Genomic DNA, 910524 nt, shown 5'->3' on the forward strand with positions numbered 1-910524 from the left:
ACTGGATCGCTCTCCGGGAATTCTCCCCGACCGACACAACGACTTTATGTCACTCAGAGACATTAAGTCGTAGGGTGTCGTCCTGGGCGAGCTCGGTTCCGCCCTTCGGACCCATGGACGGGAGATCCTCATGAGCGGTGGACCGGACGGACGCAGCGTCATCGTCACCGGAGCGGGCTCGGGCATCGGCCGCGCGGCCGCGCTGGCCTTCGCCGGGGAGGGTGCCCGGGTGGTGGCGGCGGACCTCAACGCCGAGGGCGTGCAGGAGGTCGTCCAGGAGATCGAGCAGTCCGGGGGCAGCGCGGTCGCGGTGGCCGGGGACCTGAGCGAGCAGGCCGTCGTCGACCGGGTCGTCGAGACGGCCCTCACACACTTCGGCGGTGTGGACGTGCTGGTCAACAACGCCGGGATCATGGACCGGATGTCGGCGCTGGCGGACGTCGACGACGCCGAGTGGGAGCGGGTCATCCGGGTCAACCTCACCGCGCCGTTCCTGCTCACCCGCGCGGTGCTGCCGCACATGCTCAGGGCGGGCGGAGGTGCCGTCGTGAACACGGCCTCCGAGGCAGGCCTGCGCGGCAGCGCGGCCGGCGCGGCGTACACCGCGTCGAAGCACGGTGTGGTGGGGCTGACCAAGTCCCTGGCGGTGATGTACCGCAAGCAGGGCATCCGCGCGAACGCGATAGCGCCCGGCGGCACTCGGACGGGCATCGTGGTGGATGCGGCGCAGGACGCGCACGGACCGGCGGCGCTCGGCCCGCACTTCGTGAACGTCGGCCGGCTGGCCCAGCCGGAGGAGCAGGCCGCCGCGATCGTGTTCCTCGCCTCGGACGCGGCGAGCAACATCAACGGCGCGATCCTGCCGGTCGACGACGGCTGGGCGGCGGTCTGACGCCACCTCACCGAGCGGGCGCGGTACGCCTCATCGAGCGGGCGTGAGCGGCCCGTCGAGCGGGCGTGAGCGGACCATCGAGCGGGCGTGAGCGGACCATCGGGCGGGCGTGAGCGGACCATCGGGCGGGGGTCGGTTTTACCGAGTTCGCACGAGCGGCCTCGTCGACCGTGCGCGAACCCCCGCCTCACTCACTTCGCGCCGACGAACTTCTTCGCCAGTTGCTGCCCGGTCGTGGCGGCGGCCGCGGCGTCCTCGATCGGTTTCACCCGCGAGTTCTTGAAGACGATGTAGGTGACGCCGGAGGCCGTGCCGCCGCGTCGGGGGTCGGGCGGGATGCCCAGGGCCTTGGCGGTGGCGTACGAGGCCTCGCCGATGATGTCGCGCGGGCCGACGTCGCCGACGACCGCGTACTGCACCCGGCCCCCGTACACGACGGCCGCGACCGAGCCGCCGCGGATGCCGTGGGCGCGGTAGTCCCAGATGCCGCTGGGCGTGGGCACGACGATGTACGGCAGGTGTTCGGCGCTCAGATAGCGGCCGTCGGACTGCTGGAAGGCCGTGGAGCCGGAGAAGTACGGGTCGGTGGCGCTGTTGCAGTGGCCGGTGGACTGCCCGTCGCAGTCGATGTCCATGTCGGCCTTCCAGAACACGGCGTCGCCCCGACCGCACACCGGGATGTTCGCGGCCGTACCGCTGTCGCTGCGATAACGCCCTTGGGAGACCGCGGTGCAGTTACGCACCTTCGCCAGCAGGTCAGCGGCGCTGACGGCGGCTTCGATCCGGGTCTCCGGCCCGCCCAGGGGGTCTGGAGGATCAGGCGGTGGTGTCGTGGGGGCAAGCAGTGCGGCACTCGCCGCGGCAAGCGTCAACGCCTGTATACGCACGATTCGGGACCCTCTCGCCGGGGACACTGACACGCGCCGGACTCCGCCGAACGCTCAGTCCAATGTGGTGGCGTTCGGATCATGCTGCCACCACAGGGGTCCGTACGGTGCACACCCCGACGACACGACGGCGAGTCCCCGGCGCTCCACCAGAGGCCGGGGGCCCGGGCCCGCGATGGACCCCGGCCCCCCGGCCACCCGCGTCCGGCACCGGATCAGCGACGACAGCGGCCCGCGCCGGGACGGCATGAACTCACCATCCCCCAGGGAGAGTTCAGCCGCGAGGAGCTTCAGCATACGTAATCCCTCGGGCGGGTCACCAACGGCCCGTGGGTCACCCGCGATCGACGCGGTCACCGGCTACGCCCTCTTGATGTGATCGCGTCAGCCGCGCCATATTGGTCCGGACCATTGCAGCGAGGCCGCCCCCGGGAGGCAGAGTCGTGCGACGCGTTCTTCTACTCGTATCCGCCGTCTGCGCCGCGCTCGCGCTGCTCTCCTCCTGCGCCTGGGGCGAGGCCGACGGGGAGGACGGCGGACGTCTGCCCGGGGCACCCACGGGTGTCACGGCCGCCGCGGGCAGCGCGACCAGCGTGCATGTCATGTGGAGCGCGGTCTCGACGGAACGCGGCATCAAGGTCTACGAGGTGTATCGGGGCACCACCAAGGTCAAAGAAGTGCCGGGTGCCGAGCACATGGTGGATGTCACCATGCTGAAGCCGTCCACCAGTTACGCGTTCACCGTGCGGGCCCGCGACAAGGACGGGCGTCTCGGGCCGCCGAGCAAGACGGTCCGGGCGACGACCCCCAAGGCCGTCGCCGCCGACCGGTCGGCCCCGACCCGCCCGGGGAAGGCCGACGGACGTGCGGTCGGCAGTCGGGCGGTCCAGCTGTCGTGGTCAGCGGCCACGGACGACCGGGACGTGGTGTCGTACGACATCTATCAGGGCGAGGCGAAGATCCACAGTGTGGGCGGGAACCAGACGGCGACCGTCGTCACCGGGCTGCGGCCGGGCACTCGCTACTCGTTCACCGTCCGCGCCCGGGACGCCGCCGACAACCTCTCGCCGGCGACGGCGGCCGTACGCCTCACCACGCCGGGCACCGACGACGGGCGCGGCACCGCGCCGACCGGGTTCGAGGCCAGGACGACCCATCGTTCGGACGGGGCCTACTACCTGGAACTGAACTGGGTGCCGCCGCGCACCGACGGCGTCGTCACCGAGTACCAGATCCAGCTAGACGGCCGTACGGCGACCTCGCTGGTGTACGGCGGGAGCGCGCCGCGCGAGCGGGCCACGTACAGCTTCTACCTGGGCCCGGAACGCGGTGTGAGCCACCGGGTGCGGCTCCGGGGCAGGCTGCCGGACGGCACCTGGGGCGGCTTCTCGACGGAGCTGAAGGTGACGACCGGGGCGCAGGGCGGCTGAGAGCGTCCGTCGGCACCCACGGCTGCGGGCACGGCCGTCCCGCAACCCAGGGCACGGCCCGCCCGCCCCGAAGTCCCCCGGATGCAGCAGCCCATCACCTGTCCGGGCGACGCCCGCATGCGGCGACGCCCCGGGGCGCGTTGGCTTCCCCTGAGGCAGCACGGGCGTACCCGACCCTCGGCGGCGCAACGGACGTACCGCCGACCGTGCCGCCGGAGGGCATTCACATGCGCAACTCATCGCTCTTCCTCCGCTCGGGCCTTACCGTGGCAGCCGCCTCCGCACTTTCCTTCCTCGTGGCCGCCGGCCCGGCCGAGGCCCAATCGGGCATCTCCGTGAGCACCACGGGAACCACGGTCTCGGTCACCACCCGCGCCTGCACGAACGTCAACGGCAGCTGGGGTACCGCCTCGCTGCTCAACAGCCGCCAGGCGAACTTCTCGCAGGGGCGTCAGGTGTCCCTGTCGGGGACGAGCGCGCTCCAGTCGGCGGCGTGGTCGAACGTGAGCGCCGGCACCTACACCGTGATCGTGATCTGTTCGGACGGCACGACGGCGGGCACCCAGTCCGTCATCGTCTCGCCCAGCGTCAGGCCCACGATCTCGGCGACGGCCACGGCCTCGCCGTCGCGCGGTGTGATGGGCGGCGTGGGCGGCGGCAGCCAGGACTACGGCACGCTCACGCTGGTGGGCGGCGGCGTCCTGGTGGGTACGGCCGTCGCGGGCACGGCCTGGTACCTGCGCCGCAGGACGTCGAAGCCGTACCGCCTCTGACCCGCGCGCGGGCGCCCGGCCGGGCGCCGGGCTCCGCGTGGCTCACGCCGTCTCGTGTCCCGGCAGTTCGGCGAACTCGTCCAGGGCGTGCGTGAGCCACTGGATCCAGAAGGTCTCCAGGTCGAGGCCCGCTCGCAGCACCAGGTGTCGCAGCCGGTCCTGCGAGCTGTCCTTGCCGGGCGGGAAGTCGCGCTTCTCGATCTCCTCGTACTCGGCCAACTGCCGCTGGTGCAGGGCGAGATGGCGTCGCAGGTCGGCTTCGACGCCCTCGGTCCCGACGACGGCCGCGGCGCGCATCCGCAGCAGCAGGGTGTCGCGGTGCGGCCGCGGGTCCTGGGAGGCGGCGGTCCAGCGGGCCAGTTCGGCGCGGCCCGCGGGCAGGACCTCGTAGCTCTTCTTCTGCCCACGGGCCGGCTGCTGCGCCGGCAGTGTCCGGATGAACCCCTCGGCCTCCAGTTTTCCCAGCTCGCGATAGATCTGCTGGTGCGTCGCCGACCAGAAGTACCCGATCGACTTGTCGAACCGGCGGGTCAGCTCCAGCCCCGACGAAGGCTTTTCGAGCAGGGCGATGAGGATCGCGTGCGGGAGGGACATGGAGTCATCCTAGGGACGTGCGGCGGCCGCCCCGCGACCGCGCTCGCTCGCCCTACAGGCCCGCCGCCAGCTCGGTGCCCTGCTTGATGGCCCGCTTGGCGTCCAGTTCCGCGGCCACGTCGGCACCGCCGATGAGATGCGCGTTGTGTCCGGCCGCGACCAGTTCCTCGTACAGATCGCGGCGCGGCTCCTGGCCGGTGCACAGCACGATCGTGTCCACGGGGAGGACCGAGCTCTCCTCGCCGGCGGTCACATGCAGTCCGGCGTCGTCGATGCGGTCGTAGCGCACGCCCGGGACCATGGTGACGCCGCGGTGCTTGAGCTCGGTGCGGTGGATCCAGCCGGTGGTCTTGCCGAGGCCGGCGCCGACCTTGGTGGTCTTGCGCTGGAGCAGGTAGACGGTGCGCGGCGGGGCGGGGCGCTCGGGGGCGGCGAGGCCGCCGGGTCCCGTGTAGTCCATGTCGACGCCCCAGTGCCGGAAGTACGTCTCGGGGTCCTCACTCGCCTTGTCGCCGCCGTCGGTGAGGAACTCGGCCACGTCGAAGCCGATGCCGCCCGCGCCGAGGACGGCGACGCGCCGGCCGACGGGAGCGTCGTCGCGCAGGACGTCGAGGTAGCCCACCACGCTGGGGTGGTCGATGCCGGGGATGTCCGGGGTGCGGGGGGTGACCCCGGTGGCGACGACCACCTCGTCGTAGGCGGCGAGGTCACCGGCGGACACCCAGGTGTTCAGCCGTACGTCGACACCCTGCCAGTCGAGTTGGTGGCGGAAGTAGCGCAGCGTCTCGTCGAACTCCTGCTTGCCGGGGACCTTGCGGGCGACGTTCAGCTGGCCACCGATCTCGCCCGCGGCGTCGAACAGCGTGACGTCGTGGCCGCGTTCGGCGGCGCTGACGGCACAGGCCATCCCGGCGGGTCCGGCGCCCACGACCGCGACGCGCTTGCGCAGCCGGGTCGCGGAGAGGGTCAGCTCGGTCTCGTGGCAGGCGCGCGGGTTGACCAGGCAGGAAGTGATCTTGCCGCTGAAGGTGTGGTCGAGGCAGGCCTGGTTGCAGCCGATGCAGGTGTTGATGGCCTCGGGCCGGCCGGCCGCGGCCTTGGCGACGAAGTCGGCGTCGGCGAGCATCGGACGGGCCATCGACACCATGTCCGCGCACCCGTCGGCCAGCAACTCCTCGGCCAGCTCGGGGGTGTTGATGCGGTTGGTGGTGACGAGCGGGACGGACACCTCGCCCATCAGGCGCTTGGTGACCCAGGTGTAGGCGCCGCGGGGCACGGAGGTGGCGATGGTCGGGATGCGGGCCTCGTGCCAGCCGATGCCGGTGTTGATGATCGTCGCGCCGGCGGCCTCGACGGCCTTCGCGAGCGTGATCACCTCGTCCAGGGTGGAGCCGCCGGGGACGAGGTCCAGCATGGACAGCCGGTAGACGATGATGAAGTCCTCGCCGACGGCCTCGCGCACCCGCCGCACGATCTCCACCGGGAAACGCATGCGGTTCTCGTACGAACCGCCCCAGCCGTCGGTGCGGTGGTTGGTCTGGGTGGCGATGAACTCGTTGATGAGGTAGCCCTCGGAGCCCATGATCTCGACGCCGTCGTAGCCGGCCTGCCGGGCGAGGCGGGCGGCGCGGGCGTAGTCGTCGATGGTCCGCTCGACGTCGGCGTCGGTGAGTTCGCGCGGCGGGAAGGGGCTGATCGGCGCCTGGAGCGGGCTCGGGGCGACGAGGTCCTGGTGGTAGGCGTAGCGGCCGAAGTGCAGGATCTGCATCGCGATCCGGCCGCCCTCGCGGTGCACGGCCTCGGTGATGACCTTGTGCTGCTCGGCCTCGGCGTCGGTGGTGAGCTTGGCGCCGCCCTCGTAGGGCCGGCCCTCGTCGTTGGGGGCGATGCCGCCGGTGACGATGAGGCCCACTCCCCCGCGCGCCCGCTCCGCGTAGAAGGCGGCCATGCGCTCGAAGCCGCGCTCGGCTTCCTCCAGGCCGACGTGCATGGAGCCCATGAGGACGCGGTTGGGCAGCGTGGTGAAGCCCAGGTCGAGCGGGCTCAGCAGGTGCGGGTAACGGCTCATCGGGGCCCCTCCGTGCGCGGTGTCGTGCCTGACGTAGTTGTAGAGGACCGGGAAGCCTTTATGCAACTAGTTGCACAACCGGGATGGGGTGACACCGACCACTCACGGGTGTGCCGAGTGGGCGGCTGCGGGTGCGTGAGGGCTGGTCGCGCAGTTCCCCGCGCCCCTGGAGGTAGGCCCGCCGCACGCCCTCAGGGGGCGCGGGGAACTGCGCGAGCAACCACCCGCGACCCGCAGCCGCCACACAACCCCCGCCCCCGGCTTCGGGCACAGTGACCCCATGACCCCGCACGCCGACACGATCGCCCTCGCCCAGCGCCTCGTCCGCTGCCCCAGCCGCGCCGGGATCGACGACTACGGCCCCGTCCTCGGCGTCCTGGAGGACGGGCTCGCCGGACGTGAGCTGCCGTACCGGCGCCTGCACGGCGAGGACGGCGCCGTCGTCGGCCTGCTGATCGAGGTCGCGGGCGCCCTGCCCGGCCCCTGGTGGGCACTGGACGCCTGCGTCGACACCGCGCCCTACGGCGACGAGAGCGCCTGGACGTTCCCGCCGGACAGCGGTGACGTCGTCGACGGCTGGCTGCGCGGCAGGGGCGCCGCCGACTCCAAACTCGCCGCGGCGATGTTCTGCGCCGTCGCGGCCGAACTGCACGACCGGGCCGCCGACCTGCGCGGCGGGCTCGCGGTACTGCTCGACGTGGACGAGCACACGGGCGGCTTCGGCGGTGCCCGCGCCTATCTGGCCCACCCGGAGACGGTCCGTCCGGCCGGCGTGATGATCGGCTACCCGGGGCTCGACGAGGTCGTGGTGGGCGGGCGCGGGCTGTGGCGCGCCACGATCGCGGTGCACGCAGCCTCGGGCCACTCGGGGTCCCGCAGTACCGCGTCCGGCGCCGTCTCCCGCGCGGCTCTTCTCGTACGGCTTCTGGAGGAGGCGGAGCTGCCCGGCGCCGAGGGCGACTTCCCGCTGCCGCCGAAGCTGACGGTGACGTTCTGCCACGGCGGCCAGGGCTTCTCGGTGGTGCCCGACCTGTGCGAGCTGGGCGTCGACATCCGCACGACGCCCCACTTCGACGCCGACGCCGCCGAACACCTGGTCCGCGAGGCGGTGGGCGAGCTGGATTCGCGGGTGCCGGCCCCGCGGCCGACCGTGATCATGCCGGTGGCGTCCTGGCCGCCGTACCGGCTGGCCGAGGAGGAGCAGCCCGCGGCGGCGCTCCTGGACGCCGCCGCGCGGGAAGGGCTGACGGTACGGGCCAGGACCGCCGGTCCTTCGAACATCGGCAACCTGCTCGCGGGCGAGGGCATCCCGGCCACGGCGGGCTTCGGGGTGCGGTACGCGGGGCTGCACGGCGTGGACGAGCGGGCCTGTCTTCAGGACCTGCCCGCCGTCCACGCCGCCTACCGGCACGCCGCGCTCGGCCTGCTGGGCCCGTCATGACCGAGCGCGCCCTTGCCGGACTCGGTCAGGACAGCCCGGTGCGGCTCTCCAGCACCACGTGCAGCTCCCGCTCCTGGTCACCCGAGGCGGAGGCCAGGTCGTGCACCGTGAACAGGGAGTCCAGCGTCGTACGGAGCCGTTCGATGGCCCAGTAGCCGCCCTGTGCGTCCGCCTCGACGGAGGACGAGAGGCGGGCCGGCGCCGGGCACTCCTGCGTATCGGTCACCTCGAACGTGCCGAGCCACACCATCGGGCGCGTCTCGTGGAGCTGCTGCGGCACGTCCTCGGGGCCCCGGTCGGACTCGAAGCACGTGCACAGCGCGTCGAACACGATCCGGGCGTCTTCCTTGCTGCATCCGCTGATCTCGACGGAGACGGGCTCCTCGTGCAGTCGTTCACGTTCCATCGTGATCGCTCCTCTCGTGGCCGCGTCGCGGTGCCACGGGTAGCCGCGGAACCGGACCCCAACCCAAGAAAAGCACCACCCACGCCGGAGCACTACCGGCGGAGCCCGCCGGTCCGGATCCGCCGGAACCGCCGGCACCCGTCACCGGCGGCGCCGTCGCCGCGTCGGTCTCAGCCGCGCGTGAACTTGTACGTCTTGCTGTCGGTCAGCACGCAGAAGCCCGGCGAGACGACGATCACGCGCAGCGTGCCGGTGCGGCGGTCGTAGTCGATGCCCTCCGTCTCGAAGTTGCCCGAGCAGGAGCTGCGCAGCGGGAGCTGGCGCAGGGCCGTGACATGGCCGGTCACGTCGGAGCCGCCCGGCTCGGCGGAGAGGTCGATCTGGAGCAGCGGCTTGGTCATGCCGAAGAGGGTGCCCGCCGGGTCGTCGGAGGAGCACAGCAGCGTCGTGGCGTCCAGGAAGTCGCAGCCCTGTACGTCGCGTACGGCGTGGTCGAGCCGGATGCTGGAGGTCCAGGGGAGGTTCGCCGAGGGCGAGGTGCTCGGGTTGACGCCGGGGGTGGGGTGGACCAGCAGGCGGGTCATGGTGCCCCACTCGCCCGAGACCATCCACTGGCCGGCGGGCGCGATGGCGACGAAGGAGTTGTTCAGCGCCTCCCCGGAGCCCAGCGTGTGCACGTATTCCGACCAGGCCCCGTTCGGCGCCTGCACCCGGAACATCTTCGCGGTGCCCGAGTCCGCCTGGTACGGCTCGACGTAGTAGCCGTTGTAGGAGGCGTCCGGGTCGCCCACGTGGTTCCAGCCGCGGCTGGAGACCGAGACGGGGATGGTGCCGATGCCGGTGTAGCGGTTGGCACTGTTCGCCGGGACCTCCACGGAGGCCAGACCCTGGCTCTCGGTCAGCGGGTCGGCACGGTCGGAGCCCACCTCCGTCCAGGTGTCGGCGGCCTGTGCGGGCGCCGCGGAGGACAGCACGGCTGCGGAGGCGAAGGCGACGAGGCCGGTGAGAACCGCATGACAACGTTGCCGGGCACGCAGGGCCATGGGAACGACTCCTCAGAGGGTGGGGGCGTGTCGGCGACAGTCTGGCGGGGTGATGTGGTCATGTACAGACCAAGCAGAAGAACGCCCGCTGTCTGATCGGCCACAGTCGCGTGCCCCGGCGCCGCCTTCGGGGGACGACCACCGCCGTGTTGAGGGATGGTGGAGGTGAGCGACCGAGGGGGCCCGGAGACGGTTGAACACGGTAGAACAAGGGGAGTCGGCACCGGAGAACGCCGTGCCGCGACGATGGGCGAAGGCGGTGCGTGGGATGTCTCCAGCCGAACCTCCCGGCGCCGAGGAGCCGGTGCGCGGCGCCGAGGACGAGGCGCCGGTGCGCGGCGCCGAGGGCGAGGAGCCGGTGCGCGGGCCGGTGGGTCCGAGCGGGCTGCTCGACGTGCTCGGCGTGGCCTCGGTCGTGCTGGACGTCGAGGGGCGCATCGTGCTGTGGAGCCCCCAGGCCGAGGAGTTGTTCGGTTACTCGGCCCAGGAGGCGCTGGGCGAGTACGCCGCCCGGATCATGGTCCACGAGCAGTACGTGGACCTCGTCGTCAAGCTGTTCGCCGACGTCATGGAGACCGGTGAGGGCTGGGCCGGGGCGTTCCCGATCAGGCGCAAGGACGGCGGCACCCGCCTGGTGGAGTTCCGCAACATGCGGCTGCTGGACGACCAGGGCGACATCTACGCGCTGGGCCTGTGCGCCGACCAGAGCACGGTCCGCCGGGTGGAGCGGGACGTCGCCCTGTCCACGCGCACCATCGCGCAGGCCCCGATCGGTCTGGCCGTCCTCGACACCGATCTGCGCTACGTCTCGGTCAACGCGGCGCTGGCCCGGCTCAACGGCATCCCCGCCGAGGACCACATCGGCCACACGCCGCGCGAACTGCTGCCCGGCGTCGACGCCGACGGCATCGAGGCGGCCCTGCGCATGGTCCTGGGCACCGGTGAGCCCCTCGTCAACCAGCGCATCGTGGGCCGTACGCCCGCCGATCCGGACCGGGAGCACTTCTGGTCCGTCTCGCTGTACCGCCTGGAGGACACGGCGGGCACGGTGCTCGGCGTGGCCGGGATGGCCGTCGACATCACCGAGCAGCATCAGGCGGCGCTGGAGGCCGCGACGGCACGGCGGCGCCTGGATCTCATCGCCGACGCCTCCGCGCGCATCGGCACCACCCTGGAGCTGGACCGCACGGCGCGGGAGCTGGCCGAGGTCGCCGTGCCGGAGCTCGCCGACATCGCGGCCGTCGACCTCCTGGAAGCGGTGGTGGACGGCAGGCGCAGGAGCCTCGGCCCTGCCGAGGCGGCGGTGATCCGCGCCCTGGCCGTCAAGGCCCACCGGCCCACGGAGGCTCTCGACGCCGCCGATCCGCCGGGAGAGGTCGCCCACTACGGCCCGGACCGACTCGTCACCGAGTGCGTGCGCACCGGCAGTCCGGTGCTGGTAGCCCGCGTCCGGGATGAGGACCTGCCGCGCATCGCCCGCTCCCCCGAGGCCGCCGTGCAGTTGGGCCGCGCGGGTGTGCACTCCTATCTGGCGGTGCCGCTGATCGCGCGGGGCGAGGTGCTGGGCGCCCTCGATCTCAAGCGCACCGGCAATCCGCTGCCGTTCAGCGACGACGATCTGCTGCTCGCCCGGGAGTTGGCGGCCCGTGCGGCGGTGCAGATCGACAACGCCCGCTGGTACCAGAACGCCCGCGACACCGCCCTGACCCTCCAGCGCAGCCTGCTGCCCAGCCACCCCGCGGTGACGGGCGGCCTGGAGGTTGCCTCCCGCTACCAGCCGGCGGGCGCCACCGCCGAGGTCGGCGGGGACTGGTTCGACGTGATACCGCTGGACGGCGGCAAGACGGCGCTCGTCGTCGGCGATGTGATGGGCAGCGGCATCGACGCCGCCACGACCATGGGCCGACTCCGCACCGCGACGAACACCCTGGCGTCCCTGGACCTCGAACCCACACGGCTCCTTGAGCACCTCGACAAGATCACGCAGGGCCTCGACCACTCCATAGCGACCTGTGTCTATGCCGTGCACGACCCGAAGCTGCGGCAGGTCCGGATCGCCAACGCGGGGCATCTGCCGCCCGCACGCGTCCGTCCAGGGCATGACCCGGAGTTCCTCGAACTGCCCACGGGGGCGCCGCTGGGCGTCGGTGGTGTCGCCTTCTCGACGACGGCCGTGGATCTCGAACCCGGCGACCAGCTGGTCTTCTACACGGACGGGCTCGTCGAGACCCGTCAACATCCGCTGGACGAGCGCCTCGACGCGCTGCTGGAGCTCCTCGACGACCCCTACCGCCCGCTGGAGGAGTGCTGCGACCTCCTCCTGCGCACCCTGCACCGGCCCGACAACTCCGACGACGTGGCACTGCTCATCGCACGTGTGCTGCCGACGAGTTGAGCGGCGCCCTCCCCTGACATCCGATCCGCCTGACGTACCGGTTTCGGGACCGTGCGGCCGTATCCGGTCGCACGGTCCCGAACCGAGGTCAGTTCCCGCCCGAGCCGTCAGGCGGACTCTTGCAGTCTGCGCAGTGAGGCGACGAGCTGATCCACCTCCCCGTAGGTGTTGTAGAGGGCTAGCGAGGCGCGTGCCGCCGAATCGAGTCCGTAGTGGGCGAGGGCCGGTTGGGCACAGTGGTGACCGGCGCGGACGGCGATCCCGTCCCGGTCGAGCCAGTCCGCGACGGCGGCCGGGTCCTGTCCGGCGAGCGTGAAGGTGAGCACCGCGATCCGGTCGGGCGCCGAGCCGATCAACTCCAGCCCGGGAACGGTGGCGAGGGCCTCGTGCGCATACGCCATGAGGTCCCCCTCGTAGACCGCGACAGCCGCACGGTCGAGGGATGTCAGCCAGTTCAGGGCGGCAAGCAGTCCGACGACTCCGCCGATGTGGCCGGTGCCGGCCTCCATCCGGTGCGGCACCGGCGCGAAGGTGGTCTCCCCGAACGCCACGGATTCGATCATGTTGCCGCCGCCCTGCCAGGGGGCCATCCCCGCGAGGAGTTCCGGCTTCGCGTACAGGGCGCCGATGCCGGTCGGCGCGAACAGCTTGTGGCCCGAGAACGCGTAGAAGTCCGCGTCCAACTCCCTGACGTCGACGGGGAAATGGGCCACCGCCTGGGCACCGTCCACCAGCACCTTGGCGTTGTAGCGGTGGGCGAGTGCCGTCATCTCCCCGACCGGTGGAACCGTGCCGAGGACGTTCGACGCATGGCTGATCGCGACGAGTTGCGTCCGCGAGGACAGCAGGTCGCGGTACGCGTCCTGGTCGATCTCCCCGTCCTTCGTGAGGGGAATCGGCACGAGCCGGGCGCCGGTCTGCTTGGCGACCATCTGCCAGGGGACGATGTCCGAGTGGTGCTCCAGGACCGGCACCAGGATGTCGTCCCCGGGCCCGAGGTTGGCGCGGCCCCAGCTCTGGGCGACGAGGTTGACGGCCTCCGTGGTGCCGCGCACGAAGACGATGTCCTCCGGTCCTGCGGCGCCGAGGAAGTCGGCGACGGCCGCCCTGCCCGCCTCGTACGCCTCGGTGGCCTCCCGCGCCATGGTGTGGGCGCCCCGGTGGATGTTGGAGTTGGCGGCGCCGTAGTAGGCGGCGAGCGCCTCGATGACCTGGCGCGGCTTCTGGGTCGTGGCCGCGTTGTCGAGCCAGACGAGAGGACGGCCGTTGACGGTGCGGTGCAGGATCGGGAATTCCTGCCGGACCAACTCGGCGCTGAAACCGCCGGGTTGACGCACCGGCGGCGACGGGGCGGCCGACTGCGCCGGCCATGCCGTGACGTCAGGAGTAGTCATGGTACTTGGACACCTCGACGTTCTGGAGCACGGCGATGGCGTCGTCCACCAGCACCGCGGTGTTGAAGTACGCCGTCATCAGGTACGACGTGATGCCCTTCTGGTCCATGCCCATGTTCCGCATGGACAGGCCGGGTTCGACCTCGTCCGGCACCCCCGCGGGGCGCAGTCCCACGACGCCCTGCTCCGCCTCGCCTGTTCGCATCAGCAGGATCTCGGTGGTCCCGGCGGCGTCGCCGGAGCCGTTCGGGCAGGGCACCTTGTCGGAGGGGAGCAGCGGCACACCCCGCCAGGTCAGCAGGGGGCTGCCGAACCGGCTGTCCGTCACCGGGGGCACGCCCCGCCGCGTACATTCACGTCCGAACGCGGCGATGGCCCGGGGGTGCGCCAGGAAGTAGGCGGGCTGCTTCCACACCTTGGCGAGCAGCTCGTCGAGGTCGTCGGGGGTGGGGGCACCCGTGCGCGCCTGCACGCGCTGGCCGGCCGGCACATTGTGGAGGAGCCCGAACTCGGGGTGGTTGAGCATCAGGTTCTCCTGCCGCTCGCGCAGGGCCTGGACGGTCAGGTTGGCCTGCGTGCGCGTCTGGTCCATCGGCCCGTTGTAGAGGTCGGCGACGCGGGAGTGCACCATCATCCGGGTCTGCGCGAGGGTCATGTGGTACTCGCGCGGCGCGTCCTCGTAGTCGACATACGTGCTCGGCAGGTCGACCTCGCCCATATGGCCGCCGCTCAGGTCGATCGGCGCCTCGGCACCGGGTGCGGGCATGTCGCCGGCCGTGTACGAGTCGACAGCGCCGCGCAGCGTGTCGTCGCGGTCCATGAGCCGGGCGAGCGCCGAACGCTCGGCACGCAGCGCGACGCCCGGGGTGACGGCCTTCACCGCGTACGGCATGGGCTCGCCCTTGGTCCATGACTCCAGGTCGAAGTACTGCCCGTCGCCGATGACCTGGATCAGGGCTTCGTCGCCGTAGCGGCCGGTGGTCCGCTTCTCGGCGCGGCCGCGGACGATCACCCACAGGTGCTCGGCGGTGTCGCCCTCCCGCACCAACACCTGACCGGGCTCGAAACTCATCTCCGTGAAGCCGTCGGCGAGTTGGCCGAGGGAGGCGTCGTCGGCCTCGCGGAGGTACGGGATCTCACGTAAGTCCCCCGGAATCACACGGGGACCTTCCTCGTCGGTGTGGGTGCTGATGCGGTCGTCGCCGAGGACGTAGGTGCGGCGCCGGTTGACGCGATAGACACCTGATTCCACATCGACCCAGGGAAGGGCGCGCAGCAGATAGCGCGGGGTCACTCCACGCATCTGCGGTGTGGTCTTCGTGGTGGTCGCGAGTTGCCGGGCGGCCTCGGGGCCGAGGCTGATGCGGTCGGTCGTCACAGGGGTCTCCTCTGGTCGATCGCTTCGGATGGTCGATCGCTCCGGACCGGGCTTTCGTTCGAGCGACGCCGATCGTGCAGGCAGCAACTGCCCCTCACAAGGTGCGCAGGACGCCGCTCAGGGTGGTCCGGGCCGAAAACCCGTGCCCCGGAGCGGAGCCGGCGCGCCTTGTCCGTCCGCCCGGACCCGTGACGCCACCAGTGACGGAACCGCGGACAATGTTCCAAGACCCGGGATGACCCGACAGCTCGATGCGCGGTCAATCTCCTTACAGAGGTCTTGATTTGGTCCCGTATGGCAGCTTTCGACTTCCCAAAGCAGCGCTTATACAGCCCCATTTCAGGGCGTGATTGGGTGAATCGGAAAGTACTCGTGAATCGCGGGGCGGGCGCCCCTTTTCACAGGAACTGATTACTGGTTCCTTATGGTGCGCATCCCACAATCACAGCAAGGCATGGCATGGGGATGCCGGGTGCCATGACCGAAGGGAGCGAGCCGTGACACACGATCCGGAACGGGAGCACCCGCGCGGGGCGGCGCCGGGCGGACTGTGGCGGCGGCGGTCCGGCCGCGCCAAGGCGGTCACCGCGGCGGCCACGGTCGCGGCCCTGACCCTCGGCGGTACGGTCGCCTACGCCGCGACCTCCTCGGGCTCCGGGGACGGCGCCTCCCCCTCGGCCTCCGGGCCCGCCTCGCCGTCGCCCGGCACGCCCGGCGAACGGCACGGGCCCGGCATGCGGTTCGGCCTCCGTGAAGGCGGCGTGCACGGCGAGTCGACCGTGAAGGACCCCGACAGCGGCAAGTGGGTCGTACGGATCTGGCAGCGCGGCACCGTCGAGAAGGTCGACGGCGACCGGGTCACGGTGAAGAGCGAGGACGGCGCCGAGTGGACGTGGACCGTCGGCTCGGACACCACCGTGCGCCATGACGGCGACAAGGGCTCCGGCGCCGGCGACCTCGAGAAGGGCGACGACATCTTCGTCGTCGGCACCCGGGCCGACGACCACACCAGGACGGCCGACCGTGTCCTCGCGGGGAACCGGGAGCAATGGAAGCAGGGGAAGGGCGAGGGCAAGGACCGGGACAGGGGGCCGGGTGACTGGCGCGGCAAGTTCCCCGGGCCCCGGCACTGGGACGGGCCCGGTTCCGGCCCCTCGGACAGCGATTCGGACGGCCCTTCGCACACCGACGCAACGACCTGAGCCGACCCGATGGCCCGGCGGCACGATGACCCGGCGGCACGGCGGCACGGCGGCCCCATGGCTCGGTGGCCCGGCGGCCCGGTGGCCCGGTGGCCCCTCACGACCTGAACCGGCCCACCGACCCGGCGCGACCCTCACGACCCGAGCCGGCCCACCGACCCGCCCCGCCTCGACCCGGCCCGACCATCACGACCCGAGCCGGCCCACGCCACGCCCCGACCCGGCCGACCGTCACGACCTGAACCCGCCCACCGACCCGCCGCCACCTGAGTCGGCCCCGGTCCGTCACGACCTGTGTCGGCGGGCCACCCCAGCTGCCCCTTCAGCGATCCCGGCCGCGGCCGATCACGACGTTCGCGTGCAGTTCCTCGGAGACGACCAGCCGCGCCGACAGCCCGCTGTCGGTGAAGGCCTCCAGGGCCGTCGGCGCCTGACGTTCGCTGGTCTCGATCAGCAGGCAGCCGCCGGGGGCCAGCCACTGGTGCGCCCCGGCCGCCACCCTGCGCAGCACGTCCAGACCGTCCGGGCCGCCGTCGAGGGCGACGCGGGGCTCGTGGTCGCGGGCCTCCGCGGGCAGGAGACCGACCTCGTCGGAGGGCACGTACGGCACGTTCGCGGCGAGGATGCCGACACGTCCGCGCAGGCTGTCGGGGAGCGCCTCGAACAGGTCGCCGGTGTGCACGCGCCCGTCGTAGGGGGCCACGTTGCGGCGGGCGCAGCGCACGGCCGCCGGGTCGATGTCGGCGGCGTGCAGCTCGACCGGGCCGGGTGAGCCGAGGGCGGCGGCCAGGGCCGCGCCGACCGCACCGGAGCCGCAGCACAGGTCCACGACCACGGACGCGTCGGGCGCGGCGGCGACAGCCTGCTCGACCAGGAACTCGGTACGGCGGCGGGGCACGAAGACCCCGGGTTCGACGGCTATGCGCAGCCCGCGGAACTCGGCCCAGCCGACGACGAGTTCGAGCGGCACGCCCGTGACGCGCCGGTCCACCATGGCGGTCAGTTCGTCCGGGGTGCGGGCGGCGGCCAGGATCAGCCGGGCCTCGTCCTCGGCGAAGACACAGCCGGCGGCCCGGAGCGCGGTCACGACGGCGTCGTACGGCAAAGGTGACGGGGAAGCGGGCGAGGGGGGAGACAGAGAGGGCATGGAAGCCGAGAGCCTTTCGGAAGCCGAAGGATGCTCTCGCGGCCGCCTACTGGCGGTGGTCCGCGCCGATACGAGGTGAGAGCACCCGACCTGACACAGCGGTAATGGGTCTCACCTCCTGGTTCTCCGCGGGACCGGGACTGCCCCGGCCGGACGGCCACATTACCCCAACGATCACGACCGTCGGGCCCTTCCCGGCCCTCCGTGGGACCACCCCGCCGGAACGCGTACGGTTGTACGAAGCACGTACCGATCACCGAAGCACGTACCGATCACGCCCGACCCGCGGGCCGTCGCCCACGCCGGCCTGGAGGCACCACCCGCATGAACGTCACCCGAGGCTTCACCGGACGCCCGCGCGTCCACAACGAAGCCCTGCCGCCCGGCCAGTACGACGCGGGCGACGACTGGCCCGTCCTGTCCGCCGAGGTCACACCCGACCTGACGCCGGCCGAGTGGTCGTTCCGCGTGGACGGGCTGGTGGAGGAGCCGCGCGGCTGGAGCTGGGACGAGGCGCACGCGCTGCCGGGGTCGGTGTACGAGGGCGACATCCACTGCGTGACGAGCTGGTCGAAGTTCGGTGTGCGGTTCGGCGGCGTGTCGCTGGACACCTTTCTCAGTGTGGTCCGGCCCCATGTGTCGGCCACACATGTCGTCGCCTATTCGCACACCGGCTACACCGCCAACCTTCCGCTGGCCGACGTGACCGGCGGGCGGGCCTGGATCGCCTGGGAGTACGACGGGCGCCCGCTCACCCCGGAGCACGGTGGTCCGGCGCGGCTGCTGGTGCCGCACCTGTACTTCTGGAAGAGCGCCAAGTGGATCGCGGGTCTGCGTGTCCTGGACCACGAGGAGCCGGGGTTCTGGGAGCGGAACGGCTACCACGCCCGGGGCAACCCCTGGGAGGAGCAGCGGTACTCCGGTGACTGAGACAGCCGACACGTACGCGCCGCGGACCCGATTCGCCGTGCCCGGCCGGATCGCCGTCAGCGAGCAGGCCGCCACGCTGTGGCAGACGGCGACGATCACCGGGATCCGCCGCGAGACCCCGCACGCCGCGACCTTCCGGCTCGCGGTGCCCGACTGGGCGGGCCATCTGCCCGGCCAGCACCTGATGCTGCGGCTGACCGCCGGGGACGGCTATGTGGCCCAGCGCCACTATTCGATCGCGTCCGCGCCCGACGACTCCGGTCACATCGAGCTCACCCTGGACCATGTGGACGGCGGTGAGGTCTCGGGCTGGTTCCACACCGTGGCCGAGCCGGGTGACACGGTCGAGGTGCGCGGTCCCCTCAGCGGCTTCTTCGCCTGGCCCGGGGACCGGCCGGCGCTCCTGCTCGGCGCCGGGTCCGGCGTCGTGCCGCTCATGTCGATGGTGCGGCACCACCGGGCGCGGGGGCTGGATGTGCCGCTGCGGCTGCTGGTGTCGGCGCGCAGCCCCGAGGAGCTCGTCTACGCACGGGAGTACGGCGCGGAGACGACGCCCGTGTTCACACGGAGCGCACCGGAGGGCGTGGTGGTGGGACGTATGGCCGCCGCACATGTGGCGCCGCTCCTGGCCGAGCAGCCTCCCGGTGGCTGGGAGGCCTATGTGTGCGGCTCCAACGGGTTCGCCGAACATGCCTCGCGGCTGCTCGTTGCGGCGGGACAGCCCGTGGACCGTATCCGTATCGAACGCTTCGGCTGATCAGCAGGCCCCGTGGGGCCATATGTGCGTCCGGATCCGTCAGGAACGTTGTCCGGTGTGCGGGGTACCTGGATGCCATGCGAAGCCAGGTGCATGGCTGGCGCCTTCGGTCGAGTCCGTTGCGGCGCCGGTCGGATGTCATGGAAGCGTGGACGCTGGTGGCCGTGGCGGTCCTGCTGCTGGTCGTCGCGCCCCTGACCGGGGTGGCGGCGGCCTGGTGGGCTCATGGCGACGCCCGGGCCATGGTCCGCGAGCAGCGGGAGGACCTGCGTCTCGTCCGGGCCGAGGTCGTCGAGCGGGCCTCGCGCACCGCTCCCCTCGCACAGAGCGCACGTCAGCCGACCGCCAAGGCCACGGTGCGCTGGACGGATCCGCAGCAGGGCCCTCGCACGGCCGTGGCACGGGTCCCGCCGGGGACGGGCACGGGTGAGAAGGTCGACGTCTGGCTCGACTCCCGCGGCCACAGCGTGACCCCTCCCCCGGGCACCGCGGCGGTCTGGCAGAACACCGTCACCATCGGCGTCTGCACGACGGGCGCCGCGGTCGCCGTGATCCTCTTCGGCCACACCGTCGTGCGGCATGCCTCCATGCGTCGCCGTCTCTCCGAGTGGGACCAGGCATGGGCCCGCACCGAACCGGCCTGGACGGGCCGCCGGGCATGAGGAGCCGCGCCATGTCAGGTTGACCGGCCCTGCATCGCCCGTGCCACCCGGCCGTGCGCCCGCAGCGCCTCCGCCAGTTCGGCCAGCCGGGGTTCACCGCGGTCGACCAGGATCCGGCCGCCGACCACGGTCGTCCAGGCCCGGGCGGGACCGCACCGAAGCCACGCCTCCACCGGATCGCTCAGCGCACCGGCCAGGGCGACCTCGTGCAGGTCCCAGACGACCAGGTCGGCGCAGGCGCCGGGCCGCAGATGACCCAGTTCGTCGTCCCGGCCCAGGCAGCGGGCCGAGCCGCGGGTGGCGATGTCGAGGGCGTCGCGGGCGGTCATCGCGCCGGGGCCGCCGCGGTAGCGGCCCAGCAGCAGCGCGGCCCGGGTCTCCATCCAGAGCGAGGCGTGGTCCGTCGAGGCGGAGCCGTCGCAGCCGATGCCGACCGGCAGGCCCAGTTCGCGCATCTCCCTGACGCGCGCGGTGCCGCCTCCGATGAGCATGTTGGAGCTGGGGCAGTGCGCGACGGCGACGCCGGCAGCCGCGAGGCGGCGCAGCTCGGCGTCGTCGGCATGGATGCAGTGGGCGACCCAGCTGCGGTCGCTCATCCACCCCGTCTCCTCGAAGTACTCGACGGGACGACAGCCGTAGGTCTCGAGGCAGTAGGTGTCCTCGTCGTGGTCCTCGGCGAGGTGGGTGTGGAGCCGTACGTCGTGCCGCTCGGCGAGTTCGGCGGTCGCGGTCATCAGCGACCTGGTGACCGAGAAAGGTGAGCAGGGCGCGAGCGCGACCCGTACCAGCGCGCCCGGCCCGGGGTCGTGGTACGCCCCGATCAGCCGCTCGCTGTCGGCGAGGACCTCGTCCTCCGTCTGTGTGACGCTCCTCGGCGGCAGTCCGCCGTCCTCGACGGAGCGGGTCATCGAGCCGCGGGTGGCGTGGAAGCGGAAGCCGATGTCGCGGGCGGCACGGATCTCGGCGTCGACGAGGCGGGGGCGGGGATGGACGTAGAGGTGGTCGGAGGACGTGGTGCAGCCGCCCATGAGGAGTTCGGCCATACCGACGTAGGCCGAAACGTACGCGCCCTCCTCGTCGAGACGGGCCCAGATCGGGTAGAGGGTGGTGAGCCAGTCGAACAGCGAGCCGTTCACGGCGGGCGCGTAGGAGCGGGTGAGGTTCTGGTAGATGTGATGGTGCGTGTTGATCAGGCCCGGGGTGACGAGCCGTCCGGACGCCCGGACGGTCGTGCGGGCCTCAGGTTCGCTTCCGGCGGGGCCGACACCGGTCACCCGACCATCGCTGACGGCCAGCCAGCCGCCGGGGATCTCCCAGCCGCTGTCCACGACGAGCAGTTCGGCATCTCTGACCAGCAGTTCCGCGACCTCGATCGGCGGATCGACGGCAGACGTCATGGCCCCATCGTAGGCGCACGGCGGGCCGTAGATCTGGCGAGTCCTCCGATCATCGACGTACGGTGTGATCATCCGCAGTCACTCTTCGCAAAGGCGGTCCGTCATGGCCCTGTTCGACCTTCCGCTCGACGAACTGCGCGAGTACCGCAGCGAGTCGGTCGAGCCCGAGGACTTCGACGCGTTCTGGTCCAAGACGCTCCAGGAGGCGCGTGAGCACGAGCTGGACGCGCGCTTCGAGCCGGTCGACACGGGGCTGAGCACCGTGCAGGTGTACGACGTGACGTTCTCCGGGTTCGGCGGTCACCCGGTGAAGGGCTGGCTGCGGCTGCCGGCCGGGGCGACCGGGCCGTTGCCGCTGGTCGTGGAGTTCATCGGCTACGGCGGCGGGCGCGGCCTGCCGCACGAGAACCTGCTGTGGGCCTCCACGGGCCGGGCGCACTTCTCGATGGACACGCGCGGTCAGGGCAGCGCGTGGGGCGGTGGCGGCGGGACGCCCGACCCGGTGGGGGCCGCGCCCGCGTATCCCGGGTTCATGACGCGGGGCATCGACGCGCCCGAGAACTACTACTACCGCCGGGTGCTGACGGACGCGGTGCGTGCCGTCGAGGCGGCCCGCTCCCACCCCCTCACCGACGCCGCCCGCACGGTCGCGCTCGGCGCGAGCCAGGGCGGCGGCATCACGATCGCGGTCGGCGGTCTGGTCCCGGACCTGGTGGCGGTCGCGCCGGACGTGCCGTTCCTGTGCGACTTCCCACGCGCGGCGACCCTCACGGACCGTCACCCGTACCGCGAGATCGGCCTCTACCTCAAGACGCACCGGGGCCGCACCGAGGACGCCCTGCGGACCCTGTCGTACTTCGACGGCGTCCATTTCGCGGCGCGCGGCCGGGCGCCCGCGTTCTTCTCGGCGGCGCTGGAGGACCAGACCTGCCCGCCCTCCACCGTCTTCGCGGCGTTCAACGCATGGGCCCACGACGAGAAGGCCATCGAGGTGTACGACTTCAACGACCACGAGGGCGGCGGCCCGTTCCACGAGGCGGCCAAGCTGGACTGGCTGCGCTCGCACGCCTGAGGGCGCCGTATGGAGACTCGTGAGGCGGCGGAGCGGTTCGTGCGCGTCTGGCGGCGGGCCTGGGCCGAGCACGACGTGGACGCGCTGCTGGAGCTCTACGCCGAGGTCTGCGTCCACCGCTCGATGCCGTTCCGCGCGCCGCATCGGGGGCGCGGCGAGCTGGGCGCGTATCTGCGCTGGTCGTTCGCGGCCGAGCGGGTGACCGACGTGCGCTTCTCCGCCCCGGTCGTCGGTGCGGACGGTGTGGCCGTGGCCGAGTTCCGGGTCCTCTCCGACGAGGACGGCAGGCCGGCCACGCTGGCCGGCTGCGTCTTCGCTCGTTTCGACGCCGCGGGACTGGCCGTCGAGACCCGCGACTACTGGCACACGGTCGAGGGGCACCGGGAACCGGAGGGCTCGCTCTTCTTCGCGTGACTTCGGCCGTGCGGGCACCTTCCGTCCAGTCCGACCAGTCGGTACGTTCAGGGAGCCCGGGTCGCGGCGTCGTGGCCCGAGGTTCCGGCGGACGACAAGGGGTGGGCCGATGGCGGAGCACGAGGCACAGGTGCAGGGGCAGTGCGATCCGCGGTTCGCGGCGGTGCGGGCGGCGTTCGAGGCGAACTTCCGGGACCGCGAGGAGCTGGGCGCCGCGGTCGCCGTCACCGTCGACGGCCGGACCGTGGTGGACCTGTGGGGCGGGTGGGCCGACGCGGAGCGCGGCCGCCCCTGGGAGCGCGACACACTGGTCAACGTGTGGTCGACGTCCAAGGGGCCGACCGCGCTGTGCGCCCACATCCTCGCCGACCGGGGCCTGCTCGACCTCGACGCACCGGTGGCCACGTACTGGCCCGAGTTCGCCGCCGCCGGCAAGGAGCAGATCCTCGTACGACATCTGCTCTCCCACCGCGCCGGCCTGTCAGGGCTCCGGGAGCCGCACTCCTTCGAGCAGCTCTGCGACTGGGAGCTGACGACGCAGCGGCTCGCGGCGATGGAGCCGTGGTGGGAACCGGGGACCCGGTCCGGGTATCACGCGTTCACGTACGGCTCCCTGGTCGGGGAGGTCGTGCGGCGGGTGTCGGGGCTGCTGCCGGGAGCCTTCCTGGAGCGGGAGGTGACCGGGCCGCTCGGGATCGACTTCACGATCGGGCTGCCCGAGAAGGAGTCCGGGCGGGTGGCCGAACTGGTGCAGCCGCCGGTCGCCAGGAGCAGTGAACAGGCGGCGATCTTCAGCCAGTTGGCGCCGGCGGCGCTCGCCGCGCTGACCAACCCGATCCTGGGCGCGGCCCAGGCCAACTCGCCCGAGTGGCGGGCCGCCGAGATCCCCGCCGCGAACGGGCACGGCACCGCGAGGGCGGTCGCCGCGCTGTACGGGATCTTCGCGGGGCGCGGTACTTTCGACGGCCATCGCGCCCTCTCCCCCGAGGCCGCCGAGCGAGTGCGTGAGGGACAGGGCGGCTGCCGCGATCTCGTGCTGGGCGCCGGGTTCGCGCACGAGACGGAGATCGGCCTCGGTCTGTGGCTGAGCGGGCCCAACGGCTCTTACGGACCCAACCCGAGGGCTTTCGGACACGACGGCTTCGGTGGCTCGTGCGGTCTCTCGGACCCGGAAGCAGGGGTGTCGCTGGGGTACACCATGAACCGGATGGGGCCTCATATCGCGGACGACCCACGGAAGATGGCGCTGATCGACGCCCTGTACGACGCCCTGTGACGGCCCTTCGGCGCGGGCCGTTTCAGCCGAAGTGAGTGACCGCCCTTCCGCCCTGGTTTAGACCACTGCTTAGATCTGGTGACGCAAGGAGCCCGCTCGGCTACAACACGTCACCAACAGGAGGCGCGGCATGGCCCGCACCACCCCGCACGACCGCCCGCTCACCGAAGCCCAGCCGCTGTACTGGCGGATCGCCACCGAGCTCCTCGGCGAGCTGCGCGACGGGACGATCCCGCCGGGCGAACGGCTGCCGGGGGAACGGCATCTGGCGGAGCATTTCGGGGTCAGCAGGGAGACCGTACGGCAGTCGCTGGAAGTGCTGCGCCGCAGCGGTCTGGTGGCCACCGACCGGCGCGGCAGCCACGCCACGCTGCCGGGCCTGCCGGTCGAGACGGCCGCCTCGCTCACCTTCCCGGTCGGCGCCCGGACCACCGGCCGGGGCGCCGTCGACCACGCCACCGTCGCCTGGGAGACGCCCTCCCCGGAGCACGCCGAGGCCCTGGGGCTCGCCCCGCACCGCGAGACCCTGGTACACCGTTACGAGTCCACGGGCGCCGACGGACGGGGGCAGCGCACGGCGGTGACATCGTTCTCCGCGGTGGCGCTGGCCGAGGTGGCGGAACTGGCCCGCTACCGCGACCGCACGGAGGCCTCCGGTTCGGCCCAACTGCGCCTCGCCTACGACTGGATGCGCAGGGCGGGCCTCTCGCTGCACCACCGGGACGCCATCACCCGGCTCCCGGGAGCGTCCACGGTTCGCGTCACCCGCTGCGTCCACGACCAGTACGCCCGCCCCCTGGAGATCACCGACCTCGTCGTGGACGCCCAACAGGACGCCCTGGTCTACGAGTTCACGCTGCCCGCAGCGGGCTGAGCACGCGCGACGCGTGGTCCACCATGACGTGGTCAGTCCGATTCGGGCCGGCGCGCGACGACCATCCGCACCCGCGGGCTCCCGTCCCGCTGCCGCCCGAACTCGGGCAGGGCCTCCAGCTCCACCTCGAACCCGGCACGGGCCAGCTCGGCGCGCACCTGCCCGAGCCGGAAGGCCCGGTAGTACATGACGAACGGCGGCCGCCACACGGCGTTGCGCACCCGCATCACCGCGTCGAAGCCCAGCAGCATCCAGTAGGCGACCGACACGGGCCGGGGCGGGGCCACGACGGGGAAGACGAAGCGGCCGCCGGGCCGCAGTACGGAGTGGACCTGGGCGAACAGGCCCGGCAGCTCACGGGGCAGGAAGTGCCCGAACGCCCCGAAGCTCACCGCCAGGTCGAAGGCGGGGGCGAAGGGCAGGGCACGGGCGTCCGCGCGGACCCAGCCGATACGCGGTTTCGCGTCCCGCGCCTGCCGCCGGGCCACGTCGAGCATGCCAGCGCTGAAGTCGACGCCGGTGACGCTGCGCCGGCACACCTCGGCCAGCACCTCGACGCCGGCGCCCGTCCCGCAGCACAGGTCGAGACCGTCGTCGTAGGGTCCGGTCCGCGCCAGCGCCGCCGCGACGGCGTCGAGCACCGAGTCGGGCGTACGGAACGGCGTGTGGTCGAACTTCGGGGCGAGCAGGTCGTATCCGCGCTCGACGGACGACAGGGCCTGGACGGTGAGTTCACGCAGGGAGGGGCCTTCGGGGCTGAACATCCGGCTCACCTCACCCCTGCGCCACGCGCTGCTTCAGGACGACGAGAACCCGCTCGCACCAGGTCAGGATCTGCTCCTCGAAGGAGATCCCGGCCAGCAGCGTCAGATACGGCCCGACCCGGTCGGACTCGCGCAGGTAGTCCTCCTCGGTCCGGCCGTCGAGCATGCGCGCGCGGACACGCTCGTAGCGGCCGAGTTTGCCACGCGCCCAGGTCATGCGCTCCTCGAGCATGGCGCGGGCGGTCTCGGGGTCGTCCATCGCCTGGAGCTTGATCAGGAGCTCGTCGCGGATCGCGGTGGGCCGTCGGGGCGGCTCGGCCGCGAAGCTCCGCAGGTCCTCCCGTCCGGCCTCCGTGAGCGTGAACATCCGCTTGTTGGGCCGTCGCTCCTGCTGCACGAAACGCGCCTCGACCAGGCCGTCCTGCGCCAGGCGCTCCAGCTCCCGGTAGAGCTGCTGCGGGGTCGCGGGCCAGAAGTTGGCGAACGAGATGTCGAAGACCTTGGACAGCTCGTAACCCGAGGCCTCGCCCTCCAGCAGGGCGGCCAGGACGGCGTACTTGAGGGACATGTGGACACCGTAACAGCAGGTGATTATTCTCATCCGCACCTACTCAACAAATTGACTATGAGGTGATCCGATGCGCGCGTTCCGCGAGGCCGTCGAGGCGGGCGACGCCGATGCCATGGAGACCCTGCTGGCGGAGGACGTCGTCTTCACCAGCCCGGTCGTGTTCAAGCCGTATGCCGGCAAGGCGATCACGGCGGCGATCCTGCGCGGTGTCGTGCGGGTCTTCGAGGACTTCCGCTACGTGCGGGAGATCAACGACCCGAACGGCCGAGATCACGCGCTGGTCTTCACCGCGCGGGTGGGCGACCGGGAGATCACCGGCTGCGACTTCCTCCGGGTGAACGAGGAGGGGCTGATCGACGACTTCATGGTCATGGTCCGTCCGCTGTCGGGCGCGCAGGCGCTGGCGGAGGCCATGGGCGCGCAGTTCGACCGGATCGAGAAGGAGGCGCGGCTCCGGTCCGCGTAGCGTTCGGCGGGTGGAGGGGCGCACCCGGATCGACACCCGGGTGCCCCGTGGCGCGATCTCCGCCTGCGGGCGGGCCGGTCGCGGTTGGATGTCCCCATGACCACCGACGAGCACGCGCGGATGATGTCGGCCAACCAGGCGAACTGGGACGCCCGCACACCCGTCCACGTCGCCAGCCGGTTCTACGGCCTCGACCAGGACCTCGATCCGGCCCGCTGGTTCGCCTCCTTCGAGTGGGACGACCTCGGTGAGCTGGCCGGGCGGGACGTGCTGCATCTCCAGTGCCATCTGGGCACCGAGACGCTCGCGTTCGCGCAGCGCGGGGCACGCGCCGTCGGCCTGGACTTCTCCGCGGCCTCGGTGGCCGCCGCGGACGGCATCGCCCGGAAGGCGGGGCTGGACGTCACATACGTGCGGGCGAACGTCTACGACGCCGTGGCGGCCCTGGAGGGGCGGCAGTTCGACGTCGTCTACACCGGCAAGGGCGCGCTGTGCTATCTGCCCGACCTGGAGCGCTGGGCGGGTGTGGTGGCCCGACTCCTGCGGCCCGGCGGGCGTCTGTACATCGTCGAGTTCCACCCGCTGCTCAACTCCCTCGGCCCCAAGCCCGGTCCGGGCGAGGGACCGGAGCTGTTGCTGCGCCACGACTACCTGAGCGGCGACGGGGCCGTGCACCGCGACGCCACGCACACCTACACGGACGGGCCCGCCGTGGCCGGCGCCACCGACAGCTTCGAGTGGATGCACGGAATAGGAGAGGTCCTCGGCGCGTTGACGCAGGCAGGACTGACCATCCGGCGCCTCACCGAGAGCGACGAGCTGCCATGGCAGCGCTGGCCGCGGATGGAGCGCACGCCCTCCGGCTGGTGGCGGCTTCCCGAGCCACGGATCCCCCTGCTCTACGGACTCCTCGCCACGCGCTGAACCACCGTGGTACCGTCCCGATAGCACCTGTGTACGCCCGGTCCAGGGCGCCGGTGCCAGTTCCACCTCAATCCGCCGGTCCGCGTACTGGCTTTCTCCGCACCATCTCGTGACCGGCTCAGCGCCATGTCCGAGGTGCTGTTTCCCGCCGCCCGAAGGCGCGTCGACCGCCTTCCCGAAGTCCGCGGCACCTCCCTTCCTTCCGCATGTCCCATGCCTTCCGTCCGTGAAAGGACCCACCACCATGACCACCACTCTCGAAAATCCACCCGTACGGCAGCAGCCCCCGGTCCGTGCCGTCACCGGCGTGCTCGACATCGACGCGAACGGCAAGGGACACCTGCGTGCCGAGAACCTGCTGCCCACCCCGGGCGACCTGCCGGTCTCCCCCGCGCTGATCCGCCGGTACGGCCTGCGCAAGGGCGACCTGGTCGACGGCGTGCGCGGCGAGGGACGCACCCTCACCGACGTCGCCCGCGTCAACGGCCGCACCCCCGACAAGAACCGCCGTCGCTTCGGCGAGCTGACGCCCCTTCACCCGCGCGAGCGGATCCGCCTGGAACACCGGGCATCGGGGCTGACCGGCCGGGTCACCGACCTGATCGCCCCCGTGGGCAAGGGCCAGCGCGGCCTGATCGTGGCCCCGCCCAAGACCGGCAAAACGGTCCTCCTCCAGCAGATCGCGGCCGCCGTCGCCGGCAACCACCCCGAATGCCGGCTGATGGTGGTGCTCCTCGACGAGCGCCCCGAGGAAGTCACCGACATGCGGCGCTCGGTGCGCGGCGAGGTGTACGCCTCGACCTTCGACCAGGCGCCGAAGCAGCACATCGCGCTGGCCGAGCTCGTCATCGAGCGGGCCAAGCGGCTCGTCGAGGCGGGCGAGGACGTCGTCATCCTGCTCGACTCCCTGACCCGGCTGTGCCGGGCGCACAACAACGCGGCCGCCTCCGGTGGACGCACCCTGAGCGGCGGCGTCGACGCCGCGGCACTGCACGGGCCGAAGCGGTTCTTCGGCGCCGCGCGGCTCGCCGAGGAGGGCGGCTCGCTCACCATCCTCGCCACGGCCCTGGTGGAGACCGGCTCCCGCGCCGACGACTTCTACTTCGAGGAGCTCAAGAGCACGGGCAACATGGAGCTGCGCCTGAACCGGGACCTGGCCCACCGGCGGGTCTTCCCCGCCGTCGACATCAACCCGTCGGGCACCCGCCGCGAGGAACTTCTGCTGCCCCCGGCCGAGTTGGGCGTCGTACGCGGCCTGCGCCGGGCGCTCCAGACGCGGGACGGGCAGACCAACCTGGAGACCCTCCTGGAACGCCTGCGCGAGACACCCGACAACGCCACGTTTCTTCGGCGGATCCAGCCGACGCTGCCCGGCGAGTGACGGCCGGGGCATCGCCCGTCCGGGTGCCCGCGCGCCCCGACCGGCCCGGGCAGCACGGTCCGGGGCGACTCCGTTCCTAGCTTGGCAGTATGAAGATCGGACTTTCTTCCCGGGCTCTTGTGTCCGCGAGCGTGCTCTGCGCGGTCGGACTGCTGGCGCTCGCGCCCGCCGCCGCGGTCGCCCACGAGGGGCTCGACCCCGACCCGCCCGGCGGCCCCCGGGCCGCGGCGATCCCACGCCCCGCGCTGCTGTACCGGTCCGGCACTCAGGTGCATCCGCTCTCCGGGGCGCCCCGGCTCCCACGCGTCTCGGCGCTGTCGTGGCTGGTGGCGGACGCCGACTCGGGCGAGGTGCTCGCCGCGTACGACGCGCATCGCAGGCTGCCGCCCGCGAGCACCCTGAAGACCCTGTTCGCCCTCACCCTGCTGCCGACCCTGCCCGTCGGCGTCCCGCACACCGTGCGCCACGAGGAGCTGGCCGGGATCGGGCCCGGCAGCAGTATGGTCGGGGTCGCCGAGGGGCGGACGTACCGGATCGCCGATCTGTGGCGCGGGGTGTTCCTCAGTTCCGGCAACGACGCCGTGCATGTGCTGGCCGCGCTCAACGGCGGCTGGCGCACCACGGCCGCCCGGATGCAGGCCAAGGCGCGTTCGCTCGGCGCCCTCGACACCCGGGTGGTGTCGCCCGACGGGTACGACACGCCCGGCCAGGTGTCCTCGGCGTACGACCTGGCGGTGTTCGGCCGTGCCGGGCTGCGCAACGCGGAGTTCGCGCGGTACTGCGGCACGGCCGTGGCGTCGTTCCCGGGCGGGGGCGGCTGGGCCTACCCGATCCGCAACACCAACCGGCTGCTGACCGGCGCGGACGGGGTGGACCCGTACCCGGGGCTGATCGGCATCAAGAACGGCTACACCAGCAAGGCGGGCAACACCCTCGTCGCCGCCGCCCGCCGCGGTGGTCGCACCCTCGTGGTGACGGTGCTCAACCCCCGGGCGGGCGGCGGTCACGCCGTCTACGAGGAGGCCGGCGAACTGCTCGACTGGGGATTCGGCGCGGCCGGCCGGGTCGAGCCGGTGGGGTCGCTCGACGGCTTGCGGGCCAGACCCGGGCCGGGGCCCGCCACGGTGCCCGTGGTGGCGGCGGTGACGCCCGAGGGCGCAGCGCCGGGCTGGGCGGAGGCCTGCGCGATCGCCGGTGCCGCGGGGATGGGCGCGGGTGCAGTGTCGCTGGTGACGCGCGGCCGGGTCGAGCGCTCGGAGGCGGACTGACCGACCGGCAGCCAGAACAGCAGGCCGAGGGTGATCCAGGCGTAGGTGTTGCTGCCGAGAAAGCCGTCGACGCCGGACGCGTCGTCGAACCACAGCCACACCACGCTGGTGCACAGCACGGCGTACAGGGCGGCGGCCACCCGTCGGTGGCCGGCGCGGACGAGGACGGCGAAGGACGGCAGCAGCCACACCAGGTGGTGGACCCAGGTGATCGGGCTGACCAGACAGGCGGTCAGCCCGGTGAGGGCGAACGCCGCCGTCCAGTCCCCCGCCACCACCGCCCGGCGGGTGCGCGCCACCCACACCCCGAGGACGACCAGGACGACGACCGCCCAGACCTCCCGGCCCGGCACGTCCAGCCGGGCCAGGATCCCTTGCAGGGACTGGTTCGAGACGTAGTCGAGGCGGCCGACCCGGGTGGTGTCCCACATCGCGTGCGTCCAGTAGAAGCGCGAGGGGCCCGGCGCCACCCACGCCGCCAGCGCCGTCGCGGCGGCGGCCACGGACGTCGCCACGGCCGCGGCCCGCCAGCGACGGGCCACCAGCAACAGCCCGATGAACGCCGCCGGCGTCAGCTTGATCGCCGCCGCCAGGCCGATGCCGACACCCGCCCACCGCTCCCGGCCCGTCGCCAGCAGCCGGCAGTCGAGAAGCACAAGGGCCAGCAGCAGGATGTTCACCTGCCCGAAGCTGAACGTGTCCCGCAGCGGCTCGAACAGGGCCAGCCCGCACAGGGCCAGCGCGACTCCGTACCAGCCGTAGCGCCGCCAGGCCCGCCCGGCCAGCACCCGCAGCACGAAGGCCAGCGCCACCAGGTTGAGCAGCAGCGCCACCGCGATGGCGACGTGCAGATCCAACAACGCCATGGGCAGCATCACGACCGCCGCGAACGGCGGGTAGGTGAAGCCGTACGTGGTGCCGGGCACCCGGTAGTCGTAGATACGGCCGTCGTGGTGCGCCCAGTTGTCGACGGTGCCGTAGTAGACGCGCAGGTCGAACCAGTCGCGCAGCAACGGCACGGTGGCGGTGAAGACGGCGACGGCGGCGACGAGGGCGAGCACGAGTGCCAGCCGGCCGCGGTCGGTGCGCGGAAGCCTCATGCCGTACGTCCCAACGCCGGGGCCTGTGCTGCCAGATGCGCCTGCCAGAGAACGACCACGGCGAGCGCGCCGCCGGAGATCGCCAGCACCAGCTGGCCGGCGTCGGCGGGGCCGCCGCTCGGCAGCACCGCGAGAGCGAGCACGCCCGTCAGGGCCGCGACCCGGTGCCGTACCGAGGTGCTGGGTGCGGCGGCCGCTATGAGGAACAGGCCCCACAGCGCGTACCAGGGGCGGATCGCCGGTCCGAAGGCGGCCACGGCCGCGAGGCTCAGGCCTAGCGCGTACACCGGGCGCGGACGCCAGCGCCACCATATGAGGAGCACCAGAACGCCGGTGAGGACGAGTCCGAAGGTGTGCCACACCGGGACGGCCAGGGGTGCCAGATCGCTGCCGGTCTTCTCCAGCAGCGAGGCGGTGGCCCGGCCGAGCAGGCTGGTCAGCGCCCAGTTCTGGGTGGAGACCGGGGTGTCCAGGGCCCCGATCCAGCCGTATCCCGTGCCCGCCACGGCCGTGGCGGCGACCGTGGTGGCGGCGGACGCGGCTCCCGTGGCGAGGACGGCCCTGGCCGGGTGGTGTCCGGAGCGCATCCGGAGCAGTACGACGGCGACGAGGCCGAGCGCGGCTGGTGCCTTGACCAGCGCCGCCAGTGTGACGAGGACGGCGCCCAGGATGGGCCAGCGGCCGAGAGCGGCGACCAGACCGGCGCCGAGCAGGCCCAGCATGATGGCGTCGTTGTGGGCGCCCGCCACCAGGTGCAGCAGCACCAGCGGGTTGAGGGCGCCCAGCCAGAGCGCGGCGGCCGGATCGGCTCCGCTGTGCCGGGCGAGGCGTGGCAGGGCGGCCGCCATCAACGCCACGCCGAGCAGCGCTATGAGCCGCATGCCGAACAGTCCGGCGGGCACTTCGCCGCGGGTCGCGCCGGACAGCACGGAGGCGACGCCCATGAACACGGGGCCGTAGGGGGCCGCCGTGTGCCGCCACAGCGGGGCGACCTCGTCGGCGAGGGGGCCGCCGAGGTGGGAGGGGCCGTATGCGTACACGTCGATGTGCGCGTCGACCATGGCTCCTTGGGCCAGGTAGCTGTACACGTCCCGGCTGAACAGCGGCGGCGCGATCAGCAGCGGGGTGGCCCAGGCGGCCAGCACGAGCAGCAGGGCGCGCGGGGTCGGCGGATCGGCGCTGCGCACGAGCCGGCCGAGCAGCAGCCATGCGGCTATCAGCAGGACGACGCCGAAGTACACGCCGACCAGGCCGAGGGCGGCGTGTGCCGAGCTGGGGGCCAGGAGTTCCCGGACCGGCAGCGCACCGGCCGTCTCACCGCCCAGGGCGAGTATGGCGGTGCCTGCCAGACCGAGTATCTGGCAGCGGCGGAGATCGATGGGGAAAGCCATGGCCAACACTCGGTCAGCGTGTCAACGACGAGTGGCCGTCAGTTGACGGCCGTCTCTCTGAGGGGGGTCCGTGATGTGTCCGGCGCGTGATCAACTGCGGGGGGGTCCGGGGAGCGTCTGCCTGGTGCGGTTGTGTGCAGGGTGCGGGGCGGTGGGGGCTCGTCGCGCAGTTCCCCGCGCCCCTTTTCGCCTCTCCGCAGCCCCCCTCTAGAACACCGACACGCCCGTCAATGTCGTAAATCTGTCCAGGGCCGCCACTCCCGCTACCGAATTGCCGCGCTCGTCCAAACCCGGACTCCATACGCACAACGTGCACCGGCCCGGCACGACGGCGATGATGCCGCCGCCCACCCCACTCTTGCCGGGGAGGCCCACCCGGTACGCGAAGTCGCCCGCCGCGTCGTAGGTGCCGCAGGTCAGCATGACCGCGTTGATCTGTTTGGCCTGGCTGCGGGTGAGCAGGCGGGTGCCGTCGGCCCGGACGCCGTGGCGGGCCAGGAACGACGTGGCCAGGGCGAGGTCGGCGCAGGACGCCTGCACGGAGCACTGGCGGAAGTACTGGTCGAGCAGGGCCGGCACGGGGTTGTCGATGTTGCCGTAGGACGCCATGAAGTGGGCGAGCGCGGCGTTCCGGTCGCCGTTCGCCGTCTCGGAGGCGGCGACGTCCTTGTCGAAGTCCAGGGCCGCGTTGCCGCTCTCGGCGCGCAGGAAGGAGAGGAGTTCGCCGGCCGCGTCCCCGGTACGGGTCTGGAGGCGGTCGGTGACGACGAGGGCGCCCGCGTTGATGAACGGGTTGCGCGGGATGCCGTTCTCGTACTCCAGCTGGATCAGGGAGTTGAAGGGGTTGCCGGAGGGCTCGCGGCCCACGTGTTCCCAGAGTTCGTCGCCCTCGCGGGCCAGGTCGAGCGCGAGGGTGAACACCTTGGTGATGGACTGCGTGGAGAACGGCTCGCGCCAGTCCCCCACGCCGTACACCGTGCCGTCGAGTTCGGCGACGGCCATGCCGAAGCGGCGGGGGTCGCAGGCCGCGAGCGCCGGGATGTAGTCGGCGGGCCGGCCACGGCCGGGGGTCCGCTCGATCTCCTCCGCGATGCGCTCCAGGATCGGCTGGAAGGTCAGTGACGACGTCGACGCTGCCATGATCACCATTGTGCCTCCCGGCCGGTCCCTTCGCGCATCCGAGGTGGGGTTGCCGCTGGTCAGGCCAGCGCCTGTCCGGTGCCCGCGACGACCTCCGGGCGCAGCAGGTCGGCCAGGGTCTCGGCCGGCAACAGGCCCTTCTCCAGGACGAGTTCGGCCACGCCCCGGCCGCTCGCGAGGGCTTCCTTGGCGATGTCGGTCGCGGCCGTGTACCCGATGTACGGGTTCAGGGCGGTGACCAGGCCGATGGAGTTCTCCACGGTCCGGCGCAGCGCTTCGGTGTTCGCGGTGATGCCGGCCACGCAGCGCTCGGCGAGGGTCACACAGGCGTTGCGCAGGTGCGTGATGCTCTCGGAGAGGGAGTGCAGGATGACCGGCTCGAAGGCGTTGAGCTGGAGCTGTCCGGCCTCGGCGGCCATGGTGATGGCGACGTCGTTGCCGATCACCTCGAAGGCGACCTGGTTGACGACCTCGGGGATCACCGGGTTGACCTTGCCGGGCATGATCGACGAACCGGCCTGCACCGGCGGCAGGTTGATCTCGCCGAGGCCGGCGCGCGGGCCGGAGGACAGCAGGCGCAGGTCGTTGCAGCTCTTGGAGAGCTTCACGGCGATGCGCTTGAGGACGCCGGACATCTGGACGAACGCGCCGCAGTCCTGCGTTGCTTCGACCAGGTTGGCGGCGGTGACCAGCGGCAGTCCGGTGATCTCGGACAGGTGGCGGCGGGCCGCCTCGGCGTATCCGGCGGGGGCGTTGAGGCCGGTGCCGATGGCGGTGGCGCCCAGGTTGATCTCGTGGATCAGCTCGACCGCCTCGGCGAGCCGGGAGCGGTCCTCGTCGAGCATGACGGCGTAGGCGGAGAACTCCTGCCCGAGCGTCATCGGCACCGCGTCCTGGAGCTGGGTGCGGCCCATCTTCAGCACGTCGCGGAACTCGACGGCCTTGCGGGCGAACGCGTCCTGGAGCACGGCCATCGCCTTGAGCAGCCCGCGCACCGCGAACACCGTCGCGATCTTGACGGCGGTCGGGTAGACGTCGTTGGTCGACTGACCGAGGTTGACGTCCTCGTTGGGGTGCAGGTACCGGTACTGGCCCTTGTCGTGGCCCAGCAGCTCCAACGCCCGGTTGGCGACGACCTCGTTGGCGTTCATGTTGGTCGAGGTGCCGGCGCCGCCCTGGATGACGTCGACGACGAACTGGTCGTGCAGTTCGCCGCTGCGGATCTCCCGGCAGGCGGCGACGATCGCGGCGGCCTTCTTCGGCTCCAGCAGACCGAGCTCCTCGTTGGCGAGGGCGGCGGCCTCCTTGACGGCCGCGAGCGCGTCGATCAGGTGCGGGTAGGCGGAGATGGGCGTGCCGGTGATGGCGAAGTTCTCGGTGGCACGCAGGGTGTGGACACCCCAGTAGGCGTCGGCGGGGACATCACGGTCGCCGAGCAGATCGTGCTCGCTGCGGGTGACGGCGTTCATGGGGAAACGGTTCTTCTTTCAGGGAAGGAGAGGGAGAGCGCCCCTGAAAGGGGCGCGGGGAACTGCGCGACCAGCCACAACGGACCCGCAGCCGCTGGTCGCGATGGCCGGCACATCCTTAGGCACAGGCCGAAACAACAACCGGCTCCAGCGAACGAACGGGCCGCACACACCCGACCTCTCGCCCGCCCCCCAGAAGCGCCTCACCCTGAAACTCGGTGAGCAGCTCAGGGTCGACCCCGGCCCACGCAAGAGCGGCGGCAGCCACCGGCACCCGCGCCCGATTCGCCCCGTCGGCGATCTTCACGGCGACGGCCCGGCCGTCCGGCAGCGCGGCGACCTGCACGCCCTCGAAGCCGTCCTTGGCCAGCAGCCCCGGCACGGCCCGCATCAGCGCCGCCACGTCCCGGCCGGAGCCGGAGGCCATCTCGGCATGCTCACGCATCGCGTCGGCGACCCGGGCCTCGGGCGTGCCCGGCGCCGCGGTGGTGATACGCGCGGCGGCGCGGGCTAGCCCGTGCAGCGAGACGGAGAACAGCGGCGCACCGCACCCGTCCACGGTCACCCGCGCGATCCGCTGACCGGTGAGGTCCTCGACGATCTCGGCGACGGCCTGCTGGAGCGGGTGGCCGGGGTCGAGGTAGTCGTCCAGGGACCAGCCGTTGAGCGCACAGGTGTACAGCATGGCCGCGTGCTTGCCGGAGCAGTTCTGGGCGAGCCGGGAGGGCGCGCGGCCCTCCCGGACCCAGGCGTCCCGGACGACGGGGTCGAACGGCATGTCCGGGACGTTGCGCAGATGGTCCTCGGTGAGCCCGGCGAGTTCGAGGATGCGCCGGGTTCCGGCGAGATGGCGTTCCTCGCCGGAGTGGCTCGCCGCGGCGAGCGAGAGCAGCTCGCCGTCGAGCGGGAGCCCGGCCCGGGCCATGGCGACGGCCTGGACCGGCTTCAGCGCCGAGCGGGGGTAGAAGGCGGCCTCGATGTCACCGAGCTGGAACCGGACGTCACCGTCGCCGCCGAGGACGACGACGGAGCCGTAGTGGATGCCTTCGATCATTCCGCCGCGTATGAGGTGGGCGACGGGGGCGTGGAGAGGTTCGCGGACAAGGGGTGCGTCCGCTATGGAGCTGCTGTACATCACTGTCTGGCTGCCTGGTTGTCGTGGGTCGATGAGGGGTCGTCGACCGACACGGTTGTCACGCGTCGGCCTTGGTGGCGGTGCGCCCGGCCCGGCTGCGGATGGCGTACCAGCCCGCGACCAGCGCTGCGACGATCAGCGGCAGGCACAGCACTGTGGTGCGTCCCGCGCCGCCGTCGGCATACATGAGGACCAGGACGGAGGCGAGGAACGCCAGCGTCACGAGTTCGGTCCAGGGGGAGCCCGGCAGTCGGTAGCCGGGGCGGGTCAGCTCGCCCTTCTGGGTCTTCTGCCAGAAGAGCAGGTGACAGAGCATGATCATGCCCCAGGTGGCGAGGATGCCGATGGCCGCGAAGTTCAGCACGATCTCGAACGCCTCGGCGGGGACGACGAAGTTGAGACCGACGCCGAGGACACAGATACCGCTGGTCAGCAGGATGCCGCCGTACGGGACCTGGCTACGGCTCATCACCGAGGTGAACTTCGGGGCGGAGCCGTTCACCGCCATGGAGCGCAGGATGCGGCCGGTGGAGTACAGGCCGGAGTTGAGCGAGGACATCGCCGCGGTGAGCACGACGAGGTTCATGATGCCGCCGGCCGCCGGGATGCCGATGTTCGAGAGCACGGTGACGAAGGGGCTCTCGCCCGCCTTGTACGAGGACCAGGGCAGCAGCATCGAGAGCAGGATGACGGAGCCGACGTAGAACAGTCCGACGCGCCACATGATCGAGTTGATCGCCTTCGGCATGATCTTCTCGGGGTTCTCGGTCTCACCGGCGGCGACGCCGACCAGCTCGACGGAGGCGTAGGCGAACACCACACCCTGGATGATCAGCAGCATCGGCAGCAGGCCGTTGGGAAAGACGCCGCCGTTGCCGGTGATCAGGGCCGGGCCGGGGTCGTGGCCGTCGATGGGGTGCTGGGTGGCCAACAGGAAGATGCCGATCAGCATGAACGCCACGAGCGCGCCCACCTTGATGATGGCGAACCAGAACTCCAGTTCGCCGAACATCTTCACCGATATGAGGTTGACGGTGAGGACGACCGCGAGCGCGATCAGGGCGATCACCCACTGCGGGATGTCCGAGAACATGCCCCAGTAGTGGGTGTAGACGGCCACCGCGGTGATGTCGGCGATGCCGGTGGTGGCCCAGTTCAGGAAGTACATCCAGCCGGCGACATAGGCGCCCTTCTCACCCATGAACTCGCGGGCGTACGACACGAAGGCGCCGGAGGAGGGCCGGTACAGGACGAGTTCGCCGAGGGCGCGGACGACGAGGAAGGCGAATACGCCGCAGACCGCGTAGGCGATGAACAGGGACGGGCCGGCGTCGGCGAGTCGCCCGCCGGCCCCGAGGAACAGGCCGGTGCCGATGGCACCGCCGATGGCGATCATGTTGACGTGCCGGGCCTTCAGCGACTTGCTGTAGCCGTGGTCTCCGACGTCTACGTGACCGGACGAGTGGCGCGTCTCTTCTTTGAGGTGCTGTTCGCTCACGCCTCGGGTCCGCCTTCCGTGGTGCTGTCCGTGCGCGCGGGGCGCACGATGTCGGTGAGGGTCGTCTCGACGCGATCCAGGTGGTGTGCCATGGCGTCGGTCGCGTCGAGTTCGGAACCGTCGATCAGCGCCTCGACGATCGCCCGGTGCTCCCGGTTGGACTGCTCGCGGCGACCGCCCAACTCGTTGAGGAAGGCCGACTGACGCGCCAGTGCGTCTCGGATCTCCTCGATGACCCGGCGGAAGACCGGGTTCTGGGCGGCCTCGGCCACGGCCAGGTGGAAGAGGGTGTCCATCGCGACCCACGCGGTGGTGTCCGTCTCCCGCTCCATGCGGTCCAGCAGGTGGGCGAGGTGGTCGAGGTTCTCCGGGGTGCGGCGCAGTGCCGCGTACCCGGCGACCGGGATCTCGACGTGGCGGCGCACCTCCAGCAGGTCGCTCGCCGAGTAGTCGCCGAAGGTGGGGTCCTCGACGGTGCTGGCGACGACGAAGGTGCCCTTGCCGGTCTTGGAGACGGTCAGGCCCATGGTCTGCAGGGCCCGCAGGGCCTCGCGCAGGACGGGCCTGCTGACCTCCAGGGTGCGGCAGAGCTCCGCCTCGGAGGGCAGCTTGTCGCCGACGGCGTACTCGCCGCGCTCGATGGCATCACGCAGATGCGCCAGCACCGCCTCCATGGCGCTCACACGACGGGGAGGCTGTCCGGCTGTCCGGCTGTCTGACAGGTTCACGGGAGAGATATTCCGGGTGAGCGGACGGTGATGTCAAGGGACCCCTAAGGAGAGATTCACCGGATGTGACGCCGGAGGTCCGTCGCCGGCGTCACATCCACAGCCGGTCAGCTGTTGACGACGCCCGCGCCGAGCAGCCCGAACAGCAGCAGCCCGACCACGATCCGGTAGATCACGAAGGCGTCGAAGGAGTGCTTGGCGACGTACTTCAGCAGCCAGGCGATGGAGGCGTAGGCGACGACGAAGGACACGAGGGTGCCGACGGCCAGCGGCAGCGCCGCCGTGCCCGTGCCGAGGGCGTCCTTCAGCTCGTAGATGCCCGCGCCGGTCAGCGCCGGAATGCCGAGGAAGAAGGACAGACGGGTGGCGGCGACCCGGTCGAGGTCGAGCATCAGGGCCGTCGACATCGTGGCGCCGGAGCGCGAGAAGCCCGGGAAGAGCAGGGCGAGGATCTGGGAGCTGCCGACGAGCATGGCGTCCTTGAAGGAGGTGTCGTCCTCCCCTCGCTTGTGCCGGCCCATCCGGTCGGCCGCCCACATCACACCGCTGCCCACGATCAGCGAGCCCGCGACCACCCACAGCGAGGCGAGCGACCCCTCGATCAGCGGCTTGGCGGCCAGGCCCACGACGACGATCGGGATCGTCGCGCAGATCACCCACCAGGCGAACTGGTAGTCGTGGTGGTACCGCTCCTCCTTGTCGCGCAGCCCGCGCAGCCACGCGGACACGATCCGCACGATGTCCTTGAAGAAGTACACGAGCACGGCGGCGATCGCTCCGACCTGGATGACGGCCGAGAACCCGACGACCGAGTCGTCGTCCACGGGGATGCCCATGAGCCCCTCGACGATCTTCAGATGGCCGGTCGAGGAGACGGGCAGGAACTCGGTCACCCCCTCGACGGCTCCGAGGACGATGGCCTGACCGACGCTGATGGCGCTCATGTGATCCAGTTCCGGGGGTCGGCGGGACAGCTGGTGCGCACTGTCCTACCAGGCGCGGGTATGGCTCCCGCGCCATCGACACCGCCGGTCGCGGCCTACGACCACACCGCCTCGGCCAGCGACACGCCGAGGAAGGCCGCGCCGAGGCCCACGGCCACGCTGCCCACGACGTTGCCGAGGGCGTAGAGCCCGGCGCCCGTCTCGGTCAGCCGCAGGGTCTCGTAGGAGAAGGTCGAGTAGGTGGTCAGGGCGCCGCACAGCCCGGTGCCGAGCAGCAGCTGGAGGTGGGAACTCGCGGCACCGGAGGCCGCCGCGCCGGTGAGCAGCCCGAGGATCAGACAGCCGCAGGCGTTGACGAGGAAGGTGCCCCAGGGGAACACGGAGTCGTGCCGGGACTGCACCGCGCGGTCGGTGAGATAGCGCAGGGGCGCGCCGACGACGGCACCCGCGACGACCAGGAGCCAGTTCACGGCTACTTCTTACCTTTCCTGTCCGATTCGCCCGGTTCGCTGTCGCGGCCGATGTACCGGATGACCTCGCAGTCGTCGATGGTGACGAGTCCTTCGGAGACGAGTTCGTCGAGCTGCGGCAGGAAGGCGCGCACCCGCTCCTCGGTGTCCACGATCACGATCGCGACCGGCAGGTCCTCGCTCAGCGACAGCAGTCGTGAGGTGTGGATCAGCGAGGAGGCGCCGTAGCCCTCGATGCCGTGGAAGACGCTGGCGCCCGCGAGGCCGGCCGCGTGGGCGCGGTGCACGATCTCGGAGTAGAGCGGCTTGTGGTGCCAGGTGTCGTGCTCCCCCACGAAGACGGTCAGGCGCAGGGCCCGGCCGGTCAGCCTGGTCATGACTGCCTCCACTTCAGGACGCGACGGGTGGCCGCCGAGGCGAGCCAGACCGCCGTGAGTGCGGCGACGAGGGTGGCGGCGAGGTAGGCCAGTCCGACGCGCGGACGGCCGTCGTCCACCAGCCTCTGGATGTCGACGGCGTACGTCGAGAAGGTGGTGAAGCCGCCGAGGACGCCGGTGCCGAAGAAGGGACGGACCAGGCGGTGGGCGGCCGACACCTCGGTGATGATGACCATGAACACGCCTATCACGGCGCAGCCGACGACATTCGTCCAGAACGTCGCCCAGGGGAAACCGCCCGGCTGGACCGGCCACCCCAGGGCGAGTGCGTAGCGGGCCGTGGCGCCGACGGCTCCGCCGGCCGCGACCACCGCGACAACGGGTGTCTGCGTCCGCCAGGCCGCGGGGCGTGCGGTGCCGGCGGGTGCGCGCAGGCTGTCGGTGTCGGGGGCTGTCATGGGCGTACGTCTCCTACTCGCCTGGGCGGCCCGGGGCATCCGGGCCTCGCGGTTGCAAGTAGGGACCGTTGGCGGCAGCGCTGCCGCGGTTCGGGTACGGCGGGCCCCACCGCCGCGCCGCGAGGGTGATCGCGGCCGGTCAACAGCGTAACTCCGGGCGCTGGGAGGGGTCACCTCGGGGAGTGGCGGCCGCGGCTCGGCATGCCCGTCAGGTGCGGCGCGGCTACTGTCGAAGAGCCCGCTGAGCGGCCGAGGTGAAGGAGCGTGGTCGGCGTGTCGCGCAATCGCCGTCTGATCCTGAGCTCGCCGTCGGAGGTCTGGAACCTGTTGTCCGACGGCCGCCGCTACGGGGAGTGGGTCACGGGCACCCAGGAGGTCCTCGCCGTGGACCCCGACTGGCCGGACGTGGGCGCCCGGCTGCGGGTCCGGGTCGGGATGGGCCGTCTGACCCTCGACGACACCGTCGTCGTCCGCATCAGCGAACCGTGGCGCCGGCTGGAACTGGAGGCGAGGGCGGAGCCCTTCGGCGCGGCCCGCATCGCCATGCAACTGATTCCCTGGGGCGAGCACACCCTCTTCGTCATCGACTGGCATCCGCTGAGGGGGCCCGGGACCCGGATGCACGGTCTGCCCGTCGACTACGTCGTCGCGATCCGCAACGGGATGATGCTGACGAAGCTGGCGCGGATCGCGGTGCGCGAGCATGACGCGTCGCTAGGAGTGCCGGGGTAGGCCGTCGTTCGGCTGCGGGCTGCGCGTGGCTGGTCGCGCCCGCGCGGCGGAGCCGCACAATGACACGGCCCCGCGCCCCTGGGGGGCGCCCGGGTGCGCGCCCTACCAGCCCTTCTCGAACATGCGGGCCACCTCTGCGATGCGTATCTCGTCCCGTCGGTAGTGCGTGTGCTGTTGGATCTTCTTGCTGCGCACCACGCCGATGTCGACGAGGAGGCCGAGGTGGGTCTCGGCGACGTGGGGCGGTACGCCGAGCTTCGCGGCCACCGCGTCCGCGGTGACGCCGTCCTCGGCGGGGTCGCCGTGGCATCCGTCCGGGAAGTGGGCGGCCGGGTCCTTGAGCCACTCCAGGATCTCCAGGCGCCGCCGGCCGGCGGGAGTCCTCAGCATCTCGTCTCCCTCCGTCGGGCCGCGTCGTGGCACGTGCTCCCACTGTCCCGCAGCTGCCGCCGCCGTGTCCGGGACTCCGCGAGCCTTGTCCGGTACCGAACGGCCGTACGGCGCGGGGCTGTTCGCGACGGACGTGCGGGGGCCCGGCCGCGGGAGCGCGACCGGGCCCTTCGGTCACTCGCTCAACGGTGGCTGAACCACGACGTCGAGGAGAGTGCGCGGTCGTCGTAGCCGAACAGGGCCTGGTTCTCCCAGCCGTTGCCGGAGGCGGCGTCGGTCGGGTCCCAGCCGTTGCCGGTGACGGCCGTCCAGGTCGCCTCCCAGTAGAAGACGCCGAGACCGCGGCCACCGGGGACGGCCTCCACGATGCTCGCCACGTCGTTCATCCACCTGGTCTGTCCGGCCACCGTGGCGGGGTAGCCGGCGACCAGTTCGGCGGCGGTGTCGATGATGTTCTCGTGCGAGTCCTCGCTGTCCAGGCGGAACGGGTAGGCCGTCTCGGCGACGAAGACCGGCTTGGCGTAGCGGGCGGCGGCGTCGTCGAGGGTGGTCTGGAAGTCGTACAGCGTGCCGTGCCAGTAGCCGTAGTACGACAGGCCGATGACGTCGAACTTCACGCCGTTCGCGACGGCGTTGTCGAACCACCAGCGGGTGCCGGACAGGTCACCGCCCTTGGCGAGGTGCAGCGCGACCGTGGTGGACGAGCTGACCGCCTTGACGGCGTTGTAGCCGGAGTTGAGCAGCCCTGCGAGCTGCGGCCAGTTGTCGGTGGAGCCCTCGGACCACAGCATGCCGCCGTTGATCTCGTTGCCGACCTGGACCATGTCGGCGGTGGTGCCCTGTGCCTTCAGCGCGTTGAGCACGTCGTACGTGTGGTTGTACACGTCGGTCTTCAACTGGCTGTAGGAATGCCCGGACCAGGCGGCCGGCTTGCTCTGGGCGCCCGGGTCGGCCCAGGTGTCCGAGTAGTGGAAGTCGACCAGCAGCTTCATGCCGGCGTCCTTGACGCGCTTGGCCGTGGCGAGGACGCGTGCCTTGTTGTTGTAACCGTCGGCCGGGTTGACCCAGACCTTCAGGCGCGCGTAGTTCATGCCGGCGTTCTTGAGGATGGCGACCGGGTCGCCGGTGCTGCCCGAACCGGTCCTGTAGGTTCCGCCCTTGGCCTCGCTCTTGGCGAGGGAGGAGATGTCGGCGCCGTGGATCGAGGTGCCACCCGTGCCGGAGGCGAAGGTCAGGTCGTCGACGTTGAGCCAATTGCCCGCGGTCGCATCGCTGTTGATGCTGATCGTGCACTGGTTGTTGGTCACGCTGACCGGCACGACGATCCGGATCCAGCCGCTCGTGGAGACCGGCAGGTCGGTGCGCTGCTCGGCGCCGCCGCAGTTCTTCAGGGCGAGGTACGCCGAGTTCTGGCCACCGCCGGAGCGGACCCAGGCGGTGAGCTTGTAGTTCCCGTTGGTCAGCCCCGACAGGTACTGGTAGGTCTCCACCTTGTACGCCGACGCCGACCAGTGCGTCAGGCGGTAACTGCCGCCGTGGCCACCGGCCTCGGTGAAGGAGGCGGAGTTCTGTCCGGCCGCCGAGTAGGTGGACCAGCCGGCCGGGGTCGCGGTTCCGGTGCCGTCCGACTCGAAGCCGCCGTTGGTGAGCGTGCTCGCCGCCGAGGCGGTCTGCGCGGGCAGGGCGGTCAGGGCGAGTCCGGCGGCCAGCGGTATCAGCAGGGCTCGGAGGGTGCGTCTGGGATGGAACATCTTCGTCCGTCGTCCCTTCGACGTATGGGTTGGGGGTTCCTCGCCGCCGCACCGGTGCGATGCGGCGGCGAGAAGCCCCTCCGCCCGCGGCTCGCGGCACGCGCGGGCGGAGGGGAGTCGGCTCAGCCGTCGAGTCGTACGACCCGGACGGCTCCCGCGGGCACCTCGAGGCGGCCCGCCGCGCGTTCGCCGGTCAGCAGCTCGGTGCCGGGTGCCTCGAGCGGCACCTTGGCGTCCGACGCGGTGTGGTTCACGGCGAACAGGTAGCTGCCCGACTCGCCGGAGCGGCGCACCACCTCGACGTCCCGGGGCAGTTCGGCACGCGGCGCGACCTGCGCGTCCTCGATCGACCGGCCGAGCAGCGCGTCGAGGCCGTCGGCGCCCAGGCGGGTGGAGACGTACCAGGCGGTGCCCTCGCCGAGGCGGTGCCGGGTGACGGCGGGGTGGCCGGCGGTCAGGCCGTCGGCGTAGGTCCACACGGTCTCGGCGCCACGCGGCACGACGAACTCCGTCCACACGTCGCCGCTGAGCTCGGAGCCGTCGGGGCCGGTGATGCGGACCAGCTGGTCCCTGAGCAGGGGCGAGAACTCCTCGACCGTGAGGCCGAGGACGTCCCGCAGCGGCCCGGGACAGGCGCCCTCGTGCACGGCGTCGTGCTCGTCGACGATGCCGGAGAAGTACGACACGACGAGGGTGCCGCCCGCCTCGACGTACTCCCTGAGGTTGTGCCCGGCCGCCTCCGTCATCAGGTACAGGGCGGGCACGACTACAAGGGGATATCTCGACAAGTCGGCTTCCGGGTGGGCGAAGTCGACGGTGAGGTGGCGGTCGTAGAGCGCCTCGTAGAAGGCGTCGGCGCGCTCGCGCGGGTCGTGGTCCTCGCTCGGGCGCCAGTCGAGGTTCTGCGCCCACCAGGAGTGCCAGTCCCACAGCATCGCCACGTCGGCCTGTGTCCGGGTGCCGCGCACGTTGCTCAACGAGTCGACAGCGGCGCCGAGTTCGACGACCTCACGCCATACGCGGGTGTCGGTGCCGCCGTGCGGGAGCATCGCGGAGTGGAACTTCTCCGCGCCGCGCCGGGACTGCCGCCACTGGAAGAACATGGCTCCCTCGGAGCCGCGCGCCACATGGGCGAGGGAGTTGCGGGCCATCTCGCCGGGGGCCTTGGCGGGGTTGCGGGGCTGCCAGTTGACGCCGGAGGTGGAGTGCTCAAGGAGGAGCCAGGGCGCTCCTCCAGCCACCGAACGGGTCAGGTCGGCGGCCATGGCGAGGTTGACGTGGGTGCGGCGGCCGTCGGTGATCAGGTAGTGGTCGTTGGTGACGATGTCGACCTCGCGGCCCCAGGCCCAGTAGTCGACGGAGTCGCACTGGCTGAGCGCCGTCATGAAGTTGGTGGTGACCGGGACGCCCGGCGAGAGCCGGTGCAGGATGTCCCGCTCCATGACGAAGTTCTCGCGCATGGTGACGTCGGCGAACCGCTTGTAGTCCAGCGCCTGGGCCGGGTTGACGGCCGTCGGCGTCGTGCGCGGCGGGTTGATCTGCTCGAAGTCGCCGTAGCGCTGGCCCCAGAAGGCGGTGCCCCAGGCCTCGTTGACCGCGTCGACCGTCTCGTACGTCGCCTCCAGCCAGCGGCGGAAGTGCGCGGCGCAGGAGTCGCAGTAGCAGGCCGAGACGGGGACGCCGTACTCGTTGTGCACGTGCCACATCGCCAGTGCCGGGTGGTCGCCGTAGCGTTCGGCGAGCTTGGTGGTGATGGTCGCGGCGGCCGTGCGGTAGTCGCCGTTGCTGTGGCAGACGGCGGCGCGCGAGCCGAACTCCAGGCGTACGCCGTCCGGTGTGACGGGCAGGGCCTCGGGGTGGGCGCGGTAGAACCAGACCGGCGGGCAGACGGTGGGGGTGCCCAGGTCGACGCGGATGCCGTGCTCGTGCAGCAGGTCGAACACGCGGTCCAGCCAGCCGAAGTCGTACACACCCGGTGAGGGCTCCAGCAGGGCCCAGGAGAAGATCCCGACGCTCACCATCGTGACGCCGGCCTCCCGCATCAGCCGTACGTCCTCCTGCCAGACGTCCTGCGGCCACTGCTCGGGGTTGTAGTCCCCACCGAAGGCGAGCCCGGTGAGGCCCCTGGGGTTGGTCTCCGGCATGGATCTCTCCCGATTAATCGATCATTTGGGAACGTGCACACACTCGATCGGCGATGCGAGCCCAACATAACCGCACAGCAACAACCATTGACAAGTGTCCGGGATGTTTCTCTACTGTGAACGCTCACAGAAGCATGGCAGGTCTTCGCAGCGGGCGGAGACCCCAGGTCAGGGGAGAGATCCATGCCCATCACGAAGCGCCGACGGCTCGTCCTGAGAAGTGCTGCCACCTGCGTCGCCGCCACCCTCGGCGCCACCGCCCTCACCGCTTGCGGCTCCGAGGACAGCGAGGCCGAGTCCGGCCCTGTCTCGCTGACGTACTGGACCTGGACGCCCGGCATGGACAAGGTCGTCGACCTGTGGAACAAGGGCCCGGGAAAGAAGGACCGGATCACGGTCACGGTGAAGAAGCAGGCGTCCGGCGACACGCTGATCACCAAGATCCTCACCGCGCACAAGGCCGGCAAGGCCCCCGACCTGGTCCAGGCCGAGTACCAGGCGCTGCCGACGCTGGTCAGCAATGACGCCGTCGCGGACATAGCGGGCGACGTCGGCGACGCCAAGGGCAGGTTCGCCGACGGTGTCTGGCAGCAGACGACCCTGGGCACGGACGCGGTGTACGCGGTCCCGCAGGACATCGGGCCGATGATGTTCTACTACCGCGAGGACCTCTTCAAGAAGTACGGCCTGACGGTCCCGACCACCTGGGAGGAGTTCGCCGAGACGGCCCGTGCGCTCAAGAAGAAGGCACCGGACACGGACCTGACCACCTTCTCCGCCAACGACTCCGGACTCTTCGCGGGCCTCGCCCAGCAGGCCGGCGCCAAGTGGTGGACGACCTCCGGCGACAAGTGGAACGTCGGCATCGACGACGCCGCCACCCAGAAGGTCGCGGGGTTCTGGGGCGACCTCGTCAAGGAGGGCGCCGTCGACAACCAGCCGATGTACACCCCGGCCTGGAACAAGGCCCTCAACACCGGCAAGCAGATCGCGTGGGTCTCAGCCGTGTGGGCGCCGGGCACGCTGACCACGGCCGCGCCCGACACCAAGGGCAAGTGGGCCATGGCCCCGCTCCCCCAGTGGTCCGGGTCCGACAACGTGACCGGCAGCTGGGGCGGTTCCTCCACCGCGGTCACCACCGACTCCGGGCACAAGTCGGCCGCCGCGAAGTTCGCCGCCTGGCTCAACACCGACGGCGACGCTCTCCAGGCACTGGCCAAGGAGAGCGGCATCTACCCGGCCGCCACGAACGCCCAGACCAGCGGCGCCTTCGCGACCCCGCCGGACTACTTCTCGAACCAGTCGGACTTCTACACCAAGGCCGCCGAGATCGCGAAGACCACCGCCCCGTCCGCGTGGGGCCCGAACGTGAACGTCGCCTACACGACCTTCAAGGACGCCTTCGGCAAGGCCGCCAAGGACAAGTCGGACTTCGGCGCCGCCCTGACGACCATGCAGGACGACACGGTCGCCGACCTCGAGAAGCAGGGCTTCGAGGTCTCCGAGTGACCAGCACGAGCCGGAAGGCGTACGGGGTGAAGGGGGCCCCGTATGCCTTCCTCTTTCCCGCCGCGATCCTGTTCCTCCTCTTCTTCGCCCTGCCCATCGGCTACGCGGTCTGGCTCAGCTTCCGCAAGGTGAAGGTCTCCGGACTGGGCCTCGGGTCGGGCGCCCGCAAGGAGGTCTGGGCCGGGCTGGAGAACTACACCGACGCCCTCACCGACAGCGAACTGGTCGCCGGCGCGCTGCGTGTGCTCGGCTACGGCTGCATCGTGGTGCCGGTGATGCTGGGCCTCGCCCTGCTGTTCGCGCTGATGCTGGACTCCGAGAAGGTGCGGCTCGCGCCCGTCACCCGGCTCGCGATCTTCCTGCCGTACGCCATCCCCGGCGTAGTGGCGGCGCTGCTGTGGGGCTTTCTGTACCTGCCGGACGTGAGCCCCTTCTACTTCGTGCTGGAGAAGCTGGGCCTGCCGCAGCCCGACCTGCTCGACGGCGGGCCGCTGTATCTCGCCCTGTCGAACATCGCGGTGTGGGGCGGCACCGGCTTCAACATGATCGTCATCTACACCTCGCTCCAGGCGATCCCGACCGAGGTGCACGAGGCGGCGCGGCTGGACGGTGCGACGCCGCTCCAGATCGCGCTGCGGATCAAGATCCCGATGGTGGCGCCCTCGCTGGTGCTGACCTTCTTCTTCTCGATCATCGCCACGCTCCAGGTGTTCAACGAGCCGACCACCCTGAAGCCGCTCACCAACTCCGTGTCCACGACCTGGAGTCCGCTGATGAAGGTGTACCAGGACGCCTTCGGCAAGGGCGACATCTACGCGGCGGCCGCGCAGGCCACGATCATCGCCCTGGCCACGCTGCTGCTGTCGTTCGGCTTCCTGCGGGCCGCGAACCGTCGTAACAAGCAGGAGGCATCCCGATGAGCTCCCTCGCCGTCGGCAAGGCCGACACGGCCGCGGACGCCGCGCCCGGCACCGACCGGAGCCGGCCGCCACTGCGCCGCCGGATCGCGCTGATCCCCACGGTCACGCTGCTGCTCGGCGCGCTGTACTGCCTGCTGCCCGTCGCCTGGGTGGTGATCGCGGCGACCAAGTCCGGCAGCGAACTGTTCTCCACGTTCACCTTCCTGCCGGGCACGGGCTTCGCGGACAACTTCGCGGACCTGAGCGCCTATCGGGACGGGGTGTACTGGCAGTGGATGGGCAACTCCGCCCTGTACGCCGGTCTCGGTGCCCTGCTGTCGACGGTCGTCTCGGCGTTCAGCGGGTACGCGCTGGCGATCTACCGCTTCCGGGGCCGCGAGGCGATGTTCAACGTGCTGCTGGCGGGCGTGCTGATGCCGCCGGTCATCCTCGCCGTCCCGCAGTACCTGCTGCTCGCCAAGGCCGACCTGACGGACTCCTACCTGTCGGTGCTGCTGCCGCAGATCCTGTCGCCGTACGGCGTCTACCTCTCACGGATCTACGCGGCGGCCGCCGTGCCGGCCGACGTGGTCGAGGCGGGCCGGATGGACGGGGCGAGCGAGTGGCGGATCTTCACGCGGGTCGCGCTGCCGATGATGGTGCCCGGCATGGTGACGGTGTTCCTGTTCCAGTTCGTGGCGATCTGGAACAACTTCCTGCTGCCGTACATCATGCTCAGCGACGACGAGCGGTTCCCGATCACGCTGGGTCTGTACACGCTGCTCGAACAGGGCGCCAACACCCCGGCGCTGTACACGCTGGTGATCACCGGGGCGTTCCTCGCGGTGCTGCCGCTGGTAGCGCTGTTCCTGGTCATCCAGCGGTTCTGGAGTCTGGATCTGCTCTCCGGGGCCGTAAAGTCATGACCATGAGCAACACGGGGGGCCGACGCAGACCGCCGACGATCCATGACGTGGCGCGCGAGGCCGGAGTGTCACGCGGCACCGTCTCGCGGGTGCTCAACGGCGGCCACTACGTCAGCCCCGCCGCCCAGGAGGCGGTCAACGCGGCGATCCACAGGACGGGTTACGTCGTCAACAGGCACGCCCGCTCGCTGATCACGGGTCGCTCGGACTCGGTCGGCTTCCTGCTGACCGAGCCGCAGGAGCGGTTCTTCGAGGACCCCAACTTCAACGTCCTGCTGAGCGGCTGCACCCAGGCGCTCGCCGCGCACGACATCCCGCTGCTGCTGATGCTGGCGGGCACCAAGGACGAACGCCGGCGCATCACGCGGTACATCACCGCCGGTCATGTCGACGGGGTGCTGCTGGTCTCCAGCCACTCCGGGGACCGGGTCGCCGAGGAGCTGCGCGAGGCGGGCGTCCCCCTCGTGCAGTGCGGCAAGCCGATGGGGCTCGGGTCCAAGGTGAGCTATGTGGCGGCCGACGACCGGGACGGCGCCCGTGACATGGTGCGGCATCTGCTGTCGCTGGGCCGCCGCCGGATCGGCGTGGTCAGCGGTCCGCTGGACACCCCGGGCGGTGTCGACCGTCTCGCCGGCTACCAGGAGGTGCTGACGGAGGCGGGCGTCGAGATCGACGAGCGGCTCATCACCTCCGGCGACTACAGCCGGGCCAGTGGCGAGGCGGGCGCCGATCAGCTGCTTGCGCGGGCCCCCGACCTCGATGCCCTGTTCGTGGCGTCCGACCTGATGGCACAGGGCGCTCTGGCGGCGCTGCGCCGGGCGGGCCGACGGGTGCCCGAGGACGTGTCGGTGGGCGGCTTCGACGACTCCGCGGCGGCGACGGAGGCCACCCCCGCCCTGACCACGATCCGCCAGCCCTACGACCGGATCAGCGCCGAGATGGTGCGGCTGCTGCTCGCGCAGATCGGCGGCGAGGACCCGGCGGCGGTGATACTGCCGACGGAGCTGGTGACGCGGCAGTCGACGTGATCGGCCGTAGCGGCGCGAACGGCGGACGGGGAACGGTCAGGATTCGAGAAGTCATGACCCGGTCCCCCGGCCTAGCGTGAGAGCACCGGCGAGACGCGCCGGCCCCGCTTCACCGAGGAGGACGTCATGACCGCCGGAATCAACACGATCATCTATCCCGTCAAGGACCTCGCCCGGGCAAAGGCCCTGTTCGGCGCCCTGCTGGGCACGGAGCCCTACGCGGACGAGCCGTACTACGTCGGCTACAAGGACGCCGGGCAGGACGTCGGTCTGGACCCCAACGGGCACGCCAAGGGCATGACCGGCCCGGTCCCCTACTGGCACGTGGCCGACATCAGGGCGTCGTACGCGGCCCTGCTGGAGGCCGGCGCCGAGTCGCTCCAGGACGTCCACGACGTCGGGGGCGGCAGGCTGATCGCGTCCGTGAAGGACGGGGACGGCAACCTCGTCGGGCTGCTCCAGGACCCGACCGGCTGACCCTGCGCCCCACCCGTCGGAGCCCCGCTTGCACACGCACTAGTTGCACGCTCAACAAATGGCCGGATCGGTGTTACGGTGCGGGTATGGCAGTGAAGACGGCCGAAGCGGGGCTCGAGGAGCGGTGGCGGGACATCCTGTCCGTGCACGCGCGCACGATGTGCGAGATCGACCGCGTGCTGCACCCGCACGGACTGGGCGCGAGCGACTTCGAGGTGCTCGACATCCTCGCGGCGGCGACGCCCGTGCAGGGCGAGCAGTGCCGGGTGCAGAACCTCGTCGGGCGGGTCCACCTCAGCCAGAGCGCCCTGTCCCGGCTCATCGGCCGGCTGGAGAAGGACGGGCTGCTGGAGCGTTCCGTCTGCGCGGAGGACCGGCGCGGTGTGTACGTCACCCTCACCCGAAAGGGCCGTGACCTGCACGCCGCGGTTCTGCCGTTGCAGCGGGGTGCGCTGGCGCGCACGCTGAGCCGCTGAATGTGGTGCCGCGACCGGTCGTCTTTCCGGTGCGGCGCCGTCGTGGCCTGTCGCGCAGTTCCCCGCGCCCCTGACGGCGATGCCGTGAGCGGTGTCTAGAGCGCGAACTCGGTCCCGTCCGGTAGGACTTCCACCCCCGTCTCCGAGATCTGGGCGCGGGCCGTCGACGCCGGGTCGAGCAGGGGGTTGGAGTCGGCCAGGTGGGTGTAGATCCGGCGGATCCCAGGGTGGCGGGCCAGGGCGGTGAGGCTGCCGGTCGGTCCTGAGACGGGCAGGTGGCGCCCGGTGTCGCCCGTCTCGTCGGCCGCGAAGTGCGTGCCGTCCAGGACGACGCCGTCCGCGTCCGCGACCAGGTCCTCCAGCAGCGCGGACCAGGCGCTCACGCGGGGTGCGTAGACGAGGACTCGCCCGGTGACCAGGTCCTCGATGCGGTACACCGTCACCCAGCGGCGGTCCGAGGAGCGGCCCGGCACGTACGCCGGTGGTTTCCCCGGGACCGGATGTGCCGTGACGACGAGCCCGCCGGCCAGCACGAATCCGCCCTCGGTGAGGCTGTCCGCCCACTCCCACGGGGCGTGACGGTCCAGGCCCGCCCGTGCCGGGGCGAGGGCGGCCAGTACGGGTGGGGCCGCGTAGGTCTTCAGCCGCGCGGCGTCGCGCAGTACGGCGAGACCCGCCACATGATCGGGCTCCCCATCGGTCAGCAGCACGCCACGCACGGGGGTGTGCCGGGGGCCGGGCCACAGGGCGGGCGCGGCGGTGAGCTGGGCGCGGATGTCCGGCGAGGCGTTCAGCAGCCACCAGTCGCGGGAGTTCCCGGTGACGGCGGCGCACTCCGGGCCGCGGGCGGGCAGTTTGCCGTCGCGGGCGGCGTCGCACCGCACGCAGGCGCAGTTCCAGCGCGGGAACCCGCCTGAGGCGGCGGTGCCGAGCAGGACGACCCTCAAGACGACCCCCACTCTTTCGCGTCGGCCCTCCCGGGGGATCTTCCCTCTCCGTACGGCCGAACCACCCTGCGGCGGGGAGCAGTTCCGGCCGACCTTTCCCATTGTCCGCGAGGCGGCCCGTGACCGCGGCGGCTCCCGGAGCCACGGCTGCCCGGGGGAAATCCGGCCATGAGGAACGGGGTGGGGAGCGCGCGAAGGGGATGGACGGCACCCTGTCGCCGCTCATCCCCTTCGCGGATGGCTCTGTCGCTCTACGGTCGCGCCAGCAGCGTCCGTACGCCCTCCGACGTCAGGGTCAGCGGGTGTGCGGAACCGGCGTCGATGGTCAGGGCCAGATCATCGGCCGGCCACTGCGAGGCCAGTGCGCCCAGCGGTACCAGGCGGTAGCGCGAGATGTAGGGCAGCAGCTCGGCCATCGCGGGCTCGGAGGTGAAGACGGGGACGACCGGCTCGCCGCCCGGCCGCTCGATCACCGGAAGTGCCACGGCCTCGGGGTCGATGGCGTCCTGCTCGCCCACGTCGTCGGGCACCGGGACGAGGACGTCGCTGCTCGCGAGCGTGTCCAGCGCCGCCTTGTCCTCGGTGTTGTCGGCCAGCGCGTCCAGCGCCCGCCGGGCCGGTGTGGCGTTGTAGTCGTTCGCGGGTGTGTCCATGGCAGATCCCCTGTCAGCGACGGCAGTGCGTTCCGCCCGGGGCATGGTCGCGGGATGCTCGGCCCCGGCGCGGCCCTGCTCGCGTACCCGATCCGGACTGGAGCATTCCTATAGTTGTCCAAAGGTCAGGGCATTCGATCTCCGCAGGTCAGGGGATCAACGGAATGTGGCCGGACGGCAGCCCGAGGCGATCACAGCCGACCCGGCGGACGAGCGGCGGCCGGGCGATGCCGATGGGCGCGACCGTGGACGCGGCCCGGAAGTCGCCGTCGGCTCCGAAGATCTCGTCCTGCGCCCGCTCCTCGAAGAGCGTCGCGACCTGGAGGACGTGGGCGGCGGTGAGCGAGAGGGCCCAGCCGGTGGAGGGGCAGCCGCGGGCGATCTCGGTGACCACCCGGTAGAAGACGGGCAGGGCGAACTCGCAGCACGGGCCGCAGGTGCACGGCACGTTCGACGATGTCGCGTTCGGTCGGTCCGGGCTCGGGAGCGGCGATCACGATGCCTCCTGACGCGTGGGGCCGTCCGTCTCGTGCCGTGTTGCGTGACGCGGTACGAGTGATTGAACACGGCAACCGCCTCGGGGTACCGGCCCGAAACCGCCAAGTGCCGAAGCCTCCCGCGAACAGTCGTAGCCTGAAGGGAAGGGACAGCTCCCGTCCTCGCGGGCACGGGAGGCACGTATGCGTTACGACGACCGCAGTGCGGCCGGACGGCTGCTGGCCGAGAAGCTCGATGAGCTGCGCGGCCGGGACGTGGTGGTGCTGGGTCTGCCGCGCGGTGGGGTGCCGGTGGCGGCGGAGGTGGCCCGGCGGCTCGACGCCCCGCTGGATGTCCTGGTGGTGCGGAAGCTGGGTGTGCCCGGACAGCCGGAGTGGGGGTTCGGGGCCGTCGGCGAGCACGGGGTGCGTGTCCTCAACCGCGATGTGATCAGCGAGGCCGGGCTGGCCTCCGCCGAGCTGGAGGCGGTGGAGGCGGCCGAGCGGGCGGAGCTGGAGCGGCGGGTGCGTGGCTATCGGCAGGGGCGGGAGCCTTTGCCGGTGACCGGGCGTACCGCGCTGGTGGTCGACGACGGGCTGGCGACCGGGGCGACGGCCGAGGCCGCCTGCCGGGTCGTACGAGGTCAGGGGGCGGCCCGGGTCGTGCTCGCGGTGCCGGTGGGGCCGACGCACAGTGTGGCCCGGCTGCGGCAGGTGGCGGACGAGGTGATCTGCCCCCAGACGCACCGGATCCTCGGCTCGGTGGGTGCCTGGTACCGGCACTTCGGCCAGGTCCCGGACGCCGAGGTCAGAGCGCTGCTCGCACGGGCCGCCGAGCCCGGCTTCCCCTCCCCCGCCGTGGTCTCGTCGCCGTCGGACCGCGAGGTGCTGATCCCGGCCGCCGGCGCCCGGGTGGGTGCCCGGCTGGTCGTGCCGGACGGGGCCGCCACGGCGGTCGCCTTCGCGCACGGCAGCGGCAGCAGCCGGCACAGCCCACGCAATCAGTACGTCGCCACGGCCCTCAACCGCGCGGGGCTGGCCACGCTGCTGCTGGACCTCCTGACCGACGGCGAGGCGCACGACCGGCACAACGTCTTCGACATCCTGCTGCTCGCCCGGCGACTGCATGCCGCGTCGGTGTGGCTGCGGGAGGAAACCGGCCTGCCCGTCGCCTACTTCGGGGCCAGCACCGGCGCCGCCGCGGCGCTGGAGGCGGCCGCGCTGTCCGGCTCCGACGTCCGCTCGGTCGTCTCACGTGGCGGCCGCCCAGATCTGGCCACGCCGGCGGCGCTGGCCCGGTTGCGGGCACCCACGCTGCTCATCGTCGGCAGCCGGGACACGCAGGTGCTGAGCCTCAACCGCCTGGCCGCCGACCGGATGCACTGCGAGCACCGGATCGCCGTCGTGCCGGGCGCCACGCATCTCTTCGAGGAACCCGGCACCCTCACGACCGTCGCCGAACTGGCCCGCGACTGGTTCACCACGCACCTCGGCCGACCGACCACGGGCACGCCACCGCGCCGCTCCGCCTGACCCTCGACCGGGGCCGCTGCGACTGCTTTCGGTCAGCCCGGAAGTGCTGGTTCCGTCAACCTCCGGGGTCATGGAGATTGAGTGTTGAACTTATGCCTAAACTCTGGATCCTGCACGGAGAGGGTCCCTTACGTGAGTGAACCGAACGATCCCGTCTGCCCGGAGTGCGGCACGCCCCGGGCGTCCGACGGAACCCCCGACTGCTCCTGCGCCCGCCGCGCCTCCGACGCCCGTCGGGACGCGCGCGCGGCGGAGCGGGCGGCCGCGGAGGACTTCGATCCGGTGCGGATACGACCGTTCGTGGAACTCGACAACGATGCCACGACGGACGGAGAAGGGGCCGAACCTCCGCAAGGGCCCGGAGACTTGACGGCGGCGCCCGCCGCAATCCTCCCGCTCTCGGTGCAGGAACCCGCCTCCGAGGCAGGGCTCCCCGACACCGGCACCCGCACAACCCCCCGCCGCAGAAACCGCGCCCTCCTCCTCACCGGAGCGGGCGCCACCCTGGCCGTCCTGCTGACGGGCGCCTTCCTCGGCGGACTGTTCACCTACGAAAGCCCCTCCCGCGACGGGGCCGTGTCCGACGACGTCCGCGCACCCGTCCCGGACGCGACCACCGAGGACGGCACGTCCCCGGAGGGCCAGTCCACGGCAGCCGTACCCTCCACATCACCGTCCACCAGCTCGAGTTCCTCCCCCAGCACACCCTCAGGCACCAACTCCCCAACCCCGACCGCGACCTCCTCCACCCCCGCCACTCCCCCATCCGGCACGGGCCCCACCCCCAGCACAGCCCCCGACCCCACCGACGCGGAGGGACAACCCCCGGTCCTCCACCGCGGCGACCAGGGACCGGAGGTCGTCGAACTCCAGCTTCGCCTGCGCCAGATCGGCCTCTACTCCGAAGAAGCGGACGGCGACTTCGACCGCCAACTCGAAAGCGCGGTCCGCACCTACCAACTCACCCGCGTCATCCTCAACGACGAATCGGGCGCCTACGGCAGCCCGACCCGCACGTCGCTGGAGTCGGAGACGTCGGAGCCGTAGTGGTCAGGGTCACCGACCGCCGGCGCACGTGCCCCGGCGCAACTCCCGGCACGGCAGGGTTCGTTCGTCTGCCTCGCCGGCTCCGTCGCTCACCACCCGGTACACATGCGCACCCGGCGCCCGGGACACGGTCGCCGTCAGCCGGCCGTTCGTGAAGAGGGCGCCGGTGCCGTCGTCGAGGGCCCATCCGGCGGGCAGGACGCCGGTCGCCACGGCCGACCGGTAGGAATCTCGCCGCCCGGGTTCGCTGTCGTAGTGCGGGCACACCGAACCCGGCAGCAGACCCAGGCCGTCCGGCAGGTGGGTGAGCGGGCCGAAGGAGTCCGTGTGCGAGCTCTGCGCCCAGCAGTTGGCGCCCGCGCTGATGCCGCACATCAGGGTTCCGCCGTCGTAGGCCTCGCGCAGCAGCCGGTCCACGCCGTGCACCCGCCAGACCGCGAGCAGGTTGGCGGTGTTGCCGCCGCCCACATAGACGACGTCCTGGGCGAGCACGAAGGTGCGCAGGGCGGCGTCGTCGAGCTTTCTGTCGAACAGGTGCAGGACGGAGGGCTCGCAGTCGGAGCGGTCGCGGAACGCGGTGAGGAACTTCTCGGCGTATCCGGGGGCGTCCCCGCTGGCGGTGGGCAGGAAGCACACCTTGGGACGGTGTGTACGCGCCTGTGCCAGCACCCAGTCGTCCAGGAGTCCGTCCTCGTCGGTGGAGAAGCCCCCGCCGAGGAGCGCCACTCGGGGTGGGTGGCTCATGCCGTCCTCACAGGGGTGCGCCTTCGTCCGTAGCCGGGCTCGGGGTCTGTTTCTCCTGTTCGTGGACTCGGTCTCGGTGCAGGGTCAGTGTGCCGAGGAAGGTGACGGCGAGGGCTGTCAGGACGCCGAGGTTGGCGTAGGCCCAGGGGCCGGACCTGCCTCCGAGGCCGAGGGGGTGGAGGAGGTAGCCCTGCCAGTCAAGCCAGGCTGCTGTGGAGTTGGTGACCAGGCCCCAGCCGAGGGCGGTGGCGGTGAGGGTCAGGAGGAGGGGGGTGAGCGGTACGTCGCCGTAGCGGCCGGTGGGGCGGTAGAGGTCGGGTTCGTCGTAGTCGCGGTGGCGCAGGGCCAGGTCGGCGAGCATGATGCCGCACCAGGCGGCGACGGGGACGCCGAGCGTGGTGAGGAAGCCCATGAACGGGCCGAGGAAGTCGTCGGCGACGAACACGATGTAGATCGAGCCGACGATCATCAGGACACCGTCGAACAGCGCGGCCACGTAGCGCGGTACGCGCAGGCCCGCCGACAGCAGGGCCAGGCCGGACGAGTAGATGTCGAGGACCGCGCCGCCCACGAGGCCGAGGACGGCGACGAGCGCGAAGGGGACGAGGAACCAGGTCGGCAGGATCGTCGTCAATGCGCCGATGGGGTCGGCCGCGACGGCCTCCGCGAGGTCGGCCGAGGAGCCCGCCAGCAGCAGGCCGAAGACCAGGAGGAGCAGCGGTGCCAAGGACGCGCCGAACGTGGTCCAGCCGATCACGCCTCGGCTCGACGCGGTGCGCGGCAGGTATCGGGAGTAGTCGGCGGCCGCGTTGACCCAGCCGAGTCCGAACCCGGTCATCATGAAGACGAGCGCGCCGATGAACTCCTGGGCGGAGCCCGCCGGTACGGCGCTGACGGCGGACCAGTGGATGCGGTCGGCGACCAGGGCGATGTAGATGACGGTCAGCACGCCCGTCACCACGGTGATCACGGTCTGGAGCCGCATGATCAGGTCGAAGCCCATCACGCCGACCACGACGGTCAGCGCTCCGACCAGGACGAGCGCGACGACCTTCGTCCCGGTGCCGCCGCCCCAGCCGAGCCGGCCGAACACGGTCGCGGTGGCCATGGTCGCGAGGGCGCACAGGACCGTTTCCCAGCCGACGGTGAGGATCCAGGAGATCACCGACGGCAGCCGGTTGCCGCGCACGCCGTACGCGGCACGGCCGAGCACCATCGTGGGCGCGGAGCCGCGCTTCCCGGCCACGGCCACGAACCCGCACAGCAGGAAGGAGAAGACGATTCCGACGACTCCCGCGGCCAGCGCCTGCCAGAAGGAGATGCCGAAGCCGAGCGCGAAGGCACCGTAACTGAGGCCCAGGATCGAGACGTTGGCGCCGAACCAGGGCCAGAAGAGGGTGCGTGGCGTGCCCTTGCGTTCGGTGTCGGCGATCACGTCGAGGCCGTGGGTCTCCACGCGGAGCTTTCGGTCCGGGGCTCTGCCGTCGGGTTGATCCGGTGGTGTGATCACCCCGGCATCGTCGCACCGCGCACCCCGCCGGGGAAGGCGGACTCGGCCCGGCCGGACTCGACGGACGCGGCCCGGCCGGACTCGACGGATGCCGCCCAGCCGGGCTCGGCGGACGCGTCGAGCAGGCCCGTCAGCAGCGCGTCCGTGGCGGGCCCGAGCAGCCGCTCGCCGTCGGGAGTGACCTCAAGGCCGGCGACCAGGGCGAGGCAGACGTCCGCGGCGTCCTCGGGCCCGGCCGCGGAGGTCGTCCCGGCCGCGGTGAACAGGGCGACCAGCAGCTGCCGCAGCCCGGCCGTGAAGGTGCCGCAGAGGTCGCCGCACAACCGGGCCTTGTCGTCGAGGAGTTCGGCGGTGTGCGGGGAGTCCCCGGTGAGCCGCCGGACCAGGTCGAGCTTGACGGCGAGGACGCCGTGCACGCGCGCGGCGTACGAGGCGTCCTCGGCCGTGGCCGCCTCCCGGGCCCGCCGCAGCGCCTGGCTGTGCAGGCGCGCGGAGAGCTGCCGGAAGGCGTCGTCCTTGCCGCGGACGTACTGGTAGACGGCCGACCGGGACACGCCCATCGTCGTGGCGATGTCGTCCATGGTGGTGCGCCGCGCGCCGTACCGCGTGAGGCAGTCGTACGCCGCGTCGAGGACCTCGTCGAGCCGGTCGGCGGCCATGGTTCAGCCCAGCTTCTTCAGCAGTTCGACGGCGAGCGGGGCGGAGGAGGCGGGGTTCTGGCCGGTGACGAGGTTGCGGTCGACGACCACGTTCGGCACCCACGGCTCGCCCACCTGGACCTGCACACCGGCCTCGGTGAGCCGGTCCTGGAGCAGCCACTCGGCCTTGTCGGCGAGGCCGCCCAGGGTCTCCTCGGTGTTGGTGAACGCGGCCACCCGGTACCCGGCGAACGTGTTGGCGCCGTCACCGCCGGTGGCGGCCAGCAGCGCGGCCGGGCCGTGGCAGACGACGCCGAGCGGCTTGCCGGAGTCCAGGGCGAGGGTCAGCAGTCGGCCGGATTCGGCGTCGACCGCGAGGTCCTCCATCGGGCCGTGACCGCCGGGGTAGAACACGGCGGCGTAGTCGTCGAGGTCCACGTCCGCCAGCCGCACCGGCTCCCGCAGCTCGGTCATCGACTCGAGCAGGGCGGCGATCCGGTCGGCGTTCTCCTGACCGCCGTTGACCTCGGCCGCGAGGCTGCCCTTGTCGACGGGCGGTACGACACCGCCGGGCGTGGCCACGACGACATCGTGACCGGCGGCCTTGAACGCCTCGTAGGGCGCGGCGGCCTCCTCGGCCCAGAAGCCGGTGGGGTGCTTGGTGCCGTCGGCCAGGGTCCACTGGTCGGCGCCGGTCATCACGAACAGGATCTTCGACATGAGGGGGCTCTTTCGCGAGGGGGTTCCTGGAGGTCCTGACGCCGTGCGTGCAGATCGTCAGGACGTCGATGTCCCCGACCGTACGCACCGGCACCCATTGGAATCCAATAGGCTCATCCATATGAGACATAGGGATTCCAATGAGGAGGAGGAAGTCCGGCAGTCTGCGGGCGCGGCGCCGGTGGACCTGAACCTGCTGCGCACGTTCCTCGCCGTCTACCGCACCGGTTCCTTCACCGCCGGCGCCCGGCTGCTGGGTCTGTCCCAGCCGACGGTCACCACGCAGATCCGCACGCTGGAGCGGCAGCTGGACCGGGAGCTGTTCCAGCGTCTGGCGCGCGGCGTGGCCCCCGGCCCGTACGCCGACGAGCTCGCCTCCCGGGTCGTGGATCCGCTGGACGCCCTCGCCGCGGTCACGGGGCCGGGCGGCCCGGCGGACGTGCACCCGGCGGAACCCGTGCACCTCGCCGGCCCGGCCGAGCTGCTGACCCACCGCGTCATGCCGGCGCTCGCGCCGCTGGTCGACCGGGGCGTACGGCTGCGCATCACGCCGGGCCTGACGGAACCCCTCCTGGAGGAGCTGCGGGCCGGCCGCTACGACCTGGTGCTGTCGACCTACCGGCCACGCGGTCGCGCCCTGGCGTCGGTGCCGCTGGCGGACGAGGAGTTCGTGCTGGTCACGGCACCGGCCTGGGCGGAGCGCATCGGCGGTGCGGCGCGGCTCGCGGCGGACGGTCCCGCCGCGCTGCACGGGGTGCCGCTGGTCGCCTACGCCGAGGACGTGCCGATCGTGCGCCGCTACTGGCGGCATGTCTTCGGCAGGCGTCTGGTGCGCCACCCGGCGGTCACGATGCCGGACCTGAACGCGGTCAAGGCGGCGGTGGCGGGCGGTACGGGGTTCAGCGTGCTGCCCCGCTATCTGTGCTCGGCCGAACTGGCCTCGGGCGCGCTCGTCCCGCTGCACGACCCGGACGATCCGCCCATCAACACCGCCTTCCTCGCCCAGCGCCCGGGCTCCTCCGGCAACCCTCATCTCGCCCTGGTCCGCGACCACTTGCTGGAGATCGCCCGCGACTGGTGACGTCCGGCGTCTCACCCGGTGCCGGCCCGCAGCGCGTGGGTGCGCAGTGCCAGCAGGGCCTCGAACCGGAAGCGGGGGTCGCCGAGCCGGTCGCCGAACACTTCCTCCAGCTGGCGCAGGCGTTTGCGGGCCGTCTGCGGATGGATGCCCAGGGCCTGGGCGACCTCGGGGGCCGTACGCCCCCAGGACATCAGCAGCGCGTCCAGGGTCTCGGCAAGCCGGGCGGCCCGCCCCCGGGGCAGGTCCGCGAAGACGCCCAGCACACGGCGGCCGAGCAACTGCCCGATGGGGGCGCCGCGCAGGAGGTAGAGCTCGGACAGCTCGTCGTCGACGCGCAGGAAGGCACCGTCGGTGGGCAGTTCGGCGCGCCGGTCGACGGCGAGGCGGGCGCACTGCAGGGACAGCCATGTCTCGTGCGGGGGCACCGCCGGGCCCACGACGGCGACACGGCCCCGGGCAGCCTCCCGCACCCGGTCGATCAGCCCGCTCGTCTCCGGCTCGGGCACGATCAGCACGAGGTCGCTGCCCCGGCCGACGGAGAGCAGTTCACCGTCCGCTCCGGGCACGGAGAAGCGCCCCGCCGACCGCACGATCACGGACGCGACGGCACCCGGCAGCGCCCACCGGGCCCGCTCGGCCAGCGGTCCCAGGGCTGCCCGCTCCTGCCCTCGCGGCGGCTCCAGCAGCCGCTCCACCAGCGCCCGGCGGGCCCGCTTCACCTCGCCCTCCGACCGCAACTGAGCAGCGAGGAAACCTTTCACCGACTCATTGGACAGCGCGTTGATGTGGACCAGCACTGCCTCGTGCAGGGTCAGGACGGTCGCGGGCGGCAGCGTGGCCTCCTGCACGAACTCGGCGTAGCGCCTGCTGCCGACCCGCGCCCCGACGCGGAACGCGGCCTGGAGGGCGTCCGTCGTCCGGCCGTTCAGGAACTCGACGCGCCCGAGGTGCCGGAAGTGGTCGAGATGGTGGTCCTGGGCGCTGTCGGGGTGCTCGATCAGCTCCACGAACTGCAGCACGGCCCGGCGGATCGACTCGGTCAGGTCGCGGCCGACGGCGGAGTCGAGCGGCCGACGGTAGGCGGGCACCTCGTCGCGGATCGCCCGGGTCATGTCGGCGACGATCTGCTCGGTCCTGGATCGGATCAGCGCGGCGAGCACCGGGGGCAGCTCGTGCCAGGGCTGACGCGTGAACGTCTCGGCCTGTGCCGTCATCGCGGTGGCTCCGTCCCGGGCGGCGGGTGAGGGGTGGCGGGCGCGCGGCGCGCTCGCCGGTGGTGACCGGCGGTGGCGCGCGCGGAAGCTGCGCCCCGTGAGGCACAGCTCGGGAAAGGTGTCACGCCCCTGACATCTTTCTCGTCTCCCTCCGCGGCTCTCCTGGTCGGCTCCCGCGGGCGACGCGAGTGTTGATCCGACGTTACGCGCCAGTAGCTTCCGTGTCTCGCTCTTGTGACAAGGCTTCACCCAGTCCTGACCGATCCCCTTGCGGCCAGGGCCCACGGATCCGCCGGCGCTCCCCCACGACCAGTCAGAGGAGCCCCACATGCGCACCCGCAGACTGCGACGCACCCCACGGCGACGCCTGCTGACCACGTCCCTGGCCGCGCTCACGGCGGCCGCCTGTATCGGCGTGGTCGGCGTCGACCGGTCCCACGCGGCGCCGGAGGCGAGCGACACCGCGCCGGTGGCGGCGTCCGATCCGGTCGGCCCGCCCAAGGACGACTTCGCGTCGGCGTTCGCGTACTCCCTCGCCCACCCGACGGCCGTGCCCTCCGGCGCCAACGACTTCGCCTGCCGGCCCAGCGCCGCGCACCCGCGTCCCGTCGTCCTCGTGCACGGCACCATGGAGAACCGCTACGACAACTGGGCGGCGCTCTCCCCACGGCTCAAGGAGGCCGGGTACTGCGTCTTCGCCCTCAACCACGGCGGCGGCTCCGGCCCGCTGCTCGGCACCGAGGACATGGCCGCCTCGGCCCGTGAGCTGGCGGACTTCGTCGACCGGGTCCGGGCCGCCACCGGCGCCGCGAAGGTCGACCTCGTCGGGCACTCGCAGGGCGGCATGATGCCGCGGTACTACATCAAGAACCTCGGGGGCGCGGCGAAGGTCGACAAGCTCGTCGCCCTGACCCCGTCCAACCACGGCACCACGTTCTCGGGCCTCGGCCTGCTCGCCCTGGTGATCCCCGGCGGCAACGCGGTCCTCGGAGCGGGCTGCAAGGCGTGCAGCCAGCAGCTCATCGGCTCTGACTTCCTCAAGGACCTGAACTCCGGCGGCGAGACCGACCCGGGCGTCACCTACACGGTGATCACCACCCGGTACGACGAGGTCGTCACCCCGTACACCTCGGCGTATCTGGACGCGGCGCCCAACGTCAGCAACGTCAAGCTCCAGGATGTGTGCCCCGCCGAGTTCACCGACCACATCGGCATCAGCTACAACGACCTGGCCACGCGGCTGGTGTTCAACGCCCTGGACCCGGCTCACGCGCAGCGGCCCACCTGCTGAACCCCCGTGCCCCCGCGCGGTGGCGGGGGCACGTTCAGTACTTCTTCGCGCCTGCCACGATCGCCTCCCGGATGCGGTGGTACGTCCCGCAGCGGCAGACGTTGCGGATCTCGTCGAGGTCGGCCTCGCTGATCTCGCGGCCCTCCTCGCGGGCCTGGCGGACCTTGGCGACGGCGGTCATGATCTGGCCGGGCTGGCAGTAGCCGCACTGGGCGACGTCGAACTCCAGCCAGGCCTCCTGCATCGGGTGCAGTTCGCTGCCGACCGTGGCGGGCAGGCCCTCGATGGTGGTGACCTCGTCGGTGGGGCGCAGGTCCTTCACCGGCACCGAACAGGGGTTGAACGCCTTGCCGTTGATGTGGCTCGTGCAGGCCTGGCAGACACCGAGGCCGCAGCCGTACTTCGGTCCCGTGACGCCGAGGACGTCCCGCAGCACCCACAGCAGCCGTACGTCGTCCTCGATGTCCACGGTCACGGACTCACCGTTGAGGATGAAGGTGTGTTCGGGCACGGGAACTCCTAGAAGGCGCGGCTCAGGCCGTCGGTCGGGGACGCGGGGATCGGCGGGGTGGTGGGCAGCGGTTCGAAGCCGAGCGGTTCCTGGTGGTTGAGGGGGAAGGTCGTCGGCATCGTGCCCGTCGCGCGTCCGTAGGCGCAGGCCACGGCCGCCATCGCGCCCGCGACGGCCAGCTCCCCCGCGCCGCCCGGGGTGTCGGTGGTCGGCGGCATCACTACGATCTCCAGCTCCGGCGGGGTGTTCCACTGCCGGGTGTAGAAGTAGTTGTCCCAACTGCCCTCCAGGAAACGCCCGTTGTCGAGGTGCAGTCCTGAGCTGAGCGTGATCGCGATGCCGTCCATGATGCCGCCCATCATCTGGGCCTGAAGGCCGCGCGGGTTCACCGCCAGGCCCACGTCGACGGCGCACACGACCTTCGTCACGCGCGGGCCGGTGTACGCGTCGGGGATCTCGCGTCCGGTGGTCTCCGGGCGGCAGTCGATCTCGGCGAGGACCGCGACGTACGCGTGGTACTCGGGGTGCAGCGCGATGCCCTGCGCCGTCCCGGCCGGCATGGCGCGGCCCCACTCCCCCGCCTCGGCGACCTTGTCGAGGACGGCACGGGCCCGTTCGTCCTTGAGGAAGGAGCGGCGGAACCGGTAGGGGTCCTTGCCCATGCGCCTGGCCAGCTCGTCCACCACCAGTTCCTGCGCGCAGCGCACGTTGGGCGAGTAGATGTTGCGCATGGAGCCGGTGTTGAAGCCCTTGTCGGTCTCGCTGAGCAGCTGGGTGACGACGCCGAAGTCGTAGGGGGTCTGCTGGGTGAGCGTGAAGATCGTCTCGGAGAAGGTGAGGTCGCCGACGGGCAGGCGGCTGGCCTCGGCGGTGATGATCTCGCCTACGCCGTGGCCGAAGTCGGTGGCCACGGAGGTGTGGCGCTGGTCGTAGGTGAGCACCTGCCCGAGCGCGTAGGTGGCGCGCACGCGTGAGGTGGACATGGGGTGCGTGCGGCCCTGCCGGAAGTCGTCGGTGCGGTGCCACATCAGCTTGACCGGCTTGCCCATGGCCCGCGAGACCTCGGCGGCCTCGCCGGCGGCGTCGTGGAACAGCTTGCGGCCGAAGGAGCCGCCGCCCTCCGTCACATGGACCTTGACCGCGTGCACGGGCAGTCCGAGCCTGAGCGCGATCTCCTCCTGGGCGACGATCGGCGCTTTGAGGCTGGCCCAGATCTCGGCGGAGTCCTCGCGCACGTCGGCGACGGCGCAGTTGGTCTCCAGGGCGCTGTTGCTGGCGAAGTGGAAGGTGAATCGGGCGTCGACCGACCTGGTCAGCAGGTCGATGCCGGGCAGCGGGAGTTCGGCCTTGCGCAGCTTCGCGCGGATGCTGTCGTCGGAGGCGTCCTCGGCGGTTCCGGGGCCCCAGTCCACCTGGAGGGCCCGTACCGCGTCGATGCACTGTCCGAACGTACGCCCGCGCACGGCGACGCCGGTCGACACGCGGACGACGTCGGTGATGCCGGGCATGGCCCGCACCGCGTCCAGGTTCCGCACCGAGCGGACGGTGCCGTTGATCGTCGGCGGTCGGCACACCATCGTCGGCAGCGCGTCCGGCACCTGCACGTCCATGGCGAACTTCTTGCGGCCGGTGACCGCGGCCGGCGCGTCGATGCGTCGCCGGGCGGTGCCGATCACCTTGAAGTCGGCGGGTTCCTTCAGGGTGACGGCGACCTGGCCGGTGGCTACCGAGGCGGCCTTCGCGGCGAGTTCGCCGTAGCCGAGGCTCCTGCCGGTGACGGTGGAGGTGATGACGCCCGCCTTCGCCCTCAGGGCGCCGACGGCCTCCCCCAGTTCGAGCGCGGCGGCTTCGAGCAGGCGGCCCCGGGCCACGGCCGCCGCGACGCGGATCGGGGTGTAGGTGGAGATGGTGGTGTTCGAGCCGCCGGTGAGCTGGTTGAACAGCAGCTCGGGCCGTGCGTCGGCGAGGGCGACGTGGATCTTCTCCAGCGGCAGGTCGAGTTCCTCGGCGACCAGCATCGCGCTGGAGGTGGTGATGCCCTGGCCGACCTCGGCCCGCGGCAGGGCGAAGGAGGCCGTGCCGTCGCTGTCGAGCCGGATGGTGATGAGGTTCGCCGTGGGCAGGGCGGCGTGGGTGAGCATGTCGTTGAGGTCGTAGAGCTCGGCGGGGCCGGGCAGCGAGGGGACCGCCGCGGCGGCCTCGTCGGGCGCCAGGGCCGCCTCGCCCAGGGGTGCGGCGACGGTGAGCGTCGAGGCGGCGATCACGTACCCGAGGAAGCGGCGTCGGCTGAAGCCGTCGGGGTCGGCGCCGGGCGCGGTGTCCGGCCGCTCGGAGCGGTGGTGGGTTCCCATCGGCTGACCTCCCGGCGACGTGGCGTGCGGCCGTGCTCGGCGGCTCCTGACTGTGCACGGCCCGCACGCGTTCCGGAAGATCCTGGCGGCGCTTCGACACGCAACGCCCACAACCGCCTCACCTGTGAAGCTCCGGGCGGGACGAGCCGGGCCCCGGCCCTTGCACGGAATGCCCCGGCTCCCGCGCGAAACGTCCCGGCCCACGCCCCTCCACGCGGGGCGCAGGCCGGGACCTCAGGCGGATGCCCGTCCGGGGATCAACGTCCGGAACCCCCGGACGCCCCGACCACGACCGGCGCCGCCGCACACGCACCGGCGGCGCACTCCGTCAGCCACCGGTCGAAGTCGGCGTCGTAGCGGGTGCCGATGTCGGTGGCGTAGACGGCGTGACCGCCCGCGTAGTCGCCGCCGCGGAAGCGGGCGAGCATCCGCTGGATGTCGTCCGGGTGCTTCTCGAACATGTAGCGGACCGCGAGGTAGCCCCACGGATACGTGCGGGTCACGTCGCTGTTGGTGTACGTGTTCTGGAACAGCGTGCTCAGCCGGTAGGTGTGCCTGCCGGCCTCCGTGACCGCCTGGTCGTAGGTGATGTCGCGGTAGCCGTAGGACACGTACTCGGCGACGCCCTCGATCCACCACACGTCCGGCACCGACGTCTGCTCGGCGAAGTCGCCCTTCATGTTGTGGCGGGCGTCGAGGTAGTGCGTGTACTCGTGGTTGAGGTTCCAGATCCGGGCGGCGTGCCCGGTGTCCTGGCTCTTCTGGTACATCACCGCGTACGGCTTGTTCGCGGGGTCGGCCGGGTCGCCGATCAGGGTCATGCCGCCGTTGTCCGTGCTGATGCCGAAGATCGCCCCGGCGTAGGTCCGGTAGTCCTCCCGGCTCGCGAAGACGAAGAGATCCAGGGTCGAGAGGTACTGGCCGGGTATCGGCCCGCCGTCCCGGACGAGGTCGTGGACGTAGGCGTCCTGGCTCAGCACGCTCGCGCATGCCGCGTCGAGGTCGGCGGAGGTGAGCGACTGGGCCCGGACGGTGCGGGTGGCGTCGCAGCCGTGGGTGGTCGGCAGGGCCGCGCGCATCAGCCGTCCGGGCAGGTCGCAGATGCCGTAGTAGGCGCAGTTGGCGCGGTCGTAGGAGTCGGCCTGGGTTGCCACGGCCACCCAGAGCCCGGCGGTGGGGCCGGTGATGCGGGTCGTGTCGAGAAGGTGCTTGGCCCGGGGCCGCACCGTGCTCCGCAGGGCCGGGTGCTCGACGTAACGGGCCACGTTCATACCGGCGTTGGAGGCGAGGTACGCGCGGTCGGTGCCCAGCAGGTCGAGATGGTCGAGGGCGAAGGTGTGCAGGGTGCGGACGACGGACGGGTCGGCGGTGACCGCCGTGACGTAGTCCGTGTTCCAGTTGCCGCGCCAGAGCGGGGTGTACACGGAGTTGACGGCCGCGAGCATGCTGTGGATGGCGTCGTAGGAGCGGTCGTAGCCCTTGAGTATCCGCTGGTAGACCCGGAGATAGCGGGCCTGCTGGTCGGCGCTGTCGGTGAGGATCACGATCTCGCCCAGTACGTCGCCGTTCGCGTCCGTGACGTCCGCGGAGTGCGGGCGGGCGAAGAACGCGTCCAGGCCGCGGGTGGTGTTGCGGCTCAGGGCGGCGCCGTACGGGCCGACGTCGTCCGGGTGGTTGAACTGCACGTAGTAGCCGGCCCGCAGGAACAGCACGAGTTGCCAGACGCCGGCGGAGTTGTCGCCGTTGTAGGTCCGTGCCGCGCGGGTGAACGCCTCGGCGACCGTGACCATCCGGGCCTCGCGGAAGACGGCGCGCGCGTCGGCACCGGTGACCGCGAAGAGGGTGTTGACGCAGTCCGTGGTCGACGCCTTCACGAACGCGACGAGTGCGGCTCCGGTCCTGCCGCCGAAGTCGCCGGGAGTGCACGATGCCGCCTTGAGGCCGGGCTCCGGGCTCGGCCGGGTCGGGACGTGCGACGGCGGCAGCGGCGGCAGCTGGGTGCGGTTCAGCGGCCGGTCCTGTACGGCGGGACGGGCGGCGGTGTCCACCGTCGGGCCGGTCGGCGGCGGCTGTGCCGTGTCCCGGGAGGTGACCGGGACGGCGTCGGCTCGGGGCGCGGGGTTCGCGAGTGCCGGCGTCGACAGTAAGCCGCAGACGGTGACGCAGGCGGCGAGTGCCGTGATCATGCGTCTGGGCAGCACGAAGCGGTAGCGCATCTGGATTCCTCCACGGACGGATGCGCCTCGGAGTGGGGTGCTGAGGCGCGTGAGGCACTGTCTCAACGCCGTGCGGCACCAACAATGGTGTGTGACATAGCACATGGCGCCGAGGGGCCATAACGCGCGGAGGTCAGCGGCGAGCGGCGGCTAGGCCCCGGGCACGCTCCACATACGTGCGGCCCAGGTCCTCAAGTGCGGTGACTGTGCGACGAGTTGGCGGTGCGCGTCGGCGGCGGACTGGAAGAGGGCGTCGACCAGTTCCTCGGCGACGGCCGCGCGCCGCCAGGCCAGCACGTACCGGCACCACAGCGGCGTTCCGGCGAGCGGCTTGACGACCACGTGCGGGAGGGGTCGCATCGTCGGCTGCACCACGGCCACGCCGAGCCCGTCGGCGATCATCCCCTGCAACTGCTGCTGGTCGCCGAGGAATTCATGGACGGTCGCGGGTGTGAACCCGGCCGCCGCGCAGGCCGTGTAGAAGACGCCCGGCCATCCGGCGCCGTCGTCGGGTGTCAGGAACCAGGCCTCGTCGGCGAGGTCGGCGAGCGCGATCTGGGTGCGCTGGGCGAGCGGATGCCGGGACGGCAGGGCCACGAACGTCGGCTCGGTGACGATGCCGCGATGGGCCACCGTGTCGGAGTGCTCCAGCTCCCGGCCGGGGTAGTCGGCGGCGATGGCCGCGTCCACCACCCCGTCCTCCAGCAGCTCGACGATCCGCGACGAGGCGTAGACACTGCTCACCGCGAGGGAGACGTCCGGCAGCCGGGAGCGCAGGCCCGACACCATGCCGGCCAGCATCGGCGAATTGGTCGCGGCCACCCGCAGGGGCCGGCGCTCGGACGCCGCGCCGGCGGCCGGACGGCGTCCGATCGCGTCCGCGCGGGCGAGGACGTCGCGCGCCTGGGCGACGACCTCGAAGCCGTACGGGGTCAACCGCACACCCGTCGAGCCGCGCTCGAAGATCGACTCGCCGAAGTACCGCTCGATGCGCCGGAGTTGGGTGCTCATCGCGGGCTGCGAATAGCCGAGCTCGGCCGCGGCCCGGCCGACGCTCCCCGCGTCGGCGATGGCACACAGCACACGCAGATGCCGTAGCTCCAGCTCCACCCGTTCACTCCTCCTCCGCGCCTACAGCGCACGAGCCGAACAAAAGGGATGAATACCAGCAATAGCACACACTCTCCTGGCACACAGACCCCCCTTTGAACGCTCATCGGAACCTGCGGTTAGCATATGAGCGCCTCCTAGCTCGAAAGATAGGCCCGTGACTGTCAACGACGACTCGTTCACCAACTGGAAGAACCGCGAGGAAATCGCGGAGTCGATGATCCCGATCATTGGGAAGCTGCACCGGGAGCGGGACGTGACCGTCCTCCTCCACAGCCGCTCCTTGGTGAACAAGTCGGTGGTCAGCATCCTGAAGACCCACCGGTTCGCCCGGCAGATCGCGGGTGAGGAGCTCTCGGTCACCGAGACGCTGCCGTTCCTGAAGGCCCTCACGGAGCTGGACCTCGGCCCGTCGCAGATCGACATCGGCATGCTGGCCGCCACCTACAAGGCCGACGACCGCGGTCTGACGGTGGAGGCGTTCACCGCCGAGGCCGTCGCGGGTGCCACCGGCGCCAACAAGATCGAGCGCGGCGAGGGCCGTGACGTCGTCCTGTACGGCTTCGGCCGCATCGGCCGCCTCGTGGCCCGGCTGCTGATCGAGAAGTCCGGCTCCGGCAACGGTCTGCGGCTGCGGGCCATCGTCGTGCGCGGCGGCGGCGATCAGGACATCGTCAAGCGTGCCTCGCTGCTGCGCCGTGACTCCATCCACGGCCAGTTCCAGGGCACGATCACGGTCGACGAGGCCAACAGCACGATCAACGCCAACGGCAACGCGATCAAGGTGATCTACGCCAACGACCCCAGCGAGGTCGACTACACGGCGTACGGCATCAAGAACGCCATCCTCATCGACAACACGGGCAAGTGGCGCGACCGCGAGGGCCTGTCGGGCCACCTGCGCCCCGGCATCGACAAGGTCGTCCTGACCGCGCCGGGCAAGGGCGACGTCCCGAACATCGTGCACGGCGTCAACCACGACACCCTGAAGCCGGACGAGCAGATCCTGTCCTGCGCCTCCTGCACCACGAACGCCATAGTCCCGCCGCTGAAGGCGATGGACGACGAGTTCGGTGTGGAGCGCGGTCACGTGGAGACCGTCCACTCCTTCACCAATGACCAGAACCTGCTGGACAACTACCACAAGTCCGAGCGCCGTGGCCGCAGCGCGCCGCTGAACATGGTCATCACCGAGACCGGCGCCGCCTCGGCCGTCGCCAAGGCGCTGCCCGACCTCAAGGCCCGGATCACCGGCAGCTCGATCCGTGTCCCGGTCCCGGACGTCTCCATCGCGATCCTCAACCTCCAGCTGAAGCGCGAGACGAACCGCGAGGAGGTCCTCGACTACCTGCGCGACGTGTCGCTGACCTCGCCGCTGCGCCGCCAGATCGACTTCATCACGGCGCCCGACGCGGTCTCCAGCGACTTCATCGGCTCCCGCCACGCCTCCATCGTGGACGCCGGCGCGCTGAAGGTGGAGGGCGACAACGCGATCCTCTACCTCTGGTACGACAACGAGTTCGGCTACTCCTGCCAGGTCATCCGGGTCGTCCAGCACGTCTCCGGGGTCGAGTACCCGACCTATCCGGCACCGGCGGTCTGATCCGGTCCGGCTGCCCGGCAGCGCGCGCGAGTGCCACCGGGCAGCCGGCTCGACAGCGCCCCGAAAGGGGCGCGGGGAACTGCGCGATCAGCCACGACGGCGCCGCAGACGGAGACCAACACCCCACTCGGCGCTCCCGGCGAGGCGCTCAATGGCCCCGGAACGCCTCCTCCAGCCACCACGCCCCCTGATCGGCCACCACCTTGGCGTCGATCAGCAGCGGAGCGCTCCGCGGCCCGGCGACCCAGTCCGCCACGGCCTTGAGATCGGCCCGCGTCCGCACGGTCACCGCCTCGAAGCCGTAGCCCCGCCCCACGGCCGCGATGTCCGTCGGCGGGAAGCGCACGGTGTCGAGCTGGTGCCCGTCGGGTCCGAAGTGGTGCACCTCGGCGCCGTAGGCCTCGTCGTCGTACACCACGACCACCATGGGCAGCCCGAGCCGGCGGACGGTGTCGAGTTCGACGGCGCTCATCAGGGCGCCGCCGTCCCCGAGCGCGGCCACCGGCAACCGGTCCGGCCGGGCCAGCGCGGCCCCGATCGTGGTCGCGAGACCCAGCCCGATCGACTGGAATGCCTGCGTGAAGCAGAAGCCCTTCTCGTCCGGCACCGACAGGTACATCGTCGGATAGCCCATGAAGTTGCCCGAGTCGACGCCGACCACCCGCTCGGCGGGCAGGATCTCGTCGAGTGCGATGCCCAGCGTCCTCGGGTCGATCCGCTCACGCGTGCCGGTGTCCTCGTACGGGACGTCGTGCCAGCGCAGCCGTGCCGCGAGGGCCGCCGCGGCCTGTGGGGTCCGGTAGCCCTCACGCGGTTCGCCGCCCGTCTCGTACACGCGGCGCGCGGTGAGGCGGACGTCGCCGGTGACGCCGAGGTGGACCGGCCGGTGCAAGCCGAGCGCCGACGGGTCGTCGTCGACCTGGACGACGGTGGCGTCGGCGCCGATGAGATGGCCGTGCCGCATGGTCCACATGTTCAGCGCGCAGCCCCAGCCGACGATGAGGTCGGCGCCCTGGATCAGCTCGACGGCGAGCGGCGAGGCGAAACCTCCGGAGACGTCCAGGGACCACGCGTCGCCGTGGAAGAGCCCGCGGGCCACGGCCGACGTCGCGAGCAGCGCGCCGTACCGCTCGGCGAGCGCCGCCAGGGCCTCCCCGCCGCCCGGCTCCCGCGCCCCGCGGCCCGCCACGAACACCGGGCGCCGGGACCGCCCCAGCAGCTCGGCGAGGGCCGCGACCTCCGCCGCGTCCGGCTCGACGGCGGCCTTCGGCGTGGGCGGCACCGCCTGCGCCAGGGCACCTTCGGGGATCTCCGACGCCTGTACCGGAAGAGGGAGGTTGAGCAGGACGGTGCGCCGCTCCCACACCGCCAGCCGGACCGCCGCGCACGTCTGCTCGACGGCCTCCTCGGCCGACGTCACCCGCACCGCGGCCGCCCCCACCGCACGGGCCAACGCCTCTTGGTCGACATGGAAGTTGGACCTGGGTTCGGTCACCTCGGCCGCCAGCACGATCAGCGGGGTACGGCTCTTCGCCGCCTCCGCGATGCCGGTCATCGCGTTCGTCAGGCCCGGCCCCTGATGGACGCTGACCACCGCGACCTCGCCGCTGGTCCGGGCGTACGCGTCAGCCATCGTGGCCGCGCCGCCCTCATGGCGTGCGGCGACGAACCGCGCGCCCGCCGCGATCATCGCGTTGGTGACATGGAAGTTGCCCGACCCGACGACCCCGAAGACCTGGTCGACGCCGGCCGCGCACAGCGCCCGGCCGACCGCTTCCGAGACCTTCATGCGCGCTCCACCAGGGCCAGCACGCGCGCGGGGGCACCGGAGCCGGTGACGATCGGCAGGGGCCCCGCGACGACGACTGCGCCGGTCGGCGGCAGCGCGGCCAGGTTCTGCAACTGCGTCAGGCCGTACTTGTCGCTGCCCATCAGATAGGAGTGGCAGGGAAAGGCGGGGTCGAAGGAGTGCGCGGCCCCCGCGTCCGTGCCCACCGTCTCGACACCCAGGCCCAGGACGGGCGACTCCTCGGCGACCCAGCGGGCGCATTCCGGCGACAGCCCCGGGGTGTGCGGGCCGTTCTCGTCGGCGTTGAGGAACGCCTCCTGGGAGTGCGAGCGGGCGTCCCAACCGGTGCGCAGCAGCAGCCAACCGCCGTCCGGCAAGGGGCCGTTCTCGGCCTCCCATGCCTTCACGTGGTCGATCTCGACCAGGAAGTCGGGGTTCTCGGCGGCCTCGGCGGTGAAGTCCAGCACGGCGGCGGGCGCGATCAGATCGCGCGCGGGCACCGAGGCGACGTCGGCGAGGTCCTTGCCGGTGACCCAGTGGTTCGGGGCGTCGAAGTGGGTGCCGGTGTGCTCGCCGCTGCGGAAGTTGTTCCAGTACCAGGCAGGGCCGCGGTCGTCGTACCGGCTGATCTCCTCCAGCTCGAAAACGGCGGTCTGGCCGAACTGGGGCGGCAGTTGGATCACCGGAGTCGACGATGACAAGGGCGACGTCAGATCGACGACTTCGATCGATCCACCACGCAGTCCGGACACCAGCGCGGCAAGGACGGACGACTCGGGCATGGCGCCTCCTCGAACGGACGGTGTTCGCACCGACAGCATCTCAGTACAGCCCCCTCCCGCCCCGTATCGCCGCCGAACCTCTTGACGCGTCAATGACAACGATGGCTTGATGGGTGATGGGAGCGCTCCCATGAACGTCTGGAAAGGGAACTTCAGCCACTCATCCCATGCCTTCCCCTGGAGCCGCCATGAGATCCCGCACCCCGGCCGTCCCACGGCTCGCCACCGTCGCCGCTCTTCTGGGGCTGCTGCTCCCGCTGCTCGCCCTCGGCTCCCCCGCCCATGCGGCGCCGCCGGGCTTCCGTGTCGTCAACGGGCGGTTGCTGGAGTCGAACGGGAACGACTTCGTCATGCGCGGCGTCAACCACGCCCACACCTGGTATCCGGACCGCGTCAGCTCCCTCGCACACATCAAGGCCAAGGGCGCCAACACGGTACGGGTGGTCCTCTCCAGCGGTGACCGCTGGACCCGCAACGACGCCGCTGACGTGTCGAACGTCGTCGCCCAGTGCAAACAGAACCGGCTCATCTGCGTCCTGGAGGTCCACGACACCACCGGCTACGGCGAACAGAGCGGTGCCGTGACGCTCTCGCGTGCCGCCGACTACTGGATCGGCGTGCAGAGCGCACTGACCGGCCAGGAGGACTACGTCATCGTCAACATCGGCAACGAGCCGTACGGGAACACTAACTACACGGCGTGGACGGCCGACACCAAGGCGGCCGTCCAGAAGCTGCGGTCGGCCGGTTTCCGGCACACCATCATGGTCGACGCGCCCAACTGGGGTCAGGACTGGGCGTTCACGATGCGCGACAACGCCGCCTCGGTGTTCGCGGCCGACCCGGACGCCAACACGGTCTTCTCCATCCACATGTACGGCGTGTTCGACACCGCCGCCGAGATCAGCGACTATCTGAACCGCTTCGTCACGGCGAAACTCCCCATCGTCGTGGGCGAGTTCGGACACAACCACTCGGACGGCGACCCCGACGAGGACACCATTCTGGCCGCCACCCGGCAGTTGGGGCTCGGCTACCTCGGCTGGTCGTGGAGCGGCAACGGCGGCGGGGTCGAGTACCTGGACATGGTCACGAACTTCGACCCGAACCAACTGACCTCGTGGGGGCAGCGGATCTTCAACGGTGCGAACGGCATCGCCGCCACCTCAGAGGAGGCCGCCGTCTACTCCTCCGCCGGCGGCGACACCACTCCCCCGACCGCACCCGGAACCCCGACCGCCTCCGCCGTGACGTCCTCGTCCGTCACCCTGAACTGGTCCGCCGCCACCGACGCGACCGGTGTCACCGGCTACGACGTCGTCCGTGTCAGCGGCACCTCGGAGACCGCCGCCACCACGACGGCCGGCACCTCCACCACGGTCACCGGGCTCGCCCCCGCCACCTCCTACACCTTCGCTGTCTACGCGCGCGACGCCGCCGGCAACCGGTCACCGCGCTCCGGCACGGTGGCGGTCACCACGGCCTCCGGCGGTTCGGCGGCCACGTGCGGTGTCTCCTACCGGGTCACCAACGAGTGGCCGGGCGGCTTCCAGGGCGAGATCGTCATCCGCAACACCGGCACCTCCGCGATCAGCGGCTGGACGCTGCGCTGGACCTTCCCGGACAGCCAGCGCGTCAGCAACCTGTGGGGCGGCACGCCGACACAGAGCGGCGCGGAGGTGAGTGTCGCCGCCGCGTCGTACACGGCGACGATCGCCCCGACGGGCTCGGTGACGCTGGGCTTCACCGCCACGAAGGGCGGGACGAACCCCGGCCCCACGGCCTTCACCCTGAACGACTCGGCCTGCTCGGTTGCCTGACCCACCCCCACGCGCGGTGCGTCCTCGGCGTCGGGCCCACCGGCCCGCCCCGAGGACGCGTACACCCGCATCACACGGCCGTGACAGGAACCACACAGACTCGCATGTAGGGCCCATCGAAGATCCGGATAAGGTGAGGCTGGCCTAACGGCCGACCCATGTGCACCAAAAGGGAGCCCTGTCATGCTTCACCGGCGTCGCGGCCCGGCCGCCATCGCTCTCGCCGTCGCCGCGGCGCTGTCCCTCGCGGCCTGCGGCGGTTCCGACGACGGCTCGGACAACGCGGGTTCCGCGGCCGCGGGCGACAAGAAGGACGTGGCCAAGGGCGGCAAGGACTTCGCGTCGGCCGCGCAGAAGACGGCCGAGATGGGCACCGACGCCAAGCCGGGCCAGTGGCCGCGCACCATCGAGCACGCCATGGGCGAGACGGTCATCGAGTCCCGGCCCGAGCGGGTCGTGGTCCTGGACGTCGGCGAGCTCGACAACGTCGTCTCGCTCGGGATCGAGCCGGTCGGCCTCGCGCCGACGGAGGGCTCCCCCGAGCTGCCGTCCTACCTGAAGAAGGACGCCGGGAACCCGGCGAACATCGGCACGATCAACAACCTCAACCTGGAGGCGATCGCCGCTCTCAAGCCGGACCTGATCCTCGGCAGCCGGCTGCGCGCCGCGGACAAGTACGACGAGCTGTCGAAGATCGCGCCCACCGTCTTCTCCATCCGCCCCGGCTTCACCTGGAAGGAGAACTACCTCCTGAACGCCGCGGCCCTGGACAGGACCGCCGAGGCGAAGGCGAAGCTGACCGCGTACGACACGAAGGTCAAGGAACTCGACACAAAGCTCGGCGCCGACAAGCCGACCGTGTCGATGGTGCGTTACCTGCCCGACGGGGTGATCCGGCTCTACGCCAACGCCTCGTTCATCGGCACCATCCTCAAGGACGCCGGTATCCCGCGGCCCAAGAACCAGGACATCGAGGACCTGGCCGCCGAGGTCAGCGCCGAGAACATCGACCAGGCCGACGCCGACTACATCTTCACCGGTGTGTACGGCGACGCGAAGGCCACCGACAAGTCCCGGGCGCAGGGCAACCCGCTGTGGAAGAACCTCAAGGCGGTCAAGGCCGGGCACGCCTACGACGTCCCGGACGAGACCTGGTACCTGGGCCTCGGCGTCACCGCGGCGGACCAGGTCCTCGCGGACCTGGAGAAGCACCTCACCAAGTAGCCGCACCGTTCGCCCGAGCGCACCGCCTTGCCGTACCTCCGACAACCGGCAGGCCGCGCCGCCCGAGAACCAGCAAGAGGAACCGCATGTCCCGTGCCACCCGGCGCCGTATCGCCTGGACGGTCGCGGGCATGCTCCTGCTGTTCCTCGCCGTCCTGCTCAGCCTCGCCCTGGGCAGCCGGCAGATCGCCCCGACCGAGGTGTACGACGCCCTGCTGCGCGGCGGCACCGGCGACGACGCGCAGGTCGTGCGCGCGCTGCGGGTCCCCCGCACGGTCATCGGCGTGATGGTCGGCCTGGCCCTCGCGGTGGCCGGCGTGGTCATGCAGGGCATCACCCGCAACCCGATCGCCGAGCCCGGCGTCCTCGGCGTCAGCCAGGGCGCCGCGCTGGGCGTCGTCTGCGCCATCGCGTTCCTCGGGGTGCACACGCCCGCCGGATACGTGTGGTTCGCGTTCGCCGGGGCGGGGCTCGCGGCGGTGGCCGCGTACGCGGTGGCGGGCAGCGGCCGCGGGGGCGCCTCGCCGGTCAAGCTTGCGCTGGCCGGGGCCGCGATGAACGCGTTCATCGCCTCCGTGGTCTCCGCGATCGTCACGACCGACGCCCGCGCCCTGGACGAGTTCCGCTTCTGGGACGTCGGTTCGATCGGCGGCCGGGACGGCGAAGTCGTCGCGCGGACCTGGCCGTTCCTACTGGTGGGCCTGCTTCTGGTGGCCGTCGTGGCCCGGGGTCTTGACGCCCTGGCGCTCGGCGACGACGTGGCCCGGGGGCTGGGTCACCGGGTCGCGCTGGTGCGGGCCGTCGGCGCGCTCGCGGCGACCGTGCTGACCGGCGTCGCGGTCGCCACGGCCGGTCCGATCGCGTTCGTCGGGCTGGCCGTGCCGCACATCGCGCGGGCGCTGGTGGGTTCCGACCACCGCTGGGTGCTGGCGCTGTCGGCGCTGCTCGGCCCCACGGTGATCCTGGTGTCGGACGTGCTCGGCCGGGTCGTCTTCGCGCCTTCGGAGGTGCCGGTGGCGGTGATGACCGCGCTGCTCGGCGTGCCGTTCCTGGTCGCGCTGGTACGGAGGAAGGCGACGGTGCCTGCATGACACAGCCCCTGGAGCGAACCCCACCCGCCGTCCGGCGGCCGCGCCCGGCCGGGTACACCGTCGTCCGCCTCGGCGACGGCAGCTTCCTGCTGCACCGCCGGGCCTGTGCCGTGGCGGCCCTGCTGGCCGCCGTCCTAGCGGTGACGGCCGTGGTGTCGCTGTGCGTCGGCGAGTCGTACGTCTCCCCGGCCGAGGTCGTCCATGTGCTGCTCGGGCAGCCGAGCCCCGACGAACTGGTCGTGGGCACGCTGCGGCTGCCCCGGCTGGTGACGGGGCTGCTGGTGGGTGCCGCGTTCGGTGTCTCGGGCGCGCTCGTGCAGACCGTCGCGCGCAACTCCCTCGCCAGTCCGGACGTCATCGGCGTCACGCACGGCGCGGGTGCGGCGACGGTGACCGCGATGACGTTCGGGCTCACCTCGTACACCGTCCTGCCGTACGTCTCGGTCGTGGGCGGGCTAGCCGCTGCCGCGCTCGTGTACGTCTTCGCCTGGCGGGGCGGCCTGCACGCGACGCGCTTCGTGCTCGTCGGTATCGGGGTGTCCATCGCGCTGGGTTCGCTGACCCGGCTGTTCCTCACCAAGGGCGACTACCTGGTCGCCCAGCAGGCCAAGGTGTGGCTGACGGGTTCGCTCAACGGCCGGGGCTACGACCAGGCCGCGCCGCTCGCGCTGGTGCTCGCGGTGCTGGTGCCGGTGCTGGTGTGGGCCGCGTACGCCCAGCGGATGGTCTCCCTGGACGACAGCACGGCGACCGCGCTGGGGGTGCGGCTCGGTCCCGTGCGGCTGGGGCTGATCGCGCTCGGCGTGGTGCCGGCGTCCGTGGCGACCGGTGCCGCGGGACCGGTCGACTTCGTGGCGCTGCTCGCCCCGCAGATCGCCCATCGGCTGACCCGTACCGCGCAGATCCCGCTGCTGTCTTCGGCCCTGACCGGCGCCACGATCGTGATCGTCGCGGATCTGCTGGCCCGTCGGCTGTTCGCGCCGGTCGAGCTGCCCGTGGGTGTGCTGACGGCCGCGGTCGGGGCGCCGTATCTGATGTGGCTGATCGCTCGCACTCGCCGGGGTCGAGAGGGAACCTGAAGGGGCGGAATCGCGTTCTTGTCTGGTAACGGGGTGGCAGGTCGGCCTGCCGACGGGAACGAAGGTGACACGATGAGTGACAAGGCCCGGAAGCTGTTCGAGGCGCTCGACCTCGACCACAACGGGACCCTGACGCGCGCTGAGGTGATCATCGCCCTGCGGACGAAGGGGCCGTCGCTGGCCGCGTCGGGAGATCTGCCGATCTGGGGCTTGGGGGACGAGGAAGCGTCCTCCGCGCTGTTCGACGCCGCCGACCAGAACGGGGACGAGATGCTGACCCTGGAGGAGTTCGCGGCGGTGGTGGACCGCCGGTTCGGCTGGAGCTGAGCCGCCGGCCCACCGGGGCCACGGTCACTCGCGCACCGGCCGCCCGGCCGCGCAGGCGGCGTCGACACGTTCGGCGACCCACGTCAGGAAGGTCCGGACGTCGGTGACGGGCAGTGCGGTCGCGTCGGTGCGGGGGCGTTCGTAGCTGCGCAGCGCGGCGGTGATGAGCGGGCGGAAGCGTTCCTCGGACGCGGCGACCGCCTGGGCCGCCCGGCGCTTGGCCTGCCAGCGGCCGGTGCGGCAGAAGTTCACCGAGCGGCAGCCGTTGAGGACCCGGTTGTCCGCGAGATGTCCCTCGGCGGCGCTGTGCTCGCGGACCGAGGCGCGCAGGGCGGTGAGCAGGTCGGCGCGTCCGGGCTCGGCGATGACCTCGCGCGGCGGGCGGCCGTACAGCGGCAGCCCCGACCGATAGGCGACGGAGCGGTCGATGACGTACCAGAACGCGGGCGACTCGGCCGGGTCGAAGCTGACGCGGCTCGGCAGCAGGGGCCCGGTGTTGAGGTCCATCAGATAGCCGCCCTCGCCGGACGGACGGGCCGCGAACTCCTCGTCGTAGACCACGAGTTCCAGTCCCGTCGCGGGGCAGGGCAGCGCGGGGTGCGTGAGTGCGGCGGCGAGGTCGGACAGCGTCGCCCCGGGGAGGGGCACGTCCACGACGACCGTGACGTCGGTGTCGCTGCGCCCGTGCCGGTAGTCGCCGAGCGCGACGGAGCCGACCGCGACGACGCTCACCAGACGAGGTCCGCACACGGCCCGCGCGCGGCGGACGACCTCCTGGAGGTAGGGGCGGAGTTCGGCGGGGACGGTGTGCGGTTCCGCGGGAGTCGGGGTCATACGGTCAGTGTCCGTGCCTGACGCCCGACCCGGTGAGCCCGGCCGCGCCCCGCGCAGACGCGTTCCCTGCGCGGGGCGTGGCCGGGTCTCGGCTCAGGCCAGTTCGACGAGCAGGTCGCCGCCCTCGACCTGCTGGATGCGGTTGATGGCGAGCCTGGCGACCGTGCCGGCCTTCGCGGCGGTGATCGAGGCCTCCATCTTCATCGCCTCGATGGTGGCCACCGTCTCACCGGCCGCCACCTCGTCGCCCTCGGCGACCGTCAGGGTCACCACGCCCGCGAACGGCGCCGCCACGTGCCCGGTGTTGCTCCGGTCCGCCTTCTCCGTCACGGGGACGTCCGAGGCGGCGGCCCGGTCACGGACCTGGATCGGCCGCAGCTGGCCGTTCAGGGTGGACATCACGGTGCGCATGCCGCGCTCGTCCGCGTCGCCGACGGCCTGCAGCTCGATCAGCAGCCGCACCCCGCGTTCGAGGTCGACGGCGTACTCCTTGCCCGGGCGCAGCCCGTAGAAGAAGTCCTTGCTGTCCAGCACGCTGGTGTCGCCGAAGCTGTCCCGGTGCGTCTCGAACTCACGCGTCGGGGCGGGGAACAGCAGCCGGTTGAGGGTGCCGCGCCGGTCCTTCGCCAGCCCTTCGCGGTCGTCGGTGCTCAGTTCCTGCACGGGCTTGGCCTCGGCCCGGCCCCGCAGCGCCTTGCTGCGGAACGGCTCGGGCCAGCCGCCGGGCGGGGTGCCGAGCTCGCCGCGCAGGAAGCCGATGACGGAGTCGGGGATGTCGAACCTGTCGGGGTCCTGCTCGAAGTCCGCCGGGGACACACCGGCGCCCACCAGGTGCAGGGCGAGGTCGCCCACGACCTTCGACGAGGGCGTGACCTTCACCAGCCGGCCCAGCATCCGGTCGGCGGCGGCGTACATCGCCTCGATCTCCTCGAACCGGTCGCCGAGGCCGAGCGCGACCGCCTGGGTGCGCAGGTTGGAGAGCTGACCGCCGGGGATCTCGTGGTGGTAGACACGGCCGGTCGGCGAGGCCAGGCCCGCCTCGAAGGGGGCGTAGACCTTGCGGACGCTCTCCCAGTACGGCTCCAGGTCGCCGACGGCCTGGAGGTCGAGGCCGGTGGGGCGCTCGGAGTGGTCGGTCGCGGCGACGATCGCCGACAGCGACGGCTGCGAGGTGGTGCCCGCCATGGACGCCACGGCCCCGTCCACCGCGTCGGCGCCGGCCTGGATCGCGGCCAGGTAGGTGGCGAGCTGACCGCCCGCGGTGTCGTGGGTGTGCACATGGACCGGCAGGTCGAACTCCCGGCGCAGCGCGGACACCAGCTTCGCCGCGGCCGGTGCCCGCAGCAGGCCCGCCATGTCCTTCACGGCGATGACATGGGCGCCGGCGTCGACGATCCGCTCGGCCAGGCGCAGGTAGTAGTCCAGGGTGTACAGGCGCTCCGCCGGGTCGGACAGGTCGGAGGTGTAGCACAGGGCGACCTCCGCGACGCCGGTGCCGGTCTCCCGTACCGCCTCGATCGCGGGCCGCATCTGGTCGACGTCGTTGAGGGCGTCGAAGATGCGGAAGATGTCGATGCCGGTGGCCGCCGCCTCCTGCACGAACGCGTCGGTCACCTCGGTGGGGTACGGCGTGTAGCCGACGGTGTTGCGGCCGCGCAGCAGCATCTGGAGGCAGATGTTCGGCGCGGCCTCCCGCAGGGCCGCGAGGCGCTCCCACGGGTCCTCGGCGAGGAAGCGCAGGGCGACGTCGTAGGTCGCGCCGCCCCAGCACTCCAGGGACAGCAGCTGGGGCAGGGTCCGCGCCACCACGGGGGCGACGGCGAGCATGTCCTTGGTGCGCACCCGGGTGGCGAGCAGCGACTGGTGGGCGTCGCGGAACGTGGTGTCGGTGACGCCGATGGTCGGCGAGGCGCGCAGCCAGCTCGCGAAGCCCTCCGGGCCGAGTTCGGCGAGCTTCTGCCGGGTCCCGGCGGGCGGCTCACCGGCGGGCAGCGCGGGCACCTTGGTCAACGGGTCGAGCAGTTCGGGCCGTTCGCCGTGCGGCTTGTTGACGGTGACGTCGGCCAGGTAGGTCAGCAGCTTGGTGCCGCGGTCGGCGGAGTGACGGGCCGTCAGCAGGTGCGGGCGCTGCTCGATGAACGACGTGGTGACCCGGCCGGCCTGGAAGTCGGGGTCGTCGAGGACCGCTTGCAGGAAGGGGATGTTGGTTGCCACACCGCGGATGCGGAACTCTGCGACGGCGCGCCGGGCGCGACCCACGGCGGCACCGAAGTCCCGGCCCCGGCAGGTGAGTTTGACCAGCATCGAGTCGAAGTGCGCGCTGATCTCCGTGCCGGCGTGGGTGGTTCCGCCGTCGAGCCGGATGCCCGAGCCGCCCGGTGAGCGGTAGGCGCTGATCCGGCCGGTGTCCGGGCGGAAGCCGTTGGCCGGGTCCTCGGTGGTGATACGGCACTGGAGGGCCGCGCCGCGCAGCCTGACGGTGTCCTGGGCGAGGCCGAGGTCGGCCAGGGTCTCGCCGGCGGCGATGCGCAGCTGCGACTGCACGAGGTCGACGTCGGTGACCTCCTCGGTCACTGTGTGCTCGACCTGGATGCGCGGGTTCATCTCGATGAAGACGTGGTTGCCTTCGCGGTCGAGCAGGAACTCCACGGTGCCGGCGTTGCGGTAGCCGATCTGCCGGGCGAAGCTCACTGCGTCGGCGCAGATCCGGTCGCGGAGCTCCGGGTCGAGGTTCGGCGCGGGCGCCAGCTCGATGACCTTCTGGTGGCGGCGCTGCACCGAGCAGTCCCGCTCGAAGAGGTGGATGACGTTGCCTTCGCCGTCGGCGAGGATCTGCACCTCGATGTGGCGGGGCTCGACGACTGCCTTCTCCAGGAACACCGTGGCGTCGCCGAACGCGGACGCCGCCTCGCGGGACGCCGCCTCGATGGACTCGCGCAGCTGCGCGGGTTCCTCGACGCGGCGCATGCCGCGACCGCCGCCGCCCGCGACGGCCTTGACGAACACGGGGAAGCCGATGGCGTCGGCGGCGGCGACGAGCTCGTCCACGTCGTTGGACGGCGCCGACGATCCGAGCACCGGGACACCCGCCTCGCGCGCGGCGGCCACGGCGCGGGCCTTGTTGCCGGTCAGCTCCAGGATGTCGGCGCTCGGTCCGACGAAGGTGATGCCCGCCTCTTCGCAGGCCCTCGCCAGATCGGGGTTCTCGGACAGGAATCCGTAGCCCGGATAGACGGCGTCCGCTCCGGCCCGGCGCGCCGCACGGACGATCTCCTCCACGGAGAGGTAGGCCCGCACCGGGTGTCCCGGTTGGCCGATCTCGTACGCCTCGTCGGCCTTCAGCCGGTGCAGGGAGTTGCGGTCCTCGTGCGGGAAGACGGCGACGGTGCGCGCACCCAGCTCGTAGCCTGCGCGGAAAGCGCGAATCGCGATCTCACCGCGGTTGGCGACCAGCACCTTGCGGAACATTCTTGATCCCTTCAGCCTGCCGGAGACGGACACCCATGGTGTCGGCGGCTCCCCCATAACGCCATGTGAGCCGGGCCACTCGCCGATCGGCGGACGCCCGGTCCGGTCACCACGGGTACCCAGGTGACCGGACGGGCCTACGCTGTCTGTGAGCCTTCTGTGTGATCGAGGGTGGTGTAAGCGAGGTGCCCTGATGGTCGGCGCGATACACCGCGATGCCAACACGCACGACGCGATCGACGAATGGCCGGCGCGGCTGACGGCCGCGGCGGGACACGCGGGCGTGTTCGAGGACCTGCTCCCGCTCGCCCTGTGGGTGGTCGACGGCGACGGGCGTCTGGTGCAGTGGTCGCTGGCCGCGCAGGACCTGCTCGGGCACACGCCGGAGCAGATGGTGGGGCAGGACGCCAAACGTGTGCTGGTGCCCGAGAAGAACCACGAGCTGGCGGACCGTCTTGCCCGGTCGGTGCGGACGGGCGCGGCGGTGGTCGCGCGGCTGCCGGTCCGGCATCGCGACGGGACCCTCGTCGACATGGAGTTGTGGCACTGCCCGTTCGCCGATTCCCGGGGGCGGCCGGGTCTGCTGGCCATCGCCGCGGAGACGTCGGCGGTGGAGCGGATGCGGGACGCGCTGGCGGCCCTGGAGGGACTGTTCGCCCAGTCCCCGATCGGCCTGGCCATGCTCGGCCCGGACCTGCGGTTCCTGCGGGTCAACGAGGCGCTGGCCCGGATGGACCGCGTCCCGGTGGCCGAGCACATCGGCAGACGCGTGACCGAGATCGCCGCCGGCACCGAGGCGCTGGAGTCGGTGATGCGGCGGGTCCTCGACCGGGGCGAGGCGGTGGTGGACTACCGGTACACCAGCGCCTCGGCGGACCCGAAACGGCAGCGGACGTGGTCCTGCTCCTACGCTCCCCTGCTCGGCGGTGCCGGGCAGCGGGTGGGCGTGATCGCCTCGCTGATCGACGTCACGCAGGAGCAGCGGGCCCATCTGGAGGCGGAGCGGGCGCGGCGGCGCCTGACGCTGCTGGCGGAGGCGGGCACGCAGATGGGCTCCACGCTGGATCTGACGCAGACGGCGCAGGAGGTGGTCCGGGTCCTGGTGCCCCGGCTCGCGGACTCCGCCGACGTCCAGCTGCTGGAGGAGGCGGTCGCCCCGGACGAGACCGCCGCGTCGGCGCACGGCGTGGTGCGGCGGGCCGCGGCGTCCTTCACGGATCCGGCCGCGCCGGCCGATCACCTCTCGGTCGGCAGGACACTCCAGGTCCCGCCCGGGTCGGTGTACGAGCAGGTGATCAGCGAGGGCCGGCCGATGAACCTGTACCTGTCCGACATCGGCCCGCTGATCCCCGGCCCCGACGCCGACACGCTGCGCGAGTACCTGCGCGCCCGGGTGAGAGCGGCCCGGCTGATCCCGATGGTGGCCCGGGGCACGGTGCTCGGCGCCGTGGTGGTGACCCGTACCCGGGGCCACGAGCCCTTCGACGACCAGGACACCCTGCTGATCGACGAGCTGGTGGCCCGGGCGGCGCTGAACATCGACAACGCGCGCATGTACAGCCGGGAGCGCGACGCGGCGCTCACCCTCCAGCGCAGCCTGATGAACCCGTCCCTGCCCGCCGTCGGCGGACTGGAGCTGACCGCCCGCTATCTGCCGGCCGGTGACCACGAGGTCGGCGGCGACTGGTTCGACGCGATCGCCCTGCCGGACGGCCGGACCGCGCTGGTGATCGGGGACGTGATGGGGCACGGCATCCACGCGGCGGCGGTCATGGGCCAGCTGCGCACCGCCGTACGGACCCTGGCGCGCCGGAACACGCCGCCCGACCAAGTGCTGAGGTCCCTGGACGCCACCGTGGCGGATCTGGGCGACAACGAGATGGCGACCTGCCTGTACGCCGTGCACGATCCCACCGACGGCAGCTGTGTGATCGCCAGGGCGGGACACCCGCCTCCCGTGGTCGCGGACGCGCTCGGGGCGGTCGCCTTCCTGGACGGGCCCGCGGGGCCGCCGCTGGGGGTGGGCGGGCAGGACGGCGAAGTGCAGGAGGTGGTCCTGGCGCCGCACAGCCTCCTGGTGATCTACACCGACGGTCTGATCGAGGCCCGCGGCACCGATCTCGACCAGGGCATGCTCCGCCTGGCGCGGGAGCTGCGGCATCCGGAGCATCCCCTGGACCGGGTCTGCGACGACCTGTTGGCCCATCTGATGCCCGAGGTGGCGGATGACGACGTGGCGGTGCTTCTCGCCCGGGCGCTGCCCCGATGAACCGGGTCACGGGCCGGTCGCGGGCGTCCTCCGAGTGGGCGCCCCGGCCGCGGCGACGAAGCGCGCTGTGCCCGTACGGCCGATACTGGGAGTGAGCCGCTACGAATCCGAGCATGCGCGACCGCAGGACCGGCCGGGGCGACGCACCGCGGGCCCCGGGAACGGCGCGAGATGGGTGGGCGATGCACGACACATCCCCGACGTCGCTCAGTGAGAGCCCGGAGGATCCTTTCTCGGTCCACCGATCCGCGTCGGCGGTGCTGGACGACCGCGGACACGTCGTCGCGTGGAGCGATCAGGCCACCGCGCTCCTCGGCTACGAGCCCGACGAGGTGCTGGGCCGGCCGGTGCGCGCGGTCCTGGTCGCCGACGGGGACGAGGCCGTGATCGCCCGGGCGACCGTCGCGTGCCGGCGCGGGGGCGGCTGGTTCGGGCTGCTGCCGGTGCGCAACCGTGCGGGGCACCGCGTGTTCGTGGGGTTCCGGGCCCGGCGGGTGCGTCGGCTGGACTCCAGCGACGAGTGGCTCCTCATCGGCTCGCTCGCCGAGGACATCGCCCAGTGGGAGATCGACCGGTCGGTGCTTGACGGCCTGTTCCGCCGGTCCCCGGTGGGGGTCGTGGTGCTCGGCCCGGACCTGCGCGTGCTGCGGGTGAACCGGGCGATCGCGCGGTTCGGCGGGCTGCCGCCGAAGGCGTACCGCGGGCGGCGGGCCGGCGAGTTCCTGTTCGGCCCCGACGCGGACCGGGCCGAGGCCAAGCTGCGGTCGGTCCTGGAGACGGGCCAGCCGGTGATCTTCGCCGAGCAGCACGCGCGGCTGCTGCACGACCCCCACCGGGAGCTGGTGATCTCCATCTCGGCGTTCCGGATGCAGGACCCCTCCGGGCGGGTGCTGGGCGTCACCGAGATCGTCGAGGACGTCACCGAACGCCATCGGGCCCGGCGGCGGCTCGCGCTGCTCAACGAGGCCGGCACCCGGATCGGCAGGACCCTGGACGTGGCCACGACCGCACGGGAGCTGGCCGAGGCCGCGGTTCCCGAGCTCGCCGACGCCGTCTCGGTGGATCTGCTGGAACCGGTGCCCCGGGGTGAGGAGCCGGCCCCGGACTCCTTGGGCCCGCTGCGCAGGATGGCGGCCCGCAGCATCCGGGCGGAGGCGACGGAGGTGATGTATCCGGAGGGCCATCTGTTCTTCTTCCCCGAGCGGACCGCTCCGACGAAGTGCCTGGCCGAGCGGCGTCCCGTCCTGCTGCCCGTGCTGGAGGACAACTCCGGATGGTTCGACGCCGAGCCGGAGCGGGCCGCGCGGGCGCTGGCGATGGGGGTCCACTCCCTGATGGTGGTGCCGCTGGCCGCGCGCGGTGTGGTCCTCGGGCTGGTCTGTCTGTGGCGCTCCAAGCAGCCGGAGCCGTTCGAGGAGGACGATCTGACCCTGGCGGTGGAGTTCGCCGCCAGGGCCGCGGTCTGCATCGACAACGCCCGCCGCTACACGCAGCAGCACAACGCCGCCGAGGCCCTCCAGCGCAGCCTGCTGCCGGGCGAGGTGCCCGCGCACCCGGCGCTGGAGACAGCCCACCGCTATCTGCCCGCGCAGGCCTCCACCGGGGTCGGCGGCGACTGGTTCGACGTCATCCCGCTGTCGGGGCTGCGGGTCGCGCTGGTGGTCGGCGACGTGGTGGGCCACGGCATGCACGCCTCGGCGACGATGGGCCGGCTGCGCGCCGCCGTGCGGACCCTCGCGCACCTCGACCTGGCCCCGGACGAGGTCCTGGCCCGGCTGGACGACCTGGTGGACCAGCTGGCCACCGAACAGCGGCAGGCCGAGGACACCACCCCGCAGATCATGGGCGCGACCTGCGTGTACGCGATCTACGACCCGGTCTCCCGGCACTGCGCCGTGGCCCGCGCGGGCCATCCGCCGCCGACGCTCCTGGGGCCCGACGGCCGGTTGTGTCCGCTCGACGTCCCCGCCGGACTGCCGCTCGGCCTGGGCGGGCTGCCGTACGAGACGGCCGAGCTCGAACTGGCGGAGGGCAGCCTGATCGCCCTGTACAGCGACGGCCTGCTGCTGGCCGGTGACCGCGACATCGACCAGGGGCTGACGCTGCTGCACGACACACTGACCGGTCCGGCGCGGTCGCTGGAGCACACGTGCAAGGCGGTGGAGGACGTGATGCTGCCGGACCGGCCGGCCGACGACGTCACGCTGCTGCTGGGCCGGACGCGGGTGCTGGCGGCCGAGGACGTGGCCACCTGGGAGCTGCCCGCCGAGCCCACGGCGGCCGGCCGGGCCCGGGCGCTGGTGACGGAGCGGCTGACGGAATGGGGGCTGGAGGAGCTGGCCTTCACCACCGAGCTGATCGTGAGCGAGCTGGTCACGAACGCCTACCGGTACGCCGGCGGGCCGGTGGTGCTGCGGCTGATCCGCAACGGCCATCTCATCTGCGAGGTCTCCGACTCCAGCAGCACCTCGCCGCATCTGCGCCAGGCACGCAGCACCGACGAGGGCGGCCGCGGCCTGTTCCTGGTGGCCCAGCTCTCCGAGCGCTGGGGCACCCGCTACGGCCGCAACAGCAAGACCATCTGGACCGAGCAGCCCCTGTCGCCGGAGCCGGCCGATCCCGGCGTCTGAGGCGTCACGCGCCGTTCGGGCGGGTGCGGTGGTGGTGCAGACGGCCCGAGAGCCGGTGGTACGCGGCGCCGAGCACCGCCGCCTGGAACAGGGCGCCGACGACGACACCGGCCCACGGCAGCCCGCCCGGCAGCATCAGGAACAGCCAGGACGTCGGCCCGGTGACGACGAAGGCCCATATCCCGGCGAGGCTCGCGTCCTGGTGCTCGACGAACAGGGCGTCCACGCCCGTCCGGACCAGGACGGCGACCACCAGCGCGAGATAGGCCAGGGCCGCCGGATTGACCAGGTGGTGGCGCGTCACCTGGACGAAGGAGCGCTGAGAACCGGCCATGTCGAACCCCCTGAGGTCGTGATCGGTTCCCCACGATGCCCCGGGCCGCGCCCGGTGGCCTGAGTAGCCGTACTCACCTGTGCCGGGCACGCGTACCCAGCTCGGCCGGGCGTCAGTCCTTGGGCACGGCGGCCGGCAGGCCCAGCGCGCCGGCCACGTGGCGCCAGATGGACGCGAGCGCCGAGTCGAGGGTGACCGTCGGGTCGCGCAGCATCAGCCGGATGCCGTAGCCGTCGCTGAGGGACAGCACGAGGGTGCTGAGGTCGTCGACGTCGGCCGGTGTGAACTCGCCGGAGGCGATGCCGCGGCGTATCGCGTCGGACACCCAGCCGTGCAGTTGGGCGTACAGGTCGACGGCGAAGACCCGGGTCGTCTCGTCCCGCAGGGCCCGCACCCACAGTTCCTGCCACAGCCGCCAGTCCTGGTGGAGTTCGGGGTCGGTGGGCAGCAGGTTGCGCACGATGCGGGCCAGGATGACCGCCGCCGGCGCCGTCCCCGCGTCGCGGTCGACGTCGAGGGCGGTGCTGGCGAAGGAGTGCGTCATCGCCTCGGTGAACAACTTCTCGCGGGTGTCGAAGTGGTAGTGCAGCAACGCCGTCGACACCCCGGCCCGCTCGGCGACCATGCGCATGCGGATCTTCTCGAAGCCGATGTCGGCGATGACCTCGCACGCCGCGGTCAGGATGCGCTCGCGTGTGTCTGCCGTGCGCACCTTGGTGGCCACCGTGCGGCTCCCCTCGTTCGGTCGTCGTTCGCCATGACCATCTTCTCTCACGGGCGCCCCGCGGGTACCGGTGCCTCACGACCCGGTTGTCCGTCGTACGCGTGGAAGCCGCGCCCGGACTTCCGTCCCAGCAGGCCGGCCTCCACCATCCGCGACAGCAGCGGGGGCGGCGAGTACTGGGGCTCACGGAACTCGGCGTACAGCGACTCGGCGATGGCCCGGGTGGTGTCGAGGCCGATGAGGTCGGTCAGCGCCAGCGGGCCGAGCGGGTGCGCGCAGCCCAGGACCATGCCGCGGTCGACGTCCTCGACGGTCGCGCTGCCCGACTCCACCATGCGGATGGCGGCCAGGAGATAGGGCACGAGCAGCGCGTTGACGACGAACCCGGCCTTGTCCCGGGTGCGGACGACCTCCTTGCCGAGCGTGCCGGTCACGAACTCCTCGGCCCGCTGAGCGGTGGCGGGCGAGGTGAGCAGCGACGGCACGAGTTCGACGAGCCGCAGGACCGGCACGGGGTTGAAGAAGTGCACGCCGACGACACGGTCCGGGCGGGTCGTGGCGGCGGCGAGCCTGATGACCGGGATGGACGAGGTGTTGGTCGCGAGGATGGTGCGGTCGTCGGTGACGACGGAGTCGAGGCGGGTGAACACGTCGACCTTGAGGCGTTCGTCCTCGGCGACCGCCTCGATCACGAGGTCGTGCTCGTGCAGGGCCTCGATGTCGTCGACGACGGTGATCAGGTCCGCGGCCCTGTCGCGTCGCGCGGCGTCGATCCTGCCGTTCGCGGCGGCCCGGTCGAGCGAGCGCAGGACGCGGAGGCGGCCCGCGCGGGCGGCCTCCGCGTCGCGCTCCACGACCGTGACCGGCACGTCGGCCCGTGCGCACACCTCGGCGATGCCCGCGCCCATCAGACCGCAGCCCACCACCCCGACGCGCCGGATCTCGGTCATGTCTCTCCCTCTCTCGTCCGTTTCGGCACGCGTCATGCGACCGGCAGGTCCAGGACCCCCGACCCACGCTTGATGAGCTCGCCCGCGATGATCAGCCGCTGGATCTCGGAGGTGCCCTCCCAGATCCGGTCCACGCGCAGCTCGCGGTAGAGCCGTTCGACGGCGTAGGCGCGGTCGTAGCCCCGGCCGCCGTGGATCTGGAGGCACCGGTCGACCACCCGGCCGGACGCCTCGCTCGCCGAGAGCTTGGCGATGGCGGCCTTGGCGTGCAGCGTCTTGCGGTCCTCGGCCGCGGAGTGGTCGATCTCCCAGGCGACCTGGTGGGTGTAGGCACGGTTGACGGCGATGTCCACGGCGCAGTCCGCGAGCATGCCCTGGATCAGCTGGTACGAGGAGATCGGCGCCCCGAACTGCTCCCGCTCCACGGCCCAGTCCCGGGAGAGTTCCAGCGCCCGCTCGGCGGCGCCGACGGTGCGGGCGGCGATCATCAGTCGCTCCTCGGTGAACCAGGAGCGGGTGATGTCGTAGCCCTCGCCGATGGCGCCGAGCACGGCGTCGTCGCCCACCTGCACATCGGTGAAGGTGAACTCGGGGTGCTCGTAGACGAAGGTGTGCATCCAGCGCGGGACGCGCGTCATCTCGATGCCGGGGGTGTCCTTGTCGACGAGGAAGAGGGTGGGCGCACGCTCCGGGCCGGCCGCGGCGAGCACGATCATGAAGTCGGCGTGGTCGCCGACGGTCACGAACCACTTCTCGCCGTTGAGCACCCAACCCGCGTCGTTCCTGGTGGCGGTGGTGGCGAGGTTCTGCGGGTCGGAGCCGGCGCCGGGCTCGGTGACGGCGTAGCAGTCGCGCCGCTCGCCCTTGATCACCGGGACGAGGAAGCGTTCGCGCTGCTCAGGGGTGCAGAACCGCAGTGCGTTCGCGGGGCGCCACACCATGTCCCACAGGGCGCCGGTGAGCCGCCCCAACTCCTCCTGCACGGTGACCTGTTCGGCGATGGTGAGGCCGGCGCCGCCCCATTCGGCGGGCATGTTGACGGCCTGGAGTCCGGCGTCCAGCACGGCGTCACGGACCTTGGCGTGCGCGTCGGCGGGCAGGCCGTTCTCCTCCTCGCACTGGTTCTCGTAGCCGGCGATGAAGTCGGTGAGGGCACGGGCCTCGGCCTTGAGCTGGGCCTGGCGCGGGGTGAGACGGAAGTCCATGGAAGTCCTCGCTGTCCGGTGTCGGGGAGACGGGTTCAGTGGGTGGGCAGGGCCAGGGCGCGGGTGCCGCGCTTGATGAGCTCGTTGGCGATGATCAGCCGCTGGATCTCGGAGGTGCCCTCCCAGATCCGGTCGACGCGCAGCTCGCGGTACATGCGCTCGACGGGGTAGGTGCGGTCGTAGCCGCGGCCGCCGAAGATCTGGAGGCACCGGTCGGCGACCCGCCCTGCGGCCTCGCTTGCGGCGAGCTTGGCGGTGGAGGCCTTGGCGTGCAGGGTCTTGCGGTCGGTGCCGGGCTGGTCGGCCTCCCAGGCGACCTGGTGGGTGTAGGCACGGTTGACGGCGATGTCCACGGCGCAGTCGGCGAGCATGCCCTGGATCAGCTGGTACGAGGCGATGGGCGCCCCGAACTGCTCGCGCTCGACGGCCCAGTCCCGGGCGAGCTGGAGGGCCCGCTCGGCGGCGCCGACGGTGCGGGCGGCGATCATCAGGCGTTCGTCGGTGAACCATTCCTTGGTCAGCTCGTAGCCGTTGCCGACGCCGCCGAGCACGTCCTCGTCGGCGACGAAGACGTCGGTGAAGGTGAACTCGGGGTGCCCGTTGACGGCGGAGTGCATGAAGTGCGGCACGCGGGTCATCTCGACGCCGGCCGCGGCCTTGTCGACGAAGAACAGCGTGGGCAGCTTCTCCGGCCCGGCGTCCGCCTGCACCAGCAGGAAGTCGGCGATGTCCCCGCAGGTGACGAACCACTTCTCGCCGTTGAGCAGCCAGCCGCCGTCGGTGCGGGTGGCCGTGGAGGTGCCGGAGGACGGGTCGGAGCCGGCGCCCGGCTCGGTGACGGCGAACGCGTCGAACCTCTCGGCGCGGATCACCGGCAGCAGGTACTTCTCGCGCTGCCGCTCGTCGCCGTAGGCGAGGACGTTGGCGGGCCGCCAGGGGATGTCCCACAGGCAGTTGGTGACCTTGCCGAACTCCTCCTCGACGATGACCTGGTCGAGCAGGCTCAGGCCCGCCCCGCCCCACTCGGCGGGCATGTTGATGGCGTAGACCCCGGCGTCCATCGCGGCGCGGGTCAGTTCGGTGACGAGCTCCTGCGGCAGGGGTCCGCCGGCCTGCTCGGACTGGTCCTCGTACCGCATCAGCAGCCGGGCGTACTCGGCGGCTCGACGCTTCAGGTCGGCCTGCTCGGGGGTGTAGCGCATGTCCATGGGGACCTCTTCCGGGGTCGGTCGGGCGGGTGCGGCTCGGTCAGGCGAGTACGGCGCGGGAGTCGAGGGCGAGGACTCCGTCGGGGCGTACGAGAAGGGGGTTGACCTCGATCTCGGCGATCTCGGGGTGGGCGGCGGCGAACGCGGTGATGGTCTCGACGGCCCGCGCCGCGGCCTCGACGTCGACGGCCGGCCGGCCGCGGACCCCGTCGAGCAGGGCGGCGGTGCGCAGCCCGCGCAGCAGATGCAGGGCGCGGTCGGCGGGGACCGGGGCGAGGGTGAAGGCGATGTCGTGCAGTGCCTCGGCGAGCACTCCGCCGAGGCCCACCATGGCGACCGGGCCGAAGCGCGGGTCGCGGTTGACACCGACGATCAGCTCGATGCCGTCGGTGAGGTCGGCCATGGCCTCCACGGAGTAGGAGGGGGCGCCGAGCCGGGCGTGCATCTCCCGGAAGGCGGCGAGCAGTTCGTCGGGCCCGGCGAGGCCCAGGGCCACTCCCCCGGCGTCGGACTTGTGCAGCAGATGCAGGGCCTTGAGGACGTACGGACCGCTGAACTCCCCTGCGGCGGCGAGCAGTTCGGCCTCGTCGTGGATCTCGCGGGCGGCGGGGAAGGCGAGTCCGGCTTCTTCGAGGGCTCTGCGGGTCTCCAGGTAACCGGTCTCCCGCAGTGGGGTCGCGGGGCTGGGCAGGGGTGTCACGCCGGTGTGCGGTGCGCGGGGTGCGGTGGCGGCGAGTGCGCGGGCGGCGTCCTCGGTGGCGCCGAAGACCGGCACACCGGCGGCGGCGAGCGTGCGGCAGCTGGGCGAGTCGGGGTACATCGACTGCGCGACCAGGGGTTTGGCGATGGCCCGGTGCCGGGCGGCGATGAGGCGGGCGGCGGCCTGTTCCCCCTCCGCGAGCGCCGTGCCGCCTCCGCCCAGTCCGCCCTCGGCGGCCGCGTAGCCGCCGAAGTAGCCGGTCATCAGTACGGCGTCGGCCTCCTCGGCGGCCAGCAGCGCGGCAATGGTCTCCGCGTAGGAGCCGGGGTCCTGCTCGCCCATTCCGGCGAGGTCCACCGGGTTGGCTACGGCCGACTGCTCCCACAGCGCTTCGCGCAGCAGCTCCCGTGTCGGCTCGCGCAGTTCGGGCACGGTCAGCCCGGCCGCCTCGACGGCGTCGGCGGCTATGACGCCGTGCCCTCCGCCGTCGGTGAGTACGGCGACCCGGCGGTCCGCGGCCCGGCGTCCGCCGTGCAGCGCGGCGAGGACGACGGTGAGTTCGCGCGGGGTGGCGACCAGTTCCACGCCGGCGTCCCGGCAGGCGGCGGCCACCACGTCGGCCGAGGTGGTCAGCGCCCCGGTGTGCGACTGGGCGCTGCGAGCGGAGGCGTCCCCGCGGCCGGCGGTGAGCAGCACCACGGGTTTCCCTGCGTCGGCGGCCGCCTCGGCGAAGGCGCGTCCGTCGCCGAAGTCCTCGGCGTACACGGCGATGGCCCGGGTGCCGTCGTGCCGGGCGCAGTCGGCGAGCAGGTCGACGAGGGTGACGTCGGCCTGGTTGCCGAGCGAGACGAACCGGGAGAAGCCGAGGCCGTGCGGGCGGAAGCGGAGCTGCAGTTCGAGGGCGAGGTTGCCGCTCTGGCTCAGCAGCGCGACGCCGCCGGGGGTGAAGGTGTCGGAGGCCAGGAACAGGTCGGTGGTGTTGTCGGCCAGGCCGAGGCAGTTGGGCCCGACCATCACCGCCCCGGCGGCGCGCACCCGTTCGGCGACGGCCTCCTGTCTGGCGCGTCCGGCGTCGCCGGTCTCGGCGAAGCCCGCGGTGATCGCGACGATCGCCCGGGCGCCGCACCGCAGGGCCTCGTCGACGGCGTCCTCGAAACCGGCGGCGGGCACGGAGACCACCGCCAGGTCGACGGGTTCGCCGACCGCGCTCAGGCTGGGCGCGGCGGTGCGGCCGAGGACGGTGCCGCCGCGCCGGTTGACCAGGTGGACGGGCCGGCGGCCGCCCGCGCGGACGGCCTGGGCCGCGATGGCGTGGCCGTACTTGGCCGGGTCGTCGCTGGCTCCGACGACGGCGACGGATACGGGGTCGAAGAGGGCCGAGAGGTCGCGTCCCATGTCACTTCACCAGCCGCAGCGCGGAGTTGGGGCAGGCGGCGACGGCGGCCTCGGCGGCTTCCCGCTCGCCGGGCGGCACTTCGGTCACGCGCAGCTGCGCGTAGCCCCATTCGTCGAGGTCGATCAGCTCGGGTGCGGGTTCCTGGCAGAGGCCGTAGCCCTGGCAGCGGGTGGAGTCCAGCAGCAGTTTCATGGTGCGGTCCTTTCGGCGCGGCTCGGCGCGGTGAGGTCTGGGGTGGGGAGGGGCCCGGAGAGACGCGGATGCGGCTCAGGGCACCGGCACGGTGAAGCGGCGCCCGTCCTCGGGTGCCGTGCTCGCGCAGACGGGGCAGGCGGAGCGGGCGTGGGCGTCGACCACGTCGGTGAAGTGGCCGAGGAGGGTGGCGACGACGCGGGCGGCGGCGTCCAGCAGTCCGCAGGCCCCGCGGCCGGGCAGTTGCTGCGACCAGCGGTGGAGCTTGGCGACCGTGTCGAAGTTCGCCTCTCCGCGGGCGACGGCCTGGAGGGCCTTGGCCATCGCGCCGGTGCCGGAGAGGCACACCCCGCACTGCCGGGTGCTCTGGGCCCCGAGGTAGGCGGCGGCCTCCACGGCCACGGCGACCGGGCAGTCCTCCGGGTGCAGGAAGTGCAGCGCGCCGCAGCCGAGGGCGCCTCCGGCCGCTTTGAGGCCGTCGTGGTCGAGCGGCAGGTCGGACCAGCCCTCGCCGTGCAGCCCGCCGAACATTCCGCCCAGCAGGACCGCCCCGGCCCTGCCGTGCCCGCACACGTCGGCGAGGACCTTGAGATGCGTACCGGCGGCCGTCTCCACGAGCGCGGCACCGTCGGCGCCGCCGGAGAGGGTCACGAGATGGCTCGCCGCGACGGCGTCCGCCTCGTCGGGGCGCGAGTACATCAGGGCGACGCGGGCCAGCGTCTCCACGTTGGCGACCAGGGTGGGAGCGCCGCCGACTCCGCTCTCGAACGGGCGCGGGGGCTTGGCCGTGGGCAGCGCCGGACCGCCGTCGATGCGCCGTACGACGGCGCTCTCCTCTCCGGCGACGTAGGTGTGCTCCGTCCGTACGACGTCGATGCGCAGCTCGGGGGAGCTTTCGGCGAGCGCCTCACGCACGGCCCGCTCGGCGGCGGCGTCCGAGAGGTACACGTAGCCGTGCTCGGCGCCGGTGACGGCCGCGGCCAGCCGCAGTCCGTCGAGGACGACGTGCGGACGGTGCCGCAGCAGCCAGCGGTCCTTCACTGATCCCGGCTCGCCCTCCTCGCCGTTGGCGACGACGACGCGTGGGCCCGGTGTGTCGCGGACGGTACGGAGTTTGACGGCGGCGGGGAAACCGGCCCCGCCCCGGCCGCGCAGCCCCGCGGCGGCGATCCGGTCGAGCAGCCGGTCGGGCGCGACCAGCGGTGCGTAGCCGCCGGCGGCGAGGTATCCGTCGATGCCCTCGCCGCCGGGGGCGGACGGCGCCAGGAGGAGGCCGGCCCGTCCTTCGGGGAGGAGGGAGAACACGCCGGTCATATGGCGCTCCAGGGCTCGGAGGGACCGACGAGTGCGGGTTCGGGGCGTTCCCGCAGCCGTGCCAGTGCCCGTTCCAGTTCGTGTCGCTGCAGGGCGGTGCTGTCGTAGCCGGCTCCGGGCAGGCCGATCAGCATGCGGTGGTGGTCGAGGACGACCTCGCCGGCGAGCAGGGCCGCCTTCGGGTCGGTGGTCCGCGATCCGGCCGCCCGGACGACCAGGTCGGTGACCTCGCGCAGATAGCGCAGCCAGCCGCGCTGTGTGCCGCGCAGGACCAGCCGCTCGACGCGGTGCCGCTCGGCGGCGACGAGGGCCGACGGCGGACGGCCGGCGGACGGGGACCGCAGGGCGGCCACCGCTGCGGGCAGCTCCTGTTCGGGCTCCGGCGTGAGGCCGAGCCAGACGAGACTGCGGCGAGCGCTCATGCGTGCCTCCGGGTTCGCTCCGTCTCCGGTGGTCCGGGGACGGGGGCGGCGCGGCCATGACGTGGGACGGGGATGCTCCGCTGCCGTGACGCGAGGCGGGGAGCTGTGGTGGGTGTCCGGATCCGGACCCCCGACGTGGCGCGGACCTGAGGCCCGCGGGCTTGCGGAGGGCGCCTGGGCAACCGTCTGCGGGCCAGGTCCATCCGTCTGCCACGAGACTAACTAACTAATTAGTCAGCCCACAAGTCTTGACTTGTTCCCACTCCGGTCCCACTCTGACTAACCAATCAGTCAGCCGGATCTCGGCAGGTCCTGAAGCCGTACCTGCCCCTGTCCCGGCCCATCCCTCACCGCCCATCGCCGCCGCAGCGGCGCGGAGGAGGACCCCATGAACCCCTCGACGACCCGGCCGGCGGAGCCCGTCTCCCCTGCCCCGCCGCAGCCGCCCCCGGAGCATCCCGGAGAGGCGCTGGCGGCCCGCTACTACACGGATCCGGCCATCGCCCAGGCCGAGACCGACCGTATCTTCGCCAAGTCCTGGCAGCTCGTCTGCCACGAGTCCGACCTCCCCGGACCGGGCGCGCGGCTGACCGCCACCGCCGCCGGCCGGGAGGTGCTGGTCGTCCGCACCGAGGACGGCGGCCTCGCCGCCCACCTCAATGTGTGCCGGCACCGCGGCACCCGGCTGGTCGCCGGCCCCGAGCCGTCCGGCAAGGCGATCCGCTGTCCGTACCACGGCTGGACCTACAAGCTGGACGGACGCCTGGTCGGCGCCCCCGAGGCCCGCCGCATCCCCTGCCTGGACAAGCCGAAGCTCGGGCTGCACCCGGTCAACGTGGAGTCCTTCCTCGGCTTCGTCTTCGTCAACCTGGACGTGGAGGCGACCCCGCTCGCCGAGAGCTGCGCCGGGCTCGCCGAGGCCGTCGGACGCTATGCCGGGCCCGGCCTGGTGCCGGTCGGCAGGCACCGGATCCACGACCTGAAGGGCGGCGAGGAGCAGAACGCCAACTGGAAGGTGATCGTCGACAACTATCTGGAGGGCTACCACGTCCCGGTCGCCCACCCCGCGCTCATGCGACTGCTCGACTACGCCGCGTACACGGTGGACGTGCAGGAGAACTACGTCCTGTTCGAGTCACCCCTGCGCGACAAGCCCTCCTCGAACTGGACCGAGCGGCTCTACCAGCGCCTCGCGACGCCGATGCCGGGGCTGGTCGAGGAGGACCGGCGGGTGTGGCGGTACGCCGTGATCTACCCGAACACTCTCATCGACTTCTACCCTGACCACGTGCTCGCGTGGACCGCCCTGCCCACCGCCCAGGACCGGGCGGCGATCCCCGGTGCCTTCTACACGAAGACCGGCGAGGGCATCCGCACCAGGCTGGCCCGGCGGCTCAACATCCACATCGGCTGGGAGACCAACGACGAGGACGCCGAGCTGGTGGAGCGCGTGCAGGCCGGGATGCGGACCCCCGGATTCGAGCCGGGGCCGCTGTCGCAGCGCGAGGCCGCCGTCGGCTGGTTCGCCCGCCGCGTCCGGCAGGACCTGGACGGGGACGCACGGTGACGCCCCCGCCCACCTCGCCCCGGCGCTCCGCCGTACGCCTACCGTCGGCCACGGCCTTATCCCGCGCCCTCTGAGCCGCGCACGCACCCCCTCAGACCGGTCTTCCCTTCGGAATCAGGGCCCGAAGCGAGCCGACCAGCCGGTCCCGCCCTGGAGTTGTGCCGTTCCTCGACGGAGAGGACGTTCATGTCCCCCGAGGTACCACCGCCGACCCGACGCGCCTTGCTGCGGGCGGGCGCCGGCGGCCTGCTGGCCGCAGCGGCCGGCGGCTGCGGGTTCATGCCCGCCAAGAAACCCGACGCCGACCGGCTCGCCCCGGTCGAGGCGCGCGTCGACGGCGATCTCGTCTACTTCAACTGGGCCGACTACGTCGACCCGGCCGTGTTCAAGGGCTTCGAGAAGGAGTACGGCGTCAAGGTCGTCCAGTCGAACTTCGACTCGATGGAAGGCATGGTCGCCAAGCTCAACGCGGGCAACCGCTACGACGTCATCTTTCCCTCGGCCAAATGGGCCCAGCGGCTGGTCCGGGGCGGCCGGCTGCGCCGTATCGACCACTCCCGGCTCGCCAACACCCAGGCCATATTCGGGACGTACGACTACTTCGCGGACCCTTGGTACGACCCCGGTTCCGCGCACACCGTCCCCTTCACCGCGTACAAGACCGGCATCGGCTGGCGGCGCGACAGGATCGGTGAGCTCACCGACTCCTGGCGGGACCTGTGGAGCGACCGGGCCAAGGGCAAGGTGTTCCTGCTGGACGACCGTGACGAGGTGCTCGGCATGGGCGCACTCGCGCTCGGCCTCGACGTCAGCACCGGAGACCCCGGCGACCTCGACCGCATCACCTCCCTGCTGGGCACCCTGCGGCCCCGGCTGCGCGGCTTCTCCAGCGACAGCTACAACAACCTCCTCAACGGCAACGCGCTGATCCAGCAGGCGTGGAGCGGCGACATGGCCGCCATGCTCAACCAGGCCGAGGATCCGTCCGTGTTCGGGTTCCAGGCCCCGAAGGAGGGCACGCCGATCAACTCCGACTGCTACGCCATCCCCTGGAACGCCCCGCACCCCGGCACGGCGATGCTGTTCATCGACTACATGCTCCGGCCGGAGAACGTGAAGAAGAACATCGAGTACATCGGCTACCCGATGCCGGTCGCGGGCACCGAGAAGACCTACGCCGACCTGGTCGAGCCCTTCCCCGAGTGCCTGGTCACCCAGGACGACCTGAAGGCCGACGTGTTCTTCCGCAACGGCGGCCGCGCGGCGGAGGACGCCCGCGACACCGCCTGGACCCATGTGAAGGCGGGCTGAGACATGGCACTGCTCCGCCCCTCGCGCGCCCGCCGCCGGGACACCTCCGGCAACCGGATGTGGCTCTGGTTCATGCTGCCGGGCACCCTGTGGATGACCGGCTTCCTGATCGCCTCGCTGATCCTCGTCGCCGTCCTCGCGGTCGGCACCACCGACGAGCTCGGCAACCCGCGCTTCGGCTTCGACCTGGCCGGCGTGCGCGCCCTCGCCGACCCCGCCTACACCGAGGTCCTGGCGCGCTCCCTCGGCTACGCCCTGCTGACCTGCGTGATCTGTCTGCTGATCGCCTACCCGGTGGCGTACACGATCGCCCTGTACGGCGGCCGGTACAAGCACGCGCTGATCGCCGCGATCGTGGTGCCGTTCTTCGCCAACTACCTGGTGCGGATGTACGGCTGGTCGGTGGTCCTCTCCGACGACGGGCCGGTGCTGCGGGCCCTGCGCGCGGTCGGTCTGGCCGACTCGGGCACGAAGATCCTCAACAGCGGTTTCGGCGTGGTCGCGGGACTGGTCTACGGCTTCGTCGTCTTCATGATCATCCCGCTGTACGCGGCCCTGGAACGCCTCGACGTCTCCCTCATCGAGGCCGGCCGCGATCTGTACGGCGGCCCGGTCCGCACCTTCTTCTTCGTGACCCTGCCCGCCACCCGGCAGGGCGCGGCGGCCGGGCTCGTCCTGGTCTTCCTGCCCGCGATGGGCGACTTCGTCAGCGCACAGCTCATGGGAGGCCCGGACCAGATCATGATCGGCAACCTCATCCAGGACAAGTTCTTCCAGGGCCAGAACTGGCCGCTCGGCTCGGCGCTGACCATGCTCCTCATGCTGGTCCTGCTGATCGGGATGCTCGGCTACCTCCGGCGCACCCGCAAGGACGAGGCGGAGGCACTGCGATGACCCTGGTCAGCACCCCCTCCACCGCCGCTCCGGCCGGCACGTCCGCCCCGGTGCGAAAGCGTCGGCGCTCCCACCGCAGGCCTCGTGTCCTGATCGCGGTCACCGGACTGTTCTTCGCGCTGCTCTACCTGCCCATCGCGGTCGTGGCGCTGTTCTCCTTCAACTCCCAGAAGTCCCTGACCGTGTTCGACGGGTTCAGCCTGCGCTGGTACCGCGCCTTCGTCCACGACGACGTGCTCATCGCCTCCCTCGGCACCAGCCTGCGCATCTCCCTGGTGGCGATGGCCGGCTCGGTGCTCCTCGGGGTCGCGCTCGCCGTCGGCCTGGTCCGCTGCCGCACCCGGCTCGGCTCCCTGGCCGGACTGGTCATGCTGGTGCCGCTGATCACGCCGGAGATCGTCACGGGCGTGGCGTCGATGCTGCTGTTCAAGGGCCTGGGCGTCCCCCTGTCCACCGGCACGGTGATGCTCGCCGAGATCACCTTCTCCATCTCCTACGTCACCGTCATCCTGCGCTCCCGGGTCGCCGCGCTGAACCCGGAGGTGGAGGAGGCCGCGATGGATCTCGGTGCCACCCGGTGGCAGGCGGTGCGGCTGGTGACCCTGCCTGCACTGCTGCCCGCCGTGCTGGCGAGCGCCGTACTGATCTTCGCGCTGGTCTTCGACGACTTCGTGCTGGCCTACTTCACCACCGGCGTCGACCCCCAGCCCCTGTCGGTGCGGATCTACTCGGCGATCCGCTTCGGGGTGCAGCCCACCATCAACGCGGTCGGCACGCTCATGCTCGCGGGATCCATCGCCCTGATCGCCCTGGCCCTGTTCATCCCGCGCCTCTTCGGCCGCCGCGGCGGCCTCGACATCCTCTCCGGAGAGTGATCCCCATGGACGCGACCCCCGCCGTCCGGCTCGACGGTGTCTCCAAGCAGTACGCCGATTCCTACGCCGTGCACCGCCTGGACCTCGACATCGAGGCCGGTCACTTCTTCTCCCTGCTGGGCCCCTCCGGCTGCGGCAAGACCACGACCCTGCGCATGATCGGCGGCTTCAGCGACCCCAGCGAGGGTGCGGTGCTGCTGGCCGGCGAGGACGTGACCGACCTGCCGCCGAACAAGCGCAACGTCAACACCGTCTTCCAGAGCTACGCCCTGTTCGACCATCTGAGCGTCGCCGACAACGTCGGCTTCGGCCTCAAGCGCAGCGGCGTCGCCAAGGCCGAGATACGGCAGCGGGTCGGCGAGATGCTGGAGCTTGTCCAGCTCGCCGGCCTCGCCGACCGCAAGCCCCGCACCCTGTCCGGGGGTCAGCGTCAGCGCGTCGCCCTCGCCCGCGCACTGGTCAACCGGCCCGCCGTACTGCTCCTCGACGAGCCGCTCGCCGCCCTCGATCTGAAGCTGCGCCGGCAGATGCAGGTGGAGCTGAAGCAGATCCAGCGCGAGGTCGGCATCACCTTCGTCTTCGTCACGCACGACCAGGACGAGGCGCTGACGATGTCCGACCGGATCGCGGTGATGAACAAGGGGCGCATCGAGCAGTGCGGCACCCCGGAGGACATCTACGAGCACCCCGGCACCAGCTTCGTGGCCTCGTTCATGGGCACCTCCAACCTGATGACCGGTACCTACCGGGACGGAGAGGTGGCTCTGGAGAAGGGTCCCGCCCTGCCCGTCGGCGCCCGTTCGGGCATCGCGGACGGCACCCCCGTGAGTGTGTCGGTGCGCCCCGAGAAGATCTGGCTGTCGGACTTCGAACCGGGCATGTCGAAGCTGAGCGGCGTGCTCCGCGAGACCGTCTACAGCGGCCCGACCACGACCTATCTCATCGAGCTCGCCCCGGGCGTGACGCTGTCGGTGCTGGAGCAGAACACGGCCCGGGCCCGCATGGAGGACCGCTGGAGCGGTGGCGAGACGGTGGAGTTCGGATGGCGGCCCGAGCACTGCCTGGTCCTGGCCTGAGCGCCCCTGACACGAGAAAGCGAAACCCATGCATCACGACGTGATCGTGCTCGGCGCCGGTCTCGCCGGGCTGGCCGCCGCCCGGGACCTGGCCTCCGCCGGCACCGACGTGCTCGTCCTGGAGGCCCGGGACCGCGTCGGCGGCCGGGTCGAGCAGACCCGCACACCCGACGGCCGCACCGTCCAGCTGGGCGGTGAGGTCGTCGGCCACGGGCACACCGCCTATCTCCGGCTCGCCAGGGAACTGGGCCTGGCGTTGGTTCCCAGCTATGTCCAGGAGCCGGGCCGTATGACCCGCGCGACCCCGGAGGGACTCTCGGCCGGTGAACCTCCGCACTGGTTCGGCCCCGGGGACGCGGCCCTGCACTCGCGCCTGAGCAAGGAGTTCTCCGCCCTCGCCGCCGGCGTCGACCCTGACGACCCCTGGTCGCATCCGGAGGCGGCCGCCCTGGACCGGCTCTCCGTGGCCGACTGGCTGCGCTCCCGGGAGGCCGGACCGGCCGTGGTCCGGCTGTGGGACATCGGTCAACTCGCCCTGGCGGGCGGCTCGTACGAACGGATCTCCCTGCTCGCCGCGCTGCGCAAGAGCGCGGCGGTCCCCGGCTCGGGCACGGGTGACTACGACTACGAGGACTGGGAGGGCCTGCGGCTCGCGGAGGGTTCGGCGACGCTCGCCGAGGTCCTGGGCCGTGTGCTGGGCCCCCGCATCCGGCTGGGTTCGCCCGTCGCCGCGCTGGACGTCCGCCCCGGGCGCTGCACCGTGCGCCTGGTCTCCGGCGAGGTCCTGACCGCCGGTGCCGTGGTGAGCGCCCTGCCTGTCGGCCCGCTGCGGGACGTCGCCGTCAGCGGGGTGAGCGAGGAGCGGCTCGCCTCCCTGCACCGGCAACGCCACGCCACGGCCGGGAAGTTCGCCGCCGTCTACGACCGGCCCTTCTGGCGGGAGTCCGGACTGAACGGCCTGTCCGAGGCGGAGGGAGTACTCGGCAGCACCTGGCCGCAGAACGAGGGCGTCCTGTCGGCGCTGATCCCGCCCGAGCGGTACGGCGTCCTGCTCGGCACCCCGCCCCAGCTGCGCACCCCCGAGCTGCTCGCCGAGATGGCCGGCATGTTCGGTGAGGAGGCGCTGCGGCCGACCGCCTGCCATCTGCGGCTGTGGGGCACCGACAGGTGGACGCAGGGCTATGTCACCCAGTGGCCGCCGGGCGAGGTCATGGCCGTCGGGCCGCTGCACGGCACCCATGAACCGCCGTTCTACGTCTGCGGCTCCGACCAGTGGGTCGCGGGATACATGGAGGGCGCCGTCCGCACCGGCCGCGGCGCCGCCGAGGAGGCGCTGCGCCGTGGCTGACACCGACCGTCCCAACCACATCGGCGGCAAGGAGGTGCCGGCCGCGTCCGGCGCCACCGCGGCGTTGATCGACCCGGCCACCGGGCTCTCCCACGGCACGGCCCCGCGGTCCGGCCCCGAGGACGTGGACGCGGCTTGCCGGGCCGCCGAAGAGGCCTTCGAGAGCTGGTCGGCGACGACTCCGGGGCAGCGGCAGACGGCACTTCTGCGGATCGCAGACGCCCTGGAGCGGGAGGCCACCGCGGTCGCGGACGCCGAGGTGGCCGACACGGGCAAGCCGCGTGCCTTGTTCCTGGGCGACGAACTCCCCGCGATCGTGGACGTGTTGCGCTACTTCGCGGGAGCCGCCCGGAACCTGCCGGGCTCGGCGGCCGCCGAGTACACGCCGGGCCGTACCTCCGTGCTGCGGCGCGAGCCGGTCGGCGTCTGCGCCCAGATCACGCCCTGGAACTACCCGCTGATGATGGCCGTTTGGAAGATCGCGCCCGCGCTCGCCGCCGGCAACACGGTCGTCCTGAAGCCGTCCGACACCACGCCTTCGTCGGCCGTGCTGCTGGCCCGGCTGGCCGCCGAGCATCTGCCGCCCGGTGTGCTGAACGTGGTGTGCGGCGACCGCGACACCGGGCGTGCTCTGGTCGGGCACCGGCATGTCCGGCTGGTGGCCGTCACCGGAAGCATCCGGGCGGGGCAGGAGATCGCCGCCGCGGCAGCCGCCGACCTGAAGCGGCTGCACCTCGAGCTCGGCGGCAACGCGCCGGTGTTGATCCACGCGGACGCCGATCTCGACGACGCGGTCGAGCAGTTGTCGTCGCTGTCCTTCTACAACGCGGGCCAGGACTGTACGGCCGCGACCAGGATCCTGGTCGACCGTCGCGTCCACGACACCTTCCTGGACCGCTTCGCCGGCCGGGCCGCCCGGCAACTGCCCGGCGGCCCGGACGACGAGCGGGCCGACTTCGGGCCGCTCGCGAACGCCGCCCAACTCGCTTCCGTACAGGGTCTGTTGGAACGGCTTCCGGAGCACGCCGAGGTCGTCACCGGCGGCTCGGGGCTGGACCGGCCCGGCTACTTCCACCGGGCCACGGTGGTCGCCGGGGTGCGGCAGGGGGACGAGATCGTGCAGGGCGAGGTGTTCGGGCCGGTCGTCACCGTCCAGCCGTTCGCCGACGAGGCGGAGGCCGTCCGGCTGGCCAACGACGTGCCCCAGGGGCTCGCCGCGAGCGTCTGGACCCGCGACCACGACCGTGCCATGCGTGCGACCCGTGCGCTGCGGACCGGCATCGTCTGGGTCAACACCCACGGCACGACGGTGTCGGAGATGCCGCACGGCGGCGTACGCCACTCCGGCTACGGCAGCGACCTCTCCCTGACCGGTCTGCTCGACTACACGCAGGTCAAGCACGTCATGCTGTGACGGGTGCCCGGCGCCGGGACGAGGGGCACCCGGCGGTTCCTACAGCTTGGCGCCGAAGTTCTGCGTCCACCAGGGGCCGCCGGGCCCGTTGTGGATGCCGACGCCGATGTCCTTGAACGAGCAGTTGAGGATGTTGGCCTTGTGGCCGGGGCTGTTCATCCAGGACTCCATCACGGCAGCCGGGGTCTGCTGGCCCATCGCGATGTTCTCGCCGTAGGTGGACCAGCGGTAACCGGCCGCCGTGATGCGCTGGCCGGGGTCGGCGCCGTCCGGGTTGGTGTGGTCGAAGAAGTCGCGGGCGGCCATGTCGTCGGAGTGGCCCTGCGCCGACTTGTTCAGCAGGGAGTCCTCCTCCAGCGGACCGCAGCCGGCGTTCGCCCGCTCCTTGTTCACCAGCGCGACGACCTGTCCGACGGTGTCCGTCGGGGCCGACTGCGGCTGGGGCGTGCTGGAAGCGGTCCGTGTCGGCTTCGGGGTCGGGCGGGGAGTCGGCGTCGCCTTCTTGGTCGGTTTGGGCGATTTGGAGGGGGTCGCCTTCTTCGAGGGCGAGGCGGACGGCGACGGCGACTTGGACGGCGGCTCCGAGGTCTCCACGGGACCGGACTCCGAGAGTTCCGCGACCGGGGCGCCGGCACTGGCGGCCGCCGTCGCCTCCTCCGTGCCGGTTCCGGGGTCCGAGTCGAAGTACCAGAACCCACCGCCCGCCACACAGGCCGCGACGACGGCACCTCCGACGGCCCGACGCCGGTTGCGCCGACGGCGGCGGGCCTCGCCGCGGGAGACAGCCCGGCCGCGCGCGGCCCGGTGCCCCGCTCCGGCGTGCCCCCCGGAGGCGTTTACCGCGGAGGCCGAGCCGACCGGGGCCATACCGCCCGCGGCGGACAGCACCCGATCCAGCAGCGCGGGCGCCGCGGCGACCAACGCGAGGCCGGCCAGAAGCCCTTCGGCGGGCATCAGCCCGCTCCACAGACCGGAACAACGCACACATCCCCGGGCATGCCGGGCTATTCGCTTGCGCCACAGCGCCGAGGGCCGGCCGTCCCAGGACGCGAGCAGACCGTGCAGTTCCTCGCAGCGCGGACGCGCGTCAAGCGCCCGCACGACCACCCGGGCCGCCTCCAGTTGCGCCTTCATCCGCTGCACCCGGACCGCCGTGTGCTGCGGCGGCAGTTCCAGGGCGGCGGCCACCTCGGCCCGGGTCAGCTGACCGGCGCACTCCAGCCACCACAGCGACAGCAGCCCGCGGTCGTCGGGCTCGAGCCAGCGGGTGGCGCGTGCCGTCTCCTGGCGCTGGCCGGACAACTGGAGCCGGACCATGGTCAGATCCACGAAGTCGGCGCCCGGATCCGCCAGCTCCTCGGCCTCCTCCACGCCGCCCGGGGCCGCCTGGCGGTCGTGCCAGTGGGCCCGGACCTGGTTCATCGCGATCGCCACGAGCCAGGAGCGGAAGCTCTCCGCGGTGCGCAGCCCGCCGAGCGCGTCGAGGGCGCGCAGCATCGTCTCCTGCACCACGTCGTCGACGTCGACCGAGCCGTTCAGAGCCCTCCCCACGACGTTGTAGACCAGCGGGAGGTATGCGCTGACCAGGGCGTCCTGAGCTTCCGGGTCGCCACTGCGGGCGGCCGTCACCAGTGCCGCGAGATCCCTCGTGGGCTCTGTACTCATCAAAAAACTTCCCTGTCCTCGACGCCGAACGATGCTGTCCGATACCTGGGAGATCGCTCGGTGAACCGCGGATAACAGTTCTTCGCACGGTTCTTCGGACGCTTGTTCCCCGAGAGCCTCACGAGGCCGGCGCGGCGGCGCAATGGAGAACGTCACATCCACAGGGACTTGGCACAGCGGAACGTAGGGATATGAACCGAATGCCCTTTCCGCTCCCCCGAATTACTCGGGCCAGTCGGAGTTCTTGATGACCTCCACGAAGTCTCCGGGCACGAAGTCGGGTACGAAATGGGCCAGTACGTCCGCCTTGACGTTGCCGAAGGTGGTTTCGGGGCGGTCCTGGATGCCCTCGGTGAACGCGGCGAGGATCCGGTTCTTGAAGTCGGGGCGGGGGTGGGCCGCGACCACGGCGGCGCGCTGCTCGTCGGAGACGGCGTGGTAGCCGACGCCGAGGACGTCCAGTTCCACGCCGCGGGTGACCAGCGCGACCTCGGGTGCCATGTGGAGGGGGATCTCCGGGGTGGTGTGCAGGGCTACGGCCGTCCAGACCCGGTCGGCCGGCTCGCCGGTGACGCCGTGGGCGTGCAGGAAGCGGCGGGCCTCGTCGGCACCGTCGATCTCGAACCGCTGGTCGGTGCGCCGGTAGCGCTCGGTCAGGCCGAGGTCGTGGAACATCGCGCCCACGTAGAGCAGTTCGGGGTCGAACACGAGCCCCGCCTCCAGCCCGCGCAGCGACCCGAACAGGAAGACCCGCCGGGAGTGGTCGAACAGCAGGGGCGCCGCGACGTCCCGTACGAGTTCGGTGGCCTCCCTTGCCAGTGCGCTGTCCGGGATCCGTACGCCCGCGATGGTCTCGCCCATGATGACGGCCTTCCTCTTCTCGCCCGACCGGTCCGCCCGGTCGGTGACCTCCTTCAATGTCGTCCGCCGGACTATGCTGGCGCCATGTCCTTCCTGACGTACGACCCACAGATCCGGACATGACCCATCGCGTGGCCCTCCTGGTGTTCGACGGGGTGACGCTGCTCGACGCCAGTGGTCCCCTGGAGGTGCTGCACCAGGCGGGGCGGCTCGGCCACCCCTACGCGCCGGTGCTCGTCTCCCCGTACGGCGGCGACGTCACGACCTCCTCGGGCGTGGCGCTGGCCAGGACCGTGGCCGCGACCGCCGTGGGGCCGGTCGACACGCTCGTCGTCGCCGGGGCCGACGCGCTCGCCGAACGGCCTCCCGGCGAGGACCTGCTGACGGCGGCCGCCGAGCTCGCCGGGCGGGCGGAGCGGGTCGCGTCCGTGTGCAGCGGCGCCTTCGTACTGGCCGAACTGGGGCTGCTCGACGGCCGCAGGGCGACCACGCACTGGCGGCACGCCAAGACGCTCGCCCGCCGGCATCCCCGGGTGCGTGTCGAGCCGGACGCGCTGCACGTGCGGGACGGCCGCTATCTCACCTCGGCCGGCATCAGCGCGGGCATCGATCTGACCCTCGCGCTGGTCGAGGACGACCACGGGGCGGACGTGGCCCGGGAGGCCGCCCGCGAACTGGTCGTCTTCATGCAACGTCCGGGCGGACAGTCGCAGTTCTCCACGGCCCTGTCGACCCCGCCGGCCCGCAGCGACCTGCTGGCCTCGCTCACCGCGTCCGTGCTCGCGGATCCGGGCGCCGACCACGGCCTGGCCGCGATGGCCGCGTCGGCGGCGGTCAGCACCCGGCACCTGGCCCGGCTGTTCCGCAGCGAGCTGAACACGACGCCCGCCCGCTGGGTGGAGCGCGTCCGGCTCGACCGCGCGCAGCAGCTCCTGCTCGACGGGCACAGCGTCACCTCGGCGGCCCGGCACAGCGGGCTCGGCAGCGACGAGACCCTGCGCCGCGCGTTCGCCCGCCACCTGGGCACCACCCCGACCGAGTACCGCAGGCGCTTCGCCACCACGCGTCCGCGGGATGCGGCGCCCTGAGTCCTACGGGGCGGGCCTGATCGTCAGCCCTACGGGGCGGGCTTGATGGTCTTCATCGTGAAGTGCGAGGTCACGTTCTTGATCCGGGGGATCGTCATGACCCGCCCGCTGAGGAACGCCTCGTACGCGGGCAGGTCGGCGACGGCCACCCGCACGAAGTAGTCGGGGCTGCCGAACATCCGACGCAGCTCGAGCACCTCCTCGGCCTCGGCCAGGGTCCGCTCGAAGTGCTCGACCGTCTCCGCGTCCTGCGATTCGAGGCCGAGGTCGATCAGGACCTCGAAGGAGCGGCCCACCGACGCCGGGTCGATCACGGCGCGGTAGCCGCGGATGACGCCGTCGGCCTCCAGCCGCTGGACCCGGCGCAGACACGGCCCCGTGGTCAGCCCGACCCGCTGGGCCAGCTCCACGTTGGTCAGCCGTCCGTCCCGCTCCAGCTCGGCAATGATTGCTTCGTCGATCGCGTCCACGTAAATATTATTGCTCTGCGAGCACCGATCCGGGCAATCTTCGCAACCACATGTCGCGGCTTCTGCGGGACGATGGAGCAGTGGAACGAACGGAACACATATCCCGGGGCATACGCGACTCCTTCTCGGCCGGCCTCGGCATCTTCCCCCTCGGTATCGCCCTCGGCCTGCTGATCGTCCAGGCCGGACTGCCCTGGTGGCTGGCGCCCGCGCTCTCCCTCGCCGCGTTCGCCGGCTCCCTGGAGCTGCTGCTCGTGGGCATGGTGGCCACCGTCACCCCGCTCGCGGCGGTCGCGCTGACGGTTCTGGTGGTCAACTTCCGGCACGTGTTCTACGCGTTCTCCTTCCCGCTGCACCTGGTCCGGCACCCGGTGGCGAAGGCGTACGCCGTCTACGCGATGATCGACGAGGTGTACGCGGTCAACGCGGCCCTGCCCGAGCACGAGCGCTCGGCACCCCGACTGCTGGCCATGCAGATCGCGTGCGAGGCGTACTGGGTGGGCGGCGGTCTGGTCGGCGTCGCGCTCGGCTCGGTCCTGCCCGCACCGGTCAAGGGCCTGGAGTTCGCGCTGTGCGCGCTGTTCACGGTGCTCACCCTGGACGCGTTCCGCTCGCGCAAGGAGCTGCCGTCCCTGCTGCTCGCGGGCGCGAGCGCCGCCGTCGCCCTCGTCGTCACGCCGGGCATGGCCATGTTCACGGCGCTGCTGCTGTTCGTCTGCCTGCTTCTGGTCCGTCACCTTCTCACCGCCCGCGACACCGCCCAGGAGGCCGCGCATGCCTAGCACCCCGTATCTCCTCGCTGTGCTGGCGATCGTCTTCGGCATCACGCTCGCCCTGCGCGCCGTGCCCTTCGCCGTGCTCGGGCGGCTGCGCGAGTCGGCCGTGGTGCGGCGGCTGGCGGTGTGGATGCCGGTGGGCATCCTCGCCGTCCTCGCGGTGACCGCGCTGCACGGCACGATCACGACAGACCCGCACGGAACGGGGTACGCGCTGCTCGCCGTCGCGGTGACCATCGGCGCCCATCTGGCCTTCGGCCGCCGCACCATCCTGAGCGTCGGGGCGGGCACGGCCGTCTATGTCGTCCTGCTCAACGCCCTCTGACCGAACCCGCGCACCGTCCGCCGAACACCCCTGGGAGAACCGTCCGTTGACCCCCGAAAGCTACTTCGAAGCCATGGACGACCGCCGCTTCAAGCCGACATCGCACGCGAGCGGCGCCTGGCACCGCGACGAGCAGCACTTCAGCCCGCTGGGTGGGCTGGTCGTGCACGCCCTCGACCGCCACCGCGCCGGCGCCCCGGACGACGGGCTCGTCCTCGCCCGGATCAGCTACGACATCCTCGGCCGGCTCGCGCTCGACGAGTGCGAGATCGAGGTGGAGACCGTCCGTCCCGGGCGGACCATCCAACTCCTCGAAGCGGTCGTGCGGATCGCGGACCGTCCGGTGGTGCGGGCGCGCGCCTGGTATCTGGCCCGGCTCGACACCGCCGAGGTCGCGGGCGGCCCCGCCGACCGCCTCACCCCGCCCGAGGCGCTCGACCCGTGGCCGATGACCGAGGTCTGGTCCGGCGGCTACATCGCCTCCCTCGACGTGCGCCCGGTGGCACCGCCCCGCCCCGGTCGCACCACCGCCTGGATCTCCACGCCCCTGGAGCTGGTGGCCGGCGTCCCCGTCAGCCCGCTCGCGTCATACCTCGCCCTCGTCGACACCGCCAACGGCATCGCCGTACGGCAGCCGCCCGGCGCGTGGATGTTCCCCAACGTCGACCTGACCGTCCACCTGCACCGCCAACCGCACGGCACCTGGACCGGACTGGACACGACCGTCACCTTCGGCCCGACCGGCCAGGGCCTGACCAGCACGGTCCTGCACGACGTCGACGGTCCGGTCGGTCAGGCGCAGCAGATCCTCACGGTCCGCCCGCAGCCCGGGACCTGACGCCTCCGACCCAGTCGATGTTGTGCACTTTATTGACGACAGTCACTACAGCGCCTACTTTCGCGGTGTCCTTCCCCCGGTCAAGGGAGACCGCGATGCCTTCGTCCCCCGTCGCATCACCGTCGCCGTCCACGCCCTCCGAGCGAACCCGGCAGCTGCGCAGAGTCGCGCTGTCCGGGCTGCTGGGCACGGCCGTCGAGTTCTACGACTTCCTCGTCTACGGCACCGTCGCCGCGCTGGTCTTCGGCGAGCTGTTCTTCCCGGGTGCCGATCCCGCCGTCGGCACCATCGCCGCGTTCGGCACCTTCGCCGCCGGCTATGTCGCCCGCCCGCTCGGCGGGATCGTCTTCGGGCACTTCGGCGACCGGCTCGGCCGCAAGTCGATGCTGCTGCTCACCATGGGCCTGATGGGCGGCGCCAGCTTCCTCATCGGCCTGCTGCCGACGTACGACACGGTCGGCGTCTGGGCGCCGGTCCTGCTGATCGCCCTGCGGGTCCTCCAGGGCATCGCCATCGGCGGCGAGTGGGGCGGCGCCACGCTGATGGTCGTGGAGCACGCCGGGGAGCGGCGCCGCGGGCTGTGGTCCAGCTTCACGCAGATGGGAGCACCGCTCGGCTCCCTGCTGTCCTCGCTCGTCGTCACCCTCGTGGTCGCCATGCCCAGGGACCAGTTCACGGCCTGGGGCTGGCGTGTGCCGTTCCTGCTGAGCGTGGTGCTGCTGGGCGTGGGCCTGTTCGTCCGGCTGAAGGTGGTCGAGAGCCCGCTGTTCGCCGAGGTGAAGAAGGACCGCGCCGAGTCCCGGCTGCCGATCCTCGACGTGCTGCGACGTCCCCGGCCGCTGCTGCTGGCCTGCTGCGTCGGCATCGGCGCGTTCACCGCCCAGTCGCTGCTGACCAGTTACCTCATCGCGTACGCCACCGGCATCGGCTACGCCCGCCCGCAGGTGCTCACCGCGCTGACCGTCTCCGCCGCCGTCGCCCTCGTGGTGCTGCCCTGCGCCTCCGCGCTCTCCGACCGGGTGGGCCGCCGCCCGGTCGTCCTCACCGGAGCCGTCCTGTCGGCGGCCACCGCCTTCCCCGTCCTCGCGCTGATCGACTCGAAGTCGCCGGGCGCGCTGATCCTCGCCGTCGTCATCGGCCACGGCATCGCCCAGTCCGCCATGTACGGCCCGCTGGGCGCCCTGCTCACCGAGATGTTCGGCACGCGGGTGCGCTACACCGGCGCCTCCCTCGGATACCAGGGCGCCACCCTCATCGGCGCCGGCTTCTCGCCCATGATCGCCGGCAGTCTGGTCGCCGGCAGCGGCAACGGCACGCCGGTGGCGCTGCTGCTGTGCGGCGGCTCCCTCATCACCGCGCTGACCGTGTGGTTCGTGCGCGAGACGAGCCGTACGTCCCTGTCCGGCGCCGCCCCCGAACGCCCCGCCACCGCCCGCCCGGAGGAGATCACCGCATGACGACCGCCAGCCGCACGGCCTTCGCGGCGGCCCTCCTGCTCGCCGCCGGCGCCCTGCCCACCTCGGCGGCCGCCGCCACCGGGGACACCACCCACGTGGACGGTCGACTCCCCTCCGGCGCCACGTACTTGATGGACGTGCCCGCCCGATGGAACGGCACTGTCCTGCTGTTCAGCCACGGCTATACGTCCGGCCCGGCCAACCCCGCCCAGGACGCCCCGGACGACGCCACGAAGGCCCTGCTCCTGAAGCGGGGTTACGCCCTCGCCGGCTCCTCGTACGCCACCACGGGCTGGGCGGTGACGGACGCGGTGCCCGACCAGCTCGCCACGCTCACCGCCTTCACCGACCGCTTCGGCACGGCCTCCCGCACCATCGCCTGGGGGCGGTCGTACGGCGGGCTGGTCACCACCGCCATCGCCGAGCGCCATCCGGAGCGGATCGACGGCTCGCTCTCCCTGTGCGGTCTGGTGCACGGCGGCGTCGCCAACTGGAACAACACCCTCGACCCCGTCTTCGCCCTCAAGACGCTCCTCGCGCCTGACTCCGGTGTGCCGCTGGTGAACATCGGCAGTCAGTCGGCCGCCGACGCCGCGGCCGGCGCACTGAGCGCCGTGGTCGACTCGGCGCAGACGACGGCGCAGGGGCGGGCCCGGATCGCGCTGGCCGCCGCCCTGCACAACATCCCCGTCTGGAACCAGCCGACGCAGCCCCGGCCGGCCCCTGCCGACCTGGACGCCCAGCAGGCCAACCAGTACGAGGCCGTCAAGGGCCTGCTGAAGGTCGCCGCCTTCAACCGGCGGCAGGAGTCCGAGGCCCGCGCGGGCGGCAACATGTCCTGGAACACCGGCGTCGACTACGCGAAGCTCCTCGGCGCGTCCTCCGTCCGCAAGGAGGTGACCGAGCTGTACGAGAAAGCGGGGCTGTCCCTCAGGGCCGACCTCGCCACGCTCGACCGCGCCCCCCGCATCGGCGCCGATCCGAAGGCGGTCGCCTGGATGGCCGCCACGAGCTCGTTCACGGGCGAGCTGACCAAGCCGCAGCTGTCCGTCCACACCGTCGGCGACGCCCTCGTCCCCGTCCAGACGGAGAGCGCCCTGAAGCGGGCCGTCACCGCCGCCGGGTCGGCCTCCCTGCTGCGGCAGGCGTACACCGACAACGCCGGCCACTGCACCTTCAGCCCCGCCGAGCAGCTCGCCGCCCTGCGCACCCTGGAGGACCGCCTCACCGAGGGCAGGTGGGAGAGGACCGACGCGGCCTCCCTCAACTCCCGTGCCGCGAAGGCCGATCCGACCACGCCGACCCGCTATGTGCCGTACCGCCCCACCCCCTACCTGCGCCCCTACGACCTCGCCCACCCGGCCGACGGCCGATGAAGCCGTACGGCCGCCCGTCGCGCCCTCGGCGGGCGGCCGTACCCTTGCCAGCGTGGAGGACGACGACATCCTGGACGCTCAGGACACCGCGGAGGGCCCGCAGCCGCGCCCGCAGTCGCTCATGCTCGCCTTCTTCGGCAACCACGTCCTGGAGGAGGGCGACGTGGGTGTCTACTCCGGCAGCATCATCGATGTGCTCGGCCGTGTCGGCGTCGGCGAGCAGGCCGTGCGCTCCACCCTGACCCGGATGGTCAACCGGGGTCTGCTGCGGCGCCGGCGCGAGGGCCGCAGGATGTTCTTCGGGCTGACCTCGCAGGCCACGCGCGTCCTTCAGGACGGCCGCACCCGCATCTGGCGGCAGGGCGCGGTCAACGACGACTGGGACGGCTCCTGGACCCTGCTCGGTTTCTCCCTGCCGGACTCCTGGAAGCGCCAGCGTCACGACCTGCGCTCCCGGCTCACCTGGTCCGGGTTCGGCGCGCTGTACAGCGGGCTGTGGATCGCGCCCGGGAACATCGACGTCTCCGGCGTCGTCGAGGAGCTCGGCCTCGCCGCCCACGTCAAGATCTTCCACGCGCAGGCGGACGTGGCCACCGACATCGCGCTGATGATCCGCGACACCTGGGACCTGGAGAGCATCGCCGCGCGCTACGTGCTCTTCGACAAGCGCTGGACCGCGCACCTCGACGCCGGGGCCGGCGACGACCCGATCGGAACCCGGCTGCGGCTGGTCAGCGAGTGGCTCTGGACGATCCGCGCGGACCCCCGGCTGCCGGCCCGGCACCTGCCCCCACAGTGGCCGGCCCGTCCCGCGCAGGAGACGTTCCGGCGCGTCGCCGACCACACCGCAGGGCCCGCGCGGGAGATGGCGCACGAGTTGCTGGAGACCACCCGGATGCGATGAGCGGTCGGCGACGCGCCGGTGCTCTCAGTCCCGGGAGTCCTGCCCCTTCCAGCGGTACGTGGCGAAGGAGCCGGCCGGCACGGTCACCACGAACTTCTGGCCGCCGACGACGACCCGGACCCGGCTGTCGGAGCCGGTGCTGTTGCCGAGGACGGCGACATAGCCGCCGTTGCGCGAGCGGTAGACCACATTGCCGACGCCGTTCTCCGTGGCGCTGGACTCCAGCCGCACGTCGCCGGGCGCGAGGTATCTCGCGAACTGCCCGAGCCCGTACAGCTCGTCGCGGACGGTGAAGTCCTTCGTGACGGTGTTCACCTTGACCAGCCGGTTCGGCCACTTGGTGGTGGCGCCGACCTGCTCCCAGTCGATGTCGTTGTCCCGGGCGGGCGTCCAGTGCAGGGTCCCGCCGTCCTGGTCCGTGGTCTGTGCCCACAGGACGTAGGAACTGGCGTCGAGGCGGAAGTCGTCGAGGACGGTCGAGGGCGCCAGGTCGCTGGTCTCCGTGACGTGGACCGGCTTCCCGGTCTCCTTGCGCGCGTCGCGCATCACGCCGGGGTCTCCCCAGTAGGGGTGGAAGGCGATGCCGTCCGCCGCCGCGCGGACCTGCGCGCCGGTCACCGAGCCGTCCGGGGCGTCCTCGAAGACGCGGTGGTAGTTCTTGGTTGCCGTGCTGTTGGGGTCGCGCCAGTCCCAGAAGTTGAAGTCGTGCAGGTACAGCTGGGTGTCGAGCCGGGCGGCACGCAGCTCCCGCTTGATCGCCAGGGCGAGCTTCTGCTGCTGGGCGACGCTGATGTCCATCGCCGGGTAGACGACGTCCATGCCCGGCTCGTTCAGCAGGGTCAGCGCGTCGACGCGGATGCCGTGACGGGCGTACGCCTGGACGAACTTGACGTAGTAGCGCGCGAAGACGTCGATGCAGTCGTCGCGCAGCTTGCCGACCTGGTAGTGCTCGGTGGTGCTGCCGGGCTTGAGCGCGACCTCGCCGGTGAAGCGGTTGTTGGTCTTCATCCAGGCGGGCGCGCTCCAGGCCGACGCGAAGAACGTGGCCCTGGGGTTGTAGCGCTGGATGAGCTTGATCGTGTCGATGATGTGCAGGTCGATGTCCCGCCGGACGGAGAAGTGCTTCAGCCCGAAGTCCTCGGTGACACCGGCGGGGAGGTCGTCCAGCGACCAGAACGGCAGGTGCTCGATGAGGTCGGGGCTGCCGATCGTCAGCCGGAACCGGTCCAGGCCCGCGCCGCGTTCGGGGTCGACCAGCAGCCTGACGGCCCGCTCCCGTTCGGCGGGCGTGAGCTTCCAGAGGTTGGACACGCTCGTCTCGTCCAGGGAGAAGCCGACGCCCGCGTACTTCTGCCGGGTGGCGGCGGGGTCGGCGACCACGGTGGCGTCGACGGGGCCACCGGAGTCGTCGCCGACGCGGACGGTCGGCAGGGGCTGCCATGCCTGTGTGCCGCCGGTCGAGTAGGTACCGGTCACGGCCCGGCCGTGCGCTGCCTGGCCGGTGCCGACCAGTGCGGACAAGGTGGTGACCGCGACGGCCGCGAAGGTGGTGAGGGGACGTCTCACAGCTGCTCCTGACGTGGGGGACCAACAGCGTGGGATGGAGCGGGAGTTGTGATCCAAGCAACGTCCGCACACTTACGTCAAGACGTGAAGAAAGCCGGTCTCGCAGTTCGCCGGTCGCCGGTCGCCGGTCGCCGGTCGCCGACGAGCGCACGTGCCCGGCCGGACGGATCCGGCCGGGCACTTCTACTGGGCCCGGGGCGTCAGCCTCCCGACGCCGCCCGGAACCGGCCCACCCAGTACGCGGTGCGATCCAGGTAGGCCGTCTGTGCCGCCTCCCCCGTCTGCCCGTACGCGCCGTCGTAGGTCCGGTAGCCGCGACCGGCGGGCGGTGTGGAGTCGGCGGGTTCGATGGAGCTTCCTTCGTGCCACTCGTTGAACGACGTGACCGACACCCAGGTCGGTGACCCGCCGATCGCCGGGTCCAGGGCGTTGGACCACTGCCGGTCGTAGGCCGCGCCGTTCGCCCGCTCCACGGTGGGCGTGGAGTTGCCCGGCACGGCCCGGTCGTCGATGTACCCCGGCGCGACGGACGGCGCCCAGATCAGGCCGTTGGCCCGCGCATGGTCGCCGGCCTGCTTCCAGCCCGGCGCCGTGGCGCCCGCGATGCCGTCGTAGGTGTACATGCCGGAGAAGTGCGCGATCTTCGTGGTGTCGGTGGTCTGCGCGAGCACGATGCTCGTGTCGGTGACCTGGTCGAGCGCCGTCCAGTCGGCGATGTCCAGGCTCTGGAACACGTAGAACGCGCTTCTGCCGCCGTGCTCCGCCGAGCGGTGGAAGGCGGGGTGGCTGCCGTAGGTGCTGTTGATGTACTCGATGTCGGCGACCGTCGAGGCGGCGGTGCGGCCCGCGTACGGCTCCAGGTGCCAGGCCACCTCGATGCCCCGCTCCTGCGCCGCGTCGAGCACGCGCCCGACCAGCCGGTCCTCGTAACTTCCCCGGCCCCACCAGCTGTAGACGATCACGCCGGCGCCGGACCGGGCGACCCACTCCATGTGCCGGGCGACGGCACCCGCCTCGCCCGAGTCGTACGGGCCGAGGGCCGGGTACAGGTCGGCGCCGATGTCGTCGGGCGGGGTGCGGCCGCCCTGCTGCCAGTGCCGCCAGCCGCCGTTGACCGCGGGACTGCCGTACCAGGAGTAGTAGAAGAGGTGCACGTCGTCGGAGAGGGCGCCGGCCGTGGGCGCGGCGCCGAGACTGAAGGTGTCGACGTCGAACAGGGCTCCCCCGCCGCCGGTGAATCTCAGGAACAGCGGCCCGGAGGCGGAGCCCGTCAGGGTCGTCGTGACGGTCGTGAACGTCTCCCAGCCTCCGGTCACCGGCACCGCCACGCTGCCGAGCAAGGTGCCGGTGGCCGAGCCCGAGCGGATCTCGATGGTGCCGCCCGCTCCAGCCGAGGACACCTTCGCCGTGAACGTCCTGGCTCCCGCGGTGGAGACGGAGGCGTAGCCCGCCCAGTCGCCGTTGTCGATGTAGCCCAGCGTCTGTCCGCCGCTGGCCGGGGCGTGCCCGGCGACCTGCACGCCGGAGGCGGAGGTGTACGCCTCGGCCTCGACCTGGCCGTTGCCGGCCGGGGCGGAGCAGTCGGCCGCCGCCTGCCCGGCCGCGTAGCGCACGCCGCCGAGCAGCAGGGAGCGGAACGCCGGGTCGGCGTACGACTCGACGGTGTGGCCGAGCCCGGTGTAGAAGGAGCGGCCCTGCCCCTGGCGGTGGCACCAGGTGATGGGGTGGTCGGCGCCCATCGAGCCGCCGCTGTAGGTGCTTTCGTCCAGGGTCTGCAGGACGTGGACGCGGGGGCGGGGGTTGGCGCGGTAGTTGTACCACTCGTCCGTGCGGGTCCAGGTCGCGCCGAGGTGCGAGGTGGCCGGGTGGGTGCGGTCCTCGGTGCGGATCGTGGCCTGCTGGATCGCGGGATGGCTCTGGAACCAGGCGCCGACCAGCTGTCCGTAGTACGGCCAGTCGTACTCGGTGTCGGCGGCCGCGTGCACGCCCAGGTAGCCGCCGCCGGAGTCGACGTAGGACTGGAGCGCGGTCTGCTGGGCGGCGTTCAGGACGTCGCCCGTGGTGTTGAGGAACACCACCGCCTCGTATCCGGCGAGGTTCGCGGACGTGAAGGCGCCGGCGTCCTCGGTGGCGGTGACGGAGAAGTCGTTCTGCCCGCCGAGGGTGCGCAGGGTGTCGATGCCGGCCGGGATCGCGTCGTGCCGGAACCCGGCCGTCCTGGAGAACACGAGGACCTCGAAGGAGGCCGCGTGCGCCGTCCCGGCCGGGGTGAGCAGGGCGCCCAGCACGGCCAGGGCCAGGGCCGTCGCGCCGCGGCGCAGTAGCCGCATCAGGGTGGTCATGGTCATCGCCCCTTTCGTGTCGAGGAGGCGAGCGTGAAGGTGTCGACGTCGAAGAGGCTGCCGGTGCCTCCGGTGAAGGTGAGGAACAGCGGGCCCGTTCCGGCGCCGTTGAGCGTGGTGGTGACGGTGGTGAAGGTGTCCCAGCCGCCGGTCACCGGCACGGTCACCGAACCGAGCAGTGGCCCGGTCTGCGAGCCGGAGCGGAACTGGAGCGTGCCGCCGGCGCCCGCGGAGGAGACCCGCGCGGAGGCGGAGGTCGCACCCGCGGTGGAGACGGAGGCGTAGCCCGCCCAGTCGCCGTTGTCGATGTAGCCCAGCGTCAGCCCGCCGCTCGCGGAGCCGTGCGCCGCGGACTGGACGCCCGCGGCGGAGCTGTACGACTCCGCCTCCCACGGCGTGGTCGTGGTGGAGCCGGAGCCGAGGGTGAAGGCGTCGACGTCGAAGAGGTTGCCCTGCCCGGTCGGGCCGCGGAACACCAGGAACAGCTCGGTGGTACCGGCGGGCGCGCCGGATAGGTTGGCGGTGACGTCGGTGAAGGTGTCCCAGCCGCCGGTCACCGGCACGGTCGCGGTGCCGAGCAGCGTGCCCGTCGCGGAACCTGCCCGCACCTGGAGGGTGCCGCCCGCTCCGCCTGAGGCCACCCGGGCGGTGAGCTTCGTGGCGCCCGCGAGGACGTACGGCTTGAACGAGATCCAGTCGCCGTCGTCGGTGAAGCCGACCGTCCTGCCGCCCTCGGCGGTGGCGTGGTCGGCGATCTGGATGCCGGACTGGGCGCCGAAGTGCTCGCCCTGCCGGTGGCGGGGTTGCAGGGTGCGCACGGAGTGCGTGGTCAGGCCGCCGGCGTCGGTGTACTCGGCGTCGAAGACTCCGTAGAGGTTGGCGGCGCTGTCGTGTTCGCCGTCGGCGGGCACGGTGAGGTTGCCCTCGCAGCCGTTGCCGGAGGTGATGGCGTGGGTGTGGCTGTCATGGCCGAGGAGATAGGTGACCTTGACCTTGGAGCAGTCGACGGTGCCGTCCTCGGGATCACTGACCTGCACCTTGAACGGCACGGTGTCGCCGAAGGCGAACGGCTGTCCGTCCTGCGGCTGTTGGAGGGTCACCGTCGGCGCGGTGTTGCCCGCGGTGACCACCAGGCTCGCGGTGCCGGTCAGCCCCTGCGGGTCGCGGACCGTGAGGGTGGGGCGATAGGTGCCGGCGGTGGTGTACGTGTGGCTGGGGTTGGCCTGGGTGGAGGTGGTGCCGTCGCCGAAGTTCCAGGAGTACGTCAGTGCCCCGCCCTCGGGATCGGAGCTGCCCTGGGAGGAGAACCGCACGGCGAGCGGCAGCGCTCCGGAGGTGCGGTCGGCGGACGCCTGGGCGACGGGGTTGCGGTTGCTGCCCGCGATGTACTCGATGCGGTACAGGGCCTGGTTGTTGCTGCCGGTGCCGTAGTCCAGGACGTACAGCGCCCCGTCGGGGCCGAAGTCGGTGTCCATCACCTGGGTGCCGCTCCAGGGGACGTCCTCGATCGTGCCGTACGAGCCGTCGCTCCTGACCTCGACGGCCTTGATCCAGCGGCGTCCGTACTCGGCGGCGAAGTAGCGGCCGTCGAGGGACTGCGGGAACTTCACCGTGGACGTCGAGTTCGCGTCGTACCGGTAGACCTCGCCGCCCATCGGCGACTCGGAGCCGCCGCCGAACTCGGGCGGCGAGCCGTCCAGGCCGTACTTGATCCAGCTCGGCTTCGCGGGTGGCAGCTTGGCCTGCCCGGTGTTTCGGAAGGAGTTGTTCGCGGGGCCGCCGGCGCAGTCGTACTTCGCTGCGGAGGGGCCGCTGGGGAAGGTGTACTCGTTGTACGTCTCGCCGGTGGTGTTGGTGCCGGTGCAGTACGGCCAGCCGTAGTTGCCGGGCGCGGTGATGCGGTCGAACTCGACCTGGCCGCCCGGTCCGCGGTTCGCGTCGGTGCCGCCCGCGTCGGGGCCGTAGTCGCCGAGGTAGACCGTGCCGGTGGGACGGTCGACGGACATCCGGAACGGGTTGCGGAAGCCCATCGCGTAGATCTCGGGCCGGGTGCCCGCGGTGCCCGGTGCGAAGAGGTTGCCCGAGGGGACGGTGTAGCCGCCGGCCGCGGTCGGCTTGATCCGCAGCACCTTGCCGCGCAGGTCGTTGGTGTTGCCGGAACTGCGCTGGGCGTCGAACTGCGGGTTGCGGTCGGTGCGTTCGTCGATCGGCGCGTAGCCGGAGGAGTCGAACGGGTTGGTGTCGTCGCCGGTGGTCAGATACAGGTTCCCGGCCGCGTCGAAGTCCATGTCGCCGCCGACGTGGCAGCACTGGCCGCGGTCGTTGGGCACCTCCAGGACGACCTTCTCGCTCGCCGGGTCCAGGGTGCCGTCGCCGCGCAGCGTGAACCTGGACAGGTTGAGGTGTCCCTTCCAGCGTTCGAAGTCGGCAGCGGTGCCGGTGACGGGTGCGTCGCCGGCCGGGGTGTTCAGCTTCGGCGAGTAGTAGACGTAGACGTACCGGTTGGCGGTGAAGGAGGGGTCGACGGCGATGCCCTGGAGGCCCTCCTCGTCATGGGTGTAGACGTCCAGCTTGGCGGCCTGTTTGGTGTTGCCGGCGGCGTCGGTGAGGCGGATCGTGCCGTCGCGGGCGGTGTGCAGGACCGAGCGGTCGGGCAGTACGGCCAGGGACATCGGTTCGCCCAACTCGGCCGCGCCGGTGGCGAGTTGGACCTGTTGGTAGTCGGCGGGCGGAAGGGCGGCCGGAGCCGCGGAGGCCGGGGCGGCCGAGGGGCCCGCCGTGACGGCGGCGGACAGGAGGAGCGCAAGCGCGGTGAGCGTTCTCAGCCCCGCGCGAGGGCGCCGAAGCATGGGGGGTTGTCCTTCCTGACGATGCGGGTGTCAGGCAAGGCGCGCGCCGGCCGCGCTTGCCGGGGTGTGTCCGTGCGGGGCACGGCGAAGGAGCCGCCGAACCCTGTGACATGCGATGCGCAGTGCGGATAAATTACGCCTTGAACAAAGGGAATTGCAGGCATCCGCAGATGTCTTGCATGCTGCGGGGTGCCGCCAAATTTGTCAAGGGCCTGTCAAAATTGCCCGATGGGGCTCCGTGTAAACCAGTGGACGCCGCCCCGCCCCTGCGTGCAGGCTTGAGCGAGCCCACTTCACTCGCTTTGCCCCGACTCCCCATGGAAAAGGTGTTTATGACCCGGCCCGCGCCGAGCGCGCCTCGCCGCACCGCGTAAGCCGTCCCTGACCGATTCAGGGCGTCCCGAGGCCGCTCGGCCTGCTCTTGCTGTCCTCGCACATCTCTCAGCAAGGAGCACCCGGGTGTCCAGCGACAACCTCGCTCACCAGCACAACCCCCTCAACAACGTCCTCGGCACCGGCACCTTCACCTGCGTGTGGTGCGGGCTGACCGTGTCGGCCCTGGCCCCTGACGGCAGCCGGCGCAACCACTGCCCGTCCTGCCTGCACTCGCGGCACGTCATCGACCAGGTCGACGGCGGCCGGTCCGAGTGCGACGCGCGGATGAACCCGATCGCCATCGCGGTGCTGCGCACCGGTGACTGGATGCTCGTCCACCGCTGCGTCCGCTGCGGCGAGCTCACCTCCAATCCGGTGTGCACGGACGACAACCAGCTCGTCCTGATGCGCATGGCTGTACGCCCGCTGGCGCAGCCTCCCTTTCCTCTCGAAGCGTTCGGATCCCTCTGAACGCCCGCCACGGAAAGGAGAACCAGCCATGCCACGCCGCACCCGGACGGGCGACCGCAAACCGCGGCACCGTCCACAGCGCGCCAAGGACGTCCTGCACGGCAACGGCGGCCACCGGGCCAATGACTTCCGGTGCGTGGGCTGCCGACTCGACGTGTCCCTCGTCGCGCCCGGCACCGCGCACCGCAACCATTGCCCGAACTGCCTGGTCAGCCTGCACGTCGACCGACGCGTCCCCGGCGATCGCGCCGCGGACTGCCATGGCCGTATGGAGGCACTGAGCCTCACCGTGCGGCCGGACGGCGAATGGATGCTCATCCACCAGTGCCGGACCTGCGCCGGACTCAGCGCCAACCGCATCGCCGGCGACGACAACGCGCTCGCCCTGATGCGTCTGGCCCTCAGACCGCTGCGGGACGGCAGGGCCGCCGGCCGGGCACTGCTCACGGTCCTGTGACGCCTCGCCGTTGAAATCCGTCACGAGGGGCCCGGTCGGCGTGAACCGTCGGCCGGGCCTCTCCCTCGGAGAGGCGGGGCAGGCTCAAGGTGTGACCAGGACGCTCATTCCCTCGCAGCGCAGGAGTGGCTCATGCCGGAGGTGGCTCACGGACCGCGGATCGTCATCGTCGGGGGCGGCATCGGCGGGCTGACCGCCGCCGCCTTCCTGCACCGCGCGGGACTGTCGGCGACCGTGTACGAGCAGGCACCCGCCCTCACCGAGGTCGGCGCCGGAATCCTCGTGGCCCCCAATGCCGTACGCCTGCTGCGTCGCCTCGGTGTCATGGAACGGCTTCTCCGGCGGGCCGTGCCGCTCAAGTGGGCCTGGGAGTTCCGCCGGTGGGCGGACGGGCGTGTGCTGTCGGTGGAGCGGCTGGACGGGGTGTGCGAGCGGCTCTACGGCGAGCGGACGTACACCGTCCACCGGGCGGACCTGCTCGACGCGGTCAGGTCGGCGGTGCCCGACGGGTGGGTCCGGCTGGGCCGGCGCTGTACCGCCGTCAAGGCCGGGCCCGGCGGTGCGGTGCTGCGGTTCGCCGACGGGAGCGTGGTCGCGGCCGAGGTCGTCATCGGCGCCGACGGTGTGCACTCCGTCGTTCGCGACGCGGTGGCCGAGGCGGCGCCGGCGCGGTACTCCGGCCTCTGCGCGTTCCGCACCGTCGTGCCCGCCCACGCGGCACCCGACTTCGCCCTGCGCCCCGCCCAGACCCTCTGGCTCGGGCCCGGCCGGCACTTCGTGCACTACCCGATCGCCGGCGGTGACGCGGTCAACGTCGTCGCGGTCGCCCCTGCCGGGGACTTCACCGACGAGTCGTGGAGCGCGACGGCCACCGTCGAGGAACTGCGTGCCGAGTTCGTCGGCTGGGACCCCCGGGTGACCGACCTCGTCACCGCGGGCGGCGCCCCCGGACGCTGGGCGCTGCTGGACCGGGAGCCGCTGCCGCGGTGGGGCCTGGGCGGGATCACCCTCCTCGGCGACGCCGCGCATCCGATGTTCCCCTTCTTCGCCCAGGGCGCGGCGCAGTCGATCGAGGACGCCGCCGTACTGGCCCACTGCCTGGCCACGTCCGCCGACGGCCCTGAACAGGCCCTTCGGCGCTACGAAGTCGCACGCGTCGAGCGCACCACCCGGCTCCAGCGGGTCAGTCACGCCCGCGGCGACATCAACCACCTGCCCGACGGGCCCGAGCAGCGCAGCCGTGACGCCGCCCTAGCCGACTCGGACCCGCTGTTGCGCAACGGCTGGATCTACGGCCACGACGCCGAGGACGCGATCAGCGGTGGCCCCGCCGCCCGCTGAGTACCGGCCCCGCGATCTCCCGTACATTCGCGTGCACCGTCGTACAAGGAGGTACGTCCATGACGATCCAGCACACGCCGCCCGCGGACCTGCGCCTGACCGCCGAGGTCTACGCGGCCGTCCAGGCCAGGGACCCCGCACAGTCCGAGTTCCACCAGGCCGCGCGCGAGGTGCTGGAATCGCTGGAGCCGGTGCTCGCCCGTCACCCCGGGTACGCCGGGCACCACATCCTGGAGCGGCTGTGCGAGCCGGAGCGGCAGCTGCTCTTCCGTGTGCCGTGGGTCGACGACGCCGGCAAGGTCAGGGTCAACCGGGGCTTTCGCGTGGAGTTCAACTCCGCGCTCGGGCCGTACAAGGGCGGGCTGCGCTTCCACCCGTCGGTGAACCTCGGCATCGTGAAGTTCCTCGGCTTCGAGCAGATCTTCAAGAACGCACTGACCGGGCTTCCCATCGGCGGCGGCAAGGGCGGCGCCGACTTCGACCCCAAGGGCCGCTCGGACGGCGAGATCATGCGGTTCTGCCAGTCCTTCATGACGGAGCTGCACCGCCACCTCGGCGAGCACACGGACGTCCCGGCCGGTGACATCGGGGTCGGCACCCGCGAGATCGGCTATCTCTTCGGCCAGTACAAGCGCATCACCAACCGCTACGAGTCCGGTGTCCTCACCGGCAAGGGCCTCGGCTGGGGCGGTTCCCACGTACGGACCGAGGCGACCGGATACGGCACCGTCTACTTCGTCTCCGAGATGCTCGCCGAACGCGGCCAGGACCTCGACGGCCGGCGGATCGTCATATCCGGCTCCGGCAACGTCGCCATGTACGCCGCCCAGAAGGCGCACCAGCTCGGCGCGAGGGTCGTCGCGATGTCGGACTCCGGCGGCTATGTGGTCGACGAGGCGGGCATCGACGTGGAGCTGGTCAAGGAGATCAAGGAGGTCCGGCGCGGCCGGATCAAGGAGTACACGCAGACGGTGAGCCGGGCCCGCTACGTCGAGGGCGGTTCCGTCTGGGACGTGCCGTGCTCGGTCGCGCTGCCCTGCGCCACCCAGAACGAACTGGACGAGAGCGCGGCGCGGTCCCTGCTGGCCGCTGGGGTGGTGGCCGTGGCCGAGGGCGCCAACATGCCCACCACACCGCAGGCCGTACGACTGTTCCAGGACGCGGGCATCGCCTTCGGCCCGGGCAAGGCGGCCAACGCCGGCGGTGTCGCCACCTCGGCGCTGGAGATGCGTCAGAACGCCGGCCGCGACTCGTGGACCTTCGAGGACACCGACCGGCGGCTCGCGGCCATCATGGCCGGCATCCACACCACCTGCCGCGCGACCGCCGAGGAGTACGGCGCCCCGGGCAACTACGTCGTCGGCGCCAACATCGCGGGCTTCGTCAGGGTGGCCGACACCATGCTCGACCTGGGGGTCATCTGAGATGACGCCGGGCGTGTCGCGGATCGTCCGTCGGCGACACGCCCGGGCCAGGGACGTCCGTCAGCGACCCAACAGGGCCGAAGGGATCGTCAGGCAGCGCCGCCGCGCCGCTTCCGCAGCCACCAGGCGCCGCCGCCGAGCAGCACCACGGCCGCCGCGATGCCGACAGGCACGGCGACGGACATGCCGTCGTCGTCCTTCGTGTCCTCCGCGACGGGCTTCCCGGAGGAGCCCTGGGCGGCGGGCTCCTCCGAGGCCGCGGTCGACGACGGGGCGGCGGTCGTCGGTTCCTCCGTGGGAGTCGGGCTCACCGACTCGGCGCCGGGCGCGGCCGCCTTCAGCGCCAGCCGGGGCGCGGGGTGACCGTGGCCGTGGCCGTCCCCCTCTGACTCCTCCTCCAGCTCGATCCAGCGGTCGACCTTGCCGTCGCTGTAGGTCTGGAGGGTCTTGAAGACCACCTCCTTGGCGTCCGGCAACTGCCGTACGGTCAGGACGTACTCGACGTCCTCGCCGACGGCCAGCTTCGGCCCGGACACCGTGTAGCCCCGGGCCGTGGGGGTGAACTTCCAGCCCTTGGGGCCCTCTTCGTAGGTGAGGTCCTGCGGGACGATCCCCTCGGGCAGGATCACCTCCAGCTTGCTGATCCCGGCCGTGCCCGACTCCGACTCGGCGGCGAAGGTCAGCTCGACGTTCTGGTCGAGGGCCCGCGCGCCCTCGGCCTCCACCTCCGCATGGGCCGCCGCCGGCCCCGCGGTGGCGACGGCCAGCGCGAGGGCGACCGAGGTGAGCACGCCGGTGCGGCGCAGACTGCGGATCAGAGTGGAGCGGGACACGTACGACTCCCTTGTGCCGACGACGTGATGACTGCGGACGAGCGCGGGCAGAGCCGCCTCTCCACAGAAGTCGGCCGAGGACCCCGGTGAGTTCCCGGACCCGCCCGGAAAATCTTGGGAAGTGCCCGGCACTTGGGGCGTGTGGGGCTGGTGCCAGTTGAAACTCATACGAAACAAGGGCTTGTAGCGAGATTTTACGAGGGTTATTTTAACCGTCACTCGAAGCCGGGCCCGGGCTGCCGAGAGCTGATCCCTGCGCGTTCGCGCACTTCAACGAGGGGTAGTGCCATGCCAGTTGACAGGCTTCAGGTGTCCCGCCGCGGCTTCCTCGGTCTCGGGGTCGCGGCCGGTGTCGTGACCCTCACCGCTTGCGGCTCCTCCAGCAGCGGTTCCGCCGCCGGTCCGCTCGTGATGACGGTGTGGGGCGGTGACACGGACCGCAAGGCGTACCAGGCCCGCATCGACCTGCTGGTGAAGAAGTACCCGGAGCTGAAGGTCAAGCTCCAGCTCATCCCGAGCGACTCGTACCCGCAGAAGGTCCAGACGATGATCGCCGGCGGCAACGGACCGGACATCATGCAGGTCGCCGAGAGCGTCAACACGTACGCCGGCAAGAACCAGTTGCTGCCCCTGGACGACCTGGCCGGGAAGGCGGGGCTCGACGCCGGGCAGCGCTTCGGTTCGGTCGGGTCCATCTACACGTACGAGGACGAGCTGTACGCGATCCCGGACCGCTCCGGCGCGATGATCGTCTACTACAACAAGGAGCTGTTCGAGAAGAAGGGCATCAAGGCGCCCAGCGCCGAGTGGACCTGGGACGACGCGCTCTCCGCCTTCAAGGAGCTGACCGTACCGGGCCGGCAGTGGGGCTACGGCGGTGCCGGCTGGTGGCCGCAGTGGTGGAGCTTCGTGTACCAGAACGGCGGCGCCATCATCGACGCCGACGGCAGGCCCGCGGTGGACAGCGACGAGGCGATCGAGGCCCTGCAATGGGCCGGCGACCTGGTCTTCAAGCACAAGGTCGTGCCCAGCGCGAAGGACTACGCCGACATGGGCGCCGACATCGGCGGCGACCAGGCGTTCGCCAACCAGAAGGTCGCCGTCAACGCCACCGGGTTCTGGGCGATCGCGGGTCTGACGGAGACGAAGTTCGCCTGGGACATCGCACCGCTGTGGCGCGGGAAGAAGCAGGCGGTGTCGGCGTTCGGCAGCGGTCTGGCCGTCTCGCGCAGCTCCAAGCAGGCCGACAACGCGTTCAAGGCGATCGACTTCCTCACCTCGCCCGAGGCGCAGCAGGTGATCATCTCCTCCGGCGAGGACGTACCGGCCAACCTGGAGGTGCAGAAGAGCGACGCGTTCCTCAAGCCCGCGTGGATGAAGACCCAGGTGGACATGGGGGTGTTCGCCAAGTCGAGCGAGTTCGTCTTCCGGGCGCCGTTCATACCCGAGTGGAACGAGATGCAGGCGGCTATCGAGAGCGGGCTCGCCGACTTCTGGCTCGGCAAGGAGCGCAGCGCCAAGAAGGCGCTCACCGCGCTCCAGAAGAACCTGGAGTCCCTCATCAAGTCCGCGGGATGACGGGCGATGGCGACCACGACGGCCCCGACCCCGCCGACCGCACCGGTGGTCGCGGACAAGGCCGCGTCTGAGAAGAAGCCGAAACTCTCCGGGAGGCGGCGCCGTGAGGCGCTGTCCTTCTATCTGTTCGTCTCGCCGTGGGTGATCGGCTTCCTGGTCTTCCTGCTCGGCCCGATGATCGCTTCGATCTACTACTCGCTCACCGACTGGGACTCCTTCACCCCGCCGGAGTGGGTCGGCCTCCAGAACTACGTCACGCTCCTGACCGACGATCCGGTGTTCTGGAAGGCGCTGTGGAACACCTTCTACTACGCCGCGGTCTCGGTCCCGCTCGGTCTGGTGCTCGGCCTGTGGCTGGCGAACCTGCTGAACAAGCAGGTGCGCGCCCGCAAGTTGTTCCGCACGCTGATCTATCTGCCGACGCTGGTTCCGCTGGTCGCCACGGCGATGATCTTCAAGATGGTGCTGGCGCCGTCCGGCCCGGTCAACGACTTCCTCGGACTCTTCGGCGTCTCGGGCCCGGCATGGCTGATCGACGGCCCCTGGGTGAAGCCGGCGCTGATCCTGATGTCGGCGTGGGGAGCGGGCAGTGCGACCGTGCTGCTGCTCGCGGCGATGAAGGGCATCCCGCGTGAGCTGTACGAGGCCGCGGAGGTCGACGGGGCGAACTCGGTGCGGCAGTTCTGGAGCATCACGCTGCCGCATCTGACGCCGATCATCTTCTTCAACCTGATCATGGGGCTGATCAACGCGTTCCAGGTGTTCGCGCAGGTGTACATCCTGACCCCGAAGAGCAACCGCGGAGCGTACGACTCGGCGCAGACGATGGTGCCGCTCCTGTTCGACCAGGCCTTCGGCTTCTACCACATGGGGTACGCGTCGGCGATCTCATGGCTGCTGTTCGCCGTGATCCTGGTGTTCACGGTGATCGCGTTCCGCACCACCCGGCGCTGGGTGTTCTACGAAACCGAGGTGAAGTGATGGCCACCGTGGCGACATCGGTGCGCGGGCGCCGAGAGCGGCGGGAGACCTCTGCCGTACGGGCGTTCCGCGCCACCCCGTTCACCTACGGAACGCTGATCGTCGTGGCGGCGATCCTGTCGACGCCCCTGGTGTTCGTCGGGTCGATCGCACTGTCCAGTGATGCGACGGTGAACGCCAACACGTTCACGATCGTCCCGCGCGAGTTCCACTGGGAGAACTTCTCCCGGGTGTTCGGCACCGAGCTGCCGATGGGCACCTTCCTGATCAACTCGGTGATCATCTCGCTGTTCTCGGTCGCCGGGCAGGTGCTCTCCAGCGGCCTCGTCGGCTACGCCTTCGCCCGGCTGCGGGCCCCGGGCAAGAGCACGATGTTTCTGGTCGTCCTCGCGACGATGATGATCCCGACGCAGATCACGATGATCCCCCAGTTCATCCTGTTCCGGGATCTGGGCTGGGTGAACACCTTCCTGCCGCTGATCGTGCCGAACTTCTCCTCCAACGCCTTCAACATCTTCCTGGTCCGCCAGTTCGTCTCCCGGCTGCCCAGCCAGCTCGACGAGGCCGCGATGGTGGACGGCCTGGGCTTCTTCGGCATCTACCGGCGGATCATGTTCCCGATGCTCAGGCCGGTGCTGATCGCCATCGGCATCTTCACGCTCACCCACACCTGGGGCGACTTCATGGGGCCCCTGATCTATCTGAACGACGAGTCGAAGATGCCGCTGGCCCTGGGCGTGCAGTACATCACCAGTACCTCGCAGGCGATGCAGGCGCCGCCCTGGAACCTGGTCATGGTCGGTTCGATCCTGCTCGCGGTGCCGATGATCGTCGTCTACTACCTCGGCCAGAAGTACCTCTACGAAATGGACATCAGCGGCGGAAGCGCGGGAGTGAAGTGAACCGTACGGAGACCATCGAAGCCGTCCGCGTCGACGGCCGGGGCGTGTGGATCGACGGCAGCCCGCGCACCCTGCTGTGCGCCTCGCTGTTCTACTTCCGGCTGCCCCGGGAGCAGTGGCGCGAGCGGCTGGAACAGGTGCGGGCCTCGGGGTACACCTGCGTCGACGTATATCTGCCGTGGAACTTCCACGAGTCGGCCCCCGGCCACTGGTCCTTCGAGGGCCGACGGGACGTGGCCGCGTTCCTGGACCTGGCGCACGAGACGGGTCTGTACGTCATCGCTCGGCCGGGCCCGTACATCTGCTCCGAGTGGGACGGCGGCGCCCTGCCCGCCTGGCTGGGCCTCGATCCGGAGTTGAGGGTCCGTCAGAACGAGCCCCGGTATCTGGAGCGGGTCACCGGGTGGTTCGACCAGGTGCTGCCGCTGCTGGCCGAGCGGCAGTACCCGGCGAACGGCCCCGTCGTCATGGTGCAGTTGGAGAACGAGCTGGACTTCTTCGACTGCGAGGACCGCGCGGGCTATGTGGGCGCCCTGCGGGACGCCGCACTCGGGCACGGCATCACGGTCCCGTTGATCGCCTGCTCCGGCCAGGGTGACCTCGCGGGCGCCACCGGGGACGTCGACGGTGTGGTGCCGGCCTGCAACTTCTACCCGGACGACGACTCCCCCGACATCGAGGCCGAGGTGCGCCGGTACGCCGGCCTGGTCGCGGAGCGCGGGGTGCCGCTGCTGATCACCGAGACCAACCGGCGCCACCGCACGCTGCGGCGGCTGCTGGCGAGCGGTGCCAAGCTGATCGCGCCGTATCTCCAGTCGTCCGGCTGGAACTTCGGGTACACGCCGTCGACCGGGAACTGGGGACGGCCCGGCAACTTCATGAGCCACGGCTACGACTTCGGCGGTTTCGTCACGTCGACCGGCGCACGGCGGCCGGAGTACGCCGAGGCGCAGGTGCTGGCACGGGTACTCGACACGTGGGGTGCCCAACTCGCCCTGGCCGAACCGGTGTTGCCGGACGATCGACCGGGGTGCGACTTCCCGACCAGCGCGGTGTCCGCCGCGCTCGCCTTCCCCGAGGGCGGCCGGCTGGTGGCCGTACCGCATCTCGGGGCGGACCCGGGCACGGCGATCGTCGGGGACGTGCCGGTCGCGGTGGCGCCGGGATCGTGTCCCTTGATGGCGTTGGACGTACCGCTCGGGGCCTGGGGCATCGACGCGACCCTGACCCTCGCGTCGGCGGATCTCGTCGCGGCGACGGACGGGGTGCTGGTGTTCTCGTCGGACGTCCCGGTCACCGTCGTACTGGACGGCACGCGGGCCGAGGTTCCGGTGTCCGAGCGGGTGACCGTGACAGGCGTGACGGTCGTCGTGCTGCCGTCCGCGGAGGCCGCGCGGCTCCGATCGGTGGATGCCGACGGCACGGTGCGGGTGAGCGACGCCCCGCGCCCGCCCGCCGAGTCCGCGCCGACGGCGGTGCGCGAGGTGCGGCGGCGGTTCGACGCGCCCCCCGAGGAACCGGCCGGTCGGCACACGCTGCCGCCGACCCTGGAGTCGCTCGGGGTGTACCGGGGCCGGGGCGCCTACCGCACCACCACGGACCTGACCGGCGTGGACGAGCTGCTGCTCACCGGAGCGGCGGACATCGTCGACCTGTCGGTCGGGGGCCGGACGCACCCGGCGATCGCGGGGTTCGGCGCGGCCCGGCGCATCGAAGTCGGTGATGTGACGGGCGGCGTCGCCATCGAGGCCGTGGTGGAGATCTGGGGCCACGCCAACTTCGACGACGCCCGGCTGCCAGCGCTGCGGATGGGTGCGCTGCGCGGCCTGGGCACTCTCTGGAAGGTGAGGGGGACGACGGATGTGTCGGCGCTGTGGACCGTGGACGGGCACTGGGCCGGGAACCCCGCGCCCACCCGGGTGCTCGGCGGCTGGAGCAGCACACGCGTCGCGGAGCCGGTCACCTACGGCCGAACGGTCCACTCCCCCACCCCGTCGGCGCTGCACCTGCACGGTGTGATCGAGCCGCTCCGGGTGAGCGTGGACGGCGGCGAACCGGAGGCCGTCCACACCGAGAATCCCTGGGTACTGCTGCCGGCCGGCACCCACCGGGTCGCGGTCACCCTGCCCCACCACCCGAGCGCCCCGGGCCTGCGCGCCGAACTGCTCACGCTGGAGGCCGTGAGGGACTGGTCGTGCGGGGCGCAGAACGACGAGCTGCTCGCAGGGTTCGCCGCGCGGTCCGGGCCCGCGGAGTCGGTACGGCTCCCACTGACGCTGAAGCCGGGCGAGGAGACGTGGCTCGACATCGACCTGCCACCCTCCCCCGAGGGTTACCTGGTCCGGCTGGACGCCACCCAGGTACGGGTCACGGGTTGGGCCGGCGGTGAGTGCGTCGGCCGCGTCTGGACCGGCGACCGGCCCGCCTTCTCCGGCGGGGATCCCGACACGCTCTGGATACCCCCGGGCTGGCCGGGCCTGACCCTGCTCGCACAGGGCGTCGAGGGGCGCGACGCTCCCGGGATCCGGACGTTGTGGCTGGAGGTACCGACCTGAGACAGCCCCTTCCCGATCCTGCGTGGGCTGGACGGATGAAAGCGGTCTGCTCCATATGAGGTGCCGCGAGCGGCTGGTGGGTGGGCATCGGATCCGCTCCTCGATCATCTTCGCGTCGGCGCTCGGCCGGCTACGAGACGAGGAGTGGCCCGATGTCGCATCGGATGGATTCCCGGAGCCGGTCGAACCGGCGGCGCGCCCGATGGGCCGCGGTCTGCGCGGGCCTCGCCCTGTCGCTGACCGTCGGTGCCCACGGCGAGGCGGCGACATCCGACACCCCGACGCCGCCCCGTCCGCTGGGGCAGGTCCTCGACGTCACCGCGGCGTTGGCCGGGGGCCTCCTCCACCCGGAAGCCCCTCCGGCCGGGTCCAACGACTGGAGTTGCCGTCCCTCGCGCAAGCACCCCCGCCCGGTGGTGCTGCTCCACGGGTCCGCGGCGAACGCCTTCAACAACTGGAGCATGCTGTCGCCCTGGCTGAAGCGACAGGGCTACTGCGTCTTCGCCCCCAACTACGGAGGACCTCCCGGCAGTCCGTTCCAGGCCACGGGCCCCATCCCGGCCGCCGCCCGGCAGGTCGCGCGCTACGTCGACCGCGTCCTGAAGGCCACCGGCGCCCGCCAGGTCGACATCGTCGGGCACTCCCAGGGCGGCGGTCCGACGCCCCGCTGGTATCTGCGGTTCGAAGGCGGCACGAACCCGGGACACCCGAAGCGGAACAAGGTGCGTCGACTTGTCGCCCTGGCTCCTCCCAACCACGGCGGGAACGTCTCCGGCATCGGCACGCTGACGACGCAGCTCGGTCTCGACCCGGCCGTGTCCGCCGTCGTCGGTCAGGCGTTCTCGGACCAGATGGTCGGCTCCGAGATGAACCGGAAGCTCGACAAGGACGGGGACACCCAGCCCGGCGTCCACTACACCGTGATCGTCACCCGGTACGACGAGTTCGCCACCCCGTACCGCAACACCTTCCTGACCGCCGGTCCTGGCGCGAAGGTGCGCAACATCCTGATCCAGCGGATCTGCAAGGAGGACTACTCCGAGCATCTGTCCCTCGCCTACGACACCAACGCCGCCCAACTCGTGAGCAACGCCCTCGATCCCAAGCACGCGAAGCCGGTCCGCTGCGGGCTCGTCCTGCCCGTGCTCGGGGGCTGAATCGCGGGATCGGCGCCGGCCGTTGAGCATCAGGGAGCGGCCGCCGCCGGTGCCGCGCGCGACCGCGACGATCGAGGGCCGGCCGGGCCGCCGTTCCAGGCGGTGGATCTCGAAGCCGCGCGCGGCCAGCCAGGTGCCGCAGAGCTCGGCGACGGCGGTCTCCCCCGTCCCGCCGGCCACGAGGTCGGGGTTGACGGAGTCGATGGCGATCAACCGGGCCAGGAGGCCGCCGGGGTCAGCGCCGGACGGATCGGGAACGGCCGCGATGGACGAGGGTTGTGGGGACATGAGCGCCTTCCGAAGGGGGCTTGGGGTGTGCCGTGTGCCGTGTGCCGTCAGTCCTGGTCGGCCAGGCGCAGCAGGGTCGTCGCCAGGACGTCCACGCCGCGGGCGCACGCCTCGGGCGTGGAGTACTCGCGGGGGTTGTGGCTGATGCCGTCGTACTCGCCGCGGACGAAGATCATGGCGGTGGGACAGAGCGCCGCGATCTCCTGGGCGTCGTGGCCTGCGCCGGAGAGCAGGGAGATGTGCGCCAGGCCGTGGTCGTCGGCGGCCCCGGCGATGACCTTCCGCACCGTCTCGTCGAAGGGCACGTACGCGGTCGCGGCCATCCGCCGCGTGGTCAGCGTGAGTCCCGGCCGGGCGTCCTCCAGTTCGCGGAGGAAAGCGGCCAGGTCCTCCTCGGCGCGGGCCATGGCGGCGTCGTCGGGGTTGCGCAGGTCGACGGTCAGCTCGGCGCGGGCCGGGACGATGTTGGTCAGGTCCGGGTGGACGGTCAAGTGCCCAACGGTTGCCCGTAGTTCGCCGTACTCGCCGGAGTCGGCCATGGCCCGCAGCCGGACGATGATCTCGGCGGCGGCGAGACCGGCGTCGGCCCGCAGATTCGTCGGGGTGGTGCCGGCGTGGGCGGCACGGCCATGGACGGTGATCTCCTGCCAGGAGATGCCCTGGACACCCGTGACGACACCGATCCCGACGCCGTTCTCCGCGAGGACGGGGCCCTGTTCGATGTGGCACTCGACGTAGGCGTACGGCGGGTCGAGGCGTACGTCGGCGGGTCCGTCGAAGCCGGTGCGGGCCAACTCGTCGCCGAGGATGCGGCCGTTACGGTCGGTCAGGCCGTGGGCGTACCCGAGTGTCAGGCGGCCGGCGGCGACCGCGCTCCCCAGCATGTCGGTGCCGAAGCGGACGCCCTCCTCCTCGGTGAAGACGCCGACCTCGATGGGGCGGCGGGTGACGATGCCGCGCTCGTCGAGCGTCCGCAGGACCTCGATGCCGCCGAGGACACCTAGGCAGCCGTCGAAGGCGCCGGCGGTGGCGACGCTGTCGATGTGCGAGCCGGTGAGGACGGGTGCGGCAGTCGGGTCGGTGCCTTCGCGACGACCGTAGATGTTGCCCATCCGGTCGACGCGGACGGCCAGTCCGGCCTCTTCCATCCAGGCGATGACCTGGCGCCGCCCGGCCGCGTCCGCGTCGGTGAGTGCCAGGCGGTTCACGCCGCGCAGTCCGGTGCGCTCGTCGTCGTAGGCGCCGATCTCGGCGAGGTCCATCAGCGACCGCCACAGGCGGTCGGCGTCGACGGTGATCGTGTCGGGGGCGGGGCTTGTCATGCGGTCTCCCGGTCTCGGAAAGAAGGGTGGTGGGGCTGGGCTCGGGCTCAGTGAGCCGCGGTGGCATGCGGGTTGGCGTCCGTGCCCTCGGTGCTGAGCAGGACGACCACGGAGTTCGCGTCCAGCCCCAGTGCCGTACGACGTTCTTCGCGCCCCGTTCCGGTCAGTGCCGCGCGTGTGCCGGCGAGCGTGGCGGCTCCGCAGGGGCCCGAGGAGACACCTAGGCCGGCGAGGCGGTCGGCGGCTCGGATGCTGTCGGCGTCGGTGACGGCGACCGCGGCGTCCAGCCCGCCGTGCAGATGGGGCCAGGCGAGGCCGGACGGAGTGCCGCAGTTCAGACCGGCCATGAGGGTGTGGCCGGTGGTGACGCTGACGGGTTCGCCGAGGGCGAGGCTGCGCAGGACGCAGGCCGCGTTCGCCGGCTCCACCGACAGCAGCGCGGGTGCCCGGCCGGAGGGGCGGCTGCGGTAGTGGGTGACGACTGCCTGGGCGAGCGAACCCACGCCGACGGGCACGGCGACGAGGTCGGGGCCCGAGGTGACCGCGTGGGCGGCGAGCTGTTCGTCGATCTCGGCGCAGAGAGTGGCGTAACCCTCGACGATCCAGCCCGGGATCCGCTCGTAGCCGGGCCAGCCGGTGTCCTGGACGAGGACGGTGTGCGGCGCGCCGGCCGCCTCGGTGGCATGGTGTACGGCCTCGTCGTAGGGGCCGGCGACCTCGGTGACCTGCGCCTGTTCGGCGGCGATGGCCGCCACCGCGCGCGGGTGCACGCCCCGCGGGACGAAGATGTGGGCGCGCTGCCCGAGCAGCCGTGCCATCTGGGCGACGGCCCGGCCGTGGTTGCCGTCGGTGGCGGCGATCAGGGTGAGGTGGCCGGGCGCTTCGACGCCCCCGGCGCTCTCAGGGTGCTCGGCGAGGACGCGGTGAATGGCCCAGGAGGCGCCCAGCACCTTAAACGCGGGCAGTCCCAGACGGCGCGACTCGTCCTTGACGAAGACGCGGCCGACTCCCAACTCATCCGCGATGGACGGTAGTTCGACGAGCCGGGTGGGTGAGTAGCCGGGCAGGGCGGCGTGGAAGGCGCGCACCTCGGTGGGTGCGGGTGCGCAGCGCCAGGTGCGGGCGGCGGGCCGCGCGAGCCAGGGCAGGGGGTGCGGGGAGGGTCGGTTGTCGGACACGGATTCAGGGTCCGACGGGTCCCTGCATTCGGTCCAGCGAATGTTTTCGACCTATAGCCGTCGGATGTGCCGATGGATGGCAGAGGCGTCCCGCCCCGGCGGTCACGGGAGCTCCTGTGGCCGCCGGGCGGTGGGTCAGCGGACCAGCTCGGCGGGCTTGGTGGCCTTGCCGAGCAGCCACTCCAGGGGGCCGCGGCGGAATTGCCGGGACCAGAGGGTGGCGAAGACGGTCACGGCCACGATGAATACGAGCAGTACGTGGAGGGCGGGTCCGGGCAGTTCCTCCGGGCCGAGGAGGCGGATGCCGGCTATGTGGAGGACGTAGGCGGTCAGGGACATCGACCCGACGGCGATCACCGGGCGGGCGAGTCGGCGGAAGCGGGGGAAGGCGTCCACGGCGGCGAGGCAGCCCGCCAGGACCGCCGTCGCCACCCCGGTGTTGGCGACGATCGACAGGGTCGTCTCGCTGTGCGGCGAGGCGACCAGCAGCCCGACCGGGGTGGTGCCGTCGGGGTAGCCCCAGATGTCGGACCACCACGCGGACGCGACCGCGTCGCCACCGCCCCAACTGGCCTCGCCGAGCCGGGACATGGCACCGGGGGTCAGGTGCAGGGCCAGCCAGGAGCCGGCGTGGCCGATCACGGCGAGCGTGACACCGGCGATCGCGAGACGCACGCGGACGGCGGTGGCGGCGAGGTCCAGACGGGCCACGGCCATGCCGGCGACGACGAAGGGGATCCAGGTCAGGACCGGGTAACTGCCCGTGAGCAACAGCGAGACGAGGCCGTCGGCGTCCGCCGGCCAGGCCCAGATGCCGTCGACGCCCTCGGCGGGCAGCGCGTGCTGGACGACGTACAGGACCTGTGGCAGCACCAGCGCGCCGGCGGCTGCGATGAGCGCCAGCGGGCGGGCGCCGAGCCGGTACAGCGGCAGGACCAGCAGGAAGTACAGGCCGTAGAAGGCGAGGATCACCTCGACCGGTGTGCCGGTCATGGTCAGCGCGGTGCCCAGCGCGAGCAGGACGAGGGCTCGGATCACGACCTTGGCGACCGCCTGCCGGCCCGCCCGGCCCGTCTTCGGGGTACGGCGGCCCGTCATCAGCATGATCGAGAAGCCGGCGAGGAAGGCGAACAGCGCGGAGGCCCGGCCGTGCGCCAGCTCCATGAGGTTCCCGGTGAAGCCGCCCTGGGACGGGTCCGGGCCGACGTGGGCCGCGAACATGCCGAACACCGCGAGCCCCCGGGCCAGGTCCACGCCGATCAGGCGGCCGGTGGAGGACGATGGGCGCCGCTCGGCCCAGGTGGGCGTGTCCAGGGACGGCGTCCCGGGACGGGTGGCGGCCGGCGCCGCGAGCGCCGAGTCGTCTGCGTTCTGGGTCATGCCTCCACGTTGGCGATCTGCCCGCGCGCGGAGTATCCGGCGACTGTCCGGTCCGCCCCCGCCGACCGGGGGTCTGGTGCCCGCCGGGCAGGGGCCGGGCGGTTCGACTGCCGGAACGGCCCCGTCGGCCTGTCGCGGCGACTCCCCCGTACGGCGGGAAGCCACCCCCCGGGTGGCGGGAGTGTCCCGGCGGGCCGTCTCACCTGGCGTTTCCCGCTCTACCTTCGAAGCGGTGACAATCAACATCGACGTGCGGCCTGAGACGTACGCACAACGACGACGAGGCGGAGCGCACGTGATCCGGGTCATGGTGGTGGACGACGAGGCGTTGGTGCGCTCCGGCTTCGAGCTGATCCTGAGCGCGGCCGACGACATCGAGGTCGTCGCGACCACGGCGGGCGCCGAGGCGGTCGACACCGTAAGGCGGGTGGCTCCCGATGTCGTGCTGCTGGACATCCGGATGCCGGACGTGGACGGGCTGACCGTGCTGGGGCGGCTGCGTGCGCTCACCGAGCCGCCGGTGGTGGCGATGCTGACGACTTTCGACGCCGACGAGTACATCCTCACCGCGTTGCGCTCCGGCGCGGCCGGCTTCCTCCTCAAGGACACCGAGCCCGACCAACTCGCCCAGCTCGTACGCACCTTGGCCGCCGGCGGGGTCGTGATGTCGCCGAAGGCGTCCCGAGCCGTCTGGCAGAGCCATCCGGGCGCCGCTGCCCTCGGCGACGAGGACGCCGCGCGCGTCGGCAGGCTCACCGACCGCGAGCGCGAGGTGCTCGTGCTGATCGCGGAGGGCCTGTCCAACGCCGACATCGGCACCCGTATCCATCTGAGCGCGGGCACCGTCAAGGACCACGTCAGCGCCATCCTCACCAAGTTGCGGGTCGGCGGCAGGGTGCAGGCGGCGCTGCTGGCCCAGCGGGCCGGACTGCTCGACGACGGGCAGCGGCCCTCGGGGTCCGGGCGATGACCGCGGCCAGGGCGTGGTGGGCGCGGATCCCCGACCCGCTCGTCGACCTCGTGGTCGTCGCGGTCGCCGTCGTGGACGTCCTGGTCAGCCTGGAGGACGCGGACCGGCTCGCACAGGCGATGGCCGCGCTGGCCTGCGCCGCCCTGCTGGCGCGGCGGCGCTTCCCGCTGCCGGTGTTCCTGCTGACCCTGCCCGCCAGCCTGATGCTGGACATCGTGTTCGCCCCGTTCGCCGCCCTGTTCACCCTGGCGGAACGGTCCCGCGACCGCAGGCTGCTCGTCGTCTGCGCCGTGCTGTTCGCGGTCGCCTCCGCCACCCCGTGGCCGTTGGACGACCTCAGCTCGCACGACCGCACCTGGACCCTGGTCTACTTCTTCTACACGCTCGCCACTGCCGCCGCGCCCGTCCTGCTCGGGCAACTCGTCCAGGCCCGCCGGGACTTGGCCCGGCGCCTGGAGGAGATCGAGGAGGCCCGCGAACACGAGCGGCTGCTGCACTCCCAGGCCGTCCTCGCCCGCGAGCGCGCCCAGCTCGCCCGCGAGATGCACGACGTCGTCTCGCACCAGGTCAGCCTGATCGCCGTACAGGCCGGCGCTCTCCAAGTCGCCGCGAAGGACCCGGACTTCAAGGAGGGCGCCCGCACGATCCGCTCCCTCAGCGTCGACACCCTCGACGAGCTGCGGCACATGGTCACGCTGCTGCGCGCCTCCGGCGGCCGGGCCACCGAGCTCACCCCGCAGCCCACCCTTGCCGACCTGCACAAACTCGTCACGACCAGCGGCATCGAGGCCGAGCTGACCGGCGAACTGCCTCCCGACGTCAGCACCACCGCGCAGCGCACGATCTACCGCACCGTGCAGGAGGCCCTCACCAACGTCCGCAAACACGCGCCCGGCGCCACCGCGGTCGTCCGGCTTCGGCACGCCGACGACGGCGACGCCTTCGGCGTGACCGTCACCAACGCCCCGCCCGCCCGGCCCTCACTGCCCCTGCCCGGATCCCGGCAGGGCCTGATCGGCCTCAGGGAACGTGCCGAGCTCCTCGGCGGCACCTTCGACTCCGGCCCCACGGCCGACGGCGGGTACGAGGTGAGCCTGCGCATCCCGACACGGTCCGGCTGAACGGCCACGTCCGGCACGCGGATTCGGGCGACCCGGGCGGCCGGGAGTACGACGTCTCCGGCGGTCACGCGCCGGCGATGTTCCCCATCACCCCGTAGACCTGCTGCGGAGTCAGCGGGGCGGTCGGCAGCGGGTGGGCGGCCCCGGTGCGCAGGCCGTCGAGGGTGAAGGCGACGCCCCGGCGCCAGCCGTCGGGGGCGTTGTCCCTGACGGCCCTGGACAGCACGGAGTTGGTGGCGAAGACGAAGACCAGGTCCTCGCCGGTGAAGTCGGGCCGCAGGGATCCGGCCTGCCGGGCCCGCTCGATGGTGCGCGTGGCCGCGTCGTGCGCTCGCTCGAAGGACAGGGCCAAGAGGCGAGAGGCAGGAGGTGGCCGCCGATCAGTCCCAGCGCATATCGATGCGCCCGGCGAAGTTGTCGTACCCGGCACGCTCGAATGCCCGGGCCATCGGCTGGTTTCCCAGATCGGTGTCCGCGGTGACGCGTTCGGCGCCCTGGGCAGCCAGCAGGTGGGTGCCTTCGGCGAGCAGGTCGTTGACGAAGCCCTGGCCGCGGTGGCCGTCGATCACGCCGAGGTAGGCGATCACGAAGCCGTTCGGGCTCCGCGCCGGAACGACCAGGCCGATCGGTTCGCCGTCCGGGCGGACGCCGATCCGCCACCATTCGCGCGGGCTGGGATAGCTCAGCAGTTCGTCGTGGTACTGCACGCGTGCGTGGTCGCCGGCCGAGGAACGGGCGACGTCGGCCCGGCTGTAGGCATCCAGCGTGCCCGGAAGGATGCGCGCAAGCAGGTCGATGGCTTCCTCGTCGCTGCTGACCGGGCGGAAGGTGAGGATGCCACGGCGGGAAGGCACGGGGGTGCCGGACGTCCACCGATACCGGTCCGGCCCGGCGGGCGGCCAGGGCAGGTGTGTTCGCAGGTAGCGGCCTGGATGGAGAGGATGGCCTCCCGGTCGCGGGCGGACTGCTCCGCGATCCGCCACAGCGCGTGCAACCCGCCGATGCGCACATCCAGCTTGTCACTGCCGAGTTGGTCGACGGCCCGGCTGAACCGGTCGGTGACATAGCCCTCCTGGGTGGCGCGCAACCCGTCCTGGCTCACCCTCAGTTGTCGCCAGGTGGCGTACGCACCGAAGAGCACGACCAGGCCGCCGACCACTTGCAGAAGCGTCGTGCGGACATCGTTCACCGCCTTCAGCCGATCCTGCGCGGCGACGCTCGCTCCGGCGAGATCGTGGTCGACCACCACCCCCGGCAGTACGACGAACACCGTGCCCAGGACGGCCAGCCCCGCCCCGACCAGCAGACCCGCGGCTGCACGACGCCTGACCGGTCCGTAGTGCCGCACCCGCCGCTCACGGTCCGGTTCCCCCATCTCCATGGGCCCGAAAGCCTAGGCGCCGCCCGGAAGACGATCAAGAGAGCCGTGAACCACCGGTTGTTCTGGCGGGACTGGACTCGGCATGCAAGGCCCCCTTCCGGATGTGACTACACCACGTGGGCAAGTCGCCCCTTGAGGGGTCGGCGGTCGTGCAGGGCCGCCGTGTACACCTCCGCCGTCGCCGCCGCTGCGGAGTTCCAGCCGAAGGAGCGGGCGTGGACGACTGCCGCCTCGGCCATTCGAGTCGCGCGGGTCGGGGTGTCCGCGAAGTCGGACAACGCCCCTGCGTAGTCCGATGGTCGATGGCCTGGGATCAGTACGCCGCTGACGCCGTCGCGTACCGCCACCGGCAGGCCGCCGACCTTGGCTGCGATCACCGGGGTGCCGCAGGCCTGTGCCTCGACGGCGACCAGGCCGAAGGACTCGCTGTAGGAGGGCATCACCAGGACGGAGGCCGCTCGGTACCAGTCGGTGAGGTGGTCCTGGGTGACCGGCGGGTGGAACTGTACGACGTCCGAGATGCCCAGGCAGGCCGCCAGCTTCTGGAGTGCTTCCGGCTCGGTCAGTCCGCTGCCGCTCGGTCCGCCCACGACCGGCACCACGATCCGCTCACGAAGCCCCGGCCGTTCCTCCAACAGCCGGGCCACGGCCCGCAGCAGGACATCGGGGGCCTTCAACGGCTGTATGCGGCCCACGAACAGCGGTATGAGGGCGTCCCCGGGTAGTCCGAGGCGGGCGCGTGCCGCCATCCGGCCTGCCTCGACGCCCGAATCGGCGGTGCAGGCGTCCGGGCGGAAGCGGTCCAGGTTGACGCCGGGGTGGACTACCGCGACCCGGTGAGGATCGGCGTCGTAGTGGTGGAGCAGTTCGGCCGCTTCCTTGGCGGTGTTCGCGATCAACCGGTCCGCGGACTCCACGACTTGGGTCTCGCCGGACACTCGTGACGCGGGCTCGGGGGTGTCGCCGTCGGCCAGGGACGCGTTCTTGACCTTGGCCATGGTGTGCATGGTGTGGACGAGGGGCACTCCCCAGCGGTGCGAGGCGAGGCGGCCGACGTGGCCGGAGAGCCAGTAGTGGGAGTGGACCAGGTCGTAGTGGTCGGGGCGGTGGTCGGCCCACATGCGCATGACGCCGTGCGTGAAGGCGCACAGTTGCGCGGGCAGGTTCTCCTTGGCCAGTCCCTCGTACGGTCCGGCGGCGACGTGCCGTACCAGGACCCCCGGCGCGAGTTCTACGCAGGGCGGGAGCGCGGCGGAGGTGGCCCGGGTGAAGATCTCCACCTCGATGTCGATGGCGGCGAGCCGCTTGGCGAGTTCGACGATGTAGACGTTCATGCCGCCGGCGTCTCCGGTGCCGGGCTGGTGCAACGGTGAGGTGTGCACGCTGAGCATCGCGACGCGGCGGGGGCGGGGAGGAGCGGGCGTCGGTGAGCGGGGCGGGCCGAGGAGGCTGGGGATCCTCCTGGTGGCGTCCCGGCCGGGGCGCCACCCCTTGAGTCGGGTCATGTGTCGCTCACCTCGCCGGAACCGCGGGCTCGGCGCCGGTTCGCAGGTCCTGGCGTCCTCGCAGGTCCAGGCGCTCCTCCCCCGCGTACACGTTCATGGAACCGCCGCGCAGGAAGCCGACGAGGGTGAGGCCGGTCTCCGCCGCCAGGTCAACGGCGAGGGAGGACGGCGCCGAGACCGCCGCCAGCAGGGGTATGCCCGCCATCACCGCCTTCTGCGCCAGCTCGAAGGACGCCCGTCCGGACACGAGCAGCATGCTGCGGGACAGCGGTAGCCGGCCGGACCGGAGCGCACGTCCGATCACCTTGTCGACGGCGTTGTGGCGGCCGACGTCCTCTCGTAGGTCCATGAGTTCGCCGTCCGGGGAGAACAGTCCGGCCGCGTGGAGACCCCCGGTTCGGTCGAACACCCGTTGCTCCGAGCGCAGTCGGTCGGGCAGGGCAGCCAGCAGTTCGGGCGTGACACGGAGTTGGGGCTTGTCGGCGATCGGGACGCGTGCCGCGGTGCGTACGGCGTCCAGACCGGCCTTGCCGCACAGGCCGCACGAGGACGTCGTGTACACATTGCGTTCGAGCGTGATGTCGGGCAGCGGCACACCGGGGGCGAGTCGCACGTCGACGACGTTGTACGTGTTCGCGCCGTCCGACGTGGCGCCCGCGCAGTACACGATGTTCGCCACCTCCTCGGCCCGTACGAGTACGCCCTCGCTCACCAGGAAGCCGGCGGCCAGCGCGAAGTCGTCGCCAGGGGTGCGCATGGTGATGGCGAGTGGCTTGCCGTTCAGGCGGATCTCCAACGGCTCCTCCGCGACCAGGGTGTCCGGGCGCGTACTCGTCGCGCCGTCGCGGATCCGCAGCACGCGCCGTCGCTCGGTGACCCGTCCCATGTCCTCGCTCCTGGTCCTGTTCGTGAACGGTCCTGCTCGTCGACGTCGTTCCGCTCGGCGCGCCCGCGCCTCAGCACTCGATGACGTTGACCGCCAGCCCTCCGCGCGCGGTCTCCTTGTACTTGACCTTCATGTCGGCGCCTGTCTCCTTCATGGTCTTGATGACCTTGTCGAGGGAGACGTGGTGCCGGCCGTCGCCGCGCATCGCCATGCGGGCGGCCGTTACCGCCTTCACCGCGGCCATGCCGTTGCGCTCGATGCAGGGGATCTGGACGAGGCCGCCGACGGGGTCGCAGGTGAGGCCGAGGTTGTGTTCCATGCCGATCTCGGCGGCGTTCTCGACCTGTTCGGGGCTGCAGCCGAGCACCTCGGCGAGCGCGCCGGCCGCCATGGAGCAGGCGGAGCCGACCTCGCCCTGGCAGCCGACCTCGGCGCCGGAGATGGAGGCGTTCTCCTTGAAGAGCATGCCGATCGCGCCCGCGGCGAGCAGGAAGCGGACCACGCCGTCCTCGTCGGCGCCCGGCACGAAGTCGAGGTAGTAGCGCAGTACGGCGGGGATGATGCCGGCCGCACCGTTCGTCGGGGCGGTGACCACCCGGCCGCCGGCGGCGTTCTCCTCGTTCACGGCCATCGCGTAGAGGGTCACCCACTCCATCGCGCGGCCTCTCGCATCACCCTCGCCACGCAGTGCCCGGGCCGCCGCGGCCGCGCGCCGACGGACCTTCAGGCCGCCGGGGAGAATGCCCTCGCGGCCCAGCCCCCTTGCGACACAGGCATCCATCACTCGCCAGATCTCCAGCAGGCCCTCACGGATCTCCGACTCGGTGCGCCAGGCCCGCTCGTTCTCCAGCATCAGCGACGAGATGGACAGACCCGTCTCACGGGCGAGCCGCAGCAGTTCGTCGCCGGTGCGGAACGGGTGGGGCAGCACCGTCTCGTCGAGCTTGATGCGGTCCGCGCCGACCGCGTCCTCGTCGACGACGAAGCCACCGCCCACCGAGTAGTACGTCCTCTCCGACAGGGGCAGGCCGTCGGTGTCGTACGCGAAGAGGGTCATGCCGTTGGCGTGGTACGGCAGCGAACGCCTGCGGTGCAGGACCAGTTGGGTAGGGACGTCGAAGTCGATCTCGTGGGCCGGGCCGATCTCGGCGCCGAGGAGGCGGATGCGTCCGGTGGTCCGGATCCGCTCGACGTCGAGGTCGGCCTCGGCGACGTCGACGGTGTGCGGCTCGTTGCCCTCCAGGCCGAGCAGGACCGCCTTGGGGGTGCCGTGGCCGGTGGCGCCGAGGGAGCCGAACAACTCGGCCCGTACGGCGGTGGTCTGGGCGAGCACGCCGTCCTGCTTGAGCCGGGTCACGAACATCCCGGCGGCACGCATCGGGCCGACGGTGTGCGAACTGGAGGGGCCGATGCCGATCGAGAACAGGTCGAAGACGCTGATTGCCACGCCGTACTCCGTGGGAGGGGCGGGGCGTGCCGGTCGGTGACGGGCACGCCCCTGTGGGAAGTGGTCCGTCAGAGGCCGGGGTAGAGCGGGTGCTTGTCGGCGAGTGCCTTGACCCGGGCCTTGAGCGCGTCGGCGTCGTAGGCGGGCTTGAGGGTCTCGGCGATCACGTCGGCGACCTCGGTGAAGTCCTCAGCCGTGAAGCCGCGGGTGGCCAGGGCCGGGGTGCCGATCCGCAGGCCGGAGGTGACCATCGGCGGGCGCGGGTCGTCGGGCACGGCGTTGCGGTTGACGGTGATACCGACCTCGTGGAGGCGGTCCTCGGCCTGCTGCCCGTCGAGGTCGGAGGCGCGCAGGTCGACCAGGATCAGGTGCACGTCGGTGCCGCCGGACAGCACGTTCACACCCGCCTCGCGGGCGTCCGGCGCGGTCAGCCGCTCCGCCAGGATGCGGGCACCCTCGATGGTGCGCTGCTGGCGCTCCTTGAACTCCTCGGACGCGGCCACCTTGAAGGACACCGCCTTCGCGGCGATCACGTGCTCCAGCGGGCCGCCCTGGAAACCGGGGAAGACCGCGGAGTTCAGCTTCTTGGCGAACTCCTTGCTGCGGGCCAGGATGATCCCGCCGCGCGGGCCGCCGAGGGTCTTGTGGGTGGTGGAGGTCACCACGTCGGCGTGCGGGACCGGGTTGGGATGCAGACCGGCCGCGACCAGGCCCGCGAAGTGCGCCATGTCGACCCACAGGTAGGCGCCGACCTCGTCCGCGATCCGGCGGAACGCGGCGAAGTCGAGCTGGCGCGGATACGCCGACCACCCGGCGATGATCACCTTCGGGCGGTGCTCCTTCGCCAGGCGCTCGACCTCGGCCATGTCGACCAGGCCGCTGTCGGTCTCGACGTGGTAGGCGACCACGTTGAACTGCTTGCCGGAGAAGTTCAGGCGCATGCCGTGGGTGAGGTGGCCGCCGTGCGCGAGGTCCAGGCCCAGGATCGTGTCGCCGGGCTGGGCGATCGCGAACAGCGCCGCCTGGTTCGCGGAGGCACCCGAGTGCGGCTGCACGTTGGCGTACTCGGCGCCGAACAGCTCCTTGACCCGGTCGATCGCGATCTGCTCGGCGACATCGACGTGCTCACAGCCGCCGTAGTAACGCCGGCCGGGGTAGCCCTCGGCGTACTTGTTCGTGGCGACCGAGCCCTGCGCCTCCATGACCGCGACCGGAGCGAAGTTCTCCGACGCGATCATCTCCAGCGTCGACTGCTGACGCTCCAGCTCGGCATCCAGAGCCGCCGCGATCGCCGGATCCAGCTCATGCAGGGGTTGGTTGAGAAGGGTCATCGGCGCTCTCCTTGGGTGTGGGCGCGGTGGGCGGCGCAGGCGTCGGCGGACGGCACGCCTACACGACGGCCGCGGCCGCGGGGACGAGGGTGCGGCGGAGGCGGTTGAAGAACTTCGGCTGGTTGAGCGAGAGCACGGCGACGGGGGTGCCCTCGCGCCGGTAGAGCGCGGTGAACGTACGGCTGTCGACATCGCCTTCGACGACCTCGGGCTCGGCGCCCGGGGCGACGTACCCTGCGACCTGGATGCGCACCCGGTACTGGTCGGACCAGAAGTAGGGCGCGGTCGACGGGGCGGGCGCCGGCACCCCGGTCAGGAGGGTGCGGGCGGCGGTCCGCGCCTGTTCGGTGGCGTTGCTCCAGTGCTCGATGCGGGCGTGCCGTCCGGTGAACGGGTTGGGGCAGCGCGCCACGTCACCGACGGCGACCACGCCGGGAACGTCGGTCGAGCAGCCGCTGTCGCACACCACGCCGTCGTCGACCCGGACACCGGAGCCGGCGAGCCAGTCGGTGTTGGGCCGCACGCCGACCCCGACCACGACGACGTCGGCGGGCAGCAGGCGTCCGTCCGCCAGGCGTACGCCCGTGACCCGGCCCGTGCCGACGAGTCCCGCCACGCCGGTACCGCACAGCAGGCGGACCCCGTGGTCGCCGTGGAGGGAGGAGCAGATCAGCCCCATCCCCCGGCCCAGTTGGCGTTCCAACGGAATGTCGAGCGCCTCGACGATCGTCACGTCGAGCCCTAGGAGGCGGGCGGTGGACGCCACTTCGGCGCCGATGAACCCGGCGCCGATGACGACGACCCTGGGCGAGCCGCCGAGCAGTTCGGCGCGCAGTGCCTCGGCGTCGTCCAGGGTGCGCAGGGTGTGGACCCCGGTCAGCCCGTCCGTGCCGGGGAGCGTGCGAGGGCTGGCGCCGGTCGCGACGACGACGCCGTCGGAGCGCAGTTGCCGTCCGCCGGCCAGGACGACGGACCGGGTCGCGGGGTCGAGTCGTACCGCGCGCTCCCCGAGCAGCCACTCCACATCGAGGTCGGCGTACTCGTCGGCGTCGCCGAGTGCGAGTGCTCCCGCGTCGATGGCGCCCTTGAGGAAGTCCTTGGACAGCGGCGGGCGGTCGTAGGGGGTGTGGCGCTCCTCCCCCACGACGACGATGCCGCCGTCGTAGCCCTCTGTGCGCAGCGCGCGGACCGTGCTCAGGCCGGCCAGCGACGCTCCGACGACGGTGATCATGTTGAACCTCCGGATCGAACACTGTCTCAGATGGCACAACTGGGCTCGTTATGCGCAACATGGTTTCGGCAGCGCCGAGGCGCTGTCAAGGGATGTGCCGCATCAGTGCGCAATAGCGCACAGGGTTGCGCGGTCCGCAACCACCTATGGACGGGATGACCGCAGGTCACGGCCTCGGCCGGGGGTCAGACGGCGGGTCGGCGTCGAGCCTTCCTTGCACCCAGGTGTGGAACTCGCCGATGTGGTGCTCGCTGGGGACGAGGACGCCGCCCTTGGCGTAGGCCCGGGAGCTCATCCCCGGCTGGGTGCGCTCACAGGCGTCGAAGTCCTGCTGGTTCACCCGGTGGAACAGCTCCACCGACCGCTCCACGTCCTTGCCGCTCTCCACCACGTGCGGGAGATAGAGCCAGTCGCACTCGACGACCGTACGGTCGTGGGCCATCGGGTACATCCGGTGGAAGATGACGTGGTCCGGGACGAGGTTGATGAACACCTGGGGCTTGACGGTGATCGCGTAGTAGCGGCGGTCCTGGTCGTCGGCGACGCCGGGTATGCGGTCCAGGCCCTCGGAGCCGTCGACGGTGAAGCCCTGCACGTCCTCGCCGAACTCGGCGCCGTGACCGACGTAGTACTGGGCGGCGTAGCCGTCCGCGAACTCCGGCAGCACCTCGGTCAGTTCGGGGTGGATCGTGGCGCAGTGGTAGCACTCCATGAAGTTCTCGATGATGAGCTTCCAGTTGGCCTTCACGTCGTAGGTGATACGGCGGCCCACCTGAAGGTGGTCGATGTCGTAGCGGTCGATCGACTCGACATCGCCGAGGCGGGAGACGACCTCGCCCATGACGTCCTCCTCGAAGGACGGCGGGTCCTCCGCGAGGCACACCCACACATATCCGAGCCACTCCCGGACGTGCACCTTGACCAGTCCGTACGCGGTCCGGTCGATGTCCGGCATCGACGTCAGGTTGGGCGCGGCGACCAGCTTGCCGTCGAGGCCGTAGGTCCAGGCGTGGTACGGGCATTGGAAGGCCCGCTTGACCTCGCCGGACTCCTCCGTGCACAGCTTGGCGCCGCGGTGCCGGCAGATGTTCAGGAAGGCCTTGACCGAGCCGTCCCTGGCGCGGCTGACCAGCACGCTCTCCCTGCCGACCTGGTAGGTGCGGAAGCTGCCCGGCCGGTCCAGCTCCCCGGCGCGGGCCACGCAGAACCACATCGTCTCGAAGATCCGCTCCTGTTCCAGGGCGAAGACCTCGGGGTCGGTGTAGTGCTCGCCCGGCAGCGTGGCGATCAGGCTCGGGGGCAGGCTGGTCGTGGTCAACGGAATCACCTCGGAAGGGTCGGCGGGGCCGGACGGATCAGACGCGCGCACGTCGGGGGTCGAACAGGGCGATGGGGTGCTCGGTGGTGCCCTCGGTGGCCAGGTCGGCGAGGATCTCGCCGACCACGGGCACGAACTTGAAGCCGTGGCCGGAGAATCCGCAGGCCACGGTGACCTGGGGATGCTCGGGATGCCGGGCCAGGACGAAGTGCTCGTCCGGGGTGTTGGCGTACATGCAGGCCGCGGCCTTGAGGAAGCGTCCGGGCAGGGTGGGGATGCGCGGACGCAGATGGTCGGCCATGGCGGCGATCTCGTCCCGGTGGATCCGCCGGTCGAGGGTGTCGGGGTCGCTGGGGACGCCCTTGCGGAAGAAGGCGACCTTGGCGCCGCCCTCGGGGCCGTCGAGGGAGGGGAAGCCGTAGATCTGGGTGCCGTCGGGGTCCTCCCAGATGTAGACGGGGTGCCGGTCCGGCCTGAACGGACGGGTGCCGCCGACGGGTTGGAACCAGTACATGACCTGGCGTTCCACGGACACGCTCACCCCGAGGCCGGACAGGAGCGTCGGCGCCCACGCCCCGGGGGCGATGACGAGCCGGTCGGCGGTGTAGGCGCCGCGGTCGGTGACCACCCTGGCCCTGCCGCCCGGCCCGTCGGCCTCCCAGCCGAGGACCGTCTCCGCGAAGTGCAGTTCGGCGCCGTGGGCCCTCGCCAGATCCAGGTGGGCGGTGACGGTCGCCTCCGGCAGGGCGATGCCGGCCCTGCGCTCGTAGAAGGCGACGTCCTCGGACGCCGGGTTGAAGGTGGGGAAGCGGCGCCTGATGTCGGCGGCGCCCAGAACCTCGTGGTCCAGGCCCCATTCATGGGCGCTGCGCAGGGTGCCGGCGAACGCGGCGCTGTTCTCGCGGCCGATCATCAGGCCGCCGGTCTCGGTGAAGACCTCACGCCCGGAGTCGGCGGCGAGTTTCTCCCAGAGTTCGTGGGCGCGCAGCAGCAGGGGTACGTATGCCGGGTCCTCGAAGTAGGCCTGGCGGTAGATGCGGGAGCCGCCGTGGCTGGAGCCGAGGTTGTGGGCCGGGCCGAAGCGTTCCAGGCCGAGCACTCGCCGGCCGCGGGCGGCGAGGTGGTAGGCGGCCGCGCTGCCCATCCCGCCCAGGCCGACGACGATGACGTCGTGGGACGTGCGCGAAGAGGCCATGGGTCCATCTCCTGGGAGTCACGCCGATGAGGGTGCGTTGCGTATTCTGCAACTATTTTCGCTATGAGCAACGACGGACCAAACTGTCTCCTCGCGGACACTCACTGTCAAGAGCCCGGCCGATCCGACTTGAGCCGCCACCGGGACCGGCCGATCGAGACCCCGGTTCGCGCGGCACACCCCCTTGACCGCCCAGTCGCCCCGGTGGAGCATGTTGCGCATCATTCACAGCGTTGCGCCATATGCATCACACGACGGAGGATGGAATGTCTCCTCGACCGCTGCCCGGCCGCGAGTTCGTCCTCACGCTCTCGTGTCCCGACCAGGCCGGCCTCGTCCACGCCGTGGCGACCTACCTCGTGCACCACTCCGGCAACATCCTGGAGAGCCGCCAGTTCGACGACCGGCTCCAGGACCGCTTCTTCATGCGGGTGCACTTCGACGTCTCGGACCCCGGCATCTCACTGGAGGACCTGCGCACCGGATTCGGCGCGGTAGCCCAGGCGTACAGGATCGACTGGCGGCTGCACGACGCCTCGACGCCGACCCGCACCCTGATCATGGTCTCCAGGTTCGGGCACTGCCTGAACGACCTGCTGTTCCGCAGGTCCACCGGGGCGCTCAACATCGAGATCCCGGCGATCGTCTCCAACCACCGGGACTTCGAACCGCTGGCGCGGAGTTACGGCATCCCGTTCCACCACGTCCCGGTCACCAAGGACACCAAGGCGGAGGCGGAGGCACGGCTGCTGGAGCTGGTGCGCGAACTGGACGTCGACCTGGTGGTACTTGCCCGCTACATGCAGATCCTCTCCGACGACCTGTGCAAGCAACTCGACGGCCGGGCCATCAACATCCACCACTCCTTCCTGCCCAGCTTCAAGGGCGCCCGCCCCTACGTCCAGGCGCATCGGCGCGGCGTCAAGCTCGTCGGCGCCACGGCGCACTACGTCACGTCCGACCTGGACGAAGGGCCGATCATCGAGCAGGACGTCGTCCGCGTGGACCACTCGCGCGACCCCGACGACCTGGTCACCATCGGCCGCGACGTCGAGGCGCAGGTGCTCGCCCGCGCCGTCGGATGGCACTGCGAGAGCCGGGTGCTGGTCAACGGGAGCTGCACGGTCGTCTTCCGCTGAGGTCATGGCCCGTGCGAGCATGCGGGCAGCCCGGTCCACGCACCGCCGGCGGCCCACACTCGCGTTCCGAAGTCGCCCCGGGATCCATGGACACAGCCGCGTATAGTTGCGCCATGAGCAACTACGCGGCAGAGGGCGCAACAGCGGGCTCCGCGGTGAGCGGCGTGCAGTCCGTCGACCGTGCCGTCAGCGTCCTGGAGATCCTCGCCCAGCGTGGCGAGGCGGGTGTCAGTGAGGTGGCCGCCGAGATCGACGTCCACAAGTCGACCGCGTTCCGGCTGCTCGGGGCACTGGAGGCCCGTGGCCTGGTCGAGCAGTCGGCCGAGCGGGGCAAGTACCGGCTGGGCTTCGGGATCGTACGTCTGGCGGGTGCGGTGACCGGCCGCCTCGACGTCACCCAGCAGGGCCGGCAGGTGTGCGAGCGGCTCAGCGAGGAGATCGGCGAGACCGTCAACATCGCCGTCCTCCAGGAGCACTACGCGGTCAACCTGTATCAGGTACGCGGCCCGGGCGCGGTCGGCACCCACAACTGGGTCGGCCAGCTCACGCCGGTGCACGCCACGTCCAGCGGCAAGATCCTGCTGGCCCACCTGACGGCGGAGGAACGCGCCGAGGTGCTCTCGGCGTCGGGGCTTCGGAAGCTGACCCCGCACACCCTGACCGCGAGGACGAAGCTGGAGCAGAACCTCGCGGAGGCGCGCGAGCGCGGGTACGCGGTGACCCTGGAGGAGTTGGAGATCGGGCTGCACGCCGTGGCTGCGCCCATCCGGGCACGCGACGGCGAGGTCATCGCCGCCCTGAGCGCCTCGGGCCCCGCGTACCGCTTCACCGAGGAGCGCATCCACGGGTTCGCGCCCGCGCTGGTCAAGGGCGCGGAGGAGATCAGCCACCGGATGGGCCACCTGGGCTGAGCACGCGCCGCCTGTGGGAGCCCCTCGGGTCGGGGCTCCCACAGGCGGCGGTGTGACGTCGCTCAGACGTATTCCGTGGCCGCGTCGAGCAGCCAGTCCGCCAGATAGCCGGCGAACGACGAGCGGACCAGGATCCAGAACCCGGCCCTGGGTTCGTCCCGGGCGACCAGGACGACCTGGGTGCGGCCCAGCGTCGTCTGGGCGCAGCGCCCGGAGCCGAAGGACCGCGGGTGCAGGTCCAGGGGACAGCCGTGGGCCAGCAGGTCACGGGCGCGGGGGCCGGTCACCAGCAGGGTGGTGCGCTGTGCGGAGACGTCGGTGACCGAGACCGGCTCGTCCCCGGCCGCCTCCCGGATCCGGCTCTCCAGCTCGCCTTCACCGCCCGGCGGTCCGATCAGCAGCCATTCGTCCGGGCCGAGCCACAGCGCGGTCAACTCGCCCGTGCGGACGACCGTGTTGGGCTGGAGCGGGAGCTGGAGGTCCAGTGCGAGGCCGACGGCCTCGAACGCCGCTCCCTTGGCGTCGAGCCGGACGTTGACCTGGGCGAGGAAGGGGAGTTCGGCCAGCCGGACAGCGCCCTCGGAGGTGCGGGTCGCGGCGGCCAGGCGGTCCGTGGCCTGCGACAGGGGGCTGCGGAGCGGGACGGTCAGGGCGTTGTCAGCCATCGCGGCGGGCTCCCTCGGGGTCGTAGAGGACGGGACTTGCGACGGTCACCGGGACCAGCCGGTCGCCGACGGGGGCGAAGAGCCGCTCGCCGATGCGGTCACGGCCGCCCTTGACCAGGGCGAGCGCGAAGGTCCGGCCGAGCGCCGCGCTGCGGTAGCTGGACGTGACATGGCCGAGCATGGGGACCGGCGGTGTCAGCAGCACACCGTCGGCGATCAGGTGGGTGCCCTCCGGGAGGAAGGTGCCCGGGTCCTCCGGGAGGAGGCCGACCAGGTGTTTGCGGTCGGGGCGGGCGGTGTCGGCCCGGGCGTATGACCGCTTGCCGATGAAGTCGGGCTTCTTCTTCGACACCACCCAGCTCATGCCGAGGTCCTGGGGGGTGACGGTGCCGTCGGTGTCCTGGCCGATGATCGGGTAGCCCTTCTCGGCCCGCAGGACGTGCATGGTCTCGGTGCCGTACGGGGTGATGCCGTACGGGGCGCCGGCCTCGTACACGGCCTCCCACAGGGCGAGGGCCTGCCACGGTGACACATTGATCTCGTAGGCGAGTTCGCCGGAGAAGCTGATCCGGCAGACCCGGGCCGCGATCCCGGCGACGGTCGCCTCGCGCCAGGCCATGAACGGGAAGTCGTCGTTGGCGACGGCCAGTTCGGGCGCCAGCGAGCCGAGCACCTCCCGGGACCTCGGGCCGACCAGGGCGACCGTGGCCCACTGCTCGGTCACGGACGTGCAGTGGACCCTCAGCTCGGGCCACTCGGTCTGGTGCCACTCCTCCATCCAGTCCAGTACGGCGGCCGCGTTGCCCGTCGTGGTGGTGACCAGGAAGCGGTCCTGGGCGACGCGGATGACGGTGCCGTCGTCGAAGACCATGCCGTCGGGGCGGCACATGACGCCGTAGCGGATCATGCCGACCTTCAGGGTGCTCATCATGTTGGTGTAGAGCCGGTCGAGGAGGACGGCCGCGTCCGGGCCCTGCACATCGATCTTGCCGAGCGTGGAGGCGTCCATGAAGCCCACGCTCTCGCGGGTCGCCCGGCACTCGCGCAGTACGGCGGCCTCCATGTCCTCGCCGGCCAGCGGGTAGTACCAGGGGCGCTTCCACTGGCCGACGTTCTCGAACAGGGCTCCGTGCGCGGCATGCCACTCGTGCAGGGCGGTCGTGCGGACCGGATCGCTGAGCGCGCCGCGGTCGCGGCCGGCGAGTGCGGCGAAGGAGACCGGGATGTACGGCGGGCGGAACGTGGTCGTGCCGAGTTCCGAGACGTCCACGCCGAGCAGTTCGGCGACAACGCCGCCGGCCAGCACGCCGGAGGTCCTGCCCTGGTCGTTGGCGGTGCCGGCCGTGGTGTAGCGCTTGGTGTGCTCGACCGAGCGCAGGCCGGCGCCGGTGGCGCGGGCCAGGTCGTCGACGGTGACGTCGCGCTGGAGGTCGACGAAGCGCGGGGCGCCCGCCGCGCCCGGCAGGGTGTACACGTGCATGGGCGGGGTCCGCCGGGGCTGTGCGGCCGGTGCCGGGAGACGGGGTGCCGCGGGTGCGTAGCCCTCGGCCTCGACGGCTCGGGCTCCCGCCGCCGCGCCCTGTGCCAGGACCGCGGCCAGGTCCGCCGCGCCGCTCGCGGCGCCGGCGACCTCGACCGCCTGCCGTGCGCTGTCGGGGACGAAGGAGCCCAGCGCCTCGTCGTGGCGGAGCCTGCCGCCGGACTGGCTGAACAGATGCACCACCGGGTTCCAGCCGCCGGAGACCAGCAGCAGGTCGGCGGCGAACTCCCGCTGTCCCGCGGACTCCCCGTAAGGGGCGACGGTCACTGCGCTGAGGCGTGCCTCGCCCGCGGTGCCGGTGACGGCGTGACCGGCCAGCACCTCGATGCCGGCGGCCCTCGCGCGCTCGGCCCACTCCCCCGGTTCGGGCCGGGTGTCGACGACGGCCGTGACGGAGAGGCCCGCCGCGGCGAGGTCCAGGGCCGCCGCGTAGGCGCTGTCGTTGGTGGTGAGGACGACCGCGTGGCGGCCGGGCAGGACTCCGTACCGGTTGAGGTACGTACGGGCCGAGGCGGCCAGCATCACTCCGGGGCGGTCGTTGTCCGCGAAGGCGAGCGAGCGTTCGTGGGCGCCGGTGGCCAGGACGACCCGGCGGGCCCGGATACGCCACACGCGTTCGCGGGCGACGTCCGAGGGGGCGTCGGCGCCCAGGTGGTTGGTGCGGCGTTCGACGGCGAGGAGGTGGTTGTCGTCGTAGTGGCCGAAGACGGTGGTGCGGGACAGGACGCGGACCTCGGGGGCCGCGGCGAGCCGGCCGGTGACCTCGTCCACCCAGTCGAGGTGTTCGCCGGTGCCCAGCATGCTGCCGCCGGGCTCCGGCTGGTCGTCGGCGAGTATGACGCGGGCGCCGCTGCGGGCTGCCGCGGCCGCCGCCGCGAGTCCGGCCGGGCCCGCGCCCACGATCAGCAGGTCGCAGTGGGCGTGCACGGCGTCGTAGCGGGCCGGGTCCGGTCCGGTGGCGAGGCGGCCCTGGCCGGTCAGGCTGCTCGCGACCAGGCCGTCGTACAGCTCGACGGTCGTCGCGGGGAGCATGGGCTCCGGGAAGGGTTCCTCGATCTGGACGACCGCGTTGGGTTCTTCGACGCCGGCGGAGAAGATGCCGCGGGGGCGGCCCAGCTTGATGCTGGTGCCTGCCTGGATGACGCCGCCCGCGAGAAGGGCGGAGGCGAGGGTGTCGCCTCGGAAGCCTTGGTATTCGGTGCCGTCGAAGGTGAAGGTGAGGGGCTCGTCGCGGCGGATTCGGCCGCGGGTGGGGTGGCGGAAGGGTGCGCCCCCGCCGCCTCTGCCCGTCCCGTCCTGAAGGGGCTCCGCCCCTTCCACCCCGCCGGGGGCTGCGCCCCCGGACCCCGCTTCGGCCTGAACGGCCTCGTCCTCAAACGCCGGACGGGCTGAGAAGACTGGCCTCGGCCCGGGTGTCGCCGGGCGTTCCTCTCCCGTCCTGTACACCGTCAGGATCTCGTTCGTCGACGTGTCCCGTACCGCGTTGAACCAGCGCCGGCAGCCCGACGCGTGGCTCCAGCGTTCGGCGAAGGGGCCCTTGGTGTTGTCGCGGAAGAAGAGGTACCGGGCCCACTCCTCGTCGGAGAGGGACGCGGGGTCCTGCGGGTACGGCACATGGGCCTGGCCGCCGTAGTGGAACTCGGCCTCGTCGCGGGGCCCGCACCACGGGCAGGGGATGAGCAGCATGGATCGGCTCCCAGAGCTTCCAGTGGTCCTAGTGGGCCACAGCGGCCGCGCCGTGCTCGTCGACGAGCGCGCCGGTGGTGAAACGGTCGAGCGAGAAGGGGGCGTTCAGGGCGTGCGGGGTGTCGTTGGCGATGGTGTGGGCGTAGACCCAGCCGACGCCCGGGGTGGCCTTGAAACCGCCGGTCCCCCAGCCGCAGTTGAGGTAGAGGTTGTCGACGGGGGTCAGGCCGATGATCGGTGAGGCGTCGGGGCTGACGTCGACGATGCCGCCCCAGGTGCGCAGGACGTGGGCGCGCGCGAAGACGGGGAAGAGCTCCAGGGCCGCCGACATCTGTTCCTCGATGATGTGGAAGGCGCCGCGCTGGGTGTACGAGTTGTACGCGTCGATGCCGGCGCCCATGACCAGCTCGCCCTTGTGGGCCTGGCTCACGTACACGTGGACCGCGTTGGACATCACGACCGTGGGGTGGACGGGCTCCAGGAGCTCCGAGACCAGGGCCTGCAACGGGTGGCTCTGGAGCGGGAGTTCGATGCCGGCCATCGCGGCGAGGACGGAGGTGTGGCCCGCCGAGCACAGCGCCACCTTGCCGGCCGCGATGGGGCCCAGGTTCGTCTGCACTCCGACGACCCTGCCGCCGACCACGTCCAGGCCCGTGACCTCGCAGTTCTGGATGATGTCGATACCGGCCGCGTCGGCCGAGCGGGCCAGGCCCCAGGCGACGTAGTCGTGCTTGGCGATGCCCGCGCGGGGCTGGTAGGTGGCGCCCAGGACCGGGTAGCGCACGTCCGGGGAGATGTTGACGATCGGGCAGACTTCCTTGACGCCGTCCGCGTCCAGCCACTCCGCGTCCACGCCGTTGAGGCGGTTCGCCTCGACGCGGCGGACGCTGTCGCGGACGTCCTGGAGGCTGTGCGCCAGGTTCAGCACGCCGCGCTGGGAGAAGAGGATCGGGTAGTCGAGCTCCTCCGCCAGTCCCTCCCACAGCTTGAGGGCGTGCTCGTAGATGCCGGCGCTCTCGTCCCACAGGTAGTTGGAGCGGATGATCGTGGTGTTGCGGGCCATGTTGCCGCCCGCGAGCCAGCCCTTCTCCAGCACGGCGACGTTGGTGATGCCGTGGTTCCTGGCGAGGTAGTGGGCGGTGGCCAGGCCGTGTCCGCCGCCGCCGACGACGATGACGTCGTACGACCGCCTGGGCTCGGGGTTGCGCCACAGGAAGTCGGGGTGGTCGGGGAGTTCGGCGCCGGGGGTGCGGGGGCTCATCGGAGGGCTCCGTCCGCTGGAAGGGACAGGTTCATACGGTGTTCGCGTTCCTCTCGGCAGCCTCGACGACGTTGGCGAGCAGCATGGCCCGGGTCATGGGTCCCACTCCGCCGGGCATCGGCGCGACCCGTCCGGCGACCTGGTTCGCGCCCGGATGGATGTCGCCGACCAGGCCGCTGTCGGTGCGGGTGATGCCGACGTCCAGGACGGCCGCACCGGGGCGGAGCATGTCGGCGGTGATCAGTCCGGGCGAGCCGGCGGCAGCGACGACGATGTCCGCCTCGCGTACATGCCAGGCGAGGCCCTTGGTGCCGGTGTGGCACAGGGTGACCGTGGCGTTCTCGGAGCGGCGGGTCAGCAGCAGTCCGAGGGGTCGGCCGACGGTGATGCCCCGGCCGATCACGCACACCCGCGCTCCGGCGATCGGCACGTCGTAGCGGCGCAGGAGTTCGACGATGCCGCGCGGGGTGCACGGCAGCGGCGCCTCCTCGCCCAGCACGAGACGGCCGAGGTTGACGGGGTGCAGGCCGTCGGCGTCCTTCGCCGGGTCCATGCGTTCCAGTACGGCGCCCGCGTCCAGGTGGGCGGGGAGCGGCAGTTGGACGATGTAGCCGGTGCAGTCCGGGTCGGCGTTGAGTTCGTCGATCGTGTCCTCGACCTGCTGCTGCGAGGCGTCGGCGGGCAGGTCCCGGCGGATGGACGCGATGCCGACCTGGGCGCAGTCGCGGTGCTTGCCGCCGACGTAGGCGTGACTGCCGGGGTCGTCACCGACGAGGACGGTGCCGAGTCCCGGCGGTCGTCCGCCGCTGGCGGTCAACTTGGCCACGCGCTCGGCGAGTTCACCACGGATGACGGCGGCGGTGGCCTTGCCGTCGAGGAGCTGTGCGGTCACCGGGGGCACTCCTTCGTATGGGGGAACTGCAGCTTCCTCAGGGGCGCGGGGAACTGCGCGACCAGCCACGACGCACCCGCAGCCGGTCGCCGCAACTCAGCCACGAAGGCGGGACATCGTCGGATCGAACAACGGCTCCTGAGCGACGACCGCCTCGACGCGCCGGTCGAAATAGCCGATGTGCACGGTCCGGCCGGGAACGGCGAGTTCCGCCGGCAGCCACGCGTAGGCGATCCCCTTGCCGATCGTGTAGCCGTACGAGGCGCTCGTGACGTACCCGACGGCCTGCTCGCCGTCGTACACCGGCTCCTTGCCCAGGACGACCGACCATGGGTCGTCGATGGTGAGGCAGGTCAGCCTGCGCCGCACGTCGGCCTTGCGGCGCTCCAGTGCCTCCTTGCCGATGAAGTCGTCCTTGTCGAGCTTGACGGCGAAGCCGACGCCGGCCTCGTAGGGGTCGTGCTCGTAGGTCATGTCGGTGCCGAAGGAGCGGTAGCCCTTCTCCAGGCGGAGGCTGTTGAAGGCGCCGCGGCCGGCGATGACACCGCCGAGGGGCTCCGCGGCCCGCCAGAGGGTGTCCCAGAGTTTCAGGCCCTGGTCGGCGGTGGTGTAGAGCTCCCAGCCGAGTTCGCCGACGTAGCTCAGCCGCATCGCCGTCACCGGGACGCTGCCGATGTAGGCCCGCTTGGCGCGGAAGTACTTCAGGCCGTCGTTGGTGAAGTCCTCGTCCGTCAGGGGCTGGAGGACCTTGCGGGCGAGCGGGCCCCACAGGCCGATGCAGCAGGTGCCCGGCGTGATGTCGCGGACCTGGACGGTGCCGTCGGCGGGGAGGTGCCGGGTGAACCAGTCGAGGTCGAGGTTGCCGTTGGCGCCGATTTGGAAGAGATCGCGGCCGAGGCGGGCGACGGTGATGTCGCTGCGGATGCCGCCGTCGTGGTCCAGGAGGAGCGTGTAGGTGACCGAGCCGACCGACTTGGCGACCTTGCCGGTGCACAGGCGCTCCAGGAGGTCTGCGGAGCCGGGGCCGCTCACCTCCAGGCGCTTGAGGGCCGTCATGTCGTACAGGGCGACGGTCTCGCGGGTGGCCTGTGCCTCGGCGCCGACGATGGGCGACCAGAACTGCGCGGCCCAGTCGTTGGGGGTCGGGATGTTGCGGCCCTCGACCAGAGTCGCGTTGGCCTCGTACCAGTGCGGTCGCTCCCAGCCGTTCGCCTCCAGGAAGAAGGCGCCGTGCTCCTGCTGGCGGGGGTGGAAGGGGCTGGTGCGGATCGGGCGCGGGGCGCCGGAGGGCTGGAGGGGGTGGAGGATGTCGTAGACCTCGACGAAGTTCTGGCAGTCGCGGGCCAGGACGTACTCCGGGGACAGCTGGTGCGGCTCGAAGCGGTTGACGTCGCACTCGTGCAGGTCGAACGACGAGCAGTGGCCGTCGACCAGCCACTCGGCCAGCGCCCGGCCCACGCCCGCGGAGTGGGTGACCCAGACGGCCTCGGCGACCCAGAAGCCCTTGACGTCCGGGGACTCCCCGACGAGGGGGAAGTTATCGGTGGTGAAGGAGAACAGGCCGTTGATGCCCTCCTCGACCTTCGCCTCGCGGGTCGCGGGGAGGAGGGACTGGGTCTCGGACCAGGCGGGCTCGAAGTCCTCCTCGGTGAACTTCAGGACGGACGGCATCTCGTCGGCCTCGTCCACGGAGAGGATCTCGTCGGCGGTGATGGGCATCGGGCGGTGGCCGTAGTAGCCGATGCCGATGCCGTCGAAGCGGTCGCGGTAGTAGAGGTCGGCGTCCTGGTGGCGCAGGATCGGGCGGACCGCCTCCTGCGTCTGCCCGGCGAGGGCCGGGACGGGGCCGGTCCAGGCGAGCTGGTGGGCGAGCGGTGTGAGCGGGAGGTTCATGCCGGCCATGCGGGCGATCTTCGGGCCCCAGATGCCGGCGCAGCACACGACGATGTCGGCGGGGATCTCGCCCTGGTCGGTCAGGACGCCGGTCACCTCGCCGTCGGCCTTCAGCACGTCGAGGACCTCGTGGCGGGCGAGGAAGCGCACTCCGCGCTCGGTGGCCCGGCGGATCTGGGCCTCGACGGCGAGGACCGCCTTGGCGAGGCCGTCCGTCGGGACGAGGAGGCCGCCGAGGACCTTGTCGCGGTCGACCAGGGGGTGTTGCTCGACGCACTCGTCGGGAGTGAGCAGCCGGGACTCGATGCCCCAGGCCGTGATCCAGCCGTGGCGGCGGTGCAGTTCCGTGAGGCGCTCGGGGCTGGTGGCCACTTCGAGGCCGCCGACCTGGAGGAAGCAGGGCTTGCCGTCGACGTCGAGGGAGCAGAACTTCTCGACGGTGTAGCGGGCCAGTTCGGTCATGGTCTTGGAGGAGTTCGTCTGGAAGACCAGGCCCGGGGCGTGCGAGCTGGAGCCCCCGGTGGCGGGGAGCGGACCCTGGTCGACCACGGTCACTTCGGTCCAGCCGCGCGCGGAGATCTCGTCCGCGAGCGCCGCACCGACGACTCCCGCTCCGATGATGACCACTCGGGGTCCCGCCATCGCCGCACCTCCGGTTGAGTTGCTTTCTGCGCAACATGACTCAGGTTGCGCAACTCAATGTGCCTGCCGTGCAGGTGGGTGTCAAGAGGTCCGCTGACGTCGGGGAACGGCCCGGAAAACAGCAATGCCCGGTGGGTGGTGCGCGTCCGCTCGCACCACCCACCGGGCATCCGTGAAGGGCCTACTTGATCCAGGCCTCCACCTTGTCGCGGTTGGCCTCGACCCACTTCTTGGCCGCCGCCTCGGGGGCCATCTTGTCGACGGCTATGTACTTCGCCACGACGTTCTGGTCGTCGTTCGTCCAGGTGAAGTTCTTCACCAGGTCATAGGCCGGGCTGCCGGACTTGGCGAACTTCGCGCTGACGATCTTGTCCAGTTCGTATACGGGGTAGTCGCAGTCGACCTTCTCCGCGTCGGCGTCGCAACCGTCCTTGTACTCGGGCAGCTTGACTTTGACGAGCGGCACCTCGGACATGAACCACTGCGGCTCGTAGAAGTAGCCGATCACCCATTCCTTGTTCTTCTCCGCCTTGCGGAAGGCCTGGATGAGGGCGGTCTCACTGCCCGCGTACACCACCTTGAAGTCCAGCTTCAGGTTCTTCACCAGCGCCTCGTCGTTGGTGACGAACGACGGGTCGCCGTCGAGCAGCTGGCCCTTCCCGCCCGACTCGGAGGTCTTGAACTCGGCCGCGTACTTGTCGAGGTTGTTCCAGTCGGTGATGTCGGGGTGCGCCTTGGCCAGCCACGGCGGTACGTACCAGCCGATGAGCCCCTTGTTGCCGGTCGGGCCGGCGTCCAGGGCCGTCTTCTGGTCGGTGATGTACTTCTTCTTCAGGTCGTCGTGGCCCCAGTTCTCGATGACGGCGTCGACCTCGCCCGTCCCGAAGCCCTGCCAGGCGATCTCCTCCTTGAGGTCCTTGGAGTTGACCTTGCAGCCGAGGTCGTGTTCCGCGACGTACGCGACGACGGCCGCGTTGGCCTCGTAGCCGACCCACGGGTTGACCGCGAGGTTGAAGGTGCCGCACTTGCCGGAGTCGCCCGAGCCGCCGGACCCCGCGGAGTCGTCGCCGACCTTCGCACCGCCGCAGGCGGTGAGGGTGAGGCCGAGGACGGCCAGTCCGGCCGCGCCGGCTCGCCAGTGTCTTGCCATGGTGTGGTGCTCCTTATGCGCTGGTGCGGCGAGCCGCTGCCTGAGTGATCCGGTCGAACATGACGCCGAGAAGGACGATGGCGAGCCCCGCGGCGAGCCCCTTCCCGTACAGCTGGCCCTGCGAGAAACCGGCCACGACGTCGTAGCCGAGGGCGCCCGCGCCCACCAGACCGCCGACCACGACCATCGAGAGGACGTAGATCAGGCCCTGGTTGGTCGCGAGCGTGAGGGCGCTGCGCGCCATCGGCAGCTGGACCTTGGTGATGATCTGCCAGGTGTTGCACCCGGCCGCGTTGGCCGCCTCCACGGTGGTGGCGGGCACGTTCCGGACCCCGTCCGCGATGATCTTCATGGCGACGGGGGCCGCGTAGACGACGGCGGCGACGATCGCCGTGAAGCGGGTCGCGCCGAACAGCGCGAGGAACGGTACGAGATACACGAACGGCGGCATGACCTGTGCCGCGTCCAGGCTGGGCCGCAGCAGCCGGTCGACCAGCGCGCTGCGTCCCATCCACACGCCGAAGGCGATGCCGAGCAGCATCACCAGGACCGTGGCGACGACGGTCGACGCCAGCGTCGTCATGCTGTCGGACCAGACGCCGGTGCCGACGAGCAGGCCCACGCAGACGGCCGTGGTGATGCCCGCGCGCCAGCCCCCGAGGACCACGGCGAGCGCGATCAGGGCCGCGCCGACGAGCCACCACGGGGAGTCGGTGAGGAGCGTCTGGAAGGGGTTGAGCAGACCGTTGGTGATGGCGTCGCGGAAGGCGTTGGTGAGCCCGGACAGGTTGTCCTGCGCCCAGGTCGTCACGCTGTCCGCGCCGCTGGAGATGGCGCTGCCCACGCCTCCCTCGCCGGGGAACTCCGCCGCCCACACATAGGTGTGCGAGAGGTAGACGAGGACCGCGGCGGCTGCCGCTCCCGCGCCGAGCAGGGGGCGACGCCACGTCAGGAAACGGTTCTTCGAGTTCCGGGCCGCCTCTTCGCGGCCGCTCGCGGCGGTGGTGACGCGGTCGAGCACGATGGCCATGACGACGATCGCGAGACCGGCGTTGAAGGCGGTGCCCACGTCGAGCGACTGGAGGGCCTGGACGACGGTCTTGCCGAGGCCGGGCGCGTCGATCAGGGCGGCGATGGTCACCATGGCCAGGGCGGCCATGATGGTCTGGTTGACGCCCATGACGACGGTCCGCTTGGACATCGGCAGCAGCACCTTCGTCAGCGCCTGCCGGCGGGTGGCGCCCAGCGAGTCGGCCGCCTCGACCGTGGTCGTCGGCACGGAGCGGATGGCGTGTGCGGTGATCCGGATCGCGGGCGGCGCCGCGTAGATGAGCGTGGCGATGGTGGCGGAGGCCGGGCCGATGAGGAAGAACAGGGTCAGCGGGGCCAGGTAGACGAAGGTCGGCATCGTCTGCATGAAGTCCAGGAAGGGCGTCATGATCCGGTTGAACCGGTCGGACAGCCCCGCCCAGACCCCGAGCGGGATCGCGAACAGCAGCGCCACGAAGACGGCGGACACGGTCAGCGCGAGCGTGTCCATGCTCTCCTGCCACAGGCCCTGGAGCCCGAGGAAGGTGAAGCCGGCCACCGCCAGCAGCGCGACCCGCCAGTTGCCCACGGCCCAGGAGACGTAGCCGACGATGCCGACGACACCGAGCCAGCCGATCTGCGGGACGGGACGGCCGACGCCCGGCTGCGAGATCAGCTCCTGCACGAAGGTCACCAGGGAGTCGATGACGAAGCGGATCTCGTTGAAGAAGTAGAGGAAGAGCGGGTTGGAGTTGCGGTCCGCGCCGATCGAGTCGTTGACGTCGTTGAACCAGCGGTGCAGATCGGTGAGGTCGGCCGCCGCGAGGGTCAGGGTGTGCTTTCCGCGCAGTACGGCGAACAGCACCAGCCAGAGCACGAGGATCGCGCCGACCGCCATGGACCGGCTGATCCTGCGTCCGGTCACGGCCGGAGCGGGCGGCTCCTCCACGGGTGCCGTCTTCTCCGGTTTCTCCATCGCGACGGTCATCACGCGCCGCCTTCCGTCCCGGCGACCACCGCGAGGATCTCCTCGTCGCCGACGATGCCGAGCAGCTTGCCGTCCTCGACGACCTTGACCGGTTTGTCGGCCGCCAGCGCGGCCCGGGTGGCTTCCCGTACGACGACGTCCGGGCCGAGTTCGGGGCCGTCGAGGGCGTCGCCGTCGGCCGGCGGGCGCATGATCCAGCGCAGGGTCAGCACGTCGCCGCGCGGGACGTCCTTGACGAACTCGCGGACGTAGTCGTCCGCGGGGGCGCCGACGAGTTCGTCGCCGGTGCCGCACTGGACCATCTTGCCGTCGCGCATGATGAGGATGCGGTCGCCCAGCTTGAGGGCCTCGGAGAGGTCGTGGGTGATGAACACCATGGTCTTGCCGACCTCGTGGTGCAGTCGGATGACCTCGTTCTGCATGTCGCGCCGGATCAGCGGGTCGAGCGCCGAGAACGGTTCGTCGAAGAAGAGCACGTCGGGGTCGCCGGCCAACGCCCGGGCCAGGCCCACGCGTTGCTGCATGCCGCCGGAGAGCTGGTCGGGGTAGGAGTTCTCGTAGCCCGCGAGGCCGACGAGTTCGACGACCTCCTGGGCGCGCTTGGTGCGCTCGGCCCTGCTCATGCCCCGGATCTCCAGACCGAACGCCACGTTCTCGACGACGCGGCGGTGGGGCAGCAGACCGAAGTGCTGGAAGACCATGGAGAACTTGCTTCGCCGCAGATCGCGCAGGCGTGCCGCGTCGGCCTGGCGGATGTCCTCGCCCTCGAAGACGATCTCGCCCGCGGTGGGTTCGATCAGCCGGGTGAGACATCGCACCAGGGTGGACTTGCCGGAGCCCGACAGGCCCATGACGACGAAGACCTCGCCGGGCGAGACGTCGAAGTGGACGTCACGTACGGCGGCGGTGCATCCCGTGCGGTCCATGAGCTCGCGGCGGGTGAGGCCGCACAACTCCTCGGAGTCCGGCACCTGGTCGGCCTTCGGCCCGAACACCTTCCACAGCCTGCGCACGGAGATGACCGGGGTGGAGCCCGAGTCCTGGGGCGTGCCGCGCCGCTGCGGCACCTCGGTCTGAGTGGTCACGTTCGACCTCATTTCGGCGTTCAGCCGCGGAACCAGTGCTGCGGCCGGGGTTGGATGTTCTGCCAGATGTGTTTGGGCTCTCGGTACTCGTTCAGGCCGGTCGGGCCCAGCTCCCGGCCCACGCCCGAGTGCCCGAAGCCACCCCATTCCGCTTGCGGCACGTAGGGGTGGTAGTCGTTGATCCACACCGTGCCGTGGCGCAGCCGCCGGGCGACCCGCTGGGCCCTGCCCGCGTCCTGGGTCCACACGGCTCCGGCGAGTCCGTACTCGGTGTCGTTGGCGATGCGTACGGCGTCGTCCTCGTCGGTGAAGCGCTCCACGGTGAGCACGGGCCCGAAGGACTCCTCGTGGACGACACTCATGTCCTGCCGGCACTCGTCGAGCACGGTGGGGAGGTAGTAGTGGCCGCGTCCCAGCGCGGGGTCGTCGGGCCGCGTGCCGCCGCAGCGCAGCACGGCGCCCTCGGCGAGCCCGGAGGCGACGTAGGCCTCGACCTTCGCCAGGTGCTGTGCGGAGATCAGCGCCCCGGTCTCGGCGTCGGGGTCGAAGGGGCCGCCGAGGCGGATCTGCCGGGCCCGGCGGACGACCTCGTCGACGAAGCGGTCGTGCAGGGAGTCCTCGACGATCAGCCGGGCGCCTGCCGAGCAGACCTGGCCCGAGTGCAGGAAGACCGCGGTGAGGGCGAAGTCGACGGCCGTCTCGAAGTCCGCGTCGGCGAAGACGACGTTGGGGTTCTTGCCGCCGAGTTCGAGGGCGACCTTCTTCACGGTCGACGCGGCGGTGGCCATGATGCGTCTGCCGGTGTCGAGGCCGCCGGTGAAAGAGACCATGTCGACACGGGGGTCCTCGGACAGCGGCGCGCCCGCTTCGGGTCCCGCGCCCAGGACGAGATTGGCGACGCCCGCCGGGACCCCGGCCTCCTCCAGCGCCCTCATCAGCAGGACGGAGGTGGAGGGGGTCAGCTCGCTCGGTTTGAGGACGATGGTGTTCCCGGCCAGGAGCGCCGGGGCGACCTTCCAACTGGCCTGCAACAGTGGGTAGTTCCACGGGGTGATCAGGCCGCACACCCCAACCGGCTCGTAAACGACGCGACTTACGGCGTCGTCACGGCCGGTGTCGATGACCCTGCCGGCCTCGGTTCCGCCGAGGCCGCCATAGTGGCGGAGGCAGGAGACGACGTCGGCGATGTCGTACTCACTCTCCACCACACGCTTGCCGGTGTCCAGGGACTCGGCACGGGCGAAGTCCTTCGCATCGCGTTCGAGGATGTCGGCGGTGCGCAGCAGCAGCGCGCCGCGCTCCCGTTCGGGGGTGTTCGGCCAGTGCCCCGCGTCGAAGGCACGGCGGGCGGCGGCGATCGCGGCCTCGGTGTCGGGGCGGGTCGCCTCGGAGACGGTCGCCGAGAGCGTGCCGTCAGCGGGACACCGGATCTCCCGGCTTCCGCCGGCCACCGGATCCCGCCATTCGCCATCCACATACAGGTCTGCCACGCGCCGAGCCTTTCGACAGAAATTCGTTGCGCATCATGCACCCGATTGCTTGTGGTGGAACACCCTGGCGAATGTCCAGACAGCCGTCAAGGGGTTCGCCGATGACGATTCAGTCATGCGATCACTTGCCCTCCCCACCCTTGACCGGGAGGGGTGGCGACCCGACCATGTTGCGTATCGCTCACCATGTTGTGCAATGCGCACCGACGGAGGCCGCACATGTCCCCTCGACCGCAACCCGGCCGTGAGTACGTCCTTACTCTCTCCTGCCCGGACAGCGCCGGACTGGTCCACGCAGTGAGCGGCTTTCTCGTCAGGAACTCCGGCAACATCCTGGAAAGCCAGCAGTTCGACGACCGGCTCCAGGACCGTTTCTTCATGAGGGTTCACTTCGACGTTTCGGATCCGAACGTCGATCTGGAAAACCTGCGTTACCGGTTCGGCCCCGTCGCCCAGGCCCACGGCATCACCTGGACCATGACCGACGCCGCCACCCCGACCCGGACCCTGATCATGGTGTCCAGGTTCGGGCACTGCCTGAACGACCTGCTGTTCCGCCGGCGCACCGGCGCGCTCAACATCGAGATCCCGGCGATCGTCTCCAACCACCGGGACTTCGAGGGACTCGCCGAGACGTACGGCATCCCCTTCCACCACGTCCCGGTCACCAAGGACACCAAGGCGGAGGCGGAGGCACGGCTGCTGGAGCTGGTGCGCGAACTGGACGTCGACCTGGTGGTACTTGCCCGCTACATGCAGATCCTCTCCGACGACCTGTGCAAGCAGTTGGAGGGCCGCGCGATCAACATCCACCATTCCTTCCTGCCCAGCTTCAAGGGCGCCCGCCCCTACGAGCAGGCGTACACCCGCGGCGTGAAGCTGGTCGGCGCCACAGCGCACTATGTGACGCCGGATCTGGACGAGGGGCAGATCATCGAGCAGGACGTGGTCCGCGTGGACCACTCGCTCGACCCGGGCGAGCTCGTCACCGTCGGGCGGGACGTCGAGGCGCAGGTGCTCGCGCACGCGGTGAAGTGGCACAGCGAGAGCCGCGTGATGGTGGACGGCAACCGCACGGTGGTCTTCCGCTGAGCGGACGCGGCGAGGGGCGGGACCGGGGTATCCGGTCCCGCCCTCGTCGTATACGGCCCCCGCGTCCCGTCCGCCCTGTCACCGGTGCCGCTGGAGGAAGCCGAGCAGGGCTGCCGTGAGCTGCGCGGGGGCGTCCTCCTGGACGAGGTGTCCCGCGCCGGCGATCGGTTCGAACCGCGCGCCCGGGACGAGAGCGGCGAGCTCGCGCCCCTTCGCGATCGGGATCCAGGTGTCGTCCTCGCCCCAGCAGATCAGCGTGGGGGTGCCGATCCCGCCGTAGCGGCCCTGGATCTCGTCGGTGCAGCGCTGGTCCGCCTGGGCGATCTGCCGGTAGAAGGCGGCCTGGCCGGTGTCGTCCAGCCAGGGCTCGACGAGCCGGTCGAGGACGTCGGGGCGCAGGCCCGGGCTGCTCGCGGAGGCGACGTACTCGCGCACCAGGGCGCCGTGCAGTGCGGGCGGCAACCGTTCGAAGACGTCGGCGTGGGCGCCGACGAGCCGGAAGAACGGGGAGCCCCAAGGGGCCAGGGCGACCGGGTCGACCAGGGCGAGGGCCCGGTAGCGGGCACCGTGCAGCAGATGGGCCCGCAGAGCCACGGCGCCACCGAAGTCATGGGCGACGACCAGCGGCTCCGTGAGCTCCCAGTGGGCCAGCAGTTCGCCGAGGACGCGGCCCTGGGCGGCCAGGGACACGTCCTGGCCCTCGGCCTTCTCGGAGCTGCCGTAGCCGGGCATGTCCCAGACGTGGACGTCGTACTCGCGGGCGAGCGAGCGGGCGACGGCACGCCAGACGTAGGAGGAGAAGGGCGTGCCGTGCAGCAGGACGACCGGTGGCCCGCCGGGCGGGCCCAGCCGGTCCCAGCGGACGGCACCGGACGTACTGCTGAAGGTTCGGGTCAGTTGCCAGTCGCTGTCGGCCGCCATGCCTCTCCCGGTTCAGTCGCCGAGGCGGTCCAGCAGGGCGCGGCGCCATCGCTCGGTCTCGGCGATCTGGTTGAAGGTGAACAGATGCAGGCCCGCCACTGTGGCCGAGGGGACGGTCAGTGCCCCCTCGGCGCGGGTCAGGAGCCTCTCGGGTGCATACCCACCGGGCGTCGCGAACCTCAGGAACCACGAGGGGTGCTTCGTCAGGAAGCGCGTCGACTCCCCCACCCCGATCTTCGTTGCCATGGCCAGCAGCTTCGCCCGCTGCACCGGCCCGGCCACCCCCACGTACAGCGGCAGGGCGATGTCCCGGTGGCGTATCCGGCCGATCCACTCCCCCAGCACCCGCGGGTCGAAGCAGAGGTTGCTCACGATGTACGTGGCGTGCTCGCGCTTGTCCCACATGGCCTGGACGGTGACGTCGTCGTGGATGAGGGGATGGCTCTCCGGGTAGCCGGTGACACCGACGCGGGCGAAGGGCCTGCCCAGCTCGGTCAGCCTGCGCAGCACCGGCAGGGCGCCCTCGTAGGCCCCGGCCGGCGGGTCGGCGTCGCCCGCCGGGACGAAGACGTCGTCGATGCCCACCTCGCCGAGCCGGCCCGCGACCTCCTTAAGGTGCAGGTCGTCGCGCAGCAGCCGGGCCGGCACGTGCGGGACGACCCGGTAGCCGTGCGTGGCGAGGCGTACGGCGAGGTCGAGGGTGGGTTCCAGGCCCTTGACCGGCGACGCCGTCACGGTGACGACGACGTCGCGCGGCACATGGGCGAGGACCTTGTCCTCGGTCGCCCTCGCGGGCAGCACCTCGTAGCGGACGCATTCCAGCAGCGCCCTCAGTCCCGCGGCGGCCAACTAGCGCTCCGCCTGCTTCTGCGCGTCCCGGTGGCGGTAGTACGCGGCCTTCGACGGGGCGAGCGGCTCCTTGCCGAGGATCAGGTCGGCCGCCTTCTCGGCGACCATCATCACCGGGGCGTAGATGTTGCCGTTGGTGACGTACGGCATCACCGACGCGTCGACGACCCTGAGGCCCTCCACGCCGTGCACCCGCATGCTGGTGGGGTCGACGACGGACATCTCGTCGGTGCCCATCTTGCAGGTGCAGGACGGGTGCAGAGCGGTCTCGCCGTCCTTGGCGACCCAGGCGAGGATCTCCTCGTCCGTCTCGACGGACGGTCCGGGCGAGACCTCCCCGTCGTTATAGGCGGCGAGCGCGGGCTGGTTGAGGAGCTTGCGGGCCACCCGGATCGCCTCGACCCACTCGCGGCGGTCCTGCTCGGTGGAGAGGTAGTTGAAGCGCAGGGCCGGGTGCTCGCGCGGGTCCTTGCTCTTGATCTTCACGGAGCCGATGGCGTCGGAGTACATGGGGCCCACGTGGACCTGGTAGCCGTGTCCGCCCGCGGGCACGGAGCCGTCGTAGCGGACCGCGATCGGCAGGAAGTGGAACATCAGGTTGGGGTAGTCGACGTCCTCGTTGCTGCGGGCGAAGCCGCCGGCCTCGAAGTGGTTCGTCGCGGCCGGGCCCTTCCGGAACAGCCACTGCAGGCCGATGAAGGGGGCGCGCCACTTCGCCAGGTACGGCTGCATGGAGACGGGCTGCTTGCAGGCGTACTGGATATAGACCTCGAGGTGGTCCTGCATGTTCTCGCCGACGCCCGGCAGGTCGTGCACGACGTCGATGCCGAGGGCACGCAGTTCCTCCGCGTTGCCGACGCCGGAAAGCTGCAGCAACTGCGGGGAGTTGATCGCGCCGCCGCAGAGGATGATCTCCTTGGCACGGACCTGCTGCGGGGCGCCCTTGCCGCGCTGGTATTCGACGCCGACGGCCTGCTTGCCCTCGAACAGGACTCGGGTGACCAGGGCACGCGTCTTGACCGTGAGGTTGGGGCGCTTGCGGACGGGCTTGAGGTACGCCTTCGAGGCCGACAGCCGGCGTCCGCGGTGGACGTTGCGGTCGAACTTTGCGAAGCCTTCCTGCCGGTAGCCGTTGACGTCGTCGGTGGGGGCGTATCCGGCTTCCTCGGTGGCCTTGAGGAAGGCGCCGAAGAGGGGGTTGGAGGCGGGGCCGCGTTCGAGCACGAGGGGGCCGTCGTGGCCGCGGAACTCGTCGTCGGGGTCGGCGGCGAGGCAGTTCTCCATCCGCCGGAAGTACGGCAGGCAGTGCGCGTAGTCCCAGGTCTCCATGCCGGGGTCGGCGGCCCAGCGCTCGTAGTCCATGGGGTTGCCGCGCTGGAAGATCATGCCGTTGATGCTGGAGGAGCCACCGAGCACCTTGCCGCGGGCGTGGTAGACGCGCCGGCCGCCCATGTGGGGCTCGGGCTCGGACTCGTACTTCCAGTCGTAGAACCGGCTGCCGATGGGGTAGGTCAGCGCCGCGGGCATGTGGATGAAGACGTCCCACGGATAGTCCGACCGGCCCGCCTCCAGCACGAGCACCCGGTTCGCGGGGTCCGCCGAGAGCCGGTTCGCCAGTGCGCTGCCGGCCGAGCCGCCACCGACGATGACGAAGTCGTATTGCAGGGAAGCCATGGTGCCTCGTCTCGCTTGCGCCGTCGATACGCGTGGCATGCTAGACCGGTCCCGCTATACGCACCAGGTTGCGAACAACGCAACTTCGAACGTCTTTGTTGCGACCCGGTTACTTGCGGCCATGTTGTTTACTACGCGTATAGTTTCACTGTGAGCAACTACAGCCATGACACAGAAACGTCGAATTCGCAGGCCGGCGGCGTCCAGTCGGTGGACCGGGCGATCAGCGTGCTGGAGATCCTCGCCCAGCGTGGCGAAGCGGGCGTGAGCGAGGTCGCGGCCGAGATCGACGTCCACAAGTCCACCGCGTTTCGTCTGCTCGGCGCCCTGGAGTCGCGTGGCCTCGTGGAACAGGCCGGCGAGCGGGGCAAGTACCGGCTCGGCTTCGGCATCGTCCGCCTGGCCGGCGCGGTCACCGGCCGTATCGACATCACCCAGCAGGGCCGCCCGATCTGCGAGCGCCTGGCCGAGGAGCTCGGCGAGACGGTCAACATCGCCGTGATGCAGGAGCAGTACGCGATCAACCTGTACCAGGTGCGCGGTCCCGGAGCCATCACCGCCCACAACTGGGTCGGCCAGCTGACCCCCCTGCACGCCACGTCGAGCGGCAAGATCCTGCTGGCGTACCTGCCGACCAAGGAGCGGACGGCGCTGCTGTCGGAGACCGGCCTGAAGAAGGTCACGGCGCGCACCATCACCGCGAAGACGAAGCTGGAGAAGAACCTCGCTGAGACGCGCGAGCGCAAGTACTCCATCACCCTGGAGGAGCTGGAGATCGGCCTGCACGCGATGGCCGCTCCGGTCCGCAACCGCGACGGCGACGTCATCGCCGCGCTGAGCGCCTCCGGCCCCGCCTACCGGCTCACCGAGGACCGTATGCACGAGCTCTCCCCGGTGCTGCTCAAGGGCGCCGAGGAGATCAGCCACCGGATGGGCTTCCTGGGCTGATCCGCCCGGCTACGACAGGGGAGCGCCGAGGCGCTCGTTCACCCAGTCGTGGAACGCACCGATGTGGTGCTCACTGGGCACCAGCACGCCACCTTTGGCGTACATGCGCGACCCCATGCCGGGCTGGGTCCTTTCGCATGCCTCGAAGTCCTGGCGGTTGACCCGGTCGAAGAGCTCCACGGACCGGCTGACGTCCTTGCCGCTCTCGACGACATGCGGCAGGTAGAGCCAGTCGCACTCCACGATCGTGCGGTCCACGGACACCGGGTACATCCGGTGGAAGATGACGTGGTCCGGGACGAGGTTGATGAACACCTGGGGCCTGACGGTGATCGCGTAGTAGCGGCGGTCCTGCTCCTCGCCGACCCCGGGGATGCGGTCCAGGCCCTCGGAGCCGTCGACGGTAAAGCCCTGCACGTCCTCGCCGAACTCGGCGCCATGCCCCACGTAGTACTGAGCGGCGTAGCCGTCCGCGAACTCCGGCAGCACCTCGGTCAGCTCGGGATGGATCGTGGCGCAGTGGTAGCACTCCATGAAGTTCTCGATGATGAGCTTCCAGTTGGCCTTCACGTCGTAGGTGATACGACGGCCCACCTGAAGGTGGTCGATGTCGTAGTGCTCGATGGACTCGACGTCGCCGAGGCGGGAGACGACCTCGCCCATGACGTCCTCCTCGAAGGACGGCGGGTTCTCCGCGAGGCACACCCACACATATCCGAGCCACTCCCGCACGGCCACGCTCACCAGCCCGTACTCGGTGCGCCCGACGTCGGGCATCTTGGTGAGGTTGGGGGCGGCCACGAGCTTGCCGTTCAGGTCGTACGTCCAGGCGTGGTACGGGCACTGGAAGGCCCGCTTGACCTCGCCGGCCTCCTCCGTGCAGATCCTGGCCCCGCGATGCCGGCACACGTTGAACCAGGCACGGATGCCGTTGTCCCTGGCCCGGGCGACGAGGATGCTCTCGCGGCCCACTTCGACGGTGCGGAAGGCCCCGGGCTTCGCCAGCTCCGAGGCGCGCGCGACGCAGAACCACATGGTCTCGAATATGTGCTCCTGCTCCTGGGCGAAGATCCCCGGATCCGTGTAGGAGGTGCCGGGGAGGGTGGCGATCAGGCTGTCCGGCAGGCCGGTCGAGGTCACGGTGCACTCCTCGGAGGACGTCGGGGAGCGCCCCTCAGGGGCGCGGGGAACTGCGCGAGCAGCCACAACGGCGCCGCGGAAAGACAACAACCCATCTGGGTGCTCACAGCGGAGCGGCCAGGTGCTTGCGCCAGCGCGTGAACAGCCTCGGCTGGTTCATTCCGAGCACGGCGACCGGGATGCCGGACCGCCGGTAGACGGCCAGGACATTGCGCTCGTCCGGGGTGCCGTCCTCGATGGTGACGCTGTCGGCGCCGGCCGCGTGACCGGCGAACTGGATCTTCACGCCGTACTGGTCGGACCAGAAGTACGGCGGCCGAGGCACACCCGGTTCCACGGCGCCGCCCGCCAGCAGTGCGGCGATCGCGGCGTCGGGACGCTCACGCGCGCCGGTCCAGTGCTCGACGCGGCGGTGCAGGCCGGCGCGCGGGTCGTACCAGTTGGCACAGTCGCCGACGGCGACCACGCCGGCCAGGCTGGTGCGGCCGTCCGCGCCGCACTTGACGCCGTTGTCGAGGACGACGCCGGAGCCTTCCAGCCACTCGACGTTCGGACGGGCGCCCACCCCGACGACGACGATGTCGGCGGGGACGGTGCGGCCGTCCTCCAGCAGGACGGCGTCCACCCGCCTCTCGCCGCTCAGCCCCTTGACGCCCACCCCGCACAACAGGGCCACGCCGTGGTCCGCGTGGAGGGCGGAGACGACGGCGCCCATCGCCTCGCCGAGGGGTCCGGCGAGCGGTGCGGGGGCCGCCTCCACGACGGTGACCGCCAGCCCGAGGGCGCGGGCGGTGGAGGCGACCTCGGCTCCGATGAAGCCGCCGCCGATCACCGCCAGCCTTCCGCCCAGGGCCAGTTCGTCGCGCAGGGCGCGGGCGTCGTCCAGGGTGCGCAGGGTGTGCACCCCGGCCAGGCCCGCGGAGCCGGGGAGGGTGCGGGCCGCGGCACCGGTCGCGATGACGAAGCCGTCGGCGCGGACCTGGCGTCCGTCGGCGAGCCGGAGGGTGCGCTCCGCATGGTCGAGCGCGACGGCCCGGGTGCCGAGCAGCCACTCGGCTCGCAGGTCCTCGTCGTCCGACTCCAGCGCGAGCTCCGGTTCGCCGAGGGTGCCGGCGAGGAACTCCTTGGACAGCGGGGGCCGGTCGTAGGGGCGGTGGAGCTCGTCCCCGATGACGACCAGCCGCCCGTCGTAGCCCTGCTTGCGCAGTGAGCGCGCCGCCGACAGGCCGGCGAGGGAGGCGCCGACCACGGCGACTGTCCTCACGCGGGACCTCCGGCGAGCCGCGCGGCGATGCAGGGCGGCAGGTTGGGGGCCTCGGTGGAGAGCCGGACGTGGATCATGCCGTCCTCGTCGACGACGACCTCGTGCGTCCGGACCGGAAGCTTCGCCGGCGGGGCGTCGACCGCGCCGGTCCTCAGGTCGAACTTCGAAGCATGCAGCGGGCATTCCACCTCGCAGCCCTCCAGCCAGCCGTCGGCGAGCGACGCGTCCTGGTGGGTGCAGGTGTCGTCGATGGCGAAGAGCTCTCCATCGTCGGTGTGGAACACCGAGACCGGCGGATCGATGTCGAGCCGGTGGGCCTCGCCTCGCGGGAGATCCGCGAGACGGCACGCGGGAATCATCATGACACCTCGGGTGCGTATAGCGAAACGGATTGCGGTAAGCGCAACGTCAGTCTGCGGGCCGCTCAGAAGCGTTGTCAAGGCGTCAAAACGGCTCGTTCGCACCGGCCCGCCGAACGGCCTCCGGGCAGCGCGAAACGCCCGGTCCACCTGCGCAAACAAGCGGAACGGACGCCTCACGAAGCCCTGTTCAGGCACTCAGAACCCGCGGTCGATCCACTCCTCGAGATGCGGGGCCTCGGCCGCGACGGTGGTCGTATCGCCGTGTCCGGTGTGCACGACGGTCTCCCCGGGCAGCGTCAGCAGCCGGTCCCGGATCGACTCGATGATGGTCGGGAAGTGGCTGTACGACCTCCCGGTCGCGCCCGGCCCACCGCAGAACAGCGTGTCGCCGCTGAACAGCGCCCCCAGGCGCGGCGCGTGCAGACAGACCGCGCCCGGAGCGTGGCCGGGCGTGTGCAGCACGGTCAGCTCGATGCCGGCCACGGCGATGACCCGGCCGTCGGTGAGCTCGGCGTCCGGCGCCCGGTCGGGATGGGTCTGCTTCCACAGCGGCAGGTCGTCCGGGTGGAGCAGGACCGGGGCGCCCGTGCGGGCGGCGAGTTCGGGCGCCGCGTCGATGTGGTCGTTGTGGGCGTGGGTGCACACGATGGCCGTCAGCCGCCGGCCGCCGACGGCCGTGGCGATGGCGTCGGCGTCGTGCGCCGCGTCGATGACGATCACCTCGTGGTCGTCGCCGACGATCCACACGTTGTTGTCGACGTCCCAGGTGCCGCCGTCCAGGGAGAACGTCCCCGAGGTGACGAGGTGCTCGACGCGGGCGCCGGCCATCAGAGGACCACCACCGAGCGCAGCACGTCACCGTGGTGCATCCGCTCGAAGGCCTTCTCCACGTCGTCCAGCGCGATGGTCTCCGTGACGAAGGCGTCGAGGTCCAGACGGCCCTGGAGGTAGAGGTCGATGAGCATGGGGAAGTCCCTGCTCGGCAGGCAGTCGCCGTACCAGGAGGACTTCAGCGCGCCACCGCGGCCGAAGACGTCGAGCAGCGGCAGTTCGAGCTTCATCTCCGGGGTCGGCACACCGACCAGGACGACGGTGCCGGCGAGGTCGCGGGCGTAGAAGGCCTGCTTGTACGTCTCGGGGCGGCCGACGGCCTCGATCACGACGTCGGCGCCGAAACCGCCGGTCAGCTCGCGGATCGCCTCGACGGCGTCGGTGTCCTTGGAATTGACGGTGTGGGTCGCGCCGAGCTTCCTGGCGGTGTCCAGCTTGCGGTCGTCGATGTCCACCGCGATGACCTTCGCCGCGCCGGCCAGGTTCGATCCGGCGATGGCGGCGGCGCCCACACCGCCGCATCCGATGACGGCGACCGAGTCGCCCCGGCCGACGTTGCCGGTGTTGATCGCGGCGCCGATGCCTGCCATCACGCCGCAGCCCAGCAGCCCGGCGGCCGCGGCCGACGCGGTCCGGTCGACCTTCGTGCACTGTCCGGCCGCGACCAGCGTCTTCTCCGCGAAAGCGCCGATGCCGAGCGCCGGCGCCAGCTCCGTGCCGTCGGTCAGCGTCATCTTCTGCTTGGCGTTGTGGGTGCTGAAGCAGTACCAGGGGCGTCCGCGCCGACATGCCCGGCAGTTCCCGCACACGGCACGCCAGTTGAGGATGACGAAGTCACCGGGGGCGACGTCGGTGACGCCCTCCCCCACCGACTCCACGACGCCCGCGGCCTCGTGGCCGAGCAGGAAGGGGAAGTCGTCGTTGATGCCGCCCTCGCGGTAGTGCAGATCGGTGTGGCAGACCCCGCAGGCCTCGATCTTGACCAGCGCCTCACCCGGTCCCGGGTCGGGCACGATGATCGTCTCCAGGCTGACGGGGGCGCCCTTGCCCCGCGCGACGACAGCACGGACCTGGTGCGTCATGGCCACTCCTCGGCTGATCGAGACTCAGAATCAGATGTTGCTCATTACGGCACTCATCTCATGTGCCGCAACACAGCATCCTGGAGGGCCGGGCGGCGGTCAAGGAGGGAGACAGGGGTTCACGCGGCTGGGCGATTTCGGCTCGGAGCATGCCGAAGGACCGGCGGGGCCGGGGAGCGGAGACGCCGGTGTGTGCCGCGTGCAGAGGTGTACGCGCGGCCGTCTTCCTGGCTTTCGCGGGCTACGCGCCCGTGGAGCTCGGCTCCAGCCTGACGACGACGGACTTCGAGGTGGGGGTGTTGCTGACGGCGGCCGTGGAGTCGAGCGGCACCAGGACGTTGGTCTCAGGGAAGTAGGCGGCGCAGCACCCTCGCGGGGTCGAGTAGGCCACGGTCCAGAAGGCGGGTGCCCTGCGTTCCACGCCGTCGCCGAACTCGCTGACGATGTCGACCATGTCCCCTTCGGCGAAGCCGCGTTCGCGAAGATCATCGGGGTGCAGGAAAAGCACGCGTCGACCCTGTTGGATGCCGCGATAGCGGTCGTCGAGCCCGTAGATCGTGGTGTTGTACTGGTCGTGCGAGCGCAGCGTCTGGAGCAGCAGCCGCCCCGGCGGGACCTCCGGGTACTCCAGCGCGTTGGCGGTGAAGTTGGCGAATCCGGTCGCGGTCGTGAACCGGCGCTCGTCGCGGGGCGGATGGGGCAGTGCGAAGCCGCCCGGCTCCCGGACCCGGGCGTTGAAGTCCTCGAAGCCGGGGATGACGCGTTCGATGCGGTCCCGGATGCGGTCGTAGTCCGACTCGAACTCCTCCCAAGGCACCAGCGGGCCGCTCTCCCCGAGGGTGGCGCGTGCCATACGGCTGATGATCGCGACCTCGCTGAGCAGTTCCTCGGACGCGGGCGCGAGCCGGCCCCGGGAGAGGTGCACCATGCCCATGGAGTCCTCGACCGTGACCAGTTGGGGCCCGCCGGGCCGCAGGTCGGCCTCGGTGCGGCCGAGGCAGGGCAGGATGAGGGCCTGTTCGCCCGCGATGACATGGGACCGGTTGAGCTTGGTCGAGATCTGGACGGTGAGGCGGCAGCGGCGCAGCGCCTGCTCGGTCAGGTCGGTGTCGGGTGCCGCGGCGACGAAGTTGCCGCCGAGCGCGACGAAGACCCGTACGTCGCCGTCGCGCATGGCGCGGATGCTGTCCACGGCGTCGTGTCCGTGGCGGCGCGGGGGCGTGAAGGCGAACTCGGTGCCGAGCGCGTCCAGGAAGGCGTCGTCGGGCTTCTCGTAGATGCCCATGGTGCGGTCGCCCTGCACGTTGGAATGGCCGCGCACCGGGCAGAGGCCGGCACCGGGGCGGCCGATGTTGCCGCGCAGGAGAAGGAAGTTGACGACCTCGCGGATGGTGGGCACGGAGTGCTTGTGCTGGGTGAGTCCCATCGCCCAGCAGACGACGATCTTCTCGGCGTCCAGCACGCGGCGGAACGCCTCCCGGATCTCCTCCTCGGGCAGGCCGGTGGCGGCCAGGATCTCGTCCCACGACGCCTTGCGGGCGTGTTCGGCGAACTCCTCGAAGCCGTGTGTGTGCCGCTCGATGAAGGCGGTGTCCAAGCAGGTGCCGGGGGCCTCGTCCTCCGCCTCCAGCAGCAGGCGGTTGAAGGCCTGGAACAGGGCCTGGTCGCCGCCCAGTCTGATCTGGAGGAACTGGTCGGCCAACCGGGTGCCGCCGCCGAGGACGCCGGAGGGCCGCTGGGGGTTCTTGAACCGCAGCAGCCCTGCCTCGGGCAGCGGGTTGACCGCGACGACACGGGCGCCCCGCCGCTTGGCCGTCTCCAGGGCGGAGAGCATGCGGGGGTGGTTGGTGCCGGGGTTCTGGCCGACCACGAGGACGAGGTCGGCCTCGTGGAGGTCCTCCAGGGTGACGCTGCCCTTGCCGATCCCGATGGTCTCCGTCAGGGCCGAACCGCTGGACTCGTGGCACATGTTGGAGCAGTCGGGCAGGTTGTTGGTGCCGAAGCCCCGCACGAACAGCTGGTAGAGGAACGCGGCCTCGTTGCTCGCCCGTCCGGAGGTGTAGAAGGCGGCTTGATCAGGGTGATCAAGAGCGCGTAGCTCACGGGCGACGACGTCGAACGCGTCGCCCCAGGAGATCGGCCGATAGCGGTCACTGCCGGCCGGGCGGTACATGGGACGCGTGAGCCGCCCCTGCTGCCCGAGCCAGTAGTCGCTGCGCGGGAGCAGATCCTCCAGCGTGTGCTCGGCGAAGAAGTCCGCGGTGACCCGGCGGACGGTGGCCTCCTCGGCCACGGCCTTGGCGCCGTTCTCGCAGAACTCCGCCCGATGCCGATGCTCGGGCTCCGGCCAGGCACACCCCGGGCAGTCGAAGCCCTCCTTCTGATTGACCCGGAGCAACGTGAGCAGACTGCGCCGCACGCCCATCTGCTCACCGGCATGCCGCAGCGAGGAGGTGACCGCGGGAAGCCCGGCGGCGTACCCCTTCGGAGAACCGACCCTCAGACGGGCGTCGCCGGGGTCCTCATCAGGTGCCTTACGAGTCATGTGAGGCGCTGCTCCGGGGTGTAGGGGTTGCGGGCCGGGCGGGTGCCACACCGCACGCGAGTTGCGAATTACACAACATCTGCGTAATGCGCAACGAACTCAAGGAAGCCCGAGCCCCGGACGCATGTCAAGGGCTTCGCTACAGATGATCAGGCGGAGGGGAAGAGATGCTCCCGCGCCCATTCCGGATCAGGGTTGGTGTGCGGCTGCCCCGCCACGACCACCGTCGGCACGGTCTCATTGCCGTCGTTGACGGCCCGTACCGCTGCCGCGCCGGCCGGGTCGCGCCAGATGTCGACCCAGTGCGCCCGACGGGCGTCGCGGCCCAGCCGGACGCGCAGGCGCATGCAGTACGGGCAGCCCGGGCGCCAGTAGACGATCGGCCGCCCGTCGGCAGCGCTGCGGCGCTGCGCCTCCAGGGCACCGATCGACCTCGGGAAGATCAACGGCGAATTGACTCCGGCGAGCAGCACGAACACCAGCAGGAGCGCGGCGGCCGCGCCGGGGCTGCCGTCGAGGAACAGCGCGGTCGCCACGGCCGAGCCGCCGACGACGAGCAGCAGGGGCAGGAACCAGGCGCGCGTCATGATGACGCAGGCTATCGGCGAGCCGGGCGGACACACACCCCGGTCGCGGGCCCGGCGCATCCCGACTTGATAGGCAAGCGACGGCTTGCCTATGCTGGAGTCGTGGCCGATGACCTCTTCAAAGCCCTGGCCGACGCCACCCGTCGCACCATCCTCGACGAGCTCACGGAGAAATCCGGACAGACACTGTTCGAGATCTGCTCGCGACTGGCCATGAAGCACCAGCTGGCCATTTCCCGCCAGGGAGTCTCCCAGCACCTCGCCGTGCTGGAGGCCGCAGGGCTCGTCGAGACCAGGCGGGAGGGCCGCTACAAGTTCCACGACCTGAATACGGCCCCGCTGCGGCGGATCACCGAACGGTGGCACGTCCCCGAGACATCCGGACCGGAGAAGAGCACCTCATGAAGATCCATCTGACCAGCGTCTTCGTCGACGACCAGGCCAAGGCCCTGCACTTCTACACGGAGATCCTCGGCTTCGTGAAGAAGCACGACGTTCCCGTGGGCGAGAAGGACCGGTGGCTCACCGTCGTCTCCCCCGAAGAGCCCGGCGGCACGGAACTCCTGCTGGAGCCCGTCGGTCACCCGATCGCCCGGACCTACCGCGACACCCTCGTCCAGGACGGCATCCCACTGGCCCAGTTCGCGGTCGAGGACGTCAACGCGGAGTACGAGCGGCTGCGCGCCCACGGCGTCCGCTTCACCCAGGAGCCCCTGGAGATGGGCCCCGTCACCACGGCCGTCTTCGACGACACCTGCGGAAACCTGATCCAGATCGCCACCCAGCCGGGGTAGGCGGTCGGGTACCGGGAGGGGGCCCGGGCAGGCGCCGCCCGCTCGCCGTCACCGAGCCAGCGGCCGCCACCGGGATTCCCGCCCGGGATCGATGCCGCTCAGCCACACCAGCGCCCCATCGACCAGGCCGGGCTTGTCCCGAGCGGCCAGGGACGGGGCTTCGAGCATGTCGGCGGCCTCTTCCAAGTACGTGACGAGTGTGTCGAGCTCCTCGACGACATCATCGTTGTAGCGGGACCAGCGGCCCAGGTAGCCGGTCTCGGCGTCCAGGTACAGGCCCGAGGTGGGGTCGGACGGGCCGCGGGTGACGACCGGGATCCAGGTCACCTTCCATACGGTGCCCGGCTCGCACTCGGGGCGGTCTGCGCGGGCGGCCTCGTGCCGGGCCTGGGAGTCCATCCGCTGCCGGTGGACCTCGACCACGGCGTCCAAGGTCATCAGGGCTCCATTGCCCGGAAGGCACCCCGAGCCTTCGACTCCGTCGTCACCCGCGGTCAACAACCACAGGGCGCTCAGCTCGACGGGTATCCGGATGCCGAGTTCGTCCTCCACGGTGGCGACGGCGGCAGGCCGCGCTCCGGGCCGGAGCGCGGCGTAGGAGTCGGGGGCGTGGTGCTGGAGCAGGCGGGTGACGCGGTGCCAGGCGTCGGCGACCTCCCGGACCGTGACCGCGGTGAGGGCGGGATCGGCGGCCGGCTCCGGCTCTCGCTCCGGTTCCCCGGCGTCCGCTTCCGGCTCGACGAAGGAGGCCGGGGCGACATGCCGGATCACGACCCTCTCGGGCTCGCGGATGTAGCCGACGGCCAGGTCGGGGCAGTCCTCGAAGACGTCGCCGTCGACCATCACCGTGAGGATGCCGGGCAGCCCCGACGGCCGTCCCATGTCCGGGTCGTCGGCCAGTCGACCGGCCAGCACCTTCAGGGCGTAGGGGACGCCGGCGCCGAGCCCGGTGGCCAAGTCGCTCACGTGCGAGGGTATTTCGACGTTCACGGCCGGACGCTCCTTGCTGATCGGGTCACGAGCGATCCCCCACAGTAGGACGCCCGCGTCCACACGGGCGGGTGCGCCTCGGACACGGACTCGCTGACGGAGCAGCTCACCGCATCCGAGACGACCGCGACCCAGGACCGTCAGGTGCCGGGCTTCGGGTACAGCTGGTTCAGTACGGCGAAGTCGTCCGACGACGGGTGCTGCGGGAACTCCGGTACGGAAAGGCAGCTGTTGGTGGATCCGTTGTGGTCGAGTCCGAGGGCGTGGCCCATCTCGTGGCAGGCGACGCTGCGCCGGGCCGCGTAGGTGTTCGGGGTGACCTGGTCGTTGAGCTTGACCGTGACGCTGCCGTCGACGAAGTAGCCGCCCGACGTGGACGCCTCGGTCAGGCCGTACCAGGCGGTGCCGTAGTTGCCGCTGTACACGTGCACGCAGTGCCGCCCGCCCCCTGGGCAACCGGCGGTGTGCCAGCGGTAGTAGGCGTCGATGCCGGGGGCCTGGTACCAGTCGACCCGGGCGTCGGTCACGGGCCACGAGTCGCCGCTGTGGTCGAGGAAGTACACCTGCGGGTCGTTGAAGGGGCCGTAGGCCCACTTGTGGCCGCACCAGGCGGAGGCGGTGCCGACGATGGGCGAGCAGCCGGCGATGCCGATGCCGAGCGCGCTGTTCTCGTCCTGTACGCCGCGGACGCCCTGCCTGCGCAGCGTGCTGCGCAGTTCGTCGGCCGTGACGCCCGGGGCGGGTTCGTAGATGGCGGTGTAGGTGGTGCCGTCGGAGCGCGGTTGGACCACGTAGACGGCGTTGTCCGCCCCGGCGCGGTCGGACGAGGGCCCCGTCGGGGCAGCCGTGTCCGCCTGCACCGCCGGGGCCGAGAGCGCGACCACCAGCGCGGTCACTGCCAGTCCGATCGCGGTTCTCGTTCTTCGCAGCATGTCGTTCCCCCTGTGGCCCGCGACCGCCTCCCGCCGACTCCTCGCGGCGGGATCCATGAGCGGCCGTGGACAGACGAGCGCAAGGGTGGCATGTCCTCGACAATCAGGGAACGACGTCAATCGGCCACATTGGACCCCTATGGCGGAACCCGGCCGGACGGATCAGAGGTGCGGGACGGTGGTCGGCGTCGGTGCGGGCGCCGCGGTGCCATGGGGTGGCCGTTCCTGGCAGCCGCGCCGGCTGATCACCCTGATCCTGATGTCGGCGTTCGCGGCCTCGCTCGCCGCCCGGACGTGCGCCACCCGGCATCGCCTCCGGGCCTCACCGAGTTCGTGGCGACCGAGCTCTCCGAGGAGACGTTCCGAGGCCCTGCCGGCCGGTTTCGACGCTCCGCCAAAAGGGCCGTACCGAACATCCTGTCGCCCGTCTCGTCGTTGAGCCCGGCATGAAGATCATCACTGCCGCGGCACTCGCCGGAGCGGCTCTCCTCATGGCCGCCGTCCCCGCCTCCGCCGACGACGGGCCCGTCGACTTCGGCATCTTCCAGGGAGTCAACGACACCAAGGGCTCGAACAGCACGGACTCGGGCACGACCTGGAGGCAGACCGACAACGGGAGCGGCGCAGCCGTCCCGAAGTCGCCCCTGACCATGCTGGTGGACAGCCTGGCGTGGTCCGGCCGGCAGTGACGTGACCGGATCCCCGAGCCGGTGAGGGCGGGGCTGTCCTCCCTCACCGTCCGGGTCGGGTCAACGCGACGGAATCGCCGCTTCTGCCGCCGCCCTGATCCGCGTGCCGAAGCCCGGAGCGTCCTTGCGGGCGGCGGAGAGCGCCAGGCCGACGAGAAGCTTGCCGATGCCGTGGCCTTCCAGAACGTTGTGGATACGGACCTGGGTCCTGCCCTCGCCGAGCGGTTCCAGGTCGTAACCGCCCTCACTGGCCGTGACGATGTTCTTCGACACCTCGGCCCAGCGAATCTTCGTGGGGGCCTGGAGTTCGGTGATGCGGAACTCCCTGGCCGTCTTCATCCCGGCGTCCTTGACCGAGCTGCGGAAGACCGTGCCCACGGCGGTCGGGGAGTCGGGGACCCGCTCGATCTTGAGCACGCGGGGGCTGAACTGCGGGTCGTTGCGTCCGTCGGCGAGGTAGTCGAACACCGCCTCGACAGGTCGATCGACCTCGAACGTCGCCTCAAACCGTCCTGCCATGAGCACTCCTCGATCGCTTGAGCCGCAGCGTGCCCGCGGCTCATCCGCAGGCCGTCCGCCGGGTCTGTGGGGAACCGCCCCTTGGGCATGCGAGGAGCCGCGCCGCCCGTCCTGTCGTGGCGGCACCGCGACTCTATGGGGCCGCTGGGCATCCCGCGAGGCGAACGACGCGAACCCGCGCCCGAGATGCCGGGGCGCGGGTTCCTGTGTGCGACGAGGTGTCAGCCCGCTTCCTGCTGTCGGCGCCGCCGGGCCGGCGGATTCAGGCTGAGGGTGAGCGGGGCCGCGGTGAAGACGGAGGAGTACGTGCCGACCGCCAGGCCGATGAGCAGGGCGAGGGCGAAGTCGGTGAGGGTGTCGTCGGCGAGGACGGCGAGGGCGGTGAGGATGATGGCGGCTCCCATGCCGGTGTTGACCGTGCGGGGCAGGGTCTGGAGGATCGCCTGGTTCGTCAGGCGGGACGACGGTGTCGTGCGGTCGCGGGCGAGGAGTTCGCGGATGCGGTCGAAGAGGACGACCGAGTCGTTGACCGAGTAGCCGATGACGGTCAGCAGGGCGGCCAGGAAGACCCCGTCGATCGGCTTGCCCAGCCAGGCGAAGACGCCGACGAGGATCACCACGTCGTGCACGAGCGCGCCGACGGCCGCGGTCGCGTACCTCCAGCGGAACCGGACCGCCAGGTAGAGCAGCTGGGCGCCCAGGGCGAGACCGAGGGCGATGACCGCGTTGCGGCGCAGTTCGTCGCCCAGGCTGGGGCCGATCAGCTCGTCACGGACCTTCTTCGTCTCACCGCCGAGTCCGCCGATGGTGTCGCTGACGGTGACCGCCTCGGTGTTGGTCAGGTTCGCGGTGCGCACGGTGAGGGCGGTGTCGCCGGACGACTGTACGACCGCGCGGGGGAACCCGGCCTCGGTGAGGGCTTCGCGTGCGCGGTCGGGGTCGACGGCCTTGGTCGTGGAGTACTCGATGAGCCGGCCGCCGGTGAAGTCGATGCCGAGGTCGAGGCCGCGCACCAGGACGCCCGAGACGGCCATGACGAGCAGCGCTCCCGACACGGCCAGCCAGCGGCGGGGACGACGCATCAGGAACGGGTTACGGCGCAGCAGTCCGTCCCGTACCCGTCCGGTGTCGGCGATGCCGGTGAGGCGCGGGCGTCGGCGGACCGCAGGCCGTCCGGCCGCGTACTCGGCCAGTACCCGCGTGATGACCAGGGCGCTGATCATGGAGGCGAGGACACCGATGCCGAGGGTGACGCCGAAGCCGCGGACCGGGCCGGAGGCGAGGGCGAACAGGAGGCCGGCGGCGACGAGTGTGGTGATGTTGGAGTCGGCGATCGCGCTGAGCGCGCCGCGGAATCCCGCCGTCAGGGCCGACCGCGGGCTGGGGCGGCTGCGGGCGGCGTACTCCTCACGGGCCCGTTCGAAGACCAGGACGTTGGCGTCCACGGCCATGCCGATGGCCAGGACGAACCCGGCGAGCCCGGGCAGGGTCAGGGTGGCGCCGAGCGCGGCCAGGGCGGCGTAGGAGATCAGGCCGTAGCAGAGCAGGGCGGCGGTCGCGAGCAGGCCCATGAGCCGGTAGACGGCGATGATGAACAGCGCGGTCAGGGTGGTGCCGATGACGGCGGCCCAGGCCGCGGCCTCGATGGCCGCCTCGCCGAGGGTGGCGCCGACGGTGCGCTGTTCGACGGTCTCGACCGGTACGGGCAGGGCGCCACCGGAGATGAGCAGCGCGAGTTCGCGGGCCTCGGCGTCGTCGAAGGAGCCGGTGATCTGGGTCGTGCCGCCAGGGATGCCCGTACCGCAGCCGACGGACGGGTCGACCTGCGGCGAAGAGATGATCTTGTTGTCGAGGACGATGGCGACCCGGCGCTGCGGGTCCCCCGCCGGGTGGCAGGCGGCCTGTGCGGTCACGTCCGCCCACGCGTCGCGGCCGTCGCCGGTGAAGTCGATGGAGACGTGCCAGCCGGCGCCGCTCTGTGGGTCGAAGCGGGCGTCGGCACCCTTGACGTCCTGTCCGGTGAGGGCGGCGGCCTTGAGCCGCAAGGGCTGCCCGGACTCGTCCGGCAGGGTCTGCTCCTTGGCCGGGTCGGCCGGCCCCGGACCGGTGGTGCCGTCGGGGATCTCGGCAGTGCCGAGGACCGGGTGGACCGTGAGCTGGGCGGTGCGGCCCAGGACGTCGGCGGCCTTCTTCGGGTCCTGTACGCCCGGCAGTTCGACGAGGATGCGGTGGTCGCCGGAGCGGACGAGGGTCGGTTCGGCTACGCCGAGCGCGTCGATGCGGCCCCGCAGCACTTCCATGGTGCGGTCGGTGGCCTCGCGGTCGGCTTCGGTGGTGGCGGTGGAGCGGGTTTCGAGGGTGATCTGGGTGCCGCCTCGCAGGTCGAGTCCTAGGCGGACGGGTGTCGTGAGGGCGATGGCCAGCGATGCGGCGATCACGGTGAGGGCGAGCAGCGCACGCGCGCGCAGGGAGTTCTTCCGGCGTTTCAACACAGGCCTCCGGCAGGCACGTCACGGCAGCGGCAGCGGCAGCGGCAGCGGCAGGCAGCGGCAGGCAACGGCGGACCGCGGGCTCGCGTTGCCGTGACGAGGTAAAGGGTGATGGGTTGCTTCAGTTGCCGGTGGGCGCCGGAGGGGCCCTGCCGCGGTCGTGTGCGGATCGGCCGGGGCAGGCGAGTGCGTGCGTGGGTACCGCGGGAGTGCGTGAGCCGACGGCAGGGCGGCCGGCAGCGGCTTCGCCCGGGTCGGTGGCGTGGTGATCCGGCAGGCCGGGGCGCTCGCCGAGCGGGTCGTGCCGGGTTCTGGGCTGTGTCGCGCAGCCGGCGGCGCACGGGCTGTCCGCGCGGGGTCCGTGGTCGGCGAGTTGGGCGCTCGTGGCCGTGGCGGCCCGGTCGTGCTTCGGCCCGTCGATGGGGTGCGCGGTGTGGGCGGGGACCAACGCGAGCAGGACGGCGAGGAGGACGCCGAGCGTTCCGGTGAGCCGATGCACCGCGGCCGAACTCCGCTGCCCGGAAATCGGGATGGCGCGGGATGCCGGGCGCATGCACCATCCCTCTCTGGACGTGTTCGGATCCTTGACGTCGGTCCCTGAAACGGTGTCAGGGTTCGATAAGACCGGAACGGATGGCGTACCGGGTCAGTTCCAGCCGGTCGCGCAGACCTAGTTTGTGCAGAAGATTGGCGCGATGGCGATGCACGGTCTTGACGCTGATGAACAGCATCTCGGCGATCTCCTTGGAGGAGTGGCCCTCTGCGACGAGCTTGAGGACCTCCTCCTCGCGGGGCGTGAGGAGACGTTCGGCGTCCTCCTCGCCGTGCCGGACGCGATCCAGGTAGTTGCGGATCAGGGCCGTGACCGCGCCGGGGTAGAGGAACGGCTCGTTGCGCATCGCGGCCCGGCAGGCGGCGACGAGGTCACGGTCGGCCACCGACTTCAGCACGTAGCCGCAGGCCCCGGCCTTGAGCGCCTGGAACAGGTACTGCTCGTTGTCGTGCATCGTCAGCATCAGGATGCGCAGGTCCGGCTTGAGCGCGCTCAACTCGCGGGTGGCCTGGAGGCCGGTCATGCGTGGCATGGCGATGTCGAGGATGGCCAGGTCGATGTCCTGCTTGCGCGCCTCCTCGACGGCCTCCGCTCCGTCCCCGGCCTCGGCGACGACCTGAAGGTCGGGTTCCCGGTCGAGGATGAGGCGTACACCGCGGCGCACGAGCGCGTGGTCGTCGGCGAGGAGGATGCGGATCGGCGCCGGGCCGGCGGGCGCCGGCGTCGAGGCCGAGGTGGGTTCGGGAGGCATCGGGTCGTGCATGGTCAGCGCTGCTTCCTGGGGACGGGTGCGGTGAGCCGGATCCGGGTGCCGGTGCCGGGTGTGGAGGTGATGTCCAGGGTCGCGCCGGCGAGCAGCGCCCGCTCCCGCATCCCGCGGATCCCGGCCCCCTCGCAGGCGGCCTCGATGCCGCGGCCGTCGTCGGCGATCTCCAGGACCACCGCCTGGTCGGCGCCGTGCAGGCTCACCTCGACCCGGCGGGCGTCCGCGTGCCGGGCGGCGTTGGTCAGACTCTCCTGAGCCACCCGGTACAGGACGAGCTCGCTCTCGTGGTCGAGGGCGGGCAGATCGCTGTCGAGGCGCCGTACGACTCGCAGTCCGGTGTGGGTGGCGAAGTCCTGCGAGAGCGAGGTCAGCGCGCTGACCAGGCCGAGGTCCTCCAGGACACCGGGGCGCAGACGCCTTACCAGACGCCGCACCTCGTCCAGGCTCTCCCGGGTGATCTCCTGGGCCTGCTGGAGGTCCTCGCGCAGCGGCTCGGGGGCGTCGTCCGCAGCGCGCTTGAGCACCAGCAGGATCGCGGTCATGCTCTGGCCGACCTCGTCGTGCAGTTCCTGGGCGATACGGCGGCGTTCCGCCTCCTGGGCCAGCAGCGCCCGGGCGCTGGACGTGGCGCGCTCGTGCTCCAGCCGGTCGAGCATGGCGTTGAAGGTGCGGATCAGTTCGGCCACCTCGCTGCCGGCGGCGCCGGGCACGGGGAGCCGCTGACCGGGGCGCAGCAGGTCGACGGTGGTCATGAGGCGGGTCAGCCGGTCCAGCGGGGCCAGGCCCCAGCGCAGCAGGGTGCCGTTGGCGACGAGCATGACGGCCAGGCCGCCGACCAGGATCATCGCCTCGGTCAGCAGCACCGGCACGGAGACGGTCACCGGCGCCCACAGCAGCAGCGCCGTGGCGATGCCCAGGACCACGGCGTTGAGCCCGAAGATCCGCCAGAACAACGACACGGGGTGTTTCCTCCTTCTACGACCCGACCCTAACCAGCTCGGCTCACAGTCATCGCACCCCCTGCGCGTGAACCGCGGTATCCGGGTCCGATCGGGGGCCTGACCGGATCCGATCGGATCTGACCGGGCCGGGACTCGAACAGGCCTCATCGACCCCGCACCAGCCTGCCCTGCCCCACGCGCGCGGTCGATGGGGCCCGGTCCCCATTTCCCCGGTCATGGGGTACCCATACGCCGTCCAGGCCGGGCGGCGTGTGGTCATCGCGGTCCCGGGCGAATGGGGCCTGCGCCCGATGGGATTCCGACGCCGTACGGAGCAGAGTCGAAGGTGCCAGGGCCGCCCGGTTCGGCGAGGACCCGCGGTCTCCACGGAAGCCCGCGGTCCGACGAACCGGGCGGCCGTTGCTGCGCCCGTCACCTGCTGAGAAAGGACTCGTCGTGCCCCTCGACACCTCCTCCCCGTCCGAGACCCCTCAGGCACCCGACGCTGCTCGGACGCCCCGGGCCGAGATCGTCGACCCCCGTCCCGGTCGGCTCACCGCTCATGAGGCCCGGCAGCGCCTGGAACACGCCCGCAACAGCCGGCTGGCGCAGTTGCAGGCCCTCAGCGAGACGGGCCAGAGCGCGGACGACCATCTGCTGTCGACGCAGGCCGAGGCGATCCAGCGGGTCCTCAAGGAGATCAACGAGGCGTTCGCCCGCATCGACGACGGCTCCTACGGCGCCTGCCTTGGCTGCTCCAAGCCCGTCCCCGCCGAGCGCCTGGAGATCCTCCCGTACACCCGGTACTGCGTCCCCTGCCAGCGCCGCGCCGCCACGTGACCGGCGACTCCCCCGTCTCCACCGACTCGTTCTGATCGACCCCGGTCGGCTCCGATCGGCTCTGATGCAACTCAGAGCCGCCCTGACCGACTTCCTCTCCTGCCCTGCTCAAAAGGGGTGAAGTGGTGAACCACCAGACCGTCGGCGACCGTGCCATGCACCTGTCGCCCGAGGACCTTGCCGCGCTCCGGGAAAACCTGCACGAACAGCGCCTGTTCCGTCAGGACCAGCTGCGCCAGATCGCCGCGGCGCCACGCGCCGAGGAGCTGCTCGGCCGCCGTTCCGCGGCGCAGGCCGAGGTGCACGTCAAGCTCGCCGCGTCCGCGCGCATGGTGCTCGCCGACGTGGAGGCGGCGCTGCAGCGCATGGCCGACGGCAGTTACGGCGCCTGCCATCTGTGCCGGCGGGCCATCGACCGCGAGCGCCTGACGATCGTGCCGCAGGCCCGCTACTGCGCCCGGTGCCAGCAGGTGCGCGAGGCCGGCCGATGACGCTGGTCCCGCGCCCTCGCACCGGCTCTTCCTCCAACCACCGGCACCGGCCCTGGCCGATGTGCCGGCAGTGCTGCGGCCTCGCCCTCGACATGGGCAGCGCGCGTACCCGCGCCTGGATCGCCGGCCGCGGCATGATCCTCGACGTACCCACGATCACGTTCCCGGGCGCCGGGGCGGTGTATCCGATACAGCGGGGCGCCATCGTCGACGTTCCGGGTACGTCCCGGATGCTCGACCGGCTGCTCGGTCACCGTCTGCCCCGCCTCACCCGGCCGCTGGTGGTGGTCACCACGCCGGTCCTGGACGGGCCCACCTACCGGGAACGGGCCCGTACGGCAGTGGAGGTGCTGCGTCCGCGCACGGTGCTGACGGTCCCCACCGCGCGTGCCATAGCGCTGGCCGCGGACGCGGACCTCTCCCGGCCGCTGCTCGTGGTGGACATCGGCGCCCACCTCACCGAGGTGGTCCTCCTCGCCGAGGGCATGGTCTTCGACGCCCGGCGCACGGCGGTGGGCACGACCGACATCTCCGCGCCCGGCACCTCGGCGGAGGTCGTCGAAGCCGTTACGACGATGATCACCTCGATGCTCCGGCAGGACCGCACGTCCGTGACCGCCGACGCCCTGTGCCGGGGTGCCCTCCTGGCGGGCGGCGGGGCGTTGCGTCCCGACCTCACGTACCGGCTCACCGGCAGCCTGCACGCGCCCCTGCGAGCCGTCCCGGCACCGCACACCGCCGCGATCCGCGGCGCCGCGAAGATCCTCCAGTCCGCCCACGCGCACCCTTCGACGAGGTCCGCACATCCGCCCGGACGGGGCACCGGCCCGCACTCCCATTAGCCCCGTCCCCGACTGCCACGGCCGGTGCCGCTCCACCGGCCGTGGCACCCATTCCGGCGTCGCGGCCCCGTCCCGTTCCCGTCCCGCGGAAGGAGAAATCCGTGTCCGGCACGATCCCGCCCGCGCAGCCACCCCCGCCTTCCGACCCCCGGCACCCGTGGGTGCACCCCCTGTCGCTCTGGCTGTGGCGGCACAACCCACTGCGCCGGAGGTCCGACCGCCTCCAGGGCTGGATCGCCCTCGCCCTGCTGCTCCTCGCACCGTTCCTCGGCCTGATCGCCATGTTCACCATCGGTGACACGGCCTACCGGCACTACGTCACGACAGCCGCCGACCAGCGCAAGACCCGGCACCTCACCACGGCCGTACTCACGCACGACGCTCCGCGCCATCCCGAACCCGGCTCGGAGGAGGCGAAGAAGACGCGCTACCCGGCCACGGTCCGCTTCACCGACCCACAGGGCACGATCCGTACCGCACCGACCGACGTGCTGCCCGGGCTCACGGAGGACAGCAGGGTCGAGGTATGGGTCGACATGGAGGGAGCGCTCACCGAACCGCCCATGACCGCGGAACAGATCCGCAGCCGCGCCATGGGCTGGGCCCTCCTCGCCTTCCTGACGGTCGCCCTCGCCGGTATCGCCGCCTACGGCGCCGCAGCCCACGTCCTGAACCGGCGCAACATGGCCGAGTGGGAATCCAAGTGGGCGGAAACCGCGCCGCGTTGGACCACATCCTCCTGAACGACCGGCCGGGCCGGACACCTGATGGCGGCCGACGCCAGGAGCCGCTGCCGCTCGCCCGCCGCCGCAACACCCACCGACAACTCCACTCACTGCGTGGCTGTTGTCAGCCGATGAGGGCTTGGGTGATCTGCCGAGTGGTCTGCGCGGCGACCCGGGGGTTGACCGCGGCGTAGGAGGTGTAGGCGTTCAGGCCGGTGGCCAGGGCCCAGCCGCGGCCCCGCATCCAGGTGTCGTCGTCCACGCCGAGCACATCGCGGAAGGCGGCTCGGCCGGCGGCCGACATCAGGGTGAAGGCGATCATCAGGTCGCAGGCCGGGTCGCCCTTGCCGAGCCCGCCGAAGTCGATGACGGCGCTGAGGCGGCCGTCGGAGGTCAGCAGGTTGCCGGTGTGGAAGTCGCCGTGGAACCACACCGGAGCTTGGTCCCAACCGGGCGCATCCAACGCCGCGTTCCACAGTTCGGCCATCGCTGTCGTGTCGAACACCCCGTCGACCTCGGCGATGGCCAGCCGCGTCGCGCGGTCCCGGTCGGACAACGGCCGGCCGGTGAGGTCGTCGCCGACGTCGACGGCGGGGATGTCCTCGGGCGCGAACCGCTGCAGGGCGGCGAGGAATTGGGCCAGTTCGACCGCGGCGCCGGAGGAGTCGCCCAGTGTGTCGACGGTGGCCACCTCGCCGTCCAGCCAGCGGGACACCGCCCACGGCCATGGATAGCCGAAGTCGGGGTCACCGGCCCCCACCGGTACCGGGACGGCCAGGGGAACGTGCGGGGCGAGGCGGGGCAGCCACCGGAATTCCTTCCTGGCCTGCCCTATGGCTCCGGCATGGCGGGGCAGCCGGACGGCCAGCTCCTCGCCCAACCGGTAGATCACATGGTCCGAGCCGGCCGGGTCGAGCAGCTTCAGGGGCAGCCCGGCCCACTGCGGGAACTGCGTATCGACCAGACGCCTGACCAGTGCCTCGTCGATCCGAGGGCGCAGGTCTGCGGCACTCCCGGCTACCAAGAGCAACTCCCTTTGTCGACCCGCTCCGTGCGACGGGTAGTCGCAACCATCACAGTGGTTCGCGGCTGCACCTGTCGACCGATTTCGCGACGCCCGGCAGCACCTCCTGTGCCGGCTGCTCTAAGTCGGCTTGAGGTCGGTGCGCACCAGGTGATGGTCCGAATTCTCGCTCGGATTCACATGCTGCTCGAGCGGCACGAAGCCCCGCAGGAAGACGTAGTCGAACTTGCTCTGCCAGTCGGTGGTCACCTCACAGACACCGGTGGCCGAGGGGCCGCACCCGGGATCGGCATCCGAGGCCAAGGCCCACATCTTCGTGAGTTCGGGGGATTCCGGCACGGCATTGAAATCGCCGAGAACGATCGCCCTGTCGTACTTGCGGACCTCGGCGGTGAGTACGCCGATCTGCTCGGCCCGGAACTCCTCCTGGCGGCGGTGGGCGAGATGCGTGTTGAAGACGCGAGTCGACTTTCCGCCGACAGTCGTGGTGACTGCCATGTATCCGCGGTCCTCGGATCCGCCGTCGGGGTATTCCACGTTGACGTGGTCCTTCATCGGCGCGATCGAGAGAATCGCCTGACCGAAACCCCCGGGGTTCCACGGCACTCCCCCGCAGCGGCCCCAACTCTGCAGAACCGTCCCGTACTCGACGTGGTAGACGAGCCCGTAGCGACGCTGCAGAGAGTTGCGGATCTTCTCGACATCACGCACGCACGTCTCTTGCATGCCGATGACCTGCGGCGCATACCTGGCGATGTCCGCCGCCCGGTCCTCGTTGCTCACGTCGCAGGGATTGCAGATGTTCCACGTCATGACCCGGTTCGGTACGGCATCCCGAACGGCGTCGGGCGGCGGTGACCCGCCGAAGAGACCATCGCTTGGCGTGCTTGGGCCGACAAGCACGATGAAAGCCACGACCACGGCCCCCGCGAGCAACCCAGTGCCCCTTCCGAACACCACCGCCTCCTCACGTGGACACCCACGGCATCACACATCTCAAGAAAGAGATTAAAAGACGAACCTGTGTGCCACACGCGCCGCTCCCGATCTCAGGAGCACTCGCGCATCTGCGAGAAGGAGCCCCGACCCGGCTCCTCACGCTCGTCACCGCCGACGGGCGGGAACTCGTATCCCCTTCGAGCTGCCGGTGTGGCAGTTCTTCTCCACCGGCGGCGTCCCGTACATGATCTATGAGGCCGGTGAGAGGCTCGCGGTGGCCCGGGGCTGACCCTGGACCGATCCGGAGGGATGACTCCCGGCAACCTTGCCACGGAGGTGTGGCGCGGATCACGTGCAGGGGAAAACCTGCGGCGCGGCCCGGGCGTCTAGCGGGTGTGAGATCAGTCAGAGCAACGCTGCACGAGCTGGACGAGGAGCGTCTCGTCCGGCTGGTGGCAAGAGGCGATCGTGCCGCGTTCGAGGAGTTGTACCGGCGCACGTCGCCGTGGATGGCGGTGCGGCTGCGCCGCCGGTGCGGGGACGAGCAGATCGTCGCCGAGGTCATGCAGGAGACCTACTTGGCGGTGTGGCGGGCGGCGGGCGCGTTCGCCGGGGCCGCGGTCGGCGGGACGGCCACCGGTTGGCTGTGGACGATCGCGGCGCGCCGTCTCGTCGACGCGTTCCGGCGCAGGGCCCACCACGCGGAGCCGCCGCCGGCCGCCGCTCCGCCCGGCGCGGCGCCCGCCGCCGAGGAGGAGGCGCTCGCCGCGACCGTCGGCGGTGATCTCGGGGACGCGCTGCGGTGCCTCGCACCGGAGTTGAGACAGGTACTGCAGGCCATGGTGCTCGACGGGCTGTCGGTCCGGGAGACCGCGGTCCTGCTCGGACTGCCCGAAGGCACGGTCAAGACCCGTGCCCGCCGGGCCCGGAGCGCGATGCGGAGGGCGCTGGCATGAGCGTGGAACATGCGTCGACGCGGATCATCGAGGGTTACGCGCGCGGCGACGCGAGTCTCCCGGCCGACGAGGTGTGGGCCGTGGAGGCCCATCTGGAGGCGTGCCGGGTGTGCCGCGACCGGCTGTCGGCGGTCGTCGGGGCCGAGGCCCCCGCGGTGGCATCGCTGGTCGACACCGTGTGGTCCGGCCTGGAACCCCAGTTGGCGGTGACCGCCACGATGCCGCGTCGGCGGCGCTGGTCGGCGCGGCTGGCGAGATGGATGACGCCCACGATGATGCCGTGGCTTGCGATGGTCGTGGGCGTGACGCTGCTGGCCCTGCTGCTCGACCTGGTCGGCACCGGCACCGACTCCGGCCAGGTGTCGCTGGTGCTGCTGTTCGCGCCGGTCCTGCCGGTGCTCGGTGTCGCGGCGTCCTGGTCGCGCGGCTTGGATCCGGCGTACGAACTGACGGCCTCGGTGCCCAGGGCCGGGCTCTATCTGGTGCTGCGGCGCACCGCGTCCGTACTCGGAGTGGTCGTCCCCGCGTTGCTGGTGGGCGGATGGGTGACCGGGGTGATGGTGGCGCAGTGGCTGTTGCCCTGTCTGGCCTTCACGGTGACGACGCTGGCGCTCGGCAGCGTCGTGGGCGTGACCCGTGCCGCCGTCGTACTGGCGGGTGTGTGGGCCGCCGTCGTCGTGGCGCCGACCCTGGCCACCAGCCGGACGACCTTCGCCCTGCAGACGAACGGCCTGCCCGCATGGGGGCTGATCCTCGCGCTCGGCATCGCTGTCGTGATCGCCCGCAGAGGCTCCTACTCCGTGCTGGGAGCCCATCGATGACCACTAGAAGGGAACACCACATGACGTCCGCGGTGAGCGCGGCCGATATCGCACCGACGGCCTACGCCTGGGAGATCCAGGCCACCGGGCTGAAGGTCAGGGTCGGCAGGAACCGGATGGCCGTCGACGGCCTCGACCTCGCGCTGGGGACCGGCGTCCATGGACTCCTCGGCCCCAACGGCGCCGGCAAGACCACCCTCATCCGGACGCTGGCCACCGTGCTGCGCCCCACCGAGGGCACCCTGGAGATGCTCGGCGAGTCCGTGAGCGGCAGGGGCGAGCACCGTGCGCTGCGCCGTCGAATCGGGTATCTGCCGCAGGAGTTCGGCTACTACAGGCGCTTCACGGTGCGCGAGTTCGTCGAGTACATGGCCTGGCTGAAGGAGGTTCCGAAGGCGGACATCCCGGCGGCGGTGCAGCGGGCCGTGGAGCGGGTGGGGATGGCGGACCGCGCCGACGAGAGGATGAAGGCCCTGTCGGGCGGCATGGTCCGGCGGGTCGGCATCGCCCAGGCGATCGTCAACGACCCGACGGTCCTGCTGCTGGACGAACCGACGGTGGGCCTCGACCCGGCCCAGCGGCTGCGCTTCCGCGAGCTGCTCCAGGAGTTGGGTACGGACACCTGCGTGGTCGTCTCGACCCACCTGGTGGAGGACGTGGCCGCCGCCTGCACCGACGTGGTGCTCTTCGCCGAGGGCCGGCTGGTCTTCCAGGGCCCGCCGGACGAACTGGCCTCGGTGGGCGGCCCGGAGCACGAGGGCGACACCCCGCTGGAGCGCGGCTACTCGGCCATGCTGCTCAACCCCCAGCAGGGAAGGGGCTCCTGGTGAACGCCCGCATCCTGCGCATCGAACTGAAGCGTTCAGTCGCTCCATGGGCCGGCGCGGTGGTCCTGACGACGGCTCTCGGGTTCCTGTACCTCCTGAACGCCGCGTGGTGGAGGGGCACCACGGCGTGGACGGCCCAGTGGACGCCGATGGCCATGTGGACCCGCGCCCTGCTGTTCTACCTGTGGCCCGTCGCCGTGGGGCTCGGGACGCTGCAGGGCCTGCGCGACCACCGCTCGAAGATGTCCGAGCTGCTCACGAGCACGCCGCGCCCCGCCCGGCACCGCGCGGCCGCGCTGGCGGGCACGACGGCGTTCACGCTGGCCTCGGCCTTTGGACTGCTGGTCCTCGTGGGTGCGGTCCAGGTGATCGCCAACACCGAGTACACACACCTCGGATGGCTGCCGATCTCACTGGTGGGTGCCCTTTTCCTGATCGCGGGAGCCGTGCTGGGCATGGGAGCGGGGCGAGCTCTGCCGTCCGTGCTCACCCCGCCCTCACTGGCCATGGCCGCCTTCGTGTTCACGATCCTCATGCACTCGTCACTGGGCCGGACACAGACGGACTCGGCGACAGGGTTCCCGAGCACGGAGCCGAACCGGATCTCGCTGCTCTCACCGACGGTGGAAGAGGTACGCAACGCACTCCTGACGCTCTCCACATCCGTCCACGTCGGGCAGACGATCTGGCTGCTCGGCATGGCCGCGACCGGCTTCGCGCTGCTGGTCGCCGCGACCGCCCGCACCCGCCTGATCGCCCTTACGCCCGTCATGGCGGGTGCGGTGATCGCCCTGCTCGTCCTCCCCTCCGACCCACGCCACATGTATGTCGTAGACACAGCCGCAGCGGAGTTGGTGTGCGACGGCCATGTGTGCGTGACGAAGACACAGCAGTCACGACTGGCCGACCTGGCGGGGCGGGGCAACGAGGCGCTACGTCTGCTGCACGGCGCCCTGGGCGACGATGCGCCGACCTCGGTCCGGGAGAACACGACGGTGCTGCCGCACGGAGCCACTCCCCGGTGGTCCCGCGAAACAGTGCTCCTCGACTTCGACGACGGCATCATCGACGCCGCGAAGGGCGAGGACCTGACCCGGGCCTTGATCGCCGAGGGCATGGTGCCGGGGTGCTCCTTCGTCGGCTGGAGCGGCACGCTCAATGACGCCGCCGCACAGAGCATCGCGGCGAGCTGGATCCTCGGCGACCTGCAGCCGCTCGTCGGCTCCCCTCACTCCGCGGCCGACCAGATCGCCCTGGCCCGCCCGGTGTGGAAGAAGCTCAAGGCACTCCCCCGGGCCGAACAGCGCGCACGCATCGACGCGATGCACGCCGCTGCGCTCTCCTGCGAGGGCGGCGATGCCTTCGATGTCCTGTCCGGTGGTGCTTCCAGGTGAGATGGCTGACGCTGTACGCGCGTTCTCGCCAGGCCCCCGCGTCGCTCGCCGCGGTGCTGATCAGTGCGGTGACGGTGTGGGCACTCGCCCCGGGCGGCAGCGAGGGGTCCGCCGATCCGCGGCTGCCCGTGCTGGTCCTCGCCACGGGGGCGATGGCTGCATCGATCGGGCTCAGCGGCCAGGACGCCGAGCTGGACCGGACGGCCGCGATCCGCTGGGTGCCTCGCAGGGCGGCCCACGTGCTGCTCGCCGGCGCGATCGTCGGTGTTGTGCTGCTGACCGTGCAGACAGTGGGCGCGGACATGGCCACCGCCGCGTTCATCGTCCGGGACAGCACGGGCCTGATGGGGCTTGCAGCCCTGGGCGCGGCTGTGGCGGGCGGCCAGTACGCATGGACCCTGCCGTTCACCTGGCTGGCGTTCTCGTTCTTCGCGCCGCCCGCGACGAGTGCGCCGATGCAGGTGGCGACTTGGATGATGCTGCCGCCCGGTACGGCGGTGGGAACCTGGACGGCGCTGGCCTTGGCAGCCGCCGGCACGGCTGCCTATGCCGTGGCGGGCCCGAGGCGCTAACCGGCTCGGGTGGCGGTCGGGAAGGGAGAACGCCCCTGCGAACACCGCGCGACGATCGCTGTCACTGCGTCCTGCCGCCCTCCAGCATTTGCTCGATGCGATCGAAACGCTCGTGCACGGCGTGGGTCATTTCCTCGTACGTCTGCTCCACCGCCTGCTCCGCCTGATGCAGGCGGTGGTGTCGGCGTTCCTGGTCCCGTCCCACGAACCAGGTGGCCAGGGCCGCGGTGACCATGCCATAGGCCGTGATCCCGACGACCATCACCACGACGGCGATCAGACGCCCCCACAACGTCACCGGATAGAAGTCGCCGTAGCCGACCGTCGTGGCGGTCTCCACCGACCACCACAACGCGAGCGGATACGAGGTCAGCTTCGCCCCGGGCGCTCCGCGCTCGGCCGCCACCACGAGGCCCGAACCCACCAGGATCACGAACAGGAGGACGACCGTCGCGGCTCCGGCCGCCTTGAAATGCAGCGAACGCCCCTGACGGCCCAACAGCAGTTCGACCGCCCGGGCAAGGAAACCGGGAACCATACCCGGCATCCTGCGCCACACCCGGGCCGGCCCCGCGTGTACGCGCCGCGCGGGTCAGAACCCCGACCCGAACAGCGGCGTCCCGTCAAATGGTGGAAGAAACTCCACTGTGGACAGCGGCGCACCCCTGCGAGACTCAAACCAGGCCCCGTCGCGGAATCCCCCGTCGCGACGGGGCCCTCGTCCCCGCCTTCCCGACAGCGAGGTCGACTGTGGTCGTCGGCCTCAGGCGATGCATACCGCTGATCACACGTCCCCGGTCGCAGGCGGGCGCAGCGCGTCGAGCACCACACGCACCGCCGCGCGAGGCGGCACACCCCTGCGGATCGCGGCCGTGATCGTACGGGTCACCGGGCTGGTCAGCTCCCGGGTGACGACGCGAAAGCGGCCGGCGTCGACGGCCAGGCCCGGAAGCAGTGCGACCGCATGGCCGGCCTCGACAAGCTCCAAGGTCAGCATGTAGTTGCTGAACCGGGCGACCACACGAGGCTCGAACCGCGCCTGTCGGCACAGCCGTAGCGCGAGATTCGCCATGTACGACTGGGGGATGTCGAAGGCCCAGGGTTCATCGGCGAACGCGGTCAGGTCCGCGGGCTCGCGCCCGGCGGCCGGGTGGTCCGGCGGCAGCACCAGCAGGATCGGATCCGTCGCCAGTGGCAGGAGGTCGAGGTCCGGGCCAAGGGGCAGTTCGGCGAAGTCCGTGGTCGTGATCACGAGGTCCGCGTCGCCGACCCGCAACGCCGGCACACTCTCGTGCGGCTCCAACTCCAGGAGCTGGACGTCGAGGTGGGGATACTCGCGGGACAGGCGTGTCACGGCCGGTACGGCCATCGTGTGCACCACGCTCTGGAACGCCCCGAGCCGCACCAGACCCGACGGCTCCTCGCCGAACCCGCGCAGCTCCGCCTCCACGGTGTCCATGTGATCGAGGATCGCCCGCGCGCGTCGCGCCAGGATCAGCCCGGCCGAGGTCAGCCGTACCCGGCGCCCCGTGCGTTCCAGCAGCTGAGTGCCCGTCTCGGTCTCGAGCACCGCGAGCTGCTGCGACACACTCGACGGGCTCAGATTGGCGGCCTGGGCCACCGCCCGGACCGTACCCAGCGTGTCCAGCTGAGTGAGCAGCCGCAGCCTCCAGGGATTCATCACCCGCCTCATTATTGTGCGGCTTTTCCGAACAGCACAGCCGGAATTGTGTGATGGACGTGGCGCTCGCCGCAGTCCTACCGTCGGAGTCATGGCTGCTGAGACCTCCACATCCGCTGTCCCTACGGCCCCTGAGTCCACGTTCTGGTCCGATGCGGACCGGCACCTCGTCCGCTACGGAGGCGGGTTCACCCGCGAGATCATCGAGCGCGCCGCCGGCAGCTTCGTGTACACCGAGGACGGCCGGAAGATCCTCGACTTCACGTCCGGCCAGATGAGCGCGATCCTCGGGCACTCGCACCCGGCGATCGTGGAGACCGTCCAGCGCCAGGTCGCCACCCTCGACCACCTCTACAGCGGCATGCTCAGCCGCCCCGTCGTCGACCTGGCCCGGCGCCTCGCCGGGACGCTGCCCGCGCCCTTGGACAAGGCGCTGCTCCTGACCACCGGTGCCGAGTCGAACGAGGCCGCGATCCGGATGGCCAAGCTCGTCACCGGCAAGCACGAGATCGTGTCGTTCGCCCGGTCCTGGCACGGCATGACCCAGGCCGCCGCGTCCGCCACGTACAGCACGGGCCGCAAGGGCTACGGTCCGTCCGCCCCCGGCAACTTCGCGATCCCCGTCCCCAACCCCTACCGCCCCGACTTCACCACGCCCGACGGTGAGCTCGACTGGCGCCGCCAGCTGGACTTCGCCTTCGACCTCATCGACGCCCAGTCCACCGGCAGCCTCGCCGCCTGCCTCGTCGAGCCGATCCTCAGCTCCGGCGGCATCATCGAACCGCCGCCCGGCTACTTCGCGGCCCTCCGGCGCAAGTGCCGCGAGCGCGGCATGCTCCTGATCCTCGACGAGGCCCAGACCGGCCTGTGCCGCACCGGCACCTGGTACGCCTTCGAACGTGACGGCATCGTCCCCGACATCCTCACCCTCTCCAAGACCCTCGGCGCGGGCCTGCCCCTGGCGGCCGTCCTCACCAGCGCCGAGATCGAGCAGGAGGCGTACGACCGCGGCTTCCTCTTCTTCACCACACATGTCTCCGACCCGCTGGTGGCCGCCGTGGGCAACACCGTTCTCGACGTACTGACCAGGGACCGCCTGGACGAACGCGCCCGGAGGCTCGGCACCTTCCTGCGCGCCGGCCTGGAGGACATGGCCACCCGCCACGAGGTCATCGGCGACATCCGCGGCCGCGGGCTGCTCGCCGGCCTGGAGCTCGTCGTCGACCGCGAGACCAAGCAGAGCTCCGACAAGCTGGGCGCCCAGGTCACCCGCCGTTGCCTCGAACTCGGCCTGCACATGAACATCGTCCAACTCCCCGGCATGGGCGGCGTCTTCCGCATCGCGCCTCCACTCACGGCGACCGAGGACGAACTGGCCCTCGGCCTGTCGATCCTGGACACGGCGATCGGCGAGGTGAGCGCGACGCTGTGACCGAAGCAGTTCTGGCGCGGCCCCACATCGGGTCGGACGGTTCAGGCGGGGGCGCGCAGGGCGAGCAGGGCCACGTCGTCGTCGTTGTCGGTGGGGCGGACGCGGTGCAGGACCTGGTCGGCGAAGGCCGTGAGGGGGCGGTGCACGAGGGCGGCCGCGTGCCGGCGCAGACGGTTCAGGCCCACGTCGATGATGCGGCCGGGGTCCTCGACGAGGCCGTCGGTGTACAGCACCAGGGTGGATCCGGGCCGCAGCACCACTTCGGCGTCCGGTCGCGACGTGCGCAGTCCCGTGCCCAGGGCGACGCCATGTCCGGCGTCGAGATAGCGGGCCACGCCGTCCCGGCTGATCAACAGCGGCGGAGGGTGGCCGGCGTTGGTCCAGGACAGCTGCCAGTGGCCGTCGTCCAGCACTTCGATCCGGGCGTAGATCATGGTGGCCATGTCGACGTCGGTGATGTGCTCCATCGCCTCGTCGAGCCGTTCCACGATCCGGCTGGGTGGTTCGTGCTGCGCCCAGGCGTAGGCGCGCAGCATGTTGCGCACCTGCGCCATGCCGGCCGCCGCCTCCAGGTCGTGGCCGACGACGTCTCCGATGGCCAGCGCGGTCGCTCCGTCGGACAGGGGGAAGGCGTCGTACCAGTCGCCGCCCACCTGCGAGGCGTCGGGGGCGGGCAGGTAGCGGGCCGTCATCTGCAGGCCCGGGACGCCCGGCATCTGCGGCAGCAGATGATTCTGCATGGTCTCGGCGACCTTGCGCTGACGCTGGTAGAGGCGAGCGTTGTCCAGGGCGAGGCCGGCGCGGCGCGCGATGTCCTCGACGAGCGAAAGGTCGGCGGTGGTGAAGGACACCGGATCCTCGGCGCGGCCCAGGGTCAGGGCACCCAGCATCTCGCGCGTGCCGCGGATGGGTGCGATGGCCGCCGAGTGCATTCGGGTCGTGTCGAACAGGCGGCGCTGCTCGACCGCGATGCCGGAGTCCGGCACGCGATGGTAGGTCTCGGGTCCGGTCACCGTGGAGGCAACTCCTCGCAGGGCCCGGGACAACGGCATCGGGGACTCCTCGAGCACCGGCGGCATCGGCCCCTGGAGGTCCTCGTGGTGCGTGAGCGCCTCGCCGTCCGCGTGGACGACGACGGCGCGCCAGACCTCGTCCCGCTCGGTGAGCAGGTCGACGATCACCCAGTCCGCGAGCCGGGGCACCACGAGGTTGGTCAGCCGTTGCATCGCGTCCTCGATGTCGAGCGTGGAGGTCAGCTGTGCGGTGGCCTCCGCCAGCAGGGCCAGCCGCTCCAGCTCGGACAGTGCGGACTCCGGCGGCGCCGGTCGCGAGCCCGTCTGCCGCCCGTCCTCGCGGGTGTGGAAGACGACCAGGGTGCAGGCTTCGTGGTCGCCGGTGTCGTACGGCGTGATCAGCCAGGAGATGGGCAGCACGGTGCCGTCGGCAAGCGCGAAGTAGTCCTCGTCGGCCTGGGCGGGGCGGCCGGCGTGGAACGCCTGCCGCATGGCGCACTGGCTCCGCGGCAGCGGCTGGCCCTGGGGGCCGCGGTGCAGCAGGTCGTGCGCGTCGTGGCCGAGGAGTTCCTCGGCGGACCTGGCGAGCACGTCCTCGGCGCGGGCGTTGACCGCGATGATGCAGCCCCGCTCGTCCACGACGTAGGCCCCGGCACCTATGGCTTCAAGCGCCTGGGACAACGCGGCGGACGCGGCCGGAGCAGTCTCTCTCCGGACGGCCCTCGCGTCCTTCGGCCCTTCCACCTCACGCCTCCAAGCTCGGTCGGACGCCCCCCGGCAACCCGGCACGCCCCTGCGCACCGCGTCCCGTCCCGTCCCGCCGTCCCCTCCCGTGTGCCCCCTATCGGCCGGAGTCCACACGGCATCGGTACCCACGGGGCCGAAGGCCGCGCTGGTCGCGAGCCTTGACGAGTTGATTTGACTGGCGACATCGCGTCGACGATCACTAGCCTCGCCGAGCATGAAGCAGCGGCGACAGAAGAAGCTCTCCCATGATCTCTTTGAGGCAACTCTGGCAGCCGACCTTGCACGCGTGAAGGCGCTTCTGAAGATCGGAGCAAGCCCCGAGCGAGGGAACAGCGACGGCACCACCCCGCTGTACCTGGCATCCGTACAGGGAGAAGCCGAGGTTGCACGCTTGCTCATGGAGGCGGGTGCCTCCCCCGACGCTGAAAGCAGGGGAGCCGGCTCGGAGGGGACACCGTTGTGCGCAGCCGCGTGCTGGGGACACACCGAGACAGTGCGTGAACTCTTGGCCCACGGAGCCGATCCGAACCTTCGTGAAGACCACGGATCGGGGTGGTCGCCCCTGGACTGGGCGAACAACGGCCCCCACCCCGAGACCGCCGAACTCCTCACCGCGGCAGGAGCAAACCCCTCGCAGGCACCGCTCGGCCGACCCGCCCAACCCGCCGAGATGCCACCCGCGTACGTTTCCCTTGCCTCGCCAAGGGCCGGCTTCATCACGGCGGAGATCCTCGATGCCACCGGGGGTACTCCCCTGCCCTGACGGTCGGCCCGTCCCACGCAGAAGCCTCAGGGAGCCGGCTCCAGCACCACACAACAGCGACTGGGAGCCGGCGCCAGGCATGCCTGGTAGGCGGTGTCGCCCGAGGTGGCGAGCGCTCCGCGCAGCAGGTGAAGGTTCATCCCGCACACCGTTTCGACGTGCTTGCGCGCCAGCAGGTGGAAGGGGCAGTTCCCGAGGACGACGGTGTCCCCCTCGCGGCGCGGCTCGAAGCCGTACCGCTCCAGTAGGTCGATGACGCCCGTCATGGCCTCGCCGCCCAGCCGCTCGCCCAGCTCGGCCGCCTTGCGGTACAGCACCGGGCGGACCGGTTCGCCGGTGTTGTCGGACTCCTCCACGGCCTCGGCCAGCAGTTGCCCGGCCATCTCGTACTGCCGCGCGGGCACGCTGACGCCGACTTCCCGCTCGGAGCGGCGGTACAGCTTGGCCGGCCGCCCGGCCCCCGGTCCGGTTCGCCCGCTGCGCCGCTCATAGACGACGTCCAGCAGCCCTTCGTCGGCCAGGCGGTCCAGGTGGAACGCCGCGGTCTGCCGGGCCAGTCCCAGCGCCGCGGCCGCGTCGTCCCGGCCCACGGCGCCGGAACTGCGCGCCACGTGCTCGTACAGCCGGCGGCGCGTCGGCTCGTCCAGCGCCGCTACGGCGGAGAGATCGTCGCGGGGTGCTTCCTTCGAGTGGTCCACGAACACCAGTGTAAAACCAACCCCCATTGACTAAAGAAACGGGATGAGCTTCTATCGACAAGAGACGTTGTTCATAGAAGGAGGGCGTCATGTCGTCCGCACCTGCACCCGCACCCTCAACCGCCACACCCGTCACCGCACGGCAGGCCATCACCACCGACCCCGGCTACCAGGCCTTCTGGATCCTCCGCGTCGGGTTCACCGTCGCGCCCGTGCTGTTCGGACTCGACAAATTCGCAAACCTGCTCACCGACTGGCCGGGCTACCTCGCCCCGTGGATCAACGACGTGGTCCCGGGCAGCGCGCAGGACGCCATGTACACCGTCGGCGTCATCGAGATCATCGCCGGACTGGTCGTCGCGGCGGCCCCCCGCTTCGGGGGCTGGCTGGTGGCCGGCTGGCTCGCAGGGATCATCGTCAACCTGCTGACGATCCCCGACTACTACGACATCGCACTGCGAGACTTCGGCCTGCTGCTCGGAGCGGTCGCACTCGCACGGCTGGCCCAGCGCTATCACGGCACCGCGCGGCACTGACAGGCCGCGTGGCGGCCACCGGGCACCGCGCACCAAGGCCCTGGTGACCGCCCCCGGCATCCCGAGGCAAACGAGGGGTCCTTCGACCCAGGCCAGTAGCCGGGGCCTCCCAACGGTGGAGCGGCGCACCCTCGGGAGCACCTGCCACACAGCCCCTCCCTGGGCGATCTGACGCCAAAGCCCCGGGGGGGTCTGACGTCAAGGATCGCCAGGAACCGCCCTAGCTCCAGGGGTCGGTGATCTCCCGAAGCAAAGTCAGGGCTTCCCTCAACTGCTTCATGCGGCGCTTGCCGAGGTGCGCCTCCCACTCCTGCTCGACCTCTGCGACCACGCCGTCAGCGATCTCCTTGGCCACCAGCGCCCGGCTCGCCAGGCACACCAGCCGGGCGCGCGCCTCCGCCACAGAGGTCGACGTCGACAGACGTTGTGTTGACTAGAAGGGCGGGTTGAAGCAAGCGATATAGGTACCGCCCTCGGTGTACAACGGCCACCGCATCTGTTCACGGGTCGCCGGCCCGTAGACGCCGTCGTCGCTCACCCCGAGGCGATTGGCTTGGAGCCACCGAACGGCATCCACCGTGCCGTCTCCGTAGCTCCCGTCCGCCCCTCCGGTGGCGCTGATCCGATTGGCGGCGTAGGTGCCGCTGTAGCAGTAAAGGATGGCTCTCTGCAGCGCCGTCACGGCGTTTGAACTGCCCGTCTGATACTGCATATAACAGCTCAGACCGTTATTGGTGCGCGCGGGAATTGTGTAGTGATTGCCAGGGACGCCGCCGCTGCCCAACCCATCGGTGCGCTTCACCGTCGTGTTGCACGGACCGTAGGCGGCATGGGCGGGCGCAGTCATCATCGGGCTGGCCGTAAGGCCTGCGGCGAAGAGGAAAGCCCAAGCCCCCAACACGCTGATCCGCATGCGGAGCCTCGTGGACACACGTTGCACGATGCAACCCTCCTGGTCGGTGATGTCGTCTCAATGACGGCCTCACCCAGGGACGTTAGAGTCATCAGGGGCCTCGGACTTTGTCATCCGTGCAGGGAACTGTGTCGGTAGTGCATCGCCCATAGCTGGCGCCGCATCAGGTGAGGGTCCTACGTGCGCCCGTCGAACATGTGCCCGTCGAAGCCGTTGCGCAGCGAGAGACGATCCCGCCAAAATGACGGCGCGAACCGTCCGTGTCGAGGGGTGGCTTGTGGGGGAACGGGCTGAGTTACTGCCTGGCCGGCTCTGTGACCGATGCCAACGAGGGTCTGCCTCGTGAGCCCGGTTCTGGACACCGCGTTCATACCGCCGCGCGATCGGGAGGAAGTGGTCCGGCACGCCGTGTGGGAATCCGTCGTGGCGGTCGACATCGATCACCGTCCTCCGGTTGAGGACCTCTCCGTTCGTATCGGGCTCGGCACCGTCGGACCCCTCAGGATCTGCTCGGCGCGGGCCACCGCGGTCACGATCCGTCGGACGGAACGGCTGGCCCGGGAGGACGAGGAGCGTGCCGTCTTCCTCGGCTTACAGATGACGGGCACCAGCCTGGTGGTGCAGAACGGCCGCGAGTGTGTGCTGGGACCGGGGGAATTTGCCGTCTACGAATCGATCGCTCCCTACACACTCCTCTTCGACGAGGGAGTCGACCACCACTTCCTGCGCTTCCCCCGCGCGGCGCTCGCGCTCCCCGACCGGCTGCTGCGAGACACCAGCTCAGTCACCCTGGGAACCGACAACCCCATTGCGCGTCTCGCCTTCACCTACTTCTCCCAACTGGCCGTCAGCGACGAGTTGCACCAGGGCGTGCACGCGGACGCCGTCGTGGAGCCCAGCGTCGAGCTCCTCCGCGCCGTCCTGACGTCCCAGTACGGCAACTCCGGCCTTGCCAAAGAGCCGTTGGAGGCAACACTCAGCCTGCGGATCACTCAGTACGTCCGGGCACACCTGGCTGACCCCGATCTGTCGGCGGCACGGATCGCCGCCGCACACGGGATCTCCGTACGTCATCTCTACGCTGTGCTGTCCAGGTCCGGTATCAGCCTGGGGGACTGGATCCGTACCCACCGCCTGGCGGAATGCAGGCGAGAGCTGGCGGGCCCGAACGCCCGGCTGCGGACCATCGCGGCGATTGGACGAAGGTGGGGCTTCGTGGACGCGACCCACTTCAGCAAGGTGTTCAAACAGGCATACGGACTCTCGCCCCGGGCCTGGCGCGACCAGAACCGCCCCCACTCCTCCGCGTAATGGTCTCCGCGCGGCCAAGCTTCGCGTGACCGACCTGTCCGCTCGGTCTGGGCGGGGTGGTCAGACCGAGCGGACCATCAAGAGGGACCGGCGTGGGACCGGGTTCGGGAAGGCCGGGGATCTGGCCGTCTAAACCCCGCCGTCCGGGGCGATCGTCTCGGCGAATCCAATGGCGAACGCTTTGAGCGCGCGGTTGAGCCGTGGGGCGAAGTCGAGGGCGACGTGACCCCATTGCGGCTCCTGTTCGTAGAGCGCCGCGAGCGTGGGGTGGGACACCTGCCAGAAGCCGGAGGCCAGCGTGATCGCCACGGCCAGCAGATTGCCGATCTGGTCGAGCGTCATGGTGCTCGCGCGATCCAGCACGGTGGCGATCTCGTCGTGCGCGGCGAAGGCGTTGGTCTTGTACCGGCGGGCCCGTTCGATGTCGACGTCGCCTTCGAGGTGCAACGCAACATGGGTCAACAGGTCACAGAAGACCGGCAGTGCGACCAAGGTCTCGCCGACAACCGCAGCGGTCTGTGCGGGCCCGAGCCCAGTACGACCGGCGACCTCGCCCTTGATCGCGTCCCGCCACTGTCCCCATCCCCGTTCGGCCAGTTCGAGGCGGTTCGGCGCACCGAGCGTGCTCACCGTCACCGACCTGCCGGATCCCACTCCTGGGCCCGGTCAGATCGCGATCGACGTCACCCATGCCGCCGTCGGACTCATCGACGTCTACATACGGCAGGGCCTGTTCAAGGACGCCCCCGGGCTGCCGCAGCCGCCGTACGTTCCCGGCCTTGAGGTCGCCGGCACCGTGCGCGCACTCGGTGAGGGCGTCACCGGCTTCACCGTCGGCGAGAAGGTGGTGTCGCTGTCCGCCCACGGGGCAGGCGGCTACGCGTCCGTGTACGTCAGCGACAAGGCGCGGGTCGTGTCGACGCAGGACTACGACATCGATCCCGCCCTCGCGGTCGCCGTCGTCCCCAACGCGCTCATGGCCCACATCGCGCTCACCCGCGCCATCAGCATGTCCGCAGGGGAAAGCGTCCTCATCCACGGCGCGCTGGGCGGGCTGGCCGCCGCCTTCCCCGGCATCGCCCGACAGCTCGGCGCGTACCGGGTGGTAGGCACGGTCCGTTTCGAACCACACAACCGAGGGCCGCATCGCCCTCACCCCATGAGCGGCCCGTGAGCGGCACTGCCACCGGCTACCGAGGTGCCGGTCACCTGGCCGGCAGCGAGCGGTGGCTGAAGGGCCCGGCCACCTCGGCCGCGACCGCCGAGCGGATCGCGCAGGCGCAACGGGTCGCCGCCGGACGGCCGTCGGGGCAGGTGGGAGGCCCGTGGGTAGAGTGGCGGCATGTACATGCGGGGGCGCAGGCTCAGATTCACAGCGGTGTCGGCGATGGTCGTGCTGGCCCTGATCGGGTTCTCGTCGGGTTGTGGTCACGGAAGCCGCGGCGATGCGAGTTCATCCAGGGGCGATGCGCAGGACCCCGGGACGGGTGCCAGTGGCGGCAGCGGCGATACGCACCGCTCGCAGCCCACCCACAGTCCCACGCCCACCGCGTCCCCCTCCAGCGAACCTGCCAAGCCCTTGAAGGACGGCACCGCGGTACTCATCAGCTGCGCGAGCTTGGACGACCCGTACGCGACGGTCGAAGTCAGGAATCCGAACGAACGCGACGCCGTCTTCACCATGAAGATGACCTTCAAGGACGCTCACGGCTCCACCATGATCACCCACACCGCTCAGGTGCCGGTGCCCGCGAAGGACACCGCAACCGACCGGGTCGCCGTTGCCGGTATCGGCACGGGGCACGTGGACCAGATCGCTCGCTGCGAGGTCAATCCACGGGCCACTGCCGACTGGTGACGGCCGGCGGAGCGGATCCGTCCCGCCGCCTCATCGAGAGTTGTTCGCCGAAGGCACCACAGCCACGCCTCCAGTACTCAGGACTGCCGCGTCGACCTGTGAGGCTCACCCTGACCAGATCCAGCCCCGCTTGTGCAGGGCGGAGAGCGTGGCGACCGGGCGATCAGTAGAAGCGGCGTAGGAACACGTCCGACTTGCCGTTGGTGTCGCCGGGCACGATGTCGTCGGCCGTGGAGTGGAAGACCACATCGCGTCCGCCGGCGCTGACCGCGTCGGTCCCGGCCGAGGCGGGCCGGTTCGAGACGATCTCGTCGCTGCCTGTCTCCAGGTCGCGCAGCGTGAGCGACGGTCCGCTCGTGTCGAGTGGGGTGTACAGCAGATAGCGTCCGGTGGGATCGATGGCCACGCCCCGCACGTTCGGCACCAGTTGGTCGGTGCCCGAGCTCACGTCGTGGACGTAGGTGTCGGAGCCCGAGAGGTAGACGACCTTACGGCCGTCCTTGCTGAGCTGGACGAGTGTCGCCGCCTTGGACGAGCCCTCGATCGGGCCCGCGGAGGCGCCGTCGGTCCGGTCCCACACGAAGACGTCCTCCGCCTGGCCGTCCTGGTAGGCGACGAAGCGGCCGTCGCCGCTGATGGACGGCCGCGCAGACACGGTGTGGCCGAACTCGGCGACGGTCTGCGCGGTGTCGGCGCGCCAGTCCCTTACCTCGACGCGCTGCCGGGACGGCGGTCGGTTGAAGGTGGCGGCCTGGGCGATGTAGCGGCCGTCCGCGCTCAGGGATGGCTGGCTGCAGCTGAGGCCCGGGCAGTTGATGCCGATCGTGCTCCCCGAGCTGACCTGGGACAGGAATGTCTTCGTGTCTCTGAACAACAGCCCCCACAGGGCGACGTATTGCCCGTCAGCGCTGATCACCGGGCGCTGACTCGGGGAGGTGAGGGTGCTCATCAGCGTGGTCTGACTCGTCCGCTGGTCGCGGACGAACACCCTCTCCCCTGTCGCCGGGGTGGCGGGTGTGAGGTTCTTCGCCGACGACGAGAAAGCGATACGCCGACCGTCGCTCGTGATCGTGGCGCCCGCGGAGTCGCCGTCGCCCTGGGTGCCGTCGGTCGCGACACTGATCCGTTCGACTCCGGCACCGCTGTCGCTCGCTGCGCCCGCCACGGTCGTGGGCTCGGCCGAAGCGGCTCCAGGTAGCACCGCCGTGACCGCACAGACCAAGACCGTGGCGCCCAAGACGGCCCGTACACGTCTGACGGCGCTCCAATTCACGTTCCCCCGCACTTTCCCCCCTAAAGCAACGACATAGCCCTGCTCCCCGGTTCCCCACCGAAGGGCCACAAGCATGCAACCGCGGTGGCACTGTGCGGTCAATGTGTCGCATGCCTATTGAGAGACACGGTTCCGGCCAAGTGAGAAGGGTCGGCTTCGCAGCAAGCAGCGTCCTCTGGGCCATGGCCGTCCGAACGCCACGCCCGTCAAACCATCTCGGCAAGTCTCTGGAACTGGTCGGCACTCATCTCCACCCCCAACGCCCCCATGTTCTCGGCGAGATGAGCTGCCGAGCCCGTTCCCGGGATCGGGACCAGATTGGGTGAACGCCGCAGGAGCCAGGCCAGTGCCGCTTGCGCCGGGGTGATGCCGAGCTCCGCGGCCACGGCGCCAACAGGGCTGTCGAGGCCGGCGTGGCCGCCCATGGCGACGGGGAAGAACGGCAGGAAGGCGATGCCGTGCGCCGCCGTGTGGTCGACGACGTCCTCGTGTTCGCGGGCCGCCAGGTTGTACAGATTCTGCACGGCGGCGATCGGGGCGGTGCGCCGCGCTTCCTCCAACTGCTCGACGGTCACCTCGGACAGGCCGATGTGCCGGACCTTCCCCTCCTGCTGCAGCTGTGCCAGCGCGCCCACCTGGTCGGCGACGGGGTAGGCGGGGTCAAGACGGTGCAGATGCAGCAGGTCGATCCGGTCCGTGCGCAGGCGGCGCAGGCTCAACTCGGCCTGCTGACGCAGGTAGGAGGGGTGTCCGAGCGGCACCCACTCGGTGGGTGAGGGCCGGGTGACGCCAACCTTCGTGGATACGGCGACCGCGTCCCCGTACGGATGCAGTGCTTCGGCGACCAGTTCCTCGCCCGCGCCGAGCGCGTAGGCGTCGGCGGTGTCGACGAGATTCACGCCGAGTTCGACAGCCTCGCGCAGCAGGGCGATCGCCGCGTCGCGATCGACAGGAGGGGTCCAGATCGGTGCGGAGACGCCGCCGGGTGCGTCCGGTCCGTCGGCCAGCCGCATGGTGCCGTAGCCGATCCGGCTGACGACGCGGCCGTGGCGCGTGTCGATCCGTTCCCTGCGAGGGCTCGGACGTCCATGGGAATGGGCGAGGGTCGGCAGGAGAGGTGTTGCCAGAACCCTCGCGATACCTTGCGGTTGAGGTGCGTGGCGATCGGCACTCACCCGCCTTTCGGCGTCATACCGAGCTCGCCGAGCTCCGCGCAGAACGCATCGATGGCCTCCAGCAGACCTGCTCGAAGGGCGGAACCGACATGGAAGAACCAACGGGCATGGCAGCGCTGCGGAAGCTGCTGTCTCCACCTCCCGGCGCGGGAGAGGACATCGACTGGGAGGCGGCCAAGGCGCGGTGGGGTACCGGGTTCCCCCGGGACTACATGGGCTTCATGGCCGCGTACGGCGTGGGCGGGATCAGCACGCAGGAGGAGGCCGGCGAGATCGGCATCCTCGGCCCGTTTCCCACCGGGGCCTACGAGCACTCCCCTGACGACTTCGAGGACGAGACGGGCAACGCCCGTCTGGCCTGGGAGGAAGAGGGCGCCGCCCAGCAGGGGCTCGACCTGGACCCGGAACACATCCTGGCCTGGGGATACACCTCCCACGCGGACATGCTGTGCTGGCAGACCAGCGATCCGGACCCCGACAAGTGGCCCGTCCTGCTCTTCGCCCGCCACGGCTCGCAGACCTGTGAGGTCGTCCCCTGCGGCATGGTCGAGTTCCTGCGCAGACTGCTCTCCGAGGAACTCCCCTCGTACAGCATGGAGTTCACGTCCGAGCCGCGCTTCGAGCACTGGCGCGACGGGCGATGAGGCCGCCTGCGCCGGGTTCGAGTACGGATGCGCATCGACGCCGTCACACGCACGGCCAGGCTCAGCGTGACCCGACGGCCATGGCCTCGTATCTGCTACCGCGCCTGCGCGTAGTCGAGAGGAGCGCGAGTGCGGTTCGGGCCCGGCCAAGCCATCTGGTGTCCGCCGCCCTACTCGTTGGCCGGCGTGCGGCAGGCGCAGCCCGGCGTGCAGCCGCCGGCGTCGCTCCGTGCCTTCTCTGCGGCGATCCTCCCGATCGGGACGGCACAGCAGCTGTCCCCGCGCCACGCCTCGCGCCCCTCCTTCACCGCGACGGCGGCGATGACCAGGGCGGCGATCGGGTCGGCCCAGCTCCAGCCGAGGAGGGAGTTGGCGAGCAGGCCGACCAGGAGGACGGCCGACAGGTAGGTGCACAGCAGGGTCTGTTTGGAGTCGGCCACCGCGGATGCGGAGCCGAGTTCACGGCCGGCGCGGCGCTGAGCCGCCGACAGGAACGGCATGACGGCCAGGGAGAGCGCGGCAAGGACGATGCCGGGTGTGGAGTGCTGGGCTTCGCCGGTGCCGGCCAGTGCGCGCACGGAGTCGACACCGACGTAGACGGCGAGGGCGAAGAACGACAGGGCGATGATGCGCAGTGCGGTCTTCTCGCGGGCTTCGCGCACCGCATGGTCGGTTGCGGAGAACTGCCAGGCAACGGCTGCCGCGGAGGACACCTCGATGACCGAGTCCAGGCCGAAGCCGACCAGGGCGGCGGAGGAGGCGAGGGTGCCGGCGGTGATGGCGACGACCGCTTCGACGACGTTGTAGGTGATGGTGGCTGCGACGAGCAGACGTATGCGCCGGGCCAGTTGGGTGCGGCGGTCGGGTGTGGGGCCGAGGGATATGGCCGTCATCAGCAGCACCCCTTCTCGTCGGCCTCCGCGCAGGTGCGGTCGGCTTCGACTGCGAGGACCGCGCCGCGCAGGTCGTCCAGGGCGTGCCCGAGGCGGGCGTCGGCCAGCTCGTAGCGTGTGCGGCGACCTTCGGGGACTGCGACGACGATGCCGCAGTCGCGCAGGCAGGCGAGGTGGTTGGAGAGCCGGGTGCGGGAGATGTCGAGTTGCTCGGCGAGATCGGCCGGATACGCGGGCGCCTTGCGCAGAACGAGCAGGACTCGACAGCGGATCGGGTCGGCGAGGGCGCGGCCGAAGCGCGCCAGGGCGTCGATCTCGGAGGCGATTGTCAGCACGAGAATAACGGTACAGGGATTCCTGGATTCAGGAAATCCTGTACTGACGGATGCTCAGTGGTCGTGTGGTTCGTCGCGGTGAACGGGACCGTGCGCTTCCTCGCAGTGGCCGTTCGCATCGGAAGTCAGCAGATCGCGGTTGCCGGGCAGGGCGAGCTGCAGCACTGGGAACGGCGTGTGGTCGACCTGGAGGGTGGTGTGAGTGATGCCGTAGGCATCACTCAGAAGTTCTTCGAGGTCGCGACGCACGGCGTGGCAGTCGCCGCCGGTCTCGACCAGGATGTGCGCGGAGAGGGCGGCCTGACCGGAGGTGATCTGCCAGACGTGCAGGTCGTGGACCTCGACGACGGCGGGCTGGGCAACGAGCTTGTCGCCGAGCACGTCGGGGTCGATGTCGGCCGGAGCGGCTTCCAGGAAGATCCGGCCGGAGTCACGCAGCAAGCCGTAGCCGGCCTTGAACATGAGAGCGACGACCACCAGAGTGGCGATGGCGTCCGCGCGGGCGAAGCCGGTGAGGACGACGATCAGGCCGGCGATCGCGGTGCCGATGAAGGCGAACAGGTCGTTCAGGACGTGCTGGTAGGCACCCTCGACGTTGAGGGAAGTGCGGTTGGCCTTGGAGATGCACCAGGTCGCGGCCACGTTCACGACGATGCCGGCGAGAGCGGTGGCGAGCATCAGGCCACCCTCGACCTCGGGCGGGTCGATCAGGCGGAGCACGGCTTCGTACGCCAGCCAGGCACCGAGCAGGAGCAGGCTCAGTCCGTTGGCCTGGGCGGAGAGAATCTCCGCGCGCTTGAGGCCGTAGGTGTAGCCGCCCTTGGCGGGGCGGGCGGCCAGCCGCATCGCGATGAGCGCCAGCACGATCGAGGCGGCGTCGGTGAGCATGTGTGCCGCATCCGAGATCAGGGCCAGCGACCGGGCGATGACGCCGATCACGACCTCGATCGCCATGAACGCGGTGATGAGCGTCAGGGCGATGGCCAGCCAGCGGCGGTCGGCGTCCGCCGAGACGCCATGGGAGTGTCCCGCGTGTCCTCCCGGACCGTGCTCATGGCCCGGGCCGTGCTCATGGCCGTGACGGCTCATGCTGACGTCTCCCCCTCGCATCAACGGATGTCCTGCTCGCAGTGAAACGCACACCGAAGCGATTCGCCAAAGGCTGCATCGGTGACCGTTGTCATGTTGAATAGCATGCCTCTGACCTGCGTAAATGCATCGCTTCCCGGAGGATGACCCAATGCCGCCGTCAGCGAGTGCCACCCTGTCGTGGGCCCTCGGGCGAGCGGGTCGGTACGCTTCCTGCGCGGGGCCGGCAGCCGGTCCGGTCCTCCTGTGTCAACTCCCCCGTCCGATCCCGGGCGGACTCTCGAAGGCCTGAACCCTGATGAGCACGCACCGTCCGCGGAGAGCCGCCCCTCCGGCGTCCGGCGTGCTGCGGGGGCTGCGGGCGAGCGTGTTGGCGGTGCTCTGCGTGCTGCTGCCACTGGCCGGTCACGTACTGGCGCAGTGCCACGCCCCCCGGTGGATCATCACGGGCGGCATGGCCGCGGTCGCGGTTCCGGGGGCGGTCGTGCTGACCCGGCGGCGGTTGACGGACAAGCAGGTGCTGGCCGTGCTGGCGGTCGCACAGCTGGCCTACCACGCCGCCTACTCGTTGCCCGGGGCGTGCGCGGCGGTGACGGAGCAGGGCGCTTCCGCATATGGGCTGTCCCGGCTGGTGGAGCACGACGTGGTCGCCGGACCCCCGGTGGGTGGACCGCTCGCCGGGCATCTGGTCATGCTGCTGCTGGCGGCGCGCCTGCTGGGCCTGACCGAGCGGCTGTTGTGGCACAGCAGGTCTCTGCTCACGGTCGTACGACGACTGCTGCTCTCGCTGTTGCCGCTGCTTCGCGGCGGGCACGCCACGGGGCCACGAACGGCGATGCCGCAGAGCACCGCACCGCTCATGTCTGCGCTGGTGGCGCGCCTGAACGAGGGCAGGGCACCCCCGCGGGCCGGGCAGAGCCCCGTTGCCCTTCTCCGGCCGACGCTGATCGGCGGTCTCTGCCTGCCCTGATCGGGGCGGCGCCAAGGTGACCGTCGCGCGGGCCGGTCCCCTTTCGTCCCGGCGCAGCACATCGCCGGGGAAGAGAGTCCCGCATCATGAATGCCTTTGCTCGGCGTGCTGCCTTCGTGGCGTCACGCCGCATCGCCGTACCCGTCGCAGCTGCTCTGACGATCCTGGCCGTCGCCACTCCGCAGGCCGCGGCACACACCGAACTCGACGCCGGCAGTCCCGCCGCCAAGGCGACGCTCGCCGGACTGCCCCCGCGGCTCACGCTGACCTTCAGCGACGAGATGACGCAGAAGTACGCCAAACTCGCCGTCTCCGGCCCTGACGGCAAGTCGGCCGCCACCGGTGTACCGGAGGTCCAGGGCAGGACGGTCACCCTGCCGCTCGAAACCCGATCACCGGCCGGGCGCTACACCGTGGGCTACCGGGTGGTCTCCGCCGATGGCCACCCGGTGTCCGGTTCATACACATTCACGGTCAAGGCGGCTGACAGTCCGAGCCCTTCGCCGCGAGCGGATCAACGCGCCGACGCACGGCCCTCGCCCGCTGCCGGTACGGCTCGGACAGCCGCCGCCCACGACGGGAAGTCGTCCGGCACGACCCCCCTCGCCCTCGTCGGCGGCGGTGCGCTGGCCATGACCGCGGCGGCCGTAGGCGCGTACGTGGCACGGCGGAGGCGAGCCGGTCATGGCGACTGAGATCACGGCCGAACGCCGGTGGCTTCCCCGGCTGCCCCTCGTACTGGCCGCCTCGTTCGGTGTCGCGGTCTCGGTGACGGCGGTCGCCGTGTGGGCCGGTGGCGGCGCGGCTGTTCGAGTGCCCGGCATCCCGGACGCCGGGGCGCTCACGACCTGGGGCCTGCCGCTGGCCCGGATGGCCGCGGACGTGTCCGCCGTAGCGACCATCGGCGCGCTGTTGCTCGTCGCCGTGCTGCTGCCGGGTGGCAGAAGGCTCAGCCCGACCCAGCTGCGGTATCTCACATGGGCCGCAGTCGGGGCAGCTCTGTGGGCCGCCACGTCGGTCGCGACGCTCCTCTTCACCCTGTCGGATCTGTTCGCCCAGCCGGTGGGCGAGGTGGCGTCCGCCGCCGTGGTGGCCGACTTCGTCGCCACCGATGCCCAGGGCCGTTCGTACGCCCTGATGGCAGCGGCCGCAGGAGTCGTGGCGACCCTTTGTGTGGGGATCGGCACCGCGTGGTGGGCGCGCCTGGCTCTGCTCATCGGGCTCGCGGGGATCCTGCCGCCCGCGTTCAGCGGGCACTCCTCGGCGGCAGGCAACCATGACGCGGCGGTCACCAGTCTCGCCCTGCATCTCGTGGGTGTGGCCGTCTGGGTGGGCGGGCTGATCTTCGTCCTCGTTGCCGCCTCGCGCCAGGAGTCGGATGCGGCGACCGCGGCCAGGCGTTTCAGCCCGCTCGCCGGCTGGGCACTGATCGCGGTCGCGGCCAGCGGGATCGTCAACGCCGCGGTCCGGCTGCCGTCGGTGAACGAGGTGTTCACCAGCCGGTACGGGCTGATGGTGCTCGCCAAGACGGCGGCGCTGACCGTACTCGGTGGCATCGGCTGGTGGCATCGGCGGCGCACCCTGCCCGCCCTCGACGACGGAAGTCGGCGCGCCTTCGTCCGCCTGGCGGCCGGTGAACTGCTGCTCATGGCTGCCGCCACGGGTCTTGCCGTCGGCCTCGCACGCACCCCGGCACCCGGCGCCGGTGACGCAGAGCTCTCTCCCGCCGAGGAACTGCTCGGCTTCGCCATGCCGCCCCCGCTCGGCGACTTCCCGTGGACGCCGCTGTTCACCCAGTGGCACTTCGACCCGCTGTTCGCCTTCGGTACGGCCGCCGCGGCGCTGCTGTACCTGGCGGGCGTACGAAAGTTGCGCGCACGGGGCGACAAATGGCCGGTCGGGCGTACGGTCTCGTGGCTCGCGGGGCTCGCGGTGACCGTCCTGGCCACCATGAGCGGACTCAACGTGTACGGCAAGGTGCTGTTCAGCGTGCACATGGGCCAGCACATGATCCTGGCGATGACGGTGCCGATCCTGCTGGTGCTCGGTGCCCCGGCCACTCTCGCACTGCGCGCTCTGCCCGCCGCGCCCAGGGGCGAGCCCGACGGGCCGCGCGAGTTGCTGATGAAGCTGCTGCACAGCCGCTACGTCAAGGTCGTCTCCCACCCTGTGGTGGCGAGCGTGCTGTTCATCGGCAGCGCCTTCGCCGTCTACTACACCTCGCTGTTCGAGACTTTGATGCGCAGCCACCTCGGGCACATGTTCATGCTTGTGCACTTCCTCGCGGTGGGGCTGCTGTTCTTCTGGGTGATCATCGGGATCGATCCCGGCCCGCGCCGGCCGCCGCACCTGGGCCGGCTCTTCGCGCTGATCCTCACGATGCCCTTCCACTCCTGGTTCAGCATTTCCCTGATGAGCTCCACCGCGCTGATCGGCGAGGGCTGGTGGTCGCTGCTGGACCGGCCGTGGGTGGAGCGGGCGATGGACGATCAGTACGACGCCGGCGCCATCGCCTGGGCCACCGGAGACATCCCCGTCCTCATCACCACGATCATCCTGGCCATCCAGTGGGTCCGCTCCGACCAGCGCGAGGCCCGCCGCATCGACCGGCAGATCGACCGCGGCGACCACAACGACCCGCTCGCCGCCTACAACGCCTATCTCGCCGGACTCCACGCCCGCGACCGGCGCCCCACCCGCACCCCCGAGGAATCATGAGCAAGCTGAAGAAGAACCTGATCGTCGCTGCCGTGCTCGTGGCCGGATTCGCCGCCGCCTTCGGCTCGTACCTGCTGTTCTCCCCCGAGGATCGGAACGGCGGCGGCCGCTCCGTCCAGCCGGCCGCCAAGGCCCTGCCCGTCCGCGAGTCCAGCCACCGACTGACCGAGCCGAAGCAGAGCGAACTCACGCTCGTCGAGTTCCTCGACTTCGAATGCGAGGCATGTGGCGCGTACTTCCCGGCCGTGGAGCAACTGCGCGAGAAGTACGGCGACCGTGTCACCTTCGTGGCCCGCTACTTCCCGATGCCAGGCCACCGCAACGGCGAGCTCGCCGCCCGCACCGCCGAAGCCGCGGCTCGCCAGGGCCGGTTCGAGGAGATGTACGCCAAGCTCTTCACGACCCAGAAGGACTGGGGCGAGGCCCAGGAGTCGAAGGAGTCCGTCTTCCGCGGCTACGCCGAAGAACTCGGCCTCGACATGGACCGTTTCGACGCCGACCTCACCGATCCGCAGGTCGCCCGGAGAGTCGAGGCCGACCAGCGCGACGGCCTCGGCCTCGGCGTCGAGGGCACCCCGACCTTCTTCCTCGACGGAGAACGAATCGACAACCCCGGCTCCTACGAGGAGTTCAAGGCAATCCTCGACGCCGAACTGGCCGATTGAAGCGAGCGGGGAGACCACGCCATGCAGTACCTGATCGACCAGGCACGTGTCTTCCGCGCCCGAGCGGCGGCACACACCCTGCACCTGGGCGGCCTCGCGCGATACCACCGGCCGCGGGCGATGTTCATCGCCGACGAGATCGACACCGGCGCGCCCCTGGCCCACCACCCCCGCGCCAGCACCTTCCTGCCCCTGTGAACAACGCCACCCAATCTGCCGTACACGACGAGGTGAAAGCCCGTGACATCCCCCAGTCGGCTCCGCTACGACGAGCGTCTGACCCCTCCTAAGACCTGGTGGGCCATCGCTGTTCTCTTCGGCCTGTCCCTGGCACTGGTCTTCTTTCCCTACGGGCCGATCGCCGCATTCATCGGCCTGACCATCGGCACCTGTCTGGCCGGGATGTACGTCAGCTCGCAAGGCTCGACGCGTATCCGGGTCACCCAGGGCACGCTGTTCGTGGCGGACGCCCGCATCCCGCTGACCGCACTGGGGCAGCCGGAGGTCCTCAGAGGCGAGGAGGCGCGGGCGTGGCGGACGTACAGGGCCGATCTGCGGGCATTCATGGTGATGCGCAGCTTCGTCCCGACCGCGGTGCGCGTCGAGGTCGTGGACCCCGACGACTCAACGCCCTATCTCTACCTCTGCACCCGAACGCCGGAGCTGCTGGCCGAGGCTCTCGGCGCATGCACCTGACCAGTTGGCGTCGTACGACCGTTTCCGGGACCGGTGCCAACCGGTAGGGAATGTCGGGGGACCGTGCCGTGTGATCACGTGACCGGACGCGAAGGACAGGCCGACAAAGCCCTGAGCCCCAGCCCGAGCGCCGGCCCGGCGGAACGCGATACGCCGAGTCCGGCCCCGACGGCCACCGAGTCGGACGTCGTGGCCGCGGGCTCCGGCACCGAAGCCAAGGCCGCCGAGTAAGACGACAGTGACTCCAGCGGCCTGATCATCGGCGGAGTGATCGTGGCGCTGTTCGTCGCGGGCCGCGGTGCCTGGTGGCTGGTGGCTGGTGAAGCGGCGCGCAGCCTCGTCGCCGAACTGACCCGCCGGGCGTGTCTGTGGGGCGGATTCCTTCTCGCCCCACAGACACGACGGGCGGGGGCAGAACATCGTAGGTGGCATACGCCATGTTGGCCGAAGTTCGTATTGCCCCTACCATCTGGGGCGACAAGGACGACAGCGCCACGGAAGCCGGTGCAAGCCCGGCACGGTCGCGCCACTGTGTGCCACCCAGCCAACCAGGCAAGGGGTGGTGAGTCAGACCCAACGCTGTCGTCGAGTGCTCCACACGATGCGGGACGCGATGTTCCCGAGGAGGTCTCGCCATGGCGCAGTCCACCGCTGCCCCCACCCCCACCACCCAGATCCTCACGCCGCTGCCGCTACGGGCAATCGTCCCGTGGGCCGTCTTCTTCGGCGTTCTGATGCTGGTCCTGCTGTACTTCGTCGGCGCCGAGCAGGGCGCCACGGCCGTGGTCTCCGGTGAGGGCGTGCACGAGTGGGTGCACGACGCCCGCCACCTCCTCGGCTTCCCCTGCCACTGACGGAGCGCCCTTCCATGAACTCCGTCACCGTACGCACCTTGCTGGTGCGCGGCATGCTCGCCGGCGTCGCCGCGGGCGTGCTCGCTTTCGTCTTCGCCTACCTGGTCGGGGAAGGCCCCGTGGACGCGGCCATCGCGTTCGAGAGTGCCAACTCCCATGAGCACGGCGGCGAGGAACTCGTCAGCCGTTCCGTGCAGTCAACGGCCGGACTCGCCACGGGAGTCCTTGTTTTCGGTGTTGCCATCGGCGGCATCGTTGCCCTTGCCTTCTGCTTCACGCTGGGTCGGATAGGCCGGTTCGGAGCTCGGGCCACCGCCGGGCTGACCGCCATCGCCGGGTTCCTCCTCGTCTACCTCGTGCCGATTCTGAAGTACCCGGCCAACCCGCCCGCGGTCGGCAACCCCGACACCCTCGACAAGCGCACCATCCTGTTCGTTCTGATGATCGCCCTCAGCGTGCTGCTGGGCATCGCCGCCGTCCTGCTGGGTCGAAGGCTCGCGCCGGCCTGGGGGAACTGGAACGCGTCCATCGCCGCCGGCCTCGCCTTCGTCGCGGTAGTGGCGGTCGCGATGGTCGTTCTGCCGTCGGGCGAGAACACTCCCAAGGGCTTCCCGGCCACCGACCTGTGGGAGTTCCGCATGGCATCCATCGGCGTTCAGGCTGTGCTGTGGTCGTCGTTCGGGCTGCTGTTCGGCTTCCTGGCCGAACGCGTCCTCGAACCGAAGCCTGCTGACAGCCAGGTCTCCACGCTGGCAGCCTGATCCACCAGGTACGGAAGTGGCGGGTTCCGCCGGGGGCGCGCCCGGTGGAACCCGCCCTTTGCGTGTGAACGTCAGGCCGGCGAGGGCCTGATGGTCACGTCCTTGGTGACGGTGACGGTGACGGTGGCCTCATCGACGTCATCAGCCGCACCGTGACACGCAGGGTCCACGTACCGCGTAGCGGGAGTCGCAGACGGTCAGCGGTCCAGTAGCCGCGCCGGTCGGCGAGTTTCGCACCCACCGGGCCCACCCCTCGGGCACGCCGCGTGAGGCTGAAACGGAGTTCGGGGGCTGCGAAGGGAAGCCATGGCACTCTCCACGGCGGCTCGGCTCGGCTCGGCTGGGTTCCGGTGAGCATCGTGGTGATCACCAGGACGACGGCACATAGCACTGCCTCGACGGCGACCGAACGGCGCAGGGCACGCCGGGGAGTGTCGAAAGCGGGCGTGTCGGGGGCCGCATTCACACGTGCGGTGACGATGGATGCCGCGGTCGAGTTCTGTAAGGCCGCGAAGGACGACATGCGGCAGAAGCCGCTGGTGATCGCGCACCACGCCTCCCGCTCGGCCACCGGCCTGGCGTCCAAGGTCAGGACACCCCGAGCGAGTTCCTCAACGGCAACACCGCCGCAACGGACATCCACGTCGGCTTCGAGGGTGCCCCCGGCCACCAGGCCGGCCCGCTCAACGGTGAGGCTCGGGGTGGCTACGGCGACCACCCGGAGGTCCAGCGCGTCGACCTGATCGTCGGCGAGGTCTCAGACCCCAACTCCAACCCGGATTCCGACACGAACCCGACCACGAAGGTCGTGGCACCGGTTCGACCCCCGCGACTGGCGAGAGCAGGGGCACGAGTATCTACTATGGCCTTGCGTATTCGTGGTGAGAGGGAGTCTGGGCCATGCGGCGGCTGGGGGATCTCGAAGCAGAGATCATGGATCGTCTCTGGACGTGGAATCGTCCGGCGACGGTGCGCGAGGTCGTCGACGACCTCAACGAGACGCGTCCCATCGCCTATACGACGGTGATGACCGTCACCAACATCCTCTACACCAAGGGCTGGCTGCTGCGGGGCAAGCAGCAGCGCGGGCGGGCATGGTTGTATACGCCGGTCCGCACCCGCGAGGCGTATGCCGCCGCATTGATGGAGGACGGCCTGGGAGAGAGCAAGGACCGCTCAGCCGCGCTCGTCCACTTCGTCGAGAACATGTCCGAGGACGAGGTGGCCGCTCTGCGGAGGGCCCTGCGGAACGTGGGACGACAGGCGAAGACGTGAACGCCGCCCCCTTCCTGGTCGGGTACACGGCCGCCGTGGGTGTCGTAGCACCGCGCCTGCTCCTGCGTGCGGCCTGGCCGCACCGGGCTCCCGCCCTGGCGGCTGCGGTGTGGCAAGCGCTGATGGTCGCGTTCGCGATCGGGGCCGCGCTCGCGGCGTACAACCTGGCCATGCCGACCGAGCATCTGCACGCGGGGCTGGTGGGCCTGCTCCACTCCTGTGGACTGCACGTGGGCCCCGGCGAACCCGACCGCGCGACGGCGGACCGGCTCGCCGTGGCTCTGCCGGCCACCATCGGGATCGCCCTCATCGCGAGCTTCGCTACCCATGTCGTCCGCGCGCGTCGCGCGCGGACACGGCACCGTGAGGCAGTGGACCTGGTTGGCCACCACTCAGCGAAGTTGCGCGCCACGGTCCTGCCGTACGACCTCCCCGCCGCGTACTGCCTGCCCGGCCGCCGGCCACGCGTGGTGATCAGTGACGCGGCCGTGCGTGAACTGACGCCGGAACAGCTCGCCGCCGTGCTGGAGCACGAGCGGGGCCACATCGTGGGGCGTCACCATCTCGCCCTGGCCGCCGCTCAGGCGTTCCACTCGGTGTTCCGCCTGCTGCCGCTGGCCCGTCACGGTCGGGACCAGACCGCGCTCCTGCTGGAGATGGTCGCCGATGACCGAGCCCTGCGCCGCCACTCCAGTGAGGCTCTGGCGACGGCGATGTACGAGATGGCGACGGCTCGCACGCCGAAGGGGGCGTTCGCGGCAGGCGGGCCCGCGGTGTTGATCCGCCTTCAGCGAGTGCTCGGTCCTCGTCAGGCCCCTCACCCCGCGTTCTGGGGGACGGTGGCCACCGTGGCCGCAGTGGTTCCGCTGCTACCGCTGCTCGTCGCGTGCCCTCCTCTCGTCGCCTGATCAGATCCTGTTCAAACCACCGTTACCAGGCGTCACTTGCGACCCTCGCTACTAAGGTACTAAGTTCTAACGCGCTTACCAGGCCGATGTCGAGGGCTCCGATCCGACGACCACAGGCCCTCCCCCGGTCCCCGGACGCCCAAGAGGAGTCACCCCTAGCATGGGAACCCACCGTCGACCGAAGCCGCCCAGCCGTGCCCGGATAGCCACCCTCGGCGGCATCGCGGGCGCAGTCAGCCTCCTGCCGACCCAGAGTCAGGCGGCTCCGAAGCCAACGGTGGACGAGGTCCGCAAGCAGGTGGAGCAGCTCTACGAGGAAGCCACGGGCCCCACCGAGGAGTACAACGGCGTCCTCGCCGAGCAGAAGAAGCTTCAGCGGGAGGTCGACGGCGCCCAGGACCGGCTGGCCCGCAAGCAGCAGGAATTCAACGAACTGCGCGACAGGTTGGGACCGTTGGCGGCGGAGCAGTACCGCAGCGGTGGAATCGATCCGAGCGTGCAGCTGTTCCTCGCAAGCGACCCCGACGACTACCTGGAGAAGGCCGAGGCAATCGGCCGCACGAGCGAACGGCAGGCCAACGCTCTGCGGGCCCTTCAGGGCAAGCAGCGGGAACTCGCCCAGGAACGTGCGGGCGCCGCTGAGCGGCTGGAGGCTCTCCAAGAGGCGCGCACCAGGGCCAAGGAGAAGAAGGACGAGGTCCAGGCCAAGCTCACCAAGGCGCGCAAGCTCCTCAACAGCCTCACTGCGGCCCAGCGCGCCAGTATGGCGGCCGCCCAGGAGCGGGACGACGCTGCCGCAGGCGTCAGCGACTCCGCCGCGACCTACAACGGCCCGGCCAGTGGACGCGCCAAGACCGCACTCGACTTCGCCTACGCTCAGCTCGGCAAGCCGTACGAGTGGGGCTCTACCGGCCCCAACTCCTACGACTGCTCGGGACTCGTCGGCGCCTCCTGGCGCACGGCCGGCGTCTCTCTGCCCCGTACCGTCAAGGAGATGTACGACGCGGGCCGGAAGGTGTCCAGGTCGGACATGCAGCCCGGCGACATCATCTACTGGTACAACGACACCCAGCACAACGGGATGTACGTCGGCGACGGCAAGGCCATCCACGCTCCCCGCACCGGCAAGAACATCGAGATCGTCCCGGTGGACTCCATGCCGTTCTTCGCCGCGTCCCGTCCTTGAGTGGTCCGGGAGGCCTCGGCGTGGAAGACAAGCCGGCGCCGAGGCCCTGGTTTTGGGTGTTCCGGAATTCAAAGCACGGGCTGGAAAGCAGCGACCCAGTAGCGCAGCAACCCGGTCAGGTAGGTCCACGCGCCACCGACCTGGAGAATTCCGACGACCACCAGCATCGCGCCGCCGAAGCGCATGACACCTCGGGCATTGCGGCGTGCGAACCCGAAGACCCGCAGTGCGCGGCGGAAGCCCAGGGCTGCGACGAGAAACGGCAGCCCGAGACCGATGCTGTAGACGAAGGCGAGCAGGGCGCCGCGGCCGGCACCGCCTGTGGTGAAGGAAAGGCTCATCACCGCAGCGAGGGTGGGGCCGATGCATGGGGTCCAACCCAGACCGAACATCACGCCCAGCAGCGGAGCCCCGGCCAGCCCGGCACGCGGGTGATAGCTGATACGGAAGGTGCGGCCGGCCAGAGGGATGCGCTCGAAGGCGCCGAGGAATACCAGGCCGAACAGGATCGTCAGCGCCCCGAGGACCCGTGTGATCAGGTCCTGGTGTTCCAACAGCCGGTTTCCCGCGTACCCCAGTGCCGCGCCATAGCCGGCAAAGAGGGCGGAGAAGCCGAGGATGAACAAGGCCGTCCCAGCGACCATCCGTCCCCGGCCTTCCCTGCCCGCCTGCGCGTCGGCCGCTGAAACGCCGGTGGCGTACGAGATGTAGCCGGGCACCAGCGGCAGGCTGCACGGCGAGAAGAACGACACCCCGCCCGCGAGCAGCGCGAGTGGCGCCACCAGCAGCAGCGGACCACTGGAGACGACGTCGGATATGCCTTGGCTCACGTATGTCCTCCGGAGCGGGCTGGAGCTGGGGACGAGACGCCACTTAGGGCCGTCCGGGCGAGCTTATTACTAAGGCACTTAGCAGACGCGGGCGGGTACGCCCGGTCGCTGTGCCCAGGAGGTCGCCATCCACGCGAAAGCACCGCAGGGCACTGCCCAGTTGTGCCCTCCAGCCACATCGCCCACAGGAACCGCTTAACATCTCCCGTGATGAGCCGGGCACAGTTGGCGCAGCCCACAACCCGCGGTTCGTGGAGGATCACGCCTGCCGCGGCCCTCAGCGCTGCCCTGGCCGTCCTGCTCACTGCGCTGGTCGTGTGCCTGGGGTCCGTGGCCCATGGCGGCGACGGCGAGCGCATCGCTGCCGTGACGAGCGTTTCCGGCACACAGGTACCGACGGGCGACCCGACCGACCATCATGCCGTGCCGGCCGCGCACCCGGGCGACTGTCCCGCCGGTGGCACGTGCTGCGCTCCAGCGGTACACCACGTGCGGATGATCCTCGCCGCGCCCACCCATGCACCGGTGGCACTTCTGCCCCGGATGCCGCACCTCCCGAGGCCGTCCTGCACATCGGCCCACCTCGCTCGCGCCTTGCCGGCGGGGGCGGCCCCCGATCTCCACGTCCTCCAGGTGCAGCGGACCTAGACGGATGCCTCGACGCCGTGCGCTCACGCGGGCGGACGCGCCGATGGACACGTCGACTCCCCGCATCCACCGCCGTACGGCGGGAGGAAGGACACCCACGTCATGAGCAGGACGAGCAAGAAGGCCGCAGCCCTGTCGCGCAAGGCCCGCATCGAGGAGATGCGCCGGGCCGAAAGAGCCCGCGAGCGCCGCAACCGCATAGTCACCATCACGCTCAGCACGATCATCGTGGCCGGCCTGGCCGGCTGGGGCGCCTATGCCCTCAACAGCGCCAACGAGAAGGACGAACAGAAGTCCGCTGCGGCGAAGAAGCCTGTCGCGGGCGAGAAGACCTGGGACAAGAAGAAGCTCACCCAGAACCACGTTCAGGGCGTGGTGAAGTACCCGATGAACCCGCCCGTCGGCGGCGATCACCACCAGGCATGGATGACCTGCGACGGGACCGTCTACACCAAGCCGATCGCGAACGAGAACGCCGTCCACTCGCTCGAACACGGGGCGGTCTGGATCACGTACAACGACAAGGCCACCGACGCCGACATAAAGAAGCTCGGCGACAAGGTCTCCAGCACCCCGTACACCCTGATGAGCCCCGCCAAGGACCAGTCCGAGACCATCACGCTCTCTGCCTGGGGCCGCCAGCTCACCGTGGACAACGCATCCGAACCGCGCATCGAGCAGTTCCTGACCAAGTACGTCCAGGGCGCCCAGACTCCTGAGCCAGGAGCCTCCTGCACGGGCGGCCTGACCGCGACATGAGCAACACGGAAACACTCATCGACGAGACCGAAGCGCTGGACAGCGCCACCGAACGAACCCGGTCGAAGACCCCGCCACTGCTCAGCGAGCGCGACTCCGCGCCCAGGTAGCCCTGCTCAAGCGATGGTCCACGGCGCCACGAGAGCCGGGGACCATCGCCGGCCCATGCACTCGTTCAGGGATCCCTGTACCACCAAATGGTGCTCGTCCCCGCCACCGAGGCCGAGACACTCGCGCGCTTCGGACGCACCCTGGCCGATCCGACTCGCTTCCGACTCCTGCTCATGCTGCATGAACGCCCTTATCATCTGGCCGAGTTGGTGGACCGGTTCGGTATCAGTCGCTCCCGGCTCTCCAGCCACCTCGCCTGCCTGAGAATCCGCAGCCTCGCAGTCGCCGCCCAAGGACCAGCGGTGGCCTCATCTCAAGTCGAGGTGGCAAGGGGAGGGAACGAGCTCAGGGGCACCCATGACCACGGACATAGCCGGGTGGCAGTACGCAGCCGTACTTGCGCCAAGGCCGAGTCGGGCTGTCGGCCGGGTCAGTCAGCGCGAGCCCGGCGGCGCGATTGTCCGCTGGGCCCGAGTGCAATTCTGTTGCTGGGCGAGGTGGCGTTGCAGGTCGATGTGCCGGAACTGATACACCGCCCCGACCTGACGCAGCACTCCGCGGCCTTCGTGCGCATCCTGCAGAAAGGCCATCAGGTTCCACGGGGTGTTGTGACGCATCGCCAGGTAGGCGCGGGCCAAGATGAAGTCCCCCCAGACCGTCTTGGACAGCCCGACCGCGAGCCCGGCGAGGGGTGCGCCCGGGAGACCTCCCACGATCCCGACCGCGAGACCGAATGCAAGCACGAGCATGAGGAAAGTGCGGCGGTCCAGAGCGATGAGCGTGTCCGGCCCGGCGCTCGCAGCCAGGTCGGGAGCATCGGCCTGAAGCCCGAGCACCAGCCCGACCGCGGCTACCGTGAGCCCGACCGCGAGTCCGCCCGTGAGCCCCACCACAAGTCCGACCGCGAGTCCGGCCACGAGCCCGGTCACGAGCCCGAGGGCGAGCTTGGACCACGACAGACGAAGCCTGATGGCTGGCGTAGCAGCATCCGATCTCCCGACCACGACCGCGAACACGATTCCGACCACGAACCCGACAACCAGCCCGAGCGAGAGTCCGACATCGATCCCGAACGCGAGCCCGACGTCGAGTCCGATCTCGATCCGGGCGTCGATCCCGGCCGCGACTCCGCCCGTGAGTCCGATCACCAGCCCGAACACGAGACGGCGGATGTGACCAGGGACCGCTCTGGGGAGCTCCCACCAGGCGAGGTCGGGGCTGCCGGCGCACTGGTTCTGCAGGAACCGGGCGAGAAAGACGAAGGTGGTGTGGGCTTGTTCGGCCGTCCAGCGTGGTGGTTGGGCCTGGTGGGGCGTGTAGGCGGCGGGGATGAACGCCTCGAAGAGATGGGTGCTGATGGTGGTGTGGTCGGGATAGACGGTCGTCTCACACAGTTCGTCAGGATGTGGTGCCGGCGGGGATCCGGCGGGTGTGCCGGGCCGGGGGTTGTGGATTCCACGGGCCAGGAACAGACCCAGCGGGGTTTCAAGGGCCTGGCCGACCGGGCTATTGGTGCCCAAGTGGGTGATCACGGAGCTCCACCGCTGGGCGGCAGGTGTGTGTGGGCCGCCAGCGTCCCGGCGCAGATAGTCGGCGGCGGCCTGGGCATCAAGCGGAAGGAGCTGGATGGCGGCGGCACCGTTGAGGCGGACGACTGTGCCCGACCGGGTCAGGGCGGTGAGGTATGGATCGGTGCGGCTGGTCAGGACCAGCGGCTGTCTGGCGGGCAGTGCCCGGTTGAGCATGTCGAGTGCGGTGGCGTGCACGGCGGGCGGCAATTCGTCGAAGCCGTCGAGCAGAGGCACGATGAGGCCCGCGCTGAGAAGGTAGACCGCCAGATCGGTGGGCTCACTTCTGGCGGTGTCCGTCACTGTGACCGAACACGGAGCAGCAGTGGCCAAGCCGGGGTGAGTACGCCGCAGTTGATCGGCCATCCATGCTTTCAAGGGCTGGTGGGGATCCCAGGACGCCAGGGAGAACAGCACCGGCACGGGCGCGTCGTCGGTGCGGCGGGCGATGAGGTCCTGCAACAACCTGATCAGCAGGACGCTCTTGCCGGAGCCGGGTTCGCCAAGGATCACCAGACGCCGGGTGGGAACCCGCTCGGAGAACACCTGACCGACCTCTGCATCCCGTCCCGCCAGCCCTGTTGCGTCAGGCGGCCAAAGGGCTGGATCGCCGGGTGGTCCACCGGGCCAGGAGCGGGCGAGGTCCGTCAGCAGTGCCCACGGCTCAGTGAGTCTGTTGTCGGCGGCCCGCCAGGAGACCGGCAGCGGGTAGGGGTCGTTGACCCGGCGCACGGCTGCCTCACTGTCCCACTGGTTCTTGACCGCGACCGCCAACTCGGCCACCACTCTGTCCAGATCGACAGGGTCAGCCTCGGCCCGGTCAGCGCGAAACGAGTGCCAGGCCAGGTATCCCGGCGCCAATCCCACCAGCACGGACACGAGTGTTGCGGCCACACCGAGGTCAAAACGCCGGGCCAGCCCGAGCGACGCGGCCGGCCCGAGCACCCACAGAAGCAGATACACACTGCCCACACGTTGCGGCCCCCGGCCACGCCCCCCGCGTCTCATAACTGGCCATCTTGGCCCACCCGCACACACGGGATGGGCCGTTCGACACAGTCCGCCCAGTCGACACCTTCGTCCCTGGCACCCCCTTTCGATGTGTCCTGGACTCCGGCAAGGCTGACTCCAAATCCTTCCAACTCACCAAGCCAGGCCTCCACGTTCGGCTTCGGTGAAGCGGGGCGAGGAGGGTCTCGTGGATCTCCACCAGGCGGCCACACTGGCCGAGTCTCGGTCGGAGCATCGAACAGGGGACGCGGGGTGTTCGTGGATGTACGAGGTGCCTACGACTCGCCGGTCGTGGTCGATGCCGGGCACGCTCGGGGTTCCGCAGCATCAGCGACAGCAAGTGACGATACGGCTGGGTGCTTGGGCAGCTGGGGTTCAGCACGTCTTCTCGGGCCGGCCGGCCCGATCGGTCATTCCGGTGCGTTCAGCGCGTGCCGTACGAGCCTGCCGCGCTGCTCAGCGAGGCTGCTCGGATCCCTGACCCATCGAGCGGGAGCGTGGAAGCGCCATTCGCGTCACCCTGTGAGGTCCGACCCGCCCGATGACCGAGTGCAACGCAGCGTAGCCGACACCAAACCAGCAGGGAGTCAGCCCGCACCACCGAACCAACCCGAACCGCGCAACACAGACATGGCGCCTTACGCCACCAGCCAAGCCCACAAGACGGACCTCCTAGACCTGGCATAGGCGCGACACGCACACACCGGCCCCAAACTATGTTGTCCCACCACATGTGCGCCTCACCTGCGTGTTTCTACGGTGTGCCGACACCTACCCGTCCCCACCGCACACGAGGAAGTGGCGTACATGGCCTCCGCAACCACCGCTCCCCCACCACCCGGCAACCTCAAGCGCATCGTCGCCGCCAGCCTCATCGGCACCACCATCGAGTGGTACGACTTCTTCCTCTACGGATCGGCCGCCGCACTCGTCTTCAACAAGCTGTTCTTTCCGGACTCCGATCCCCTGGTCGGCACCTTGCTGTCGTTCCTGACCTACGCCGTCGGGTTCGCCGCGCGGCCGATCGGTGCGCTCGTGTTCGGGCATTACGGGGACCGGCTCGGGCGTAAGAAGCTGTTGGTGTTGAGCCTGCTGCTGATGGGTGGGGCCACCTTCGCGATCGGACTGTTGCCGACGCACGCGACCATCGGCTCCGCGGCGCCGGTGTTGCTGACCGTGCTGCGGCTGGTGCAGGGCTTCGCTCTCGGTGGTGAGTGGGGTGGGGCCGTGCTGCTGGTGTCGGAGCACGGGGACGCTCGGCGGCGCGGGTTCTGGGCCTCGTGGCCGCAGACGGGTGCGCCGGCGGGTCAGTTGCTCGCGACCGGTGTGTTGTCGCTGCTCACGGCCGTGCTGTCGGATAGTGCGTTTGGTAGCTGGGGCTGGCGGATACCGTTCCTGCTCTCCGGTGTGCTGGTGATCGTCGGTTTGTGGATTCGTCTGTCTGTCGATGAATCGCCAGTCTTCAAGCAGGCGTTGGCGCATGCCGAGGCACGCAAGTCGGCGCGTGCGGCCGACGCCGACGCCGGGGCCGAGAAGTTGCCGCTCGTCTCCGTGATGCGGCACCACTGGCGTGATGTTCTGGTGGCGATGGGCGCGCGTATGGCGGAGAACATCAGCTACTACGTCATCACCGCGTTCATCCTCGTGTACGCCACCACGTCGGCCGGCGTCTCCAAGCAGACGGCGCTCAACGCGGTCCTCATCGCCTCGGCCGTCCACTTCGCGGTCATCCCGGGCTGGGGCGCCCTGTCGGACCGGATCGGTCGCCGTCCCGTCTATCTGCTGGGTGCTGCCGGAGTGGGGCTTTGGATGTTCCCGTTCTTCTCGCTCATCGACACGGGCGGCTTCGGCAACCTGCTCCTCGCCGTGACCGTGGGACTCGTACTGCACGGCGCCATGTACGCGCCCCAGGCCGCCTTCTTCTCCGAGATGTTCGCGACGCGGATGCGCTACTCCGGTGCTTCGATCGGCGCCCAGTTCGCCTCGGTCGCGGCGGGCGCCCCGGCCCCGCTCATCGCCACCGCGCTGCTGGACGCGTACGGCAATTCCACCCCGATCGCCCTCTACGTCATCAGCGCGGCCGTCCTGACGCTCATCGCGGTCGGTGTCGCCAAGGAGACCCGTCACCGGGACCTGGCCGACGTGGAGCGCTCGGCAGGTGCGGAGCCCAAGGCGGCCCGGGCTGCCGACGCTCACACCGTCTGACGGTTCGCCTGTGAAGCCGTGGGAATCGGCCCCCGTACGCCCCGTGCGTACGGGGGTCAGCGCTGTGTCGGTGCCGACAACCGGTGCAGACGCAGGGCCAGTTGGATCTCCAGGACCCTCGCCGGGCTCTGCCAGTCCGCCCCGAGGAGACGGCCGACCCGCTCCAGGCGCTGCGCGACCGTGTTCACGTGGACGTGCAGGTCGTCCTTGGTGCGGGCCGGGCTCATACCGCAGGCGAAGTACGCGTCGAGGGTTTGCAGGAGGTCGGTACCGCGTCGTTCGTCGTAGGCGACGACCTGGCCGATCGTACGGTCGACGAAGCCTGCGATGTCCCGGTCGCCGGCCAGCAGCAGCCCCAGGAACCCGAAGTCCTCGGCAGCGGCGCCGTCGCCGGAGCGGCCCAGCAGCCGTAGCGCGTCGAGGCAGCGCCGGCTCTCGTCGTAGGCGGCGGCCACGGCCTCGGGGTGGGCGGCAGGTGCCTCCACCGGAGCGGAGGCACCGACGGTGACCGACTCCTGGACAGCCGTTCCCAGGTGGCGCGCCGTTCGGCGGGCCACGGCGGTGGCGGTGTCCCCTCCTTCGAGGGGCAGGACCAGTACCGTGCCGCCGTCGCGGGCGGCGGCCAGGCCGTGCCGGGTCGCGGCGAGGTGGGACGCGGCGGACCACAGGCGTCTGCGGGCGGACGCCTCCTGGTCGGCGTCGGCCGACGTGACGTCGAGGCGGGCGGCGAGGACGACGTGGGTTGCGTCGAGGTCGGCGTACAGCCGCGCCGCACGCTCGCGCAGCAGCCGCGGGTCGCGGTCGCGGGCGTCGAGGAGGTCGTCCAGCAGTTCGCCCCGGACCCGCTGTTCGGCCTCGGCAGCGGAACGTCGGGCGAGCAGGAGGAGAGAGGTGACGGTCGCGGCTCGTTCCAGCGTGCTCTGGTCCACGGGGTCGAGGCCGGGGTGGCCGCGCAGGACCAGCGCGCCGAGGAGTTCACCCCCTGCGACCACGGCTGCGATCCAGTCGTCGCCGTGCCGTACCGCGTGGCCCTCCGCTCGGGCCGCCTCCAGAGCTCTGGCGGGTGTGGCGGCCGCCTCCGTGAACTCGACCGTGCCGTCGAGGACTTGGGAGACGGCTGCGGCCACGTCGTGCACCCCACCGCCATGCAGCACGAGCTGGGCGAGCCGGTCGTGCACGTCCGAGGCGCGTTCGATGACTCCGCTGCGGTCCCGGATGATCTCGTTGGCCCGTTCCAGGTCGGCGAGGGCCGAGCGGGTCTCGGTGAGCAGGTTCGCGGTGTCGAGGGCGGCCGCTGCGAGAGCGGCGAAGGAGCCGAGCAACGCGATCTGCTCGCGCTCGAAGACCCGGGCGCGCCGGTCCGCCGCGAAGAGGACCCCGATGACATGGTGGCCCAGCGTCAGCGGCACCCCGAGGATGGCGACCAGCCCCTCGTCACGCACACCGGCGTCGATGGTGAGGGTGTGCTGGAAGCGGTCGTCCTTGAAGTAGTCGTCGGTGACATAGGGGCGGGCCGTCTGCGCGACGAGTCCGCCCAGGCCCTCCCCCATGCCGAGCCGGAGCTGCTGGAAGCGGGCGGCGACCGAGCCCTCGGTCACCCGCATGTAGGTGTCGCCCCGCGCCGGGTCGTTCAGGCTGAGATACGCCACGTCCGTACCGAGCAGGGACCGGGCGCGCTGCACGATCGCCTGGAGCACGGCGTCCAGGTCCCGCAGGCCGGCCAGGTCGTGGGCCGTCTCGAAGAGGGCCGACAGCTCAGCCTCGCGTCTGCGGCGTCCCTCCAGCTCGGAGCGGACGCGCAGCGCGAGCAGCTTGGCCTGTTCGAGGGCGACGATCCATTCGGTGGATCTGCCCTCGGCACGGGCCAGCAGCACCGGCTGTTCATAGGCGTCGGCGGACGCGCCCCTGGCCAGCAGCTCAAGGAACGGTGTCTCGGCGCTGCTCAGGGGCGCTCCGGCGGCGGCCGGTGAACGCTGGTCGGGGTGCATGTGATCGCGGGGCATACCGACAGGATTGCTCATCGCACCGCCACCCCGTCAGCCCTGTGGATAACTCGGATTTCCGCCGGCCCCTGCCGGTCAGTGCGCGGTCCAGCCACCGTCGAGCACGAGCGAGGTACCGGACACGAAGGAAGCGTGCGGGCTGCACAGATACGCCACGGCTTCGGCGACCTCCTCCGGTTCGATGAGCCGCTTGACCGCGCTGTCCTGCAACATCACCTCGGACACCACTCGCTCCTCGGGGATGCCGTGCGCTGTGGCCTGGTCGGCGATCTGCTTCTCGACTAGTGGAGTGCGCACATAGGCGGGGTTCACACAGTTCGAGGTGACGCCATGTGGTGCGCCCTCCAGGGCCGCGGTCTTGGAGAGTCCCTCAAGGCCGTGTTTGGCGGCCACATAGGCCGCCTTGAATGCCGAGGCCCGCAGCCCATGTACGGAGGACACATTGACGATCCGGCCCCAGCCCTGCCCATACATATGGGGCAGGGCTCCACGGATGAGCCGGAACGGCGCCTCCAGCATCACGGTGAGAACCGTGTGGAAGACGTCGGGCGGGAACTCCTCGATGGGGCGCACCAACTGCAACCCGGCGTTGTTCACCAGGACGTCGGTGCCGGCGGCGGCGAGCTCCGCGGCGTCCAGGTCGGTCAGATCCAGGACATGGGGTTCGACGGCGCCGGCGAGCCCGCGGGCCTGCTCGGCGAGCTCCTCCAGACCGGCGGCATCCCGGTCGACCGCTCTGACCTTGGCCCCTGCGGCCGCGAGCCGTAGCGCACAGGCGCGGCCGATGCCACCGGCAGCTCCGGTGACAAGGGCGGTACGGCCGCCGAGGTCGAGCGGGGAGGGCAAGGGCGAGCCTTGAGCCGGGAGGGTGTTGGGCGGGGTCATGGTTCGACCCTAGGCAGCGCCCCTGCCAGGCCACATATGGTCGCAACCCATACTTCAGTCCGTACTCATAGGCTCGAACCACGTGGGTTCATCGGCCAGTGCCTGCTTGATCCGAAATAGCTGGCGCTCCTCCATCTCGGGCAGCGAGTCCACCTCGTACCAGCCGACCTCGACCGACTCGTCGTCGTTCACCCGTGCCTCGCCGCCGACGGCACGGCAGCGGAAGGTGATGTCCATGAACTGGCACATGTCGCCGTTGGGATAGGTGACCTCACCGCTGGACCGAACGAGCACGACCCGCTCGGGGACGCACCGGACGCCCGTCTCCTCGTACACCTCCCGCACCGCGCAGGCCGCGGGCTGCTCGCCGGGGTCGGGGATGCCGTTGATCACCGTCCACTTGTGGTTGTCCGCGCGCTGCCCCAGCAGGACCCGTCCCTCGTCGTCGAAGACGACGGCGCTGATCCCGGGAAGCCACAGCAGTTGGTGACCAGCGGCGGCACGGATCGTACGAATGAAGTCAGGAGTAGCCATGTCCCCGACCCTAACGGGCCGGTGACGGCGCCCCCGGTTGGTTTCGCGGGCTTGCTACCAGCACGACCGGCAGGCGGTCCACGCGACGGACGCGACCGCCGCCTTTCGGCTACGCGTCCTCTTGCGGCTACGCGTCCGCGGCCCGCCGTGCGCGCATCCCGGCACCGATCGCCCAGCCGAGGCCGCCCGCTGCGATCAGCACCAGGGCGATCTCCGGCAGGATGCCGAGCCGGGTGGCAGGGGTCTCGCTGGAGCGCAGCGGGACCTTCTGGACGAGGGAGTCGGCCACGAACATGCCGGTCCGCTGTGTGATCCTGCCGTCCGGCATGATGATCGCGCTGACGCCGCTGGTCACCGGGACGGTGACCGTCCGGCTGTGCTCGACGGCGCGGACGCGGGACATGGCGAGCTGCTGGTAGGTCATCTCGCTGCGGTCGAAGGTGGCGTTGTTGCTCGGCACGGAGATCATCTGCGCACCGTCCACGACCTCGGAGCGGACCGCCCAGTCGAAGGCGGCTTCATAGCAGGTGACGAGACCGACCTTGGCGCCGTCCATGGTGAACACGCCCGGCTCGCTGCCGCGGCTGAAGTCCTGGCGGACCATCGAGGTCCAGTTCTCGTTGATCGCCCCGACGAGCGACCGTAGCGGCAGGTACTCGCCGAACGGCTGGATCTGCCGCTTGTCATAGGTGTCGACGGGGCCCTTCTCGGGGTCCCACAGGATCTGCTCGTTGAGCAGCTTGCCGTCCCGCTCGACCACGCCGCCCACCGAGATCGGCGCGCCGATCGCCTTGGCGGCCTTGTTGATGACGGCGCGGGCGTCGGCGTTGGCGAAGGGGTCGATGTCGGAGGAGTTCTCGGGCCACAGCACGAAGTCGGGCTGTTCGACCTTGCCCGCCTTGACCTCGGCGGCCAGGCGCTCGGTCTCGCGCGCGTGGTAGTCGAGTACGGCCCGTCGCTGGGCGTTGAAGTCGAGTCCCGCGCGCGGCACGTTGCCCTGGATGACGGCGACGGTCGCGGTGCCGTCCTCGGCCTTGTCGCTGACCAGTGGCCGCGCGGCCACGGCACCCACTACGGGCACGGCGACGCTGAGCAGGGCCACGGCCGCGGCGGACCGCTGCACGGCCCGGGTGCGCCGCCGCTCCACGGCCAGGCGTACGACCTCGTAGAGACCGAAGCCGCACAGGACGACCGCGAAGCCCAGCACCGGTGTGCCGCCCAGGGCCGCGAGCGGCAGAAAGACACCGTCGGCCTGGCCGAATGCGATCTTGCCCCAGGGGAAGCCGTTGAACGGCGCACGCGCGCGTGCCGCCTCTCCGGCGATCCAGAGCGCCGCCGCCCACACCGGCCAGCCCGGCAGCTTCGACACCGCGGCGACTCCCGCGCCCACCAGCGCGACGAAGACCGCTTCGATCACGACGAGCGCCAGCCAGGGTCCCGGGCCGACCTCCACACCGGTCCACACCAGCAGTGGCAGCAGGAAGCCGAGGCCGAAGAGATAGCCGAGGCCGAGGCCCGCCTTCCAGCTACGCCCTCGCAGTACCCAGCCGAAGACGGCGAAGGCGGGCAGGGCCAGCCACCACAGGGTGCGCGGCGGGAAGCTGACGTAGAGCAGCACTCCGGAGAGCGCAGCGGCGAGGGCCGGAACCAGGCGCACGAGTCGTGCCGCGCGCGAGACGGGCGCGGTCTGCGGGTCGAGCTGGTCCGACTCGTCCACGGAGGTTGCGGTGACGGTCACTCCGGGAGTGTACGGCGGTTGACCTTGGCACGGACAGCGCGGTCCGTCTCACGGGCGGGGCCCACGACACACGGCCGAGGGCACTGATTGCGACCTCGAATCGCCGCACGGCGAGATCCCACGCCGCACCGTTCCTGCACGACACGTCCACAAACCGGCCATAAGCCGTTACGGTATGCCGGAGCCTCATTCGTACCGGCCGGTCAGGTCCGGCTGGCCGAGGCTCCGTCACAGGTCGGGGGACCGGTTTCGGGGGGCGGGGTGGGTGTCGCAAGAATGACGTCCTCGGCAGGTCCGCAAGAGGACGGCGACAGACGAAACGTTTCTGATGCGGCGGGCGTCGTGGTGCTGGGAGCCTGCGCCGCCTGGGCGCTGATCTCCGCTGCCATGCACGACGGCCGCCCCGAGGGTGTGCTGCTCGCGATCCTCGCCGTGGCGGCCGGCTATGCCGCGGGCCGGATCGGCGGGGCGCTGCTTCCGGTGGCCGTACCCTGCGCCGCGGCTCTGGCCGGAGTGGGCCTGACGCTGACCGTTCCCCATCTGTCGCCCGGCCCGCAACTCGTCACGCCGCTGGGCCACGCGGGAGCCACCGCCGCGGTGCTGACGCTCGCGACCGGCGCTGCCTGCTGCGCCGCTTGGTCCGCCTCGGCGCCACTGCTGCGCCTGGCCCTGCGTCTGCTCGCCGGTGGGATCACGGTGACCGCGGCAGTCCTGGGCTCGACCAGCGGCTTCGTCACCTGTTCCGCCGTCCTGGTGTGCTCGCTCGCGGCCGGCCACCTCCGCCACCGCGGCGTGGGCATCGCGGGGCTGGCCCTGGCGGCGGCCTCGGTCACCGGCCTGATCTGGGCGGTCGCCGGGAACGTGGTGCCCGGCGGTCTGCTGACCTGGCTTCAGGGTCAGCTGACCGGGCACCGGATCCAGCTGTGGCAGGACGCGCTGCACCTGGCGCGCGAGGACCTCGCCCTGGGTGTGGGTCCTGGCCGCTTCGGCGAGCTCAGTTCGACGGCGACCGGGACGCTGTTGTCCGACGGCAAGCCGCACTCGGCACCTTTGCAGCAGGCTGCGGAACAGGGAGTCGTCGGCGTACTGCTGCTGGCGGCGGCCTTCTGCTGGATGCTGTTCGCTCTGTGGCGCACCGCCCGCCCCACCCCCGTAGCCCTCACCGCGGGTGCGGCACTCACCGCGCTGGCAGGCATCGCCGCGGTCGGCAATGCGCTCAGCTTCACCACGGTGTCCGTGGGAGCGGGCCTGCTGGCGGGGCTGGCTACAGCACGCCCGATCGCCGTCGAGTCGACGCAGCGCGAGGACGACGTACGCACGCGTGGCGACCAACTGGCTCCATGACCTGGCGTACGGCGCCGTTGCCCATGGCCATGCCCCCGCGGACCGCTGTGTTGTCCGCACACATGGGCCCAGCAGCCACCCTCACCCGCGGCAAGCAGTGCCCGACGAGCAACCGCGGGGCACCGACCGGCGACCAGCAACCAGCAACCAGCAACCAGCCCAGTGAAACGCCAACGCCGATCCCCGCCCGGCAGCCAGCCCCAGCTCAGTGAACCGTGCCGACCTTCCGAGTCCGCAAGCGTTCCTCGATGACCCCCACCGCCGCCTCCGCGTCATCCACGGTGACGGTGAACGTGTGGCCGTCACCCAACCGCAGTACCAGGCCCTCACCCCGCCTTACGACAACGGCGGTGCCCTTCTCGGGACGCCACCGGTAACCCCAGCCACCCCAGTGGCGCGGAGTGACCAGTGGAACGAACTCGGCGCCGACGACCTCGGACAAGGGGATACGGCGGCGCGGCACACCGATGTGGCCGCAGCGCACCTCGAGGCACTCCTGGTCGACCTTCAGGGCCACGTGCACGAACGCCAGGGTGCCGAAGAGAACCAGCAGTCCGGCGGCGATACAGCCCACGACGGCCATGACGAGGGGGGCGACACCGCCGGTCCACGGCGAGTCGACGGCCAGCTCGACTCCGAGCGCCATACAGGCGGCGCCAACGAGCGCCAGCAACCACTGGACCCGGTTGGTCGCGCGCCCGGTCCACACATCAGGATGCGGCTTCCTGCCGTGGGGGTGGTCCCTCATGGCTATGAGGTTACTCAGGATTCGCTGCGTTGGTACCTCGTGGCCCAGGGTGACTCCGCCGACCGGAGCACAGCGGATCCGCGCCGTCCGTCACGTCCGCCGGCTCATGTCCGCGGGCGGTGATCGTCGGTCACTGCGCGGGGCTGACCGCGTGGAGAAGGCGACCCTCCGCGTAGGCCAGGGCGGGCTCGGGGAGCTTGCCCTCGCGGCCGCTCAGCAGCACGGTCAAGGTGCCCTTCGCCTCCGCCCCGGGGGCGGGCTGCTCGCCGAGCCGACGGAGGGCCTGCGCGGCGACCGCTCCTGCGGAGCCGTGCAGTACGAGCGGCGGGAAGTCGGGGCGCTGGACGGCGGCGCGGATGCGCTCGGCGACGAGTTCGTAGTGGGTGCAGCCCAGGACTACGGTCGTCACGTCCAGCGGGGTGAGGGCGGCGGCCGCGGTGACGGCGGCGTCGATCGCCGACTCGTCCGCGTGCTCGACCGCCTCGGCGAGTCCGAAGCAGGGCACTTCGGTGACGGTCACGCCGTCGGCGAAGTCGTTGATCAGCCCGCGCTGGTAGGGGCTGCCGGTGGTGGCGGGGGTGGCCCAGATCGCGACGGGGCCGCCGCCGGCCGCGGCCGGCTTGATGGCCGGGACGGTGCCGACGACCGGTATGGCGGGTTCGAGGCGCGCGCGGAGGGTGGGCAGCGCGTGCACGGTCGCGGTGTTGCAGCCGATGATCAGGGCGTCGGGCCGGTGCGCCGCGGCGGCGTCGGCGACGGCCACGGCGCGCCGGGTGAGGTCTTCGGGAGTCCTGGGACCCCAGGGCATGCCGTCAGGGTCGAGTGAGAGCACGAGATCTGCGTCGGGTCGCAGCCGCCGTACCGCGGCGGTGGCCGCGAGCAAGCCGATTCCGGAGTCCATCAGCGCGATCTTCACCCGGCCACGATAGACGATGGGCCCTTGCGGGCCGCTCCCGTGGGGCAGACTGCGCGGGTGAGCGCCTTCGCGTGGACCGCCGCCGGATCACTCGCCGCCTGGCTGTGGCTGCTGCTCTGTCAGGGCTTTTTCTGGCGTACGGATGTCAGGCTCCCGCAGCGGACCCGGCCGGACGAGTGGCCGTCTGTCTGCGTCGTCGTGCCGGCGCGCGACGAGGCCGCGGTGCTCGCGCTGAGCCTGCCGTCGCTGCTCGCCCAGGACTACCCGGGGCGGGCCGAGATCTTCCTGATCGACGACGGCAGTTCGGACGGCACCGGGGAGCTGGCGCGTGAGCTCGCGCGCCGCCATGGAGGGCTGCCGCTGACGGTGGACTCCCCCGGCGAGCCGCCCGCGGGCTGGACGGGCAAGCTGTGGGCGGTGCGGCACGGCATCGGCCTGGCACGCGCGCATGACCCCGAGTACCTCCTTCTTACGGACGCCGACATCGCGCACGCGCCCGACAGCCTGCGCGAGCTGGTCGCGGCAGCGCGCTCCGGTGGCTTCGACGCGGTCTCACAGATGGCGCGGCTGCGGGTGGAGAGCCTGTGGGAGCGGCTGGTCGTGCCTGCCTTCGTGTACTTCTTCGCGCAGCTCTATCCGTTCCGTCGGATCGGTAGGAAGGGGTCTCGGACTGCGGCCGCCGCGGGTGGCTGTGTCCTGCTGCGGGCCGAGGCTGCGGAACGGGCGCGGATCCCGGACGCCATCCGGCATGCCGTCATCGACGACGTGGCGCTCGCGCGGGCCGTCAAGGGCGGTGGCGGCCACATCTGGCTGGGGCTGGCCGAGCGGGTGGACAGCGTGCGGCCGTATCCGCGGCTCGGTGACCTGTGGCGGATGGTGTCGCGGAGCGCGTACGCGCAGCTCAGGCACAATCCGGTGGTGCTGGCCGGGACGGTCGCCGGGCTCGCGCTGGTGTATCTGGTGCCGCCCGCGGCGCTCGTCGTGGGTCTGGCGGGCGGGGACACGGCGACGGCGGTCTGCGGCGGTCTGGCGTGGGTTGTGATGACGGGGACGTACGTCCCGATGCTCCGTTACTACGGGCAGCCGCTGTGGCTCGCTCCCCTGCTGCCGTTCACCGCGTTCCTCTATCTCCTGATGACGGTCGATTCCGCGGTGCAGCACTACAGGGGGCGCGGTGCGGCCTGGAAGGGCCGCACCTACGCACGTCCGGACGCGCTGCCCGAGGAGGGGTGACTACTTGCGGCCGGGGGTCCAGTTCATGCCCCAGCCGTAGGCGTAGTCGACCGTGCGCTGCGGGCTGACGCCGCGCTCGGGGACCAGGTAGCGGGCCTCGCGCTGGACGATCAGGTCGTCGCCGGTGTTGGTGATCAGGGCGAGGGCGCACACCGTGGAGGGGACCGTGCACTCGTCGAGGGAGAAGTCGATCGGGGCGCCGTGCTGCGGTGTGAGGGTGACCGTGGCGTGCAGGTCGGCGAAGGAGCGCGCGCCCTGGTAGATGGTGACGAAGACCAGGATGCGGCGGAAGGCGCGCTGCTGGTCGAGGTTGACGGTGAGGTTCTCGCCGCCGGCCACGGCACCGGTGCGGTCGTCGCCGTCGAGGTGGATGTACGGGGGCTGGTGCAGGGCGCCGTAGGCGTTGCCGAGGGACTGGATCACGCCCTTGCTGCCGTCGGTCAGCTCGTACAGGGCGCACAGGTCGAGGTCGAGGTCATTGTGCATGGCGACGGGGCGGCCCAGCTTGCTCGCCCAGCCCGAGAACTGCTTGCGCACCTGCCAGTTGAGGTTCACGCGCATGGCGCCCGAGGTGCCGCCCTGCTTGGTCAGCGAGACCGCGGGGGCCGCCTTGGTGAGTGTGACCTTGCTCAGACTGACCGGCGCCGACTGGGGCGTGGGCGGGGGGACCGGCGGCATGGCGGGCGGAGGCGGGGCCATCGTGGGGGTCGGCGGTGCGGCCGGCGCTGCCGTGGGTGCCGCCTGCTGGGGTTCGTCGACCGTGATGCCGTAGTCGGTGGCCAGGCCCTCCAGGCCGCTGCTGTAGCCCTGGCCGACGGCGCGGAACTTCCAGGCGCCCTGACGGCGGTAGAACTCGCCGAGGACGAAAGCGGTTTCGACGTCGGCGCCGGTGCTGTCGAAGCGGGCGACGACGGTCCCCTGGGCCGCGTCCTTGACCTCGATGTAGAGGCCGGGCACCCGGCCGAACGAGCCGCCGTCCGCGGAGGCGGCGAGGATGACGGTCTCGATGGCGGGCTCCACGCGCGCGAGGTCGACGTGAATGCTGTCGGTCACCTGCCCGCCGGCGTCCCTCTTGCCCTCGTGCCGGACCGCGCCGGAGGAGTGCGCGGGCTGGTTGTAGAAGACGAAGTCGGCGTCGGAGCGGACCTTTCCGCCGACGAGCAACAGTGCGGAGGCGTCCGCGTCGGGTACTCCCGGTCCGGAGCGCCAGCCCAATTCGACCCGCAGTGCCGTCGTCGGCACCGGAACATTCGATCCCTTCGGCATTGACATGTCCGCCCCCATCACCGGCTCACGGCGCCAGGCATGTCCCGGCAGCTCATTGGGTTCTTGTACAGGGTCAACCTATTCCGCGCGACATCGAAGTCCCACGAGGGGCGTGGAAACACCCGTGGTCAACCCCCGGTAACCCGCCCGGACTCGGCATTTACACGATCCGAGCGCGGATTGGCGTCCCTTTTTGCCAAGTTCGCTCGCATTGGGGATCCGGCGTCACTGCGGACACATAAAACAACCCTCTTATCGGTCTCCCCAACCAGCACATCGTGGGCTTACCTTATGTGCCATGACCTCCCCCCGCTCCACCTATGGCGGCGGCTACTACTCCGCCTCCTTCCCGGACACCCCGATCTACGACAGGCTCGTCGCCGAGCGGGGCACCCCGCAGATCGCCCCGATCCGGGTCCCCGCCGCGTACGACATGCCGGGCAGCAACCTGCCTGCCCTGCCGTCGGCACTGCCCGCCCTCCCGGCGGCACCGTCCCAGCCCTCCTACGGTTATCCGCAGGCGCAGCAGCCGGCTCCGCTCCAGCAGGCGCCCGCGGCCTACATCCCGCAGCAGGCGGCCCCGCGCGGCTACCCGGGTCCGCAGCAGGCTCAGCAGCCACGGCCGGTGGCCCCCGGCGGCATGGGTTACGAGGCGATGCGCCCCGCGGCTCCGCGTCCCGCCCCGGCTCCCTATCAGGACCCGTACAACAACCAGCAGTACCGCGGCTACTGATCCGCTCCCCACGGGGCTGTCGGTGCCACCTGGCACGATGGCTCCATGGGGCACGCACAGCTGCAGTCGGTTCACGTTCATCCGGTCAAGGCGTTCCGGGGCACAGCGCTCCGGGAAGCCGTCGTGGAGCCCTGGGGGCCGGCCGGAGATCGACGCTGGATGCTGATCGACGTCGGGGGAAAGGTCGTTACGCAGCGCCAGCAACCGCGTCTGGCGCTGGCCGCCGCCGGGCTGCTGCCCGGCGGCGGCGTTCTGCTGAGCGCGCCCGGCATGGAGCCGCTGAGCGTGCCCGTGCCGAGCAGGGTCGGCACCGTTCCCGTGGAGATCTTCCGCGACAAGGTCGACGCGGTCCTCGCCGAGGACGACGCCGTGCATGCCTGGTGCAGCACCTATCTCGGCGCCGATGTGCGCCTCGTCCACATGCCCCATCCCGGCACGTGCCGGCCCGTCGACCCGGAGTACGCCCTGCCGGGTGAGACGGTCAGCTTCGCCGACGGCTATCCCCTGCTGCTCACCTCGACGGCCTCGCTCGACGCTCTCAATTCCCTGATCGCGCAGGGTGACCACGCGCACGAGGGCCCACTGCCCATGAACCGTTTCCGGCCGAACGTCGTCGTGTCGGGCACCGCAGCCTGGGCCGAGGACGACTGGTCGCGCCTCTCCATCGGCGAGGTCGCCTTCCGCGTGCCCAAGATGTGCGGGCGCTGCGTCGTGACGACCACCGACCAGGGCACCGCCGAGCGCGGCAGGGAGCCCCTGCTCACGCTCGGCAGACATCGCCGCATCGGCGGCAAGCTGGTGTTCGGCCAGAATCTGGTGCCCCTGAACCGCGGCACGATCCGGGTCGGCGATACCGTCACCATCCTCGATTGAGGAAGATCCCCGCGACGTCGACCGGGCGGGAACCACGGCCCGGGGTCCATGCGTTGGGCCTTTTGTGAGAACTTCCTGAGAGGGCCCGACTCAGGTGATTTCGCTCTCTCTTCGGCGGGGCCCCCGGGTGAACGGCTCCGCCACGGGTTATCACGGAGGCGGGAAGGGGGTGGCCGGCGATGCGGGCGATCAGCGGACTCTGGCGTTGGCGGCACAATCCGCTGCGTCGGGCGACCGATCTGGCCGAGGCCTGGGTCGCTCTCGCGGCCCTGCTGCTGATCCTGGTCGTGACGCCCTTGGTGGGCTCCTTCGTCGGCGGCCTGGCCCAGGGCGCCTTGCAGAGTTCCGTACGTGAACAGCGCGCGTCCCGGCACCTGGTGACGGCGACGGTGGTCCGCAGGGTGCCAGGCTCCTCGCTGGACGTGGACCCCGAGTCGGCCACCGGGCGGGACAAGCGCACCCGGGTCCTGGCCGACTGGACCGCACCGGACGGCACCCTGCACCAGGGCCGGGTGATGACGAGCCTCGACAGACCCGAGCCGGGCGACCGCTTCCGGATGTGGACGGACCGGCAGGGCCGAACCGTGGCCCGCCCGCTGGACGCCGCGACGGCGGCGACGCACGCCGTGATCGCCGGGGTCGGCGCGGCCCTGCTGGCGGCCGGGCTCATCGAGGGCGTCAGACGGCTGATCGTGTGGCGCATGGTCCGTCTCCGGTACGACCGTTGGGACCAGGCCTGGGACAAAGCAGGGCCGGACTGGGGGCGGACCGGCACCGGCAGTTGACGGCCTTCCGGCTCTGGTCAACCCACCGCCCGCGCGCACGCTACGGTGGACCGGCCGTACTCTTCGGCAGCAGAACCCGCGTACTACGAGGTGGGGGCACGTCAACGCCATGGCACAGGGCACGGTCCAGGTGACGCACACCGGCACATCGCGGTGGCGGCGCCGCACGGGTGAGTACGCGTCGCTCGCCGCCGCCCTGGAGGCCGCGGCCGACGGTGACGTCCTCACCGTCGCGCCCGGCACCTACCGGGAGAACCTCGTCGTCCAGCGGGCGGTGACCCTGCGCGGCCCCGAGGGCTCCCCCGGCTCGGTGCGCATCGCACCCGTGGACGGTGTGCCGCTGACGGTGCGTGCCTCGGCGGTGGTCCAGGACCTGCACGTGGAGGGCCAGGACGCGGCGGCGCCCGCGCTGCTCGTCGAGGAGGGCACGCCGGAGCTGACGGACGTTCGGATCGTCACGCGGTCCGCTGCGGGGATCGAGGTGCGCGGTGGTGCGCGGCCGACCGTGCGGCGCTGCACCGTCGACAACCCCGCGGGCATCGGCATCGCCGTACTCGACGGCGGGGGCGGTGTGTTCGAGGAGTGCGAGGTCGTCGCGGCCGGGCAGGCGGGCATCGCCGTGCGTGGCGGGGGCCACCCCCGCCTGGAGCGCTGCCGGGTGCACCACGCATCCGGCTCGGGGCTGACGGCGACCGGCGAGAACTCCGCCCTGGAAGCAGTCGGTTGCGAGGTCTACGAGGTCCGGGGCTCGGGTGTCCAGGTCACCGGACGGGCCACCGCCCATCTCACCGACTGCGATGTGCACCGGACCACGGCCGACGGTGTCACCCTCGACACCGACGCGGTGCTGACGCTGGCGGACTGCCGTATCCACGACATCCCGGAGAACGCGGTCGACCTGCGCTCCCGCTCCGTGCTGACGCTGACCCGCACGACGGTGCGTCAGTTCGGGCGCAACGGCCTGTCGGTGTGGGATCCGGGCACGCGCGTGGACGCGAACCAGTGCGAGATCTTCGACAGCACGGGCGACTACCCGGCGGTGTGGGTCAGCGACGGTGCGACCGCCGTCCTGGACTCGTGCCGGGTGCACGACGTGCCGGACGCGCTGTTCGTCCTCGACCGCGGCTCGCGCGCGGACGTCGTCGACAGTGACCTTTCGCAGGTGCGCAACACGGCCGTGTCGGTGAGCGACGGGGCGACCGCGCAGCTCGACGACTGCCGGATCCGGGACGCGGCGACCGGCGCCTGGTTCCGCGACCACGGCAGCGGCGGCACCCTCAACAACTGCACCGTGGACGGCACGCAGACCGGCGTGATCGTCACCAAGGGTGCCGACCCCACTATCGAGCGCTGCACGGTCGAGTCCCCCGCAGAAGCCGGGTTCTACGTCTCCGCGGGCGGCCGCGGCACGTTCCTGAACTGCCGGGTCAGGGGCAGCGCCGGCTACGGCTTCCATGTGATCGACGGCTGCCGTACGACGCTGCGGAAGTGCCGTACGGAGCGGTGTGCGCGCGGCGGTTACGAGTTCGCGGACGGCGGCCCGGACGCAGCGTCCGGGGCGGGCCCGGACGTGGAGGACTGCACCAGCGACGAGAGCGCGGGCCTCAGGCAGCCGGCTCCGGCGCCGGAGCCCGTCGTGCAGACGGCCAACCAGTCCACCGGCCTCCTCGGCGCCATCCCCGGCCAGCGCACCACCGAGCAGGAGCCGCTGATCGCCGCCGCCGAGGCCGAGCAGCCGACGCGGACCTCCAAGGCCGTCCTCGGTGAACTGGACGCCCTGGTGGGCCTGGACAGCGTCAAGCGCGAGGTGCGCGCCCTCACCGACATGATCGAGGTGGGCCGGCGTCGTCAGCAGGCCGGTCTCAAGGCGGCGTCCGTCAAGCGCCATCTGGTCTTCACCGGCTCCCCCGGTACCGGCAAGACGACGGTCGCCCGCCTCTACGGCGAGATCCTCGCCTCCCTCGGCGTCCTGGAGAAGGGCCACCTGATCGAGGTGTCCCGCGTCGACCTGGTCGGCGAGCACATCGGCTCCACCGCGATCCGCACGCAGGAGGCCTTCGACAAGGCGCGCGGCGGTGTGCTGTTCATCGACGAGGCGTACGCGCTGTCGCCGGAGGACTCGGGCCGGGACTTCGGCAAGGAGGCCATCGACACGCTGGTGAAGCTGATGGAGGACCACCGGGACGCGGTCGTGGTGATCGTGGCCGGCTACACCGCCGAGATGGAGCGCTTCCTGTCGGTCAATCCCGGTGTGGCGTCCCGCTTCTCACGGACCATCACCTTCAGCGACTACGGCCCCGAGGAGCTGCTGCGGATCGTGGAACAGCAGGCCGAGGAGCACGAGTACCGGCTCGGTCCGGGGCTCTCGGAGGCCCTGCAGAAGTACTTCACGGCGATCCCCAAGGGCCCCGCGTTCGGCAACGGCCGCACGGCGCGCCAGACCTTCGAGGCGATGGTGGAACGGCACGCGAGCCGGGTCGCCCAGCTGGAGGAGCCCAGCACGGACGACCTGACGCTGCTCTACTCCGACGATCTCCCCGAGCTGCCCTGACGACAACGCTCAGTCCTCGCCCTGCGGTCGCTGGGCCGGCAGCTCCGGCCTGAGCCGCGCCAGCAGCAGTTCCCGTTCCTCCGCGAACGCCGGGTCCGCCTGGTAGTCGCCGTGGCCGAGGATGGGCGCCGGCAGCGGATGTTCGGGGGTACGGCCGTACGCCAGCGGGTCCTTGAGGGCCTCGCGGTCCACGGCTGGGCCGCAGTCGCCGGGCAGTCGTACGGGGCCGCCGATGGGGTCGGTGGGCCGGTACAGGTTGCGCCAGCAGTCGACCTCGTCGTGCAGCTGGGTGAGCGCGTCCTGGCCGAAGTGGGCCGGGAACCAGCGGCCGTACAGACGCTCCAGCGGAGAGCCGTAGGTCAGGAGCGCGACCCGCTTGCGGTCGGCGGGTGTGAGCTGCCAGGCCGCGGCGGCCGCGAGCACGCTGCCCTGGGAGTGCCCGGAGATGACGAGGCGGCGGCCTTCCCCGGCGCGGGTCCAGGTCGCCATCCGCCAGGTCAGGTCGGGCACCGCCCGCTCGGCGTAACAGGGCGGCGCGAAGGGGTGTGCGGCGCGCGGCCAGAATGTGCCGACGTCCCAGAGGATGCCGATGGTGCGCCGCGCCGAGGCGTCCTTGTAGGCGCGCCTGCCCCAGGTGACGAACAGTATGAAGCCGAAGCCGATCAGCCAGGAGCCGAGCGCCTGCGCGGTCTCGGCGCCGCCGTGCACGAAGGCGTACGTGCCGCCCGCGGCCTCGCTCGGTGTCTTGTCCGTGGTCAGAGCGCCGACCAGGGCGCCGGCGCCGAGGAGCAGGGTCGCCGTGGACGTGACGGCGACGACGAGGGGGGCACGGTCGGTGAGCGTCGCCATCGCGCGCGTGGTCGCGATGCGGCGGGTGCGGGCCGTGTCGCGGGGTTCTCCGACGTAGTCGACCTCGACGTTGCCGAGCTCGGTGCGGCGCAGCCGCCAGGCCCGCCATCCGAGCCCGCCGCAGAGCAGCAGCAGGAGGACGAGCAGCGGCGGGATCACGGACGCCTGCCAGGTCAGCAGGACAGGCGGGCCGACTATGGACGCGCCGGTGCCGTCCAGCCAGTCCGCGACCCGCTGGGCGACCCCGCCGGACATGACTCCGCCGAGGGCGCAGGCCAGCATCGCCACGGCCGGTCCGCCGAGGCCGCGCATCGCGGCGCGCGGGTCGGGCCGTGTGCGGTGCAGGACGTGCGCGACCACGGCGAGGACGATGACCAGCAGCCCTTGGAAGAAGGCGATGGCGCCGAAGGTGGGGTCGCCCGGGAGGCGGCCGGTCGACGTCCAGCCCGGCCGGTCCCATCCGGCGTACACCAGGGCGAGCGCCAGCAGGACGAGGGCGGCAAGGGGCAGCCGTCGTACGAGGTGCTCGTCGAGTTCCCGGTCGAGGCGGTTCTCGCTGCGGCCGCGGCGGCAGACCACCCAGACCGCGGCGGCCGCGCAGGCGACGATCGCCGCGTCCAGGGCCCAGCCGAGTGTGTCGAGGAGCGCGGGGCCGCCGGAGCGGCGGTCGTGGCGGGCCGCCGCGGAAGCGACCGCCGCGGCGACGGTGAGCAGTCCCGCGGCGGTGTGCGCGGCGCGCAGCCGGGCGACCAGACGGCGGCCGTACCAGAAGCCGGGGCGGCCCAGCGAGGTGCCGCCGGACTCCTCGTCGGGCTCGGCCTCGCGGGTCATCGGCTGCTGGGACTCGTACGCGCTCCAGGTGCGGCGGGAGAGGTACCACAGCAGGCCGGTCAGCCCGGCGGGCACCACGGCCGCGAGGGCGAGCCTGCGGCCGGGGTCGCTCCACCAGCCGCCGTCCGAGACCGTGGGCGACAGGAAGCCCAGCCAGCTGTGCCGCTCGGCGCACGCGCGTGTGCCCGCGCACTGCCAGGCCACGAGGTCGAGGGCGACCTCGCACGCGGCCGCGACGAGCAGCACGGTCAGCGTCAGCCCGGCGAGGCGTACGAGCAGGCCGTACAGACGCACCGTCCGTGTGCGGTCACGGGTGGCGGGGCGCATCCAGTGGGCGAGGTTGACCACCATGAACGGCAGCAGTAACAGCCACAGGGCGCGGGCGCTGTTGCCGGAGGTGAGGTTGCACCAGACGTAGGCCTCGGGGACGGGCAGTTCCCGCTGGTCGTCCGGCCGGTCCTCGGCGTCGACGTCGTCGGCGCGGCGGAAGACGGCGGCCGTGTCGTCGCCGGTGATCCGCACGGTTCGCGGGTCGTCGAGCATCTCCTGCGGCGTGGTGCCACCGACGCCGTGGACCAGGAGTTCCAGCGCGGCTCCCCCGCTCGCGGCGCTCGTGCCCTGGTCCGCGGGCTCCTTCGTGGTCGCGTCCGCCCTGGTCATGGCGGCGCGTTCCGGCGCACGTTCCACTCTTCGCACTTCCCCCGTGACGAGCCGTCGGCTTCTGTCCGTGCGGGCACAAGGATCTCCATCTGAGCGGCCCCTCACACCTCTCGTCACGGAATCTCCCCGTTCCGTGTGAAGGACAGGGGAACGGGAGATGCCGAAGTGACATGCGCGCGTCGGGACGGCCAGTGGCGCGACCCTTGCCCTACCGTGCGAGGATGGGTCGTCCCGCGCCCCGGAAGGCGCGAGAATGTCCTTGTCGGAGGGGGTGCGCAGGGATGTCGGACGGCAGCGGCGAAAGGACCGGAGCGTACGTGAGCGAGAATCAGAACCTCCTCGCGGAGCAGCGGCGCGCCCTGATCCTGGACGAGGTCCGGCGGCGAGGCGGGGTCCGCGTCAACGAGCTGACCCGCAAGCTCGGCGTGTCGGACATGACGGTGCGCCGCGATCTCGACGCGCTCGCCCGGCAGGGCGTGCTGGAGAAGGTGCACGGCGGTGCGGTCCCGGTGGTCGAGGCCAGCACGCACGAGCCGGGCTTCGAGGCCAAGTCGGGTCTGGAGCTGACGGCCAAGGAGGACATCGCGCGGGCGGCGGCCGAGTTGGTCGCGCCGGGCAGCGCGATCGCGCTGTCGGGCGGTACGACGACTTTCGCACTGGCGCATCAGCTGGTCGACGTTCCCGACCTGACCGTGGTCACCAACTCGGTGCGGGTGGCCGATGTGTTCCACGCCGCGCAGCGCACGACGGGCCCCCGGCAGGGCGCGGCCACGGTCGTGCTGACCGGCGGGGTGCGTACCCCGTCCGACTCGCTGGTGGGCCCGGTGGCCGACCAGGCGATCGCGGCGCTCCACTTCGACGTGCTGTTCCTCGGTGTGCACGGCATATCGGTCGAGGCCGGCCTGTCCACGCCCAACCTCGCGGAGGCCGAGACCAACCGGCGCCTCGTGCAGTCGGCGCGGCGGGTCGTGGTCGTCGCCGACCACACCAAGTGGGGTGTGGTGGGGCTGAGTTCGTTCGCGGCGCTGGAGCAGGTCGACACGCTGGTGACGGACGCCGGGCTGGAGAGCGCGGCGCGCTCGGAGGTCTCGGAGCACCTGCGGCGGCTGGTGGTGGCCGGTGAGCCCGATGAGGGTGCAGACATCTGACGGGGTGCCAGCTAGGGTGGCGCTGCCCGGAGCACTGTCGGCACAGGGGGGTACATCCATGGCACACCTGCTGCGTGAGGTGGGGATCGACTTCGTGGGGCGCGCGCCGGTGCGGCATGTCTTCGCGCGGGAGATCTCGGCTTCGCCGGAGACGGTGTACCGGGCGCTCGCCGAGGATGTGCCGGGCTGGCCGGACTGGTTCTCGGCGGTGACGCTGGCCCGCCCGCTGGATGACGGGGCCCGGCGCGAGGTGCGGCTCAAGGGCGGCACGCGCTTCGAGGAGACGATACTCGCGGCGAAGAGCCCCGAGGTGTACGCCTATCGCGTCGACCTCACGAACGCGCCGGGAGCGCGGGCGATGGTGGAGGAATGGCGGCTCGCTCCGGCGGGGACGGGCACGCGTGTGCAGTGGACGTTCGCCGTGGACGGTACTGCGCCGTTCCGGTTCGCTTTCGGGCTTGCGAAGCCGGGGCTGGGGCGGACGTTCCGCAGCGCGGTGGGTGCGCTGGACCGGCGCCTGTCGCTCCGCTAGGGGAGCCGGGAGAGGTCGTCGGTCGTCTGCGGGGCCGTCGTGGCCGGTCGCGCAGTTCCCCGCGCCCCTGAGGGCGTTGCCGGGCCGTGGGCAGTTGCGCCGAGGGCGCTCAGGGCGTTGCCGAAGGCAGTTGGATCAGACCGCCCAAACTTCTGTCACTCGGGCCAGACGCCCGTCTGCAGCAGTTGTTCGATGGCCGTCGCGTACGGGGCGATGTCCAGGCCCTGTTCGGTCAGCCACGCGTCGGAGTAGTACTTGTCGAGGTAGCGGTCGCCCGGGTCGCAGAGCAGGGTCACCACGCTCCCCCGGCGTCCCTCGGCGACCATCTCGGCGACGATCTTCAGGGCGCTCCACAGGCCGGTGCCGGTGGAGCCGCCCGCCTTGCGGCCGATGGCCTGCTCCAGGGCGCGGACGGCGGCCACGCTCGCCGCGTCCGGGACCTTCATCATCCGGTCGATCGCGCCGGGCACGAAGCTGGGCTCCATGCGCGGGCGGCCGATGCCCTCGATGCGGGAGCCGCAGTCGCAGGTGACGTCCGGATCGCCGTTGGTCCAGCCCTCGAAAAAACAGGAGTTCTCCGGATCGGCGACACAGATCCGGGTGTCGTACTGCATGTAGTGGACGTACCGGGCGAGGGTCGCGGAGGTACCGCCGGTGCCGGCGGTGGCGACGATCCACGCGGGCTCCGGGAACCGTTCCAGCCGGAGCTGGCGGAAGATGGACTCGGCGATGTTGTTGTTGCCGCGCCAGTCCGTTGCCCGTTCGGCGTAGGTGAACTGGTCCATGTAGTGGCCGCCGGTCTCCACCGCGAGGCGGGCGGACTCCTCGTACATCTTCCGTGAGTCGTCCACGAAGTGGCACTGTCCGCCGTGGAACTCGATGAGGCGGCACTTCTCGGCGCTGGTCGTGCGGGGCATGACCGCGATGAAGGGCACGCCGATCAGCTTCGCGAAGTACGCCTCGGAGACGGCCGTCGAACCGCTGGACGCCTCGATCACCGGGCGGCCCGGCCGGATCCAGCCATTGCACAGCCCGTACAGGAACAGCGAGCGGGCTAGCCGGTGTTTGAGGCTTCCGGTCGGGTGCGTCGACTCGTCCTTGAGGTACAGGTCGATGCCCCACTGCTCCGGCAGCGGGAAGCGCAACAGGTGCGTGTCGGCCGAACGGTTGGCGTCGGCCTGGACCTTGCGCACGGCATCTTTCAGCCAGACACGGTAGGCGGCGTCGGTGTGGTCGACGTCGAGGGTCACGCCGGACGGGGTCTGCTGGACGGTGCTCACGGCGGTGCTCCTCAAGCTGTGCGGCAGCGCCGGCTCGCGCCGCCGTCGCTTCGAGCATAGACATCTTCCGCACGCTTCTCACCTGCATAAACACACCTTTGAGAGCCTCAAAGGCATCCCTGGACCGATGTCTCACCGGGCCTTCGGGGGCGCATTCGCGCGAGTGCTCCGAACGGCCCGGTCCAGGCATGACGTGCGTACTGGTGCTCGACGCGGTCCGCGGGCAGACTGCACCGGACGGGACAGCGTTCCCGGACGGGGGGCACACTGGATCACGACCGGAGCCGGCCACGGCCCACGCGGGACGGACCGGCACACCGACACGCGCTAAGGGGCGGGGCATGGCTGAGCCGGAGTTCAGGGCCACGGGCGTGCGGATCGGGAAGCGACTGCGCTCCCTGACCCGGGCCGGACAGGTGCGGATAAGCGACGGCAGGCTGCAACTGCTCACCAGCTACGGCAGCGAGATCGACAGCGCGCCGGTACAGGCGGTGCGGGCGTCCAAGCCCTGGTTCGCCGCGGACGACCGGGCGCTCGCCGACCTCAACGGCAACCGCTACTCACTGACGTTGGGCGATCACGACCCCGCGCCGGGCGAGCCCGGTCCGCCCGCGGCGCGCCGGTTCATCGAGGCCGTACGGAAGGCTGCGGGGCGTAAGGGCTGAGTCACGGCGAGTTGCGGTCTCGCAACTCCTGCGTCACTCTGGTCTCACGTCACTCTGGGTTTACCGGCGACAACGCTGCGAACCAGCCCGCCGGCCATGACAGCAGGCGGCCGTTTTCTTCAAGCACCCTGCTGGATCCGTACTCCGTGTTCTTCCGGACCTCTTCAGTCGGGGAGTCGCAGCCGTGATCAGCTACCCAAGCAGGCACTGCACGGTGGAGCTCCAAGCCCTGCCGTCGCGGATCGGCCAGGTCCGCAGAATCGTCTCTGCGCAGTTGCGCTACTGGCATCTGGACCCCTTGATAGACCGCGCCGCGCTCGGTGTGACCGAGCTGTTGACCAACGTCCACCAGCACGCGCAGCCCGACAAGACGTGCACCGTGGAGATCGAGCTCCTGCTCGACCGGCTCACGGTCTCGGTGCGCGACTGCGACCCCCGTCTGCCGGTCGTGGCGGAGGCCGCGGGCGCCGACGCGCTCGCCACCTGCGGTCGCGGCCTGGCGATGGTGGCCGCGGTCAGCGAGAGCTGGGGTGTGCGGCCCGACGAGTCGGGCAAGATCGTGTGGTTCTCGCTGCCGGCGCCCGTGGCGGCGGTACGGGCCACGCCCGCGCGCCCTCCACAGCGGACGACGACCGTGACCGTGGAGACGCCCGCGCGGCGGTTCGCGGAGGTCGGACAGCGCGTCGACCTGAGCCGGCCCGAACACGCTCCCGCCCGATCGGCCGTTGCCGGCTGATCGGGCGGTGAGGGGGCTTCGACGGGTGGGCCTTCGGGGCCGGCGGCCGTGAACAGGCCGCCGGCCCCGAAGGCCCTGCCACGCCCCTTTGTGCGTGGGGCACGCGCGTGTCACTCCGTGGCGATGGCCCGCAGTACGTCCAGTCGTGCCGCGCGGCGCGCCGGGCGCAGGCCCGCCAGCGCCCCTGCGGTGAGTCCGACCAGGGCCACCACCGTGAGTTGCAGGGGCGGCATCGCGAAGGCGAAGGCGCTGTCGGACGCGCCGTCCGACGCCTCGACCAGGACCCAGCCGAGGAAGGCTCCGAGGGCGAGGCCGCCGACCGTGCCGAAGGCCGCGACCAGGATCGACTCCCAGCGCACCATGGCACGCAGTTGCGAGCGGGTCTGGCCGACGGCCCGCAGCAGGCCCAGTTCGCGGGTGCGCTCGTGGATCGCGAGGGTGAGTGTGTTGGCGATGCCGAGGAGCGCGATGAGCACCGCGAGGGCGAGCAGCGCGTAGACGAGTGTCAGCATCATGTCGATGCCGCCTGCCGCGGACTGCGCGTACTCGTCGCGGGTCTGCACCTCCGGGTTGCCGTACTGTGCCGCGGCCTTCTGGACCGCAGCCTTGCCGTCGTCCGTGCCTACGCCGTCCTTGAAGGAGACGGCGACCAGCGTGTCGGCGTCCTGGGTGCGGTGCGGGGCCCAGGCGTCGCGGGTGATGACGTAGTCGCCGGCGAGTTCGGACCTGCCGTAGACCGCGCGGACCGTGAAGGTCTGCGTTCGGCCGTCGGTGAAGGTGAGCCGGGCCTTGTCGCCGGTCCTCAGGTGCTGCTTGTCGGCCTCGTTCTCGGTGATGGCGATGCCCTCGGTGCCGAGGCCGTTCATGGAGCCCCGGATCTCGCCGAGGTCGAAGGTGCGCTCCAGGGCGACCGGGTCGGTGACCGTCAGCGCCCGTCCCTTGCCGTCGACTTCGGCGACACCGCGGCCGAGTCCGACGGCCGTGTCCACCTCGGGCAGCCGCTGGACCGCGTCGGCGAGGCGCGGGCTCAGGCCGCTGCCGCCCGCGCCGAACGACGGGGTGCTGATGGCCACGTCACCCGCGAAGGAGCGGGCCACGGTCTGGTCCATGGTCGCCTTCAGGGAGGCACCGAACACGGTGAACAGCGACACCACGGCCACGCCGATCATCAGGGCGCTGGCGGTGGCGGCCGTGCGCTTGGGGCTGCGCAGGGCGTTGCGCCGGGCGAGTCCGCCGGTGACGCCGCGCAGTCGGTCCAGGGGGCCGCCGAGGACGCGTACGGCCGTGCTGGAGGCGACCGGGCCGAGCACCACGAAGGCGATCAGGGCGAGGACCGCGCCGGTGGCCGCGAGCCAGATGGACGGGGACGCCAGGACGCCGGTGAGTGTCACGCCGAGCGCGAGGGCGATCAGCGCCAGGCCGGTGACGGCACGGGTGCGGGAGGCGCCGGAGGTGTCGACGGCCGTCTCGCGCAGCGCGGCGAGCGGCGCGGTGCGGCCGGCGCGTAGCGCGGGCAGCAGGGCGGAACCGAGGCAGACCACGACGCCGACGGCCAGTGGCAGGGCCATGGAGAGGGCGCTGATCACCAAGTCGCCTTCGGGGAAGGGGAATCCGATCGCAGGGAACAGCGCCTGGAGTCCGGCCGCGATGCCGATGCCGCCCGCGAGACCGGCCGCCGACGCGACGATGGCCACGGCGCTCGCCTCGACGAGGGTGGAGACGGTGACCTGACGGCGTGAGGCGCCCAGGGCCCGCAACAGGGCGTTCTCGCGGGTGCGCTGGGCGACGACGATCGCGAAGGTGTTGTGGATGGAGAAGGTCGCGACGAGCAGCGCGACGCCGGAGAACACCAGCAGCAAGGTCGTGAAGACCGACAGGAACTGGCTGGAGATCATGTCGGTGTTCTCCTCGGCCGACTCCTGGCCGGTGATGGCCTCGACTCCCTTGGGGAGCACGGGAGTCAGCGCGTCGACGAGCTCCTGCTGGCCGACGCCGGGGCCGGCCCGCACCTGGATGGTCGCCGCCTCGCCGGGCGCGGCCGTGAGGTACTTCTCCGCGTCGGCCCGGGTCATGCCGGTGAAGGTCACCTGGGCCATGCCGTCCTCGCCGCCGAAGGTCGCGAGGCCGACGACGGTCACCTTGACGGGGTCGGGCGTGCGCAGGGTGGTCGTGTCGCCGATGTTCAGGTCGCCACGCTCGGCGGTGCCACGGTCGATGACGACCTCGCCGGGACCGCGCGGGGCGTGGCCCTCTGCGAGTCGGTAGGCGTTGAGCTCCGGGTCGGTGATCCAGTTGCCGGCGAGGGTGGGCGGGCCCTGGCCGCCGATGGGGTCGCCGTTCTTGCCGATGAGCTGGCCGGCGCCCTGGATGTTGGGCGCTGCGGCCGCGACGCCGGGGACCTTCTCGATCGTGCCGACGAGGTCGGTGGCGACCGGTTCGCGTACGCCCTCGCTCTCGCCGGGTGTGGTGATGGCGTCGGCGCTGCGCACGACGGCGTCGGTGCCGCTGGTGGCGTTGCCGAACATGGTGTCGAAGCTGGCGCGCAGCGTGTCGCCCATGACGAGGGTGCCGGCGAGGAACGCCACGCCGAGGAACACCGCGAGGAACGTCCCGGCGAAACGCCGCTTGTGGGCGCGCAGGGAGGACGCGCTGAGGCGGACGGAGGCGTTCATGACGGCACCTCGAAGGCTTTCATGCGGTCCAGGACCTTGTCGGCGGTCGGTGCTTCCATACGGTCCACCAGGCGTCCGTCGGCGAGGAAGACGACCTCGTCGGCGTGGGCGGCGGCCACCGGGTCGTGCGTGACCATGACGACCGTGCGGGCGGTCTGGCGCACCGCGCGGCCGAGCAGGCCGAGGACCTCGCCGCCGGAGCGGGAGTCGAGGTTGCCGGTCGGCTCGTCGGCGAAGACGACGTCGGGCCGTCCGGCGAAGGCCCGGGCGACGGCGACGCGTTGCTGCTGGCCGCCGGAGAGTTCGGAGGGGCGGTGGTGGAGCCGGTCGCGCAGGCCGACGACGTCGATGAGGGCGCTGATCCACTCGGGGTCGCCGTCGCCGCCCGCGAGGTCGAGCGGCAGCGTGATGTTCTCCGCGACGGTCAACGTCGGCACCAGGTTGAAGGACTGGAAGACGAAGCCGACACGGTCCCGGCGCAGGAGGGTGAGGCGCCGGTCGTCGAGGCTGCTCAGCTCGGTGTCGCCGATGTGGGCGGTGCCCGAGGTGAGCGTGTCGAGGCCGGCCGCGCAGTGCATCAGCGTGGACTTGCCGGAGCCCGAGGGCCCCATGATCGCGGTGAAGCGGCCGACCGGGAAGTCGACGCTCACCCCGTCCAGGGCCCGCACGCCGGTGTCGCCGCTGCCGTACACCTTCACGGCGTCGACCACGCGGGCGGCCGTCGGTGTGATCGTGGTGGCGGTCGTGGCGGTCATGCCGCACCGCCCTTGCCCCTGCGGCCGAACTGCTCGTCCAGGACGGACAGTCGGCGCCAGTACTCGTCCTCGTCGATCTCGCCGGAGGCGAAGCGGTGGCCGAGCACGGCGATGGGCGAGTTGTCGTCGACCTCCGGGGCGCGCCAGGGGCCGCGGCGTCCGCGCCACACCGTGCGGCGCAGCAGCGTGATGCCGCCGACCACGACGGCCGCCCAGATCAGCGGGAAGAGGAGAATCCACGGCCCGGGGCCGCCGTCCGCGAAGTGAGCCAGGGTCTGCATCTCGAGTCATCTCCCGAGTCGGTTCGGTGGGGTCGTTCGGTGATGTCTCGAGACTCCCGCCGGGAGGGGGCCTGGGTCGTCGTACGGCCAGCGGCACTGCGTGTACCTCGCGGGGAGTACTGGAGGCCGGTTCCACTGCTCCGGAGGCGCTCGTCCGGGGCGCTTCCGGCCTCGACTTCTGTAACTACTAGTATGTACAGTGCCGGTATGAGCACCTCGGACCGACTGATCGAGTCCACCCGCGAGCTGTTGTGGGAGCGCGGCTATGTGGGCACCAGCCCCAAGGCCATCCTGGAGCGCTCGGGTGCCGGGCAGGGCAGCATGTACCACCACTTCAAGGGCAAGCCCGATCTCGCGCTGGCCGCGATCCGGCGGACCGCCGAGGAGATGCGGGCTACCGCCGCGGGAGTACTCGACGGGCCGGGCACGCCGTACGAGCGCATCGAGGCGTATCTGCGGCGCGAGCGGGATGTGCTGCGCGGCTGTCCGGTCGGGCGGCTGACGATGGACCCGGACGTGATCGCCAGCGACGAACTGCGGGCGCCCGTCGACGAGACGCTGGACTGGCTGCGGGAGCGGCTGGCCGGGATCGTCGAGGAGGGCAAGGAGCAGGGGCAGTTCGCGACCGGCCTCGACGGCGAGTCGATCGCGGCGACCATCGTCGCGACCGTGCAGGGAGGTTATGTCCTGGCCCGCGCGTCCGGTTCATCCGCCGCCTTCGACGCGGGCGTCGGAGGGCTGCTGTCGCTGCTCGCCCCGCGCGAGACCACCCGCGCTTCGTGAGGAAGTCCGACTCCCCGTCCTGAGAAGGGACTTGGCATGCACGCCATGCAGTACGAGTTCACCCTGCCCGCCGACTACGACATGGACGTCATCCGCTCCCGTGTCGCCCGCGTCGGGCATCTGCTGGACGACTGGGACGGGCTCGGCGTCAAGGCGTATCTGCTGCGTGAGCGCGGGGTGCGCGGGTCGGCGGTGAACCAGTACGGGCCGTTCTATCTCTGGAACACCGTGGAGGGCATGAACACTTTCTTGTGGGGCGGCGCATTCCAGGGGCCCGTGAACGACTTCGGGCGGCCGCGGGTGCGGCAGTGGACGGGGCTCGCGTACGAGGAGGGCGGCGCGGCGCACTCCCCCGCGGCGTTCGCCGTGCGTCGGCGTCAACCGGTACCGGAGGGCGTGGAGTTGGCCGGAGTCGTCGCGGAGGCCGTGGACGAGACCGCGCGGCTGGCGGAACGGGACGGCGCCGTGCTGGCGGCGGCCGTCGTCGACACGCACGCCTGGGAGGTGGTCCACTTCTCGGTCTGGGAGCACGACACGCCCAAGGCCGAGGGCGAGGTGTACCAGGTGCTGCATCTGTCGTCGCCGGGACGCGGTGCGCTGCCTCGGGGCAGGCAGTGGTGAGCGCGGTCCGTACGGTCCTCGGCGACCTGCGGCCCGAGGAGCTCGGCGTGTGCGACGCGCACGACCACCTCTTCCTGAGCAGCCCGCAACTGCCCGGCCAGGAGCTCAACGACGCCTCCGCCGCACGTGCCGAGCTGGACGCGTTCCGCGCGGCCGGCGGTTCGGCGGTGGTGCAGTGGACGCCGTACGGCATGGGGCGCCGGGCCGCCGATCTGCCGCCGCTGTCGCGGGCCGCCGGCGTGCATCTGGTCTGTGCGACGGGGTTGCACCAAGCAGCGCACTACACCCCGGAGTTGCTCGACGAAGTGCGCGGGAAGCTTGCCGACGTCTTCGTGTCCGAGCTGACCGTGGGCATCGGGACCTCGGGAGTGCGCGCCGGGCTCGTCAAGGTCGCCGGCGGCTTCCACGCCCTCGACACGCACGCCCGCTGGACGATGACAGCCGCGGCCGAGGCCCACCACGCGACGGACGCGCCGATCGCCGTGCACCTGGAGGCCGGGACCGGCGCGCTCGACGTACTGGACCTGCTGTGCGGTGAGCTGGGGGTTCCGCCGCAGCGGGTGATCCTCGGCCATCTCAACCGCTCACCCGACCTCGTGGTGCACCGCGAGGCCGCCGCGTCGGGCTGCTGGCTCGCCTTCGACGGGCCCTCGCGCGCCCATCACGCCACCGACTGGCGGATGCCGGACGCGGTGCTGGCGCTGGCCGAGGCCGGGTTCGGGCACCGGCTGCTGCTGGGCGGGGACACCGTCGTCGCCGGGGCGCGGTCGGTCGACGGGGGTCCCGGGATGCCGTATCTGTTGCGCAGGCTACGGCCGCGGATCGCGTCGGCGCTGGGCGAGGAGCTGGTGGAGCGCGTGCTCGTCGACAACCCGGGTCGAGCTTTCACCGCTGATTGGCGGTGACGTCCGGCGGGGCGTTCGCCGCCGGCCGGCCCTGACCCGATCGCATCGGTCTCTGACCCTCCGCCCGCTTTCACCAGCGCACGGCGTGCGGAGGATGGGACATGACGGTCCTGCCCGGTGCCGTCACGGACGACGAAGGGCGAGGTCATGGCGCTGGAGATGCGCGAACGATGCGAGCGCTGCGAGATCGCGCAGCTGCCGCCGGACGCCCCCGCCCGCATCTGCTCCTACGAGTGCACCTTCTGCGTCCAGTGCGCCGAGGCGATGCGCAGCGTCTGCCCGAACTGCGGCGGTGAACTCGTGCCGAGGCCGCGGCGCTCCTGAGACCTCCCCCTGAATGTGGGCCTACCGCTTGCCGGGGGCTCCTTCGTGCCGGTCCAGTTCGGTCAGCAGGCGGCGCAGCGAGGCGCGGGTGGCGCGGATCTCCTCGTCGGGAATGGCCGCGAAGAGGGTGCGGTGCGTCTTCGTGGCTCTGTCGGTGAGGCGGGCGAGCGTGTCCTCGCCGGGCGGCGTCATCGTCAGGTGCGGCGAGCCGCGGTGATCCGGGTTGTCCCGGTAGGCGGCGAGCCCGAGCGAGACGAGATCGTTGGCGACCCGCTGGATGTTCTGGCGGCTCACGCCGAGGCGGCGTGCGGCCTGGGGGATGGTGAGCGGCTCCTCGGACACGACGCTCAGGACCTGCCATCGGGCCTGTGTGAGCCCCTCCGCACCGGCGGTTTCATCGCCCAGGCGGCGCAGGGCCCCGGCCGCCTCGAGCACATCCGCGATCAGCAGGGCAGTCTCGTCCGACATCGCCACTCCTCTCTCGACCATCTCTCGACCACTCTTGACAACACATTGTCAGTCTAGCAACGTGTTGTCGCGTTACTGGAACAGCCATCCCAAGGACAGGCCATGCCCAAGATCGACCTCTACCGGAATGTTCACATGGGGCAGCGCGCGCGACTGTTCGCACTCGCCACCGAGCTCGGCGCCGCGGACGTGTCCCACAGCGGTGCCGCCGCCGAGCAGGCGGCCCGGTGCCTCGCGATGACGCGGGAACTGCGTGAGCACGCCGACCACGAGGACACCTTCATCCACCAGTTGCTCCGGGAGCGGGCCCCTGAGGCGGCGGACGCGCTGGAGGCCGAGCATGTGCGCCTCGACGCGGCCTTCGTCGCGCTGGACGAGCGGGCGCGCACCCTCACCGGCACCCCGGCCGAGGACCTGCCGGAGGCCCAGCACGCGCTGTACCTGGCACTCAACGAGGTGATCAGCGCCTACCTCGCCCATCTGCACGCCGAGGAGACGGTCGCGATGCCGGCCCTGTGGCAGTACGCCGGCGCCGAGGAACTGGGCGCTGTGATGGCCGCCTTCCGTGCCTCGCGCACCCCCGAGCAGGCCCTCACGGACCTCCGCAGGATGCTGCCCGCCCTGCCGCCCGCGCCCAGGGTCGCGATCGTGCGCGATGTCATGGCGGCCGCCCCGCACGGGCAGGCGGACCGCGCGCTCGCCGCGGTGTGCGGCACGCTCGGCCCCGACCAGCGTCACCGGCTGTACGAGGACCTCGGGGTACCGGAGGTGCGGGCGGAGGGATGAGCGGTGCTTCAGGCCCGGCCGAGGTCCAGTCGCTCGCTGCGGCGCGCTACGCCCGGCCGAGGTCCAGTCGCTCGATGCGGGCGACGTTCTCCCGGTCGTCGGCGTCCGTGCCGGCCTCGGCGGCGAACCAGGCGTCGAGGATCTCCCTGAGCAGCGGCTCGGACGTCAGCCGCAGACCGAGGGCCAGCACGTTGGCGTCGTTCCAGCGGCGGGCGCCGTCCGCCGTGTAGGCGTCCGTGCACAGGGCGGCCCGTACACCCGGCACCTTGTTCGCGGCGATCGAGGCGCCCGTGCCGGTCCAGCAGCACACGACGGCCTGGTCCGCGGTACCGGCGGCCACCTCGCGGGCGGCCGCCTCGGAACAGGCGGCCCATTGCGGGTCGGAGCCCGGGCTCAGTGCGCCGTAGGTCACCACCTCATGACCACGCTCGCGCAGTTCGGCGACGAGCGAGCGCGCCACCGGCTTGTCCATGTCCGAGGAAACGGAGATCCGCATGTCCCGAGCCTACTCGGGACGGCACGCCGACCGAGGGCGGGGCGGTCGTCCGGGGCGCCGTTGAAGGCGGAGACGGCCGCCACGAACCCGGTCCGCCGAAGGCCGGCTAGGTCAGTGCCCCGAGCGGATCGTCCAGCACCGGCTGCCACGCCAACTCGGCCGCTCCGACCAGGCTGTTGTGGTCGAGGGTGCACGCGAGGATCGGGACGCTGCCGCTCTGGCCCCACAGGCTGCGGTCGGCGACGACGGCCCGCAGGCGTTCGGGGTCGGCGTCCAGGAGGGTGCGGTGCAGACCGCCGAGGATGATGCGGTCCGGGTTGAGGATGTTCACCAGACCGGCCAGGCCCAGGCCGAGGCGGTCGATGAGGGCCTCGGTGGCCGTGCGGATCGTGGGGTCGTCGTAGTGGTTGCCGATCAGGTCCTTGGACTGCTGGAGCAGCGAGACCTCGGGGCCCGGCTCCCGCCCCGCCGCCGTGAGGAAGGCCAGCGGATCGGCCTCGACGTCGAGGCAGCCGCGGCTGCCGCAGTGGCAGGGTCTGCCCTCGGGGTTCACGGTGAGGTGCCCGACCTCCAGGGCCAGGCCCGAACTGCCGGTGTGCAGACGGCCGTCCAGTACGAGCGCCCCGCCGACGCCCCGGTGCCCGGTGGCCACGCACAGCAGGTCGCGCGCACCGCGCCCCGCGCCGTGCCGGTGCTCGGCGAGCGCGGCGAGGTTGACGTCGTTGCCGGTGAACGCCGGACCGGTGATCCCGGCCGCGCGCACGCACTCCGCGAAGATCCGGCGCACCGGCGCGCCCACGGGCCAGGCCAGGTGCAGCGGGTTGAGCGCGAGACCGTCGGGTTCGGCGACGGCGGACGGTACGGCGAGTCCGGCGCCGACACAGCGCCGCCCGGTCGTGCGCAGCAGTTCGGAGCCCGCCTCGACGACCGAGCCGAGCACCTTGGCCGGATCGGCGTCCACGGCCTCGCAGCCGGGCGCGGTGGCGACGATACGTCCGCCGAGGCCGACCAGCGCCGCGCGGAACCCGTCGGCGTGGACCTGTGCGGCGAGGACGACGGGCCCGTCCTCGGCGACCGACAGCCGGTGCGAGGGCCGCCCCTGGGAACCGGCCGCCGCGGCGGGCCGGGCGTCGACCCGGATGAGCCCGAGCGCCTCCAGCTCGGCGGCGACCGCGCCGGCCGTGGCCCGGGTCACCCCGAGCTCGGCGGTGAGGACGGCACGCGTGGGCGCGCGCCCGGTGTGCACGAGCTCCAACGCGGGCCCGAGCGCACCGCGCCCCCGGTCCAACCGCGTCCTCGAGGTGGTCCCTTCCCCCGCCGGCCGGGGGTCCGCGTTGCCGCTCATGAGGGCGAGTCTCCCATGATCCGCGAGCGTGACGGCCTACAGCCCGCTCACCCTCAGCGTGATGTTCAGACGCCCGGTCAGCCCCAACTCCGGCGGTGCGGTGTCCGGGTACACCTTCGGTACGCCGTGGTGGGCGAGCCTGGCGGGGCCGCCGAACACGAACAGGTCGCCGCTGCGCAGCTCGACGTCCGTGTAGGGCCGGGTCCGGGTCTCGGTGTTGCCGAAGCGGAAGACGCAGGTGTCGCCGAGGCTCAGGGACACGACCGGCGCGTGCGACTTCTCGTCGCTGTCGCGGTGCATGCCCATGCGGGCGTCGGCGCCGTAGAAGTTGATCAGCGCGATGTCGTAGGCCGCCGAGTGCGGCTCGCCCAGGGTGTCCCGCACCGCGCGGCGGCCCAGCTCGCCGAGCCAGTCGGGGAACGGCTTCACGGGGCTGCCGTCGCCGTCGACGACCGTGCGGGCGTAGGCGTACGGGTACCAGTGCCAGCCCAGGCACACCTGCCGGGCGGTCATGGTGCCGCCGCCGGGGGTGCGGACCGTGCGCAGGCCGGCCGGTGGGCGGGACCAGTCACGGCAGGCTTTCAGCAGCTCGCGCTGGGCAGGCGGGTCCAGCCAGTCCGGCAGATGCACCGCGCCCGGCGCCACCTCCGTACGCTCCCGGGGGAACAGCTCGGCGTCCATGCCTTCCATCCTCCCCCACCGGCCCTGCCTCCCCACCGGCCGTGAGCTGCGGCTCGGCTAGCCTGGAGGCACGATGAACGACCGTATGACGACGCCCTGGGGCGACCTGGCGCTGACCCGTTTCCCCGAGGACCCGCGCGAGCGGCTGCGCGCCTGGGACGCCTCCGACGAGTACCTCCTCAGGCACCTGGCGGAGCAGGAGATCCCGCTGTCCGGCACGGTCGTGGTCGTGGGTGACCGCTGGGGCGCCCTGGTCACGGCGCTCGCCGCGCACCGGCCGACGCAGATCACGGACTCGTACCTGACGCAGGAGGCCACCCGCGCCAACCTCGCCCGACACGGCGTCGAACCCGGCACGGTCCGGCTGCTCACCACGCAGGACGCGCCGCCGGACCGCATCGACGTCCTGCTGGTGCGGGTGCCGAAGAGCCTGGCGTTGCTGGAGGACCAGCTGCTGAGGCTGGCGCCCGCGGTGCACGAGGGCACGGTGGTGGTCGGCACGGGCATGGTGAAGGAGATCCACACCTCTACGCTCCAGCTGTTCGAACGGGTCCTCGGCCCGACCCGCACCTCGCTCGCGGAGCGGAAGGCCCGGCTGATCTTCAGCACACCCGAGCCGGCCCAGGAGCGGGCCGCCAACCCGTGGCCGTACGCCTACACGCTCCCCGACGGCATCGGCGCCGTCTCGCAGGGCACGGTCGTCAATCACGCGGGCGTCTTCTGCGCCGACCGGCTCGACATCGGGACGCGGTTCTTCCTGGGGCATCTGCCGGACGGCAAGGGCGCGCAGCGGGTGGTGGACCTCGGGTGCGGCAACGGCATCGTCGGTACGGCGGTCGGGTTGGCCAACCCGGAGGCCGAGGTGCTGTTCGTGGACGAGTCGTTCCAGGCCGTGGCCTCGGCGGAGGCGACGTACCGGGCCAACGGGGTGCCCGGGCACGCCGAGTTCCGGGTGGGCGACGGGATGGCGGGGGTGCCGGCCGGCACTGTCGACCTCGTCCTGAACAATCCGCCGTTCCACTCGCACCAGGCGACGACGGACGCCACGGCCTGGCGCATGTTCACGGGCGCCAAGCGCGCGCTCCGGCCGGGCGGCGAGCTGTGGGTGATCGGCAACCGGCATCTCGGTTACCACGTGAAGCTGCGGCGGCTGTTCGGGAACAGTGAACTGGTCGCCGGGGACCCGAAGTTCGTGGTGCTGCGAGCCGTCAAGCGCTAGCCGCCGCTGCCCGGGTCAGTGTGCCTCCAGCACCCCGATGATGTCGGCCACCGCACGTACCATCGCCTCCCGGCCCACGCTCAGGTACTTGCGTGAGTCGACCGCCTCCGGGTGGGCGGCGAGGAAGTCGCGGATCGCGCTCGTCATGGCGATGTTGAGGGCCGTGCCGACGTTGACCTTGGCGATGCCGCCCGCCACGGCCGCGGCCAGTTCGCCGTCGGGGACGCCGGAGGAGCCGTGCAGGACGAGGGGGACGTCCAGGGCGGCGGCGAGGTGCTTGAGGAGTTCGTGGTCGAGGGTGGCGGTTCGGGTGGTCATGGCGTGCGAGCTGCCGACGGCGACGGCCAGGGCGTCGACGCCGGAGTCGGCGACGAAGGCGTGCGCCTCGACGGGGTCGGTGCGGGCTCCGGGGGCGTGGGCGTCCAGGGGCGGCTCGCCGTTCTTGCCGCCGAGGCGTCCCAGCTCGGCCTCGATCCACAGCCCTTGGGCGTGGGCCCAGTCGACGGCCGCCTTCGTGGCGGCGAGGTTGTCCAGGTACGGCAGGCGGGCCGCGTCGTACATCACCGAGCTGAACCCGGCGTCCGGGGCCTGGCGCAGCAGGTCGTCGCTCTGGACGTGGTCGAGGTGCAGCGCGACGGGGACGTCGGCGCGTTCGGCGGCGGCGACGGCCGCGCGGGCCAGCGGCAGCAGCCGTCCGTAGCGGAACTTGACGGCGTTCTCGCTGACCTGGAGGACGACGGGTGAACCGGCCGACTCCGCACCGGCGATGACGGCCTCGACGTGCTCCAGTGTGATGACGTTGAACGCGGCGACGGCTGAACGGGCTGCGGCGGCACGCGTGATGAGCTCGCCGGTGGTCGTGAGGGGCACGGCCTGTCCTTTCTCCTGCTTCCGTACCGGGGCGTGTCAGGGGGCGAGGATCACGGACCGGGTGAGGTGGCGCGGCCGGTCCGGGTCGAGGCCGCGGGCGGCGGCTACGGCGACGGCGAGCCGCTGGGCGCGGACCAGTTCGGCGAGCGGGTCGAGACGGCCCTCGATCCACAGTCCCCCGGTGGCGCGCACCTGTTCCGCGAGCCCTTCGGGTGCCTCGCCGAACATCCAGGTGGCGGTGCCGGTGGTGGTGATGCTGATCGGGCCGTGCCGGTACTCCATGGCCGGGTAGGCCTCGGTCCAGGACAGGGACGCCTCGCGCATCTTCAGCCCGGCCTCGTTCGCCAGCCCCACGGTCCAGCCACGGCCGAGGAAGGTGAACTGGCCGCATTCCACGAGCCCTTCGGGCAGGTCGGCGGCGAGTGCGGTGCGCGCGTCGGTCACCGCGGCGTCGGGGTGCAGGCCGAGGTGGGCGCGGAGCAGGGTGAGGGCGGTGGTGGCGAAGCGGGTCTGCACGACGGACCGTTCGTCGGCGTAGTCGAGCACGACGATCTCGTCGGCGGCCGCCATCACGGGTGTGTCCGGGTCGGCGGTGATCGCCGTGGTGGGCGTGTGCCCCTCCAACCCCGCCAGCAGGTGCAGGACTTCGGTGGTGGTGCCGGACCGGGTCAGGGCGAGGACTCGGTCGTACGTCCGCCCGGCCGGGAACTCCGACGCGGCGAAGGCGTCGGTCTCGCCCTGGCCCGTGCCTTCGCGCAGGGCCGCGAACGCCTGTGCCATGAAGTACGACGTCCCGCAGCCGACGATCGCGACCCGCTCCCCCGGCTCCGGCAGCGCCCCGCCGAGGCCGGCGGCCTCGCCCGCGGCGCGTGCCCAGCACTCGGGCTGACTGTTGAGCTCGTCCTCGACATGCGTCATGCCGCCGTCCTCCTGGCTTTCCGCGAACTGGCTTCGCGAGCTGGCTTCCATGAACCTTCATGCTTTTTCTTGCAAGATATAGCGAGCTTTCGAGCAGAATCAAGCACTGGATGGTTTCGGGGGTGGGATAGGGTCGCCGCCAGGTCGAGGAATGCCGAGAAATGGAGGCTCGATGTCGCGCGACGCCCGCTGGAAGGCGCTGCTGGAGCTGCTCGTCGAGCGGGGCCGGCTGGACGTCGAGGAGGCGGCCGCCGAGCTGGCGGTGTCGTCCGCCACCATCCGCCGCGACTTCGACCAGCTGGCCGAGCAGCAGATGCTCGTGCGCACCCGGGGCGGCGCGGTGGTGCACGGAGTGTCGTACGAGCTGCCGCTGCGCTACAAGACCGCCCGGCACGCCTCCGAGAAGCAGCGCGTCGCCAAGGCGGTGGCCGACCTGATCGCGCCCGGCGAGGCCGTCGGACTGACCGGCGGCACGACGACCACGGAGGTGGCCCGCGCCCTGGCCGTGCGCAGCGACCTGACGTCGGGCTCGCCCGCGCTGACCGTCGTCACGAACGCCCTCAACATCGCCAATGAGCTGGCCGTGCGCCCCCAGTTCAAGATCGTGGTCACCGGCGGGGTCGCGCGTCCGCAGTCGTACGAGCTCATCGGGCCGCTCGCGGACGGCATCCTGGGCCAGATCACGATCGACGTGGCGGTGCTCGGTGTCGTCGCCTTCGACAGCGCGCACGGCGCCGCCGCGCACGACGAGGCGGAGGCCGCGATCAACCGGCTGCTGTGCGAGCGCGCCGAGCGGGTGATCGTGGCCGCGGACTCCAGCAAGCTGGGCCGGCGCGCCTTCGCCCGGATCTGCGCGACCGAAGCGGTGGACACGCTGGTCACGGACACGGCGGCCGACCCGGAGACCCTTCGCCGCTTCGAGGAGGCGGGCCTGCGGGTCATCGCCGTCTGAGCCCCGGGATCCCGCCGCCCCGCCCCTCCCCCGGCCGATTCCACCTACGCTGGGAGCGAGGCGCATGGCGGGCCAGGGAGGCTGCGATGAGCACTACTCCGATCGAGACGGGCGCACCGGGGGCGTCGCGGTACGTGCCGATCGCCGATCACGGCCTGATCGGCGACCTGCGCAGCGTGGCCCTGGTGGGCATCGACGGCACGATCGACTGGTACTGCTGCCCGTCCTTCGACGCGCCCAGCGTGTTCGCGGCGATCCTGGACGCCGAGCGGGGCGGCTGCTTCGAGCTGGCGGCCTCCGTGCCGGCCCGGACCAAGCAGTTCTACTTCCCCGACACGAACGTCCTGATCACCAGGTTCTTCACCGAGGACGGCGTCGGCGAGGTGCAGGACTTCATGCCGGTCGACGGCGAACCGGCAGAGGTCGAGCGGCACCGGCTGATCCGGCGTGTGGTGTGCGTGCGCGGGTCGATCCCGTTCCGTACCCGGGTCGCGCCCCGCTTCGACTACGGCACCCGGACGCACACCGTCCGCATGGACGGCGAGGTGGCGGTCTTCGAGTCGGAGGAGCTGGCCCTCGGCCTGACCTCCACCGTGCCGCTGGAGATCGACGGCCCGGATGTGTACGCCGACTTCAAGCTCTCCCAGGGCGAGTCGGCCGTGCTGGCGCTCGACCAGGTCGGCGGGGCGCTCGCGCTGAAGCGGTGCGCCCGGACCGAGGCCGAGATGCAGTTCAACAGCACGGTGGCGTACTGGCGGCGCTGGCTGTCCGCCTCCAAGTACCGGGGCCGCTGGCGGGAGATGGTGCACCGCTCGGCGCTGACCCTGAAGCTGCTCACCTATGCGCCCACCGGCGCCATCGTGGCGGCGCCGACGACGAGCCTGCCCGAGCAGGTCGGCGGCGAACGCAACTGGGACTACCGGTACATGTGGGTGCGCGACGCCGCCTTCTGCGTGTACGCGATGCTGCGGCTGGGCTTCACGACAGAGGCCGAGGCCTTCATGCGGTTCCTGACCGATCACGTGAGCCGTGGCGACGGCTCGCCCGCGGGACCGTTGCAGATCATGTACGGCATCGACGGCCGCACCGATCTGCCCGAGCGTGAACTCGACCATCTGGAGGGCCATCTCGGCTCCGCCCCGGTGCGGGTCGGCAACGCGGCCTCCGACCAGCTCCAGCTCGACATCTACGGTGCGCTGATCGACTCGATCTACCTGTACGACAAGTGGGCGCAACCCATCTCCAGCGACCAGTGGGACAACGTGTGCGCGCTGGTGGACTGGGTCTGCGAGAACTGGGACCAGCCCGACGAGGGCGTCTGGGAGACCCGCGGCGGTCGCAAGAACTTCCTGTACTCGCGGCTGATGTGCTGGGTCGCGATCGAGCGGGGCATCCGCATGGCCAACCGCCGCGGCCTGCCCGCCGAGCTGCCGCGCTGGCAGGAGTGCCGGGACAGGATCTACCGGCGGATCATGAGCCGGGGCTGGTCCGAGACGCGCCAGGCCTTCGTCCAGTGCGAGGACAGCGACGTACTGGACGCGGCGGTGCTGATGATGCCGATGGCGAAGTTCATCGCGCCGACCGACCCGAAGTGGCTGTCCACCCTCGACGCCCTCACCGAGGATCTGGTGTCCGACTCGCTGGTCTACCGCTACGACCCGGAGGCGAGCCCCGACGGACTGCGCGGCGACGAGGGCACGTTCTCCATCTGCTCGTTCTGGTACGTCGAGGCGATGGTACGGGCCGGCCGGGTCGACGAGGCGCGCCTCGCCTTCGAGAAGATGCTGACGTACGCCAACCATCTGGGCCTGTACGCCGAGGAGATCAGCCACACCGGCGAGCAACAGGGCAACTTCCCGCAGGCGTTCACGCATCTGTCCCTGATCAGTGCCGCGTTCAACCTGGATCGCGCTCTCGGATGAGGCGGGTTCGCGCCGGTTATCGAGCAGACATCGAACTTAGGTGAGGCTAACCTAAATAGGGTTCCCCAACTCGCCCGGAGGGCAACCCGAGATGACGCCTGGCTCGATCTTCCCGTACGTGATGCCGACCCCCGCGATGCTGCCCGACGACACCACGGGGTGGACCCTCGATCCGGAACGTGCGGCGCTCGTGGTCCTCAACCTGCAAAGACGCTTCGTACGTGTCCTGGCGGAGGAGGGCGCCCCGGTCGCCGAACTCCTCGCCAACGCGGCCCGGTTGGTGAACGCGGCACATGCCGCGGGCGTGCCCGTCATCCATTCGGTTCCGGCCGGGGAGCGCGGACCCGCCACCTACGTACGGCGGTCTCCGGCCCGGTCACCTGGGGTGCCGGACGACCGGGACGGCGAGGCGTTCGCCGAGCAGGTCGAGCCACGCACCGGCGACGCGGTGCTCACGGCCCGCAAGCACAGCGCGTTCGCCCGGACCCGGCTGGAGGGCCGGTTGCGCGACCTGCGGCGGGACCAGGTCGTGATCGCGGGGCTGTTCGCCCGGGTCGGGGTGCTGATGACCGCCGCGGACGCCTGGGTCCAGGACCTGGAGCCGTTCGTCGTCGCGGACGCCGTCGCCGACGCGTCGGCCGGGAGCCACGGCTTCGCGCTGGAGTGGGTGGCGGACACGTGCGGGGCGGTGACGTCCACGGACCGGGTGGTGACGGTCTTCGGCCTCGTCGCGCCCGCGGCGGAAGCGGTCTGACCCGGCCCGCCGGGGACCGCCCGGCGGGCCGGGCGCGAGTTCTCAGTGGCCGTGTTCCCCGGTCCCCTCGTCGTGCGCGGGCGCCTCCGTGGCGGTCGTGGCCGCACCCGCGCGGACGGTGAACTCCGCGGTGTGGACCTTGCCCTCGTGCTTGAAGTCGAGGAACAGACGGTAGGTGCCGCTGCTCGGCGCCGTGGCCGTGAACGAGATCTGCGGGCCGGGCCTCGTGCTGCCGTCGCCGGGTTCGCCGTTGGGGTGGACGTGGACGTAGGCGTGGTCGCCGGAGCGCAGGGCCACCAGGTGGCCGTAGGCGCCGAGGTAGGGCTGGAGGTTCTTCACCGGGCGGCCGTCACGGGAGACGTTCAGCTTGAGTTCGCCCGCCTTGCCCGGGCGCAGGCCGCCGTCGAGGCGGACCTCGTAGCCGTGGATCCTCGCGGTGCTGTTCGGTGCGGGCATCCGCTGCGGCTCGAAGGAGCCGGCGGCGGCCAGGTCCGCGCCGAGGGTGAGGTTCTCCGCGCCCTTCTTCGCCGGGGTGAAGTCGGCGAAGACGCGGTAGCCGCCCGCGCGGGGCAGTTCGACGGGGATGCTCCAGGTGCCGTCGGCGGCGCGGGTGGGGTGCAGGTGGCGGTAGGTGACCAGGTCGCGTGAGGCGACGATGAGGTGCAGTTCCTTCTCGTGTTCGCGCTGGTAGGCGGTGACCGCGCGACCGGCACTGTCACGGATGGCGAAGCTCAGCTCGGTGCGCTTCCCGGCGGTGACGGTCGGGGTCCGCAGGTCCAGGGTGTAGCCGCCCTCCGAGATCTGGAGTCCGCCGGCCGGCGCCGTCTCGTGCCCGCCGTGACCGCCCGCGTCCGGCTTCGCCTCGCCATGGCTCTCGTGACGGGCGGGCGCGGGGTCCTCCACGACGGGGTCGACACCCTTGCCCACGCCGTAGGCGGTGCCGAAGGTCGCGGCCAGTGCGGCGGCGAACGCGGTGATCCTCAGTCCGGCATGCATGGCGGTCTCCTACGGGTCTGATCCTTCGATACGGTCCTTCGATGCACCTCACGATACCCCTGGGGGGTACCAAGTCAACCCCGATCCAAGCTTGCGCGGACTACCCCCTAGGGGTATACATGGACTCCGGCAAGGATACCCCCACCCCGTATCAAGGTCGACCTCGACCACGTATCCCAGGAGGAACCCATGTCCACCACCACCTACGCCGTCTCCGGCATGAGCTGCGCCCACTGCAAGGCCACCCTCACCAAGGTCATCGGCGAGCTGGACGGCGTCACCGGGGTCGATGTCGATCTCGCGACCGGGCAGGTCACCGTCTCCAGCACCACCGAGCCCGACGACGCCCTGATAGGCGAGGTGGTCGACGACGCCGGTTACGAGCTGACCGGCCGCGTGGCCTGACCCGCACCCCGCCCGCGAGCCCGGCCCCGGGGCTCCGCCCCACCCCGCACGAGGAGCATCGATGACCACCACCGCGTCCGACCCCACGACCGAGGTAGAACTCGCCATCGGCGGCATGACCTGCGCCTCGTGCGCGGCCCGCATCGAGAAGAAGCTCAACCGCATGGACGGCGTCACCGCCACGGTCAACTACGCCACCGAGAAGGCGAAGGTCAGCTACGGCGGTGACGTCTCCGTGCCGGACCTGATCGCCACCGTCGAGGCGACCGGTTACACCGCGCGGGAGCCGGCGCCACCCGTCCAGGACGCCCCCGAGGAAACCGGCGGGGACGACGAACTGCGCCCGCTGCGGCAACGGTTGATCACCGCCGTGACGCTTGCCGTGCCCGTCGTCGCGATGGCCATGGTCCCGGCGCTCCAGTTCGAGTACTGGCAGTGGCTGTCGCTGACGCTGGCGGCGCCCGTCGTGGTGTACGCCGGATGGCCCTTCCACAAGGCCGCGTTCACCAATCTGCGGCACGGCGCGGCCACCATGGACACGCTGATCTCGGTCGGCACCGTCGCCGCGTTCCTGTGGTCCCTGTGGGCGCTGTTCCTCGGCACGGCGGGCGAGCCGGGCATGACCCACCCCTTCGAGCTGACCATCGCCCGCGGTGACGGCTCCGGGAACATCTACCTGGAGGCGGCCGCCGGAGTCGTCGCGTTCATCCTCGCCGGGCGCTACTTCGAGGCCCGCTCCAAGCGCAAGGCGGGGGCGGCGCTGAAGGCACTGCTGGAGCTGGGCGCCAAGGACGTCACCGTACTCGGCGACAACGGGAGCGAACGGACCGTACCCGTCTCGGAGTTGAAGGTCGGCGACCGCTTCCTCGTACGTCCCGGCGAGAAGATCGCCACCGACGGCACGGTCGTCGAGGGCTCGTCGGCGGTGGACGCCTCCATGCTCACCGGCGAGTCCGTGCCGGTGGAGGTCGCGCAGGGCGACCCGGTCACCGGGGCGACGATCAACGCGGGCGGACGGCTCGTCGTCGAGGCGACCCGGGTCGGTGCCGACACCCAGCTCGCCCGCATGGCGAAGCTGGTGGAGGACGCGCAGAACGGCAAGGCCGCGGCCCAGCGGCTCGCCGACCGGATCTCCGCCGTGTTCGTGCCGATCGTGATCGCACTCGCGCTGGCCACTCTGGGCTTCTGGCTCGGCAACGGCGCCGGTCCGGCAGCGGCGTTCACCGCCGGGGTCGCCGTCCTCATCATCGCCTGCCCGTGCGCCCTGGGCCTGGCCACGCCGACCGCGCTGATGGTGGGCACCGGGCGGGGCGCACAGCTCGGGATCCTGATCAAGGGCCCGGAGGTGCTGGAGTCCACGCGCAAGGTCGACACCATCGTCCTCGACAAGACGGGCACCGTGACCACCGGGCGCATGACCCTGCTCGCCGTGCACACCGCAGACCACACGGACGAGGCCGAAGTCCTGCGGCTCGCGGGCGCGTTGGAGCACGCATCCGAGCACCCGATCGCCCGTGCCGTGGCCGACGGGGCACTGGAGAAACTGGGTTCGCTGCCCACGCCCGAGGACTTCGCCAACGTGCCCGGACTCGGAGTGCAGGGCATCGTCGACGGACACGCGGTGCTGGTGGGCCGGGAGCGGCTGCTTGCAGAGTGGGCGATGGAGCTGCCCGAAGCCCTGCGGCAGGCCAAGTCCGATGCCGAGGCGGCCGGTCGTACCGCCATCGCGGTGGCCTGGGACGGTGAGGCGCGGGCCGTGCTGGAGGTCGCCGACGCGGTGAAGGAGACCAGCCCGGAGGCGATCCGGCGGCTGCGCGCCCTCGGTCTCACCCCGCTCCTGCTGACCGGCGACAACGACGCCGTCGCCCGGTCCGTCGCCCGCGAGGTCGGCATCGCGCCCGAGGACGTCATCGCCGAGGTGCTGCCGCAGGACAAGGCCGATGTCGTCAAGCGCCTCCAGGGCGAGGGCCGTTCGGTCGCGATGGTCGGCGACGGCGTCAACGACGCGGCCGCCCTGGCCCAGGCGGACCTGGGGCTGGCGATGGGCACGGGGACGGACGCGGCGATCGAGGCCGGCGACCTCACCCTGGTCCGCGGCGACCTGCGCGTGGCCGCCGACGCGATCCGGCTCTCCCGCAGGACGCTCGGCACCATCCGGTCGAACCTGTTCTGGGCCTTCGCCTACAACGTCGCCGCCCTGCCGCTCGCCGCGGCCGGTCTGCTCAACCCGATGATCGCCGGGGCGGCCATGGCCTTCTCCTCGGTGTTCGTGGTCGGCAACTCCCTGCGGCTGCGCTCGTTCCGGGCCGCGAACTGACGACTCCGCACCGAGGGAAGGGGGCGCCGCACGAGCGGCGCCCCCTTCTCTTCGTTCGTCAGCCGAAGGCCTTCACGGCCTGGTAGTACGTCCAGGCCGTGCTGTTGCACGCGGTCTTCGACGCACCGCTGTAGTTCGCGCACACACGCTTGAGGTCCTCGTAGAAGGCGCTGTCCAGACGGGACTTGTTGGCGTCGAAGGCGCCGATGGCCTTGTAGTTGCGGTAGCCGAAGTCGTGGCGGGCGCAGGACGTGGAGAAGGGGAAGCCGAAGGGGTTGTCGGGCGAGGAGGAGCAGTAGTCGGTGGACCAGTCGAACCCGTAGGCGGACCAGGCGGACTGGTTGTTGCGGGCGGCGACCCAGGCGTTGTAGCTGGACGCGCTGGTCTGGGTCCAACTGGACAGGACCTGGGGCTTGTCGGCGGGTGCGGCGTCGGCGGCCGCCGCGGTGGCGACGACGGTCACGAGGGAGAGGGCTGAGGCGGCAAGACCGGTGGCGAGTCTGCGGTGCATTCCACACCTCCATGAGGCTGCGACCCGCCCGTCGGGCCGCAGGTTCATGACAAGATGATTGACACCTGAACGGCTCTTTCACACCGCATGCGCCTCAATTGCCCATTAACTCTTGGACATGCGAGGAGATCAGGGGATGAATTCGACGTCCCTCCGTACGTCCACGGCGGTCAGCGCCAGGGCCAGCGGACCCGGGGCGAGGAACGCGAGCGGCACCAGCATCCAGGCGCACAGGGCCGCGGTGGCCACCGCGAGCAGCACCAGGCCGCTGCCGCCCAAGTCCCCTACGCAGTCACGGCCGGCCCGGCGCAGGGCGGTCCGCCAGTCGGTGAGCGACTCGGGGCGGGCGCAGGCACGCAGGCCCGCCACCATGGCGCACGCCCCGATGCAGGCGGCGATCACCGCGAAGGCCGACCCGCCCGGCAGTCCCGCCCGGGCCAGCGCCAGATCCGCGGCCAGCAGCAGGACGCCCGCCGCCGCGAGGGCGCCCACCACGAAGTCGCCGGTGCGCAGCCGTCGTCGTAGCAGCACGAAGTACCGCCCGGCGGTGGCGGGACGGTCCTCCCGGGCGCCGCGCAGCACCGCGCAGGCGGTCGACAGCGCGGCGGGGGCGGTCAGCAGGGGCAGACAGGCCACGGCGGTTGCGAGGCCGACGCTCAGCACGTCGGCGAACAGGGTCATGCGCGGGCCGAACACCTCGCCCGCCTCGCGTGCAGGCATCCCACTCACCCCTTCAGTCCGGAGCCGGCCATGCCCTCCACCAGGAACCTCTGGAAGGCGAGGAAGAACAGCACGATCGGCAGGAGCGCGATCACCGACAGGGCGAACATCGGGCCGAACGCCGAGGTGCTGGAGGCGTCGACGAACGAGCGCAGGGCGAGCGTGAGCGTGAACTTGTCCGGGTCGAAGAGGTAGATGAGCTGGGTGAAGAAGTCGTTCCACGTCCAGATGAAGGTGAAGATCGCCGTGGTGATCAGCGCGGGCCGGGTCAGCGGCAGCACCACCTGGAAGAAGCTGCGGAACGGGCCGCAGCCGTCGATGCGGGCGGCCTCCTCCAGCTCGCGCGGCAGACCCCGCATGAACTGCACGATCAGGAACACGAAGAACGCCTCCGTGGCCAGGAACTTCGGCAGGATCAGCGGCCAATACGTGTTCACCAGACCGAGCTGGTTGAAGATGATGTACTGCGGGATCAGCACCGCGTGGTGCGGCAGCATGATCGTGGCGATCATGAACGCGAACAACGGCCCGCGGAAGCGGAACCTCAGTCGCGCGAAGGCGTAGGCGGCGAGGGAGCAGCTGACGACGTTGCCGAGGACGGCGCCGCCCGCGATGAGCAGCGAGTTGCCCAGCAGCCGCCAGATGGGGACTTCGTTGACGCCGTCCAGAGCGGTTGAGTAGTTGGACCACTCCAGCCGGCCGGGCAGCAGGTCGAGGCTCGCGATGACCTCGTCGGCCGGCTTGAGCGAGGTGGCCAGCAGCCAGGCCAGCGGATACAGCATCACCAGCAGGGCGGCGAGGCAGCCGAGGTGCAGGGCGATCCGGCCCCGGCGGACGGGCTTGCGGGTGAGTGCGGTCGCGGTCATCGGTCCCCCTCGGAGGTGTAGAAGACCCAGGAGCGCGAGGTCCGGAACAGCACCGCCGTGACAGCGCCGATCACGATCAGCAGCACCCAGGCCATGGCGGAGGCGTAGCCCATGTGGGAGGCGACGAAGCCGCGGTCGTAGAGGTAGAGCGTGTAGACGAGCGTCGAGTCCGCGGGGCCGCCCTTGCCGGCGCCGATCGCGAAGGCCGGCGTGAAGACCTGGAACGCCTGGATGGTCTGGAGCACCAGGTTGAAGAACAGGACCGGGGACAGCATGGGGACGGTGACGGACAGGAACTGCCGCCATTTCCCGGCCCCGTCGACGGCCGCCGCCTCGTACAGCACGGCCGGGATCTGCTGGAGTCCGGCGAGGAAGATGACCATGGGCGCCCCGAACTGCCACACCGTCAGCAGCGCCACGGCGATGAGTGCCCAGCCGGGCCGGTTCACCCAGCCGCCGGTGCCGAACAGATTGTCCACGGTGCCGCCGTCGTTGAAGATCGCGCGCCAGACCAGCGCGATCGACATCGACGCCCCCAGCAGCGAGGGGGCGTAGAACGCGGACCGGTAGAAGGCCTTTCCGCGCTTCATGGACTTCAGGGCCAGCGCGACGACGAGGGCGAGTGCGAGCTGCAGCGGCACGGCGATGACGACGTACGTCAGGGTGGTCGTCACCGACCGCCAGTAACGCGGGTCCTCGGTGAACATCTGGACGTAGTTGCGCAGGCCCACCCAGCGCGGCGGGTTGAACAGGTCGTAGTCGGTGAAGGACAGGTACAGCGACACGGCCATCGGCAGCAGGGTCAGGACGACCGCGCCGAGCACCCATGGGGACAGGAACACCCAGGCGGGGCCCTGCCGTTCGCGCCGGCGCTTCGGGGTCACCGCGGTCTTCGCCCCTGCGGGGATGAGGGTGGTGGTCATGACCGCAGCTCCGCCTTCGCCTCGGTGACGTAGTTCTCGGCCGCCTCGCGGGGCGACATGCGCTCGTACGACACCTGGTCGTAGTCGCGTTGGAAGGTGGTCTGCAGGGCGTTGTCGCCGGACGGCGGGGCCTGCGGCGGGGTGTTGAGGGTGCCCTCCAGGGATGCCTGGTAGGCGGCGACCGTCTCGTCGAAATCGGTGAGCTGCGGCTCGATCTCCTTGCGGACCGAGTCGTTGACGGGGATGCCGCGGGTGGCACCGAGGATCTTCGCCGCCTGCTCGTCGTTGATGAGGAAGTCGACGAGCCGTGCCGCCTCCTTCGGGTGCCCGGTGTCGGCGCCGACGCCGAGGAACATCGACGGCTTGAAGTACTGGCCGGGTGTGCCGTCCTCGCCGGAGGGCATCGGCGCGAGCGCGATCCCGCCCGGTATGAGGGCGAGGTAACCGCTGGCCGGCGCGTCCCAGTTGGCGTCCGTCAGGGACTCGCCGCGGCCGAGCGGGGTGTTCTCGACGGAGCCGTCGAGCTGGGTGGTCTGCTCGGCCGGCGAGACGACGCCCTCGCGCCGCAGCTCGTCGGTGAAGGTCCACCAGCGGGTCAGGTCGTCGGCGGTGAAGCCGAGCCTGCCGTCCTCGGTGTAGAGGGACTTGCCCCGGCCGCGCAGCCAGACCTCGAAGCAGTCCTCGCTCTGGCCGGGGTCGGTGGCGCCGGGTTTGCCGGTCCTCTCCGCCAGGGCCCGCATGGTGTCGGCCCATTCCCTCCAGGTCCAGCTCCGGTCCGGGAGCGGAACGCCGGTCGCCTTCCATCCCTCGACGTCGTAGGCGATCGTCTCGGTGCCGCGGCCCTGCGGGACGGCGTACTGCGTGCCGTCCAGCCGGCCGGTGGCGAGCAGGCCCGTGTCGATCTCGCCGGTGCGCAGTACGGCCTTCTGCTCGCCGAGGTCGAGCAGGACCCCACCGGAGGCGTACTGGTCGATCTGGCGGTAGTCGAGCTGCATCACGTCGGGGGCGTCGCCGCCCGCGGCCTGGGTGGCGAGCTTCTGTTTGTAGGCGTCGTAGGCCGAGAACGACGTCTGCACCTGGATGCCGGGGTGCTGTTTCTCGAACAGGGCGAGGGCCTGCTCGGTGCGCTCCGCGCGGTCGGGGTTGCCCCACCACGTGTAGCGCAGCACGACCTTGCCGCCGCCGACCGACTCCCCGGATCCTGAGCAGCCCGCCAGCATCGCGCAGAGCGCCAGTGCCGCGGCCGAAGCGCAGAACCCCTTTGTCCTGTGTCCGGGCATGCCGAGGTCACCTCTCTTCTCCTCGGGCTCTTCTTGACGGCCCCCCTGTGCCCCCCCTTGAGCAAGCGGTGCTATTCGCCGCCGTACGGCAGCGTCGTCCCCGGCAGGTTGTACTCGTCCCGGCGGCCGCACATCCCGAACCCGCCGAGCCTGGTGGGCCCGGCCTCGTACGCGGTCGCGTCGCCGAGATACGCCGGCTCGCCGGCCGCCAGCGCGTCGAGCTGGGCGCCCGTGCGCTCGGCCGCCGCCCGCGCGCCGGCCCGCCACAGCTCCCGCCAGTCGGGCACCTTGGCACGCACGAGGCGGGCCGCGGAGCGCTGGAACTCCAGGTACGGGCCGTTGTCCCCTGCGACCAGCGCCTCGCGCAGGACCAGGTAGCCCTCGACGGCGAGGTCCCTGCGACGCCGGGCGGCGTCGGCGGTCTCCGGGCCCGTGCCGGGCGGGAGTACGGCGGCGGCCGCGTACTTCTCGGGATCGGCGAGGACTTCGGGCGGGAAGGTGAAGACGGCGTCCCCGGCCTCGGGCAGGCCGCTGTTCTGCATCAGCACGGTGATCCGCAGGTCGCCGCCCTGCACCATGCGGTGCACAGTGCCGGGTGTGAACCAGGCGACGGAGCCCGGCTCCAGGGGGATGTCCCGGTAGCCGTCGGGGCTGAGTGTCTGGACGGCGCCCCGGCCGCCGGTGACGACGTACGCCTCGGTGCACACCAGATGCAGATGCGGGCTGCCGCCGCACACGCCGTCCGCGGCCTCCCAGTCGTAGGCGCTGAGGTGGGACAGGCCGACGGCACCCGGCAGCGGACGCGGCAGGTGCGGCTTCCCCACGGCTTCCCCTCCGGGCTTCAGCACGGCTTTCCCTCCGGGCTTCGCCACGGCTTCCCCTCCAGGCCTCACCACGGCATTCCCTCCAGGTGGGCGGCCACCCGTTCCCGGTCCCACGCCCCGTCGGCGAAGACGACGCGGTACCGGTAGGCGAAGGACTCCCCCGGCGGCAGCTCGAACTCCTCGAAGAACGCCCAGGAGAAAGCCACCGTGGGGATGGGCTCCGCGCGCACGAACCAGTGCGACTCGTGCAGGGCCTCCAGGTTCTCGGGCGCGTGCGCGAACACGAGCGTGGAGTGCCCGTCGACGTCGTCGTGCTCGGTGGTGAAGGCAAGCCAGGGCCCCTGACTGCCCATCAGCTTCTCTGCGTCCGCGTCGGAGTCCGGCGCGAAGGCGCTCCCGCCGGTGAAGTCGCGCGGCCCGCGCCACTGGAGTCCCGTGTAGCCGGCCATCTCCCGGCCCTCGGTGGTCGGGGACCCGAACCGCAGCGGCCGGTCATGTGTGTTGGTGAGCCGGATCGACCAGTCCAGCGCCCAGGCGCCGGCCGCCTCGTCCACCGAGTGCACGGTCAGTCCGCGCACCTCACGCGCCCACTCCGCGCCGCCGTTCTCGATCCAGGTGAGTTCCTCGGTGAGGGCGAGCCGGTCGTCCTCGACGGTGAGCTGGGGGAACCCGTCGTGCCGCATGGAGCCGACCCGTTCGGGCAGGGCGAGATAACCCTGGCCGTGCACATAGCAGTTGCCGCCCCAGAAGTTCTGGCCGGACAGATGGCTCGCCGTCATCTGGAGGCCCTTGTGCCAGCGGTGGTCGCTGGGCCGGTACCCGGTCACGGTGTGCCCGGCGAGGGTGCGCACGGGGTGGGCGTAGGGCTTGCGGGACTCGAAGGCCTCCGGGTCGGGGCGGTAGACGTAACGGAGGATCTCGGTGCCGTTCGCCGCCGTCACCGCGATGTGGTCGCCGTGCGCGTGGGTGACGCGGATGCTCATGCGCGCTCCTTGGGGGCCCAGTGGGGGTGGTCTCCGTGCATGGCCGGGTAGAACGGGTCGCCGGGCGCGATCTCGCCCGCGTGCACCGGCAGACCCGTGAACGCGGCCTTGTACAGGGCCGCGGCGAAGTCGAGGGTGGCCCGGGCGTCCGGACCGCTGCCGGGGGGCCGGACACCGTTGTCGTGGGCGTCCAGGAGAGCGCCCAGCTGTGCCGTGTGCGAGCTGGGCACGTCCGCCGCGGGGGTACGCCAGGCGGCGGCCCGTTCGGAGGGCACGTGCGGGGCCGGGGTGTAGACCCAGTCGTCGTTGCGGTGGCCGTAGAGGTGGGTGAGCTCGACCGTCGCGTCCGCGCAGTCGACGCGGATGCGGCTGACCTCGTGCGGGGAAAGGACGCTGTTGACGACGGTGGCGAGGGCGCCGCTCTCGAACCGTACGAGGGCGGTGGAGACGTCCTCGCTCTCGGTGTCGTGGACCAGCCGCGTCGCCATGGCGCGTATCTCCGCCCAGGGGCCGAGCAGAAGGAGCAGCAGGTCGAACTGGTGGATGCCGTGCCCCATCGTCGGCCCGCCGCCCTCGGTGGCCCACCGTCCGCGCCACGGCACCGCGTAGTAAGCGGCGTCCCGGTGCCAGGTCGTCTGGCAGTGCGCGACCAGCGGGGCGCCCAGCTCACCGCTCGCGATCAGCTCACGGGCATGCACGGCACCGGAGCCGTACCGGTGCTGGAAGACCACCGACGCGTAGGCGCCGGACGCCGCCTCGGCCGCGGCGATGTCGTCGTACTCGGCGAGCGACAGGCACAGCGGCTTCTCGCACAGCACCCAGGCGCCCGCCTTGAGCGCGGCGACCGTCTGCTCCCGGTGCAGGGACGGCGGGGTGCCGATGAGGACGAGGTCGGGGCGTACGGCGTCCAGCATCTCGTCGGTCGAGGTGTACCCGGTGACGCCGTCGCCCGCGAGTTCGCGGAAGGCCGCCAGCCTCGCCCGGTCCACGTCGACGGCGGCGACCAGCTCCGCCCGGTCGGCGTGGGATCTCAGCGCGGGGAGGTGGCTGCCGCTGACGATGGCGCCGGTGCCGATCACGGCGACGCGGCGGCGGGCGGGACTTGGGGACATGCGGTATCTCCTCGGACGGCCGGTGGACAGCCCGCTTCAGAAAGCGCTTGCACTTCGAGGGCGACCCTAGGCAGGGACGGAATGTAAGGACAACCCCTCTGCGGCGACGGGAGTGAAGCCGAACCCGTTCGGCGCGGCCCACGTTCCGCACGCTCCCCTGTCCGGCGCTCACTCAAACGGGCGAAGATCGTCGAGGGCCGGGAGCCACAGGACAGGTCAACTCTGCTTCCGCGACGCGGCGTTGACAGGGTGCGGCATCCGCGTCACCGTGATGACCCGTCGTGCCCGGGAGGTCACCCATGGCAGCAACTGGTACCGACACCGATTTAGTCGCACGTGTACGGGCGCTGGGGCCGCTCGTGCGCGAGCACGCCCCGCGTACCGAGCAGGAGCGGCGGGTGGTGCCCGAGGTCGCCGCGGCACTGACGGACGCCGGGGTCCACCGGATGAACGTCCCGCGGCGGTACGGCGGTTACCAGAGCCGGCCGCGCACCCAGGTCGACACGATCGCCGCGATCGCCGAGTCGTGCGGCTCGACCGCGTTCAAGACCGTGATCCAGGCGGGCTGCTCCTACATCGCGGCGCTCTTCCCCGACGAGGCGCAGGACGAGATCTTCACCGGCCCCGACGTGAAGGTCGGCGGCACGCTCATCCCCGACGCGACGGCGGTCCGGACGGACGGCGGCTACCTCGTCAACGGCACGTCGGGCTTCGCCACCGGCTGCCACGACGCCGACTGGCATCTGCTGACGGTCCGGGTGGAGCCGGAGTCCGGCGAGGGGCCGCCCGAGACGCTGTGGACCGCGGTGCCGATGGCCGAGCTGGAGATCCTCGACGACTGGTACGTGTCGGGTCTTGCGGGCAGCGGCAGCAACAGTGTCGTCGCACGCGACGTGGTCGTCCCGGCGCACCGGGTCCTGCCGGTCGGGCCGTTGCTCGCGGGCGAGTTCCCGTCGAAGGCCAACGCCGACGACCCGTTCTACCGGATGCCCGTCCTGCTGATGTTCTGCGCCTGGACCGCGCCCAACGCGCTCGGTCTGGCCCGCTCGGCCCTGGCGGAGTTCACCGAGCGCAGCCGCCGACGGGGCATCACCTACACCTTCCATCAGCGGCAGAACGAGGCGACGGTCACCCATCTCCAGGCGGCCGAGGCGGCCATGAAGATCTCCTGCGCCGAGCTGCTGACCGCCGACTTCGTCTCCGTCATCGAGTCCCGGGCCGAGTCCGGCGAGCCGTACACACCCGAGGAGCGGACGAGGATCCGGGCGCAGAGCGGCTATGTGGCGCGGCTGTGCAAGGAGGCCGTCGATCTGCTCGCCTCGGCCTCTGGGGCGTCGTCGCTGCACCGGGACGTGCCGATCCAACGGACCGTGCGGGACGCGCACGCGCTGAACCTGCACTCGTTCGTCAACCCCGCCACCAACCTGGAGATCCACGGCCGGGTCCTGTCGGGTCTCGACCCGGGCACGCCCTTCGTGTAGGTCCCCGCCGGGTTCACCCCTTGGCGAGGAATCGGCGCAGCCGGGTCAGCGGCCAGGCGTTGATCACGTCGTCCTTGGTGAGCCAGCCGCGCTGCGCCGTGCCCACGCCGTAGCGCAGGTTGGCCAGGTGGACGACGGCATGGGCGTCGCTGTCGACGGCGAACTTCACGCCGTGCCGCCTGGCCCGCAGGATGTCCTCGTCGCGCAGGTCGAGCCGGTCCGGATGGGAGTTGATCTCCAGGGCGGTGCCGGTGCGGGCGCAGGCGGCGAACACCGCGTCGAGGTCGACGTCGATGGCGGGGCGCTTGCCGATGAGGCGGGTGGTGGGGTGGCCGATGATGTGGACGTGCGGGTTCTCGCAGGCCCGGACGATGCGCCGGGTCAGCGCCTCGCGGTCCTGGTTGAAGTGCGAGTGCACCGACGCCACGCACAGGTCGAAGCCGGCGAGGAACTCGGCGGGCCAGTCCACCTCGCCGTCGGGGCCGATGTTCAGCTCGGCGCCGTGCAGCACCCGCATGCCGCCGCGCTTGCCGCGCCTGCCGTACTCCTCGTCGAGTTCGCGGACGCGTTCGCGCTGGGCGAGGATCCGTTCGTCGGTCATGCGCTGCATGGCCATGTCGGGGCCGTGGTCGGTGACCGCGTAGTAGGCGTAGCCGCGCTCGGCGGCCGCGGCGACCATCTCCTCCAGCGGGGCGAGTCCGTCGGTCAGGTCGGTGTGGGTGTGCAGATCGCCGCGGATGTCCTTCTCCTGGATCAGCTCGGGCAGCTCGCCGCGCAGCCCGGCCTCGACCTCGCCCCGGTCCTCGCGCAGGGTGGGCGGGATCCACGGCAGGCCGAGGCGGGCGTAGACGTCCTCCTCGGTCCTGGAGACGATCCTCTCTCCGGTCTCGGTGTCGAAGAGTCCGTACTCGGACAGCTTGAGCTTCTGGTGGACGGCCATCTCCCGGGTGCGGATGTTGTGCGCCTTGGACCCGGTGAAGTACTGCATGGCCGCGCCCCAGGAGTCCGGCGGCACGACACGCAGGTCGACCTGGAGTCCTTTGGTGGTGCGGACCGAGGTCTTCTTCTGTCCGTGCGCGATGACCTCGGAGACGTACGGCAGTTCGGTGAAGGCCCGCATGATGCCTGCCGCCTGCTTCGCCGCGACCAGGATGTCGATGTCGCCGACGGTCTCGCGGGCGCGGCGCAGCGATCCGGCGTAGGCGCACCGTTCGACCCCGTCGACCTGCGACATCCCGGCGACGATGTCCTCGGCGAGGCTCATCGCGACATCGATCAGGACCCGGTCGCCGGAGGACCGGAGCAGGTCGATGCCGTGCAGGATGTTCTCCTCGGTCTTGGGCCCGAAGCCCTTCAGGTCGCGCAGCCGCTCCTCGTGGATGGCGCCCGCGAGCTCCTCGGTGGTGGAGATGCCGAGTTCCTCGTACAGGACCAGGGCCTTCTTCGGGCCGAGCGTGGGGATGGCGGTGAGCTGCCGGACGCCGGCGGGGATCTTCGCGCGCAGTTCCTCGACGGCGGACACGCTGCCGGTGGCGAAGTACTCGACGACCTTCTCGGCGATCGACTTGCCGACGTTCGGGATCTCCTTGAGGGCTTTCACGTCGAGTGTGGACACGTCGGCGTGATAGCCGCCGATCGCTCGGGCCGCCTTCTCGTAGGTACGCGTCCTGAACGCGTCTCCGCCGGTGATCGAGATCAGGTCCGCGTACTCCTGGAGCAGTGCGGCCACCTCGTCGTTGGACCGTGCCACGCCTCCAGGGTAGGCACGGGAGGCCCGGCCGGACGAGCCCGGCCGGGCCGACCGTGTCGCCGCGCTACTGGCCCAGGGGCGTGGGCGGAGTGGTCGTCGGGTCGGGGTCGGGTTCGGGCAGCTGGGCCGTCATCGGCGGGTGCGCCGGGGTCGCCTTCTCCTTCGTCAGCGCACCGATGATCCTGCGGGCCACGAGCGGGTCGGCCGGCAGGGTGTGGGAGGCGAACCAGCGGGCGGCCGCGGGGGACGGGGACGGTTCGACGAACTCGGCTCCGGCGTAGTCGTCGAGCGGCGGGTCGTAGATGTAGCCCGCGACGACGCCGTGGTCGACCAGGCGTTCCACTAGGGCGTCGCGGTCGTGGACCAGGAGCGGGACCCGGAACAGGGAGGGCGGACCCTCCTGCGAGGTCCGCTCGCGCAGCGCCGGGGTGGCCCAGGTGGTGCCGGACAGCAGCGAGACGCCGGCCCTGCGGCGGGCCAGGTCGCCGTCGAGCAGTGCCATCCGCAGCTCCAGCTGTCCGCGCACCAGGGCGCCGTGACGGGAGCGGAAGCCGTGCAGGTCGACGCGGACCCAGGGCTCGTAGGCGGCCAGGCTGGGCGCGTGGCGGGCGCTGCCGGCGAGGCGGGGCGCGTGCAGGGCCATGCGGAAGTCGTCGCGTTCGAGCAGGCCGAGGCGCTGCATGGTGCGCCAGGCCGGGCGCACCAGCCGGAGGGTCCGCACGGTGGAGCGGGCCAGCGGGCGCAGGGTGGTGGCGAGGTCGTCACGCAACCGGCGCGGGGTGAGCAGGTCGTCGCGCAGCAGCTCCAGCTCCCGGCGGGCGCGGGTGCCGTCGACGGCGAGGAAGCCGCCCGCCATCGCGGCGACGTGCTTGGACAGGCTGAACGCCGCGGCCGTCCCGAAGGTGCCGATCGGCCGCCCGTCCACGTGCGTGCCGATCGCGTGCGCCACGTCCTCGATCAGGGGGATCCCCAACTGGTCGCAGCGGCGGCGCAGTTCGACGACGCGGTCGGGCAGGCCGTACAGGTTGGTGGTCAGGACCGCGTCGATGTCGCGCCAGGTGGAATCCGGTACGGCGGCCGGGTCGATGTTGCCGTCCCACTGGGACACGGGGGCTTGGACCGGGCGCAGTCCGGCGGCGAGGACGACGAAGAGGATCACGTCGTCGTTCACCGGGGACATCAGCACCCGTCCGCCCGGCCGGCACCAGCGCCGCAGCGCCAGGTACAGGGCCAGTCGGGCCGAGGGCGTGTAGACGCATTCGCGTCCGATGCGCCGTGTCATCATCGCGGCGAGCCGCGATCCGTACGGCATGGTCACCTCTTCCGTGGAAGGGTCCGACGAAGGGTCGCCCGGAGCGGGCGGTGCGCACACTCGAACGCCGTTCGAGGCGGGCGTGCGAGGGACGCGAGGCCGTGCGGGGCCACGGTCACGGCGCCGGTGTGCGCGCGTGACGAAAGCGGGTCGCCGTCCGGTTCAGCGGGCTCCCGCGCCCGGCGGCCGGGCCGGGCCGGAGGTACGCAGCGTGCCGACGGTCTTCAGCAGCCGGTCGGCGGGCTCGCGCAGCCGGGGATGGGCCAGGACCGTGTTGCGCAGTCCGCGCACCGGTCTGCGCCACATCCGGTGGGCCGTCGCCACCGGGTGCGGTCGCACCGCGAACCCCTCCGCCACCCGCAGCTCACGGGTCTTCAGCCAGTCCTTGTACTCCTTCTCCCCGCGCCCGAAGTCCATGAGCGTCACGCCGTCCCGGCCCGCGGCCTGAGCCAGCCGCAGATGCATCATCAGTCCGGGTGAGTAGTAGCCGAACTCGGGGTCGTACGCCGTGAACCAGGCCGCGAACACCGAGCGCGATCTCGGCCCGAAGTGCGCGGCGACCGGCCGGTCGCCGGCGTACACGACGGACAGGATGCCGGTGAAGTGGTCCTCGCGGACCTGGAAGAGGTGGTCGACGAGGTCGACGATCCAGGGTCTGGAGAAGCGGTCCATCCGCCCGGTTCTGCGGTACTGGGCGGACTTCCACCGCATGAGGGTGCGCAGCACGCGCGGATCGCGCTCGTCGTAGACGAACCGCACCTCGCCCGCGTCGCGTCCCAGGCGGCGCTCCTTCTTCAGCGTCGTCTTGGCCAGCCCCGGGTACGTGGCGCGCAGCCACTCCGGGTAGCCGCCCTCACCGGGTTTCAGGTCGAGGACGGGCGAGGCGAACGTGCCCGTGACGTACGGGCCGAACGGCTGCTGTTCCTCGACGAGATGATCGAACTCGAACACGGACAGCCCGCACACCTTCAGCAGTTCGCGGGTGTCCCAGGTGACTCCGGGCCGGTGCACCAGGGCCTGGCAGTCGGACAGTCCGAGGCCGATGGCCCGGCCGACGCCGTAGGCGTTGCGCTCGTACGGGAAGAAGCCGACGGCCTCCCCGCCCTGGTGCAGGACGGCCACGTGCGCCCCTTTTCGGTACCTGCCGACCCCGAGCGCGAACTCCGGTGCCAGGAAAGGGTTGGCGTAGTCGGGCGATTCCTCCATCGCCCGGTGCCACGCCCGGCGCAGCTGCTCGCTCAGCTCCTCGGGTCTGTGAATCGTGATGGCGCTCGTGGATCGCATGGCGACCGCTCCCCCCAAATGCCCCCCAAGTCACGCTTTTCAGCGCGTCGCCACCGTGTCCCCCATGTCAAACTTTGTGGCGAGGCTCAAACGTCGCGAAACAGTACGCACGCTGTCAAGGTGCCTGATGAATCCTTTAGCAGTGCTTGGTGACCAGGGAGCGACGGCCGGTCAGCGGATCGCGACGAGGACCTGACTGTCGCCGTACTGCCAGACCGTGCCGACGTGCCCGAAACCCGCCCGCCGCAGCAGCCGTTCCTGTGCGGAGGCCGACAGGTGTGCCGCACAGCCGGCCCCGCCGGCCGGCTGCCTGCGCCGGCGCTCGGCGAGCAGGTCGGTCAGTTCGGGGTCCTTCGCGACGGCCGTCCACCAGGAGTCCCAGTCCTCGTGGGCCAGGGCGTGCCGGCGCTCGGCGTGGCGGCGGCCGACGCATCCGGCGAGGGCTGCGAGCGCGATGTCGTCGTGCGGGAAGTGATCGCCGTTGACGAGGACGCCGCCGGGCCGCAGCAGTGCCGCGAGCTGCCGGTAGAGGCGGTACAGGGCGTCCGGGCCGAGGTAGTGCAGGGCCGTCGTCGACACGGCGGCGTCCAGCGGGCGGTCCAGGCACAGGGCACGGGTCCAGCCCTCCTCGCCGATGACCGCGTCGACATAGCGGGCGGCGTCCGCGTGGTGGGTGCGGGCGAGTTCGAGGAGCAGCGGGTCCATGTCCACGCCCACGATGTCCGCGTACGGCAGGCGCCGCGCCAGCCGGGCCGCCAGCGAGCCGGGGCCGCAGCCGAGGTCGACGACGAGCGGCCGGGCGGGCCGGCCCGACACGGACTGCTCGACGACATCGGCGATCACAGTGAAGCGCTCCTCGCGGTCCACGGCGTACCGCTGCTGCTGGAGTTCCCAGCGGTGCACCCATCGCTCCGCCGTCGCCAGGCTCAGCCCCATCCGGTCGTGCCACCTCGCCGTCTCGCATCCGACTCACCCCGTCGGCGCGACACTACAGGTGGAAACGGTTCCCATTACGCCGGGCGGCGTCACTTCACCCGAGGGAGGCAAGGACGGTCAGCAGCCGGTCCACCTCCTCGGCGGTGTTGTGGACGTGCAGGCTCACGCGCACGGAGCCCGTCTTCTCCCCCGCGCCGCCCTGGCAGTGCTGGTCGGAGCGGACCATGAAGCCGTGGCTGAAGAGGATGAAGCCGAGGTCCGAGGAGTCGATGGTGTGATGGCGCAGGGTGACGATGCCCTGGCGCCGCTGCACGGGCGAGTCGGCTGCCAGGCTGGCCTGGCAGCCGAGGATCTCGTAGGCGTCGAGACGGCGCAGCCCCTCGGTGAGCCGCGCGGCGAGGGCGACGGTCCAGCGCTCGATCCGGTCGGTGCCCGCGGCGTCCAGCCAGTCCAGGGCCGCCGTCAGGGAGGCGATGCCGACGGTGTTGGGGGTGCCCGCCCAGCCGCCCGGCGCGAACTCCGGTCCGCGGGCCCGGCGGGCCCAGACGACGCCGGTGCCTGGAAGTGCCATCGCCTTGTGGCCGGAGAACAGGACGAAGTCGACGTCGAGATCGGCCACCGACACGGGCAGATGGCCGACGCTCTGGGCGGCGTCGAGGCAGATCACGGCGTCCGGGCCGACCGCGCGGCGGATGCGGTGCACGTTCATGTCGGCGCCGTACACGTGGTGGACGTGGCTGACGGCCACGAACCGGGTGCGCGGGCCGGCCAGTTCGGCGAGCGCGGTGTGGTCGTAGTCGCCGGACGCCGCCTGGTACGGCATCGGCCGCACGCGGATGTGCACGCCCTGCCCGGCCAGTTCGCGCTGGGCCTCCAGCCAGGGGGCGATGTTCGCCTCGTGGTCGGCGACGGGTACGACGATCTCGTCCCCGTCGGTGAGCAGCCGGGGCAGCCAGTCCCGGGCGACGCCGCGCAGGCCCTCGGTGGTTCCGCTGGTGAAGTGCACGCTCGAGCGCTCCGGTGCCGGGTCGGCGAGGAAGAGTTTGACCCGGTCGCGGGCCCCCTCGACCAGGGCGGTGGTCCGGTTGGCCCAGGTGTAGGTGCCGCGTCCGGCGTTGGCGTTGGTGGTGGTGAGGTAGGTGTGCACGGCGTCCAGCACGGCCTGTGGTTTCTGGGCGGTGGCGGCGCTGTCGAGGTAGGCCAGTTCCGGGTGTGCGGTGATGATCGGGAACTGGGCGCGCAGGGCACGCTGCCACTCGGCCAACTCCTGCACTGCTGCGGGGACTTGGCCGTCCGTTTTGGATACGGTCATCGGATCAGTCCCGTACGAGGGGTGCGCCCGCGTCGCGCCAGGCGATGATGCCGCCGGTGAGGCTGCGCACGTCGGGGTGTCCCATCCGGGTCAGCAGAGCGGCGTAGCGGGCGGACTTCTCGCCGACCGGGCAGGCCAGCAGGACCGGGCGGTTGTGGCTGAACGGCAGCCCGCCGTGCAGGAGTTCCTCGAAGAGCTCGTCGACGATGTTGACCGAGCCGTCGATGTGCAGGGCGGCGTAGGCGTGGGGGCCCCGCAGGTCCACGACGAGGGGTTCCCCGGTGGCGATCCACGCCCGGGCGTCGGTGACGCCGAGGGCCGGTGCCGTACGGACCTCGGCGTCGGTCAGGTCGGCCGGGGAGTTGCCGCGACGCGGGCGGCCGAAGAGGTCGGGGCGCCGCCGGCGGACGTAGCTGAGGTAGCTCTCGACGCGGTCGCAGACGATGAACACGGCGGTCTGCCGCTCCGTCAGTTCAGCGTCGATGGCCTTGAGTTGCCGTGTGGCGCCGAAGTAGGCGGCGCCTCCGGTGGGTCCGGCGAGGATGCCGCAGCGGCGGTTGAGGGTCAGCATGCCCTCGATCGCCTCGTCGGCGCTGACCGACTCGATCGTGTCGTAGGTGCCGGGGTCGAACAGGCCCACCTCGTGCGCCTCGTCGATGGTGCGGATGCCGGGGACGAAGTCGGACTTGGCGGCGACCAGGCCGACGACCCGTACCGCGGGGTCGTGTTCGCGCAGGGCTCGGGCGACTCCGGTGGACGAACCGGCGGTCCCCACGCAGGCGATGAACCAGTCCGGCGCCCGGCCGTCGAGGTCCTTCACGATCTCCGGTCCGGTGCCGGTGAAGTGGGCCTCGCTGTTGCGCGGGTTGAAGTACTGGTCGGTGTGCACAAAGGTGCTGCCGGGCTCGGAGAGCGCGCGGTGGAACTGGGTGAGCGGGTCGTCGGTGGCGGTCGGGTCGAGACACTCGCTCTGGCCGGGCAGTTCCTCGATCTCCGCGCCCAGCAGCAGGAGCAGGTCCTTGATCTCCGGGATGCGCATCCGGTTGGTGACGCTTCGGAAGGTCCGGCCGTGCATGCCCGCAAGGACGGCGAGGGCCTTGGCGGTGTTGCCGCTCGACAGCTCCACGACCTGGCCGCCCTGCTCCGGCGCGGCGGCGGACAGGTGCGGCCGGGCCATGTGCCAGGCGGCCCGGTCCTTCACCGAACCGAAGGGGTTGAGCAGTTCCAGCTTGGCGTACAGGTCGATGCGGCTCAGGCCGTGCACGGCCGGGTCGATGCGCACCAGCGGTGTGTTGCCGATGGCGTCGGTGATGCTGTCGTACCTCACTGAGCTCCCCCCACGGGTGTGGTCGGCCAGTACTGGTCGTCCAGGCACCAGCGCCATCTGTCGCCCTCCTGCCAGGCGGCGACCTTGCGCGCGGCGGGCTGGTGCTGGGCACGGGTGGTGTGGAAGTCCATGCAGTAGCCGGCCGTGTTGGCGAAGGCCAACAGGTCGCCGGGGGCGGGGCGGTGGGGCAGGAAGACGGTGCGGCGGGTGATCAGGTCGGCCTCCAGACACAGGTTGCCGAAGAGATGGGCGGCGACCGGCTCGGTTTCCGTTCCCGAGCCGGTCGTGGGGCCGGGTCCGATGTCCGTGCCAGGTCCGATGTCCGTGCCGGGTCCGGTGTCCGTGCCGGTTGCCGTGCGGCCGGCGTTCATCGGATGCCGTGGGACGACGACCGGGTCCATCAGCACGCCGTGGTCCTCCAGCGCGACGTCGTCGGCCTTCGCCGCCAGGCGTATGTGCAGGGGGCCGCCGGCCTCGTCGTCACGCACCTCCAGCACCTTCGTCAGGGTCAGTCCGCACTGGTCGAGCAGCGCGCGGCCCGGTTCGACGTGCAGGTCGTAGAGGTGTTCCAGGAGCAGGGCGGCCAGGGTCCGGCCGCCGAGGGAGGCGGCCGGCAGGCGGAGGAGTTCGTCGAGGTAGCCGGCCGCTGCCACCGGACGGTGGGCGGGGTACAGGCCGAGCGCGCCGCGCAGGGTGCCGGCCTCGTTGCGCAGTCCGTAGCCGTGGCCGCCGTGGGTCAGGGGCGGGCGGATGCCCATGACGGCCTCGGTGAGCGCGGTCGTGTACCGCTCCCACTGGCCGCCGCCGGCAAGGTAGTTCACGCCGAAGCCGCCGCCGATGTCGACGGCCCGGGGCCTGAGCCCACGGCTGCGGCACTCCTCCAGCACCCGCAGACAGCCCTCCAGCGCCAGCGCTTTCTCACCCAGGCTCGTCGTGTCCAGGTGGTACGCCACCCCGACCATGTCCAGCGCGTCGGCATGCCGTTCGACGGCCTCCAGCAGCGGGGCCGTCTCCCGTACGGCGGTGCCGAATCGGCTGCGCCGGGTCAGTACCCGTACGCCTGACGCCTCGAAGCCCGACAGCCGCAGCAGGACACGGGTGCGGGGCAGGGCGTGCCCCCGGACCAGCGTGGCGAGTTGTTCCAGTTCGTCTCGCGTGTCGAGGCTGACGGTGACCGAGGTGCGGGCCGCCAGCCACAGGAACTCCGGGTTCTTCGGCCCGGTCGCCGTGATCCGGTCGGGCGTGAGCCCGGCGCCCAGGGCGTGCTGCAACTCCCCCAGCGAGGCGACGTCCACGCCGGCGTCCGTGGCGGCGAGCCTGCGCAGCAGGGCGCTGGAGCGGTTGGCCTTGTGGGCGAGGAACACCTGGCCGGAGAGGTGGTGGGTGCCGTACACCGAGCGGAACCGCGCCAGATTGTCCGCGAGTTGGTCGGGGACGAGCACGTTCAGCGGCGACCCGAGGGCGTCGGTGAGGGTGTGCAGCAGTTCCGGGGAGTGCACCAAGGAGCGCAGCCGTGATGCCAGCCGCGGTTCGAGATACAAGGGCTGCCCGCCCATGCCCGGCCCTCCCCAGCGCTTCGGGCCCGACACTCCGGGCGCTGACGACCACTCCCCGCGGTTTGCCGTATAGCTCCTTTCCCGGCATCCAGTGGTTTACGCCCCGTACCTGCACTGCTGGGCGGTACGTCAACAGGTGGGCCGAAAATCACCGGTGCCCGGCGCGCGGGTGGCGGCTCGGCCCGCAACGGCCTGTTCCGTGATAGGGACAGTCGATGGGGACACTTCAGTCGACGCGATCCACGGATGGGGTTGTCGTGTTCGGTAGGCGGATGGCGGTTGTGATGGTGGCCGGGCTGCTGGGACTGGCCGGCTGCGCTTCCGAGCAGGGCGCGTCCGGGGCGGAGCGGACGGACGTGGCGGCCGGCACTCCGACCGCCGCATCGCCCTCGGCTCCCGCATCGCCCTCGGCTCCCGAGTCGCCGACTCCCGCGACGCCGCCCTCGGGGTCCCCCCGTCCGTCGCCGGTCCCCGTCACCGGGCCGGATCAGCTGCTGGTGACCATGGAGGTCACCGGCGGATTCGCGGGCGTGCAGAAAGAGGTGGCCCTGCGGGGCGACGGCAGCGTGCACACCACCGACAAGGGTGAGCGTGCGGTGCGCCGGACCAGCGCGGCGCAATTCACCGAGCTGCGCACACTGCTCGGCGACCCGGCGCTGGACGACGTCTCCGACTTCACGAAGAACATGCAGGCCGCGGATCTGTTCCAGTACACGCTGCGGTTCGGCGGACGCACCGTCAGGACGGACCTGTCCGCCGAGGAGCCCGCGCTCGACCGCCTGGTCCACGCCCTGAGCGCCTGGCTGCCGAAGTAGGGCTCTCGGCCCGCTCAGCCGCCCTGCCCGGCGATGTTGACCATCCAGGTGATTCCGAAGCGGTCCGTACACATACCGAAGACGTCGCCCCACATCTGCTTCTCCAGCGGAACGGTCACGTGGGCGCCGTCCGACAGCTTCTCCCAGTAGCCGCGCAGCTCGGCGTCGTCGTCACCGCTCAGACTCACCGAGATGTTGTTACCCGGCTTGTGGTCGTCCGTCGGGGTGTCGGCGCACATCAGGGTGAAGCCGTTCGGGGCCTCCAGCATGCCGTGCATGATCTTGTCGGCCAGCGGGCCGTCCTTCTGGCCGAACTCGGCGTACGTGTTGAGGTTCAGCGTGCCGCCGAAGACCTCCTTGTAGAACTCCAGCGCCTGACGGGCGTCGCCGGCGAAGGTGATGTAGGGGTTGAGACGCGAGGCCATGGTTCCTCCATGCGTGGGGCCGGAAGCCGACACCAAGGAACGTAGCGCGGGCCACTGACAACGGCCCGCGCTCACGGCCACATGGGGCACGGGCCGGCTAGAGAGTGCGCTCCAGACGGTCCGCGACCAGCTTCACGAAGCGCGCCGGATCCTTCGGCTGGCCGCCCTCGGCGAGCACCGCGAGTGTGTGCAGCAGCTCGGCGGACTCGACGAGCCCCGAGCGGTCCTCGCGCTCCTTGTACGCCTGGTTCAGGCCCTTCACCAGCAGGTGCTCGGGGTTGAGCTCCAGGATCCGCTTGGTGGCCGGCACTTCCTGGCCCATGGCCCGGTACATGTTCTCCAGGGCCGGCGTCAGGTCGTGCGCGTCCGAGACGACACAGGCCGGGGAGACGGTGAGCCGCGTCGACAGGCGCACCTCCTTGATGTCCTCGCCGAGCTGCTCCCCCATCCAGCCGAGCAGTCCGGCGTACTCCTCGGCCTGCTTGGCCCGCTCTCCCTCGGCCTTCTCGTCGCCCTCGGCGTCGAGGTCGATCTCGCCCTTGGCGACGGACCGCAGCCGCTTGCCCTGGTACTCGCCCACGGTGTCGACCCACACCTCGTCGACGGGGTCGGTCAGGAGCAGGACCTCGATGCCCTTGTCCCGGAACGCCTCCATGTGCGGGGAGTTCTCGATGCTCTGCCGGGACTCGCCGGTGATGTAGAAGATGTCGTCCTGGCCGTCCTTCATCCGCTCCACGTACTGGTTGAGCGTGGTCGGCTCGTCGTCGGCGTGCGTGCTCGCGAAGGAGGCGACGGCGAGAATGGCGTCGCTGTTCTCGGAGTCGGTGACCAGGCCCTCCTTGAGGACCGTGCCGAACTCCCGCCAGAACGTGCCGTAGCGTTCCGCCTCCTTGGTCATCATCTCCTTGACCGTGGACAGCACCTTCTTGGTCAGCCGGCGCTGCATCATCCGGATGTGCCGGTCCTGCTGGAGGATCTCGCGGGAGACGTTGAGCGACAGGTCGGCGGCGTCGACGACGCCCTTCACGAAGCGCAGGTAGGGCGGCAGCAGCGCCTCGCAGTCGTCCATGATGAAGACGCGCTTCACATAGAGCTGGACGCCGCGCTTGTACTCCCGAGTGAACAGGTCGTGCGGGGCGTGCGAGGGGACGAAGAGCAGGGCCTGGTACTCGAAGGTGCCCTCCGCCTGGAGGCGGATCGTCTCCAGCGGCTCGCGCCAGTCGTGGCTGATGTGCTTGTACAGCTCGTGGTACTCGTCGTCGGACACCTCCTCGCGCGAGCGCGCCCACAGGGCCTTCATGGAGTTCAGCGTCTCGGGCTCGGGCGTCTCGGCGTCGTCGCCCTCGGTCCCGCCCGGCTCCTGGTCCATCCGGATCGGCCAGGTGATGAAGTCCGAGTACTTCTTGACGATCTCCCTGATCTTCCAGGGCGAGGTGTAGTCGTGGAGCTGGTTCTCGGGGTCGGCGGGCTTGAGGTGGAGGGTCACGGAGGTGCCCTGCGGCACGTCTTCGACGGTCTCCAGCGTGTACGTGGCCTCGCCGCGCGACGTCCATCGGGTGCCCTGGGACTCGCCGGCGCGCCGGGTCACCAGCGTCATCTCGTCCGCCGCCATGAAGCCGGAGTAGAAGCCGACGCCGAACTGGCCGATGAGCCCCTCGGCCCCGCCCTCGTCCTTGGCCTCCTTGAGCTCCTTCAGGAAGGTGGCCGTGCCCGAGTTGGCGATGGTTCCGATGAGCCGTCCGACCTCCTCGTACGACATCCCGATGCCGTTGTCCCGGACCGTGAGGGTCCGTTCGTCCTTGTCGATGTCGATCTCGATGTGCAGGTCGGACACATCGGCGTCGAGCGCGTCGTCCCGCAGCTTCTCCAGGCGCAGCTTGTCCAGCGCGTCGGAGGCGTTGGAGACAAGCTCGCGCAGGAAGACATCCTTGTTCGAGTAGACCGAGTGGATCATCAGCTGGAGCAACTGACGGGCCTCTACCTGAAACTCAAACGTCTCGGTCGGCATGGTTGGCGACTACCTCACAGGTTCGACTCCGGAACTGGTCGCAGTCACTGTAAGACACGAGGTCAGCGCAGAGTGCGGCGATCCCGAACTCGTGGAAGTCGCAGCTCCCGCAGTGCTGAGGCGTGGTCCGTGGGTCAGACCAGGTGGGCGAACACCACCAGGTTCGCCGTGTAGTCCTTGACCTGACGGTCGTAGTCGCCGGCGCAGGTGATGAGGCGGACCTGGGCGCGGGGGGTGTCGGCGTAGACGCGGTCGCTGGGGAAGGTGTCCTTGTCGAAGGTCTCCAGGCTGTCGACCTCGAAGGACGCGCTGCGCCCGTCGGAGCGCACCACCTGGAAGCGGTCACCCTTCGCCAGCCCGCTGAGGTTGGCGAAGACCGCGGCCGACGTGGCCGTGTCCACGTGCCCGGCGATGATCGACGTGCCCGGCTCACCGGGGGAAGCCCCCTTGGCGTACCAGCCGACGAGGTTGGTGTTGTCGGCCGGCGGGGGTTCCAGCCGGCCGGCCCGGCCGATGGCGAGGTCGGTGAAGGGCGCGTTGACCGAGATCTTGGGGATGAGAAGCCTGAGCGGCCGGGCACGGGGCAGGTGCTTGCCCACGGGGCGTGAGTCCGGGGAGGTCACCCTGTGCCGCTTGGGAGCCTGCGCCTCACCCTCGCCGCGGGTGGACCGTTCGGTCGAGGCCGCGCGCGGTACGCCGTGCCCCTCGGACGCCGCGTCCTCGCCACCGCTCAGGGTGACCGCGAGGACCGTCACGGCGACCGCGCTCCAGAACGTCGCCATGGCCACCCGTCTTATCCGCCGCGAGGTGGCGGAGCCGGCGGGGTCGGGCGGGGCCGGATCGGTGTCGGGGGAAGAGGGACGGCCGGCGGGCATCGGGCACCACCTCACTCGGGCACGGCAGCGAACACAAAGGAGAAGGGGACGACCGAAGGGGCCGCCGCGACGCGCGGCGCACGCGCGGCGGCCACAGCGGCTATGTCATCGGGCATGGTCAGGCCGCGGTTCCGGAGGCCTTCTTGCGGCGCACGACGTACATACCGGTACCGGCGACCGCGAGCGCGGCGAGCCCACCGGCGGTCACACCCGACGAGGCGAGGCCGCCGCCGCCCGTGTGCATCCCGCCGTGCGGCTTGTCGTGCCCGGAGCGACCGGACTCCTCGTCGTTCTCACCGCCCCAGGAGTCCTCCTCGTCGCCCTTCCAGGAGTCCTTCCCGTGGTCCTCCTCGCCGCCGCCCCAGCTCTTCTCGGGGCCGCCCTCCTTGCTGCGGTAGCTGTCCGGGTCGTGCTTCGGGTCCTTGTCGCCGCCCCAGTCGTCGCCGTTGGTCACGGCGGCCAGCGCTCCGCCACCCGTGTGGATCCCGCCACTCGGTCCGTCGTGCTTGCCCTCCTCCTCGTGGTCCTCCCACTTACTGTGCTCCTCGGACTTGCCGTGCTCCTCCGACTTGCCGTGCTCCTCGGACTTGCCGTGCTCCTCGGACTTGCCGTGCTCCTCGGACTTGCCGTGCTCCTCCGACTTGCCGTGCTCCTCGGACTTGCCGGGGGCCTCGGTCTCTTCGGACTTGTCGTGCTCCTTGCTTTGGGAGCTCTCCGCCGGGTCCCAGTCACCCATGGTGACGGCGTAGGCGGCGGGTGCGATCGCCAGCGCGGCCGTGGCCGTCGCGGTGGCGAGCAGCATGCGAACAGAGCGCATAGGTAGATCCTTCCGTCACGGCCTGGGCGGCTGACGCTTCATCACCACTGGAGCCAGGCCTTGACGTGATCCACCGTCAGTCATGATTTTCGGACGCACCATTCGAAGCGATCACACGGGTTACGAGCACACCCTGACGGCCCTATGTCCACCCGCCGCGCCGCTCGGGACTCCGTGTTCACCCGCGGAGGTTTGCCGCTCCCCGAAGTGGTGAGACGCGTGGGATGCACCAGCCCGTCGCCACAGTCACTGCCCCCGATCGCGTCGCAGCGCCCTCACCTGCGCCTTCGAAGTCCCGGGACGCCTTCTTCGACAACGCCAAGTACGCGGCGATCGTCCTGGTGGCGGTGGGGCACGCGTGGGAACCGCTGCGCGACGGCAGCCGGACCGTGTCCGCCGTGTACATGCTGGTGTACGCGTTCCACATGCCGGCGTTCATCATCATCTCGGGCTATTTCTCCCGAACCTTCGAGGGCCGCCCGAATCAGCTGAAGCGCCTGGTCACCGGCCTGATCGTGCCGTACGTCGTGTTCGAGACGGCGTACACCCTGTTCACCCGGTGGACGGATCAGGAACCGGACCGGCCGATCAGCCTGCTGGATCCGCTGTATCTGACGTGGTTCCTGGTGGCGCTGTTCCTGTGGCGGCTGACGACCCCGCTGTGGCGGCGGGTGCGGCTGCCGCTGCCGCTCGCGCTGACCGTGGCGATGCTGGCCACCCTCTCGCCGGACATCGGCAACGACCTGGACCTCCAGCGCGCCCTTCAGTTCCTGCCGTACTTCGTGCTGGGGCTGTCCCTGAAGCCCGAACACTTCCGGATGGTGCGGCGCCGGGCGGTGCGGATCGTGGCCGTACCCGTGTTCGCCGGTGCTTTCCTAGTGGCGTACTGGGCTGTGCCTCGGATGACCGGCAGCTGGTTCTACCACCGCGACAGCGCGGAGGAGCTGGGGGCGCCGCAGTGGTACGGGGTGGTGATGACGCCGGTCCTGTTCGTCTGCTCGCTGGTGCTGGTGGCCTGCTTCCTCTCCTGGGTGCCCGGGCGGCGGATGTGGTGCACGGCGCTGGGCACGGGCACGCTCTACGGCTATCTGCTGCACGGCTTCGTCGCGCAGGGCGCCAAGTACTGGGGCTGGTACGACCCCGCCTGGATCCACCGGCCGCTCGGTGCGGTCGCCGTCACCCTCGTGGCGGCCTCGGTAGTGACGGTGCTGTGCACAGCACCCGTCCGGCGGGCCCTGCGCGGTGTGATGGAGCCGGAGATGCGCTGGCTGTTCCGCAGGGATCCGGACAAGCCGGGCGAAGAAAGGGCTGTGGTCGTGCGGGCGTGACCACGGTCACGGCTCGCTCACCAGCCCCGTGATGTGCGAGGTCACGGTGTCGAGGATGTCGTTCCAGGCCCCCTCGTCGCCGAGCACCAGATAGTTCAGGGTCAGCCCGTCGGTCATCGCGGCGAGGTAGCGGGCCAGCACGGGGGCGGGGACGCGCAGGCGCAGGCCCATCGTCCGGCCCAACTGGTCGATGAGGTCGGCGTAGGTCTCGGCGTACAGCTCGTACTGCCGTCGCGCCAGATGTTCGAAGCCGGGCTGGCGCAGGGCGTACTGGGCGAGTTCGTAGGTGAGCATGTGCTCGTCCGGGTGTGCCCGGACGTGGTCCCAGTACGCCTGGAACCCCGCCCGGACGGTCTCCTCAAGGGTGCTCCGGGGCCGCAGTGCCTCCTTCACCAGCGACACGTAGTGCCCGGTGATGGTGGTGATGACGGACTCGATCAGCTCCTGCTTGGAGTCGAAGCAGTAGTGGAAGACGCTCAGCGAGACGCCCGCCTCGGCGGCGATGGACCGGGTGGTCGTCCTGGGGACGCCGTCCCGGGCCATCGCCCTGATCGCCGCTTCGGTGAGCTGTCGCCGCCGCTCGGCGGACGGCAACCGTGCCATGGAGTCCCTCTCGTGGGTATCAGCTGCTGTGGACGCCGACCTCGTAGAGGGAGTAACCCCAGTCGGTGCCGCGCTCCTGGCCGTGGATACGTACGTACCTGGCCGGGGTGGCGGTGAACCTGGCCGTGTCCAGGCCGCCGTCGCCGGCGGTCGTGGACCAGGCGGTCCGCCAGTTCACGCCGTCCGTGGAGAGCTCGATGCGGTAGGCCTTACCGTACGCGCGCTCCCAGTCGAGGGTCACCCGTTTGACCAGGCGGGTGGAGCCGAGGTCGACCTGGAACCACTGGTCGTTGCTCCAGTCGCTGGCCCAGCGGGTGCCGCCGTCGCCGTCGACGGCCCGGCCCGGCTGGTAGCTCGTGAACAGGCTCCACTCGGAAGAGCTGGCCGATGTGCTCGCACCCCGCGCAAGGTTCACCCCGGCCTCGTGGCCCTCGGAGGCCGCCCAGGTGTCGAGGTAGGACTCGGCGCCCCGGAAGAGGTCGTCGACCACGTCCTGGCCGCCGACGCGCCGGATGTCCTCGATCCAGTCCGGGACGAGGCCGTAGTGGGCCGCGCCGTCGGTGTTGAGGTCCCAGGTGCGCTGACCGGTGGTCTGGCGGTCGATGACGGAGCCGCCGTCGACGCTCTTGAAGGGGTACGTGACCTTGTTCGGGGCGTCCGCGCCGCGCGGTCCCGGCCAGCCGCCGACGCCGTTCATGTCGGTGCCGTAGCCGTAGCCGACGCCGTACTTGTCACGCAGCGTCTCCGTGCGCTTGGCCTCCGAGATGAAGCCCTCGGAGCCGTGCATGTACTGGGCGATGAAGCCGCCGAGGCCGTAGACCCGCTCGGTCCAGTCCATGTCCATCCAGCTGTGCGAGGACAGCACGCCGGGGTAGGACGCGGACTCGAAGATGTCGAGGACGCGGCCGGTGGCCTTGACGCTCATGTGGTCGACCTCGAGCATCATCTTGCGTTTCATCATGCCCCGTACGGCGTACTCACCGAGATCGGTGAGCCCCCTGACGTTGCACTGGGCATCCGCGTTGTACGAGGGGACGTCCACGCCCGCCGGGAGTTCCTTCTCGGCCTCGGCCGCCGTGGCGTTGCCGATCGGGTTGTCGTGCTGCGGGCCCTTGCACGTCTCGGTCTTCCAGAAGGTGCCGGTCGACAGGAACTGGCCGACGTTGATGGCCGTGCCGAGCCCGCCCGAGTCGAAGCGGACGCCGCACAGGGCGTTGTCGAACTTGTGGCACAGGAACATGCTGCGCACGCCCAGCGAGTACAGCTCGTCCAGACCCTTGTCGATGTCCTCCTTGCTGCACTGCGCGATGTCGAGGATCTGCTTGCAGCCGAAGGGTTCGGAGGTCTCCACGCCGAGGATGACCGCCAGCTTGCCCTGCTCGATGACCTGGCGGGCCTGCGCGCTGTCGGTGACGATCCGGAACCAGCCCTTACCGGTGCCGCCGTACTGCTTGTCGATGAAGGCCTGCATGTCGTACGTCAGCTTGGCCTGGAGCCGGATCGAGGTCATCTCGTCGCAGCTGCGGTCCTTGAAGAAGTACACCGAGCAGATCACGCCGTTGGTGACGAGGTCGTTGACCAGGACGCGCTGGCCGCCGCGCCAGGCCCGCTCGACCCAGGTGTAGTAGTTCTGCTGGTGGGTCAGCGAGTCGTGGGCGGGCCAGTCCTTGAAGGTGGGCCAGCCGACCGGGTCGTGCTTGCCGTCGCCGCCGTTGGTGATGAAGTCGAAGATCGCGAGTGAGCCGTCCGGGTAGTGCTCGGGACAGTCCTTGAGGGCGTCGGCGACACCCTGCTCGGAGAACGGCTTCCCGCAGATCAGACGGCCGCCGAAGGCTTCGTTGGCGAAGATGTGGTCGTGCGCGTCGACGAAGCCGCGGACCTCGCCCTTGGCGTTGGTGCCGGTGAAGGGCTCCCCCGTGACGTTGATCTGGGAGTCCGGCGCGGGTCGTGCGCTCGGATCCCACCAGTTGGCGCCGGCCGCCGAGCTCGGGGTGGGTCCGAGCGCGATGGACAGCACGAGCAGGAGGAGCGACACCACGGTGACGTTCTTGCGTCGGCGATACGGGCGTCCGGCAGTGGTCACAGCCCACGTCCCTCGGTCGGCGGGAGAGCGGGGTCGGGTTGTCATGACCTCGCAATATGTGCGACGAGGATGGCCACTGGCGCATGACGAGTCAAGAGTCCGGGACAAATGACCTACTGACGGGTCACAAGTGGGCCGCCGACGGGGAGTCGGCTCAACTCGGCTGCGTGACGCGGATCTTCGACTGGCCGTGCGGGAGTTCCTCCCAGTCCGTCATGAAGCGGGCCCGCAGCCCGTGTCGCTCGGCGAGCGCTGTGAGGGTCTCGGTGCGGTAGTAGAAGTCCTCCCGCAGGACCTGGTGCTCCGCGCCCTCCGTGCGGTCGAAGGTGAAGTCGAACCAGCCGCCCGGCGCCAGCACCCGCCCGACGTTGGCCAGGCACTCCTCGATGACGGGCAGCGGCGAGTGCGAGAAGACGCTGTGCGCGTGCACGACGTCGAAGTGGGCCTCGGGCAGGAACCGCAGCGTCAGGTCGCGCACCGGGGTGAGCGTGGGCAGCCGTTGCTGGAGACCCATCGTCACTACGGTGTCCTGCGCGGCGAAGAGGATGTCGGGCGAGATGTCGACGCCGTAGTAGTGACCGGGCTCCAGGTGCCGGATGAACCGCCAGCCGCCGCGCAGGTTGCCGCAGCCGATCTCCAGCATCCGGTGCGCGGGGCGCAGGCCGTGGCCGACGAGGTAGTCGAACTGCATCTCCCCGAGCGCCAGCCACCGCTCCCGGTTGTGGCTGCCGACGGCCGCGTCCGGGTCGGCCCGGGTGTCGGAGCGCATCACGGCGCGGTAGTAGGAGACATGGTCGGGGTGGCGGCGGCGCAGCCACATGTCGCGGGCCGAGCGCGCCAGATGGCGGGGCACCCGGTCGGGGTGGCGCAGGGCGTAGGCCAGGCGATGACCGAGGGCCGCGCGGTTCACGGTGAGGTTCTTGGCCGGCATGAGGATCGTGCCTCCCTGGGGACGCAGGTAACTACGAGGATGCGCAGGGGGCGCGCCGAGGCGCCACAGGGGCGGGGCGACGGAGCGGGAGCCTGCGCGGCGGTCGGCGCCGTGGAGGCAACGTCTTCGACCTGTCGAACATCTCGGTGTGTGGAGGCCGTTCGTGCATTACCGTGGAGTAGCCCGAGTTCGTGACGCAGTCATGACAAGACCACAGGGATGGTGACCGTGCGCGGATCCTTGGTGAGAGCCACCCTCGCCGCCGTACTTCTCCTGGTTCCCCTGACGTCCCTTCCAGCGGCTGCGGTCGAGCCGCGTGCCGCGTCCGAGCTGTCCGCCACGGCCGCCCCCGTCCTCCCCGCCGAGGACTGGACACCGCCGCTCAGCACCCGGGGCCGCTGGATCGTCGACGCGGACGGTGACCGCTTCAAGCTGCGTTCGGGCAACTGGCACGGCGCCAGCGGGACTTGGAACGGCTCGGGCGATGCCGAGGACGACGCCAACCACCACGCCGGCGAGAACTCCGGCCGGATACCGCTCGGCCTGGACCGGGCCCCGATGGCCGAGATCATCGCGGGCTTCCGTGAGATCGGGATCAACAGCATCCGGCTGCCGTTCTCCAACGAGATGGTCCACGACAGCCGCCCCGTCACGGACGACTCCGTCGCCGCCAACCCCGCGCTGCGCGGAAAGACCCCGCTCGAGGTGTACGACGTGGTGGTGCGCGAGCTCACGGCGGCCGGTCTCGCGATGATCCTCAACAACCATACGAACACCACCCGTTGGTGTTGCGGGGTCGACGGCAACGAACGCTGGAACGCGAGCCGGTCCACCGCCGTCTGGGAGGACGACTGGCTGTTCATGGCCCGCCGCTACAAGGACAACCCGCGCGTCGTCGGCGCCGACCTGTACAACGAGGTGCGCCGGAACATCTGGGACGACCCCAACTGGGGCCTCGGCGACGACCACGACTGGTTCGCCGCCTCGCAGCGCGTCGGCGACCGCATCCTGACCGAGGCCAACCCTAATCTGCTGATCGTCGTAGAGGGCATCAACTGGACGGGCATCCCCGTCGACGGCTTCGCACACGAGCGCCCCACCCTGGAGCCCGCCCGCCGTCTGTCGCACACGCTCGTCGACTCGGGCAAGCTCGTGTACTCGGCCCACTTCTACGACTACACGGGCCCCAACCACAGCGGCGCCACCGGAACGGGCGAGACCAGCGACCCCCGCTACCGCGACCTGAGCCCCTCCGAACTCGTCGCCGTGCTCAACCGCCAGGCGTTCTTCGTCTCCGCCGAGCAGGACCAGCACTTCACCGCCCCCGTCTGGATCAGCGAGTTCGGCGTCGGGGGCCGCGCCGAGACCGGTCAGAAGCCACGCGCCTGGTTCGAGAACTTCGTGGACCAACTCATTCGCACCGACGCCGACTTCGCCTACTGGCCGCTCGTCGGCTGGCACGACAACCGTCAGGGCAACGGCTGGGCACTGCTGCACTGGGACGCCGCGGGCCGGCGGATGGGCCTGTACGACGGTGACGACTGGCGCGCCGCCGCCTGGACGCGGCTCATCGAGGCCGGCGGCCGCACCGGCCCGGTGGCGCCGGTCACCGAGTGGTCCATGCTCAGCCCCGACCACGGCGACTTCGTGCAGTCGAGGCGGATGCGGGCCCTGCCCGACTGGGACTCCGGCGCCCGCAAGTCCGTCTGCCCCGACGGGCAGCGGCTGATCGGGCTCGCCCACACCGGCAACCGGGGACTGTGCTCGGACGTGACGGCCGGCGCACTGGGGGCCCCGGCCGGCGGCCACGAGGTGGTCGTCGACGAACGGCACGTCCGCCCCGGCGGCGACTGGGCGTCCGGGTACACCAAACTCCAGTGCGCGGACGGGCAGTTCCTCATCGGGTACAGCGTCCGAGGCGCGGCCGTCTCAGCCGCACTGTGCGCCGTCGCCCCGGCCGGGAAGCTCGGCACCGGCGGCCGTACGGTCTGGTTCGACCGGGGTGACAACCGGGGGGCGGCCGCCAAGGGCGGCGACTTCGCGTACGGCCGCTACAAAGGCCAGTGCGCGGACGACGAGTACGCCGCCGGGATCGCCTACACCGGCCGGGTCGGGTCGTCGCGTACGCCCGACGCGCTGTACTGCCGAAAGCTGGGCTGAACGCCCGCAGGGGGCCGACACGCCCGCGGACGGGGCCCGGACCGGCGGGCCGGGACGAGGGCGCCGGGGGATGCTGGGACCCGGATGAGGATTACCTGTGCTGTCGCCGTGCTCGCCGCCGCGAACCTGTTGAACAACTGGCTCGCGCGGAGCCCCGCCATGTACGTGCTCATCTGCGTGACCGCGACGGCCGTGCTGCTGCTGATCGCCCGCTGGGACGGACTCACCCGGGCCGACCTGGGGCTCGACCCGGAGGGGGTGCGCCGGGGGCTGCGGTGGGCGCCCGTCCTGGTGGCGATCGTCCTGCTGGTCCTGCTGATCCTGCTCGCCCTGCCGGCCGGGCGGGACGCGTTCCGGGACGCGCGGGCCGCGGATCTGTCCCTGGAGCGGATGCTGTTCGGGGCGCTGGTACGGGTGCCCTTCGGGACGGTGCTGCTGGAGGAGACCGCCTTCCGCGGTGTGCTGTGGGCCATGATCCGGCGCCGGCACGGAACGGCGTGGGCGACGGGCCTGTCGTCGCTGCTGTTCGGGGTGTGGCATCTGATGCCGGCGCGGGGCATCAACCGCTCCAACGCCGCCGTGGGCTCGGTCTTCGGCGACGGTCCGGCGGGCGTGGCGCCGACGGTGGCCGTGGCGATCGTCGCCACGGCCCTCGCCGGGGTGGTGCTGTGCGAGCTGCGCCGCCGCTCAGGCAGCCTGCTCGCACCGATGGCCCTGCACTGGTCGGTGAACAGCCTCGGCTACGCGCTGGCCTGGGCGGCGCCCCGCTACTGGCTCGACGGCTGAACGCCGAACTCGGTACCGGGCGCTAGAAGTTGATCATGTGTCCGGCCAGGCCGTGCACCGCTTCCTTGACCGCCTCGCCGAGGGTGGGGTGGGCGTGGACGTTGCGGGCGACCTCGTGGACGGTGAGGTCCCACTGCTGGGCCAGGGTCAGTTCGGGCAGCAGTTCGGTGACGTCCGGGCCGATGAGGTGGCCGCCGAGGAGTTCGCCGTACTTGGCGTCGCTGATCAGCTTCACGAAGCCGGTCGCGTCGCCGAGGCCGTGCGACTTGCCGTTCGCGGTGAACGGGAACTTCGCCACCTTCACGTCGAAGCCCCGCTCGCGGGCCTGCGCCTCGGTCCAGCCGAAGCTGGCGATCTGCGGCTGGCAGTAGGTGGCCCGCGGGATCATCACGTAGTCGAGCTCCATCGTCTCGGCGTCCGCGATGGTCTCGGCGGCGACGATGCCCATCGCCTCGGCGGCGTGCGCCAGCATCAGCTTCGCCGTCACGTCGCCGATGGCGAACAGGTGCGGGACGGAGGTGCGGCAGCGGCCGTCGACGTCGATCGCACCGCGCTCGGTGACCTGCACGCCGGTGTTCTCCAGGCCGTACCCGGAGACGTTCGGTGCGAAGCCGATCGCCTGGAGCACCTTGTCGGCCTCCAGGACCTGCTGGGTGCCGTCGTTGGCGGTGACGGTGACGCGCACCAGCTCGCCCGACTCGTCGACGGTGTCGACCCGGGTGGAGGTCAGCACGTCGATGCCCAACCGGCGGTACTGCTTGGCGAGTTCGGCGGAGACCTCGGCGTCCTCCAGCGGCGCCATGCGGTCCAGGAACTCGACGATGGTGACCTTCACGCCGTAGTTGTGCAGGACGTAGGCGAACTCGAGGCCGATCGCGCCGGCGCCGGCGATGATGATCGACCGCGGCAGTTCCTCGGCGAGGATCTGCTCCTCATAGGTCACCACGCGGGCGCTGCGCCGGGTGCCGGGCAGCAGCTTGGGCGTGGCGCCTGCGGCGATGATGCAGTGGTCGAAGCCGATGGTGCGGGTTTCACCGTCGTAGCCGGCCACCTGGAGGGTGTGCGGGTCGAGGAAGGTGCCGCGGCCGTCGATCTCGGTGATCTTGTTCTTCTTCATCAGGTAGTGGACGCCCTTGACCCGGCCGTCGGCGACCTTGCGGCTGCGGCGGAACGCCTCGCCGTAGTCGAAGGAGACCTGCCCGTCCACCTGGATGCCGAAGGTCTTCGCCTCGCGGGTGAAGATGTGCGCCAGTTCGGCGTTGCGCAGCAGTGCCTTGCTGGGGATGCAACCCACGTTCAGACAGACGCCGCCCCAGTACTTCTCCTCCACGACCGCGACCCGCTTGCCCAGCTGGGCGGCGCGGATGGCGGCCACGTAGCCGCCGGGACCGGCACCGAGGACCACGACATCGAATCGCTCGTCCTGCTCGACCATGGGGAGTTCCTTCCTGAGTACGACGTCCTGCTCTGCCGGTGCCGGACTCCGCCGCGTGACGGTGTCCGGCTTCTTCCAGCATGACCGCATCCACGGGGTCGTGTGGCGATGCGGGAGGGTGACGGTGATCTCAGGTGGGGTACGCCGTGGCGGTGCCGGGTGTGTGTCAGCCGAGGCAGAGGAGGTTGAGCACGCAGAGCTGCTCCGGCGTGGTCTCCTCCGGTGCCGGGTTGCTCGGCGCCTGGGAGGCTCCGGAGTCCGCGCCGTCGGTCGGGGCCGGGGCCGGTGTCTGCTGGTCGGCGGACGAGCCGCCGCTGTCGTCCGTGTTTCCGCCGGAGGGCGGGGCGACGGTCTGCGTCTGCGGGACCGTGGTCGCCGTCGCGCTCGGGGTGGCGGCGGCGTCCGGTCGGGTGAACTGCCGGGTGGCGTGCGACGTGGTCAAGGGCTCCCGGGCCACGTCCGTCGGGGACGGCTTCGAGGTGGGCGTGTCGGTGCGCGGGGCCTTGTGGGTGTCCGGCGGGGTGGATGCCGGGCGGGCGAGTTCCGTGTGCTGCTCCGGGAGCGCCGCCTCGGGCCGCTGCGGCGCGGTGGCCGCCTGGGCCTTGTCGCCGGACCCCTGGTTCATCGACGCGACGGTCAGTCCGCCGCCCATCAGGGCCACGGCGGTCGCGACCACGGCCCGGCGCTGGTTCTTCTTCCAGCGGGCCCGCTGACGACGCCGGGCCGCCCGGCCCTGCGGGGAGACGGGCGCGCCTTCGGCGCCGTCCATGTCGTCGGCCGGGTCGTACGCCGTGGTCGTCTCCGGCTCGGCCGGCACCGTCTCGTCGCGGAAGTAGCCGTCGTACCAGTCGTCGACCGGGGGACTCCCCCACGCCGTCGCGGCGCCCGGCGCTGCCGACGCGGCGGGACCCCCTGCCGCGGAGGGAGCGATGTCCGGGGCGTAGGCACCGCACCCGGGGCACACGAGGGCCCCGTTGAGATGCCGCCGGCACGAGGAGCAGTAGTCCATCTGCGGTCTTTCTGGCTTGACTGCGCCATCGGCCCTGGTAGGCCGCGGCCTGGTCGTGTTCGCACTCGGGATCGAACGGCCAGAACGCTAACGAGGCTTTCGACAGGCTGTGTGCAGCCTGAGTGATACTCCTGCGCAGATGTCTCAGGAAATGTGTACGCCGACTGCCCCGCTCACAGGTCGCAGCACCCCTCGCGGCGCATCCGACGGCTCACCTCCAGCCACTTCTCCTTCACATGTCGCCCGGCGTCGGTACCGAAGTCGCCGACCAGGTCCGACTGCTCGAACAGGACGCCGCCCCGCAGGACCGCCGCCGTTCGGATCAGCGTGGCGAAGTCGGTGAACGGGTCGCCGTCGACGACCGTGAGGTCGGCCAGCTTGCCCTCCTGAAGCGTGCCGAGGTCGGCGTCGGCGCCGAAGACCCGGGCGGGCAGCAGGGTCGCGGTGCGCAGTGCCTCGGCGGGTGAGAGGCCCGCGCGGTGCAGGGCGCGCAGGGCCAGGTGGAGATGGAGTCCGACCGGGACGAGCGGCTGGTCCGTGCCCAGCGCGATCAGCCCGCCGCCGGCGAGGATCCCCCGGTAGACGTCCATCTCCCTTCCCAGGGTGGCCAGTTGGGCGGCGGTGGGCGGTTGCCCCGCCTGCTCCCGGACGAGCGCGGTGTCCCACGGCGGCATGAGCGCGGTGACCCGCGGGTCGTCCGCGAGGGCGGGGTCGGCCCCGAGGAGGACCAGTGCCGTGAACGGGGTGGCGACGAGGTGGAAGCCGGCGGCGGTGTAGATCTCCCGCACGTCCTGGAAGGCACGCCCGGTCGCGGAGGTCGCGTGCCCGAACTCCAGCCGCTGGGTGGCCTGCAAGTGCGTGGTCAGGTCCTGCCCCACCTGCACACCGGGCGTGCACAGATGGCTGCCGCTGCGCACCCCGAGCCGCTCGTGTCCGAAGTCCGCGGCCTCCTTCATCACCCAGCCCGGGGCGCGGACGTACGTCTTCACGAAGTCCCAGTCCAGCGCCTCGGCCCGGGCCAGCGTGCGGTGCAGGCCCTCGCGGGTGCGGTGGGCGCGGCCCATGCTGTAGGCGACGCGCGGCCCGTCGAGGAGTTCACCGGTGGCCAGCAGCCGGGGTCCGGCGAGCTCACCGGCGGCGACGGCCTCCCGGATGCGGGCCTGCTCGTAGGCGAAGCCGCCCAGCGAGACGGCCGTCGTGATGCCGTACGCGAGTTGCAGCGCGGTCTGCCTGCCGCCGTACGTGGTCTGCCAGGGGTGGGTGTGCGCGTCCCACAGTCCCGGGATCACGGTGCGGTCGCTCGCGTCGACACCGCGTGCGGCCGGGCGGCCGGCGCGGTGCGGGGACACCTCGGCGATGCGTCCGTCACGGACCACGACGTCGATGTCCTCGCGGACCTGTTCACCGGTGCCGTCCCAGAAGCGGCCCGCGTGCACGACGGTGTCGGCCGGGCGCGGCCGGCGGTGGTCCAGCGGGACGCGGACCGTACGGGTCCTGCCGCTGCCGAGGTCGAGCAGGCGCAGGCGGCCCGCGGAGAGGTAGAGCAGGGTGCGGGCGTCGGCGGACCAGGACGGGTGGTCGGCGGGTTCGGAGGTGAGGCGGCGCGGGTCGCCGTCCGGGGTGCCGTCGCCCCGGACCGGCAGCAGCCACAGTGCCGACTCCACGACGACGGCCATCGAGCGGCCGTCCGGGGACCAGACGGGTCCGGAGTCGTAGCGGTCGGAGAGCGAGGTGTGCGGGGCGAGGGCGTGCAGGGCGGCGGCGCCGGTGGTCGTGTCGACGACGCGGATGAGGTTGTAGCCCTCGCGAAAGCGCTGGTTGAGACGGTTGCGGTCGCACAGGGCGACGTACCGGCCGTCGGGCGACCAGCTGGGCCGGCCGGGCAGCCCGCCCGCGCCGAGCGGTGCGGCGAGAACCCGTTCGGCGCCGTCGGGCAGGTCGCGCACCACGAGGTTGCCGGACATGTCCAGGCACGCCAGCCGTGTCCCGTCGGGCGCCAGCGCGGGGAAGACACGGCCGCCCCCGGCGAGCACCGTCTCCTCCCCCGAGCCGAGGTCGCGGCGCCGTACGGCGAACAGGCCGTCGCGGTCGTCGGCGTACACCAGCCCCGTGCCGTCGGGCGTCCAGACCGGCGCCAGCACGTAGCGGGTGGCGGGCACTTGCAGCACCTTGCGGGGCTTGCGGCCGCCCGTCGTCCCGGTGGTCCACAGGGCGTTGAGCGCGGCGAAGGCGACGCTGCGGCCGTCCGGTGACAGGGCGGGCAGGTGCAGCGCGCGGACGGGTCGGGTGCCGGTGGCCTCGAAGTCGTACGTCTTGCCGCGGTAGCGGGGCCGGTCCACGGGCAGCGCGGCGGTGAACGGGATCTCCTCGCCGTCGCCCGGCGAGTCCGGGTCGACCAGGCGGAAGCGGCCGTCGACCGTGAGGAGCAACCGCTCGCCGTCCGTCCAGCGCGGCGGCGCGGGCAGAACGTCGCCTTGTACGGCGACCGTTTCGCGGTCCACGACGAGGGTGCAGGACGCGGCGGGTGAGGCGGTGGTCCGCAGGTACGCCAGGCGTCCGGCCGGGGAGACGGCTGGGGTCATGAGCTGGGCGCCCGAGTCGTCGTTGTGTTCGGTGGTGACCGGGCCCGAGCCGTCGGCGGCGACCGACGCGATCGTGGTCGCGCGCAGGGTGCCCGTGGTGGTGACGCCGGCCCGCACGAAGAGGACCCGCTCGCCGTCGGGCGACCACGCCGGATCGAAGTCCTCCCAGCGGGCGTCCTGCCCCGGGCCCTGCTGACCCGAGCGTCCGGTCAGGCGGGTCAGCCCGCCGGTGCGCGCGTCCACGACCCAGATGCGGTACGGGGCTCCGGTCACGGTGTCGCCGCCGCGCTCGGAGGCGAACGCGATCCGGGTGCCGTCCGGCGACCAGGCCGGGCCGCGGTCGTCCCAGGGCCCGTCGGTGAGCTGCTTCAGTCCGGAGCCGTCGGGGCGCAGCGTCCAGAGGTGGAAGCCGCCGCCCCGATAGGCGCAGACGACGAGCCGGCTGCCGTCGGGCGAGAACTGCGGGCGGGTGGGTTCGAGGCCGGGCGAGGTGAGCGGTACGGCGGTGCCGCCCTGCCGGGGAACGGACCACAGCACGTTCTGGACCTCGGCGACGAGCCGGTCACCGGAGGGGGCGAGGGTGGCGGAGCCGCCCGTGGCGGCGGTGAAGGAGAGGGTGGTCGTTCCGGAGGCGGCGGCCACGGCCGGTGTGCCGACGGTGGTGAGCGCGGTGGCCGTGGCGGTGGCCTGGAGGAATCTGCGGCGGGAGAGCGGGCCGTATGGGAGGGCGCCGGAAGTGTCTTCGGTGTCCAAGTGAGCCCCCAGTGCGCGGAGTTGGCGGATCGAACGGCAGAGACCACTGGTGGCAACGTACGGCGCGGGACCCGGTCACGGGCCCCGCGGCGACGTTTCTCGGCCGTTCTTCGCCCCCGGCTGGGCCAGAAACAGCAGTTGGGCGGCGACGAGTACGTCGATCACGCCGCACGACTCGGCGAACGTGCGCGAGACGACCTTGTCCCGGGACCACGGTGTCCCGCGCGGCGGGGCCCAACACGGCCACCAGGCTCGCTCCGAGCACCGGCCAGATGAACCGAGGGGGGGCTCCCGAGCTGATTCACCATCAGGTAGACCAGGGCGCAACAGCGGAACCGACTCCCCGCAGCCGCCGACCGCGTCGGCCAGCTCCTGCGAGCCGGACGTGGCCACGTTGAGCACGCCGACGCCAACGGCCAGCACGGTCGGCCGGCGCCGTTTGAGCCCGACGGCCGGGTGCGGGCCGTCCGCCGTCGTGTGCGGTGCGGGGTCGATCGAGCAAGCGGCGGCGGGGCTGACGGGCCTGCGTCGCTACATCTGGTGGACCGTGCCGGGTACGACCGCGTGCGTCCTGGCCCTCCCGGTGGTCGCCGAGGCGGCCGCCTCCACCGATGCGGTGGGGCCGGCCTGCGAACATCGGCCCGACATCGCCGTGCTCGACCCGGAGATGCCACCCACGGACGGGCTGCGCGCCGCCGAGGTCCGTCTGGCTCCCGGCCCTGTCCGGAACTGTCTCTCCGCTGCCATGTCCAAGCCGGGGGCGCCGACGCGCCGTGCGGCCGCGGACCGGGCGTGGGAGCGAGGCTGGATCTGGTCCCTCTCCGACGCCCGGTGGGCGACGGCGGTCAGACGCGGCCGGCCGCCGCGGCCCTGCGGAGTTCCTCCGCGTCGTAGATCACCTCGGCGCGGACGAGGGCGCCGTCGCGGACTTCGAGCAGTTCGGCGGCGGTCATGGTGCCGGGTACGGCGGCGAGGTTCCAGGAAACGAAGGCGCAGGCCCGGTCCCCGTCGATGAATCGGTGGCGGACGGTGAAATCGGTGGCGGCCGGGCCGAATTGCCCGGCCATCGCGCGGAAGCCGTCGGCGGAATCAAAGTTGCCGACCGGACCGACGAAGACGAAGTCGTCGGCGAGTGGAACCTCGCTCATGTCTCCGTCACGGTTGATCCAGGCGTCGTAGTACCGCTCGACGATTTCTGCCGTGGTCATGCGACCAACTCCCGTAGAGAACTGTGCAGGTGGCCATGGGCACAGGAGTGCCCGACGGCTCATTCACATCGCTTGGAAATACTAGTGGCGGAGGGAGAAGGCCGCAGAAGGTCGGTGACACGGGCACGGAAATTCGGCCGAACACACACGGCGAAGGCGGGCCGGAGGTTTCGGACGCGCCTGAATTCAAACGGCAGGTCAACTGCCGATGCGCTTCACCATTTCCCGCAGGTCCGGATCGGCGTTCGCCCGGTCGAAGGCGGCGGCGAGCGTCTGGAGATAGACCGGAACGGCGGCTTCCAGAGTCTCCCGGCCGGACGCGGTGATGGCGGTGAATACGCCACGCCGGTCCTTCTCGTAGTGAATGCGCTCGACGAGAACCTGTCGCTCCAGACGGGTGACCAGGCGGCTGACGGAGCTCTGGTTCATGCCGACCGCCTCGGCCAGCGCCTGCATCCGCAGCCCCGGCCGACCGCTGCCGGAGATCCCGGCGAGCGCCTCCAGTGCGGTGTACTCGCTGAGCGACAGGCCGAACCGGTCCTGAAGGGCCTTCTCGACCAGTTCGGAGACCTGGGTGTGGAAGGCGGCGAGCTTGTTCCAGGCACCCTGCTCTGTCTGGGTGGCCTGTCGTTCCGATGCGCTCTGACTCATCGCTACTACCCTCCTGACGCCGGAGGAGCAGCTCGCGGCAACCAACAACGGTACAACTACCTAATGTACTCGTAAAGGTACGCGCAATCATTGCACAGGACCACATCCGCTCGCCAGCGGACCGACGTCGGGATCCGGCGCTAGGGATGTGACCGAAAAACCGCGCTCCGGGCCACGATCTCGAAGCATTCGGCCGACTCGTGTCGGGTACTGCCGTGCAATCGCTGAACGTGCGCCGCATACGATTCGGCCGTTCCCGGACCCAGTGCCGCCCGCAGTCCTTCCCCGCCGAGTCGGACCGCGCTCGCCAGTGCCGCGTAGTGCCGGGAGTCGGCGGGCGCCTTCGCCACCGCTTCAACCGTGAAGCCGGCCGCCGTCAGCGCGCTCGTCCACTGCCGTGACGCGCGATGGACGCCGGGCAGGTCGGTCCCGGTGACGATCACGGTCCCCTCCTCGGGCTCCAGGACGCGCCGCCAGCCGCGCGCGGCGACCGCGAGGGGTGTCGAGGGCCAGAAGTCGAGGGCCACGACCACGTCGAACGAGGCGACGGGCAGGTCGAGCTCGTCCAGATGCGCCACGGTGAAGTCGAGGTCCGGGGCGACCGGCACCGGGTGCGGCCGCGCCGCCGTACCGGCCGCTTCTCGTACCCCGACGACCTGGAACTCCTTCGTTTCCAGATCCGTCATACCCCGCTGCCGCAGCAACGCGCCGATATCCAGAATTCGTTGACCGGACCGCACCCCGGCGCGGGCTAATATCCGGCGGGTCTCTGTCGTTTCACTGTCGTTGGCCTCGGTGTCCGGCGGTCGTTTCCGGTGACTTGCGTCGCGAGGCTCGATCGAATCTTGATTGACCGGGTTTCGTACGGCCATGCACGCCCCCATCATCCCCGTTATGGAGCAACTGCCGTCCAACTGGAAACAATTGACGACAGCGATCCCCGCACAAGCGTACTCCATACCGCCGCACTCCCCCGGGCGATCCGCCCCGGTGTGGGCGACGCGACACAGGCCGACTTGGCACTTGCCCGGGAAGTGACGATCGGGTGAAGGAATGGTGAGCGGAGGCGTGGCAATGCCCGAGGAACAGGAAGTCAGATTCTCGCCAACTGTTCGGCGAAACGCTCCGCTGTTTCCATGGTCTGATCGGCATTCAGCCTGGGGTCGCATGCACTGCGGTAGGCAAACGGCAGATCATTCTCGGAGATCCCGCAACGGCCCCCGACGCATTCGGTCACGGGCTCGGCGGTGCTCTCCAGATGCAGGCCGCCGGGCCGGGCGCCGCCGCGGCAGACCGCCCGCACGAACGCCTCGCTCTCGGCGACCACCGCCCGCATGTGCCGCGTCTTGTGGCCGGTGGCGGCCCGGACGGTGTTGCCGTGCATCGGGTCGCACAGCCACACGGCCGCGTGCCCGGCGGCACGGACCGCTTCGACCAGCGGCGTCAGGCGGTCCTCGATCCGGTCCGCGCCCATCCTGGAGATCAGGACCAGCCTGCCGGGCCGGCGTTCGGGGTCGAGGGTGGCGGCGAGGCGTACGACCTCATCCGGTGACATTTCCGGGCCGACCTTGCAGCCGACCGGGTTCAACAGCCCGGCGAGGAAGCGCACATGGGCGCCGTCGGGGTGGCGGGTCCGCTCCCCCGTCCAGGGCAGGTGGGTCGAGGTCAGTACCCAGCCCTGCGCCTCGGCGTCCCATCGGGTCAGCGGCTCCTCGTAGTCCAGGACGAGGGACTCGTGGCTGGTCCACAGCGCGGGCAGGCCGTCGCCCCAGTGCCCGCGCATGGGCAGGCCCTCGTCGGCGGCGCGGCGCAGCAGGAACAGGGTGCGCGCGGCGTGCTCGTAGCCCCAGAGCATCCGGCGTGGATCGGGGCGGCGCGCGGTGGCGTCAGGTGCCATGTCGTTGACGAGGAAGCCGCGGAAGGCGGGCATCCGGACCCCGTCGACCTCCTCGGTCGGCGAGGAGCGGGGCTTGGCGAACTGCCCGGCGATCCGGCCGACGGTGAGCACCGGCAGCGCGAGCCGTTCCCCGACGACCCGGGAGACGTCCCGGAACAGCTCCAGGGTACGGCCGATGCCGGCCGGGGTCGCCGGAGCGAAGGGCTCGGCGCAGTCCCCCATCTGGATCACCATGCCGCGGCCGTACGCCACTTCGGCGAGCCGGCGCCGTAGCGTCAGCACCTCCTCCGCGGTCACCAGCGCGGCACGCGCCGCGAGTTGGGCGTGCGCCTGCCGCAGCCGGTCGTCGTACGGCCAGCCGGGCGGTTGGCCGGCCGGCAGTCCGCGCCAGCGTGCCGGATGCCAGGGGGCGCGGCCGTGCAGCGAGGTCACCGTCAACTCCCGCATGGGGCGTCGTCCTCCGTCTCGTACGCGTCGAAAGCCGGCGTGGTCGCCATGTCAGGGGCGTCCGTCCGCCATGTCCCGGAGGATCGTCTTGAGGATCTTGCCGGAGCGGTTGCGCGGCAGGGTGTCCAGGAAGGTGATCAGGGCGGGCCGGTGGTGGCCGGCAAGTTCCGCCGTGATGAGCCGGGTGAGTTCGTCGGGGGTGGGTCGGGCCGACGGGGCGGGCACCACATAGGCGATGGGCACTTCACCGTGTGCCGCGTCGGGCCTGCCCACGACGGCCGTGTCGGCGACTCCGTCGTGCGAGAGCAGCACCCGCTCGATCTCCGCCGGGTGCACGTCCTGCCCGCCGGTGGTGATCACATCGGTCTGCCGGCCCACGAGCGTGAGGCGGCCGGCTGCGTCGGCCCGGCCCAGATCGCCGGTGTGCAGCCAACCGCCGCGAGTCGCCTCGGCGGTGGCCTGCGGGTCGGCCCAGTAGCCACGCATCAGGCTGTCGCTGCGCACAGAGATCTCGCCGTACTCCCCCGGTGCCGCCTCGGTGCCGTCGGGACGGCGGATCCGCACGTCGACGCCGGGCAGGGGCCGGCCCGCGCCGAGGGCGGGGTGGCGGTCGGGCGGCGTGTGCGGGTCCGGGTGCTCGTGCGGGGCGAGCATGGCGAAGTGTCCGCCGGCCTCGGCGGCGCCGTACGCCTGCCGGAAGGCGCAGCCGAAGGTGCGGGCGGCGTCGCGGTAGACCTCCCAGGGCAGCGGGGCGCCGCCGTACACGATCTCCTGGAGGCTTCCGGTGTCGTGCGGCCGCGAGCGGGACGCCTGGAGCAGGTGCCGCAGGGTCTCGGGGTCGAGCCAGAGGTGGGTGGCCCTGTGCCGGGTCACCGCGTCCAGCGTGCGGTGCGGTGCCGACGCGGGCGGCAGGACGACGCCGGCGCCGCCCGCCAGGTACGTGAACGACATGGCGACGCTGGAGTGGAACAGCGGGGCGCAGTTGACGAGCGTCGCCTCCTCGGCCGGTCCGGCCGCCGCGAGCCAGGCGAGGCAGACCTGCATCAGGCTCCGGTGGTCCCAGACCACCGCGCGGGCCCGGCCGGTGGTCGCCGAGGTGTGCATGATCGCGACCGGGTCGTCGGGACGCACCTGCGGCCAGGAGCCCCGGTACGGCGGGAGGCCGGACATGCCGGCGAGGTCCAGGGCGACCGGTACGGCGAGGTCGTGGGCCCAGGTGTGGCTCGCGAGGTCGGCAAGGACGGCCACCGCGCCGGTTCGCCGGGCGACGGCGGCCGTCTCCTGCGCGGGGCCGGCCGGGTCGACCGGTACGGCGACGGCGCCGATCCGGGCCAGGGCGAAGTACGCCTCGAACACCTCGATCCGCTCCGGGGCCGGCAGCAGGACCCGGTCGCCCGGTCCGAGGCCCTGTGCGAGCAGCCCGCCCGCGAGGGTGTCCACGCGCTCGGACAGCTCGCTCCATGTCACGTCGCGCCGGTCGTCCACCAGGGCGGTGCGTCCGGCACGCCGACGGCGGTTGCGGTCCAGGATCTGGGTCAGCCACATGCGAGGTCATCCGTCCGACGGTCCGTCATCGAGTCCTGCGGAGCGGCTCATCGAGCCGAGGGGGCTTCCATCCAGAGTATAGACCCATACAATGTATGCATGAGTATTGATTCTTCAGGCGAACGATCGGGCGACCACCAGGGCCTCGGCGGCGCCCCTCCCGGATTACCGGACCACGACCCCACGCACCCCGTGGAGAGCGCCGTGATCAGCCGTTTGTCCGGCAACTGGCATCGGCGCGCCGCGGTCAAACGCCAGGAACCCGACCTGGACGACCTGTTCGAGCCTGACCGGCCCGACTGCCCGGACAGCCTGCTGCCGTTCCGGGACCACCCCACCTATCTCGCGCTGGACGACGGGACGAAGGCGCGACTGCGCGCCTGGGGCTGGATCGCGTTCAACAAGAACATCCAGGACATCGAGCAGCGGGTGGTCAATCCCGGCTTCGCCCTGATGGCCGCCGACGCGTTCGAGACCGGGCTCGGCGAGTCCATGACGGTGGCCGTGACCCAGGCCATGGTGGACGAGCAGTACCACACCCTGATGCACCTCAACGCCAGTGCGGTGACCCGCCGTCGGCGCGGCTGGGCCATGCCCGACAGCGCGCTGCCGCTCGGCCACAAGGCCCGCAGGCACGAGGAACGCCTGGCGGCCGCGGCGACACCGGCCCTGCGCCGACTGGACCAGCTCGCCTACACGACGGTCGCCGAGATCTCCATCAACGCCTACCTCGATCTCGTCGCCGACGACGACGCCGTCCAGCCCATCAACCGCGTCACCGCCGACCTCCACAACCGCGACGAGTACTGCCACTCCTCGATCGCGGCCGAGATCGCCAAGGCCGCCTACGCCCATCTGACGCCCGAGCACCGGCGGTTCTTCCTCGCCTCGCTCGCCGACGGCATGGAGGCGTTCGCGGCGAACGACTACACGACCTGGCACCGGATCGTCGAGCTGACGGACGTGCCGGGCGGGCGTCGGATGCTCCAGGACGTGGCCGCGTCGGCCGCGCGCAAGCGGCTGCTGCAGGACTTCGGCGGACTGCACCGGCTGTGCCGCGAGATGGACGTCCTGGACGAGCTGCCCTTCGACTGGTCGACCGTCTCCGTCGGCTGACCGGCCGCCCCCGCCCTGACCCACGTCCGACCCTCGGCGGCACCCGCACCCACCACCGGCGACCGTTCCGACCCTCTGAAGGGGCCATGCGCACACTGCTGATCGACAACCACGACTCCTACACCTACAACCTCTTCCAGCTGCTGGCAGAGACCTACGGCCAGGAGCCGACGGTCGTGCCCAACGACGACCCGGCCTGGAGTCGGCTGGACGTCGACGCGTTCGACGCGGCGGTGATCTCACCGGGTCCCGGGCATCCGACGGGACAACGGGACTTCGGGCATTCGCGCGCGCTGCTGGAGCACCCCGGACTGCCCGTCCTCGGGGTCTGCCTCGGGCACCAGGGCATCGGACTGCTCGCGGGCGCGCGGGTGGTCGGCGCGCCCGAGCCCCGCCACGGCCACCTCACGACGGTCGAGCACGACGGCACCGACGTCTTCGCCGGTCTGCCCGACCGCTTCACCGCCGTGCGCTACCACTCGCTGTGCGTCGCCGAGCCGCTGCCGCCGCAGCTCGAGGTGACCGCACGAGCCGAGGACGGCGTGATCATGGGGCTGCGCCATCGTGAACTGCCGCGCTGGGGCGTGCAGTTCCACCCCGAGTCGATCTCCACCGAGTACGGCGCCGAACTGATGGCGAACTTCCGCCGACTGGCGCTGGCGGGCCGCCCCGGACGGCGAGTCCCGCCGTCGCGTACCGCCGGACCGGACCGACAGCCCGCGACTCCGGCGGCCGCCGGCCCGTCCCCGGAACCCGCCCTGCGCGCCCATGTGCGGTGCCTGGAGCGGGCCGTGGACGCGGAGTCGGCGTTCACCGCCCTGCACGGCGACAGCAGCCGCGCGTTCTGGCTCGACAGCGCCCATGTGGAGCCGGGTCTGTCCCGCTTCTCCTTCATGGGCGACGCCGACGGCCCCGACGGCGAGGTGCTCACCTACCGCGTCGGCGACGCGTCCGTGATCGTCGAACCCTCGGGCGGCATCCCGTACCTGGAGCACGGCACGATCTTCGACGTCCTGGACGGCCGGCTGCACCGCGAGGTCACCGGCACCGAGGACCTGCCCTTCGACCTCTCGGGCGGCTATGTCGGCTATTTCGGCTACGAGTTGAAGGCCGACACGGGCGCCGACAGGAACGCCCACCGGGCCCCGGCGCCGGACGCGATGTGGCTGCGGGCGCACCGCTTCCTGGCCGTCGACCACCTGGAGGGGTGCACCTATCTGGTCGCCCTCGCCGAACCGTCGGACGCCGCCCACGCCGAGGAGTGGCTGGACCGCACGGCCGCGGTGCTGCGTACCCTCCCCGACGCCGTGGCCGCGCGGCCGGTCCCGACCGCGGCCGACCCGGACGTCACCCGATGGCTGGCCCGGCCCCGCGAGCAGTACCTGGCCGACATCGCCGCCTCCCAGCGGCAGTTGCGCGCCGGGGAGAGCTACGAGATATGCCTGACCAACAGCCTGCGGCTGCCGGCCCCGGTCGACGATCTGGCCTACTACCGCAGGCTGCGCAGCCTGAACCCGGCGCCGTACGCGGCACTGCTGCGCCTCGGCGAGCTGTCCGTGTTCTGCTCCTCGCCGGAGCGTTTCCTGCGGATCGACCGGGACCGGACCGTGGAGAGCAAGCCGATCAAGGGAACGACCCGCCGCAATCCGGACCCCGCGCTCGACGAGGCCCTGCGCGCCTCCCTGCCCGGCGACCCCAAGACCCGCGCCGAGAACCTGATGATCGTCGACCTGCTGCGCAACGACCTCGGCCGGATCTGCCGGGTCGGCAGCGTGCATGTGCCCGCGTTCATGGCGACCGAGTCGTACACGACCGTGCATCAGCTGGTGTCCACCGTGCGCGGCACACTGCGCCGGGACGCGAGCGCCATCGACTGCGTCAAGGCGTGCTTCCCCGGCGGGTCGATGACCGGTGCGCCCAAGCTGCGCACCATGGAGATCATCGACTCACTGGAGGATCAGGCCCGCGGGATCTACTCGGGCGCCCTCGGCTTCATCGGCTACTCCGGCACGGCGGATCTCAACATCGTGATCCGTACGGCCGTACGGTGGCGGGAGGAGTTGAGCGTGGGCGCCGGCGGGGCGATCGTGCTCGACTCGCAGCCGCTCGCCGAGTACGACGAGATGCTGGTCAAGGCGGAGGCCACGCTGCGCGCACTGCCGCTGCCGGCCGCCGACACGCCCGCACCGGGGACTCCCGTGGCCCGTTCGCTCGGCGATCGCATCGGCTAGCTTGGGGCGTGGGCCCGATCCCGGCCGCGCACCGCGGCCGCCGCAACCGCGACATGCCGACCGGAGGTGGCATTGTTTGCCAGCGAGCAGATCAAGCTGTTGGCCGAATCGGGATGGAACACCTGTGACTCCGTACGGCAGGGCGTCGAGCGGGCGGGTCTTCCGCTCCCGACCGCCGCGTATCTGAAGCGCACCGTCGACGCCTCCCAGTGGGGCCGCGCGGAGCATGCCGTCGAGGCACTGCGTGAGCACTTCAAGGGTGCCCGGTTCGCCGACGAGACGGTCTTCGGCGTCCTGCTGGTGCCCGATCCCGACAAGCTCGACACCCGTGGCGCGGTCGATCCGGCGATGCGCGCCGACCAGACGGGCAAGACCGGCAAGGGCGCGGTCGATGTGGTCGACCGCGCCCTTCCGGCGGGCAGGCTGGCGGTGCCGCCGGGCACCGACTGGACGCCGGTGGCCACCGTGACCGGCCCGACCGGGCTCCACTTCGGCAGCTTCGACGACATCACGGCGGCGGACGCCGCCACCTTCACGGTGGACGGCGTCGACACCCGGGAGTTGATGGTGCGCCAGATCTGGGGCGCCCGCGTGCTTCAGTCCGGGAGCGAGCTCCCGGACTGCGAGGTCGGTGGCGGCTGGACGTTCACGCTGTTCCCCGGCGAGCCCCAGGTGGACGGCAAGGCCGTCTCCGGCACCGTGCTGCACGACAAGGTGCGGTTCCGGCTGGGGCGGAGCGACCGGGGGATCGCGGTGGTGCGGGTGAGTCCGGCGCTGGTGCCGGCCTGATCAGCCGCAGCCGCCCGCGTGTCCCAGGTCGCTGGAGCGGGCTTCATGCGCCGCGATCGACGTCGGCGGGGCGGGCACGTCCGTCGTGACGCCCTCTCCCGCCTCCCCCAGCAGCGCGAGGAAGTCCGCGAGTCGGTCGACGCCCCAGAACTTCTGGCGGCGGTGCATGAAGAACGGGACGCCGAAGACGTCGTCGCGGTGGATGTCGAGGAGTGCGCGGACGCCCTCGGCGCGTATGTGCTCGTCGTCGGCGGCGTGTTCGGCGGCGTCCGGGTCGACGCCGACTTCGGCGGCCAGTCGCCCGACGGTCCCGCGGTCGGAGATGTCCAGGTTCTCCTGCCACCGGGCACGGTGGACGCGGTCGATGAAGGCGAGTCCCCGCCCCTGTGCCGCCGCCACCACATAGGCGAGGTGGGACGCCTCCCACCAGGGCGCGACGTCCTGCGGCCAGGTGACCGCGAGTCCGCGCCGGGCGGCCAGCCGCCGTACGTCACCGAGCATGTACAGGTGCTTCTCGCGCGACATCGGCGTGTAGGGGAAGCGGCCGCCCGCCTCGGTGAGCAGCTTCTCGCTGTGCGCGTCGGGCTCCCAGAACGGCCGCCACTCCGCGGCCTCCACGACGTCCGGTCGGCCGGTGGTGAGGTCGTGGAAGGCCAGCCAGGAGTACGGGCTGCGGAAGGAGAAGTAGATACGGGGACGACGCGGTGCGCGCGCCATGGCGGCCTCCTCGGACGTGTCGGACGCTAGATGGTGATCCCGCCGTCGACCTGGACGACGGCTCCGGTGATGTACGAGGCCCGGTCCGAGGCCAGGAAGCCGACCAGGTCCGCCACTTCCCGCACTGTGCCGAACCGGCCCAACGGCACGCTGTCGACGGCCCGTTGGTGTTCGCGCTCGCGCAGCACCGCCGTCATGTCGGTGTCGATGAATCCAGGTGCGACGACGTTCGCCCGGACTCCGAATCCACCCACCTCCTTGGCGAGCGCGCGGGTGAAGCCGATGATCCCGGCCTTGGAGGCGGAGTAGTTGGCCTGGCGGGGGTTGCCGTAGACGCCCGAGACCGAGGACAGGGTGATCACGACGCCGCGACGGCGCTTCATCATCCCCATGATCACGGCGTGGCAGGCGGTGAAGGTGCCGTCGAGGTTGATCCGCAGCACCTGACGCCAGTCGTCGTCGGTCATGGTCACGACCGGGTTGTCCCGGGTGACGCCGGCCGAGGTGACCAGCACCTCGACGGGCCCCAGCTCCTCCTCGACGTCCCGGACCAGGGCCCTGACGTCGTCGGGGTCGGTCACGTCGACGGGGCGGGACAGGACCCGGGCGCCGAGTTCTTCGGCCTCCTTCTCGACCTCCCGGGCCGCGTCGGAGCGGGTGCGGTAGCAGAACGCCACGTCGTGTCCGTCCCGGGCGAGTTGGCGTACGACGGCGCGGCCGATGCCGCGGGAGCCGCCGGTGACCAGGGCGACGGGCCGCCGGTCGTGGTCCATGGGGTGATCCTCTCGGTGTCGGTCGGGGGCGGTCAGGCGAGGCGCAGCACGGCGCAGCCGATGACGCCGTCGGGGTCGGCGGTGGTGACCAGGGCCGCGCGCCCGGCCGCCGCCGGATCGTCCTCGGCGCTCGCCAGGAGGGCGGCGATCTGGAAGGCGGCGGAGGCGGCGCCGGTGTCTCCGAGCAGGCCGGTGCAGGACAGCCGGAGCGGGTCGTGGCCGCCCAGCACCTCGGCGAGCGCGGTGCGTTCCCGGTCGCCGTAGGGTCCGGGGGCGTCCGCAGGGGCGAGGGCCCACAGATCCGCCGGCGTCAGGTCGGCCCGCAGGAGGGCGCGGCGCACACAGTCGGCGAGCACGGGTCCCGCGTCCTTCTCGTCGGCCGGCAGCGCGATCTCGACTGCCGCCACCTCGGCGAGGGGCGTCCGGCCGGCGCCTGCTTCGGTGCCCGCCTCCAGCAGCAGGACCGCGCAACCCTCGCCGGTCAGCGGTGCCTCGTCGGGTTCCGCCGGTAGGTGCTCGCCGCGGGCGTGCCAGTCCAGCCAGGCGCGTTCCGCGGAGAACTCCTCGGCCGCGCCGCACACGACGGTGCGGGCGTGGCCGCAACGCTGGAGCCGCTGGGCGTGGTTGAGGGCGAGCAGGGCCGAGGCCCGGCCGCCGGCGATGGTGACGTTGGGGCCGCGCAGGCCGTGCCGGATCGCCGACTGTCCCGCCGCGCAGTTCATGACGGTGTTCGGGAAGCGGGCGGGGTCGACCAGGTAGGGCCGGTCCTGGGTGAGCGAGTCGCGGGTGAAGCTCATGATGCTGCCCACGCTGCCGTTCGAGGTGCCGAGGACGAGGCCGGTGTCCTCGTCGAGGCCCGGGATGCGCGCGCCCTCGCCGTCGTCCAGGAGCCTGCCCACCGCGGCGACGGCGAGGGCGGTGACCCGGTCCATGGAGCGGGTGCCCTTGCGACCCAGCAACTCGCGTGGCTCGCCGCCGGGTACGAGGCAGGCCCGGTCGGTGGGCGCGGCCCAGCGCTCGGGGTCGAGCGCGGTGACGGCCTGCCGCTTCGCCCGTACTCCCGCCCCGAACACCTCCCGTCCGACGCCGAACGCGGACACCGCCGACCAGGCCGAGATGACCGGTCCCGTGGCGCTCATCGGCAACCTCCTTGCCGCGTAAGGCTGTTCATGCCGCTCCCCTCTGCGCCCGGCGCGCCTCGGCGACGTCGGGCTCGTAGCGGCCGAGGATCAGGACGGCGTTGTTGCCGCCGAAGGCCAGCGCGTTGTTCTGCACGACCCTGAGGTCGGCTTCGATCGCGCGGTTGGGCACGCAGTCGATGTCGCACTCGGGGTCGGTCTCCACGTGGTTGATCGTCGGCGGGATGAAGCCCTCGCGCAGGGCGAGGGTGCAGGCGATCGCGGCGAGGGCGCTGGCCGCGCCCATGGTGTGGCCGATCATCGACTTGATGGAGACCATGCGCGGCGGTGTGCCGCCGAAGACCTGCCGGATCGCGCGGGCCTCGCTGACGTCGTTGGCCTTGGTGCCCGTGCCGTGCGCGGAGATCAGGTCGACGTCGTCGGCGGTGACGCCCGCGTTGTCGTGGGCGAGGCGCACACAGCGGGCGAAGCTGTCCTCGTTGGGCGCGACCGGATGGTCGGCGTCGCAGTTCAGGCCGTAGCCCAGCACCTCGGCGTGGATGCGCGCGCCCCGTGCGAGGGCCGAGTCCAGGCTCTCCAGCAGCATCATCCCGGCGCCCTCGCCGGTGAGGATGCCCTTGCGGTCGCGGTCGAAGGGCTGGCAGCGCTCGGGGGCGATGGTGCCCAGGCGGTAGAAGCCGGCGAAGGTCTTCAGGCAGACGGCGTCCGCCCCGCCGCACAGCGCGAACTCGAACTCCCCGGTGCGCACGGCGTCATAGCCGTAGCCGATGGCGTAGTTGCCGGCCGCACAGGCGGTCGGCAGCGTCACCGCCTCCACGTCGACCAGCCCCAACTCCCGGGCGGCGGCGACCGAGAGCCGGCCGGCCGGGACCCGGCGGGCCACGACCGGGTCCATCCGCCGCGGCCCGAGTTCCACCTCCTGCCGGGTCAGTCCGTCGAGGTCGCGGGACTCGCCGTCGGTGGTGCCGACGGAGACCAGCGAGCGCACGGCGCGCAGGTCCTCGACCGGGAGGGCGGCGTCCGCGACGGCCATCCGGGCGGCCGCGGCGGCGAAGTGGCTCGCCCGGCCGTACTCGCGCAGCGGCAGCCGGGTGACGAAGCGGGCGGCGTCGAACTCGGTGATCTCGCACGCCCGGGAGTGGTCGAAGCCGCTCGCGTCGAAGGAGGTGATGGGGCCGGCCCCGCTGCGTCCGGCGCGCAGGCCCGTGAGGAACTCGTCGGCGCCGATCCCGATGCTGGTCACTGCGCCGAGGCCGGTGACGACGACGCGCCGCGGTGTCATGGTCGACGACACGCCGCCGCCTACTGCCGGGCCGCGGCGGCCTCGGCCACCACCTCGTACACGCCCTCCAGGTTCACCATGCGGGCGAGTTCCTGCTGGGCGATGGTGATCTTGAACCGCTTCTCCAGGGAGGCGAGTATCTCGATCGCGAGCAGGGAGTCGGCCTCGTGGTCCTCCTTGAAGCGGCTGGTGCGGGTCATCTCGTCGGGTTCGAGTTCGAGGATGTCGGCCACGAGCTCCTTGATCTGGTTCTCGCGCTCCGCGGCGATGTCGGTGCTGGTCATGTCTGTGCTCCTTCTGTCGCATCAGCCGCCGCGTCGGGCGGCCCCCTGTCTGACGCGGCACCGGCCGGGGCCCGGGCGGTGCGCGGTGCGGGCTCAGGCGAGCCGTACGACGGCTCGCGCCCCGGACATCACCTCCTGCCCCTCGAAGCGGGCGCGCAGGCGGATCACGGCCCGGCGGTCGGCCAGCTTCCGCTCGACGACGCCGGTGATGCGCACGGTCGCGCCGGCGTCGTCGTCGGGCACGACGACCGGCCGGGTGAAGCGGCGGACGCTGTACTCGACGAGGGCCGAGGGGTCTCCCGCCCAGTCGGTGACGACCCGTACGGCGGTGGCGATGGTGTAGGTGCCGTGGGCGATCACGTCGGGCAGGCCGACGGCCTTGGCGATCCGTTCGTTCCAGTGGGTGGCGGTGAAGTCGGAGCAGGCGCCGCAGTAGCGGAGCAGGTCGACCCGCCGCACGGTGATGTCCTGCGCGGGTATCTCGGTGCCGACCTCGATGTCGTCGTGGGCGACCTTGGCTGCCATGTCACGCCTCCTGGGGCTGCAACGCCGGGGCCGGGGCCTGCCGGGGCAGGTCCGCCGTGCCGCGGGAGAGGATCGTGTTGACGACGGTGCACACGTGCTCGCCGTCCACCGTGCTGATCCGATGGGTCATCACCCACTGCTCGTGTTCGCCCATCACGCTCATGTCGTCCACGGTCGTGGTCTGCACGAGCCGGTCGCCCGGCCCGATCGGCCTTTGGTGTTCGACCCGTTGGGCCCGGTGCACGCACACCGGTTCCTTCCGTTTGCCGAACTCCGGGTCGTACAGCGGCCAGCCGCCGAAGCGGAAGAAGAGCATGACGGCGAAGGAGGGCGGCGCGATCACGTCCGGATGGCCGAGCGCCCGTGCCGCCTCGGGGTCGAGGTAGACCGGATGGGTGTCGCCGGTGGCGATCGCGTAGTCGCGGATCTTCTCCCGGCTGACTTCGTAGACCTCGCTCGGTCCGTGGGTGCGGCCGATGAAGTCGTGGTTCAGTGCCATGTCGCCCCCTGGTGTGCGCTGTTCGGCGGGTCAGTCCCGGATGACGGTCTTGGTGCGCATGAGGAATTCCGCGAGGTACCGGTCGTGCGGGAGGCCCGGTCGCATCCAGTACGTCGGGTGGTCACCGACGTGGACGTTGCTGATGGTCGGCTCGTCGACGAGCTGCTCCAGGAGCCGTTCGTCGTCGGTGATCGCGGTGACGACGAGCGAGTCGCGCAGCGGCGCGATCCCGTCGACGCGGCTCCAGGGCGCCACCCATACGCAGGGGAAGCCCAGTTCGACGCCGGTCTGCGGGGCGTCGGCGCGGTCGAGCCGGAACACGGCCGGGCGCAGTACGGCGCTGCCGTCGCCCAGGTCGTCCACGACTCCGTCGCCGCCCAGATGGGCCGTGGCACCGCCGGCGCTGCGCAGCAGGTATCCCTCGATGGCGCGGGCGGCGGCCAGGGGCTGGACGGGCAGGACGGCCTCGGGGTGCCGCGGCGGCAGGCTCGGGATGGCCGCCAGCCTCTCGGCGAGCGCGTCGGCGACGGCGGCCGCCTGGTCGGGTCCGCCCTCGACGAGAACGGCGGTGGCGTTGACGCAGGCGGTGCCGCCCTCGTCCGCTACCGAGTCGACGATGGTGTCCAGGTGGGCTCGCCAGTCTCCGCCGGTCACCAGGATCTTGGCCCGGCCGGGCCCTTGGGGCAGCACGGTGCTGTGCCCGGCGTACTTGCGCACCACGTCGTCGCCGCCGTAGACGAGCGCGAGGTCCGCACCCGCGACGACCGTGTCGGCGACTGTGTGGTCGGTCGGGGTCAGCGCGATGTGGTCGGCGCCGAAGCCCGCCTCGCGCAGGGCGGCGACCAGGCGGTGCGGCGTGAACGGCTCGCGCCGCGAGGGCCGTACGACGACCCGGTAGCCAAGGGCTAGGGCTTCCAGCCACAGGGCGTGCACCCCGGGGTGGTTGCCCGCGGCGTGCACGGCGAAGACGTTCCCGCGCCGGGTCCACACCGCGGCGCCGGCCCGGGTCGCGGAGTCGCGCCAGTCGCCGACGGCGGCCTGGGGCCGGGCCTGGAGCACCGTGCCCGCGGCCTGGGCAGCCGCGTCGGCGACGATGCCGGTCGCGGCGCGGACGACGGGGAAGGGCAGACCGGAACAGCGGCTGACCAGCTCGCGGTAGGTGTCCGGGTCCAGTCCGCCGACGGTGCCGGAGGCGAACAGCCGGCCGGCCCGCTCCAGTGCGGCGGCACGCTCGCCGGGCGGCAGCGGATCGGCCGACCGCAGTGCGGCGAGGGCGCGGTGCACGAACAGCGGCGGCACGATGCTCAGTTCGGCGAGCGGCTCCCCGGTCACGTCGGGCACGGTCAGGCGATTGCGGGCTCGGTAAGGGCCGTTGGCGCCGAACGCGTCGAGCTGGAGGAGCTCCTCGCCCGCGTCCCGTAAGGCCGCTCCCGTGGCCGCGGTGGCCGGTCCGGGCATCAGTAGACCCCTTCGATGACGGCCTGGTCGTCGAAGGTGGCCACCGGGCTGACGTCGGCGACCGAGTCGCCCATCTGCCCCTCGGGCGGCCGGATGCGCACGGCGGTGTCGCGTTCGAGGTTGTTGGGCAGCAGCATGGCCTTGCTGATGTGGTTCATGACGACCTGGCCGCGCTCGCCGTAAGGGACGTGCTCACCGGTCGCGGGGTCGATGACGGAGAAGGTGATGTAGGGCGCGAAGGGGTCGAAGACGCACCGGTCCTGGCCGGCCGGTTCGATGCGCTCCAGCGAGCCGCCGAGGATCATCGTGCTGCCGTAGGCGCCCTGGAGCTGGATGCCCGGGAAGACCTCGGTGCGGAACAGGTGGCGGGTGTCGGCGTCCATGTGGGCGCCGCCCCACTGGATGTGACGCACCTTCTGGTTGATCAGCGCGACCAGCCGCTCGTCCTGCGCGAGCCGCTGGAGCAGCGGCGGGGTCGTGATCAGTACGCCGACGTCCTGGGTCTCCAGCAGGAACCCGGCCTGTGTGACCAGGTGGTCGGCGTAGCGTGCGGCGTCCTCGGCGCGGCCCTCCGCGATGGCCTTCTTCACCCAGCGCGGGTCCATGTCGACCGTGAAGAGGATGCCGCCGCTGCGCCTGGCGCCCTCGCGCAGCGCGGCGCCGAAGATGTGCGGGCCGTCGGGCATCAGGGCCAGCCAGTTGACGCCCCGCGGGCAGCCGCGGGCGTCCAGGTGGCGCTGGCTGAAGGCGAGCCAGCGCTCCATCCAGTCGGTCGTGCAGACGACGCGCTTGGGGGCGCCGGTGGTACCGCCGCTCTCGTAGACGCCGTACAGGTCGTCAGGCAATGTGAGGCCGCGCGGGATCAGCTCCTCGACGCGCACGTCACGCAGTTCGTTGACGAGGTTGGGGAACAGGCTCAGGTCGGCGAAGCTCTTGACGTCCCTGAGCGGGTCGAAGTCGAGCTTGCCCGCCCGCTCGAGCCAGAACGGAGAGCCGGTCTCCGGGCTGAAGTGCCACCGCATCGCCGCGGTGATGAGTTCCTCGCCGTCCGGCGTCTCGTCGGCCGGGCAGTCGAGAACCGGGTCCGTGCGGCCGTGGTCCGACATGTGCGTCCTTCCCCAGGGGCATGGCGATCAGCTGCGATTCCACGCTCGCACAGAGTTACATTCCCAGTCAAGGGATGTGCAATCTTTGACGGCGAGTTAGAGTCGATGGGAGCGGATGCGCGGGCCGGGGCCGGACGGACCGCCCGGAGCTTCCGAGGACGGGGGAACCAAATGCGGGCGGACTCCCGCGGCCGGACCGCGGAATTACGCGAGTTGCGTGAGCGGGTGCGGCGCGGACCGAGCGAGAAGGCGACCGCGGCTCAGCACGCCAAGGGGAAGCTGACGGCACGTGAGCGGATCGAACTGCTGCTGGACGCCGGGACGTTCCACGAGACGGAGCAACTGCGGCGGCACCGGGCACAGGGCTTCGGGCTGGAGAACAAGCGCCCGTACACCGACGGCGTGATCACCGGCTGGGGCTCGGTCCACGGCCGGACGGTCTTCGTCTACGCCCATGACTTCCGCGTCTTCGGCGGCGCCCTCGGCGAGGCCCACGCGCAGAAGATCCACAAGCTGATGGACATGGCGCTCGCCGCCGGGGCCCCGCTCGTCTCGCTCAACGACGGTGCCGGCGCCCGCATCCAGGAGGGCGTCACCGCGCTCGCCGGGTACGGCGGCATCTTCCTGCGCAACACCCGGGCCTCCGGGGTGATTCCGCAGATCAGCGTGATGCTGGGCCCGTGCGCCGGCGGCGCCGCGTACAGCCCGGCGCTGACGGACTTCGTGTTCATGGTGCGGGACACCTCCCAGGTGTTCGTCACCGGCCCGGACGTGGTCAAGGCGGTGACCGGCGAGGAGATCGGCCACGACGGGCTGGGCGGCGCGGACGTGCACGCGGGGACGAGCGGCGTGTGCCACTTCGCCTACGACGACGAGGAGACCTGCCTCGAGGAGGTGCGGTATCTGCTGTCCCTGCTCCCCGCCAACAACCGCGAGCAGCCGCCGCGGGTGCCGTGCACCGACCCTCCCGACCGGGCGGGCACGGCCCTGCTGGACCTGGTCCCCGCGGACGGCAACCGCGCCTACGACATGCGTGCGGTGATCGGGGAACTGGTCGACGAGGGCGAGTTCTTCGAGGTGCACGAGCACTGGGCGACCAATGTCGTGGTGGGACTGGCCCGGCTGGACGGCCATGTCGTCGGCGTCGTCGGCAACCAACCCGCCCGGCTCGCCGGGGTGCTGGACACCCGGGCCAGCGAGAAGGCGGCCCGCTTCGTCCAGATGTGCGACGCGTTCAGCATCCCGCTGGTCACCCTGGTGGACGTCCCCGGGTTCCTCCCCGGCGTCGCCCAGGAGCACGGCGGTATCGTCCGGCACGGCGCGAAGCTGCTGTACGCCTACTGCAACGCCACCGTGCCGCGTGTCTCCGTCGTCCTGCGCAAGGCCTATGGCGGGGCGTACATCGTGATGGACTCGCAGTCGATCGGCTCCGACGTGACCTATGCCTGGCCGACGAACGAGATCGCCGTGATGGGCGCGGAGGCCGCGGCCGACGTGATCTTCCGCCGGCGGATCGCCGAGGCCGACGATCCGCAGGCCGTCCGCGCCACGCTGGTCAAGGAGTACGCAGCCGAGCTGATCCACCCGTACTACGCGGCCGAACGCGGCCTCGTCGACGACGTCATCGACCCCGCCGAGACCCGCGGGACGCTGGTGCGCACCCTGGACATGCTGCGCTCGAAGCACGCCGATCTTCCCTACCGCAAGCACGGCAACCCACCGCAGTAGGCGAGGACTTCAAGGGACGAGCCTGGGCCCTTCCCGGCTCTTTCGGGGGTCCGGCCGGGGCTCTGCCGGGGCTGCACATGGGCTCTCCCGGGGCTGCACCTGGGCTCTTCCGGGGCATGCCGCGACCCGTCCGGGGCTCTTCCGGGGCTCTGCCGCGACCCTTCCGGGGCTCTCCGGGGGCGAAACTTTCGCGTCGCCCCGTTGGCCTTTCCCCTGTGTGCGCGGTCGGCACATAGTGAGGGGGCTGTCTGGCGACGGGGGCGTGCGACGCCCCGTGAAGGGACGAGATGACGCGCAAGAACGCCCTGGTGGTCCGCGGCGGATGGGAGGGGCATCAGCCGGTCCGGGCGACGGAACTGTTCCTGCCCTTCCTGCGCGCCAACGGGTACGCCGTCCGTATCGAGGAGTCCACCGACGTCTACGCCGACGCCGACGCGATGGCCGGAACCGACCTCGTCGTGCAGTGCGTGACGATGTCGCAGATCACCGCCGAGCAACTGGCAGGGCTGAGCGGGGCGGTCGTCGCGGGCACCGGCTTCACGGGCTGGCACGGCGGGATCGCCGACTCGTTCCGGGCCTCGTCCGACTATCTCCATCTGGTGGGCGGGCAGTTCGCGACCCATCCGGGCAAGGAGCCGTGCGAGCGCCGGGGCGGCCAGGAGGACAACTATCTGCCGCACAGCGTGAACATCACCGAGCTCGGCCGCGAACACCCCGTCACCGCCGGCATCGAGGACTTCGAGCTGGACACCGAGCAGTACTGGGTGCTCCACGACGACCTGATCGACGTGCTCGCCACGACGACCCATCCGGTCCGGCCGTGGCACCCCTGGCACCGCCCGGTCACCTCGCCGGCGGTGTGGACCCGTCGTTGGGGCGCCGGACGCGTCGTCGTGACGACCCCGGGGCACAGCCTCGACGTACTGGAACACCCCGCAGTCCGCACCGTCATCGAGAGGGGCATGCTGTGGGCGGCGCGCACCGCATCGGCATCGTAGGACTCGGCGTCATCTCGCGCGCCTACCTGGACACCCTCGTCGGCCACCCCGCGGTACGCGTCACGGCCGTGGCCGACCTCGACGCCTCCCGCTCGGCCGCCGTCGCGACGGAAGTGCCCGGCGCCCGGGCCATGGGCGTCGAGGAGCTGCTGAGCAGCCCGGACGTGGACACGGTCCTCAACCTCACCGTCCCCGCGGCGCACGCCGAGATCGCCCTGCGCGCGATCGGCCACGGCAAGAACGTGTACGGGGAGAAGCCGCTGACCGCCGAACTCGCCGACGCGCACGCCGTGTTGGAGGCAGCCGCGAAGGCGGGCGTCACCGTGGGCTGCGCGCCGGACACCGTCCTGGGCACCGGCATCCAGACCGCGCGGGCGGCCGTGGCCGCGGGGACCATCGGGCGCCCCCAGTTCGCGTCGGCGGTGATGGTCACGCCGGGCCACGAACGCTGGCATCCGCACCCCGACTTCTACTACACCGCAGGCGGCGGCCCACTGCTGGACATGGGGCCGTACTATCTCGCGTCCCTGGTCCATCTGCTGGGCCCTGTGCGAGCCGTGACGGGGGCGGTCGGCCGGCTGCGCGACGAGCGCGTCATCGGCTCCGGTCCGCGCGCGGGCGAGCGGATCCCGGTCGAGGTCGAGACACACGTCAGCGGCGTGCTGGAGCACGTCGGCGGGACGCTGACGACGATCACGACCAGCTTCGACGGCGTGGCCACGACCGCCACACCGATCGAGGTGCACGGCGAGAAGGGCACGCTCGCGGTGCCCGACCCGAACCGCTTCGACGGCGAGGTCCGGCTCTTCGCACTCGGCGACACCCAGTGGCGCACACAGCCGGTCTCGGCGGGCTACGTCGACGGCGCCCGTGGCGTCGGCCTGCTGGACTTCGTCACCGCCGGCCCGCGGCGAGCACCCCGCGCGAGCGGCGAACTCGCCCTGCATGTACTGGAGACGATGACCGCGCTCCTGCGCTCGGCGTCCGAGGGCCGCCGCATCGAGCTGACGACCTCGGTACAGCCGCCGGTGTCCGTACCGCTGACGGCCGCTGCGGAATGGCGGGGTGCCGGCGTCCGGTGACAGCGGCTCCGGTCAGTCGACCGGCCAGGTGTGGGCGGCCGCGTTCAGATGCATGTACTCCATGTACGTCCGGGTCATCCGCCGCAACGCCTCGTCCCGGTCGGTGCCGGCCTTCTCCAGGTGGTGGACCGTCTCCGCCTGCCACAGGGCCCCGTTGCGGGCGGTGACGCAGCGCTGCTCGATGATGCCGAGCAGGGGTTCGCGCCAGGCCGCGTCCATGCCGGCGAGTTCCAGGCCCCGGTGGGCCTGGGCCAGCAGGCGCCGCAACACCAGCTCCGTGACCGGCACCTCGCCCATGCCGGGCCAGTACAGGCGGGCGTCGATGCCGTCGCGGGCGGCGGTGTGGAGGTTCTCCTCGGCCACCGAGAAGGACATCCGGGTCCAGACCGGCCGGTCGTCGTCGACCAGGGCGCGCGTGAGGCCGTAGTAGAAGGCGCCGTTGGCGATGGTGTCCGCGACGGTGGGGCCGGCGGGCAGGACCCGGTTCTCGATGCGCAGATGGGGGCCGCTGTCGGTGACGGCGTAGACAGGGCGGTTCCAGCGGTAGATCGTGCCGTTGTGCAGGGTCAGTTCGCCCAGCTGCGGCGCGTCGCCGCGGTCGTGCGCCTCCTGCGGGTCCTCGTCGTCGCACAGCGGCAGGAGGGCCGGGAAGTAGCGCACGTTCTCCTCGAAGAGGTCGAAGACGCTGGTGATCCAGCGCTCCCCGAACCACACCCGGGGCCGTACGCCCTGCGCCTTGATCTCCACCGGTCGGGTGTCCGTGGCCTGCTCGAACAGCGGGATGCGCGTCTCGCGCCACAGCTCCTTGCCGAAGAGGTACGGCGAGTTCGCCGCGAGGGCGATCTGTACGCCGGCGACGGCCTGGGCGGCGTTCCAGTAGTCGGCGAACTCCCGCGGCGAGACCTGGAGGTGGTACTGCGTGCTGGTGCAGGCGGCCTCGGGGGTGATGGTGTCGGCGTACGTCGACAGGCGCTCCACCCCGTCGACGGTGATCCGGAGGTCCTCGCCCCGTGCGGCGAAGATCTGCTCGTTGAGCAGCCGGTAGCGCGGATCGCCGGACAGGGCCGTCTCGTCCACGTCGGTCTCGCCCAGCGTCGGCAGGATGCCGACCATGATCAGGTGCGCGCCCACGGCGGAGGCACGTTCCTCGGCGTGGTTGAGCGCCTCGCGGATGGCCTGCTCCCACGCCCCGGGCCCGCCGGTCGTCAGCTCGCGCGGCGGGATGTTGATCTCCAGGTTGAAGCGGCCCAGCTCGCTCGACCAGGCGGGATCCGCGATGGCCCGCAGGACGTCGGTGTTGCGCATCGCCGGTCGCCCGTCGGCGTCGACCAGGTTGAGCTCGATCTCCAGCCCGACCTGCGGCCGCTCGCTCACGAAGGTCGACTCGCGCAGCATCTGCGCCAGCACGTCGAGGCAGGTGTGCATCTTGTCCCGGTACCGGCGGCGATCCTCCCGCGTGAACACCAGGGCCGGAACGTCACGTCCCATCGTGCCCTCCCGAGTCCCCTCGGCGGATACCTCTCGTCCCAGAGTGGCACTTCGGACGGCACCGGGACAGTCAGGGGACGACGTCGGCCCGGTCGGGTGAGCGAGCCTGCGGTGCCCCGTCCAGTGTTCCGGCCCACGTCAGATCCCCCTTGCCGCCCGTCTCGCACCCACCTAGCCTGAGTTTGTGCCGCAAATAAACAAAGCCCGTCAGCACAATGTCGTGCCGGGCACCAGCCGCGACCTGACCCGCCTGCGTACAGCCATCACCGCCTTCTTCGCCCTGGACGGCTTCCTCTTCGCCGGCTGGGTCGTCCGGATCCCCGCCATCAAGCACCAGACCGGCGCCTCCGCCGGTGACCTGGGCCTCGCCCTCCTCGGCGTCTCCGCCGGCGCCGTCCTCACCATGACGCTGACCGGCCGGCTCTGCCGCCGCTACGGCAGCCACCAGGTCACGGTCGTGTGCGCCGTGCTGCTCTCCCTCAGCGTGGCCCTGCCCCCGCTGACCCACTCGGTGCTCGCCCTCGGTGCCGTCCTGCTGATCTTCGGAGCGGCCTACGGCGGCATCAACGTCGCCTTCAACAGCGCGGCCGTGGACCTGGTCACCGCCCTGCGCCGGCCGATCATGCCCAGCTTCCACGCGGCCTTCAGCCTGGGCGGCATGGTCGGCGCGGGCCTCGGCGGACTGGTCGCGGGGGCCCTCTCCCCCACCCTGCACCTCGCGGGCCTCGCCGTCGTCGGACTGCTCGTGACGGCGGTGGCCGCCCCGACGCTGCTGCGCCACGAGCCACCGTCCGCCCCGACCCCCGCACCCTCCGCACCCTCCGCACCCTCCGCGCCCGAGGCCTCGCGCCGCCCGCGGGGCAGAACCCGTGGCCTGGTGATCGTCTTCGGCCTGATCGCCGGGTGCACGGCCTACGGCGAGGGCGCCATGGCCGACTGGGGCGCCCTGCACCTCGAACAGGACCTCGACGCCTCGTCCGGTGTCGCCGCCCTCGGCTACACCTGTTTCGCGCTGGCCATGACCATCGGCCGGCTCAGCGGTACGGCCCTGCTCGAACGGCTCGGTCACGGCCGTACCGTCGTCGCGGGCGGCGCCACCGCCGCGGCCGGGATGCTGCTGGGCTCCCTCGCGCCGAGCCTGTGGGCCGCGCTGCTCGGCTTCGCGGTGACCGGCCTCGGCCTGGCCAACCTCTTCCCCGTGGCCGTCGAACGCGCGGGCACCCTCGCAGGCCCGAGCGGCGTCGCCACGGCCTCGACCTTCGGCTACGGCGGCATGCTCCTCGGCCCGCCCGCCATCGGCTTCATGGCGGACTGGCTCTCCCTGCCCGTCGCGCTGACCAGCGTCGCCGTACTCGCGGCCATCGCCACACTCATCGGGGTCGCCACCCGGCGCGCGGTGCCGAACTGACCCTGCTCGAAGGCGCGTTGCGGGCCCGGCGCATTGTGGGTCCCGGCGCATTGTCGGTCCCGGCGCATTGTCGGTCCCGCCCGCGCCGCGGATGATGACCGGATGGCACGACTCCACGACATCGTCATCGACTGTGCCCGTCCGGCCGCCACCGCTCGTTTCTGGGCCGCCGCCCTCGACGGTTACGCCGTCGCCCCGTACGACGACGCCGAGCTCGCCCGGCTGCGGGCCCGGGGGATCGCCGGCCCGGAGGACGACCCCACCGTGCTGGTCGAACCCGTCGGCGGCGGCCCCCGCCTGTGGTGTCAGCTCGTCCCGGAGCCCAAGCGCGGCAAGAACCGTCTGCACCTGGACCTGGTCTCCGCCGACCCGGAGGCCGAGATCGCCCGGCTCACCGCGCTCGGCGCGACCGTGCGGACCCGCCACAAGGACCACTGGGTGCTGGCCGACCCCGAGGACAACGAGTTCTGCCTGTTCCCGGCCTCGTCCTGAGCGTCCTCACACCCGGGCGAGTTCCGCGGCCCCGAAAGACACGTCGAAGCGGTCGCACCAGATGCTGACGCTGCTGTACCGGGACAGGTCGACGTCCTTCGGCACGGCATAGTTCTGGCTGCCCTTGTTGCCCTTGAGCCGGCCGAGGCTGATGTGCGCGCCGTCGTCGAACACGCGCCAGCCGCCCACGCCCTCCTTCACCGGCGCGTCCGTCAGCCAGACCCGCAGGTCCGGCCCGTTGCTGGTGTCGAGGTTCTCCAGCCGCAGGACATGGGAGCCGTCGGCCAGCCGCAGGAGTCTTGCCGAGCCCGAGGTCGCGTGCTCATGGCTGATCAGCTCACCGCCCGCCAACGTCCTCGGTCCCGGTGCCGAAGTGGCCGGTGCGGCGGTCCCCACCGCGGCAGGCAGGGCCTCCTCCACGGTTGTGTCCTGCCACAGCTTCCACGGCTGGAACCAGTACAGCCCGAGGCCGCCCGCGACGAGGACCAGCACCAGCACCCCGAGCCCCAGCGGCCCCCACAGCGCCTTCCGCACGCGCCCCATACCCGTCTCGCTCTCCGGTAGTTGTCCGTCGCCGTCCATTCAACGGAACCCGGAGCCCGCCGTGTACACGCGGCGTGATGACGAAAGTCTTACGTCGATGCGCAGAGACCCGTCTCCCGTGGAGCCCCCTCCGTCCGGCACACTCTCCCCATGGAGACAGCCGACTTCGTGCGCACACTGGACCGTGAGGGCCTGCTGCTGGCCGCGGCAGCCGAGGAGGCGGGCACGGACGCCAAGGTGCCGACCTGCCCGCAGTGGCTGGTGCGGGACCTGGTGCGGCACACCGGGACGGTGCACCGCTGGGCGGCGGCGTTCGTGGCCGAGGGACACACCTCCTACCAGCCGTACGGCGGCCCGCCCGACCTCGACGGGACGGAGCTGCTCACCTGGTTCCGGGAGGGCCACCGCCACCTGGTCGACACGCTCGCGGGCGCCCCCGCCGACGTGGAGTGCTGGCACTTCCTGCCCGCCCCGTCACCGCTCGCGTTCTGGGCCCGCAGGCAGGCGCACGAGACGACGATCCACCGCTTCGACGCCCAGTCGGCGCGCGGCGGCACCCCGGACGGGATCGAGACCGGCTTCGCCGCGGACGGCGTCGACGAGTTGCTGCGCGGCTTCCACGCCCGGTCCAGGAGCCGCGTCCGCAGCGCCGAACCCCGGGTGCTGCGGGTGCGGGCGACCGACACGGACGACGCCGAGTGGACCGTACGGCTGTCGCAGGAGCCGCCCGTGACCGAGCGCGGCGGCACCGCCCCGGCCGACTGCGAGATCTCCGGGCCGGCCGACCTGCTCTACCTGTCGCTGTGGAACCGGGTGCCCTTCCCGCAGGTGAGCGGCGACGTCTCCATCGGCACGCTGTGGCGGGAGAACTCCGCCGTCATCTGACGCCGAACCCGGCCCGTGCGCCGGTCAGTTCGTCAGCATCCTGGTCAGCACCGCGCGCTGCAGCGGCAGCACCTCGCCGTGCAGCGCCCGCCCCCTCGCCGTGAGGGCCACCACCACGCCGCGCCGGTCCTGCTGGCACATGCAGCGCTCCACGAGGCCGTCCTTCTCCAGCCGGGCGATCAGCCGGGACAGCGCGCTCTGACTGAGATGGACACGCTCGGAGATCTCCTGCACCCGCAGTGACGAACCGCCGCGCCCCGAGCCGCCGGCCAGCACGTCCAGGACCTCGAAGTCACTTGCGCACAGGCCGTGTTGATGCAGTGCGCGATCGAGTTCGCACTGGGTGCGCGCATGCAGCGCCAGGATGTCCCGCCACTGGTCCACGAGCGCCTGCTCGGCCTTCTTCGCCGCCATGGGCGCACCGTAGCAGAATTCCGCGATCATTGCACTCGCATTAAATGCGTTTGCATCTCATGCATGCGCATGTAGTGTCCTCGGCATGACCTCTCCGCTCAACTCCCCGGCGGCCGCGCCCTCCACGGCCCGCTGGACGCCCCGGCTGTGGGGCACCCTGCTGGTGCTGTGCGCCGCGATGTTCCTGGACGCGCTGGACGTGTCGATGGTGGGCGTCGCCCTGCCGTCCATCGGCGCCGACCTGGGCCTTTCGACCTCGACCCTGCAATGGATCGTCAGCGGCTACATCCTGGGCTACGGCGGCCTGCTCCTCCTCGGCGGACGCACCGCCGATCTGCTGGGCCGGCGCCAGGTGTTCCTGGTGGCCCTGGGCGTCTTCGCGCTGGCCTCGCTGCTCGGCGGTCTCGTCGACTCGGGTCCGCTGCTGATCGCCAGCCGCTTCATCAAGGGCCTGGCAGCGGCGTTCACGGCACCGGCGGGCCTGTCCATCATCACCACGACCTTCGCCGAGGGCCCGGTGCGCAACCGCGCCCTGTCGATCTACACCACCTGCGGCGCCACCGGCTACTCGATGGGCCTCGTCTTCTCCGGCCTGCTCACCGAGGCCAGTTGGCGTCTGACCATGCTGCTGCCCGCGCCCATCGCGCTGATCGCCCTGGCCGTCGGCCTGAAGCTGCTGCCGCGCAGCGAACGCGAGAGGGCGGAGGGCGGCTACGACATCCCCGGCGCCGTCCTCGGCACCGCCTCGATGCTGCTGCTCGTGTTCACCGTCGTACAGGCCCCCGAGGCCGGCTGGGGATCGGCCCGCACGATCCTGTCCTTCGTCGCGGTCGCCGTCCTGCTCACCGCCTTCGTCCTCGTCGAGCGGCGCAGCCCGAGCCCGCTGATCCGGCTGGGCGTGCTGCGCTCCGGGGCGCAGGTGCGGGCGCAGCTGGGCGCGTTGACGTTCGTCGGCAGCTACATCGGCTTCCAGTTCCTGGTGACCTTGTACATGCAGCAGCTGCTCGGCTGGTCGGCGCTGCACACGGCACTGGCCTTCCTGCCGGCGGGTGCGCTCGTGGCGCTGTCGGCGACGAAGGTCGGTGCGGTCATCGACCGGTTCGGCACCGCCCGGCTGATCGCGGTCGGCTTCGCCCTGATGGTCGCGGGCTATCTGCTGTTCCTGCGCATCGACCTCGACCCGCTCTACGCGGCGGTGATCCTGCCGACGATGCTGCTGGTCGGCTCCGCCTTCGCGCTGACCTTCCCGTCGCTCAACGTCCAGGCCACCAACGGCGTCGACGAGCACGAGCAGGGCATGGTCTCGGGTCTGCTCAACACCTCGGTGCAGGTGGGCGGCGCGCTGTTCCTGGCCGTGGTGACGGCGGTCCTGACCGCGAACGCGCCGAAGGAGCCGGCGTCCCCGCAGGCCGCGCTGGACAGCTATCTGCCCGCTCTGGTCGTCATCACCGGGATCGCGGTCGTGGGGCTGCTGATCGCCCTCACCGGACTGCGCACCCGCCGCGAGCAGCGGACCGTCGTGGTCGCCAAGTCCACCGCCGAGGAGGCGGAGGCGGAGGCGGAGCGCGTGGCGGTCCGCGACTAGGCGAACGCCTCCCATGTGTGCCCGGCGGAGCCGCTTGCTCCGCCGGGCACACCCCTGTTTGACTCGAGGGATGGAGAGTTACGGGGGACGGCGCGGTCAGGCCGAGCGGGACGCGATCACCGTCGAGATCGGGTACGCGCTGTTCAGCGCGGCGTTCGCGGCGGCGCTGCTGTTCGCGGCGATCGTCGGGCCGGCGTACGTCTTCGACCTGTCGAAGGGCACCCGCGGCACACTCTTCGGCGTCGGCACCACGGTCTCGGTCGTGCTGTTCTTCGCCCGGGTCGTCAGCGTCCTGACGCGGTTCCGCCGGGAGTCTCAGCCCAACCAGCCGGGCCGCACCAACCCCGACTCGTAGGCCAGCACCACGAGTTGGGCACGGTCGCGGGCGCCGAGCTTCACCATGGTTCGGCTGACGTGGGTCTTCGCGGTGAGCGGGCTGACCACCAGGCGGCGGGCGATCTCCTCGTTGGACAGGCCGATGCCGACCAGCGCCATCACCTCCCGCTCGCGCTCGGTGAGTTCGGTGAGGGTGCCGGCGGCCGCGGGCTCCTTGGAGCGGGCGGCGAACTCGGCGATCAGGCGGCGGGTCACGCCTGGCGACAGCAGCGCGTCGCCCTCGACCACGGCCCGTACGGCACGCAGGAGTTCGTCCGGTTCGGTGTCCTTGACCAGGAAGCCGGAGGCGCCCGAGCGAATCGCCTCGAAGACGTACTCGTCGAGTTCGAAGGTGGTGAGCATGACCACCTTCACTCCCGCGAGGGCGTCGTCGTCGGTGATCCGGCGGGTCGCGGCGAGTCCGTCGAGGAGCGGCATGCGGATGTCCATCAGGACGACGTCGGGCCGCAGTTCGCGCACCTTGCGCAGTGCCTCCTCGCCGTCGGCGGCCTCGCCGGCCACCTCGATGTCGGGCTGGGCGTCGAGCAGCGCCCGGAAGCCGGCCCGCACCAGTGACTGGTCGTCGGCGAGCAGTACGCGGATCACCGGTCCTCCTTCGTCTCGGCGGGTGCCTTCAGCGGCAGTACGGCGAGCACCCGGAACCCTCCGTCGTCGCGCGCGCCCGCCTCGATCGTGCCACCGAGCGCGGCCGCCCGCTCCCGCATTCCGGCCAACCCGTTGCCGCTGCCGCCCGCGTCGGCGCCGGTCGCGGGTCCGTCGTCGTCGATGCGCAGCCGCAGTGTCGCGCCGTCGCCGTGATCGAGGCGCACCCGCGCGTGCCGTGATCCGGAGTGGCGTACGACGTTGGTGAGGGCTTCCTGCACGATCCGGAAGGCGGCGAGGTCGGTGCCGGGCGCGAGGCGGGGCGGCTCGCCCTCGATGTCGACGGTGAGGCCGGCGCTCGCGGCCTGCCGGACCAGTTCGGGCAGCCGGTCGAGACCGGGGGCGGGTGCGCGCGGGGCGTCGCCGGGGGTGCGCAGCGTGTCGAGGACCTGGCGGACCTCGCCGAGGGCCTCCTTGCTCTTGGCCTTGATGGTGGTCAGTGCCGAGCGTGCCTGTTCGGGGTCGGTGTCGAGCAGCGCGAGGCCGACGCCCGCCTGGACGTTGATCACGGAGATGCTGTGCGCGAGGACGTCGTGCAGTTCGCGTGCGATGCGCAGCCGTTCCTCGTCGGCCCGCCGCCGGGCCGCCTGCGCCCGTTCGGCGCGCTCCTTCACCCACTGCTCGCGTCTGGTCCTGGCCAGCTCCGACACCGCCACGATCGCCGCGACCCAGGCGGCGATCACGCCCTCCTGGCCCCAGGGTGCGGCCCGGTCGCCGGAGGGCGGCAGCCACTCGTAGAGCCAGTGGGCCACCAGTACATGGGCTGCCCAGAGCGCTCCGACCGCCGTCCAGGCGGCCTTGCGGTGCCCCATGACGATGGCGTTGAAGCAGGCCACGGCGACGGTCAGGAAGACCGGTCCGTAGGGGTATCCGGCGCCGAGGTAGACCATGGCGGCGGCGGTCGTGCCGAACGCGACGGCCACGGGGTGGCGCTTGCGCCACAGCAGCAGTCCGCCGGCGACGAGCAGCAGGACGCGGGCGAGAGGGTCGAGGTCCTCGCGGTCGTGCTGGCCGCGGGCCGCGTAGTTGGAGCCGACCATCACGAAGAACGTGATGAGCAGGGTGGAGCGCCAGGGCCAGCGCTGGACGCGCTCCTCGCCGTCCTCCCACCGGTTCCACCACGGCGGGCCGTGCCGCCACCACATCGGCGGTCCGCCGCCGCGGCGTGCCTGCTGCTCGTCCATGCCCGCCACGCTAGACGCGCCGACCGCCCGGCGGCGTCACCCGCGCGTGGTGATCACGCGTACTCCCCGCGAAGTACGTCCCCCACCCCCGACTTCCGCAGGCGGTGCCCCTCGGGCCGGGCCCTGCGGCTCACTCCAGGCCCACTCCGTGAGCGAGCCGGACCACGGCGTGGCGGAAGAACGGCTCCCTGTCCTCGACGACCCGGTTGAACTGCCCGAACAGCTCGAACCCGACGAGCCCGTAGAGCTGTGCCCAGGCCGCGACGAGGGCGACGACCGTCGCAGGGGGGAGGTCGGGGGCCAGGTCGGCCGTCATCCGTTCGGCCTCGGTGCGCAGTTCGGCGGGCAGGAGCGGCGGCTCGGCGAGGGCATCGCGCCGGTGGGCGTCGCGGAGGATGCCGATGAGGAGGAGGCCGACGCGGGAGGCGGGCGGGACCGTGGTGTCGGGGGCGATGTATCCCGGCACGGGCGACCCGTAGATCAGCGCGTACTCGTGCGGACTGCGCAGCGCCCAGGCGCGTACGGCGTCCGCCACCGCCGACCAGCGCTGGACGGGTCCGGCGTCCGCGACCTTGGCGTGCGCGGCCTCCGCGCTCTCGCCGAGGGAGTCGTAGGCGTCGATGATGAGAGCGGTCAGCAGGTCGTCCCGGCTGGGGAAGTAGCGGTAGAGCGCGGAGGAGACCATGCCGAGTTCGCGGGCCACGGCGCGCAGCGACAGCTTGGCGGCGCCCTCGGCGGCGAGCTGTCTGCGGGCCTCGTCCTTGATGGCCGCGGTGACTTCCATCCTGGCGCGGGCGCGGGCGCCCTGTGCGGTGCTGCTCATGTGAGGCAGTCTCCCACGAAAGACGGAGCAGTGCGCACAATCGAGAGCACTGCTCTTGCTTTGGATCGCCAATCTCGTGCACACTGCTCTCAAGCGAGAGCAGTGCTCTCTCAAATCGTCCTACGGGAGTCTCCATGTCGTCGCCGTACTACCTCAAGGGCAGTCCGCTGACCGTCCGCCTCAACAGCGTCATCGGCTGGCTGGCCCGGCACGGGCTCAGCATCGCGGGCACGGCGGAGATGTCGGTGCCCGGTCGCAAGAGCGGCAGGATGCAGCGCATCCCGGTCAACCCGCACGTCCACGAAGACGGGCAGTACCTCGTCTCGGCCCGCGGCCACTCGCAGTGGGTGCGCAACATGCGTGCCGCCGGGGGCGGGGAGCTGCGGGTCGGCCGCAAGGTCCGCGAGTTCACGGCGGTGGAGCTTCCCGACTCGGAGAAGCTCCCGCTCCTGCGGACCTATCTGGAGAAGTGGGGCTGGGAGGTCAACCAGTACTTCCAGGGCGTCACCGCGAAGTCCTCCGACGAGGAGATCACCGCCTGCGCCCCCGACCACCCCGTCTTCCGGATCACCGTCCGGAAGTGAGCCGGCGTCCCTGCCGCGCCGGGGTCTCCGTCAGGAGGTCGCCTCGTCGGCCGCCGGTGCCTGGCGGCGGTCCATCGCGGTCAGAGCGCGCTGGGCCATGGGGTGGTTGCGGACCAGCTCGCCCAGCGACGTCGAGCCGCGGGTGATGTCCATGAACGCCTTCCAGGCCGGCCGCAGACCGGTCAGCGCCGCGTGGAAGAGCCCGGGGCGTCGCTCGAACACCGTCAGCAGCCGCTTGCCGACGCTCATCTCGACGCCGAGTCCCGCCTTGATCGCGAAGGCGTAGTTCAGAGCCTGGCGCCGGGCGTCCACGGCGTCGTGCGCCTCGGCGATCCGCACCGCCCACTCCCCCGCGAGCCGCCCCGACCGCAGCGCGAACGAGATGCCCTCGCGTGTCCACGGCTCCAGCAGTCCCGCCGCGTCACCGCACACCAGCACCCGCCCGCGCGAGAGCGGGGAGTCGTCCGCCCGGCAGCGGGTCAGATGCCCGGAGGAGATGCTCGGTTCGAAGCCGGCGAGGCCGAGCCGTCCGATGAACTCCTCCAAGTACCGCTTGGTCGCGGCGCCTTCGCCGCGCGCCGAGATGACACCGACCGTGAGCGTGTCGCCCTTGGGGAACACCCAGCCGTAACTCCCGGGGATCGGCCCCCAGTCGATGAGGACCCGGCCCTTCCAGTCCTCGGCGACCGTATCCGGCACCGGGATCTCCGCCTCGAGACCGAGATCGACCTGGTCGAGCTTCACCCCGACATGCGCTCCTATGCGGCTCGCGCTGCCGTCCGCGCCTACCACGGCCCGCGCGAGCAGCGTCTCGCCGCCCTGGAGGACGACGGCGACGGAGCGCCGGTCCGGCACCGCCGAGCCGTGCTGTTCGACGCGCTGGACGGTGACGCCGGTGCGCACCTCGGCGCCCGCCTTCTGCGCGTGCTCGACGAGTTGCTGGTCGAACTCGGGCCGGTTGATCAGGCCGAACAGCATCTGCTTGGAGCGGCGGGTGCGGGTGAAGCGGCCGTTGTTCGAGAACGTCACCGCGTGCACCCGGTCCCGCAAGGGCAGCTCGAAGCCGGGCGGCAACGAGTCCCGGGAGGGGCCGATGATGCCGCCGCCGCATGTCTTGTAGCGCGGCAGCTCGGCCTTCTCCAGCATCAGTACGCGCCGCCCGGCGACCGCCGCCGCGTACGCGGCCGAGGCCCCCGCCGGTCCCGCACCCACCACGACGACGTCCCACACCTGCTGCACGTCGTCCGCCGAAGAGTTCTCGCTGCTCACGATGGTCTACTGCTCCCGATCAAGCCGCCGCCTGCTGCTGTCCCTCCGCATCCTACGGCGGGCATCGTCGCAGGCCGCTGTGGGAGGATCACAGCACTCACACGTACAACGTCGCACCCACAAGGAGCGTGCCCATGTCGTCGAATCCGGTCGCCGAGACCGTCGCCTCGCTGATGCCCAGGGCGCGGGCGGAGCTCACCGAACTGGTGGCGTTCAAGTCGGTGGCGGACTTCGACCAGTTCCCGAAGAGCGAGAGCGAGGGCGCCGCCCGCTGGGTCGCCGACGCGCTGCGCGCGGAGGGCTTCGAGGACGTCGCCCTGCTGGACACCCCCGACGGCACGCAGTCGGTGTACGGCTACCTGCCCGGGCCCGAGGGCGCGAAGACGGTCCTGCTGTACGCCCACTACGACGTGCAGCCCCCGCTGGACGAGGCCGCCTGGAGCACCCCGCCCTTCGAGCTGACCGAGCGCGACGGCCGCTGGTACGGGCGCGGGGCCGCCGACTGCAAGGGCGGCCTGATCATGCACCTGCTGGCGCTGCGCGCGCTCAAGGCGAACGACGGCGTGCCGGTACACCTGAAGGTGATCGCCGAGGGTTCGGAGGAGATGGGCACCGGCGGTCTGGAGCGCTACGCCGAGCAGCACCCCGACCTGCTGGCCGCCGACACCATCGTGATCGGCGACGCGGGCAACTTCCGCGTCGGGCTGCCCACGGTCACCTCGACCCTGCGGGGCATGACCTCGGTGCGCGTGCAGATCGACACCCTCGAAGGCAACCTGCACTCCGGCCAGTTCGGCGGGGCCGCGCCGGACGCGCTCGGCGCGCTGATCCGCGTACTGGACTCGCTGCGCGCCGAGGACGGTTCGACGACGGTGGACGGGCTGACCGGCGAGTCGTCGTGGCAGGGGCTCCAGTACGACGAGCAGCAGTTCCGCGACGACGCCAAGGTCCTCGACGGCGTCGAGCTGCTCGGCTCCGGCACGGTCGCCGACCGCATCTGGGCCCGCCCGGCCGTCACGGTCCTCGGCATCGACTGCCCGCCGGTCGTCGGCGCCACCCCGTCGGTGCAGTCGAGCGCGCGTGCCCTGCTGAGCCTGCGGGTGCCGCCGGGTGTGGACGCGGCCGACGCGACCAAGCTGCTCCAGGCCCACCTGGAGAACCACACGCCGTGGGGTGCCCGGGTGCGCACCGAGCAGACCGGCCAGGGCCAGCCGTTCCGCGCCGACACCAGCAGCCCGGCGTACCAGGCGATGGCCGACGCGATGGCGGTGGCGTACCCCGGCCAGGAGATGCAGTACGCCGGCCAGGGCGGCTCGATCCCGCTCTGCAACACCCTCGCCGCGCTGTACCCGGACGCGGAAATCCTCCTGATCGGCCTGAGCGAGCCGGAGGCGCAGATCCACGCCGTGAACGAGAGCGTGTCGCCGCAGGAGCTGGAGCGGCTGTCGGTCGCCGAGGCGCTGTTCCTGCGGAATTACGCGGCGAGTTGAGGGGCGCGGCGGTGAGGATGGGTGCGTGACCCGCACCGAACGCCTCGCCGCCCACGCCGACATCGCCACGTCGCTCGCGCTGCTCTCCGACCGTGAACTCGCCGCTCTCGTGGAGTCGGGCACACCGCTCGGCACCGGGATCGGCGGGCGTTCGGCGCTGGTCGAGGTGGACGGCGGACGGGTGTTCGTGAAGCGGGTGCCGCTCACCGACGTCGAGCTGCGGCCGGAGAACGTCCGCTCCACGGCGAACCTGCTGGGCCTGCCCGCCTACTTCCACTACGGGATCGGCAGCCCGGGGTTCGGTGCCTGGCGTGAACTCGCCGTGCACACGATGACCACCAACTGGGTACTGGCCGGCCGGTTCCAGGGCTTCCCGCTCACTCACCACTGGCGGGTCCTGCCCGACACACCGCAACCGCCCCACGAGTTGCTCGCCGACCTGGAACGGGCCGTCGCCTACTGGGGCGGCGGCCCGCAGGTGCGTGAGCGGCTGGCGGGGCTGCGGACGGCGTCGGCGAGCCTGGTGCTGTTCCTGGAGTACGTGCCGTACACCCTGAGCGACTGGCTGGACGCCAGGGTGCGCACGGACGACGCCGACGCCGCGTGCGCCTTCGTGGAGAAGGAACTGACGGCCGTCACCGGCTTCCTGCGGGAGGAGCGCCTGCTGCACTTCGACGCCCACTTCCACAACTTCCTCACCGACGGGCAACGGCTCTACCTCGCCGACTACGGCCTCTCCCTCTCCGCCCGCTTCCCGCTCACCCCGCAGGAACGGGACTTCTTCGAGCGGCACCGGGACTACGACCGCGTGTACACCGCCTTCCACTACGTGAACTGGCTCGCGACCGCCCTGTACGGCCATGACCCGGACGGCCGCGAGGCCTTCGTGCGTGCCTGCGCCGACGGCGAGCCGGCCCGGGGGATCCCGCGGACCGCCGCCGACATCATCGAGCGCTACGCGCCGCTCGCAGCCGTCATGGGCGACTTCGCCCGGCAGCTCCAGCACGAGAGCAGGCTGACCCCGTTCCCCGACGCGGAGCTGCGGCTCGCTCAGGAAGGCTGCGGAATGCCCGCCTCCAGGTAGAGCGCGGCCCCGCGTTCACGTGCCCTGAGCGCCCAGCGCAGCCGCTCGTAGCGCACCGGCGGCAGCAGTTCGGCGGCCTCCTCCTCGGTGACGAAGCGCCAGTCGCGCAGCTCGGGTCCCGGCAGCAGCAGACGCCCGGCCTCCTCGGAGTCGAGCCGTCCGCCGTCGAAGAGCAGCCGCAGGCCGCCGTAGCCCGGAGGCATGGGCCGCTCCCAGTCGACGACCAGGAGGCGCGGTACGTCGTCGAGCCGTATCCCCGTCTCCTCGGCGACCTCACGCATGCCCGCCCGCGCGGGTGCCTCGCCGCGCTCGACGACACCACCGGGGAACTCCCAGCCGGGCTTGTACGTGGGATCGACGAGCAGCACCCGATCCTGCTCGTCGAAGAGGAGGACGCCCGCGGCGAGGGTCTCGGCGGTGGGCTCGGGCGTCTGCACGATGTCGCAGACCGGAACGGTCCCGTCACCGACCGCTTCGGCGATCCGGACAGCGGTCTCGTACGGCGTCAGACGGCTGTTGTCGACCGGGTAGGCGTCGGCGGTGAGCCAGGAGCCGAGCGCGGTGCGATACGGCTCTATGTGGTCGTACGACCACCGCCGGATCCGTATCTCGCCGTCGGGCAGCTCCGGCGGGACCTCCCGCCCCGCTATTCGCTCCCGCAGGATCGTTTCCGCCGGGGTGAGGAGCACATGCTGGACGGTGATGCGGCGGGCGGCGAGGCCGCCGAAGATCTCGTCGCGGTACTCCTGGCGCAGCAGCGTCATCGGGACCACGAGGGTCCCGCCGAGCTCGGCGTGCAGCGCGGCTGCCGTGTCGATCACGAGACGGCGCCAGATCGGCATGTCCTGGAAGTCACCGACCTCGGTGAGGTGTTTGGGCGGGAGCAGGTGGGTGAGTGCTCCGCCGATGACCTCGGGGTCGAAGAGCGTGCTGTTCGGGATCAGCTCGATCAGTTCCCGTGCGGCGGTGGTCTTCCCCGCACCGAAAGCGCCGTTGATCCAAACGATCACGTTTCCCCCTCTTCTGTTTGGCCCCCTGTGGCTTGCCCGCTCCACCCTGCCACGGAAACCAGCTCTCGTAGAGGGCGCATGACAACGGCGCCGGAGCCCCCCTCGGATGCGGGGCAGCGGCGCCGTGCGGTCGGGTCGGCGGGCTCGTCAGCCCTTCTTTCCGGACTTTCCGTGCGGGGCGTTGTTCACGGCCCGGTCCGTCTCGCGGTTGATCGCCTTGCCGAAGGTGTCCAGCGCCTGGTCCACGTTGACCCCGGCGAGCTTGGTCGTACCGGTGGTGCCGAGGCCGCCGAGCTTCTTGCCGGTCATGTCCAGGCCGGCGGCCTTGATCTGACCACCGGTGGTGCCGGGCAGTCCGGCCGAAGGGGACCCGGTGCCGGAGGTGCCGGAGTTCTCGACCGAGTGGGACGGAGTGACCGCCGCGACGACGAATCCGGTGGCCAGGGAGGCAATGGCGAGCATGCTGCGCTTCTTCATGACCGGTTCAACTGTGAAACGGCCATGGAGTCACGCCCCACCTCAGGACGAACCGGACACCAGCGCGCCCTCGGCCCCGGCCCGGTCCCGGTCGCCGCGCCGCCGCCGTACGAGATCACCGGCCGCTTCCGGCCAGTCTGCGTACGCGAAGTCGAATCCCTCGGCGAGCAGCCGGCCGGGGACGACGCGCCGGCTCTTCAGCAGGAGCTCGGTGTCCGTGCGCAGGGCGAACGCGCCGAGCTCGGCCATCGCCCTCGTCGCGGGCAGACCCACGGGGACGCCCCAGGCCGAGCGCAGCTCCCGCATGAAGGCACGCTGTGGCAGCGGCCGGGGGGCGGCGAGGTTCACCGGTCCGCGCAGGTCGTCCCGCTCGATCAGGAACTCGACCGCGCGCACGAAGTCCCGGTCGTGGATCCAGGAGACGTACTGCCCGCCGCCCGCGACCGGGCCGCCGAGCCCCAGCCGCGCGAGCCTCAGCAGGACGTCGAAGACGCCGCCGCGATCAGGGCTCATGACCATGGCGGAGCGCAGGGCGACCTTGCGGGTGTGCGGCGTGTCGGCCACCTCCTGCGCCCTCTCCCAGGCCCTGGCGATCTCGACGCTGTAGGACCAGTAGTCCGGCACATCGGGCTCACTGCCGCCGATGACGCCGGTCGCCTCGTCGTTCGGGGCGTCGAAGCGGTGGGCGTAGACCGTGGCCGTGCTCATCTGGAGCCAGACCCCGGGCGGCCGGGCGGCAGCGGCGATCGCCTCGCCGACGATTTCCGTGGAGTGCACCCGCGAATCCATCATGGCTCGCAGATTGGCCGGGGTGTAGCGGCAGCTGACGCTGCGCCCGGCGAGGTTGATCACGACGTCGCTGCCGTCGATCTCCTCGGTCCAAGGGCCCCATGTCCGCCCGTCCCACGCGACCTCGCGCTCGTTTGCGGGCCGCCTGGTCAGGACGACGACCTCATGGCCCGCCGCGCTCAGTGCACGGTCGAGGATCGTGCCCACCTGCCCGGTTCCTCCGGGAATCACTATCTTCATCGGCTCCCCCTCGGTGTGGGAGCGAGCCTATCGCAGAATGTTGAACATGTTCAAAAAGCACAGCATCGAAAACGCGCCAGCCACACAGGTTCCGCGACACACCACTTTCCAACACACTCCGACAGGTTCTACCGTGAGCGAACTATGACGCGTGCATGACGGAACTCCGGTGTCATCGCGTCATCCCGCTCTCGCAGGTACGGAGGAACGTGACGATGCGTCACCTTCACACCCGCACAACCCGGAGAAGGCTCGTCGGCGCGCTCGCGGCGGGGGTGTTGTGCGCGACGGGGCCGGCCGTCCCCGCGGCGGTCGCGGCACCGACCGCTGCACCCGGCGCGGACGCGCTGGGCGCCGCGGACGCCGGGCTCGCGCTCACCCCGCCCATGGGCTTCAACAACTGGAACTCCACCCACTGCCGGGCCGACTTCAACGAGGCCATGGTCAAGGGGATCGCGGACATATTCGTCGAGAGGGGCCTGAAGGACGCCGGCTACGAGTACGTCAACCTCGACGACTGCTGGGCCCTGCCCAGCAGGGACGCGAACGGCAAGCTCGTGCCCGACCCGGTCCGCTTCCCCGGCGGGATCAAGGCGGTCGCGGACTATGTGCACGCCAAGGGCCTGAAGCTCGGCATCTACACGAGCGCGGGCACCAAGACCTGCAACACGGCCGGGTTCCCCGGCGCGCTCGGCCATGAGTACAGCGACGCCCAGCAGTTCGCGGACTGGGGTGTGGACTACCTCAAGTACGACAACTGCAACAACCAGGGTGTGGACGCCAAGCAGCGCTACACGACCATGCGCGACGCGCTCGCGGCGACCGGGCGGCCGATCGTCTACAGCATCTGCGAATGGGGCGAGAACAAGCCGTGGGAATGGGCCGCCGACGTCGGCCAGCTGTGGCGCACCACCGGGGACATCAGCGACAACTGGGGCTCGATGCTGTCGATCCTCAAGCAGAACCTGCCGCTCGCGCCGCACGCCGGGCCCGGCCGCTGGAACGACCCCGACATGCTGGAGGTCGGCAACGGCGGCATGACGGACACCGAGTACCGGTCGCACTTCTCGATGTGGGCCGTCATGGCGGCGCCGCTGCTCATCGGCTCCGATCTGCGGTCGGCCTCCGAGGAGACCTTCGAGATCCTCGGCAACCGTGAGGTCATCGCGGTGGATCAGGACCCGCTGGGCAAGCAGGGGGCCGTCGTCTCCTCGGCGGGCGGACGGTGGGTCGTCGCGAAGGAGATGCGGGACGGGAGCCGTGCGGTGGCGCTGTTCAACGAGTCCGGCAGCGCTCAGCGCATCACCACGAGCGCGGCGGCGGTCGGGCTGCCTGCCGCGGACGCGTACACGATGCGTGACCTGTGGCAGCACCGCAGCTACAACACCGCGGGCACGATCTCCGCGACCGTGCCCGCGCACGGCACGGTTCTGGTGCGAGTGCAGGCCGACGGGCGGTGGGCGCAGCATCCGCCTGCCGTTGAACTCGGGCTGGAGGGCGGTACGTTGGTCGAGGCGGGGCGGGCGGTCGCGCTGACCTCGACGGTCACGGATCTCGGGCGTACGGCCGCCAAGCGTGTGTCCGTCGCGCTGACCGGGCCTGAGGGCTGGTCCGTCAAGGCGGCTTCGCCGACCTCGTCGCCCTCGCTCCCGACCGGTCGGTCCCTGCGCACCAAGTGGGCGGTCAAGGCGCCTGCGGGGACGCCTGTGGGGTCGTACGGCTTGACGTTCAAGGCGAGTTATCGCTCGCCGACGGGTGTCCGTGTGGACAGCGTGCTGCCGCTGAGTGCGACCGTGGTCGCGCCGCCGCCTTCGGGTACGTCCGGGCTCGGTGACCTCGCCTGGCTGTCGGCGACCAACGGGTGGGGGCCTGTCGAGCGCAACACCAGCAACGGTGAGAGTGACGCCGGTGACGGGAATCCGATCACCATCGGTGGTGTCGTGTACGGGGCGGGGCTGGGGGTTCATGCCGAGAGTGCCGTCGAGTACTACGTCGGCGGTGCGTGCGAGGCGGTGACCGCGCGGGTCGGTGTGGACGACGAGGAGGGTGCGGACGGCACCGTGGCGTTCGAGATCTGGGCGGATGGCGTCAAGGCGGGCTCGTCCGGGGTGCTCACCAATGCGATGTCGGCCCAGCCGATCACGGCCGACGTGACCGGCGCCCAGGTCGTCCGGCTGGTCGCCACGGACGGCGGCGACGGGATCACGTCGGACCACGGGGACTGGGCCGAGGCTCGGTTGAGTTGCTGAGCAAGGGGGTGGGTGTGCCTGCGGCGGCCTGTTGCTGCTGAGTGGGGGTTCGCCTAGCGCCTACTGCTGGTGGGTGGGTCGGGGCCGTGCCGGGGGGTCTCCGTCCTCGGTCGGGCGGTTGCTCAGCATCAGAAGGGTGCTGTGTCTTGACGCCCGCCGCTGCGGGCGGACACCCCCCGGCACGTCCCCTTACCGCCGTGGGCGACTGGAACGCCTTAGGGGCGCGGGGAACTGCGCAACGGCGGCGACGCCCACGGTCACATCTCGGCACAGGCTCCCCGTAACCCCTGCCTTTTGGGGGCGCGGGGAACTGCGCAACGGAGGCGACGCCCACGGTCACATCGCGACACAGGCTCCCCGTAACCCCCCTGCCTTTTGGGGGCGCGGGGAACTGCGCAACGGTTGTGACGCCCACGGTCACGTCTCGGCTCAGGCCCCCTGCAACCTCCTGCCTTTAGGGGCGCGGGGAACTGCGCGACCAGCCCCCACAGCCCGCAGCCTCAGTCCTCGCGGCGGTGAGTGAACGTTCCGCCCTCAAACGCCCGCCGCCGCGTCCGCCTTCCGGGCGAGCGCGGCCGCCGCGGCGCCCACCAGGCCCGCGTCCGTGCCCATCTGTGCGGGGACGATCGTGAGGCGCTGGACGAAGGACAGGGTGGCGTAGTCGCTCAGGGCCTTGCGAAGCGGGGTGAAGAGAACGTCGCCCGCCTTGCCGACTCCGCCGCCGATCACCGCGATGTCGATCTCGACCAGGGTCGCGGTGGCCGCGATCCCGGCGGCCAGGGCCTTCGCGGCGCGCTCGAAGGAGGCCACGGCGACCGGATCGCCGTCCTGGGCGGCGGCGGCCACCGCGGCGGCGGACGTGTCGCCGTCCGGGCCGGGGAGCCAGCCGTTCTCGATCGCCCGGCGGGCGATGTTGGGGCCGCTCGCGATGCGCTCCACGCAGCCGCGCGACCCGCACGGGCACAGATCACCGTCCAGATCGACGCTGATGTGGCCGATGTGGCCCGCGTTGCCCGTGGGGCCGGAGTGCAGCCGGCCGTTCAGGACGAGGCCGCCGCCGACGCCTGTGGAGACGACCATGCACAGCGCGTTGTCGTGTCCCCGCGCCGCTCCCTGCCAGTGCTCGGCCGCCGTGATGGCCACCCCGTCGCCGATCAGCTCGACGGGCAGGCCGCCCGCCGCCTCGCGGACTCGCCGGACCAAGGGGTAGTCGCGCCAGCCGGGCACGTTCACCGGGCTCACGGTGCCCGCGGAGGCGTCCACCGGGCCCGCGCTGCCGATACCGAGGGCCGTGGCGTGCCCCCAGAGGGGCGACACGGTGAGTTCGCCGACGACCTCCTCGACGGCCCGCATCACCGTCTCGCCGTCCTCCCGCGCCGGCGTGGCACGCTGGGCCCGGGCCACGATCGTGCCGTGGCCGTCCACCAGCGCTCCGGCGATCTTGGTGCCGCCGATGTCGAGCGCAGCCACGAGGTCGGTGTGCATCAGTGTCAGTTCTCCCCGTCAACCATTCGGAATTCCCCGTCTGCCACGGGGATTGGAAGAGCCGGTCTCGCGGTGGGGACGCAGGCCGGAGATTGCGGTGGACAGTGTCTCCTGGATCTGACAACGTTGTCCAGGCTCTATGCTCGACGCCACATCCTCATACAAACCCATGGACGACGCATCCCCCGTGGACGACGACAGGACAGGACAGCGCATCGTGCCCGAGACCATCCGCCGATCCGACCGCGCGCCCGAGAACCGCTACGGCAACCGTCCCACCATGAAGGACGTCGCCGCGCGTGCCGGAGTCGGTCTGAAGACCGTCTCGCGCGTGGTCAACGGTGAGCCCGGTGTCACCCCGGAGACGGAGCGCCGCGTCCAGGAGGCCATCGACGCCCTGGGCTTCCGCCGCAACGACAGCGCGCGGGTGCTGCGCAAGGGCCGCACCGCGAGCATCGGCCTGGTCCTGGAGGATCTCGCGGACCCCTTCTACGGCCCGCTGAGCCGCGCGGTCGAGGAGGTCGCCCGGGCGCACGGGGCCCTGCTGATCAACGGATCCAGCGCCGAGGACCCGGACCGCGAGCAGGAGCTGGCGCTGGCCCTGTGCGCGCGGCGGGTGGACGGGCTGGTGATCATTCCGGCCGGTGACGACCACCGCTATCTGGAGCCCGAGCTCAAGGCCGGTGTCGCCACGGTGTTCGTCGACCGTCCGGCGGGGAACATCGACGCCGACTGCGTCCTGGCCGACAACCGGGGCGGGGCCCGCGACGGCGTCGCCCACCTCATCGCGCACGGCCACCGCCGGATCGGCTTCATCGGTGACATGCCCCGCATCCACACGGCCGCGGAGCGACTGCGCGGCTACCGGGCCGCCATGGAGGACGCGGGCATACCGGTGGAGGACGCCTGGATGTCCCTCGGTGTCACCGACCCGGAGCGGGTGCGCCGGGCGGCCGAGGAGATGCTCAGCGGCCCCTCCCCCGTCACCGCGATCTTCACGGGCAACAACCGTGTGACGGTCACCGTGATCCGGGTCCTCGCCGAGCAGCCCCGCCCCGTCGCCCTGGTGGGATTCGACGACATCGAGCTCGCCGATCTGCTCCAGCCGGGCGTCACGGTCGTCGCCCAGGACGCCGCGGCCCTCGGCCGTACCGCCGCCGAGCGGCTGTTCCGCCAGCTGGACGGCACCCTGGTCACCCCGGAGCGGATCGAGCTGCCGACGCGGCTGATCACCCGTGGCTCGGGCGAACTGCCGCCGGCGAACTGAGAGGACCGATCGGCCCGTGGACGACGACCGCAGCCTCAGGGCACTCGGCCTGGCGGACGCGCCGCGCGATCATCCGCTGCTCTACCCGGGCGCCTGGCCGTCGGACTCCGGGCTCCTCGACGGGGACCGGCTGCTGCCCCTGGACCGCCTGGTGCACGACGACCGCGTGCCCGTCCTCGCGGTCGGCTCCAATGCGTGTCCCGGCCAACTGCGGCGCAAGATGGACGCGTTCGGCATCGTCTCGCCGCTGCCGCTCGTGAAGGCGCGGGTGACCGGGCTCGACGTCGGAGTGTCCGCGCACGTGAGCCGCATGGGGTACGTGTCCGCGTCGCCGTTCCGAGCTCCGGGGCAGGTACGGGAGTTGTTCCTGACCTGGCTCGACGACGAGCAGCTCGCCGTGATCGACGCGAGCGAGGGCGTGCCGGCGGTAAGGGGTCACTACGGCCGCGCGTGGCTTCCCGCGCCCGACGTGCGGGTCGAGGTGGCGGACGGCACCGTCCTTGCGGGCGCCTTCGCTTACGTCAACCGCCATGGCGTCCTGCACGACGGCACCGACGCGCCGCGCACCCACCCCGGCGAGCGCGCGCTGCTCACCGAACTCCTGGTGGGCTCGCCCCGGTTGAGGGATCTGTTCGGGGGCACGCCGGAGGAGTTCTGCGCGCGGGCGCGTGCCGACGCGGGGCTGTGCGAGCGGGGCACCCGGCTGTTCGCGGAGGAGAAGCTGGTGACGGCCTCCGGGCTGGAGGGGTACCTCCGGGTTCGGCCGGACCGACCTCAGCAGACCGGCAGTCCGGGCACCGGTTCGTCGTTGTTGCCGCCCTCGATGTAGACGTCGCTGACGAAGACGCCGGTGTTGCCGCTGTCGTCGTCGGTCTTGGCCCACCAGACGTTGGTCCACTCGCCGTAGGTCTCGCGTCGGCCCAGGTTCTGCTGGCAGTAGAAGTAGTTGGTGCCCGCGTTGAGGACGCCGGCCTCGGCGCCTCCGGCCGTGTACGACTTGGCCTGCTTCCAGACCTTGCAGTTGTACTTGCCGCCGCCGATGGAGAAGCAGGACGGGGTCGGTGTGCTGCCGCCCCCTCCCCCGCCGGTCGTGCCACCGCCGCCGGTCGTTCCGCCACCGCCCGTGGTGCCGCCGTCGCCGGAACCACCGCCAGTGCTGCCGCCGTCGGTGCCGCCCCCGCCCGAGGTCTTGGTCGGGGAGGCGCTGCCGGGCCGGTCGGAGGGCTCGGTGTCCGCCGATCGGCTCGGGGACTTGGTCGCGTCGGGCGACTTCTCGTCCTTCTCGGTCAGCCCGGAGTCGCCCGAGCGGTCGGCGTCGGGGCTGCCGCTCGCCGGGGCGGCCGTGCCCTCCGCCGCGGCGACCGACGACTTGTCGTTCGCCTCGTTCCTGGCGTCGTCCCCGTTGTTCACCAGGGCGACGGTCACGCCGGCCGCCACGAGGACGACGGTGACGGCCACGGCGGCGAGCAGGGCACGGCCCTTGCGGCGGGCGGGCGTACCGGAGGAGGTGACCATCGGGCCGGTGGCGTCCGCGTCCTGGGGCGGGACCGGGCTCCCGTAGCCGTACGGAGACACCTGGGGCTGCCCGGCCTGTACGGGAGCGCCCGGGTCGGGATGGCCGGCGGTGCCGAAGGCGGGTGGCGGCGGGGTGCCCTGGCCGGGGGTCGCCGGTCCCTGGGCGTGCTGTGCCGGTGCTCCGAAGACCGGTGCCCCGGGGAGGTTCGACGCGGGCACGCCCTGTACGGGAGTGTCGCTGCCCTGGGTGCCGTACGGCTGTCCGGCGGGCGTCGGGCCGGGACCGACTGCTCCCGGCCCGGTCTGGCTCACCGGCGACGTGGGGCCGAAGCCGGGCGGCACCGCCGGGACGCTGCGCTCCGTCTCGCCGGGTCCGGTGTCCGCGGGCCCTCGCAGTGTGGTCGTCGGCGCGTCGTCGCCGGAGTCCGCGACCGCCTGGAGGAGACCGCGGGCCTCGTCGGCCTCGGGCCGGGATTCGGGCCGCTTGTCCATCAGCCGCTGGAGGACGGGGCCGAGCGGGCCCGCGTTGGCGGGCTCCGGCAGGGGTTCGGTGACGATCGCGGTGAGGGTGGAGAAGGTCGACGTACGACGGAAGGGGGCGGAGCCCTCCACGGCCGCGTACAGCGTGGCGCCGAGCGCCCAGACGTCCGAGGACGCGCCCGGTTCGGCGCCCTGCGCGCGCTCGGGGGCAAGGTAGTCCAGGGAACCGACGAGATGGCCGGTGCGGGTCAGATGGGTGGCCGAGCCGTCGCCCGGGTCGTCCATCGTGGCGATGCCGAAGTCGGTGAGGACGACCCGCCCGGAGGCTTCGAGCAGGATGTTGCCGGGCTTGACGTCACGGTGCAGGACGCCGGCCCGGTGGGCGGCGGCCAGCGCGTCCATGACCTTGGCGCCGATCCCGGCCGCCTCCCGCGGGTCCAGCGTGCCGCGCTCGCGCAACACGGCTTCCAGGGAGGGGCCGTCGACCAGTTCCATGACGATGAGCGGGCGTCCGTCGACCTCGGTGACGTCGTGGACGGCCACCACGCCCGGGTGCCGGACCCGGGCCGCAGCGCGGGCCTCGCGCTGCATTCGCAGCCGCAGATCCGCGAGTTCGGGTCCGTCCGCGTCCGAGTAGGTGCGCAGTTCCTTGACGGCGACCTCGCGGCCCAGGACCTCGTCGACGGCCCGCCAGACAACGCCCATGCCGCCGCGCCCGAGTTGGGCGACGACGCGGTAGCGCCCCGCGAGCAGCCGGCCGGTCTCGTCCGCCTGTCCGTTCTCCCCCGAAGACACCGTTGCCCCGTTCCTGTGGACCGTCGTTGCGTCCGTACAGAGTACGGGGCCCGGGTGACGGCACCGGCCGGTGTGACCGGCCCGCTACTTGGTGGAGACCGTGAGGTCACCGCGTCGCGGTGCCGCAAATCCCTCCAGATCGGCACGGGTCAGTCCGGTCAGCCGGGCGACCTCGCCGATGTCGAGAGCGCCGCAGTCCAGGCCGCGCAGCAGGTACCCGCCCAGGGCCTTCGCGGTCGCGGGCTCGTCCATGACGTCGCCGCCGGCCCGGTTGGCGTAGCGGGCGAGGCGGGCCGCAGCCTGCTCAAAACCTTCACGGTAGAAGGCGAACACGGCCGCGTAGCGGGTGGGGATGTGGCCGGGGTGCATGTCCCAGCCCTGGTAGTAGGCGCGGGCCAGGGCGCGGCGGGTGAGGCCGTAGTGCAGGCGCCAGGCGTCGTGGACCTTCGCCGTCGGGCCGACCGGGAGGACGTTGGTGGAGCCGTCCGAGACGCGCACGCCGGTGCCGGCGGCCGCGACCTGCATGATCGCCTTGGCGTGGTCGGCGGCCGGGTGGTCGCTGGCCTGGTAGGCGGCGGAGACGCCGAGGCAGGCGCTGTAGTCGAAGGTGCCGTAGTGCAGGCCCGTGGCGCGGCCCTCGGCGGCCTGGATCATACGGGCGACGCTCGCGGTGCCGTCGGCGGCGAGGATGGACTGGCTGGTCTCGATCTGGATCTCGAAGCCGATCCGGCCCGGGTCGAGCCGGTGGGCCTTCTCGAAGGCCTCGAGGAGCCGGACCATGGCGGTGACCTGCTCGGGGTAGGTCACCTTGGGCAGCGTGAGGACCAGTCCGCCGGGCAGGCCGCCGGCCTCCATGAGGCCGGTGAGGAAGATGTCGAGGGTGCGGATGCCGCGGTCGCGTACCGGCGCCTCCATGCACTTCATGCGGATGCCCATGTACGGGGCCGCGGTGCCGTTCTCGTACGCCTCGGCGATCAGGCGCGCCGCGCGGGCGGCCGTCTCGTCCTCCTCGGCGTCGGCGCGGGGGCCGTAGCCGTCCTCGAAGTCGACGCGCAGGTCCTCGATGGGCTCGCGCTCCAGCTTGGCGCGGACCCGGGAGTACACCGGTTCGGCGAGTTCGTCGGACAGGCCGAGCACGGCGGCGAAGGAGGCGGCGTCGGGGGCGTGTTCGTCGAGGGCCGCGAGGGCCTGGTCGCCCCAGGAACGGATGGTGTCGGCGGCGAAGACGTCGCCGGGTACATAGACGGTGTGGACGGGCTGACGGGTGCCGGGGTCGCCGGGGTAGCGGCGCTCCAGCTCGGCGTCGACCGGCGCGAGGGAGGCGCTGATCTCCTCGCTGACGGCGCCCGCGAGGCTCGTCGCCACGTTCTCCTGCTGGCCCTGACCCATTCCCACACCCTCCTGTTTTCCGCTCTACGGAATCAACAATCCGTAGAATGAAGTTATCTGGGGACCTTCCGGATGGTCAACACCATGTCCACGGGGAGTCACCCCGCCATCTCGCCATGTTCACGCCCATCTCAGGACGCGGTATCACACTTCCATACGCACGCCCCGCACGACTCGTCCGGCCGTTCCCACCGAAGGAGCACGAAGTGCCGAACCACAGCCGAGTCACGCGCCGTCTGGGTCTGAAAGCCGCACTGGCCGCCGCGGTCACCGCACCCCTCTCCAGTACAGCACTGCCGACGTCCGCCGCCTCTGCGGGCGAGCGCCCGCCCCGCCGGCAGCTCCGGGTCATGTCCTTCAACCTGCGCTTCGCGAGCACCGTGGAGCCCAACAGCTGGACCGTGCGCAGACCGGTGATGCGCGACCTGCTGCGCAGCGAGGCCCCGCACGTCCTCGGCACCCAGGAGGGGATCTTCTCGCAACTGCTCGACATCGACGCCGACCTCGGCCCGCGTTACGACTGGGTGGGCACCGGCCGGCTGCACGGCAGCCGCGACGAGTCGATGGCGATCTTCTACGACTCCCACCGTCTGCGCCCGACCGAGTACGACCACTTCTGGCTCTCCGACACCCCGGACGTGATCGGCTCCAACACCTGGGGCGCCGCCTTCGCCCGCATGGTCACCTGGGTCCGCTTCCGCGATCCGACCGACGGCGGGCGGGAGTTCTACGCCCTCAACACGCACTTCGACCATGTGAGCCAGTACGCGCGCGAGCGCAGCGCCGCGCTCATCGCGGAGCGGATCGCCGGGTTCGACCGCTCGCTGCCGGTCGTGGTGACCGGGGACTTCAATGTCGCCGCCCACAAGAACCCGGCGTACGACACACTGCTCGGCGCCGGTCTCGTCGACACCTGGGACACCGCGCGCGAACGCGGCGATCTGTACGGCACCTTCCACGGGTACAAGCCGCTCACGCCGAACGGCGACCGCATCGACTGGATCCTCACCACGCCGGGCGTCACCGCGCACCGGGCGTCGATCAACACCTTCTCCGCCGACGGCCAGTTCCCGAGCGACCATCTGCCGGTGCAGGCGTCCCTGAGCCTGGGATGAGGCGAGGCCCCCGTGACCGTCATGACGGTCACGGGGGCCTCGGTGCGCCTGTTCGGGATCAGCCCTTGCGGGTCTTGATCTCCTCGGTCAGGGCCGGGACGACGTCGAAGAGGTCACCGACGACGCCGTAGTCGACCAGCTCGAAGATCGGGGCCTCGGCGTCCTTGTTGATCGCCACGATCGTCTTCGAGGTCTGCATACCGGCCCGGTGCTGGATCGCGCCGGAGATGCCGGAGGCGATGTACAGCTGCGGCGAGACGGACTTGCCGGTCTGGCCGACCTGGTTGGTGTGCGGGTACCAGCCCGCGTCCACGGCGGCACGCGAGGCACCGACGGCCGCACCGAGGGAGTCGGCCAGCGCCTCGATGATCGAGAAGTTCTCGGCGCCGTTGACGCCACGGCCACCAGAGACCACGATCGCGGCCTCGGTGAGCTCCGGACGCCCGGTCGACTCACGCGGCGTGCGCGCGGTCACCTTGGTGCCGGTGGCCTGGGCGGAGAAGGTCACCGAGAGGGCCTCGACCGCACCGGCGGCGGGGGCGGCCTCCACGGCGGCCGAGTTCGGCTTGACCGTGATGACCGGGGTGCCCTTGGAGACCCGGGACTTGGTGGTGAAGGACGCGGCGAACACCGACTGGGTGGCCACCGGACCCTCGTCGCCGGCCTCGAGGTCGACGGCGTCGGTGATGATGCCGGAGCCGATGCGCAGCGCCAGACGCGCGGCGATCTCCTTGCCCTCGGCGGAGGACGGCACCAGCACGGCGGCCGGGGAGACGGCCTCGACGGCGGCCTGGAGGGCGTCGACCTTCGGGACGACCAGGTAGTCGGCGTACTCGGCGGCCTCGTGGGTGAGGACCTTGACCGCGCCGTGCTCGGCGAGCGTGGCGGCGGTGTCGGCGGCGCCGTTGCCCAGCGCGACGGCGACGGGCTCGCCGACGCGGCGGGCCAGGGTCAGCAGCTCCAGAGTGGGCTTGCGGACGGCACCGTCCACGTGATCGACGTAGACGAGGACTTCAGCCATGGGATTGCTCTCCTGCGTAACGAAGTTGAGGGGCGGTCAGCGAAGGCGGGCTCAGATGAACTTCTGGCCCGCGAGGAACTCGGCGAGCTGCTTGCCGCCCTCGCCCTCGTCCTTGACGATCGTGCCGGCGGTGCGGGCCGGACGCTCGGTCGCGGACTCGACCGCGGTCCAGGCACCCTCCAGGCCGACCTCCTCGGCCTCCAGCTCCAGGTCGGAGAGGTCCCAGGACTCGACCGGCTTCTTCTTGGCGGCCATGATGCCCTTGAAGGACGGGTAGCGCGCCTCGCCCGACTGGTCGGTGACCGACACGACGGCCGGCAGGGACGCCTCGAGCTGCTCGGAGGCGGCGTCGCCGTCCCGGCGGCCCTTGACGGTGCCGTCCTCGACGGAGACCTCGGACAGCAGGGTGACCTGCGGGACGCCCAGGCGCTCGGCCAGCAGGGCCGGAACGACGCCCATGGTGCCGTCGGTGGAGGCCATGCCGGAGATCACCAGGTCGTAGCCGGCCTTCTCGATCGCCTTCGCCAGCACCAGCGAGGTGCCCAGGGCGTCGGTGCCGTGCAGGTCGTCGTCCTCGACGTGGATCGCCTTGTCGGCACCCATGGACAGCGCCTTGCGCAGGGCGTCCTTGGCGTCCTCGGGGCCCACCGTCAGGACGGTGACCTCGACGTCGTCGTCGGAGTTCTCGGAGATCTGCAGCGCCTGCTCGACCGCGTACTCGTCGAGCTCGGAGAGCAGACCGTCCACGTCGTCCCGGTCGACGGTCAGGTCATCGGCGAAGTGCCGGTCGCCAGTGGCGTCGGGCACGTACTTCACAGTGACAACGATCCTCAAGCTCACGCCGGCTCTCCTACTGCGTCGACATTTCTCTGCTGCCTACTTGCAGGCAGCATAGGCGCCCCAAGCGGCTGATCCCGATCGGGGCGACCCGCGCTCCGAGCGAAATATTACTCGTCAGTACACCCAGTTCGTTCCCGCTAAGCAAGCGCTTTGAACTGTGACCTTTGCAACGCAGCGTAATCGGAAACCGACGGCTTCGCAGAACCTCGGAAGGCGGGGTCGGTCACATCGGTTCGGTGAGGTCAGTCACGCAGGCCGTTGAACCGGCCCTGGTGGTAGACCAGCGGACGCCCCGGACCACCGGGGTCGCCGAGGACGACCTCGGCCAGCACGATGCGGTGATCGCCGGCCGGCACACGCGCCGCGACCCGGCACACCATCCAGGCCGGCACGTCGTCCAGGAGGGGAACGCCCTCGGGGCCCTCGCGCCAGGCCGTGGCGGGGCCGAAGCGGTCGGCGCCGCTGCGGGCGAAGGTGGCGGCCAGATCCTGCTGATGCTCGCCGAGTATGTGGACGCCGACGTGTGCCGTCTCGGATATCGCCGGCCAGCTGGAGGCGCCGGTGCCGACGCCGAAGGAGAGCATCGGGGGCTCGGCGGAGACCGAGGTGAGGGACGTGGCGGTGAAGCCGACCGGGCCCGACGCACCGCGGGCGGTGATCACCGCCACCCCGGCGGCATGCCGCCGGAAGACGGAGCGGAGCAGATCGGGAGAGGCGAGCCGAGGGGTACCGAGGCCGGGGACGACCGTCATGGAGTTGTCCTTCTGCGAGGGGAGGCGTGCGGATCGGTGGCCGTTCAACGGCTCGGACAGCACGCGCTCGCGGTACGGGCCAGATCGACATGGACCCGTCCGAAGAGAAGGAGTTCCTCAGGCATAAGGTCAGGCTGACGATACGTGGTGCGCACAGTCAAGTACGTTCCGGTATGTGGGAGATGACTCACCCTCGGGCTCCTCTCCATGTCACACCCCCTCAGACCGCCTCCCCCAGAGCGGCGATCACGTCCGCCTTGCGGGGCTGTCCGGTGGCCCGCCGCACCACGTGGCCGTCGGCGTCGAGGACCAGCACGGTCGGGGTCTTGAGGATGTCGAGCCGGCGTACGAGGTCCAGATTGTCCTCGGCGTCGAGCTCGACGTGGGTCACGCCCGGGACCATGCCGGCGATCTCGCCGAGGACGCGCCGGGTGGCCCGGCATGGCGCGCAGAAGGCGCTGGAGAACTGCACGAGGGTGGCGCGCTCGCCGAGCTCCCCGCCCAACTCGGCCGCGCCGAGCCGCTTTCCGTCGTCGCGCCCGCGCACCCTTACTCTCCCGCTCCGCCGCCGATGCAGCACCCCGTAGGCGCTCGCCGCCGCGAGCACCACCACGCACACCACGATTCCGGTCATCACCCTGCTCAAGCGTTCACGAGACTGCAAAGATTCCCGACTCCCCGGAAGCCTTTCCATTGCGGAATGCTTGATTCATGGACATCGATGTGAGGGGGCCGCGCTTCGGGGCGGCCGTGACGACCGTCGTGCTGGCGGTCGTTCTGGTCACCGGGAGCGCCTGGCTGCTGGCCTGGCAGACGCTGGCGTTCGCACTGGGCGCGGCCGGCGGGGTGGGCCGTTCGCCGTACGGCTGGCTCTTCCGTACGGCCGTACGGCCCCGGATCGGGCCGCCGACGGAGTTCGAGGCGCCGGAGCCGCCGCGGTTCGCGCAGGCCGTGGGACTGGTCTTCGCGGGGCTCGGGCTGGTCGGTTACACCTTCGGTCCGGACTGGCTGGGACTGGCCGCCACCGGGGCCGCGCTCGCGGCCGCGTTCCTCAACGCCGGCTTCGGCTACTGCCTGGGGTGCGAGATGTATCTGCTCCTGCGGCGACTGACGGTGCGCGCCGGGTAAAGGCAACGCCAAAATCCGAGGTGGATCAAGGGGCGACGTGACGAGGATCTCGCCGTTCCCCGGCACTTGGGCTTGGCCCTCGGGCGTTCTTGGGGCACGATCTGCGACAAGCCGTAAACCTACGGCTGCGTAACTTTCCCCAACCGGGAGCCTCTGGGAGCCTCCTTCCCAGGCAGAGAAGGAAGGGTCCACCCCGTCCATGGCAGAGCTTGTCTACCGTCCCGTCGTCGGTTTCGCCCAGACCCTGTTCAAGGCGTGGGACCTCAAGATCGACTGCAAGGGGTCGGAGAACATTCCGCGCTCGGGCGGCGCCGTGCTGGTGAGCAACCACATCAGCTACCTGGACTTCGTCTTCAACGGCCTGGCCGCTCTGCCCCAGAAGAGACTCGTGCGCTTCATGGCGAAGGAGTCGGTGTTCCGGCACCGGATCTCCGGTCCGCTGATGCGCGGCATGAAGCACATCCCGGTGGACCGCGAGCAGGGTGAGGCGGCCTACGCCCACGCGTTGGACTCGCTGCGCTCCGGCGAGATCGTCGGGGTCTTCCCGGAGGCCACGATCTCGCAGTCGTTCACGCTGAAGAGCTTCAAGTCGGGCGCCGCCCGGCTGGCCCAGGAGGCGGGCGTCCCGCTGATCCCGATGGCCGTCTGGGGCACCCAGCGCCTGTGGACCAAGGGCCATCCGCGCAACTTCAAGCGCAGCCACACCCCGATCACGATCCGGGTCGGCGAGGCGATCGAAGCCTCCAAGGACAAGTACGCCGGCGCCATCACCCGCCAGCTGCGCGAGCGCGTCCAGGAACTCCTCGAGGCCGCCCAGCGCGCCTATCCCGTCCGCCCGAAGGACGCCACGGACACCTGGTGGATGCCGGCCCACCTGGGCGGCACGGCCCCCACACCGGAGCAGGTCCGCGCGGCCGAGGCACGCTGACGCCCAAGAGCCGCGCCGCCGCTCGCACCGCCTCCGAACCGCCTCACGCTTTCGCGGTCTGGACGCCCGGTCGACCCGTGGCTACGGTCCCCGTACCGGGCCCGCGCCCGGGAAAGGGGGCCCGAGCTGCGTGCTTGCCGAGGTCGCGGCCGGAGTGATCGTCGAGGCCGTCGTCAGTACCGCGCGCTGGTTCAGGCGTGAGACCGCAGGCGGGGAAGCCACCGAAGTCGCTCTGCTCCGTTGGTTCGACACCTACGCTCTCGAACCCTCCCAAGGCGCTGGCCCCACGCTGCCGGACGGTGTCCCCTCCGATGCAGTGCGGGACTTCTTCCGCCACGATGACAGCCAGGCACTGCTGCATGAGCTGATGGCGTCCCGTCTCACCGACGCCCCGGAAGCCGTGATCACCAAGCTGCGCGAGGCGTACGCCTCATGCGCCCACGCCGCGCTGGACCCGGTGTTCGCACAAGCCGGAATCGATGCTCCCGAAGTGGCTGCGGGCACCCTCGCGGAGGACTTCTTCGATCACTGCGATCTCGAAATCGCCGGGTTCGTCGGGCAGTTGAGTGCAACAGATTCGACGCTGCTCGACCGGATCCGTCAGGAGGCGTTCTCGGCCCGTGTCGTCGCCGTCCTCGGGGCCATCGAACGCCACACGCGCGCCCTGTCCTTACGGGACTCGAGCTGCCTGGCGGCTGAGCAGGCGTTCGTCTCCACCTACCGTCGGCAGGCCGCATTCGCCCACAGGGCCCTGGAACCCCCCGATTTCGAGCGCCGCCGGCGCGTGCCGATCGGGGACCTGTACGTGAGCCCCGGCATCACCGCACTCCTCGAGAACCGGGCCGCGCAGGATGACGGGGCCTCGCTCGACCTGACGGATCTGCAGCGCGCACTCGACCGGACGGTCCTGCTCGGCGACCCCGGCTGCGGCAAGTCGACCGCCTGCCAGGTCCTGCTGCACCGGCAGGCCTCCGACCCCGGGGCGCGGGTTCCGTTCCTCGTCGTCCTACGCGAATTCGCGCTCGCGGACCAAGGCCGGCGGTCGGTGGTCGATCACATCGAGTACCGTCTGGAGACGTACTACCAGTGCCCGGCACCACCGGGTGCCGTCGACCGGCTCCTGCTGAGCGGAGGGGCTGTCGTGGTCTTCGACGGCCTCGACGAGTTGGTGGACACCACCCGGCGACGCGAGATGACCGAGATAGTCGAGCTCTTCTGCGTCCAGTACCCCCTGGCTCCCGTCCTGGTGACGTCCCGCGCGGTCGGATACGACGAGGCGCGTCTCGACGACCGTCTCTTCGAGTGCTTCCAGCTCGGGCCGTTCGATACGGAGCAGAGCCAGGAGTACGTCGAGAAGTGGTTCGCGCAGGAGGAAGTGACTCCGGAGGACGCTCGTCGCAGCGCGTCGTCCTTCCTCACCGAGAGCTCCGGATTGCCGGACCTGTGTGCCAATCCGTTGATGCTTGCGCTGATGTGCATCCTCTACCGGGGCACGAGTTCCCTTCCGCGCAATCGCCCCGAGGTGTACGAGCAGTGCGCCTCCCTGCTGTTCCGCAAGTGGGACGTCCGGCGCAGGATCCATGTGGAACTCTCGATGGCGCGCCTGGTCGAACCTGCCCTGCGACACCTCGCCTTCTGGCTGCTGACTCGGCGCGGCGACGCTGCAGCGGTGGCGGAGCGCGAAATTGTCGACCGCGTCATGGACTTCCTGGACGAACGCGGCTTCGAGGACCGGACCGAAGCAAGAGCGGCCGCGCAGCAGTTCGTCGGGTTCTGCCGAGGACGCGCCTGGGTGTTCAGTGATGTCGGCACCGACGCGCAGGGGGAGAGTCTCTACACCTTCACGCACCGAACCTTCCTGGAGTACTTCGCCGCCGCGCAACTCGCGAGCACGAGTGATACCCCGGAGGTGCTCGCACGGCGTCTGGCGCCGAGAGTGACCCGCCAGGAGTGGGACGTCGTGGGCCAGCTGGCGGTGCAGATAAAGGACCGCACAACAGACGCGGGAGCCGCGCGTGTCTTCACGACGTTGCTGAGCGACCGTCGCCGCAGGTCGGTGGCCAGCCGCGGAAACCTGCTCGCATTTCTCGCACGCTGCCTGACCTGCGTGGATCCGCCACCCCGCACGGTACGACGGCTTGCCCGAGCGACAGTCGAGCACCTGATGCTCGGAGATCCGGCGACGGAGTGCAGTGCTCCGCTGGCCGCGCTGCTGCGCAGCAGCTGGGACTGCCGCGACGTCGTCACGGATGAAATCAGCCATGCCATCGACGAGGCTGTGAGGTCGGACGATCCCACTCGCCGCCGCGCCGCGCTGCTCCTGGCGGGCTACGCCGGGTACGCGTTCCAGGGCGCCTATTCCTCTCCGGCTCATGCGCACTGGGAGGAGTTCTCCAAGCTGATGATCGCCCGCCACGCCGTGGAATTCCTGGCGATCGCACCCGATCACACGGGCCTGATGGACGTCTGCCTCGGCAATGGCCTTACCGACCTCGGAGATTGCTTCCAGCGCTGCGAACTGGATTTCGGGTCGCTCTGGCAAGGCTGGCAGATGGGAATCTTCGGGCCTGGAGCCTGGTATCCCTACGCCTCCCGCTGTGTGTTCGTCCTGCTTCTGGGTACCGAAGGGTGCCGGCCCTTGTTCGAGACGACTGTCCGGGACTGCACGGCGGCCGGCGCCTGGCTCGTCCGTAACCCCGAGCCGCCCTGGACAGATCGCGCCGACGACGTGTCCGCCTTCTTGATCACCATTGGCGAATCCCTCGCGGCACGGGAAGGGCAGCGACTGCCCGAGCTCACCCCCGAGGGCTATCTCGGGGCCGCAGTGATGCTTCTGGCCTCCCTTGAAGCCAGCCGTGAACCCTCCGTCGAAAGAATCGTCCCGGAACTCGGCCCGCTGACTCAGCTGGCCGCGTACGTTCTAACTCGGTACGGCAACGACGGCACCCACCTCCCCGATCTCCCTGTCCCAGGCGCGTTCCACGGCGTCCTGCGGGCCTGGGCCCGGCGTGAGGTGAACTTCGTACGCCGGGCGTGACCGAGCCTGTGAGCCGTCAGGCGCCCTGCGACGGCGGGCGGACCTCGATCCGTGCGTCCGGGCTGAACTTCTGCAGCAGGTCGGCGAGTTCCTCCGCCGCGGTCTCGACGTCGGCGACGGGCATCGGCGTGAGGCTCTCCAGCAGGAAGATTCCGGTCACCGTCTCCTCGGTGAGACGGGTGCGCGGGCCCTGGCGCCAGTTCCAGCGGCGGCAGGTGACGCCCGCTTCGTCGCGCCACACGATCTCGCCCGCGTCCGGGTGCTCGATGACCTGCTCCCCGCCCGCGACGGTGACGAAGTCCTCCTCGCCGGTGGCGCGCACCAGGCGCATACCGCCCTCGATGCGGTCGATGTCCTCGCCGCCCACGGGGACGAGATGGGCGACGCTGATGGCGTTGTAGACGTCCACCAGGAGATTGATCCGGGGCAGGCCCGCCTCCGACAGCGCCCGCTTGGCCAGTGCCTCCGCCGAGTTGCGGGTGCGCGAGGGCTTCGACCCGAACGCCGTGTACGCCTCCCGCCAGGCCGCCATGTGCGGGTCTTCGTGCGGTGCGCGCCCGGCCAGACGTACGGCCAGGCGGCGGGTCGCGTCGTCGAGGAGCGCGGAACTGGCCTCCGTGCTCGGGCCGTTGACCAGCCCGTGCGCCTCGACGGCGATGTGCGTGAAGCCGGGCACGAGCGCGCGCACCTCGTCGGACACGGTCAGCGTGAGGGTCATCGTCCGCCTTCTCCCGGGGATCAGAGTGCGGTGGGGAGTGTCCGCCACAGGTGCGGCCGGTCGGGGGCGGCCTTGAGGACATCGAGAACCACCGGATGCGGTGCAGCATACAGGACTGGATAGTCCAGCTCATTGAACTCGGGGTCGGTCACGAAGGCCAGCCGCTCCCCGTCGAGCGAGAACTGCGCGTCCACGCCCGGCTTGTTGCCCCGAGGGTCCTGCCGATGCCAGGCCCCGTTGAACCGCACGGCGACCAGGCCGTGCAGCACCTCGAACTTCTGATAGCACAGCGCCGTCGGGATGTCCTCGGCCCGCAGCAGCGCGGCGAGCGCGTGGGCCTTGGCGTAGCAGATGCCGGTCCCCTGCTCCAGGACGTCGGAGGCGCGCCAGGTGACCCGGAGGTCGCCGGAGTCCTGCGAGTGCGGAATGGTGTCGCGGACGAACTCGAAAGCCGCTCGCGCATATTCATACGAGTTGGCCACCCCGGCGGCGAGCCCGGCAGCCGTCTCACGCACGAGCGGATGATGATGGTCGATCACCTCGTCGGCGGCCAAGTAGGCGGAGAGATCTGCGGTTTCCTGGATCATCTGCATGAGAGGAGAGAGTAGGCGGCAGTCGAGTCGAGCGTCAATTTAATTGCGGCTATACGCATATCTATGCAGTCGCGGCAGAACGGCCGACCATCGCCGCAACCCTTGCGCCTTGTTACAACCCCTCCCCCGCACCGCCGGTCTGCGTCAGCGACCGGTCACCGGTCACCGACGAGTTCGTCGGCGTTCTCATCGACCAGGGGGAATCCATGAAGCATCGTCTGCTCGGAGCCGCGCTCGCCGGCTGCGCCCTTGCCGCGGTCGGGGCCGGGCCCGTGTACGCCGACTCCGACCAGCTGTGGATCGACGTACCGTCGGAGTCGGTGCTCCCGGTGCACGGCCCGAGCGGCACGGCCGAGCGCTCGCTCACGGTGCGCGTCGGCCACGACAACACCGAGAACGAGGTCGGGCCCGGCCGGCTGACCGTGGACGCGAGCGAGGTCGCCTCCTTCGCGCGGGTGTCGTGGCCCTCGAACTGCGCGCCTGAGTCCGCGGTGAAGGCGGTCTGCGACTACCCGGGGATGCCGGCGGGAACGGACCTCGTGACGGCGGCCGAGCTGGGTCTGACCGCCCTGCCGGACGCGGACCTCGCCGCCTCCGGGTACGTGCGCTACACCGCGAGCGCCGGCGAGCTGACGTCGTTCCCCGCGGAGACCCGGGTCAGCCTGGCCGACGGTCCGGACCTCGGTCTGAGCCAGGCCGAGTACCAGCGGGACCTCAGGCCCGGCACGAACACCCGGGTGAGCGCGACGGTCGGCAACACCGGCAGCCGCACCGTGCAGCGGACGCTGCTGTGGGTCAACGCGTCGTACGGACTGCGCTTCAAGGAGCGGTACTCCAACTGCGAGTACCGGCAGCACCCGACCGGCGAGTCCGCGCTCTGCGTGCTGGACGAGGCGGTGGCTCCGGGCGAGCGGTACGGGCTGACGACCGATCTGCGCGTGGAGCGCAGGGCGCTGTACGAGCGGTTCGACCACTCCGTGCTGCCGTACTCGGACCAGGCGCTGGAAGAGGCCCGCGGCGAGGACACCTGGACCCCGGGAACGGGGCCCGAGCTGGATCTGCGCCCCGCGGCGGCGGCACCGGCCGCCGCCGGGGACGACGACATCGATCTGCTGGACAACTACCGGACCGTCATCCTCGACGCCAGGAACACCGCCGATCTGAAGCTCACCGGCAGCAGGGTGCGCGGGGCGGCCGGCGACACCGTGACCGCCTCCGTCACCGTGCAGAACCGGGGCCCGGCATGGGTGGCGTCGCTGGGTGCGGGCTCGCCCGTGGCGGTGGTGCGGTTCCAGGCACCCGAGGGCACGACCATCGTGGGTCTGCCGGATGATGAGTGCACGTCACTGCCGCCGTCCGAGGAGGGGGAGCCCGTGACGACGTACTCCTGCTGGACGCCGATCTACCTGCGCGACGGGGCGTCCCACAAGGTGGAGGTGCAGTTGAGGATCGACGAGGTGGTGCGCGGCGCGCGCACCACCGTCGAGATCCTCGACGACGAAGCGGAGCTGCCCGTCAGCAAGTTCGACCCGAACCTGCGCAACAACCGCGCGCAGATCGTGGTCAACTGACGGGCGACGGGCGCTAGCGCGCCATCTCCTCCTTGAGCGCCGCCACGAACGCGTCCACGTCGTCCTCGGTCGTGTCGAACGCGCACATCCAGCGCACGACGCCGGCCGCCTCGTCCCAGAAGTAGAAGCGGAACCGCTTCTGCAGGCGCTCGCTCACGTCATGGGGAAGCTTGGCGAACACACCGTTGGCCTGCACCGGGTAGAGGATCTCCACACCGTGCACGGCGCGCACGCCCTCAGCGAGGCGCTGGGCCATCTCGTTGGCGTGCCGGGCGTTGCGCAGCCACAGGTCCTTGGCGAGCAGGGCCTCCAACTGCACCGACACGAAGCGCATCTTGGAGGCGAGCTGCATGGACAGCTTGCGCAGGTGCTTCATGTGGCTGACGGCGTCCTGGTTGAGGACGACGACCGCCTCACCGAACAGGGCGCCGTTCTTGGTGCCGCCGAGGGAAAGGATGTCGACGCCGACCGCGTTGGTGAACGTCCGCATGGGGACGTTCAGCGAGGCGGCGGCGTTGGCTATCCGGGAGCCGTCCAGGTGCACCTTCATGCCGTGCGCATGGGCGTGGTCGCAGATCGCGCGGATCTCGTCCGGGGTGTAGAGGGTGCCCAGCTCGGTGCTCTGGGTGATCGAGACGACCTGGGGCATCGCCCGGTGCTCGTCGTCCCAGCCGTACGCCTGCCGGTCGATCAGCTCGGGGGTGAGCTTGCCGTCGGGGGTGGGCACGGTGAGCAGCTTGAGGCCGCCCATGCGCTCCGGGGCGCCGCCCTCGTCGACGTGGATGTGCGCGCTCTCGGCGCAGATCACCGCGCCCCAGCGGTCGGTGACCGCCTGGAGCGCGACGACGTTGGCGCCGGTGCCGTTGAACACCGGGAACGCCTCGGCGGTGGCGCCGAAGTGGCTGCGCACGATCCGCTGGAGGTTCTCGGTGTAGTCGTCCTCGCCGTACGCCACCTGGTGCCCGCCGTTGGCCAGGGCCAGGGCGGCGAGCACCTCCGGGTGGGCGCCGGCGTAGTTGTCACTGGCGAAGCCGCGGACGTCCGGGTCGTGGTGACGCCGGGCGTCGGTCTTCGGAGGGTTCACGGCTTCTCGGTCAGCCACAGGCGGTTTCCGTTCACTTCGGCGGCGGACTTGTCCCAGACGCCGACGACGGCCTCGGCCAGGTCCCTGACGTCCGTGAAGCCCGCGAACTTCGCGTTGGGGCGGTCGGCGCGCATCGCGTCGTGCACCAGCGCCTTCACCACCAGGATGGCAGCCGCGGACGTCAGGTCCTCGGCGCCCCCGGCCTTGCGGAAGGCGTCGGCCAGCGCGAGCGTCCACGCCTCGGCGGCGGCCTTGGCGGCGGCGTACGAGGCGTTCCCGGCGGTCGGCTTCGAGGCGCCGGCGGCGCTGATCAGCAGATACCGGCCGCGCTCGCTGCGCTGGAGGGGCTCGAAGAAGGCGAGCGAGGTGTGCTGCACGGTGCGGATGAGCAGCAGCTCCAGGAAGTCCCAGTCGTCGAGGCTGGTCTTGATGAAGGTCTCGCTGCCGCGCCAGCCGCCGACGAGATGGACCAGGCCGTCGACGCGGCCGAACTCCTTCTCGGTGCGCAGTGCCCAGTCACGGGTGGAATCCAGGTCGAGCAGGTCGACCGTCTCGCCGGTGACCGCCGCGCCGCCGGAGGCGTAACGCGCCGCGTCCACTGCCTCCGCCAGTCGCTCGGGGTCGTTGTCCGCGCCGACCACGGTGGCGCCCGCTTCCGCGAGTCGCCGCAGTGCCGCCCGGCCGGCGGGTCCGCCCGCGCCGGCCACCGCGATCACCGCACCGCTGAGAGCTCCGTTCCCCGCCATCTTCTTCGCCTCCTGCTGAGCCGTGTTCTCGGTGCCGCTGTCGCTCACGCGGCGACTCGCTCGGCGCTCTCCGCCGTGATGCCCTTGGTGGAGGCGATCACGTTCTTCAGCTTCTTGGAGAGGGCCTCATAGAACATGCTCAGCGGAAACTCGTCCGGAAGCACGTCATCGACGAGCTTGCGCGGCGGCTGGGTCAGGTCCAGGGCGTCCGGACCCTTTGCCCAGCGGGACCCCGGGTGCGGGGAGAGGTAGGTGGAGACGAGCTCGTAGCCGGCGAACCAGTGCACGAGCTTCGGGCGGTCGATGCCGTCGCGGTAGAGCTTCTCGATGTCGGCGCACAGCTGGTTGGTGACCTGCGGGGCGCGGTCCCAGTCGATGTGCAGCTTGTTGTCGGTCCAGCGGACGACATCGTGCTTGTGCAGGTAGGCGAAGAGCAGCTGGCCGCCGAGGCCGTCGTAGTTGCGCACGCGCTCGCCGGTGACCGGGAAGCGGAACATACGGTCGAACAGCACGGCGTACTGCACGTCACGGGCCTGCGGGACGCCGTCGGCCTGCAGCTTCACGGCCTCCTTGAAGGCGGTGAGGTCACAGCGCAGCTCCTCCAGGCCGTACATCCAGAACGGCTGGCGCTGCTTGATCATGAACGGGTCGAACGGCAGGTCACCGTGGCTGTGGGTGCGGTCGTGGACCATGTCCCACAGGACGAACGCCTCTTCGGTGCGCCGCTGGTCGTGGACCATCGCGGCGATGTCCTCGGGCAGGTCGAGGCCGAGGATGTCGACGGCGGCGTCGGTGACGCGGCGGAAGCGGGCGGCCTCACGGTCGCAGAAGATGCCGCCCCAGCTGAAGCGCTCGGGCGCCTCGCGCACGGCGATCGTCTCCGGGAAGAGGACAGCGGAGTTGGTGTCGTACCCGGCCGTGAAGTCCTCGAACTTGATGCCGCAGAACAGCGGGTTGTCGTAGCGGGTGCGCTCCAGCTCGGCCAGCCAGTCCGGCCAGACCATGCGCAGGACGACCGCCTCGAGGTTGCGGTCGGGGTTGCCGTTCTGCGTGTACATCGCGAAGACGACCAGGTGCTGGAGGCCGTCCGCGCGGCTCGCGGCGGGCTGGAAGGCCAGCAGCGAGTCGAGGAAGTCGGGCACCTCGAAGCCGCCCTCGGCCCAGCGGCCGAGATCCTTCACGAGGGCCGCGTGGTAGGCCGCGTCGTGCGGCAGCAGCGGGCTCAGCTCCTCGACGGCCGTCACGACACGCCGTACGGCCGCCTCGGCGTCGGACCGCGCGGGCGCGCCCTCGGCCTCGAAGTCGATCGACCCGTCCTTGGACTGCCATGGCCGGATCAGCTCCACGGCATCCTTGAGCACCGGCCACGCCGGGTGCTCAACCACCCTGGTCATGGGAGGAACCTGCTCCTCCGAAGCCGCCTGCACAAGAATTTCCGTCATGTCCCATCCTCCACGGGAGAACCTCGCGTAAGCACACCGTATGCATACGGGGTTCCTCCCAGCAAGAGGAAGCCCGGGAAATTATCCTGCGCACACCCAAGGTCACCGAACTTTTTCCTGTTGGATGTCTCGTCGGCGATTAGAGGTGCCTCCAGCGGGCATACGCGGAGTCCACCCACGAGATCCGGTCAATCCCCGGAGGACTCGCCCACGCCAGGGTGACTGCCCATAGGGGTGCGAACCAGGCACGGCATGCCCCCGGCCGCAAACCCTGCGTACACGTGGGGTTCATCACGCGCACAGGCCACTAGGCTGCGGCTCGGCCCACGCGAACAGTCCGCTCCGGTTCGCGCGAGCTCCCCCGCCGCCGTCGACGGAAGCGAGTTGAACCTTGAACTTCCTTACCATCGGTCACCGCGGAGTCATGGGTGTCGAACCCGAGAACACCCTCCGTTCCTTCGTCGCCGCCCAGCAGGCCGGCCTCGATGTCATCGAACTGGACCTCCACCTCAGCAAGGACGGCGCCCTCGTCGTCATGCACGACACCGATGTGGACCGCACGACCGACGGAACCGGCCCGATCGCCGACAAGACCCTCGCCGAACTGCGCGCCCTGGACGCGGGCCGCGGCGAGCGCGTACCGGTCTTCGAGGAGGTCCTGGAGGCCGTGAGGTCACCCCTCCAGGCCGAGATCAAGGACGTGGCCGCGGCCCGGGCGCTCGCCGAGGTGATGAAGGACCGGGACCTGGCACCGCGCGTCGAGGTGTCCTCGTTCCACGACGAGGCCGTCGCCGAGATCGCCCGCCTGGTGCCCGGGGTACGCACCGCCCTGATCGCCAGCCGCTACGGCACCGACATCGTGGACCGCGCCGTGGCGGCCGGCGCCGCGACGGTCTGCCTGAACATCCGCCGGCTCACCCTGGAGGTCGTGGAGCGCGCCCGCAAGGCGGACCTGCGGATCATCGGCTGGGTGGTGAACACCCAGGACCACCTGCGTCTCGTACGGGCCCTGGAGCTGGACGGCGCGACGACCGACTATCCGGAGATCAAACGCACCGGCCGCTTCACCGCGTGAGCGTCACGCCAGCGCCTTGACCAGCAGCTCGAACTGGAGGTCCGCGCGCTGCGGGATGCCGAAGCGCTCGTCGCCGTACGGGAACGGGGTCATCCGGCCCGTACGGCGGTAGCCGCGCCGCTCGTACCAGGCGATCAGGTCGTCGCGTACGGAGATCACGGTCATGTGCATCTCGGTGGCGCCCCAGGTCTCGCGGGCCTGCCGCTCCGCCTCCGCGATGATCACCTTGCCGAGGCCGGCGCCCTGGAGTGCCGGGCTGACGGCGAACATCCCGAAGTAGGCGTGGGTTCCTCGGTGTTCGAGCTGGCAGCAGGCGACGACCCGCCCGTCCCGCTCGACGGTCAGCAGCCTGCTGTCGGGCGACTTGATGACCGCCAGCACGCCCTCCGGGTCGGTCCGCTGGCCTTCGAGGATGTCCGCCTCGGTGGTCCACCCGGCCCGGCTGGAGTCCCCGCGGTAGGCGGACTCGATCAGCACGACCAGCGTGTCGACGTCGGTGTCGGTGGCTTCGCGGAAGACGAGTCCGGCGGAGGCGTCGGGCGCGGCGGTGTCCATGGTGCGGTTCTCCCCTTCACGGGCGCGGCTCGGGCACCGCTGAGCCTAACGCGCCGCTAGGCTCCCGCTGCATGGTGCACGTACTGAGCGGCCGGACCCTGCTGCGGCCCACCGATCCCGAACGGTCCCGTGTCTTCTACGGCGAGCAGCTCGGCCTCGCCGTCTACCGCGAGTTCGGCACCGGCCCCGAGCGCGGCACCGTCTACTTCCTCGGCGGCGGCTTCCTGGAGGTCTCCGGACGCTCCGAGACGCCGCCGTCCCCGGCAGTCCGGCTGTGGATGCAGGTCCCGGACGTGGCCGCCGCGCACGAGGAGCTGGTGGCGAAGGGCGTCGGGATCGTACGGCCTCCGGTGAAGGAGCCCTGGGGGCTGATCGAGATGTGGATCGCGGACCCGGACGGGACGCCGATCGTGCTGGTGGAGGTACCGGCGGACCATCCGATCCGCTACCGCCCCGGAATCTAGGGCGGGGCTCCAGGGCCTGCCGGTGCGGGTCCGTTGTCGCCGGATGGCCGGGGTCCGGGGCGGGGCTTAGCGTGCTGGAGGGGGTCTTCGTCGCGGGAGGAACGCCATGAAACTCGACAAGCCGGTGACCGGCGGGCCCTGCTGGACCGAGCTCGGCACGAGTGATCTGGCCGGGGCCAAGCAGTTCTACGAGGGGCTGTTCGGCTGGCGGGCCGAGACCGATCCCCGTCAGGAGGCGGGCGGCTACACGGTGGCGCATCTCGGGGACGCGGCGGTGGCCGCGCTGACCCCGCTGTACCAGGAGGGGCAGCCGGTGGCGTGGAACGTGTCGTTCGCGGTGCCGGACGCCGACGCGGCCGCCGAGCAGGTCACGCAGGCAGGCGGCACGGTGCTGGTGGGCCCGATGGACGTGTTCGAGGTGGGCCGCTTCGCGGTGGCCGTGGACCCCACGGGAGCGGTGTTCCAGCTGTGGCAGGCGCGGTCCTTCCCCGGTGCGGGGCTCCTCAACGCGCCCGGCGCGCTGGGCTGGGTGGAGCTGATGACGCGGGCGCCCGAGCGGGCCGTCGAGTTCTACACGACGGTGTTCGGCTGGACCGTGAACGCCTCGGAGCACTACACGCAGTGGGGCATCGCCGGTGACGACTTCGGCGGAATGATGGACATGGACGACAGGTTCCCGCACGAGGTGCCGGCGCACTGGCTGCCGTACTTCGCCGTGGTGGACGTCGGGGCGACGGCCGAGGACGCGGCGCGGGCGGGCGGCACGGTGCTCATGGAGCCGACGTCGATGCCCAACGGGCGGGGCCTGGCCATGCTGCGGGACCCGCAAGGCGCGGTGTTCGGTGTCTACCACGAGCCGCCGCAGCCCTGATACCCGGTTCAGGCACGCAACGCGCCCAGTCGGCCCTCCAGCCGGCCGAGCAACTCGCCCAGCAAGGAGGCGAGTTCGCCGCGTCCCTCGGAGTCCAGCTCGGACAGTACGGAGGTCTCGTAGGCGAGTTGCTCCGGCAGGACGCCGTCGACGAGATCCCGGCCCTCGTCGGTGAGGCGGAGGTGGGCCACGCGCCGGTCGCGGGTGTCGCCGCGGCGCTCGACCAGGCCCCGTTCGGTCAGCTGCTTGAGGCGCTTGGTGACGGCGGCGCCCGAGGAGAAGGTCTCGCGGGCGAGTTCGCTGGGCGTCAGTTCGTGGCCGGTGCGGCGCAGCGCGCCGAGCAGGTCGAACTCGGGGCGGCTGAGGCCCGCGCGGCGCAGGGGGGCGTCCTCGGCCTGCTGGAGGAGGGCGGCGCAGCGGTTGATCCGGCCGATGATCTCCATGGGCGCGGTGTCGAGGTCGGGGTGGACGCTCTGCCACTGCCGGACCACGGCGGCCACCGTGTCGCGTCTCGTCCCGGTCGGCCCGCCGCTGGTCGCCGTCATGGCCGTACGCCCTCCGTCGTGTTGCCCGTGCGCTGGTCCGGGTGCCGTCCTCGGCTACTACCCGTAGCGGCGAGCGTACGTGGTCCGGCGCGCTCGGCACGCACGACCCGCTTCCGGTGCGGCACCACGACGGCGGCGGCGAGTCCGACGAGCGCGCCGACCAGGGTGTCCACGACCCGCTCGGCGATCAGCGGGCCGGGCTGCTGGAACCCGCCGAACTCGGTGATCAGGAGCGCCATCGGGGTCACGCAGACGCTGCCGAGCCAGTAGTTGCGGCCGATGAGCGCCTCGGCGCCGAAGTTGAGGGCGAGACAGCACAGGACCAGGGCGACCTCGCCGGTGTGGGCGAGGGGCACCAGCGCGGCGAAGAAGAGGACGCCGAGGAGGTTGCCGACGACGCGCTGGACGCCGCGGCCCCAGGTGAGGGCGAGGTCGGCCTGGTACAGGGACGCGGCGGTGACCAGGGCCCAGTAGGGGCGGCCGATGCCGAGGGCCAGGGAGGCGTAGCCGGCGAGGGCGCAGCCGAGGGCGGTGCGCAGGGCAAGCGGGGCCAGGGGGCGCACGCGGTGCCACAACGGGCCGGGGCGCGGGGCGAGTTCGGAGTCGACGCCGGTGAGGTGCGGGACCTCGGGCACGGGCCGGTTGCCGCGCACCTGGCGGGCCCAGTCGCGCAGTGGCGCGGGGTCGGCGTCGGAGGGCGCGGCGAGGGCGACCTCGGCACGGACCATGAGCCGTTCGAGGGCGCGGTGGGTCTCGGGGGCGGTGGAGGACGGGGTGGCGTCCGTGGAGCGCAGTGCCTGCCGGGCGGCCTGTACGGCGGTGACGGTGGCGGTGTGGGTCGCGGTGGTGTCCTGTCCGGTGCCATGGGCCTCGGCGTGCGCCGCGGCGGCGTTCAGGGCTGCCGCGGTGGCCCGGCGCTCGGGGCCGTGCGGGCGCAGGAGACCGGGGGCCATGCCGACGAGCCATGCCCAGGCGCCGGCCGCCGCGGCCAGCCCGAGGTGGACCGGGATCCGGTCCGGTGACTGCGGGACGAACAGGGCGGCGGAGCTGATGAAGGTGAGGACGACGTTGCCGGGCGGGCCGACGCGGGTCGCGTCGCACAACACCTTCTGCACGGCCGCCAGCACCGCGCCGACAGCGACCAGGACGAGGGCGCTGCGCGTCAGGGAGGCCGTGAGCAGGGCGGTCGCGAGACCGCCGAGCATGCCGAGGATCACCCATGCCAGGGCACGGGCCCGGGCGGCGTAGGGACGGTTGTGGGCGTAGAGCGCGCAGAGCGACCCGGCCATCGTGTACATGGCCAGGTCCAGGCGGCCCAGCACGAGGAGGGCGAGGTTGGGCGGGGCGACGGCGGCTACCACGCTCAGGGCGGGCTTGAACCAGATGTCGGAGGGCCGGCCGAGGCGCAGCACTCCGGCGAGCGGGAGACGACTGCTCATGACCATCACCTTAGCAAGTGTTTTACTCGTAAAGCACATCGGACGCCGAGCGGGCCCATGGTGTGACCTGCCGCGCTCCGTCGAATGCTCCCCGCGTACACCCTTGCGCTTGCGTGCGCGCCGCACGGCCGGGGCATCGACGCACTGTCCGACACCGTCGAGCGGGGAGGTGCGCGTGCACGGACCGGCTTCGCCCGGCTGGCTGCTGGTCGCGCTGTGTGCGGCGACCGGGGTCTACTGCCTGCTGCGGATGCGCAGTCACGTCGAGGAACAGCGCCGCACCGCGGGCGGCGAGGCACTGATGGGGTTCGGCATGGCCGCGATGGCGGTACCCGCCGCGGTGTTCACACCGCCGTCGTGGGCCTGGCCCGCCTACGCCGCCGTGTTCGGCGCGGCCGCCCTGCACGCCCTGTGGTCCGCCCGGGCCGGCGGGCACCATCTGCACCACATGGTGGGGGCCTCGGCGATGGTCTACATGGCGATCGCGATGGCGGTGTCGCCGGGCCACCACGGCGGTTCAGGCGTGCCGTACGTGACGGGCGTGCTGCTCGTGTACTTCACGGGCTATGTGCTGCTCTCCGGGATCCGGCTGGTGCCGGTCGCCGCCGGCGCCGGCGGGGGCGCCGGGTGGGGCGACCGACCGGAGCTGGCGCGGGCCTGCCGGCTGTCGATGGGGATCGCGATGGTGGCGATGCTGCTGACGCTGTGACACGGGATCGCGCCAGGGGACGGGGCTATGAACGCCCGTGGCGCCGACTCTTCGACACGGCCGGCTCTTTGACATGGCCGACTCTTTGACACGGGGGCTCGGACCGTACTTGTCCGTGGTCTGCGTCACTTTGGCGCGGGTGTCCGTACCCCTGAGCGATTCGGCGCTCATAGGGTGCTTCCCATGATGGTCCCCGCGGCACTGTTGCTGCTCGGCGCCCTGACCGCCGTCCTCGCCCCGCGGCTGCTCGCGCGGGCGGACTGGCCGGACCGAGAACCGGTGGTCGCGCTGTGGGTGTGGCAGTGCGTGGTCGCGGCCGTACTGCTGTGCTGCGCACTGTCGATGACGCTCAGCGCGGCGGCCGCGTGGCAGGCGGTGCGTGGTCATGTCTTCGCGCCGGCGCCGAGTGCCGTCGTCGAGGCGTACGCGCTCGGAGTAGGCGGTTCCTGGGCGGCGACGACCGCGGTGACGCTAGCGTGCGGCGGGCTGTGGACCGGGGCCATGCTGGCGCGCGAGGTGTCGCGCGCGCGTGCCAGGCGCCGGCAGCGCAGGGTCGAACTCCTCGTGCGTGCACCGCTGTTGCCGGGTGAGGAGACCGGGAACGACCGTCTGGTGATCCTGGAGGGCGAGCGGCCGGATGCCTGGTGGCTGCCCGGCACGGCGCCGCGACTCGTCATCACGACGGCCGCGCTGCGCCGTCTCAAGGGACGGCAGCTGGACGCCGTACTGGCCCACGAGCAGGGCCACGCGCAGGCCCGGCACGACTGGCTGCTGCACTGTTCGGGGGCGCTGGCAGGCGGGTTTCCGCAGGTGCCGGTGTTCGCCGCGTTCCGCGACGAGATGCACCGTCTGGTCGAACTCGCCGCCGACGACATGGCCTCCCGCCGGTTCGGCCGGCTGACCACCGCCCTCGCCCTGGTCGAACTCAACGAGGACCGGGGCGTGTTCGGCCCCTGCCCGACCGCGCACACGCAGGTGCCGCAGCGCGTGAACCGGCTGCTCACTCCCCCGGACCGCCTCACGGCGGGCCGACGCCTGCGCCTGACGGCAGCGGCCGCCCTCGTCCCGGCGGTGCCGGTGATCGTGGCGGTCGTACCGGGGCTGCGGGCGCTGGGGTAGCCGAGGCGGTGGGCGGCACGGCGGGCGCCGTCGTGCCGGAACACCCGCACGGGGCGGCTGCCGCAGCCCCTGCCCGGGCACCGGCACCGGCACCGGCACCGGCACCGGCACCGGGGACTGCCCCGTCCCGGGACGCAAGCACAGGAGGCGGCTGCCCGCGCCCTCCTCGGGATAGCCCGCTCCCCGCCGGGTACCCGTCAGCCGATGTTGCTCCGGGCCACGGCCCGGTTCTCCTGTGGCGGGCGACGCAAACCCGCCCCCGGCATTGGCCTCCGGCCCCATCGGTCGGCGAGGATCGCAGTATGCACACCCAGTCCGTCGAGTCCCCGCCCCGCCCACCGGCCGAGCGCAGCACCTCCCGCTGGGCCGGTGCCCTGGCGCTGTGCTCGGCGCTGCTGCTCGCCCTGGTCGCCGTGCGCTGGTACCCGCTGATGACCGTGGACAACGACATCGCGGACACCACGCACCGCTGGGCGGTGGACGAGCCCGGCGTCACCCAGGCGTTCCGCATCCTGACGGACTGGGTCTGGGATCCATGGACGATGCGCATACTGACCTTCGCGGTCGCGATCTGGCTCGTGTGGCGCAGAGCCGCCCGCTGGACGGCGCTATGGCTGCTGGCCACATGTCTGCTCGCCACACTGTTCCAGCAGTTCCTGAAGGCCGTGGTCGACCGCCCCCGCCCGGTCTGGCCGGACCCTGTCGACTCCGCCCACTACGCCGCCTACCCCTCCGGCCACGCCATGACGGCGACGGTCGTCTGCGGCCTCCTGCTGTGGCTCCTGCACCGGTACGGCGTCCGCGGCACCCTGTGGCGTACGGCCGTCGCCGTGGGCGTGATCTCCGTGGCCGGCGTCGGCCTGACCCGGATCTGGCTCGGCGTCCACTGGGCCACGGACGTCGTCGGCGGCTGGCTCCTGGGCGCGTTGGTCGTGGCCGTGGCGGTACGGGTGCACACCCACAGGCGGGGCTGAGCGCGCACCGGCGACACGGTGCGCCATAGGCGTCGGACACACACCGGAGGTGTCACGCGTGCACCGGCGGCGCGTTGCGCCGGGGGCGTCGATCTTCCCGCGCGGCCGGTGCACGGCCCCGTAGGATCCCATCATGACCGCAGTTTTGTTCGATTTCTCCGGAACCCTCTTCCGTGTCGAGTCCACCGAGTCCTGGCTGCAGGGAGTGATCGCCGAGGCAGGAGTGGAGCTCGCCGAGGCCGAGTTGGCCGATGCGGCGCAGGCGCTGGAGACGATGGGGGCGCTGCCGGGCGGCAGCGGTCCCTCCTACCTGCCCGAGGACGTCGCGAGCGTCTGGGGAGTGCGCGACAAGAGCGCGGAACTGCACCGCGCGGCCTACACCGGACTCTCCCGGCATGTGCCGCTCCCCGATGACCGGCTGCACGACCTGCTGTACGACCGCCACATGTCCCCGGCCGCCTGGGTGCCGTATCCCGACACCCCCGAGGTGCTGCGGGCGCTGCGTGAGCGCGGCATCGGGGTGGGCGTGGTCAGCAACATCGGCTGGGACATCCGCCCGGTGTTCCGCGAGCACGGCCTGGACCCCTTCGTGGACACCTACGTGCTGTCGTACGAGCACGGCGTCCAGAAGCCCGACCCCCGACTGTTCCGGACGGCCTGCGCGACGCTCGACGTGGATCCGCGCGACGTCGTCATGGTCGGCGACGACCGGCGGGCCGACGGCGGCGCGGCGGCGCTGGGCTGCGCGGTGCACTTCGTGGATCATCTGCCGGCTGCCGAGCGGCCGGACGGGCTGCGGCCGGTGCTGGATCTGGTGCGAGCCGGGGTGCGGGCGAACGGCGTCGATCCGCAGAACCGCCACTGAACAAGTAGCCTCCGGCGACCATCACCCCGGGCTGAGCCCGCCCCGGACGATCCCCCGCGTCGCCCGGGGCAGACAGCAACCCCGACCTGGCGTCATCGAGGCCGGGCCGGACGCGTTGAGTATAGTTGGCTGGCAGCCAGTCAACGCAGGAGTTACAGCATGTCCCCGCGCAGCGCCTCGGTCAATGAAGAGCTGCGGCGGCGATCCCGGGAGCGGCTTCTCCAGGCGGCGGTGGAGTTGGTCGGCGAGCACGGCTACGACGCGACCACGCTGGGCGACATCGCGGACCGTGCGGGATCGGCGCGCGGACTGGTGTCGTACTACTTCCCCGGCAAGCGCCAGCTGGTGCAGTCCGCGGTGCACCGGCTGATGTACCGCACGCTGGAGGAGGCGCTGGAGCGCGAGCCGCGCACCGACGACGGCCGGGAGCGGATGGCCAGGGCGATCGACGCGATCCTGGGCCTGGCCCGGGACCGGCCCGTGCTGATGCGCCAGCACATGGCGGGGATCCTTCAGGCCGAGGGCTTCATGCAGTGCCCGGAACAGCGGCGGCTGGCCGAGCTGCTGCGGGAGGTCTGCGTAGGGCACGGCTCGGCGGACCCGGACACCGACTACCCGATGCTGCGCGCCCTGCTCATGGGCGCGGTGTACGCGGCGCTGGTGCCGGGGGTGCCGATGCCGGTGCCGGTGCTGCGGGCGGAGCTGTTCAAGCGTTACCGGCTCGACCGGGAGCAGGGCGTCCCGCCGGACGCGGAGGCCGTGTCCGGCGGGATCTGCGACATGGATCTGTCACGGTACTTCGCGACCGGGTCCCCACCCGACTGCCCGGAGGGCCGGCCGGATCCGTCCGCTCAGTCGAAGTAGTCCGGCTGGGTCTGGACGTTGAGTTCGCGCAGGTGCACCCCACGGGCCGGAGCGGTACGCCGGTCGTTGAGCTTCAGGACGTCGAAGCCCCTCGCGAGCTCGTTGGAGTAGATGTAGCCGTTGTAGTAGTACGCCGACCAGGAGCCGGCCGACCTGAGGACGTCCGTGGTGAGCGGGCCGCGGTCGAAGTAGGCGATCTCCTCGGGGTTGCGCGAGTCGGTGAAGTCCCAGACGGAGATGCCGCCCTGGTACCAGCCCTGGACCATGATGTCCTTGCCCTTGACCGGGATCAGCGAGCCGTTGTGGGCGACGCAGTTCTCGGTGGCGGCCTGGTGGCGGGGGATCTTGAAGTAGCTGCGGAAGACCAGCTTGCGCTTGTCGCCCTTGCCGACGATGTCGTAGATGCCGTCGGCGCCGCGGTCCGGGCCGATCTCCGCGTTGCAGGTGGCCGCGCTGCCGCCGCCCAGCTCGTCGGTGAAGACGACCTTGTTCGCCTTCTGGTTGAAGGTCGCCGAGTGCCAGAACGCGAAGTTCACGTCGTCCCTGACCTGGTCGATGACCTTCGGGTGTTCCGGGTCCGCGATGGACATCAGGATGCCGTCGCCCATGCAGGCGCCCGCGGCCAGGTCCTTCGAGGGCAGCACGGTGATGTCGTGGCAGCCGGTGGTCTTGCGGACGCCGCCGGGCGGGCCGGGGTTGCCGCCGCCGTCCGGGCCCTCACCGGGGAAGAGCACCGGGAAGTTCACCACGGCCGCTTTCTCGGGCGCGTGGCGCGGCACCTTGATCACGGAGATGCCGTCGTGCGGCGGCTGGCAGTCCGGGTAGGAGGCGTCCGGCGAGTAGGAGGAGACGTAGACGTAGACGTTGCGGCGCTCGGGCACCAGCGTGTGGGTGTGGGATCCGCAGGCGGTCTCGACGGCGGCGACGTACTTGGGGTTCCGCTTGTCGCTGATGTCGAAGACCTTCATGCCCTCCCACGAGGACTTCTCGGTCACGGGCTGGGTCGTGCTGTTGCAACTGCTGTCGCTGCGAGAGGAGTCGGTGGACAGGAACAGCAGGTTCCCGGAGACGGAGATGTCGTTCTGCGAGCCGGGACACAGGACCTGGGCGACCGTCGTCGGCGCTGCCGGGTTGCTGATGTCGAAGACGCGGAAGCCGTCGTAGTTGCCCGCGAAGGCGTATCGGCCCTGGAAGGCGAGATCGGAATTGGTGCCCTGGAGCGCGTCCTTGGGGACGGACGCCAGGTGCTCGATGTTGTCGGAGTGGACGATCTCGTTCTGGCCCGGTATCTCACCGTCCGCCAGCGACTCGCGCACCTGGGCGCGGGTGCGCTCGGAGACCTCCTGCTCCGCGACGGGGCCGTCCCCCGGGTCGGGGGTCGCGAGGGCCGGCTGCGCGGTGAGCAGTGCGGCCAGGAGCCCGGCGGCGGCGGTGGCAACTCCCAGGCGTCTGCGGCGTGTTGGGGGTCTGCTGAACAGGATCACTGTTTCCTCCCTTGTTCCGTTCGCACTGGAACGGTTCACACACGAACGAGTATCGTCACGGTCATGCACATATCAACAGGGGGCAATGAACATGTAACAAGGCAGCCGACCCGCCGCGCGTCGCACGTCATGTCAGGACCGACCGTGCTGGCGGCCCTCGCCGTGCTGGTGCTCGGCGGCTGCGACGACTCCGACGCCAAGTCGCCCGCGCGCAGCGGTCCTTCGGTGATCGTGCCGGGCAAGCCCGGTGAGTCGAACCGGATGCTGTCCGCCGAGGAGGCCGAGCGGCAGCGCGCCGAGGACGACTCCCCCAACTCCGCGGACGTCTCGTACGCACGCATGATGATCGCGCACCACACCCAGGCCCTTGAGATGACCGAACTCGCCCCGGACCGCGCCGAGTCGACGAAGGTGACGAAGCTCGCCGAGCGGATCGCCGCCGCGCAGAAGCCCGAGATCGCCGCCATGCAGGGCTGGCTCAAGACCCACGGCAAGGCCGAGCACGGCGACGGCCACGACCACGGCTCGATGCCCGGCATGGCGACCGAGGCACAGCTGGAGAAGTTGCGCGCCGCGCGCGGGAAGGCGTTCGACCAGCTCTTCCTCACGTTGATGATCACCCATCACGAGGGGGCGATCACCATGGCCACCGATGTGAAGGGGCAGGGGAACAACATCCGGGTCGAGGAGATGGCGGACGAGGTGATCGCTCAGCAGGCGAGCGAGATCACCCGGATGCGGGACATGTTCTGACGGCTCCGGCTCCGGCACCTCGCCGCCGCAGCCGCGGTGCCGGCGCCCAGACCGCGGTCAGCGGCGGGCGGGGGGCACGCGTTCAGCGGCGGGCGCGGCGCGGGGTCAGGAATCCCGCGTCGCGCGCCTGCCCGATGAGCCGGAGCGATCTGCGGCGGCTGTGCCCGGTCGCGCTCATCACCGCGAGCACGGGGTCGGCGCCCGCCTGCTGCGCCGCGCGGTACTTCTGTGCGATCAGCCACTGCCCCTCGACACCGCGCGGCCAGCCCGACCGGACCCGCCCGGCCCCGGCGCCCCCGCCGCCCTCGGCATCCTCGCCGTCCTCACCTCCGTCGGTGTCCGGCCCGGTCCCGATGCCGCACGCCTCGGAGAGCGGCCCCTCGATCCAGTCGGCGAGCGCCGTCAGGTCGTCGAGGGAGAGCGCCGGCTCGGCGCGCACGTCCTCGATGGAGACGCACCCCTCGGACACCACGGCCACCGCGTCGACCCTCGCACCGTCACCGAACTCCAGCCGGACGCCGAACCACACAGTGGCGCCGCCACCGTCCCGCACTTTCCATGCGGGCCACACCGACACGGCTCCGTCCGCCGCGGGGCGATCGGACAGATTAAGAAAGGATGCTTCCAGCACACACGCAACGTAACCGCATGATCACACTCCATACGAACGAACACGCGTCCTGTACGGCGCACAGCACCCTGTCAGCGGAGCGGCAGCGGTGCGATGCTGGACCCGAGAGCGACTCCTGACGATCCCCGGACAAGGAGTTCCGCCGTGCTTCGTGTCGCCGTCGTCGGCTCCGGGCCCAGCGGGTGCTACACCGCCCAGAGCCTCGTACAGCTGGACAACGACGTGTGCGTCGACGTCCTGGACCGGCTGCCCTGCCCGTACGGCCTGGTGCGCTACGGCGTGGCGCCGGACCACGAGAAGATCAAGTCCCTCCAGAACAACCTGCGCACGGTCCTGGAGCACGAGCGGGTGCGGTTCCTCGGCGGCGTCCGGATCGGCCCGGACGGGGTGCCCGGGGCGCGGCTGCGCGAGCTGTACCACGCGGTGGTGTACTGCGTGGGCGCCGCCACCGACCGGCACCTCGGGATTCCGGGCGAGGAGCTGCCGGGCAGCTGGTCGGCGACGGAGTTCGTGTCCTGGTACAGCGGCCACCCGGACTTCCCGGAGCACGAGCCGAACGGTTCCCCCGACCAGGACGGCTTCGTGGCCGGCGCGAGCTCCGCCGTGGTCATCGGCGTCGGGAACGTCGCGGTGGACGTCACCCGGATGCTGGCCCGCGGCGCGACCGAACTGAGCCCCACCGACATTCCGCAGGGCGCGCTCACCGCGCTCGCCGCGAGCCGTGTCACGGACATCGCCATGGTCGGCCGCCGCGGCCCCTCGCAGGCCCGCTTCACCACCAAGGAGCTGCGGGAGCTGGGTTCGCTCCCGGACACCGAAGTGACCGTGGATCCACGGGAGTTGGAGCTGGACCCGGCGTACGCCGACCCCTCCGGACTGCCCGCGCCGCAGCGCCGCAACGTCGCGGTGCTGCGCGGCTGGGCCGAGGCCCCGCCGCGCGGCGCCCGCCACCGGATCCGGCTGCGCTTCTTCCTGCGCCCCGTCGAACTCCTGGCCGAGGCCGGGCGCGTGGGCGCGGTGCGCTTCGAACGCACGGTGCCCGACGGGCAGGGCGGGGTGACGGGCACGGGCCGGTACGAGGACATCGCGGCCCAGTTGGTGCTGCGTTCGGTGGGCTATCGCGGAGTCCCCCTGGAGGGCCTGCCCTTCGACGCGGCGAGCGGCACGGTGCCGCATCTCGGCGGGCGGGTGCTGCGCGAGGGCGCCGTGGCGCCGGGCGAGTACGTGGCCGGCTGGATCAAGCGGGGCCCGACCGGCGTCATCGGCACCAACCGGCCGTGCGCCAAGGAGACGGTGACGTCGCTGCTGGAGGACGCCGCCGCGCTCGCCCGACGCGAGCTGCCCGGCGATCCGCTCACCGCGCTGCGCGCCGACGGTGTCGAGCCCGTCGAGTGGCCCGGCTGGCAGTCGATCGAGCGAGCCGAGGCGCAGCTGGGGGCGTCGCTCGGCAGGGGCGTGGTGAAGCTGCCCGACTGGCAGTCGCTGATGAACGCCGTGCACGGCAGCGCCCATTAGACGCTCAGGGGCGAGCGGCCGGCCACGACCCGCACTGGGAACGAGCAAGCAACACACTCGAAATCAACAAACTGTCAAAGGAGTCTACGGTCCGCGTATGACAACCGCACACCCCGTCGACGAGGTCCCACCCGCCCGGCAACTCGCCGCTTTCGGCCTCCAGCACGTCCTCGCCATGTACGCCGGTGCCGTCGCCGTTCCCCTCATCGTCGGCGGCGCCATGAAACTGCCGCCCGCCGACCTGGCGTATCTGATCACCGCCGACCTGTTGGTGTGCGGTATCGCGACGCTGATCCAGTGCGTCGGTTTCTGGCGTTTCGGCGTGCGACTGCCCATCATGCAGGGCTGCACGTTCGCAGCCGTCTCCCCGATGGTGCTGATCGGCACCACGGGCGGCGGACTCCCGGCGATCTACGGCTCCGTGATCGTCGCGGGACTGGCGATCATGCTGCTGGCCCCGGTCTTCGGCAGGCTGCTGCGCTTCTTCCCGCCCCTGGTGACCGGCACCGTGATCCTGATCATCGGCCTCTCCCTGCTGCCGGTCGCGGGCAACTGGGCTGCGGGCGGCGCCGGTTCGGCGGACTTCGGGGAGCCGAGGAACGTCGCGCTGGCCGCCTTCGTGCTCGCCGTGGTGCTCGGTGTGCAGCGGTTCGCGCCGGTGTCCCTCAGCCGGATCGCCGTACTGATCGGCATCGTCGTCGGACTCGCGGTGGCCGTGCCGTTCGGCTTCACCGACTTCGGCGGCGTGGGCGAGGCGGACTGGCTCGGGATCAGCACGCCGTTCCACTTCGGGGCGCCCACCTTCGAGTTCTCGGCGATCGCGTCGATGCTGGTGGTGGCGCTGGTGACGATGACCGAGACGACCGGCGACCTGATCGCGGTCGGCGAGATGACCGACCGCAAGGTCGAGCCGCGCTCCCTGGCGGACGGCCTGCGCGCCGACGGCCTGTCGACGGTGCTGGGCGGCGTCTTCAACACCTTCCCGTACACGGCGTACGCGCAGAACGTGGGTCTGGTCGGCATGACCCGGGTGCGCAGCCGCTGGGTGGTGGCGACCGCGGGCGGCATCCTGGTCCTGCTCGGCCTGCTGCCCAAGCTGGGCGCGGTGGTGGCGGCGATACCGGCACCGGTGCTGGGCGGTGCGGGTCTGGTGATGTTCGGGACTGTCGCCGCGAGCGGGCTCAGGACCCTGGCCGGGGTCGATTTCAGGGGCAACAACAACCTGACGGTGGTGGCCGTCTCGGTGGCCATGGGCATGCTGCCGGTCGGGGTGCCGGCGATCTACGAGAAGTTCCCCGACTGGTTCCAGACGGTGATGAACAGCGGCATCAGCGCGGGCTGCCTGACGGCGATCGTACTGAACCTGCTCTTCAACCACCTGCCCGCGAAGGCCGGTTCAGACGCCCCCGAGCCGGGCGGCCTGTCGGGAGGCGGCGTCGAGAAGGGCGTCGAGCAGTCCCGGGAAAAGGCCGTCTAGGTCGTCCTTGCGCAGGCCGTTCATCTTGGCGGTGCCCCGGTAGATCTGCCGGATCACCCCGCTCTCGCGCAGCACCCGGAAGTGGTGCGTGGTGGTGGACTTGGTGACCGGCAGGTCGAAGTGCGAACAGGAGAGCTCGTCGCCGACGGCGGCGAGCTCCCGCACGATGTACAGCCGCAGCGGGTCGGACAGCGCGTGCAGCACGCCCTCGAGACGGATCTCCTCACGCTCCGGGTGCGGGAGGTCTCGGCTGCTGACAGCGGCGCTGGTCACGGCGGCTCCACTTCGTCGGGTTCCTCGGCCGGCCCACCTTGCCGACGGACTCTGCCATTGTACGAGACCTCTCGTAGTTTGACATCTGCCGTACTACGATGCCTATCGTACGAGCAGACGACTGGTCCCCAGCGACGAATGGAGTCCGCCGTGAGCGCGCTCTTCGAGCCCTACGCCCTGCGTGAAGTGACGATCCCGAACCGGGTGTGGATGCCCCCGATGTGCCAGTACTCGGCCGCACCGGAGGGCCCCGACACGGGCGCCCCCAACGACTGGCACTTCGCGCACTACGGCGCCCGCGCGGCCGGCGGCACGGGCCTGATCGTCGTCGAGGCGACCGGCGTGAGCCCTGAGGGCCGGATCTCCCCCTGGGACCTGGGCATCTGGAACGACACGCAGGTCGAGGCGTTCCGCCGGATCACGCGCTTCCTGGTGTCGCAGGGCACCGTGCCGGCGATCCAGCTTGCCCATGCCGGCCGCAAGGCGTCGACGGACCGGCCCTGGAAGGGCGGCGCGCCGGTCGGGCCGGACTCCTACGGCTGGCAGCCGGTGGCGCCGAGCGCGATCCCGTTCGCCGACGGTCACCCGGTGCCGACGGAGCTGACGGTCGACGGGATCCAGGAGGTCGTGGGCCGGTTCGCGGACGCCGCGCGCCGCGCTCTCGCCGCCGGGTTCGAGATCGCCGAGATCCATGGCGCGCACGGCTATCTGATCAACGAGTTCCTGTCCCCGCACTCCAACCACCGCACCGACGAGTACGGCGGCTCGTACGAGAACCGCACCCGCTTCGCCCTCCAGGTCGTGGACGCCGTGCGCGCGGTGTGGCCGCAGGACAAGCCGCTGTTCTTCCGTATCTCCGCGACCGACTGGCTGGAGAAGGACGGCTGGACCGCCGACGACACCGTCCGCTTCGCCGCCGACCTGAAGGCCCACGGCATCGACCTGCTGGACGTCTCGACCGGCGGCAACGCCTCCGGCGTCCACATCCCGGTCGGCCCCGGCTACCAGGTGCCGTTCGCGGCGCGCGTGAAGGCCGAGACATCGCTGCCGGTCGCCGCCGTGGGCCTGATCACCGAGGCCGAGCAGGCCGAGAAGATCGTCGCGAACGACGAGGCCGACGCCGTCCTCCTCGGCAGGGAGCTGCTGCGCAACCCGTCGTGGGCCCGGCACGCGGCCCGGGAGCTGGGCGGGGACGTGCACGTGCCGGACCAGTACCACCGGTCCGTCTGACCGCGGACGCACTGGGGTGACCTGACCGCCGTGCGGCTACGGGTCACCCCGGGCCGGCGCCTGCCGCAGGACGAGCCGATCCAGGTACGGCACCGCGCGCCCGCCCGCCGCGGCGACGGCGATCGACACGGCCACACCGGCCCAGGCGACCGGGCCGAGCGGTGTGCAGCCGAAGACACGGCTGACCCCGGGTGTCTCGACCAGGACGACGAGGACGGCCGCGGAACCGAGTGCGGTGACGCGGACCAGCGGGCTGTCCTTGCGGTCGGCCAGCGTCTGGGCGAGCTGGGTGCCGACCACCGCGCACAGCGCCATCGTGGTGGAGCGCCGGGCGGTGCCCGGGGTGAAGCGACCGAACAGCCAGGCCGCCGTGCCGCCCAGGGCGGTGGTGAGGGCCCGGTGCCTGATCTTGCGGATCAACGGGGCGCCGAGGAGTTCGGTGCCGTCCGAGCCGGCGGGGCCGGTCGAAGGTCCTGCGTTCGCCTCCCCGGCGGCCACCGTGTCCGCCTCCTTCGGCGTGACCGCCACCGCCATCGCCGGGAACAGGTCCGTGAAGAGGTTCACCAGCAGCATCTGACGGGTGGACAGGGGCGCCTCGCCCGACAGGAGTGTGCCGAGCAGGCCGAAGCCGACCTCGCCCGCGTTGCCGCCGATCAGGATGGCGATGGCGTCGGCGACGCTGTGCCACAGGGCCCGGCCCTCGGCGACCGAGTCGATGAGGACCGTCAGATCCCCGTCGGTGAGCACGAGGTCGGCGGCGTTGCGGGCGGCCGCCGAGCCGCGGGCGCTGATGCCCACGCCGATGTCGGCGGCGCGGATGGCCGCGGCGTCGTTGGCTCCGTCGCCGACCATGGCGACGACCCGCCCGGCGTCCCGCAGCGACTCGACCACCTGGAGTTTCTGCTCGGGCGCGACCCTGGCCACGACACCCACGTCACGGAGCATCCGGATGCGCCCTTCCCGGTCCGCGGAGGCCAGTTCGTCGCCCGTGACGACGCCGGTGTCAGCGGGCCAGCCCAGTTCGGCGGCGATCGCCCGGGCGGTCCGCGGGTGGTCGCCGGTCAGCATGACGGGCCGTACGCCTGCCTCGCGCAGGCCCCGGACCAGGGCGGTGGAGGTCTCTCGCGGTACGTCGGCGAGAGCGAGCAGGCCGGTGAACTCCAGCTCCCCCAGAGGCTGTTCGAGGACCTCCGCCGGGTCTTCGGACGGGTCGAGGGTGCGGTGGGCGACCGCCAGGACGCGCAGTCCGTCGCCGGCCAGCTCCTGTGCTCTCCCGGATGCCGACGGGGGCACGCCGGGGCAGGCGGGCAGCACCGTCTCGGGGGCGCCCTTGACGACGAGCAGCGGGGCGCCGTCCGGTGTCCGGCCGACCGCGGCGGCATAGCCGCGCCCCGCCTCGAAGGACAGGCCCTCGCTCTGGGTCCAGTCGGGGTCGGGCGCCGCCGCGTCCAGGACGGCCTCGTCGGTGGCGTGCACCGGCCAGTCAGTGCCGACGGCAAGGCGAGGGCAGGCCCGTGCCGCGGCCCTCAGGGTGTCGTCGGCCGCCTTCTCGTCCGGTCCGCGGACCGTGCCGTCGGCCTCGGTCACCCGCACCAGGCGCAGCCGGTTCTCGGTGAGCGTGCCGGTCTTGTCGAAGCAGACGGTGTCCATCCTGCCGAGCGCCTCCAGGGTGCGCGGTGCCCGGACGAGCACGCCGCGGCTGCTGAGCCGACGGGCGGCGGCGAGCTGCGCGACGGTCGCCACCAGCGGCAGCCCCTCCGGCACGGCGGCCACGGCCACCGCGACCCCGCCGCTCACCGCACGTCGGATCGGGGTGCCGCGCAGCAGCGAGAGGGCGGTCACCCCGGCCCCGCCCGCGAGCGTCAACGGCAGTGCCTTGTCGGTGAGTTCGCGCAGCCTGGCCTGCACTCCGGCGGACGGTGGCCGGCGGGCGGCGAGGGCGACGGCGCGCGCGGCCTCCGTGTGGTCCCCGGTGTCCACCACTACCGCGCGGGCGTGCCCGGCCACCACGGTCGTGCCCTCGAACACCATGCAGCGGCGGTCCGGGACCGCGGCGTCCGGCGTCGGATCGACGTCCTTGTCGGCCGGCAGGGACTCCCCCGTCAGCGCGGACTCGTCCACCTCCAGACCGTCCTCCCCCACGATGCGGGCGTCGGCGGGCACCACGTCGTCGACCCGGAGCTCGATCACATCGCCGGGGCTGAGCTTCGCGGCATCCACCAGGTGCGGCCGGGACCGCGTGTCCTCGGCGGTGACGCGCGCCTTGCGCTTCTGCTTGGCCAGCAGCCAGGACAGCGCCCGCTCGGCGCGCATCCGCTGGACGCCGCCGACCAGTGCGTTCAGGTCGAGCGCGCCGATGACCAGCAGGGCGTCCAGGACCGAGCCGAGGATGGCCTCGGCGGCCGAGCCGACGGCCAGTACGGGGGTGAGGGGATCGTCGAGTTCGTCGCGCACGGCACCGGCGAGCCTGAGCGGCCCGCTCACCGGGGCGAACACACGCTTGCGGGCCATCGTCCGGACCGCCTCGCGCGTGCCGTCGGTGACCCGCTCGGGCAGGGTCGGCCCGGGGCCCGACTCGTCCGCCAGCCGTGCGCGGACCTCCCGGTGCTCCAGTTCGTGCCAGGCCACCCTTGGCCTGGGGTGCGGGGCGCGGGCGAGGGCCACGCCGACGGCCGCGCGCGTGCCGGCGAGCAGAGACCAGGCCGCGCTCGCGTCGACCGGCGTATGACGCAGGCCCGACCACGGCGTACGACGGCCACGCCGGGACTTGCCGATGGCCACCAGCAGCCCCGACAGCGCGGCTCCGGACCGGGCCAGGGTCTGCGACCTGCGGCCGACCTTGCGCGCGGCCGGGACCGCGCGCAGCAGGCGCCACACATCGGCGGGGCCGTGCGGGGCGAGCACGTCGGCGCTCCAGACGAGGGCGCCGTCGCGGTCGGTGAGGGCGACGGCCACGTCGCCGGCGAGCAGTCCGTCGTGCACGTCCTCGTCGTCCGCGCCGGGCCGGGCGACCGTGACGACGGCGCCGCTGTCGCCGCGCAGCTCTTCGACCACCTCGCGCAGCGGCCGTCCGTCGCGCACCACCTGGTCGGCGAGGCTCGTGAAGTCGGCCAGCGCCGGGTCGTCCACCATGACGACCCGCAGCCCCGCACGCCGGGCCGCGTCCAGCACGGCCTCGGCCCACGGGTCGGCGCCGGCGCCCTCGGTCCGCAGCGCGCTCGGATGCAGCACGACCGTGTCGGCCATCTCCAGCTGCCGCAGCCGCTCGCTGTCCCGGACCAGGACGCCGGTGCGGGACAGCGCCGAGGCCAGTACGGCGTGGAAGGCGGCGGGCCCGTAGCGCGCGGCCTTGGGTGCGCCCGCGAGCACCGCCTCTGCGGCCTCGGTGCCGTCGTGCTTGACCAGCAGCATGGCCGCGGCGCCCACCAGGCTGCCGGCCTCGGCGTGCGCGGCGTACTCCTGCGCCGGGGAGGTGCGCAGCGGCGGGCGCGGGAAGCCGGTGCCCGCGACGCTGGACCGCTCGGGCGCGCAGACGTCGTCGTGGACCTTGTCGAAGGCGGTGGCCCGCGCCACCGTCTCCGCCAGCTGGAGCGAGCGCAGCGCGCCGTCCAGCACCAGGGCGGTCGGGGTGCGTCCGGCGCCGTGCGCGGCCGCGTGCGCCACGGCCAGTGCGAGGTCCATGCGGGAGCGGCCGATCCGCGCGCGCAGCCAGTCGCGGAAGGCGGGGTTCTCGCGGAGCAGCGTCACCAGCGCTGTCACCGACTGGGGTGAGGCGGGCAGGCGCAGGAAGTACCCGGCGAACGCGGCCGCGATCCCGATCCCGTCGGCGGCGAGCGTCGCCGCGGCGGCCCGCACTCCGGCGGGGTCGGCCGGGTGGGGGACCTCGTCCACGGCCTCGCCCGTCGGGGCCAGACCGTGCTGGGCGGCGAGCTCGGTCGCCCTCTTGAGCACCCGGTCGCCGGCCGAGTCCTCCACGGCGGTGATCACCAGCCGGCACAGCCCGCCGTCCCAGTACGCCAGCGCCACGTCGGGCCGCTCCGCCAGAGACTCGGCGACCTTGCGTGCCGCGTGTTCCGTGCCGCCCAGCCGTCGTACGCGTTCCGGCGCCTCGGGCCGCAGTGCGAGGTGGGCCCGGGCGCCGGATCGCCAGGGGTGCTGGTGCATGGCGAGCGTGCTGCGGGCGACCCGTACGACACGGGCCGCGCTGTCGGCGCTCCGGACCCCCGCCCGGGCCGTCGCGGTCACCGCCCCCGCGGTGATTCCCACCGCGGGGGCGGCTCCTCTCGCGAGCAGTCTCGGTCCGGCCGCGACCAGCCCGGCCGCGGCGGCCGTCGGACGTGTGATCAGTGACAGAGCCATGGCGCGCCCTCAGCGGAGTCCTCGATCTACATCGCCTGCGTGCCGCCGGGTTCCCGCAAAACGGAATGTCACCCGTCCGAACGGCGGGGGCGCCGGCTCGCCCCCGACCGCGCCCATCACCCGGCCGTACAGGCCGTTCCATTGAGCGTGAAGGCGCCCGGCGCCGCGCTGTTGCCGGTGTGGCTCGCCTGGTAGCCGATGCTGACGCTCGCACCGGGCGCGAGGGTCGCGTTGTACGAAGCGTTCGTCGCCGTCACCGCGCCGGAGGACGGGGCGTAGGTGGCTCCCCAGCCGTTGGTGATCGTCTGGCCGGTGGGCAGGGTGAAGCCGAGCCGCCAGCCGTTGACGGACGTGGAGCTCGTGTTGGTCAGGGTCACGGAGGCGGTGAGGCCGGTGTTCCAGGTGTTGGTCGTGACGCCGGCCTTGCAGGCGCCGGGCTGGGGCTGCGGGGTGGGGCCTCCGCTGTCGAGGCCGAAGAAGGCGAGGACCTTGGCGGCCATTCCGTAGCCGTAGAGGTTGTGGCCGACGCCCTGGAGGCTGATCGCCTCGACGGGGGCACGGTCACCGGTGCCGCCGTAGCGGGTGCGGGTCCAGCCGGACTGGGGCGAGTCCGTGGTGGCCGGGGTCTGGCCGACGCCGTGGACGTTGGTCCACTGCTTGATCATCTCCCCGAAGTTGGGGTAGCGCAGGACGTCGTCCTCGGTGCCGTGCCAGAGCTGCATTCGGGGGCGGGGACCGGTGTAGCCGGGGTACGCGGCGCGGGCGGTGTCGCCCCACTGCTGCGCGGTGCGGGTGACCGTGCCCTGGGCGCACGCGCTGTTCCACTCGGAGCCGTCGGTGGTGGCGAAGCAGCCGAAGGGAACGCCCGCGAAGGCGGCGCCGGCGGCGAACACGTCGGGGTAGTCGCCGAGCAGGACGTTGGTCATCATCGCGCCGGAGGAGATGCCGGTGACGAAGACACGGCCGGTGTCGGCGTCGTAGGTGCGCGTGGCCCAGTCGACCATGGACCTGATGCCGACCGGGTCGCTGCCGCCGTCGCGCCTGAGCGCCTGCGGCGAGGAGACGTCGAAGCACTTGCTGCTGCGGGTGACGGACGGGTACAGCACGACGAAGCCGTACCGGTCGGCGAGGGTGTCGTACTCGGTGCCGTTGTACATGTCCGGGCCGGAGCCGGTGCACCAGTGCACGGCCACCAGGACCGCGGGCTTCGCGGCCACGTTCTCCGGCACGTACACGTACATCCGCAGGTTGCTGGGGTTGGTGCCGAAGTCGGCGACCTCGGTGAGCGTCGCGGCCGGGACGGCGTCGGCCGCCTCGGTGCGGGCGCCGGCCGCCGGGGCTGCGACGAGCAGTGCCGCGAGCAGCGGCAGGAGGGCGGCGAACAGCGCCAGGAGCTGTCGTCTCACGGTCGTGCGGTGGGGGGTGGGCACGTCCCTGTCCCTTCTGATCGCGGCTCGTGGACGTCCTCTCACGTGAAAAGCATGCGAGCCATCGGGCAGGCACGCGAGTGCATCGTGGCATGAACACGCTCATCATGGAAGCGCTCCCACGGCATCGGTCAGATAGCCCTTACCGCCACCCTCGCCCGTATCAGAACTGGCTGAATCCTTCCGCGCAAAGCGTTGACCAGAAAGCGCTTACCCCATACGTTCCGTTCAGCAGTGTGACCGAGCCGCTCCGCAACACCCCCACATGGCCACCCTGCCCGCGCACGGCGTTCTGCTTGATGCACATCGTTCACGTACCCGATCGTGTCGATACTCCCCGAAGGGACGCATCCGCATGCGAACCATCCCCCCACGTGCACGCCCGCAAAGAACCGCACCGGTGACGGCGGTCACCCTCTCCACGTCGAACGCCTTCACCTCGCCGCCCTACGGCTGCACCGCGGAGTCCGCGTCCACCGTTGCCGCCTCGGTGACGGGCGGCGCGGGCGCAGGAAAGCTCTGACCTCCCCCGAACGAAGCACTGACCACCCCCAACCGGAAGAAGGCATCGGGACATGACTTCACCAGCAAAGCCGCGCGCCCGGCGGCGCGCGCTGACCGGCGGCCTGGCCGCACTCGGCCTCTCATCTGTCATGATCACGACACTGGGTGCTCCGCCGGCGAGCGCCGCGACCTGGCCGTCGGCCTCCGGCAGCCAGCCGGTGAGCTCGACCATCAAGGTGTCCGGCGTCCGGGACGGCGGCATGGTCCGGTACTACGGCAGCGGCGACCTGGCCGGCGACGGGCAGGAGGAGGGCCAGGACCCGATCTTCGAACTCGCGGCCGGCGCGACGCTGAAGAACGTCATCATCGGCGCGCCCGGCGCCGACGGCATCCACTGCGAGGGCAACTGCACCCTCCAGAACGTGTGGTGGGAGGACGTCGGCGAGGACGCCGCCACCTTCCGCGGCGGCTCCACCTACACCGTGACCGGCGGCGGCGCCAGGAAGGCCGCCGACAAGGTCTTCCAGCACAACGGGCCCGGCACCCTGAACGTCTCCAACTTCGCGGTCAGCGAGTTCAAGACGCTGTACCGCTCGTGCGGCGACTGCTCCACGCAGTACACGCGCAAGGTCAACCTCAGCAACATCGAGGTGACCGGCACGGGGTCCACGGCCCGCCTCGTCGGCATCAACGTCAACCGGGGCGACGTGGCGACGCTGCGCGGCATCACGATCCTCAACGACTCCGGCCGCAAGGTCGTCCCGTGCCAGAAGTACAACAACAACACGGCCGTCGGTACGGGCCCCGACAGCACGAACTGCCTGTACTCCAGCTCGGACATCACCTACAGGTAGCCCGCGTCAGGAGGTAGTCCCCCACGGCGAAAGCGGCCGTCCGAAGCGCTCCCGCCCGGCGCTTCGGGCGGCCGCCGTGTCGTTCGGGACCGGCACGCGCGTGCCTGTCCGGTGGGTACGCGCGTGCCTCTCCGATCGGTCAGCGGCCCTCACGCGCGCGTACGTCCCGTGCCAACTCCCGCCGGTAGTCGGCATACGCGTCCCGCAGTCCCGCGCCGGGCCAGTCGGGCGGGAGGAGTTCGCCGGGCAGTACCGGGTCGGCGAGCAGATGGCGTACGACAGCCGCGAAGGCGGTGAAGCGGTCCGACGGCTGCCGCGCGCGGGCGACATGGGCGAGCAGGGCGTGTCCCGTGCCGGCCCAGGCGTCCAGCGGCCACAGACTCGCGGCCAGTGCGAGCGGCGGGCGCTCGGGGCGGGCCGTGTAGCGCTGGGCCACCTGGTCGAGGCCGGCCGGCAGGGCGCGGCGCAGGTTGGCCGGCCGCAGCCAGACGCCCTCGCGGAGTTCGGCGAGCCGCAGGCGGGTCAGCTCGGTGCGCAGTTCGGCGCGTTGGGCGGCGCCCCGCCCCGTGGCGGTGACCACGACCATCTCCCAGTCGCCGCCCCAGGGCCGGGTCCCGGGATGGACGGCGTCGTCCTGGCGCCGCTGGCGTTGCAGCAGCCGGTCACTGAGACCGTAGACGGTGTCCGCGCGCCGCAGGTCACCGGCCGCCGTCATCCGGCTGAGCGCCGCCCGCAGGGTCGATCCCGCGATCCCGAACGGCTCCACCGCGCTCACCAGGTCCTTCACCGGCAGCTCCGGCGGATGCAGACCCAGCAGCAGGCTGAGGACGACCGAGCGGGCGGACAGCGGACGCAGTTCCACCTCGTCGGCCTGCGGGGAGGCGTAGTTCGGCATGGCCAGGTACCTTACGTGCCGACTCGGCGTATTACAGGATTGCTGCAACCGCAGCAATGGTGCAACACTGACGGTATGGTCTCGATACTCGCGCAGGAGCAGTCCGGGCAGTACGCCACGCACGACGTCACCAACCAGCCCCCGCCCCTGGCGCCGTACGACGCGGCGCAGGACACGGCCCTGCTGGAAGGGCTGCGCCGGGAGGGTGCCGGGTGGGCCGAGGAGGACGTCCGGCGGCTCGGTCTGCGGGCCGGGAGCGCCCAGGCGCAGGAGTGGGGTGAGCAGGCCAACCGGCACGAGCCCGAGCTGCGCACGCACGACCGGTACGGGCATCGCGTCGACGAGGTCGAGTTCCATCCGAGCTGGCACCATCTGATGCGGGTCGCGGTCGGCGAGGGCCTCGCGGCGGCGCCCTGGGCGGACGAGCGGCCCGGCGCCCATGTCGCCCGTACCGCCGGCGGGATGGTGTGGGGACACACCGAGGCCGGGCACGGCTGTCCGACGTCGATGACGTACGCCGCCGTCCCCGTGCTGCGCCGGCAGCCCGAGCTCGCGAAGGTCTACGAACCGCTGCTGACCAGCCGGGAGTACGACCCGGGGCTGCGAGTACCGACCGAGAAGCGGGGCCTGCTCGCGGGCATGGGGATGACCGAGAAGCAGGGCGGCTCCGACGTCCGTACGAACACGACCACGGCGTGGCCGACCGCCGAGCCCGGCGTGTACACGCTGCGCGGCCACAAGTGGTTCACCTCGGCGCCCATGTGCGACGTCTTCCTCGTCCTGGCCCAGGCGCCAGGGGGTCTGTCGTGCTTCCTCGTGCCGCGCGTCCTGCCCGACGGCAGCCGCAACACCTTCCGCATCCAGCGCCTGAAGGACAAGCTGGGCAACCGCTCCAACGCCTCCTCCGAGCCGGAGTTCGACGGCACCGTCGCCTGGCTGGTCGGGCCCGAGGGGCGGGGCGTGAAGACGATCATCGAGATGGTCAACTGCACGCGGCTGGACTGCGTGATGTCGTCGGCGACGCTGATGCGCAAGACGCTCGTCGAGGCGGGGCACCATGTCCGGCACCGCAGCGCGTTCGGCGCCCGGCTGGTCGACCAGCCCCTGATGCGCAACGTCCTGGCCGACCTGGCGCTGGAGTCCGAGGCGGCCACCACGCTCACGCTACGGCTGGCCGGAGCGGCCGACCGGGTGGTGCGCGGCGCCGACGCGGACGGGACCGAGACGGCGTTCCGCCGGATCGCGACGGCCGTCGGCAAGTACTGGGTCACCAAGCGGGGTCCGGCGTTCACCGCGGAGGCCCTGGAGTGCCTGGGCGGCAACGGCTACGTCGAGGACTCCGGCATGCCCCGCCACTACCGCGAGGCTCCCCTGCTGTCGATCTGGGAGGGCTCGGGGAACGTCAACGCCCTCGACGTCCTGCGGGCGTTGGGCCGGGAGCAGGGCACCGCCGACGCCCTCTTCGCCGAACTCAGCTCGGCGCGCGGCGCGGACGCCCGGCTCGACTCGGCCGTCGTCCGTCTGAAGGACATGCTGGCCTCGGGTTCGGAGGCGGGTGCCCGCCGTCTGGTCGAGCAGATGGCACTGGCCCTCCAGGCGTCCCTGCTGGTCCGGCACGCCCCCGCGGCGGTCGCCGACGCGTTCTGCGCGACCCGGCTCGGCGGCGACTGGGGGCACGCGTTCGGGACGCTGCCCGACTCGGCCGACGTCGACGGGATTCTGGAGCGGGCCCTGCCGGCCCAGGGATGAGGTCCAGGCAGGGGCGTGCGCCCGCCCGTCACCCCCTGGTCCGCCCGCCCCACAACGGGCCGAACCGCGCCCATTCGTAGCCCCACTGGTCGATTCGCCGGCTCTCCAGCCGGCTGCGGAGGGCCCGGCCCGCGACGAAGGGGACGCATGCGGCGCAGACGCCCGCGATGCCGCCGACCAGGGTGGCCCGGGTGCGGGCCTCGGAGGGGGTGGCGGGTCTCGTCACCAGGCGGCCCTGCGGATCGGTCCAGACGGTGACGGGTGTACCGACGCCACTGCCGGGCTGGACGCGGGCCTGCCCGGTGTGCGCGGAGCCGTCGCGCGCGCTCCAGCGGACCTTCGCCCACACCTGCTCGCTGCTGGAGGTGGCGGGGCGCGAGTCGGCCGGGCCCGGCGCCTGTTCGGTGAGCAGGGCCACCGAGGGCCGCCACTCGACGCGTTCCCTGGCCATGCCCTGCTCCACCGTGCCGGCCGTCGCCAGGCCCGCGAGCACTCCGGCGAGGACGGTGACCACCCAGGCGGCGAGCAGCACCCAGGCCTCCACCGCGTCGGCCCGGCGCCTGAGCGGATTGCGCCGCCAACGCCACAGCCACACCTGCGGACCACGGAACGCCATCGAAGGCTTCCTCCTCATGAGCGCACGAACATGCCCTACCGACCTCCCTCCCATACGGGAGCCGGCAGGCGGATGCTCACGGCACCTACCCGACTCGACGGTGGCACGGGTCACGCGGCCCTCGCCGGCGTCTTCGCCAAACGCGCCCGCACAGTGCGGCCGGGAGCTATCATCGCCGCGCTGACCTGCGGCGTCGCCGTTTCCAGAGGTGACTGTCAGTGCCTGGGTGCAGACTGGCCCGTGTCTGAGACAAAGGCGTCGCGGAGGTGATCGGCATGACCGAGGTATTGCTCGCCGTGGGGACACGCAAGGGCCTGTTCATCGGGCGCAGGCGAGGTGACACCTGGGAGTTCGACGAGAGTCCCTACTTCAACGCCCAGGCCGTGTACTCGGTCGCGATCGACACCCGCAGCGAGCGCCCGCGGCTGCTGGCCGGCGGCGACAGCGCGCACTGGGGCCCGTCCGTGTTCCACTCCGACGACCTTGGCCGCACCTGGACCGAACCGGCCCGGCCGGCCGTGAAGTTCCCCAAGGACACCGACGCCTCCCTGGAGCGGGTGTGGCAGCTGCACCCGGCGGCCGCCGAGCCGGACGTGGTGTACGCGGGCACGGAACCGGCGGCGCTGTACCGCTCGGCGGACCGCGGCGAGACCTTCGAACTGGTCCGCCCGCTGTGGGAGCACCCCACCCGGTCGAAGTGGGTGCCGGGCGGCGGCGGTGAGGGCCTGCACACCGTGATCACCGACCGGCGCGACCCGAAGGCCGTGACGGTCGCCGTGTCGACCGCCGGGGTGTTCAGGACCGCCGACGGCGGCGCGAGCTGGGCGCCGTCCAACTCGGGTGTCTCCGCGGTGTTCCTGCCGGATCCGAACCCGGAGTTCGGCCAGTGCGTGCACAAGATCGCACAGGACTCGGCGGACGCGGACCGGCTGTATCTCCAGAACCACTGGGGTGTGTACCGCAGCGACGACGCGGGCGCCAACTGGACCGACATCGGCGAGGGCCTGCCGTCCACGTTCGGCTTCGCGGCGGCCGCCCACCCGCACCGCGGCGAGACGGCGTACGTCTTCCCGATCAACGCCGACGCCGACCGCGTCCCCGCCGACCGCCGCTGCCGCGTCTTCCGTACGGCGGACGCGGGCAAGAGCTGGGAGCCACTGTCGGCGGGCCTGCCGCAGGAGGACCACTACGGCACGGTGCTGCGCGACGCGATGTGCACGGACGACGCGGACCCGGCGGGCGTCTACTTCGGCAACCGCAACGGCGAGGTGTTCGCCTCCGCGGACGACGGCGACAGCTGGCGACAGCTGGCCTCCCACCTGCCGGACGTGCTGTGTGTCAGGGCCGCGGTGATCGCATGAGCCGTGGCGGCTTACGGCCCGGCCTTGGCCACTGGTTGATCAACGCTGCCCTTACGGCAGTAGGGTGACGCCCGTGGCACCACGACCCTTGCATGAAATCGTCGAAGCGGGCTGGGCGAAGGCTCTGGAACCCGTAGCCGAACGGATCGCCGCGATGGGCGACTTCCTGCGCGCGGAGATCGCCGCGGGACGCACCTATCTGCCGGCCGGGCCGAACGTCCTGCGGGCCTTCCAGCAGCCCTTCGACGACGTACGGGTCCTGATCGTCGGACAGGACCCGTACCCCACCCCGGGACATGCCGTCGGCCTGTCCTTCTCGGTGGCCTCCGACGTACGTCCGCTGCCGGGCAGCCTCATCAACATCTACCGGGAGCTCAACACGGACCTGGGGCTGCCGCAGCCGTCCAACGGTGATCTGACGCCGTGGACCGAGCAGGGTGTGCTGCTGCTCAACAGGGCGCTCACCACGGCCCCGCGCAAACCGGCCGCCCATCGCGGCAAGGGCTGGGAGGAGGTCACCGAGCAGGCCATACGCGCACTCGCCGCGCGCGGCAAGCCGCTGGTCTCCATCCTCTGGGGCCGCGACGCCCGTAACCTCCGCCCGCTGCTGGGCAGTCTGCCGTCGGTGGAGTCCGCCCACCCCTCCCCCATGTCGGCCGACCGCGGCTTCTTCGGCTCCCGTCCGTTCAGCCGCGCCAACGACCTCCTGGTCGGCCAGGGCGGCCGGCCCGTGGACTGGCGCCTGCCGTGACCGGCGGTGCCGGGTTCATCGCGGTCGACTCCGGCGGATCCGGCATGCGGATCGTCGTCGGCGAGGTCGGCCGTGGGGTGCTGGCCCGGCGCGAGTCGCGTGAGCCCGTTCGCACCGGCGAACGGGGCATCGACGCCGGGCACTTCATGGAACAGCTCGTGCCCATGGTGCGGGCGGCGGTGGCCGAGTCTGACATCGCGGCGCCGGGCGCGGTCTCCGTGGGGGCCGCCGGGCTCGCCAGCCTGGGCGACGGGCTGCGTGCCGAACTGCCGGGCGCTCTGGAGCGCGAGTTCGGCACCAGGCGGGTCGCCCTGGTCGCCGATGCCGTCACCGCGTACGTGGGTGCCCTCGGGGCTCGGCCGGGTGCGGTCGTGGCGGCGGGCACGGGACTCATCGCGATCGGCACCGACCTGAAGCGCTGGCGCCGTGCGGACGGCTGGGGTCATCTGCTCGGGGACTGCGGCGGCGGTGCCTGGATCGGGCGGGCCGGGCTCGAGGCGGCGATGCGTGCGCACGACGGACGGCCCGACGGATCGCCGGCCCTTCTCGCCCGCGCGGAAAGGATGTTCGGCCCGGCGCGCGGGTTGCCCGGCAAGCTCTACCCGCGCCCGGACCGCCCCGCCGTCCTCGCCTCCTTCGCTCCCGAAGTGGCCGGCTGCGCCGACGGCGATCCGGTCGCCGCGGGCATCCTGCGGGCCGCAGCACGGCACATGGCGGACTCCGCGGCCGCGGTCTGCCCCGCCACCGGGGATCCCCAAGTCACGGTCACCGGTGGTCTGTTGAACATGGGCGCCCCTCTTGTCGCACCCCTGGACGAGGAGTTGTCGAAGCGGCTGCCGCAGGCACGGCGGGTGCCGGCCGACGGGGATCCGCTGCAGGGGTCGGTGCGCATCGCGACCGACCTGGCGACGGATCGGCTGACTCTGCCCAGTGACGAGGCGATGCTCTGCGTGGTGACCGAAAAAGGGGACTGATCCTGCTACGTCGCCCACTTCCACACCGCAGGTAACTCAATCAGACAAAAGCGGACGGATACCGCTCACCTGCACCCTCCCCGAACAGGGGAGCCCAAGAAGCCAGTAACATGCGTCGCCATGAGCTCCCCCACTGGGCCCGCGTCCGGCCTGCCAGTACGAATGCCGCGACCTCGTCAGCCCGGGCGGCACCGCCGACCCGAGCCGTTGGCGGCTCCCGAGGGTGCGCCCTCGCTTGTTCTCGCGGTGCCGGGCACGCCTAGCGCCGCCACCCGCGGCCTCGCCGAGGAGGTCGTGAGCATCGCCCGCTCCGAGCTCCCCGGCCTCGACGCCCGCATCGGGTACGTCGACGGTGATGACGCGGAGTTCCCCACGCTCCAGTCGGTGCTGGTGCATGCCGCCGAGCAGCGCACCGCCCGCTATGAGCAGGCGCTCGCCGCCGGTGTGGAGGCCAAGGAGCCCGAGGGCCCCGTCGCCGTCGTCGTGCCGCTGCTCGCCGGCCCGGACAGCGCGCTGCTGCGTGTCATCCGCCAGGCCGTGATGGACAGCCGTGTCGCGGCCGACCTGACCGATGTGCTCGGCCCGCACCCGCTGCTCGCCGAGGCGCTGCACGTGCGCCTGTCGGAGGCCGGGCTGGCCCGCGCCGACCGCGCCCGCCTGTTCACCGTGGCCACGGCCGCGGACGGCATCATCCTGGCGTCCGTCGGCGGCGAGGAGGCCGTGCAGGCGGCCGGGATCACCGGCATGCTGCTCGCCGCGCGGCTGGCCGTGCCGGTGATGGCGGCCGCCCTGGACCAGGAGGGCTCGATCACGGCCGTCGCCGAGCAGCTGCGGTCCTCGGGCTCGCAGCAGCTGGCGCTGGCGCCGTACCTGATAGGGCCGGAGATCGACCCGAGCCTGATCGCGGAGGCCGCGCAGGAGGCGGGCTGCTCCGCCGCCGAGTCGCTCGGCGCGTACCCGGCGATCGGCAAGCTGGCCCTGTCGATGTACACGACGGCGCTGGGCATCGCCCCGCCGCAGCCGCAGGGCACGTCGGTGCGCTGACGCGCACGTCAACAGCCGTAACGCCGAAGGGCCCGCCCCGCACCGGGGACGGGCCCTTCGGCGTCCGGTCACACGGCGGGGTCGGGTCCGAGGACCACGCAGGATGCCGCGGGCACCTCGATGGAGCCCTCGTAGCGCGGGAGTCCCCGGTCGGGGTCCAGGACGAACCAGGACACGTCGCCGGAGCGCTCGTTCGCGACGTACAGGAACCCGTCGGCCTCGGTCAGCGCGCGTGGCCAGTGCCCTGCGCAGGGCACCGTGCCGACCAGCCGCAGGTCCTCGTCCTCGACTGCGAACGTGGACAGCACGTCCTCGCCGCGGGTGGCGGTCCATACGAAGCGGCCGTCGGGCGAGGCCACGATCCCCGACGGGTAGGCGTCGCCGGCCGGGGCGCCAGGCAGCACGGGCACCTCCGTGAGCGGCTTCAGCGTGCCGTCGTCGGCGTCCCAGTGGCAGACGGTGACGGTCGGCGTGAGTTCGTTGACTACGTACGCATACCGGCCGTGCGGGTGGAAGGCCAGGTGGCGCGGGCCGGAACCGGGACGCAGGGCGATCTCCCGGTGCACTTCGAGCGTGCCGTCGGTCAGGGTGCACACCCGCACCGAGTCGGTGCCCAGGTCGACGCTGACGGCCCAGCGGCCGCTCGGGTCGGGCTGCACCTGGTGGGCGTGCGGTGCCTGCTGGCGCGGTGCGTGGGGGCCGGAGCCGGTGTGCCGCAGCACGATGGGCGGGGAGTCCGCGAGGGTGCCGTCGGAGCGGACGGGCACGGCGGTGACGCTGCCGGAGCCGTAGTTGGCGGTCAGGACGTGACCGTCGAAGACGCTGAGGTGCGTGGGGCCGTTGCCGGCCACCGGGACCGGCGAGCCGAGGAGCTCGGGCTTGGCGCCGGTCACTCGGTACGCGACCACCGTGCCGTCGGCCGTCTCGCTGGCCGCGTAGAGCGTGTCGCCGGCGGGCGACAGGGCCAGGTACGCGGGGTCGGGCACGTCCCGCACCCCGCTCTGGACGGTCAGCGCGCCGTTGTCCGCGGCCACGGACGCCGTGGTGATGCCATGACCTCCGGCCGCCGTGAACGACCCGATGTAGGCCCGCCTGCCCCGCCTGCCGACGTCTGCCACCGCAGTCCCCTTCCGGTCGAGTGCCGTCGGGCCCGACGGTAGCAGCGGATCACCATCGGTCTAGACCAAGCTCGGGGCAGCGCCGGTCAGGTCAGCGCCCCGAAGGGGGCGCGGGGAACTGCGCGACCAGCCACGACGCACCCGCAGACACCCGACCGCCCACGACGCGCCCGCAGACGCACACTCACCGATTCCGGCTAAACCCGCGGAGCGACCAGCGGAGAACCCGACGGCGCCCGCAACGGCTGCGCAAGTTCGACCAGGGCCCGCTCCAGACCGTGCAGATGCGCCAGCGCAGGCTCCGCAGCCGCCGGCCGGTCCGCGGGAACCCCGAGGTCCGTACCGCCGGTCAGCGCCTCCACCGCGGCCTCGACCCGCCAGCACGCGGCGGCCAGCCGGGCGTCGTGCGAGGCCACGGGGTCGGCTGCGACGGCGGCCAGGCCGCGGATCTCCCGGGCGCAGTCGTCGAGCAGGGCCAGCACCCGCCGGGCGCGCCGCTTGCGGGCCGGCATCGGGTTCAGCGGGTGCACGAGCGGGGCCAGGGAGAGCCGTACGCGGCCCAGCAGCTGTTCCAGTTCGGCGACCCGGGAGGCCGGGTCGGCACTCTCGTCCCCCGCGAGGCGCGCCGCGGCCTCGGCGGTGGCCGCGTGGACGCAGCGCAGGGCGCGCTGGACCCAGGCGTCGGTGATGGCGTGCGTGGTGACGGGCAGCACGAACAGCACGGCCAGTACGGCACCGATCGCACCGACGCCGGTCTCGGCGAGCCGCAGCGCCAGCAGGCCGGGCTCCAGGACGCCGAGAAGGCCGTAGAGGAGCTCTGCGAGCAGGGTGACGCTGAGCATCATCCAGGTGTAGGAGACGGCGGCTGTGTAGAAGATCCCGAAGACGCAGACGGCGAGCAGCGCGGCCGTGGGTACCGGCGCCCCGTGCAGCGGGACGGCGACGAGCAGGCCGAGGCCGATGCCGATCAGCGTGCCGAGGACCCGGCGGAAGCCGCGGACCAGGGTCTCGCCGCGCGAGGTGGTGTTGACGAAGATCCACCAGGTGGCGCCGACCGCCCAGTACCAGCGCTGCCCGGACACCAGCTGTCCCACGATCAGGGCGAAACCCGCGCCCGCGGTGGCCTGGATCGCCTGGCGCGTGGTGACGCGGGCCAGTCCGCCGCCGCCCGGCGGTGCGGGTACGGGCGCCGGGGGCATCCGTCGCTCGTAGCACCACAGCCCGAACCGCACCGCGGCCGCGGTGAGCAGGGAGAGCAGGACGGCGGCGTAGAGCTCGGGCAGCTGCCCGGGGGTGGCGTGCAGGAACTGCGCCACGAAGAAGGTCATGAACGCGAACACGCCCAGGCTGTGTCCGCGCGGCCCCCAGCGGCGGGCGTAGACGCCGACGCCGACGACGGCGAGGAAGGCGAGGTCGCGGGCGACGGGGTGGTCGTGCAGCTCGGCCGCCGCCGCGAGGACGGGCAGGCCGACGAGCGGCAGCAGCGCGGTGGTGACCGCCTGCCCGCGGACCGTGGTGTCGGTGACGGTGAACAGGGCGAGGAGCGCGGCGAGGCCACCGGTGACGGCGCCGACGAGGGAATGTCCGGCCAGTTGGCAGACGACGACCGCGAGTCCGATGCCGAGGACGGCCCGCACGGCGAAGCGCAGCCGCGCACGCCCCGGGTCCGGCGCCACGAACACCCTCTTCAGCACTGAATACCGCCCCTTCGCATCTGCATGAAAAAGGCGCCGCGGGGATCCGCAGCGCCATCGACCGGTCCATTGCAGCATCCATGCGGAGACTGGCTCAAGTGACATCCTCTATGCTGTGCCATTGGTACAGGAATATCGGTCCCGGCGCGTCCATCAGCGGACCAACGGACCACATGCTTGGAGGACCGGGACATCATGGCCGTGGACGAGCTCGACACCCGCATCCTGCGGCTGCTGCTGGAGCAGCCGCGCACCAGCGTGCGTGAGTACGCCCGCATCCTCGGCGTCGCCCGCGGCACGCTCCAGGCCCGGCTCGACCGGCTGGAGCGGGACGGCGTGATCACCGGCACGGGGCCGACGCTCTCGCCGGCCGCGCTCGGCCATCCGGTGCTGGCGTTCGTGCACATCGAGGTCACGCAGGGCCATCTCGACGACGTCGGCGACGCACTCGCCGCCGTACCGGAGATCGTCGAGGCGTTCTCGATCACGGGCGGCGGGGATCTGCTGACCCGGGTGGTGGCCCGCGACAACGCCCACCTGGAGGACGTGATCCAGAAGCTGATCAGCCTGCCCGGCGTGGTCCGCACCCGCTCCGAGGTGGCCCTGCGCGAGCGCGTCACCCAGCGGCTGCTGCCGCTGGTGGAGTCGATCGGGCGGACGGCCGCGCGGAAATGACCTTTGACATCCTGGGCCCATGAGCGGACTCAGCGGCATGTCGGTCGTCTTCGATCTCGACGGAACCCTCGTGGACAGCGAGCCCAACTACTTCGAGGCGGGCCGTCAGGTCCTGGCCGAGCACGGGGTGCCCGACTTCACGTGGGCCGACCACGAGCGCTACGTCGGGATCAGCACCCTGGAGACGGTCACGCTCTGGAAGCGGGAGTACGGCCTGCGCGCCTCCGTCGAGGAACTCCTCGCCGCGAAGAACCGCCGCTATCTGGAGCTCGCGCGCGCCGCCACGCGCGCGTACCCGGAGATGCGCAAGTTCGTGGAGCTGCTCGCGACCGAGGGGGTCCCGATGGCCGTGGCGTCGGGTTCGTCGTTCGAGGCCATCACGGCGATCCTGGCCGGCACGGGCCTGGACGCCCAGCTGCGCACGGTCGTCTCGGCCGACGAGGTCGCCCACGGCAAGCCCGCCCCCGACGTCTTCCTGGAGGCGGCCGCCCGGCTGGGTGCCGATCCCGCCGACTGTGTGGTCGTGGAGGACGCGGCCCCGGGTGCCGCCGCGGCGCACGCGGCCGGTATGCGGTGCATCGCGGTCCCGTACGTGGCCGCGCAGGCGGACGCACCGGAGTTCGCGACGGCCGGGCTGCTGGTGCGGGGCGGACAGGCGGAGTTCACGGCACGGGCGGCGTACGACTGGCTCGTGCGGGCGGCGAACTCCGACTGACCGCCGCGTCGCCCGCCGCGTCGCCCGTCGGGCGACCGAGCCGGGCGGACTCCCTCCAACTGGACCGCCCCATAGCGCCTTTTGCCACTTTTGGCCACCGATGGGACGATTGAGAGGCAGGCGCGCTCGGCGCGCGTGACCAGCTGCCGTGACATGTGTGTCCGGGCGCCCACCTTCCGGAGGGACCCATGACCACGAGAACCCCCAGTTACGAGCAGAACGTCCCGGACACCGTGTATGGCTATGTGTCGGCGCGGTCGCAGGGCGGGGTGCCGATGACCGAGGCGGCGAACCCCACGTCCGCGCTGCCGTTCCACGCCGAGCCGGACGTCAGGGAACGGGCCGAGGAGCACGCCCGGCAGGCCGGTCTGACCGTGACGGCCGAGAGCATGCTGGGCTTCGCCGTGGCCGGGACACCGGCGGCGTTCGAGCAGCTGACCACGGGCCGGATCGTGAGCTACGAGGTCGAGCAGCGGGTCGAGATGGGCCGGCGGCGTGCCGTGACGCATCTCGACATCGTCGGCGACCGCCAGCCGGGCGCCCTCGGCATCGGGACCGCACCCGGTGAGCCGAGCATCGAGGCCGTAGCGCTGGAGGAGCCGCGCGTGCCGATGCGCCTGCTCCCGGCGACAGCGCGGCCTCCCTTGGTCGCGAGCTTCCATCTCACACTGCCCGACGACGTGTCCCGGCTGCTCAACGCGACGCCCGCGCACGAGCGGGGGCACGTGGGACGTGGCGTACGGGTCGCCATGGTGGACACCGGGCAGGCGCCGCACGCCTACTTCACGAGGCACGGCTACGACGTCACCCCGACCGTGGCGGTCGCCCCGGGGACACGTCCCGACGAGGACCCGGTGGGGCACGGCACGGGCGAGTCGGCGAACATCTTCGCCGTGGCACCCGGCGCCCGCCTCCTCCCGTACCGGGCGAGCGGCCCCAACGGCAAGCTCACCGCCGCCACGGCCGGCTTCATGAGGGCGAAGGCGGAGCGGCCGCAGGTCCTGACCAACTCCTGGGGCGGGCAGGTCGGTTTCCCGGAGGACGGACCGCTGGCGCAGACCGACCGGGTGTGGACGCTGGAGATCCTGGACGCGGTGGAGCAGGGCATCGTCGTCGTGTTCGCCGCGGGCAACGGTCACTTCTCGATCGAGCCGCAGGTGCCAGGGGTGCTGTCGGCCGGCGGGGTGTTCTCCGATCCGCAGGGCAGGTTGCGCGCGTCGGACTACACCAGCGGCTACGCCAGCCCCTGGTTCGCCGGTGTCGTCGTCCCCACGGTCTCCGGGCTCGTCGGGCTGGCGCCGCTGGCCCAGTACCTGATGCTGCCGATCCCGCCGGGCTGCTCGATCGACGTCGACGAGAGCGCGGAGGGCGACGGGACGGCGCGCGACGACGGCTGGGCGCTGTTCTCCGGCTCGTCGGCGGCGGCACCGCAGATCGCGGGAGCGGCTGCACTGCTCCTCGAGGCCCGGCCCGGGCTTCAGCCGGATCAGATCGCCGAAGCGCTGGCCATGACCGCCACCGATGTCACCACCGGCAAGAACGCCTTCGACATCCCGGCCCGCCGGGGCCCGGACGAGGCCACCGGAGCGGGCCTGGTGAACGTGAGCGCGGCGCTGGACTTCGTCCTGACGCACGATCACTAGGCCGTACGGCCCGCGGTCCGGACCTCCGTCTCCTCGATCTCGCCGGCCCGGTGCCCGAGTTCATCGCGCGGGTCCAGTACCCGAGTGCCAATCACGTCGGCACCGTTGACGCCTCCTCACCCCACGCATAGCGTCTGGTCGACCTTTCGCACACTGTTCGTAATCACGAACATGACGACCCCTGCGTGGAGGAGCACCCATGGCACCGCCCCTCTCCAGAAGATTCCTTCTCCGGACCGCCGCGCTCGCCGCGGCGGCCCCCGCGATCAGCCACACGGCAACCGGCCGGGCAGCGGCCGCCGTTCAGGAGGCGCAGGCCGTGACCGCCGTTCCGACCGCCTGGTCCGTGCAGCCGTTCGCCCTGGACGACGTGGCCCTGCGGCCCGGACTCTTCGCCGACAAGCGGCAGTTGATGCTCGATCACGCCCGGGGCTACGACGTGAACCGGCTGCTCCAGGTGTTCCGGGCCAACGCCGGCCTCGCCACGGGCGGCGCCGTCGCGCCCGGCGGCTGGGAGGGGCTGGACGGCGAGGCCAACGGCAATCTGCGCGGGCACTACACCGGGCATTTCCTGACCATGCTGGCGCAGGCCTGCGCCGGTACCGGCGAGCAGGTGTTCACCGACCGGATCGGCACCATGATCGGGGCGCTGACCGAGGTACGGGCCGCGCTGCGCGCGGACCCTGCCGTGCTGAGCGTCGCCGGCAGGTTCGGCACGGCCGCCGAGAACGTCCGCGGCTCCTACCAGTACGTCGATCTCCCCGCCGCCGTCCTCGGGGGCGCCCCGGCGATCACCCTGTCCGCCTGGGTGAAGCCCACGCACGACGCGAACTGGGCGCGGGTCTTCGACTTCGGCGACAACAACACCCGGTATCTGTACCTGGCCGCCCGCAACGCGAACGGTGTGCCGCGCTTCGCCGTCACGACCGGCGGGCCCGGCGGCGAGCAGAGCCTCGACGGCACCGCCGCACTGCCGCTCGGCCGGTGGAGCCACCTCGCCGTCACCATCGGCGGCGGCACCGGAACGCTGTACGTCAACGGGTCCGCCGTGGCCCGGAACACGGCGATGACCCTCACCCCGGCCGCGCTCGGCACCCTCGCCAACAACTGGCTCGGCCGCTCCAACTTCGCCGCCGACCCCGTCTTCGCGGGCGCCTACGACGAGTTCAACGTCTGGTCGCGCGCCCTGAGCGCCGCCGAGATCACCGAGTTGCAGGGCGCGCGGGCGGCAGATGTGTCCGCCGGGCGCGGCGACCTGGCGTCGTACGCCTTCGACGAGACCTCGGGCGGGACGTTCGCGGACGCATCCGGACGCGGCCTGGCCGCCGCCGCCCTGCGCCGGACCTGGGGCGGCCCCAGCCACCCCGGGTTCCTGGCGGCGTATCCGGAGACGCAGTTCATCGACCTGGAGTCGAGGACCACCAGCGACTACACCAAGGTGTGGGCGCCGTACTACACCGCGCACAAGATCCTCCGGGGCGTGCTGGACGCCTACCTCGCCACCGAGGACGCACGGGCCCTCGATCTCGCGTCCGGCATCTGCGACTGGATGTACTCACGCCTGTCCAAGCTGCCGGAGGCCACGCTCCAGCGCATGTGGGGGCTGTTCTCCAGCGGTGAGTTCGGCGGGATCGTGGAGGCGGTCTGCGATCTGCACTCGATCACCGGGAAGGCCGAACACCTCGCGCTGGCACGGCTGTTCGACCTCGACCGGCTCATCGACAACTGCGCCGCGGACACCGACATCCTCGACGGGCTGCACGCCAACCAGCACATACCGATCTTCACCGGGTACCTGCGGCTGTACGACGCAACCGGCGAGGCCCGCTATCTCGACGCCGCCCGCAACTTCTGGGGCATGGTCGTACCGCATCGCATGTACGGCATCGGCGGCACCAGCACCGCCGAGTTCTGGAAGGCGCGCGGCGTGATCGCGGGCACGATCAGCGACACCGACGCGGAGACGTGCTGCGCGTACAACATGCTGAAGCTGAGCCGGGCCCTGTTCTTCCACGAGCAGCGGCCGCAGTACATGGACTACTACGAGCGGGCCCTGTACAACCAGGTCCTCGGCTCCAAGCAGGACAAGGCCGACGCCGAGAAGCCGCTGGTCACGTACTTCATCGGGCTCACGCCGGGCCATGTGCGCGACTACACGCCCAAGCAGGGCACGACCTGCTGCGAGGGCACGGGCATGGAGAGCGCCACCAAGTACCAGGACTCGGTGTACTTCAAGGCCGCCGACGGCAATGCCCTGTACGTCAATCTGTACAGCCCGTCCCAACTGACCTGGGCCGAAAAGGGCGTGACGGTCACCCAGACCACGTCCTTCCCCCGCGAGCAGGGCACCACGCTCACCTTCGGCGGCGCCGGCTCGGACCTCGCCCTGCGGCTGCGGGTGCCGTCGTGGGCGACCGCCGGATTCCGGGTGACGGTCAACGGCGCTGCGGTGAGCGGCACTCCGGTGCCGGGGAGCTACTTCACGGTGTCGCGGACCTGGCGCAGCGGCGACACGGTGAAGATCTCCATGCCGTTCCGCCTCCGAGTCGAGAAGGCCCTCGACGACCGGTCCCTGCAATCGCTCTTCTACGGCCCGATCAACCTCGTCGGCCGCAACTCCACGACGAGCTACCTCCAGTTGGGCCTCTACCGCAACGCCGGCCTCTCCGGCGACCTGCTGCCCTCGCTCACCCCGGTCTCCGGCAAACCGCTCCACTTCACCCTCGGCGGCACCGAGTTCGCCCCCTTCTTCGAAGGCACGGAGGATCCCACCCACGCCTACTTCCGGCGTTCGGAACCCCGGGTGATCCTCGGCGACTCCGACTCCGGCGTGACCAACCCCGCAAAGCCCGACGGCACCACCCTGCTGGACGAGATCTGGGCCGGGGCCCCCTTCACCGGCAAGGGCGCGCTGGTCTCACGGGTGCGGTCCACGGTGAACGCCTGGGCGAGCGCGGGCCTGCTCGGCCAGGCCGACGGGCAGACGGTCATCCGTACGGCCCAGCAGGCCACGTACGCCCCCTGAGCCGCCGCGCGCCCGACGGGATCCCCGCGCCGCGCGCCCGGCGGCCGGTGCGGGGATCCTGGAGGCGGAGCCATCCGGAGCACGGGCTCACATCACCCATCGATTGAGGGCGTCATGGCGTACGACGAAGGGCTCGCCCAGCGGATCCGGGAGCGGCTCGGGGGCCGGCCGGAGATCACCGAGAAGCGGATGTTCGGCGGTATCGCGTTCCTGGCACACGGGAACATGGCCGTCGGCGTGAGCGGCGACGACCTGATGGTCCGTGTCGGTCCGGACGGCACCGATGCCGCCCTGGCCAGGCCCGGCACGCGGATCTTCGACATGACGGGCCGGCCCATGAAGGGCTGGATCCTGATCGCCGGTGACGCTCTCACGGAGGACGACGTGCTCGGGGCCTGGATCGAGGAGGGGCGTGCCTTCGCGGCGGGTCTGCCGCCGAAGTGAACCCCGCTACGACCTGCGGCGGGGCTTGCCCCGGCCGGTGCTCTTGGTTCCCTTGGCACCCTTGCCGCCCGCAGAACCGCCCCGTCGGCCGGTGCCCGACTGCCGACGTGCGCTGCCGCCTGCGTCCGGGCGTTTGCGCTTCGGCTGCTCCGGGGCGGACGGGCTCTGGGACGTCGTACGGCCCCGGGTGCTGTTGACCGTGCGGCCGCGGACGACGCCGATGAAGTCCTCGACGAGGTCGGTGGTCGCCTCCTCCGGCCAGGACAGGGCGACGCTCGACTGGGGGGCGTCGACCAGCGTCCGGTAGGTGAGGTCCTTGCGGTGGTGGAGGCGGGCCAGCGACTGGGGGACGACGAGCAGACCGACGTTCGCCGCGACCAGCTCGACGGCGTCCGCGGTGGTCGCGGGCCGCTCGAAGGCGGGCTCCCCCGGTGGCCGCTCCCAGTCGAGGACGTCGTCGAGGGGGTGGAAGACGACCTCGTCGGCCAGGTCCTCGGTGGTGACCTCCTCGACCGCCGCGATCACGTGGTCCTTGGGGACGACGACGACCGTGGTCTCGGTGTAGAGGGGGATCGCGCTGAAGAACGTACGGTCCACCGGAAGCCGTACGAAACCGGCGTCGGCCCCGCCCTCCCGGAGCAGGTCGGACGCCTCGGCCGCGGTCACCGCCTGGAGGCCGAGGGGTACGTCGGGGAAGCGCTCCTGCCAGACCCGCACCCACTTCGCGGGGGTCACGCCCGGGACGTACGCGAGCCGGAACGCCGGCGCTGCCTGCGGGGTGGGCGGGGGTGCTTCCGAGCCTGTCACCTGGCCAGGTTACCGGGCGCGGCAGACGGGCGTGGTCGGCGGGCGTTCACGCACTCGATACCCTTGAGACCATGACGTCGCACCAAAGCACCCAGACCATGAAGCCCGCGACCGCGGCGAAGAAGCTGGGTGTGTACCTCGAGGCCACCCCCGCCGAGTTCCGGGAGGGGGTCGTCACGCGCGCGGAGCTGAACACCCTCCAGGCCGACCCTCCGCAGTGGCTGCTCGACCTGCGACGCGACGGCCCGCACCCCCGCCCGGTGGTCGCGGCGAAGCTCGGCGTCTCCATCGCGGGCCTGGCCCGCGGCGGTGTCACCGAGCCCCTGACCACCGAGCAGATCGAGGCGCTGAAGCAGGAGCAGCCCGAGTGGCTGGCCAAGGAGCGCGCCACTCAGGCCGAGGTCCGCAAGGAGACGGCCCGGATCAAGAAGCGGAACGCCGAGCGCGAGGCGCAGCAGCCCTGATCCCGGCCGGGCCGTCCCGGCAGGTCAGTGCGTGTCGGCTTCCTCCAGGACCGCCTCCAGGAAGGTGGCCGACGGGCAGAAGAACAGGGTCCCGGTGACGGCCTGCGAGTAGTCGAGGATCGGGTCCGGGCCCGATTCGGGGCCGCCCACGAACATGTTGCGGAGCATGGCCTCCGGGATGTCGGGGGTCCGGGCGTAGGCGATGAAGTACGTACCGAACTCACCGTGGCCGGGCCTGCCGAACGGCATGGCGCCCCGCAGTATCTCCAGCTCCTCCCCGTCCGGACCGGTGACCGTGTTCACGTCGATGTGGGAGCCGGGCACGTCGAGCTCGATGTTGGTCAGCTTGGAGCGCCCGATCACCTTCTCCTGGGCCTCCACGGCGAGGGCCTCCCAGGCGTCGACGTCGTGCACGTACTTCTGCACGATCGCGTAGCTGCCGCCGAGGAAGGCGGGATCCTCGTCACCGACGATCGCCGCCTCGGCCGCGGCCGGGCCGACCGGGTTCTCGGTGCCGTCGACGAAGCCGAGGAGATTGCGGGAGTCGAAGTAGGCGAAGGCCAGTACCTCGTCCTGGACGGTGACCGCGCCGCGCAGCCGCTTCATGATCTCCGCCGACAGGGCGAAGCACAGATCCGTGCGGGCGGCGCGGATGTGGAAGAGCAGATCGCCCGGGGTGGCCACGGCCCGGTGCCGTGGGCCCTCCAACTCCTCGAAGGAATGCAGCTGTCGGGGACGCGGGCCCTCGAAGAGCCGGTCCCAGGCCGAGGATCCGACGCCGGCCACGCAGCACAGCCCTCCGTCCGGGCTGGGGAAGCCGACGGCTCGTACCAGACCCGCGAGCCCGGACAGCAGGTCGCGTACCGCGCTCTCGCCCCCGGGTTCGATCGTGACCACAAGGAACACCGCGACGGGTGCCGGCTGACTGAGCACCGGCTGCGGCAGCGCACCGGCCGACCGTATGGACGACGGCTTGGATGACGGCATGGTTCCCCTCTCACCCTCGTTCCCCGCCACCTAACGATGCCCGGCCGGGCCGGGAACGATACCCGGCGAATACCCGCACTTCTGGCGCGTCTGCCAGGTGAGATCGAGGGGTTCGGGCGCAAAAACCCGCATGCGAACGCTCGTACGGGTCTGGGATCATCCCGGCATGGTCCACCGCCTCGAACCCCTGGTCGTCCGGCACACCCTTCGTCTCCCCCGTCCCACCGGCCCGGCCGATGAAGGCGCCGTCGCGGCGCGGCAGTTCGACGCCGCGCTGATGTCCGTGGGCTTCAAGCTATCGGCCGAGCTGCTGGAGCGACTGTCGGGGCTCGGCGAGGGCGTGGTCGTCGACACCGCCGTGCGGACGCTGGGCACCGTGCGCGAGATGGTCGGCGACCATGTGGCGCACAACGTCTACTTCGTCGACTTCCCGGCCAACGTGCCGGACACGTACGACTTCTGGATGCGCTGCATCGCCGGGGCACTCGCCGACGACGAGGCGCGGGACAGCGTCCTGGAGCAGTTGGGCGAAGGGGTCGTCGACCTGCTGACCCTGCCGTCGTACGGCCGCTATCAGCACACGTACGCCGAGATGCTCGGCCACCACGACGAGCTGATCGCGGCGGCCGGCGACCGGATCACGGTCCTGCACCTCGGCGGCGACCCGGACGAGGAAGTCGGCGCCCTGTACCTGGCGTTGGCGGGCAGCAGCACGCCGCTGGGCGAGGAGGCGCTGGGTGACCTCGACAAGCTGGCCCGGGTGTGCGTGGACGGGCCGCAGCCCGAGTCGATCCCGGTCCGGGAGAACCGTGCCGTGCTCAACCGGGCCCGGCTGCGGGCCGGTGCGCAGCCGCTGCTGGACACGGTCACCGATGTGCTGCGGCTGGCCTGCGCGTTGTCGGACGGCGATGTGACCCTGGTCGGACCGACCCGGTTCCGGAAGCTGTCGCGGCCGCTGCGCCGCGCCCTGCTTGCGGGCCTGGACTCGGTGGTCGCGGCCTCGCCGGACAAGCTCGCGGACGTCCGCGCCCATCGCGAGGCGTGGAAGCGGCTGGGCGAGCGGCTGCACCCGCACGAGTACCCGCGGTGGCCGCACGCCTCCGACGTGTTCGCGGTCGCGCGCGGGGAGAAGCGGGCGCCCTCCTTCGACAGCCGGGTCGAGGAACTGCTCGGCATGCACGACGTCACCGGCGCGGCGAAGGTGCTGAAGTCCGCGCCGGGCAAGCTCTTCCGCGCGCTGGACCGGCTGTTGCGCATGGCGCTCGACCAGGAGGAGCGGGACTCGGTGGTGGCCGCCGCCGAGGAGGTCGTGGGCGATGTCTCCGGGCGGGTCCTGCTGTCCGTCCGCGAGCACCTGGCCAACCGCGCGCAGGACACGGGCGAGACCCGCGTGTTCGTGAACCGGCTCGGCCGGGCCTGGGTCACCGAGGACGAGCGTCCGCCGGTGCTGCCGCCCGAGCGGGAGCGGCTGATCGCCGTACTGGACGAGGAGTTGCGCCGTCGGCTGCCGGACCCGGGCCATCTGCTGATCGACCCGGACGCCCTGGACGTCGCGCTGCCGCTCAGCGGCAGGGCGGCCCCGGCGGGGCTCGGCGTGCTGCCCCGCGGTTCGGTGTCGCTCGTGGACGGTGAGCTGCTGCGCTTCTTCGTGTACTGGAAGCAGGCCGCCCACCGCACCGACTACGACCTGTCGGCGCTGATGCTGGACGCCGACTTCGCGACGGTCTGCTGGCTGGCGTACACCAACCTCAAGGACCTCGAGGGCGAGCACTCCGGTGACATCACCGAAGCACCCGACGGCGCCTCGGAGTTCATCGACCTGCGCCTCGGCGCCGTGCGCGGGGAGTACATCGTCCCGCAGGTCAACATCTTCGCCGGGGAGGGCTTCGAGGAGGTCGACGAGTCGTTCTTCGGGTTCATGCTGCGGGACGCGGAGCAGCGGGGCCGCCCGTTCGAGCCGCGTACCGTGCGCATGAAGTCCGGGCTTCGCGGACCGGGCCGGGTCGCGCTGCCGCTCGCGTTCCGGCGCGGATCCGACGGGCGGTGGCGTGCCAAGTGGCTGCACCTGTACCTGAGGGGGGCGCCGGCGGCCAACCGGGTCGAGGGCAACCGGGTGTCGGTGGCGACGCTGCTGCGCGGCATCGTGGAGCGCGAGCAGTTGACGGTGCGCTACCTGACGGGCCTGATGGACGCCACGACGACGACCGTCTGGGACGGCGGCACGATCCCGGAGGGACCGGTCACCTACATCGGCCTTCAGCGGCCCGAGGGGCTGCACCCCGGGTCGCGGATCGTCGTGCCCGAAAATCTGCGCGACCTGATCCCGGAGTGACTGTTAGAGTCGGCCGTGGCGAGGCCATGAAGGGACTTCCTTCTCAAATCCTTCTTGAAATAGTCCTTTCGCTTTCCTCGCCACTCAACTCTTCCCGACGGCTCAGCTGTCGTAGTCGACCGTCAGTGTCTCGGACACCGGGTACGACTGGCAGGTCAGCACATAGCCCGCGTCGACCTCGGCCGGCTCCAGCGCGAAGTTGCGCCGCATGTCCGCCTTGCCGTCGGTGACCAGGGCCCGGCAGGTGCCGCAGACGCCGCCCTTGCAGGCGAACGGCAGGTCCGGACGGGTGCGTTGGGCTCCGTCGAGGATGCTGCGCTCCCTCGACAGGGCCGCGGTCGTGGAGCGGCCGTCGAGGGTGATGGTGACCTGACTGACGGGCCCTTGCGGCCCCGCCTCCTCGTGGTGCACCTCCCGCACGGGCTCGTCGTCGGCGAAGAACAGCTCCTGGTGCACCCGCTCGCCGGGCACTCCGAGGTCCGCCAGCACGCTCTGCGCGTCCCGGACCATGCCGTGCGGTCCGCACAGCCACCAGTGATCGGCGGTGGTCACGTCGACCAGCGCCTCGACGAGGGTCGCGAGCCGCTCGGCGTCGATCCGGCCGGAGAGCACCTCGGCCTCGCGGGGCTCGCGGGAGAGCACGTGGGCGAGCTGGAACCGGGTCGGGTGCAGGTCCTTCAGGTCGGCGAGGTCGTCGGCGAACATCACCGTGTCGCTGCGGCGGTTGCCGTAGAACAGGGTGACCGTCGAGCGGGAGTCGGCGGCCAGCACGGACTCGGCGATGGACATCATGGGCGTGATACCGGAGCCCGCGGCGATCAGCACGTGGTGGCCGGGTGTGCTCAGGTCGGGAGTGAAGGCGCCGGTGGGCGCCATGACCTCGACGGTGTCGCCGGGGCGTACGTCCTCGACCAGCCAGGACGAGAACAGCCCGCCGGGCACGACCCGCACGCCGATGCGGGGGCTCGAACCCACCGGCGAGCAGATCGAGTACGAACGTCGTTCGTCGCGCCCGTCGATCTCGCGCCGCAGCGTCAGCGACTGGCCCGGTTCGAAGGCGAACTCCTCGGCCAGTTCCGCCGGGATGTCGAAGCCGACGGCGACCGCGTCCGCGCACAGTGGCTGGACCGCGGCCACGCGCAGCCGGTGGAAGGCCGGACGGCGGCGGATGCGCGGGCGCGGACCGGCGGCCGTCCGTGCTTCGGTGACGCCTTCCATTCAGATCTCCTTGACGTACTCGAACGGCTCGCGGCAGGCCCGGCAGCGCCACAGCGCCTTGCAGGAGGTGGCCGCGAAGCGGGAGGTCTCCTCGGTGTCCCCCGAGCCGCAGCGCGGGCAGGTCACCGCGTGCCGGGTGGGCGACAGCACGAGCGCGACGGGGCCGCCGCGCGGAGCGGGGCCGGGCGGGGCGATGCCGTGCTCGGTGAGCTTGCGGCGGCCGGCCGGGGTGATCCAGTCGCTGGTCCACGGCGGATCGAGGACCGTACGGATCTCCACGCGCGCGTACCCCGCGTCTCGCAGCCGCGCCGCGACGTCCGCCCGCATCTCGGCCATGGCCGGGCAGCCGGAGTAGGTCGGGGTGAGGCTCGCAACCACCGTGCCGTCCTCGGTCAGCGCCACGTCCCGCAGGACGCCCAGGTCGGCCAGGGTGAGCATGGGCAGCTCGGGGTCCGGCACGGTCGCGGCGATGTGCCGGGCGCGGCGGGCGTCGAGCAGGGTCGTCACCATGTCGCCTCCGGGTGGGCGCGGGCGACGCCCTGCAACTCGGCGAGCAGCGGGGCGAGATGCTCGGTGTGCTCGCCGTCGCGGCCGGCGCCGGGCAGCGGACGGTACACCGGCATGGGCAGTCCGGCCGCCGCGGTGACCTGGCGGATGTCCGCGACCACCTCGTCGCGCACGTCGTAGGCCGTGAACAGCTCCCCGATGTAGGGGGCGACCTGCTCCTGGGCCCGGCGCATCCGGCGGTGGGACTCCTCCGTGCCGTCGCCGAGGCGTACGGCCCACTCCGCGGCGTACTGCCGGTGGTAGGCCAGCTCCTTGACGCCCTTCGCGGCGATGGCCGCGAGCACGGGGTCGGGGTGGGAGGCCAGCCGCTCGAAGTGGGCGAGGCGCCAGCTGGACAGCACCAGCAGCCGCACGATCGAGAACGCGAAGTCGCCGCAGGGCAGTTCGGCCAGGCGTACGTTGCGGAAGTCGGCGGCGTCGCGGAAGTAGGCGTAGGCATCCTCGTCGCGGCCGGTGCCGTCGGCCTGGCCGGCGCGGGAGTACAGCAGGCGGGCCTGGCCGAGCAGGTCGAGGCCGATGTTGGCGAGCGCCACCTCCTCCTCCAGCTCGGGCGCGCGGGTGATCCACTCCGCGAGGCGCTGGGCCGAGACCAGCGCGTCGTCGGCCAGCGCGACGCAGACGGCGGCCAGTGCGGCGGCGTCGATGCCCTCGGGGACGGTGGTGTCCACGCCGTGCAGCGGGTCCTCGAAGCCGGTGCCGTAGGCCCAGCGGGTGTCGTCCTCGTGTCCCTCGGCGAGGGTCATGTAGACGTGGTCGTCACTCATGCCCTCTCCTTCAGATGTGCGGGACGTCGTCGGGGATGTCGTAGAACGTCGGGTGGCGGTAGACCTTGTCTGCGCTGGGCGCGAAGAAGGGGTCCTTCTCGTCGCGCGTGGAGGCGGCGATGTGCTCGGAGCGCACGACCCAGATACTGACGCCCTCGTTGCGGCGGGTGTACAGGTCACGGGCGTGGGTGAGCGCCATACGGTCGTCGGCGGCGTGCAGCGAGCCCACGTGGACGTGGTTCAGCCCGCGCTTGCCCCGTACGAACACCTCGTACAGCGGCCAGTCCTTCTTGTCGGCGCTCATGCCGCCGCTCCCTTCTCCACGCGCTTGGCGGCGTGGGCGGTAGCCGCCTCCCGCACCCAGGCGCCCTCTTCATGGGCGCTCCTGCGCCGTTCCACCCGCTGGGCGTTGCAGGGTCCGTCGCCCTTGATGACCTGCATCAGCTCCGACCAGTCGGGGGTGCCGAAGTCGTGGTGGCCGCGCTCGGCGTTCCAGCGCAGTTCCGCGTCGGGCAGGGTGACGCCGAGCTTCTCGGCCTGCGGGACGGTCATGTCGACGAAGCGCTGACGCAGTTCGTCGTTGCTGTGCCGCTTGATCTTCCAGGCCATCGACTGCGCCGAGTTGGGCGAGGCGTCGTCGGGCGGGCCGAACATCATCAGCGACGGCCACCACCAGCGGTCCACGGCGTCCTGCACCATCTCCCGCTGGCCCTCGGTGCCGCGCATCATCGTCATCAGCAGCTCGTAGCCCTGCCGCTGGTGGAACGACTCCTCCTTGCAGATCCGCACCATCGCGCGTGCGTACGGCCCGTAGGAGCTGCGGCACAGCGGGACCTGGTTGCAGATCGCGGCGCCGTCCACGAACCAGCCGATCACTCCGACGTCGGCGAAGCTCATGGTCGGGTAGTTGAAGATCGACGAGTACTTCTGGCGGCCCTCGATCAGCCGGTCGGTCAGGTCGGCGCGGTCGGCGCCCAGGGTCTCCGCCGCCGAGTACAGATACAGCCCGTGCCCGGCCTCGTCCTGGACCTTGGCGAACAGGATGGCCTTGCGCCGCAGCGACGGGGCGCGGGTGATCCACTCGCCCTCGGGCTGCATGCCGATGATCTCCGAGTGGGCGTGCTGCGCGATCTGCCGGATCAGCGTCTTCCGGTAGCCCTCGGGCATCCAGTCCCGCGGCTCGATCCGCTGGTCACGCGAGATCGTCGCGTCGAAGTGCTCCTGGAGCCCCTCGTCGGCAGGCGCCTCGGCGGAGTGTGAAGTCGTCATCGATTCCCGCTTCCCAACCGACCATTCGTTCGGTATTCAGTGTGACGTGTTTCCGCCAGGGGAGCAAGACCCTTCGAGAGGCCCTTCGAGGCACGAAAACGGCCCAGGACACCCCCGCGGGGTACCTGGGCCGTTCCTGCGCACGCACGCGACCGTCACACGTTGGGCACCTTCAGCCGGTCCCAGCTGACCTTGCCGGGGATGCCGTCCGCGTCCTTGCCCTTGAAGCCGAGCTTGTGCTGCCAGGCGGTGTAGGAGCGGCGGTCGGCCTCGGTCCACTCCGGGCCCGGGCCCTCCTCGTAGCGCCCGCAGCCCTCGGCGACCAGGCGACGGCCCATCGCGGTGATGATCGGGGACTTCTGCCCGATGTGGAAGAAGCCGCTGCCCGGGAAGGGCTCCAGCCTGGGCTTGGGAGCGGGCTTCGGGTCCGGCTCGGGCGCTCCCCCTCCCCCGCCCTTGAGGCGCTGCGCGATCCGCTTGCGCATGCCGTCCATGGTGAAGCCGCGCGGGTCCTGCTTGCCGGGCTGCCACTCCTTGTGCCCGATCACGGAGCGCTCGCTCCAGCCGTGGTGGCGGCAGATGGCGGCGGAGACCTTCTCGATGGCCTCCTTCTGCGCCTCGGGCCAGGGGTCCTTGCCGTCGCCGAGGTTGACGCACTCGAACCCGTAGAAGTGGGCGTTGCCGTCGGTGTCGGCCTCGTTGTCGTGCGGCAGCCTGGACTCGTTGATCACGGCGCGCAGGACGTCGCTGTCGCCGAGGCCGGCGTGGTTGGCGCGGCCGTTGCCGACGAGGTGGATGTGGCCCTGCTTGTCGATGACGCCGTGGCACAGCGGGCCGGGCAGGCCGGAGTAGCCGTTGTAGCAGATGCTCACCGAGTTCTCGGTGCCCTTGGTGACGGTGTGGTGGATCATCACGCCGTTCACCGGGCCCCAGGGGCCCTTGCTGTTGCGGTTGTGGGTGCGCCAGCTGCGGACCTCGTGGACCGTGAGGCCCTCCTTGCGAAGGATCTCCACCAGCTTGGACGCGCTCAGGGGCTTCGCCATCACTCGTCTCCTTCCGCCGCGGCCTCCGCATCGGCCGTGGTCTGCGACCTCCCGCCGGACGGGTCCTCCGCCAGTTGCTCCTCGCGGCGGGCCTGTTCCTCGGCCGCGAGCGTCGCCTCGTCCGCCGCCGGAATACTGCTGGCCAGCGGGTTGAACGCCAGGCGCAGGTCCACGGTGCCGCCCTCGCCCTTGACCAGCGCGAGCGGCGCGAAGCCGCGCGCGATGCCGGAGGGACCCTGGAGCAGGGGACGCCGGGCCGCGTCCGAGGGCCACTCGACGCCGCCGGTGGCGGTGCGGGCGGGGACGATCCAGTGGTCGCCCGTGCGGTACGCGGCACCCTTGGCGAAGTACACCTCGACCCCGTCCTCCAGCGGCAGCCACTCCCCCTCCGCGACGGGGACGGCCCCGCCCTTCAGGGCGGTCGTACGGCCCTTCCGCCGCGGTCCGTCGTGGTGGTCCCAGCGGCGCAGGAACGGGTTGAGGTGCGACAGCCGGCCGACGGACGGGTCGGGCTCTGCGCTGAGGCGGACGCGGCGGCCCGGCAGGTCCAGCTCCTCGACCCGCAGCAGGGGCAGGGGCTCGAGGCGGGAGGCGTAGGCGGTGTCCACGAGTTCGACGTGGTCGCCGACGTCCAGGTCCAGCTTGTCGTCGTGGCCGAGGGAGGCCAGCTGCACCCATGTGCCGTCGAGTTCGTCGACGGGGAAGACCACCGAGCCGTTCTCGCGGGACCACTTGAAGGTGGCGTCCTTCGCCTCGCCGCCCGCGTGCACCTCCACGCGGTACAGCTGGTTCTCCTGGCCGCGGTAGCGGGCGTCCGGCTTGACCAGGCAGGGGTCCTCGTCGGCGTGGTCGGGCCGCTCGCTGCGGGCGGCCAGGCGCGCGCTCGGTGCGGCCTGCTTCTGCGCCCACTTGTCGAAGGCGGCCCGCACGACCTCCTTGGACGGGTCGCCGTCCTCGATCTCCAGCGCGGCCAGCGACAGCGGCAGCACCTGCCAGACGACCTTCACGCGGGCCGCGGTGTCCGGCATCGCGGCTCCGAGGGCGACCTCGCGCAGGGCGGGGTCCTCGGCGGCGGAGACGGCGCGCTCCCACACGCTCAGGTAGACCACGAACGGTGTCTGCGCGGGCGACGGCAGCCGGTCGCCGGGCTTCTCCGGGTCGCGGAAGCCGTCGGGCTGGTCCCAGTAGGTCCAGTACGCGGGCGGTGCCGCGGTCTCCTGGTCCTCGGCGTCCTCGTCCGGGACCGGCACGCCGGGCGCCGGGCGGGTCGCGTCGAGCAGGATGCCGTCGACGTAGTACCGGCCGCCGTGGATGTGGAGCGTGTCGATGTCGTGCTTGCCGCCGATGTAGTCGATCTTGAAGCCGGCGGCGTCGCGCGGTCCGCCGTGCCGGCCGATCAGGTCGGCGGCGAGAGTGCGGGCCTGGTGCAGCTGGATCGCGGTCTGCTCGTTGATGTCGGCGTCGAGCTGGACGCGGCCCTGCTGGGCGATGACCGCCGAGTACCGCCGCTGCGGGCGGAACGTGAGGCGGGAGAGATCAGCATGCATGAAGGGGGTCCCCCTGGTTCAGGAAAGTGCGGGTGGGGCTTACGGCGGCGGCGCGCATGTCTTGGCTCATGTCCCGCCTCACGTCACGAAGAAGATCCCGGCGTCGGTACCCGCCGGGGTGTACTCCGCGAGCCGCGCCCTGAGGCCGTCCTCGCGCTGCGGCCGGTACAGGTCGTGGAAGGCCCCCATCTCGGCGCCGTCGTCCGAGCCGCGCCGGATCTCCTCGGCAGACCGGTCGGCCAACAGCCCGTACCAGGGCGTCCCGTAGCGCTCGGAGGTGAACAACGGCCTTGCACGACCGGCCTGTTCGGGCCCGGCGAGGTCCGGCCGGCAGCGGAACCGGCGCGGGGTGCGCGACCCCGGCGGCACGTACGAGTACCGGATGCAGCCGATGCCGCGCCGGGCCACGTGGAGGCGGCCGGTGAGGATCGAGTTCTCGGCGATCTCCACGGCGTGGGTGAAGATCTCGCCGATGACCGTGGTGCGGTGCAGGTGCAGCACCGCGTGGGCGTGGCGGCAGTCCGGCGCCGAGAGGGCCTCGCGGCCGGGGCCGGTGGCGTCGAGGATGCTGTCGCGCAGGTGGATGCCGAGGGGGTCCTCGCTCACCTCGTCGCCGATGACCTCGATGGTGCCGAGGATGCTGTGCTCGATCTGGAGGCACGCGGTGGTGCGCTCCAGGACGATGCTGGGTTCCTCGGGCGAGTGCGGGTCGCACTCGGGCTCCAGCGACCAGCCGGGCACGAGCGTGGAGTGCCGCACGACGACTGCGCCCATGGGGCCGGTGACGTTGATGCCGCGGCCGGCGACCAGCAGACCGTCGAGGACGATGCGGGGCCGCTCGTGCGGGGCGCAGTCCTCGGACACCGCGCGGATGTTGAGGGCGTCGGGCCGGTTGCTGTACCAGTCGAGCAGACGGATCACCGGGCGGGTGCCCTCGGCCGCGCGGACCTCCAGGCGGTCGCCGGGGTCGAGGTCGAAGTCCAGCTGCTCCTGGTAGGCGCCGCTGTGCGTGATCTCGATGATGCCGTCGGGGCCGGTCCGGTCGGCGCGCCGGTCGTGCTGCCAGGCCCGGTAGGCGTCCATGATCTGCCGGAAGCGCTGTCCGGGCCCGACCCGGTAGACGTCGGCCTCGGGTCGCGGCTCGCGGTCGGGGCGGTCGTACTCGCCGCCGCCCATGTCCGCGCCGAACGCGTGGTGGTAGTCCACCCACACGCCCTGCCGGGGCGCCGACCTCGCCCCGAACGCGATCCGCCCGAGTTCCGGGTCGACGGCGACCTGTCCGCGCCTGGGCCGGTAGCGCCAGTCGGACAGGTCGGCGACCACGATGTCGGAGGGCGGTACGGGCTGGTCCTCGCCGTCGCGCCGGATGACGAGGCTCTTGCCGGGGCCGTAGTAGTCGGTGAGCCGGTCGTGCAGTTGGCGGCGGGTGACGAACGCCGGGACGTTGTCGATGGTCGCGATGTGCGTGGGCGACGGCTCCGGGAACGGCTTGGTGACCAGCGGGGTGTCGTTGCCCAGGATCGAGAAGGTGTACAGGTTGCGGGCGCGGTCGATGCAGTACGCCGGGGACTGGGTCAGCGAGTGCGCCTTCAGCCGCCAGACGAACAGCGCCACGCCCGCCGGGGTCCAGCCACCCTGCCGGTGACGGGAGTCGGCGCGGCGGACGTCGGCCGTGCGGGCCGAGGCGCCGAAGGGGCCACCGGCCAGATCCAGCGCGGAGTTGTCGCGCAGGTCGAGGAGCCGACCGCGGGTGCCCCGGTGGACGCCCGTGTCGCCGTGCAGCTTCACCGGCTGGGTGTGAGCCACCTGCCGGGACAGCTCGACGGCGCGGGCGGGCCAGCCGGTGACCTGGTCGGAGAGTTCCTCCAGGAGGTGGAGGGTGCCCTTGCGGCGGCGGTTGGCGACGGTGGCGGCCACGTCGGCGCGCGGGGCGACCGCCTCGGCGAGGGCGGCGCGGCCACCCTCGTGCAGGCCGGCCGTCAGGACCCGCTCGTAGCCGGGCAGGGTGCGATAGCCGACCAGGTCGCCGAGGTACGGCAGCACCCAGGGCGCCGCCGTCTCCACGAACAGGTCCTCGTAGCCCTGCTCGACACCGTCACGGACCCGGTCGAGCTGCTCGGCGATCACCGCGAGCAGCGCGCGCAGCGGTTCGCCCTCCTCGGCGTCGCGCAACAGGTGCCAGCGGGGCAGGAGCGCGGCGAGACCGTCGGGTTCCCTGGACGTGGCCGCCGGGGAAGCCGTCTCCAGTTCGACGTCCGGGGACATCACTTGACCTCCGTCAGAATCAGGGTGTCCGCGGCCTTCGGCGACAGCATCGCGAGCCGGGCCGGGCGGATGCCGCGGAAGACGAACACCGAACGGCCCTTCGCCAGGCGCCGGGTGTCGGTGATGTCGGGGTTCAGGCGCAGGAGTTCGGCGAGCGCGACGCCGTACCTGGCGCAGATCTCGGAGAGCGTCTCGCCGTTCGCGGCGCGGACCGTGTGGGTCCGCTCGTCGTACGTCGCCGGGTGCGCCGGGACCGATGCCTTGGGCGGGCCGGGATCGGTGAGGATTCCGGCCAGCTCCTCGGGCGTGGCGGACGCGGGGACGCCGGTGAAGACGTCGACGTCCATGTAGTCGACACCGGGCACCGAGTGGGCGGTGGCGAGGACGTCGGAGAGCCGGGCGGGCCTGCCCAACTCCCGTCCCTCGTAGCCGAGTCGGGCGAGCAGCGCCTGTCGCAGTCGCGGCTCCACGAACTCCCACGCGTGATCGGGGGCGACCTTCACCTTGGCGGCGACGAGCAACAGCACGAGTTCACGTACGTCCACCCGGACGGGGAGGTTCAGGTCCCCGTACTCGGTCAGGGCGCCACGCAGCGCGCGCAGCGTGTCCGAGTCGCCGTCGATCGGGACGTCGTCCGTACCCGCGACCGTCACGTGCAGCACCCGCCGTCGCCCGTCGAAGAGTTCGCGCACGGCGGCCCGGCCGATGCCTGCGCGGGAGCGGGCGAAGTCCTCGTAGTCGGACTCGGAGACCAGCCGGTCCAGTGCGGATACGGCGAGCGGGATCGTCCGGCGGGTCAGACCGGGGCCGTCGGCGTCCGCTCCGCCCTTCGCCGGGCGCGGGTTGGTCACCTGGGTGACGCCGAGCGGCCGGGTGAGGGGCTGGGTGACGCGGTCGGCGGCGACGTTGGCCGCCCTGCCCGTGCCGAAGCGGTAGCGGGCGCGGATGTTCTCGTGCCCGGAGGGCAGCCGGGCACCGTTGATCCCGTCGCCGAAGGTCACGGTCGTACGGCCGTCGGCGGTGGAGCCGGTGATGAAAACCCGCTCGCCGGGGCCGCGTCCGGCGAGGCTGTCGACCTCGTGCCACAGGACGCCGTCGACCCGGATCTCCAGCACCGGTGTGGCGCCGAGGGGGTTGTCGTCGGCGAGCCAGGTCAGCGGGGACTGCCAGAGCGCGAACGTCTGGTTCACCCGGTCCGAGTCGCCGCTGCCGATGGCCTCCTCGCGGCTCTCGCCGTGGGTGGCCTCGACGACGTTGCCGAGGACCTTGACCGTCTCGCGGCGGTAGCGGTGAGCGAGATCGGCGGTCAGGGTGAGGCGGGTGTGGACATGGTCGCCGGGCAGTTGCGGGTCGACGGCCGGGTCCGCGGCGGCGATGACGACGACCTCGGTGGCCTTCACGCCGGCCGTGCCCGGGATGTCGCTGCGCTCTCCGCTCACCATGAGCGTGCGGCCGGGCCGCAACCCGTCGTACAGCTCGGCGAGTTCGATCTCGTTGCCGTGCACGTCCTCGCCGAGCGGTTCGTCGGCGAGGCGCAGCGGCTCGCCGGCCGCGTGCACCGTGGTGTCGCGGATGTGCGAGAGCAGTACGTCGAACTCGTCCAGCCAGGGGTCGGCGAGGGTGAGTTCGGTGCCGCGCCCGGTGATGCCGTAGTTGGAGTACGCCGCCGTACGAGCCGAGACCACCTGGGTGGTGACGAACGCGAGCTTGGCGTCGCCGGGGATGCCGTCCTGGGCGCCCTTCGCGGGGCGCCGGATCGCGACCCAGCTGCCGACCGTGATGCCGGTGTGGACCGTGTCCAGCTGGAGGACGCGACGGTTGAGCGGCTCAGGCTTGCTGGCGATCACGACCTCGACGTTGGGCTCGGTCGTGCCCACCGTGTACTTGAGGCTGATCTCGTACTCGCCGTGCGTGATCTGCTCGTTCGCGCCCGGCCGCAGCGGGACCTGCACGGAGGTGCCGTTGTGGACACCGACGTGGACCAGACCCTCGTCGTCCGGCCGGGACACGAAGAAGGTGCGCTGGGGCAGACCCGACTGGAAGCGCGCCGTGACGCCGGGGTCCTGGGAGTCGGTGGGGCGCCGGTTCAGCCAGTTCAGGTCGCGGTCCTGACCGGAGCGCACGGACAGCTCGACCTGGCCCGAGCCGAGCGGGAAGGTCAGCGGCTGGGCGACGGGCAGGTTCTCCGCACGCTGGTCGGAGCTGCTGCCCTCGACGTACTGGAACTCGGCACGGACCGGCGTCCGCCCCGACGTGTCGTACACGACGCGCATGCTCGCGAGGACGGCACCGGTGAGGGGCCAGTCGGCGGTACGGATGACCCGCCCGCGGTCGTCCTGGACGGGCTTGAGCGGGGCCGTGGCGCCGAAGGGGGCGGCGGTGACCCGCATGGCGAGCAGTTCGCGGAGGAGTTGGGGGGCCCTGGGGGCGGCGGCGGTGCGCCAGGCCGGGTACAGGGCGTCGAGGGAGGGGTTGAGGGCGGAGAGCAGCCGGGCGGTGTCGGTACCGGGTCGCTGGGAACCGGTACCGCCGCGCGGGGCGGGAGCGGCGGCCCGCAGGGCGGGAAGTACAGCGCCGAGCGCTTCAAAAGCAGCGGCACGCGAATCTTTTGGGGGCGCGGGGAACTGCTCGACAAGCCCCCGCGGCGCTGCGGACGAATCACTCTGCGCAGGTGCCAACTCCAAAGCACGCTCAGCAAGTTCCGCAAGCACCGCCTCCAACTGCTCGAACCAGGCGGCAACATCCTCGTACGGCTCGGCCAACACCTGAGCCTCACCGAGACGCGCCACCGGCTCCGCAAGCCGCGCAGCCAGCCGCTCAGGACTCCTGATCCCGTCCAGATCTCCCCGCAGCGGCGCGAGCACCTGGTCCTCGAAGTCCTCGATCAGCCGGCTGACCGGCCGGGGGCTGGGCACCTCGGGCGTGGGAGGTTCGTCGCCCGGCTCCCCCGGCGCAACCGGCGCGGCGGTCCAGCGCCGTACCTCGTCGACGAGTTCCCTCAGCGTCGGCGGCGCCGACTTCGGCAGGGAGATCGCCGTGATCTCGTCCTCCCGGTCGACCCGTGCCTTGGCGACCGGCAACAACTTACGCTCGCCACCCGCTTGTTCGCCGAAGACGAAGAGAAGCTGGTCGCCGGTCTGGAGCGAGTTGGCCGTGCCCTCGACGAAGAGCTCCGATCGGCGCTCCAGGTCCGCGGGAGTGACGAGGGAGGGGCGCCTGCGGCGCACTTTGAGCTCGTTCCAGTCCCAGCGTGCCGTCAGGTCACGGCTGGTCTCGAAGGTCAGTGACTGCTCGTCGGCCGAGGCCGGCACGCTGTGGCTGCGGGCGCCGCGCGGGATCAGCACCGGCAGCGCCTCGGCGCGCGGGTCGCGCTCCAGGGTGTACGCCAGGTGCGTGGCGGCGGCGACGCCGGGCCGCGGGCGGTGGCCGACGAGGCGGCCGAGCAGGACCAGGGAGCGGTGCTCGTCGGCCGTACGGATGTAGGCCTCGTCGGCGATCCGCTCGGAGTGGAAGGTGAGCAGGTCGCCCAGGACGGCGGTGGCTTCGAGCAGGCCGATCGCCGGGTCGTCGGGGGTGCGCACGGTGAGGCCCTGGAGGGCCGGGTACGCGGGTGAGGCGAGCCGGTCGAGCAGGGCCGCGCGGAAGGAGCCGTACTCGCCGACGCGGTAGTCGAGCGCGGTGCGGCCGGGCGGGTTGTGCACGGCGGCCGGGGCGAGACGCTCGTCGTGGCCGCCGCGGCAGGCGCCGCCGCAGCCGCAGTCGTCCGTGATCGGGACCTCGGTCATCGCGCACCTCCCAGGGATATCGCCAGCCGGCCGTTCTCCGGCCGGTCCGGGTCGTTGTCGCAGGTGGCGATCTCCAGCGGGCCGAGCCGCAGCACGCCGTCCTCCTTCTCTCCTCGGTCCGGTTCGAACAGCCTGCGCAGCCGGGTGACCTGGACGCTCTCCACGCCGGGCACGGCGGCCGCGACGGCGACCAGCCGGCTCAGCCGCACCGGCTCGCCGAAGGTCAGCGCGTCCGGGTGGAAGAAGCCCCGCATTCCGCCACCGAGCACACCGCTGCCGAGTACGCGGTACAGCTCGGCCAGGATCTGCCCGTGCTGGTGGCCGGGCGCGGCGCAGACGGTGAGCGCGATGTCCAGCGGGACGAGCCGCGCGGCGCCGACGACGAGGTCGTGACCGATACGCCGGTACGGCTCCAGGGCCTGCTCGACCGACGCCAGCAGGTCGGCGGACGGGGTGCCGGTGCCCTGCGCGTCGACCGCTATGTGTGCCTCCTGGACGCTGCCGGTCCACCGGAGCTCGGCCGCCGCGCGCTGGACGCCGGGCAGGGCGCCGGCGAGGGCCGCGTAGTCCTCGGCGGTCACCGCGCGCAGCCGGGTGCGGCGCAGGTCGAGCGGGGCCAACTGGCGTACCTGTTCGACGGGTTCGGGTTCCGTGCCGCCGACGGCGGGCAGCGGGTTGCGGACCACGGCGGCCGGCGGGGGCGTGCAGTCGGACTGGACGACCAAGTGGTTGATGGCCTCCGCGCCGACGTTCCCGGCGATGCCGCCGCCGAGGCGGTAGTGCGCGGCGAGCCGTGATCCCGGCGTGGGCCCGGCGCCGTGGCGTCCGTCGCCGAAGCGCAGGGCGAGCCGGCCGTCGTCCTCCAGTTCGCCGACGAAGTGCCGGTCACGCAGGCCGCTGTCGAGCAGGTCGCGGCGCGGTTCCCAGGTCTCGTCGTCGCCCGCGTGCAGGCGTACGGCGGGCAGGGCGCGACGCGGGTCCTGCCCGAGCGCGGCGGTCGCGGAGCCCCGCAGCACCGGCTCCTCGGGGTGCAGCCCGGCCGCGTAGGAGGGACCCCAGCTGTGGGCGATCTCCCAGGCGATGTGCCCGTCGAGGACGGTGCCGGCGCGGGCACGGGCCGTGAGGACCTCGATGCGGCGCAGCTTGGCGTCGAGCAACTGGTCACTGCGGAACAGCAGTTCGCGCAGGGCCCGGACGGGATGCCGGCGCAGCTCGATGCGCTCCAGGATCCGCAGTCCGTAGATCACCGTGAGCTCGGCGATCTCCTCGTCGGCGAGGCCGTCCCGGTCGCGGGCGCTGCGCCACAGCTCGACGAGCCGCTGCCGCACCCGCCCCGGGATCGCGCCGATCCGCGCGGCCTGCCCTGCGGCGACGGTGGCCGGCTCGGGGAACGGCACCGCCTGGGTGACGGGCGCCCGTCCGAGGACCGGGCGGAAACGGGGCCGGATGGCCGGGTACACGGACTGGGCGAGCAGCGTGCGCAGGGCGGCGGCCTGGGCGTACGCCGTACCGGGCACGACGCGTTCGTGGCGCTGGCCGGCGCGCTCCAGGCCGAGTCCGGCACGGTTGGTCGCGGCCTCTCCGACGACCTCGAAGAGTTCGCGGATGTCGTCGGGCGTCAGTGCGTCGCCCGACTCCGTCCTGTCCGTGAGGGAGTTGACGAGCCGGGCGGGCGCGTTGCCCTCCTCGCGGTCGTGGCAGCCGAAGGCGGGCCCGTCGCAGGGGGCGACCTCGGCGGGGACCTGCGGGACGGTGAACGTCTCGGGGAGCCCGTGGAGCGTACGGCCGTGGTCGACGAGGACGACGTTGCCGCGGGCGAGGGACACGTCCTCGACCGGCAGGCAGTCGCGGCCGCCGCGCGTGGTGAGGCAGAGCGGGAAGCGCAGGGCGTCCTCGGCGACCCAGGTGATCTCCAGGACCGGCTGGTCCTCGATGCGGTCCACGGCCGGGGTGACGGAGGTGAGGCGGACGGCCTGCCGGTGGCTCGGGTCGGCGTCGCCCGGGGTGCCGGTGCGCGGCCCCTTGACCTCCTCCAGGACGAGCAGGTCGCCCGGCCGCAGGTGGAGCCGGCGGTCCCGGCAGGTCTCCTGGTCGACCCATTCGTCGCGCAGGGTGGCGGAGGTGGCGCCCTTGGGCAGGGTGCAGACCTCGCCGCCCCATGTCCACAGCCGGATCGCGTTGTGCGCGGCGCGCAGCTCCAGCGGGTCCTCGGTGACGACGGGTTCGAAGACCTCCACCGAGCCGCGCTCGTCGAGGTCGCCGAGGTCGGTCTCGTCGATGACGGTGCCGGGCTCGGGGCGGTCGTGCGGGTCGAGGGTGCGCACGTCGACGGAGGCGAAGCGGAAGGTGCCCGGGGCGAGCGTGTGGTCGCCCGCGGTCTCGACGGCGACGTACGCGCGGGCGGTGCAGCCGTCGTGCATCGCGTAGTCGATGAGCCGTACGTGCCGCTGCACGGAGACGCGCCGCCGTGCGGTGTCGAGGTAGGCCTCGGTGGCGACCGCGTCCTGCTGGTGGCTGATCTGGTCACCGGTGTACGCGAGCAGCTCGACGAGGGTGACACCCAGGTCGGCGGGGTTGCGTTCGACCCAGTCGGGCGTGGTCAGCGCGAGCCGGTCGAGGAGCAGCTTGCGGATGGTGTCGTAGTCGCGGGCGGTGTAGTCGATGACGGGCGTGGCCGGGAACTCCGGGGCGTCGTGCCCGTCCTCCTTGCAGTCGAAGGGGGTCGGGCAGTCGGGCCGGAAGGCGAAGGTCGCGCTGTGGTAGCGCTGGTCGAAGCCGCGGTACGGCTGCGTCCCGGGCCGTCCGTACGGGTCGGTCTCGACGAGGGAGAGCCGGTAGCGGGAGGTGTCGCCGGCGCGGTCGAGGGTGACGTAGAGCCGGTCGTCGAGCTCGGGGTCCTCCTCGCGCTCCACGCTGACGTCCACGGCGGTGATGCCGGTGATGCGGCGGCCGCCGTCGATGCGGACGTTCTCGGGGCCGAGGCCGTGCGGCGCCTTCCCGAGGAAGCTGACGGTGAGCAGCAGGCCGTCGTCGGAGACCTCGACGGCGTCGACGCCGTTGAGTTGGGCGGCCCGGACCTTGGCCCGGCGGGAGGGGGTGGTGGTCGTCCCGGTCATGCCGCGGCCCTCCCTTCGAAGACGTCGTCGCGCCGGGCGCCGTCGGCGCGCACGACGTACGACAGATACACACGGACGACGTTGTCCTCGCTGATCACGTCGAGGGCCTCCACGTCGATGAGGTCGCCGAGCCAGCGCTGGAGGGAGGCCTGGACGGAGAGTTCGAGGGTGCTGATGAGTTCCGGGCTGGTCGGCGCGAAGACCAGGTCGAGGAGTCCGCAGCCGAAGTCGGGCCGCATCACGCGCTCGCCGGGGCTGGTGAACAGCAGCTGCTCGATGAGGTCGTGGACGTGCTCGCCGCGGGTGGCGTGCGCGGTACGGCCGCGGCGGTCGGCGCGGAACGGGAACGCGATGTCGCTGCGGGGGCGCCCGCTCGGGTGGCGGCTCATCGGACGGTGACCTTTCGCTGCGCGGCCTGGAGTACGGGTGGGCCCTGTGGCACCAGGGCCGCGCTGAAACACTGGGCCGCGGAGGTGTCGAGCAGCACGGGCCGGCCGTCGACGGTGACGCCGCTGCCGTCGGCGGTCCAGCGGGCCGTCACGCACGGTGCGGGCACGCCGTCGACGGTGTGCGGGCAGCCCGTGACGACGTAGCTGTGGGCGGCGGTGGCGACGGCGGCGCCCGCGAGGCGTACGCCGCCGGAGGCGGTGGTGGCGGGCGCGACGCGACCGCCGTGCGGACAGCCGATCACGGCGTCGGCGTCGAGCAGACTCCCGGACATCTCTTCTGTTCCCCCGTCTTTGTCATCGCTTGGAGAGCACGGTCAACTGGCCCTCGTTGATGGTCACTTCGTTGCCGCGCAGCAGGATCTCGGCGCCCGCGCCGGTCGAGATGACCACGGCCTCCCTGGTGATACGGATGTACGCGCCGCCCTGGGCCTGGAGCAGGATTCCCTGCTCGGCGCCGGCGGTGTCGTTCATGACGAGCTTGTGCGCCTGGGGCGTCTGCACGACGACGGGCTTGTTCGGTGAGTTGCCCTGAAGCTCCCGTCGTGCGTCGGGCGGCAGTTCCTCGGCCGCGCCGTACCAGCACCCGGTCCACACCGGGAAGCTCGGATCCCCCTGCTCGAACTCCACCCACACGCCCGCGCCCGGCGGCGGCACCACGAACTGCCCCGACTCAGGGCCGGTGAACGGCAGGCAGGGCAGCGCCCAGGTGGACGGCTCGTTGCCGAGGACGTCCGGGACCTCGACGGTGATACGGCCGATGCGCAGCGGGTCGTCGTTGCTGACGACCCGGCCGCGGAACTTGCCGAGGTAGCGATTGCTGGGTGCCGCCATGGTGGAGTTGCTCCTGGTCGATGGGTCGTGAGTGCGTGCTGTGCTTCTTGTGTCATGGCCGGACGTAGTCGCTGCGCGCTTCGAGGCCCTCCCTGGAGAGGGTGAAGTTCTGCTGGTACGAGCCCGGACGGAGGTTGTGCGTGACGGACTTGACGAAGTAGTCGCCGTCGTACGCCCGCCCCGAGCCGCGTACGCCGACGAGCTGGCGGGGCTGGAGGATGTAGCCGTGCCGGATGACGTCGAGCGAGCCGGAGCCGGAGACGACGTCGGCGGACACGGCGGCACGGGCGAGGAGTTCGGCCTCGGCCTGTTCGCGCTGCTGCTTGGCGGTGCCGGAGAGCGTCCTGCGTTTGAGGGCCGGGGTGGGCCGCCTGCCGAGGGGCGGGCGCAGCGGGCTGATGGCCGGCTGCGGGAGCAGGTCCGACTGCCGGGTCTCGGGGTTCTGCCAGCGGGCCTGCGGTTCTTCGCGTGCGGTGCCGTCGTAGGCGAACGTCAGCTGGTCCACGGTGGAGTTGGCGTCCATGTTGACGTTGAGGGCGTGCTGGCGGATCCCGAGGCGGACCTCGGGTCCCCAGCGGGCGCTCGACTGGCCGGGGTTGGGTCCGGGTTCGAGGTAGAAGGTGTAGCCGTTGGCCCGCGCGAGCTCGGTGACGTACTGCAGGTCGGTGCCGGTCTGGTAGTGCACGCGGAGGTCCTGGTGCGGGGGTTGGGCGACCTTCTCGGTGTAGACGTCGGGCCGGATGCCGTAGTCGGAGTAGCGGCGCAGGATGGCGAGGACGCGCTCGGAGGGCGGCAGGTTCGGGTACCGCGCGGTGCGCTCCTCCAGGTCCATGAGGAGGGTCAGGTCCTCGCCGGTGACGGTGAGGGTGGAGTGGCCGGGCTGGTTGCTGGCGCCGACCTCGTGCCGTACGACGAGACCGTCGAAGAGCACGTCCGAGGTGCCCTTGACGGAAACGGTGACGACAAGACGCGTCTTCGGATCGAAGAACCCTTCGGGGAGCAGCCGTCGGCTGATGAGCCCGTTCTTGGTGAGGTCGAAGGCGAGCTGAAACCCGCTCCGCTCCCCGGCGGTGGCGGTGATCTGGGCGGACAGCAGGGCCTCGGTCACCTCGGCCGGGACGGGCCGGGCGAGCTTGGGCCCCATCAGGAGCGTGATGTGGACGGGGCCCTGCCCCACGGGCAGATCAAACACGCCGGTCTCCCCTGCCGCCGGGGAACCCGCCGGCGAGCGGGATGTCGATGACGCGGCCCGCCTCGTCGGTCAACTCGCGTGGGTCGAGTACGGGGTTGGCGTCGGCGATCTGCCACCACTGGGAGGGGTCACCGAAGTACCGCTGCGCGAGCAGGTCGGGACGCTCGCCGGCGCCGACGGTGTGCGGCTGGGTGAGGTCGCTGTCCGGGCCGGTCGGGTCGAGCGGGGGCAGCAGGCGGCGCTTGGTGTACCGCACCTCGGTCCCGTCGGGCTGCCGGTGAATCCCGATCTCGGCGTCGTGGTAGCGGCTGGTGCGGGGGTAGGGATGGGCGCCCGGTATCGCGTCGAGGGCGTTCTCGTAGGGCTCTGTCTCGGCCATGGGTGTCTCCTCAGCCCCTTCCGATCACGACGTTGGTTCCGAGGCCGCCACCGAGCCCGAGCGAACCGAGGCCACCACCGCGCGCGGCCGCCGCGAGCCGCTCCTTCTGAGCGAGGTGCGCCATGTACAGGTCCGCTCCGCGGTGGCCGGCGGGGAGATCGCTGACGGTGAGGATCTTCATGCCGATGCTGAGGGAGGCACGGATGGGGTTGAGATTCACGTCGAAGGCGGACTCGTTGACTGACAGCTCGGTCAGCCGCACGGGCATGACCCGCTTGCTCCCCCAGGTGAACAACGTCAGCGGCATCTCGATCGGACTGATCTCGATGGCCCCCTTCTGGGACAGCTTCATCGCCGCACGCAGCTGCGCGGTGGTCGGCTGCACCAGCATTTCGAGCGTGGCGAGCTGCGGATGAATCCCATCGGGCGCGGCAACTTCGAACTGATCGGTGGCGTCGATCTCAGCGGTGAACTTCCAGGTCTCCTGGGCGGGGCCCTTGAGCCGGAGAGCCTCGTTACGGTCCCCGCTGCCGGTCCCGCCGCCACCGGCGTCTCCACTGTCCCCGGCGGATTGCGGGGAGACGCTGCGCTCCAGGGTGTCCGGGTTGAACTGCAGGACGATGATGCGCTGCGGGGTGCCGGTGTCGGGGTTGACGACGACTATTCCGGAGCGGATGGGTTTGGGGATGTCGGCGTAGCGGGTCACGGCCTGGCCTCCATGCGATGGGTGAGGTTCGGAGACCTCCAGGCAGGAAGGATTGTGGGCAGCACATCTTCAGTGCTGGGGTGCCGCCATCCCAAGTCTCCGTCAATGAGGGCGAATTGCTGCATGCGTGGAACGTCTGAGTTGCTCATTGGCGTGGCGTCACCTCCCTTCGCCGTACTTCGGTCCGAATGTGCGTGAAATCGTGCGTGCCGAGGTGAGTCACAGCCGCTCTTCCCCGCGCTCCTGCAAGGGCGTGTAGTCGTAATCCGGAAACACCTGCGGCAGGACATCCAGCATTCTCGCGATCCGATCAGCGGTCCGCTCGAAATCCCAGTCGTCGAGCGGCGCCTCGGTGAAGAGATGCTGCCAGCCGAACGCACCCCTGGTAAGGCGGAGGTTTTCCATATAGGTGCCGTAGTCGATATCCATCAGCCACATTCCTCGCACGTGATCAGAAAACCAGATCTCGGGAGTCATCACTCCAGGCTGAATTCGGATGGCGCCGAATGAACCGGCTCCCGTGAACGGGGCATCATCAATGACGTGAAGCTCCGCTCCGATGCGCCGCTCCTCGTCCGAGTAGAGAGAGTCATCGAAGCCGGGCGAGTTCTCACGCACAGCCTTGGAAAGAGGAGTGAGGAAGAATTCACCGGTGACTGCCGGGTAAGGATCTACGGTCTGCCACTGGCTTCCGATTTCGGAGAACCGAACGGACCGCTCATAGATGGATGGTTCGAGGATTACGTCCTCCCCCGCGCTTCCAGGAACAGGCGGAACGGCATCCAGGAGCAGCGGCCCCTGGGTGTCCCGAAGTACGCGCACCCCGGAATTCTGCCGAAGCTCCTCCTGAATTCGGGACCATTCCTGCTCCCAGTCCGTCAAGTTCTGCATTCCGTATTTCCTCACGATCACCTAGAAGGTCAGCCATTTGTTCTTGGCGGCCCTCCTGAGCCTCCTGATGGCTTCCGTCTTATTCTTGTGACTGCCCCCGGTAAGCGTCTCATCCTTTTCGCCGGAGTAGAGGTGTTCATCCTTCTTGAGGGCCTTCGCCAAAGCCGTCATGTTGTCGAACGTCCTGGTTTTTCGCAGACCCACTATTCGCTCAGCGAAGTACATACTGATGCCCGTCGCCCTCCGGAGGGCATGCACGTCATCGCGATTCACATCAGCGGTATGTGGCGCATAGTCATGCTCCTCAGGTGGCGGCATGAAATTGCGCGGCCAGGTCACTGTGGCCGGATCCCGCTTCCAGTGGCTGCCGGTATAGCTGTATCCACCCCACATGACCTTTATGGAGCTCGGAAATCCGGGGAACTTATCATCACTGTAGTAGGAGACGTTGACGTCGTACCAAATCATGTTGTTGAGCTTCCCCTTCCACTTTGATTTCCGCACCTCCTTACCAAGAGCCCGGGCTGCAGGATGTTCCACGGCAATGGCGGCTTCTTTGTTTTGCGCCCCGCGTGCGGGAACCAGGTTGGAGGTTGTTGCGTCGCCTCCCAGCGGGGCAGGAAGCAGGTGCATGCGTACCCATTTGCCGCCCGCGCTGTACGGCTTTCCATCCGGGCCGCGCTCGTCGGCCACCATCTCCCACCCCACGGGCAGAGCGTCCAGCGCATCTTCCGCTTCCGTCCCCCTCTTAAGGGGTTCATGAATGTGGTGCGCCTTAAAACTCGGCGCCTTCACAGGGCCATTCGTGAACGGTGGAAGTTTCGTGGGTGGCAGAGCAGGTGCGGTCTCTCCCGGGGGCCTTCGGTAATCGATGCGGTCCGTGCTGCCGGTGTATCCGTTGGTGACAGGTTGGCTCGGGTTCAGGCGTGCCGTGATGCCGAAGTTCTGATCGTTCGACTTGCTGAGAGCTGTAAGTCGATAGTGGGTACGTAGCCGTTCACGCATGGCTTGATGGTCATCCTGCGCGATCCCGCGGTCCAACTTCGCGTTGATGATGGGCCGAATCCGAGCGACGATCTTGCGGAGTCGGTCGTTCTTCGACTGCTCCGAGTTCTCGTCCTTCTTCTGCCTGTCCTTGTCCGGCCTGGACTTGGGCCGGCCCGGACCGCTCTTGTCGGGCTTGGTCTTGCCAGGACCATGCCGATCCGGCTTCCGCTTGGGCGCACCCGGGCCGTCCTTGTCGGGCTTCTGCGTCGGCTTCGGTTTTCCGGGCGCGTTCCTGTCGTCCTTCGGCCTGGGCTTCACGCCATCCGAGGCTGTGTCGGGCTTGGTCCTGCCCGGATCGCCCTTGTCGCCCTTGGGCTTGCCCGGAGTGTCCTTGCCGTCGTCCTTGGGCCGGTTCGGCTCCTGCTCCCTGGGCTTGTCGGCGCTCCTGCTGTCGTCCTGCGGCTTCGAAGTCCCTGGCGAGTCCTTGTCGTCACCTGGCTTGTGCGGGGCCCTGCCGTCCGCGTCCTGCGGCTTCGTGTCCGGCTTGGGTTCCGGCTTCGGCTTCCTCGGCTTCGGGGCAGGGGTCGGACGGGTGTCCGGCTTGTCGCCCTGGCTCTCGCTCTTCGGCCGGCCGGGCCTGCCCGGGCCCGCAGCCGTGTCCGTTCCCGGCGTCTTCGTGGACGGCTTCTTCGGGTCGGCCTTCGGACCGGGCTTCGCCTTGGGCTTGGTGACCGACCCCGGGCCCCTGCCCGGCTTCGGGAGGACTGAGGTCGGGCGCACCGTCGGTGCCCCGGTTTCCGGCTTGTCGTCCGTCGATGTCCTGTCGTCCCGCCTGCCGCCCTTGTCGTCGGTGCCGCCCGCCGCGGGCTTCTTGCCGTCGCCCTTGCCGTTCTTGCCTCGACCCAGCCTCTCGGCCATGCCCCTGAAGCGTCGGCCCACCTTCGCGACGTACTTGCCGATTCCGCTCAGCAGTGCCTCGTAGGCCAGCTCCAGAAGGGCCACGATGCCCGCCGCGACCGCCTTCGCGAAGAGGATGCCCGCGGCGCCGCTGCGGACGGCCTTGAGCCAGTTGAGGACCGCGCCCATCGCGCGCAGGATCTCGCCGAGTGCGCCGATGGCCGTCTTGATGGCGTCGATGACGGCCATCACCCAGCCGGCGCCCGGGATCAGCTTGGCGATGACCTTGGTGATGACGATCTCACCGATGATGAAGGGAAGTTGGGGGACGATGGCGTCCCAGGTTTCCTTGACGATCTGTTCGAGGGTGATGCCGCCCTTGATCAGTTTGTCGAGGATGGCCCTCGGAACGCCGATGATCTCCTCGATCTTGGACTGGAACCATTCCTTGACGGCCGCCTTGACCTCACGGAAGAGATGGTTCTTCGCGCCGTCCACCGCGGAGTTCTTCGCACCGCTCAGCCAACCGCCCGGGTCGGACAGGAAGTCGACCGCGATGAGCATGAACTCGCCGAGGGCGTTCAGCAGTCCGGCGGCGAAGTCCAGGACCGCCTTCACCGCGTCCACTACGGCCTTGACGACGTCCAGCAGGGCTTTCTTGAGGATCTCCAGGATGCTGCTCAGCAGTTTGCCGATGGAGTCCAGCAGATCGCTGATGGCCTGCTTGAGTGCGGTGGCGAGCCTGTTGACCAGTGCGATCGCCGCATTGATCAGCGAGGTGATCAGGTTCCGGATGCGCTTCGCCAGATCGATGACCGCCCGCACCATCGAGATCGCGAACTCGATCAGATCCTTGATCAGGTTCTTGATCGCGTCGACGATGCTCTTGCGGGCAGCGTTGATCCATCCTTCGACGTTCTTCTTGAAGTCGCGAATGAAGGTGATGACCGCGTCACGCGCCTCGCGGATGACCCTGACGATCGCGTTCTTGATCTCGATGACCTTCTGTTTCAGCCAGTCGAAGGCCTTCGAGAGCCAGTTGCCCGATTCCTGGGCAGCGTTGTTCTTCTGCCGGTCCGCGTCCTTCTCGGCGTTGTCGGCCCTTTCCTTGATCTTCTTGTCGCTGCCCTCCTTCTCGGTGTCGACTTTGTCGTCTGTCTTCTTTTCCTCGTCCTTGACGTCCTGGCGTACCTTTTCCTGCCGGTCGGTCTTCTTGTCGCCGAGGCTCTTGAGTTCCTTGTCCTGCTCCGTGCGCCAGCCCTCGCGCTGGGCGGTGACGTCGGCCATCGCCTTCTCGCGCTCGCCCGCCTGCGTCTCGGTGTTGGCCGCGATCTCGGCGTCAACCTGCTGCTTGTGCTTGGCCTGCGAGTCGCGGAAGTCACGGTCCTTGGCCTGCCGCCCCTCGGACATGCCCTTGTGGCCCTCGCTGAACGCGGCCTGGAACTGCGGCCCGCGCTCGTGCTCCGCCACCTCGGAGGCGGCCTCGGGCGGTACGGCTCCGGTCGCACCCGCGGCCTCGACCCCGGCTCCCTCGCCGCCGCTCCCCTGCCCGGGGATCTTCGCGGCCATGTGCTCCTTGGGAGCGTTGGGATAGACCTGGTCCTCGCCCATCCCGCGGCCGGCGTCGTCCTGCGCCGTCCCCATGGTCTCCTGACCCTTGGCGTCGACGTTGCTGCCCTGTTCACCGGACGCCTGCTCGGCGCCACCCTGCATCTCGACGCCCGGCGCGTTACCCGCCTGGGCCTGCTTCAGCGCCTCGTCCTTCGTCGGCAGACCGGCGAACTTCGCAGCCAGCTCCTGCGGGTCCACCACGGGTTCGTCGGCGCCGAAGAGGCTCGCGACCCCGTTCACGATCTTGCCGCCGATGAAGCCCAGGGCCATCTTGAAGGTGTCCCAGCCGCCCGGCTCCTCGGCCTTCTCCGCCTCGATCTGGCCTTCGGGCTCCTTCTCCCCGGTTACCTCGGCGTTCTCCTGGTCCGGTTCCTTGGCCTGCTGGGCCGGATCCTGCGCGTACTCGGCCGGGGCGTCCGTCTTCGGCTTGCCTTCGAGCGTGCGAGGCGCGCCCGCGGGTCGCTGCATGGACGGCGGTGCGGAGGCGAGCGTCTGGTGTTCGTCGCCGACCGTTCGGCCCACGGCGCCGCCCACGCCGCCCATGGCCTGAAGTGCCTTGTGCGGCTTGAGTTTCGAAGCCGTGGACAGGCCCGCCTCCGGGGAGAGGCCCGAGAGGTTCGGCGCCGGGCCGGAGTCCTTCTTGCCCTTTCCGCGGGCGGGGGCGGCAGCCCCACCGCCTCCGCCACCGGAGCCCGAGGATCCGCCGGACGGTGCCGCCTTGGGCGCGGGCGCGCTCTCCGGTGCGCCCTTCTCCTCGGGAGCTGTCCTCGGCGCAGGTGCCGGAACGGACTCCTGGGCGGCCGGTGCCGACTTGGGCGCCGCAGCCGGGGTCTGCGTACGCGTCGCCGGAGCCGCTGCACGAGCACCGGACTCCGGCGCGCTCTCCTCGGTCGTACCGCCGGACGGGGCGGCCTCCGGGGCGCCTGCGGTGCCACCGGGCACACCAGGGCCGCCGACGCCACCGGTGCCACCGGCGCTGCTCGTGCCTCCAGCGGCACCGGCCGTGTCCTGTGCGGCCTCCGAGCCCGCACCGCTCGCCGACTCCTTCGCGCCCGCTCCAGCCCCGGCCTCGGTCGGCGCTGACCTGCCGCCCGTGGCCTGCTGCGACTCCTTCTCCGGCGCTGCCGCGGCCTTGTCACCGGCCGCCGCCGTGCCCTTCTCCTCCTTGGCCGCCGGCTCCTTGGCCTCACTGCCGCCCTCGGACTTCGCGCCCGCCTTGCCGGGCGCCTCCTGAACCGTCGTCTGCGCCGCGACCGCCCCGACCTTGGGGTCGTCGCCCGCCTTCGGGTCCCGGTTCGCCGCACTCGTCACGGGCGGTGCCGCGGCCTGTTCCAGGGCGAGGCCGCCGAAACCGCCGTCGCCCCGCGGCCCGCCCTCTGTCTCCGGCGCCGACGACGAACCGGTGTCCTCGGCCAGGGTCTCCTCCTCGGGCTCAGCCTCCGCCGCCTCGTCCTCGGCGTCCTCCGCGTCCCGCTGTGCCTGCACCTCGTCGGCCCTGGTCGGCGGGGGCGTCGCGAAGGACGGGACGGACGGGGTGGCGGACGACGACGGGTCCGACTCGTCCGCCGTCGGCACACCGGAGGTGTCGAGGTCCTGCGTCGGCAGGAAGTCCTCGGGCTGGAGCTTGACGTCCCAGGCGCTCGGCTCCGCGCCGCCGACCTCGACCTCCGAGTCGCCCCCAGAGCCGACGGAGCCGTCCTCCGTCTCCTCCTCCAGACCCTCGACGTCCTGGTTCCGCTTCCCTTCCAGCGTGCTGGACCTGCCCGCGAGCTGGGTGTCCTTGCCGGAGGTGGTCGGCGAGCTCTTGGGCTGGTCCTGGCCCCGCTTGTCCTGCTGCCTGAGCTGCCGGCCCGCCACCATCGCCTCGGCCGCGCCCGCGCGGTTCCTCGCCGCGGACTCCTCCTTGCTCGCGGCGGGCGTCTCCTTCCGTTCGGTGGCTTCCTTGCCGGCGCCGTCCTTGCCGGTTTTCGCCTTGCCCCCTGCCGCGGCCTGGGGTTTCTGCCCACCGCCCTGCGACTTCCCCTCGGAGGCCGAACCGGACGAGGACTGGCCCCCAGGAGATGCGGACCCGGCCGACCCGCTCTTCCCGGCCTCCGCCCCAGCGGACCGCGAGGCCCCCGCCGACCCCACAGATCCCGCAGATCCCGCGCCGGGCGACTGCGGCCCCCGCGGCGCACCGCCTCCTTCCGGAGTCGTCCCGTGCTCCGCCGTACCACCGTTGCGCGGAGTGCTGCCGGCCGCCCCCTCCTCGTCGGCCTGCTCCTTCTCCGGCCCCGGCGCGAGCGCAGGGCGCTCTTCCTCCGTCTTGCGCTCCTGCGCGGCCCGCCACTCCTCCTCGCGCTCGGTGCGCACCTCTTCCGCGACGTCCGGCTCGACCTGGGGTGCATCGTGCGCGTTGCGTTCCAGGGCTTCGGCGTGGTCGTCGTACGCCTCGACCTCGTCGACGAAGTCGAGCACCCGGTCGTGCTCGGGGGCGAGCAGCCGGTTCTCGAGCCGGACGAGTACGCCGTCGAGCAACTGCTCGGGCAGTCGCGCGAGTTGCTTGCGGGTGCGGTGGGACAGGTCCTCGGGGTCGCCGCGCAGGGAACGCACCACCCCGTTCGCGATCCGGTCGACGAGCGTCGCCGGGTCCATCGCCTCGGCCCGGTTCCGGTCCGCGTCCACCGTGGCGTACCGCAGCCACCCGGGCGTCGCCTGGTCCTGCTCGACGTCCGCCGTCTCCGGCCCGGCCTCCGGCTCACGGACGACGTCCCGCGCCGCTGCCTCCGCCTCCCGCTCGATCGCCTGCTGCGGCAGACTCACCGCCCCCGGTTCGCGACCCGCGCGCAGCGTGCCGAGACCGTGCGGGTTCTGCACGGTGTGCAGGAGTTCGTGGGCGAGGAGGCGACGTCCCTCGTCCGTGCCCGGCTTGAAGGTGCCCTCCGCGAAGAAGACGTCCTGGCCCACGGCCACCGCGTCCGCGCCCAGCAGTTCGGTCAGCTGCCCCGCGTCGCGACCCGTGTGCAGGCGGACGCGGCTCAGGTCGTGGCCGAGGCGTTCCTCCAGCTCCCGGCGTACCCCGGGGTCCAGCGGCTGGCCCGCGCCGCTGACGATGTCCTTCGGTTCCGGCGTGCGGGACTTGGCCGCGCGCTCCTGGCGCTTGCGGCGGCGCTGTTCCGCGGACTGTTCGGCGTGGCCGTCCTGGGTCCGGGAGCTCATCGGGTCACCTCCCCGTGGCCGCTGAGCCCTTCGTGCACCACGCGGGCCAGTTCCTGGCCGAGGCGGCGGGCGGTCAGGCCGGCGGGCAGCGGCGGGAGGTCGGTCAGGACGTCGACGGCGACGGCGCCGCTCGCCGCGAGCGGAACTCCGTGGGCCTCGATCAGCCTTGTCAGCTCGCGTTCGAAGGCGACCGACACCCGTTCCGGATCCACGGCGAAGCCGTTCAGGGCGAGTTCGCCGATCTCGACGCGGATCGCCCGAGGCTGGACTGGGATTTCCCGCGGCTCGACTCGAATCCCCCGCGGCTCGTCGCGCTGCGAGCCGTTCACACCCATCCCCGCACCTCCCCCGGAGTCAGCGAGCGCTCCAGCTTCTGGTACTCCGTGCGGGCCGCCGCCAGCATGTGGCGCATCTGGAGGCGGTCGCCCTCCTCGGCCGCCAGGAACGCCCCGGACAGCGCGATGTTGCGGATCGAGCCGCCCGCGACGGTGAGCTGGGCGAGCAGGTCCGCGTCGATGCCCTTGACCGGGGCCTGCGAGGGCAGCACCCGGCGCCAGATCTCGGCGCGCTCGTGCTCGGCGGGGAAGGGGAAGTCGACGACGAAGCGGATGCGGCGCAGGAAGGCCGTGTCGAGGGCCTTCTTCATGTTGGTGGTGAGGATGGCGAGGCCGCGGTAGGACTCCATCCGCATCAGGAGGTAGCTGACCTCCAGGTTGGCGTACCGGTCGTGGCTGTCCTTGACCTCGCTGCGCTTGCCGAACAGTGCGTCGGCCTCGTCGAACAGCAGCAGCGCGCCGCCGCGTTCGGCGGCGTCGAAGACCCGGCGGAGGTTCTTCTCCGTCTCGCCGATGTACTTGCTGACGACCTGGGAGAGGTCGACGATGAAGAGGTCCAGGCCGAGTTCCTTCGCCATGACCTCCGCGGCCAGCGTCTTGCCGGTGCCGGAGCCGCCCGCGAAGAGGGCCGTGACGCCGAGGCCGCGCCGCAGGGTGCCGGCGAACCCCCATTCCTGGTGGACGGTCGCGCGCTGGCGGACATGGGCGACGATCTCCCGCAGGACGCCGGTCTGCCGGTCGTGGAGGACCAGGTCGCCCCAGGCCGCCTGCGGTTCGATACGGCGGCCCAGCTCGTCCATGCCGATCCGGGCCTCCTCCAGACCCGCCCGCCAGGCGAGTTGGGCGGCGTCGAGGTCCTCGTAGGGCAGCCGGCGGCGTACGGTCGCGGCGGCGGACCTGATGACGTGCGGCGGGAGCTGGAACTGGGCGACCAGGGAGCGGAGTTCGATGTCGTCCAGGTCGGCGATCGGATGCATCGCCCGGCCCCACAGCTCCACCTGCTCCTCGTCGTCGAGGCGCGGTACCGCCACCCGGGCGCCGTGCGGGCGGTCCGTGCGCAGCGGGTCCTCGCTGGACACGACGACCGGTACGGCCGCTCCGGCGAGGAACGCCTCCGTCGCCGCCCGCTGGTCGCGGTCCAGGTCGCCGACCTCGAGGAGCAGCGCGGACGGCAGCAGGATCGCCTCGCGCTGCCAGAGCCGTGCCAGCCGGTCGCGTTCGGCGGGGTCGGTGGGCATGTCCTCGGCGCCCATCGCGTACAGGCCGAGCCCGGAGCGGGCGGCCGCCGCGGCGGCTATCTCGGCGCGGCTGCGCAGGTCACCGCCGGTCACCTCGACGAGCAGCGGCGCGTCGGGGCTCGCCCCGGTCGTCCAGCCCTCGGCGACGCGGCTCGCGGCCAGGTCGTACGACGGCGGCAGTTGCTCCGGCACCGAGGTGCGGCGCAGGCGGCCGTGCAGACGGGCGTCGAGGTAGGGCGAGCCCAGCAGGAAGTGCAGGATCCGCTCGTCCAGGCGAAGGCGGGAGGTCGTCAGCCGGGACTCGTCGTCCAGTTCCGCGATCCTCCAGCGCCGCAGCGGGGCGACGGGTGTGAGCGCGCTCCAGTGCGGGTCCGCGAGGGCGGCAAGGGCGAGCGAGAACGTCGGGTGGGCCCGTTGCGGGTCACCGCAGGCGGCGGCACAACGCGCGGCGGTCGTGGGGTCGAGTTCGTCGGCGGCGGCGAGGAGGATCACGTCGCGTTCGAAGGAGGTGAGCCCGAAGCAGGTGACGAGGGCGTCGAGCGGGGCGGTGCCCGGTGCCGCCGGGGGCGTCGGGCTCGCGGTGGTCTCCGGGACTGCTGCCTCGCCGACGTCGGCGGCCTGGGCGTGGGCGTCGACGCGGGCGAGGACGCGGCGGATCTCCTCGATCAGGTTCGCGCCCACGTCGTGGCCGCCCGTCGTACGCGAAGTGGCCGCCGTGCCCGGCTCGTTCGTCCCCATGCCCTCACCTGCCCCCGTCGTTCCCATGCCGTGTCAGTTCTCGGTGCCTTCGGCTCCGCCGTCCGGCGCCGCGCCACCCGCCTTGCCGGATCTGCCGGTCCGGGTGGTGGCCGCCTTGCGCCCGCGTGCGGGGGCCTTGGCGGGTGCCTTCGCGGGCGTCTTGGCCGGTGCCGACGCGGCGGTCCTGACCGGTGGCGTCGCCGCGCTCCTGGCCGGTGCCGTCGCCGCCGTCTTCGCGGGCGCCTTGCCCTTGGCCGCGTCCTTGGCGACGGCCTCGCCGGGCGCCTGCCCCTGCCGGGCGTCAGCCGCCCCGATCGCCGAGCCATTGACTGACGTGCCGTCATCAGTCCCCGTCCCGGGCGGAACCGGTGCCCCCGGCGCCCCGAACGGCAGCACCCGTACCTCCGGCCGCTCGACCGGCTTGGCCGGCACCGGCTGCTCCCGGCCGTCGATGAGGATCAGGGTGGCCTGGTAGACCACGGACAGCGCGTAAGGCGTCTGGTGGAGCATCCCCCACAACTTCGACGTCTCGTCGATGTCCATCACCGTGGGCGTGAGGCGCACCCGCTGGGTCGCCTCCGCGAGGTCGCTGCCCACCAGGTGCGGGAGATGACCGGTCTCCTCGATGACGTCCTTCGGCAGCACCGGGATCTCGTGCAGGGTCCGCACGACGGAGCCGATCAACCGCTGTCCGACCAGGGTCGTCTCGTCGCCGTACGCGCTGATGACGTAGTGCAGGTCCAGCGCGGCCGCCGGCCGTTTCACCAGCGTGCCGTCGGACGCCCGGGTCGGCAGGTCGTTGTTGCGCAGCGAGGTGTTGGGGGTGACCTGGTACAGGAAGACGTTGATGGTGGGGTAGTCCGGCGGTTCCGTAGGTGGCTTGTGCGGTTCCACCTTCACGGCCTCGTCGAACTCCGGGCCCACGTTGGACGCGAGCAGCAGGGCGAGGGCCTGGGTGACATGGGCGATGGCGAGAGCGTTGCTCATGGCGTCGGTTCCTCGGTTCCTCGGTCCGTCACGTCGTCCTGCCGGCCGCGCCGCGTGCCTTCGGTCTCCCGGCCGCGCCGCATGCCCTGGTCCTGTCGAAGCGGTTCCATGTCACTCCCGCCCTCGTGCCAGGTAGTCGGCAAGGCTCAGGGTCGCGCCCTGGCGCCCCGCCGACGGCGTCCGCTGCCGTGCGTCGCCGGCCGGCGACGGTCCCGCCGTCACCTCCAGCCGCCCGATCTGCACCTGCACGACCTGCTCGGGCGCCCGCCCGGGACGCCGGGCGGCGGCCTGCCTTACGGCGTCGCGTGCCGCCGCCGTGTCCGCGGCGCCGGGCCGCGGTGGGGTGGACACGGCGGCGGGGGAAGCGGCGTCCGTACCCGGGGGGATGGGTACGGCCGCCGCGCTCCGGGCGGAGCCCCGCTCCGGACGGCCCCGGCCCGGCGCCCGCGCGGCGTCGGGTGCCGGCCGGGAGCCGGGTGCGACCGGTGCGACGGGACGCAGCAGCGGCGTGTCGGGCAGGGCCCGGGCGGCGGGCCGCGGTGCCGGGTCGGCCGGGGCGCGTTCGGTGTGTACGACCGTCCGCTCCCGTTCCGTGTGCGTCCGGGCCGCGGGTGCTGCCGGGCGCGGCGCTTCCCCGGGTCGGACGGCCGCCGGTGTGGTGGAGGGCCACAGCAGGCCGGAGCCCTCGTCCTCCTCCGGCGCGGCGCTCCGTACCGCCTCGACCCGCTCGAACGGGCCGGGCAGCCGGGGGCGTACCCGCACCACGTCCGGGCGAGGACCGGTGGCGGCCGGGGTGTGCCGGGCGATCAGCCGGTCGAGGAAGTCGGGCACCGGCGCCCCGTCGGCGTCAGACATCCGCACACAGCTCCAGGTAGTAGCGGCGCCGCAGCGGGCTGAGCGCCAGGATCTCCGGCTCGCTCCAGCCGTACGACGTGGCGAGCAGATGGACGTCGAGCAGCAGGTCCCTTGCCCAGGCGTCCAGTTCGGTCCACAGGTAGGAGGCGATGTCCAGCTCGGCCCGGGTCGCCGCCCCGCATTCGGGGCAGGCGATGTTGAGCGTCACGTCGGCCCCCGGGTCGGCGGCCTCCACGGCCTCGGCGATCCGGCGCTGCACCGGGGCGGGCAGCTCACCCGCGGCCACGTCCGCCCCGTCGCGGGCCGCCGAGACGAGGCAGCGCGCGAGCAGGGCGGCGCGTGGGTCGGCGGAGCGGGCCGCGGCCGTCAGGTCGGCGACCCCGGGCAGCCGGAACCGCACGTCCCAGCCGTCCTGTTCGACCCGCACGATCGAGGCGTCCGGCCCGATCGGCGAGCGGGCGAACTCCCCTGCGTCAAGGTCGAACTCCATGTCCGCGCCGCAGGCGGCGCAGCCCAGCCGCACCTGCATCCGCTCCCCGAACAGGGCGCGGCGCAGCGCGAACAGGTCGGCCTCGCGCTCCCCCACCGGCAGCACCGGCAGGGCCGTCGCGTCGACGTCCGGGCGTGCCGTGCGGTGCAGCAGCAGGGCGCGCCCCGTCGGCGCCTCGGCGAGGCCCGCCTCCCAGGTGGCCAGCAGTTCGGCCGCCCCGGTGATCGCCATCTCGTCCCCCCTCGACTACCCGCCGGTCAAGCGGGGTTGAGGAACGACGGCTCCTCCGGCTCGGGCACCTCGTAGTCCCGCTCCCAGCCCTCGCACTCGAGCTTCAGCGACTGGATGGCCACCGCGTTGGCGTTGGCGTCCAGCTCGCCGAGGACCTGGTACTCGCTCGGCCAGGTCCGGTACAGCTTGTGCGAGACGGCGACCTGGCCGGCCTCGTTGAGGACCTGGATGACGATGTCCTTGCGGAAGTCCGCGAGGGACACCTCGGAGCCGAGGCCCGCGCCGACCTGCCAGACCTTGTTGGCCCAGCGGTCGAACTCGGGGTCGTGGGTGACGCCGCGCTCCAGGGTGATGCCCTCGAACTCGGAGCGGCCCGGCGACTTGCGGGGCGACGACGGGTCGCCTCCGTGCCGGTGCTTGACGACTTCCGTGGTCCGCTTCAGCGGACTGATCTTGCTGATGCCGGCGACCGTGCGACCGTCCCACAGGACCAGGAACTTGAAGTTCTTGTAGGGGTCGAAGCGATGCGCGTTGACCGTGAACTCAGCCATCGGATTCCTTCAGTTCTCCACGATTCCCCGCGCCTAGAGCGCGAACTGCCCGGACGTCTGCTGGATTTTGACGATCACGAACTCCGCCGGCCGGACCGGTGCGATGCCGACTAGGACGTTGACGATGCCGTTCTCGATGTCCTCGGCGGTCGTCGTGTCGCCGTCGCACTTGACGAAGTACGCCTCGCGCGGGGTGCCGCCCTTGAAGGCGCCCTGACGGAAGAGGGTGTGCAGGTACGAGGAGGCGGCGAGCCGGATCTGCTGCCACAGGTTCTCGTCGTTGGGCTCGAACACGACCCACTGCAGGCCGCGCTGGAGGCTCTCCTCGACGTGCAGCGCGAGCCTGCGCACCGGCACGTACTTCCACTCGCTGTCGAGCGCGTCGGAGCCCTCCAGGGTGCGCGCGCCCCAGACGACCGGGCCGTTGACCGGGAAGGTCCGCAGGCAGTTGACGCCGAGCGGGTTGAGCAGGCCGGTCTCGCGGTCGGTCAGGTTGACGGTCAGCGAGTGCACGCCCGCGAGCCGCGCCTCGGTGCCGGCCGGGGCCTTCCACACGCCGCGCTCGGAGTCGGTCCGGGCGATGACGCCGGCGACCGCGCCGGACGGCGGGAAGGACCGCAGCCGGCCTGTGAGCGGGTCGGTGAGCTGGAGGTGCGGGAAGTACAGGCCCGCGTGGTTGCCGCGCACGGCGTCGAAGGCGGCGAGCCCGGCACGTGCGCTGTCGACGCCGACCCAGGTGCTGGGCGCGTCGACGAGCAGGAAGATCCGGCGCTCGGCGCACAGCCGCTGGGCGGCCGAGATGACGGTGAGGGCGTCCTCGGTCTTCTCGTACGCCGCGAGCTCGGGCAGCGCCAGCAGGTTGACGTCGGCGACGCCGCGCAGCGCCTGGATGCCGGTCTTGTCGCCCTCGGAGCCGATCAGGTCGCGCGGTCCCGGTGCCTCGCCGTCCTCGCCGCCCTCCAGCGGGAAGACCGGAGGATTGACGGAGGCCTCCAGGCCGAGGTCGTTGGCGCACTCGCCGAGGAAGCGGACGACGTCCTCGGGGTCGGTGGAGCCCGCGACGACCTGGACACGGCGGCCGAAGGCGGTGACCTCGGCGCCGGCGAAGGCGTGCTTGCCGGGCGCGTCGGGCAGGGCGCGCAGCTTGCGCTCGAGGAGCAGCGCCAACTCGGCCACGCTGCACGGGGCTTCGCCGTCGCAGTCGGGGTCGTAGAGCGTGAACTCGCGCTCCACCTCGCCGATCTTGACCGTCAGGTCGACGGCGAGGTTCGGGAGTTCGTCGCCGAAGGGCTTGGAGACGGTGCCGGACGGGTCGGGGCGGCCCTCGCCGACGACCTCGCCGCGGATCAGCTTGGAGCCGGCGTTGATCACGGTCTGCGCGTAGCGGCCGTGGCCTGTGTCCATGGACAGGCCGGTGAAGCTCTCGCGGGCGTCGCCCTTGGCGTCGTAGACCCTCAGGTTGAAGGTTTCGTCGGGGCACGGGGTGTCGTGGTCGACGGCGACGCGCAGGCCGTTGCCCCAGACGCCGGGCTCCTTGGCGTGCACTTCGAGGACCGGGCCCTCGCTGTGGCCCTCTGTGGACTTGAGGGTGACGCAGGCGGCCTTGCCGCTGCCCGCCTTGGCGACTCGGACGATCACCGCCACGGTGCCGCCGTTGCCGAAGAACTGGTGGACCGCGTAGCCGACGGCGCTCTGTGCGCTCAGACCGCCGAAGCGGCGCTCGAACTCCGTGAAGCTGGTGACGCGTACCGGCTCGTTGAGCGGACCTCGTCGGGTGTGGCCCACAAAGGCGGTCACGGACGTGGTCAGGGTCGAGATCGTACGGGTGCTGCTGGGAAGCTCTTCGACGTAGACGCCGGGATACGTCGGCCTTGCGGCGCTCACCGCGCTCATCGGCATTCCCCCTCCTTCTTATCCCTGTCTCGGGCACCGGGACGAAGGCACCAAGAGATGGCAGAGGGAGTCGTGCCGGACGGGTGCGCGATCGGCCCCCGCGGGTCGACGGCGACGGCTGCGCACACCGCATCAGTTCCCCCGTCAGACCCCGGACTTGTCGGCCGTCCGGGCCAAGCAATGCGCTTGTGACTCCTGATGCTCAAGTGCTCAATCCACCTTGATGCGTGGGAAGTTGACGGAACAAGGCACCTTCCGGCCACCGCACGAGGGGGTTTGGTGAAGGCGGCCTCCCGGCATCCGCACACCATGCCTGCGCGCCCCGGCCAGGTGGTTCACAGATCCTGCACAGCGGGTCCCGCGACGGGACGCCGACCGGGGTCCGGCGCACGCCGGAGGCCCCTCGCTCCCGCCGTTCGGCTGGTCGCACGTACGTGCGACCTCCCCGAGTCGCACACATCCCTCCTTGGCCGGTTTTCCGGGGGTGACGCGATCCGGCCCGTCAACCTCGCCTCCAGGGGCCGCCCCTTACCGCGCCCACCCGGATACGCACCGTGTCCGCCGCGCCGGTGACGGGGCGCCATAAGGTGACCCCCGACCGCGGGACGTGAGGGGTGAGGGCGTGGGCTCGGACGGTTCGGCAGCCGTGTTGGTGACCGGCGGCAGCGGGTTCGTCGGCAGTCATCTGGTGCACCGGCTCCTGGAGCGCGGTCACAGCGTCCACGCCACCGTGCGCAGCACGGCCGCGACGGCCAAGGTGCGGCCGCTGCGGGAGATGCAGGACGCGCACCCCGGCCGGCTGTCCCTGTTCGAGGCGGACCTGTTGACCGAGGGCGCCTTCGACGAGGCGATGACCGGCTGCCGGACGGTGTTCCATGTGGCGTCGCCGTTCCGCATGCCGGAGAAGATCAAGGACGGCCGACGGGAGATGGTGGACCCGGCCCTGCTCGGCACCCGCAATGTGCTGGCGGCCGTCGAGCGGACGCCCACGGTCGAGCGGCTCGTGCTCACCTCCACCGTGGGCACGATCTTCGGGGACTACGCGGACGTCCTGAAGATGGACGACGGGGTGCTCTCGGAGCGGTACTTCAACACCACCAGCACGGTGGAGAACAACCCGTACCACTACGCCAAGACGGTCGCGGAGCGCGCCGCCCGGGACGCGGAGTCGGCCCAGGCCCGCTGGCGCCTGGTGTCGGTCAACCCCGGCCTGATCCTGGGCCCTTCCCTGACACCGGCTTCCGAGTCGGGCAGCCTGTTCCTGCTCCAGGAGCTGTTCAAGGGCTACTTCTTCTACGGCGCCCCGGACTTCAGCTTCACCACGGCGGACGTGCGTGATGTGGCCGACGCGCACATCGCGGCCGCCGAGAACCCGGACGCCGAGGGCCGCTACATCGTCGCCGCCGAGACCATGACGTCGTTCCACGAGATGTCCCGCATCCTGCGGACCCGCCACCCCCGCGACCTCCGGCTACCGCGCACCGCGCTCCCGCACTGGCCGGTACGGATCCTCGGCCCCGCCTTCGGCCTGACGCAGGATTACATCCGAAAACACCTCGGCATCCGGTTCCGCGTCGACAACAGCCGCAGCGTGAACGAACTGGGCATCGGCTACCGCCCGATCGAGCAGACGGTGCTGGATCACTACGAAGCGTGGCGGCACCGACGCACCGCGAAGTGAACTGGGCCGCCGCTCCTCACAAGCGTCGTAGGTCACAAATACGTATCGGACATTTAACGCCTCAACCTTCACGGGAGGCGCACAAGTTGGCTAGGTTACGGATCAGGCCGCACGACGACCTCCGGCGAACCCCGCCGGGACGCGCGGCCTCCGCCGAGTCCGGTGCGCTCAAAGAGGTTCACCGGAGCCGGGGACCCAACCGAACTTGGGGTGAATCGGCCGACTGCCCTTCGGGGCACAGGCCGTAGGGCACACCTTCCGGAGCGAACCGCCCGAACCCGTCAGCTAACTCGGTAGGCGGTTTACGGAAGGAGTACGTCGCCCATGGCGCCGGAAGGCACCGCGCGGCCGGGGGCTCTCAGCCTGCCCGGCATGCGCAACTCCGCACTCGCGTCGGCGGCCCTCACCTCGGTGGCGCTGCTCGGCCAGACGGCGGGCGCCGCTCCCTCGTCCTCGGACGAGGCACCCAGCCGTGAGGAAGTCAGCCGCCGGATCACCTCCCTGTACGACCGGGCCGAGACCGACTCGGGAACCTTCAACGCCACCCGCGCCTCGTCGACCGGGCCGCGCAAGCGGGGCCCCGGGCCGGGGAGCGCCGGGATCCGGGCGAGCGAGGGCAATCACAGCGACCCCGCGCTGGACAACGTCAGCCGGCAGTGGTTCGATGCGGCGCGCGCAAAGCTCGGTCCGACCGTGCCGGCCGCCCTGCCCCGCGACCGGACGCCGGACCGTCCCGTCGAGCGCAGGCCCGCGCGTGCGATGCAGGACCTCTCCCCGGCACGTGAGTCGACGGGGCGCGCGCCGCTCGCGCTGCCGGCCGCGCCGGCAAGGGAGTTGACGTCCGGTCGCGGCACCGGGGCGGCTCCGCTCGCCGAGCTGACCGCCGGTCCCGTCGCCGCTCTCCCGGCCGCGCCCTCGACCTCGGCGGACCTCCGGGCCACCCAGGTCATGCCGGCCGTCCTCGCCCTGCCGGCGGGGACCGGCACGGCTTCCGCAGCCGTCCCGGCCGTCGACGCCGCTGCCGATCCGCAGACGCGGGACTCGCTGCGGACGACCAAGGAGCAGAACCGGCGCAAGCTCGACCGGGCCCGCGAGCTGCTGTCCAGGTACGCCACGGTACAGAGCGCCGCCCCTGCGGCGATCGCAGCGCTGCCCGCCTCCGGCACCTGGGGCACCACGCAGGCCCAGCCCTCCGCGGAGGACCGGTGGCAGGCCCTGCAAGCGCAGTCGGCCGCCGACCTCACCACCGTCCCGCCAGGCGCTTCGGCCCGGCCGCCGGCCGCCCCGGCGACCGACTCCCTCACGACCACCGTCACGGACCCCTACCTCGGCACCCTGACCACAGCCGCGACACCGGCCACCGTCACGGACCCGTACCTCGGAACCGTCACCACGGCCACGCCGCAGACCGCTGCCCCGGACACCATCACGGACCCGTATCTCGGCACCCTCACGGTCGCGCCGTCGCCCGCTCCGGCGGACGTCACGGCGGCCACCGCCACCACCGCCCTCACATCGACGGCATCGCACGACACCCGCGCCACCCGGGCCCTGGAGTTCGCCCGCGCCCAGGTGGGCAAGCCCTGCGTCTGGGGCACGACCGGCCCCGAGGCGTTCGACGGTCCGGGTCTCACCCAGGCCGCCTGGAGGGCCGCCGGCATCACGCTCCCGCGCACGGCCCCGGAGCAGGCGACGGCGGGACAGGGTGTCGACCTGACCCGGCTCGAACTCGGTGACCTGGTCCTCTTCCACGCCGGGCACGTCGGGATCTACTCCGGGAACGGCATGATGATCCACGCCCCGGGACCCGGAGTACTCATACGCGAGGAGTCGATCCAGTACGCCGGAGAGGCCGCGATCCACAGTGCGATACGGCCCGCCTGAGCCGTAGGCCGCCCCGGCCACCACACCGCCACCACCCCGTCTCGTCGAGGCGGGGTGGTGCTGTGTCCCCCGTGGGATCCGCCCTTGGGTATTTCCCGCGCGAGCTCCAGCAGCCGGCGCAGCACGTCGACCTCGTGCACGGCTGTGTCGAGGGCGGCCATCTCGGAGGTGTACGACGGCCGTCCGCTACTGGAAGCGGATGTTCAGGCGGCCTTGAGCGTGAGCGGCAGGGCGCCGAAGCCGCTGAGGAAGTTGGAGTGGACGGGCCTCGCGGGACCCGTCTGCTCCATCTCCGCGACGAGGTCGCGCAGCCCGGCCAGTACGGCACCGAGCTCCGCGCGGGCGAGATGGGCGCCGAGGCAGAAGTGGGGGCCGTAGGCGAAGGTGACGTGCTTGTTGGGGGTGCGGTCCAGCCGCAGCTCGCCCGGGACGTCGAAGGCCAGCTCGTCGTGGTTGGCGGAGGCGTTCCAGACGGTGACGATGTCGCCGGCCCGCACCGGGTGGCCGCCGATCTCGGTGTCGGTGGTCGCGGTGCGCCCGGCGTGCAGTGCCGGCGTCGTCCAGCGCAGGATCTCCTCGACGGCGGTGCCGATGGGAGCGTCGCCGCGTTTGAGGGCCTGCCACTGGCCGGGGTGCTCCAGCAGGGCGAGGGCGGCGCCGACCATGGACAGCCGCGCCGTCTCGTCGCCGCCGAGGATCAGGCTGTAGCAGTTCAGCATGATCTCGTCGTCGTCGAGCGGCAGTCCGTTCACCTCGCTGCCGGCGAGCAGGGCGATGACGTCCGAGTGTCCGCCCTCGCGCCGGTCGCGGGCGAGTTCGGCGAAGTAGAGCAGGATCTCGTTCCTGGCGATCCAGGCGTCCGCCGGTGTGCTGTCTGCGTCGTGCGAGCCCAGTGCGGCGGAGGTCAGGCTCAGCACATGGGTCCGGTCGTGGTCGGGCACGCCCAGCAGGTCGCAGATCGCGGCGAGGGGTATGCGGGCCGCCACGTCGGCGGCGAAGTCGCAGCCGCCCGTGTCCAGCGCCTCCTCCAGCAGCCGCTTCACCGTGCGCCGCACACTCGCGACGATCGGCTCAAGCGCCCTCGGCGAGAACGCCGACATCAGCACACGGCGCAGTCCGGCGTGCTTCTCCCCGTCGGTGACGGGGAGCATGCGCCCGGCCGCGGTGTCGCCGCCGGCGAGCAGGGTCTCCAGGACGTTGCCGCCCTCGGAGGTGAAGCGGGCGCTGTCGCGGTAGACGGCGGTGACGTCGGCGTGCCGGGTCACCACCCAGAAGGCGCGGGCGGTGTCGGTGGCGGGGTTCAGGTGGACCGGCCGGCGCCGTCGCAGGTGGCGCCACACCGCCGACAGGTCGGTCTCGGCGTGCAGCCGCGGATCGGCCAGGTCCAGCGTGCCGAGTTCTTCCGGCGCGATCGTCCGCCGCGTGGTCATCGCGTTCCTCCCGTGGTCCGCCGGTGCGTCGGTCCCGGTGCGCCCATGGCCCGCGGCGGGCTGCCGGGCGCACGTCGGACCGGTGCTCCTCAACGTAGTCCAGGGACTCAACGGCCTTCGCCGGCGCGGCGGTCCGACCTGCGCTGGGACAGCCACAGGGCGACCTCCTCCGCGATCGGCTGCCCGGTCTCCAGCTCCACGAAGCCGAACTGGCCGCCCTGGTTGCACTCCAGGAACCACCAGATGCCGTCCCCGTCCTCAGCGAAGTCGAAGGCGGCGTACGCCAGTCCGGCGAGGGTGACGTACTCGTGCACCGACTTGCCGATGCGGTCGGGGACCGGAACCGGCTCCCAGGCGTGCCCGGTCTCGCCGTAGCGGCCGTCGACCTGGCCGGGTTCGGCCGTCTTGCGCGCGGCGAACAGCCGGTTGCCGACGCAGGTCAGCCGGATGTCGGCGCGCTTGTGCACATACCGCTGGAGCAGCGCGGGCCCGGCCGCGACGGCGGTGAAGTCCGCGTCGGGGCCGATCAGGGTGGTGGGCAGGGTCAGCACGGGGTCGCCGGGCGGCGGACCCGAAGCGGACTTCACCACCACCTCCCGGTGTTCCTCGACGAACTCCCGTGCCAGGCGGGGTGCCGTGGTGAAGACGGTCGGCGGCACCGCGAAGCCGCTCACGTGGGCGACCCTCAGCTGCCAGGGCTTGAGCCGGGCCTGGTCGGCGTTGCGGGGGTGGTTCATCCACCGTGCGGCGGCGGAGTGGAGCATCCCGTACAGCGCCTGCCGGGTCTCGGCGGTCAGCCACGGCGAGGGGTTGGCGGCGTGTGCGGCCGGCTCGCCGGGCCTGCGCACCCAGATGGAGCGCAGGCCGCCCATGCTGAGCACATGCCCGTTGACCGACAGATGACCGTCGAAGTCGCCGTGGGCGTAGTCGGCGGCCAGCACCGCCTTGCCCGGCAGGTCGGCGGGGTCCAGTCGCAGCACGGGCGTCCCCGTCGCGTACAGTCTCGCCACCACCATGTCGGCGGTCACGTCCTCCTCGGACGTCAGGATCAGAACCGTCATGCGCGGCCGGTTCGTCAGTCGTCGAAGTGGGTCGCGGACCCGGCGGTGGACGTCGTCGTGCCGACCGCGAGCAGGAGGTCCGGGTCACTGACGGCGGGGCGGCCGTCGGGCAGCATGTTCAGTTGCCGGGCCGGGTCGAAGTGGTACGGCGTCACCGCCTGAGCGATCCCGCCGGGAAACGCGTACTTGAGGGTGAACGGTTGCACTTTAAACCTCCACTGGTGGCGTTGTCTGAATTACCGTCCCTTACGCACTGCTTGCGTAATGAATTCATCACTTTCGGCCACACCGGGGTGAAGGTCATCACATTGCGCCGCCGCGACTCCGGGCGTATGGACGGCAGTTGAGCACCATCGGGCACATGCGACGGCCGGACCGCTCGCCCCCTGGAACGGTCCGGCCGTGTCACGGCTTTCAGCGGAAGGCGCGCTTGTCCGCGTGCAGCGGGGCCGAGAGCCGGATGGTGATGAGCTCGTTGTCGTCGGCCTTGCCGGCCGTACGGCCCGAGGAGAACGGGAAGTTGTTGTCGTTGAGGACCGCGAGCGTGCGGTCGTCGACGAGGTTCACGTCCTCGATCGTCTGGAACGGGAAGCGGAAGGTCTCCCCGAAGCCGCCGAGCCCCTTGGGGTTCGCGATGTCCAGCAGGTCTGCGACCAGGGTCTTGTCCATCAGGCCGTCGCCGTCGCGGTCGCGGGTGTCGGCCAGGTAGATGCGCTTGAACTTGGCCGTGTCGCCCTGCCCGCCGTCGCGCTCGATGACCAGGAACCGGTGCCGGTCGACGGCGATGGCGTCGCCGATGGCGTTCGCGGTCGACTCCAGGCGGTAGACGTACCGCTTGCCGGTGTACTTGCCCCGGCGCAGATCGAACTCGCTGAACCGCAGTTCACCGGGGGTGTCACCGGTGACCGTGCCCTCCAGGAGCGGGTAGAGGTGACGGCCGTCCACGGAGCGGACGAGGCCCTCGAAGCCCTTGCTGCTCGCTATGTTCGGCTGGGCGCCGTTCAGATACGGGTTCTCCGGCGCCCGCACGCCATCGAGGGCGATCGGGGCCTGGAGCAGACGGCCCTTGGCGGAGAAGTGCAGCAGCCAGGGGCCGAACTCGTCGCCGATCCAGTACGTGCCGTCGGGCATCCGCTGGATCGACTCGACGTCGAAGTCGGCGCCGGTGAGCACCCGGTCGGCCCGCGTCAGCGGGAACGGCACATGGCGGTCCGGGTCGCTCAGGTCGAAGCCGCCGAGCACCTTGACCGTGCCGCCGCGCAGGTCGGGCTCGATGCGGTGGACGCGCAGCAGGAAGTCGGCGCTGTTGCCCTTGTTGCCGTAGCCGTTGTCCGACAGCACGTCGAAGGTGCCGTCACGCCGGTTCACGACACCGCTGAAGCCCTGCACCGGCTGGTGCGCGAAAGGCGCCGCGATCCCGTTGAAAGGGCCCGCGCCGATGGCGGCGCCGGACGGCTCGCTGCCCGGCACGAACGTCTCGGCCGGCAGCGAGGCGAAGCCGGTCAGAGTGGCCCGGCCGAAGTCGGCTCCGCCCGGGTGGGCCGCCGCGGGGACCGCGAGGGCGGCGGTCAGCACCGCGGCACTGACCATGATCGAGATTCTTCTCATGGCGCGCACATTAAGAGCGCCGGGTGACGGGTGTGCCAACGAAAGACGTCCAGTCCGAACCTCAGGACGGCGGCACCCCGCCACCCCGGAGGCGCTCCAGGTCGGAGGGACGGACCTGGATGACGAACAGGGCGATCACCGCTGCGACCGCCGTGAAGATCGCGGCCGCGATGAAGGCGGCGGAGACGCCCGAAGTGAGGATCTCGTCGGCGTACTGCGCCGGGAGCTGCCCGGTGCGTTCGAAGCGCAGTCGTTCCACCGGGGTCGCCTGGGAGAGGAAGGCCGGGATCTGTTTGTCGGCCTCGTTGTTGCTGGCCGTACCGAACGTCGTGACCAGGATGGACAGCCCGAGGGAACCGCCCACCTGCTGGGTGGCGTTGAGCAGCCCGGAGGCGGCGCCGGTCTCCGCGACCGTCACGTTGGACAGCGCCATCAGGGTCAGGGAGACGAACTCCATGCCCATGCCCAGGCTGAAGACGAGCATCGGGCCGAGGATGCTGCCGAGGTAGGTGGAGTCGACGTCGGTCAGGGTCAGCCAGCCCAGCCCCGCGGCGGCCAGGATCGCGCCGGTCACCATGAACGGCTTGGGCCCGTACTTCGGCAGGAGTTGGGAGGCGAGCCCCGCGCCCACCGCGATCACCGCGCTCACCGGGAGGAAGGCGAGACCGGCCTGGAGCGGGCTGAAGTTCAGCACGTCCTGCACGAAGAGCGTGAGGAAGAAGAACATGCCGAAGATCGCGGCGGCCAGGCTCAGCATGATGCCGTACGTGCCCGCACGGTTGCGGTCGGCGAACATGTGCAGGGGTGTGATCGGCTGTCTGGAGCGCTGCTCGACCAGCACGAACAGGATCAGGAAGACGACGGCGGCCCCGAACGAGCCCAGGGTGAGCGGGTCCCGCCAGCCGTCCTGCGCGGCCCGGATGAACCCGTACACCAGCAGCACCATGCCGATGGTGGAGGTCATCGCGCCCGCTATGTCGAAGTGCCCGGGGTGACGCTCGGACTCGCGGATGTAGCGCGGGGTGGCGAGCACGATGAGCAGCCCGATGGGCACGTTGACGAACAGCACCCAGCGCCAGTTCAGCCACTCGACCAGGATGCCGCCCATCAGCAGCCCGATCGCGCCGCCGCCCGCGGAGACCGCGGCGAACACCCCGAACGCCCGGTTGCGTTCCGGTCCCTCGCGGAACGTCGTGCTGATCAGGGCGAGGGAGGTCGGGGACGCGATGGCGCCGCCGACTCCCTGGAGGGCGCGGGCGGCGAGGAGTTGCCAGGAGTTCTGGGACAGTCCGCCGAGCAGCGAGGCGAGGACGAACAGCAGGACGCCGAAGACGAACACCCGTCGTCTGCCGAGGATGTCGCCCATCCTGCCGCCGAGCAGCAGCAGTCCGCCGAAGGTGAGCGTGTAGGCGTTCACCACCCAGGACAGGCTGGTCGTCGAGAAGTCGAGGGAGCGCTGGATGTCCGGCAGGGCGATGTTCACGATGGTGATGTCGAGCACCACCATCAGCTGACAGGAGGCGATGACCAGCAGCGCCATACCGCTGCCGCGGCCATCACTCCGCTCCGTCTCCTGCGGGGTGGGCCGCGCTTCGGGGGTCGGCTCCGGGTTGCTCATCGCATCGCGCCGTGGACGGGGGTTCGGTGGTCGGATCCCGCCACCATTCGACCGTACGCCGGTGCCGGACGGGCCTCCAGTCGATCAACTCGGCCCGTGCTCGCGGGCGTGGTCAGCGGCCTGCGCGGATCAGTCCCGTGAGATAGCGCCACAGCGACGAGCGCTGCCGGGCGGACCGGTCCGGCAGCACCGGCTCGGCAGCCGCCGGCTCCGGCGCCGGCGGAAGGGCCGGGGTCCGTCCGGGCGCGGCCCCCGGGACGAGTTCGTACCGTACGGGCAGCGAGCGCAGGCCGCGCATGAACGGCGAGGAACGCCACGGCAGTTGATCGGCCGGGAGCGCGAGCTCCAGATCGGAGAACCGCTCGAAGAGCCGGCCCACGCCGACGGCGGCGACCGTCGAGGCGAGCTCCCGGGCCGGGCACTGACGGGGGCCCGCGCCCCAGGACAGGTGCGCCCGGGTGCTGATCGTGCTGCCGGACGCGACATGGTCGGCGAACAGCGGGTCGGCGTGCGCGGCGGCGGCGGACACCCACACCGGATCGCCCGCGCGGATCGTGTAGTTGCCGAGCGGGGTGTCCTCGGCGGCGAAGCGCGGGACGAAGTTCACCAGCGGTGGCTTGCGCATGACGACCCGGTTCATGGTCTCCCGGATCATCCCGGCCGACAGGCTCGCCCGGACGCCGCCGCCGTCACCCGAGATGACCTCGACGACGGTGTTGGACATGAGGATGCCGACGTGGTCGGAGACCATGCCGAGCAGCATGAACAGCTCGCGGGCCAGCTCGTCGAGCGAGAGCCCGGGGTGTGCGGCGAGCAGGTGGGAGGGGAAGTCGTCGCCGGGCTTCTCCAGCTTCACGGCGGCCAGTTCGGCGAGGGTGGCCAGCAGCCGTTCCAGGGCGGGCTCGGCGTCCGGTCCCGCGTCCAGTACCCGCCACATGTCCATCAGGGCGTCGTCGCCCTGCGACCCGGGGAAGCCCAGCAGATGGCTGGCCACCATCAGGGGCAGTGGCCGGGAGAACTGCGCGGACAGGTCCGCGACGCCGGTGCCACCGCCCTGTCCGACGAGGGTGATCAACTCGTCGGCGTAGGCGGTGACGGCGGCCTTGAGCCGCTTGGCCTGCGGGCGGCCGGGGTCCTGGAACGGCTTGAGCGCCGCGTCCCACGCCGTGCGCAGCGAGCCGTATCCGGGGCCGCCCTGGATCAGTACGTGGTTGACCTCGAGGGACGGTCCGAGCGGCCAGTCGGAGGGCACTTCGCCGTCGGTGCGGGCCCGCCAGTTCTCCAGGCCCTTGGGCCAGCCCCCGTCGTCCTGGAGGACCTTCAGGGCCTCGCGGTAGCCGAGGACCAGCCACGCGGGCACGCCCAGCAGGTCGACCGGTGCGACGGGGCCGTGCTGCTGCCTGAGCCGCTCGTACACGAGCGAGGGGCGTGTCTCGTAGTCGCGGGTCAGCAGGGGTTCGGGGGCCAACTCCTCCAGGCGCGTGCCCTCGACGCCCACGGACGCACCCTCGCCCAACTGCGATTCCATCGCCCTGCCGCCCTCCGACACTCCCCGCACCGGCGCACTACCAGTGAGTAGCCGAACACCCGTGGGGACCCTACCCCAGGCGGCGACGCCGGGTGAACGAAGGGGCGGCGGACGTCAGCCGGTGGCCGGCGGGATGTTCTGGTTGGCGTGGAAGAAGTTGTCCGGGTCGTAGGTGTGCTTGATCGCCGCCAGCCTGTCGTAGTGGCCGCGGTAGGTCGCGCGGACGCGGTCCGTGCTCTCGCCCTCGCCGATGAAGTTGATGTAGGAACCGCCCATCGAGTAGGGGTGCAGATCGGTCCAGTAGTCGACGCTCCACTGCTTGATCGCCTCGGCGTTGGCGGGATCCGGGTCGACGCCGGCGATCACCGCGGACCAGACGGCGTCCCGGTAGGCCCAGGCCGTGTCGTCCGCGCCGAGCTGATGGGCGGCGCCGTCCACGGGATACAGGTGCATCAGGGACAGGTCGCTGGGAAGATTCTCGCCGTACTTGTGGTGGACGTCGATCGAGGCGTCGGTGACCCCGTCGAAGAAGTCGCCGCGCCAGTACCACTGGTAGCCCTTCGGGATCAGCTCGTCGAACATGCCCTGGAGGGCGGGGTAGGGCATGGGCGTGGCGAAGTGGAAGGCGGGCGGCGCCGGTTCGGTCACCGGGGCGAGCGCCCGTTCCATGCTGTCGTCCGTCAGGTCGCCGGTGTAGCACCAGATGACGCCGCACATCTTCTGCCCGTGGATCGACTCGGGGAACGGCGGTCCCGGCGGGATGGTGAACAGGGTGAAGAAGCCGTTGAGGTCCTGTGGCGCGGCGGGCAGGAACTCCCGGTACCAGCGCAGCACTTCGGGGGTGCCGTCGACCGGCCACACGGTGGCCGCGACGCCGACGGTGTCGACCGGGTGCAGCCGGAAGGTGAACGAGGTGACGACGCCGAAGTTCCCGCCGCCGCCGCGCAGCGCCCAGAGCAGGTCGGGGTGCTCGTCCTCGGTCGCGGTGACGAAGGTTCCGTCGGCGAGGACCACGTCGGCTGACAACAGGCTGTCGATGGTGAGGCCGTACCTGCGGGTCAGGTGGCCGTGGCCGCCGCCGAGTGTGAGGCCGCCGACGCCCGTCATCGAGATGATGCCGGTCGGCACGGCCAGACCGAAGGTGTGACTCGCGTGGTCGAGGTCGCCCAGCTGGGCGCCGCCGGCGACCTGGGCGGTGCCGGTGGCCGGGTCCACGCGCACCCCGCGCATGGTGGAAAGGTCGAGGACGAGCGCGTCGTCGACCATGCACAGACCGGGTCCGCTGTGGCCGCCGCCGCGCACCGCGAGTTCGACGCCGGTGTCCCTGGCGGCGGCGATCACGGTCCGTACGTCCGCGACGTCCACGCACTGCGCGATGGCCGCGGGACGCCGGTCGATCATGGCGTTGTAGAGCGCGCGTGCCTCGTCGTAGCCCGGGTCCTGCGCCGTGATCACGGGTCCCCGCAGCCCCTCGCGCAGACCTTCCAGTGCTGTTCCGTTGATGCCGCCCATGGCCGGGCTCCCCTGTGTCAGGACGCTGAGCCGCGGACGGATGACGGCGCCTGACGTCCGGGCGGGCTGCGGGGGCGTGGTGCGCGGATCCGTTCGCACCTCGTGTCGATGTATCGATGTTCTGATGTACCGATGTGTCGATACGCGGCAGGACGGAACCGCCCCGCCGTGTCCCAGTCTTCACCCCTCGGTGGGTGCCCGCACGTCGGAGGCGCGGCCCGGGCCCGGCGTCAGACCGACTCCTCGGCGGACTTCGCCCCCTGATCGCGCAGCCAGGTCACGAGCGTGTGGTGACCCTCGCGGTGGGCGGCGTCCAGTGCGGTCAGCCGGTCGTAACCGATCCAGTTGACGTCACCGCCCCGTCGCAGCAGGTAGTCGGCGATGCCCTGCTGCCCGCCGTGGCAGGCGCACCACAGCGCGGCGGTGACGTCCTCGGCGCCGGGACGGTCGGTGTCGGAGGCGAAACGGGCGGCGACGCGGTCGGCTTCGCCGAGGGCGGCTGCCTGCCACATGGTGGTGCGGGCGCCGCGCTCCAGCAGACGCCGCGCGCAGTTCCACTGTCCGAAGGCGACCGCGTCGGCGAGCGGTGTGCCGTCGCCGATGACGCCGCCGTCGGCCTCGATGTCCGCGCCGAGGTCGAGCAGGGCGTCCAGGACGGGCACGTCGTCGCAGCTGGCGGCCCAGTGCAGCGGGGTCTCGCGGTGCGCGCCGGTGAATCGGGCGTTCACGTCCGCACCGGCGGCGACCAGCGCGCCGACGGTCCGGGGCCCGTCGGGCAGGTGACCGGGCCAGTCGGTGGCGATGTGCAGCAGGGTCCGTGTCGTGCGCATGTTGCCCACCCGGGCCGTGGCCAGCCCCGGGTGCGCGGTCAGCAGGTCCGAAAGCGCCGCCGCGTTCCCGGTCCGGATCGCCTCCGTGACGGCCTGGGCCAGCGGTGCGTTCGTGTCGATCAGCATCTGGTCACCTCCCGGATCCCCACCTGGATAACACGGCGCACTGACAACGCCCGGCGCCCGCCCCTGCCCCACCGGCCCCGCACCCCTGTCTGTTACGCTCCCGGGGCCTTCCGCGGGGGAAGTCCGGTGAGAATCCGGCGCTGACCCGCAACGGTGTGCGCGTGGACCCCCGTGGTCGTCGTGCGAGCCCGATCGCCCGTGGTTGGTGCGACCCGTTGACTGCTCGCCGCGGACTGCGAGAGGGGACCCCGCGCGACCGGCACGGTCGTCCGGGCCGGCTCCTGCTCGATGTTCACAGGCGGCCCCAGGCGAAGGACCGCCCGCCCGTGCACCGAAGTCCGCCACGGATATCCCGTTCGGGATCCGGTACGGCCCGTCCTCCCGTCCTGCCGCTCGTCCTCGGGCTGACGCTGCTGCTGCTCGTGTCGCTGGTGTGCGGCGTGGGGCTGGGGGCCGCCGGGATCGGATGGACGGACGTCTTCCGGCTGCTCGGGGCCGGGCTGACGGGCGGGACCCTGGACGCCCGGGATGCCGCCGCGTACACCATCGTCTGGGAGATCCGGCTGCCGCGTGTCGTGCTCGGCGCGGTCGTCGGGGCCGGGCTCGCGGCCGTCGGTGTCGCGGTGCAGGCGATGGTGCGCAACGCGCTCGCCGATCCGTTCGTGCTGGGCATCTCCTCCGGCGCCGCGGTGGGCGCCAACGCCGTGATCCTGCTGGGTGTGTTCGCGGGTCTGGGGGTCTGGGCGCTGTCCCTGTCCGCCTTCGCGTCGGCGCTCGCGGCGACCGCGCTGGTGTACGCCATGGCCCGGTCTCCGCACGGGCTCACCCCGCTGCGGCTGATCCTGACCGGGACGGCGCTGGCGTACGGCTTCGAGGCCGTCACCACCGTCATGGTGTTCGGCGCGGCCCGGGGTGAGGCGGCCCGGTCGGCGATCATGTGGCTGCTCGGGAGCCTGGGCGGCGCGACCTGGGCCCAGGTGCCGCTCGCTGCGGTGACCGTGGCGGCCGGGTGGGCGTGGCTGCGGCTGCGGGCCGAGTCGCTCAACGCGCTCGCCATGGGGGACGAGACGTCCGCCGCGCTCGGCGTCCAACCCGCCCGGCTGCGCCGGGAGTTGTTCCTCGTCACCGCCGCCGTGACCGGGACGGTGGTCGCGGTCAGCGGGGCCATCGGGTTCGTGGGGCTGATGGTGCCGCACGTCGTCCGGATGCTGGTGGGCGCCGATCACCGGCGGGTGCTGGCCGTGGCGCCGCTCGCCGGGGCGGTGCTGCTGGTGTGGGCGGACCTGCTGTCCCGGCTCCTGCTCGCGCCCGCCGAACTGCCCGTCGGCGTGATCACGGCCGTCGTCGGGGTGCCCGCGTTCGTGCTGCTGATGCGGCGCGGCGGCTACGCGTTCGGAGGCCGGTGACCATGCGGCTCGACATCGAGGGCGTCACGGTCGAGGCGGCCGGGTCCCGGCTGGTCGACGACATCCGACTCGCCGTGGACAGCGGGGCGTTCGTCGGTCTCGTCGGCCCGAACGGCAGCGGCAAATCGACGCTGCTGCGCTGTGTGTACCGGGCGCTGCGGCCGGCCGCGGGCGTGGTGCGGCTCGACGGCGACGACGTGCACGCCATGCCGCCCAGGGACACGGCCCGGGTGCTGGCCGCGCTGCCGCAGGAGTCGTCGGCCGAGTTCGACTTCACCGTCGCCGAGGTCGTGGCCATGGGGCGGCTGCCGCACCCGGGCCGTACCGCCGCCTCCGACAGGGAGATCTGCGCCGCCGCGATGGAGCGCACCGGCGTCGGGCACCTTGCCGGGCGCGGGTTCCTCGCCCTGTCCGGGGGCGAGAAGCAGCGCGTGCTCATCGCGCGGGCGCTCGCCCAGCAGCCGAAGGTGCTCGTCCTGGACGAGCCCACCAACCACCTCGACATCGCGCACCAGTTGGACGTGCTGTCCCTGGTGCGCTCCAGCGGCCTGACCGTGCTGGCCGCGCTGCACGACCTGAACCTGGCAGCCGCGCACTGCGACGTCCTGTACGTCGTCGCCGGCGGCCGGATCGTCGCGTCGGGACCGCCGCACGACGTCCTGCGACCCGATCTGCTCGCCGACGTCTTCGGGGTTCGTGCCCATCCGGTACGGCATCCGGAGACCGGCGCGGTCCAGCTCCTGTTCGACCTCCTCCCCCAAGGACCCACATGCGCAAGCTCCTAGCCACCGCCCTCTGCCTCGCCGCGACGGTCACCGCGACCGGCTGCGGGGCCACGGTGGAGAAGCCCGCGGACGCGAAGTCGTCCGCGGTCACCCTCACCAACTGCGGCCGGAAGGTGACGTACGACAAGGTGCCCGAGCGGGTGGTCACCAACGACGTCGGGATCACCGAGCTGATGTTCGCGCTCGGTCTCGAGGACCGCATGGCCGGATTCGCGATGCCCGACGACAAGGGCGATCTGACGGGCGTGCCGTGGAAGGGCGGCTACGAGAAGGTGAAGTGGCTGTCGAAGGACCAGCTCACCAAGGAGAACGTCCTCGACGCCCGCGCCGACCTCGTCTTCGCCGGCTGGAACTACGGCTTCCGCGAGGAGGGCGGCTTCACGCCCGAGGCGCTGAAGAAGCTCGGCATCCCCTCGTACGTGCTGACCGAGTCCTGCCGCAACGGCCGCACGGAGAGCTCGCGCGGCATCATGGCGCCGCTGGACGCCCTGTACGCCGACCTCACCAACCTCGGGAAGCTGTTCGGCGTCGAGAAGCGGGCCGCCGCGCTGATCGCCGACTTCAGGAAGCAGGTCGCCCAGGTGCGGGCCAAGGCGCCGACGGGTGCCGCGCGGCCGAAGGTGTTCCTGTACGACAGCGGGCAGGACCAGCCCTTCACCTCGGGCCGCTTCGCCGCCCCGGAGCAGATCATCAGCGAGGCCGGCGGGACGAACGTCATGCGCGACGTCGCGGACTCGTGGACCACGGTGGGCTGGGAGACCGTCGTGGAGCGGGACCCGGACGTCATCGTGATCTGCGACTACGGCGATGTGAGCGCCGAGCAGAAGAAGAAGTTCCTGCTCTCCTACGGGCCGTTGCGCAACGTCTCCGCCGTCGAACACAAGCGGATCTTCGTCCTGGACTACGTCGACCTGGTCGAGAGCCCCCGCAACCCGTCGGCGATCGCCCGGCTCGGCACGTACCTGCGGACGGTGGCCGGGCGGCGCTGAGCCGTCACACCCGCTCGAAGTGGCTCGGTCTGCCGTCCCGGTGGACCGGCCGGCCGAGCCGTCGCGCCCTGGCGTGCGGCATGAGGGTCCAGCCGCCGTCGGCCTCGCGCAGGGCGACGGAGTGCCAGGGCGTCGTCCACACGTCGGGCGCGTCGAGCAGCCGGATGCCGAACTTGGCGGCGCCCACCGGCTGCGGGTGGATCGACAGGCGTACGGCACGCGGATGGTGATCGGCGATGAGCCGGCCCCAGGCCCGGCTGCGCTGGATGACGCCGTACGCCCGTTTGCGGCACTCGCGTTGCAGGGCGGAGCGGCTGCCGGTGAACCCGGTGGTGTCCTCGACGAGGAAGCGGGTGATGCCCCGGTACAGGGCGAGGGTCTGCGCGTCGGTGCGGACCTCGGCGCGCAGGGCGTCCGGGGTGGGGGCGTAGCGGTCGTGGACGTGGGCGCGCTTGGTGTCGTGCGGGAGGTCGCCGAGGACGTCGCGCAGGTCGAAGACGGAGAGGCGGCGCAGGTCCGACTCCCGGATCAGGGCGCGCAGTTCGTCGGCGTAGGCGTCGATGTGCTCGTCGGGGACACCGATCAGGTCGCCGAAGACATGGCCGTCGGAGCAGATGACGACGTGCGCGCCGGGTGCGTGGATCTCCTCGATCTCGGCGCACAGGGCGTCGAGAAAGGCGAGGGAGAGCCGTTCGCCCATGTCCGGGAGGTGGCCCAGGGTCTTGGCCGGGTTGGGCGACTTGCAGGGGAAGCCGGGCAGCGTGAGGACGATCGGAGCGTCCTCACGGACAAAGTCGGCGATCCGGCGCAGTTGATGGGGGAACGCCTCGGCCGTGGCGTGGGAGGGGTCCGTCGTGCGGTGGTGGGCGAGGAGCAGGTCCATGATCCTCGCGGCGGTGGTTCGGGGGAGGGTGTCCGGTGCGGTCGTCAGCGGCATGTCGTTCCTCCACGGGGTGCGGGCATGGCGGGATGGCGCCTCGGCGGGCGGCCGGGCGCGGTCGGTCAAGGAGGGTCGGTCAGGGGGCGGGCCGGAGTGTCACAGCCGTCGGTCGTAGCCCACGGGCAGGCGGTGCGTGCCGCGGCCCAGGACCGCCGGGATCCAGTCGAGATCCTCGTCCCCGACGGCGAGGTGCAGGCCGGGCAGGCGGGCCAGCAATGTGCCGAGGGCGACGCGGAGTTCGGCGCGGGCGAGGGCTGCGCCGGGGCAGAAGTGGATGCCGTGCCCGAAGGCGAGGTGGGGGTTGGGGCTGCGGTCGAGGTCGAGGGTGTCGGGGTCGGGGAAGCGGCGCGGGTCGCGGTTGGCCGCGCACAGGGAGACGATCACGGAGTCCCCGGCCGGTACCTCCGTGCCGTACAGGTCGCTGTCCCGGTCGAAGAAGCGCCAGGTGGTGAGCTCGAAGGCGCTGTCGTGGCGCAGGAGTTCCTCGACGGCGCGGGGCATCAGGGCGGGGTCGTCGCGCAGCCGGGCGAGCTGTTCGGGGTGCCGGAACAGGGCGATCAGGGCTGTGGTGATCTGGTTGGTGACCGGTTCCTGGCCCGCGACCAGCAGCTGGAAGATGATCGAGTCGAGCTCTTCCTGGGACAGTTCGCCCTGGTCACGGGCCGCGACGAGGCGGCCGAGCAGATCGCCGTCCCCGTGCTCCCGCTTGTGGGCGACGACCTCGGCGATGTAGCTCTGGAGGCCGTGCAGCCGGGCTTCGTACCGGGGTCGTCCCGGGTCCGTCGGCCCGACCGGCTGGACGACTTTGCCCCAGTCGCGGTCGAAGCGTGCCGCCAACTTTCCGGGCAGGCCGATGACTTCGGCGAGGACCCGGAAGGGGAAGTGGGCGGCGAATCCGGCGACGAGGTCGGCGGGCCCGTGTTCCGGGAGGGCGTCGACGAGTGCGTCGGCCAGTTCCTGGAAGCGCGGTGTGAGCGCCTCGACGCGGCGCGGTGTGAACGCGTCCGTGACGAGGCGCCGCATGTGCGTGTGCTTCGGCGGGTCCTGGTGCAGGAGATGGACCTGGAGCTGGGAGTGCTGCGGCTCGGGCATGATCGAGGCGCGCTCGCGCCAGCCGTCGTTGCCCCGGTCGTGGTTCTTGCCGAGCCGGTCGTCGTTCAGCGCGGCGTGGGCGGCGTCGTACCCGGTGACGAGCCAGGCCCGCACGCCGCTGGGGAAGAGGACCCGGTGGACGGGGCCGGCGTCGCGCATCCGCTCGTACAGCGGGTAGGGGTCGGCCTTGTACGGGCAGCCCATCAGGGGCACCGGGTCGGTGAGCGGCTGCGGTTCCTGGACGGTCATGGGTGGTGGCGCTCCTCAGAGGGCGAGTTCGGGCCGGTGGTGGTCCAGCCACAGGGCGAGGTCGACGACGCGTTCGAGGCGGAGGCGGTGGCCCCACTGAAGGTGTTCGGGCGGGGTGTCGAGGCAGGGCTTGATGCGGGCCTCGTCGGCGAGGGCCCGGACCTGTTCGACGGACAGGGCGTCACGGGCCAGGTCCTGAAGTCCGCGGTTGTAGTCGGGGTGGTGGGTGGCCGGGTAGTGGTTCTTGGGGCGGTGCAGCACGGAGTCGGGCGCGAGTCCCGTGCCGGCGGCGCGCAGCAGGCTCTTCTCCCGGCCGTCGAAGCTCTTCAGCGCCCAGGGCACGTCGAAGGCGTACTGGACGAGCCGGTGGTCGCAGTACGGGACGCGGACCTCCAGCCCCCGGGCCATGCTCAACCGGTCCTTGCGGTGCAGGAGTTGGCGCAGCCAGCGGGTCAGGGACAGGTGCTGCATCTCGCGCTGCCGGTGCTCGGCAGGGCTCTCGCCGTCGACGTGGGGCACGGCGGCCAGCGCGGTGCGGTAGGTGTCGTCGCGGAACTCGCCGATGCGCAGGTCGAGTTCGGGGTTGAGTGGCATGGCGGCCTCGTCGCCGGTGACCAGCAGCCAGGGGAAGGTGTCGGCGGCGAGCGCCCGGGGATCGTGGAACCAGGGGTAGCCGCCGAAGACCTCGTCGGCGGCCTCCCCGGACAGGGCGACGGTGGAGTGCCGCCTTATCTCCCCGAACAGCAGGTACAGCGAGGTGTCCATGTCGCCGACGCCGATCGGTGAGTCGCGGGCCACGACGACGGCCCTGCGGTGCTCGGGGTCGAGCAGGGTGCGCGGATCCAGTACGACCGTGCTGTGGTCGGTGCCGATGAAGGCGCCCGCCTCGATCGCGTACGGGGTGTCGTGGCCGGTGCGCAGGACGTCGCCGGTGAATCGCTCGGCCTGGTCGCTGTAGTCGACGGCGTAGGAGCGGATCCGGGCGTCCGGGCCCTCGCGCAGCCGGAGTTCGTCGGCGAGCAGGGCGGTCAGGACGGTGGAGTCGATGCCGCCGGACAGCAGGCTGCACAGCGGGACGTCGGCCTCCAGCTGACCGCGGGCGGCCGCGCCGACCAGCTCGCCGATCCGCTCGACTGTGGTGTCCCGGTCGTCCTCGTGCGCGCCGGCCTCCAGCTGCCAGTAGCGGCGTTCGCGGATGCCGTCGCGGTCCAGGACGAGCAGGCCGCCGGGCTCCACCTCCCGTACGCCGGACCACACGGTCGGCCCGGTGTTGAACAGCAGGCTGTACGCCTCCCGGAGCCCGTCCGCGTCCACCCGGGGCCGCAACTCGGGGTGCCGGAAGAGGGCCTTGGGTTCGGAGGCGAAGGCCAGGCCCCCGTCGACGGCCGCCCAGAACAGCGGTTTGACGCCGAGCCGGTCACGGACGAGGAGCAGCCGCTGGGCGTGCTCGTCCCAGACGGCGAACGCGAACATGCCGTCCAGGTGGTCGGCGAGGGCGTCGCCCCACTCCTCGTAGGCGCGCAGCACGACCTCGGTGTCGCTGCGGGTGCGGAACCGGTGGCCGCGGCCGCGGAGTTCCGTGCGCAACTCGTGGTGGTTGTAGATCTCTCCGCTGTAGCTGAGGACGGCCGTGGGCGCGTGCGGCCGGTCGGTCATCGGCTGTGCGCCGCCTTCGAGGTCGATGACGGCCAGTCGGCGGTGGCCGATCGCGGCCCGCTCCCCCAGCCACACGCCGCCGGCGTCGGGGCCGCGCGGGGACAGTTCGGCGGTCATGGCCTCGATGACCGGGGCCTGGGTGCGGGCGTCGTGGTGGAAGGACGCCCAGCCGGTGATTCCGCACATCGGAACTCCTGGATCAGTTCGGGACGGTGTCGGTGGCCCGCTCGGGCACGGGGGCGCCCGGTCGGCCGGGCGGCGCGAGCAGGGGTACGGCGAGGCAGGCGGCCACGGCGGCGAGGATCAGCCCGGCACGCGTGCCGTCGCCGGTCCCGGCCAGGGCCCACGCCGTGGTGGCGAGTGCGGGGCCGAGGGTGAAGCCGAGGCTGCGGGCGACCTGGACCGTGGAGCCGACGGTGGCGGTGCGCCGCGGCGGGGCCGCGGCCATGACGAGGGCCTGTGTCGGGCCGCCGTTCAGCCCCATGCCGAAGCCGGCCAGCGCGAGCCGCCAGGCCACGTCCGGCGGGGACCAGCCGTCGCCGAGCGGGATCAGCAGCAGGAGGCCGGCGGCGGTGACTGCGGCACCGGTGACCGCGAGGGCCCGCAGGCCGTACCGGTCCGCGAGCCGGCCTCCGAGCGGTCCGGCCAGCCCCATGCCGAGCGGGAAGGCGAGCACGGTCAGGCCGGTCGTGGTGGCGCTGACCCCCTCGTCCCGCTGGAGGTGCAGGGCGACGACGTAGTGCATGGCGGCGAAGGCGGCCGCCAGCGCGAGGACCGCGCCGTGCGCCCGGAGCAACCCCGCCGCCCGCAGCACTCCGGTCACCGGACGGCCGCCGGGCCCGCGCAGCCACCACCACAGCGGCATCAGCGAGGCGAGCGCGAGCAGAGCCCACGGCGGACGATCGGTTCCGAGAGTGAGGGCGAGCAGCAACGCGGCCAACCCGCCGCCGACGAGCAGTGTGTCGGCGAGGAACCGCCGGTCCGGCGCGCGCAACGGGCCGTCGTCGGGCATCGCCCGCCAGGCCAGGACAAGGGCCAGCAGGCAGAACGGGAGCTTGACCAGGAAGACCCAGCGCCAGCCGAGGTGGTCCAGGAGCAGCCCGCCGACCGCCGGCCCTGTCACGGCGCCGAGGGGGCCGAGCGTCGCGGGCACGCTCATCGCCCGACCTCGTGCTTCCGGGCGCACGGCCCGGATCACCAGCACCGGCATCAGCACGAACAGCACCGCCGCGCACACGCCCTGCCCGATGCGGGCCGCTGTCAGCCAGACCGCCCACGGAGCCAGGGCGGCCAGTACGCCGCAGGTCGCGAAGCCGGCGGTCGCCGCCAGCAGCGCGGGCCGAGTGCCGGCGCCGTCCAGCCAACGGCCGACCGGCAACAGCATTGCGACGACCGGGAGTTGGTAACCCAGCACCGCCCATTGCGCCGTCGCGTCGGACACGTGCAGCCCCGTGGAGATGTCGGCCAGCGCCACGTTGACGATGTTCATGTCGAGCATGGCCACGAACGACAGCGCGCCCGCGACGGCCACGAGAACCCAGCGGTCCCTCACTTCGCGCCCCCTCCCTCTCCTGGCCGCCCGCCGTGCGGCGGCCTCACTTCCAGAGGTCGGGGGCTCGGAGGGCCCAGTTCCCGGATTTGGCCGGAAATATGAAGAATGCGGAGTCCGGTCAGGCACTACGGCGTCAGGGCGCGCCGATGCCTGCCGCGGGGACCCGGTGATCGAAGGCGATCAGCGGGTCGCCGGTCAGCGGATGGTCGACGACGGTCGCCCGTACACCGAACACCTCGGCCAGCAAAGCCGGCCGCAGCACCTCGCGGGGCGGGCCGGAGGCGACCACCCGGCCGTCGTGCAGGACGTGCAGCCGGTCGCAGACGGAGGCCGCGGCGTTGAGGTCGTGCAGCGACACCAGGGTCGTCCGGCGTCCCGCCCGCAGCAGGGCGAGGAGTTCGACCTGGTGCCGGATGTCGAGGTGATTGGTGGGCTCGTCCAGGACCAGGACGTCCGGCTGCTGGGCGAAGGCGCGGGCCAGCAGGACGCGTTGGCGCTCCCCGCCGGACAGTTCCGTGAAGCGGCGCCCGGTGTGCCGCTCCATGCCGACGTCCGCGAGGGCGCGGGCGACGACGTCCCGATCGGTGGTGTCCTCTCCGGCGAAGGCCCGCTTGTAGGGCGTACGGCCCATGGCGACGACCTCGCGGACGGTCAGCTCGAAGTCGCCGCCCCGCTCCTGCGGGAGGGCCGCGACATGGCGGGCCGCCTCGACGGGGCTCAGCCGGCGCAGGTCGGTGCCGGACAGCAGGACCCGGCCGGCGGCCGGCTTCAGGTGCCGGTACACGCTGCGCAGGAGTGTGGACTTCCCGCTGCCGTTCGGCCCGACGAGGCCGGTGATCTCGCCCTCGGCGGCGACCAGTTGGGCACCCGCCACGACCGTACGGCCGTCGTAGGCGACGTGCAGGTCCTCGATGTCGATCCTCAAGTCGTGCTCCCTGAGTTCCTCAACTGCCGCTCCCCAGGCGCCGGTCCAGCAGATACAGCAGCGCCGGTGCCCCGATGAGGGACGTGACCACACCGACGGGCAGCTCCTGGGTATCCATGGCGACGCGGCACACGATGTCCACGACGACCAGCAGCAGCGCGCCGAACAGAGCCGAGACCGGCAGCAGACGGCGGTGGTCACCGCCGACGATCAGGCGGCAGGCGTGCGGCACCATGAGCGCGACGAAGGCGATGGCGCCGGAGACGGCGACGAGCACGCCGGTCAACAGGCTGGTGAGGGTGAACAGTTCACGGCGCAGCCGGGTGGCGTCGACGCCGAGGCCGGCCGCGGTCTCGTCGCCCATGATCAGCGCGTTGAGGCCCCGGGCGCGCGCCTGGAGCCACACCAGGGTGACGGGTACGGCGACGGCCGGGGCTGCGAGCAGCGGCCAACTCGCGCCGCTCAGGCTGCCCATGAGCCAGAACAGCACGCTGTGGGTCTGCTGCTCGTCACCCGCCTGGAGCACCAGATAGCTGGTGAACCCGGACAGGAACTGCCCGATCGCCACACCCGCCAGCACCAGCCGCAGCGGCGCGAATCCGCCCCGGCGCCGGGCCACCGCCCACACCAGCGCGAAGGTTGCGAGGGCACCCGCGAACGCCGCGCCCGACAGTCCGAGCCCGAGCGTGCCGCCCGTGCCGAGGCCGAGGACGATCGCGGCGACCGCTCCGAGGGAGGCCCCGTTGGAGATGCCCAGGAAATACGGGTCGGCCAACGGGTTGCGCACGAGGGCCTGCATGGCCGTGCCGACGAGACCGAGGCCCGCGCCGACCAGTGCCGCCAACAGGGCTCGGGGCACCCGGAGTTGCCACACGATCAGGTCGTCGGTGCCGGGTCGCGGCGCCTCGCCGGACAGACGCCGCAGCACGACGCCCCACACCTCGCCGGCCGGAATGCTCGTCGAGCCCCAGGACACGGCGGCGGTGAGTGCGGCGAGCAGCGCCAGGGCGAGAGCGACCGCCAGCGGCGCGGCGGGCACGGAGCGCGTCCGTGGGCGCTCCCGCGGGTCCGCCGCGCTCTTCCTGCGCACCAGGGTGTCGAGCACGGTCAGCCGACCTTGCCGGGGTACAGGGTCTTCGCGATCTTCTCCACGGTGTCGGCGTTGGCGACCCCCGCGATGGTGGTGCGCTCGGAGCCGATGCGCAGGAACCGGCCCTCCTCGACGGCCTTCAGGCCCTTGGTCGCGGCGTTCGTCTCCAGCCACGTGCGGGCCTCGTCGTAGGCCTTGGCGTTGGCGGCCTCGCTGCCCCGGTCGCGCACCGCGAGCTGGATCCAGTCCGGGTTCTTCGCGATCACGTCCTCCCAGCCGACCTGCTTGTAGTCACCGTCGCAGTCGGCGAAGACGTTGCGTGCCCCGGCCAGCGTGATGACGGCGTTGGCGACCTGGCGGTTGCAGACGGCCATGGGCTGCTTGGTGCCGGCGTCGTAGTCGAAGAAGAAGTACGTGGGCCGCTTCCGCTCGGGCGTGCCGCCGACCGTCTTCTGGACGGCGTCCACCTTCTCCTTCATCCCGGCGACGAGTTCCGCGGCCCTGGTACTCGTGCCGGTGACGGCACCGAGCGAGGTGATGTCGTCCTCGACGGCGGACAGGTCGGTGACCGGGCTCTTGCTCTGAGCCGCGCACGCCGTGGACTTGAGGAAGATGTGCTGGATGCCGGCGGCCTTGAACTCGGCCTCGGTCGGCGCGTCCCCCATGCCGCCGCCCATGTTCATCGAGGCGAAGGTGTCGATGTACAGGTCGGCTCCGGAGCCGAGGAGCTTCTCCTTCGGGATCACGGTCTCGCTGAGGATCTTCACCTGCCGGGCCTGCGCGTCGAGTTCGTCCGGCAGGGTGCCCTTGCCGGGCGGGAAGCCGGTGCCGACGACCTTGTCCCCGGCGCCGAGCCGGAGCAGCAGTTCGAGGCTGGAGGCGTTGCTGGTGACGATGCGCTTCGGGGTCGCGGCGAAGGTGGTCTCGGCGCCGGCGCAGTCGGTGACGGTCACCGGGTCCGGGGAGTCGCCCTTGCCGGCGGCGGAGCTCGCTTTCTCGTCGCTCCCGCTTCCGCAGCCGGTCGCCAGCAGGCCGCCGAGCACCGCGGCCGTCATGGCCCGCCCCACACGAGAACGCATCGAGAACTCCCCTGATCCACTGGTCGCACGGGGCGGATCTCCGCCGCCCGATCCAGTAGTCGGGGCGAACCCGGTGTCGGTTCCCGGGAGTGGGATCCGACACCGGGTTCCGGGTCAGGCCGCGACGACGGCCGGTTCGGCGAGCGCGACGACGGGCGCCGCCCCTGCCGGCGCCGCGACTGGCGCTTCGCCGAGAGCCAGGGCGTCGTCCGTGACCGTGGTCTCGGCCGCCGCCAGCAGCTCGACGAGGGTCGCCCGGGCACGGGCCACGCGCGAGCGGACCGTCCCGACGGGACAGTCGCTCATCTCGGCGGCCTCCGCGTAGGGCAGGCCCACCATCTGGGTCAGGACGAACGCCTCGCGGCGCTCGTCGGGCAGCGCGTCCAGCAGGTCGAGCAGCGCGATGCCGTCGTCGAAACCGGGCAGCCCGGTCGGCTGGGCGCGTTCCGCGACCAGCGTCCAGTCGTCGGTGTCGCACAGCCGGGGCCGGGCGGCCGCGTACCGGTGGCTGTCGATCACCGCGCGGCGCGCGATGGACAGCAGCCAGGCCCGCGCCGAGGAACGGCCCTCGAACCGGTGCAGGCTGCCGAGCGCCCGCAGGAACGTGTCCTGTGCCAGGTCGTCGGCGGCCTGCGGATCGGCGGACAGATGCGCCACGTAGCGCACGACGTCGCGGTGCAGCGAGCGGACGAAACGATCGGTCGCGTCCGCGTCACCACCGCCGGCGGCCAGCGCCCACGCGGTCGTCGACTCGTCACGGGAGACCGCCGTGGCGGTGGCCTCCACCTTGTTGCCGGCCTTGATGTCCGCCTTGTCGTCCGCCTTCGTGTGCCTCACGCGGGTCGGGCGCGAGGTCGGCAGAGCAGGAGTGATCACCTGGTTCCTTCTCGGTAGTCCGGACTCCGGCACGGAGGCGGGTACGACGGCGTCACCGCCGGGCGCCTGGGCACGGCGGTGTGCGACGTACGGGTACACCGCGCCGGACGGGTCCGGGGAAGCAAGGGATTCGGCCGTACGGCAGGTACGGCCGCGGCCCGAGGCACGGTCGCGTGCCTCGGGGAACCGGCTGTCTCAGCTGACAGCGATCCCTGCCGGCGGACCCCGAGAGGTGATCGTGTGGACGAGCGGCAGCAGCCGCGGCGCCCGGTCCGAGCGCCCGCGGCGCGGACGCAGACGTGGGCGGTGCGGTGGCGTCGGCAGGACGAGCGACAGCCGCAGCGGGGCGGCCAGCCAGCCGGCGACGGCCCGCAGGATGCGGAACGCGGCGCGTTCGCCGTGACCGAGCCACAGGCCGCACAGCAGCGCGGCGAGGGTGTGGGCGGCGAACATGCCGAACGAGGATGTGACGCCCATGTCGTGGCCCATGTCCATGTGTTCCATCCCCATGTGCCCCATGGACATGGAGCCGGTGGAACCCATGGAACCGATGGAACTCATGGCGTCCATGGACATGGGATCCATGGAGCCCCCGTGCGTGGACATGGAACCCATGTCGTGCGCGGTGGTGGTGGAGGACTGCGCGAACTCGAAGGCCGAGTGCAGCCCGCCCTGTGCGGCGACCACGACGGACACGACCAGGGGGAGCCCCCGTTCGCGGCCCGCGAGGCACCAGCCCGCGCCGCCCGTGAGGACGACACCGGCGGCCAGCGTCCACCAGGGGACGGCCCGGCCCGACATGAGTACGTGGCCGAGGGCGGCGAGCAGCACACAGACGGACGCGAACACCGCGGCCCGTATCGTGCGCACACCCCACCCAGCAGTCATGACGGCCCTCATCCTCGCATCCTGGGCCCACTCGTCACGGGTGGGTACGCACAACACCCCCGTCCCGCACTCAAGCCCAGAAGAGTGATACAGGACACATCGGCAGGAGGGAACCGGGCACGCACGCCGGCCGACAGGTGAAGGTGCGGGCCACCCTCAGCCGGCCTCGCCGGGACGGACCACCTTCGCCTGCACCTCGATCCGCCCGCCCTGCTCGAAGTGCAGTGTGAACGGCACATATGTGCCCGCCACCCACTCCGGATCGGCCCGCAGTGTGACATCGAGTCCGAACGGGGACATGGTGAGGCCGCCGCCCGCCGGGACGCCGGCCGATTCCACCGTCCGCGCGGACGCCGCGTTGTCACCGGCCATGCGGTGCCGGCTGAGCGTCGCCTCGCCGCGGACCGCGGAGGACGTCACCTTCAGCAGCCGGTCGTCAGAGCCGCCGTAGTTGGCGATCCGGAAGAACGCCGCGGTGTCCCGGACGTCGCCGTACGGCAGGAAGACCCTCCCGTCGGTGACCGTGATCCGCGCGGGGCTGCCCGCGTTGCCCGCGCCGACCCAGGTGGTCAGGCCGCCCAGGGCGACGCCGCACGCGGCGATCGGGGCGAGCGCGGCGAGCAGGCCGTCGGTGATCCGACGGCGGGTCGGGCGCCAGGCCCGGGGGTCGGCCGGCCGTTCGGCCGTGGACACGGTCATCGGGTACGTCCTCCTGCGACGACGGGCGTGCGGCCCTGTGCTCCGGCTCGGCCTCGTGCCCCTGCTCGCTCACCGCGGCGGCCCGCTGCCGGCTGCCAGGCCCGCAGCCGCAGGCTGTTGCCGACCACGAGCAGGGAACTCGCCGACATGGCCACGGCGGCGACCATGGGGTTGAGCAGGCCGACCATGGCGAGCGGCACGGTCACCAGGTTGTAGCCGAAGGCCCACAGCAGATTGGCGCGGATCGTGCCCAGGGTGCGTCGGGCGAGGCGGACCGCGTCGCCGAGGGCCTCGATGTCACCGCGCACCAGTGTGACGTCGGCGGCCCCGATCGCCACGTCCGTGCCGGTGCCCATGGCGATGCCGAGGTCCGCGCCGGCCAGCGCCGCCGCGTCGTTGACGCCGTCGCCGACGACCGCGACCCGACGGCCCTCGCCGCGCAGTTGCCGTACGAGGTCGGCCTTGTCCTCGGGTGTGCGGCGCGCGTGCACCTCCTCGATGCCGAGGGCGGAGGCTACGGCTCGGGCCGGTGCCTCGCGGTCGCCGGTGGCGAGCACCGGGTGGACACCGAGACGCCGCAGCCGGTCGACGGCACGGTAGCTGCCGGGCCGTACGACGTCCCCGATCTCGATCAGCGCCTCGGCGACCCCGTCGACGTGGACGACGACTGCCGTGTGCGCTGCGGCCTCCGCCACCGGGAGGGCGTCCGCCAGCGCCGCGGGCAACCCCTCGCCCGGCGCGAGCACCTCGACCGGGCGCCCCTCGACGAGGCCGCGCACGCCCCGGCCGGCCTCGGCGCGGAAGTCCCGTACCCCGGGCAGCGCCTCCCCTTCCGGCAGGGCCCTGCGGGCATGGGCGACGACGGCGCGGCCCAGCGGATGTTCCGAGCCCTGCTCCACGGCACCGGCCAGCCGCAGCACGGCGTCCTTGCCGAGCCCGCCGGGTACGGCCGTGACACGGGCGACGGTCATGTGCCCGGAGGTGAGGGTGCCGGTCTTGTCGAGGACGACGGTGTCGATGTGCTGGAGCCCCTCCAGTGCCTGCGGGCCCCGGATCAGGACGCCGAGCTGCGCGCCGCGTCCGGTGGCCGCCATCAGCGCGGTCGGGGTCGCCAGGCCCAGCGCGCAGGGGCACGCGACGACCAGGACGGCCACGCACGCGGTGATCGCCGCCTGCGGATCGGCCCCCGCCCCGAGCCAGAACCCGAGCACAGTGACGGCGAGCGCCAGCACCGCGGGCACGAACACCCCGGCGACCGCGTCGGCCAGCCGCTGCGCACGCGCCTTGCCGGCCTGGGCGTCCGTCACCAGGCGGGTGATCCGGGCAAGTTGGGTGTCCGCGCCCACGGCCGTGGCCCGCACCAGCAGCATCCCGCCCGCGTTGACGGCGCCGCCCACCACGGGTGAGCCGGGCCCGACCTCGACGGGATCGCTCTCCCCGGTGACGAGCGACAGGTCCACGGCGGAGTTGCCCTCGGACACCTCGCCGTCCGTCGCGACCCGCTCCCCGGGGCGTACGACGAAGTTCTGCCCGACCGTCAACTCCTCGATGGGGACGAGGCGTTCGGTGCCGTCCTCCCGTACGGACACCTCCTTGGCGGCGAGCCGGGCGAGCGAGCGCAGTGCCGCACCGGTGCCGTGGCGTGCCCGCGCCTCCAGGAACCGGCCGGCCAGCACGAACAGGGGCACGCCGACCGCCGCTTCGAGGTAGACGTGCGCGACGCCGTCCGGGGCGGAGGGCAGCAGGCTGAACGGCATCCGCATCCCCGGCGCGCCCGCGCCGCCGAGGAACAGGGCGTACGCCGACCAGGCGAAGGACGCCACGACACCGAGGGAGACCAGCGTGTCCATCGTCGCCGTCGAGTGGCGCAGCCCGCGCAGGGCACGCACATGGAAGGGCCAGGCGCTCCAGAGGGCGACCGGGGCCGCCAGCACGAAGCACAGCCACTGCCAGTTGCGGAACTGCCAGGCGGGCACCATCGACAGCACGAGCACCGGCACCGCGAGCAGCGCGGTGACCAGCAGCCGCTCCCGTTCCGACCGGACGCCCTCGGACCCGGCCCCGGGCCCGCCCCCGCGCCCCGCGTCATTCCTGTCTCCCGGCACGTCCGGGCGCCGACGGGACTTCGGCGGCTCGGGCAAGGCGGCCGTGTATCCGGCCTGTTCGACGGTCGCCACGAGCTCCTCGGGGCGTACGTGCGGCGGATGGCTCACCCTGGCTCGCCCGGTGGCGAGATTGACGGTCGCCGTCACGCCTTCCAGCTTGGCGAGCTTCTTCTCCACCCGCCGCACACAGGCCGCGCAGGTCATCCCGCCGACGGTCAGGTCCGTGGTGGTCATCGGCGGTGCCGGTTCGGTGGCCATCAGCCGCCGCTCCCGTGCCGCATGTCCGTGCCGCCCATGTTCCCCATGTCGCCGGTGTCCTCCTCGCCGGAACCGCCGCTGCCGCTCGTCCCCGGCCCGTGCATGCCGGGCGCCACGGGCCCGGAGGCTGCTCCGACGGCGTACGACGCCGTGAAGATCAGGGCGAGCAGCAGCAGAAACCCGCAGAGGGCGGGCGGCGGCGCGAGTGCGCGCAGCACCGCGCCCGCCCCGCGAGAGGACTGCTGGGGTTGTTTCATCACGGGCCTCCTGATGTGCGTACCGCAACAGGAGTCGGGCCCGGGGGAAGGGGAGTTCCCGGACCTGGTCCGCCGATTCGGGCCCCTTGAACGGCTGCCGCTTCGAACAGCGGATCACCTCGAACGGCTGCCACCTGAACGGCCGATGCCGTAGCGGTACCGGAGGCAGGAGGCGACGACCACGAACGGCCACAGCGACTGGATCGAGGTCACCAGGCGTTCCGCGACACCCGCGGCGCCGTCGATGTGCATCTCGATCATGAACCAGACGGCACTGACGAGCATGAGCAGGGTCGCCGCGATGGACGGCACGAGTCTGAGCCCCCAGGGTCCGGTGCCCCGGCGATCGGCGGCCAGCACCGGCCACATGGCGAGGAGGGCGAAGCCGACCCCGGCGACGGCACCGTGGCGCAGGGACCCTCCGCTGCTCGGCGGTGGGAGCGCGGCCACCACGAACGCCGCCACTCCCCCGGCGCCCAGCGCCACCCGCCCGGGAAGGGCGGCCGCCCGCAGCCCCAGTGCGGTGACCAGATGGCAGAGGCCCAGGGTGGCGAGCGCCGTGGTCATCACCCAGAATCCCGCGGCGCCGTAGGCCGCCAGGACGCTGATCGTCTGGGTGACGGGGTCGTAGGCGGGGCCTTCCAGCCGCGCCGCGATGAGCCACCCACCGATCAGTACGACAGGCGCGCAGCCCGACGAAAGCAGCGCCCATCTAGGCACGAGTCGCATCAATACACCGTAAAACGCCTGAATCGGTCGACCCGTCAGCTACACGCAGACGACCGGCGCGACGGGCGACATGCCGTCAGGTCACCGTGGGTACCGGGGCGTCGGCGCGGACCCGCCCGAGCCGAACAGCCCTGCGACCGTCGTACGAACCACCTGCAAACGCCAGGCCACGCCACCCCTTCCGGCGCATAGAAATATCCACCAGCATGAAGGGCCCTGAGCGGAACGGCGGAGCCGAGAGTGCGGGGAGTGGGACATGCAGCGCGCCATGGGGAAGCAGGCTGTGGAGTGGCTCGCGGCGGCAGCGGCGGATCCTCGGTCGTGTCTACGGCAGTGGGATCAGGGCGCGGACGCGGTGCTGTTGGAGGCCGGCCGCCTCTGGGACGTGCTGAGCGTCCCCGAACGCCTCGGCCTGGGCGCCCTGGATCTCCTCAGACGCATGCGGCCGCGGTCGTCCGGCCCGGTCCTGATGAACTGCGGGGCGCGCAGGGTCGGCTTCTTCATCCCGCCCGCCGGCGCCACCGGGTGGGCCGGGTTCGGAGTACGCCATGCCGGCCGGGGCTCGTGGGTCGCCGTGCCGCCGCCCTACCATCGCGGCGGCTGGCGGATGGAGTGGGTGCTGCCGCCCGACGGAACCGGCGCTCTGTACGACCCGGACGCCGTACGACTGGCGCTGCGCGAGGCCGGCGGCGCGCTCGCCGTCCCGGTGGGCGTCAGCCGCCCATGAGCGGATCGGCCACGCCGACGCGTCCCCCACCGCCGCTCTCCCACACGAACAACGGCCCGGGAAGGCCCCGGGGAACGACGATCGCGGGGACCCGCTCGGGCGGCGGGCTCGGCTGCCCGTCCGCACGAGGGCCCCGCCGGTCCTCGCCGGACCCGCGCTCCGACTCGGGGGCGTCCCGCTCCGCCGTCGCGGGGTGGCGCTCCTCCGCCCGGGCGGGCCCGTAGGACGCCGGGCCGGCCCCGATGGCCGGGGTCAGCCCGGCGCACGGGCCGACGGCCCAGGAGGTATCGGTCCGCCCTTGGCCGGCCGCGGCCACGAGAAGGTCCCACGACATGTCACGGCGCCCGGGAACGGTGCGCCCCTTGGCGCGCCACTCCGCGACCAGCGCCGCGTAGATCGACGGCTGGCCCCGGACGCCGGTGGCCGGCACGACGTACGACCTGGGCGCGCCGTCGCCGCCGAGGACGCGCCGCGTCGGATCAGTGCTGTCCATGCCGGAGCAACGCCGAGGCGTACGCCGGTGGTACGTCGAACGCCTTCGCCACCACCCAGTCGAGTGAGGACATGACCCGTATGGAGTCATCCGTGCCCGAAGAGCACCGCCCGCCCTCGAACAGGACAGGAGCCGCCCCCGTGGAGCGGAACGACACCGAGGAAACCGTCGACTGCCCGTGGTGCGACGCCCTGCTGGAGGCGAGCCTGCCACCCACCGCGCCGACGTCCAAGGCGCCGGGACGCAGACACGACCCGTATGTCTCGGGCACGCAGTACGACGGCGACGACTGGTGAGCGACGGTGCTCAAGTGCCCGGACCGTCGGCGCCCTGGACGCGGTCGTGCAGCTGGGCGGCGAGCACGGCGACGTCGTCCTCGGCGTGCCGGGCGTCGAGCCGGGCGAGCATGGTGTCGATGACGTCCTCGACGCCCGCGGTGGCCGCGAAGGCGACGCCGGCCAGCCGGTCCAGGGAGTGGTCGATGTCCTCGCCCCGGTGCTCGACGAGGCCGTCGGTGAAGAGCACCAGCGTCTGGGTCGGGTCCAGCCGGTAGGTGGCCGGCTCATAGCCGCCGAGGCCGGTGCCCAGCGGCGGGCCGACCGGCACCGGCAGCAGTGACGTACGGCCCTGCCCGTCGATCACGGCCGGGGGCAGGTGCCCGGCGCTGGCCAGGGTGACCTGGCCCCGGTTGGGGTCGACGCGGGCGATCAGACAGGTGGCCGGCCGGCGGTCGGCCTCGGCGCTGGCGGTGTCGTCGAGCTGGCGCAGCACGCGGTGCGGGGGCAGGTCGGCGGAGGCGATGTAGCGCAGCGAGGAGCGGTACGCGGTCATGTCCACGGCAGCCTCCAGGCCGTGCCCCATGACGTCGCCGACGACGAGCAGCGTCCGCCCGAAGTGCAGTCGGACGGTCTCGCACCAGTCGCCGCCGACCAGGGCGCTCTGCCCGATGGGCAGGTAGCGGATGGCGACGTCCAGGTTCGGGTGCGGACGGCCGGGCTCGGCGAGCAGGGCGCGCTGGAGGTTGCCGACGATGCCACTGACCCGCTCGTGCTCGCGGGCGTGCCGGATGTGGGAGGCGGCGCGTTCGGCGAGCAGGCCGAGGAGCTCGGCCTCCGCCGGGGTGAACGGTGCCCGCTCGCGGGCGCAGACCAGCAGCCCGCCGTAGGGGTGTCCGTCGGTGGCCAGGGGAACGCAGAGCGCGGGTCGGGCCCGGCCGGCGGAGGCGTACGGGATCGCGGACGCGGCCTCCTCCAGGGCATTCGCCTCCCGCGCCGCGGCCAGGGCCCACGGGACGCCCGGCAGCAGCGCGGGGTCGCCCTTGACGGTCCCGTACCGGGCCACGGCCTCGCCGCCGACCCACAGCACGGCAGCCGTGCCGCCGACCTGCCGGACCGCCTCGTGGGTCAGCTCCGCGCAGGTCTTGCCCTCGTCCAGCGTGGTGCCGATCCTGGCCAGTGCGGTGCGCAGCGCGGCGAGCCGGGTGGGCACGGCCAGGTCCCGCTCGGGTACGCCGCGGGACGCGGCGGGCCACAACCTCGGCGGTCTATGAAACGACTGGAACCAGCGCGCCACACCAAACACCCTAAAACGGTGACAATCGTCCACAGGCAACGCACAGACCGCCCGGCCCCCGGCACGTGCCCCGCGGGGTCGCCGCATGGGACGCGAGCACGTACAGCGTACGGGCGGCGCCCCGGGAGGAGTGGGCGGCGGGTACGGGCCGTGACGCTGCGGGAGTGGGCGGCGCCGGGCGGTCCCGGCGCGCTCGAACGGCTCCGGCGTACTCCGACGGCATGGGGGCGCACGCCCTGCTATCTGCCTGTTTGGCGCGCGGGCGCTCACCCCATACGGGGAATTGAGCTCCCGCCGTATGGCCGCGGCACCCGCCACCCGGTGCACTAGTGCATCAACCGGGCGTCAGCGCACCACAGGGAGGCTCCTCATGGCACTCACGCAGTGGACGAATTCGATGGAATGGCTGGCAGCGGCGTCGGAGGACCCGGGCGCCTGCAAGCAGGAGTGGCAGAACGGCAGCACCGGGGTCGCGCTGCTGGAGGCCGGACGGTTCTGGGACGTGCTGATCGTGCCGGAGCAGCTGGGACTGCGGGTCGCCGACCTGCTGGAGGAGTTGCCGTTGCTCGAACCCGGCCCCTGTCTGCTGGACGCCCGGCGCCGCCATGTGGGCTTCCTGCTGCCCCCGGAGCCGCGGACCGTGTGGATCGGCACGGGGGTGCGACTGCTGGGCGCCGGGACCTGGATCGCCGCTCCCGCCCCGCACTGCCGCTGGGGCGCCCTGCGCTGGCTCGTGCCACCGGACGGCACCGGCACCCTCAACATGCCTGAAGTGCTGGAGGTGGCCCTGCAACGCTGCGCGGGCGAACTCTCCCGCCTCCAGGGGCACTGCGCGCCCGCCGCCCATGGCCATACGAATCCGGCCGAGCGGCCGGTCGAAGAAACGCAGCTGGTGCGTCAGTGCGCACTGGGGGAACACGCACGGCCGTGACGGGTCCCCGGTTCGGCAGCGCGGTCCGGGTGCTTCAAGTGCCGCCTCTCTCCCCCGGTTTCGGCTACGCCACCCGGGTGTCCGCGAGCCATCCGTGCAACCGCCCGATGCGGCGGCCCGCCTCCGTGAGCCGGCCGCCCACGAGCTGGACGACCAGCGGAATGTTCCTGCTGCCCTTGCGTAGAAGTACATCCGGTCGACGTCGGACTTGTGCATGTGGAGGCCGACCGGAATGAAACGCACGGCGTGGTCGTTGGCGTGCCGGTCGGATGTCTTGGCCCCGTCATCGCACTCGGCGACCGCTGCCAGCCACACGGACCCGCCCTGCGCCCCGTCACGGCCGTCGCCTGATCAATTCCGCCCCGCGTACAACTCCCGAGTCCCCGTCGTGAACCGGGCAAGCGCGTCCGGCAAGGGGTCGACGCCGATGCCCGGGGCAGTTGGTACTGGCAGGTGGCCGTCCTGAAGGACGAACGGTTCTGTGATGTCCTCGGCGAAGTAGCGGCTGGAGGCGGAGGTGTCGCCGGGCAGGGTGAAGCCCGGGAGGGCGGCGAGCGCCAGGTTGGGCGCGCGGCCGATGCCCGTCTCCAGCATGCCGCCGCACCACACCGGCACGCCGTGGGCGGCGGCCACGTCGTGGATACGACGGGCTTCCGGATAGCCGCCGACGCGGGCCGGCTTGACGTTGACGACCCGGCAGGCGTCCATCGCGATCGCGGACGCCGCGTCGCGCGCGGAGTGGATCGACTCGTCGAGGCAGACCGGAGTGGCCAGACGCTTCTGGAGCCGGGCATTGGCGTGGAGGTTGTTCTCCTCCAGCGGCTCCTCGATCAGCAGCAGCCCGAAGTCGTCGAGTTTCCGCAGGTGCTCGGCATCGGCGAGCGTGTAGGCGGTGTTGGCGTCGACCTGGAGCGGGAGCTCGCCACCGAAGCGGTCGCGCACGGCGCGCACCGGCTCGACGTCCCAGCCCGGTTCGATCTTCAGCTTGATGCGGAGGTAGCCCTCTTCGAGGTACCGCTCGACGTCGTCGAGCAGTTCGGACAGCGAGTCCTTGATGCCGACCGAGACGCCGGCGGGCACCCATTCGTGAACCGAGCCGAGAAAGGTCGCGAGGGACATCCTGTAGGCGCGCAGTTCGGCGTCCAGGAGGGCGGTTTCCAGGGCTGCCTTGGCGAGTTCGTGGCCCTTGACGGCTGCCAGGGCTGGGGCGACGGCCGCGGTCGTCGGCTCGGGCAGGGCGGCGACGCGGGGCAGCAGGAAGTCCCGGATGACGGTCTCGGCGCCGGCGACGAACTCCGAGCAGTACAGCGGCTGCGGGTCGGCGGCGAACTCGGACCAGCCCTCGGCCTCGTCGGTCACCACGTGCAGCAGGAAGGTGTCCTTGGTGGTCATCGTCCCGAAGGAGGTACGGAACGGGGTGACGAGCGGAATGGCGACATGGAGTAGTTCGACGCGTTCGAGCTTCATTTCCGCTCCTCGGAAGCAGATGGGAGATCGGGGGACGGGCGAGTCAGCAGGTACCAGCCGTCGCGGGACATGGCCGTCGCGCGCAGGCCCTCGGCGTACGTCTCCGTGAAGACTTCGCGCACAGCGTGCCGCCAGTCGAGCGCGAGCGCCGGGTCAGCGGCGCGGAGCGCGACAATGTCCTCGGGCACGCGGCACCACAGCCTGTCGGCGCCGCGCAGGGCGAGCGGGCCCCCGTCCGGTGCCCGGCGAACGACATCGGCGGCGAGGCGGCCCTCGGCCGGGTCGTCCTTTCGCGCGGTTCCGCTCACCAAGTCCCACGCGACGGTCAGCCGGTCGCTCTCGTCCCCGCTGTTCACGCCGTCGCTCATCGGGCCGTAGAAGTCGACCAGGTACTCACTGCCGACGGCGCCCAGCTTGACCAGGTTGAAGCGGGCGTTGCGGCTGACCAGCGGGTCGAAGGTCCAGCGCATCGTGGTGGCACCCCGTTCCAGGGCCCACAGCCGCTGCGCCTGCTTGACCGCGAGGCCGACACCACGGCCGGACGCGCTCGCCGCAGCCACGAACGAGTACACGTCCAGCTCGGCGGGCGGCCCGAACACCGCCACCGCCGCCCCGGCGAGCCGTTCGCCCCGCGCCCCGGCCGAGTACGCCGCGTGCACCGCGCCACCTGCGTGCACCAGGCTGTGCAGCACTTCCGAGGGGTAGGGCGGGGTGGCGCGTGGCATCTGCCACACATCGGCGAAGAAGTCGGCCACGGCACGGATACCGGCCACGTCGTGAACGGTACTGACCGTGACCCCGGCGGTACGGGCCGCGCCTTCGGCGACGCCCTCCCAGGCGACGCGGGCTGCTTCACCGGGCGGCATGCCGTCCGCCGCACCGGACCCGGCGGCGGAGTTCGTCACAGGTGTCATGACCTTGAGTCTCCAAGACCACGAGCCGTCGCCCATTGGCGTCAGGCACAATGAAGTCCCGCAACTCCATTGCGATCGGCCAAAGCCTTCAGTTGCGACCTCGGGATAAAACGCCAATCGTCCCTGTTTGACCGCCCCTCATCGAAGGAGCCCGCCCCGCCCGTGGACGCATGCACTTTCGAGGAACTTCTCGACACCCTCGGCGAACCCATGTTCCGCGTGCTCGCCGCCCCGGCCGACCTCACGGCGCCCGTCTCGGAGATCCTTCTGTACGACGCCGGGGCCCCGTTTCCGCGCAGCGCGCCCGGCGCCCTGCTGCTGGCGGTCGGGGCGCGAGCAGATGACATCGGGCCTCTGGCCCGCGATGCCGCGGCGGCCGGGATGGCCGGGCTGGTGGTCCGGGACCGGGACGGGCAGCCCGACACGGTGGCGGCGGCGAAGGCCCACGGCCTCGCGCTGCTCGCCATCGACGAGGAAGCCGCCTGGCACCACGTCCATCTTCTCCTGGCGTCCGCCAGCAGTTCCCGGCCCGGCGCGGCGGGCGACACGGCCGCCTTCGGGGACCTGTTCGCGCTCGCCAACGCGGTGGCCGGGGCCGTGGGCGGCGCGACCGTCGTCGAGGACGCCCGCCAGCGGATCCTGGCCTACTCCACCGTCCCCGGACAGACCGTCGACGAGGCCCGGCGGCAGGGCATCCTGGGCCGCCAGGTGCCGAGCAGCCCCGAAAACACCGAGCAGTACCGCGTCCTGTTCGCCGCACCCGGACCGGTACGCCTCGCCGCACTCGACGGTGACGAACTGCCGCGGCTCGCTGTCGCCATCCGCGCGGGCGGCGAGACGCTGGGGTCGGTGTGGGCTGTCGACGACGGGCGGCTCAGCCCCGATGCCGAGGAGGCTCTCATCCGGGGCGCGTCCACGGCCGCCCTGCTCCTGCTGCGGGCACGGGCGAGCGAGGAACTGTCCCGGCATCTGACGAGCGACCTGCTGCGCCGTCTCCTCGACGGGACCGTCGACGCCGCCGGCGCCGCGCACCGCCTCGGCCTCGCGCCCGGCTCACCGGTCCGTGTCGCGGCCTTCGCCCTCGACGGCGCGGCGTCCACGCCCGACGGGGAACAGACCGCGCTGCGGCTGCTGGACCTGGTACGGCTCCAGTGCCAGGCGCGGTACGGGTGGCACGCGTGCGTGCTGGTGGACGGGGCGGTGTACGCGCTCGTGCCGGTCGTCGGTGAGCGCGGCGGGGAGCGGCACAAGCGGCTCGTCGAGGACATCGTGCGGCGCGCCGGTCAGGCGCTGCGGGTGCCGGTACGGGCCGGACTGGGCGACGTGGCCGCGGACCTGGCGGCCGTACGCGGCTCGCGCGACGACGCCGACATCGTCCTGCGGGTACTCGGGCCGGACGAGGACGTCGCTTCCGTTGCCGAGGTTCGTGCCCGGGTCACCCTGCTCCGACTGCGTGAACTCATCGGATCGCAGAGGGACTTGACGGCAGGCGCCTGGCAGAAGGTGCAGGAGTACGACGCCGAGCAGGGCACCGACTACGCCAGGACCCTACTGTGCTGGCTGGACGCCGGATGCGAGATGGCGCGGGCGGCGAAGCTGCTCGCAGTGCACCCCAACACCTGCCGGTACCGCCTCAGGCAGATTCAGCAGCACCTCGCCATCGATCTGGACGACCCGGACGAGCGGTTGGTGCTGTGGCTGCAGCTGCGGACGCTCGGGGGCCTGCGGGGCCCCCACCGGTGAACCCCCCGCCGCAGGCCCTGGGTGGGGTTCACCCGTCGGCGTCATGGGACGCGACGGTCGGTGGCACGTGCCGTCCACCGACCTGGCGCACTGCGCCGCCGTGGAGTTCAGTCGCTCAGCCAGGCCGCGAGCTGGGCCTCGCACTTCCGCAGCTGCTCCACGGGCACGTACTCCCCGGCGGTATGCGCGAGAGCCGGGTCGCCGGGGCCGTAGTTGAGCGCGGGCGTGCCGAGCGCGGCAAAGCGGGCGACGTCGGTCCAGCCCAGCTTGGGCCGGGGGCTCGTACCCAGGACCTCGACGAGCGAGGCGATCGGGCCCCGCCCGAGCCCGGGCAGGGCTCCCGGCACGACCTCGGTGACCTCGACCTCGTACTCGGGGAAGAGTCCACGCAGATACGCCTCGGCCTGCTCGGCCGAACGGCTGGGCGCGAAGCGCAGGTTGACCGTGATCACGCACGTGTCGGGGACAACGTTCTCGGCGATGCCCGCGCGGACGGCGACCGCGTTCAGCCCTTCGCGGTACTCCAGGCCGTCGATGAGGATCCGCTCGGCCGTGTGGTGGTCCAGGCACTGGAGCACGGCCGCCGCTCGGTGCGCGGCGTTCACGCCCTTCCATGAGCGGGCGGTGTGCGCGCGCTCGCCGCGAACCATGATGTCCGCGTTCAGGACGCCCTGGCAGCCCGCCTCCACACCCGCGCCGGACGGCTCCATGAGGATCGCGAGGTCCGCCTTGAGCAGGTCGGGTCGTTCTCCGGCGATACGGTTCAGGCCATTGCGGTCACCGGACACCTCCTCGCACTCGTAGAAGACGTACGTGACGTCGCGTACCGGTGCGGTGAGGGTGGCCGCGAGGCGCAGGGCGACGGCGACGCCGCCCTTCATGTCGCACGCGCCGAGCCCGTGGAGCAGCTCTCCGTCCAGCCGCGACGGCAGGTTGCCGGCTGCCGGGACGGTGTCCAGGTGACCGCCGATGACCACTCGCTCGGCGCGGCCCGAATCGGTGCGGGCCACGACGGAGTTGCCGATGCGTTCGACCGTGAGATGCGCGCAGGCGCGCAGGGCGGACTCCACGGCGTCGGCGAGAATGGCCTCGTCGCCGCTCTCGGAAGGGGTGTCCACCAGGGCCCGGGTGAGGTCCACCAGGTCGCCGGCCGGGTTCAGCGCGGTCATACGACGGTCTCCTCCTGCGGAGCGGGCCGGCCCAGCCGGGAGTGCTTGATGCCGTAGAGCGCGTAGAGCGCGAACCCGACCGCCATCCACAGGCCGAACGCGACCCAGGTGGCGGTGCCCAGCCCCCACATCACATAACCGCAGCACAGCATGCCCAGCACGCAGGTCACCGGCGCGAGCGGTACCCGGAAGCTGCGCGGCGCTTCGGGGCTGCGCCGGCGCAGGATCAGCACAGCGCAGTTGACCAACGCGAACGCGAACAGGGTGCCGATGCTGGTGGCGTCCGCGAGCGCGCCCAGCGGCACCAGTGCGGCAAGCACCATGACGAACGCGGACACGATGACCGTGTTGGCGCGAGGTACCCCGGTCTTCGGGTGGACCTTGGCGAACAGTGGCGGCACCAGCCCGTCGCGCGCCATCGAGAACAGAATGCGGGTCTGCCCGTACTGCACGGCGAGGACGACGCTCGTGGTGGCGACGACCGCGCCGACGGACAGCAGGATCGGCCACAGGTTGCCGCCGCCGACCGAGCGGACCAGCACCTCGCTGAGGGTGGCCTCGGTACCGGCGAACTTCTGCCACGGCATCGCGCCGACCGCCGCGATCGCCACCGCGCAGTACAGCGCGGTGATGAGCCCGAGGGACAGGAGGATGGCGCGCGGCAGGTCACGCTGCGGGTTCTTGGCCTCCTCACCGGCCGTCGACGCGGCGTCGAAGCCGATGTACGAGAAGAACAGCGAGGCGGCGCCCGCACTCACACCCGCCATGCCGAGCGGGAACAGAGGCTGGAAGTTGCCGGCGCGAAACGCGGTGAGGGCGACGGCGCAGAACAGCACCAGGGCAGCCACTTTCACCGCCACCATGATCGTGTTGACGACGGCGCTCTCGCGGGCCCCCCGCAGCAGCACCGCCATGGCGAGGACGACGATCGCGGCGGCCGGAACATTCAGCACGCCGCCGACGCCGGGCGGGGCGGCCAGCGACTCGGGCAGCGTCCAGCCGACGGTGAGCTCCAGCAGTTCGTTCAGGTACTGTCCCCAGCCCACCGCGACGGCGGCGACCGAGACGCCGTATTCCAGCACCAGACACCAGCCACACACCCAGGCGACCAGCTCGCCAAGTGTGGCGTAGACATAGCTGTACGAGCTTCCGGCGCCCGGGATCATGCCCGCCAGCTCGGCGTAGGACAAGGCGGAGAACAGTGCCGTGATCCCGGCGAGTACGAAGGAGACCACGACGGCGGGGCCCGCCTCGGGCACTGCCTGGCCGAGGACGACGAAGATTCCGGTGCCCAGGGTGGCGCCCACGCTGAGCAGCGTGAGCTGTGTGAGCCCCATCGTCCGACGCAGCTCACCCCCACGGGCCTCGGCAACCAGATCGGCGACGTCCCGCCGCCGCGTCAGCCTGCTCGCAGTCCCGACCTCACCCGCCGGTCTTTGCGGTCTCGTCTGCACAGTGTCCACGCGCCCACTCCTCTCACAGCTGCCGTTCCGGCCCTTGATGATGCGGAACGGCGAGGTGGGGAGGGGTGTGCGTGTCGGCCAAGACAGTGCGGGCCGTTTTGGCCTTCTGGCCAATGCAGGGGGTCGACGCGCTCGGCAGGTCCGCACAGCCGCGGGCGTCTCGCAGATCGATGCACATCTATCGATGCACATCTGATGACGGTCGATCGCTCCGTTCGGTACGGCCGGACTGCAGAACCACAGTCGGCCCCCCCGTCACGCAAGGAACGACAACCGCACCTGCCGACGAGGATTGTCCTTGTTCGTATCCACGAGGCACACCGACTGCCAGGTTCCGAGCTCCAGGCGTCCGTCCACGACGGGCAGCGTCGCGTGCGGCGGGACGAGGGCCGGGAGGACGTGGTCGCGGCCGTGGCCGGGGCTGCCGTGGCGGTGCTGCCAGCGGTCGTCGGCCGGCAGGAGGGCGTGCAGGGCGGCCAACAGGTCGTCGTCGCTGCCCGCGCCCGTCTCGATGATCGCGACACCGGCCGTCGCATGCGGCACGAAGACGTTCAGCAGACCGTCGCGGCCCGCCGCCGCCTCCCGCAGGAAGGCCTCGCAGTCGCGGGTGAGATCCACGACCCGCTCCGAGGAGCCGGAGGCGACGTTCAGAACTCGGGTGGTGAAGGCGTCTGACATGCCCTCCATCCTCGCCCATGCGGCGGATTCCACGCGTCGGGAGAGGGCCGGAGGGTGATACGCAAGGTCCACTTCGCGAGACACCGTTGACCATGACCACGCCATCTGGCTACTTTCGGCGGCATGTTGCGTTCAGCCCTGCTCACCACGCGCGGTCACATCGACCTGCTGCGGGTGGCCTCCGCCGCGTGTCGCCGCGGCTGCTGACGCCCTTCTTCCTCCCCGCCTCCTCCGCATCCGCGGCATCGCTCTGCGCTCACCCCTGACCTCCGGGTGAGACACGGCGACGCCGGGGCGCGCCCCCCACCGGTCGCCGACCACCCGTGGAGCACCCATGAGCATCAGCCATGCCCCGCCCGACGCCTCCGAGCCGGATATTTCCGATATACGCGACGACAGACTCGTCAAGGCCGACGCCGGCGCCCCCGCCCCTCCCGAACTCGAACCCCTCGTCCCCACCTCCGCCCGCCGCGCCCGCGTCCCGCGCTGGCTGCGCCGCACGAGCGGCCCCGTGCTCCTCCTGATCCTGTGGCAACTGCTCAGCGGTACGGGCGTGCTGGCCTCCGACGTCCTCGCCTCGCCCGGCCGTATCGCCCAGGTCGCGGGCGACATGATCGCCGACGGTTCACTGACCTCGGCCATGGGGACGTCCCTCCGGCGCGTCGCCGCCGGGCTGGCGTTCGGCACTCTCGTGGGGACCGGACTCGCCCTGGTCTCGGGCCTGTTCCGGATCGGCGAGGACGTCGTGGACGCGCCCGTGCAGATGCTGCGGACCGTGCCGTTCGTCGGGCTGATCCCGCTGTTCATCATCTGGTTCGGCATCGGCGAGGCACCCAAGATCGCCATCATCACGCTCGGCGTGACGTTCCCGCTGTACCTGAACGTCTACGCCGGCATCCGGGGCGTGGACACCCAGTTGATCGAGGCCGGGGAGTCGCTCGGGCTGTCCAGGTGGGGGCTCGTACGGCATGTCGTGCTGCCCGGTGCGCTGCCGGGCGCTCTGACCGGCCTGCGCTACTCGCTCGGCATCGCCTGGCTCGCGCTCGTCTTCGCCGAGCAGGTCAACGCCGATTCCGGCATCGGGTTCCTGATGGTGCAGGCCCGGGACTTCCTGCGGACCGACGTGATCGTGGTCTGCCTGATCGTGTACGCCTTCCTCGGCCTGCTCGCCGACTTCATCGTCCGCTCCCTCGAAAGGCTGCTGCTGCAATGGCGACCGACGTTCACCGGCCGGTGAGCCCCGAGGCCACGGAGGCCGGCCGTCCCGTGGCGGTTCCGCAGGCCGTGCACGTGTCGGGACTGACCCGCTCCTTCGACGGGCGCGCGGTCATCGACCGGCTCCGACTCGACGTCCAGCCGGGTGAGTTCGTCGCCCTGCTCGGGCGCAGCGGCTGCGGCAAGTCCACCCTGCTGCGGATCCTCGCCGGTCTCGACCGCGACATCGAGGGCACCGTCCTGGTGCCGCGTCGCAAGGCCGTCGCGTTCCAGGCGCCGCGGCTGATGCCGTGGAAGAAGGTGTGGCGCAACGTGCTGCTGGGGCTGCCGGGCAAGCCGGGCCGCGCGGTCGCCGAGCGAGCGCTTCAGGAGGTCGGCCTGGACCACCGTACGGACGCCTGGCCCAAGACGCTGTCCGGCGGTGAGGCACAACGCGCCTCGCTGGCACGGGCTTTGGTCCGCGAGCCGGATCTGCTGCTGCTCGACGAGCCGTTCGGCGCGCTCGACGCGCTCACCCGGATCAAGGCCCAGCGCCTGGTCGGCGAGTTGTGGCAGCGGCGCGGCTGCGCGGTGCTGCTCGTCACGCACGACGTCGAGGAGGCCGTGCTTCTCGCCGACCGCGTTCTCGTGATGGACGACGGGGTGATCGCGCACGAGCAGCGCATCGACCTCGACCGTCCCCGCGACATCGCCGACCCCCGCTTCGCCGAACTGCGCGCCGGACTCCTCGAACGCCTCGGCGTCGACACCGCCGCCGAAGCCGCCTGATCACCCTCCCCGGAACGGAACAGCCATGCGACGACCCCTCGTCCCCGCCGCGCTCCTCCTCCCCCTCGCCCTTCTGCTCACCGCCTGCGGCGGGAACTCGTCAGCCGCGACGGACACCGACGGCCAGGGCTCCCTCACGCTCGACGTGGGTGACCAGAAGGGCGGTTCGGAGGCGATCCTGCGCGCCGCCGGAGAGCTCGAGAACCTCGACTACAAGATCAAGTGGTCGACCTTCACCTCCGGCCCGCCCCTGTTGGAGGCCGTCAACGCCAAGGCCGTGGACATCGGCGGCGTCGGCAACACACCGCCCGTCTTCGCGGCGGGCGCCGGCTCGAAGATCACGGCGGTCGCCGCATTCAAGGGCACGTCCAGGGGCGACGCGATCCTTGTGCCGAACGACTCGAAGCTGACCGGACCTGAGCAGCTCAAGGGCAGGTCGATCGCCGTGGCGCAGGGCTCCTCGGCCAACTACCAGCTCGTCGCGTCGCTCAGGAAGGCCGGGCTGAGCCTGAGCGACGTCGAGGTCAAGTATCTGCAACCGGCGGACGCGCTGGCCGCGTTCACCGCCGGCAAGGTCGACGCGTGGGCGGTGTGGGACCCGTACACCTCGCAGGTGCTGGTGTCGAAGCAGGGCCGGGTCCTGACGACCGGTGACGGGATCACCAACGGGCTGACCTTCCAGGTGGCGGCGCCCTCCGCCCTTCAGGACAAGAAGAAGGCCGCGGCCATCGAGGACTACCTTCAGCGGCTGCGGCGCGCCACGGCCTGGGTGTACGACCACCAGGAGGAGTGGGCGAAGGTGTGGGCGAAGGACACGGGGCTGCCCTACGAGGTGGCGCTGGCCTCGGTGAAGCGCACCAACGCCACCCGGGTGTCGGTCGCGGTCGACAAGCCGCTCATCGCCTCGGAGCAGGAGATCGCCGACACCTTCACCGAGCTGAAGCTCATCCCGAACAAGGTGGACTTCGGCGACTTCGTGGACCCGCGCTACAACGGCGACCTGCCGCCGTCGACCACACAGACCCGCAGGTAGACCCCGGGGGAAGATCCACGCCCCCGAGGTGGTTCGTAGAAGCGTGAACAACATCGAGGCGGTCGAAACGGTCGACGTGGTCGTCACAGGCGCTGGTCAGGCAGGTCTGTCCAGCGCCTATCACCTGCGGCGCACCGGCTTCGAGCCGGGCCGTGACTTCGTCGTCCTCGACCACTCCCCGGGTCCGGGCGGCGCCTGGCAGTTCCGGTGGCCGTCCCTGACGTACGGCAAGGTGCACGGGATGCACTCGCTGCCCGGCATGGAACTGACCGACGCGGATCCCGCGCGGCCGTCCTCCGAGGTCATAGCCGAGTACTTCGACACCTACGAGCGGACCTTCGAACTGCGGGTGCGGCGGCCCGTCGACGTGCGTGCCGTGCGCGAGGGCCCGGACGGGCGGCTGCTCGTCGAGACCTCGGCGGGAACCTGGGCCACGCGTGCCCTGATCAACGCGACCGGCACCTGGGACCGGCCGTTCGTGCCGCGCTACCCCGGCCAGGAGACGTTCCGGGGGCGGCAGCTGCACACCGCGCAGTACCCGGGGCCACAGGCGTTCGCGGGCCGGCGGGTCGTGGTCGTGGGCGGCGGCGCCTCCGGCACCCAGCATCTGCTGGAGATCGCGCCCCACGCGGCGGCCACGACGTGGGTCACCCGGCGTCCGCCGGTGTTCCGCGAGGGCCCCTTCACCGAGGACGTGGGCCGGGCGGCGGTCGCACTCGTGGAGGAGCGGGTCCGGCAGGGCCTGCCGCCGAAGAGTGTGGTCTCGGTCACGGGGCTGCCGCTGAACGACGCCGTCCGGCAGGGACTGGCGGACGGGGTCCTGGACCGCCGCCCCATGTTCGAGCGGATCACACCGGACGGGGTGGAGTGGAGCGACGGGCAGCGCGTGGATGCCGACGTCATCCTGTGGGCGACCGGCTTCCGCGCCGTCATCGACCATCTCGCCCCGCTGCACCTGCGCGAGCCGGGCGGCGGCATCCGCGTGGAGGGGACGCGCGCGGTCGCCGACCCGCGTGTCCACCTCGTCGGCTACGGCCCGTCCGCCAGCACGATCGGCGCCAACCGGGCCGGCCGTGCGGCCGTACGGGACATCAGGCGGCTGCTGGCCGAGGAGCCGGTGGCCGCGTGAGGTGCGGGCGCGGCGTCAGGCGGGCAGTGCGGGCCGCGGCTCGCCGGGACGGCGGGGCGGTGGGCCGGCCGGGCCGGTATCCGCGTGACGTCCCGCCGGCTCACCCGGTGGGCTTCGGGCTCGCCTTCTTCTGCCGGGCGTTGAACTCGGCGACATTGCGCTGGTGTTCCGTGTAGTCGGCCGTGAAGCGGGTGTCGCCCGCCTTGACGGTGACGAAGTACAGCCAGTCACCGGCCGCCGGACTGATCGCGGCGTGCATCGCCTCGTCGCCCGGGCTGCCGATCGGCGTGGGCGGCAGGCCCATGCGCTGGTACGAGTTGTAGGGGCTCTCGATCCGGGTGTCGGCCTCGGTCGTCCTGAGTGTGGAGCGCTTCAGGGCGTAGTTGACGGTGGAGTCCATCTGGAGCGGCATGCCGCGTTCGAGCCGGTTGAAGATGACCCGGGCCACCTTGGCCATGTCGGCCTTGGTGGCGGCCTCGGCCTGGACGATGCTCGCGATCGTGACCGCCTGATAGACGTTCATGGCGTTGCGCTGCGCGCCCGCGGCGATGGGGGCGCCGCCGAACTTCTGGTTGGCGGTGTCGACCATGGCCGACAGCAGCGAATCCGGCGTCGCCCTCTTCCCGTTCTTCTCCAGCGGGTACGTCGCCGGGAAGAGGTAGCCCTCGGGGTTGCCGTCGGCGTCGTTCGGCAGCTTCAGGTCGAGCTTGTCGAGGGACTTCTTCGTGGTGCCGGACGGCAGGGCGAGGGCCTTGTCGACGGCCGTGTACACCTGGCCGGCGCGCCAGCCCTCCGGGATCACCAGCGAGGTGGGCCGGGCCGCCTCCTCCTCGCCCATGACCAACAGCGGCACCGCCACGGCGGTGCCGGCCACGACGGCGCCGGCGGCGATGAGAGCAATTCGTCCCCGGCGCGTCAGTCGAATCGTGCTCCGTGGCGGAGTGTTCAAGTACATGCGGGCACGGTATCCCGCACATGGTCACAAACCCGGCATAACGTCACCCTGTGGGCTCAAGTTGGGCATCACGCCTGACCAGCGCCGCATAGCGCCCGTCCCGCTCCAGCAGTTCCTCGTGCGTACCCCGCTCCGCAACCTGCCCCGCGTCGAGGACCACGATCTGGTCGGCGCCCCGGATGGTGGACAGCCGGTGCGCGATGGTGAGCGTGGTGCGGTTGGCGGACAGGGCGTCGATGGCGTCCTGGACGGCGTGCTCGGTGCGCGTGTCCAGGGCGCTGGTCGCCTCGTCGAGGATGAGCACCGGCGGGTCGCGCAGGATGGTGCGGGCGATCGCCAGGCGCTGCTTCTCGCCGCCGGAGAAGCGGTGGCCGCGCTCGCCGACGACGGTGTCGTAGCCGTCGGGCAGGGACGCGATGTGGTCGTGGATCTGGGCCGCCCGCGCCGCCGCGCGCAGTTCCTCGTCGGTGGCGTCGGGCTTGGCGAAGCGCAGGTTGTCGGCGACCGTGGCGTGGAAGAGGTACGTCTCCTGCGAGACGACGCCGACCGCGCAGGCCAGGGTGTCGAAGTCGAGGTCGCGCACGTCCACGCCGTCGAGGGTGACCCGGCCGCCCGTCACGTCGTACAGCCGCGGCACGAGATGGCCGAGGGTCGACTTCCCGGCGCCGGTCGGGCCGACGACCGCGAGACTGCCGCCCGCCGGGACGGTGACGTCGATGCCGTCGAGGATCGGGCCGCCCTTACCGTCGTAGCCGAACTCGACGTTCTCGAAGCGGACCTCGCCCTTGACGCGGTCGAGGTGGACGGGCTCCTCGCGCTCGGTGATGTCGATGGGCAGGTCGAGGTACTCGAAGATGCGCTGGAAGAGCGCGAGCGAGGTCTGGATCTGGACGCCGGTGGACAGCAGGCTGACCGCCGGGCGGAACAGGCCCTGCTGGAGCGAGACGAAGGCGACGATCGTGCCGATGGAGACCTGCGGGCCGCCGACCTGGAGGACCACGCCGGCGGTCCAGTAGATGAAGGCGGGCATGGCGGCCATGACCATGGTGATGACGGCCATGCGCCAGCGGCCGGCCATGTTCGACCGCACCTCGAGGTCGACGAGCTGCTCGGACTCGTCGGCGAAGGCCTTGGTCAGCGAGTCGGAGCGGCCCATGGTGCGGCCCAGCAGGATGCCGCTGACGGAGAGCGACTCGGTGACGGTGGCGGCCATCGCGGCCATCTGCTTCTGGCGCTGGGTGGTGATCTTCTTGCGTTCGTTGCCGACGCGGCGGCTGATCCAGACGAAGACCGGCAGCAGGAGCAGCGAGACGACGGTCAGTCGCCAGTCCAGGGCGATCATCGCGACGATCGTGGCGACCACACTGGTCAGGTTGGAGACCAGGGAGGTCGCCGTGGAGGTGACGGTCGCCTGCATGCCGCCGATGTCGTTGGCGATGCGGGACTGGACCTCGCCGGTGCGGGTGCGGGTGAAGAAGGCGAGCGACATGCGCTGGAGGCGGCCGTAGACCGCGGTGCGCAGGTCGTGCATGACGCGCTGGCCGACGGTCGTCGAGATCAGGGTCTGGAGCACGCCGAAGACGCTGGTCAGGACGGCGCTGAGGATCATGCCGAGCGCGAGCAGGCTGAGCAGGCCGGTGCGGCCCTCGGGGATGGCGACGTCGAGGATCGCCTTGAGCAGGAACGGCGTGGCGACGCCGACCAGCGACGAGGCGCCGACAAGCAGACCGACGACCGCGAGGCGGCCGCGGTAGGGACGGAAGAGTCTGAGGATGCGACGCACCTGCCGCGGCTGTTCCTGCTCGGCGGCGGATGGCGTCCAGGCGGTCTCGTGGTCGGGATGCATGGGCTCCTACGGAGGTGTGGCGATGCGGACGGACGACCCTCAGGGCCGCTGACGGAGCTTAGCTCATTGTTACCTATGCTCACAATGAACAAGGTCCTGATATTGTTCCCGCATGACCACCTCCGATCCCGACGGCCCGCTCGCCGAGCAGTTGCTGCGCTTCACCCGCCGGGTGCACCGGATCCAGAAAAGGCACCTCCATGAGTGCGGTCTGGGTGTCACCCCGGCCCAGTCCCGCCTGCTGCGCACCCTGGCGCACTACGACTCGCCGCCCCGGATGGCCGACCTCGCCGAACGCCTCGAAGTGGTCCCGCGCGCGGTGACGACACTGGTCGACGGCCTGGAGGCGAGCGGCAAGGTCCGCCGCGCACCGGACCCGACGAACCGCCGGGTGATCCGCATCGAACTCACCGAGGACGGCCGCAAGGCCCTACGGGAGCTGCACGGCGCACGCCGGTCGGCAGCCGAGGAGATCCTGGCACCGCTGACGGACGAACAGCGGGCGGTGCTGGGAGAGCTGCTGGATACCTTGATCGACGGGGGTGGGGAGCGGGGGTGCTGAGCGCCCCGTGAGCGGGAAAGGGCCGTGGCCGCCGCTCCCGTGCTGCGGGAGCGGCGGCCACCCCTTCGCGAAGACTGCGGCTGCGTACTGGCCTCAGCCGGGCTCGGCGGCCGTTTCCTTCTTGAGCTCCTGTGGCTGCCCGGTCGGCTCCTCGTCCTCCAGGTCGACCTGGAGCTCGCCGTCGAGGACCTTCTTGGCCCGCTCCCGGTCCAGCGCCCCCTCCCAGCGGGCGACCGCGAAGACGGCGACGCAGTTGCCGAGGAGGTTGGTGACGACGCGCATCGAGTCCATGATGCGGTCCACGCCGAGCAGCAGGGCGACGGCACCGGCCGGGATCGCGCCCAGCGAGGAGGCTGTGGCCGACAGCGCCAGGAAGGCCGAGCCGGGGATGCCCGCCATGCCCTTGCTGGTCAGCATCAGCACCAGGACGACGGTGATCTGCTGACCGAGGCTCAGGTCCACGCCCACGGCCTGGGCGATGAACAGCGTGCCGATGGAGAGGTAGAGCGAGGCACCGTCGAGGTTGAAGGAGTAGCCCGTCGGCAGCACCAGACCCACGGCGTCGTCGCGGGCGCCGGCCTTGCGCAGCTTCTGCATCACCCGCGGCAGGACCGACTCGGTGGACGCGGTGCCGAGGGCGAGCAGCATCTCCTCACGGATGTAGCGCAGGAACTTCCACAGGCTGAGCCCGGTGACCGCCTTGAGGGCGAGGGCGAGCAGGCCGATGAACAGGGCGGCGGCCAGGTAGCACAGGACGATCAGCTTGCCGTAGGTCTCGATGACGCCGAGCCCGTAGTTGCCGACCAGGACGGCCATCGCGCCGAACACCGCGATCGGGGCCAGCCGCATCACGAAGCCGACGATCGCGAAGATGATCTCCTGGGCCTGCTCGATGGCGGGCAGCACCTGCGGCACCTTGGTGTGACCGATATGCAGGAGCGCCGCGCCCACCAGGCAGGCCAGGACGAGGACCTGGAGGAGGGAGTTCTCGGCGAAGGCGCCGATGAAGGAGGTGGGTACGGCCTCCAGCACGAACTCCGTCGTCGACGGCAGATGACCGCCGCCCGTCTTCGCGTCGACCGCCGAGGCGTCCAGCGTGGCGGGGTCGACGTTCATCCCCGACCCCGGCTGGACGACGTTGGCGGCGAGGAGGCCGATGACCAGCGCGAGCGTGCTCGCGACCTCGAACCAGATCAGGGCCTTGAGCCCGATCCGGCCGAACGCCTTCAGATCACCGGCCTTGGCGATGCCGACGACGACCACACAGAACACCAGTGGCGAGATGATCGTCTTGATGAGCCGGATGAAACCGTCGCCGAGCGGCTGGAGATCCGCGCCGAAGCCGGGCCACAGCTTCCCGACGACGATTCCGAGTACGAGCGCGCAGGCGACCTGCGCGAAGAGAGAGGTACGCAGTATGCGTGCGACGCGTCGCGGCAGGGACGGTACGGACGGCGGCACGGGGCACTCCTTGGGGACGGCGGCACACAGAAGTCCCCTGGTACGGCTGGGACTTCTGCCATACGGAAAGCGCATTCCGTTCGGATCACTCTGCGGGTGATGTTGGTCCCGCACAAGACCGCCGTGTTGCTTCCGCGTAAATCGCGCCCCGCGTGACGCATCGCACGCACCCCGCCTCAGCAGCGGATTCGATCCTCGGTGAGCACTCCCTGCACGCTCGTCAGAGAACGGTCGTGGCAGCCGTCCGAGCCGTACGCCCGATAGCGCTCGCTCGTCGTACCGACCGCGTGCCGTTGGTCGCGCGGCACGTTCAACGTCCAGGCGGCGTCGCCCGTGTAGGTGTCGTCGACCCGCGACCAGTGCGTCCGCCGGCCGTCCTGGGTGGTCACGACGGCGGCACGGTCACCGAGGGTCAGCACGGTGCGCAGCCGGTCGTCCGAGCCGATGACGATCGAGCCTTCCATCGTGTACGTCCGCTGGGTGCGGGTCGTGCGGGCCGGCCCGCGTCCGTCCACGGTGACCGACTGCTCGTCCGTCCAGGTGGCTTCGAGGGCGTCCAGATTCTCGCCGTCGGTCCAGCGGTGCGCGGAGTCGTTGGTGAGCGAGCGGCGCACGGTGGTCGTCACCCGGCCGTGCGAGGTGTCGACGTACCCGGCCACGGTCAGCCGGTGACCACCCTCCGTGTCCACCCGGTGCTGCGAACCGGGCGTGTACGCCGAGGAGTTGGAGAGGTCGCCTGCCCGGTGCACGGTGAGCTTGCCGGTGACGTGCGCGCGCTCGGCGTCCTGCCAGACGAGGACGTTCACGGGTGCGCTCCAGCCGCTCTGCCCCTCGGGGACGCCGACGACGGAGACCTCGACGCGGTGCGGGCGGCCGTCGTTGAGCAGGCCGGCGAAGGGCGTGAGGTCGTACTCGATCGGCTTGACGTCGAATGCACGCGGCCCCGGAACGACGTACCAGAGGAAGGGGTTGGACCAGCCGCCCGTCCACACATGCGGGAACGGCGCGGCGATTCCGGCGAGTTGACCGTCGACCTTGATCTGCACCTCGCGGTACGGTCCCCCGGCCGCCTTGCAGGAGTAGGGCGCCGCGTCGGGTGCCGCCAGGTACCAGAACTCCTCGCAGCCGCCGCCGGAGCCGGTGGCATACACCTCGGCGACGATGCGTTCGCTGTTGCGCGGGGTGGTCAGCGTGCCGTCCCGGAGGGTCAGGACGCGGTCGGGGTTCGCGGCCGGGCGGCCGGCGTAGAACGTCAGCGTGACCTTGACGTCGATGACGCCCGTGTACGTGTCGTCGACGACGTTCCCGATGAGCATCTCGACGTCCCGGTCGCCGCGGAAGGTGTCGCTGTAGCGCGTGACGTCCTTCTCCACGGACCACTCGATGCCGTCGGGCGACGGCTCCGGAGTCGACGTACGGAAGATCTCGACCCCGCCGATGTGCAAATAGCCGAGCCGGTCGTACTGGCGTCCCTTGACCTTGCCGTCCATCCGCAGCACGACCTTGCTCCAGCGGCCGCCGCAGCCGTCGGGGGGCGAGTAAGTGCCCTTGTACGGGGTGAAGTCGCGGAACTGCGCCTCGGCGACGGTGACTTGGCAGGACTTGCCGGAGGGCCGGGTCACGGGCGGGGCGGCGGCTATGGGGTCGTGCCAGTCGGTGGCGAACTCGGCGGGGACGTCGGCCGGTTGGGCCGCTTCTTCGGCTGCGGGTCCGGCGGATTCGGCCGCCGGGGCCGGGCTCGCTCCGAGGAGGGTGCTCGCCAGGAGGGTTGCCCCCGCGAGCATGGACATGACGATCCGTCTCTTCATGGGCGGTGTTCTACGGGGAGTCGGGCACCCGCCGCAATGACGCCTTCCCCGTCAGCGCGCGGCCTTCAGGTGCGCCTTGTCCCCCATCACCACCACCGGATGCAGGTCCGGATCGAGCGTGCGCAGCAGATACTCCATCCCCGATTCGGACAGACTCACGCAGGCCGACGTGCCACTGCCGTGGTCCATGTGCAGCCAGATGCTTCCACCGCGGTCGTCCCCCTCGGGGCGGGTGGGGTCGTTGGGCGGGGTGCCCTTGACGCGGTTGTAGTCGATGGCGATGACGTAGTCGAAGTCGTGCCAGTGCGACTTGGCCCACCAGCGCGGCGCCGCGAAGGCCGCCGACCTGGTGTACGGCAGCCTGGCCCCGGGGTCCTTCAGTACGCCGCCCGCGTCGCTGAGCGTGAACACACCGACGGGGCTGCGCTTGTCGTCCTCGCGGTGGTCGGTGGTCCAGCCCCTCTTGCCGTTGTGCGCGGGCCAGGCGCGGACGCGGTCCCAGTCGGTGCCGTGCTTCGTGTAGAGCACGACGGTGGAGTCCGCGGAGTCCTCGGCGTCGCCGTAGACCGCCACGACCTGGCGGGAGTCGGCGGGGATGCGTCGCTGCCAGTGGTCGCCGACGCCCGGGATGCGCGTCGGATCGGTGGTCTCGGCCGATCGGCTGGGCGCCGAGTCGCCGACGTCCCTGCCGGCACCGTCCCGCGCCCCGTCCCGCGCGCCGCCGCACGCCGTCAGGGTCGCCGTCGCCAGCAGGGTTCCGAGTGCCGCAGTCGCCACCGTCGCGCGCCATGTTCCGCCGTTCCGCATCGCTCCATGGTCGCACCGCGTCCGGCATGGGGGCCGGAACTGAGCGGCCCGTTGGAAAACCGTTTGCGTCCGGCGACGCCACGACGCGAACCTGTCACGGTTTGCTGCCGCCGTGCGCTGCCCGTTCCGCGCAACGGCCGTCAATCAACCCCATCCCTCCCCCCTCACTGACACGAGCCACTGGGACGTCATGCAGATTCAAGACCTTCCGTACCCCGACCCGGGTGTGCCGGACGCCCGCTCAGGTCCCCGATTCCTGTGGTGGCTCTTCAGGAACCAGCTGGACGGCCAGCTCAAGGCCCTGGCCTGGGGACTGTTGCACTTCCTCTCCGTCTCCGCGCTGCCGTTCTGCGTCGGCGTCGCCGTGCAGGCCGTCGTCGACCGTTCCGGCAGCCGGCTCGCTCTCGCGGGCGGCCTCCTCGCCCTGTGCTGCGCCGGCAACGCGATCGGCGAGACCTTCCTGCACCGCACCGCCGTCACCAACTGGATCACGGCCGCCGCCCGCGTCCAGCAGGTACTGGCCCGCAAGACCGCGCAACTGGGCTCCGCCCTGACCCGGCGCGTCGCGGCCGGCGAGGTCGTGGCCGTCTCCACGGGTGACGTCGAGAAGATCGGCTGGTTCGTCGAGGCATGGTCCCGGTTCACCGCGGCGGCCGTCACCATCGTCGTGGTCTGCGTCGGCCTCGTCGTCTACCAGCCCGAGCTGGGCACGGTCGTCGCTGTGGGCCTGCCGGTACTGGCGATCGCCGTACTGCCCCTGCTGCCGCGCGCCACCCGACGGGCCGACGTCCAGCGCGAGAAGGCGGGCCGCGCCACCGAGCTCGCCTCCGACACCGTCGCCGGCCTGCGCGTCCTGCGCGGCATCGGCGGCGAGGAGCTCTTCCTCGACCGCTACCGCAGCGCCTCCCAGGAGGTACGCCACGCGGCCGTGCGCAGCGCCCGGATGTGGTCCCTGATCTCCGCGATCCAGGTGCTGATGCCGGGCCTGCTGCTGATCGCGGTGGTCTGGTACGGCGTCCACCTCGCCCGCCGGGGCCAGGTGAGCATCGGCGAACTGGTCACCGTCTACAGCTCGATCATGATCCTCACCTACCCGCTGCGGCACTTCGAGGAGATCGCCATGGCGTACTCCTTCTCCCGGCCCTCGGCCAGGCGCGCCGCCCGCGTGCTGTCGCTGGAGCGGGCCACCGACACCGGCGGGTCGCGGGACGGGGCGGAGGTGCCGTCCGGCGATCTGTACGACCCGGCCACGGGACTGCTCGCGCCCACGGGACGGCTCACCGCCGTGGTGTGCGGCGACCCCGACGCGGCGGGTCGGCTGGCCGAACGGCTGGGCGGACACCCCTCCGAGGAGAGCACCTCGGTGCTGCTCGGCGGCGTCCCGCTCGACGAGTTGCCGCTCGACAACGCCCGTACGGCCGTCCTCGTGCAGGACAAGGACCCGGTACTGCTCTCCGGCACCTTGCGCGAACTGCTCGACGTGCCCAGGTCGGGCGACGTCCGCCCCGAGGACGCTTTGGCGGCCGCACAGTGCGAGGACGTCCTGGCCGCGCTGGTCCAGGGTTCGCTCGACGCCGATGACCCGATGGACGCCCTGATCACCGAGCGCGGCCGGTCGCTGTCCGGCGGGCAGCGCCAGCGCCTCGCGCTCGCGCGGTCGCTGATCACGGATCCGGGCGTGCTCGTCCTTGACGAGCCGACCTCGGCCGTCGACTCCCACACGGAGGCCCGCATCGCGCACGGCGTGCGGAAGCTGCGGGCCGGGCGCACGACCGTGGTGTTCACCTCCTCTCCCCTGCTCCTGGACCGCGCCGACCGGGTCGTCCTGATCCACGACGGCGAGGTCGCGGCGATCGGCCTGCACCGCGAACTGGTGCACGCCGAGCCCCGGTACCGGGCCGTGGTGACGCGGGAGACGGAGGAAGAGGCGGCGGAGACGAAGACCGCTCGCGGCGACGGGCCGGCCGGGGACCGACCGGTCAAGGCGTCGCTCGAAGAAGTACTCAAGGAAGAAGAAGTACTCAAGGAACTGGAAGAGATCGAGGAGTCGGCATGATCGGCGTTGCGCCACCGGAGTACGACCCGGCGGCCCCGACGACGGCGAACACCCTGCCGGTCGGCGCCCCCACGACCGTACGCGCCTATGTGGTGGAGCTGTTCCAACGGCACCGCCGAGCCTTCCTGCTGCTCGTCACCGTCAACACGGTGGCCGTGCTGGCGTCGATGGCGGGCCCCTGGCTGCTCGGCGGCCTGGTCGAGCGGGTCTCGGACGGAGCCCCCGAGCACGAACTCCATCTGGAGCTCACCGTCGGCCTGTTCGTGGCCGCGCTCGTCGTACAGGCCGTGTTCGTACGACAGGTGCGGCTGCGCGGCGCGATGCTCGGCGAACGGATGCTGGCCGATCTGCGCGAGGACTTCCTCGTACGGTCGGTCGGGCTGCCGCCCGGCGTCCTGGAGCGCGCCGGGACGGGCGACCTGCTGTCCCGGATCACGACGGACATCGACCGGCTGGCCAACGCCATGCGCGAGGCCGTGCCGCAGCTCGCGATCGGCGTGGTGTGGGCTGCCCTGCTGCTGGGCGGGCTGATCATCACCGCGCCACCGCTCGCCGCCGCGGTGCTGCTCGCCGTGCCGCTGCTGGTGATCGGCTGCCGCTGGTACTTCAAGCGGGCGCCCGCCGCCTACCGCTCGGAGGCCGCCGGGTACGCCTCGGTCGCCGCCGCGCTCGCCGAGACCGTGGACGCCGGGCACACCGTCGAGGCCCATCGCCTCGGCGCCCGCCGGGTCGAGATGTCGGACCTGCGGGTCAAGCAGTGGACGGCGTGGGAGCGGTACACGCTCTGGCTGCGGTCGGTGCTCTTCCCGATCATCAACGTCACCCATGTGACCGTCCTCGCCTCCGTCCTCATGATCGGCGGGGTCTTCGTACTCCAGGGCTGGATCGGGGTCGGTCAGCTGACGACCGGCGCGTTGATCGCGCAGATGCTGGTCGACCCGGTGGGCCTGATCCTGCGCTGGTACGACGAGCTCCAGGTGGCCCAGGTGTCGCTGGCCCGGCTGGTCGGGGTCCGGGACATCGAGCCGGACGCCGGGGACACCGAGCTGGCGCCCGCCGGCCGTGACGTGCACGCCGACCGGGTGCACTTCGGCTACCTGGAGGGCGTGGACGTGCTGCGCAAGGTCTCCCTGGAGGTCGCGCCCGGCACCCGGCTGGCCCTGGTCGGCCCCTCGGGCGCCGGCAAGTCCACGCTGGGCAGGCTGCTCGCCGGGATCTACGCGCCCCGCGACGGCCGGATCACCCTCGGCGGGGCCGAACTGTCCCGGATGACCGCCGAGCGCGTCCGCTCCCATGTCGCCCTGGTCAACCAGGAGCACCACGTGTTCGTGGGTTCCCTGCGCGACAACCTGCTCCTGGCCCGCACCGACGCGGCCGACGCCGAGCTGTGGGCGGCACTGGGCGCGGTGGACGCCGACGCATGGGCGCGTGCGCTCGACGACGGCCTCGACACCGAGGTCGGCTCGGGCGGCTTCGGGCTCACCCCTGCCCAGGCCCAGCAGATCGCCCTGGCCCGCCTGGTGCTGGCCGACCCGCACACGCTGGTCCTGGACGAGGCGACGTCCCTTCTCGACCCGCGAGCAGCCCGCCACCTGGAACGCTCCCTCGCCCGCGTCCTCGACGGTCGCACGGTCGTCGCCATCGCCCACCGCCTCCACACCGCCCATGACGCGGACGTCATCGCCGTCGTGGAGAACGGCCGGATCAGCGAGCTGGGCAGCCACGAGGAACTGGTGGCGGCGAACGGTGCGTACGCGGCGCTGTGGCGGTCCTGGCATGGGTGAGCGGGGTGTGAGGGCGGGGTGCCGGAGCCGGCGGGCTTCGGTCGGGGTCCTGGTAGGTCATGGCGGCAGGGGGCTGGTGGGTGCTGGCGGCAGGGGCCCTGGTGGGTGCTGGCGGGCTGTGGCCGGGACGGTGTGGAGGCGGCGGGTCCCGCTGCCGCGGCCGGCTGCGGTCGAAGCCAGGCCGGCGTCTGCCACGACCTGAGCAGCGTCGGCCGGCTGCGGCCGTGCCGGGCCGGCGTTCGCCGTGGCCAGGGCCGTGTCGGTCGGCTGCGGTCGTGCCGGGCTGGCTCTGATGAGGCCAGGGCAGCATCGGTCGGCTGCGGCCGTGGCCCCGCACACGGCGGTCATGACCTGGCCGTGTCGGTCGGCTGCGGTCGTAGCGAGGCCGGCGTCCCCGTGACGTGGGCAGCGTCGGCCCTCGCCAAGCCGGGGGATCCTTGTCCGGCGGACTGAACCTCGCCCCGCCGCCTCCGCCCGGCATGACCGCACGGACCGAGCCCGGATGCATCCGGAGTGGTCGCCTCTGCCCGTGCCGTTGCGCCGGGGCGAAAAGGGGTGGAAGGCTGGATAGCGGCACCGGTTCGGGGAGCACCCGGGAACCTCGCGGTTCGCGCCGGGTGCGGCCTGTGCCCCGCGCCGCGACGGCCCGTCGCTCGCCGCGGTGGGTTCAGGCCCGTCCGCACCACCTGGAGGTACCCGTGAACAGCGCCGAGGGATGGGGTGACGACGTCTACCAGCCCGACGCTTCCGATCAGCGTGAGGACACGGGGCTGCTGGACGCGGAGGACACCCTGGAGAACGACGGCGTCGACGACCCCCTGGACCGTGGCTGGTCCCCACCGGACCGACCATGGGCCGTGGAGCACTCCGGTGTCACGGCCGCCGAACGCCACGAGGGCGAGACCCTCGACCAACGTCTGGCCGAGGAGATGCCGGACCTTGCCACGCCCGACGGCGACGGCATGGGCGACGCCGAGGGCACGGACGGAGAACTCCTCGACAACGAGGTCGGCGCCCTGCGCTCCGGCCGCCTCGTGGCACCCGACGAGGGCGCCCACGAGGACGACGAGAGCGCGCTCGTCGCGACGGACGTGGGCATCGACGGCGCGGCGGCGTCCGCCGAGGAGGCCGCCATGCACATCGTCGACGAGGATTCCCTGTCCGGTTGACGAAGGCGGCACCCGTGGCACCCGAGCCTCCGGCGCCCGCCCGCTCCGTCCCGTGGTCCCCGCGATCGCGGTGGCCGCCCCACCGGCTTCGCCCGCAACCCCACCGGCTTCATCCGTCGCCCCCAGGCCGTCGGCCCCGCCGGTCCCGCCACCCGAGGAGCTCGCATGCAGCAGGACAAGCACCCCGACTACCACGCGGTCGTCTTCCGTGACCGCGCCGCAGGCTACGCCTTCCTGACCCGTTCCACCGCGACCAGCGACCAGACCATCGAGTGGGACGACGGCGCGACCTACCCGGTCGTGGACGTCGAGATCTCCTCGGAGAGTCACCCCTTCTACACCGGCAAGGCCAGAACGGTGGACTCCGAGGGCCGCGTCGCCGCCTTCGAGCGGCGCTACGGCGGTGGTACCGGAGAAGCCGGCTGAAACTGCCGGGAGGCAGGTGAGGCGGGTGAGGCTGGTGAGCGCCCCGGAGGTCGCCGGCGTGCCGCTGTCCGGTTGCGCGGGCGGGTCACCGCGACGGTGCCGCCTACGCCGCCGCCCGCTCAGATCACGTTGAGCGCCGCCGCGCAGCCCACTCCGCCGAGCAGCATGAACACCGGCATCAGCACCTTGAGCTCGACCCAGCTGCCGGCCCGGAACCGCATGGGCTTGGGCGGCCCCAGCGGGTACCAGCGCTTGCGGCCCACCGGGATCGGCCACAGGATCGGGCAGCCGGACACCGTCAGCGCGTCCCCGATGTCGTGCACCAGCGCGCCCAGCACGATGGGCAGCCCCAGCCACAGATACTCCTGGCCGGGCGCCGTGAACAGCCAGTCCGACCCGTTGCCCGGCTTGTCCAGCACACCCGCGAGGATCCACGCGCTGGTCGCCGCCAGCAGCCACACCAGGACATCGCTGCTGGAGCCCCGGGCCGCCCGCCACAGCAGACCCTCGATCGCCAGCACCATGTGCACGAAGAGGATCGCCAGTACCGCCCAGCGGCCACCTGTGATCGCCAGCGCCGAGGTGCCACCGCCGATCATGACCGCCCACAGCCAGGTGTGGGTGAGCGTGCGATGCCCACCGGAACGACGCGGATCGCCCTGCTTCTTCGTCGCCTTGTAGACGGCGTACGACAGCTTGTCGACGATCTCGCACAGCCAGCGCGACACCGGGCCGAAGGACCGCGAGATCGTGGCCGCCTTGTGGTCGAGATCCGGGGCGAGTGCGGCTCCGGCGCAGATCAGCGCGCCGGCGAGAAGCACGGGCCAGGGCATTCCGTGCCCGGCCGCGGTGGCGGCCGCTCCGACCCCGAGCCAGGCGGCGGCGCCCGACAGTGAGTGTGCTGGTCCCATCATGGCCGTTGCCCGCCCCATTCCTCGTGTGCCGCTGTCCAGTTGACCGGGATCGCTGACTTGTCGTCGGCGACACAGCGTAGCGTTCGCGATCTTCGACCGCGCAGCCGATTCCCCGATGAGGCAGGAGGGCAGGCAAGATGGGTAGGTGACCCTCATCGATCAGCTGCCGCCGACCGCCGACCCCGACGCCCTCTACGAAGCCTTCGAGTCGTGGGCCGAGGAGCGTGGGCTCACCCTCTATCCCCACCAGGAGGAGGCGCTGATCGAGGTGGTCTCCGGCGCGAACGTGATCGTGTCGACGCCCACCGGCTCCGGCAAGAGCATGATCGCGGCGGGCGCGCACTTCGCCGCGCTGGCCCGGGACGAGGTCACCTTCTACACCGCGCCGATCAAGGCACTCGTGTCGGAGAAGTTCTTCGAGCTGTGCAAGATCTTCGGCACCGAGAACGTCGGCATGCTCACCGGCGACGCGTCGGTCAACGCCGACGCCCCCGTGATCTGCTGCACCGCCGAGGTGCTCGCGTCGATCGCGCTGCGCGACGGCAAGCAGGCAGACGTCGGCCAGGTCGTCATGGACGAGTTCCACTTCTACGCCGAGGGCGACCGGGGCTGGGCCTGGCAGATCCCGATCCTGGAGCTGCCGCAGGCGCAGTTCATCCTGATGTCGGCCACGCTCGGCGACGTCTCGATGTTCGAGCAGGACCTCACCCGCCGTACCGGCCGCCCGACGTCGGTGGTCCGCTCGGCGACCCGCCCCGTCCCTCTCTCCTACGAGTACCGGTTCACCCCGCTCACCGAGACGCTGACGGAGTTGCTGGACACCAAGCAGGCGCCGGTCTACATCGTGCACTTCACGCAGGCGCAGGCCGTGGAGCGGGCGCAGGCGCTGATGAGCATCAACATGTGCTCGCGCGAGGAGAAGGAGCAGATCGCCGAGCTGATCGGTAACTTCCGCTTCACCACCAAGTTCGGCCGCAACCTGTCCCGTTACGTCCGGCACGGCATCGGTGTCCACCACGCCGGCATGCTGCCGAAGTACCGCCGCCTGGTGGAGAAACTCGCGCAGGCCGGTCTGCTGAAGGTCATCTGCGGCACGGACACGCTCGGCGTGGGTGTCAACGTCCCCATTCGCACAGTACTGTTCACGGCCCTCACCAAGTACGACGGCAACCGCGTCCGCACGCTGCGCGCCCGTGAGTTCCACCAGATCGCCGGCCGTGCCGGGCGGGCGGGCTTCGACACGGCGGGCTTCGTCGTGGCGCAGGCTCCCGAGCACGTCATCGAGAACGAGAAGGCGCTCGCCAAGGCCGGCGACGACCCGAAGAAGCGACGCAAGGTCGTCCGCAAGAAGGCACCCGAGGGCTTCGTCGCCTGGACCGAGAACACCTTCGAGAAGCTCATCGCCTCCGAGCCGGAGCCGCTGACGTCCCGCTTCCGGGTGACGCACACGATGCTGCTGTCGGTGATCGCCCGGCCGGGCAACGCCTTCGAAGCGATGCGGCACCTGCTGGAGGACAACCACGAGCCCCGCAAACAGCAGCTGCGACACATCCGCCGCGCGATCGCGATCTACCGCTCGCTGCTGGACGGCGGCATCGTGGAGAAGCTCGACGAGCCGGACCCCACCGGCCGCATCGCCCGCCTCACCGTCGACCTCCAGCAGGACTTCGCGCTCAACCAGCCGCTGTCCACCTTCGCGTTGGCCGCGTTCGAACTGCTCGACCCGGAGTCGCCGTCGTACGCCCTCGACATGGTGTCCGTCGTCGAGTCCACGCTGGACGACCCGCGCCAGATCCTCGTCGCCCAGCTGAACAAGGCGAAGGGCGAGGCCGTAGCCGCGATGAAGGCGGACGGCGTCGAGTACGAGGAACGCATGGAGCGCCTCCAGGACATCAGCTACCCGAAGCCCCTGGAGGAGCTGCTCTTCCACGCGTACAACACGTACCGCAAGAGCCACCCCTGGGTCGGCGACCACCCGCTGTCGCCGAAGTCGGTGATCCGGGACATGTACGAACGGGCGCTGTCCTTCACGGAGTTGGTGTCCGTCTACGAGCTGGCCCGCACCGAGGGCATCGTGCTGCGCTACCTCGCCAGCGCCTACAAGACCCTCGACCACAACATCCCCGACGACCTCAAGTCCGAGGACCTCCAGGACCTGATCGAGTGGCTCGGCGAGATGGTGCGCCAGGTCGACTCCAGCCTCCTGGACGAGTGGGAACAGCTCGCCAACCCGGAGGAGATGACCGCCGAGGAGGCCCAGGAGAAGGCCGACGAGGTCAAGCCGGTCACGACCAATGCGCGCGCCTTCCGCGTCCTCGTCCGCAACGCCTTGTTCCGTCGTGTCGAGCTCGCCGCCCTCGACCAGGTCGAGGAGCTGGGCGAGATGGACGCCGACGCAGGCTGGGACGCCGACGCCTGGGGCGAGGCGATGGACAAGTACTGGGACGAGTACGAAGACCTCGGCACCGGTCCTGACGCCCGCGGTCCGAAGCTCCTCGTGATCGAGGAGGAGCCGGCGAACCGTCTGTGGCGGGTCCGCCAGATCTTCGACGACCCGAACGGCGACCACGACTGGGGCATCAGCGCGGAGATCGACCTCACCGCTTCCGACGCGGAGGGCCGTGCCGTGGTCCGCGTCACCGACGTAGGCCAGCTGTGAGCACAGGAGACTTCCACGCATGACGACCAACCCGGCCGAGAGGCTCGTCGACCTGCTCGACCTGGAGCAGATCGAGGTCAACATCTTCCGCGGCCGCAGCCCGCACGAGTCCCTGCAAAGGGTCTTCGGTGGCCAGGTGGCCGGCCAGGCGCTGGTCGCCGCCGCCCGCACCACGGAGGGCGACCGGCCCGTGCACTCGCTGCACGCGTACTTCCTGCGGCCGGGGCGGCCTGGCGTGCCGATCGTGTACCAGGTGGAACGGGTGCGGGACGGCAGGTCGTTCACGACCCGCCGGGTCACCGCCGTGCAGCAGGGGCGCACGATCTTCAATCTCACCGCCTCCTTTCACAAGCCTGAACAGGGGAGCTTCGAGCACCAGCTGCCGCCGGCCCGGAAGGTCCCGGACCCGGAGTCGCTGCCCACGGTCAGTGACGAGATCCGCCAGCATCTGGGCACGCTTCCGGAGCAGTTGGAGCGGATGGCCCGGCGGCAGCCCTTCGACATCCGTTATGTCGACCGGCTTCGCTGGACCGCGGAGGACGTCAAGGACGCCGAGCCGCGCAGTGCGGTGTGGATGCGCGCGGTCGGGCCGCTGGGGGACGACCCGGTCGTGCACACCTGCGCGCTGACCTACGCCAGCGACATGACCCTCCTGGACGCCGTGCGGATCCCCGTCGAACCACTGTGGGGCCCGCGGAGCTTCGACATCGCGTCGCTGGACCACGCCATGTGGTTCCACCGGCCGTTCCGTGCGGACGAGTGGTTCCTGTACGACCAGGAGTCTCCGATCGCGACCGGCGGACGGGGTCTCGCCCGCGGGCGGATCTACGACCTGGAGGGACGCCTGTTGGTGTCCGTCGTCCAGGAGGGACTGTTCAGGGCGTTGTAGTCCGAGGAGTTCTGCGCCGGAACCAACTCAGCAGGCCGTGGGACGGTTCCGGCTCCTCCGGTCGGCTCTGCGATCCGATGTGCTCGGGATGCGTCGGCGCGGGGGTCCGCTCCGCACTGGGACGGGGCGCCGGTCGCAGTGCCCGGGCATGCGCCAGAACCTCCGTCAGGTCTGCCCGCAGCAGGACGATCTCGTCCGGGTCGTCGGCCGTCATGATCCTCTCGGCGATGAGCGACGACGGCGAACCCGGGGTTCCGGATGCCGGTGGGCCCGGGCGGAAGCGGTTCACATGCGAGCGTTCGTAGGGGTCGGGGACGATCTCCGCGATCTGGACGGGATCGAGGAAGGCGGCCAGCGCACCGGCGCTCCCCCACGGGTCCTCGGCCTGGCGCAGCAGGAAGCCGCGGTGGCGTCCTCGCCAGTTGCGCGGGCGCAGGTCCACACCCGCGTCCAGCGTGCCGCGCAGCCCTTCGGGCATCCGGCGGTCGTTCAGCAGTGAGGTGTTCTTCTCGTCCGCCGCGAATCGCTTCAACTCCTCGGCCAGATACAGCCACACCACGGCCCGGTACCGGTTGAGATAGAACTTCACCGGCACCACCAGGCCCAGGCGGGCGAGGCGCGTGAACCTGCCGGCGGACACGTCCATGACGTCCGCGCCCTCCGTCGTGCCGACGACCTTCACTCGGTCCAGCAGGGAGTCGGGGAAGCCCTCACCCGAGCTCACCCGGTCGATCTCGGGCCGTGGGACGCGTCGGCCTCCGCCTCCCTCGTCGGGCACGGTCCGGATGATCCCGAGCTGGACTGCGAGCTCCAGCTCCCCTCGCTTCAGGCCCAGTTCCCTGGCCGCTCGGCTCGGCGTGCAGGCGGTCAGGTCGTGCGGGTGCGTGGCTGTGGCAGTGTTGCCCGACATGGTCGATCTCCCCCGTGGAGTCAGTGGCTCACGCTCCGTGCGCTCGCCGTGACAAAACCGTAGCCTGTCCGCCAGATCTCGTGGCGGGCCTGTGGATAACTCCGCGGGGGACAACGAATCAGCAGGTCAGAGGTCTTTCAGCGGTGCCCGCTCGGGCTGTCGGGATTCGACGTCGAGGTGTTCGCCGACGCGGTTGACGAGCAAGGTCATCTCGTAGGCGATCTGGCCGATGTCGGCCTCCGCACCGCTGAGCACGCACAGACAGCTGCCGGTGCCGGCCGCGGTCACGAACAGCACGGCGTCGTCGAACTCGACCATCGTCTGACGGACTCTGCCCGCGCCGAAGTGCCGTCCGGATCCCTTGGCCAGGCTGTGCAGCCCGGACGAGACGGCGGCGAGGTGCTCGGCGTCCTCGCGCCGCAGCCCCGTACTCGCACCGGTCACCAGACCGTCGTTCGACAGCACCAGCGCGTGTCGCACATGGTCGACACGTTTCGTCAGATCCTCCAGCAGCCAGTCGAGGCCCTGGTTCTGCGCCATGATCCGGTCTCCCCGTGTAGATGTCTCCCCCTGCACCGGAGGATCTCTTCGCCACCCTTCCCGACGATCCGGCCCTCGGGCAAGGAGGATGTGGGCATGGCGAAGAAGATGACCGATGAGGAATGGCGCGCGTTCGTCTCGCACGGCACGCGCACCGCGAAACTGTCGACCGTGCGGGCCGACGGGAGTCCGCATGTGACGCCGATCTGGTTCGTGCTCGACGGCGACGAGCTGGTGTTCAACACCGGCAGCTCGAGCGTGAAGGGCCGCAATCTGGTCCGGGACGGCCGGGTGGCGCTGTGCGTGGACGACGACCGGCCGCCGTACTCCTTCGTGGTGATCCAGGGCCGCGCCCGGGTCTCCGAGGACCTCGACGAGCTGAAGCACTGGGCGAGCCGCATCGGGGCGCGCTACATGGGTGAGGAGCGCGCCGAGGAGTTCGGGGCCCGTAACGGCGTGCCGGGGGAACTCCTCGTCCGCGTCACGATCGACAAGGTGCTGGCGGAGCAGGACGTCGCCGACTGACTGCGCGGCGAGGGCCGGTCGGCCCTCGCCGCAGGCATGTCGAAACGGTCAGCCGACGGAGTTGAGCAGCCGGGCGGTGTGCATCCGCCCGGCGTACTCGACGAGTCGGATGAGCACCTCCTTCCCCGAGTCGCGGTCCCGGGCGTCACAGAGCACGACCGGGGTCCCGCGGTCCAGGTCGAGGGCGCGTGAGACGTCGTGGGCGCCGTACGTCCGGGCACCCGAGAAGCAGTTGACGGCCACGACGAACGGGATGTGCCGGTGCTCGAAGAAGTCCACGGCGGGGAAGCAGTCCTCCAGGCGCCGGGTGTCCGCGAGGACCACCGCGCCGAGGGCTCCCTGCGCCAGTTCGTCCCACAGGAACCAGAAGCGGTCCTGCCCCGGGGTGCCGAAGAGGTACAGCGACAGACCTGAGCGGATGGTGATGCGCCCGAAGTCCATGGCGACGGTCGTGGTGACCTTCCGGTCCACGCCGCCGGTGTCGTCCACCAGCTGACCGGCCTGGCTGAGCATCTCCTCGGTGCGCAGCGGCCTGATCTCACTGACCGCGCCCACCAGGGTGGTCTTGCCCACGCCGAATCCGCCGGCCACAAGTATCTTGAGCGCCAGGGCGGTCGTGTCGTCGTCGGAGGCGTCGGATTGCACGTAGTCCTCGGAGTGCTCGGAGACCATCGATCACTTCTCTCGGGAGTACCGGCATCGGTCGACGTGGCTGTGCGAAGCCGATCCGTCGCTGTGCGAAGTCAGCATCATGACAACTGAGCCTGCCTCTCGCAGGGTTGGACCGCTTTTTCCCCGATGTGACCGCCTCGTTCCCGTTCGATGCCCGTACGGGTGCACGAGTGGCGTCACACTGGAACGGCTCGTTCCGAAATCTCCGCCGCCGGGCCCTGCCATCGCCCCTACAGCGCTCGCAGTCCCTCGATCACCTCGCGCAGAATCCGTTCGTCGGGAAGCTGCGCGGGCGGTACCGGGCGGCTGACGGTGACGCGGCCCCGCTCCATGAGGTCACCGAGGAGCACCCTGACGACGCCCACGGGAAGGTCGGCACCCGCGGCGAGTTCGGCGACCGACTGCGTCTCGGGTCGGCACAGTTCGATGAGGGTCCGGTGTTCCGGCCCGAGCATGGTGTCGTCGGTACCGCTCGCGGTGCCGGCCAGCGTGACGAGGGCGATCAGGTCGAAACGCACCCCGGTGGGGCCGGGCCTGGTACGTCCGCCCGTCATGGCGTACGGGCGGACCAGGGGCCCTGCCTCGCCGTCGTACCACTGGCTGCCCTGCTCGGGCCGGGCGCCTGTCGTGTCGTCGGTCATCTCGCCGGACCGCCCTTCCGGCTCATCGCGCGGCGGGCGGTCGCGCGGCGGCTCGTGGAGGCGTGTAGAGATGCTCGCCGACCCGCTTGACCAGACGTGCCATCTCGTACGCCACCAGTCCGATGTCGGCGGTCACGGCGCTGAGCACGGCGATGCAGGACCCGTCGCCCGCAGCTGCGACGAACAGGAAGGCGTCGTCCATCTCCACCATGGTCTGGCGGACCCCGCCGGCGCCGAAGTGCCGGCCCGCGCCCTTGGCCAGGCTGTGGAAGCCGGAGGCGACCGCGGCTAGGTGCTCGGCGTCCTCGCGGCGCAGGTCGGTGGACGCGCCGACGGCGAGTCCGTCGTTGGACAGCACCACGGCGTGCCGCACCTCGCTCACGCGTAGCACCAAGTCGTCCAGCAGCCAGTCGAGTTCACCGGACCGCTGCGCGGCTCTCATGCTCGGATCCTGGATCATGCGGGGTCTCCTTCACTGCTGCTGTCGCCGCGCGGGGCGGATTCGGGTTCGCCGCCGCGGCCGGGCTGCCTGCCACCGCCGCGCGCCCAGCCGTCGAGGTAGGCCACCATGCGGTCCCTCACGAGTTCGGGGGTGCGCCGGTCGTCGTCGAGGACGGTCGCGCCCTGCTGTTCCGCGGAACGTCCCCCGCGCAGCTGAGGGGCGAGGTTGGCCTGGCGTACTCGGCGCGGGAGGTTGTCGGAGGCTTCGGAGTCCTGTGGTGGCCGGTGCAGTCTCAAGGTGGTGACTCCGGGGGGTGCGGTGTGGTTCCTGGTCTCCGTCTCAGCCGGCGTGGCCGTCGCAGCCGTGCCGGCCGTCGCGGAAGCCGCCAGCGCCGGTCGGTCGGCGACCGCGTGGACGGGTTCCTGGTGCCGCTCGGGGGCGTGCACACGCGCGTGCTCGGGTTCCGCCGGCCGCCGGGCATCCAACGCCGCGTCGGGGGAACGTTCCGCCTGGCCGCTGTGCAGCAGGGCGGTGGGCAGCAGGACGACGGCGGTGGTCCCGCCGTAGGGCGAGGTGCGCAGGTGCACCTTGATTCCGTGCCGGGCCGCGAGCCTGCTCACCACGAAGAGGCCGAGGCGGTCGCTGTCGAACAGGTCGAGTGCCTCGGACTGTTCGATGCGCCGGTTGGCCTCCGCCAGGGTCTCCTTGCCCATGCCGAGCCCGCGGTCCTCGACCTCGACGGCGTATCCGTTGCCGACGGGCTCGCCGATGATGCGCACGCGTGTGTGGGGAGGCGAGAACTGGGCGGCGTTCTCGACGAGTTCGGCCAGCAGGTGGGTGACGTCGGCGACGGCCGCGCCGACGACGGCGGTCTCGGGGAGCTGACGTACCTCCACGCGCGCGTAGTCCTCGACTTCGGAGACGGCCGCGCGCACCACGTCGGTCAGGGAGACAGGCACCCGCCAGGCCCGGCCGGGTGCCGCCCCGGAAAGGATGATCAGGCTCTCGGCGTGCCGTCGCATACGGGTGGTGAGGTGGTCGAGCCGGAACAGGTCGCTGAGTTCGTTCGGGTCGTCGGAGCGCCGTTCCATGCTGTCCAGCAGGCTGAGTTGGCGGTGTACGAGCACCTGACTGCGGCGGGCGAGGTTGACGAAGACCCCGGAGATGCCGCTGGCGAGCTCGGCGCGCTCCACCGCGGCTCGGAGGGCGGCTCGGTGGACGGTGCCGAGGGCCTCGCCGACCTGCCCGGCCTCGTCCTCGGCGGGCGGTCCGGGCGGTGCCTCGGCGCGGATGTCGATCTCCTCGCCGGCGCGCAGCTTCCGCATCGCCTCGGGAAGTTTGCGCCGGGCGATCTCCAGGGCGCTGTTGCGCAGGCTCACCAGCTCGACGACGAGGCCGCGGCCGATGCGTACGGAGATCACGAGCGAGGCCGCCACGGCGACCAGGCCGAGGAGTACGGCGGCGCCGGCCGGGCTGAGCAGGCCGCGGGCGAACGGGTCGGCGCGGTCGGCGACATCGCGTCCGGCGTCCTGCTCGATGCTCCCCATCGCGCCCTGCACGCGTGCGTGTGCCTTGTTCCAGGCGGCGTCCGTCGCCGCGTCGACCGTCCCCGTCCCCGTCCCTAGGACACCGTCCTCGACGGCCGCCAGGGTCGCGTAGTCGCGGCCGGCGGCGAGGCTCTGCCAGGCCGCGCTCTCCGGGCCGCTCAGGTCCGCGACGGCGGACTCGGTGAGCGTACGGCGGATGTCGACGGCGCCGGTGAACAGCCGCAGCCGCTCTTCGTCGAAGCGTCCGGCGAGGTGCGCGCTGTCCAGCAGGACGTCCTCCCGGGCCAAAGCCTCGCCCGCGCGGGCGAATTCGAGCAGCACGCGCGCGTCCGAGCCGAGCTCGGCGTCCTGGATGCCGGTGAGCGCGCCGTCGACCGCGAACGCGGTGGCGATGGTCGTGGTGTACCGCCCGTAGACCTCTGCCCAGCCGGAGCGGCGGTCGAGCGCCGCCTTCCGTACGGCATTCAGCTGCTCGGCGCCGCTGACGAAGACCTCCAGTCGCCCGGCCACTCCGGCGGGGAACTCCCCGCTGTCGGCGACGGTGTCGCGGTCGCCGAGCCGCAGCCGTGCGACTGTCTTGTCCGTGTCCTGCGCGCGTCTCCTCAGCTCGTCCCGGCGTCCGGTGGACGGGTCGGTCGCGTAGCGCACGGCGGCCGCGCGTTCGCTCTGCAGTGCGGTCACGGCGTCGGCGACGGGGGCCCTGATCTCGGAGTCGACCAGTTGCAACTGGCGCAGCCTGGCGACGTTCTGCGCGGTGGTGACGGTGGCGTAGCCCCACAGGGCCAGCAGCGAAACCACGGGCACCATCAGCAGACAGATGATCTTGGCGCGGACGGTGCGCGGACGTATTCGCCAGCCCTGCGCGCGGGTGGAGGGGCCGGACGGTTCCCCCTGCGGTCCGGCAGGGGCCTGTTCCGGCTCTTCGTCGGCCGGCGGTCCGGCGTGGGCGCGGCGGCCGCGCACCGGCGGTGTGGACGGCGTCTCGGCGCCGGCTGCGGTGGTCCTACGGGGTGTGCGCATGGCCTCCTCGCTCTGAAGTGGTTCGGGGGCGTGCTTCCCGGGCCCTCGCCGGTCCTGATCCGGCACTAGCCGACGGCGCTCTCGGCTGACCGTTGGGCGGATGCGGACGCCTCGCGCTCCCCGCTCGTGGGTGACAACGCGACGAAGGCGGACGTCAGGAAGAGGTAGGACCCGAGGCCGACGGCGAGGGGGAAGATGAACTGCATCGCCGTGGCCCCGGGCAGGACCTCGTCGGACGGTGTGACGTCGACGCCGACCGCGAACATGCCGGTGTAGTGCATGCTGCTGACCGCGGCGCCCATGATCAACGAGGCGATGGTGACGGCGACGGGCGACTTAATGTTGAGCGCAGCCCATAGAGCCGCTGTCGCCGCGACCACGGCGATCAGTACGGAGAGCCCGACGAGCAGCGGGTCGTAGGTGACGTCGCCGTGGAGTCGTACGGCCGCCATGCCCAGGTAGTGCATGCTCGCGACGCCGAGCCCGGTGGTGAGCCCGCCCAGGAAGAGCGCGCGGGTGCGGTCCCGGCTGTAGCCGACGGCGAAGACGCCGGCACAGACGACGAGCATGGCGACGAGCAGGCTCAGGATGGTGAGCGGCACGTCGTAGCGGATGTCGGTGCCGCTGACACTGAAGCCCAGCATGGCCACGAAGTGCATGGTCCAGATGCCGGTGCCGATGGCGGAGGCGGCGGTGACGAGCCAGTTGCGGCGCGAGCGGCCGGTGGCGCCGAGCGCTCGGACGGTGCAACGCAGGCCGAGCGCGGCGCCGGTGCAGGCCATCGCGTACGACAGCACGGGGGTGAGCCAGCCGAGGGCTGCATGGTCCAGGTGTCCCATGGCCCCGGGACGCTAGCCCCAGCAAGGGCGCGCGAAGGGGGCGCATTTCGAAAGCTGTTGGAATATGGCGCGGAGATGCCCCGGAACGACCGCGTCACGCTCGAACGTGCGCACAGCGGCGTCGTCCGGGCCGGTGAGAGATCATGCGGAGCATGAGCGACGACCACACACATGTGCAGGAGTTCTTCAGCGCCCGCGCCGCCGACTGGGACAGCCGGTTCCCCGACGACGGGCCCGCCTATGCGGCCGCGGTGGACGAGCTCGGGCTGCGCGAGGGGGCTCGGGTGCTCGACGCGGGCTGTGGCACCGGGCGTGCCCTGCCGCCGCTGCGGGATGCCGTGGGGCCCTCGGGAGTAGTCCTGGGTGCCGATCTGACGCCGGCCATGCTGGAAGCCGCCGCACGGGCGGGACGCGACGCGGACGGACAGTTGCTGCTCGCCGACGTGGCCGCCCTGCCGGTGCGGTCGGAGTCCCTCGACGCGGTGTTCGCGGCCGGCCTCGTCGCGCATCTGCCCAACCCTGCCGAGAACTTGCGGGAACTGGCCCGTGTGGTGCGCCCCGGCGGCACGCTCGCGCTGTTCCACCCGATCGGCAGGGCGGCGCTCGCGGCACGCCAGGGCCGCCAGATCACGCCGGAGGATCTGCGCGCCGAGCCCAACCTCCGACCGCTGCTGGCCGGTTCGGGGTGGCGCATGACGTCCTACGTCGACGAGGACGACCGGTTTCTGGCACTGGCCGTACGGGAGGCGTGACGGGGTCGGGCCTCGGCGACGGCCGTGGCGGAGGCCTCGGAACGACTCACGCCTGACCGGCGACGGCCGCCGTGAAGGCGTCAGGGTTGTCGAACATGACGTTGTGACCGGCGCCGGTCACGGTCACCACGCGTACGCCTGCCGCTTCCAGGGCTTCCCTGCCCGGGAGTTCACCGCTGAGCTCGCCCTGTAGGTAGACGCGTTCCACCGACAGCCCTTCGAGGATGTCGCGCATGATCGGCACGGAACCACGCCTCAGTCCGACGGCGCTGCGGTGCAGGGCGCGTGGATCGGCGAGCCTCATGGTCGCCGCCCACAGGGGCCCGACCGCCTCGAGCACGCGCGCGTACGCCCCGTCGACGAAGTCGTCCTCACCATAGGCCGTGATCCAGGCGCTCCCCGCGGCGGGCGGGGGCGAGGCATCGAGATTGGCCTCGGTGAGGACCAGCCGGGAGACGAGGTCGGGTCGGCGACCGGCGAGCACGATGGCCACGGAACCGCCCATGCTGTGCGCGATCAGCTCGGCATCGCTCACCCCTGCCGTGTCCAGGGCCACCGCCAGAGCACCGGCGTGATCCTCCAGGGTGTAGCCGAAGTCGGCCGGCCGGTCGCTGATGCCGTGCCCCGGCAGGTCGACGAACAGGCTTCGGCGGCCCGTCAGTTCCGGCCTTGCTGCGATGTGGGCGTGGTACACCGAGGAAACCGAACCCAGCCCGTGCACGTACACGCGCGCAGGTTCCTCTCCCGGCGACTCCGTCCAACGGATACAGCCGCCCTTGCCGTCGAAGTCTGCCTGCTTCATGGCGCCCCCTTGGTGTCGTGGTCGGCACACGACTATATACATCGGAACCGATGTATCAATGGTTCGAGGTATAAATGTTTCGCTGTACCCGGACTCGGATGTACAACGGATCCGGTCCACAATGTGGGCATGCTTGAGCTCGCCATCCTCGGCTTCCTCTTCGACACCCCGCTCCACGGCTACGAGCTGCGCAAACGCATCGCAGCGCTGACCGGGCACGTGAAACCGGTCGCCGAGAGCACGCTGTACCCCGCGATCAAGCGGCTGGAGAAGGCGGGCCTGCTGGCCCGGACCACGGAGCCCGGCTCAGTGGCCGCCCCGCGTCATGTACTGACGCTGACCGAGGACGGCCGCCGGGACCTGCGTCGTCGGCTGGCCGAACCCGACCCTCGCGACATCAGCGACGAGAACCGCTGGTTCACGGTGCTCGCGTTCCTGCGGCACCTGGAGGACGCGGGCGCCCAGTCCGCCGTACTACGGCGCAGGCTGGCCTTCCTGGAAGAGCCCGCGAGCTTCTTCTACGACGGCGACCGACCGCTGCCCGCCGAGGAACTGGACGACCCCTTCCGGCGCGGCCTCCTGACCATCGCTCGGGCCACGTCCCGGGCCGAGCTCACCTGGCTGCGCGAAACGATCGCCTCACTCGACGGCTGAGCGTGCGACTGGCAGCAGAGGCACGAGGGAGCGCATGAGCCCGGAGTGACCGCCAGGCGAACGCCCGCGTGCGGCTTTCGAGCCACTGCGAGCCCTTCACGGCGTCGTCCCCCTTATGCCGCCGTGACTCCAACTCTACGTTGAATAGCATGAGATGAACGATCTACGTTGGCACCACAATGAGGGGAAGGTGGTCAATATGTGGGGCAGGGTGCGCAAGTCGTGGGAGGGATTCCTGCATGCCCTTCGCGCGAAACCGGACACGGGCCAGGACAGGCACCCGCACAATCTGTTCGAGGCCGCTGCCGTCTATGTGTCGGCCTGTGCGGAGGACGACCAGGATCAGATCGACGAGGCGGCCGGCTGGGTGTCCCCGGAGGCTCTGTCGTTCGGGGTGAACGAGCTGGCATGCCGTGCCGTCATCGCGCTCGCCCGGGAGCGCGACGAGTCACCGCAGACCGTGGCCCGGTCCCTCCTCGGGCTCCCGGCAGCCTGACGGCGTTGGCAAAATCACGGTCGTTTCGCCCTGTCCGGCCGGAAAACTGCAGCTCCGGGTGTGCATGGGAGTCGTGACAAGCGGCTTCCGGGCGGAATAGGGTGCGCGCCGATGGACGAACCGATGGGGAGGCTGGGATGGCCGGGACGGACGAAGAGGCCGTCGCCGCCGCGGACGATGCGCTGTACGTGCTCACGGCGGTGCTGCTGACGCCGGCGAAGTTCCCGAGCGTGCTGGGCGACGACTATCCGGAGGCCTGCGCGGCGCTCGGCATGGCGCCGCTCGCCGACGGCTATGGCCTGGTCCTTGGCCAGGACGGCGACGGCGCCCGATGGACCGTGGTCATCGACGACGTCTCCCTGGTCGCCGTCGCCATCGCGTCCTGGGACTGCGGCATGGAGTACGACCTGTCGCCCGACGAACGTACGGTCGTCGCCGCCCTGCCCGGCTGGCCGCTGGCCGTGGCCGTCGCCGCGCCGAACGTGCCTCCGCCGCACGACCCCGACCCCGAGATCGCGGACGGTCCGGCCCTGACCCCGCCGGACACGAGCGTGTGGGGCCCGGCCCAGCGACGCCTGGGCGCCGACGAGATCGCGCTGCAATGGGCGACGTGGCGGGAACAGATCGACGACACCGAGTTCGCCACGCCGGGGGGTGCGTCGGGGGCAGGCGATTCGTCGGAGTCCGGTGACTCGTCGGCGTCGGCGGATGGGCCGACGCCGGCCGGTGCGGCGAACGCCGGCGAGGCCGGGGACAGGGGCTCGGATTCGCGCTCTACCTCGGATTCGAGCGCGGGTTCGGGCTCGGACTGGGACGCAAGCGTGGGTGCCGACGAGCAGCCCACGAACGCCGAACAGGGCGAGACTGGCGAGCCAAGCGAGAGCGGGCAGGCCAAGCAGCAGGGCGGCCACAGCGGCATCCTGCGAGTCCTCGCGGAGGCACGCGCCTACGTCGAGTCCCCGCCGCCCCTCGGCCGCGTCCGGTCGTCCTTCGCACCGGGCGACGCACGGACCCTGCGCGCGGACGGCCCTGGCTGGTCGCTCGTCGCCAGGACGGACGACATCGCGTTCGTGCTCCTGGACGACGAACCCGGCGAGGTCCTGCCCGTGGGCCGTGGACCGGAGCTGCCCGGGCTCCTGGAAGCGCTCGACAAGATGGCCGTACGCCCGCTCTGATTCCACGCGCGGGGCGACGCACCGGCGTGCTCGCCCCGCCAACACCGTCGCCCCCTGCCCCCTGTCCCGCGACCCCCTGCACCCCTGTCCCGAGACCCCACCTGACAGTCGCGTTCCATGTGGGCCCAACCCATGGCTGGCGCGGAGCCGGACACGCACGATGAGGCAGCTTTCGCGGTTGCGCTGTTTCCGATGCCCCGTCTCCCCTCTGCCAGGAGTCCCTCATGCGCCTGTCCCGGGCTGTTCCGTTCGTCGCTGCCACGCTGCTGGCCGCTGCTCTGAGCGGGCCGACTCCCGCAACGGCCGCGTCAGTTGGCGGGCGGCACTGTGCCGGTCAGGACCGGGTGCGGGTGCCGGGCGCGGCCCTCCAGCAGAGCGCCTGCCTCCCGGATCTGACGACGGCCGCACTGGCCGGCACCCCCTACACCGACATGGCCGACCAGGCCGGCCTTACGGCACGCGGCACCCGGAACCCGACGGGCGTTCCCGGGATCCAGATCGACGGCTACTTCCCGGACTCCTCTCGGTTCAACGCCACGCACGGCTGGCAGCACGACGCACAGTTCGTGATCCGGCTGCCGGACCGCTGGAACGGCGGACTCGTCGTCACCGGCGCCCCGGGCACCCGCAAGCAGTACGCCACGGACACGGCGATCTCCGACCAGGTGCTCGCCCTGGGCTACGCCTACGCCGCCACGGACAAGGGCAACAGCGGCGCCGACTTCTACCGGGACGGCATGCGGCCCGGTGACGCGGTCGCCGAGTGGAACGCGAGAACCACCCAGCTCACACGTGCCGCCCGCAAGGCGGTGGCCCAGCGCTACGGGCACGCCCCGCGTCGCACCTACATGACCGGTATCTCCAACGGCGGCTACCTGACGCGCTGGCAGCTGGAGAACCATCCCGAGCTGTACGACGGCGGGGTGGACTGGGAGGGCGCCCTGTGGACCGCGGACGGCCCCAACCTGCTCACCTCTCTGCCCACGGCGGTGGCTCGGATGCTCGGCTCCGCCCGGGACGAGGACCTGTACACGGTCGGCTTCGCACACGGCTCGGAGTTCCTGTGGCCGTACCACGAGCAGGCCTACTGGGGGGTCACCCAGAAGATCTACCGCGCGGAGTTCGACCCGGCCTACGACCCCGGCTGCCCCGGCCCGACCGCCGGAACCACCCCGGCGCAGATCCTGTCGCCGTGCGCGTCCGACGCCAGGTACGACTACGCGTCGCGCCCCGCGTCCGTCCACCGTGCCGTGGCCCGAGTCGCTCTGACCGGGCGTATCGGCCGGCCGTTGATCACGCTGCACGGCGATCTGGACGCGCTGCTGCCGAAGGCCGCCGACTCGGACGTGTACGCGCGCATGATCGACGCAAAGGGGCGCGGCCCGCTGCACGGCTACTACACGATCACGGGCGGCACGCATGTCGACGGCCTGTACGACACCTACCCGGACCGACTCCGGCCGATCCTGCCCTGCTACCGGTCGGCGTTCGACGCGCTGGCCTCATGGGTGGAGCGAGGCACGCGCCCGCCCGCGGACCACACCGTGGGCAGGCCCGCGAGCGGGGATGTCGTCAACTCATGCACACTGTCCACCCCTGTCGCACCGGCGGCCAGGTGATCGTCATCGTCAGCGACCGAGCTCCTTGCGCGAGACACGGCGCAGCCTGCGCCGCTGTGACGGGTCGAGCGTGAGGTAGGCGGCGGCCGGGACTCCCAGGACGATCAGGAGCGCGGCCCACCAGGGCAGCCAGATCAGCAGGATGAGACCGGCCGCCACACCCCCCGCGGCGATCTTCGCGTTCTTCGACATGTGCGTCGCCTCCTTCGCGGCCACTGCCGCTCTCTGTCCTGAAAACGGGTCCGCGCTCCCGGCAGTTCCGAGTCGCGACCCTGAGACGACCCTGAGGTGCGGCCCCTACTGGTCGCGGGCTCCGGGGACGGCCGGGACGCGGTCGACGCACGGTCGACGGTCCGTTCTCCGGACGGCCGACGTCCAGGACTGCGCTCGGTAGGCACTCCGGACTCCGCACAGGGGGAGTACCCACTCGGAACAAGCATGACCCAGGTCACATGGTCACGGCGCCGGGTGGGCCGCCGAGTGATGTACCCTCGACCACTCCAATCCGAGTAGTCAAATTTGAGGAGTGCAGCAGAGCTGTGCCCAGGCTTCCCGAGGCGACATCGTCCGAGCTCTCCGAACTGGCCTGTTGCAGTGCAGTTTTCGTACCCGGCGATCCGGCGCGCACCGGCCGGGTCGCCTTCTGGCGGGCCGACGGCAGCGCGGTTCCGCTCGTCGCGTCCGGTTCCGTCGGGGAGCTGGACGTCGTCCTGCCCCGTGAGGACGGCGAGGACGGTGTGGAGCTGGTGAGCGTGCCGGCCGTTCTGCTTCCGGTGCGTGCCGCCCTGCCCGTCCTCGCGCGTGCCCGTACCGCAGCACAGGCGCCCCGAGCGGGCGTCTTCTGGGGCTCCGCCACAGTGCTGGCCCTGCAATTCGTGGCGCGTGGACTGATGTTGCCGGGCCTCTCGCCGAACGACCACGACGCCTGGCGGGTCGGTCCTCTGCGCCCTGAGGACGTGGAACGCGTCCGCGCTCTCGCCGCCGCCATGCCGCCCGAGGCGCACGCCGTGCCGCTGGAGGGCACGGAGCCACTCAGGCTGCCGGATCCGGAGCGGCTGCTCCGGGCCTTCCTGGACGCGGTCGCCGACGCGCTCCCCCGCTCCCCCGCGGCCGAGCTGGTCACGGGTGGGCCCGCCTACGCGGCACGGGAGCCGCAGCACGCGCCCGCGCTGCGCGCGTGGGCCGCCGACGTCGCCGCCGGCCATGACGCGGGCGTACGGCTTTCCCTGCGCCTCGAGGTCCCCGGCCTCGCCGAGGCGACGCCTGAGGACGCCGCACTGTCGTTCCGGGCGGTGCTCCAGGTGCACAGCGTGAGTGACCCGACGCTGGTCGCGGACGCCGCCGATGTGTGGGCGGGGTCCGACGCCTTCGGCCCGCGCGCGAGGATGGACGCTCTGCTGGCACTGCGCCGCGCGGCCCGCGCCTGGGCTTCGCTCACACCACTGCTGTCGGCGGCCGTACCGGACGCCGTGGATCTCGCAGACGAGGACGTGACCGACCTCCTGGGGGAAGGCGCGTTGGCCCTCGCCGGAGCGGGGGTCGACGTGCACTGGCCCAAGCAGCTGGCACGCGAACTGACCGCCCGCGCGGTGATCGGTCCGCCGGACGACGAGTCGACGTCGGGCAGGCTCGCCTCGGACACGCCGTCCTTCCTGTCCGCCGACGCGCTGCTCACCTTCAACTGGTGGTTCGCACTGGGCGACCAGCGGCTCACGCGCGAGGAGCTGGACCGGCTGGCGGAGGCCAACCGTCCAGTGGTCCGGCTGCGCGATCAGTGGGTTCTGGTCGACCCGCGGGAGGTGCGCCGCGCACGCGCGCAGCAGGATCACAAGGTGACGCCCATCGACGCGCTCGGCGCCGCGCTGACGGGCTCCGCCGAGCTGGACGGCCGCCAGGTCGAGGTGCGGGCCACGGGCTGGCTGGCGGCGCTGCGCGAGCGCCTCGCGGACCCCGAGGGACAGGAGCCGGTGGGCCAGCCCGCCGCGCTCGCCGCCACGCTGCGCGACTATCAGCGGCGCGGCCTGAGCTGGCTGGCCCGGATGACGTCCCTGGGCCTGGGCTGCTGTCTGGCCGACGACATGGGCCTCGGCAAGACGATCACGCTGATCGCGCTGCACCTGCACCGGCAGTCCGACGACTCGTCCGCCGGCCCGACGCTGGTGGTCTGCCCGACGTCCCTGATGGGCAACTGGCAGCGCGAGATCGAGAAGTTCGCACCCGGCACGCGCGTGCGCCGCTTCCACGGGGCTCGACGCGACCTGGACTCGGTGGCGGACGGGGAGTTCGTGCTCACCACGTACGGCACGATGCGCCTGGACGCGCGGCGGCTGGCGGAGGTGCAGTGGGGCATGGTCGTGGCGGACGAGGCCCAGCATGTGAAGAACCCCTACTCGTCGACCGCGCGGGAGCTGCGTTCGATCGGCGCACGCGCACGGGTGGCGCTCACCGGCACCCCGGTGGAGAACAACCTGTCCGAACTGTGGGCGATCCTCGACTGGACGACCCCGGGTCTGCTGGGCCGTCTCGGCACCTTCCGCGCGCGCTACGCCCATGCCGTCGAGAGCGGGCAGGACCCGGCCGCCGCGGAACGGCTCGCGCGGCTCGTACGGCCTTTCCTGCTGCGACGGCGCAAGTCGGACCCGGGCATCGCGCCGGAACTCCCGCCGAAGACGGAGACCGACCGTGCAGTGTCCCTCACCACGGAACAGGCGGGCCTCTACGAGGCGGTGGTCCGCGAGACGCTCGCCGAGATCTCCGAAGCGGACAGCATGGCCCGGCGCGGCCTGATCGTGAAGCTCCTGACGGGCCTGAAGCAGATCTGCAACCACCCCGCGCAGTACCTCAAGGAGGAGCGGCCGAGCATCGCCGACCGTTCGGGGAAGCTGGAACTGCTGGACGAACTGCTCGACACCATCCTCGCCGAGGACGCCAGCGTGTTGATCTTCACGCAGTACGTGCAGATGGGCCGCCTCATCGAACGGCATCTGGCAGCTCGCGGCATTAACTCGCAGTTCCTGCACGGCGGCACGCCCGTGACCGAACGCGAGAATCTGGTGCGGCGCTTCCAGGACGGTGAAGTGCCCGTCTTCCTGCTGTCGTTGAAGGCGGCGGGCACCGGCCTGAACCTCACCCGCGCTGAACACGTCGTGCACTACGACCGCTGGTGGAACCCCGCCGTCGAGGCGCAGGCCACCGACCGCGCGTACCGCATCGGCCAGACCCGGCCCGTGCAGGTGCACCGGCTGATCGCCGAGGGAACGATCGAGGACCGCATCGCCGACATGCTGAGCCGCAAGCGGGAGCTCGCCGACGCGGTGCTCGGGGCCGGCGAGTCGGCGCTCACGGAGCTGACGGACGCGGAGCTGGCCGATCTGGTGGAACTGCGAGGGGGTACGCGATGACTCGGTACGACGGCGACTCGGAGCGGACTTTCGCCGCGCTGCCTCCCGCGCACGGCAGGGGATTCGCGCTGACGTGGTGGGGCCAGGCCTGGCTCAAGGCACTGGAGGAGACGGCGCTGGACCTGGGCCAGCTCAAGGCGGGCCGCAGGCTCGCCCGTGCCGGAGCGGTCGGTGCCGTGTCGGTACGCCCGGGACGCATCACGGCCCTGGTGCGGGGGCGTGACCGTACGGCGCACCGGGCCGACGTGCTGCTTGAGCAGCTGACCGGCGACCAGTGGGACCGCTTCCTGGACATGACCGTGGAGCGGGCCGGGCACGTCGCGGCGCTGCTGGACCGCGAGATGCCGCCGCACCTGGTGGAGGACGCGGCAGCCACGGGCATCGAACTGTTGCCCGGCATGGGCGACTTGGAGCCGGAGTGCGGGTGCGGGGCCTGGGACCACTGCGCGCACACGGCAGCGCTCTGCTACCAGGTGGCGCGACTGCTGGACCAGGACCCCTTCGTGCTGCTGCTGATGCGCGGACGGGGCGAGCGCGACCTCCTGAACGACCTCCAGGCACGCAGCACCGCGACCGCCACTGGCCGACCCGAACTGTCCGATGCGTCCGCGCGATCCGAGCCGGAGGGCATGGATGCCGCGGAGGCCTATGCGACGGGCGACATCCTGCCGCCGTTGCCCGCGCTCCCCGAGCTACCTGCCGAACCGGGGACGCCGCCGTCCCTGGACACCGACACACCCGCGGGACCCGGCGTCGACCCGGGTGCCCTGGAGTTCCTGGCTGTCTGCACAGCCGTAGAAGCACACCGTCTGCTCGCGGAAGCGCTGCGGGCCGATCCGGAACAACACCTCACCGGAACTGAGTTGCGGCTCGACCGGGACGTGGTCCGCCTCGCTGCCGGATCGCCCGTCGCGGGCATGGCCGAGCGGCTGGTGGACGGTTCTGGGCGCAGCCGGGAGGGGCTGGCGACGGCCGTCCGGGCCTGGCGGATCGGCGGTGTCGCCGCAATGGCGGTGCTCGACGAGGAGTGGACCGTGGAGGGCGAAGCACTCGCACGCGCGCGTGCCGCGCTGGAGTCGGCCTGGGACGAGGACGACCGGCCGACGCTGCGGGCGAAGGGCAACAGGTGGACGGTCGTAGGTGCACCCGGGCAGCTGCGTCTCGGCCGGGACGGGCGCTGGTGGCCGTACCGCAAGGAACGGGGCCGCTGGGCGCCCGCGGGCGGTCCGACGCAGGATCCGGGCACGGCATTGGCCGCGGTGCGTCTCGCGGGCGAGGAGCAGGCTTAGGGCTGCCTGTGGCGGTGGGGGGCGGTCGCGGATCGGCTGCCCCCTGCCCCGGTGCCGGCTTGCCCGTGCGAACGGGTCTGCCTGTGAGGTCAGTTCGACTCCGGGACTCGACATCGGCTCGACGAGTGTCCGTCGTTCCGCGTTCACCTGTCGGTCGTACGGCGTTCCGCGCGGGCTCCAAACCTGGCCGCTGTCAGTGAACTTGGTCCTCAGGAGGCCCGAATGTCCCCGCACGCCACAGACCGGCGCCGCGCCCGCCGTTTCGTCGCCGGAGGCGTCCCTCTCGCCGTGATCGCGGCGCTCGTGGCCGCCGGGCCCGCCGGCGCCGGGGACAGGCACGGCGACGCGCACGTCGTGGGTACGGCAACGCTCGGCGACATCCCGCTCGGCACGTTCAGCAATGGCCTGCTTCCCGGCAGCGTGGACAACGACCGGGGCGTGGACCTGGGGGGCATCGGCAGCGACATCTACCCCGCAGGCCGCAAGGGCGAGTTCTGGACGGTCACCGACCGCGGCCCGAACGGCCAGATCAAGGTGGACGGCACGAAGCGCCGTACCTTCCCCGTGCCCGGCTTCGACCCGGCGATCGTGAAGATCCGGGTGACGGGCGACACCGTGAAGGTGCTCGACGCGATCCCGGTCACGACCGCTTCCGGGAAGCCCGTCACCGGGCTGTCGAACCAGGAAGGGCGCGACGAGGCGCCGTACAGCTATGACGCGCGGACGCCTCTGAATTACAACCCGAACGGCCTGGACACCGAGGGCATAGTGCGGGCCGCCGACGGGACCTTCTGGCTCGTCGACGAGTACGGGCCCTCCCTCGTGCACGTGTCCGCGCGCGGGAAGGTCCTCACGCGCTACGTGCCCAAGGGGCTGGGCCTGACCGGCGCGGGCTACCGGGTCGTGGAGGCGCTGCCCTCCGTCCTGCTGCACCGCAAGATCAACCGCGGCTTCGAGGGCCTCGCCCAACTGCCGGGCGGTGACCTGGTGATGGCTGTGCAGAGCCCGCTCTCGCTGCCGGACACGGATGCCGGTGAGGCGTCGCGCACCACGCGGCTGCTGCGTTTCTCGCCGAAGAAGCAGGCGGTCACCGCCGAGTACGCTTACCGCTTCGACCCGGTGAACGTGGTGGACCCGAGCGAGGACGACACCTCCGAGCTGAAGATCTCTTCGGTCGTGGCCGTGGGCGGGAACCGGCTGCTGGTCGAGGAGCGCACCGACAAGGCCGCGCGGCTCCACCTGGTGCGTCTGGACCGCAAGGCGGACATCCTAGGCAGCGACTGGGACGACGACACGACGTCCCCGTCCCTCGAGCAGCTCGACGACCCGGCGGCCTCGGGCGTGCCGGTACTGTCCAAGCGGCTGGTCGTCGACCTGGGCAAGGTCGCCGGGGTGCCCGGGAAGATCGAGGGCGTCGCGCGCGTGGACCACGACACGCTGGCTCTGATCAACGACAACGACTTCGGGATGACTGACGGCACAGGCGCGTTCGACGCCCAGGGCCGGCTGGTCGACAGCGGCATCGAGACGTCCGTGGTCTACGTGCGGCTGCCGCGCGGCATCTGACCGGCCGGTGCTTGAAGGCTGCCGTGCGACGGCCGACTCAGGCGCTCCTGGTTCGCAGTGGCACGCGTGCGTGGCCGTCGGGGAGCGGCACGCGCGTGTGCCGCTCCCCGTTTCATGCCCTGAGACAGGTCGTCCGCCGGCCTTCATGCCCTTAGACAGGTCGTCCGCCGGCCTCGTGCCCTACGGCAGTTCGTCCGCCGGCCTTCGTGCCCTACGGCAGTTCGTCCCGCCAGTTTTCGTGCCCCTACGGCAGGTCGTCCGCCAGTGACGGGAGCAGCGACTCCAGTCCGCTGGGCAGGTCGCTCGGGAAGCCGCTCGGGAGGTCGGTGGGGAAGCCCGACGGCAGTGACGTCGGCAGTTCGCTCGGCAGCTTGCTGGGCAGCTCGGTCGGGATGCTGAAGGACGGCTTGGGCGAGCCGCTGGTGCTGCTCCCCGCGGGTGGTTTGTCGTCGGGCGAGTCGTCGCTGTTCGAGACCACCAGGACGACGGCCACGAGGGCTCCGACGGCCACGATCACGGCGAGCAGGATGACGAGCGGATTGCGCCAGGGCCCTGGTCCGCCGCCTCCGTCCGGCTGTTGGGGAGGCGGCCAATCGCCGTAGGACGGCGGGCCGCCGCCTCCCGGAGGGGGGCCGTAGCCGCCGGGAGGTGGTGGTCCGAAGCCGCCGCCATGAGGCGGCGTGTCACCCGGCGGTCCTGGCGGCTGAGGGGGTAAGGGCGGCATGGCCATACCGACCAGCGTCCCGTCGTACGGGTCAGGACGCGACCCCCATGCGAGAGTTAATACCGGCCCTTGCCCCGGACCGCATGATTCCGAAGCATCCGCGCAGGAACCGATCATCGAGCCGCACCGTGTGTGACCTGGTCTGTCGACCTGCGGTCACACACGGTCGGGCACGCATCTCGTCCCTGCCGCGGACGGCCACGCGTGCGTGGGCTCAGCCGCGGGCGCCCAGCAGGTGGTCCATCGCCAGCTGGTCGAGGCGCTCGAATGCCATCCCGCGCGCGGCGACGGCCTCGACGTCGAACTCCTCGAAAGCGGTGCGGTCGTCGAGGAGCGCCTTGAGGCCGTCTGCCGCCGTCGGCTGCACCAGCTCGTTCAGCCGCGAGGCGGTCAGGGCCTCCTGGACCTCCGGGTCCGCGCGGAAGGCGGCAGCACGCTCCTTCAGGATGAGGTAGTTGCGCATGCAGCCCGCGGCCGAGGCCCACACGCCGTCGAGGTCCTCGGTGCGCGGCGGCTTGAAGTCGAAGTGACGCGGGCCTTCGTAGCCGGCGCTCTCCAGCAGGTCGACCAGCCAGAAGGCGGCACGCAGGTCGCCGGCGCCGAAGCGCAGGTCCTGGTCGTACTTGATGCCGGACTGGCCGTTGAGGTCGATGTGGAAGAGCTTGCCCGCCCACAGCGCCTGCGCGATGCCGTGCGGGAAGTTGAGCCCGGCCATCTGCTCGTGGCCGACCTCGGGGTTCACGCCGTACAGCTCGGGGCGCTCCAGGCGCTCGATGAACGCAAGGGCGTGGCCGACCGTGGGCAGCAGGATGTCGCCGCGCGGCTCGTTCGGCTTGGGCTCGATGGCGAAGCGCAGGTCGTAGCCCTGGGAGGTGACGTACTCGCCGAGGAGGTCGAAGGCCTCCTTCATGCGGTCGAGAGCCGCGCGCACGTCCTTGGCACCGCCGGACTCCGCGCCCTCACGGCCGCCCCAGGCGACGTACGTCCTGGCGCCCAGCTCGGCCGCGAGGTCGATGTTGCGGATGGTCTTGCGCAGGGCGTACCGGCGCACGTCGCGGTCGTTGGCGGTGAATCCGCCGTCCTTGAAGACGGGGTGCGTGAAGAGGTTGGTGGTGGCCATCGGCACGGTCATGCCGGTCGCGTCGAGCGCCTCACGGAAGCGCTTGATGTGCGCCTCGCGCTCGGTGTCGGAGGACCCGAAGGGGATCAGGTCGTCGTCGTGGAAGGTGACGCCGTGGGCGCCGAGCTCCGCCAGGCGCTGCACCGTCTCGACCGGGTCGAGGGCGCGGCGGGTGGCGTCGCCGAAGGGGTCCCGTCCCTGCCAGCCGACGGTCCACAGGCCGAAGGTGAACCTGTCCTCGGGGGTGGGCTGGTAGTTCATGCCGCGGCTCCTTGCTGCATACGACTATTTCGTCATGGCCGTTTACAAATTAGTATGCGGTCGCATCTCTGGGAAGAGACAAGATGTCTTTGTCACTCGATGTCTTCGTCACCACGCCCTGTCGCCCGATCGCTACGTCCCGCAGAGCCGCGGAAAAAGGGAGAGCACGATGTCAGCAGCCGAGGGTCCGCTCGTCGTCGGCGTGGACACGTCCACCCAGTCCACCAAGGCGCTGGTCGTCGACGCCTCGACCGGGCAGGTCGTCGCGAGCGGCCAGGCAGCGCACACCGTGTCCTCCGGGGCCGGCCGGGAGAGCGACCCGCGACAGTGGTGGGAGGCGCTGTGCGAGGCGCTGCACCAGTGCGGCGACGCCGCGCGCGAGGCCGCCGCGGTGTCGATCGGCGGTCAGCAGCACGGCCTGGTCACGCTGGACGACCGGGGCGAGCCGGTACGCCCGGCGCTGCTCTGGAACGACGTGCGCTCGGCGCCGCAGGCCCGTCGGCTGACGGAGGAGATGGGTGGCGCGAAGTTCTGGGCCGAGCGCACGGGCTCGGTTCCTGCCGCCTCCTTCACGGTCACGAAGTGGGCCTGGCTCGCCGAGAACGAGCCGGACGCGGTCCGCGCCACCAAGGCCGTACGCCTCCCCCACGACTACCTCACCGAACGCCTCACCGGACAGGGCACCACCGACCGCGGCGACGCCTCCGGTACGGGCTGGTGGGCGTCCGGGACCGAGTCGTACGACGAGGAGATCCTGGCGCACGTGGGGCTCGACCCGGCGATGCTGCCCCGTGTGGTCCGGCCCGGCGAGGTCGCGGGCACCGTGCGCGACAGCCACGACCTGCCGTTCTCCAAGGGCACCCTCGTCGCGCCCGGCACCGGGGACAACGCCGCCGCGGCTCTCGGCCTCGGCCTGCGTCCCGGCACGCCCGTGCTGAGCCTGGGCACGTCGGGCACCGTGTACGCCGTGGCGAAGCGGCGCCCCGCCGACCCGACCGGCACGGTGGCGGGCTTCGCCGACGCGCACGGCGACTGGCTGCCGCTGGCCTGCACCCTCAACTGCACGCTCGCCGTCGACCGGCTCGCGGCCCTGCTGGGCCTCGACCGTGAGGCCGTGGAACCCACCACCGGCCTCACCCTCCTGCCCTACCTGGACGGCGAACGCACACCGAACCTGCCGAACGCCTCCGGCATCCTGCACGGCCTGCGCCACGACACGACCGCCGGTCAGCTCCTCCAGGCCGCCTACGACGGTGCCGTGCACGCCCTGCTCGGCGCACTCGACCTGGTCCTGGACGAGGACGCGGACCGCTCGGCCCCGCTGCTGCTGATCGGCGGCGGCTCCCGGGGCACGGCCTGGCAGCAGACGGTACGACGGCTGTCGGGGCGACCGGTGCAGGTCCCCGAGGCGAAGGAACTGGTCGCGCTCGGTGCCGCCGCACAGGCGGCCGGCCTGCTGACCGGCGAGGATCCGGCCTCGGTGGCCCGGCGCTGGAACACCACGCGCGGGCCGGTGCTCGACGCCGTGGAGCGGGACGAGGCGACGCTGGCCAGGATCAGCGGGGTACTCTCCGACGCGGCCCCGCTGCTGGAGCGGGGCACCGAGTCTCATTGAGGACTGACGGAGGCATGACCGCACCGCTGCACGAGGCCCACCCGACCGGCGCCGGGCGCGCGCTGCCCAACACGCAGCAGGGCATGCGCCGCCGCAATCTGGCCAGTGTGATGCACACCGTCAGTGCCGAGGGTCCGCTCTCCCGCGCCGCCGTCGCCTCCCGTATCGGACTGACGCGTGCGGCGGTGTCCACCCTCGTCGACGAACTGATCCGCTCGGGACTGCTGGAGGAACTCGGTCCCGAGCGGCCCGGCCGGGTGGGCCGTCCCGGCTCGGCACTCGCCGTCAGCGGGCACGGTCCGGCCGGGATCGGCGCGGAGATCGGCGTCGACCATCTCGCCGTGTGCGCGGTCGATCTACGGGGTGAGGTGCGTGCCAGGGCCGTACGGCACGGCGCGAACCGGGGTCGGGCGGCCGGGCCTGTGATCGAGGAGCTCGACGCGATCGTGCGCAAGGTCGTCGCCGAGGCCGAACGCGAAGGACTGTGGCCTGCCGGACTGGCGGTCGCCGTGCCCGGCCTGGTGGCGCGCGACACCCGCACGGTCGTCCGCGCCCCCAACCTCGACTGGCGCGACACGGACCTGGCCGAGCTGCTCCCTACGGACTTTCCGCTGACCGTGGGCAACGAGGCCGACTTCGGCGCGCTCGCCGAACTGTGGCTCGGCGACGGCACCCCGCGAGACTTCCTGCACGTGTCGGCGGAGATCGGCATCGGTGCGGCGGTCGTGGTGGACGGAGGGCTGCTGCGTGGAACGCGTGGTTTCGCGGGCGAGTTGGGCCATGTGCCCGTCGAGCCGTACGGGCCCGAGTGCCCGTGCGGGGGACGCGGATGTCTGGAGCAGTACGCCGGTGAGGAGGCGGTGCTGCGTGCGGCCGGGCTGGAGCCGGGTGAGGACCGCGTCGGGCTTCTGGCCACGCGTGCCGCGGAGGGCGACGAGGACGTACGGCGGGCCTTGCGGGACGCGGGAACGGCGCTCGGAATCGCGCTGACCGGCGCGGTCAATCTGCTGGACCCCGAGAGCGTCGTGCTCGGCGGTGCGCTGGCCGGGCTCGCGCCCTGGTTGCTGCCGTCGCTGGAGGACGAGTTGGACCGGCGGACCGCCGGGCCTGCGTGTCCGGTGTCCGTGTCTCGGCTGGGCCCCGAGGGTCCGTTGCTGGGGGCTGCTCATTCCGTGGTGCGCGGGGTGCTGGACGATCCGGTGGCGGTGGCGGAGCGGGCCTGATCGCAGGGCGGGGCGCACGGACGGGGCGGTGGCGGAGCGGGCCTGATCCGCAGGGCGGGGCGCACCGACGGGGGCGGTTCTGCGGGGCTGGCGGGCCTGGGGCCATCCGGCCTGCAAGCCTGGGCCGCCGAGGCTTCTACGGTGCCCCGCCGCGACCTCCGACCCTGACTCGCCGAGGCATGCGCGCCTGGCCCGCGCGGGCCTCCGAGCCCGACCCGACACGGCCGAACAAGCCCGAGTCCAGGCCGAGTTCACTCGTGTGAGTGAGCGAGTTATCCACAATTCCCCGGCTGTCCACGGAAACCCGGCGCCCTCTTCTGCCCAACCCGCCAGCGCCGTACCGTGATTCACGCGAGGCGCAGCCGTCGTGTCACGACGACGCGGGGCGCATCGGCGTGAATGAGGGGGTTCACATGTCGGGGGACAAGGCGGAAGTCGAAACCACGGGATTGCGGCGTGACGCGATCGGGCTGCGCGAGGTCCTGTTCCAGAGCATCACGGCGATGGCGCCGGCCGCGGCGGTCGCGGCGTCCATTCCGTCGGGCGCGGCGTTCGCGGGTGGCAGCCTGCCACTGTCGGTACTGATCGCGCTGGTGGCATGTCTGTTCACGGCGTCGTGCGTCGCGGAGCTTGCACGCGAGCTGCCGGCCGCGGGCTCGGTGTCCACCTACGTGGCACAAGGCCTGCATCCAGCGATCGGCTTTCTCGTGGGCTGGGGCTATGTGTTCGTCGAGGCGCTCGTCCCGCCCCTTCTCCTACTGCAACTGGGCTTCACCACGGCCGGCACGCTGCACCAGGAATGGTCCTCGTATCCGGCGGACCTGTGGTGGCCCTGGGCGCTCGCGGGAGCCGGGATCATAGGTGTCTCCGGGTACTTGGGGGTGCGCGCCTCGGCCCGGTTCGGCACCGTCCTCGGCATCTTCGAGGTGCTCGTCCTTCTGGTGTTCGCCATCTGGCTGATCGGCAAGGCGGGCGGGGACAACACGCTGTCGGTGTTCGGGACGTCGCACACCGCCGAGGGCTACGCGGGCGTCAGCGGGGTGTTCGCCGGGTCCGTCTACACGGTGCTCGCCTTCGCCGGATTCGAGGCCGCGGCACCACTGGCCGAGGAGACCCGGGACCCACGTCGCACGATGCACCGCGCGGTGCTCGGCTCGGCGCTCGCCATCGGACTGTTCTACGTGCTCACCACCTACGCCATGAGCGTGTACTACGGCCCTGATCGCTTCCAGGAGTTCGGCGCGTCCGGTGCCGCCTCGTGGGAAGGCGTGGCCCGGGCGTCGTTCGGACTGTTCTGGGTGCTGGTGTTCCTGGCCGTGGTCAACTCGGCCATCGCCAATGCCAATGCGTGCGCCACCGTCTCCACGCGGACCGCGTTCGCCCTGGCCCGTATCCGCGTGCTGCCCCGCTTCCTGGCGATACTGCACCCGAAGTACCGCTCGCCCGTGGCGGGAATCGCCGTGCAGACCGCGGTCGCGGTCGGCGCCGTTCTGGGGCTGGGGTTCGCCTACGACCCGGTGACTGCGTTCCTGCTGCTGGCGACGGTGATCGTCACGGTCGTGATCGGCGTGTACACAGTGGTCAACCTCGCCTGTGCCGGCTACTTCCTGCGCCGCAGGCGCGAGGCGCTCAAGCCCGTGCGGCATCTGGTTCTGCCGGTTCTCGGCATCGTCGCGTTCGTGCCGGCGCTCCTGACAGCGGCGGGCCTGCCCGTCTTCGACTTCGTCTCCGAGCTCAGCGCGCCCGTGTCGTACGCGGGATCGGTGGTCGGGGTGTGGATGGCGATCGGGGTCGTGGTGCTGCTCGTGCTGATGCGGCGGCACCCCGGGCGAATAGCCGAGACCGCCCGTGTCCATCTCGACGACGTCCCCTCCCCCACCGGCCTTCCCCAGAACGGAGCTGTGCAGCGATGAGCGACCCGCGGATCCTGACCGTGCGACCCGAGCCCGGCGAGTACGCCTGGACGTTCGGCGGCGCACCGCCCGTGGCGCGCATCGCGCCCGGTACGGTCCTGGACCTGTACACGGAGGACTGCTTCGGCGGGCGGGTGCGCTCGGAGAAGGATCTGGTGTCGGAGGTATGCGAGTTCCCTTACCTCAACCCGCAGACCGGGCCCTTCCACATCGAGGGAGCGGAGCCGGGTGACACGGTCGCCGTGCACTTCGTCTCGATCGAGCCGGCCCGGGACTGGGCCGCGTCGACGACGGTCCCGCTGTTCGGCGCGCTCACCTCGACGCACACCACGGCCACGCTCCAGCCGCCGCTGCCGGAGACCGTCTGGATCTGGCAGCTCGACCGGACCCGGCGTACGGCGTTGTTCCGGGCCCATGACAGCGACATCGAGGCCGAGCTGCCCATGGACCCGATGCACGGCACGGTAGGGGTGGCTCCCGCCAATCTGGAGGTGCGCTCCGCGCTGGTGCCCGACGCGCACGGCGGGAACATGGACACCCCGGAGATGCGAGCGGGTGTCACCTGCTATCTCGGGGTGAACGTCGAGGGTGCGCTGCTCAGCCTCGGCGACGGGCACGCCCGCCAGGGAGAGGGCGAGACCTGCGGGGTCGCGGTCGAGTGCGCGATGAACACGGTGGTGATCGTCGAGCTGCTCAAGGGGCTGGCCACACCGTGGCCGCGCGTCGAGTCGGACACGCACATCATCTCGACCGGATCGGCACGGCCGCTGGAGGACGCGTTCCGGATATCCCAGCTCGACCTGGTGCAGTGGCTGGTGCGCGACTACGGGTTCAGTGAGCTGGACGCGTACCAGTTCGCGACGCAGGCCGTCGAGTCACCGCTGGCCAACGTGTGCGACACCAACTACACGTGCGTGGCCAAGATCCGCAAGCAGTGGCTGCCCGGTCGTGAGACGCACCGCGGAGTGCATGCGCGACTGCGGGAGACGGCGGCGACCCTGCGCTGACCTCCCTGCCGACCTCACCCCTGAAAGGCAACCCCTCCTTGGAACTCGCACGACCCCGCCCCAGCCGGCGCCGCTTCCTCCAGGGCACCGCCCTCGCCGCCGTCCCGTACGCCCTGCTGCCCGGCCCGCGATCCGGTACGCAGGTTCCGGCACCCGACCATCACGGAGCCGAGTGGCAGCCGGCGAGCACCGCCAACTACACGACGGCGAACCGCCCCACGAGCCATCCCGTCGAGCAAGTGATCATCCACGTGACGCAGACCGCCTTCACCAAGACCCTGTCCGTCTTCCAGAATCCCGCCAAGCAGGTGTCCGCCCACTACGTGGTGCGCTCGGCCGACGGGCACATCGCTCAGTGCGTCCGTGAGGCCGACATCGCCTGGCACGCGGGCGACTGGGAGCACAACACGCGCAGCATCGGCATTGAGCACGAGGGCTGGGTGGACCGGCCCTACTACTTCACCGACGCTCTCTACGAGGAGTCGGCCGGGCTCACGGCGGCTCTCTGCGCCAGGTACGGAATCCCGAAGAACCGCCGGCACATCATCGGGCACTACGAGGTGCCGGGCACGGACCACACCGATCCGGGGCCGCACTGGGACTGGTCACGCTACATACGCCTGGTCAACTCGGCCTGAGCCCGCGTCCGGGACGCTGCCGAGCCGTGCTCACGCCCGGTCGGCGGGCCTCCCGCGACCTCCAGCACAGCCTCGCCACCGCCGCAGCACACCCTCGCCACGACCGCGGCACAGCTCCGCCGCGGCATCGGCACTGGCCCCGCGAAGCATCGTCGCGCCGGAGGGATCCGCTCATCGTTCGAGTGACCCCGGTCGAAACGGTTGTCCGTTCGCGTACTGGGAGTGACGATGTCCCCAGCCGCATTGCTTGCCGGGGAGGCCGACTTGACCGATCCGTGGGTCGCTCTCGAACCGGGGGTCGATCCCGCCGAGCGCGTACGGACGTTGCGCCGTGCGCATGAGACGTTCACCGAGGTGGGCACCGTGCCGACGCCGGTGCGTTCCGTGGTGGCCGACTCGTGGCGGCGCTCCGCGCGGGCCGGTGTCGGTCCGGACGGGACGGCGTCCGTGGAGCTGGCGGACGGCGATCTCGGCGCGTATCGCGCGGAGCATCCGCTGGCGCGGGTGATGCCGCTGTTCAGGGAGCTGATGGGCACGTTCGCCGCCGACGGGGAGCATCTGCTCGCGGTGTGCGACGAGCACGGCAGGCTGCTGTGGGTCGAGGGCCATCCGACGACCCGGCGCCGGGCGGGGCGGATGAACTTCGTGCCGGGTGCCAGGTGGGCGGAGAGCGCGGTCGGGACGAACGCGCCGGGTACGGCGGTCGCCGTGGACCGGCCGGTGCAGGTGTTCGCGGCCGAGCACTTCATCCGCAGGGTGCAGCCCTGGACCTGTGCGGCGGCGCCGGTGCACGATCCGCGGACCGGGCGGGTGCTCGGGGCGGTGGACATCACCGGTGGTGACGGGCTCGCGCATCCGCACAGCCTGGGGTTCGTACAGGCGGTGGCGCGTGCCGCGGAGTCACATCTCGCGCTGCTCGCGCCGCAGCTGCCCGCCGCGGACACACCCGAGCTGTCCGCGCTGGGCCGTGACGAGGCGACGCTGCTCATCGGCGGTCGCAGGGTCAGGCTCAGTCGTCGGCACAGCGAGATCCTGGTGCTGCTGGCCCGTCATCCGGAAGGGCTGACCGGCGACGAGTTGCAGTGCGCGTTGTACGAGGACGAGTCGGTGACGCCCGTGACGCTGCGAGCCGAGCTGGCGCGTCTGCGGCGGCTGCTCGGTCCCGGCCTGCTCGGGTCGAGACCGTATCGGCTGACAGTGCCGGTGGAGTCGGATGTGTCGATCGTGGAGCGACGCCTGGAGACCAGTGCGATCACGGCCGCGGCCGCCGCGTACGCGGGGCCGCTGCTGCCCGGTTCCCAGGCGCCGGCGGTGGTGCGGCTCAGGCGGCTGCTGGCCGACGGTCTGCGTACGGCGCTGATCGCGCGCCGCGATCCGGATCTGCTGGCGGACTGGGCGCATGCGCCGTGGGGCGAGGACGACCTGGACGTATGGCGGGCGCTCGCCGCGGTGCGTCCGACGTCGGCGGTGCGGTCGAGGCTGGCAGCGCTGGAGTCCGAGCTCACAGCACCGCCCGCCCGGAACGGTGACCGCAGAACGGTGGCCCTGGCGGAAGCCCAGGTCCGCGCAACGTACTTGCAACCTCGCCGTCCCTAGCCTCGCGCCGAGAGCTGCCCAACGGCGGGCAGCGCTTCTTCGGGAGGCAGAGCAGAATGACCCGTTACGCGGCGCCCGGCACCGAAGGTGCGATCGTCTCCTACCAGGCGCGCTACGACCACTTCATCGGCGGTGAGTACGTGCCGCCGATCCGGGGGCAGTACTTCGAGAACCCGACGCCGGTGAACGGGCAGCCGTTCACCGAGATCGCGCGGGGCACGGCGGAGGACGTGGAGCGGGCGTTGGACGCGGCGCACGCGGCCGCCCCCGCGTGGGGCCGGACGTCGGTGACCGAGCGGGCCGACATCCTGCTGAAGATCGCCGACCGTATGGAGGCGAACCTGGAGAAACTGGCGGTCGCCGAGAGCTGGGAGAACGGCAAGCCGGTGCGGGAGACGCTGGCGGCGGACATTCCGCTGGCCATCGACCACTTCCGCTACTTCGCGGGAGCGATCAGGGCGCAGGAGGGCTCGCTCGGCGAGGTCGACGACGACACGGTGGCGTACCACTTCCACGAGCCGTTGGGCGTGGTGGCCCAGATCATCCCGTGGAACTTCCCGATCCTGATGGCGACGTGGAAGCTCGCCCCGGCTCTGGCCGCGGGCAACGCGGTCGTGCTCAAGCCGGCCGAGCAGACGCCGGCGTCCATCCACTACTGGCTGAGCCTGGTCTCCGACCTGCTGCCGCCGGGCGTCCTCAACATCGTCAACGGCTTCGGCGTGGAGGCGGGCAAGCCGCTGGCGTCGAGCCCCCGGGTGGCCAAAGTGGCGTTCACCGGGGAGACCACGACCGGCCGGTTGATCATGCAGTACGCATCGGAGAACATCACCCCGGTCACCCTCGAACTCGGTGGCAAGTCCCCGAACATCTTCTTCGACGACGTCTGGGCGGCGAACGACGACTTCCGCGACAAGGCGCTCGAAGGCTTCACGATGTTCGCGCTCAACCAGGGCGAGGTGTGCACGTGCCCGTCGCGGGCGCTGGTCCAGCGGGGCAACTACGCCGAGTTCATGGAGGCGGCGGTCGCGCGGACCGAGCAGATCAAGACCGGGCACCCGCTCGACACGGACACCATGATCGGTGCGCAGGCCTCCAACGACCAGCTGGAGAAGATCCTCTCCTACCTCGACATCGGCCGGCAGGAGGGCGCCCGAGTCCTCACGGGCGGCGAACGCATCGATCATGACGGCGAGTTGAAGGGCGGCTACTACGTCCAGCCGACCGTCTTCGAGGGCGACAACCGTATGCGGATCTTCCAGGAGGAGATCTTCGGCCCGGTCGTCTCGGTCACGTCCTTCGACGACTTCGACGACGCCATCAAGATCGCCAACGACACGCTGTACGGCCTCGGGGCGGGCGTGTGGACGCGGGACATCAACACCGCGTACCGCGCGGGCCGTGCGATCCAGGCGGGTCGGGTGTGGACGAACTGCTACCACGCGTACCCGGCGCACGCTGCGTTCGGCGGCTACAAGGGGTCGGGCATCGGGCGTGAGACGCACAAGATGATGCTGGAGCACTACCAGCAGACCAAGAACCTTCTCGTGTCGTACGCGCCGCAGAAGCTGGGTTTCTTCTAGGCACCCCCGGAAGGGCGTCCGACCAGGGCCGATGGTGCCCTGGTCGGACGCCCTTCCACGTGTGCCGCCGACCGGGCAGGTCAGTTGGGCCGCCGTCCGGTCCTCGCTCGGGATGCCGCTTCCCCCGCGTCTCAACAACCGCGGCCCTCCCGGACGTCGGTGAGTCGGATCAGGGCATCGGTGAAGCCTTTCCAGCCCCAATCCGCCGCGCCGGTGCGGCTTCCTTCGTGCCGCGGGCAAGACTGTCGGGGTCCATCCGTCGCGAACTCACAACACTGTGCGTCCTGTTGCCCCGGTCAGCTCATCCCCCGCCTGCCAAGGAGCCCTCCGTGCCCGAGCAGCCTCTGATCGTCCTCGACCCCACCGGCGCCGACCGGCACGCCGAACACCTGTCCCTGCGTGCCGAGGGTGCGGCAACCCAGGTCGACATCCTCGGTGTCACGGCATGGTCGGTGACCGACCCGGACCTGCTGAAGCACCTCCTGACCAGCCCGGATGTGTCGAAGGACGGCCGCGCTCACTGGCCGGCCTTCCAAGAGGCCGTCACCCGCTGGCCGCTCGCGCTGTGGGTCGCGGTGGAGAACATGTTCACGGCGTACGGCCCGGACCACCGCAGGCTGCGTCGCCTGATCGCGCCGGCCTTCAGTGCTCGGCGCATTGCCACGATGAGGGCAGCCGTCGAAGGCATGGTGATCGAGCTGATCGATCGCCTCGCCGCGCGCCCCGAGGACGAGGTGGTGGACCTTCGCGAGCACCTGGCCTACCCCCTCCCCATTGCCGTGATCGGCCATCTCATGGGCGTGCCGCAGGAGCGCCGCGAAGGCTTCCGGAAGGTCGTGGACGGTGTCTTCGACACCACGCTGAGCCCGGCGGAGGCACAGGCCAACACCGCTCTGCTGTACGGGCAGTTGGACGAGCTGATCGCCGCGAAGCGTGACGACCCGGGTGACGACATGACGTCGCTGCTGATCAACGCCCGGGACGACGAGGACGGCGGCACCGGCCTCGCCCCGCAGGAGCTTCGAGACACGCTTCTGCTGATGATCAGTGCCGGGTACGAGACGACGGTCAACGTCATCGATCAGAGCGTCTTCACGCTGCTGACCCGCCCGGACCAGCTCCGGCTCGTCCGCGCCGGTGCCGTCGGCTGGAACGACATCGTCGAGGAGACCCTGCGCCACGAACCCGCCGTCAAACACCTCCCCCTGCGCTTCGCCGTTTCGGACATCCCGCTGCCCGACGGCCGGACGATCGCCTGCGGCGACGCCATCCTCGCCTCCTACGCCGCCGCGAATCGCCACCCCGACTGGCACTCCGACGCCGACACGTTCGACGCCACCCGCAGCGACAAGGACCACCTGGCCTTCGGCCACGGCGTCCACTTCTGCCTCGGCGCCCCGCTGGCCCGCCTGGAAGTCGCCTGCGCTCTGCAACACGTCTTCGAGCGCTTCCCCGACATCCGCCTCGCCGTGCCCGCCACAGAGCTGAAGCCCGTGGCCTCACTCATCAGCAACGGCCACCAGCAGCTCCCGGTCCAACTCGGCCGTCCGGCCACCTGAGCCCTCGCACAGGGCGACCGGCACGGCCGTACCGCCCAACCCCCAGCCGGAGTGCTGAGGCCTCGTATACAGTGCCAGGGACTTCGACCTTCTTCGAGGAGACCAGACATGGTGGTGGACGACGACATCTCCGGGTGATACCCGGACCCGGCAGGCCACCGGCTGATGCGCTGACGCGTCGCCAAGGTGGTCTCTTCGTCGTCCCCTCTCCCACTGTCTGCCGCCGGGGCAGAGCCATCACGCATGCCATCGCTGTCACGCCTGCCATGCGCCGAGCGCTCGCCCCTCCTTCACACGAGGTCACCCTTCATGCCCGACGCCTCCGTCGTCTGCTCCACGCTGTCCTTCGCCTGGCCCGACGACACGCCCGTCTTCCAGGATCTGTCCTTCACCGTCGGCTCCGGCCGTACGGGTCTCGTCGCGCCCAACGGCACCGGCAAGAGCACGCTGCTCCAGCTGATCGTGGGTGAACTGCGGCCCGGCGCGGGGTCGGTCGCCGTGTCCGGCACACTCGGTCACCTCCCGCAGACCCTCCCCCTGACCGGCGATCTCACGGTCGCCGAGATCCTGGGCGTGGCCCCGGTCATCCGAGCCATCGACGCCGTGGAGTCCGGGGACGTCGCCGAAGAGCACTTCACGACCATCGGCGACGACTGGGACATCGAGGAACGCACCCGCGCCCAGCTGGACCGCCTCGGCCTGACCGGCCTCTCCCTGGACCGCGGCCTGGGCACCCTCAGCGGCGGCCAGGTCGTCTCCCTCGGTCTGGCCGCCCAGTTGCTGAAGCGACCTGACGTACTCCTGCTCGACGAACCCACCAACAACCTCGACCTCGACGCCCGTCACAAGCTGTACGACGTGCTGGACGACTTCGCCGGGTGCCTGATCCTGGTCAGCCACGACCGTGCTCTGCTCGACCGGATGGACCGTATCGCCGAGCTCGACGGGAGCGAACTGCGCTTCTACGGCGGCAATTTCACCGAGTACGAGGCGGCCGTGCGGGCCGAGCAGGAGGTCGCCGAGAAGAACGTCCGCAACGCCGAGCAGGAGCTGAAGCGGGAGAAGCGGGAGATGCAGCAGGCCCGCGAGCGCGCGGAACGCCGGCAGAGCAACGCCGCCCGCAACCTCAAGAGTGCCGGTCTGCCCCGCATCTTCGCGGGCAACATGAAGCGGGGAGCGCAGGAGTCCGCGGGCCGGGCGGGCCAGATGCACGCGGGCCGGGTCAGCGAGGCGAAGGCGCGGCTGGACGAGGCGGGACGGGCGTTGCGTGAGGAACAGCGCATCACGCTCGACCTGCCGGACACCCACGTGCCCGCCGGACGCAACCTGTTCCTCGGTGAACGGCTCCGGGTCCGGCTCGGCGACAAGGACGTGTTCGCCGGCGAGGGCGTCGACCTGACGATCCGCGGCCCGGAGCGCATCGCGCTGACCGGTCCCAACGGCGCCGGGAAGAGCACGCTGCTGCGGGTGCTCAACGGCGAACTGCCGGTAGGGGGCGGCGAGATCAGGCGCGCCGACGGCCGTATCGCCTACCTCTCGCAGCGCCTGGACGTGCTGGACCTCGACCGTACGGTCGCAGAGAACTTCGCCGCCTTCGCCCCGCGGCGGCCGGAGGCCGAGCGGATGAACCTGCTCGCCCGCTTCCTCTTCCGGGGTGCGGGCGCCCATCTGCCCGTCCGGGTGCTCTCCGGCGGCGAGCGGCTTCGCGCGACGCTGGCGTGTGTGCTGTGCGCGGAGCCGGCCCCGCATCTGCTGCTCCTGGACGAGCCGACGAACAACCTGGATCTGGCCGGCGCGGGCCAGTTGGAGAGTGCGCTGAACTCCTATCAGGGTGCCTTCGTGGTGGTCAGCCACGACGAGCGGTTCCTGCGCGAGACCGGGGTCGGCCGGTGGCTGCGGCTGATCGACGGCGAGTTGACGGAGACGGGGGCGCCCGAGATGTGATCCGCCGCTGTGTCGACCTGGCCCGCGTCCGAGGCCTGCCGCCCCGCGGGCCGAGCACCGATCACATTGGACGGACCCGAATCATGCCTCAACCTGCCCTGCTCGCACACGATCTCGTCCGCGACCTCGACGGCCGCAGGGTGCTCGACGGCGTCTCCCTGACCGCCGCCTCCGGGCGCCGGATCGGACTCATCGGCGAGAACGGCGTCGGCAAGTCGACCCTGCTGCGTCTGCTCGCGGGAGTCGACGAACCCGACGCCGGCAGCGTCGCCCGCCCGCCCGACCTGGGCTTTCTGCAACAGGAGATGCCGTACGACGCCGACTCGACGATCGCCGACGTACTGGACGACGCGCTGCGCGAGGCGAGGGACGACCTCGCCGAGCTGGACCGCCTCACCGAACAGCTCGCGGGGACCGCACAGGACGCGCCCGAGCACACGGAGCTGCTCGCCGCCTACGGCGCCCGGCTCGAACAGGCCCAGGACCGGGAGGCCTGGGACGCGGACCGGCGCGCCGCGCTCGTGCTCGACGGTCTCGGTCTCGGCTCCTTCGGGCACGACAGGACGCTCGCCTCGCTCTCCGGCGGGCAGCGCGGCCGGCTGGCACTGGCCGCGCTCCTGATCCGGAGGCCCTCCGCACTGCTGCTGGACGAGCCGACCAACCACCTCGACGACGGTGCCGCCGCCTTCGTCGAGGAACAGGTCCGGGACCTGCCCGGAGTCGTCGTACTGGCCAGCCACGACCGGACGTTCCTCGACGCCGTGTGCACGGACCTGATCGACCTCGACCCCGCGATCGACGGCCCGGTCCGATACGGCGGCAACTACTCGGCCTATCTGGCGGAGAAGCGCAAGGAGCGGGAGCGCTGGGAGCGGCGCTGGGCCGAGGAGCAGGAGGAACTGGTCGCTCTGCGGGTGTCGGCCGGGGTCACCGCGCGCCGCGTCGCGCCGGACCGGGCGCCGCGCGACAACGAGAAGATGGGCTACGGCCACCGGGCCGGCCGGGTGCAGAGCCAGATCTCCCGGCGAGTGCGCAACGCCACCCGCCGGCTGGCGGACCTGGAACGCGACCAGGTCCGCGAGCCGCCGAGCCCGCTGCGGTTCCGGAGCACGGGGCTCACCACGCCGACAGCCGTGACGGCGGAGGACGGCCCTCTGGTGTCGCTGGACGGTGCCTGGGTGCCGGGTCGGCTCTCGCCCGTCAGTACGCGGATCCCGGCGACCGACCGGCTGCTCGTCACCGGGGGCAACGGGACCGGCAAGTCGACCCTGTTGGCCGTACTCGCCGGCCGGTTGACACCCGAGGGTGAGACACGGCGGCGGGAGGGGCTGACCGTGGGACTGCTCGCCCAGGACAGCGTCTTCGAGTTCCCGGAGCGGACCGTGCGGGAGACGTACGGGCTGGTGTTGGGCGCTCGACGCGCCGAGGCGGTGCCGTTGGGCTCCCTCGGTCTGCTGCCCGAGGCGGACCTGGACAAGGAGGTCGGCCGGCTCTCGGTCGGACAGCGCCGGCGCCTCGCGCTGGCTCTACTGGTGGCCAGGCCACCTGAGTTGCTGCTGCTCGACGAACCCACCAACCATCTGTCCCCGCGCCTGTGCGACGAACTGGAGGAGGCCTTGGGAACGGGCCCCGGCGCGATCGTCGTGGCCAGCCACGACCGCTGGCTGCGCGACCGCTGGCAGGGCCGCGAGCTGCGGCTCGCCTCCTGAAGCGGCGCCTCCTGAGCGGGACCGGATCAGCCCAGGAGGCGCAACTCCCGTTCCACCAGGGCACGGAAGCTGCCCGCCGGACGGCCGGTGAGGCGTTGGACGGAGTCGGTGACGCGGTCCTCCGCCCCCTCGGCGACGGCCCGGTCCATGCCCGCCAGCATCGCGGCGAACTCCTCGGGCATCCGTGCGCCGAGCCGGTCGCGCATCTCCTCGTAGGACAGCGGCCTGTGGGCCACGGGGCGGCCGGTGACCTCGGTGATGACCGTGGCGATGTCGTCGTAGGAGAGCGCCTCGGGTCCGGTGAGGACGAGGTCGGTGTCGGGGGCGCGGTCGTCGGTCAGGGCGTGGACGGCGACGGCCGCGATGTCGTCGGCGTCGACGAAGCCGACGCGGCCGGTGCCGGCGGCCGTGCGGATGAGGCCCTCGGTGCGGATGCTCGCGGCGTGCAGGTGGTCGCCGGTGAAGTTCTGCATGAACCAGGACGGCCGCAGCACCGCCCACTCGTCGAAGATGCCCGGCAGCGCCCGGTGCACCTGTCCCACGGCCGGCCCGCCCTCCGGGATCGACGAGGCGCTGAGCAGCACCGCGCGCCGCACTCCGGCCGCACGGGCCCGGCGCAGGAAGGGCAGGACGACGACGGCGGGGTCGGGGTCGCCGATGGGCGGGATGACGTAGACGCGGTCGACGCCGTCGAGGGCGGCGGCGTGGGTGCCGGGGTCGTACCAGTCGAAGCGGACCGGCTCGGCTCCGGCCACGGGTGCCGCCTTGCGGCCGGCCGCCCTGACCGGGTGACCGGCGGCCGTCAGCCGTGCCGCGGTTCGGCTGCCGGTGGTTCCGGTGGCGCCTGTCACGAGCGTGGTGCCGATGCCGGAGCCGGCGCCGGTCGCGGTCATCGGCTGCTCCCCGAAGAGTGGCTGCCCCCCGAAGAGTGGCCGCTCCCCGAGAAGTCGACGCCGGGTTCGAGGACAGCGAGCGGGTTCCAGTAGTCGCGGTAGGAGGTGAAGCGTCCCGCCTCCACCGTCACGACGGCGATGTACGTCATGTCGAAGGGACGGTCGGTCTGCACGAGCCGGCCGACGCCGCGCATCTCGACCACGACGGTCCGCGGGTCGTCGGTCCGGTGGATCCGCAGGTCGGCCTCGGGGAAGGCGTGCAGGTCGATGTGGTCGGGATAGGGCCGCATGTACTCGGCGATCGCCTCCCTCCCCTCCAGTCGTCGAGGCCAACCCGGAGGTGCGAAGGGGAACTCCATGACGCAGTCCTCGGCCCACAGGCCGATCCAGCCGGGGATGTCCTTGTCGAGCAGTAGTCGCAGGCTGTGGCGGTACAGCTCCGCCGGGGAGATCGATACGGGTGCGGACATGGGTATCCTCCGTCTCATACAATACGGACCACGGGTCCGGTTCGATCGACGATACGGACTCCGGGTCCGTTTTTCAATCGGAGCCGTTTCCCGTCGAACGAGTGGAGAAGCCGCGTGCCCGAGCCCGAGCGCAGAGCCCGTAAGGATGCCGCCCGCAATCAGCAGGCCGTTCTGGAAGCGGCCGACGCCCTGTTCGCCGGCTCCGAGAGCCCGGAGGACCTCACGATGGCCGACATCGCGGCGGCGGCCGGGGTCGGCAAGGGGACCGTGTTCCGCGCGTTCGGCGACCGCGCGGGTCTGTTGCGCGCACTGTACGAGGCACGGCTCGAACCGGTCCGCGAGGCCGTGGCGTCGGGGCCGCCACCCCTCGGGCCCGGCACCCCGCCGCAGGAGCGCGTGCCCGCGCTGCTCGACGCCGTCCTGTGCTTCAAGCTCGACAACCGCCGCCTCGCGCTGGCCCTGGAGGAGCACGGGAGCAGCAGTCCGTACCAGGCGGGGCACTACGACGGATGGCACCGCCTGCTCCGGTCCGCACTGGAGCAGCTCCCCGGACTGCCGCACCCCGGCTTCACCGCCCACGCCCTGCTCGCGGCCACCCGGGCCGACCTCGTCGAGCGTCTGGCCGGCGAGGAGGACGTACCTCGCGAGCTCCTGCGGACCCAACTGGCCGACTACGCCCGCAAGGTCGTGACCTCTCCCCCGGACACCTCCGACCGGGGCTGAGCACCGGCGTCGTCCGTCGCGTCCGCCTCGCTCGCCGCCATGCCGACGAACCGGCGAACCGCCTCGACCGGCATGTCGAGCCCCTCGGAGGCGGCACGCTCGTCACCGAACACCTGGACGGCCTCCGCAACGGCAACGGCGAGTTCGGTCTCCGCCTTGCGGACCTTGACCTCGGCCTTGTCCACCGTGTCCACCACCGCCAGCTGGCGCCGCTGCTTCTCCTGGAGCCGCTGCTTGCGGGAAGGCATCTTGTCAGAGTTCTGCGCAATCACGACCAAGATCATAAGCGGGTGGGCGCATGCTCACGAAATCCGCAACTCCCGCTCTCCCAGGGCCAGTTCATGGACACTCTCGGCGAACGCCAGGAGAGGCGGGCTTCCTCGACCGCATCCCAGGCTCTCGCGAAGCCCCAGGTCAACAGACCCGGGATGATCCCAGGGTCCCAGAACGCGCGTAGGAGGTTGCGGTGACCGCTGGGAGCGGTGATGCTCTCGGTGTCGCAGCGACCCGGGTGGACCGACCATCCGCCGTCGACGGGAGCTGCGGCACCCGTCCACGCACCACTCGCCGGACAGGCGGCCACCGGAGCCGGCTGCGGAACATCGGCGATCACATCGGGGGAGAACCGGCATGGAAACGATCATCGTCCAGCCGCCAGGTCCGTCGGGACCGGACATCGGGGGCGGGGGCAAGCCCGAGCTGCTGCACATGGGGCCGGGTGACGTGGCCGAGTTCGGGCGGGGGCTGCCAGGCGGCGGGGGTGTCGCCATCGTTCTGCCCGACCCGGGCATCTCCCGGCGGGCGGGCCGGCTGGAGGCGGCCGACGACTACTGGCGGCTGTCGAACTTCAGCCGTGACTCCGCCTATGTCGTCGAGAACCTGGAGGGGGCCGGTGAGTACATCACCGTCGCACCCGGCCGGCTCGGTGCGCCAGTGCCGTTCGAGTTCTCCAGGGTGGTCCTGCCCGCGCTGAACGGGACCGTCGACTTCAAGGTGTTCGCCCCGCAGCACGCCTACCTGGACGAGCGGTCCGCGCCCGGTGCCGGTGAGCAGACCGTGCACCCCTACGCGCTCGACGTCACGGCGAAGTACTTCCTCGTCCTCGTGGCACTGTGCGAGCCGCGACTGCGCGATCTGTCGGACAGCGCGCTGCCCGGAGTCGGGGACATCGTGGAGCGGCTGCGTCCGCTGGAGAGCTGCCGCGGTCTGACCCGCTCGGCCGTCAACTACCACATCGACTACCTGGCCTTCGCGAAGCTGCGCCTGGACGTCGGCGACGAACCCGGAGCGGACGGCAACGGCCGTACCGGCGCCAAGCGCGCCCGACTCGCCTCCCTCGCCCTGCGCTTCGGCCTGGTGCGGGAGGAACATCTCGCACTGCTGCCGCCCCGCAGGCGGATCGTCCCGCAGGAGGTCGGCGCGTGAGCTCGTCAGGCTCCGGGGAGGACGTCGAGCAGACTCCACTCGGAACTCCCCGCCTGCCGGCGGGATTCCGGATCGACGGCTGGGAACTGGGGGCGGTCATCGGCTCGGGCGGCTGGGGCACCGTGTACGAGGCCCGCGCGGTCGCCGACGGTACGACGGCCGCGGTGAAGGTGCTGCCGACCGGCGCCCTGGCCCCCGGTCAGCGTGCCGCGCTGGGCGAACTGGTCGCGCGCGAGGTGCGGTTCAGCGCCGAGGCGGACCATCCGCACCTCGTGCGGACCCGGGCCGTGTGCACCGTCGAGGCGCCGGACCTGCCCGCGCTGGACGGGGCGATCGCGCTGGTCATGGACCGCGCCGAGGCCAGTCTGCGCCAGGTCCTTGAGGCAGCCGACAGCGGCTCTCCGGCGCCGGAGGCGGTGCGGATCCTGCGCGGCGTCGCCGCCGGGCTGGCCCATATGCACGGCGCCGGCTGGGTGCACGGCGACCTCAAGCCCGCCAATGTGCTGCTGGGCACGGACGGCGAGGTCTGGCTCGCCGACTTCGGCCTGGCCACCGAACTCGACGGCACCCACGCCCACTTGCCCCCGCTCGGCACGCTCGACCACCTGCCGCCCGAGTGGTGGTCCCAGCGCACCGGGGCCGAGGGCACGCTGGTGCGGCCGACCGCCGACATCTGGGCGTTCGGCGTCCTCGCCCACCAGGTCCTCACCGGCGGCATCCACCCGTTCCCCGGCGCCACCGCACGCGCCCGCTCGCTCGCCGCCCAGGCCTACGCCCGCGGCACCGCACCGCTGCGGCTCGACGCCGGACTCGACGACGACTGGCGCCGGCTCATCGGTGACTGCCTGGCGCCGGACCACACGACCCGGCTCCCCCACACCGCCGCGAGCCTCGTGACCCGGATCCAGCGGCTCTCCGGCACGCGTGGCCGACGCCGACGGCTGCCGATCGCCGCATTGTCGCTGGTCGGTGTCATGGCCGCCGCCACGGTCGGGTTCGCGCTGCTCGGGGGCGGCGACGGCGACGAGGACCTCAGGCGCGGCGCCTCCCCCACCGTCACCGGGACGCCCATCGTGGCCCCCGGGGAGATCCCGGAGGACTCCGACGTGCCCGAGTCGCTGCGCCCCGTGTTCGTCAACGCCGCCCGGCGCTGCACCGACGCGGAGGTCACACCCGCGCTGCTCGCCGCGATGGTGAAGGCGGAGAGCGGGTTCGACGTGAACGCGGCCCGCCCGGAGGCAGAGGAGTACGGCATCGCCATGTGGACGCCGTCGGTGTTCCGGGCCTGGGCGGTGGACGGTGACGGCGACGGGGACAAGGACTACCGGTCGCCGGCGGACGCGATCTCCACGATGAGCCTGTACGTGTGCTGGCTCGACCAGCAGTTCAAGAAGGAGCATCTGCCGGCCGAGGACCTCCCCGCACTGATCGCGGCCGGCTACCGCACGAGCGATCGCACGGTCATCGAGGAGCGCGGGGTCCCCGAGCGCGTGAAGCCGCACGTCGACAAGGTGCTCCGCTTCCTCGCCGCCTACGAGCGGTGAGGAAGCGGCCCCGCGCCGGTCACCGGCCCTCGGTGGTCAGCAGTCCTTGACGTCCGGCAGCCGGTTGTCGGGCGAGCTGATGTAGATGTTCGAGATCCAGCCGCCGTACTGGGGCAGATAGGCCCACCAGTCGTTGGAGTACGGTGGCACGTCCACCTTCTGCCCCCTCTTCTGGCATCCCACCAACACCTCGACACCAGCGGGTAGTTGGGTCATCGGCGCGTTCTGCGTGGACGGGTCCCGGCGGACGTTCACGTGGTCGCTCCAGGTGCCGTACCACCACCCCGCCGGCCGTGCGGCCCCCGGAAGGTTCAGGGAGCGGGTCAGCCGGCCGATGTCCGTGTACGCCTTTCCGTACGACGTGCCGGCCGGGTGCAGCGTGAACACGGCGACTATGTACCGGTCGCCGGCGCCCACGGTCCCGGTGCTGTGCAGCGCGGGCAGGGACAGGTTCACGTCGTCGGCGGGAGCCGGGGCCGGGGCCTGAGCCACGGAGCGTGACGCGCTCTCCGAGCCTCCCGCCCCGCACGTGCCCTTCTCGTAGGAACCCGACCAGCCCTGCTTCACCGCCCACGGCTTCTCGAACGCCCCCGCGATGCCGAAGTGCTGGTCGAAGTCGTCCGCGGCGCATCGCGTGGACTGGCGGAGGTTGCCCATCACGAAGTCGCGCACCGGGGCCGGCGCCGTGTCCAGGAGGTAGCGGTAGATCTTCACGGTGTCGCGGGCCGAGAGCGAGACGTAGCCCCAGTAGCCCTCGTAACCGGCGGGCGGCGGGTTCGTGTCGGTCAGGCCGAGATTGCGGACCATGCGGGTGATGATCGCCGACCCGCCGTTCACCTCCCAGTAGTGGCTGGCCGCGTCGTCGTCGCTGCTGCGCAGCATCGGCTCCAGCAGGGCCCGGTCGGCGGCGGGCACGGTGTAGTCGGGGCCGCGGTTCCACAGGAAGTCCAGCGCCAGCAGCAGCTTCACGACGGAGGCGGACCGGAAGCGGGCGCTCGTGTTGAGCTGCTCGGTGAAGGTGCCGGTCTGCCGGTCGAAGACGGCTGCTCCCGCGGTGACACCGGCGGGCACCTGGACGGACGCGGCGGCGCTCAGGGGCCGGCCGCCGGGGGCAGCGGCGGCTGCGGACCCTGCCGCACCGCTGACGAGCAGCAGCGCGGCGGCGGCGGCAGCGAGAAGACGGCGCATGTGGTGCCTTTCGGAGTTGACGGTTTCCGGGCAGGGGAAGACGGCTGGGCAGAGGGCCGGTGGGGACACCCGAACCCTAGGGAGAGAGGTGAGGCGGCGGTCCCTGACAAATGTCAGGGTGACGGCGGTGCCGAGGCGGCGGCGGCCGTCGCGTCGCGGCCCTGGGCGGCTGACGCACACAGGTAAGTCAAGACTTACCTTTGCTGCGGTCCGACCGCATAGTGGGGAGCCGCACCGAGAGGAGGCCCCCTGTTGTCGCAGTTCAGCGACGGTGCCGCGCGCCAGGTGAAGGCGGAGCAGGACCACGTGACCGCCGTGTACGACCTGCTCGACGTACGCGTGGGCGACGCGCGCAGAGAGCTGACCGAGGTGCTCGAGTCACCGGTCGACAGGGCCGGCAGCGGGCGGGAGGTGTACGAGCGCGATCTCGCCGCCGAGCGTTGGACGAGGGAGGTCCGCCGGCTGGAGGCGGCCGAGACCGGGCTGGTCTTCGGCCGGATCGACGGTGCGGAGGGGAACGCCCTGCACATCGGCCGGCTCGGACTGCACATGGACGGCCTCGACCTGCCACTGCTCGTCGACTGGCGGGCTGAGGCGGCGCGGCCCTTCTACGAGGCGACGACGGTCCACCCCATGGGGCTGCGCCGGCGCCGGCAGCTGCGCTTGGAGGACCGCACGGTCCGCGCGGTGAGCGACGAACTGCTCGACGCCTCCCCCGCCACCCCCGACGACGTCCTGGACGACAACCCCTTGGCCGAGGTCCTTCAGGCTCGGCGGACCGGGCGGATGCGCACGGCCGTCGCGACGCTCCAGACGGAGCAGCACGCGATCGTCCGCTCGCCGCACCGCGGGGTGACCGTGGTGCAGGGCGGACCCGGCACCGGCAAGACGGTGGTTGCCCTGCACCGGGCGGCGTACGTGCTGTACGCGTTCGCCCGGATCGCCGAGCGCGGCGTCCTGGTGCTGGGGCCGAACGCGCGCTTCCTCGACTACGTCTCCCAGGTGCTGCCCTCGCTCGGCGAGAACGACGTGGTCCTGGCGACCTGCGAGGAGCTGGCCGGGACCGAGCCGCTGACGGTCGAGCCGTGGGAAGTGGCGCGGTTGAAGGGCAGTTCGGCGCTGGCGGACGCGCTGGCCCGCCTGGTCGCCGGCCGGCAGGCGGCGGCCGGCGACTTCTCCGTACGGCTGGGGCAGGAACTGGTCCGGCTGCCGGAGGTGGACGTCGCGAGGGCTCGGGATGGCGCTGTGGCCACCGGCCTGGGGCACAATCGCGCTCGCCAGGTCTTCAAGGGACTCCTGATCGACGCGGTCACCGGCCTCCTGGAGCGCGGTGCCGTGGAGGCCCTGGAGCGCATCGACGCCGAGGTCTCCGAGGCCACCGGCCTGGATCTGGACCGTGCCGCGGCGGACGACCTGCGCACCCTCGGCTTCGACGACGCGCCGGCCACCGCACCGGCGGACGAGTTCGACGCGGACGCCGTCCGGGCCGGTCTCCTGGACGATGCCCAGGTGGACCTCGCCGTGGAGGCTCTCTGGCCACGGCTGACGCCCGATGACGTCGTACGGGCACTGCTCACGGACCCGGACGCGCTGGCCGAGCACCTCTCGCATCTCACGGGCGAGGAGCGGGCGCTGCTGCTGCGCGCACCCGGCGCGCCGTGGTCCGACGCGGACGTGCCGCTGCTCGACGAGGCGGCGAGCCTGGTCGACGGCCCGCCCCGGCGGACGTACGGGCATGTCGTCGTGGACGAGGCACAGGAGCTCACCGACATGCAGTGGCGGATGATCGTCCGCCGGTGCCCGGCGAGGTCGATGACGCTGGTGGGCGACTTCGCCCAGGCGGGCCCCGCCTCGACCGCACGCACCTGGTCCGAGGCGCTGGGGCCGAGTCTCGGTCCGCGGTTCGACCTGCACACCCTGACCGTCGGCTACCGCACCACGCAGGAGATCCTGGAGACCACCGGCGACCTCCTCGCGCGGATCGCCCCCGGCCGGACACCGAGCCGCTCGATCCGTCACGGCGACGCTCCCCGCCTCCTCGCCGCACGCCCGGACACCGTCGCCGCCAGCCTTGCCGCGGAACTCCGGACCCAGGCGGCGGAGCACCCCGGTGAACTGCTCGGGGTGATATGCGCCGACGCCCGGACCGACGAGCTGCGCTCCGCCGGGGTCACACGATGGGCGCAACTGATACCGGCGTCCCAGGCACGCGGCCTGGAATTCGACGCCGTGGTCGTCGTCGACCCGGAGGAGATCGTCGCGGCCCGCGGCAGCGGGGAACGCGACCTCTACGTGAGTCTCACCAGGGCCACGAAGCGGCTGTGCACGATCGCCGTCAGCCCCGTGTGACGGGCTCGCGCTCCGCATGCGCCCGCCCGGTGTCGACCGCACCCTTGTGCCATGGCCGGCGCGCATCCGATTGTCGTCTACCCACTCGCCGAGGACGGCGGGAGACGGGTCCGTGTCGACGACCGGTTCGTGGGCATGGCGTACGGCCTGCTCGACATCGTCGAGTTCCTGCGCCTGGCCGGCCTGGACGAGGTGGACGACGACTGGGTCCGCGAGTCCGAGCTGATCGAGTGGCGCGGCAGCGGGCCGGACGGCTGGGGCCGGTAGCGAAGGCCCCGAGCCTCTCCGGTCCGGTCAGCCCGCCGATTCGTGCAGGATGATCCGGGCCCTTCGCTCGACGAGTACCGGAACGAATTCGCGCACCGGCCGGCCCACGAAGGTCGCGTGGGCCATCGCCACGGCCTCCTCGACCTCGGCCGGGCTGTGTGTGGCGCCGAAGGCGCTCTTCAGGCGTTCCACCACCAAGCGGATGGCGTCTTCCTCGCGTGTTGTCTCAGCCACGGTGCACCCTGCCCAAAGCCCGTACGACCTGCCCTGAGGCCCATATCTCAGTCTGCGCCGAAACCTTGGCGGGCGACCACCGCGCTGCGGCGGTCATTGCACGGGGCTCGTGACCCCTGCTCGGGGAGCGGCAGGTTCTGGTGGGCGCGCAGGGCGAGGCTCACCAAGGTCATCAGCAGGTCGAAGTCCGCCACGACCTCCATGCGCACCGTCACCCAGTGCGAGCCGGGGATCAGCCGGACCGCCGTCGCGGCTTCGAGGTGTTCCTCGAACCGTCGGATGACCCGTGCCGTGAGGCAGAGGTCGAGGTCCTGGTCGGAATGGAAATGTGCGATCTCACGGTGGGCTGCGGCCAGTGCCCGGCCGGTTCCGCAGCTCGGTTCCACCTCGGTGAGGTCGGGCCATGTCGCCAAATGCGCGAAGGCTCGCGCGGCCAACGTCATGCGCCCATCATTCACCCCTCACCGCACAGCCACCAGGAGGTGAGGATCCCTTAACCGTTCCGTTCGCGTGATTGTCCTGATCCGGTTTCGACGATCTTCCGCCACGGCGAACCCTGCGTGGAGTTCACCCCTTGTCCGGTGTCGTCCCGTTCGGCGGCCCAGGCGATGTGGCCGTCGGGGCGGATCAGGGCGGCGCGCAGCTCCCGCCAGGCGGCCGGGGGCCGGTCGAGCGGGCCGGTGTGGACGGCGAGGCCCTGCCGGGGGCGGTCCGGTGTGCCGTCCGGCGTGAGGTCGAGGAGCAGGTGGGCGTCGGGGCGGAGGAGCTCGAACAGGCTCTTGTCCGTGCCGGTGAAGGCGAGGTCGGGGGCGCGGGTGCCGGTGAGGGGATGGGCGGCCGGGTCCGTCGGGGGGTAGCGGACGGCGAGGCCGGTGAGCCGTTCGGCGAGGGCCCGGTTGAACGCCGGCTGGGTGGCGAGCATGCCGCTGAACAGGGCGCGCAGGTCGAGGCCCTCGGGCGTGAAGGTGGTCATCAGGGCGGTCTGGGCTCGGCTGTGTTCCATCAACTGGACACCGACCGGGTGCCGTTCGGCGTGGTAGGTGTCCAACAGGGTCTCCGGAGAGCGCCCGTTCAGTGTCGCGGCCAGCTTCCAGCCGAGGTTGTGCGCGTCCTGGATGCCTACGTTCATGCCGACTCCCCCGGTGGGAAAGTGCTGGTGGGCGGCGTCTCCGGCGAGCAGCACGCGCCCGCGCCGGTACTCGGCGGCGAGCCGGGTGGCGTTGCCGAAGCGGGACAGCCAGGACGGGTCGCGCATGCCGAAGTCGTCGCCCGCGACGGCAGCCGTCCCGCGCCGCAGTTCGTCCAGCGTGAGGTCGCCGGGCCACTCGGTCGTGAGGCTGTCGGGGCCGACTCCCACGATGCGGAAGCGCCCGTCGGGCAGCGGCGCGATCATCACGCCGCCTTGGTCCGTGAAGGAACTGAAGCCGGAGGGCGGCGGGTTGTCGAGGACGACGTCGCCGAGGCGGCCGAGGACCGTGGACGGTGTGCCGGGGAAGTCGATGCCGGCAGCGGTGCGCACGGTGCTGCCGGAGCCGTCGCAGCCGACGAGGTACGCCCCCTCGATCTCGTACGCCCCGTCCGGACCCGTCACCTGGACGGTCACCGCCCGTCCGGTCTCGGTGAACCCGGTGACGCGGTGCCCGCGCACGATCGTGGCGCCGAGGCCGAGCACATGCTCCTGGAGGAGTTCCTCGGTGCGGGCCTGGGGCAGGAAGAGGGTGTACGGGAACGGGGTGTCCAGTTCCCGGAAGTCGAGCCGGTCGTCGAGCATGGCGAAGTGACCGAAGGGGATGGTCAGTCCCTCGGCGAGGAACGGCCTGTGCGCGCCGCGCGAGGCCAGGATCTCGATGGTGCGCGGGTGGACGGTGAGCGCCTTGGAGCGCCGGTCGATCTCCGTTCGCTCCTCCACGACGGTCACGGAGATCCCGCCCAGCCGCAGCTCGGCGGCGAGCCACAGCCCGACCGGGCCTCCTCCCGCGATGACGACATGCCGCTCTCCGGCGGACTTCTCCCCGAGCTTCTCCATGGGTATCTCCATCGCCCCTCTTCTTGGTCACTGACCAACAACGTCCGATCGCAGTAAACTAGGTCAATGACCAAGAGGCAAACGGCCGACCGTCTCGAACCGGCCACCGTGATCCGTGCGGCCCTTGAACTGCTCGACGACAAGGGCCTGGACGCGCTGTCCACGCGGGCGGTAGCCGACCGGCTCGGCGTTCGCATGAACACCGTGCTGTGGCATGTGAAGACCAAGGCCCGAATGCTGGAGCTGATGGCGGACGCGGTCGTCGGCGAGATCCCGCTCGACGACCTCCCCGACTCACCCGCCCTGCGCGCCCCCGAGGTGATCCGCCGCTACCGCCAGGCGTTGTTGGCCCACCGCGACGGCGCCGCGCTCGTCGTCGGCACCTACGCCGCCGAACCGCACACCCTGCACCTGGCGGAGACGCTCGTCGCCGCACTCCTGGACGACGGGCTGAACGAGCGCGAGGCGGCCTGGACCGCATGGACGCTCATCTACTTCACCCTCGGCCTCACCCAGGAGGAACAGGCGGCCGAGCAGCAGTCGCTGGACGACCGCCTGGCGACCGCGATCTCCGGGGAGACCCACCCCGCCCTGCACCGCACCCTCGGCCATCTCACCTCCGAATCCTTCGACGAGCGCTTCGAGTTCGGCCTGAACTCGATCCTCGGGCGACGGTGAGCGCGACACACGGCGACGGCAGTCCCACCTGAAGGTCCGCACCAATAAACCGCCGCACACCCCTTTCCCCTCCCCGACCGCCATGCCATGCTCACGCTCAGCGCGCACGCAAATATGAACTGAGTTCATATCCATGAATATCGCGAAGAGCACAGCATGGAGGGCGGACATGAGCGCACAACCCCGATCGGGCGTCCTGCTGGTGGCCCTGGCCGCGTTCACGACGGGCGCCGTCCCCGTCGCCACGGCCGGCACGGAGGCACGGCACGCGCCCCGCGTCCCGCACACGGCCGTCCTGGACGGCGCCCGGCTCCAGCAGACGAAGGTCCGCCTCGATCGCGGCGACCCCCGACTCCGGCGCGCGGTGCAGGCGTTGACGACCCGTGCCGACAAGTGGCTGAACCAGGACCCGTGGACCGTCGTCGACAAGCCCCGTCCCGCCCCCGGCGGCGACGTTCACGACTACCTCAGCCAGGCCCCCTACTGGTGGCCCTCCAAGACCCCGACCCAGGACAACCCCTGGGGCTGCCCGTACGTGCAGCGCGACGGCGAGCGCAACCCCGAGGTCGACACCGGCACCGACCGCCAGGACGTCGAGAAGACCTTCGACTCCGCCTACGACCTCTCCCTCGCCTGGTACTACACCGGCGACAAGCGCTACGCGCAGAAGGCGGGGCAGGTCCTGCGCACCTGGTTCCTCGACCCGGCCACCCGCATGAACCCGAACCTGGACCACGCCCAGTTCATCCCGTGCAAGTACGACGGCCGGGCCATCGGCATCATCGACTTCTCACAGTCGTACACCAGCGTCCTCGACGCGATCGCCCTCCTGGAGACCGGCGCCCCGGGCTGGAGCACGAAGGACCGCACCGCCATGGCCAAGTGGAACACTGACTTCCGCGACTGGCTCAAGAACAGCGACTTCGGTAAGCAGGAGGCCGCCGCGACCAACAACCACGGCACCTTCTACGACATGCAGCTCGCCGCCCTCGCCTACGCGACCGGTGACAAGGACCTGGCCCGCCGGACCGTACTGGACTCCCGGACCAAGCGCATCGCGCCGCAGATCGCCGCCGACGGCAGCCAGCCCCAGGAGCTGGCCCGCACCAGGAGCTGGCACTACTCGACGTTCGACCTGGTCGCCTACACCCGGCTCGCGGCCATCGGCCGGCACGTCGGCGTGAACCTGTGGGCCTACCAGGGGCCCGACGGACAGAGCCTGTTCAAGGCGGTGGACTATCTGCTGCCCGCAGCGACGGGCGCCGCCGCCTGGCCGCACCCGGAGCTGGAGTTCCACCGGTTCGCGGCGACCGACGTCGTCCATGCCGCCGCCGACGCCGGGGACAAGCAGGCGCAGCGGGCCGTACCGCTGCTGGAGGAGCCGCCGGGCGGTGACCTGTGGGCCCTGCGCCCGGCGGCGGAACAGCTGGACTCGATCGCGGGCTGACCGGCGCCGGCCGGTCGGCCCGCGTGAGCCGTCACACCGTGGACAGGTCGATCGCCCGGTCGACGTCCTGCGGCCGGAGCACGCGCAGGATGCCCTCCAGCAGGTAGTAGTCGGCGTACGGCAGGGAGATCTCGACGCCGTCCTCGCTCGGCCGGTTGCGCGTGCACCGGGCGACGACGGCGTCCGCGCGGGCCGAGTTCCGCGTCAGACAGGTCTCCGCCAGCGCGGTCAGCAGCCGCAGCGCCACGTCACGGTAGGACTGCCGGCCGGTGGCCGCGGCGAGATCGAGCAGACCGCACGCCATGATCGCGCCGGCGGAGGCGTCCTTGATGTCGTACGGCTGCTGCGGGGCGCGGTAGTCCCACACGGGGACGTGGTCCGGGGTGAGCACCCCCACGGCGTAGTCCGCAAGCTTGCGGGCGGTGGCGAGGAACTCGGCGTTCCCGGTGCGGCGGTACATGGTGGTGAAGCCGTACAGCCCCCACGCCTGTCCGCGCGACCAGCACGAGGTGGGGCTGTAGCCCTGCACCGTGTTCGGGCCGATCGCGGCGCCGCTCGCCGGGTCGAAGTCGTAGACGTGCGGGGTCGATCCGTCCGGGCGCGGGAAGACCCGCTGGGCGGTCTTCGCGTGCGCCACGGCGATGTCCAGGTACTTGGCGTCCCCGGTCTGGCTGCTCGCGAAGGCCAGCAGGTCGAGGTTCATCATCGTGTCGATGATGACCCGGCCCGCGTTTCCGGTGTCGTTCAGGGCGCCCCAGGCTCTGATGAAGCGTCCGCGCGGGTTGTACCGCTGGATCAGCGAGTCGGCCGCCCGCAGGGCACCGGTCCGCCACTTGCCGTCGCCCGTCAGCCGCCAGGCGGTGACCCAGGACGGGTAGAAGAGGAACCCGAGGTCGTGCGTGCCGGTGTCGTTCTGGCGGGGGGCCAGCTTCTCGGCCGAGGCGAGCGCCCAGGTGCGGAAGGCGTCGTCGCCGCTGTGCAGCCAGGCCATCCACAGCGTGCCGGGCCAGAATCCGCCGACCCAGTCGCCGTTCTGCGAGTAGGTCCACTTCTCGAACTTCGTGCCGACGGGGAAGGCGGTCACGGTCGGTGCGACCGCGTGGAGCTTGTCGACGGCGTAGTCGGCCGCGGCCTGGAACTTGCGCAGGGTCGGTACCGGCACACGGTCGGCGGTCGGGTCCGCGGCCGCGGCCGGCGTCGAGGACGCCCCTAATGCCGCGGCACCGGCCGCCGTGGCCAGCACAGTTCGCCGGGAAACAGTCATGGCGGTACCTCCAACTGGTCAACGGGAGAACGGAGTTGACCGAGCCTTGCACGACCGGCCCTGGCATGTACACCCACGTGAGTGATGTTCATCCACATGAACGTCATGCCATGTCATGCCGTCACCCTCGCCCTGGCGGACCGTCGCGCGGACGGCCCGCCGGGACTCCGGCCTTCCGCGGTGACAGGTGGTGACGCCCGGACGCCAGCGGCAGGCGATCGAGGCGAAGCCGCCGCCCGCGACGACGTCCACGGCGAACCTGTCCCCACCGCTCAGGACCTGCCGGCGCAGCACGAGTCCGTCCGTGCCGTCCTCGATCGTCTCGACCAGCCAGCGCCCCGCCCCGATGCTCAGCGGCACCTCGGCGGTGCGGGCGGCCCCGGCGTACACGCCGCCGATGAACCAGCGGTCCCCGCCGCGCCGCGCGAGCACGGCCTCCTCGCCAGGCCGGCCGGCGAGCAGCCGGGTGTCGTCCCAGGCCGCCGGAATCTGGTCGAAGTAGCCGCGGGCCAGGGGACGTCGGTCGTACGACTCGGGGGTGCCTGCGAACATCTGGAGCCCGGACTCGTAGGCCACGGCGAGCCCGACCTCCGCCGCGTCCGAGTTGGGGCGCAGCCCTACGCGGTGGAAGGCGCCGGGGGTGAAGTCCATGGAGCCGATGACGTTGCGGGTGAAGGGCAGAGTGGTCAGATGGGCGGCGGTGTTGGTGCGCTTCTCCTCTCCGGCGACGCCCTCCAGGGTCATGACGTGGGGCCAGGTGCGCTGGATGCCCTTCGGGATCGTGGAGCCGTGGAAGTCCACCATGAGGTGGTGCGCGGCCGTCTCGGCGAGGACGGTGTCGTACCAGCGGAGCATGGGCTGCGCCTCGGAGTTCATGAAGTCGATCTTGACTCCCCTGACTCCCCACCGTTCCAGGGTGGGGAGCCACCGGTCGCGCTCCTCGGGGGTGTCCAGTTCTCGCTGGTGGATCCAGACGACGATGCCCACGCCCTTGGCCCGCGCGTACCGCACCAGCTCCGGCATCCAGCTGTCGGTCTGCCAGTCGGGGTCGACGGTCTCCCATTCGCCTGGCTTGTAGTACCAGCCCGCGTCGACGGCCTCGTACGGCCAGTTCCGCTCGGCCGCGTAGTCGACGTACGCCTTCTGCGCGGCGAGGCTCTGGCCCGCCTCCTTGCCGCCCGCGAGCCAGGTCCACAGCACGGTGCCGGGCTCGATCCAGGAGGCGTCGCGGATCCTGGAGGCGGGCGCGAGGTCGTCGGTGAAGGTGGAGCGGGTGACGGTGGCGAGGTCGCCGGTGATCATCGCCCGCCAGGGGGTGACGAGCGGGCCGTCGGTGACGATCCGGTCGTCGGCGAGCTTGATGCGGTAGGTGCCGGTGCCCTGGTCGTGGGCGAGTCGGGCGCCGGAGTAGGCGCCGGTGAGGTCGGACTCGGCGAGCAGGGTGTAGCCGCCGTCGGTCTCGAACAGGGCCTGGTCGGAGTATTCGCCGGTGGGTGCGGTGGCGGCGGTGTGCCGCACGAACTGGCCCTCGTTGTCGACCCGGTAGGTGCCGAGCCACGCGGGGGCGTCCGCCGGCAGGTTGAACGCGGAGGTCTCGCGGAGCACGTCGCCCGAGGCGCCGGGCAGGGCGTACCGGTAGGCGACGCCGTCGGCGGAGGCGCGGACGACGAGGTCGAGGCGGGCGCCCGTGGCGGTGGCGAAGGACAGCCGGGTCTCCTTCATGCGGACCCGCCGGTCGAGTCGTTTGCCGGACCTGGTGCGGTAACGCTCGTCCACGGTCCGGTCCTTGCCGTGCAGGAAGCGCAAGTCCTTGGACAGGTCGGCCTGTTGGGTGACGATGCCGACGGGGGACGGCTCGACGACCGTACGGCCGTCGCGGGACACCGCGAAGCTCAGCGTGCCCGTGGTGTCGTCCAGGGCCACCCGGGCGCGGGGCGCGTGTGCCCCCGTGGACAGGTCCCAGGTCCGTTCGTGCTGTTCCGCCCGTACGGGCGCGCCGGTGAGGAGCGCGGTCACCAGCCCTGCGCAGAGCCCGGCGACCGCCGTTCTGATCGAGACAGCCATGACAGCCCTCCGAGGTGTGTGGCCTTTACGGCAGTCCCCAGGCCGGGCCCGGTGCGCTGACGGCGACGGGGGCGACGGTCAGGTCGGGGCGGGCTCCGGAGTGGACGAGCACTTCACGGCCCTTGGGCAGGTCGATGCCGAGGACGCCGTCGCCCAGGTCGCGGGTGCGGGCGGGGGTTCCGTCGTCGAGGAGGACGGTGAGCCGCCCTTCGAGGCCGTGGCGGAGTTCGAGCGGTTCGCCGGCCAGGCTCCTGATCCGGACGAACCGGGTCTGCCCCGCCTTGCGGACGGCGCTGACCAGGAAGGCGCCCTGGGTGCGGAAGTCGTGCAGTGTGACGTCCGCCCAGTCGGTGGGGACGGCCGGGAAGACGCGGATCACGCCGCCCCAGCTCTGGCAGAACATGTCGTGCAGGGACTGCGAGGCGGACAGCGGTGTCTCGATGACCGGACCGGCCTCGGTGTAGTGGGTGTTGGCCTGGCAGGGGTAGCGGGTGGTGGGATCGAAGAACTTGCGCAGATAGCCGATCGCGGTGTCGCCGTCGCCGGTCATCGCGTAGATGGAGGCGGCACCGGTGTAGCTGTAGCCGCGATGGGCGCCGGTGAGCGAGTGCCAGTGCTCGACCGACTTCGTGATCAGCTCGCGGTCCTCCGGCCGGTCCCAGTTGACGAGGTACAGCGGGTAGACCATCAGCAGGTGCGAGTAGTGCCGGTGGGACTGGGCGTACGGGGTGTCGGCGCCGATCATGAAGCCGTTGGCGTCGACCGGGTACGGGGTGAGCTTGGCCAGGACCTCCTGCCAGCGCGGCTTCGACACGTCCTGGATGCCGAGGAGTTCGGCGGACTCGATGAGCGTCAGGCAGCCCCAGCGGATCAGCGCCAGGTCGTAGTTGGTGTCCTGCGGCGGCACGACGGGGTACTCGGGCGAGAGGGTGCTCGGCAGATGCAGCCTGCCGTCACTGCCCGGGGTGAGGAAGTGCAGGTAGTAGTTGATCGCCCGGCGCAGCACCGGGTAGACCGTGTCGCGCAGCAGCGACTTGTCCATGGAGTGGCGGTACGACAGCCAGACGTTGTGCAGCGCCCAGGTGAGGTCGCCGGTCTCGGCGCCCGAACCCGGCTGTCCGACACCGCGGTTGGCGAACATGTCGGAACTGCGGCCCACTCCGGAGCTGTCGGCGCGGTAGGCGGCGGGCACGTTGGCGACGAGTTGTTCCTGGTTCTGGCGCAGGGTGGTGGCGAGCGCGTCGAGTTCCAGGTGGTTGGAGCCGTGGATGAGCCAGTACTCCAGCTGGACGTTGAGGTTCCACCAGACCGCGGGCCAGGGTGTGGGCTCCAGCCAGGGGCCGGAGGTCGCCATCACAGGACCGCCCGCGCGGCTGGCGGAGGCGACCTTGTAGAGCTGGATCCAGTGGAAGCTCTGGAGCCGCTGGTCGGGGAAGGAGACGAAGCTCTTGCGGTAGAAGGCGTGCCACCAGTTCGTGTGCCGTCGCCGCAGGGCTTCGTACGACGTCGCGCGCCGCAGGTTGCGCAGGGCGTCGGCCTCGGCGGCGGTGTCGGAGGGGAAGCTGTGTCCGACGGAGAGGAGCAGGTCGTCGTCGGCCCGGCGGTACGCGGTCACTGTCCGGCCGCCGCCGGTGAGAGGTTGGAGGACCTGTTCGGTGCCGTCGGGGGCTGTCCGTGTGGTCCAGGGCGGGTTGGCGGTGTAGTCGGCGGGCGGGGCCTCGCTGATCTTGCGGGGGCTGACGGCCTCCTCGGGGTGGAAGGTCCAGGTGACCCGTTCGCCGCCGTCGGCGCTCGCGCGCACGGCCAGGACCTCGTCGTGGACGAGCGCGGAGAGGGTGAGCGTGCCGACGGTGGTGGTGACGGTGCCGGTGAGTTCGGCGTTCCACAGGCTCAGTCGCCAGTTCACGGCGGTGACGGTGCCGACGGGATCGAGCGTGAGGTGCCCGACGGGCAGCCGGCAGGTGCCCCAGCCGCTGCCAAACCGGGGCCGGTGGTCCTGGACCCGGCCGTGCTGGACGGTGAAGCGGATCCGGCCAGCCTCCGGCTCCTGGTAGATCATGCTGCCGAGCAGTCCGTCGCCGAGGAACGGGCCCTCGTACCAGCGGGTGGGCAGCCTGGTCCACAGCAGGTCCTGGCCGCGCAGGAAACCGGCCCACGCGTCGTCACCGGTCATGGTGTTGCGGAGCTTCCACGGGCGTCCGCCGTCCCGGGTCACCGAGCCGTCGGCGGCGGACGGATCCGCCCGTAAGGCCTCCTGTGCCCCGGCCGCCCCGGGCAGAGCCGCTGCTGCCGCGCCGCCGAGGGCGGTGCCGAGCACGGCTCTTCGGGCCACCTTCGAACGTTGCTCCGGCTGTGAGGTCATCCTTGTCCTCCAGACCTGACGGATCATCGATACATCGGGTGTATCGCGGAACCTAGCAGGCTTGCCGGACGTGTCAATGACCTCAACGGCACCATGGGTAGGCGAGTTTCGGGCACTTATCGGGCCTGACCATGGCGCCCATGTCAGCGAACCCCGTCCAAGTTTCTGACTCATCCGATGTATTGACGAGTGGCCGACTCGTCGAGGTGGTCGGCTGGCGCGGCCCGCTTCGGCTGGACGCGGAGACCGGCCTGAGGGTCACGGTCGAGGACGAACAGGCCCTGTCCGAGGCGGACTTGCCGAGCGCGGCACTCGACGCGCCCGCTCTGCACGAGTGGACGCTGACCGTGCCGGAAGGCAGGCGGCGCTTGCGGGAGATCGGCCTGCCGACGTGGTGGATCTGCGGCATGGCCGAGTACGAGACCCTGCCGGCCGCCGCCATGCTCCCCTCCACATCTGGAGGGCCCGACCGAGGGCACACTCGTCGAGCCGGCACCCGACCTCGACGTGTTCACCCGCGCCCTGAAGGCCATCTGCCGCTACGGCAACGCCTGTTGGCACCCCTACCCGGTGGAGGAGGACCAGGACGCGTTGGCGCGGGTCTTCCTGGACGAGATGGAGGAACTGGCTCCCGGCCAGGCTCGACCCCGAGGCGCCCAGCGGCATCCTGTGGAGCCGGCTGTACGCCGGGATCACCGAGGTGGGCGTGGACGACCACTGGATCAGGGGCCGCCCGCTCCCGGAACCGGCCTTCCCGCCCCGCCGAATAGGGTGGCGGCGTGGACCTCAACGCCGTACGCACCTTCGTCGCCGTCGCGGACGCCGGTCAGTTCCAGAAGGCCGCCATCGATCTGTCCCTGACCCAGCAGGCCGTGTCCAAGCGCGTCGCGGCCCTGGAGCGGGAGCTCGGCGTGCGGTTGCTGAACCGCACGCCGCGCGGCGCCGAGCTCACCATCGACGGACAGGCCTTCCTGGCCCACGCCCGGTCCCTGCTCCAGGCCGAGGAGCGGGCGAGGGCCTCGGTGCGGCCCGGCAGCCGTGCCCTGCGCGTCGACGTGATCGGCCGCCGGGCGTCGCTGGCCGGTCTGCTGCGCGACTTCCACCGCGCCCGTCCCGAGATCGCCCTCGACGTGGTGACCCTGCCCGGCGCCGAGGAGGCCATCGCCGCCCTGCGGGACGGGACGATCGACGCGACCTTCCGGGCCGTCACCATGCCGGGGCAGAAGATCCCCGACGGCATCGAGATCAACCCGGTCCACGACGAGCCGCTGCACCTGTTCACCGGCCCGGCCCACCCGTTCGCCGGTGCGGCCGCCGTCACCCCCGCCCAGCTGGCCGGGCACCGGATCTGGATGCCGGGCAACGTCCCGGGCACGGAGTGGACCGCGTACTACGAGGCGATGGCCGCGGAATTCGGGCTGACCATCGAGGCGACCGGCCCCAACTTCGGCGTCGAGGCGCTCATCGACACGATCGCGGCCTCCTCGACGCTGGCGACCATTCTCGGTGCCCAGACGCCCCTGGTCTGGCCGGCCGGCTACGAGATGCGCCTGATCCCGCTGCGCGACCCGACCCCGGTCTACCCGCACTCCCTGCTCTGGCACGCCGACAACCCGCACCCGGCGCTCACCGCACTGCGCGAGCACCTCACCCCGGTGCACCACGACCTCCCGGCCGGGGAGACCTGGGCACCGGCGTGGGCCCGCCGCCGCGCCTGAGCGGACCTGGGCGCCGACTCCCGTCAGGCACGGCCGTCACCTGGGCCTGACGTCGTCCGTTCGCTCGCCCTCGGCCTGGGACGGCTCGGTCCTGGGGACGTCCGGGTGCTGTTCCATGGCCGTGCGCTCGGCCGGCTCCTCGCGTTCGCCCTCGGCCTGCGAGGGGGTGTGCGAGTACAGCCAGCGGTCGTATTCCGAGGCTCCGGTCTTCATGGCCGACCTCCCTTGGTCGTTCACCTCCCATGCTGCGCCCGACGCGGCGCGGCGACCAGCCGTCACCGCGTCCGGTGAGTCTGCCGGGGGCCATGAGTCCCGTGGGTCCGGGGGCCGGCTCAGTCGGTCAGGCCCAGCCGGTCGCAGGCCGGGCGCAGTGTCGGGGGACAGATCTGCCGCACGGTGAACACGCCGTCGTGGAGGACGGTCCGCCCGAGGTCGTCGGCCGTCACCGGGACCGGCGTGAGCAGGATGGACGGGACGTCCTGGTCGGTGGGGCTGTCGATCTGCGTCGTCGCGACGTCACGGACGTCCTCGCCCCGCCCCAGCGCGATGGCCATGGCGGCGGCCGCGGCGGCCTCCTTCTCGAACGGCTTGTACACCGACATGTACTGCTCACCCTTGAGGATGCGCCACACGGCCTCCAGGTCGGTGTCCTGGCCGGTGATCGGGGGAAGATCCTCGACGCCGGCCTTCTTGAAGGCCGAGATGACGCCGGCGGCGATGGCGTCGTTGGCGGCCAGGACACCGCTGATGCGGTCCGCCCCGAGCGAGGAGATCGCGGCGGACATGTTGGCGTGGGCGCTCTCCGGACTCCAGCCCTGGGTCTCGTAGGATCTGGCGATGTCGACCCTGCCCGACATCGCGGACACCGCGCCGTCGCGGAACCACGCCGCGTTGGCGCTGCTCGGGTCGCCGTTCATCATCACGACGGTCCTGCCCTTGCCGCGCTCGGCCATGGCCTTCATGAGCGCCTCGCCCTGCATCCTGCCGATCTTCGCGCCGTCGAAGCTGACGAAGCCGGATATCGGACCCTCGGCGAGCCGGTCGTAGGCGATGACCGGGACGCCCGCGCGGTCCGCCTCCTGGATCGAGGAGCGCAGCGCCTTGCTGTCGGCCGGGTCGAGGATCAGGACCTCGGCCCCGTTGGTGATCATGGAGATCATCTGCTGGCGCTGTCTCGCCGCGTCGTTCTCGGCGTTGGCGTACACCATCTCGCAGTCGTCGCACAGTTCCTTCAGCCGCTGCTCGATCAGCGGTTTATCGGATTTCTCCCAGCGGGGGGTCACCTTGTTCGGCAGCAGCAGACCCACCGTGAAGCTGTCCGAGTCCGCCTCGCCGTCCCCGCCGCAGCCCGCCAGGGCCACCGCCAGCAGTCCGGCGACGAGTGCCGCGACGGCGCGCAGGGCATGAGTCCACATCGCAGCTCCCCTCCGTTCACAACGTCGCGTTCGCGGTGACGGGATCGTTCGCCGGCACCGCGATCTCGCTCCACACCTGCTTCCCGCCGGCCACCGGGACCGTGCCGCTGGCGTCCGACACGGCTTCGACCAGCAGCAGGCCCCGGCCGCCGGTCGACTCCCAGTCCACGATCACGGGCTTGGCGGGTGCGCGCGGCGAGGAGTCGCTCACGCTGACCCGGACCCGGTTGCCGCGCAGCACCAGGTCCAGGCGTACCGATCCCTGTGTGTGCACCAGGGCGTTGGTGACCAGTTCGGACACGACGAGCAGCACCGCGTCGGCGGCCGCCTGGACGTTCCAGCGGCGCAGGGTGCGCGCGGTGAAACGGCGGGCGTGCATGACGGCGTCGGGCAGCCGCCACACCACCCAGCCGGCCCGGATCGGCTTGGTCCTCATGCCGTCGTAGCGCAGCAGCAGCAGCGCCACGTCGTCCTCGCGCCGGCCGATGTCGCCGAGCAGGGTGTCGGCCATCCGCGCAGGGTCCACGGGATCGGCGCCGGCGAGCGCGGCACGGGTCCGTGCCATGCCGGCGTCCAGGGGCAGGTCGGCTGCCTCGACCAGACCGTCGGTGACCAGGGCGAGCACCGTGCCCGGCGTCAGCGCCACGGCGGTCAGCGGGAACTCCGCGTCGGCGAGGATCCCGAGCGGGGGCCCGCCCTCCACCTGCACCTCCTCGGTGCCGCCGTCGGGATGGCGCAGCAGCGGTGAGAGGTGTCCGGCGCGGACGAAGAGGGTGGTGCCCTCCTCCATGTCCAGTTCGACGTAGCAGCAGGTGGCGAAGAGGTCGGTCTCCATGCCGACGAGGAGGCGGTTGGCGTGGGAGACGACCACGTCGGGCGGGTGGCCCTCCACCGCGTACGCCCTGACCGCGGTGCGCATCTGCCCCATGATCGTCGCGGCTCCGGCGCTGTGCCCCTGTACGTCGCCGATGACGAGCGCGACGCGGTCCTCGGACAGTGCGATGACGTCGTACCAGTCGCCGCCCACCTGGAGTCCCCGGCGGGCGGGCAGGTAGCGGGCGACGGCGATGCCGCCGGGCAGTTCGGGCAGCCGCCGGGGCAGCAGGCTGCGCTGGAGCATCGTCGCGAGTTCCTGCTCGGCGTCATGGGCGTGCGCGCGCTTGAGGGCCTGTCCGACCAGCGCCGCGGTGGCGGTCAGCAGCGACCGCTCCTCGGGGATGAACTCGTGCGGCCGGTCCCAGCCGACCACGCAGACCCCGGCGACGCTGCCCTTGGCCGGCAGCGGCAGGACGGCGAGGCCGCCGGGGCCGATGCCCGCGAGGCCGGATTCGAGGGCGGTGCCCGCCGGCCACAGGTCCATCCGGCCGTCCCGCAGGGCCAGTTGGAGGGTGGGCAGGGCGCTGACCGGCGCGTCGGGCCACTCCGAGCGCCACTGGGCACGCCACAACTCGGGCCAGGCGTCGGGCTCCGGCGGATCGAGCAGGGTGACCATCAGACGGTCGTCGCGTACGTCGGCGAGTGCCACCCGGTCCGCGCCGAGGGGTTCGCGCAGCGCGGTGAGCGCGACCCGTCCGACGTCCCCGACCGTCACGGCGTCGTCGAGGGCGGCGGTCAGCCACTGGATCCGGGACACGTCGTCGGCGCCGCGGCTCTTGACCTGGGTCGCCGTGACCACGCCGAGCAGTTGCCCGGGCTCGTCGGCGGTGCCCGCGAGTACCCGGCAGCTCAGACTCAGCCAGCGCACCTCGCCGGTCAGGCGGCGGACGCGGAACTCCAGCTCCCGTCGCCTCAGCGCGTGCAGGGACGGCTCCAGGACGGACATCAACGCCGGGATGTCCTCCGGGAGGGCGTGCGCGAGCAAGGTGTCGGCCTTGCCGTCGAAGTCGTCCGGGGTGATGCCGACCAGCTCCAGGAGCGCCTCGTCGGCCTCGATCAGACCGGTGTCGGGCACCAGGACGAACGAGCCGACGCGCATCCCGCGCAGCGCGTGGCTCAGCGGGGACGCGCCCGGCGGCCTGCCCTCCTCGGTGCGCAGCACGCAGGCGACGGCGTCGGCGTACCGCTCCAGGAAGCGCTGTTGCCCGGCGTCGAATCCGTCCGCCGAGGCTCCCACGACGACCAGGCAGCCCAGCCGTGTGCCGTCGGACCCCAGGGGCAGCGCGCCGAGCGAGGCGGTCCTGGCCCGCGGCGGCGTGGGCGCGCCCTCGGGGTAGGAGGCGAGGGCGGCGGCGTTGAGCCAGAGGGGCCGGTCGGTGCGGAAGGCGTGTGCGGCGGCCGAGCCGCCCGACATGGACAGCCGCTGCGGCAGCCGGTACTCGGGGGAGACACCGCCGGCCGATTCCAGCAGCTGGAGCTCGTCGCCGCCCGCGCCGGTCGTGTAGAGCCCGGTCAGTGCCGCTCCGGCGAAGACCAGCGCGCGGTCACTCGTGGCGGCCTGCGGCGCCGTAGGCGGTGACCCGGTGACTGCGGCGCCGGCCTCGGATGCCTCCGGCACCGGAAATCCGGTCCGGGCACGGCCGTCATGAGGCATGTCCGCAACCTTCCTCCCGTCCCTGCCGGAGGTGTCGAGGGAGCGCGGGCAACCCCGACTCCCAGCGCTGCTCGGCGCCCGAACACCAGAATCGCATATATGGATGAGCTGGACATATCTGCTCGCTCGCCGCTCCTGGACTCGTCGCACGCACGGCCGCCGGGACACCCCGTCCGCCGCCCGCCGAGGGGCCCTCGCTGCGTTCGCCGATCGCCCCGCCCGGTGTCACACTGACCAGGTGGTCGGCATGTGAGAAGGCCAGGTGTCGCCATGTTCGGCAGAGAGATCCCCCGTATGAAGGCCTCCATACGCAACGCGGCCCTCTCCATGATCGCGATCCTCACGGCCGTCGGACTCGCCGCCTGCGGGACGGACGGCCAGAGCGCCTCCGGCACGGAGAACGGGCCCAAGATCGGCGTGCTGCTGCCGGACTCGACCACGGCCCGCTGGGAGACCCAGGACCGGCCGTTCCTGGAGAGGAAGATCCACGAACTGTGCCGCACGTGCACGATCGAGCACGGCAACGCCAAGGGCGACGTCGCGATGCAACAGCAGCAGATGGACTCCATGATCTCCGAGGGAGTCGACGCCATCCTGCTGGTGGCGGTGGACTCCCGGGCCCTGGCCGCCTCGGTCAGCAAGGCGGAGGAGGCCGGCATCCCCGTCATCGCCTACGACCGCCTCTCCGAGGGCCCGATCGCGGGCCATGTCTCCTTCGACGGCCAGGAGGTCGGCCGTCTCCAGGGCCGGGCGCTGCTGAAGGCCATGGGCGACGAGGTGCCCGGGGCCGAGATCGTGATGATGAACGGCGACCCCAGCGACCCCAACGCGGTGCTGTTCAAGGAGGGCGCGCTGTCCGTGCTGTCGGGACAGGTGAAGATCGGCAAGGAGTACGACACCATCCAGTGGCGGACCGAGGCCGCCAACCTGAACATGTCCGGCGCCATCGCCGCCCTCGGCGCCGGCAACATCCAGGGCGTCTACGCCGCCAACGACAGCCTCGCCGCCGGGAGCATCTCCGCAATGAAGTCGAACAAAATGGACCCGCTGCCCCCGGTCACGGGACAGGACGCGGAACTCGCCGCCGTGCGCCGCATCGTCCGCGGCGACCAGTACATGACCGTCTACAAGCCCTTCCCGCCCGAGGCCGCCGCCGGCGCCGCGATGGCCGTGGCCGCGGCCCGCGGGGAGAACCTGGACCGGGTGGCCAAGGACAAGGTGCGCACCAGCGAGGGCAAGACGGTTCCGGCGGTGATGCTCACCCCGGTCTCCGTGACCGTCGGCAACATAAAAGACGTCCTGGTGAAGGACGGCGTGTACACGGTCCGGCAGATCTGCGTCCCCGATCTCGTCGCCGCCTGCGAGAAGGCCGGGTTGACCTGACCTCGGCCCGGAGCCGTCCGGGCCACGGGAAGGAGATGGTGTTCCGTGCCCGCTCCCCTGCTGGCCCTGCACGGCGTGTGCAAGCGCTACGGCGCCGTCGAGGTCCTCATGGACATCGAGCTGGAGATCCACGCCGGCCAGGTCGTCGCGCTGCTGGGTGACAACGGAGCCGGCAAGTCGACCCTGATCAAGGTGATCTCGGGGGTCGCGCCCGCGGACCGGGGCGACATCGCCTGGGACGGCCGCCCCGTCCACATCCGGCGCCCCAACGACGCCCGGGACCTCGGGATCGCCACCGTCTTCCAGGACCTCGCGCTGTGCGGGAACCTCGACGTCGTCGGCAATCTGTTCCTGGGCCGGGAGATCCGCAGGTACGGCTTCCTCGACGAGATGGAGATGGAGCGCCGCACCGCGCAACTGCTGGAGCGCCTGACCAGGGGCGTCCCCGAGCTTCGGGCGCCCGTCGTGTCCCTGTCCAGCGGTCAGCGGCAGACGGTCGCCATCGCCCGCTCCCTCCTCGGCGAACCACGGCTCCTGCTGCTGGACGAGCCGACGGCGGCGTTGGGACTCCAGCAGACCACCGAGGTCCTCGACCTGGTCGACGAGCTGCGGGACCGGGGCGTGGGCGTCCTGCTGATCAGCCACAACATGGGCGACGTCAAGGCGCTCGCGGACCGTGCCATCGTGCTGCGGCTCGGCCGCAACAACGGCTTCTTCGACGTGAACACCGTCTCGCAGGAACAGATCATCTCCTCCATCACCGGGGCGACGGAGAGCACGCCCCGCCGGCCGGCCCATGAGGAGGCGGCGTGGTGAAAGGGACGCACGACATCGCGGACACCCCGCAGGCCGAGACCGGCGAGTCCGCCCCGCCCGACGCGCCCGGCGCCGAGGCCCGCAAGACGCCTCGCGGGTCCGCCGCCGGGCGGGCCCTGGAGAGCTGGATCGCCTTCGCCCGGCGCAAGCTGCGGGCCGGTGAGGTGGGCTCGCTCCCGGTCGTCGTCGTCCTCGCGGTCGTCTGGATCACCTTCCAGTCCCTGAACTCCAACTTCCTCTCACCGCGCAACCTGTCCAATCTCAGCGTCGACATCGTCGGCACCGGACTGATCGCCGTCGGCATCGTGTTCGTGCTGCTGCTCGGCGAGCTCGACCTCTCGGTCGGCTCGATCAGCGGGCTCGCGGCGGCCGTGTTCGCCGTGCTGAACGTCAACAACGGCGTCCCCGAGTGGCTCGCCCTGATCATCGGGGTGCTGGCCGGCGCGGCCGCGGGCACGGTGCAGGGCTACTCCTTCGCCAGAACCCGGGTGCCCGCGTTCGTCGTCACGCTCGCGGGGCTGCTCACGTGGAACGGCTTGATGCTCTACATCCTGGGCAGCAGCGGCACCATCAACCTCGACGAGAACGGGCTCGTCGCGAAGCTGACCAACTACTACTTCACCGACGCGGCCGTCGCCTACGGGCTCGCCGCGCTCGCCACGGGCCTCGTCTTCCTGGTGTCGTACCTGGACCGGCGACGCCGGATGGCCGCCGGCATGCCGCATCGCTCGCTCCAGATCATCGGGGTGCGCGCGGGCGGGCTCGCGGTGATCGCCTTCGCCGTCGCCTATCTGCTCAACCGGTTCCAGGGTCTGCCGCTCGCCCTGCTGATCTTCCTCGTGGTGGTGGCCGGCCTCGACATCGTGCTGCGCCGCACGCACTACGGACGCCAGGTGTACGCCCTCGGCGGCGGCGTCGAGGCGGCCCGGCGTGCCAGCCTCCATGTGACGCGGGTGCAGACCGCCGTACTCGCGGTCTCCGGCACCATGGCCGCGATCGGCGGACTGTTCCTGGCCTCGCGCATCACCTCGGTGAGCCAGACCTCGGGGTCGGGGGTGCTGCTGCTCAACGCCATCGCGGCGGCCGTCATCGGCGGCACCAGCCTGTTCGGCGGGCGCGGTTCGACGTGGTCGGCGGTGCTCGGGATGCTGGTGATCCAGTCGATCGCCTCGGGCATGGCCCTCACCGACACGCCCGCCGCCGTCCAGTTCATGATCACGGGCGGGGTGCTGTTCGCCGCGGTGGTCATCGACGCCCTGTCGAGACGCACGCAGGAGGCGCACGGACGAGCCTGAGCGGCGGCGCGAGCAGCCCTGCCGCGCGCACGGGATGCTGGAGTCAGGGCGCGGGACGAGGACGGCCGGGAGGTGATCGCGGTGATCGCCGTCAACCCGATGGACAGCGACTCGGTGCTGGCGACCTTCGGTGCCCTCGGGGTCCTCGTGGTGATCCTCGCGGAGTCGGGCCTGCTGGTGGTCGGCTTCTTCCTGCCCGGTGACACGCTCCTCTTCCCGGCGGGCGTGCTGTGCGCGGCGACCGCCGACCAGGCGCCTCGGCTGGTGCTGTGGCAGGTGCTGCTGTGCGCGGCCGTCGGCGCCGTGGTGGGCGGTCAGATCGGCTATCTGCTGGGCCGGCACGGCGGACGGGCGCTGCTGGCCCGCACCTCGAAACGACGGGTCCGGGACGCGGCGGCCCGCGCCGAGAAACTCCTGGCCCGCTACGGCTACGGCAAGGCCCTGGTGATCGGCCGTTTCATCCCGCTGGTGCGCACGGTGCTGCACCCGGCGGCCGGCGCCCTCGGTGTACCCGTGCGGACCTTCACCGTCTGGCAGATCGTGGGCGGTCTGCTCTGGTCGCAGGCCCTGGTCCTGGCCGGCTACACACTCGGCGCCTCCGTCCCCGGCATCGACGCCTACCTGCTGCCGCTGGTCGCCCTGGTCGTCGTCCTCTCCCTGCTGCCCCTGCTCCCGGTACTGACGGAGTCCCGGCGCTCGAAACGCGACCGCTGACGCCGGACCGGAGCAGCCGATCTTCCCCAACTCGTGCCTGTGCACGGGCTCTTGCTCCCCGGACCGCGATCTCCGGAAATTCTCGTTCGACCCGTCGGACATTGTTCGAAAACCCTTGACGCTGTGCCACGGCCCGTTTGACACTCTCGCAACACGACGTCACACAGCCGAAACGGCAGGTGCCCACGGCCGAGGCCCCGCCATGCGTCAGCAGGGAACTCGACATGCCGTACATCGCACGCGTCCGTGTCCGCGCGAGACGTCTGGCGGGCCTGCTCGCCGGGCCGACCGTCGCGTCGTTGGTGCTGGGGCTCGCCGCGCCCGCCCCCACCGCACGGGCCACCGAATCCGTCGGAGCCGGCGAAGTGGCCGACGCCGCGGACATCACCGACGGTCTCGCTCTGCGGTACCAGCTCGACGCCGTCTCCGGCAGCACCGTCGCCGACGCCTCGGGCCACGGCCGGGACGCGACGGTGAGCGGTGCCGCCGACTGGTCGGGCACCGGTCAGGGCCTCGCCTTCAACGGCTCCGACACCTACCTCAAGGTGCCGAACGACGTGTTGAAGGGCATGGACTCGATCTCCGTCTCGCTGGACGTGATGGTCGACTCCGCCCAGAGCACGCCGTACTTCATCTACGGCTTCGGCAACTCCAGCGGCAGCAACGGCAACGGCTACCTCTTCACCACCGGCAACTCCCTGCGGACGTCGATCGCGACCGGCAACTGGTCGACCGAGCAGACCACGAAGCCCGCCGACTCCCACAACCTGACCCGCTCGGTGTGGAAGCACCTCACCTACACCCAGACGGGCACCACGGGCGTGCTGTACGAGGACGGCGTCGAGGTCGGGCGGAACACGGCCGTCACGATCACGCCCGGCGCCATCGGCTCCGGCACCACCACCGCCAACTACATCGGCAGGTCGGTCTACTCCGGCGACAAGCTCTTCAAGGGCCGCATCCGCGACTTCCGGGTCTACGACCGCGCGCTCGGCGCCGCCGAGGTCGGGCAACTCGCCCTCCCCGTCGCCACGCAGGGCGTCGCCGACGACAAGGCCGCGCTGAGCCTCGGTGACACCGGCGCGGTCGTCGCCGACCTGGACCTGCCGCGGACCGGCACCACCGGCGGCTCCCTCATCGATTGGGCCAGCGACGATCCGGCGGTCGTGTCCGACACCGGCGAGGTGACCCGTCCCGCCGCCGGCCGGCCCGAGGCCCACGTCACGCTCACGGCGACCCTGAGGAAGGGCTCGGTGACCGACACCAAGGCATTCGACGTCACGGTGCTCCCCGACTTCGACGACCGGACGGCGACCGAACAGGCGGCCGCGGCGCTCGGCGTCCGCAACCTCGACGACGTCCGCGGCAACCTCACCCTCCCGGCCACCGGCGCGTACGGCACCGCCGTCACCTGGTCCTCCGCCGAGCCGGACGTCGTCTCCGCCGACGGCGTGGCGCACCGCCCCGCGCACGGCGAAGGCGCCACCACCGTCGAACTGACCGCCACCGTCACCAAGGGCACGGCGAGCACGACCCGCGTCTTCACCGCCGAGGTGCCCGAACTGCCGAAGAGCGAGGCCCTCAAGGGCTACATGTTCAGCTACTTCACCGGCGAGGGCACCGCCGACGGCGAGCAGCTCTACGCAGCCCTGAGCAAGGGCAACGACCCACTGCGCTGGCGGGAGTTGAACGACGGCAAGCCGGTCCTCACGTCCACGCTCGGCGAGAAGGGCCTGCGCGACCCGTTCATCATCCGCTCCCCGGAGGGCGACAAGTTCTACCAGATCGCCACCGATCTGCGGATCTACGGCAACGGTGACTGGGACGCCGCACAGCGCACCGGCAGCAAGTCCGTCATGGTGTGGGAGTCCACCGACCTCGTCCACTGGACGAACCAGCGGCTGGTGAAGGTCTCCCCGGACAGCGCGGGCAACACCTGGGCGCCGGAGGCGTTCTACGACGCGGAGCGCGGCGAGTACGTCGTCTTCTGGGCGTCGAAACTGTACGACGACGAGGCGCACTCCGGCGACACGTACAACCGCATGATGTACGCGACGACCCGCGACTTCTACACCTTCAGCGAGCCCAGGGTCTGGATCGACCGCGGCTACTCCGTCATCGACTCGACGGTGATCCGGCACGACGGGACGTACTTCCGTCTCTCCAAGGACGAGCGCAACAACAGCTCCTCCACGCCCAACAGCAAGTTCATCTTCGAGGAGAAGAGCGACTCCCTGCTGGACCTGTCCTGGACCGCCGTCGCCGAGGGCATCGGCAAGGGCGCGATGAGCGCGGCCGAGGGGCCGCTGGTGTTCAAGTCGAACACCGAGGACAAGTGGTACGCGTTCCTGGACGAGTTCGGCGGGCGCGGCTACATCCCGTTCGAGACGACCGACCTCGCCTCCGGCACCTGGACCCCGTCCACCGGCTACGACCTCCCGGCCAGGCCCCGTCACGGCACGGTCCTGCCGGTGACCCAGGCCGAGTACGACCGTCTGCTGCGCGCCTACCAGCCCGACCAGTTGGTTCAGGGCGTCGAGGACGTCGAGGTGGGCACCGGCGTCGGCCGGGCGCCCGTCCTGCCCGCCACCGTCATCGCGACGTACGCCGACGGCGTCGCGCGCCCGGTCGCGGTGACCTGGGAGGACGTCCCCGCGTCGAAGTACGCGCAGGCCGGCACCTTCACCGTGACCGGCAGCCTGCCGGACGGCGCCGCGATCCCGGTCAGGGCCGAGGTCACGGTGTCGGAGGCGGGCCCCGACGTCCCCGCCGACCTGCTTCTGCACTACGGCTTCGACGAGACGGGCGGCAGCATCGCCCGTGACTCCAGCGGTCACGGCCAGCACGGCACCTACGTCCGTACGCCCGACTTCGGCACCGGCGTGAAGGGCGGCTCGTTCAGGATGTCCGGCGACTCGGCCTCCCCCTACGTGAAGATCCCGAACGGCGTGCTGAGGAACGCCGACAGCGTCACCGTCTCGACGTACGCCAGGTGGAAGGGCGGCAACAACTTCCAGTGGCTGTTCGGGCTCGGTCCGGACAGCGACAGGTATCTGTTCGCCACTCCTTCCAACGGCGGCTCCAGCCTCTACTCGGCCATCACGAAGGCGAGTTGGTCGGCGGAGTCGAAGCTGACGGCCGGATCGCGGCTCACGCCCGGCGAGTGGCGGCACGTCACCGTCACCCTGGACGGCGCGACCGGCGCGATGGTCCTCTACGTCGACGGCATCGAGGCGGCCCGCACGACGACCACCATCAAGCCGTCCGAGCTGTACGACGCGAGCAAGGACCACACCGGCTACATCGGCAGGTCCCTGTACTCGGCCGACCCGTACTTCGGCGGCGAGGTCGACGACTTCCGCGTCTACGGCCGGGCACTGACCGCCGCCGAGGTGATGGAGCTCAGCGGCAACACAGCCGGCATAGCCAGGGCGACGCATCCGGCGCTGAAGGTCGACGCGCTCGTCGACAACGCGGGCGGCAGGATCACCCTGCCGATGCGGGAGGGCACCGATCTCACCTCCCTCGCACCGGAGTTCACGCTCGCCCGCGGCGCGGCGATCAGCCCGGCCTCCGGCAGCGTGCGGGACTTCAGCGAGCCGGTGACGTACGAGGTGACGGGCTCCGACGGCACGAAGCGCACCTGGACGGTCTCGGCGCTGGTGATGAAGAGCCCGGTCCTGCCGGGTCTCAACGCCGACCCGAACATCGTCCGCTTCGGCGACACCTTCTACCTGTACCCGACGACCGACGGCTTCGAGGGCTGGAGCGGCACGCAGTTCAAGGCGTACTCGTCCACCGACCTGGTCCACTGGACGGACCACGGCGTCATTCTCGACCTGGGTCCGGACGTGTCCTGGGCGGACAGCAGGGCCTGGGCCCCGACGATCGCCGAGAAGGACGGGAAGTACTACTTCTACTTCTGCGCCGACGCCAACATCGGTGTCGCGGTGTCGGACTCGCCGACGGGTCCGTTCAAGGACGCGCTCGGTCAACCGCTGCTCAGGGCCGGGGAGTTCAGCGGCCAGATGATCGACCCGGCGGTCTTCACCGACGACGACGGGCAGTCGTATCTCTACTGGGGCAACGGGCACGCCTACGTCGCGCCGCTCAACGCGGACATGACGTCCCTCGACACCTCGAAGGTCGAGGACATCACGCCGAGCGGCTACAACGAGGGCTCGTTCGTGATCAAGCGCGGTGGCACCTACTACTTCATGTGGTCGGAGAACGACACCCGCGACGAGAACTACCGGGTCGCCTACGCCACCGGCCCCTCCCCCACCGGCCCGTGGACCAAGCACGGCGTGATCCTGGAGAAGGACCTGTCGCTCGGCATCAAGGGCCCCGGCCATCACTCGGTCGTCCAGGTCCCGAACACCGACGACTGGTACATCGCCTACCACCGGTTCGCGCTCCCCGGCGGTGACGGCACCCATCGCGAAACGACCGTGGACAAGCTGGAGTTCGGCGCCGACGGGCTGATCAAGAAGGTCAGGCCCACTCTCACGAGCGTCGATCCGGTCACCGTCGTGCACGCCGGGCCGGACGCGACGGGCCGGGAGGGCGACCGGATCGCCCTGACCGGCACCGTCTCCGGCGCGGGGAGCCCGCAGTGGACGGTCGAGGAGGGTGCGCCCTGCTCGTTCGCCGACGCAGGGGCGGCGAGGACCTCCCTCAGCTGCACGGACGACGGCACCTACACGGTCACGCTGACCGGCGGCCGCAGCAGTGACTCGGCCGAGGTCGAGGTCACCGACGCCGCGCCCGTGATCACCGGAGCGAGCGGGCCGACGGCCCCGGTGTCCGTCGGCAGGCGGACCGTGGTCACTGCGGAGTTCACCGACCCCGGCACCGGCGACACCCACACCTGCCGTGTCGACTGGAAGGACGGCACACCACCCGCCGACGGCACCGTGAGCGGCGGCACCTGCCGGGCCGCGCACACCTACACCGAGGCCGGCATCCACCGCCCGGTGGTCACGGTCAGGGACGACGACGGTGCCTCGGACAGCGTCACCCTCCCCGAGCTGATCGTCCTCGACCGCACGGCGGGCCCGGCGCTCGGCACGGGCGTGATCGCCTCGCCGGCCGGCGCCTACCCCGCCGAGCCGGACCTGACCGGCACGGCGGTCTTCGCCTTCGCCGCCGCCTACCCGAAGGGAGCCTCCGTCCCCACCGGAAAGGCCGACTTCGATCTCGGCAGGGCAGGGCTGAAGTTCCGCTCCACCGGCTCCGACTGGCTCGTCGTCAACGGGTCCCGGGCCGTCTACCAGGGCACCGGCAAGGTGAACGGCAGCGCCGGGTACGGCTTCCGCGTCACCGCGACCGACGCCCCGGACACCTTCCGGATCAGGATCTGGCGGAAGTCCACCGGTGACGTCGTCTACGACAACCTCACCGGCGCGCGTCCCAAGGGCTTCGTCACCGTAGGCGACGGCCGACGCTAGCGGCCCCTCTCCGTGCCCTGAGCCGGCGCCGACACCTCGGTCCGGTTCAGGGCACCGCCGTACACGGGGAAAACGACAGCCGCCTCCACTGAAACCGCCCTGAAACCGCGCCGAAGGCGGCCGCCCGCACGCTCTGGTCACACGCACCCCCGGAGCCAGAGAGGCACACGCCATGGACGCCACCTCCCTCCAGCTGACTCCCGAGCTCGTCGAGGACCCCGTCCGCGGCTACGCCGAACTGCGCTCGCGCGCCGGCCTCGCTCACGCGGTCCTTCCCGGCCTGGACACCCCCGTGCGGCTGATCACCCGCTACGAGGACGCGCGGGCCGCGCTCATCGAGCCGCGCCTGATCCGGGACCGCTCCGCCGTCCCCGGCGGCTCCGACATGCCGGATCCGCAGGCCGAGTTGCTGGCCCAGGGCGTCGAGGGCTTCCCGGAGGAGTACCTCCAGTACCTGTCCGGGCACCTGGCGCTGTTCGACGGCGACGAGCACACCCGGCGCCGCAACCCCCTCACCCGCGCCTTCACCGCTCGCCGTGTCTCCGCGCTGCGTCCCTTCGTGGAGAGGACCGCCCGTGAGCTGATCGCCGGCCTCGCCGGGCGCGAACAGACCGACCTGCTGGCTGAGTTCGCGTACCCGCTGAGCACGGCCGTGATCTGCGAGCTGGTCGGCGTGGACACCGCCGACCAGGACCGGGTGTGCGAATGGATCCGGGACTTCGCGTACGGCGACGGCAGCCGGATCGCCGAGGGGCTGGCCGGCATCGTGGAGTACACCAGGGACCTGGTGGCCCGCCGCCGCGCCGAGCCCACCGACGACCTGGTCTCGGCCCTGCTGGCCGACGGTGGGATGAGCGACGACGAGATCGTGACCGTCTTCTTCCTGCTCATCAACACCGGCATCACCCCGCCCGCCCTGTTCCTCGCCCACGGCCTGCTCGCCCTGCTCGACCACCCCGAGCAGCTCCGGAGGCTGCACGACGAGCCTGAGCTGCCGGCCCGCGCCGTGCCCGAACTCCTGCGGTACGTCACTCTGGTGCGCATCGGCGCCACCCTGTACGCCACCGAGGACTTCGAGTTCGCCGGTTCCCCGCTGCGCAAGGGCGAGGCCGTGACGGTCGCCCTGTTCGGCGCGAACCACGACCCCGCCGCGTTCGACGATCCCGAACGGCTCGACATCTCACGGGAGTTCGGGCGCGGCGACGGCCATCTCGCGTTCGGACACGGCCCGCACTACTGCATCGGCGCGGCGCTGGGCCGGCTCGTGACGGGCGTCGTCCTCGACGAACTGCTCGTCCGACGGCAGCCGCCGGCACTGGCCGTGGACCGGGCCGACGTCCGCTTCGGCCACTGGCCCGGCGACGGCTTCCACCTGCTGAGCCTGCCGGTCCGGCTCTGAGCGTGCCGGCATGGGCGGGGCGTTCGGAACCGGACCGCGCCGACGCGGGTGGGGCCGGAGCCTCAGCCGGCCCGTTCCCGGCAGCCCGGCCGGGCCGGAGCCTCAGCCGGTCCGCTCCCCCAGCAGCCCGAGCGCGGCCTCGCGCAGCGCGTCCGGGGCCAGGCCGGCGTACTCGGCCATCGCGTCCGCGTGCGCCGCCCGGTCGGCGTTCTCCGCGTCCTGCCGGGCCCGGGCCGAGGACATCGTCGGCTGGAAGTTGCGCAGGCAGCGGAAGCCGTCCGCCAGCGCGATCAGCCGTACGCCGCGCACGGGATCCCCGGCGGCCAGGTCGGCGGTGCCGAGGGCGAGCAGCAGCGCGCCCTGGACCGGGAGGTCGGCCGTCGTGGGGCGTGTGGCGATCGAAGGCCGGGTCAGCAGGGTCGTCAGACGCTCGGGGAGCGCGCCTGCGAGGGGTGCCACGAGGTCGGTGCGGCCGTGCCGGGCGTGGGCGGTCAGGGCGACGGCCTGCAACTCCAGCCGCCAGCCCTCCAGCAGGGGTTCACCGCCACGGACGGGACTCGCCGCGCGTTCCATGCGGGCGACGGCCCGGCGCCACAGGCCGAGGCCGGTCTCGATGTCGCCCCGGGCGAGGGCGATCTCGCCGCGGGCGCCCAGGTCGGGCGCGTACGCGTCCGGGGTCATGCCCTCGGGCTGGTGCCGCAGGGCGTGTTCCAGCCAGTGCTCGGCCGCTTCGAGGTCGCCGTTCTGGAGGTGGGCGAGCATCAGCCCCCAGCTCAGTCCGACCGGGTCCTGTCCCTCGCCGAAGTGCTCCAGCTCCGTCATCGCGCTCCGCATGGGGCCGATCGCCTCCGCGCCGCGCTCCATGCGCAGGCACAGCTCACCGATCCGGGCCTGCGGCCAGTACCGCAGCAGCGGGACGTCCCGGTCGGCGAAGGCGTCGAGCATCCCGCGGGCGGCCTCCAGGGCCCGTTCCGGGTCGTGCTCGCTCTCCCACAGATAGCTCGCCACGCAGTTGGCGACGCCCGCGAGCAGGGGCACGTCACCGGAGCAGAGCGCCTCCAGTGGCTTGCGGTCACCGGAGGCGAGGATCTCCGGCAGCGCGCACAGCACGGTGGACGCGGCCCGGACCAGGCTGTCGGGCGGCGCGGAGGGAAGCCTGCGCAGGCCGGCCAGCGGGCGCACGGCACCGGCTCCGTGGGCGAGGAAGAGGGTGGCGGTCATCAGGGCGAGCGCGGTACGGGTCGGCTCGACGTACGCGGGCGCGGGCCGGTGGCGGGCCAGCAGCGGGGCGGTGTCGTCGGCCAGGGCCATCAGCCGCGTGTAGTTGGCCTCGGTGGTCCACAGGGAGCTCAGTACGGCGGCCACGGCGGCGACCGTGTCCGCGTCGTCGCGGGCGAGCGCGAGCCGCAGCGCCTGGACGAGGTTGTCCTGCTCGGCACGGATGAGCTGCCAGGAGGCGACCGGCTCCGGTCCGAACGGCGCGTCGTGGTGCGTGACCCCGAACTCCCGCGCCCATCCCGTGAACCGGTCCGCGACCAGGTCCTCCTCCCCGGCCCGCTCCCGATGGGCGGCGGCGAACTCCCGCACGGTCTCCAGCATCCGGAAGCGTGCGCCGTTCGCGGTGTCGGTGACCTTGAGCAGGGACTGGTCGACGAGGTCCTCCAGGACGTCCAGCGCATCCAGTACGTCGTGGCTGCCGGTGAGATGTGCGGCGGCCTCGGTGGTGAAGCCGCCGGGGAGGACCGACAGGGCGCGCAGGGCGGCTCGCCCGTCGGGCTCGAGGAGGTTCCAGCTCCAGTCGACGACGGCGTGCAGGGTGCGGTGCCGCCGGGGGGCGTCCCGCGGTCCGCCGCGCAGCAGGGCGAACCGGTCCTCAAGGCGGCGCCCGATGTCGGCGACCGACATCACGCGCACCCGGGCGGCGGCCAACTCGGTGGCGAGGGGCAGCCCGTCGAGACGGCGGCACAGGGCGGCCACGGCGTCGGCGGGCAGTTCGGCGTCGGGCCGGGCGGCGCGGGCACGCTGTTCGAACAGCTCGACGGTGGTCCGCGCGTCCAGTTCGGGCAGAGGGTGAACGGCCTCGGAGGACAGTCCGAGCGGGGCGCGGCTGGTGGTGAGGACGCTGACGTTCCGGGTCATCGACACCAGGGCCCGTGCGAGGTCGGCGACGCCGGAGACGACCTGCTCGCAGTTGTCCAGGACGAGCAGCGCGGGCCCGGGACCGAGGGCGCCGACGATGCCGGCCAGCGGTCCGGCCTCGCGCGGGCCCTCCCCGGCGCCGAGCGCCGAGGCGACCTCGGCGGCCACGTCCACGTCGCGGCCGACTCCGGCGAGCGGCACCAGGTGCACGACGCGGTGCTCGGCCTCCCGGGCGACGGCACCGGCGAGACGGGTCTTGCCGAGCCCGCCCGGCCCGACGATCGAGGTGACCCGGGAGCTGTGGATCAGCCGCATCACGGCGGCGATGTCGGCGTCCCGCCCGAGCAGCGGATTCGGCTCGTGCGGCACGCCGCGCCGCACGGCCGGCGCCTGCCCGCGCAGCAGTTCCTGGTGCAGCTCCTGGAGGGCGGGGCCCGGATCCGTACCGAGCTCGTCGCGCAGCCGACGCCGGTGGTCGTCGTACGACGTCAGCGCTGCGGCCGCTCCGGCGGTGGCCGCCTGACAGCGCATCAGCTCCAGCAGCTGTTCCTCGTCCAGCGGGTGGGCGTCCACCAGCTCGCCCAGTGGCCCCACCGCCTCCTCCCGGCGTCCGGAGCGGGCCAGCGACAGCGCCCGCAGTCGGGTCAACGCCGTGTGTGCGGCGTTGAGTTCGAGGCGCAGGGCCGTCACGGGGTCGAGGGGACCGCCCTGCGCGGGGCCGGCGTCCCACAGGGCGAGCCCGGCCTCGGCCTCGGCGACCGCGCCGTGATGGTCGCCGGCCCGCGCCTTCTCCGTGCTCGCCGCGACATGCAGCTGCACGGCCCAGGCATCGACCTGATCCTCGCGCAGGGCGATGCGGTAGCCGGTGGGGGTGCCGGCGATGACCTCGCCGCCCAGCAGGGAGCGGGCCCGGGAGACCAGGATCTGCAGCGCCTTGGTCGGGTTCTCCGGCTGCTCGTCCGGCCACAGCCCGGCCACGAGCCGTCCGGTGCCGCATCCCGCCCGCGGCTCCCCGGCCAGCAGCGCGAGCAGGCCGCGCAGCCGGGGCGCGGTGATCTCCTTGCCCCGGTGCGCGACGGACGTCAGCAGCGTCAACTCGATGGTCACCCGTGCAGGTTAGTCAGAACGGGTGGTGAGAAGGGTGGTCACAAGGGTGCAACCCTCTCGCAACGTTGCCCGTGCTGCCCTTGCTCCATGTATGAGGAGACCCCGCGTGTCGAACTCACCCCCGCGGCCGCCGAGCTGCTGCGCCGTCTGCGCGCCACGCACGGCCCGCTGATGTTCCACCAGTCGGGCGGCTGCTGCGACGGCAGCGCGCCCATGTGCTACCCGGAGGGCGAGTTCCGGACCGGCAACTCGGACGTCCTGCTCGCGGAGCTGCACGTCGAGGGGGTGGCGGAGCCCGTGACGTTCTGGATGTCGCGCAGTCAGTACGAGGTGTGGAGCCACACCCGGCTGATCGTCGACGTGGTCGAGGGGCGGGGCAGCGGCTTCTCGCTGGAGGCACCCGAGGGGGTGCGTTTCCTCACCCGTTCTCGCGTAGTCGGCGCCTAGATCCCCGGCCGGTCATCGCCGTCTGGTGCACTGCCCCTGAGTCCTGCGACATTTGACGAGACCTCAGGGGGGATACGTGACGCTTCGTCAGAGACGATTCGCATCAGCGAGAGCGGCACTCACTCTGTTCACGGCACTCGGCGCGCTGGCCGGTGCGGCCCTGGTGGGGGCGGCACCGGCCGGCGCCGCGCAGCAGCCCGTTCCGGTCGCGCCGGGTGTCGGCTACGAGGAGTTCGACATCCCGGCGGCGAAGGGCACGGCGCACGCGCACGTCCTCACCGTCGACCTCCGCGATCCGCGCGTCCGGCTCGATCTGCTGTACCCGGGTGCGGTGGCGGCGCGGACGACCGTCTCCCAGCAGGCCACCGCTCAGGGTGCGGTGGCGGGCGTGAACGGCGACTTCTTCAACATCAGCGAGACCCAGCACCCCGGCGTCGAGGCGACCGGCGCGAGCGTGGGGCCGGTGATCGCGAGCGGCCGGGCCCTGAAGGCGGCGGTGCCCGACGGACAGCGCTTCGGTCCCGCGCTGCCGCCCGGCACGAGCACCAAGGACGTGTTCGGCGTGGGCGTGGACCGCCGCGCCCGGATGGACGGACTGAGCCTGTCCGGCTCCATCCGCACCCCCGAGGGCCGCCTCCCGCTGGGCGGGCTCAACCAGTACGCGCTGCCGGTGGGCACCATCGGGGCGTTCACGTCCAAGTGGGGCAGCGTCTCCCGGGTGCGCGCCACCTGCGGCACGGACACCGACCGGGCGGCCCCGTGCAGCACGGACACCTACGAGGTGACGGTCCGTCACGGCCGGGTCGTGTCGACGGCCGACGCCCCCGGCAGCGGCCCGATCGCCCCGGGCACCACCGTGCTCGTGGGCCGGGAGGCGGGCGCGCAGCAGCTGCGGAAGTTCTTCACCGGCGAGCCGGTGTCGGTACGGCACCGGCTGGTGGCGTCGTCGTCCCGGATCCCGTACCTCTTCGCGCTCGGCGGCTATCCGGTGCTCGACGACGGGCAGCCGCTGCCCGGCCTGGACGACCGGGCCTCGGCGGTGCGCACCGCCGTGGGCATCGCGGACCACGGCCGGCGTCTGGTGCTGCTCGCGCTGGACGGCGCGCCCGAGTACCGCACCGGTCTGACCATCGCGGAGGTCGCCTCCGTGATGCGGGACCTGGGCTCGGTGGACGCCTTCAGCCTGGACGGCGGCGGCTCCTCGACGCTGGTCGCGCGCGAGCCGGGAGCGGCGACGGTGTCCGTGCGCAACCACCCGTCCGACGGCAGGGAACGCCCCGTACCCAACGGCATCGGCGTCTTCTCGACCCGCTGACCGGCGCCCCTGACGGTCACGGTCTGAGACTGCTCACGATGTCCGCCGTGGCCGTCAGGCCGCTGTTGATGGTGGGCGCCATGCTCGTGCTGGCCAGGTAGAAGCCGAGCAGCAGGCACACCAGCGCATGGGTGATCTTCAGCCCGCCGTTCCGTACGAAGATCACCGCCAGGATGAACAGCAGCAGCACCACAGAGATGGAAATGGCCATCGTCAACCTCCTCCGCCACGCCGCCTTGCCCGGTTTCACGGCGTTCGGCGGCAAGTGTGGCGTAGCGGAGGGTTCGTCCGTGCGGCTGACCTGTACGCCGAACGAGTGGTGTTCCGCGATGCGCCGCCAGGGCCTGTCCGGCGGATCAGGGCGGCTGAAAGACGCAGAGCAGACCGGCCAAGCCGAGCGGGCCAGAGCCCGCGACGCCGGCATGATCCGCCGGACAGGCCCTAGACCGTCCGGTGGGCGTCGAGGAACGCCTCCAGACCGGCGAGGTCGTCGGTGTTGAGGAAGTCGACGCCGGCGGCGAGCAGCTCGCCCCACAGGGCGTCGCGCGCGGGGCCCGCCACGTCCGGGGTGGCCCAGAAGCGGACCTTCTGACCGCGCGAGTGCGCCGCCCGCACGATGCCGCGCAGCTTGCGCCGTTCGGCGTCCGGGAAGGCGCCCACGCCGAGCCAGGTGAAGTTCAGCGTCCAGTTGTCGCTGATCAGCGGGACGAAGGAGGCGGGCGCGGAGGTGCCGAGGTCGGCGAGGCGGCCGTCGTAGAAGGCACGGCGGAACTTCTGCGCCTCCATCGGCGCACGGGCGGCACGGTCGCCGGAGATCACGGCGGTCACCGGGCCCTGGAACACCCGGCCGTGGGCGTAGGTCGTGAACAGGTGCTTGTGGCGGGCCAGGTGCCGGTCGAGTTCGAGGTACGTCGAGGAGCCCTCGGTCTTGATGTCGATGAGCAGCTGGATCGGCCTGCGGTGCCCCCGGTACACGGAGCCGTGGTTGGCCTTGACGCGGGCGGCCAGCGGGTCGAGGTAGAGGGACTCCAGGGTGCGCCGGGGGTCGAGGTCCTCGGGGTCGTGGGCCACGAGGAGCTGGTCGCCGACGAGGTAGATGTCGGCCTCGAGGCTGCCGAAGCGGTGGTCGAGGGCGTCGAGCAGGGGGCGCGGGTGCTCGTAGTCGTTGTGGGCGTGGGCCCGCCACAACGGGCGCGGGCCGTGCCCTCGTTCGCCGGCCAGCGCCTGCGTGGCGGGCAGGGCGGCCGCGCCCGCGAGGGCGGCGCCGAGGGTGGTGAGGGCTCTGCGACGGGTGGTGAGGGCCATGCTCTGCCTCCCTGACAGGGTCGGATGGAACCGCTGCGAGTATGCGATTCCGAACGGCCCGAACAGCAGTGCTCTCGCGGGGAGTTGGCCGGACCGCCGTCCCTCGTTCACTTCGTCCGCGCGGGGCGCACGAAAAAGCCCGCCCCAGGTGGGGCGGGCTTCTCGCGGGCTTTGTCCAGGTGTACGTCAGGGGGCCGGGAGGTCGATGGTTTCGGCCAGTGCCTCGCGGTGGGCGCCCGCGGTGCCGTAGGCGATCGAGTCGGCCTTCGCGCGCTTCAGATACAGATGCACCGGGTGCTCCCAGGTCATCCCGATGCCGGCGTGCAGCTGGAGGGCCTCCTCGGCGGCGTGCACGGCGACGGGCGCCGCGTAGGCCTGTGCGACGGCGACCGCCACATCGACGTCCTCGCCGGACGAGAGCGCGTCGGCGGCGTTGCGGGCGGCGGCGCGCAGGTTGACGACCTCCAGCCACAGCTGGGCGAGCCGGTGCTTGAGCGCCTGGAAGCCGCCGACGGGACGGTTGAACTGCTTGCGTTCCTTCAGGTACCGGACCGTCTCGGTCAACGTCCATTCGGCGAGCCCGAGTTGCTCGGAGGCGAGCAGTCCGGCGCCGGTGCGCAGGGCGCGTCGTACGGCGGGCTCGGCGTCGCCCAGCAGCCGGCCGGGCGCACCGTCCAGGGTGACCGTGGCGACGGGCCGGGTCAGGTCCAGGGACGCCTGCGGGGTGAGGGACACGGCGTCGGCGTCGACCGCGTACAGCCCGCCGTCGTCCGCGGGCACCAGCAGCACATCGGCGACGGCGGCGTCCGCGATGGCCGTCAACTCCCCGTGCAGGGCGCCGTCCTCATGCCGTACGACCTTGTAGGCGCCGCCGGGGGCGACGTTCAGCGCGACGGCGAGGGCGCCGATGCGCCGCCCGGAGGCGAGCTCGGCGAGCAGACCGCCCTCTGCGTCGCAGACCAGCAGTGCCTCCGTGGCGACCACAGCGCTCGTCAGGTAGGGCACGGGGGCGACCGCGCGGCCCAGCTCCTCCAGGACGACGGCGGCTTCGCGGTGCGTGGCACCCTGGCCGCCCCGGTCCTCCGGGACCAGGAGCCCGGCCAGGCCCATGCCGTCGGCGAGGGCCTTCCACGCCGCCAGGTCGTGCGGGGTGCCCGACTCGGTGCGCGCGATGACACCGGGCGCGTCGCAGTGGTCGCTCAGCAGGTCCCGTACGGCGGCCCGCAGCGCCTCTTCCTCCTCGGAGTAGAGAAGATCGGTCATCGGGACAGGTCCTTCCAGGCGACGTCCTTGTCGGTGCGCGGCTCGGCCGGCAGGCCGAGGACGCGTTCGGCGACGATGTTCAGCAGGACCTCGCTGGTCCCGCCCTCGATGCTGTTGCCCTTGGAGCGCAGATAGCGGTAGCCGGCGTCACGGCCGGTGAAGTCCACGAGCTCAGGGCGGCGCATGGTCCAGTCGTCGTACAACAGGCCCTCCTCGCCGCGGAGTTCGACCTCCAGGCCGCTGATCTCCTGGTTGAGCCGGGCGAAGGCGAGCTTCATGCCGGCGCCCTCGGGGCCGGGCTGGCCGGCGACGAGCTGCTGGCGGAGCCGTTCGGCGGCGAGGCGGGAGACCTCGGACTCGACCCACAGCTTCAGCAGCCGCTGGTGGAGGTCGTGGGTGCGCAGTTCCGGCCGCTCGCGCCAGGTCTTCGCGACCGGGCCGATCATGCCGCCCTCGCGGGGCAGCCGCATGCCGCCGATGGCGACGCGTTCGTTGTTCAGGGTGGTCTGCGCGACCTTCCAGCCGTCGCCGATCTCGCCGAGGCGCCGGGAGTCCGGAATGCGGACGTCGGTCAGGAACACCTCGTTGAACTCGGCCTCGCCGGTGATCTGGCGCAGCGGCCGGACGTCGACCCCGGGGTCGGTCATGTCGCACAGGAAGTAGGTGATGCCGGCGTGCTTGGGCACGTCCGGGTCGGTGCGGGCGATGAGGATGGCCCAGCGGGCGATGTGGGCGCTGGACGTCCACACCTTCTGCCCGTTGACCACCCAGTGGTCGCCCTCCCGGACCGCGCGCGTGCCGAGCGCCGCGAGGTCGGACCCGGCGCCGGGCTCGCTGAAGAGCTGGCACCAGACCTCCTCGCCGGTCCACAGGGGTCGCAGATAGCGCTGCTTCTGCTCCTCGGTGCCGTACTTGAGGATCGTCGGCGCGGCCATGCCGAGGCCGATGCCGATGCGCCGCGGCTCGTTGTCGGGTGCGCCGGCGGCCTCCAGCTCCGCGTCCACGACGGCCTGGAGGGAGCGCGGCGCACCGAGACCGCCGAGGCCCTCGGGGTAGTGCACCCAAGCGAGTCCGGCGTCGAAGCGGGCGCGCAGGAAGTCCAGGCGGTCGGCCGTGGCCGGCGGATGCGCGGCCAGCAACTCGGCCGTACGTCGGCGCAGTTCGGCGGCGTCGGTCATGCCGCTCCTCCTTCGGTGAGTCCCGGGATCACGGCGACGCGCCCCGTGGTGACGCCGTCGGCGACGCGCTGCACGGCGGCGGCCGCCCCGCCGAGCGGGACGCGCTCGCTCACCAGCGGCTTGATGGCGCCCCGGGCGGCCAGCTCGGTGAGCTGCTCGTGGCAGTGCATGATCAGCTTCGGGTTCTTGGTGTTGTACAGGCCCCAGTGCAGGCCGAGGATCGAGTAGTTCTTCACCAGGGCGTGGTTGAGCGCCGGGCTGGGGATCCGTCCGCTCGCGAAGCCGACGACCACGATCCGGCCCTCGAAGGCGACGACCTTGGCGGACTGCTCGTACGCCTCGCCGCCGACGGGGTCGTAGATGACGTCGGCGCCGCGGCCGCCGGTGGCTTCCTTCACGGCTCCGATGACGTCCTCGGAGCGCCGGTCGACGACGACGTCGCAGCCGAGCTCCCGCGCCACGGCCGCCTTGTCGGCGCCGCCCACGACGCCGATGACCCGCGCGCCGGCCGCCTTGCCGAGCTGCACGGCCGCGCTGCCGACCCCTCCCGCGGCAGCGTGGACGAGCAGGGTCTCCCCGGCCTCCAGGCCGGCCCGGCGGTGCAGGCCGAACCAGCCGGTCTGGTAACCGATGTGCAGGGCGGCGGCCTCGGCGTCGTCCAGCGACTCGGGTGCGGGCAGGACGGCGGCGGCGTCCGCGAGGGCGTACTCGGCGAAGCCGCCGTGGGGCAGGGCCGGGTTGGCGATGACGCGGCGCCCGTCCTCGGTCTCGCCGCAGATCTCCACGCCCGGCGTGAACGGCAGCGGCGGCCGGACCTGGTAGTGGCCCCGGCACAGCAGCGCGTCCGGGAAGTTGATGTTCGCGGCGCGCACCTTCAGCAGGACCTGGCCGTCACCGGGCGTGGGCGTGTCGATCTCGTCGAGACGCATCACCTCGCTCGGCTCGCCGTTCTCGTGCACTTGCCATGCCTGCATGCGGGGCCTCCACGGGGGACTGCTTCGTCTGACCGGGGTCGGTTCGCATACTAAGCGGTCGCTTGCCGATCAGGGAACAGTCCGCCGGGGAACAGTCGCGTCCGTCACGCCTTCCGGGGACGCGCCCGTACATGCATGCGCTCCCCCTGCGGCCCGAACAGGCTGAGGCACTCCACCGGCCCCTCCCCCGTCGACCCGAACCAGTGCGGCACCCGGGTGTCGAACTCCGCCGCCTCCCCCGGCTCCAGCACCAGGTCGTGCTCGCCCAGCAGCAGCCGCAGCCGCCCGGACAGCACGTACAGCCACTCGTAGCCCTCGTGGGTCCGCTGTTCCGGCTCCTCGTTGCGCGGGGGCGCGAGGATCTTGAAGGCCTGGAGCCCTCCGGGCTGCCGGGTGAGCGGCCAGAAGGTGCGGCCGTGCTGCTCGATCGGCTTGGAGCGCACGCGCGGATCGTCCACCGGAGGCGCGCCGACCAGTTCGTCCAGCGGCACCTGGTGCGCCTGCGCGATCGGCAGCAGCAGCTCCAGGCTGGGCTTGCGCAGGCCGGACTCCAGCCGGGACAGGGTGCTCACGGAGATCCCGGTCGTCTCGGACAGCGCCGCGAGGGTCACGTCCCGGTCCTTGCGCAGCCTCCTGAGCCGTGGCCCCACTTCGGCGAGAACGTCGTCGGTACTCATCTCTGTATTGCAGAATCGGCAAGTTGATTTGTCAATCCCGCGCCGCGGGGCGACTGTCGTGGTGGAGGTGGTCACCATGACCGAGAAGCACACCGAGAGTTACGAGGTCGTAGTCGTCGGAGGCGGCGCGGCCGGCCTGTCCGCCGCTCTGGTCCTGGGCCGCGCCCGGCGCCGAACCCTGGTCGTCGACGCCGGCGAGCCACGCAACGCGCCCGCCGCCCATATGCACGGCTACCTGTCCCGCGACGGCATGTCGCCCGCGGACTTCCTGGCCGTGGGGCGTGAGGAGATCGCGCGGTACGGCGTCGAGCTGGTCCGGGACCGCGCGGTCGACGTCACCCGGGACGGCGACTTCACCGTGGCGCTGGCGAGCGGCCGCAGCGTCCGGGCCCGGCGGCTGGTCGTCGCCACCGGCCTCAGGGACGAGCTGCCCGACGTTCCCGGCGTCGCCGAGCGCTTCGGCGACGACGTGCTGCACTGCCCGTACTGCCACGGCTGGGAGGTCCGCGACCGGGCCTTCGGTGTGCTCGCGACCACCCCGCTGAGCGTGCACCAGGCGCTCATGGTGTCGCAGTGGTCGAAGGACGTGACCTTCTTCCTGCACGAGGTCGCCGAGTCCGACCTCTCGGACGACGACCTGCGCAGGCTGGCGGCGGCCGGCGTGAAGGTGGTCCCGGGTGAGGTGGCCGAGCTGGTGATCGAGGGCGATCGGCTGACGGGGGTGCGGCTGGCGGACGGCACGGTGCACGCGCGCGAGGTCGTCTTCACGGCCCCCCGCGCGGTACCGCAGACCGGCCTCCTGGAGAAGCTCGGTGCCGAGTTCCAGGAGACCCCCTTCGGCTCCTACCCGGTGGTCGACCCGACGGGCCTGACCTCCGTACCGGGCGTCTGGGCGGCCGGCAACGCGATGGGCTTCGCGGAGCAGGTCATCAACGCGGCGGCGGGCGGCTACCGGGCGGGCGCCTTCATCAACGGAGAACTGCTGATGGCGGACCTGGACGCAGCGACCTCTCACTGAAGGTGCCTGGCGAATTGATCTGCGGTCCGGCAACGCCCCGAAGGGGCGCGGGGAACTGCGCGACCAGCCACGACCCGCCCGCAGACGAAACACAACCAGCTCGTCGGGGTGTAAACCGGCGGAGCCCGTCGCACCATGGCTGCATGCTGCTGACCCGGCTGGCCCGTGTGTCCCAGGAGGTCGCCGCGACCTCGGCGCGCTCCCGGAAGATCGCTCTGCTGGCGGAGCTCTTCCGGGACGCCGAGGCGGACGACGTACCGATCGTCATCCCGTATCTGGCGGGCCGCCTCCCGCAGGGCCGGATCGGCATCGGCTGGAAGGTGCTGAGCGGCCCGGTCCCGCCGGCCGCCGAGCCGACCCTCACCGTTCGCGAGGTGGACGCCCGGCTCACCGAACTCGGCAAGGTCTCCGGCACCGGCTCGCAGGCCGAACGAGCCCGGCTGGTGGGTGAGTTGATGGGCGCCGCGACCGAGGACGAGCAGCGCTTCCTCTTCGGGCTGATCACCGGCGAGGTGCGGCAGGGCGCCCTGGACGCCGTGGCCGTGGAGGGCCTCGCCCGGGCGACGGAGGCACCGCCGGCGGACGTGCGGCGGGCCGTGATGCTCGCCGGTTCCCTCCAGGACGTGGCTCGGGCACTGCTCGCGGACGGGCCCGCGTCGCTGGAGCGGTTCCGGCTCACCGTGGGCCGCCCGGTGCTGCCGATGCTGGCGCACACCGCGTCCGCGGTGTCGGAGGCGGTCGACAAGCTCGGCGCGTGCGCGGTCGAGGAGAAGCTCGACGGCATCCGCGTCCAGGTCCACCGCGACGGCGACTCGGTACGGCTCTACACCCGCACCCTCGACGACATAACCGACCGCCTGCCCGAAGTGACTGCCGCCGCTCTGGAGTTGAGGGGCGAGCGTTTCATCCTGGACGGCGAGGTCATCGCCTTCGACGACACCGGCCGCCCCCGCTCCTTCCAGGAGACCGCCGGCCGCGTCGGCTCCCGCGTGGACGTGGCGACGGCCGCCGCGGAGGTCCCCGTCTCCCCCGTCTTCTTCGACGCCCTGTCCGTCGACGGCCACGACCTGCTCGACCTGCCGTTCACCGAGCGCCACGCGGAGCTGGCCCGCCTGGTCCCCGAGCCGATGCGGGTGCGCCGTGCGCTGGTGTCCGGCCCCGAGGACCTCCCGCTGGCCGAGGGCTTCCTCGCCGAGACCCTGGAGCGCGGCCACGAGGGCGTGGTCGTCAAGGCCCTCGACGCCCCCTACAGCGCGGGCCGGCGCGGCGCCTCCTGGCTGAAGGTCAAGCCCGTGCACACCCTCGACCTGGTGGTGCTGGCCGCCGAATGGGGCCACGGCCGCAGGACCGGCAAGCTCTCCAACCTGCACCTGGGGGCGCGCACGGCGGACGGCGGCTTCGCCATGCTCGGCAAGACCTTCAAGGGCATGACCGACGCGATGCTGGCCTGGCAGACCGAGCGACTCCAGGAGCTCGCCGTCCGCAGCGACGACTGGGTGGTGACCGTACGCCCGGAACTCGTCGTCGAGATCGCCTACGACGGCCTGCAGCGCTCCACCCGCTACCCGGCCGGCGTAACCCTCCGCTTCGCCCGCGTGGTCCGCTACCGCGAGGACAAGAGGCCCGAGGAGGCCGACACGGTGGACACCCTGCTGGCCGCCCACCCGGAGGTGCGGCCGTGACGCCGGCCCGCGAGCGGCGCAGCGCCGGGCTGCTGCTGTTCCGCCGCACCGACGCCGGCCTCGAGGTGCTGCTCGGCCATATGGGCGGCCCGTTCTTCGCCAAGCGCGACGCGGGGGCCTGGACGGTCCCCAAGGGCGAGTACGAGCCCGACGAGCCCGCCTGGGACGCGGCCCGCCGCGAGTTCCAGGAGGAACTGGGACTGCCGCCGCCGGACGGGGAGGCCCTGCCCCTCGGCGAGGTCAGACAGACGGGCGGCAAGATCGTCACGGTCTGGGCGATCGAGGCCGACCTCGACCCGGCGACGGTCGTCCCCGGCACCTTCCGGATGGAGTGGCCGCCGCGCTCGGGCCGTACCCAGGAGTTCCCCGAGCTGGACCGGGTGCAATGGCTGGACCTCGACCGGGCGCGCGAGGTCGTCGTCAAGGCCCAGGCCGCGTTTCTCGACCGGCTGGCGGAGCACTCGGCCTGAGCGGCCCCACACGCGTTGCGGTAGCCACCGCGGCGCGGGAAGGTCGAAGCAACAGCCCGCTCCCAGGAGGTCGGTCATGCCCATCGCGACGGTCAACCCGGCGAACGGCGAGACGCTCAAGACGTACGAGGCCATGGGCGAGGAGGAGATCGAGCGCAGGCTCCAGCTCGCCGAGGCCACGTTCCGCACGTACCGGACCACGACCTTCGTAGACCGGGGCCGCCTGCTGATCCAGGCCGCGAATCTCCTGGACGCCGACCAGGAGGACATCGCCCGGGTCATGACCACCGAGATGGGCAAGCCCATCAAGCAGGCCCGCGCGGAGGCCGCGAAGTGCGCCAAGGCAATGCGCTGGTACGCCGAACGCGCCGAGGGCCTGCTCGCCGACGAGGAACCGGCCGACTCCGACGTGAAGGACTCGGGCGCCTCACGGGTACGGGTGCGCTACCGCCCGCTCGGTCCGGTCCTCGCGGTCATGCCGTGGAACTTCCCGCTCTGGCAGGTGATGCGCTTCGCGGCGCCGGCGCTGATGGCGGGCAATGTCGGCCTGCTGAAGCACTCCTCGAACGTGCCCCAGACCGCCCTCTACATCGAGGACCTGTTCCACCGCGCGGGCTACACCGAGGGCTGCTTCCAGACTCTGCTGATCGGCGCCGGCCAGGTCGACGACATCCTGCGCGACGAGCGTGTGAAGGCCGCGACGCTGACCGGCAGCGAGCCCGCGGGCCGCGCGGTCGCCTCCACGGCCGGGGAGATGATCAAGAAGACGGTGCTGGAGCTGGGCGGCAGCGACCCCTACGTCGTCATGCCGTCCGCCGACATCGACCGCGCCGCGCAGATCGCGGTGACCGCGCGGGTGCAGAACAACGGGCAGTCCTGCATCGCCGCCAAGCGCTTCATCGTGCACAGGGACGTCTACGACGCCTTCGCCGACCGCTTCGTCGAGGGCATGAAGGCGCTGGTGGTCGGCGACCCGATGCTGGACGAGACGGACGTCGGCCCGCTCTCCAGCGAGCAGGGGCGCGCGGACCTGGAGGAACTGGTCGACGACGCCAAGCGCAGCGGGGCGACCGTGCTGTGCGGCGGCCACCGGCTGCGCCGCCCCGAGCTGCCGGGCTGGTACTACCCGCCCACCGTCCTGTCCGACATCACCCGCGAGATGCGGATCCACCGCGAGGAGGCCTTCGGCCCGGTCGCCACGCTGTACCGGGCGAGCGACCTGGACGAGGCCGTGCTGATCGCGAACGACTCGCCCTTCGGACTGAGTTCGAACGTGTGGACCCGTGACGAGGCCGAGGTCGACCGGTTCGTACGTGACCTGGAGGCCGGGAGCGTGTACGTCAATGGGATGACGGCGTCCCATCCGGCGTTCCCGTTCGGCGGAGTGAAGCGGTCCGGATTCGGCCGTGAGCTGTCCGGGCACGGAATCCGCGAGTTCTGCAACATCACTACGGTTTGGCAGGGTGCGTGAGCACCGCGCAGCTACGATCCCGTGTGTGAATCGCGAAGTTACTCTGCCGCTGATCGTCGATGACCGGGGGACCTTGCAGGTTGCTGCCGCCGATGTGAGCAAGCTGCTGCGTACCGTGGGTGGTCGGTGGCTGCACCTTGTCGAGGCCGGGGAGGAGGGGCTCGACGAGGACACGGTGGCCGCGCTGACCATCGAGCTGGCCAAGCTCGCCGACCGGATCGACGTGGCGTGCATCGCCCACAGCAGTGGGACTACGCCGTAGGGGTGAGTGCGCTCAGCGTCGACCAGAACTGGTCCTCGTAGGACTGGAGCAAGCGCGCGTACCTGTTGGCTCGTGGCTCGTTCGGTCCACCTGCCTCCAGTGCCGCACGCGCCAGCCGGTCCAGTTCCGGGGACGGTTCCGCGAAGAAGTCGAAGAAGGCGCAGGCCTCATCCTTGAAGCCGTACCGGGTGCGCAGGGCCTCGGCGATCGCCGCGCAGTAGCCGCCCCAGGCCGCGAAGTTGGCCGTCAGCGCGAACACGGCCTCGGCCGGTTCGGCGTTCAGGGCCAGCCAGGCCACGTACGCGGGGTATCCCTGGCAGCCCGGGAGGGGTTCGTAGGCGGCCGACTGCGCCTGCGTCACACCGCACGCCGCCGCGAAAGCCCCAAGGCGCTCCCCCGCCAGTACCTCCCCCTCGGCCAGGAAGGTGAAGAAGGCGGCGGACTCGGGAGCGTCGGGCGTGGCCCGTCGGGCCAGATGGAGGAAGGCGAGACGGTCTGCCGGGATCACCCGGCTCTGTTCGAGCGCGAGCGCTCCGAGGGTGCCGAGACCGGCCTCTCCCCGGGCGATCAGCGGCACAAGCGGGTTGTCCGTCATCGACGTCCTCCATCAGAAACCCCTGCGGCGCCTACCGGATCGACATACCCGACAACGTCCGGGCGATCACCAGCCGCTGGATCTCGCTCGTCCCCTCGAAGATCGTGTAGATCGCGCTGTCGCGGTGCATCCGCTCCACGGGGTACTCCCGCGTGTAGCCGTTGCCGCCCAGGATCTGTATGGCCTGAGCGGTGACCTTCTTGGACGTCTCGCTCGCGAACAGCTTCGACATCGATCCCTCGGCCGCCGTGAACGGCTTGCCGTTGATCGCCATCCAGGACGCCCGCCACACCAGCAGCCGCGCCGCGTCGATCTGGGTCCGCATCTCCGCCAGCTGGAAGGCCACGCCCTGGTTGTCGATGATCGGGCGCCCGAACTGCTCGCGCGTCATCGCGTAGTCGAGGGCGACCTCGTACGCGGCACGGGCGGTACCGACCGCCATGGCGCCGACGGCCGGCCGGGATGCCTCGAACGTGGCCATCGCCGCGTTCTTCACCCGCTCGCCACCGGCCTTGGCCCGCTCGCGGGCCCGCGCCAGCCGCTCGTCCAGCTTCGCCTTGCCGCCGAGCAGGCAGGAGCCCGGCACGCGGACGTTGTCCAGGATGACCTCGGCGGTGTGCGAGGCCCGGATGCCGTGCTTCTTGAACTTCTGGCCCTGGGAGAGGCCCGGCGTGTTCGGCGGCACGATGAAGGACGCGTGGCCCTTGGAGCCGAGCTCGGCGTCGACGACCGCGACGACCACATGGACGTTGGCGATGCCGCCGTTGGTCGCCCAGGTCTTCGTGCCGTTGATCACCCACTCGTCCTTGGCCTCGTCGTAGACGGCACGCGTGCGCATCGAGGCCACGTCGGAGCCGGCGTCGGGCTCGGAGGAGCAGAAGGCGGCGAGCTTGACGTCGTTGGCGTCGCCGTACATCTGGGGCACCCAGGTGCCGATCTGCTCCTCGGTGCCGTTGGCGAGGACGCCTACGGCGGCGAGACCGGTGCCGACGATCGACAGGGCGATGCCGGCATCGCCCCAGAACAGTTCCTCCATGGCCATCGGGATGCCGAGGCCCGTCTGGTCGAAGTACTGCTGGGCGTAGAAGTCGAGTGAGTAGATGCCGACCTTCGCGGCTTCCTGGATGACCGGCCAGGGAGTCTCCTCACGCTCGTCCCATTCGGCGGCCGCGGGGCGGATCACATCGGCTGCGAAACCGTGCAGCCAGTCCCGGACCTCCTTCTGTTCGTCGTTGAGCTCCATGGTGAACTCGGCCATGTCCCCTCCAGCGGCGTACGTGCATGGCTTGGCGCATGCTTGTTACTTGCGGTAACCCTAGTTTGTTACTTGCCAGTAGGTGAAGTCAACTCGCGACGCCGGATCGGCAGCCCGTTCGATGGTTGTGGCAGGTTGAGTGTTAGTTTGCGCAGGCGTCAGCGAATAAGCACGGGTGGGGAGAGCTCATGGACACCACACAGCGGACCGACCAGCAACGGTCCGCCGACCGCCGTCGGCGCGAGCTGCTGGAGGCCGCCGACAGGGTGGTGCTGCGCGACGGTCCCCAGGCCTCGATGAACGCGATCGCGGCCGAGGCGGGTATCACGAAGCCGATTCTCTATCGGCACTTCGGCGACAAGAGCGGACTTTACGCCGCGTTGGCCAAGCGTCACACCGATGCGCTGCTGGACTCGCTGCGGGCCGCGCTGGACGCTCCCGCGGATCGCCGTGAGCGGGTCGAGGCGACGCTGGACACCTACCTCGCCGCGATCGAGGCCCGGCCTCAGGTGTACCGGTTCCTGATGCATCCGACCGAGGGGGGCCAGACGGCGGATCAGGGATTCGACGTCGGCAAGCACTCGATGCCGCTGCTCCGCACGATGGGCGAGGAACTGGCGACCGTCATCGAGGAGCGCCTGGACCTCGGGCCGGGGAGCCAGCAGCTGGCCCGGGTGTGGGGGCACGGGATAGTCGGAATGATGCATGCCGCCGGGGACTGGTGGCTGGGGGAACGGCCGTGCTCCCGGACGGAGTTGGTGCGGAGTCTGGCCGACCTGTTGTGGGGGCGGCTCGCCGCGGCGGGGGACAGGATGGGCGGTCCGGGGTTCTGAACCCCTGACGGCACCGCAGTCACCGGCGCCAAGGAGCTCGCGCCACCTGGCGCATCAGGCGGCGGTGGCGCCATCCGCCGACGCGGTCCGCGTACACCTTCCCCTCCAAGTGGTCGCACTCGTGCTGAAGGCAGCGCGCGAAGAAACCCGTCCCGTGGATCGTCACCGGCTCCCCGGTCATCGTGAAACCCTCGACCACCGCGTGGTCGTACCGCTTGGTCCCGGCCTCCAGGCCCGGCAGGGACAGGCAGCCCTCGGGGCCGCGGATCACCACACCGTCCGCCTCCACCAGCCGAGGGTTCACCACATGACCGAGGTGTCGTACGTCCTCGTCGTCGGGACAGTCGTAGACGAAGACCCGCAGCGACTCCCCCACCTGGTTGGCGGCGAGGCCCACGCCCTGCGCGGCGTACATCGTGGCGAACAAGTCGTCCACGAGCCTCGCCAGTTCCGGACCGAAGTCGGTGACCTCCTCGCAAGGGGTGTGCAGAACGGGGTTTCCGAGCAGGGTCAGGGGCCGAACACGTCCGTGAGTGCCCGGAATGGAGGCGTTGCGCATGGCCGCAAGGGTACGGCGATTCGGGAGTGCGAATGGATCTCGATAGGCTGACCACCACCACGTTGCCGTAGGGCAGAAGCGCGGCGCGTACGCAAGGAGGATCGAGAACTGATGGCAGGCAACTCGGACCCGCTCACGCCGCGGGCCAAGATCGCCGTGACCGCGGGCAAGGCGGTCGCGGCGGCATCGCGCGCCGCAGGGCGCGGCAGCGGTTCGGTGATCGGCGGCCGGGTGGCGCTCAAACTCGACCCCGACCTCCTCGCCAGGCTCGCACAGAACCTGGACGTGGTTCTGGTGTCGGCGACCAACGGCAAGACCACCACGACCCGGCTGATCGCGGAGGCCCTGCGGGCCGCCGGGCCGGTCGTTTCGAACGCACTGGGCGCCAACATGCCCGCGGGCATCACCTCGGCGCTCGCCGGCGGCTCGGAAGCCCGCTACGGCGTCATCGAGGTCGACGAGAAGTACCTCGCCGGCGTCGCCCGGGACACGGACCCCAAGTGCATCGCGCTGCTCAACCTGTCGCGCGACCAGCTGGACCGGGCCGCCGAGACCCGGATGCTCGCCGAGAACTGGCGCGAGGGGCTGACGGGTTCGAAGGCCGTGATCGTGGCCAACGCGGACGACCCGCTGGTCGTGTGGGCCGCGTCGTCGTCCCCCAATGTGATCTGGGTCGCCGCCGGGCAGATGTGGAAGGACGACGCCTGGTCGTGCCCGTCCTGCGGCGGTGTGATGCAGCGGCCGGGCGACGACTGGTTCTGCGGCGAGTGCGGCTTCCGGCGCCCGACGCCCAGCTGGGCGCTCTCCGGCGACCATGTCCTGGACCCGCACGGCTCGGCCTGGCCGATCAACCTCCAGCTGCCGGGGCGCGCCAACAAGGCCAACGCCACCTCCTCGGCCGCCGTCGCCGCCGTGTTCGGGGTGCCGCCGCAGGTCGCGCTGGAGCGCATGTACCAGGTGCAGGCCGTCGCCGGGCGCTATGACGTCGTGCAGTTCGAGGGGCGGGACCTGCGGCTGCTGCTGGCCAAGAACCCGGCCGGCTGGCTGGAGACTTTCTCCCTCATCGACCCGCCGCCGACCCCGGTGATCCTCTCCGTCAACGCGCGCGGCGCCGACGGCACCGACACCTCCTGGCTGTGGGACGTCGACTACACGCGGCTGACCGGGCACCCGATCTGCGTCATCGGCGACCGCAGGCTCGACCTCGCGGTGCGCCTGGAGGTCGCGAACCAGCAGTTCCAGGTGTGCGAGAACCTCGACCAGGCGGTGCAGAAGTGCCCGCCGGGCCGGATCGAGGTCATCGCCAACTACACCGCGTTCCAGGACCTGCGCCGCCGGGTCGGCAACTGAGCCAAGAGACTTCAGGGGACTTAAGTGAGCGACAACCAACTGCGGGTCGTCTGGATCTACCCGGACCTGCTCAGCACCTACGGCGACCAGGGCAACGTCCTCGTCGTGGAGCGCCGTGCCCGCCAGCGCGGCCTCGACGTGGCCCGCCTCGACGTGCGCAGCGACCAGCCGATCCCGACGTCCGGCGACATCTATCTGATCGGCGGCGGTGAGGACCGTCCGCAGCGACTGGCGGCCGAGCGGCTGCGCCGGGACGGCGGTCTGCACCGGGCCGTGGAGAACGGCGCCATCGTGTTCTCCGTCTGCGCCGGCTACCAGATCCTCGGCCACGAGTTCATCAACGACCTCGGTCAGCGCGAGCCCGGCCTCGGGCTGATCGACGTCGTGTCCGTGCGCGGCGAGGGCGCCCGGTGCGTCGGTGACGTGCTCGCCGACATCGACCCGCGCCTCGGTCTGCCGCCGCTGACCGGCTTCGAGAACCACCAGGGCGTCACCCACCTCGGCCCGACCGCCCGCCCCTTCGCCCAGGTCCGCCTCGGCAACGGCAACGGCACGGGCGACGGCACGGAGGGCGCGTACAACGAGACCGTCTTCGGTACGTACATGCACGGCCCCGTGCTCGCCCGCAACCCGCTGATCGCGGACCTGCTGCTGAAGCTGGCGCTCGACGTGAACGCGCTGCCGCCGACCGACGACCGGTGGTACGAGGCGCTGCGCAACGAGCGCATCGCGGCCGCGCAGCAGCCCGCCTGATCCGGGTCGCTCGACAGCCCGTCTGACGGCACGTCCGCACAGGTGAGCGGGGTCGTCCAGCAGGCGGACGCACGGTTCGGCCCCGCCCCCTGATGCCGCTAGGGTGGCGGGGATTCGAGCCGGACAGCGTGGTCCGGTCCCGGCCCACGTTGAGAAGGTTTTTCGGGCTATGCGCATTGGTGTCCTCACGTCCGGCGGCGACTGCCCCGGCCTGAACGCCGTCATCCGGTCCGTCGTGCACCGTGCCGTCGTCGACCACGGCGACGAGGTCATCGGCTTCCGGGACGGCTGGAAGGGCCTCCTGGAGTGCGACTACCTCAAGCTCGACCTCGACGCGGTGGGCGGCATCCTCGCCCGCGGCGGCACGATTCTCGGTTCCTCCCGGGTCCAGCCGTCCCATCTTCGGGACGGTGTGGAGCGGGCCAAGGGCCATGTCGAGGAGCTCGGCCTCGACGCGATCATCCCGATCGGCGGTGAGGGCACGCTCAAGGCGGCCCGCCTGATGTCGGACAGCGGCCTGCCCGTGGTGGGTGTGCCCAAGACCATCGACAACGACATCGCCGTCACCGACGTCACCTTCGGCTTCGACACGGCGGTGACCGTGGCGACCGAGGCGCTGGACCGGCTCAAGACCACCGCCGAGTCCCATCAGCGGGTGCTGGTGGTCGAGGTCATGGGGCGGCACACCGGCTGGATCGCGCTGCACTCCGGCATGGCGGCCGGCGCGCACGCCGTCGTCGTACCGGAACGGCCCTTCGACATCGACGAGTTGACCCGGGTCGTCGGCGAGCGGTTCCAGGCGGGCAAGCGGTTCGCGATCGTCGTCGCGGCGGAGGGGGCCAAGCCCCGGCCCGGGAGCATGGCGTTCGACGAGGGCGGCAAGGACATCTACGGCCACGAGCGGTTCGCCGGGATCGCCCGCCAGCTGTCGATCGAGCTGGAGGAGCGGCTCGGCAAGGAGGCGCGGCCGGTGATCCTCGGGCATGTGCAGCGCGGTGGGACGCCCACGGCGTACGACCGGGTGCTGGCCACCCGGTTCGGGTGGCACGCGGTGGAGGCCGTGCACCGGGGGGAGTTCGGGCACATGACGGCGCTCCAGGGGACGGACATCGTGATGGTGCCCCTGGCCGAGGCCGTGGAGACGCTGAAGACGGTGCCGGAGGATCGGTACGAAGAGGCTGAGTGCGTGCTGTAAGGGGCGTGCTGTAGCTGCCCCCGGTCGTTGGGTCGGCCGGGGGCAGTTCTAGTCTGTGGGGGACAGACGGCGCACAACCCCCACGAAACAGGAGCCGCAGGATGGATCACGGCGGGCACGGCATGATGATGGATCTGCCGCCGTTCACGCTGGGGCGGGGGCTTTCCTGGTCCGCTGACCCGTTCTTTCTCGTCGCCTGTCTTGTGGGGCTCGCGCTTTACGCGTGGGGGGTCGTGCGACTGCGGCGGCGTGGGGACGCATGGTCGGTGTGGCGGACCATTTCCTATGTCGCCGGAGTACTGTCCGTGATGCTCGTGATGTGCACCGGGCTGAATGACTACGGAATGGTCATGTTCAGCGTGCACATGGTGCAGCACATGGTGATCAGCATGCTGTCGCCGATCCTGATCCTGCTCGGTGCGCCCATCACGCTGGCGCTGCGCGCGATGCCGCCCGCCGGGCGGGGCCGCAAGGGGCCGCGGGAATGGCTCCTGGCGCTGCTGCACAGCCGGTACATGCGGATCATCACGCACCCGGCGTTCACCATTCCGCTGTTCATCGCCAGCCTCTACGCGCTGTACTTCACGCCGCTCTTCGACTTCCTGATGGGCTCGAAGACGGGGCACATCGCGATGATGATCCACTTCCTCGCCGTCGGCGTGGTGTTCTTCTGGCCGATCATCGGCGTGGATCCCGGTCCGCACCGGCCCGGCTATCTGATGCGGATGCTGGAGCTGTTCGCGGGAATGCCGTTCCACGCGTTCTTCGGCATCGCGTTGATGATGGCGTCCGAGCCGATGGTCGAGACGTTCAAGAACCCGCCCGGCTCCCTCGCCATCGACGCGCTCTCCGACCAGAACGCGGCCGGCGGCATCGCCTGGGCGTTCAGTGAGGTTCCGTCCGTGCTGGTGCTGATCGCGCTGCTGTTCCAGTGGTACGGCTCCGAGCAGCGGCAGGCCAAGCGCAAGGACCGGGCCGCCGACCGCGACGGCGACAAGGAACTCGAGGCGTACAACGCCTATTTGGCCTCATTGAACGCACGCGGGAACTGACGAAACCGAAAGGCTTCGCCTTTCAGTAGCATGAAGCGCGTCGGGGGAACCGCAAGGGGGAGCGGTGATGGCGTTTCGCGTTTTCGTACACAGGTCCGGAACAGCGGTGATTCGGAGGATCACCGTCCTTTTGGTCCTCGTTCTGGCGCTCGGTGCGTGCGACCGGGGTGCACCGCTGTTCCTGGTGAAGGCCGTGGCCGCGGGAATACCCTCGCTGGCCCCTTTCTTCGACGAGAATCAAGGGCTCGGGCGGGACGACGCGCAGGTCACGGCGCGGCGGGCACCCGGTGGTCTCCAACAGGGGGACACACCCGGTCTGTACGGGGGATCCGAACAGCCGACGGTCTGTGACGTCGTACGGCTCAAGAAGTTTCTCACCGATCCCGCCAATGACCGCAAAGCGCAGGCGTGGGCGACCGCGCTCTCCATCACCACGGCCGAGATTCCCGGATATCTCGATCGACTCACTCCGGTTCTCCTGCGTCACGACACACTCGTGAAGAACCACGACTACAAAAAGGGAAAGGCGACCCCCTTCAACGCGCTGCTCCAGACGGGAATCGCGATTCTCGTCGACGAGCAGGGACTTCCCGCGGTGAAGTGTTCGTGCGGAAATCCACTGCGGCCGTTCGACGGTGACACCAGCCGGACAAAGGTCGAGTTCGACGACCGGAACGAGGAGTGGAAGGGCTACGAGAAGTCCTCCGTGGTGGCCGTGCGGCCCGCGACACGGAAAGTGGAGCAGCTCGCCCTCGTCGACGTCCATGAGCCGGACCGGGGCATCACCCGTCCCGTCGGCACCACCGGCGAGAAGGACACCGCCTTCGACACACGCGAGCGCCGCGCGGTGCCCGACCTCGCGGGGGCCACTTTCGGGCAGGCGAGCCGGGAGCTGGCCGGCACGGGGCTGGCCGTCGCGTTCGAGGGCGGCGGGCTGCCGCCGGACGGTGCTCGGGTGACGGCGTCGGATCCGCCGGCCGGGACGGAACTGCGGTTCGGCGAGTACGTGACGCTGAGCGTGGCCGGGGGAAGCTCCGACGGGTCGTCGGACGGGACCACGACGTCCACTCGCCCGGGCGGTTCGGGCGGCTCGGGGTCGTCCCCGTCGACGCGGGATCCGTCGGCCTCGACGACACCGACGCCGACGCCCTCGGGCTCGTCGCCGTCGGGGCCGCCCTCCGGCTCCGGGAGTCCCGGGCCGAGCAGCTCCGGGCCGAGCAGCTCCGCTCCGGGCCCCACGAGCGGGCCCCCGTCCTCGGGCACGTCGTCCACGGCGCCCGCCTCCGACCCACCCACCAGCTCCTCGCCACCGGCGACGACCAAATCCCCCACGACGAGCTCGGCACCCCCTTCGCCGCCCCCGGCCTCGTCCGGCCCGCCGACGCAGACCACCACCTCGCCGCCGACGGTCACCAGCAGCGCGCCGCCACCCGGGACCGGCGGGCCCACCGCAAGCCGAACCGAGACGACCGGCAGCCCCGTCGCAAACCGACCCGGGGCGAGCAGCCCCGTCGCAAGCCACCCCGGAGCAGGCAGCCGCGTCGCAAGCCACGCCGGGACCGGCGGGCCCGCCACAGGCCACCCCGGAACCGGCGCCCCATCCCCCGCGAGCACCTTCGCCTAGCAACCGCGCGCTCAGCGCACCCGCAGACCCTGGAGTCACCGGATGCCCTCAGGATCACCGACGTCGGGAGTGGGCCGGGTCATCGCCGGCCGCTATCTGCTGCTGAACCGGCTCGGCAGCGGCGGCATGGGCCATGTCTGGCTCGCCCACGACCGGAGACTCGCCTGCGAGGTCGCGCTCAAGGAGATCGTGTTCCGGGACCCGGCCGAGGCCGACGAGCGCGAGGCACGGGTGGCCCGGGCCCGTGCGGAGGCCCGGCACGCGGCGGGGCTGCGCGGGCATCCGCATGTGGTGACCGTGCACGACGTGCTGGAGCACGAGGGCCTGCCGTGGATCGTCATGGAGTACGTCGAGGGCGCCGTGAACCTGCGTGATCTGGTAGCCCGGCACGGCCCTCTGGCGCCCGCGGAGTGCGCCCGCGTCGGCCTCGCCGTGCTGGACGCGCTGACCGCCGGACACGCGCGGGGCGTCCTGCACCGGGACGTGAAGCCGGCGAACATCCTGCTGGCGCCGGACCGCACCGGGGCGCCGTACGGACGCGTCCTGCTCACCGACTACGGCATCTCGGTGCAGCCGGACGCCGGCGAGACCCGGTACACGCTGGCGTCGGTGCTCGTGGGCACCTCGGGCTACCTGGCGCCGGAACGGGTCACCGGCGGGGCGCCCACACCGGCGACCGATCTGTTCTCGCTGGGCTGCACGCTGTACCAAGGCGTGGAGGGCCGGGGTCCCTTCGAGCGCGAGTCGCATCTGGCGGAGCTGACTGCGGTCGTCACGGAGGAGCCCCGGGCGGCGGGGCGGGCCGGGGCGCTGGGGCCCGTGCTGTGGGGGTTGCTGGAGAAGGACCCGGCGCGGCGCATGCCGGCCGCGGAGGCGGAGGCGGCCCTCTCGCGGATCGTCACGCCGGAGGCCGACGCGTACGCGCGGACGCAGACCGACCTCGGTTCGCAGCCGCACTGGGGCGGTGCGCCGCCGCCGGGGCCCGTGCCCGATCCGACAGGCTTCGGCACCCCGCCGGCGTCCCGGCGACCGGGTGGTGTCCAGGGCTTCGGCACCCCGCCGGTGTCCCGGCGACCGGGTGGTGTCCAGGGCTTCGGTCCCCCGTCCGGACGTCCCGGCGCGCAGTCGGGCCCAGGCTCCGGCACGGTGAGCGGAAAGCCCGGCGGTTCGCCGACTCAGCCTCCCGGTGGACCGCTGGGCTTGGTTACCGGGGACGGTGACCGACACCGGACCCGTCCCCGCGTCGCGCACGCGGTCGTCGCCGGCCTGCTCGGGCTGGCGCTCGCGGGAGCCGGCGTCTGGTACGCCACGTCCCAGGGAGCGGACCCCGGCGGCACGGGACGGCCGTACGGGAACACCGTAGGTCTGCGGGCGCCGCTGAAGGACGGTGACTGCGTGCTCGCCGACTGGCCCGGCAGGACCGCCTTCCAGGGCACGCCACGGCTGAGCCTCGACGCCAGTTGCGGGGAGAAGGCGCCCGACGGGCAGGTGACGGCGTTCGTGGGGGCCGCTTCCGCCGCCGAGGCACGGCAGGACGGGCCGGCGGCGTGCGAGGAGCGGACGCGGGAGCTGCGGGCGCGGCTCGCGGACGTGCGCAGCCTTGCCGTCGTACCGACGGAGGCCGGGTTCGAGGCGGCCGGGCGGCGTACGGCCTGTGTGGTGCTGGGGGCGCACGGGCCGGTGTACGGGCCGCTGGGCGGGCACCGCAGGCCGGGGGTGGCCTTCGCGGACACGGCGACCATGCAGCGCCGGGACTGTCTGGACGTCCGCTCGCACCGGGACGCCCGGCTGGTGTCCTGTGCGGAGCCGCACGACGAGCAGGTGCTCGGATTCACCCGTTTGGGCGCCGACGTCACGCTCGCCGAGGCGCACACGGAATCGGACACGGCGTGCGCCCGCGAGGTGCCGCCGCGCGACTACGGATTCGATCCTTCCGTCCATACGGCGGGTTCCTGGACGAGCGACGGGCCCTGGAAGAACGGCACCCATTTCGTCGTGTGCACCGTTCGGAGGCAGAACGGGGGCACCATGGAGGTGGACGAACCTTAGGAGGGTGTTGCGATGCCCGGTTCTACGGACGGTTCTACGAAGGCGATGGGGGTGCTCACCGTCGGCGGCCTCGTCGCGGTGACCGCCTACACGGTGGCGCTCGGGAGCAATGGCTGGCTGTGGTTCGGGTGGGTGGTGCTGGGGCTCATCACGCTGGGGATGGTGGTCAGCCGTCCGACGTGAGCCTCACTCCCGGGTGAGTCGCCCCGCCGAGTGCACGCCCGGCTGGTACTTCGGCAGCCGGGCGGTCACTTTCATGCCCGCGTTCGGGGCGGTCTCGATGACGAGGCCGTAGTCGTCGCCGTAGACCTGGCGGAGCCGGTCGTCGACGTTCGACAGTCCGATGCCGCCCGACGGGCTGTCCTCCCCCGCGAGGATGCGGCGCAGCAGTACGGGGTCCATGCCGGCGCCGTCGTCCTCGATGACGACGAGGGCCTCGGCGCCCGCGTCCTGTGCGGTGATCTGGATCCGGCACTTGTCGGCCTTGCCCTCCAGGCCGTGCTTGACCGCGTTCTCCACCAGCGGCTGGAGACAGAGGAAGGGCAGGGCGACCGGCAGCACCTCGGGGGCGATCTGGAGGGTCACCGAGAGACGGTCGCCGAAGCGGGCCCGGACCAGCGCCAAGTAGTGGTCGATGGCGTGGAGTTCGTCGGCGAGGGTGGTGAAGTCGCCGTGCCTGCGGAAGGAGTAGCGGGTGAAGTCGGCGAACTCCAGGAGCAGTTCGCGGGCGCGTTCGGGGTCGGTGCGCACGAAGCTGGCGATGACGGCGAGCGAGTTGAAGATGAAGTGCGGGGAGATCTGGGCCCGCAGCGCCTTGATCTCGGCCTCGATGAGCCGGGTGCGGGACTGGTCGAGGTCGGCCAGCTCCAGTTGCACGGACACCCAGCGGGCCACCTCGCCCGCCGCCCGCACCAGGACCGCCGACTCGCGGGGCGCGCAGGCGACGAGGGCTCCGTGGACGCGGTCGTCGACGGTGAGCGGGGTGACGACCGCCCAGCGCACCGGGCAGTCGGGGGTGGCGCAGGTGAGCGGGAAGGCCTCGCCGCGGCCCGACTCCAGGGGGCCGGCGAGGAGTTCCATGATCTCCGTACGGTGATGGCCGCCGACCCCGTCCCAGACCAGGACGTCCTTGTGGTCGGTCAGGCAGAGCGCGTCGGTGCCGAGGAGCGAGCGGAGCCGGCGGGCGGACTTGCGGGCGGTCTCCTCGGTGAGTCCGGCGCGCAGCGGGGGTGCGGCGAGGGAGGCGGTGTGCAGGGTCTCGAAGGTGGCGTGCTCGACGGGGGTGCCGAGGTCGCCGAGGTTCTGCGGGCGGGCGGTGCGGCGGCCGAGCCAGAAGCCGGCGGCGAGCAGCGGCAGGATCGCCACGCACAGGCCGGCGAGGAATCCGCTCATGCTTTCACCACCTCACGCCGTCCGGCGATGGAGTGCTTCATGCCTTCGCCTCCGCCCGCAGTTCCTCCGGCAGATGGAACCGGGCGAGGATCGCCGCCGTGCCGGGCGGCACCCGGCCCGGGGTGGCCAGGGACACCAGGATCATCGTGAGGAAGCCCAGCGGCACCGACCAGAGCGCGGGCCAGGCGAGCAGTGCGTGGGCCGCGCCGGAGCCGGGGAAGCCGGCCATCGTCGCGGCGACGGCGAGCAGCGCGGAGCCGCCGCCGACCAGCATCCCGGCGGCGGCGCCGGGCGGGGTGAGCCGGCGCCACCAGATACCGAGGACGAGCAGCGGGCAGAACGAGGACGCCGACACCGCGAAGGCGAGGCCCACCGCGTCGGCCACCGGCAGTCCGCCGACGAGGACGCTCGCGGCGAGCGGGACGGCCATGGCGAGGACCGTGCCGAGCCGGAAGTGCCGTACGCCGCGGGTCGGCAGGACGTCCTGGGTGAGCACGCCTGCGACGGCCATGGTCAGGCCGGACGCCGTGGACAGGAACGCGGCGAAGGCGCCGCCCGCGACCAGCGCGCCGAGGAGGTCGCCGCCGAGGCCGCCGATCATGCGGTCGGGCAGGAGCAGGGCCGCCGCGTCGGCGTCTCCGGTAAGGGTGAGTTCGGGGGCGTACAGGCGGCCGAGGGCGCCGTAGACCGGGGGCAGCAGGTAGAAGGCGCCGATCAGGCCGAGCACGGCGACGGTGGTGCGGCGGGCGGCGACGCCGTGCGGGCTGGTGTAGAAGCGGACGACGACGTGCGGCAGGCCCATGGTGCCGAGGAAGGTGGCGAGGATCAGTCCGTACGTGGCGTACAGCGGGCGTTCGCCGCGGCTCTCGGCCTGCGACGGGGACAGGCCGCCGCCCGCGCTGCGGTCGCGTTCGGGGACCTCGGCGCCCTTGGCGAAGGTCAGCCGGGTGCCGGCCTCGATGTGGTGGGTGCCGGCGGGGAGTTGAAGCTTCCGCTCCTCGTGGTCGCGGCCGTCGATCGTGCCGCTCACGGTGACGTCGAGGGGCCGGTCGAGCTTCAGCTTGATGCTGTCGTCGACTCGGACGACGCTCTGTTCGCGGAAGGTAGCCGGTTCGTCGAAGGCGTGCCGGGGGGCGCCGTCGCCCTGCCAGGCAAGGATCAGGAAGAGGGCGGGGACGAGCAGCGCGGTCAGTTTGAGCCAGTACTGGAAGGCCTGCACGAAGGTGATGCTGCGCATGCCGCCGGCGGCGACGATGGCGACCACGACGACCGCGACGATCAGTCCGCCCAGCGAGTCGGGGGCGCCCGTCAGCACGGTCAGCGTCAGCCCGGCGCCCTGGAGTTGGGGCAGCAGATAGAGCCAGCCGGTGCCGACGACGAAGGCGCCCGCGAGCCGGCGCACGGCCTGCGAGGACAGCCGGGCCTCGGCGAAGTCGGGCAGGGTGTAGGCGCCGGAGCGGCGCAGCGGGGCGGCGACGAACAGCAGCAGCACGAGGTACCCGGCGGTGTACCCGACCGGGTACCAGAGCATGTCGGGTCCCTGCACGAGCAGGAGGCCCGCGATGCCGAGGAAGGACGCGGCGGAGAGGTACTCGCCGCTGATGGCGGCCGCGTTGAGCCGGGGGCCGACGGTGCGCGAGGCGACGTAGAAGTCGGAGGTGGTACGCGATATGCGCAGTCCGAAGGCACCGACGAGGACGGTCGCCAGCACCACCAGGGCGACGGCGGGGACGGCGTAGCCGGAGTTCACGGCCGCTCCTTGAGTTCACGGTCCGGCAGCGCCCCGAAAGAGGCGCGGGGAACTGCGCGACCAGCCACGACGACCCCGCAGACGAACGACGACATATCCCGGCCCTCCCAGCGGAGCGCTCAGCGGTCTTCGACGAGGCGTACGAAGTCGCGTTCGTTGCGTTCGGCGCGTCGTACGTACCAGCGGGCGAGGAGGACCATCGGGGCGTAGAGGCAGAAGCCGAGGACCAGCCATTCGAGGCCGCGGGCGTCCGGCATGGCGGCGAACAGCAGTGGCAGCGGGCCGATGAGCAGGCCGAGGACGGCGAACACGGTCAGGCCGGCACGGAGCTGGGTGCGCATCAGCGACCGTACATAGGTGTGGCCGAGGGTGGTCTGTTCGTCGATCTCGGTGCGGGGACGGTAGTAGCCGGAGGCGGGGCGGCGGCTGCGGGGCGGGCCGGTGACGACGACGCGGCGCTCGGCGGGGTCCTGGTTGGGCACGGCTACGACCTCCTCATCAGCAGGTCCCGGAGCTCGCGCGCGTGGCGCCGGCTGACCTGGAGTTCCTCGGCGCCGACCATGACGCTGACGGTGCCCGCGTCCAGGCGGAGTTCGCCGATGTGGCGCAGGGCGACGAGGTGGCGGCGGTGGATGCGGACGAAGCCGCGGGAGCGCCAGCGCTCCTCCAGCGTCGACAGCGGGATGCGGACGAGGTGGCTGCCCCTGACGGTGTGCAGGCGGGCGTAGTCGCCCTGGGCCTCGACATGGGTGATGTCCTCGACGGCGACGAAGCGGGTCACGCCGCCCAGCTCGACCGGGATGTGGTCGGGGTCGGGTTCGCTCACGGGTATTCGGGGGGCGGCGTCACGCAGTTCGGCGGCCCGGCGGACGGCCTCGGCGAGGCGTTCCTTGCGCACCGGTTTGAGGACGTAGTCGACTGCCTTGAGGTCGAATGCCTGGACGGCGAAGTCCTCGTGGGCGGTGACGAACACGACCAGCGGCGGCTTGGCGAGCCCGGTGAGCAGGCGGGCCAGGTCGAGGCCGTCCAGGCCGGGCATGTTGATGTCGAGGAAGACGACGTCGATCGACTCGGGGCCGTGGGGTCCCGACTCCAGGGCGCGGTTGATGCGCCGCAGCGCCTCGGTCGCGTCGCCGGCGCCCTCCGCGCTGCCGATGCGCGGGTCCGCGTTCAGGAGGTAGAGCAGCTCCTCCAGCGAGGGGCGTTCGTCGTCGACAGCCAGGGCGCGCAGCATGAACGGGAGTGTAAGAGCAATGGGCACGCCAGGACATGTGCTCTGCGTGGACGTTCGCGCTGGGTACCGTGCCGCTTACAGTGCCCTCATGAACAGCGGCGCTGCCTCCTTCGACGAACTCGACCGGAAGATCATCACCGCTCTGATGGCGAACGCCAGGACGAGTTTCGCGGAGATCGGCTCGAGCGTCGGGCTGTCGGCGACGGCGGTCAAACGGCGCGTGGACCGGCTGCGCGAGACCGGCGTGATCACCGGCTTCACGGCGACGGTCAAGCCGTCGGCGCTGGGCTGGCGCACGGAGGCGTACGTCGAGGTGTACTGCGAGGGCGCGGCGCCCCCGCGGCGGCTCGCGGAGGTGGTCCGCAACCATCCGGAGATCACCGCGGCGATGACGGTGACCGGGGGCGCGGACGCGCTGCTGCATGTGCGGGCGCGGGACGTGGAGCACTTCGAGGAGGTGCTGGAGCGGATTCGGGTCGAGCCGTTCATCCGGAAGACGATCAGCGTGATGGTGCTGTCGCACCTGATCCCGGACAGTCCGGAGGCGGGCGCCACCCAGGCCGTCCCGCCGGAAGCCGGTGCTCCGGCAAACCGCGCAGCAGACGTGCGCTGAGACCGCAAAATTCGCAGCATTCCTGCGTGAACGCGCAATTCTTGTTTCTTGTCGGGCGTCGGCGTGTCTTTCTACCTTGGTGTCAATCCTCATCGACACCGTAGGAAGCGGAGGAACCCCTCTGTGCCCGAAACCCGTGTGCCGCGCCGGCGGCGCTTCCTCGTCTGCGAGCCCAGACATTTCGCCGTGCAGTACGCGATCAACCCCTGGATGCAACCCGACATCCAGGTCGACGTCGATCTGGCCCGGGAGCAGTGGCAGTCGCTGATCCGTGCCTACCGTGCCCACGGTCACGAGGTCGACACGCTGGAGCCGGTCGCCGGTCTGCCCGACATGGTGTTCGCCGCGAACTCGGCGGTCGTCGTCGGCGGCCGTGTCTTCGGCTCCCTCTTCCACGCGCCCGAGCGCCGTCCCGAGTCCACGCACTACACGACTTGGTTCAAGACGGCCGGCTTCGACGTGTACACGCCCGAGTCCGTGTGCGAGGGCGAGGGCGATCTGGTGTGGACGGGCCGCTATGTGCTCGCCGGCACCGGTTTCCGCACCACCCGGGACGCCCACCGGGAGGTGCAGGAGTTCTTCGGCCACCCAGTCGTGAGCCTGACGCTGGTGGATCCGTACTTCTACCACCTGGACACCGCGCTGTTCGTCCTCGACGACGACAACATCGCCTACTACCCGGAGGCCTTCTCGCCGGGCAGCCGAGAGGTGCTCGCTCGGCTGTACCCGGACGCGGTGCTCGCCACCCGCGACGACGCCTCCGCGTTCGGCCTGAACTCCGTCTCCGACGGCCGTCACGTCTTCATCGCGCCCCAGGCCGAGGCGCTGGCCGCCCGGCTGGACGAGCGCGGTTATGTCCCCGTCCCCGTCGACCTGTCGGAGTTCCGCAAGGCCGGCGGCGGCATCAAGTGCTGCACTCAGGAGATCCGCTCATGACCGCGCCCGCGCAGACCCGCTCGTCCGCCGATCTGATCCGCGCCGAGGAACCGGTCCTGGCGCACAACTACCACCCCCTCCCGGTGGTCGTCTCCCGCGCCGAGGGCACCTGGGTGGAGGATGTGGAGGGCCGCCGCTACCTGGACATGCTGGCGGGCTACTCGGCGCTGAACTTCGGCCACCGCCACCCGGCGCTGATCGAGGCCGCGCACGCCCAGCTCGACCGGCTGACGCTGACGTCCCGCGCCTTCCACAACGACCGGCTCGCCGAGTTCGCTGAGCGGCTGGCGGCGCTGACCGGCCAGGACATGGTGCTGCCGATGAACACGGGCGCCGAGGCCGTGGAGAGCGGCATCAAGGTGGCCCGCAAGTGGGCGTACGACGTGAAGGGCGTCCCGGCCGACCGGGCGACGATCGTGGTGGCGGCGGACAACTTCCACGGCCGTACGACGACCATCGTCAGCTTCTCGACGGACGAGACCGCGCGGCAGGGCTTCGGCCCGTTCACGCCGGGCTTCCGGGTCGTGCCGTACAACGACCTGCCGGCGCTGGAGGCGGCGATCGACGAGACGACCGCGGCGGTGCTGCTGGAGCCCATCCAGGGCGAGGCGGGCGTGCTCATCCCGGACCAGGGCTATCTGGCCGGCGTGCGCGAGCTCACCACCCGCAAGGGCTGCCTCTTCATCGCGGACGAGATCCAGTCGGGCCTCGGCCGCACGGGCCGTACGCTCGCCGTCGACCACGAGTCGGTCGTGCCGGACGTGCTGCTGCTGGGCAAGGCGCTGGGCGGCGGCATCGTGCCGGTGTCGGCGGTGGTGGGCAGCCGCGAGGTGCTCGGGGTGCTGCGGCCGGGCGAGCACGGCTCGACGTTCGGCGGCAACCCGCTGGCCGCCGCGGTCGGCACGGCCGTGGTCGAGCTGCTGGAGACGGGCGAGTTCCAGCGCCGGGCCACCGAGCTCGGCGTGGTGCTGCGCGGCGGTCTGTCGGCGCTGCTCGGCAAGGGCGTCGTCGGCTTCCGGGCGCGCGGCCTGTGGGCGGGCGTCGACGTCGACCCGGCGGTCGGTACGGGCCGTGAGATCAGCGAGCGGCTGATGCGCGAGGGCGTGCTGGTCAAGGACACCCACGGTTCCACGATCCGCCTCGCTCCCCCGCTCACGATCACCCCGGAGGAGCTGACGGGGGCGCTGAGCGCGCTGGAGAAGGTGCTCGGCTGAGGGACCACCGCCCGGTGGCCCGGTTCCCGCGAGCGCGGGTGCCGGGCCGCCGGCATCCCACCCCGCTCACCGCCACGCCCGGCCCTCGCAAAGAGGCAGGTGTGAGCGGAAGGGTGAAGATGGGGACAAGAGGTGGTAGACCGCTCTAAGCGACAGAGAGGTCGGCCGTGGGCGCATACGAGGAGCAGGACGTTGCCCGGCAGTGGTTCGACGTGGCTGACGCCGCGGCTCTGCTGCTCGACGCCCAGGGGCGGGTGACGGGCTGGACCAGGGACGCGCAGAGGCTGCTGGAGTACTCCGCCGCCGAGGTGGTCGGCGCGAAGGCCGAGAGCCTGCTCTCGGCCGAGGACGCCCTGCGCGTGCCCGACCTCGCGCGGCGGTGCCGCACGGACGGCAACTGGTCGGGACTGCTGGCCGCGGTGCGCAGGGGCGGCGAGCCGGTCAGGGTGATGGTGCGGGTGACCTCGGCCCAGGAGGCGCCCGGCCCGTCGCGCTGGCTGGTGCTGGTCGCCGAGATGGGCGACGCCCCGGGGTGGGCGATGAGCCGGCGGGTGCTGGAGCAGATGGTCGCCGGGTCCCCCGTCGGGATGGCGATCGTGGACACCGATCTGCGGTACGTGTGGTCGAACGCCGCGCTGGAGCAGTTCGGCGGCGGCCCGGCGCGCAACCGGCTGGGGATGCGGCTGGCCAACGTCCAGCCTGGTCTGAACTCCCGGTCCATCGAGGCGCAGATGCGCCGGGTGCTGGAGACCGGTGATCCGGTGGTGGGATACGAGCACGTGGGTCTCGTGCGGTCCGCGCCGCACCGGGAGACGGCGCACATGATGTCGTTCACCCGGCTCGAGGACGAGCAGGGCCACCCCATGGGCGTCTACTACACCGTCGTCGACGTCAGCGCGCGGTACCGCGCCCGGCAGCGCCTCGACCTGCTCGACCGGGCCGGCGAGCACATCGGCCGCAGCCTCGACATCATGCAGACCGCGCAGGAACTGGCCGACGTGGCGATCCCGACGTTCGCCGACTTCGTCTCGGTGGACCTGCTGGAACCGGTGCTGGCGGGCGCCGAGCTCGCCGCCGGGCCGCCCGGCGACACGGCCGTGGTCCCACTGCGCCGGGCCGGGCAGATGTCGGTGAACGAGAACCTGCCGGAGGCGACCTTCGCCGTGGGTGAGGCGGCCACCTATCTCACCGGCTCCCCGCCGCTGCGGGTCCTGGCGACGGGCCTGCCCTGGCGCCAGGCACGTCTCGACCCGCTCGCCAGGGACTGGGCCACGAACGCGTCCGGGGGCCGGCCTGCGACCTTCCTGGAGCTGGGGCTCCAGAGCGTGATGATCGTGCCGATCCGCGGCCGGGGTGTCACCCTCGGCGTCACCACCTTCTTCCGGCACCGCCGCCGGGACCCCTTCGACGAGGACGATCTGACGCTGGCGGAGGACCTGGTCTCACGGGCGGCCGTCTGCGTCGACAACGCCCGCCGCTACACCCGCGAGCGCGACGCCGCGCTGGTCCTGCAGCGCAGCCTGCTCCCCCATCGGCTGCCCGAGCAGGACGCGGTGGAGGTCGCCGCCTGCTACCGGCCGGCCGACGAGCTGACCGGCCTCGGCGGCGACTGGTACGACCTGATCACGCTGTCCGGGGGGCGGGTCGCGCTGGTGGTGGGCGAGGTGCCCGGGCACGGCATCGACGCGGCCGCGGCGATGGGCCGGCTGCGGACCGCCGTACGGACCCTCGCCGCGCTGGACCTGCCGCCCGACGAGGTACTGGCCCATCTGGACGACCTGGTGGCGCGCTCCGCCCGCGAGGAGGGCGTCGAGGTGAGCAGCAGCGAGGAGGCCGCCGTCGCGCAGTCGGTGGGGTCCGCGTGCCTGTACGTCGTCTACGATCCGGTCGACGGGCAGTGCACGATGGCGGCGGCGGGGCATCCGGCGCCGGCCGTGGTGCTGCCCGACGGCGAGGTCACCTTCGTGGATCTTCCGCAGGGGGCGCCGCTGGGGGTCGGCGGCCCGCCGTTCGAGTCGGTCGAGCTGGCGCTCGCGGCGGGCAGCACGCTCGCCCTGCACACGGACGGGCTGCTGGCGCGGGAGGACGGCGACCGGGCCGTGGAGCCGGACCGGGAGCGGTTGCGCCGGGCCCTGGAGGGACGCACGGACTCGCTCGACCACCAGTGCCGGACCGTGGTGGAGGCGCTGGTCCCGGACCGCCCGCACGACGACGTGGCGCTGCTGATGGCCCGTACCCGGGTGCTCGGCACCGAGCAGGTCGCCGACTGGGACCTGCCCGCGGACCCGGCGGCCGTCGCCGACGCCCGTAAGACGGCCGCCCGGCTGCTGACGGAGTGGGGTCTGGACGAGCTGGCGTTCACCACTGAGCTGGTGGTCAGCGAGCTGGTCACGAACGCGATCCGGTACGCGGCGGGACCCATCAGGCTGCGCCTGATCAGGGAGCGCGCGCTGGTCTGCGAGGTCTTCGACGGCGGCGCGACCGCCCCGCACCTGCGCCATCCGCGCACCACGGACGAGGGAGGCCGGGGACTGCTGCTGGTGTCCCAGTTCACCCAGCGCTGGGGCACCCGGTTCGTTCCCGAGGGGAAGATCATCTGGGCCGAGCAGCCTCTGCTCGACCAGTCGCCCCAACCTGACGAATAGGAACAGATGTAGTACATCGATAGATACGCCGTATAGCGTGATGAACTGGACGGATTCCGGTGGTGAGGCGGGAGCCATGAACGAGACGGCTGTCGACTACGAGGCGATCTTCCAGTGCCTGCCCGGAATGGTGGCGCTGCTGACCCCCGACCTGGTCTACGTCGATGCCAACGAGGACTTCCAGCGCCTGTCCGGACGCCCACGCGAGGAACTGGTGGGCCGGTACCTCTTCGACGTCTTCCCCGACAACCCCAACGACACCACCGCCACCGGCATGCGCAACCTCCAGGCGTCGCTGCTGCGCGTGGTGGCGACCGGCGAGCGCGACACGATGGCGCTCCAGCGCTACGACGTCGAGGACCCCCTGCACCCCGGCGAGTGGGAGGAGCGCTACTGGAGTCCGGTCAACGCGCCCGTCTTCGGCCCCGACGGGAAGGTGGCACTCCTCGTGCACCGCGTGGAGGAGGTCACCGAACTCATCCGGCTGCGCGGCGGCACGGGCAGCAACAGCCGGGCGCGGGTGCTGGAGGCGGAGCTGTACACGCGGGCGCGGGAGCTCCAGGAGGTCAACGAACGGCTGCGGCAGTCCCACGCTCGCGAGCGCGAGGTGGCCCTCGCCCTCCAGGAGGCCATGCTGCCGCCGCGCCGGCAGGTGCGCACCGGCCGGGCCGCCGTGCGCTACCGGCCCGCGGTCGGCGCCCTGAACGTGTGCGGCGACTGGTACGACGTGGTCGACCTGGTCGGCGGCAACCGCATCGGCGTATCGGTGGGCGACGTGGTCGGGCACGGCCTCGGCGCGGCCGGGGTGATGGGGCAACTGCGCAGCGCGCTGAGCGCCACCTCCCGGGTCGCCGACGGCCCCGCGCAGGCGCTGGACGTGCTGGGGCGCTACGCCCATGTCGTCGACGGCGCCGAATCGGCCACCGTGGCCACGACGTTCATCGACTTCGACGCCCGGACCGTCACATACAGCAGCGCGGGCCATCCGCCTCCCGTCCTGGTCCATCCCGACGGCCGGGTGGAGTTCCTCGACCGGGCCACCGACCCGCCGCTGGACGCCCGGCCCGACCCCATACCGAGACCTCAGGCGGTCACCACCTACACGAGCGGCGCCACCCTCGCGCTGTACACGGACGGCCTGGTGGAACGCCGTCACGAGGACATCGACACCGGGCTTGAGCGCCTCGCCGACTCGCTCGTGCGGCATCGCACCGCCGACCCGGAGCACCTCGCCGACGCCGTCCTGACGGAGCTGCTGCCGCCGGGCGGCGCGACCGACGACACGGCCCTGATCATCGTGCGGCTGTGAGGAGCGGACAGCGGCGACGGCCGCCCCCGACGACGGACCACCTGCCGTCCGGCGATCGTGATCACGCCAAACCCGGCCATCCGGTTGCCGCGCACCCGCACCAAAGACCAGGCTGGTCAGGCGGTCCTCCCCACCCGCAAACGACGCCGTCCACCGGCCCCCTGACACCCGGTCAGGAAAGTCGGCATGAGTCGGTATCGGTCCCGACCGGCCCGGTTCCGGCCGCTCAACCCTGCGCCTACACTGGCCTCCCCACGGCACGCTGGTTGACCTGCCAGAACGCGGCGGCCCGAGCTGATCCCCCCGAGTGAGGAGCGCCCCTTTGTTCTACTACGTACTCAAATACGTATTGTTGGGACCGCTGCTGAGACTGGTCTTCCGGCCGCGAATAGAAGGCCTCGAGCACGTACCGGCCACGGGCGCGGCCATCGTCGCCGGCAACCACCTGTCGTTCTCCGACCACTTCCTGATGCCCGCGATACTGAAGCGGCGCATCACCTTCCTGGCGAAGAAGGAGTACTTCACCGGGCCGGGCATCAGGGGCCGCCTCACCGCGGCGTTCTTCCGCAGCGCCGGCCAGATCCCGGTCGACCGCACCGGCAAGGAGGCGGGCCAGGCCGCGATCCGTGAAGGGCTCGGCGTCCTGAGCAAGGACGAACTCCTCGGCATCTACCCCGAAGGCACCCGCTCGCACGACGGCCGCCTCTACAAGGGCAAGGTCGGCGTCGCCGTGATGGCCCTGAAGGCGGGGGTCCCGGTGATCCCCTGCGCGATGATCGGCACGTTCGAGGCTCAGCCGCCCGGCAAGGTCATCCCCAACATCCACCCGGTGAAGATCCGCTTCGGCAAGCCCCTCGACTTCTCCCGCTACGAAGGCATGGAGAACGAGAAGGCGATCCTGCGCGCGATCACCGACGAGATCATGTACGCCATCCTGTCGCTGTCCGAGCAGGAGTACGTCGATCAGTACGCGGCCGTGGTCAAGGCCGAGGAGGAGGCGGCGGCGAAGGCGGCCAAGGCGGAGAAGGAGCGCAGGTTCCCGAGGCTGCCCATCAGCTGACGCGGCCGCCGGCCGAGCGGCTGCTCAGGCGAGGGCGTCGAGCGCCTCGTCGAGCAGCCCGCGCAGCCGCAGGGCGTCGGCCGCCACCGCGGTCACCAGGACGGCGGGCCCGGCGAGAGGCAGCACCGCGGCGTTCTCCCCCAGCACCCGGGGCACCACCGGATTCGCACCGAACTCGGGCCGTACGACGACGAGTTGCCCGACGGCCCGGCAGCCGCCGAGGCCGGCGGGCCCGTCCCAGCCACCCGGCGCCCCGGGTCCGCAGGCCAGCTCCTGGTCGAGCACCACGCGCCCCGCGACTCGTACCCGGATCCGGCTGCCGAGCCGTCCGGGCTCCTCCCCCACCCGCCCGAGCACCTGCTCCTCACGCAGCACGAGCCGCCCGGCCGCACCGACGTCGACGTGGGTCGTGACGTGCAGGTCGCTGCCCCGGGCGGAGATCAACTGCTCGGGCAGCCAGTGCAGTTCGCCGCCGTCCGCCACGGTCAGCCGTACGTCGTAGCGGGCCTCGCTCTTGCCCTGGCCCGGCAGCGCGATCGTGGCGGCGGCCGACCCGACCTTCAGCCGGGCACCGCTCTCGACGCCGGCCTCGACGGTGAAGTGGTCGCCGCCCAGCGGCCCGCTCATCGCGCCGACGAGCATCACCCGCGCCTCGGCGCCGCTGCCCCGGGTGCGTCTGAGCGCCAGCGGCCCGTCGCCGTCGAGGACGGGCAGCGACGTACCGCCCCGCCCGTCGTCCCGGGCGACGATCCGCGCGTGCGCCCGTACGCCACCGGTCGCGGTCGTCATGCGGTCCACGCCGCGAGCCGCTCCCGCACCCAGTCGGCGACGTCCGTCACCCCGGGCTCGCTCCGCAACGACTGGAAGACGACGGGGAGTTCGGCGCGCTGCGCCTTGGCGTCGGCCGCCATCCGTGCCAGGTCGGAGCCCACGTACGGCGCGAGGTCGGTCTTGTTGACGACGAGCAGGTCGGCGGTGGTGACGCCGGGCCCTCCCTTGCGGGGGATGTCGTCCCCTCCGGCCACGTCGATCACGAAGATCTGCGCGTCGACGAGCCCCTTGGAGAAGGTGGCGGTGAGGTTGTCGCCACCCGACTCGACGAGGATCAGATCGAGGGGCCCGACCTCGTCCTCCAGGTCCTCGACGGCCTCCAGGTTCGCGGAGATGTCGTCCCGGATCGCGGTGTGCGGGCACGCTCCCGTCTCCACGGCGGTGATCCGCTCGGGCGGCAGCACGGCCTCCCGCAGCAGGAACTCGGCGTCCTCCCGCGTGTAGATGTCATTGGTGACGACGGCAAGCGACAGCGACTCGCGCAGCGCCCGGCAGAGCGCGGCGACGGTGGCCGTCTTCCCGGACCCGACGGGCCCACCGAGCCCGATACGCAACGCCCGCCGCGACCCGTCGGGCCGCCGCGCGTCGGCACCGACGGCGGAGGGGCCGTCGTGGGAGTGGTCGAGGTGCATGAGCGGCTCCTTCTGTTGGAGGTGGGGTGAGGACTGATCCGGTCGGGTGTTGGAGGGTCTGCTACGAGGCGAACAGCCGTACGGCCCAAGCCGCATGCACCTCCGCCCCGATCTCCAGCAGGGGCCCCGATGCGGCGGGCAACGAATCGACCCCGCCGACGACGGCACCCCGCCCCGCCTCGACGGCCCGATCCACCACCCGATCCATCTCAGGCGCCAACCGAGCCAGCACGGCCGTGGCATCGAAGGGATCGAGACTCAGCAACCGCACCGTGGCACTCGCCGGCCCGCTCACACTCTCGTACGCCGCGCAGTACGCCGCCTCGACGGCCCCCAGCCCCGCGGCCCGAGCGGCCACCCCCAGTACGACGGGCTGATGCGCCCCCTTGGGAAACCGCCCCGCCAATTCGTCCAGCTCCGCCGAGGGCCAGGTGGCCCGAGCGGCCCTCATCAACTGCCGCCCCAACTTCCGCGCGGCGAGCCGCAGAGCGGGCGACGGCGTACGGGCGTCGGCGGCGGCGTCCAGCTCCACCGCGTCACCCCCGGACGCGGCCGCCGCCGCCAGCGAGGCCGCGACAAGCCCGGCCGTGTGCAGCCGCCCCCGGCAGAAGTCCTCCAGGCTCGCGGCCCCGGTGATCCGCCCCGCCTTGACGGCCGCCTCCGCCCCGCCGGAGTGCGCGTGCCCCCCGGCGGGAAAGCGGCCGTCGGCCAGGACGAGAAGTGCTGCTCGTGTCATCGCAGTTCCGGCCGTCAGAAGAGGAAGTACCGCTGTGCCATGGGGAGTTCGGCGGCCGGCGTGGCCTCCACCAGCTCCCCGTCGATGTGCACGGCAAAGCTGTCGGGGTCGATCCGTACGTCGGGACGCGCGTCGTTCTCCCGCATGTCGGCCTTGGTGACCCCACGCGTCGACTCGATGGCCACGAACCTCTTCCCGAGCCCGAGCCGCTCCGGAAGCCCGTCCTCGATGGCGAGCGGCGCGACGAAGTTGACCGAGTTCGCGGCCGGCGCCCGTCCGATCGCGCCGAACATCGGCCGGGGCAGGATCGGTTGCGGCGTCGGGATGGACGCGTTGGCGTCGCCCATCTGCGCGTAGGCGATCTGTCCGCCCTTGATGACGAGCTGCGGCTTCACACCGAAGAACGCCGGTTCCCACAGCACCAGGTCGGCGAGCTTGCCACTCTCCACGGAGCCGATCTCACGCGCGAGGCCCTGCGCGAGCGCGGGGTTGATCGTGTACTTGGCCACGTACCGCCGCACCCGGTGGTTGTCGGCGCGTCCGTCTCCCGGCAGCGCGCCGCGCCGCCCCTTCATCACATGGGCGGTCTGCCAGGTCCGCATGACGACCTCACCCACGCGTCCCATGGCCTGCGAGTCCGACGAGATGATCGAGATCGCGCCCAGGTCGTGGAGTATGTCCTCGGCCCCGATGGTCGACGGCCGGATCCGCGATTCGGCGAAGGCGAGGTCCTCGGGCACGGCCGCGTTGAGGTGGTGGCACACCATCAGCATGTCGAGGTGTTCCTCGGCGGTGTTGACGGTGAACGGCCGGGTCGGGTTCGTCGAGCTCGGCAGCACGTGCGGCTCGGAGACGACGCTCATGATGTCCGGCGCGTGCCCGCCGCCCGCACCCTCGGTGTGGTAGGCGTGGATGCCGCGGCCGGCGACGGCGGCGAGCGTGTCGCCGACGAAGCCGGCTTCGTTGAGCGTGTCCGTGTGGATCGCGACCTGGATGCCGGTCCGGTCGGCGACGGTCAGCGAGGCGTCGATGACCGCCGGGGTGGAGCCCCAGTCCTCGTGCAGTTTCAGACCGAGGGCGCCACCGCGGATCTGGGACAGCATCGCCTCGTGGGAGACGGTGTTGCCCTTGCCCAACAGGCCGAAGTTGACGGGGTGTTGCTCCATCGCCTCCAGCATCCGGGCCAGATGCCAGGGCCCGGGCGTCACCGTGGTCGCCTTCGAGCCCTCGGCGGGTCCGGTGCCGCCGCCGACGAGCGTGGTGATGCCGGAGGCGAGGGCCTCGTCGGCGATCTGGGGGCAGATGAAGTGGACGTGCGCGTCTATGGCGCCGGCGGTGAGGATCCGTCCGTTGCCGGCGATGATCTCGGTCTCGGGTCCGATGACGAGGTCCGGGTGCACCCCGTCCATCGTGTCGGGGTTGCCCGCCTTGCCGATGCCGGTGATCCGGCCGTCGCGGATGCCGACGTCGGCCTTGACGATGCCCCAGTGGTCGATGATCACGACGCCGGTGACGACCGTGTCGGGGGTGCCCTCCGCGCGCGTGGCACGCGACTGGCCCATGGACTCGCGGATGACCTTGCCGCCGCCGAACACGGCCTCGTCCCCGGCGAGTCCGGGACCTCCGGAGCGGTCCTCCTCGATCTCGACGAGCAGATCGGTGTCGGCGAGCCGGATGCGGTCACCGGTCGTCGGGCCGAACAGATCGGCGTACGCGGCGCGGGAGATCTCAGGCATCGAGGGCACCTCCGGTCTCCCCGCGCAGTCCGGGCACCACTCGGGCACCGGTGAGCGGGACGAGTTCGACGTCGACGGGGATGCCGGGCTCGAAGCGCACGGCGGTGCCGGCCGCGATGTTCAGCCGCTTGCCGCGGGCCGCCGCGCGGTCGAAGTCCAGGCCGGGGTTGGCCTCGGCGAAGTGGTAGTGGGAGCCCACCTGGACGGGCCGGTCGGCTGCGTTGAGGACGGTGAGCCGGGTGACCTCACGGCCTTCGTTGTAGACGATCGGGCCGTCGGCGAACAGGATCTCTCCGGGAATCATCGAGGCCCCCTCAGACGATCGGGTCGTGGACGGTGACCAGCTTGGTGCCGTCGGGGAAGGTCGCCTCGACCTGGACGTCGTGGATCATCTCGGGGATGCCCTCCATGACGTCGTCGCGGGTGAGCAACTTGCGTCCGGAGGACATGAGCTCGGCGACCGTACGGCCGTCGCGGGCGCCCTCGAGTATGTGCGACGTGATGAGGGCGACCGCCTCGGGGTGGTTCAGCTTCAGCCCGCGGGCCCGGCGCTTCTCGGCGACGTCGGCCGCCACGTGGATGAGCAGCCTCTCTTGCTCGTGCGGGGTCAGTTGCACGTCCCACCTCACAGTCCTCGCTCCGGACCGTGCGGGGTCCGGTTGCCGCGGCCACCGGGCAAAAGTGCCTGGTGGCTGGTTCGGCAGGCTAGTTGGACCGCGTTTCGAGCAAGTTAACCAAGCTGTGATCCTCCGGTCGCGGCGTCGTCGTCCCGCATGCTCGTCAGGGCGCGCAGTCCGTCGCGCAGGACCTCGACCGGGGCGGGCCCGAAGAGGGACTGCTGGGCGATGAAGCCCAGCACGGCGGCGATCATCGTGCGGGCCACATGGTCCGGCTCCACGTCGGTGCGCATCATCCCGGCCTTCTGGTAGCCCTCGACGATCCGTCCCCAGGCCGCGCGCACCGAGAGGTAGCCCTCGCGCAGGACGGCCGCGAGCTCCTCGTTGCGCAGCGTCTCCGTCCAGACCTGGACGACGAGCCGCGGGAAGGCGGGCCTGCCGTCGACGACGAGGGACTCGCGGGCGGCGAGCGTCCGGCCCAGGACCGCGGCGACGAGTTCGTCGGGCGGCGGGGGCGGGCTCTGCCGCGCCGCCTCCTCGAAGGCCTCATGGACCGAGCCGAGCACCTCGCCGACGATCGCGCCGATCAGCTCCTCCTTGCCGCTGAAGTAGCGGTAGACGGCCCCCGCCGACAGGTCGACCTCCTTCAGCACGTCCTGCATGGACGTGGCGTGGAAGCCGTTGCGGGCGAAGCAGATCGCGGCGCCGTCGAGGATCTGCCGGCGGCGGGCGTCGAGGTGTTCCTGGGATACGCGGGCCATGGTCCAAAACTAAAACGAACATTCCTTCTTGACAAGGACCGGCTCTTGCGAGCACGGTGATGACACAGGAAAAACGAACGATCCTTCTTTTTAGAGATCCAAGGAGCCCTCATGTCCACCCGGTCCGCTACACCGCAGAAGGGCGCCGCGTCCCGGCGCCTGATCGCGGTCGTCCTCCTCGTTCCGCTCCTCGCCGCCCTCGCGCTGTGGGCCTTCGCCTGGCCTGCCGCCCGCACCGCCCCGCGCGACCTGCCGCTGGGCGTCGCCGGACCGGCCGCCGCCACCGCCCAGGTGGAGCAACAGCTCGGCCGGCACGAGGGCGCCTTCGACATCCACCGCTACGCCGACGAGGCCGCCGCCCGCGAGGCCATCGAGGACCGGACCGTATACGGCGCCGTCGTCGTGACCCCCCAGGGCCCGGAGCTGCTGACCGCGTCGGCGGCGAGCCCGGCGGTCGCACAACTGCTCCAGCAGGCGGTGGCGCAGCAGGCCGCCGCCGAGGGCACCCAGGTGAAGACCGTGGACGTGGTACCCGCGCCGGAAAGCGACCCGCGCGGTGCGGGCCTGACCTCCAGCGTCCTGCCGCTCGCCCTGGCCGGCATGGCGGCGGGCGCGGCGGTGACCCTGCTCGGACTGCGCGGCGTCCGCGCCGTCGGCGCCCTGGTCGGCGTCGCCACCCTGATCGGCCTGGTCGCGGCGTCGATCGCGCACAGCTGGCTCGGGGTGCTCACCGGCGACTGGTGGGCGGAGGCCGGAGTGTTCGCGCTGACGACACTCGCCGTGAGCGGGGCCGTCGCGGGGCTCGCCGCCCTGGTCGGCACGGCCGGTATCGGCATCACGGCGGCCACGATCATGCTGATCGGCAACCCGTTCTCCGGGGCGGCCTCGGCGCCGCAGATGCTGCCGGAGCCGGTCGGCGCGATCGGCCAGTGGCTGCCGCCGGGGGCGGGCACGACCCTGCTGCGTTCGGTGTCCTTCTTCGACGGCTCGGCGGCGATCGGCCCGGCCCTCACCCTGACCTGGTGGGCCGCGCTGGGCCTGGGCGCCGTACTGCTGGGGAACGCGCTCAAGGCGCGCGCGGCGAGCACCGAGCAGGCACCCGAGCGCGAACTGGCAACCGTCGGCTGACGGCCGACGAGGGACGGCGACCGACCCCGGTCACACCGAACCGACCGTGCACCCCCGCTGTAGCGGACGGGGGTGCACGGTCTCGCTGTTTCCGGGGCCGGTGCCGGCCGGTGCTAGGAGGGGCTCGACCCGCGGTGCTCGGCGGCGATGCCGAAGCGCTGCCGTTCGCGGGGAGCGGAAGCGACCTCACGGACGCTGGAGACCGCGGTGATCACCTGCTCCTCGGCGAGGTCGGCGGGCTCCCCGAGTTTTTCCAGTCGTTCGAGGTCAGAGGCGGAGACAAGGGCGACAAGGGGCTTCCCGTGACGCGTCACGACGACGCGCTCACCGCCGTACACCACGCGATTGATCAGATCGGCGAGCTCAGCCCTGGCTTGCGTCACCGGAATCTCGTAGGCCATGCTCCCCACATTACGTCATGTACGTCCTGTACATTTTTTACAGGCACCCCGGCAAGGGAGGCGTGAGCCATGACCCGACCGTCCGCCCGCTACGTACTGCCCGAGTTCACCGAACGCACCAGTTCCGGCCTCAGGACGCAGGATCCGTACTCGAAGCTGCTGGAGGAACGGATCGTCTTTCTCGGCACACCGGTCGACGACACGTCGGCGAACGACGTGATGGCCCAGTTCATGTACCTGGAGCACAAGGACCCCGACCAGGACATCTCGCTCTACATCAATTCGCCCGGCGGCTCGTTCAGCGCCATGTCGGCGATCTACGACACGATGCAGTTCGTCTCCTGCGACGTGGAGACGATCTGCCTGGGCCAGGCCGGGTCGAGCGGCGCCGTGCTGCTGGCGGCGGGCACTCCGGGCAAGCGGTTCGCGCTGCCGGGGGCTCGGGTGGTGATCCATCAGCCGGCGCTGACCGAGCCGATCGAGGGGCAGGCCAGTGATCTGGCGATCCAGGCCGCCGAGCTGACGCGGGTGCGGGCGCGGCTGGAGGAGATGCTCGCCCGGCACACCGGACGCGCCCGTGAGCAGGTGGCCGAGGACATCGAGCGGGACAAGGTCCTGACCGCCCAAGAGGCGCTGGAGTACGGACTGGTGGACCGGATCATCCCCAGCCGCAAGGAGACGCTCGCTCCGCCCACGGGGCGGTGACCGGCCGGTGCTGCCACCCGAATTGCCGCCGCTGCCCGCGCTGACGCGGGCGGAGGGCGAGTTGATCGACCGTTATCTTGACGTCGTGGACCTGCTCGGCCGGATCAACCCGGCGCACCACGGCGACACCTATCGCGGACTGCGGGCCGCCCAGGCGCTCGTGAGCAGGGCGGCCGAGCTGCGGGACGCGCTGGCGCTGATGCACCAGCGCGGTGAGACGGAGCTGCACGCTCCCACGCTGGCGCGTGCGTTGCGCGTGCTGGACGGAGAGCGCCGCACGGCTCGCGTCACGGTGCCCCCGCGCTCCGACAGTTGACGACCCCTGCAGCCGGATCCCGGGCGCCCCGGCCCATTGACGAGGCGTCCGGAACGGAGTTGAAACGGACCGAACGGCGTACCCCCTTTCGGCGTAGTCGGCCCTCCTGCCGTGCGGCCGTCAGGGTTGCGCAACAGGCATGAGCGGCAGACGGAATCACGCGCTCCGCCCCTGGTCCGGGACTCCTCGGGCATCTGGACACTCACCCGAACGGGGGGTCACCCACCCGAACGGGTGAGTGGTGAGTAACACCACAAACCCCCGATTCCGTTGGGTATTTCGCTCATCCGTGCGTCAAGATCCCTGTCTGACGACAAGCCCCCGCCACAGCGGCGGGGCGGTCCGGGCGGACGCCGAGTCCTGCCGCCGCCCGGATGACCGGTCGACAGGAGTGGATCGGCAGGAGTGGAGGACCCGAGCAAGACGGGTCGCCGGAGCGGACGTTCGTTCGAACCGAGCAGCCCTTGGGGTGAAGCCGCGGTAACGCGGCCGGGCAACTTCGCCAGCCCGAATCCGACAGGTCATCCTTCTCAGGCGGCTGACGAAGGGTTGCGCATGACTGCGCTCAATCGTGTCCCGTCGCTCATGGTCCGGGCCGGTACGGCTTCGGCCCTCACCATCGCCGCCGTGGGCGGCTCGATAGTGGCACCCGGCTTCACGTCCGAGGCCGAGGCAGCCACACCGGCGTCGAAGGCACTTCAGGTCGCGGCCTCCAAGAAGGGCTCCCCGTACCGGTGGGGCGCCACGGGCCCGAACCGGTTCGACTGCTCGGGGCTGACGCTCTACTCGTTCAAGAAGGCGGGCAAGAAGCTGCCCCGCACGGCTGCCCAGCAGTACAACAAGACCCGCCACATCTCCGCCAAGAACCGCAAGGCCGGGGACCTGGTGTTCTTCCACTCGGGGTCGTACGTCTACCACGTCGGCATCTACGCCGGGAAGGGAAAGATCTGGCACTCCCCGAAGACCGGGGACGTGGTCAAGCTGCAGAAGATCTGGACCAGGAGCGTCTGGTACGGCCGGGTCAAGTGACCTGCCCGGGGGCGGTGGCGGCACCCTGACGCGCCGTCACCGCTCTCGGGGCCTCACAGGGCGAGCAGCGGACCCGCGAGCAGGGCCGCGCCGAAGGCCGTCAGTGCGGCGCCGGTGGCGACCGTGACCGCACGTGCGGCGCGCGGCCGGCGCAGCCATCTGCCGAGCCGGTCCACCAGCAGGGCGACCACCTGGAACCACACCAGGGCGATCGCCAGCACGATCATGGCCAGCAGGAGAGTCCGGGGCAGGGCCGGAGCGCCCGCGGGCACGAACTGCGGCAGCACGCTGAGGAACGTGAGGGACGCCTTCGGGTTGAGGGCGTTGGTCACGAAGCCCTGCCGCAGTGGCCGGGCGGTGGACTCCGCACGCGTGTCCACGACTTCGGTGGGCCGCTGCCGCAGGGTCTGCACGCCCAGGTACAGCACATAGACGCCGCCGACCACCTGGAGCGCGCGGAACAGCGCCGGTACGGCGGCCAGGACCGCCGCCACGCCGACGACCGCCATCGTCACGTGCACCAGCAGCCCCGCCCCGATCCCGAGCGCACAGGCGATGCCCGCCCGGCGGGAGACGAGGGCGTTGCGTACGACGACGGTGAAGTCGGCCCCGGGCATGGCGACCAGGCCGGCGGAGACACCGGTGAAGGCGATGAGCTGAGCGTCCATGGACCCCAGCGTGCCGCCCGCCAGCCTTCAGTAGGTATTTCGAATATTCTGGCAATCCCTAAAGCACTTCTTAAGGCAGATGCGTGACCGAGGCGGAAGGAGGGCCGCATGTACGACCCGGTCCGGCTCGCCGCCCTGGTGGCGGTCGCGGAGGCGGGCTCGATCACCCGCGCCGCCGAACGGCTGGGGTACACCACGCCCGCGCTCTCCCAGCAGCTGGCCAAGCTGGAGCGCGAGGCGGGCACGGCCCTTCTGGTACGGCACCACAGGGGCACACGGCTGACGGGTGCGGGCGAGCTTCTGGTGGCCCGGGCGCGGCGGGTGCTCGACGAGCTGGACCGGGCCCGGCACGAACTCGCCCGGCTGACCGGCCTGTCCGGCGGCACCCTGCGCCTCGGCACCTTCCAGACGGCCGGCATCCATCTGCTGCCGCCGGCCCTGAGCGCCTTCCGCCGGGCGCATCCGGACGTGGAGCTGACGGTCGCCGACTACGAACCGTCGGCCGGTGTCGCCGCGGTGGCGGCGGGCGAGGTCGATCTGGCGCTGACGCACACCTACGAGCCCGCGGAACCGACCCCGCTGCCCGCATCCGTGGGCGTCGAGCCGGTCCTCGTCGAGGAACTGGTCCTGGTGTCCGCGCCGGGCCATGTGCTGACCAGCGGCGCCACGCGGCTGCCGCTGACCGAGCTGGCCGGGCAGCCGCTGATCAGCATGGCGCCGGACGCTCCGGCCCGGCGGGGTGTGGAGGCGGCGCTGACCGAGGCGGGGGCCATGCCGTCGGTGCTGGTGGCGACGCCGGGGTACCTGCTGGTGTGCGCCCTGGCCAGTGCGGGGCTCGGGGTCGCGGTCGTACCGGAGATGGTGGCGCGCACGTCGGTCGCTCCGGTGGGCGTGCGTGCGCTGGAGGGCGGGCGGTTGCGCCGTACGATCTCGGTCGCCTATCGCGGCGACGAGGCGGCTCCCGCCGCGGACGCCTTCCGGGCTCTGCTGCGCGGCACGTTCGCCCGCTCCGGGCAGCCGCTGCAGCCGTGAAGGGTCAGGACTCCTGCGGTCCCGCGGCGACGACCGGCTCGGCGGGGACCGTCCACGGCAGTTCGATGGAGACGGTCTTGCCGCCCTCGCGGGTGGGGCGCACTCTCAACTTGCCGCCGCATTCCGCGGTCAGCCAGCGGATGATCACCATGCCGCGTCCGTTGTCCTGCTGCACGGCGGCCGGCAGCCGCTTGGGGAATCGCGGATGGCTGTCGGTGACACCGATGCGCAGGTGTTCGTCACGGTCCAGCGCGAGGTCCACCGTGAAGGTGGGTGACTGGCCGAGGGTGTGCTGTACGGCGTTGGTGGTGAGTTCGGAGACGATCAGGCGGATGGTGTCGGCCACTTCCGTGTCCGGTGGCAGGCCCCATTCGGTGAGGGTGGTGAGCACGTAGGCCCGGGCCGCGGAGACCGAGGCGGGATCGCTCGGCAGAGTGACGGATGCTTCCAGGTGATCTGCCATGGCGACGTCGTCCCTTTCCCACGGGACCGTGGTCCGACACGGAGCGGATGGTTCGAGTACGGTCCCGGACTGGTGCTTCGTCGCCAGACTGCCATTACCGCACCCGTCACGGGTGGCGATCCACCAAGATATGCATATATCTGTCGCTCGAAGCGGTGAACTCTGCGACGGCAGAGCGTATTTGGGTGGCTCGGTTGGAGTAAGGAGTAGCCCATGCAGCACGGTCCCGCGGTACGCCGCCGGAAACTGGGCGCGGAACTGCGTGCGTTACGCACCGGGGCGGGGTTCACCAGCGGTGAGGCGGCCCGGCTGGCGGGCTGGCATCAATCCAAGGTGAGCCGGATCGAAACCGGCGCCAGCGGGGTGAAACCGGCCGATGTGCGGTTACTGCTCGACGTCTACGGCGTGGAGGACGCCCAACTGCGGGAATTGCTGGTGGTGTTGGCGGGCTCCGACGAGGGCGGTGGCCGGCATCACTGGTGGCACGCGTACCGCGGAGTACTGCCGCCGACGTACCGGGACTTCATCAGCCTGGAGTCCCAGGCGAGGGCGATGCGCACGCTGGAGACGTCGGTGGTACCCGGTCTGCTCCAGACGCCCGAGTACGCCCGGGCGGTGACCCGGGCCGCCGTCGGCGGGCTCGACGGCGACACCGACGACCGCCTCGACGCGCTGGTCGCGGTGCGGCTGGCCAGGCAGGACGTGCTGCGCGCGGATCCGCCGCTGAAGCTGAGCGCGGTGCTGGACGAGGCGGTGCTGCGCCGGGAGATCGGCGGGCCCGAGGTGATGGCGCGGCAGCTGAGCCGGCTGATGGAGGCCGCCCGACTGCCCCAAGTCCGCCTTCAGGTGCTGCCGTTCAGGGCCGGCGAGCATGTCGGCATCACTGGCCCTTTCGTTATCTTCTCATTTTCGAGCACTTCTGATCTGGATGTGGTTGTTCTCGACCACTTGACGAGTAGCCTCTACCTCGAACGGAAAGAAGACCTCCAGGCCTACACGGAGGCCTTCAACACCCTTCGGATCCACGCCCTTTCGCCCGAGGAATCGTTGGATTACATCGCCGCGCTAGGTGGCGGTGTGTAAGGAGGCACCATGACAGCAATGCCTCGGAACCTCATGTCCAGCACCGAACTGGCAGGTGCGCGGTGGTTGCGCAGCAGCTACAGCACCGGTGCGAACAACTGCGTCGAGACGGCACGGCCGCACTCCGGTCCCTGGACCGGGCTGCTCGCGGTGCGCGACTCCAAGGACCCGGCCGGCCCCGCGCTGCTCTTCTCCCCCGAGAGCTGGGCGGGTTTCACGGCCGCGCTCCAGTCCTGACCACCCTGACCGATCAGATCAACCCTGATCGATTCTGATCAGTTCCATCCGATGTGCGAGCAGGGCCGTGTCACGCCGACTCATGGTCGTGTCTCGCCGATCACTCGAACAGCGCGCTCGATCTCGGCCTCGGAGAGGTCCGCGCGGGCGGTCAGCCTCAGCCGTGAGATGCCGTCGGGAACGGAGGGAGGACGGAAACAGCCCACGGCGAGGCCCGCCGCACGGCACTCGGCCGCCCAGCGCACGGCCTTCTCCGGGGACGGGGCGCGCACGGAGACGACGGCGGCGTCCGGACGTACCGCCTCCAGACCCTCGGCGGTCAGCCGTGCGTGGAGTTCACGTGCCACCGCACCCGCCCGCGCCGCCCGCTCCGGTTCACGGCGCAGCAGCCTGAGCGCCGCCAGGGCCGCGCCCGTGGACGCCGGGGCGAGACCCGTGTCGAAGATGAACGTCCGCGCGGTGTTGACGAGATGCTCGATCACCCGCGCGGGGCCGAGGACGGCGCCGCCCTGGCTGCCGAGGGACTTGGACAGCGTGACGGTGACGACGACGTCGTCCGCCCCCGCGAGCCCGGCCGCCCACGCCGCGCCGCGCCCGCCGTCACCCAGGACGCCCAGGCCGTGGGCGTCGTCGACCAGTAGCCCGGCGCCGCGCTCCCGGCACGCCTCGGCGTACTCGGCCAGCGGGGCCGCGTCGCCGTCGACGGAGAAGACGGTGTCGGACACGACGACCGCCGTGCCCTCGTGCGTGTGCAGGGCCTTGCGTACCGCCTCCGGCTCGGAGTGCGGGACGACCTGGGTGGTGCCCCTGGCCAGTCGGCAGCCGTCGATGAGCGAGGCGTGGTTGCCGGCGTCCGACACGATCAGCGAGCCGTGCGGCGCCAGCGCGGTGACCGCGGCGAGGTTGGCCGCGTAGCCCGACGAGAGGACCAGCGCCGCCTCGAAGCCGCAGAAGTCGGCCAGCTCGCGCTCCAGCTCGGCGTGCAGCTGCGTCGTGCCCGTGACGAGCCGGGAGCCGGTCGCGCCGCCGCCCCAGGTGCGCGAGGCACGCGCCGCGCCCTCGGTGACCTCCGAATGGCGGGCCAGGCCCAGATAGTCGTTGCTCGCGAGATCGAGGAGCGGTGATACGGCGGGCCGGGGGCGCAGGGTCCGTACGAGCCCGGCGCGGCGGCGCAGCTCCGCCTGCTCGTCGATCCAGCCGAACGCCATGGTTCCTCCGGGGCTTTGGTGAGCGGTACACAGACGTCGCTTTTGTAGGCAGTGGACAGACCCTAGCCGTACGGCGGCCCGCCCACGGTGTGGCAATACCCACACATCGAAACGACAGGGTTGTGCAAACTCACCTTGGCTCGGACGCCCTCCGTACGTCAGGATCAGCTTCCATGGACCTGCTGAACACGCTGGTGGACAAGGGGCTTCGGCGCGAGCTGCCGACCCGCGAGGAAGCCTTGGCCGTCCTCGCCACTTCCGACGACGACCTGCTCGATGTGGTGGCCGCGGCCGGCAAGGTGCGCCGGCACTGGTTCGGCCGACGGGTGAAACTCAACTATCTGGTCAACCTGAAGTCGGGCCTGTGCCCCGAGGACTGCTCCTACTGTTCGCAGCGCCTCGGCTCCACCACCGGCATCCTGAAGTACACCTGGCTCAAGCCGGACCAGGCCTCCCAGGCTGCCGCCGCCGGATTGGCGGGTGGCGCCAAGCGGGTGTGTCTGGTGGCGTCCGGGCGCGGCCCGACCGACCGCGACGTGGACCGGGTCTCCGAGACCATCAAGGCCATCAAGGACCAGAACGAGGGCGTCGAGGTGTGCGCCTGCCTCGGCCTGCTGTCCGACGGCCAGGCGGAGCGGCTGCGCGACGCGGGCGCCGACGCGTACAACCACAACCTCAACACGTCCGAGGGGACGTACGGGGACATCACGACCACGCACACCTACGCCGACCGCGTCGACACCGTGCAGAAGGCGCACGGGGCCGGGCTGTCCGCGTGCTCCGGTCTCATCGCCGGCATGGGCGAGAGCGACGAGGACCTGGTCGACGTCGTCTACTCGCTGCGCGAGCTGGACCCGGACTCGGTGCCGGTCAACTTCCTGATCCCGGTCGAGGGCACCCCGCTGGCCAAGGAGTGGAACCTCACCCCGCAGCGGTGCCTGAGGATCCTGGCGATGGTGCGGTTCGTCTGTCCGGACGTCGAGGTGCGCATCGCCGGTGGCCGCGAGGTCCACCTGCGCACCATGCAGCCGCTGGCCCTGAACCTGGCCAACTCGATCTTCCTCGGTGACTACCTCACGACCGAGGGCCAGGCGGGCAAGGCCGACCTGGAGATGATCGCCGACGCCGGCTTCGAGGTGGAGGGCACCGACCAGGTGACCCTGCCGGAGCACCGGACGGAGACGGCCGGGGGCGGCTGCGGGTCGCACGAGGCCGCGGGCTGCGGGTCGCACGAGAGCGCCGGGTGCGGGTCGCACGAAGGTGGCGGTGTGTGCGGTACGGCCGCTGCCACCACCGGTGCCGTCGCCGCTCCGGCCGGCGAGCCGCGCACCGACCTGGTCGCCGTACGCCGCCGGGGCGCCGGAACGGACCTCGCGCCCAATGCCTGACCCGCTCACCGTGCCCGGCCTGACCGTGCCCGAGCTGCTGGAACTCGACCGGCGGCATGTGTGGCACCCGTACGGCCCCATGCCCGGCCGCAGCGAACCGCTCGTCGTGGAGTCGGCGAGCGGGGTGCGGCTGAAGCTCGCGGACGGCTCGGGTGAACTGGTCGACGGCATGTCGTCCTGGTGGTCGGCGATCCACGGCTACAACCACCCGGTGCTCAACGAGGCCGTGCAGCAGCAGCTGGCGCGGATGAGCCATGTGATGTTCGGCGGGCTCACCCACGAGCCCGCCGTACGCCTGGCGAAGCTCCTTGTCGACATGTCTCCGGATGGTCTGGAGCATGTGTTCCTCGCCGACTCCGGTTCCGTGTCGGTCGAGGTCGCGGTCAAGATGTGCCTCCAGTACTGGCGTTCGCTGGGCCGTCCCGGCAAGCAGCGCCTGCTGACCTGGCGCGGCGGCTATCACGGGGACACCTGGCAGCCGATGTCGGTGTGCGATCCCGAGGGCGGCATGCACGAGCTGTGGACCGGCGTGCTCCAGCGCCAGGTGTTCGCGGACCCGCCGCCGGCCGAGTACGACGAGTCGTACGCCGAGCATCTGCGGTCGCTGATCGAGCGGCACGCCGACGAACTGGCGGCGGTCGTCGTCGAGCCGGTCGTGCAGGGCGCGGGCGGGATGCGGTTCCACTCCCCCGCGTATCTGCGGGTGCTGCGCGAGGCGTGCGACGCGCACGACGTGCTGCTGGTGTTCGACGAGATCGCCACCGGGTTCGGCCGCTCCGGTGCGCTGTTCGCGGCGGACCACGCGGCGGTGACGCCGGACGTGATGTGCGTGGGCAAGGCGCTGACCGGCGGCTATCTGACGATGGCGGCCACGCTGTGCACCGCCCGTGTGGCCGACGGCATCTCGCGCGGCGAGGTGCCGGTGCTCGCCCACGGCCCGACCTTCATGGGCAACCCGCTGGCGGCCGCGGTGGCCTGCGCCTCGATCGAGCTGCTGCTCGGGCAGGACTGGCAGGCCGAGGTCAAGCGGATCGAGACGGGTCTGCGGGAAGGACTGGCGCCCGCGTCGGACCTTCCGGGCGTGAAGGACGTACGCGTCCTCGGCGCCATCGGGGTCGTCCAGCTGGACCACGAGGTGGACATGCGGGCGGCGACGGCGGCCGCCGTGCGCGAGGGCGTGTGGCTGCGGCCGTTCCGCGACCTCATCTACACGATGCCGCCGTACGTCACGGGCGACGCGGACGTCGCACGGATCGCCCGCGCGGTGTGCGCGGCGGCGCGGGAGGGCTGACATGCCGGTACTGGTGATCACGGGCACGGGCACGGAGGTCGGCAAGACCGTCACGACCGCCGCGGTCGCCGCGGCGGCGCGGGGCGCGGGGCGGTCGGTGGCCGTGCTGAAGGCCGCGCAGACGGGCGTACGGCCCGACGAGGACGGCGACGCGCAGGAGGTCGCGCGCCTCGCGGGCCCGGTGACGACAGCCGAACTCGCGCGCTACCCCGACCCGTTGGCCCCGGCGACGGCCGCCCGTCGGGCCGGTCGGGCGGCGGTGCGCCCGCACGAGATCGCGGAGGCCGCCGCCAAGCTGGCCGCCGAGCACGACCTGGTGCTGGTGGAGGGAGCGGGCGGTCTCCTCGTCCGCTTCGACGAATCGGGCGGCACCCTGGCGGACGCGGCCGAGCTGATGGCGGCGCCGGTCCTGGTGGTCGCCTCGGCGGGCCTGGGCACCCTGAACACGACGGAACTGACGGCACGTGAACTCCGCCGCCGCGGCCTTGACCTGCTCGGCGTGGTGATCGGCAGCTGGCCCGAGGAAGCGGACCTGGCGTCGCGCTGCAACGTCGCGGACCTGCCGGAGGTCGCCGGTGCACCGCTGCTGGGCGCGGTCCCGGCAGGCTCCGGGGCGCTGGCTTCCGCCGACTTCCGTACGGCGGCACCGGGTTGGCTCGCGCCGAGGCTGTTCGGGACGTGGGACGCGGAGGGGTTCCGGGGGCGGGTGACGGCCTGAGGCCGGACTGTCAGAGCCGCGTGCAATGCTCTGATCATGGTGAACACGGACAGGGTCGAAGACCTCCACGCCGATGAAGCGCCTTCCGCTCCGGCGCCCGCCACGACCGCCGAGTGGGACGCCCTGATCACCGAGTGGGACGAGATCCGGCAGGGCTACCACCTCGGCGATACGCCGGGGACGGTCCTGGCGTGCGCGAGAAGCCTCGAGGCGAGCGTGGCGGCGGGCGGACCGGACTCGGCTCTGTGGACGTTCGGGCTGGTGCTCATAGGCCCCTACGTGATCTACGCCCACCCGGACCCGGCGGCCGAGGCGCAGGTGCTCAAGGCGATGGCCGCCGTCGAGCGGGCTCTCGGTCAGGCGGACTGCGAGCACGACGAGCATCCGTGCGACGACATGCCGGACGACGACGAGTTGGACAACCTCCGGTATGTGCTGGAGATGCTGGCCCGTCCGGAGCGGGGCGCCGATGACGACGGCGACGGCCCGACCGCCGACGGTGAGTCGGACGACTGGTTCGCCGGCGGGATGACACGGGAGGTCTGGGCCTGCCCGCGGAATCTCGCCGGGTTCGCCCGCGCGTTCTCCGAGGGCTAGCCGGACTCGGGCTCGTCGCTCTCGGCGAGGAGGCGTACCAGTTCGATGCGGGAGCGGATGCCCAGGCGGGTGAAGACGCCTCGCAGGTGGTGGTCGATGGTGCGGGGGCTGAGGGCCAGGCGGGCGGCGATCTCGCGGTTGGTGGCGCCGTCGGCGGCCATGCGGGCGACCAGGAGTTGCTGGGCCGTGAGGGTGGCGGTCGGGCTGTCGGGGGCGGTGCGGGGCGGGGCCGCCGGGGTGCCGAGGGCGCGGAGTTCGGTGCGGGCCTGAGTGGCGCAGTGCGGGGCGCCGAAGGAGTCGAACGCCTCCAGCGCGCTGTGCAGACGGTCGCGTGCCTCCGTACGGCGGCGCAGTCGGCGCAGTGCGCTGCCGAACAGCAGTTCCGTGCGGGCGCGTTCGAAGTCGCGGGTGCCGCGGGAGTGCAGGTCGAGCGCGGTGCGGTAGTGGTCCACCGCCTCCTCGCCGGGCGCGAGCAGGGCTCGGCAGCGGGCGCTGAGGGCCAGGTCGTCGGGGCTGAGTACCGTGCCGGCCCAGCGTTCGTAGTCGGCGTGCGCCACGCGGGCGATCCGGGTGTCGCCGGTGTGGACGGCCGCCTCCACGTAGTGCGGGGTTGCCAGGTGCCGGATCGCCCGATGGCCGTGGCCGGGGCCGAATCCGGCGAGGGCACGCAGCCGGGCCGCGGCGGCGGCGAAACGACCGCTGCTCAGGTCGAGGAACGCGAGCGCCCATTGGGCGAGGGCGGCGGGCAGACCCAGGCCACGCGCCAGGGCGTACGACCGTGCGGTCGCCGCCCGTTCACGGCAGACGTCGGCGTCCCCGGTCAGCGCCGCGAACATGGCGAGGGCGGCCTGGAGGTGGCAGGCGCCGTTGTCCTGACCGGTGGCGTGGGCCTGCCACAACGCGTCCGACGCGGCGGCCTCACCGGCCCGCGGACGTCCCGTCCAGAAATCGGCGTACGCCCGGAACTCCATCGCCTGCGGCACCGTGACCGGGGTGCCCCGCGCCCGGGCGGAGGCGGCCGCGCGGACCGTCGCGGTGACCGCGCGGGTGTGGTCGCCGAGAAGCAGGGCGGCGATCGCGGCGTGGATCAGGACGGTGGGATCACCGCCGGGACCGCACCGCCCTGCGGCCGACTTCAGCAGGTCACGCGCATCCGCGTACCGCCCGTCGAACGCGGCCACCAGCCCGCCCAGAGTGCCGGGCACCACGACACCGAGCCGACCGGCAACCCTCGCCGCCTCACGCAGCCGGCGCAGATCACCGGTGTAGACGGCGGCTTCGGTGGCTCGGGCGAGGAGGTGGGTGGCGGGGGTTGGCGGGGTGACGGTGAATGGGGTGACTGAGGTGAGGGCGCTCGGGATGGCCGGGGTCACGCCGCGTGGGTCGGCCGGGGTCACGGCGCGCGGATCGGCCGGGGTCACCGTGTGTGAGGTGCTCCGAGTGTTAGCGCACGGAGCGACCGAAAGCGGGGCGCCGGGAGGTGAGGCACTCCGACCCGATGCCGTCCGCGCCGCGGCCCCCACCCCGATCAGCAGGGCGTCGAACGCCTCCGTCGTGTTTCCCGTCCGCAGGGCCAGCACCCCGCTCAGGGCGTCGTCGGCGGCGGTCGAGGCCAGGCGGCGTGCTCGGTCACCGTCGCCGGAGCGCCAGGCGTAGGCGGCCGCTCGGGCCGTCAGGCGGTGCTGTTCGGTGGAGTCGGGGCACAGCGCCGCGGCCCGCTCCGCCAGGGTCCGCGCCACCGACAGGCGCCCGGTGTCGGCCGCCCTGCCCGCCGCGGCGGAGAGTTCCGCGGCCAGCCGCCCGCTGGGGCCGAGCGCGCCTGCACCCCGGTGCCAGGAGCGCGACGGCGTCTCGCCCTCGCCGCGCAGCACGCGGGCCAGCAGCCGGTGGACGTCGCGGCGGTCGGCCGGCGTGCCGGTCTCGTAGGCCGCGATCCGCGTCCACGCGTCCCGGAACGCCACCCCGCCCGCTCCGGCGTGCGCGATCCCGGCCGCCTCGGCGGCGTCCAGGCACCGGGTGTCGAGACGGGCCGCGACGACGGCGCGCAGGAAGGCGTCGGTGGAGACCGGGTACTGGTCGGCCGCGGCAAGGAGCAGCAGCAGGCGGGTGTCGTCCGGCAACGCGCGTATCTCCGCCCGGTGTTCGCGCAGCAGGGCCGGGGCCAGTTCGGCCGGCTCCGTGGGGAGCGGGTCGACGCCGGTCAACTGGCGGTCGGTGAGGCGCGGGAGAAGCTCGGCGGCGGCGCGCTGATCGCCGTACACGGCACGCAGCACGCGCACCCGGACGCCCTCGGAGAGGCCTGCGGCCGGTTGGCGCCACGCGTCCGTGCGCTGCGGTGGCGAAGTGCGGTCAAGAGGTGGGGGGTTCACCGGAGTCACCACACAAATGACGTTACTGGCGGGTTACTTGAATCGTAAAGACCGGCGATTTCACCGATGCGGCGCGCGTAGACCCGGCTCGACACTCCTGGCAACCCCACACGTTTCAGGAGGCATCATGCAGCGCACCCCGCGTCGCATCGCTACGGGTCTCACGGCCCTGGCCACCACGCTCCTTCTGTCACTCTCCCTCTCCCCCACACCCGCGCAGGCCGCCACCCACAACCCCGTCGTCTTCGTGCACGGCCTGAGCAGCTCGGCGAGCAGCTGGGACGACTGGGCCGGCTACTTCAGGACCGACGGCTACGCCGCCGGTGAGCTGGACGCCTGGTCGTACGACTGGGCCCAGTCGAACGTCACCACCGCCCAGCAGCTCGCGACCGAGATCAGAAACGTGCTCGCCCGCACGGGCGCCTCTAAGGTCGACCTGGTCGTCCACTCGATGGGCACGCTCAGCGCCCGCTACTACCTGAAGAACCTCGGCGGGACGTCGTACGTCGATGACTTCGTCTCGACGGCCGGCGTGAACCACGGCACGTCCACCGCGTCGTGGTGCGCGTGGCTGTACACCTCCTGCGCGGAGATGAACACCGGCAGCTCGTTCCTGACCTCGCTGAACTCCGGCGACGAGACCCCGGGCAGCGTGTCGTACGCCAGCTACTGGTCGAACTGCGACGACGCGCTCACGCCCGACACCACGGCGATCCTGAGCGGCGCGACGAACGTCGAGGTCGGGTGCGTCTCGCACACCGACATGAACAACGACCACGGCGTGTACGAGCGGGTCCGGGACTTCATCGGCTGAGCCCGGGGCCGCCCGGTCGGCGGCCCGAACGGACAGCGGATGGTGCGCGGGCCCGGTAAGTGGGGACAATCAGGGTGAGTCGTGTCCTGCCCGGGAGGTCCCCATGGCCCTGCGGTCCGCCGGTTCCGGCAAGGTGGCACGGGATGCCGTGCACCATCCGCTGTTCGCCCGCTGCTACGCCCGGATCAGCGTCAACGCCGAGACCCGGATGGGCATGGCCGGCATCCGCGACCGGCTGCTGACCGGGCTGTCCGGCCGAGTGATCGAGATCGGCGCCGGCAACGGTCTGAACTTCGCCCACTATCCGAGTTCCGTCTCGGAGGTGGTCGCCATCGAACCCGAGCGCCTGCTGCGCACGTTGGCGGTGGACGCGGCCCAGCGCGCCGAGGTGCCGGTGGACGTGGTGCCGGGGGCGGCGGAGGCCCTGCCGGTCAAGAGCGAGGCCTTCGACGCGGCGGTGCTGTCGCTGGTGATGTGCAGCGTCCGGGACGTGCCGCGGGCGCTCGGTAAGATACGGCGGGTGCTCAGGCCCGGTGGTGTCGTGCGGTTCTTCGAGCACGGCCGGGGCGGCGGGCGCGCGATGCTCCTCACCCAGCGCGCACTGGACCGGACGGTGTGGCCGCTGGTGAGCGGCGGCTGCCATGTGTCGCGCGATCCGGTCGCGGCACTCCGGGAGGCGGGCTTCGAACTCGGCCCGTACCGGCAGGTGATGATGCCGGAGAACGGGCCGACGCTCCCTTCGTCGTACTGCTTCCTGGGCACGGCGTGGCGGCCGCCGCTCAGCGATTAGTCACAGGCTCCACTGCCGCAGCTCCTGCGCGATGTCGTGCACGGTGGCCTCGCCGCTCTTCACGAGCCGGGCCAGGTCGCGCACCTGCTCGGGCGAGGTGACCACCTTCAGGCCGCTGGCGACCAGGTAGGCGTAGGCGACGGCGGAGGCGAACATGGCGTTGGAGCGCTCCAGCGCGGGGACGTGGACGAGCAGTTGGAGCAGGGACGCGGCTCGGGCGTGCGGACTGTCGTAGACCGGGACGTCGAATATCCGGGCGTCATGGCGTGCGACGGCCGCGACGAGGGCTCCCCAGTCGGTGACCTGGGGGTCCCCCGGCGTCCTCTTCTCGGCGAGCATGAGCAGCCAGGCAAGGTCGATGTTCAGTTCGTTCAACGGATCAGTGGCGACCTTCGCGCGGGCCCTCGCGTTCCGAGCCGAATTCCTCTGCGAACACCGACTCGTACTGCTTCATGAAGTCGGCGGCGGCCTCCACGAACGTGTGGCCGACCTCGCCGGTGTCCTGCTTGACCAGTTCCTCGATGTAGCGGTTGACGCTCATGCCGCGGGCCACGGCGCGCTCACGGGCGGCGCGGGCCGTGCCTTCGTCCACTCTCACGTTCAGCTGGGTCTTCGCCATACCTCGAAGCTAGCGCGGTTCCGCTAGCACCGGCAAGGGCTTCACGGCACGGCGAGAGGGTGCCCCTTACACCGATATCGGGGGCCCGACCTGGGACGGAGAGCGACCGGGACCTCGGAGGGATACCCGGTGTGTGGTGGATCACATTACGCTCGGCGGGGATGAGTGTCGTTGCGTCCGTTCCGTGTAGGAGGCGGTCTTGTCCACAGCAGCTGCCCAGTACGTCCCGGGCCCCGCGTCGGCGGACGGGATCGCGGCCCGCGCCCGCGGCCTGACCAAGGCGTACGGCTCGGGTGAGACGACGGTGCTGGCCCTGGACGCGGTGGACGTCGACATCGCGCGCGGCCGCTTCACGGCGGTCATGGGCCCGTCCGGCTCCGGGAAGTCCACGCTGATGCACTGTCTGGCGGGCCTCGACAACGTCTCGGCGGGCCAGGTCTGGCTGGGCGACACCGAGATCACCGGACTGAAGGACCGCGAGCTGACCCGGCTGCGGCGGGACCGGATCGGGTTCATGTTCCAGTCGTTCAACCTCATCCCGACCCTGAACGCGGCCGAGAACATCACGCTGCCCATGGACATCGCGGGCAAGAAGCCCGACGAGAAGTGGCTGGACCAGGTCATCGACACCCTCGGGCTGCGGGACCGGCTGAAGCACCGGCCCTCCCAGCTCTCCGGCGGCCAGCAGCAGCGCGTCGCCTGCGCCCGCGCGCTCGCTTCCAGGCCGGAGCTGATCTTCGCGGACGAGCCGACCGGCAACCTCGACTCCCGGGCCGGTCTCGAGGTCCTCGGCTTCCTGCGCGAGGCCGTCGACCAGCTCGGGCAGACCGTCGTGATGGTCACCCACGACCCGGGCGCCGCCGCCCACTCCGACCTGGTGCTGTTCCTGGGCGACGGACGGATCGTGGACCAGATGGAACGCCCGACGGCGGAGGCCGTACTGGAGCGGATGCGCCTGTTCGCCGGCGGGAACCCGTCAGGCGGCGACCAGACCTCTCCCGCAGAGCCGCCCGAGAAGGGCTGACCGGTGCTCAAGGCGACACTCAGGAGCTTCCTCGCGCACAAGGGCCGGCTGCTGCTGTCCGCCCTGGCGGTGATCCTCTCCGTGGCGTTCGTCGCGGGCAGCCTGATCTTCTCGGACACCGTCAGCCGTACCTTCGACCGGCTCTTCGCCTCGACCGCCGCCGATGTCACCGTCACTCCGAAGGAGACCTTCGACGAGACGATCCCCTCGGGCCGGACCCTGACCCTGCCGGCCTCGCTCGCCGACCGCCTCGCGAGGGTCCCCGGCGTCGCCGCGGCCCGTGCGGACGTGGACGTGGAGGGCATCACGGTCGTCGACAAGAAGCGCGAGTCGGTGGGCCCGACCACGGGCGCCCCCACCATCGGCACCGCCTGGAACCCGACCGAGCGCAGCCCCGTGGAACTGACCTCCGGTCACGCCCCTAAGGGCGAGGGGCAGGTGATGATCGACGCGGACACCGCCGACGACAAGGACGTACGGATCGGCGACCGGCTGACGGTCATCGGGCAGGAGGGCTCCTTCCCGGTCGAGGTCGTCGGCATCGTCACCTTCACCACCACCAACCCCGGTGCGGCGCTGGTCTTCTTCGACACCCCGACCGCGCAGACCAGACTGATCGGCGACCCGAAGGGCGCCACCGGCATCACGCTGGACGCCGCCGACGGCGTCAGCGACCCCGAGCTCAAGCAGCGCGTGGCCGACGCGCTCGGCGGCGACCGCGGCGCCTACGAACTGCGCACCGCCGACGAGCAGGCCGAGTCGGACGTCGAGCAACTGGGCGGATTCCTCGACATCATCAAGTACGTGATGCTCGGCTTCGCCGGGGTAGCGGTCCTCGTCGGCGTGTTCCTCATCGTCAACACCTTCTCGATGCTGATCGCCCAGCGCACCCGTGAGCTGGGCCTGCTGCGGGCACTCGGCGCGGACCGGCGCCAGGTGCGCCGCTCGGTGCTCACCGAAGCACTGCTGCTGGGCCTGGTCGGCTCGACGGCCGGCCTCGCGGCCGGTATCGGGCTGGCCGTCGGACTCATCCAGCTGATGGGTCTGTTGGGCATGAACATCCGCACGGACGAGATGGTCGTCGGCTGGGGCACGCCGGTGACCGCGTACGTCGTCGGCCTGGGCGTCACCTTCGTGGCGGCGTACCTCCCGGCCCGGCGCGCGGCCGGCGTCTCGCCGATGGCGGCCCTCGCGGACGCGGAGATCGCCGAGATCGGACGGCCACTGAGGCTGCGCGCGATCCTCGGAGCGGTGATCGGGGCGGCCGGCGCGGCTGCCCTGGCCGGCTGTGCGACGGCGTCGAAGACCTCGTCGGCGGCGTCCCTGCTCGGCCTGGGCGTGCTCCTGACGCTGATCGCGACCGTGATCGCGGGACCGCTGCTCGTCCGGCCGGTGATCCGGGTGCTCGGCGGGGCCTTCCCCGCGCTGTTCGGCTCGATCGGCCGGATGAGCCAGCGCAACGCCCTGCGCAATCCCCGCCGCACCGGCGCCACCGCGGCCGCCCTGATGGTGGGTCTCGCGCTGGTCGGCGGGATGTCGGTGGCCAGCGCCTCGATGACCAAGTCGTTCGACCAGCAGATCGACAAGACGCTGGGCGCCGACTTCGTGGTGCAGAACGGCAACTTCGTGCCGTTCCCGCGCGAGGTCACCGAGCGGATCCGCGACACCGAGGGCGTGGGGCTCGTCGTGCGCTCGCAGTTCGCGACCATCGCCGTACGCCTCCCGGACGGCGACCGTGTGAAGACGACCGCCGCGGCCTACGAGCCGCAGCTCGACAAGGTCGCCAACATCACCTATGCCCAGGGGGACTCCGCGGCCGCGCTCGCCGCCGGACACCTCGCGATGGACAAGGACTTCGCCGAGGACCACGGCGTGCGGGTCGGCAGCACCGTCCCCGTCGAGTTCCAGGGCGGCCGCACGGCCCAGCTGACGGTGGGCGCCCTCACCGACCAGGAGTCCGCCGACGGGTTCGGCAGCCAGGGCGGGATCTACTTCGGTCTGGCCACCCTCCAGAAGTACGCGCCGGGCGGGCAGGACGCGGCCGTGTACGTCAACGCCGCCTCCGGCACGAACGCGGACGACCTGCGGGCCGGCCTGGAGAAGGCACTCGACCCGTACCCGCAGGTGCAGGTCCGCGACATCGCCGACTACAAGGACCTGGTGCACGACCAGATCGCCGTACTGCTCTACCTCGTGTACGCCCTGCTCGGTCTCGCGATCGTCATCGCGGTGCTCGGCGTCGTGAACACGCTCGCCCTGTCGGTGGTGGAGCGCACCCGGGAGATCGGACTGCTGCGGGCCATCGGTCTGGCCAGGCGGCAGCTGCGCCGGATGATCCGGCTGGAGTCGGTGGTGATCGCGGTGTTCGGCGCGGTCCTGGGGCTCGCGCTGGGGCTGGTCTGGGGCGTGTGCACCCAGCAGGTGCTGGCGTTGCAGGGCATGACGGCGCTGGCGATCCCGTGGCCCACGATCGTCGCGGTGGTGATCGGCTCGGCCGTGGTGGGTGTCGTGGCGGCGCTGCTGCCCGCGCTGCGTGCATCGCGCATGAATGTGCTGGCGGCCATCGCGCACGAGTGATGGAATCGCGGCAGGCACTCAAGTCCCGTGCAGGTGAGGAGAGTTCGTGTCGCACCCGGTGAGCCCGCCTCCGTTCCGCTTCGGCGTCAATCTGATGACCTCCGCCCCGGCGAAGGAGTGGCGGGCCAAGTGCCGCCGGGCCGAGGAGCTCGGCTACGACGTGATCCTGGTCCCCGACCACCTGGGCATGCCCGCGCCGTTCCCGGCCCTGGTCGCGGCGGCGGAGGCGACCCAGCGGCCGCGCCTGGGCACGTTCGTGCTGAACGCGGGCCTGTGGAACCCGACATTGCTCGCCCGCGAGGTGGCGACGACCGACGCCCTGACCGGCGGGCGGCTGGAACTCGGGCTGGGCGCGGGCTACGTACAGGCGGAGCACGACTCGGCGGGGCTGCCCTTCGGCACCCCCGGCGAGCGGGTGGACCATCTGCGGCGCACCGTCGAGGAGCTCGGCCGACTGCTGGGGTCCGAGTCGTACGAGCCCCGGCCGGCGCAGCGGCCACGGGTGCCGCTGCTGGTCGGGGGCAACGGCGACCGGGTCATGCGGCTGACCGCCGAGCACGCCGACATCGCGGCGTTCGGGGGCGCGTACCCGGACCCGAAGAGCTCGACCGGGCGGCTGATCCCCGTCACCGCCGACCGGCTCGACGAACGGGTGGCCCGGTACCGCGGGTTCGCGGCGGACCGTGCGGAGCCGGCCGAGCTGAACCTGCTCCTCCAGATGGTCACCGTGACGCAGGACCGAGAGGCCGTGGTCCAGCCCCTCCTCGACCGGGTCCCGGAAATCACGCTCGAACAGGCGCTGGCACTGCCCATCCTCCTGATCGGCACCCTGGAGCAGATCACCGCGCAGGTGCTCGCCCAGCGTGAGCGGTACGGGTTCTCGTACCTGACCGTGCTGGAGCCCTGCATGGAGGCGTTCGCGCCGGTGATCGAGAGGCTGCGCGGCAAGTAGCCGTCCGCATGCCGGAATTCGGCGCCGCGGCCCGCCGCCCGTGATGGGATCACGGCATGACTGATCTGCGGATACGGGCCGCGACGGCCGACGACCTCGACGCCGTGCTGGCCTTCTGGAAGACGGCCGCCGAGGGCACGAGCATCAGCGACGACCGGGACGGCGTGGAACGGCTGGTCGCCCGCGACCCCGAGGCGCTGATCCTGGCCGAGCTGGCCGGTGAGCTGGTCGGCACGGTGATCGCGGGCTTCGACGGCTGGCGGTGCCATCTGTACCGGCTGGCGGTGCACCCCGAGCGGCGGCGCCGGGGCATCGGTGCGGCGCTGCTCGAAGCGGCGGAGGAGCGGTTCACAAGGCTCGGCGGGCGCCGGGGCGACGCGATGGTGCTGAAGCGGAACGAGATCGCGCATCATGCCTGGCGCGCGGCCGGGTACACGCCCGAGGAGCACTGGCGGCGGTGGGTGAAGCCGCTCACGGACTGACTGCTTTGCCGATCCTTTACTATTGGTGAACCACTTCGGTCCTCCAATGAAAGGTGTGAGCGTCCGCCCATGGGCGAGCCTCCCAGTAGCAGACATCGAGCGATCCTCCCCACCCTGTCCGACCATGGGACGGAGGTGACCCGATGACCGAAGTGCTCCTCCTTCTGGTGGCGATCCTGCTGTCGCTCGCCTGCGGTGCCTTCGTCGCGGCAGAGTTCTCGCTGACCACCGTCGAGCGCGGTGAGCTGGAGCGGGCCGTGGAGCGCGGCGAGCGGGGCGCGGCCGGCGCCCTGAAGGCCGTACGGAACCTGACGTTCCAGCTCTCCGGCGCACAGCTCGGCATCACCGTCACCAACCTGGTCGTCGGCATGCTCGCCGAGCCGTCCATCGCCACGCTGCTCGCCGGCCCGCTGGAGTCGATGGGGATCTCCCGCTCGACGGCGAGTTCGATCGCGCTGGTGATCGGCACGGCCCTGTCGACCGTCGTCCTGATGGTCGTCGGCGAGCTGGTGCCCAAGAACTGGGCGATCTCCTCCCCGCTGGCCGTGGCCAAGCGGGTCGGCAACGCCCAGCGCTGGTTCAGCGCGATCTTCCGCCCGTTCATCACGCACCTGAACAACACGGCGAACCGCATCGTGCGCCGCTTCGGCGTGGAGCCCACCGAGGAGCTGGCGGCGGCTCGCGGCCCCCAGGAGCTGGCCGCCCTCGCGCGGCACTCCGCCCGGGAGGGCGCCCTGGAGGCGGACACCGCCGAGCTCTTCGTCCGGACCCTGAACCTGGCCGATCTCACCGCGGAGAACGTGATGACGCCGCGCGTCCAGGTCGTCGCCCTCGACGCCCAGGCGACCTGCGAGGACGTGGCGAACGCGACCCGGGCGACCGGGCTGTCCCGGTTCCCGGTCTACCGCGGCAGCCTCGACGCGGTCGTGGGCACCGCGCACATCAAGGACATCCTCGCGGTACCGGCCGAGCGCCGGCCCCGCGTCTCCGTCTCCGAGCTGATGCGCGAGCCGCTCCTGGTCCCCGAGACGCTCACCGTCGACCGGCTCCTCGACCGGCTGTCCGGCAAGCGCACCATGGCCGTCGTCATCGACGAGTACGGCGGTACGGCCGGTGTCGCCACCCTTGAGGACATCGTCGAGGAGGTCGTCGGCGAGGTCCGCGACGAGCACGACCCGCACGAGACGCCCGACCTCGCCCCCGCCGGCAGCGACGACCGGGGCCGGGCGCTGTTCTCGGCCGACGGCTCCGCCCGGGTGGACCAGCTCGCACGCGTGGGCCTCAGGGCACCCGAAGGGCCGTACGAGACCCTGGCCGGTCTCGTCGCCAGCGAACTGGGCCGGATCCCCGCCGTGGGTGACCGGGTCGAGGTCGCCGGCTGGCAACTCGATGTCGTGGACGCCGCCGGGCGCCGGGCCGCGCGGGTGCTGCTGCACGCGCCGCTGGACGACGCCGCCGCGAGTGAGAAGGAGGACGGGCGATGACCGCCGTACAGCTGTTCATCGGCTTTCTGACGCTGGTCGTCAACGCCTTCTTCGTGGGCGCCGAGTTCGCGCTGATCTCCGTGCGCCGCTCCCAGATCGAGCCGTACGCCGAACAGGGCGACCGGCGGGCCAAGAGCGTGCTGTGGGGCTTGCAGCACGTGTCCGCGCTGATGGCGGCCGCACAGCTCGGCATCACGCTGTGCACGCTGGTGCTGGGTGTCGTCGCCGAACCGGCGATCGAGCACCTGCTGGAGCCGGTGTTCCACGCGGTCGGCGTGCCGGAGAGCGCCGGACGCGCGATCTCCTTCGCGATCGCCCTGGCGCTGGCCACCTACCTCCACATGCTGCTCGGCGAGATGGTGCCGAAGAACATCGCGCTGGCCGAGCCGGTGCGCAGCGCCCTGGCGCTCGGACCGCCGCTGGTCACGCTGGCCCGCGCGCTACGGCCGGTGATCTTCACGATCAACGCCTTCGCCAACACGCTCCTGAAGCTGCTGCGCGTCGAGACCAAGGACGAGGTCACGGCGACCTTCTCGGACGCGGAACTGGCACGCCTGGTGCGCGACTCCGGCGAGGCCGGGCTCATCGACGAGCGTGCGCGGGAGCGGCTGCACGACGCCCTGGAGCTGGGCCGCAGGCCCGTGCGTGACGTGGTCCTTCCGCTGGAACGCGTCGTCTATGCGCGCGTGGGCGTGACGCCGGAGGAGTTGGAGCGGCTGTCGGCCGAGTCGGGCTTCTCCCGCTTCCCGGTCGTCGACGACGGCCGCCGTATCGTCGGCTATCTGCATGTGAAGGACGCGCTGGACGCCGTCCATCAGGACGTCCCGTTCCAGGTCGCGGACATGCGGCCCATCGCCCGGGTACGGGAGAGCACACCGCTGGACGACGTGCTGACCGCGATGCGGGGAAGCCGGACGCATGTGGCGGCCGTGCTGGGCAGCGACGGGCTCCTGTCCGGCCTTGTGACCATGGAGGACGTGCTGCGGAAGCTGTTCGGACAGCGCGCCTGACGGCGGGATGGTGTGCCCGGCTCATGCCCGACCGACCGGCGGGTATGGAGCCGGGATACCATTCCTGTCGCCATGCACACGAACCCCACATACAGCAGCCTGGTCGCGGTCGGCGACTCCTTCACCGAGGGCATGTCGGACCTGCTCCCCGACGGCTCCTACCGAGGCTGGGCCGACCTCCTCGCCGGCCGGATGGCCGCCCGCACCCCCGGGTTCCGATACGCCAACCTCGCGGTGCGCGGGAAGCTGATCGGGCAGATCGTCGAGGAGCAGGTCGACGTGGCGGCCGCGATGAACGCCGATGTGATCACCCTCGTCGGCGGCCTCAACGACACCCTGCGCCCCAAGTGCGACATGGGGCGGGTGCGCGGCCTGCTGGAAGAGGCCGTGGAGAAGCTCGCTCCGGCATGCCGGCAACTGGTGCTGATGCGCAGCCCCGGTCGACAGGGCCCGGTCCTGGAGCGGTTCCGGCCGCGCATGGAGGAGCTGTTCGTCTGCGTCGAAGAGCTGGCCGAGCGGCACGGCGCGGTCGTCGTCGACCTCTACGGCGCCGCCTCGCTCAGCGACCCCCGCATGTGGGACGTGGACCGGCTGCATCTGACGGCCGAGGGCCACCGCCGGGTCGCCGAGGCCGTGTGGCAGCGCCTGGGCTACGACCCCGAGGACACCGAGTGGCGGACGCCGATGCCGGCCACCGTGCCGCCGGGCTGGATAGCGCGGCGGGTCACCGACGCACGGTTCGCGCGTCAGTACCTGCTGCCCTGGATAGGCCGACGGCTGACGGGACGCTCCTCCGGAGACGGACTGCCGGCGAAGCGCCCCGAACTGCTGCCGTACGAGGGTCCGGCGGCGTAGGCCCGCAGGATCGCGGGCCTACGCCTGCCTGAGGCGCCGGACAGCACGACCCCTACGTGTCGTGCGCCGCGCCCTGTGTACTACGACTGACGGGACGTGGCCCGGCTGCGCCGGTACAGGACGGTGCCGGCGACGAGCAGCGCACCGCTGGCGGCGATGCCGCCGATGACGCCCTCGGCGCCGATGCCCGTGTCGGGCATGTGGGGGTGGCCCGGCTTGCCCGGCCCCCTCTTGTCCGGCCCGTCACAGCCGTGGCCGTGGTCGTCTCCGTAGCCGCACTCGTGGTCGTCCCCGTAGCCGTGGTCGTCCCCGTAGCCGTGGTCGTCCCCGTAGCCGTGGTCGTTTCCGTAACCGTGGTCGCCGGGCTTGTCGTGCCCGTAGCCGTGGTCGCCGGGCTTCTCGGAGCCATAGCCGTAGCCGTGGTCACGGGGCTTGTCGTGCCCGTACCCGTGGTCGCTCGGCTTGTCGTAGCCGTAGCCGTAGCCGTGGTCCTTGGGCTTCTCGGAGCCGTAGCCATAGCCGTGGTCGCTCGGCTTCTCGGATCCGTATCCGTGGTCCTTGGGCTCCTCGGAGCCGTAGCCGTACCCGTGGTCGGTCGGCTTCTCGGAGCCATACCCGTGGTCCTTGGGCTTCTCCGAGCCGTAACCGTGATCGGTCGGCTTCTCGCTGCCGTAGCCGTACCCGTGGTCCGTCGGCTTCTCGGAGCCATACCCGTGGTCCTTGGGCTTCTCCGAGCCGTAACCGTGATCCGTCGGCTTCTCGCTGCCGTAGCCGTACCCGTGGTCCGTCGGCTTCTCGGAACCGTAGCCCTGGGAGCTCGGCGCGTCGGTGCCGTAGCCGGAGTTGCCGTGACCCGACGTGGTCTCGCTGGAGGTGGGGCGCGGCAGATCCAGGTTGTCGAGCTTCTTCTGCACCTCCTGGAATTGGTCCTGCGCCTCGCCGAATTTCTCGTGCATGTTGCCGATTTTCTCGTCCAGCTGCTCGTTCAGCCCGTCCGAGTCCCAGGGATCCGAATGGCCCGGCAGTGCGGCGGCGGATTTCGCCACGGAACCCTGCACGAATGGGGCCGCGGACGCGCCTGTGCCGTACAGGGACAGGGCGCTCGTCGCGGCGGCAGCCGCGATCAATCCCCTGGTCAAAGCCTGTCGCATTGTCGTTCGTCTTTCTCTCGGGAGAAATGGGGAAGCCGACGCCGGCCATGGGCGCGATGGCGTCGAATGCCGGGATCGGCTAGGTCGTGGGAGGAGCCGGGATGCCGCGCGCTCAAACTCGCCACGACTTGCAGACTATGAACGAAATGTGGAGGCCCCAGGAAACCGGGACGCGTCGATGTACTGGGAATTCACCCGATCGCCCGCGCCGATACCGTCCGTCTCGCGGACCGGCGGGAGGGGCCGCACGGGCAGCACCGCTGACCTGGGCCGCTCCGTCGGGGGCCCGCAGGACGCCGGGTAAACTCCGTACACGTGACTTCTGCGCCCGCCAAGCCCCGCATCCCGAACGTCCTCGCCGGACGCTACGCCTCCACCGAGCTCGCCACGCTCTGGTCCCCCGAGGAGAAGGTGAAGCTCGAGCGCCGGCTCTGGCTCGCCGTACTGCGGGCCCAGAAGGACCTCGGCATCGAGGTGCCGGACGAGGCGATCGCCGACTACGAGCGCGTCCTCGACACCGTCGACCTGGCCTCGATCGCCGAGCGCGAGAAGGTCACGCGGCACGACGTGAAGGCGCGGATCGAGGAGTTCAACGACCTCGCCGGGCACGAGCACGTCCACAAGGGCATGACGTCCCGCGACCTCACGGAGAACGTCGAGCAGCTCCAGGTCCGGCTCTCGCTGGAGCTGGTGCGCGACCGTACGGTGGCCGTGCTGGCGCGTCTCGGCAAGCTGGCCGGCGAGTACGGCGAGCTGGTCATGGCCGGCCGCTCGCACAACGTCGCCGCGCAGGCCACGACGCTGGGCAAGCGGTTCGCGACCGCCGCCGACGAGCTGCTGGTCGCGTACGGCCGGGTCGAGGAGCTGCTTGCCCGCTACCCGCTGCGCGGCATCAAGGGCCCGGTCGGCACGGCGCAGGACATGCTCGACCTCCTCGGAGGCGACGCGACGAAGCTGGCGGAGCTGGAGCACCGGATCGCCGCGCACCTGGGCTTCTCGCAGGCCTTCACCTCGGTCGGCCAGGTCTACCCGCGCTCGCTGGACTACGAGGTCGTCACCGCGCTGGTGCAGCTGGCGGCGGCGCCGTCCTCGCTGGCCAAGACGATCCGGCTGATGGCCGGGCACGAGCTGGTGACCGAGGGCTTCAAGCCGGGCCAGGTCGGTTCCTCCGCGATGCCGCACAAGATGAACACCCGCTCCTGCGAGCGCGTGAACGGCCTGATGGTCATCCTGCGCGGCTATGCCTCGATGACCGGCGAGCTGGCGGGCGACCAGTGGAACGAGGGCGACGTGTCCTGCTCGGTGGTGCGTCGTGTCGCGCTGCCGGACGCGTTCTTCGCACTGGACGGCCTGCTGGAGACGTTCCTGACCGTGCTGGACGAGTTCGGTGCGTTCCCGGCGGTCGTGGCGCGCGAGCTGGACCGCTACCTCCCCTTCCTCGCCACCACCAAGGTGCTGATGGGCGCGGTGCGCGCGGGCGTCGGCCGTGAGGTCGCGCACGAGGCGATCAAGGAGAACGCCGTCGCCTCGGCGCTGGCGATGCGTGAGCAGGGCGCCGAGCGCAACGAACTGCTCGACAAGCTGGCCGCCGACGAGCGGATCCCGCTGGACCGTGCAGGGCTGGACGCGCTGATGGCCGACAAGCTGTCCTTCACGGGCGCCGCCGCGGACCAGGTCGGCGTGGTCGTCGGCCGGATCGAGGAGATCGTGAAGCAGCGCCCGGAGGCCGCCGGTTACACGCCCGGGGCCATCCTCTGACCCGTCTATCCGTATGACTCGCTTCACGCAGGAGCAGCTGGCGGCCGCCCGTGACCGACTCGTCCCCGATGTCGTCGCGGACGGCCTCCATGTGCTGTTCTGCGGTATCAACCCGGGTCTGATGACGGCCGCGACCGGCCATCACTTCGCCCGCCCCGGCAACCGCTTCTGGCCGGTGCTGCATCTGTCCGGCTTCACGCCGAGGCTCTTGAAGCCGTCGGAGCAGGATGAGTTGCTCTCGTACGGGCTCGGCATCACGAACGTCGTCGCGCGGGCGACCGCACGGGCCGACGAGCTGGGCGCGGAGGAGTACCGGGAGGGCGGGCGGCTGCTCGCGACGAAGGTGGGCCGGCTGCGGCCGCGTTGGCTGGCCGTCGTCGGGGTCACCGCCTACCGGGCGGCTTTCGACGACCGCAAGGCCCAGGTGGGTCCGCAGGAGCGGACGATCGGGGACACGCGCGTGTGGGTCCTGCCGAACCCGAGCGGACTGAACGCGCATTGGACGGCGGCGACGATGGCGGAGGAATACGGGCGGCTACGGGTGGCGGCGGACGACGCCTGACGAGGCGCTCGGTCGGTCAGGTCAGGTGGTCACGGCGGGTCGGTCTCCGTGGCCACCGCTATGAGCTCCACGTCGTCGGACTCGTCGCGGTCGGCGACAGCCAGCACCAACCAACGGCCCGTGCCCACCGCTTCCCAGACGTAGGCCACGCGGACCCGTTTGCTGAGCAAGGCCCAGGGCTCGGGTATCTCCTCGTCCGCGGTGCGCAGCAAGGTGGTCTGGCCGTTCCACGGGGGCTTCTCCCCCCACCGCGCGGCGAGCGGCTCGTGGAGTGCGTCGCGGTACTTCTCGAACTGCTCCACCGTCGACGCCCGTGTCCCGCAGTCGCCGTGGCTCCTCTCTAACACGGCGAGGTGGTACCCCGGCCCGCTCTCGCCGCCCTCGTACGTGCTGTGCTCCGCCGTGAACGGGCGGGAGCACAACTCGTCGATGAGGGCGATGTGCCGCGCGATGTTCATGGGGTCCAGTAAACCCGGCGGCACTGACAATTGGCGCGCCGTCAGGCGTCCCGGCGTCGCACGCTCCAGGCCCCCGCCAGCAGCGCGGCAGCCGTCCACAGCGCGGTCACCGCCAGGCCCGACCACGGTCCGAGGGTGCCGTCGTAGGTCTGGTGCAGGACGATCTGGCCGGCCTTGTCGGGCAGGTAGTCGGCCACGGTGCCGACGGCGTCGCCGACGACGAAGGACACCACGAGGATGAACGGGATGAGGACGGACAGGGTGGCGACTCCGCTGCGGAGCACGGCGGTGAGACCGGCCGCGAACAGGGCCATGAGCATGAGGTAGACGCCGCAGCCGAGAACGCCTCGCACCTGTTGGGCCGCCGTGAGTCCGTTCGCCGCCGAGCCGAGTCCCGCGCGGGCGACGGCCAGTGCCGCGAGGGCGGTGACCAGTCCGACGAGCAGGGCCGGCACCGCGATGGCCGTCGTCTTGGCGGCGAACCACGGCCCGCGCCGCGGCACCGCGGCGAGCGTCAGCCGGAGGGCGCCCCCGTGGTACTCCGACGACACCGCCATCGCGCCGAACGAGACGGCGGCGATCTGGCCGGGCAGGACCCCGAAGAACGAGCTGAACAGGGGGTCGAAGTCGGGGTCGGAGCTCCCGTCGGCTCCGGCCAGGGCTGCGAACGCCGTGGTCACCGCGAACAGCGCCAGCAGCGCTCCCGGCAGCGAGCGCAGCGTACGGATCTTGAGCCATTCCGCGTGGAGTGCGGGCGTGAATGCCATGGTCAGGCCTCCTGGGGCTGTGCGGTGAACTCGGTCTCGCCGGCCGTCAGATCGAGGTAGGCCTGTTCCAAGGTGGCTTCCTCCGCGGCGAGTTCGAGGAGGGGGACGCCTGCCTCCGAGGCGAGCCGGCCGATGTCGTCCACGCGTGCGTGGCGCACGATCCAGTGCCCGTCCTCGTGCTGGACGGCGTCGTGCCCGTGCCGGGCGAGCGCGGTCCTGAGCGCGGTGGCGTCCGGGGTGCGGACGCGGACGCGGGGTTCCACGCGTGCGTGGATGAACTCGCGCATCGGGGTGTCCGCCAGCAGCCGCCCGCGACCGAGGACCACCAGGTGGTCGGCGAAGGACGCGGTCTCGTTCATGAGGTGGCTGGAGACCAGCACCGTGCGCCCCTCCTCCGCCAGGCGGCGCAGCAGGCCGCGGATCCAGATGATGCCTTCCGGGTCCAGGCCGTTGGACGGTTCGTCGAGCATGACGACCTCGGGATCCCCGAGCAGCGCCCCGGCGATCCCGAGTCGCTGGCGCATGCCGAGCGAGTACGTCTTCACCCGGCGACGGGCCACCGACGACAGCCCCGTCTCCTGAAGCACCTCGTCGACCCGGCGGTCCGGGATGCGGTTGCTCGCCGCCAGGACACGCAGATGGTCGCGGCCGGTGCGCGAACCGTGGGCCGCCTGGGCGTCCAGCAACGCGCCCACGTGGCGCAGGGGTTCCTTCAGGGTCGCGTAGGCCCGGCCGCCGACGGCGGCGGTGCCGGACGTCGGCCGGTCGAGGCCGAGGACGAGTCGCATGGTGGTGGACTTCCCGGCGCCGTTGGGGCCGAGGAAGCCGGTCACGCGGCCGGGGAGGACGGTGCAGGTGAGGTCGTCCACGGCGCGCCGGGTGCCGTACTCCTTGGTGAGTGCCTGGATCTCGATGCTGGTCATGGCAGCAGCCTGGCGGTCGGGGCCGGTCCGGGCCCTCCCCCGCCGGTGGAGATCGTCTCCCCCGTGCGGGGGAGGTCCGTTGTCAGTGGCGGCTGGCACGATGACCAAATGGTCCGCTTGCTGCGCCCGTTCGGCCGGGCGGTGACGTACACACGACTGCTGCACCTGATCATCGCCGTCGTGTGGCCCGCCATGCTGCTGTTCGTCCGGGAGGGGTGGTGGACCTGGGTGGTGGCCGGCGCGCTGCTGGCGCCGGCGGGCCTGGTGCCCGCGATGCGGACCGTGGAAGGGCTCCAGGCAAGGCTGCTGCTGACCGGTCAACGGCACGACCGGGCCGGCGAGGACATCGTCGTCGCACCGTCCGCCTCCTGGGGCGACCGAGGACGGCTCGTCGTGTGGCTGGAGGCGCGGCTGGTGCTCGGCTGCGTGGCCACGACCCTCACCGCTCAACTGCTGTTCTTCATCGTGGACTTGATCGCGGCACCGTTCGGCGGGGACGACACCGACGGCGGGCTGTTCGTCCTCACCGGTCACGCCTGGTGGCACGTCCTGCTCGTGCCCGTGCCGCTGGTCGCCCTCGCTGGGACGGTCGTGGCCTCGGGACATCTCGTCACCGCGCTCGCGCTGCGCCTGCTGGGCCCGTCCCCGGCCGAGCGCCTCGCCGCCCTGGAGGAACGCACCGAACAGCTCCTGGAACGCACACGCATCGCCCGCGAACTGCACGACTCCATCGGCCATGCGCTGACCGTGGCGGTCGTGCAGGCGGGTGCGGCCCGCGCGGTCGGTGATCCGGCCTTCACCGACCGTGCCCTGGCCGCCATCGAGGACACCGGCCGGGCCGCCCTGGAGGACCTTGAGCGGGTGCTCGGCGTGCTGCGGGAGTCCGAGCGGCCGGTCGGCAGCCGTCCGACGCTCACGGACGCCGACCGGCTGCTGGAGTCCGCGCGGGCCTCCGGCACCAAGGTCGACGTCGAGATGACGGGACCGTTGGACAGCGTGCCGGGGCCGGTCTCCCGGGAGGGCTACCGCATCCTCCAGGAGTCGCTGACGAATGTGCTGCGCCACGGGGGTTCCGTGCCGGCACGGGTGCGCATCGGGGTCGCGGACGGCACGCTCACCCTCGACATCCGCAATCCGCTGACCGCGGACATACCCGGGCCCGGCAGGGGCAGCGGCCTGCGTGGCATACGCGAGCGGGCGGCTCTGCTGGGCGGACACGCGCTGACCGGTCCCGCCGAGGGTGACTGGCAGGTGCATGTGGAGCTGCCGGTGAGTTGATCTAGGCTGACCGGATGCCGGTCACCGTTCTGCTCGTCGACGACGAACCCCTCGTACGCGCGGGTCTGCGGGCCGTGTTGGAGGCGCAGCCCGACATCGAGGTCGTCGGGGAGGCGGCCGACGGGGCCGCGGTGATTCCGCTGGTGCGGCAACTGCGGCCGGACGTCGTGGCCATGGACGTACGCATGCCGCTGCTGGACGGGATCGAGGCCACGCGCGCGGTGCTGCGGACGGTGGACGAGCCGCCGAAGATCCTCGTCGTCACCACCTTCGAGAACGACGAGTACGTATACGAAGCGCTGCGCGCCGGTGCCGACGGCTTCCTGCTGAAGCGGGCCCGGCCCGCCGAGATCGTGCACGCGGTGCGGCTGGTCGCCGAGGGCGAGTCGCTGCTGTTCCCGGCCTCGGTGCGGCAACTTGCCGCGCAGTACGGCGACGACGGCGGGAACCGGGCGGCACGCGCGCGGCTGGAGCGGGCCCGGCTGACCGAGCGGGAGGCCGAGGTGCTGCGCCTGATGGCGCGGGGGCTGTCGAACGCGGAGATCGCCGCCCGGCTGGTGGTCGGGACGGAGACGGTGAAGTCGCATGTGAGCGCCGTCCTGGCGAAACTGGGGGCACGCGATCGCACGCAGGCGGTGATCACGGCGTACGAGTCGGGGTTCGTGGCACCGGGGTGATCCACCCGGCCGCGGGCGGGCCGGGGCCAGGTAGGTGGTGCCCACCACTCGCCGGGGTCCGCACCGGCGAGTAGCATCCGCCCAACACGCGCACGAGCTGGGAGGACGGACGTTGGGGCAGCTGACCGGCGGGGATCCCTCGCTGCTGCGAAGGATCAACTCCGCGGTGGTGCTGCACGCCCTGCGTGCCACGGACGCCGCCACGCTGACGGAGATCACCCGGGTGACCGGACTGTCCCGGCCGACCGTCGAGGGCGTGGTCGAGGGGCTCATAGAGGCGGGGTACGTCGTCGAGAAGGCGGCGGACGAGAGTGTCGTACGGCGTCAGGGGCGGCCCGCGCGGCGGTTCCGGTTCCGGGCGGAGGCAGGGCACCTGCTGGGCGTGGAGATAGGCGCGCACCGGGTCGCCGCGCTCCTCGCCGACCTCGACGGCCGGGTGCTGGGCTCCATCGCCAAGGAGGTGGACGAGACGGCGCCTGCGGACGAGCGGCTGGAGCGGGTACGCACGGGCGTCGCCGAGCTGCTGCGGCGGGCCGGTGTCTCCCGTGGTTCGCTGCGGGCCGTGGGAGTCGCGACGCCGGGCATCGTGGACGCGGACGGCACCGTGCGGCTGGGTGCCGCGCTGCCGGAGTGGACCGGGCTGCGGCTCGGCGAGCGGCTGAGCCGGTCCTTCAAGTGCCCGGTCCTGGTGGAGAACGACGCGAACGCGGCGGCGGTCGCCGAGCACTGGAAGGGTTCCGCGACCGAGTCCGACGACGTGGTGATGGTGCTGGCCGGGCTGAGCCCGGGTGCCGGGTCGCTGATCGGCGGACAGTTGCACCGGGGGTACGGCGGGGCGGCCGGTGAGATCGGCGCGCTGCATCTGCTGGGCCGTGAGGCGACGCCGGAGACCCTGCTGTCGACCACGGACGAACCCCTGCGGCCGCTGGACGAGCACGCCGTCGCCGAGGTGTTCGCCCAGGCCCGCGAGGGCGACCAGCAGGCCCTCGCTGCCGTCGACCGCTTCATCCAGCGACTGGTCCACGACGTGGCCGCGCTCGTCCTCGCCCTCGACCCCGAGCTGGTCGTCGTCGGCGGCTGGGCGGCCGGGCTCGACGGCGTGCTGGAGCCCCTGCGGCGCGAACTTGCCCGCTACTGCCTGCGCCCCCCGAACGTCGCCCTCTCCCTCCTCGGCGAGGCAGCGGTCGCGACCGGCGCCCTGCGGCTCGCCCTCGACCATGTGGAGGAGCAGCTCTTCGCGGTGGAGGGCACGGTGACGGGCCGCCGCTGACCGGCCCGGCCCGGTCGATTCCATGATCGGGCTCCGTACGACAGCCGCGCGCCCCGGACGTCGTCCGGGGCGCGCGGCCGTGTTCGGGTCTGTGCGGTCGTCAGGACGCGCGGCGCTGCGGGTCCTCGTGTATCTCCACGCCGCCGGAGTCGCCGAAAGTCAGGCGGCAGGTGTCCGCGCGGTACGTGGCGACGGAGAGCGCGGCCGTGCGGCCCGCGGCGATGTAGCGGGTCGTCACGACGAGGACGGGCGCCCCGGGGAGGCGGTCCAGCGCCTTGGCGTCGTCCGCGCGGGCCGAGCCCAGCTCGACGGCGCTGTCCTGGCCTTCCAGCTCCAGCCGGTGCAGTTCGCGCAGCACGGCACGCGCGCGTGCCGCACCGGACGGCGCGTCGATGCCGGAGAGGTCGGGCACCGACGACTGGGGGATGTACAGCAGTTCGGCGGCGACGGGCTGACCGTGCGTCACGCGCGAGCGGTGCACGGTGTGCACGGGCTCGTCCCGGCCGCTCTCCAGGGCGTCGGCCACCGAGGCGGCCGGCACTGCCAGGTCGCAGTCCGCGGTCTGCCAGACGTCGCCGGCCGCGCCCGGCCAGGCGTGCTGCTCGGTGCCGACGGCCACGCCCACGCGCGGCGGCGCGACAGTCGTACCGACACCGCGGCGGCGCTGGAGCCTGCCTTCCAGTTCGAGCTGTTCGAGAGCCTGGCGGAGCGTGGCCCGGGCGACGCCGAAGCGGGCCGCCAGGTCGCGTTCGTTGGGCAGGATCTCGCCCACGGAGAACTCCGAGTCCAGTGCCTCGCTGAGCACGGTCCTCAGATGCCAGTACTTCGGTTCCGGCACCGATTCCAGTTGCGTGGTCCCCACCCTGTCCTCCGCAATCGCCGTTGCCCGGCGGCGTTTTAGCGCCCTTGTTTATTAAAGGTTGTTGCACTTATCTGCGACCATAGGGCGGGCCTCACCCTTGGTCAATACCAATCCTCCATCCCATGTCCGCGTATGTGCGGGACGCCCGGGAACGTTCACGGCACGTTCGTACAGAACGGCATTTGTTACATGTCGGCAAAGCCCCCGTCGCATCGAGGGGGCTCGGCGGGCGAACGGGCCGGTGCGCTCTAGTGGGCGGCCAGCGACCGCAGCTTGTCGGGGTTGCGCATGATGTAGACGGCCTGGACACGGCCGTCCACGACGTCCAGTTGGAAGACGGAGTCGGGCCTGCCGCCGGACAGGGCCAGCACCGCGATGCCGCCGTTGATCTCCAGGAAGCGCCAGGACAGTTCGTCGACGCCCTTGCTTGCGGCGCCCACGATGAAGCGGCCAACGTGGTCTGCCGTCTCCAGGACCCGCAGCGGGGCCTTCGCCTTGCCGCCGCTGTCGCCGACCAGCCGCACGTCAGGGGCCAGCAGCGACATGAGCCCCTCCAGGTCGCCCTCCGCGGCGGCGGCGAGGAAACGCTCGGTCAGGTCGCGTCGCTGGGCGGGGTCGACCTCGTAGCGGGGGCGTCGTTCGTCGACGTGTTTGCGGGCCCGTCCGGCGAGTTGACGTACCGCCGGCTCGCCGCGATCGAGCATGACGGCGATCTCGCCGTACGGGTAGCCGAAGGCCTCCCTGAGCACGAACACCGCACGCTCCAGCGGTGACAGCGACTCCAGGACGACGAGGACGGCGAGGGAGACGGAGTCGGCGAGGACGGCTCGCTCGGCGGTGTCCGGGACGGCGTCCCCGAAGTCGGTGACGTACGGCTCCGGCAGCCAGGGGCCGGTGTAGGTCTCGCCGCGCGCCTTGACCTGGCGCAGCCGGTCGATGGCGAGGCGGGTGGTGACGCGCACCAGATAGGCGCGCGGCTCGCGCACCTCGGACCGGTCGGCGGACGACCAGCGCAGCCATGCCTCCTGCACGACGTCCTCCGCGTCGGCGACTCGGCCGAGCATGCGGTAGGCGACGCCCAGCAGGACGGGACGGTGCTCTTCGAAGACGTCGGTCTCGGTTCCGGTGGTCACGGCACCATCCCAGCCCACCCGCCGGGCCCTGTCCAGGCGAAATCGCCGCGGCGGGCAGGGCTCTCCGCCAGGGGCTACCCGTCGGTAGTAATTGCTGACAAGCTGTCTACACGACGCCCAGTCCGTGAGCCCCGACTAGGAGCAGCATGTCCGCCACCGTCTCCTTCAAAGTCCCGACCTCGCACGGCCCGCAGAGCATGACCCTCGCCTACGAGCGCGTGGGCACCGGCGAACCGCTGCTCCTGCTGCACGGCATCGGCCACCACCGTCAGGTGTGGGACCCGGTGGTACCCGTCCTCCAGGGTGAGCGCGACGTGATCGCCGTGGACCTGCCGGGGTGCGGTGAGTCCCCCGCGCTGCCGGACGGGCTGGGGCACGACCTGGCGTCGATGAGCGTCGTGCTCGGGGCGCTGTGCGAGGCCCTGGAGCTGGAGCGGCCGCATGTCGCGGGCAACTCGCTGGGCGGTCTGCTGGCCCTGGACCTGGGCCGCGCGAACCTCGCGCGCTCGGTCACGGCCCTGTCGCCGGCCGGGTTCTGGTCGCAGCTGGAGCGGCAGTACGCCTTCACCGTCCTGACCGGGATGCGGCGAACGGCCGAGCGCATGCCGTTGCCGCTCGTCGAGTGGCTGTCCCGCTCCGCGGCCGGCCGTGCCACCCTGACGAGCACCATCTACGCCCGCCCCGGCCGCCGTTCGCCCGAGTCCGTGGTCGCCGAGACGGTCGGGCTGGCCCGCGCGGAGGGCTTCTTCGAGACTCTCCGCTCCGGCCGGGAGGTGCAGTTCACCGATGACGTGTCGGGGATCCCGGTCACCGTGGCGTGGGGCAGCAAGGACCGGCTGCTGATACCCCGGCAGGGCGTCCGGGCGAAGCGGATCATCCCCCGGGCCCGGCTGGTGCGCCTGCCCGGCTGCGGCCATGTGCCGATGAGCGACGATCCGGCCCTGGTCGCCCGGGTGTTGCTCGACGGCAGCCGCTGAGCGGGCCGCGGGGTCACTCGGCCAGGGCTTCCAGTACCGCCTTCAGCACGGTCGGGTTGTAGGGCATGGCGACGTGCGCGGTGCGGTCCTCGGGGTCGAGGTCCTGGAGGACCACGTTCCTGACATGGCTGCCCTCGGCCCCGGCGAGCGCGCACGAGGTGTACGGCGTGACCACGTCGTCGTGGCTCGTCGCGATCACCGTGTGCCGCACGCCCTCCGCGGTCTCGCCCAGGTCGGCGAGTTCCCGCTGGAAGGGGTGGTCGTGCTGGAGCTGCGGCCAGGCCGGGACGACGGTGCCCACGGCGCCCTGCTCCACGAGGTCCCTGGCGCCGGGGATCTGACGCGCGAGGTTCATCAGGCCCTGGGCGGTGACGCCGTGGTTGCTCGGGGCGATGCCGACGAAGTTGTGCACCTTGGGGGCGCCCCCGAGGGCGTTGAGGTAGTAGCGGGGCATCATGCCGCCCTGCGAGAAGCCGACGAGGTCCACCTGGGCGGCGCCGGTGCGGCGCAGCACCTCCTCGACGAACTCGGCGAGTTGCCGTGCCGACGCCCTGATGTCGCCGAGCCCGAAGAGCACGGGGTGCAGATGGCGGCCGTAGTCGAGGCGGAAGACGCGGTGGCCCGCGCGCCGCAGCAGCGGGGTGGCGTCGGTCCAGGTGTAGCCGCGGTTGCCGAACGTGCCGTGCACGAGCACCACCGGGCGCGGATGTTCCTCGGTCAGCGGCAGGTTCCAGTCGTCCTCCCCCGCCTCCACGTCGACGGTGGCGACGACTCCGGCGACAACGGCCCGGCCGAGTCCGGCCGCCCGGTGCGGTGCCTCGGTGACGTCGGTGGTGATGTCGTCGGTGTTGATGCCGGGGATCCTGGGCTGCGGGAAACTCACGGCGGTCCGTCCTTCCTGTGCGCGGCCTTCCTTCGTCCTCCCGGTCTTACGGTCCCGGCCGCGGCTCCCCTGATCCGCGTCGGCCGGCCGGCCGGGGCATCCGGCGGGCGCTCGCGGCGCGCAGCAGGCTGACGTACCACCCCCACTGCACCGGGCACGCCACCTGGCCGGTCAGCGAGCGCTCGGCGCAGTCCAGGCTGTGCCGGAAGGCCGCGTCGTGCAACGGCCGGAAGAACAGCAACCAGCCCAGCCAGCGCACACCGCGCGGGCGCACGACGAGGGTGTTGCGCAGCACCGTGCGCCCGTCGCCGAGGGGTTCGACGCTGAACTCGTGGAAGCCGTCGAATCCGCGCGGCCCGGTGAACCGGAAGCGCACCCAGTGGCCCGGCACATAGTGGCTCACCACATAGCGCACCGGACCGTGGCCGCCGGCCACCCCGACGGCCAGCGGCCCGTCGAAGCGCACCGGTGGCCAGTCGGGCGGCCACAGCCGGTCCTCCGCGCCGCCCAGGCGGTCGATCAGGGCGCCGACGTCCTCCAGGGGTGCGGGGAGGCAGCGTTCGTGCACATTCAGAACGGTGATCACGATGTCTGGCTGCCCGGTCCCCGGGTACGGCAACTCCGCCGAACGGGGAGCCGGAGAGCACGCCCGGCGCGCGGGTCTCCTCGTCTCACGCCGGGTCAGTCGTCCATGAGCCGAAGCAGCGGTCCCGTCATGGCGGTGGTGGCGAGCGCCATGACGACGAGCATGGCGAACAGGGCGGGCGAGAGCAGTCCGGCCGCGAGTCCGGTGTTGAGGATGATCAGTTCGGTCAGGCCGCGGCAGTTCATCATCGCGCCGAGCTGCGCCGACTCCCGCCACGAGAAGCGCAGCAGGCGGGCGGGCACCACGGTGGCGACGAACTTGGACGCCGCCGCGGCGGCCAGCACAGCAAGGCAGATCAACCAGCCGATCGCGCCGTCCACCGCGCCGAGCCGGGTGCTCAGACCGACGGCCATGAAGAACGACGGCAGCAGCATCCAACTGGTGAGCCCCTCCACGCGCCAGGCGATCTGCTCCACCGCCTCCGTGCGCGGCATGACGAGGCCGGCGGCCACGGCCCCGAACAGCGCGTGCACACCGATCTGTTCGGTGGCGAGCGCGCACAGCAGGACGGTCACGAGGACGATGGAGGCCGTGCGGGCCGCGGCCATCGGGCCCTCGGGGCGCCGCGTGCCGAGGAGGCGCACGAGCAGCGGGCGTACGACGCACCACACGACGAGGCCGAAGAGGACGACCCAGCCGACCGTCACGGCCGCGGCCGTCAGCGAACCGCCGCTCGCGATCGCCAGGACGAGGGCCAGCAGGCACCAGGCCGTGACGTCGGCGACGCTCGCCGAGGCCATCGCGAGGGTGCCGAGCCGGGTGTTGAGCCTGCCCTCGTCGACGAGCAGCCGGGCCAGCACGGGTACGGCCGTGATGCTCAGGGTCAGTCCCATGAAGAGCACGAACGGCACGGCGCCCACCCCGTCGGGCCGGTAGCCGTCCGGCAGGGCCAGGGCGACGAGCACACCGGTCAGAAAAGGGATGGCGATGCCGGAATGGCCGATAAGCGTTGATGCGGACAGACCGTCCCGGCGCAGCGCGGTCAGCGAGAGTTCGCGTCCCACGGTGAACATGAAGAGGGTGACGCCGAGTTGGCCGAGGGTGTTGAGGAACGGGAACACCTCGGGCGGCAGCAGCCGGCGCTGCGCGTCCGGCAGGAGCGCGCCGAACACCGAGGGGCCGAGCAGCAGCGCGACGGCGATCTCCCCGACCACGCGCGGCTGTCCGATGCGCCGGGCCATCGCACCGGCCCAGGCGGCGCAGGCGGTGACCAGGGCGAGGACACCGAGGATCCGGTACAGGGGTACTGCGCCGGAGTCGGCGGGCGCGTGGCCCGCGGGGCCCGTGTAGCCGACCGAGGCGAGGATGAGCGCCGTCACACCGACGGGTATCGCGACGAACGCGCCGTACCCCAGGAGCATTCGGCGCGGGGCGACGGCGGCTGCGGCTTCGGAGGGGTGGGCGGTACTGGCCTTCACGGGCGGCTCCTTGTCGAGCGCGGTGGCGGCTGGTCAGTGCGGGGATCCCTGCCCCTCGTTCGCCGGGTTCGCGCCCGCCGCATCCGCGTTCGAGGGCCCGAGGGCGAAGATCGGCCAAGGTCCGGGCGATGGCGGAACAGGGGCAGGGGGATGCCCGGTTCGGGCGTAAAGAGAGGAGACAGGCGCAACCGGCACATCGCATATGCGAGAGGAGTTCGTCATGTCCGCCGACCCGCACGGCATTTCGGCGCACCAGCACGACATGTCCGCGCATCCGCACGAAGTGCGGGACCCCGGTCCGCACGAGGGCGGTCCGTCCGCTTCGGCACCGCGGGCGTGGCGTCCGCTGCTCGCGGAGCCGTCGGTGTCGGGGCTGCTCGGCGACCGGCTGGTGGCGGCGGCGCTGCGCGAACTGCACGTCCTCGTGCCGCCGCGCACGGCGCTGCACTCGCTGCGTACGTTCCTGCTGGCCGACGCCTACGCGCGCACCCGCGGGATCCACTACGACCGGGCGGGGCTGTTCGTCGCGACGGCGTTCCACGACTCCGGGCTGACCGGGGGTGGCGCGTCGCTGCGGGGCGGATTCCCGGGCCGTTCGGCCGCGTTGCTCGACCGCTTCCTGGCCGGGCACGGGGTGGACGACGCGCGCCGCGCGGCGCTGACCCGGGCGGTCCGTGAGCACATGCGGCCCCGGCCTGCGCGGCACGCGGGGCCGGAGACGCGGCTGCTGCACTTCGGGGCCTGGCTCGACATCACCGGACGCGGTGGCCGTCGACTGCCGGGCGAGCGGGGGCGGTTGGCCGCGCTCGCGCCCACTCCTTGGTTCGCCCTGTCGTTCTCCGCCCGGGTGGCCGCCTGCGGGCTGCGCCGGGCACTGCCGGGCCCACCGGCGGTCTGACGGCCGCCGGGCACCGGCTCGGCACAGCGCATTTCCCGTCGCGAAAGGACGAAGACGTGCAAGACGACCAGCGTGTTTTCGATGTCGCCATCGTCGGAGGCGGCATCGGAGGGACGATGCTGGCGGCGATCCTCGCCCGCCACGGCGTGCGGGTGCTGCTTCTGGAGGGAAGCGGTCACCCCCGGTTCGCCATCGGAGAGTCCACCGTCCCCGAGACCACTTTCGGCCTGCGGGTCCTGGCCCGCCGCTACGACGTCCCGGAGATCGAGCACCTCGCGACCAACGGGGCCCTGCGCCGCCATGTGTCGTCGAACTGCGGGGTCAAGCGCAACTTCAGTTTCGTCTATCACCGCGAGGGAGAGCCCACCCGCGCCGAGGAGTGCACCCAGTACCCCACCTGGGGGCCGCCGCTCGGGCCCGACTCGCACTATCTGCGGCAGGACGTCGACGCCTACATGTTCCATGTCGCCGTCTCGTACGGCGCGACCGCCCACACCCACACCGTCGTGGACGACGTGAAGTTCGACGAGGACGGCGTCACCCTGGTCACCAGGGAGAAGGGCACCTTCCAGGCGTCGTACGTCGTCGACGCCGGCGGTATGCGCGCGCTGCTGCCGGAGCGGCTGGGGCTGCGGCAGGAGCCGCCGTACCGGACGCGCTCGCGCACCATCTTCACGCACATGGTGAACGTGCGCCCCTTCGACTCCGTCGCGCCGCCGCGCGAACAGCACGGGATGCCCAGCCCGTTCAGCCAGGGCACGCTGCACCATCTCTTCCAGGGCGGCTGGTTCTGGGTCATTCCGTTCGACAACCACAGTGCCGGCACGAGCGAGTTGTGCAGCGTCGGGATCAATCTCGATCTGGACCGCCATCCGCGTCCCGAGGGGGTGTCCGCGGAGGAGGAGTTCTGGCGCCATGTCCGCAAGTTCCCCAGTGTGGCTCGGCAGTTCGAGGGGGCCCGGGCGGTGCGGCCGTACGTGTCGACCGACCGGACGCAGTTCTCGTCGCGGTCGGTGGTCGGCGACCGGTGGTGCCTGCTGCCGCACGCCAGCGATTTCATCGACCCACTGTTCTCCAGCGGGCTCGCGGTCACGGTGATGGCACTCAACGCGCTGAGCCACCGGATCATCGACGCGGTGCGCGAGGACGATTTCGACACCGCCCGGTTCGGGTATCTGGAGCAGTGGATCAAGCGCATGTTCCGGTTCTACGACGACCTGGTCTCGTGCAGTTATGTCTCGTTCGACGACTTCGAGTTGTGGAACGCGTGGAACCGGGTGTGGACCATCACCACGCTGTACGGGACGAACGCGCAGAACCAGGCGGCGGTGGCATTCGAGAAAACGGGTGATCCGGCGTCGTTCTCGGCATTGGAGACGGCGCCCTATCGGGGTCTTCAGGGCGTCGACAATCCCTGGGTCGGGCAGCTCTTCGAGCAGGCCCGGGACGTCGTACTCGCCTATGGAAGCGGTGACCTGACGAAGGATCAGGCAGTCACGCGCATCTTCGACCTGCTGCGGGAGAGCGGGCTGTGCCCGGCGGTGTGGGGCACGCTCGACCCCCAGGACCGCTGCCCCTCCGGGGTGTTCACGCTCTGGCCGCTGATGCGGATCCTGCTGTGGGGCAGGTTCCGCTCGCCCCAGCACGTGCGGGGGACGTACTTCACCGGAGGTGCGCGGCTCGTCGGCAAGGAGGCGGTCCAGGCCCTCACCACCGACGTGCGGCGCGGCTCCTCCCTGGTGCAGCAGACCGTGCGGGACATGTGGGTCAACTGGAACCGCGACTGGACGCGCCGGGAGACTCCCTCCCGAAAATAAGAGCGGTATGTGCGCGGAAAGTCATTCCCGCGCATTCCGCAAGAAAGATTTACGGTTTGCCACCTCGGCACCTCGGGTAGGAAAAAAATTGGGCCCCAAATCTGAATTGGGCCACCATTCCCCCTGCTCGAACGAGAGACTACGGGCTGCATTCCATATGGCGCGAAATCCCTCCTGCCCCTTGCCCGCCCAATGCTCCTGGGATGACATATCCCAGCACCGGGACCGCCTCATGCGGCTGGTCCGACGACGACTCCCGAGCCATCAGGACGCCGAGGACTGCGTGCAGGAGACGCTGGCCAGGGCGGCCGCGCACTCCGCCCTGGACGGCAGCCGACTGGGGCCCTTCCTCACCTCCGTGGCGTTGCGCCTGTGCACGGATTTCTATCGTGACCTGGAACGACGCAGACGCCTGTTACAACGGACGGCCTTCTTGGACGACCCCGGGACGACCGAGGAGGACGTCTGCGACGAGGAGTTCGGCAAATGGCTGCTCAACCAGGTCCGGCAGCTGAGAGGGCGTGAGCAGGAAGTAATACTCGCCCGGTCCGAGGGAATTTCCACGGCGGAATTCGCCCGAATGCACAACATCTCCCTCAAGGCAGCCGAGGCTGCTTTCACCAGAGGGCGGGCACGCCTCAGAACGGCCTGCGTGAAGGCCATGGAAGACGCCACGGGATAATCAAACGAAGGGAAACTCGATCATGTCCAACAAAAACATGCAGGACATCCTCAAGGACCTCATGGGCAATATGGCGGACAGCGGAAAGGAGGCCTTCGACGACATTCTCAACCGGCCCGAGAAGTCGTCGTCCGCCACCGGCTCCGTCGAGGCCCTGGCCGGAATCCCGGTGAACGCCCTGGCGGCCCTGGCCGGCGCCGCCAACCCCGCCGCGCTGCTCGCGGGCGCCGCGAATCCGCTGGCGGCGCTCACGGGTACGGCGAGCAATCCGCTGGCGGCGCTGACCGGGGGCGCGGCCGGGGCGGCAAATCCGTTGGCCGCGCTCGCCGGAGCCGCCGGTGCGGGCGCCGCGAACCCGCTTGCCGCGCTCGCCTCGGCGGCAGGCGGCGCGGGGGGCGGCAATCCCCTCGCCGCTCTCTCCGGACTCGCGGGGGCCGCGGGCGCCGCCAATCCCCTGGCCGCGGTCGGCGGTGCCGCGAACGCGCTCGGCGGGATCGGGCAACTGGCGGGCGGTGTAGGTCAGTTGGCGGGCGGTGTCGGACACGCCGCCGAGGGTGCGGGCGATCTGCTCGCGCTGCCGGCCCAGCTCGCCCAGCTCCTCGAACTGATCCCGAAGCTCATCCAGGCGCTTCAGGCCCCGGCCGGCAAGGCGGCCAAGGCCTGACGGCGCCCACGTCCGCACGACTCGCGGGGACCGGCTCGGCACGTACATCCGCCGGGCCGGTCGCCGGACCGGTTCGGCGAACCGCTCTACCTGAGGAGATCACGCACGATGGCTTCTGTCGTCGGGGATCGGCTGCGGCTGGTGGTCAAGGTGCTGGGGAGCCTCGTCGCCGACGAGGTCGGGCAGGCCACGCGGCTGCGCAGACGTACGAGACAGGGGCAGGCGGGTGCGGCCGAGGGCGGCGCGGCGGCCGACGAACGGAGGGCCAAGGCCGTGCGGCACGCTCTGGAGAGCCTCGGCCCCTTCTATGTGAAGCTCGGTCAGATCCTCTCCACCCGGCCCGACATGGTGCCGCAGTCGATCCGGGACGAGCTCCAGAACCTGCACGACGAGGTGGACGTCCAGCCGTTCTCGGCGTTCGAACCCATGCTGGCCGGCGATCTGGGGCCCGACTGGAAGCTGCGGTTCGACGACATCGACACCGTCGCCCCGCTCGGCGCCGCCTCCCTCGCCCAGGTCTACCGGGTGACGCTGCCTGGCGGCCGCCCGGCCGTGGTCAAGATCCAGCGCCCCGGCATCCGTGAGGGCGTGCTCGCGGACATGGCCCTGATGCGTCGGGCAGCCCGGATCGTGGCCCGACTCGCGCCGCGCTTCAACGAGGTCATCGACGTCGAGGCGATGCTCGGCTCCGTCTTCGACGCGATGGAGCCGGAGCTGGACTTCACCGGCGAGGCCCGCAACATGGACGAGGCCCGGCAGTACGTGCGGTCCTTCCGCACGCTGGAGGTGCCCAGGGTGCTGCACGCGAGCCCCCGGGTCCTGGTCCAGTCGCTGGCCCCGGGGAAGTCGGTGCGGCACATCGACCGCGCCCACTTCGGCGACGACGAGCGCATCGAGATCGGCAAGGACCTGCTGCGGTTCATGTACCACGGGTACTTCGTGCACCGCGTCTTCCACGCCGACCCGCACGCGGGCAACGTCTTCGCCGTGCCGGGGGGACCCGCGACGCTCATCGACTGGGGCATGGTCGGCCGGCTGGACCGCCGTACGAGTCTGCAACTGCTGCCGCTGTTCATGACGTTGGCACAGAACGACGGCGCCGGGCTCGCGCACCACTGGGCCGAGATGGGCCGGGTGACGTCGTGGTCCAACATGCCCGCGTTCACCGCCGACATGGCGGCCTTCGTGCCCAAGGTGTCCCATCTGTCGCTGGAGGACCTGAACTTCGGGGTGTCCCTCACGACCGTGCTCGCGAAGGCGACCAAGCGGGGCATCGGATCGCCGCCGGCGGTCTCGCTGCTCGGCAAGTCCTTCGCCAACCTCGACGGGTCGGTGCGCTGCCTCGCCCCCGAGATCACGCTGCCGGAGGTGTTCCAGGGCGAGGTGGCGAAGATCCTCCTCGCGCTGGGCCGCGAGTTCCTGGGGCGGCACCAGTTCGCGCGCAACTCCATGGAGCTGCTGCTCGCCGCCGTCACCAGCCCCGAGCAGATGCGCGGGGTGCTCGGTGACATCGCCAACCGCCAGTTCGCGTTGCAGGTCCACGAGCCGCGTACCACCGCCGCGATGGGCGGCCAGCGCCCGACGCGCCCCTCCGGCGGCCTCGTCGCCCTGGGCGCGCTGGCGTACCTGCTCGCCCGCCGCCACTCCCGCTGACCGACGTGACCGCCGCACTCATGTGAACCCGCTGACCAACCGGAGGTTCTCCTTGCCCGAGTCCGCAAGCCCGCAGCCCGGCTCGGTGCCGGACGGCACTCTTGCCGACGGCGTCCCACCGTCGTACGGCCTCTCGCGCGTGGCGCTCTGGACGGCCGCCGCGCATGCCGCCGAGTGCGGCCGGGACTCGCCGTACGTCCTCGATCCGTGGGCCGCGGAATTCCTGCACGCGGCCCGGTTCGCCGGCGGGCCGCCCGGTGACGGGCCGCTGCAACGGCTGCTGCCCGACTGGGCCGTGGTGCGTACCCGCTTCTTCGACGAGTACCTGGTCACCGCGTCCCGCTCGGGCTGCCGCCAGGTGGTGCTGCTCGGCGCCGGCCTCGACACCCGTGCCTTCCGGCTGCACTGGCCGGCCGGTGTGCACGTCTTCGAGGTAGAGGCGCCCGCCGTTCTGGAGTTCAAGGACCGCGTGCTGGAGGGGACCCGACCCACCTGCGGCCGGCGCAGCACGGTCGGCGTCGACCCGAGCGGGTCCTGGGCCGAGGCCCTGCTCGCGGCGGGCTTCGATCCGCGCCGGCCCACGGCATGGCTGGCCGAGACGCTTCTGTACCACCTCCGGCCGGACGCCGTGATGTCCGTGGTCGGCGCGATGACGCAACTCTCGGCGCCCGGCAGCACGTTCGGTGCGGAGTGCGTGAACGCCGAGGCCGCCTCGACCGCGTTCGTGGCGCCCTTCCTGGAGGCCCTGTCCACGACCGGCATCGCCTGGCACTGGCAGCTCGCGGACCCCGAGGGCTGGTGGGCGGAGCAGGGCTGGGAGGCCGGCGTCGCCGATCTCTTCACGCTGCCGTACGTCATCCAGCGGCTCGCCCCCTATCTGCCACTGCTGACCGAGGCCGCGGCCAAGTGCGCGTTCTTGACCACGGGCACGCTGACGAAGTGACCGGCACGACGAAGGAGCCCCGGGCGGTGCGGCCCGGGGCTCCTGTGCTGTGCGTCCGTCGGCGGCTACGCGCGCTCCAGTTCCAGCAGGGCCGCCAGCCACAGATCCGGGAGTTCGTCGGCGGTGGCCAGCGTGGTGTCGTGCACGACCGTGAGGCAGGAGGTGTCGTGCTGACTCGTCAGGGTCGTCAGGCAGCGGATACCGGCCGCGACGCCCGCGAAGACCGCGGCACTGCGGGACGCGGCCCCCTGATGGACGAGCGCGGTACCGAAGTTGACGCTGCTGACCGGTGCGGCGACGACGTCGCCGTTGACCATGCGGGTGCCGACGCGGGCGCCCAGGGCCCGGGGGGTTGCGGCGAGCAGCAGGCGGACGGCGTCGCGGCGGCGCCTCGCGCGCAGTTGGGCCGTGGCCGCGATCACCCGGGCGAGGGCCTGTCGCGGTGACGGCTCGTCACAGGGCAGCAGGAGCCGGGCGGTGACCATCCGGTTGCCGGGGGCGCACTCCTCCCCCGGCGACCGGACCGACATGGGGACCGCGACGGGCAGCGGCGGATGGGGTGTTCCGGTCGCCTTCATGTGCCAGGTGTGCACGGCGTGGGAGAGGGCGGCGAGGTAGACGTCGTTGACGGTGCCGCCATGTGCGCGGCCGATGGCGCGCAGCCTGGCCAGCGGGGTGTGCGCCCGGCACAGGGTGGTGCGGCCGCTGCTCGGCCCGTCGAAGGCGGGTTTGGCGGTGGGGGCGCGGAAGCCGCCCACGGCGTCGCCGAGGGCCTCGACCAGACCCCGGCGGGTCGGCCACGAGGCGTGGTGGGCGGCGGGGCCGCCCTGGGGGTGGTCGTCGAGGAGGTCCCGGGCGGTGTGGGCGGCGCCGACGCCGTCCTGCACGGCGTGGTCGGAGCGATAGCACAGGCTGTGGCCGCCGCCCGGGCCGTGCACCAGCCACACGTCCCACGGCGGCCGGGTGCCCGTGTTCATGGGCCGGGTCAGCATCAGCCGCGCGGCCTCCGCCTCGTCGGCGTCCTCGGGCAGCCACACCTCGTGCACATGGCGCTCCACGGCGATCCCGTCGACGCGCCGGAACACGGGGCGGTGCCGTTCGATGCGGTAGCGCAACGACGGGATGCGGTGGGCGCGTTCGGCCACGCGCGCGCGTACCGCGTCCAGGGTCGGTGCCCGGCCGCCGAACCCGAACACGAAGGCGACCGGCAGCGGTCTGCCGCGCATGGCCAGGTGGTAGGCGACGTCCGCGGTGCCCATCCGGAGCGTCGGCGGCAGGCAGCCGTCGCTGCCGAGGGGGCGTCGGGTCATGGCGGGACCTCCGTGTCGGTGGAACGTGTCGGGGGGCGGGGTGTCAGCAGGTGCGCCGCGTGGAGCGGCCGAGGGTGTCCAGGTAGGTCCGCAGGAGGGGACGGGCGGGGCCGTGCACGGGCATGCGCGGGGCGGCGGAACGGTGCCAGGGCAGCGGGTCACCGGGGGTCGGGTCGCCCAGGAGAGCCGCGGCGACATGTGCTCCGTGGGCCACGGACATCGCCAGGCCGTGGCCGCAGCAGCCGCCGATGTACCAGACGCCGGGCAGGCCGTGGACGGGACCTACCACCGGCAGCCCGTCGCCGGTCATGCCGACGCGGCCGGACCAGCGGTGGGTGACGGGCAGATGGGCCAGCTCGGGGTGCAGGGACCGCACCCAGCGGCCCAGCCACGCCCAGGCCTTCTCCCGGGCCGCTACAAGCCGGGGGGTGCCGAGTCCGGTGGGCAGGGTGACCGTGCCGCCGCCGGCCACCAGCCCGCCGTCCGGGAGCGGCCGGAAGTACGGGGCCATCGGCAGGGCGTCGACGACGGCGTACCCGTCGAACCCGCCGAGTTCCTCGTACGCCGCGTCGCTCACGGGCGCGGTGGCGACGGCGTACACCTCCAGCGGCACGATCGTGCCGACCGGCAGGCCGAGGGACGGCGCCGCGGAGTTGACGGCGAGGACCGCCCGACCGGCGTGCAACCGGCCGTTGGGGAAGTCCAGCTCGCAGCCGCCCCGCTCCCCCGCGCGGACCGCCAGCAGCGGGCTGCGCCCGTGGAACCGCACGCCCTTGGCGGCGCAGGCACGGGCGAGGGCGCCGGTGAGGGCGGCCGGGTCGAGGGTGGCGGCGGTGCGGTGCAGCAGGCCCGCAGTGTACGGGACGCCCACGCGCGCGCGTACCTGCGCGCCGGACAGCGCCGGCACGTCCAGGCCCAGCGCACGGTAGGCCCCGGCCCGCCGGCCGAGCGACGCCAGGCCGGCCGGGGCGCGTGTCGCCATGATCTGCGCGCCGGGGCGCAGCCCGCACGGCACGTCGAGCCGCCCGCACAGGTCGAGGACCTCCTTCACGGCCCGTTCGCTCGCCAGATGCATCCGGCGTGCGGCCCACGGCCCGTGACGCTGTACGGCGCGGTCGATCGCGGGCCCCGCGCGCGGGCCCAGCAGACCCGTGCCCCGGCCGCTGGCACCGGCGGCGGGTCCCTCGGCGTCGATCACCACGATCTCGCGGCCCGGGTCGCGTTCGGCCAGGTGGTAGGCGCAGGCGAGGCCCGCCAGACCGGCCCCGACCACTGCCACGTCGGCCGTGACCGTGCCGTGCAGCGGAGGCCGGGCGGGCAGGTCCGGCTGCTCCCAGGCGGGGGTGCCGGACGCCGACGGTGTCATCCGGTGTCCTCCGGTACCAGGTCGCGCAGCGAGCGGAACCGGCGGTCGTGCCAGAGCAGCGGGCGCCCGCCGCCCACGTGCACGGCGGCGGCCTGTCCGACGACCAGGTGGTGGTCGCCGTACCGGCGTACGTCCACCACCAGGCACACCGACCAGGCCAGCGCGCCCGCGATCACCGGGACACCGAGGACCTCCCGCATGTCCGTGCCGGCGAACCGTTCCGCGGCGGGGGCCGTCGGGTTCGCGAACCGGCCCGCCAGTTCGTGCTGTTCCTCGCGCAGCAGATGCACCGCGAACGCGCCGTGGGCCCGGACGGCGGCGAGGGTGCGGGAGCCGTCGCGCAGGCAGGCCAGGAGCAGCGGCGGCCGGGCCGACAGGGACGTCACGGCGGACACCGTCATCCCGAGCGGCCCGTCCTCGCCGCGCGCGGTCACGACGGTGACGCCTGCGGCCAGCTTGGCGTAGAGGCCGAGACAGCGGGCGGCGCCGGGGCCGGGGTCGTCGTGCAGGGGGTCGTGGTAGGTGGCGTACTCAGCCGTGAGCGGTGGCGGCGCACTCATCGATCACCTCCGCGCCCACCAGACCCGCCAGGATGCGGGCGATGTTGGTCCGCAGGGTGGACTCGGCGACGGGGTCGAGGATCTCCGCCAGGGTCGGGATGCCGAGGTCGAAGCAGGCGGTGAACACGACGAGCGTGCCGCCCTCGCAGGGCTCGCAGCGCCAACTCCCCTCGAAGGTCTGGAAGTCGCCGCTGAGCTGCTCGAAGGTGAGCGTGAGCGTGTCCGGGGCGAACGTGTCGCGCTCCCGCCAGCGCATCAGCCCGCCCCGGAAGGAGACGGTCCAGTCCGACACAACCGATCCGTCGGGAAGCGCGTCCACGCGGACCTCGCGCACGGTGTCGGTGAGTTCGGGGTAGCGGCGGAAGTCGGTGATGCGGTGGTAGACGGCGGCCGGTTCCGAGCCGTCGGCGATCGCGTGCAGGACCACTTGACGCATGGGTTTCCGTTCCTTCCCGGGTGGGGTTGCCTGATCAACCGGCCATACGGACGGCCGTGGTGTGCAGGGCCTCGGCGAGGGTCGTGAAGAACAGGTCGAGCGCGTCGTCCGCCACCACGGCGGGCGGGGTCAGGCGCAGCACCCGGGTGGAGTTGAGGGAGTGGTTGACGAGGACGCCGCGCGTGATGAGTTCCAGCAGGAGTTCGCCGACGGCCCGTTCCTCGGCGAACTCGATCCCGATCAGCAGCCCGCGTCCGCGCACGTCCCGGACGAGGATCTCCCGGTACGGCGCACAGGCGTCCCGCACCCCGGCGAGGATGCGCGCGCCGAGGGTCGCCGCGCGGGCCACGGTGTCCTCGCGCTCCATGGTCTCGACGGCTGCGAGGGCGGCGGCGCAGGCGATCGGGGAGGCTCCGAAGGTGGAGGTGTGCAGGTAGGGGTCGCGGCTGAAGGGGGCATACGCCTCGGCGGTGGCGACCAGCGCGGCGACCGGTACGACTCCGCCGCTGAGCCCCTTGCCGGCCAGCAGCAGGTCCGGGCGGACGCCTTCCGCGTCCACGCCCCACCAGGTGCCCAGCCGGCCCATGCCGGTCTGGATCTCGTCCACGACGAGCAGCGCCCCGAACTCCCGGCACAGCGCGGCGACTTCGGTGAGGTAGCCGGGTTCCGGGATGTGCACGCCGCCCTCGCCCTGCACCGGCTCGACGATGACGCACGCCCTGTCGCGGCGGGCGGCCAGCGCCTGCTTCAGCTCGCCGGCGTCCCCGTAGCCGACCTGGGCGATGTCGGGCAGCAGCGGCTGGAACGGCGTCTGGTAGGTGGCGTTGGCGGTGACGCTGAGGGCGCCGAGCGTCTTGCCGTGGAAGCCCTTGCGGGTGGTGACGACGGCGTTGCGGCCGTGCGCGCGGGCCAGTTTGAGCGCGGCTTCCGTGGCCTCGGCACCGGAGTTGACGAAGTGGACGTAGTCCATGCCGGGTGGCGTGTGGGCGGCCAGCGCCTGCGCGGCGCGCGCGGCGACCGGTTCCAGGAAGACCCGGCTGGCCAGTGGATGGGCGTCGATCTGCCGGTGCACGGCCGCCACGACGGCCGGGTGGCGGTGGCCGAGGATGAAGACGCCGTAGCCGCCGAAGTCGAGGAGCCTGCGGCCGTCGTCGGTGTGGATCCATGGGCCTTCGGACCGCACCTCGGCCATGCCTCCCAGGACCCGGCCCATGACGGCGCGGCCGGAGCCGATGTGGCGGAGGTACAGGTCGAGGAGGTCGGTCAGGGGGGCCGGGTCGGTCGGGTCGGATGCCTGCGCCGGCACGGCCCCCGTCGGCGGGGTGGCCCCCTCGGCACGTTCGGCGGCCTCCTGCGCGCGTACGGCCGTCGGCGGCGGCGTCGCTCCCGCTGCCCGTACGGCCGTCGTGTCCGGGGAGCGTGTCATGAGGCCACCTCGGTCGGGGTCGTGACGGTGCGGGCGGCGCGGTGGCGGGTGAGGAGGGCGGGGCGGTCGTCGGCCCAGCTCTCCAGGTTGCGCACGAGCGCGGCGCGGATGCCGGCGTGGCTGAGGCGGGTGCCGCAGTGCGGTCGGCCCAGCGAGGTGTCGAAGGGGAGTTCACGCTGGAACACCAGCAGGAGCTCGGCGTAGTGCTGGAACCTGCGGCGCGTGGCCTCGGGCAGGGCGGTGCCCTCCAGCATGGGCAGCAGCAGCCGGTGCACCGCTTCGACGGGGATGAGCCGGGGCCGCTGCGGTGCGGGCAGTCCGCGGCGGACGGCGAACTCCGCGCAGATGTCGGCGATCTCGCTGAGCCGGGGCGCCTCCTTGCCCGCCGTGAGCCAGAACTCTCCGCTGCTCACCCCGCCGCGGACGAGGTCGCCGACGGCTCGGGTGACGTAGTCCTGCGGGACCATGTCGACGCGGGCGTCCGGCGCGCCCGGCAGCACCGGCACCTGCCCCAGGACCATCGAGCCGAGGGTCTTGGTAAGACCCTGCTGGCCGGCGATGCGACCGCTGGAGGAGTCGCCCATGACGACGGAGGGGCGCACGATCGCGCCGGGCAGATCGGCCTTGCGGACCAGTTGCTCGGCCGTGGTCTTGGAGGCGAGATAGGCGGCGGCTCCTGGGAAGCGCCGTGCGTCCTCCTCGCTCGGGGCGCTGGCCACGAACGCGGTGCTGACCAGGTAGAGGGGCGCGTCGGCGCGGGCGGCCAGGTCGAGCACGGCCTCGGTGCCGTGGATGTTGGTCCGCTCGATGTCGGCCGGCCGCATGCGCCAGTTGGTCTCGGCGGCGGAGTGCAGGACGACGTCGACCTCAAGGGCGAGTTCGTGCCAGGCCAGCGGGGTCAGGCCGAGGCGTGGGGCGAGGAGGTCGCCCCGCAGCTCACGTACCCGCGGGTCGCCCAGGGGCCGGTTGCGGACCAGGCAGAGCAGGTCGTGGTCGGCGGCGAGCTCGTCGATGAGGGCTCGCCCGAGGACGCCGCTGCCTCCGGTGAGCAGCAGGGTCGGACGGTCGCGTGCGCCGGTACTCGGGGCGGGCAGGGCGGTGGGACGCGGGAGGTGTCGCGGCATGGGTGCGCTCGGCATGGGTGGGCTCCCCCAACAGGTCTCGGCCGGCACTGGTCGGTGGGTGGCGGCGCCGGTCAGGCGATCGTGAGCGGCCGGTCGGCCAGGTAGTCGGCGAACGGGCCGGTCATCCTGGCCCGGGACGGCGGGTGCAGGGCGAGGCCGTTGGCGCAGGCCGCGAGCTGGCCGACCTCGTCGGACGTCATGAAGCTGAGCCCGCCGAGCAGTTCGACCGCGCGCGGGGCGACGCGGGCGATGACGTCCTGGACGCCGTAGCGGACGTAGAGCGCCTGGGCGAGCGCGGACTCGCCGAGGTCGCCGTCGTCGACGCTGCGGGCGAGGCCCTCGGCCGCGGCGGCCGCCGCCTCGGTCTCTACGAAGAGCCGTACCCGTTCGGACTCGGGGATGCGGTCGTTCAGCAGCACCCGTTCGACCAGGGCGGAGGCCGCGCCGAGATAGCTGCCCGTCATCAGCAGCTGGAACCAGATCAGCCCGGCCGTCTGGAGTTCGTCGATGCCGCCTTGGGCGGTGGCCGCGGTCCGCAGCAGCAACTCCGGTGGTACGAAGACGTCGTTGAGCGTGACCTGGTCGCTCTCCGCGCCCGCCAGGAAGGCGCTGGACCAGAAGCCGCTGACGGTGACGCCCTCGCTCTCGGCGGGCACGAGGGCGACCGCGAGTTCGTCGCCCTGTCCGTCCTCGCGCGGCACCAGGACGCTCGCGGTGAGCACGTCCATGGAGCGGGCCAGGCTGCACGGCCGTTTGACACCGCTGATGCGTACGCCGTCCTCGGTGACCTCGGCGGTCATCGTCGGCTCCAGGATGCCGGCGCCGCGGCGGCCCTCGGCGAAACCGGAGGCGATGATGCGGTTGTCGGCCGCCACGCCCTCGATCAGCAGCCACTCAAGTCCCTGTCCCTCACCCCGGTCGCCGAGACCGACGAGCGTGGCCATGGAGAAGTGGTGCATCGTCGTCGCCACGGCCAGCGACGGCGAGCGGCTGCCGATGGCCCGCTGCACGCGCACCGCGTCCAGCGCCGTGGCACCCCGGCCCTGATGGCTCTCCGGGACCAGCAGCCCCGGCCCGCCGCTGTCCCGGAAGAACCGGATGCCGGGGCTGCCCGGCCGCTCCAGCTCCATGAGCGGCGTCTCGCGCAGGGCGGTGTCCAGGTCGGGCAGCAGCTTGGCCAGGATGGTGCGTTCACGCTCGAGAAATCTCATGCGGATGCGGTCCTCCGGGGGTTGGGGGATGCTTTCGGGCTGACGGCGGCGGGTGGGGGGCTGACGGCGGCGCGGGGGGCTCTCATGCTCGCGGCGGCACGGGCGGGCTCTCGGGCCTACGGCGGCGCACGCGGCGGGTTGTCGGACGGCGGGGCGTGCTCGCTGTGCCGGGCGGCGTCAGACGGCGTTGGTGGCGCGCAGGAGTTGCCACACGGCGGGCAGGCGCGGTCTGCCCAGGAAGGCGATGTACTCCGGGAGGACCGCGTGCGGGGCCCACTTCTCCTTGTACTCGAGCTGGGACACGGCGGGGTAGATCGCCTTGCCGCGCTCGGCGAGCAGCCGGGCGAACCGGCCGAACATCCGGCTGTGACCGGGCACTTCGTGCTCGTGGTCGAGCCCGGTGAACGGGGTGAAGCCGAAGTGCAGCCAGGCCGCGCCGTCGGCGACGAGCTGTTCCATGACGGTGGCGTTGAGCGCCTCCATCACACCGGGCGGCGCGTCGGGCCTGCGCCGGCTGAGGTCGTGCAGCCAGCCGGGGCGGCTGCCGTAGACGGGCGAGTAGTTGATGTATCCGACCGCTTCGCCGGCGATGCGGCCGACGAAGAGCCGGCGATGGCGTTGCAGCGGCCCGGTCCGCTGGCCGACGAGGAACTGCAGTTCCTTGACGTGCCGGCCCTTCTCACGCAGCCAGGGTTCGTCCACCCGGTCCAGTTCCGCGCAGTCGTCGCCGGGCTGGACCTCGGCGACCTCGAGACCCGCGCGCCTCGCCCGCGAGATCTTGTTCCGCAGCCGTACGAACCGTGAGCCGCGCAGGGTGAACCGGGCCAGGTCGACCGCGTACGACGCCCCGATCTGGTTCACCGTGAAGCCGTGCCCTGCGTACAGCTCGGCGTCCTCGCGCTGGAGCTGCACTGCGACCAGACGCCGTCCGGTGTGGGTCACGAAGGAGTCGAGCAGCCGTGCCCGGTGTTCCGGGGCGGTGAACGGGCCGCCGAACTGCAGGACATGGCGTCCGGAGCGGCGATAGGCGCACACGCCGTCGATCGGCCCGTCGCGGAAATATTCGTTGCCGCTGTTCAGGGCGAGAAAGGAACTGGGGTTGTCGCTGTGTTCGGTGAGGGTGTCAAGCACGGACGGCATGCGCGCCCTCCTCCTGACGCCGGGCCTCTTCGGCGGCGGCGATCCGGTACTGCTGCTCGAAGAGTCGATAGGCGGGATGGATTTCCGGTTCGAAGGCGATACCGAAGGGTTTGAACGAGTTCCCGAACAGGGCCCGGTCCCCCAGGAGATGGATGGGCAGGGCGAGCAGGGCCCATTCCGGCCCGGCGAACAAGGTCCAGGCACCTGCGACGACACCCGCCGTGACCAGGCTGTGCATCACGTTGTAGGCCACGTAGTAGCCGCGGGCGATGCGCTTGTCCGGGCTGCGCCGGTGGGCGATCGCACCGGGGATGTAGCCGATGATGTCGATCACCGCGAAAAGCGCCACGAACACGCCCCAGCGGATCTCCGAAAGGTGCCGGAAGGCGAGCACTAGGGAAACGATCAGAAAGGCCAGCCATTCCATTCGGGAGAATGCGAAGGTGGTCTTGGTCTCGAATCGGTTCTTGGCGTCCACAGGGCTCCAGGAATGCGCGTGCGAAACGAGGGCGGACTTCTTCCGGCTCCTTCCCTACGGGCTTTCATACCTGTTTACGCACCAAGGGAGACGACCCCTCGTATCGCGGGGGCGAGGGGCGCGTACGGCATCCCAGGGCGACTCCGGCGCCGACCAGCGCACTGCCGACGGCCTGCGGGACGCCGTAGGAGCCGGTGCCGACGAGGGGTGCGGTGCAGGCCGCGGCGACGGGGATGAGTCCGGAGAACAGCGTGGCCCGTTCGGCGCCGATCCGCTGCATGCCCATGTACCAGCACACGAAGCCGACGACGGTGACGATCGCCGCCTGCCACAGCAGGGCCGCGGTCTCGGTGGCGTCGGGTCGGCGCAGCCATGCGCCGCCGTCGAGCACCGCCCCGGCCACCGCGGACTCGACGGCCGCGACGCCGCACACGGTGGCGGACAGCAGACGCGGGCCGAGCGGCCGCAGTACGGGCACCGCGAGCACCGCGAACCCCACCTCGCCGGTCAGCGCGCACACCGAGAAGGCGATGCCGGTGCCGTCGGTGCGGCCCCAGCCCTGGACCGTGCAGGCACCGGCGACGACGAGCAACGCGCCGCTCAGGACGACTCGTTGGGGCCTGCGTCCCTCCAGCAGGGGCACGAGCACGGCCACGACGACGGGTGCGCAGCCGACGAAGACGCCGGGCACGGCCGGTTCGGCGGTGCGTTCGGCGGCGATGACGGCGAGGTTGAACCCGACCATGCCGAGGGCCGCGAGAAGCGCGAGGCGGGACCACTGGCGGGGTGTGAGGGCGCGGACGCGGGCCCCGGCGCCCGGTCCGACGGTCGGCAGGAGCAGCAGGCACGCGAGTCCGTAACGCAGGAACTGACCGCCCGCGTAGGGGTAGTCGCCGAGCAGGCTGTTGGCGGTGAAGGACCCTCCGACGAGGACGCAGGCGAGCGCGGCGAGCAGGGCTCCGCGCGTGGTGGTGGCGTTCATGGCAGCGACGCTAGGAAGCGCCGCGGTCCGCATTAAGGTCCATTTCCATGACGGCATCGGAGACCAATCCGGACCGGGAGGACGCCAGGTCCCCCGCGACGGCGTCGGAGACCAATCCGGACATGGAAGCCGCGCCTCCCACGACGGCGTCGGATCCCAAGCAAGACCTGGACGCCGCGTCCCCCGCAACGGCATCGGAAACCAAGCAAGACCTGGACGCCGGCTCTCCCGCGATCGCACCGGAGGCTCACCCGGACCTGGGCTCCGGGTCCCCCGCGTGGGAGCTGCTGTTGCCGGCCGCCTTGGCGCCGGCACGCGCGCGTGGGCGTTCGCTCCAGGCGGCGCTGCGGGAGGCGGTGCGCTCGGGACGGCTGGTGCCGGGGACCCGGCTGCCGTCGAGCCGGGATCTGGCCGCCGACCTCGGGGTTTCGCGCGGGCTGATCACCGAGGCGTACGAGCAGCTGACGGCGGAGGGCTATCTGCGCAGCGGACGGGGTGCCGGGACGTGGGTGGGCGACGCGGTCCGGGCCGCGCGGCCACGCACGCGTGACCTCGCGCCGCGCTCCACGGGGTCCCGGGCCGACTTCGTCCCCGGGACGCCGGACGTGTCGCTGTTCCCACGTGCCGCGTGGGCGGCGGCGCAGCGCGGGGTGCTGGCCGAGCTGCCGCACCACGAGCTCGGCTACCCCGACCCGCGCGGGCTGCCCCGGCTGCGCACCGCGCTCGCCGAGCTGCTCGCGCGCCGCCGGGGCGTCGTCGCGGACCCGGAGCGCATCGTGATCGTCTCCGGGGTGTCGCAGGCGACGACGGTGCTCGGTTTCGTGCTGCACGCGCGCGGGATGCGCGAGGTCGGTGTGGAGAACCCGGGAAGCCCGCAGCACGACTCCCTGTACGCCGCAGCGGGCGTCGCGACCGTGCCGGTGCCCATGGACGAAGAGGGGCTGGCCGTCGGCCCGCTGCGGGAGTCGGGCGTACGGTCGGTCGTCACGACGCCGGCCCACCAGTTCCCCACCGGCATCGCCTACTCCGCCCGCCGCCGCGCCGAACTCCTCGACTGGGCGCGGTCCGTCGACGGGTTCGTCCTGGAGGACGACTACGACGGCGACTTCCGCTACGACCGCGCTCCCGTGGGCGCGCTCCAAGGGCTCGATCCGGAGCGCGTTGCGTACGCGGGGTCGGTCAGCAAGTCTCTCGCGCCGGGGCTGCGGCTGGGCTGGCTGCTCGTACCGGAGGCGCTGGCGGAGGACGTCGTGGAGCGCAAGCGGACCATGGACCTCGGTCATCCCACCCTGGATCAGGCGTTGTTCGCCCGGTTCGTGGAGCGCGGCGACTACGACCGGCAGCTGCGGCGGTGCCAGCGCGCGTACCGGGAGCGCCGCGACACCCTCGTGGCCGCGCTGGAGGAGCACTTCCCGGGCGCGGAGGTCACCGGCATCGCCGCGGGGCTGCATGTCATCGCCGCGCTGCCGGAGCGGTACGGCCCCGAGGAACGGTTCCTCACGCGCGTGGCCGCGGCCGGAGTGGCGGTGCGGCCGCTGACGGACTACGCACACGCGCGTGCCGGGCGCGGGGGCGAGCGGCGGGGCGTACGGCTGGTGCTGGGGTACGCCCATCTGTCGCCCGCGCGGATCCGGGACGGCGTACGGCTGATGGCTCGCGCGGTCGCGGCGGGGCGGGACTGACGAGGCGAGGGCGCGGGGGCGGTCCGGCCGGCCCGGCGGGGCGGGACCGAGGCCGGAACGCAGGGGTTGAACACGGCCGCCGGGTCGGTTCCCCCGCCCTTGCGGTCAGTTGTTCACTTGTGGTTTCCGTGTGCGCTGCGGCGCACCAGTAGTTGTGGCTCTGCACACTGGCCGGATCCCGCCACTGGAGGCCTCCATGTCACACCGTCCGTTCCCGGGCCGCCGCAGCGTCCTGCGCGGCTCGCTCGCCGCGTCGGCGGCCCTGACCCTGCCCACGGCACTCGGCTCGGCACCGGCGTTCGCCCTCTCGGGCCGCCCCAAGGCGGGGTGGGGCGTGCAGACGGGCGACGTGACCTGCGACTCGGGTCTGGTGTGGGTGCGCTCGGACCGCCCCGCGCGGATGATCGTCGAGACGTCCGCGACCGAGTCGTTCCGCAAATCGCGCAGATGGCACGGCCCGCTGCTCGGCGCGGACACCGACTTCACCGGCACGACCCGGCTGCGCGGCCTGCCGTCCGGCGAGCAGATCCACTACCGTGTGCTGCTGGCCGACCCGGACGACCCGCGCCGCACCGGCGAGCCGGTCACCGGGAGGTTCCGCACCGCCTCGGCACGGCGCCGCGACGGCATCAGGTTCCTCTGGTCCGGCGACCTGGCCGGCCAGGGCTGGGGCATCAACCCCGACTTCGGCGGCTACACCATCTACAACGCGATGGGCGCGCTGGATCCGGACTTCTTCCTGTGCAGCGGCGACAACATCTACGCCGACGGGCCGATCACGTCGTCCGTCGCGCTGCCCGACGGCAGCACCTGGCGGAACATCACCACCCAGGAGAAGTCCAAGGTCGCCGAGACCCTGTCCGAGTTCCGCGGCAACTTCCGCTACAACCTGCTCGACGACAACCTGAAGCGGTTCAACGCCCAGGTCCCCTCGATCATCCAGTGGGACGACCACGAGGTGACCAACAACTGGTACCCCGGTGAGATCCTCGGCGACGCCCGCTACACGGAGAAGAGCGTCGACGTCCTCGCCTCGCGCGCCCGGCAGGCGTTCTCGGAGTACTTCCCCATCTCGACGCTGCGCCGCCCCGACGGCCGGGTCTACCGCACGGTCCGCCACGGCCCGCTCCTGGATGTGTTCGTGCTGGACATGCGCACCTATCGCAACGCCAACTCCACGGACGACCAGACAACCGACGCGCAGGGCATCCTCGGCGCCGAGCAGCTGAAGTGGCTCAAGGGCGAGCTGTCCCGTTCCCGGGCGGTGTGGAAGGTGATCGCCTCCGACATGCCGCTGGGCCTGGTCGTGCCGGACACCGGCGACGGCAAGCCGAACATCGAGGCCGTCGCGCAGGGCGACCCGGGTGCCCCGCTCGGCCGTGAGCTCCAGATCGCCGAGCTGCTGCGGTTCATCAAGCACCGGCGGATCACCGGCACGGTGTGGCTGACGGCCGACGTCCACCACACCTCCGCCCAGCACTACCAGCCGTCGCGGGCGGCCTTCACGGACTTCGAGCCGTTCTGGGAGTTCGTGTCGGGCCCGCTCAACGCGGGTGCGTTCCCGGCCAGCGCCCTCGACAACACCTTCGGCCCGGAGCGGGTGTTCGTGAAGGCGCCGACCGCCTCGAACGTCTCTCCCGCCGGCGGCTACCAGTTCTTCGGCGAGGTCGACATCGACGGACACAGCGGCGAGCTGACGGTGCGCCTGCGCGAGCAGGACGGCACGGTGCTGTTCACCCAGGTGCTCCAGCCGGGACGCGTCGGCCAGTAGTTCCCGTACGCTCATGACAGTGCCGCGCACCTGAGTCATCCCCTGGTGCGCGGCACTCGTGCGTCGGGAGTCGGGGGCGCGGGGGCGCGGGGGCCGGGGGCCGGGTGCCCTGATGCCCGGGTGCGCCAACCACCCATCCGACAGGGCGTCTTCGCAGGTCAGAGCCGATTGTCAGTGGCCGCCTCTACGGTTTTTCCATGACGCGATCTTTGCAGGCCGTGGCCTATCGGCGACCTTCCGTGCTGGAGTCCGCAGCGGGCGGACAGCTGCTCGGTCTTGAGACCTCCCGGGGTGCGACACCCACGGGAGTGAAGGACCATCCGCAGTTCTTCGCGGGCTTTCTGACGTCCCCTCAGGTGGCCTCGGCGGGGCTGCTGGCGGTGGCCGACGTGGCGGCGGCCCGGTACTACCAGCAGCAGCTGCGGGCCTCCCTCGACCCGGTGGTGACGGGCAACGGCGACCGGCTGCGCTTCGAGTCGTTCTCCGGCTGCTGCGGGGTGTACGCCCGCCTGGACGTGCTGGAGCCGGGCCTGGACGGCGGCGAGGTGGGGCACGGCACGACGAACGTCGACGTCAACAACCCGTTGCGCGAGGCCCTGTCCAGGATCGGCTCGGACGACCCGCTGCATCTGCGAGTGGGCCCGGAGGAGCTGGCGGTGACCACGATGGACGGGCCGGTCGTGGAGAAGAAGGTGCCGCTACCGGACCGCTGGCTGCGGGGCTTCGCCGAGGCGCAGGTGATGGTGGCCGGCTTCGATCTGCGGGCCGAGCTGCCGGCTGCCGACGCGGTGCGGTTCCTGCGGGCGCTGCCGCGCGGCGGGGCGCGCACCGCCTCGGCCGGCCCGCGGTGGGTGGTGCCGTCGGGGAACACGCTGCGGCCCACGACGCGGGCGGTGCCCGGCGCGGTGTGCCTGCCGGGTCCGGAGCGGCTGATCGCGCTCCAGCGGGTGCTGCGGCATGCCACGGCCCTTCGGGTGTACGGCCCCGCGGTCACCGGCGGCGCAGCCGCGACGGCGAGTGCCTGGGAGGTGGTCCTGCCGGGCATGCGGCTGACGCTGACGCTGTCTCCCGACGCCTCGCGCGGCTTCTCCGGCGAGGGCGGTGTCCTCGACGCGCTCGCCACCGACGAGGCCGCCGAGGACGCGGAGCTGATCTCGGTGCTCCTCGCGTGGGAGCCCCGCGTCGACGTCGCCGACCTGGCGTCGGCCTCGGGCCTCACGCCGGAGCGGGTCCGGGCGGCCCTGATCCGCCTCGGCACGTCGGGCCGGGTCGGGTACGACACTGCGGAGGCGGCCTACTTCCACCGGGAGCTGCCGTACGACGCCGAGCGGGTGGAGCGCCACAACCCCCGGTTGCGCTCGGCGCGGGCGCTGGTGGCGGCGGGCGCGGTCGCGCTGGACGGCGCCCTGGGGACGGTGACGGCCGAGGACGGTCATGTGCACCGGGTGCGTGACGAGGCGGGGGTGCTCAGCTGCAGTTGTCTGTGGTGGGCGAAGTACCGGGGCGGGCGCGGGCCTTGCAAGCACGCGCTGGCGGTACGGATGGTGCGGCGGGGCGACGCCGGGGCGGAGCGGGACATGGCACGAGTCGAGGCGGATGCACGATGACTTCACTGATGGACGCGGTGCGGGCGGGACGGACGGCCGAGGTGGTCAGTCTCCTGGACGGAATGACGGACGCCGAACGGCGCGCTTTGTTCCCGGAGTTGAGGGCGCTGCGCAAGGAGCTGCGGGCGGACCAGTGGACCTCCGAGTCCCGCCGCGCCTACCCCGCTCTGCATGCTGCGGGAGCCGCCTGTCAGACCGGTGCGGCCGGTGTGGCGAGCTGGCTGGCCGCCGCCGACATGCGCTGGTGGCCGGCGTCGCCGGGTGTCTTGATCGACGTACTGGGCGACCGGGCGCCTGCCTGGCTCGGCGATGTGGCGCACCGGATCGCCGAGCGTCCGCCGACCGCCCGGGTGCCGTACGAGCTGATGGCGGGGCTGGTCCGGCTCTCCGGCTGCCAGGTTCCGACGACGGAGGCCTACGTCCACGGCTGGGTTGAGTACATCGGCCATGTCTGGCAGCGCGGCGACACGGTCCTGGCCCGGCTTCGCAAGGACCCGCACCTCGCCCGGCTGACGGCGGCGCTGTTCGAGACGAACGACATCGGCGGCCGTCTGGCCTGGACCGCCGGTGAGGGCCCGAACAGCTGGAACGAGGCGATCGCCCAGCTCACCACAGAGGGCGTGCTGGACCGGAAGGCGACCGTGGACGCGTGTCTGGCCCGGCTGCTGCGGGGCGGTCCGGCCGCCGACCACCGGGTGTTCCTGCGCATGCTCCAGGCGCTCGACCTGACCCGGGAGGAGCGGCGGGAGCACATCGCCGACTGGCTGGCACTCGCCGCCGACGCCGCGTCCGTCGTGGCCGCGCACGCGCAGTCGGTGCTGGCTTCGCTGGCCCTGGACGGTGAGGTGACCGCACGTCAGCTGGCCGAGATGTCGGGCGCCGTCCTGTTCCGCACCGAGAAGAAGCTCGTGCGCGCCCAGTTGGTCCTGCTCGGCAAGGCGATCACCCGTGATCCGGGCACCGCCGGGGAGTTGCTGCCCGCCGTCGCCCAGGCGTTCGGGCACGCGGACTCGGAGGTGCAGGAGCGGGCGCTCAAGCTCGTGGAGCGCCACGTGAAGAAGGCCGACACCGCCGAGATCCGGGAGGAACTCGCGCTTTCAGCCGACCAGTTGATCCCGACGCTCCGCAAGCGGGCGGCCGAGAGCCTGGGCGGCTCCCCCGTGCTCCTGGAGCCGGTGGCGTACGAGGAGGTGCTGCCGCCCGCGCCGGAGCCGGTGTGGCTGGCGCCCGCGCCCGAGTCGGCGGTGGAAGTCGCGGAGGAGGTCGGGGCGTTGCTCGTCTCCGACGGCGACGTCGCGGCGTTCGAGCGGGCACTGGACGGGCTCGTACGTCATGCGTACGGCGCCCCGGACGCTCTGCTGGAGGCGCTGGAGCCCGTCATCGCGCAGCGCTGGTGGGCGGAGCCGGAACCGCGGTTCGCGTCGACGGCCGACGACTACTTCACCCGGTACCACGGTCTGATCAACCCAGGCCAGGGCCTCGAGCTCCTGCTGGCGACCCTGCGCGGCAAGGTGCGCACCGACACACTCCATCGCGCCCTCCAGCACGGGACCGCCACCGACGAATGCGGTCACAGCCCGCTCACCCGGGCCTTCGAGACCCGCCTCTGGGAGGTGGCGTACCGGATCCGCACCGAGCCGTTGCCGTTCCTGCTGTCCACGCCCACGTGGGGTACGGGACTGCTGGCGCCGGACGAGCTGGTGGCACGTCTCGCCGAGTACCGGCGGCTCGGGGCGCGGGTGTCGGAGGCCGACTTCGCGCAGGCGCTGCTGCGGGTACGGTGCGCCGAGCGGGCGGAGGCCGAGGCGGCGGCGGAGCGTGCCGCCGCGCTCGGCACGGCGGAGGGGACGCGTCTCGCCGAGTGGCTGCGCGCCGGGGGTTTCGCGGCGCCGGCGTTCCGGCGGCGGACCTCGGGCAACCGCATACTCGTCGAGGCCGGCGAGATCGCCGGCCTCCAGACGGACTTCCCGCCCGGGATACGCCCGTTGGGGCAGGCCGTGAGCGTCTTCAAGGACCGCTGGCACTGCTACCACTGGAGCGAGGGCATGCGGCCGCACTGGCTCGCCGTGCTGCCCGAGCAGCGTGAGCTGGTGGCGGTCAGGATGGTGGGCGATCTCTCGACGGTCGCCGTCGACGACTCGCGGGGAGAGGCGGCGATACTTCCCCAGCTCGCCGAATCGGACGGCGCCGCGGGTGAGGCGGTGCACCTGTGCGTGGCGTACGGGCTCGGCGCCCGGCATCCGGAGGACCGGCTCGCCGCCGTGGACGCGCTGTTGGTGCTGGCGGCACGGGGGCAGCTCGACGCGGACCGGCTGGGCGCGGATCTGGGGCAGTTGGTGCGACGGGGCGCGGTGAAGCCGTCGCGGCTGGTGGATTCGGTGCGGACGGCGGCTGCCACGGGGGCGAACGCCACCGTGTGGTCGGTGCTCCGGCACGTGCTGCCGATCCTGCTCGCGGACCTCGCGACCGGCGAGACGCCCGCTCCGGCACGCGGGCTCGCGGATCTCCTGTCCGTCGCCGCGGAATGCGCGGAGCGAACAGGGGCACGCGAGGAACTCCCGCATCTGGCGGGGACGGCGGAGCGCCGTGGCTCGTCGCGGCTCGTGACGCAGGCCCGGCGGCTGCACAGCGCGCTGGCGGAGGGCGTGGCCGCCTGACGGGGCGGCCCGCTGACCGGGTCGTCGCATCCCACACAGTTGAATAAGTCACAAAACCGTCATAGTGGCTCTTTACCGCCCGGTCACAATGCGTTCGTGATCACGCAACACCGTTCCTTCACAGTGGGTGTATGAGTCGAGACATATCTGATGTGACGCGTGCGAAACACGGACGTCCGGTGCACCACTGGCGGCGGAACACCGTCGAACTCGCCGCCGTCCTGACGGCGGTGGCGGTGGCCGAGGCCACCGCGAACCGCGACGGGTTCGGACCCGACGGACCGGTGCTGCTGGCCGCGGCGGCCCTGCTGGTCGCCGGCGCGGGCCTGCGCGCATGGCGATCACGCCGCCACGGTCACGCGCCTCCGGCGAGCGATACCGATGCCCGGCCGAGCTCCGAGGAGCGGGCCGGGCCGTCGGAGCAGGCGCGGGAGACGGCCGCGCCGGGGTCCCGGGAAGGGGCGCTGTGGCGGATGCGGACGACGGTGAAGGACGAACCGGGCTCGCTGGCAGCGCTGTGCGCGGCGCTCGCCGGGCTGCGGGTCGACATCCTGAGCCTCCAGACGCATCCGCTGGCCGAGGGCACGGTGGACGAGTTCCTGCTCCGCTCGCCGGGTGCCCTCGCGGCCGACGAGATCAGCGGCGCGGTGGCAGTGGCCGGCGGTTCCGGCACCTGGATCGAGCGGGCCGACGCCCACGACCTGGTGGACGCGCCTACCCGGGTGCTGGGCCTGGCGACGCGCACCGCCCTGGACGCGGCGGAACTGCCGCTGGCTTTGCGGCAGTTGCTGGGCCGGTGCACGATCCGGTCGCTGCCCGCGGTGCCCGCCGTGGGCAGCCGGCGACCGGAGCCGGTGCCGGTGGAAGGGGCTCTGGAGGACACCGTGATGCGGCTGCGGGCGCCGGAAGGCGGAGTGATCACTGTGGAGCGGCCGTATCTGCCGTTCACGCCGACCGAGTTCGCGCGGGCGAGGGCACTGGTGGAACTGGACGCCCGGCTCGGCCCGCGCGTGCCGCGCAGCCAGGACGTGCTGACGCTGCCCAAGGGCAGCGACATCACCGTGCGCCGCGCGGACACCGGTGATCTGGAGGCCGCGAAGGAGATGCACGAGCGGTGCTCGGCGCGCACGCTCGGGATGCGGTACCACGGCCCGATAGGGGACGCGGACCGCTATCTGAAGCACCTGCTGAGCCCCCGCTTCGGCCGCACCCTCGCCGTGGGGACCGCGTCGGGGCGGATCGTCGGCCTCGGCCACCTGTTGTGGGACGGTGACGAGACGGAGGTCGCGCTGCTCGTCGAGGACGCGTGGCAGCGGTGCGGCATCGGCGCGGAGCTGCTGCGCAGGTTGGTCTCGATGGCGATCGAGGCCGGGTGCGCGAGTGTGTACGCGGTGACGCAGGCCTCCAACACCGGGATGGTCGCCGCGATGCGCGGCCTGGGCCTCCCCCTCGACTATCAGATCGAGGAGGGGACCCTGGTCATCACGGCCCGGCTGGACGGTCCGCGGGAGGAGCCGGTCGCGGAGCGGCTCACGAGCGGGGGTGAGTGGGGGAAGGCCTGAGCGCCGTGAGGCTCAGTGCCCGACGGTGACTGCGGGCGCGGTGCGGCCGGTCGCGGAGTTCTCGACGGTGGCTGCGGGCGCGCTGAGGCCGGTCGCGGAGTTCCCCGCGCCCCGTCCGGCGCGCTCCAGCGCCGCGTCCAGGTCCGCCCACAGGTCCTCGACGTCCTCCAGGCCCACCGACATCCGCAGCAACCGGTCGCTGACCCCGGCGCCACGGCGGTCGTCGGCGTCCACGATGCGGTGGCTGATGGACGCCGGGTGCTGGATGAGGGTGTCGACGCTGCCGAGGCTGACGGCGGGGGTGATCAGGTCGACGCCGGCGATGATCTCGTGCGGATCGCCGTGCACCTCGAAGGCGATCATGGCGCCGCCGATGCGCGGATAGTGGACCCGGGCCACCCGCGGGTCGGCGGCGAGGCGGCCGGCGAGTTCGGCGGCGGTCGCCGACGCGGCCCGCACCCGGACGGGGAGCGTCGACAGGCCGCGCAGCAGCAGATAGCCGGCCAGCGGATGCAGGACGCCGCCCGTGGCGAACCGCACCTGCCGCAGCCGGCCTGCGAACTCCTCGTCGCAGGCCACCACGCCCGCCATCACGTCGCCGTGCCCGCCGAGGTACTTGGTGGCGCTGTGCAGCACGAGGCGGGCGCCCTGTTCGGCGGGGCGCTGGAGGACGGGCGTGGCGAAGGTGTTGTCCGCGAGCAGCGGCACGGAGCCACAGGCGTGGGCGACTGCCCGTAGGTCGAGCTCCGCGAGCGTCGGGTTCGCCGGGGACTCCACCATCACCAGGCCGGTGTCCGGGCGCAACGCGTCCTCGATGCCGGCCGGGTCGGTCCAGGTCACCTCGGAGCCGAGCAGACCGGCGGTGAGCAGATGGTCGCTGCATCCGTACAGCGGGCGTACGGCGACGACATGGCGCAGCCCCATCGAGGCCCGTACGAGAAGCACCGCGCTCAGGGCCGCCATCCCGCTGGCGAAGGCGACCGCGGCCTCGGTGCCCTCCAGGCGGGCCAGGGCGGTCTCGAAGCGGGCGACGGTCGGGTTGCCCAGGCGGCCGTAGACGGGCGGGCCGTCCGGCTCGGCGCCGGTGGTGGCGAAGGCGTCGATACGGGCGGCCTCGCCGCGGCTGTCGTAGGAGGGATAGGTGGTCGACAGGTCGATCGGCGGGGCGTGCAGGCCCTGCCGGGCGAGGTCGTCACGGCCGGCGTGCACGGCCTCGGTGGCGAGTGCTCTCGGCGCGATGCGTGCTTCGTCGTACCCGGGCATGCGGTCGTTCGCCTCCCTGATCGCTGGGTCCATGGCCGGAAGAGTGAACAGTGACCGGGATCAGGTGTGCGAATCCCGTGTTACGTTCGGCCAATGGCCGAATCTGTCGTACTGGATCCGGTCGATCTGCATCTGCTGCGGTTGTTGCAGAACGACGCCCGGACCACTTATCGCGATCTCGCCGCCCAGGTCGGGGTCGCGCCTTCGACGTGTCTGGACCGGGTGACGCGGCTGCGCCGCTCCGGCGTGATTCTCGGCCACCGGCTCAGGCTGGACCCGGCCAAGTTGGGCCGGGGGCTTCAGGCGCTGCTGTCGGTGCAGGTCAGACCGCATCGGCGGGAGCTGGTGGGGCCGTTCGTGGAGCGGATCCGGGCGCTGCCGGAGTCGCTGACCGTCTTCCATCTCACCGGGCCGGACGACTATCTCGTCCATGTCGCGGTGGCTGACATGGCCGATCTTCAGCGGCTGGTGCTGGACGAGTTCACCTCCCGGCGGGAGGTGGCGCGCGTCGAGACGCGGCTGATCTTCCAGGAGTGGGACTGCGGACCGCTGCTGCCGACCGACGCGCCGGGAAACACGCCCTCAGCGAAATCGGGCTGACTCGGTACAAGGGCCGGTGAAACCGGGCTGACGCGGCAGTGGTCGCCGTATGAGGATGGACCGCATGTCTGAGACCAACAGCCCGCTTCCCCGCGAGGTCGCCGACGCGTATGTCGACGAACTCATCGCCCTCGACCCGGTCACCGGTACGTATCTCGGCGTGAAGGAGAGCTCGGGAAAGCTCCCCGACCTCTCCCCCGCGGGCCAGGAGGCGCTCGCGCAGCTCGGGCGGGACACGCTCGCCCGGCTCGACGAGGCCGAACGCCGGCCCGGCGCGGACAGTGACATCGAGCGCCGGTGCGCGCGCCTGCTCCGCGAGCGGCTGACCGCCGAACTGGCCGTGCACGACGCCGAGGAGGGTCTGCGCGCGGTCGGCAACATGGCGACGCCCGCGCACTCGGTGCGCGAGATCTTCACGGTCACGCCGAACGAGACCGACGAGGACTGGGCGGCGATCGCCGAGCGGCTGCGCGCGGTGCCGACCGCCTACGCGGGTTACCGCGAGGCCCTCGAACTCGGCCTGGAACGCAAGCTGTACGCGGCTCCGCGCCCGACCGCCACCTTCGTCGAGCAGCTCACCGAGTGGTCGGACACCGGTGAGGGGCACGGCTGGTTCGAGGACTTCGCCTCGGCCGGCCCCGAGGCGCTGCGCGCCGAGCTGGACGAGGCCGCCCGCACCGCGACGGCGGCCGTGGTGGAGCTGCGCGACTGGATGCGCGACGTGTACACGCCGGCGATCGAGGGTGCCGCGAACACGGTGGGCAGGGAGCGCTACGCCCGCTTTGCGCGCTACTTCAACGGCATCGACCTGGACCTGGACGAGGCGTACGCGTACGGCTGGGCCGAGTACCACCGCCTGCTCGGCGAGATGAAGAAGGAGGCCGAGAAGGTCCTCCCGGGTGCCGCGACGCCGTGGGTGGCGCTGGCGCACCTCGACGAGCACGGCAAGCACATCGAGGGGGTCGACGAGGTCCGCGACTGGCTCCAGGGCCTGATGGACGAGGCGATCGAGAAGCTGGACGGCACGCACTTCGAACTCGCCGAGCCGGTGCGGAAGGTGGAGTCGTGCATCGCCCCGCCCGGCGGCGCGGCGGCCCCGTACTACACCGCCCCCTCGGAGGACTTCTCGCGCCCCGGCCGCACCTGGCTGCCGACGATGGGCCAGACCCGGTTCCCGGTCTACGACCTGGTCTCGACCTGGTACCACGAGGGCGTGCCTGGCCATCACCTCCAGCTCGCGCAGTGGACGTACGTCGCCGGGAACCTCTCCCGCTACCAGGCCACCATCGGCGGGGTCAGCGCCAACGCCGAGGGCTGGGCGCTGTACGCGGAGCGGCTCATGGACGAGCTCGGCTTCCTGACCGATCCGGAGCACCGGCTCGGTTACCTCGACGCGCAGATGATGCGGGCGGCCCGGGTCATCGTCGACATCGGCATGCACCTGGAACTGGAGATCCCGGCCGACTCCTCCTTCCACCCGGGCGAGCGCTGGACTCCGGAGCTGGCGCAGGAGTTCTTCGGGTCGCACAGCAGCCGTCCCGCGGACTTCGTTGAGAGCGAGCTGACCCGCTACCTGACGATCCCGGGCCAGGCCATCGGCTACAAGCTCGGCGAGCGGGCCTGGCTGCTGGGCCGGGAGAAGGCGCGCGAGCGGCACGGCGACGCGTTCGACCTCAAGGCATGGCACATGGCGGCCCTGTCGCAGGGGTCGCTGGGCCTGGACGACCTGGTGGACGAGCTGTCCGCGCTCTGAGGCAATGACCGGGCGCGGACCGACTCATCGTGATCCGCGCTCTGCGGGCCCGCCCCGGGCGCGGACCGGCTCGTCGTATTGCGTCCCCTGCGGGCCCGCCCCGGGCGCGGACCGGCTCATCGCGCTCCGCGCCCTGATCAGCGCCGGAATCCGCCCTCGGAGTCGATGACCTGACCGGTGATCCAGCCCGCCTCGTCCGTCGTCAGCCAGGCGATGAGGCGGGCGGGGTCGTCGGGCATGCCCCAGCGGCCGGAGGGGAATCGGGCCGCCACGGCCTCGTACGCCTCACCGGACAGGTAGTCCGTGTCCACGGGCCCGGGATTGACGGTGTTCACGGTGATGCCCTGCTCGACGAGCGTGGTCGACAGGGAGCGGGTGACGGAGGCGAGGGCGCCCTTCTGGAGGGCGTAGGCGATCTCGCCGGGCATACCGCCGGCGATGTCCTGGCCGGAGGCCATCATCACCACGCGGCCGCCGGGCCCGGCCGGCCTCAGCCGGGCATGGGCCTGCACCAGCAGCAGCACGGCACGCGTGTCGACCGCCCAGTGCGTGTCGAGCATGGCGGCGTCGATCTCGTCGAGGGTGCCGTCGGAGCCACTGACCGCGTGGTTGGCGATCAGGATGTCGAGCCGTCCGCCGAGCGCGGCGGTCGCCGTGGCGATCAGTTCGGCCGGCGCGGCCGGGTCGGAGAGGTCACCGGGCCCTGCGAGGACCTGCGCCTCGGGATCGCCGAGCGCCTCGCGCACGGAGGCGACGACCTCCTCCGGCCGGTCGGCTCCCCACGGCATGGCGTCGTCGTGCGGCACATGGTGATGCAGATAGACGCTCGCGCCGTACGCGGCGAGCCGCCGGGCCACGGCATGGCCGATGCCGGCGCGTCTGCTGGCCCCCGTGACCAGAGCGGTCCGGCCACGCAGGGGCAGGGGGTCGCGGCGCAGGTCTTCGGGCGTGGGGTGCGGAAATCGCGGCATGGCAGATCATGATGGTGAACGACCGGTTCCGGCGCACCCGGTTATTGCCGGCCGCTGCGGTGCACCCGGCTGTTGCCGACCGTTGCGCCACACCCGGGCATCGCCGACTGTTCCGCCGCCCTCGCGGGTCAGTTCGGCAGCCGGCGGAGCTGGACGAGCCCGAGCCAGGTCTCGGGGCCGGGCTGCACCTGAGCGGCACGGACCGCGTACGCGCCCGGCTCCAGGGCGACCCGCAGATGCTCGGTGCGTTCCGTGTCCCGTCCCGGCCAGGCCGAGTCGAACAGCACCACGGTCCCCGGGACCTTCCAGCGCACCTCGTGCCCCCAGTCGGCGACGGCCAGCGCGGCCGGGACCCGGGCGAGCAGCTCGGCCTCGGAGTCGGCCGCGCACCACCGTACGAAGGTGCCGTGGTCGGGCAGATAGGAGGTCGAGGCGGGCTCGTCACCGAAGACCAGCGCCGCGCTGTCACCCACGGGCAGCAGTCCGACGAACCCGTCGACCTCGCAGGCCCGGTCGTAGTCCGAGGCCGTCTCGTCGCCATCGGCACCGGCCCAGAACGGCAGCACAGTCTCCGGTACGGCTATCAGGGGGCCGCCGCCCGACTCGATCCACTCCACCGTGCCCGGCTCCGCGTATCTCACCATGGCAGCAGAACCTACACGCACAGCGGCCCCACAAGTCCACAGTGTCCAACTGGCGTCTCAGCAGCCGCAGTTGTCCGCGTCGACCGGTGCCGTCAACGGGTCGGGCACACGTCGCTCACGCCCCTGCCACGTCTCGAACTCGAACCCCTCACGCGCCCAGTACTCGAATCCGCCGAGCATCTCCTTGACCCGGTAGCCGAGTTCCGCGAGGGCGAGGGCGGCACGGGTCGCGCCGTTGCAGCCGGGGCCCCAGCAGTACGTCACCACGGGCACGGACTTGTCGAGGAGCAGTTCGGCCTGCTCGGGGATGAGGGCGGTCGGCAGGTGGATCGCGCCCGGGATGTGGCCCTGGTCCCAGGACTCGGTGGAGCGGGAGTCCACGACGACGAACCCGGGATCACCACCGGCCGCGAGCGCGGCGGCGACGTCGGACACGTCGGCGTGGAAGGCGAGGCTCGCACGGAAGTGAGCGGCGGCCTCGGCGGGCGAGGCGGGCGCGACGCGCAGGACGGGGTTGGCGGCGGTGGCGGTGGGGTTCGTCATGCCCACAAAACTATGGTCGGCGCGCCCTTCCCTGAAGTGGCGATCCCCGGCCGTGCCCTTGATCTGCCGGTGATTCCCCTGCAATCTCTCCATCATGACCGCGTTTTCCCCGGACGCCACCGACTGGCGCATTCTCGACGTCCTCCAGCGCGAGGGCCGCGCCAGCTTCGCCGAGCTGGCCCGTGCCGTGTCCATGTCCCCGAGCGCGGTGACGGAGCGGGTACGGCGGCTGGAGGAGGCGGGCGTCATCCAGGGCTACGCCGCCGTGGTCGACCCGGACCGGCTCGGCCTGCCGATCCTGGCCTTCGTGCGTCTGCGCTACCCGAACGGCAACTACAAGCCCTTCCACGACCTGGTCGCCACCACGCCCGAGATCCTCGAGGCCCACCACGTCACGGGCGACGACTGCTTCGTCATCAAGGTCGCGGCCCGCTCGATGCGCCACCTGGAGGAGGTCTCCGGCAAGATCGGCACCCTGGGCTCGGTCACGACGAGCATCGTGTACTCCTCGCCACTGCCCCGCCGCCCGCTCGGTCAGTGACCCTGCTGCCGCAGCACCGACCCCGATCTCCCCTTCACGACCTCCAGCTGCGCGTGGATCCGTCGTCGCAGGTCGGCGACGTGGCTGACGATGCCGACGCTGCGGTCGCGTTCGCGGAGCGAGTCGAGGACGTCGAGGACCTCGTCGAGGGTCTGGTCGTCAAGGCTGCCGAAGCCCTCGTCGATGAAGAGGGTGTCGAGGCGGACGCCGCCGGCCTCGTCGGTGACGACGTCCGCGAGGCCGAGGGCGAGGGCGAGGGAGGCGAAGAAGGTCTCGCCGCCTGAGAGGGTCGCCGTGTCGCGCTCGCGGCCGGTCCAGGCGTCGACGACGTGCAGCCCGAGGCCGCTGCGGCCGCGGCCGGTGCGGTCGTCGGAGTGGACGAGGGTGTAGCGGCCGGACGACATGCGTTGGAGCCGTACGGTCGCGGCGGCGGCGACCTGTTCCAGGCGGGCCGCCAGCACGTACGACTCCAGGCGCATCTTGCGTTCGTTGTCCGCCGAGGTGCCCGCGGTGAGCGCGGAGAGGCGGGCCACGCGGTCGTACTCCGTGCGCAGCGGCGCGAGTTGGCGTACGGCGGTGGCCGCGCGAGCGGAGAGCCGGTCGAGTTCCGTGCAGCGGCGGGCGGCGGCGTCGCGGGTGGAGGCGGCGTCGCGGGTGCGCCGGGCGGCGGCCGAGGCGGTGCTCTCGGCGGTCATGAGGTCGGCGGGCGGCTGCTGGGCGGCGTTCGCCGTGTCGGCCTCGGCGAGCACCGCGCGTACGGCGGCCTCTTCCGACTGCCAGGCGTCCAGGCGTCGTTGCAGGTCTCGGTGCTCGGCGTCGGCGAGGAGCGCAGCCGCCGCGGCCTGCGGGGTGTCGAAGCCGGCGCGGAAGGCGGCGTCGGCGAGGCGGGCGTCGGCGTCCTTGAGGCGCTGGGCGGTGTCCTCGGCGGCCCGCGCGGTGTCGGCGGCCTCGGTGAGCAGGGCGACCTGGCGCTCCAGTTGCGTGGCGCGCGCGGTGACGCTGTCGGCGGTTCCGCGTGCTTCGGCCAACTCCGTCTCCAGGGCGGCCTTCTCACGGTCGAGCCGCTCCCGGTGGCCGACCCGGGAGGCGGCCCGGACCTCCGCCTGCCGGTGGGCGGTGGTGCGCCGCTCGTGTTCCGCCTCGGCCCGCCGCAGCTCCTCGTGGGCGGAGTGCAGCGCGGAGGCGTCACGGCGGGCCTTCGTGTACTGCTGCTCCAACTCGTCGGCCGCCCGGGCGAGTCGACTTGTCGGCATGTCGCCGGCTTCCGCGGTGGCCGCGGCCAGGGCTTCCCGTACGACGCCCAGGCGCCGTTCGGCCTCCGCGTGCCGTTCCTCCGCCTGCTGGTGGGCGGCCTGTGCGCGCTCCTCCGCCTCCCGGTCGACGTGGCCGGCGTCCTTGCGGGCCGGTGCGGGGTGGTCGACGGCCCCGCAGACGGCGCAGGGTTCGCCGTCCCGGAGCTGCGCGGCGAGTTCGGCGGCGATGCCGTTCAGGCGCTGTTCCTTGATGTCCAGCCAGTACGCCTTGGCCTTGAGGGCCTGCTCCTGGGTGTCGGCCGCGTGCCGGGCGGCCGTGTCCGTGTCGCCGGCCAGCTGGTCGCGCATCCGCGCGGCGGCGAGCCGCTGCCGCGCGGGCTCGCGCTGCACGGCCAGCTGGTCGGCGCGGTTCGCGGCGTCCTGCGCGGACTCGATGCGCGCCTGGAGCCCGACCCGGGTCTCCTCCCACCCGGCGAGCCAGGCTTCCGCGTCGAGCCGTACGTCGTCGTCGGCCCGCTCCTGCCGGTCCAACCGCGTGCGTTCGTCGATGAGTTCGGCCAGTCGGCGTTCGCCGCGGCGGGCCGATTCGAGCCCGCCCAGCTCCTCGGCGACCCGGCGCGCGGCGGCGGCGAGCCCGGTGACACCCGCTTCGGCCGGCGAGCCTGCCTCTGCGCCCCCGCCCGGCAGTACGTCCCCGAAGGCACCGGGCAGCAGCGCACGCGCGCGTGAGTGTGCCGTGGCCGCCTGCCGGTGCTCCGCGTCGGCCGCGTCCCGCAGCTCCAGTGCGGGTGCCACCATCTCGGCCTTGCGGGACCGCTCCATGCGCGCCTGCGCCTCGCGGTACGCGTCGGCCCGCTCGTCCAGCAGCCGGGCCCGCTCCCGCGCCTCGGCGAACCTGCGCTGCAACCGGGCCACTTCGCGTACGTCACCCAGGGCGCGGTCGGCCGCGGCCTCGGCGGACTCGGCGGCCAGGAGGCCGCAGTGGGCGACGGTGAGCTGCTCACGGGCGGTGCTGCGGGCGACTGCCGCCGCTCCCAGGACGGCCTCGGCGAGGCCCGGTTCGCCGGGCGTGAGTTCGGGCAGCCGCATCGCTTCTCCGGCGGCCTGCTGCATGCGGTGCGCGTCGGCCAGGAGCGCCGCGTCGCCTTCGCGCACCTGGGCCTCGGCGGCCCGCCGGCGCTCGACGAGACGCTTCTCGACCTCGGCGAACCGCTGCGTGTCGAAGAGGCGGCCGAGCAGCTTGCCGCGGGCTTCGGCGTCGGCGCGCAGGAAGCGGGCGAAGTCGCCCTGGGGCAGCAGCACCACCTGGCAGAACTGCTCGCGGCTCATGCCGAGCAGCTGGGTGATCTCCTCGCCGATCTCCTGGTGCGAGCGGCTGAGGTCCTTCCAGGTCCCGGCCTGTGCGTCGTACTCGCGCAGCCAGGTCTGTGCCTTGTCGAGCGTGGTGCCCGAGCCGCGCTTCTTCGGGCGCTCCCAGGGCGGCTGCCGGGTGACCTCCAACCGGCGTCCGGCGACGGTCAGTTCGAGGCGGACCTCGGTGCGGGTGCCGGCCGCGGCGTGGTCACTGCGCAGGGTCATGCCCTGGCCGCTCTGCCGGGCGCCCGGCACGGAGCCGTAGAGCGCGTAGCAGACGGCGTCCAGGACGGAGGTCTTGCCGGCGCCGGTGGGGCCGTGGAGCAGGAACAGGCCGGCGAGCGACAGCGCGTCGAAGTCGACGGTCTGGGAGCCGCCGAAGGGGCCGAACGCCGTCATGTCGAGGCGGTGCAGCCTCATCGCGCCACCTCCCGTACGGCTTCGTCGGCCCGCACCGCGTCGAACGCGTCGCGCAGTACGCCCTGTTCGTGCTCGTCGGGCCCGGCACCGCGCACATGTGCCACGAAGTCCTCCGCGATCTCCTGGTCGCTGCGGTCCGCGAGCCGCTGGGCGTAGGACACCTCGGGGTCCTCCGGTGCCCGTTCGGGGGCGAAGGCGAGGCTGAGCGTGTGCGGGAAGCGTTCGGCGAGGCGGGCCATGGGGTCGGCCGGGCGCACCGCGTCCGTGAGCGTCGCCTCGACCCACGCCTCCTCGTGCCGGGCGAGCCCGGGATCGGCGAGCAGTTCCTCCAACGTCCCGCGGATCCTGGCCAGCGCGCGCGGCACCGGGCAGTCGACGCGCTCGGCCGTGACCGCTCCGTCGGCGTCCAGGTCGACGAGCCACATGCTCTTGCGGTGGTCGGCCTCCGAGAAGGAGTACGGCAGCGGCGAGCCGGAGTAGCGGACGCGCTCGGTGATGGTCTGGCAGCCGTGCAGATGGCCCAGCGCGGCGTAGTCGACGCCGTCGAAGACCCCGGCGGGGACCGCCGCCACTCCGCCGACGGTGATGTCGCGCTCGCTGTCGCTGGCCTCGCCGCCGGTGACGAAGGCGTGCGCGAGGACGACCGAACGGGTGCCACGCGCGCGTGTGGCGAGGTCGGCGCGCACGCGGTCCATGGCAGCGGCCAGGACCGCCTCATGGCCGGGCTTCTCCACGCCGAACTCGTCCTTCACCAGGGCGGGTTCGAGATAGGGCAGGCCGTAGAAGGCCACGTCGCCGAAGTCGTCCCGGAGCACGACCGGTGTGGCGCACGCCGAAGGGTCGGTCCGCAGATGGATGCCCGCGCGCCCGATCAGGCCGGCACCCACGCCGAGCCGGCGCGCCGAGTCGTGGTTGCCGGAGATCATCACCGTCGGCACGCCGAGGTCGGCGAGGCGGTGCAGGGCATCGTCGAACAGCTCGACCGCCGCGAGCGGCGGCACCGCGCGGTCGTACACGTCTCCCGACACGACCACCGCGTCGACGCCGCGCTCACGCACGGTCGTGACGAGGTGGCCGATGAATCCGGCCTGGGCGCCGAGCATGTTGACCCGGTGGAACGCCCTGCCGAGATGCCAGTCGGAAGTGTGCAGCAGTCTCATGATCCCCGAGACTAACGGCCGGGTCTGACAGCACGGACGGTTACTCCCGTATCGCCCCGTCATGACTGGTGAGATATAGGCCCGTTACGGACATTTCACTTCAGCCTCGGCGCGTCCGTTCACGCGTCCTCGTACACCTGGGCCCCCTCACGCGTCCCCGTACGCCTCTCCCCCGAGCTCGAACCCGGCCGACCCCGCCGTCACGTCCGCGAGCCACGCCCGGAACGCCTCCACGTCGGCGTCCGGCAGGCCGATCTCGATGGTGACCTCCTCCGCGTAGCGCACGTCCCGCACCTCGCGCCCGGTCGACCGCAGATCGTTCTGCACCTTGCCGGCGCGCTGGTGGTCGACGGTGACGGTGGCCAGCCGGAAGCGGCGCCGGGTGATCGTTCCGAGGGTGTCCAGGGCCTCGCCGACCGCTCCGCCGTAGGCCCGGATCAGTCCGCCCGCGCCGAGCTTGACGCCGCCGTAGTAGCGGGTGACGACGGCGACGACGTACCGCATGTCGCGGCGCAGCAGCATCTGGAGCATGGGGACGCCGGCCGTGCCGCCCGGTTCGCCGTCGTCGCTCGCCTTCTGGATCGCGGCGTCGGCGCCGATGACGTAGGCCCAGCAGTTGTGGGTGGCGTCCGCGTGCTCCTTGCGGACGGCGGCGAGGAAGTCCTGGGCCTCCTGTTCGGTGGCCGCCGGGGCGAGCGCACAGATGAAGCGTGAGCGGTTGACCTCGGTCTCGTGCACGCCCGCGTGGGCGACTGTGCGGTACTCGTCCTGCATCCGGCCAGCCTATGCGCAGCGTGCGCGGCCGCCCGCGCGGGAGGTGCGGGCACACACGCGTGCCCGCCGCCGGCTCACCCCTTCTTGCCGCGCGGCACCATCACGCCCGTCAGCAGCGCCGTGCCGGGGGCGAGCGCCTGCCAGGTGGTGCCGTGCCAGGCGAGGACGGCGATCGCCGATGTGGGGAACTTCGTGCGGACCTCGTCCAGGGTGTCGTCGAGACCGTCCCCGGCGAGTTCCAGGACGAGGTCCTCCAGGCCGGGGTTGTGCCCGATCAGGAGCAGGGTCCCGACCTCGGGCGGCGCCTCGTGCACGACCGCGAGCAGCTCGGAGACGTCGGCGGCGTAGACGCGCGGGTCGTGACGCACCGGCGGCGGTGTGCCCCATTCGGCGGAGGCCAGTTCCCAGGTCTGCCGGGTGCGCACGGCGGTGGAGCAGACGGCGAGGTCGGGCAGGCAGTCGGCGTCGGCGATCATCCGGCCCGCCACGGGGGCGTCCCGCCGGCCGCGCGGGCCGAGGGGCCTTTCGTGGTCGGCGACACCGTCCGGCCAGGCCGACTTGGCGTGCCGCAGGACGACCAGCCGACGCAACGGGCCCGCTCCGAAGTGCGCGGTCACGACAGGGCTCCCAGGTCGTGGGTGAGGTCGAGGCCGAGGAGGCGGTCGGCGTAGGCGTAGGTCTCGAAGCGGGCGCCGTCCGGCAGGTCCGGCGCGCTCTCCACCCAGCGCAGCACCCCGAGCACCCCGGGCAGGTCGAGGTCGTCCTCCCACGCCGTGCGCAGCTCCGCGCGCACCTCGTCCGGGATGGGCCGCGACGGCTGCCGCGCCCAGCCCGCGACGGCACGGCGCCAGCGCACCACGGTGTCCTGGGCGTCGGCCAGAGCGGCCGCGTCCAGCTGTACGGGCACGCTCCTGCGCCGGGCGAGCAGCGCGAGACGCAGCGCGGCGGGGTCGGCGTCCCCGGAGGGCGCCTCCGAGTGCGCCGGCGCGACGGCGACCCGTACGCCGTCGGGTTCCGCGCCGCCCTCCCGTACGACATGGATGACCTGAGCCTCGCCCAGGCCCGAGGCGGCGTCGCGGCCGTCCTCGAAGGGGCGGATGCCGAGCGCGGCGGCACCGGTCCTGAGCTCGGCCTGCTCCCGCTCGGCGTCGAGCAGCGCCCAGACCGGGGTACCGCCGAGCTCCAGGGCGCGTACGAGGAGGTCCGCGGCCAGCAGCACCCGCAGTGCGGTGATGTCGAAGCCTCCGGGATGCGCCTCGATGCGGGTCAGACCCCGGCGGGCGGGCGCGGCGTCGACGGGTTCGCCGGTTCGGGCGTCGATGATGCGCAGCACGGAGCGAGCGTAGGCGCACACGCGGTCGAACGCAGCCATCCGGCCCGCTTTCCGTGCCGCGTGGCGGGAGTCGGTCGGGTCGGGAGTCCGCTGGTCGTCCGTGTCGTACCCGGACATCGCCACCCCCTGCGGTGCGCACTGCCGGAACGGTACTGCGCACCGGCCCGACCGGACAGCCGTCACGCGGAAGGGCCCGCGGGAACGTTGCGTCGAGAGTGCCGGGAATCCTCGTGGCCCGTCGTCCGTTGTGGCTCACGAGAGTCGTCCGTTGTGGCTCACGAGAACGGACGGCCCAGGGCGGACGACCGGCAGCAGACGACCGGCAGCAGACGACGACGCTTCGAGGAAGCACGAGGAGGCCAGTGGTGTACGGCGACGAGGCGGCGGTTCGCAAGATCCTCACCGAGCTGGGCGACACCTGGGCGATCGTGGGCCTGTCGTCGAACCAGCGACGTGCGGCCCACGGGGTCGCCGACGTACTCCAGCGCTACGGCAAGCGCATCGTGCCCGTCCACCCGAAGGCGGAGACGGTCCACGGCGAGCAGGGCTACGCCTCTCTCGCGGACATCCCGTTCGACGTGGACGTCGTCGACGTCTTCGTGAACAGCGAACTCGCGGGCGCGGTCGCCGACGAGGCGGTCGCCAAGGGCGCGAAGGCCGTGTGGTTCCAGCTGGACGTCATCGACGAGGCGGCGTACGACCGCACACGCGCGGCGGGCCTGGAGATGGTCATGGACCGCTGCCCGGCGATCGAGATACCCCGCCTGGGCTAGCCGGGCCCCCGGCGCTCCACCGGCGCGGCGCCGACACCCACCGCCACCCACGCGGCACCGTGACCTCGCGCCGCCCGCCCGGCTCGGGAGCCCTCCCCTGCCGGGTCCGGCGCCCGCATAATGCTCGGGTGACTTCCACCTCCCCCCACCACAACTCCAGCCCCGCGCAGCGCTTTCCGGTAGTCGTCGTGGGCGCCGGCCCGGCCGGACTCACCATCGGCAACATCCTGCGCGCGGCGTCCGTCGACTGTCTGGTCCTGGAGATCGAGACGCGCGAGTTCATCGAGCAGCGGCCGCGCGCCGGAGTTCTCGAGGAGGGGGCGGTGCGCGGACTTGAGCGGCGCGGCCTCGCCGACAACCTGCTGGCGCGGGCGCAGCGGCACACGGAGTGCGAATTCCGGTTCGACGGGGAGCGCTATCGGCTCGAGTACGCCGAGCTGACGGGGGTTCACCACTGGGTCTATCCACAGCAGCTGCTGGTGACGGACCTGGTGCGCGAGTACGCGGACGTCCGCGGCGGCGCCATACGCTTCGGCGTCCGGGACGTGGAACTGCACGACCTCGACACCGACCGCCCCTCGGTGTCGTACACCTGCCCCGACACGGGCCAACGGCAGGTCGTGCACTGCGACTTCGTCGCCGGCTGCGACGGTGCGCGCGGTGCCACGCGCGCTGCGCTGCCCGCCGGTCGTGCCCACATCGCCCGCAGCGACTACGGCATCGGCTGGCTGGCGCTGCTCGCTCAGGCGCCGCCGTCCTCCGACTGCGTCCTGTTCGGCATGCATCCGCGCGGGTTCGCCGGCCATATGCCGCGCAGCGCCGAGGTGACCCGCTACTACCTCGAGTGCCCGCCCGGCGACGACCCGGAGAACTGGTCGGAGGACCGGGTGTGGACGGAGTTGCAGCAGCGGCTCGGCGCGAACGGCGTACCGCCGCTGACCGAGGGGCGGCTGATCGAGAAGCGCGTCCTCGACATGCACAACTACGTCGTCGAGCCCATGGTGTTCGGCCGTCTCTTCCTGGCCGGCGACGCCGCCCACCTGACCGCGCCCATCGCCGCCAAGGGCATGAACCTCGCCCTGCACGACGCCTTCCTGCTCGGCGACGGCCTCGTCGCCCACCTCACGAAGGGCGACGGCACCGGTCTCGACGGCTATTCAACGGCCTGTCTGAACCGGGTGTGGGACTGCCAGGAGTTCTCCCACTGGCTCTCCGAGGTGTACCACGGCACGTCGTCGGGCGACCCGTACCGCGCGGGCACCACCCTCGCCCGCCTCCGCCGCATCTTCGACTCCCCCACGGCCGCCAGGGCCTTCGCGGAGCAGTACCTGGGCAGGCACACCGAGGGCTGAGCATCGAGGGGCCGGACACGGACCGCCGGCTTCAGTCGTGCAGCGGCCGGTCGCTGAGCCGGTGGTCGGCCACGTTCAGCGCCTCGTCGACCAGGCGGCGCAGATGGCCGTCACCGAGGGAGTAGATCACCCGGCGCCCCTCCTTGCGCGTGTTCACCAGACCGGCGAGCCGCAGCCGCGCCAGGTGCTGGCTGACGGCGGGGCGGGCCGCGCCGCACGCTTCCGTGAGCGTCGTGACGTCGGCTTCGCCGGCCGTCAGGGCGTGCAGCAGCGTGAGGCGGGTGCGGTCGCCGAGCAGGGCGAGAAGTTCGGCGGCGAGCGCGAACTGTTCCTCGCCCGGGGTGCGCGGATGCGCATCGTGCGCAGGTGATAGGTGCATGCGTGCGCTCATACGCACATAATGGCGTGATGGACGGTCCGCGTCCACTCCCGCGCACCGGAAGGGCATCCCCGTGAGCGACCGGCACGAGCACGAGCACCACCATGGGCACGCGCACGACGGGAAGCACCCGCACAGGCACCCGCACGACGGAGAGCACCCGCACAGCGCACACCCTTCGCACCACCACCCGCACCGCACTGCCCCCTCGCACAGCCACCCGCACCGCACTGCCCCCACGCACGACCACCCGCACCGCACTGCCCCCACCCACGACCACCCCCACCACACTCACGCTCCCCACGCGCACCCGCACTCCCCCACCAGCACCGGCGCCGGACTCCGCCACCGCCTCACCCATCTCCTCAAGCCGCACTCCCACGAGACGGCCGACAAGCTCGACTCCGCCCTGGAGTCCTCGGCCCGTGGCATGCGGGCCCTGTGGGTGTCACTGGCAGTGCTCGGCGTGACGGCTCTCGCGCAGGCGGTCGTGGTCGTCGCCTCGGGGTCGGTGGCGCTGCTCGGCGACACGGTGCACAACACGGCGGACGCGCTGACCGCCGTACCGCTGGGTATCGCCTTCGTACTGGGCCGGCGCGCGGCGACGCGCCGCTTCACCTACGGCTACGGGCGGGCCGAGGACCTCGCGGGCATCGCCATCGTGCTGACGATCGCCGCGTCCGCGGCCTTCGCGGCGTGGACGGCCGTCGACCGGCTGCTCGACCCGCGGCCCATGGCGCAGATCCCGGCGGTGGCCGTGGCGGCGCTCGTCGGATTCGCGGGGAACGAGTGGGTGGCCCGGTACCGGATCCGGGTGGGCCGGTCCATCGGCTCGGCGGCCCTGGTCGCGGACGGTCTGCACGCCCGTACGGACGGATTCACCTCACTGGCCGTCCTGTTGAGCGCCGGGGGTGCGGCGCTGGGCTGGCAACTCGCGGACCCGATCGTGGGGTTGGCGATCACGGCGGCCATCGTGCTGGTGCTGCGGGACGCGGCGCGCGAGGTGTTCCGGCGCGTGATGGACGCCGTGGACCCGGCGTTGGTGGACGCGGCCGAGCGGGCACTGCGGGAGGTCGCGGGCGTGCGCGAGGTGGGCGAGCTGCGGCTGCGCTGGATCGGGCACCGGCTGCGCGCGGAGGTGGCGGTCGTCGTGGACGGCGAGGCGACGGTGCGGGAGGCCCACGCCATCGCCGTCGAGGCTGAACACGCCCTGCTGCACGCCGTGCCCCGGCTCACGGCGGCCCTGGTGCACGCGGACCCGGCGCCGGTGCCGGGCGAGGCGGATCCGCATCTGGCGCTCGCGCACCACACCACGGCCGCCTGAGGCGATCAGACCGCGACGCCGAGCCCTTCCAGGACGACGGCACCAGGAATCTCGGCGAACGCCTTCCCCGGCACCAGCAGCTTGCCGCGCCTGCGTCCGCTGCCGACCAGGACGTAGGGCAGGTCGACGACGGCCGAGTCCACCAGCACCGGCCAGTCGCCGGGCAGTCCGAGCGGCGTGATGCCGCCGTACTCCATGCCGGTCTCGCCGGTCGCCGTGTCCATGGCGGCGAACGACGCCTTGCGGGCGCCGAGTTGGCGGCGTACGACGCCGTTCACGTCGACCCGGGTGGTGGACAGCACGACACAGGCGGCCAGTGTCGTCTCGCCGCCGCGCTTGCCGGCGACGACCACGCAGTTCGCGGACTGTTCGAGCAGTTCCCGGCCGTAGTGTTCGACGAAGACGGCGGTGTCGGCCCACTGCGGATCGGTCTCGACGTAGATGATCTGGTCGGCGGGGACGCTGCCGGGCCAGTGGCGTACGGCGTCGGCGACCGGGCCGATCAGCTCGTCGAGGCAGTCCGGGGCGGGGGTGGCTTCGTCGAAGTGTCCGATGGGTGCGTCCATGCGCGCACGCTAACAGGACCGCCGAGCCCGTCGGGCCGATGTCTCAGCGGGCGGGCGGCACCGAGACGGCGAGCATCCACTCCGTGGGGACGTCGCCCTGATTGCCGTACGTGTGCGGGGCGTCGGCCTCGAAGGTGGCGCTCGCGCCGGCCGGTACGAGGTGGTCCGTGCCGTCGACGGTGAGCGTCAGTTCGCCGGCCGTGACGTGGACGATCTCGACGGTGCCGACGGGGTGCGGGTCCGAGGTGCTGCTCTCGCCCGGCATCACCCGCCAGTGCCACATCTCCAGCGGGCCCGGCGCCTCGGTCCCGGCGAGGAGCCGGCTGTGGCTGCCCGCGTCGGTGTGCCACAGGCGTACGACCTGGTCGGCGGGGACGATCCGGACCTTGGGCCCCTGCTCGTAGTCGAGCAGGGTGGTGATGCTGACCCCGAGCGCGTCACCGATCTTGATCACGGTGCCGAGGCTGGGGTTGGTGCGGGCCTGCTCGATCTGGATGAGCATGCCGCGGCTGACACCCGCCCGGGCGGCGAGCACGTCCAGCGTGAAGCCGCGCACCGCGCGCCAGTGTTTGACGTTGCGCGCCAGGGACTGGGTCAGCAGGTCGAGGTCCGACACATTCCGTCCAATTGCGGAGTCCAATATTCTGGATGACAGGGTTTACCCGACTGCACTACGGTGGGGTGCACCCGATCGTGCACCGAACTGTACTGCGAGGCCTCCGTGACAGCACTCTTCGCCCTGGCCACCAGCCTGCTCTGGGGCCTGGCCGACTTCGGCGGCGGACTGCTGACCCGGCGTACCCCGGCACTGACGGTGGTGGTCGTCTCTCAGGCGATCGCGGCGGTGGTGCTCGGCGTGATCGTGGTGTTCACGGGCGCCTGGAGCGAGGCGGGCGACCAGCTGTGGTTCGCGGCCGCCGCCGGCGTGGTGGGCCCGATCGCCCTGATCTGCTTCTACAAGGCGCTCGCGCTCGGCCCGATGGGCGTGGTCTCCCCGCTGGGCACCGTGGGTGTGGCCGTCCCGGTCGGGGTGGGCCTCTTCCTCGGCGAGCGGCCGGGGCTCATGCAGGTCGCGGGCATCGCGGTCGCCGTGCTCGGGGTGGTGCTGGCGGGCGGGCCGCAGCTGCGCGGCGCGCCCGTGCAGCGGCAGGCGATCCTGCTCACGCTGATCGCGGCGTTCGGCTTCGGCACGGTGTTCGCGCTGATCGCGGAGGCGTCGACCACCACCACCGGGCTGTTCCTGGCGCTCTTCGTCCAGCGCGTGGTGAACGTGGGCGCGGGCGGCCTCGCTCTGTACGCCTCCTCGCGGCGAGGCGTCGCGACCCTCCCCGAGGGCGGATTCCCCTGGCGGGCGCTGCCGGCGCTCGGCTTCGTCGGTCTCGCCGACGTCGCGGCGAACGGCACCTACGTGGTCGCCGCGCATCACGGCCCGGTGACCGTGGCCGCCGTGCTCGCCTCGCTCTACCCGGTCGTGACCGCCCTGGCCGCACGCGGCATCCTGCGGGAGCGGCTGCGCGCGGTCCAGGCGGCGGGCGCCGGGCTCGCGCTCGTCGGCACGCTGCTGCTGGCGACCGGCTGACTCAGGACTCCGCGTCCACCTCGGCAAGCCGCCCGTTCGCGCTCCCGGCCTGCCCCGCGACCTTCTCGTCCAGCTCCGCCAGCTTCGCCACCGTCTCCTCGTCCAGCTCGGCCAGCGCCTGGAGCTGCTCCGGGGTGACCCCGTCGGGTATCGGCTGCGGTGCCGGCGTGCGCAGCGGCGGCTGCCAGCCCTCGTCGGGCGTCCAGCGCCGTACGACCCGGGCGGGCGCCCCCGCGACGACGGCGTGGTCGGGCACGGTGCCGCGGACCACCGCGCCGGCCGCCACGACGACGTTCCGTCCTATCCGGGCGCCCGGCAGGATCACGGCCCCGGTGCCGATCCAGCACCCGGGGCCGATCTCGACGGGCTCCATGCGCGGCCACTGCTTGCCGATGGGCTCGTGGGGATCGTCGTAGGAGTGGTTCGTGGAGGTGACGTAGACGTACGGCCCGAAGTAGCAGTCGCTGCCGATGGTGACCGTGGTGTCGGCGATGACATGGCTGCCGCGGCCCAGCACGACGCCGTTCCCGATGCGCAGGATCGGCTCGGGGCCGAGGTCGAGGTCGGGCATCAGACCTGCCGTCAGCGTCACCTGCTCGCCGACGATGCAGTGGGAGCCGAGGTGGATCCAGGGTTCGCCGAAGACCGTGCCCAGCGGGAAGGCCAGTCGGGTGGCCTCGCCGATCGAGCCGAAGCGGAAGCGGCCGGGGTGCTCGGCCGTCACCGAACCCGTCCGCTGCGCCCAGGCCCAGCCCGCGTGGACGGCGCGCTGCGCCAGTCGGCGTCGCCAGGATGAGAACGTGTTCTTGCGCTTGGGCACCGCCTCACCGTACTGAGCGCGCGGCGCCCTTATGACCTCGAGGGGCTGTGATCTTCGCCCCAACGGGTGGCGTACGGTTCGTCTACCACGTCGGTGACAGGAGAGGGCGATGACGCAGAGCGCGCTGGTCATGGGTATCGGGGGCCGGGAACCGAAGATCGACGAGGCCGCGTTCGTGGCGCCCACCTCGTCGGTGATCGGGGACGTGTCGCTGGAGGCGGGGGCGAGCGTCTGGTACGGCGCGGTGGTGCGCGGTGACGTGGAGCGGATCTCCGTCGGCGCGCAGTCGAACATCCAGGACAACTGCACGCTCCATGCCGACCCCGGCTTTCCCGTGAGCATCGGGGAGCGGGTGTCGGTCGGTCACAACGCCGTGGTGCACGGGGCGACCGTCGGGGACGACTGCCTGATCGGCATGGGCGCGACCGTGCTGAACGGTGCGGTGATCGGGGCCGGTTCCCTGGTCGCCGCCCAGGCTCTGGTGCCGCAGGGGATGCAGGTGCCGCCCGGGTCGCTCGTCGCGGGGGTGCCTGCGAAGGTGAAGCGGGAGCTGACCGAGGAAGAGCGTCAGGGCGTGACGCTGAACGGCACGCTGTATGCAGAGTTGGCGAAGGCGCACCGGGAAGAGCACGGGGCCTAGCCCCTGTACGCGGCCTGCGGGTGAGCAGGGGCTGATCGCGCAGTTCCCCGCGCCCCTTCGGGGGCGCGAGTCACTCCCCGGCGCCGACCGGTTCCGGTTCCTGGTGGGCCGGCTGGACCTTCTTCGCCTTGCGCTTGAGGATCAGCATCGACGTCAGGCCGACCAGGACCGCCGCTACCAGGCCCAGCCACGAGAAGCGCTTCAGCCAGGACTCGGCCACCACTCCGACGTAGTAGATGACGGCCGTGGTGCCGCCTGCCCAGACGATGCCGCCGAGGACGTTGGCGATGAGGAACTTCCAGTACGGCATCCGCAGCACGCCCGCGAGCGGGCCGGCGAAGATGCGCAACAGGGCGACGAAGCGGCCGAAGAAGACGGCCCACATGCCCCACTTCTGGAAGGACCGCTCGGCCGTCGCGATGTGGGCCTCGCTGAAGTGTCTGGGGAACTTGGAGCCCAGCCAGGCCAGCAGGGGTCGGCCGCCCTTGCGGCCGATGGCATAGCCGATGGAGTCGCCGATGATCGCTCCCGCGCTGGCGCAGGCGCCCAGCACGAAGGGGTCGATCTCACCGTGCTGCGAGGCGAGCAGCGCCGAGGAGACCAGGATGATCTCGCCGGGCAGCGGGATGCCCAGGCTCTCCAGGCCGATGACCAGGCCGACCAGCAGATAGATCGCCAGCGGGGGCACCGTTTCGAGCCATTCCTGGACGTGCAACGCCGCTTCCTCTCGTGTGCTGGACCCTGTGTTCCCGGCGCACGCTCGAACGCGAGCGTGCGCCGGGGAAGCCTACCCGTTCTGTGTGACGGTCCCGGCGTCCCAGAGGTTGCACCGATGCTCACTGTGCACGGTGGCGCTCGGCACGTTCCCGCCGGCGGACGAGGTGCGCAGTGCCAGCACCGTGCCGGGCCCGGCGGGCATCGCGGGCTCGCCCGCCGCGCGCGGCACCCCGTCCCGCACGAAGGAGCCCCAGTACTGGATCATCTGCCGGGCCAGCGTCCGCTGCTCGGCGTCCAGCGGGGTCCGCAGGCCGAAGTGCTTGAAGAGGTACTGCACCTCGTTGACGTGGGTCGCGCCGAAGTCGAAGTCGGTGCCGAGGTCGCGCAGCGAGGCGAAGGGCGGCGAGGTGCGGTCGGCGAACTCGTACGCGTAGACCTTGCCGCGTCCGGCGAGCGTGCCGTCGAGGCGGAGCGCCGGGCAGGCGAAGAGCTGGTCGCCCTGGGCGGTGGCGTAGGCGATGGTCGGCGAGGGGTGGGCCGACAGCGGGTAGGCCGCTAGGGCCTCGTCGCCGAAGTCCGAGCGCATCACTGCCGGGTACTGCTCGGCGGTGAGCGGGGTGCCGTTCAGGTCGAACCGGGCGAAGGCGAACAGCCGGCCCTCGTCCTGGTTGGCGCCGTTCATGACAGGAACGCCGGCCGCGGCCCCTCGCTCGAACGCCTCCTTCGGCTGCCGCGGCAGGAAGGCGCCGCCGGCCACCGGCGCCCAGTCGAACCCGTTCTGCGCGGCCAGGATCTCGGCGGCCGGCTTGGCGCGCAGGCACGCCAGGTCCGCCGGGTCGGCGCAGCCGAGCTTCTGCGCGAAGGCGGCACCCTGGGCAACGGCCGTCCCGTGGGTGCGGGCACCGCAGTCGCCGTACGCCCCGCTCTGGATGATCCCGGCGCGGAAGAGGCCCTTCGCCGTCGGTGAGGCGAGCTGGGTGCAGACCGAGCGGCCGCCCGCCGACTCTCCCGCGATGGTGACGCGGCCCGGGTCGCCGCCGAAGCGTGCGATGTTGGCCCGCACCCAGCGCAGCGCGGCCTGCTGGTCGAGCATGCCGAAGTTGCCGGAGACCCCGTCGCGGGCCTCGCCGTCGAGGCCCTCGGTGGCGAGGAAGCCCATGGCACCGAGGCGGTAGTTGGCGGTCACGACCACGGTGCCGGTCTGGCGCGCGAAGGTGTCGGGGACGACGTCCTGACCGGCGCCGGCGGTGAGCCCGCCGCCGTGGAACCAGACCAGGACCGCACGCTTGGCGGCGCCCTCCGGGGCGTACACATTGAGGTCGAGGCAGTCCTCGGTGTGGCTCGGCTGCTCGTAGCCCGGGTCCCAACTCGCGCTCTGCACACACTTGTTGCCGAAGTCCCCGGCGCCCCGGGCGCCTTGCCAGGGCCGCACGGGACGCGGCTCGCGCCAGCGGAGTCCGCCGACGGGTGGCTGCGCGAAGGGGATGCCGAGGAACTGCCGTCCCTCCGGGGTGTTCTCGCCCCGCACCCAGCCCGCGTCGGTGCGGACGAGTGGAGGACCGGCTGCCTGCGCCGGCACGGGCGTGACGAGCGCGGCCGCCAGGGCCAACAGTGCGACGGACATACGACGTATCACCGGTCCACCTCCGCTTGGTGAGCATGGGACTGCACTGGCGCGGCGGGAAAACTATGAACCCCGGTGACTCGTGTCAATCATGTGAACGAGAAACGGCCGAATGGCGTCAGGAGGCGAGGACGGGGCAGGGGCCACCCCGGCGGAGCGGCCCCTGGTACCGGACTCGGCCTACGGCAGGGCGGAGTCGAGCGTCGTCGCGGCGGCGCCGACAGCCGTGGACGCCGTGTCCGTCACCTGGGCGGGCAGGGTCGCGACGGCCGGGTCGACCATGGCCTCTTCCCCGGAGTCCGCCTGGACGTACCGCGTCTCGTACCGCGACGGCGCGGGCTCGGCCGATGGATCCGGCCCGTTCTGCGTGGGCCCGGCGCCGGGCGGTTCGGGGATGGGGTCGTGCGGGGACCCGCGGTCGGGCTCGACGGGCGCGATGTCCTGTTCCTTCTTGTCGCCGCGCCCCTCTTCGCCGCCCTTCTTGCCGCCGCGTCCTTGTTCGCCACCCTGCTCGTCGCCCCGCCCTTCGTCGTCGCCCTGCCGGCGGCCCTGGTCCCGTGTCTCCTTTCCGCCGACGTCGGCCAGGCCGCCGTCGAGCATCCAGCGCTGGGCCTCGGAGCCGTCGCGCTCGGCGACGATCACGCTGCCGCCCTTGCCGTGCGTGACCGCGAGCCGCTCGGCCCTGCGCAACAGCAGCTCGCCGTGGACGGTGAGGTCGTAGCGCGTCTCGCCGGCGTGGGCGAGGCAGTTCGCCAGGACGACCCTGCCCTCGTCGGAGTCGAGGCAGAGGGTCGGGTCGACGGCGCTGCGCAGCACGCCGTTGTCCTGGTACGACCACTGCTGGGACGCGGCGTTCGAGCACTCCGTCAGTTCGGCCGGCGCTCCGGCTCGGACCCGGCCGGCGCGGAGGTCGAGACAGAGCCCGCCGTCGAGGTTGCGGAGCCTGCCCTGGGCGATCTCGACGGGGTCCTCGGCCGAGGCGGCGGACGGGGTGCCGCCGGACGAGGGCTCGGACACGGTGCCGGGGTCGACGGTCCTGCCGCTGGCCACGCCCCAGGTGGCGTGTGCGTCGGGGACGCCGTTCTCGTCGGACCAGCCCTTGGCGGTGAGCACGGTCACGAGCAGGACGAGGGAGGTCAGACCGATGCCCACGGCGACCGCCCTGCCGCGTGCGCGCGGTGGGGCGAGGCGTTCCGGGCGGTGGCGTCCGCCCCGCCGGCGATGGTCGCACGCCGAGGAGCCACCGCGCCCGGGCCGGGAGTCGAGGTAGCGGCGGGCGCCCCAGCCGAGCACGGTTTCGGCGAGCAGTATCCCCAGGCCGCCCTCGAAATGACTGAGCTGCTCGGCGGCGTGCCGGCAGTAACGGCACTCCATCAGATGCTGCTGGACATCGGGCAGCAGTGCGCCGCCGCGGCGAATGGGGACATCGAGGAGGCGGTTGTAGTAGCGGCATTCCCGGCTGGGCGCGAGTTCGCCGTGGGCACGGACACAACCCCTGCGGAATTGCTCGCGCACTCCCTCCAGCGCGGCCGACGCCGTGGCTGTGTCGACCCCCAGCAGACCGGCGGGTATGGTTATCGGTTCCGCTTCGACCTCGGTGTGCCAGAGGAGGCATTGCGAAGCGCCCGAAAGCGCCCGGAACGCACGCTCGGCGATTTGCCGCCTTTCGGGCGTCGCGGGCCTCGCGGCACGCAGCCCGCGGCCGCCGGTCGGTTTGCCGAGTTCCGGCAGCAGGGCGGAAATTCCGTCGTCGGCCGCCCACTCCTTCACCATGTCCCGTACGGCGACGAGGAGTTGTGGGCGCAGCGCGCCGGGGGCCGGTCGGCGCAGCACGCGTTGGAACGCGGCGGCGGCCACCATGGGAGCCGAACTCTCCGTGGTGGCCAGGCAGATGGCCGCGTAGTCGTGGGTCGCACGCCAGTGCCGCGCCATCAGCAGCGCGACGGCGCGGGAGTCCGTACCGTTCTCGCCGAGGCTCGCGACGAGATCGCGGTCGGACTCACCGGGGCTCGCCCCGGGCCGTGGCGGGTACGGCGGTCGTGGGGGGTAGGGGGATTGCACTGAACCATTTCCTTCCCAGCCGCAGGACGGCACGGGGATTGCACGTCCTTCGGAAAAGCAGGCGCCTGATTGGTGCATACCTAGGTCGGCCATCAGTTGACCGGCTATCGGGTCGCTCACTTTCGCACAAGCTACGCACAGGAAACAAGAAGTTCGGTGACCGACGTTCAAAAAGCGAGAAATTCAAAAGGAGTTACCGTCGGTATCCGTACCGGCTTTCGAAATCACAACCGGACCGACCGCCAAGTTGTGTGCACACAAGGAACATCGATTCACGGAATCTTCAACTCCGCATACCGCACAGCAAGCTCCGAGGTTTCTCTCGGCCCGCTCTCATCCGGGTGCCGCAGCATGGGCGGCATGATCGTCCCCCACACGACACCCGCCCCCGCTTCGCCCCGCACGGTCCGCACGGTCCGCAAGGCCGTGATCCCCGCCGCGGGCCTCGGGACCCGCTTCCTGCCCGCGACGAAGGCAACGCCCAAGGAGATGCTGCCGGTCGTCGACAAGCCGGCCATCCAGTACGTCGTCGAGGAGGCCGCGGCGGCCGGTCTCGACGACGTACTGATGATCACGGGCCGGCACAAGCGGGCCATCGAGGACCACTTCGACAACGCCTTCGAGCTGGAGCAGGCTCTCGCGGCCAAGGGTGACACCGTACGGCTGGACGCGGTGCGCGACCCGGCCCGGCTCGCCGACATCCACCACATCCGCCAGGGCGACCCGCTCGGCCTCGGCCACGCGGTGCTGTGTGCCCGCCATCACGTCGGCGACCAGCCGTTCGCCGTCCTGCTGGGCGACGACCTCATCGACCCGCGCGAGACCCTGCTGAGTCGGATGCTGGAGGTGCGCGACCGCCGCGAGGGCAGCGTGATCGCGCTGATGGAGGTCCCGCCGGAGCAGATCCACCTCTACGGCTGCGCGGCCGTCGAACCGACCGGCGAGAACGGGGTGGTCCGGGTCACCGGTCTGGTGGAGAAGCCGTCACGCGAGGACGCGCCGAGCCACTACGCCGTCATCGGCCGCTATGTCCTCGACCCGGCCGTGTTCGGCGTCCTGGAGAGCACCCCGCCCGGCCGCGGCGGCGAGATCCAGCTCACCGACGCCCTTCAGGAACTGGCGGCGGGCGGCACGGTCCAGGGTGTCGTGTTCGACGGTCTGCGCTACGACACCGGCGACAAGGCCGACTACCTGCGCACGGTGGTGCGGCTGGCGTGCGAACGGCCCGATCTGGGGCCGGAGTTCACGGCCTGGCTGAAGAAGTTCGTGGCGAGCCTGACCGACGGCGAGGCCGAACGAAAGCGGCTCGCGGCCTGAGGGAGCGGCCCAGCACGAAAAGCACAGGGGCCCGCGCGGGCCCCTGCTCACTGCCGTACTGACGGAACTCAGCTGTTCGGACGCAGGGTCCACACGACGGTCATGACGCCGGTGACGGCACCGTCCCCACGCTGGATCTCGATCGTCACCGGGAACTCGGGGCGCTCCCCCGCGTCCAGCTCCGCGACGACCTCGGCGGCCGGGCGGCCCAGCGTCGCGGTGGCGGTGACGGCCCCCATGGCGAGCTTCTTGTAGGCGATCTCGGCGCTGACGGCGAGCGGCACGGCCCGCGAGAGCTGGTCACCGAACGCGGCCAGCACGATCGCGCCGCTGGCGGACTCGCCGAGCGTGAACATCGCGCCGGCGTGCGGCCCGCCCACGTGGTTGTGGTACTCGCTCTGGTCCGGCAGAGCCACCACGGCCTTGTCCGGCGTGGTCTCCAGGAACTGGAGGTTCAGGGTCCGGGCCATGGGCACGGTGGCGGCGAGCATCTCGCCGATGGACATCTGGTCAGCGCTCATGACGGCCATGTTACCCATGAGTAGAAATTTGGGAACAGGCTGCGCACGATGTGACGAGCGTCGTATCCGCAGCGCTGCCCGGCGGCCCTCGGCAGAGCGGCACGGAGGCGGCCCGAGCGACCCTCAACGAGCCTCTGACCTGCAATCCGTTTGGCAGATCGGGGCCGGGGCGGGGATAGTCTGCCGGTGACCTCCCCCGTCGACCTACGCCGTCGTTCCTGCCGCCCCGCCTGGGCGGGCCGCAACTACGGCCTGCTGACCGCCGCCGCGTTCGTCACGAACCTCGGCAGCCACGGCGCGCTGATCGCCGCGGCGTTCGCGGTGCTGGAGGCCGGCGGCGACGGTGGCGACGTGGGCCTGGTGGCCGCCGCCCGCACCCTGCCGCTGGTGCTGTTCCTGCTGATCGGCGGTGCCGTCGCTGACCGCCTCCCCCGGCACCGGGTGATGGTCGCGGCCAACGCCCTGAACTGCCTCTCGCAGGCCGCCTTCGCCGTACTGATCCTGTCCGGGGAGGCCGAGCTGTGGCAGATGATGCTGCTCACCGCCCTCGGCGGCACGGGTCAGGCGTTCTTCAGCCCAGCGGCCGAGGGCATGTTGCTGTCGTCGGTCGAGGGCGAGCAGGCGAGCCGGGCGTTCGCGGTGTTCCGGATGGCGATGCAGGGCGCGGCGGTCGGCGGGGCCGCGCTGGGCGGTGCCATGGTGGCCGCGATCGGACCCGGCTGGGTGCTGGCGGCGGACGCGGCGGCCTTCGCGGTCGCCGGGTCGATGCGTGCGTTTCTCGACGTCGGTCACATACCGCAGCGGGTGCGGGGCGGCGGGATGCTCGCCGATCTGCGCGAGGGCTGGCGGGAGTTCGCCGGGCGGCCGTGGCTGTGGGGCATCGTCGTGCAGTTCTCCATCGCGAACGCGGTCGTGGGCGCCGCCGATGCCGTCTACGGCCCCCTGGTCGCCCGGGACCATCTGGGCGGGGCCGGTCCCTGGGGCCTCGCCCTCGGTTTCTTCGGAGCGGGCACCGTCGCGGGCGCCCTGCTGATGACCCGATGGAAGCCGCGTCGCCTGCTGCTCGCCGGCACCCTGTGCGTCTTCCCACTCGCCCTTCCCTCCGCCGCGCTGGCGGTACCGGCGCCGATCTCCGTGCTCTGCGCGGTGATGTTCCTGACGGGCGTGACGCTGGAGGTGTTCGGCGTCTCCTGGATGACTGCGCAACACCACGTTGAATGTAACCTTAGTCAAGCCTCCTCTCACCCTTACTTGCTGGCTACGTCGGCGCTTCGGGCTCGTCAGGTGTGATGGCGTCCAGCCGTTCACGGATACCGGCGAAGTTGTCGAAACATATGGCGGTCTCCGGGTGATCAGAGCCGAGCGCAGCGTCTTTGATCCGGAACGCCCGGTGGGCCAGGGGTAGGGCCTGGGCATATCGCCCCAACTCGCTGAGGGTGAAGGCAAGGTTGTTTAGCCGTGTTGCGGTGTCGGGGTGGTCGGGGCCCAATGCGGCTTCGGTGACCCGCAACGCCCGCTCCTTCAGTGGCAGGGCCTCAGCATGATTCCCCAACGCACTGAAGGTTGTCGCCAGGTTGTCGAGGCATGTGGCGGTGTCGGGGTGGTCGGGGCCCAGTGCGGCCTCGATGACCCGCAACGCCCGCTCCTTCAGTGGCAGGGCCTCAGCATGATTCCCCAACGCACTGAACATGGTTGCCAGGTTATTCAGGCGGAGGGCGGTGTCGGGGTGGTCTGGGCCTAGCGCAGCCTCGGTGACCTGCAACGCTTGCTCCTCCAGTGGCAGGGCCTCAGCATGACGCCCCAACGCACCGAAGGTGAACGCCAGGTTGCTCAGACGCGTGGCAGTGGAGGGGTGGTCTGGGCCTAGCGCAGCCTCGGTGACCTGCAACGCTCGTTCCTTCAGCGGCAGGGCCTCAGCGTGACGCTCCAATGCACTGAACACAGACGCCAAATTGTTCAGGCGGAGGGCGGTGTCGGGGTGGTCGGGACCCAATGCGGCCTCGGTGACCAGCAACGCCTGCCGGGCCAGGGGTAGAGCCTCGGCGTGACGCCCCAATGCGCTGAAGGTGGTCGCCAGGTTGCTCAGACGTGTGGCGGTGTCGGGGTGGTCGGGGCCCCCTGCGGCCTCAGTGACCTGCAACGCCCGCTCTTCCAGCCCCAGGGCCTCAGCATGACGTCCCAACGCGCTCAATACGGCCGCCAGATTGCTCAGGCATGTACTGGTGTCCCGGTGGTCGGGGCCGAGCTCAGCCTCATTGATTTGCAGCGCCCGCCGGGCCAGGGGTAGAGCCTCGGCGTGACGCCCCAATGCGCTGAAGGTGGTCGCCAGGTTGCTCAGACGTGTGGCGGTGTCGGGGTGGTCGGGGCCCCCTGCGGCCTCAGTGACCTGCAACGCCCGCTCTCTCAGCGACAGGGCCTCAATATAACGCCCCAAATCACCGAGGCTGCCCGCCAGATTGTCCAGGCGGAGGGCGGTGTCGAGGTGGTCGGGACCCAATGCCGCCTCGGTGACCTTCAACGCCCGCTCCTCCAGCGCTACAGCTTGGACGGCCTCTCCTCGGGCCGACAGGTAGAACCCGGCTTGGCCCAGCACGGTTGCAAGTTGTTCAGCCAATCCTGTGGCGTATTCGTGGGCACTCACGGCTCGCGCATGAGGCAATAACGCTTGCCATTCCGGCCAGTCCCGCACGTCGTCGGGCCTGCCGGAAGGTAGGGCTGCATGGAGCAGCCCTAGAGCGGATTCGCTCGGGTGAGGCGGAGTGTTAGGTCTGGATCGGCGTAGGTGGCGCCGAAGAAATCCAAGCTGTGGCGGCGTAACTGGCTCCGGCGTGCTGATGCGGATTACAGCCTGCACGAGGCGGTGGACGGTGACGGTGCTCTCTCTGAGGGTGATCATGCTGTAGGCAGCGAGTACGCCCAGGGCGTGGTCGACGGCCTGGGGTCTAGGCAAGGCGTTAGCCAGGACACGGCGGGGCAAGGGCTCAGGCGCGCAGTAGGCCAGAATTCTCAGCAGGTCTACCGAGTTGGGCTCGTCGGTAAGCAATGCACTAAGCGTGACGCTCCAGAGCTGGGCGATTGTGCGCTGCTGTGGATCACCGGGGGCGGTGGCGGCTAGGACTCCGGCAGGATCGGAGCGCAGCTGTGCGAGGTAGTTGGCCGCGCTCGTACGGGTTTGGGCCAGGTAGGCGCCGGCCTGCTGCAGGGCCAGAGGCAGGTGCCCGAGCTCGTCAGCTAGTTGAGGTAGCGCTCCGGCATCCGCGTCGCTATCGCGTCCCGTGATGTCCTGGAGGACGGCCAGCGAAGCCTCGGGGCTGAGGGTGTCGAGACGCAGGGGAGTGCCAAGGTCTTGCCAGGGGAGGTCACGGCGGGTGGTGACCAACACTTGACCTGTGCGCAGACGGCCGAGGTAGGAGCGCAGGGCGGCGGGTTCTTCGGCGTTGTCGAAGACAAGCAGCCAACCCGTGCGGCCTTGTAGCCACGTCACGGCCCACGCGGCAGCCTCGTCCAGCGGCAGCATGGCATGCACCGGGTTCAGCGCCGTGGCCAGGGAGGCAAGTCCGGCCGTAACAGAGGCGGACGATGATGCCTCGATCCACCACACTGGCCCATGCCCGGCTGACAGGTACGTGTGGGCGTGGTGGAGGACGAGGGTGGTCTTGCCCACCCCGCCCATGCCGCGCACGCTCTGCGCCACGATCCCAGTCCCCGTCGACGGCAGCCCTCTCAGACTGGCAATAGCGTCGTTGCGGCCCCTGAACACCCGGCTATCGGGTTCGGGCAGGTTGCTCAGTCCTGCGAGCTCCTCGTCGCCAATGGCTGCCTGCAACGCATCCGGAGGAACCACCAGTGTCCGCTGTTCGATCCGGGCTTGATCGCCGGTAGCAATCACTCCGGAGCTGTGGCCTACGGCAGCCGAACGACCACCTGAGGCGGGCGGTGTCTGCGCGTTTGTCATCGTTGAACGGTGCCGTTGTCCCCCGTGATGATGACCCCGGAGTTATCTTGCGTGGCTACCGCCCGCTCACCCGAAACCGGGGGCCCGCCCGCCGTCGACGGCGGTGGCGGAGCCGAGGATCCGATCAATGACGATGCCCAGGCACCCAGCACACCGGCGATCACGGCTCCAGCTCCCGCACCTGTCCCGATCCGCGTCGACTGGTCCCACGGCAGCAGCAGATCACCCAGCAACACGCACAACCCGAACACCGCCAAACATCCGGCAATGACGAGCAACCAACGCCCAGTCCTGTTCACCCTGACGCCCCCTCATGCTGAACGAGGCATCCATCTTCCCACCCGGACATGGCAGTTCACCCCGTTGTGGCGAACACGGGATCGCCTGCCGTGGCCTGGGCCGAGGACGCAGCCTCCCCTTGGCGGGTGCGCACAGGACAGCATCAAGGCGCGCGTCCGCTGACCGATCGCGCAACACCCCAGCGAATGTAGCCCTACTCAAGCCTGCTGTACCGCAGGAGCCACACCGCCCGCGGTCTACGGCCACGCCGTCCCGGACACCTCCCCGGGGCACGACTTCCGTACTGCTGAGCCGTATCACCAGCAGTACCGTTCGGACATCAAAAACCCGAACGGGTAGTGTGGCCTTGGGGGAACTGAGGTGTCCTGCCTAATCAGCACGGCCAAGCCAAATGGCTGAGCCGGTCTCGCAGGAGGTGACAATGACCCTCAGGTGTTCCCCCGGGCAACCATCGGCTCTGCCAGGCTTGGGGCCGCGCAGTCATGCGGTCGGTCCCGCCAGCGCGTTGAGTCGTTCTTGAAGGGCCTGTATTCGGGACGAGTTGAGGGTCAGAGCTTCTTGAAGGTCATTTAGGTCGTTGAGCGCTTCAATGATGCGCGATGTACGCGGAGTACACGCCAGGAAACGCTCGAGCTCTTCGTCTGCCTTGTCCCATGACTGAGTGGCACAGTAGACGACCACAAGGTTTCCGTGTGCGTGGACCAGCCCTGCCCCTGAGACGGATGCCTTCCGGGAGAAGATATCTGCAGCACGTTGTAGATGGTGGTGTGATTCAGCTCGATCCAGCAACCGGAGCACGATGGCGTATCTCAAATGAAACCAGCCATTCTCCGGTTTGCACTCAATAGCGCGGGCAAGATCGTTAAGCGCATCGTCATAGTGACCCATGGATCGAAACGTGTCTCCGCGCCTGCATAAAATCCAAGCCTCTTGGGGGTTCAGTTCGAGAGCGCGGGTAAAGTCCGCGAGTGCGTCACTGAAGCGGCCCATGGCTCGGTGAACGTCTCCGCGGCGGAAGTACCGCAAACCGTCGTCCGATCCGTTCCCGATGACGTGATCAAGGTCGGCAAGGGCGGCTTCGTTACGCCCCAGACGCCAATAGACCTCAGCACGACTTGCCCTGGGCCACGCGTAGTTGGGGCTGAGCTCGAGGGCACGAGTGAGGTCGATGAGTGCCTCGTCATAACGCCTCATGAAACGGTAGGTCTCGCCGCGGCTGGCGATCGGCCAGGAATACTCGGGGTTGATCTCGATGGCACGGTTGTAGTCGGCGAGGGCTTCTTCTTCACGCCCCATGAGGAGATAGGTAAATCCACGGCGGGTAATGCTATCGATATCATCCGGGATGATATCTAGGGCTCGGGTGAACGAAACAAGGGCCTGCTCATAGCGTCCCGCCAACCGTTGGGTCTCACCGATGCCAGAAAAGGCGCGACACCGGCCAGGGACCAAGGCCAAGGATGTGGCATAGTCATCAAGTGCTTCGTCGTAATGTCGCGCGGCCCGGCGCTCGCTAGCCCGGAGTGTGTAGGCAAGTGCGCGACCCTCGGTGGGAAGTTCTGATGCGCTCATCAGCTTGGTGAGAATGCAGATGATGCTGGAGGAATCCTCGGGTTCTGCGGAAGCAGTGCTGATGCGTTGCCCCCAGCCCGTGAGCGCTGGACTATCGGCGTCGTGTCCGGCTTGTAGCAGCATCTGTGCCCAGCGCCGCACTACGGCAACTCCCTGCTCGCTAGCAAGGACCACCTCGTGAAGTGAGTCGGGCAGGGCCTCAGCGGGGCTGGCGCACAGACGGTGGTACGTCTCATGCAGCTTATGCTCCCGCCACTCAGCGTCACGCCAGTAAACGTTGAAGGGTAGGGCACTTTCACATGTTCGACAGCGCTGGCGGTAGACGTCAGCAAGGTCGTTCTGTTGCTGCCGCCACCGTGCGGGGGACTGTGTGCGATGCAGGCGGATCATGGAGGCACGGACCACATCGTGGTAGCGGGAACGGCCGGGGGAGCCGGCAACAAAGGGCAGGTTCCTCAGCCAGGCGTATTGATCAGCTTGTGTCTCGGGCGCCATCGTGCGATAGATGTCTTCGTCCAGGTGCAGAGGTAGTGAGCACGAGCAGGCTATGTCCCGCTGCTGCACGTCACTTATCCATTTCAGGAATCGCTCGACAGCAGTGTCGGACGGATCATCGATCTCGTTGACATTCTGGGGACGATTTTGGGCGAGCGTGTCGACCAGTACGGGCAGCCGACCCGTCAACTGCAGGACGACTTGGACGACCTCCTCGCTGACGACACCTCGCGTGGCCAGCATCCGCCGGGCCTCGTCTTCGGTGAAGACGTCAAGGGGAACCTCGGCCATGAGGTCTAGGTAGTCTCTCCAGCAACGGGCATCGAGGGCGCCCTGTCCGGACAGAACGGCCAAAACGTTGTTGGGTAGTTCCCCGTACTCCTCAGCTATCAGAACGTCACGCAACCACTCGTTCAGCAAGGGGCCGGTCTGCTCAATGACATCGAAAAACAGCACCAGCCAGCGACGCCGCTCCGCTGCGTCAGCCAGATCTGTTAGAAAGACCGGTGTCAGTGTGCGCAATGGTGACAGAACCAGCTGGGCATCGCTGTGGGTGCGGAACCGCGCGCTGATTGAGGTCCGTAGCCGGTCTGCACCACGCGCGACGTGCTGTGGATCGATGGCACCCGTTACAGCCCCCACCCCCGGCAACAATCCCAGTCCGGCCAATGAGACCTGTGCTGCCATGGTGCTGGAGACTCTCGGCGCATCGAGAGGTCCACTCCCGGTTTCTCCTAACCTCGCGCCGGCGGCCGCTTCTTCCTCATGACATTGCTGGTAATAGAGCGCTAGTTGTCTATCAAACCGCTTGAGCACTATGCCTTGCCGAGCGAACTGGACGCTGATCGCTTCCATCGCCTCAACGACACTGTGCGTGTCATCGTCAAGATAAGCGGTCGCTGCTCCCTGTTCGCGTGCAACGATCTCCCATTGCCTCACCAGCGACGACTTTCCCACACCAGCTTGTCCATGCACGTGAAACAGGTACTGGAACGCGTCATGTTCAGGATCTCGGTCCAAGTTGTCCCGGAAAGCTGCTAGCTCAATGCTGCGGCCGACGAAACTGCTCCGTCGACGCCGACGGATGAGCTCCTGACGCGACGGTCGCATCGCTGACACCCCCACCACTCGGGCCCTCAGCATGACGCGTTTTCGCACGGTTATGGAAGAGGCTACACAGGTGGTGGAGACTGCAAGGTATCCGTCAAGACCGTTTTGCAACGCTCAATGATGTTGTGCCGGGTACCAATCGGGGCCGAACGTGCGAACTGATGCCCCTGTAGCACCTGTGCACGGGTTGACTGCGCTCCACCAGGAGATACCGGAGGACAAGCTGTCCCGGGTCGCCGCCTACGACTGGTTCGGCTCGGTCGCCCTGGTGCCGCTGGCGACGGCCCTGGCCGGCCCGGCGGAGACGGCGTTCGGGCGCACGTCGGCGCTGTGGGGCTGCGCAGCGCTGGTGGTCGTCGTGACGGCGGCGGTGCTCTGCGTGCCGGATGTGCGCAATCTCCGTCGCCGTACCAGGCACGTGTCCGCGAGCGAACGGGTCGGCTCAGCCGATGCTGAAAGCGCCGTCGGGGGGCTCGGGTGAGGGCTCCGCGTCCTCGTCCCGCACCGGCCTCGCCCCACCGATGAACTGCCGCAGGGCGGCGCCGTGTTCGACCCGGGCCGGGAAGGCGTCGCCGGCCATGAGCCGGGCGAGGGGCGCCGTGTCGAGCGGCCGGTGCGCTGCCACCAGCACCGCGTTCCCGAACCGCCGCCCGCGCAGCACGCCCGGTTCGGCGATCAGGGCGAGTTCCTCGAACACGGCGGCGAAGTTGGCGAGTTGGGAGCGCAGGAAGGCGAACGGGGCGGCATCGGCGAGATTGGCGAGGTAGACCCCGTCGCCCCTGAGCGCCCGCGCGGCGTGCCGGGCGTACTCGACGGACGTCAGATGCGCGGGCACCCGGGAGCCACCGAACACGTCGGCGACGAGGATGTCCGCAGAGCCCGCGGGAGCCGCTTCCAGCCAGGCCCGCGCGTCGGCGGCGTGCAGCGCGATCCCGGCCCCCGCGGGCAGCGGCAGATGCTCGACGACCAGCTCCAGCAGCCCCCGATCCGCCTCGACGACATCCTGCCGGGACCCCGGCCGGGTAGCCGCGATGTACCGGGGCAGGGTCAGCGCCCCGCCGCCGAGATGCAGCACATCCAGAGCACGCCCCGCCTCCACGACGGTGTCCAGTACGTGTCCGAGCCGGCGGGTGTACTCGAATTCCAGGTACTCCGGATCGTCAAGATCGACGTACGACTGAGGCGCCCCGTCGACGGTGAGCAACCAGGCCCGCTTCCGATCGACGTCGGGCATGAGCTTGGTGAAGCCGTGGTCGGTGGTCCGGGCGACGGGTATCGAGTCGTTCACTCCTCCATTCTCGGTGAGAGTGCCGGCCTCAGGGGCGCGGGGAACTGCGCGACCCGCCACGACGGTCCCGCAGTCCCCCACGCACCCGGCACCACCCCCTACGGGACGGCGGTCACGGTCCCCGCCCCCACCGTCCGGCCACCCTCACGAATGGCGAACCCGAGCCCTGGCTCCAGGGGAACCTCGCGCCCCAGTTCAACAGTCATCGTGACCGTCTCCCCGGGCCGCGCGACCCCCACCTCGCCGAGGTCGATGTCGCCCACCACATCCGCCGTACGGATGTAGAACTGCGGCCGGTACCCCGTGACGACAGGCGTCGTACGCCCACCCTCGCGGGCCGAGAGGACGTACACCTGCGCGGTGAACCGGCTCCGCGGCGTCACACTGCCGGGCGCCGCGACCACGTGCCCCCGCCGGACGGCGTCCCGTGGCACGCCGCGCAGCAGCAGCGCCACGTTGTCCCCGGCCTGCGCGTCGTCCATCGGCTTGCCGAAGGTCTCCAGGCCGGTGACCACGGTCTCCAGCCCGGCGCCGAGCACTTCGACCCGGTCGCCCACCCGAACGGTGCCCCGCTCGACGGCCCCGGTGACCACGGTCCCCCGGCCGGTGATCGTGAGCACGTTCTCGACGGACAGCAGGAACGGCGCGTCCACGTACCGCTCCGGCATCGGGACGTAGGTGTCCACCGCGTCGAGCAGCGCCTCGATGGACGCCGTCCACTGGGGGTTCCCCTCCAGCGCCTTCAGTCCCGAGACCCGTACGACGGGCGCGGTGTCGCCGCCGTAGCCGTGCTGCGAGAGCAGGTCGCGGACCTCCAGCTCGACGAGGTCGATGAGCTCCTCGTCCCCGGCGTCGGCCTTGTTGAGGGCGACGACGATGTGGTCGACGCCCACCTGCCGGGCGAGCAGGACGTGTTCGGCGGTCTGCGGCATGATCCCGTCGAGCGCGGACACGACGAGGATCGCCCCGTCCAGCTGCGCGGCGCCGGTGACCATGTTCTTGACGTAGTCGGCGTGGCCCGGCATGTCGACATGCGCGTAATGACGGGTGTCGGTCTCGTACTCGACGTGCGCGATGTTGATGGTGATCCCGCGCGCGGCCTCCTCCGGCGCCCGGTCGATGCGGTCGAAGGGCACGAAGGTGCCGGAACCGCGCTCGGCGAGGACCTTGGTGATCGCGGCGGTCAGGGTGGTCTTGCCGTGGTCGACATGGCCCATGGTGCCGATGTTGAGATGCGGCTTGGTGCGCACGTATGCGGTCTTGGACATGGCTGTACCTCGAAGTCTCTGCAGAAGTCTCCGCGAAGGAGAGAGGGACCCCAAGGACTTGCCGACCCTCCCCCTGCGGGGTCCGCCGGACGTTCCGGAGAGGGTCAGCTTCGGGCGCCGTCGGCTGCGGCCAGGAGGACCGGAACGGCAGCCTTCGGAGCATCCGCGACTGCGGATGCTGCGAGGACGAAGGCGTGCCGGAACATGAGGTCGATCATCGTCGACGTGTTGCCCGACGTCGAATGGTTTTCCGCGGATGGGGAGTTCGTGCCCTACGCCCCGATGTTCTTCAGTGCCTCCCGCACCGACAGCGGCGCGAACCGGTCGCGTTCGCGTGCCAGGAAGTCCCGTACGGCCTCCGGGTCGGTCTTCGCGTACTCGCGCAGACACCAGCCGATCGCCTTGCGGACGAAGAAGTCCGGGTGGCCCGACTGGCGCAGGCAGTAGGCGAAGAGGCGGTCGGTGTCGGTGCGTTCCTTGTAGCGCAGTTGGTGGAGCAGGGCTGTACGCGCGACCCACATGTCGTCGTCCGCGATCCAGTCGTCCATGTCGGCCGTGAGCTTCGGATCGGCGGTGACGAGTCCGCCGACGACATGGGCGGCGAGCAGGTCGACGGTGTCCCACCAGGAGACGGTCGCGATCAGGTGCCGGGCGACCGGGAGGAGGCCGGAGGAGCAGCGCGCCACGTGCCGGCGCAGATAGTCGACGGCGAAGTAGTGGTACTCACGCTCGGGCAGCTCCCAGCAGCGCAGGGCGACCGCGACGCAGTCGGCCTCGTCGGGGCGGGGTGTGCCCTGGAGAACGGTGCGGGTCAGGGCGCGGCGCACCGGCGTCGTGAGGCCGAGGAAGGGGGCGACGTCCTTCATGTACGCCCGCATGGCCACGGCACGTTCCGGGTCGGCCGCCTCGGCGTACGCGGGGACGAGCCGCGCCAGCACCGTGTCGGCCAGGGCACTGCGCGGAACTTCCAGTGTTCCTCTACCTGTGACGCCCATGAGACGAACCATACGGCGATCAATCATCTTCGTCGGTTACTGTCGCCGAATGCTCGACGATGCCACCACCCGCTCTGGGGGCACCGCCATCGCTTCGCCGCCGGCCGCCGCCAATGAACTCGCCGTCGCCGCACCCGTGCCGGCGCCCGTAGCCGCAGGTTTCGCCGCGCGCTGCGGGAGAGCGCTGCTCTCGCCCTGGTCGCGGCTGTCCCTGCTCCTGGTGCTGCTCGCGGCCGCCGCCGCGTCCGTGCTGCTCTTCGAGCCGCACAAGCTCCTGGCCGACGGCTGGCCGCCGCAGGTCGGCGGGCCGGTCGCGGTGGTGCTGTTCGCCGTGGGGTACGGCCTGATCACCGTGGCGTTCGTGCCGCGGCCGCTGCTGAACCTGGCGGCGGGCGCGCTCTTCGGCTCGGCTCTGGGCATGGGTGCCGCCATGGCCGGCACCGTGATCGGTGCCGCGATCTCCTTCGCGCTCGGCCGGATGCTCGGCCAGGACGCGCTGCGCCCGCTGTTGCGCGGGCGGTTGCTGAAGGCGGCGGACAAGCAGTTCAGCAGGCACGGTTTCCGCTCGATGCTGGCGGTGCGGCTGTTCCCCGGTGTGCCGTTCTGGGCCGCAAATTACGCCGCCGCCGTCTCCCGCATGGGGTATGTGCCCTTCCTGCTGGCCACGGCGCTCGGTTCGATCCCCAACATCGGCGCGTACGTCGTCGCCGGCGCACGGGCCTCGCAGCCCACGTCCCCGGTGTTCCTGATCGCGGTGGCCGCCATCGCGCTGCCGGCGCTCGCGGGCGCGGTGGTGGCCTGGCGCAAGCGCCACCACCTGCGCAGTCGCTGAGCGGTCTCCCGACAGCCCGGCGGCCCGGCCGTCAGACCGACTCGACGATCATCGCGTTGGCGAGGCCGCCCGCCTCGCACATCGTCTGGAGCGCGTAGCGGGCGCCGCGCTCGCGCATCGCGTGGACCAGGGTCGTCGTCAGCCGGGTGCCGCTCGCACCGAGCGGGTGGCCGAGGGCGATCGCGCCGCCGTGCACATTGACCTTGGCGAGGTCGGCGCCGGTCTCCTGCTGCCAGGCCAGCACGACGCTGGAGAACGCCTCGTTGACCTCGAAGAGGTCGATGTCGCCGAGCGACAGTGATGCCCTGCGGAGCACCTTCTCTGTCGCCGGGATGACTCCCGTGAGCATCAGCAGCGGGTCGGAACCGGTGACGGCGAAGCTGTGCAGCCGGGCGAGGGGGCGCAGGCCGAGCCGGGCCGCCGTCTCGCCGGAGGTGATGAGGACGGCGGAGGCGCCGTCGTTGATCGGGCTGGCGTTGCCCGCGGTGACGTTCCACTCGATCTGCGGGAAGCGCTCGGCGAACGCCGGGTCGTGGTAGGCGGGCTTGAGGCCGCCGAGGATCTCGGTGGTGCTGCCGGGCCGTACGCACTCGTCGCGCGAGACGCCGTCCAGGGGCGCCACCTCGGCGTCGAACAGGCCCTGCTCCCAGGCGGCGGCCGCCTTCCGGTGCGAGGAGACGGCGAACTCGTCCATCTGCTCGCGGGTGATCGACCACTTCGCGGAGATCAGTTCCGCGCTGATGCCCTGCGGGACGAGTCCCTCCGGGTAGCGCTCGGCGATGCCGGGGCCGAAGGGGTCCTTGCCGGGCGGCACGTTCGACCACATCGGCACCCGGCTCATCGACTCGACGCCGCATGCGACGACGATGTCGTACGCCCCCGAGATGACGCCCTGCGCGGCGAAGTGCACGGCCTGCTGGGAGGAACCGCACTGGCGGTCCACGGTGGTCGCCGGGACGGTCTCCGGGAAGCCGGCGGACAGGGCGGCGTACCGGGTGGTGTTCATGGCCTGCTCGCCGACCTGGTCGACGGTGCCGCCGATGACGTCGTCGATCAGCGCCGGGTCGACACCCGAGCGCTCGACGAGGGTGCGCAGGGTATGGGCGAGGAGCTGGACGGGGTGGACGTGCGCGAGGGAGCCGTTCGGCTTGCCCTTGCCTATGGGAGTGCGTACGGCTTCGACGATGACTGCGTCACGCATGGTGCGGGCCTCCTTGGCCGCCGGGCGGTGATCAGCGCGTGGGCCGGTGTGGTGACCGGCGCGATTACCGGTGAGTAGGAAATCCGAACTCACCATAGCCGGAGGGTTGGAAAATCAAACCCATACGGTTGGAAAGTCGAACTCGCCCCTTAGACTGAGCGGCATGGCCGCCACCAAAGATCCGCGCCCCTGTTCCATCGCAGACGCCCTGGCCCTCGTCGGCGAGAAGTACTCCCTGCTCGTGCTGCGCGAGGTGTGCCTGGGCAACGGCCGCTTCGACCAGCTCGTACGCAACATCGGCGCCCCGCGCGACATCCTGGCCACCCGGCTGCGCCGCCTAGTCGACGCCGGGATCCTCACGAAGCGCGCGTACAGCGAGCGCCCTCAGCGTTTCGAGTACCGGCCCACGCAGGCCGGCCTGGAGCTGGAGCCGGTTCTGATGACCCTCATGGCGTGGGGCGACCGCCATCTGCGGCACGACGAGGCCCGCCCCATGGTGATCGAGCACGTCTGCGGCAACGAACTGGTCCCGGTCGTCACCTGCCGGGCCTGCGGCGACCCGGTCCACCACGAGGACCTCACCGCCCATCCGCAGGTGCCGGGATGGACGGTGGCGGGGCCTTCGGCGGCGTGAACCGGACTTCGGCGGCATGAGTCGGACCAGCCGGACCGGCCACCGCGACGCTCACCAGGGATGCGTCTCCAGGTACTTGGTGATCTCCTGGCGCTCCCACACCCCGTCGGCCACGACGACCCGATAGCGACGGGTGAGAGTGGCGCCGGGCGCGAGTTCCAGTTCGTCGTGGAAGGCCCAGGACGGGGCCACACCGGCGAAGGGCTCGTCGCGTACGAACCAGTGGGCGGGGTGGGCGCCCCGCTCGCCGGCGTGGTCGTTCTCGGGGGCGTGCGCGAAGACGAGGGTCGCGTGGCCGTCGGCGCCGTCGTGCTCGCCTGAGTACGCGAGCCAGGGCGCCTGCGTGCCCATCAAACCCGGCCCCTCCCCGTCCGGGGCGGTGATCCGGCCGCCCCGGAACGCGCGCGGGCCGCGCCAGAACAGACCCGTGTAACCGGCCATCTCCCGCCCGGCGGTCGTGGGGCTGCCGAACCGCAGCGGCTCCGCACGCCGGTTCGTCACGGCGGTCGTCCAGGTCAGGGCCCATGAGCCGGACTCCGGCTCGACGTCGTGCACCTCGATCCGGCGCCGCTCGTCGGCCCACAGCTCACCGCCGTACGGATGCCAGGTCAGCCGCTCGGCGATGACGACCCGGCCGTCCGCCGAGGAGACCTCGTCGAAGCCGGCATGCGCCATCGACCCGACGCGCTCGGGGAGTTCGAGGTACCCCTGGCCGTGGACGTAGCTGTTGCCGCCCCACAGGTTCGCCCCCGACAGATGCGACGCGGTCAGCGACAGGCCCTTGTGCCAGCGGTGGTCGTGGGGGCGGTAGTCGGTGACGACGTCGCCGGCCAGCGTCCGCAGCGGGTGGACGTACGGCTTCGGCGCCTCCCAGGCGGCCTCCGCGCGGTAGACGTAGGCGAGCAGTTCGACGCCGGTGACCGGGTCGGTGACGGTGATGCGGTCGCCGTAGGAGTGGACGATGCGCAGCCCGGTCACGCGGCGGCCTCCTCGTCGGCGGCAGCGGGCCGGGCTTCCTGGGCGGGCGCCCAGCCCGGCGCGCCTCCGTGCATCGCCGAGTGGAAGGGGTCGCCGGGGCCGATCTCCCCCGCCCTGACCGTCGCGTCCGTGAACGCCGACTTGTACAGGGCGGCGATCAGCTCAAGGCTCGTCCGCCCGTCCTCGCCGCTGCTGCGCGGCCGCTGCCCGGCGCGCATGCTCGCGACCAGTTCCCGCAGCTGCTCCAGATGCGAACTGGGCACGTCCGCACCGAAGTCCTGCCAGGTGGCGGCCTCGGCGGCCGGCACGTCACGGGCCGGGGTGATGCGCCAGTCGTCGTTGCGGTGACCGTAGAGATGGGTCAGTTCGACCGTGGCGCGTTCGCAGTCGATACGAATGCGGCTGACCTCGTCGGGGCTCAGCACGCTGTTCACCACGGTCGCCATCGCACCGTTCGCGAAGCGCACCAGGGCGGTCGAGACGTCCTCCGTCTCCACGTCGTGCACCAGCCGGCCGGCCATGGCCCGCACTTCGCTCCAGGGTCCGAGCAGGTCGAGCAGCAGATCCATCTGATGGATGCCGTGGCCCATCGCCGGGCCCCCGCCCTCGGTCACCCAGCGGCCACGCCAGGGCACGGCGTAGTAGGCGCTGTCGCGATACCAGGTGGTCTGGCAGTGCGCGACCAGCGGGCGGCCCATGGCGCGCTCGGCCAGCAGGCGGCGCACGTGCCGGGTACCGGATCCGAAGCGGTGCTGGAAGACGATCGAGGCGTAGGGGCCGCCGTCCCGGCCCTCCTCGGCCTGGACGGCGTCGAAGTCGGCGAGGCTCGGCACCGGAGGCTTCTCGCACCACACCCAGGCCCCCGCGCGGAGGGCGGCGACGGTCTGGTCGCGGTGGAGCGTGGGCGGGGTGCAGATGACGACCAGGTCGGGCCGCTGCTCCTGGAGCATCCGGTCGAGGTCGGTGTAGCCGTGGAGGTCTCCGCCCGCGACGGCACGGAACGACTCCACCGAGGCCGCGTCGATGTCGACGGCGGCGACGAGCTCCGTCTCGCCCTCCTCAGCGAGCCTGACCAGCGCGGGGAGGTGCGAGTCGCGTGCGATGGCGCCGGTGCCGATCACGGCGACCCTGACGCGGCGGCCGGAGAGCGGAGCGGGGTGGGGCCGGTGCGTGCCGGAACCGGAAGCGGCCTCGGATGTTGCCATGGGCGTGATCAGACTCCTCCGGGACGACGAACGACGGGTGACCGGCTTCGCGTGCTGCAGGAATCCGAGAAGGGCGCAGCAAGCGCTTTCCGCTCGCTGCAACGTAAGCGGCGGCCCCGCAGCAGGTCAACACCGGTTTACGCGCGGGAGGCGAGTGCCTGCTCCGGCCCCTGTGCCGGAGCTGTCATCGCGGGACGCTACGCTGCCCCTCGACACTCGCGATCACTGCGCCGCCGACGCGTGTCCCTCATCGCCCTTGCCGCAATCAGCACTTGGACTCCCTACTTTCATGTCTTGGTTCGAATCACTCATCCTCGGACTCGTCCAGGGGCTGACCGAGTTCCTCCCCGTGTCCTCCAGCGCGCACCTGCGGCTGACCGCGGCGTTCTCGGGCTGGGAGGACCCAGGTGCGGCCTTCACCGCGATCACTCAGATCGGCACGGAGGCCGCGGTGCTGATCTACTTCCGCAAGGACATCGGGCGGATCATCTCGGCGTGGCTGCGGTCGCTGACCAACAAGGAGATGCGGCAGGACCACGACGCCCAGATGGGCTGGCTGGTGATCGTCGGCTCGATCCCGATCGGTGTGCTGGGTCTGACGCTCAAGGACCAGATCGAGGGGCCCTTCCGCGATCTGCGGATCACCGCGACGATGCTGATCGTCGTCGGCATCGTCATCGGCATCGCGGACCGGCTGGCGGCCCGTGACGAGACGGGCGGGCGGCACCGCGCGGCCAAGCAGCGCAAGTCGCTGGAGAGCCTGAACGTCAAGGACGGCCTGATCTTCGGCCTCTGCCAGTCCGCGGCCCTCATCCCCGGCGTCTCGCGCTCCGGCGCGACCATCAGCGGCGGCCTCTTCATGGGCTACCAGCGCGAGGCCGCGGCCCGCTACTCCTTCCTGCTCGCGATCCCGGCGGTCCTGGCCTCGGGCCTCTTCGAGCTCAAGGACGCGATGGAGAGCGACCACGTCTCCTGGGGCCCGACGATCTTCGCCACGATCATCGCCTTCGTGACCGGCTATGCGGTCATCGCCTGGTTCATGAAGTACATCTCCACCAAGAGCTTCATGCCGTTCGTCTGGTACCGCATCGCCCTCGGCATCATCATCATCGCCCTGGTGACGGCAGGCGTCCTGAGCCCCCACGCGGCGGAGTCGGCGGGCTGACGAGCCCGGCACCGCCGATGGCCCTCACCCAGCAATTCGCTCGCGTCACCTCCGAATACCTGGAGCAGTGCCGCGCAACGGCGGCGGATTCGCCGGGGGCGGCGCCCGATTGGGACCCGCCGCCGGAGGACCGCCTCGACACGGACTGGGCGATCTGGGGCCTCATCCGGTACTGCCGCGAGGCGGCGGCCGGCGCGGACCTGATCACGCTGCTCGACCGGGCCATCTCCGGGGACCCGGGCGGGGACGTGGCCTTCCTCGATCACGTCGAGGTCTATGACGGCTTCGAGGCCCCACCGCAGCTCCTCGCCGCCGCCGCTGTCGCGGACATCGCCCGCGCCCTGGCCTCGGTCGACCTATACGGTGTCCTCGCGGATCTGCCGCTCACCACCGATGAGGCGGCCGCCGCGTGTGGGTTCGGGCGCGGATTCAACGGTGATGTGCGGGCCTACCTCGTCCACCACTTCACGGCGATGCGGGAGTTCTACGACGGGGCGGCTCGGCACGGGCACTGTGTGATCGTCTGGACGGATTGAGCTCTGGGTCATGGCCTGAGTCTTCAGTCCGGGGCGCTGTTCGAGCCCCTAGCGGCAGGCCCCGGGGCCGTGTTCGAGCCCCGGACCTGCTGACTGACTGGTCAGTAATGACGGTCCGGTCGAAATCCGTGACCAATCACATACGTTGCGCGTAGCCGTCCGGTAGCGGACCGTCAGTTCTTGCCCCTAGGCTTGTCGGCATGTCCCCCGATTCCTTAGGCCCTGGTTCCGTGCGGTCTGCCACCGAGGTGAACGAGGCCATTCGTGCCCTGTGGATGCGTGCGGGCGGTTCGTTGTCCGCTCAGGAGCGCGCGGAGTACGAGCTGTTGGTGGTCGAGTGGGCCGCCGCCATCCGCGGCGACGTCATCGAAGCCGCTTGAAGAGGGGATCCTGAGAAGGACAACCCCAGTTGACGCCGGGCAGCGGTTGCGGCAGCCCCGCTTGAGGGCGCTGGGCCGCCACCACTAGCCCGCAGATGCGCGAGGACCTCGTCCCCCACTCGATGTGGCGGTTTCTGCCGATCCAGTCAGTCCAGGACCGAGCAGTCCAGGATCCGCCCGTCCACCGTCCCCACGATCAGCCGCTGTTGCTCGGCGCTGAACGCGGCGGACAACGGCGTGACCGGGTGGCCGTGTGCGCGCAGGGTGTGCCGGGCTCGCACTTCGCCCGTCGCCGAGTCCAGGATCTCCACCTCGCCGGTGAGATACACGACGTACGTCCTCCGCTCGTCGCCGTCGAGATCGGCGAGCGGCTTGTCGGTGCGGTGCACCCATCGTGCCTCTCCGTCCGGCAGCCGGCGGCTCACGACGTACGTGCCCTCGCGACCCTCCGCGTAGGTGGCGCCCGGATCGTACGTACGGCCCGCGTGGATGAGGGTGTCCGTCAGCTCGACGGCGGGGCCGTACCAGGGCTGGAGTGTGGACGCCGGGTCCCAGCGCAGGGGGAAGAGCGGGCGCAAGGTGGCGGGGCCGTGGGCGCCGGGAGGATCGATCGTGTGGATCCACGGCGAGTCGTCGGGGCCGGGTCCGTCCACGTACAGCAGACGGGCGCTGTGTCTGACGCGCAGCGCCGGGGAGTTGGATCCGCTGGGAGCGAGGTCGAGGCGTGCTGCCTCCTGGTGCGTCGGGGCGAACAGCAGCGTGGCGTGCGGGTCGCGCCCTTGCGGGCGCAGGGCGAGCCAGCCTTCGTCCGCGGCGCACAGCGCTGGGGCCGACGGCAGGTCCAGGCTGTCCACCACACCGCCGTCCGTCGTCGATATCCGCTGAACGGTGGTCGCGCGGTTGACCAGTCGTCCCGTCACCTCGTCGCGCCGGTGGCCCTGGTACGTCACCCACGCCGACTCGCCGTCAGGTGCCGCCTCGACCCGGACGCTCCCCTCCCCGTCGGCGGGAAGTGTCCACCTCAGCGTGCCCGCCGGGTCCCAGCATTCGAGGTCCGTGTGCCGCCCGGTGGCGAGCACCCGGCCGTCGTTCGGCACCGCCAGGTCCCGCACCTCCGCCCGTCGCCGCCACCGGTCCTCGGTCAGCCGCGCGAGGGTGTCCCGCACATGGGGGTCGTACAGAAGCCCGCTCTCGACCATCGGATGACGTGCCTCGTCGGGGTCGACCAGACCGGCCGGAGCAGACAGCCAGTCGTCCACCCCGACAGCCAGCTCGAAGCCCTTGCGGAAGCCGCCGTCCTTGTCCTCGGGGGAGAGCAGCATCGCGAGCCTGCCGTCCTCCAGCCAGCGCAGGTGGCGCACTTGGCGGCTCTTGCTGAGCAGGTTCGTCACGCACCCGGTCTCCAGGTGCAGCAGGAGCAGTTGACCCTCGAAATCCCACGAGCCGTCGTAGCGGCCGGTGCCGACGGCGACGAGCGGCAGCTCGGGGTGGGGCTCGATGGCGCATACGGAGTAGCGGGAGGCGACGACGTGGCGCGGACGGAGGGTGTCGGCCTCGTACACGCCGATCCGGTGGGCCGACCAGTGGCCCGTACCGCGCCACATGACGTGCCCGAGGTCACCGGCCGCGATGACACAGCCGTGACGCTCGTCGGTCACCGCCCACACGGGCCGGCCGATCTCGGCGAACGGCTGGTCCCCGAGTACGCGGCGGACGGTCAGCTGATCCGGCATGACGATCTCCCCAGGTCGCGCTGTGAGTTGACGGCAGCAGGGCGGGTGAGGCACCGGACGTGCAACTGTTCGGGACCGGCGGGAGTCTAGCGATCGCAGCGATGTTCTCCCGGAAGACACCGTCCGTTTCCCCGCGTTCCGACAGAGGTTTCCCTCCATGCCGATGCCCCCGCACAGCCGTCGCGCCTCCCGTACCGCCGTCGCCGCCCTCGGCGCCGCCGGCCTGATCGCGCTGGCCGCAGCTCCCGCCGCCTTCGCCGATGAAACCGCACCCGAACTGGTCGTCGGAGGCATCGAGCCGATCGACGGAGTGCAACCGGGGAGCATCTTCGATCTGCCGGTCACCGTGGCGAACAAGGGCACCCAAGCCTCCGAGAAGGTGTGGGTCACCTACGCCGTCACCCGGGGACTCGATTTCGCGGAGGTTCCCTCCAACTGCCGGGCACAGCGGGTCCGGTCCTACGACGAGATGCCCGAGAGGTGGACCGTGGCGTGCGGGTTCGACCATGCGGTGGAGCCGGGCGTCGTCTACACGCCCGAGAGGCCACTTCGAGTCAAAGCCCTGGACCGCGCGTTCAACGACGAGCTGCTTCTGCGCGTCGACGAAAACGATCCAGGGGTGGACGAGAACGGCTACCCGCCGGTGGCAGGGACCGCACCGGCGGTGGAACTCGTCGAACGACAGGCCGGGGGCGAGGGGTCCGCGCGAGTCGTCATCCTGCCCGTCACCTCCGTCAACACGGCCGACTACCAGGTGACGGGTGCCGCGTTGAAGGGGCGCGTCGGTGACACTGTGCCGATGAAGGTGGAGTTCACCAACGCCGGGCCCGCCTGGTTCATGGCCAAGGTGGGGGAGCGAACCGCGAGGGTCATGGTCACGCCGCCCGCTGGAACGTCGGTCGTCAAGGCCCCCGGGTTCTGTAAGGCCAAGGGTGATGCGTACGAGTGCGGTATGAGTCAGCGGGCTCTCAACGAGGACGGCCGAGAGACCTACACCTTCCAGCTGAAGATCGACAAGAGGGTGGCGCACACCAAGGGCTCGGTGGCGCTGACTACCGAGGCGAGGCCTGTCGACCCCGACAAGTCCAACGACAAGGCCGACATCACGCTGGACGTCACGGGTGGGGGGTCGACCGGCTCGCCGGGTGGCTCGGGCAGTGACTCGGGCGGATCGTCCGGCGGAGCGGCCGGTGGATCGTCCGGCGGAGCGGCCGGTGGGGTGTCTGGCGGAGCGGCCGGTGGGGTGTCATCGACCGGCGGCGACGGCACCGCGGCGAATGGCGGCCATCTGGCAGAGACCGGGTCCTCGGCGTTGCCGATCACGGGCATGGCTGCCGCGGCGGCGGTGGTCACGGGTGCGGGCATGCTCGTCATCGTGCGCCGCCGCCGGGCCCAGAGCCTGAACTGACGACCGTCCGATGCGAGCCGGACCCCACCCCGGGCAACCGGCTCCCACTCCAGGCAGCCGGCCCCGGACCTCCGCGCTGCCTTGATCGGCGGCCCGGTCCCGGCCCGGCGCTCGTCTTCGTCCATCGCCATGCCTTCTCAGTGGGAGCGGGCCTCGGTCGTCCAAAGCGAAAGGTCGCTGCTCGTCGCCACGGCGATGGTCCGGCCGGAGGGTGAGAAACCGGCTGCCCGGAGTTCGGAGTGGTTCGAGTGGAAGATGTGCCACCACCGCTCACCGTGTGGGCCGGGGTGGGGCAACCCGCCGTCACCCGACAGCAGGACTCGCTCGTTCGGCCAGGCCGGGGCGACGACTTCAAGGGTCCAGCCGTCCTCGGTGGTGGTGTGAAGCCCGCCGCCGAAGAGCCCGGCGATGCGTACGCGACTTCCGGCGACCGGCCCCAGCCCGGGGCAGGACAGATCGGCGACGGCGTCGGGCGTGCTGTCCACCGGATCGGGGGCCCGATTCCTGGCGATCTTCTCCCCCGTGACGGCGTCGAAGAGCCCGTGACCGTCGTGGGAGACGACCATCACCAGGTCACGGCCGCTGTCCGGATGCGACGCGAAGCCGATCCCGAGGAGTCCACCGACCGGTTCGAAGGCAACGCGCCGCCAGGGCTCCGGCGCCGGCACAACCGGAGCCGCCAGCAGCCGGTCCCGCATCGCCTGCTGATACGCCGACAGCTCAGGCTCAGGCTCACGCTCCGATTGCTCGACCGGAGCAGCCTTCTTGATCCTCACGGGCACCAGCCTCGCCCCACCTCCCGCCCACATCCACTGAATATCGCCGTCCGCCCTCTTGGAACCGTCCACCTCATGCCCAACACTGAGCCGATGACGCAGCGTGTGGAACTAGCCACCCTGAGGGATCGGTTGGCGGTCGACGAAGTGATCACCGACTACGCGGTGGCCGTGGACGACGGCGACTGGTCGCTGTACCGGAGCCTGTTCACCCCCGACGGGCGCGCGGACTACCGCTCGGCCGGCGGCATCGAGGGGGACGCCGGCAGCATCGCCGCATGGCTCGCGGAGAGCCTGCGGTTGTTCTCGATGCGCCAGCACCTCATCGTCAACCGCCGGGTCCGCTTCGGGCCCCTGGAGCAGGACACCGGCGACACGGCCCGGGTGCAGGCCGACTACGTCAACCCGATGCGGTTCGCGGCGGACGGCGAGGGCTCCGCGGCGCCCGACTTCGTGTGCGGCGGCCGGTACGCCTTCGGGCTGCTGCGCACGGACGACGGCTGGCGGCTGCGCGAGGTCGTCGTCCAGGAGAAATGGCGCCGGCTGCCCGAGCGGACCGCCCCGGCGGTGATCGACTGAGCGGACGCCCACTGTCCCACTGTCAGTGCCTGTGAGCACACTGGAAGCACGACGAGGTGGGTAGGGAGGCCGCATGGAGACGATCAGCGACTGGCTCGCCTCACCCTGGCGGCGCTCCACCGCCGCCGTCCTCGCGGGTGCGCTGCCCGTACTCGCCTTCCCGCAGCCGTCGCTGTGGTGGTTCGCCTACGTCGCCCTGGTCCCGTGGATCGCACTCATCCGCACGGCGCCGACCGGGAAGCGGGCGCTGCGCGACGGCTGGTGGGGCGGCTTCGGCTTCATGCTGGCGATGCACCACTGGCTCCTCCCGAACCTGCACGTCTTCACGTTCGTCATCGCCGGCCTGCTCGGCGCGCTGTGGGCCCCCTGGGCCTGGCTGGTGCGCCGTTTCCTGGGCGCGCCCAGGCCCTCCCCCGGCCGGGTGGCGGCGGCACTGGCCGTCCTGCCGTCCGGATGGCTCATGATCGAGCTCGTCCGTTCCTGGCAGGGGCTCGGCGGCCCGTGGGGTGTGCTGGGCTCCAGCCAGTGGCAGGTCGAGCCCGCTCTGCGGCTCGCCTCGGTCGGCGGGGTGTGGCTGATCAGCTTCCTGGTGGTGACCGTGAACGTCGCGGTCGCCGTGCTGGTGACGGTGCGCACGTCACGGGTCCCCGCGGTGGCCGGTCTCGCCGCCACGGCCGTGGCCACCTCGGCCGCCTGGGTGTGGTCCCCGCGCCCCGACGTCCACGACCGGGTCCGGATCGCCGTGGTGCAGCCCGGAGTCATCCTGGGCGGCACGGACGGCCCCGACCGGCGCTTCGACCGCGAGGAACAGCTCACCCGTGAGCTGGCGGGACAGGACGTCGACCTGATCGTGTGGGGCGAGAGCAGCGTCGGTTTCGACCTCGGCGAGCGTCCCGACCTCGCCCGGCGGCTCGCGGCGCTCTCGCGGGAGACCGGGGTGAACATCCTGGTCAACGTGGACGCCCGGCGCTCCGACAGGCCCGGCATCTACAAGAGCTCCATCCTCATCGGCCCGGACGGCCCGACCGGCGCCCGCTACGACAAGATGCGGCTGGTCCCCTTCGGGGAGTACATACCGATGCGCTCGATGCTGGGCTGGGCGACGTCCGTGGGCAAGGCGGCCGACGAGGACCGCAGGCGCGGCACGCGTCAGGTCGTGATGGACGCCGGGCACGGGCTGCGGATCGGCCCGATGGTGTGCTTCGAGTCCGCGTTCTCCGACATGAGCCGCAACCTCGCCGACCACGGTGCCGAGGTGCTGGTCGCCCAGTCGGCGACGTCGACGTTCCAGCAGAGCTGGGCCCCTGAGCAGCATGCCTCGCTGGCCGCGCTGCGCGCCGCAGAGACCGGCCGGCCGATGGTGCACGCGACGCTGACCGGCGTCTCCGCCGTGTACGGCCCGAGCGGGCAGCGCATAGGGCCCTGGCTGGGGACGAGCGCGAGCACGAGCGCGGTCTACGAGGTGCCGCTGTCCACCGGTGTCACGCCGTACGTCCGCTTCGGCGACTGGCCGGTGTATGCGGCACTGCTGATCATGGCCGCGTGGTGCGTGAGCGAGGGCGTCCGGACACAGCGGCCCCGGTTCAGGCGGTCCGCTCCTGAACCGCACGTACGACCCGCTCGCACAGCTCATGGGTCGCCAGCGCGTCCCGGGCACTGAGCACCTTGCCCGCGCGCACGGCGTCGAGGAAGGCGAGCGTCACCTGCTCGATGCCGCGCTGCCGGGCCACCGGCACCCAGTCCCCGCGCCGTCGCACGGTCGGCTGGCCCTTGTGGTCGACGACCTCGGAGAGGTTGAGGACCTGACGCTTGGTGTCCTGTCCGGACACCTCGAGGATCTCCTCGGCCGAGCCGCTGAGCCGGTTCATCACGCCGAGCGCGGTGAAGCCGTCCCCGGCGAGCTGGAGCACGACGTGGTGCAGCAGCCCGTCCACGACGCGGGCCCGCACGGTCACGTCGTCGACCGGGCCGGGCGCGAGGAAGCGCAGGGTGTCCACGACGTGGATGAAGTCGTCGAGGATCATCGTGCGCGGCTCTTCCGGCAGCCCGATCCGGTTCTTCTGCATCAGGATCAGCTCGCGCGGATGATCGGCGCACTGCGCGTAGCCGGGGGCGTAGCGCCGGTTGAAGCCGACGGCGAGGCTCACGTTCCGCTGCTCGGCGAGGGCCACCAGCCGCTCGGAGTCCGCCAGCCGATAGGCCAGCGGCTTGTCGACATACGTCGCCACGCCGGCCTCCAGCAGCCGGGTCACGATCTCCGGGTGGGCGCCGGTGGGCGCGTGCACGAACGCGGCGTCGAGGTCCTGGGCGAGCAGTGAGTCGAGGTCCTCGTGGCGCTGCGCGGCGGGCAGGTGAAGGCCGTCGGCGACCCGGGCGAGCGTCGCGGGCGTACGGGTCTGAAGGTGCAGTTCGACCCCGGGGAGGCCGCCGAGCACCGGCAGGTATGCCTTCTGCGCGATGTCGCCGAGTCCGATGCAGCCGACCTTCACGGGGTTGTCTCCTCTAGCTGTTGCCGGACGGGCCGGCGGTTGCCTGCCGGGTCTTGTCGGCAGCATACGGCGCCTGCGGCGGCCGCCAGTCGGCGATGCCCTCGAAGCCCCGCAGGAACAGCAGCGGCGCGGCCTTCGACACCGCGGCCAGCGCCGTGTTCCGTACGGCGATCCCGGCGCGGCCGGTCATCATGTTCAGCCGGCCGACGCGGACGGCCTGGCGTGCGACGGCGGTCGTACGCGGCAGGCGGGCCGCGGTGTAGCCGGCGAGGTCGGCGCCGTGGTGCGCCAGTACGACGGCGTCCTCGATGGCCTGGTTGCCGCCCTGCCCGAGCGTCGGCGGCATCGCGTGCGCGGCGTCCCCGACCAGGGCGACCCGGCCGCGGTGGAACGCGGGCAGCGGGTCGGCGATGTGGTGGACGTCGTGGCGCAGGACGTCCTCGGGGCGGGCGGCGGCGAGGATCGCGGGGATCGGGTCGTGCCAGTCGCCGTACCGGCGCAGCAGTTCGGCCCTCTCGTCGTCGGGGGCATGCTCTCCGGCGGGCGTGACGGCCGCGGCGTAGGCGTAGACCCGTCCGTCCTTGAGCGGGTGCGAGCCCCAGATACGGCCCCGGCCCCAGGTCTCGTGCGAGGCGAACCGCGCGCCGGGCACGGGGATGACGACCCGCCAGGTGGTGAACCCGGAGTAGACGGCCCCGGGGTGGTGCGGGAACAGCGCCCGCCGTACGGCGGACCGGATGCCGTCGGCGGCCACCACGAGGTCGGCCTCCAGTTCGCCGTCCGGGGTGCTCACGCGCGCGGGACGATCGACGTCGCCCGGGTCGGCGAGCCTCGCGTCGGCCCCGGTGCGGACGGCCCCGGACGGGAGCCTTGCGGCGAGGCTGTTGATGAGGGTGGCGCGGTGCAGCAGGACGAGGGGGCCGCCGAAGCGGGCGGCGACGGCGTCGGCGTCCGTGCGGGAGAGCCAGCGTCCGGAGGGGGTGCGCAGGCCTCCGTCGCCCTGCCAGGCCGCGAGGTCGCGGATCTCGTCGCCTACGTCGATGACGTCCAGTGCGCGCAGGGAGTTCGGTGCGAGGGAGATGGCCGCGCCGACGGGTTCCAGGGACGGCGCGCGCTCCAGCACGGTGACGTCCCAGCCGCTGCCGCGCAGTGCGACCGCCGCGGTCAGGCCTCCGATGCCGCCGCCGATGACGACGGCCCGCCTGGACTGTGCCATGGGTCCTCCTGAGAAAACTACAGGTGTAGTGCCTTCATGTGCCGACTGTACTACAGACGTAGTGAGGGGAGTAGGTTGATCTCCATGTCCGAACGCACCACGGGCGCCTCGCGCGCCGATCTCGTCGCCGACACCGCCCTCGCGCTGCTCGCCGAGCGCGGGATGCGCGGGCTCACGCACCGGGCGGTCGACGAGACGGCCGGGCTGCCGCAGGGCTCGACGTCGAACGTGGCGCGCACCCGGCAGGCACTGCTGGAAGTGACCGTGCGCAGGCTCGCCGACCGAGAGGCGAAGGTCCTGGCCCTGGAGGAGATGCCGGACCCGCGCGGCGGCCTGGACTCGCTGGCCGACGGGCTGGCACTGGCCACGCACCGCTCCCTGACCCGCAACCGCGAACTGACCCTCGCCCGTTACGAACTCGCCCTGGAGGCCACGCGCCGCCCCGAGCTGCGCGCCTACTTCGACGCGACCGGCGCCCGCTTCCGCGACCAGCTTTCGGCCCTGGTGACCGCCCTGGGCTCGACGGCCCCGGCCCGGCACGTGCTGTCGCTGGTCTCGTGGGCGGACGGGCTGATGTTCAACTGTGTGGCCGGGTCCTTCAACGCGGAGGCGCCGAGCCTGGACGAGGTGCGGGCGGGGCTGCGGGAACTGCTCGGCGGGATGTTCGACGAGCCTTCCGAGCCCGCGAAAACTGCTGGTGAGCCAGGGTGAGTTGAGCGACGATGCGGGCATGACGACAGAACGCGACGAGCCCGCGACCACCGCCGACGAGCGCACGATGCTGGAGGGCTGGCTGGACTACCACCGTCAGACGCTCGCGTGGAAGTGCGAAGGTCTGACCGACGCCCAGCTCAGGACCGCGTCCGTGGAGCCGTCCGAGCTGTCCCTGATGGGGCTGGTGCGGCACATGGCGGAGGTGGAGCGCGGCTGGTTCCGTCAGGTGCTCATGACCGACGACGCCGGACCGATCTACGGCACGGAGGAGGACCCGGACGGCGAGTTCCATCTCACCGAGGCGGACACCTGGCAGGAGGCGTACACCACCTGGCAGGCCGAGATCGACATCGCCCGGCGCAACGCCGCCGGATTCGGTCTCGCCGATCTCTCCAAGGGCCGGAGCCGGCGCAGCGGAGAGCAGTTCAACCTGCGCTGGATCTACACCCACATGATCGAGGAGTACGCCCGTCACAACGGGCACGCCGACCTGATCCGCGAGCGCCTCGACGGCGCGACCGGCGACTGACGTCAGCCGGGGCGGGCCCGCGCCGTCCGTACGGGGCCGGAGATCACCCGTGTGGACCAACCTCTGCTTGTCCGCTGTCCCAACGGGCGGACGACCCAGCAGAGTTGCGCGCGTGCATCGAACGACGACCACCGCAACGCTCCTGGTCACCGTGGCCGTCTCGGCCCTCGGCGGCTGCACGACGGTCCAGCAGCCGACGGCTCCCGGGACACCGTCGGCGCCGTCCCGGCCGCCGGTTCCGGGGGCGGGCGTCCATACCGACCCCAAGGTCGTGCAGGCGCCGGCCCGCGAGGCCCTGACCCTCGTCGACCCGTCCCGGAGCCCCGACGCGGCGCCGTCCGACGCACACACCGCGTCCCCCACGCCCCCGGCACGGCCGACGCCGCCCCCTCGCACGCACTCCCCCGAACGCCACCAGGACCGGCGGGAACCCGGCCGCCCGCACTCCGACGACCGCGGGCCGGAACGGCCGGCCGCCCCGGTCCCGGACCTGTCGCAGTCGCTGCCCGAGGAGGTCCGGGGCAACGGCGACATCTGCGAGTTGGGCAGGAAATACGGCGGCTGGCGGCCGGACAGCCCGGAGTCGCAGATCTGCGACAAGACGTACGGACGCTGAGGGCCTCGGACCCACGCCCGCTAGACGCCCTCCCCCAGCCGACCCTCCAGCCTCAGAATCCCCGCCCGCACGCCGTCCCCGTAGCTGTCGTCCCCCAGCACACCCGCCGCTCCCCGTGCCCGTCGCAGATGGGCGATGGCCGTCTCCGTGCGTTCGAGCTTCACGTAGTCGGCCGCCAGGTTCAGATGCAGCGAGGGATACAGCGCGCGTACGGCGACCGCGCCGCCCGCACCCTCCGCCGCCTCCAACGCCCGTAGATCCCAGGCCAGTTCGTCCAGGGGGTCGTCCTGGGTGTCGGCCAGGTAGTGGGCCAGCGTGCACCGGTGCAGCGGGTCGGCGCCCTCGCCGAGCTCCGCCCACAGGTCCAGCAGGCGGCGCCGGGCCTCCTCGCGGTCCCCGGCGTGCAGGAGCATCACGACCTGCCCGATCCGCGTCAGCACCGCGTCCGGCGCCGTCTGCCCCTGTCGCTCCGCCACCGCGTCCTCCGGCCCTCGTCGGCTGGTCCCACCCGACGCTAGCCGCCCCCACCGGCATTCCCGGTCAGGCGGCTCCGTACGGGACCGGGCCGACCCCTCGACCGACCGGCCCGGCGAGCGGGAGGCCGGTCAGCCCAGGTTCGGGATGCGCCAGTCGATCGGCTCGTGGCCCTGCTGAGCCACCGCCTCGTCGATCTGGGTGAACGGGCGGGACCCGAAGAACTTCTTCGCCGACAGCGGCGAGGGGTGCGCCCCCTTCACCACCACGTGCCGGGTCTCGTCGATCAGCGGGAGCTTCTTCTGGGCGTAGTTGCCCCACAGCACGAACACGGCCGGGTCGGGCCGGCCTGCGACGGCCTTGATCACCGCGTCGGTGAACTTCTCCCAGCCCTTGCCCTTGTGCGAGTTCGCCTCGCCGGAGCGGACCGTCAGCACCGCGTTGAGCAGCAGGACGCCCTGCTCGGCCCACGGCATCAGATAGCCGTTGTCCGGGACGGGGTGGCCGAGCTCCTCCTGCATCTCCTTGTAGATGTTGCGCAGCGAGGGCGGCGTCTTCACCCCGGGGCGGACCGAGAAGCACAGGCCGTGGCCCTGACCCTCGCCGTGGTACGGGTCCTGGCCGAGGATCAAGACCTTCACCTTGTCGTACGGCGTCGCGTCCAGCGCCGCGAAGACCTCGTCGCGCGGCGGGTAGACGGGACCCTTCGCCCGCTCCTCCTCGACGAACTCCGTCAGCTCCTTGAAGTAGGGCTGCTGAAGCTCGTCGCCCAGAACCCCGCGCCAGGACTCGGGCAGCATGGCGATGTCGGTCACGTCAACTTCCTCACGGTGTACGGCAGACGATGTGCGGTCCACGACCAGCGGTCGCGTCCAGGCATCAGAACCTACAGGCGGCCACTGACAATCGCCCCGTGGACCGCACATCACGGTCTGCCACCCCCCGGAGGGAGCTCCCTACCAGCTGGTCTTGCGGGACAGCTCGCCCATCATCATGATCGTCGACGGGTCCAGTGCCCGCTCCGCACCGGAGATCTCGGCGCTCGCGGCCACGTACTGGCGGCCCTGCCACAGCGGCAGCAGCCGCGCGTCGTCGACGAGGATGCGCTGGGCGTCCTCGAAGTCCTTCACGACGTTGGCCCGGTCGCTCTGTGCGCGGGAGTTGGGCAGCAGGTCCTCGGTGATCCTGGGGGTCACGTAGGGCGTGCCGAGCGCGTTCTGCTCGCCGACGAACGGTGCGATGAAGTTGTCCGCGTCCGGGAAGTCGGGGAACCAGCCACGCCCGAACACCGGGTACTCGCCCTTCTGGTAGCCGGTGACGTAGTCCTTCCAGGGACGGCTCTTCAGAGTGATCTCGAAGAGGCCGGAGTCCTCCAGCTGGCTCTTCAGCTCCTCGAACTCCGCCTTGGTGGCGGAGCCGTAGCGGTCGCTGGTGTACCAGAACTTGAGCTTGACGGGGGTCGAGATGCCCGCCTCGGTGAGGATCTTGCGGGCCTTGGTCGCGCTCGGGTCGCCGTAGTCGTCGAAGAAGCCCGTGGTGTGTCCCGTCAGGCCCTTGGGGACCATCGAGTACAGCGGCTCGACGGTGTCCTTGTAGACCTTGTGGGCGATGGCCGGGCGGTCGACGACCTGGGCGACGGCCTTGCGGACCGCGGCCTTGCCGGCCATCGGGTCCTTGGGGTTGAACACCAGGTAGTTGATCTCGGTGCCGGAGCCCTCGATCATCTGGAGCTCGTCATCGTCGTCGGCCTGGATGTCGACGACGTCGTCGGCGGCGAGGCCACGGAAGGCGACGTCGAGCTTCTTGTCGCGCAGCGCGCTCACCATGGTGGGCGAGTCCTGGTAGTACCGGATCGTCACGGCGCTGTTCTTGCGCTCGGCGAGGCCGTCGTAGCTGTCGTTCTTGACCAGCTCGGCCGTCTTGCCGTCGTCGTACGAGGACAGGGTGTACGGCCCGGAGCCGACGATCGTGCCGTCCTCACGGAGCTTGTCCGCGGGGTAGTCCTCGGGGTCGACGATCGACATCGCCGGGGTGGCGAGCACGAACGGGAAGGTCGCGTCGGCCTTGTTGAGGTGGAAGACGATCTCGCGGTCGTTCAGCACCTGGACGCGTTCGAGGCTGCCCAGCAGACCGGCGGGACCGCCGTTGACGTTGATCTTCCGGATCCGGTCGATCGAGTACTTGACCGCCTTGGCGTCGAGCGTGTGCCCGTCGGAGAAGGTCAGCCCCTCACGCAGCTCGCACTGGTACTTCGTGTTCGAGTTGTCGGTGAACCGGCAGCTCTCCGCGGCATCCGGCTCGGGGGCGCTGGCGCCCGAGGGATAGCTCAGCAGTGTCTGATAAATGTTGCGGAACAGTTCCCAGGAGCTGTCCCACGACGCGGCGGGATCAAGGGTGCTGGGGGCTGCCGTCGTCCCCACCATGATCGGTCCCTGGTCCTCCGTCGAGTCGGACGAAAGGACACCACAACCTGCCACCAGGGACGATATGGACGCGATGGCCGCCACCTGCCGCAGGCGTCGGATCCGGTTGAACACGCGCACGCTCCTCGATCTGCCATACCAAGGGTCGGCAGACGATACCGCAGTGTTCCGGCCGTGGGACCTCCTGTCTCGTAGTGCACTTGTTCGTTATTTAGATGACTACGTTGTCAATGTTTAGTGATCTTCCGGTACGTCGACACGGGCGCCGCTGATGTCCAGCGGCGCCCGTGTCGAGTGGTGTCGAAAGTCGTGTCCCGCGGGTCAGCCGACGCCCGCGTTGAGGAAGATGCCGCCGTCGACGACGAGCGTCTGTCCGGTGACCCAGTCGGACTGGTCCGAGGTGAGGAACGCGGCGGCGCCGCCGATGTCGGAGGGGACGCCGAGCCGGCCCAGCGGGTAGGACGCGGCGGCCTCCGCCTCCCGGCCCTCGTACAGGGCCTGGGCGAACTTGGTCTTCACCACGGCCGGGGCGATGGCGTTGACCCGCACCTTGGGCGCGAACTCGTGCGCCATCTGCTGGGTGAGGTTGATCATCGCGGCCTTGCTGACGCCGTAGGCGGCGATGAACGGCGAGGGCGCGATGCCGGCGACGGAGGCGATGTTTACGATCGCGCCGCCGTTGTCCTTCTGCCAGGCGTGCCAGGTCTTCTGGGCGAAGCCCAGGGCCGAGATCACGTTGGTCTCGAAGACCTTGCGGGCCACGTTCAGGTCGAGGTCGGCGAGCGGCCCGAACACCGGGTTGGTACCGGCGTTGTTGACCAGGTAGTCGACCCGGCCGAAGGCCTCCATGGCGCGCTCGACGGCGACGGCCTGGTGGGCCTCGTCGTGTGCCTTGCCGGCCACGTAGACGGCGCGCTCGGCGCCGAGTTGCTCGACGGCCTCCTTGAGGGCGTCCTCGCCCCGGCCGGTGATGACGACGCGGTCGCCGCGCGCGACGAGCGCCTCGGCGACGCCGTAGCCGATGCCGCGGCTGGCGCCCGTGACCAGGGCGACCTTGCCGGAGAGTGCAGGCAGTTCAGTCATGTCGGTGTCTCCCTCAGCCCTAGTCGAGCGGTCCGCCGGCGACGTACAGCACCTGGCCGGAGACGAACCCGGCCGCCTCGCCCGTGAAGAAGGCGATGGCGTTGGCGATGTCGTCGGGCTCGCCCACGCGGGCCACGGGGATCTGGGTGGCGGCGGCGGCCTTGAAGTCCTCGAAGCCCATGCCGACGCGGTCGGCGGTGGCCTTGGTCATCTCGGTGGCGATGAAGCCCGGGGCGACGGCGTTGGCGGTGACGCCGAACTTGCCGAGCTCCTTGGCGAGGGTCTTGGTGAAGCCCTGGAGGCCGGCCTTGGCGGCGGAGTAGTTGACCTGGCCGCGGTTGCCGAGCGCGGAGGACGAGGAGAGGTTGACGATCCGGCCGAAGCCGGCGTCCACCATGTGCTTCTGGCAGGCCTTGGACATCAGGAAGGCGCCGCGCAGGTGGACGTTCATGACGGTGTCCCAGTCGGCGACGCTCATCTTGAACAGCAGGTTGTCGCGCAGCACGCCCGCGTTGTTGACCAGGATCGTCGGGGCACCGAGCTCCTCGGCGATCCGCGCGACGGCGGCCTCGACCTGCGCCTCGTCGGAGACGTCGCAGCCGACCGCGATGGCCTTGCCGCCGGCCGCGGTGATCTTCTCCACGGTGTCCTTGCAGGCGGCCTCGTCGAGGTCGATCACGGCGACCGCACGGCCCTCGGCGGCCAGCCGTACGGCGGTGGCGGCGCCGATCCCCCGCGCGCCGCCGGTGACTACGGCGACCCGCTGATCAGTGGTGGACATCAGAGACTCTCCTCGGTGAGCGACCGCTTAGTACCTTCGATGGACGTGACGCTAGAAGTCCTGGCACGCGGTGTCAACGGTGGCCGCGCGCATGTGATCCATTACCTGATCCGTCACTTCACCAACAGCTCCAGCAGCCGTTCGGCCTCGGCCGCCGGATCCGAGGTGAGCCCGGTGTGCACGGGGCCCGGCTGCACGACCGTGGAGCGGGGCGCGATGAGCCAGCGAAAGCGCCGCCCGGCGTCGTCGCCGGCCGCCTGTCCCGCCTCCTCGCTGCCGCCGCAGACCCGCTCGACCGCCCCGAGCGCGGCCCGGATGCCGGCCACGTCGGCGTCCGGGTCGAGGGCGAGCAGCCGCGCCTCGTCCAGGTGGGTGCGGGCACCGACGTAGCCCTGGGGCCGGCAGTACACCAGCACGCCCGCGTTGATGCACTCGCCGCGTTCGACGCGGGGCACGACGCGCAGGAGGACGTACTCGAAGACGTCCCGGTCGTTCGACTCGCTGCCCCGGATGATGTGGCGCTCGACCACATGGCCCGCCATGTGAATGTGTCGCTCGCTCACTTGCTCTCCTCGATTCCGGTGACGCGCTCGTGGATGCCGGCGGCGCGGGCCAGCAGGGGTCCCGCGTAGGCCCGGCGGAGGTCGTCCGGGGTGTCGAAGCCGGGCTCCTCGGCCAGCCAGGCGTCCGGGACCTCGGCGGTCACCTCGGCGAGCAGTTCCTCGGTGACCAGCGGCGCCAACTCGGCGGCGGCGGCGCGCACTTCGGGTGCGAAGGAGGCGAGGGCATGGTCGGAGGCGTCGTAGGCGCGCTCCGCCGAGGCCTGTGCGCCGGGCCAGTTGTGGTGCCAGATCATGGTGGCGCCGTGGTCGATGAGCCACAGGTCGCGCCGCCACATCAGCAGGTTGGGGTTGCGCCAGGAGCGGTCGACGTTGTTCACCAGCGCGTCGAACCACACGATCCGGCCGGCCTCCTCGGCGCTCACCTCGAAGGCGAGGGGGTCGAAGCCGAGCGCGCCGGAGAGGAAGTCCATCCCGAGGTTGGTACCGCCGCTGGACCTGAGCAGGTCCTGCACCTGCTGGTCGGGTTCACCGAGCCCCAGCACCGGGTCGAGCTCGACGGTCACCAGCCGGGGCACCCGGAACCCGAGCCTGCGGGCGAGTTCGCCGACGACGATCTCGGCGATCAGCGTCTTGCGGCCCTGTCCCGCGCCGGTGAACTTCATGACGTACGTCCCGAAGTCGTCGGCTTCGACGAGTCCCGGCAGTGAGCCGCCCTCACGCAGGGGCGTGATGTAGCGGGTCGCGATGACTTCCTTGAGCATCGCCCCAGGTTACTGGCGCGGGGAGGGGGCGGGGGCGGCCCCGGCGGGCGGCGGTGCGTCGGCGTCGACAGCGGATCGACAGCTCCGGACAGTGAACCGACAGCTCCGCTTTACCCATCTCCCGGCCGGACCGGGTCAGGATTTCGACATCGTCTGAACAGCCGGTCCCAAAGGACCGTACCTCTCGGCAGATCACGAATGACGGGAAGGAACGTCAGCATGACCAGCGAATTCGTTCAGCCGGTGTCGGGACCGAGCCGCCGTACCGTCGTGGCGGCGGTCGGCGCGGCCGGGCTCGCCGCTGCGCTGACCGCGTGCGGATCGGACGACGGGGCGTCCGACTCCTCCACCGAACAGGGTGCCGCCGGCGGCGGCGCGACCACCGAGTCGGGCGGCGGCTCCTCGGCCGACGCCGGCGCGGGAGGTGCGGCGCTCGCGAAGACCGCCGACATCCCGGAGGGCTCGGGCAAGGTCTTCAGCGACGAGAAGGTGGTCGTGTCGCAGCCCGCGGCCGGCGACTTCAAGGCCTTCTCGACGATCTGCACCCACCAGAACTGCCCGATGACGGACCTGAAGGAGGACACCCTCTCCTGCGCCTGTCACGGCAGTCAGTTCTCCGTCCTCGACGGCAGCGTGAAGAAGGGGCCCGCGACGCAGCCGCTGGCCGCCAAGCAGATCAGCGTGTCGGGCGACTCGATCACGCTGGCCTGACCGGCGGCACCGAACGGGCTCAGGCCCCGCTCGGACGCGCGAAACACCCCAGCACCTCGTCCGTGGTCGCGACCGTGGCGACCAGTGCGAGGGTGTGGCTGATCATCGCGGGGGTGTAGTCGGAGGGCACTCCCGCGATGGCGTCCGTGGGCACGACGGCCGTGTAGCCGCGGTTGACGGCGTCGAACACGGCGTTGGGGATCGCGACGTTGGCCGAGACTCCGGTGATCACGAGCGTGCGGCAGCCCAGGTTGCGCAGCAGCGCGTCGACATCGGTGCCCTGGATCGGCGACAGCCCGTGCAGCCGCCGTACGACGAGGTCCTCCTCGGCCACCTCGATCGGCTCCGCCACGCGTACCGCGTCGGTGCCGGTCAGCTGTTGGACGGGGAGGCGTTCGGCGGCTCGGAAGAGGCGGGCGTTGCGGTTGGCGCCGCGGCCGTCGGGGCGGCGTTCGGCGATCGCGTGGATCACCTGGACGCCGCTCGCGCGGGCCGCGGCCACCAGCCTGGCGACGTTGGCGAGGACGCCCGAGTCCCGTGCCTCCTTGGCGAGTTCGGGCAGAGCGCTGTCCGGTCCGACGACGCCTTGCTGGCATTCGACGGTGAGCAGGACGGTGGTGGCGGGGTCGAGAGTTGCGCTGAGTCGGTCGTTCGACGGCATGGGGTCCCCCTGTGCCCGACGGCGGCGTGGCCGGCGAGCGTAGCCATCAACGCGCAAGGACGGAACCACCATTGCGCGTGGACGGAAGACGACTCATCCTTTTCTGACGTGATGTCAGAGGATCTCTCCTCTGGCACGACGTGAGAGAAGAGGGGGACGTATGACCGTCACTCAGCGCCGGGGCCGGAAGATCATGATGACGCCCGGTGAGCTGGACGAGTTCCTCACCGAGCAGCGCACCTGCCGGGTCGCCACCGTGTCCGCCGACGGCTTTCCGCACGTCAGCGCCCTGTGGTTCGCCTGGGACGGCGACTCGCTGTGGCTGTACTCGGTCGTCCGCAGCAAGCGGTGGACGGACCTGCGGCGCGATCCGCGGGTCGCGATCGTGATCGACACGGGTGAGGAGTACGAGCAGCTGCGCGGCGTCGAGCTGTCCGGCACCGTCGACTTCGTGGGCGAGGCACCGCGCGTGGGCGAGCTGCGCGCCGAACTCGACGTGCCCGAGACGCTGTTCGCCCGCAAGAACTTCGGCCTCGACGAGATGCCGCACGACGGCCGGCACGCCTGGATACGGCTGACTCCCGAGAAGATCGTGTCCTGGGACTTCCGGAAGCTGGGGTCCTAGCGAGGATCGGGTTCCACGCGAACGGGGTCGGGCTCGGCTCGGCGGAGGCCTGGATTCAGCCGACCTTCTCGGCCGCCGTCCGCAGCGCCTGGACCGCCGCCCGGATCGACGGGCGGCGGTCGGCGTCGGCGCGCCACACCGCGTAGACGTAGCGGTGGACGCGGTTGCGCACCGGCACGGCCCGCACGCCCAGCGGCATCGGGTCGCGGCCGAGCCTGGGCGCCACGCACACCCCCAACCCGGCTGCGACCAGGGCGAGTTGGGTGTGGTGTTCCTCCGCGCGATGGGCGATCCGCGGCTCGATCCCCTTGGTCCGCAGGGTGTAGAGCAGCCACTCGTGGCAGAACTCGCCCTCGGGCCAGGCGACCCACTCGTCGCCCGCGAAGTCCGCCAGGTCGACCTCGCTCCGGTCGGCGAGCGGGTGCCCCTCGGGCATCGCGATCTCCACGCGGTCGTCGAGGATCGGCGCCTTGGCGAGCCCTTCCGGCATGGGCAGCGGCTTGTTGTACCAGTCGAGGACGACGGCCAGGTCGGCGTCGCCCCGCAGCACTGCGGCGACCCCGTACTCGGGCTCCAGCTCGCGTGTCGTCAGGCGCAGCGCCGGATGGTCGGTGCGCAGCGCGGTGAGCGCGGCCGGGAACAGCCCTCGCAGGGCGGTCGGGAAGGCGACCAGCCGCAGCTCGCCGACCACCTGACCGCGCTGTGCCTCCAGATCGGCCTGGGCGAGCTCGACCTGCGACAGGATGCGGGCCGCGTGGTCGGCGAGCAGCCGCCCGGCATCGGTGAGCCGTACGCCCCGGCCGTTCTTGGCCAGGAGCTGCTGGCCGACCTCCCGCTCCAGCTTCGACATCTGCTGCGAGACGGCCGACGTCGTGATGTGCAGCCCCTCGGCGGCGGCGCTGACCGAGCCGTGCCGGGCGAGGGCGTCGAGGGTGCGCAGGCGCTCCAGGTTCAACATGTAAGCAATGCTACGAGATATCGTGCGCGAAATCTCGATTGTGCTACGAGGTTGATGACGGCAGGGTTGCTGCCATGACCACCGTCACCGCCTCGCGCGACGCGGCCGGGCCCGCGTCCGCGTCCTCCGTCCGATCTCGCCCCCGCGGCCGCCTCGACTGGCGGCTGCGCTTCGCCGCCCTCTCCCTGATCTGGGGTTTCAGCTTCCTGCTCATCAAGGTCGGCACCGACGGGTACGCGCCATTCCAGGTCACGCTGGGGCGGCTGGTGTTCGGTACGGCGGTGCTGGCGGCCGCGATGGCGGTGAAGCGGCAGCGGCTGCCGCGCGGGGTGCGCACGTGGGGGCATCTGGCGGTGGCCGCGTTCCTGCTGAACGCGCTGCCGTTCTCCCTGTTCGCGTACTCCGAGCTGACCATCCCGTCCACGCTTGCGGGCATCTGCAACGCGACGTCGCCGCTGTGGGGCATGGCTCTGTCGATGGTCGCGCTGTCGGAGGACCGGCCGACGCGGGTCCGGGTGGCCGGGCTCGGCATCGGGTTCATCGGGGTGCTGACGGTGCTCGGAGCCTGGCAGGGCTTCCACGGGCTGGACGCCACGGGTACGGCCATGGCGCTGCTGGCGTCGTTGAGCTATCCGATCGGCTGGATCTACGTCCGGCGGACGCTGGCCGGGGCCGGGGAGTCGCATCTGTCGTTGACGGGGGCGCAGTTGTTGCTGGCGACGGTTCAACTGGCCGTTGTCACGCCGTTGTTCACGTCCGTGCCGACGTCGTTCCCTCTCGTGCCGCTGTTGGCGATCGTGGCACTGGGTGCTCTCGGGACGGGGCTCGCCGTGCTGCTTCAGTACGGGTTGGTCGCGGAAGTGGGGCCGACCACGGCTCAGATGGTCACCTACTTCATTCCGGTCATCGCCACGGCCGCGGGGGTTGCCGTGCTCGGTGAGTCCCTCGCCTGGACGACGCCTGTGGGGGCGGTGATCGTGCTGGCGGGTGCGGCGCTCACCCAGGTGCGGCGGAGCGGCTGACGGGAGGGGGCGCGAGGATCGTGGGCGGCTGCGGGTCGGATGTTGCTGGTCGCGCAGTTCCCCGCGCCCCTTCGGGGTTGGCTTTCGTCCCCGCCGATCAGACGTAGCTTCTTGCCGGGCCCGGGCCCACCGCCGTTGCCACCGCGGCTGCCAAGGGGGCGGCCTCCGCCTCCGTGAGGGTCGAGGTGGTGACGCGGATTCCGGGGGGTGAGCTCGTGCGGAAGCGGGCCCCGGGGGCCACCGCCCAACCGGCGTGGAGCAGCCGGGCCACGGCGCCCGTCTCGTCGGGGACCGGGATCCAGACATTGAGGCCGCTGCGGCCGTGGGCCCTGACGCCATGCTCTGCCAGTGCCCGGATCAGCAGGTCCCGGCGTACGGCGTAGGCCGCCGCCACCGCCGCCGGGTCGACCGCGCCGTCGCTCCACAGCCGCACCACGGCCCGCTGCATCAGCCGGCTGACCCAGCCGGCGCCGAGGCGCTGCCGGCCGCGCACCCGGTCCACCGTCACCTCGTCCCCGGTGAGCACGGCGAGCCGCAGGTCGGGGCCGTACGCCTTGGCGACCGAGCGGACGAAGGCCCAGTGGCGGGTGGTGCCGGCGAGCGGGTGCACGGGGAGGTCGACGATGCCGTAGCCGTGGTCGTCCTCGATCAGCAGGATCTCCGGGTGCTGCCGCAGCACGGAGCGCAGGGCACGCGCGCGCGTGGAGCTCACCACGGCTCCGGTGGGGTTCTGCACGCGGTCGGTCACGATCAGGGCGCGGGCCCCGGAGTCGAGGGCCCGCCGTACGTCGTCGGGCAGTGGCCCCTCGTCGTCGACCCCGACGGGGACCGTGCGCAGGCCGAGTGCCGGGATCAGGTCGAGCAGGCTGCCCCAGCCGGGGTCCTCGACGGCGACCGTGTCCCCCCGTTCGAGATGGACCCCGAGCACGCGCTCGATGGCGTCGAGCGAGCCCGAGGCGACGGCGAGCGGTCCTTCCGGTACCCCGTCGGCGTCCAGGCGGGCGCGGGCGATGCGCGCCAGCTCCGGTTCCACGGGTTCGTCGCCGTAAAGCACCGGTTCCCGGTCGGCGAGCTCGGCAGCGGCCGCGAACGCCTTCGCCAGGGACGGCAGCAGAGCGGGGTCCGGGTTGCCGCTCGCCACGTTCCGGACGCCCTCGGGCACGTCCACCCGGACGGACTCACGCCCCGTCGTGGCGGGTCTCGGCCGCACCCGGCTGCCGCGCCGGCCGGCGGTCTCGATCACTCCGCGCTCGCGCAGGACGCGATAGGCGGCGGCGACCGTGTTGGGGTTCACTCCCAGGTCGGTCGCCAACTCCCGCATGGGTGGGAGCAGTTGGCCGGGCTCCAGGTCGCCCGAGCCGACCGCGCGCTCGACGCTGGCCGCGATCTCAGCTGCGCGACGCCCTTCGATCCGATAACCTTCTAGCACAAACCACATTATGTACTAGTGCAATGGAGAGCGCAATGCAGGGGACCGAGGAACCGACGTCGCAAGCCGCCGCCTACACGCCGACCGACCGCACCGTCCCCACCCGCTCCGCGGAGCGCGCGGCGTACGACAAGGAACTGGTGCACTCGATACTGGACGAGGCCTACGTCTGCCACCTCGGCTTCGTCCGCGACGGCGCGCCCGTCGTGCTGCCCACGCTGTTCGGCCGCGTCGGCGAGACGCTCTACGTCCACGGCTCCACCGGCTCGCGCCCGCTGCGCATGACCGGCCAGGCGGACCCCGGTCTTCCGGTGTGCCTGACGGTGACGCATGTCGACGCGCTGATCCTGGCCCGCTCGGCCTTCCACCACTCGATCAACTACAGGTCCGTGGTGGTGCACGGCACCGCGTACGACGTGACGGACCCGGAGGAGAAGCGCACCGCCCTCGACGCGCTCGTCGACCACGTGGTGGCGGGCCGGTCCCGTGACTCCCGGCCCGCCAACAAGAAGGAGCTCGCCGCCACCGCCGTGATCCGCCTCGACCTGAACGAGGTCTCCGCCAAGCTGCGCACCGGCGGTGTGAACGACGAGCCCGAGGACCTCGCCCTCGCCCACTGGGCCGGCGTCGTCCCGCTGCGCAAGGGCTACGACGCGCCGATCAGCGACCCCGACCTGGCCCCCGGCACCGAAGTCCCCGGCTACCTCGCGGACCTGTGATGCTGATCCACCCCTGGGACGCGCCCCACGACGACGCCGAGTGGCAGCGGTGGCTTGACGACCACGACTTCGGGCAGCTCGTGGTCAACGGCCTCGACGGCGAGCCGCCGCACGTCCAACCGCTCCACTTCGCGTTCGACGCCGAGACCGGCGAGGTCGTCACGCATCTGGCGCGACCCAACCCGATGTGGCCGGCGTTGCTGGCGAACCCCGAGGTCGTGCTGAGCGTGGTCGACGACTACGTGTACGTGCCGGGCCCATGGCAGGCCGGTCCGGAGCAGCCTGCCGAGCACGGCGAACCGACCAGCTTCTACGCGGCGGTCCAGCTCCGGTGCCGGGCGCGTGTCGTCGACGACCCGGCCGGGAAGGCCGAGCTCCTCAACCGCCAGGTCGGTCACTTCCAGCCGGAGGGCGGTTCGGCGGAGGTGGGGGTGGGCCTGGCACCGTACGGCAGGCTGTTGTCCGGCATCCGGGGGCTGCGGCTGCAGGTCACCGGCGTGCGGGCGAAATTCAAGTTCGGGGGCCGACGGACGGCGGAGGTCCAGGACCGGATCGCGGGCAATCTGGCCGGGCGCGGCGGGCCGCGTGACGCGGCGGCACGTGAGCACATGCTGCGGCGGCGCCCCGCTTGAGGGGAGTACCCGAAGCAAGGGGACAAGGGGTCCCGCACCGGTGAGGTGCGGGACCCCTCGGCGTCAGGCCGACATCGGTTCGCGCTCCCGCTCCTTCTCCCGCCGCGCCCCGCGGGTCTCCGCCACCGCGAGGCCCGCGACGGAACCGAGCATCAGCAGGGTGCCGACGAGGGTCGGAGCGGTCAGGTGCTCGCCGAGCAGGACGACGGCCAGCACCGCGGCACTGACCGGCTCCAGCAGCATGATCACGGAGACGGTGGCCGACCGTACGGCGGCCGCGCCCGCGAAATAGAGGGCGTACGCCAGAGCCGTGGGGACGGCCGCGATGTACACCAGCAGCCAGACGAGCCTGATCGGCTCGGGGGTGTGCGGCAGCAGCCCCTCGACGAGGGCGAGCGGCAGCAGGCACAGGCTGGTGACCGCGAAGGCCCACACGGACGTCTCGGCGGCGTCCGCCCCTCCGTCGCGGCCCCACTTGCGGGTCAGCAGGGTCATCACGGAGTACCCGGCCGCGGCCACCAGGGCCAGGAACACGCCCCACGGCCGTACGGTCGCGCCCTCGCCGCCGAGTGCGAGCACCGCGAGCCCGGTGAGCGCGCCGGCCACCGCCGCGACACCGCCGCGACCGAGCCGCTCCCCCAGCGTCAGCCGGGCGCCGAGGGCGATGAAGACGGGGCCGGCCCCGAGGGTGACGACCGTGCCCACGGCGAGACCGGTGGCCTCCACGGCCGCGAAGTAGGCCGTCTGGAACACGGCGAGCCCGATGCCGGTGGCCCCGGCCCGCAGCGCCTTGCGGGCGAGTGGCTCGGAGACGGTGCGCCGGGGACGGGGCCGCAGCAGGCGCACGGCGAGCAGCAGCACGAAGCCGACCGCGCAGCGCCAGAAGGACAGGGCGATCGGCCCCATGTCGCTGGTCCGGTAGACCAGCGAGGCGGCGGCGCCCGCGGTGCCCCAGGCGGCACCGGCGATGATCAGGTAGATGAGGCCTCGCCCGATGGGCAGGCCGGAGAGTGGTGTGTTCGACACGAGTGTTTCTCCGCAGACATGCAGAAGCGCAGGGAGGAGCCCGGTTCAGCGGGGTCCATGGACTTCGTCCGCGGGCAGCACCGTTGCGCCGTGCGGTGCGCGGGGTTCAGTTCCCGTCGGGCACCGAGGCTCGGCTTTTCCGGAGGCCCGCCTCAGGCGGCCGGAGGCGGAAGAACGAGTGTCGAAGGCATGATTGCGCAGCCTAGGCGACGTTTCCGCGGGCGGACAACTCACGCTCGGGTCCACCACTGGCGACCGGTTCGACCGAGGTTTTGGCGGGCGCCGACGACTGGGCGATGAACGCCCCGGCGAGGACGACCGCGCCGCCGACGATCTGCGGCGCCGACAGGTGCTCGCCGAGCAGGAACCAGGCGAGGACGGTCGCCACCACCGCTTCGAGGCACGCGACGACGCCGGCGACCTGCGGCGACAGCCGCCGCACCGAGACCACGCCGGTGACGTACGCGAGGATGGTGGCGACGAGCACGATCCAGGCCAGCAGCAGGCCGGCCGAGACCGGGGTGCCGTCCATGTCGGCGGTGCCCGCGAGGACCGCCCAGTCCATGTTCCAGGGGCGGGCCACGACGGTCAGGACGGCGGCGCCGACCAGCAGGCCGTACGCGATGACGCCGAGCGGGTCGGGTGCCCGCTCGCCGGAGTCGCTGCCCTGGTCCGACAGGACGAAGTAGCCGACCTGGCAGCAGGCGGCGCCGAGCGCGAGGAGCAGTCCGAGGGCGTCGAAGCTCAGGCCCGCCCACACCTCGACGACGCAGGCCAGGCCGCCGACCGCGAGGATCACGCCGACGGCGGCCGCACGCGTCACCGGCCGCCGCTGGACGAACCGCACCCAGCCGAGGACCAAGGCGGGCGCGAGGTACTCGACGAGCAGGGCGACACCGACCGGGATGCGGGAGATCGAGGCGAAGTAGAACGCCTGCACACCGGCCACGCCGAGCAGGCCGAACCCGGCGAGCAGGGCGGGGCGCTCCCGCAGCAGCCCGCGGTGGCGCACGGCGAGCGGCAGCATGACCAGCGCGGCGCCGGCCACCCGCAGCCACACCACGTGGAGCGGGTCGAGCCCCGCCTCGATCAGCGGCTTGGCCGCGACGCCGGAACCCCCGAAGGCGAACGCGGATACGACCGCCAGACCGAGCCCGAAACCCTTGCCACGGCCCACCTGGCCGCTCTGAGACTTGCGCACCGGCACATGATGACAGGCGATGACAGCAGCGTCACCCCCGTTGACACCTGTCTCGCGGTATGGACGGTCCGCGGGGCGGGACGGAGAGGAAATAGGCACGGCTCACCCCGGTTCCGGAACCCGCCGGCGTTTCGGGGTCGTGGATCGCGGGGCGCGGGGTCTCGGGTCGCGCCAGCCGGTCGTGGATCGCCGGTCATGGTCGCGGGCCGCCGGTCGCGTCAGCGGGTGGTGTCGCCACCGCCGACGTACTCGTCGCGGTGTCCGTCGATGCGGGCGCGCAGGGCGGTCGCGTCGACGCCGGCGCGGTCGAGCACCTCGACGGCGCGGGCCTGGGGGTCGACGACGATCGCCGCGAGCAGGTCGATGCCGCGGGCCCGGATGTCGCCGCGCAGGGCGGCACGTCGGCAGGCCTGCTCCATCGCGCTCGCGGCCAGCGGGGAGAAGCCCTCGCCGTGCAGTACGACGGGGACGGCACCGGAGTCCTCCACGGCGCCCTGCCAGCGCAGGCCGTAGCCGATGCTGCGCTGCACGAGATAGCCGAGCAGCCGGGCGATCTGGGGTCCCTCGCCGAAGACGGCGTACACGTCCGCGTCGTGTTCCAGGAGCGAGTGCAGCAGATGGGCCGAGTCGATCTGCCGGTCCCCGTCCCTGAGCGCCCGGCGACGGGCACCGGAGACCACCGCTGCCAGTTCGTCGCTGAGCCTGGCACCGTCCGCCGGGGTGTCCGGGCGCCGACAGTCCTGTTCCTGGGCCGACTGCCGGGGGATACGGGGTTGCACGTCTCCTACCCCATCAGCCACAGCGAGCCGAGTCATCGCCGAGGGGAAGCATTTTCGCGTCCCACACAGAGTGGACTCCGACGGCCGAAATCTCCTCCTTACGGATGAGATCACGCCGAAAGCCGTCGGGGGCGCGCGCCGCCTTGCGGAGCGCCCTGCACGCAACCGGGGCGCGCCGTGCCACGTCCCACAGGGACATGGAGAGGTGCTGGCTGGTGGCGCTGTCCGCCGTTGACGGCAGACAGTACGTCTACCGGGTGTACGCCCCGGCGGACGCCCTGCTCGCCGACCTGTTCTGGGAGGCGTGGCACTGCCACGACGAGAGCGCGCTGCCGCGGGCGTGGGACCTGTTCGACGCGGCGGTGATACGGCTCGTGAGCTGAGCCCGCGCGGCCCGCGCCCGGAACGGGACCGCACCTCCACAATTCCTGACGGTTCATCAGTATTGAATGTTCGGGCCCCCACGGCTACGTTCCGCGACACCGTAGCCCGAGACGAAGGGGTGGTCGCATGGCCGAAGTCAGCGCGGAGGCACGTATCGAGGCGCCGGCCGAGAAGGTCTGGGCACAGCTGACGGACTGGTCGGCGTACGGCCAGTGGAACGCGACCCACACCAGTTTCCCGAGTGGCGGCCCCGCGGCCCTCGAAGTGGGCGGGACCTTCCAGGAGAACATGAAGCTGATGGGGTTCCCGGCCGAGGTCGAGTGGACCATCGAGGAACTGGAGCCGGCGCGGGTGCTCGCGATCCGCGGCAAGGGCCCGATGGCGGTGACCGTGGCCACGCGCTACACCCTCACCCCGGACGGCGACGCCGCGACGACGGTGCGCATCGACGGGGAGTTCACGGGCGCGGCGGTGTCGTTGATGGCGGGCAAGCTGAAGGACTCGGCGACGGCGGCGCTGGACGAGTCGCTGCGCAAGCTGGCGGGCCTGGTGACCTGAGCGGCCTTGCCCCCACGCCTCACGAAGGAAGGCGCCCCGCGGATCGCTCCACGGGGCGCCTTCGCTTACGGCGGGGAGGCCGCCGGTGCTTCTCAGTCCTCGTCGGCGAGGATCAGGTACAGCTTCTTGCGGGCGTCGTTGATGACGGTCAGCGCCTTGTCGCGCTGGTCCTTGCTGCCCGTCTTCCAGACCTGCCCGAAGGCTTCCATCAGTCCGAATCCGGCCTGACGGATCTCGCCGAGGGCTTCCCAGTCGACACCGCGGGAGGCTTCCTCCCAGGGCGCCTCGGGGCCGGCCTCGGCCGCCTCGCGGCCTGCCTCGGTGAGCGAGAACAGCTTCTTGCCGCCCTCGGTCTCACTGGCGATCAGGCCCTCGTCCTCCAGCAGTTGGAGGGTGGGGTACACCGAGCCGGGGCTGGGCTTCCACGCCCCGCCGCTGCGCTCGGCGATCTCCTGGATCATCTCGTAGCCGTGCATGGGGCGGTCCTTCAGCAGGGCGAGGATCGATGCCCGTACGTCACCGCGCCGCGCCCTCCCTCGAGGCCCTCCTCGACCCCTCGGCCCCCAGGGGCCGGGGCCGAATCCAGGTCCACCGAAACCGGGGCCACCGCCACCCGGACCGAAGGGCCCGAAGGCGCCGCGCAGCTGCTCGAAGCCGCCCCGCCCGCCGTGATGACCGTGTCCACCATGCCCACGCTCGAATCCATGGGAACGCATCGCAATCACTCCATTCCATCGTTGATCTGTCGCGATGCGTCAACGATATATCGGAACCGATCGGATGACAAGGCTCGTCCGAACTCGGACGAACGTGCACGCCAAGAGCCCGACCGTCCAGGGGGGACCCGGATCCGCCCGTGGCGTCAGGCCGGGGTCCCGGGCGGGCGGAGGCTCTGGCGGACCGCTGCGCGCAGCCAGTGGTGGGCGCCGTCGGCGACGTGGCGGGGGTGCCAGGCCATGCCGATGGTCAGGGGCGGCAGGGGCAGGGGGATGTCGAGCAGGTGCAGGCCGAAGACGGAGGCGGGGGCCGTGAGGGGTGAGGGGGCCGCGCCGCCGGATGCCGCGGGGACGAGGCAGACGACGTCGCTGACGGCCGCGAGGGTCATCGCGGCCAGGTGGCTCGGAAGGACGGCACTCACGCGTCGTTCCAGGCCGTGTTCGGCCAGTGCGGTGTCCAGCGGGCCGGTGAAACGGCCACGGCGGCTCACCACGACATGTTCCGCGGCGGCGAGCCTGGCCGGCGTCAGGGGCTTCCGGGCGAGGGGGTGGCCGGGGCGGACGGCGGCCACCATCCGCAGGGACACCAGTTCCTCGACGTGGGTCTCGGGGTCGGCATGGTCGATGGACCCGATCTCCAGGTCGATCCGGCCGTCACGGAGCGCCGGTCCGGCCTCCAGTTCCTCGGCCCGCATCCGCAGCGAGACGCCCGGCGCCTCCTGACGGGCCCGTTCGAGCAGTGCGGGGGCCAGCGCCGCGCCGACCAGGTCGGCTGCCTGAACGGTGAAGGTGCGGTTCAGGGTGGCCGGGTCGACCGCGGTGTCGGGAGTGAGCAGCACCCTGATGCGACGGACCACCGCTGCGGCTTCCTCGCGCAGGGCCAGGGCCCGCGGGGTGGGGACCATCGCCTGTCCGGCCCGGACCAGGAGCGGGTCCCCGAGGATGCGCCGGAGGCGGCCGAGGGTGCGGCTCATGGCCGCCGGGGACGTGTGCAGGCGGGCGGCGGCACGCGTGACGCTCTCCTCGGCCAGCAGGGCGTCCAGCGCGATGGCGAGATTGGCGTCGAGAACCGGCTCCGAACCGCCGTTGAGCTGCATAATTCCACCTCGGACAATGATTGGGTGCTGAAGTTCCCATTGTGGCAATGCCCGGCGGCTTCACAGGATGTGGGTGTTCCGATCCGGCCCCGTCCGAGAGGTCTTCATGATCGTCATCACCGCACCCACCGGGAACATCGGCAGCCACCTGCTCTCCCGGCTCCTTCGATCCGCTCCGGCCGAGGAGGGCCTGCGCGTGGTCGTGCGCGATCCGGCACGGCTCCCCGACGAAGTACGAGAACGCGTCGAGGTGATCACCGGCTCCCACGGCGACCCCGAGGTCGTCGACCGTGCCTTCGCGGACGCGGACGCCGTCTTCTGGCTCGTTCCCCCGGACTCCTCCCTGAGCCCGGAGGCCGCCTACAGCGGTTTCACCCGTCCCGCCGCGCAGGCACTCGCCGCGCACGGCGTCGGCCACGTCGTGGGGGTCTCCGCCCTCGGCCGTGGCACACCGGTCGCCGATCGCGCCGGTCTCGTGGCCGCGTCCCTCGCGATGGACGACCTCGTTGCCTCCACGGGTGTCGCCCACCGGGCTCTGGCCTGCCCGTCGTTCTTCGAGAACCTCCTGGAGGAGGCCGACTCGATCCGGGAGAACGGCGTCTTCACCGACCTGGTCGACGCGGACCGCAAGGCGCCGATGGTGGCCGTCACCGACATCGCCGCCGCGGCTGCGGCCCTGCTCCTGGACCGCACCTGGACCGGCGCCGGCAGCGTTCCCGTCCTGGGACCGCGGGACCTGTCCCCCGCCGACCTGGCCCGCATCATGACCGAGCAGCTCGGACGGCCCGTCCGCTACGAGCGCCAGTCCTACGACGACCTGCACTCCGCTCTCGTCGGCCACGGCCTCGACGAGGCGTTCGTCCAGGGCATCGTGGACATGAAGCGGGCCAAGGACGACGGACTGGACGCCGGAGTGCCCCGCACCGACGAGTCCTCCTCGCCCACGACCTTCGAGCAGTGGTGCGTCCAGGTGCTCAAGCCCGCCGTGCTCACCTGACCCCGCTCCGGACACCGCTGCGGGCCGTCATCCGGACCCGGCGCCCATGTGCCGGGCCCCTGTTCCGACATTCCGAGAAAGGCACTCCCATGCCCGTCGAGGCAACCAAGACGCCGGTCACGGCGTTCATGCTCGTCAAGACCACACCCGAATGGCTGGCCCTGACCGTCCAGGAACGGGTGGAGGCCTTCACCACCCAGGTCGTCCCCACGATCAAGTCCAGGACGACCGGTGTCCGGTCCCGCTTCTACGACACGGAGTTCTACTCCACGCGCGTCACCGACGTCTGGGTCTGGGAGGCGGACGACCACGGCGCGTACCAGCTCCTGATCGACGCCCTGCGCGAAACCCCGTTCTGGGACCGCTACTTCGAGGTCGTCGACCTGCTCGTCGGCACCGAGAACGGCTACGCCCGGACGTACGGCGTCGAACCGGTCACCACCATCAGCACCTGACCCACCGATCGAGCACGGGGCGCGCGAGATCGGTCCAGCACCCCCGAATTGGCCTTGGCCGTCGCGTCGGGGCACCCCCTACGGTCGGCGTCATGCGGATTCGAATCGTCGACGCCTTCTCCGACCGCCCCTTCGCCGGCAACCCGGCGGGGGTGCTCCTTCTCGACGCGTTCCCGGAGGACGACTGGCTCCGGAACGTGGCCATGGAGGTCAATCACGCCGAGACGGCGTTCGCTCACCCGCTGCCCGAGGGCGGCGAGGCCGACTGGGCGCTGCGGTGGTTCACACCGGTCACCGAGGTGACGATGTGCGGGCACGCCACGCTCGCCACGGCCCATGTGCTGCACAGCACCGGCGCCCACGAGGGGCCCGTGCGGTTCGACACCCTCAGCGGCGTGCTCGTCGCCACGCCCGGCGAGGACGGGTCGATCACGCTGGACTTCCCGACCGCCCCGCTCACCCGGGTCGAGGCCCCGGCGGGTGTCGCCGAGGCACTCGGCGCCGAGCCCCTCACCGCCTTCGACACCGGCCCGAACATCGGCGACCTACTCCTCGAACTCGCCGACGAGAAGACGGTCCTCGGTCTGACGCCGGACCTCAAGGCGCTCGGCGCCCACTCGTCGCGCGGCATCATCGCCACCGCCCGCGCCGAGGACCCCGAACGGGGCTACGACTTCGTCTCCCGTTGCTTCTTCCCGAACGTCGGCATCGACGAGGACCCGGTCACCGGCAGCGCCCACACGGCCCTCGCGCCCTACTGGTCCGAGCGCCTCGGCCGGACCGGGCTCACCGGCCTCCAGGCCTCCCGCCGCTCCGGCCGCGTCCGCACGGAGGTCCGCGGCGACCGCACCCTGCTGAGCGGCCGGGCGGTGACGGTCATCGAGGGGGAGCTGATCGCGTAGCCCTGGGATCTCGGGTCCGCATGAGCGGCAGCGCGTGGCGTCAGCGTGCGAACTTTTCGATGGCAGCCGGGGTGACGGGGGTGAAGAAGTTGACGAGGTTGCCGTCGGGGTCGCGGAACAGCAGCGACCGGTTGCCCCAGGGCATCGTGGTGGGCTCGTTCACGAAGTCGGTGACCCAGCCGCTCAGGTTCCGGTGAACGCGGTCCACGTCGTCGACGAGGAACTCGGTGATCACGCTGTGGTTGTCCGCCGGACGGGCAGAGCCCGGAGCGAACAGCGGGACCGTGCGGGTGCCGGCGATCGCGAGGGTGGCGCCCGCGGTTCTGAGTTCGGCGAAGTCCTCGGTGGCCCACGTCGCCGGCGCCCCTGTGGCTCGCTCGTAGAAGGCGACGAGGCGCGCCACGTCGCTGGTGATGATGCGGATCGAGACGAAGTCCATGGGAATCTCCTTGGCCGTTCTGAAGGCGTGCACGTCGCAGGCTAGGAGAAATAGGGGACAGAATCGGTCCTGTATTCGCGTTAGGCTGCGGCCATGGCTCGACCCACCGGCCGTGTGCTGACACTCCTGGAACTGCTGCAGTCGGGCGGCACCCGGACGGTGGCCGAACTCGCCGACCGGCTCGGCGTCGAAGGCCGCACCGTGCGCCGGTACGTGGACCATCTGATCGACCTCGACGTGCCCGTGGAGTCGGTGCGCGGCCGCTACGGCGGGTACCGGCTCGCCCCCGGGTACCGCTTGCCTCCGCTCATGCTCAGCGAAGACGAGGCGCTGGCCGTACTGCTCGGCCTCGTCGCCGGCCGCCGAGCGGGGCTGACGACGACGGAGCGCACGGCGAACGAGACGGCATCGGCGAAGATCCGGCGGGTGCTGCCCAAGCACATCGCCCGCCGGCTCGACACACTCCTGGAAGCTCTCGCCTTCACCGATCAGCCGGGCGAGTTCGACACCCCGGACACCGGGGTCCTGCTCGCGATCGCCGATGCGGTGCGTCACCACCGACCGGTCTCGATCCGCTACACCGACCGCGACGGACGGCGCAGCGAACGCACGCTGCACGCGTACGGGATCGTCGCCCATTCGGGCCGGTGGTACGTCACGGGCACGGACGCCCGGATCGGCGAGGACCGAACCTTCCGGCTCGACCGCATCGCCGACGCGAGGACCCTGCCCGGCTCCTTCGAAGCGCCCGTGGGTCCCGGTCCGGCACAGCGCGTGCTGTCGGGCTTCGCCACGGCCGAGTACCGGCATGAGGTGACGTTGCGGATCCACGGGACGGTCGAGCAGATCCGCGCCCGCCTTCCCGCCGGCGTCGCGAACCTGGAGGAGTACGAGTCCGCGGCCGACGAGGACCGCGCGACGGAGCGCTGGAGGCGCGTCGAGCTACGGGCGGAGCGACTCGACTGGTTGCCCCCGGTACTCGCCTCCCTCGACCGGCCGTTCGTCATCGAGCGCCCCGATGAACTTCGCGACCTCGTCATCGCGCTCGCCGATCGCCTCACGTCCTACGCCGCCGAGCCCGACCGCGAGGAGCCCATGGCATGAGACGGCACACCGGCGGCACAGCTCACGCCGTCGGCAGCCAGTCCACCTTCCCGGCCAGCAGCGCGTAACCGACGAATGCTCCTATGTCGAGCAGGGAATGCGCCACGACCAGCGGTCCCACCCGGCCCCATCGCCGGTACAGGTAGACGAACACCACGCCCATCGCCATGTTGCCGATGAAGCCGCCGATGCCCTGGTAGAGGTGGTACGAGCCGCGCAGTACGGAACTGGCCACCAGCGCGGTGCCGGGCGTCCAGCCCAACTGGCCCAGGCGGCGCAGCAGGTAGCCGACGACGATGACCTCTTCCAGGATCGCGTTCTGCAGTGCCGAGAGGATCAGTACGGGGTACTTCCACCACACGTCGGGCAGTGCCTCGGGGACGACGGTGAGGTTGAAGCCGAGTCCGCGGGCGGCCAGGTAGAAGGCGATCCCGGTGCTGCCGATCACCGCCGCGATAGCCGCCCCGCGACCGAGGTCGGGCCAGGGGCGGGTGCGGTCGAAGCCGATGGTCCGCAGGCTCTGGCCCTCGCGCATCAGGAAGTGCGCGACCAGCGCGACGGGCACCAGCGCGGTCGTGATCCCGAAGAGCTGCCAGGCGAGATCCAGCCAGGGGCGCCCCGGCGCGGCCGAGGCATTGAGGGTGGCGGCCTGGTCCTTGAGGCCGCCCGGTTTGGTGACCGAGCCGACAAAACTGATCAGGGCGGACACACCGCTCGCACCGAGCGAAAGCCCCAGAACGAGCAGCGTCTCATCCCGGAAAATCCGTCGCGAGAGCCGCTCATGAGGAAAAGAATCGGCCACGGGGCCTGCCTCGCCCTGCACTCCTGCCTCCAGTTGAGTAATCCCGCCTCATCCTCATCGCCGCCCCGCTAGGGTCTCGAAAGCAATTACGAAGACCGTGCGCGACAGGCCGTTGGGGGGACGGGCGCCGTACGGGGCGCACCGCCCCTCTGCCTGCCATACGGCCGGAATCCGGCGTGTGGTTCAGCAGGGCAACAGGGAGGGGCACGACCGACATGGGACGTCACAGCTTGCCCGATCAGTATGGGGCGGGCGGCAGCGACCCCCGTCGACGCGCACGACGCCGCACGGTGGCCATCGCCACGGTCCTCGTCCTGGCCGTCGCCGGCGGTACGGCCGCCGCCGTCAGGGGCGGACTGCTCTCCTTCGGCTCCTCCTGCCAGGACGACCCGGTGCGGCTGACCCTGGCCGTCTCCCCCGACCTGGCCCCCGCCCTGGAGACCGCCGCCGCACAGGCCCGGGACGACGACCTCACCTCGGACGGACGGTGCGTCGCGGTCACCGTCAGCCCGCGCGAGTCGTACAAGGTCGCCGACACCCTGCTCGCCGGCGAGAACCCCGGCGCGCAGGTGTGGGTGCCGGACTCGGAGGTGTGGCTGGAGCGGCTCAGCACGGACGGCGACACCGCCGACGTCTCAACGGTCGGCCATGTCGCCTCCACCCCGGTGGGTGTGGCGATGGTGCCGACGGCCGCGAAGTCGCTGGGGTGGCCGAAGAAGTCGTACGCCTGGCTGGAGCTGGCCGGCGCCGCGCTGCGCGACGACTCGCTGCGGCTCGGCGCGGCCGACCCGGCGCGCAGCGCGACCGGGCTGCTCGCTCTCACCCGGCTGAGCGCGGCCTCCGCCGGGATCGAGGGCGGGGACACGCAGGCCGCGGGGATGATGAAGGCGCTCTCGCAGCGCGTCTCCGACAGCGACGGTCAGGTCCTGGACACCCTGCCGCGTGACTCCTCGGGCACCGAGCAGGGCAACCCGAAGCGCAATCAGGCGCTGGTCGTCAGCGAGCAGACGGCGCACGTGTACAACTCCGCGACGGACGGCGAGGCCGACGGCCTGGACTTCTTCTACCCGAAGGACGGCTCGCCCCGGCTGGACTACCCGTACACCCTGCTCACCCAGACCGGGCTGACCACCGACGAGAGCCGGGCCGCGATCCGGTTCATGAGCTATCTGCGTGACGCACGGCAGCTGCGGCTGCTGGAGCGGCACGGCTTCCGGACCTCCGAGGAGGACGTGTCGGACGCGCTGGTGACCCGCGCCGGTGGCAGCAGCCCACAGCCGTACACGAAGGCCCCGGCCCGGCCGGCCTCGGCGGTGGCGCTCCAGGAGACCCTCGGGGTGTGGACGATCACCGTGCAGAGCGCGCGGATCACCACGGTCGTGGACGCCTCCGCCTCGATGTCCGAGACGGTGCCGGGCACCGGGCGGTCCCGGATGGACGTGACCAAGGCGGCCCTGCTCCAGGCGCTCTCCACCTTCACGGCCGAGGACGAGATCGGCCTCTGGGACTTCTCCACCAAACTGGACGGCGACAAGGACTACCGCGTCCGTGTGCCCACCCAGCGGCTCGGCGACCGCGAGGGCGCCGGCTCCCAGCGCGACCGGCTGTCGGCGGCGTTCGGCGACCTGGAGCCGGTGCCCGACGGCGCGACGGGCCTGTACGACACCACGCTCGCCGCGTACCGGGCCGCGACCGGCTCCTACGCCGAGGGCAAGTTCAACGCGCTTGTCGTCCTCACCGACGGCGTGAACGAGGATCCCGGCAGCATCTCGCGCGCCGACCTCCTCGCACGCCTGGAGCGGCTCGCCGATCCGCAGCGCCCGGTGCCGCTGATCATGATCGCGGTCGGCCCCGACGCCGACCGCGAGGAGGCCAATCGCATCGCCGCGGCCACGGGCGGGTCGGGCCACGAGGTGACGGACCCGGCGCAGATCCAGACGGTGATCCTCAAGGCGATCGTGAACGCCGCGTCACCGGACCGGCGGGGCTGACGCCGACGGGGACGGCTCGCACCGTCCCCCGCGGCCGTCACCCGAGCGGCACCGGCGCCGGCAACCCCACCGGCCAGGTGTGCACCGGCTCCCCGCGGTGCATCAGCTCGCGGTAGCGGCGTGTCGTGGCGGCCAGCGCCGCGTCCCGGGACATGCCCGCCTCCAGCGCGCGGTGGAACGTGGCCGCCTGCCAGGAGGCGCCGTTCATGCGCCTGCGGCAGCGCTCCTCGATGACGCCGAGGTAGAGGTCCCGGTCGGCCGGCTCCACCCCCCACGCGTCGAGGCCCGCCTCGGCGAGCGGCAGGAGTTCGTCGCGTACGAGGCTCACCGCGTCGACCTCGGCCGTTCCGCCGTACCGTCCGCGCCGGGGCCAGTTCAGCCGGGCGTCGATGCCGTGCTCACAGGCCGCGTCGAAGTTCGCGGCCGCCGCCTCGAAGGGCATCCGGGTCCACACCGGGCGCGACTCCTCGGCGAGGGCGCGGACGACGCCGTAGTAGAAGGCGGCGTTGGCGATGACGTCCGTGACGGTCGGTCCGGCGGGCAGCACGCGGTTCTCCACGCGCAGGTGCGGGACTCCGTCGGCGATGCCGTAGACGGGCCGGTTCCAGCGGTACACGGTGCCGTTGTGCAGGACGAGTTCGGCGAGCCCCGGGACCCCGCCGGAGTCCAGGACGTCGAGCGGGTCCTCTTCGTCGCAGATCGGCAGCAGGGCCGGGAAGTAGCGCAGGTTCTCCTCGAAGAGGTCGTACGCCGAGGTGACCCACCGCTCGCCGAACCAGGTGCGCGGTCGCACGCCCTGGGCCTGGAGCTCGGGCGGGCGGGTGTCGGTGGACTGCTGGAACAGCGGCGGACGCGACTCGCGCCACAGCTCACGCCCGAACAGGAAGGGCGAGTTGGCGCCGATGGCGACCTGGACGGCGGCGACCGCCTGGGCCGCGTTCCAGACGTCGGCGAAGCGCCCCGGCGTGACCTGGAGATGCAGTTGTACGGAGGTGCAGGCGGCCTCGGGGGCGATGGACTTCGACGTGCACGTCAGACGCTCGACGCCGTCGATGTCGAGCATGAAGTCCTCGCCGCGGGCGGCCACGATCTGATCGTTGAGCAGGGCGTAGCGGTCCACGTCGGAGAGGTTCGAGGAGACCAGGTCGTCCCGGTCGAGCGTCGGCAGAATGCCGATCATCACGATTCCCGCGTCGACCTCGCCCGCTTTTCGGTCGGCATATGCCAGTGACGTACGGAGTTCCTCCGCCAGCCGGTCGAATACCCGCCCCTGCAATCGGTGTGGGGCTATGTTCACTTCCAGATTGAACATGGCGAGTTCTGTTTGGAAATCGCGGCTCGCGATCCGTTCCAGTACCTGCCCATTCAACATTTTCGGCATGCCGTCGGCGCCGGCGAGGTTCAATTCGATCTCCAGCCCCATCAGGTTCTTGGGGCGGTCGAACCGCTTCTCCGCCAGCAGCCGTTCCAGGCCGGTCAGGCACCGCCGCAGCTTCTCGCGGTAGTGCTGGCGATCGGACAGATCGAAGCGACCTGCCACGACCTTCTCCCCCATCGAAGTGTCCCTCCTCGGATGGGCGGGCCGAAGATCCGGCCGCCGGTCTCCCGGGTCAGGTGAGAGTGTGCCCAGCCGAAGCGATCGATAACGTCCCACGCGAACCCTGCGCCCGCTACTCTGTCGGATGTGACCGGTGGCACATTCGGCGGGCATGGTGCACTGTGCAGTTTCGGACGGCTCACGAACTCGTGAAAAACGCCGACGAGAATTGGCCGTCCGCACCCGCGACATTTTTCGAGGTCACCGCCCGCACACCCGCCGGGAATCGGGATGATTCCCGCAAATCAGCGGCCGATTGACTCCTTGCCGGGTGCACCGAAAGCGGTTAGACGAAACATCGTCTGAACACTCGTCGTATAAACTCCGCAATCAAGGCAGAGGGTTGGCGCCCGCGGTCCCGGTCCTGCCGTCCAGGTGACGTGCGGCAGGCCTCACCCATCCCCCTTGGCTCCCTGACCCGGCCCCCGCCTCTCTGACCTCGTGAGCTGACAGCGCCGTCCGCCCCCGCCCCGCCCTCGCGCCACTGTGCCTGTCGAATGAGAGGCGACCCACCATGCCGCTGCATGTCCCCCCGGCTCCCGCGCCCGCACTTCGCTCCGTCCTCACCGCACTCGGCTCACCCACCGCTGTCCGCGAGGCCCGAACGCCCTCGCTGCGCGCCGCCCAGGGGCCCGCCACACCCGAACTGCCGTTGCCCGTCCACGTGCTGGACGAGATCACCGCGGCGGGTGTGTCCGCGACACGGCTGGCCGGCTGGCGCTTCCTGATCCGGTGCGGGGAACGCGCGGTGGCCGCGGCCGAGACCCGGCTGACCCCGGACGGCTGGGCCTTCTCGCACTTCTTCGAGGGCCCCTACATCGCCTCGACCGAACGGGCCCTGCGCCAGGCGGAGACGATCGCGCAGCCCTGCCAGCCGCGCCTGCTGTCGATCCCGAGCCTCTACATGCTCGCGCTGTGGCTGCACGGCGACTGCGCGGCGGACGGCGCCACCGGCCATCCGGACGCAACGGACATCCTCGTGCCGCTTGCCCCGGCGCCGCCCGGCATCGCGGCCCATGTGCCGCACCGGGTCGCCGAACTGCTCCCGGTGCTCACCCTTCGCGCGACCCCGGCCCCGCTGCCGCCGCTGCCTCCACTGCTCGGCTCCCCCGCCTGACGGCACCCCGCGCGAGCGCCCGCGTACCCCGCCGCCCATTCCGGGTGGCGGGGTACGCGTGTTTTCCGGGGTGGGTTTAGGCTCGTATCGGACAACTGGAAACACGAGTCACGCACGTACGAGCCGTGAATAACTCGTACGAGCAATAAAGCGCTCGAATGAGCCCAGTGGGCGCTCCGGCCCATACGGACTAGCCCCATCCGACCACTGCGAACCACCCGAAGTGACAGTGCAGTTGGGATGAACCATCCGCGCGGGTGAAGCGTCATCAACCTGTGAGAAAGCGGTGCTGCGAAATCCCTGCGGATTGACGCCCGTGGGGCAACACTGGGTTCCGACCGACTTATCACAACGGGGGAGCGGCCATGCACGAAGCTTCACGCCGCGAGACAGACAAAACAGCCATCTCACAGATCACAACAGACCGAGAGATCCCATCCATGTGCCAGCACCAGCCACCGTGCCCTTCAGCCGACTCCGCCGACCGGGAATCCGCCCGACTCGTGGCGCACCACCCGGAGCAGGGATGGAGCCTGCTGTGCAACGGCGTTCTGCTCTTCGAGGACACCGGTGAGCTCCTGCCCGACGGCCAGATCATCGCCCCGCACCGTCCGCTGGGCACCGGCAAGGTGATGACCGCGGCGTAGTACCCCCGCCGGCCATCGACGCCGGTGAGGACCCGCACCACCGGGCGGCACGACGGACGCCCGGCGTACTCCCAGGGGCCGGTCGCAGACCCTGACTGCGAGCCGGCCCCGACGTGTGTCCGGGGGCGGTCACGCACGGTAGTTCACCGTGTGTCCCGGGCGACCCTCGTACGGACGCCCGGGACACGACGGCGGCGGTCGCCTACCTCAGCGCCTCGCGCAACGCGAAGTAGGCGGGCTTGGGCCGCAGTTCCTCGTCCCAGGGCAGGGCCGCGCCCTCGCCCGGGAAGAACGCCGGGATCCAGGAGTACTTGTCCGTGTAGTCCCAGACCGTGATCCCCACACATCGGCGCACCGCCAGGCACGCCTCGGTCATGTCCCGGTACCAGTCCGCCTGCCGCTTCAGCTTCTCCTCGGTGACGGGCAGCTGCATCCGTACGTCGACCTCGGTGAGCGCCGTGTCCAGGCCGAGCCGGGCGAAGCGGCGCAGGTTGTCCTCCAGCGTGGCCGGATATCCGTACTGGAGCGCCAGATGGGTCTGGAGGCCGAAGCCGTGCAACGGGACGCCCTGGGCCTTCAGCTCCTTGGCCAGCTCGTAGTACGCGTCGCTCTTCGGGCCGGTCGCCTCGACGTTGTAGTCGTTGAGGTACAGCTTGGCCTTCGGGTCGGCCTGGTGGGCCCAGCGCAGGGCGTCGGCGATGTAGCCGGGGCCGAGCGTCTTGTAGAAGACCGTCTCGCGGTACGTGCCGTCCTCGTTGAACGCCTCGTTTACGACGTCCCAGGCGTAGATCTTGCCGCGGTAGTGCCGCACCTCGGTCTGGATGTGCTTCTTCAGCACGGCCCGCAGCTCGGTCGCCGTCCACTCGCGGCCGGTGAGCCAGCCGGGCAGCTGGCTGTGCCAGACGAGGGTGTGGCCGCGCACCTTCTGGTGGTTGGCACGGGCGAGGGCCACGATCTCGTCGCCCTTGGTGAAGTCGAAGACGCCCTGCTGGGGTTCGGTGGCGTACCACTTCATGCCGTTGCCGGGCGTGATCTGGTCGAACTCGCTGCCCAGGAGCGCCGTGTACGGCTCGTCGACGAGTTCGGGGTTGTCGGTGGCGCTGCCGAAGTAGCGGCCGTGGCGCTCGGCGAGGTCGGCGAGGGTGGGCGGCCGGTCGTCATGGGCCTGAGCGGCCGGGACGGTCGCCGCGACCAGGACGGCCGCGAGAGCGCCGATGAGTCTGAGACGGTTGTTGCGCATGGTGCGACTCCTCACGTTGCTCGGATGTGTGGGTGAGCCGTACGTCCGCCCGCGCGCGTCATCCCTTGGTCGCGCCGGCGGTGAGGCCGCCGACGAGCTGGCGTTCGGCGACCGAGTAGAAGGCGAGGGCGGGGACCATGGCCAGCACCAGGTAGGCGAAGACGCGGGCGTAGTCCGCGGAGTACTGGCCCTGGAACTGCTGGACGCCGATCGGGATGGTCCACCACGTGGAGTCGGTGAAGACCAGCAGCGGCAGGAAGAAGTTGTTCCAGCTCGTGACGACGGCGAGGACCGAGACGGTGCCCAGCGCCGGCCGTGCCATGGGCAGCAGCACCCGCCAGAAGAACCCGAACGAGCTGCATCCGTCGAGCGTGGCCGCCTCCTCCAGCTCGCCGGGGATCTCCCGGAAGAAGCCGCGCAGGATGATGATGGTCATCGGCAGCCCGAAGGCGGCCTGCGGAAGGATCACGCCCAGCGGGTTGTCCAGCAGGCCCATGGATCGCAGCAGCAGGAACAGGGGCAGGGCGGCCACCGCGAAGGGGAACATCAGCCCCATGGTGAACAGGGTGAACAGGCCCTCCCGCCCGCGGAAGGCGAAGCGCGCGAAGGAGAACGCCGACAGCGCGGAGACGGCCACGACCAGGACGGTCGTACCCACAGCGATCAGGGTGCTGTTGCCGATCAGCCGCCAGAAGTCCCCGGAGCCGAGGATGTCCGTGTAGTTGCCGGCCACCCAGGACTCCGGCAGCCCGACCGGGTTGCGGGAGAGCTCGTCCGTGGACTTGAAGCCGGACAGCACGGCGTACAGCAGCGGCAAGGCCATCACGGCGCCGACCACGACGAGGATCACATGCGTCGGCAGGTTCTTCCTGCCGGACCTGGCCGTCACTTGGCGCCTCCCCGCATCGTCGTGGTGGCTCCCTGGAGATCGCGGCGGAGCACGAACCGCTGGTAGGCGAGGGCGAAGACGAGGCTGATGCCGAACATGACCACGCTGATCGCGCTGGCGTAGCCGACCTGGTAGCGCTTGAAGCCGTACTGGAACATGGTCACGGCCATCGTCTCGGAGTGATGGTCGGGACCGCCCGCGGTGGTCACCCAGACCAGGTCGAAGAGCTGGATCGCACCGATCACGGACAGGAACACGCTGATCCTGAGGGTGGGCGCGAGCAGCGGCAGGGTGACGCTGCGGAAGCGCTGCCAGGCGTTCGCGCCGTCGATGAGCGCGGCCTCGGTCAACTCCCGGGGGATGGACTGGAGTCCGGCCAGGTAGAGCATCATGTGGAAGCCGAAGTACTTCCAGGTCATGACCAGGAAGAGGGTGGCCATGACGTTCGACGGGTCGGCGAACCACTCGCCGCCGAGCCCGTCGAGGCCGATGCCGCCGAGGATCTGGTCGGCGAGGCCGTCGTCCGGGGCGAAGATCATGCCGAACAGGACGCCGGTGATGGCCTCGGACAGGACGTACGGCCCGAAGAACAGCATCCGGTAGAAGGCCCGGCCGCGCAGCTTCTGGTTGAGCAGGACGGCCATGGCGAGCGCGAACGGCAGCTGGATCGCGAGCGACAGCACGACCAGGACCAGGCACCGCCACAGGTCCCCGAGGAAGACGGGGTCCTCGAAGAGGCGGGTGAAGTTGTCGCCGCCGATGTAGTCGGACGGCATCCCGAAGCCGCCCCAGCGGAAGAAGGCCGCGTACAGCGCGAACAGCATCGGCAGCAGCACTAGGACGAGGAACAGCACCAGCGCGGGCACATGGAAGCCGACCGCGGTGAGCCAGTGCAGCAGGCGCCGCCGGGCCCGCGCCCGGGCGTGGTCCGCGGACGGGGGCGGGGGTTCGACGCCGGGGCGGGTGCGCTTGTCCGGCAGGAACGTGGAGGTCATCGCCGGCTACTGCTCTTCCTTCGCGGTCTTCGTGATCGACTCGGCGACCTGCTGCGGGGACTTGGACCCGGCGATGAGCGCGCCGACGCTGTCGTTGACCTCCTGGCCGACGGCCGGGGCGTAGGCCTGGTCGAGGTACAGCTGGAATCCGGTGGCGGCCTTCAACTGGGCCTGCACTGCCTTGATGTTGGGGTCGGAGATGGCGCTCTCGGCGGCCGGGACGACCGGGAGGGCGCTGGTCTTCTTGACCAGTTCGACGTCCGTCGCCTCGGAGGCGAAGAACTTCAGGAAGTCGACGGCGGCCTGCGGGGCTCCCGTGCGCAGGGCGTGTCCGCCGCCTCCGCCGAACACCTCGGTGATGGTGCCCTTGCCGCCCTGGACCGCCGGGAACGGGAAGAAGCCGAGGTCATCGCCCAGGCCCTTGCCCGCGTCGGCCTGGACGACCGGGGCCCACTGGCCCATGAGCTCCATCGCGGCCTTGCCGTTGCCGACGGTCGCGGCCTGGCCGGTGGGGCTGGAGTAGGCGGCGCCGAGGAAGCCCTTCTGGAACGGCTGGAGGTCGACGAGCTCCTGGAGGTGCTGTCCGGCCTGCACGAACGGGTCGCCGGTGAAGTCCTGGTCGTCGTATGCCTTCTGGAGGGCGGAGGCGCCGGCGGTGCGCATCGAGAGGTAGGCCCAGTAGTACATGCCGGGCCACTTCTCCTTGCCCGCGAGGGCGAGCGGGGTGATGTCCTTCGCCTTCAGCTTGCGTACGGCGTCGAGGAAGTCGGCCCAGGTGGTGGGGGGTTCCGCGACGCCCGCGTCCTTGAAGAGCGCCTTGTTGTACCAGAAGCCGATCATGCCGATGTCGAACGGTATGCCGTACACCTTCTCGTCGAGGAGGTACGGCTCCTTCGCGACCGGCAGCAGGCCCTCGGCGAAGTCCTTGGTGCGGTCGGTGAGGTCCTCGACCAGTCCGGCGTCGACCTGCTGCTTGAGGACGCCGCCGCCCCAGGTGTGGAAGATGTCGGGGAGCTTCCCGGAGGCGGTCAGCGCCGTCATCTTCGACTTGTAGGCGTCGTTCTCCAGCTGGACGATCTTCACCTTGACCTTGGGGTTCTGAGCCTCGAACTTCTTGGCCAGCGCGGCCCAGACGCCCTTGGTGGGCTCGGTGGTGGAGATGTTCCACCACTCGATGGTGGTCGTGCCGTCCGACGACCCTCCGTCCGAGTCGCCACCGCAGCCGCTCAGTGCCGTCATGCCCACACCGGCCGCGGCGGAGGCCGCGAAGAAGCCGCGGCGGGACAGTCCCGGGTCGCCCATGATCCGCTCCTTGGGTACGGGACGGTCCGTCATCGACCGTCCACTCGATCGAAAGTTTCGAACTAGATCCAGAAACCTTCGTTGCTGCCGCACCCTAGAGACAGCCCCCAAACGGTGGCAACCCCTTGTACACGGTGAATCTGCCGCCAACGGCCACGGCGCAGGCGGTGCTTGAAGAGTCGGAGACCCACGCCCTCAGGGTCGGTGACCGAGTCAGCCCTCCGGAGAATCGAAACATTCGGCACAGCCGACGAACATTACGGAACGGTCGGATCGCCGCGCCTCGGCTACAGGCCCACGTCGCGGCTGCGGAGGTCCTCCAGGGACTCGCGGCGAATCAGCAGGCGGGCGCGGCCGTCGTCCACGGCGACCACCGGCGGGCGGCCGACCAGGTTGTAGCCGGAGGCCATGGACAGGTGGTAGGCGCCGGCCGCCGGGACGGCGAGCAGGTCCCCGGGGCGGATGTCGTCGGGGAGTTCGACGTCGGCGGCGACGATGTCTCCCGCCTCGCAGTGCCGGCCCACCACGGTCACCGGTGCCGGGGCGGCGGTGCTGTGCCGGCCGACCAGGCGGGGCGCGTACCGCACCCCGTACAGCGCGGGGCGCGGGTTGTCGCTCATGCCGCCGTCCACGGCGACGTAGGTGTGCGCGCCGGTCCGCTTGACGGAGAGGACGTGGTAGAGCGCGATGCCCGCCGGGCCCGCGATGGCCCGCCCCGGTTCGATGACGAGCCGGGGCACGGTGAGCCCGGCCGCCGTGCAGGCCTCGGTGAGTTCCGCGCGGACCTTGCGGGCCAGCGCGGTGAGGTCGAGGGCGGGTTCGCCGGGGCGGTAGGCGATGCCGTGACCGCCGCCCAGGTCGAGTTCCCGAAGCACCAGGCCGTGCTGCTCGTGGAGCCGGGCCATGAGACCGACCATGCGGCGTACGGCGGCCAGGTACGGCTTGACGCTGGTGATCTGCGAGCCCAGGTGGCAGTGCAGGCCGGTGAGTTCGAGCTGCGGCTGGTCCAGTATCCGGGCGATGGCGTGCTGGGCGTAGCCGTCCGAGATGGACAGGCCGAACTTCTGGTCCTCGGTGCCGGTGCGGATCTTCTCGTGGCCGCCGGCGCTGATCCCGGGCACGACACGGACCATCACCTTCTGGTGGCCGTCGGGCCCGACCGCCGCCGCGAGCCGGGCGATCTCGGAGGGGCTGTCGATGACGACGCGGCCGACCCCGAGGCGCAGGGCCGTGTCGAGGTCGCGCGGGGACTTGGCGTTGCCGTGCAGGACGATCCGCTCCGGCGGGAAGCCGGTGGTGACCGCGAGCTCCAGCTCACCGGCCGAGCAGACGTCCAGGCCCAGCCCCTCCTCGGCCATCCAGTGGACCATGGCCCGGCACAGGAACGCCTTGGCCGCGTACAGGACTTCCGCGTCGGGGAAGGCGTTCCGGTAGGTACGGCAGCGCTCGCGGACCTCGTCCTCGTCGATGACGTAGACGGGGGTGCCGAAACGGTCGGCGACCTCGGCCAGCGGCACGCCGCCGACGGTGAGTTCGCCCTCGCGGGGCTCGACGGCAGAGGCCGGCCACACGGAGAGGGCATCGGCCGCGGTGGTCACCGCGGGTTCGTGAACGGTGGTCATCGTGCGGTCCCCTCAGCCGATCCACATGGTCAACGCGGAGATGAGCGCGGCGGCACCGGTCACGCGCAGCGCTCCGACGGCCTGGGGATCCCAGGCGCCCTCACGGAAACGGGGGCCGGAGTGCGGGGCGTGTTCCCGGGTGGCCGATGCGGTCGGGGCCGGGGCGGTCAGAGCCGGGGCGGTCGGGGCCGGGGCGGTCGGGGCCGGGGCGCAGAACTGCGGGTCGACCGTGACGGTGGTGACGCCGAGCGGCGCGGTCAGGGAGCGCAGGGCGGGTTCGGCGAGCCGGATCCACGGCTGGTCGGGGCCGAGGGTGGCGGTCAGCTGCCGCTGCGAGGTGAAGCCCACGGCCGTGCGGTCCCCGAGGGGCGTACGGAAGAGGCGGGCCGCGCAGGCGGCGTGTCCCGGCCGGACCGGAACGAACAGAGGGCCGGCCGGGAACCGTTCAGAGGGCTCCGGGTCTTCGTCGGACAGGTGGTCTGCCATGGGGTGCCTCCGGGAGATCCGAGGTGGATCGGAGTCGTAGTCGTGCGTGGAGTGTTTGACGCCCCGGACGCGGGGAGGCGGGCCGGGGCTTGCTCTTGACGCTATGCCCGCTGCCCAGGGGGTCAGGACGCCTCATGACGGGATGCTGACGGGTTTCCGCCTGACGCTGACGCGATGCTGACACCTGGCCCGGCAGGCCGTGGGCGACGCCGTCAGAGGAGTGCCAAGAAGGGCCGTCCGATGTGGCTGGAGGCGCCCGGCAGGGGTGTCATGGAAGGGACCCCTGCGGGTCTCCCTCGCGGCTCTCCCTCCCGGCTCTCCCCCGTGGGTCTCCCCTGCGGGACGAGGAACCGCGACAAGATGTGGGACGGTCAAGTGATGTCTGGTTCCGACGGCCCGGTACGGCCCCGGGGTGAGCCTGCTGACCGAGGAGTGGCAGCGTCTGGCGCGCGCCGCAACCTCTGGCACCGGGCGTGCTGCCGCTCTGTCACGCGTTACTGCGTCGCCCACGCGAGCTGTCCGGTGCTCGCGGTGCCGCCGTCACCGCTGGAGTCGGAGCTGACAGCCGTGCACCGCCGCAAAGCCTGGCGACTGCGGCTCGACGTACGGGACTTGGCGCGCGAGGCGGTGCCACCGGAAGGGGCGTGACGGGCCGCGGCTAAGGCGATCCGGATGCCGTCTGCCCGATGAGGCGACCGTCGTCGCCCGCTCCCCCGGGCGCCACCCGCAGGCTCAGCACCATCGTGAGACCGCCGCCAGGTGTGTCCTCCGCGCTGATCGTGCCGCCCATGGCCTCGGCGAAGCCGCGGGCGACGGCGAGGCCGAGCCCGACTCCGGCGCCGCGCGGGGCGTCGCCGTAACGCTGGAAGGGGGCGAAGATACGTTCCTTGGCCTCGTCCGGGACGCCGGGCCCGCGGTCGACCACCCGGACCTCGACCCGGTCGGCGATGGCGCTGGCGGACACCAGGACCCTGCTGTCGTCCGGGCTGTACTTGACGGCGTTCTCCACGACGTTGGCGACGACGCGCTCCAGCAGCCCCTTGTCCACGGCGACCATCGGCAGCGTCTCCGGGACGTCCAGCTCCGCGCTGCCCTCCGGCACCCCGCCCAGCGCCATCGGCACCACCTCGTCGAGGTCGATCTCCCTGATCAGCGGGGTGACCGTGCCGGTCTGGAGCCGGGACATGTCCAGCAGGTTCCCGACCAGCAGGTCGAGCCGGTCGGCGCCCTCCTCGATCGCCTCCAGCAGTTCGGCCCGGTCCTCCTCCGACCACGCGACATCGTCCGACCGCAGGGAGGAGACCGACGCCTTGATGCCCGCGAGGGGCGTGCGCAGGTCGTGGCTGACGGCGGCCAGCAGCGCCGTGCGGATGCGGTTGCCCTCGGCCAGTTCCTTGGCCCGGTCGGCCTCGTGCCGGAGGCGCTGGCGATCCAGTACGACGGCCGACTGCGCGGCGAAGGCGGCGAGGACGCGGCGGTCCTCGGCGGGCAGCACCCGGCCGGTCAGCGCGAGCGCCATGTGATCGCCGACCGGCACCTCCACGTCCGCGTCGTCGGGGTTCCGGCAGGGTCGTGGCCCGACGCTGCCCGCACAGGTCCACGGGTTCACATCGCTCTCCCGCTCCAGGAGCGCTACGGACTCCATGCCGAAGGTCTCACGGACGCGTTGGAGCAGCGCCTCCAGGCTGGTCTCGCCGCGCAGCACGTTGCCGGCGAGGAAGGAAAGGATCTCCGACTCGGCACGCAGCCGGGCCGCCTGATGGGTGCGGCGGGCCGCGAGGTCGACGACGGAGGCAACCGACACCGCCACCCCTATGAAGATCGCGATGGCGACGATGTTCTTCGGGTCGGCGATGGTCAGCGTGTGGACGGGCGGGGTGAAGAACCAGTTCAGCAGCAGCGAGCCCACCACGGCGGACGCCAGCGCGGGCAGCAGGCCGCCGAGCAGTGCCGCCGCCACGGTCAGCGACAGGTACAGCAACATGTCGTTGGCGAGGCCGACTTCGGGGGCGACGTGCGTCAGCAGCACGGTGAGGACGACCGGGCCGAGCGCACCGACCAGCCAGCCCCGGATGATCCGTGCCCGGCCCAGGCGCGCGCTGCGGGCGACGGGCAGTCCGCCGCGCCCCTTGCCCGCCTCGTCGTGGGTGATCAGGTGGACGTCGAGGTCGGGGCCCGACTCCCGGGCGACCGTGGCACCGACGCCGGGTCCGAGGACGTACTGCCAGCTCTTGCGGCGGGAGACGCCGAGCACGATCTGGGTGGCGTTCACGCCGCGCGCGAAGGCCAGCAGCGCCGCCGGGATGTCGTCGCCGACGACGTGGTGGAAGGTGCCGCCGAGGTCCTCGACCAGCCCGCGCTGCACGGCCAGTTCCTTGGGCGAGGACGAGGTCAGCCCGTCGGTGCGGGCTATGTAGACGGCGAGCACCTCACCGCCTGCGCCTTTCTCGGCGAGCCGTGCGGCCCGGCGGATCAGGGTGCGGCCCTCCGGGCCGCCGGTCAGCCCCACGACGATCCGCTCGCGCGAGCCCCAGATCGTCGAGACCTCGTGCTCGCTGCGGTAGGCGTTGAGGTACCCGTCGACCCGGTCCGCCACCCACAGCAGCGCCAGCTCCCGCAGCGCGGTGAGGTTGCCGGGGCGGAAGTACTTCGAGAGCGCCGCGTCGACCTTGTCGGGCTTGTAGATGTTGCCGTGCGCCATACGACGGCGCAGTGCCTGGGGCGACATGTCGACAAGCTCGATCTGGTCGGCCCGGCGCACCACCTCGTCCGGCACCCTCTCCTGCTGCCGCACGCCGGTGATCGACTCCACGACGTCGCCCAGCGACTCCAGATGCTGGATGTTGACGGTCGATATGACGTCGATGCCGGCCGCGAGGAGCTCCTCGACGTCCTGCCAGCGCTTGGCGTTGCGGGAGCCGGGGATGTTGGTGTGGGCCAGCTCGTCGACCAGCACCACCTTGGGGCGCCGGGCCAGGACGGCGTCGATGTCCATCTCCGTGAAGGAGGTGTCCCGGTACTCCAGTTCCTTGCGCCTGATCTGCTCCAGGCCGTGCAGCATCACCTCAGTGCGCGGCCGGTCGTGGTGCTCCACGAACGCGACCACGCAGTCGGTGCCCCGCTCCACACGCCGGTGCGCCTCGGAGAGCATCGCGTACGTCTTGCCGACGCCCGGTGCCGCACCGAGGTAGATCCGAAGCCTGCCGCGTGCCATGTTCACCCTTCGAAGCGGTAACCCATGCCGGGTTCGGTGACGAGATGGCGGGGGTGCGCGGGGTCGGCCTCGAGCTTGCGGCGCAACTGCGCCATGCAGATCGGCGTGCGGCCGCGAGTCTGAGCGCCGTGGCACCGTCGGGGGCCGCGTCCACGCCGTACCTGTGTGCCCGCATGTTGATCACGAGGGCCCGCACCAGCCGCGGGTCGTCCTCCACCACCAGCACCCTCGTCATGGGGGTACGCCTTTCCTCACGGCTGTGGGAGCCGGCGGATCGGATGTCTCCGGCCGACGGCTCCCGTTCGTTTCGCGCAACCCCATCAGCCCTTGGCCACAAGGCCCTTGAGCGCGACGTTGAGTTCCAGGACGTTCACACGTGGCTCGCCGATGAAGCCGAGGATGCGGGTCTCGGTGTGGTCCTTGACGAGCCGCTCCACCTGCGCGACGGACAGGCCGTTGCGCTCGGCGACCCGGTGCACCTGGATCTCGGCGTACTGGGGAGAGATGTCCGGGTCCAGGGCGGAGCCGGAGGAGGTGACCGCGTCGGCGGGGACCTGGGAGGGCCTGACGGTGTAGCCGGGCACGGAGTTGTCCTTGACGACCTTCGCCTTCGCCTCCTTCACCCACTTGATGAGTTCGGGGTTGTCGCCGGAACGGTTCGTGGCGCCGGAAAGGATCAGCTTGTACTGGGTGTTGACCGAGTTCTCGCCCATCCCGTTCGCCGGGCGGGACTGGAAGTACTTGAGGCTGTAACCCTGTTGGCCGATCAGCGAGGAGCCGACGACCTTGCCGTCGTACTTGACCTCGGAGCCGTTCGCCTTGTCGTTGAACAGCGCCTGGGCCACGCCCGTGACGGCCAGCGGATAGATCACACCGGTGAGCAGGGTCAGCACCAGCAGCGCCCGCAGGCCCGCTCCGAGCAACCGGGCCGTGTTCGATACGGAGTTGTTCATGATGGATCAACCGATCCCGGGGATGAGAGAGATGAGCAGGTCGATGATCTTGATGCCGATGAAGGGCGCGATCAGGCCGCCCAGACCGTAGATGGTCAGGTTTCGGCGCAGCAGCCGGTCGGCGCTGACCGGCCGGTACCGCACGCCCTTCAGGGACAGCGGCACCAGCGCGACGATGACCAGCGCGTTGAAGACGACCGCGGACAGGATCGCGGAGTCCGGCGACGACAGTCCCATGACGTTGAGCTTGTCCAGGCCCGGGTAGACGGCCGCGAACAGCGCCGGGATGATCGCGAAGTACTTCGCGACGTCGTTGGCGATGGAGAACGTGGTCAGCGCACCGCGGGTGATCAGCAGCTGCTTGCCGATCTCGACGATCTCGATCAGCTTGGTCGGGTCGGAGTCGAGGTCGACCATGTTGCCGGCCTCCTTGGCGGCCGACGTGCCGGTGTTCATCGCCACGCCGACGTCGGCCTGCGCGAGCGCCGGGGCGTCGTTGGTGCCGTCGCCCGTCATCGCGACCAGCTTGCCGCCGGCCTGCTCCCGCTTGATGAGCGCCATCTTGTCCTCGGGAGTGGCCTCCGCGAGGAAGTCGTCGACGCCAGCCTCCTCGGCGATCGCCTTGGCGGTCAGCGGGTTGTCACCCGTGATCATGACGGTTTTGATGCCCATGCGGCGCAGCTCCTCGAACCGCTCCCGCATGCCGTCCTTGACGACGTCCTTGAGGTGGACGACGCCCAGGATCCGGGCGCCCTCGGCGTCCTCGACCGCGACCAGCAGCGGGGTGCCGCCGGCCTCGGAGATGCGGTTGGCGATCCGGTCCGCGTCGTCGGCGACCGTGCCGCCCCGCTCCCGCACCCAGGCCATGACCGAACCGGCGGCGCCCTTGCGGATCCTGCGCCCGTCGACGTCGACGCCGGACATCCGGGTCTGCGCGGTGAAGGCGATCCACTCGGCGCCGGCCAGCTCGCCCTGGTGCCGCTCGCGCAGGCCGTACCTCTCCTTCGCCAGTACGACGACGGAGCGGCCCTCGGGCGTCTCGTCGGCCAGCGACGACAGCTGGGCGGTGTCCGCGACCTCGGCCTCGGTGACACCGGCGACCGGGACGAACTCTGCGGCCCGGCGGTTGCCGAGGGTGATGGTGCCGGTCTTGTCGAGCAGCAGCGTGGAGACGTCACCGGCGGCCTCGACCGCGCGGCCGGACATGGCGAGCACGTTGCGCTGCACGAGCCGGTCCATGCCGGCGATGCCGATCGCGGAGAGCAGGGCGCCGATGGTCGTCGGGATCAGACAGACCAGCAGGGCGACCAGCACGACCATCGTCAGATGCGTGCCCGCGTAGTCCGCCAGCGGCGGCAGCGTGGCGCAGGCCAGCAGGAAGACGATCGTCAGTGACGCGAGCAGGATGTTCAGCGCGATCTCGTTCGGCGTCTTCTGCCGGGCCGCGCCCTCGACCAGGTTGATCATCCGGTCGATGAAGGTCTCGCCGGGCTTCGTCGTGATCTTGATGACGATTCGGTCGGAGAGGACCTTGGTGCCGCCGGTGACGGCCGAGCGGTCGCCGCCGGACTCACGGATGACCGGGGCCGACTCGCCGGTGATCGCCGACTCGTCGACGGAGGCCACGCCCTCGATGACGTCGCCGTCACCGGGGATGATGTCGCCGGCCTCGCAGACGACCAGGTCCCCGATCTTCAACTCGGTGCCCGGTACCCGCTCTTCGACGGAACCGGCGAGCCGGCGGGCCACCGTGTCGGTCTTGGCCTTGCGCAGCGTGTCGGCCTGCGCCTTGCCGCGGCCCTCCGCGACGGCCTCCGCCAGGTTGGCGAAGATCACCGTGAGCCACAGCCAGGCGCTGATGGTCCAGCCGAACCAGTCGCCCGGGTCCTTGAAGGAGAAGGCCGTCGTCAGCACGGAGCCGACGAGGACCACGAACATCACGGGAGACTTGACCATCACCCGCGGGTCGAGCTTGCGCAGGGCGTCCGGCAGCGACTTGAGAAGCTGCTTCGGGTCGAAGAGGCCCGCGCCGACACGGCCCTCGGGGGATTTGCGCCCGGTGGGTACGTCGCTGTGCGGCGCCCGGGTCGGGGTGGCTGTGGACATGGAGTCCTCTTGCTTCTGTATGCGAGTGGTCATCACGCCAGCCCCTCGGCCAGCGGCCCGAGCGCGAGGGCCGGGAAGTACGTCAGACCGGTGATGATGATGATCGTGCCGACGAGCAGACCGGCGTACAGCGGCTTGTCGGTGCGCAGGGTGCCCGCCGTGGCCGGGACCGGCTTCTGCTCGGCGAGCGAGCCGGCCAGGGCCAGCACGAAGATCATCGGGACGAACCGGCCGAACAGCATGCACAGGCCCAGCGTGCTGTTGAACCACTGCGTGTCCGCGTTCAGGCCTGCGAAGGCGGAGCCGTTGTTGTTGGAGGCGGACGTGTAGGCGTACAGGATCTCGGAGAAGCCGTGCGCCCCGCTGTTGGTCATCGAGTTGCCCGGGGTGGGCAGGGCCATCGCGAACGCGGTGAAGACGAGCACCAGCGCCGGCGTGACCAGGATGTAGCAGGCCGCCAGCTTGATCTCGCGGGAGCCGATCTTCTTGCCCAGGTACTCGGGGGTGCGGCCGACCATGAGCCCGGCGATGAACACCGCGATGATCGCCATGATCAGCATGCCGTAGAGGCCGGAGCCGGTGCCGCCGGGTGCGATCTCGCCCAGCATCATCCCGAGCATGGTGATGCCGCCGCCGAGGCCGGTGAAGGAGGAGTGGAAGGAGTCGACCGCGCCGGTCGAGGTGAGCGTGGTCGCCACGGCGAAGATCGACGAGCCGCCGACGCCGAAGCGGACCTCTTTGCCCTCGTATGCCCCGCCCGCGATCTGGAACGCCGGGCCGTGGTGGGCGAACTCGGTCCACATCATCAGCGCGGTGAAGCCGAGCCAGATGGTGGCCATGGTGGCGAGGATCGCGTAGCCCTGCTTCACGCTGCCGACCATCAGGCCGAAGGTGCGGGTCAGCGCGAACGGGATCAGCAGGATCAGGAAGATCTCCCACAGGTTCGAGAACGGGGTGGGGTTCTCGAACGGGTGGGCGCTGTTGGCGTTGAAGTAGCCGCCACCGTTGGTGCCCAGCTCCTTGATGGCCTCCTGCGAGGCGACCGCGCCACCGTTCCACTGCTGCTGGCCGCCCATGAACTGACCGACCTCATGGATGCCGGAGAAGTTCTGGATGGCGCCGCAGGCGACCAGGACGACCGCGGCGACGGCCGCGATCGGGACCAGGATGCGAACGACACCACGTACCAGGTCGGCCCAGAAGTTGCCCAGCTCACCGGTGCGGGAGCGGGCGAACCCGCGCACGAGCGCCACGGCGACGGCGATGCCGACGGCGGCGGAGACGAAGTTCTGCACGGCAAGGCCGGCGGTCTGCACGACGTGGCCCATGGCCTGCTCGCCGTAGTACGACTGCCAGTTGGTGTTGGTCACGAACGACACGGCGGTGTTGAACGCCTGGTCCGGGTCGATGGACTTGAACCCGAGCGAACCCGACAGCACACCTTGCAGCCGCTGGAGCAGGTAGAGGAACAGGACACCGACGACGGAGAAGGCGAGGACGCCGCGCAGGTACGCGGTCCAGCGCATCTCGGTGTCGGGGTCGGCACCGATGCCCTTGTAGATCCACTTCTCGACGCGCCAGTGCTTGTCGGAGGAGTAGACCCTGGCCATGTAGTTGCCGAGCGGGACGTAGGCGAGCGCCAGAGCTGCGATCAGAGCGAGCAACTGGAGCACGCCGGCAAGTACGGGACCCATGCCTTGTCTCAGAACCTCTCCGGGAAGATCAGGGCGAGGACGAGATAGCCCAGCAGGGCGACGGCCACGACGAGGCCGACGATGTTCTCGGCGGTCACAGCTTCGTCACCCCCTTGGCGACGAGAGCCACCAGCGCGAAGGACGCGATCGTGATGACGACGAAGGCCAGATCGGCCATCGTGGACTCCTGAATGAGGTTCGGTCGGACAGGGACGATTCGAGGAAACAGCCTTTGTGGCCGGATTCGAGCGCCGTTGACGGCTCCCATACGGCCCGCTGCACGCCTTTGACGGTTCTCTTACGGCGACCCGATCGCCGCAGGTCGCAGGCGCGCCGGGGTCAGAACAAGCGGAACCTCAACCGGCAGATCACGGCGTCCGTCTCCTTGCGGACGGCATGCGCGACGACGGCTCCCCGCTGGTTCTGGAGCAGCCGTTGCCACAGCCGCTCCGGCTCGGTCTCCGGGATCAGCACGGTCACCCGGGCAGCCGGCTCCGAGGCCATGACGTCACGGACGTACGCGGCGATGGGGCCGCCCAGCGCACGCCGTTCACTGGAGAGCCGGACCAGGGGCACGCCGGGATCCCACTCGGCCCAGGAGCACTCCAGGCTATGCAGCGCGGACCGGTCCTGTCCGTCGTTGTCACCGCGACCAAGTTCGAGGAGGGCGCCTGGCTGATCGTGATCGCGCTGCCGCTGCTGGTCGTGGCCTTCGAAGTCCTCCACGAGCCGGCGCTGACGGGCCAGCGAGGCGTGCGAGGCCCCGGCGGCCAGGCCGTCGCTGCGGGTGACGTGCACGGCGAGCAGGTCCCCGCCGGCCGACCGGGCGGCGATGCGGGCGGCCCGCCGGACGATCGTGTCGCCCTCCGGACCGCCGGTCAGCGCGACCACGACCCGCTCCCGGGTCTCCCACACCCCGCCGATCGCGTGCTCGGCGCGATAGGTGTTCAGCGCCTCGTCGACCCGGTCGGCCAGCCACAGCAGCGCCAGTTGGCGCAGCGCGGTCAGGTTCCCGGGCCGGAAGTAGTTGGCGAGGGCGGCGTCGATCCTCTCCGGCGCGCAGATGTTGCCGTGCGCCATGCGGCGGCGCAGCCCTTCGGGCGGGATGTCGACGAGCTCGACCTGCGGGGTCCGGCGTACGACCTCGTCGGGCACCGTCTCGTGCTGCGGCACCCCGGTGATCTTCTCGACCACGTCCTTGAGGGACTCCAGATGCTGGACGTCGACGGCCGTGATGACGTCGGTGCCCGCGGCGAGCAGTGCCTCGACGTCCTGCCACCGCTTGGCGTTGCGCCCGCCGCCGGGGACGTTGCCGTGGGCGAGGTCGTCGACGACGGCGACCTCCGGCCGTCGGTCGAGCACCGCGGCGAGGTCCAGTTCCTCGAACTCACCGCCCCGGTGGGCGCATCGGGCCGGCAGTACGACCTCCAGGCCGTCGAGCATCGCGGCCGTTCGCGGGCGTCCATGGCACTCGGCGAACGCCACCACCACGTCGGCCCCGCGCCCGGCCCGGCGCCGCGCCTCATCGAGCATGCGGTACGTCTTGCCCACGCCCAGGGCCGCCCCGAGGTAGACCTTCAGCCGTCCGCGCGGTACTTCGTTCATCAGGTCTCAGCGAACCGCTCCGCGGGCCCGCGCGGCAGGAACCTTGACGCATCCCTGGCGCCCCTCACATGGACGTTGACACTGTCTTGACAATGGCGTGCCCCGGCCGGGCACGACACCGACACCCCCTGGCACTCGCCTCGACGGCAACGCTGAGCGGTCACGCTGAGTGATCACCCTCGCTCGCCTCACCCCTCACCGCCCACACAGCCCAATGAGGCCCGAACAAGTGCCGGAGCACACCTCTTGATGCGCGCCCACCGCCGACCCGGCCAGTCTTAACGGAAGCTTGACGCCCACAGCCCCTGGATCCGTGGGCCCGGGCGTCACTCTCTGCTTACGCTGGTGCCGCCGTCAGTGTGATGGCCGGAATCGTATGCCGACCCGCACGTCAGGAGCAGGCCGATGGCCACCACCGAACACCCTCCACCCGGCCGCTTGCGCGCCTGGATGCTGGAGGGTCTGTCCGACATGGGCAAGGGCCATGCTCCGAAGGACTCGCAGGCCGAGAAGGAGCCCGTGGACGAGGGTCAGCCCTGGTACCGGGTCATGTGCCTCACCGGCGTCGACTACTTCTCGACGCTCGGCTACCAGCCCGGCATCGCCGCCCTCGCGGCCGGTCTGCTGTCGCCCATCGCCACCATCGTGCTCGTGATCGTCACTCTCGCGGGCGCACTGCCCGTCTACCGGCGGGTGGCCGAGGAGAGCCCGCACGGCCAGGGCTCGATCGCCATGCTGGAACGGCTGCTGACCTTCTGGAAGGGCAAGCTGTTCGTCCTGACCCTGCTGGGTTTCGCGGCCACCGACTTCCTGATCACCATCACCCTGTCGGCCGCCGACGCCTCGACCCACCTGGTCGAGAACCCGCACCTCAACAGCGCGCTGCACGACAAGCAGATGGTGATCACCCTGGCCCTCGTCGCGCTGCTCGGCGCGGTGTTCCTCAAGGGCTTCCTGGAGGCGATCGGGGTCGCGGTCGCCCTGGTGGGCATCTACCTCGTGCTCAACGCGGTCGTCGTGGTCTCCGGCCTGTACCACGTCGTCACCGAGGGGCACGTGGTCACCGACTGGACCACGGCCCTCACCGCCGAGCACGGCAACATCTTCGTGATGATCGGCGTGGCCCTGATCGTCTTCCCCAAGCTCGCGCTCGGCCTCTCGGGCTTCGAGACCGGCGTCGCCGTGATGCCGCACGTCAAGGGCGAGCCCCGCGAGACCGAGGAGAACCCCGCGGGCCGGATCCGCGACACCAAGAAGCTGCTCACCACCGCAGCCGTGATCATGAGCTGCTTCCTGATCGCGACGAGCTTCATCACCACCCTGCTCATCCCGGAGAAGGACTTCGAGCCGGGCGGCAGCGCCAACGGCCGTGCGCTCGCGTTCCTCGCCCACGAGTACCTCGGCAACGCCTTCGGCACGGTCTACGACGTCTCGACCATCGCCATACTCTGGTTCGCCGGCGCCTCCGCCATGGCCGGCCTGCTGAACCTGATGCCGCGCTACCTGCCCCGCTACGGCATGGCCCCGCACTGGGCACGCGCGGTGCGCCCGATGGTCATCGTCTTCACCCTGGTCGCCTTCCTGGTGACCTGGATCTTCGACGCCGACGTCGACGCCCAGGGCGGCGCGTACGCCACCGGCGTGCTGGTGCTCATCAGCTCCGCCGCCATCGCCGTGACCATCGCGGCCCGCAAGGCCGGTCAGCGCAACTGGTTCGTCGGCTTCGCGGTCATCTCGGTGGTGTTCCTGTACACGACCGTCGTGAACGTCATCGAGCGCCCCGACGGCGTGAAGATCGGCGCCTGCTTCATCGCCGGCATCATCCTGATCTCCCTGCTGTCGCGGCTGCTGCGCGCCTTCGAGCTCCGTGTCACGAGCGTGACGCTCGACGACATGGCGGAACGATTCATCCGTGACATGGCGAGCCGCAAGATCCGGTTCATCGCCAACGAGCCCGACAGCCGGGACAAGGCCGAGTACCGCGACAAGATCGAGCAGATCCGCACCGACAACGACCTCTCGGAGCAGGAGGACTTCGTCTTCGTCGAGGTCACGGTCACCGACCCGTCCGAGTTCGAGGCCGGCCTGATCGTGCGCGGCCAGGTCATGCACAACCGCTACCGCGTCCTCACCCTGGAGTCCTCCTCCATCCCGAACGCATTGGCCGCCCTGCTGCTGAACGTCCGCGACACGACCGGCTGCATCCCCCACATCTACTTCGAGTGGACCGAGGGCACCCCGTTCGCCAACTTCCTGCGCTTCTTCCTCTTCGGGCAGGGCGAGGTCGCCCCGGTCACCCGAGAGGTCCTGCGCGAGGCGGAGCCGGACCGCGACCGCCGACCGCGCGTCCACACCGGCTGAAGCACACACCGGCCCGAACCGGCCGCGGCCACATCAGGATCGCGTCAACGATGAGCCGTAAGACGTCAGAGCGCTGTCAGCGCCGTTCGCACCTGCGCCGGCGGCCCCTACCGTCAGCACTGTGGACGGAAGCAGACCGCGCCCGGCCCCGACCGGTGACCGTCACTGGCAGAACAGTGCCCGGTTCGCCGCGGGCTGCGCCGTGACCTTCTTCGGCATGACTCTGCTGGTCGACTGGGACGCCCACACCCTGACTCCGCCGCGCACCCTGCTGTGGCTGGTCATGACCTGCCTGCTGTTCACGATCCTGCTCCCCGAGCGCGTGACCGCCGGGCCGGGCTGGCTCGCGGTGCGCGGCCTCGTACGCCGCCAGGCGGTGCGCACGGACGAGCTGGTGACCGTACGGCAGCACGGCGACGTCTGCACACATCTCACCCTGCGCGACGCGGACGGCCGCCGCCTCGAACTGGACCCACGCGTCCTCCTCGCCAACCCACTGCTGTGGCACGAGCTGGACACAGGCGTACGCCGGTCACGCGCGAGCGGAACCCTGCTGGAGGGCATCGACGTACTGGAGCGGCTACGGCATCAGATCGACGACGCCGAGGCGCGGGCGGTGCTCAGGGCGTCCGGGATCACCTGAAGTCGGGGTGGCACGGCGGGCCAGACATGACACACGAAAGGGCTCCCCTCCGGCCGTGCGTGGCCGAAGGGGAGCCCATTCTGCTGGTGCGCGTTGTGCGCGTGGGCGCAGGCCCGGTGCGGCTCAGTCGTCGTAGGCATCCAGCGGCGGGCAGGAGCAGACGAGGTTCCGGTCGCCGAAGGCCTGGTCGATGCGGCGCACCGGCGGCCAGTACTTGTCGGCGGTCGACACCCCGGCCGGGAACACGGCCTCCTCACGGCTGTAGGCGTGCTCCCAGGCACCGCCCAGCGCACCGGCGGTGTGCGGGGCGTTGCGCAGCGGGTTGTCCTCGGCGGGCCACTGCTCCGACCCGACCTTCTCGATCTCCGCGCGGATGGCGATCATCGCCTCGCAGAACCGGTCGAGCTCGGCCAGGTCCTCGGACTCGGTCGGCTCGATCATCAGCGTGCCGGCCACCGGGAACGACATCGTCGGCGCGTGGAAGCCGTAGTCGATGAGGCGCTTGGCCACGTCGTCGACGCTCACGCCGGTCGCCTTGGTCAGCGGGCGCAGATCGATGATGCACTCGTGCGCGACGAGCCCGCCCGGCCCGGTGTAGAGCACCGGGTAGTGCGGCTCCAGCCGCTTGGCGACGTAGTTCGCGGAGAGCACGGCCACCTGCGTGGCCCGCTTCAGCCCCTCGCCGCCCATGAGGCGGACGTACGCCCAGGAGATGGGCAGGATCCCCGCGGAACCCCACGGCGCCGCCGAGATCGGGCCGACGCCCGTCTCCGGACCGGCGGCCGGCTGGAGCGGGTGGTTCGGCAGGTACGGCGCCAGGTGCGAGCGCACACCGACCGGGCCGACGCCCGGACCGCCGCCGCCGTGCGGGATGCAGAAGGTCTTGTGCAGGTTCAGGTGCGAGACGTCGCCGCCGAAGTGGCCCGGCTTGGCCAGCCCCACCAGCGCGTTGAGGTTCGCGCCGTCGACGTAGACCTGCCCGCCGGCCTCGTGCACCTGCGCGCAGATGTCGGCGACGTGCTCCTCGAACACACCGTGCGTCGACGGGTAGGTGATCATCAGCACGGACAGCTCGTCCCGGTGCTTCTCGATCTTGGCCCGCAGGTCCTCGACGTCGATCTCGCCGTCCTCGGCGGTCTTCACGACGACGACCTTCATGCCGGCCATCACGGCGCTGGCGGCGTTCGTGCCGTGCGCGGAGGACGGGATGAGGCAGATGGTGCGCTGCTCGTCGCCGTTGGCCCGGTGGTACCCGCGCACGGCGAGCAGACCGGCCAGCTCACCCTGCGAGCCGGCGTTGGGCTGGAGGGACACCTTGTCGTAGCCGGTGACCTCGGCGAGACGTTCCTCCAGCTCGCGGATGAGCGTGAGATAGCCCTGCGCCTGCTCGGCGGGCGCGAAGGGGTGCAACTGCCCGAACTCCGGCCAGGTGACCGGCTCCATCTCGGTGGTCGCGTTGAGCTTCATCGTGCAGGAGCCGAGCGGGATCATGCCGCGGTCGAGCGCGTAGTCCCGGTCGGCCAGCCGGCGCAGGTAGCGCAGCATCGCCGTCTCGGAGCGGTACTGGTGGAAGACGGGGTGCGCGAGGTAGTCGTCGGTGCGCAGCGCCCCGTCGGTGAGCGCGTCCTCGGTGCTCGCGTCCAGCGCCTCGATGTCGCCCTCGACCCCGAACGCCGTCCATACGGCGCCCAGCTGGGCCCGCAGCGTGGTCTCGTCGCAGGCGACGGAGACCTGGTCGGCGTCGACGAGGCGCAGGTTCACGCCGTTCTCCCGGGCGGCGGCGACGACCTCGGCGGCCTTCCCGGGCACCCGCACGGTCAGTGTGTCGAAGTAGGAGCCGTGCACGACCTCGACACCGCCGGCCGCGAGGCCCGCAGCAAGGATCGAGGCGTACCGGTGGGTCCGCCGCGCGATGCTCCGCAGCCCGTCGGGCCCGTGGTACACGGCGTACATGCCGGCCATCACGGCGAGCAGCACCTGGGCCGTACAGATGTTGCTGGTCGCCTTCTCACGACGGATGTGCTGCTCACGGGTCTGGAGCGCCAGCCGGTAGGCCTTGTTGCCGTCGGCGTCCACGGACACGCCCACGAGCCGCCCCGGCAGGCTGCGCGCGAACTTCTCGTGGACGGCCATGTAGCCGGCGTGCGGCCCGCCGAAGCCCATCGGCACGCCGAACCGCTGCGTCGTACCGATCGCGATGTCCGCCCCGAGCTCACCCGGCGACTTCAGCAGCGTCAGCGCGAGCAGGTCGGCGGCGACGGTGACGAGGGCACCGAGCTCGTGCGCCTGGTCGACGACCGGCTTGATGTCCCGTACGACACCGGAGGCGCCCGGGTACTGGAGGAGCACGCCGGTGATCTCACGCGAGGCGACCTCGGCCGGAATGCCCTCGCTGAGGTCGGCGACGACGATCTCCACGCCGGTCGGCTCGGCGCGGGTCTCGATGACGGCGATGGTCTGCGGAAGCACGTCCGCGTCGACCAGGAACAGGCCCTTCTTGTTCTTGCCCATGCGCCGGGACAGGGCCATGGCCTCGGCGGCGGCCGTCCCCTCGTCGAGCAGCGAGGCACCGGAGGTCGGCAGCCCGGTCAGCTCGGCGACCATGGTCTGGAAGTTCAGCAGGGCCTCGAGACGGCCCTGGGAGATCTCGGGCTGGTACGGCGTGTAGGCCGTGTACCAGGCGGGGTTCTCCATGACGTTCCGCAGGATGACCGGCGGGGTGAAGGTCCCGTAGTACCCGAGCCCGATCATCGAGTCCAGCACCTGATTGCGGTCGGCCAGCGACCGCAGCTCGGCCAGCACCTCCGCCTCGGTGCGGGCTCCCGGCAGGTCCAGGGAGTCGGCGTTCTTGATCACGTCCGGCACCGCGGCGGCGGTGAGCTCGTCGAGGGAGCCGTACCCGACCTGGGCGAGCATCTTGGCCCGGGCCTCATGATCGGGACCGATATGACGCTGCTCGAAGGGGATTCCCTGCTCGAGCTCGGAGAGCGGAATGCGATGGGCGGTCATTGCGGAGGCCTCCTGGTCTTACGACCTTCGAGGGGCACCACGGCGCGGGTACCCGGACGGCCTCCCCCTCTGTCATCTCAACCTGAGAGCTTCACCGGACCGCCCGAAGGCCGTCGGCTTTCACCGTCGGTGAGAGCGGAAGCCGTCGACACCCGCTCTGCTTTCCAGAGTGACCTCGTCCGTGCGGTACGTGAGCCTGAGAGATTCCGGGGAGGATTTGCTCCTTCGGCGCCTCCGGTGTTGTCCGGAGGACTCTCCCGCGCGGGGTCAGCAGCCGTTAGAAAGCCTACCAGCGAGGTCGACGCACGGACCTTCGAGTGGCCGCTCTCACCATTCTGCCTTTTCGTAGTGCTTACGGATGAGTTGCGACCAAGTGGAGGGCCCGTGCAGACCGACATCGATCCGCGCAATCTGATCGGCCGCAAGGCTTTCGACCGCAACGGCACCAAGATCGGCACGATCGACGAGGTCTATCTCGACGACGCGACCGGAGTGCCGGAATGGGCGGCGATACGCACCGGCCTGTTCTCCCGCGACGCCTTCGTCCCCCTGGAGCCCAGCGAGCTGGTGGAGGGCACCCTCCGCATCCCCTTCGACCGCGCCCTGATCAAGGACGCCCCCGACTTCGGAGTGGGCCGCCACCTGTCCCCCGAACAGGAACTCCAGCTCTACCACCACTACGGCCTCGACGTAACGGCCCCGCCCCCTCCCCCCGACCACGATTTCGGCAACCTGGCCCCCTCGGAACCCCCCAACAACAACGGCCCCACGACTCCCCACCCCTGACCGGCTCAGACCCCACCGACCCCACCGACCACAGCCCCCTCAGATGCCCCCGACGTGGCAGGTCCCCCGCTTCCCGCAGCACCCCGACTTCCCCCACCCCCTCCGGGCCGCTCCTCCACCAGCGGCAACGGCTCCACCGCCTCCAGCCCCGGATCCTCCACCCGAAACGTCCGCACCCGCCCCGGCTCCGTCGACCCAGGCGTCTCGAACCGCACGGTCACCCGCCCGAGCCCACTCCCCTGCACCCACCCATGCCCGTACTCGGCATGCCGCACATCGTGCCCGGCGAGCCATCTCCGCTCACTCGGCGGCTCCTCCCCCCGGGCCGCGGCCACAGCCTCCGCGCCGTCCTCCCCACCCTCCACCGCCTGCTGCTCCCCCAGCTCCCCCGCGGCCTGAGCGAACAGATCCTCCTGCGTGTAGTCGGCAAGCCCGCTGACCCCGACCCCCAACAGCCGCACCCCACCCGTCGTGTCCACGGACTCCAGCAGCCGGGCAGCGGCCTCCCGCACCACGGCCGGGTCATCCGTCGGCCCCCGCAAGGTCTCGGACCGTGTCAGGGTCGAGAAGTCGTACCGCCGTACCTTCAGCACGATGGTCCGCCCCGACAGCCCGGCCCCCCGCAACCGCCGCACACAGCGATCGGCCAGCCGCTGCACCTCGAACCCGACCCGCACCCGGTCGTGGATGTCCACGTCGTACGTGTCCTCGACCGACACGGACTTCGTCTCCCGCTCGGCCACCACGGGCCGCTCGTCGTGCGCCAGCGCCATCGCGTACAGCGCATGCCCATGGGCTTTTCCCAGCAGCCGTACGAGCTCGTCCTCGCCGGCCTCGGCGATCTCCTCGACCGTATGGATCCCGGCCCGCCGCAGATGGTCCCCCGTCGCCGGCCCCACCCCCGGCAGGGTGCGCACCGACATGGGCCCGAGCATCGCCCGCTCGGTCCCCGGCTCGATCAGCACCATCCCGTCCGGCTTGGCCTGCTCGGAGGCGATCTTCGCGAGCATCTTGGACGCGGCCAGCCCCACCGATCCCGCAAGCCCCGTGGCGGCCCGTATGTCGCCGCGCAGCTTCGCCCCGACCAGCCGCGCCGACGAGTCGTCCCAGGCCGCTCCCCCGGCCTCCAGATCCACGAAGGCCTCGTCCAGGCTCAACGGCTCCACCAACGGCGACAGCTCCCGCAGCAGCGCCATCACCTGCTCGCTGATGTCGCGGTAGATCCCGAACCGCGGCACGAGATACGCGGCGTTCGGCGCCAGCCTCCGCGCCTGCGCCATCGGCATCGCCGAGTGCACCCCGAACACCCGGGCCTCATAGGACGCGGTGGCGACGACTCCACGCGGCCCGAGCCCGCCCACGATCACGGCTTTCCCACGCAGGCTCGGCTTGGATGCCTGCTCCACCGAGGCGTAGAAGGCATCCATGTCGAGATGCAGGATCGTGGGCGCGTTTCTCACATCTCCGATGCTGCCTCACGCCACTGACAATGCCCCGCTACAACCGCACGTTTGCAGCCACTGGCCACCGGCAAGGGCCGACAGCCCACCGGACGCAGGACCGAAGCCCGCTCAGACCGCCCGGTTACGCCGCCGAGCCAGCTCGTCCGCCGGATTGTGCCCGACAAGCGTCTCCCCGGTGTCGATCCGCTCCCCGTGCAGCTGCGACAACGCACTCTCGACGTCCCGCCACACCACACCCACGGCGATCCCGAAGATCCCCTGCCCGCCCTGGAGCAGCGCGTGCACCTCGTCCGGCGAGCTGCACTCGTACACGGTCGCGCCGTCGCTCATCAGCGTCATGCGCTCCAGGTCGCTGAAGCCCTGCTCCCGCAGGTGCTGCACGGCGGTGCGGATGTTCTGAAGCGATACACCGGTGTCGAGGAAGCGCTTGACGATCTTCAGGACGACGACGTCCCGGAAGCTGTACAACCGCTGCGTCCCGGACCCGTACGCGGGCCGCACGCTCGGCTCGACGAGCCCGGTGCGCGCCCAGTAGTCCAGTTGGCGGTATGTGATGCCGGCGGCCGCACATGCCGTCGGACCGCGGTAGCCGATCTCTTCCGACCCCATGGACGCCGCCCCTCCGCCGGTGCTCGGCACGGCCGTCGGCCGATGCGAAGCGTGATCGGCAGCACCGCCCTGAACAGCGCTGCTGTGAAGCGGGTACGGACCGCTCGCCCCGAGACTGCGCCCGGGAGCACCCCCAGCCGTACCGTCGCCGCTGCTTCTCACGCCGACCTCCGTCCTTGACCTGCCTTCTCGACGGTAGGCAGTCACCAGGGGTGCGTCAACGATCGCCACACTCGGCACGCCGAGTGATAATCACCCTAGGAGTGGTTTCCCGTACCCCACCGCGGGGAAAGGCTAGCCGAATGCCTTCCGAGCGGGCCCCGGGACGCTCTCGCTCGCCACTGGCAAATGCCGGCATTTGAGCTGTAACCGACTGTGGGCCGAGCCGACACGGACCGCAAGTCCGCCCGGCCCCGCCCACGCCGTCTCACTGGCTGCTGGTGCCGAAGTCCTCGGGCGAGATCTGGTCGAGGAACTCGCGGAACTTCTCCACCTCGTCCTCCTGCTCGTCCGGGATCGCGATGCCGGCGTCGTCGAGCACTCCGTCGCTGCCGTAGATCGGCGTTCCGGTGCGCAGGGCGAGCGCTATGGCATCGGACGGACGGGCGCTCACCTCGACGCCGCTGGCGAAGACCAGCTCGGCGTAGAAGACGCCCTCACGCAGATCCGTGATGCGTACTTCGGTGAGCTCCTGGCCGACGGCCTCCAGCACGTCCTTGAACAGGTCGTGGGTCAGCGGTCGCGCGGGGGCCATGCCCTGCTGGGCGAAGGCGATGGCCGTCGCCTCCCCAGGCCCGATCCAGATGGGGAGGTAGCGGTCGCCTCCCACTTCGCGCAGGAGCACGATCGGTTGGTTGGAGGGCATTTCGACCCGGACACCTACGACATCGAGCTCGTTCACACAGCAACCCTAGGCCGTGCTCGGGACGTTTGGGTAGTCGGGCAGAGAACGGGTGGCCGATCCGGCCTTCCTGTGCTTGCCCCGCTCAGGGCAGCCGTACCCCGAGAGCCGTCTGCACCAGCGCGGAGTGCAGCTTGACCGTGAGACCCGCCAGTTCCTTGGCGCGCGCCTCGGCGTGAGCCCTGGTCTGGGGGTTGCGGTGCCGCTTCAGCGGCGCCACGACCTGGTCCACGAGCCCGGCCTCACGATCGGCGGCGGCCTTCATCACCCGAAGATGCCGGGGCTCGATCCCGAACCGCCCCAGCTCGGCCACGAGCGCGGCCACGGTGACGGCCTCCGCGTCGTAGACCCCGTCCGGCAGCGGAGCGATCAGGCCGTACGACTCCCACTCCGCCAGCTCGCGCTCGTCGATCTCGGCGGCGGCCAGCAGCTCGGCCCGCCCGATCCGGGCCGCTGTGGGCCCCTCCACGGGCTCCAGGACCGTTTCGCCGTCCCGCTGGCGGCACACGGTCGGCAGCGGTGCCGCCTCTCCGCGCTCCATCGCGTCCAGGTGCTCCCGGATCACCTTGAGGGGCAGATAGTGGTCCCGCTGCATCCGCAGGACGTGACCGAGCCGCTCGACGTCCTGCGCGCTGAACTTGCGATACCCCGAGGGGGTTCGCTGCGGCTCGACGAGCCCTTCCGACTCCAGGAAACGGATTTTGGAGATGGTGATGTCAGGGAACTCGTCGCGCAGCACGTTCAGCACCGTGCCGATGCTCATCAGCCGACCGTCCGTGGCGGCGATGCCGTGGCCGGCACCGCCGCTCGGTGTTTTCAGCATGGACCTTCCCTGGGTCTCCCCGGACGGTCTCCGGGGGAGGGTCAGTAGCCCCGCTGGCTCGCGTAGAAGACCAGCCGGTACTTGCCGATCTGCACCTCGTCGCCGTTGTTCAGCGGGACCTGGTCGATCCGCTCGCGGTTGACGTACGTTCCGTTCAGGCTGCCGACGTCGGCCACCGTGAACGAGCCGTCCTGGGCGCGACGGAACTCCACGTGCCGACGCGAGACCGTCACGTCGTCCAGGAAGATGTCGCTCTGCGGGTGACGACCGGCCGTGGTCAGGTCGCCGTCCAGGAGGAAGCGGCTGCCGGAGTTCGGCCCACGGCGCACCACCAGAAGCGCGGAGCCCAGCGGCAGCGCGTCGACAGCGGCCTGTGCCTCGGGCGACAGCGCCGGGATCTGCGTCTGACCGGTGGTCTCGGCGTCGTAGGCCTCGATACCGGAGATGGAGATCGTGGAGGTCGTCTCGGACGGTCGCTCGGGCGTCGCGCCGCTTCGCAGCGGAGCACCGCAGTTGGAACAGAAGCGGCTGTTCTCCGCGTTGCGGTTACCGCACCTCGTACACACCAGGGCCGACATCGGGGAAAACCCTCCACCCGTACTTGAGGTTGACGGTTGCCCGAAACCTATGTCGCCGGACTGGCCAGGGTCAACTGACGGCGCGCCCTGACCTCCGGAAATGTCACCGCCCGGCCCAGGCACCTGATCCCTGAACAGCGGGCGCTGGCCCTCGTCGTCCCCCTGTGCGCGGTGACGAGCGGTCGCGTTGTCGCTGCCCTCTCGCGCGCTCTTGCCGAACAACTTCGCAAACAACTTCACGGGCGATTCCCCTTGACCGAAACAGACCCGCCCGTGGGGCAGGACGAACCCTGACTGCTCTCTCTGGCCGACTCAGACATCCTCACAACGTCCGTCTCCACCAGACAGTTTCCACCACGCACCACCCAATCGGTGCGCCGACCCCCCGCAACCTCATGCCCTCCCCCGATGTCCCCCATGCACCCCCGGTTCACTGGGAGGACGACCGAGCGTAGTCAGGCCGCTTCGCCGCTCGCAAGGCGTCCACAACGATCTTGTCCGACCGCTCGATCGTCACGGTGGCCTGCTCCTTCTCGAGGGTCTGCACCACGCCTCCAGGGATGTTGAGCGCCGGTTCGAGGTCCTGCGGCTTGCCGATGACCTTGAAACGATAGGGCGCGTTGATCTTGTTCCCGTCGACGCTCACGCTGTTGCCGGCATCGGTCAGGTAGGTCCCGGCGACGACGCGTACGCCGTTCACCTGGATCGCCTCCGCGCCGGCCGCGCGCAACTCCTGGATCGCGTCGAGCAGCATGTCCGCCTCGACCGTCCCCTTCGTGTCGTCGATGGTCATCGTGATGCCGGGTCCCTGAGCGGCCACCGTGCCCGCCAGAATGCCGAGTTGCCTCTCCTTCTCGACCGTCTGCCTGCGGGCCTCCTCGGCCTGGTTCGAACTGTTCTCCAGTTCGTCCCGCTGCTTCTCGAGACCTTGCTTCTCGTCCTCTAGACGCTGAGTACGGTCGTCCAGTTCATCGAGAATGCGAACGAGATCTTCCTGACGTGCGCCGCGCAGGGCGCTGTCGCTGTCACTGTTCGACGCCACCTGGACGGCCAGACCGAACCCGAGGCCGAACAGCAGCAGGGCGACGATGAGTTGGGCACGGGTCACACGGGGCGGCCACAGCCCCTGCGCGAGCCGCTGCCGACCGGTCAGCCCGGTTTGCCGGTTCCCCTGCTCCTCGGGCGTCTCCGGGCCCTCAGGGGCCTCGGGAGCCTCACCCGCACCAGCCGCCACCTCTTCGGGCAGCTCCTTGCGCAGCCTGTTCTCCGGGGTCTGTTCCTGGTTGCTCATCGGCCTCACGCCCGGAACACGTGCCGGCGAATGGCCGCGGCGTTGGAGAAGATCCGGATGCCGAGAACCACGACGACCCCCGTGGACAGCTGGGCACCGACGCCCAACTTGTCGCCCAGGAACACGATCAGCGCGGCCACGACCACGTTGGACAGGAACGACACGACGAAGACCTTGTCGTCGAAGATGCCGTCGAGCATGGCCCGCAGACCCCCGAAGACGGCGTCCAGAGCCGCCACGACGGCGATCGGCAGATAAGGCTCGACGACTGCCGGAACCTCCGGCCGGACCAACAATCCGGCCACGACTCCGACGACGAGGCCCAGTACGGCGATCACGATGTGCCCTTCTCGGTTTTCTCGGTGTTCGGCTGTGCTGTACGTACGATCACGCTCGGGGCGGCGGGCAGCCGCAGGTCTCCCTGCACGGAAATGCTGGTCCGGATGCCGAAGTTCTCCTGCAAGGCGTGCAGGTACAGCCCGTCGGCACTGTCCTGGAACCTGGTGCTCAGCCGTTCCCCGTCGCCCACCGCCAGCACCGTGTACGGCGGAACCAGTGGCTTGTTGTCGACCAGTATTGCGTCACCCGCTGCCCTGATCGCCGACAGGGCGGTCAGCCGCTGTCCGTTGATCGAGACGGCTTCCGCGCCCGACTCCCACAGCCCGTTGACCACCCGCTGCATGTCGCGGTCGCGCACGCGGCCGGTGTCGGAGAACCCGGACGACCCCCGCGCGTCGCCGTCGCCGTCCGTGCCCGCTTCCTTGGCGTCGTTCACGACCAGTTTCACGCCGGGGCCGTGCACCTCGACCGAGCCCGCGAGGATACCCACGAGCTCCGCCTGGTCGCCGCCGACCGTCTTCAGGGCTTCACGCTGCCGCGCGCTCACGTCGGCGCGCAGGTCGTCGACGGTCTCCTCCAGCTTGTCCGCCGTCGCCGTCTCCCGGTCGATGCGGTCGATCAGCTCCTCGCGCTCCTTGGCCACCACCGGAGCCGCCACGCGCGCCTGCGCCGCTCCCACCGTCACCACGAGCGCCGCGAGCACCAGACCGGCGGCGAGCCCCAGCTTCGCCCTCAGCGTCTTGGGCAGTCCCCCGTCACCCGCGGCCTTCTTGCGTGCGGCGGCCTCGGCGTATCCGTCATCGAGGCTGTGATCCATGACGTTGTTGAGCAGCGACATGGACGCGTCCGGGCGCGCAGGGGGCGTGGATGTGCTCCGAACGGGGGGCGGCTGCGGCATGCCGCACATCGTCGCACGTCGCGGCCGCTACCTCCGAATGGCCCCACCGGCATGCCGGACAGGCCCCCTTTCGGGGACACCTGTCCGGCACGCGCGTGTGCGTCTTGCCTTATCGGCCCGCGCTGTCCACGACCGCGGACCACTCGTCGAGCAGCTCCTGGGCGGACGCGTCGTCCGGCCCCTCGGCCCACAGATGGGTGACCGCCTCCGCCGGGTCCGGCAGCACCATCACCCACCGCCCGTCGGTCTCCACGACCCGCACTCCGTCGGTCGTGTCGACAAAGCGATCTCCGGCTTCCTCGACGACCCGCCGCATGACGAGCCCCTTGACGGCCCAGGGGGTCGCAAGATCGCGCTTGATGACATGCGCCCGCGGAATCCGCGCGTCGATCTGGCTCAGCGTGAGCTGCGTCCGCGCCACCAGCCCGATCAGCCGTACGAAGGCCGCCGTGCCGTCGAAGACGCTGCTGAACTCCGGGACGATGAACCCGCCCCTGCCGTCCCCGCCGAAGATCGTCGTGTCGTCACGGCCGACCCGGGTCAGGTCATCGGGCGAGGTCGTCGTCCACTCCACCTGAGTGCCGTGATACGCCGCCACCTGCTCGGCGATCCTCGTGGTGGTCACCGGCAGCGCCACACGCCCGCTGCGCCGCTCGGCGGCCACCAGGTCGAGCATGACCAGCAGGGCACGGTCGTCCTCGACGATCCGCCCCTTCTCGTCGACCAGCGAAAGCCGCTCGCCGACCGGGTCGAACCGCACTCCGAACGCGGCCCGCGCGGACGCCACGATCTCGCCGAGGCGCACCAGCCCCGACCGCCGCGTATCCGCCGACTCGGTGGGCCTGGACTCGTCGAGACCGGGGTTAATGGTCAGCGAATCCACACCCAGCTTGCCGAGCAGACTGGGCAGCACGAGCCCAGCGCTACCGTTCGACGCGTCGACGACGACCTTGAGCCCGGAATCCGCGATCCCCGTCGTGTCGACATTCCGCAGCAGCGACCCGGTGTACGAGTCGAACACGCTGGCCGGGAAGTGCAGGTCCCCGATCTCGCCAGGGAACGCACGCCGGTACTCCTGCCTGGCGAAGACCCGGTCCAGCTTCCGCTGACTGGCCTGGGACAGGTCCGCCCCCTGCCCGTCGAAGAACATGATGTCCACGGAGTCCGGCACACCAGGTGTCGTCCGGATCATGATCCCGCCGGCACTGCCCCGCGCGGTCTGCTGCCGTGCCACGGGCAGCGGTACGTTCTCCAGGTCTCGTACGTCGATGGCGCTGGCCTGAAGCGCGGAGATGACCGCCCGCTTGAGCGCCCGGGCACCACGGGAGTGGTCGCGGGCCGTGGTGACGGTGGAGCCCTTCTTCAGGGTTGTCGCATAGGCGCCGGCGAGACGCACGGCGAGTTCCGGCGTGATCTCGACGTTCAGGATTCCGGAGACGCCGCGTGCACCGAAGAGATGCGCCTGGCCTCTTGACTCCCAGATCACCGAGGTGTTGACGAAGGCGCCGGCCTCGATGGTCTTGAACGGATAGACCCGGACGTTGCCCTGAACAATCGATTCCTCACCGATCAGGCACTCGTCACCGATGACCGCGCCGTCCTCGATCCGGGCGGCACGCATGATGTCGGTGTTCTTTCCGACGACGCACCCACGCAGATTGCTGTGCTGCCCGACGTACACGTTGTCGTGCACGACAGCCTTGTGCAGGAAGGCACCGCTCTTCACGACCACGTTCGAGCCGACGACGGTGTGCTCCCGGATTTCCACACCGGCTTCGACCTTGGCGTAGTCACCGATGTACAGCGGTCCGCGGAGCTCGGCGTCGGGATGCACCTCGGCACCTTCCGCCACCCACACGCCCGGGGAGATCTCGAAGCCGTCGAGCTCGACGTCGACCTTGCCCTCCAGGACGTCGGCCTGCGCCTTCACATAGCTCTCGTGAGTGCCGACGTCCTCCCAGTAGCCCTCCGCGATATAGCCATAGATCGGCTTGCCTTCCTTCATCAGCTGCGGGAAGACATCACCGGACCAGTCCACGGGTACGTCGGCCTCGACGTAGTCGAAAACCTCTGGCTCCATCACGTAGATACCGGTGTTCACGGTGTCCGAGAAGACCTGGCCCCAGGTCGGCTTCTCGAGGAAGCGCTCGACCTTGCCTTCCTCGTCGACGATCGTGATACCGAATTCCAGCGGATTGGGCACCCGGGTCAGACAGACGGTGACGAGCGCGCCCTTTTCCTTGTGGAAGTTGATCAGCTCGGTGAGGTCGAAGTCGGTCAGGGCATCGCCGGAAATGACGAGGAAGGCATCGTCCTTCAACGCCTCTTCGGCGTTCTTGACGCTTCCGGCGGTACCGAGTGGCTTCTCCTCGTTGGCATAGGTGAGCTCCATTCCGAGCTCTTCACCGTCACCGAAATAGTTCTTGACCAGCGAAGCCAGGAACTGAACTGTCACGACGGTCTCATTCAGCCCATGCCTTTTGAGCAGCCTCAGAACGTGCTCCATGATCGGCCGGTTGGCCACCGGCAGGAGCGGCTTGGGCATGCTTGAGGTCATGGGGCGAAGGCGCGTGCCTTCGCCTCCGGCCATCACGACGGCCTTCATGTCGGAAGCGTCCTCCTCTAAGAGACGACGGTCTAGCCGACTTCACCCGTCCAGATTGTCCCGCACTTTTCCACCGCGGGCCATCGGGCCACTACGCCCGCTTCAATCCGCGAGTTCACTCGGCCATGGTGTCCGCTCGGACCAGGCGGCGGACCTGAACCACGTAGAGAACTCCTGCCCACCAGTACAGCGTTGTACCCCATCCGGCGAACGCCCATCCGAAAATAGCAGCGAGTGACGGGATCCATCCACTTCCGTCACTGAGCAACAGCAACGGGAAGGCATACATCAGGTTGAACGTAGCTGCCTTCCCAAGGAAGTTCACCTGCGGCGGCGGATACCCGTGACGCCTGAGGATGCCCACCATCACCAGCAGAACCAGCTCACGCGCCAGAAGTGCAGCGGTCAACCAGATGGGCAGAATCTCGCGCCACGTGAGACCGACCAAAGTCGAGAGAATGTAGAGCCGGTCGGCCGCCGGGTCGAGAAGCCGGCCAAGACTGCTGATCTGGTTCCAGCGCCGCGCGAGCTTGCCGTCCAGGTAGTCACTGACGCCGCTCAGAGCCAACACCAGAAGGGCCCAGCCGTCACTCTTCGGCCCGCCGAACTCAGGCCTCAGAATCAGCCACAGGAACAGCGGCACGCCAAGCAGCCGCGCCATGCTGAGGATGTTGGGGATGGTGAGGACCCGGTCTGTCTGGACACGGGTCTCCTGGACCTCCACCCGGGGGCCTCCTGTGGGAAACGTACCTACGATGCCCCCTGACCCTACCTCAACGCAAAAAAGCTCTGGCTCTTGGGCTGAGTACCCAAGAGCCAGAGCTCTAAAAGGAGTTCGGCGGCGTCCTACTCTCCCACAGGGTCCCCCCTGCAGTACCATCGGCGCTGTAAGGCTTAGCTTCCGGGTTCGGAATGTAACCGGGCGTTTCCCTCACGCTATAACCACCGAAACACTATGAAACTGTCAGCCGCACCGCATGTGGCCATACGGGGCTGTTCGTGGTTTCAGAACCAACACAGTGGACGCGAGCAACTGAGGACAAGCCCTCGGCCTATTAGTACCGGTCACCTCCACACGTTACCGTGCTTCCAGATCCGGCCTATCAACCCAGTCGTCTACTGGGAGCCTTACCCCATCAAGTGGGTGGGAATACTCATCTCGAAGCAGGCTTCCCGCTTAGATGCTTTCAGCGGTTATCCCTCCCGAACGTAGCCAACCAGCCATGCCCTTGGCAGAACAACTGGCACACCAGAGGTTCGTCCGTCCCGGTCCTCTCGTACTAGGGACAGCCCTTCTCAATATTCCTGCGCGCGCAGCGGATAGGGACCGAACTGTCTCACGACGTTCTAAACCCAGCTCGCGTACCGCTTTAATGGGCGAACAGCCCAACCCTTGGGACCGACTCCAGCCCCAGGATGCGACGAGCCGACATCGAGGTGCCAAACCATCCCGTCGATATGGACTCTTGGGGAAGATCAGCCTGTTATCCCCGGGGTACCTTTTATCCGTTGAGCGACGGCGCTTCCACAAGCCACCGCCGGATCACTAGTCCCGACTTTCGTCCCTGCTCGACCCGTCGGTCTCACAGTCAAGCTCCCTTGTGCACTTACACTCAACACCTGATTGCCAACCAGGCTGAGGGAACCTTTGGGCGCCTCCGTTACTCTTTAGGAGGCAACCGCCCCAGTTAAACTACCCATCAGACACTGTCCCTGATCCGGATCACGGACCCAGGTTAGACATCCAGCACGACCAGACTGGTATTTCAACGACGACTCCCCCTGAACTGGCGTCCAGAGTTCACAGTCTCCCAGCTATCCTACACAAGCCGAACCGAACACCAATATCAAACTGTAGTAAAGGTCCCGGGGTCTTTCCGTCCTGCTGCGCGAAACGAGCATCTTTACTCGTAGTGCAATTTCACCGGGCCTATGGTTGAGACAGTCGAGAAGTCGTTACGCCATTCGTGCAGGTCGGAACTTACCCGACAAGGAATTTCGCTACCTTAGGATGGTTATAGTTACCACCGCCGTTTACTGGCGCTTAAGTTCTCAGCTTCGCCCAGACGAATCTGAGCTAACCGGTCCCCTTAACGTTCCAGCACCGGGCAGGCGTCAGTCCGTATACATCGCCTTACGGCTTCGCACGGACCTGTGTTTTTAGTAAACAGTCGCTTCTCGCTGGTCTCTGCGGCCACCCCCAGCTCGGAGAGCAAGTCTCCTCACCAGACGTGGCCCCCCTTCTCCCGAAGTTACGGGGGCATTTTGCCGAGTTCCTTAACCATAGTTCACCCGAACGCCTCGGTATTCTCTACCTGACCACCTGAGTCGGTTTAGGGTACGGGCCGCCATGAAACTCGCTAGAGGCTTTTCTCGACAGCATAGGATCATCCACTTCACCACAATCGGCTCGGCATCAGGTCTCACCCTGTATGAGTGGCGGATTTGCCTACCACTCGGGCTACACCCTTACCCCGGGACAACCACCGCCCGGGATGGACTACCTTCCTGCGTCACCCCATCACTCACCTACTACCAGCTCGGGTCACCGGCTCCACCACTCCGACCTCGTCCGAAGACTCAGCCGGCGGCTTCACGGGCTTAGCATCACTGGATTCGATGTTTGACGCTTCACAGCGGGTACCGGAATATCAACCGGTTATCCATCGACTACGCCTGTCGGCCTCGCCTTAGGTCCCGACTTACCCTGGGCAGATCAGCTTGACCCAGGAACCCTTAGTCAATCGGCGCACACGTTTCTCACGTGTGAATCGCTACTCATGCCTGCATTCTCACTCGTGAACCGTCCACCACTGCCTTCCGGCGCGGCTTCACCCGGCACACGACGCTCCCCTACCCATCCATACGGGCGTTGGCCCTGTTGTATGAATGACACGACTTCGGCGGTACGCTTGAGCCCCGCTACATTGTCGGCGCGGAATCACTAGACCAGTGAGCTATTACGCACTCTTTCAAGGGTGGCTGCTTCTAAGCCAACCTCCTGGTTGTCTCTGCGACTCCACATCCTTTCCCACTTAGCGTACGCTTAGGGGCCTTAGTCGATGCTCTGGGCTGTTTCCCTCTCGACCATGGAGCTTATCCCCCACAGTCTCACTGCCGCGCTCTCACTTACCGGCATTCGGAGTTTGGCTAAGGTCAGTAACCCGGTAGGGCCCATCGCCTATCCAGTGCTCTACCTCCGGCAAGAAACACACGACGCTGCACCTAAATGCATTTCGGGGAGAACCAGCTATCACGGAGTTTGATTGGCCTTTCACCCCTAACCACAGGTCATCCCCCAGGTTTTCAACCCTGGTGGGTTCGGTCCTCCACGAAGTCTTACCTCCGCTTCAACCTGCCCATGGCTAGATCACTCCGCTTCGGGTCTTGAGCGCGCTACTATACCGCCCTATTCGGACTCGCTTTCGCTACGGCTTCCCCACACGGGTTAACCTCGCAACACACCGCAAACTCGCAGGCTCATTCTTCAAAAGGCACGCAGTCACGAGACATCAAGTAAACTTGACGTCCGACGCTCCCACGGCTTGTAGGCACACGGTTTCAGGTACTATTTCACTCCCCTCCCGGGGTACTTTTCACCATTCCCTCACGGTACTATCCGCTATCGGTCACCAGGGAATATTTAGGCTTAGCGGGTGGTCCCGCCAGATTCACACGGGATTTCTCGGGCCCCGTGCTACTTGGGTGTCTCTCAAACGAGCCGCTGACGTTTCGACTACGGGGGTCTTACCCTCTACGCCGGACCTTTCGCATGTCCTTCGCCTACATCAACGGTTTCTGACTCGTCTCACAGCCGGCAGACTGTAAAAGAGAGATCCCACAACCCCGCATACGCAACCCCTGCCGGGTCTCACACGTATACGGTTTGGCCTCATCCAGTTTCGCTCGCCACTACTCCCGGAATCACGGTTGTTTTCTCTTCCTGCGGGTACTGAGATGTTTCACTTCCCCGCGTTCCCTCCACTTGCCCTATGTGTTCAGACAAGGGTGACAGCCCATGACGACTGCCGGGTTTCCCCATTCGGAAACCCCCGGATCAAAGCCTGGTTGACGACTCCCCGGGGACTATCGTGGCCTCCCACGTCCTTCATCGGTTCCTGGTGCCAAGGCATCCACCGTGCGCCCTTAAAAACTTGGCCACAGATGCTCGCGTCCACTGTGCAGTTCTCAAACAACGACCAGCCACCCATCACCCCGCACCGAAGCACGAGTTCACTGGGGCCGGCACCTGAAGGCAGCCTGACCGGCCGTACCTTCAGATACCCAACAGCGTGCCCGGCACGATCAGTTGACCAGATCAGCGTTCCACGCCCCGAGGGGCAGTACTAGCGCCTGATCCATCCTGGATCGTGCCGAATAATCAACGTTCCACCCATGAGCAACCAGCATCAGACATTCGCTGATGTACTGGCCTCTGACCAACCGGAGTTGGTGAGAAGTGCTCCTTAGAAAGGAGGTGATCCAGCCGCACCTTCCGGTACGGCTACCTTGTTACGACTTCGTCCCAATCGCCAGTCCCACCTTCGACAGCTCCCTCCCACAAGGGGTTGGGCCACCGGCTTCGGGTGTTACCGACTTTCGTGACGTGACGGGCGGTGTGTACAAGGCCCGGGAACGTATTCACCGCAGCAATGCTGATCTGCGATTACTAGCAACTCCGACTTCATGGGGTCGAGTTGCAGACCCCAATCCGAACTGAGACAGGCTTTTTGAGATTCGCTCCACCTCACGGTATCGCAGCTCATTGTACCTGCCATTGTAGCACGTGTGCAGCCCAAGACATAAGGGGCATGATGACTTGACGTCGTCCCCACCTTCCTCCGAGTTGACCCCGGCGGTCTCCTGTGAGTCCCCATCACCCCGAAGGGCATGCTGGCAACACAGAACAAGGGTTGCGCTCGTTGCGGGACTTAACCCAACATCTCACGACACGAGCTGACGACAGCCATGCACCACCTGTACACCGACCACAAGGGGGCGCCTGTCTCCAGACGTTTCCGGTGTATGTCAAGCCTTGGTAAGGTTCTTCGCGTTGCGTCGAATTAAGCCACATGCTCCGCTGCTTGTGCGGGCCCCCGTCAATTCCTTTGAGTTTTAGCCTTGCGGCCGTACTCCCCAGGCGGGGAACTTAATGCGTTAGCTGCGGCACCGACGACGTGGAATGTCGCCAACACCTAGTTCCCACCGTTTACGGCGTGGACTACCAGGGTATCTAATCCTGTTCGCTCCCCACGCTTTCGCTCCTCAGCGTCAGTAATGGCCCAGAGATCCGCCTTCGCCACCGGTGTTCCTCCTGATATCTGCGCATTTCACCGCTACACCAGGAATTCCGATCTCCCCTACCACACTCTAGCTAGCCCGTATCGAATGCAGACCCGGGGTTAAGCCCCGGGCTTTCACACCCGACGTGACAAGCCGCCTACGAGCTCTTTACGCCCAATAATTCCGGACAACGCTTGCGCCCTACGTATTACCGCGGCTGCTGGCACGTAGTTAGCCGGCGCTTCTTCTGCAGGTACCGTCACTTTCGCTTCTTCCCTGCTGAAAGAGGTTTACAACCCGAAGGCCGTCATCCCTCACGCGGCGTCGCTGCATCAGGCTTTCGCCCATTGTGCAATATTCCCCACTGCTGCCTCCCGTAGGAGTCTGGGCCGTGTCTCAGTCCCAGTGTGGCCGGTCGCCCTCTCAGGCCGGCTACCCGTCGTCGCCTTGGTGAGCCATTACCTCACCAACAAGCTGATAGGCCGCGGGCTCATCCTTCACCGCCGGAGCTTTTAACCCCCGTCCAGGAGGACAGGAGTGTTATCCGGTATTAGACCCCGTTTCCAGGGCTTGTCCCAGAGTGAAGGGCAGATTGCCCACGTGTTACTCACCCGTTCGCCACTAATCCCCACCGAAGTGGTTCATCGTTCGACTTGCATGTGTTAAGCACGCCGCCAGCGTTCGTCCTGAGCCAGGATCAAACTCTCCGTGAATGTTTACCGGTAATCCGGTGCACACACACGAGAGCGGAACCAGGAGAGGAATAATCTCCCGGTTCACAGCGTCCTCGCTGTGTTATTTCAAAGGAACCTCGCCCCAACCGAACGGTCGGAGACGGGGTATCAACATATCTGGCGTTGATTTTTGGCACGCTGTTGAGTTCTCAAGGAACGGACGCTTCCTTTGTACTCACCCTCTCGGGCTTTCCTCCGGGCGCTTCCCTTCGGTGTTCCAAACTCTATCAGTGTTTTTCCGGCCCTCTGACCACCGTCCTGCGGGCATGCAGAAGGCGACCCCGAGATAGGATCTGACAAGTTTGGGTGCTGCCAGGCAAGAACGCTTAGCTGCGTCGCTCGGCCCCAGGCAGGAGTACGACTGTACACGTGGCCGTGGAGCGCGTGCAAATCGATTTGCGGTATGGTCTAGACCACTCTGGAGTGCCCGCACGGAACCGGCACTTCATGTGACATACCCTGCTGAACAGTGTGCCGTCCGGCACAGGCAGCGACGGCCCATAACGATCTCCACCCCTGGGAGGTTTCCCATGACCACCGTGACGTCCCCACTTGCAGGACGCGCCGTCGGACTTGCGTCCGTACCGGATCCCGTCTTCTCCGGCGCCATGGTCGGCCCGGGCACCGCGATCGACCCCGTGCGTGAGCCCTCCGAGGCCGTCTCGCCCGTGGACGGGGTCATCGTCTCTCTCCACCCCCATGCCTTCGTCGTCGTGGACGACCAGGGTCATGGGGTCCTCACCCACCTCGGTATCGACACCGTGCAGCTCAACGGCGAGGGCTTCGAGCTGCTCGTGAACAAGGGCGACACCGTTACCCGCGGCCAGAGCATCGTGCGCTGGGACCCGGCGGCCGTCGAGGCGGCCGGCAAGTCCCCTGTGTGCCCGATCGTCGCCCTCGAGGCCACGGCCGAGGCTCTCTCCGATCTGCGCGACAGCGGCGATGTGAAGGCCGGCGACAGTCTCTTCACCTGGAAGTGACTTCGATGCCGTCTCATGACGGCGAGTAGGGACCACAACCACCGCGGCGGCGGGACCCGCCGCACTATCGGAGACGGGTGAGATGGAGACAACGCTGCGAGGCGTCGGCGTGAGCCACGGTGTGGCCATCGGCGAGGTTCGGCACATGGGAACGGCGGTCCTGGAACCGCCTGCCAAGCAGATTCCGGCCGAGGACGCGGAGCGTGAACAGGGGCGCGCCCGCAAGGCGGTGGAGGCTGTGGCAGCCGACCTGATGGCGCGCGGCAACCTGGCGGGGGGCGAAGCCCAGGCGGTGCTCGAGGCGCAGGCCATGATGGCCCAGGATCCCGAGCTGATGGCGGACGTGGACCGGCGAATCGCCGTCGGAAGCACGGCCGAGCGGGCTGTGTACGACGCCTTCGCCGCGTACCGCGAGCTGCTGGCCGGTGCCGGTGAGTACCTTGCCGGTCGCGTGGCCGACCTCGACGACGTGCGGAATCGTATCGTCGCCCGGCTGCTCGGGGTTCCGATGCCGGGTGTTCCGGACAGCGACGAGCCCTATGTCCTGGTGGCGCGCGACCTCGCGCCGGCGGACACGGCGCTACTGGACCCCACTCTCGTTCTCGGCTTTGTCACCGAGGAGGGCGGGCCCACCAGTCACAGCGCGATCCTGGCGCGGGCGCTCGGGGTGCCGGCCGTGGTCGCGCTGCCGGGTGCCGGTGAGCTCGCCGAGGGCACGGTCATCGCGGTCGACGGCAGCACCGGCGACATCTTCGTGAACCCGAGCGCCGAGAAGAAGGCGGAGCTCGAGGCGGCGGCCGCCGCGCGCAAGGCCGCGCTCGCCGCGTCGACGGGGCCGGGTGCCACCGCCGACGGTCACAAGGTGCCGCTCCTGGCCAACGTCGGCGGTCCGGCGGACGTACCGGCTGCCGTCGAGGCGGGTGCCGAGGGCGTCGGTCTGTTCCGTACCGAGTTCCTCTTCCTCGACGACAGCAAGAAGGCGCCGTCGGAGGAGAAGCAGGTCGAGGCCTATCGGCAGGTTCTCGAGGCCTTCCCCGAGGGCCGGGTCGTCGTCCGTGTCCTGGACGCGGGTGCGGACAAGCCGCTGGACTTCCTGACGCCGGCCGACGAGCCGAACCCCGCGCTGGGCGTGCGTGGTCTGCGGACCCTACTGGACCACCCGGACGTGCTGCGGACCCAGCTCACCGCGCTCGCCAAGGCGGCGGAGGGGCTGCCCGTCTACCTCGAGGTCATGGCCCCGATGGTGGCGGACCGTTCCGACGCCAAGGCGTTCGCGGACGCGTGCCGTGACGCCGGACTGCGGGCGAAGTTCGGGGCGATGGTGGAGATCCCCTCCGCCGCGCTGCGGGCGCGCTCGGTCCTTCAGGAGGTCGAGTTCCTGTCCTTGGGGACCAACGACCTCGCGCAGTACACGTTCGCCGCGGACCGTCAGGTGGGTGCGGTATCCCGCCTTCAGGACCCGTGGCAGCCCGCGCTGCTCGACCTGGTCGCGCTGTCCGCGGAGGCGGCGAAGGCGGAGGGCAAGAGCTGTGGTGTCTGCGGTGAGGCCGCGTCCGACCCGCTGCTGGCCTGTGTGCTGACCGGTCTGGGTGTCACCTCCTTGTCCATGGGCTCGGCGTCCATTCCTTACGTCCGTGCGACGCTGGCGAAGTACACGCTGGCGCAGTGTGAGCGCGCGGCTGCCGCAGCGCGCGCGGCGGACAGCGCCGAAGAGGCGCGCAGCGCCGCTCAGGCGGTGCTGTCGGGCGAATAGTCCGGGTCAGTACGGCTGCATGTTGGTTGTGCGGGGCGCTCCACCTTCGGGTGGGGCGCCCCTTTCCATGTCTCAGTGGTGATGTCCGAGCGGTGTCTGGTCGCTCCCGCCGCCGAGGTCCGGGGGCACGCAGTAGTCGACGCCTGATTCCGGTGAGATGAGGTCGCCCGATTCGACGTCCGTGCAGTAGGCGTCGAAGACCTCGCCCGCGGTGAGGGGCTCCAGTCGGTCTCCGCGCAGGCGCCATCCGTAGATGCGGTCGGTCGTGCCTGGCGCGCTGGTCCGCATCACGAGTCCGCCGGGGCTGTGGGTGGCGAGGCCCAGGGCGAGAACGGTGGTGAACTCCAGGGCTTCGGCCTCGTCGAGGTGTGTGGCGCCCTCGTCGTCCTCGTCGGCGTGCAGGACGGACAGGAGCGTTTCCGGGGTTCCGGTGACGCTGCACACGAGGTGCCGGCTGCCCGGCGGGGCCGTGTCGAGGATGCGTACGACGAGGTCGGAGGCGCGTGTGAAGGCGGCACGGCCGATGTCCTCGCCGCACGTGGCGCAGGTGCCGAGGCGTGCCAGGAGGATGGACGCGTACTCCCAGGTGGCCTGTCGGACGGCTTCGTCGACGAGGGCCGGCACGACGTCCGACAGCGGCCGGCCGTCGTACGGGACCGTGGGTCCGGTCGTCGCGAGTTCGGCGGTGAAGCGTGTGCGGCTCGACGCAGCGTCGGGGTCGAGGCCGGCGTCGGCGCAGAACTCGGCGTACTCCTGCGGGTCGAAGAGGGCGATCGTCGTATGGCCGCCCTGGGAGGCCCTGGTCCTGAGGAGGGCCTCCATCTGTTCCAGGTAGATCTTGTGGTCGTCGAAGGTGAAGCTGCGGTAGCGCCGCATGGCTCGGAAGTCGTGCTCGTCGGTCAGCAGGCCGATCGTGCCGGCGATCTCGCGGCGCAGGACGCGTCGCATCGTCTGGTGGTCGGTGTGCGCCATGTTTCCCCCTGATACGCAGTCGATCAATGCTCACTCACAGTAACCGGCGGCACTGACAACGGGGCGCGGGGAAGTGCGAGGAGAGCTGGGGTGCTCGTATTTGCGCAGGCCGGAGGGGGTTTCGGTGTGGGCGGCCTCGGACTCCGCGGGGTGCGGTGGGTCCGAGGCCGGGTGTCGGTTCGGTCAGGCGCGCTTGCGGGCGAGTTCCTCGTAGAAGTGGAGGAGGTCGAGTTTGTCGATGGAGCCGGGGTTGACCGCCTTGTCCAGGGGGGTGCCCTGGAGGAGGCGCTTGACCGGGACCTCGATGCGCTTGCCCGTGAGGGTGTGAGGGACGCCGGGGACCTCGATGACCTCGTCGGGGACGTGGCGCGGCGAGAGCTGTTCGCGGATGGTCTGCTTGATGCGCTTCAGGAGCGCCTCGTCGAGCGAGGCGCCCGGAACCAGGTGTACGAACAGGGGCATCCAGTAGCCGCCGTCAGGCTGTTCGATGCCGATGACGAGGGATTCCTTGATCTCGGGGAGGCGCTCCACGGCTTCGTAGATGTCGGCGGACCCCATGCGGACGCCCTGGCGGTTGAGCGTGGAGTCGGAGCGACCGTGGATGACGACGGAGCCGCGTGAGGTGATGGTGATCCAGTCACCGTGGCGCCAGACGCCCGGGTAGGTGTCGAAGTAGCTGTCGTGGTACCGGCTGCCGTCGGGGTCGTTCCAGAAGTGGATCGGCATGGAGGGCATGGGGTTGGTGACCACGAGCTCGCCCACCTCGTCGATGAGGGGCTTGCCGCTGGGGTCCCAGGACTGGAGGTCGGTGCCGAGGCCGGCGGCCTGGAGCTCACCGATGTGTACGGGCAGGGTGGGGACGGCTCCCGCGAAGCAGGAGCACACGTCCGTGCCGCCGCTGACGGAGGCGATCCAGAGGTCGTCGCGGACTTCGTCGTGCAGCCAGCGGAAGCCGTCGGGCGGCAGTGGTGAGCCGGTGGTGGCGACGCATTGCACCTTGGAGAGGTCGAAGTCGCGTCCCGGGTGCACGTCGGCCTTGCGGCAGGCCATGACGTAGGCCGCCGAGGTGCCGTAGAGGGTGGCTCCCGTGCGTTCGGCGATGCGCCACTGGGCGCCGGTGTCGGGATAGCCGGGGCTGCCGTCGTAGAGGACGATCGTGGTGCCGGTGAGCAGGCCGGAGACGAGGAAGTTCCACATCATCCAGCCGGTCGAGGTGTACCAGAAGAAACGGTCCTCGGGGCCCAGGTCGCAGTGCAGGCCGAGTTGTTTGAGGTGCTCTACGAGGATGCCGCCCTGGGACTGGACGATGGCTTTGGGGAGGCCGGTCGTGCCGGAGGAGTAGAGCACCCAGAGGGGGTGGTCGAAGGGGACCTGTTCGAAGACGGGTTCCTCGTCGGCGGCTGTGAGGGCCGACCATTCCAGGGCGCCCTCGGGAGCCTCGGTGCCGAGGATCGGAATGTGCACGACCGCTCGCAGGGTCGGCAGTTCCCGGCGGAGTTCGGCGACGGTCTCGCGGCGGTCGTGTTCCTTGCCGCCGTAGCGGTAGCCGTCGACGGTGAACAGCACGACCGGTTCGACCTGCTGGAAGCGGTCGAGGACGCTGCGGGCGCCGAAGTCGGGGGCGCAGGAGGTCCATACGCCGCCGACGGCGGCCGTGGCGAGGAGGGCGACCACTGCCTGCGGGACGTTGGGGAGGTAGCCGCTGACGCGGTCTCCGGGGCGTACGCCGAGGGCGCGCAGCTCGGCGGCCAGGGAGCCGACCTGGCGGCGCAGATCGGACCAGGTGACCGGGCGGGGCTCGTGGGATTCGTCGACGTGCAGGAGTGCGGGTTCGTCCGCGCGGGTCGCTGCCGCGCGCAGTGCGTGCTCGGCGTAGTTGAGGGTCGCGCCGGGGAACCACTGGGCGCCGGGCATCGAGCGGTCGCCGAGCACGCGCGCGTAGGGGGTGGAGAAGCGTACGTCGAACCATTCCGTGACGGCTTTCCAGAAAGTTTCCAGTTCGTCGACCGACCAGCGGTGCAGCGCCGCGTAGCCGCCCTCGGCGGGGGCGCCGTGGTTCTCGGCGGCCCAGGCCTGGAACTGGGTGACCTGTGCTCGGGCGATGCGCTGCGGGTCTGGCTGCCACAGCGGCTGGGGGTTCACGATCGACATGGAGCGGCTCCCGGGAAACTGTGCGCGTCGTGTGCGTCCTCCACGCACGGCGGGGGTGTGCGCGTGACGCGGATGACACGGACGATGCCATGTGATCGACTTCTGCACCAGGGTCCGCCCCACATAGTCCGTGTCGTGAAGATGTGGTCCCGTCACAGGTGAACGGCAGTTGAACGGCGCACGCGTGTGGGGCGGCGAATGGCAGGCTGAGCAGCATGGACGGTCGTGACCTGGTGCGTTCGATGAAGGTGGTCGGTTCTGTGGGGGCGGCCCAGGGGTTGCGTACCGTACGAGCGGCGTGGCGCAGGAAGCGCGCGGACGCCGTGGGGCTGCCGCCCCGGGGTGCCGAGCGCGCCCGTGTGCCCGGGCCCGTCCAGGACGTGCGGCCCGGTCCGGGCGGCGGTGTGATCCGGTTCAGCCGGTCCGAGCTGCAAGTGACCGTGACGGTGAACGGGGCTGTCTTCTGGGGCTGGGACGGGTCGGCTCCGGAGCCGTCGTACGCGCTGGCGGGTCGGCGTCCGGAACCGGATCCCCGGGCGGTCCTGGAGCCCGACAAGGACGGTGGCTGGCGGGTCGTGGCGGAGCGGGTGACGGTGGTCATCTCGCGGCACGGCGCCGTGGAGGTGCAGACGCCGGGTGGTGTGACGCTGCGCCGCGATCTGCCGCCGCGCTGGTGGGAGCCCGTGGCGGGTGGGTCGGCGCGCTGGATGCAGCGCTCCGAGGTGGCGGCGGACGCGCGGTTCTTCGGGCTCGGGGGGCGGGCCTCGGGACCTCGGCTCAGGGATGGCACGTACTCGCTGTGGAACACCGATCCCGGGCGTTCGTTCGGTCCCGGTGACGACCCGCTGTACATCACCATGCCGGTGCAGCTGGTCGTGGCCGACGCCGCCACGCATCTGGTGTTCCACGACACCTCGTGGGACGGCACCGTGACGCTGCGGGAGGGCGAGGAGGGCGCCGGTTCCGGGCATGACCGGGCGGGGACCAGCGAGCTGCGGATGGACGGCGGTCCCCTGCGGTGCTGGGTGATGGTGGGCACTCCCGCGCGCGTGCTGCTCGTGTGGGCCTCCCTGACCGGCCCGGCGGTGCTGCCGCCCGCGTGGGCGCTGGGGCACCATCACGCGCGGTGGGGATTCGGCAGCGAGCAGGAGGTGCGGCGGATCGTTGCGGGCTACCAGGAGCGGGATCTGCCGCTGGACGCGGTCCATCTGGACATCGACCACTACGACGAGCACCAGGTGTTCACCGTCGACCATGAGGGCTTTCCCAAGCTGCCCCAGCTCGCCGAGGACTTGCGGCGGGACGGGATCCGTCTGGTGTCGATCGTGGACCCGGCGGTCAAGGCCGAGCCGGGCAACGCCGTGTACGACAGCGGGACAGCCCTGGACGTGTTCGTGCGGGACGCCTCGGGCGAGGTCGCGCAAGGTGTGGCGTGGCCCGGGGATGCGGTCTTCCCCGACTTCACGCACGCGCGCGTGCGGCAGTGGTGGGGCGGGCTGTACGAGGAGCGGCTGGCTCAGGGGTTCGCGGGTTTCTGGCATGACATGAACGAGCCGACTTCGTTCACCGCGTTCGGGGAGTCGACGCTGGCGCGTTCGGCCAGGCACTCCCTGGAGGGGCGGGGCGGTGACCACCGGGAGGCGCACAACGTCTATGGCCTGTGCATGGCCAGGGCGGGCTACGAGGGGCTGCGTGAACTGGCTCCCGGGGAGCGCCCCTTCGTCTTCTCGCGCTCCGGCTGGGCCGGCATGCAGCGCTACGGCGGCAGCTGGTCCGGGGACGTGGCCACGGGCTGGCCCGGGCTGCGGGCATCCCTGTCGCTGGTCTTGGGGCTCGGGTTGTGCGGGGTGCCGTATTCGGGGCCGGACGTGGGCGGGTTCGACGGGAGTCCGTCGCCGGAGCTGTATCTGCGGTGGTTCCAGTTGGCGGCGTATCTGCCGCTGTTCCGTACGCACGCGAGTCTGCGGGCGGGCCGCAGGGAGCCGTGGGAGTTCGGCCCCGAGATTCTGGAGCACGCGCGCGTGGCGCTCGTCGAGCGTCGGAGGCTGCTGCCGTACTTCATGACGCTGGCGCATCTGGCCCGGCGCACGGGGGCGCCCTATGTGCGTCCCGTGTGGTGGTCGGCGCCCGAGGACCGCATGCTGCGCGGCTGCGAGGATGCGTTTCTGCTCGGCGACGATCTGTTGGTGGCGCCGGTGCTGGATCCGGGGGCGGTCCGGCGTGCCGTCCAGTTGCCGCGGGGACGTTGGTACGACACGGCGACAGGACGGGCGTACAGAGGCCCAGGTCAGGTTCTGGTCGACGCGCCCATGTCACGGATCCCGGTGCTCGCGCGCTCGGGCGCCGTCGTCCCCGTGCGTGGGGACGACGGCGGGCTGGAACTGGAGGTGTGGGCGCCCGCCCGCGGACGGGCCGGGGGCGGGCTGGTGGTGCCGGACGCGGGTGACGGCTGGGACGAGCCGGAGATCGAGCGCTACGTCACCCGCTGGGACGGCGACCGTGTGGTCGTCGAGCTGGAGCACGAGGACGGCATGATCCCGTCACCCCGTCCGGTGCGTGTACGCGGGCCCGGCGAGGGTGCGGCTCAGATGTAGCGGCCCTCGAAGAAGGCCCGTACGGCCAGCGTGTGCAGTGGGAAGGCGAGCTCCTCCGGCCTGCGCAGGAGGTGCCAGCCCTCGGTCTCGTCCGTGGCGGCCGACGCCGGCAGACGGTCGGCGGGCCGCTCCGGGAGGAGGCCGAACAGCAGCAGGTGGCCGTCCGGAGAGCTCATCGCGTCGACGAGGCGTACGTCGCGGCCGGCCGCGTCGATGCCGGTCTCCTCGCCGAGTTCGCGGACGACGGCGTGCCGCCAGTCCTCGCGGTCGTCGATGTAGCCGCCCGGCAGGGCGATGCCCCCGCGCGCGGGAGCGATGGTGCGGGTGACGACGACCAGGGCGGTGCCCTGCGTGTCGTACACGGGCTGGAGGGCGATGGCCACCGGCAGCGGGTTGCGGTAGGCCACGGCGCCGCACACCGGGCAGGTGCGCGGCCAGCCGGAGACGCCCTCTCCGTAGGGCGCGCCGCAGGTCGAACAGTGGGAGTCCGCTGCGGAGTTGGGAACGGAGGCTTGAGTTTCGGACACGCGGCGGACTGTATCCGATGGGCGGAAGGGCGTCTTCCGGGGGCCGGTCACTAGTGCGTCGTGAGGGATTTCGAGGACACGGGGAAGTCGAAGTAGGTGTCCGGGTAGAGCTCCGGCTTGTACGTGTAGTGCCACCACTCCTCGGCGAGGTTCACGAATCCGAGGGCCTCCAGGGTGCTTTTGAGGAGCAGCCGGTTGGCGCGCTGTTCGCCCTGGATGCGCGGGTCGAGGGTGTGGGAGAGGGTGTCGAAGCAGTCGAATCCGGTGCCCATGTCGACGGAGTTGTCCGGGAACCGCTCGGCCTTGGGTGCGTAGCAGGGCACCAGGGGCTCGCCGGGTAGGTACGGCCGGGTCGGCCTGGCCGGCAGCCTGACGATGGTGAGGTCCATGGTGGAGCCGCGGCTGTGGCCGGACTTCTCCGCGATGTAGCCGTCGAGGAACAGCCGGGTCTTGTCGACGTCCGGGTAGAACTCGCCCTTCATGGTCTGGTCGTCGAGGTCCTCGGCCCAGCGCACGAAGTGGTCCACGGCGCGCTGCGGGCGGTAGCAGTCGTACACCTTGAGCGAGTAGCCCTGACGCAGGAGTCGCAGCTGGGCCTGGTGGAGCGCTTGGGCTGCGGGCCGGGTGAGGATGCACAGGGGCTGCCGGTAGCCGTCGATGCGTTCGCCGACGAAGTTGTGCGGGGTGAAGTACCGCATCTCCTGGATGATTGTCGGGTCCACGGTTCTCAGCGCCACGAAATCCTTCGGGGCCTTGTCGTTCGCGGGCTTCGCCTGGGCGGTCGCGGGTGCGGCGGTTACGGCGAGGAGCGTGGCGAGTGTGACGGTCAGTCGCCTCGCCAAGGTCGAGAGTCGTGTCATGTCTCCTGCATCTATCAGGTGTCCGGTCCGCCGGGGAAGCGATCGGGTGCGCTTCCTTCCGAAGGGCGCATCCGGCGCCCTGCCGTTGTCCGGCCGGCCGTGGCACACTTCTGACGATCCGTCAGATCGCTTCGCCGGGAGGGTATATGCCACGCACGCGTACGCCTGTGGTCGCCGGGTGGTTCGCCGGTGATGGAGAGGACTTCCGGCTGATCGGCACTCGTTGCTCTGCGTGTACGTCGCTGTTCTTCCCTCGGGAGGACAGCAATTGCCGCAACCCGGCCTGCCACGGCGGTGAACTGGAGGAAGTCGCGCTGTCGAGGCGGGGGCGCGTCTGGTCCTTCACGGACAGCCGGTACCGACCTCCGTCACCCTATGTGACCGATCCGGAACTTCCGTGGGAGCCGTACACGTTGATCGCTGTGGAGCTGGAATCCGAGCGCCTCGTGGTGCTGGGACAGGCGGCTCCCGGGGTCACCGTCGCCGATCTGACGGTGGGCATGGAGGTGGAGGTCGTTCCTGGAGTGCTCCATGAGGACGCGGAGACGACCTGGACGACCTGGCAGTGGCGGCCGACGGGGGTGACGGCATGACGGACGATGTGGCGGTGCTAGGCGCGGGCATGCATCCGTGGGGCAAGTGGGGGCGGAACTTCGTCGAGTACGGCGTGGCAGCGGCACGCGCGGCGCTGGCCGACGCGGGCCTGGAGTGGCGGGACATCGGGTCGATCGTCGGCGCGGACACCGTGCGGGGCGGTTATCCGGGATACGTGGCCGGAGGCACGTTCGCGAAGGCGCTCGGCTGGCAGGGTGCCCGGGTCGCGAGCGTGTACGCGGCGTGCGCTTCGGGGGCGCAGGCGGTCAACACCGCGCGGGCGCAGATACTTTCGGGGCTCGCGGACGTGGTGCTCGTGGTGGGCGCCGACGCGGCCCCCAAGGGCTTCTTCCGGCCGGCGGGCGGCGACCGTCCCGACGATCCGGACTGGCTGCGGTTCCGTGTCCTCGGTGCGACGAACCCCACTTACTTCGGGCTGTACGCGCGTCGGCGGATGGCGGTGCACGGGGACACCCCCGAGGACTTCGCGCAGGTCAAGGTGAAGAATTCCGCACTGGGCGCGCTCAACCCCAACGCCCGCTACCGAAAGGCGGTCACCGCCGACGAGGTCGCCGCCTCGGCCGTGGTGGCCGATCCGCTGCGGCTGCTCGACATCTGCGCGACGTCGGACGGGGGTGCGGCGCTCGTGCTGTCCGGAATGGACTTCGCGCGTCGGCACGGAGTCGCCGATCCGGTGCGGATCCGGGCCGTCTCCACGGTGACGCCGCGCTACCCCAACACCGTCTTGGACCTGCCCGACATCGCGACGGACTCCGCGGCGGCGGTACAGCCGGCGGCCGGGACGTTCAGGGAGTCGATCGCCCGCGCGGCCTACGAGGAGGCGGGAGTCGGGCCCGAGGACCTGTCCTTCGCGGAGGTCTACGACCTTTCCACCGCGCTGGAGTTGCAGTGGTACGAGGACCTCGGGCTGTGCGGCGAGGGAGAGGCCGCGAAGCTGCTGAGAGAGGGCACGACGGCGCTGGGCGGACGCATACCCGTGAACGCGAGCGGCGGCCTGGCCTCCTTCGGCGAGGCCGTCCCGGCCCAGGCCATCGCCCAAGTATGCGAGCTGACATGGCAGTTGAGGGGCGCCGCGGGTGACCGCCAGGTCGCCGGTGCTCGGGTGGGCATCGCCGCGAACCAGGGGCTCTTCGGGCACGGGTCGGCGGTGGTCGCGGTGCGCTGAGAGCAGGGTGCGTCGGCTGTGGACCATGCCCGCGCGGGTGGTCGTACCGGCGTCGCATCGGCCCCGCTCGCGCCCTGGCGATCAGCATTTGTCTACGCAGCGTGAGCGGGCCGGAATCCTGCGTGAACGTCTCATGAACTGGGCTCGGGCGGACTCCAGCGGCGCAATCATGCTCCCGTGCACTCCTGGACGGATACTCTCCGCTTCGCCTTCCAGCCGGTGGTCAATCTGACGACGGGCGGGGTCGCGGGGCTGGAGATACTGGCCCGCCCGGAGACCGGCGACGTCCTGGCCGAGGCGCGCCGCGATCCCGAACTCGACGGCCAGCTCGCCGTGCTGGCGTTCCGCGCGGCGGCTCGCAAGGAGACTCTGCTCCCCCTGTACGTCAACGTGTTCGCCGCCACCCTCGGCGACCTCGGTGGACTGACGCCGCTGCACGACGCCGTCCGCGCCGCGGGGCGGCTGCCGTGGGAGGTGACGATCGACATCGGTCCGCCGTACACGCACGTGCCCCAGCAGGCGCTCCTGGAGGCGGTCGGCGCGCTGCGGGACCAGGGGTTCCGGATCAGCGCGGACGGCGTCGGCGACGGCGACGTCCCGCTGCGGCTGCTCACCGACATGTCGCCGGAGCTGGTGAAACTGGACGCGTCCCTGCTGGGGCGGCCGGCGGCAATCGGTTCGATGCGGGCGCTGTGCGAGCAGCTGGGAGCGCTCGTGTGCGTCGAGGGGGTGGAGACGGAGCTCCAGTGCGCGGCGGCGCGAGAGGCGGGTGCGCAGCTGGCCCAGGGCGAGCTGTTCGCCCCGCCGGCCCGGCTGCCCGCGGCGGAGGTATACGTTCCGCCACGCTCGAACGGACTGGCGGTGACGCCTCGTTCCGGGCCCTCGGTACGCGAGTTCGTGCGGCCGGCGGCACTGCTGCCCGCCACGGCGTCGGCCGGGCAGGTGCGGGCGCTGCTGACCGGCTCCCCGGACGTGTCCGGGGTGCTGCTGGTGGACATGTACGGCGTCCCGGTGCGGTCGGTGCATCGCTCCCGCTTCCTGCTGTCGATGTTGGGCCGCTACGGCCATGCCCTGTACGCCGACCGGCCCGCGGCCAAGCTCGGTGATCCGCCGCGCACGGTGGGCGTCGACGCCACGGCGTGGGAGGTACTGGACGTGGTCGCCGACGGCGGGCGGGACCGCACCTCGGACGACGTCGCCGTGGTCGACCGGTTCGGCCGGTGCGTCGGCGTCGTACGGCTCGCGGACCTCGTGCGGGCGCTCGCCGAGAACCGGGTGGAGGAGGCTGCAAGGCTCAACCCGCTGACGCGGCTGCCGGGATCCGACGCGATCACCGGTGAGGTGGACCGGCGGATCGCGGACGGGCGGAGATTCGCGCTGAGCTGGCTGGACGTGGACCACTTCAAGCAGGTCAACGACGGGGCCGGGTTCGCGGCCGGCGACGAGCTGATCAGGTCGGTCGGACGGGCGCTTCAGCACGTGGCGACGGACAGCACCCGCGTCGGCCACATCGGCGGGGACGACTTCCTGGTGCTCGCGGATCCGGAGGGGCTGAATCCACTGGCCGCCTCGGTGCTGGACGCGCCATGGTCGGCGGGAGGACGCGCCATCACACTGTCCCTGGCCACGGTCCTGTGCGAACCCGGGAGCGTGACGGACCATCGGCAGGCCGCCTCCTGTCTGGCGCCGCTGAAGAAGGCCGCGAAGTCGTTGCCGGGGGCGAGCTGGGTCCTGGGGCGCGCGGGACTGCCGGGGCACGAAATCCTGCGCGGAGCGGAAGCGGCGCCTGCAGCCGGTTGCGCGGTGGCGGAGCCCGGCAGGGGGTGAGACGCTTTCCCCACGAGGTCAGCGGTGGCCGAAAGGCACCCGTGGGCCTCAGCACAGCAAGGCAACAGCAAGGCAACAGCAATGGCCTTCGACCCTTGTCGAGTCCAGCAGGAACTGGCCCGCCTGCCGGCCCCGGCGGGGCCTAGAGTCCCGTCCCTGTCCCGTCTCACTTCCGAGTGGGCGTGCCCGGAGCGCGGAAGGCGTGGGCCCGTGAGCCGTCGGCACACCCCGAACCGTTGGCGTCAGCGACCTTGACGCCCCTTTGACACCGGTGAACACTTCCCGGTGTCAGCCGACATCGCCGTACATTCTCGGCGTATCCACGCACTGCGCCGCGCGGTTCCGCCTGTGCAAAGGCCCTCCCCCACGGGCGATTCGGCTGCGACGGCACGCTCGTCACGGACGCCGGGCGGGGCTCGGGACCCTCCCTGCCTTCGTCTGAAGTCGCCATGGGAAACGCACCCCGCACGAAGAACCGGGGCCGATCGTCCCGGCCAGGGCCTAGGAGCAGCCATGAGCAACGGAGACATTTTCCTCGGTGAGGTCATCGGCACCGCGATCCTGATCCTCTTCGGGGCCGGCGTCGTAGCCGCAGTCCTACTGAACTACTCCAAGGCAAAGGACGGTGGCTGGATCGTCATCGCCTTCGGCTGGGGTTTCGGCGTCATGGCCGGCGCGTACACCGCGGCCCCGCTGTCCGGCGGACACCTCAACCCGGCCGTGACGATCGGGATCGCCATCGACACGGGGGTCTGGGACAAGGTCGGCATCTACATCGCCGGCCAGATGGTCGGCGCGATGCTCGGCGCGGTGCTGTGCTGGCTGGTCTACTTCGCGCAGTTCCAGGCCAACCGCGACGAGAAGATCGCCCAGCCGACGCTCGGGATCTTCTCCACCGCGCCCGCCATCCGAAATCCCGTCGCGAACCTGATCACCGAGATCATCGCGACGATCGCGCTGGTGCTGCCGATCCTGGCGTTCGGCCTGACCAAGGGCCTCGCCCTGTCGGGCACGGGGATCCTGATCGTCTCGTTCCTGGTGGTCGGCATCGGTCTGTCGCTCGGCGGTCCCACGGGGTACGCCATCAACCCGGCCCGTGACCTGGGCCCCCGCATCATCCACGCCCTGCTCCCGATTCCCAACAAGGGCGGCTCGGACTGGAGTTACTCGTGGATCCCGGTCGCGGGACCGCTGATCGGCGGGGTGCTGGGCGGGGTCATCTACAACGCAGCGTTCTGAAGGATCCGACGAAGGGGACGTCATGACGGACAAGTTCGTCGCCGCAATCGACCAGGGCACGACCTCGAGCCGCTGCATCATCTTCAACCAGGACGGCGCCATCGTGGCCGTCGACCAGCGCGAGCACCGCCAGATCTTCCCCAAGCCCGGCTGGGTGGAGCACGACGCCACGGAGATCTGGTCCAAGGTGCAGGCGGTGGTCGCCGGGGCGATCGCCAAGGCGGGACTGCGCACCGACCAGCTCAGCGCGCTCGGCATCACCAACCAGCGCGAGACGACGGTCCTGTGGGACCGCGCGACCGGCAAGCCGGTGCACAACGCGATCGTGTGGCAGGACACCCGCACCGCGGCACTGTGCAACCAGCTCGGCGGCTCGGACGGCCAGGACCGGTTCCGCGAGCAGACCGGTCTGCCGCTGGCCAGCTACTTCTCCGGCCCCAAGGCTGCCTGGCTGCTGGACAACGTGCCCGGCCTGCGGGATCGCGCCGAGCGCGGCGAGATCGCCTTCGGCACCATCGACTCCTGGCTCATCTGGAACCTCACCGGCGGCACGGACGGCGGGCGCCACGTCACCGATGTGACGAACGCCGGGCGCACCATGCTGATGAACCTGGGGACCCTCCAGTGGGACTCCTCGATCCTGTCCGCCATGAACGTGCCCGAGGCCATCCTGCCGGAGATCAGGTCCTCCGCCGAGGTGTACGGCACCGCCGTCGGCCAGCTGGCCGGGGTCCCGGTCGCCTCGGCCCTGGGCGACCAGCAGGCGGCCATATTCGGTCAGGCCTGCTACGACGTCGGCACCGCGAAGAACACCTACGGCACCGGTAGCTTCCTGCTGCTCAACACGGGCAACCGGCCGGTGCCGTCGAAGAGCGGGCTGCTGACGACGATGGGCTACAAGATCGGCGACGAGGCGCCGGTGTACTGCCTGGAGGGTGCGATAGCCATAACGGGCGCGCTCGTCCAATGGTTCCGCGACCAGCTCGGCATCATCCGCACCGCCGACGAGATCGAGCCCCTCGCGGAGAGCGTCGAGGACAACGGCGGCGCGTACATCGTGCCCGCCTTCTCCGGCCTGTTCGCTCCGTACTGGCGCTCGGACGCGCGCGGCGTCGTCACCGGTCTGACGCGCTACGTCACCAAGGCGCACCTCGCCCGCGCGGTGCTGGAGGCGACGAGCTGGCAGACGCGCGAGGTCGTGGACGCCATGTACCAGGACTCCGGCGTCGAGATCACGACCCTGAAGGTCGACGGTGGCATGACGAAGAACAACCTCCTCATGCAGCACCAGGCCGACGTACTCGGCGTGCCGGTGATCCGGCCCAAGATCTCCGAGACGACGTGTCTGGGCGCCGCGTACGCGGCCGGGCTGGCCACGGGCGTGTGGAACGACCTGGACGAGCTCAAGGCGCACTGGGCGAAGGACGCCGAGTGGACGCCCACGATGACCGCCGAGGTGCGTGACCGCGAGTACCACAACTGGCGCAAGGCGGTGGAGAAGAGCTTCGGCTGGGAGGAGGACGGCCAGAGCTGAGGCAGGCGCCGAGAGCGGCACACGCGTGCGTGCGTCCGACGTGAGCCACGCGCGTGTGCCCCTGGCCCACGGCCCGTACCCCGGTCGGCGGGGGTACGGGCCGTGTCCGTGAGCGGGGTTCAGGTCGTCACGGTCTGCCGGTGGCTCGCCTGGAAGGCCATCGCGTGCTGGACGACACCGATGAGGATCTCCTTGACGGACTCCCGGTCGCGGGCGTCGCACAGCACCAGCGGTACGTCGGGGTCGAGATCGAGGGCCTGCCGGATGTCGTCGGCGGGGTAACGGTCGGCGCCCTCGAAGCAGTTGACGCCGACGAGGAAGGGTATGCCGCGCCGCTCGAAGTAGTCGATGCCGGCGAAGGAGTCCTCCAGGCGCCTCGTGTCGGCCAGGACGATGGCGCCGAGGGCACCCTCCGACAGCTCGTCCCACATGAACCAGAACCGCTCCTGGCCGGGCGTGCCGAAGAGGTACAGGACCAGGTCCTCGCGCAGGGTGATGCGGCCGAAGTCCATGGCCACCGTGGTGGTGCGTTTGGCCTCGACACCGCTCGTGTCGTCGACCGGACGTCCGGCCTCGGTGAGCAGTTCCTCAGTGCGCAGCGGCCTGATCTCGCTGACCGCGCCGACGAGGGTGGTCTTGCCCACGCCGAAGCCGCCGGCCACCAGGATCTTGAGCGTGACGGGCTCGACCGGAGGCTTCCCGCGCTCAGAACGCCCGAAGATCATCGATCTCTTCTCCTGCTTGATGGGGGTCGCGCGACGGTGGGCCGTAGCCTCCGCCGCCGGGGGTTTCGATGACGAGTACGTCGCCGGGGCCGACGTCCGCGGAGTCGCTGCCGGCGAGTGCGGTGACCGTGCCGTCCGCGTGCTCGACACGGTTGGCTCCCAGTGCGCCGGGCTCGCCGCCGGCCATGCCGTAGGGCGGGACGCGGCGGTGCTGGGACAGCGTGGAGACGGTCATGGGCTCGTGGAACCGCAGGCGGCGTACGGCGCCGTCCCCGCCGTGCCACCGACCGGCGCCGCCGCTTCCGTGCCGGAGCGCGAACTCGTCGAGTTGGACGGGCAGTCGCCATTCCAGCACTTCGGGATCGGTGAGCCGTGAGTTGGTCATATGGGTCTGGACGACGGGCGCGCCGGGGAAGCCGTCGCCCGCGCCTGATCCGGAGGCCACGGTCTCGTAGTACTGGTGGCGTTCGTTGCCGAAGGTGACGTTGTTCATGGTGCCGGAGCCTTCGGCCTGGACGCCGAGGGCTGCGTAGAGGGCGCCGGTGATGGCCTGGGAGGTCTCCACGTTGCCCGCGACGACCGCGGCCGGGGGCTCGGGGGCGAGCATGGAACCGGGCGGCACGATGATGTCGAGGGGTCGCAGACAGCCGTCGTTGAGCGGGATGTCGTCGGCGACCAGGGTGCGGAAGACGTACAGGACCGCCGCGTTGACGACCGAGAAGGGCGCGTTGAAGTTGGTGGCGAGCTGCGGTGAGGTGCCGGTGAAGTCGACGGTGGCGGTGCGGGCGGCGCGGTCCACGCGCACGCGGACCCGGATGACCGCGCCGGAGTCGGTCTCGTAGGCGTACTCGCCGTCGTCGAGGGCGTCGATGACGCGGCGGACCGCTTCCTCGGCGTTGTCCTGGACGTGCCGCATATAGGCCTGGACGACGTCGAGGCCGAAGTTCTCGATCATTCGGGCGACTTCGTCGACGCCCTTCTGGTTGGCCGCGATCTGGGCGCGCAGGTCGGCGAGGTTGGTCCTGGGGTTGCGGGAGGGGTATCGCGCCTCGGTGAGCAGGCGGAGGGTCTCCTTCTCGCGGAAGCGGCCGTTCTCGGCGAGCAGCCAGTTGTCGAAGAGGATTCCCTCCTCCTCGATGCTGCTGCTGTTCGCGGGCATGGAGCCGGGCGCGATGCCGCCGATCTCGGCGTGGTGGCCGCGTGCGGCGACGTAGAAGAGGATCCGTGTCTCACTCTCCGTGTTCGCCGTACCGCCCGTGTCGAAGACCGGTGTGATCACGGTGACGTCGGGGAGATGGGTGCCGCCGTGGTACGGGTCGTTGACCGCGTAGGTGTCGCCCGGGCGCATTGCGGAGCCGCGGCGCCGGATGACCTCCTTGACGCTCGTGCCCATCGAGCCCAGGTGGACGGGGATGTGCGGGGCGTTGGCCACCAGATTCCCGTCCGGGTCGAAGAGCGCGCACGAGAAGTCCAGGCGCTCCTTGATATTGACGGACTGGGCCGTGGATTCGAGGCGGGCGCCCATCTGTTCGGCGATGGACATGAAGAGGTTGTTGAAGACCTCGAGCAGAACCGGGTCCGCTTTCGTGCCGAGATCGGAACTCTCCGTAATCGCCACGCGTTCCATGACCAGATGCCCGTCGTCGGTCGCCACGGCTTGCCAGCCGTCGTCCACGACGGTCGTCGCGCTGGCCTCGGTGATGATCGCCGGGCCGGTGACGGTTTCGCCGGGAGGGAGGAACTCACGGCGGTGGAGGGGTACTTCGCGCCGGGTGCCGCCGGTGTGGAGGCGGACGGTCCGGGGTGCGGCCGGGCTGTCCTCGGGGGCGGCCTCGTATGGGGCGAGAGCGGAGAGATCGGGGGGTTCGGTGATGCCGGTGGCTTCGACGGAGAGGGCTTCGACGACGATCGGGCGGTCGAGCGTGAAGGAGTACGTGGCGCGATGACGTTCTTCGAAGGCGCGCCGCATCGTGTCGGGCTCGGTGAGTTCGACGGTGAGGGTGGTGTCGGTGCCGTCGTAGCGGAGTTGGGCGCGTCGGGTGATCCTGACGCGGTCCTCGGGGACGTCCTCGTCGAGGAGTTCGGAGCGGGCGGCGGATTCGAGGTCGTCCGCGGTCTTCAGGACGCCGGGCATCGACGCGGCATCGAGGGGGACTTCCACGGACTGTTCGCGCATGGCCGTCGTGTCGGCGAGCCCGATGCCGAGCGCGGAGAGCACGCCGGCCATGGGCGGCACGAGGACGGTGCGGATGCCGAGCGAGTCGGCGACCATGCACGCGTGCTGTCCGCCCGCGCCACCGAAGGTGGTGAGGGCGTAGCGGGTGACGTCGTGGCCCTTCTGGACGGAGATCCGCTTCACGGCGTTGGCGATGTTGGCGACGGCGATCTGAAGGTAGCCCTCGGCCACCTGCTCGGGGGTGCGGTCGTCCCCCGTCCGCTCGCGGATCTCGCGCGCGAGGGCGGTGAAGCGGTCGCGGACGAGGGCGTCGTCGAGGGGCTGGTCGCCGTCGGGGCCGAACACCTGCGGGAAGTGCGCGGGTTGGATGCGGCCGAGCATGACGTTGGCGTCGGTCACGGCGAGCGGTCCGCCGCCCCGGTAGCAGGCGGGCCCGGGGTCCGCGCCCGCCGAGTCCGGCCCTACTCGGTAGCGGGAGCCGTCGAAGTGGAGCACCGAGCCGCCGCCGGCCGCGACGGTGTGGATGTCCAGCATGGGGGCGCGCAGCCGGACTCCGGCGATCTGGGTGGTGAAGACGCGTTCGTAGTCGCCCGCGAAGTGCGAGACGTCGGTGGAGGTGCCTCCCATGTCGAAGCCGATGACCCGGTCGAACCCGGCGAGCTGCGACATGCGGGCCATGCCGACGATGCCGCCGGCGGGTCCGGAGAGAATGGCGTCCTTGCCGCGGAACTGCCCGGCTTCGGCGAGACCGCCGTTCGACTGCATGAACATCAGCCGCACGTCTTCGAGCTGGTCAGCGACGTGCTGGACATAGCGGCGCAGCACGGGCGAGAGGTAGGCGTCGACGACTGCGGTGTCCCCGCGCGGGACGAGTTTCATCAGGGGGCTGACCTCGCTGGACAGCGAGATCTGCGGGAAGCCGACGCGGCCGGCGAGTCGGCCGACGGCCTGCTCGTGGGCTGGATGGAGGTGGCTGTGCATGCAGACCACGGCGACCGCGCGGATCCCGTCGTCGTACGCCTCCTGGAGAGGACCGGCGAGGGCGTCCAGGTCGGGGGTGCGCAGGACGGTGCCGTCGGCGGCGATGCGCTCGTCGACCTCGACGACCCGCTCGTACAGCAGCTCGGGCAGCTCGATGCGGCGGGCGAAGATGCGGGGGCGGTTCTGGTAGGCGATGCGCAGGGCGTCGCGGAAACCGCGGGTGACCACCAGCAGGGTCCGCTCGCCCTTGCGCTCAAGGAGCGCGTTCGTGGCGACCGTCGTGCCCATGCGGACGGCCTCGATGGGGTCCGGGGAGCTGTCCAGCAGCTCTCGTACGCCCGCCACGGCCGCGTCGGAGTAGCGCGCCGGGTTCTCCGACAGGAGCTTGTGCGTCAGCAGGCGGCCGTCCGGGCGTCGCGCGACGATGTCCGTGAAGGTGCCGCCACGGTCGACCCAGAACTGCCAGCCTGTCACGTCACTACCCCGCTTCCGCGCCGCTCACAGCGCCCGCAGGCCGTTGATCACGTCGCGCAGAATACTCTCGTCCACCAGCTCGGCAGGCGGTACGGGCCGGTTCACATGGACGAATTCCCCGTCCACCAGGTCACCGACGAGAACCCGCACGACTCCGATGGGCAGATCGAGTTCGGCGGAGAGTTCCGCGACGGACTGCGGGGCGTCACGGCACAGCTCGACGATGTCCACGTGTTCCGGGGACAGTGTCGAGTCGGCGTCCGGGTCGTCCGCGTGCGCTTCCGCGACGACCACCGCGATCAGGTCGAGGCGGTGCTGGGCCGCACTGGTGGTGCGGCCGCGCGTCATGGCGTACGGACGGACGACCGGTCCTGCCTCGTCGTCGAACCAGTGGCTTCTTCCCTGACCGTCAGCGCTCATGCCATCCCACTACCCGCCCGAGGTCAGATCGGTGCGCGGAGTGGAGGCCAGATGTACGCCGACCCGCTTGACGAGGAGCGTCATCTCGTACGCGACCTGGCCGACGTCGGAGTCGGCGTCCGAGAGCACGGCGAGACAGCTGCCGTCGCCGGCCGCCGTCACGAACAGGAAGGCTTCGTCCAGCTCGACGACCGTCTGCCGGACGCTGCCCGCCTCGAAGTGGCGGCCCACGCCCTTGGCGAGACTGTGGAACCCGGACGCGACGGCGGCCAGGTGCTCGCTGTCCTCACGGGTCAGGTCCTTGGACACACCCGTGGGCAGGCCGTCGCCGGAGAGCACGAGGGCCTTGCGGATGCTGGCGACACGGTCCACCAGGTCGTCGAGGAGCCAGTTGAGCTCCCCCGACTGATTCGTCGCGGTGTGGCCGGTCGCCTCTGGTGCGGTCATCGACCGTCCCCCTTAGTCGTTCGTTGTGGTGCTGTGCCGCTTTGGGCGTCGTCGCCCGCGGCGTTCTCCGTGCGGCCGCGCTGCCAGCCGCGTTGGAGTGAGGCCATTCGGCTCCGTACCTCGTCCGCGTCCCGTTCCACGGGCTCCGGCTTGTCCTCGGTGCGCCGCGCGGGGCCCTGCCTGAGCTGGGGAGCCAGGTTGGCCTGCCGTACGCGTCGGGGCAGCGCGCCCGCTCCGGAGCCGGTCGGCGGTTGCGCGCCGACCGGGTCGGGTGCGGAGTCGTCGGTGCCGCCGGACGCGATGGCGGGGCGGTGGGTGCGCCTGGGCAGTGCTGGTGGCTCCGGCCGCTCACCACGATCCCGCGCCGGCTGCTCACCGCGGTCCCGGGCGCCGGCGGACGGGATGCCGGGGTGCTCCTGGCCGTGGTCGTGCCCGTCGGCCGCGCCGCCCTGGGGCCCGGTGCCGCGGCGCCGGGTCGGTAGCGGTGCGAGGCCGTTCGGCTGCGGTCGGCTCGGGCTCGCCGGGGGCTCCGGGTCGGCCTTCTCACGCCGGGAGCGCTGCTCCGTGACGGGGCGCCCGTGTGAGCTGACCAGCTTGGGTGTGCTGCGGCGGGGCAGCGGCACCGGGGCGCTCATGTCGGCTTCGGGGCCGGTCTGCTCCGGGCCGCCGGGGATGCCGGAGGCCGGGTGCTGCTCGCCGGGCGAGCCGGTCGTCTCGGTCTCCGTGGGGCCGAGGGCTCGGCGCGGGCGGAACAGGCCGCCGCGATCGCCGTCCTCGTCGTCGAGATGGTCCGGGAAGCCGCCGAGCGCGTCGAGGTCGACGGGGGCTTCCAGCTCGACCGGGCCGTCCAGGAGCGAGGTGGGCAGGCCGGGCACGCGGACCGGTACCTGGGAGAGGGCCGCGCGGCGCGCCTCCTCCAGCTCCGCTTCCTTGGACGGGGCGGGCCGGTCGAGACGGAAGCCGATGCCGTTGGTGTCGGGCACGTCGTCGGTGAGCAGCGCGTCGGGGATGAAGACGACGGCGGTGGTGCCGCCGTACGGCGACGGCTGGAGAGAGACGCGGACGTTCTGGCGCTGGGCGAGACGGCTGACCACGAAGAGACCGAGCCGATCGGTGTCGGACAGTTCGAACTCGGGCGTCTCGGCGAGCCGGAGGTTGGCGTCGAGGAGGGCCTCGGCGGCCATGCCCAGGCCGCGGTCGTGAATCTCCAGGGTGAAGCCGTTGGCGACACGCTCGCCCAGAACCTGGACGGCGGTGTGCGGCGGGGAGAACACCGTTGCGTTCTCGAGGAGTTCGGCGACGAGGTGGGTTATGTCCGCGACGGCCGGGCCGGTGACGGCGACACGGGGCAGTCGGCGCACCTCGATGCGCTCGTAGTCCTCGACCTCGGCGACTGCGGCACGCACGACGTCCATGAGCTGGACGGGCTTGCGCCACTGCCGGGAGGGGGCGGCGCCGGAGAGGATCACCAGGCCCTCGGCGTGACGGCGCATACGGGTGGTGAGGTGGTCCAGGCGGAACAGGTCGGCGAGTTCGTCGGTGTCCTCGGTCCGGCGTTCCATGGTGTCGAGGAGGGTGAGCTGTTTGTGCAGGAGGACCTGGCTGCGGCGGGCGAGGTTGACGAAGACCTCGGAGACGCCGGCACGCAGTTCGGCCTGCTTGACGGCGGCCTCGACGGCGGCTCGCTGGAGGGTGTTGAGGGCCTGGCCGACCTCGCCGATCTCGTTCTTGTCGTACTCCAGGCGCGGGACCTCGGTCTCGACGTCGACCTGTTCGCCGGCGGAGAGGCGGCGCATCACGCTGGGCAGGCGCACGCCGGACGCCTCGTGGGCCTCCAGACGGAGCTGCCGCAGGTCGCGGATGAGGCTGCGGCCGATCCGTACCGACAGGACGAGCGAGAACAGCAGCGCGAGCAGACCGAGGACGCCGGCGATGGCGGCCTTGACGATGACGCCCATCGCGACCGGCTGGACGCGCTCCTGATAGCGGGTGCCCGCCTCGTCGTTGAGCTTGCTGAGCTCTTCGAGGACGCTGCCGGCGGCGGTGTCCCAGCTCTTGGCCTCGACGATGCTGGGCCGGCCCGGCTGGCCGAAGATGACGGCCTGTTCGGCGACGCGCAGCGGGGCGGTGGAGGCGTTCTTCCAGAAGCGTTCGAAGCGCTCGCGCTCCGACGACGGCAGGTCGGTGAGGCTGACGTCGTACATGACGGTGCGCTGGGCCACGAGGTCGGAGACGTCGCGGATCTCCTCGCGGGTGAGCTTGCCGACCACGAGGGCGGAGCTGAGCAGCGCGTCCTCGCGGGAGAGGAGCTCACGGGCGCGGGTGACGTTGAGCAGGGCGCGTGCCTGCTTGTCCATCGCGACACTGTCGACGCCGTCGAGGGCACCCAGCAGTGCGTAGCAGGGGTCGACGAGTCGGTTGTAGAGATAGAGGGCCTGGGCGCGGGTCACCGTGCCGTCCTCGACGCTGCGGCGCAGGGCGTTGATGCCGTCGAAGGCGTCCAGGACCGCGGTGAGGCGTTCCTCGTCGCCCTCGTCCATCCCGTCACGGACGTCGGGGTCCTTGGCGTTCCTGCGGATCTCGGACACGGCGGCATCGGTGGAGCGCCGGGTGACGCGCAGCGCCGTCAGTGCGTCCGAGGCCCGCGGGTCGGCGAGATAGACGAGCGCCTGACGGCGCTCCTGCTGGAGGACGCGCACGGCGTCCTCGGTGGAGTAACCGATCTTCTCGACGAGGGACGACACCGTGAACAGCTGGGCCACACCTCGCCCCGTGAGCACCGTGGCGAAACCCCAGATAGCGGTCAGGGACACCAGCGGCACGAGAAGCAGCGCCACCATCTTCCGGCGGATCGACTTCCCGCGAAAGCGCATGGCCTCCCCCAGCTCAAACCCCCCACCGGGCAGGGGGCACACCTGTGCGTCAACAGTCGGCGCGAGCCTACTACCGACGCACAGGTAACTCGAAGAGCGGTCCGGAACCTGAACTTCCGTACCGGCGACGAGACATGTGGAGTTGTCCGTTCATTACGGGAGATTGCCTACCGCCATCCCGTGGCACCCCGAGGGAGGGAACCAGCCGGTTTCTCTGGCCAGTTGGCCGGATTTTTATCATTCCCGGGAATCTTCGGGCCGCGCCGTTCGTCCTTCTGTACGGGAAATGGGGGCGGAATGGGCCACAGGAGCCGCATCCTGCCCCTGGGCGGCGTAAAACAGCGCAAGCCGGGCAGCCACTGGGGAGCCGGGTCTCCGGACCCGGGCAAGGGGTCTGCTGGCGGTGGGGAGTGACACGGTGATGGGCACGGCGGAGCGGCGTGAGGCGCTTGAGGACGGCATCACGACGCATGAGAGGGCGCGGCGTGGCCCCGAAGCGCTGGATCGCGACATTCCGGCGAGCGGGCGCACGGAGACGGTGAGCCGTGAGATTCCGGAGGGCACACGCGTGTTGACGGCGGACGGGGACGACGCTGACGTGGCGGCCGACGGCGACCGGACGCCCGGGGGCTGGTCGGGGTACCGGCCGTTGTGGGTGGAGGAGCCCGCGCCGCGGCGCCGAATGCCGGATCCGGTGCGCAGGTCGGCGGTGCGGGCCGTACTGATCATCGCGTTGACGCTGATACAGGCGATGGTCGCCTTCCTGTGCACGCTGGCGGGGTCGTGGCTGGCGTTCCCGATGGTGATCAGCAGTGTCGTCAGCACCGTGGTGGCCACCTGGGGCGCCCTCGACGTCTGGGTGACCCGCCAGGTCTGGAACCAGCGCAACGGCGTGGTTTCGGCACCGAGCAGCACGGCGCGCTCCCTGCGACGCGAGCGGCGCCGAGCCCGGCAGCTGGCGCGGGAGGCCGAGCGCGCGCAGGAGCGAATAGGCCGGCGGGGCAGGACCGGGCGGTTGTCGCACTCCTGAGTACGGTCGGATCGGACCGCGGTCGCAGAGCCGGTCCGCGCTGGGACGGCCGGTGCCCTCTCCCATCTGTTGGGGCACGTCGTACGGTTGCTGATGGCCGCAAGGCCCCGGTCACCGTCGTCGAAGGTGCGGGAGAGGCACTCGCCGAAGTGGCACTTCTCGGCTCCAGGTCGGTCCGGAGACGATCCGCATCCGCCGACAGGAGCCTCCCGTGTCCCCCACCTACGACGTGATCGTCATCGGCCTCGGCGGCATGGGTAGCTCGGCCGCCCACCATTTGTCCGCGCGCGGCGCCCGGGTGCTGGGGCTGGAGAAGTTCGGCCCCGTGCACGACCGCGGCTCCAGCCACGGCGGCTCACGGATCACCCGGCAGTCGTACTTCGAGGACTCGGCGTACGTCCCGCTCCTGCTGCGCGCCTACGAGTTGTACGACGACCTGGAGCGGGCCACGGGAAGGGACATCGCCACCCTCTGCGGTGGTGTGATGCTCGGCCAGCCCGATTCACGCACCGTCGCCGGCTCGCTGGGTTCGGCGCGGGAGTGGGATCTGCCGCACGAGATGCTCGACGCGAAGGAGATCCGCCGCCGCTTCCCGACGCTCGCGCCGAAGGACGACGAGGTGGCGCTGTACGAGAGGAGGGCCGGTTTCCTGCGGCCGGAGAACACGGTTGCCGCGCATCTCCAGTTGGCCACCCGGCAGGGTGCCGACCTGCACTTCGACGAGCCGATGACGCGCTGGGAACCGTACCGGGACGGCGTGCGGGTGCACACGGCCGAGAACACCTACACGGCGGAGCAGTTGGTGATCTGTCCGGGCGCGTGGGCACCGCAGCTGCTGGCCGATCTGCGGGTGCCGTTCTCCATCGAGCGGCAGGTCATGTACTGGTTCCAGCCGAAGCGGGGCACGGATCCGTTCCTCCCCGAGAACCACCCCGTCTACATCTGGGAGAACTCGGCCGGAGTTCATGTATATGGCTTCCCGGCCATCGACGGATCGGACGCCGGAGCCAAGGTCGCCTTCTTCCACAAGGGGGAGGTCACGACGCCGGAGACGATCGACCGGACCGTCCACGAGGACGAGATCCGGGCCATGGCGGACCATCTGTCCGGCTGCGTCCCGGACTTGCCGGGCACCCTCCTCAAGGGCGTGACCTGCATGTTCTCCAACACGGCCGACGAGCACTTCGTGATCGCACGGCACCCGGCGCACCCGGAGTCGGTGACGGTGGCCTGTGGGTTCTCCGGGCACGGATTCAAGTTCGTGCCCGTCGTCGGGGAGATCCTCGCCGACCTCGCACTGACGGGTGCCACCGAGCATCCCATCGGCCTGTTCGACCCGGCTCGTCTCATTGACACTGTCCTGCCGCACTGACACTGTCCTTGATCCACGCAGCCGCCCGAGCCGCTCCCTCCCCCACTTCGGCCCATGAGGAGTCCGCTCATGTCGACAACGGAGCAACCAGCCGGTTCCCACGGTCATGACGACACCGAGCTCGCCGAGTTCGGCTACAGACCCGAACTCAAGCGCACCCTCGGCAACTTCCACACCTTCGCCGCCGGGATCAGCTACATCTCGATCCTGACCGGCACATTCCAGCTGTTCTACTTCGGATACGGCAGCGGCGGTCCCGCCTACTGGTGGTCATGGCCGATGGTGTTCATCGGCCAGTTCATGGTCGCCCTGTGCTTCGCGGAGCTGGCCGCCCGCTATCCGGTGGCGGGCTCGGTCTACAACTGGTCGAAGAAGATAGGCAACCCGCATCTGGGCTGGCTCGCCGGCTGGATGATGCTGGTCGCGTCCATCGTGTCGATCTCCGCCGTAGCGCTGGCCTACCAGTTGACGCTCCCCCAGATCTCCTCGGCGTTCCAGATCGTCGGGGACGGCACCGGCAAGTACGACGTGGCCACCAACGCGGTCGTCCTGGCCGCGGTGCTGATCCTGTTCACCACGCTGGTGAACGCCTTCGGCGTGAAGCTGATGGCGAGGATCAACACGGCGGGTGTATTCATCGAGTTGATAGCCACCGTCGTACTGATCGTGCTGTTCGCCGTACACATCACGCGTGGCCCCCAGGTCGTTCTGGAGACGAACGGGACCGGGGCGGACTACGGCACGGGATATCTGGGGGCGTTCCTGGTCGCCTCGCTGGCGTCGGCGTATGTGATGTACGGCTTCGACACGGCGTCCTCCCTCGGCGAGGAGTGCCTGGACCCGTCCCGCAACGCGCCACGAGCCATCATCCGCGCCATCGTTGCCTCGTTCGTCCTGGGCGGTCTGATCCTGCTGCTGGCGCTGATGAGCGTCTCCAGCCTGAAGGGCGAGAAGCTGTCGACGGACGGGCTTCAGTACGTCGTGCTCGACGTGCTCGGTCCCACGGCCGGCAAGGCGATGCTGTGGTGCGTGCTGATCGCGGTCACGGTGTGCGCGCTCGCGGTCCATACGGCGGCGATCCGGCTGGCGTTCGCGATGGCCCGCGACAACAACCTGCCGGCGTCCTCGCGCCTGGCGAAGGTCAGCCCGCGGTTCCAGACGCCGGTGCTGCCGACCGTGATCATCGGAATCCTGGCGCTGTCGATCCTGGTGGTGAACATCCGCCAGCCGCAGATCTTCACCGTCGTCACCAGCATCGGCATCATCATGATCTACCTCGCCTACCTCGGTGTCACGACGCCGATGCTGGTGGCGCGGCTGCGGGGCAGGTGGCAGCCGGCGGGGGACGGGAAGTTCTCGCTGGGGCGTTGGGGGCTGCTGGTCAACATCGTCGCCGTGGTGTGGGGCGCGGGCATGACGTCGAACCTGATCTGGCCGCGCGCCGCGGTCTACAACGCGGCGGCTCCGTACCACTGGTATCTGCGCTGGGGAGCGGTGCTGTTCGTCGCCGTCATCGCGGGCGGCGGCTTCGCCTACTACTGGTTCGTCCAGCGCCACCGGACGGGCGTCCTCGCCGAGCACAGCCTGGAGGGCACGGCGAAGCAGGCCGCACCCGGCGACGGTCCCGTCGTCACGTCGGCGGCGGACTGAGCGGCCCCGCCGCTCAGTTCACCGTCCGCTCACGTCACGGTGTCGCGGGTGCCGCCGGGCGCTTGAACATCCGGGTCGCCGTGATCTCGCTGTGCACCGCCTCCCCCGCCTGGGGCTGCTGGGGAAGCCCCGGGCGGAGGTGCTCCTCGACACTGATGTACTTCAGGCCCGCCCGCAGGTCGGCGTCGTTGCGCAGGCGGATGACCAGCGGGAACTCGGCGAGCGCGGTCGTGTCGAACAGGCCGGTGGTGTAGAGGAGCTGGACGCCGAGCGCGTCGGACACCGCGCGCTGAAGCTCCAGCAGGTAGGTCGCGTTGGCGCGCCCGATGGGGTTGTCGAGGAAGAGCGTGCCCGCGTGCCGGTGCTTGTCCCGGCCCCGGTCGTTGCTGCGGAGCGCGGCCATCGTGCAGTACAGGGCGATGGCGGCCGTGAGCAGCTGACCGCCCGAGAACACGTCGCCCATCTGTCCGACGGGCACGCGCTCGGCGCGCAGTACGGCGTCCGGCTTGAGGATCTCGACGGCGATGCCCTTGGGCTGGAGCGCCGCGGCAACTCCCCTCAGAAGCAGCGACATTCCGTCGCGTCGCAGGTCGGAGTTCTTCTTCACGGCCGCGCGGGTCGCCTCGTCGACGACCTCGCCCAGCCGTTCGGTGAGGGTGGCCTGGTCCGGCTCCTCGAAGCGGATGCGCAGGAACTCCTGTCCGGACCACTCGCCGAGCCCTTCGGGCAGCCGGGACAGACGCTGGGCGGACCGCAGGGTGGCCAGCGCCGACTCGACCAGGCCGCGCAGTCGGTCGACGATCGAGTCGCGGTTGCGCTCCAGCTGCGCCAACTCGTCGGTGAGCACCCGGAGTCGGGGCGCGAAGGCGTCCGCCCACTTCTGCGCGTGCTCGGGCAGCGCGGCGGCGGGCAGTTCGCGGATCTGCTGACGGGCGGGGGTGCGGACCTGCTCGTAGCGGGTGGAGTTGGCGTGTCGTACGAGCACGTCGCTCGCCTCGCGCACGGCGGCCTCGGCGGCGGACAGGTCGGCGGCGCAGCCGCGCAGCGACCGGCGGGCCTCGGCGGCGGAGTGCCGGGCCTCCTCGGGGCTGCCGGGGTAGGCCTCCGGCTCGTCCTGCTCCTCCTCGGAGGTGTGCTCGCGCAAGAGGTCGCGCAGCATCGCGGCGATCTCGTCGAAGCCACCGGCCGCGTCCTCGGCGCCGCGGTGGGCTTCGAGGAGCTCGGCGTGCGCCTCACGGGCCTGCGTCAATGCTTCGGTGCGGGAGGCGAGTTCGGTCGTCGCGGTGCGCAGCAGGGCCTGTGCGTGGTCGGCGGCGCGCGGCTGGAGTTCCTCGGACAGCTCGGTGTGCGCCTCACCGTCCTCGGGGGCGTGCCGCTCGGCCTCGCCGCGCAGCCGGCCGAGCTGTTCGCTGGCGCTGGACATGCGGGTCTCCAGGAGCTGGACCAGCTCCTCGGCGCGCGCGGAGGCGGCCTGCCTGGAGGGTCCGTCGGAGCCGTCCGGCGACTGCAGGAGTTGCTCGGCACGGGTGCGGACCTTGTTGCTCAGCCGGTCCAGCTCCGCGCGCGCCGCGCTCTCGTCGCTCTCCGCGCGGGCCTGCTCAGCGCGCAGGTCGGCGCCGACGCCGACCTTCTCGTACACCTGGGACGCGGCCCGGTACGCCTCGCGCAGCGCGGGCAGGGACGTCTTCGGCGCGTCGGTGTCCGTGTCCGTGTCGGGTACGTCGTCGGGGGCGCCCGCGATCTCCGAGCGCTCGGCGCGCAGGGCTCGCGCGGTGCGGCGCGCGTCGTCGGCCGCGCGCTGGGCGGCGCGGCGGTCCTCGTCGGCGGCGCGGGCACGCTCCAGGCAGGTCTGGGCGCGGGCCTCGGACTCGACTGCCTCGTCGGCGAGTTCGCGCACCTTGACCTGCCAGCCGGCCCGCTCGCGCAGCCGGAACGCCAGCCCCGCCAGGGCGTCGGCGGAGCGCCGGGCCTTCTGCGCGGTCTCCTGCCGCTCGTCGCGGACCTGGGCCGCCTCGGCGGCGGCTTCGTCGGCCTCGGCCCGCACCGTCCGTGCCTCGGCGAGCTCGGCCTCGGACTCGTCGGCGAACGCGCGCGCCTCCCCGGCCGTCTGCGCCAGCTCCACCAGCCGTCCGTCGGGGCAGCCGGTCCGCCACGAGGCGAGCCGGGCCGCGAGCTCACGGTCCTTGCCGAGCCGTGCGGCGAGGCCGCGGATCTCCTCGTCCCGCTCGGTCACCCGCGCGCGCAGCGCCTGGCGCTCCTCGTCGGCGGCGAACTCGTCGTGCATGGCCGGGTTCGGAGGTACGAGGAAGACGTCGCCGTCCGAGGCGTCGCCGGCCGGAGTCGGGGCGAGCAGGGCGGCGGCCGTGCCCACCGCGACCGCGGACCGGGGCAGCAGGGCCGCATCGCCCAGCACCTCGCGGGCGCGCGCGTGCGTGGCCGGGTCGGTGATGATCACGCCGTCGACCAGCTCGGGCCGGGCGGCCAGCACGCGTGCGTGGTCGGTGGGGTCGACGGCCTGGGCGAGGTAGCGCCAGCCGGGCAGCGCCGGGATGCCCTGCTCGCCGAGGAACTCCACGGTCGCCAGCACGTCGGGACCGGGCGGCAGCAGCCCGCCGTCGCCCAGCGCGCCCAGGATCCGGGCGTCGTCCGCGGCTGCCGTACGCAGTTCGAAGAGCTGACGCTCGGCGGCGGAGACGGCGTCGTCGAGCAGCTCACGCAGTTCGCCGGCGAACCGGTCCAGCTCCTCGGGGGTGAGGGCGCTGACAGCGGCCGGGGTGTCGTTGCCGTCGTCACCGTTGCGAGGTGCGGGCACCGGACCGCGCTTCACACCCGACTCACCGGTCAGGCTGAGCAACTCGGCCAGCCGTTCCTCGGCCGCAAGCCCCTCGGCGAGCCGTCGCTCGGCGTCGTAGGCACGGTCCGCCGCCGTCGCGGCGTCCGCCGCGCGGGCCGCCGTCAGTTCCGCGCGGGACTCGGTCGAGGCCGCTTCGCGCGCGTGCTCCGAAGCACGCCGGGAGGCCTCGCGGGCCGTGTCCCAGGCGGCGACGGCGCTCTTCTCGGCGTCGCTCGCCGCGAGGGCGGCGCGGGCCGGGTCGGCGTCGGGCGCGCTGTCGTCGAGCCAGCCAGCGCGGACGGCCTCGGCGGTCTCCTGCTCGACCTCGGTCAGGCGCTGCCGGAGATGCCCGACCTCGCTGCGGGCGCGCTGCGCGTCGGTGGCGGCGGCGGTGGAGTCCGCGTAGGCGGACTCGCCGACCTCCTGGAGGGCGGCGGAGCGCTCCTCGCCCTCGTTGGCGAGGGCCTCGGCGCTCTCCGCCGCGGCGTGCAGGGCCCGTACGAGATCGACGGCGGCCTTGGCGCGGGCGGCCAGCGCGGGGGCCGCGTCCCGCTCGGCCTCCTGGATCGCGGCGGCAACGCGTGCGACACGGTCGGAGGCGGCCCGGTGCCGCAGGACGGCCTCGGCGGCCTGCCAGGCGGAGTGCAGGGTGCGGGCGTCGGCGAGCTCGCGCTTCTGGGCGGCCGCGGACTTCTCGGCCGCGGCGAGCGCCAATGAGGCGTGCCGGTAGGCGAGTTCGGCGGCGATCAGCGCGCTGCGCTCACGGGCCGCCTCGGCATGGGTGACGGCGTACGCGGCGGCGGTGACCCGCTGGGCGAGGTCGGCGGCCCGCACCCGCTCCTGGACGCCCCGCGCGGACAGCCGCCGGGCCAGGGTCCGGGTGCGCCGCTCGGCGCCGGCGTGGATGTCACGCGCGCGTGAGCGTGTCTCGGCGGCCTCGACGATCCGCCCTAGCAGATCGACGGACCCGGCGGTGAAGTCCCGCTCGGCGATCAGCTCGGCACGCCGGCCCAGCTTGTTGCCGAAGCCGCCGACCAGGTCGGCGAGGCCGTCGGTGTCGCGCGTGTCGGTCACTGCCCGCAGCAGCAGGTCGGTGAAGTCGGAGTCCTTCTTGACCGCGAAGAGGCCGGCCGCCTCACCCTCGTCGGCGTTCATCTCGCGCTGGTAGCGGAAGAGTTCGGGGTCGAGGCCGAGGTCGCCGAGGTGCTCGATCCAGCGGTCGTGGATCTCCTCCCAGTGCACCTCCAGATGCGGATACGCCTTGCCCGCCTCCGTGATCGCGTCCCGGAAGCCCTTCATGGTGCGGCGGCGGCCCTGCGCGCCGGACTGGCCCTCGACGGGTGCCCGTACGGCGGTGGACTCGGCGACGGGCAGGTTGTCCAGGGACAGCCCGGGGCCGGGCCGGAAGGAGTACCAGGCCTCGGCGAACTTCCGCGGGTCGTTGGAGACCTGGCGTCCGCGCCACTCGCTCACCTTGCCGACCACGACGCACTCGCCGGTGAGCGTGTGCTGCCATTCCAGGGCGACGTGCCCGCAGTCGTCGGCGAGCAGGAACTTCCGCAGAACGCCGGAGCTGGCGCCGCCCAGGGTGTTTCGGTGGCCCGGCAGCATCACGGAGAAGATCAGCTTGAGCAGGACCGACTTGCCGCCGCCGTTCTCCAGGAAGAGCACGCCTGCCGGGGCGGGCCGGCGCGGCGGGCCGACGGGCTCCTCCTCGAAGAACTCCGCCTGCGTGGGCGCGGGGTCGGGCACCGGCTCGCCCACGCCGCGCAGGTCAAGCACGGTGTCGGCGTAGCGTGCACCGGCCGGTCCGATGGAGTAGAGACGGACCCGGGACAGCTCGTACATGGCGGACTCTCGTAAGTCTTCGGCAGATCGGGGAAGTTCGGGGAAGCCCAGCAGCTTCGGTGGGCCTCAGGAGGCTCCGGCCGAGTGGAACGGCAGCCCGGCGTCGGCCACCAGCTCCAGGTCGTCCGTCTCCTCCGCGGGCAGCAGGGTCGCGGTGCCGTCGGTGACCGGGACCACGCCCAGCTCCAGCAGCTCGGCCATGGCGGCGCTGCCGGCCATGTCCCGCACCTGGAGCTGGTAACGAGCGGTGGTCCGATAGGTGCCGCCGTTCTCGTCGCCGGTCCGCTGGAGGAACCCGGAGTCGGTGAGGAAGGCCGCGGCCTTGCCGACGATGCCGGTGGTGGAGCCGGCGAGCCGACGCGCGTCCTTGGTGGCGCCCGTCGCGCTGCGTCTCACCCAGATCCGCCAGGCGGCCTCCAGGCCGGGCGCGTCCGTGGCGGGGTCGGTGTTCTCCCCCTGCTCGTCGGCCCGCTCCTCAAGGCGACGGCATGCCTGCCGGACGAAGGCGTCGACGCCGTTGACGGTGACGCGTCCGATGTAGCCGTCGTCGGCGAGGTCCTCGGGCCGCGGGAACGCCATGGCGGCCACGGCGAGATGGGCCAGCCCGTGCAGGAAACGGTCGCTGCCGTCGGCGGACGTACGACGCGCGTAGTCGCCCATGCGGACGGCGAACACGGAGTCCTCCGCGGCGGTCACCGCCATCCCCGCGCGCGGGGACACCTCCAGCACGACCAGCCCGAGCCCCGCGGCCACGGCGTCCGCGAGCCGCGCGAACGGCGGGTCCTCGCGGTACCGGCGCAGCAGATCGGTGTACTCCTGGTCGCGCGCGGGCTGCAGCTTGGGCTGGAGCCCGAAGGCGACGAGCCGCGCCGCGTCGGCGGCGTCGGCGGGGGTGACGGCGGCGGTCGCCGACGGGGCGGCGGCCTCCGGTTCACTCCGATCGACGTGCTCGGTCACGGTTTCGGCTCCTCGGTGTGGTGGTGCTGGTCGTTCGTGCGGTGCTCGAAGCGGCTCATGCTGCTTCCGTTCTGCCGGCCGCCATCCCCACGGCGTCCAGCAGGGCCGTGCCGACGATGAGGTCGGCGCCGCCGAACTCGGGGTCGTCCAGCTCGGTCCCGTCGTCCACGGCGAACAGCAGCTTCTCCTCACCCTGCCGATAGGCCGTGCCGACCGGCGGACTGGCGGCGTGAACCGCCAGCAGAGCGACGAGATAGGGCAGGTCGGGGTCCTGGCGACGAGCCTGCGCCAGCAGCCCCGACAGCCGGCGCGGCGCGTCGGACGGCAGGTCCAGCAGCTCCATGGCGGCGGCGAGCTGCTCCTCGCTGAACCGGCTGTCGTCCGGCGTCGCGATGAGGTCGGGCTCGGGCATCTCGGCGCCCAGATGCTCCCGCTCCACGGGCGGCGTCAGCAGTATGTCGACGAGATCGGCCACCCGGACCGACACCGGCGTACGCAGCCCCGTCCCGCGCGCGAAGTAGGCGTCCGTGACCCGGACCGCCTGCTCCAGCGGCAGCGGGAGCACCGGTGAGACCAGGTGGCCATAGAGGTCGATCCCCGATGTGGTCATGGGCGTCGCGAAGGCCTGCCGGTCCTGTTCGGCGCGGAAGAGGGGGCCGGCCTCCAGCAGGCGGGACTGCAGCTGGGTGTGCCGTCGGATGCAGTCCTTGACGATGTCGACGAGCTCGGCCGCGCGGCGCTTGTGCTCCGCGTCCTCGGTCTCGTCGCGTGCCTTGCGGATGTTGGTGAGGATCGCGTTCTCGTGGCGGTACCGGTCGGCGACGTGGTCGAGGGCCTCGGCGATCATGTCGGGGACGGAGTTCAGCCAGTCGACCGCCCGGACGTTGCGCCGGGTCGCGTCCAGGGCGCGGCGGAGCGTCTCGGAGTACTGCACGGTGCGGTAGCGGGCCTGCTCGGCGGCGAGCTGGGCGTCGGCGAGGCGACCGCGGTTGATCAGCACCTCGAGCTTGACCTCGGCGGCGATCTGCGCGCTGGTGACGTCGGTGTCGAGGGCGCCGACCAGGACGTTGACCGCCTCGTCGGTCGTCCGGAGGTACACGGTGCCGCCCGGCCCCGGGACCTCCTCGATCAGCTTGAAGTCGTAGTCACGGCGGACATAGCTGCCGTCCGGCGCGAACGTGCCGTACACGGCCCGGAAGCCGCGGTCCACGCTGCCGACGTTGATCAGGTTCTCCAGGACCCAGCGGGCCACCCGCTCGTGCTCGGCGACGGGGCGGCGCGGGGCCTGGGCGGCGATGCGGGGGATGAGGCGGGCGACTATCTGGTCGTGGTCGGCGCCGGTGTCGAAGTCCATGTTGAGGGTGACCAGGTCGATGGCGGCGAGTGCCACCTCGGCCATGCCGTACACCGAGTACTCGCCGGCGAGGTTGGCCTTGCGCGTGTCGAGGTCGTGCAGCGGCGCGGTGCAGGCGAGCGCGCGCAGCCGCCGCGCCAGCCCCTCGTCGGCGGCCGGGCCCGGAGCAGGGCGCGGCCCCGCGCTGAGCTGGGGCGGAACACGGTCCGTCGATGCAGGCGAAGTCACGGTGCACAGACTAGGTCCTCGGTCTGACAACGAACCAAACGACAGCACTCCGCCGGTTGAGCCGAGAATCGGTTCGTTTTCGTGTGCGGGGCGCCCGTGGTCGCTCGCGCGGTTCCCCGTGCCTCTTACGGGGCGCTCGACACCCGGCGTCGGTAGACCTCTACGACCCGCTCCAACGAGTCCTCCAGATAGACCGCGAGCAGCTTCTCCGCCCCGCCCTTGTCGCCCGCTTCCAGGGCCTGGAGGATCTGCCGGTTGCGTGCGAGGTAGGGCTCGTGCAGGCGCTTGGGGTCGTCCACCACGTGGAAGGCGAGCCGGAGCTCGGCGAAGACGCTGCGCATCAGCTCGTCGGTGCGGGCGCTGCCGGCGAGGGCGACCAGTTCGCGGTGGAAGTGGATATTGGCCGTACCCACACCTTTCCAGTCACCTTCACGAGCCGCCCCGAGTCCCTCCTCGACCGCTCCGGCGAGCGGGTCCAGGCCGTACGGCGGCTCACCGAGACCACGCACGACGGCGCACTCGACAAGGCCGCGGGTGCGGTAGATGTCCTCGACGTCCTCGACTGTCAGGACCCGGACGAAGACCCCGCGGTTCAGCTCGTGCACGAGCAGCCGTTCATGGGTGAGCAGCCGGAACGCCTCGCGCAGGGTGTTGCGGGAGACGCCGAGCGCGCCGCCGATGCTGTCCTCCGACAGCCGGGTGCCGGGTGGGAAGAACCCTTCGGCGATACGACTCCTGAGGATGTCGGAGACCCGCTCCGCGGTGCTCGTACGGCCGAGGAGCGCGCGGTCCTCGGACAGTGAGGTCAGGTGCTCGTCCATGCCGGAATTCAATCGCAGACCACAAGAACGAACCAACATGGGTATTGAGGGATCGTTGAACAATCCTCTACGGTACTTCGCACCGGCACGGCTCACCCCCCATGCACCCTCCGTCCCCTCTCTGCGAGGTGCCCATGAGCACGACCCCTCCACCGCAGGCCCTGACCCACCCCACCGCTGACGAACGCGCCGACGACGACGGCGCGTTCGGCTGGCTGCGCGCTCTCGGGCCGCGCGGCCGCCGCGCCTTCGCGGGCGCATTCGGCGGGTATGCCCTGGATTCCTACGACTACTTCACGCTGCCGCTGAGCATGGTGGCGCTGGCGGCGTACTTCGGCCTGGACAGCGGCCAGACCGGCCTCTTCACCACGGTCACGCTCGTCGTCTCCGCGATCGGCGGCGCCCTCGCCGGCGTACTGGCCGACCGGATCGGCCGGGTCAAGGCGCTGATGATCACCGTGATCACCTACGCGGTCTTCACCGTCGCCTGCGGTTTCGCGCCCAACTACGAGACCCTGCTGGTCTTCCGGGCCCTCCAGGGCCTCGGCTTCGGCGGCGAGTGGGCGGTCGGCGCGATCCTGGTCGCCGAATACGCGAGCGCCAAGCACCGCGGCCGCACCCTCGGCGCGATCCAGAGCTCATGGGCCGTCGGCTGGGCGCTGGCCGCGATCATGTACACCGTCGTCTTCACCTTCGCCGACGACGACCTGGCCTGGCGCGTGATGTTCTGGACCGGCGCCCTGCCCGCGCTGCTCGTCATCTGGATGCGGCGCCGGGTGCACGACGCCCCCGAGGCCGTGGCCGTGCGTGAACGGAGCACCGACAAGGGCAACTTCACGGCGATCTTCAAGCCCGGACTGCTGCGTACGACGATCTTCGCGGGGCTGCTCTCGACCGGTGTGCAGGGCGGCTACTACACCCTGGCGACCTGGGTGCCGACCTATCTGAAGACCGAGCGCGAGCTGTCGGTCGTCGGCACCGGCGGCTATCTGACGTTCCTGATCTCGGGCGCCTTCCTCGGCTATCTGACCGGCGGTTACCTCACCGACCGGCTGGGCCGCCGGCGCAACATCTGGCTGTTCGCGTTGCTGTCGGCGGTCTGCATCCTGGCGTACGCGAACATCCCGAGCGGCGCCAACACCCTGCTCCTGATACTCGGTTTCCCGCTCGGGTTCTGCATGTCGGCGATCTTCAGCGGCTTCGGCTCGTACCTGAGCGAGCTGTACCCGACGGCGGTGCGCGGCACGGGACAGGGCTTCACGTACAACACCGGCCGCGCGGTGGGCGCCGTCTTCCCCACCACGGTCGGCTTCCTCGCCGACAGCTGGGGTGTGGGCGGTGCGCTGGTCTTCGGCGCGATCGGCTACGGCATCGCGGCGCTGGCTCTGCTCGGACTGCCGGAGACGCGTGGGAAGGAGCTGGCGTGAACCGCACGGAGGACCGTCCGCTCACCGTCGCGACGGCGGACCAGCCCGTCACCGCGGTCGACGAGCACGCACGCGCGTGGAGCCCCGCGACCGCCCGCGCACGCTTCCGGGACGGGCTCGCGGGCCCCACGGCCGGGGTCGCGGCGGGGCACACGCAGGTCAATCTGATCTCGGTGCCCGCCGACTGGGCGTACGACATGCTGCTGTTCTGCCAGCGCAACCCCAAGCCCTGCCCGGTGCTCGACGTCACCGACGCCGGTTCCTGGACCACCGTCCTCGCGCAGGGCGCCGACCTGCGCACCGATCTGCCGCGCTACCGGGTGTGGCGGGACGGCGAGTTGGTGGACGAGCCGACGGACGTACGGGCGCACTGGCGGGGCGACCTGGTGTCGTTCCTGATCGGGTGCAGCTTCACCTTCGAGTCGGCGCTGGCCGGGGCGGGCGTCCCGATCCGCCATGTCGAACAGGGCCGCAACGTCCCGATGTACGTCACCAGTCGGCAGTGCCGGCCGGCGGGACGGCTGCACGGCCCGATGGTGGTGTCCATGCGCCCGGTGCCGCCGCAGCACGTGGCGGCGGCCCTGCGCGAGACGGGTCTCCTGCCCGCGGTGCACGGCGGCCCCGTGCACTGCGGCGACCCGTCGGCGCTCGGCATCACGGACCTCGACCGGCCCGACTTCGGCGACCCGGTGGTCCCGGAGCCGGACGACATCCCGATGTTCTGGGCCTGCGGAGTGACCCCGCAGGCCGCCGTGATGGCCTCGCGCCCGCCGTTCGCCATCACCCACGCACCGGGCCAGATGTTCCTGACCGATGCCCGCGACGAGCAGTACCGCATCGTCGTCTGAACACCGGACTGAGGAAACGACGGAACTCATGACCTCGATCGATCTCAACGCCGACCTCGGCGAGGGCTTCGGCCGCTGGCAGCTCACCGACGACGAACGGCTGCTGTCCGTCGTCACCAGCGCCAACGTGGCCTGCGGCTTCCACGCCGGGGACGCGGCCACCATGCGGCGGGTGTGCGAGCAGGCGGCCGAGCGCGGGGTGCGGATCGGCGCCCAGGTCTCCTACCGGGACCTGGCGGGGTTCGGGCGGCGCGCGATGGACGTGCCGCCCGCCGAGCTGACGGCCGAAGTGGCCTACCAGATCGGCGCCCTGGAGGTCTTCGCGCGAGCGGCGGGCACGCGCGTGTCGTACGTCAAGCCGCACGGCGCGCTCTACAACCGCGTCGTGCACGACGAGGAGCAGGCCGGCGCGGTCGTCGACGGCGTGCTCCTGGCGGACGCCACGCTGCCCGTGCTCGGCCTGCCCGGCTCCCGGGTGCTGGAGCTGGCCGCCAAGGCCGGGCTCCCGGCCGTCACGGAGGCGTTCGCGGACCGCGCGTACACCGAGCGGGGCACTCTCGTGCCGCGCGGCCAGGACGGTGCCGTGGTCACCGACCCCGAGGCCGTCGTGGAGCGCTCGGTGGGCCTGGCCCGTTCGGGCACGGTCACCGCCCGCTCCGGGGCTCCGGTGGAGGTACGCGCGCGTTCCCTGTGCCTGCACGGGGACACCCCCGGCGCCGTCGAGCTGGCCCGCCGGGTGCGGGCGCGGCTGGAGGAGTCGGGGATCCGGGTGGAGGCCTTCGCATGAGGGTGCTGCCCGTCGGTGACGACGCACTGCTCGTCGAGGTGTCCTCGGGCGAGGAGGCCCGGGCGCTGCACACGGAGCTGCTGCGGCGCCGCGCCGAGGGCGCGCTCTCGGTCCGCGAGATCGTCCCCGCGGCCCGGACGGTCCTGCTCGACGGTCTCACCGACCCGGCCCGCCTCGCCACCGAACTGACCACCTCCGAGGTGCCGCCCGCTCCCCCACCCGCGCGTGAGACCGTCGAACTGCCGGTGCGCTACGACGGCCCGGACCTCGCCGACGTGGCCGCGCACTGGGGCGTGTCCCGCGAGGAGGTCGCGCGGATCCACGCGGACACCGAATTCAGCGTCGCCTTCTGCGGTTTCGCACCAGGCTTCGGCTATCTCACCGGTCTGCCGTCGCGCTACGACGTGCCGCGCCGGGCCACTCCGCGCACCGCCGTGCCCGCCGGTGCGGTGGCGCTCGCGGGTCCGTACACGGGCGTGTACCCGCGCTCGTCGCCGGGCGGCTGGCAGCTGATCGGCAGCACCGACACCGTGCTGTGGGACCACACGCGGGTGCCTGCGGCGCTGCTGTCGCCGGGCACGCGCGTGCGCTTCGTTCCCGTGGGGAGCTCATGAGCGACCACGCGCTGTCCGTCGTACGCGCCGGGGCGCTCACCACCGTGCAGGACCTCGGCCGTCCCGGGCACGCCCATCTCGGCGTGCCGCGCTCCGGTGCGCTGGACGCCCCCGCGGCGGCGCTGGTCAACCGGCTGGTCGGCAACCCGCCCGAGGCGGCGGTCCTGGAGACCACGCTCAACGGCTGCACGCTGCGGCCCCGTTCGGCAGTCACCGTGGCGGTCGCCGGCGCGCCCTGCCGGGTAACGGTGGACGGACGCCCGGTCGCCTGGGGCGCCCCGGTGCATGTGCCCGCGGGTGCGCTCCTGGACGTCGGCGCGGCCCTTTCGGGCGTACGCGGCTATGTGGGCGTCTCCGGCGGTGTCGCCGTCGAGCCGGTCCTCGGCAGCCGCTCCACCGACCTGCTGTCCGGTCTCGGCCCACCGCCGCTCACGGACGGCGCGGTACTGCCGCTGGGCTCACCGACACGGCCGCACGCACGCGTGGACGTCGCTCCGCAGCCGGCGCCCCCGACCGAGCTGGTGCTGCGCGTGACGCCGGGCCCGCGCGAGGACTGGTTCACGGCGGCGGCAGTGCGCGCCTTCGCCTCCCGCGTGTACCGCGTCTCCGCCGCGAGCAACCGCATCGGACTGCGCACCGAGGGGCCCGCCCTGGAACGGGCGCTCACGCGTGAACTCCCCAGCGAGGGCGTGGTCCTGGGTGCGGTCCAGGTCCCGCCCGACGGCAGGCCGGTCGTGTTCCTGGCCGACCACCCGACGACCGGCGGCTACCCGGTGATCGCCGTCGTCCGCACGGCCGACCTCCCGGCCGCCGCACAGGCCGTACCGGGCACACCGGTCCGGTTCGTGTCCGTACGCCGCCGCTGACGACCGGGGTCCGCCTCGCCCTGCCCCGCACCCCGCTATGCCGCCTCCGGTTCGGGCTGCGGCTCCGGGACCGACCGCTGTCCGGGCACGGGCACGGTCAGCCCGTCGGGCACGGGCCGGTGCTCGGGGACCAGCCGAGGGTCGGACACGGACAGCCCCTCCGGCAGGGGCGGGTGCTCGGGCAGCCCCATGGACTCCGTCACCAGCCGCCGCTCGGCCGACCCCATCGGCTCCGCCATCAACCGCTGCTCGGCCAACCCCATCGGCTCCGTCACCAACCGCTGCTCGGCCAACCCCATCGGCTCCGTCACCAACCGCTCCTCGGCCAACCCCATCGGCTCCGCCATCAACCGCTCCTCGGCCAACCCGACGGGCCCCGGCACCGACAACCCCGCCAGGGCCCGTGACACCGAGAGCGCCGCCCGCACATCGAGCCGGTCGCTCGTGCCCCTCGCACGGTGCCGCATCTCGACGGCGGCGAGGCGCACCAGCTGCGGCAGCAGGTCGTTGCAGCGCCGGATCACCCAGGCGGTACCCGCGGTCGCCAGCCACAGCAGGCTCGCCGACTTGGTGGGCGGCGGGAACTCGGGCTCGGCCGCGGGCGCCGCCTCCGTCCCGATGCCCCGGTGCCTCAGCATCGCGTGGAAGCGCAGGGCGATCTGCCGGTGCCCCCGCTCCCCGGGGTGCAGCCGGTCCGAGCTCCACATCGCGCGGTCCATGATCCAGGGGTCGTCGACGGCGTGCAGATGCACCGCCCCGTACCGCTCGGACAGCGTGTGGACGACCGTGTTGACGGCTCGCTGCCTGCGGGCCAGTGGATTGCCCAGCACCCCCGGCAGACCCAGCATCGTGCCCGGGTCGGGCAGGCAGGCGGTGAGCACGGCCGTGCCCTGACGGGTGAAGGACTCGTAGACCCTGTCGAGGCGCTCGGCGATCTTCTCGATGTCGAAGGTGCTGCGCAGGGTGTCGTTGACGCCCACCAGGACGGACGCGACGTCCGGCCGCAGCTCCAGCGCCGCCGGCAGCTGGGTCTCCAGCACGTCCCGCGTCTGGGCCCCGCTGACCGCGAGGTTGGTGAACTCGGCGGACGGTTCGGCCAGCCCGCCGGCGAGCAGCGCGGCCCAGCCGCGCCACCCGTTCCCCACGGGATCGCCCACCCCCTCGGTCAGCGAGTCCCCGAGGGCGACGTAACGGAGCGGTCTCATGCCGCGCCCTCCGCACGCACGAAGGGACGCGCCGGCAGGGCCGCGTCGTGCGCGGTGAGGAAGGCGTCCACCGCCGTGCCCCAGCCGAAGCACTCCGCACGCGCGCGTGCCGCCTCCCGGCGCTCGCGCTCGGGACGGTCGAGGATCATCTCGACGGCGTCCGCGAAGGCCTCCCCGTTGTCCGCGGCGGTGGCCCCGGCGGAACCGATCACCTCCGGCAGCGCGGACGACGCGCTCGCCACGACGGGCGTGCCGCAGGCCATGGCCTCCAGCGCCGCGAGCCCGAAGGTCTCGGCGGGCCCGGGGGCCATGGCCACGTCGGCGGAGGCCTGGAGCGCGCCGAGCAGACTGCGGTCTGCGACGTGTCCGAGGAAGGTGACCGGCAGGTCGCGCTCCTGCGCCCGCTTCTCCAGCCCCGCCCGCAGCGGGCCGTTGCCCGCCACCACGAGCACGGCGCGCACTCCGCGCCGGCGCAGCGACTCCAGGGCGTCGAGGGCGGTGCCGGGCCGCTTCTCCACGGAGAGCCGGGAGCACATCACCAGCAGCGTCTCGTCCGCCCGCGCGTGGGTGGCGCGCAGCGCGGCGTCGCGCAGGGTGGGGCGCCGGTTCATCAGGTCGACGCCCAGCGGTGCCCGTACGACGTTGCGGGCGCCGATCCGCACGAACTCCCGCTCGGCGAACTCGGTGGTGCACACGACCCTCGAGTACGTGTGGGCGGTACGGACGTTGAGGGCGTCGGCGGCCCGCCGGGACATGTTCTCCGACAGGCCCCAGGTCCGCAGCACGCCGTCGGCGGTCTCGTGGGAGACCATCACGGCGGGCACCCGGGCGCGGCGGGCCCACTTGCCGGTCCAGCGCAGCGTGGTGCGGTCGGAGACCTCGAGGCGGTCGGGGGCGAGTCCCTCCAGGAGGGACGCGACCCGCCGCTTGTCGATGAGCACGCGGTAGCCGCCGGTGCCGGGCAGCATCGGGCCGGGCAGGGTGATCACGCGGCCCTGCTCGGTCTCGCAGTCGCTGTACTTGTCACCGGGCACGATCAGGACGGGGTCGTGGCCCGCCAGCTTGAAGCCCTTGCCCAGCTCGCGCAGGGCGGTGCGCAGCCCCCCGGAGGCGGGTGCGACGAAGTTCGCGAGCCGGACGATCCGCAGGCCGCTCATGCCGCCACCACCGCCCGGCGCGCGGCGAGCACATCGGCGTAGTGGCCGATCAGCTGGTCGCCGATGGCGGCCCAGGTGCGGCCGTCGACCGTGGCGTGTCCGGCGGCGCCGTAAGCGGTCCGCAGCGCCGGGTCGGCGACGAGGCTCCGCACGGCGTCCCGTACGGCGTCGGCGTCCCGCGGCGGCACCAGCAGGCCGGTGCGGCCGTGGTCGACCAGGTCGAGCGGACCGCCCGCGGCGGGCGCGACGACCGGCACTCCGCTGGCCATGGCCTCCTGCACGGTCTGGCAGAAGGTCTCGAAGGGGCCCGTGTGGGCGAAGACGTCGAACGAGGCGAAGATCCGGGCGAGGTCGTCACCGCCGCGGCGGCCCAGGAAGACCGCGCCGGGCAGCGCCTCGGCGAGCGCGGGCTGGCTCGGCCCGTCACCGACGATGACGACCTTGACACCGGCCAGGCCGCACACGCCGGAGAGCAGCTCGATGTGCTTCTCCGGGGCGAGCCGCCCGACGTAGCCGACGATGACCTCGCCGTTCGGGGCGAGTTCGCGGCGCAGCTTCTCGTCGCGGAGCTCGGGGCGGAAGCGGGCGGTGTCCACGCCGCGTGCCCACAGCTTGAGCCGGGGCACTCCGTGGGCCTCCAGATCGTTCATGGAGGCGCTGGAGGGGACGAGGGTGAGGTCGGCGGCGGAGTGGACGGACCGTATGCGCCGCCAGGCGGCGGCCTCGCCGGCGCCCATGTAGGTGCGGGCGTATCCGGCCAGGTCGGTCTGGTAGACGGCGACGGCGGGGATGCCGAGCCGGGCGGCGGCGGCCATGCCGCGCACGCCGAGGACGAAGGGGCTGGCCAGGTGCACGACGTCGGGCCGGTGCTGGATCAGCGCGGCGGCGAGGCGCCGGCTGGGGAGCGCGACCCTGACCTGGGGATAGCCGGGGAGCGGGAGGGAGGGGACATGGACGACGGGGCAGGGCGCCATGGAGGCGGCTGCCTTGTTCCCGGGAGCGGGAGCCGGTGCGACGACGAGGGGCGCGTGACCGCGATCGACGAGGTGTCGGGCGGTCTGGAGCGCGCAGTGGGCCACGCCGTTCACATCGGGGGGAAAGGATTCGGTCACGATGACGACACGCATACCGGTGTTGTCGCCGTGCTGGACGTGGCCGCGTCAAAGTGGATCTTTCCGAACGACAAACGTCCCATGAGCGTTCCGCTGCGCACCCGAGCGGGTCAGATCACGTCCACGCGTGTCTGACCCGCCGGTCATCCCGCGTTCACCCGGCGGGCGGATCTCCGCGAGATTCACAGGGTGAGCACATGTCAGCCGGTGCTCGTGTCCGGCCCGATCCGGCTGCGTACGGCGGTCTGGACCTCGGCCTCCTCGGCCGGGTCGGCGGCGAGTCGGCGCAGGCGCTCGACGACGCGCGTGTCCCCGGTCTCGGCGTGCCGGGCGGCGATCTCGCGGGTGGTCTCCTCGCAGTCCCACAGGCATTCGACGGCGAACCCGGACGGGAAGGAGGGATCGGTGGCGGCGAGGGCACGGGCGGTGCGGCCGCGCAGATGGGACGAGGCGGTCTCGCGGTAGATGTGGCGCAGGACGGGGGCGGCGCAGGCGATGCCGAGCCGTCCGGTGCCGTCGACGAGGGTCCACAGCGTCGGGGCGTCGGGGCCTTCGCCGCGTACGGCCTCGCGCAGGGCGGCGAGGACGAGGTCCTTGTCCTCGGCTCCGCCCCGGCAGGCGAGCATGCGTCCGGCGGCGGCACCGAGCGGATCGGGCCGTCGGGCCCAGCCGCGCGCCCGGTCGACGGCGGCGACGCTGCGCATCCGCTCGAAGGCGTCGACGGCGGCGTCCACCACGGCGGATGTACCGGTGACGACGGCCGCCTCGATCAGGTCGAGGGCGTCCGGGTCGTTGCTGTCGGCGAGGTAGCGCAGGGCGGTGCAGCGGGCCCCGTCGGTGCCGTCCTTGGCGGCGGCGACGATCTCGGGCCGGTCCTCGGGCCCGGCGACTGCCATGAGGCACCGCGCGGCGGGCACATGGAGTGCGGCACCGCGCTCCATGCCCTGCTGGGCCCACTCGAAGACCGCCTGCACGCTCCACCCCGGACGGGGCCCGGTAGGTCGCATCTGGCGTTGCCAGCGGTCGAAACAGCCGGCCTCCCGAGCGGCACGCACACGCGTGGCGATGGACTCGCGCGGATCCTCGGCCCACAGCCGCCACGGCCGTGGCTCGAAGGCGTCCCGTACGGCGACGGCCAGCTCGGCCTCGCCCTCGGGGTCGGCGGAGAAGCGCGCGAGCACGGGTGCGGCGAGGGCGCGCAGACCGGTGTCGTCGTCCCTGAGCGCGAGTTCGTCCAGCGCCCAGGCCCAGTTGGAGCCCGAGGCGGCGTACCTGCGCAGCAGTTCCAGGGCGTCCCGCCTGCCGTAGGACGCCAGGTGGCCGAGGACGGCGAGGGCCAGGCCCGTGCGTGACTCCTCGCCGTCGAGGACGTCCTCGACGTCGAAGAGGTGCGCCTCGATCTCGTCGAGCTCGCCGCTGAGGTCGAGGTAGAGACGGGCGTAGTACAGGGAGCGGTTCTCCACCTGCCAGTCGTGGCGGGGATCCCGCAGCACACAGTGGTTCAGAGCCGCGAGCGCCTCGGCCCGCGGGGCGGTGAGCGCGTGCAGCGTGCCGTCGCCGCGACCCCGCTGGAGCAGGCCGAGCAGCGTTCCGCTGGGCGCTATGACCGGTTCGAACATGGGAAACAGCCTCACATCAAGCGTCGACGCAACCGGGGTTCTTGCTTCACCTGGCCGCGTGACAACACGTCGGGGCGCCCGCCGTTTCCTGCTTGCTGTAGACCATCTTCCTCTGCCTCTCGTCGGTGGCCCATGCGGACCGATCACGGTCCGCGCGGTGCGGCAACACCTGCCCAGCCATCGCGTCCGTGAATCACGACGTCATGATGACTCGGCACTTACATCCGCCGCGACCGAAATTTCGGCGGCCCTGTACCGCCTCCCCCGTTTTCCGTGTCTTGGCTGCTCAGAGCGTTCCGCTCAGTGAGCGCCGAACAGTTCGAGCAGCTCCGTCTTGGCGAACATACGGGCGGTGTCCACGGCCGAGGGAGTGCCCTCGGCCGGGTCGGCGCCGCCCTCCAGAAGAGCCTTGATCACTTCCGTCTCGCCCTTGAAGACGGCACCGGCGAGTGGCGTCTGGCCTCGGTCGTTGACGCGGTTCGCCTCGGCGCCCCGGGCGAGCAGGGCGCGCACCGCGTCCGCGTGGCCGTGATAGGCGGCGAGCATCACGAGGGAGTCGCCGCGGTCGTTGGTGAGGTTGGCCGGAACGCCGGCGTCGACGTACGCCACGAGCGCCTCGGTCTGCCCCTGCCGGGCCAGATCGAAGATCTTGGTCGCCAGCTCCACGACCTCGGGGTCGGGGGCATCAGTCATCGGCCGGACCGCCTCTCACTACGTACACGGGGACTGCGGGGAACTGCTCGCTGCCGCGGGGAGCAGCGGTACGGCCGGCGAGCGGTGCTCGGCCGTACGAGTGATTCGCCAGCGTACTGGCTAGCGCGGCACATGACCCGGTACGCCCGAGGCAAAGATCATCGCAGACACAGCCGGACGCATCACCCAAGCTCATCCGCACAAGGACACTCCGCCAACAGGGGGAAATCTGCCGAATTTCACCCAGTTGCACCTTTTATCGTATGGATACATCCTGTGAGCCTGGAAGTACTCATGGTGACTGTCCCCACCAAACCAGGAGCACTCACATGATCCTCTCCATCTCAGGCGTCGTTCTGCTGGGCATCGTCGTCTTCATCTTCTTCCGCAAGGACGGGCTGAAGGCGTCGCACGCCCTGATCTCGGCCCTGTTCGGCTTCTATCTGGCAAGCACGGCGATCGCCCCGAGCATCAAGGCCGGCGGTGAGAGTCTCGCGAGCCTCCTGGGCGGCATCCAGTTCTGACGCCGCCCACCCCCGCCCGTACGCACCTGTAGGAGACAGCAGTGGCCCGCCGCCCCCTCCCCCGCATCCTGAGCACAGGCAGCGCGCAGATCGCCCGGAGCCGCGATCTGGCCCGCGCGCAGTTCGCCCGAAGCCGGGAGCTGGCCCGGACGGCCGGCGACAGTGCCTCTGACGTCCTCCATCCACTGATCACGATCACCCGTGGTCTGCGCCGGCTGGCCACGGCCGGGCGGCGCAGATGGGCCGAGACCCCCAAGGACAAGCGCGGACCGCTGCTGTTCCTGGTGGCCTCGGTGATCCTGGTCGTGGCGCTCGTGCCGTACGGCCCGCTGCTCGCCGTCATCACCGTGATGGCGGCGGCAGCCTGGCAGGGCCGGGACCGTAAGCCGACGGAGCCCGACGGCCCCGACGAGTCCCAGCTGGAACGCCTGCGGGCGCTGTACGAGGCTCTGGTCCCGTACTTCTCCGCGGCCGACGACCCGGCCCCGCTGTACACCCACGGCGGGGAGTGGGAGAAGGCCTTCCCCGAGTTCGAGTTCGACGGCACCGGGCGCGTAGGACGGCTCCTCGTGCGCTACCCGGCCTACTTCACCGACGGCGAGGCGCAGGCCCGCGCGCGGATCGAGCATCTGCTGACGACGAAGTCCGGCCGCGGCCGGGAGTACCACTTCGACTGGGACGAGGAGGGCAACGAACTCACGGTCACCGTCCTCGCCCCGCTGCCCACCGACATCGCCGCCCAGCGGTTCGTCACGACCCCGGGCGAGACCGTCCTCGGCTTCACCGACCCCAGCGGCGTCCAGCGCACGCTCCCCCTGACCCATGGCGCCCGGCAGCTCGACGTGCCGCCGGTCGTCTGGCGCACCGGCATCCGCTCGACGGAGCCGCACCTGCTGGTCGTCGGCCAGCCGGGCACCGGCACCTCGACCCTGCTGCGCTCCATCGCGCTCCAGGCCCTGCAGTACGGCGACGTCGTCATCGTGGAGGGCGGCAGTACAGGCGAGTACGCCTGCCTGACCGGACGGGACGGCGTGCTGGCCGTCGAGTGCGGGCTGGCCGGGGCGCTGGCCAGCATGGAGTGGGCCGCGACGGAGACGGAGCGGCGCCTGATCGCCGTGAACCGTGCCCGGCAGGCGGGGAACCCACCGCCGGAGGACACCAAGCGCCCGCTGTGGCTGCTGCTGGACCGCCCGACCGCGTTCACCCACCTCGCCGCGGCGGACGACCGCAAGGACCCGCTCTCCCTGCTCCAGGTGCCCCTGCGGCACGGCCGCGCGGCGAACGTCACGGTGGTCGTGGCCGAGCAGTGGGACACCGTGGACGCCCTGTCCGACGCGGTACGGCAGCACACACGCGCGCGTGTCGTGCTCGGCCCCGCGACGGCCGGGCAACTGGAGTCCGTCCTGGGCGCCCCTCCGCACACCACGCCGGTCGCCGACGTCCCGCCGGGCCGCGGCTACGCCCGCCTGGGCACCGGCCCCGTCCACCGCCTACAGGTCCCGGCGACCCCTGACCCCTACGACGACGCGACGAGCGACGCCCACCGTCAGGCGGTGCTGGAGCTGCTGCCGGAGCGGACGACGCCGGTGGAGGCGGAGCGGCTGACGTACCTGGAGAAGGACGAACCGGAGCCGGAGCCGGTCCCCGCGGAGGCCGTGGTGGCGGAGACGACCTGACGGACCGCCGGCGGTTCTGACCCAGGACCGCACCGACAGGCGTGGGCCCGCTCCTCGCTCAGGCGACGAACGGCCGCACCGACTCCGCCGCTCCGCTCACCCCGCTGGCGCCGCTCTCCACCAGCCGGGCCGCCGCGGCCAGCCTGACCGCGGCCTCCTCGGCCACCGCGCCCCCGACGGTGAACGGCAGCCGCACATACCCCTCGAAGGCGCCGTCCACCCCGAACCGGGGCCCGGACGGCACCCGCACCCCGACCCGCTCCCCCACCTCCGCGAGCCGCGACCCGGACAGGCCCCCGGTGCGGACCCAGAGCGTGAGCCCGCCGGCGGGCACCTCGAACTCCCACTCGGGCAGCTCGCGGCGGACCGCGGCGACCAGAGCGTCCCGGTTCTCCCGGGCCTGCCCGCGCCGCACGTCCACGGCCTGCTCCCAACCTCCGGTGCCGAACAGCCAGTTCACGGCGAGCTGCTCGAGGACGGGCGTACCCAGATCGGCGTAGGCGCGCGCGGCCACGAGGCTGCGGATCACGTCCGGAGCCGCCCGCACCCAGCCGATCCGCATCCCAGCCCAGAAGGCCTTGCTGGCCGACCCGACGGTGATCACGGTCGACCCGGCGGGGTCGAAGGCGCAGACGGGCCGCGGCATTTCGAGGCCCGGGTCGAGCCACAGCTCGCTCATCGTCTCGTCGGCGACCAGCACCGTCCCGGCCGAGCGGGCCGTGTCGACAAGGCGGCGCCGCTGGTCCTCGTCGGCCAGCGCTCCGGTCGGGTTGTGGAAGTCGGCGACGACATAGGCGATCCGCGGCGCGGCCTCCCGCAGCACCTGGCGCCAGCGGTCCATGTCCCAGCCGGACAGCCCCTCGGCCATGGCCACGGGCACCAGCCGCGCCCCCGCCTCCCGCATCAGCTGGAGGATGTTCGCGTACGACGGCGACTCGACCGCGATCCGCTCACCGCGACCGGCGAACAGATGACAGATGGCGTCGATCGCGCCCATCGCCCCGGTCGTCACCATGATCTGCTCGGGCATGGTCGGGATGCCGCGCTCGGTGTACCGCTCGGCGATCATCGACCGCAGCGCGGGCAGCCCGGCCGGGTAGTCGCCGTGAGTGTGGGCGTAGGGCGGCAGCTCCTCCAGGGCGCCCTGGACGGCACGGGTCAGCCACGGCTCGGGCGCGGGGAGCGCCGCGCAGCCCAGGTCGATGATCGAGCCGAGCGCCTCGGGCGGCAGCGGTTCGAGGCCTCGCGCGGGCAGCGGGTTCCCGGCCGGTACGGCGGTCCAGCTGCCGGCCCCGCGCCGCGACTCCAGGAACCCCTCGCTGCGCAGCGCCTCGTAGGCGGCGGCGACGGTCGTACGGCTCACGGACAGCGCGAGGGCGAGCTCCCGCTCGGCGGGCAGCCGCGCGGCGACCGGAACGCGGCCCTCCAGGACGAGCAGCCGGATGCCGTCGGCCAGCGCCCGGTACGCGGGCGGACGTTTGCTGCCCGGCCCCGCGGGGCGATCCTGCTGGGAGGTGAGGAGTCGGGCGAGTTGCGCGGGGCCCACCGCGGAAGTCCACTGCGCCATGATTTCCAGTCCACCTTCTCCGAATTGGCCATGGATGGCGTTACATCCCAAGCCACATGGTGTCATGCATCAGGCCACTACCACCACACAGGGGGCACGTCTTGTCCACGCAGGGGCATGTCACACAGCGGCTCACGCAGGGGCATCTCGCACGACGGCTGTCACAGCTCTACATCGGGCTCACGCTGTACGGCGTGAGCTCGGCCATGCTGGTCGAGGCGGGCCTCGGCCTGGAGCCCTGGAACGTGCTGCACCAGGGCCTCGCCGAGCTCACCGGCCTCACGATCGGCGTCCTCTCGATCATCGTCGGCGCGGCGGTGCTGCTCCTGTGGATCCCGCTGCGCCAGCGCCCGGGCCTGGGCACCGTCTCCAATGTCTTCGTGGTCGGCGTCGCCATGGACGGCGCCCTCGCCCTGCTCCCCGAGGCGCACTCCCTGGCCGTGCGGATCCCGCTCCTCGTGGCCGGCATCCTGCTCAACGGCGCGGCCACCGGCCTGTACATCGCCGCCCGGTTCGGCCCCGGCCCCCGGGACGGCCTGATGACCGGCCTGCACCGGCGCACCGGCCGCTCGATCCGCCTGATGCGCACCGCCGTCGAGATCGCGGTCGTGGTGACCGGCTTCGCCCTGGGCGGCACCGTAGGCATCGGCACCCTCCTGTACGCGCTGTCGATCGGCCCACTGGCCCAGCTCTTCCTGCGGGTGTTCGCCGTCCCCACGGCATCCGACGGCAGCACGGTCGTTGCCACCGGGCAACCCCGGGGAGCGATACTGCGTCCGTGAGCACCACGCGGATACGCCACCCCTACCTCGACCACCCCGGCCCGATCCCCTTCGCCCACCGGGGCGGGGCGGCGGACGGCCTGGAGAACACCGAGTTCCAGTTCCGGCGCGCGGTGGAAGCGGGCTACCGGTACATCGAGACCGACGTCCACACCACGCGCGACGGCCGGCTCGTCGCCTTCCACGACTCGACCCTGGACCGGGTGACGGACGGGGCGGGCCGGATCTCCGACCTGCTCTGGGACGACGTGCGACAGGCGCGCGTGGCCGGCAAGGAGCCGGTGCCGCTCTTCGAGGAGCTGCTGGAGACCTTCCCCGACGTCCGCTGGAACGTCGACCTCAAGGCGGAACCCACGCTTCACCCCTTCCTGGAGCTCATCGAGCGCACCAACGCCTGGGACCGCATCTGCGTCGGCTCCTTCTCCGAGGCCCGCGTCGTCCGCGCCCAGCGTCTGGCGGGCCCTCGCCTCGCCACGTCCTACGGCACCCGCGGCGTCCTCAACCTGCGGCTGCGCTCCTGGGGAGTGCCGGCCGCCCTGCGCGGTTCGGCGGTCGCCGCCCAGGTGCCCGAGGCGCAGTCCGGCATCCAGGTGGTGGACCACCGCTTCGTGCGGACCGCCCATGCGCGCGGGCTCCAGGTGCACGTGTGGACCATCAATGATCCCGATGCGATGCACCGGCTCCTGGACCTGGGAGTCGATGGCATCATGACCGATCACATCGACACGTTGCGCAAGGTCATGGAGGACCGGGGCGTCTGGGTCTGACCCGGTCCGCGACTCCGCCCTCGCGCGGGATCATCACGGGGAAGCGAGGGCACGGGTGGGCACCGACACCGTGCGAACCGAGTCGGCCGACGAGGCCGCGGGACGGCGGCGCGAACAGCGCGGCTGGTACTTCTACGACTGGGCGTGCTCCGTCTACTCGACGAGCGTGCTCACCGTCTTCCTGGGCCCCTACCTGACGTCGGTCGCCGAGGAGGCGGCGGACGCGGACGGGTTCGTCCACCCCCTGGGCATACCCGTGCGCGCGGGCTCCTTCTTCGCCTACTCGGTGTCCCTGTCGGTCATCGTGGCCGTCCTGGTGATGCCGCTGGTGGGCGCGGCCGCCGACCGCACCGGCCGCAAGAAGCCCCTGCTCGCGGCCGCCGCCTACACGGGGGCGGCCGCCACCACGGCCATGTTCCTCCTGGACGGCGACCGCTATCTGCTCGGCGGATTCCTGCTGGTCGTGGCGAACGCGGCGCAGTCGGTCGCGATGATGCTCTACAACGCCTACCTCCCGCAGATCGCCCCGCCCGAGGAACGCGACGCGGTCTCCTCCCGGGGCTGGGCCTTCGGCTACGCGTCGGGCTCACTGATGCTGATCGTGAACCTGGTCCTGTACCTGGCGCACGACTCCTTCGGCGTCTCGGAGAGCACCGCCGTCCGCATCTGCCTGGCCTCGGCCGGCCTGTGGTGGGGCGCCTGGGCACTCATCCCGCTACGGCGACTGCGCGACCGCCGCTCCGGCAGCGACCAAGGGGCCAAGCGGGCGGGCGGGGCGATGGGCTTCCGGCAGCTCGCGGCGACGATCCGCGACATGCGCCGCCACCCGCTGACCCTCGCCTTCCTGCTGGCCTATCTGATCTACAACGACGGCATCCAGACCGTGATCTCACAGGCGTCGATCTACGGCTCCGAGGAGCTGGGCCTCGGGCAGTCCACGCTCATCGGCGCCGTCCTGCTGGTCCAGCTGCTGGCGGTGGCGGGCGCGCTGGGGATGGGACGGCTGGCCCGGATCTACGGAGCCAAGCGGACGATCCTCGGCTCGCTCGTCGCTTGGACGGTGACACTGGCGGCCGGATACTTCCTGCCGGCCGGGGCGCCGGTCTGGTTCTTCGTCCTCGCGGCCGGCATCGGGCTGGTCCTCGGCGGCAGCCAGGCGCTGTCCCGCTCCCTGTTCTCGCATCTCGTCCCGCCGGGGAAGGAAGCCGAGTACTTCTCGGCATACGAACTCAGCGACCGCGGTATGAGCTGGCTGGGCCCCCTGCTGTTCGGGCTCACCTATCAGCTGACCGGAAGCTACCGGGACGCGATCATCTCCCTGGTGGCCTTCTTCATCATCGGGTTCGTCCTGCTGGCGAGGGTGCCGGTGCGCAGGGCCATCGGCGACGCGGGCAATCCGGTGCCGACAACGATTTAGCGTTCCGAGTGAAAGGGCGGTAGTGTACGCGTTTGGCCTGCCAGGCGTACCGTTACTGCGCGTCAAAGATGCCGAAACGCTGGGTTACATCTGCTAGCAGATGTGACAAACCGGGCGCCGGTGGGTACGACATTGGTCAGCAAGGCTGCGGCTACGACGGCGACGCAGGACTCGGAACGCGACGCGGAACGGGAATCTTTACCGCCGACCGGACGTTGACCGGATGACGACGACAGCGACACCTGTCCTGTGGGCGACAAGCCCGGGAGGCACGATTCATGAGTGAGCGAGCTCTTCGCGGCACGCGCCTCGTGGTGACCAGCTACGAGACGGACCGCGGCATCGACCTGGCCCCGCGCCAGGCCGTGGAGTACGCATGCGAGAAGGGGCACCGGTTCGAGATGCCCTTCTCGGTCGAGGCGGAGATCCCGCCGGAGTGGGAGTGCAAGGTCTGCGGGGCCCAGGCACTCCTCGTGGACGGCGACGGCCCTGAAGAGAAGAAGGCCAAGCCCGCGCGTACACATTGGGACATGCTGATGGAGCGGCGTACCCGCGAGGAACTCGAAGAGGTCCTCGAGGAACGTCTTGCGGTGCTGCGCTCCGGGGCGATGAACATCGCAGTTCACCCCCGGGACAGCCGCAAGTCCGCGTAGTCCCAGCGCGGCTTGGACATACCAGGTAACGCGTACAACCGCGGGCGCCGTACGTCTTCAAGACGTACGGCGCCCGCGGTTTCGTGTGCCCATTTCCGGGCCGGGGCGAGTGCCCGTGCCGGGTGCAGGCGAAGGGCCCCGAGCCGGGTACGGATGACTGGCCTGAGCGCTGAGCGCCCGGGCCAGTCCCGTCGTCGGGTGGTTCAGCCGGTCAGCGGCGGCCGCGGCTCCTGCGGGGCATCCCCCGGCTCGTCCCGGATGACCTCACCCTGCACGACCTTGCCGTCGGGGCGGTGAATACGGGCCTGTTGGAAGGCGTCACCGAACGAACCGGCGGTCGCCTCACGGAGCTTCCGGTCGAAGGTCCGCTCGGCGTAAGCGCTGAGCACCTTCTGGACCGGCGGTATCAGCAGGATCAGGCCCAGCGCGTCCGAGATCAGACCCGGCAGCATGATCAGCAGGCCGCCCAGCATCATCAGACCGTTGCCACCGCCGTCGGCCGGGGTGCCGCCGCGCTGGAGCGCCTCGTTCAGCGCCTGGAACGCGCGCCGGCCCGCCCGCTTGATCACCACCGAGCCGAGCACCAGACCGGCGACCAGCAGCAGGAACACCGCGAGCCCGCCGATCGCGTCGGCGACCACGGTCAGCAGCCAGATCTCCAGCACCAGCCACGCGGCGATGCCCAGCGGCAGGAAGGTGCGAAGCCGGGAGCGCCGCGGCCGGGCGGGGTACGTCGGGGTCGGTGCGCCAGTCGTCATGCGTCCAGTGTGCCTGGGCACGGCTCAGAGCGGGATAAACGGACGTCGAGCGCGTACGGGGCGGTCACGGGATGCCGCCCGGCGCGGCTTTCACCGACGCCGGGACACGGCCCGTCCTTCGGGCCCTACGACTGTGACTGCGGAGGCTGCTCGGGCTGCGACTGCGGCCGAGACCCAGGCTGCGACGACACGGCCGGCTTGGGGCGGCCCAGCAGTTTGCCGACCCGCTCCTGCGCTCCCCACGTGGTGACCCGCCACAGCGCCTCGACCAGGATGTCGCGGCTCATCTTGGAGTCACCGAGCTCCCGCTCGACGAAGGTGATCGGCACCTCGACCACGTGGTAGCCGGCCTTGACCGCCCGGCGGGCGAGGTCGACCTGGAAGCAGTAGCCCTGGGAGGCCACGTCGTCCAGGCCGAGGCCCTGAAGCGTCTCGCGGCGGAAGGCTCGGTAGCCGCCGGTGATGTCGCGCAGCGGCAGGTCCAGGGCGACACGGGAGTACAGGCTGCCGCCGCGGGAGATGAACTCCCGGGACTTGGGCCAGTTCACGACCCGTCCGCCGGGCACCCAGCGGGAGCCGAGCACGAGGTCGGCGCCCTTCAGGGCGGTCAGCAGGCGGGGCAGTTCCTCGGGCTGGTGGGAGCCGTCGGCGTCCATCTCGATCAGGACGCCGTAGTCGTGCTCGATGCCCCAGCGGAAGCCCGCGAGGTAGGCCGCGCCGAGGCCCTCCTTGCCCTTGCGGTGCAGGACCTGGACGTGGTCGTCCTCGGCGGCCAGCTCGTCCGCGAGCTTGCCGGTGCCGTCGGGGCTGTTGTCGTCGGCCACCAGGACATGCGCGTCCGGCACCGCCTTGCGGACCCGGCCGACGATGCTCTTGATGTTCTCCGCCTCGTTGTAGGTCGGAATGATCACCAACGCCGTGCCGAGCGGACCGAACCGCTTCCCCCGGTCCTGTGCCGCGAGGGTCCCGTCGCCGTCGTTCACTGCTGCCCCTTCATCTCTACGCAGAGGACAACCATAGTGGTCGCGGCCTGCGCTGACGTGACAGCACGTTCGTATGGCGGTGTCGATTCCGCAAGAGCCGGGTAAGTGCGGGTTTCATGCGGCCCGCGCTCCGGTGCACGCACGCTGCGGATGGGGGCCCGGCGCCCTTCGGGCCGACCTGGGACCCGCTGGCTGCGGGTCGACCGAAAGCCGTTGTCTACTGAGCGCCCGGGCCCCATCCGGGTCACACCTCCCCGACCGGCCGGAAAGTTCCGTCGTCGCCGCGCGAGCGCTGAGCCTGGCTCCCAGTGGCGGTGCCCGGTGCGGCACCGTCCCTGACCCAGCGGCGTTGCGACGGGCTCCCGGAAGTTCCGCGGTTGCCCGGTCGGGTGTCCGGTGGTGGACTCCGCCGAACCTACCGGCCTCGGACCTCCGCCTGTCAACAGCCGCTTGACCTGCGGTTTTTCGACCCCTTCGCTGGTCAGCGCAGAGGATACGCAGGTCGCGCGACGGGGCGGCGCGCGATGATCGGGTTCGCGCCACCCCGGGAGATCACTCGCCCGGCCGTACGAAGACCGTTCGTCCGCCCACCACCGTGCGCAGGCAGACCGGCAGGTCACGGCCCGGGGTGAGGTCGGGCAGGCCGGGAGTGCCGGAGCGGGGGTCGGTGGACCAGCGCGCGACCCGGTCGTCGGGGGCCTGGACCACCAGTTCGTCGGTGCGCCACACGGCGTAGTCGGCGGGTGCGCCCGGCATCAGGACGCCCGCGTCGTCGCGCCCGATCGCCCGCCAGCCGCCGCGCGTGTGCGCCGTGAACGCGGCGCGAACCGACACCCGGTGCTCCGGCGTGTGATGGAACGCGGCCGCGCGGACCGTGCCCCAGGGGTCGAGGGGCGTGACGGGGCTGTCGGAGCCGAAGGCGAGCGGGACGCCCGCGCGCAGCAGGGCCGCGAAGGGGTTCAGGGAGCGGGCGCGCTCGGCGCCGAGGCGCTGGACGTACATGCCCTCCTCGCCGCCCCACAGCGCGTCGAAGGCGGGCTGCACCGAGGCCGTCAGGCCCAGTTCGGCGAAGGCGGCGATGGTCTCGGGGGTGAGCATCTCGGCGTGCTCGACCCGGTGCCGGGCGGCGCGTACACGGGCCAGGCCGACCTTCTCGGCGGCCGCGCGCACGCCCTCCACGACGGCGGTCACGGCGGCGTCGCCGATGGCGTGGAAGCCCGCCTGGAGGCCCGCCTCGGTGCAGGCGGCGACATGGGCGGCGACGGCGGCCGCGTCCAGGTAGGCGGTCCCGGTGTGGCCGGCGTCGGCGTACGACTGGTGCAGACAGGCCGTGTGCGAGCCGAGGGCGCCGTCGACGAAGAGGTCACCGGCGGCGCCGAGCGCGCCCAGCTCACGCGCCTTGGCGAGGTTCTGCTCGGCCCAGTAGCCGACGACCCGCGGCCCCGGCTCCTCGCCGGCGAGCCGGAGCAGGCCGGTGAAGTCGTCCTCGGAGGAGATGTCCGGGCCGCCGCACTCGTGGACCGTGCCGATACCGAGGGAGGCGGCGTGCGCCAGGGCGGCCCGCTGGGCCTCGACGCGCTGGGCCGGGGTGATGGAGGCCAGCGCGGTCGCGCGGACCGCGTGGTGGGCGTCGGCGACGAGCGGGCCGTCCATGACGCCGAGGTCCCCCGGCGTCATGTCCAGCAGGGCCGTGGTGACGACGGCGGAGTGGACGTCGATGCGGGACAGGTACAGCGGACGGCCGCCGGTGGCGGCGTCGAGCTCGGCGCGCGTCGGCGGGCGGCCACCGGGCCAGCGGGCGGCGTCCCAGCCGTGGCCGAGCAGGACGCGATCGTCCGGGCGGGCGGCGGCGAAGTCCCGTACGAGGGCGAGCGCGGCCTCCAGGGACGGGGCGCCGGACAGGTCGAGGCCGGTCAGGGCGAGGCCCGTGGCGGTGGTGTGCACATGCGCGTCGGTGAACGCGGGGGTGACCAGGGCGCCGTCCAGGTCGACGACCTCGTCCACGCCGCCCGCGAAGGCGTCGGCGGCTCCCTCGGACCCGACCCAGGCGACCTGTCCACGCTCCACGACCATCGCGGTGGCGAAGGGGTCGGCGGGACTGTGGACTTCTCCCCGGCGCAGGAGAACGGTCTTCGGGCGGGCGGCGGTGTCACTCATGGGGAACAGTCTCGCGCCTCCGCCGGCAGCCTCTCGACCGGGGTCTCCGGCAACGCCGGCAGGGGCGCGGGGAACTGCGCGACCAGCCCAGGACGGCCCGCAGCCGAAGAACAACCACCGCCCGAACGGCGATCAGACCTTCGGCGGCCTCGCCTCGTACGGCGTCGACAGGACGACCGTCGTCCGCGTGGACACCCCCGCCAGCGACCGCACCCGGGCCAGCAGCTCCTCCAGCTCGTGCGGCGTGGCCACCCGCACCTTGAGGATGTAGTTCTCGTCGCCCGCCACGCTGTGGCACGCCTCGATCTCGGGCACACCGGCGAGCCGGTCCGCTATGTCGTCGGGGGCGCTGGGATCGAACGGTTTCACCGAGATGAAGGCCGTCATGGGCAGCCCCACGGCCTCCGGGTCGACGACCGCGGCATAGCCGCGGATGACGCCGCGCTGTTCCAGCCGGCGCACCCGCTGGTGCACGGCCGACGTGGACAGGCCGGTGGCCTTGCCCAGGTCGGTGTAGCTCATCCGCCCGTCCTTGACGAGCAGCTGCACGATTTGTCGGTCCAGCTCCTCCATGGCGCAAGAACCTACAGTGCGGCTGATCTCCTCGGATACCTCAGCAGACCAGGTCATGCCCGGTTTGTGATGTGGTGCGCGACCGGCTGTGAGCCGCCTGAGGGACAAACCGGCCGCCTCGGGCACCTGCGAGCGGCATGTGACGAAGGCCACAGGCCCCGAACAGGCTCCGTGATGCCCCCGTGATTAATGCCGAGACGAGGCGGGAAGTGCTTGCTGTGGTCGAGGCCGCAGTGCCGTCACGGCCCAGCCCGAGGGGGAGAATCCCATGCAGAGTCTTAAGCGCCCTGGTCGCACCACGCCCAAGCGGCAGCAGCTGGTCGTCGAGCCCGCTCCGGAGGGTGTCGAACCCGACGCCCTGGAGGACGACGAACTCGACGCGTACGACACCTTCGAGATGTACCGGGTGATCTGCCCGGACTGCGCGCAGCCCATCGCCCTGCTGGCGGACGAGGAGGTCCTGCCGGAGCACGCGCTGTGTGCCTCGCCTTGGAACCCCTTCGGCCTCACGGTCTGCGCCGGCACGGGCCGCCGGGCCGCCGAGGCCCGCTCCGCCGACGAGTCGGACGAACCGCAGGAGCAGGACACCGCCCTGCTGTTGACGCTCCCTCAGGGGCTGGACTGGCGGACGCAGCCCTTCTCGCACGTCGGCGGCCCGGGCTCACGCCCCATCAGGGTCCCGGTCATGCGGCGCCAGGCCGCCTGAGCGCGTTCGTCGTTCGTCCGCGCCTCGCTCAATTCCAGTAGCTGCCCTGCACCATGGCTCGCAGGCTGCCGTGGTGCAGGATCAGTGTGTCCGGGTCCGCCGGGACTGCCACTTCGCCGAAGTGGGCCTGGCGGTAGGCGATGCGCAGCATGACGACGCCGTGCCGCAGGGCGGCGTACAGCGTGTAGAACTCCATGTCGCGGGGGGTGTGGCCGGTGAGGTCCGCGTAGCGGGCCTCGACGCGGTCGCGGCGCAGGAAGTCCGGCAGTCCGGGCTGTCCGAAGGCGACCGTGAGGTCCTGGAAGAAGCGGTGCAGATAGACGGTCCAGCCGAGGTCGACCTCGCGCGGGGCGAGGGCCGCCATCTCCCAGTCCAGTACGGCCGCCGGGGCGAACCCGTCGTAGACGACGTTGCCGATGCGCGCGTCGCCCCAGTTGAGCACGGGTGTGCCCGGATCGCGCGGCCAGAGGTCCTCCAGGCGTGCGAACGCGTCCTCGATGAGCGGTGAGCGGGCGAGTCCGTCAACCACCCATTCGTAGTAGGCGCGTTGGGCCGTCACGTGCCGTCGCAGGGAGTCCCCCTCACCCGGCAGGGCGAGGAACTCCGCCTCCCGCTTCGGCACTTGGTCGTGCAGCCGGGCCAGCAGGCCGATCGAGGCCGCCTCCAGCCGCTCGCGCTCCTCGTCGCTCGCCGCGTGCAGCCAGTTGCCCTCGTAGGTGTACGGCATGACGTCCGGCGGCACGCGTCCCGCGACGCGCTCCATGACGAAGAACGGCGCCCCCAGCGGACCGGGATCCTCCTCCAGCCACAGCACCCTGGGCACGGGAAGATCCGTGTGCTCGGCGACGACGCGCATCGTCCGGTACTGGCGCGGCATGTCGTACACCGGGAAGACGGTGTACGCCGCCGGGTCGGCCGCGAGCCGCAAAGCGCACGCGCGCACGGGCGCCTGCGGGTGCCGGATCCCGAAGAGCAGGGTCTCGCTGGACAGGCCGTTCGACTCGGGGACGGTGACGCCGACCGCCTCGGCGCCGGGCAGCCGGGTGCGGAGCCAGGCGTTGAGGCGGCGGGTGATCTCCTGCGGGTCGCGGGTGCTGGTGCGCGGGCGCGGTGCCGTGGCTGCCATGACGCAGAACCCCCTAGGGTGCGACCGACTTGAAGTCCGCGAAGCCGCTCGGGTCGTGCCGCCCGAACGAGCCGTGCTCGAAGATGCCGTGACCGGTCAGGCCGTCCAGCCGGAAGCGCGCGGCGTGGTCGGTGACGCCGTACGCCGCCAGTGGGTGGGGTTGGGTGAGGTCGTAGGTGCGCCGGTCGGTCCAGCCTCGGCCGCGCCAGGTGCCGTGCTGCCAGTCGTCGGCGGGTGGATAGCCGGCGCCGACGGCGAGCGCGGAGGAGGTGAGGATCTCCACCTCCAGCTCCTGCGGCTTGCGCAGGTCGCCGAGGTGGACGACGGCGCGTTCGGGGTGGCGGGTGCCCGGGCGGTAGGTGATCTCGGCCTGGGGCCAGCCGAGTTGGGTGTCGCGCCGGCCGGGGCGGACCAGCGTCGCCTCGTTCAGCGAGCGGTGCCCGTCGGCGTCCTCCTGGAGGATCACCATCAGGAACCGGTCCTCGAAGCGGACCGGGCACCAGATCCAGTGGAAGCCCTCCGTCGGGTGCTCCTCGGCGAGACGCCCGCCGTCCTCCCCCGGTATGGGCCGCACACCCCAGCTGCGGTCCCGGGTGCCGGTCCACCCGGCCTCGGTGACCCGGAACTCCTCACCCCCGGCGCGGATCACCCCCGACACGCTCCCCGCCTGCACGAACCGGCGCCCTTCGAGGGTGAGCCGGTCGCCGCGGCGCTGGACGTGATGGGGTTCCCACAGGGCCGGGAAGCCTGCGGTCCAGGTCAAGTCGTACGACAGCGAGTCGTCGTCCCCGACGAGGCGCAGCCGGCGCAGCGGCTCCTCGACCTCGATCCGCAGCGGCCCGACGGCGAGCCGCATACGGTCCTCGCCGAGCGCGTCCGAGGCGCGTACGGCGTGCAGGGTGTCCCCCACCCGCAGGGTGGCGTAGGCGTCGATCACCCCGGCGTTCGGGTACACCCCGAGCCCGAGGATCAGCAGCGCACGCCCCTGATGGTCGAGGACGTGGAAGATGCAGCGGTCGTAGGCGTTCCGGTCGCCGGTCGCGACGTGCTTCATGGACAGCGGCACCTGGTGCACCGGGTACTCGTCGAGCGGTACCGGGCGGTCGTCCTCGGTCATGGCGAACCTCCCTGGACGCGGGCTGCGCTGACGGTACGTCAGACAGCCTCGGGTGACCAGAGAGGGAACCGGACGGGGGTGAACTCACGCCCGATTCCGACCGACGGTGACTTGTCCCGCCACCTCCGCGTTGCCCGGGTATGCCCCACACCTACTACGGGACCGGGCCCCAGCGCCGCGTCTTCGTTCCCCGGCCCGCAGGAACGCTTCAGCCGCCGGCGCCCCCGCAGCAGCAGGATCCGCCGATCTACCGCGACCTGATGCGGATGTGGGCGGACCGTGGCCGTACCCTGCCCGGGCACCACGACCCGGAGTGGATCCGGCTCGCGGCGCCCACGGTCAAGCACGGCCAGTTCAGCGTCCCTCGGGACCAGCTAGGTGACGGGCGATGACCATCCGCTGAATCTGGTTGGTGCCCTCGACGATCTGGAGCACCTTGGCCTCGCGCATGTAGCGCTCGGCCGGGAAGTCCGCGGTGTAGCCGTACCCGCCGAGGACCTGGACGGCGTCGGTGGTGACCTTCATCGCCGTGTCGGTGCAGTGCAGCTTGGCCATCGCCGCCTGCTTGGCGAACGGCCTGCCCGCGTCCCGCAGCCGCGCCGCCGCCAGGTACAGCGCCCGGCCCGCCTCGATCTGGGTGGCCATGTCGGCGAGCATGAAGCGCAGGCCCTGGAAGTCGGCGATCGGCTTGCCGAACTGCCGGCGCTCGGTCGCGTAGGTCACCGCCTCGTCGAGCGCCGCCTGGGCGACGCCGATCGCGCAGGCCGCGATGCCGAGCCGGCCGGAGTCGAGCGCGGAGAGGGCGATGGCGAAGCCCTGGCCCTCCTCGCCGATGCGCCGCTCGTCGCCGACCCGGACGCCGTCGAAGTGGACCTGGGCGGTGGGCGATCCCTTCATGCCCATCTTCTTCTCGGGCGCCGCGGCGCTCAGCCCGGCGGCGTCGGCGGGCACCAGGAACGCGCTGATCCCGCGCGGGCCGTCCTCGCCGGTGCGGGCCATGACGGTGTAGAAGTCGGCGATGCCGCCGTGGGTGATCCACGCCTTGGTGCCGGTGATGACCCAGCCCTCGCCGTCGCGCACGGCCTTCGTCCGCAGCGAGGCCGCGTCGGACCCGGAGGCCGGCTCGGAGAGGCAGTACGCGCCGAGAAGCCCGCCGCCGAGCATCGCGGGGAGGTGCTCGACCTGCTGCTGCTTGCTGCCGTAGGTGGCGAGCGCGTAGGAGGCCAGGGTGTGCACGCTGACGCCGAGGCCGACGGTGAGGCGGACCGCGGCGAGCTCTTCGAGGACTTGGAGGTAGACCTCGTACGGCTGGTCGCCGCCGCCGTACTCGGAGTCGTACGGCAGGCCGAGCAGTCCGGATTCGGAGAGCAGGGTGAAGACCTCGCGCGGGAAGCGTCCGGCGTCCTCCTCCTCGGCCGCCTTCGGGGCGATCTCGCGCTGCGCGATGTCGCGGACGAGCGAGATCAGATCCCGGGCCTCGTCCGTGGGCAGTTGACGGTCCACCGGCTGCGGGGCGCGGTCGGGCATGTCGACGATCCTCCCTGTCGGGCACGTCGGCGGACGTACGCCTTGGGTGGGGCGGCTCCGCCGGGTCTCACTGGTGCCGGGCCGATGCTCGCATTCCCGGGTCTCGGAAGCTGCTGACCAGCGGCTGTGCGCTGTGAGTATGCCCGATCGGAGGCATCGAGTCACCAGTTAACGACCGCTCACTTCAAGAAGTGTCCGACACGTCATCAACGCTTCCAAAATTGGTCCGAACCATTGACGTACTGGTCTAGTCCTCCTACCGTGACGGATCAACGCATCATCGCGTTCATGCCAATCGGCACTTGCTCCCCTCTCCCCCACGAGGAGACACCCGATGCACCTTTCGCACCGCCCGCGCACCCGGCTTCGGGCGCTCGTGTCCGCCGCATGCGCGGCCGTCCTCGGCGTCGGACTGCTCGCCGGCGCCGGCACGGCCACCGCCGAACCCGACTCCGCACCGAAACTGGCCGCCGGCTCCAAGGTCGTCGGCTACTTCACGGAATGGGGCACCTACGACCGCAAGTACTACGTCAAGAACATCGAGACCTCGGGCTCGGCGGCCAAGCTGACCCACATCAACTACGCCTTCGGCAACGTCACCGGCGGCAAGTGCGCGATGGGCGACTCCTACGCCGCCACCGAACGCACCTACACCGCCGCCGAGTCGGTGGACGGCGTCGCCGACACCTGGGACCAGCCGCTGCGCGGCAACTTCAACCAGCTGCGCGAGCTCAAGAAGAAGCACCCGGGCCTGAAGGTCCTGTGGTCCTTCGGCGGCTGGACCTGGTCGACCGGCTTCGGCGAGGCGGCCCGCAACCCGGCCGCGTTCGCCCAGTCCTGCTACGACCTGGTCGAGAACTCCAAGTGGGCGGATGTCTTCGACGGCATCGACATCGACTGGGAGTACCCGAACGCGTGCGGCGCCACCTGTGACACCAGCGGCCGCGAGGCCTTCAAGAACCTGATGTCGGCGGTGCGTGCCAAGTTCGGCTCGGGCAACCTCGTCACCGCGGCAATCACGGCCGACGCCACCAGCGGCGGCAAGATCGACGCGGCGAACTACGCGGGCGCGGCGCAGTACGTCGACTGGTACAACCCGATGACGTACGACTTCTTCGGTGCCTGGGACGCGACCGGTCCCACGGCTCCGCATTCGGCGCTGAACTCCTACTCCGGCATCCCGAAGGCCAACTTCCACACCTCGGCGACCATCGCCAAGCTCAAGGGCCTCGGCGTCCCGTCGTCCAAGCTGCTGCTCGGCATCGGCTTCTACGGCCGCGGCTGGACCGGCGTCACGCAGTCGGCACCCGGCGGCACGGCGACCGGGGCGGCGGCCGGCACCTACGAGGCGGGCATCGAGGACTACAAGGTCCTCAAGACCAAGTGCCCGGCGACCGGGACGGTGGGCGGCACCGCATACGCCAAGTGCGGCAGCAACTGGTGGAGTTACGACACCCCGGGGACCATCGCGAGCAAGATGACCTACAAGAACCAGCAGGGGCTGGGCGGGACCTTCTTCTGGGAGCTGAGCGGGGACACGGCGAACGGTGAGCTGATCAAGTCCATCAACTAGCCGGTCCCACGGGGGGCTTGGGGCGGGGGACCACGAGACCTCCGCCCCATGCGCACGCCCGGGGTCAGTCCTCCCGGCGGGCCGGCTCCGGGGCCCGGTAGTCCGGGTCGAGCTCCTCGATGGAGCGCATGGCGCCGCCGAGCATCTTCACCAGCAGCTCGCGCATGGTGTCCCGGGGCAGCTCGGGGCGGTCTATCCAGTCGAGGGTGGCGCCCTCCACACTGCACACCCAGGCGAGCAGGCCCATGCGGGCGATCGGGGCGATGTCGGTCCGGCCGTACGCCCCCTCGGCGAGGGTCGCGACGATCGCCTCGCGCACGCCGTCCCGGATGGCGTGCACCTCGGTGTCGAAGCCGACGCCGCCGCTGACGATGGTGCGGTAGGCGGCCTGGTTGTGCTCGGCGTAGCGCAGATAGCTGTCGATGGTGCGGTGGACCCGGTCGACCGCGTTCAGCTCGACGCCGCTGGCCGCGTAGGTGACCAGGTCGGCGACGGAGTCCTGGATGATGGCCAGGTAGTAGCCGCGCTTGGACTGGAAGTAGTAGTAGATGAGCCCCTTGGCGACATGGGCCTGGCGTGCGATGTCGTCCATGGAGAGCGCGTCGTACGACGTGTCGGCGAACAGCTTCCGCCCGATGGCGATGAGTTCGGCACGGCGCGCCACCGAGCGTTCGGTGCCGCGTGCCCGGGGACGGGCCGCGTCGCGCTGTTGACTAATATTCAATTTAGACCCTGTTGTTCAACGGGCTGCGGGACATCGGCAGTATGCCAGACCTCCACCAGCCGCCCGTTCGAGTCTGAACGACTCCGACCGGCACGTGAACAACAGGGTCGGGATATGTCCACACAAACGTTTCTGTGTGGGTCAGCTCACAACAGCCCGAGCTGAGTGACGAGCATCGCGACAACCACGACAAGGGTCCAGCCCAGGACGTGCTCGAGGATCTTCGGGCCGTCCCCCTTGGGGCCGCCGGTGCGGGCCCGGGTGGCGGTGGCTGAGTGCGCGGTCATATGCCCACCTTGCCATCGGAAACGGCTTATGCGGCGGAGACCTTGCTCACAGGACGCCCACCGCGGCGAGCGCCGCGCGCTGGCGCGGGTTCGGGCACGCGGGGAAGTAGAGATAGCAGACGCCGCCGGTGCCGGAGACGACCTTGCCGCTGGCGTTGTACCGCTTGGTCCGCAGCCAGATGTTCTCCCACTCGCGCCGCTTGTAGACGCGCCGCACCGCCTCGTTGTCGGCCGAGTTCGGGTCGTTGGCGATCACGTCGCCGTCCGCGGTGAAGCCGACGACCGTCATCAGATGGCCGGCGGTGCCGTACCCCGCCCCGGTCAGCTCCTCCTTCAGGAAGGACTGGGACGTTATGGCCGGGATGCCGGCCGCGATGAGCGTCTCCAGGTCGGTGAGCGAGCCGAGCCGGGTGACGACGCCCTGGAGGTCGTCGAAGGTGGCGGCGTAGGCCGCGTTGAAGGGCCAGTTCCCGCAGCCCTCGTACTGGTAGTCGTAGGTGAACCGGGCCGCGTGGCAGACCTGCGGGTCGGCGAAGGCCGGGTCGACCCAGGACGTCTGCTCCGGGGTGAGCCGGCCGCCCCAGTACTCGACGATCATCTGCGAGGAGGTGGGGCTGCACCAGGCCTCGCCGCCGTTGTCGTACTCCGGGTACTGGCCGACGTGGGTCTCCTGCGAGTACCGCGGGACCAGCAGTTCCTGCGCGAGGCCGGGGGTGGAGGCCGGGACGGTGAAGCGGTCGGGGACGTCGGAGCCCATCGCGCCGACCCGCCAGACCTTGGGGGTGAGCCGGGTGCCGGGCCTGCGGTAGAGGGTCAGCCGCAGCCGGTACGCCGTCAGCCGCAGCCCGGTCGCCGGGTCGTCGATCGCGAACGTGTCCGTCCAGATGCTGCTCCTGCCGTCGCTCTGGTCGTCGACCGAGGTCCGGCGGATGTCCTGGTCGCCGGCGGCCCAGCGGCCGAGGACGTACCAGGGGGTGGCCGTACCGTCGGAGTACGTGCCCTCCAGTTCGATCTGGAGCCAGGTGCCCTCGGGGGTGTGCGCGTTCCAGGAGGCGATCGCCTCGGTCGCGGGCACGCCGAGCCGATGGACCGGGGAGGTCCAGGTCGCGTACTCCCAGCTCGCGGTCCGGCCGGTGTGGGGGTCGGTGTAGTCGACGGTGCCGGCGGGCGCGGTGATCACGATGCCGGGGCGGCGGCCGGACAGGGCCCGAGTGCCCTGGGCGGTGCCGCAGCGCCAGTCGCGGTACGTGGTCCAGGCGCGGTTGTCGACGGTGCGGACCTGGGCGTCGGCGGAGGGCGGGGACTCGGCGGCGGCCTCGGCGCCGCTGTCGGCGGCGGCCGGGCCCGTGCCGCCCGCGACGGCCGCGGCGACCGCGGCGGCGAGGACGGTTCTGCGGGACGGCTGTTCGGCTCTGCTCATGGGCGGATGACCCCCAGGTGTCCGAGTCGGGCGGATCCTGTGCACGGCTGTCCGCCAACTATGAACGCCGGAGGCAGCCTCTGCCAGCACTTCGGTCCCTGGCGTGGCTACGAATATTGGTATCGACCATTGGCGTGAACGGACCAAGACCTGAAGCCCCAATCCCCTTGCGAACAGCGCGAGATGAGCGACAAGGCCCCCGACGCGCACCGCCGTGGCAGTGCGCACCAGGGGCCGATGACGGTTCGTCAGACCAGGTCCATGGCCGCCACCTCGTCGGGCCGGCCGTAGCTGACCGGGCCGTGGAAGCGGCGTCGGGCGCTGGTGAACCACCAGACCGTGGCCACGGCCAGGACCGCGGCCAGGGCGACCGGCGCGTAATTGAACGAGTCGACGGTGACCGGCGAGGCCTGCGGCAGCATGAACAGGACGCTGCTGACCAGGATCCAGGTCACCGCGACGATCCCGACCGGGCGGCCCCAGCGGCCGAGGTGCCAGGGCCCCGGCTGGAACTCGTCGCCGAGCCGCAGCCTGAGCAGGATCGGGACGGCGTAGGCGAGGAAGAGCCCGACGACGTTGACGCTGACGATGGCCGTGAACGCCGTGTGCGACCACCAGCCCGGCACCACCAGCGTCAGCGAGCAGCCGACCGCCAGCCACACCGCCTTGACGGGGGTGCGGGTGCGCGGCGAGACCGAGTGCCACCAGCGCGAGCCCGGCATCGCCCCGTCCCGGGAGAAGGCGAAGATCTGCCGGGTGTTGCTGGTGAGATTGGCGAGTCCGCAGAAGAGCATGGCGCCGATCACGATCAACAGCAGTGCCTTCGCGCCGCCGAGTCCGAGGCCGTCGATCAGAATCTGCACGGGTGGTGCGTCGGCGCCCGCGACCCGGTCGTAGTCACGAATGCTGTAGACCAGTGCCAGCATCAGCAGCAGTCCGGCGATTGCCGAGTATGCGATCGCCCGCGTGATCCCCCTCGGTGCGTTGACGGTGGCACGGACCGTTTCCTCGGACATGTGGAAGCTGCCGTCGAAGCCCGTGAAGGTCCAGCTGGTGACGAGCAGTCCGAGCATGCCGCCGTAAAGGCCGCTAGTGAAACCGGTGTTGTTCGCGAAATGCGTGACATACGAGGCCGGTTGATGGTGATCCGGAATGACTATGAGTGCCGTCACGATGACCACGAGTCCGCACAGGAGCCACCAGACGGAGATCCTGTTCAGTACGGCGACCAGCTGGACGGTGTAGGTGTTCGCGAGCCCCTGGAGCACGATGATCAGGGCCGTGATCAGCACCGTGCGGTGGCCGGTCGGCTCGTACGAGGGCCACTGGAGGGTGATGAAGGCCTGGATGAAGGTGGCGGCGGCATACCCGGTGGCGGCCGTACCGCCGACCTGGCCCACGAAGTTCAGCCATCCGGTGTACCAGGACCAGGCACCCTTGTGGCGTTTGGCGAGTTTGCCGGCGGAGAAATACAGCGCGCCGCTCGTCGGATAGGCGGAAGCCACTTCCGCCATCGCTGCTCCCACGAAGAGCACCATGACGGAGACGCCTATCCAGCCGAAGACGAGAATGCTCGGGCCGCCCGCGTTCAGACCGAATCCGAAACCCGAGAAGATACCCGAGATGATGTTGATGATGGTGAATGAGATGGCGAAATTGTCGAACGCCTGAAAGCGCCGCGTGAGTTTTCTCGGATAACCCATCGCATGCAGTGTGGCGTCGTCGTCGAGCGCGTGCGGATCCGCTCCACCGCGCGCTCGGGCGCGCGGGGCGGATATCCGGTGTGACACGGGCCGGACCTTTCTCTCGGTGGGGGGTGGTGGCACGTCAGGCGGCCGGCACGGGCAGCCCACAGGCGCGGCGCGCCCGGGACAGCTGCTCGGCCGGGTCGCCGAAGACGGACCAGGGCATGCGCGAGGCGTAGGGACCCATCGCCGTGAAGACGAGGCGTGCCTGCGCCTCGCACCGGGCCATGACCAGGGCATGCGCGAGGTAGGCCAGGTCGAGGACCGGAGTGAAGGGGTAGCCGGCCACCACGGGCAGCCAGCTCTGGTGGATGTCCAGCGCCGTCGAACGCCACTGCGGCTGCTCCCAGACGCGGTCGGCGAGCAGCTGGGTGGGGTCGTAGCACTCGACCAGGGCGACCAGCGGGAGCAGCCGCAGCGGCGAGTCGACGGGGGCTCGCTGCCCGAGGAAGGCGGCGACGTCCCAGGCGCCCGTCACGGAGCCGCCGTAGCGGGGGAAGAAGCAGGCCAGAAAGCGGTGGTGGGCCTCGCGGTGCCAGGGGTCGAGGGACAGCACGTGCGCGAACAGCCGCCACGGTCCGGGCGGGGCGGTGAGCAGCCCGCGCGGCGCCTGGTCGCGCAGCCGGTGCAGCCGGGCCATGGCGAGCTTGGCCACCCAGGGCGTGGGATCGCCCGGGTCGCCCGTCGTGGCCCGCTCGCAGGCGGCCAGCGCTATCCGCTCCAGCGCCTCGGTTCGCGGGTCGCGGGCGTCGGCCGCGCGCAATGCCCGCAGCACGGCGACCCGCGCCCACATCAGGGCGGCCTCGGGGCCCGGCTCCTCGGTCAGCCAGCGCTCGACGAGGTCGGAGTCGGCGGCCTCCGAGGCGAGCACGAGAGAGCGGTGGGCGCGCAGGGCGAAGTCACCGCGGGTTTCGGCCAGGGCGTCGCGGGAGCTGAGATAACGGCCGGCCCGGACATCGACGCATACGCTGGCCAGCACACGGTCGTCGGCCGCCGGATGCCAGACATACTGCCCTTCGAATAACCCCGCGGCCATGTGTCCCAGCCCATCCCCGTTACGTCACCTCACAGTTGCGCACCTGGCACCTTACTCAGCGTGGACCTCAAGCGGAACGCGGATTTCACTGTGGTGGCCGGAGTTTTTCGGCGGCATTGCGGACAGCGGCCGTCTAGTTCAAAGCGACACGTTTTCTCATCCCGCCGCAGCATCCGCTTTCACCCACTACTAGAATGTTCCAACGAAATATGCCCAACCCCGACCAGCTTTCAGGAAAAACGATTCACGAGCTCGCCGCGCGGCTGCGCCGCCTCCCCCCGTCCTGCGGACCCGTCCGCCTCGTCGGCGTCGACGGGCACGCCGGCTCCGGAAAGTCCACGTTCGCCGGGCAGTTGGCCCGGGAGCTGGACGACGCCCCGGTGCTGCATCTCGACGACGTCGCCAGCCACGACGAGCTGTTCGCGTGGACGGAGCGCCTGCTGACCCAGGTGATCGCACCGCTCGCCGAGGGCCGGACCGCCCACTACACGCCCTACGACTGGCGGGCCCGCCAGTTCGGCGCGCCGGTCGCGCTGCCGCCCGCGCCGGTGATCGTCGTCGAGGGCGTCGGCGCGGGCCGCCGCGCCCTGCGCCCGCACCTCGCCCGGCTGCTGTGGATGGACGTGCCGCACGAGGAGTCGTGGACGCGGGGTCGCTCGCGGGACGGGGAGGAGCAGCGGGAGTTCTGGGAGGGGTGGGTCAGGGCGGAGCTGAGTCACTTCGCCGAGGACCCTTCGCGGCCGTTCGCCGACGCTCTGATTCGGCAGTGCGGGAAGGGATATGAGGTGATTCCTGGGCCTGCCGGGACCCTTGGACCGGACCAGTTCATCACGCACGGTGACGACCCATCGGCAATGTGCTGAACTTGTGAAGAGTGCCTCCGGACAAGTTCCCGGAGTGCTTCAACTCGGCTTGACCCGGGGGCCGTACAGGACTTACGTTCTGAATGTGCGGTCAATCGAGACCGCCCGCAGTCGCGAAGCCCCCGGTTGTTCCCCCGTGATCGGGGGCTTCGTTCTGCCCTGACTCCATTTTTCGGGCGCCGAGCGGCGTGATTTACTCACTCTCGGTCACCGTCCGTACTCCCCCCGATCTGGTCCCACCTCGCCAAACGGCCGGTGCGGCACCCTGGGGCGCGCCATGCCCTCGCAGGTACGATGCCCTCGGTGCGAGCTTCGGACGGCCGCTCTGCGCACCGCTGCAACTCCGGTCCGCGGTAAGGCGGTTCGATCAACCTGATCAAGGCGGCCGACGGCCGGCGGCCTGCCAACCGACGGGGGCACGGTTTGTGGGGGACGTGATGGACTTCGGCACGCAGGGCCCCGAGGCCCCGGCCGACCTCGCCTGGCTGCGAGGTGTGGATGCCTACACCATGGGGGCGTATCCACAGGCGGAGGAGGAGTTCCGCACCGCGGTGCGGATCGATCCCGGGATGGCCGACGGCTGGCTCGGGCTGCACGCGCTGCGCGTCGACACGACGACCGCGCTGCTGCGGATGTTCCGGCACCGGGACCGCTTCGGGGAGCAGCGCGCCCGGCACCGCCGCACGCTCAACTCCTGGTACTGGCTGGGCTGGTGGGTGCAGCCGGTGCTGGAGAGCCCGCGGGACCTGCTGCTGGCGCACGCCTCGCACTGGCTGGACGGCCGGCACGTCCCGGAGCTGGACCGGGCGCTCGCCGGGCTACCGCCCGTGGACACCGACCACCAGGTCCGTTTCCTGCACGCCTGCCGCGCCTATCTGGTGAAGGACTGGGAGCAGCTCGTCCGGCACACCGAACCGCTGCTCGACGATCCGATGCTCGGCATCGAGGCGGGCCTGTTCGGCGGCATGGCTCGGGTGCGCCTGGAGATGTACGGGCAGGCCGAACCCCTGCTGTCGGCCGCGCTGATGCGGTGCCGCAGCGAGCAGCCGCAGCGCAAGGAACTGCGCTACTGGCTGGCCCGGGCGCACGAGGGCACGGGCCGCTCCGCCGCCGCCCTCCCCCTCTACCGCGCCGTGCACCGCGTGGACCCCGCCTTCATGGACACCTCGGCCCGGCTCGCGGCCATCGCCGAGGGCGACGGGTTCGACGACCCCACCGACCTCGCGGCCATCACGCTCACCGGCTTCGGGCAGGACATGGCCGACGGCCTCGACCCGCTCTTCGGCACCGAGGGACGGGACCTGAAGCTGTCGGACCCCGACCTGCCGACGGGCCCGCTGCCTTCGGTGGTGGATCCGGCGGTGCGCGAGAAGACCGCGGTGTCCTCGCAGCCGCTGCCGGCCGGGCCGACCGACCCCGGGTTACTCGAGGAGGCGCTCGCCGAACTCGAGCGCATGGTGGGGCTTGAGCCCGTCAAGCGCCAGGTCAAGGCGCTGTCCGCCCAGCTGAACATGGCCCGGCTGCGCACCGGGCAGGGGCTGCCGGTGCAGCCGCCGAAACGGCACTTCGTCTTCTCCGGCCCCTCGGGCACCGGCAAGACCACGGTCGCGCGCATCCTGGGCCGCGTCTTCTACGCCCTCGGACTGCTCGGCGGCGACCATCTCGTGGAGGCCCAGCGGGCCGACCTGGTCGGCGAGTATCTGGGCCAGACGGCCGTGAAGGCCAATGAACTCATCGACTCCGCGCTCGGCGGGGTCCTCTTCGTGGACGAGGCCTACTCCCTCTCCAACACCGGCTACGGCAAGGGCGACGCCTACGGCGACGAGGCCCTGCAAGTGCTGCTGAAGCGGGCGGAGGACAACCGGGACCACCTGGTCGTGATCCTCGCCGGCTACCCCGAGGGCATGGACCGGCTGCTGGCCGCGAACCCCGGCCTTTCGTCCCGCTTCACGACCCGCGTCGACTTCCCCTCCTACCGCCCCCTCGAACTCACCTCGATCGGTGAGGTCCTCGCCGCGGAGAACGGCGACGTGTGGGACGAGGAGGCGCTGGATGAGCTGCGGTCGATCGCCGGGCACGTGGTCGACCAGGGGTGGATCGACGAGCTGGGCAACGGACGGTTCCTGCGGACGCTGTACGAGAAGAGCTGTGCGTACCGGGATCTGCGGCTGACGACCTACCCGGGTGCGCTGACCCGCGACGAGCTGTCCACGCTCCGGCTGCCGGATCTGATGCAGGCATACGGCGAAGTGCTGTCGGGCCGGGGCCCGCAGGATCCGTCGGCCATGTGACGGATCCCGCGGCCCCGTGTCCGGGTCAGCCGGCCAGTGCCTCTTCCGGCTCCCCGCTGTTCACCCGCGGCCCCGTGACCCGCACCTCGGGCAGCTCGCGATGTGCCGGGTCGCGTACCTCGCCCACCAGGAGCTCCAGTACGTCCTCCAGCGCGACCAGGCCGAGGACCCGACCGGAGGCGTCGGCCACCTGGGCGAGGTGCGTCGCGGCGCGGCGCATCACCGTCAGGGCGTCGTCCAGCGGCAGTTCCGAGCGCAGGGTCGTCATCGGGCGCCACACCTGCTGCGGCACCGCGCGCTCCGACTCCTCCAGGTCCAGTACGTCCTTCACGTGCAGATAGCCCATGAAGGCGCCGTTCTCCGCCGCGATCGGGAAGCGGGAGTACCCGGTGCGGGCGGTGAGCGCGACGATCTGGCCCGGGGTGACCGACGGGCTGACGGTCACCAGGGACTCGCGCCCGAGGAGAACGTCCGTCACCGGGCGGGAGCCCAGCTCCAGGGCGTCCTCCAGGCGCTCCTGCTCCTCGGGGTCGAGCAGGCCCGCCTGGCCGGAGTCCTCGACGAGCCGGTTCAGCTGCTCGCTGGTGAAGACCGCCTCGATCTCGTCCTTCGGCTCGACGCGGAACAGCCGCAGGATGGCCTGTGCGACCGCGCCGAGGGCGACGGTGATCGGCTTGCAGAAGCGGGCGAACCACACCAGGCCGGGGCTGAGCCACAGCGCGACCTTCTCGGGAGCCGCCATGGCCAGGTTCTTCGGCACCATCTCGCCGATGACCAGGTGGAAGAAGACCACCGCGGCGAGCGCGATGACATAGGTGAGCGGGTGGATCATGCTGTCCGGCAGATGGGCCCACTCGAACACCGGCTCCAGCAGATGCGCCACGGTCGGCTCGGCGACCGCGCCGAGTGTCAGCGAGCAGACGGTGATACCGAACTGCGCCGCCGCCATCATCTGCGGCAGCCGCTCCAGGCCGTACAGGACCTGGCGGGCACGTGCCGTGCCCAGCGGTTCGATCTGGCTGCGGCGCACCGAGACCAGGGCGAACTCGGCGCCGACGAAGAAGCCGTTGGCGAGCACGAGCAGCCCGGCGAAGACGAGTTGGAGGACGCTCATCGGGCGACCTCCACCACGGACCCGGTCCGCACCAGGCGCACACGCTCGGCGCGGAAGTGGCCGACCCGGCGCACCGACAGCCGCCAGCCCGGCAGCTCCGCCCGGTCGCCGACTGCCGGGATGCGTCCGAGCAGGTCGGCGACGAGCCCGGCGACGGTCTCGTACGGCCCCTCGGGCACGTCGAGGCCTATGCGCTGGAGGATGTCGACCCGGCAGCTGCCGTCGGCGTCCCAGGCGGGACGGCCGTCCTCCGCCGGGGCGGCGGCGAGTTCGGGCAGGTCCTGACCGTCGTGCTCGTCGCGGACCTCGCCGACGATCTCCTCGACGATGTCCTCCAGCGTGACCACGCCGGCCGTGCCGCCGTACTCGTCGACGACCACGGCGATGGGCTGCTCGCTGCGCAGCTGGGCCAGCAGGGGCTGGACGGGCAGGGTCTCGGGGACGAGCAGCGCCGGGCGGGCGATACGGCCGACGGGGGTGCGCAGCCGCTCACTCGAACGGACCGCGAGCGCGTCCTTCAGATGGACCATGCCGACGATCTCGTCGATCCTCTCCCGGTAGACCGGGAAGCGGGACAGACCGGTGGCGCGGGTGAGGTTGACCACGTCCTCGGCGGTCGCGGACGACTGGAGCGCGCTGACCTTCACACGCGGGGTCATGACGTGCTGCGCGGTGAGCTCAGCGAGCGACAGGGTCCGTACGAAGAGGTCCGCCGTGTCCTGTTCCAGGGCGCCGGCCTGGGCGGAGTGCCGGGCCAGCGAGACGAGTTCGCCTGGGGTGCGGGCGGAGGCCAGTTCCTCGGCGGGCTCGATGCCCAGCGCGCGCACGAGACGGTTCGCGACGGCGTTCAGCGCGGCGATCACCGGGCGGAACAGGCGTGCGAAGACGTGCTGCGGGCCGGCGACGAAACGCGCGACCTGCATCGGCCGGGACACGGCCCAGTTCTTGGGCACGAGCTCGCCGATCACCATCTGCACGGCCGAGGCCAGCAGCATGCCGACGACCACGGCCACACCGGACACCGCGCCCTCGGGGATGCCGATCGCGGTGAACGGGCCGCCCAGCAGCTCGGCGAGCGCCGGTTCGGCCAGCATGCCGACGACGAGGGAGGTGATGGTGATGCCGAGCTGGGTGCCGGAGAGCTGGAAGGACAGTTCCTTGAGCGACTCGACGACCCGGTGGGCCCGGCGGTCGCCCTCGGCGGCGGCCTTCTCGGCGTCCGTCGCCTCGACCGTGACCAGGCCGAACTCGGCGGCCACGAAGAAGCCGTTGGCGAGGATCAGGAGGAACGCGGCTGCGAGAAGCAGCAGGGGGATGCTCATGACGCGGCCGCCCCGGTATGTCGGCTGGGGGCGGCGCAGGTACTACAGGACGATCCGTCCATCGCTGGAGGGAATCACTCCTCGGGTAGCAGGGGGCCTCTGAAGACCGTCGGGCACATCAGTGGCGGAGGCGTCACGAAAACGCCTCCGCCAACAGATTAATCAAGACATCGCGATTTACGGCAGGGTGAACGCCGCCGAGTCAGCCCTCACGGTCCTCGGGCTCCTTGATGCCATGGGCCTCGGCGAGCGCCCGCAGAGCGCGCGCGTCCGCGATGGCGTGCTGCTTGGCGATGCCCGGCTGGATGCCGAGCGCGGGCAGGCTGGTGCCGTCGCTGAGGTTCAGGAACACCCAGGGGTCGCCCGGACGGAGGTTCACCTGAAGGATCTCGGCCCAGTCCAGCCGGCGCCGGGTGGCGATGTTCACCACGGTGACACCGGACTCGTCGGCGACGACCTTCACGCGCGCCAGCATCGCCAGCACGCCGAACATGAGCGCGCCGGTGAGGACGAAGCTGAGGCGCTCCCCCGGGCCGAGCTTCTCCAGGAGCAGCGCGACGGCCGTGATGACGACGAAGATCGCGGCGCCCGCGGTGAGCAGGACGGCCCGGGTGCGGCCGGGTCGGAACGTGACGGGAAGAGCAGGCAGTTCGGACATCTCTGAGTTCTCTACAGGCGGCGTTCGCTACAGGCGGCAGGCGTGGATGGCCGTGGTCAGGATGGCCCGGGCGCCGATGTCGTACAGGTCGTCCATGATGCGCTGGGCTTCCTTGGCCGGGACCATCGCGCGGACGGCGACCCAGCCCTCGTTGTGTAGCGGGGACACGGTCGGCGACTCCAGGCCCGGGGTGAGGGCGACGGCCTTCTCCAGCTGCTCGACGCGGCAGTCGTAGTCCATCATCACGTAGGTCCGGGCGACCAGGACGCCTTGGAGGCGGCGCAGGAACTGCTGGACCTTCGACTCGGCGGCCTCCTCGGCGTCCGCGCCGATGCGGCGGATGACGACGGCCTCGGACTTCATGATCGGCTCGCCGACGACCTCCAGGCCGGCGTTGCGCAGCGAGGTGCCGGTCTCCACGACGTCCGCGATGACCTGGGCGACACCGAGCTGGATCGCGGTCTCGACGGCGCCGTCGAGGTGGACGACGGAGGCGTCGATGCCGTTGTCGGAGAGGTGCTTGGCGACGATGCCCTCGTAGGAGGTGGCGACCGTCTTGCCCTTGAGGTCCGCCAGGTCGTCGCCGACGGTGCCGGGCTTGGTGGCGAAGCGGAAGGTGGAGCGGGCGAAGCCGAGCGGCAGGATCTCCTCGGCGTAGGCGTCGGAGTCGATCAGCAGGTCACGGCCGGTGATGCCGATGTCGAGCTGGCCTGAGGCGACGTAGATGGCGATGTCGCGGGGGCGGAGGTAGAAGAACTCGACGTCGTTGACCGGGTCGACGATCCGCAGTTCCTTGGACTCGCGCCGCTGCTGGTAGCCGGCCTCATGCAGCATCTCCGCCGCAGGGCCGGACAGGGAACCCTTGTTGGGGACGGCGATGCGCAGCATGAGGTCGGCTTCCTTCGTTCGCTCTTACGGTGTGCTGGGTTGCTGGTGCTCAGAGGTGGGCGTACACGTCGTCCAGGGAGATGCCGCGGGCGACCATCATCACCTGGACGTGGTACAGCAGCTGCGAGATCTCCTCGGCGGCGGCTTCCTTGCCCTCGTACTCGGCGGCCATCCAGACCTCGGCGGCTTCCTCGACGACCTTCTTGCCGATGGCGTGGACGCCCTTGTCGACGAGTTCGGCGGTACGGGAGGTGGCGGGATCGCCGTGGGCGGCCTTGTGCTGGAGCTCGGTGAAGAGCTCCTCGAACGTCTTCTTGGACATGGTGACGCTCAGCCTATGCCACATACGCCTTTCGTCAGCGCCAGGGTTCAGATACTGAGCGGAGGGTCGCCGCCGTGGCCACGGCGGCGGTCACCGCCTCGTGTCCCTTGTCCTCGTTGGAGCCCTCGATGCCGGCCCGGTCCAGGGCCTGCTCCTCGGTGTCGCAGGTCAGGACGCCGAAGCCGATGGGGACGCCGGTCTCGACGGAGACCTGGGTGAGGCCCTGGGTCACGCCCTGGCACACGTACTCGAAGTGGGGGGTGCCGCCGCGGATGACGACCCCGAGGGCGACGATCGCGTCGTAGCCGCGGCCCGCGAGGACCTTGGCGACCACCGGGAGCTCCCAGCTGCCGGGGACCCGCAGGAGGGTCGGCTCGTCGATGCCCAGGTCGTGCAGGGCGCGCAGCGCGCCGTCCACCAGTCCGTCCATCACCTTCTCGTGCCACTGTGCCGCGATGACCGCGACCCGCAGGTCGCCCACATTGCGTACGGACAGCTCCGGTGCGCCCTTGCCGCTCACGTTCTTGAGTCTCCTCGGTGTGCTGTTACTGGTTGGTGCAGGTGGACAGGGGGGCCGCGGACACGGGGGCCGTGTCCAGCCAGGGCAGGTCGTGGCCCATCCGGTCCCGCTTGGTGCGCAGGTAGGTCAGGTTGTGCTCGCCCGCCTGCACGGGCATCGGCTCGCGCTCGGTGACCTCGATGCCGTGGCCGCGCAGCGCGTCGGACTTGTCGGGGTTGTTGGTCAGCAGGCGCACGCTGTGCACGCCCAGGTCGGCCAGGATCCGCGCGCCGGCGCCGTAGTCACGGGCGTCCGCGGGCAGGCCGAGTTCGAGGTTGGCGTCGAGGGTGTCGCGGCCGCGCTCCTGGAGTTCGTAGGCACGCAGCTTGGACATCAGACCGATTCCCCGGCCCTCGTGTCCGCGCAGGTAGACGACGACTCCGCGGCCCTCGTCCTGGATGCGTTCCAGCGCCGACTCCAGCTGGGGGCCGCAGTCGCAGCGCAGGGAGTGGAAGACGTCGCCGGTCAGGCACTCGGAGTGGATGCGGACCACGACGTCCTCGCCGTCGCCGAGCTCGCCGTGGACGAGGGCGACGTGCTCGACGCCGTCGACGGTGGAGCGGTAGCCGTACGCGGTGAAGGTGCCGTGGGCGGTGGGGAGATGGACCTCGGCCTCGCGGCGGACGGTGGACTCGGCCGGGAACGACTCGCGCTCGGCCGGAACCCGCTCCACCTGCTTCGGGCGCTCGGCGTCGCGCAGGTAGGTGATCAGGTCCTCGATGGAGATGATCGTCAGGCCGTGCTTGCGGGCGAACGGGATCAGCTCGGGCAGCCGCAGCATCTCGCCGTCCTCGCCGGCGATCTCGACGATGGCGCCGGCCGGGCGCAGGCCCGCGAGGCGGGCGAGGTCGACGGCGGCCTCGGTGTGGCCGTTGCGCACGAGGACGCCGCCGGGGCGGGCGCGCAGCGGGAAGATGTGGCCGGGGCGGACGAGGTCCGACGGCTGCGCCTTGCCGCTCGCCAGGAGCTGGAGCGTGGTCGAGCGGTCGGAGGCCGAGATGCCGGTGGTCACGCCGTGCGCGGCGGAGGCGTCCACGGAGACGGTGAACGCGGTCTTCATCGACTCGGTGTTGTCCTGGACCATCTGCGGGAGCTCCAGCCGCTCCAGCTCGTCCGGCTCCATGGGGGCGCAGATCAGGCCGCGGCACTCGCTCATCATGAAGGCGACGATCTCGGGGGTCGCGTGCTCGGCGGCGATGACGAGGTCGCCCTCGTTCTCCCGGTCCTCGTCGTCGACGACCACGACCGGGCGGCCGGCCGCGATGTCGGCGATGGCTCGCTCGACCGGGTCGAGGGTCAGGTCCTCGATGTCCTCGGTGCGGTACAGGGGCGGTGCCGTGGTCATGCCGGCGCTCCTTCCAGGACGGGCCGCGCGTCGTTGCGGGAGCGCAGCCACCAGTCGCGCATGCCCCACAGGACGAGTGCGCCGTAGATGACGTAGACGAAGCCGGAGAAGGCGTAGCCGTTGGCGAAGTTCAGGGGGACGCCGACCAGGTCGACGAGCAGCCAGGCGAACCAGAACTCGACCATGCCGCGTGCCTGGGCGTACATGGCGACGATGGTGCCGACGAAGATGTAGGCGTCGGGCCAGGGGTCCCAGGACAGGTTCGGGTACGCCTTGAAGAGCAGCGCCACCGCGACGGTGCCGGCGGCGGCCGCCGCGACCATAGCCGCGCGCTCGCGCCAGGTGGCGAACCGGACGCTGATGTGGCCGTCGCCGCCGTCCTCGGTCCGTCCCTTGCTGCGCTGCCACTGCCACCAGCCGTAGAGGGCGACCACCATCACGACCGCCTGCTTGCCGGCGCTGCCGGTCAGGTGGCCGAAGAACGCCCCGAACAGGATCAGGCCGGCGAGGAACTGCACGGGCCAGGTCCATATGGAGCGCCGCCAGCCGAGGGCGAGGGCGGCGAGGCCGAAGAGGTTGCCGATCATGTCCGACCAGAGGATGTGCTGGCCGAACAGGACGAAGGCCTCGGAGTTCAGCGAGTTCACTTCGCCGTCGCCCCTTCGGAGGAGGCCCGGTCGCCCAGCATCCGCTCGACGTACTTGGCGATCACGTCGACCTCCAGGTTGACCGGGTCGCCGGGCTGCTTGAGGCCGAGCGTGGTCAGCGCGAGGGTGGTGGGGATGAGGCTCACGGTGAAGTAGTCGGGTCCGGCGTCGACGACGGTGAGGCTGATGCCGTCGACGGTGATGGAGCCCTTCTCGACCACGTAGCGGGAGAGGGCCGCGGGGAGCGAGATCTTGACGATCTCCCAGTTCTCGGAGGGCTTGCGCTCCAGCACCTCGGCGGTGCCGTCGACGTGGCCCTGCACGATGTGCCCGCCGAGGCGGGCGCCCACGGCGGTGGGGCGCTCCAGGTTGACCCGCGAGCCGACGGCGAGGACGCCCAGGCTGGAGCGGTCGAGGGTCTCGGCCATGACGTCGGCGGTGAATTCGTCGCCCTCGTGGTCGACGACCGTCAGGCACACGCCGTTGACGGCGATGGAGTCGCCGTGCTTCGCGCCGTCGGTGACGACGGGGCCGCGCAGTCGGAAGCGACAGGCGTCGTCGAGGGTCTCGACGGCGGTGATCTCGCCCAGCTCTTCGACGATTCCGGTGAACACTTCCCGGGTCCTCCCTGCCTCATTGGGGCACGGACTCCGGGGCTGTCGATGACGACAGAATGTACGAGCAGGGACACCGGGGGCGACGCCGGACAGGGCTCGCCTCATGGACGAACCGGTACGGCGGCGCGCACGAATGCCCGCCCGCCGCGCACTGCCTCCCATCCGGACTTTAACCGTCGGTCCAGGAATTTCACCTGGTCAACCGGCCGCTGGAGGCGACCGGGTCGCGGACTGTAACCGCCGGTTCGGACTTTCACCGACCCCGGAGTGCGCTGCTTCTGGTACAGGGCCAGTGTGCCACGCCTGATCGGTGTCCATACGGGCGAAGGGTGTGGGGTGGCTCACAGGCGCCTTCGCTGGACTTCCACAGCGTCCGACCAGGGCCTCAACTCCCTTGCGAGGAAATGCCCTTGAGATTGGTCCATACCTATTGACGCTGTGGTCTAGTCCTCTTTACTGTGCGGGAACCTCCCCGTCCTCGGACCCCTCTTCCAGTGGAGCCCCCGCAGACGGCCCGGCGGCGGTGTCGACGGCCCTTGCCCGCCGCCGGGTCTCCCAATGTGCCCCTCGGCGGCCCCCTCGGCGGCTCTGACAGGGTGAGGGCATGACGACCGCCCGCGCCGACGAGTTCGAGACCCACCGTCCCAGGCTGTTCGGTCTGGCGTATCGGATGCTGGGCTCCGCCCACGAGGCCGAGGACACCGTCCAGGACGCGTATCTGCGCTTCAGCGGCGCGGACCGTGGCGCCATCGAGCATCCGGCGGCCTGGCTCGCCAGGGTCGTCACCAACCTCTGTCTCACCCGGCTGACTTCGGCGCGGGCCCGGCGTGAGCAGTACGTCGGGCCCTGGCTGCCGGAACCCGTGATCACCTCGGACGGCACGCTGGGGCCGCTGGAGTCCGCCGAGCAGCGGGACGCCGTGTCGCTGGCGATGCTCGTGCTCCTGGAGCGGCTCACGCCGACCGAGCGGGCGGTCTATGTACTGCGGGAGGCTTTCGCGTACGGCCACCGGGAGATCGCCGAGGTGCTGGAGCTGACCGAGGCCAATTGCCGGCAGCTGTACCGGCGGGCGGTGCAGCGGGTGAACGAGCGGCGGCCGCGGTTCGAGTCGACTCCCGAGCGGCAGGAGGAGCTGGTCAGGTCGTTCCTCACGGCGGCCCGCGACGGAGACCTCGGCGGGCTGGAGAAGCTGCTGGCGGCCGACGTCGTCTGGGAGAGCGACGGGGGCGGCAGGGTCAGGGCGGCGCTGCGGCCGATCGAGGGCCGCGACAAGGTGTTCCGCTTCCTGGCGGGTGCGACGCGGACCTTCATGGCCGGCGTGGAGCTGACGGCGATCGAGATCAACGGCTCGCCCGCGCTCGCCGCGTGGGCGGGGAACTCGCTCATGTCGGTGGTGGTGCTCGACGTGCGCGACGAGCTGGTCGGGCACGCGTGGGCCATGATGAATCCGGACAAGCTGGACTTCGTACGCCGTCAGCTGGCTCGGGCATAGCGACTGTCACATCTCGCGGGGGTCATTCGGTCCCAGCTGACGAGGGGTGCTCCGCTCGGGAGTGCCCGCCGTCCGAGAGGGCTGAACACGATGACCACGATCCTGGTGACCGGCGGGACCGGAACGCTCGGCCGGCACGTCACCGAGCGGCTGCGCGGGGGCGGGCACGAGGTGCGGGTGCTCAGCCGAAGCACCCAGCCGTACGCCGTCGACCTGCGCAAGGGCGGTCCCGGACTGGACACCGCGATGGCGGGCGTGGACACGGTCGTCCACTGCGCGAGTTCGCAGAGCGGCGGCGACCAGGAGGCGGCGGCGCGGCTGATCGAGGCCGCGAAGAAGGCCGGGGTACGGCATCTGGTGTACATCTCGATCGTCGGCGTGGACCTGGTGCCGCTCGGCTACTACAAGTCCAAGCTCGGCGTGGAGCGGATGGTCGAGGCGTCGGGGCTGGGCTGGACCGTGCTGCGCGCGACCCAGTTCCACGACCTGGTGCTGCGGGTGCTCGCGGGCCTGGCCAAAGTGCCGGTGATGCTGGTCCCGGCCGGGGTGAAGGACCAGCCCGTCGAGGTCGCGGAGGTCGCGGACCGGCTGGCCGAGCTGGCCGTGGCGGCTCCCGCCGGGCGGGTCGCGGACATGGGCGGACCCGAGGTGCGGACCTTCGATTCGCTGGCCCGGGCATACCTCCGGGCCACGGGCCGCAAGCGGCTCGTCGTGAAGGTGCCGCTGTGGGGGAAGGCGTACCGGGGCATGCGCTCGGGCGGACTGCTGGCACCGGAGCACGCGGTGGGCAAGGGGACGTTCGAGGAGTACCTGGGACGACGGGTCGGGGGCGGGCGGGACGTCTGAGCGGCGACAGGTCGGGGGCGGGCGGGACGTCTGAGCGGCGACAGGTCGGGGGCGGGCGGGACGTCTGAGCGATGCCCGGGACGCCCTCTGGACCGCTGACCGGCCCGGATCCTTCGACCGCGCCCGCCGGCCCGGGCCTCTCGGCCGCCGACCGGCTCGCGCCCCTCCACCGTCGACCGGCTCAGATCCCTCGACCGCCGACCGGCCTGGCTCCCCCGCGAACGTCAGCGGTCCGGCGGTGCGAAGAGTTCGTTCTGTGCCGCGTCGCGGGCGGTGAGCAGTGCGCCGCGCAGGACGGCGGCGCCGCCCAGGCCGCTGGGTCGGACAACGGTCGCGAGCGGTGACATCCGCCGGACCCGCTCCTCCACCCGCGTGGCGAGCACCTCTCCCCCGGCCTGCCCGACCTCACCGCCGAGGACCACACAGCCGGGGTCGAGGATGGCGACGACGGATGCGGCGCCCACGGCCAGGTGGTCGGCGAGGGTGTCCAGGAAACGGTCGGCGGAGGCGGGCTGCGTGTCGCGGTCCGGCGGGCCGTCCGCGGCCTCCGTGTTCCCGGCCACCAGCGCGGCGGCCCTCGCCACCACCCCCGCGGCCAGCGGCTCGGGCGCGGACGCGTCCTCGACCAGCAGGCCGAACGACCTCGCCAGTTCCACGATCGCCGCCGACCCCGCGAGCGAGTGGAACCCGCCCTCGCAGTCCACCGCCGACGGCAGCCCGGTCGTACCGGGCACCGGCAGGAAGCCGATCTCGCCGGTGCCGCCGGAGGCGCCGCGGCGCAGCGCCCCGTCGAGGACGACGGCCGCGCCGGTGCCGTGGCCGAGCCACAGCAGGACGTAGGTGTCCCGGTCGGCGGCGACTCCGTCGCGCTGTTCGGCGAGGGCGGCGAGGTTGGTCTCGTTCTCGACGATGACGCGGGCCTCGGGCAGCCGTTCCTGGAGGGCCGCGACCAGGCTGCGGTGCCATTCGGGCAGGCCGGTGGAGTCACGCAGTTCGCCGCTCGCCGGGTCGATCAGGCCCGGTGCGCCTATCCCCACCGTATGGAGCCGGTCCGCCCCGGCCTCCTTCAGGACCCGCTCCACCAGCGCCACCGCCTGCTCCACCGCGGGCCCGGTCCCGGCGTCACCGCCGATCGGCGCCGACGCCTCGGCGAGCACGGTCCCGACCAGGTCGGACACGATCACCGAGACGCCTTCGGTACGGACGTCCAGGGCCGCGAGGTGGGCACGGTCGGCGACGATGCCGTACAGCTTGGCGTTCGGGCCGCGGCGCTGCTCGCCGGCCTCGCCGACGACCGCTATCAGGCCGGCGTCGGTCAGGCGCTCGACGAGGTCGGCCACGGTCGGCCGGGACAGTCCGGTCAGCTGCTTGAGCTGTCCTGCCGTCAACGAGCCCTGCTGCTGGAGCAGTCGGAGGGCGAGCCGGTCGTTGATGGCCCGGGCGGTGCTCGGGGATGCGGGCATGCCGGGATCCTTCCAGATCGGCTGGGCCGTGCGGGGCACGGCACCGGGTGGCCGCGAGAACACTGGTGAGCGGCGGCGAAGGCACTCTATCTATCAGGCAGGGTTCCTGATAGTTTACGCCGGGCTCAGCACGAAACGAAGACCGGGAGGGGTCGCACAATGGGTGGGATGGTCTACGACCTGCGCGAAGTGAGGCGCGCCCGGTACGCCGTGGCCGCCGTCTTCGCCGTGCACGGCGCCGTCACCGGCTCGTTCGCGACGCGCGTGCCGTGGATCCAGGACCATGCCGGCGTCAGCGCCGGCCAGTTGGGCATCGCGCTCGCCTTCCCCGCGCTCGGCGCCTCCGTCGCGATGCCGCTGGCGGGGAGCATCTCGCACCGCTTCGGCGCCCGGAACGCCCTGCGCGGGCTGATCGCCCTGTGGACGCTGGCGCTCATCCTGCCCTCGCTCGCCCCCAACCTGCTGACCCTGTGTCTGGCGCTGTTCGTCTACGGCGCCACGGCGGGCATGGCGGACGTGGCGATGAACGCGCTCGGCGTCGAGGTCGAGACCCGGCTGGGCCGGTCGATCATGTCGGGCCTGCACGGCATGTGGAGCGCGGGCGCCCTGATCGGCTCGGCGGCCGGCACACTCGCGGCGCACCTCGGCTCGGACGCCCGGCTGCACCACGCGCTCGCGGCGGTGACGCTCACGCTTCTCGGCGTGGCGGCCTGCCAGTGGGTGCTCGACCTCCAGCCGGCCGAGGACGAGGAGCCGCCGCCCCGGTTCGCGCTGCCGCCCAAGTCGGCGCTGCTCATCGGCGCGGTCGGGTTCTGCGCGGTGTTCGCGGAGGGCGCGAGCCTGGACTGGTCGGCGGTCTATCTGCGGGACCAGCTGGACACCTCGGCGGGTCTCGCGGCGGCCTGCACGACCGGGTTCACGCTCACCATGGCGATCGCCCGGCTCGTCGGCGACAAGGTGGTGGACCGCTACGGCTCCGTGCGCACGGTCCGGTTCAGCGGTGTCCTCGCCACGCTCGGCGGGCTGCTCATCATCGTGTCGGACCAGCCGGTCCTTGCGATGGCCGGGTTCGCGCTGCTGGGGCTCGGCATCGCGGTGGTCGTGCCGCTGTGCTTCGCGGCGGCGGGCCGCAGCGGCCCGAACCCCTCGCTGGCCATCGCCGGTGTCGCGACGATCACCTACACCTCGGGGCTCGTCGCCCCGAGCGCGATCGGCGGTATCGCCCAGGCGACCAGCCTGGTGGTGTCGTTCTGCCTGGTCACGGTGCTGTCCTTCGGGCTCGTGGTGTTCGCGCGCGTCCTGCGCGCGGGTGACCGTGAGCGCCCGAAGGTCAGCCGGCCGGACGCAGCAGTTCCCGACCCGCGGCCCTGAATCCCTCGCTCCACGGCGCCGGGCGCAGTGTCCCGGCGTCCAGCCGGACCAGGACCCTGGTGCCGTGGGCGTAGGTCACCGAGCCGTCGGCCGAGCAGAACCGGAATCCGTACGTCAGCCCGGTGTTGCCGAGCCGCTCCAGCCAGAGGTGGACGGCGTAGACGCCGGGCTTGGTGACCGGCGCCTCGTAGCCGATCCGCAGTTCCTTGACCGCGTTGCAGGCGTCGCCGGCGGCGACCCAGTCGCCCTCGAAGCGGAAGCCGTGCTCCTGCCACAGTTCGGTCCAGGCCCGCTCGACCATCAGCGGGTAGCGGGCGTTGTGCAGCAGCCCGAGCGCGTCCAGGTCGTCGAAGTGGACGGTCACGGGGATGAGCCGGCCGTAGGAAAGGGCGGGCGCTGTCGGGGCTTCGGCGGTCACGTGCGGGACTCCTGGGACGTACGAGTTGACTCCCACCATCCTAAGCGGACGCTCAGCATCCCTGATGGGCCCGGGTCGGCGCCGCCTCCGGTGTCCCTGACAATGGTCCGGACCCACCCGCACGACGAAAGCGAAACCGCACCATGGATCTCGGCGTCCGCTGGAAACTGCACGGCGGCGACGGACGCACCCCGGCGCCCGGAGCGGTCGTCCGGCCCGACGAACGCCTGACCTGGCCCCGCACGGTCGGACTCGGCGCCCAGCACGTGGTGGCGATGTTCGGCGCGTCGTTCGTGGCGCCGGTCCTGATGGGGCTCGACCCCAACCTGGCGATCATGATGTCGGGCGTCGCGACGGTGATCTTCCTGCTGGCCACGCGCGGCCGGGTGCCCAGCTACCTCGGCTGCTCGCTGTCCTTCGTCGGCGTCGCGGCGGTCATCCGGGCCGACGGGGGCTCCAGCGCGGTCGTGACCGGCGCGGTCCTGGTCGTCGGCGCGGTGCTGTTCCTGGTGGGCCTCGCCGTGCAGCGGTTCGGGGCGCGGATCATCCACGCCACCATGCCGCCGATCGTCACCGGCGCGGTGGTGATGCTGATCGGCTTCAACCTGGCGCCGGTGACGGCCTCCACGTACTGGCCGCAGGACCAGTGGACGGCGCTGCTGGTGATGCTGTTCACCGGTCTGGCCGTGGTCTGCCTGCGCGGTTTCTGGTCCCGGATCGCGATCTTCCTGGGCCTGGTCCTCGGCTACGGCATCTCCTGGGCCTTCGACCGGATCTTCGGCCGGATCCACTCGGCCGACGCGAGCGGCAAGGTCACCGACCACTGGCGCCTGGACCTCTCCGGCGTCGGCAGGGCCGACTGGATCGGCCTGCCCGATCTGCACGGCCCGTCCTTCCAGTGGTCGGCGATCCTCGTAGCGCTGCCCGTCGTCATCGCCCTGGTCGCCGAGAACGCCGGACACGTCAAGGCGGTCGGCGAGATGACCGGCGACAACCTCGACAGCAAGCTGGGCACCGCGATCTCCGCGGACGGCGCCGCCTCGGTGCTCTCCACCGCGGTGGGCGGCCCGCCCAACACCACGTACTCCGAGAACATCGGCGTGATGGCGGCGACCCGCGTCTACTCCACCGCCGCCTACTGGGCCGCCGCCGGCTTCGCGCTGCTCTTCGGCGTCTGCCCCAAGTTCGGCGCGATCGTGGCCGCGATCCCGGGCGGCGTCCTCGGCGGCATCACGGTCATCCTCTACGGCATGATCGGCCTGCTCGGCGCGCAGATCTGGATCAACGCCGAGGTGGACCTGCGCAATCCGCTGAACCTGGTGCCGGCCGCCGCGGGCATCATCATCGGCGTCGGCAACGTCACCATGGAGTTCACCGACACCTTCGAGCTGAGCGGCATCGCGCTGGGCACGCTGGTGGTCATCACCGGCTACCACACACTGCGGGCGTTCGCCCCGGCCCACCTCAAGACCCAGGAGCCGCTCCTCGACGAGGGGACGTCGTCCTACGACGAGGAGCGCGGCACCGGCGAGGGCACTCAGCGCGCCAGCTCGTAGGCGTACGACGCGGTGAACGTGCCCGGCCTGCCCTTGCACCCGTCCGACTCCCCCGGGAGCTTCACCCACAGGTAGGCGTCGATCCGGGACTCGCCCGTCGCGAGGGTCGGCGCCCGGCCCAGCTTGCGGCCCGACGGATCGCACCACTCCCCGTCCGCCGGGGCACCGGCGCCGTTGCGGCTGGTGTCGATGACGGCACCCAGGCTCGCGGGACCGTCGAGGGCGTCGAGGACCTGCCGGTCGTAGGCGATCTCGGCGGACGTGGCGCGGAAGTTGGAGACATTGCTGAAGACGCCGTCGGAGGAGGCGGTCGAGGCGGCGCCGGCCTGCCGCAGCCAATCCGCCTGCCTGGCGGGCGCGTTCCAGCCGGAGTGCCCGGCGTCGTAGTAGACGCGGGCCCTGGGGTTGGCGGCCTTCATGACGCGGCCCGCACGGGCGAGGGAGGCGAAGCGGTCGGCGCGGGCGCGCTCCGAGAGGCAGTCGGCCTGGGCGACGGAGTCGGGCTCCAGGACGACGATGACGTCGCCGGAGCCGAGCCCGGCGGCGAACCGGTCGATCCAGGCGTCGTAGGCGTCGAGGCCGGGCGCCCCGCCCTCGGAGTACCCGCCGCAGTCGCGGTCCGGTATCGCGTACGGCACGACCACCGGGACGCGCCCGAGCGCCGAACCGCCCGAGGTGACCGCGCGGACCCGGGCGGTGATGATGTCCGGCGTGAAGTCCGCGAACCACACCGCGGCCGGCTGGGCGGCGATCCGGGACTCGATGACGGCGTGGCGCGGGTCGGCGGGGTTGTCGCGGACCCATTCGAGGACCTGGGAGTCGGGGTGGCGGTACAGGCGGCTGGAGACCACGGCCGTGCTCTGCCTCCTCTCGGCCCGTGTGGGCGAGGGCGTGGGGGTGGCCTTCTCCCGCGTCCGGGTGGGCGAGGCTGAGGTCGGCGAAGGGGACCTCGTGGCCGACGGCGACGCGGACGGCAGGAGTGGCAGGGAATCCAGGCTCGGCGAGCGCGTGACCCGGGGCGGCCCGGCCTCGTCGGAGCCTCCGCGGTCGTCGAGCGCGGAGACCATTCCGGTGACCGCGCCGACGGCGACCACGACCGAGGCCGCCACCACCATGACGCTCCGCCTGACGCCCCTGCGGCGCTCGGCACGGCGTGCGGCCAGTCGCTGGGCGCGTGAGCCTGGCACGGTCCTGCTCCCCCTCCCCCACAGCGAGCGCGTCCCCCGTTCTGGGGAAGCGCCGGGCCCGCCGACACTGCGGCCACCCTAAAGCTGGGACATTGCCCCCATGGCGCAATGCGAACAATTCACCACAGCCGTGGACGCGGTCATCTCCCGTATGCGCTCCCTTGCAGCGATGCTCCCCGAACGCGACGGTGTCGCCGTCTTCAACCGCGTCTACCTCGCCGTCACGGAGGAGGTCGACCGGCACATCGACGGCGGCCGGTTCCCGGACACGCGGGCGGCGATCACGCTGGACGTGCGGTTCACGGAGCGCTATCTCGCGGCGGTGGAGTCGGCCGAGGACGAGCGGCGCCCGCCCGCGTGCTGGCGGCCCCTGTTCCAGATGCGGCGCCATCCGGGCGTACGGCCGTTGCAGTTCGCGCTCGCCGGCATCAATGCGCACATCGGCCACGATCTGGCGCTCGCGGTGGTGGACGCCTGTCGTAGCCTCGGCTGCGAACCCGTCGAGCTGGAGGACGAGTTCGATCGTGTGGGTGATCTCCTCGTCTCGCTGGAGGAGCGCATCCGCGAAGATCTGATGCCGGGTCCCGATCTGCTCCAGATCGCCGACCCGATCACTCATCTGCTCGGCTCCTGGAGCCTGGAGCGCGCGCGGGACGCCACCTGGTCGTCGGCCCGGGCGCTGTGGGCGCTGCGCGGGTACCCGGAGCTCGCCGAGGAGTTCACCGAGCGGCTCGACGCAGCGGTGGGGTTCGCGGGACGCATGCTGCTCACGCCACTGGCGGACTGATCTCGGCCACACCGCGCGGTACACCTGACCCACGCGGGTACCCGGGTTAAGTTGACGATTGAACCGTCAGTGACGGACCCGAACCGATCTGTGACGGACCGACGCAAAGGAGCGTACGGATGGCCCTTCGGCTGGGGCTCAGCCTCCCTCAAGCACAGCAGTACGACATCGGCCGTGACGTACCGGACGTCGCGCGCACCGCCGAGCGGATCGGCTACGAGAGCTTCTGGGTCTACGAGCGGGCCCTGTTCCCCGAGCCCCAGACCCAGGGCCTGTACGGCATCGAGGGGCTGGCGTGGCCCGACATGTACCGGGGCGTCCCGGACCCCCTGGTCACGCTGACCCTGGCGGTGTCCGCGACCGAGCGGGCCCGGCTCGGCACCAGCATCCTGGTGGCACCGCTGCACAACCCGTTCCAGCTGGCCAAGGCGCTCGCCACGCTGGACGCGGCGAGCGGCGGCCGGGTCGTGGCGGGATTCGGCACCGGCTGGTCGCTCGACGAGTACGCGGCGGCGGGCGTGGCGCCGTTCGAGGAGCGCGGCAAGGTCCTCGACGAGATGATCGAGGTGTGCCGGGCCGTGTGGGGTCCGGACCCGGTGTCCTACGACGGACCGCACTCCAAGGTCGCCTCGGCCGTGGTGGCGCCCAAGCCCGCCCGGCCGATCCCGATCCTGGTGCCCACCAACAGCAAGAAGGCGATGACCCGGCTCGTCGACCGCCTCGACGGCTGGATGCCGATCGCCATGGGCGCCGAGCAACTCACCTCGCAGTGGCGGCAGTTGCAGGACCTCGCGGCCGAGCGCGGACGCACCGAGCCGATCCAGGCCGTGGTCCGGATCAACGCCCAGTACAGCGCGAAGGCGTACGACGGCGCCGACCGCGCCGCGTTCCAGGGCAGCGCCGACCAGATCGTGGAGGATCTGGCCGCGCACGCCGCGGACGGGCTCGACGAGTTCTTCTTCGAGCTCCAGGGCCTCGCGCGCGACGCCCAGGAACTCAAGGACGTCGCCGCCGAGGTGTATGAGGCCGTGCGGGCCGCCGGACTCTGACGGCCCTGCCCGGGGTCAGTCCTCGGGCAGCTCGACCGGCGCGATCTCGTCGTAGACGTCGCCCGGACCCGGGTTGACCGCGTCCGTCGACCCGCCGAGGTGGTGCATGACGCCCCAGACCGCGTTCAGCGCGGTCTGGACCGCGCCCTCGGCCCAGCCGGCCGTCCAGGAGATGTCGTCGCCTGCGAGGAAGATGCCCCGCTTGTCCTCGGGCAGCCGGTCCTGCATGAAGTGCGTGAACAGGCGGCGCTGGTAGCGGTAGTGGCCGGGCAGGTTGGCCTTGAACGCGCCCATGAAGTAGGGCTCGTTCTCCCAGGAGACGGTCACCGGGTTGCCGATGATGTGCTTCCTGATGTCGACCTTCGGGTAGATCTCGCCGAGCGACTTCAGCATGACCTCCATCCGCTCGTTCGCGGACAGCGGCAGCCACTTCAGGCTGTCGTCGCACCAGGTGTACGACAGGCAGATCACGGCGGGCTTGTCCGGTCCGTCGTCCAGGAGGTAGGTCCCGCGCGTCATCCGGTCGGTGAGTGTCATCGACATCACGTCACGCCCGGTCTCCTCGTCCTTGTCCAGCCAGAACGGCCGGTCGACGGGGACGAACAGCTTCGAGGACTCCATGTAGTGGGTGCGCTCGATCGCCGTCCAGTGGTCGATCGGGAAGAGCGAGTCGTCGCAGGCGATCTTCGACAGCAGCATCCAGGACTGGGCGGTGAAGATCGCCGCCGGGTAGGTGCGGATGTCGCCGTCGGCGTCGGTCACGGTGATCCGGTTGCCGGCGGCGCGGTACAGCCGGGTCACGGCCGGGCGGGGCGCGCCGTTCTCGTGCAGGGACGCCAGCGAGGTGCCGTAGGACCAGTGGACGATCTTCTCCGGCTCGCGCTCCCACAGGCGCACCGGCAGCTGCTGGGAGCCGCCGACGATGCCGCGGTGGTGGTCGTCGGCCTCGGTGTAGACGACGCGCAGGATCTCCAGGATGGAGTTCGGGAAGTCGGTGTCCCAGCCGCCGGTGCCGAAGCCGACCTGGCCGAAGATCTCACGGTGCCGGAAGGACTTGAAGGCCTCGGAGTCGCAGAGGAAGCCGTAGAAGGTCTGGTTGTCGAGCTTCTCGACG

At 71.3% G+C, this 910524-nt stretch carries 803 protein-coding genes, 3 rRNA genes, 7 pseudogenes and 4 riboswitches (1 of these 817 only partly in view); of the genes and pseudogenes, 357 read left to right on the forward strand and 456 right to left on the reverse strand.

All coding sequences use genetic code 11. From position 1 onward, the window contains the following. Nucleotides 1-130 precede the first annotated feature (130 nt). Nucleotides 131-892 (forward strand): SDR family NAD(P)-dependent oxidoreductase, encoded by a 762-nt coding sequence (locus PGH47_RS03320; protein WP_271662128.1) that lies wholly within the window; start codon nt 131-133, stop codon nt 890-892. Between the two features lie 191 nt (nt 893-1083). Here the strand turns inward: PGH47_RS03320 and PGH47_RS03325 are convergent, their stop codons facing one another. Then, nucleotides 1084-1635, reverse strand: a complete 552-nt coding sequence (locus PGH47_RS03325; RefSeq protein WP_333937970.1) for a glycoside hydrolase family 75 protein — start codon at nt 1633-1635, stop codon at nt 1084-1086. 587 nt (nt 1636-2222) lie between these two features. On the opposite strand from PGH47_RS03325, the gene PGH47_RS03330 reads away from it, so the two are divergent. After that, on the forward strand, nt 2223-3209 hold the full coding sequence (locus PGH47_RS03330; RefSeq protein WP_271662130.1) for a fibronectin type III domain-containing protein: 987 nt from the start codon (nt 2223-2225) through the stop codon (nt 3207-3209). 227 nt (nt 3210-3436) lie between these two features. Next, nucleotides 3437-3982 carry a hypothetical protein gene (locus PGH47_RS03335; RefSeq protein ID WP_271662131.1) on the forward strand — a complete coding sequence of 182 codons (546 nt, stop codon included), beginning with the start codon at nt 3437-3439 and terminating at the stop codon, nt 3980-3982. A gap of 42 nt (nt 3983-4024) precedes the next feature. Here the strand turns inward: PGH47_RS03335 and PGH47_RS03340 are convergent, their stop codons facing one another. Further along, nucleotides 4025-4576, reverse strand: coding sequence for a PadR family transcriptional regulator (locus tag PGH47_RS03340; protein WP_126903048.1), 552 nt, complete (start codon nt 4574-4576; stop codon nt 4025-4027). Nucleotides 4577-4628: 52 nt separating this feature from the next. Further along, on the reverse strand, nt 4629-6644 hold the full coding sequence (locus PGH47_RS03345; RefSeq protein ID WP_271662132.1) for an NADPH-dependent 2,4-dienoyl-CoA reductase: 2016 nt from the start codon (nt 6642-6644) through the stop codon (nt 4629-4631). A 280-nt stretch (nt 6645-6924) separates the two neighbouring features. On the opposite strand from PGH47_RS03345, the gene PGH47_RS03350 reads away from it, so the two are divergent. Next, nucleotides 6925-8085 (forward strand): M20 family metallopeptidase, encoded by a 1161-nt coding sequence (locus PGH47_RS03350; RefSeq protein ID WP_271662133.1) that lies wholly within the window; start codon nt 6925-6927, stop codon nt 8083-8085. Between the two features lie 25 nt (nt 8086-8110). Here PGH47_RS03350 and PGH47_RS03355 read toward each other — a convergent pair whose 3' ends face one another. Then, nucleotides 8111-8491, reverse strand: coding sequence for a hypothetical protein (locus PGH47_RS03355; protein WP_271662134.1), 381 nt, complete (start codon nt 8489-8491; stop codon nt 8111-8113). A 170-nt stretch (nt 8492-8661) separates the two neighbouring features. Further along, complete coding sequence (locus PGH47_RS03360) at nt 8662-9534, reverse strand: hypothetical protein (protein ID WP_271662135.1); 873 nt, start codon at nt 9532-9534, stop codon at nt 8662-8664. 268 nt (nt 9535-9802) lie between these two features. On the opposite strand from PGH47_RS03360, the gene PGH47_RS03365 reads away from it, so the two are divergent. Then, nucleotides 9803-11929 carry a SpoIIE family protein phosphatase gene (locus PGH47_RS03365; protein WP_271662136.1) on the forward strand — a complete coding sequence of 709 codons (2127 nt, stop codon included), beginning with the start codon at nt 9803-9805 and terminating at the stop codon, nt 11927-11929. A 107-nt stretch (nt 11930-12036) separates the two neighbouring features. Here the strand turns inward: PGH47_RS03365 and PGH47_RS03370 are convergent, their stop codons facing one another. After that, nucleotides 12037-13323, reverse strand: coding sequence for a cysteine desulfurase (locus tag PGH47_RS03370; protein WP_271662137.1), 1287 nt, complete (start codon nt 13321-13323; stop codon nt 12037-12039). Then, complete coding sequence (locus PGH47_RS03375; protein ID WP_271662138.1) at nt 13310-14701, reverse strand: family 2B encapsulin nanocompartment shell protein; 1392 nt, start codon at nt 14699-14701, stop codon at nt 13310-13312. The genes PGH47_RS03370 and PGH47_RS03375 overlap by 14 nt, the downstream gene beginning before the upstream one ends. A gap of 497 nt (nt 14702-15198) precedes the next feature. Between PGH47_RS03375 and PGH47_RS03380 the strand changes: the two genes are divergently transcribed. After that, complete coding sequence (locus PGH47_RS03380; RefSeq protein ID WP_271662139.1) at nt 15199-15903, forward strand: hypothetical protein; 705 nt, start codon at nt 15199-15201, stop codon at nt 15901-15903. A 322-nt stretch (nt 15904-16225) separates the two neighbouring features. Here PGH47_RS03380 and PGH47_RS03385 read toward each other — a convergent pair whose 3' ends face one another. Further along, the gene (locus PGH47_RS03385; RefSeq protein WP_271662140.1) at nt 16226-17050 is read right to left on the reverse strand and encodes a putative protein N(5)-glutamine methyltransferase; all 825 of its coding nucleotides are present in this window, start codon (nt 17048-17050) and stop codon (nt 16226-16228) included. A 324-nt stretch (nt 17051-17374) separates the two neighbouring features. Here PGH47_RS03385 and PGH47_RS03390 point away from each other — a divergent pair, with 324 nt between their 5' ends. From PGH47_RS03390 to PGH47_RS03400, 3 genes are all read left to right on the forward strand, one after another. Continuing rightward, a complete protein-coding gene (locus PGH47_RS03390) occupies nt 17375-17980 on the forward strand; it encodes a sulfite oxidase-like oxidoreductase (protein ID WP_271662141.1) in 606 nt (201 codons plus the stop codon). After that, nucleotides 17973-18737, forward strand: a complete 765-nt coding sequence (locus tag PGH47_RS03395; protein ID WP_271662142.1) for a ferredoxin reductase — start codon at nt 17973-17975, stop codon at nt 18735-18737. The genes PGH47_RS03390 and PGH47_RS03395 overlap by 8 nt, the downstream gene beginning before the upstream one ends. A gap of 77 nt (nt 18738-18814) precedes the next feature. Further along, nucleotides 18815-19399, forward strand: a complete 585-nt coding sequence (locus PGH47_RS03400) for an Rv1733c family protein (RefSeq protein WP_271662143.1) — start codon at nt 18815-18817, stop codon at nt 19397-19399. A gap of 14 nt (nt 19400-19413) precedes the next feature. Here PGH47_RS03400 and PGH47_RS03405 read toward each other — a convergent pair whose 3' ends face one another. Then, on the reverse strand, nt 19414-20796 hold the full coding sequence (locus PGH47_RS03405) for an 8-oxoguanine deaminase (protein ID WP_271662144.1): 1383 nt from the start codon (nt 20794-20796) through the stop codon (nt 19414-19416). Between the two features lie 103 nt (nt 20797-20899). On the opposite strand from PGH47_RS03405, the gene PGH47_RS03410 reads away from it, so the two are divergent. The 4 genes from PGH47_RS03410 to PGH47_RS03425 all read left to right on the forward strand — a co-directional run bounded on the left by PGH47_RS03410 (nt 20900) and on the right by PGH47_RS03425 (nt 24432). After that, complete coding sequence (locus PGH47_RS03410; protein ID WP_126899713.1) at nt 20900-21868, forward strand: acetylxylan esterase; 969 nt, start codon at nt 20900-20902, stop codon at nt 21866-21868. Nucleotides 21869-21877: 9 nt separating this feature from the next. Further along, entirely contained in the window at nt 21878-22282 is a 405-nt protein-coding gene (locus tag PGH47_RS03415; RefSeq protein WP_271662145.1) for a nuclear transport factor 2 family protein, read from the forward strand. A 109-nt stretch (nt 22283-22391) separates the two neighbouring features. After that, nucleotides 22392-23558 carry a serine hydrolase domain-containing protein gene (locus PGH47_RS03420; protein WP_271662146.1) on the forward strand — a complete coding sequence of 389 codons (1167 nt, stop codon included), beginning with the start codon at nt 22392-22394 and terminating at the stop codon, nt 23556-23558. 130 nt (nt 23559-23688) lie between these two features. Beyond that, nucleotides 23689-24432: a GntR family transcriptional regulator gene (locus PGH47_RS03425; RefSeq protein WP_271662147.1), complete on the forward strand. Its 744-nt coding sequence runs from the start codon at nt 23689-23691 to the stop codon at nt 24430-24432. Between the two features lie 32 nt (nt 24433-24464). On the opposite strand, the gene PGH47_RS03430 is transcribed toward PGH47_RS03425, so the two are convergent. After that, nucleotides 24465-25196, reverse strand: a complete 732-nt coding sequence (locus tag PGH47_RS03430; RefSeq protein ID WP_271662148.1) for a class I SAM-dependent methyltransferase — start codon at nt 25194-25196, stop codon at nt 24465-24467. A gap of 10 nt (nt 25197-25206) precedes the next feature. Next, nucleotides 25207-25764: a PadR family transcriptional regulator gene (locus tag PGH47_RS03435; protein WP_271662149.1), complete on the reverse strand. Its 558-nt coding sequence runs from the start codon at nt 25762-25764 to the stop codon at nt 25207-25209. Between the two features lie 70 nt (nt 25765-25834). On the opposite strand from PGH47_RS03435, the gene PGH47_RS03440 reads away from it, so the two are divergent. The 4 genes and pseudogenes from PGH47_RS03440 to PGH47_RS03455 form a co-directional block, all read left to right on the forward strand. Continuing rightward, complete coding sequence (locus tag PGH47_RS03440; RefSeq protein ID WP_126899707.1) at nt 25835-26233, forward strand: nuclear transport factor 2 family protein; 399 nt, start codon at nt 25835-25837, stop codon at nt 26231-26233. A 96-nt stretch (nt 26234-26329) separates the two neighbouring features. After that, nucleotides 26330-27157, forward strand: a complete 828-nt coding sequence (locus PGH47_RS03445; protein ID WP_271662150.1) for a class I SAM-dependent methyltransferase — start codon at nt 26330-26332, stop codon at nt 27155-27157. 244 nt (nt 27158-27401) lie between these two features. Further along, the gene (rho, locus tag PGH47_RS03450) at nt 27402-28538 is read left to right on the forward strand and encodes a transcription termination factor Rho (protein WP_271662151.1); all 1137 of its coding nucleotides are present in this window, start codon (nt 27402-27404) and stop codon (nt 28536-28538) included. 89 nt (nt 28539-28627) lie between these two features. Then, nucleotides 28628-29467, forward strand: a pseudogene (locus PGH47_RS03455) (D-alanyl-D-alanine carboxypeptidase family protein); the annotation flags it as partial. Nucleotides 29468-29550: 83 nt separating this feature from the next. Here the strand turns inward: PGH47_RS03455 and PGH47_RS03460 are convergent. The 11 genes from PGH47_RS03460 to crcB (PGH47_RS03510) all read right to left on the reverse strand — a co-directional run bounded on the left by PGH47_RS03460 (nt 29551) and on the right by crcB (PGH47_RS03510) (nt 40516). After that, nucleotides 29551-30906: a glycosyltransferase 87 family protein gene (locus PGH47_RS03460; protein WP_271662152.1), complete on the reverse strand. Its 1356-nt coding sequence runs from the start codon at nt 30904-30906 to the stop codon at nt 29551-29553. Next, nucleotides 30903-32297 carry a polyprenol phosphomannose-dependent alpha 1,6 mannosyltransferase MptB gene (mptB, locus tag PGH47_RS03465; RefSeq protein WP_271662153.1) on the reverse strand — a complete coding sequence of 465 codons (1395 nt, stop codon included), beginning with the start codon at nt 32295-32297 and terminating at the stop codon, nt 30903-30905. The genes PGH47_RS03460 and mptB overlap by 4 nt, the downstream gene beginning before the upstream one ends. A gap of 207 nt (nt 32298-32504) precedes the next feature. Continuing rightward, nucleotides 32505-33446, reverse strand: coding sequence for a glutaminase (locus PGH47_RS03470; protein WP_271662154.1), 942 nt, complete (start codon nt 33444-33446; stop codon nt 32505-32507). A 50-nt stretch (nt 33447-33496) separates the two neighbouring features. Beyond that, entirely contained in the window at nt 33497-34906 is a 1410-nt protein-coding gene (gene aspA, locus PGH47_RS03475; protein ID WP_271662155.1) for an aspartate ammonia-lyase, read from the reverse strand. A 118-nt stretch (nt 34907-35024) separates the two neighbouring features. After that, the gene (locus PGH47_RS03480; protein WP_271662156.1) at nt 35025-36041 is read right to left on the reverse strand and encodes an asparaginase; all 1017 of its coding nucleotides are present in this window, start codon (nt 36039-36041) and stop codon (nt 35025-35027) included. A gap of 58 nt (nt 36042-36099) precedes the next feature. Beyond that, nucleotides 36100-37539, reverse strand: coding sequence for an amino acid permease (locus tag PGH47_RS03485; protein WP_271662157.1), 1440 nt, complete (start codon nt 37537-37539; stop codon nt 36100-36102). Beyond that, nucleotides 37536-38213, reverse strand: coding sequence for a FadR/GntR family transcriptional regulator (locus PGH47_RS03490; RefSeq protein WP_271667973.1), 678 nt, complete (start codon nt 38211-38213; stop codon nt 37536-37538). Before PGH47_RS03490 ends, PGH47_RS03485 begins: the two co-directional genes overlap by 4 nt. Before the next feature lie 161 nt (nt 38214-38374). Then, on the reverse strand, nt 38375-39211 hold the full coding sequence (locus PGH47_RS03495) for an undecaprenyl-diphosphate phosphatase (protein WP_271662158.1): 837 nt from the start codon (nt 39209-39211) through the stop codon (nt 38375-38377). 95 nt (nt 39212-39306) lie between these two features. Beyond that, the gene (gene crcB, locus PGH47_RS03500) at nt 39307-39681 is read right to left on the reverse strand and encodes a fluoride efflux transporter CrcB (RefSeq protein WP_107910011.1); all 375 of its coding nucleotides are present in this window, start codon (nt 39679-39681) and stop codon (nt 39307-39309) included. A 2-nt stretch (nt 39682-39683) separates the two neighbouring features. Then, a complete protein-coding gene (locus tag PGH47_RS03505) occupies nt 39684-40058 on the reverse strand; it encodes a DUF190 domain-containing protein (RefSeq protein WP_271662159.1) in 375 nt (124 codons plus the stop codon). Beyond that, nucleotides 40055-40516 carry a fluoride efflux transporter CrcB gene (gene crcB / locus PGH47_RS03510; protein WP_271662160.1) on the reverse strand — a complete coding sequence of 154 codons (462 nt, stop codon included), beginning with the start codon at nt 40514-40516 and terminating at the stop codon, nt 40055-40057. Before crcB (PGH47_RS03510) ends, PGH47_RS03505 begins: the two co-directional genes overlap by 4 nt. 273 nt (nt 40517-40789) lie before the next feature. On the opposite strand from crcB (PGH47_RS03510), the gene PGH47_RS03515 reads away from it, so the two are divergent. Beyond that, nucleotides 40790-41248 (forward strand): SRPBCC family protein, encoded by a 459-nt coding sequence (locus PGH47_RS03515; RefSeq protein ID WP_271662161.1) that lies wholly within the window; start codon nt 40790-40792, stop codon nt 41246-41248. A gap of 102 nt (nt 41249-41350) precedes the next feature. Here PGH47_RS03515 and PGH47_RS03520 read toward each other — a convergent pair whose 3' ends face one another. From PGH47_RS03520 to PGH47_RS03530, 3 genes are all read right to left on the reverse strand, one after another. After that, entirely contained in the window at nt 41351-41638 is a 288-nt protein-coding gene (locus tag PGH47_RS03520) for an ArsR/SmtB family transcription factor (protein WP_271662162.1), read from the reverse strand. A 182-nt stretch (nt 41639-41820) separates the two neighbouring features. After that, the gene (locus PGH47_RS03525; RefSeq protein WP_271662163.1) at nt 41821-43389 is read right to left on the reverse strand and encodes a glycoside hydrolase family 53 protein; all 1569 of its coding nucleotides are present in this window, start codon (nt 43387-43389) and stop codon (nt 41821-41823) included. Nucleotides 43390-43511: 122 nt separating this feature from the next. Next, nucleotides 43512-45533, reverse strand: a complete 2022-nt coding sequence (locus tag PGH47_RS03530; protein ID WP_271662164.1) for a beta-galactosidase — start codon at nt 45531-45533, stop codon at nt 43512-43514. A gap of 183 nt (nt 45534-45716) precedes the next feature. Between PGH47_RS03530 and PGH47_RS03535 the strand changes: the two genes are divergently transcribed. The 6 genes from PGH47_RS03535 (at nt 45717) to PGH47_RS03560 (ending at nt 50848) form a co-directional block, all read left to right on the forward strand. Next, nucleotides 45717-47042, forward strand: a complete 1326-nt coding sequence (locus PGH47_RS03535) for an ABC transporter substrate-binding protein (protein WP_271662165.1) — start codon at nt 45717-45719, stop codon at nt 47040-47042. Next, nucleotides 47039-47962: a carbohydrate ABC transporter permease gene (locus PGH47_RS03540; protein ID WP_271662166.1), complete on the forward strand. Its 924-nt coding sequence runs from the start codon at nt 47039-47041 to the stop codon at nt 47960-47962. Before PGH47_RS03535 ends, PGH47_RS03540 begins: the two co-directional genes overlap by 4 nt. After that, nucleotides 47959-48867, forward strand: a complete 909-nt coding sequence (locus PGH47_RS03545) for a carbohydrate ABC transporter permease (protein ID WP_271662167.1) — start codon at nt 47959-47961, stop codon at nt 48865-48867. Before PGH47_RS03540 ends, PGH47_RS03545 begins: the two co-directional genes overlap by 4 nt. Continuing rightward, nucleotides 48864-49895: a LacI family DNA-binding transcriptional regulator gene (locus PGH47_RS03550; protein WP_271662168.1), complete on the forward strand. Its 1032-nt coding sequence runs from the start codon at nt 48864-48866 to the stop codon at nt 49893-49895. The genes PGH47_RS03545 and PGH47_RS03550 overlap by 4 nt, the downstream gene beginning before the upstream one ends. A gap of 126 nt (nt 49896-50021) precedes the next feature. Next, nucleotides 50022-50372 (forward strand): VOC family protein, encoded by a 351-nt coding sequence (locus PGH47_RS03555; protein ID WP_126899686.1) that lies wholly within the window; start codon nt 50022-50024, stop codon nt 50370-50372. A gap of 86 nt (nt 50373-50458) precedes the next feature. After that, on the forward strand, nt 50459-50848 hold the full coding sequence (locus PGH47_RS03560) for a MarR family winged helix-turn-helix transcriptional regulator (RefSeq protein WP_271662169.1): 390 nt from the start codon (nt 50459-50461) through the stop codon (nt 50846-50848). A 95-nt stretch (nt 50849-50943) separates the two neighbouring features. Here the strand turns inward: PGH47_RS03560 and pqqB are convergent, their stop codons facing one another. The 3 genes from pqqB to PGH47_RS03575 form a co-directional block, all read right to left on the reverse strand. Beyond that, the gene (gene pqqB, locus PGH47_RS03565) at nt 50944-51795 is read right to left on the reverse strand and encodes a pyrroloquinoline quinone biosynthesis protein PqqB (RefSeq protein ID WP_271662170.1); all 852 of its coding nucleotides are present in this window, start codon (nt 51793-51795) and stop codon (nt 50944-50946) included. 251 nt (nt 51796-52046) lie between these two features. After that, a complete protein-coding gene (locus PGH47_RS03570; protein ID WP_030948108.1) occupies nt 52047-52448 on the reverse strand; it encodes an SseB family protein in 402 nt (133 codons plus the stop codon). A gap of 148 nt (nt 52449-52596) precedes the next feature. Further along, the gene (locus tag PGH47_RS03575; protein WP_271662171.1) at nt 52597-52896 is read right to left on the reverse strand and encodes a hypothetical protein; all 300 of its coding nucleotides are present in this window, start codon (nt 52894-52896) and stop codon (nt 52597-52599) included. Nucleotides 52897-53128: 232 nt separating this feature from the next. On the opposite strand from PGH47_RS03575, the gene PGH47_RS03580 reads away from it, so the two are divergent. Next, entirely contained in the window at nt 53129-54457 is a 1329-nt protein-coding gene (locus PGH47_RS03580; RefSeq protein WP_271662172.1) for a phosphoribosyltransferase family protein, read from the forward strand. Nucleotides 54458-54589: 132 nt separating this feature from the next. Then, a complete protein-coding gene (locus PGH47_RS03585) occupies nt 54590-55504 on the forward strand; it encodes a peptidoglycan-binding domain-containing protein (protein WP_271662173.1) in 915 nt (304 codons plus the stop codon). 9 nt (nt 55505-55513) lie between these two features. On the opposite strand, the gene PGH47_RS03590 is transcribed toward PGH47_RS03585, so the two are convergent. From PGH47_RS03590 to PGH47_RS03605, 4 genes are read right to left on the reverse strand one after another with little or no spacing between them, the layout of a single operon-like run. Beyond that, complete coding sequence (locus PGH47_RS03590; RefSeq protein WP_271662174.1) at nt 55514-56248, reverse strand: peptidase E; 735 nt, start codon at nt 56246-56248, stop codon at nt 55514-55516. A gap of 7 nt (nt 56249-56255) precedes the next feature. Further along, entirely contained in the window at nt 56256-57758 is a 1503-nt protein-coding gene (locus PGH47_RS03595) for a purine-cytosine permease family protein (protein WP_271662175.1), read from the reverse strand. Then, entirely contained in the window at nt 57755-58417 is a 663-nt protein-coding gene (locus tag PGH47_RS03600) for a TetR/AcrR family transcriptional regulator (RefSeq protein ID WP_271662176.1), read from the reverse strand. The genes PGH47_RS03595 and PGH47_RS03600 overlap by 4 nt, the downstream gene beginning before the upstream one ends. A gap of 3 nt (nt 58418-58420) precedes the next feature. Next, on the reverse strand, nt 58421-59116 hold the full coding sequence (locus PGH47_RS03605) for a type 1 glutamine amidotransferase domain-containing protein (RefSeq protein WP_271662177.1): 696 nt from the start codon (nt 59114-59116) through the stop codon (nt 58421-58423). Nucleotides 59117-59237: 121 nt separating this feature from the next. Between PGH47_RS03605 and PGH47_RS03610 the strand changes: the two genes are divergently transcribed. Next, nucleotides 59238-60197, forward strand: a complete 960-nt coding sequence (locus PGH47_RS03610; protein WP_271662178.1) for a LysR family transcriptional regulator — start codon at nt 59238-59240, stop codon at nt 60195-60197. A gap of 11 nt (nt 60198-60208) precedes the next feature. Here the strand turns inward: PGH47_RS03610 and PGH47_RS03615 are convergent, their stop codons facing one another. Beyond that, nucleotides 60209-61411: a helix-turn-helix domain-containing protein gene (locus tag PGH47_RS03615; protein ID WP_271662179.1), complete on the reverse strand. Its 1203-nt coding sequence runs from the start codon at nt 61409-61411 to the stop codon at nt 60209-60211. 328 nt (nt 61412-61739) lie between these two features. Here PGH47_RS03615 and PGH47_RS03620 point away from each other — a divergent pair, with 328 nt between their 5' ends. After that, on the forward strand, nt 61740-62702 hold the full coding sequence (locus tag PGH47_RS03620; RefSeq protein ID WP_271662180.1) for an esterase/lipase family protein: 963 nt from the start codon (nt 61740-61742) through the stop codon (nt 62700-62702). A gap of 34 nt (nt 62703-62736) precedes the next feature. Here PGH47_RS03620 and PGH47_RS03625 read toward each other — a convergent pair whose 3' ends face one another. From PGH47_RS03625 to PGH47_RS03640, 4 genes are all read right to left on the reverse strand, one after another. Then, entirely contained in the window at nt 62737-63213 is a 477-nt protein-coding gene (locus PGH47_RS03625; protein WP_271662181.1) for a (2Fe-2S)-binding protein, read from the reverse strand. An 8-nt stretch (nt 63214-63221) separates the two neighbouring features. Continuing rightward, nucleotides 63222-65564, reverse strand: coding sequence for a molybdopterin cofactor-binding domain-containing protein (locus tag PGH47_RS03630; protein ID WP_271662182.1), 2343 nt, complete (start codon nt 65562-65564; stop codon nt 63222-63224). Nucleotides 65565-65821: 257 nt separating this feature from the next. Then, complete coding sequence (locus tag PGH47_RS03635; RefSeq protein ID WP_271662183.1) at nt 65822-67780, reverse strand: collagenase; 1959 nt, start codon at nt 67778-67780, stop codon at nt 65822-65824. A gap of 150 nt (nt 67781-67930) precedes the next feature. After that, nucleotides 67931-68890, reverse strand: a complete 960-nt coding sequence (locus tag PGH47_RS03640) for a LysR family transcriptional regulator (protein ID WP_271662184.1) — start codon at nt 68888-68890, stop codon at nt 67931-67933. Between the two features lie 157 nt (nt 68891-69047). On the opposite strand from PGH47_RS03640, the gene PGH47_RS03645 reads away from it, so the two are divergent. Further along, nucleotides 69048-70493 carry a glyceraldehyde-3-phosphate dehydrogenase gene (locus PGH47_RS03645; RefSeq protein ID WP_126898197.1) on the forward strand — a complete coding sequence of 482 codons (1446 nt, stop codon included), beginning with the start codon at nt 69048-69050 and terminating at the stop codon, nt 70491-70493. 148 nt (nt 70494-70641) lie between these two features. Here PGH47_RS03645 and PGH47_RS03650 read toward each other — a convergent pair whose 3' ends face one another. Continuing rightward, nucleotides 70642-72282 (reverse strand): thiamine pyrophosphate-binding protein, encoded by a 1641-nt coding sequence (locus tag PGH47_RS03650; RefSeq protein ID WP_271662185.1) that lies wholly within the window; start codon nt 72280-72282, stop codon nt 70642-70644. Further along, the gene (locus PGH47_RS03655) at nt 72279-73064 is read right to left on the reverse strand and encodes a cyclase family protein (protein WP_271662186.1); all 786 of its coding nucleotides are present in this window, start codon (nt 73062-73064) and stop codon (nt 72279-72281) included. Before PGH47_RS03655 ends, PGH47_RS03650 begins: the two co-directional genes overlap by 4 nt. A gap of 188 nt (nt 73065-73252) precedes the next feature. On the opposite strand from PGH47_RS03655, the gene PGH47_RS03660 reads away from it, so the two are divergent. From PGH47_RS03660 to PGH47_RS03680, 5 genes are all read left to right on the forward strand, one after another. Continuing rightward, on the forward strand, nt 73253-74884 hold the full coding sequence (locus tag PGH47_RS03660; protein ID WP_271662187.1) for a cellulase family glycosylhydrolase: 1632 nt from the start codon (nt 73253-73255) through the stop codon (nt 74882-74884). Between the two features lie 183 nt (nt 74885-75067). After that, nucleotides 75068-76108: an ABC transporter substrate-binding protein gene (locus PGH47_RS03665; protein WP_271662188.1), complete on the forward strand. Its 1041-nt coding sequence runs from the start codon at nt 75068-75070 to the stop codon at nt 76106-76108. An 86-nt stretch (nt 76109-76194) separates the two neighbouring features. Further along, a complete protein-coding gene (locus tag PGH47_RS03670; protein WP_271662189.1) occupies nt 76195-77199 on the forward strand; it encodes a FecCD family ABC transporter permease in 1005 nt (334 codons plus the stop codon). Continuing rightward, the gene (locus tag PGH47_RS03675; RefSeq protein WP_271662190.1) at nt 77196-78278 is read left to right on the forward strand and encodes a FecCD family ABC transporter permease; all 1083 of its coding nucleotides are present in this window, start codon (nt 77196-77198) and stop codon (nt 78276-78278) included. The genes PGH47_RS03670 and PGH47_RS03675 overlap by 4 nt, the downstream gene beginning before the upstream one ends. A 72-nt stretch (nt 78279-78350) precedes the next feature. Then, a complete protein-coding gene (locus PGH47_RS03680) occupies nt 78351-78605 on the forward strand; it encodes an EF-hand domain-containing protein (RefSeq protein ID WP_126898117.1) in 255 nt (84 codons plus the stop codon). Between the two features lie 24 nt (nt 78606-78629). Here PGH47_RS03680 and PGH47_RS03685 read toward each other — a convergent pair whose 3' ends face one another. Together PGH47_RS03685 and PGH47_RS03690 are read right to left on the reverse strand one after the other, a co-directional pair. Then, nucleotides 78630-79439, reverse strand: coding sequence for an aminoglycoside adenylyltransferase domain-containing protein (locus PGH47_RS03685; protein ID WP_271662191.1), 810 nt, complete (start codon nt 79437-79439; stop codon nt 78630-78632). Nucleotides 79440-79532: 93 nt separating this feature from the next. Next, on the reverse strand, nt 79533-82907 hold the full coding sequence (locus PGH47_RS03690) for a pyruvate carboxylase (RefSeq protein ID WP_271662192.1): 3375 nt from the start codon (nt 82905-82907) through the stop codon (nt 79533-79535). A gap of 193 nt (nt 82908-83100) precedes the next feature. Between PGH47_RS03690 and PGH47_RS03695 the strand changes: the two genes are divergently transcribed. Together PGH47_RS03695 and PGH47_RS03700 are read left to right on the forward strand one after the other, a co-directional pair. Further along, on the forward strand, nt 83101-85176 hold the full coding sequence (locus PGH47_RS03695; protein ID WP_271662193.1) for a SpoIIE family protein phosphatase: 2076 nt from the start codon (nt 83101-83103) through the stop codon (nt 85174-85176). Nucleotides 85177-85358: 182 nt separating this feature from the next. Further along, nucleotides 85359-87806 (forward strand): SpoIIE family protein phosphatase, encoded by a 2448-nt coding sequence (locus PGH47_RS03700; protein WP_271662194.1) that lies wholly within the window; start codon nt 85359-85361, stop codon nt 87804-87806. A 4-nt stretch (nt 87807-87810) separates the two neighbouring features. Here PGH47_RS03700 and PGH47_RS03705 read toward each other — a convergent pair whose 3' ends face one another. The 9 genes from PGH47_RS03705 to PGH47_RS03745 all read right to left on the reverse strand — a co-directional run bounded on the left by PGH47_RS03705 (nt 87811) and on the right by PGH47_RS03745 (nt 96251). Then, nucleotides 87811-88140 (reverse strand): SCO4225 family membrane protein, encoded by a 330-nt coding sequence (locus PGH47_RS03705; protein WP_271662195.1) that lies wholly within the window; start codon nt 88138-88140, stop codon nt 87811-87813. Nucleotides 88141-88252: 112 nt separating this feature from the next. Then, on the reverse strand, nt 88253-88864 hold the full coding sequence (locus tag PGH47_RS03710) for a TetR/AcrR family transcriptional regulator (protein WP_271662196.1): 612 nt from the start codon (nt 88862-88864) through the stop codon (nt 88253-88255). A gap of 47 nt (nt 88865-88911) precedes the next feature. Next, nucleotides 88912-89814 carry a 3-hydroxybutyryl-CoA dehydrogenase gene (locus tag PGH47_RS03715; RefSeq protein WP_271662197.1) on the reverse strand — a complete coding sequence of 301 codons (903 nt, stop codon included), beginning with the start codon at nt 89812-89814 and terminating at the stop codon, nt 88912-88914. Nucleotides 89815-89846: 32 nt separating this feature from the next. Beyond that, nucleotides 89847-91019 (reverse strand): acyl-CoA dehydrogenase family protein, encoded by a 1173-nt coding sequence (locus PGH47_RS03720; protein WP_271662198.1) that lies wholly within the window; start codon nt 91017-91019, stop codon nt 89847-89849. A 35-nt stretch (nt 91020-91054) separates the two neighbouring features. After that, a complete protein-coding gene (locus PGH47_RS03725; RefSeq protein WP_271662199.1) occupies nt 91055-92227 on the reverse strand; it encodes an acyl-CoA dehydrogenase family protein in 1173 nt (390 codons plus the stop codon). 40 nt (nt 92228-92267) lie between these two features. Beyond that, on the reverse strand, nt 92268-94322 hold the full coding sequence (locus tag PGH47_RS03730) for an acetate--CoA ligase family protein (protein ID WP_271662200.1): 2055 nt from the start codon (nt 94320-94322) through the stop codon (nt 92268-92270). A 1-nt stretch (nt 94323) separates the two neighbouring features. After that, nucleotides 94324-94515: a ferredoxin gene (locus PGH47_RS03735; RefSeq protein WP_271662201.1), complete on the reverse strand. Its 192-nt coding sequence runs from the start codon at nt 94513-94515 to the stop codon at nt 94324-94326. A 75-nt stretch (nt 94516-94590) separates the two neighbouring features. Next, on the reverse strand, nt 94591-95829 hold the full coding sequence (locus PGH47_RS03740; protein ID WP_271662202.1) for an NADH-ubiquinone oxidoreductase-F iron-sulfur binding region domain-containing protein: 1239 nt from the start codon (nt 95827-95829) through the stop codon (nt 94591-94593). Further along, a complete protein-coding gene (locus PGH47_RS03745; RefSeq protein ID WP_271662203.1) occupies nt 95826-96251 on the reverse strand; it encodes a hypothetical protein in 426 nt (141 codons plus the stop codon). Before PGH47_RS03745 ends, PGH47_RS03740 begins: the two co-directional genes overlap by 4 nt. Before the next feature lie 388 nt (nt 96252-96639). On the opposite strand from PGH47_RS03745, the gene PGH47_RS03750 reads away from it, so the two are divergent. The 7 genes from PGH47_RS03750 (at nt 96640) to PGH47_RS03780 (ending at nt 104736) form a co-directional block, all read left to right on the forward strand. Next, nucleotides 96640-97818, forward strand: a complete 1179-nt coding sequence (locus tag PGH47_RS03750) for an aromatic ring-hydroxylating oxygenase subunit alpha (RefSeq protein WP_271662204.1) — start codon at nt 96640-96642, stop codon at nt 97816-97818. 186 nt (nt 97819-98004) lie between these two features. Further along, the gene (locus tag PGH47_RS03755; RefSeq protein ID WP_271662205.1) at nt 98005-99129 is read left to right on the forward strand and encodes a polyamine ABC transporter substrate-binding protein; all 1125 of its coding nucleotides are present in this window, start codon (nt 98005-98007) and stop codon (nt 99127-99129) included. A gap of 3 nt (nt 99130-99132) precedes the next feature. After that, entirely contained in the window at nt 99133-100023 is an 891-nt protein-coding gene (locus tag PGH47_RS03760) for an ABC transporter permease (RefSeq protein WP_271662206.1), read from the forward strand. Further along, a complete protein-coding gene (locus tag PGH47_RS03765) occupies nt 100020-100898 on the forward strand; it encodes an ABC transporter permease (protein WP_271662207.1) in 879 nt (292 codons plus the stop codon). Before PGH47_RS03760 ends, PGH47_RS03765 begins: the two co-directional genes overlap by 4 nt. A gap of 5 nt (nt 100899-100903) precedes the next feature. Beyond that, a complete protein-coding gene (locus PGH47_RS03770; RefSeq protein ID WP_271662208.1) occupies nt 100904-101974 on the forward strand; it encodes an ABC transporter ATP-binding protein in 1071 nt (356 codons plus the stop codon). A 28-nt stretch (nt 101975-102002) separates the two neighbouring features. Next, entirely contained in the window at nt 102003-103322 is a 1320-nt protein-coding gene (locus PGH47_RS03775) for a flavin monoamine oxidase family protein (RefSeq protein ID WP_271662209.1), read from the forward strand. Then, nucleotides 103315-104736, forward strand: a complete 1422-nt coding sequence (locus tag PGH47_RS03780) for an aminobutyraldehyde dehydrogenase (RefSeq protein ID WP_271662210.1) — start codon at nt 103315-103317, stop codon at nt 104734-104736. The genes PGH47_RS03775 and PGH47_RS03780 overlap by 8 nt, the downstream gene beginning before the upstream one ends. Nucleotides 104737-104775: 39 nt before the next feature. Here the strand turns inward: PGH47_RS03780 and PGH47_RS03785 are convergent, their stop codons facing one another. Both PGH47_RS03785 and PGH47_RS03790 read right to left on the reverse strand, forming a co-directional pair. After that, nucleotides 104776-106401 carry a sigma-70 family RNA polymerase sigma factor gene (locus PGH47_RS03785; RefSeq protein ID WP_271662211.1) on the reverse strand — a complete coding sequence of 542 codons (1626 nt, stop codon included), beginning with the start codon at nt 106399-106401 and terminating at the stop codon, nt 104776-104778. A 222-nt stretch (nt 106402-106623) separates the two neighbouring features. Then, nucleotides 106624-107262, reverse strand: coding sequence for an HD domain-containing protein (locus tag PGH47_RS03790; protein ID WP_271662212.1), 639 nt, complete (start codon nt 107260-107262; stop codon nt 106624-106626). A 119-nt stretch (nt 107263-107381) separates the two neighbouring features. Between PGH47_RS03790 and PGH47_RS03795 the strand changes: the two genes are divergently transcribed. Further along, the gene (locus PGH47_RS03795; protein ID WP_271662213.1) at nt 107382-108350 is read left to right on the forward strand and encodes a GlxA family transcriptional regulator; all 969 of its coding nucleotides are present in this window, start codon (nt 107382-107384) and stop codon (nt 108348-108350) included. Between the two features lie 29 nt (nt 108351-108379). Here PGH47_RS03795 and PGH47_RS03800 read toward each other — a convergent pair whose 3' ends face one another. Beyond that, nucleotides 108380-108820, reverse strand: a complete 441-nt coding sequence (locus PGH47_RS03800) for an Lrp/AsnC family transcriptional regulator (protein WP_271662214.1) — start codon at nt 108818-108820, stop codon at nt 108380-108382. Nucleotides 108821-108900: 80 nt separating this feature from the next. Here PGH47_RS03800 and PGH47_RS03805 point away from each other — a divergent pair, with 80 nt between their 5' ends. The 6 genes from PGH47_RS03805 to PGH47_RS03830 all read left to right on the forward strand — a co-directional run bounded on the left by PGH47_RS03805 (nt 108901) and on the right by PGH47_RS03830 (nt 114496). Next, nucleotides 108901-109602: an AzlC family ABC transporter permease gene (locus PGH47_RS03805; protein WP_271662215.1), complete on the forward strand. Its 702-nt coding sequence runs from the start codon at nt 108901-108903 to the stop codon at nt 109600-109602. Continuing rightward, nucleotides 109595-109921, forward strand: coding sequence for a branched-chain amino acid transporter permease (locus PGH47_RS03810; RefSeq protein WP_271662216.1), 327 nt, complete (start codon nt 109595-109597; stop codon nt 109919-109921). The genes PGH47_RS03805 and PGH47_RS03810 overlap by 8 nt, the downstream gene beginning before the upstream one ends. A 73-nt stretch (nt 109922-109994) precedes the next feature. Further along, the gene (locus PGH47_RS03815; RefSeq protein WP_271667974.1) at nt 109995-110759 is read left to right on the forward strand and encodes a thioesterase family protein; all 765 of its coding nucleotides are present in this window, start codon (nt 109995-109997) and stop codon (nt 110757-110759) included. Nucleotides 110760-110854: 95 nt separating this feature from the next. Beyond that, nucleotides 110855-112216 carry an MFS transporter gene (locus PGH47_RS03820; protein WP_271662217.1) on the forward strand — a complete coding sequence of 454 codons (1362 nt, stop codon included), beginning with the start codon at nt 110855-110857 and terminating at the stop codon, nt 112214-112216. Then, on the forward strand, nt 112213-113592 hold the full coding sequence (locus tag PGH47_RS03825; protein WP_271662218.1) for a prolyl oligopeptidase family serine peptidase: 1380 nt from the start codon (nt 112213-112215) through the stop codon (nt 113590-113592). The genes PGH47_RS03820 and PGH47_RS03825 overlap by 4 nt, the downstream gene beginning before the upstream one ends. Before the next feature lie 52 nt (nt 113593-113644). Beyond that, a complete protein-coding gene (locus PGH47_RS03830; protein ID WP_271662219.1) occupies nt 113645-114496 on the forward strand; it encodes a PaaX family transcriptional regulator in 852 nt (283 codons plus the stop codon). A 24-nt stretch (nt 114497-114520) separates the two neighbouring features. Here the strand turns inward: PGH47_RS03830 and PGH47_RS03835 are convergent, their stop codons facing one another. The 3 genes from PGH47_RS03835 to PGH47_RS03845 all read right to left on the reverse strand — a co-directional run bounded on the left by PGH47_RS03835 (nt 114521) and on the right by PGH47_RS03845 (nt 121253). Beyond that, the gene (locus PGH47_RS03835; RefSeq protein ID WP_271662220.1) at nt 114521-116062 is read right to left on the reverse strand and encodes a glycoside hydrolase family 30 protein; all 1542 of its coding nucleotides are present in this window, start codon (nt 116060-116062) and stop codon (nt 114521-114523) included. Nucleotides 116063-116262: 200 nt separating this feature from the next. After that, complete coding sequence (locus tag PGH47_RS03840) at nt 116263-118404, reverse strand: ThuA domain-containing protein (protein WP_443048465.1); 2142 nt, start codon at nt 118402-118404, stop codon at nt 116263-116265. Nucleotides 118405-118406: 2 nt separating this feature from the next. Next, nucleotides 118407-121253, reverse strand: coding sequence for a carbohydrate-binding protein (locus PGH47_RS03845; protein ID WP_271662221.1), 2847 nt, complete (start codon nt 121251-121253; stop codon nt 118407-118409). Between the two features lie 459 nt (nt 121254-121712). On the opposite strand from PGH47_RS03845, the gene PGH47_RS03850 reads away from it, so the two are divergent. The 4 genes from PGH47_RS03850 to gdhA all read left to right on the forward strand — a co-directional run bounded on the left by PGH47_RS03850 (nt 121713) and on the right by gdhA (nt 125321). After that, on the forward strand, nt 121713-122099 hold the full coding sequence (locus PGH47_RS03850; RefSeq protein WP_271662222.1) for an RNHCP domain-containing protein: 387 nt from the start codon (nt 121713-121715) through the stop codon (nt 122097-122099). Nucleotides 122100-122127: 28 nt separating this feature from the next. Next, on the forward strand, nt 122128-122556 hold the full coding sequence (locus PGH47_RS03855; RefSeq protein WP_271662223.1) for an RNHCP domain-containing protein: 429 nt from the start codon (nt 122128-122130) through the stop codon (nt 122554-122556). 132 nt (nt 122557-122688) lie between these two features. After that, nucleotides 122689-123897, forward strand: a complete 1209-nt coding sequence (locus PGH47_RS03860) for an FAD-dependent monooxygenase (RefSeq protein ID WP_271662224.1) — start codon at nt 122689-122691, stop codon at nt 123895-123897. Between the two features lie 59 nt (nt 123898-123956). After that, nucleotides 123957-125321, forward strand: coding sequence for an NADP-specific glutamate dehydrogenase (gene gdhA / locus PGH47_RS03865; protein WP_271662225.1), 1365 nt, complete (start codon nt 123957-123959; stop codon nt 125319-125321). An 89-nt stretch (nt 125322-125410) separates the two neighbouring features. On the opposite strand, the gene PGH47_RS03870 is transcribed toward gdhA, so the two are convergent. Beyond that, nucleotides 125411-126154: a DUF1775 domain-containing protein gene (locus tag PGH47_RS03870; RefSeq protein ID WP_271662226.1), complete on the reverse strand. Its 744-nt coding sequence runs from the start codon at nt 126152-126154 to the stop codon at nt 125411-125413. Nucleotides 126155-126442: 288 nt separating this feature from the next. Between PGH47_RS03870 and PGH47_RS03875 the strand changes: the two genes are divergently transcribed. The 5 genes from PGH47_RS03875 to PGH47_RS03895 all read left to right on the forward strand — a co-directional run bounded on the left by PGH47_RS03875 (nt 126443) and on the right by PGH47_RS03895 (nt 133327). Beyond that, nucleotides 126443-127732, forward strand: a complete 1290-nt coding sequence (locus tag PGH47_RS03875) for an ABC transporter substrate-binding protein (RefSeq protein WP_271662227.1) — start codon at nt 126443-126445, stop codon at nt 127730-127732. A 6-nt stretch (nt 127733-127738) separates the two neighbouring features. Further along, nucleotides 127739-128713 carry a carbohydrate ABC transporter permease gene (locus tag PGH47_RS03880; protein WP_271662228.1) on the forward strand — a complete coding sequence of 325 codons (975 nt, stop codon included), beginning with the start codon at nt 127739-127741 and terminating at the stop codon, nt 128711-128713. Beyond that, the gene (locus tag PGH47_RS03885; RefSeq protein WP_271662229.1) at nt 128713-129615 is read left to right on the forward strand and encodes a carbohydrate ABC transporter permease; all 903 of its coding nucleotides are present in this window, start codon (nt 128713-128715) and stop codon (nt 129613-129615) included. Before PGH47_RS03880 ends, PGH47_RS03885 begins: the two co-directional genes overlap by 1 nt. Continuing rightward, nucleotides 129612-132170, forward strand: a complete 2559-nt coding sequence (locus tag PGH47_RS03890) for a beta-galactosidase (protein WP_271662230.1) — start codon at nt 129612-129614, stop codon at nt 132168-132170. The genes PGH47_RS03885 and PGH47_RS03890 overlap by 4 nt, the downstream gene beginning before the upstream one ends. A 152-nt stretch (nt 132171-132322) precedes the next feature. Further along, nucleotides 132323-133327, forward strand: coding sequence for an esterase/lipase family protein (locus PGH47_RS03895; RefSeq protein WP_271662231.1), 1005 nt, complete (start codon nt 132323-132325; stop codon nt 133325-133327). Nucleotides 133328-133662: 335 nt separating this feature from the next. Here PGH47_RS03895 and PGH47_RS03900 read toward each other — a convergent pair whose 3' ends face one another. The 3 genes from PGH47_RS03900 to PGH47_RS03910 all read right to left on the reverse strand — a co-directional run bounded on the left by PGH47_RS03900 (nt 133663) and on the right by PGH47_RS03910 (nt 137495). After that, nucleotides 133663-134937, reverse strand: a complete 1275-nt coding sequence (locus PGH47_RS03900) for a M20 family metallo-hydrolase (protein WP_271662232.1) — start codon at nt 134935-134937, stop codon at nt 133663-133665. 47 nt (nt 134938-134984) lie between these two features. After that, entirely contained in the window at nt 134985-136115 is a 1131-nt protein-coding gene (locus PGH47_RS03905; protein ID WP_271662233.1) for a diaminopropionate ammonia-lyase, read from the reverse strand. A 135-nt stretch (nt 136116-136250) separates the two neighbouring features. Next, nucleotides 136251-137495: a DUF418 domain-containing protein gene (locus PGH47_RS03910; RefSeq protein ID WP_271662234.1), complete on the reverse strand. Its 1245-nt coding sequence runs from the start codon at nt 137493-137495 to the stop codon at nt 136251-136253. A gap of 307 nt (nt 137496-137802) precedes the next feature. Here PGH47_RS03910 and PGH47_RS03915 point away from each other — a divergent pair, with 307 nt between their 5' ends. Both PGH47_RS03915 and PGH47_RS03920 read left to right on the forward strand, forming a co-directional pair. Further along, nucleotides 137803-138465: a response regulator gene (locus tag PGH47_RS03915; RefSeq protein ID WP_271667976.1), complete on the forward strand. Its 663-nt coding sequence runs from the start codon at nt 137803-137805 to the stop codon at nt 138463-138465. Then, nucleotides 138462-139586, forward strand: coding sequence for a sensor histidine kinase (locus tag PGH47_RS03920; RefSeq protein WP_271662235.1), 1125 nt, complete (start codon nt 138462-138464; stop codon nt 139584-139586). The genes PGH47_RS03915 and PGH47_RS03920 overlap by 4 nt, the downstream gene beginning before the upstream one ends. 64 nt (nt 139587-139650) lie before the next feature. Here the strand turns inward: PGH47_RS03920 and PGH47_RS03925 are convergent, their stop codons facing one another. The 9 genes from PGH47_RS03925 to solA (PGH47_RS03965) all read right to left on the reverse strand — a co-directional run bounded on the left by PGH47_RS03925 (nt 139651) and on the right by solA (PGH47_RS03965) (nt 149880). Further along, nucleotides 139651-139938 (reverse strand): hypothetical protein, encoded by a 288-nt coding sequence (locus tag PGH47_RS03925; RefSeq protein WP_271662236.1) that lies wholly within the window; start codon nt 139936-139938, stop codon nt 139651-139653. 28 nt (nt 139939-139966) lie between these two features. After that, nucleotides 139967-140440 (reverse strand): GNAT family N-acetyltransferase, encoded by a 474-nt coding sequence (locus tag PGH47_RS03930; RefSeq protein ID WP_271662237.1) that lies wholly within the window; start codon nt 140438-140440, stop codon nt 139967-139969. Between the two features lie 634 nt (nt 140441-141074). Next, on the reverse strand, nt 141075-142472 hold the full coding sequence (gene mshA, locus PGH47_RS03935) for a D-inositol-3-phosphate glycosyltransferase (RefSeq protein WP_271662238.1): 1398 nt from the start codon (nt 142470-142472) through the stop codon (nt 141075-141077). Nucleotides 142473-142479: 7 nt separating this feature from the next. Next, nucleotides 142480-143358 carry a formate dehydrogenase accessory sulfurtransferase FdhD gene (gene fdhD, locus PGH47_RS03940; RefSeq protein WP_271662239.1) on the reverse strand — a complete coding sequence of 293 codons (879 nt, stop codon included), beginning with the start codon at nt 143356-143358 and terminating at the stop codon, nt 142480-142482. Nucleotides 143359-143428: 70 nt separating this feature from the next. After that, nucleotides 143429-144805 (reverse strand): L-serine ammonia-lyase, encoded by a 1377-nt coding sequence (locus tag PGH47_RS03945; protein ID WP_271662240.1) that lies wholly within the window; start codon nt 144803-144805, stop codon nt 143429-143431. A 68-nt stretch (nt 144806-144873) separates the two neighbouring features. After that, nucleotides 144874-146136 carry a serine hydroxymethyltransferase gene (glyA, locus tag PGH47_RS03950; protein WP_271662241.1) on the reverse strand — a complete coding sequence of 421 codons (1263 nt, stop codon included), beginning with the start codon at nt 146134-146136 and terminating at the stop codon, nt 144874-144876. Nucleotides 146137-146194: 58 nt separating this feature from the next. Further along, entirely contained in the window at nt 146195-147367 is a 1173-nt protein-coding gene (locus tag PGH47_RS03955; protein WP_271662242.1) for an NAD(P)/FAD-dependent oxidoreductase, read from the reverse strand. Between the two features lie 166 nt (nt 147368-147533). Then, nucleotides 147534-148685: an aromatic ring-hydroxylating oxygenase subunit alpha gene (locus tag PGH47_RS03960; RefSeq protein ID WP_271662243.1), complete on the reverse strand. Its 1152-nt coding sequence runs from the start codon at nt 148683-148685 to the stop codon at nt 147534-147536. A gap of 37 nt (nt 148686-148722) precedes the next feature. After that, nucleotides 148723-149880, reverse strand: a complete 1158-nt coding sequence (solA, locus tag PGH47_RS03965; RefSeq protein ID WP_271662244.1) for an N-methyl-L-tryptophan oxidase — start codon at nt 149878-149880, stop codon at nt 148723-148725. 266 nt (nt 149881-150146) lie between these two features. Between solA (PGH47_RS03965) and purU (PGH47_RS03970) the strand changes: the two genes are divergently transcribed. Further along, nucleotides 150147-151019 (forward strand): formyltetrahydrofolate deformylase, encoded by an 873-nt coding sequence (gene purU / locus PGH47_RS03970; RefSeq protein ID WP_271662245.1) that lies wholly within the window; start codon nt 150147-150149, stop codon nt 151017-151019. Between the two features lie 113 nt (nt 151020-151132). After that, nucleotides 151133-151930 (forward strand): IclR family transcriptional regulator, encoded by a 798-nt coding sequence (locus tag PGH47_RS03975; RefSeq protein ID WP_271662246.1) that lies wholly within the window; start codon nt 151133-151135, stop codon nt 151928-151930. A gap of 62 nt (nt 151931-151992) precedes the next feature. Here PGH47_RS03975 and PGH47_RS03980 read toward each other — a convergent pair whose 3' ends face one another. The 9 genes from PGH47_RS03980 to PGH47_RS04020 all read right to left on the reverse strand — a co-directional run bounded on the left by PGH47_RS03980 (nt 151993) and on the right by PGH47_RS04020 (nt 166251). Further along, nucleotides 151993-152595 carry a sarcosine oxidase subunit gamma gene (locus tag PGH47_RS03980; RefSeq protein WP_271662247.1) on the reverse strand — a complete coding sequence of 201 codons (603 nt, stop codon included), beginning with the start codon at nt 152593-152595 and terminating at the stop codon, nt 151993-151995. After that, complete coding sequence (locus PGH47_RS03985) at nt 152588-155821, reverse strand: sarcosine oxidase subunit alpha family protein (protein WP_271662248.1); 3234 nt, start codon at nt 155819-155821, stop codon at nt 152588-152590. Before PGH47_RS03985 ends, PGH47_RS03980 begins: the two co-directional genes overlap by 8 nt. Nucleotides 155822-155849: 28 nt before the next feature. After that, nucleotides 155850-157082, reverse strand: coding sequence for a sarcosine oxidase subunit beta family protein (locus PGH47_RS03990; protein WP_271662249.1), 1233 nt, complete (start codon nt 157080-157082; stop codon nt 155850-155852). A gap of 31 nt (nt 157083-157113) precedes the next feature. Further along, nucleotides 157114-157974 (reverse strand): bifunctional methylenetetrahydrofolate dehydrogenase/methenyltetrahydrofolate cyclohydrolase, encoded by an 861-nt coding sequence (locus tag PGH47_RS03995; protein ID WP_271662250.1) that lies wholly within the window; start codon nt 157972-157974, stop codon nt 157114-157116. Between the two features lie 96 nt (nt 157975-158070). Next, nucleotides 158071-160509 carry a GcvT family protein gene (locus PGH47_RS04000; RefSeq protein ID WP_271662251.1) on the reverse strand — a complete coding sequence of 813 codons (2439 nt, stop codon included), beginning with the start codon at nt 160507-160509 and terminating at the stop codon, nt 158071-158073. Nucleotides 160510-160690: 181 nt separating this feature from the next. Then, nucleotides 160691-161659: an ABC transporter substrate-binding protein gene (locus PGH47_RS04005; protein WP_271662252.1), complete on the reverse strand. Its 969-nt coding sequence runs from the start codon at nt 161657-161659 to the stop codon at nt 160691-160693. 13 nt (nt 161660-161672) lie between these two features. Beyond that, the gene (locus tag PGH47_RS04010) at nt 161673-163676 is read right to left on the reverse strand and encodes an ABC transporter permease (RefSeq protein ID WP_271662253.1); all 2004 of its coding nucleotides are present in this window, start codon (nt 163674-163676) and stop codon (nt 161673-161675) included. After that, on the reverse strand, nt 163676-164761 hold the full coding sequence (locus PGH47_RS04015; RefSeq protein ID WP_271662254.1) for a quaternary amine ABC transporter ATP-binding protein: 1086 nt from the start codon (nt 164759-164761) through the stop codon (nt 163676-163678). The genes PGH47_RS04010 and PGH47_RS04015 overlap by 1 nt, the downstream gene beginning before the upstream one ends. 20 nt (nt 164762-164781) lie before the next feature. After that, on the reverse strand, nt 164782-166251 hold the full coding sequence (locus PGH47_RS04020) for an aldehyde dehydrogenase family protein (protein WP_271662255.1): 1470 nt from the start codon (nt 166249-166251) through the stop codon (nt 164782-164784). Nucleotides 166252-166470: 219 nt separating this feature from the next. Here PGH47_RS04020 and purU (PGH47_RS04025) point away from each other — a divergent pair, with 219 nt between their 5' ends. Beyond that, the gene (gene purU, locus PGH47_RS04025; protein WP_271662256.1) at nt 166471-167343 is read left to right on the forward strand and encodes a formyltetrahydrofolate deformylase; all 873 of its coding nucleotides are present in this window, start codon (nt 166471-166473) and stop codon (nt 167341-167343) included. A gap of 78 nt (nt 167344-167421) precedes the next feature. Here purU (PGH47_RS04025) and PGH47_RS04030 read toward each other — a convergent pair whose 3' ends face one another. From PGH47_RS04030 to betA, 3 genes are read right to left on the reverse strand one after another with little or no spacing between them, the layout of a single operon-like run. Then, the gene (locus tag PGH47_RS04030; protein WP_271662257.1) at nt 167422-168264 is read right to left on the reverse strand and encodes an alpha/beta fold hydrolase; all 843 of its coding nucleotides are present in this window, start codon (nt 168262-168264) and stop codon (nt 167422-167424) included. A 12-nt stretch (nt 168265-168276) separates the two neighbouring features. Then, the gene (locus PGH47_RS04035) at nt 168277-169113 is read right to left on the reverse strand and encodes a 5,10-methylenetetrahydrofolate reductase (protein ID WP_271662258.1); all 837 of its coding nucleotides are present in this window, start codon (nt 169111-169113) and stop codon (nt 168277-168279) included. Then, nucleotides 169114-170787, reverse strand: a complete 1674-nt coding sequence (betA, locus tag PGH47_RS04040; RefSeq protein ID WP_271662259.1) for a choline dehydrogenase — start codon at nt 170785-170787, stop codon at nt 169114-169116. 150 nt (nt 170788-170937) lie between these two features. Between betA and PGH47_RS04045 the strand changes: the two genes are divergently transcribed. Continuing rightward, nucleotides 170938-171735 (forward strand): IclR family transcriptional regulator, encoded by a 798-nt coding sequence (locus PGH47_RS04045; protein WP_030967265.1) that lies wholly within the window; start codon nt 170938-170940, stop codon nt 171733-171735. Between the two features lie 9 nt (nt 171736-171744). Here PGH47_RS04045 and PGH47_RS04050 read toward each other — a convergent pair whose 3' ends face one another. The 7 genes from PGH47_RS04050 to PGH47_RS04080 all read right to left on the reverse strand — a co-directional run bounded on the left by PGH47_RS04050 (nt 171745) and on the right by PGH47_RS04080 (nt 179546). Then, on the reverse strand, nt 171745-172875 hold the full coding sequence (locus PGH47_RS04050; protein WP_271662260.1) for an aromatic ring-hydroxylating oxygenase subunit alpha: 1131 nt from the start codon (nt 172873-172875) through the stop codon (nt 171745-171747). A 103-nt stretch (nt 172876-172978) separates the two neighbouring features. Continuing rightward, nucleotides 172979-174139 (reverse strand): NAD(P)/FAD-dependent oxidoreductase, encoded by a 1161-nt coding sequence (locus PGH47_RS04055; protein WP_271662261.1) that lies wholly within the window; start codon nt 174137-174139, stop codon nt 172979-172981. Beyond that, entirely contained in the window at nt 174136-174501 is a 366-nt protein-coding gene (locus tag PGH47_RS04060) for a bifunctional 3-phenylpropionate/cinnamic acid dioxygenase ferredoxin subunit (RefSeq protein WP_030967294.1), read from the reverse strand. Before PGH47_RS04060 ends, PGH47_RS04055 begins: the two co-directional genes overlap by 4 nt. Before the next feature lie 195 nt (nt 174502-174696). Next, nucleotides 174697-175329, reverse strand: coding sequence for an MBL fold metallo-hydrolase (locus tag PGH47_RS04065; RefSeq protein WP_271662262.1), 633 nt, complete (start codon nt 175327-175329; stop codon nt 174697-174699). Further along, nucleotides 175329-176414 carry an S-(hydroxymethyl)mycothiol dehydrogenase gene (locus tag PGH47_RS04070; RefSeq protein ID WP_107911361.1) on the reverse strand — a complete coding sequence of 362 codons (1086 nt, stop codon included), beginning with the start codon at nt 176412-176414 and terminating at the stop codon, nt 175329-175331. The genes PGH47_RS04065 and PGH47_RS04070 overlap by 1 nt, the downstream gene beginning before the upstream one ends. A 241-nt stretch (nt 176415-176655) precedes the next feature. After that, complete coding sequence (locus tag PGH47_RS04075; protein ID WP_271662263.1) at nt 176656-178959, reverse strand: FdhF/YdeP family oxidoreductase; 2304 nt, start codon at nt 178957-178959, stop codon at nt 176656-176658. Nucleotides 178960-179108: 149 nt separating this feature from the next. Further along, complete coding sequence (locus tag PGH47_RS04080; protein ID WP_271662264.1) at nt 179109-179546, reverse strand: glutaredoxin domain-containing protein; 438 nt, start codon at nt 179544-179546, stop codon at nt 179109-179111. Between the two features lie 102 nt (nt 179547-179648). Between PGH47_RS04080 and PGH47_RS04085 the strand changes: the two genes are divergently transcribed. Together PGH47_RS04085 and PGH47_RS04090 are read left to right on the forward strand one after the other, a co-directional pair. Continuing rightward, nucleotides 179649-179951: an ArsR/SmtB family transcription factor gene (locus PGH47_RS04085; protein ID WP_271662265.1), complete on the forward strand. Its 303-nt coding sequence runs from the start codon at nt 179649-179651 to the stop codon at nt 179949-179951. After that, nucleotides 179948-180340, forward strand: coding sequence for a VOC family protein (locus PGH47_RS04090; RefSeq protein WP_271662266.1), 393 nt, complete (start codon nt 179948-179950; stop codon nt 180338-180340). Before PGH47_RS04085 ends, PGH47_RS04090 begins: the two co-directional genes overlap by 4 nt. Before the next feature lie 48 nt (nt 180341-180388). On the opposite strand, the gene PGH47_RS04095 is transcribed toward PGH47_RS04090, so the two are convergent. The 3 genes from PGH47_RS04095 to PGH47_RS04105 all read right to left on the reverse strand — a co-directional run bounded on the left by PGH47_RS04095 (nt 180389) and on the right by PGH47_RS04105 (nt 182565). Beyond that, complete coding sequence (locus PGH47_RS04095; protein ID WP_271662267.1) at nt 180389-181330, reverse strand: hypothetical protein; 942 nt, start codon at nt 181328-181330, stop codon at nt 180389-180391. Between the two features lie 140 nt (nt 181331-181470). Continuing rightward, on the reverse strand, nt 181471-182262 hold the full coding sequence (locus tag PGH47_RS04100) for a matrixin family metalloprotease (protein WP_271662268.1): 792 nt from the start codon (nt 182260-182262) through the stop codon (nt 181471-181473). A gap of 162 nt (nt 182263-182424) precedes the next feature. Next, a complete protein-coding gene (locus PGH47_RS04105) occupies nt 182425-182565 on the reverse strand; it encodes a hypothetical protein (RefSeq protein WP_271662269.1) in 141 nt (46 codons plus the stop codon). Between the two features lie 143 nt (nt 182566-182708). Here PGH47_RS04105 and PGH47_RS04110 point away from each other — a divergent pair, with 143 nt between their 5' ends. Continuing rightward, entirely contained in the window at nt 182709-182951 is a 243-nt protein-coding gene (locus tag PGH47_RS04110; RefSeq protein ID WP_030967281.1) for a hypothetical protein, read from the forward strand. Between the two features lie 60 nt (nt 182952-183011). On the opposite strand, the gene PGH47_RS04115 is transcribed toward PGH47_RS04110, so the two are convergent. The 5 genes from PGH47_RS04115 to PGH47_RS04135 all read right to left on the reverse strand — a co-directional run bounded on the left by PGH47_RS04115 (nt 183012) and on the right by PGH47_RS04135 (nt 188237). Continuing rightward, a complete protein-coding gene (locus PGH47_RS04115) occupies nt 183012-183470 on the reverse strand; it encodes an SRPBCC family protein (RefSeq protein WP_271662270.1) in 459 nt (152 codons plus the stop codon). A 221-nt stretch (nt 183471-183691) separates the two neighbouring features. Next, nucleotides 183692-185959 carry a protein translocase subunit SecD gene (secD, locus tag PGH47_RS04120; RefSeq protein WP_271662271.1) on the reverse strand — a complete coding sequence of 756 codons (2268 nt, stop codon included), beginning with the start codon at nt 185957-185959 and terminating at the stop codon, nt 183692-183694. 121 nt (nt 185960-186080) lie between these two features. Beyond that, complete coding sequence (locus PGH47_RS04125; protein WP_271662272.1) at nt 186081-186512, reverse strand: hypothetical protein; 432 nt, start codon at nt 186510-186512, stop codon at nt 186081-186083. Nucleotides 186513-186567: 55 nt separating this feature from the next. Beyond that, on the reverse strand, nt 186568-187263 hold the full coding sequence (locus PGH47_RS04130) for a response regulator (protein WP_271662273.1): 696 nt from the start codon (nt 187261-187263) through the stop codon (nt 186568-186570). Nucleotides 187264-187277: 14 nt separating this feature from the next. Then, nucleotides 187278-188237, reverse strand: coding sequence for a HAMP domain-containing sensor histidine kinase (locus PGH47_RS04135; RefSeq protein ID WP_271662274.1), 960 nt, complete (start codon nt 188235-188237; stop codon nt 187278-187280). 510 nt (nt 188238-188747) lie between these two features. On the opposite strand from PGH47_RS04135, the gene PGH47_RS04140 reads away from it, so the two are divergent. The 4 genes from PGH47_RS04140 to PGH47_RS04155 all read left to right on the forward strand — a co-directional run bounded on the left by PGH47_RS04140 (nt 188748) and on the right by PGH47_RS04155 (nt 191135). After that, nucleotides 188748-189059 carry a TraR/DksA family transcriptional regulator gene (locus tag PGH47_RS04140; protein WP_271667977.1) on the forward strand — a complete coding sequence of 104 codons (312 nt, stop codon included), beginning with the start codon at nt 188748-188750 and terminating at the stop codon, nt 189057-189059. Nucleotides 189060-189181: 122 nt separating this feature from the next. After that, entirely contained in the window at nt 189182-189550 is a 369-nt protein-coding gene (locus PGH47_RS04145) for a TraR/DksA family transcriptional regulator (RefSeq protein WP_271662275.1), read from the forward strand. After that, nucleotides 189547-190392 carry a rod shape-determining protein gene (locus tag PGH47_RS04150; protein WP_271662276.1) on the forward strand — a complete coding sequence of 282 codons (846 nt, stop codon included), beginning with the start codon at nt 189547-189549 and terminating at the stop codon, nt 190390-190392. The genes PGH47_RS04145 and PGH47_RS04150 overlap by 4 nt, the downstream gene beginning before the upstream one ends. Nucleotides 190393-190493: 101 nt before the next feature. Further along, the gene (locus tag PGH47_RS04155) at nt 190494-191135 is read left to right on the forward strand and encodes an Rv1733c family protein (RefSeq protein WP_271662277.1); all 642 of its coding nucleotides are present in this window, start codon (nt 190494-190496) and stop codon (nt 191133-191135) included. A gap of 106 nt (nt 191136-191241) precedes the next feature. Here the strand turns inward: PGH47_RS04155 and PGH47_RS04160 are convergent, their stop codons facing one another. Further along, a complete protein-coding gene (locus PGH47_RS04160; protein ID WP_271662278.1) occupies nt 191242-192141 on the reverse strand; it encodes an aminoglycoside phosphotransferase family protein in 900 nt (299 codons plus the stop codon). 120 nt (nt 192142-192261) lie between these two features. Further along, nucleotides 192262-193101, reverse strand: a complete 840-nt coding sequence (locus tag PGH47_RS04165) for an endonuclease/exonuclease/phosphatase family protein (protein WP_443048467.1) — start codon at nt 193099-193101, stop codon at nt 192262-192264. Between the two features lie 374 nt (nt 193102-193475). Here PGH47_RS04165 and PGH47_RS04170 point away from each other — a divergent pair, with 374 nt between their 5' ends. From PGH47_RS04170 to PGH47_RS04190, 5 genes are read left to right on the forward strand one after another with little or no spacing between them, the layout of a single operon-like run. Then, nucleotides 193476-194036 (forward strand): RNA polymerase sigma factor, encoded by a 561-nt coding sequence (locus PGH47_RS04170; RefSeq protein ID WP_271662280.1) that lies wholly within the window; start codon nt 193476-193478, stop codon nt 194034-194036. Beyond that, entirely contained in the window at nt 194033-194857 is an 825-nt protein-coding gene (locus PGH47_RS04175; protein WP_271662281.1) for a zf-HC2 domain-containing protein, read from the forward strand. Before PGH47_RS04170 ends, PGH47_RS04175 begins: the two co-directional genes overlap by 4 nt. Next, nucleotides 194854-195687: an ABC transporter ATP-binding protein gene (locus PGH47_RS04180; RefSeq protein WP_271662282.1), complete on the forward strand. Its 834-nt coding sequence runs from the start codon at nt 194854-194856 to the stop codon at nt 195685-195687. Before PGH47_RS04175 ends, PGH47_RS04180 begins: the two co-directional genes overlap by 4 nt. Then, a complete protein-coding gene (locus tag PGH47_RS04185) occupies nt 195684-197078 on the forward strand; it encodes a hypothetical protein (RefSeq protein WP_271662283.1) in 1395 nt (464 codons plus the stop codon). Before PGH47_RS04180 ends, PGH47_RS04185 begins: the two co-directional genes overlap by 4 nt. After that, nucleotides 197075-197650: a hypothetical protein gene (locus PGH47_RS04190; protein WP_271662284.1), complete on the forward strand. Its 576-nt coding sequence runs from the start codon at nt 197075-197077 to the stop codon at nt 197648-197650. The genes PGH47_RS04185 and PGH47_RS04190 overlap by 4 nt, the downstream gene beginning before the upstream one ends. 61 nt (nt 197651-197711) lie before the next feature. On the opposite strand, the gene PGH47_RS04195 is transcribed toward PGH47_RS04190, so the two are convergent. Both PGH47_RS04195 and PGH47_RS04200 read right to left on the reverse strand, forming a co-directional pair. Further along, nucleotides 197712-198188 carry a potassium channel family protein gene (locus PGH47_RS04195; protein WP_271662285.1) on the reverse strand — a complete coding sequence of 159 codons (477 nt, stop codon included), beginning with the start codon at nt 198186-198188 and terminating at the stop codon, nt 197712-197714. Between the two features lie 246 nt (nt 198189-198434). Continuing rightward, on the reverse strand, nt 198435-199331 hold the full coding sequence (locus tag PGH47_RS04200; protein WP_271662286.1) for a LysR substrate-binding domain-containing protein: 897 nt from the start codon (nt 199329-199331) through the stop codon (nt 198435-198437). A gap of 91 nt (nt 199332-199422) precedes the next feature. Between PGH47_RS04200 and PGH47_RS04205 the strand changes: the two genes are divergently transcribed. After that, nucleotides 199423-200763 carry an aspartate aminotransferase family protein gene (locus PGH47_RS04205; RefSeq protein ID WP_271662287.1) on the forward strand — a complete coding sequence of 447 codons (1341 nt, stop codon included), beginning with the start codon at nt 199423-199425 and terminating at the stop codon, nt 200761-200763. A 41-nt stretch (nt 200764-200804) separates the two neighbouring features. Here PGH47_RS04205 and PGH47_RS04210 read toward each other — a convergent pair whose 3' ends face one another. Continuing rightward, complete coding sequence (locus tag PGH47_RS04210) at nt 200805-202457, reverse strand: SpoIIE family protein phosphatase (protein ID WP_271662288.1); 1653 nt, start codon at nt 202455-202457, stop codon at nt 200805-200807. 280 nt (nt 202458-202737) lie between these two features. On the opposite strand from PGH47_RS04210, the gene PGH47_RS04215 reads away from it, so the two are divergent. After that, nucleotides 202738-203286: an ankyrin repeat domain-containing protein gene (locus tag PGH47_RS04215; protein ID WP_443048468.1), complete on the forward strand. Its 549-nt coding sequence runs from the start codon at nt 202738-202740 to the stop codon at nt 203284-203286. Between the two features lie 26 nt (nt 203287-203312). Here PGH47_RS04215 and PGH47_RS04220 read toward each other — a convergent pair whose 3' ends face one another. Next, a complete protein-coding gene (locus PGH47_RS04220) occupies nt 203313-203990 on the reverse strand; it encodes a helix-turn-helix transcriptional regulator (RefSeq protein WP_271667978.1) in 678 nt (225 codons plus the stop codon). Nucleotides 203991-204073: 83 nt separating this feature from the next. On the opposite strand from PGH47_RS04220, the gene PGH47_RS04225 reads away from it, so the two are divergent. Further along, nucleotides 204074-204520 carry a hypothetical protein gene (locus PGH47_RS04225; RefSeq protein WP_271662289.1) on the forward strand — a complete coding sequence of 149 codons (447 nt, stop codon included), beginning with the start codon at nt 204074-204076 and terminating at the stop codon, nt 204518-204520. Nucleotides 204521-204740: 220 nt separating this feature from the next. On the opposite strand, the gene PGH47_RS04230 is transcribed toward PGH47_RS04225, so the two are convergent. Further along, nucleotides 204741-204923, reverse strand: coding sequence for a hypothetical protein (locus tag PGH47_RS04230; protein WP_271662290.1), 183 nt, complete (start codon nt 204921-204923; stop codon nt 204741-204743). A 30-nt stretch (nt 204924-204953) separates the two neighbouring features. After that, complete coding sequence (locus PGH47_RS04235; protein WP_271662291.1) at nt 204954-205433, reverse strand: peptidoglycan-binding domain-containing protein; 480 nt, start codon at nt 205431-205433, stop codon at nt 204954-204956. A 342-nt stretch (nt 205434-205775) separates the two neighbouring features. Here PGH47_RS04235 and PGH47_RS04240 point away from each other — a divergent pair, with 342 nt between their 5' ends. Then, nucleotides 205776-206744: a helix-turn-helix domain-containing protein gene (locus PGH47_RS04240; protein ID WP_271662292.1), complete on the forward strand. Its 969-nt coding sequence runs from the start codon at nt 205776-205778 to the stop codon at nt 206742-206744. A gap of 129 nt (nt 206745-206873) precedes the next feature. Here the strand turns inward: PGH47_RS04240 and PGH47_RS04245 are convergent, their stop codons facing one another. Next, nucleotides 206874-207374 carry a hypothetical protein gene (locus PGH47_RS04245; protein WP_271662293.1) on the reverse strand — a complete coding sequence of 167 codons (501 nt, stop codon included), beginning with the start codon at nt 207372-207374 and terminating at the stop codon, nt 206874-206876. Here PGH47_RS04245 and PGH47_RS04250 point away from each other — a divergent pair. Both PGH47_RS04250 and PGH47_RS04255 read left to right on the forward strand, forming a co-directional pair. Beyond that, nucleotides 207367-207918 (forward strand): alcohol dehydrogenase catalytic domain-containing protein, encoded by a 552-nt coding sequence (locus tag PGH47_RS04250; protein WP_271662294.1) that lies wholly within the window; start codon nt 207367-207369, stop codon nt 207916-207918. The genes PGH47_RS04245 and PGH47_RS04250 overlap by 8 nt on opposite strands. A 213-nt stretch (nt 207919-208131) precedes the next feature. Continuing rightward, on the forward strand, nt 208132-208602 hold the full coding sequence (locus PGH47_RS04255; protein WP_271667979.1) for a hypothetical protein: 471 nt from the start codon (nt 208132-208134) through the stop codon (nt 208600-208602). Between the two features lie 163 nt (nt 208603-208765). On the opposite strand, the gene PGH47_RS04260 is transcribed toward PGH47_RS04255, so the two are convergent. After that, nucleotides 208766-209767 (reverse strand): hypothetical protein, encoded by a 1002-nt coding sequence (locus PGH47_RS04260; protein ID WP_271662295.1) that lies wholly within the window; start codon nt 209765-209767, stop codon nt 208766-208768. Nucleotides 209768-210081: 314 nt separating this feature from the next. After that, entirely contained in the window at nt 210082-210936 is an 855-nt protein-coding gene (locus PGH47_RS04265) for an aldo/keto reductase (RefSeq protein ID WP_271667980.1), read from the reverse strand. 203 nt (nt 210937-211139) lie between these two features. On the opposite strand from PGH47_RS04265, the gene PGH47_RS04270 reads away from it, so the two are divergent. Continuing rightward, nucleotides 211140-211694 (forward strand): SMI1/KNR4 family protein, encoded by a 555-nt coding sequence (locus PGH47_RS04270; RefSeq protein WP_271662296.1) that lies wholly within the window; start codon nt 211140-211142, stop codon nt 211692-211694. Between the two features lie 170 nt (nt 211695-211864). Here PGH47_RS04270 and PGH47_RS04275 read toward each other — a convergent pair whose 3' ends face one another. The 3 genes from PGH47_RS04275 to PGH47_RS04285 are packed head-to-tail and all read right to left on the reverse strand — an operon-like array spanning nt 211865 to nt 214011. Continuing rightward, on the reverse strand, nt 211865-212587 hold the full coding sequence (locus tag PGH47_RS04275) for a cation transporter (protein ID WP_271662297.1): 723 nt from the start codon (nt 212585-212587) through the stop codon (nt 211865-211867). Then, nucleotides 212587-212922, reverse strand: a complete 336-nt coding sequence (locus PGH47_RS04280; RefSeq protein WP_271662298.1) for an ArsR/SmtB family transcription factor — start codon at nt 212920-212922, stop codon at nt 212587-212589. Before PGH47_RS04280 ends, PGH47_RS04275 begins: the two co-directional genes overlap by 1 nt. A gap of 54 nt (nt 212923-212976) precedes the next feature. Further along, nucleotides 212977-214011 (reverse strand): cation diffusion facilitator family transporter, encoded by a 1035-nt coding sequence (locus PGH47_RS04285; protein WP_271662299.1) that lies wholly within the window; start codon nt 214009-214011, stop codon nt 212977-212979. Nucleotides 214012-214309: 298 nt separating this feature from the next. Here PGH47_RS04285 and PGH47_RS04290 point away from each other — a divergent pair, with 298 nt between their 5' ends. From PGH47_RS04290 to PGH47_RS04345, 12 genes are all read left to right on the forward strand, one after another. Continuing rightward, nucleotides 214310-214981, forward strand: a complete 672-nt coding sequence (locus PGH47_RS04290; RefSeq protein WP_271662300.1) for a hypothetical protein — start codon at nt 214310-214312, stop codon at nt 214979-214981. Between the two features lie 116 nt (nt 214982-215097). After that, nucleotides 215098-215676 (forward strand): copper resistance CopC family protein, encoded by a 579-nt coding sequence (locus PGH47_RS04295; RefSeq protein ID WP_271662301.1) that lies wholly within the window; start codon nt 215098-215100, stop codon nt 215674-215676. Next, nucleotides 215666-217699: a cytochrome c oxidase assembly protein gene (locus PGH47_RS04300; protein WP_271662302.1), complete on the forward strand. Its 2034-nt coding sequence runs from the start codon at nt 215666-215668 to the stop codon at nt 217697-217699. Before PGH47_RS04295 ends, PGH47_RS04300 begins: the two co-directional genes overlap by 11 nt. Continuing rightward, nucleotides 217696-218364, forward strand: coding sequence for a DsbA family protein (locus tag PGH47_RS04305; RefSeq protein ID WP_271662303.1), 669 nt, complete (start codon nt 217696-217698; stop codon nt 218362-218364). The genes PGH47_RS04300 and PGH47_RS04305 overlap by 4 nt, the downstream gene beginning before the upstream one ends. A gap of 21 nt (nt 218365-218385) precedes the next feature. Next, nucleotides 218386-218562: a hypothetical protein gene (locus PGH47_RS04310; protein ID WP_271662304.1), complete on the forward strand. Its 177-nt coding sequence runs from the start codon at nt 218386-218388 to the stop codon at nt 218560-218562. Between the two features lie 42 nt (nt 218563-218604). Beyond that, entirely contained in the window at nt 218605-219060 is a 456-nt protein-coding gene (locus tag PGH47_RS04315; protein ID WP_271662305.1) for a DUF3093 domain-containing protein, read from the forward strand. Between the two features lie 78 nt (nt 219061-219138). Then, entirely contained in the window at nt 219139-219291 is a 153-nt protein-coding gene (locus tag PGH47_RS04320; protein ID WP_271662306.1) for a hypothetical protein, read from the forward strand. Between the two features lie 404 nt (nt 219292-219695). Further along, nucleotides 219696-219914, forward strand: a complete 219-nt coding sequence (locus tag PGH47_RS04325) for a CbtB domain-containing protein (RefSeq protein ID WP_271662307.1) — start codon at nt 219696-219698, stop codon at nt 219912-219914. Between the two features lie 14 nt (nt 219915-219928). After that, nucleotides 219929-220675, forward strand: coding sequence for a CbtA family protein (locus PGH47_RS04330; protein WP_271662308.1), 747 nt, complete (start codon nt 219929-219931; stop codon nt 220673-220675). 900 nt (nt 220676-221575) lie between these two features. Continuing rightward, entirely contained in the window at nt 221576-221950 is a 375-nt protein-coding gene (locus PGH47_RS04335) for a BlaI/MecI/CopY family transcriptional regulator (RefSeq protein ID WP_271662309.1), read from the forward strand. Continuing rightward, a complete protein-coding gene (locus PGH47_RS04340) occupies nt 221947-222858 on the forward strand; it encodes a M56 family metallopeptidase (RefSeq protein WP_271662310.1) in 912 nt (303 codons plus the stop codon). The genes PGH47_RS04335 and PGH47_RS04340 overlap by 4 nt, the downstream gene beginning before the upstream one ends. Nucleotides 222859-223018: 160 nt before the next feature. After that, a complete protein-coding gene (locus PGH47_RS04345) occupies nt 223019-224044 on the forward strand; it encodes a C40 family peptidase (protein ID WP_271662311.1) in 1026 nt (341 codons plus the stop codon). Between the two features lie 68 nt (nt 224045-224112). Here PGH47_RS04345 and PGH47_RS04350 read toward each other — a convergent pair whose 3' ends face one another. After that, nucleotides 224113-224874 carry a cytochrome c biogenesis CcdA family protein gene (locus PGH47_RS04350; RefSeq protein WP_271662312.1) on the reverse strand — a complete coding sequence of 254 codons (762 nt, stop codon included), beginning with the start codon at nt 224872-224874 and terminating at the stop codon, nt 224113-224115. Nucleotides 224875-225624: 750 nt separating this feature from the next. Between PGH47_RS04350 and PGH47_RS04355 the strand changes: the two genes are divergently transcribed. Both PGH47_RS04355 and PGH47_RS04360 read left to right on the forward strand, forming a co-directional pair. Continuing rightward, on the forward strand, nt 225625-226281 hold the full coding sequence (locus PGH47_RS04355) for a DUF3105 domain-containing protein (protein WP_271662313.1): 657 nt from the start codon (nt 225625-225627) through the stop codon (nt 226279-226281). Nucleotides 226282-226478: 197 nt separating this feature from the next. Further along, nucleotides 226479-226646: pseudogene (locus PGH47_RS04360) on the forward strand (ArsR/SmtB family transcription factor); the annotation flags it as partial. Nucleotides 226647-226826: 180 nt separating this feature from the next. Here PGH47_RS04360 and PGH47_RS04365 read toward each other — a convergent pair. Further along, the gene (locus PGH47_RS04365; RefSeq protein ID WP_271662314.1) at nt 226827-228923 is read right to left on the reverse strand and encodes an NACHT domain-containing protein; all 2097 of its coding nucleotides are present in this window, start codon (nt 228921-228923) and stop codon (nt 226827-226829) included. An 855-nt stretch (nt 228924-229778) separates the two neighbouring features. On the opposite strand from PGH47_RS04365, the gene PGH47_RS04370 reads away from it, so the two are divergent. Then, entirely contained in the window at nt 229779-231176 is a 1398-nt protein-coding gene (locus PGH47_RS04370; RefSeq protein WP_271662315.1) for an MFS transporter, read from the forward strand. Between the two features lie 56 nt (nt 231177-231232). Here PGH47_RS04370 and PGH47_RS04375 read toward each other — a convergent pair whose 3' ends face one another. The 4 genes from PGH47_RS04375 to lnt (PGH47_RS04390) form a co-directional block, all read right to left on the reverse strand. After that, nucleotides 231233-233179, reverse strand: coding sequence for a helix-turn-helix domain-containing protein (locus PGH47_RS04375; RefSeq protein WP_376055022.1), 1947 nt, complete (start codon nt 233177-233179; stop codon nt 231233-231235). 75 nt (nt 233180-233254) lie between these two features. After that, nucleotides 233255-234064: a 3-hydroxybutyrate dehydrogenase gene (locus PGH47_RS04380; protein ID WP_271662316.1), complete on the reverse strand. Its 810-nt coding sequence runs from the start codon at nt 234062-234064 to the stop codon at nt 233255-233257. A gap of 54 nt (nt 234065-234118) precedes the next feature. Beyond that, a complete protein-coding gene (locus PGH47_RS04385; protein WP_107911517.1) occupies nt 234119-234598 on the reverse strand; it encodes an NUDIX hydrolase in 480 nt (159 codons plus the stop codon). Between the two features lie 127 nt (nt 234599-234725). Next, entirely contained in the window at nt 234726-236336 is a 1611-nt protein-coding gene (lnt, locus tag PGH47_RS04390) for an apolipoprotein N-acyltransferase (protein ID WP_271662317.1), read from the reverse strand. A 276-nt stretch (nt 236337-236612) separates the two neighbouring features. Between lnt (PGH47_RS04390) and PGH47_RS04395 the strand changes: the two genes are divergently transcribed. Then, nucleotides 236613-237680: an O-antigen ligase family protein gene (locus PGH47_RS04395; RefSeq protein WP_271662318.1), complete on the forward strand. Its 1068-nt coding sequence runs from the start codon at nt 236613-236615 to the stop codon at nt 237678-237680. Nucleotides 237681-237885: 205 nt separating this feature from the next. Here the strand turns inward: PGH47_RS04395 and PGH47_RS04400 are convergent, their stop codons facing one another. Then, entirely contained in the window at nt 237886-238428 is a 543-nt protein-coding gene (locus PGH47_RS04400; protein ID WP_107911523.1) for a hypothetical protein, read from the reverse strand. Nucleotides 238429-238558: 130 nt separating this feature from the next. Then, complete coding sequence (locus PGH47_RS04405; RefSeq protein ID WP_271662319.1) at nt 238559-239344, reverse strand: glutamate racemase; 786 nt, start codon at nt 239342-239344, stop codon at nt 238559-238561. A gap of 57 nt (nt 239345-239401) precedes the next feature. Between PGH47_RS04405 and PGH47_RS04410 the strand changes: the two genes are divergently transcribed. Then, entirely contained in the window at nt 239402-240577 is a 1176-nt protein-coding gene (locus tag PGH47_RS04410; protein WP_271662320.1) for a glycosyltransferase, read from the forward strand. On the opposite strand, the gene PGH47_RS04415 is transcribed toward PGH47_RS04410, so the two are convergent. Further along, nucleotides 240578-241843, reverse strand: coding sequence for a TerD family protein (locus PGH47_RS04415; protein ID WP_271662321.1), 1266 nt, complete (start codon nt 241841-241843; stop codon nt 240578-240580). A 298-nt stretch (nt 241844-242141) separates the two neighbouring features. Here PGH47_RS04415 and PGH47_RS04420 point away from each other — a divergent pair, with 298 nt between their 5' ends. From PGH47_RS04420 to PGH47_RS04435, 4 genes are all read left to right on the forward strand, one after another. Beyond that, nucleotides 242142-242576, forward strand: a complete 435-nt coding sequence (locus PGH47_RS04420) for a DUF6643 family protein (RefSeq protein WP_271662322.1) — start codon at nt 242142-242144, stop codon at nt 242574-242576. Nucleotides 242577-242621: 45 nt separating this feature from the next. Next, a complete protein-coding gene (locus tag PGH47_RS04425; protein WP_271662323.1) occupies nt 242622-243449 on the forward strand; it encodes an MOSC domain-containing protein in 828 nt (275 codons plus the stop codon). A 179-nt stretch (nt 243450-243628) separates the two neighbouring features. Further along, entirely contained in the window at nt 243629-244234 is a 606-nt protein-coding gene (locus PGH47_RS04430; RefSeq protein ID WP_271662324.1) for an Rv1733c family protein, read from the forward strand. Nucleotides 244235-244343: 109 nt separating this feature from the next. Next, a complete protein-coding gene (locus PGH47_RS04435; RefSeq protein WP_271662325.1) occupies nt 244344-246785 on the forward strand; it encodes a right-handed parallel beta-helix repeat-containing protein in 2442 nt (813 codons plus the stop codon). A gap of 9 nt (nt 246786-246794) precedes the next feature. On the opposite strand, the gene PGH47_RS04440 is transcribed toward PGH47_RS04435, so the two are convergent. Continuing rightward, nucleotides 246795-249125 (reverse strand): hypothetical protein, encoded by a 2331-nt coding sequence (locus PGH47_RS04440; protein ID WP_271662326.1) that lies wholly within the window; start codon nt 249123-249125, stop codon nt 246795-246797. Nucleotides 249126-249442: 317 nt separating this feature from the next. On the opposite strand from PGH47_RS04440, the gene PGH47_RS04445 reads away from it, so the two are divergent. Together PGH47_RS04445 and PGH47_RS04450 are read left to right on the forward strand one after the other, a co-directional pair. Continuing rightward, nucleotides 249443-250273, forward strand: coding sequence for a DeoR/GlpR family DNA-binding transcription regulator (locus tag PGH47_RS04445; protein ID WP_271662327.1), 831 nt, complete (start codon nt 249443-249445; stop codon nt 250271-250273). A gap of 58 nt (nt 250274-250331) precedes the next feature. Then, nucleotides 250332-250805 (forward strand): SRPBCC family protein, encoded by a 474-nt coding sequence (locus PGH47_RS04450; protein WP_030955552.1) that lies wholly within the window; start codon nt 250332-250334, stop codon nt 250803-250805. A gap of 155 nt (nt 250806-250960) precedes the next feature. Here the strand turns inward: PGH47_RS04450 and PGH47_RS04455 are convergent, their stop codons facing one another. Next, a complete protein-coding gene (locus tag PGH47_RS04455) occupies nt 250961-252085 on the reverse strand; it encodes a PLP-dependent cysteine synthase family protein (protein ID WP_271662328.1) in 1125 nt (374 codons plus the stop codon). A 341-nt stretch (nt 252086-252426) separates the two neighbouring features. On the opposite strand from PGH47_RS04455, the gene PGH47_RS04460 reads away from it, so the two are divergent. Next, complete coding sequence (locus PGH47_RS04460) at nt 252427-252750, forward strand: hypothetical protein (RefSeq protein WP_030955556.1); 324 nt, start codon at nt 252427-252429, stop codon at nt 252748-252750. Nucleotides 252751-252934: 184 nt separating this feature from the next. After that, nucleotides 252935-253486 (forward strand): ATP-binding protein, encoded by a 552-nt coding sequence (locus tag PGH47_RS04465; RefSeq protein ID WP_271662329.1) that lies wholly within the window; start codon nt 252935-252937, stop codon nt 253484-253486. Nucleotides 253487-253596: 110 nt separating this feature from the next. Here PGH47_RS04465 and PGH47_RS04470 read toward each other — a convergent pair whose 3' ends face one another. Genes PGH47_RS04470 through PGH47_RS04480 form a run of 3 tightly spaced genes read right to left on the reverse strand, consistent with a single transcriptional unit; the run spans nt 253597 to nt 257194 of the window. Next, a complete protein-coding gene (locus tag PGH47_RS04470) occupies nt 253597-256158 on the reverse strand; it encodes an ABC transporter permease (protein WP_271662330.1) in 2562 nt (853 codons plus the stop codon). After that, nucleotides 256155-256913 (reverse strand): ABC transporter ATP-binding protein, encoded by a 759-nt coding sequence (locus PGH47_RS04475; RefSeq protein ID WP_271662331.1) that lies wholly within the window; start codon nt 256911-256913, stop codon nt 256155-256157. Before PGH47_RS04475 ends, PGH47_RS04470 begins: the two co-directional genes overlap by 4 nt. After that, entirely contained in the window at nt 256910-257194 is a 285-nt protein-coding gene (locus PGH47_RS04480) for an SHOCT domain-containing protein (RefSeq protein ID WP_107911545.1), read from the reverse strand. The genes PGH47_RS04475 and PGH47_RS04480 overlap by 4 nt, the downstream gene beginning before the upstream one ends. A gap of 192 nt (nt 257195-257386) precedes the next feature. Between PGH47_RS04480 and PGH47_RS04485 the strand changes: the two genes are divergently transcribed. From PGH47_RS04485 to PGH47_RS04500, 4 genes are all read left to right on the forward strand, one after another. Further along, nucleotides 257387-257977: a TetR/AcrR family transcriptional regulator gene (locus PGH47_RS04485; RefSeq protein WP_435887829.1), complete on the forward strand. Its 591-nt coding sequence runs from the start codon at nt 257387-257389 to the stop codon at nt 257975-257977. A 36-nt stretch (nt 257978-258013) separates the two neighbouring features. Then, complete coding sequence (locus PGH47_RS04490) at nt 258014-258598, forward strand: DUF4865 family protein (RefSeq protein ID WP_271662333.1); 585 nt, start codon at nt 258014-258016, stop codon at nt 258596-258598. Then, the gene (locus PGH47_RS04495) at nt 258595-259503 is read left to right on the forward strand and encodes a phosphotriesterase family protein (protein ID WP_271662334.1); all 909 of its coding nucleotides are present in this window, start codon (nt 258595-258597) and stop codon (nt 259501-259503) included. The genes PGH47_RS04490 and PGH47_RS04495 overlap by 4 nt, the downstream gene beginning before the upstream one ends. Before the next feature lie 147 nt (nt 259504-259650). Next, complete coding sequence (locus PGH47_RS04500) at nt 259651-259827, forward strand: DUF1272 domain-containing protein (RefSeq protein ID WP_271667982.1); 177 nt, start codon at nt 259651-259653, stop codon at nt 259825-259827. 21 nt (nt 259828-259848) lie between these two features. Here the strand turns inward: PGH47_RS04500 and PGH47_RS04505 are convergent, their stop codons facing one another. Then, nucleotides 259849-260295, reverse strand: coding sequence for a MarR family winged helix-turn-helix transcriptional regulator (locus tag PGH47_RS04505; protein ID WP_271662335.1), 447 nt, complete (start codon nt 260293-260295; stop codon nt 259849-259851). 102 nt (nt 260296-260397) lie between these two features. Between PGH47_RS04505 and PGH47_RS04510 the strand changes: the two genes are divergently transcribed. Beyond that, a complete protein-coding gene (locus PGH47_RS04510; RefSeq protein WP_271662336.1) occupies nt 260398-261081 on the forward strand; it encodes a hemerythrin domain-containing protein in 684 nt (227 codons plus the stop codon). A 46-nt stretch (nt 261082-261127) separates the two neighbouring features. Here PGH47_RS04510 and PGH47_RS04515 read toward each other — a convergent pair whose 3' ends face one another. The 3 genes from PGH47_RS04515 to PGH47_RS04525 form a co-directional block, all read right to left on the reverse strand. After that, nucleotides 261128-261577, reverse strand: coding sequence for an RpiB/LacA/LacB family sugar-phosphate isomerase (locus PGH47_RS04515; RefSeq protein WP_271662337.1), 450 nt, complete (start codon nt 261575-261577; stop codon nt 261128-261130). A 106-nt stretch (nt 261578-261683) separates the two neighbouring features. Further along, nucleotides 261684-262922 (reverse strand): ROK family protein, encoded by a 1239-nt coding sequence (locus PGH47_RS04520; protein WP_271662338.1) that lies wholly within the window; start codon nt 262920-262922, stop codon nt 261684-261686. Between the two features lie 36 nt (nt 262923-262958). After that, nucleotides 262959-263603: an alpha-ketoglutarate-dependent dioxygenase AlkB family protein gene (locus tag PGH47_RS04525; protein ID WP_271662339.1), complete on the reverse strand. Its 645-nt coding sequence runs from the start codon at nt 263601-263603 to the stop codon at nt 262959-262961. 85 nt (nt 263604-263688) lie between these two features. Here PGH47_RS04525 and PGH47_RS04530 point away from each other — a divergent pair, with 85 nt between their 5' ends. After that, a complete protein-coding gene (locus tag PGH47_RS04530) occupies nt 263689-264822 on the forward strand; it encodes a methyltransferase (protein WP_271667983.1) in 1134 nt (377 codons plus the stop codon). 15 nt (nt 264823-264837) lie between these two features. Here the strand turns inward: PGH47_RS04530 and PGH47_RS04535 are convergent, their stop codons facing one another. Both PGH47_RS04535 and PGH47_RS04540 read right to left on the reverse strand, forming a co-directional pair. Then, entirely contained in the window at nt 264838-265692 is an 855-nt protein-coding gene (locus PGH47_RS04535; RefSeq protein WP_271662340.1) for a class II fructose-bisphosphate aldolase, read from the reverse strand. 36 nt (nt 265693-265728) lie between these two features. Next, the gene (locus PGH47_RS04540; RefSeq protein WP_271662341.1) at nt 265729-266610 is read right to left on the reverse strand and encodes an SIS domain-containing protein; all 882 of its coding nucleotides are present in this window, start codon (nt 266608-266610) and stop codon (nt 265729-265731) included. Between the two features lie 172 nt (nt 266611-266782). Here PGH47_RS04540 and PGH47_RS04545 point away from each other — a divergent pair, with 172 nt between their 5' ends. The 3 genes from PGH47_RS04545 (at nt 266783) to PGH47_RS04555 (ending at nt 270238) form a co-directional block, all read left to right on the forward strand. Next, nucleotides 266783-267562, forward strand: coding sequence for a DeoR/GlpR family DNA-binding transcription regulator (locus PGH47_RS04545; protein ID WP_271662342.1), 780 nt, complete (start codon nt 266783-266785; stop codon nt 267560-267562). An 86-nt stretch (nt 267563-267648) separates the two neighbouring features. Continuing rightward, the gene (locus PGH47_RS04550) at nt 267649-269484 is read left to right on the forward strand and encodes a glycoside hydrolase family 15 protein (protein WP_271662343.1); all 1836 of its coding nucleotides are present in this window, start codon (nt 267649-267651) and stop codon (nt 269482-269484) included. 91 nt (nt 269485-269575) lie between these two features. Then, nucleotides 269576-270238: an isochorismatase family protein gene (locus PGH47_RS04555; RefSeq protein WP_271662344.1), complete on the forward strand. Its 663-nt coding sequence runs from the start codon at nt 269576-269578 to the stop codon at nt 270236-270238. Between the two features lie 42 nt (nt 270239-270280). Here PGH47_RS04555 and PGH47_RS04560 read toward each other — a convergent pair whose 3' ends face one another. Continuing rightward, nucleotides 270281-271234, reverse strand: a complete 954-nt coding sequence (locus PGH47_RS04560) for a hypothetical protein (protein ID WP_271662345.1) — start codon at nt 271232-271234, stop codon at nt 270281-270283. Between the two features lie 189 nt (nt 271235-271423). On the opposite strand from PGH47_RS04560, the gene PGH47_RS04565 reads away from it, so the two are divergent. Both PGH47_RS04565 and PGH47_RS04570 read left to right on the forward strand, forming a co-directional pair. Then, entirely contained in the window at nt 271424-271639 is a 216-nt protein-coding gene (locus PGH47_RS04565; protein ID WP_271662346.1) for a heavy-metal-associated domain-containing protein, read from the forward strand. Nucleotides 271640-271700: 61 nt separating this feature from the next. Further along, the gene (locus tag PGH47_RS04570; RefSeq protein ID WP_271662347.1) at nt 271701-273956 is read left to right on the forward strand and encodes a heavy metal translocating P-type ATPase; all 2256 of its coding nucleotides are present in this window, start codon (nt 271701-271703) and stop codon (nt 273954-273956) included. Nucleotides 273957-274014: 58 nt separating this feature from the next. Here the strand turns inward: PGH47_RS04570 and PGH47_RS04575 are convergent, their stop codons facing one another. From PGH47_RS04575 to PGH47_RS04610, 8 genes are all read right to left on the reverse strand, one after another. After that, a complete protein-coding gene (locus PGH47_RS04575; RefSeq protein ID WP_093867272.1) occupies nt 274015-274467 on the reverse strand; it encodes a phospholipase in 453 nt (150 codons plus the stop codon). 129 nt (nt 274468-274596) lie between these two features. Continuing rightward, nucleotides 274597-275187, reverse strand: a complete 591-nt coding sequence (locus tag PGH47_RS04580) for a hypothetical protein (protein WP_271662348.1) — start codon at nt 275185-275187, stop codon at nt 274597-274599. Nucleotides 275188-275192: 5 nt separating this feature from the next. After that, a complete protein-coding gene (locus PGH47_RS04585; protein ID WP_271662349.1) occupies nt 275193-276053 on the reverse strand; it encodes a carbohydrate ABC transporter permease in 861 nt (286 codons plus the stop codon). Further along, complete coding sequence (locus PGH47_RS04590) at nt 276050-276976, reverse strand: carbohydrate ABC transporter permease (protein ID WP_271662350.1); 927 nt, start codon at nt 276974-276976, stop codon at nt 276050-276052. Before PGH47_RS04590 ends, PGH47_RS04585 begins: the two co-directional genes overlap by 4 nt. After that, nucleotides 276973-278256, reverse strand: a complete 1284-nt coding sequence (locus tag PGH47_RS04595; protein ID WP_271662351.1) for an ABC transporter substrate-binding protein — start codon at nt 278254-278256, stop codon at nt 276973-276975. Before PGH47_RS04595 ends, PGH47_RS04590 begins: the two co-directional genes overlap by 4 nt. A gap of 71 nt (nt 278257-278327) precedes the next feature. After that, entirely contained in the window at nt 278328-279080 is a 753-nt protein-coding gene (locus tag PGH47_RS04600; protein ID WP_271662352.1) for a cupin, read from the reverse strand. A 65-nt stretch (nt 279081-279145) separates the two neighbouring features. After that, the gene (locus tag PGH47_RS04605; RefSeq protein ID WP_271662353.1) at nt 279146-280063 is read right to left on the reverse strand and encodes a PmoA family protein; all 918 of its coding nucleotides are present in this window, start codon (nt 280061-280063) and stop codon (nt 279146-279148) included. After that, a complete protein-coding gene (locus PGH47_RS04610) occupies nt 280060-281175 on the reverse strand; it encodes a Gfo/Idh/MocA family protein (protein ID WP_271662354.1) in 1116 nt (371 codons plus the stop codon). The genes PGH47_RS04605 and PGH47_RS04610 overlap by 4 nt, the downstream gene beginning before the upstream one ends. A gap of 299 nt (nt 281176-281474) precedes the next feature. On the opposite strand from PGH47_RS04610, the gene PGH47_RS04615 reads away from it, so the two are divergent. After that, nucleotides 281475-282656 carry a flavin-dependent monooxygenase gene (locus tag PGH47_RS04615; RefSeq protein WP_271662355.1) on the forward strand — a complete coding sequence of 394 codons (1182 nt, stop codon included), beginning with the start codon at nt 281475-281477 and terminating at the stop codon, nt 282654-282656. A 13-nt stretch (nt 282657-282669) separates the two neighbouring features. Here the strand turns inward: PGH47_RS04615 and polX are convergent, their stop codons facing one another. The 7 genes from polX to PGH47_RS04650 form a co-directional block, all read right to left on the reverse strand. Beyond that, entirely contained in the window at nt 282670-284406 is a 1737-nt protein-coding gene (gene polX, locus PGH47_RS04620) for a DNA polymerase/3'-5' exonuclease PolX (protein ID WP_271662356.1), read from the reverse strand. Nucleotides 284407-284470: 64 nt separating this feature from the next. Then, nucleotides 284471-285718, reverse strand: coding sequence for a DegT/DnrJ/EryC1/StrS family aminotransferase (locus PGH47_RS04625; protein WP_271662357.1), 1248 nt, complete (start codon nt 285716-285718; stop codon nt 284471-284473). Between the two features lie 162 nt (nt 285719-285880). Beyond that, a complete protein-coding gene (locus PGH47_RS04630; RefSeq protein WP_271662358.1) occupies nt 285881-287002 on the reverse strand; it encodes a GNAT family N-acetyltransferase in 1122 nt (373 codons plus the stop codon). Nucleotides 287003-287173: 171 nt separating this feature from the next. After that, nucleotides 287174-287938: a class I SAM-dependent methyltransferase gene (locus tag PGH47_RS04635; RefSeq protein WP_271662359.1), complete on the reverse strand. Its 765-nt coding sequence runs from the start codon at nt 287936-287938 to the stop codon at nt 287174-287176. Nucleotides 287939-288032: 94 nt separating this feature from the next. Further along, nucleotides 288033-289250, reverse strand: coding sequence for an aminotransferase class V-fold PLP-dependent enzyme (locus tag PGH47_RS04640; RefSeq protein WP_271662360.1), 1218 nt, complete (start codon nt 289248-289250; stop codon nt 288033-288035). Between the two features lie 4 nt (nt 289251-289254). Next, on the reverse strand, nt 289255-290577 hold the full coding sequence (locus PGH47_RS04645; RefSeq protein ID WP_271662361.1) for a pyridoxal-phosphate dependent enzyme: 1323 nt from the start codon (nt 290575-290577) through the stop codon (nt 289255-289257). After that, the gene (locus PGH47_RS04650) at nt 290574-292133 is read right to left on the reverse strand and encodes an alanine racemase (RefSeq protein WP_271662362.1); all 1560 of its coding nucleotides are present in this window, start codon (nt 292131-292133) and stop codon (nt 290574-290576) included. The genes PGH47_RS04645 and PGH47_RS04650 overlap by 4 nt, the downstream gene beginning before the upstream one ends. 272 nt (nt 292134-292405) lie before the next feature. Between PGH47_RS04650 and PGH47_RS04655 the strand changes: the two genes are divergently transcribed. Then, a complete protein-coding gene (locus PGH47_RS04655) occupies nt 292406-292948 on the forward strand; it encodes a hypothetical protein (protein ID WP_271662363.1) in 543 nt (180 codons plus the stop codon). A gap of 14 nt (nt 292949-292962) precedes the next feature. On the opposite strand, the gene PGH47_RS04660 is transcribed toward PGH47_RS04655, so the two are convergent. The 4 genes from PGH47_RS04660 to PGH47_RS04675 all read right to left on the reverse strand — a co-directional run bounded on the left by PGH47_RS04660 (nt 292963) and on the right by PGH47_RS04675 (nt 297073). Continuing rightward, nucleotides 292963-293373, reverse strand: a complete 411-nt coding sequence (locus tag PGH47_RS04660; protein ID WP_126897168.1) for a VOC family protein — start codon at nt 293371-293373, stop codon at nt 292963-292965. A gap of 97 nt (nt 293374-293470) precedes the next feature. Then, complete coding sequence (htpG, locus tag PGH47_RS04665) at nt 293471-295381, reverse strand: molecular chaperone HtpG (protein WP_271662364.1); 1911 nt, start codon at nt 295379-295381, stop codon at nt 293471-293473. Between the two features lie 134 nt (nt 295382-295515). Then, a complete protein-coding gene (locus PGH47_RS04670; RefSeq protein WP_435887830.1) occupies nt 295516-296256 on the reverse strand; it encodes a class F sortase in 741 nt (246 codons plus the stop codon). Nucleotides 296257-296374: 118 nt separating this feature from the next. Continuing rightward, entirely contained in the window at nt 296375-297073 is a 699-nt protein-coding gene (locus PGH47_RS04675; protein WP_271662365.1) for a hypothetical protein, read from the reverse strand. A 224-nt stretch (nt 297074-297297) separates the two neighbouring features. Between PGH47_RS04675 and PGH47_RS04680 the strand changes: the two genes are divergently transcribed. After that, the gene (locus PGH47_RS04680; RefSeq protein ID WP_271662366.1) at nt 297298-298401 is read left to right on the forward strand and encodes an acyltransferase family protein; all 1104 of its coding nucleotides are present in this window, start codon (nt 297298-297300) and stop codon (nt 298399-298401) included. 6 nt (nt 298402-298407) lie between these two features. On the opposite strand, the gene PGH47_RS04685 is transcribed toward PGH47_RS04680, so the two are convergent. From PGH47_RS04685 to PGH47_RS04695, 3 genes are all read right to left on the reverse strand, one after another. Continuing rightward, a complete protein-coding gene (locus tag PGH47_RS04685) occupies nt 298408-299004 on the reverse strand; it encodes a TetR/AcrR family transcriptional regulator (RefSeq protein WP_269645489.1) in 597 nt (198 codons plus the stop codon). A 19-nt stretch (nt 299005-299023) separates the two neighbouring features. After that, the gene (locus tag PGH47_RS04690; protein ID WP_271662367.1) at nt 299024-301087 is read right to left on the reverse strand and encodes a discoidin domain-containing protein; all 2064 of its coding nucleotides are present in this window, start codon (nt 301085-301087) and stop codon (nt 299024-299026) included. Between the two features lie 154 nt (nt 301088-301241). After that, complete coding sequence (locus PGH47_RS04695) at nt 301242-302018, reverse strand: class I SAM-dependent methyltransferase (RefSeq protein ID WP_271662368.1); 777 nt, start codon at nt 302016-302018, stop codon at nt 301242-301244. Nucleotides 302019-302237: 219 nt separating this feature from the next. Between PGH47_RS04695 and PGH47_RS04700 the strand changes: the two genes are divergently transcribed. Together PGH47_RS04700 and PGH47_RS04705 are read left to right on the forward strand one after the other, a co-directional pair. Continuing rightward, nucleotides 302238-304178, forward strand: a complete 1941-nt coding sequence (locus PGH47_RS04700; RefSeq protein ID WP_271662369.1) for a glycoside hydrolase family 5 protein — start codon at nt 302238-302240, stop codon at nt 304176-304178. Between the two features lie 84 nt (nt 304179-304262). After that, a complete protein-coding gene (locus tag PGH47_RS04705; protein ID WP_271662370.1) occupies nt 304263-304964 on the forward strand; it encodes a CPBP family intramembrane glutamic endopeptidase in 702 nt (233 codons plus the stop codon). Between the two features lie 22 nt (nt 304965-304986). On the opposite strand, the gene lpdA is transcribed toward PGH47_RS04705, so the two are convergent. From lpdA to PGH47_RS04745, 8 genes are all read right to left on the reverse strand, one after another. Beyond that, nucleotides 304987-306399, reverse strand: a complete 1413-nt coding sequence (gene lpdA, locus PGH47_RS04710) for a dihydrolipoyl dehydrogenase (RefSeq protein ID WP_271662371.1) — start codon at nt 306397-306399, stop codon at nt 304987-304989. A gap of 166 nt (nt 306400-306565) precedes the next feature. Continuing rightward, the gene (locus PGH47_RS04715) at nt 306566-307408 is read right to left on the reverse strand and encodes an SCO2400 family protein (RefSeq protein ID WP_271662372.1); all 843 of its coding nucleotides are present in this window, start codon (nt 307406-307408) and stop codon (nt 306566-306568) included. A gap of 173 nt (nt 307409-307581) precedes the next feature. Then, nucleotides 307582-310743, reverse strand: a complete 3162-nt coding sequence (locus PGH47_RS04720; protein ID WP_271662373.1) for an amidohydrolase family protein — start codon at nt 310741-310743, stop codon at nt 307582-307584. A gap of 845 nt (nt 310744-311588) precedes the next feature. Beyond that, the gene (locus PGH47_RS04725) at nt 311589-311951 is read right to left on the reverse strand and encodes a nuclear transport factor 2 family protein (protein ID WP_271662374.1); all 363 of its coding nucleotides are present in this window, start codon (nt 311949-311951) and stop codon (nt 311589-311591) included. A 198-nt stretch (nt 311952-312149) separates the two neighbouring features. After that, on the reverse strand, nt 312150-312602 hold the full coding sequence (locus PGH47_RS04730; protein ID WP_271662375.1) for a MarR family winged helix-turn-helix transcriptional regulator: 453 nt from the start codon (nt 312600-312602) through the stop codon (nt 312150-312152). Between the two features lie 140 nt (nt 312603-312742). After that, entirely contained in the window at nt 312743-313288 is a 546-nt protein-coding gene (locus PGH47_RS04735) for a class I SAM-dependent methyltransferase (RefSeq protein WP_271662376.1), read from the reverse strand. A 407-nt stretch (nt 313289-313695) separates the two neighbouring features. Then, nucleotides 313696-314946 (reverse strand): 3-deoxy-7-phosphoheptulonate synthase, encoded by a 1251-nt coding sequence (locus PGH47_RS04740; protein ID WP_271662377.1) that lies wholly within the window; start codon nt 314944-314946, stop codon nt 313696-313698. A gap of 51 nt (nt 314947-314997) precedes the next feature. Next, nucleotides 314998-316491, reverse strand: a complete 1494-nt coding sequence (locus tag PGH47_RS04745) for a class I adenylate-forming enzyme family protein (RefSeq protein WP_271662378.1) — start codon at nt 316489-316491, stop codon at nt 314998-315000. A 99-nt stretch (nt 316492-316590) separates the two neighbouring features. Between PGH47_RS04745 and PGH47_RS04750 the strand changes: the two genes are divergently transcribed. The 3 genes from PGH47_RS04750 to PGH47_RS04760 all read left to right on the forward strand — a co-directional run bounded on the left by PGH47_RS04750 (nt 316591) and on the right by PGH47_RS04760 (nt 320627). Next, nucleotides 316591-317607 (forward strand): AurF N-oxygenase family protein, encoded by a 1017-nt coding sequence (locus PGH47_RS04750; RefSeq protein ID WP_271662379.1) that lies wholly within the window; start codon nt 316591-316593, stop codon nt 317605-317607. An 86-nt stretch (nt 317608-317693) separates the two neighbouring features. Further along, nucleotides 317694-319838 carry an aminodeoxychorismate synthase component I gene (gene pabB / locus PGH47_RS04755; protein ID WP_271662380.1) on the forward strand — a complete coding sequence of 715 codons (2145 nt, stop codon included), beginning with the start codon at nt 317694-317696 and terminating at the stop codon, nt 319836-319838. Between the two features lie 66 nt (nt 319839-319904). Continuing rightward, nucleotides 319905-320627 carry a hypothetical protein gene (locus PGH47_RS04760; protein ID WP_271662381.1) on the forward strand — a complete coding sequence of 241 codons (723 nt, stop codon included), beginning with the start codon at nt 319905-319907 and terminating at the stop codon, nt 320625-320627. Here the strand turns inward: PGH47_RS04760 and PGH47_RS04765 are convergent, their stop codons facing one another. The 9 genes from PGH47_RS04765 to PGH47_RS04805 form a co-directional block, all read right to left on the reverse strand. Beyond that, on the reverse strand, nt 320628-321344 hold the full coding sequence (locus PGH47_RS04765; RefSeq protein WP_271662382.1) for a 2-hydroxychromene-2-carboxylate isomerase: 717 nt from the start codon (nt 321342-321344) through the stop codon (nt 320628-320630). It abuts the gene before it with no gap. Nucleotides 321345-321370: 26 nt separating this feature from the next. After that, nucleotides 321371-322117: a 3-oxoacyl-[acyl-carrier-protein] reductase gene (gene fabG / locus PGH47_RS04770; RefSeq protein WP_271662383.1), complete on the reverse strand. Its 747-nt coding sequence runs from the start codon at nt 322115-322117 to the stop codon at nt 321371-321373. A gap of 32 nt (nt 322118-322149) precedes the next feature. Beyond that, a complete protein-coding gene (locus PGH47_RS04775) occupies nt 322150-323256 on the reverse strand; it encodes a beta-ketoacyl synthase N-terminal-like domain-containing protein (protein WP_271662384.1) in 1107 nt (368 codons plus the stop codon). Nucleotides 323257-323284: 28 nt separating this feature from the next. Further along, a complete protein-coding gene (locus PGH47_RS04780) occupies nt 323285-324538 on the reverse strand; it encodes a beta-ketoacyl-[acyl-carrier-protein] synthase family protein (RefSeq protein ID WP_271667985.1) in 1254 nt (417 codons plus the stop codon). 20 nt (nt 324539-324558) lie between these two features. Beyond that, nucleotides 324559-324822, reverse strand: coding sequence for an acyl carrier protein (locus PGH47_RS04785; RefSeq protein ID WP_107911643.1), 264 nt, complete (start codon nt 324820-324822; stop codon nt 324559-324561). A gap of 93 nt (nt 324823-324915) precedes the next feature. Beyond that, nucleotides 324916-325347: a MaoC/PaaZ C-terminal domain-containing protein gene (locus PGH47_RS04790; RefSeq protein WP_271662385.1), complete on the reverse strand. Its 432-nt coding sequence runs from the start codon at nt 325345-325347 to the stop codon at nt 324916-324918. 1 nt (nt 325348) lies between these two features. Beyond that, nucleotides 325349-325846, reverse strand: a complete 498-nt coding sequence (locus PGH47_RS04795; protein WP_271662386.1) for an FAS1-like dehydratase domain-containing protein — start codon at nt 325844-325846, stop codon at nt 325349-325351. A 30-nt stretch (nt 325847-325876) separates the two neighbouring features. After that, nucleotides 325877-327304 (reverse strand): aldehyde dehydrogenase family protein, encoded by a 1428-nt coding sequence (locus PGH47_RS04800; RefSeq protein ID WP_271662387.1) that lies wholly within the window; start codon nt 327302-327304, stop codon nt 325877-325879. Beyond that, a complete protein-coding gene (locus PGH47_RS04805) occupies nt 327304-328410 on the reverse strand; it encodes an AMP-binding protein (protein WP_271662388.1) in 1107 nt (368 codons plus the stop codon). The genes PGH47_RS04800 and PGH47_RS04805 overlap by 1 nt, the downstream gene beginning before the upstream one ends. Before the next feature lie 171 nt (nt 328411-328581). Here PGH47_RS04805 and PGH47_RS04810 point away from each other — a divergent pair, with 171 nt between their 5' ends. The 3 genes from PGH47_RS04810 (at nt 328582) to PGH47_RS04820 (ending at nt 332218) form a co-directional block, all read left to right on the forward strand. Next, the gene (locus tag PGH47_RS04810; RefSeq protein WP_271662389.1) at nt 328582-330138 is read left to right on the forward strand and encodes an acyl-CoA carboxylase subunit beta; all 1557 of its coding nucleotides are present in this window, start codon (nt 328582-328584) and stop codon (nt 330136-330138) included. 287 nt (nt 330139-330425) lie between these two features. Further along, nucleotides 330426-331136 (forward strand): ThuA domain-containing protein, encoded by a 711-nt coding sequence (locus tag PGH47_RS04815; RefSeq protein ID WP_271662390.1) that lies wholly within the window; start codon nt 330426-330428, stop codon nt 331134-331136. Continuing rightward, nucleotides 331106-332218 (forward strand): Gfo/Idh/MocA family protein, encoded by a 1113-nt coding sequence (locus PGH47_RS04820; protein WP_271662391.1) that lies wholly within the window; start codon nt 331106-331108, stop codon nt 332216-332218. The genes PGH47_RS04815 and PGH47_RS04820 overlap by 31 nt, the downstream gene beginning before the upstream one ends. Nucleotides 332219-332230: 12 nt before the next feature. On the opposite strand, the gene PGH47_RS04825 is transcribed toward PGH47_RS04820, so the two are convergent. After that, nucleotides 332231-333706 (reverse strand): glutamate-cysteine ligase family protein, encoded by a 1476-nt coding sequence (locus PGH47_RS04825; protein WP_271662392.1) that lies wholly within the window; start codon nt 333704-333706, stop codon nt 332231-332233. Nucleotides 333707-333926: 220 nt separating this feature from the next. Here PGH47_RS04825 and PGH47_RS04830 point away from each other — a divergent pair, with 220 nt between their 5' ends. Together PGH47_RS04830 and PGH47_RS04835 are read left to right on the forward strand one after the other, a co-directional pair. Beyond that, the gene (locus PGH47_RS04830) at nt 333927-335114 is read left to right on the forward strand and encodes an MFS transporter (RefSeq protein ID WP_271662393.1); all 1188 of its coding nucleotides are present in this window, start codon (nt 333927-333929) and stop codon (nt 335112-335114) included. A 102-nt stretch (nt 335115-335216) separates the two neighbouring features. After that, the gene (locus PGH47_RS04835; protein WP_271662394.1) at nt 335217-335606 is read left to right on the forward strand and encodes a VOC family protein; all 390 of its coding nucleotides are present in this window, start codon (nt 335217-335219) and stop codon (nt 335604-335606) included. A gap of 6 nt (nt 335607-335612) precedes the next feature. Here PGH47_RS04835 and PGH47_RS04840 read toward each other — a convergent pair whose 3' ends face one another. Beyond that, a complete protein-coding gene (locus PGH47_RS04840) occupies nt 335613-336149 on the reverse strand; it encodes a DM13 domain-containing protein (RefSeq protein ID WP_271662395.1) in 537 nt (178 codons plus the stop codon). A 150-nt stretch (nt 336150-336299) separates the two neighbouring features. Here PGH47_RS04840 and PGH47_RS04845 point away from each other — a divergent pair, with 150 nt between their 5' ends. Further along, nucleotides 336300-337034 carry a maleylpyruvate isomerase family mycothiol-dependent enzyme gene (locus tag PGH47_RS04845; RefSeq protein WP_271662396.1) on the forward strand — a complete coding sequence of 245 codons (735 nt, stop codon included), beginning with the start codon at nt 336300-336302 and terminating at the stop codon, nt 337032-337034. 24 nt (nt 337035-337058) lie between these two features. Here PGH47_RS04845 and PGH47_RS04850 read toward each other — a convergent pair whose 3' ends face one another. Further along, complete coding sequence (locus PGH47_RS04850; RefSeq protein WP_271662397.1) at nt 337059-337448, reverse strand: MarR family winged helix-turn-helix transcriptional regulator; 390 nt, start codon at nt 337446-337448, stop codon at nt 337059-337061. Nucleotides 337449-337533: 85 nt separating this feature from the next. Here PGH47_RS04850 and PGH47_RS04855 point away from each other — a divergent pair, with 85 nt between their 5' ends. Both PGH47_RS04855 and PGH47_RS04860 read left to right on the forward strand, forming a co-directional pair. Then, nucleotides 337534-339033 (forward strand): MFS transporter, encoded by a 1500-nt coding sequence (locus PGH47_RS04855; RefSeq protein WP_271662398.1) that lies wholly within the window; start codon nt 337534-337536, stop codon nt 339031-339033. A gap of 70 nt (nt 339034-339103) precedes the next feature. Then, entirely contained in the window at nt 339104-339388 is a 285-nt protein-coding gene (locus tag PGH47_RS04860) for a DUF6332 family protein (protein WP_271662399.1), read from the forward strand. Here the strand turns inward: PGH47_RS04860 and PGH47_RS04865 are convergent. The 3 genes from PGH47_RS04865 to PGH47_RS04875 all read right to left on the reverse strand — a co-directional run bounded on the left by PGH47_RS04865 (nt 339349) and on the right by PGH47_RS04875 (nt 342078). Beyond that, nucleotides 339349-340014, reverse strand: a complete 666-nt coding sequence (locus PGH47_RS04865; protein WP_093745033.1) for a response regulator transcription factor — start codon at nt 340012-340014, stop codon at nt 339349-339351. The genes PGH47_RS04860 and PGH47_RS04865 overlap by 40 nt on opposite strands. After that, nucleotides 340011-341255, reverse strand: a complete 1245-nt coding sequence (locus PGH47_RS04870) for a sensor histidine kinase (protein ID WP_271662400.1) — start codon at nt 341253-341255, stop codon at nt 340011-340013. Before PGH47_RS04870 ends, PGH47_RS04865 begins: the two co-directional genes overlap by 4 nt. A gap of 130 nt (nt 341256-341385) precedes the next feature. Next, nucleotides 341386-342078 (reverse strand): TetR/AcrR family transcriptional regulator, encoded by a 693-nt coding sequence (locus tag PGH47_RS04875; RefSeq protein WP_271662401.1) that lies wholly within the window; start codon nt 342076-342078, stop codon nt 341386-341388. Between the two features lie 134 nt (nt 342079-342212). Between PGH47_RS04875 and PGH47_RS04880 the strand changes: the two genes are divergently transcribed. Beyond that, a complete protein-coding gene (locus PGH47_RS04880) occupies nt 342213-342662 on the forward strand; it encodes a nitroreductase family deazaflavin-dependent oxidoreductase (protein ID WP_271662402.1) in 450 nt (149 codons plus the stop codon). A gap of 30 nt (nt 342663-342692) precedes the next feature. Here the strand turns inward: PGH47_RS04880 and PGH47_RS04885 are convergent, their stop codons facing one another. Then, on the reverse strand, nt 342693-343931 hold the full coding sequence (locus PGH47_RS04885; RefSeq protein WP_271662403.1) for a geranylgeranyl reductase family protein: 1239 nt from the start codon (nt 343929-343931) through the stop codon (nt 342693-342695). Between the two features lie 134 nt (nt 343932-344065). On the opposite strand from PGH47_RS04885, the gene PGH47_RS04890 reads away from it, so the two are divergent. Both PGH47_RS04890 and PGH47_RS04895 read left to right on the forward strand, forming a co-directional pair. Beyond that, the gene (locus PGH47_RS04890) at nt 344066-345421 is read left to right on the forward strand and encodes a dipeptidase (protein WP_271662404.1); all 1356 of its coding nucleotides are present in this window, start codon (nt 344066-344068) and stop codon (nt 345419-345421) included. Between the two features lie 25 nt (nt 345422-345446). After that, nucleotides 345447-346505: a protein kinase family protein gene (locus tag PGH47_RS04895; protein WP_271662405.1), complete on the forward strand. Its 1059-nt coding sequence runs from the start codon at nt 345447-345449 to the stop codon at nt 346503-346505. Here PGH47_RS04895 and PGH47_RS04900 read toward each other — a convergent pair. The 3 genes from PGH47_RS04900 to PGH47_RS04910 all read right to left on the reverse strand — a co-directional run bounded on the left by PGH47_RS04900 (nt 346472) and on the right by PGH47_RS04910 (nt 349021). Continuing rightward, complete coding sequence (locus PGH47_RS04900) at nt 346472-347515, reverse strand: NUDIX hydrolase (RefSeq protein WP_271662406.1); 1044 nt, start codon at nt 347513-347515, stop codon at nt 346472-346474. The genes PGH47_RS04895 and PGH47_RS04900 overlap by 34 nt on opposite strands. A gap of 147 nt (nt 347516-347662) precedes the next feature. Beyond that, entirely contained in the window at nt 347663-347992 is a 330-nt protein-coding gene (locus PGH47_RS04905) for a hypothetical protein (RefSeq protein ID WP_030953698.1), read from the reverse strand. 42 nt (nt 347993-348034) lie between these two features. Next, on the reverse strand, nt 348035-349021 hold the full coding sequence (locus PGH47_RS04910; protein ID WP_271662407.1) for a TIGR01777 family oxidoreductase: 987 nt from the start codon (nt 349019-349021) through the stop codon (nt 348035-348037). A 215-nt stretch (nt 349022-349236) separates the two neighbouring features. Here PGH47_RS04910 and PGH47_RS04915 point away from each other — a divergent pair, with 215 nt between their 5' ends. Next, on the forward strand, nt 349237-351270 hold the full coding sequence (locus PGH47_RS04915; RefSeq protein ID WP_271662408.1) for an NPCBM/NEW2 domain-containing protein: 2034 nt from the start codon (nt 349237-349239) through the stop codon (nt 351268-351270). A gap of 534 nt (nt 351271-351804) precedes the next feature. Here PGH47_RS04915 and PGH47_RS04920 read toward each other — a convergent pair. Further along, nucleotides 351805-352755, reverse strand: a complete 951-nt coding sequence (locus PGH47_RS04920) for an ROK family protein (protein WP_271662409.1) — start codon at nt 352753-352755, stop codon at nt 351805-351807. Between the two features lie 169 nt (nt 352756-352924). Between PGH47_RS04920 and PGH47_RS04925 the strand changes: the two genes are divergently transcribed. Next, complete coding sequence (locus tag PGH47_RS04925) at nt 352925-354022, forward strand: LacI family DNA-binding transcriptional regulator (RefSeq protein ID WP_271662410.1); 1098 nt, start codon at nt 352925-352927, stop codon at nt 354020-354022. Nucleotides 354023-354038: 16 nt separating this feature from the next. Further along, the gene (locus tag PGH47_RS04930) at nt 354039-354851 is read left to right on the forward strand and encodes a hypothetical protein (RefSeq protein ID WP_271662411.1); all 813 of its coding nucleotides are present in this window, start codon (nt 354039-354041) and stop codon (nt 354849-354851) included. Here PGH47_RS04930 and PGH47_RS04935 read toward each other — a convergent pair. After that, on the reverse strand, nt 354797-356812 hold the full coding sequence (locus PGH47_RS04935; RefSeq protein WP_271662412.1) for a serine/threonine-protein kinase: 2016 nt from the start codon (nt 356810-356812) through the stop codon (nt 354797-354799). The genes PGH47_RS04930 and PGH47_RS04935 overlap by 55 nt on opposite strands. An 84-nt stretch (nt 356813-356896) precedes the next feature. Next, nucleotides 356897-358201 (reverse strand): DUF6986 family protein, encoded by a 1305-nt coding sequence (locus tag PGH47_RS04940; RefSeq protein WP_271662413.1) that lies wholly within the window; start codon nt 358199-358201, stop codon nt 356897-356899. 206 nt (nt 358202-358407) lie between these two features. On the opposite strand from PGH47_RS04940, the gene PGH47_RS04945 reads away from it, so the two are divergent. Next, the gene (locus PGH47_RS04945; protein WP_271662414.1) at nt 358408-359316 is read left to right on the forward strand and encodes an endonuclease/exonuclease/phosphatase family protein; all 909 of its coding nucleotides are present in this window, start codon (nt 358408-358410) and stop codon (nt 359314-359316) included. A gap of 58 nt (nt 359317-359374) precedes the next feature. Here the strand turns inward: PGH47_RS04945 and PGH47_RS04950 are convergent, their stop codons facing one another. The 4 genes from PGH47_RS04950 to PGH47_RS04965 all read right to left on the reverse strand — a co-directional run bounded on the left by PGH47_RS04950 (nt 359375) and on the right by PGH47_RS04965 (nt 362563). Beyond that, nucleotides 359375-360337, reverse strand: coding sequence for an electron transfer flavoprotein subunit alpha/FixB family protein (locus tag PGH47_RS04950; protein ID WP_214333440.1), 963 nt, complete (start codon nt 360335-360337; stop codon nt 359375-359377). Between the two features lie 51 nt (nt 360338-360388). After that, entirely contained in the window at nt 360389-361177 is a 789-nt protein-coding gene (locus PGH47_RS04955) for an electron transfer flavoprotein subunit beta/FixA family protein (RefSeq protein ID WP_030947090.1), read from the reverse strand. A 242-nt stretch (nt 361178-361419) separates the two neighbouring features. After that, entirely contained in the window at nt 361420-361929 is a 510-nt protein-coding gene (locus PGH47_RS04960; protein WP_271662415.1) for a flavin reductase family protein, read from the reverse strand. 220 nt (nt 361930-362149) lie between these two features. Then, entirely contained in the window at nt 362150-362563 is a 414-nt protein-coding gene (locus PGH47_RS04965) for a TlpA family protein disulfide reductase (protein ID WP_271662416.1), read from the reverse strand. 77 nt (nt 362564-362640) lie between these two features. On the opposite strand from PGH47_RS04965, the gene PGH47_RS04970 reads away from it, so the two are divergent. The 3 genes from PGH47_RS04970 to PGH47_RS04980 all read left to right on the forward strand — a co-directional run bounded on the left by PGH47_RS04970 (nt 362641) and on the right by PGH47_RS04980 (nt 367022). Next, entirely contained in the window at nt 362641-363057 is a 417-nt protein-coding gene (locus PGH47_RS04970) for a DUF4395 domain-containing protein (protein ID WP_269640000.1), read from the forward strand. A gap of 199 nt (nt 363058-363256) precedes the next feature. Beyond that, complete coding sequence (locus tag PGH47_RS04975) at nt 363257-363985, forward strand: lysophospholipid acyltransferase family protein (RefSeq protein ID WP_271662417.1); 729 nt, start codon at nt 363257-363259, stop codon at nt 363983-363985. 130 nt (nt 363986-364115) lie between these two features. After that, on the forward strand, nt 364116-367022 hold the full coding sequence (locus PGH47_RS04980; protein WP_271662418.1) for an NACHT domain-containing protein: 2907 nt from the start codon (nt 364116-364118) through the stop codon (nt 367020-367022). Nucleotides 367023-367038: 16 nt separating this feature from the next. Here PGH47_RS04980 and PGH47_RS04985 read toward each other — a convergent pair whose 3' ends face one another. Together PGH47_RS04985 and PGH47_RS04990 are read right to left on the reverse strand one after the other, a co-directional pair. Next, the gene (locus tag PGH47_RS04985; RefSeq protein ID WP_271662419.1) at nt 367039-367740 is read right to left on the reverse strand and encodes a B3/B4 domain-containing protein; all 702 of its coding nucleotides are present in this window, start codon (nt 367738-367740) and stop codon (nt 367039-367041) included. Between the two features lie 20 nt (nt 367741-367760). Beyond that, complete coding sequence (locus PGH47_RS04990; protein ID WP_271662420.1) at nt 367761-368333, reverse strand: transglutaminase domain-containing protein; 573 nt, start codon at nt 368331-368333, stop codon at nt 367761-367763. A gap of 206 nt (nt 368334-368539) precedes the next feature. Here PGH47_RS04990 and PGH47_RS04995 point away from each other — a divergent pair, with 206 nt between their 5' ends. Further along, nucleotides 368540-369904, forward strand: a complete 1365-nt coding sequence (locus PGH47_RS04995) for a hypothetical protein (RefSeq protein WP_271662421.1) — start codon at nt 368540-368542, stop codon at nt 369902-369904. 13 nt (nt 369905-369917) lie between these two features. Here PGH47_RS04995 and PGH47_RS05000 read toward each other — a convergent pair whose 3' ends face one another. Genes PGH47_RS05000 through PGH47_RS05010 form a run of 3 tightly spaced genes read right to left on the reverse strand, consistent with a single transcriptional unit; the run spans nt 369918 to nt 373176 of the window. After that, a complete protein-coding gene (locus tag PGH47_RS05000; RefSeq protein WP_234765477.1) occupies nt 369918-370988 on the reverse strand; it encodes a threonine aldolase family protein in 1071 nt (356 codons plus the stop codon). Next, entirely contained in the window at nt 370985-371734 is a 750-nt protein-coding gene (locus PGH47_RS05005) for an SDR family oxidoreductase (protein ID WP_271667986.1), read from the reverse strand. The genes PGH47_RS05000 and PGH47_RS05005 overlap by 4 nt, the downstream gene beginning before the upstream one ends. A gap of 44 nt (nt 371735-371778) precedes the next feature. Beyond that, the gene (locus PGH47_RS05010; protein WP_271662422.1) at nt 371779-373176 is read right to left on the reverse strand and encodes a DUF6421 family protein; all 1398 of its coding nucleotides are present in this window, start codon (nt 373174-373176) and stop codon (nt 371779-371781) included. A 391-nt stretch (nt 373177-373567) separates the two neighbouring features. Here PGH47_RS05010 and PGH47_RS05015 point away from each other — a divergent pair, with 391 nt between their 5' ends. Next, the gene (locus tag PGH47_RS05015) at nt 373568-374251 is read left to right on the forward strand and encodes a glycerophosphodiester phosphodiesterase (protein WP_107911723.1); all 684 of its coding nucleotides are present in this window, start codon (nt 373568-373570) and stop codon (nt 374249-374251) included. 3 nt (nt 374252-374254) lie between these two features. Here the strand turns inward: PGH47_RS05015 and PGH47_RS05020 are convergent, their stop codons facing one another. Next, on the reverse strand, nt 374255-374806 hold the full coding sequence (locus tag PGH47_RS05020; RefSeq protein WP_271662423.1) for a GNAT family N-acetyltransferase: 552 nt from the start codon (nt 374804-374806) through the stop codon (nt 374255-374257). Between the two features lie 71 nt (nt 374807-374877). Here PGH47_RS05020 and PGH47_RS05025 point away from each other — a divergent pair, with 71 nt between their 5' ends. Further along, the gene (locus PGH47_RS05025; RefSeq protein ID WP_126897126.1) at nt 374878-375270 is read left to right on the forward strand and encodes a VOC family protein; all 393 of its coding nucleotides are present in this window, start codon (nt 374878-374880) and stop codon (nt 375268-375270) included. A gap of 106 nt (nt 375271-375376) precedes the next feature. Next, a complete protein-coding gene (locus tag PGH47_RS05030; protein ID WP_271662424.1) occupies nt 375377-376141 on the forward strand; it encodes a VOC family protein in 765 nt (254 codons plus the stop codon). 8 nt (nt 376142-376149) lie between these two features. On the opposite strand, the gene PGH47_RS05035 is transcribed toward PGH47_RS05030, so the two are convergent. Both PGH47_RS05035 and PGH47_RS05040 read right to left on the reverse strand, forming a co-directional pair. Next, entirely contained in the window at nt 376150-376686 is a 537-nt protein-coding gene (locus tag PGH47_RS05035) for a MarR family winged helix-turn-helix transcriptional regulator (protein WP_030954181.1), read from the reverse strand. Then, nucleotides 376683-378125: an FUSC family protein gene (locus PGH47_RS05040; RefSeq protein ID WP_271662425.1), complete on the reverse strand. Its 1443-nt coding sequence runs from the start codon at nt 378123-378125 to the stop codon at nt 376683-376685. The genes PGH47_RS05035 and PGH47_RS05040 overlap by 4 nt, the downstream gene beginning before the upstream one ends. Nucleotides 378126-378300: 175 nt before the next feature. Here PGH47_RS05040 and PGH47_RS05045 point away from each other — a divergent pair, with 175 nt between their 5' ends. The 5 genes from PGH47_RS05045 (at nt 378301) to PGH47_RS05065 (ending at nt 382656) form a co-directional block, all read left to right on the forward strand. Further along, entirely contained in the window at nt 378301-378834 is a 534-nt protein-coding gene (locus tag PGH47_RS05045) for a DUF5134 domain-containing protein (protein ID WP_271662426.1), read from the forward strand. A gap of 183 nt (nt 378835-379017) precedes the next feature. Continuing rightward, entirely contained in the window at nt 379018-379953 is a 936-nt protein-coding gene (locus PGH47_RS05050; protein ID WP_271662427.1) for a M56 family metallopeptidase, read from the forward strand. Nucleotides 379954-380255: 302 nt separating this feature from the next. Further along, entirely contained in the window at nt 380256-380927 is a 672-nt protein-coding gene (locus PGH47_RS05055; protein WP_271662428.1) for a phosphatase PAP2 family protein, read from the forward strand. 133 nt (nt 380928-381060) lie between these two features. Further along, nucleotides 381061-381792, forward strand: coding sequence for an HAD family hydrolase (locus tag PGH47_RS05060; RefSeq protein ID WP_271662429.1), 732 nt, complete (start codon nt 381061-381063; stop codon nt 381790-381792). Between the two features lie 159 nt (nt 381793-381951). Then, the gene (locus tag PGH47_RS05065) at nt 381952-382656 is read left to right on the forward strand and encodes a TetR/AcrR family transcriptional regulator (protein ID WP_271662430.1); all 705 of its coding nucleotides are present in this window, start codon (nt 381952-381954) and stop codon (nt 382654-382656) included. Here the strand turns inward: PGH47_RS05065 and PGH47_RS05070 are convergent. Continuing rightward, nucleotides 382644-384140 (reverse strand): LVIVD repeat-containing protein, encoded by a 1497-nt coding sequence (locus tag PGH47_RS05070; RefSeq protein WP_271662431.1) that lies wholly within the window; start codon nt 384138-384140, stop codon nt 382644-382646. The genes PGH47_RS05065 and PGH47_RS05070 overlap by 13 nt on opposite strands. A gap of 129 nt (nt 384141-384269) precedes the next feature. On the opposite strand from PGH47_RS05070, the gene PGH47_RS05075 reads away from it, so the two are divergent. Beyond that, complete coding sequence (locus PGH47_RS05075) at nt 384270-384893, forward strand: DUF305 domain-containing protein (protein WP_271662432.1); 624 nt, start codon at nt 384270-384272, stop codon at nt 384891-384893. An 82-nt stretch (nt 384894-384975) separates the two neighbouring features. Here PGH47_RS05075 and PGH47_RS05080 read toward each other — a convergent pair whose 3' ends face one another. Then, nucleotides 384976-385470: a DUF6214 family protein gene (locus PGH47_RS05080; RefSeq protein WP_271667987.1), complete on the reverse strand. Its 495-nt coding sequence runs from the start codon at nt 385468-385470 to the stop codon at nt 384976-384978. A gap of 198 nt (nt 385471-385668) precedes the next feature. Here PGH47_RS05080 and PGH47_RS05085 point away from each other — a divergent pair, with 198 nt between their 5' ends. After that, nucleotides 385669-387039: an FAD-dependent oxidoreductase gene (locus PGH47_RS05085; protein WP_271662433.1), complete on the forward strand. Its 1371-nt coding sequence runs from the start codon at nt 385669-385671 to the stop codon at nt 387037-387039. Between the two features lie 97 nt (nt 387040-387136). Further along, nucleotides 387137-388516, forward strand: coding sequence for a nucleobase:cation symporter-2 family protein (locus tag PGH47_RS05090; RefSeq protein ID WP_271662434.1), 1380 nt, complete (start codon nt 387137-387139; stop codon nt 388514-388516). On the opposite strand, the gene PGH47_RS05095 is transcribed toward PGH47_RS05090, so the two are convergent. Continuing rightward, nucleotides 388436-388789: an ArsR/SmtB family transcription factor gene (locus tag PGH47_RS05095; protein WP_271662435.1), complete on the reverse strand. Its 354-nt coding sequence runs from the start codon at nt 388787-388789 to the stop codon at nt 388436-388438. The genes PGH47_RS05090 and PGH47_RS05095 overlap by 81 nt on opposite strands. A gap of 150 nt (nt 388790-388939) precedes the next feature. On the opposite strand from PGH47_RS05095, the gene PGH47_RS05100 reads away from it, so the two are divergent. Then, nucleotides 388940-390019, forward strand: coding sequence for an NADH:flavin oxidoreductase/NADH oxidase (locus PGH47_RS05100; RefSeq protein WP_271662436.1), 1080 nt, complete (start codon nt 388940-388942; stop codon nt 390017-390019). A 36-nt stretch (nt 390020-390055) separates the two neighbouring features. Here the strand turns inward: PGH47_RS05100 and PGH47_RS05105 are convergent, their stop codons facing one another. Beyond that, nucleotides 390056-394378 carry a cation-translocating P-type ATPase gene (locus tag PGH47_RS05105; protein ID WP_271662437.1) on the reverse strand — a complete coding sequence of 1441 codons (4323 nt, stop codon included), beginning with the start codon at nt 394376-394378 and terminating at the stop codon, nt 390056-390058. A 116-nt stretch (nt 394379-394494) separates the two neighbouring features. Further along, entirely contained in the window at nt 394495-395808 is a 1314-nt protein-coding gene (locus PGH47_RS05110) for an extracellular catalytic domain type 1 short-chain-length polyhydroxyalkanoate depolymerase (RefSeq protein WP_435887831.1), read from the reverse strand. 397 nt (nt 395809-396205) lie between these two features. Between PGH47_RS05110 and PGH47_RS05115 the strand changes: the two genes are divergently transcribed. After that, nucleotides 396206-396328, forward strand: a complete 123-nt coding sequence (locus tag PGH47_RS05115) for a hypothetical protein (protein WP_271668296.1) — start codon at nt 396206-396208, stop codon at nt 396326-396328. A 52-nt stretch (nt 396329-396380) separates the two neighbouring features. Then, nucleotides 396381-397163: a pectate lyase gene (locus PGH47_RS05120; protein WP_271662439.1), complete on the forward strand. Its 783-nt coding sequence runs from the start codon at nt 396381-396383 to the stop codon at nt 397161-397163. Between the two features lie 139 nt (nt 397164-397302). Here PGH47_RS05120 and PGH47_RS05125 read toward each other — a convergent pair whose 3' ends face one another. Further along, nucleotides 397303-398058 (reverse strand): PaaX family transcriptional regulator C-terminal domain-containing protein, encoded by a 756-nt coding sequence (locus PGH47_RS05125; RefSeq protein WP_271662440.1) that lies wholly within the window; start codon nt 398056-398058, stop codon nt 397303-397305. Between the two features lie 75 nt (nt 398059-398133). On the opposite strand from PGH47_RS05125, the gene PGH47_RS05130 reads away from it, so the two are divergent. Next, nucleotides 398134-399807, forward strand: a complete 1674-nt coding sequence (locus PGH47_RS05130) for a DNA alkylation response protein (RefSeq protein ID WP_271662441.1) — start codon at nt 398134-398136, stop codon at nt 399805-399807. Nucleotides 399808-399835: 28 nt separating this feature from the next. On the opposite strand, the gene PGH47_RS05135 is transcribed toward PGH47_RS05130, so the two are convergent. Then, nucleotides 399836-400423 (reverse strand): Rv1733c family protein, encoded by a 588-nt coding sequence (locus PGH47_RS05135; protein WP_271662442.1) that lies wholly within the window; start codon nt 400421-400423, stop codon nt 399836-399838. Between the two features lie 275 nt (nt 400424-400698). On the opposite strand from PGH47_RS05135, the gene PGH47_RS05140 reads away from it, so the two are divergent. The 4 genes from PGH47_RS05140 to PGH47_RS05155 all read left to right on the forward strand — a co-directional run bounded on the left by PGH47_RS05140 (nt 400699) and on the right by PGH47_RS05155 (nt 404553). Then, the gene (locus PGH47_RS05140) at nt 400699-401784 is read left to right on the forward strand and encodes a WD40/YVTN/BNR-like repeat-containing protein (RefSeq protein ID WP_271662443.1); all 1086 of its coding nucleotides are present in this window, start codon (nt 400699-400701) and stop codon (nt 401782-401784) included. Between the two features lie 73 nt (nt 401785-401857). Beyond that, on the forward strand, nt 401858-402535 hold the full coding sequence (locus PGH47_RS05145; RefSeq protein WP_030957367.1) for a uracil-DNA glycosylase: 678 nt from the start codon (nt 401858-401860) through the stop codon (nt 402533-402535). After that, complete coding sequence (locus PGH47_RS05150) at nt 402532-403509, forward strand: N-acetylglucosamine kinase (RefSeq protein ID WP_271662444.1); 978 nt, start codon at nt 402532-402534, stop codon at nt 403507-403509. The genes PGH47_RS05145 and PGH47_RS05150 overlap by 4 nt, the downstream gene beginning before the upstream one ends. A 120-nt stretch (nt 403510-403629) precedes the next feature. Continuing rightward, the gene (locus tag PGH47_RS05155) at nt 403630-404553 is read left to right on the forward strand and encodes a sirohydrochlorin chelatase (RefSeq protein ID WP_271662445.1); all 924 of its coding nucleotides are present in this window, start codon (nt 403630-403632) and stop codon (nt 404551-404553) included. A 68-nt stretch (nt 404554-404621) separates the two neighbouring features. Here PGH47_RS05155 and PGH47_RS05160 read toward each other — a convergent pair whose 3' ends face one another. Together PGH47_RS05160 and PGH47_RS05165 are read right to left on the reverse strand one after the other, a co-directional pair. Then, a complete protein-coding gene (locus PGH47_RS05160; RefSeq protein WP_271662446.1) occupies nt 404622-405671 on the reverse strand; it encodes a lactonase family protein in 1050 nt (349 codons plus the stop codon). A gap of 197 nt (nt 405672-405868) precedes the next feature. After that, the gene (locus PGH47_RS05165; protein ID WP_271662447.1) at nt 405869-407365 is read right to left on the reverse strand and encodes an FUSC family protein; all 1497 of its coding nucleotides are present in this window, start codon (nt 407363-407365) and stop codon (nt 405869-405871) included. Between the two features lie 195 nt (nt 407366-407560). Here PGH47_RS05165 and PGH47_RS05170 point away from each other — a divergent pair, with 195 nt between their 5' ends. The 5 genes from PGH47_RS05170 to PGH47_RS05190 all read left to right on the forward strand — a co-directional run bounded on the left by PGH47_RS05170 (nt 407561) and on the right by PGH47_RS05190 (nt 413867). Then, nucleotides 407561-408040 (forward strand): Lrp/AsnC family transcriptional regulator, encoded by a 480-nt coding sequence (locus tag PGH47_RS05170; protein WP_269641895.1) that lies wholly within the window; start codon nt 407561-407563, stop codon nt 408038-408040. 19 nt (nt 408041-408059) lie between these two features. Beyond that, nucleotides 408060-408755, forward strand: a complete 696-nt coding sequence (locus PGH47_RS05175; protein ID WP_271662448.1) for an HAD family hydrolase — start codon at nt 408060-408062, stop codon at nt 408753-408755. Nucleotides 408756-408943: 188 nt separating this feature from the next. Next, the gene (locus PGH47_RS05180) at nt 408944-410398 is read left to right on the forward strand and encodes a S8 family serine peptidase (protein WP_271662449.1); all 1455 of its coding nucleotides are present in this window, start codon (nt 408944-408946) and stop codon (nt 410396-410398) included. 199 nt (nt 410399-410597) lie between these two features. Then, nucleotides 410598-413423, forward strand: a complete 2826-nt coding sequence (locus PGH47_RS05185; RefSeq protein ID WP_271662450.1) for a beta-L-arabinofuranosidase domain-containing protein — start codon at nt 410598-410600, stop codon at nt 413421-413423. A 114-nt stretch (nt 413424-413537) separates the two neighbouring features. Beyond that, a complete protein-coding gene (locus tag PGH47_RS05190) occupies nt 413538-413867 on the forward strand; it encodes a TfoX/Sxy family protein (RefSeq protein WP_271662451.1) in 330 nt (109 codons plus the stop codon). 6 nt (nt 413868-413873) lie between these two features. On the opposite strand, the gene PGH47_RS05195 is transcribed toward PGH47_RS05190, so the two are convergent. Then, a complete protein-coding gene (locus tag PGH47_RS05195; RefSeq protein ID WP_271662452.1) occupies nt 413874-414674 on the reverse strand; it encodes a LysR family substrate-binding domain-containing protein in 801 nt (266 codons plus the stop codon). Nucleotides 414675-414745: 71 nt separating this feature from the next. Between PGH47_RS05195 and PGH47_RS05200 the strand changes: the two genes are divergently transcribed. Further along, complete coding sequence (locus tag PGH47_RS05200) at nt 414746-415138, forward strand: DUF5997 family protein (protein ID WP_126897944.1); 393 nt, start codon at nt 414746-414748, stop codon at nt 415136-415138. 24 nt (nt 415139-415162) lie between these two features. Here the strand turns inward: PGH47_RS05200 and PGH47_RS05205 are convergent, their stop codons facing one another. Beyond that, a complete protein-coding gene (locus tag PGH47_RS05205) occupies nt 415163-416125 on the reverse strand; it encodes a Dyp-type peroxidase (protein WP_271662453.1) in 963 nt (320 codons plus the stop codon). A 166-nt stretch (nt 416126-416291) separates the two neighbouring features. Between PGH47_RS05205 and PGH47_RS05210 the strand changes: the two genes are divergently transcribed. Further along, complete coding sequence (locus PGH47_RS05210; protein ID WP_271662454.1) at nt 416292-418457, forward strand: TerD family protein; 2166 nt, start codon at nt 416292-416294, stop codon at nt 418455-418457. Nucleotides 418458-418559: 102 nt separating this feature from the next. Here PGH47_RS05210 and paaE read toward each other — a convergent pair whose 3' ends face one another. From paaE to PGH47_RS05335, 25 genes are all read right to left on the reverse strand, one after another. Then, nucleotides 418560-419675: a 1,2-phenylacetyl-CoA epoxidase subunit PaaE gene (paaE, locus tag PGH47_RS05215; RefSeq protein ID WP_271662455.1), complete on the reverse strand. Its 1116-nt coding sequence runs from the start codon at nt 419673-419675 to the stop codon at nt 418560-418562. Beyond that, nucleotides 419676-420185: a 1,2-phenylacetyl-CoA epoxidase subunit PaaD gene (paaD, locus tag PGH47_RS05220; RefSeq protein ID WP_093745068.1), complete on the reverse strand. Its 510-nt coding sequence runs from the start codon at nt 420183-420185 to the stop codon at nt 419676-419678. Then, nucleotides 420179-421006 carry a 1,2-phenylacetyl-CoA epoxidase subunit PaaC gene (gene paaC / locus PGH47_RS05225; protein ID WP_271662456.1) on the reverse strand — a complete coding sequence of 276 codons (828 nt, stop codon included), beginning with the start codon at nt 421004-421006 and terminating at the stop codon, nt 420179-420181. Before paaC ends, paaD begins: the two co-directional genes overlap by 7 nt. Nucleotides 421007-421016: 10 nt before the next feature. After that, nucleotides 421017-421310 (reverse strand): 1,2-phenylacetyl-CoA epoxidase subunit PaaB, encoded by a 294-nt coding sequence (gene paaB, locus PGH47_RS05230; protein ID WP_030957096.1) that lies wholly within the window; start codon nt 421308-421310, stop codon nt 421017-421019. Continuing rightward, nucleotides 421307-422275, reverse strand: coding sequence for a 1,2-phenylacetyl-CoA epoxidase subunit PaaA (gene paaA / locus PGH47_RS05235; protein WP_271662457.1), 969 nt, complete (start codon nt 422273-422275; stop codon nt 421307-421309). Before paaA ends, paaB begins: the two co-directional genes overlap by 4 nt. Nucleotides 422276-422430: 155 nt before the next feature. Beyond that, nucleotides 422431-423318, reverse strand: a complete 888-nt coding sequence (locus tag PGH47_RS05240) for a peptidoglycan-binding protein (protein WP_271662458.1) — start codon at nt 423316-423318, stop codon at nt 422431-422433. Beyond that, nucleotides 423318-424865, reverse strand: a complete 1548-nt coding sequence (locus PGH47_RS05245) for a DUF6519 domain-containing protein (RefSeq protein ID WP_271662459.1) — start codon at nt 424863-424865, stop codon at nt 423318-423320. Before PGH47_RS05245 ends, PGH47_RS05240 begins: the two co-directional genes overlap by 1 nt. A gap of 78 nt (nt 424866-424943) precedes the next feature. Further along, nucleotides 424944-427130 (reverse strand): hypothetical protein, encoded by a 2187-nt coding sequence (locus PGH47_RS05250; protein WP_271662460.1) that lies wholly within the window; start codon nt 427128-427130, stop codon nt 424944-424946. Then, complete coding sequence (locus PGH47_RS05255; RefSeq protein ID WP_271662461.1) at nt 427130-430915, reverse strand: putative baseplate assembly protein; 3786 nt, start codon at nt 430913-430915, stop codon at nt 427130-427132. The genes PGH47_RS05250 and PGH47_RS05255 overlap by 1 nt, the downstream gene beginning before the upstream one ends. After that, a complete protein-coding gene (locus PGH47_RS05260) occupies nt 430912-434031 on the reverse strand; it encodes a putative baseplate assembly protein (protein WP_271662462.1) in 3120 nt (1039 codons plus the stop codon). The genes PGH47_RS05255 and PGH47_RS05260 overlap by 4 nt, the downstream gene beginning before the upstream one ends. Beyond that, nucleotides 434028-434420: a GPW/gp25 family protein gene (locus tag PGH47_RS05265; protein WP_125526666.1), complete on the reverse strand. Its 393-nt coding sequence runs from the start codon at nt 434418-434420 to the stop codon at nt 434028-434030. Before PGH47_RS05265 ends, PGH47_RS05260 begins: the two co-directional genes overlap by 4 nt. Further along, nucleotides 434417-434752 carry a hypothetical protein gene (locus tag PGH47_RS05270; RefSeq protein ID WP_271662463.1) on the reverse strand — a complete coding sequence of 112 codons (336 nt, stop codon included), beginning with the start codon at nt 434750-434752 and terminating at the stop codon, nt 434417-434419. The genes PGH47_RS05265 and PGH47_RS05270 overlap by 4 nt, the downstream gene beginning before the upstream one ends. A gap of 22 nt (nt 434753-434774) precedes the next feature. Further along, the gene (locus tag PGH47_RS05275) at nt 434775-435311 is read right to left on the reverse strand and encodes a phage baseplate assembly protein V (RefSeq protein WP_125526667.1); all 537 of its coding nucleotides are present in this window, start codon (nt 435309-435311) and stop codon (nt 434775-434777) included. 52 nt (nt 435312-435363) lie between these two features. Beyond that, nucleotides 435364-436503 (reverse strand): hypothetical protein, encoded by a 1140-nt coding sequence (locus PGH47_RS05280; protein WP_271662464.1) that lies wholly within the window; start codon nt 436501-436503, stop codon nt 435364-435366. Then, nucleotides 436496-436882, reverse strand: a complete 387-nt coding sequence (locus PGH47_RS05285) for a hypothetical protein (RefSeq protein ID WP_271662465.1) — start codon at nt 436880-436882, stop codon at nt 436496-436498. Before PGH47_RS05285 ends, PGH47_RS05280 begins: the two co-directional genes overlap by 8 nt. Before the next feature lie 10 nt (nt 436883-436892). Beyond that, nucleotides 436893-437588 carry a hypothetical protein gene (locus tag PGH47_RS05290; RefSeq protein WP_107911802.1) on the reverse strand — a complete coding sequence of 232 codons (696 nt, stop codon included), beginning with the start codon at nt 437586-437588 and terminating at the stop codon, nt 436893-436895. 219 nt (nt 437589-437807) lie between these two features. After that, on the reverse strand, nt 437808-438479 hold the full coding sequence (locus PGH47_RS05295) for a hypothetical protein (RefSeq protein WP_271662466.1): 672 nt from the start codon (nt 438477-438479) through the stop codon (nt 437808-437810). A 21-nt stretch (nt 438480-438500) separates the two neighbouring features. Beyond that, nucleotides 438501-445172, reverse strand: a complete 6672-nt coding sequence (locus PGH47_RS05300; RefSeq protein WP_271662467.1) for an eCIS core domain-containing protein — start codon at nt 445170-445172, stop codon at nt 438501-438503. Next, a complete protein-coding gene (locus PGH47_RS05305; protein ID WP_271662468.1) occupies nt 445169-445507 on the reverse strand; it encodes a hypothetical protein in 339 nt (112 codons plus the stop codon). Before PGH47_RS05305 ends, PGH47_RS05300 begins: the two co-directional genes overlap by 4 nt. After that, nucleotides 445498-447483: an ATP-binding protein gene (locus PGH47_RS05310; RefSeq protein WP_271662469.1), complete on the reverse strand. Its 1986-nt coding sequence runs from the start codon at nt 447481-447483 to the stop codon at nt 445498-445500. Before PGH47_RS05310 ends, PGH47_RS05305 begins: the two co-directional genes overlap by 10 nt. A 33-nt stretch (nt 447484-447516) precedes the next feature. Next, complete coding sequence (locus PGH47_RS05315; protein ID WP_271662470.1) at nt 447517-448470, reverse strand: DUF4255 domain-containing protein; 954 nt, start codon at nt 448468-448470, stop codon at nt 447517-447519. 111 nt (nt 448471-448581) lie between these two features. Further along, entirely contained in the window at nt 448582-449325 is a 744-nt protein-coding gene (locus PGH47_RS05320) for a hypothetical protein (protein ID WP_271662471.1), read from the reverse strand. Continuing rightward, the gene (locus PGH47_RS05325; protein ID WP_271662472.1) at nt 449318-450046 is read right to left on the reverse strand and encodes a T4 family baseplate hub assembly chaperone; all 729 of its coding nucleotides are present in this window, start codon (nt 450044-450046) and stop codon (nt 449318-449320) included. The genes PGH47_RS05320 and PGH47_RS05325 overlap by 8 nt, the downstream gene beginning before the upstream one ends. Before the next feature lie 26 nt (nt 450047-450072). After that, complete coding sequence (locus PGH47_RS05330) at nt 450073-450597, reverse strand: phage tail protein (protein WP_004003113.1); 525 nt, start codon at nt 450595-450597, stop codon at nt 450073-450075. Nucleotides 450598-450630: 33 nt separating this feature from the next. Beyond that, complete coding sequence (locus tag PGH47_RS05335; RefSeq protein WP_271662473.1) at nt 450631-452496, reverse strand: phage tail sheath subtilisin-like domain-containing protein; 1866 nt, start codon at nt 452494-452496, stop codon at nt 450631-450633. A gap of 616 nt (nt 452497-453112) precedes the next feature. Here PGH47_RS05335 and PGH47_RS05340 point away from each other — a divergent pair. Then, a complete protein-coding gene (locus PGH47_RS05340) occupies nt 453113-454171 on the forward strand; it encodes an NAD-dependent epimerase/dehydratase family protein (protein ID WP_271662474.1) in 1059 nt (352 codons plus the stop codon). A 141-nt stretch (nt 454172-454312) separates the two neighbouring features. Continuing rightward, a riboswitch (cyclic di-AMP (ydaO/yuaA leader) is annotated at nt 454313-454487 on the forward strand. An 8-nt stretch (nt 454488-454495) separates the two neighbouring features. Then, entirely contained in the window at nt 454496-456055 is a 1560-nt protein-coding gene (locus PGH47_RS05345) for a C40 family peptidase (protein WP_271662475.1), read from the forward strand. A gap of 203 nt (nt 456056-456258) precedes the next feature. Here PGH47_RS05345 and PGH47_RS05350 read toward each other — a convergent pair whose 3' ends face one another. From PGH47_RS05350 to PGH47_RS05385, 8 genes are all read right to left on the reverse strand, one after another. Then, on the reverse strand, nt 456259-457485 hold the full coding sequence (locus PGH47_RS05350; protein WP_271662476.1) for a cytochrome P450: 1227 nt from the start codon (nt 457483-457485) through the stop codon (nt 456259-456261). 107 nt (nt 457486-457592) lie between these two features. Beyond that, nucleotides 457593-458546 carry an MvdC/MvdD family ATP grasp protein gene (locus PGH47_RS05355; RefSeq protein ID WP_271662477.1) on the reverse strand — a complete coding sequence of 318 codons (954 nt, stop codon included), beginning with the start codon at nt 458544-458546 and terminating at the stop codon, nt 457593-457595. 14 nt (nt 458547-458560) lie between these two features. Then, the gene (gene tgmA / locus PGH47_RS05360; RefSeq protein WP_107911840.1) at nt 458561-458752 is read right to left on the reverse strand and encodes a putative ATP-grasp-modified RiPP; all 192 of its coding nucleotides are present in this window, start codon (nt 458750-458752) and stop codon (nt 458561-458563) included. Between the two features lie 208 nt (nt 458753-458960). Continuing rightward, the gene (locus tag PGH47_RS05365) at nt 458961-460154 is read right to left on the reverse strand and encodes an esterase-like activity of phytase family protein (protein WP_271662478.1); all 1194 of its coding nucleotides are present in this window, start codon (nt 460152-460154) and stop codon (nt 458961-458963) included. A gap of 61 nt (nt 460155-460215) precedes the next feature. After that, nucleotides 460216-461694, reverse strand: a complete 1479-nt coding sequence (locus PGH47_RS05370; RefSeq protein WP_271667988.1) for an MFS transporter — start codon at nt 461692-461694, stop codon at nt 460216-460218. A gap of 190 nt (nt 461695-461884) precedes the next feature. Further along, on the reverse strand, nt 461885-463300 hold the full coding sequence (locus PGH47_RS05375; protein WP_271662479.1) for a cytochrome P450: 1416 nt from the start codon (nt 463298-463300) through the stop codon (nt 461885-461887). Nucleotides 463301-463414: 114 nt separating this feature from the next. Next, nucleotides 463415-464812 carry an FAD-binding oxidoreductase gene (locus PGH47_RS05380; RefSeq protein ID WP_271662480.1) on the reverse strand — a complete coding sequence of 466 codons (1398 nt, stop codon included), beginning with the start codon at nt 464810-464812 and terminating at the stop codon, nt 463415-463417. A gap of 230 nt (nt 464813-465042) precedes the next feature. Then, nucleotides 465043-465768 carry an ankyrin repeat domain-containing protein gene (locus tag PGH47_RS05385; protein WP_271662481.1) on the reverse strand — a complete coding sequence of 242 codons (726 nt, stop codon included), beginning with the start codon at nt 465766-465768 and terminating at the stop codon, nt 465043-465045. Nucleotides 465769-466094: 326 nt separating this feature from the next. On the opposite strand from PGH47_RS05385, the gene PGH47_RS05390 reads away from it, so the two are divergent. From PGH47_RS05390 to PGH47_RS05400, 3 genes are read left to right on the forward strand one after another with little or no spacing between them, the layout of a single operon-like run. Then, on the forward strand, nt 466095-467174 hold the full coding sequence (locus PGH47_RS05390; RefSeq protein ID WP_443048470.1) for a FecCD family ABC transporter permease: 1080 nt from the start codon (nt 466095-466097) through the stop codon (nt 467172-467174). A 2-nt stretch (nt 467175-467176) separates the two neighbouring features. Next, nucleotides 467177-467959, forward strand: coding sequence for an ABC transporter ATP-binding protein (locus PGH47_RS05395; RefSeq protein WP_271662482.1), 783 nt, complete (start codon nt 467177-467179; stop codon nt 467957-467959). Further along, entirely contained in the window at nt 467944-468948 is a 1005-nt protein-coding gene (locus tag PGH47_RS05400) for an ABC transporter substrate-binding protein (RefSeq protein ID WP_271662483.1), read from the forward strand. Before PGH47_RS05395 ends, PGH47_RS05400 begins: the two co-directional genes overlap by 16 nt. Nucleotides 468949-468952: 4 nt before the next feature. Here PGH47_RS05400 and PGH47_RS05405 read toward each other — a convergent pair whose 3' ends face one another. From PGH47_RS05405 to PGH47_RS05465, 13 genes are all read right to left on the reverse strand, one after another. Continuing rightward, a complete protein-coding gene (locus PGH47_RS05405; RefSeq protein ID WP_271662484.1) occupies nt 468953-469885 on the reverse strand; it encodes an isocyanide synthase family protein in 933 nt (310 codons plus the stop codon). A 99-nt stretch (nt 469886-469984) separates the two neighbouring features. Next, nucleotides 469985-471229, reverse strand: coding sequence for a cytochrome P450 family protein (locus PGH47_RS05410; protein WP_271662485.1), 1245 nt, complete (start codon nt 471227-471229; stop codon nt 469985-469987). A 15-nt stretch (nt 471230-471244) separates the two neighbouring features. Further along, nucleotides 471245-473071: an asparagine synthase (glutamine-hydrolyzing) gene (gene asnB, locus PGH47_RS05415; protein WP_271662486.1), complete on the reverse strand. Its 1827-nt coding sequence runs from the start codon at nt 473069-473071 to the stop codon at nt 471245-471247. A gap of 13 nt (nt 473072-473084) precedes the next feature. Continuing rightward, a complete protein-coding gene (locus tag PGH47_RS05420; protein ID WP_271662487.1) occupies nt 473085-474437 on the reverse strand; it encodes an MFS transporter in 1353 nt (450 codons plus the stop codon). Between the two features lie 133 nt (nt 474438-474570). Next, nucleotides 474571-475362: an ABC transporter ATP-binding protein gene (locus PGH47_RS05425; RefSeq protein ID WP_271662488.1), complete on the reverse strand. Its 792-nt coding sequence runs from the start codon at nt 475360-475362 to the stop codon at nt 474571-474573. Nucleotides 475363-475381: 19 nt separating this feature from the next. Next, nucleotides 475382-476467 carry a FecCD family ABC transporter permease gene (locus tag PGH47_RS05430; protein WP_271662489.1) on the reverse strand — a complete coding sequence of 362 codons (1086 nt, stop codon included), beginning with the start codon at nt 476465-476467 and terminating at the stop codon, nt 475382-475384. 2 nt (nt 476468-476469) lie between these two features. Continuing rightward, complete coding sequence (locus tag PGH47_RS05435) at nt 476470-477531, reverse strand: ABC transporter substrate-binding protein (RefSeq protein ID WP_271662490.1); 1062 nt, start codon at nt 477529-477531, stop codon at nt 476470-476472. 114 nt (nt 477532-477645) lie between these two features. Continuing rightward, nucleotides 477646-478407 (reverse strand): sigma-70 family RNA polymerase sigma factor, encoded by a 762-nt coding sequence (locus PGH47_RS05440; RefSeq protein WP_443048471.1) that lies wholly within the window; start codon nt 478405-478407, stop codon nt 477646-477648. 195 nt (nt 478408-478602) lie between these two features. After that, nucleotides 478603-479295, reverse strand: coding sequence for a hypothetical protein (locus PGH47_RS05445; protein ID WP_271662491.1), 693 nt, complete (start codon nt 479293-479295; stop codon nt 478603-478605). A gap of 156 nt (nt 479296-479451) precedes the next feature. After that, the gene (locus PGH47_RS05450) at nt 479452-479994 is read right to left on the reverse strand and encodes a copper chaperone PCu(A)C (RefSeq protein ID WP_271662492.1); all 543 of its coding nucleotides are present in this window, start codon (nt 479992-479994) and stop codon (nt 479452-479454) included. Beyond that, complete coding sequence (locus PGH47_RS05455) at nt 479991-482357, reverse strand: heavy metal translocating P-type ATPase (protein WP_271662493.1); 2367 nt, start codon at nt 482355-482357, stop codon at nt 479991-479993. The genes PGH47_RS05450 and PGH47_RS05455 overlap by 4 nt, the downstream gene beginning before the upstream one ends. After that, nucleotides 482357-482614, reverse strand: a complete 258-nt coding sequence (locus tag PGH47_RS05460) for a hypothetical protein (RefSeq protein WP_271662494.1) — start codon at nt 482612-482614, stop codon at nt 482357-482359. Before PGH47_RS05460 ends, PGH47_RS05455 begins: the two co-directional genes overlap by 1 nt. 114 nt (nt 482615-482728) lie before the next feature. After that, nucleotides 482729-483343 carry a DUF998 domain-containing protein gene (locus PGH47_RS05465; RefSeq protein ID WP_271662495.1) on the reverse strand — a complete coding sequence of 205 codons (615 nt, stop codon included), beginning with the start codon at nt 483341-483343 and terminating at the stop codon, nt 482729-482731. Between the two features lie 256 nt (nt 483344-483599). Between PGH47_RS05465 and PGH47_RS05470 the strand changes: the two genes are divergently transcribed. Continuing rightward, the gene (locus PGH47_RS05470) at nt 483600-484070 is read left to right on the forward strand and encodes a hypothetical protein (RefSeq protein WP_271662496.1); all 471 of its coding nucleotides are present in this window, start codon (nt 483600-483602) and stop codon (nt 484068-484070) included. Here the strand turns inward: PGH47_RS05470 and PGH47_RS05475 are convergent. Beyond that, entirely contained in the window at nt 484057-484563 is a 507-nt protein-coding gene (locus PGH47_RS05475; protein ID WP_271662497.1) for a hypothetical protein, read from the reverse strand. The two genes, PGH47_RS05470 and PGH47_RS05475, sit on opposite strands and share 14 nt — an antisense overlap. Nucleotides 484564-484703: 140 nt before the next feature. On the opposite strand from PGH47_RS05475, the gene PGH47_RS05480 reads away from it, so the two are divergent. Further along, on the forward strand, nt 484704-484859 hold the full coding sequence (locus tag PGH47_RS05480) for a hypothetical protein (RefSeq protein WP_271662498.1): 156 nt from the start codon (nt 484704-484706) through the stop codon (nt 484857-484859). A gap of 10 nt (nt 484860-484869) precedes the next feature. On the opposite strand, the gene PGH47_RS05485 is transcribed toward PGH47_RS05480, so the two are convergent. Further along, nucleotides 484870-486051, reverse strand: a complete 1182-nt coding sequence (locus PGH47_RS05485) for a PP2C family protein-serine/threonine phosphatase (RefSeq protein ID WP_271662499.1) — start codon at nt 486049-486051, stop codon at nt 484870-484872. A 454-nt stretch (nt 486052-486505) separates the two neighbouring features. Here PGH47_RS05485 and PGH47_RS05490 point away from each other — a divergent pair, with 454 nt between their 5' ends. After that, a complete protein-coding gene (locus PGH47_RS05490) occupies nt 486506-487066 on the forward strand; it encodes a hypothetical protein (protein WP_271662500.1) in 561 nt (186 codons plus the stop codon). 351 nt (nt 487067-487417) lie between these two features. Here PGH47_RS05490 and menC read toward each other — a convergent pair whose 3' ends face one another. Both menC and PGH47_RS05500 read right to left on the reverse strand, forming a co-directional pair. Further along, a complete protein-coding gene (gene menC / locus PGH47_RS05495) occupies nt 487418-488533 on the reverse strand; it encodes an o-succinylbenzoate synthase (protein ID WP_271662501.1) in 1116 nt (371 codons plus the stop codon). Further along, nucleotides 488530-489447 carry a chorismate synthase gene (locus PGH47_RS05500; protein ID WP_271662502.1) on the reverse strand — a complete coding sequence of 306 codons (918 nt, stop codon included), beginning with the start codon at nt 489445-489447 and terminating at the stop codon, nt 488530-488532. Before PGH47_RS05500 ends, menC begins: the two co-directional genes overlap by 4 nt. Nucleotides 489448-489609: 162 nt before the next feature. Here PGH47_RS05500 and PGH47_RS05505 point away from each other — a divergent pair, with 162 nt between their 5' ends. Further along, nucleotides 489610-491190 (forward strand): PucR family transcriptional regulator, encoded by a 1581-nt coding sequence (locus PGH47_RS05505; RefSeq protein WP_271662503.1) that lies wholly within the window; start codon nt 489610-489612, stop codon nt 491188-491190. Between the two features lie 107 nt (nt 491191-491297). On the opposite strand, the gene dapE is transcribed toward PGH47_RS05505, so the two are convergent. The 3 genes from dapE to PGH47_RS05520 form a co-directional block, all read right to left on the reverse strand. After that, the gene (gene dapE / locus PGH47_RS05510; RefSeq protein WP_271662504.1) at nt 491298-492359 is read right to left on the reverse strand and encodes a succinyl-diaminopimelate desuccinylase; all 1062 of its coding nucleotides are present in this window, start codon (nt 492357-492359) and stop codon (nt 491298-491300) included. Beyond that, nucleotides 492356-493822, reverse strand: a complete 1467-nt coding sequence (locus tag PGH47_RS05515) for an amino acid permease (protein ID WP_271662505.1) — start codon at nt 493820-493822, stop codon at nt 492356-492358. Before PGH47_RS05515 ends, dapE begins: the two co-directional genes overlap by 4 nt. Before the next feature lie 255 nt (nt 493823-494077). Beyond that, complete coding sequence (locus PGH47_RS05520; RefSeq protein WP_271662506.1) at nt 494078-494500, reverse strand: secondary thiamine-phosphate synthase enzyme YjbQ; 423 nt, start codon at nt 494498-494500, stop codon at nt 494078-494080. Nucleotides 494501-494623: 123 nt separating this feature from the next. Between PGH47_RS05520 and PGH47_RS43215 the strand changes: the two genes are divergently transcribed. The 5 genes from PGH47_RS43215 to PGH47_RS05540 all read left to right on the forward strand — a co-directional run bounded on the left by PGH47_RS43215 (nt 494624) and on the right by PGH47_RS05540 (nt 498645). Then, a complete protein-coding gene (locus PGH47_RS43215) occupies nt 494624-494707 on the forward strand; it encodes a putative leader peptide (protein ID WP_349817350.1) in 84 nt (27 codons plus the stop codon). A 127-nt stretch (nt 494708-494834) separates the two neighbouring features. Next, a complete protein-coding gene (locus PGH47_RS05525) occupies nt 494835-495737 on the forward strand; it encodes an ABC transporter permease (RefSeq protein WP_271662507.1) in 903 nt (300 codons plus the stop codon). After that, nucleotides 495710-496483: an ABC transporter ATP-binding protein gene (locus PGH47_RS05530; RefSeq protein WP_271662508.1), complete on the forward strand. Its 774-nt coding sequence runs from the start codon at nt 495710-495712 to the stop codon at nt 496481-496483. Before PGH47_RS05525 ends, PGH47_RS05530 begins: the two co-directional genes overlap by 28 nt. Before the next feature lie 25 nt (nt 496484-496508). Beyond that, nucleotides 496509-497516 (forward strand): ABC transporter substrate-binding protein, encoded by a 1008-nt coding sequence (locus PGH47_RS05535; protein ID WP_271662509.1) that lies wholly within the window; start codon nt 496509-496511, stop codon nt 497514-497516. A 43-nt stretch (nt 497517-497559) separates the two neighbouring features. Then, complete coding sequence (locus PGH47_RS05540; protein WP_271662510.1) at nt 497560-498645, forward strand: NAD(P)-binding domain-containing protein; 1086 nt, start codon at nt 497560-497562, stop codon at nt 498643-498645. A 100-nt stretch (nt 498646-498745) separates the two neighbouring features. On the opposite strand, the gene mltG is transcribed toward PGH47_RS05540, so the two are convergent. Together mltG and PGH47_RS05550 are read right to left on the reverse strand one after the other, a co-directional pair. After that, a complete protein-coding gene (gene mltG / locus PGH47_RS05545; protein ID WP_271662511.1) occupies nt 498746-499600 on the reverse strand; it encodes an endolytic transglycosylase MltG in 855 nt (284 codons plus the stop codon). Between the two features lie 43 nt (nt 499601-499643). Next, complete coding sequence (locus PGH47_RS05550) at nt 499644-501446, reverse strand: ABC transporter ATP-binding protein (RefSeq protein WP_271662512.1); 1803 nt, start codon at nt 501444-501446, stop codon at nt 499644-499646. A gap of 112 nt (nt 501447-501558) precedes the next feature. Here PGH47_RS05550 and PGH47_RS05555 point away from each other — a divergent pair, with 112 nt between their 5' ends. After that, nucleotides 501559-502008 (forward strand): MarR family winged helix-turn-helix transcriptional regulator, encoded by a 450-nt coding sequence (locus PGH47_RS05555; RefSeq protein ID WP_271662513.1) that lies wholly within the window; start codon nt 501559-501561, stop codon nt 502006-502008. 93 nt (nt 502009-502101) lie between these two features. Here the strand turns inward: PGH47_RS05555 and PGH47_RS05560 are convergent, their stop codons facing one another. The 3 genes from PGH47_RS05560 to PGH47_RS05570 all read right to left on the reverse strand — a co-directional run bounded on the left by PGH47_RS05560 (nt 502102) and on the right by PGH47_RS05570 (nt 506084). Then, nucleotides 502102-503469, reverse strand: coding sequence for a cation:dicarboxylate symporter family transporter (locus tag PGH47_RS05560; RefSeq protein WP_271662514.1), 1368 nt, complete (start codon nt 503467-503469; stop codon nt 502102-502104). Nucleotides 503470-503645: 176 nt separating this feature from the next. Beyond that, nucleotides 503646-505277: a peptide-N4-asparagine amidase gene (locus tag PGH47_RS05565; protein ID WP_271662515.1), complete on the reverse strand. Its 1632-nt coding sequence runs from the start codon at nt 505275-505277 to the stop codon at nt 503646-503648. Nucleotides 505278-505328: 51 nt separating this feature from the next. After that, a complete protein-coding gene (locus tag PGH47_RS05570; protein ID WP_271662516.1) occupies nt 505329-506084 on the reverse strand; it encodes a L,D-transpeptidase family protein in 756 nt (251 codons plus the stop codon). A gap of 190 nt (nt 506085-506274) precedes the next feature. Between PGH47_RS05570 and PGH47_RS05575 the strand changes: the two genes are divergently transcribed. The 4 genes from PGH47_RS05575 to PGH47_RS05590 all read left to right on the forward strand — a co-directional run bounded on the left by PGH47_RS05575 (nt 506275) and on the right by PGH47_RS05590 (nt 511519). Continuing rightward, nucleotides 506275-508140, forward strand: coding sequence for an ABC transporter transmembrane domain-containing protein (locus PGH47_RS05575; RefSeq protein ID WP_271662517.1), 1866 nt, complete (start codon nt 506275-506277; stop codon nt 508138-508140). Continuing rightward, nucleotides 508137-509924 (forward strand): ABC transporter ATP-binding protein, encoded by a 1788-nt coding sequence (locus PGH47_RS05580; RefSeq protein ID WP_271662518.1) that lies wholly within the window; start codon nt 508137-508139, stop codon nt 509922-509924. The genes PGH47_RS05575 and PGH47_RS05580 overlap by 4 nt, the downstream gene beginning before the upstream one ends. Nucleotides 509925-510622: 698 nt before the next feature. After that, nucleotides 510623-511093, forward strand: a complete 471-nt coding sequence (locus tag PGH47_RS05585) for a DUF5709 domain-containing protein (protein WP_107911907.1) — start codon at nt 510623-510625, stop codon at nt 511091-511093. 165 nt (nt 511094-511258) lie between these two features. Continuing rightward, a complete protein-coding gene (locus tag PGH47_RS05590) occupies nt 511259-511519 on the forward strand; it encodes a type B 50S ribosomal protein L31 (protein ID WP_030962614.1) in 261 nt (86 codons plus the stop codon). 119 nt (nt 511520-511638) lie between these two features. Here PGH47_RS05590 and PGH47_RS05595 read toward each other — a convergent pair whose 3' ends face one another. Further along, nucleotides 511639-512433, reverse strand: coding sequence for a metal-dependent hydrolase (locus PGH47_RS05595; RefSeq protein WP_271662519.1), 795 nt, complete (start codon nt 512431-512433; stop codon nt 511639-511641). Nucleotides 512434-512578: 145 nt separating this feature from the next. Here PGH47_RS05595 and PGH47_RS05600 point away from each other — a divergent pair, with 145 nt between their 5' ends. Further along, nucleotides 512579-515092, forward strand: a complete 2514-nt coding sequence (locus tag PGH47_RS05600) for a DEAD/DEAH box helicase (RefSeq protein ID WP_271662520.1) — start codon at nt 512579-512581, stop codon at nt 515090-515092. A gap of 19 nt (nt 515093-515111) precedes the next feature. Next, nucleotides 515112-515981 (forward strand): acyl-CoA thioesterase, encoded by an 870-nt coding sequence (locus PGH47_RS05605; protein ID WP_125528015.1) that lies wholly within the window; start codon nt 515112-515114, stop codon nt 515979-515981. Here PGH47_RS05605 and PGH47_RS05610 read toward each other — a convergent pair. Both PGH47_RS05610 and PGH47_RS05615 read right to left on the reverse strand, forming a co-directional pair. Next, complete coding sequence (locus PGH47_RS05610) at nt 515968-516891, reverse strand: DUF6397 family protein (RefSeq protein ID WP_271662521.1); 924 nt, start codon at nt 516889-516891, stop codon at nt 515968-515970. The genes PGH47_RS05605 and PGH47_RS05610 overlap by 14 nt on opposite strands. A gap of 126 nt (nt 516892-517017) precedes the next feature. Beyond that, nucleotides 517018-517431: a roadblock/LC7 domain-containing protein gene (locus PGH47_RS05615; protein WP_126902930.1), complete on the reverse strand. Its 414-nt coding sequence runs from the start codon at nt 517429-517431 to the stop codon at nt 517018-517020. 96 nt (nt 517432-517527) lie between these two features. Here PGH47_RS05615 and PGH47_RS05620 point away from each other — a divergent pair, with 96 nt between their 5' ends. After that, a complete protein-coding gene (locus PGH47_RS05620; RefSeq protein WP_271662522.1) occupies nt 517528-517956 on the forward strand; it encodes a PPOX class F420-dependent oxidoreductase in 429 nt (142 codons plus the stop codon). Nucleotides 517957-518004: 48 nt separating this feature from the next. Here the strand turns inward: PGH47_RS05620 and PGH47_RS05625 are convergent, their stop codons facing one another. From PGH47_RS05625 to PGH47_RS05645, 5 genes are all read right to left on the reverse strand, one after another. Continuing rightward, entirely contained in the window at nt 518005-518628 is a 624-nt protein-coding gene (locus PGH47_RS05625; protein WP_271662523.1) for a GTP-binding protein, read from the reverse strand. A 230-nt stretch (nt 518629-518858) separates the two neighbouring features. Further along, entirely contained in the window at nt 518859-519269 is a 411-nt protein-coding gene (locus tag PGH47_RS05630; protein ID WP_271662524.1) for a DUF742 domain-containing protein, read from the reverse strand. A 22-nt stretch (nt 519270-519291) separates the two neighbouring features. Next, nucleotides 519292-519729 carry a roadblock/LC7 domain-containing protein gene (locus PGH47_RS05635; RefSeq protein ID WP_107911927.1) on the reverse strand — a complete coding sequence of 146 codons (438 nt, stop codon included), beginning with the start codon at nt 519727-519729 and terminating at the stop codon, nt 519292-519294. Further along, nucleotides 519726-522278: a sensor histidine kinase gene (locus PGH47_RS05640; RefSeq protein WP_271662525.1), complete on the reverse strand. Its 2553-nt coding sequence runs from the start codon at nt 522276-522278 to the stop codon at nt 519726-519728. Before PGH47_RS05640 ends, PGH47_RS05635 begins: the two co-directional genes overlap by 4 nt. Nucleotides 522279-522343: 65 nt before the next feature. Beyond that, entirely contained in the window at nt 522344-523117 is a 774-nt protein-coding gene (locus tag PGH47_RS05645) for an MHYT domain-containing protein (protein WP_271662526.1), read from the reverse strand. Nucleotides 523118-523269: 152 nt separating this feature from the next. Here PGH47_RS05645 and PGH47_RS05650 point away from each other — a divergent pair, with 152 nt between their 5' ends. Continuing rightward, nucleotides 523270-523869, forward strand: a complete 600-nt coding sequence (locus tag PGH47_RS05650; RefSeq protein ID WP_271662527.1) for a class I SAM-dependent methyltransferase — start codon at nt 523270-523272, stop codon at nt 523867-523869. A gap of 46 nt (nt 523870-523915) precedes the next feature. Here PGH47_RS05650 and PGH47_RS05655 read toward each other — a convergent pair whose 3' ends face one another. Beyond that, complete coding sequence (locus PGH47_RS05655) at nt 523916-524671, reverse strand: alpha/beta fold hydrolase (protein ID WP_271662528.1); 756 nt, start codon at nt 524669-524671, stop codon at nt 523916-523918. Between the two features lie 129 nt (nt 524672-524800). Between PGH47_RS05655 and PGH47_RS05660 the strand changes: the two genes are divergently transcribed. From PGH47_RS05660 to PGH47_RS05675, 4 genes are all read left to right on the forward strand, one after another. After that, nucleotides 524801-525325, forward strand: a complete 525-nt coding sequence (locus PGH47_RS05660) for a PadR family transcriptional regulator (protein ID WP_271662529.1) — start codon at nt 524801-524803, stop codon at nt 525323-525325. Between the two features lie 199 nt (nt 525326-525524). Next, the gene (locus tag PGH47_RS05665; RefSeq protein ID WP_269638561.1) at nt 525525-525821 is read left to right on the forward strand and encodes a hypothetical protein; all 297 of its coding nucleotides are present in this window, start codon (nt 525525-525527) and stop codon (nt 525819-525821) included. Between the two features lie 137 nt (nt 525822-525958). Further along, nucleotides 525959-526996, forward strand: a complete 1038-nt coding sequence (locus PGH47_RS05670) for a hypothetical protein (protein WP_271662530.1) — start codon at nt 525959-525961, stop codon at nt 526994-526996. A 224-nt stretch (nt 526997-527220) separates the two neighbouring features. Then, complete coding sequence (locus tag PGH47_RS05675) at nt 527221-528615, forward strand: tannase/feruloyl esterase family alpha/beta hydrolase (protein WP_271662531.1); 1395 nt, start codon at nt 527221-527223, stop codon at nt 528613-528615. 9 nt (nt 528616-528624) lie between these two features. Here PGH47_RS05675 and PGH47_RS05680 read toward each other — a convergent pair whose 3' ends face one another. Further along, entirely contained in the window at nt 528625-528807 is a 183-nt protein-coding gene (locus PGH47_RS05680; RefSeq protein ID WP_030047209.1) for a hypothetical protein, read from the reverse strand. A gap of 347 nt (nt 528808-529154) precedes the next feature. Here PGH47_RS05680 and PGH47_RS05685 point away from each other — a divergent pair, with 347 nt between their 5' ends. From PGH47_RS05685 to PGH47_RS05695, 3 genes are all read left to right on the forward strand, one after another. Then, nucleotides 529155-532016, forward strand: coding sequence for a DEAD/DEAH box helicase (locus tag PGH47_RS05685; RefSeq protein ID WP_271662532.1), 2862 nt, complete (start codon nt 529155-529157; stop codon nt 532014-532016). After that, nucleotides 532013-533305, forward strand: coding sequence for an SWIM zinc finger family protein (locus PGH47_RS05690; protein ID WP_271662533.1), 1293 nt, complete (start codon nt 532013-532015; stop codon nt 533303-533305). The genes PGH47_RS05685 and PGH47_RS05690 overlap by 4 nt, the downstream gene beginning before the upstream one ends. A 222-nt stretch (nt 533306-533527) precedes the next feature. After that, on the forward strand, nt 533528-534871 hold the full coding sequence (locus PGH47_RS05695; protein WP_271662534.1) for an esterase-like activity of phytase family protein: 1344 nt from the start codon (nt 533528-533530) through the stop codon (nt 534869-534871). 244 nt (nt 534872-535115) lie between these two features. On the opposite strand, the gene PGH47_RS05700 is transcribed toward PGH47_RS05695, so the two are convergent. Next, nucleotides 535116-535388 (reverse strand): hypothetical protein, encoded by a 273-nt coding sequence (locus tag PGH47_RS05700; RefSeq protein WP_093867185.1) that lies wholly within the window; start codon nt 535386-535388, stop codon nt 535116-535118. A 421-nt stretch (nt 535389-535809) separates the two neighbouring features. Next, complete coding sequence (xylA, locus tag PGH47_RS05705; RefSeq protein WP_271662535.1) at nt 535810-536976, reverse strand: xylose isomerase; 1167 nt, start codon at nt 536974-536976, stop codon at nt 535810-535812. A gap of 169 nt (nt 536977-537145) precedes the next feature. Between xylA and xylB the strand changes: the two genes are divergently transcribed. The 10 genes from xylB (at nt 537146) to PGH47_RS05755 (ending at nt 551760) form a co-directional block, all read left to right on the forward strand. Further along, on the forward strand, nt 537146-538591 hold the full coding sequence (xylB, locus tag PGH47_RS05710; RefSeq protein WP_271662536.1) for a xylulokinase: 1446 nt from the start codon (nt 537146-537148) through the stop codon (nt 538589-538591). A 14-nt stretch (nt 538592-538605) separates the two neighbouring features. After that, entirely contained in the window at nt 538606-539814 is a 1209-nt protein-coding gene (locus PGH47_RS05715) for an ROK family transcriptional regulator (RefSeq protein ID WP_271662537.1), read from the forward strand. Between the two features lie 413 nt (nt 539815-540227). Beyond that, nucleotides 540228-541727, forward strand: a complete 1500-nt coding sequence (locus PGH47_RS05720) for an APC family permease (protein WP_271662538.1) — start codon at nt 540228-540230, stop codon at nt 541725-541727. Beyond that, a complete protein-coding gene (locus PGH47_RS05725; RefSeq protein ID WP_269638550.1) occupies nt 541724-542734 on the forward strand; it encodes an acetamidase/formamidase family protein in 1011 nt (336 codons plus the stop codon). Before PGH47_RS05720 ends, PGH47_RS05725 begins: the two co-directional genes overlap by 4 nt. Before the next feature lie 38 nt (nt 542735-542772). After that, on the forward strand, nt 542773-543372 hold the full coding sequence (locus PGH47_RS05730; protein ID WP_271662539.1) for an N-acetylmuramoyl-L-alanine amidase: 600 nt from the start codon (nt 542773-542775) through the stop codon (nt 543370-543372). Between the two features lie 264 nt (nt 543373-543636). Then, complete coding sequence (locus tag PGH47_RS05735) at nt 543637-544968, forward strand: GAF domain-containing protein (protein ID WP_271662540.1); 1332 nt, start codon at nt 543637-543639, stop codon at nt 544966-544968. A gap of 56 nt (nt 544969-545024) precedes the next feature. Further along, nucleotides 545025-546548 (forward strand): aldehyde dehydrogenase, encoded by a 1524-nt coding sequence (adh, locus tag PGH47_RS05740; RefSeq protein WP_271662541.1) that lies wholly within the window; start codon nt 545025-545027, stop codon nt 546546-546548. A gap of 329 nt (nt 546549-546877) precedes the next feature. Continuing rightward, on the forward strand, nt 546878-548107 hold the full coding sequence (locus PGH47_RS05745) for a cytochrome P450 family protein (protein WP_271662542.1): 1230 nt from the start codon (nt 546878-546880) through the stop codon (nt 548105-548107). A 309-nt stretch (nt 548108-548416) separates the two neighbouring features. Next, the gene (locus PGH47_RS05750; RefSeq protein WP_271662543.1) at nt 548417-550051 is read left to right on the forward strand and encodes an ABC-F family ATP-binding cassette domain-containing protein; all 1635 of its coding nucleotides are present in this window, start codon (nt 548417-548419) and stop codon (nt 550049-550051) included. Between the two features lie 83 nt (nt 550052-550134). Continuing rightward, nucleotides 550135-551760 (forward strand): ABC-F family ATP-binding cassette domain-containing protein, encoded by a 1626-nt coding sequence (locus PGH47_RS05755; protein WP_271662544.1) that lies wholly within the window; start codon nt 550135-550137, stop codon nt 551758-551760. A gap of 26 nt (nt 551761-551786) precedes the next feature. Here the strand turns inward: PGH47_RS05755 and PGH47_RS05760 are convergent, their stop codons facing one another. Together PGH47_RS05760 and PGH47_RS05765 are read right to left on the reverse strand one after the other, a co-directional pair. Then, nucleotides 551787-552653, reverse strand: coding sequence for an NAD(P)H-binding protein (locus tag PGH47_RS05760; RefSeq protein ID WP_271662545.1), 867 nt, complete (start codon nt 552651-552653; stop codon nt 551787-551789). Next, the gene (locus PGH47_RS05765) at nt 552650-553123 is read right to left on the reverse strand and encodes a nuclear transport factor 2 family protein (protein ID WP_271662546.1); all 474 of its coding nucleotides are present in this window, start codon (nt 553121-553123) and stop codon (nt 552650-552652) included. Before PGH47_RS05765 ends, PGH47_RS05760 begins: the two co-directional genes overlap by 4 nt. A 114-nt stretch (nt 553124-553237) precedes the next feature. Here PGH47_RS05765 and PGH47_RS05770 point away from each other — a divergent pair, with 114 nt between their 5' ends. Continuing rightward, on the forward strand, nt 553238-553846 hold the full coding sequence (locus PGH47_RS05770; RefSeq protein ID WP_271662547.1) for a TetR/AcrR family transcriptional regulator: 609 nt from the start codon (nt 553238-553240) through the stop codon (nt 553844-553846). Here PGH47_RS05770 and PGH47_RS05775 read toward each other — a convergent pair. Next, a complete protein-coding gene (locus tag PGH47_RS05775) occupies nt 553795-554094 on the reverse strand; it encodes a hypothetical protein (RefSeq protein WP_271662548.1) in 300 nt (99 codons plus the stop codon). The genes PGH47_RS05770 and PGH47_RS05775 overlap by 52 nt on opposite strands. Nucleotides 554095-554476: 382 nt before the next feature. Between PGH47_RS05775 and PGH47_RS05780 the strand changes: the two genes are divergently transcribed. Then, nucleotides 554477-555271 carry a serine/threonine protein kinase gene (locus PGH47_RS05780; protein WP_271662549.1) on the forward strand — a complete coding sequence of 265 codons (795 nt, stop codon included), beginning with the start codon at nt 554477-554479 and terminating at the stop codon, nt 555269-555271. Beyond that, nucleotides 555268-556815, forward strand: coding sequence for a serine/threonine-protein kinase (locus PGH47_RS05785; RefSeq protein WP_271662550.1), 1548 nt, complete (start codon nt 555268-555270; stop codon nt 556813-556815). The genes PGH47_RS05780 and PGH47_RS05785 overlap by 4 nt, the downstream gene beginning before the upstream one ends. Nucleotides 556816-556851: 36 nt before the next feature. Here PGH47_RS05785 and PGH47_RS05790 read toward each other — a convergent pair whose 3' ends face one another. Continuing rightward, nucleotides 556852-558003 carry a hypothetical protein gene (locus PGH47_RS05790; protein WP_271662551.1) on the reverse strand — a complete coding sequence of 384 codons (1152 nt, stop codon included), beginning with the start codon at nt 558001-558003 and terminating at the stop codon, nt 556852-556854. A gap of 252 nt (nt 558004-558255) precedes the next feature. Between PGH47_RS05790 and PGH47_RS05795 the strand changes: the two genes are divergently transcribed. Together PGH47_RS05795 and PGH47_RS05800 are read left to right on the forward strand one after the other, a co-directional pair. Beyond that, the gene (locus PGH47_RS05795) at nt 558256-560352 is read left to right on the forward strand and encodes a HelD family protein (protein WP_271662552.1); all 2097 of its coding nucleotides are present in this window, start codon (nt 558256-558258) and stop codon (nt 560350-560352) included. A gap of 51 nt (nt 560353-560403) precedes the next feature. Next, nucleotides 560404-560619: a hypothetical protein gene (locus PGH47_RS05800; protein WP_271662553.1), complete on the forward strand. Its 216-nt coding sequence runs from the start codon at nt 560404-560406 to the stop codon at nt 560617-560619. Between the two features lie 27 nt (nt 560620-560646). Here the strand turns inward: PGH47_RS05800 and PGH47_RS05805 are convergent, their stop codons facing one another. Genes PGH47_RS05805 through PGH47_RS05815 form a run of 3 tightly spaced genes read right to left on the reverse strand, consistent with a single transcriptional unit; the run spans nt 560647 to nt 562891 of the window. Further along, complete coding sequence (locus PGH47_RS05805; RefSeq protein ID WP_271662554.1) at nt 560647-560853, reverse strand: three-helix bundle dimerization domain-containing protein; 207 nt, start codon at nt 560851-560853, stop codon at nt 560647-560649. Between the two features lie 47 nt (nt 560854-560900). After that, nucleotides 560901-561296 (reverse strand): luciferase domain-containing protein, encoded by a 396-nt coding sequence (locus PGH47_RS05810; RefSeq protein WP_271662555.1) that lies wholly within the window; start codon nt 561294-561296, stop codon nt 560901-560903. Between the two features lie 50 nt (nt 561297-561346). Next, nucleotides 561347-562891 (reverse strand): FAD-dependent monooxygenase, encoded by a 1545-nt coding sequence (locus PGH47_RS05815; protein ID WP_271662556.1) that lies wholly within the window; start codon nt 562889-562891, stop codon nt 561347-561349. A gap of 54 nt (nt 562892-562945) precedes the next feature. On the opposite strand from PGH47_RS05815, the gene PGH47_RS05820 reads away from it, so the two are divergent. Both PGH47_RS05820 and PGH47_RS05825 read left to right on the forward strand, forming a co-directional pair. Next, nucleotides 562946-563557 carry a TetR/AcrR family transcriptional regulator C-terminal domain-containing protein gene (locus PGH47_RS05820; protein WP_271662557.1) on the forward strand — a complete coding sequence of 204 codons (612 nt, stop codon included), beginning with the start codon at nt 562946-562948 and terminating at the stop codon, nt 563555-563557. A 169-nt stretch (nt 563558-563726) separates the two neighbouring features. Further along, nucleotides 563727-565004, forward strand: coding sequence for an alginate lyase family protein (locus tag PGH47_RS05825; RefSeq protein WP_271662558.1), 1278 nt, complete (start codon nt 563727-563729; stop codon nt 565002-565004). A 31-nt stretch (nt 565005-565035) separates the two neighbouring features. Here PGH47_RS05825 and PGH47_RS05830 read toward each other — a convergent pair whose 3' ends face one another. From PGH47_RS05830 to PGH47_RS05840, 3 genes are read right to left on the reverse strand one after another with little or no spacing between them, the layout of a single operon-like run. Then, complete coding sequence (locus tag PGH47_RS05830; protein WP_271662559.1) at nt 565036-566268, reverse strand: glycoside hydrolase family 88 protein; 1233 nt, start codon at nt 566266-566268, stop codon at nt 565036-565038. Nucleotides 566269-566286: 18 nt separating this feature from the next. After that, entirely contained in the window at nt 566287-568332 is a 2046-nt protein-coding gene (locus tag PGH47_RS05835; RefSeq protein WP_271662560.1) for a glycoside hydrolase family 97 protein, read from the reverse strand. Between the two features lie 25 nt (nt 568333-568357). Continuing rightward, nucleotides 568358-570694 carry a glycosyl hydrolase family 95 catalytic domain-containing protein gene (locus tag PGH47_RS05840; RefSeq protein WP_271662561.1) on the reverse strand — a complete coding sequence of 779 codons (2337 nt, stop codon included), beginning with the start codon at nt 570692-570694 and terminating at the stop codon, nt 568358-568360. 779 nt (nt 570695-571473) lie between these two features. On the opposite strand from PGH47_RS05840, the gene PGH47_RS05845 reads away from it, so the two are divergent. Further along, nucleotides 571474-572412 carry a LysR family transcriptional regulator gene (locus PGH47_RS05845; protein WP_271662562.1) on the forward strand — a complete coding sequence of 313 codons (939 nt, stop codon included), beginning with the start codon at nt 571474-571476 and terminating at the stop codon, nt 572410-572412. 36 nt (nt 572413-572448) lie between these two features. Here PGH47_RS05845 and PGH47_RS05850 read toward each other — a convergent pair whose 3' ends face one another. The 3 genes from PGH47_RS05850 to PGH47_RS05860 form a co-directional block, all read right to left on the reverse strand. After that, nucleotides 572449-572625 (reverse strand): hypothetical protein, encoded by a 177-nt coding sequence (locus tag PGH47_RS05850; protein WP_271662563.1) that lies wholly within the window; start codon nt 572623-572625, stop codon nt 572449-572451. A 119-nt stretch (nt 572626-572744) separates the two neighbouring features. Then, on the reverse strand, nt 572745-573827 hold the full coding sequence (locus PGH47_RS05855; RefSeq protein WP_271662564.1) for a substrate-binding domain-containing protein: 1083 nt from the start codon (nt 573825-573827) through the stop codon (nt 572745-572747). 16 nt (nt 573828-573843) lie between these two features. Continuing rightward, a complete protein-coding gene (locus tag PGH47_RS05860; protein WP_271662565.1) occupies nt 573844-576357 on the reverse strand; it encodes a SpoIIE family protein phosphatase in 2514 nt (837 codons plus the stop codon). Nucleotides 576358-576651: 294 nt separating this feature from the next. Here PGH47_RS05860 and PGH47_RS05865 point away from each other — a divergent pair, with 294 nt between their 5' ends. The 6 genes from PGH47_RS05865 to PGH47_RS05890 all read left to right on the forward strand — a co-directional run bounded on the left by PGH47_RS05865 (nt 576652) and on the right by PGH47_RS05890 (nt 587414). After that, a complete protein-coding gene (locus tag PGH47_RS05865) occupies nt 576652-577740 on the forward strand; it encodes a substrate-binding domain-containing protein (RefSeq protein ID WP_271667991.1) in 1089 nt (362 codons plus the stop codon). Nucleotides 577741-577785: 45 nt separating this feature from the next. Beyond that, nucleotides 577786-578556, forward strand: coding sequence for an ATP-binding cassette domain-containing protein (locus PGH47_RS05870; RefSeq protein WP_271662566.1), 771 nt, complete (start codon nt 577786-577788; stop codon nt 578554-578556). After that, entirely contained in the window at nt 578550-579851 is a 1302-nt protein-coding gene (locus tag PGH47_RS05875) for a sugar ABC transporter permease (RefSeq protein ID WP_443048472.1), read from the forward strand. The genes PGH47_RS05870 and PGH47_RS05875 overlap by 7 nt, the downstream gene beginning before the upstream one ends. 81 nt (nt 579852-579932) lie before the next feature. Continuing rightward, nucleotides 579933-580565: a DedA family protein gene (locus tag PGH47_RS05880; RefSeq protein WP_107912269.1), complete on the forward strand. Its 633-nt coding sequence runs from the start codon at nt 579933-579935 to the stop codon at nt 580563-580565. 224 nt (nt 580566-580789) lie between these two features. Further along, nucleotides 580790-586015: a family 43 glycosylhydrolase gene (locus PGH47_RS05885; protein WP_271662567.1), complete on the forward strand. Its 5226-nt coding sequence runs from the start codon at nt 580790-580792 to the stop codon at nt 586013-586015. 172 nt (nt 586016-586187) lie between these two features. Continuing rightward, a complete protein-coding gene (locus PGH47_RS05890) occupies nt 586188-587414 on the forward strand; it encodes a cytochrome P450 (protein WP_271662568.1) in 1227 nt (408 codons plus the stop codon). Nucleotides 587415-587516: 102 nt separating this feature from the next. Here PGH47_RS05890 and PGH47_RS05895 read toward each other — a convergent pair whose 3' ends face one another. Continuing rightward, nucleotides 587517-590660 (reverse strand): ATP-binding protein, encoded by a 3144-nt coding sequence (locus PGH47_RS05895; protein WP_271662569.1) that lies wholly within the window; start codon nt 590658-590660, stop codon nt 587517-587519. An 87-nt stretch (nt 590661-590747) separates the two neighbouring features. On the opposite strand from PGH47_RS05895, the gene PGH47_RS05900 reads away from it, so the two are divergent. Both PGH47_RS05900 and PGH47_RS05905 read left to right on the forward strand, forming a co-directional pair. Further along, the gene (locus tag PGH47_RS05900; RefSeq protein ID WP_271662570.1) at nt 590748-591107 is read left to right on the forward strand and encodes a DUF779 domain-containing protein; all 360 of its coding nucleotides are present in this window, start codon (nt 590748-590750) and stop codon (nt 591105-591107) included. Between the two features lie 76 nt (nt 591108-591183). Further along, the gene (locus PGH47_RS05905; RefSeq protein ID WP_271662571.1) at nt 591184-592422 is read left to right on the forward strand and encodes a phosphodiester glycosidase family protein; all 1239 of its coding nucleotides are present in this window, start codon (nt 591184-591186) and stop codon (nt 592420-592422) included. A gap of 16 nt (nt 592423-592438) precedes the next feature. Here PGH47_RS05905 and PGH47_RS05910 read toward each other — a convergent pair whose 3' ends face one another. The 6 genes from PGH47_RS05910 to PGH47_RS05935 all read right to left on the reverse strand — a co-directional run bounded on the left by PGH47_RS05910 (nt 592439) and on the right by PGH47_RS05935 (nt 597819). Next, complete coding sequence (locus PGH47_RS05910) at nt 592439-592633, reverse strand: hypothetical protein (RefSeq protein WP_107912016.1); 195 nt, start codon at nt 592631-592633, stop codon at nt 592439-592441. Between the two features lie 230 nt (nt 592634-592863). Then, entirely contained in the window at nt 592864-593727 is an 864-nt protein-coding gene (locus tag PGH47_RS05915; RefSeq protein WP_271662572.1) for a phosphatidylinositol-specific phospholipase C/glycerophosphodiester phosphodiesterase family protein, read from the reverse strand. Nucleotides 593728-593913: 186 nt separating this feature from the next. After that, nucleotides 593914-594990, reverse strand: coding sequence for an acyl-CoA dehydrogenase family protein (locus tag PGH47_RS05920; protein WP_271662573.1), 1077 nt, complete (start codon nt 594988-594990; stop codon nt 593914-593916). Continuing rightward, nucleotides 594987-596168 carry an acyl-CoA dehydrogenase family protein gene (locus PGH47_RS05925; protein ID WP_271662574.1) on the reverse strand — a complete coding sequence of 394 codons (1182 nt, stop codon included), beginning with the start codon at nt 596166-596168 and terminating at the stop codon, nt 594987-594989. The genes PGH47_RS05920 and PGH47_RS05925 overlap by 4 nt, the downstream gene beginning before the upstream one ends. Then, nucleotides 596165-597142 (reverse strand): NADPH:quinone oxidoreductase family protein, encoded by a 978-nt coding sequence (locus tag PGH47_RS05930; protein WP_271662575.1) that lies wholly within the window; start codon nt 597140-597142, stop codon nt 596165-596167. The genes PGH47_RS05925 and PGH47_RS05930 overlap by 4 nt, the downstream gene beginning before the upstream one ends. Before the next feature lie 104 nt (nt 597143-597246). Beyond that, the gene (locus PGH47_RS05935) at nt 597247-597819 is read right to left on the reverse strand and encodes a helix-turn-helix domain-containing protein (RefSeq protein WP_107912025.1); all 573 of its coding nucleotides are present in this window, start codon (nt 597817-597819) and stop codon (nt 597247-597249) included. Between the two features lie 76 nt (nt 597820-597895). Between PGH47_RS05935 and PGH47_RS05940 the strand changes: the two genes are divergently transcribed. The 5 genes from PGH47_RS05940 (at nt 597896) to PGH47_RS05960 (ending at nt 602722) form a co-directional block, all read left to right on the forward strand. Beyond that, entirely contained in the window at nt 597896-598837 is a 942-nt protein-coding gene (locus PGH47_RS05940; RefSeq protein ID WP_271662576.1) for an NAD(P)/FAD-dependent oxidoreductase, read from the forward strand. A gap of 143 nt (nt 598838-598980) precedes the next feature. Beyond that, nucleotides 598981-600519, forward strand: coding sequence for an ATP-dependent DNA ligase (locus PGH47_RS05945; RefSeq protein WP_271662577.1), 1539 nt, complete (start codon nt 598981-598983; stop codon nt 600517-600519). Continuing rightward, complete coding sequence (locus PGH47_RS05950; protein WP_271662578.1) at nt 600516-600989, forward strand: NUDIX domain-containing protein; 474 nt, start codon at nt 600516-600518, stop codon at nt 600987-600989. The genes PGH47_RS05945 and PGH47_RS05950 overlap by 4 nt, the downstream gene beginning before the upstream one ends. A gap of 76 nt (nt 600990-601065) precedes the next feature. Then, nucleotides 601066-602460 carry an NADP-dependent succinic semialdehyde dehydrogenase gene (locus PGH47_RS05955; protein WP_271662579.1) on the forward strand — a complete coding sequence of 465 codons (1395 nt, stop codon included), beginning with the start codon at nt 601066-601068 and terminating at the stop codon, nt 602458-602460. 25 nt (nt 602461-602485) lie between these two features. Next, nucleotides 602486-602722, forward strand: a complete 237-nt coding sequence (locus tag PGH47_RS05960; protein ID WP_030967216.1) for a DUF6213 family protein — start codon at nt 602486-602488, stop codon at nt 602720-602722. Here PGH47_RS05960 and PGH47_RS05965 read toward each other — a convergent pair. Together PGH47_RS05965 and PGH47_RS05970 are read right to left on the reverse strand one after the other, a co-directional pair. Beyond that, nucleotides 602712-603317, reverse strand: a complete 606-nt coding sequence (locus tag PGH47_RS05965; protein WP_271662580.1) for a transcriptional regulator — start codon at nt 603315-603317, stop codon at nt 602712-602714. The two genes, PGH47_RS05960 and PGH47_RS05965, sit on opposite strands and share 11 nt — an antisense overlap. Nucleotides 603318-603348: 31 nt before the next feature. Beyond that, nucleotides 603349-604575, reverse strand: a complete 1227-nt coding sequence (locus PGH47_RS05970; protein ID WP_271662581.1) for an acyl-CoA dehydrogenase family protein — start codon at nt 604573-604575, stop codon at nt 603349-603351. 185 nt (nt 604576-604760) lie between these two features. Here PGH47_RS05970 and PGH47_RS05975 point away from each other — a divergent pair, with 185 nt between their 5' ends. Continuing rightward, nucleotides 604761-605405: a TetR family transcriptional regulator gene (locus tag PGH47_RS05975; RefSeq protein ID WP_125524392.1), complete on the forward strand. Its 645-nt coding sequence runs from the start codon at nt 604761-604763 to the stop codon at nt 605403-605405. A gap of 19 nt (nt 605406-605424) precedes the next feature. On the opposite strand, the gene def is transcribed toward PGH47_RS05975, so the two are convergent. Continuing rightward, on the reverse strand, nt 605425-605964 hold the full coding sequence (gene def / locus PGH47_RS05980; RefSeq protein ID WP_271662582.1) for a peptide deformylase: 540 nt from the start codon (nt 605962-605964) through the stop codon (nt 605425-605427). A gap of 111 nt (nt 605965-606075) precedes the next feature. On the opposite strand from def, the gene PGH47_RS05985 reads away from it, so the two are divergent. The 7 genes from PGH47_RS05985 (at nt 606076) to PGH47_RS06015 (ending at nt 614170) form a co-directional block, all read left to right on the forward strand. Beyond that, entirely contained in the window at nt 606076-607314 is a 1239-nt protein-coding gene (locus PGH47_RS05985) for a MurT ligase domain-containing protein (protein ID WP_030967221.1), read from the forward strand. A 24-nt stretch (nt 607315-607338) separates the two neighbouring features. Continuing rightward, nucleotides 607339-608067, forward strand: a complete 729-nt coding sequence (locus PGH47_RS05990) for a type 1 glutamine amidotransferase (protein ID WP_030967222.1) — start codon at nt 607339-607341, stop codon at nt 608065-608067. A 169-nt stretch (nt 608068-608236) separates the two neighbouring features. Then, on the forward strand, nt 608237-609262 hold the full coding sequence (locus PGH47_RS05995; RefSeq protein ID WP_125524395.1) for a 6-phosphofructokinase: 1026 nt from the start codon (nt 608237-608239) through the stop codon (nt 609260-609262). 101 nt (nt 609263-609363) lie between these two features. Then, nucleotides 609364-610314 (forward strand): cytochrome c oxidase assembly protein, encoded by a 951-nt coding sequence (locus tag PGH47_RS06000; protein WP_271662583.1) that lies wholly within the window; start codon nt 609364-609366, stop codon nt 610312-610314. Between the two features lie 67 nt (nt 610315-610381). After that, the gene (locus PGH47_RS06005; RefSeq protein WP_333937984.1) at nt 610382-611938 is read left to right on the forward strand and encodes a DUF6777 domain-containing protein; all 1557 of its coding nucleotides are present in this window, start codon (nt 610382-610384) and stop codon (nt 611936-611938) included. 42 nt (nt 611939-611980) lie between these two features. Further along, nucleotides 611981-613987, forward strand: a complete 2007-nt coding sequence (locus PGH47_RS06010; protein WP_271662584.1) for a serine/threonine-protein kinase — start codon at nt 611981-611983, stop codon at nt 613985-613987. A gap of 12 nt (nt 613988-613999) precedes the next feature. Then, nucleotides 614000-614170 (forward strand): membrane protein, encoded by a 171-nt coding sequence (locus tag PGH47_RS06015; protein WP_030960607.1) that lies wholly within the window; start codon nt 614000-614002, stop codon nt 614168-614170. Between the two features lie 3 nt (nt 614171-614173). Here PGH47_RS06015 and PGH47_RS06020 read toward each other — a convergent pair whose 3' ends face one another. From PGH47_RS06020 to PGH47_RS06035, 4 genes are all read right to left on the reverse strand, one after another. Further along, nucleotides 614174-615379, reverse strand: coding sequence for a sensor histidine kinase (locus PGH47_RS06020; protein ID WP_126903031.1), 1206 nt, complete (start codon nt 615377-615379; stop codon nt 614174-614176). Between the two features lie 37 nt (nt 615380-615416). Then, nucleotides 615417-617129, reverse strand: coding sequence for a sodium/solute symporter (locus tag PGH47_RS06025; protein ID WP_271662585.1), 1713 nt, complete (start codon nt 617127-617129; stop codon nt 615417-615419). 119 nt (nt 617130-617248) lie between these two features. Next, a complete protein-coding gene (locus PGH47_RS06030) occupies nt 617249-617611 on the reverse strand; it encodes a hypothetical protein (protein ID WP_093745170.1) in 363 nt (120 codons plus the stop codon). 2 nt (nt 617612-617613) lie between these two features. Continuing rightward, nucleotides 617614-618363, reverse strand: a complete 750-nt coding sequence (locus PGH47_RS06035; protein WP_125528311.1) for a LytR/AlgR family response regulator transcription factor — start codon at nt 618361-618363, stop codon at nt 617614-617616. Nucleotides 618364-618451: 88 nt separating this feature from the next. Between PGH47_RS06035 and PGH47_RS06040 the strand changes: the two genes are divergently transcribed. From PGH47_RS06040 to PGH47_RS06065, 6 genes are all read left to right on the forward strand, one after another. Continuing rightward, the gene (locus PGH47_RS06040) at nt 618452-618976 is read left to right on the forward strand and encodes an Lrp/AsnC family transcriptional regulator (protein ID WP_126903028.1); all 525 of its coding nucleotides are present in this window, start codon (nt 618452-618454) and stop codon (nt 618974-618976) included. A gap of 123 nt (nt 618977-619099) precedes the next feature. Further along, nucleotides 619100-619912 carry a dimethylargininase gene (ddaH, locus tag PGH47_RS06045; RefSeq protein WP_271662586.1) on the forward strand — a complete coding sequence of 271 codons (813 nt, stop codon included), beginning with the start codon at nt 619100-619102 and terminating at the stop codon, nt 619910-619912. Continuing rightward, on the forward strand, nt 619909-621126 hold the full coding sequence (gene rocD / locus PGH47_RS06050) for an ornithine--oxo-acid transaminase (RefSeq protein WP_271662587.1): 1218 nt from the start codon (nt 619909-619911) through the stop codon (nt 621124-621126). The genes ddaH and rocD overlap by 4 nt, the downstream gene beginning before the upstream one ends. Before the next feature lie 167 nt (nt 621127-621293). Further along, a complete protein-coding gene (locus PGH47_RS06055) occupies nt 621294-623771 on the forward strand; it encodes a SpoIIE family protein phosphatase (protein ID WP_271662588.1) in 2478 nt (825 codons plus the stop codon). Nucleotides 623772-623847: 76 nt separating this feature from the next. Continuing rightward, nucleotides 623848-625080 carry a PP2C family protein-serine/threonine phosphatase gene (locus PGH47_RS06060; protein WP_271662589.1) on the forward strand — a complete coding sequence of 411 codons (1233 nt, stop codon included), beginning with the start codon at nt 623848-623850 and terminating at the stop codon, nt 625078-625080. Nucleotides 625081-625402: 322 nt separating this feature from the next. Continuing rightward, on the forward strand, nt 625403-626140 hold the full coding sequence (locus tag PGH47_RS06065) for a lysophospholipid acyltransferase family protein (RefSeq protein ID WP_030957722.1): 738 nt from the start codon (nt 625403-625405) through the stop codon (nt 626138-626140). 24 nt (nt 626141-626164) lie between these two features. Here the strand turns inward: PGH47_RS06065 and PGH47_RS06070 are convergent, their stop codons facing one another. The 7 genes from PGH47_RS06070 to PGH47_RS06100 form a co-directional block, all read right to left on the reverse strand. Beyond that, complete coding sequence (locus PGH47_RS06070) at nt 626165-626929, reverse strand: urease accessory protein UreD (protein WP_271662590.1); 765 nt, start codon at nt 626927-626929, stop codon at nt 626165-626167. Continuing rightward, the gene (gene ureG / locus PGH47_RS06075; RefSeq protein ID WP_271662591.1) at nt 626926-627603 is read right to left on the reverse strand and encodes an urease accessory protein UreG; all 678 of its coding nucleotides are present in this window, start codon (nt 627601-627603) and stop codon (nt 626926-626928) included. The genes PGH47_RS06070 and ureG overlap by 4 nt, the downstream gene beginning before the upstream one ends. Before the next feature lie 61 nt (nt 627604-627664). After that, nucleotides 627665-628339 (reverse strand): urease accessory protein UreF, encoded by a 675-nt coding sequence (locus PGH47_RS06080; protein ID WP_271662592.1) that lies wholly within the window; start codon nt 628337-628339, stop codon nt 627665-627667. A gap of 14 nt (nt 628340-628353) precedes the next feature. After that, the gene (locus PGH47_RS06085) at nt 628354-630075 is read right to left on the reverse strand and encodes an urease subunit alpha (RefSeq protein WP_271662593.1); all 1722 of its coding nucleotides are present in this window, start codon (nt 630073-630075) and stop codon (nt 628354-628356) included. Beyond that, on the reverse strand, nt 630068-630379 hold the full coding sequence (locus PGH47_RS06090) for an urease subunit beta (protein WP_107912060.1): 312 nt from the start codon (nt 630377-630379) through the stop codon (nt 630068-630070). Before PGH47_RS06090 ends, PGH47_RS06085 begins: the two co-directional genes overlap by 8 nt. Nucleotides 630380-630389: 10 nt before the next feature. Continuing rightward, nucleotides 630390-630692 carry an urease subunit gamma gene (locus tag PGH47_RS06095; protein WP_010988499.1) on the reverse strand — a complete coding sequence of 101 codons (303 nt, stop codon included), beginning with the start codon at nt 630690-630692 and terminating at the stop codon, nt 630390-630392. 113 nt (nt 630693-630805) lie between these two features. After that, the gene (locus tag PGH47_RS06100) at nt 630806-631453 is read right to left on the reverse strand and encodes a TetR/AcrR family transcriptional regulator (protein ID WP_107912062.1); all 648 of its coding nucleotides are present in this window, start codon (nt 631451-631453) and stop codon (nt 630806-630808) included. A gap of 111 nt (nt 631454-631564) precedes the next feature. Between PGH47_RS06100 and PGH47_RS06105 the strand changes: the two genes are divergently transcribed. Beyond that, on the forward strand, nt 631565-632581 hold the full coding sequence (locus PGH47_RS06105; protein ID WP_271662594.1) for an ABC transporter permease: 1017 nt from the start codon (nt 631565-631567) through the stop codon (nt 632579-632581). 113 nt (nt 632582-632694) lie between these two features. Here PGH47_RS06105 and PGH47_RS06110 read toward each other — a convergent pair whose 3' ends face one another. Continuing rightward, on the reverse strand, nt 632695-632982 hold the full coding sequence (locus PGH47_RS06110) for a type II toxin-antitoxin system Phd/YefM family antitoxin (RefSeq protein ID WP_107912066.1): 288 nt from the start codon (nt 632980-632982) through the stop codon (nt 632695-632697). 69 nt (nt 632983-633051) lie between these two features. On the opposite strand from PGH47_RS06110, the gene PGH47_RS06115 reads away from it, so the two are divergent. The 3 genes from PGH47_RS06115 to PGH47_RS06125 all read left to right on the forward strand — a co-directional run bounded on the left by PGH47_RS06115 (nt 633052) and on the right by PGH47_RS06125 (nt 635032). Beyond that, a complete protein-coding gene (locus tag PGH47_RS06115) occupies nt 633052-633687 on the forward strand; it encodes an ATP-dependent Clp protease proteolytic subunit (protein ID WP_271662595.1) in 636 nt (211 codons plus the stop codon). 7 nt (nt 633688-633694) lie between these two features. Further along, the gene (locus tag PGH47_RS06120; RefSeq protein ID WP_030956806.1) at nt 633695-634003 is read left to right on the forward strand and encodes a hypothetical protein; all 309 of its coding nucleotides are present in this window, start codon (nt 633695-633697) and stop codon (nt 634001-634003) included. Between the two features lie 419 nt (nt 634004-634422). Then, a riboswitch (cyclic di-AMP (ydaO/yuaA leader) is annotated at nt 634423-634555 on the forward strand. Between the two features lie 3 nt (nt 634556-634558). Further along, a complete protein-coding gene (locus PGH47_RS06125; protein WP_030956805.1) occupies nt 634559-635032 on the forward strand; it encodes a C40 family peptidase in 474 nt (157 codons plus the stop codon). A 53-nt stretch (nt 635033-635085) separates the two neighbouring features. Here the strand turns inward: PGH47_RS06125 and PGH47_RS06130 are convergent, their stop codons facing one another. Further along, nucleotides 635086-635700 (reverse strand): LysE family translocator, encoded by a 615-nt coding sequence (locus PGH47_RS06130; RefSeq protein ID WP_271662596.1) that lies wholly within the window; start codon nt 635698-635700, stop codon nt 635086-635088. Between the two features lie 108 nt (nt 635701-635808). Between PGH47_RS06130 and PGH47_RS06135 the strand changes: the two genes are divergently transcribed. Then, nucleotides 635809-636732, forward strand: a complete 924-nt coding sequence (locus PGH47_RS06135) for a LysR family transcriptional regulator (RefSeq protein WP_271662597.1) — start codon at nt 635809-635811, stop codon at nt 636730-636732. Nucleotides 636733-636736: 4 nt separating this feature from the next. Here the strand turns inward: PGH47_RS06135 and PGH47_RS06140 are convergent, their stop codons facing one another. Continuing rightward, complete coding sequence (locus PGH47_RS06140; protein ID WP_271662598.1) at nt 636737-637195, reverse strand: ATP-binding protein; 459 nt, start codon at nt 637193-637195, stop codon at nt 636737-636739. Between the two features lie 213 nt (nt 637196-637408). Here PGH47_RS06140 and PGH47_RS06145 point away from each other — a divergent pair, with 213 nt between their 5' ends. Both PGH47_RS06145 and PGH47_RS06150 read left to right on the forward strand, forming a co-directional pair. Then, on the forward strand, nt 637409-638278 hold the full coding sequence (locus PGH47_RS06145; RefSeq protein ID WP_271662599.1) for a helix-turn-helix domain-containing protein: 870 nt from the start codon (nt 637409-637411) through the stop codon (nt 638276-638278). 9 nt (nt 638279-638287) lie between these two features. Then, on the forward strand, nt 638288-638515 hold the full coding sequence (locus tag PGH47_RS06150) for a DUF397 domain-containing protein (RefSeq protein WP_271662600.1): 228 nt from the start codon (nt 638288-638290) through the stop codon (nt 638513-638515). Nucleotides 638516-638595: 80 nt separating this feature from the next. Here the strand turns inward: PGH47_RS06150 and PGH47_RS06155 are convergent, their stop codons facing one another. Then, a complete protein-coding gene (locus PGH47_RS06155; RefSeq protein WP_271662601.1) occupies nt 638596-639723 on the reverse strand; it encodes an 8-amino-7-oxononanoate synthase in 1128 nt (375 codons plus the stop codon). Between the two features lie 173 nt (nt 639724-639896). Between PGH47_RS06155 and bioB the strand changes: the two genes are divergently transcribed. Genes bioB through PGH47_RS06175 form a run of 4 tightly spaced genes read left to right on the forward strand, consistent with a single transcriptional unit; the run spans nt 639897 to nt 643717 of the window. Next, entirely contained in the window at nt 639897-641111 is a 1215-nt protein-coding gene (bioB, locus tag PGH47_RS06160) for a biotin synthase BioB (RefSeq protein ID WP_271662602.1), read from the forward strand. Continuing rightward, a complete protein-coding gene (locus PGH47_RS06165) occupies nt 641104-642402 on the forward strand; it encodes an adenosylmethionine--8-amino-7-oxononanoate transaminase (protein ID WP_271662603.1) in 1299 nt (432 codons plus the stop codon). Before bioB ends, PGH47_RS06165 begins: the two co-directional genes overlap by 8 nt. 1 nt (nt 642403) lies before the next feature. Next, nucleotides 642404-643120, forward strand: coding sequence for a dethiobiotin synthase (gene bioD / locus PGH47_RS06170; RefSeq protein ID WP_271662604.1), 717 nt, complete (start codon nt 642404-642406; stop codon nt 643118-643120). 36 nt (nt 643121-643156) lie between these two features. Beyond that, nucleotides 643157-643717 carry a hypothetical protein gene (locus PGH47_RS06175; RefSeq protein WP_271662605.1) on the forward strand — a complete coding sequence of 187 codons (561 nt, stop codon included), beginning with the start codon at nt 643157-643159 and terminating at the stop codon, nt 643715-643717. Here PGH47_RS06175 and PGH47_RS06180 read toward each other — a convergent pair. Further along, complete coding sequence (locus PGH47_RS06180; protein WP_443048474.1) at nt 643714-646098, reverse strand: LuxR C-terminal-related transcriptional regulator; 2385 nt, start codon at nt 646096-646098, stop codon at nt 643714-643716. The genes PGH47_RS06175 and PGH47_RS06180 overlap by 4 nt on opposite strands. Before the next feature lie 115 nt (nt 646099-646213). On the opposite strand from PGH47_RS06180, the gene PGH47_RS06185 reads away from it, so the two are divergent. Then, a complete protein-coding gene (locus PGH47_RS06185) occupies nt 646214-646900 on the forward strand; it encodes an esterase/lipase family protein (protein ID WP_271662607.1) in 687 nt (228 codons plus the stop codon). A gap of 103 nt (nt 646901-647003) precedes the next feature. Further along, entirely contained in the window at nt 647004-647690 is a 687-nt protein-coding gene (locus PGH47_RS06190) for a class I SAM-dependent methyltransferase (protein WP_271662608.1), read from the forward strand. Here the strand turns inward: PGH47_RS06190 and PGH47_RS06195 are convergent, their stop codons facing one another. Together PGH47_RS06195 and PGH47_RS06200 are read right to left on the reverse strand one after the other, a co-directional pair. Then, the gene (locus PGH47_RS06195; protein ID WP_107912093.1) at nt 647691-648065 is read right to left on the reverse strand and encodes a fic family toxin-antitoxin system, toxin component; all 375 of its coding nucleotides are present in this window, start codon (nt 648063-648065) and stop codon (nt 647691-647693) included. Between the two features lie 4 nt (nt 648066-648069). Continuing rightward, nucleotides 648070-648309 (reverse strand): toxin-antitoxin system HicB family antitoxin, encoded by a 240-nt coding sequence (locus PGH47_RS06200; protein WP_125526693.1) that lies wholly within the window; start codon nt 648307-648309, stop codon nt 648070-648072. Between the two features lie 199 nt (nt 648310-648508). Between PGH47_RS06200 and PGH47_RS06205 the strand changes: the two genes are divergently transcribed. The 7 genes from PGH47_RS06205 (at nt 648509) to PGH47_RS06235 (ending at nt 656693) form a co-directional block, all read left to right on the forward strand. Further along, on the forward strand, nt 648509-649333 hold the full coding sequence (locus PGH47_RS06205; RefSeq protein ID WP_271662609.1) for an ABC transporter ATP-binding protein: 825 nt from the start codon (nt 648509-648511) through the stop codon (nt 649331-649333). A 3-nt stretch (nt 649334-649336) separates the two neighbouring features. Continuing rightward, entirely contained in the window at nt 649337-651910 is a 2574-nt protein-coding gene (locus PGH47_RS06210) for an ABC transporter permease (protein WP_271662610.1), read from the forward strand. A 46-nt stretch (nt 651911-651956) separates the two neighbouring features. Beyond that, nucleotides 651957-652862, forward strand: a complete 906-nt coding sequence (locus PGH47_RS06215) for an LLM class F420-dependent oxidoreductase (RefSeq protein ID WP_271662611.1) — start codon at nt 651957-651959, stop codon at nt 652860-652862. A 56-nt stretch (nt 652863-652918) separates the two neighbouring features. Continuing rightward, nucleotides 652919-653344, forward strand: coding sequence for a GNAT family N-acetyltransferase (locus PGH47_RS06220; RefSeq protein WP_271662612.1), 426 nt, complete (start codon nt 652919-652921; stop codon nt 653342-653344). A gap of 143 nt (nt 653345-653487) precedes the next feature. Next, on the forward strand, nt 653488-654828 hold the full coding sequence (locus tag PGH47_RS06225) for a hemolysin family protein (protein WP_271662613.1): 1341 nt from the start codon (nt 653488-653490) through the stop codon (nt 654826-654828). After that, complete coding sequence (locus PGH47_RS06230) at nt 654825-655838, forward strand: hemolysin family protein (RefSeq protein WP_271662614.1); 1014 nt, start codon at nt 654825-654827, stop codon at nt 655836-655838. Before PGH47_RS06225 ends, PGH47_RS06230 begins: the two co-directional genes overlap by 4 nt. A gap of 72 nt (nt 655839-655910) precedes the next feature. Next, entirely contained in the window at nt 655911-656693 is a 783-nt protein-coding gene (locus tag PGH47_RS06235; RefSeq protein ID WP_271662615.1) for an SGNH/GDSL hydrolase family protein, read from the forward strand. An 80-nt stretch (nt 656694-656773) separates the two neighbouring features. On the opposite strand, the gene PGH47_RS06240 is transcribed toward PGH47_RS06235, so the two are convergent. Next, the gene (locus tag PGH47_RS06240; RefSeq protein WP_271662616.1) at nt 656774-657832 is read right to left on the reverse strand and encodes a hypothetical protein; all 1059 of its coding nucleotides are present in this window, start codon (nt 657830-657832) and stop codon (nt 656774-656776) included. A gap of 327 nt (nt 657833-658159) precedes the next feature. Here PGH47_RS06240 and purB point away from each other — a divergent pair, with 327 nt between their 5' ends. Next, nucleotides 658160-659602 carry an adenylosuccinate lyase gene (purB, locus tag PGH47_RS06245; RefSeq protein ID WP_126901139.1) on the forward strand — a complete coding sequence of 481 codons (1443 nt, stop codon included), beginning with the start codon at nt 658160-658162 and terminating at the stop codon, nt 659600-659602. Between the two features lie 13 nt (nt 659603-659615). Then, a complete protein-coding gene (mug, locus tag PGH47_RS06250) occupies nt 659616-660164 on the forward strand; it encodes a G/U mismatch-specific DNA glycosylase (protein WP_271662617.1) in 549 nt (182 codons plus the stop codon). A 29-nt stretch (nt 660165-660193) separates the two neighbouring features. Here the strand turns inward: mug and PGH47_RS06255 are convergent, their stop codons facing one another. Genes PGH47_RS06255 through PGH47_RS06265 form a run of 3 tightly spaced genes read right to left on the reverse strand, consistent with a single transcriptional unit; the run spans nt 660194 to nt 662312 of the window. Beyond that, nucleotides 660194-660622: a hypothetical protein gene (locus PGH47_RS06255; protein ID WP_271662618.1), complete on the reverse strand. Its 429-nt coding sequence runs from the start codon at nt 660620-660622 to the stop codon at nt 660194-660196. A gap of 41 nt (nt 660623-660663) precedes the next feature. Next, complete coding sequence (locus PGH47_RS06260) at nt 660664-661389, reverse strand: ABC transporter permease (protein ID WP_271662619.1); 726 nt, start codon at nt 661387-661389, stop codon at nt 660664-660666. Nucleotides 661390-661391: 2 nt separating this feature from the next. Next, the gene (locus PGH47_RS06265; RefSeq protein ID WP_271662620.1) at nt 661392-662312 is read right to left on the reverse strand and encodes an ABC transporter ATP-binding protein; all 921 of its coding nucleotides are present in this window, start codon (nt 662310-662312) and stop codon (nt 661392-661394) included. Between the two features lie 108 nt (nt 662313-662420). Between PGH47_RS06265 and PGH47_RS06270 the strand changes: the two genes are divergently transcribed. From PGH47_RS06270 to PGH47_RS06280, 3 genes are all read left to right on the forward strand, one after another. Further along, the gene (locus PGH47_RS06270) at nt 662421-663590 is read left to right on the forward strand and encodes a sensor histidine kinase (protein ID WP_271662621.1); all 1170 of its coding nucleotides are present in this window, start codon (nt 662421-662423) and stop codon (nt 663588-663590) included. 14 nt (nt 663591-663604) lie between these two features. Then, nucleotides 663605-664267: a response regulator transcription factor gene (locus PGH47_RS06275; protein WP_271662622.1), complete on the forward strand. Its 663-nt coding sequence runs from the start codon at nt 663605-663607 to the stop codon at nt 664265-664267. 112 nt (nt 664268-664379) lie between these two features. Next, complete coding sequence (locus PGH47_RS06280; RefSeq protein ID WP_271662623.1) at nt 664380-665537, forward strand: ROK family protein; 1158 nt, start codon at nt 664380-664382, stop codon at nt 665535-665537. A 100-nt stretch (nt 665538-665637) separates the two neighbouring features. Here PGH47_RS06280 and PGH47_RS06285 read toward each other — a convergent pair whose 3' ends face one another. Both PGH47_RS06285 and PGH47_RS06290 read right to left on the reverse strand, forming a co-directional pair. Continuing rightward, nucleotides 665638-666399 (reverse strand): GntR family transcriptional regulator, encoded by a 762-nt coding sequence (locus tag PGH47_RS06285; protein WP_125526707.1) that lies wholly within the window; start codon nt 666397-666399, stop codon nt 665638-665640. Nucleotides 666400-666647: 248 nt separating this feature from the next. Then, nucleotides 666648-667532 carry an RNA polymerase sigma-70 factor gene (locus PGH47_RS06290; protein ID WP_271662624.1) on the reverse strand — a complete coding sequence of 295 codons (885 nt, stop codon included), beginning with the start codon at nt 667530-667532 and terminating at the stop codon, nt 666648-666650. 146 nt (nt 667533-667678) lie between these two features. On the opposite strand from PGH47_RS06290, the gene PGH47_RS06295 reads away from it, so the two are divergent. Continuing rightward, complete coding sequence (locus PGH47_RS06295) at nt 667679-668509, forward strand: alpha/beta fold hydrolase (RefSeq protein WP_271662625.1); 831 nt, start codon at nt 667679-667681, stop codon at nt 668507-668509. Nucleotides 668510-668522: 13 nt separating this feature from the next. Here the strand turns inward: PGH47_RS06295 and PGH47_RS06300 are convergent, their stop codons facing one another. From PGH47_RS06300 to PGH47_RS06310, 3 genes are all read right to left on the reverse strand, one after another. Beyond that, the gene (locus tag PGH47_RS06300) at nt 668523-669392 is read right to left on the reverse strand and encodes an esterase/lipase family protein (protein WP_271662626.1); all 870 of its coding nucleotides are present in this window, start codon (nt 669390-669392) and stop codon (nt 668523-668525) included. A gap of 46 nt (nt 669393-669438) precedes the next feature. Next, the gene (locus tag PGH47_RS06305; RefSeq protein WP_376053749.1) at nt 669439-669978 is read right to left on the reverse strand and encodes an SRPBCC family protein; all 540 of its coding nucleotides are present in this window, start codon (nt 669976-669978) and stop codon (nt 669439-669441) included. Nucleotides 669979-670073: 95 nt separating this feature from the next. Further along, nucleotides 670074-671456, reverse strand: coding sequence for a cation:proton antiporter domain-containing protein (locus PGH47_RS06310; RefSeq protein WP_271662627.1), 1383 nt, complete (start codon nt 671454-671456; stop codon nt 670074-670076). A gap of 220 nt (nt 671457-671676) precedes the next feature. On the opposite strand from PGH47_RS06310, the gene PGH47_RS06315 reads away from it, so the two are divergent. The 6 genes from PGH47_RS06315 (at nt 671677) to PGH47_RS06340 (ending at nt 678113) form a co-directional block, all read left to right on the forward strand. After that, entirely contained in the window at nt 671677-672354 is a 678-nt protein-coding gene (locus tag PGH47_RS06315) for a hypothetical protein (RefSeq protein ID WP_271662628.1), read from the forward strand. Nucleotides 672355-672410: 56 nt separating this feature from the next. Further along, complete coding sequence (locus PGH47_RS06320; RefSeq protein ID WP_271662629.1) at nt 672411-674171, forward strand: NAD(P)/FAD-dependent oxidoreductase; 1761 nt, start codon at nt 672411-672413, stop codon at nt 674169-674171. Nucleotides 674172-674403: 232 nt separating this feature from the next. After that, the gene (locus PGH47_RS06325; protein WP_229914851.1) at nt 674404-674853 is read left to right on the forward strand and encodes an RNA polymerase sigma factor; all 450 of its coding nucleotides are present in this window, start codon (nt 674404-674406) and stop codon (nt 674851-674853) included. Between the two features lie 22 nt (nt 674854-674875). Beyond that, nucleotides 674876-675517, forward strand: coding sequence for a hypothetical protein (locus tag PGH47_RS06330; RefSeq protein ID WP_271662630.1), 642 nt, complete (start codon nt 674876-674878; stop codon nt 675515-675517). A gap of 108 nt (nt 675518-675625) precedes the next feature. Continuing rightward, on the forward strand, nt 675626-677170 hold the full coding sequence (locus PGH47_RS06335) for an ABC1 kinase family protein (RefSeq protein WP_271662631.1): 1545 nt from the start codon (nt 675626-675628) through the stop codon (nt 677168-677170). A 52-nt stretch (nt 677171-677222) separates the two neighbouring features. After that, nucleotides 677223-678113 carry an SAM-dependent methyltransferase gene (locus tag PGH47_RS06340; protein ID WP_271662632.1) on the forward strand — a complete coding sequence of 297 codons (891 nt, stop codon included), beginning with the start codon at nt 677223-677225 and terminating at the stop codon, nt 678111-678113. Nucleotides 678114-678178: 65 nt separating this feature from the next. Here the strand turns inward: PGH47_RS06340 and PGH47_RS06345 are convergent, their stop codons facing one another. The 10 genes from PGH47_RS06345 to PGH47_RS06390 form a co-directional block, all read right to left on the reverse strand. Next, nucleotides 678179-679423, reverse strand: a complete 1245-nt coding sequence (locus PGH47_RS06345) for a wax ester/triacylglycerol synthase domain-containing protein (protein WP_271662633.1) — start codon at nt 679421-679423, stop codon at nt 678179-678181. A gap of 43 nt (nt 679424-679466) precedes the next feature. Then, entirely contained in the window at nt 679467-680789 is a 1323-nt protein-coding gene (locus tag PGH47_RS06350; protein WP_271662634.1) for an NAD(P)/FAD-dependent oxidoreductase, read from the reverse strand. Beyond that, the gene (locus PGH47_RS06355; protein WP_126900183.1) at nt 680786-681349 is read right to left on the reverse strand and encodes a flavin reductase family protein; all 564 of its coding nucleotides are present in this window, start codon (nt 681347-681349) and stop codon (nt 680786-680788) included. Before PGH47_RS06355 ends, PGH47_RS06350 begins: the two co-directional genes overlap by 4 nt. Continuing rightward, on the reverse strand, nt 681321-681785 hold the full coding sequence (locus tag PGH47_RS06360; RefSeq protein ID WP_126900184.1) for a type II toxin-antitoxin system RatA family toxin: 465 nt from the start codon (nt 681783-681785) through the stop codon (nt 681321-681323). Before PGH47_RS06360 ends, PGH47_RS06355 begins: the two co-directional genes overlap by 29 nt. 34 nt (nt 681786-681819) lie before the next feature. Further along, a complete protein-coding gene (locus PGH47_RS06365) occupies nt 681820-683211 on the reverse strand; it encodes an aspartate aminotransferase family protein (protein ID WP_271662635.1) in 1392 nt (463 codons plus the stop codon). Beyond that, nucleotides 683208-684335, reverse strand: coding sequence for an SDR family oxidoreductase (locus tag PGH47_RS06370; protein ID WP_271667994.1), 1128 nt, complete (start codon nt 684333-684335; stop codon nt 683208-683210). Before PGH47_RS06370 ends, PGH47_RS06365 begins: the two co-directional genes overlap by 4 nt. 71 nt (nt 684336-684406) lie before the next feature. Continuing rightward, the gene (locus PGH47_RS06375; RefSeq protein ID WP_271662636.1) at nt 684407-685546 is read right to left on the reverse strand and encodes an acyl-CoA dehydrogenase family protein; all 1140 of its coding nucleotides are present in this window, start codon (nt 685544-685546) and stop codon (nt 684407-684409) included. Nucleotides 685547-685723: 177 nt separating this feature from the next. Further along, on the reverse strand, nt 685724-686686 hold the full coding sequence (locus tag PGH47_RS06380) for a bifunctional lysylphosphatidylglycerol flippase/synthetase MprF (protein ID WP_126900188.1): 963 nt from the start codon (nt 686684-686686) through the stop codon (nt 685724-685726). After that, nucleotides 686670-687164: a hypothetical protein gene (locus tag PGH47_RS06385; RefSeq protein ID WP_271662637.1), complete on the reverse strand. Its 495-nt coding sequence runs from the start codon at nt 687162-687164 to the stop codon at nt 686670-686672. Before PGH47_RS06385 ends, PGH47_RS06380 begins: the two co-directional genes overlap by 17 nt. Nucleotides 687165-687228: 64 nt before the next feature. Then, the gene (locus tag PGH47_RS06390; RefSeq protein WP_271662638.1) at nt 687229-688146 is read right to left on the reverse strand and encodes a DMT family transporter; all 918 of its coding nucleotides are present in this window, start codon (nt 688144-688146) and stop codon (nt 687229-687231) included. 47 nt (nt 688147-688193) lie between these two features. On the opposite strand from PGH47_RS06390, the gene pdxR reads away from it, so the two are divergent. The 5 genes from pdxR to PGH47_RS06415 all read left to right on the forward strand — a co-directional run bounded on the left by pdxR (nt 688194) and on the right by PGH47_RS06415 (nt 697425). Further along, nucleotides 688194-689828, forward strand: coding sequence for a MocR-like pyridoxine biosynthesis transcription factor PdxR (gene pdxR / locus PGH47_RS06395; protein WP_271662639.1), 1635 nt, complete (start codon nt 688194-688196; stop codon nt 689826-689828). Nucleotides 689829-690024: 196 nt separating this feature from the next. Then, nucleotides 690025-691599 (forward strand): alkaline phosphatase D family protein, encoded by a 1575-nt coding sequence (locus tag PGH47_RS06400; protein ID WP_271662640.1) that lies wholly within the window; start codon nt 690025-690027, stop codon nt 691597-691599. Nucleotides 691600-691796: 197 nt separating this feature from the next. After that, nucleotides 691797-693206 carry an SWIM zinc finger family protein gene (locus PGH47_RS06405; RefSeq protein ID WP_271662641.1) on the forward strand — a complete coding sequence of 470 codons (1410 nt, stop codon included), beginning with the start codon at nt 691797-691799 and terminating at the stop codon, nt 693204-693206. Next, the gene (locus PGH47_RS06410; RefSeq protein ID WP_271662642.1) at nt 693203-695863 is read left to right on the forward strand and encodes a DUF7824 domain-containing protein; all 2661 of its coding nucleotides are present in this window, start codon (nt 693203-693205) and stop codon (nt 695861-695863) included. The genes PGH47_RS06405 and PGH47_RS06410 overlap by 4 nt, the downstream gene beginning before the upstream one ends. 179 nt (nt 695864-696042) lie before the next feature. Continuing rightward, entirely contained in the window at nt 696043-697425 is a 1383-nt protein-coding gene (locus PGH47_RS06415) for a GNAT family N-acetyltransferase (protein WP_271662643.1), read from the forward strand. 12 nt (nt 697426-697437) lie between these two features. Here the strand turns inward: PGH47_RS06415 and PGH47_RS06420 are convergent, their stop codons facing one another. Next, nucleotides 697438-698688: a trans-sulfuration enzyme family protein gene (locus tag PGH47_RS06420; protein ID WP_271667995.1), complete on the reverse strand. Its 1251-nt coding sequence runs from the start codon at nt 698686-698688 to the stop codon at nt 697438-697440. A 93-nt stretch (nt 698689-698781) separates the two neighbouring features. Here PGH47_RS06420 and PGH47_RS06425 point away from each other — a divergent pair, with 93 nt between their 5' ends. Both PGH47_RS06425 and PGH47_RS06430 read left to right on the forward strand, forming a co-directional pair. Continuing rightward, complete coding sequence (locus tag PGH47_RS06425) at nt 698782-699288, forward strand: Lrp/AsnC family transcriptional regulator (protein WP_107912126.1); 507 nt, start codon at nt 698782-698784, stop codon at nt 699286-699288. Between the two features lie 64 nt (nt 699289-699352). Further along, on the forward strand, nt 699353-701041 hold the full coding sequence (locus PGH47_RS06430) for a DUF885 domain-containing protein (protein WP_271662644.1): 1689 nt from the start codon (nt 699353-699355) through the stop codon (nt 701039-701041). 137 nt (nt 701042-701178) lie between these two features. Here the strand turns inward: PGH47_RS06430 and PGH47_RS06435 are convergent, their stop codons facing one another. The 3 genes from PGH47_RS06435 to PGH47_RS06445 form a co-directional block, all read right to left on the reverse strand. Next, entirely contained in the window at nt 701179-702012 is an 834-nt protein-coding gene (locus PGH47_RS06435) for an SDR family oxidoreductase (protein WP_271662645.1), read from the reverse strand. A gap of 128 nt (nt 702013-702140) precedes the next feature. Continuing rightward, nucleotides 702141-702656, reverse strand: a complete 516-nt coding sequence (locus PGH47_RS06440; protein WP_271662646.1) for an immunity 21 family protein — start codon at nt 702654-702656, stop codon at nt 702141-702143. Between the two features lie 57 nt (nt 702657-702713). Then, nucleotides 702714-703199, reverse strand: coding sequence for a rhodanese-like domain-containing protein (locus PGH47_RS06445; protein WP_271662647.1), 486 nt, complete (start codon nt 703197-703199; stop codon nt 702714-702716). Nucleotides 703200-703293: 94 nt separating this feature from the next. Here PGH47_RS06445 and PGH47_RS06450 point away from each other — a divergent pair, with 94 nt between their 5' ends. Further along, nucleotides 703294-703740: an Lrp/AsnC family transcriptional regulator gene (locus tag PGH47_RS06450; protein ID WP_271662648.1), complete on the forward strand. Its 447-nt coding sequence runs from the start codon at nt 703294-703296 to the stop codon at nt 703738-703740. Here the strand turns inward: PGH47_RS06450 and PGH47_RS06455 are convergent. The 5 genes from PGH47_RS06455 to PGH47_RS06475 form a co-directional block, all read right to left on the reverse strand. After that, on the reverse strand, nt 703734-706766 hold the full coding sequence (locus tag PGH47_RS06455; protein ID WP_271662649.1) for an AAA family ATPase: 3033 nt from the start codon (nt 706764-706766) through the stop codon (nt 703734-703736). The two genes, PGH47_RS06450 and PGH47_RS06455, sit on opposite strands and share 7 nt — an antisense overlap. Then, nucleotides 706763-707926, reverse strand: a complete 1164-nt coding sequence (locus PGH47_RS06460) for an exonuclease SbcCD subunit D (protein WP_271662650.1) — start codon at nt 707924-707926, stop codon at nt 706763-706765. Before PGH47_RS06460 ends, PGH47_RS06455 begins: the two co-directional genes overlap by 4 nt. Nucleotides 707927-708073: 147 nt before the next feature. Next, on the reverse strand, nt 708074-708700 hold the full coding sequence (locus PGH47_RS06465) for a YigZ family protein (RefSeq protein ID WP_125527222.1): 627 nt from the start codon (nt 708698-708700) through the stop codon (nt 708074-708076). Between the two features lie 74 nt (nt 708701-708774). Then, nucleotides 708775-709317, reverse strand: a complete 543-nt coding sequence (locus PGH47_RS06470) for a SixA phosphatase family protein (protein WP_271662651.1) — start codon at nt 709315-709317, stop codon at nt 708775-708777. After that, nucleotides 709314-710072, reverse strand: coding sequence for a hypothetical protein (locus tag PGH47_RS06475; RefSeq protein ID WP_271667996.1), 759 nt, complete (start codon nt 710070-710072; stop codon nt 709314-709316). The genes PGH47_RS06470 and PGH47_RS06475 overlap by 4 nt, the downstream gene beginning before the upstream one ends. A 326-nt stretch (nt 710073-710398) precedes the next feature. On the opposite strand from PGH47_RS06475, the gene PGH47_RS06480 reads away from it, so the two are divergent. Together PGH47_RS06480 and PGH47_RS06485 are read left to right on the forward strand one after the other, a co-directional pair. Further along, nucleotides 710399-710806: a CoA-binding protein gene (locus tag PGH47_RS06480; RefSeq protein WP_271662652.1), complete on the forward strand. Its 408-nt coding sequence runs from the start codon at nt 710399-710401 to the stop codon at nt 710804-710806. 128 nt (nt 710807-710934) lie between these two features. Further along, nucleotides 710935-712158 (forward strand): 4-hydroxybenzoate 3-monooxygenase, encoded by a 1224-nt coding sequence (locus tag PGH47_RS06485; protein WP_271662653.1) that lies wholly within the window; start codon nt 710935-710937, stop codon nt 712156-712158. Nucleotides 712159-712189: 31 nt separating this feature from the next. Here the strand turns inward: PGH47_RS06485 and PGH47_RS06490 are convergent, their stop codons facing one another. Beyond that, nucleotides 712190-712549 carry an ArsR/SmtB family transcription factor gene (locus PGH47_RS06490; RefSeq protein ID WP_163017282.1) on the reverse strand — a complete coding sequence of 120 codons (360 nt, stop codon included), beginning with the start codon at nt 712547-712549 and terminating at the stop codon, nt 712190-712192. Between the two features lie 61 nt (nt 712550-712610). Here PGH47_RS06490 and PGH47_RS06495 point away from each other — a divergent pair, with 61 nt between their 5' ends. Next, a complete protein-coding gene (locus PGH47_RS06495) occupies nt 712611-713861 on the forward strand; it encodes a cation diffusion facilitator family transporter (protein ID WP_271662654.1) in 1251 nt (416 codons plus the stop codon). A 5-nt stretch (nt 713862-713866) separates the two neighbouring features. Here the strand turns inward: PGH47_RS06495 and PGH47_RS06500 are convergent, their stop codons facing one another. Both PGH47_RS06500 and PGH47_RS06505 read right to left on the reverse strand, forming a co-directional pair. Beyond that, a complete protein-coding gene (locus PGH47_RS06500; RefSeq protein WP_271662655.1) occupies nt 713867-714427 on the reverse strand; it encodes a YbaK/EbsC family protein in 561 nt (186 codons plus the stop codon). A 43-nt stretch (nt 714428-714470) separates the two neighbouring features. Continuing rightward, on the reverse strand, nt 714471-715043 hold the full coding sequence (locus tag PGH47_RS06505; RefSeq protein ID WP_271662656.1) for a helix-turn-helix domain-containing protein: 573 nt from the start codon (nt 715041-715043) through the stop codon (nt 714471-714473). Between the two features lie 105 nt (nt 715044-715148). Here PGH47_RS06505 and PGH47_RS06510 point away from each other — a divergent pair, with 105 nt between their 5' ends. Continuing rightward, nucleotides 715149-716006 carry a DMT family transporter gene (locus PGH47_RS06510; RefSeq protein ID WP_176577959.1) on the forward strand — a complete coding sequence of 286 codons (858 nt, stop codon included), beginning with the start codon at nt 715149-715151 and terminating at the stop codon, nt 716004-716006. Between the two features lies 1 nt (nt 716007). Here the strand turns inward: PGH47_RS06510 and PGH47_RS06515 are convergent, their stop codons facing one another. Further along, a complete protein-coding gene (locus PGH47_RS06515; RefSeq protein WP_271662657.1) occupies nt 716008-716826 on the reverse strand; it encodes an acyltransferase in 819 nt (272 codons plus the stop codon). A 109-nt stretch (nt 716827-716935) separates the two neighbouring features. Between PGH47_RS06515 and PGH47_RS06520 the strand changes: the two genes are divergently transcribed. Further along, nucleotides 716936-717466, forward strand: coding sequence for a gamma carbonic anhydrase family protein (locus tag PGH47_RS06520; protein WP_271662658.1), 531 nt, complete (start codon nt 716936-716938; stop codon nt 717464-717466). 70 nt (nt 717467-717536) lie between these two features. Here the strand turns inward: PGH47_RS06520 and PGH47_RS06525 are convergent, their stop codons facing one another. From PGH47_RS06525 to PGH47_RS06535, 3 genes are all read right to left on the reverse strand, one after another. After that, a complete protein-coding gene (locus PGH47_RS06525; protein WP_271662659.1) occupies nt 717537-718181 on the reverse strand; it encodes a DedA family protein in 645 nt (214 codons plus the stop codon). Nucleotides 718182-718253: 72 nt separating this feature from the next. Beyond that, nucleotides 718254-719807, reverse strand: a complete 1554-nt coding sequence (locus PGH47_RS06530) for a carboxylesterase/lipase family protein (RefSeq protein WP_271662660.1) — start codon at nt 719805-719807, stop codon at nt 718254-718256. A 180-nt stretch (nt 719808-719987) separates the two neighbouring features. Further along, entirely contained in the window at nt 719988-721868 is a 1881-nt protein-coding gene (locus tag PGH47_RS06535) for an RICIN domain-containing protein (protein ID WP_271662661.1), read from the reverse strand. A gap of 360 nt (nt 721869-722228) precedes the next feature. Between PGH47_RS06535 and galU the strand changes: the two genes are divergently transcribed. Continuing rightward, nucleotides 722229-723185 (forward strand): UTP--glucose-1-phosphate uridylyltransferase GalU, encoded by a 957-nt coding sequence (gene galU / locus PGH47_RS06540; protein WP_271662662.1) that lies wholly within the window; start codon nt 722229-722231, stop codon nt 723183-723185. Between the two features lie 68 nt (nt 723186-723253). Here the strand turns inward: galU and PGH47_RS06545 are convergent, their stop codons facing one another. Further along, on the reverse strand, nt 723254-723691 hold the full coding sequence (locus PGH47_RS06545; protein WP_030954318.1) for a DUF4442 domain-containing protein: 438 nt from the start codon (nt 723689-723691) through the stop codon (nt 723254-723256). 201 nt (nt 723692-723892) lie between these two features. Between PGH47_RS06545 and PGH47_RS06550 the strand changes: the two genes are divergently transcribed. Then, complete coding sequence (locus tag PGH47_RS06550) at nt 723893-724996, forward strand: MFS transporter (protein ID WP_271662663.1); 1104 nt, start codon at nt 723893-723895, stop codon at nt 724994-724996. On the opposite strand, the gene PGH47_RS06555 is transcribed toward PGH47_RS06550, so the two are convergent. Both PGH47_RS06555 and PGH47_RS06560 read right to left on the reverse strand, forming a co-directional pair. Beyond that, nucleotides 724965-727661 carry a tetratricopeptide repeat protein gene (locus tag PGH47_RS06555; RefSeq protein WP_271662664.1) on the reverse strand — a complete coding sequence of 899 codons (2697 nt, stop codon included), beginning with the start codon at nt 727659-727661 and terminating at the stop codon, nt 724965-724967. The two genes, PGH47_RS06550 and PGH47_RS06555, sit on opposite strands and share 32 nt — an antisense overlap. 780 nt (nt 727662-728441) lie before the next feature. Further along, nucleotides 728442-731138 carry a tetratricopeptide repeat protein gene (locus tag PGH47_RS06560; RefSeq protein ID WP_271662665.1) on the reverse strand — a complete coding sequence of 899 codons (2697 nt, stop codon included), beginning with the start codon at nt 731136-731138 and terminating at the stop codon, nt 728442-728444. Nucleotides 731139-731322: 184 nt separating this feature from the next. On the opposite strand from PGH47_RS06560, the pseudogene PGH47_RS06565 reads away from it, so the two are divergent. Beyond that, nucleotides 731323-731619, forward strand: a pseudogene (locus PGH47_RS06565) (MFS transporter); the annotation flags it as partial. On the opposite strand, the gene PGH47_RS06570 reads toward PGH47_RS06565, so the two are convergent. The 3 genes from PGH47_RS06570 to PGH47_RS06580 all read right to left on the reverse strand — a co-directional run bounded on the left by PGH47_RS06570 (nt 731581) and on the right by PGH47_RS06580 (nt 734689). Next, on the reverse strand, nt 731581-732426 hold the full coding sequence (locus tag PGH47_RS06570; RefSeq protein WP_271662666.1) for a spermidine synthase: 846 nt from the start codon (nt 732424-732426) through the stop codon (nt 731581-731583). The pseudogene PGH47_RS06565 and the gene PGH47_RS06570 sit on opposite strands and share 39 nt — an antisense overlap. 98 nt (nt 732427-732524) lie before the next feature. After that, nucleotides 732525-733694, reverse strand: a complete 1170-nt coding sequence (gene tuf, locus PGH47_RS06575; RefSeq protein WP_271662667.1) for an elongation factor Tu — start codon at nt 733692-733694, stop codon at nt 732525-732527. A gap of 272 nt (nt 733695-733966) precedes the next feature. Further along, the gene (locus PGH47_RS06580) at nt 733967-734689 is read right to left on the reverse strand and encodes a DNA alkylation repair protein (protein WP_271662668.1); all 723 of its coding nucleotides are present in this window, start codon (nt 734687-734689) and stop codon (nt 733967-733969) included. Between the two features lie 49 nt (nt 734690-734738). Between PGH47_RS06580 and PGH47_RS06585 the strand changes: the two genes are divergently transcribed. Next, entirely contained in the window at nt 734739-735521 is a 783-nt protein-coding gene (locus PGH47_RS06585; RefSeq protein ID WP_271662669.1) for a TVP38/TMEM64 family protein, read from the forward strand. A 31-nt stretch (nt 735522-735552) separates the two neighbouring features. Here the strand turns inward: PGH47_RS06585 and PGH47_RS06590 are convergent, their stop codons facing one another. Beyond that, complete coding sequence (locus PGH47_RS06590) at nt 735553-736722, reverse strand: thiolase family protein (protein ID WP_125525664.1); 1170 nt, start codon at nt 736720-736722, stop codon at nt 735553-735555. Between the two features lie 163 nt (nt 736723-736885). Between PGH47_RS06590 and PGH47_RS06595 the strand changes: the two genes are divergently transcribed. Beyond that, nucleotides 736886-737356, forward strand: coding sequence for a winged helix-turn-helix transcriptional regulator (locus PGH47_RS06595; protein ID WP_271662670.1), 471 nt, complete (start codon nt 736886-736888; stop codon nt 737354-737356). A gap of 51 nt (nt 737357-737407) precedes the next feature. On the opposite strand, the gene PGH47_RS06600 is transcribed toward PGH47_RS06595, so the two are convergent. Both PGH47_RS06600 and PGH47_RS06605 read right to left on the reverse strand, forming a co-directional pair. Next, on the reverse strand, nt 737408-738334 hold the full coding sequence (locus PGH47_RS06600; RefSeq protein WP_271662671.1) for a PmoA family protein: 927 nt from the start codon (nt 738332-738334) through the stop codon (nt 737408-737410). Next, nucleotides 738331-739539 carry a Gfo/Idh/MocA family protein gene (locus PGH47_RS06605; protein ID WP_271662672.1) on the reverse strand — a complete coding sequence of 403 codons (1209 nt, stop codon included), beginning with the start codon at nt 739537-739539 and terminating at the stop codon, nt 738331-738333. The genes PGH47_RS06600 and PGH47_RS06605 overlap by 4 nt, the downstream gene beginning before the upstream one ends. 289 nt (nt 739540-739828) lie before the next feature. Here PGH47_RS06605 and PGH47_RS06610 point away from each other — a divergent pair, with 289 nt between their 5' ends. The 3 genes from PGH47_RS06610 (at nt 739829) to PGH47_RS06620 (ending at nt 741620) form a co-directional block, all read left to right on the forward strand. Then, nucleotides 739829-740704, forward strand: a complete 876-nt coding sequence (locus PGH47_RS06610) for an undecaprenyl-diphosphate phosphatase (RefSeq protein ID WP_125525660.1) — start codon at nt 739829-739831, stop codon at nt 740702-740704. A gap of 17 nt (nt 740705-740721) precedes the next feature. Then, the gene (locus PGH47_RS06615; protein ID WP_271662673.1) at nt 740722-741240 is read left to right on the forward strand and encodes a DUF1877 family protein; all 519 of its coding nucleotides are present in this window, start codon (nt 740722-740724) and stop codon (nt 741238-741240) included. A 200-nt stretch (nt 741241-741440) separates the two neighbouring features. Next, nucleotides 741441-741620: a hypothetical protein gene (locus PGH47_RS06620; protein WP_126901264.1), complete on the forward strand. Its 180-nt coding sequence runs from the start codon at nt 741441-741443 to the stop codon at nt 741618-741620. Between the two features lie 146 nt (nt 741621-741766). On the opposite strand, the gene PGH47_RS06625 is transcribed toward PGH47_RS06620, so the two are convergent. Continuing rightward, nucleotides 741767-743353: a hypothetical protein gene (locus PGH47_RS06625; protein ID WP_271662674.1), complete on the reverse strand. Its 1587-nt coding sequence runs from the start codon at nt 743351-743353 to the stop codon at nt 741767-741769. 157 nt (nt 743354-743510) lie between these two features. Here PGH47_RS06625 and PGH47_RS06630 point away from each other — a divergent pair, with 157 nt between their 5' ends. Next, nucleotides 743511-744761: a hypothetical protein gene (locus PGH47_RS06630; protein ID WP_271662675.1), complete on the forward strand. Its 1251-nt coding sequence runs from the start codon at nt 743511-743513 to the stop codon at nt 744759-744761. Between the two features lie 137 nt (nt 744762-744898). Here the strand turns inward: PGH47_RS06630 and PGH47_RS06635 are convergent, their stop codons facing one another. Beyond that, nucleotides 744899-745459 carry a hypothetical protein gene (locus PGH47_RS06635; protein ID WP_271667997.1) on the reverse strand — a complete coding sequence of 187 codons (561 nt, stop codon included), beginning with the start codon at nt 745457-745459 and terminating at the stop codon, nt 744899-744901. 171 nt (nt 745460-745630) lie between these two features. Here PGH47_RS06635 and PGH47_RS06640 point away from each other — a divergent pair, with 171 nt between their 5' ends. Continuing rightward, nucleotides 745631-746116 carry a nuclear transport factor 2 family protein gene (locus PGH47_RS06640; protein ID WP_271662676.1) on the forward strand — a complete coding sequence of 162 codons (486 nt, stop codon included), beginning with the start codon at nt 745631-745633 and terminating at the stop codon, nt 746114-746116. Between the two features lie 73 nt (nt 746117-746189). After that, nucleotides 746190-747776, forward strand: a complete 1587-nt coding sequence (gene lnt, locus PGH47_RS06645; protein ID WP_271662677.1) for an apolipoprotein N-acyltransferase — start codon at nt 746190-746192, stop codon at nt 747774-747776. On the opposite strand, the gene PGH47_RS06650 is transcribed toward lnt (PGH47_RS06645), so the two are convergent. Both PGH47_RS06650 and PGH47_RS06655 read right to left on the reverse strand, forming a co-directional pair. Further along, nucleotides 747700-748605, reverse strand: a complete 906-nt coding sequence (locus tag PGH47_RS06650; protein WP_271662678.1) for a Gfo/Idh/MocA family protein — start codon at nt 748603-748605, stop codon at nt 747700-747702. The two genes, lnt (PGH47_RS06645) and PGH47_RS06650, sit on opposite strands and share 77 nt — an antisense overlap. 13 nt (nt 748606-748618) lie before the next feature. Further along, entirely contained in the window at nt 748619-749821 is a 1203-nt protein-coding gene (locus tag PGH47_RS06655) for an FAD-dependent monooxygenase (protein ID WP_271662679.1), read from the reverse strand. A gap of 84 nt (nt 749822-749905) precedes the next feature. Here PGH47_RS06655 and PGH47_RS06660 point away from each other — a divergent pair, with 84 nt between their 5' ends. The 3 genes from PGH47_RS06660 (at nt 749906) to PGH47_RS06670 (ending at nt 751680) form a co-directional block, all read left to right on the forward strand. Next, the gene (locus PGH47_RS06660) at nt 749906-750532 is read left to right on the forward strand and encodes a TetR/AcrR family transcriptional regulator (RefSeq protein ID WP_271662680.1); all 627 of its coding nucleotides are present in this window, start codon (nt 749906-749908) and stop codon (nt 750530-750532) included. 19 nt (nt 750533-750551) lie between these two features. Beyond that, nucleotides 750552-751064, forward strand: coding sequence for a DinB family protein (locus PGH47_RS06665; protein WP_271662681.1), 513 nt, complete (start codon nt 750552-750554; stop codon nt 751062-751064). A gap of 112 nt (nt 751065-751176) precedes the next feature. Beyond that, the gene (locus PGH47_RS06670; RefSeq protein WP_271662682.1) at nt 751177-751680 is read left to right on the forward strand and encodes a hypothetical protein; all 504 of its coding nucleotides are present in this window, start codon (nt 751177-751179) and stop codon (nt 751678-751680) included. Between the two features lie 20 nt (nt 751681-751700). On the opposite strand, the gene PGH47_RS06675 is transcribed toward PGH47_RS06670, so the two are convergent. The 7 genes from PGH47_RS06675 to PGH47_RS06705 all read right to left on the reverse strand — a co-directional run bounded on the left by PGH47_RS06675 (nt 751701) and on the right by PGH47_RS06705 (nt 757765). Continuing rightward, entirely contained in the window at nt 751701-752156 is a 456-nt protein-coding gene (locus PGH47_RS06675) for a hypothetical protein (RefSeq protein ID WP_271662683.1), read from the reverse strand. A gap of 129 nt (nt 752157-752285) precedes the next feature. Continuing rightward, nucleotides 752286-752969 (reverse strand): uracil-DNA glycosylase, encoded by a 684-nt coding sequence (gene ung, locus PGH47_RS06680; protein WP_030955015.1) that lies wholly within the window; start codon nt 752967-752969, stop codon nt 752286-752288. A 141-nt stretch (nt 752970-753110) separates the two neighbouring features. Continuing rightward, nucleotides 753111-754691: an ABC transporter substrate-binding protein gene (locus PGH47_RS06685; RefSeq protein WP_271662684.1), complete on the reverse strand. Its 1581-nt coding sequence runs from the start codon at nt 754689-754691 to the stop codon at nt 753111-753113. Between the two features lie 207 nt (nt 754692-754898). Continuing rightward, entirely contained in the window at nt 754899-755660 is a 762-nt protein-coding gene (locus tag PGH47_RS06690) for an SDR family oxidoreductase (protein ID WP_030955013.1), read from the reverse strand. Nucleotides 755661-755679: 19 nt separating this feature from the next. Continuing rightward, nucleotides 755680-756441 (reverse strand): 3-oxoacyl-ACP reductase FabG, encoded by a 762-nt coding sequence (fabG, locus tag PGH47_RS06695; protein ID WP_107912163.1) that lies wholly within the window; start codon nt 756439-756441, stop codon nt 755680-755682. Between the two features lie 113 nt (nt 756442-756554). Next, complete coding sequence (locus PGH47_RS06700) at nt 756555-757004, reverse strand: DUF3037 domain-containing protein (protein ID WP_126902061.1); 450 nt, start codon at nt 757002-757004, stop codon at nt 756555-756557. Further along, nucleotides 757001-757765 (reverse strand): HipA family kinase, encoded by a 765-nt coding sequence (locus tag PGH47_RS06705; RefSeq protein ID WP_214333243.1) that lies wholly within the window; start codon nt 757763-757765, stop codon nt 757001-757003. Before PGH47_RS06705 ends, PGH47_RS06700 begins: the two co-directional genes overlap by 4 nt. 219 nt (nt 757766-757984) lie before the next feature. Here PGH47_RS06705 and PGH47_RS06710 point away from each other — a divergent pair, with 219 nt between their 5' ends. Continuing rightward, nucleotides 757985-758476 carry a Rieske (2Fe-2S) protein gene (locus tag PGH47_RS06710; RefSeq protein WP_093745244.1) on the forward strand — a complete coding sequence of 164 codons (492 nt, stop codon included), beginning with the start codon at nt 757985-757987 and terminating at the stop codon, nt 758474-758476. Between the two features lie 19 nt (nt 758477-758495). On the opposite strand, the gene PGH47_RS06715 is transcribed toward PGH47_RS06710, so the two are convergent. Beyond that, complete coding sequence (locus tag PGH47_RS06715; protein WP_271662685.1) at nt 758496-759137, reverse strand: isochorismatase family protein; 642 nt, start codon at nt 759135-759137, stop codon at nt 758496-758498. 160 nt (nt 759138-759297) lie between these two features. Here PGH47_RS06715 and PGH47_RS06720 point away from each other — a divergent pair, with 160 nt between their 5' ends. Continuing rightward, a complete protein-coding gene (locus tag PGH47_RS06720) occupies nt 759298-759762 on the forward strand; it encodes a pyridoxamine 5'-phosphate oxidase family protein (RefSeq protein ID WP_030959013.1) in 465 nt (154 codons plus the stop codon). Nucleotides 759763-759817: 55 nt separating this feature from the next. On the opposite strand, the gene PGH47_RS06725 is transcribed toward PGH47_RS06720, so the two are convergent. Next, on the reverse strand, nt 759818-760720 hold the full coding sequence (locus PGH47_RS06725; RefSeq protein WP_271662686.1) for a LysR family transcriptional regulator: 903 nt from the start codon (nt 760718-760720) through the stop codon (nt 759818-759820). A gap of 74 nt (nt 760721-760794) precedes the next feature. On the opposite strand from PGH47_RS06725, the gene PGH47_RS06730 reads away from it, so the two are divergent. Further along, a complete protein-coding gene (locus tag PGH47_RS06730) occupies nt 760795-761742 on the forward strand; it encodes a DMT family transporter (RefSeq protein ID WP_271662687.1) in 948 nt (315 codons plus the stop codon). 97 nt (nt 761743-761839) lie between these two features. On the opposite strand, the gene PGH47_RS06735 is transcribed toward PGH47_RS06730, so the two are convergent. Then, entirely contained in the window at nt 761840-763171 is a 1332-nt protein-coding gene (locus PGH47_RS06735; protein ID WP_271662688.1) for an aminotransferase class I/II-fold pyridoxal phosphate-dependent enzyme, read from the reverse strand. A gap of 35 nt (nt 763172-763206) precedes the next feature. Here PGH47_RS06735 and PGH47_RS06740 point away from each other — a divergent pair, with 35 nt between their 5' ends. Both PGH47_RS06740 and PGH47_RS06745 read left to right on the forward strand, forming a co-directional pair. Then, the gene (locus tag PGH47_RS06740) at nt 763207-763890 is read left to right on the forward strand and encodes a pyridoxamine 5'-phosphate oxidase family protein (RefSeq protein WP_271662689.1); all 684 of its coding nucleotides are present in this window, start codon (nt 763207-763209) and stop codon (nt 763888-763890) included. Further along, the gene (locus tag PGH47_RS06745; protein ID WP_271662690.1) at nt 763890-764522 is read left to right on the forward strand and encodes an FMN-binding negative transcriptional regulator; all 633 of its coding nucleotides are present in this window, start codon (nt 763890-763892) and stop codon (nt 764520-764522) included. Before PGH47_RS06740 ends, PGH47_RS06745 begins: the two co-directional genes overlap by 1 nt. 63 nt (nt 764523-764585) lie before the next feature. Here PGH47_RS06745 and PGH47_RS06750 read toward each other — a convergent pair whose 3' ends face one another. From PGH47_RS06750 to PGH47_RS06760, 3 genes are all read right to left on the reverse strand, one after another. Then, the gene (locus PGH47_RS06750; protein WP_271662691.1) at nt 764586-765548 is read right to left on the reverse strand and encodes a DMT family transporter; all 963 of its coding nucleotides are present in this window, start codon (nt 765546-765548) and stop codon (nt 764586-764588) included. A gap of 202 nt (nt 765549-765750) precedes the next feature. Next, the gene (locus tag PGH47_RS06755; RefSeq protein WP_271662692.1) at nt 765751-766755 is read right to left on the reverse strand and encodes an EamA family transporter; all 1005 of its coding nucleotides are present in this window, start codon (nt 766753-766755) and stop codon (nt 765751-765753) included. A 212-nt stretch (nt 766756-766967) separates the two neighbouring features. Continuing rightward, nucleotides 766968-767528 (reverse strand): Clp protease N-terminal domain-containing protein, encoded by a 561-nt coding sequence (locus PGH47_RS06760; protein ID WP_271662693.1) that lies wholly within the window; start codon nt 767526-767528, stop codon nt 766968-766970. 215 nt (nt 767529-767743) lie between these two features. On the opposite strand from PGH47_RS06760, the gene PGH47_RS06765 reads away from it, so the two are divergent. Together PGH47_RS06765 and PGH47_RS06770 are read left to right on the forward strand one after the other, a co-directional pair. Then, nucleotides 767744-767911, forward strand: coding sequence for a hypothetical protein (locus PGH47_RS06765; RefSeq protein ID WP_271662694.1), 168 nt, complete (start codon nt 767744-767746; stop codon nt 767909-767911). Between the two features lie 127 nt (nt 767912-768038). Continuing rightward, the gene (locus PGH47_RS06770) at nt 768039-768470 is read left to right on the forward strand and encodes a type II toxin-antitoxin system Rv0910 family toxin (RefSeq protein WP_150504350.1); all 432 of its coding nucleotides are present in this window, start codon (nt 768039-768041) and stop codon (nt 768468-768470) included. Nucleotides 768471-768562: 92 nt separating this feature from the next. Here PGH47_RS06770 and PGH47_RS06775 read toward each other — a convergent pair whose 3' ends face one another. Together PGH47_RS06775 and PGH47_RS06780 are read right to left on the reverse strand one after the other, a co-directional pair. Beyond that, nucleotides 768563-769186 (reverse strand): PadR family transcriptional regulator, encoded by a 624-nt coding sequence (locus PGH47_RS06775; RefSeq protein WP_107912176.1) that lies wholly within the window; start codon nt 769184-769186, stop codon nt 768563-768565. 146 nt (nt 769187-769332) lie between these two features. Further along, entirely contained in the window at nt 769333-770283 is a 951-nt protein-coding gene (locus PGH47_RS06780) for a LysR family transcriptional regulator (protein ID WP_271662695.1), read from the reverse strand. A 106-nt stretch (nt 770284-770389) separates the two neighbouring features. On the opposite strand from PGH47_RS06780, the gene PGH47_RS06785 reads away from it, so the two are divergent. The 3 genes from PGH47_RS06785 to PGH47_RS06795 all read left to right on the forward strand — a co-directional run bounded on the left by PGH47_RS06785 (nt 770390) and on the right by PGH47_RS06795 (nt 772637). Continuing rightward, nucleotides 770390-771280: an NAD(P)H-binding protein gene (locus PGH47_RS06785; RefSeq protein WP_271662696.1), complete on the forward strand. Its 891-nt coding sequence runs from the start codon at nt 770390-770392 to the stop codon at nt 771278-771280. Between the two features lie 89 nt (nt 771281-771369). Continuing rightward, nucleotides 771370-771735: a darcynin family protein gene (locus PGH47_RS06790; protein ID WP_271662697.1), complete on the forward strand. Its 366-nt coding sequence runs from the start codon at nt 771370-771372 to the stop codon at nt 771733-771735. 92 nt (nt 771736-771827) lie between these two features. Next, on the forward strand, nt 771828-772637 hold the full coding sequence (locus tag PGH47_RS06795) for a PhzF family phenazine biosynthesis protein (protein WP_271662698.1): 810 nt from the start codon (nt 771828-771830) through the stop codon (nt 772635-772637). Nucleotides 772638-772677: 40 nt separating this feature from the next. On the opposite strand, the gene PGH47_RS06800 is transcribed toward PGH47_RS06795, so the two are convergent. Further along, nucleotides 772678-773076 carry a VOC family protein gene (locus PGH47_RS06800; RefSeq protein ID WP_271662699.1) on the reverse strand — a complete coding sequence of 133 codons (399 nt, stop codon included), beginning with the start codon at nt 773074-773076 and terminating at the stop codon, nt 772678-772680. A 93-nt stretch (nt 773077-773169) separates the two neighbouring features. Here PGH47_RS06800 and PGH47_RS06805 point away from each other — a divergent pair, with 93 nt between their 5' ends. Further along, nucleotides 773170-774180 (forward strand): helix-turn-helix transcriptional regulator, encoded by a 1011-nt coding sequence (locus PGH47_RS06805; RefSeq protein WP_271662700.1) that lies wholly within the window; start codon nt 773170-773172, stop codon nt 774178-774180. A 22-nt stretch (nt 774181-774202) separates the two neighbouring features. Here PGH47_RS06805 and PGH47_RS06810 read toward each other — a convergent pair whose 3' ends face one another. Beyond that, a complete protein-coding gene (locus PGH47_RS06810; protein WP_271662701.1) occupies nt 774203-775003 on the reverse strand; it encodes a CPBP family intramembrane glutamic endopeptidase in 801 nt (266 codons plus the stop codon). A gap of 194 nt (nt 775004-775197) precedes the next feature. Here PGH47_RS06810 and PGH47_RS06815 point away from each other — a divergent pair, with 194 nt between their 5' ends. After that, on the forward strand, nt 775198-776973 hold the full coding sequence (locus PGH47_RS06815; protein ID WP_271662702.1) for a substrate-binding and VWA domain-containing protein: 1776 nt from the start codon (nt 775198-775200) through the stop codon (nt 776971-776973). Nucleotides 776974-777010: 37 nt separating this feature from the next. On the opposite strand, the gene PGH47_RS06820 is transcribed toward PGH47_RS06815, so the two are convergent. Beyond that, entirely contained in the window at nt 777011-778528 is a 1518-nt protein-coding gene (locus tag PGH47_RS06820) for a glutamate-cysteine ligase family protein (RefSeq protein ID WP_107912184.1), read from the reverse strand. Nucleotides 778529-779084: 556 nt separating this feature from the next. Here PGH47_RS06820 and PGH47_RS06825 point away from each other — a divergent pair. Next, the gene (locus PGH47_RS06825; protein ID WP_271662703.1) at nt 779085-779687 is read left to right on the forward strand and encodes a hypothetical protein; all 603 of its coding nucleotides are present in this window, start codon (nt 779085-779087) and stop codon (nt 779685-779687) included. A gap of 440 nt (nt 779688-780127) precedes the next feature. Then, the gene (locus PGH47_RS06830; protein ID WP_030053671.1) at nt 780128-780334 is read left to right on the forward strand and encodes a DUF5999 family protein; all 207 of its coding nucleotides are present in this window, start codon (nt 780128-780130) and stop codon (nt 780332-780334) included. Between the two features lie 202 nt (nt 780335-780536). Here PGH47_RS06830 and PGH47_RS06835 read toward each other — a convergent pair whose 3' ends face one another. The 15 genes and pseudogenes from PGH47_RS06835 to PGH47_RS06910 all read right to left on the reverse strand — a co-directional run bounded on the left by PGH47_RS06835 (nt 780537) and on the right by PGH47_RS06910 (nt 796440). Then, entirely contained in the window at nt 780537-781574 is a 1038-nt protein-coding gene (locus PGH47_RS06835; protein ID WP_271662704.1) for an endo-1,4-beta-xylanase, read from the reverse strand. A gap of 58 nt (nt 781575-781632) precedes the next feature. Then, a complete protein-coding gene (locus PGH47_RS06840; protein WP_271662705.1) occupies nt 781633-782463 on the reverse strand; it encodes a carbohydrate ABC transporter permease in 831 nt (276 codons plus the stop codon). After that, nucleotides 782460-783458 (reverse strand): carbohydrate ABC transporter permease, encoded by a 999-nt coding sequence (locus PGH47_RS06845; protein ID WP_271662706.1) that lies wholly within the window; start codon nt 783456-783458, stop codon nt 782460-782462. Before PGH47_RS06845 ends, PGH47_RS06840 begins: the two co-directional genes overlap by 4 nt. Nucleotides 783459-783464: 6 nt before the next feature. Beyond that, the gene (locus PGH47_RS06850) at nt 783465-784760 is read right to left on the reverse strand and encodes an extracellular solute-binding protein (RefSeq protein ID WP_271667998.1); all 1296 of its coding nucleotides are present in this window, start codon (nt 784758-784760) and stop codon (nt 783465-783467) included. Between the two features lie 287 nt (nt 784761-785047). Beyond that, nucleotides 785048-786382 carry a diaminopimelate decarboxylase gene (gene lysA / locus PGH47_RS06855; protein ID WP_271662707.1) on the reverse strand — a complete coding sequence of 445 codons (1335 nt, stop codon included), beginning with the start codon at nt 786380-786382 and terminating at the stop codon, nt 785048-785050. Between the two features lie 12 nt (nt 786383-786394). Beyond that, nucleotides 786395-786868, reverse strand: a complete 474-nt coding sequence (locus PGH47_RS06860; protein ID WP_271662708.1) for an SAV_915 family protein — start codon at nt 786866-786868, stop codon at nt 786395-786397. A 658-nt stretch (nt 786869-787526) separates the two neighbouring features. Then, nucleotides 787527-790082 (reverse strand): sensor histidine kinase, encoded by a 2556-nt coding sequence (locus tag PGH47_RS06870; RefSeq protein ID WP_271662709.1) that lies wholly within the window; start codon nt 790080-790082, stop codon nt 787527-787529. A 2-nt stretch (nt 790083-790084) separates the two neighbouring features. Next, nucleotides 790085-790183, reverse strand: a pseudogene (locus tag PGH47_RS06875) (winged helix-turn-helix domain-containing protein); the annotation flags it as partial. 2 nt (nt 790184-790185) lie between these two features. Beyond that, nucleotides 790186-790317: pseudogene (locus PGH47_RS06880) on the reverse strand (DNA-binding response regulator); the annotation flags it as partial. A gap of 85 nt (nt 790318-790402) precedes the next feature. Beyond that, nucleotides 790403-791035: a potassium-transporting ATPase subunit C gene (locus PGH47_RS06885; protein WP_271662710.1), complete on the reverse strand. Its 633-nt coding sequence runs from the start codon at nt 791033-791035 to the stop codon at nt 790403-790405. A 6-nt stretch (nt 791036-791041) separates the two neighbouring features. After that, on the reverse strand, nt 791042-793141 hold the full coding sequence (gene kdpB, locus PGH47_RS06890; protein ID WP_271662711.1) for a potassium-transporting ATPase subunit KdpB: 2100 nt from the start codon (nt 793139-793141) through the stop codon (nt 791042-791044). A gap of 32 nt (nt 793142-793173) precedes the next feature. After that, nucleotides 793174-794835, reverse strand: a complete 1662-nt coding sequence (gene kdpA, locus PGH47_RS06895) for a potassium-transporting ATPase subunit KdpA (RefSeq protein WP_271662712.1) — start codon at nt 794833-794835, stop codon at nt 793174-793176. An 8-nt stretch (nt 794836-794843) separates the two neighbouring features. Continuing rightward, entirely contained in the window at nt 794844-794933 is a 90-nt protein-coding gene (kdpF, locus tag PGH47_RS06900) for a K(+)-transporting ATPase subunit F (protein WP_016434100.1), read from the reverse strand. After that, nucleotides 794930-795103, reverse strand: a complete 174-nt coding sequence (locus tag PGH47_RS06905; RefSeq protein WP_163017261.1) for a hypothetical protein — start codon at nt 795101-795103, stop codon at nt 794930-794932. The genes kdpF and PGH47_RS06905 overlap by 4 nt, the downstream gene beginning before the upstream one ends. A gap of 71 nt (nt 795104-795174) precedes the next feature. Beyond that, complete coding sequence (locus PGH47_RS06910; RefSeq protein ID WP_443048478.1) at nt 795175-796440, reverse strand: histidine kinase; 1266 nt, start codon at nt 796438-796440, stop codon at nt 795175-795177. Nucleotides 796441-796845: 405 nt separating this feature from the next. Between PGH47_RS06910 and PGH47_RS06915 the strand changes: the two genes are divergently transcribed. Together PGH47_RS06915 and PGH47_RS06920 are read left to right on the forward strand one after the other, a co-directional pair. Then, entirely contained in the window at nt 796846-798801 is a 1956-nt protein-coding gene (locus PGH47_RS06915; protein WP_271662713.1) for an amino acid transporter, read from the forward strand. Between the two features lie 121 nt (nt 798802-798922). Next, a complete protein-coding gene (locus tag PGH47_RS06920; RefSeq protein WP_271662714.1) occupies nt 798923-799444 on the forward strand; it encodes a hypothetical protein in 522 nt (173 codons plus the stop codon). Nucleotides 799445-799567: 123 nt separating this feature from the next. Here PGH47_RS06920 and gcvP read toward each other — a convergent pair whose 3' ends face one another. Continuing rightward, the gene (gcvP, locus tag PGH47_RS06925) at nt 799568-802453 is read right to left on the reverse strand and encodes an aminomethyl-transferring glycine dehydrogenase (protein WP_271662715.1); all 2886 of its coding nucleotides are present in this window, start codon (nt 802451-802453) and stop codon (nt 799568-799570) included. A 174-nt stretch (nt 802454-802627) separates the two neighbouring features. Then, nucleotides 802628-802723, reverse strand: a riboswitch (glycine riboswitch). 114 nt (nt 802724-802837) lie between these two features. Here gcvP and PGH47_RS06930 point away from each other — a divergent pair. Continuing rightward, entirely contained in the window at nt 802838-803239 is a 402-nt protein-coding gene (locus PGH47_RS06930) for a PRC-barrel domain-containing protein (protein WP_030966874.1), read from the forward strand. On the opposite strand, the pseudogene PGH47_RS06935 reads toward PGH47_RS06930, so the two are convergent. From PGH47_RS06935 to PGH47_RS06995, 13 genes and pseudogenes are all read right to left on the reverse strand, one after another. Then, nucleotides 803131-804699, reverse strand: a pseudogene (locus tag PGH47_RS06935) (DNA polymerase IV). The gene PGH47_RS06930 and the pseudogene PGH47_RS06935 sit on opposite strands and share 109 nt — an antisense overlap. 111 nt (nt 804700-804810) lie before the next feature. After that, nucleotides 804811-805473 carry a MerR family transcriptional regulator gene (locus PGH47_RS06940; RefSeq protein ID WP_107912199.1) on the reverse strand — a complete coding sequence of 221 codons (663 nt, stop codon included), beginning with the start codon at nt 805471-805473 and terminating at the stop codon, nt 804811-804813. Nucleotides 805474-805738: 265 nt separating this feature from the next. Beyond that, nucleotides 805739-806212: a bifunctional nuclease family protein gene (locus PGH47_RS06945; RefSeq protein ID WP_004002801.1), complete on the reverse strand. Its 474-nt coding sequence runs from the start codon at nt 806210-806212 to the stop codon at nt 805739-805741. Nucleotides 806213-806297: 85 nt separating this feature from the next. Continuing rightward, the gene (gene ftsR / locus PGH47_RS06950; RefSeq protein WP_271662717.1) at nt 806298-807035 is read right to left on the reverse strand and encodes a transcriptional regulator FtsR; all 738 of its coding nucleotides are present in this window, start codon (nt 807033-807035) and stop codon (nt 806298-806300) included. A 41-nt stretch (nt 807036-807076) separates the two neighbouring features. Further along, nucleotides 807077-807895, reverse strand: coding sequence for an FHA domain-containing protein (locus tag PGH47_RS06955; protein WP_229914867.1), 819 nt, complete (start codon nt 807893-807895; stop codon nt 807077-807079). Between the two features lie 148 nt (nt 807896-808043). After that, on the reverse strand, nt 808044-808904 hold the full coding sequence (locus PGH47_RS06960; protein ID WP_271662718.1) for a DUF881 domain-containing protein: 861 nt from the start codon (nt 808902-808904) through the stop codon (nt 808044-808046). Between the two features lie 5 nt (nt 808905-808909). Then, nucleotides 808910-809242, reverse strand: a complete 333-nt coding sequence (locus PGH47_RS06965; RefSeq protein WP_003988855.1) for a small basic family protein — start codon at nt 809240-809242, stop codon at nt 808910-808912. Then, nucleotides 809239-810141 (reverse strand): DUF881 domain-containing protein, encoded by a 903-nt coding sequence (locus PGH47_RS06970; protein ID WP_376014753.1) that lies wholly within the window; start codon nt 810139-810141, stop codon nt 809239-809241. The genes PGH47_RS06965 and PGH47_RS06970 overlap by 4 nt, the downstream gene beginning before the upstream one ends. A gap of 109 nt (nt 810142-810250) precedes the next feature. Beyond that, on the reverse strand, nt 810251-812746 hold the full coding sequence (locus PGH47_RS06975) for a mannose-1-phosphate guanyltransferase (protein ID WP_107912201.1): 2496 nt from the start codon (nt 812744-812746) through the stop codon (nt 810251-810253). Between the two features lie 115 nt (nt 812747-812861). After that, nucleotides 812862-813470 carry a CDP-alcohol phosphatidyltransferase family protein gene (locus PGH47_RS06980; protein WP_271662719.1) on the reverse strand — a complete coding sequence of 203 codons (609 nt, stop codon included), beginning with the start codon at nt 813468-813470 and terminating at the stop codon, nt 812862-812864. A 109-nt stretch (nt 813471-813579) separates the two neighbouring features. After that, nucleotides 813580-813696, reverse strand: a 5S ribosomal RNA gene (gene rrf, locus PGH47_RS06985). Nucleotides 813697-813781: 85 nt separating this feature from the next. Then, nucleotides 813782-816906, reverse strand: a 23S ribosomal RNA gene (locus tag PGH47_RS06990). Between the two features lie 310 nt (nt 816907-817216). Next, nucleotides 817217-818742 (reverse strand): 16S ribosomal RNA (locus PGH47_RS06995). The 16S, 23S and 5S rRNA genes sit together here, the layout of an rRNA operon. A gap of 551 nt (nt 818743-819293) precedes the next feature. Between PGH47_RS06995 and PGH47_RS07000 the strand changes: the two genes are divergently transcribed. Both PGH47_RS07000 and ptsP read left to right on the forward strand, forming a co-directional pair. Then, nucleotides 819294-819743: a PTS sugar transporter subunit IIA gene (locus PGH47_RS07000; RefSeq protein WP_093745277.1), complete on the forward strand. Its 450-nt coding sequence runs from the start codon at nt 819294-819296 to the stop codon at nt 819741-819743. 82 nt (nt 819744-819825) lie between these two features. Beyond that, nucleotides 819826-821496 (forward strand): phosphoenolpyruvate--protein phosphotransferase, encoded by a 1671-nt coding sequence (gene ptsP / locus PGH47_RS07005; protein WP_150504302.1) that lies wholly within the window; start codon nt 819826-819828, stop codon nt 821494-821496. 72 nt (nt 821497-821568) lie between these two features. Here ptsP and PGH47_RS07010 read toward each other — a convergent pair whose 3' ends face one another. Next, on the reverse strand, nt 821569-822468 hold the full coding sequence (locus PGH47_RS07010; RefSeq protein WP_271662720.1) for a hypothetical protein: 900 nt from the start codon (nt 822466-822468) through the stop codon (nt 821569-821571). Between the two features lie 183 nt (nt 822469-822651). After that, nucleotides 822652-824619, reverse strand: a complete 1968-nt coding sequence (locus PGH47_RS07015; RefSeq protein WP_271662721.1) for an acetoacetate--CoA ligase — start codon at nt 824617-824619, stop codon at nt 822652-822654. A 215-nt stretch (nt 824620-824834) separates the two neighbouring features. Here PGH47_RS07015 and PGH47_RS07020 point away from each other — a divergent pair, with 215 nt between their 5' ends. Further along, nucleotides 824835-827213 (forward strand): glycoside hydrolase family 31 protein, encoded by a 2379-nt coding sequence (locus tag PGH47_RS07020; protein WP_271662722.1) that lies wholly within the window; start codon nt 824835-824837, stop codon nt 827211-827213. On the opposite strand, the gene PGH47_RS07025 is transcribed toward PGH47_RS07020, so the two are convergent. Both PGH47_RS07025 and PGH47_RS07030 read right to left on the reverse strand, forming a co-directional pair. Then, on the reverse strand, nt 827204-827740 hold the full coding sequence (locus tag PGH47_RS07025) for an NUDIX domain-containing protein (protein ID WP_271662723.1): 537 nt from the start codon (nt 827738-827740) through the stop codon (nt 827204-827206). The two genes, PGH47_RS07020 and PGH47_RS07025, sit on opposite strands and share 10 nt — an antisense overlap. A 50-nt stretch (nt 827741-827790) precedes the next feature. After that, complete coding sequence (locus PGH47_RS07030) at nt 827791-828600, reverse strand: M15 family metallopeptidase (RefSeq protein WP_271662724.1); 810 nt, start codon at nt 828598-828600, stop codon at nt 827791-827793. A gap of 167 nt (nt 828601-828767) precedes the next feature. On the opposite strand from PGH47_RS07030, the gene PGH47_RS07035 reads away from it, so the two are divergent. The 5 genes from PGH47_RS07035 (at nt 828768) to glpK (ending at nt 834980) form a co-directional block, all read left to right on the forward strand. Continuing rightward, nucleotides 828768-829193 (forward strand): Zn-ribbon domain-containing OB-fold protein, encoded by a 426-nt coding sequence (locus PGH47_RS07035; protein ID WP_271667999.1) that lies wholly within the window; start codon nt 828768-828770, stop codon nt 829191-829193. Next, nucleotides 829190-830380: a lipid-transfer protein gene (locus PGH47_RS07040; protein ID WP_271662725.1), complete on the forward strand. Its 1191-nt coding sequence runs from the start codon at nt 829190-829192 to the stop codon at nt 830378-830380. The genes PGH47_RS07035 and PGH47_RS07040 overlap by 4 nt, the downstream gene beginning before the upstream one ends. Nucleotides 830381-830557: 177 nt before the next feature. Further along, on the forward strand, nt 830558-832207 hold the full coding sequence (locus tag PGH47_RS07045; RefSeq protein ID WP_271662726.1) for an EAL domain-containing protein: 1650 nt from the start codon (nt 830558-830560) through the stop codon (nt 832205-832207). Nucleotides 832208-832720: 513 nt separating this feature from the next. Then, nucleotides 832721-833446, forward strand: a complete 726-nt coding sequence (locus PGH47_RS07050; RefSeq protein ID WP_150504289.1) for an MIP/aquaporin family protein — start codon at nt 832721-832723, stop codon at nt 833444-833446. Between the two features lie 22 nt (nt 833447-833468). Beyond that, entirely contained in the window at nt 833469-834980 is a 1512-nt protein-coding gene (glpK, locus tag PGH47_RS07055) for a glycerol kinase GlpK (RefSeq protein WP_176577895.1), read from the forward strand. A gap of 119 nt (nt 834981-835099) precedes the next feature. Here the strand turns inward: glpK and PGH47_RS07060 are convergent, their stop codons facing one another. The 5 genes from PGH47_RS07060 to PGH47_RS07080 are packed head-to-tail and all read right to left on the reverse strand — an operon-like array spanning nt 835100 to nt 843076. After that, nucleotides 835100-835705 (reverse strand): GTP-binding protein, encoded by a 606-nt coding sequence (locus PGH47_RS07060; protein WP_030947268.1) that lies wholly within the window; start codon nt 835703-835705, stop codon nt 835100-835102. Beyond that, the gene (locus tag PGH47_RS07065; RefSeq protein WP_271662727.1) at nt 835686-839336 is read right to left on the reverse strand and encodes a hydantoinase B/oxoprolinase family protein; all 3651 of its coding nucleotides are present in this window, start codon (nt 839334-839336) and stop codon (nt 835686-835688) included. Before PGH47_RS07065 ends, PGH47_RS07060 begins: the two co-directional genes overlap by 20 nt. A 24-nt stretch (nt 839337-839360) precedes the next feature. After that, a complete protein-coding gene (locus PGH47_RS07070) occupies nt 839361-839756 on the reverse strand; it encodes a DUF742 domain-containing protein (protein WP_107909450.1) in 396 nt (131 codons plus the stop codon). A 9-nt stretch (nt 839757-839765) separates the two neighbouring features. Next, on the reverse strand, nt 839766-840203 hold the full coding sequence (locus PGH47_RS07075) for a roadblock/LC7 domain-containing protein (protein WP_107909449.1): 438 nt from the start codon (nt 840201-840203) through the stop codon (nt 839766-839768). After that, entirely contained in the window at nt 840200-843076 is a 2877-nt protein-coding gene (locus PGH47_RS07080) for a nitrate- and nitrite sensing domain-containing protein (protein ID WP_271662728.1), read from the reverse strand. The genes PGH47_RS07075 and PGH47_RS07080 overlap by 4 nt, the downstream gene beginning before the upstream one ends. 403 nt (nt 843077-843479) lie before the next feature. Between PGH47_RS07080 and PGH47_RS07085 the strand changes: the two genes are divergently transcribed. From PGH47_RS07085 to PGH47_RS07095, 3 genes are all read left to right on the forward strand, one after another. Next, entirely contained in the window at nt 843480-844106 is a 627-nt protein-coding gene (locus PGH47_RS07085) for a hypothetical protein (protein WP_333937990.1), read from the forward strand. Between the two features lie 211 nt (nt 844107-844317). Beyond that, nucleotides 844318-845478 carry an N-methyl-L-tryptophan oxidase gene (solA, locus tag PGH47_RS07090; protein WP_271662729.1) on the forward strand — a complete coding sequence of 387 codons (1161 nt, stop codon included), beginning with the start codon at nt 844318-844320 and terminating at the stop codon, nt 845476-845478. A 69-nt stretch (nt 845479-845547) separates the two neighbouring features. After that, nucleotides 845548-847128, forward strand: coding sequence for an APC family permease (locus PGH47_RS07095; RefSeq protein ID WP_271662730.1), 1581 nt, complete (start codon nt 845548-845550; stop codon nt 847126-847128). Between the two features lie 34 nt (nt 847129-847162). Here the strand turns inward: PGH47_RS07095 and PGH47_RS07100 are convergent, their stop codons facing one another. The 4 genes from PGH47_RS07100 to PGH47_RS07115 all read right to left on the reverse strand — a co-directional run bounded on the left by PGH47_RS07100 (nt 847163) and on the right by PGH47_RS07115 (nt 855169). After that, a complete protein-coding gene (locus tag PGH47_RS07100) occupies nt 847163-851809 on the reverse strand; it encodes a hypothetical protein (protein WP_271662731.1) in 4647 nt (1548 codons plus the stop codon). A 66-nt stretch (nt 851810-851875) separates the two neighbouring features. Then, entirely contained in the window at nt 851876-852766 is an 891-nt protein-coding gene (locus tag PGH47_RS07105) for a hypothetical protein (RefSeq protein ID WP_271662732.1), read from the reverse strand. 55 nt (nt 852767-852821) lie between these two features. Continuing rightward, nucleotides 852822-854348 (reverse strand): hypothetical protein, encoded by a 1527-nt coding sequence (locus PGH47_RS07110; protein ID WP_093745290.1) that lies wholly within the window; start codon nt 854346-854348, stop codon nt 852822-852824. Nucleotides 854349-854473: 125 nt separating this feature from the next. Next, entirely contained in the window at nt 854474-855169 is a 696-nt protein-coding gene (locus PGH47_RS07115) for a GntR family transcriptional regulator (RefSeq protein ID WP_093745291.1), read from the reverse strand. A 134-nt stretch (nt 855170-855303) separates the two neighbouring features. On the opposite strand from PGH47_RS07115, the gene PGH47_RS07120 reads away from it, so the two are divergent. Genes PGH47_RS07120 through PGH47_RS07140 form a run of 5 tightly spaced genes read left to right on the forward strand, consistent with a single transcriptional unit; the run spans nt 855304 to nt 859711 of the window. Next, nucleotides 855304-856596, forward strand: a complete 1293-nt coding sequence (locus PGH47_RS07120; protein ID WP_107909441.1) for an MFS transporter — start codon at nt 855304-855306, stop codon at nt 856594-856596. After that, nucleotides 856593-857444 (forward strand): putative hydro-lyase, encoded by an 852-nt coding sequence (locus PGH47_RS07125; protein WP_271662733.1) that lies wholly within the window; start codon nt 856593-856595, stop codon nt 857442-857444. Before PGH47_RS07120 ends, PGH47_RS07125 begins: the two co-directional genes overlap by 4 nt. A gap of 28 nt (nt 857445-857472) precedes the next feature. Further along, a complete protein-coding gene (locus PGH47_RS07130; RefSeq protein ID WP_271662734.1) occupies nt 857473-858231 on the forward strand; it encodes a LamB/YcsF family protein in 759 nt (252 codons plus the stop codon). Beyond that, nucleotides 858228-858845, forward strand: a complete 618-nt coding sequence (gene pxpB / locus PGH47_RS07135; protein WP_271662735.1) for a 5-oxoprolinase subunit PxpB — start codon at nt 858228-858230, stop codon at nt 858843-858845. The genes PGH47_RS07130 and pxpB overlap by 4 nt, the downstream gene beginning before the upstream one ends. Beyond that, nucleotides 858842-859711: a biotin-dependent carboxyltransferase family protein gene (locus PGH47_RS07140; RefSeq protein ID WP_271662736.1), complete on the forward strand. Its 870-nt coding sequence runs from the start codon at nt 858842-858844 to the stop codon at nt 859709-859711. Before pxpB ends, PGH47_RS07140 begins: the two co-directional genes overlap by 4 nt. A gap of 380 nt (nt 859712-860091) precedes the next feature. Here the strand turns inward: PGH47_RS07140 and PGH47_RS07145 are convergent. From PGH47_RS07145 to PGH47_RS07155, 3 genes and pseudogenes are all read right to left on the reverse strand, one after another. Further along, nucleotides 860092-860916 (reverse strand): annotated as a pseudogene (locus PGH47_RS07145) (SGNH/GDSL hydrolase family protein); the annotation flags it as partial. Then, on the reverse strand, nt 860913-862073 hold the full coding sequence (locus PGH47_RS07150) for a glycosyltransferase (RefSeq protein ID WP_271662737.1): 1161 nt from the start codon (nt 862071-862073) through the stop codon (nt 860913-860915). The gene PGH47_RS07150 and the pseudogene PGH47_RS07145, both read right to left, overlap by 4 nt. Then, nucleotides 862070-863200, reverse strand: a complete 1131-nt coding sequence (locus PGH47_RS07155) for a glycosyltransferase family 4 protein (protein WP_271662738.1) — start codon at nt 863198-863200, stop codon at nt 862070-862072. The genes PGH47_RS07150 and PGH47_RS07155 overlap by 4 nt, the downstream gene beginning before the upstream one ends. Between PGH47_RS07155 and PGH47_RS07160 the strand changes: the two genes are divergently transcribed. Beyond that, nucleotides 863102-863320 (forward strand): hypothetical protein, encoded by a 219-nt coding sequence (locus PGH47_RS07160; protein ID WP_271668298.1) that lies wholly within the window; start codon nt 863102-863104, stop codon nt 863318-863320. The genes PGH47_RS07155 and PGH47_RS07160 overlap by 99 nt on opposite strands. 65 nt (nt 863321-863385) lie before the next feature. Here the strand turns inward: PGH47_RS07160 and PGH47_RS07165 are convergent, their stop codons facing one another. Together PGH47_RS07165 and PGH47_RS07170 are read right to left on the reverse strand one after the other, a co-directional pair. Beyond that, nucleotides 863386-864804 (reverse strand): HEAT repeat domain-containing protein, encoded by a 1419-nt coding sequence (locus PGH47_RS07165; protein WP_271662739.1) that lies wholly within the window; start codon nt 864802-864804, stop codon nt 863386-863388. A 300-nt stretch (nt 864805-865104) separates the two neighbouring features. Then, entirely contained in the window at nt 865105-865497 is a 393-nt protein-coding gene (locus PGH47_RS07170) for an ankyrin repeat domain-containing protein (RefSeq protein WP_126904002.1), read from the reverse strand. 329 nt (nt 865498-865826) lie between these two features. On the opposite strand from PGH47_RS07170, the gene PGH47_RS07175 reads away from it, so the two are divergent. After that, nucleotides 865827-866021, forward strand: a complete 195-nt coding sequence (locus PGH47_RS07175) for a hypothetical protein (protein ID WP_004002760.1) — start codon at nt 865827-865829, stop codon at nt 866019-866021. Between the two features lie 41 nt (nt 866022-866062). Next, nucleotides 866063-867697: an ATP-binding protein gene (locus tag PGH47_RS07180; RefSeq protein WP_271662740.1), complete on the forward strand. Its 1635-nt coding sequence runs from the start codon at nt 866063-866065 to the stop codon at nt 867695-867697. 58 nt (nt 867698-867755) lie between these two features. Here PGH47_RS07180 and PGH47_RS07185 read toward each other — a convergent pair whose 3' ends face one another. After that, nucleotides 867756-869264 (reverse strand): SCO1417 family MocR-like transcription factor, encoded by a 1509-nt coding sequence (locus tag PGH47_RS07185; RefSeq protein WP_126900800.1) that lies wholly within the window; start codon nt 869262-869264, stop codon nt 867756-867758. 101 nt (nt 869265-869365) lie between these two features. Here PGH47_RS07185 and yczE point away from each other — a divergent pair, with 101 nt between their 5' ends. The 4 genes from yczE to PGH47_RS07205 all read left to right on the forward strand — a co-directional run bounded on the left by yczE (nt 869366) and on the right by PGH47_RS07205 (nt 872883). Continuing rightward, on the forward strand, nt 869366-870046 hold the full coding sequence (gene yczE / locus PGH47_RS07190; protein ID WP_271662741.1) for a membrane protein YczE: 681 nt from the start codon (nt 869366-869368) through the stop codon (nt 870044-870046). Next, nucleotides 870043-870813, forward strand: coding sequence for a glycerophosphodiester phosphodiesterase (locus PGH47_RS07195; protein ID WP_271662742.1), 771 nt, complete (start codon nt 870043-870045; stop codon nt 870811-870813). The genes yczE and PGH47_RS07195 overlap by 4 nt, the downstream gene beginning before the upstream one ends. Before the next feature lie 55 nt (nt 870814-870868). Then, a complete protein-coding gene (locus PGH47_RS07200) occupies nt 870869-872230 on the forward strand; it encodes an MFS transporter (protein ID WP_271662743.1) in 1362 nt (453 codons plus the stop codon). Nucleotides 872231-872508: 278 nt separating this feature from the next. After that, nucleotides 872509-872883, forward strand: a complete 375-nt coding sequence (locus tag PGH47_RS07205; RefSeq protein ID WP_003977404.1) for an RNA polymerase-binding protein RbpA — start codon at nt 872509-872511, stop codon at nt 872881-872883. 203 nt (nt 872884-873086) lie between these two features. Here the strand turns inward: PGH47_RS07205 and fxsA are convergent, their stop codons facing one another. The 4 genes from fxsA to PGH47_RS07225 form a co-directional block, all read right to left on the reverse strand. Continuing rightward, nucleotides 873087-873641 (reverse strand): FxsA family membrane protein, encoded by a 555-nt coding sequence (gene fxsA / locus PGH47_RS07210; RefSeq protein ID WP_271662744.1) that lies wholly within the window; start codon nt 873639-873641, stop codon nt 873087-873089. Nucleotides 873642-873766: 125 nt separating this feature from the next. Next, nucleotides 873767-874624 carry a polyprenol monophosphomannose synthase gene (locus tag PGH47_RS07215; protein WP_271662745.1) on the reverse strand — a complete coding sequence of 286 codons (858 nt, stop codon included), beginning with the start codon at nt 874622-874624 and terminating at the stop codon, nt 873767-873769. Nucleotides 874625-875176: 552 nt separating this feature from the next. Next, on the reverse strand, nt 875177-876781 hold the full coding sequence (locus tag PGH47_RS07220) for an amidohydrolase (RefSeq protein WP_271662746.1): 1605 nt from the start codon (nt 876779-876781) through the stop codon (nt 875177-875179). 132 nt (nt 876782-876913) lie between these two features. Further along, entirely contained in the window at nt 876914-877354 is a 441-nt protein-coding gene (locus tag PGH47_RS07225) for an Lrp/AsnC family transcriptional regulator (RefSeq protein ID WP_030951019.1), read from the reverse strand. Nucleotides 877355-877622: 268 nt separating this feature from the next. Between PGH47_RS07225 and PGH47_RS07230 the strand changes: the two genes are divergently transcribed. Beyond that, on the forward strand, nt 877623-878060 hold the full coding sequence (locus PGH47_RS07230; RefSeq protein ID WP_271662747.1) for a hypothetical protein: 438 nt from the start codon (nt 877623-877625) through the stop codon (nt 878058-878060). A gap of 28 nt (nt 878061-878088) precedes the next feature. Here the strand turns inward: PGH47_RS07230 and PGH47_RS07235 are convergent, their stop codons facing one another. The 3 genes from PGH47_RS07235 to PGH47_RS07250 form a co-directional block, all read right to left on the reverse strand. Further along, nucleotides 878089-879186 (reverse strand): phosphotransferase family protein, encoded by a 1098-nt coding sequence (locus PGH47_RS07235; RefSeq protein WP_271662748.1) that lies wholly within the window; start codon nt 879184-879186, stop codon nt 878089-878091. Between the two features lie 13 nt (nt 879187-879199). Beyond that, on the reverse strand, nt 879200-880303 hold the full coding sequence (locus PGH47_RS07240; protein WP_271662749.1) for a hypothetical protein: 1104 nt from the start codon (nt 880301-880303) through the stop codon (nt 879200-879202). Between the two features lie 354 nt (nt 880304-880657). Continuing rightward, nucleotides 880658-881830 carry an acyl-CoA dehydrogenase family protein gene (locus PGH47_RS07250; RefSeq protein WP_271662750.1) on the reverse strand — a complete coding sequence of 391 codons (1173 nt, stop codon included), beginning with the start codon at nt 881828-881830 and terminating at the stop codon, nt 880658-880660. 334 nt (nt 881831-882164) lie between these two features. On the opposite strand from PGH47_RS07250, the gene PGH47_RS07255 reads away from it, so the two are divergent. Next, complete coding sequence (locus PGH47_RS07255; protein WP_271662751.1) at nt 882165-883403, forward strand: glycoside hydrolase family 18 protein; 1239 nt, start codon at nt 882165-882167, stop codon at nt 883401-883403. 64 nt (nt 883404-883467) lie between these two features. Here the strand turns inward: PGH47_RS07255 and PGH47_RS07260 are convergent, their stop codons facing one another. From PGH47_RS07260 to PGH47_RS07280, 5 genes are all read right to left on the reverse strand, one after another. After that, nucleotides 883468-884127: a TetR/AcrR family transcriptional regulator gene (locus PGH47_RS07260; RefSeq protein WP_126900812.1), complete on the reverse strand. Its 660-nt coding sequence runs from the start codon at nt 884125-884127 to the stop codon at nt 883468-883470. A gap of 146 nt (nt 884128-884273) precedes the next feature. Beyond that, on the reverse strand, nt 884274-884414 hold the full coding sequence (locus PGH47_RS07265) for an SCO1431 family membrane protein (RefSeq protein ID WP_271662752.1): 141 nt from the start codon (nt 884412-884414) through the stop codon (nt 884274-884276). A 46-nt stretch (nt 884415-884460) separates the two neighbouring features. Then, the gene (locus PGH47_RS07270) at nt 884461-885834 is read right to left on the reverse strand and encodes a peptidase C39 family protein (protein WP_271662753.1); all 1374 of its coding nucleotides are present in this window, start codon (nt 885832-885834) and stop codon (nt 884461-884463) included. Nucleotides 885835-886082: 248 nt separating this feature from the next. Further along, on the reverse strand, nt 886083-887624 hold the full coding sequence (locus PGH47_RS07275) for an amino acid permease (protein ID WP_401560325.1): 1542 nt from the start codon (nt 887622-887624) through the stop codon (nt 886083-886085). Nucleotides 887625-887661: 37 nt separating this feature from the next. Further along, a complete protein-coding gene (locus PGH47_RS07280) occupies nt 887662-888615 on the reverse strand; it encodes a hypothetical protein (protein WP_271662755.1) in 954 nt (317 codons plus the stop codon). 209 nt (nt 888616-888824) lie between these two features. Here PGH47_RS07280 and PGH47_RS07285 point away from each other — a divergent pair, with 209 nt between their 5' ends. Both PGH47_RS07285 and PGH47_RS07290 read left to right on the forward strand, forming a co-directional pair. Beyond that, a complete protein-coding gene (locus PGH47_RS07285; RefSeq protein WP_271662756.1) occupies nt 888825-889478 on the forward strand; it encodes a uridine kinase family protein in 654 nt (217 codons plus the stop codon). Between the two features lie 437 nt (nt 889479-889915). After that, nucleotides 889916-891769 (forward strand): AAA family ATPase, encoded by a 1854-nt coding sequence (locus PGH47_RS07290; protein WP_271662757.1) that lies wholly within the window; start codon nt 889916-889918, stop codon nt 891767-891769. A 25-nt stretch (nt 891770-891794) separates the two neighbouring features. Here PGH47_RS07290 and PGH47_RS07295 read toward each other — a convergent pair whose 3' ends face one another. From PGH47_RS07295 to PGH47_RS07335, 9 genes are all read right to left on the reverse strand, one after another. After that, nucleotides 891795-892883: a hemolysin family protein gene (locus PGH47_RS07295; RefSeq protein ID WP_271662758.1), complete on the reverse strand. Its 1089-nt coding sequence runs from the start codon at nt 892881-892883 to the stop codon at nt 891795-891797. After that, nucleotides 892880-894205, reverse strand: coding sequence for a hemolysin family protein (locus tag PGH47_RS07300; protein ID WP_271662759.1), 1326 nt, complete (start codon nt 894203-894205; stop codon nt 892880-892882). Before PGH47_RS07300 ends, PGH47_RS07295 begins: the two co-directional genes overlap by 4 nt. A gap of 202 nt (nt 894206-894407) precedes the next feature. After that, complete coding sequence (locus tag PGH47_RS07305) at nt 894408-894863, reverse strand: PH domain-containing protein (RefSeq protein ID WP_271662760.1); 456 nt, start codon at nt 894861-894863, stop codon at nt 894408-894410. A 27-nt stretch (nt 894864-894890) separates the two neighbouring features. Continuing rightward, the gene (gene hisG, locus PGH47_RS07310) at nt 894891-895751 is read right to left on the reverse strand and encodes an ATP phosphoribosyltransferase (protein WP_126900822.1); all 861 of its coding nucleotides are present in this window, start codon (nt 895749-895751) and stop codon (nt 894891-894893) included. Between the two features lie 49 nt (nt 895752-895800). Beyond that, nucleotides 895801-896073 (reverse strand): phosphoribosyl-ATP diphosphatase, encoded by a 273-nt coding sequence (locus tag PGH47_RS07315; RefSeq protein WP_004990764.1) that lies wholly within the window; start codon nt 896071-896073, stop codon nt 895801-895803. 34 nt (nt 896074-896107) lie between these two features. Beyond that, nucleotides 896108-896593: a 6,7-dimethyl-8-ribityllumazine synthase gene (gene ribH / locus PGH47_RS07320; RefSeq protein WP_126390041.1), complete on the reverse strand. Its 486-nt coding sequence runs from the start codon at nt 896591-896593 to the stop codon at nt 896108-896110. Between the two features lie 25 nt (nt 896594-896618). Further along, entirely contained in the window at nt 896619-897977 is a 1359-nt protein-coding gene (locus PGH47_RS07325; RefSeq protein WP_271662761.1) for a bifunctional 3,4-dihydroxy-2-butanone-4-phosphate synthase/GTP cyclohydrolase II, read from the reverse strand. Beyond that, nucleotides 897974-898624, reverse strand: a complete 651-nt coding sequence (locus tag PGH47_RS07330; protein ID WP_271662762.1) for a nicotinamide mononucleotide transporter family protein — start codon at nt 898622-898624, stop codon at nt 897974-897976. Before PGH47_RS07330 ends, PGH47_RS07325 begins: the two co-directional genes overlap by 4 nt. Beyond that, entirely contained in the window at nt 898621-899238 is a 618-nt protein-coding gene (locus PGH47_RS07335) for a riboflavin synthase (protein ID WP_271662763.1), read from the reverse strand. The genes PGH47_RS07330 and PGH47_RS07335 overlap by 4 nt, the downstream gene beginning before the upstream one ends. A gap of 147 nt (nt 899239-899385) precedes the next feature. After that, nucleotides 899386-899516, reverse strand: a riboswitch (FMN riboswitch). A gap of 329 nt (nt 899517-899845) precedes the next feature. Here PGH47_RS07335 and PGH47_RS07340 point away from each other — a divergent pair. Together PGH47_RS07340 and PGH47_RS07345 are read left to right on the forward strand one after the other, a co-directional pair. Beyond that, entirely contained in the window at nt 899846-900733 is an 888-nt protein-coding gene (locus PGH47_RS07340) for an RNA polymerase sigma-70 factor (protein WP_271662764.1), read from the forward strand. A gap of 90 nt (nt 900734-900823) precedes the next feature. Next, nucleotides 900824-901579 (forward strand): SDR family oxidoreductase, encoded by a 756-nt coding sequence (locus tag PGH47_RS07345; RefSeq protein ID WP_271662765.1) that lies wholly within the window; start codon nt 900824-900826, stop codon nt 901577-901579. A gap of 224 nt (nt 901580-901803) precedes the next feature. Here PGH47_RS07345 and PGH47_RS07350 read toward each other — a convergent pair whose 3' ends face one another. Further along, complete coding sequence (locus PGH47_RS07350) at nt 901804-903042, reverse strand: ROK family transcriptional regulator (protein WP_271662766.1); 1239 nt, start codon at nt 903040-903042, stop codon at nt 901804-901806. A 159-nt stretch (nt 903043-903201) separates the two neighbouring features. Here PGH47_RS07350 and PGH47_RS07355 point away from each other — a divergent pair, with 159 nt between their 5' ends. Next, nucleotides 903202-904413, forward strand: a complete 1212-nt coding sequence (locus tag PGH47_RS07355) for an MFS transporter (RefSeq protein WP_150504225.1) — start codon at nt 903202-903204, stop codon at nt 904411-904413. On the opposite strand, the gene PGH47_RS07360 is transcribed toward PGH47_RS07355, so the two are convergent. Beyond that, nucleotides 904373-904831, reverse strand: a complete 459-nt coding sequence (locus PGH47_RS07360) for an acyl-CoA thioesterase (RefSeq protein ID WP_107909407.1) — start codon at nt 904829-904831, stop codon at nt 904373-904375. The genes PGH47_RS07355 and PGH47_RS07360 overlap by 41 nt on opposite strands. 143 nt (nt 904832-904974) lie before the next feature. Between PGH47_RS07360 and PGH47_RS07365 the strand changes: the two genes are divergently transcribed. Then, nucleotides 904975-906387 (forward strand): uracil-xanthine permease family protein, encoded by a 1413-nt coding sequence (locus PGH47_RS07365; RefSeq protein ID WP_271662767.1) that lies wholly within the window; start codon nt 904975-904977, stop codon nt 906385-906387. On the opposite strand, the gene PGH47_RS07370 is transcribed toward PGH47_RS07365, so the two are convergent. Further along, nucleotides 906369-907502 (reverse strand): glycoside hydrolase family 6 protein, encoded by a 1134-nt coding sequence (locus PGH47_RS07370; protein ID WP_271668001.1) that lies wholly within the window; start codon nt 907500-907502, stop codon nt 906369-906371. The genes PGH47_RS07365 and PGH47_RS07370 overlap by 19 nt on opposite strands. Before the next feature lie 172 nt (nt 907503-907674). On the opposite strand from PGH47_RS07370, the gene PGH47_RS07375 reads away from it, so the two are divergent. Continuing rightward, nucleotides 907675-908361 carry a DUF5995 family protein gene (locus PGH47_RS07375; protein WP_271662768.1) on the forward strand — a complete coding sequence of 229 codons (687 nt, stop codon included), beginning with the start codon at nt 907675-907677 and terminating at the stop codon, nt 908359-908361. A gap of 119 nt (nt 908362-908480) precedes the next feature. Continuing rightward, complete coding sequence (locus tag PGH47_RS07380; RefSeq protein WP_271662769.1) at nt 908481-909410, forward strand: LLM class F420-dependent oxidoreductase; 930 nt, start codon at nt 908481-908483, stop codon at nt 909408-909410. 15 nt (nt 909411-909425) lie between these two features. Here the strand turns inward: PGH47_RS07380 and PGH47_RS07385 are convergent, their stop codons facing one another. After that, nucleotides 909426-910524: the 3' portion of a flavin monoamine oxidase family protein gene (locus PGH47_RS07385; protein ID WP_271662770.1), read on the reverse strand. Its footprint extends 605 nt past the window's final position; only the last 1099 of its 1704 coding nucleotides appear in the window; its start codon lies off the right edge, out of view; its stop codon occupies nt 909426-909428.

It is taken from the genome of Streptomyces sp. HUAS 31, from assembly GCF_028198125.1.
GTDB lineage: Bacteria > Actinomycetota > Actinomycetes > Streptomycetales > Streptomycetaceae > Streptomyces > Streptomyces chartreusis.

What these genes read in the sequence shown, in the direction of transcription:
- PGH47_RS05550 (WP_271662512.1), bottom strand. Translation starts at nt 501,446, where the DNA reads ATGCATCCCGACCACGAGACCGCCTGGACGCCATCCGCCGCCGAGCAG.
- PGH47_RS05665 (WP_269638561.1), top strand. Translation starts at nt 525,525, where the DNA reads ATGTGGGGCAGGGTGCGCAAGTCGTGGGAGGGATTCCTGCATGCCCTT.
- PGH47_RS07095 (WP_271662730.1), top strand. Translation starts at nt 845,548, where the DNA reads ATGTCGACAACGGAGCAACCAGCCGGTTCCCACGGTCATGACGACACC.
- PGH47_RS04675 (WP_271662365.1), bottom strand. Translation starts at nt 297,073, where the DNA reads ATGCGCTCTGTTCGCATGCTGCTCGCCACCGCGACGGCCACGGCCGCG.
- PGH47_RS05985 (WP_030967221.1), top strand. Translation starts at nt 606,076, where the DNA reads ATGGCAGGCAACTCGGACCCGCTCACGCCGCGGGCCAAGATCGCCGTG.
- fabG (WP_271662383.1), bottom strand. Translation starts at nt 322,117, where the DNA reads ATGGACCACGACCGGCGGCCCGTCGCCCTGGTCACCGGCGGCTCCCGC.
- PGH47_RS04060 (WP_030967294.1), bottom strand. Translation starts at nt 174,501, where the DNA reads ATGATGATTCCCGCGTGCCGTCTCGCGGATCTCCCGCGAGGCGAGGCC.
- PGH47_RS06970 (WP_376014753.1), bottom strand. Translation starts at nt 810,141, where the DNA reads ATGCCGCAGCCGCCCCCCGTTCGGAGCACATCCACGCCCCCTGCGCGC.
- PGH47_RS06155 (WP_271662601.1), bottom strand. Translation starts at nt 639,723, where the DNA reads ATGGCGTTCGGCTGGATCGACGAGCAGGCGGAGCTGCGCCGCCGCGCC.
- PGH47_RS05590 (WP_030962614.1), top strand. Translation starts at nt 511,259, where the DNA reads ATGCAGCAGGACAAGCACCCCGACTACCACGCGGTCGTCTTCCGTGAC.
- PGH47_RS04335 (WP_271662309.1), top strand. Translation starts at nt 221,576, where the DNA reads ATGCGGCGGCTGGGGGATCTCGAAGCAGAGATCATGGATCGTCTCTGG.
- PGH47_RS03720 (WP_271662198.1), bottom strand. Translation starts at nt 91,019, where the DNA reads ATGGACTTCCGTCTCACCCCGCGCCAGGCCCAGCTCAAGGCCGAGGCC.
- PGH47_RS04925 (WP_271662410.1), top strand. Translation starts at nt 352,925, where the DNA reads ATGGACGACGCATCCCCCGTGGACGACGACAGGACAGGACAGCGCATC.
- PGH47_RS05835 (WP_271662560.1), bottom strand. Translation starts at nt 568,332, where the DNA reads ATGGCTGTCTCGATCAGAACGGCGGTCGCCGGGCTCTGCGCAGGGCTG.
- PGH47_RS05345 (WP_271662475.1), top strand. Translation starts at nt 454,496, where the DNA reads ATGGCGCCGGAAGGCACCGCGCGGCCGGGGGCTCTCAGCCTGCCCGGC.
- PGH47_RS07230 (WP_271662747.1), top strand. Translation starts at nt 877,623, where the DNA reads ATGCAGAGTCTTAAGCGCCCTGGTCGCACCACGCCCAAGCGGCAGCAG.
- PGH47_RS05850 (WP_271662563.1), bottom strand. Translation starts at nt 572,625, where the DNA reads ATGAAGACCGGAGCCTCGGAATACGACCGCTGGCTGTACTCGCACACC.
- PGH47_RS04435 (WP_271662325.1), top strand. Translation starts at nt 244,344, where the DNA reads ATGGCACAGGGCACGGTCCAGGTGACGCACACCGGCACATCGCGGTGG.
- PGH47_RS04070 (WP_107911361.1), bottom strand. Translation starts at nt 176,414, where the DNA reads ATGACGCACCAGGTCCGTGCTGTCGTCGCGCGGGGCAAGGGCGCCCCC.
- PGH47_RS03860 (WP_271662224.1), top strand. Translation starts at nt 122,689, where the DNA reads ATGCCGGAGGTGGCTCACGGACCGCGGATCGTCATCGTCGGGGGCGGC.
- PGH47_RS05720 (WP_271662538.1), top strand. Translation starts at nt 540,228, where the DNA reads ATGTCGGGGGACAAGGCGGAAGTCGAAACCACGGGATTGCGGCGTGAC.
- PGH47_RS03340 (WP_126903048.1), bottom strand. Translation starts at nt 4,576, where the DNA reads ATGTCCCTCCCGCACGCGATCCTCATCGCCCTGCTCGAAAAGCCTTCG.
- PGH47_RS03530 (WP_271662164.1), bottom strand. Translation starts at nt 45,533, where the DNA reads ATGCCGGAGACCAACCCCAGGGGCCTCACCGGGCTCGCCTTCGGTGGG.
- PGH47_RS05125 (WP_271662440.1), bottom strand. Translation starts at nt 398,058, where the DNA reads ATGCCGAACTACGCCTCCCCGCAGGCCGACGAGGTGGAACTGCGTCCG.
- PGH47_RS04225 (WP_271662289.1), top strand. Translation starts at nt 204,074, where the DNA reads ATGTCGTCCGCACCTGCACCCGCACCCTCAACCGCCACACCCGTCACC.
- PGH47_RS03435 (WP_271662149.1), bottom strand. Translation starts at nt 25,764, where the DNA reads ATGTCCCTCAAGTACGCCGTCCTGGCCGCCCTGCTGGAGGGCGAGGCC.
- PGH47_RS05765 (WP_271662546.1), bottom strand. Translation starts at nt 553,123, where the DNA reads ATGTCCGCACCCGTATCGATCTCCCCGGCGGAGCTGTACCGCCACAGC.
- PGH47_RS04970 (WP_269640000.1), top strand. Translation starts at nt 362,641, where the DNA reads ATGGACATCGATGTGAGGGGGCCGCGCTTCGGGGCGGCCGTGACGACC.
- PGH47_RS03825 (WP_271662218.1), top strand. Translation starts at nt 112,213, where the DNA reads ATGACGACCGCCAGCCGCACGGCCTTCGCGGCGGCCCTCCTGCTCGCC.
- PGH47_RS06705 (WP_214333243.1), bottom strand. Translation starts at nt 757,765, where the DNA reads ATGCTCAAGGAAGTCATCGCGACCCGCTACATCACGCCCCTGCGTGAG.
- PGH47_RS05040 (WP_271662425.1), bottom strand. Translation starts at nt 378,125, where the DNA reads ATGAGCAGTCGTCTCCCGCTCGCCGGAGTGCTGCGCCTCGGCCGGCCC.
- PGH47_RS07170 (WP_126904002.1), bottom strand. Translation starts at nt 865,497, where the DNA reads ATGACTGATGCCCCCGACCCCGAGGTCGTGGAGCTGGCGACCAAGATC.
- PGH47_RS05605 (WP_125528015.1), top strand. Translation starts at nt 515,112, where the DNA reads ATGACGACCAACCCGGCCGAGAGGCTCGTCGACCTGCTCGACCTGGAG.
- PGH47_RS06130 (WP_271662596.1), bottom strand. Translation starts at nt 635,700, where the DNA reads ATGGACGCTCAGCTCATCGCCTTCACCGGTGTCTCCGCCGGCCTGGTC.
- PGH47_RS06460 (WP_271662650.1), bottom strand. Translation starts at nt 707,926, where the DNA reads ATGAGACTGCTGCACACTTCCGACTGGCATCTCGGCAGGGCGTTCCAC.
- PGH47_RS05680 (WP_030047209.1), bottom strand. Translation starts at nt 528,807, where the DNA reads ATGTCGAAGAACGCGAAGATCGCCGCGGGGGGTGTGGCGGCCGGTCTC.
- PGH47_RS05620 (WP_271662522.1), top strand. Translation starts at nt 517,528, where the DNA reads ATGGCGAAGAAGATGACCGATGAGGAATGGCGCGCGTTCGTCTCGCAC.
- PGH47_RS04380 (WP_271662316.1), bottom strand. Translation starts at nt 234,064, where the DNA reads ATGACCCCGCCCAACACCCTCCCGGCTCAAGGCTCGCCCTTGCCCTCC.
- PGH47_RS05090 (WP_271662434.1), top strand. Translation starts at nt 387,137, where the DNA reads ATGACAACCGCACACCCCGTCGACGAGGTCCCACCCGCCCGGCAACTC.
- PGH47_RS07375 (WP_271662768.1), top strand. Translation starts at nt 907,675, where the DNA reads ATGGCGCAATGCGAACAATTCACCACAGCCGTGGACGCGGTCATCTCC.
- PGH47_RS07205 (WP_003977404.1), top strand. Translation starts at nt 872,509, where the DNA reads ATGAGTGAGCGAGCTCTTCGCGGCACGCGCCTCGTGGTGACCAGCTAC.
- dapE (WP_271662504.1), bottom strand. Translation starts at nt 492,359, where the DNA reads ATGACCGCGCTGAACCCGGCCGGCGACCTGGTGGACCTCACCCGGGCC.
- PGH47_RS07305 (WP_271662760.1), bottom strand. Translation starts at nt 894,863, where the DNA reads ATGTCCGAACTGCCTGCTCTTCCCGTCACGTTCCGACCCGGCCGCACC.
- PGH47_RS05935 (WP_107912025.1), bottom strand. Translation starts at nt 597,819, where the DNA reads ATGAGTACCGACGACGTTCTCGCCGAAGTGGGGCCACGGCTCAGGAGG.
- PGH47_RS04255 (WP_271667979.1), top strand. Translation starts at nt 208,132, where the DNA reads ATGGTCGTGCTGGCCCTGATCGGGTTCTCGTCGGGTTGTGGTCACGGA.
- PGH47_RS03920 (WP_271662235.1), top strand. Translation starts at nt 138,462, where the DNA reads ATGACCGCGGCCAGGGCGTGGTGGGCGCGGATCCCCGACCCGCTCGTC.
- PGH47_RS05265 (WP_125526666.1), bottom strand. Translation starts at nt 434,420, where the DNA reads ATGAGCCGCCACCCGAGCGGGCGCCCCCGCAGCGACATCGCGTTCCCG.
- PGH47_RS05325 (WP_271662472.1), bottom strand. Translation starts at nt 450,046, where the DNA reads ATGGCGATCACCGGGGCGGCCGAACTGCTGGCCACCTGGGAGGCGGGC.
- paaA (WP_271662457.1), bottom strand. Translation starts at nt 422,275, where the DNA reads ATGACGACTTCACACTCCGCCGAGGCGCCTGCCGACGAGGGGCTCCAG.
- PGH47_RS03445 (WP_271662150.1), top strand. Translation starts at nt 26,330, where the DNA reads ATGACCACCGACGAGCACGCGCGGATGATGTCGGCCAACCAGGCGAAC.
- xylA (WP_271662535.1), bottom strand. Translation starts at nt 536,976, where the DNA reads ATGAACTACCAGCCCACCCCCGAGGACAGGTTCACCTTCGGCCTGTGG.
- PGH47_RS06605 (WP_271662672.1), bottom strand. Translation starts at nt 739,539, where the DNA reads ATGGCAACATCCGAGGCCGCTTCCGGTTCCGGCACGCACCGGCCCCAC.
- PGH47_RS06235 (WP_271662615.1), top strand. Translation starts at nt 655,911, where the DNA reads ATGCACACGAACCCCACATACAGCAGCCTGGTCGCGGTCGGCGACTCC.
- lnt (WP_271662677.1), top strand. Translation starts at nt 746,190, where the DNA reads ATGGAGACGATCAGCGACTGGCTCGCCTCACCCTGGCGGCGCTCCACC.
- PGH47_RS07290 (WP_271662757.1), top strand. Translation starts at nt 889,916, where the DNA reads ATGGACTTCGGCACGCAGGGCCCCGAGGCCCCGGCCGACCTCGCCTGG.
- PGH47_RS04450 (WP_030955552.1), top strand. Translation starts at nt 250,332, where the DNA reads ATGGCACACCTGCTGCGTGAGGTGGGGATCGACTTCGTGGGGCGCGCG.
- lpdA (WP_271662371.1), bottom strand. Translation starts at nt 306,399, where the DNA reads ATGGTCGAGCAGGACGAGCGATTCGATGTCGTGGTCCTCGGTGCCGGT.
- PGH47_RS04515 (WP_271662337.1), bottom strand. Translation starts at nt 261,577, where the DNA reads ATGCGGATCTCCGTTTCCTCGGACATGGACAAGCCGGTGGCGCGCTCG.
- PGH47_RS05030 (WP_271662424.1), top strand. Translation starts at nt 375,377, where the DNA reads ATGAAACTCGACAAGCCGGTGACCGGCGGGCCCTGCTGGACCGAGCTC.
- mptB (WP_271662153.1), bottom strand. Translation starts at nt 32,297, where the DNA reads ATGGCTTTCCCCATCGATCTCCGCCGCTGCCAGATACTCGGTCTGGCA.
- PGH47_RS05975 (WP_125524392.1), top strand. Translation starts at nt 604,761, where the DNA reads ATGGACACCACACAGCGGACCGACCAGCAACGGTCCGCCGACCGCCGT.
- PGH47_RS04860 (WP_271662399.1), top strand. Translation starts at nt 339,104, where the DNA reads ATGGAGAGTTACGGGGGACGGCGCGGTCAGGCCGAGCGGGACGCGATC.
- PGH47_RS06040 (WP_126903028.1), top strand. Translation starts at nt 618,452, where the DNA reads ATGAACAGCGGCGCTGCCTCCTTCGACGAACTCGACCGGAAGATCATC.
- PGH47_RS07350 (WP_271662766.1), bottom strand. Translation starts at nt 903,042, where the DNA reads ATGCCCGCATCCCCGAGCACCGCCCGGGCCATCAACGACCGGCTCGCC.
- PGH47_RS04075 (WP_271662263.1), bottom strand. Translation starts at nt 178,959, where the DNA reads ATGACTCGTAAGGCACCTGATGAGGACCCCGGCGACGCCCGTCTGAGG.
- ptsP (WP_150504302.1), top strand. Translation starts at nt 819,826, where the DNA reads ATGGAGACAACGCTGCGAGGCGTCGGCGTGAGCCACGGTGTGGCCATC.
- PGH47_RS06020 (WP_126903031.1), bottom strand. Translation starts at nt 615,379, where the DNA reads ATGAGCGGATTCCTCGCCGGCCTGTGCGTGGCGATCCTGCCGCTGCTC.
- PGH47_RS05640 (WP_271662525.1), bottom strand. Translation starts at nt 522,278, where the DNA reads ATGCGCACACCCCGTAGGACCACCGCAGCCGGCGCCGAGACGCCGTCC.
- PGH47_RS04595 (WP_271662351.1), bottom strand. Translation starts at nt 278,256, where the DNA reads ATGCCCGGACACAGGACAAAGGGGTTCTGCGCTTCGGCCGCGGCACTG.
- PGH47_RS05580 (WP_271662518.1), top strand. Translation starts at nt 508,137, where the DNA reads ATGATCGGCGTTGCGCCACCGGAGTACGACCCGGCGGCCCCGACGACG.
- PGH47_RS06110 (WP_107912066.1), bottom strand. Translation starts at nt 632,982, where the DNA reads ATGGCCTACGAGATTCCGGTGACGCAAGCCAGGGCTGAGCTCGCCGAT.
- PGH47_RS04475 (WP_271662331.1), bottom strand. Translation starts at nt 256,913, where the DNA reads ATGACCGCCACGACCGCCACCACGATCACACCGACGGCCGCCCGCGTG.
- PGH47_RS07010 (WP_271662720.1), bottom strand. Translation starts at nt 822,468, where the DNA reads ATGGCGCACACCGACCACCAGACGATGCGACGCGTCCTGCGCCGCGAG.
- PGH47_RS04880 (WP_271662402.1), top strand. Translation starts at nt 342,213, where the DNA reads ATGTCGTCGCCGTACTACCTCAAGGGCAGTCCGCTGACCGTCCGCCTC.
- PGH47_RS03675 (WP_271662190.1), top strand. Translation starts at nt 77,196, where the DNA reads ATGACACAGCCCCTGGAGCGAACCCCACCCGCCGTCCGGCGGCCGCGC.
- PGH47_RS03910 (WP_271662234.1), bottom strand. Translation starts at nt 137,495, where the DNA reads ATGACCCAGAACGCAGACGACTCGGCGCTCGCGGCGCCGGCCGCCACC.
- PGH47_RS07020 (WP_271662722.1), top strand. Translation starts at nt 824,835, where the DNA reads ATGGACGGTCGTGACCTGGTGCGTTCGATGAAGGTGGTCGGTTCTGTG.
- PGH47_RS07345 (WP_271662765.1), top strand. Translation starts at nt 900,824, where the DNA reads ATGACCACGATCCTGGTGACCGGCGGGACCGGAACGCTCGGCCGGCAC.
- PGH47_RS05395 (WP_271662482.1), top strand. Translation starts at nt 467,177, where the DNA reads ATGCGGCTCGACATCGAGGGCGTCACGGTCGAGGCGGCCGGGTCCCGG.
- PGH47_RS07030 (WP_271662724.1), bottom strand. Translation starts at nt 828,600, where the DNA reads ATGACACGACTCTCGACCTTGGCGAGGCGACTGACCGTCACACTCGCC.
- ftsR (WP_271662717.1), bottom strand. Translation starts at nt 807,035, where the DNA reads ATGCTGAAAACACCGAGCGGCGGTGCCGGCCACGGCATCGCCGCCACG.
- PGH47_RS06490 (WP_163017282.1), bottom strand. Translation starts at nt 712,549, where the DNA reads ATGAGCGCACGCATGCACCTATCACCTGCGCACGATGCGCATCCGCGC.
- PGH47_RS04730 (WP_271662375.1), bottom strand. Translation starts at nt 312,602, where the DNA reads ATGAGTCAGAGCGCATCGGAACGACAGGCCACCCAGACAGAGCAGGGT.
- glpK (WP_176577895.1), top strand. Translation starts at nt 833,469, where the DNA reads ATGACGGACAAGTTCGTCGCCGCAATCGACCAGGGCACGACCTCGAGC.
- PGH47_RS06590 (WP_125525664.1), bottom strand. Translation starts at nt 736,722, where the DNA reads ATGCGTGACGCAGTCATCGTCGAAGCCGTACGCACTCCCATAGGCAAG.
- PGH47_RS03680 (WP_126898117.1), top strand. Translation starts at nt 78,351, where the DNA reads ATGAGTGACAAGGCCCGGAAGCTGTTCGAGGCGCTCGACCTCGACCAC.
- PGH47_RS06150 (WP_271662600.1), top strand. Translation starts at nt 638,288, where the DNA reads ATGACAGCAATGCCTCGGAACCTCATGTCCAGCACCGAACTGGCAGGT.
- PGH47_RS07040 (WP_271662725.1), top strand. Translation starts at nt 829,190, where the DNA reads ATGACGGACGATGTGGCGGTGCTAGGCGCGGGCATGCATCCGTGGGGC.
- PGH47_RS04520 (WP_271662338.1), bottom strand. Translation starts at nt 262,922, where the DNA reads ATGAGCGGCAACGCGGACCCCCGGCCGGCGGGGGAAGGGACCACCTCG.
- PGH47_RS05810 (WP_271662555.1), bottom strand. Translation starts at nt 561,296, where the DNA reads ATGACGTTGGCCGCGCGAGCCTTCGCGCATTTGGCGACATGGCCCGAC.
- PGH47_RS04555 (WP_271662344.1), top strand. Translation starts at nt 269,576, where the DNA reads ATGACGCCTGGCTCGATCTTCCCGTACGTGATGCCGACCCCCGCGATG.
- PGH47_RS03425 (WP_271662147.1), top strand. Translation starts at nt 23,689, where the DNA reads ATGGCCCGCACCACCCCGCACGACCGCCCGCTCACCGAAGCCCAGCCG.
- PGH47_RS03580 (WP_271662172.1), top strand. Translation starts at nt 53,129, where the DNA reads ATGCGTTACGACGACCGCAGTGCGGCCGGACGGCTGCTGGCCGAGAAG.
- PGH47_RS05995 (WP_125524395.1), top strand. Translation starts at nt 608,237, where the DNA reads ATGCGCATTGGTGTCCTCACGTCCGGCGGCGACTGCCCCGGCCTGAAC.
- PGH47_RS05630 (WP_271662524.1), bottom strand. Translation starts at nt 519,269, where the DNA reads ATGACCGACGACACGACAGGCGCCCGGCCCGAGCAGGGCAGCCAGTGG.
- PGH47_RS07370 (WP_271668001.1), bottom strand. Translation starts at nt 907,502, where the DNA reads ATGGTGGTGGCGGCCTCGGTCGTGGTCGCCGTCGGCGCGGTCACCGGA.
- PGH47_RS04395 (WP_271662318.1), top strand. Translation starts at nt 236,613, where the DNA reads ATGACGTCCTCGGCAGGTCCGCAAGAGGACGGCGACAGACGAAACGTT.
- PGH47_RS06910 (WP_443048478.1), bottom strand. Translation starts at nt 796,440, where the DNA reads ATGAACGAAGTACCGCGCGGACGGCTGAAGGTCTACCTCGGGGCGGCC.
- PGH47_RS05910 (WP_107912016.1), bottom strand. Translation starts at nt 592,633, where the DNA reads ATGGCCATTTCCATCTCTGTGGTGCTGCTGCTGTTCATCCTGGCGGTG.
- PGH47_RS05175 (WP_271662448.1), top strand. Translation starts at nt 408,060, where the DNA reads ATGAGCGGACTCAGCGGCATGTCGGTCGTCTTCGATCTCGACGGAACC.
- PGH47_RS05520 (WP_271662506.1), bottom strand. Translation starts at nt 494,500, where the DNA reads ATGTCAGACGCCTTCACCACCCGAGTTCTGAACGTCGCCTCCGGCTCC.
- PGH47_RS05860 (WP_271662565.1), bottom strand. Translation starts at nt 576,357, where the DNA reads ATGCCTCATGACGGCCGTGCCCGGACCGGATTTCCGGTGCCGGAGGCA.
- PGH47_RS06115 (WP_271662595.1), top strand. Translation starts at nt 633,052, where the DNA reads ATGACCCGACCGTCCGCCCGCTACGTACTGCCCGAGTTCACCGAACGC.
- PGH47_RS04800 (WP_271662387.1), bottom strand. Translation starts at nt 327,304, where the DNA reads ATGCCCGGACCGGCCACCGCGGCCACGGGAGCGGCCTTACGGGACGCG.
- PGH47_RS03810 (WP_271662216.1), top strand. Translation starts at nt 109,595, where the DNA reads ATGCCTAGCACCCCGTATCTCCTCGCTGTGCTGGCGATCGTCTTCGGC.
- PGH47_RS04850 (WP_271662397.1), bottom strand. Translation starts at nt 337,448, where the DNA reads ATGGCGGCGAAGAAGGCCGAGCAGGCGCTCGTGGACCAGTGGCGGGAC.
- PGH47_RS04990 (WP_271662420.1), bottom strand. Translation starts at nt 368,333, where the DNA reads ATGCAGATGATCCAGGAAACCGCAGATCTCTCCGCCTACTTGGCCGCC.
- PGH47_RS05695 (WP_271662534.1), top strand. Translation starts at nt 533,528, where the DNA reads ATGTCCCCGCACGCCACAGACCGGCGCCGCGCCCGCCGTTTCGTCGCC.
- PGH47_RS06520 (WP_271662658.1), top strand. Translation starts at nt 716,936, where the DNA reads ATGACGCAGAGCGCGCTGGTCATGGGTATCGGGGGCCGGGAACCGAAG.
- PGH47_RS04355 (WP_271662313.1), top strand. Translation starts at nt 225,625, where the DNA reads ATGAGCAGGACGAGCAAGAAGGCCGCAGCCCTGTCGCGCAAGGCCCGC.
- PGH47_RS05885 (WP_271662567.1), top strand. Translation starts at nt 580,790, where the DNA reads ATGCCGTACATCGCACGCGTCCGTGTCCGCGCGAGACGTCTGGCGGGC.
- PGH47_RS06710 (WP_093745244.1), top strand. Translation starts at nt 757,985, where the DNA reads ATGACCAGCGAATTCGTTCAGCCGGTGTCGGGACCGAGCCGCCGTACC.
- PGH47_RS04810 (WP_271662389.1), top strand. Translation starts at nt 328,582, where the DNA reads ATGCGGGCGGACTCCCGCGGCCGGACCGCGGAATTACGCGAGTTGCGT.
- PGH47_RS04385 (WP_107911517.1), bottom strand. Translation starts at nt 234,598, where the DNA reads ATGGCTACTCCTGACTTCATTCGTACGATCCGTGCCGCCGCTGGTCAC.
- PGH47_RS07300 (WP_271662759.1), bottom strand. Translation starts at nt 894,205, where the DNA reads ATGAGCATCCCCCTGCTGCTTCTCGCAGCCGCGTTCCTCCTGATCCTC.
- PGH47_RS04425 (WP_271662323.1), top strand. Translation starts at nt 242,622, where the DNA reads ATGGGGCACGCACAGCTGCAGTCGGTTCACGTTCATCCGGTCAAGGCG.
- PGH47_RS07175 (WP_004002760.1), top strand. Translation starts at nt 865,827, where the DNA reads ATGATCCTCTCCATCTCAGGCGTCGTTCTGCTGGGCATCGTCGTCTTC.
- PGH47_RS07225 (WP_030951019.1), bottom strand. Translation starts at nt 877,354, where the DNA reads ATGGAGGAGCTGGACCGACAAATCGTGCAGCTGCTCGTCAAGGACGGG.
- PGH47_RS04545 (WP_271662342.1), top strand. Translation starts at nt 266,783, where the DNA reads ATGTCGCGCGACGCCCGCTGGAAGGCGCTGCTGGAGCTGCTCGTCGAG.
- PGH47_RS05060 (WP_271662429.1), top strand. Translation starts at nt 381,061, where the DNA reads ATGACCGCAGTTTTGTTCGATTTCTCCGGAACCCTCTTCCGTGTCGAG.
- PGH47_RS05660 (WP_271662529.1), top strand. Translation starts at nt 524,801, where the DNA reads ATGCTTGAGCTCGCCATCCTCGGCTTCCTCTTCGACACCCCGCTCCAC.
- PGH47_RS04585 (WP_271662349.1), bottom strand. Translation starts at nt 276,053, where the DNA reads ATGACCGCGACCGCACTCACCCGCAAGCCCGTCCGCCGGGGCCGGATC.
- PGH47_RS04525 (WP_271662339.1), bottom strand. Translation starts at nt 263,603, where the DNA reads ATGGACGCCGAGCTGTTCCCCCGGGAGCGTACGGAGGTGGCGCCGGGC.
- PGH47_RS06135 (WP_271662597.1), top strand. Translation starts at nt 635,809, where the DNA reads ATGTACGACCCGGTCCGGCTCGCCGCCCTGGTGGCGGTCGCGGAGGCG.
- PGH47_RS03615 (WP_271662179.1), bottom strand. Translation starts at nt 61,411, where the DNA reads ATGACGGCACAGGCCGAGACGTTCACGCGTCAGCCCTGGCACGAGCTG.
- PGH47_RS04565 (WP_271662346.1), top strand. Translation starts at nt 271,424, where the DNA reads ATGTCCACCACCACCTACGCCGTCTCCGGCATGAGCTGCGCCCACTGC.
- PGH47_RS04215 (WP_443048468.1), top strand. Translation starts at nt 202,738, where the DNA reads ATGAAGCAGCGGCGACAGAAGAAGCTCTCCCATGATCTCTTTGAGGCA.
- PGH47_RS05065 (WP_271662430.1), top strand. Translation starts at nt 381,952, where the DNA reads ATGTCCCCGCGCAGCGCCTCGGTCAATGAAGAGCTGCGGCGGCGATCC.
- PGH47_RS04235 (WP_271662291.1), bottom strand. Translation starts at nt 205,433, where the DNA reads ATGCGGATCAGCGTGTTGGGGGCTTGGGCTTTCCTCTTCGCCGCAGGC.
- PGH47_RS06805 (WP_271662700.1), top strand. Translation starts at nt 773,170, where the DNA reads ATGGCTCGACCCACCGGCCGTGTGCTGACACTCCTGGAACTGCTGCAG.
- PGH47_RS06635 (WP_271667997.1), bottom strand. Translation starts at nt 745,459, where the DNA reads ATGCGGGACCGGCTGCTGGCGGCTCCGGTTGTGCCGGCGCCGGAGCCC.
- PGH47_RS04960 (WP_271662415.1), bottom strand. Translation starts at nt 361,929, where the DNA reads ATGACGGTCGTCCCCGGCCTCGGTACCCCTCGGCTCGCCTCTCCCGAT.
- PGH47_RS05675 (WP_271662531.1), top strand. Translation starts at nt 527,221, where the DNA reads ATGCGCCTGTCCCGGGCTGTTCCGTTCGTCGCTGCCACGCTGCTGGCC.
- PGH47_RS03790 (WP_271662212.1), bottom strand. Translation starts at nt 107,262, where the DNA reads ATGGGCGAGACCATCGCGGGCGTACGGATCCCGGACAGCGCACTGGCA.
- PGH47_RS04180 (WP_271662282.1), top strand. Translation starts at nt 194,854, where the DNA reads ATGACCACTAGAAGGGAACACCACATGACGTCCGCGGTGAGCGCGGCC.
- PGH47_RS04995 (WP_271662421.1), top strand. Translation starts at nt 368,540, where the DNA reads ATGAAGCATCGTCTGCTCGGAGCCGCGCTCGCCGGCTGCGCCCTTGCC.
- PGH47_RS07075 (WP_107909449.1), bottom strand. Translation starts at nt 840,203, where the DNA reads ATGACCGCACCAGAGGCGACCGGCCACACCGCGACGAATCAGTCGGGG.
- PGH47_RS07365 (WP_271662767.1), top strand. Translation starts at nt 904,975, where the DNA reads ATGGATCTCGGCGTCCGCTGGAAACTGCACGGCGGCGACGGACGCACC.
- PGH47_RS03750 (WP_271662204.1), top strand. Translation starts at nt 96,640, where the DNA reads ATGAACCCCTCGACGACCCGGCCGGCGGAGCCCGTCTCCCCTGCCCCG.
- PGH47_RS03385 (WP_271662140.1), bottom strand. Translation starts at nt 17,050, where the DNA reads ATGCCCTCTCTGTCTCCCCCCTCGCCCGCTTCCCCGTCACCTTTGCCG.
- PGH47_RS06220 (WP_271662612.1), top strand. Translation starts at nt 652,919, where the DNA reads ATGACTGATCTGCGGATACGGGCCGCGACGGCCGACGACCTCGACGCC.
- PGH47_RS03460 (WP_271662152.1), bottom strand. Translation starts at nt 30,906, where the DNA reads ATGAGGCTTCCGCGCACCGACCGCGGCCGGCTGGCACTCGTGCTCGCC.
- PGH47_RS06830 (WP_030053671.1), top strand. Translation starts at nt 780,128, where the DNA reads ATGTGCCAGCACCAGCCACCGTGCCCTTCAGCCGACTCCGCCGACCGG.
- PGH47_RS04745 (WP_271662378.1), bottom strand. Translation starts at nt 316,491, where the DNA reads ATGTGGCTGACCCAGATCCTGGACCGCAACCGCCGTCGGCGTGCCGGA.
- PGH47_RS07235 (WP_271662748.1), bottom strand. Translation starts at nt 879,186, where the DNA reads ATGGCAGCCACGGCACCGCGCCCGCGCACCAGCACCCGCGACCCGCAG.
- PGH47_RS06380 (WP_126900188.1), bottom strand. Translation starts at nt 686,686, where the DNA reads ATGCCGTCCGTGCTTGACACCCTCACCGAACACAGCGACAACCCCAGT.
- PGH47_RS03725 (WP_271662199.1), bottom strand. Translation starts at nt 92,227, where the DNA reads ATGGACATGCGCTACACCCCCGAGCAGGCCGACCTGAAGCGTCGAGCC.
- PGH47_RS06125 (WP_030956805.1), top strand. Translation starts at nt 634,559, where the DNA reads ATGACTGCGCTCAATCGTGTCCCGTCGCTCATGGTCCGGGCCGGTACG.
- PGH47_RS05820 (WP_271662557.1), top strand. Translation starts at nt 562,946, where the DNA reads ATGACCAAGAGGCAAACGGCCGACCGTCTCGAACCGGCCACCGTGATC.
- PGH47_RS05010 (WP_271662422.1), bottom strand. Translation starts at nt 373,176, where the DNA reads ATGACGGAAATTCTTGTGCAGGCGGCTTCGGAGGAGCAGGTTCCTCCC.
- glyA (WP_271662241.1), bottom strand. Translation starts at nt 146,136, where the DNA reads ATGACCCTTCTCAACCAACCCCTGCATGAGCTGGATCCGGCGATCGCG.
- PGH47_RS03705 (WP_271662195.1), bottom strand. Translation starts at nt 88,140, where the DNA reads ATGGCCGGTTCTCAGCGCTCCTTCGTCCAGGTGACGCGCCACCACCTG.
- PGH47_RS04305 (WP_271662303.1), top strand. Translation starts at nt 217,696, where the DNA reads ATGAGCAAGCTGAAGAAGAACCTGATCGTCGCTGCCGTGCTCGTGGCC.
- PGH47_RS05450 (WP_271662492.1), bottom strand. Translation starts at nt 479,994, where the DNA reads ATGACCGTGTCCACGGCCGAACGGCCGGCCGACCCCCGGGCCTGGCGC.
- PGH47_RS04825 (WP_271662392.1), bottom strand. Translation starts at nt 333,706, where the DNA reads ATGGGACGTGACGTTCCGGCCCTGGTGTTCACGCGGGAGGATCGCCGC.
- PGH47_RS04975 (WP_271662417.1), top strand. Translation starts at nt 363,257, where the DNA reads ATGGCAGAGCTTGTCTACCGTCCCGTCGTCGGTTTCGCCCAGACCCTG.
- PGH47_RS05670 (WP_271662530.1), top strand. Translation starts at nt 525,959, where the DNA reads ATGGCCGGGACGGACGAAGAGGCCGTCGCCGCCGCGGACGATGCGCTG.
- PGH47_RS04175 (WP_271662281.1), top strand. Translation starts at nt 194,033, where the DNA reads ATGAGCGTGGAACATGCGTCGACGCGGATCATCGAGGGTTACGCGCGC.
- asnB (WP_271662486.1), bottom strand. Translation starts at nt 473,071, where the DNA reads ATGTGCGGAATCACCGGCTGGGCGTCCTTCCACCACGACGCCCGCACC.
- PGH47_RS04750 (WP_271662379.1), top strand. Translation starts at nt 316,591, where the DNA reads ATGAGTATTGATTCTTCAGGCGAACGATCGGGCGACCACCAGGGCCTC.
- PGH47_RS03535 (WP_271662165.1), top strand. Translation starts at nt 45,717, where the DNA reads ATGCCCATCACGAAGCGCCGACGGCTCGTCCTGAGAAGTGCTGCCACC.
- PGH47_RS04785 (WP_107911643.1), bottom strand. Translation starts at nt 324,822, where the DNA reads ATGACCAGCACCGACATCGCCGCGGAGCGCGAGAACCAGATCAAGGAG.
- PGH47_RS03900 (WP_271662232.1), bottom strand. Translation starts at nt 134,937, where the DNA reads ATGACAAGCCCCGCCCCCGACACGATCACCGTCGACGCCGACCGCCTG.
- PGH47_RS03470 (WP_271662154.1), bottom strand. Translation starts at nt 33,446, where the DNA reads ATGGTGATCATGGCAGCGTCGACGTCGTCACTGACCTTCCAGCCGATC.
- PGH47_RS03600 (WP_271662176.1), bottom strand. Translation starts at nt 58,417, where the DNA reads ATGGCCGCCGACCGGCTCGACGAGGTCCTCGACGCGGCGTACGACTGC.
- PGH47_RS03700 (WP_271662194.1), top strand. Translation starts at nt 85,359, where the DNA reads ATGCACGACACATCCCCGACGTCGCTCAGTGAGAGCCCGGAGGATCCT.
- PGH47_RS03520 (WP_271662162.1), bottom strand. Translation starts at nt 41,638, where the DNA reads ATGCTGAGGACTCCCGCCGGCCGGCGGCGCCTGGAGATCCTGGAGTGG.
- PGH47_RS04415 (WP_271662321.1), bottom strand. Translation starts at nt 241,843, where the DNA reads ATGCCGAAGGGATCGAATGTTCCGGTGCCGACGACGGCACTGCGGGTC.
- lysA (WP_271662707.1), bottom strand. Translation starts at nt 786,382, where the DNA reads ATGACCACCGTTCACGAACCCGCGGTGACCACCGCGGCCGATGCCCTC.
- PGH47_RS06745 (WP_271662690.1), top strand. Translation starts at nt 763,890, where the DNA reads ATGCTGATCCACCCCTGGGACGCGCCCCACGACGACGCCGAGTGGCAG.
- PGH47_RS04725 (WP_271662374.1), bottom strand. Translation starts at nt 311,951, where the DNA reads ATGACCACGGCAGAAATCGTCGAGCGGTACTACGACGCCTGGATCAAC.
- def (WP_271662582.1), bottom strand. Translation starts at nt 605,964, where the DNA reads ATGCGCAACGCCTCCATTCCGGGCACTCACGGACGTGTTCGGCCCCTG.
- PGH47_RS03410 (WP_126899713.1), top strand. Translation starts at nt 20,900, where the DNA reads ATGGCCCTGTTCGACCTTCCGCTCGACGAACTGCGCGAGTACCGCAGC.
- PGH47_RS04460 (WP_030955556.1), top strand. Translation starts at nt 252,427, where the DNA reads ATGGCTGAGCCGGAGTTCAGGGCCACGGGCGTGCGGATCGGGAAGCGA.
- PGH47_RS03480 (WP_271662156.1), bottom strand. Translation starts at nt 36,041, where the DNA reads ATGTACAGCAGCTCCATAGCGGACGCACCCCTTGTCCGCGAACCTCTC.
- PGH47_RS06655 (WP_271662679.1), bottom strand. Translation starts at nt 749,821, where the DNA reads ATGGCACAGTCCAGGCGGGCCGTCGTCATCGGCGGCGGCATCGGAGGC.
- PGH47_RS06085 (WP_271662593.1), bottom strand. Translation starts at nt 630,075, where the DNA reads ATGCCTGAGATCTCCCGCGCCGCGTACGCCGATCTGTTCGGCCCGACG.
- PGH47_RS43215 (WP_349817350.1), top strand. Translation starts at nt 494,624, where the DNA reads ATGTTGCGTTCAGCCCTGCTCACCACGCGCGGTCACATCGACCTGCTG.
- PGH47_RS04420 (WP_271662322.1), top strand. Translation starts at nt 242,142, where the DNA reads ATGACCTCCCCCCGCTCCACCTATGGCGGCGGCTACTACTCCGCCTCC.
- PGH47_RS04370 (WP_271662315.1), top strand. Translation starts at nt 229,779, where the DNA reads ATGGCCTCCGCAACCACCGCTCCCCCACCACCCGGCAACCTCAAGCGC.
- PGH47_RS03980 (WP_271662247.1), bottom strand. Translation starts at nt 152,595, where the DNA reads ATGGCTGACAACGCCCTGACCGTCCCGCTCCGCAGCCCCCTGTCGCAG.
- PGH47_RS03775 (WP_271662209.1), top strand. Translation starts at nt 102,003, where the DNA reads ATGCATCACGACGTGATCGTGCTCGGCGCCGGTCTCGCCGGGCTGGCC.
- PGH47_RS05035 (WP_030954181.1), bottom strand. Translation starts at nt 376,686, where the DNA reads ATGACGGCGACCAGCGGCGGGCCGACCGGGACGAGACGCGACACGGTG.
- PGH47_RS04650 (WP_271662362.1), bottom strand. Translation starts at nt 292,133, where the DNA reads ATGGGCGGGCAGCCCTTGTATCTCGAACCGCGGCTGGCATCACGGCTG.
- PGH47_RS05020 (WP_271662423.1), bottom strand. Translation starts at nt 374,806, where the DNA reads ATGGACACCGCCGCGCCCGACGCCTCCGCCGGACTCGTCTTCCGCGAA.
- PGH47_RS05940 (WP_271662576.1), top strand. Translation starts at nt 597,896, where the DNA reads ATGACCGAGAAGCACACCGAGAGTTACGAGGTCGTAGTCGTCGGAGGC.
- bioD (WP_271662604.1), top strand. Translation starts at nt 642,404, where the DNA reads ATGCCGGTACTGGTGATCACGGGCACGGGCACGGAGGTCGGCAAGACC.
- PGH47_RS06425 (WP_107912126.1), top strand. Translation starts at nt 698,782, where the DNA reads ATGGCCGAATCTGTCGTACTGGATCCGGTCGATCTGCATCTGCTGCGG.
- PGH47_RS05610 (WP_271662521.1), bottom strand. Translation starts at nt 516,891, where the DNA reads ATGTCGGGCAACACTGCCACAGCCACGCACCCGCACGACCTGACCGCC.
- PGH47_RS06660 (WP_271662680.1), top strand. Translation starts at nt 749,906, where the DNA reads ATGTCCGAACGCACCACGGGCGCCTCGCGCGCCGATCTCGTCGCCGAC.
- galU (WP_271662662.1), top strand. Translation starts at nt 722,229, where the DNA reads ATGATCGTCCCCCACACGACACCCGCCCCCGCTTCGCCCCGCACGGTC.
- paaB (WP_030957096.1), bottom strand. Translation starts at nt 421,310, where the DNA reads ATGAGCGCCGACAAGAAGGACTGGCCGCTGTACGAGGTGTTCGTACGG.
- PGH47_RS04985 (WP_271662419.1), bottom strand. Translation starts at nt 367,740, where the DNA reads ATGACCCTCACGCTGACCGTGTCCGACGAGGTGCGCGCGCTCGTGCCC.
- purU (WP_271662245.1), top strand. Translation starts at nt 150,147, where the DNA reads ATGTCTCCTCGACCGCTGCCCGGCCGCGAGTTCGTCCTCACGCTCTCG.
- PGH47_RS06455 (WP_271662649.1), bottom strand. Translation starts at nt 706,766, where the DNA reads ATGAGGCTGCACCGCCTCGACATGACGGCGTTCGGCCCCTTCGGCGGC.
- PGH47_RS03895 (WP_271662231.1), top strand. Translation starts at nt 132,323, where the DNA reads ATGTCGCATCGGATGGATTCCCGGAGCCGGTCGAACCGGCGGCGCGCC.
- PGH47_RS04000 (WP_271662251.1), bottom strand. Translation starts at nt 160,509, where the DNA reads ATGGCGGGACCCCGAGTGGTCATCATCGGAGCGGGAGTCGTCGGTGCG.
- PGH47_RS04905 (WP_030953698.1), bottom strand. Translation starts at nt 347,992, where the DNA reads ATGAAGAAGCGCAGCATGCTCGCCATTGCCTCCCTGGCCACCGGATTC.
- PGH47_RS05210 (WP_271662454.1), top strand. Translation starts at nt 416,292, where the DNA reads ATGGTCCACCGCCTCGAACCCCTGGTCGTCCGGCACACCCTTCGTCTC.
- PGH47_RS05285 (WP_271662465.1), bottom strand. Translation starts at nt 436,882, where the DNA reads ATGGCCGAGACAGAGCCCTACGAGAACGCCCTCGACGCGATACCGGGC.
- PGH47_RS04530 (WP_271667983.1), top strand. Translation starts at nt 263,689, where the DNA reads ATGACGACGCCCTGGGGCGACCTGGCGCTGACCCGTTTCCCCGAGGAC.
- PGH47_RS04325 (WP_271662307.1), top strand. Translation starts at nt 219,696, where the DNA reads ATGGCGCAGTCCACCGCTGCCCCCACCCCCACCACCCAGATCCTCACG.
- PGH47_RS03660 (WP_271662187.1), top strand. Translation starts at nt 73,253, where the DNA reads ATGAGATCCCGCACCCCGGCCGTCCCACGGCTCGCCACCGTCGCCGCT.
- PGH47_RS07280 (WP_271662755.1), bottom strand. Translation starts at nt 888,615, where the DNA reads ATGGCCGCGGGGTTATTCGAAGGGCAGTATGTCTGGCATCCGGCGGCC.
- PGH47_RS04685 (WP_269645489.1), bottom strand. Translation starts at nt 299,004, where the DNA reads ATGGCACGGTTGCCGTCCGCCGAGCGGCGGCGACAGCTCACCGAAGCG.
- PGH47_RS05260 (WP_271662462.1), bottom strand. Translation starts at nt 434,031, where the DNA reads ATGACCGGGACGACCACCACCCCCTCCCGCCGGGCCAAGGTCCGGGCC.
- purU (WP_271662256.1), top strand. Translation starts at nt 166,471, where the DNA reads ATGTCCCCTCGACCGCAACCCGGCCGTGAGTACGTCCTTACTCTCTCC.
- PGH47_RS06005 (WP_333937984.1), top strand. Translation starts at nt 610,382, where the DNA reads ATGGCGTTTCGCGTTTTCGTACACAGGTCCGGAACAGCGGTGATTCGG.
- PGH47_RS03495 (WP_271662158.1), bottom strand. Translation starts at nt 39,211, where the DNA reads ATGAGCGCCATCAGCGTCGGTCAGGCCATCGTCCTCGGAGCCGTCGAG.
- PGH47_RS06270 (WP_271662621.1), top strand. Translation starts at nt 662,421, where the DNA reads ATGGTCCGCTTGCTGCGCCCGTTCGGCCGGGCGGTGACGTACACACGA.
- PGH47_RS03650 (WP_271662185.1), bottom strand. Translation starts at nt 72,282, where the DNA reads ATGAAGGTCTCGGAAGCGGTCGGCCGGGCGCTGTGCGCGGCCGGCGTC.
- PGH47_RS05050 (WP_271662427.1), top strand. Translation starts at nt 379,018, where the DNA reads ATGATGGTCCCCGCGGCACTGTTGCTGCTCGGCGCCCTGACCGCCGTC.
- PGH47_RS06665 (WP_271662681.1), top strand. Translation starts at nt 750,552, where the DNA reads ATGACGACAGAACGCGACGAGCCCGCGACCACCGCCGACGAGCGCACG.
- PGH47_RS04890 (WP_271662404.1), top strand. Translation starts at nt 344,066, where the DNA reads ATGTCGTCGAATCCGGTCGCCGAGACCGTCGCCTCGCTGATGCCCAGG.
- PGH47_RS06780 (WP_271662695.1), bottom strand. Translation starts at nt 770,283, where the DNA reads ATGCAGCTCAACGGCGGTTCGGAGCCGGTTCTCGACGCCAATCTCGCC.
- PGH47_RS05335 (WP_271662473.1), bottom strand. Translation starts at nt 452,496, where the DNA reads ATGCCGATGAGCGCGGTGAGCGCCGCAAGGCCGACGTATCCCGGCGTC.
- PGH47_RS06140 (WP_271662598.1), bottom strand. Translation starts at nt 637,195, where the DNA reads ATGGCAGATCACCTGGAAGCATCCGTCACTCTGCCGAGCGATCCCGCC.
- PGH47_RS06975 (WP_107912201.1), bottom strand. Translation starts at nt 812,746, where the DNA reads ATGAAGGCCGTCGTGATGGCCGGAGGCGAAGGCACGCGCCTTCGCCCC.
- PGH47_RS04735 (WP_271662376.1), bottom strand. Translation starts at nt 313,288, where the DNA reads ATGACGGATCTGGAAACGAAGGAGTTCCAGGTCGTCGGGGTACGAGAA.
- PGH47_RS04110 (WP_030967281.1), top strand. Translation starts at nt 182,709, where the DNA reads ATGAAGATCATCACTGCCGCGGCACTCGCCGGAGCGGCTCTCCTCATG.
- PGH47_RS04030 (WP_271662257.1), bottom strand. Translation starts at nt 168,264, where the DNA reads ATGGCGGCCGACAGCGACTGGCAACTGACCCGAACCTTCAGCAGTACG.
- PGH47_RS07240 (WP_271662749.1), bottom strand. Translation starts at nt 880,303, where the DNA reads ATGACCGAGGACGACCGCCCGGTACCGCTCGACGAGTACCCGGTGCAC.
- PGH47_RS05460 (WP_271662494.1), bottom strand. Translation starts at nt 482,614, where the DNA reads ATGAAACAACCCCAGCAGTCCTCTCGCGGGGCGGGCGCGGTGCTGCGC.
- PGH47_RS05890 (WP_271662568.1), top strand. Translation starts at nt 586,188, where the DNA reads ATGGACGCCACCTCCCTCCAGCTGACTCCCGAGCTCGTCGAGGACCCC.
- PGH47_RS04505 (WP_271662335.1), bottom strand. Translation starts at nt 260,295, where the DNA reads ATGTCGGACGAGACTGCCCTGCTGATCGCGGATGTGCTCGAGGCGGCC.
- PGH47_RS04440 (WP_271662326.1), bottom strand. Translation starts at nt 249,125, where the DNA reads ATGACCAGGGCGGACGCGACCACGAAGGAGCCCGCGGACCAGGGCACG.
- PGH47_RS07155 (WP_271662738.1), bottom strand. Translation starts at nt 863,200, where the DNA reads ATGCGTGTCGTCATCGTGACCGAATCCTTTCCCCCCGATGTGAACGGC.
- PGH47_RS06530 (WP_271662660.1), bottom strand. Translation starts at nt 719,807, where the DNA reads ATGTCCGTCGCACTGTTGGCCCTGGCGGCCGCGCTCGTCACGCCCGTG.
- PGH47_RS05945 (WP_271662577.1), top strand. Translation starts at nt 598,981, where the DNA reads ATGCTGCTGACCCGGCTGGCCCGTGTGTCCCAGGAGGTCGCCGCGACC.
- PGH47_RS03335 (WP_271662131.1), top strand. Translation starts at nt 3,437, where the DNA reads ATGCGCAACTCATCGCTCTTCCTCCGCTCGGGCCTTACCGTGGCAGCC.
- gdhA (WP_271662225.1), top strand. Translation starts at nt 123,957, where the DNA reads ATGACGATCCAGCACACGCCGCCCGCGGACCTGCGCCTGACCGCCGAG.
- adh (WP_271662541.1), top strand. Translation starts at nt 545,025, where the DNA reads ATGACCCGTTACGCGGCGCCCGGCACCGAAGGTGCGATCGTCTCCTAC.
- PGH47_RS06365 (WP_271662635.1), bottom strand. Translation starts at nt 683,211, where the DNA reads ATGACACGCTCCCCGGACACGACGGCCGTACGGGCAGCGGGAGCGACG.
- PGH47_RS07140 (WP_271662736.1), top strand. Translation starts at nt 858,842, where the DNA reads ATGAGCGACCACGCGCTGTCCGTCGTACGCGCCGGGGCGCTCACCACC.
- PGH47_RS04705 (WP_271662370.1), top strand. Translation starts at nt 304,263, where the DNA reads ATGAGGATTACCTGTGCTGTCGCCGTGCTCGCCGCCGCGAACCTGTTG.
- PGH47_RS06345 (WP_271662633.1), bottom strand. Translation starts at nt 679,423, where the DNA reads ATGACCCGACGCCCCCTCGGCAGCGACGGCTGCCTGCCGCCGACGCTC.
- PGH47_RS06835 (WP_271662704.1), bottom strand. Translation starts at nt 781,574, where the DNA reads ATGCGCAACAACCGTCTCAGACTCATCGGCGCTCTCGCGGCCGTCCTG.
- PGH47_RS05655 (WP_271662528.1), bottom strand. Translation starts at nt 524,671, where the DNA reads ATGAAGCAGGCAGACTTCGACGGCAAGGGCGGCTGTATCCGTTGGACG.
- PGH47_RS06630 (WP_271662675.1), top strand. Translation starts at nt 743,511, where the DNA reads ATGCCGATGCCCCCGCACAGCCGTCGCGCCTCCCGTACCGCCGTCGCC.
- PGH47_RS03655 (WP_271662186.1), bottom strand. Translation starts at nt 73,064, where the DNA reads ATGCCCGAGTCGTCCGTCCTTGCCGCGCTGGTGTCCGGACTGCGTGGT.
- PGH47_RS07220 (WP_271662746.1), bottom strand. Translation starts at nt 876,781, where the DNA reads ATGAGTGACACCGCCGCCCGCCCGAAGACCGTTCTCCTGCGCCGGGGA.
- PGH47_RS05330 (WP_004003113.1), bottom strand. Translation starts at nt 450,597, where the DNA reads ATGGCTGAGTTCACGGTCAACGCGCATCGCTTCGACCCCTACAAGAAC.
- PGH47_RS07130 (WP_271662734.1), top strand. Translation starts at nt 857,473, where the DNA reads ATGACCTCGATCGATCTCAACGCCGACCTCGGCGAGGGCTTCGGCCGC.
- PGH47_RS03715 (WP_271662197.1), bottom strand. Translation starts at nt 89,814, where the DNA reads ATGACCGAGATCCGGCGCGTCGGGGTGGTGGGCTGCGGTCTGATGGGC.
- PGH47_RS04150 (WP_271662276.1), top strand. Translation starts at nt 189,547, where the DNA reads ATGACGCTGGTCCCGCGCCCTCGCACCGGCTCTTCCTCCAACCACCGG.
- PGH47_RS04430 (WP_271662324.1), top strand. Translation starts at nt 243,629, where the DNA reads ATGCGGGCGATCAGCGGACTCTGGCGTTGGCGGCACAATCCGCTGCGT.
- PGH47_RS03430 (WP_271662148.1), bottom strand. Translation starts at nt 25,196, where the DNA reads ATGTTCAGCCCCGAAGGCCCCTCCCTGCGTGAACTCACCGTCCAGGCC.
- PGH47_RS05645 (WP_271662526.1), bottom strand. Translation starts at nt 523,117, where the DNA reads ATGGGACACCTGGACCATGCAGCCCTCGGCTGGCTCACCCCCGTGCTG.
- PGH47_RS04695 (WP_271662368.1), bottom strand. Translation starts at nt 302,018, where the DNA reads ATGCCGGCCAAGAACCTCACCGTGAACCGCGCGGCCCTCGGTCATCGC.
- PGH47_RS06595 (WP_271662670.1), top strand. Translation starts at nt 736,886, where the DNA reads ATGGCCGCCACCAAAGATCCGCGCCCCTGTTCCATCGCAGACGCCCTG.
- PGH47_RS07165 (WP_271662739.1), bottom strand. Translation starts at nt 864,804, where the DNA reads ATGTTCGAACCGGTCATAGCGCCCAGCGGAACGCTGCTCGGCCTGCTC.
- PGH47_RS06450 (WP_271662648.1), top strand. Translation starts at nt 703,294, where the DNA reads ATGACCGCGTTTTCCCCGGACGCCACCGACTGGCGCATTCTCGACGTC.
- PGH47_RS04835 (WP_271662394.1), top strand. Translation starts at nt 335,217, where the DNA reads ATGGCACGACTCCACGACATCGTCATCGACTGTGCCCGTCCGGCCGCC.
- PGH47_RS05120 (WP_271662439.1), top strand. Translation starts at nt 396,381, where the DNA reads ATGACTTCACCAGCAAAGCCGCGCGCCCGGCGGCGCGCGCTGACCGGC.
- PGH47_RS07120 (WP_107909441.1), top strand. Translation starts at nt 855,304, where the DNA reads ATGAGCACGACCCCTCCACCGCAGGCCCTGACCCACCCCACCGCTGAC.
- PGH47_RS04950 (WP_214333440.1), bottom strand. Translation starts at nt 360,337, where the DNA reads ATGGCTGAAGTCCTCGTCTACGTCGATCACGTGGACGGTGCCGTCCGC.
- PGH47_RS06000 (WP_271662583.1), top strand. Translation starts at nt 609,364, where the DNA reads ATGGATCACGGCGGGCACGGCATGATGATGGATCTGCCGCCGTTCACG.
- PGH47_RS04875 (WP_271662401.1), bottom strand. Translation starts at nt 342,078, where the DNA reads ATGAGCAGCACCGCACAGGGCGCCCGCGCCCGCGCCAGGATGGAAGTC.
- PGH47_RS03695 (WP_271662193.1), top strand. Translation starts at nt 83,101, where the DNA reads ATGGTCGGCGCGATACACCGCGATGCCAACACGCACGACGCGATCGAC.
- PGH47_RS06560 (WP_271662665.1), bottom strand. Translation starts at nt 731,138, where the DNA reads ATGCGACCGTCGCGTCAGGAGCTCATCCGTCGGCGTCGACGGAGCAGT.
- betA (WP_271662259.1), bottom strand. Translation starts at nt 170,787, where the DNA reads ATGGCTTCCCTGCAATACGACTTCGTCATCGTCGGTGGCGGCTCGGCC.
- PGH47_RS06190 (WP_271662608.1), top strand. Translation starts at nt 647,004, where the DNA reads ATGGCCCTGCGGTCCGCCGGTTCCGGCAAGGTGGCACGGGATGCCGTG.
- PGH47_RS04125 (WP_271662272.1), bottom strand. Translation starts at nt 186,512, where the DNA reads ATGCGCCCGGCATCCCGCGCCATCCCGATTTCCGGGCAGCGGAGTTCG.
- PGH47_RS05830 (WP_271662559.1), bottom strand. Translation starts at nt 566,268, where the DNA reads ATGACTGTTTCCCGGCGAACTGTGCTGGCCACGGCGGCCGGTGCCGCG.
- PGH47_RS03795 (WP_271662213.1), top strand. Translation starts at nt 107,382, where the DNA reads ATGACCCATCGCGTGGCCCTCCTGGTGTTCGACGGGGTGACGCTGCTC.
- PGH47_RS05815 (WP_271662556.1), bottom strand. Translation starts at nt 562,891, where the DNA reads ATGGAGATACCCATGGAGAAGCTCGGGGAGAAGTCCGCCGGAGAGCGG.
- PGH47_RS05135 (WP_271662442.1), bottom strand. Translation starts at nt 400,423, where the DNA reads ATGGCGTTCCGTGGTCCGCAGGTGTGGCTGTGGCGTTGGCGGCGCAAT.
- PGH47_RS03405 (WP_271662144.1), bottom strand. Translation starts at nt 20,796, where the DNA reads ATGACGTCTGCCGTCGATCCGCCGATCGAGGTCGCGGAACTGCTGGTC.
- PGH47_RS03635 (WP_271662183.1), bottom strand. Translation starts at nt 67,780, where the DNA reads ATGCGCTACCGCTTCGTGCTGCCCAGACGCATGATCACGGCACTCGCC.
- PGH47_RS05790 (WP_271662551.1), bottom strand. Translation starts at nt 558,003, where the DNA reads ATGCGCCGTCTTCTCGCTGCCGCCGCCGCCGCGCTGCTGCTCGTCAGC.
- PGH47_RS03560 (WP_271662169.1), top strand. Translation starts at nt 50,459, where the DNA reads ATGGCAGTGAAGACGGCCGAAGCGGGGCTCGAGGAGCGGTGGCGGGAC.
- PGH47_RS06185 (WP_271662607.1), top strand. Translation starts at nt 646,214, where the DNA reads ATGCAGCGCACCCCGCGTCGCATCGCTACGGGTCTCACGGCCCTGGCC.
- PGH47_RS03765 (WP_271662207.1), top strand. Translation starts at nt 100,020, where the DNA reads ATGACCCTGGTCAGCACCCCCTCCACCGCCGCTCCGGCCGGCACGTCC.
- PGH47_RS04330 (WP_271662308.1), top strand. Translation starts at nt 219,929, where the DNA reads ATGAACTCCGTCACCGTACGCACCTTGCTGGTGCGCGGCATGCTCGCC.
- PGH47_RS05780 (WP_271662549.1), top strand. Translation starts at nt 554,477, where the DNA reads ATGGAAACGATCATCGTCCAGCCGCCAGGTCCGTCGGGACCGGACATC.
- PGH47_RS06370 (WP_271667994.1), bottom strand. Translation starts at nt 684,335, where the DNA reads ATGCCGCGACACCTCCCGCGTCCCACCGCCCTGCCCGCCCCGAGTACC.
- PGH47_RS05130 (WP_271662441.1), top strand. Translation starts at nt 398,134, where the DNA reads ATGGTCTCGATACTCGCGCAGGAGCAGTCCGGGCAGTACGCCACGCAC.
- PGH47_RS06545 (WP_030954318.1), bottom strand. Translation starts at nt 723,691, where the DNA reads ATGTCCATCGGCGAGATGCTCGCCGCCACCGTGCCCATGGCCCGGACC.
- PGH47_RS04010 (WP_271662253.1), bottom strand. Translation starts at nt 163,676, where the DNA reads ATGACCGTCGCGATGGAGAAACCGGAGAAGACGGCACCCGTGGAGGAG.
- PGH47_RS03690 (WP_271662192.1), bottom strand. Translation starts at nt 82,907, where the DNA reads ATGTTCCGCAAGGTGCTGGTCGCCAACCGCGGTGAGATCGCGATTCGC.
- solA (WP_271662244.1), bottom strand. Translation starts at nt 149,880, where the DNA reads ATGGCCTCTTCGCGCACGTCCCACGACGTCATCGTCGTCGGCCTGGGC.
- PGH47_RS03345 (WP_271662132.1), bottom strand. Translation starts at nt 6,644, where the DNA reads ATGAGCCGTTACCCGCACCTGCTGAGCCCGCTCGACCTGGGCTTCACC.
- PGH47_RS05900 (WP_271662570.1), top strand. Translation starts at nt 590,748, where the DNA reads ATGTATGAGGAGACCCCGCGTGTCGAACTCACCCCCGCGGCCGCCGAG.
- PGH47_RS05255 (WP_271662461.1), bottom strand. Translation starts at nt 430,915, where the DNA reads ATGACCGAGGTCCCGATCACGGACGACTGCGGCTGCGGCGGCGCCTGC.
- PGH47_RS04400 (WP_107911523.1), bottom strand. Translation starts at nt 238,428, where the DNA reads ATGAGGGACCACCCCCACGGCAGGAAGCCGCATCCTGATGTGTGGACC.
- PGH47_RS06330 (WP_271662630.1), top strand. Translation starts at nt 674,876, where the DNA reads ATGTCCAACAAAAACATGCAGGACATCCTCAAGGACCTCATGGGCAAT.
- PGH47_RS05365 (WP_271662478.1), bottom strand. Translation starts at nt 460,154, where the DNA reads ATGAGAAGAATCTCGATCATGGTCAGTGCCGCGGTGCTGACCGCCGCC.
- PGH47_RS07270 (WP_271662753.1), bottom strand. Translation starts at nt 885,834, where the DNA reads ATGAGCAGAGCCGAACAGCCGTCCCGCAGAACCGTCCTCGCCGCCGCG.
- PGH47_RS05525 (WP_271662507.1), top strand. Translation starts at nt 494,835, where the DNA reads ATGAGCATCAGCCATGCCCCGCCCGACGCCTCCGAGCCGGATATTTCC.
- PGH47_RS06360 (WP_126900184.1), bottom strand. Translation starts at nt 681,785, where the DNA reads ATGCGTCAAGTGGTCCTGCACGCGATCGCCGACGGCTCGGAACCGGCC.
- PGH47_RS04700 (WP_271662369.1), top strand. Translation starts at nt 302,238, where the DNA reads ATGGTGACCGTGCGCGGATCCTTGGTGAGAGCCACCCTCGCCGCCGTA.
- PGH47_RS04100 (WP_271662268.1), bottom strand. Translation starts at nt 182,262, where the DNA reads ATGCTGCGAAGAACGAGAACCGCGATCGGACTGGCAGTGACCGCGCTG.
- PGH47_RS04870 (WP_271662400.1), bottom strand. Translation starts at nt 341,255, where the DNA reads ATGGACGAGCAGCAGGCACGCCGCGGCGGCGGACCGCCGATGTGGTGG.
- PGH47_RS07340 (WP_271662764.1), top strand. Translation starts at nt 899,846, where the DNA reads ATGACGACCGCCCGCGCCGACGAGTTCGAGACCCACCGTCCCAGGCTG.
- PGH47_RS03630 (WP_271662182.1), bottom strand. Translation starts at nt 65,564, where the DNA reads ATGGGAACCCACCACCGCTCCGAGCGGCCGGACACCGCGCCCGGCGCC.
- PGH47_RS05500 (WP_271662502.1), bottom strand. Translation starts at nt 489,447, where the DNA reads ATGACACCTGTGACGAACTCCGCCGCCGGGTCCGGTGCGGCGGACGGC.
- PGH47_RS03915 (WP_271667976.1), top strand. Translation starts at nt 137,803, where the DNA reads ATGGTGGTGGACGACGAGGCGTTGGTGCGCTCCGGCTTCGAGCTGATC.
- crcB (WP_271662160.1), bottom strand. Translation starts at nt 40,516, where the DNA reads ATGACAGCCCCCGACACCGACAGCCTGCGCGCACCCGCCGGCACCGCA.
- PGH47_RS05760 (WP_271662545.1), bottom strand. Translation starts at nt 552,653, where the DNA reads ATGACCGCGACCGGCGCCGGCTCCGGCATCGGCACCACGCTCGTGACA.
- PGH47_RS06060 (WP_271662589.1), top strand. Translation starts at nt 623,848, where the DNA reads ATGAACGAGACGGCTGTCGACTACGAGGCGATCTTCCAGTGCCTGCCC.
- PGH47_RS06335 (WP_271662631.1), top strand. Translation starts at nt 675,626, where the DNA reads ATGGCTTCTGTCGTCGGGGATCGGCTGCGGCTGGTGGTCAAGGTGCTG.
- PGH47_RS03390 (WP_271662141.1), top strand. Translation starts at nt 17,375, where the DNA reads ATGAACGTCACCCGAGGCTTCACCGGACGCCCGCGCGTCCACAACGAA.
- PGH47_RS05405 (WP_271662484.1), bottom strand. Translation starts at nt 469,885, where the DNA reads ATGCCGCTGACGACCGCACCGGACACCCTCCCCCGAACCACCGCCGCG.
- PGH47_RS03670 (WP_271662189.1), top strand. Translation starts at nt 76,195, where the DNA reads ATGTCCCGTGCCACCCGGCGCCGTATCGCCTGGACGGTCGCGGGCATG.
- PGH47_RS05245 (WP_271662459.1), bottom strand. Translation starts at nt 424,865, where the DNA reads ATGCATGCTGATCTCTCCCGCCTCACGTTCCGCCCGCAGCGGCGGTAC.
- pdxR (WP_271662639.1), top strand. Translation starts at nt 688,194, where the DNA reads ATGACGGCATCGGAGACCAATCCGGACCGGGAGGACGCCAGGTCCCCC.
- PGH47_RS06275 (WP_271662622.1), top strand. Translation starts at nt 663,605, where the DNA reads ATGCCGGTCACCGTTCTGCTCGTCGACGACGAACCCCTCGTACGCGCG.
- menC (WP_271662501.1), bottom strand. Translation starts at nt 488,533, where the DNA reads ATGAAGCTCGAACGCGTCGAACTACTCCATGTCGCCATTCCGCTCGTC.
- PGH47_RS04610 (WP_271662354.1), bottom strand. Translation starts at nt 281,175, where the DNA reads ATGTCCCCAAGTCCCGCCCGCCGCCGCGTCGCCGTGATCGGCACCGGC.
- PGH47_RS07285 (WP_271662756.1), top strand. Translation starts at nt 888,825, where the DNA reads ATGCCCAACCCCGACCAGCTTTCAGGAAAAACGATTCACGAGCTCGCC.
- PGH47_RS04290 (WP_271662300.1), top strand. Translation starts at nt 214,310, where the DNA reads ATGAGCACGCACCGTCCGCGGAGAGCCGCCCCTCCGGCGTCCGGCGTG.
- PGH47_RS06740 (WP_271662689.1), top strand. Translation starts at nt 763,207, where the DNA reads ATGCAGGGGACCGAGGAACCGACGTCGCAAGCCGCCGCCTACACGCCG.
- PGH47_RS05490 (WP_271662500.1), top strand. Translation starts at nt 486,506, where the DNA reads ATGGCACTCACGCAGTGGACGAATTCGATGGAATGGCTGGCAGCGGCG.
- PGH47_RS06390 (WP_271662638.1), bottom strand. Translation starts at nt 688,146, where the DNA reads ATGAACGCCACCACCACGCGCGGAGCCCTGCTCGCCGCGCTCGCCTGC.
- PGH47_RS03990 (WP_271662249.1), bottom strand. Translation starts at nt 157,082, where the DNA reads ATGAGCCCCCGCACCCCCGGCGCCGAACTCCCCGACCACCCCGACTTC.
- PGH47_RS04915 (WP_271662408.1), top strand. Translation starts at nt 349,237, where the DNA reads ATGCGTCACCTTCACACCCGCACAACCCGGAGAAGGCTCGTCGGCGCG.
- PGH47_RS04270 (WP_271662296.1), top strand. Translation starts at nt 211,140, where the DNA reads ATGGAAGAACCAACGGGCATGGCAGCGCTGCGGAAGCTGCTGTCTCCA.
- PGH47_RS03545 (WP_271662167.1), top strand. Translation starts at nt 47,959, where the DNA reads ATGAGCTCCCTCGCCGTCGGCAAGGCCGACACGGCCGCGGACGCCGCG.
- aspA (WP_271662155.1), bottom strand. Translation starts at nt 34,906, where the DNA reads ATGAACGCCGTCACCCGCAGCGAGCACGATCTGCTCGGCGACCGTGAT.
- PGH47_RS07265 (WP_271662752.1), bottom strand. Translation starts at nt 884,414, where the DNA reads ATGACCGCGCACTCAGCCACCGCCACCCGGGCCCGCACCGGCGGCCCC.
- PGH47_RS04065 (WP_271662262.1), bottom strand. Translation starts at nt 175,329, where the DNA reads ATGGCCGGCGCCCGCGTCGAGCACCTCGTCACCTCGGGGACGTTCTCC.
- PGH47_RS06325 (WP_229914851.1), top strand. Translation starts at nt 674,404, where the DNA reads ATGCGGCTGGTCCGACGACGACTCCCGAGCCATCAGGACGCCGAGGAC.
- PGH47_RS03985 (WP_271662248.1), bottom strand. Translation starts at nt 155,821, where the DNA reads ATGCTGCTCATCCCCTGCCCGTGGTGCGGGCCCCGCGACGAGGCCGAG.
- PGH47_RS06260 (WP_271662619.1), bottom strand. Translation starts at nt 661,389, where the DNA reads ATGGCATTCACGCCCGCACTCCACGCGGAATGGCTCAAGATCCGTACG.
- PGH47_RS05385 (WP_271662481.1), bottom strand. Translation starts at nt 465,768, where the DNA reads ATGCTGATCGACACGAACGCACCGCTGGCCCAGGCCGTCACGGAGGCG.
- PGH47_RS05455 (WP_271662493.1), bottom strand. Translation starts at nt 482,357, where the DNA reads ATGGCCACCGAACCGGCACCGCCGATGACCACCACGGACCTGACCGTC.
- PGH47_RS05635 (WP_107911927.1), bottom strand. Translation starts at nt 519,729, where the DNA reads ATGATCCAGGATCCGAGCATGAGAGCCGCGCAGCGGTCCGGTGAACTC.
- PGH47_RS03605 (WP_271662177.1), bottom strand. Translation starts at nt 59,116, where the DNA reads ATGTCGAAGATCCTGTTCGTGATGACCGGCGCCGACCAGTGGACCCTG.
- PGH47_RS03570 (WP_030948108.1), bottom strand. Translation starts at nt 52,448, where the DNA reads ATGGACACACCCGCGAACGACTACAACGCCACACCGGCCCGGCGGGCG.
- PGH47_RS03400 (WP_271662143.1), top strand. Translation starts at nt 18,815, where the DNA reads ATGCGAAGCCAGGTGCATGGCTGGCGCCTTCGGTCGAGTCCGTTGCGG.
- mshA (WP_271662238.1), bottom strand. Translation starts at nt 142,472, where the DNA reads ATGACCCGACTCAAGGGGTGGCGCCCCGGCCGGGACGCCACCAGGAGG.
- tuf (WP_271662667.1), bottom strand. Translation starts at nt 733,694, where the DNA reads ATGTCCAAGACCGCATACGTGCGCACCAAGCCGCATCTCAACATCGGC.
- PGH47_RS04310 (WP_271662304.1), top strand. Translation starts at nt 218,386, where the DNA reads ATGCAGTACCTGATCGACCAGGCACGTGTCTTCCGCGCCCGAGCGGCG.
- PGH47_RS05530 (WP_271662508.1), top strand. Translation starts at nt 495,710, where the DNA reads ATGGCGACCGACGTTCACCGGCCGGTGAGCCCCGAGGCCACGGAGGCC.
- PGH47_RS06400 (WP_271662640.1), top strand. Translation starts at nt 690,025, where the DNA reads ATGTCACACCGTCCGTTCCCGGGCCGCCGCAGCGTCCTGCGCGGCTCG.
- PGH47_RS06445 (WP_271662647.1), bottom strand. Translation starts at nt 703,199, where the DNA reads ATGACGAACCCCACCGCCACCGCCGCCAACCCCGTCCTGCGCGTCGCG.
- PGH47_RS06915 (WP_271662713.1), top strand. Translation starts at nt 796,846, where the DNA reads ATGGCCACCACCGAACACCCTCCACCCGGCCGCTTGCGCGCCTGGATG.
- kdpA (WP_271662712.1), bottom strand. Translation starts at nt 794,835, where the DNA reads ATGGGTCCCGTACTTGCCGGCGTGCTCCAGTTGCTCGCTCTGATCGCA.
- PGH47_RS05445 (WP_271662491.1), bottom strand. Translation starts at nt 479,295, where the DNA reads ATGACTGCTGGGTGGGGTGTGCGCACGATACGGGCCGCGGTGTTCGCG.
- PGH47_RS05240 (WP_271662458.1), bottom strand. Translation starts at nt 423,318, where the DNA reads ATGGCGAAGCCCCTGAGCGCGTCCAAGCTGGTGGAGATCCTTCGCAAG.
- PGH47_RS07000 (WP_093745277.1), top strand. Translation starts at nt 819,294, where the DNA reads ATGACCACCGTGACGTCCCCACTTGCAGGACGCGCCGTCGGACTTGCG.
- PGH47_RS06775 (WP_107912176.1), bottom strand. Translation starts at nt 769,186, where the DNA reads ATGCGTTCCCATGGATTCGAGCGTGGGCATGGTGGACACGGTCATCAC.
- PGH47_RS06500 (WP_271662655.1), bottom strand. Translation starts at nt 714,427, where the DNA reads ATGGACGCACCCATCGGACACTTCGACGAAGCCACCCCCGCCCCGGAC.
- PGH47_RS03880 (WP_271662228.1), top strand. Translation starts at nt 127,739, where the DNA reads ATGGCGACCACGACGGCCCCGACCCCGCCGACCGCACCGGTGGTCGCG.
- PGH47_RS06230 (WP_271662614.1), top strand. Translation starts at nt 654,825, where the DNA reads ATGACCGCCGTACAGCTGTTCATCGGCTTTCTGACGCTGGTCGTCAAC.
- PGH47_RS05310 (WP_271662469.1), bottom strand. Translation starts at nt 447,483, where the DNA reads ATGGGGACGAACGAGCCGGGCACGGCGGCCACTTCGCGTACGACGGGC.
- PGH47_RS03550 (WP_271662168.1), top strand. Translation starts at nt 48,864, where the DNA reads ATGACCATGAGCAACACGGGGGGCCGACGCAGACCGCCGACGATCCAT.
- PGH47_RS05185 (WP_271662450.1), top strand. Translation starts at nt 410,598, where the DNA reads ATGGCACCGCCCCTCTCCAGAAGATTCCTTCTCCGGACCGCCGCGCTC.
- PGH47_RS03730 (WP_271662200.1), bottom strand. Translation starts at nt 94,322, where the DNA reads ATGGGACGCGACCTCTCGGCCCTCTTCGACCCCGTATCCGTCGCCGTC.
- ureG (WP_271662591.1), bottom strand. Translation starts at nt 627,603, where the DNA reads ATGCACCTCGACCACTCCCACGACGGCCCCTCCGCCGTCGGTGCCGAC.
- PGH47_RS07315 (WP_004990764.1), bottom strand. Translation starts at nt 896,073, where the DNA reads ATGTCCAAGAAGACGTTCGAGGAGCTCTTCACCGAGCTCCAGCACAAG.
- PGH47_RS06010 (WP_271662584.1), top strand. Translation starts at nt 611,981, where the DNA reads ATGCCCTCAGGATCACCGACGTCGGGAGTGGGCCGGGTCATCGCCGGC.
- PGH47_RS05535 (WP_271662509.1), top strand. Translation starts at nt 496,509, where the DNA reads ATGCGACGACCCCTCGTCCCCGCCGCGCTCCTCCTCCCCCTCGCCCTT.
- PGH47_RS06070 (WP_271662590.1), bottom strand. Translation starts at nt 626,929, where the DNA reads ATGACGACCGCGACCGGTGGCGTACGGGCGCACGCGCGGATCGTCGCC.
- PGH47_RS04575 (WP_093867272.1), bottom strand. Translation starts at nt 274,467, where the DNA reads ATGCACCGCAGACTCGCCACCGGTCTTGCCGCCTCAGCCCTCTCCCTC.
- PGH47_RS04205 (WP_271662287.1), top strand. Translation starts at nt 199,423, where the DNA reads ATGGCTGCTGAGACCTCCACATCCGCTGTCCCTACGGCCCCTGAGTCC.
- PGH47_RS05075 (WP_271662432.1), top strand. Translation starts at nt 384,270, where the DNA reads ATGTCAGGACCGACCGTGCTGGCGGCCCTCGCCGTGCTGGTGCTCGGC.
- PGH47_RS06555 (WP_271662664.1), bottom strand. Translation starts at nt 727,661, where the DNA reads ATGACAAACGCGCAGACACCGCCCGCCTCAGGTGGTCGTTCGGCTGCC.
- PGH47_RS05690 (WP_271662533.1), top strand. Translation starts at nt 532,013, where the DNA reads ATGACTCGGTACGACGGCGACTCGGAGCGGACTTTCGCCGCGCTGCCT.
- rocD (WP_271662587.1), top strand. Translation starts at nt 619,909, where the DNA reads ATGACCGCGCCCGCGCAGACCCGCTCGTCCGCCGATCTGATCCGCGCC.
- PGH47_RS04510 (WP_271662336.1), top strand. Translation starts at nt 260,398, where the DNA reads ATGCCCAAGATCGACCTCTACCGGAATGTTCACATGGGGCAGCGCGCG.
- PGH47_RS04940 (WP_271662413.1), bottom strand. Translation starts at nt 358,201, where the DNA reads ATGGGTCAGGGCCAGCAGGAGAACGTGGCGACGAGCCTCGCGGGCGCC.
- PGH47_RS03770 (WP_271662208.1), top strand. Translation starts at nt 100,904, where the DNA reads ATGGACGCGACCCCCGCCGTCCGGCTCGACGGTGTCTCCAAGCAGTAC.
- PGH47_RS07250 (WP_271662750.1), bottom strand. Translation starts at nt 881,830, where the DNA reads ATGCCCGACCGCGCCCCGCAGCCGGTGGACCGTCAACTGCCCACGGAC.
- PGH47_RS06430 (WP_271662644.1), top strand. Translation starts at nt 699,353, where the DNA reads ATGTCTGAGACCAACAGCCCGCTTCCCCGCGAGGTCGCCGACGCGTAT.
- PGH47_RS05270 (WP_271662463.1), bottom strand. Translation starts at nt 434,752, where the DNA reads ATGTCCGGGAGTCTGCTCGACGCCGACGCCGTGATCGGCTGTCCGCAC.
- PGH47_RS06080 (WP_271662592.1), bottom strand. Translation starts at nt 628,339, where the DNA reads ATGACACGAGCAGCACTTCTCGTCCTGGCCGACGGCCGCTTTCCCGCC.
- paaD (WP_093745068.1), bottom strand. Translation starts at nt 420,185, where the DNA reads ATGGTGACGACCCTGCTCGACGCCCGCCGCGCCCGGCACATCGCCGCG.
- PGH47_RS07380 (WP_271662769.1), top strand. Translation starts at nt 908,481, where the DNA reads ATGGCCCTTCGGCTGGGGCTCAGCCTCCCTCAAGCACAGCAGTACGAC.
- PGH47_RS04640 (WP_271662360.1), bottom strand. Translation starts at nt 289,250, where the DNA reads ATGACCGTATCCAAAACGGACGGCCAAGTCCCCGCAGCAGTGCAGGAG.
- PGH47_RS04655 (WP_271662363.1), top strand. Translation starts at nt 292,406, where the DNA reads ATGGCGGTTGTGATGGTGGCCGGGCTGCTGGGACTGGCCGGCTGCGCT.
- PGH47_RS04375 (WP_376055022.1), bottom strand. Translation starts at nt 233,179, where the DNA reads ATGCCCCGCGATCACATGCACCCCGACCAGCGTTCACCGGCCGCCGCC.
- PGH47_RS05725 (WP_269638550.1), top strand. Translation starts at nt 541,724, where the DNA reads ATGAGCGACCCGCGGATCCTGACCGTGCGACCCGAGCCCGGCGAGTAC.
- PGH47_RS04635 (WP_271662359.1), bottom strand. Translation starts at nt 287,938, where the DNA reads ATGGGGCTGAGCCTGGCGACGGCGGAGCGATGGGTGCACCGCTGGGAA.
- PGH47_RS05005 (WP_271667986.1), bottom strand. Translation starts at nt 371,734, where the DNA reads ATGGCGGGGAACGGAGCTCTCAGCGGTGCGGTGATCGCGGTGGCCGGC.
- PGH47_RS05170 (WP_269641895.1), top strand. Translation starts at nt 407,561, where the DNA reads ATGGCCGTGGACGAGCTCGACACCCGCATCCTGCGGCTGCTGCTGGAG.
- PGH47_RS04625 (WP_271662357.1), bottom strand. Translation starts at nt 285,718, where the DNA reads ATGCCGTACGGATCGCGGCTCGCCGCGATGATGACACGGCGCATCGGA.
- PGH47_RS03755 (WP_271662205.1), top strand. Translation starts at nt 98,005, where the DNA reads ATGTCCCCCGAGGTACCACCGCCGACCCGACGCGCCTTGCTGCGGGCG.
- PGH47_RS04815 (WP_271662390.1), top strand. Translation starts at nt 330,426, where the DNA reads ATGACGCGCAAGAACGCCCTGGTGGTCCGCGGCGGATGGGAGGGGCAT.
- PGH47_RS04630 (WP_271662358.1), bottom strand. Translation starts at nt 287,002, where the DNA reads ATGCGATCCACGAGCGCCATCACGATTCACAGACCCGAGGAGCTGAGC.
- PGH47_RS04345 (WP_271662311.1), top strand. Translation starts at nt 223,019, where the DNA reads ATGGGAACCCACCGTCGACCGAAGCCGCCCAGCCGTGCCCGGATAGCC.
- PGH47_RS05465 (WP_271662495.1), bottom strand. Translation starts at nt 483,343, where the DNA reads ATGCGACTCGTGCCTAGATGGGCGCTGCTTTCGTCGGGCTGCGCGCCT.
- PGH47_RS03440 (WP_126899707.1), top strand. Translation starts at nt 25,835, where the DNA reads ATGCGCGCGTTCCGCGAGGCCGTCGAGGCGGGCGACGCCGATGCCATG.
- PGH47_RS05350 (WP_271662476.1), bottom strand. Translation starts at nt 457,485, where the DNA reads ATGACCACGCGGCGGACGATCGCGCCGGAAGAACTCGGCACGCTGGAC.
- fdhD (WP_271662239.1), bottom strand. Translation starts at nt 143,358, where the DNA reads ATGGGACGGGTCACCGAGCGACGGCGCGTGCTGCGGATCCGCGACGGC.
- PGH47_RS05205 (WP_271662453.1), bottom strand. Translation starts at nt 416,125, where the DNA reads ATGCCGTCATCCAAGCCGTCGTCCATACGGTCGGCCGGTGCGCTGCCG.
- PGH47_RS06585 (WP_271662669.1), top strand. Translation starts at nt 734,739, where the DNA reads ATGCTCGACGATGCCACCACCCGCTCTGGGGGCACCGCCATCGCTTCG.
- PGH47_RS03360 (WP_271662135.1), bottom strand. Translation starts at nt 9,534, where the DNA reads ATGGCCCTGCGTGCCCGGCAACGTTGTCATGCGGTTCTCACCGGCCTC.
- PGH47_RS06615 (WP_271662673.1), top strand. Translation starts at nt 740,722, where the DNA reads ATGGCCCTCACCCAGCAATTCGCTCGCGTCACCTCCGAATACCTGGAG.
- PGH47_RS06100 (WP_107912062.1), bottom strand. Translation starts at nt 631,453, where the DNA reads ATGGCCCGCGTATCCCAGGAACACCTCGACGCCCGCCGCCGGCAGATC.
- PGH47_RS06405 (WP_271662641.1), top strand. Translation starts at nt 691,797, where the DNA reads ATGACGCGATCTTTGCAGGCCGTGGCCTATCGGCGACCTTCCGTGCTG.
- PGH47_RS03815 (WP_271667974.1), top strand. Translation starts at nt 109,995, where the DNA reads ATGGACGACCGCCGCTTCAAGCCGACATCGCACGCGAGCGGCGCCTGG.
- PGH47_RS06015 (WP_030960607.1), top strand. Translation starts at nt 614,000, where the DNA reads ATGCCCGGTTCTACGGACGGTTCTACGAAGGCGATGGGGGTGCTCACC.
- PGH47_RS07060 (WP_030947268.1), bottom strand. Translation starts at nt 835,705, where the DNA reads ATGATCTTCGGGCGTTCTGAGCGCGGGAAGCCTCCGGTCGAGCCCGTC.
- PGH47_RS05315 (WP_271662470.1), bottom strand. Translation starts at nt 448,470, where the DNA reads ATGAGCAACGCTCTCGCCATCGCCCATGTCACCCAGGCCCTCGCCCTG.
- PGH47_RS04660 (WP_126897168.1), bottom strand. Translation starts at nt 293,373, where the DNA reads ATGGCCTCGCGTCTCAACCCCTACATCACCTTCGCCGGCGACGCCCGT.
- PGH47_RS04550 (WP_271662343.1), top strand. Translation starts at nt 267,649, where the DNA reads ATGAGCACTACTCCGATCGAGACGGGCGCACCGGGGGCGTCGCGGTAC.
- PGH47_RS04300 (WP_271662302.1), top strand. Translation starts at nt 215,666, where the DNA reads ATGGCGACTGAGATCACGGCCGAACGCCGGTGGCTTCCCCGGCTGCCC.
- PGH47_RS06885 (WP_271662710.1), bottom strand. Translation starts at nt 791,035, where the DNA reads ATGAACAACTCCGTATCGAACACGGCCCGGTTGCTCGGAGCGGGCCTG.
- PGH47_RS03840 (WP_443048465.1), bottom strand. Translation starts at nt 118,404, where the DNA reads ATGACCACCCTGATGCGGCTACTGCGCCGCGGCGCGACGGCCCTGGCC.
- PGH47_RS04080 (WP_271662264.1), bottom strand. Translation starts at nt 179,546, where the DNA reads ATGACGCGCGCCTGGTTCCTGCCCCTGCTGCTCGTCGTCGGCGGCTCG.
- gcvP (WP_271662715.1), bottom strand. Translation starts at nt 802,453, where the DNA reads ATGACCGCCCATCGCATTCCGCTCTCCGAGCTCGAGCAGGGAATCCCC.
- PGH47_RS04765 (WP_271662382.1), bottom strand. Translation starts at nt 321,344, where the DNA reads ATGGCGCGCGCACCGCGTCGTCCCCGTATCTACTTCTCCTTCCGCAGC.
- PGH47_RS03590 (WP_271662174.1), bottom strand. Translation starts at nt 56,248, where the DNA reads ATGAGCCACCCACCCCGAGTGGCGCTCCTCGGCGGGGGCTTCTCCACC.
- PGH47_RS03875 (WP_271662227.1), top strand. Translation starts at nt 126,443, where the DNA reads ATGCCAGTTGACAGGCTTCAGGTGTCCCGCCGCGGCTTCCTCGGTCTC.
- PGH47_RS07295 (WP_271662758.1), bottom strand. Translation starts at nt 892,883, where the DNA reads ATGAGCGTCCTCCAACTCGTCTTCGCCGGGCTGCTCGTGCTCGCCAAC.
- PGH47_RS05715 (WP_271662537.1), top strand. Translation starts at nt 538,606, where the DNA reads ATGACCGCACCGCTGCACGAGGCCCACCCGACCGGCGCCGGGCGCGCG.
- PGH47_RS04590 (WP_271662350.1), bottom strand. Translation starts at nt 276,976, where the DNA reads ATGACCACCACCCTCATCCCCGCAGGGGCGAAGACCGCGGTGACCCCG.
- PGH47_RS05470 (WP_271662496.1), top strand. Translation starts at nt 483,600, where the DNA reads ATGCAGCGCGCCATGGGGAAGCAGGCTGTGGAGTGGCTCGCGGCGGCA.
- mltG (WP_271662511.1), bottom strand. Translation starts at nt 499,600, where the DNA reads ATGTACTTGAACACTCCGCCACGGAGCACGATTCGACTGACGCGCCGG.
- PGH47_RS05305 (WP_271662468.1), bottom strand. Translation starts at nt 445,507, where the DNA reads ATGGGTGTGAACGGCTCGCAGCGCGACGAGCCGCGGGGGATTCGAGTC.
- PGH47_RS06845 (WP_271662706.1), bottom strand. Translation starts at nt 783,458, where the DNA reads ATGACCTCCACGTTCCTGCCGGACAAGCGCACCCGCCCCGGCGTCGAA.
- PGH47_RS03760 (WP_271662206.1), top strand. Translation starts at nt 99,133, where the DNA reads ATGGCACTGCTCCGCCCCTCGCGCGCCCGCCGCCGGGACACCTCCGGC.
- PGH47_RS03355 (WP_271662134.1), bottom strand. Translation starts at nt 8,491, where the DNA reads ATGGAACGTGAACGACTGCACGAGGAGCCCGTCTCCGTCGAGATCAGC.
- PGH47_RS04005 (WP_271662252.1), bottom strand. Translation starts at nt 161,659, where the DNA reads ATGGCAAGACACTGGCGAGCCGGCGCGGCCGGACTGGCCGTCCTCGGC.
- kdpB (WP_271662711.1), bottom strand. Translation starts at nt 793,141, where the DNA reads ATGTCCACAGCCACCCCGACCCGGGCGCCGCACAGCGACGTACCCACC.
- PGH47_RS06860 (WP_271662708.1), bottom strand. Translation starts at nt 786,868, where the DNA reads ATGGCAGACCACCTGTCCGACGAAGACCCGGAGCCCTCTGAACGGTTC.
- PGH47_RS05190 (WP_271662451.1), top strand. Translation starts at nt 413,538, where the DNA reads ATGGCGTACGACGAAGGGCTCGCCCAGCGGATCCGGGAGCGGCTCGGG.
- PGH47_RS04775 (WP_271662384.1), bottom strand. Translation starts at nt 323,256, where the DNA reads ATGAGCGCCACGGGACCGGTCATCTCGGCCTGGTCGGCGGTGTCCGCG.
- pxpB (WP_271662735.1), top strand. Translation starts at nt 858,228, where the DNA reads ATGAGGGTGCTGCCCGTCGGTGACGACGCACTGCTCGTCGAGGTGTCC.
- PGH47_RS05180 (WP_271662449.1), top strand. Translation starts at nt 408,944, where the DNA reads ATGACCACGAGAACCCCCAGTTACGAGCAGAACGTCCCGGACACCGTG.
- PGH47_RS07070 (WP_107909450.1), bottom strand. Translation starts at nt 839,756, where the DNA reads ATGAGCGCTGACGGTCAGGGAAGAAGCCACTGGTTCGACGACGAGGCA.
- PGH47_RS06620 (WP_126901264.1), top strand. Translation starts at nt 741,441, where the DNA reads ATGTCCCCCGATTCCTTAGGCCCTGGTTCCGTGCGGTCTGCCACCGAG.
- rho (WP_271662151.1), top strand. Translation starts at nt 27,402, where the DNA reads ATGACCACCACTCTCGAAAATCCACCCGTACGGCAGCAGCCCCCGGTC.
- PGH47_RS04485 (WP_435887829.1), top strand. Translation starts at nt 257,387, where the DNA reads ATGTACAGTGCCGGTATGAGCACCTCGGACCGACTGATCGAGTCCACC.
- PGH47_RS07050 (WP_150504289.1), top strand. Translation starts at nt 832,721, where the DNA reads ATGAGCAACGGAGACATTTTCCTCGGTGAGGTCATCGGCACCGCGATC.
- PGH47_RS05925 (WP_271662574.1), bottom strand. Translation starts at nt 596,168, where the DNA reads ATGACCGACGCCGCCGAACTGCGCCGACGTACGGCCGAGTTGCTGGCC.
- PGH47_RS07355 (WP_150504225.1), top strand. Translation starts at nt 903,202, where the DNA reads ATGGGTGGGATGGTCTACGACCTGCGCGAAGTGAGGCGCGCCCGGTAC.
- PGH47_RS03620 (WP_271662180.1), top strand. Translation starts at nt 61,740, where the DNA reads ATGCGCACCCGCAGACTGCGACGCACCCCACGGCGACGCCTGCTGACC.
- PGH47_RS04805 (WP_271662388.1), bottom strand. Translation starts at nt 328,410, where the DNA reads ATGTCGGACCACGGCCGCACGGACCCGGTTCTCGACTGCCCGGCCGAC.
- PGH47_RS04670 (WP_435887830.1), bottom strand. Translation starts at nt 296,256, where the DNA reads ATGCCCGCCGGCCGTCCCTCTTCCCCCGACACCGATCCGGCCCCGCCC.
- PGH47_RS05650 (WP_271662527.1), top strand. Translation starts at nt 523,270, where the DNA reads ATGAGCGACGACCACACACATGTGCAGGAGTTCTTCAGCGCCCGCGCC.
- PGH47_RS05565 (WP_271662515.1), bottom strand. Translation starts at nt 505,277, where the DNA reads ATGAAGAGACGGATCGTCATGTCCATGCTCGCGGGGGCAACCCTCCTG.
- PGH47_RS06145 (WP_271662599.1), top strand. Translation starts at nt 637,409, where the DNA reads ATGCAGCACGGTCCCGCGGTACGCCGCCGGAAACTGGGCGCGGAACTG.
- PGH47_RS06730 (WP_271662687.1), top strand. Translation starts at nt 760,795, where the DNA reads ATGACCACCGTCACCGCCTCGCGCGACGCGGCCGGGCCCGCGTCCGCG.
- PGH47_RS04965 (WP_271662416.1), bottom strand. Translation starts at nt 362,563, where the DNA reads ATGACCGGAATCGTGGTGTGCGTGGTGGTGCTCGCGGCGGCGAGCGCC.
- PGH47_RS04490 (WP_271662333.1), top strand. Translation starts at nt 258,014, where the DNA reads ATGCACGCCATGCAGTACGAGTTCACCCTGCCCGCCGACTACGACATG.
- PGH47_RS05920 (WP_271662573.1), bottom strand. Translation starts at nt 594,990, where the DNA reads ATGACCGATCTTCTCTACTCCGAGGAGGAAGAGGCGCTGCGGGCCGCC.
- PGH47_RS04855 (WP_271662398.1), top strand. Translation starts at nt 337,534, where the DNA reads ATGACCTCTCCGCTCAACTCCCCGGCGGCCGCGCCCTCCACGGCCCGC.
- PGH47_RS05105 (WP_271662437.1), bottom strand. Translation starts at nt 394,378, where the DNA reads ATGGCTCTGTCACTGATCACACGTCCGACGGCCGCCGCGGCCGGGCTG.
- PGH47_RS06825 (WP_271662703.1), top strand. Translation starts at nt 779,085, where the DNA reads ATGCCGCTGCATGTCCCCCCGGCTCCCGCGCCCGCACTTCGCTCCGTC.
- PGH47_RS05965 (WP_271662580.1), bottom strand. Translation starts at nt 603,317, where the DNA reads ATGACGGACAACCCGCTTGTGCCGCTGATCGCCCGGGGAGAGGCCGGT.
- PGH47_RS05435 (WP_271662490.1), bottom strand. Translation starts at nt 477,531, where the DNA reads ATGCGTTCTCGTGTGGGGCGGGCCATGACGGCCGCGGTGCTCGGCGGC.
- PGH47_RS04580 (WP_271662348.1), bottom strand. Translation starts at nt 275,187, where the DNA reads ATGCCTGCACGCGAGGCGGGCGAGGTGTTCGGCCCGCGCATGACCCTG.
- xylB (WP_271662536.1), top strand. Translation starts at nt 537,146, where the DNA reads ATGTCAGCAGCCGAGGGTCCGCTCGTCGTCGGCGTGGACACGTCCACC.
- PGH47_RS06440 (WP_271662646.1), bottom strand. Translation starts at nt 702,656, where the DNA reads ATGGTGAGATACGCGGAGCCGGGCACGGTGGAGTGGATCGAGTCGGGC.
- PGH47_RS06800 (WP_271662699.1), bottom strand. Translation starts at nt 773,076, where the DNA reads ATGGACTTCGTCTCGATCCGCATCATCACCAGCGACGTGGCGCGCCTC.
- PGH47_RS03855 (WP_271662223.1), top strand. Translation starts at nt 122,128, where the DNA reads ATGCCACGCCGCACCCGGACGGGCGACCGCAAACCGCGGCACCGTCCA.
- PGH47_RS06090 (WP_107912060.1), bottom strand. Translation starts at nt 630,379, where the DNA reads ATGATTCCCGGAGAGATCCTGTTCGCCGACGGCCCGATCGTCTACAAC.
- PGH47_RS03365 (WP_271662136.1), top strand. Translation starts at nt 9,803, where the DNA reads ATGTCTCCAGCCGAACCTCCCGGCGCCGAGGAGCCGGTGCGCGGCGCC.
- pabB (WP_271662380.1), top strand. Translation starts at nt 317,694, where the DNA reads ATGCGCACACTGCTGATCGACAACCACGACTCCTACACCTACAACCTC.
- PGH47_RS06165 (WP_271662603.1), top strand. Translation starts at nt 641,104, where the DNA reads ATGCCTGACCCGCTCACCGTGCCCGGCCTGACCGTGCCCGAGCTGCTG.
- PGH47_RS06610 (WP_125525660.1), top strand. Translation starts at nt 739,829, where the DNA reads ATGTCTTGGTTCGAATCACTCATCCTCGGACTCGTCCAGGGGCTGACC.
- PGH47_RS03885 (WP_271662229.1), top strand. Translation starts at nt 128,713, where the DNA reads ATGGCCACCGTGGCGACATCGGTGCGCGGGCGCCGAGAGCGGCGGGAG.
- PGH47_RS06720 (WP_030959013.1), top strand. Translation starts at nt 759,298, where the DNA reads ATGACCGTCACTCAGCGCCGGGGCCGGAAGATCATGATGACGCCCGGT.
- PGH47_RS05200 (WP_126897944.1), top strand. Translation starts at nt 414,746, where the DNA reads ATGACGTCGCACCAAAGCACCCAGACCATGAAGCCCGCGACCGCGGCG.
- PGH47_RS05025 (WP_126897126.1), top strand. Translation starts at nt 374,878, where the DNA reads ATGGTGCACGTACTGAGCGGCCGGACCCTGCTGCGGCCCACCGATCCC.
- fabG (WP_107912163.1), bottom strand. Translation starts at nt 756,441, where the DNA reads ATGTCCACCACTGATCAGCGGGTCGCCGTAGTCACCGGCGGCGCGCGG.
- PGH47_RS07185 (WP_126900800.1), bottom strand. Translation starts at nt 869,264, where the DNA reads ATGGCGCAGTGGACTTCCGCGGTGGGCCCCGCGCAACTCGCCCGACTC.
- PGH47_RS04780 (WP_271667985.1), bottom strand. Translation starts at nt 324,538, where the DNA reads ATGACACCGCGGCGCGTCGTCGTCACCGGCCTCGGCGCAGTGACCAGC.
- PGH47_RS05755 (WP_271662544.1), top strand. Translation starts at nt 550,135, where the DNA reads ATGCCTCAACCTGCCCTGCTCGCACACGATCTCGTCCGCGACCTCGAC.
- PGH47_RS06770 (WP_150504350.1), top strand. Translation starts at nt 768,039, where the DNA reads ATGGCCGAAGTCAGCGCGGAGGCACGTATCGAGGCGCCGGCCGAGAAG.
- PGH47_RS04285 (WP_271662299.1), bottom strand. Translation starts at nt 214,011, where the DNA reads ATGAGCCGTCACGGCCATGAGCACGGCCCGGGCCATGAGCACGGTCCG.
- PGH47_RS05375 (WP_271662479.1), bottom strand. Translation starts at nt 463,300, where the DNA reads ATGGAATCGCAGTTGGGCGAGGGTGCGTCCGTGGGCGTCGAGGGCACG.
- PGH47_RS03505 (WP_271662159.1), bottom strand. Translation starts at nt 40,058, where the DNA reads ATGACCAGGCTGACCGGCCGGGCCCTGCGCCTGACCGTCTTCGTGGGG.
- PGH47_RS05915 (WP_271662572.1), bottom strand. Translation starts at nt 593,727, where the DNA reads ATGGCCCTCACCACCCGTCGCAGAGCCCTCACCACCCTCGGCGCCGCC.
- PGH47_RS05615 (WP_126902930.1), bottom strand. Translation starts at nt 517,431, where the DNA reads ATGGCGCAGAACCAGGGCCTCGACTGGCTGCTGGAGGATCTGACGAAA.
- PGH47_RS06795 (WP_271662698.1), top strand. Translation starts at nt 771,828, where the DNA reads ATGCGGATTCGAATCGTCGACGCCTTCTCCGACCGCCCCTTCGCCGGC.
- PGH47_RS05155 (WP_271662445.1), top strand. Translation starts at nt 403,630, where the DNA reads ATGAGCTCCCCCACTGGGCCCGCGTCCGGCCTGCCAGTACGAATGCCG.
- PGH47_RS05840 (WP_271662561.1), bottom strand. Translation starts at nt 570,694, where the DNA reads ATGACCTCACAGCCGGAGCAACGTTCGAAGGTGGCCCGAAGAGCCGTG.
- PGH47_RS06690 (WP_030955013.1), bottom strand. Translation starts at nt 755,660, where the DNA reads ATGACTGAACTGCCTGCACTCTCCGGCAAGGTCGCCCTGGTCACGGGC.
- PGH47_RS05300 (WP_271662467.1), bottom strand. Translation starts at nt 445,172, where the DNA reads ATGAGCTCCCGGACCCAGGACGGCCACGCCGAACAGTCCGCGGAACAG.
- PGH47_RS04090 (WP_271662266.1), top strand. Translation starts at nt 179,948, where the DNA reads ATGAAGATCCATCTGACCAGCGTCTTCGTCGACGACCAGGCCAAGGCC.
- PGH47_RS05355 (WP_271662477.1), bottom strand. Translation starts at nt 458,546, where the DNA reads ATGACGGTTCTGATCCTGACGTCCGAGGAGGACGTGACCGCCGACATG.
- PGH47_RS03350 (WP_271662133.1), top strand. Translation starts at nt 6,925, where the DNA reads ATGACCCCGCACGCCGACACGATCGCCCTCGCCCAGCGCCTCGTCCGC.
- PGH47_RS06255 (WP_271662618.1), bottom strand. Translation starts at nt 660,622, where the DNA reads ATGAACATCGCGCGGCACATCGCCCTCATCGACGAGTTGTGCTCCCGC.
- PGH47_RS06410 (WP_271662642.1), top strand. Translation starts at nt 693,203, where the DNA reads ATGACTTCACTGATGGACGCGGTGCGGGCGGGACGGACGGCCGAGGTG.
- PGH47_RS04130 (WP_271662273.1), bottom strand. Translation starts at nt 187,263, where the DNA reads ATGCCTCCCGAACCCACCTCGGCCTCGACGCCGGCGCCCGCCGGCCCG.
- PGH47_RS04560 (WP_271662345.1), bottom strand. Translation starts at nt 271,234, where the DNA reads ATGCATGCCGGACTGAGGATCACCGCGTTCGCCGCCGCACTGGCCGCG.
- PGH47_RS05380 (WP_271662480.1), bottom strand. Translation starts at nt 464,812, where the DNA reads ATGGGCGGCATCAACGGAACAGCACTGGAAGGTCTGCGCGAGGGGCTG.
- PGH47_RS06960 (WP_271662718.1), bottom strand. Translation starts at nt 808,904, where the DNA reads ATGAGCAACCAGGAACAGACCCCGGAGAACAGGCTGCGCAAGGAGCTG.
- PGH47_RS03370 (WP_271662137.1), bottom strand. Translation starts at nt 13,323, where the DNA reads ATGACTACTCCTGACGTCACGGCATGGCCGGCGCAGTCGGCCGCCCCG.
- PGH47_RS03685 (WP_271662191.1), bottom strand. Translation starts at nt 79,439, where the DNA reads ATGACCCCGACTCCCGCGGAACCGCACACCGTCCCCGCCGAACTCCGC.
- PGH47_RS04470 (WP_271662330.1), bottom strand. Translation starts at nt 256,158, where the DNA reads ATGAACGCCTCCGTCCGCCTCAGCGCGTCCTCCCTGCGCGCCCACAAG.
- PGH47_RS06295 (WP_271662625.1), top strand. Translation starts at nt 667,679, where the DNA reads ATGTCCGCCACCGTCTCCTTCAAAGTCCCGACCTCGCACGGCCCGCAG.
- PGH47_RS06465 (WP_125527222.1), bottom strand. Translation starts at nt 708,700, where the DNA reads ATGCAGGACGAGTACCGCACAGTCGCCCACGCGGGCGTGCACGAGACC.
- PGH47_RS06725 (WP_271662686.1), bottom strand. Translation starts at nt 760,720, where the DNA reads ATGTTGAACCTGGAGCGCCTGCGCACCCTCGACGCCCTCGCCCGGCAC.
- PGH47_RS03525 (WP_271662163.1), bottom strand. Translation starts at nt 43,389, where the DNA reads ATGTTCCATCCCAGACGCACCCTCCGAGCCCTGCTGATACCGCTGGCC.
- htpG (WP_271662364.1), bottom strand. Translation starts at nt 295,381, where the DNA reads ATGCCGACCGAGACGTTTGAGTTTCAGGTAGAGGCCCGTCAGTTGCTC.
- PGH47_RS06785 (WP_271662696.1), top strand. Translation starts at nt 770,390, where the DNA reads ATGATCGTCATCACCGCACCCACCGGGAACATCGGCAGCCACCTGCTC.
- PGH47_RS05775 (WP_271662548.1), bottom strand. Translation starts at nt 554,094, where the DNA reads ATGCCTTCCCGCAAGCAGCGGCTCCAGGAGAAGCAGCGGCGCCAGCTG.
- PGH47_RS03820 (WP_271662217.1), top strand. Translation starts at nt 110,855, where the DNA reads ATGCCTTCGTCCCCCGTCGCATCACCGTCGCCGTCCACGCCCTCCGAG.
- PGH47_RS04480 (WP_107911545.1), bottom strand. Translation starts at nt 257,194, where the DNA reads ATGCAGACCCTGGCTCACTTCGCGGACGGCGGCCCCGGGCCGTGGATT.
- PGH47_RS05055 (WP_271662428.1), top strand. Translation starts at nt 380,256, where the DNA reads ATGCACACCCAGTCCGTCGAGTCCCCGCCCCGCCCACCGGCCGAGCGC.
- PGH47_RS03740 (WP_271662202.1), bottom strand. Translation starts at nt 95,829, where the DNA reads ATGACCGGCGTGTTCTCCCTCCTCCCCGAAGGACGGGCCGGCCTCCTC.
- PGH47_RS03415 (WP_271662145.1), top strand. Translation starts at nt 21,878, where the DNA reads ATGGAGACTCGTGAGGCGGCGGAGCGGTTCGTGCGCGTCTGGCGGCGG.
- PGH47_RS03665 (WP_271662188.1), top strand. Translation starts at nt 75,068, where the DNA reads ATGCTTCACCGGCGTCGCGGCCCGGCCGCCATCGCTCTCGCCGTCGCC.
- PGH47_RS06200 (WP_125526693.1), bottom strand. Translation starts at nt 648,309, where the DNA reads ATGGCGAAGACCCAGCTGAACGTGAGAGTGGACGAAGGCACGGCCCGC.
- PGH47_RS03735 (WP_271662201.1), bottom strand. Translation starts at nt 94,515, where the DNA reads ATGAAACTGCTGCTGGACTCCACCCGCTGCCAGGGCTACGGCCTCTGC.
- PGH47_RS05855 (WP_271662564.1), bottom strand. Translation starts at nt 573,827, where the DNA reads ATGTGGACTCATGCCCTGCGCGCCGTCGCGGCACTCGTCGCCGGACTG.
- PGH47_RS06905 (WP_163017261.1), bottom strand. Translation starts at nt 795,103, where the DNA reads ATGGGAGCCGTCAACGGCGCTCGAATCCGGCCACAAAGGCTGTTTCCT.
- PGH47_RS05930 (WP_271662575.1), bottom strand. Translation starts at nt 597,142, where the DNA reads ATGCAGGCATGGCAAGTGCACGAGAACGGCGAGCCGAGCGAGGTGATG.
- PGH47_RS04740 (WP_271662377.1), bottom strand. Translation starts at nt 314,946, where the DNA reads ATGCGGGAGTTGACGGTGACCTCGCTGCACGGCCGCGCCCCCTGGCAT.
- PGH47_RS03745 (WP_271662203.1), bottom strand. Translation starts at nt 96,251, where the DNA reads ATGAGCGCTCGCCGCAGTCTCGTCTGGCTCGGCCTCACGCCGGAGCCC.
- PGH47_RS06475 (WP_271667996.1), bottom strand. Translation starts at nt 710,072, where the DNA reads ATGGCTGCGTTCGACCGCGTGTGCGCCTACGCTCGCTCCGTGCTGCGC.
- PGH47_RS04910 (WP_271662407.1), bottom strand. Translation starts at nt 349,021, where the DNA reads ATGAAGATAGTGATTCCCGGAGGAACCGGGCAGGTGGGCACGATCCTC.
- PGH47_RS05595 (WP_271662519.1), bottom strand. Translation starts at nt 512,433, where the DNA reads ATGATGGGACCAGCACACTCACTGTCGGGCGCCGCCGCCTGGCTCGGG.
- PGH47_RS05570 (WP_271662516.1), bottom strand. Translation starts at nt 506,084, where the DNA reads ATGCGGAACGGCGGAACATGGCGCGCGACGGTGGCGACTGCGGCACTC.
- PGH47_RS06355 (WP_126900183.1), bottom strand. Translation starts at nt 681,349, where the DNA reads ATGAGTGCGCCGCCACCGCTCACGGCTGAGTACGCCACCTACCACGAC.
- PGH47_RS04500 (WP_271667982.1), top strand. Translation starts at nt 259,651, where the DNA reads ATGGCGCTGGAGATGCGCGAACGATGCGAGCGCTGCGAGATCGCGCAG.
- PGH47_RS06035 (WP_125528311.1), bottom strand. Translation starts at nt 618,363, where the DNA reads ATGCTGCGCGCCCTGGCTGTCGACGACGAACGCCCCTCGCTGGAGGAG.
- PGH47_RS04570 (WP_271662347.1), top strand. Translation starts at nt 271,701, where the DNA reads ATGACCACCACCGCGTCCGACCCCACGACCGAGGTAGAACTCGCCATC.
- PGH47_RS05140 (WP_271662443.1), top strand. Translation starts at nt 400,699, where the DNA reads ATGACCGAGGTATTGCTCGCCGTGGGGACACGCAAGGGCCTGTTCATC.
- PGH47_RS04615 (WP_271662355.1), top strand. Translation starts at nt 281,475, where the DNA reads ATGGCAGCAACTGGTACCGACACCGATTTAGTCGCACGTGTACGGGCG.
- PGH47_RS03845 (WP_271662221.1), bottom strand. Translation starts at nt 121,253, where the DNA reads ATGCTTCGGCGCCCTCGCGCGGGGCTGAGAACGCTCACCGCGCTTGCG.
- PGH47_RS04795 (WP_271662386.1), bottom strand. Translation starts at nt 325,846, where the DNA reads ATGGCACTGAACCACGACTTCATCGGCCGCACCCACGGACCGAGCGAG.
- PGH47_RS07100 (WP_271662731.1), bottom strand. Translation starts at nt 851,809, where the DNA reads ATGTACGAGCTGTCCCGGGTCCGTCTCTACTCCATCGGACCGGCCGGT.
- PGH47_RS05320 (WP_271662471.1), bottom strand. Translation starts at nt 449,325, where the DNA reads ATGTCTGACGCCGACGGGGCGCCGGTGCCCGACTTCCTCGACCGGCTG.
- PGH47_RS06640 (WP_271662676.1), top strand. Translation starts at nt 745,631, where the DNA reads ATGACGCAGCGTGTGGAACTAGCCACCCTGAGGGATCGGTTGGCGGTC.
- PGH47_RS04275 (WP_271662297.1), bottom strand. Translation starts at nt 212,587, where the DNA reads ATGACGGCCATATCCCTCGGCCCCACACCCGACCGCCGCACCCAACTG.
- mug (WP_271662617.1), top strand. Translation starts at nt 659,616, where the DNA reads ATGACTCGCTTCACGCAGGAGCAGCTGGCGGCCGCCCGTGACCGACTC.
- PGH47_RS06625 (WP_271662674.1), bottom strand. Translation starts at nt 743,353, where the DNA reads ATGCCGGATCAGCTGACCGTCCGCCGCGTACTCGGGGACCAGCCGTTC.
- fxsA (WP_271662744.1), bottom strand. Translation starts at nt 873,641, where the DNA reads ATGACGACTGGCGCACCGACCCCGACGTACCCCGCCCGGCCGCGGCGC.
- PGH47_RS06350 (WP_271662634.1), bottom strand. Translation starts at nt 680,789, where the DNA reads ATGACACCGTCGGCGTCCGGCACCCCCGCCTGGGAGCAGCCGGACCTG.
- PGH47_RS07115 (WP_093745291.1), bottom strand. Translation starts at nt 855,169, where the DNA reads ATGGACGAGCACCTGACCTCACTGTCCGAGGACCGCGCGCTCCTCGGC.
- PGH47_RS06225 (WP_271662613.1), top strand. Translation starts at nt 653,488, where the DNA reads ATGACCGAAGTGCTCCTCCTTCTGGTGGCGATCCTGCTGTCGCTCGCC.
- PGH47_RS07255 (WP_271662751.1), top strand. Translation starts at nt 882,165, where the DNA reads ATGCACCTTTCGCACCGCCCGCGCACCCGGCTTCGGGCGCTCGTGTCC.
- PGH47_RS04115 (WP_271662270.1), bottom strand. Translation starts at nt 183,470, where the DNA reads ATGGCAGGACGGTTTGAGGCGACGTTCGAGGTCGATCGACCTGTCGAG.
- PGH47_RS05575 (WP_271662517.1), top strand. Translation starts at nt 506,275, where the DNA reads ATGCAGATTCAAGACCTTCCGTACCCCGACCCGGGTGTGCCGGACGCC.
- PGH47_RS06580 (WP_271662668.1), bottom strand. Translation starts at nt 734,689, where the DNA reads ATGGGCGTCACAGGTAGAGGAACACTGGAAGTTCCGCGCAGTGCCCTG.
- PGH47_RS06315 (WP_271662628.1), top strand. Translation starts at nt 671,677, where the DNA reads ATGTCCGCCGACCCGCACGGCATTTCGGCGCACCAGCACGACATGTCC.
- PGH47_RS06870 (WP_271662709.1), bottom strand. Translation starts at nt 790,082, where the DNA reads ATGGCACGCGGCAGGCTTCGGATCTACCTCGGTGCGGCACCGGGCGTC.
- paaC (WP_271662456.1), bottom strand. Translation starts at nt 421,006, where the DNA reads ATGAGTGACGACCACGTCTACATGACCCTCGCCGAGGGACACGAGGAC.
- PGH47_RS05555 (WP_271662513.1), top strand. Translation starts at nt 501,559, where the DNA reads ATGACCACCTCCGATCCCGACGGCCCGCTCGCCGAGCAGTTGCTGCGC.
- PGH47_RS05750 (WP_271662543.1), top strand. Translation starts at nt 548,417, where the DNA reads ATGCCCGACGCCTCCGTCGTCTGCTCCACGCTGTCCTTCGCCTGGCCC.
- PGH47_RS05400 (WP_271662483.1), top strand. Translation starts at nt 467,944, where the DNA reads ATGCGCAAGCTCCTAGCCACCGCCCTCTGCCTCGCCGCGACGGTCACC.
- PGH47_RS05475 (WP_271662497.1), bottom strand. Translation starts at nt 484,563, where the DNA reads ATGGACAGCACTGATCCGACGCGGCGCGTCCTCGGCGGCGACGGCGCG.
- PGH47_RS07325 (WP_271662761.1), bottom strand. Translation starts at nt 897,977, where the DNA reads ATGACCACGGCACCGCCCCTGTACCGCACCGAGGACATCGAGGACCTG.
- PGH47_RS06265 (WP_271662620.1), bottom strand. Translation starts at nt 662,312, where the DNA reads ATGACCAGCATCGAGATCCAGGCACTCACCAAGGAGTACGGCACCCGG.
- PGH47_RS06820 (WP_107912184.1), bottom strand. Translation starts at nt 778,528, where the DNA reads ATGGGGGAGAAGGTCGTGGCAGGTCGCTTCGATCTGTCCGATCGCCAG.
- PGH47_RS05250 (WP_271662460.1), bottom strand. Translation starts at nt 427,130, where the DNA reads ATGTCCCCGGACGTCGAACTGGAGACGGCTTCCCCGGCGGCCACGTCC.
- PGH47_RS04200 (WP_271662286.1), bottom strand. Translation starts at nt 199,331, where the DNA reads ATGAATCCCTGGAGGCTGCGGCTGCTCACTCAGCTGGACACGCTGGGT.
- PGH47_RS05825 (WP_271662558.1), top strand. Translation starts at nt 563,727, where the DNA reads ATGAGCGCACAACCCCGATCGGGCGTCCTGCTGGTGGCCCTGGCCGCG.
- PGH47_RS04540 (WP_271662341.1), bottom strand. Translation starts at nt 266,610, where the DNA reads ATGACGCATGTCGAGGACGAGCTCAACAGTCAGCCCGAGTGCTGGGCA.
- PGH47_RS06850 (WP_271667998.1), bottom strand. Translation starts at nt 784,760, where the DNA reads ATGGGCGACCCGGGACTGTCCCGCCGCGGCTTCTTCGCGGCCTCCGCC.
- PGH47_RS05275 (WP_125526667.1), bottom strand. Translation starts at nt 435,311, where the DNA reads ATGGCGGCACCCAGCAATCGCTACCTCGGCAAGTTCCGCGGCCGGGTC.
- PGH47_RS04715 (WP_271662372.1), bottom strand. Translation starts at nt 307,408, where the DNA reads ATGGACTACTGCTCCTCGTGCCGGCGGCATCTCAACGGGGCCCTCGTG.
- PGH47_RS07015 (WP_271662721.1), bottom strand. Translation starts at nt 824,619, where the DNA reads ATGTCGATCGTGAACCCCCAGCCGCTGTGGCAGCCAGACCCGCAGCGC.
- PGH47_RS03490 (WP_271667973.1), bottom strand. Translation starts at nt 38,213, where the DNA reads ATGGAGGCGGTGCTGGCGCATCTGCGTGATGCCATCGAGCGCGGCGAG.
- PGH47_RS06105 (WP_271662594.1), top strand. Translation starts at nt 631,565, where the DNA reads ATGTCCACCCGGTCCGCTACACCGCAGAAGGGCGCCGCGTCCCGGCGC.
- PGH47_RS05295 (WP_271662466.1), bottom strand. Translation starts at nt 438,479, where the DNA reads ATGCAGAACTTGACGGACTGGGAGCAGGAATGGTCCCGAATTCAGGAG.
- bioB (WP_271662602.1), top strand. Translation starts at nt 639,897, where the DNA reads ATGGACCTGCTGAACACGCTGGTGGACAAGGGGCTTCGGCGCGAGCTG.
- PGH47_RS06375 (WP_271662636.1), bottom strand. Translation starts at nt 685,546, where the DNA reads ATGAGATTTCTCGAGCGTGAACGCACCATCCTGGCCAAGCTGCTGCCC.
- PGH47_RS03955 (WP_271662242.1), bottom strand. Translation starts at nt 147,367, where the DNA reads ATGATCACCGTCGTCGGAGCGTCGCTGGCCGGCCTGAGCACGGTCCGC.
- PGH47_RS05370 (WP_271667988.1), bottom strand. Translation starts at nt 461,694, where the DNA reads ATGGCGCTGCTGGTCATCGCCTCCTGTCAGCTGATGGTGGTGCTCGAC.
- PGH47_RS05800 (WP_271662553.1), top strand. Translation starts at nt 560,404, where the DNA reads ATGGCCGGCGCGCATCCGATTGTCGTCTACCCACTCGCCGAGGACGGC.
- PGH47_RS03975 (WP_271662246.1), top strand. Translation starts at nt 151,133, where the DNA reads ATGAGCAACTACGCGGCAGAGGGCGCAACAGCGGGCTCCGCGGTGAGC.
- PGH47_RS06435 (WP_271662645.1), bottom strand. Translation starts at nt 702,012, where the DNA reads ATGCCGCGATTTCCGCACCCCACGCCCGAAGACCTGCGCCGCGACCCC.
- PGH47_RS05410 (WP_271662485.1), bottom strand. Translation starts at nt 471,229, where the DNA reads ATGACCGTCCAGGAACCGCAGCCGCTCACCGACCCGGTGCCCCTGATG.
- PGH47_RS06815 (WP_271662702.1), top strand. Translation starts at nt 775,198, where the DNA reads ATGGGACGTCACAGCTTGCCCGATCAGTATGGGGCGGGCGGCAGCGAC.
- PGH47_RS04845 (WP_271662396.1), top strand. Translation starts at nt 336,300, where the DNA reads ATGGAGACAGCCGACTTCGTGCGCACACTGGACCGTGAGGGCCTGCTG.
- PGH47_RS04195 (WP_271662285.1), bottom strand. Translation starts at nt 198,188, where the DNA reads ATGGTTCCCGGTTTCCTTGCCCGGGCGGTCGAACTGCTGTTGGGCCGT.
- PGH47_RS05970 (WP_271662581.1), bottom strand. Translation starts at nt 604,575, where the DNA reads ATGGCCGAGTTCACCATGGAGCTCAACGACGAACAGAAGGAGGTCCGG.
- PGH47_RS03785 (WP_271662211.1), bottom strand. Translation starts at nt 106,401, where the DNA reads ATGAGTACAGAGCCCACGAGGGATCTCGCGGCACTGGTGACGGCCGCC.
- PGH47_RS03420 (WP_271662146.1), top strand. Translation starts at nt 22,392, where the DNA reads ATGGCGGAGCACGAGGCACAGGTGCAGGGGCAGTGCGATCCGCGGTTC.
- paaE (WP_271662455.1), bottom strand. Translation starts at nt 419,675, where the DNA reads ATGGAAGGCGTCACCGAAGCACGGACGGCCGCCGGTCCGCGCCCGCGC.
- PGH47_RS04790 (WP_271662385.1), bottom strand. Translation starts at nt 325,347, where the DNA reads ATGGCAGCCAAGGTCGCCCACGACGACATCGAGGTCGGCACCGAGATA.
- PGH47_RS06715 (WP_271662685.1), bottom strand. Translation starts at nt 759,137, where the DNA reads ATGCCGTCGAACGACCGACTCAGCGCAACTCTCGACCCCGCCACCACC.
- PGH47_RS05955 (WP_271662579.1), top strand. Translation starts at nt 601,066, where the DNA reads ATGCCCATCGCGACGGTCAACCCGGCGAACGGCGAGACGCTCAAGACG.
- PGH47_RS04605 (WP_271662353.1), bottom strand. Translation starts at nt 280,063, where the DNA reads ATGAGCATCCGCGTCACCCACGCGCACGGCGACCACATCGCGGTGACG.
- PGH47_RS06790 (WP_271662697.1), top strand. Translation starts at nt 771,370, where the DNA reads ATGCCCGTCGAGGCAACCAAGACGCCGGTCACGGCGTTCATGCTCGTC.
- PGH47_RS03610 (WP_271662178.1), top strand. Translation starts at nt 59,238, where the DNA reads ATGAGACATAGGGATTCCAATGAGGAGGAGGAAGTCCGGCAGTCTGCG.
- PGH47_RS04840 (WP_271662395.1), bottom strand. Translation starts at nt 336,149, where the DNA reads ATGGGGCGCGTGCGGAAGGCGCTGTGGGGGCCGCTGGGGCTCGGGGTG.
- PGH47_RS03320 (WP_271662128.1), top strand. Translation starts at nt 131, where the DNA reads ATGAGCGGTGGACCGGACGGACGCAGCGTCATCGTCACCGGAGCGGGC.
- PGH47_RS07080 (WP_271662728.1), bottom strand. Translation starts at nt 843,076, where the DNA reads ATGCGCTTTCGCGGGAAGTCGATCCGCCGGAAGATGGTGGCGCTGCTT.
- PGH47_RS04680 (WP_271662366.1), top strand. Translation starts at nt 297,298, where the DNA reads ATGCACCAGCCCGTCGCCACAGTCACTGCCCCCGATCGCGTCGCAGCG.
- PGH47_RS05625 (WP_271662523.1), bottom strand. Translation starts at nt 518,628, where the DNA reads ATGGTCTCCGAGCACTCCGAGGACTACGTGCAATCCGACGCCTCCGAC.
- PGH47_RS06420 (WP_271667995.1), bottom strand. Translation starts at nt 698,688, where the DNA reads ATGCCCGGGTACGACGAAGCACGCATCGCGCCGAGAGCACTCGCCACC.
- hisG (WP_126900822.1), bottom strand. Translation starts at nt 895,751, where the DNA reads ATGCTGCGCATCGCCGTCCCCAACAAGGGTTCCCTGTCCGGCCCTGCG.
- PGH47_RS04920 (WP_271662409.1), bottom strand. Translation starts at nt 352,755, where the DNA reads ATGCACACCGACCTCGTGGCTGCGCTCGACATCGGCGGCACCAAGATC.
- PGH47_RS05865 (WP_271667991.1), top strand. Translation starts at nt 576,652, where the DNA reads ATGAAGGCCTCCATACGCAACGCGGCCCTCTCCATGATCGCGATCCTC.
- PGH47_RS06175 (WP_271662605.1), top strand. Translation starts at nt 643,157, where the DNA reads ATGGTGAACACGGACAGGGTCGAAGACCTCCACGCCGATGAAGCGCCT.
- PGH47_RS03555 (WP_126899686.1), top strand. Translation starts at nt 50,022, where the DNA reads ATGACCGCCGGAATCAACACGATCATCTATCCCGTCAAGGACCTCGCC.
- PGH47_RS07150 (WP_271662737.1), bottom strand. Translation starts at nt 862,073, where the DNA reads ATGAGCGGCCTGCGGATCGTCCGGCTCGCGAACTTCGTCGCACCCGCC.